Source organism: Acidobacteriota bacterium (genome assembly GCA_016715115.1).
Taxonomy (GTDB): domain Bacteria; phylum Acidobacteriota; class Blastocatellia; order Pyrinomonadales; family Pyrinomonadaceae; genus JAFDVJ01.
The window spans coordinates 519,045-1,441,790 of the sequence record JADKBM010000016.1; the positions used below are offsets into that span (position 1 = coordinate 519,045).

The 922,746-nt window shown below is 55.7% G+C and carries 796 protein-coding genes, 10 tRNA genes, 1 other RNA gene and 11 pseudogenes (2 of these 818 running past the window's edge); 395 read left to right on the forward strand and 423 right to left on the reverse strand.

The features are described from left to right. The 30 genes and pseudogenes from infA to IPN69_20215 all read right to left on the reverse strand — a co-directional run. Nucleotides 1-194: the 5' portion of a translation initiation factor IF-1 gene (infA, locus tag IPN69_20070; protein MBK8813008.1), read on the reverse strand. It extends 28 nt beyond the left edge of the window; only the first 194 of its 222 coding nucleotides appear in the window; the start codon lies at nucleotides 192-194; the stop codon falls past the left edge of the window. Nucleotides 195-264: 70 nt separating this feature from the next. Continuing rightward, nucleotides 265-1,074, reverse strand: coding sequence for a type I methionyl aminopeptidase (gene map, locus IPN69_20075; GenBank protein ID MBK8813009.1), 810 nt, complete (start codon nucleotides 1,072-1,074; stop codon nucleotides 265-267). A gap of 76 nt (nucleotides 1,075-1,150) precedes the next feature. Continuing rightward, complete coding sequence (locus tag IPN69_20080) at nucleotides 1,151-1,807, reverse strand: adenylate kinase (GenBank protein MBK8813010.1); 657 nt, start codon at nucleotides 1,805-1,807, stop codon at nucleotides 1,151-1,153. 71 nt (nucleotides 1,808-1,878) lie between these two features. Then, entirely contained in the window at nucleotides 1,879-3,312 is a 1,434-nt protein-coding gene (gene secY, locus IPN69_20085) for a preprotein translocase subunit SecY (GenBank protein MBK8813011.1), read from the reverse strand. A 29-nt stretch (nucleotides 3,313-3,341) separates the two neighbouring features. Next, nucleotides 3,342-3,812 (reverse strand): 50S ribosomal protein L15, encoded by a 471-nt coding sequence (rplO, locus tag IPN69_20090; GenBank protein ID MBK8813012.1) that lies wholly within the window; start codon nucleotides 3,810-3,812, stop codon nucleotides 3,342-3,344. 126 nt (nucleotides 3,813-3,938) lie between these two features. After that, nucleotides 3,939-4,142 carry a 50S ribosomal protein L30 gene (gene rpmD, locus IPN69_20095; protein MBK8813013.1) on the reverse strand — a complete coding sequence of 68 codons (204 nt, stop codon included), beginning with the start codon at nucleotides 4,140-4,142 and terminating at the stop codon, nucleotides 3,939-3,941. An 80-nt stretch (nucleotides 4,143-4,222) separates the two neighbouring features. Continuing rightward, nucleotides 4,223-4,732, reverse strand: coding sequence for a 30S ribosomal protein S5 (gene rpsE, locus IPN69_20100; protein MBK8813014.1), 510 nt, complete (start codon nucleotides 4,730-4,732; stop codon nucleotides 4,223-4,225). Then, nucleotides 4,719-5,114 (reverse strand): 50S ribosomal protein L18, encoded by a 396-nt coding sequence (rplR, locus tag IPN69_20105; GenBank protein ID MBK8813015.1) that lies wholly within the window; start codon nucleotides 5,112-5,114, stop codon nucleotides 4,719-4,721. Before rplR ends, rpsE begins: the two co-directional genes overlap by 14 nt. A gap of 97 nt (nucleotides 5,115-5,211) precedes the next feature. After that, nucleotides 5,212-5,772: a 50S ribosomal protein L6 gene (gene rplF / locus IPN69_20110; protein ID MBK8813016.1), complete on the reverse strand. Its 561-nt coding sequence runs from the start codon at nucleotides 5,770-5,772 to the stop codon at nucleotides 5,212-5,214. Between the two features lie 85 nt (nucleotides 5,773-5,857). Then, nucleotides 5,858-6,250 carry a 30S ribosomal protein S8 gene (gene rpsH, locus IPN69_20115; GenBank protein ID MBK8813017.1) on the reverse strand — a complete coding sequence of 131 codons (393 nt, stop codon included), beginning with the start codon at nucleotides 6,248-6,250 and terminating at the stop codon, nucleotides 5,858-5,860. Between the two features lie 92 nt (nucleotides 6,251-6,342). Further along, complete coding sequence (gene rpsN / locus IPN69_20120) at nucleotides 6,343-6,648, reverse strand: 30S ribosomal protein S14 (protein MBK8813018.1); 306 nt, start codon at nucleotides 6,646-6,648, stop codon at nucleotides 6,343-6,345. A 40-nt stretch (nucleotides 6,649-6,688) separates the two neighbouring features. Then, nucleotides 6,689-7,228: a 50S ribosomal protein L5 gene (gene rplE, locus IPN69_20125; GenBank protein MBK8813019.1), complete on the reverse strand. Its 540-nt coding sequence runs from the start codon at nucleotides 7,226-7,228 to the stop codon at nucleotides 6,689-6,691. A 75-nt stretch (nucleotides 7,229-7,303) separates the two neighbouring features. Continuing rightward, a complete protein-coding gene (rplX, locus tag IPN69_20130; GenBank protein MBK8813020.1) occupies nucleotides 7,304-7,720 on the reverse strand; it encodes a 50S ribosomal protein L24 in 417 nt (138 codons plus the stop codon). Between the two features lie 3 nt (nucleotides 7,721-7,723). After that, on the reverse strand, nucleotides 7,724-8,092 hold the full coding sequence (gene rplN, locus IPN69_20135) for a 50S ribosomal protein L14 (protein ID MBK8813021.1): 369 nt from the start codon (nucleotides 8,090-8,092) through the stop codon (nucleotides 7,724-7,726). An 89-nt stretch (nucleotides 8,093-8,181) separates the two neighbouring features. After that, nucleotides 8,182-8,694: a 30S ribosomal protein S17 gene (gene rpsQ, locus IPN69_20140; protein MBK8813022.1), complete on the reverse strand. Its 513-nt coding sequence runs from the start codon at nucleotides 8,692-8,694 to the stop codon at nucleotides 8,182-8,184. Nucleotides 8,695-8,712: 18 nt separating this feature from the next. Beyond that, complete coding sequence (gene rpmC, locus IPN69_20145) at nucleotides 8,713-8,931, reverse strand: 50S ribosomal protein L29 (protein MBK8813023.1); 219 nt, start codon at nucleotides 8,929-8,931, stop codon at nucleotides 8,713-8,715. A 3-nt stretch (nucleotides 8,932-8,934) separates the two neighbouring features. Next, nucleotides 8,935-9,363 carry a 50S ribosomal protein L16 gene (gene rplP / locus IPN69_20150; GenBank protein ID MBK8813024.1) on the reverse strand — a complete coding sequence of 143 codons (429 nt, stop codon included), beginning with the start codon at nucleotides 9,361-9,363 and terminating at the stop codon, nucleotides 8,935-8,937. Nucleotides 9,364-9,451: 88 nt separating this feature from the next. Beyond that, nucleotides 9,452-10,195, reverse strand: coding sequence for a 30S ribosomal protein S3 (gene rpsC, locus IPN69_20155; protein ID MBK8813025.1), 744 nt, complete (start codon nucleotides 10,193-10,195; stop codon nucleotides 9,452-9,454). Nucleotides 10,196-10,207: 12 nt separating this feature from the next. Beyond that, nucleotides 10,208-10,789 (reverse strand): 50S ribosomal protein L22, encoded by a 582-nt coding sequence (gene rplV, locus IPN69_20160; GenBank protein MBK8813026.1) that lies wholly within the window; start codon nucleotides 10,787-10,789, stop codon nucleotides 10,208-10,210. 86 nt (nucleotides 10,790-10,875) lie between these two features. Next, nucleotides 10,876-11,166, reverse strand: a complete 291-nt coding sequence (rpsS, locus tag IPN69_20165) for a 30S ribosomal protein S19 (GenBank protein MBK8813027.1) — start codon at nucleotides 11,164-11,166, stop codon at nucleotides 10,876-10,878. Nucleotides 11,167-11,262: 96 nt separating this feature from the next. Then, nucleotides 11,263-12,093 (reverse strand): 50S ribosomal protein L2, encoded by an 831-nt coding sequence (rplB, locus tag IPN69_20170; GenBank protein ID MBK8813028.1) that lies wholly within the window; start codon nucleotides 12,091-12,093, stop codon nucleotides 11,263-11,265. 123 nt (nucleotides 12,094-12,216) lie between these two features. Continuing rightward, nucleotides 12,217-12,525 (reverse strand): 50S ribosomal protein L23, encoded by a 309-nt coding sequence (gene rplW, locus IPN69_20175; GenBank protein MBK8813029.1) that lies wholly within the window; start codon nucleotides 12,523-12,525, stop codon nucleotides 12,217-12,219. Between the two features lies 1 nt (nucleotide 12,526). Then, a complete protein-coding gene (rplD, locus tag IPN69_20180; protein MBK8813030.1) occupies nucleotides 12,527-13,312 on the reverse strand; it encodes a 50S ribosomal protein L4 in 786 nt (261 codons plus the stop codon). 95 nt (nucleotides 13,313-13,407) lie between these two features. Next, nucleotides 13,408-14,046, reverse strand: a complete 639-nt coding sequence (gene rplC, locus IPN69_20185; GenBank protein MBK8813031.1) for a 50S ribosomal protein L3 — start codon at nucleotides 14,044-14,046, stop codon at nucleotides 13,408-13,410. Between the two features lie 92 nt (nucleotides 14,047-14,138). Beyond that, a complete protein-coding gene (rpsJ, locus tag IPN69_20190) occupies nucleotides 14,139-14,459 on the reverse strand; it encodes a 30S ribosomal protein S10 (protein ID MBK8813032.1) in 321 nt (106 codons plus the stop codon). A 74-nt stretch (nucleotides 14,460-14,533) separates the two neighbouring features. Then, a pseudogene (tuf, locus tag IPN69_20195) lies at nucleotides 14,534-15,722 on the reverse strand (elongation factor Tu). 27 nt (nucleotides 15,723-15,749) lie between these two features. Further along, nucleotides 15,750-17,846 (reverse strand): elongation factor G, encoded by a 2,097-nt coding sequence (gene fusA / locus IPN69_20200; protein MBK8813033.1) that lies wholly within the window; start codon nucleotides 17,844-17,846, stop codon nucleotides 15,750-15,752. A gap of 83 nt (nucleotides 17,847-17,929) precedes the next feature. Then, a complete protein-coding gene (gene rpsG, locus IPN69_20205; protein ID MBK8813034.1) occupies nucleotides 17,930-18,400 on the reverse strand; it encodes a 30S ribosomal protein S7 in 471 nt (156 codons plus the stop codon). A gap of 76 nt (nucleotides 18,401-18,476) precedes the next feature. Next, a complete protein-coding gene (locus IPN69_20210; protein MBK8813035.1) occupies nucleotides 18,477-18,857 on the reverse strand; it encodes a 30S ribosomal protein S12 in 381 nt (126 codons plus the stop codon). A 480-nt stretch (nucleotides 18,858-19,337) separates the two neighbouring features. Further along, a complete protein-coding gene (locus tag IPN69_20215; protein MBK8813036.1) occupies nucleotides 19,338-19,793 on the reverse strand; it encodes a hypothetical protein in 456 nt (151 codons plus the stop codon). Between the two features lie 628 nt (nucleotides 19,794-20,421). Between IPN69_20215 and IPN69_20220 the strand changes: the two genes are divergently transcribed. Both IPN69_20220 and IPN69_20225 read left to right on the forward strand, forming a co-directional pair. After that, entirely contained in the window at nucleotides 20,422-21,459 is a 1,038-nt protein-coding gene (locus IPN69_20220) for a (2Fe-2S)-binding protein (protein ID MBK8813037.1), read from the forward strand. Nucleotides 21,460-21,506: 47 nt separating this feature from the next. Then, a complete protein-coding gene (locus IPN69_20225) occupies nucleotides 21,507-22,358 on the forward strand; it encodes an EamA family transporter (protein MBK8813038.1) in 852 nt (283 codons plus the stop codon). Here IPN69_20225 and IPN69_20230 read toward each other — a convergent pair. Further along, on the reverse strand, nucleotides 22,355-25,150 hold the full coding sequence (locus tag IPN69_20230; protein ID MBK8813039.1) for an EAL domain-containing protein: 2,796 nt from the start codon (nucleotides 25,148-25,150) through the stop codon (nucleotides 22,355-22,357). The two genes, IPN69_20225 and IPN69_20230, sit on opposite strands and share 4 nt — an antisense overlap. A gap of 384 nt (nucleotides 25,151-25,534) precedes the next feature. On the opposite strand from IPN69_20230, the gene IPN69_20235 reads away from it, so the two are divergent. Then, nucleotides 25,535-27,421, forward strand: a complete 1,887-nt coding sequence (locus tag IPN69_20235; protein ID MBK8813040.1) for a phosphoenolpyruvate carboxykinase (GTP) — start codon at nucleotides 25,535-25,537, stop codon at nucleotides 27,419-27,421. 252 nt (nucleotides 27,422-27,673) lie between these two features. Further along, a complete protein-coding gene (locus IPN69_20240; GenBank protein MBK8813041.1) occupies nucleotides 27,674-28,183 on the forward strand; it encodes a hypothetical protein in 510 nt (169 codons plus the stop codon). A 190-nt stretch (nucleotides 28,184-28,373) separates the two neighbouring features. Here IPN69_20240 and IPN69_20245 read toward each other — a convergent pair whose 3' ends face one another. The 3 genes from IPN69_20245 to IPN69_20255 form a co-directional block, all read right to left on the reverse strand. Then, nucleotides 28,374-30,644 (reverse strand): tetratricopeptide repeat protein, encoded by a 2,271-nt coding sequence (locus tag IPN69_20245; GenBank protein MBK8813042.1) that lies wholly within the window; start codon nucleotides 30,642-30,644, stop codon nucleotides 28,374-28,376. 11 nt (nucleotides 30,645-30,655) lie between these two features. Beyond that, on the reverse strand, nucleotides 30,656-31,867 hold the full coding sequence (locus IPN69_20250; GenBank protein MBK8813043.1) for an AAA-like domain-containing protein: 1,212 nt from the start codon (nucleotides 31,865-31,867) through the stop codon (nucleotides 30,656-30,658). 788 nt (nucleotides 31,868-32,655) lie between these two features. Further along, nucleotides 32,656-33,138: a hypothetical protein gene (locus IPN69_20255; GenBank protein ID MBK8813044.1), complete on the reverse strand. Its 483-nt coding sequence runs from the start codon at nucleotides 33,136-33,138 to the stop codon at nucleotides 32,656-32,658. A gap of 142 nt (nucleotides 33,139-33,280) precedes the next feature. Here IPN69_20255 and IPN69_20260 point away from each other — a divergent pair, with 142 nt between their 5' ends. The 17 genes from IPN69_20260 to IPN69_20340 all read left to right on the forward strand — a co-directional run bounded on the left by IPN69_20260 (nucleotide 33,281) and on the right by IPN69_20340 (nucleotide 45,817). Then, nucleotides 33,281-33,994 carry a Bax inhibitor-1/YccA family protein gene (locus IPN69_20260; GenBank protein MBK8813045.1) on the forward strand — a complete coding sequence of 238 codons (714 nt, stop codon included), beginning with the start codon at nucleotides 33,281-33,283 and terminating at the stop codon, nucleotides 33,992-33,994. A 4-nt stretch (nucleotides 33,995-33,998) separates the two neighbouring features. Further along, nucleotides 33,999-34,217, forward strand: a complete 219-nt coding sequence (locus IPN69_20265; GenBank protein MBK8813046.1) for a redoxin domain-containing protein — start codon at nucleotides 33,999-34,001, stop codon at nucleotides 34,215-34,217. A gap of 30 nt (nucleotides 34,218-34,247) precedes the next feature. Continuing rightward, nucleotides 34,248-34,544: a peroxiredoxin family protein gene (locus IPN69_20270; GenBank protein MBK8813047.1), complete on the forward strand. Its 297-nt coding sequence runs from the start codon at nucleotides 34,248-34,250 to the stop codon at nucleotides 34,542-34,544. 221 nt (nucleotides 34,545-34,765) lie between these two features. Continuing rightward, nucleotides 34,766-35,422, forward strand: coding sequence for an RNA polymerase sigma factor (locus IPN69_20275; protein MBK8813048.1), 657 nt, complete (start codon nucleotides 34,766-34,768; stop codon nucleotides 35,420-35,422). Nucleotides 35,423-35,523: 101 nt separating this feature from the next. Then, nucleotides 35,524-36,261, forward strand: coding sequence for a zf-HC2 domain-containing protein (locus IPN69_20280; GenBank protein MBK8813049.1), 738 nt, complete (start codon nucleotides 35,524-35,526; stop codon nucleotides 36,259-36,261). A 15-nt stretch (nucleotides 36,262-36,276) separates the two neighbouring features. Next, the gene (locus tag IPN69_20285) at nucleotides 36,277-37,047 is read left to right on the forward strand and encodes a DUF4097 family beta strand repeat protein (GenBank protein ID MBK8813050.1); all 771 of its coding nucleotides are present in this window, start codon (nucleotides 36,277-36,279) and stop codon (nucleotides 37,045-37,047) included. A 134-nt stretch (nucleotides 37,048-37,181) separates the two neighbouring features. Then, the gene (locus IPN69_20290) at nucleotides 37,182-38,027 is read left to right on the forward strand and encodes a hypothetical protein (GenBank protein MBK8813051.1); all 846 of its coding nucleotides are present in this window, start codon (nucleotides 37,182-37,184) and stop codon (nucleotides 38,025-38,027) included. Between the two features lie 270 nt (nucleotides 38,028-38,297). Further along, nucleotides 38,298-38,891: a dCTP deaminase gene (locus IPN69_20295; protein MBK8813052.1), complete on the forward strand. Its 594-nt coding sequence runs from the start codon at nucleotides 38,298-38,300 to the stop codon at nucleotides 38,889-38,891. Nucleotides 38,892-39,043: 152 nt separating this feature from the next. After that, a complete protein-coding gene (locus IPN69_20300) occupies nucleotides 39,044-40,489 on the forward strand; it encodes an aldehyde dehydrogenase (GenBank protein MBK8813053.1) in 1,446 nt (481 codons plus the stop codon). Nucleotides 40,490-40,568: 79 nt separating this feature from the next. After that, the gene (locus tag IPN69_20305) at nucleotides 40,569-40,754 is read left to right on the forward strand and encodes a hypothetical protein (protein ID MBK8813054.1); all 186 of its coding nucleotides are present in this window, start codon (nucleotides 40,569-40,571) and stop codon (nucleotides 40,752-40,754) included. Nucleotides 40,755-40,828: 74 nt separating this feature from the next. After that, nucleotides 40,829-41,419 (forward strand): biliverdin-producing heme oxygenase, encoded by a 591-nt coding sequence (locus IPN69_20310; GenBank protein ID MBK8813055.1) that lies wholly within the window; start codon nucleotides 40,829-40,831, stop codon nucleotides 41,417-41,419. A 72-nt stretch (nucleotides 41,420-41,491) separates the two neighbouring features. Further along, entirely contained in the window at nucleotides 41,492-41,944 is a 453-nt protein-coding gene (locus IPN69_20315; GenBank protein ID MBK8813056.1) for a RidA family protein, read from the forward strand. 267 nt (nucleotides 41,945-42,211) lie between these two features. Continuing rightward, nucleotides 42,212-42,595 carry a VOC family protein gene (locus IPN69_20320; protein ID MBK8813057.1) on the forward strand — a complete coding sequence of 128 codons (384 nt, stop codon included), beginning with the start codon at nucleotides 42,212-42,214 and terminating at the stop codon, nucleotides 42,593-42,595. Continuing rightward, on the forward strand, nucleotides 42,595-43,116 hold the full coding sequence (locus IPN69_20325; GenBank protein ID MBK8813058.1) for a DUF1697 domain-containing protein: 522 nt from the start codon (nucleotides 42,595-42,597) through the stop codon (nucleotides 43,114-43,116). The genes IPN69_20320 and IPN69_20325 overlap by 1 nt, the downstream gene beginning before the upstream one ends. A gap of 5 nt (nucleotides 43,117-43,121) precedes the next feature. Continuing rightward, nucleotides 43,122-44,201: a phosphoglyceromutase gene (locus IPN69_20330; GenBank protein ID MBK8813059.1), complete on the forward strand. Its 1,080-nt coding sequence runs from the start codon at nucleotides 43,122-43,124 to the stop codon at nucleotides 44,199-44,201. Nucleotide 44,202: 1 nt separating this feature from the next. After that, complete coding sequence (locus IPN69_20335) at nucleotides 44,203-44,727, forward strand: 3-hydroxyanthranilate 3,4-dioxygenase (protein ID MBK8813060.1); 525 nt, start codon at nucleotides 44,203-44,205, stop codon at nucleotides 44,725-44,727. A 94-nt stretch (nucleotides 44,728-44,821) separates the two neighbouring features. Then, nucleotides 44,822-45,817, forward strand: a complete 996-nt coding sequence (locus IPN69_20340; protein ID MBK8813061.1) for an amidohydrolase — start codon at nucleotides 44,822-44,824, stop codon at nucleotides 45,815-45,817. A gap of 73 nt (nucleotides 45,818-45,890) precedes the next feature. Here the strand turns inward: IPN69_20340 and IPN69_20345 are convergent, their stop codons facing one another. Then, entirely contained in the window at nucleotides 45,891-46,313 is a 423-nt protein-coding gene (locus IPN69_20345; protein ID MBK8813062.1) for a hypothetical protein, read from the reverse strand. On the opposite strand from IPN69_20345, the gene IPN69_20350 reads away from it, so the two are divergent. The 12 genes from IPN69_20350 (at nucleotide 46,300) to IPN69_20405 (ending at nucleotide 59,046) form a co-directional block, all read left to right on the forward strand. Beyond that, on the forward strand, nucleotides 46,300-46,695 hold the full coding sequence (locus tag IPN69_20350; protein MBK8813063.1) for a GNAT family N-acetyltransferase: 396 nt from the start codon (nucleotides 46,300-46,302) through the stop codon (nucleotides 46,693-46,695). The two genes, IPN69_20345 and IPN69_20350, sit on opposite strands and share 14 nt — an antisense overlap. Before the next feature lie 17 nt (nucleotides 46,696-46,712). Next, nucleotides 46,713-47,078 (forward strand): hypothetical protein, encoded by a 366-nt coding sequence (locus IPN69_20355; protein MBK8813064.1) that lies wholly within the window; start codon nucleotides 46,713-46,715, stop codon nucleotides 47,076-47,078. 88 nt (nucleotides 47,079-47,166) lie between these two features. Continuing rightward, entirely contained in the window at nucleotides 47,167-47,898 is a 732-nt protein-coding gene (ric, locus tag IPN69_20360) for an iron-sulfur cluster repair di-iron protein (protein MBK8813065.1), read from the forward strand. Between the two features lie 91 nt (nucleotides 47,899-47,989). After that, nucleotides 47,990-48,796, forward strand: coding sequence for a YwiC-like family protein (locus IPN69_20365; protein ID MBK8813066.1), 807 nt, complete (start codon nucleotides 47,990-47,992; stop codon nucleotides 48,794-48,796). Between the two features lie 2 nt (nucleotides 48,797-48,798). Continuing rightward, nucleotides 48,799-49,563 carry a radical SAM protein gene (locus tag IPN69_20370; protein MBK8813067.1) on the forward strand — a complete coding sequence of 255 codons (765 nt, stop codon included), beginning with the start codon at nucleotides 48,799-48,801 and terminating at the stop codon, nucleotides 49,561-49,563. Between the two features lie 214 nt (nucleotides 49,564-49,777). Further along, nucleotides 49,778-50,344, forward strand: coding sequence for a pentapeptide repeat-containing protein (locus IPN69_20375; protein MBK8813068.1), 567 nt, complete (start codon nucleotides 49,778-49,780; stop codon nucleotides 50,342-50,344). Nucleotides 50,345-50,381: 37 nt separating this feature from the next. Further along, the gene (gene tdh, locus IPN69_20380) at nucleotides 50,382-51,410 is read left to right on the forward strand and encodes an L-threonine 3-dehydrogenase (GenBank protein ID MBK8813069.1); all 1,029 of its coding nucleotides are present in this window, start codon (nucleotides 50,382-50,384) and stop codon (nucleotides 51,408-51,410) included. Between the two features lie 391 nt (nucleotides 51,411-51,801). Beyond that, nucleotides 51,802-53,568, forward strand: a complete 1,767-nt coding sequence (locus tag IPN69_20385; protein ID MBK8813070.1) for a hypothetical protein — start codon at nucleotides 51,802-51,804, stop codon at nucleotides 53,566-53,568. 741 nt (nucleotides 53,569-54,309) lie between these two features. After that, entirely contained in the window at nucleotides 54,310-54,681 is a 372-nt protein-coding gene (locus tag IPN69_20390) for a hypothetical protein (GenBank protein ID MBK8813071.1), read from the forward strand. Between the two features lie 65 nt (nucleotides 54,682-54,746). Then, nucleotides 54,747-55,928 (forward strand): glycine C-acetyltransferase, encoded by a 1,182-nt coding sequence (locus IPN69_20395; GenBank protein ID MBK8813072.1) that lies wholly within the window; start codon nucleotides 54,747-54,749, stop codon nucleotides 55,926-55,928. A gap of 143 nt (nucleotides 55,929-56,071) precedes the next feature. Next, the gene (gene kynU / locus IPN69_20400; protein ID MBK8813073.1) at nucleotides 56,072-57,358 is read left to right on the forward strand and encodes a kynureninase; all 1,287 of its coding nucleotides are present in this window, start codon (nucleotides 56,072-56,074) and stop codon (nucleotides 57,356-57,358) included. Further along, nucleotides 57,355-59,046, forward strand: a complete 1,692-nt coding sequence (locus tag IPN69_20405; GenBank protein MBK8813074.1) for a VWA domain-containing protein — start codon at nucleotides 57,355-57,357, stop codon at nucleotides 59,044-59,046. Before kynU ends, IPN69_20405 begins: the two co-directional genes overlap by 4 nt. A gap of 59 nt (nucleotides 59,047-59,105) precedes the next feature. Here IPN69_20405 and IPN69_20410 read toward each other — a convergent pair whose 3' ends face one another. After that, a complete protein-coding gene (locus IPN69_20410) occupies nucleotides 59,106-60,038 on the reverse strand; it encodes a carboxypeptidase regulatory-like domain-containing protein (protein ID MBK8813075.1) in 933 nt (310 codons plus the stop codon). Nucleotides 60,039-60,353: 315 nt separating this feature from the next. On the opposite strand from IPN69_20410, the gene IPN69_20415 reads away from it, so the two are divergent. The 3 genes from IPN69_20415 to IPN69_20425 are packed head-to-tail and all read left to right on the forward strand — an operon-like array spanning nucleotide 60,354 to nucleotide 63,461. Then, nucleotides 60,354-61,280, forward strand: coding sequence for an aminoglycoside phosphotransferase family protein (locus IPN69_20415; protein ID MBK8813076.1), 927 nt, complete (start codon nucleotides 60,354-60,356; stop codon nucleotides 61,278-61,280). Nucleotides 61,281-61,317: 37 nt separating this feature from the next. Continuing rightward, nucleotides 61,318-62,649: an FAD-dependent monooxygenase gene (locus IPN69_20420; protein MBK8813077.1), complete on the forward strand. Its 1,332-nt coding sequence runs from the start codon at nucleotides 61,318-61,320 to the stop codon at nucleotides 62,647-62,649. After that, nucleotides 62,646-63,461 (forward strand): cyclase family protein, encoded by an 816-nt coding sequence (locus IPN69_20425; protein MBK8813078.1) that lies wholly within the window; start codon nucleotides 62,646-62,648, stop codon nucleotides 63,459-63,461. The genes IPN69_20420 and IPN69_20425 overlap by 4 nt, the downstream gene beginning before the upstream one ends. Before the next feature lie 92 nt (nucleotides 63,462-63,553). Here the strand turns inward: IPN69_20425 and IPN69_20430 are convergent, their stop codons facing one another. From IPN69_20430 to IPN69_20445, 4 genes are all read right to left on the reverse strand, one after another. Then, nucleotides 63,554-63,850 (reverse strand): Fe(2+)-trafficking protein, encoded by a 297-nt coding sequence (locus IPN69_20430; GenBank protein ID MBK8813079.1) that lies wholly within the window; start codon nucleotides 63,848-63,850, stop codon nucleotides 63,554-63,556. A 59-nt stretch (nucleotides 63,851-63,909) separates the two neighbouring features. Next, nucleotides 63,910-64,359, reverse strand: coding sequence for a peroxiredoxin (locus tag IPN69_20435; GenBank protein ID MBK8813080.1), 450 nt, complete (start codon nucleotides 64,357-64,359; stop codon nucleotides 63,910-63,912). A 415-nt stretch (nucleotides 64,360-64,774) separates the two neighbouring features. Continuing rightward, nucleotides 64,775-65,800 (reverse strand): radical SAM protein, encoded by a 1,026-nt coding sequence (locus IPN69_20440; GenBank protein ID MBK8813081.1) that lies wholly within the window; start codon nucleotides 65,798-65,800, stop codon nucleotides 64,775-64,777. Continuing rightward, nucleotides 65,733-66,356: a DUF2721 domain-containing protein gene (locus IPN69_20445; GenBank protein ID MBK8813082.1), complete on the reverse strand. Its 624-nt coding sequence runs from the start codon at nucleotides 66,354-66,356 to the stop codon at nucleotides 65,733-65,735. Before IPN69_20445 ends, IPN69_20440 begins: the two co-directional genes overlap by 68 nt. Before the next feature lie 102 nt (nucleotides 66,357-66,458). On the opposite strand from IPN69_20445, the gene IPN69_20450 reads away from it, so the two are divergent. Beyond that, nucleotides 66,459-67,463: an esterase gene (locus IPN69_20450; protein ID MBK8813083.1), complete on the forward strand. Its 1,005-nt coding sequence runs from the start codon at nucleotides 66,459-66,461 to the stop codon at nucleotides 67,461-67,463. 67 nt (nucleotides 67,464-67,530) lie between these two features. On the opposite strand, the gene IPN69_20455 is transcribed toward IPN69_20450, so the two are convergent. The 4 genes from IPN69_20455 to IPN69_20470 all read right to left on the reverse strand — a co-directional run bounded on the left by IPN69_20455 (nucleotide 67,531) and on the right by IPN69_20470 (nucleotide 71,092). After that, nucleotides 67,531-67,854, reverse strand: a complete 324-nt coding sequence (locus tag IPN69_20455) for a DUF962 domain-containing protein (GenBank protein MBK8813084.1) — start codon at nucleotides 67,852-67,854, stop codon at nucleotides 67,531-67,533. 3 nt (nucleotides 67,855-67,857) lie between these two features. Next, complete coding sequence (locus tag IPN69_20460; GenBank protein MBK8813085.1) at nucleotides 67,858-68,193, reverse strand: hypothetical protein; 336 nt, start codon at nucleotides 68,191-68,193, stop codon at nucleotides 67,858-67,860. Next, entirely contained in the window at nucleotides 68,190-69,266 is a 1,077-nt protein-coding gene (locus tag IPN69_20465) for an aldo/keto reductase (GenBank protein ID MBK8813086.1), read from the reverse strand. Before IPN69_20465 ends, IPN69_20460 begins: the two co-directional genes overlap by 4 nt. A 125-nt stretch (nucleotides 69,267-69,391) precedes the next feature. Continuing rightward, a complete protein-coding gene (locus tag IPN69_20470; GenBank protein MBK8813087.1) occupies nucleotides 69,392-71,092 on the reverse strand; it encodes an ATP-binding protein in 1,701 nt (566 codons plus the stop codon). A 134-nt stretch (nucleotides 71,093-71,226) separates the two neighbouring features. Between IPN69_20470 and IPN69_20475 the strand changes: the two genes are divergently transcribed. The 3 genes from IPN69_20475 (at nucleotide 71,227) to IPN69_20485 (ending at nucleotide 76,000) form a co-directional block, all read left to right on the forward strand. Then, complete coding sequence (locus IPN69_20475; GenBank protein ID MBK8813088.1) at nucleotides 71,227-71,562, forward strand: hypothetical protein; 336 nt, start codon at nucleotides 71,227-71,229, stop codon at nucleotides 71,560-71,562. 1,260 nt (nucleotides 71,563-72,822) lie between these two features. After that, the gene (locus tag IPN69_20480; protein ID MBK8813089.1) at nucleotides 72,823-74,481 is read left to right on the forward strand and encodes an amidohydrolase; all 1,659 of its coding nucleotides are present in this window, start codon (nucleotides 72,823-72,825) and stop codon (nucleotides 74,479-74,481) included. A gap of 7 nt (nucleotides 74,482-74,488) precedes the next feature. Beyond that, the gene (locus IPN69_20485) at nucleotides 74,489-76,000 is read left to right on the forward strand and encodes an amidohydrolase (GenBank protein MBK8813090.1); all 1,512 of its coding nucleotides are present in this window, start codon (nucleotides 74,489-74,491) and stop codon (nucleotides 75,998-76,000) included. On the opposite strand, the gene IPN69_20490 is transcribed toward IPN69_20485, so the two are convergent. Next, on the reverse strand, nucleotides 75,948-76,661 hold the full coding sequence (locus IPN69_20490; protein MBK8813091.1) for a hypothetical protein: 714 nt from the start codon (nucleotides 76,659-76,661) through the stop codon (nucleotides 75,948-75,950). The two genes, IPN69_20485 and IPN69_20490, sit on opposite strands and share 53 nt — an antisense overlap. Nucleotides 76,662-76,921: 260 nt before the next feature. On the opposite strand from IPN69_20490, the gene IPN69_20495 reads away from it, so the two are divergent. From IPN69_20495 to IPN69_20605, 23 genes are all read left to right on the forward strand, one after another. After that, nucleotides 76,922-77,443 carry a DUF4920 domain-containing protein gene (locus IPN69_20495; protein ID MBK8813092.1) on the forward strand — a complete coding sequence of 174 codons (522 nt, stop codon included), beginning with the start codon at nucleotides 76,922-76,924 and terminating at the stop codon, nucleotides 77,441-77,443. A gap of 317 nt (nucleotides 77,444-77,760) precedes the next feature. Further along, nucleotides 77,761-78,297, forward strand: a complete 537-nt coding sequence (locus IPN69_20500; GenBank protein MBK8813093.1) for a type II secretion system protein — start codon at nucleotides 77,761-77,763, stop codon at nucleotides 78,295-78,297. A gap of 92 nt (nucleotides 78,298-78,389) precedes the next feature. Then, a complete protein-coding gene (locus IPN69_20505; protein ID MBK8813094.1) occupies nucleotides 78,390-79,208 on the forward strand; it encodes a helix-turn-helix transcriptional regulator in 819 nt (272 codons plus the stop codon). Between the two features lie 52 nt (nucleotides 79,209-79,260). After that, nucleotides 79,261-79,665: a DUF1761 domain-containing protein gene (locus IPN69_20510; protein MBK8813095.1), complete on the forward strand. Its 405-nt coding sequence runs from the start codon at nucleotides 79,261-79,263 to the stop codon at nucleotides 79,663-79,665. A gap of 8 nt (nucleotides 79,666-79,673) precedes the next feature. Next, on the forward strand, nucleotides 79,674-80,243 hold the full coding sequence (locus IPN69_20515; protein MBK8813096.1) for a DUF4287 domain-containing protein: 570 nt from the start codon (nucleotides 79,674-79,676) through the stop codon (nucleotides 80,241-80,243). A gap of 2 nt (nucleotides 80,244-80,245) precedes the next feature. Next, nucleotides 80,246-81,181: a PD40 domain-containing protein gene (locus tag IPN69_20520; GenBank protein ID MBK8813097.1), complete on the forward strand. Its 936-nt coding sequence runs from the start codon at nucleotides 80,246-80,248 to the stop codon at nucleotides 81,179-81,181. 28 nt (nucleotides 81,182-81,209) lie between these two features. Then, nucleotides 81,210-81,737, forward strand: a complete 528-nt coding sequence (locus IPN69_20525) for a redoxin family protein (GenBank protein ID MBK8813098.1) — start codon at nucleotides 81,210-81,212, stop codon at nucleotides 81,735-81,737. 147 nt (nucleotides 81,738-81,884) lie between these two features. Further along, nucleotides 81,885-83,675, forward strand: a complete 1,791-nt coding sequence (locus IPN69_20530) for an FAD-dependent oxidoreductase (GenBank protein MBK8813099.1) — start codon at nucleotides 81,885-81,887, stop codon at nucleotides 83,673-83,675. 142 nt (nucleotides 83,676-83,817) lie between these two features. Continuing rightward, nucleotides 83,818-85,617: a 2-oxoacid:acceptor oxidoreductase subunit alpha gene (locus tag IPN69_20535; GenBank protein ID MBK8813100.1), complete on the forward strand. Its 1,800-nt coding sequence runs from the start codon at nucleotides 83,818-83,820 to the stop codon at nucleotides 85,615-85,617. 25 nt (nucleotides 85,618-85,642) lie between these two features. Then, nucleotides 85,643-85,939, forward strand: coding sequence for a BrnT family toxin (locus IPN69_20540; protein MBK8813101.1), 297 nt, complete (start codon nucleotides 85,643-85,645; stop codon nucleotides 85,937-85,939). Further along, the gene (locus tag IPN69_20545; protein ID MBK8813102.1) at nucleotides 85,923-86,117 is read left to right on the forward strand and encodes a hypothetical protein; all 195 of its coding nucleotides are present in this window, start codon (nucleotides 85,923-85,925) and stop codon (nucleotides 86,115-86,117) included. Before IPN69_20540 ends, IPN69_20545 begins: the two co-directional genes overlap by 17 nt. A 60-nt stretch (nucleotides 86,118-86,177) precedes the next feature. Then, nucleotides 86,178-87,230, forward strand: a complete 1,053-nt coding sequence (locus IPN69_20550) for a 2-oxoacid:ferredoxin oxidoreductase subunit beta (GenBank protein MBK8813103.1) — start codon at nucleotides 86,178-86,180, stop codon at nucleotides 87,228-87,230. Nucleotides 87,231-87,516: 286 nt separating this feature from the next. Beyond that, nucleotides 87,517-87,951, forward strand: a complete 435-nt coding sequence (locus IPN69_20555; GenBank protein ID MBK8813104.1) for a hypothetical protein — start codon at nucleotides 87,517-87,519, stop codon at nucleotides 87,949-87,951. A gap of 30 nt (nucleotides 87,952-87,981) precedes the next feature. Further along, a complete protein-coding gene (locus IPN69_20560) occupies nucleotides 87,982-89,019 on the forward strand; it encodes a low specificity L-threonine aldolase (protein ID MBK8813105.1) in 1,038 nt (345 codons plus the stop codon). A gap of 148 nt (nucleotides 89,020-89,167) precedes the next feature. After that, nucleotides 89,168-89,851 carry a (d)CMP kinase gene (locus IPN69_20565; GenBank protein ID MBK8813106.1) on the forward strand — a complete coding sequence of 228 codons (684 nt, stop codon included), beginning with the start codon at nucleotides 89,168-89,170 and terminating at the stop codon, nucleotides 89,849-89,851. A gap of 45 nt (nucleotides 89,852-89,896) precedes the next feature. Then, nucleotides 89,897-89,973 (forward strand) — tRNA-Arg (locus IPN69_20570). 109 nt (nucleotides 89,974-90,082) lie between these two features. Further along, a tRNA-His gene (locus tag IPN69_20575) sits at nucleotides 90,083-90,159 on the forward strand. 87 nt (nucleotides 90,160-90,246) lie between these two features. Next, entirely contained in the window at nucleotides 90,247-91,788 is a 1,542-nt protein-coding gene (locus tag IPN69_20580; GenBank protein MBK8813107.1) for a S8 family serine peptidase, read from the forward strand. 206 nt (nucleotides 91,789-91,994) lie between these two features. Further along, nucleotides 91,995-92,963 carry a VCBS repeat-containing protein gene (locus IPN69_20585; protein MBK8813108.1) on the forward strand — a complete coding sequence of 323 codons (969 nt, stop codon included), beginning with the start codon at nucleotides 91,995-91,997 and terminating at the stop codon, nucleotides 92,961-92,963. Between the two features lie 89 nt (nucleotides 92,964-93,052). Beyond that, nucleotides 93,053-94,039, forward strand: a complete 987-nt coding sequence (locus tag IPN69_20590) for a hypothetical protein (GenBank protein MBK8813109.1) — start codon at nucleotides 93,053-93,055, stop codon at nucleotides 94,037-94,039. Between the two features lie 5 nt (nucleotides 94,040-94,044). Beyond that, nucleotides 94,045-94,524: an adenylyltransferase/cytidyltransferase family protein gene (locus IPN69_20595; GenBank protein ID MBK8813110.1), complete on the forward strand. Its 480-nt coding sequence runs from the start codon at nucleotides 94,045-94,047 to the stop codon at nucleotides 94,522-94,524. Then, nucleotides 94,521-95,126 (forward strand): hypothetical protein, encoded by a 606-nt coding sequence (locus tag IPN69_20600; GenBank protein MBK8813111.1) that lies wholly within the window; start codon nucleotides 94,521-94,523, stop codon nucleotides 95,124-95,126. The genes IPN69_20595 and IPN69_20600 overlap by 4 nt, the downstream gene beginning before the upstream one ends. Then, nucleotides 95,126-95,848 carry a 16S rRNA (uracil(1498)-N(3))-methyltransferase gene (locus IPN69_20605; protein ID MBK8813112.1) on the forward strand — a complete coding sequence of 241 codons (723 nt, stop codon included), beginning with the start codon at nucleotides 95,126-95,128 and terminating at the stop codon, nucleotides 95,846-95,848. Before IPN69_20600 ends, IPN69_20605 begins: the two co-directional genes overlap by 1 nt. On the opposite strand, the gene IPN69_20610 is transcribed toward IPN69_20605, so the two are convergent. The 7 genes from IPN69_20610 to IPN69_20640 form a co-directional block, all read right to left on the reverse strand. Further along, on the reverse strand, nucleotides 95,845-96,774 hold the full coding sequence (locus IPN69_20610) for a hypothetical protein (GenBank protein ID MBK8813113.1): 930 nt from the start codon (nucleotides 96,772-96,774) through the stop codon (nucleotides 95,845-95,847). The genes IPN69_20605 and IPN69_20610 overlap by 4 nt on opposite strands. A 112-nt stretch (nucleotides 96,775-96,886) precedes the next feature. Then, nucleotides 96,887-97,480: a hypothetical protein gene (locus IPN69_20615; protein MBK8813114.1), complete on the reverse strand. Its 594-nt coding sequence runs from the start codon at nucleotides 97,478-97,480 to the stop codon at nucleotides 96,887-96,889. A gap of 100 nt (nucleotides 97,481-97,580) precedes the next feature. Further along, entirely contained in the window at nucleotides 97,581-97,853 is a 273-nt protein-coding gene (locus IPN69_20620) for a hypothetical protein (protein MBK8813115.1), read from the reverse strand. Continuing rightward, nucleotides 97,850-98,968 carry a DNA double-strand break repair nuclease NurA gene (locus IPN69_20625; GenBank protein MBK8813116.1) on the reverse strand — a complete coding sequence of 373 codons (1,119 nt, stop codon included), beginning with the start codon at nucleotides 98,966-98,968 and terminating at the stop codon, nucleotides 97,850-97,852. The genes IPN69_20620 and IPN69_20625 overlap by 4 nt, the downstream gene beginning before the upstream one ends. Nucleotides 98,969-99,149: 181 nt before the next feature. After that, nucleotides 99,150-101,531: a hypothetical protein gene (locus IPN69_20630; GenBank protein MBK8813117.1), complete on the reverse strand. Its 2,382-nt coding sequence runs from the start codon at nucleotides 101,529-101,531 to the stop codon at nucleotides 99,150-99,152. 191 nt (nucleotides 101,532-101,722) lie between these two features. Continuing rightward, nucleotides 101,723-103,033: a VWA domain-containing protein gene (locus tag IPN69_20635; GenBank protein MBK8813118.1), complete on the reverse strand. Its 1,311-nt coding sequence runs from the start codon at nucleotides 103,031-103,033 to the stop codon at nucleotides 101,723-101,725. 212 nt (nucleotides 103,034-103,245) lie between these two features. After that, a complete protein-coding gene (locus tag IPN69_20640) occupies nucleotides 103,246-105,861 on the reverse strand; it encodes an Rne/Rng family ribonuclease (protein MBK8813119.1) in 2,616 nt (871 codons plus the stop codon). A 421-nt stretch (nucleotides 105,862-106,282) separates the two neighbouring features. On the opposite strand from IPN69_20640, the gene IPN69_20645 reads away from it, so the two are divergent. From IPN69_20645 to IPN69_20670, 6 genes are all read left to right on the forward strand, one after another. Next, the gene (locus IPN69_20645; GenBank protein MBK8813120.1) at nucleotides 106,283-107,437 is read left to right on the forward strand and encodes a DUF4118 domain-containing protein; all 1,155 of its coding nucleotides are present in this window, start codon (nucleotides 106,283-106,285) and stop codon (nucleotides 107,435-107,437) included. Beyond that, on the forward strand, nucleotides 107,434-108,129 hold the full coding sequence (locus tag IPN69_20650; protein ID MBK8813121.1) for a response regulator transcription factor: 696 nt from the start codon (nucleotides 107,434-107,436) through the stop codon (nucleotides 108,127-108,129). The genes IPN69_20645 and IPN69_20650 overlap by 4 nt, the downstream gene beginning before the upstream one ends. A gap of 44 nt (nucleotides 108,130-108,173) precedes the next feature. Next, nucleotides 108,174-108,770, forward strand: a complete 597-nt coding sequence (locus tag IPN69_20655) for a hypothetical protein (protein MBK8813122.1) — start codon at nucleotides 108,174-108,176, stop codon at nucleotides 108,768-108,770. A 136-nt stretch (nucleotides 108,771-108,906) separates the two neighbouring features. Further along, nucleotides 108,907-110,799 (forward strand): amino acid transporter, encoded by a 1,893-nt coding sequence (locus IPN69_20660; GenBank protein MBK8813123.1) that lies wholly within the window; start codon nucleotides 108,907-108,909, stop codon nucleotides 110,797-110,799. Then, nucleotides 110,789-111,232, forward strand: a complete 444-nt coding sequence (locus IPN69_20665) for a hypothetical protein (GenBank protein MBK8813124.1) — start codon at nucleotides 110,789-110,791, stop codon at nucleotides 111,230-111,232. The genes IPN69_20660 and IPN69_20665 overlap by 11 nt, the downstream gene beginning before the upstream one ends. 64 nt (nucleotides 111,233-111,296) lie before the next feature. Beyond that, complete coding sequence (locus IPN69_20670) at nucleotides 111,297-113,072, forward strand: hypothetical protein (protein ID MBK8813125.1); 1,776 nt, start codon at nucleotides 111,297-111,299, stop codon at nucleotides 113,070-113,072. A gap of 7 nt (nucleotides 113,073-113,079) precedes the next feature. On the opposite strand, the gene IPN69_20675 is transcribed toward IPN69_20670, so the two are convergent. Next, nucleotides 113,080-113,805, reverse strand: coding sequence for a hypothetical protein (locus tag IPN69_20675; GenBank protein ID MBK8813126.1), 726 nt, complete (start codon nucleotides 113,803-113,805; stop codon nucleotides 113,080-113,082). A 149-nt stretch (nucleotides 113,806-113,954) separates the two neighbouring features. Then, nucleotides 113,955-114,464 carry a hypothetical protein gene (locus IPN69_20680; GenBank protein ID MBK8813127.1) on the reverse strand — a complete coding sequence of 170 codons (510 nt, stop codon included), beginning with the start codon at nucleotides 114,462-114,464 and terminating at the stop codon, nucleotides 113,955-113,957. A 122-nt stretch (nucleotides 114,465-114,586) separates the two neighbouring features. Between IPN69_20680 and IPN69_20685 the strand changes: the two genes are divergently transcribed. The 4 genes from IPN69_20685 (at nucleotide 114,587) to IPN69_20700 (ending at nucleotide 119,879) form a co-directional block, all read left to right on the forward strand. Further along, entirely contained in the window at nucleotides 114,587-117,109 is a 2,523-nt protein-coding gene (locus tag IPN69_20685; protein MBK8813128.1) for a tetratricopeptide repeat protein, read from the forward strand. Between the two features lie 4 nt (nucleotides 117,110-117,113). Further along, nucleotides 117,114-117,716: a hypothetical protein gene (locus IPN69_20690; protein ID MBK8813129.1), complete on the forward strand. Its 603-nt coding sequence runs from the start codon at nucleotides 117,114-117,116 to the stop codon at nucleotides 117,714-117,716. Further along, nucleotides 117,713-118,645 carry a GTPase Era gene (gene era / locus IPN69_20695; protein MBK8813130.1) on the forward strand — a complete coding sequence of 311 codons (933 nt, stop codon included), beginning with the start codon at nucleotides 117,713-117,715 and terminating at the stop codon, nucleotides 118,643-118,645. The genes IPN69_20690 and era overlap by 4 nt, the downstream gene beginning before the upstream one ends. A gap of 349 nt (nucleotides 118,646-118,994) precedes the next feature. Next, nucleotides 118,995-119,879 (forward strand): 50S ribosomal protein L11 methyltransferase, encoded by an 885-nt coding sequence (locus IPN69_20700; GenBank protein ID MBK8813131.1) that lies wholly within the window; start codon nucleotides 118,995-118,997, stop codon nucleotides 119,877-119,879. 128 nt (nucleotides 119,880-120,007) lie between these two features. On the opposite strand, the gene IPN69_20705 is transcribed toward IPN69_20700, so the two are convergent. The 4 genes from IPN69_20705 to IPN69_20720 all read right to left on the reverse strand — a co-directional run bounded on the left by IPN69_20705 (nucleotide 120,008) and on the right by IPN69_20720 (nucleotide 125,564). Further along, nucleotides 120,008-122,041, reverse strand: coding sequence for a hypothetical protein (locus IPN69_20705; GenBank protein ID MBK8813132.1), 2,034 nt, complete (start codon nucleotides 122,039-122,041; stop codon nucleotides 120,008-120,010). A gap of 70 nt (nucleotides 122,042-122,111) precedes the next feature. Beyond that, entirely contained in the window at nucleotides 122,112-122,570 is a 459-nt protein-coding gene (locus IPN69_20710) for a ribonuclease HI (protein MBK8813133.1), read from the reverse strand. Nucleotides 122,571-122,578: 8 nt separating this feature from the next. After that, nucleotides 122,579-122,875 carry a hypothetical protein gene (locus tag IPN69_20715; GenBank protein ID MBK8813134.1) on the reverse strand — a complete coding sequence of 99 codons (297 nt, stop codon included), beginning with the start codon at nucleotides 122,873-122,875 and terminating at the stop codon, nucleotides 122,579-122,581. 16 nt (nucleotides 122,876-122,891) lie between these two features. After that, nucleotides 122,892-125,564 (reverse strand): AAA family ATPase, encoded by a 2,673-nt coding sequence (locus tag IPN69_20720; GenBank protein MBK8813135.1) that lies wholly within the window; start codon nucleotides 125,562-125,564, stop codon nucleotides 122,892-122,894. A gap of 183 nt (nucleotides 125,565-125,747) precedes the next feature. On the opposite strand from IPN69_20720, the gene IPN69_20725 reads away from it, so the two are divergent. After that, complete coding sequence (locus IPN69_20725) at nucleotides 125,748-127,304, forward strand: bifunctional metallophosphatase/5'-nucleotidase (protein MBK8813136.1); 1,557 nt, start codon at nucleotides 125,748-125,750, stop codon at nucleotides 127,302-127,304. A gap of 446 nt (nucleotides 127,305-127,750) precedes the next feature. Here the strand turns inward: IPN69_20725 and IPN69_20730 are convergent, their stop codons facing one another. From IPN69_20730 to IPN69_20790, 13 genes and pseudogenes are all read right to left on the reverse strand, one after another. Further along, nucleotides 127,751-127,984 (reverse strand): CopG family transcriptional regulator, encoded by a 234-nt coding sequence (locus tag IPN69_20730; GenBank protein ID MBK8813137.1) that lies wholly within the window; start codon nucleotides 127,982-127,984, stop codon nucleotides 127,751-127,753. Then, nucleotides 127,974-128,237: pseudogene (locus IPN69_20735) on the reverse strand (BrnT family toxin). The gene IPN69_20730 and the pseudogene IPN69_20735 overlap by 11 nt, the downstream one beginning before the upstream one ends. A 10-nt stretch (nucleotides 128,238-128,247) precedes the next feature. Continuing rightward, nucleotides 128,248-128,445: pseudogene (locus IPN69_20740) on the reverse strand (hypothetical protein). A gap of 200 nt (nucleotides 128,446-128,645) precedes the next feature. Next, complete coding sequence (locus IPN69_20745; GenBank protein ID MBK8813138.1) at nucleotides 128,646-129,131, reverse strand: hypothetical protein; 486 nt, start codon at nucleotides 129,129-129,131, stop codon at nucleotides 128,646-128,648. 1 nt (nucleotide 129,132) lies between these two features. Continuing rightward, nucleotides 129,133-130,560 (reverse strand): RHS domain-containing protein, encoded by a 1,428-nt coding sequence (locus IPN69_20750; GenBank protein ID MBK8813139.1) that lies wholly within the window; start codon nucleotides 130,558-130,560, stop codon nucleotides 129,133-129,135. A gap of 5 nt (nucleotides 130,561-130,565) precedes the next feature. Next, on the reverse strand, nucleotides 130,566-130,898 hold the full coding sequence (locus tag IPN69_20755) for a hypothetical protein (protein MBK8813140.1): 333 nt from the start codon (nucleotides 130,896-130,898) through the stop codon (nucleotides 130,566-130,568). A 196-nt stretch (nucleotides 130,899-131,094) separates the two neighbouring features. Beyond that, nucleotides 131,095-131,514: a hypothetical protein gene (locus tag IPN69_20760; protein MBK8813141.1), complete on the reverse strand. Its 420-nt coding sequence runs from the start codon at nucleotides 131,512-131,514 to the stop codon at nucleotides 131,095-131,097. Nucleotides 131,515-131,523: 9 nt separating this feature from the next. Beyond that, nucleotides 131,524-132,213, reverse strand: a complete 690-nt coding sequence (locus IPN69_20765; protein ID MBK8813142.1) for a hypothetical protein — start codon at nucleotides 132,211-132,213, stop codon at nucleotides 131,524-131,526. Nucleotides 132,214-132,222: 9 nt separating this feature from the next. After that, entirely contained in the window at nucleotides 132,223-132,462 is a 240-nt protein-coding gene (locus IPN69_20770) for a hypothetical protein (GenBank protein MBK8813143.1), read from the reverse strand. 638 nt (nucleotides 132,463-133,100) lie between these two features. Next, nucleotides 133,101-133,385, reverse strand: a pseudogene (locus tag IPN69_20775) (RHS repeat-associated core domain-containing protein). A 374-nt stretch (nucleotides 133,386-133,759) separates the two neighbouring features. Continuing rightward, nucleotides 133,760-134,641 (reverse strand): hypothetical protein, encoded by an 882-nt coding sequence (locus IPN69_20780; GenBank protein ID MBK8813144.1) that lies wholly within the window; start codon nucleotides 134,639-134,641, stop codon nucleotides 133,760-133,762. Nucleotides 134,642-134,809: 168 nt separating this feature from the next. Further along, nucleotides 134,810-135,166 (reverse strand): hypothetical protein, encoded by a 357-nt coding sequence (locus IPN69_20785; protein MBK8813145.1) that lies wholly within the window; start codon nucleotides 135,164-135,166, stop codon nucleotides 134,810-134,812. Between the two features lie 12 nt (nucleotides 135,167-135,178). Next, on the reverse strand, nucleotides 135,179-135,472 hold the full coding sequence (locus IPN69_20790) for a hypothetical protein (protein MBK8813146.1): 294 nt from the start codon (nucleotides 135,470-135,472) through the stop codon (nucleotides 135,179-135,181). Nucleotides 135,473-135,717: 245 nt separating this feature from the next. Here IPN69_20790 and IPN69_20795 point away from each other — a divergent pair, with 245 nt between their 5' ends. Beyond that, complete coding sequence (locus IPN69_20795) at nucleotides 135,718-136,014, forward strand: hypothetical protein (GenBank protein MBK8813147.1); 297 nt, start codon at nucleotides 135,718-135,720, stop codon at nucleotides 136,012-136,014. Here IPN69_20795 and IPN69_20800 read toward each other — a convergent pair. From IPN69_20800 to IPN69_20810, 3 genes are all read right to left on the reverse strand, one after another. Next, entirely contained in the window at nucleotides 136,011-138,488 is a 2,478-nt protein-coding gene (locus IPN69_20800; protein MBK8813148.1) for a protein kinase, read from the reverse strand. The two genes, IPN69_20795 and IPN69_20800, sit on opposite strands and share 4 nt — an antisense overlap. A gap of 18 nt (nucleotides 138,489-138,506) precedes the next feature. Continuing rightward, the gene (locus IPN69_20805) at nucleotides 138,507-139,064 is read right to left on the reverse strand and encodes a sigma-70 family RNA polymerase sigma factor (protein ID MBK8813149.1); all 558 of its coding nucleotides are present in this window, start codon (nucleotides 139,062-139,064) and stop codon (nucleotides 138,507-138,509) included. Nucleotides 139,065-139,214: 150 nt separating this feature from the next. Next, a complete protein-coding gene (locus IPN69_20810) occupies nucleotides 139,215-139,922 on the reverse strand; it encodes a hypothetical protein (protein ID MBK8813150.1) in 708 nt (235 codons plus the stop codon). A 136-nt stretch (nucleotides 139,923-140,058) separates the two neighbouring features. On the opposite strand from IPN69_20810, the gene IPN69_20815 reads away from it, so the two are divergent. Together IPN69_20815 and recA are read left to right on the forward strand one after the other, a co-directional pair. Beyond that, nucleotides 140,059-141,645, forward strand: a complete 1,587-nt coding sequence (locus IPN69_20815) for a tetratricopeptide repeat protein (protein MBK8813151.1) — start codon at nucleotides 140,059-140,061, stop codon at nucleotides 141,643-141,645. Nucleotides 141,646-141,931: 286 nt separating this feature from the next. Then, entirely contained in the window at nucleotides 141,932-142,939 is a 1,008-nt protein-coding gene (gene recA, locus IPN69_20820; protein ID MBK8813152.1) for a recombinase RecA, read from the forward strand. A gap of 234 nt (nucleotides 142,940-143,173) precedes the next feature. On the opposite strand, the gene IPN69_20825 is transcribed toward recA, so the two are convergent. After that, nucleotides 143,174-143,614 carry a hypothetical protein gene (locus tag IPN69_20825; GenBank protein MBK8813153.1) on the reverse strand — a complete coding sequence of 147 codons (441 nt, stop codon included), beginning with the start codon at nucleotides 143,612-143,614 and terminating at the stop codon, nucleotides 143,174-143,176. Nucleotides 143,615-143,923: 309 nt separating this feature from the next. On the opposite strand from IPN69_20825, the gene IPN69_20830 reads away from it, so the two are divergent. The 4 genes from IPN69_20830 (at nucleotide 143,924) to IPN69_20845 (ending at nucleotide 149,128) form a co-directional block, all read left to right on the forward strand. Then, nucleotides 143,924-143,999: transfer RNA gene (locus tag IPN69_20830), tRNA-Phe, on the forward strand. Nucleotides 144,000-144,792: 793 nt separating this feature from the next. Beyond that, nucleotides 144,793-145,029, forward strand: coding sequence for a hypothetical protein (locus tag IPN69_20835; protein MBK8813154.1), 237 nt, complete (start codon nucleotides 144,793-144,795; stop codon nucleotides 145,027-145,029). 36 nt (nucleotides 145,030-145,065) lie between these two features. After that, entirely contained in the window at nucleotides 145,066-145,932 is an 867-nt protein-coding gene (locus IPN69_20840; GenBank protein MBK8813155.1) for a VCBS repeat-containing protein, read from the forward strand. A gap of 67 nt (nucleotides 145,933-145,999) precedes the next feature. Next, nucleotides 146,000-149,128 (forward strand): hypothetical protein, encoded by a 3,129-nt coding sequence (locus IPN69_20845; protein MBK8813156.1) that lies wholly within the window; start codon nucleotides 146,000-146,002, stop codon nucleotides 149,126-149,128. A gap of 8 nt (nucleotides 149,129-149,136) precedes the next feature. Here IPN69_20845 and IPN69_20850 read toward each other — a convergent pair whose 3' ends face one another. Together IPN69_20850 and IPN69_20855 are read right to left on the reverse strand one after the other, a co-directional pair. Continuing rightward, nucleotides 149,137-149,961 carry an ATP-binding protein gene (locus IPN69_20850; protein ID MBK8813157.1) on the reverse strand — a complete coding sequence of 275 codons (825 nt, stop codon included), beginning with the start codon at nucleotides 149,959-149,961 and terminating at the stop codon, nucleotides 149,137-149,139. Further along, nucleotides 149,961-151,172, reverse strand: coding sequence for an IS21 family transposase (locus IPN69_20855; protein ID MBK8813158.1), 1,212 nt, complete (start codon nucleotides 151,170-151,172; stop codon nucleotides 149,961-149,963). Before IPN69_20855 ends, IPN69_20850 begins: the two co-directional genes overlap by 1 nt. Nucleotides 151,173-151,207: 35 nt before the next feature. Between IPN69_20855 and IPN69_20860 the strand changes: the two genes are divergently transcribed. The 6 genes from IPN69_20860 (at nucleotide 151,208) to IPN69_20885 (ending at nucleotide 157,986) form a co-directional block, all read left to right on the forward strand. After that, the gene (locus IPN69_20860) at nucleotides 151,208-153,370 is read left to right on the forward strand and encodes an RHS repeat protein (protein ID MBK8813159.1); all 2,163 of its coding nucleotides are present in this window, start codon (nucleotides 151,208-151,210) and stop codon (nucleotides 153,368-153,370) included. Further along, nucleotides 153,357-153,977, forward strand: coding sequence for a hypothetical protein (locus tag IPN69_20865; GenBank protein MBK8813160.1), 621 nt, complete (start codon nucleotides 153,357-153,359; stop codon nucleotides 153,975-153,977). The genes IPN69_20860 and IPN69_20865 overlap by 14 nt, the downstream gene beginning before the upstream one ends. Continuing rightward, nucleotides 153,971-154,312 (forward strand): hypothetical protein, encoded by a 342-nt coding sequence (locus IPN69_20870; GenBank protein MBK8813161.1) that lies wholly within the window; start codon nucleotides 153,971-153,973, stop codon nucleotides 154,310-154,312. Before IPN69_20865 ends, IPN69_20870 begins: the two co-directional genes overlap by 7 nt. Nucleotides 154,313-154,395: 83 nt before the next feature. Further along, the gene (locus tag IPN69_20875; GenBank protein MBK8813162.1) at nucleotides 154,396-156,717 is read left to right on the forward strand and encodes a hypothetical protein; all 2,322 of its coding nucleotides are present in this window, start codon (nucleotides 154,396-154,398) and stop codon (nucleotides 156,715-156,717) included. 35 nt (nucleotides 156,718-156,752) lie between these two features. Further along, on the forward strand, nucleotides 156,753-157,262 hold the full coding sequence (locus tag IPN69_20880; protein MBK8813163.1) for a hypothetical protein: 510 nt from the start codon (nucleotides 156,753-156,755) through the stop codon (nucleotides 157,260-157,262). 238 nt (nucleotides 157,263-157,500) lie between these two features. Beyond that, nucleotides 157,501-157,986, forward strand: coding sequence for a hypothetical protein (locus IPN69_20885; protein MBK8813164.1), 486 nt, complete (start codon nucleotides 157,501-157,503; stop codon nucleotides 157,984-157,986). Between the two features lie 132 nt (nucleotides 157,987-158,118). Here the strand turns inward: IPN69_20885 and IPN69_20890 are convergent, their stop codons facing one another. Further along, nucleotides 158,119-158,265, reverse strand: a complete 147-nt coding sequence (locus IPN69_20890; protein MBK8813165.1) for a hypothetical protein — start codon at nucleotides 158,263-158,265, stop codon at nucleotides 158,119-158,121. Between the two features lie 25 nt (nucleotides 158,266-158,290). On the opposite strand from IPN69_20890, the gene IPN69_20895 reads away from it, so the two are divergent. The 5 genes from IPN69_20895 to IPN69_20915 all read left to right on the forward strand — a co-directional run bounded on the left by IPN69_20895 (nucleotide 158,291) and on the right by IPN69_20915 (nucleotide 163,653). Then, nucleotides 158,291-159,091: a hypothetical protein gene (locus IPN69_20895; protein MBK8813166.1), complete on the forward strand. Its 801-nt coding sequence runs from the start codon at nucleotides 158,291-158,293 to the stop codon at nucleotides 159,089-159,091. A 123-nt stretch (nucleotides 159,092-159,214) separates the two neighbouring features. Then, a complete protein-coding gene (locus IPN69_20900) occupies nucleotides 159,215-159,412 on the forward strand; it encodes a hypothetical protein (GenBank protein MBK8813167.1) in 198 nt (65 codons plus the stop codon). 196 nt (nucleotides 159,413-159,608) lie between these two features. Beyond that, complete coding sequence (locus IPN69_20905; GenBank protein ID MBK8813168.1) at nucleotides 159,609-162,377, forward strand: VCBS repeat-containing protein; 2,769 nt, start codon at nucleotides 159,609-159,611, stop codon at nucleotides 162,375-162,377. A gap of 232 nt (nucleotides 162,378-162,609) precedes the next feature. Next, nucleotides 162,610-162,933, forward strand: a complete 324-nt coding sequence (locus tag IPN69_20910; protein MBK8813169.1) for a hypothetical protein — start codon at nucleotides 162,610-162,612, stop codon at nucleotides 162,931-162,933. A gap of 156 nt (nucleotides 162,934-163,089) precedes the next feature. Next, nucleotides 163,090-163,653 carry a hypothetical protein gene (locus tag IPN69_20915; GenBank protein ID MBK8813170.1) on the forward strand — a complete coding sequence of 188 codons (564 nt, stop codon included), beginning with the start codon at nucleotides 163,090-163,092 and terminating at the stop codon, nucleotides 163,651-163,653. A gap of 78 nt (nucleotides 163,654-163,731) precedes the next feature. Here IPN69_20915 and IPN69_20920 read toward each other — a convergent pair whose 3' ends face one another. Next, complete coding sequence (locus IPN69_20920; GenBank protein ID MBK8813171.1) at nucleotides 163,732-164,550, reverse strand: TonB family protein; 819 nt, start codon at nucleotides 164,548-164,550, stop codon at nucleotides 163,732-163,734. Nucleotides 164,551-164,676: 126 nt separating this feature from the next. Between IPN69_20920 and IPN69_20925 the strand changes: the two genes are divergently transcribed. After that, on the forward strand, nucleotides 164,677-164,874 hold the full coding sequence (locus IPN69_20925) for a YwbE family protein (GenBank protein ID MBK8813172.1): 198 nt from the start codon (nucleotides 164,677-164,679) through the stop codon (nucleotides 164,872-164,874). A gap of 31 nt (nucleotides 164,875-164,905) precedes the next feature. On the opposite strand, the gene IPN69_20930 is transcribed toward IPN69_20925, so the two are convergent. Both IPN69_20930 and IPN69_20935 read right to left on the reverse strand, forming a co-directional pair. Further along, nucleotides 164,906-165,364, reverse strand: a complete 459-nt coding sequence (locus IPN69_20930) for a hypothetical protein (protein MBK8813173.1) — start codon at nucleotides 165,362-165,364, stop codon at nucleotides 164,906-164,908. Beyond that, nucleotides 165,361-165,612, reverse strand: a complete 252-nt coding sequence (locus tag IPN69_20935; protein MBK8813174.1) for a hypothetical protein — start codon at nucleotides 165,610-165,612, stop codon at nucleotides 165,361-165,363. Before IPN69_20935 ends, IPN69_20930 begins: the two co-directional genes overlap by 4 nt. 37 nt (nucleotides 165,613-165,649) lie before the next feature. On the opposite strand from IPN69_20935, the gene IPN69_20940 reads away from it, so the two are divergent. Continuing rightward, nucleotides 165,650-166,357, forward strand: coding sequence for an ATP-binding protein (locus IPN69_20940; protein MBK8813175.1), 708 nt, complete (start codon nucleotides 165,650-165,652; stop codon nucleotides 166,355-166,357). A gap of 134 nt (nucleotides 166,358-166,491) precedes the next feature. Here the strand turns inward: IPN69_20940 and IPN69_20945 are convergent, their stop codons facing one another. Together IPN69_20945 and msrP are read right to left on the reverse strand one after the other, a co-directional pair. Beyond that, nucleotides 166,492-167,106 (reverse strand): sulfoxide reductase heme-binding subunit YedZ, encoded by a 615-nt coding sequence (locus IPN69_20945; GenBank protein ID MBK8813176.1) that lies wholly within the window; start codon nucleotides 167,104-167,106, stop codon nucleotides 166,492-166,494. An 88-nt stretch (nucleotides 167,107-167,194) separates the two neighbouring features. Further along, nucleotides 167,195-168,184, reverse strand: coding sequence for a protein-methionine-sulfoxide reductase catalytic subunit MsrP (msrP, locus tag IPN69_20950; protein MBK8813177.1), 990 nt, complete (start codon nucleotides 168,182-168,184; stop codon nucleotides 167,195-167,197). 579 nt (nucleotides 168,185-168,763) lie between these two features. On the opposite strand from msrP, the gene IPN69_20955 reads away from it, so the two are divergent. The 3 genes from IPN69_20955 to IPN69_20965 all read left to right on the forward strand — a co-directional run bounded on the left by IPN69_20955 (nucleotide 168,764) and on the right by IPN69_20965 (nucleotide 173,877). After that, nucleotides 168,764-170,593, forward strand: coding sequence for a hypothetical protein (locus tag IPN69_20955; GenBank protein ID MBK8813178.1), 1,830 nt, complete (start codon nucleotides 168,764-168,766; stop codon nucleotides 170,591-170,593). Between the two features lie 150 nt (nucleotides 170,594-170,743). Beyond that, entirely contained in the window at nucleotides 170,744-172,585 is a 1,842-nt protein-coding gene (locus tag IPN69_20960; protein MBK8813179.1) for a protein kinase, read from the forward strand. A gap of 155 nt (nucleotides 172,586-172,740) precedes the next feature. Continuing rightward, on the forward strand, nucleotides 172,741-173,877 hold the full coding sequence (locus IPN69_20965) for a hypothetical protein (protein MBK8813180.1): 1,137 nt from the start codon (nucleotides 172,741-172,743) through the stop codon (nucleotides 173,875-173,877). Between the two features lie 50 nt (nucleotides 173,878-173,927). Here IPN69_20965 and IPN69_20970 read toward each other — a convergent pair whose 3' ends face one another. From IPN69_20970 to prfB, 4 genes are all read right to left on the reverse strand, one after another. Then, nucleotides 173,928-176,588: a ComEC/Rec2 family competence protein gene (locus IPN69_20970; GenBank protein ID MBK8813181.1), complete on the reverse strand. Its 2,661-nt coding sequence runs from the start codon at nucleotides 176,586-176,588 to the stop codon at nucleotides 173,928-173,930. A gap of 18 nt (nucleotides 176,589-176,606) precedes the next feature. Further along, nucleotides 176,607-176,873 (reverse strand): helix-hairpin-helix domain-containing protein, encoded by a 267-nt coding sequence (locus IPN69_20975; GenBank protein ID MBK8813182.1) that lies wholly within the window; start codon nucleotides 176,871-176,873, stop codon nucleotides 176,607-176,609. Nucleotides 176,874-177,083: 210 nt separating this feature from the next. Continuing rightward, nucleotides 177,084-179,132: a DNA translocase FtsK gene (locus tag IPN69_20980; protein ID MBK8813183.1), complete on the reverse strand. Its 2,049-nt coding sequence runs from the start codon at nucleotides 179,130-179,132 to the stop codon at nucleotides 177,084-177,086. Nucleotides 179,133-179,627: 495 nt separating this feature from the next. Further along, nucleotides 179,628-180,623, reverse strand: a complete 996-nt coding sequence (gene prfB, locus IPN69_20985; GenBank protein ID MBK8813184.1) for a peptide chain release factor 2 — start codon at nucleotides 180,621-180,623, stop codon at nucleotides 179,628-179,630. Nucleotides 180,624-180,838: 215 nt separating this feature from the next. Here prfB and IPN69_20990 point away from each other — a divergent pair, with 215 nt between their 5' ends. Beyond that, complete coding sequence (locus IPN69_20990) at nucleotides 180,839-181,291, forward strand: hypothetical protein (GenBank protein MBK8813185.1); 453 nt, start codon at nucleotides 180,839-180,841, stop codon at nucleotides 181,289-181,291. A gap of 145 nt (nucleotides 181,292-181,436) precedes the next feature. Here the strand turns inward: IPN69_20990 and IPN69_20995 are convergent, their stop codons facing one another. The 9 genes from IPN69_20995 to IPN69_21035 form a co-directional block, all read right to left on the reverse strand. Beyond that, a complete protein-coding gene (locus IPN69_20995; protein MBK8813186.1) occupies nucleotides 181,437-181,670 on the reverse strand; it encodes a hypothetical protein in 234 nt (77 codons plus the stop codon). Between the two features lie 13 nt (nucleotides 181,671-181,683). Continuing rightward, a complete protein-coding gene (gene lnt, locus IPN69_21000) occupies nucleotides 181,684-183,276 on the reverse strand; it encodes an apolipoprotein N-acyltransferase (protein ID MBK8813187.1) in 1,593 nt (530 codons plus the stop codon). Between the two features lie 807 nt (nucleotides 183,277-184,083). Beyond that, nucleotides 184,084-185,838, reverse strand: a complete 1,755-nt coding sequence (locus tag IPN69_21005) for a tetratricopeptide repeat protein (protein ID MBK8813188.1) — start codon at nucleotides 185,836-185,838, stop codon at nucleotides 184,084-184,086. A gap of 231 nt (nucleotides 185,839-186,069) precedes the next feature. After that, a tRNA-Glu gene (locus tag IPN69_21010) sits at nucleotides 186,070-186,145 on the reverse strand. A gap of 189 nt (nucleotides 186,146-186,334) precedes the next feature. Continuing rightward, complete coding sequence (locus IPN69_21015; protein ID MBK8813189.1) at nucleotides 186,335-191,206, reverse strand: hypothetical protein; 4,872 nt, start codon at nucleotides 191,204-191,206, stop codon at nucleotides 186,335-186,337. Between the two features lie 12 nt (nucleotides 191,207-191,218). Beyond that, on the reverse strand, nucleotides 191,219-191,857 hold the full coding sequence (locus IPN69_21020; protein ID MBK8813190.1) for a peptidoglycan-binding protein: 639 nt from the start codon (nucleotides 191,855-191,857) through the stop codon (nucleotides 191,219-191,221). 22 nt (nucleotides 191,858-191,879) lie between these two features. Beyond that, nucleotides 191,880-192,275: a hypothetical protein gene (locus IPN69_21025; GenBank protein MBK8813191.1), complete on the reverse strand. Its 396-nt coding sequence runs from the start codon at nucleotides 192,273-192,275 to the stop codon at nucleotides 191,880-191,882. Nucleotides 192,276-192,278: 3 nt separating this feature from the next. Beyond that, nucleotides 192,279-193,001 (reverse strand): hypothetical protein, encoded by a 723-nt coding sequence (locus tag IPN69_21030; GenBank protein ID MBK8813192.1) that lies wholly within the window; start codon nucleotides 192,999-193,001, stop codon nucleotides 192,279-192,281. 8 nt (nucleotides 193,002-193,009) lie between these two features. Beyond that, entirely contained in the window at nucleotides 193,010-193,540 is a 531-nt protein-coding gene (locus IPN69_21035; protein ID MBK8813193.1) for a DUF4123 domain-containing protein, read from the reverse strand. Here IPN69_21035 and IPN69_21040 point away from each other — a divergent pair. Continuing rightward, the gene (locus IPN69_21040) at nucleotides 193,515-193,766 is read left to right on the forward strand and encodes a hypothetical protein (protein ID MBK8813194.1); all 252 of its coding nucleotides are present in this window, start codon (nucleotides 193,515-193,517) and stop codon (nucleotides 193,764-193,766) included. The two genes, IPN69_21035 and IPN69_21040, sit on opposite strands and share 26 nt — an antisense overlap. Before the next feature lie 137 nt (nucleotides 193,767-193,903). Here IPN69_21040 and IPN69_21045 read toward each other — a convergent pair whose 3' ends face one another. The 5 genes from IPN69_21045 to IPN69_21065 all read right to left on the reverse strand — a co-directional run bounded on the left by IPN69_21045 (nucleotide 193,904) and on the right by IPN69_21065 (nucleotide 199,119). Further along, nucleotides 193,904-194,170, reverse strand: coding sequence for a hypothetical protein (locus IPN69_21045; GenBank protein ID MBK8813195.1), 267 nt, complete (start codon nucleotides 194,168-194,170; stop codon nucleotides 193,904-193,906). A 25-nt stretch (nucleotides 194,171-194,195) separates the two neighbouring features. Beyond that, nucleotides 194,196-196,349: a type VI secretion system tip protein VgrG gene (gene tssI / locus IPN69_21050; GenBank protein ID MBK8813196.1), complete on the reverse strand. Its 2,154-nt coding sequence runs from the start codon at nucleotides 196,347-196,349 to the stop codon at nucleotides 194,196-194,198. A 1,144-nt stretch (nucleotides 196,350-197,493) separates the two neighbouring features. Then, on the reverse strand, nucleotides 197,494-198,081 hold the full coding sequence (locus IPN69_21055) for a transposase (GenBank protein MBK8813197.1): 588 nt from the start codon (nucleotides 198,079-198,081) through the stop codon (nucleotides 197,494-197,496). A gap of 310 nt (nucleotides 198,082-198,391) precedes the next feature. Then, the gene (locus IPN69_21060) at nucleotides 198,392-198,883 is read right to left on the reverse strand and encodes a DUF3387 domain-containing protein (protein ID MBK8813198.1); all 492 of its coding nucleotides are present in this window, start codon (nucleotides 198,881-198,883) and stop codon (nucleotides 198,392-198,394) included. Then, nucleotides 198,874-199,119, reverse strand: a complete 246-nt coding sequence (locus IPN69_21065) for a DUF3387 domain-containing protein (protein ID MBK8813199.1) — start codon at nucleotides 199,117-199,119, stop codon at nucleotides 198,874-198,876. Before IPN69_21065 ends, IPN69_21060 begins: the two co-directional genes overlap by 10 nt. A 905-nt stretch (nucleotides 199,120-200,024) precedes the next feature. Here IPN69_21065 and IPN69_21070 point away from each other — a divergent pair. Together IPN69_21070 and IPN69_21075 are read left to right on the forward strand one after the other, a co-directional pair. Next, nucleotides 200,025-200,846, forward strand: a complete 822-nt coding sequence (locus IPN69_21070) for an HNH endonuclease (protein ID MBK8813200.1) — start codon at nucleotides 200,025-200,027, stop codon at nucleotides 200,844-200,846. Continuing rightward, nucleotides 200,816-200,986, forward strand: coding sequence for a hypothetical protein (locus IPN69_21075; GenBank protein ID MBK8813201.1), 171 nt, complete (start codon nucleotides 200,816-200,818; stop codon nucleotides 200,984-200,986). Before IPN69_21070 ends, IPN69_21075 begins: the two co-directional genes overlap by 31 nt. A 247-nt stretch (nucleotides 200,987-201,233) precedes the next feature. On the opposite strand, the gene IPN69_21080 is transcribed toward IPN69_21075, so the two are convergent. From IPN69_21080 to IPN69_21090, 3 genes are all read right to left on the reverse strand, one after another. Next, on the reverse strand, nucleotides 201,234-203,981 hold the full coding sequence (locus tag IPN69_21080) for an ATP-binding domain-containing protein (GenBank protein ID MBK8813202.1): 2,748 nt from the start codon (nucleotides 203,979-203,981) through the stop codon (nucleotides 201,234-201,236). 8 nt (nucleotides 203,982-203,989) lie between these two features. Then, nucleotides 203,990-204,211 carry an HIT family protein gene (locus IPN69_21085; protein ID MBK8813203.1) on the reverse strand — a complete coding sequence of 74 codons (222 nt, stop codon included), beginning with the start codon at nucleotides 204,209-204,211 and terminating at the stop codon, nucleotides 203,990-203,992. A gap of 318 nt (nucleotides 204,212-204,529) precedes the next feature. Further along, nucleotides 204,530-204,754, reverse strand: a complete 225-nt coding sequence (locus IPN69_21090; protein ID MBK8813204.1) for a DUF3387 domain-containing protein — start codon at nucleotides 204,752-204,754, stop codon at nucleotides 204,530-204,532. Between the two features lie 365 nt (nucleotides 204,755-205,119). On the opposite strand from IPN69_21090, the gene IPN69_21095 reads away from it, so the two are divergent. Together IPN69_21095 and IPN69_21100 are read left to right on the forward strand one after the other, a co-directional pair. Beyond that, nucleotides 205,120-206,253: an AAA family ATPase gene (locus IPN69_21095; protein MBK8813205.1), complete on the forward strand. Its 1,134-nt coding sequence runs from the start codon at nucleotides 205,120-205,122 to the stop codon at nucleotides 206,251-206,253. Next, nucleotides 206,246-206,923, forward strand: coding sequence for a DUF4276 family protein (locus IPN69_21100; GenBank protein MBK8813206.1), 678 nt, complete (start codon nucleotides 206,246-206,248; stop codon nucleotides 206,921-206,923). Before IPN69_21095 ends, IPN69_21100 begins: the two co-directional genes overlap by 8 nt. Before the next feature lie 186 nt (nucleotides 206,924-207,109). Here the strand turns inward: IPN69_21100 and IPN69_21105 are convergent, their stop codons facing one another. The 5 genes and pseudogenes from IPN69_21105 to IPN69_21125 form a co-directional block, all read right to left on the reverse strand. Next, entirely contained in the window at nucleotides 207,110-207,976 is an 867-nt protein-coding gene (locus IPN69_21105) for a hypothetical protein (protein ID MBK8813207.1), read from the reverse strand. A 185-nt stretch (nucleotides 207,977-208,161) separates the two neighbouring features. After that, nucleotides 208,162-208,674: a DUF3387 domain-containing protein gene (locus IPN69_21110; GenBank protein MBK8813208.1), complete on the reverse strand. Its 513-nt coding sequence runs from the start codon at nucleotides 208,672-208,674 to the stop codon at nucleotides 208,162-208,164. Then, nucleotides 208,635-208,880 carry a DUF3387 domain-containing protein gene (locus IPN69_21115; GenBank protein MBK8813209.1) on the reverse strand — a complete coding sequence of 82 codons (246 nt, stop codon included), beginning with the start codon at nucleotides 208,878-208,880 and terminating at the stop codon, nucleotides 208,635-208,637. The genes IPN69_21110 and IPN69_21115 overlap by 40 nt, the downstream gene beginning before the upstream one ends. Nucleotides 208,881-209,106: 226 nt before the next feature. Continuing rightward, a pseudogene (locus IPN69_21120) lies at nucleotides 209,107-209,742 on the reverse strand (restriction endonuclease). Nucleotides 209,743-209,995: 253 nt separating this feature from the next. Continuing rightward, nucleotides 209,996-210,367, reverse strand: a complete 372-nt coding sequence (locus IPN69_21125; GenBank protein ID MBK8813210.1) for a hypothetical protein — start codon at nucleotides 210,365-210,367, stop codon at nucleotides 209,996-209,998. 153 nt (nucleotides 210,368-210,520) lie between these two features. On the opposite strand from IPN69_21125, the pseudogene IPN69_21130 reads away from it, so the two are divergent. From IPN69_21130 to IPN69_21145, 4 genes and pseudogenes are all read left to right on the forward strand, one after another. Beyond that, a pseudogene (locus IPN69_21130) lies at nucleotides 210,521-210,787 on the forward strand (restriction endonuclease). Nucleotides 210,788-211,659: 872 nt separating this feature from the next. After that, nucleotides 211,660-212,631 (forward strand): hypothetical protein, encoded by a 972-nt coding sequence (locus tag IPN69_21135; protein ID MBK8813211.1) that lies wholly within the window; start codon nucleotides 211,660-211,662, stop codon nucleotides 212,629-212,631. Between the two features lie 111 nt (nucleotides 212,632-212,742). Next, nucleotides 212,743-214,362 carry a cell division protein FtsZ gene (ftsZ, locus tag IPN69_21140; protein ID MBK8813212.1) on the forward strand — a complete coding sequence of 540 codons (1,620 nt, stop codon included), beginning with the start codon at nucleotides 212,743-212,745 and terminating at the stop codon, nucleotides 214,360-214,362. After that, entirely contained in the window at nucleotides 214,304-214,564 is a 261-nt protein-coding gene (locus tag IPN69_21145; GenBank protein MBK8813213.1) for a transposase family protein, read from the forward strand. The genes ftsZ and IPN69_21145 overlap by 59 nt, the downstream gene beginning before the upstream one ends. A gap of 126 nt (nucleotides 214,565-214,690) precedes the next feature. Here IPN69_21145 and IPN69_21150 read toward each other — a convergent pair whose 3' ends face one another. The 4 genes from IPN69_21150 to IPN69_21165 form a co-directional block, all read right to left on the reverse strand. Then, nucleotides 214,691-216,661, reverse strand: a complete 1,971-nt coding sequence (locus IPN69_21150) for a hypothetical protein (protein ID MBK8813214.1) — start codon at nucleotides 216,659-216,661, stop codon at nucleotides 214,691-214,693. 1 nt (nucleotide 216,662) lies between these two features. After that, nucleotides 216,663-218,243: an ATP-binding protein gene (locus IPN69_21155; GenBank protein MBK8813215.1), complete on the reverse strand. Its 1,581-nt coding sequence runs from the start codon at nucleotides 218,241-218,243 to the stop codon at nucleotides 216,663-216,665. An 872-nt stretch (nucleotides 218,244-219,115) separates the two neighbouring features. Next, nucleotides 219,116-220,528: an AAA family ATPase gene (locus tag IPN69_21160; protein ID MBK8813216.1), complete on the reverse strand. Its 1,413-nt coding sequence runs from the start codon at nucleotides 220,526-220,528 to the stop codon at nucleotides 219,116-219,118. Nucleotides 220,529-220,620: 92 nt separating this feature from the next. After that, the gene (locus IPN69_21165) at nucleotides 220,621-221,157 is read right to left on the reverse strand and encodes a winged helix-turn-helix domain-containing protein (GenBank protein ID MBK8813217.1); all 537 of its coding nucleotides are present in this window, start codon (nucleotides 221,155-221,157) and stop codon (nucleotides 220,621-220,623) included. A gap of 483 nt (nucleotides 221,158-221,640) precedes the next feature. Between IPN69_21165 and IPN69_21170 the strand changes: the two genes are divergently transcribed. Then, complete coding sequence (locus IPN69_21170; protein ID MBK8813218.1) at nucleotides 221,641-221,982, forward strand: hypothetical protein; 342 nt, start codon at nucleotides 221,641-221,643, stop codon at nucleotides 221,980-221,982. Nucleotides 221,983-222,368: 386 nt separating this feature from the next. Continuing rightward, nucleotides 222,369-225,068 (forward strand): DNA polymerase I, encoded by a 2,700-nt coding sequence (gene polA / locus IPN69_21175; GenBank protein MBK8813219.1) that lies wholly within the window; start codon nucleotides 222,369-222,371, stop codon nucleotides 225,066-225,068. A gap of 182 nt (nucleotides 225,069-225,250) precedes the next feature. Here the strand turns inward: polA and IPN69_21180 are convergent, their stop codons facing one another. The 12 genes from IPN69_21180 to IPN69_21235 form a co-directional block, all read right to left on the reverse strand. Beyond that, entirely contained in the window at nucleotides 225,251-226,744 is a 1,494-nt protein-coding gene (locus IPN69_21180) for an efflux RND transporter periplasmic adaptor subunit (GenBank protein ID MBK8813220.1), read from the reverse strand. Next, entirely contained in the window at nucleotides 226,741-228,126 is a 1,386-nt protein-coding gene (locus tag IPN69_21185; protein ID MBK8813221.1) for a TolC family protein, read from the reverse strand. Before IPN69_21185 ends, IPN69_21180 begins: the two co-directional genes overlap by 4 nt. Further along, entirely contained in the window at nucleotides 228,123-231,248 is a 3,126-nt protein-coding gene (locus IPN69_21190) for an efflux RND transporter permease subunit (GenBank protein ID MBK8813222.1), read from the reverse strand. Before IPN69_21190 ends, IPN69_21185 begins: the two co-directional genes overlap by 4 nt. Nucleotides 231,249-231,355: 107 nt before the next feature. After that, nucleotides 231,356-231,733 carry a cupredoxin domain-containing protein gene (locus IPN69_21195; GenBank protein ID MBK8813223.1) on the reverse strand — a complete coding sequence of 126 codons (378 nt, stop codon included), beginning with the start codon at nucleotides 231,731-231,733 and terminating at the stop codon, nucleotides 231,356-231,358. Nucleotides 231,734-231,755: 22 nt separating this feature from the next. Next, nucleotides 231,756-232,163: a FixH family protein gene (locus IPN69_21200; protein MBK8813224.1), complete on the reverse strand. Its 408-nt coding sequence runs from the start codon at nucleotides 232,161-232,163 to the stop codon at nucleotides 231,756-231,758. Nucleotides 232,164-232,296: 133 nt separating this feature from the next. Further along, nucleotides 232,297-232,677 carry a hypothetical protein gene (locus IPN69_21205; GenBank protein MBK8813225.1) on the reverse strand — a complete coding sequence of 127 codons (381 nt, stop codon included), beginning with the start codon at nucleotides 232,675-232,677 and terminating at the stop codon, nucleotides 232,297-232,299. A gap of 183 nt (nucleotides 232,678-232,860) precedes the next feature. Then, on the reverse strand, nucleotides 232,861-235,536 hold the full coding sequence (locus tag IPN69_21210; GenBank protein ID MBK8813226.1) for a VCBS repeat-containing protein: 2,676 nt from the start codon (nucleotides 235,534-235,536) through the stop codon (nucleotides 232,861-232,863). Nucleotides 235,537-235,801: 265 nt separating this feature from the next. Then, on the reverse strand, nucleotides 235,802-236,962 hold the full coding sequence (locus IPN69_21215) for a hypothetical protein (protein ID MBK8813227.1): 1,161 nt from the start codon (nucleotides 236,960-236,962) through the stop codon (nucleotides 235,802-235,804). 379 nt (nucleotides 236,963-237,341) lie between these two features. Then, nucleotides 237,342-237,418: transfer RNA gene (locus IPN69_21220), tRNA-Ala, on the reverse strand. A gap of 143 nt (nucleotides 237,419-237,561) precedes the next feature. Further along, entirely contained in the window at nucleotides 237,562-237,813 is a 252-nt protein-coding gene (locus IPN69_21225) for a hypothetical protein (GenBank protein MBK8813228.1), read from the reverse strand. A gap of 301 nt (nucleotides 237,814-238,114) precedes the next feature. After that, a complete protein-coding gene (locus IPN69_21230; protein MBK8813229.1) occupies nucleotides 238,115-239,335 on the reverse strand; it encodes a hypothetical protein in 1,221 nt (406 codons plus the stop codon). A gap of 94 nt (nucleotides 239,336-239,429) precedes the next feature. Further along, nucleotides 239,430-240,641, reverse strand: a complete 1,212-nt coding sequence (locus IPN69_21235) for an ATP-grasp domain-containing protein (GenBank protein ID MBK8813230.1) — start codon at nucleotides 240,639-240,641, stop codon at nucleotides 239,430-239,432. A 130-nt stretch (nucleotides 240,642-240,771) separates the two neighbouring features. Between IPN69_21235 and IPN69_21240 the strand changes: the two genes are divergently transcribed. Together IPN69_21240 and trpS are read left to right on the forward strand one after the other, a co-directional pair. Continuing rightward, nucleotides 240,772-241,470, forward strand: a complete 699-nt coding sequence (locus tag IPN69_21240; protein ID MBK8813231.1) for a site-2 protease family protein — start codon at nucleotides 240,772-240,774, stop codon at nucleotides 241,468-241,470. A 299-nt stretch (nucleotides 241,471-241,769) separates the two neighbouring features. Continuing rightward, the gene (gene trpS / locus IPN69_21245) at nucleotides 241,770-242,594 is read left to right on the forward strand and encodes a tryptophan--tRNA ligase (protein ID MBK8813232.1); all 825 of its coding nucleotides are present in this window, start codon (nucleotides 241,770-241,772) and stop codon (nucleotides 242,592-242,594) included. Between the two features lie 175 nt (nucleotides 242,595-242,769). Here the strand turns inward: trpS and IPN69_21250 are convergent, their stop codons facing one another. Continuing rightward, a complete protein-coding gene (locus IPN69_21250; GenBank protein MBK8813233.1) occupies nucleotides 242,770-244,146 on the reverse strand; it encodes a CHRD domain-containing protein in 1,377 nt (458 codons plus the stop codon). Nucleotides 244,147-244,557: 411 nt separating this feature from the next. Here IPN69_21250 and IPN69_21255 point away from each other — a divergent pair, with 411 nt between their 5' ends. Continuing rightward, on the forward strand, nucleotides 244,558-244,854 hold the full coding sequence (locus IPN69_21255; GenBank protein MBK8813234.1) for an arsenate reductase: 297 nt from the start codon (nucleotides 244,558-244,560) through the stop codon (nucleotides 244,852-244,854). A gap of 427 nt (nucleotides 244,855-245,281) precedes the next feature. On the opposite strand, the gene IPN69_21260 is transcribed toward IPN69_21255, so the two are convergent. Continuing rightward, nucleotides 245,282-245,491, reverse strand: a complete 210-nt coding sequence (locus IPN69_21260) for a hypothetical protein (protein MBK8813235.1) — start codon at nucleotides 245,489-245,491, stop codon at nucleotides 245,282-245,284. On the opposite strand from IPN69_21260, the gene IPN69_21265 reads away from it, so the two are divergent. Both IPN69_21265 and IPN69_21270 read left to right on the forward strand, forming a co-directional pair. Continuing rightward, complete coding sequence (locus IPN69_21265; GenBank protein ID MBK8813236.1) at nucleotides 245,459-245,806, forward strand: antibiotic biosynthesis monooxygenase; 348 nt, start codon at nucleotides 245,459-245,461, stop codon at nucleotides 245,804-245,806. The two genes, IPN69_21260 and IPN69_21265, sit on opposite strands and share 33 nt — an antisense overlap. Further along, nucleotides 245,806-246,273, forward strand: a complete 468-nt coding sequence (locus IPN69_21270) for a DinB family protein (GenBank protein ID MBK8813237.1) — start codon at nucleotides 245,806-245,808, stop codon at nucleotides 246,271-246,273. The genes IPN69_21265 and IPN69_21270 overlap by 1 nt, the downstream gene beginning before the upstream one ends. Before the next feature lie 70 nt (nucleotides 246,274-246,343). Here IPN69_21270 and IPN69_21275 read toward each other — a convergent pair whose 3' ends face one another. From IPN69_21275 to IPN69_21320, 10 genes are all read right to left on the reverse strand, one after another. Further along, a complete protein-coding gene (locus IPN69_21275) occupies nucleotides 246,344-247,057 on the reverse strand; it encodes an N-acetylmannosamine-6-phosphate 2-epimerase (GenBank protein MBK8813238.1) in 714 nt (237 codons plus the stop codon). Continuing rightward, the gene (locus IPN69_21280; protein MBK8813239.1) at nucleotides 247,057-248,007 is read right to left on the reverse strand and encodes an ATPase; all 951 of its coding nucleotides are present in this window, start codon (nucleotides 248,005-248,007) and stop codon (nucleotides 247,057-247,059) included. Before IPN69_21280 ends, IPN69_21275 begins: the two co-directional genes overlap by 1 nt. Beyond that, complete coding sequence (locus tag IPN69_21285; GenBank protein MBK8813240.1) at nucleotides 248,004-248,282, reverse strand: hypothetical protein; 279 nt, start codon at nucleotides 248,280-248,282, stop codon at nucleotides 248,004-248,006. Before IPN69_21285 ends, IPN69_21280 begins: the two co-directional genes overlap by 4 nt. Continuing rightward, nucleotides 248,269-249,885, reverse strand: a complete 1,617-nt coding sequence (locus IPN69_21290; protein MBK8813241.1) for an FAD-dependent oxidoreductase — start codon at nucleotides 249,883-249,885, stop codon at nucleotides 248,269-248,271. The genes IPN69_21285 and IPN69_21290 overlap by 14 nt, the downstream gene beginning before the upstream one ends. Next, nucleotides 249,882-252,071, reverse strand: coding sequence for a hydantoinase/oxoprolinase (locus tag IPN69_21295; GenBank protein ID MBK8813242.1), 2,190 nt, complete (start codon nucleotides 252,069-252,071; stop codon nucleotides 249,882-249,884). Before IPN69_21295 ends, IPN69_21290 begins: the two co-directional genes overlap by 4 nt. Before the next feature lie 51 nt (nucleotides 252,072-252,122). Further along, the gene (locus IPN69_21300) at nucleotides 252,123-253,832 is read right to left on the reverse strand and encodes a glycoside hydrolase family 3 C-terminal domain-containing protein (GenBank protein ID MBK8813243.1); all 1,710 of its coding nucleotides are present in this window, start codon (nucleotides 253,830-253,832) and stop codon (nucleotides 252,123-252,125) included. A 162-nt stretch (nucleotides 253,833-253,994) separates the two neighbouring features. Continuing rightward, complete coding sequence (locus IPN69_21305) at nucleotides 253,995-255,482, reverse strand: hypothetical protein (GenBank protein ID MBK8813244.1); 1,488 nt, start codon at nucleotides 255,480-255,482, stop codon at nucleotides 253,995-253,997. Between the two features lie 151 nt (nucleotides 255,483-255,633). Beyond that, entirely contained in the window at nucleotides 255,634-256,917 is a 1,284-nt protein-coding gene (locus tag IPN69_21310; protein MBK8813245.1) for a citrate transporter, read from the reverse strand. A gap of 150 nt (nucleotides 256,918-257,067) precedes the next feature. Next, entirely contained in the window at nucleotides 257,068-260,859 is a 3,792-nt protein-coding gene (locus IPN69_21315; protein ID MBK8813246.1) for a carboxypeptidase regulatory-like domain-containing protein, read from the reverse strand. A gap of 226 nt (nucleotides 260,860-261,085) precedes the next feature. Continuing rightward, nucleotides 261,086-262,030, reverse strand: a complete 945-nt coding sequence (locus IPN69_21320; GenBank protein ID MBK8813247.1) for a ribose ABC transporter permease — start codon at nucleotides 262,028-262,030, stop codon at nucleotides 261,086-261,088. A gap of 11 nt (nucleotides 262,031-262,041) precedes the next feature. On the opposite strand from IPN69_21320, the gene IPN69_21325 reads away from it, so the two are divergent. Then, entirely contained in the window at nucleotides 262,042-262,464 is a 423-nt protein-coding gene (locus IPN69_21325) for a hypothetical protein (GenBank protein MBK8813248.1), read from the forward strand. 45 nt (nucleotides 262,465-262,509) lie between these two features. On the opposite strand, the gene IPN69_21330 is transcribed toward IPN69_21325, so the two are convergent. The 6 genes from IPN69_21330 to IPN69_21355 all read right to left on the reverse strand — a co-directional run bounded on the left by IPN69_21330 (nucleotide 262,510) and on the right by IPN69_21355 (nucleotide 272,334). Then, nucleotides 262,510-263,412, reverse strand: a complete 903-nt coding sequence (locus IPN69_21330) for a substrate-binding domain-containing protein (GenBank protein MBK8813249.1) — start codon at nucleotides 263,410-263,412, stop codon at nucleotides 262,510-262,512. Further along, the gene (locus tag IPN69_21335; protein MBK8813250.1) at nucleotides 263,409-265,133 is read right to left on the reverse strand and encodes a DUF4127 family protein; all 1,725 of its coding nucleotides are present in this window, start codon (nucleotides 265,131-265,133) and stop codon (nucleotides 263,409-263,411) included. The genes IPN69_21330 and IPN69_21335 overlap by 4 nt, the downstream gene beginning before the upstream one ends. A 3-nt stretch (nucleotides 265,134-265,136) precedes the next feature. Continuing rightward, the gene (locus tag IPN69_21340) at nucleotides 265,137-265,376 is read right to left on the reverse strand and encodes a hypothetical protein (protein MBK8813251.1); all 240 of its coding nucleotides are present in this window, start codon (nucleotides 265,374-265,376) and stop codon (nucleotides 265,137-265,139) included. A 10-nt stretch (nucleotides 265,377-265,386) separates the two neighbouring features. Continuing rightward, nucleotides 265,387-266,598, reverse strand: coding sequence for a family 10 glycosylhydrolase (locus IPN69_21345; GenBank protein MBK8813252.1), 1,212 nt, complete (start codon nucleotides 266,596-266,598; stop codon nucleotides 265,387-265,389). A 232-nt stretch (nucleotides 266,599-266,830) separates the two neighbouring features. After that, nucleotides 266,831-271,606, reverse strand: a complete 4,776-nt coding sequence (locus IPN69_21350; GenBank protein MBK8813253.1) for a hypothetical protein — start codon at nucleotides 271,604-271,606, stop codon at nucleotides 266,831-266,833. Further along, entirely contained in the window at nucleotides 271,603-272,334 is a 732-nt protein-coding gene (locus IPN69_21355; protein MBK8813254.1) for a GntR family transcriptional regulator, read from the reverse strand. Before IPN69_21355 ends, IPN69_21350 begins: the two co-directional genes overlap by 4 nt. Nucleotides 272,335-272,605: 271 nt before the next feature. Between IPN69_21355 and IPN69_21360 the strand changes: the two genes are divergently transcribed. The 5 genes from IPN69_21360 (at nucleotide 272,606) to IPN69_21380 (ending at nucleotide 275,861) form a co-directional block, all read left to right on the forward strand. After that, nucleotides 272,606-273,385, forward strand: coding sequence for a segregation/condensation protein A (locus tag IPN69_21360; GenBank protein ID MBK8813255.1), 780 nt, complete (start codon nucleotides 272,606-272,608; stop codon nucleotides 273,383-273,385). A 136-nt stretch (nucleotides 273,386-273,521) separates the two neighbouring features. Then, the gene (gene scpB, locus IPN69_21365) at nucleotides 273,522-274,049 is read left to right on the forward strand and encodes an SMC-Scp complex subunit ScpB (GenBank protein MBK8813256.1); all 528 of its coding nucleotides are present in this window, start codon (nucleotides 273,522-273,524) and stop codon (nucleotides 274,047-274,049) included. A gap of 78 nt (nucleotides 274,050-274,127) precedes the next feature. Continuing rightward, nucleotides 274,128-274,703: a Uma2 family endonuclease gene (locus IPN69_21370; GenBank protein ID MBK8813257.1), complete on the forward strand. Its 576-nt coding sequence runs from the start codon at nucleotides 274,128-274,130 to the stop codon at nucleotides 274,701-274,703. 143 nt (nucleotides 274,704-274,846) lie between these two features. Continuing rightward, nucleotides 274,847-275,359, forward strand: a complete 513-nt coding sequence (locus IPN69_21375) for a hypothetical protein (GenBank protein MBK8813258.1) — start codon at nucleotides 274,847-274,849, stop codon at nucleotides 275,357-275,359. Continuing rightward, nucleotides 275,346-275,861 carry a hypothetical protein gene (locus IPN69_21380; GenBank protein ID MBK8813259.1) on the forward strand — a complete coding sequence of 172 codons (516 nt, stop codon included), beginning with the start codon at nucleotides 275,346-275,348 and terminating at the stop codon, nucleotides 275,859-275,861. The genes IPN69_21375 and IPN69_21380 overlap by 14 nt, the downstream gene beginning before the upstream one ends. A 47-nt stretch (nucleotides 275,862-275,908) precedes the next feature. Here the strand turns inward: IPN69_21380 and IPN69_21385 are convergent, their stop codons facing one another. The 4 genes from IPN69_21385 to IPN69_21400 form a co-directional block, all read right to left on the reverse strand. Beyond that, on the reverse strand, nucleotides 275,909-276,382 hold the full coding sequence (locus IPN69_21385; GenBank protein ID MBK8813260.1) for a HyaD/HybD family hydrogenase maturation endopeptidase: 474 nt from the start codon (nucleotides 276,380-276,382) through the stop codon (nucleotides 275,909-275,911). Further along, on the reverse strand, nucleotides 276,357-277,055 hold the full coding sequence (cybH, locus tag IPN69_21390; protein ID MBK8813261.1) for a Ni/Fe-hydrogenase, b-type cytochrome subunit: 699 nt from the start codon (nucleotides 277,053-277,055) through the stop codon (nucleotides 276,357-276,359). Before cybH ends, IPN69_21385 begins: the two co-directional genes overlap by 26 nt. 83 nt (nucleotides 277,056-277,138) lie before the next feature. Beyond that, nucleotides 277,139-278,854 carry a nickel-dependent hydrogenase large subunit gene (locus tag IPN69_21395; protein ID MBK8813262.1) on the reverse strand — a complete coding sequence of 572 codons (1,716 nt, stop codon included), beginning with the start codon at nucleotides 278,852-278,854 and terminating at the stop codon, nucleotides 277,139-277,141. Next, on the reverse strand, nucleotides 278,847-280,007 hold the full coding sequence (locus IPN69_21400; protein ID MBK8813263.1) for a hydrogenase small subunit: 1,161 nt from the start codon (nucleotides 280,005-280,007) through the stop codon (nucleotides 278,847-278,849). The genes IPN69_21395 and IPN69_21400 overlap by 8 nt, the downstream gene beginning before the upstream one ends. Nucleotides 280,008-280,465: 458 nt before the next feature. On the opposite strand from IPN69_21400, the pseudogene IPN69_21405 reads away from it, so the two are divergent. The 10 genes and pseudogenes from IPN69_21405 (at nucleotide 280,466) to IPN69_21450 (ending at nucleotide 295,042) form a co-directional block, all read left to right on the forward strand. Then, nucleotides 280,466-281,170, forward strand: a pseudogene (locus IPN69_21405) (rRNA pseudouridine synthase). 1,591 nt (nucleotides 281,171-282,761) lie between these two features. Further along, on the forward strand, nucleotides 282,762-283,904 hold the full coding sequence (locus IPN69_21410; protein ID MBK8813264.1) for an acyl-CoA dehydrogenase family protein: 1,143 nt from the start codon (nucleotides 282,762-282,764) through the stop codon (nucleotides 283,902-283,904). Between the two features lie 46 nt (nucleotides 283,905-283,950). Then, the gene (locus tag IPN69_21415; GenBank protein ID MBK8813265.1) at nucleotides 283,951-284,940 is read left to right on the forward strand and encodes a tetratricopeptide repeat protein; all 990 of its coding nucleotides are present in this window, start codon (nucleotides 283,951-283,953) and stop codon (nucleotides 284,938-284,940) included. After that, nucleotides 284,937-286,649 (forward strand): CRTAC1 family protein, encoded by a 1,713-nt coding sequence (locus tag IPN69_21420; GenBank protein ID MBK8813266.1) that lies wholly within the window; start codon nucleotides 284,937-284,939, stop codon nucleotides 286,647-286,649. Before IPN69_21415 ends, IPN69_21420 begins: the two co-directional genes overlap by 4 nt. Nucleotides 286,650-286,676: 27 nt before the next feature. Beyond that, complete coding sequence (locus IPN69_21425) at nucleotides 286,677-287,684, forward strand: nitrilase (GenBank protein ID MBK8813267.1); 1,008 nt, start codon at nucleotides 286,677-286,679, stop codon at nucleotides 287,682-287,684. Then, a complete protein-coding gene (locus tag IPN69_21430; GenBank protein MBK8813268.1) occupies nucleotides 287,681-291,028 on the forward strand; it encodes a VCBS repeat-containing protein in 3,348 nt (1,115 codons plus the stop codon). The genes IPN69_21425 and IPN69_21430 overlap by 4 nt, the downstream gene beginning before the upstream one ends. 245 nt (nucleotides 291,029-291,273) lie before the next feature. Continuing rightward, entirely contained in the window at nucleotides 291,274-293,040 is a 1,767-nt protein-coding gene (locus IPN69_21435) for a CRTAC1 family protein (protein MBK8813269.1), read from the forward strand. Nucleotides 293,041-293,170: 130 nt separating this feature from the next. Next, entirely contained in the window at nucleotides 293,171-293,995 is an 825-nt protein-coding gene (locus IPN69_21440) for a hypothetical protein (GenBank protein MBK8813270.1), read from the forward strand. Between the two features lie 81 nt (nucleotides 293,996-294,076). After that, nucleotides 294,077-294,601, forward strand: a complete 525-nt coding sequence (locus IPN69_21445; protein MBK8813271.1) for a DinB family protein — start codon at nucleotides 294,077-294,079, stop codon at nucleotides 294,599-294,601. Nucleotides 294,602-294,649: 48 nt separating this feature from the next. Beyond that, nucleotides 294,650-295,042: a hypothetical protein gene (locus IPN69_21450; GenBank protein ID MBK8813272.1), complete on the forward strand. Its 393-nt coding sequence runs from the start codon at nucleotides 294,650-294,652 to the stop codon at nucleotides 295,040-295,042. A gap of 243 nt (nucleotides 295,043-295,285) precedes the next feature. Here the strand turns inward: IPN69_21450 and IPN69_21455 are convergent, their stop codons facing one another. Beyond that, a complete protein-coding gene (locus IPN69_21455; GenBank protein MBK8813273.1) occupies nucleotides 295,286-295,624 on the reverse strand; it encodes a hypothetical protein in 339 nt (112 codons plus the stop codon). Nucleotides 295,625-295,687: 63 nt separating this feature from the next. Between IPN69_21455 and meaB the strand changes: the two genes are divergently transcribed. From meaB to IPN69_21510, 11 genes are all read left to right on the forward strand, one after another. After that, entirely contained in the window at nucleotides 295,688-296,626 is a 939-nt protein-coding gene (gene meaB / locus IPN69_21460) for a methylmalonyl Co-A mutase-associated GTPase MeaB (GenBank protein ID MBK8813274.1), read from the forward strand. A 109-nt stretch (nucleotides 296,627-296,735) separates the two neighbouring features. Continuing rightward, nucleotides 296,736-297,143 (forward strand): methylmalonyl-CoA epimerase, encoded by a 408-nt coding sequence (mce, locus tag IPN69_21465; protein MBK8813275.1) that lies wholly within the window; start codon nucleotides 296,736-296,738, stop codon nucleotides 297,141-297,143. A gap of 199 nt (nucleotides 297,144-297,342) precedes the next feature. Next, nucleotides 297,343-298,755, forward strand: a complete 1,413-nt coding sequence (locus IPN69_21470; protein MBK8813276.1) for a peptidylprolyl isomerase — start codon at nucleotides 297,343-297,345, stop codon at nucleotides 298,753-298,755. A 131-nt stretch (nucleotides 298,756-298,886) separates the two neighbouring features. Continuing rightward, entirely contained in the window at nucleotides 298,887-299,717 is an 831-nt protein-coding gene (locus IPN69_21475; GenBank protein MBK8813277.1) for an MBL fold metallo-hydrolase, read from the forward strand. An 82-nt stretch (nucleotides 299,718-299,799) separates the two neighbouring features. Continuing rightward, a complete protein-coding gene (locus IPN69_21480) occupies nucleotides 299,800-300,282 on the forward strand; it encodes a hypothetical protein (protein MBK8813278.1) in 483 nt (160 codons plus the stop codon). A gap of 169 nt (nucleotides 300,283-300,451) precedes the next feature. Continuing rightward, nucleotides 300,452-301,327, forward strand: coding sequence for an S-methyl-5'-thioadenosine phosphorylase (locus tag IPN69_21485; GenBank protein MBK8813279.1), 876 nt, complete (start codon nucleotides 300,452-300,454; stop codon nucleotides 301,325-301,327). Nucleotides 301,328-301,719: 392 nt separating this feature from the next. Then, on the forward strand, nucleotides 301,720-303,339 hold the full coding sequence (gene pntA, locus IPN69_21490) for a Re/Si-specific NAD(P)(+) transhydrogenase subunit alpha (protein MBK8813280.1): 1,620 nt from the start codon (nucleotides 301,720-301,722) through the stop codon (nucleotides 303,337-303,339). A gap of 107 nt (nucleotides 303,340-303,446) precedes the next feature. Then, nucleotides 303,447-304,844 (forward strand): Re/Si-specific NAD(P)(+) transhydrogenase subunit beta, encoded by a 1,398-nt coding sequence (gene pntB / locus IPN69_21495; protein MBK8813281.1) that lies wholly within the window; start codon nucleotides 303,447-303,449, stop codon nucleotides 304,842-304,844. 545 nt (nucleotides 304,845-305,389) lie between these two features. Then, nucleotides 305,390-305,848 (forward strand): hypothetical protein, encoded by a 459-nt coding sequence (locus tag IPN69_21500; protein ID MBK8813282.1) that lies wholly within the window; start codon nucleotides 305,390-305,392, stop codon nucleotides 305,846-305,848. Nucleotides 305,849-305,958: 110 nt separating this feature from the next. Then, the gene (locus IPN69_21505; protein ID MBK8813283.1) at nucleotides 305,959-306,336 is read left to right on the forward strand and encodes a VOC family protein; all 378 of its coding nucleotides are present in this window, start codon (nucleotides 305,959-305,961) and stop codon (nucleotides 306,334-306,336) included. 366 nt (nucleotides 306,337-306,702) lie between these two features. Beyond that, nucleotides 306,703-307,638 carry a bifunctional hydroxymethylpyrimidine kinase/phosphomethylpyrimidine kinase gene (locus IPN69_21510; GenBank protein MBK8813284.1) on the forward strand — a complete coding sequence of 312 codons (936 nt, stop codon included), beginning with the start codon at nucleotides 306,703-306,705 and terminating at the stop codon, nucleotides 307,636-307,638. Between the two features lie 54 nt (nucleotides 307,639-307,692). Here the strand turns inward: IPN69_21510 and IPN69_21515 are convergent, their stop codons facing one another. Continuing rightward, nucleotides 307,693-307,980, reverse strand: a complete 288-nt coding sequence (locus tag IPN69_21515; protein ID MBK8813285.1) for a fibronectin type III-like domain-contianing protein — start codon at nucleotides 307,978-307,980, stop codon at nucleotides 307,693-307,695. A gap of 310 nt (nucleotides 307,981-308,290) precedes the next feature. Here IPN69_21515 and IPN69_21520 point away from each other — a divergent pair, with 310 nt between their 5' ends. The 3 genes from IPN69_21520 (at nucleotide 308,291) to IPN69_21530 (ending at nucleotide 310,805) form a co-directional block, all read left to right on the forward strand. Continuing rightward, nucleotides 308,291-309,046 carry a hypothetical protein gene (locus IPN69_21520; protein ID MBK8813286.1) on the forward strand — a complete coding sequence of 252 codons (756 nt, stop codon included), beginning with the start codon at nucleotides 308,291-308,293 and terminating at the stop codon, nucleotides 309,044-309,046. Nucleotides 309,047-309,160: 114 nt separating this feature from the next. Continuing rightward, nucleotides 309,161-309,922: an enoyl-ACP reductase gene (locus tag IPN69_21525; protein ID MBK8813287.1), complete on the forward strand. Its 762-nt coding sequence runs from the start codon at nucleotides 309,161-309,163 to the stop codon at nucleotides 309,920-309,922. A gap of 91 nt (nucleotides 309,923-310,013) precedes the next feature. Further along, entirely contained in the window at nucleotides 310,014-310,805 is a 792-nt protein-coding gene (locus IPN69_21530; protein ID MBK8813288.1) for a TIGR00730 family Rossman fold protein, read from the forward strand. Nucleotides 310,806-310,822: 17 nt separating this feature from the next. Here IPN69_21530 and IPN69_21535 read toward each other — a convergent pair whose 3' ends face one another. Next, nucleotides 310,823-311,227 carry a hypothetical protein gene (locus IPN69_21535; GenBank protein ID MBK8813289.1) on the reverse strand — a complete coding sequence of 135 codons (405 nt, stop codon included), beginning with the start codon at nucleotides 311,225-311,227 and terminating at the stop codon, nucleotides 310,823-310,825. Between IPN69_21535 and IPN69_21540 the strand changes: the two genes are divergently transcribed. Continuing rightward, complete coding sequence (locus tag IPN69_21540; GenBank protein ID MBK8813290.1) at nucleotides 311,209-311,529, forward strand: divalent-cation tolerance protein CutA; 321 nt, start codon at nucleotides 311,209-311,211, stop codon at nucleotides 311,527-311,529. The two genes, IPN69_21535 and IPN69_21540, sit on opposite strands and share 19 nt — an antisense overlap. A gap of 72 nt (nucleotides 311,530-311,601) precedes the next feature. Here IPN69_21540 and IPN69_21545 read toward each other — a convergent pair whose 3' ends face one another. The 6 genes from IPN69_21545 to IPN69_21570 all read right to left on the reverse strand — a co-directional run bounded on the left by IPN69_21545 (nucleotide 311,602) and on the right by IPN69_21570 (nucleotide 319,194). Beyond that, nucleotides 311,602-312,588 carry a M48 family metallopeptidase gene (locus tag IPN69_21545; GenBank protein MBK8813291.1) on the reverse strand — a complete coding sequence of 329 codons (987 nt, stop codon included), beginning with the start codon at nucleotides 312,586-312,588 and terminating at the stop codon, nucleotides 311,602-311,604. Nucleotides 312,589-312,675: 87 nt separating this feature from the next. Beyond that, the gene (locus tag IPN69_21550) at nucleotides 312,676-313,866 is read right to left on the reverse strand and encodes a class I SAM-dependent RNA methyltransferase (GenBank protein ID MBK8813292.1); all 1,191 of its coding nucleotides are present in this window, start codon (nucleotides 313,864-313,866) and stop codon (nucleotides 312,676-312,678) included. A 66-nt stretch (nucleotides 313,867-313,932) separates the two neighbouring features. After that, the gene (locus IPN69_21555; GenBank protein ID MBK8813293.1) at nucleotides 313,933-314,850 is read right to left on the reverse strand and encodes a hypothetical protein; all 918 of its coding nucleotides are present in this window, start codon (nucleotides 314,848-314,850) and stop codon (nucleotides 313,933-313,935) included. A 43-nt stretch (nucleotides 314,851-314,893) separates the two neighbouring features. Then, a complete protein-coding gene (locus IPN69_21560) occupies nucleotides 314,894-315,571 on the reverse strand; it encodes a hypothetical protein (GenBank protein ID MBK8813294.1) in 678 nt (225 codons plus the stop codon). Between the two features lie 100 nt (nucleotides 315,572-315,671). Continuing rightward, nucleotides 315,672-315,929 carry a hypothetical protein gene (locus IPN69_21565; protein ID MBK8813295.1) on the reverse strand — a complete coding sequence of 86 codons (258 nt, stop codon included), beginning with the start codon at nucleotides 315,927-315,929 and terminating at the stop codon, nucleotides 315,672-315,674. 163 nt (nucleotides 315,930-316,092) lie between these two features. Continuing rightward, nucleotides 316,093-319,194 (reverse strand): VCBS repeat-containing protein, encoded by a 3,102-nt coding sequence (locus IPN69_21570; protein MBK8813296.1) that lies wholly within the window; start codon nucleotides 319,192-319,194, stop codon nucleotides 316,093-316,095. Between the two features lie 131 nt (nucleotides 319,195-319,325). Between IPN69_21570 and IPN69_21575 the strand changes: the two genes are divergently transcribed. The 6 genes from IPN69_21575 to IPN69_21600 all read left to right on the forward strand — a co-directional run bounded on the left by IPN69_21575 (nucleotide 319,326) and on the right by IPN69_21600 (nucleotide 325,465). Next, nucleotides 319,326-321,308, forward strand: a complete 1,983-nt coding sequence (locus IPN69_21575; protein MBK8813297.1) for a winged helix-turn-helix domain-containing protein — start codon at nucleotides 319,326-319,328, stop codon at nucleotides 321,306-321,308. Between the two features lie 103 nt (nucleotides 321,309-321,411). Then, nucleotides 321,412-323,004, forward strand: a complete 1,593-nt coding sequence (locus tag IPN69_21580) for a methylmalonyl-CoA mutase family protein (GenBank protein ID MBK8813298.1) — start codon at nucleotides 321,412-321,414, stop codon at nucleotides 323,002-323,004. A 32-nt stretch (nucleotides 323,005-323,036) separates the two neighbouring features. Next, nucleotides 323,037-323,591, forward strand: a complete 555-nt coding sequence (locus IPN69_21585) for a hypothetical protein (GenBank protein MBK8813299.1) — start codon at nucleotides 323,037-323,039, stop codon at nucleotides 323,589-323,591. Between the two features lie 439 nt (nucleotides 323,592-324,030). Beyond that, complete coding sequence (locus IPN69_21590) at nucleotides 324,031-324,276, forward strand: Arc family DNA-binding protein (GenBank protein ID MBK8813300.1); 246 nt, start codon at nucleotides 324,031-324,033, stop codon at nucleotides 324,274-324,276. Then, a complete protein-coding gene (locus tag IPN69_21595; GenBank protein MBK8813301.1) occupies nucleotides 324,273-324,668 on the forward strand; it encodes a type II toxin-antitoxin system VapC family toxin in 396 nt (131 codons plus the stop codon). Before IPN69_21590 ends, IPN69_21595 begins: the two co-directional genes overlap by 4 nt. Nucleotides 324,669-324,733: 65 nt before the next feature. Then, nucleotides 324,734-325,465 carry a hypothetical protein gene (locus IPN69_21600; protein MBK8813302.1) on the forward strand — a complete coding sequence of 244 codons (732 nt, stop codon included), beginning with the start codon at nucleotides 324,734-324,736 and terminating at the stop codon, nucleotides 325,463-325,465. Nucleotides 325,466-327,455: 1,990 nt separating this feature from the next. Here the strand turns inward: IPN69_21600 and aspS are convergent. The 9 genes from aspS to IPN69_21645 all read right to left on the reverse strand — a co-directional run bounded on the left by aspS (nucleotide 327,456) and on the right by IPN69_21645 (nucleotide 334,979). Continuing rightward, nucleotides 327,456-329,270 (reverse strand): aspartate--tRNA ligase, encoded by a 1,815-nt coding sequence (gene aspS, locus IPN69_21605; protein MBK8813303.1) that lies wholly within the window; start codon nucleotides 329,268-329,270, stop codon nucleotides 327,456-327,458. Nucleotides 329,271-329,674: 404 nt separating this feature from the next. Then, entirely contained in the window at nucleotides 329,675-330,529 is an 855-nt protein-coding gene (locus IPN69_21610; GenBank protein ID MBK8813304.1) for a phosphatidate cytidylyltransferase, read from the reverse strand. A gap of 51 nt (nucleotides 330,530-330,580) precedes the next feature. Then, complete coding sequence (locus IPN69_21615; protein MBK8813305.1) at nucleotides 330,581-331,384, reverse strand: hypothetical protein; 804 nt, start codon at nucleotides 331,382-331,384, stop codon at nucleotides 330,581-330,583. 23 nt (nucleotides 331,385-331,407) lie between these two features. Continuing rightward, nucleotides 331,408-332,181: an isoprenyl transferase gene (locus IPN69_21620; GenBank protein MBK8813306.1), complete on the reverse strand. Its 774-nt coding sequence runs from the start codon at nucleotides 332,179-332,181 to the stop codon at nucleotides 331,408-331,410. Further along, nucleotides 332,174-332,509 (reverse strand): DUF952 domain-containing protein, encoded by a 336-nt coding sequence (locus tag IPN69_21625; protein MBK8813307.1) that lies wholly within the window; start codon nucleotides 332,507-332,509, stop codon nucleotides 332,174-332,176. Before IPN69_21625 ends, IPN69_21620 begins: the two co-directional genes overlap by 8 nt. Nucleotides 332,510-332,511: 2 nt before the next feature. After that, nucleotides 332,512-333,132: a nucleotidyl transferase AbiEii/AbiGii toxin family protein gene (locus IPN69_21630; GenBank protein ID MBK8813308.1), complete on the reverse strand. Its 621-nt coding sequence runs from the start codon at nucleotides 333,130-333,132 to the stop codon at nucleotides 332,512-332,514. Beyond that, nucleotides 333,129-333,881, reverse strand: a complete 753-nt coding sequence (gene truA / locus IPN69_21635; protein ID MBK8813309.1) for a tRNA pseudouridine(38-40) synthase TruA — start codon at nucleotides 333,879-333,881, stop codon at nucleotides 333,129-333,131. Before truA (IPN69_21635) ends, IPN69_21630 begins: the two co-directional genes overlap by 4 nt. Before the next feature lie 20 nt (nucleotides 333,882-333,901). Further along, on the reverse strand, nucleotides 333,902-334,357 hold the full coding sequence (locus IPN69_21640; protein ID MBK8813310.1) for an ASCH domain-containing protein: 456 nt from the start codon (nucleotides 334,355-334,357) through the stop codon (nucleotides 333,902-333,904). A 52-nt stretch (nucleotides 334,358-334,409) separates the two neighbouring features. Continuing rightward, nucleotides 334,410-334,979, reverse strand: coding sequence for an orotate phosphoribosyltransferase (locus tag IPN69_21645; protein MBK8813311.1), 570 nt, complete (start codon nucleotides 334,977-334,979; stop codon nucleotides 334,410-334,412). A gap of 87 nt (nucleotides 334,980-335,066) precedes the next feature. On the opposite strand from IPN69_21645, the gene IPN69_21650 reads away from it, so the two are divergent. Together IPN69_21650 and queF are read left to right on the forward strand one after the other, a co-directional pair. Next, complete coding sequence (locus IPN69_21650; protein ID MBK8813312.1) at nucleotides 335,067-335,918, forward strand: 3'-5' exoribonuclease; 852 nt, start codon at nucleotides 335,067-335,069, stop codon at nucleotides 335,916-335,918. A gap of 88 nt (nucleotides 335,919-336,006) precedes the next feature. Then, nucleotides 336,007-336,420 (forward strand): NADPH-dependent 7-cyano-7-deazaguanine reductase QueF, encoded by a 414-nt coding sequence (queF, locus tag IPN69_21655; GenBank protein MBK8813313.1) that lies wholly within the window; start codon nucleotides 336,007-336,009, stop codon nucleotides 336,418-336,420. A 4-nt stretch (nucleotides 336,421-336,424) separates the two neighbouring features. On the opposite strand, the gene IPN69_21660 is transcribed toward queF, so the two are convergent. From IPN69_21660 to IPN69_21685, 6 genes are all read right to left on the reverse strand, one after another. Further along, nucleotides 336,425-336,988, reverse strand: coding sequence for a CarD family transcriptional regulator (locus IPN69_21660; GenBank protein ID MBK8813314.1), 564 nt, complete (start codon nucleotides 336,986-336,988; stop codon nucleotides 336,425-336,427). A gap of 178 nt (nucleotides 336,989-337,166) precedes the next feature. Next, on the reverse strand, nucleotides 337,167-338,237 hold the full coding sequence (locus tag IPN69_21665; protein ID MBK8813315.1) for an ATP-binding protein: 1,071 nt from the start codon (nucleotides 338,235-338,237) through the stop codon (nucleotides 337,167-337,169). Beyond that, nucleotides 338,234-338,917 carry a response regulator transcription factor gene (locus IPN69_21670; protein ID MBK8813316.1) on the reverse strand — a complete coding sequence of 228 codons (684 nt, stop codon included), beginning with the start codon at nucleotides 338,915-338,917 and terminating at the stop codon, nucleotides 338,234-338,236. Before IPN69_21670 ends, IPN69_21665 begins: the two co-directional genes overlap by 4 nt. Nucleotides 338,918-339,020: 103 nt before the next feature. Beyond that, entirely contained in the window at nucleotides 339,021-339,677 is a 657-nt protein-coding gene (gene phoU / locus IPN69_21675; protein ID MBK8813317.1) for a phosphate signaling complex protein PhoU, read from the reverse strand. 137 nt (nucleotides 339,678-339,814) lie between these two features. Then, entirely contained in the window at nucleotides 339,815-340,303 is a 489-nt protein-coding gene (locus IPN69_21680; GenBank protein MBK8813318.1) for a histidine phosphatase family protein, read from the reverse strand. Between the two features lie 90 nt (nucleotides 340,304-340,393). Then, nucleotides 340,394-340,846, reverse strand: coding sequence for a CBS domain-containing protein (locus IPN69_21685; GenBank protein MBK8813319.1), 453 nt, complete (start codon nucleotides 340,844-340,846; stop codon nucleotides 340,394-340,396). A 90-nt stretch (nucleotides 340,847-340,936) separates the two neighbouring features. On the opposite strand from IPN69_21685, the gene IPN69_21690 reads away from it, so the two are divergent. The 4 genes from IPN69_21690 to IPN69_21705 all read left to right on the forward strand — a co-directional run bounded on the left by IPN69_21690 (nucleotide 340,937) and on the right by IPN69_21705 (nucleotide 344,473). Beyond that, entirely contained in the window at nucleotides 340,937-342,502 is a 1,566-nt protein-coding gene (locus IPN69_21690) for a Ppx/GppA family phosphatase (GenBank protein ID MBK8813320.1), read from the forward strand. Nucleotides 342,503-342,655: 153 nt separating this feature from the next. Beyond that, nucleotides 342,656-343,258 (forward strand): thioredoxin family protein, encoded by a 603-nt coding sequence (locus IPN69_21695; protein ID MBK8813321.1) that lies wholly within the window; start codon nucleotides 342,656-342,658, stop codon nucleotides 343,256-343,258. 1 nt (nucleotide 343,259) lies between these two features. Then, nucleotides 343,260-343,808, forward strand: a complete 549-nt coding sequence (locus IPN69_21700; protein ID MBK8813322.1) for a TlpA family protein disulfide reductase — start codon at nucleotides 343,260-343,262, stop codon at nucleotides 343,806-343,808. 164 nt (nucleotides 343,809-343,972) lie between these two features. Continuing rightward, nucleotides 343,973-344,473 (forward strand): DinB family protein, encoded by a 501-nt coding sequence (locus tag IPN69_21705; protein ID MBK8813323.1) that lies wholly within the window; start codon nucleotides 343,973-343,975, stop codon nucleotides 344,471-344,473. 505 nt (nucleotides 344,474-344,978) lie between these two features. On the opposite strand, the gene IPN69_21710 is transcribed toward IPN69_21705, so the two are convergent. After that, complete coding sequence (locus IPN69_21710) at nucleotides 344,979-345,215, reverse strand: hypothetical protein (protein ID MBK8813324.1); 237 nt, start codon at nucleotides 345,213-345,215, stop codon at nucleotides 344,979-344,981. Between the two features lie 3 nt (nucleotides 345,216-345,218). After that, nucleotides 345,219-345,836 carry a hypothetical protein gene (locus IPN69_21715; protein MBK8813325.1) on the reverse strand — a complete coding sequence of 206 codons (618 nt, stop codon included), beginning with the start codon at nucleotides 345,834-345,836 and terminating at the stop codon, nucleotides 345,219-345,221. Nucleotides 345,837-346,003: 167 nt separating this feature from the next. Here IPN69_21715 and purL point away from each other — a divergent pair, with 167 nt between their 5' ends. The 3 genes from purL to hemW all read left to right on the forward strand — a co-directional run bounded on the left by purL (nucleotide 346,004) and on the right by hemW (nucleotide 351,471). Beyond that, nucleotides 346,004-348,304, forward strand: coding sequence for a phosphoribosylformylglycinamidine synthase subunit PurL (gene purL, locus IPN69_21720; GenBank protein MBK8813326.1), 2,301 nt, complete (start codon nucleotides 346,004-346,006; stop codon nucleotides 348,302-348,304). 98 nt (nucleotides 348,305-348,402) lie between these two features. Then, nucleotides 348,403-349,959: an AbgT family transporter gene (locus tag IPN69_21725; protein ID MBK8813327.1), complete on the forward strand. Its 1,557-nt coding sequence runs from the start codon at nucleotides 348,403-348,405 to the stop codon at nucleotides 349,957-349,959. Between the two features lie 273 nt (nucleotides 349,960-350,232). Next, the gene (gene hemW, locus IPN69_21730; protein ID MBK8813328.1) at nucleotides 350,233-351,471 is read left to right on the forward strand and encodes a radical SAM family heme chaperone HemW; all 1,239 of its coding nucleotides are present in this window, start codon (nucleotides 350,233-350,235) and stop codon (nucleotides 351,469-351,471) included. 587 nt (nucleotides 351,472-352,058) lie between these two features. Here the strand turns inward: hemW and IPN69_21735 are convergent. After that, on the reverse strand, nucleotides 352,059-353,192 hold the full coding sequence (locus IPN69_21735; protein MBK8813329.1) for an HD domain-containing protein: 1,134 nt from the start codon (nucleotides 353,190-353,192) through the stop codon (nucleotides 352,059-352,061). 172 nt (nucleotides 353,193-353,364) lie between these two features. Between IPN69_21735 and IPN69_21740 the strand changes: the two genes are divergently transcribed. From IPN69_21740 to IPN69_21765, 6 genes are all read left to right on the forward strand, one after another. Continuing rightward, nucleotides 353,365-353,451 (forward strand) — tRNA-Leu (locus tag IPN69_21740). A 64-nt stretch (nucleotides 353,452-353,515) separates the two neighbouring features. Next, on the forward strand, nucleotides 353,516-354,544 hold the full coding sequence (gene queA / locus IPN69_21745) for a tRNA preQ1(34) S-adenosylmethionine ribosyltransferase-isomerase QueA (protein ID MBK8813330.1): 1,029 nt from the start codon (nucleotides 353,516-353,518) through the stop codon (nucleotides 354,542-354,544). A gap of 331 nt (nucleotides 354,545-354,875) precedes the next feature. Next, nucleotides 354,876-355,406 carry a ribosomal protein S18-alanine N-acetyltransferase gene (gene rimI / locus IPN69_21750; protein ID MBK8813331.1) on the forward strand — a complete coding sequence of 177 codons (531 nt, stop codon included), beginning with the start codon at nucleotides 354,876-354,878 and terminating at the stop codon, nucleotides 355,404-355,406. Nucleotides 355,407-355,412: 6 nt separating this feature from the next. Beyond that, the gene (gene thiE / locus IPN69_21755; GenBank protein ID MBK8813332.1) at nucleotides 355,413-356,030 is read left to right on the forward strand and encodes a thiamine phosphate synthase; all 618 of its coding nucleotides are present in this window, start codon (nucleotides 355,413-355,415) and stop codon (nucleotides 356,028-356,030) included. A gap of 150 nt (nucleotides 356,031-356,180) precedes the next feature. Next, nucleotides 356,181-357,374 (forward strand): PilT/PilU family type 4a pilus ATPase, encoded by a 1,194-nt coding sequence (locus IPN69_21760; GenBank protein MBK8813333.1) that lies wholly within the window; start codon nucleotides 356,181-356,183, stop codon nucleotides 357,372-357,374. Nucleotides 357,375-357,441: 67 nt separating this feature from the next. Beyond that, a complete protein-coding gene (locus IPN69_21765) occupies nucleotides 357,442-358,155 on the forward strand; it encodes a zinc-ribbon domain-containing protein (GenBank protein ID MBK8813334.1) in 714 nt (237 codons plus the stop codon). A 346-nt stretch (nucleotides 358,156-358,501) separates the two neighbouring features. On the opposite strand, the gene IPN69_21770 is transcribed toward IPN69_21765, so the two are convergent. Both IPN69_21770 and IPN69_21775 read right to left on the reverse strand, forming a co-directional pair. Further along, the gene (locus tag IPN69_21770) at nucleotides 358,502-359,896 is read right to left on the reverse strand and encodes a nicotinate phosphoribosyltransferase (protein MBK8813335.1); all 1,395 of its coding nucleotides are present in this window, start codon (nucleotides 359,894-359,896) and stop codon (nucleotides 358,502-358,504) included. A 94-nt stretch (nucleotides 359,897-359,990) separates the two neighbouring features. Beyond that, nucleotides 359,991-361,037: a bifunctional nicotinamide-nucleotide adenylyltransferase/Nudix hydroxylase gene (locus IPN69_21775; GenBank protein ID MBK8813336.1), complete on the reverse strand. Its 1,047-nt coding sequence runs from the start codon at nucleotides 361,035-361,037 to the stop codon at nucleotides 359,991-359,993. A gap of 205 nt (nucleotides 361,038-361,242) precedes the next feature. On the opposite strand from IPN69_21775, the gene IPN69_21780 reads away from it, so the two are divergent. Next, nucleotides 361,243-362,019 carry a hypothetical protein gene (locus tag IPN69_21780; GenBank protein ID MBK8813337.1) on the forward strand — a complete coding sequence of 259 codons (777 nt, stop codon included), beginning with the start codon at nucleotides 361,243-361,245 and terminating at the stop codon, nucleotides 362,017-362,019. Between the two features lie 282 nt (nucleotides 362,020-362,301). Here the strand turns inward: IPN69_21780 and hslO are convergent, their stop codons facing one another. Beyond that, the gene (gene hslO, locus IPN69_21785) at nucleotides 362,302-363,192 is read right to left on the reverse strand and encodes an Hsp33 family molecular chaperone HslO (GenBank protein MBK8813338.1); all 891 of its coding nucleotides are present in this window, start codon (nucleotides 363,190-363,192) and stop codon (nucleotides 362,302-362,304) included. Nucleotides 363,193-363,599: 407 nt separating this feature from the next. On the opposite strand from hslO, the gene IPN69_21790 reads away from it, so the two are divergent. Further along, on the forward strand, nucleotides 363,600-367,253 hold the full coding sequence (locus IPN69_21790) for a hypothetical protein (protein ID MBK8813339.1): 3,654 nt from the start codon (nucleotides 363,600-363,602) through the stop codon (nucleotides 367,251-367,253). 189 nt (nucleotides 367,254-367,442) lie between these two features. Here the strand turns inward: IPN69_21790 and IPN69_21795 are convergent, their stop codons facing one another. After that, the gene (locus IPN69_21795) at nucleotides 367,443-369,347 is read right to left on the reverse strand and encodes a 4Fe-4S binding protein (GenBank protein ID MBK8813340.1); all 1,905 of its coding nucleotides are present in this window, start codon (nucleotides 369,345-369,347) and stop codon (nucleotides 367,443-367,445) included. A 148-nt stretch (nucleotides 369,348-369,495) separates the two neighbouring features. Here IPN69_21795 and IPN69_21800 point away from each other — a divergent pair, with 148 nt between their 5' ends. The 3 genes from IPN69_21800 (at nucleotide 369,496) to IPN69_21810 (ending at nucleotide 373,080) form a co-directional block, all read left to right on the forward strand. Then, on the forward strand, nucleotides 369,496-371,589 hold the full coding sequence (locus IPN69_21800) for a carboxypeptidase regulatory-like domain-containing protein (GenBank protein MBK8813341.1): 2,094 nt from the start codon (nucleotides 369,496-369,498) through the stop codon (nucleotides 371,587-371,589). Nucleotides 371,590-371,718: 129 nt separating this feature from the next. After that, the gene (locus IPN69_21805) at nucleotides 371,719-372,522 is read left to right on the forward strand and encodes a CbbQ/NirQ/NorQ/GpvN family protein (protein ID MBK8813342.1); all 804 of its coding nucleotides are present in this window, start codon (nucleotides 371,719-371,721) and stop codon (nucleotides 372,520-372,522) included. An 87-nt stretch (nucleotides 372,523-372,609) separates the two neighbouring features. Further along, nucleotides 372,610-373,080 carry a hypothetical protein gene (locus IPN69_21810; GenBank protein ID MBK8813343.1) on the forward strand — a complete coding sequence of 157 codons (471 nt, stop codon included), beginning with the start codon at nucleotides 372,610-372,612 and terminating at the stop codon, nucleotides 373,078-373,080. Here IPN69_21810 and IPN69_21815 read toward each other — a convergent pair. From IPN69_21815 to IPN69_21835, 5 genes are read right to left on the reverse strand one after another with little or no spacing between them, the layout of a single operon-like run. Then, on the reverse strand, nucleotides 372,998-373,216 hold the full coding sequence (locus IPN69_21815) for a hypothetical protein (protein ID MBK8813344.1): 219 nt from the start codon (nucleotides 373,214-373,216) through the stop codon (nucleotides 372,998-373,000). The two genes, IPN69_21810 and IPN69_21815, sit on opposite strands and share 83 nt — an antisense overlap. After that, the gene (locus IPN69_21820) at nucleotides 373,210-375,804 is read right to left on the reverse strand and encodes a VCBS repeat-containing protein (protein ID MBK8813345.1); all 2,595 of its coding nucleotides are present in this window, start codon (nucleotides 375,802-375,804) and stop codon (nucleotides 373,210-373,212) included. Before IPN69_21820 ends, IPN69_21815 begins: the two co-directional genes overlap by 7 nt. 5 nt (nucleotides 375,805-375,809) lie before the next feature. Next, the gene (locus IPN69_21825; protein MBK8813346.1) at nucleotides 375,810-376,415 is read right to left on the reverse strand and encodes an RNA polymerase sigma factor; all 606 of its coding nucleotides are present in this window, start codon (nucleotides 376,413-376,415) and stop codon (nucleotides 375,810-375,812) included. Between the two features lie 54 nt (nucleotides 376,416-376,469). Further along, nucleotides 376,470-377,684: a hypothetical protein gene (locus IPN69_21830; GenBank protein ID MBK8813347.1), complete on the reverse strand. Its 1,215-nt coding sequence runs from the start codon at nucleotides 377,682-377,684 to the stop codon at nucleotides 376,470-376,472. Between the two features lie 18 nt (nucleotides 377,685-377,702). Next, a complete protein-coding gene (locus IPN69_21835; GenBank protein ID MBK8813348.1) occupies nucleotides 377,703-378,359 on the reverse strand; it encodes a hypothetical protein in 657 nt (218 codons plus the stop codon). A gap of 113 nt (nucleotides 378,360-378,472) precedes the next feature. Here IPN69_21835 and IPN69_21840 point away from each other — a divergent pair, with 113 nt between their 5' ends. Both IPN69_21840 and IPN69_21845 read left to right on the forward strand, forming a co-directional pair. Then, entirely contained in the window at nucleotides 378,473-379,321 is an 849-nt protein-coding gene (locus IPN69_21840; protein MBK8813349.1) for a DUF72 domain-containing protein, read from the forward strand. Beyond that, nucleotides 379,318-379,476, forward strand: a complete 159-nt coding sequence (locus IPN69_21845) for a hypothetical protein (protein ID MBK8813350.1) — start codon at nucleotides 379,318-379,320, stop codon at nucleotides 379,474-379,476. The genes IPN69_21840 and IPN69_21845 overlap by 4 nt, the downstream gene beginning before the upstream one ends. Before the next feature lie 480 nt (nucleotides 379,477-379,956). On the opposite strand, the gene IPN69_21850 is transcribed toward IPN69_21845, so the two are convergent. Continuing rightward, nucleotides 379,957-381,912 (reverse strand): conditioned medium factor, encoded by a 1,956-nt coding sequence (locus IPN69_21850; GenBank protein ID MBK8813351.1) that lies wholly within the window; start codon nucleotides 381,910-381,912, stop codon nucleotides 379,957-379,959. Between the two features lie 119 nt (nucleotides 381,913-382,031). After that, complete coding sequence (locus tag IPN69_21855) at nucleotides 382,032-383,336, reverse strand: aspartate aminotransferase family protein (GenBank protein MBK8813352.1); 1,305 nt, start codon at nucleotides 383,334-383,336, stop codon at nucleotides 382,032-382,034. 1,109 nt (nucleotides 383,337-384,445) lie between these two features. Here IPN69_21855 and IPN69_21860 point away from each other — a divergent pair. After that, nucleotides 384,446-384,521: transfer RNA gene (locus IPN69_21860), tRNA-Thr, on the forward strand. Between the two features lie 245 nt (nucleotides 384,522-384,766). Here the strand turns inward: IPN69_21860 and IPN69_21865 are convergent. Both IPN69_21865 and IPN69_21870 read right to left on the reverse strand, forming a co-directional pair. Next, nucleotides 384,767-385,129 carry a hypothetical protein gene (locus IPN69_21865; GenBank protein MBK8813353.1) on the reverse strand — a complete coding sequence of 121 codons (363 nt, stop codon included), beginning with the start codon at nucleotides 385,127-385,129 and terminating at the stop codon, nucleotides 384,767-384,769. After that, nucleotides 385,126-385,881, reverse strand: a complete 756-nt coding sequence (locus tag IPN69_21870) for a hypothetical protein (GenBank protein ID MBK8813354.1) — start codon at nucleotides 385,879-385,881, stop codon at nucleotides 385,126-385,128. Before IPN69_21870 ends, IPN69_21865 begins: the two co-directional genes overlap by 4 nt. A gap of 307 nt (nucleotides 385,882-386,188) precedes the next feature. Here IPN69_21870 and IPN69_21875 point away from each other — a divergent pair, with 307 nt between their 5' ends. Continuing rightward, complete coding sequence (locus IPN69_21875) at nucleotides 386,189-386,749, forward strand: DUF4256 domain-containing protein (protein ID MBK8813355.1); 561 nt, start codon at nucleotides 386,189-386,191, stop codon at nucleotides 386,747-386,749. Between the two features lie 487 nt (nucleotides 386,750-387,236). Here IPN69_21875 and IPN69_21880 read toward each other — a convergent pair whose 3' ends face one another. Then, nucleotides 387,237-388,391, reverse strand: a complete 1,155-nt coding sequence (locus IPN69_21880) for a hypothetical protein (protein MBK8813356.1) — start codon at nucleotides 388,389-388,391, stop codon at nucleotides 387,237-387,239. A gap of 305 nt (nucleotides 388,392-388,696) precedes the next feature. Here IPN69_21880 and IPN69_21885 point away from each other — a divergent pair, with 305 nt between their 5' ends. After that, a complete protein-coding gene (locus IPN69_21885; protein ID MBK8813357.1) occupies nucleotides 388,697-389,935 on the forward strand; it encodes an ATP-binding protein in 1,239 nt (412 codons plus the stop codon). Between the two features lie 10 nt (nucleotides 389,936-389,945). Here the strand turns inward: IPN69_21885 and IPN69_21890 are convergent, their stop codons facing one another. Further along, entirely contained in the window at nucleotides 389,946-391,466 is a 1,521-nt protein-coding gene (locus IPN69_21890; protein MBK8813358.1) for a glycerol-3-phosphate dehydrogenase/oxidase, read from the reverse strand. A gap of 149 nt (nucleotides 391,467-391,615) precedes the next feature. On the opposite strand from IPN69_21890, the gene IPN69_21895 reads away from it, so the two are divergent. Next, complete coding sequence (locus IPN69_21895) at nucleotides 391,616-392,197, forward strand: DUF2585 family protein (protein MBK8813359.1); 582 nt, start codon at nucleotides 391,616-391,618, stop codon at nucleotides 392,195-392,197. Nucleotides 392,198-392,518: 321 nt separating this feature from the next. Then, nucleotides 392,519-392,713 (forward strand): hypothetical protein, encoded by a 195-nt coding sequence (locus IPN69_21900; GenBank protein MBK8813360.1) that lies wholly within the window; start codon nucleotides 392,519-392,521, stop codon nucleotides 392,711-392,713. A gap of 539 nt (nucleotides 392,714-393,252) precedes the next feature. On the opposite strand, the gene IPN69_21905 is transcribed toward IPN69_21900, so the two are convergent. The 3 genes from IPN69_21905 to IPN69_21915 all read right to left on the reverse strand — a co-directional run bounded on the left by IPN69_21905 (nucleotide 393,253) and on the right by IPN69_21915 (nucleotide 395,464). Next, nucleotides 393,253-393,867 carry a transposase gene (locus IPN69_21905; protein MBK8813361.1) on the reverse strand — a complete coding sequence of 205 codons (615 nt, stop codon included), beginning with the start codon at nucleotides 393,865-393,867 and terminating at the stop codon, nucleotides 393,253-393,255. Between the two features lie 254 nt (nucleotides 393,868-394,121). Then, nucleotides 394,122-394,913 (reverse strand): hypothetical protein, encoded by a 792-nt coding sequence (locus tag IPN69_21910; protein ID MBK8813362.1) that lies wholly within the window; start codon nucleotides 394,911-394,913, stop codon nucleotides 394,122-394,124. 5 nt (nucleotides 394,914-394,918) lie between these two features. Next, nucleotides 394,919-395,464 (reverse strand): DUF4149 domain-containing protein, encoded by a 546-nt coding sequence (locus IPN69_21915; protein MBK8813363.1) that lies wholly within the window; start codon nucleotides 395,462-395,464, stop codon nucleotides 394,919-394,921. Nucleotides 395,465-395,647: 183 nt separating this feature from the next. Here IPN69_21915 and IPN69_21920 point away from each other — a divergent pair, with 183 nt between their 5' ends. The 5 genes from IPN69_21920 to IPN69_21940 all read left to right on the forward strand — a co-directional run bounded on the left by IPN69_21920 (nucleotide 395,648) and on the right by IPN69_21940 (nucleotide 401,977). Then, complete coding sequence (locus IPN69_21920; GenBank protein ID MBK8813364.1) at nucleotides 395,648-397,657, forward strand: GAF domain-containing protein; 2,010 nt, start codon at nucleotides 395,648-395,650, stop codon at nucleotides 397,655-397,657. 103 nt (nucleotides 397,658-397,760) lie between these two features. After that, nucleotides 397,761-398,144: a hypothetical protein gene (locus tag IPN69_21925; GenBank protein ID MBK8813365.1), complete on the forward strand. Its 384-nt coding sequence runs from the start codon at nucleotides 397,761-397,763 to the stop codon at nucleotides 398,142-398,144. Nucleotides 398,145-398,149: 5 nt separating this feature from the next. Continuing rightward, a complete protein-coding gene (locus tag IPN69_21930; GenBank protein ID MBK8813366.1) occupies nucleotides 398,150-399,313 on the forward strand; it encodes a terpene cyclase/mutase family protein in 1,164 nt (387 codons plus the stop codon). 169 nt (nucleotides 399,314-399,482) lie between these two features. Further along, nucleotides 399,483-400,508: a DUF354 domain-containing protein gene (locus tag IPN69_21935; GenBank protein ID MBK8813367.1), complete on the forward strand. Its 1,026-nt coding sequence runs from the start codon at nucleotides 399,483-399,485 to the stop codon at nucleotides 400,506-400,508. After that, nucleotides 400,505-401,977, forward strand: coding sequence for a sugar transferase (locus IPN69_21940; GenBank protein MBK8813368.1), 1,473 nt, complete (start codon nucleotides 400,505-400,507; stop codon nucleotides 401,975-401,977). Before IPN69_21935 ends, IPN69_21940 begins: the two co-directional genes overlap by 4 nt. Here the strand turns inward: IPN69_21940 and IPN69_21945 are convergent. Further along, on the reverse strand, nucleotides 401,899-402,300 hold the full coding sequence (locus tag IPN69_21945) for a hypothetical protein (protein ID MBK8813369.1): 402 nt from the start codon (nucleotides 402,298-402,300) through the stop codon (nucleotides 401,899-401,901). The two genes, IPN69_21940 and IPN69_21945, sit on opposite strands and share 79 nt — an antisense overlap. Here IPN69_21945 and prmC point away from each other — a divergent pair. From prmC to IPN69_21960, 3 genes are all read left to right on the forward strand, one after another. Further along, entirely contained in the window at nucleotides 402,283-403,134 is an 852-nt protein-coding gene (gene prmC, locus IPN69_21950) for a peptide chain release factor N(5)-glutamine methyltransferase (protein ID MBK8813370.1), read from the forward strand. The genes IPN69_21945 and prmC overlap by 18 nt on opposite strands. A 506-nt stretch (nucleotides 403,135-403,640) precedes the next feature. Further along, nucleotides 403,641-404,096: a YtxH domain-containing protein gene (locus IPN69_21955; protein MBK8813371.1), complete on the forward strand. Its 456-nt coding sequence runs from the start codon at nucleotides 403,641-403,643 to the stop codon at nucleotides 404,094-404,096. 87 nt (nucleotides 404,097-404,183) lie between these two features. Further along, complete coding sequence (locus tag IPN69_21960) at nucleotides 404,184-404,723, forward strand: hypothetical protein (protein MBK8813372.1); 540 nt, start codon at nucleotides 404,184-404,186, stop codon at nucleotides 404,721-404,723. Between the two features lie 290 nt (nucleotides 404,724-405,013). Here the strand turns inward: IPN69_21960 and IPN69_21965 are convergent, their stop codons facing one another. After that, nucleotides 405,014-405,367: a hypothetical protein gene (locus IPN69_21965; GenBank protein ID MBK8813373.1), complete on the reverse strand. Its 354-nt coding sequence runs from the start codon at nucleotides 405,365-405,367 to the stop codon at nucleotides 405,014-405,016. Nucleotides 405,368-405,471: 104 nt separating this feature from the next. Further along, a complete protein-coding gene (locus IPN69_21970) occupies nucleotides 405,472-406,044 on the reverse strand; it encodes a Spy/CpxP family protein refolding chaperone (protein MBK8813374.1) in 573 nt (190 codons plus the stop codon). Between the two features lie 229 nt (nucleotides 406,045-406,273). On the opposite strand from IPN69_21970, the gene IPN69_21975 reads away from it, so the two are divergent. The 5 genes from IPN69_21975 (at nucleotide 406,274) to IPN69_21995 (ending at nucleotide 412,963) form a co-directional block, all read left to right on the forward strand. Then, nucleotides 406,274-408,205, forward strand: coding sequence for a 1-deoxy-D-xylulose-5-phosphate synthase (locus IPN69_21975; GenBank protein MBK8813375.1), 1,932 nt, complete (start codon nucleotides 406,274-406,276; stop codon nucleotides 408,203-408,205). 194 nt (nucleotides 408,206-408,399) lie between these two features. After that, nucleotides 408,400-409,197: a thioredoxin domain-containing protein gene (locus IPN69_21980; protein ID MBK8813376.1), complete on the forward strand. Its 798-nt coding sequence runs from the start codon at nucleotides 408,400-408,402 to the stop codon at nucleotides 409,195-409,197. Beyond that, nucleotides 409,194-409,676: a vitamin K epoxide reductase family protein gene (locus IPN69_21985; GenBank protein MBK8813377.1), complete on the forward strand. Its 483-nt coding sequence runs from the start codon at nucleotides 409,194-409,196 to the stop codon at nucleotides 409,674-409,676. Before IPN69_21980 ends, IPN69_21985 begins: the two co-directional genes overlap by 4 nt. Continuing rightward, nucleotides 409,673-410,038: a hypothetical protein gene (locus IPN69_21990; GenBank protein MBK8813378.1), complete on the forward strand. Its 366-nt coding sequence runs from the start codon at nucleotides 409,673-409,675 to the stop codon at nucleotides 410,036-410,038. The genes IPN69_21985 and IPN69_21990 overlap by 4 nt, the downstream gene beginning before the upstream one ends. A gap of 138 nt (nucleotides 410,039-410,176) precedes the next feature. Then, entirely contained in the window at nucleotides 410,177-412,963 is a 2,787-nt protein-coding gene (locus IPN69_21995; GenBank protein ID MBK8813379.1) for an insulinase family protein, read from the forward strand. Between the two features lie 148 nt (nucleotides 412,964-413,111). Here IPN69_21995 and IPN69_22000 read toward each other — a convergent pair whose 3' ends face one another. From IPN69_22000 to IPN69_22010, 3 genes are read right to left on the reverse strand one after another with little or no spacing between them, the layout of a single operon-like run. Further along, nucleotides 413,112-413,513 carry a hypothetical protein gene (locus IPN69_22000; protein MBK8813380.1) on the reverse strand — a complete coding sequence of 134 codons (402 nt, stop codon included), beginning with the start codon at nucleotides 413,511-413,513 and terminating at the stop codon, nucleotides 413,112-413,114. After that, nucleotides 413,510-414,004 carry a hypothetical protein gene (locus IPN69_22005; protein MBK8813381.1) on the reverse strand — a complete coding sequence of 165 codons (495 nt, stop codon included), beginning with the start codon at nucleotides 414,002-414,004 and terminating at the stop codon, nucleotides 413,510-413,512. The genes IPN69_22000 and IPN69_22005 overlap by 4 nt, the downstream gene beginning before the upstream one ends. Next, a complete protein-coding gene (locus tag IPN69_22010; GenBank protein ID MBK8813382.1) occupies nucleotides 414,001-414,654 on the reverse strand; it encodes a sigma-70 family RNA polymerase sigma factor in 654 nt (217 codons plus the stop codon). The genes IPN69_22005 and IPN69_22010 overlap by 4 nt, the downstream gene beginning before the upstream one ends. Before the next feature lie 313 nt (nucleotides 414,655-414,967). On the opposite strand from IPN69_22010, the gene IPN69_22015 reads away from it, so the two are divergent. The 15 genes from IPN69_22015 (at nucleotide 414,968) to IPN69_22085 (ending at nucleotide 437,741) form a co-directional block, all read left to right on the forward strand. Further along, complete coding sequence (locus IPN69_22015) at nucleotides 414,968-416,278, forward strand: efflux RND transporter periplasmic adaptor subunit (GenBank protein ID MBK8813383.1); 1,311 nt, start codon at nucleotides 414,968-414,970, stop codon at nucleotides 416,276-416,278. A gap of 93 nt (nucleotides 416,279-416,371) precedes the next feature. After that, nucleotides 416,372-419,602 carry an efflux RND transporter permease subunit gene (locus IPN69_22020; protein MBK8813384.1) on the forward strand — a complete coding sequence of 1,077 codons (3,231 nt, stop codon included), beginning with the start codon at nucleotides 416,372-416,374 and terminating at the stop codon, nucleotides 419,600-419,602. 4 nt (nucleotides 419,603-419,606) lie between these two features. Continuing rightward, the gene (locus IPN69_22025; protein MBK8813385.1) at nucleotides 419,607-421,355 is read left to right on the forward strand and encodes a TolC family protein; all 1,749 of its coding nucleotides are present in this window, start codon (nucleotides 419,607-419,609) and stop codon (nucleotides 421,353-421,355) included. A 166-nt stretch (nucleotides 421,356-421,521) separates the two neighbouring features. Then, nucleotides 421,522-423,537, forward strand: coding sequence for a hypothetical protein (locus IPN69_22030; protein MBK8813386.1), 2,016 nt, complete (start codon nucleotides 421,522-421,524; stop codon nucleotides 423,535-423,537). A gap of 386 nt (nucleotides 423,538-423,923) precedes the next feature. Next, complete coding sequence (locus IPN69_22035) at nucleotides 423,924-424,781, forward strand: ATP phosphoribosyltransferase (protein MBK8813387.1); 858 nt, start codon at nucleotides 423,924-423,926, stop codon at nucleotides 424,779-424,781. A 332-nt stretch (nucleotides 424,782-425,113) separates the two neighbouring features. Next, nucleotides 425,114-426,436: a histidinol dehydrogenase gene (hisD, locus tag IPN69_22040; GenBank protein MBK8813388.1), complete on the forward strand. Its 1,323-nt coding sequence runs from the start codon at nucleotides 425,114-425,116 to the stop codon at nucleotides 426,434-426,436. An 18-nt stretch (nucleotides 426,437-426,454) separates the two neighbouring features. Further along, entirely contained in the window at nucleotides 426,455-427,504 is a 1,050-nt protein-coding gene (gene hisC, locus IPN69_22045) for a histidinol-phosphate transaminase (GenBank protein ID MBK8813389.1), read from the forward strand. Then, complete coding sequence (hisB, locus tag IPN69_22050) at nucleotides 427,501-428,604, forward strand: bifunctional histidinol-phosphatase/imidazoleglycerol-phosphate dehydratase HisB (GenBank protein MBK8813390.1); 1,104 nt, start codon at nucleotides 427,501-427,503, stop codon at nucleotides 428,602-428,604. The genes hisC and hisB overlap by 4 nt, the downstream gene beginning before the upstream one ends. Before the next feature lie 39 nt (nucleotides 428,605-428,643). Further along, complete coding sequence (gene hisH, locus IPN69_22055; protein MBK8813391.1) at nucleotides 428,644-429,234, forward strand: imidazole glycerol phosphate synthase subunit HisH; 591 nt, start codon at nucleotides 428,644-428,646, stop codon at nucleotides 429,232-429,234. Nucleotides 429,235-429,301: 67 nt separating this feature from the next. Beyond that, entirely contained in the window at nucleotides 429,302-430,033 is a 732-nt protein-coding gene (gene hisA, locus IPN69_22060) for a 1-(5-phosphoribosyl)-5-[(5-phosphoribosylamino)methylideneamino]imidazole-4-carboxamide isomerase (GenBank protein ID MBK8813392.1), read from the forward strand. Between the two features lie 21 nt (nucleotides 430,034-430,054). Continuing rightward, nucleotides 430,055-430,816 (forward strand): imidazole glycerol phosphate synthase subunit HisF, encoded by a 762-nt coding sequence (gene hisF, locus IPN69_22065; protein MBK8813393.1) that lies wholly within the window; start codon nucleotides 430,055-430,057, stop codon nucleotides 430,814-430,816. Next, nucleotides 430,813-431,409: a bifunctional phosphoribosyl-AMP cyclohydrolase/phosphoribosyl-ATP diphosphatase HisIE gene (locus tag IPN69_22070; protein MBK8813394.1), complete on the forward strand. Its 597-nt coding sequence runs from the start codon at nucleotides 430,813-430,815 to the stop codon at nucleotides 431,407-431,409. Before hisF ends, IPN69_22070 begins: the two co-directional genes overlap by 4 nt. A gap of 171 nt (nucleotides 431,410-431,580) precedes the next feature. Continuing rightward, nucleotides 431,581-434,766, forward strand: a complete 3,186-nt coding sequence (locus IPN69_22075) for a PD40 domain-containing protein (GenBank protein MBK8813395.1) — start codon at nucleotides 431,581-431,583, stop codon at nucleotides 434,764-434,766. Nucleotides 434,767-435,106: 340 nt separating this feature from the next. After that, the gene (locus IPN69_22080; protein ID MBK8813396.1) at nucleotides 435,107-436,495 is read left to right on the forward strand and encodes a hypothetical protein; all 1,389 of its coding nucleotides are present in this window, start codon (nucleotides 435,107-435,109) and stop codon (nucleotides 436,493-436,495) included. A 586-nt stretch (nucleotides 436,496-437,081) separates the two neighbouring features. After that, nucleotides 437,082-437,741 carry a TrkA family potassium uptake protein gene (locus tag IPN69_22085; GenBank protein ID MBK8813397.1) on the forward strand — a complete coding sequence of 220 codons (660 nt, stop codon included), beginning with the start codon at nucleotides 437,082-437,084 and terminating at the stop codon, nucleotides 437,739-437,741. Nucleotides 437,742-438,270: 529 nt separating this feature from the next. Here the strand turns inward: IPN69_22085 and IPN69_22090 are convergent. Genes IPN69_22090 through lipA form a run of 4 tightly spaced genes read right to left on the reverse strand, consistent with a single transcriptional unit; the run spans nucleotide 438,271 to nucleotide 441,007 of the window. After that, nucleotides 438,271-439,023 (reverse strand): hypothetical protein, encoded by a 753-nt coding sequence (locus tag IPN69_22090; GenBank protein ID MBK8813398.1) that lies wholly within the window; start codon nucleotides 439,021-439,023, stop codon nucleotides 438,271-438,273. Beyond that, nucleotides 439,020-439,577 carry a GNAT family N-acetyltransferase gene (locus IPN69_22095; protein ID MBK8813399.1) on the reverse strand — a complete coding sequence of 186 codons (558 nt, stop codon included), beginning with the start codon at nucleotides 439,575-439,577 and terminating at the stop codon, nucleotides 439,020-439,022. Before IPN69_22095 ends, IPN69_22090 begins: the two co-directional genes overlap by 4 nt. A gap of 8 nt (nucleotides 439,578-439,585) precedes the next feature. Next, nucleotides 439,586-440,071: a hypothetical protein gene (locus tag IPN69_22100; protein MBK8813400.1), complete on the reverse strand. Its 486-nt coding sequence runs from the start codon at nucleotides 440,069-440,071 to the stop codon at nucleotides 439,586-439,588. A 3-nt stretch (nucleotides 440,072-440,074) separates the two neighbouring features. Next, a complete protein-coding gene (gene lipA, locus IPN69_22105) occupies nucleotides 440,075-441,007 on the reverse strand; it encodes a lipoyl synthase (protein ID MBK8813401.1) in 933 nt (310 codons plus the stop codon). Between lipA and IPN69_22110 the strand changes: the two genes are divergently transcribed. After that, nucleotides 440,985-441,236, forward strand: a complete 252-nt coding sequence (locus IPN69_22110) for a hypothetical protein (protein MBK8813402.1) — start codon at nucleotides 440,985-440,987, stop codon at nucleotides 441,234-441,236. The genes lipA and IPN69_22110 overlap by 23 nt on opposite strands. Here the strand turns inward: IPN69_22110 and sodX are convergent. From sodX to IPN69_22145, 7 genes are all read right to left on the reverse strand, one after another. Beyond that, nucleotides 441,233-441,568 (reverse strand): nickel-type superoxide dismutase maturation protease, encoded by a 336-nt coding sequence (gene sodX, locus IPN69_22115; protein ID MBK8813403.1) that lies wholly within the window; start codon nucleotides 441,566-441,568, stop codon nucleotides 441,233-441,235. The two genes, IPN69_22110 and sodX, sit on opposite strands and share 4 nt — an antisense overlap. 120 nt (nucleotides 441,569-441,688) lie before the next feature. Beyond that, nucleotides 441,689-442,423 carry a hypothetical protein gene (locus IPN69_22120; GenBank protein ID MBK8813404.1) on the reverse strand — a complete coding sequence of 245 codons (735 nt, stop codon included), beginning with the start codon at nucleotides 442,421-442,423 and terminating at the stop codon, nucleotides 441,689-441,691. A 129-nt stretch (nucleotides 442,424-442,552) separates the two neighbouring features. Beyond that, a complete protein-coding gene (gene sodN / locus IPN69_22125) occupies nucleotides 442,553-443,002 on the reverse strand; it encodes a superoxide dismutase, Ni (GenBank protein MBK8813405.1) in 450 nt (149 codons plus the stop codon). Between the two features lie 53 nt (nucleotides 443,003-443,055). After that, complete coding sequence (locus tag IPN69_22130) at nucleotides 443,056-443,388, reverse strand: (2Fe-2S)-binding protein (GenBank protein MBK8813406.1); 333 nt, start codon at nucleotides 443,386-443,388, stop codon at nucleotides 443,056-443,058. 95 nt (nucleotides 443,389-443,483) lie between these two features. Continuing rightward, a complete protein-coding gene (gene truA, locus IPN69_22135; GenBank protein MBK8813407.1) occupies nucleotides 443,484-444,272 on the reverse strand; it encodes a tRNA pseudouridine(38-40) synthase TruA in 789 nt (262 codons plus the stop codon). A 66-nt stretch (nucleotides 444,273-444,338) separates the two neighbouring features. Then, nucleotides 444,339-444,728 carry an acyl-CoA thioesterase gene (locus tag IPN69_22140; GenBank protein ID MBK8813408.1) on the reverse strand — a complete coding sequence of 130 codons (390 nt, stop codon included), beginning with the start codon at nucleotides 444,726-444,728 and terminating at the stop codon, nucleotides 444,339-444,341. Between the two features lie 127 nt (nucleotides 444,729-444,855). Further along, entirely contained in the window at nucleotides 444,856-445,491 is a 636-nt protein-coding gene (locus IPN69_22145; GenBank protein ID MBK8813409.1) for a dienelactone hydrolase family protein, read from the reverse strand. A 148-nt stretch (nucleotides 445,492-445,639) separates the two neighbouring features. On the opposite strand from IPN69_22145, the gene IPN69_22150 reads away from it, so the two are divergent. The 3 genes from IPN69_22150 to IPN69_22160 are packed head-to-tail and all read left to right on the forward strand — an operon-like array spanning nucleotide 445,640 to nucleotide 449,183. Next, nucleotides 445,640-447,502 carry a hypothetical protein gene (locus IPN69_22150; protein MBK8813410.1) on the forward strand — a complete coding sequence of 621 codons (1,863 nt, stop codon included), beginning with the start codon at nucleotides 445,640-445,642 and terminating at the stop codon, nucleotides 447,500-447,502. 38 nt (nucleotides 447,503-447,540) lie between these two features. Further along, on the forward strand, nucleotides 447,541-447,948 hold the full coding sequence (locus IPN69_22155; protein MBK8813411.1) for a hypothetical protein: 408 nt from the start codon (nucleotides 447,541-447,543) through the stop codon (nucleotides 447,946-447,948). Nucleotides 447,949-447,968: 20 nt separating this feature from the next. Then, entirely contained in the window at nucleotides 447,969-449,183 is a 1,215-nt protein-coding gene (locus tag IPN69_22160) for an AI-2E family transporter (GenBank protein ID MBK8813412.1), read from the forward strand. Nucleotides 449,184-449,429: 246 nt separating this feature from the next. On the opposite strand, the pseudogene IPN69_22165 reads toward IPN69_22160, so the two are convergent. Together IPN69_22165 and IPN69_22170 are read right to left on the reverse strand one after the other, a co-directional pair. Continuing rightward, nucleotides 449,430-450,487: pseudogene (locus IPN69_22165) on the reverse strand (inorganic phosphate transporter). 89 nt (nucleotides 450,488-450,576) lie between these two features. Beyond that, nucleotides 450,577-451,197, reverse strand: coding sequence for a DUF47 domain-containing protein (locus IPN69_22170; GenBank protein ID MBK8813413.1), 621 nt, complete (start codon nucleotides 451,195-451,197; stop codon nucleotides 450,577-450,579). Nucleotides 451,198-451,521: 324 nt separating this feature from the next. Between IPN69_22170 and IPN69_22175 the strand changes: the two genes are divergently transcribed. Next, nucleotides 451,522-452,934, forward strand: coding sequence for a M48 family metalloprotease (locus tag IPN69_22175; protein MBK8813414.1), 1,413 nt, complete (start codon nucleotides 451,522-451,524; stop codon nucleotides 452,932-452,934). Between the two features lie 70 nt (nucleotides 452,935-453,004). On the opposite strand, the gene trmB is transcribed toward IPN69_22175, so the two are convergent. The 3 genes from trmB to fabG form a co-directional block, all read right to left on the reverse strand. Continuing rightward, a complete protein-coding gene (gene trmB, locus IPN69_22180) occupies nucleotides 453,005-453,625 on the reverse strand; it encodes a tRNA (guanosine(46)-N7)-methyltransferase TrmB (GenBank protein ID MBK8813415.1) in 621 nt (206 codons plus the stop codon). Nucleotides 453,626-453,725: 100 nt separating this feature from the next. Then, a complete protein-coding gene (locus IPN69_22185) occupies nucleotides 453,726-454,763 on the reverse strand; it encodes a rhomboid family intramembrane serine protease (protein ID MBK8813416.1) in 1,038 nt (345 codons plus the stop codon). A 4-nt stretch (nucleotides 454,764-454,767) separates the two neighbouring features. Beyond that, the gene (fabG, locus tag IPN69_22190; protein MBK8813417.1) at nucleotides 454,768-455,523 is read right to left on the reverse strand and encodes a 3-oxoacyl-[acyl-carrier-protein] reductase; all 756 of its coding nucleotides are present in this window, start codon (nucleotides 455,521-455,523) and stop codon (nucleotides 454,768-454,770) included. 62 nt (nucleotides 455,524-455,585) lie between these two features. Here fabG and IPN69_22195 point away from each other — a divergent pair, with 62 nt between their 5' ends. Next, nucleotides 455,586-457,070, forward strand: coding sequence for a D-aminoacylase (locus tag IPN69_22195; GenBank protein ID MBK8813418.1), 1,485 nt, complete (start codon nucleotides 455,586-455,588; stop codon nucleotides 457,068-457,070). Between the two features lie 8 nt (nucleotides 457,071-457,078). Here IPN69_22195 and IPN69_22200 read toward each other — a convergent pair whose 3' ends face one another. Next, on the reverse strand, nucleotides 457,079-459,499 hold the full coding sequence (locus IPN69_22200; GenBank protein MBK8813419.1) for a protein kinase: 2,421 nt from the start codon (nucleotides 459,497-459,499) through the stop codon (nucleotides 457,079-457,081). 159 nt (nucleotides 459,500-459,658) lie between these two features. On the opposite strand from IPN69_22200, the gene IPN69_22205 reads away from it, so the two are divergent. Next, nucleotides 459,659-459,985, forward strand: a complete 327-nt coding sequence (locus IPN69_22205; GenBank protein ID MBK8813420.1) for an amidohydrolase family protein — start codon at nucleotides 459,659-459,661, stop codon at nucleotides 459,983-459,985. Nucleotides 459,986-460,020: 35 nt separating this feature from the next. On the opposite strand, the gene IPN69_22210 is transcribed toward IPN69_22205, so the two are convergent. The 4 genes from IPN69_22210 to IPN69_22225 form a co-directional block, all read right to left on the reverse strand. After that, on the reverse strand, nucleotides 460,021-461,568 hold the full coding sequence (locus IPN69_22210; GenBank protein ID MBK8813421.1) for a serine/threonine protein kinase: 1,548 nt from the start codon (nucleotides 461,566-461,568) through the stop codon (nucleotides 460,021-460,023). Nucleotides 461,569-461,855: 287 nt separating this feature from the next. Continuing rightward, entirely contained in the window at nucleotides 461,856-462,572 is a 717-nt protein-coding gene (gene rph / locus IPN69_22215) for a ribonuclease PH (GenBank protein ID MBK8813422.1), read from the reverse strand. A 145-nt stretch (nucleotides 462,573-462,717) separates the two neighbouring features. Further along, a complete protein-coding gene (locus tag IPN69_22220) occupies nucleotides 462,718-463,578 on the reverse strand; it encodes a glutamate racemase (GenBank protein ID MBK8813423.1) in 861 nt (286 codons plus the stop codon). A 119-nt stretch (nucleotides 463,579-463,697) separates the two neighbouring features. Then, nucleotides 463,698-463,955 carry a PqqD family protein gene (locus IPN69_22225; GenBank protein ID MBK8813424.1) on the reverse strand — a complete coding sequence of 86 codons (258 nt, stop codon included), beginning with the start codon at nucleotides 463,953-463,955 and terminating at the stop codon, nucleotides 463,698-463,700. A gap of 285 nt (nucleotides 463,956-464,240) precedes the next feature. Between IPN69_22225 and IPN69_22230 the strand changes: the two genes are divergently transcribed. Further along, complete coding sequence (locus IPN69_22230) at nucleotides 464,241-464,744, forward strand: hypothetical protein (protein ID MBK8813425.1); 504 nt, start codon at nucleotides 464,241-464,243, stop codon at nucleotides 464,742-464,744. 144 nt (nucleotides 464,745-464,888) lie between these two features. Here IPN69_22230 and ssrA read toward each other — a convergent pair. Beyond that, nucleotides 464,889-465,260: a transfer-messenger RNA gene (ssrA, locus tag IPN69_22235) on the reverse strand. A gap of 174 nt (nucleotides 465,261-465,434) precedes the next feature. On the opposite strand from ssrA, the gene IPN69_22240 reads away from it, so the two are divergent. Then, nucleotides 465,435-468,554, forward strand: a complete 3,120-nt coding sequence (locus tag IPN69_22240) for a VCBS repeat-containing protein (protein MBK8813426.1) — start codon at nucleotides 465,435-465,437, stop codon at nucleotides 468,552-468,554. On the opposite strand, the gene IPN69_22245 is transcribed toward IPN69_22240, so the two are convergent. The 3 genes from IPN69_22245 to bcp form a co-directional block, all read right to left on the reverse strand. Next, a complete protein-coding gene (locus IPN69_22245; protein ID MBK8813427.1) occupies nucleotides 468,551-469,291 on the reverse strand; it encodes a hypothetical protein in 741 nt (246 codons plus the stop codon). The two genes, IPN69_22240 and IPN69_22245, sit on opposite strands and share 4 nt — an antisense overlap. After that, on the reverse strand, nucleotides 469,288-470,457 hold the full coding sequence (locus IPN69_22250; GenBank protein ID MBK8813428.1) for an AAA family ATPase: 1,170 nt from the start codon (nucleotides 470,455-470,457) through the stop codon (nucleotides 469,288-469,290). The genes IPN69_22245 and IPN69_22250 overlap by 4 nt, the downstream gene beginning before the upstream one ends. An 87-nt stretch (nucleotides 470,458-470,544) precedes the next feature. After that, nucleotides 470,545-471,009, reverse strand: coding sequence for a thioredoxin-dependent thiol peroxidase (gene bcp, locus IPN69_22255; protein ID MBK8813429.1), 465 nt, complete (start codon nucleotides 471,007-471,009; stop codon nucleotides 470,545-470,547). Nucleotides 471,010-471,106: 97 nt separating this feature from the next. On the opposite strand from bcp, the gene IPN69_22260 reads away from it, so the two are divergent. Beyond that, the gene (locus IPN69_22260) at nucleotides 471,107-471,628 is read left to right on the forward strand and encodes a hypothetical protein (GenBank protein ID MBK8813430.1); all 522 of its coding nucleotides are present in this window, start codon (nucleotides 471,107-471,109) and stop codon (nucleotides 471,626-471,628) included. A gap of 365 nt (nucleotides 471,629-471,993) precedes the next feature. Here the strand turns inward: IPN69_22260 and IPN69_22265 are convergent, their stop codons facing one another. The 5 genes from IPN69_22265 to IPN69_22285 all read right to left on the reverse strand — a co-directional run bounded on the left by IPN69_22265 (nucleotide 471,994) and on the right by IPN69_22285 (nucleotide 476,970). Then, complete coding sequence (locus tag IPN69_22265; GenBank protein MBK8813431.1) at nucleotides 471,994-473,253, reverse strand: hypothetical protein; 1,260 nt, start codon at nucleotides 473,251-473,253, stop codon at nucleotides 471,994-471,996. A gap of 502 nt (nucleotides 473,254-473,755) precedes the next feature. Beyond that, a complete protein-coding gene (locus tag IPN69_22270) occupies nucleotides 473,756-474,946 on the reverse strand; it encodes a glycosyltransferase family 9 protein (protein MBK8813432.1) in 1,191 nt (396 codons plus the stop codon). Between the two features lie 46 nt (nucleotides 474,947-474,992). Continuing rightward, nucleotides 474,993-475,490, reverse strand: a complete 498-nt coding sequence (locus IPN69_22275) for a hypothetical protein (GenBank protein MBK8813433.1) — start codon at nucleotides 475,488-475,490, stop codon at nucleotides 474,993-474,995. Between the two features lie 3 nt (nucleotides 475,491-475,493). Beyond that, complete coding sequence (locus IPN69_22280; protein MBK8813434.1) at nucleotides 475,494-475,670, reverse strand: Trm112 family protein; 177 nt, start codon at nucleotides 475,668-475,670, stop codon at nucleotides 475,494-475,496. 142 nt (nucleotides 475,671-475,812) lie between these two features. After that, complete coding sequence (locus tag IPN69_22285; GenBank protein MBK8813435.1) at nucleotides 475,813-476,970, reverse strand: SPFH domain-containing protein; 1,158 nt, start codon at nucleotides 476,968-476,970, stop codon at nucleotides 475,813-475,815. A gap of 301 nt (nucleotides 476,971-477,271) precedes the next feature. On the opposite strand from IPN69_22285, the gene IPN69_22290 reads away from it, so the two are divergent. Further along, nucleotides 477,272-480,466: a TonB-dependent receptor gene (locus tag IPN69_22290; GenBank protein MBK8813436.1), complete on the forward strand. Its 3,195-nt coding sequence runs from the start codon at nucleotides 477,272-477,274 to the stop codon at nucleotides 480,464-480,466. A 330-nt stretch (nucleotides 480,467-480,796) separates the two neighbouring features. Here IPN69_22290 and IPN69_22295 read toward each other — a convergent pair whose 3' ends face one another. The 7 genes from IPN69_22295 to IPN69_22325 all read right to left on the reverse strand — a co-directional run bounded on the left by IPN69_22295 (nucleotide 480,797) and on the right by IPN69_22325 (nucleotide 485,793). Then, complete coding sequence (locus IPN69_22295; protein ID MBK8813437.1) at nucleotides 480,797-481,291, reverse strand: VanZ family protein; 495 nt, start codon at nucleotides 481,289-481,291, stop codon at nucleotides 480,797-480,799. Next, complete coding sequence (locus IPN69_22300) at nucleotides 481,288-481,554, reverse strand: hypothetical protein (protein ID MBK8813438.1); 267 nt, start codon at nucleotides 481,552-481,554, stop codon at nucleotides 481,288-481,290. The genes IPN69_22295 and IPN69_22300 overlap by 4 nt, the downstream gene beginning before the upstream one ends. 104 nt (nucleotides 481,555-481,658) lie before the next feature. Continuing rightward, complete coding sequence (gene atpG, locus IPN69_22305; GenBank protein ID MBK8813439.1) at nucleotides 481,659-482,534, reverse strand: ATP synthase F1 subunit gamma; 876 nt, start codon at nucleotides 482,532-482,534, stop codon at nucleotides 481,659-481,661. An 85-nt stretch (nucleotides 482,535-482,619) separates the two neighbouring features. Continuing rightward, a complete protein-coding gene (locus tag IPN69_22310; protein MBK8813440.1) occupies nucleotides 482,620-484,134 on the reverse strand; it encodes a F0F1 ATP synthase subunit alpha in 1,515 nt (504 codons plus the stop codon). An 80-nt stretch (nucleotides 484,135-484,214) separates the two neighbouring features. Continuing rightward, the gene (locus IPN69_22315) at nucleotides 484,215-484,757 is read right to left on the reverse strand and encodes a F0F1 ATP synthase subunit delta (GenBank protein MBK8813441.1); all 543 of its coding nucleotides are present in this window, start codon (nucleotides 484,755-484,757) and stop codon (nucleotides 484,215-484,217) included. 1 nt (nucleotide 484,758) lies between these two features. Then, a complete protein-coding gene (locus IPN69_22320; protein MBK8813442.1) occupies nucleotides 484,759-485,319 on the reverse strand; it encodes a hypothetical protein in 561 nt (186 codons plus the stop codon). Between the two features lie 18 nt (nucleotides 485,320-485,337). After that, nucleotides 485,338-485,793, reverse strand: coding sequence for a hypothetical protein (locus IPN69_22325; GenBank protein ID MBK8813443.1), 456 nt, complete (start codon nucleotides 485,791-485,793; stop codon nucleotides 485,338-485,340). A 187-nt stretch (nucleotides 485,794-485,980) separates the two neighbouring features. Between IPN69_22325 and IPN69_22330 the strand changes: the two genes are divergently transcribed. The 11 genes from IPN69_22330 to IPN69_22380 all read left to right on the forward strand — a co-directional run bounded on the left by IPN69_22330 (nucleotide 485,981) and on the right by IPN69_22380 (nucleotide 496,681). Beyond that, nucleotides 485,981-486,079: transfer RNA gene (locus tag IPN69_22330), tRNA-Sec, on the forward strand. A gap of 229 nt (nucleotides 486,080-486,308) precedes the next feature. After that, the gene (locus tag IPN69_22335; protein ID MBK8813444.1) at nucleotides 486,309-486,692 is read left to right on the forward strand and encodes a four helix bundle protein; all 384 of its coding nucleotides are present in this window, start codon (nucleotides 486,309-486,311) and stop codon (nucleotides 486,690-486,692) included. A gap of 4 nt (nucleotides 486,693-486,696) precedes the next feature. Further along, on the forward strand, nucleotides 486,697-487,821 hold the full coding sequence (gene dprA, locus IPN69_22340; protein MBK8813445.1) for a DNA-protecting protein DprA: 1,125 nt from the start codon (nucleotides 486,697-486,699) through the stop codon (nucleotides 487,819-487,821). A 326-nt stretch (nucleotides 487,822-488,147) separates the two neighbouring features. Then, complete coding sequence (locus IPN69_22345; protein MBK8813446.1) at nucleotides 488,148-488,693, forward strand: transposase; 546 nt, start codon at nucleotides 488,148-488,150, stop codon at nucleotides 488,691-488,693. 612 nt (nucleotides 488,694-489,305) lie between these two features. After that, on the forward strand, nucleotides 489,306-491,840 hold the full coding sequence (gene topA, locus IPN69_22350) for a type I DNA topoisomerase (protein MBK8813447.1): 2,535 nt from the start codon (nucleotides 489,306-489,308) through the stop codon (nucleotides 491,838-491,840). A 116-nt stretch (nucleotides 491,841-491,956) separates the two neighbouring features. Next, nucleotides 491,957-492,538 carry a methyltransferase domain-containing protein gene (locus IPN69_22355; GenBank protein ID MBK8813448.1) on the forward strand — a complete coding sequence of 194 codons (582 nt, stop codon included), beginning with the start codon at nucleotides 491,957-491,959 and terminating at the stop codon, nucleotides 492,536-492,538. A gap of 206 nt (nucleotides 492,539-492,744) precedes the next feature. Then, a complete protein-coding gene (locus tag IPN69_22360; protein ID MBK8813449.1) occupies nucleotides 492,745-494,493 on the forward strand; it encodes a M20/M25/M40 family metallo-hydrolase in 1,749 nt (582 codons plus the stop codon). Between the two features lie 99 nt (nucleotides 494,494-494,592). Further along, nucleotides 494,593-494,772, forward strand: a complete 180-nt coding sequence (locus IPN69_22365) for a hypothetical protein (GenBank protein MBK8813450.1) — start codon at nucleotides 494,593-494,595, stop codon at nucleotides 494,770-494,772. Nucleotides 494,773-494,880: 108 nt separating this feature from the next. Beyond that, complete coding sequence (locus IPN69_22370; GenBank protein ID MBK8813451.1) at nucleotides 494,881-495,705, forward strand: hypothetical protein; 825 nt, start codon at nucleotides 494,881-494,883, stop codon at nucleotides 495,703-495,705. A 17-nt stretch (nucleotides 495,706-495,722) separates the two neighbouring features. Next, nucleotides 495,723-496,445: a hypothetical protein gene (locus IPN69_22375; protein ID MBK8813452.1), complete on the forward strand. Its 723-nt coding sequence runs from the start codon at nucleotides 495,723-495,725 to the stop codon at nucleotides 496,443-496,445. A gap of 80 nt (nucleotides 496,446-496,525) precedes the next feature. After that, nucleotides 496,526-496,681 (forward strand): hypothetical protein, encoded by a 156-nt coding sequence (locus IPN69_22380; GenBank protein MBK8813453.1) that lies wholly within the window; start codon nucleotides 496,526-496,528, stop codon nucleotides 496,679-496,681. Between the two features lie 58 nt (nucleotides 496,682-496,739). Here the strand turns inward: IPN69_22380 and IPN69_22385 are convergent, their stop codons facing one another. Both IPN69_22385 and IPN69_22390 read right to left on the reverse strand, forming a co-directional pair. Beyond that, nucleotides 496,740-497,213 carry a GNAT family N-acetyltransferase gene (locus IPN69_22385; protein MBK8813454.1) on the reverse strand — a complete coding sequence of 158 codons (474 nt, stop codon included), beginning with the start codon at nucleotides 497,211-497,213 and terminating at the stop codon, nucleotides 496,740-496,742. Nucleotides 497,214-497,251: 38 nt separating this feature from the next. Beyond that, a complete protein-coding gene (locus IPN69_22390) occupies nucleotides 497,252-497,902 on the reverse strand; it encodes a riboflavin synthase (protein MBK8813455.1) in 651 nt (216 codons plus the stop codon). A gap of 165 nt (nucleotides 497,903-498,067) precedes the next feature. Between IPN69_22390 and IPN69_22395 the strand changes: the two genes are divergently transcribed. Together IPN69_22395 and IPN69_22400 are read left to right on the forward strand one after the other, a co-directional pair. Beyond that, the gene (locus IPN69_22395) at nucleotides 498,068-498,556 is read left to right on the forward strand and encodes a hypothetical protein (GenBank protein MBK8813456.1); all 489 of its coding nucleotides are present in this window, start codon (nucleotides 498,068-498,070) and stop codon (nucleotides 498,554-498,556) included. Nucleotides 498,557-499,042: 486 nt separating this feature from the next. Continuing rightward, nucleotides 499,043-499,531: a hypothetical protein gene (locus tag IPN69_22400; protein ID MBK8813457.1), complete on the forward strand. Its 489-nt coding sequence runs from the start codon at nucleotides 499,043-499,045 to the stop codon at nucleotides 499,529-499,531. Nucleotides 499,532-499,665: 134 nt separating this feature from the next. On the opposite strand, the gene IPN69_22405 is transcribed toward IPN69_22400, so the two are convergent. Together IPN69_22405 and IPN69_22410 are read right to left on the reverse strand one after the other, a co-directional pair. Then, complete coding sequence (locus tag IPN69_22405) at nucleotides 499,666-500,625, reverse strand: transporter (protein ID MBK8813458.1); 960 nt, start codon at nucleotides 500,623-500,625, stop codon at nucleotides 499,666-499,668. A gap of 427 nt (nucleotides 500,626-501,052) precedes the next feature. Next, on the reverse strand, nucleotides 501,053-504,721 hold the full coding sequence (locus IPN69_22410) for an FAD-dependent oxidoreductase (protein ID MBK8813459.1): 3,669 nt from the start codon (nucleotides 504,719-504,721) through the stop codon (nucleotides 501,053-501,055). A 249-nt stretch (nucleotides 504,722-504,970) separates the two neighbouring features. Between IPN69_22410 and IPN69_22415 the strand changes: the two genes are divergently transcribed. Continuing rightward, on the forward strand, nucleotides 504,971-507,478 hold the full coding sequence (locus IPN69_22415) for a polysaccharide biosynthesis tyrosine autokinase (protein ID MBK8813460.1): 2,508 nt from the start codon (nucleotides 504,971-504,973) through the stop codon (nucleotides 507,476-507,478). Nucleotides 507,479-507,603: 125 nt separating this feature from the next. Here IPN69_22415 and rfbD read toward each other — a convergent pair whose 3' ends face one another. The 4 genes from rfbD to IPN69_22435 form a co-directional block, all read right to left on the reverse strand. Beyond that, entirely contained in the window at nucleotides 507,604-508,446 is an 843-nt protein-coding gene (gene rfbD / locus IPN69_22420) for a dTDP-4-dehydrorhamnose reductase (protein ID MBK8813461.1), read from the reverse strand. A gap of 7 nt (nucleotides 508,447-508,453) precedes the next feature. Beyond that, nucleotides 508,454-509,470, reverse strand: a complete 1,017-nt coding sequence (gene rfbB, locus IPN69_22425) for a dTDP-glucose 4,6-dehydratase (GenBank protein ID MBK8813462.1) — start codon at nucleotides 509,468-509,470, stop codon at nucleotides 508,454-508,456. A gap of 37 nt (nucleotides 509,471-509,507) precedes the next feature. Further along, nucleotides 509,508-510,092 (reverse strand): PH domain-containing protein, encoded by a 585-nt coding sequence (locus IPN69_22430; GenBank protein MBK8813463.1) that lies wholly within the window; start codon nucleotides 510,090-510,092, stop codon nucleotides 509,508-509,510. A gap of 129 nt (nucleotides 510,093-510,221) precedes the next feature. After that, nucleotides 510,222-511,046, reverse strand: a complete 825-nt coding sequence (locus tag IPN69_22435) for a lytic transglycosylase domain-containing protein (GenBank protein MBK8813464.1) — start codon at nucleotides 511,044-511,046, stop codon at nucleotides 510,222-510,224. Nucleotides 511,047-511,265: 219 nt separating this feature from the next. Between IPN69_22435 and IPN69_22440 the strand changes: the two genes are divergently transcribed. Beyond that, nucleotides 511,266-511,406, forward strand: a complete 141-nt coding sequence (locus tag IPN69_22440) for a hypothetical protein (GenBank protein MBK8813465.1) — start codon at nucleotides 511,266-511,268, stop codon at nucleotides 511,404-511,406. Between the two features lie 70 nt (nucleotides 511,407-511,476). Beyond that, nucleotides 511,477-512,703 carry a magnesium transporter gene (locus tag IPN69_22445; protein ID MBK8813466.1) on the forward strand — a complete coding sequence of 409 codons (1,227 nt, stop codon included), beginning with the start codon at nucleotides 511,477-511,479 and terminating at the stop codon, nucleotides 512,701-512,703. A gap of 470 nt (nucleotides 512,704-513,173) precedes the next feature. Here IPN69_22445 and IPN69_22450 read toward each other — a convergent pair whose 3' ends face one another. From IPN69_22450 to IPN69_22510, 13 genes are all read right to left on the reverse strand, one after another. Further along, nucleotides 513,174-513,476: a hypothetical protein gene (locus tag IPN69_22450; protein MBK8813467.1), complete on the reverse strand. Its 303-nt coding sequence runs from the start codon at nucleotides 513,474-513,476 to the stop codon at nucleotides 513,174-513,176. 811 nt (nucleotides 513,477-514,287) lie between these two features. Further along, on the reverse strand, nucleotides 514,288-515,610 hold the full coding sequence (locus IPN69_22455; GenBank protein ID MBK8813468.1) for a hypothetical protein: 1,323 nt from the start codon (nucleotides 515,608-515,610) through the stop codon (nucleotides 514,288-514,290). A gap of 228 nt (nucleotides 515,611-515,838) precedes the next feature. Beyond that, nucleotides 515,839-516,318 (reverse strand): hypothetical protein, encoded by a 480-nt coding sequence (locus tag IPN69_22460; protein MBK8813469.1) that lies wholly within the window; start codon nucleotides 516,316-516,318, stop codon nucleotides 515,839-515,841. A 337-nt stretch (nucleotides 516,319-516,655) separates the two neighbouring features. Next, on the reverse strand, nucleotides 516,656-518,608 hold the full coding sequence (locus tag IPN69_22465; protein MBK8813470.1) for a hypothetical protein: 1,953 nt from the start codon (nucleotides 518,606-518,608) through the stop codon (nucleotides 516,656-516,658). A gap of 149 nt (nucleotides 518,609-518,757) precedes the next feature. Beyond that, complete coding sequence (locus IPN69_22470) at nucleotides 518,758-519,291, reverse strand: hypothetical protein (protein MBK8813471.1); 534 nt, start codon at nucleotides 519,289-519,291, stop codon at nucleotides 518,758-518,760. A gap of 2 nt (nucleotides 519,292-519,293) precedes the next feature. Then, nucleotides 519,294-520,154: a hypothetical protein gene (locus IPN69_22475; protein MBK8813472.1), complete on the reverse strand. Its 861-nt coding sequence runs from the start codon at nucleotides 520,152-520,154 to the stop codon at nucleotides 519,294-519,296. Between the two features lie 39 nt (nucleotides 520,155-520,193). Further along, nucleotides 520,194-521,321, reverse strand: a complete 1,128-nt coding sequence (locus IPN69_22480) for a hypothetical protein (protein ID MBK8813473.1) — start codon at nucleotides 521,319-521,321, stop codon at nucleotides 520,194-520,196. Nucleotides 521,322-521,337: 16 nt separating this feature from the next. Next, nucleotides 521,338-523,047 carry a hypothetical protein gene (locus tag IPN69_22485; GenBank protein ID MBK8813474.1) on the reverse strand — a complete coding sequence of 570 codons (1,710 nt, stop codon included), beginning with the start codon at nucleotides 523,045-523,047 and terminating at the stop codon, nucleotides 521,338-521,340. Between the two features lie 83 nt (nucleotides 523,048-523,130). Continuing rightward, complete coding sequence (locus IPN69_22490; protein ID MBK8813475.1) at nucleotides 523,131-523,625, reverse strand: hypothetical protein; 495 nt, start codon at nucleotides 523,623-523,625, stop codon at nucleotides 523,131-523,133. Between the two features lie 846 nt (nucleotides 523,626-524,471). Beyond that, nucleotides 524,472-524,996 carry a hypothetical protein gene (locus IPN69_22495; GenBank protein ID MBK8813476.1) on the reverse strand — a complete coding sequence of 175 codons (525 nt, stop codon included), beginning with the start codon at nucleotides 524,994-524,996 and terminating at the stop codon, nucleotides 524,472-524,474. Nucleotides 524,997-525,012: 16 nt separating this feature from the next. After that, nucleotides 525,013-531,066 (reverse strand): hypothetical protein, encoded by a 6,054-nt coding sequence (locus IPN69_22500; GenBank protein MBK8813477.1) that lies wholly within the window; start codon nucleotides 531,064-531,066, stop codon nucleotides 525,013-525,015. 917 nt (nucleotides 531,067-531,983) lie between these two features. Continuing rightward, nucleotides 531,984-533,060: a tRNA (adenosine(37)-N6)-threonylcarbamoyltransferase complex transferase subunit TsaD gene (tsaD, locus tag IPN69_22505; protein MBK8813478.1), complete on the reverse strand. Its 1,077-nt coding sequence runs from the start codon at nucleotides 533,058-533,060 to the stop codon at nucleotides 531,984-531,986. A 29-nt stretch (nucleotides 533,061-533,089) separates the two neighbouring features. Then, entirely contained in the window at nucleotides 533,090-533,380 is a 291-nt protein-coding gene (locus IPN69_22510) for a DUF4286 family protein (GenBank protein MBK8813479.1), read from the reverse strand. Between the two features lie 74 nt (nucleotides 533,381-533,454). Here IPN69_22510 and IPN69_22515 point away from each other — a divergent pair, with 74 nt between their 5' ends. The 8 genes from IPN69_22515 (at nucleotide 533,455) to IPN69_22550 (ending at nucleotide 541,355) form a co-directional block, all read left to right on the forward strand. Beyond that, nucleotides 533,455-534,615 carry a tetratricopeptide repeat protein gene (locus IPN69_22515; GenBank protein MBK8813480.1) on the forward strand — a complete coding sequence of 387 codons (1,161 nt, stop codon included), beginning with the start codon at nucleotides 533,455-533,457 and terminating at the stop codon, nucleotides 534,613-534,615. Then, nucleotides 534,612-536,105, forward strand: a complete 1,494-nt coding sequence (locus IPN69_22520; protein ID MBK8813481.1) for a carboxypeptidase regulatory-like domain-containing protein — start codon at nucleotides 534,612-534,614, stop codon at nucleotides 536,103-536,105. Before IPN69_22515 ends, IPN69_22520 begins: the two co-directional genes overlap by 4 nt. A 107-nt stretch (nucleotides 536,106-536,212) precedes the next feature. Continuing rightward, nucleotides 536,213-537,019 carry a helix-turn-helix transcriptional regulator gene (locus IPN69_22525; GenBank protein ID MBK8813482.1) on the forward strand — a complete coding sequence of 269 codons (807 nt, stop codon included), beginning with the start codon at nucleotides 536,213-536,215 and terminating at the stop codon, nucleotides 537,017-537,019. Between the two features lie 64 nt (nucleotides 537,020-537,083). Continuing rightward, on the forward strand, nucleotides 537,084-537,545 hold the full coding sequence (locus IPN69_22530) for a hypothetical protein (protein MBK8813483.1): 462 nt from the start codon (nucleotides 537,084-537,086) through the stop codon (nucleotides 537,543-537,545). Between the two features lie 2 nt (nucleotides 537,546-537,547). Further along, nucleotides 537,548-538,033, forward strand: coding sequence for a GNAT family N-acetyltransferase (locus IPN69_22535; GenBank protein MBK8813484.1), 486 nt, complete (start codon nucleotides 537,548-537,550; stop codon nucleotides 538,031-538,033). Continuing rightward, the gene (locus tag IPN69_22540; protein MBK8813485.1) at nucleotides 538,030-538,554 is read left to right on the forward strand and encodes a DinB family protein; all 525 of its coding nucleotides are present in this window, start codon (nucleotides 538,030-538,032) and stop codon (nucleotides 538,552-538,554) included. The genes IPN69_22535 and IPN69_22540 overlap by 4 nt, the downstream gene beginning before the upstream one ends. A gap of 5 nt (nucleotides 538,555-538,559) precedes the next feature. Beyond that, a complete protein-coding gene (locus IPN69_22545) occupies nucleotides 538,560-541,121 on the forward strand; it encodes a hypothetical protein (protein ID MBK8813486.1) in 2,562 nt (853 codons plus the stop codon). A 3-nt stretch (nucleotides 541,122-541,124) separates the two neighbouring features. Further along, a complete protein-coding gene (locus tag IPN69_22550) occupies nucleotides 541,125-541,355 on the forward strand; it encodes a DUF1272 domain-containing protein (GenBank protein MBK8813487.1) in 231 nt (76 codons plus the stop codon). Nucleotides 541,356-541,397: 42 nt separating this feature from the next. Here IPN69_22550 and IPN69_22555 read toward each other — a convergent pair whose 3' ends face one another. From IPN69_22555 to IPN69_22590, 8 genes are all read right to left on the reverse strand, one after another. Beyond that, on the reverse strand, nucleotides 541,398-542,303 hold the full coding sequence (locus tag IPN69_22555; protein ID MBK8813488.1) for a M20/M25/M40 family metallo-hydrolase: 906 nt from the start codon (nucleotides 542,301-542,303) through the stop codon (nucleotides 541,398-541,400). A gap of 617 nt (nucleotides 542,304-542,920) precedes the next feature. Further along, nucleotides 542,921-543,733, reverse strand: coding sequence for a hypothetical protein (locus IPN69_22560; GenBank protein MBK8813489.1), 813 nt, complete (start codon nucleotides 543,731-543,733; stop codon nucleotides 542,921-542,923). Between the two features lie 241 nt (nucleotides 543,734-543,974). After that, nucleotides 543,975-544,436: a hypothetical protein gene (locus IPN69_22565; GenBank protein MBK8813490.1), complete on the reverse strand. Its 462-nt coding sequence runs from the start codon at nucleotides 544,434-544,436 to the stop codon at nucleotides 543,975-543,977. Nucleotides 544,437-544,580: 144 nt separating this feature from the next. Then, nucleotides 544,581-544,835 (reverse strand): hypothetical protein, encoded by a 255-nt coding sequence (locus tag IPN69_22570; protein MBK8813491.1) that lies wholly within the window; start codon nucleotides 544,833-544,835, stop codon nucleotides 544,581-544,583. A 124-nt stretch (nucleotides 544,836-544,959) separates the two neighbouring features. Then, nucleotides 544,960-546,108 (reverse strand): hypothetical protein, encoded by a 1,149-nt coding sequence (locus IPN69_22575; GenBank protein ID MBK8813492.1) that lies wholly within the window; start codon nucleotides 546,106-546,108, stop codon nucleotides 544,960-544,962. A 244-nt stretch (nucleotides 546,109-546,352) separates the two neighbouring features. Then, nucleotides 546,353-548,074 (reverse strand): DUF885 family protein, encoded by a 1,722-nt coding sequence (locus IPN69_22580; protein ID MBK8813493.1) that lies wholly within the window; start codon nucleotides 548,072-548,074, stop codon nucleotides 546,353-546,355. A gap of 116 nt (nucleotides 548,075-548,190) precedes the next feature. Further along, nucleotides 548,191-548,436, reverse strand: a complete 246-nt coding sequence (locus IPN69_22585; protein MBK8813494.1) for a type II toxin-antitoxin system MqsA family antitoxin — start codon at nucleotides 548,434-548,436, stop codon at nucleotides 548,191-548,193. Continuing rightward, nucleotides 548,426-548,725: a DUF4258 domain-containing protein gene (locus IPN69_22590; GenBank protein ID MBK8813495.1), complete on the reverse strand. Its 300-nt coding sequence runs from the start codon at nucleotides 548,723-548,725 to the stop codon at nucleotides 548,426-548,428. Before IPN69_22590 ends, IPN69_22585 begins: the two co-directional genes overlap by 11 nt. A 134-nt stretch (nucleotides 548,726-548,859) precedes the next feature. Here IPN69_22590 and IPN69_22595 point away from each other — a divergent pair, with 134 nt between their 5' ends. The 5 genes from IPN69_22595 (at nucleotide 548,860) to IPN69_22615 (ending at nucleotide 552,121) form a co-directional block, all read left to right on the forward strand. Further along, nucleotides 548,860-549,126 carry a type II toxin-antitoxin system ParD family antitoxin gene (locus IPN69_22595; protein MBK8813496.1) on the forward strand — a complete coding sequence of 89 codons (267 nt, stop codon included), beginning with the start codon at nucleotides 548,860-548,862 and terminating at the stop codon, nucleotides 549,124-549,126. After that, entirely contained in the window at nucleotides 549,107-549,421 is a 315-nt protein-coding gene (locus IPN69_22600) for a type II toxin-antitoxin system RelE/ParE family toxin (GenBank protein MBK8813497.1), read from the forward strand. The genes IPN69_22595 and IPN69_22600 overlap by 20 nt, the downstream gene beginning before the upstream one ends. An 84-nt stretch (nucleotides 549,422-549,505) precedes the next feature. Beyond that, nucleotides 549,506-549,925 (forward strand): rubrerythrin, encoded by a 420-nt coding sequence (locus IPN69_22605; GenBank protein ID MBK8813498.1) that lies wholly within the window; start codon nucleotides 549,506-549,508, stop codon nucleotides 549,923-549,925. Nucleotides 549,926-550,044: 119 nt separating this feature from the next. Continuing rightward, complete coding sequence (locus IPN69_22610) at nucleotides 550,045-551,361, forward strand: 4Fe-4S dicluster domain-containing protein (GenBank protein MBK8813499.1); 1,317 nt, start codon at nucleotides 550,045-550,047, stop codon at nucleotides 551,359-551,361. Between the two features lie 205 nt (nucleotides 551,362-551,566). After that, a complete protein-coding gene (locus tag IPN69_22615; protein MBK8813500.1) occupies nucleotides 551,567-552,121 on the forward strand; it encodes a DUF3501 family protein in 555 nt (184 codons plus the stop codon). On the opposite strand, the gene IPN69_22620 is transcribed toward IPN69_22615, so the two are convergent. From IPN69_22620 to IPN69_22645, 6 genes are all read right to left on the reverse strand, one after another. Continuing rightward, complete coding sequence (locus IPN69_22620; GenBank protein ID MBK8813501.1) at nucleotides 552,122-552,631, reverse strand: hypothetical protein; 510 nt, start codon at nucleotides 552,629-552,631, stop codon at nucleotides 552,122-552,124. It lies immediately after the preceding gene. A 455-nt stretch (nucleotides 552,632-553,086) separates the two neighbouring features. After that, nucleotides 553,087-554,085, reverse strand: a complete 999-nt coding sequence (locus IPN69_22625; protein ID MBK8813502.1) for a hypothetical protein — start codon at nucleotides 554,083-554,085, stop codon at nucleotides 553,087-553,089. Further along, nucleotides 554,075-555,409 carry a M48 family metallopeptidase gene (locus tag IPN69_22630; protein ID MBK8813503.1) on the reverse strand — a complete coding sequence of 445 codons (1,335 nt, stop codon included), beginning with the start codon at nucleotides 555,407-555,409 and terminating at the stop codon, nucleotides 554,075-554,077. Before IPN69_22630 ends, IPN69_22625 begins: the two co-directional genes overlap by 11 nt. A 36-nt stretch (nucleotides 555,410-555,445) precedes the next feature. Then, a complete protein-coding gene (locus tag IPN69_22635) occupies nucleotides 555,446-555,727 on the reverse strand; it encodes a hypothetical protein (protein ID MBK8813504.1) in 282 nt (93 codons plus the stop codon). A 398-nt stretch (nucleotides 555,728-556,125) separates the two neighbouring features. Further along, entirely contained in the window at nucleotides 556,126-557,307 is a 1,182-nt protein-coding gene (locus tag IPN69_22640) for a phosphopentomutase (protein ID MBK8813505.1), read from the reverse strand. A gap of 544 nt (nucleotides 557,308-557,851) precedes the next feature. Continuing rightward, nucleotides 557,852-558,628, reverse strand: coding sequence for a VWA domain-containing protein (locus IPN69_22645; GenBank protein ID MBK8813506.1), 777 nt, complete (start codon nucleotides 558,626-558,628; stop codon nucleotides 557,852-557,854). Nucleotides 558,629-558,824: 196 nt separating this feature from the next. Here IPN69_22645 and IPN69_22650 point away from each other — a divergent pair, with 196 nt between their 5' ends. Then, the gene (locus IPN69_22650) at nucleotides 558,825-560,489 is read left to right on the forward strand and encodes a VCBS repeat-containing protein (GenBank protein MBK8813507.1); all 1,665 of its coding nucleotides are present in this window, start codon (nucleotides 558,825-558,827) and stop codon (nucleotides 560,487-560,489) included. A gap of 64 nt (nucleotides 560,490-560,553) precedes the next feature. Here the strand turns inward: IPN69_22650 and IPN69_22655 are convergent, their stop codons facing one another. From IPN69_22655 to IPN69_22735, 17 genes are all read right to left on the reverse strand, one after another. Beyond that, nucleotides 560,554-561,750 carry an aminotransferase class I/II-fold pyridoxal phosphate-dependent enzyme gene (locus tag IPN69_22655; GenBank protein MBK8813508.1) on the reverse strand — a complete coding sequence of 399 codons (1,197 nt, stop codon included), beginning with the start codon at nucleotides 561,748-561,750 and terminating at the stop codon, nucleotides 560,554-560,556. A 133-nt stretch (nucleotides 561,751-561,883) separates the two neighbouring features. Then, the gene (locus IPN69_22660; GenBank protein ID MBK8813509.1) at nucleotides 561,884-565,924 is read right to left on the reverse strand and encodes an efflux RND transporter permease subunit; all 4,041 of its coding nucleotides are present in this window, start codon (nucleotides 565,922-565,924) and stop codon (nucleotides 561,884-561,886) included. A 17-nt stretch (nucleotides 565,925-565,941) separates the two neighbouring features. Beyond that, entirely contained in the window at nucleotides 565,942-567,177 is a 1,236-nt protein-coding gene (locus IPN69_22665; GenBank protein ID MBK8813510.1) for an efflux RND transporter periplasmic adaptor subunit, read from the reverse strand. 61 nt (nucleotides 567,178-567,238) lie between these two features. Beyond that, on the reverse strand, nucleotides 567,239-568,603 hold the full coding sequence (locus IPN69_22670) for a TolC family protein (GenBank protein MBK8813511.1): 1,365 nt from the start codon (nucleotides 568,601-568,603) through the stop codon (nucleotides 567,239-567,241). A 23-nt stretch (nucleotides 568,604-568,626) separates the two neighbouring features. Beyond that, a complete protein-coding gene (locus IPN69_22675; protein MBK8813512.1) occupies nucleotides 568,627-568,818 on the reverse strand; it encodes a DUF2892 domain-containing protein in 192 nt (63 codons plus the stop codon). Between the two features lie 116 nt (nucleotides 568,819-568,934). Continuing rightward, nucleotides 568,935-569,498, reverse strand: coding sequence for a TlpA family protein disulfide reductase (locus tag IPN69_22680; protein ID MBK8813513.1), 564 nt, complete (start codon nucleotides 569,496-569,498; stop codon nucleotides 568,935-568,937). Beyond that, nucleotides 569,495-570,436, reverse strand: coding sequence for an amidohydrolase (locus tag IPN69_22685; GenBank protein MBK8813514.1), 942 nt, complete (start codon nucleotides 570,434-570,436; stop codon nucleotides 569,495-569,497). Before IPN69_22685 ends, IPN69_22680 begins: the two co-directional genes overlap by 4 nt. A 26-nt stretch (nucleotides 570,437-570,462) precedes the next feature. Further along, the gene (locus IPN69_22690; protein ID MBK8813515.1) at nucleotides 570,463-571,440 is read right to left on the reverse strand and encodes a permease; all 978 of its coding nucleotides are present in this window, start codon (nucleotides 571,438-571,440) and stop codon (nucleotides 570,463-570,465) included. 4 nt (nucleotides 571,441-571,444) lie between these two features. Further along, nucleotides 571,445-571,678, reverse strand: coding sequence for a TM0996/MTH895 family glutaredoxin-like protein (locus IPN69_22695; GenBank protein ID MBK8813516.1), 234 nt, complete (start codon nucleotides 571,676-571,678; stop codon nucleotides 571,445-571,447). Nucleotides 571,679-572,207: 529 nt separating this feature from the next. After that, nucleotides 572,208-573,098 (reverse strand): sulfurtransferase, encoded by an 891-nt coding sequence (locus IPN69_22700; protein ID MBK8813517.1) that lies wholly within the window; start codon nucleotides 573,096-573,098, stop codon nucleotides 572,208-572,210. Nucleotides 573,099-573,177: 79 nt separating this feature from the next. Further along, nucleotides 573,178-573,480, reverse strand: a complete 303-nt coding sequence (locus tag IPN69_22705) for a class I SAM-dependent methyltransferase (protein MBK8813518.1) — start codon at nucleotides 573,478-573,480, stop codon at nucleotides 573,178-573,180. Beyond that, complete coding sequence (locus IPN69_22710) at nucleotides 573,477-573,635, reverse strand: hypothetical protein (GenBank protein MBK8813519.1); 159 nt, start codon at nucleotides 573,633-573,635, stop codon at nucleotides 573,477-573,479. Before IPN69_22710 ends, IPN69_22705 begins: the two co-directional genes overlap by 4 nt. 170 nt (nucleotides 573,636-573,805) lie before the next feature. Continuing rightward, on the reverse strand, nucleotides 573,806-574,195 hold the full coding sequence (locus IPN69_22715; GenBank protein ID MBK8813520.1) for a DUF2202 domain-containing protein: 390 nt from the start codon (nucleotides 574,193-574,195) through the stop codon (nucleotides 573,806-573,808). A 288-nt stretch (nucleotides 574,196-574,483) separates the two neighbouring features. Continuing rightward, a complete protein-coding gene (locus IPN69_22720; GenBank protein ID MBK8813521.1) occupies nucleotides 574,484-575,869 on the reverse strand; it encodes an MBL fold metallo-hydrolase in 1,386 nt (461 codons plus the stop codon). 86 nt (nucleotides 575,870-575,955) lie between these two features. Beyond that, nucleotides 575,956-576,726, reverse strand: a complete 771-nt coding sequence (locus tag IPN69_22725; GenBank protein ID MBK8813522.1) for a sulfite exporter TauE/SafE family protein — start codon at nucleotides 576,724-576,726, stop codon at nucleotides 575,956-575,958. An 85-nt stretch (nucleotides 576,727-576,811) separates the two neighbouring features. Beyond that, nucleotides 576,812-577,360: a rhodanese-like domain-containing protein gene (locus IPN69_22730; protein ID MBK8813523.1), complete on the reverse strand. Its 549-nt coding sequence runs from the start codon at nucleotides 577,358-577,360 to the stop codon at nucleotides 576,812-576,814. Nucleotides 577,361-577,455: 95 nt separating this feature from the next. Then, nucleotides 577,456-577,785 (reverse strand): helix-turn-helix transcriptional regulator, encoded by a 330-nt coding sequence (locus tag IPN69_22735; GenBank protein ID MBK8813524.1) that lies wholly within the window; start codon nucleotides 577,783-577,785, stop codon nucleotides 577,456-577,458. A 578-nt stretch (nucleotides 577,786-578,363) separates the two neighbouring features. Between IPN69_22735 and IPN69_22740 the strand changes: the two genes are divergently transcribed. Next, nucleotides 578,364-579,227: a metallophosphoesterase gene (locus IPN69_22740; protein MBK8813525.1), complete on the forward strand. Its 864-nt coding sequence runs from the start codon at nucleotides 578,364-578,366 to the stop codon at nucleotides 579,225-579,227. 115 nt (nucleotides 579,228-579,342) lie between these two features. Here the strand turns inward: IPN69_22740 and IPN69_22745 are convergent, their stop codons facing one another. Beyond that, nucleotides 579,343-579,612 (reverse strand): hypothetical protein, encoded by a 270-nt coding sequence (locus IPN69_22745; GenBank protein ID MBK8813526.1) that lies wholly within the window; start codon nucleotides 579,610-579,612, stop codon nucleotides 579,343-579,345. A 22-nt stretch (nucleotides 579,613-579,634) separates the two neighbouring features. On the opposite strand from IPN69_22745, the gene IPN69_22750 reads away from it, so the two are divergent. From IPN69_22750 to dnaJ, 3 genes are all read left to right on the forward strand, one after another. Beyond that, complete coding sequence (locus IPN69_22750; protein MBK8813527.1) at nucleotides 579,635-580,213, forward strand: CDP-alcohol phosphatidyltransferase family protein; 579 nt, start codon at nucleotides 579,635-579,637, stop codon at nucleotides 580,211-580,213. Nucleotides 580,214-580,437: 224 nt separating this feature from the next. Then, nucleotides 580,438-582,369, forward strand: a complete 1,932-nt coding sequence (dnaK, locus tag IPN69_22755) for a molecular chaperone DnaK (protein MBK8813528.1) — start codon at nucleotides 580,438-580,440, stop codon at nucleotides 582,367-582,369. Between the two features lie 259 nt (nucleotides 582,370-582,628). Then, on the forward strand, nucleotides 582,629-583,789 hold the full coding sequence (gene dnaJ, locus IPN69_22760) for a molecular chaperone DnaJ (GenBank protein ID MBK8813529.1): 1,161 nt from the start codon (nucleotides 582,629-582,631) through the stop codon (nucleotides 583,787-583,789). Here the strand turns inward: dnaJ and IPN69_22765 are convergent. Then, the gene (locus IPN69_22765; protein MBK8813530.1) at nucleotides 583,707-584,120 is read right to left on the reverse strand and encodes a hypothetical protein; all 414 of its coding nucleotides are present in this window, start codon (nucleotides 584,118-584,120) and stop codon (nucleotides 583,707-583,709) included. The genes dnaJ and IPN69_22765 overlap by 83 nt on opposite strands. On the opposite strand from IPN69_22765, the gene IPN69_22770 reads away from it, so the two are divergent. The 3 genes from IPN69_22770 to IPN69_22780 all read left to right on the forward strand — a co-directional run bounded on the left by IPN69_22770 (nucleotide 584,104) and on the right by IPN69_22780 (nucleotide 589,540). After that, nucleotides 584,104-584,505, forward strand: coding sequence for a helix-turn-helix transcriptional regulator (locus tag IPN69_22770; GenBank protein MBK8813531.1), 402 nt, complete (start codon nucleotides 584,104-584,106; stop codon nucleotides 584,503-584,505). The genes IPN69_22765 and IPN69_22770 overlap by 17 nt on opposite strands. Before the next feature lie 79 nt (nucleotides 584,506-584,584). Then, a complete protein-coding gene (locus IPN69_22775; protein MBK8813532.1) occupies nucleotides 584,585-588,013 on the forward strand; it encodes a TonB-dependent receptor in 3,429 nt (1,142 codons plus the stop codon). A gap of 96 nt (nucleotides 588,014-588,109) precedes the next feature. Beyond that, nucleotides 588,110-589,540: a family 10 glycosylhydrolase gene (locus tag IPN69_22780; protein ID MBK8813533.1), complete on the forward strand. Its 1,431-nt coding sequence runs from the start codon at nucleotides 588,110-588,112 to the stop codon at nucleotides 589,538-589,540. A 34-nt stretch (nucleotides 589,541-589,574) separates the two neighbouring features. Here the strand turns inward: IPN69_22780 and IPN69_22785 are convergent, their stop codons facing one another. The 3 genes from IPN69_22785 to IPN69_22795 all read right to left on the reverse strand — a co-directional run bounded on the left by IPN69_22785 (nucleotide 589,575) and on the right by IPN69_22795 (nucleotide 593,869). Next, nucleotides 589,575-590,705: a thermonuclease family protein gene (locus IPN69_22785; GenBank protein MBK8813534.1), complete on the reverse strand. Its 1,131-nt coding sequence runs from the start codon at nucleotides 590,703-590,705 to the stop codon at nucleotides 589,575-589,577. 65 nt (nucleotides 590,706-590,770) lie between these two features. Beyond that, nucleotides 590,771-592,159 carry a sigma-54-dependent Fis family transcriptional regulator gene (locus IPN69_22790; GenBank protein MBK8813535.1) on the reverse strand — a complete coding sequence of 463 codons (1,389 nt, stop codon included), beginning with the start codon at nucleotides 592,157-592,159 and terminating at the stop codon, nucleotides 590,771-590,773. Between the two features lie 63 nt (nucleotides 592,160-592,222). Beyond that, the gene (locus IPN69_22795) at nucleotides 592,223-593,869 is read right to left on the reverse strand and encodes a PAS domain-containing protein (GenBank protein ID MBK8813536.1); all 1,647 of its coding nucleotides are present in this window, start codon (nucleotides 593,867-593,869) and stop codon (nucleotides 592,223-592,225) included. A 199-nt stretch (nucleotides 593,870-594,068) separates the two neighbouring features. Between IPN69_22795 and IPN69_22800 the strand changes: the two genes are divergently transcribed. Continuing rightward, nucleotides 594,069-594,767: a hypothetical protein gene (locus IPN69_22800; GenBank protein ID MBK8813537.1), complete on the forward strand. Its 699-nt coding sequence runs from the start codon at nucleotides 594,069-594,071 to the stop codon at nucleotides 594,765-594,767. Further along, on the forward strand, nucleotides 594,764-594,922 hold the full coding sequence (locus IPN69_22805; GenBank protein ID MBK8813538.1) for a hypothetical protein: 159 nt from the start codon (nucleotides 594,764-594,766) through the stop codon (nucleotides 594,920-594,922). The genes IPN69_22800 and IPN69_22805 overlap by 4 nt, the downstream gene beginning before the upstream one ends. A gap of 218 nt (nucleotides 594,923-595,140) precedes the next feature. Here IPN69_22805 and IPN69_22810 read toward each other — a convergent pair whose 3' ends face one another. Next, nucleotides 595,141-596,004 carry a polyphosphate kinase 2 family protein gene (locus IPN69_22810; protein MBK8813539.1) on the reverse strand — a complete coding sequence of 288 codons (864 nt, stop codon included), beginning with the start codon at nucleotides 596,002-596,004 and terminating at the stop codon, nucleotides 595,141-595,143. 118 nt (nucleotides 596,005-596,122) lie between these two features. On the opposite strand from IPN69_22810, the gene IPN69_22815 reads away from it, so the two are divergent. Beyond that, nucleotides 596,123-597,148 carry a hypothetical protein gene (locus IPN69_22815; GenBank protein MBK8813540.1) on the forward strand — a complete coding sequence of 342 codons (1,026 nt, stop codon included), beginning with the start codon at nucleotides 596,123-596,125 and terminating at the stop codon, nucleotides 597,146-597,148. A gap of 138 nt (nucleotides 597,149-597,286) precedes the next feature. Here IPN69_22815 and IPN69_22820 read toward each other — a convergent pair whose 3' ends face one another. The 11 genes from IPN69_22820 to IPN69_22870 all read right to left on the reverse strand — a co-directional run bounded on the left by IPN69_22820 (nucleotide 597,287) and on the right by IPN69_22870 (nucleotide 606,949). Continuing rightward, nucleotides 597,287-598,024: a hypothetical protein gene (locus IPN69_22820; GenBank protein ID MBK8813541.1), complete on the reverse strand. Its 738-nt coding sequence runs from the start codon at nucleotides 598,022-598,024 to the stop codon at nucleotides 597,287-597,289. Between the two features lie 65 nt (nucleotides 598,025-598,089). Continuing rightward, entirely contained in the window at nucleotides 598,090-598,542 is a 453-nt protein-coding gene (locus IPN69_22825; GenBank protein ID MBK8813542.1) for a DUF3598 family protein, read from the reverse strand. 48 nt (nucleotides 598,543-598,590) lie between these two features. Next, nucleotides 598,591-598,809: a hypothetical protein gene (locus IPN69_22830; GenBank protein MBK8813543.1), complete on the reverse strand. Its 219-nt coding sequence runs from the start codon at nucleotides 598,807-598,809 to the stop codon at nucleotides 598,591-598,593. A 121-nt stretch (nucleotides 598,810-598,930) separates the two neighbouring features. Beyond that, on the reverse strand, nucleotides 598,931-600,391 hold the full coding sequence (locus IPN69_22835) for an aldehyde dehydrogenase (protein MBK8813544.1): 1,461 nt from the start codon (nucleotides 600,389-600,391) through the stop codon (nucleotides 598,931-598,933). Nucleotides 600,392-600,556: 165 nt separating this feature from the next. Continuing rightward, nucleotides 600,557-601,435, reverse strand: a complete 879-nt coding sequence (locus tag IPN69_22840; protein ID MBK8813545.1) for a hydroxymethylglutaryl-CoA lyase — start codon at nucleotides 601,433-601,435, stop codon at nucleotides 600,557-600,559. Nucleotides 601,436-601,438: 3 nt separating this feature from the next. Continuing rightward, nucleotides 601,439-601,654 (reverse strand): hypothetical protein, encoded by a 216-nt coding sequence (locus tag IPN69_22845; protein MBK8813546.1) that lies wholly within the window; start codon nucleotides 601,652-601,654, stop codon nucleotides 601,439-601,441. 1 nt (nucleotide 601,655) lies between these two features. Beyond that, nucleotides 601,656-602,849, reverse strand: coding sequence for a CoA transferase (locus IPN69_22850; GenBank protein ID MBK8813547.1), 1,194 nt, complete (start codon nucleotides 602,847-602,849; stop codon nucleotides 601,656-601,658). 61 nt (nucleotides 602,850-602,910) lie between these two features. Next, nucleotides 602,911-603,429, reverse strand: coding sequence for a GNAT family N-acetyltransferase (locus IPN69_22855; protein ID MBK8813548.1), 519 nt, complete (start codon nucleotides 603,427-603,429; stop codon nucleotides 602,911-602,913). Beyond that, nucleotides 603,426-604,046: an isochorismatase family protein gene (locus IPN69_22860; GenBank protein ID MBK8813549.1), complete on the reverse strand. Its 621-nt coding sequence runs from the start codon at nucleotides 604,044-604,046 to the stop codon at nucleotides 603,426-603,428. The genes IPN69_22855 and IPN69_22860 overlap by 4 nt, the downstream gene beginning before the upstream one ends. A gap of 4 nt (nucleotides 604,047-604,050) precedes the next feature. Next, a complete protein-coding gene (locus tag IPN69_22865) occupies nucleotides 604,051-605,085 on the reverse strand; it encodes an META domain-containing protein (protein ID MBK8813550.1) in 1,035 nt (344 codons plus the stop codon). A gap of 61 nt (nucleotides 605,086-605,146) precedes the next feature. Then, nucleotides 605,147-606,949, reverse strand: coding sequence for a hydantoinase B/oxoprolinase family protein (locus IPN69_22870; GenBank protein ID MBK8813551.1), 1,803 nt, complete (start codon nucleotides 606,947-606,949; stop codon nucleotides 605,147-605,149). Nucleotides 606,950-607,054: 105 nt separating this feature from the next. Here IPN69_22870 and IPN69_22875 point away from each other — a divergent pair, with 105 nt between their 5' ends. After that, nucleotides 607,055-607,327 carry a hypothetical protein gene (locus IPN69_22875; protein MBK8813552.1) on the forward strand — a complete coding sequence of 91 codons (273 nt, stop codon included), beginning with the start codon at nucleotides 607,055-607,057 and terminating at the stop codon, nucleotides 607,325-607,327. Between the two features lie 371 nt (nucleotides 607,328-607,698). On the opposite strand, the gene IPN69_22880 is transcribed toward IPN69_22875, so the two are convergent. From IPN69_22880 to IPN69_22895, 4 genes are all read right to left on the reverse strand, one after another. After that, nucleotides 607,699-609,153, reverse strand: coding sequence for an FAD-dependent oxidoreductase (locus tag IPN69_22880; protein ID MBK8813553.1), 1,455 nt, complete (start codon nucleotides 609,151-609,153; stop codon nucleotides 607,699-607,701). Nucleotides 609,154-609,231: 78 nt separating this feature from the next. After that, nucleotides 609,232-609,999 (reverse strand): DUF1838 family protein, encoded by a 768-nt coding sequence (locus IPN69_22885; GenBank protein MBK8813554.1) that lies wholly within the window; start codon nucleotides 609,997-609,999, stop codon nucleotides 609,232-609,234. Between the two features lie 5 nt (nucleotides 610,000-610,004). Then, nucleotides 610,005-610,970, reverse strand: a complete 966-nt coding sequence (locus IPN69_22890) for a chromophore lyase CpcT/CpeT (GenBank protein ID MBK8813555.1) — start codon at nucleotides 610,968-610,970, stop codon at nucleotides 610,005-610,007. A 95-nt stretch (nucleotides 610,971-611,065) separates the two neighbouring features. Beyond that, nucleotides 611,066-613,924, reverse strand: a complete 2,859-nt coding sequence (locus tag IPN69_22895) for a TonB-dependent receptor (protein ID MBK8813556.1) — start codon at nucleotides 613,922-613,924, stop codon at nucleotides 611,066-611,068. 169 nt (nucleotides 613,925-614,093) lie between these two features. Between IPN69_22895 and IPN69_22900 the strand changes: the two genes are divergently transcribed. From IPN69_22900 to IPN69_22925, 6 genes are all read left to right on the forward strand, one after another. Then, a complete protein-coding gene (locus IPN69_22900) occupies nucleotides 614,094-614,870 on the forward strand; it encodes a citryl-CoA lyase (GenBank protein ID MBK8813557.1) in 777 nt (258 codons plus the stop codon). 3 nt (nucleotides 614,871-614,873) lie between these two features. After that, entirely contained in the window at nucleotides 614,874-615,443 is a 570-nt protein-coding gene (locus IPN69_22905; GenBank protein MBK8813558.1) for an HDIG domain-containing protein, read from the forward strand. 10 nt (nucleotides 615,444-615,453) lie between these two features. Further along, complete coding sequence (locus IPN69_22910; GenBank protein ID MBK8813559.1) at nucleotides 615,454-616,881, forward strand: glycoside hydrolase family 125 protein; 1,428 nt, start codon at nucleotides 615,454-615,456, stop codon at nucleotides 616,879-616,881. A 136-nt stretch (nucleotides 616,882-617,017) separates the two neighbouring features. Further along, nucleotides 617,018-618,391, forward strand: coding sequence for an MmgE/PrpD family protein (locus IPN69_22915; GenBank protein ID MBK8813560.1), 1,374 nt, complete (start codon nucleotides 617,018-617,020; stop codon nucleotides 618,389-618,391). A 411-nt stretch (nucleotides 618,392-618,802) separates the two neighbouring features. Continuing rightward, nucleotides 618,803-619,483, forward strand: a complete 681-nt coding sequence (locus tag IPN69_22920) for an iron-containing redox enzyme family protein (GenBank protein MBK8813561.1) — start codon at nucleotides 618,803-618,805, stop codon at nucleotides 619,481-619,483. Nucleotides 619,484-619,570: 87 nt separating this feature from the next. Beyond that, nucleotides 619,571-620,305: an SDR family oxidoreductase gene (locus IPN69_22925; protein MBK8813562.1), complete on the forward strand. Its 735-nt coding sequence runs from the start codon at nucleotides 619,571-619,573 to the stop codon at nucleotides 620,303-620,305. Here IPN69_22925 and IPN69_22930 read toward each other — a convergent pair. Continuing rightward, nucleotides 620,259-620,945 (reverse strand): hypothetical protein, encoded by a 687-nt coding sequence (locus IPN69_22930; GenBank protein MBK8813563.1) that lies wholly within the window; start codon nucleotides 620,943-620,945, stop codon nucleotides 620,259-620,261. The genes IPN69_22925 and IPN69_22930 overlap by 47 nt on opposite strands. Between IPN69_22930 and IPN69_22935 the strand changes: the two genes are divergently transcribed. From IPN69_22935 to IPN69_22965, 7 genes are all read left to right on the forward strand, one after another. Beyond that, the gene (locus tag IPN69_22935; protein MBK8813564.1) at nucleotides 620,902-622,227 is read left to right on the forward strand and encodes a UbiD family decarboxylase; all 1,326 of its coding nucleotides are present in this window, start codon (nucleotides 620,902-620,904) and stop codon (nucleotides 622,225-622,227) included. The genes IPN69_22930 and IPN69_22935 overlap by 44 nt on opposite strands. Nucleotides 622,228-622,246: 19 nt before the next feature. After that, entirely contained in the window at nucleotides 622,247-623,518 is a 1,272-nt protein-coding gene (locus IPN69_22940) for an MFS transporter (GenBank protein MBK8813565.1), read from the forward strand. After that, complete coding sequence (locus IPN69_22945; protein MBK8813566.1) at nucleotides 623,508-625,013, forward strand: aldehyde dehydrogenase; 1,506 nt, start codon at nucleotides 623,508-623,510, stop codon at nucleotides 625,011-625,013. The genes IPN69_22940 and IPN69_22945 overlap by 11 nt, the downstream gene beginning before the upstream one ends. A gap of 134 nt (nucleotides 625,014-625,147) precedes the next feature. Beyond that, a complete protein-coding gene (locus tag IPN69_22950) occupies nucleotides 625,148-626,674 on the forward strand; it encodes an acetate--CoA ligase family protein (protein MBK8813567.1) in 1,527 nt (508 codons plus the stop codon). A gap of 1 nt (nucleotide 626,675) precedes the next feature. After that, on the forward strand, nucleotides 626,676-627,587 hold the full coding sequence (locus IPN69_22955; protein MBK8813568.1) for a succinate--CoA ligase subunit alpha: 912 nt from the start codon (nucleotides 626,676-626,678) through the stop codon (nucleotides 627,585-627,587). Between the two features lie 29 nt (nucleotides 627,588-627,616). Beyond that, nucleotides 627,617-628,486, forward strand: coding sequence for a DUF1838 family protein (locus IPN69_22960; protein MBK8813569.1), 870 nt, complete (start codon nucleotides 627,617-627,619; stop codon nucleotides 628,484-628,486). Between the two features lie 195 nt (nucleotides 628,487-628,681). Next, nucleotides 628,682-629,707 carry a VOC family protein gene (locus IPN69_22965; GenBank protein MBK8813570.1) on the forward strand — a complete coding sequence of 342 codons (1,026 nt, stop codon included), beginning with the start codon at nucleotides 628,682-628,684 and terminating at the stop codon, nucleotides 629,705-629,707. Between the two features lie 113 nt (nucleotides 629,708-629,820). Here the strand turns inward: IPN69_22965 and IPN69_22970 are convergent, their stop codons facing one another. From IPN69_22970 to IPN69_22980, 3 genes are all read right to left on the reverse strand, one after another. Further along, nucleotides 629,821-630,654 carry a 2,3,4,5-tetrahydropyridine-2,6-dicarboxylate N-succinyltransferase gene (locus IPN69_22970; GenBank protein MBK8813571.1) on the reverse strand — a complete coding sequence of 278 codons (834 nt, stop codon included), beginning with the start codon at nucleotides 630,652-630,654 and terminating at the stop codon, nucleotides 629,821-629,823. A 544-nt stretch (nucleotides 630,655-631,198) separates the two neighbouring features. Next, complete coding sequence (gene tnpA / locus IPN69_22975) at nucleotides 631,199-631,645, reverse strand: IS200/IS605 family transposase (GenBank protein ID MBK8813572.1); 447 nt, start codon at nucleotides 631,643-631,645, stop codon at nucleotides 631,199-631,201. A 275-nt stretch (nucleotides 631,646-631,920) separates the two neighbouring features. Next, nucleotides 631,921-632,814, reverse strand: a complete 894-nt coding sequence (locus IPN69_22980) for a 4-hydroxy-tetrahydrodipicolinate synthase (GenBank protein MBK8813573.1) — start codon at nucleotides 632,812-632,814, stop codon at nucleotides 631,921-631,923. A gap of 81 nt (nucleotides 632,815-632,895) precedes the next feature. On the opposite strand from IPN69_22980, the gene IPN69_22985 reads away from it, so the two are divergent. Then, entirely contained in the window at nucleotides 632,896-633,534 is a 639-nt protein-coding gene (locus IPN69_22985) for a M23 family metallopeptidase (protein MBK8813574.1), read from the forward strand. 22 nt (nucleotides 633,535-633,556) lie between these two features. On the opposite strand, the gene IPN69_22990 is transcribed toward IPN69_22985, so the two are convergent. The 4 genes from IPN69_22990 to IPN69_23005 form a co-directional block, all read right to left on the reverse strand. Next, a complete protein-coding gene (locus IPN69_22990; GenBank protein MBK8813575.1) occupies nucleotides 633,557-634,213 on the reverse strand; it encodes a phosphoribosylanthranilate isomerase in 657 nt (218 codons plus the stop codon). Between the two features lie 38 nt (nucleotides 634,214-634,251). Further along, complete coding sequence (locus tag IPN69_22995; protein ID MBK8813576.1) at nucleotides 634,252-635,316, reverse strand: alkane 1-monooxygenase; 1,065 nt, start codon at nucleotides 635,314-635,316, stop codon at nucleotides 634,252-634,254. 381 nt (nucleotides 635,317-635,697) lie between these two features. Then, complete coding sequence (locus IPN69_23000; GenBank protein ID MBK8813577.1) at nucleotides 635,698-636,273, reverse strand: Crp/Fnr family transcriptional regulator; 576 nt, start codon at nucleotides 636,271-636,273, stop codon at nucleotides 635,698-635,700. A gap of 10 nt (nucleotides 636,274-636,283) precedes the next feature. Further along, on the reverse strand, nucleotides 636,284-637,003 hold the full coding sequence (locus IPN69_23005) for a 4-hydroxy-tetrahydrodipicolinate reductase (GenBank protein ID MBK8813578.1): 720 nt from the start codon (nucleotides 637,001-637,003) through the stop codon (nucleotides 636,284-636,286). Between the two features lie 278 nt (nucleotides 637,004-637,281). Here IPN69_23005 and IPN69_23010 point away from each other — a divergent pair, with 278 nt between their 5' ends. Both IPN69_23010 and IPN69_23015 read left to right on the forward strand, forming a co-directional pair. Then, the gene (locus IPN69_23010; GenBank protein MBK8813579.1) at nucleotides 637,282-639,384 is read left to right on the forward strand and encodes a metallophosphoesterase; all 2,103 of its coding nucleotides are present in this window, start codon (nucleotides 637,282-637,284) and stop codon (nucleotides 639,382-639,384) included. Between the two features lie 4 nt (nucleotides 639,385-639,388). Next, nucleotides 639,389-640,216, forward strand: a complete 828-nt coding sequence (locus IPN69_23015; GenBank protein MBK8813580.1) for a tetratricopeptide repeat protein — start codon at nucleotides 639,389-639,391, stop codon at nucleotides 640,214-640,216. Here IPN69_23015 and IPN69_23020 read toward each other — a convergent pair. From IPN69_23020 to IPN69_23080, 13 genes are all read right to left on the reverse strand, one after another. Continuing rightward, nucleotides 640,202-641,203: a M20/M25/M40 family metallo-hydrolase gene (locus IPN69_23020; GenBank protein MBK8813581.1), complete on the reverse strand. Its 1,002-nt coding sequence runs from the start codon at nucleotides 641,201-641,203 to the stop codon at nucleotides 640,202-640,204. The two genes, IPN69_23015 and IPN69_23020, sit on opposite strands and share 15 nt — an antisense overlap. A gap of 73 nt (nucleotides 641,204-641,276) precedes the next feature. Continuing rightward, nucleotides 641,277-641,759 carry a hypothetical protein gene (locus tag IPN69_23025; GenBank protein MBK8813582.1) on the reverse strand — a complete coding sequence of 161 codons (483 nt, stop codon included), beginning with the start codon at nucleotides 641,757-641,759 and terminating at the stop codon, nucleotides 641,277-641,279. Between the two features lie 81 nt (nucleotides 641,760-641,840). Next, nucleotides 641,841-642,971 (reverse strand): energy transducer TonB, encoded by a 1,131-nt coding sequence (locus IPN69_23030; protein MBK8813583.1) that lies wholly within the window; start codon nucleotides 642,969-642,971, stop codon nucleotides 641,841-641,843. 237 nt (nucleotides 642,972-643,208) lie between these two features. Continuing rightward, complete coding sequence (locus IPN69_23035) at nucleotides 643,209-644,615, reverse strand: amidohydrolase (protein MBK8813584.1); 1,407 nt, start codon at nucleotides 644,613-644,615, stop codon at nucleotides 643,209-643,211. A gap of 306 nt (nucleotides 644,616-644,921) precedes the next feature. After that, a complete protein-coding gene (locus IPN69_23040) occupies nucleotides 644,922-645,419 on the reverse strand; it encodes a GNAT family N-acetyltransferase (GenBank protein ID MBK8813585.1) in 498 nt (165 codons plus the stop codon). Beyond that, nucleotides 645,416-645,706 (reverse strand): DUF1778 domain-containing protein, encoded by a 291-nt coding sequence (locus IPN69_23045; GenBank protein MBK8813586.1) that lies wholly within the window; start codon nucleotides 645,704-645,706, stop codon nucleotides 645,416-645,418. Before IPN69_23045 ends, IPN69_23040 begins: the two co-directional genes overlap by 4 nt. 311 nt (nucleotides 645,707-646,017) lie before the next feature. Further along, nucleotides 646,018-647,427 carry a VCBS repeat-containing protein gene (locus tag IPN69_23050; GenBank protein MBK8813587.1) on the reverse strand — a complete coding sequence of 470 codons (1,410 nt, stop codon included), beginning with the start codon at nucleotides 647,425-647,427 and terminating at the stop codon, nucleotides 646,018-646,020. A gap of 105 nt (nucleotides 647,428-647,532) precedes the next feature. Further along, entirely contained in the window at nucleotides 647,533-647,976 is a 444-nt protein-coding gene (locus IPN69_23055) for a cytidine deaminase (GenBank protein MBK8813588.1), read from the reverse strand. Next, nucleotides 647,928-648,551, reverse strand: a complete 624-nt coding sequence (gene udk / locus IPN69_23060) for a uridine kinase (GenBank protein ID MBK8813589.1) — start codon at nucleotides 648,549-648,551, stop codon at nucleotides 647,928-647,930. The genes IPN69_23055 and udk overlap by 49 nt, the downstream gene beginning before the upstream one ends. Before the next feature lie 90 nt (nucleotides 648,552-648,641). Next, the gene (locus IPN69_23065; protein ID MBK8813590.1) at nucleotides 648,642-649,478 is read right to left on the reverse strand and encodes a purine-nucleoside phosphorylase; all 837 of its coding nucleotides are present in this window, start codon (nucleotides 649,476-649,478) and stop codon (nucleotides 648,642-648,644) included. Nucleotides 649,479-649,756: 278 nt separating this feature from the next. Continuing rightward, complete coding sequence (locus IPN69_23070) at nucleotides 649,757-650,677, reverse strand: ABC transporter permease (GenBank protein MBK8813591.1); 921 nt, start codon at nucleotides 650,675-650,677, stop codon at nucleotides 649,757-649,759. Between the two features lies 1 nt (nucleotide 650,678). Then, a complete protein-coding gene (locus IPN69_23075) occupies nucleotides 650,679-651,758 on the reverse strand; it encodes an ABC transporter permease (GenBank protein MBK8813592.1) in 1,080 nt (359 codons plus the stop codon). Beyond that, the gene (locus tag IPN69_23080) at nucleotides 651,755-652,372 is read right to left on the reverse strand and encodes a hypothetical protein (protein MBK8813593.1); all 618 of its coding nucleotides are present in this window, start codon (nucleotides 652,370-652,372) and stop codon (nucleotides 651,755-651,757) included. The genes IPN69_23075 and IPN69_23080 overlap by 4 nt, the downstream gene beginning before the upstream one ends. A 209-nt stretch (nucleotides 652,373-652,581) precedes the next feature. On the opposite strand from IPN69_23080, the gene IPN69_23085 reads away from it, so the two are divergent. The 3 genes from IPN69_23085 to IPN69_23095 all read left to right on the forward strand — a co-directional run bounded on the left by IPN69_23085 (nucleotide 652,582) and on the right by IPN69_23095 (nucleotide 656,555). Further along, nucleotides 652,582-653,061: an Hsp20/alpha crystallin family protein gene (locus tag IPN69_23085; protein ID MBK8813594.1), complete on the forward strand. Its 480-nt coding sequence runs from the start codon at nucleotides 652,582-652,584 to the stop codon at nucleotides 653,059-653,061. 127 nt (nucleotides 653,062-653,188) lie between these two features. Then, nucleotides 653,189-655,786 carry an ATP-dependent chaperone ClpB gene (clpB, locus tag IPN69_23090; protein MBK8813595.1) on the forward strand — a complete coding sequence of 866 codons (2,598 nt, stop codon included), beginning with the start codon at nucleotides 653,189-653,191 and terminating at the stop codon, nucleotides 655,784-655,786. A 121-nt stretch (nucleotides 655,787-655,907) separates the two neighbouring features. Further along, a complete protein-coding gene (locus IPN69_23095) occupies nucleotides 655,908-656,555 on the forward strand; it encodes a nucleotide exchange factor GrpE (protein ID MBK8813596.1) in 648 nt (215 codons plus the stop codon). Here the strand turns inward: IPN69_23095 and IPN69_23100 are convergent. Continuing rightward, nucleotides 656,495-656,824, reverse strand: coding sequence for a hypothetical protein (locus IPN69_23100; protein ID MBK8813597.1), 330 nt, complete (start codon nucleotides 656,822-656,824; stop codon nucleotides 656,495-656,497). The two genes, IPN69_23095 and IPN69_23100, sit on opposite strands and share 61 nt — an antisense overlap. Nucleotides 656,825-656,936: 112 nt before the next feature. Between IPN69_23100 and IPN69_23105 the strand changes: the two genes are divergently transcribed. From IPN69_23105 to IPN69_23115, 3 genes are all read left to right on the forward strand, one after another. Then, entirely contained in the window at nucleotides 656,937-659,216 is a 2,280-nt protein-coding gene (locus IPN69_23105) for an ATP-dependent Clp protease ATP-binding subunit (protein MBK8813598.1), read from the forward strand. 792 nt (nucleotides 659,217-660,008) lie between these two features. Further along, nucleotides 660,009-660,959: an IS110 family transposase gene (locus IPN69_23110; protein MBK8813599.1), complete on the forward strand. Its 951-nt coding sequence runs from the start codon at nucleotides 660,009-660,011 to the stop codon at nucleotides 660,957-660,959. A 432-nt stretch (nucleotides 660,960-661,391) separates the two neighbouring features. Further along, nucleotides 661,392-661,715 (forward strand): hypothetical protein, encoded by a 324-nt coding sequence (locus IPN69_23115; GenBank protein MBK8813600.1) that lies wholly within the window; start codon nucleotides 661,392-661,394, stop codon nucleotides 661,713-661,715. Here the strand turns inward: IPN69_23115 and IPN69_23120 are convergent. From IPN69_23120 to IPN69_23165, 10 genes are all read right to left on the reverse strand, one after another. Next, the gene (locus tag IPN69_23120; protein ID MBK8813601.1) at nucleotides 661,679-662,656 is read right to left on the reverse strand and encodes a hypothetical protein; all 978 of its coding nucleotides are present in this window, start codon (nucleotides 662,654-662,656) and stop codon (nucleotides 661,679-661,681) included. The two genes, IPN69_23115 and IPN69_23120, sit on opposite strands and share 37 nt — an antisense overlap. A 2-nt stretch (nucleotides 662,657-662,658) precedes the next feature. Then, nucleotides 662,659-664,728 carry a hypothetical protein gene (locus tag IPN69_23125; GenBank protein ID MBK8813602.1) on the reverse strand — a complete coding sequence of 690 codons (2,070 nt, stop codon included), beginning with the start codon at nucleotides 664,726-664,728 and terminating at the stop codon, nucleotides 662,659-662,661. Nucleotides 664,729-665,061: 333 nt separating this feature from the next. After that, nucleotides 665,062-666,096: a hypothetical protein gene (locus IPN69_23130; GenBank protein ID MBK8813603.1), complete on the reverse strand. Its 1,035-nt coding sequence runs from the start codon at nucleotides 666,094-666,096 to the stop codon at nucleotides 665,062-665,064. Next, nucleotides 666,093-667,286 (reverse strand): hypothetical protein, encoded by a 1,194-nt coding sequence (locus IPN69_23135; protein MBK8813604.1) that lies wholly within the window; start codon nucleotides 667,284-667,286, stop codon nucleotides 666,093-666,095. Before IPN69_23135 ends, IPN69_23130 begins: the two co-directional genes overlap by 4 nt. 14 nt (nucleotides 667,287-667,300) lie before the next feature. Then, nucleotides 667,301-667,741: a hypothetical protein gene (locus IPN69_23140; protein ID MBK8813605.1), complete on the reverse strand. Its 441-nt coding sequence runs from the start codon at nucleotides 667,739-667,741 to the stop codon at nucleotides 667,301-667,303. A gap of 2 nt (nucleotides 667,742-667,743) precedes the next feature. Next, nucleotides 667,744-671,520, reverse strand: coding sequence for a hypothetical protein (locus IPN69_23145; GenBank protein MBK8813606.1), 3,777 nt, complete (start codon nucleotides 671,518-671,520; stop codon nucleotides 667,744-667,746). A 148-nt stretch (nucleotides 671,521-671,668) separates the two neighbouring features. Beyond that, complete coding sequence (locus tag IPN69_23150) at nucleotides 671,669-673,027, reverse strand: hypothetical protein (GenBank protein ID MBK8813607.1); 1,359 nt, start codon at nucleotides 673,025-673,027, stop codon at nucleotides 671,669-671,671. Between the two features lie 67 nt (nucleotides 673,028-673,094). Beyond that, nucleotides 673,095-674,219 carry a VCBS repeat-containing protein gene (locus IPN69_23155; protein ID MBK8813608.1) on the reverse strand — a complete coding sequence of 375 codons (1,125 nt, stop codon included), beginning with the start codon at nucleotides 674,217-674,219 and terminating at the stop codon, nucleotides 673,095-673,097. 356 nt (nucleotides 674,220-674,575) lie between these two features. Beyond that, complete coding sequence (locus IPN69_23160; GenBank protein ID MBK8813609.1) at nucleotides 674,576-674,782, reverse strand: hypothetical protein; 207 nt, start codon at nucleotides 674,780-674,782, stop codon at nucleotides 674,576-674,578. Nucleotides 674,783-675,047: 265 nt separating this feature from the next. Further along, nucleotides 675,048-677,000 (reverse strand): tetratricopeptide repeat protein, encoded by a 1,953-nt coding sequence (locus IPN69_23165; GenBank protein MBK8813610.1) that lies wholly within the window; start codon nucleotides 676,998-677,000, stop codon nucleotides 675,048-675,050. Nucleotides 677,001-677,155: 155 nt separating this feature from the next. Here IPN69_23165 and IPN69_23170 point away from each other — a divergent pair, with 155 nt between their 5' ends. After that, a complete protein-coding gene (locus IPN69_23170; GenBank protein MBK8813611.1) occupies nucleotides 677,156-677,941 on the forward strand; it encodes a hypothetical protein in 786 nt (261 codons plus the stop codon). Nucleotides 677,942-678,268: 327 nt separating this feature from the next. On the opposite strand, the gene IPN69_23175 is transcribed toward IPN69_23170, so the two are convergent. Then, entirely contained in the window at nucleotides 678,269-679,267 is a 999-nt protein-coding gene (locus IPN69_23175; protein MBK8813612.1) for an alpha/beta hydrolase, read from the reverse strand. Nucleotides 679,268-679,353: 86 nt separating this feature from the next. Then, nucleotides 679,354-680,241 (reverse strand): tRNA pseudouridine(55) synthase TruB, encoded by an 888-nt coding sequence (truB, locus tag IPN69_23180; GenBank protein ID MBK8813613.1) that lies wholly within the window; start codon nucleotides 680,239-680,241, stop codon nucleotides 679,354-679,356. 106 nt (nucleotides 680,242-680,347) lie between these two features. On the opposite strand from truB, the gene IPN69_23185 reads away from it, so the two are divergent. From IPN69_23185 to alaS, 6 genes are all read left to right on the forward strand, one after another. Then, complete coding sequence (locus IPN69_23185; GenBank protein ID MBK8813614.1) at nucleotides 680,348-680,884, forward strand: RecX family transcriptional regulator; 537 nt, start codon at nucleotides 680,348-680,350, stop codon at nucleotides 680,882-680,884. Between the two features lie 101 nt (nucleotides 680,885-680,985). Then, nucleotides 680,986-681,324 carry a n-acetylglutamate synthase gene (locus IPN69_23190; GenBank protein MBK8813615.1) on the forward strand — a complete coding sequence of 113 codons (339 nt, stop codon included), beginning with the start codon at nucleotides 680,986-680,988 and terminating at the stop codon, nucleotides 681,322-681,324. 92 nt (nucleotides 681,325-681,416) lie between these two features. After that, the gene (locus tag IPN69_23195) at nucleotides 681,417-681,926 is read left to right on the forward strand and encodes a hypothetical protein (GenBank protein MBK8813616.1); all 510 of its coding nucleotides are present in this window, start codon (nucleotides 681,417-681,419) and stop codon (nucleotides 681,924-681,926) included. A 60-nt stretch (nucleotides 681,927-681,986) separates the two neighbouring features. Beyond that, a complete protein-coding gene (locus tag IPN69_23200; protein ID MBK8813617.1) occupies nucleotides 681,987-684,170 on the forward strand; it encodes a hypothetical protein in 2,184 nt (727 codons plus the stop codon). Nucleotides 684,171-684,490: 320 nt separating this feature from the next. Next, complete coding sequence (locus tag IPN69_23205; protein MBK8813618.1) at nucleotides 684,491-684,892, forward strand: PIN domain-containing protein; 402 nt, start codon at nucleotides 684,491-684,493, stop codon at nucleotides 684,890-684,892. Then, nucleotides 684,889-687,624 (forward strand): alanine--tRNA ligase, encoded by a 2,736-nt coding sequence (gene alaS, locus IPN69_23210; protein MBK8813619.1) that lies wholly within the window; start codon nucleotides 684,889-684,891, stop codon nucleotides 687,622-687,624. Before IPN69_23205 ends, alaS begins: the two co-directional genes overlap by 4 nt. Nucleotides 687,625-687,696: 72 nt before the next feature. Here alaS and IPN69_23215 read toward each other — a convergent pair whose 3' ends face one another. After that, complete coding sequence (locus tag IPN69_23215; protein MBK8813620.1) at nucleotides 687,697-688,590, reverse strand: tetratricopeptide repeat protein; 894 nt, start codon at nucleotides 688,588-688,590, stop codon at nucleotides 687,697-687,699. Nucleotides 688,591-688,753: 163 nt separating this feature from the next. Between IPN69_23215 and IPN69_23220 the strand changes: the two genes are divergently transcribed. The 5 genes from IPN69_23220 (at nucleotide 688,754) to IPN69_23240 (ending at nucleotide 694,550) form a co-directional block, all read left to right on the forward strand. Continuing rightward, a tRNA-Met gene (locus IPN69_23220) sits at nucleotides 688,754-688,830 on the forward strand. 827 nt (nucleotides 688,831-689,657) lie between these two features. Continuing rightward, nucleotides 689,658-690,977, forward strand: coding sequence for a peptidase M14 (locus tag IPN69_23225; protein MBK8813621.1), 1,320 nt, complete (start codon nucleotides 689,658-689,660; stop codon nucleotides 690,975-690,977). Nucleotides 690,978-691,130: 153 nt separating this feature from the next. Continuing rightward, complete coding sequence (gene recN, locus IPN69_23230; protein MBK8813622.1) at nucleotides 691,131-692,801, forward strand: DNA repair protein RecN; 1,671 nt, start codon at nucleotides 691,131-691,133, stop codon at nucleotides 692,799-692,801. Nucleotides 692,802-692,871: 70 nt separating this feature from the next. Then, entirely contained in the window at nucleotides 692,872-693,879 is a 1,008-nt protein-coding gene (locus tag IPN69_23235; GenBank protein ID MBK8813623.1) for an asparaginase, read from the forward strand. Nucleotides 693,880-694,028: 149 nt separating this feature from the next. Further along, complete coding sequence (locus IPN69_23240; GenBank protein MBK8813624.1) at nucleotides 694,029-694,550, forward strand: hypothetical protein; 522 nt, start codon at nucleotides 694,029-694,031, stop codon at nucleotides 694,548-694,550. 15 nt (nucleotides 694,551-694,565) lie between these two features. Here IPN69_23240 and IPN69_23245 read toward each other — a convergent pair whose 3' ends face one another. Together IPN69_23245 and IPN69_23250 are read right to left on the reverse strand one after the other, a co-directional pair. After that, nucleotides 694,566-695,378, reverse strand: a complete 813-nt coding sequence (locus IPN69_23245; protein MBK8813625.1) for a zinc metallopeptidase — start codon at nucleotides 695,376-695,378, stop codon at nucleotides 694,566-694,568. A gap of 123 nt (nucleotides 695,379-695,501) precedes the next feature. Continuing rightward, nucleotides 695,502-695,939 carry a VOC family protein gene (locus tag IPN69_23250; GenBank protein ID MBK8813626.1) on the reverse strand — a complete coding sequence of 146 codons (438 nt, stop codon included), beginning with the start codon at nucleotides 695,937-695,939 and terminating at the stop codon, nucleotides 695,502-695,504. Nucleotides 695,940-695,988: 49 nt separating this feature from the next. Here IPN69_23250 and IPN69_23255 point away from each other — a divergent pair, with 49 nt between their 5' ends. The 4 genes from IPN69_23255 to IPN69_23270 all read left to right on the forward strand — a co-directional run bounded on the left by IPN69_23255 (nucleotide 695,989) and on the right by IPN69_23270 (nucleotide 700,808). Beyond that, a complete protein-coding gene (locus tag IPN69_23255) occupies nucleotides 695,989-696,855 on the forward strand; it encodes an alpha/beta hydrolase (GenBank protein MBK8813627.1) in 867 nt (288 codons plus the stop codon). 170 nt (nucleotides 696,856-697,025) lie between these two features. Continuing rightward, the gene (locus IPN69_23260; GenBank protein ID MBK8813628.1) at nucleotides 697,026-697,304 is read left to right on the forward strand and encodes an integration host factor subunit beta; all 279 of its coding nucleotides are present in this window, start codon (nucleotides 697,026-697,028) and stop codon (nucleotides 697,302-697,304) included. A gap of 93 nt (nucleotides 697,305-697,397) precedes the next feature. Then, nucleotides 697,398-698,420 carry a site-2 protease family protein gene (locus IPN69_23265; GenBank protein ID MBK8813629.1) on the forward strand — a complete coding sequence of 341 codons (1,023 nt, stop codon included), beginning with the start codon at nucleotides 697,398-697,400 and terminating at the stop codon, nucleotides 698,418-698,420. Nucleotides 698,421-698,492: 72 nt separating this feature from the next. Continuing rightward, the gene (locus IPN69_23270) at nucleotides 698,493-700,808 is read left to right on the forward strand and encodes a S9 family peptidase (GenBank protein ID MBK8813630.1); all 2,316 of its coding nucleotides are present in this window, start codon (nucleotides 698,493-698,495) and stop codon (nucleotides 700,806-700,808) included. Nucleotides 700,809-701,619: 811 nt separating this feature from the next. Here the strand turns inward: IPN69_23270 and IPN69_23275 are convergent. The 15 genes from IPN69_23275 to IPN69_23345 form a co-directional block, all read right to left on the reverse strand. Then, nucleotides 701,620-702,651, reverse strand: a complete 1,032-nt coding sequence (locus IPN69_23275; protein ID MBK8813631.1) for a hypothetical protein — start codon at nucleotides 702,649-702,651, stop codon at nucleotides 701,620-701,622. A 238-nt stretch (nucleotides 702,652-702,889) separates the two neighbouring features. After that, nucleotides 702,890-703,894, reverse strand: coding sequence for an RHS repeat-associated core domain-containing protein (locus IPN69_23280; GenBank protein MBK8813632.1), 1,005 nt, complete (start codon nucleotides 703,892-703,894; stop codon nucleotides 702,890-702,892). A gap of 159 nt (nucleotides 703,895-704,053) precedes the next feature. Then, a complete protein-coding gene (locus IPN69_23285) occupies nucleotides 704,054-704,443 on the reverse strand; it encodes a hypothetical protein (protein ID MBK8813633.1) in 390 nt (129 codons plus the stop codon). Nucleotides 704,444-704,760: 317 nt separating this feature from the next. Next, nucleotides 704,761-706,305, reverse strand: coding sequence for a hypothetical protein (locus IPN69_23290; protein MBK8813634.1), 1,545 nt, complete (start codon nucleotides 706,303-706,305; stop codon nucleotides 704,761-704,763). A 445-nt stretch (nucleotides 706,306-706,750) separates the two neighbouring features. After that, complete coding sequence (locus tag IPN69_23295; protein ID MBK8813635.1) at nucleotides 706,751-707,074, reverse strand: hypothetical protein; 324 nt, start codon at nucleotides 707,072-707,074, stop codon at nucleotides 706,751-706,753. A gap of 195 nt (nucleotides 707,075-707,269) precedes the next feature. Beyond that, nucleotides 707,270-708,328: a hypothetical protein gene (locus IPN69_23300; GenBank protein MBK8813636.1), complete on the reverse strand. Its 1,059-nt coding sequence runs from the start codon at nucleotides 708,326-708,328 to the stop codon at nucleotides 707,270-707,272. Between the two features lie 396 nt (nucleotides 708,329-708,724). After that, on the reverse strand, nucleotides 708,725-709,084 hold the full coding sequence (locus tag IPN69_23305) for a hypothetical protein (GenBank protein ID MBK8813637.1): 360 nt from the start codon (nucleotides 709,082-709,084) through the stop codon (nucleotides 708,725-708,727). A 12-nt stretch (nucleotides 709,085-709,096) separates the two neighbouring features. Then, nucleotides 709,097-709,516: a hypothetical protein gene (locus IPN69_23310; GenBank protein MBK8813638.1), complete on the reverse strand. Its 420-nt coding sequence runs from the start codon at nucleotides 709,514-709,516 to the stop codon at nucleotides 709,097-709,099. Between the two features lie 220 nt (nucleotides 709,517-709,736). Next, nucleotides 709,737-710,687 carry an RHS repeat-associated core domain-containing protein gene (locus tag IPN69_23315; protein MBK8813639.1) on the reverse strand — a complete coding sequence of 317 codons (951 nt, stop codon included), beginning with the start codon at nucleotides 710,685-710,687 and terminating at the stop codon, nucleotides 709,737-709,739. A gap of 70 nt (nucleotides 710,688-710,757) precedes the next feature. Beyond that, a complete protein-coding gene (locus tag IPN69_23320; GenBank protein ID MBK8813640.1) occupies nucleotides 710,758-710,898 on the reverse strand; it encodes a hypothetical protein in 141 nt (46 codons plus the stop codon). Beyond that, the gene (locus tag IPN69_23325; GenBank protein MBK8813641.1) at nucleotides 710,895-711,338 is read right to left on the reverse strand and encodes a hypothetical protein; all 444 of its coding nucleotides are present in this window, start codon (nucleotides 711,336-711,338) and stop codon (nucleotides 710,895-710,897) included. Before IPN69_23325 ends, IPN69_23320 begins: the two co-directional genes overlap by 4 nt. Nucleotides 711,339-711,355: 17 nt before the next feature. Beyond that, entirely contained in the window at nucleotides 711,356-712,741 is a 1,386-nt protein-coding gene (locus IPN69_23330) for an RHS repeat-associated core domain-containing protein (GenBank protein ID MBK8813642.1), read from the reverse strand. Between the two features lie 317 nt (nucleotides 712,742-713,058). Next, complete coding sequence (locus IPN69_23335; GenBank protein ID MBK8813643.1) at nucleotides 713,059-713,385, reverse strand: hypothetical protein; 327 nt, start codon at nucleotides 713,383-713,385, stop codon at nucleotides 713,059-713,061. After that, nucleotides 713,386-714,687: a hypothetical protein gene (locus IPN69_23340; protein ID MBK8813644.1), complete on the reverse strand. Its 1,302-nt coding sequence runs from the start codon at nucleotides 714,685-714,687 to the stop codon at nucleotides 713,386-713,388. Nucleotides 714,688-714,971: 284 nt separating this feature from the next. Then, nucleotides 714,972-716,888 carry a hypothetical protein gene (locus tag IPN69_23345; GenBank protein ID MBK8813645.1) on the reverse strand — a complete coding sequence of 639 codons (1,917 nt, stop codon included), beginning with the start codon at nucleotides 716,886-716,888 and terminating at the stop codon, nucleotides 714,972-714,974. A gap of 477 nt (nucleotides 716,889-717,365) precedes the next feature. On the opposite strand from IPN69_23345, the gene IPN69_23350 reads away from it, so the two are divergent. The 6 genes from IPN69_23350 to IPN69_23375 all read left to right on the forward strand — a co-directional run bounded on the left by IPN69_23350 (nucleotide 717,366) and on the right by IPN69_23375 (nucleotide 723,657). Beyond that, the gene (locus IPN69_23350) at nucleotides 717,366-717,581 is read left to right on the forward strand and encodes a DNA gyrase inhibitor YacG (protein MBK8813646.1); all 216 of its coding nucleotides are present in this window, start codon (nucleotides 717,366-717,368) and stop codon (nucleotides 717,579-717,581) included. A 57-nt stretch (nucleotides 717,582-717,638) separates the two neighbouring features. Beyond that, nucleotides 717,639-717,881 (forward strand): hypothetical protein, encoded by a 243-nt coding sequence (locus IPN69_23355; protein ID MBK8813647.1) that lies wholly within the window; start codon nucleotides 717,639-717,641, stop codon nucleotides 717,879-717,881. A gap of 7 nt (nucleotides 717,882-717,888) precedes the next feature. Beyond that, complete coding sequence (locus tag IPN69_23360; GenBank protein ID MBK8813648.1) at nucleotides 717,889-719,124, forward strand: MFS transporter; 1,236 nt, start codon at nucleotides 717,889-717,891, stop codon at nucleotides 719,122-719,124. A 170-nt stretch (nucleotides 719,125-719,294) separates the two neighbouring features. Further along, a complete protein-coding gene (locus IPN69_23365; protein ID MBK8813649.1) occupies nucleotides 719,295-719,795 on the forward strand; it encodes a MarR family transcriptional regulator in 501 nt (166 codons plus the stop codon). A gap of 50 nt (nucleotides 719,796-719,845) precedes the next feature. Then, nucleotides 719,846-722,803: a molybdopterin-dependent oxidoreductase gene (locus tag IPN69_23370; protein MBK8813650.1), complete on the forward strand. Its 2,958-nt coding sequence runs from the start codon at nucleotides 719,846-719,848 to the stop codon at nucleotides 722,801-722,803. Next, entirely contained in the window at nucleotides 722,803-723,657 is an 855-nt protein-coding gene (locus tag IPN69_23375; protein ID MBK8813651.1) for an oxidoreductase, read from the forward strand. Before IPN69_23370 ends, IPN69_23375 begins: the two co-directional genes overlap by 1 nt. Before the next feature lie 27 nt (nucleotides 723,658-723,684). On the opposite strand, the gene IPN69_23380 is transcribed toward IPN69_23375, so the two are convergent. The 15 genes from IPN69_23380 to IPN69_23450 all read right to left on the reverse strand — a co-directional run bounded on the left by IPN69_23380 (nucleotide 723,685) and on the right by IPN69_23450 (nucleotide 739,659). Next, on the reverse strand, nucleotides 723,685-724,935 hold the full coding sequence (locus tag IPN69_23380; protein ID MBK8813652.1) for a hypothetical protein: 1,251 nt from the start codon (nucleotides 724,933-724,935) through the stop codon (nucleotides 723,685-723,687). A 59-nt stretch (nucleotides 724,936-724,994) separates the two neighbouring features. After that, complete coding sequence (def, locus tag IPN69_23385; GenBank protein ID MBK8813653.1) at nucleotides 724,995-725,480, reverse strand: peptide deformylase; 486 nt, start codon at nucleotides 725,478-725,480, stop codon at nucleotides 724,995-724,997. A 43-nt stretch (nucleotides 725,481-725,523) separates the two neighbouring features. Next, nucleotides 725,524-725,733 carry a hypothetical protein gene (locus tag IPN69_23390; GenBank protein ID MBK8813654.1) on the reverse strand — a complete coding sequence of 70 codons (210 nt, stop codon included), beginning with the start codon at nucleotides 725,731-725,733 and terminating at the stop codon, nucleotides 725,524-725,526. After that, on the reverse strand, nucleotides 725,730-726,980 hold the full coding sequence (locus IPN69_23395; protein MBK8813655.1) for a hypothetical protein: 1,251 nt from the start codon (nucleotides 726,978-726,980) through the stop codon (nucleotides 725,730-725,732). Before IPN69_23395 ends, IPN69_23390 begins: the two co-directional genes overlap by 4 nt. Nucleotides 726,981-727,245: 265 nt before the next feature. Then, on the reverse strand, nucleotides 727,246-728,115 hold the full coding sequence (locus IPN69_23400; protein MBK8813656.1) for a methyltransferase domain-containing protein: 870 nt from the start codon (nucleotides 728,113-728,115) through the stop codon (nucleotides 727,246-727,248). 5 nt (nucleotides 728,116-728,120) lie between these two features. Then, the gene (locus tag IPN69_23405) at nucleotides 728,121-729,641 is read right to left on the reverse strand and encodes a glycosyltransferase family 39 protein (GenBank protein ID MBK8813657.1); all 1,521 of its coding nucleotides are present in this window, start codon (nucleotides 729,639-729,641) and stop codon (nucleotides 728,121-728,123) included. After that, complete coding sequence (locus IPN69_23410; protein MBK8813658.1) at nucleotides 729,638-730,561, reverse strand: decaprenyl-phosphate phosphoribosyltransferase; 924 nt, start codon at nucleotides 730,559-730,561, stop codon at nucleotides 729,638-729,640. The genes IPN69_23405 and IPN69_23410 overlap by 4 nt, the downstream gene beginning before the upstream one ends. Nucleotides 730,562-730,582: 21 nt before the next feature. Continuing rightward, a complete protein-coding gene (locus IPN69_23415; protein MBK8813659.1) occupies nucleotides 730,583-731,530 on the reverse strand; it encodes a polysaccharide deacetylase family protein in 948 nt (315 codons plus the stop codon). A gap of 26 nt (nucleotides 731,531-731,556) precedes the next feature. Beyond that, the gene (locus IPN69_23420; protein MBK8813660.1) at nucleotides 731,557-732,918 is read right to left on the reverse strand and encodes an NAD(P)/FAD-dependent oxidoreductase; all 1,362 of its coding nucleotides are present in this window, start codon (nucleotides 732,916-732,918) and stop codon (nucleotides 731,557-731,559) included. Between the two features lie 102 nt (nucleotides 732,919-733,020). Then, the gene (locus tag IPN69_23425; protein ID MBK8813661.1) at nucleotides 733,021-733,629 is read right to left on the reverse strand and encodes an N-acetyltransferase; all 609 of its coding nucleotides are present in this window, start codon (nucleotides 733,627-733,629) and stop codon (nucleotides 733,021-733,023) included. A 104-nt stretch (nucleotides 733,630-733,733) separates the two neighbouring features. After that, nucleotides 733,734-734,774 (reverse strand): Gfo/Idh/MocA family oxidoreductase, encoded by a 1,041-nt coding sequence (locus IPN69_23430; GenBank protein ID MBK8813662.1) that lies wholly within the window; start codon nucleotides 734,772-734,774, stop codon nucleotides 733,734-733,736. A gap of 105 nt (nucleotides 734,775-734,879) precedes the next feature. Beyond that, the gene (locus IPN69_23435; GenBank protein ID MBK8813663.1) at nucleotides 734,880-736,100 is read right to left on the reverse strand and encodes a DegT/DnrJ/EryC1/StrS family aminotransferase; all 1,221 of its coding nucleotides are present in this window, start codon (nucleotides 736,098-736,100) and stop codon (nucleotides 734,880-734,882) included. Nucleotides 736,101-736,175: 75 nt separating this feature from the next. Further along, nucleotides 736,176-737,873 carry a DUF3473 domain-containing protein gene (locus tag IPN69_23440; protein ID MBK8813664.1) on the reverse strand — a complete coding sequence of 566 codons (1,698 nt, stop codon included), beginning with the start codon at nucleotides 737,871-737,873 and terminating at the stop codon, nucleotides 736,176-736,178. A gap of 1 nt (nucleotide 737,874) precedes the next feature. After that, entirely contained in the window at nucleotides 737,875-739,098 is a 1,224-nt protein-coding gene (gene wecB, locus IPN69_23445) for a UDP-N-acetylglucosamine 2-epimerase (non-hydrolyzing) (protein ID MBK8813665.1), read from the reverse strand. Nucleotides 739,099-739,362: 264 nt separating this feature from the next. Beyond that, nucleotides 739,363-739,659, reverse strand: coding sequence for a ferredoxin family protein (locus tag IPN69_23450; protein ID MBK8813666.1), 297 nt, complete (start codon nucleotides 739,657-739,659; stop codon nucleotides 739,363-739,365). A gap of 148 nt (nucleotides 739,660-739,807) precedes the next feature. Here IPN69_23450 and glpX point away from each other — a divergent pair, with 148 nt between their 5' ends. Continuing rightward, on the forward strand, nucleotides 739,808-740,851 hold the full coding sequence (gene glpX, locus IPN69_23455) for a class II fructose-bisphosphatase (protein MBK8813667.1): 1,044 nt from the start codon (nucleotides 739,808-739,810) through the stop codon (nucleotides 740,849-740,851). Here the strand turns inward: glpX and IPN69_23460 are convergent. Beyond that, nucleotides 740,838-741,341 (reverse strand): hypothetical protein, encoded by a 504-nt coding sequence (locus IPN69_23460; GenBank protein MBK8813668.1) that lies wholly within the window; start codon nucleotides 741,339-741,341, stop codon nucleotides 740,838-740,840. The two genes, glpX and IPN69_23460, sit on opposite strands and share 14 nt — an antisense overlap. Before the next feature lie 3 nt (nucleotides 741,342-741,344). On the opposite strand from IPN69_23460, the gene IPN69_23465 reads away from it, so the two are divergent. The 5 genes from IPN69_23465 (at nucleotide 741,345) to rsmI (ending at nucleotide 745,791) form a co-directional block, all read left to right on the forward strand. Beyond that, nucleotides 741,345-741,686: a DUF2085 domain-containing protein gene (locus tag IPN69_23465; GenBank protein ID MBK8813669.1), complete on the forward strand. Its 342-nt coding sequence runs from the start codon at nucleotides 741,345-741,347 to the stop codon at nucleotides 741,684-741,686. A 266-nt stretch (nucleotides 741,687-741,952) separates the two neighbouring features. After that, nucleotides 741,953-742,231, forward strand: coding sequence for a hypothetical protein (locus IPN69_23470; GenBank protein ID MBK8813670.1), 279 nt, complete (start codon nucleotides 741,953-741,955; stop codon nucleotides 742,229-742,231). Nucleotides 742,232-742,303: 72 nt separating this feature from the next. Then, nucleotides 742,304-743,737, forward strand: a complete 1,434-nt coding sequence (locus tag IPN69_23475; GenBank protein MBK8813671.1) for a S8 family serine peptidase — start codon at nucleotides 742,304-742,306, stop codon at nucleotides 743,735-743,737. Between the two features lie 304 nt (nucleotides 743,738-744,041). After that, nucleotides 744,042-744,611 carry a hypothetical protein gene (locus tag IPN69_23480; protein MBK8813672.1) on the forward strand — a complete coding sequence of 190 codons (570 nt, stop codon included), beginning with the start codon at nucleotides 744,042-744,044 and terminating at the stop codon, nucleotides 744,609-744,611. 346 nt (nucleotides 744,612-744,957) lie between these two features. Next, nucleotides 744,958-745,791 carry a 16S rRNA (cytidine(1402)-2'-O)-methyltransferase gene (gene rsmI, locus IPN69_23485; GenBank protein ID MBK8813673.1) on the forward strand — a complete coding sequence of 278 codons (834 nt, stop codon included), beginning with the start codon at nucleotides 744,958-744,960 and terminating at the stop codon, nucleotides 745,789-745,791. A 269-nt stretch (nucleotides 745,792-746,060) separates the two neighbouring features. On the opposite strand, the gene IPN69_23490 is transcribed toward rsmI, so the two are convergent. From IPN69_23490 to guaA, 6 genes are all read right to left on the reverse strand, one after another. Continuing rightward, nucleotides 746,061-747,731 carry a M20/M25/M40 family metallo-hydrolase gene (locus IPN69_23490; protein MBK8813674.1) on the reverse strand — a complete coding sequence of 557 codons (1,671 nt, stop codon included), beginning with the start codon at nucleotides 747,729-747,731 and terminating at the stop codon, nucleotides 746,061-746,063. Nucleotides 747,732-747,794: 63 nt separating this feature from the next. Next, the gene (gene lpxI, locus IPN69_23495; protein MBK8813675.1) at nucleotides 747,795-748,604 is read right to left on the reverse strand and encodes a UDP-2,3-diacylglucosamine diphosphatase LpxI; all 810 of its coding nucleotides are present in this window, start codon (nucleotides 748,602-748,604) and stop codon (nucleotides 747,795-747,797) included. A 2-nt stretch (nucleotides 748,605-748,606) separates the two neighbouring features. Further along, entirely contained in the window at nucleotides 748,607-748,975 is a 369-nt protein-coding gene (locus IPN69_23500) for a retroviral-like aspartic protease family protein (GenBank protein MBK8813676.1), read from the reverse strand. Between the two features lie 138 nt (nucleotides 748,976-749,113). Further along, nucleotides 749,114-749,473 (reverse strand): hypothetical protein, encoded by a 360-nt coding sequence (locus tag IPN69_23505; GenBank protein ID MBK8813677.1) that lies wholly within the window; start codon nucleotides 749,471-749,473, stop codon nucleotides 749,114-749,116. An 11-nt stretch (nucleotides 749,474-749,484) separates the two neighbouring features. After that, nucleotides 749,485-750,684, reverse strand: a complete 1,200-nt coding sequence (locus IPN69_23510; protein MBK8813678.1) for a DEAD/DEAH box helicase — start codon at nucleotides 750,682-750,684, stop codon at nucleotides 749,485-749,487. 444 nt (nucleotides 750,685-751,128) lie between these two features. Then, nucleotides 751,129-752,673 carry a glutamine-hydrolyzing GMP synthase gene (gene guaA / locus IPN69_23515; protein ID MBK8813679.1) on the reverse strand — a complete coding sequence of 515 codons (1,545 nt, stop codon included), beginning with the start codon at nucleotides 752,671-752,673 and terminating at the stop codon, nucleotides 751,129-751,131. Between the two features lie 501 nt (nucleotides 752,674-753,174). Here guaA and IPN69_23520 point away from each other — a divergent pair. Continuing rightward, nucleotides 753,175-753,249: transfer RNA gene (locus IPN69_23520), tRNA-Asn, on the forward strand. 70 nt (nucleotides 753,250-753,319) lie between these two features. Here IPN69_23520 and IPN69_23525 read toward each other — a convergent pair. Both IPN69_23525 and IPN69_23530 read right to left on the reverse strand, forming a co-directional pair. Next, a complete protein-coding gene (locus IPN69_23525; GenBank protein MBK8813680.1) occupies nucleotides 753,320-754,123 on the reverse strand; it encodes a DUF1295 domain-containing protein in 804 nt (267 codons plus the stop codon). Beyond that, nucleotides 754,120-754,518 (reverse strand): DUF2177 family protein, encoded by a 399-nt coding sequence (locus IPN69_23530; protein ID MBK8813681.1) that lies wholly within the window; start codon nucleotides 754,516-754,518, stop codon nucleotides 754,120-754,122. Before IPN69_23530 ends, IPN69_23525 begins: the two co-directional genes overlap by 4 nt. 697 nt (nucleotides 754,519-755,215) lie before the next feature. Here IPN69_23530 and IPN69_23535 point away from each other — a divergent pair. The 3 genes from IPN69_23535 (at nucleotide 755,216) to IPN69_23545 (ending at nucleotide 757,370) form a co-directional block, all read left to right on the forward strand. Next, nucleotides 755,216-756,223, forward strand: a complete 1,008-nt coding sequence (locus tag IPN69_23535) for a hypothetical protein (protein MBK8813682.1) — start codon at nucleotides 755,216-755,218, stop codon at nucleotides 756,221-756,223. Between the two features lie 273 nt (nucleotides 756,224-756,496). After that, a complete protein-coding gene (locus tag IPN69_23540; protein ID MBK8813683.1) occupies nucleotides 756,497-756,697 on the forward strand; it encodes a hypothetical protein in 201 nt (66 codons plus the stop codon). Nucleotides 756,698-756,959: 262 nt separating this feature from the next. Next, nucleotides 756,960-757,370, forward strand: a complete 411-nt coding sequence (locus IPN69_23545; GenBank protein MBK8813684.1) for a hypothetical protein — start codon at nucleotides 756,960-756,962, stop codon at nucleotides 757,368-757,370. A gap of 93 nt (nucleotides 757,371-757,463) precedes the next feature. Here IPN69_23545 and IPN69_23550 read toward each other — a convergent pair whose 3' ends face one another. Then, a complete protein-coding gene (locus IPN69_23550) occupies nucleotides 757,464-758,060 on the reverse strand; it encodes a hypothetical protein (protein MBK8813685.1) in 597 nt (198 codons plus the stop codon). Between the two features lie 351 nt (nucleotides 758,061-758,411). Here IPN69_23550 and IPN69_23555 point away from each other — a divergent pair, with 351 nt between their 5' ends. The 14 genes from IPN69_23555 to IPN69_23620 all read left to right on the forward strand — a co-directional run bounded on the left by IPN69_23555 (nucleotide 758,412) and on the right by IPN69_23620 (nucleotide 776,449). Then, complete coding sequence (locus IPN69_23555) at nucleotides 758,412-759,782, forward strand: tryptophanase (protein MBK8813686.1); 1,371 nt, start codon at nucleotides 758,412-758,414, stop codon at nucleotides 759,780-759,782. Nucleotides 759,783-760,309: 527 nt separating this feature from the next. Next, the gene (locus IPN69_23560; protein ID MBK8813687.1) at nucleotides 760,310-761,218 is read left to right on the forward strand and encodes a DNA-binding protein; all 909 of its coding nucleotides are present in this window, start codon (nucleotides 760,310-760,312) and stop codon (nucleotides 761,216-761,218) included. 180 nt (nucleotides 761,219-761,398) lie between these two features. After that, entirely contained in the window at nucleotides 761,399-762,079 is a 681-nt protein-coding gene (locus tag IPN69_23565) for a phosphoribosyltransferase (GenBank protein ID MBK8813688.1), read from the forward strand. A 4-nt stretch (nucleotides 762,080-762,083) separates the two neighbouring features. Then, nucleotides 762,084-763,439 (forward strand): erythromycin esterase family protein, encoded by a 1,356-nt coding sequence (locus IPN69_23570; GenBank protein MBK8813689.1) that lies wholly within the window; start codon nucleotides 762,084-762,086, stop codon nucleotides 763,437-763,439. Nucleotide 763,440: 1 nt separating this feature from the next. Beyond that, the gene (locus IPN69_23575; GenBank protein MBK8813690.1) at nucleotides 763,441-764,100 is read left to right on the forward strand and encodes a dienelactone hydrolase family protein; all 660 of its coding nucleotides are present in this window, start codon (nucleotides 763,441-763,443) and stop codon (nucleotides 764,098-764,100) included. A gap of 319 nt (nucleotides 764,101-764,419) precedes the next feature. After that, on the forward strand, nucleotides 764,420-765,145 hold the full coding sequence (locus IPN69_23580; GenBank protein ID MBK8813691.1) for a nuclear transport factor 2 family protein: 726 nt from the start codon (nucleotides 764,420-764,422) through the stop codon (nucleotides 765,143-765,145). Between the two features lie 13 nt (nucleotides 765,146-765,158). After that, nucleotides 765,159-765,926 (forward strand): hypothetical protein, encoded by a 768-nt coding sequence (locus IPN69_23585; GenBank protein ID MBK8813692.1) that lies wholly within the window; start codon nucleotides 765,159-765,161, stop codon nucleotides 765,924-765,926. Between the two features lie 18 nt (nucleotides 765,927-765,944). Beyond that, entirely contained in the window at nucleotides 765,945-766,586 is a 642-nt protein-coding gene (locus IPN69_23590; protein MBK8813693.1) for a hypothetical protein, read from the forward strand. Next, nucleotides 766,544-767,365, forward strand: coding sequence for a hypothetical protein (locus IPN69_23595; GenBank protein MBK8813694.1), 822 nt, complete (start codon nucleotides 766,544-766,546; stop codon nucleotides 767,363-767,365). The genes IPN69_23590 and IPN69_23595 overlap by 43 nt, the downstream gene beginning before the upstream one ends. A gap of 101 nt (nucleotides 767,366-767,466) precedes the next feature. Continuing rightward, on the forward strand, nucleotides 767,467-768,582 hold the full coding sequence (locus IPN69_23600) for a M15 family metallopeptidase (protein MBK8813695.1): 1,116 nt from the start codon (nucleotides 767,467-767,469) through the stop codon (nucleotides 768,580-768,582). Nucleotides 768,583-768,651: 69 nt separating this feature from the next. After that, nucleotides 768,652-771,159, forward strand: coding sequence for an FHA domain-containing protein (locus IPN69_23605; protein MBK8813696.1), 2,508 nt, complete (start codon nucleotides 768,652-768,654; stop codon nucleotides 771,157-771,159). Between the two features lie 48 nt (nucleotides 771,160-771,207). Beyond that, nucleotides 771,208-772,149, forward strand: a complete 942-nt coding sequence (locus tag IPN69_23610; protein ID MBK8813697.1) for a hypothetical protein — start codon at nucleotides 771,208-771,210, stop codon at nucleotides 772,147-772,149. Between the two features lie 52 nt (nucleotides 772,150-772,201). Further along, nucleotides 772,202-774,676 (forward strand): SUMF1/EgtB/PvdO family nonheme iron enzyme, encoded by a 2,475-nt coding sequence (locus IPN69_23615; GenBank protein MBK8813698.1) that lies wholly within the window; start codon nucleotides 772,202-772,204, stop codon nucleotides 774,674-774,676. 279 nt (nucleotides 774,677-774,955) lie between these two features. Then, a complete protein-coding gene (locus IPN69_23620) occupies nucleotides 774,956-776,449 on the forward strand; it encodes a hypothetical protein (protein ID MBK8813699.1) in 1,494 nt (497 codons plus the stop codon). Between the two features lie 63 nt (nucleotides 776,450-776,512). Here the strand turns inward: IPN69_23620 and IPN69_23625 are convergent, their stop codons facing one another. The 9 genes from IPN69_23625 to IPN69_23665 form a co-directional block, all read right to left on the reverse strand. Beyond that, nucleotides 776,513-777,586 (reverse strand): SH3 domain-containing protein, encoded by a 1,074-nt coding sequence (locus IPN69_23625; protein MBK8813700.1) that lies wholly within the window; start codon nucleotides 777,584-777,586, stop codon nucleotides 776,513-776,515. Between the two features lie 28 nt (nucleotides 777,587-777,614). Continuing rightward, entirely contained in the window at nucleotides 777,615-778,925 is a 1,311-nt protein-coding gene (locus IPN69_23630) for a tetratricopeptide repeat protein (protein MBK8813701.1), read from the reverse strand. Nucleotides 778,926-778,935: 10 nt separating this feature from the next. Beyond that, nucleotides 778,936-779,790 carry a zinc ribbon domain-containing protein gene (locus IPN69_23635; GenBank protein ID MBK8813702.1) on the reverse strand — a complete coding sequence of 285 codons (855 nt, stop codon included), beginning with the start codon at nucleotides 779,788-779,790 and terminating at the stop codon, nucleotides 778,936-778,938. Between the two features lie 2 nt (nucleotides 779,791-779,792). Further along, complete coding sequence (locus IPN69_23640) at nucleotides 779,793-781,340, reverse strand: zinc ribbon domain-containing protein (GenBank protein ID MBK8813703.1); 1,548 nt, start codon at nucleotides 781,338-781,340, stop codon at nucleotides 779,793-779,795. A 171-nt stretch (nucleotides 781,341-781,511) separates the two neighbouring features. Continuing rightward, nucleotides 781,512-783,449: a family 20 glycosylhydrolase gene (locus tag IPN69_23645; protein ID MBK8813704.1), complete on the reverse strand. Its 1,938-nt coding sequence runs from the start codon at nucleotides 783,447-783,449 to the stop codon at nucleotides 781,512-781,514. Between the two features lie 9 nt (nucleotides 783,450-783,458). Then, nucleotides 783,459-784,964 (reverse strand): zinc ribbon domain-containing protein, encoded by a 1,506-nt coding sequence (locus tag IPN69_23650; protein ID MBK8813705.1) that lies wholly within the window; start codon nucleotides 784,962-784,964, stop codon nucleotides 783,459-783,461. Between the two features lie 52 nt (nucleotides 784,965-785,016). Then, nucleotides 785,017-785,781, reverse strand: a complete 765-nt coding sequence (locus tag IPN69_23655; GenBank protein ID MBK8813706.1) for a zinc ribbon domain-containing protein — start codon at nucleotides 785,779-785,781, stop codon at nucleotides 785,017-785,019. 48 nt (nucleotides 785,782-785,829) lie between these two features. After that, a complete protein-coding gene (locus tag IPN69_23660; protein ID MBK8813707.1) occupies nucleotides 785,830-786,270 on the reverse strand; it encodes a hypothetical protein in 441 nt (146 codons plus the stop codon). A 96-nt stretch (nucleotides 786,271-786,366) separates the two neighbouring features. Continuing rightward, entirely contained in the window at nucleotides 786,367-786,741 is a 375-nt protein-coding gene (locus tag IPN69_23665) for a hypothetical protein (protein ID MBK8813708.1), read from the reverse strand. A gap of 200 nt (nucleotides 786,742-786,941) precedes the next feature. On the opposite strand from IPN69_23665, the gene IPN69_23670 reads away from it, so the two are divergent. From IPN69_23670 to IPN69_23680, 3 genes are read left to right on the forward strand one after another with little or no spacing between them, the layout of a single operon-like run. Then, entirely contained in the window at nucleotides 786,942-787,568 is a 627-nt protein-coding gene (locus tag IPN69_23670) for a hypothetical protein (GenBank protein MBK8813709.1), read from the forward strand. A gap of 19 nt (nucleotides 787,569-787,587) precedes the next feature. Further along, nucleotides 787,588-788,508, forward strand: a complete 921-nt coding sequence (locus IPN69_23675) for a hypothetical protein (protein MBK8813710.1) — start codon at nucleotides 787,588-787,590, stop codon at nucleotides 788,506-788,508. Between the two features lie 35 nt (nucleotides 788,509-788,543). Next, entirely contained in the window at nucleotides 788,544-791,372 is a 2,829-nt protein-coding gene (locus IPN69_23680; protein MBK8813711.1) for a CHAT domain-containing protein, read from the forward strand. Between the two features lie 45 nt (nucleotides 791,373-791,417). On the opposite strand, the gene IPN69_23685 is transcribed toward IPN69_23680, so the two are convergent. After that, nucleotides 791,418-792,236 (reverse strand): phytanoyl-CoA dioxygenase family protein, encoded by an 819-nt coding sequence (locus IPN69_23685; protein MBK8813712.1) that lies wholly within the window; start codon nucleotides 792,234-792,236, stop codon nucleotides 791,418-791,420. A gap of 240 nt (nucleotides 792,237-792,476) precedes the next feature. On the opposite strand from IPN69_23685, the gene IPN69_23690 reads away from it, so the two are divergent. Beyond that, entirely contained in the window at nucleotides 792,477-792,731 is a 255-nt protein-coding gene (locus IPN69_23690; protein ID MBK8813713.1) for a hypothetical protein, read from the forward strand. Here the strand turns inward: IPN69_23690 and IPN69_23695 are convergent. Beyond that, complete coding sequence (locus IPN69_23695; GenBank protein MBK8813714.1) at nucleotides 792,685-793,968, reverse strand: PQQ-dependent sugar dehydrogenase; 1,284 nt, start codon at nucleotides 793,966-793,968, stop codon at nucleotides 792,685-792,687. The genes IPN69_23690 and IPN69_23695 overlap by 47 nt on opposite strands. 618 nt (nucleotides 793,969-794,586) lie before the next feature. On the opposite strand from IPN69_23695, the gene IPN69_23700 reads away from it, so the two are divergent. From IPN69_23700 to IPN69_23725, 6 genes are all read left to right on the forward strand, one after another. Further along, nucleotides 794,587-796,452 (forward strand): hypothetical protein, encoded by a 1,866-nt coding sequence (locus tag IPN69_23700; protein MBK8813715.1) that lies wholly within the window; start codon nucleotides 794,587-794,589, stop codon nucleotides 796,450-796,452. Beyond that, nucleotides 796,449-798,758 (forward strand): VWA domain-containing protein, encoded by a 2,310-nt coding sequence (locus IPN69_23705; GenBank protein ID MBK8813716.1) that lies wholly within the window; start codon nucleotides 796,449-796,451, stop codon nucleotides 798,756-798,758. The genes IPN69_23700 and IPN69_23705 overlap by 4 nt, the downstream gene beginning before the upstream one ends. Continuing rightward, on the forward strand, nucleotides 798,755-805,705 hold the full coding sequence (locus IPN69_23710; GenBank protein MBK8813717.1) for a hypothetical protein: 6,951 nt from the start codon (nucleotides 798,755-798,757) through the stop codon (nucleotides 805,703-805,705). Before IPN69_23705 ends, IPN69_23710 begins: the two co-directional genes overlap by 4 nt. Further along, nucleotides 805,702-807,357, forward strand: a complete 1,656-nt coding sequence (locus IPN69_23715; GenBank protein ID MBK8813718.1) for a hypothetical protein — start codon at nucleotides 805,702-805,704, stop codon at nucleotides 807,355-807,357. The genes IPN69_23710 and IPN69_23715 overlap by 4 nt, the downstream gene beginning before the upstream one ends. A gap of 545 nt (nucleotides 807,358-807,902) precedes the next feature. After that, complete coding sequence (locus tag IPN69_23720) at nucleotides 807,903-810,362, forward strand: glycoside hydrolase family 95 protein (GenBank protein MBK8813719.1); 2,460 nt, start codon at nucleotides 807,903-807,905, stop codon at nucleotides 810,360-810,362. Between the two features lie 105 nt (nucleotides 810,363-810,467). Then, the gene (locus IPN69_23725; GenBank protein ID MBK8813720.1) at nucleotides 810,468-812,690 is read left to right on the forward strand and encodes a S9 family peptidase; all 2,223 of its coding nucleotides are present in this window, start codon (nucleotides 810,468-810,470) and stop codon (nucleotides 812,688-812,690) included. A gap of 1,818 nt (nucleotides 812,691-814,508) precedes the next feature. Here IPN69_23725 and IPN69_23730 read toward each other — a convergent pair. After that, nucleotides 814,509-814,817 (reverse strand): transposase, encoded by a 309-nt coding sequence (locus IPN69_23730; GenBank protein MBK8813721.1) that lies wholly within the window; start codon nucleotides 814,815-814,817, stop codon nucleotides 814,509-814,511. After that, nucleotides 814,814-815,197, reverse strand: a complete 384-nt coding sequence (locus IPN69_23735) for a hypothetical protein (GenBank protein MBK8813722.1) — start codon at nucleotides 815,195-815,197, stop codon at nucleotides 814,814-814,816. Before IPN69_23735 ends, IPN69_23730 begins: the two co-directional genes overlap by 4 nt. A 346-nt stretch (nucleotides 815,198-815,543) precedes the next feature. Between IPN69_23735 and IPN69_23740 the strand changes: the two genes are divergently transcribed. The 24 genes and pseudogenes from IPN69_23740 to IPN69_23855 all read left to right on the forward strand — a co-directional run bounded on the left by IPN69_23740 (nucleotide 815,544) and on the right by IPN69_23855 (nucleotide 836,572). Continuing rightward, nucleotides 815,544-817,115 (forward strand): L-serine ammonia-lyase, iron-sulfur-dependent, subunit alpha, encoded by a 1,572-nt coding sequence (locus IPN69_23740; GenBank protein MBK8813723.1) that lies wholly within the window; start codon nucleotides 815,544-815,546, stop codon nucleotides 817,113-817,115. Between the two features lie 99 nt (nucleotides 817,116-817,214). Beyond that, nucleotides 817,215-817,505, forward strand: a complete 291-nt coding sequence (locus tag IPN69_23745; GenBank protein MBK8813724.1) for a type II toxin-antitoxin system prevent-host-death family antitoxin — start codon at nucleotides 817,215-817,217, stop codon at nucleotides 817,503-817,505. After that, complete coding sequence (locus IPN69_23750; GenBank protein MBK8813725.1) at nucleotides 817,495-817,938, forward strand: type II toxin-antitoxin system VapC family toxin; 444 nt, start codon at nucleotides 817,495-817,497, stop codon at nucleotides 817,936-817,938. The genes IPN69_23745 and IPN69_23750 overlap by 11 nt, the downstream gene beginning before the upstream one ends. A gap of 81 nt (nucleotides 817,939-818,019) precedes the next feature. Further along, entirely contained in the window at nucleotides 818,020-819,045 is a 1,026-nt protein-coding gene (locus IPN69_23755) for a hypothetical protein (GenBank protein MBK8813726.1), read from the forward strand. A gap of 75 nt (nucleotides 819,046-819,120) precedes the next feature. Further along, entirely contained in the window at nucleotides 819,121-820,500 is a 1,380-nt protein-coding gene (hydA, locus tag IPN69_23760; protein ID MBK8813727.1) for a dihydropyrimidinase, read from the forward strand. Between the two features lie 10 nt (nucleotides 820,501-820,510). Further along, on the forward strand, nucleotides 820,511-820,816 hold the full coding sequence (locus tag IPN69_23765) for a hypothetical protein (protein MBK8813728.1): 306 nt from the start codon (nucleotides 820,511-820,513) through the stop codon (nucleotides 820,814-820,816). Then, a complete protein-coding gene (locus IPN69_23770; protein ID MBK8813729.1) occupies nucleotides 820,813-821,154 on the forward strand; it encodes a type II toxin-antitoxin system PemK/MazF family toxin in 342 nt (113 codons plus the stop codon). The genes IPN69_23765 and IPN69_23770 overlap by 4 nt, the downstream gene beginning before the upstream one ends. 71 nt (nucleotides 821,155-821,225) lie before the next feature. Then, nucleotides 821,226-823,385, forward strand: coding sequence for a protein kinase (locus IPN69_23775; GenBank protein MBK8813730.1), 2,160 nt, complete (start codon nucleotides 821,226-821,228; stop codon nucleotides 823,383-823,385). 21 nt (nucleotides 823,386-823,406) lie between these two features. Further along, nucleotides 823,407-823,598 carry a hypothetical protein gene (locus tag IPN69_23780; protein MBK8813731.1) on the forward strand — a complete coding sequence of 64 codons (192 nt, stop codon included), beginning with the start codon at nucleotides 823,407-823,409 and terminating at the stop codon, nucleotides 823,596-823,598. Nucleotides 823,599-823,876: 278 nt separating this feature from the next. Next, nucleotides 823,877-825,388: a serine hydrolase gene (locus IPN69_23785; protein ID MBK8813732.1), complete on the forward strand. Its 1,512-nt coding sequence runs from the start codon at nucleotides 823,877-823,879 to the stop codon at nucleotides 825,386-825,388. Between the two features lie 9 nt (nucleotides 825,389-825,397). Continuing rightward, entirely contained in the window at nucleotides 825,398-827,083 is a 1,686-nt protein-coding gene (locus tag IPN69_23790) for a D-aminoacylase (protein MBK8813733.1), read from the forward strand. Nucleotides 827,084-827,144: 61 nt separating this feature from the next. Then, nucleotides 827,145-827,378 carry a type II toxin-antitoxin system Phd/YefM family antitoxin gene (locus IPN69_23795; GenBank protein ID MBK8813734.1) on the forward strand — a complete coding sequence of 78 codons (234 nt, stop codon included), beginning with the start codon at nucleotides 827,145-827,147 and terminating at the stop codon, nucleotides 827,376-827,378. Nucleotides 827,379-827,500: 122 nt separating this feature from the next. Continuing rightward, nucleotides 827,501-828,067, forward strand: a complete 567-nt coding sequence (locus IPN69_23800) for a hypothetical protein (GenBank protein ID MBK8813735.1) — start codon at nucleotides 827,501-827,503, stop codon at nucleotides 828,065-828,067. A gap of 137 nt (nucleotides 828,068-828,204) precedes the next feature. Further along, nucleotides 828,205-829,239, forward strand: a complete 1,035-nt coding sequence (locus IPN69_23805) for a DUF1016 family protein (GenBank protein ID MBK8813736.1) — start codon at nucleotides 828,205-828,207, stop codon at nucleotides 829,237-829,239. 4 nt (nucleotides 829,240-829,243) lie between these two features. Further along, entirely contained in the window at nucleotides 829,244-829,579 is a 336-nt protein-coding gene (locus IPN69_23810) for a protein kinase (GenBank protein ID MBK8813737.1), read from the forward strand. A 77-nt stretch (nucleotides 829,580-829,656) separates the two neighbouring features. After that, a pseudogene (locus IPN69_23815) lies at nucleotides 829,657-830,504 on the forward strand (KilA-N domain-containing protein). A 199-nt stretch (nucleotides 830,505-830,703) separates the two neighbouring features. After that, the gene (locus IPN69_23820) at nucleotides 830,704-830,982 is read left to right on the forward strand and encodes a hypothetical protein (GenBank protein ID MBK8813738.1); all 279 of its coding nucleotides are present in this window, start codon (nucleotides 830,704-830,706) and stop codon (nucleotides 830,980-830,982) included. 12 nt (nucleotides 830,983-830,994) lie between these two features. Beyond that, nucleotides 830,995-832,671, forward strand: coding sequence for a serine/threonine-protein kinase (locus IPN69_23825; protein MBK8813739.1), 1,677 nt, complete (start codon nucleotides 830,995-830,997; stop codon nucleotides 832,669-832,671). Nucleotides 832,672-832,684: 13 nt separating this feature from the next. Continuing rightward, on the forward strand, nucleotides 832,685-832,981 hold the full coding sequence (locus IPN69_23830) for a hypothetical protein (GenBank protein MBK8813740.1): 297 nt from the start codon (nucleotides 832,685-832,687) through the stop codon (nucleotides 832,979-832,981). 151 nt (nucleotides 832,982-833,132) lie between these two features. Further along, nucleotides 833,133-833,666 (forward strand): PD40 domain-containing protein, encoded by a 534-nt coding sequence (locus IPN69_23835; protein ID MBK8813741.1) that lies wholly within the window; start codon nucleotides 833,133-833,135, stop codon nucleotides 833,664-833,666. Nucleotides 833,667-834,150: 484 nt separating this feature from the next. Continuing rightward, nucleotides 834,151-834,588: a hypothetical protein gene (locus IPN69_23840; GenBank protein ID MBK8813742.1), complete on the forward strand. Its 438-nt coding sequence runs from the start codon at nucleotides 834,151-834,153 to the stop codon at nucleotides 834,586-834,588. 27 nt (nucleotides 834,589-834,615) lie between these two features. Then, nucleotides 834,616-835,275, forward strand: a pseudogene (locus IPN69_23845) (alpha-N-arabinofuranosidase). Then, entirely contained in the window at nucleotides 835,265-835,534 is a 270-nt protein-coding gene (locus IPN69_23850; protein MBK8813743.1) for a hypothetical protein, read from the forward strand. The pseudogene IPN69_23845 and the gene IPN69_23850 overlap by 11 nt, the downstream one beginning before the upstream one ends. A 105-nt stretch (nucleotides 835,535-835,639) precedes the next feature. Then, nucleotides 835,640-836,572, forward strand: a complete 933-nt coding sequence (locus tag IPN69_23855) for a hypothetical protein (protein MBK8813744.1) — start codon at nucleotides 835,640-835,642, stop codon at nucleotides 836,570-836,572. 341 nt (nucleotides 836,573-836,913) lie between these two features. Here IPN69_23855 and IPN69_23860 read toward each other — a convergent pair whose 3' ends face one another. The 3 genes from IPN69_23860 to IPN69_23870 form a co-directional block, all read right to left on the reverse strand. After that, the gene (locus IPN69_23860; protein ID MBK8813745.1) at nucleotides 836,914-838,554 is read right to left on the reverse strand and encodes a beta-lactamase family protein; all 1,641 of its coding nucleotides are present in this window, start codon (nucleotides 838,552-838,554) and stop codon (nucleotides 836,914-836,916) included. A gap of 503 nt (nucleotides 838,555-839,057) precedes the next feature. Next, complete coding sequence (locus IPN69_23865; GenBank protein ID MBK8813746.1) at nucleotides 839,058-839,630, reverse strand: hypothetical protein; 573 nt, start codon at nucleotides 839,628-839,630, stop codon at nucleotides 839,058-839,060. Nucleotides 839,631-839,899: 269 nt separating this feature from the next. Further along, nucleotides 839,900-840,187: a hypothetical protein gene (locus IPN69_23870; protein MBK8813747.1), complete on the reverse strand. Its 288-nt coding sequence runs from the start codon at nucleotides 840,185-840,187 to the stop codon at nucleotides 839,900-839,902. Between the two features lie 513 nt (nucleotides 840,188-840,700). Here IPN69_23870 and IPN69_23875 point away from each other — a divergent pair. Beyond that, nucleotides 840,701-841,615 (forward strand): dihydrodipicolinate synthase family protein, encoded by a 915-nt coding sequence (locus IPN69_23875; GenBank protein ID MBK8813748.1) that lies wholly within the window; start codon nucleotides 840,701-840,703, stop codon nucleotides 841,613-841,615. A gap of 111 nt (nucleotides 841,616-841,726) precedes the next feature. Here IPN69_23875 and IPN69_23880 read toward each other — a convergent pair whose 3' ends face one another. After that, nucleotides 841,727-843,265, reverse strand: a complete 1,539-nt coding sequence (locus IPN69_23880) for a beta-lactamase family protein (GenBank protein MBK8813749.1) — start codon at nucleotides 843,263-843,265, stop codon at nucleotides 841,727-841,729. Nucleotides 843,266-843,492: 227 nt separating this feature from the next. On the opposite strand from IPN69_23880, the gene IPN69_23885 reads away from it, so the two are divergent. Continuing rightward, nucleotides 843,493-843,834 carry an STAS domain-containing protein gene (locus IPN69_23885; GenBank protein MBK8813750.1) on the forward strand — a complete coding sequence of 114 codons (342 nt, stop codon included), beginning with the start codon at nucleotides 843,493-843,495 and terminating at the stop codon, nucleotides 843,832-843,834. A 15-nt stretch (nucleotides 843,835-843,849) separates the two neighbouring features. On the opposite strand, the gene IPN69_23890 is transcribed toward IPN69_23885, so the two are convergent. Together IPN69_23890 and IPN69_23895 are read right to left on the reverse strand one after the other, a co-directional pair. Continuing rightward, nucleotides 843,850-845,379 (reverse strand): amidase, encoded by a 1,530-nt coding sequence (locus IPN69_23890; protein ID MBK8813751.1) that lies wholly within the window; start codon nucleotides 845,377-845,379, stop codon nucleotides 843,850-843,852. A 93-nt stretch (nucleotides 845,380-845,472) separates the two neighbouring features. Beyond that, nucleotides 845,473-846,585, reverse strand: coding sequence for a tetratricopeptide repeat protein (locus IPN69_23895; protein MBK8813752.1), 1,113 nt, complete (start codon nucleotides 846,583-846,585; stop codon nucleotides 845,473-845,475). Between the two features lie 329 nt (nucleotides 846,586-846,914). Here IPN69_23895 and IPN69_23900 point away from each other — a divergent pair, with 329 nt between their 5' ends. The 3 genes from IPN69_23900 to IPN69_23910 all read left to right on the forward strand — a co-directional run bounded on the left by IPN69_23900 (nucleotide 846,915) and on the right by IPN69_23910 (nucleotide 851,865). Next, nucleotides 846,915-848,402, forward strand: a complete 1,488-nt coding sequence (locus tag IPN69_23900; GenBank protein MBK8813753.1) for an NCS1 family nucleobase:cation symporter-1 — start codon at nucleotides 846,915-846,917, stop codon at nucleotides 848,400-848,402. A 29-nt stretch (nucleotides 848,403-848,431) separates the two neighbouring features. Continuing rightward, nucleotides 848,432-849,889, forward strand: coding sequence for a CoA-acylating methylmalonate-semialdehyde dehydrogenase (locus IPN69_23905; protein MBK8813754.1), 1,458 nt, complete (start codon nucleotides 848,432-848,434; stop codon nucleotides 849,887-849,889). Nucleotides 849,890-849,990: 101 nt separating this feature from the next. Next, complete coding sequence (locus tag IPN69_23910; GenBank protein MBK8813755.1) at nucleotides 849,991-851,865, forward strand: gamma-glutamyltransferase; 1,875 nt, start codon at nucleotides 849,991-849,993, stop codon at nucleotides 851,863-851,865. Here IPN69_23910 and IPN69_23915 read toward each other — a convergent pair. Beyond that, nucleotides 851,847-852,149, reverse strand: a complete 303-nt coding sequence (locus IPN69_23915; protein ID MBK8813756.1) for a hypothetical protein — start codon at nucleotides 852,147-852,149, stop codon at nucleotides 851,847-851,849. The two genes, IPN69_23910 and IPN69_23915, sit on opposite strands and share 19 nt — an antisense overlap. Before the next feature lies 1 nt (nucleotide 852,150). On the opposite strand from IPN69_23915, the gene IPN69_23920 reads away from it, so the two are divergent. The 10 genes from IPN69_23920 (at nucleotide 852,151) to IPN69_23965 (ending at nucleotide 861,787) form a co-directional block, all read left to right on the forward strand. Continuing rightward, nucleotides 852,151-853,209: a c-type cytochrome gene (locus IPN69_23920; GenBank protein MBK8813757.1), complete on the forward strand. Its 1,059-nt coding sequence runs from the start codon at nucleotides 852,151-852,153 to the stop codon at nucleotides 853,207-853,209. Nucleotides 853,210-853,350: 141 nt separating this feature from the next. Further along, entirely contained in the window at nucleotides 853,351-853,794 is a 444-nt protein-coding gene (locus tag IPN69_23925; protein MBK8813758.1) for a transposase, read from the forward strand. Between the two features lie 145 nt (nucleotides 853,795-853,939). After that, complete coding sequence (locus tag IPN69_23930; protein ID MBK8813759.1) at nucleotides 853,940-854,809, forward strand: acyltransferase; 870 nt, start codon at nucleotides 853,940-853,942, stop codon at nucleotides 854,807-854,809. A 90-nt stretch (nucleotides 854,810-854,899) separates the two neighbouring features. Next, the gene (locus IPN69_23935) at nucleotides 854,900-855,700 is read left to right on the forward strand and encodes a hypothetical protein (protein ID MBK8813760.1); all 801 of its coding nucleotides are present in this window, start codon (nucleotides 854,900-854,902) and stop codon (nucleotides 855,698-855,700) included. A 26-nt stretch (nucleotides 855,701-855,726) separates the two neighbouring features. Next, a complete protein-coding gene (locus IPN69_23940; GenBank protein MBK8813761.1) occupies nucleotides 855,727-856,125 on the forward strand; it encodes a hypothetical protein in 399 nt (132 codons plus the stop codon). 20 nt (nucleotides 856,126-856,145) lie between these two features. Next, complete coding sequence (locus IPN69_23945; protein ID MBK8813762.1) at nucleotides 856,146-857,492, forward strand: NAD(P)-dependent oxidoreductase; 1,347 nt, start codon at nucleotides 856,146-856,148, stop codon at nucleotides 857,490-857,492. After that, entirely contained in the window at nucleotides 857,492-858,565 is a 1,074-nt protein-coding gene (locus IPN69_23950) for an NADP-dependent oxidoreductase (GenBank protein ID MBK8813763.1), read from the forward strand. Before IPN69_23945 ends, IPN69_23950 begins: the two co-directional genes overlap by 1 nt. A gap of 186 nt (nucleotides 858,566-858,751) precedes the next feature. Next, nucleotides 858,752-859,489: a DUF4339 domain-containing protein gene (locus IPN69_23955; protein ID MBK8813764.1), complete on the forward strand. Its 738-nt coding sequence runs from the start codon at nucleotides 858,752-858,754 to the stop codon at nucleotides 859,487-859,489. Nucleotides 859,490-859,689: 200 nt separating this feature from the next. Further along, entirely contained in the window at nucleotides 859,690-860,922 is a 1,233-nt protein-coding gene (preA, locus tag IPN69_23960) for an NAD-dependent dihydropyrimidine dehydrogenase subunit PreA (GenBank protein MBK8813765.1), read from the forward strand. Between the two features lie 67 nt (nucleotides 860,923-860,989). After that, nucleotides 860,990-861,787: a hypothetical protein gene (locus IPN69_23965; GenBank protein ID MBK8813766.1), complete on the forward strand. Its 798-nt coding sequence runs from the start codon at nucleotides 860,990-860,992 to the stop codon at nucleotides 861,785-861,787. A 126-nt stretch (nucleotides 861,788-861,913) separates the two neighbouring features. Here the strand turns inward: IPN69_23965 and IPN69_23970 are convergent, their stop codons facing one another. Then, nucleotides 861,914-867,625 carry a protein kinase gene (locus IPN69_23970; protein MBK8813767.1) on the reverse strand — a complete coding sequence of 1,904 codons (5,712 nt, stop codon included), beginning with the start codon at nucleotides 867,623-867,625 and terminating at the stop codon, nucleotides 861,914-861,916. 107 nt (nucleotides 867,626-867,732) lie between these two features. Continuing rightward, a complete protein-coding gene (locus IPN69_23975) occupies nucleotides 867,733-868,302 on the reverse strand; it encodes a sigma-70 family RNA polymerase sigma factor (GenBank protein ID MBK8813768.1) in 570 nt (189 codons plus the stop codon). Nucleotides 868,303-868,473: 171 nt separating this feature from the next. Here IPN69_23975 and IPN69_23980 point away from each other — a divergent pair, with 171 nt between their 5' ends. After that, a complete protein-coding gene (locus IPN69_23980) occupies nucleotides 868,474-869,916 on the forward strand; it encodes a hypothetical protein (GenBank protein ID MBK8813769.1) in 1,443 nt (480 codons plus the stop codon). 248 nt (nucleotides 869,917-870,164) lie between these two features. Here IPN69_23980 and IPN69_23985 read toward each other — a convergent pair whose 3' ends face one another. The 3 genes from IPN69_23985 to IPN69_23995 all read right to left on the reverse strand — a co-directional run bounded on the left by IPN69_23985 (nucleotide 870,165) and on the right by IPN69_23995 (nucleotide 873,258). Further along, nucleotides 870,165-871,268 carry a 3-deoxy-7-phosphoheptulonate synthase gene (locus tag IPN69_23985; protein ID MBK8813770.1) on the reverse strand — a complete coding sequence of 368 codons (1,104 nt, stop codon included), beginning with the start codon at nucleotides 871,266-871,268 and terminating at the stop codon, nucleotides 870,165-870,167. Nucleotides 871,269-871,415: 147 nt separating this feature from the next. Beyond that, the gene (locus tag IPN69_23990; protein MBK8813771.1) at nucleotides 871,416-872,573 is read right to left on the reverse strand and encodes a bifunctional chorismate mutase/prephenate dehydratase; all 1,158 of its coding nucleotides are present in this window, start codon (nucleotides 872,571-872,573) and stop codon (nucleotides 871,416-871,418) included. A 112-nt stretch (nucleotides 872,574-872,685) separates the two neighbouring features. After that, nucleotides 872,686-873,258 carry a transposase gene (locus IPN69_23995; protein MBK8813772.1) on the reverse strand — a complete coding sequence of 191 codons (573 nt, stop codon included), beginning with the start codon at nucleotides 873,256-873,258 and terminating at the stop codon, nucleotides 872,686-872,688. Nucleotides 873,259-873,503: 245 nt separating this feature from the next. Between IPN69_23995 and IPN69_24000 the strand changes: the two genes are divergently transcribed. Next, entirely contained in the window at nucleotides 873,504-876,800 is a 3,297-nt protein-coding gene (locus tag IPN69_24000) for a glycosyl hydrolase (protein ID MBK8813773.1), read from the forward strand. A 126-nt stretch (nucleotides 876,801-876,926) separates the two neighbouring features. Here IPN69_24000 and IPN69_24005 read toward each other — a convergent pair whose 3' ends face one another. The 3 genes from IPN69_24005 to IPN69_24015 all read right to left on the reverse strand — a co-directional run bounded on the left by IPN69_24005 (nucleotide 876,927) and on the right by IPN69_24015 (nucleotide 883,375). Then, nucleotides 876,927-877,925 carry a dihydroorotate dehydrogenase-like protein gene (locus IPN69_24005; protein MBK8813774.1) on the reverse strand — a complete coding sequence of 333 codons (999 nt, stop codon included), beginning with the start codon at nucleotides 877,923-877,925 and terminating at the stop codon, nucleotides 876,927-876,929. Nucleotides 877,926-878,058: 133 nt separating this feature from the next. Then, nucleotides 878,059-881,658, reverse strand: coding sequence for a pyruvate:ferredoxin (flavodoxin) oxidoreductase (gene nifJ, locus IPN69_24010; protein MBK8813775.1), 3,600 nt, complete (start codon nucleotides 881,656-881,658; stop codon nucleotides 878,059-878,061). A gap of 88 nt (nucleotides 881,659-881,746) precedes the next feature. Next, nucleotides 881,747-883,375: an NAD(P)-binding protein gene (locus IPN69_24015; GenBank protein ID MBK8813776.1), complete on the reverse strand. Its 1,629-nt coding sequence runs from the start codon at nucleotides 883,373-883,375 to the stop codon at nucleotides 881,747-881,749. Nucleotides 883,376-883,545: 170 nt separating this feature from the next. Between IPN69_24015 and IPN69_24020 the strand changes: the two genes are divergently transcribed. Then, nucleotides 883,546-885,807, forward strand: a complete 2,262-nt coding sequence (locus tag IPN69_24020) for an alpha/beta hydrolase (protein MBK8813777.1) — start codon at nucleotides 883,546-883,548, stop codon at nucleotides 885,805-885,807. 110 nt (nucleotides 885,808-885,917) lie between these two features. On the opposite strand, the gene IPN69_24025 is transcribed toward IPN69_24020, so the two are convergent. From IPN69_24025 to IPN69_24035, 3 genes are all read right to left on the reverse strand, one after another. Then, entirely contained in the window at nucleotides 885,918-887,810 is a 1,893-nt protein-coding gene (locus IPN69_24025) for a VCBS repeat-containing protein (protein MBK8813778.1), read from the reverse strand. A 335-nt stretch (nucleotides 887,811-888,145) separates the two neighbouring features. Next, complete coding sequence (locus IPN69_24030; protein MBK8813779.1) at nucleotides 888,146-888,655, reverse strand: hypothetical protein; 510 nt, start codon at nucleotides 888,653-888,655, stop codon at nucleotides 888,146-888,148. 35 nt (nucleotides 888,656-888,690) lie between these two features. Further along, nucleotides 888,691-888,939: a hypothetical protein gene (locus tag IPN69_24035; protein MBK8813780.1), complete on the reverse strand. Its 249-nt coding sequence runs from the start codon at nucleotides 888,937-888,939 to the stop codon at nucleotides 888,691-888,693. A gap of 157 nt (nucleotides 888,940-889,096) precedes the next feature. Here IPN69_24035 and IPN69_24040 point away from each other — a divergent pair, with 157 nt between their 5' ends. Then, nucleotides 889,097-891,247, forward strand: coding sequence for a winged helix-turn-helix domain-containing protein (locus IPN69_24040; GenBank protein ID MBK8813781.1), 2,151 nt, complete (start codon nucleotides 889,097-889,099; stop codon nucleotides 891,245-891,247). Nucleotides 891,248-891,333: 86 nt separating this feature from the next. Continuing rightward, nucleotides 891,334-892,656, forward strand: a complete 1,323-nt coding sequence (trmFO, locus tag IPN69_24045) for a methylenetetrahydrofolate--tRNA-(uracil(54)-C(5))-methyltransferase (FADH(2)-oxidizing) TrmFO (GenBank protein MBK8813782.1) — start codon at nucleotides 891,334-891,336, stop codon at nucleotides 892,654-892,656. A gap of 158 nt (nucleotides 892,657-892,814) precedes the next feature. Here trmFO and IPN69_24050 read toward each other — a convergent pair whose 3' ends face one another. Further along, the gene (locus IPN69_24050; protein MBK8813783.1) at nucleotides 892,815-893,189 is read right to left on the reverse strand and encodes a hypothetical protein; all 375 of its coding nucleotides are present in this window, start codon (nucleotides 893,187-893,189) and stop codon (nucleotides 892,815-892,817) included. A gap of 51 nt (nucleotides 893,190-893,240) precedes the next feature. On the opposite strand from IPN69_24050, the gene IPN69_24055 reads away from it, so the two are divergent. The 5 genes from IPN69_24055 to IPN69_24075 all read left to right on the forward strand — a co-directional run bounded on the left by IPN69_24055 (nucleotide 893,241) and on the right by IPN69_24075 (nucleotide 899,185). After that, on the forward strand, nucleotides 893,241-893,972 hold the full coding sequence (locus IPN69_24055; GenBank protein MBK8813784.1) for a sulfite exporter TauE/SafE family protein: 732 nt from the start codon (nucleotides 893,241-893,243) through the stop codon (nucleotides 893,970-893,972). 9 nt (nucleotides 893,973-893,981) lie between these two features. Continuing rightward, nucleotides 893,982-894,437, forward strand: coding sequence for a hypothetical protein (locus IPN69_24060; GenBank protein MBK8813785.1), 456 nt, complete (start codon nucleotides 893,982-893,984; stop codon nucleotides 894,435-894,437). Between the two features lie 52 nt (nucleotides 894,438-894,489). Further along, nucleotides 894,490-895,554: a VWA domain-containing protein gene (locus IPN69_24065; GenBank protein ID MBK8813786.1), complete on the forward strand. Its 1,065-nt coding sequence runs from the start codon at nucleotides 894,490-894,492 to the stop codon at nucleotides 895,552-895,554. A 269-nt stretch (nucleotides 895,555-895,823) separates the two neighbouring features. Continuing rightward, nucleotides 895,824-896,744, forward strand: coding sequence for a tyrosine recombinase XerC (locus tag IPN69_24070; protein MBK8813787.1), 921 nt, complete (start codon nucleotides 895,824-895,826; stop codon nucleotides 896,742-896,744). A gap of 179 nt (nucleotides 896,745-896,923) precedes the next feature. After that, nucleotides 896,924-899,185 carry a S9 family peptidase gene (locus IPN69_24075; protein MBK8813788.1) on the forward strand — a complete coding sequence of 754 codons (2,262 nt, stop codon included), beginning with the start codon at nucleotides 896,924-896,926 and terminating at the stop codon, nucleotides 899,183-899,185. Between the two features lie 623 nt (nucleotides 899,186-899,808). Here the strand turns inward: IPN69_24075 and IPN69_24080 are convergent. Next, nucleotides 899,809-900,015: a hypothetical protein gene (locus IPN69_24080; GenBank protein ID MBK8813789.1), complete on the reverse strand. Its 207-nt coding sequence runs from the start codon at nucleotides 900,013-900,015 to the stop codon at nucleotides 899,809-899,811. Nucleotides 900,016-900,158: 143 nt separating this feature from the next. Between IPN69_24080 and IPN69_24085 the strand changes: the two genes are divergently transcribed. Together IPN69_24085 and IPN69_24090 are read left to right on the forward strand one after the other, a co-directional pair. Then, nucleotides 900,159-901,028, forward strand: a complete 870-nt coding sequence (locus IPN69_24085; GenBank protein MBK8813790.1) for a hypothetical protein — start codon at nucleotides 900,159-900,161, stop codon at nucleotides 901,026-901,028. Continuing rightward, the gene (locus tag IPN69_24090; protein MBK8813791.1) at nucleotides 900,925-901,317 is read left to right on the forward strand and encodes a hypothetical protein; all 393 of its coding nucleotides are present in this window, start codon (nucleotides 900,925-900,927) and stop codon (nucleotides 901,315-901,317) included. The genes IPN69_24085 and IPN69_24090 overlap by 104 nt, the downstream gene beginning before the upstream one ends. An 84-nt stretch (nucleotides 901,318-901,401) precedes the next feature. On the opposite strand, the gene IPN69_24095 is transcribed toward IPN69_24090, so the two are convergent. Next, nucleotides 901,402-901,809, reverse strand: a complete 408-nt coding sequence (locus IPN69_24095; protein MBK8813792.1) for a hypothetical protein — start codon at nucleotides 901,807-901,809, stop codon at nucleotides 901,402-901,404. An 18-nt stretch (nucleotides 901,810-901,827) separates the two neighbouring features. Here IPN69_24095 and IPN69_24100 point away from each other — a divergent pair, with 18 nt between their 5' ends. The 3 genes from IPN69_24100 to IPN69_24110 all read left to right on the forward strand — a co-directional run bounded on the left by IPN69_24100 (nucleotide 901,828) and on the right by IPN69_24110 (nucleotide 905,397). Further along, nucleotides 901,828-902,142 carry a hypothetical protein gene (locus IPN69_24100; GenBank protein MBK8813793.1) on the forward strand — a complete coding sequence of 105 codons (315 nt, stop codon included), beginning with the start codon at nucleotides 901,828-901,830 and terminating at the stop codon, nucleotides 902,140-902,142. Nucleotides 902,143-902,458: 316 nt separating this feature from the next. After that, entirely contained in the window at nucleotides 902,459-902,983 is a 525-nt protein-coding gene (locus IPN69_24105) for a carboxypeptidase regulatory-like domain-containing protein (protein MBK8813794.1), read from the forward strand. Nucleotides 902,984-903,228: 245 nt separating this feature from the next. Then, on the forward strand, nucleotides 903,229-905,397 hold the full coding sequence (locus IPN69_24110; protein MBK8813795.1) for a hypothetical protein: 2,169 nt from the start codon (nucleotides 903,229-903,231) through the stop codon (nucleotides 905,395-905,397). Between the two features lie 169 nt (nucleotides 905,398-905,566). On the opposite strand, the gene IPN69_24115 is transcribed toward IPN69_24110, so the two are convergent. Together IPN69_24115 and IPN69_24120 are read right to left on the reverse strand one after the other, a co-directional pair. Continuing rightward, nucleotides 905,567-907,243 (reverse strand): transglycosylase SLT domain-containing protein, encoded by a 1,677-nt coding sequence (locus IPN69_24115; protein ID MBK8813796.1) that lies wholly within the window; start codon nucleotides 907,241-907,243, stop codon nucleotides 905,567-905,569. Further along, nucleotides 907,137-907,913: a tetratricopeptide repeat protein gene (locus IPN69_24120; GenBank protein ID MBK8813797.1), complete on the reverse strand. Its 777-nt coding sequence runs from the start codon at nucleotides 907,911-907,913 to the stop codon at nucleotides 907,137-907,139. Before IPN69_24120 ends, IPN69_24115 begins: the two co-directional genes overlap by 107 nt. Before the next feature lie 239 nt (nucleotides 907,914-908,152). Here IPN69_24120 and IPN69_24125 point away from each other — a divergent pair, with 239 nt between their 5' ends. Further along, nucleotides 908,153-910,300, forward strand: a complete 2,148-nt coding sequence (locus IPN69_24125) for a VWA domain-containing protein (GenBank protein MBK8813798.1) — start codon at nucleotides 908,153-908,155, stop codon at nucleotides 910,298-910,300. A gap of 101 nt (nucleotides 910,301-910,401) precedes the next feature. Then, nucleotides 910,402-910,989 carry a hypothetical protein gene (locus IPN69_24130; protein ID MBK8813799.1) on the forward strand — a complete coding sequence of 196 codons (588 nt, stop codon included), beginning with the start codon at nucleotides 910,402-910,404 and terminating at the stop codon, nucleotides 910,987-910,989. A gap of 389 nt (nucleotides 910,990-911,378) precedes the next feature. On the opposite strand, the gene IPN69_24135 is transcribed toward IPN69_24130, so the two are convergent. Together IPN69_24135 and IPN69_24140 are read right to left on the reverse strand one after the other, a co-directional pair. Continuing rightward, entirely contained in the window at nucleotides 911,379-913,355 is a 1,977-nt protein-coding gene (locus IPN69_24135; GenBank protein MBK8813800.1) for a hypothetical protein, read from the reverse strand. Nucleotides 913,356-913,746: 391 nt separating this feature from the next. Further along, a complete protein-coding gene (locus IPN69_24140; GenBank protein MBK8813801.1) occupies nucleotides 913,747-914,307 on the reverse strand; it encodes a NifU family protein in 561 nt (186 codons plus the stop codon). 233 nt (nucleotides 914,308-914,540) lie between these two features. On the opposite strand from IPN69_24140, the gene IPN69_24145 reads away from it, so the two are divergent. From IPN69_24145 to IPN69_24155, 3 genes and pseudogenes are all read left to right on the forward strand, one after another. Beyond that, complete coding sequence (locus IPN69_24145) at nucleotides 914,541-916,550, forward strand: S9 family peptidase (GenBank protein ID MBK8813802.1); 2,010 nt, start codon at nucleotides 914,541-914,543, stop codon at nucleotides 916,548-916,550. Nucleotides 916,551-916,762: 212 nt separating this feature from the next. Beyond that, a pseudogene (locus IPN69_24150) lies at nucleotides 916,763-918,233 on the forward strand (NADP-dependent isocitrate dehydrogenase). Between the two features lie 330 nt (nucleotides 918,234-918,563). After that, nucleotides 918,564-922,746, forward strand: partial view of a hypothetical protein gene (locus tag IPN69_24155; protein ID MBK8813803.1) — the 5' portion only. 425 nt of this gene lie beyond the right edge of the window; the window shows 4,183 of its 4,608 coding nt (coding positions 1-4,183); it begins with the start codon at nucleotides 918,564-918,566; the stop codon falls past the right edge of the window.

The window sequence follows — 922,746 nt, forward strand, 5'->3', positions numbered from 1 at the left end:
CGACTCAAATCGTATGGAGAAAGTTCAACCAGAACCCGGTCACCGGGAAGGATGCGGATGAAATTCTTCCGCATTTTCCCCGAAATATGAGCCAAAACCTGGTGTTTATTGTCTTCTAATTCAATCCTGAACATTGCATTGGGCAGCGTTTCCAGGACTGTCGCCGTGACTTCTATCGCTTCTTCTTTTGACATACTGTATAGAGTCAACGCTGTCAAAGTTGACAAACTGCTTATGTTACCGTTTTATTGCGGCTATTTCAAGTTACGCGTTCGCTGTTTCCTTTCGTGCCCCAATCTTGCGCTTCTGCTCTTTCGTCAGCGTCAAGATCTCGGGACCTTCCGGCGTGATCGCCACTGTGTGCTCGGCGTGGGCGCTCGCCTTTCCGTCTTTGGTCACGACCGTCCACTTGTCATCGAGCGTTTTCGTCTCGTGCGTCCCGAGATTCAGCATCGGCTCGAGCGCGAAGCAATAGCCGGCGCGGATCTTCTCTTTTGTTCCGGCACGTCCGTAATTCGCGATCTGCGGCGACTCGTGCATCTGCCGGCCGATGCCGTGCCCGGTATAATCGCGGACGATCCCATAGCCGAACTTTTCGGCGTGGGTCTGGATCGCGGCGCCGATATCACCAACCCGTTTATTCGGCCAGCACTGATCTATTCCGAACTGAAGGCATTCCTCGGTAACCCGAATCAGTTGCTCCAGTTCCGCGGAGATCGTTCCGACAGGCGCAGTGAACGCCGTATCGCCGACGAACCCGTTATACGTTGCGGCCATATCGAGCGAAACGATGTCGCCTTCCTTCAGAGGAATGTCATTCGAGAATCCGTGGACCACGGCTTCGTTGACCGACGCGCAGATAGCGAACGGGAAAGGCGTCATCCCGTAGGGTTTGTATCCGATAAAAGTCGGAATCGCACCCGCATCGCGCATCATCTTTTCGGCAACCGCGTTCAATTCGAGGGTCGTGACCCCCGGAGCGATCATCGCGCGCAACGATTCGCGAACTTCAGCGATCAGTTCGCCGACATCGCGCATGCGATCGAGATCCCTTTGTGACTTAGCAATGATCATTCTTTTGCCAAAAAGTACGCGACTGATGCCGCTCAGTATTCCGCCGATCCTTGAATCCCGGAGATACATCCGACGGCTAAACTCCAATTCCGAGGGCGCTCCCCATCGCGTCGTAGATCGCTTCAACCTCGCCCGCGCCGTCAATGCTTGCCAGTCGCTGCGTGCCCCGGTAATAGTCGAGCAGCGGCTTGGTTGCGCGGTCAAAAGTGGCGAGCCTCGTCGCCACGCTTTCTTCGTTATCATCCGCCCGATGCGTCAACGCCGTCTCGGGATGACGGTCGCAAAACCCGTCGGACTTTGGCGGTTTGGAGTAGACGTTGTAGATCTCCCCGCAAATCCCGCACGAGCGCCGACCGGTAAGACGCTTCATCAATTCACTCCGATCTACGTCGATCTCGACGGCGACGATCGTCTTGCCTTGCTCGGAGGCAAGCGTTTCAAGTTGTTCGGCCTGCACCGCCGTTCGCGGGTAACCGTCCAGAATATAGTCACCCTGACAATCCGGACGGGAAGTTCGTTCCGTGACGATCTTGAGCGTCAGGTCGTCGGAAATGAGTTTTCCGGCCGCCATCGTTTCCTGAACTTCGCGGGCCAATGGAGTATCGGAGTTCTTCATCTCCCGGAAAAGATCGCCCGTTGAGATCTGCGGAATTCCCTGTCGCTCCTGAAGCAGCCGCGCCTGCGTGCCTTTCCCTGCTCCGGGAGCACCGATTAGAACAATTATCTTACTCATTCAAAACCAACCAAAAAAGGCGAAAAGACGCAGAGAATCACCCTTCCCTGCGTCTGCCGGCAAAACCAAAGCTACGAGCGTCGGCCGCGAAGGCGCGATCCAGCGCCGAGAAACCCTTCGTAGTTGCGCATCACGAGCTGGGCTTCGATCTGCGAGACGGTGTCCATCGCCACGCCGACGAGAATCAGAAGCGAAGTTCCTCCGAAAAAGAACTGGTAGCCCAGACCTGTCGGGATCCACGAAAGTCCCGGCGTCCCGCTCACGAAAGCATCGAGCGTTTCACCGACGAACGGCAACCGTGCAACGTTGAAACCGCTCAGCAGAAGCTGCGGAACGAAGGCGACGAAGGCGAGATACAGGGCGCCAACGGTCGTCAGACGCGTCAAGATCGTGTTCAAATACTCGCCGGTCGGCGAACCGGGCCTGATCCCGGGGACGAATCCGCCGTGTTTGCGGAGGTTATCGGCAACCTCATCCGTGTTGAAAACGATCGTGATATAGAAAAACGTGAACAGCACGATCAACGATATGAAAACAAATTCGTAGTACGGATCTCCGCCGTGGAACTGTTGGAAAAACACGTAGACTTTCGTCCAGAGCGAGTTCGGGTCGTAGCCCTCGCTGCCGGGTTGCGCCGGCGGCAAAGCCGAGAACAGTGTCTGCGGCATCGCCAAAACCGACGATGCGAAGATCACCGGAATGACGCCGCCCATATTGATCTTGAGCGGAAGACTGGTTTCCTGTCCTTTGAATGTCTGGTTTCCGACACGCCGGCTCGCATAGCTGATCGCGATGTTCCGCCGGGCGGATTCAACATAAACGATGAGCGCGATCAGGGCGACGAGAACGACAACCAGGAAAATAACGCCAAGCGTCTGGACCGGATCACCGGCACCGACACGGTCCTTGATCTGCATCAATCCCCGCGGCAGGCCGATCACGATGCCGGCGAAGATCAGCAGCGAGATTCCATTTCCAACCCCGCGCTCGGTGATCTGTTCACCGAGCCACATCACGAATACCGTTCCCGTCGTGAGCGTTACGACGACCATCAGCGTCGCCCATCCGGTGTCCGCGATGATTCCGTTGCGGCTGAGCCAGGTTGCGACGAAAAACGTCTGGACCGAACACAGCGCAACAGTCAAATACCGCGTCCACTGGTTGATCTTCTGCCGGCCGACCTCGCCCTCTTCCTGAATCTTCTTGAGAGGCGGATACAAAACCGTCATCAACTGCAGAATGATCGACGCGGTGATATACGGCGTGACGCCGAGCGCGAAGACCGAAATCGTCCGGAAGTTTCCGCCCGAGAACAAATCGAGAACGCCAAGCAACGTGCCGCTGACCTGCTGCCAAAGCTGATCAAGTTTATCCTTATTGATGCCCGGCGCGGCGACGTGCGCCCCAAGTCGGTAAATGGCCAAAAGCCCGAGGGTGAAGAGGATCCTCTTCCGCAGCTCGGGAATCTTGAACATATTTTGAACAGCGGCCAAAAACTTATCCATAAACTCCTCTCAAACAGTCCAAACGAGCATTACGCGGCGGCTTCTGCCTTCGTGATCTCGGTGGCGCTTCCGCCGGCCTTCTCGATCTTGTCCTTCGCGGTCTTGGTGAAGCGGTGAGCCGAAACCTTGAGGGCTTTGGTCATTTCGCCATTGCCCAAGATAACGAGATCGTGCTTCGCCTTCTTGATCAGTCCTCGTTCGTGGAGAAGTTCGGGAGTGACCTCGTCGCCGGCGTTGAAATTCTCGTTGATCTTCGCCAGGCTGATCTCGACCCATTCCTTCTTGAAGATGTTGGTGAACCCGCGCTTCGGCAAGCGGCGTTGCAAAGGCATTTGCCCGCCTTCGAATCCCGCCTTGCTCGAGTACCCCGAACGGGATTTCTGACCCTTGTTGCCGCGACCGGAGGTCTTTCCGAGTCCGGAACCCGGTCCGCGACCGACGCGCTTCTTCTTGTGGGTCGATCCTTCGTTCGGATGCAAATTATTCAATGATAATGCCATATTCTTGTCCTTTTCAGCCCTTTCGAGGGGATTCACGTCTTACCGAAATGCCTTTTGACTTAAACCATTCTGAGTGGTCTAGCGGCAAAAGGCAAAATCGAATGCGTTCCCGACGACGGACAATGTCTATTCTACGATTCGCAAAAGATGCGGCACTTTTGCCACAACACCGCGCATCGCGGAATTGTCCGGCCGTTCCACTACCTGATTGAGCTTGGTGATTCCCAGGCCCTTTACGATATCTTTCTGTTTTCTCGAATAGCCGATCGTGCTTTTGTAATACTGGATCTTGATAGTTCCACCGTCAGCTTTTTCTGTTTTCTTTGCCATAACTTTACCGATTGCGGATCTCGGACCGGCGATATTGGATCCCATCCGGCAATCCGCGATCACAAATCACAATTCCCAAATTAAAACAGTTCTTCCACCTGCTTTCCGCGAAGCCGTGCGACTTCAAAAGGATCTTTCATACGCGTCAGTCCGTTGAACGTCGCGCGAATGACGTTGTGGGCGTTCGTCGACCCGAGGATCTTCGTGCGAACGTCGTGAACGCCAAGCAATTGGAGAACAGCACGGACGGCACCGCCGGCGATCACGCCCGTACCTTCCTTGGCCGGCTTGAGCAAAACGCGTCCGGCCCCGTACTCTCCGATCATCTCATGCGGCAAAGTTCCCTCGATGAGCGTCACCTTGATCAGATTCTTTTTCGCAGCTTCAACCGCCTTCTTGATCGCGTTCGGAACTTCCTTCGCCTTTCCGGTTCCGAATCCGACGTGCCCGGACTCGTCACCGACGACGACCAGTGCCGCGAACGACATATTCTTACCGCCCTTAACCACTTTCGTCACGCGGTTGATCGAAATCAACTGATCCTTCAAGATCAAACCGTTCGGTGAAATTCTTTGATTATTCGTTTTCATTGTTTCCTTCCGCTGGTGCTTCCGTCTTATTCAGGCCTGCTTCACGCGTCGCATCGATAAGAGCCTTGACGCGTCCGTGATATACGTAGCCGCCGCGATCAAAAACAACTTCCGAAACTCCCGCCGCCAAGGTGCGTTCGGCAATCGCCGCTCCGACCTTCTGAGCCGCTTCGATGTTGCCGCCCGTCTTGAGCGACATACCTTTCTCCGTGGTCGAGGCCGAGGCCAACGTCTTGCCGTTGTCATCGTCGATGACCTGAGCGTAAATATGATTCAAACTCCGGTAAACGGCGAGGCGCGGACGCTCTGACGATCCGCGGACTTTCTTGCGGATTCTGCTATGCACGCCACGACGGATCTCTGCTCTGCTTTTCTGTGCCATATTCTTGTTTCCGTTTCTGGATCTGCGATTTCCGATCTGCCGTAAGCTAATTCCCGACGGACGATCACGAACGGTGACCGGACTTCCCAGATGATGATTACTTGCCTGTCTTACCCGGCTTCAACCGATAAACCCTGTCGGCGTAACGGAGGCCCTTGCCTTTGTATGCATCCGGCTTTCTCAGACGATTAAGTTCCGCGGCGACCTGACCAAGCATCTGCTTGTCGATTCCGCTAAGCGTCAACGTGGTTTGATACTGGTTGATCGAGGTCTTCGCGTTGACTCTCTCCGCCTTTGCCTCGATACCCTCCGGCAGAACGTATTCGACCGGGTGCGAATAGCCAAGCGCGAAAACGATTTTCGTGCCCTGGACATCCGCTTTGTATCCGACTCCGACGAGGTCCATTTCCTTGGTGAATCCCTGCGTCACGCCAACGATCGCGTTGTTCGCGAGTGCGCGCGCAAGACCGTGAAACGCTCGGTCGTCATCGTTGCCGCGTTCAGCGATCAGCGAGCCGTCTTCCTGTTTAAAGGAGACGCCGCTCGGGATCGGCGACTTCAACGTGCCTTTCGGCCCCTTGACTTCCAACTCCGTTTCGGTGACCGACACGGTAACGCCGGACGGGATCACGATTGGTTTCTTTCCTACTCGAGACATAATATTGTTTTTGATTTTGGAATTGTGATTTGCGATTTCGGATTTTCAGCAATCCCAAATCGCAATTCGCAAATCCGAAATGCAATTAATAGACTTGCGCCAAAATTTCGCCGCCGACATTTTCCTGGCGGGCCCGTTTTCCACTCATCAACCCGCGAGAGGTCGAAACAATGTTGATTCCGTATCCGCCCAAAACGCGTGGGATCTCTCCGGCGCCGACGTAAACGCGGCGTCCCGGACGGGAGACGCGGGACAAATGCGTGATCGAGGAAATCCCCTTTGCGTCATAGCGCAAAAAGACGCGGATCATCGTTTTGGTGCCTTCGCCCTTGGTTACAAAGTTGTTTATGTAACCTTCTTCTTTAAGGATACGTGCAACTTCCAACTTCAATTTCGAACCCGGAATATCCACACGGCTGTGCTTCGCGGCAATCGCGTTGCGTACTCGCGTGAGCATATCGGCTATTGGATCTGTCATTCTCTTAACTCCGTTAAACTATTCTGCAATCGTGATTTGTGACCGGCGATCTCTCTCGATCCAGGTTACAAACCCTCAATTCGCAATCAAAATCACCAGCTTGATTTCACAACTCCGGGAATCTGCCCCTCGAGTGCCAACTCCCGCAAAGCAACGCGGGATACGCCGAATTTCCGTAAAAACCCGCGCGGCCGGCCCGTTTGCGAGCAGCGGTTGCGGACGCGAACCGGACTCGCATCGCGCGGCAGTTTCTGCAATTGCATCACCGCCACATCGACCTGTTCTGGGGATGAATTCGGGCTGTTGATGATCTTCTTCAACTCAGCGCGACGCCCCGCGTAGTGCATTACCTTTTTCTTGCGTTGGTTGTTCTTAACAACTTTACTGATCTTTGCCATATAGAAAGTTTTACCTATGCCGGAAATCCGGGCGCCGAACTTATTGTCGGAACGGCATTCCAAGCGCCTTCAGCAAGGAACGAGCCTGTTCGTCGGACTGTGCTGTGGTAATGATCGAAATGTTCATTCCGCGCGTCTTGTCAACCTTGTTGAAATCGATCTCCGGGAAGATCAACTGGTCACGAATACCAAGCGTATAATTGCCGCGGCCATCAAACGCCTTGCCCGAAATTCCGCGGAAGTCGCGGACTCGCGGAAGCGAAACCGAAATCAGCCGATCCAGAAATTCGTACATTCGCTCGCCGCGCAAGGTCACCATCGTTCCGATGCTCATACCCTGACGGAGTTTGAACGCCGCGATCGACTTCTTCGCCTTCGTGACGACCGGTTTCTGTCCGGTCACCGACTTCAATTCTTCGACGGCGGTATCGAGGACCTTTGAGTTCGCGATCGCTTCACCGACTCCCATATTCACGACGATCTTCGATATCTTCGGAATCGCCATCGGATTTTCGATGCCGAATTCCTTGGCCAGGGCCGGCGCGATCTCGTTTTTGTATTTGTCTCTTAGTCTAGCCATTTTCTTATTTATTTCGGATATCCGATCTCTCTATGCCGACCTTTGCCGGTCCGAAATCACGAATCCCGAATCGTATTACTGTTCTTCTTCAGCCGATTTGCGCGTCGTGCGCGTGTACGGCGGATCGACGATCACTTTGCCGCTTTTCGCGATCCGGACCTTCTTGCCGTCCTTGATCTCGTACTTGATCCGCGTCGGCTTGCCCGTCTCCGGGTCGATCAACGCGACGTTCGACGCTTCCACCCAGGCTTCCTGTTCGATGATGCCGCCCTCGACTCCCATCTGGGGAACCGCCTTTCGGTGGCGCTTGACGATCATTCCGCCCTCAACCTTGACCTTGCCGCTGCGCGGGTCGACCGCGATCACTTTCCCGCGAAGGGGCTGACGGTTACCGTCTGCGTCAAAGCGGTTGTACTCTTTGCCCGCAATGAAAACCACCTGGTCACCGCGCTTGATCTTGCTTCTGATTGTTCCTTTCTTCACCGTTTTCATCTCTTAAATCACCTCCGGCGCGAGTGAAACGATCTTCATAAAGTTCTTCTCGCGAAGTTCGCGGGCAACAGGTCCGAAAACACGGGTTCCGATCGGCGTGCCGTCATCCTTGATGAGGACGGCCGCGTTTTCGTCAAACCGGATATACGTTCCGTCCTTGCGGCGAACTTCCTTTCGCGTTCTGACGATGACCGCGTTGTAGACCTTACCCTTCTTGGCCGTTCCGTCGGGCGAAGCTTCCTTCACCGTGACTTTGATCTTGTCGCCAAGACGAGCGATCTTGCCCGTTGAACCGCCAATCGGCATGATCATCACCACGCGCTTGGCTCCCGAATTGTCTGCGACCGCCAAAGAGGTCTGCATTTGAATCATAATTAACCTCGTTATTCGTTAGTCGTCGACCGTTGATCGGCACTGAATTGGCCATTTCAATCAACGATCAGCGACTAACCAAGAACAAACTACTTCTCTGCTTTCTGAATGATCTCGACCACGCGCCAGCGCTTTCTCGCCGACAAGGGGCGCGTCTCCACGATTCGAACCTTGTCGCCGATCGCGGCACCGAGTTCGTCGTGAGCCATAAAATTCTTGCGCCGCTTGACGTATTTTCGGTAAATCGGATGCTTGATCAAACGATCGACGCGCACGACCACCGTTTTCGTCATCTTGTCCGATGCAACGACACCTACGCGTTCCGCACGCTTGCCGTGCTTGGCATCCGCGGTCGTTTCGGATTTCTCCGCAACCGGTTCGGCCTTGGCCTGCACTTTCGGGGCAACCGCTTCAGGCGCTTCCTCAACTTCGACCGGCGCGCTGACTTCCTCTGCAGTCTCAGTCGCGTCCGCAGCGGATTCAACCGCCTCGGTCGTCTCGGCCGCCGTTTCGGCCACGGTCTCATCCGTCGCCGCCGCGTCGGTCTCAGTGACCTCGGCCGCAGTTACTTCTTCCTGTTCGTCTTTCTTCTTTCTCGGCATTTTATTATTTCAACCTTCTTACGCCTGAGCCTTTGCGTCGAGCTCTTTCTGGCGAATCAAGGTGTGAACACGCGCCAGAGTCTTCTTTTCGCGGCGAATGTCATTGACAGTTTCGCCGACTCCCAAACTTTTCCTGAACTTCAAGCGAAACAGCGATTCCTTCAAGGCATCGGCCTGATCGCGAAGTTCATCGAGATTCATTTCCCGCAATTGTTCCAATTCTTCGCTACGCTTCATTTCTTAAACAACGCCTCCTTCGAGATCGGCGCGGTTGACGAATTTCGTCTTGATCGGCAGTTTCTGCGCCGCGAGCCGCATTGCCTCGCGCGCGAGTTCCTCGCTGACGCCCTGGATCTCGTAAAGAATTCTTCCCGGCTTGACTACCGCCACCCAATGATCGGGCGCGCCTTTTCCGCTACCCATACGGGTTTCCGCCGGCTTCTTCGTGATCGGCTTGTCGGGGAACATCCGGATCCATACCTTGCCGCCGCGTTTGATGTGGCGGGTCATCGCGATACGAGCCGCTTCGATCTGGCGGTCCGTGATCCAACCCGCTTCCAGAGTTTTGAGTGCAAAGTCGCCAAAGTTCATTTTGTCGCCGCGCGTGGCTCTCCCGCGCATACGGCCTTTCATGACCCTTCGGTGCTTTACTTTCTTTGGCATTAACATAGTAAAAAAACCTCGTTGGTGGTTAACCGTTAATTGTTGGATTCATCGAAGAATCGTCGATCAACAATCAGCAAATTACAATTAACAATTATCTCCTGTCGTCGCGATCGCGGCGGCGCGGCGGTCGGCGATCGCCTCGGCCTCCACCCTGAACCTTGGGTTCGTTGATCGGGTCGGTCGTGGTTCCGCGGGCCATTGAGGCGTTCGGATCGAGAATTTCACCACGATAGATCCAAACTTTGACACCAATGATCCCGAAGGTCGTCAGCGCTTCCGCAAATCCGTAGTCGATATCGGCCCGGAGCGTATGCAGCGGCAGGCGTCCTTCAAGACTCCACTCGGTACGCGCGATCTCGGCTCCGTTCAAGCGTCCGGCAACCATCACCTTGATGCCCATCGCTCCGAATCGCTGCGATTCTTCCATCGTCTTCTTCATCGCCCGACGAAACGCGATGCGCTTTTCAAGCTGCTGTGCGATCTTTTCGGCCTGAAGCTGCGCGTTGAGTTCGGGCTTCTGGATCTCCTGGATCGACACGATTACTTCACGGCCGGTCTTTTTCGAGAGGTCCTCGCGAAGCTTTTCGATCTCCGCGCCCTTGCGTCCGATGATGATGCCGGGACGCGACGTATAGATGATTATCTTCAGACGGTTCGCGGCTCGCTCGACGTCGATGTGCGATACTCCCGCTCCGGCAAAACGCTTTTTAAGATCGCGTTTCAGCTGCAGATCTTCGGCAAGAAACGCGGCGAACTCTTTTTTCGCATACCAATGCGAGTGCCAGTCTTTGTTGTATCCGACCCGAAAGCCGTATGGATGAACTTTTTGTCCCATAATAAAACTCTCTTACGATTTTTCCGTCTCCGTTTCCGCCGGGCTGACCGTTTCGGCCGGGGCTTCGGTCACCGCGGGCGCTTCGTCAGCGGGCGCGGCTTCCTCCTTCGACTTCGTGGCCTTCTTCGGTTCCTTCACTTCGTCCTTCTTCGCTGCCGTCTTGACGTTCGCCTTCGGCGCCGTCGCTTTCTTCGCAGGCGCTTCCGCGACCGGCTTTTCGGGTCTTACTTCCTTGACGACTTCTTCGCTCGAAACGTGAATCGTGATGTGACAGTAATGACGCTGTTCGCGATAGGCGCGGCCCTGCGGAGCCGGGCGCATACGTCGGCGATTCTTCGTTGGGCCCATATCCACGAAGCAACTCTTGACCCACAGATCGTCCGGATCAATGGCGATATTCTGCTGCTCCGCAATATTCGTCGCGTTGGCGATCGCCGAGTTGAGGCACTTCGCGATCGGCTGCGCCGCCCGCTTGTCGGTAAACTTCAGGATGGCGAGGGCCTGCGAGACGTTACGTCCGCGAATCAGGTCGATCACCAAACGCGCTTTGCGCGGCGATCCCTTCAGATACTTTGTCTTTGCTATTGCTTCCATAGTGTTATTTTCGATTTCTGATTTGCGATCTGCGATTGATTTCTCCAATCAAAATCGCAAACCGGCAAGTGCAAATCGCAAATTCCTTATCTTCTCTTCGCCATCTTCTCGGCCTTGGTTCCCGGATGCCCTTTGTAAGTCCGGGTCGGGGAAAACTCGCCGAGTTTGTGTCCGACCATATTCTCGGTGACATACACCGGAATGTGGCGTTTTCCGTTATGGACGCCGAACGTCAACCCGACCATTTCCGGTGTGATCGTTGAACGGCGCGACCAGGTCTTGATGGCTTGCGGTTTGTTGCCGCCCTCGCTGATCTTTCTCAAAACTTTCTGGACGCTTAAATCGATAAACGGTCCTTTTTTTACTGAACGTGGCATAACTTATTTTCGATTTCCGATTTTCGATTTTCGATTTTGTTGGTTGCGCTGAGATTTCGGCTCAATCGCAAATTGAAAATCGCAAATCGCAAATTTCTATTTTTTCCTTCGGTCGCGAACGATCATGTTCTGCGTGCGCTTATTTTTGCGGGTCTTGTATCCGCGCGTCGGCTGTCCCCAAGGAGTCACCGGATGTCGTCCGCCCGACGTCTTTCCTTCACCACCGCCGTGCGGGTGATCGACCGGATTCATCGCTACTCCTCGAACCTTCGGACGTCTTCCCATCCAGCGCGAGCGTCCGGCTTTTCCGAGGCTCACATTTTCGTGCTCAACGTTTCCGACTTGTCCGACCGTCGCGGTGCAAACGACCGGGACGCGTCTGACTTCGCCTGACGGCATACGAATCTGAGCGAAATCACCTTCCTTCGCAACGAGCTGGGCAAATCCGCCGGCGGCCCGCACGAGTTGTCCACCCTTTCCGGGACGGAGTTCAATGTTGTGCAACTCGGTTCCGAGCGGGATATTCTTGATCGGCAATGAATTTCCCGGCAAAATATCGGCTTCCTCGCCGCTCAGGATCGTCGCCCCGACCTTCAAACCGACCGGCGCGATGATGTATCGCTTCTCTCCGTCGAGGTAGGTGATGAGCGCAATATGGGCCGAACGGTTCGGGTCATACTCGATCTGCGTGACCTTTCCCGGAATTCCGGTCTTGTTCCGCTTGAAATCGATGATTCGGTAAAATCGCTTATGGCCTCCGCCGCGGCGGCGAACCGTGATGCGTCCGTCATTGTTGCGACCGGAAATTCTTGTTTTTGACTCGAGCAAAGATTTTTCGGGTTTTGCGTTCGGAGTCAATTCATCCCGCGTCAGGTACGTTTGATAGCGTCTCGCGGGTGATGTCGGTTTTAATTTCTTGATACCCATAATTCTATTTTGGATCTGGGATTTCGGATCTCGGAGTCACCGTCACCGTTCCCTTTTCACATCCAAACAATTTCCAATTCGACGACTGCGCACAATCCGCAATCACAAATCACAATTCCGAAATTATATCGCTTCGGCGTAATCAACCATTGGTTCGCCCTTCTTGAGCGTCACGTACGCCTTTTTCCAGTTCGGTCGGCGGCCCTCGTGGCGTCCGCGCTTCTTCAGCTTACCTTCGTACTGAACGGTTCGGATCTTGTCGACCTTGACGCCGAAGATCTCTTCAACCGCGCTTCGGATCTCGTCCTTGCCGGCCTTTGTATTGACGCGAAACGTCAGCACTTGCGCGTCGCCTTCGGTGCTCGTCGACTCTTTCAGGAGGACCGATTTTTCGGTGACGACGGGCGACTTCAAAACTTCCCAAACACTCATCTTATTCATTTTCGGTCGCCTCCTCGCTCACTGCGGCCTCTTCAGATTTCTTGGCTCTCGGCTTCGCCGCCTTCTTCGCCTTCGGCGCTTCTTCCGCTACGACTTCGACAACTTCAGGAACATCAACCGTCTTCCGTCCTTCGCGCTTAGGGTCGAGCAAGCTATTCAGTTCCTCGACGGCAGCCTTTGAAAGCACCAGTTTCTCGTGGTAGATGATGTCGTATATGTTGAGGCCGTACGCATTCGTGACCTTGGTCTTTTCAACGTTGCGCGCTGACATCACCAGATTGGCGTTGTCGAGCGAGTCAACGATCAGCGTCTTGACAGCCTTCTTGACATCGGTCAGCCCGAGCATCTTCATCGCGCCGAGAAAGTCCTTCGTGCGAATCGCTCCGAACGTCAATTCGTCGACAACGATGATGTTGCCTTCCCGAAGTCTTTCGGAAAGCGCTGAACGAAGCGCTCCGCGCCGCATTTTCTTCGGAATGTTGTACGACCAATCGCGCGGCTGCGGTCCGTGAACGTTTCCGCCGCCTTTCCACAAAGGCGAGCGGAGAGACGCGATTCGCGCCCGACCGGTTCCCTTTTGCTTCCAGAGCTTGCGACCCGAACCGGAGACGTTTCCCCGCGTTTTTGTCGCCGACGTTCCCTGGCGGGCGTTGGCAAGATAGTTCTTGACCGCCGCGTGGATGAGCCCCTCGTTCAGATCGGCGCCAAAAACCGCGTCCGAAAGGGTCACTTCACCAACTTCTTTGTTCTTCAAATTGCGAACCTTAACGGTAGGCATAATTTACTCCATTTCCGGTTTCGGAGGTCGTCGGTGTTCGGTTCGGCCACGGCCGCAATCGGAACATACACAACTATCCAAACCTTTCAGCTAACCTATGATTTCTTAACTAATACCAAGCTGCCGTTCGCGCCCGGAACCGCACCGCGAACCATGATCAAATTGTTCTCGGCGTCAACCCTTGCGACCGTCAGGCCCTTCACCGTGACGCGCGCATCGCCCATATGTCCCGACGATTTGGTGCCCTTGATGACGCGCGACGGATAGGCGGATTGGCCGATCGAACCAGGAGCGCGCACCGACATCGAACCGTGCGATTCAGGACCGCGATGGAACTTATGACGCTTGATGGTACCTGCGAACCCGCGGCCTTTCGATTTCCCGACAACTTCGATCTTGTCGCCATCGGAGAACATATCGGCCTTGATCTGGTCGCCGACGTTGACATCGGCCTCGCCTTCGAGACGAATCTCGCGAAGCACGCGGGTCGGCGGCAAGCCGTTCCCGGTCTTCTCGAAGTGCCCTCGCATCGGCTTGCTGACGTTCTTCAATTTGATCGGCTTTTCTTCGACAAGACCAAGTTGCACGGCATTGTAACCGTCCCGTCCCGCGGCGCTTTTCGTCTGGACGACAACGCACGGACCTGCCTTGATGACGGTGACCGGCGTAACCGTTCCGTCCTCCGCAAAGATCTGCGTCATCCCAATTTTTCTTCCGATGATTCCACTAATCATATTTTCGATTTTGGATTTTGGATTCTGGATTCTGGAATCCCTTTCCGGCCGCGAGGCCGTCGGGATTCCAAGACCGAAGATCGAAAATCGCCCTAATTCTTACCAAAAGCCTTGATTTCAACGTCCACGCCCGCCGGCAAATCGAGTTTCATCAGCGCATCGACCGTTTCGGCCGTCGGATCAAGAATATCCATCAAGCGCTTGTGAGTTCTGATCTCAAACTGCTCACGCGACTTCTTGTCGACGTGGGGCGAACGAAGTACCGTCCACTTGTTCTTGATCGTGGGGAGCGGAATCGGTCCGGCAACCCGCGCGCCCGTACGCTTTGCTGTTTCGACGATCTCGAGCGTTGACTGGTCGAGAACGCGGTGATCGTAAGCTTTCAACTTGATCCGGATTTTTTCGTTTAACATAAAATTCAGTGGTCAGCAGCCGGTGGTCAGCGGTCAGTTCTGAAAACTGACCACCGACCACTGCTTACTGCTAACTATTCAACAATATCGGAAACCGTTCCGGCTCCGACCGTGCGGCCGCCTTCGCGGATGGCGAACCGAAGCCCCTTTTCCATCGCGATCGGCGCGATCAGCTCGATCTCCATCGCAATGTTGTCGCCCGGCATCACCATCTCGACTCCCGTCGGCAAATGCGCGACGCCCGTGACGTCCGTGGTGCGGAAGTAGAACTGCGGCCGGTAGCCCGTAAAGAACGGGGTGTGGCGTCCGCCTTCTTCCTTCGTCAAAACATACGCTTCCGCCTTGAACTTCGTGTGCGGCTTGATCGATCCCGGCTTCGCGATGACCTGTCCGCGCTCGATCTCCTTGCGCTCGACACCGCGGAGCAGCAACCCGACGTTGTCTCCCGCGCGGCCCTCGTCGAGAAGCTTCTTGAACATCTCGACTCCCGTGCAGACCGAATTGCGCGTGTCCTTGATGCCGACGATCTCCACCGGCTCGTTGACCTTGATGATCCCGCGCTCGATTCGTCCCGTCGCCACCGTGCCGCGGCCCTGGATCGTGAAAATGTCTTCCACCGGCATCAGGAACGGCTTGTCCGTGTCGCGCTCCGGCGTCGGAATGTAGTCGTCCACCGCCTGCATCAGCTCGTCGATCGTCGGCTCCCACTTCGGATCGCCTTCGAGCGCCTTGAGCGCCGATCCCTTGATCACCGGAATGTCGTCGCCCGGAAACTCGTAGCTCGAAAGCAACTCGCGCACTTCCAGCTCGACCAACTCCAGCAACTCCTCGTCGTCGACCATGTCCACCTTGTTCATAAAGACGACCATCGCCGGAACTCCGACCTGACGGCCGAGCAGGATGTGCTCGCGCGTCTGCGGCATCGGCCCGTCCGTCGCCGCGACCACCAGGATCGCCCCCGTCCATCTGCGCCGCGACCGTGATCATGTTCTTCACATAGTCGGCGTGGCCCGGACAGTCAACGTGCGCGTAGTGACGGTTCGCCGTCTCATACTCGACGTGCGAGGTCGCGATCGTGATCCCGCGCGCCTTCTCTTCCGGTGCGTTGTCGATCGAATCGAACGAGCGAAACGTCATCTTCGGATTATGCTTGCTCATCACCTTCGTGATCGCCGCCGTCAGCGTCGTCTTACCGTGGTCAACGTGTCCGATCGTTCCGATGTTCACGTGCGGCTTGCTTCTGTCAAATTTCTCTTTACTCATAAATCCTCTCTGAAAGTCTAAAAATGCTTAACTGCTGGCCCCTCTTACTTTGGCGATGATCTCTTCGGCGACGTTGCGCGGCGCTTCGTCATAACGTTCAAAATGCATCGACGACGTGGCGCGGCCCTGCGTGGAGCTGCGGAGATCGGTCGTGTATCCGAACATTTCAGAAAGCGGAACAAATGCCGTTACGACCTGAACATTGCCCGGACGCGGTTCCATTTTTTCGATCTGGCCGCGGCGCCGATTGAGGTCGCCATTGACCGCGCCCATATATTCTTCCGGAGTCACGACCTCGATGCGCATGATCGGCTCAAGCAAAACCGCCTTGGCCTTTTTGAGCGCGTCCTGAAACGCGAGGCTTCCCGCGATATGGAACGAACGCTCGTCAGAGTCGACTTCGTGATACGAACCGAACAGCAATCGCGCGCGAATGTCGACAAGTTCGTATCCCGCAAGGAATCCGCGGCGCATCGCGTCCTGGATACCTTCCGAGACGGGCTTGATGAACTGGCGCGGAATCGCCCCGCCGGTGATCTTGTCTTCGAAAACGAATCCTTCGCCCGGTGCCGGTTCGATCTCGAGTTCGACGTGTCCGAACTGGCCGCGGCCGCCCGACTGTTTCTTAAAGACCTCTTTGCCCGGCGCAAGCTTCGTGATGGTTTCACGGTATGCGACCTGCGGTTTGCCGACGTTCGCTTCGACGCCGAACTCGCGCTTCATACGATCGACAATGATCTCGAGGTGGAGTTCGCCCATTCCGGCAATGATCGTCTGGCCCGTTTCGTGATCGGTGGAAACCTGGAACGACGGGTCCTCGGAAGCAAGACGATTGAGGGCGATGCCCATTTTGTCCTGATCCTGGCGTGTTTTCGGTTCGACCGCGACGCGCACGACCGGATCCGGAAACTCCATCGATTCGAGAATGATCTGCTTCGTCTCGTCGGAGATCGTGTCGCCGGTCGTGACGTTCTTCATTCCGCCGATGGCGATGATCTCGCCCGCCGACGCCGACTCGATGTCCTCGCGTTTGTTGGCGTGCATACGCATCAGGCGTCCGACGCGTTCCTTGGTGCCTTTGATCGTGTTGTAAACGTAGGAGCCGGAGGTGACCGTTCCGGAATAGATGCGGACGAACGCGAGCTGGCCGAGATGTTTGTCGGCCATCAATTTGAAAACCAGTCCCGAGAACGGCGCCGACGCATCGGCCGGACGTGCCTCGACCTCGTCGGTCTTCGGATTCGTGCCCTCGACCGGCGGGATATCAAGCGGCGACGGCAAAAAGTCGACGACCGCATCGAGCAATGTTTGAACGCCTTTGTTTTTGAAGGCCGATCCGGTGACGACCGGAACGATCTTAAGTTCAGTCGTACCCTTGCGAAGCGCGGCGCGGATCTCGTCTTCGCTGATCTCTTCGCCTTCGAGATACTTTACCATCAGGTCGTCGTCGATCGACGACACCGCTTCGACGAGTTTTTCGCGCCATTCCTTGGCGGACTCAAGGAGGTCGGCCGGAATTTCGACCGTTTCGTACTCGGCGCCCTTCGTTTCGTCGTTCCACACGAGGCCCTTCATCGTGATCAGGTCGATGACGCCTTTCAGTTGATCTTCGAGGCCGATCGGGATCTGCAAAGCAACTGCGTTCGCGCCAAGACGCTTCAGGATCGAATCGAAGCTGCGGTCGAACGATGCGCCGGCGCGATCGAGCTTGTTAATGAAACAAATTCTCGGGACACCGTATTTGTCAGCCTGACGCCAAACCGTTTCCGACTGCGGCTCGACGCCCGCGACGCCGTCAAAAACAGCGACCGCTCCGTCGAGAACCCGAAGCGAGCGTTCGACTTCCATCGTGAAATCGACGTGGCCCGGCGTATCGATGATGTTCACTCTGTGCTCGACGCCGTTGCGCTTCCAGAAACAAGTCGTCGCCGCCGACGTGATCGTGATGCCGCGCTCTTGCTCCTGCTCCATCCAGTCCATCGTCGCCGTTCCTTCGTGAACTTCGCCGATCTTGTGCGAAACACCGGTGTAATAAAGGACGCGCTCGGTCGTCGTGGTCTTACCCGCGTCGATATGCGCCATGATCCCGATGTTTCTGAACTTGTCTAAACTGATCTTTGACATTGCTTTAGTATGCAGTCAGCAGCTAGCGGTGAGCAGTTAGAGTTATCTAATGCCTACCGCAAACGGCTTACGGCTCACTCCGATTAGAATCTGTAATGAGCGAACGCTTTGTTCGCTTCCGCCATGCGATGGACGTCCTCGCGCTTCTTGACCGCTCCGCCGCGGGTGCCGTATGCATCGAGAAGTTCGCCGACGAGCCGGTCGGTCATCGTCTTTTCGTTGCGGTTGCGCGAGTTTGCGACGATCCAACGAATCGCCAGCGTGTTGCGCCGGTCGCGGCTGACTTCGATCGGCACCTGATAAGTTGCACCGCCGATACGGCGCGATTTCACTTCGAGCGCCGGCGCGACATTGTCGAGCGCCTTTTTGAAGACCTTCAGCGGCTCTTCACCGGTCTTTTCGCCGATTCTTTCCATCGCCGCGTAGAAGCTCTTCTCAGCGGTCGATTTTTTTCCTGCCCACATCACGCCGTTAATGAACTTGGTCACGATAACGCTGTTGTAGATCGGATCCGGAAGGACTTCTCTTTTTCCTGCAACTCTTCTTCTTGGCATAATTCAATTTGTGATTGGCGATTTGTGAATTCGGATTTGAGATAATTCCGAAATCAGCATTCCCAATTCCGAAATCCTATTTGCTTCCCTTCGGACGTTTCGCGCCGTACTTCGAACGCGCCTGGTTGCGGTTCGCGACGCCTGAGGCGTCGAGCGTTCCGCGAATGATGTGATAACGAACGCCCGGAAGATCCTTGACGCGGCCGCCGCGGATCAAAACAATCGAGTGCTCCTGCAAGTTGTGTCCGATACCCGGAATATAGGTTGTAACTTCGATCTGATTCGTCAGACGAACACGGGCCACCTTGCGAAGCGCCGAGTTCGGCTTCTTCGGGGTCTGCGTGTAAACGCGCGTGCAAACGCCGCGCTTCTGCGGATTGGCCTGCAGGGCCGGGCTCGCCGTCTTGTATTTCACCCTCTGGCGGCCCTTGCGAACTAATTGATTGATCGTCGGCATTGTTTCCTCTTTAAAATCCCGAAAGGCAAAAGTAACCTTTCACCTGACTCTTGCCGGATCATATCCGGCAGTTAGCAACAAGTCTCAACTTGCGTTAAGTTAATTGGATTAAACCTTAATTATCTTCAGGCATCGACTTTGCTGTAGCGTGGCATGTTAATGATTTGACTCAATTCGCCGCGATCCGATAGGTTCGGTGCTTTACGCTACAATTCCTGTGTCAGCCTTCAAAAATCACCCGGTGAATTCGATTACGAATCACACAGAAGGTCCAGACGTTTCAGTCCGAAACTAAAGACTATAATAAACGATCAAAACACTGTCAAGCGGGAACCGCTATTTTCAGGCAACCGGCGCGTCTTAGCGAGGGTGCCGCAGCACCTTCCAAAAACCGACGCTCACGAAGATACGCCACGGCAGACGGACATCTCGCGCGACGCGCGCGCCTGACTGCTCATAAAGGTGTGCCGAACACCCTTTCTAAAGCGCCAACAGCATGATCAGCAACGCCGGGCCCGCTTTCGTACCGAAAAGCGCATGGGCAAGCGGCATCAGTAAGATTCCCAGCGGAATCGCCTTATAGATCTGAGACGCCTTCGTCAGCAAACCGCTCCATTCGCTTCCGTTGAAGGAAACCAAATTCAAATAGTTCGCCGGCGGCAAATTCGGCTGACCTGACATTGAAATGTTCAGCCGATCTTCGATCGGTGCCAGCTTGTAAGAGATCTTGTACGGTGAATTGATCTCAACTCCACCCGGAATCGTGACCGTCGGGGCGATCGCCTCAATCCCCGAAACGAACGCCGACTTCGTCTCTTCGTTCGAAAGCACGGCAGCGATCGAATTGATGGCAAACTGAACATCTGATGAACAACGCGTCTTGAACGCCTGCTGCTGCTCTTCGGATGTCATATTCATAACATCGGTCGTGTACATCGTCAGCACCTCCTCACGATGAATTCCCTGTTTATTTTACACCCAACAAAAACCGGGACCAAGCACAGCGCGGAGTCGGTATTGGCGCCCGTCGGAAGAGGCCGCTTGATTGAAACTACCTTTTTAAGAGCGTCCGACGCCCACTGAATCGTGTATCCCGAAAGGCTCCGATATCATCTTCGCGTTCTTTGCGAGCTTTGCTTGAAGCCTCACGCCAAGCCCGTTAAGAACGCGGAACTGCGGCTAGCCTCGCGCGACAATTGCCTGAACGCAAAGGGGGTCATTTCGAACGCCGTGGATTTTGATGCTTGCATTCTCGCAATTTTGGGGCACATCGGGGTCTGCAATCCAACGTTTGGGACAACATTGATCCAGAACTCGAGATGCACAAGTCCGGCTGATCATTTTGAGCCATCCAATTTGCCAACCGGTTCGTTCACTCTGACACTCTGTTTTTTTCCGAAAATGCTCTGGCGGTCTCTTGCTCTTCGTCATTAGAGAACGATTCGGATCACTCCTTGCGGGTTGAAATCCGCTGGAAACGTCTTGCCGTTTGTTTTTCGTGTCCGGAATTGTTAAGTTTTTCCTTTGCATCCGGTTTTGATTTCGACACAAATTCAATAAAGTAATGAACAAATACGAAAACTGCTTATCCGTTTTTGACGAGAACCAATGGCTGACGGCGATCGACTCGCTGCTCCCTTCAATCCACGACGTTGACCGGAACGCGACGGCGATCTGGTTTCGGTTTTTTCCGCTTGAGCTCAAGCGCTTTCTCGACGCCGCCGAGGACCGCGACAAGACGATCCAGAAGTTTGTCATCCAAGGCGATTTCACTCTGATCGACCAGATCGATCTTTCGCACAGCTTTCTTTACGGTCACCGTTTCTGGAAAGACGTCAAACACGAGATCAAACACCGCGCCGAATCCTTCGACGGTGAAACCGTCGATGTCGCCGCCGAAGCGCGGTCGATCGCCGACGTGGCCGCCAAGACCGCGAAAGTCGATGCTTCGCTTCTGATCGGACTCGCGGCGATCGGCCTGATGACGCTCGTCCAGGTCGGATGGGACGAGTTCAAGCGTTCGCCGGGGACGACCGGAACGCCGCACGGTTTGCTTACCAAGAATCCGGATCAGATCGTCGCCGAGCGTGCGAAGGACGACTCGCAGGGCGTTTTCGGCTTTCTCAAAACCGTTGATAAAACATATACCGTCAACTGGCAGGACTCGCGCACGAGCGGGAGTTTCCGCATCAAGAACGATGCCGACATCGCGACCGCGTCGGCGCTCGACCAATCGCAGAACTGGCGCTCGAAGGACGAACGATGCTGGGAAGGCGTCGTCCCCGTCGAATGCCGCTCGGCGGCGTGCGGAACGTGCTGGGTCGGGATCGTCGGCGGCCAGGAAAAACTGTCGGAAGTACAGCCGCTTGAACGGAAACAGATGAAGATCTTCGGTTATCGGCAGGCCGACGAGGCGAAACCGTACTTGCGCCTCGCGTGCCAGGCCAAAGCGAGCGGCAACGTCTCGATCGTCATTCCGCCGTGGAACGGCGTTTTCGGCAAGAAGATCTACGGCGTCGAAGAATCGAGACTCGAACCGGCGACGACCTCGGCCAAAAAACTCCGTGAGACGCTTGCGGCGGCCGGCGGATCGGACGAATAGTCCAGCGCAACGTGAACGAAAAGAGGACATTTATTCCGCCAGTTGTAATGGTCGTGATGGCCGTCGTGCTCTGGAGCATCGGCGGCCTTTTCATCAAGATCACGACGATCAGCGGGTTCGAGGTGAACCTCGGACGATGCCTTTTCGCGGCGCTGACGATCGCGCTGCTGACGCGTTTTCGCGCGCTCAAGGCCGACCGGTTCACGCTTTTCGCGGCGATCTTTTACGTCGGCGCGCTTTCCTTCTTCGCCGTCGCAAACAAATACACTACTGCCGCGAACGCGATCTTTCTTCAATATACGGCACCGGTCTACATTCTCGTTTTCGCGCCGCTTGTCTTGAAAGAAAAGTTCCGTCTGGCCGACCTCGTGACGGTCGCGGTTTGCATCGGCGGGATGTCGCTCTTTTTCATAGACGCCGCGCCGGGAACGGGTTTGTCCCCCGAATCGCAGTTGACCGGCAACATCCTCGGACTTCTTTCAGGCGTCAGCCTGGGCGGTTACATTCTGCTTTTGCGCCATCCAAAGGCACGCAATCAAAATCCGGCTTCGTCTGTTTTTTATGGCAATCTCTTCGCGATCGCGGCAATGATCCCGTTCATCGCGCTCGCGCCGTCGGTCTGGACGCCGATGGACCTGGTCGCCGTTGTCATCCTCGGGGTCTTTCAGATCGGTCTCGCGTACTATCTCTTCACCTACGGTGTCGCGCACGGTGTCCGGAGTCTCGACGCGAGCATCATCGGGTTCATCGAACCGCTGCTTAATCCGGTCTGGGTATTTCTGGTGATCGGCGAACGACCTTCGCGTTGGGCGATCGTCGGCGGGATCACGATCATCGCGGCGGTTATCCTCCATACGCTGCGCCGAAAAGGAGGCGTTGGCTCCAAACAAACCGGTTAGTTGATCGAAACGCTGACCATTTCGGCCATTTCCTCCCGCGGCGCAAAGACCGCGGAACTCGTGTTCATATTCACCAGCAGCGCTTCAAACTCGCTGATCGCCATCGGCCGGGCGAAAAAGTAGCCCTGACCGAACTCGCAGCCCAGTTCACGCAAGATCTCGGCTTGATCGTCGTTCTCGATGCCCTCCGCGACCGTCGCGAGCTGCAGCGTGCTGCTGAGACTGATGATCGTTCTCGCGACGGCGTTTTTTTGCGGGCTCGCCTCAATTCCTTTGACGAACGAACGGTCGATCTTGAGGATGTCGATCGGGAACTGCTGCAAATAGCTGAGCGACGAGTAACCCGTGCCGAAGTCGTCGATGGCGAGTCGAATACCCAATGATTTGATGCGGTGAAGGAGTTTCAGGATCGACTCCGTATCTTCCATCATCGTGCTTTCCGTGATCTCGAGGATGATGTTGCCGGGATTGATCTTCACCTTCGCGATCACTTCGGCCAGATCGTCGATGAAGTCGGGGTGTTCGAGTTGCTTGCCAGAGATATTGATCGTTACCGTCAAATCGTTGCCGTGGCGTTCAAACAGCGCCTTGCTGCTAAGGCAAGTTTCCAACAGAATCCAACGGCCGAGAGGGACGATCAGCCCGGTTTGTTCCGCAAGACCAATGAAATCGATCGGCGGGATCAAACCGTGAACCGGATGGTCCCACCGGACCAACGCTTCCATTCCGGTGACCTGACCCGTGGTCATATTCATGATCGGCTGATAATTCAGGTGGAGTTGATTATTGTCGATCGCCTGCCTGAGGTCGTTCTCAAGTTCGATCTGGGCCAGCAGGTTCCGGTGCATTTCAGTTTCGAAGACGACGTGCCGGTTCTTGCCTTTTCCTTTGGCGGCGTACATCGCAACGTCGGCATTGCGCAAGAGGTCGTCGGCGGTCATCTCGCCGCCATCCTTGAACGCGATGCCGATACTGATCCCGATCTTCATTTCAAAGCCGTTGACGTTGATCGACTGCCGGACATTGTCGAGAATCCGCTTCGCCACCGACACCGCCTTTTCACGCACGTCGTCGCCCTCGATGAGGATCGCGAACTCGTCCCCGCCGAGACGCGCCACGGTGTCCCGGGCGCGGACGCAAAGACGGAGCTTTTCGGTGAATTCGATGAGAAGCTTGTCGCCGGCGTCGTGGCCGAACGTGTCATTGATGTTCTTGAAATCATCGAGATCGAGAAACAGCACGCCGAGCTGTTCACCGTCGGCGGCGCCGATCAATGCCTCCTCGACGCGACTTTTGAACAGCAATCGGTTTGCGAGATTTGTCAGCGGATCGTGGAACGCCTGGTGGATGATCTTGGATTCAAGCGCCTTTCGCTCGTTTACGTCACGGGCGTTGAGGAGAACCCCCCGGGCTCCGCTTTCATCGTCGGTGATGATCTTTGCGATCCCCTCGAGAATTCTCCAAGAACCGTCGAAATGGCGGAAACGGCATTCGCGCATCAACTCGACGTCCATCTCGCGCATCAACTGCCGCGACGCGTCTTTCAAGATCGGAAGATCCTCGGGATGAATGAAAGAAAATCCATATTCTCCGACCAGCGAATCCTGTCCGTATCCGAGGATACGCTCGACCGAAGGGCTTTGATACGTGATCCGGCCGTGAAGGTCGAAGATCATCACGATGTCGGACGAATTTTCGATGAGCGTGCGAAAGTGAGACTCGCTCTCACGCGCAGCTTGGAGCGAGTGCAAACGGATGTTCTCTTTGACAGCCGTGATCTGCCGGAGCACGACAATCGCCGTCAAGATCAACGCGGCAACGATGACGATCCCGTGCGGCTGCGACCAGTACGGTGTCGCCGAATACACCAAAACTCCGTATCCGACGAAGATCGCGACGTACGGCAGCCAACTGAATTTCGGAACAAAGCTCTCCGGTGCAACGCTCGCCAAGGGCTCAGGAGCGATTGTTGCCAGATGATACTTATATAATGACGCGGCGATCAACAAGAACGGCCCGGTTACCCAAATGCTGACGAACGGGCCGCTGTCGCCGAGGCCGTGAAGCGTAACGAAAGCAAAGCTGAGATCCGCGAAGAGCAGGTTAATGAGGCCGGCAACGACCAGAAGCAGCGCGCGTCGGATGTGTTCCGGCGGCCGGCGCAGCAGAATCGTCGTGATTCCCAAAAGCAACACCAGATCCCCGACGACGTACCCGATGTTGAGACCGATCTTAATAAAATCCGTGTTCTTCACGATGGTCGGAAGAACAATGAAATACCAAACGACGGTAGTTCCGGCGATCATTACCGAAATCGTATCGAGGATGAACTTTCGGCGGTGCAGGCGCGACTGCTCCGCTGCCGGGAACGACAGGAGGGCGATCAGCATCAGCGGATAGAACGCGAGATATCCGACATCGGCCAACGAAGGGAACGGCCGGACCATTTGAATCTGGGAGTAATAGAACCAAGTCAACTGCGCGCCGGCGAAGCTTCCGTACGCAAGTGCCGTTCGTTTCCAGGCGAGCCGGGTTTCGGCGTCGAGACGCGGATGCCTAGCGAGGATAAGCGTTACGACAAACGCCGCGACCGCAAAGAGCGCCTGCGTAAGGTCGCTGACCAGCGTCCTTTCCTTGGGCGTGGGAGCCCCTAGAAACTGCCAGAGAACGTAAACGGCTGTTACTGACGCGAGAACCGCGACGGTGCGGCCGGTCCAATGACCCAACCAATCGCGCGGCCACCACGTGGACTTCGAGATCACTTCCTGACTTCTCCGTTCTCTATCTCTCATTTCACGGCGGAAGGTGAACTCTGACCCTTTTAGGCTTCGGTGCGTGATTTAGGGGGCAATCTCAGGCACACTTCCGCGTATGCGGTATCAATCCACGTACCACAACCAGAGTCACCGTACGCGTTCGCTAAGATGCGAGAAAATCAACGCTTACGGCGATGTGCGATCTATGGAGAAATCTCCCGACCCGTCATTCTGAACTGTTGTTTGAGAGAAAATCGACCAAAGTGACCGACTACGGAACCGCCCGGCGACCGCTCTTTCAAAACGCTAATAGTGTGATAACATTGGTGAATAGCCTTGAAGACAATTGTTGATCGATTGTTCGGTTCATTTTTGAAATCCAACTAATTATTGCGAGCTTTTTTTGATCTGGAGATTCTTATGACTAGTTTGAGTATTCCCGCATTTGTAAAAAATGCTGAACTTATCGAATGGGTGACAAAGGCGTTTGAACTTTGCAAACCCGATAGCGTTCACTGGTGCGACGGTTCGAAAGAAGAGTACGACCGTTTATGTGAAGAAATGGTGGCGAGCGGGACTTTCATCCGATTGAATCCGGAGAAACGTCCAAATTCCTTTCTCGCGCGTTCGCATCCGTCGGATGTCGCCCGTGTCGAGGATCGGACCTACATTTGTTCGCAGGCGAAAGGAGATGCCGGGCCGACGAACAACTGGATGAACCCGAAGGAAATGAAGCACATCCTGAACGCGAAGTTCGATGGCTCGATGCGCGGCCGCACGATGTACGTCATCCCGTTCTGTATGGGTCCGATCGGTTCGCCGATCTCGCAATTCGGCGTGCAGATCTCGGATTCGCCGTACGTTGTCGTCAATATGCGGATTATGACGCGAATGGGCGACGCGGCGCTCGATGCGCTCGGCGACGGTGATTTCGTACACTGTCTGCATTCGGTCGGCAATCCGCTTGCCGAAGGCCAGTCGGACGTGTCGTGGCCTTGCTCGCCGGATCCGAAAGACAAATACATCGTTCATTTTCCGGAAGAACGCTCGATCGTTTCATACGGATCGGGATACGGCGGCAACGCGTTGCTCGGCAAGAAATGTCTCGCGCTCCGCATCGCCTCGACCATCGGCCGCGATGAAGGCTGGCTTGCCGAACATATGCTGATCGTCGGCGTCGAATCGCCGGACGGACAGAAAGACTATGTCTGCGCTGCGTTTCCGTCTGCGTGCGGCAAAACGAATTTCGCGATGCTCATTCCGCCGAAGCCGTTTCAGGAAGAAGGTTGGAAAGTGACAACGGTCGGCGACGACATCGCCTGGATAAAACCCGACGAAACCGGACAACTGCGCGCGATCAATCCCGAAAACGGATTCTTCGGTGTCGCGCCGGGGACGAACTACGGGACCAACCCGAACGCGATGGATTCGATCCGCGAGAACACGATCTTCACGAACGTCGCGCTGACCGATGACGGCGACGTCTGGTGGGAAGGAATGGACGGCGATGCGCCGGCCCACGCGATCGACTGGCAGGGTAACGATTGGACGCCGGATTCGGGACGGGTCGCCGCGCACGCGAATTCGCGATTCACCGCGCCGATCACCCAGTGCCCCGTCGCCGATGAACGTTTCAATGACCCGAAGGGCGTTCCCGTTTCTGCATTCATTTTCGGCGGCCGCCGCAATTCGGTCGTGCCGCTCGTTTTGCAGTCATTCAACTGGGCGTTCGGCGTCTATATGGCGGCGACGATGGGATCGGAAATGACGGCCGCCGCCTTCGGCAATATCGGCGAGGTCCGACGCGATCCGTTCGCGATGCTTCCGTTCGCGGGCTACCATATGGGCGATTATTTTTCGCACTGGCTCGACTTCGGACGTTCGATACCCGAACCGCCGCGGATCTTCTCCGTCAACTGGTTCCGCAAGAACGAGGAAGGCAAGTTCGCCTGGCCCGGATTCGGTGAGAATATGCGCATCCTGAAATGGGTCGTCGAACGCTCGCGTGGAACCTCGCGCGGGGTTGAAACGCCGCTCGGATGGCAGCCGCGCTACGAGCACCTCGATTGGCGCGGGCTCGATTTCTCGCAGGAAGACTTCGACAAGGTGATGAACCTCGACCGCGATATCTGGCTCAAGGAGATCGCGATGCACGATGATCTGTTCTTCAAACTCTACGATCGCCTGCCGAAGGAAATGGCGTTTATCCGCGAGTTGCTCGTTTCGAACCTCTGGCGCCAGCACGACCTCGGCCTTGCGACGCCGCGGATCGAACCGCCCGAGAACGAAAAAGCGGCGACGAAGTAGTTTGCCGGATCGGACAGAAAGAATCGCGGGGCGACTTGTTCGCGCCGCGATTTTTTTTCGATCAGCTAATCCGGCGAGCTGTCCGTTTGACTTCGCGTTTTTTCGCGTCGATTCGCGGCTGGCCTGCTTTTTTACCATCCTCGCGATTGATGTTGGCCTCAAACGACGGTCTCGTTCGCCTCGTCTCTTTTCGAAGATCGAAGATCGATCTGGCTTGTTCTTTTCTTCGGCTTTCGCGAGAATTGTTTTGCTATGAAACAGCGCCTGAAAAACAAGTTGAAAAGAAACCTCGCGCAAAGAGTCGAACGAAACTGGGTCGGATACCACGTTTATCGCTCGACGAACGAGCAATTGCCGTTTGCGCTTTGGGAGCGTCTGACGGACGAGCCGATCCCGGACGGGCAGTTCGACGATCCGGCCGCCGGTGTCGGTCAGCGATACTATTACAAACTGACGCGCGTCGATTCACACGGCCGCGAGACCGCGCCGATCTCGCCGCAGGTCGCGTTCACCGACCACGCCGGCAACCGCCACGAACAGAATCCGCTGACGGATTTCGCCGGCTACAACATTTATCGATCGGCTGACGAAACAGTCCCGCTCGACCAATGGGAACGCCGCAACACGGAACCTCTCAAATCGTCTGAATTCAAAGACGAAGGCGTTCAATCCGGCGAAGTTTTTTTCTACTACGTCCGAGCCGTCGATTCCAACGGCACCGAAAGTGCCGCGGGCGAAGTAATTCGCGTGATCAGAGCGTGAATGGGATTTGGGATTCGGGATTCGGGATTCGGGATTCGGGATTGGGGATTGCGGATTTGGGGGTACTCGATATTCCGCCCGACTGGAGCGCAAGCGGACTGGAGCGCAAGCGTCCCCGCTTGCAATGAGCGCGAAACGGAATCAACTTGCGCATTAGAAGCTTTGACTCTCGGCCCCAAGCGGCTGAATCTCAGACATCAATCTGCCGTTTGTCAGATTCAGGACTGCCCGAAAGAAGTCCGACGATTTCCTCGACCGCGCCCTTAACCTCGGGCGAGAGCTTTTCGATAAGCGACCGATCCTGCGATTCCAAAAACTCGGCCGCGCGGAAAATCGCAAAGAACCGCGCTTCAGATTCGTCGCTGAGATTCAAACGCCGAAGCGCCGACATACCGCCGCTCCGCGCCGTCTCCAAAACGATATCGGTTATCCAATCGTCAAATGTCGTTGATTTCTCTTGATTTAATAGTTCAATCACATCCCGAAGGGCCGCGCCGGGACGATCGGCGATATCCTCTTTAACGGAACAATCGATCCGGTTGAGCATGGTTTTGATCCGCGTTTCAAAATGCTCCCGGTTCAACGACGTCAACGATGCGCGTTCAATCGCATCAATCGCCTTGTCGTATTCCGCGACCGCCCCATCCAGCCGTCCGAGACTCTTAAGCGAAACGCCCTTATTAATGAAAGCAATCGCCAGATCGTTGGCAAGCTCGCGGCGGCCCTGAACATTGACGAGATCTTCGAGGATCGCGATCGCCTTGTCGTATTCCGCGACCGCCTCGTCCAGCCGTCCGAGACTGCCAAGCGAAACGCCCTTGTTTATGAAAGCAGAAGCCAGATCGTTGGCAAGCTCGCGGCGGCCCTGAACATTGACGAGATCCTCGAGGATCGCGATCGCCTTGTCGTATTCCGCGACGGCTTCTTCAAATCGAAACTCATTGTATGCGTCGAATCCGTTTCGAAATGCCGTCGATACGCTATGAACCGCATCTATTTCGGAGGCCGGAATGATTCCCTCTTTGACGAGCCTTTCGATTGCCGCCTTCGAAAGGCGATTTCGAATCGACGGGTCCTGAACATCCTCCGAAAGCCTTTCGCGGGAACCGATTTTCAGGGATTCTTCAATATACGAGTCGAAGTACTCCGGTTTCACCTCGTCCATCGCCAACGCGAGACAATATCTGTGGGAAAGAACGTCGGAGGCACGCGCGACATCGCCGGACGCGAGAAACTTTGAGTAGCGATGGTCAAGTGAGCGATATTCACCCTCGAGTTCAACCTGATCGTAAAGCGCTTTGAGAATTGTGATCAACCAACGCCGCTTTTCATAGGCCGCCCTTCCGAAACGCATTTGATACCAGATCGCCATCAGCGGTTCGGACAGAACGTAAAACGAACTTCGCCCGCGGACATTCGCCGCGCGGACATAGCCATCGTCGCTGAGCCTCTTTAACTGCGCGCTCGCTTGGTTCTGTTTGAGGCGCACACGCTCGGCGATTTCCTTCGGCGTCACGCCTTCGTTCCGCTCGAAACTGGTGCGGGCAATGAAATCCAAGATCTTTCGTTGCTGTGGCGGAAGAAGTTCAATCTTTGATTTGAAGAACGGCGTGATCTCGTCCAGCAGATCTTCGAGAGCTTTTTGAACGTCCGTGAAGCGGGATTTCGTGATCACGTCGAAAAGCATCAGCATCAGGCGCGGATTTCCGTCGGCAAAATACGTGAGCGTTTTGATCCGGGAACGGTTTTTGTCGTAGAACTCTTGAAAATCTTCGAATCGGCCTTCTTCGGCGCGTTTCTCAAGAAAATCCCGAATCTCGGAATCACCAAATCCGCGGAGATTATAGACTTTGAAGAAGTTGTACAACGCATGACCATAATCGCTCACGGCTTGAAAATAGGTTACCGCGCTGCCAATTAGCATCACGGTATCGTCGTTCATCAAAACGGTTCGCAACCGCTGCATATCGTCCTCATCGTTTATCTGATCCACGATGAGGTCCAGGTTGTCGACCAACAGCAGAAGTTGCCGGTCGTGCGTCCGCCGCCAGTCTTTTAGAACCGCATATGCACTCTCGTTCAGGTCGTCATTGTGCGTATATTTTGACCTGATGTCGGCGATTTGCGATTCAAGTTGAAGATCATCTGTGTCGGCTGCGAGGTATTCCGCCACCTTGACCCAAAGATCGGAGAGATCGTAAATGTCGTAACTTTCTTCTGGAAATCGAACAACCTGCCATTTTGACGCAAGGTCGGATTCTGAAATGGAGATCGACAGCATTATGAGCAACGTCGTCTTTCCCATACCCCTCGGCGCGATCAGCAAAACGTGCTGGACGCCGGCGCCGACGGGTTGATTTCGAACGATCGAAACAAGCTCGTCGACCAGTTTGGTCCGGCCAACGAATGTTCGCTTCAGTTCAGGAATCGACAAGAGCTCCGGGTTATACAGTTTGCTCACAATTCTCCCCTTTAGTTGCCCGAAAGTGAATAATATCGCAACCACCAATCGCGGAGTAGCGTCGAGCCGAATTCGTAATGGCGGTCTTCATGTCTGAACCGGATGTAAAAATCCGTCTCAAGTGCCGCAATGATGAGGTTGAAACGATCTTCCGCGTCATCGCCGTTCCAAGACTCCGAAAAGGACTGGAACAGCGTATCCCGGCCAACTTCGCCGACAATCGCAATTTCGCGCAGGAGCTTTCGCGCCGCCTTTTCTTCGGACGGCTCGAAATACCGCCGAAGCCGTTCGTGGTAATGTTCGAAATACGTCTTGCAATCAACCCCCAGTATGCGCTCATGGTAGATTCGCCCGACAAGCTTTTCATTCACCGGAGTCTCGTTCAAGACCGCCTCTTTTTGAATCTCGGAGAAGAAGATCTGAATGAAATACGGCACAAGCGTTCCGACCAAATCAAGCAGTTTTTTTCGTACAGGACCCTTCATGTTCAGTTCGTAAGTTGAACACAGTTCGTCCAAAAAGCTCTCCGCGGTTTTGCGATTGAACGGCTCGAGTTTCAGTTTCTCAAAATCGTTGATGCTCGCCGATTCCTCTAGTTGTGAAAGTACGTGATCGATTCCGATCGATCCCGCGATGACGAATCTTAACTTTTCATGGTTCCCAGCCGATGTTCGAGCGCGACGAAACCATCTGAGAAACTCTTTTGCTTTTTGGGCCTTTTGTTCACGGAGCATTGCCTCGAGCATCATCGGCAACTCGTCGAGCACGACGATGACGATCTGGTTCGATTCCGCGAGTTTTTCAAGAAGCAAATCGCCTTCCGATTGCCATTCCGTTTTTATCTCGTCACGCAGCTTCAATTTTAGTTGGGAAATCTGCACTTCCTCCACCGTTTCGCAAAATCCCTGAAAGGCCTTCTTCAAGCGGCCGGTCAACCTCGGGGCCAAATCCGAAAACCCCTCGCGGGCAAGCGCTTCGAGCAGGAGGACGACGAAATGTTCGGGCTCATTCGACGCTTCAAGATCGAGATGAACGATACGCGCCCCGTAGCGCGGCTTATCTTTCAAGTTATACAAGACGCTGGTTTTGCCGAATCTGCGCGGCGCCGCGAGCAGCAAGCTGCCGACCATCAGTTTGCTCCAAAGAAGATCGACGAATTTCTCCCGACCAAAGAAATCATTGCCGCGAACGGGCGATCCTACTCGATTCTTAACTCCAATCATATTCTTGACCTCATCTACAACATTCTTGTTGTGCAACACGTTTGTTGTACAACAAGAATGTTGTAGATGTCAAGAAGATTCTCCGCCAAAAAATTCCGTGACGATCTGGAGCGCAAGCGTCCCCGCTTGCAATGAGCGCGCCGCGCGAACAGCGCCAAGGAAAAATCAAGTTAACACACGCTGCGGCCTGACGGCGTTTCACGCCGTTGCAAGCGGGGACGCTTGCGCTCCAGTCGGGGACGCTTGCGCTCCAGTCGGGGACACTTGCGCTCCGATCGTGACCGCAGCCCCGAAATTTTTTGTTGACCTTTTCCGACGTTCTTCGGTATTATTCAATCAGGGGGTGATAGATATGATAGAAACATCAATCGAAACGCCGCCGGACAGTTCGGACCGGTAATGACCGGTGAGAATTCTCCGATTGGCATCATAGAAACGAAAAGGCCGTTTGTCGGAAGTCGCGACTAAAGAGAGCGTCGGTAGATTCAAGGTTTGCTAAACTCATCCCGACGAATTTCGAGCACGAAGGCTGAAAACGGAACCTGATCGAACATACATCATTAATACTCCGGACAGGCGGCTTTGAGGAAAGCGGCCTGTTTTTCTTTGCCGGCCCGGATCCGGACTTCCACGCAAAGCCAAGCACTCCGCGTCCCGCGAACCGGCCACGTTGGAAACAAGACACGCACAGTCGATCCGTTTGAAATGGTCTCTCGACTTAAACTTTGCATCAGGATGGTTCGGGACGGACTGTCAACCCGGCGCACCTGACCTCGCATGTTCTTATTTCATTTCTTTTTCTCGGGCGGAGAGATGTAACCGAAGATCGTCTTTCGATGGGGAGTGAAATAGTAATCGAAGGTCCGGTACACGTGAACGCCCCCGTTCGGATCCATAGCCCAGACACCGTCGCGAGCTTTGTAATTGTAAAGCGCGACCGAGTGATACCCGCCGACGCCCGATTCCCAGTATCCGCACATAACCGGGGAGACTTTGAAGACCGTATTCCCGAGGTCACGCATCTGAACGCCCATCGAGACCTCCTCGACCGTCATTCCCCATAATGGCTCACCGAGCATCTTTTTGTATCCGTCCGGAAACGTCAACCCGCCGTCGGAACCTGCGAGATGGTTGAACAGCCCCAAGATATCCAACTCCGAATGGTCCTTCACTTTCGGCAGCGTCCGCGTCCACCACGCCATCGATGTCGACCAGCAGGCAGTCTGGTCCGGTTGGGCCAGAGCTTTGATATGTGCATAACTTTTTCCCATTTCATCCTCCTCGAGAGCATTGCCATCATAAGAAACGAAACCGTACGCGGTAATTAAGGATCTATGAGTTTTTTGTGATTTTTTTCTGAACCGAGGCGAATCGTGTATAATCCGAGAAAAACCGAACAAGGGAGAAATAGATATGGAACAGGAATTCAATCAAAGCTACGGATACTCAGCCGCCGACGCAAAACCGGCCGAACGGGCGTCGTTTATCCGAAAGACCTATCTTCATTTGGCGGCCGCGATACTCGCTTTCGTCGGTGTCGAAGCCTTTTTCTTCGTCTCGGGCGTCGCCGACATGGTCATCGGCGTGCTCCAAATGGGCGGTCGGCTTTCGTGGTTCGCGGTACTCGCCGCCTTTATGGGTGTCTCTTGGCTCGCGAACAAATGGGCGCATTCCGAGGTGTCCGGCGCGACCCAGTATCTCGGTCTGATCGTTTACATCGTCGCCGAAGCGCTGATCTTCATTCCGTTGCTCTATATGGCGGCGTATTACGGCGGCGGCGCGGACACGATCCTCAAAGCGGGGCTCGTGACATTCGGCCTCTTCGCCGGGTTGACGGCCGTGGTTTTCATCACGCGGGTCGATTTTTCGTTTCTCGGTTCGATCCTCGCGATCGGCGGCTTTGTCGCGCTCGGTTTCATCGCGGCTAGTTTGATCTTCGGCTTCACGCTCGGCACCGTTTTCGCATTCGTGATGGTCGCGTTCGCCGCGACGGCGATTCTCTACAGCACGTCGAACGTGCTTCATTCATACCATCCGACGCAGCATGTCGCGGCATCCTTGTCGCTGTTCGCGAGCGTCGCGCTTCTTTTCTGGTATATTCTGACGATCTTCAGTTCTGACGACTAAATTTATGAAAAAGATCTACGCATCAATTCTTGTAGGGCTTTTCCTGGCGGCGGCGGCATTTGCACAGACGCCCCAAGCGCCGAAAACGACACTTAAGGTCGGCGATATGGCGCCGGATTTCACGTTGACCGACACGACCGGCAAGGCCGTGAAACTGAGCGATTTCCGCGGAAAGAAGACGGTTGTCCTCGCGTTTTACGTGCTCGCGTTCACCGGCGGCTGAACGAAGGAACTTCAGGCGTATCAGGCTGATATCGCCAAATTCGAAGCAGCGGAAACACAGGTTTTCGGGATCTCGATGGACAGTTTCGCCGCGAACAAGCGCTTTGCCGAGGATATCAAAGTGAACTTCCCCTTGCTGAGCGACTGGAAACGCAGCGCGACCAAGGATTACGGGCTGTATAATGAAGAATCGGGCTACGGCGCCCGCGCGACGTTCGTCGTTGACAAAGAAGGCAAGATCCAGCACGTCGAGGTTGGCCGCACCGCGATCGACCCGACCGGGGCCTATCAAGTCTGCGACCTGTTGTTGAAAAAGAAGAAGGGTTGATTTCTTGGAGTTCCGCCTTCAGGCGGCTTTGGCGTAAGGATTAATTCCTGCACTGCAATCGCCCGAACCGCGCAAACGCGGAACTCCATACATTTGCCATTTACTATTCAATGACTTTCGTCATAAAATAATCGCCGGTTAGAGCAACTTTCCGAAGGAGGTGCGACATCATAGACAGCGAAGATCTACTGAATTCAGAATCAAATTTTTTAGGAGCGGCTATGGACCTAACCTCGGCGATTGAGCGGGACGGCGCATTCGGCATTGAGGAAAGCGTTGAGCTTCCACTTTTTCAAACTCCTTCGGTCGCGGAGATCACCCCGGTTTCCGCCGACTCGGATGACCTGTCGCTTTGCAAACTTGCGGCCGACGGCAACCTTTCAGCGTTCGAACTGATCTATCAACGGTATAATCGGCGGACGTTTTCGCTCTGTCTGCGAATGACCAACAGTCAAACCGAAGCCGAGGATCTGACGCAGGAAGTGTTCATCCAGCTCTTTCGCAAGGTCGGGAGTTTCCGCGGGGATTCCGCCTTTTCGACCTGGCTTCACCGTTTGACGGTAAATCAGGTGCTGATGCATTTTCGCCGTCGAAGCGTGAAGAACGAAAAAGTCAGCGATACCGGAGAAATACCGGACCAGATCGTCGTCGGCACCGCGAATCCGAACAAGATGCCGATTGTCGACCGGCTGGCGCTGAACCGCGCGATCGAACAACTCCCGCCGGGCTACAAAAAGGTTTTCATCCTCCACGACGTCCAAGGCTACGAGCACGAAGAGATCGCCCGAATGCTCAAGCTCTCGGTCGGGACTTCGAAATCGCAGCTCCACAAAGCTCGTCTGAAGCTTCGCGGTCTTCTGATCAAGCAAAATGGCTGACTTTTGATCGCCGGGGCAACCTATCGAAGGCCTCGGCAATCTATTAGGGTAGTCAGCACTTGCTGCCGGGACGATGGGAAGGTTGTTTTAGCGGAAAACGGATGAACTGCGAACTGTGCCAAGAAATGATAAGCGCGTATCTGGACTGCGAACTCGATGAAACGAGTTGCGCGGATGTCCGGACGCATTTGTCAGTTTGTTTGGATTGTTCGATGGTTTGCGAGGACCTGGCGATGCTGCTCGATGTGTCGCGGCTCGAATCGGACGAAAACGCTGTTCCGCCAAATCCGCAGGCACTTTGGTGCCGGATAAACAACATTATCGAGGGTGAAGTCAGCGCCGAGATCGCCAAGGAACAAAAGGTAAAAGAGGTCGAACCCGTCTCGGGATGGCTTCCGCGCCGTTGGAACTTTTCGTTCTCGCAGGTCGCGGCGGCGATCATCGGCATTGCGCTCGTCAGCTCGCTGCTGACATTTATCGGCTTGAAACAGTATTCGCAGGCTGAAGATGGATTCGCGTTGAAATCCGAACCGACCGTCGTCGACCGCGTCCTTGGCAAACTCGGCTTGGTCGAGACGCCGCAGCAGCTGCGCAAACGCAAGTTGCAGGAGCGCGAAACAGCGATCGATTACTGGAACAAGCGCGTCCAGGCCCGGCGCGTCCAATGGGATGCCCATTTGCGGGACGCGTTCGACCGAAACCTGAACGAAATAAATCAAGCGGTCAATGAATATACGTTGATCTTGGAGGAAAATCCGCAGGACGAGCTTTCGGGCGAGATGCTCGACACTACTCTCAACGAGAAGATGGAGCTTTTGCGTGAGTTTTCCGAACTGTAAGTTTTGGCAATGATTTTGAAGTTGAGACAATTTGTCGGGCTTTCAGCAATCATCAAAACTACGATCGTCCTGAGCGTAGTTTTTTTCTTTGCTAACGCCGCCGCGCCCGAACTCTTGGCGCAGAAGAGATTCGCGAAGACTTATCCGGCGGGCAAGAACGTGCGTTTGCAACTGACCAACCGTTCGGGGACCGTGACCGTCGAAGGCTGGAACAAGGATCAGGTTCAGATCTCGGCATATCTCGAAGCGCCGGCGGCGAACATCGTCCCGCAGAGTTTGAGCGGCACGATCCTGATCAATGTCGTCAAGGACAATCAGGGCCGCAACGAAGTCGGCAACGTCAATTTCACCGTCAAGGTGCCGTTCACTTCCTCGGTCGATATTGAAACTCGCGTCGGCAATCTCAACGTCAGCAACGTCCGCGGCGGACTTGTCCGGGCCAATATTTCGAGCGAGGGCGATATCACCCTGACAAACATCGGAGCCAACAACGTTGCCGCTGAAAACGTCATCGGCGACATCTTCTTCGACGGCGAAATACAAAGCGGCGGCAACTACCGGTTCGTTTCGATGCGCGGCAACATCAACGTGCGGATCCCGTTCGACTCCGGTTTCAAACTTGTCGCGACCGCACCTTCGACGCGCAACATTTCACTTGGCGCGTTTTCCGGCGGCTCAATGAATGTCGTCAGCGACGGTCGCCGCGTGATCGGCAAGAACGGCGACGGCGCCGCGACCCTGACAGTCACCAACCAACGCGGAAGCATTGCATTGATCAGGCGCTGACGCTCAAAAGCGCTTGTGGCGGTCCGCCGGCGAGTCGGCATCGAAAAGAAAAGCTTTGACCGACCGCCTCTCAATCAACTAATCTACAAATGGAGCATCCGTTCCGCCTTTCCCTTTTTTCCGCGCCAAACCATATGAAAATCATCCAATTTCGCTCGATCGCAATTTTCGTCGCCGTTCTTTTGACCGCCTTCTCAACGATGGCGCAGACGGCCTTGATCAAACGGACCGCGTTCAAGTCCGATTCGGTCGAATTCGGCGTCGGCGGCACTGTGACCGTTACCGGCGCGCCGTTCGGTTCGATCCGCATCGAGGGGTGGAGCAAGAACGAGATCGAGGTTTCGGCCGAGATCCAGATCGAAGCGGCGAACGAGGCCGACCTGGCGAAACTGGCCGGTGTCAACGGTTTCGTCCTCGATTCGACATTCAATCATTTGCGCATCAACAGCGTCGGCACGCACGACAAGAACTATCTCAAGAAATCGGGAAAGAAGATCCCGAAAACTTTGCTCGGACTTCCCTTCCGAATTGACTATGTCATCAAGGTCCCGCGCTATTGCGATCTCAATATCAACGGCGGTTCGGGGGACTTTTTCGTTTCCGGGGTCGACGGCAATATGCGCGTCAACTTCGTCAAGGGCGACGCCAAAATGAGTCTCGACGGCGGCGCCATCCAGGCGATCTTCGGCACCGGCAACGTCGACGTCACGATTCCCTCCCGAAGTTGGCGTGGAAGGTTCGCCGACGTCCAGCTGACGAGTGGCACGATGAACGTCTTTTTGCCGCCGGGCCTGAACGCGATGTTCGACGCCGCAGTTCTCCGAACCGGAAATATCGGCAACACCTTTACCGAACTCAAGCCGCGAACGCGGAGCGACAAATTCGATGACAAATTGATGGTCGCCAAGGCCGGCGTCGGCGGCGTTCCGATGAAATTCACCGTCGGCGACGGGGTCCTGAATATCGCGCCAATCAAATAACTTTGCCGCGCAATCGGCGTTTGTTCCGGATTCCGCGATAGGATTCCCATCCCGGATCGTTGACGGATCTCGGCGCACGAAAACGCCAAACAATCGAAGTACCCGTCGTTTCCGCTTCGCATTCTCCGAGCTTCGGATCACCAAATCCGGATTTTCGCGCAAAGACCGGGAATTCTTCGATTTCGCCTCTCTTACGCGTCCGGCGTTTATCGGCGACTAATTTTCTTTCGCGATTTTTCTTTTCGCAAGCGATAGGCTATTTTTTAGTCTATGTCCATTAAGTCTGACATTTGGCTCCGCAAAATGGCGGAGGAAGAAGGGATGATCGCGCCGTTCTTGCCTGAGCTGGTGCGCGAATCGGAAGGCCGACGGATCATTTCGGCGGGTTGTTCGAGCTACGGCTACGATATGCGTCTGGCTGACGACGGTTTTCGCATCTTTTCCTCCGTTCACGCCAAGGAGATCGATCCAAAGCGCTTCGATGATCAGTTTTCGCTGATCGAACCGGTCCTTCAGACCTCGGATGACGGGGCGCAATTCTATCTGCTCCCGCCGCATCATTATGGACTCGGAGTAACGGTCGAAACGTTCAAGATGCCGCGCAACGTGACCGGCATCGCCCTTGGGAAATCGACCTACGCGCGGGCCGGTCTGCTCGTCAACACAACTCCGCTCGAAGCCGGTTGGACCGGTCGCCTTGTCGTCGAGATCGCCAACCTCGCGAATTTGCCGCTCAGAGTCTATGTGAACGAAGGAATCGGCCAGATCCTGTTCTTCCAGTCCGACGAAGACTGCGCCGTCTCGTATTCGGACCGTGGGGGCAAGTATCAGGGACAGACAGGATTGACGTTCGCAAAGGTTTAGGCAGCGATCTCCGTGAATCGGCCCGTTTCAACTGATCCCGGAGGTCCTCTGCCTTGCCGGATCTTTGTTTCGGAACAGTTGAGAGCGGATAGCTGAAAGTGGAGAGTGTCGTTTTCCGACGCACTTCGACGTTTGCGGACTATCATTGACGAATGCTGAAGATCGAAAACTACATCGGCGGAATGCTCGCGGCGCCGGTTTCTGGCGGATACCTAGACAATTACGATCCGGCGCGGGGCGAGGTCTATTCACTGATCCCGGATTCGGACGAAAACGACGTTGCCGCAGCCGTGCGTGCGGCGGGCGATGCGTTTCCAGCTTGGTCGACGACGCCGCACGACGAACGATTCGAGATACTGATGCGCCTCGTGCGGTTGATCGAGCGCGACCTGGAACCGCTTGCGGAAGCGGAGAGCGTCGATAACGGCAAACCCGTGAGCCTTGCGAAACGCGTCGACATTCCGCGCGCGGCGGCGAATTTCCGGTTTTACGCGACGGCGCAGATGCATCTCGCGAACGAGTCGCACGACACGGTCGGCCAGGCGATCAATTACACGCTGCGCCAACCACTCGGCGTGGTTGGCTGCATTTCACCGTGGAACTTGCCCCTCTACCTTTTCACGTGGAAGATCGCTCCGGCGATCGCGGCGGGCTGTACCGTTGTCGCGAAACCGTCTGAGGTTACGCCGATGACCGCGTATCTGCTTTCGAAACTATGCATCGAGGCCGGGTTGCCGGCCGGCGTTCTCAACATCGTCCACGGCACGGGACCGAAGACCGGCGCGGCGATCGTCTCGCATCCCGAAGTCAAGGCGATCTCGTTCACGGGCGGAACGGCCACCGGCGAATGGATCGCGCGCGAGGCGGCGCCCAAATTCAAAAAGCTCTCGCTCGAACTCGGCGGCAAGAATCCGAATATCATCTTCGCCGACTGCGATTACGAAGCGATGCTCGAAACGACGCTGCTGTCGTCGTTTTCGAATCAGGGCGAGATCTGTCTTTGCGGATCTCGGATCTTCGTCGAACGCCCGCTTTACGAGCGCTTCAAAAAGGATTTTGTCGAACGGTCGAAAGCGCTCAAGGTCGGCGACCCGCGCGCGGCCGAGACAAATCTGGGCGCGATCGCTTCGAAAGCGCACTTTGAGAAAATCCTGTCATACGTCGAGCTCGCCAAAAGCGAAGGCGGTGTGATTTTGTGCGGCGGCCGTTCGGTGCGTGTCGATGGCTTCGGCGGTTGGTTCATCGAACCGACGGTCATCGAGGGGTTAACGTTCGATTGCCGGACGAATCAGGAAGAGATCTTCGGGCCGGTCGTAACGATCCAGCCGTTCGACACGGACGACGAGGTCCTGAAGTATGCGAACTCGGTTCGTTACGGACTCGCCGCAACCGTCTGGACCGAGAACCTGACACGCGCCCACCGCCTCGCGGCAAAACTCGAGTCCGGAATCGTTTGGATCAACTGCTGGCTTCTGCGCGATCTGCGAACGCCTTTTGGCGGAGTCAAAGATTCCGGAATGGGCCGCGAAGGCGGCTTCGAAGCGTTGCGGTTTTTTACGGAAGAGAAGAACGTCTGCATACGGGTTTTGGAGAAATAAACGAAGAGCCTGGATTTTGGACTCCGGCCCGACGCCCGCCCGACACCAAGCTCTGCTATACTTCCCGCGAGGGCTAAATATGAGTAACGAAACACAACCCGTCAGGATCGAAACCGGCGAAGAGGTCGCCTTTGAGTTGATGAAATTCATCGCCGAAAAGGAAAACCGAACGCTCGCGTCGGAAGAGATCCGGGATTACTATCTCGATCTTTTCGTCGAATGCGCCGCTGTCGTTTATGACGGCGAACGCGCGGGCGGCGAATAGTTCGACCAAAAAACTGAATCCAAAACGTCCACGGATTCGTGAAACCATTCGAATCGTGGCAAAATATCCGCGTTATGCAACCAGAAACAGCAAATGATTCAATAATGGCGCAGCTCAAATCGCGAACTGCCCATCAGCATCAGGCGACCGAAGCAACAGTCAATCTGATGCGTCCGGACTTTACACTCGACGATTACCGGGAACTTTTGAAACGCTTCTTCGCATTTTATGAGCCGTTTGAGGCAAAAGTGCAGGAGTCGCTGGCAGAGAACCCGATCGAACTCGATCACAGCGAACGGTTGAACACGCCGCGGCTTCTCAAAGACTTGAAGAATCTCGGGTATTCGGACGATGAGATCAACGCATTCGAGCGGGCGGAGACGTTCCCGGATCTCGATTCAAAGGAGAATATCTTCGGATCGCTTTACGTCATCGAGGGATCAACGCTCGGCGGCCAGGTCATCGGCCGGCATCTGAAACAGCATTTCGATCTCGATGCTTCGAATGGCGCCGCGTTTTTCCTCGGCTATGGTCCCGACACCGGAAAGATGTGGCGCGGTTACGCCGAAGCCGTGACCAAATTCGCCGAAACGGCGGACACCGAAAAGATAATCGCCGGCGCGAACCAAACTTTCGAAGCGATCGGAAAAGCACTGTCGAGGTAATTCGGAATTGTGATTTGGGAGTGCGGATTGCTCTTGGTCCGCTTTTCGTATTTGGAAAACAGATCTACTGAAATGACATCCGAAAAATCCGAAATCACAAATCCCCAATCCAAAATCGTCGTGGTTGAATCATCCCGAGCACCGGAACCGGTCGGTCTCTACCCGCACGCACGGCGGGTCGGCGATCTTTTGTTTTTATCGGGTGTCGGCCCGCGCGAGCGCGGCTCGAAAAAGATCCCGGGCGTCGAACTCAACGACGCCGGCGAGATCGTCGCATACGACATCGAAACGCAATGCCGTTCGGTCTTTCAGAACGTCCGTTACATACTCGAAGACGCCGGCTCGTCGTGGGACAAGATCGTCGACGTGACCGTCTTCCTGACCAATATGAAGGACGATTTCGCGACGTATAACCGCGTTTACGCCGAGTACTTCGCCGAAAACCGTCCGTGCCGGACGACGGTCGAGATCAACTGCCTTCCGACACCGATCGCGATCGAACTCAAGGTCATCGCAACAGTCTGATCGGGGATTTGCGATTTGCGATTTGCGATTTGCGATTTGCGATTTGCGATTTGGGATTTCAGTTTTTGGAATTTGGAATATCTGGAATCCGTAATATCTGGAATCCGTAATATCTGGAATCCGTAATATCTGGAATCCGGAATATCTGGAATCCGTAATATCTGGAATCCGTAATATCTGGAATCTGGAGTATCTGGAGTTTCGGACTTTAAACATCTCGAACCCGTAGCTTTCTGCGTATTTGCCGGTTCGATGATTTAGATCGATATGAATTTTCACTCGTCATCGCCCATTCTTCGTGTCAGCGACCTCGTGGCGTCGCTCGATTATTACAACAACATTCTCGGTTTCGCGACTGACTGGGGCCACGAAAGCGGATTCGCATCGGTCTCGCGTCAGGCGGCGAATCTGATGCTCTGCGAAAACGACCAAGGGAATTTCGGAACGTGGGTTTACATCGGCGTCGGCGACGTCTTGCGCCTGCACGAGGAGTTGACTGCCAAAGGCGCGATCGTGAAGCTTCCGCCAACCAATTACGAATGGGCGATGGAGATTCACGTCGCCGACCCCGACGGCAATGTCATCAGGTTCGGTTCGGAACCCGACACGTCGCGGCCGTTCGACGATTGGGTAACCTGGTACAAACAGTGATGAGGTATGTCGCTCTTTTTCGCGGAATCAACGTTGGCGGCAAAACGACCGTCAGGATGGAGCGTCTCCGGGAACTGCTTTCCGACCTTGGATTCGGCAACGTCCGTTCATATATCCAAAGCGGCAATGTCGCTGTCGATTCCGATGATCCGGAAGAATCGATCGAAGCGCGGATCTACGAATCGTTCGAACGCGAGTTTTTCAGAACTCCGGTGATGGTTCGCTCGATCGATTCGATTCGTGACGCGGTCGACGCAAATCCGTTTGCGAACGAGGAATTCGAAGACAAGCAAATGCATCTCGTTTTTTTGAGCGAGGCGATGAACGACGAAAAAGCGGCGTTCCTGCTTTCCCACAATAATGAAACCGAGTCATTCTCGGTTCGTGGGCGCGAGGTCTATTGCCTTCTCCGCGCGGGCGTTGCCGACAGCCTGTTGGGGAAGAAATTTATCGACAACAAACTCAAGATCGCGGCGACGGGCCGAAACTGGCGGACCGTCAAGACGCTTCTTACACTTTGACACCGATGAAACCGATAGTTCTTGCGCTTATGCTGCTCGTTTTCGTCTGTCCCGCCCCGGCCCGGACGAAAACTGAAAACGTGATCGTCGTTACGCTCGACGGTGCCCGCATCCAAGAAATCTTTGGCGGGCTCGATGAACAACTCTACAAGAAGATTTACAAAAACGCCGAAAGCCGTTTGACGTTCAAACAGTATTCGGCGCCGAACGCAACCTCCCGGCGCGAAAAGTTGATGCCTTTTTTCTGGACCCGGCTGATGCGCGATTTCGGCTCGATCGCCGGCAACCGCGAACTCGGGAGCGAGGTGAAGACAACCAACAATCTGCTCTTTTCGTATCCCGGCTATTCGGAGATTCTGACCGGACGCGCGCGCGACGATGTGATCAACAGCAACGATCGGATTCAGAACAGGTTTCCGTCGTTTCTTCAGTTTTTGCAACGGAAAATGAGACTCAACCACGATCAGGTGGCTCTGTTCGCATCCTGGAACGTGTTCAACGAGATCGCGGCAACCGACAAGGACGCGTTCGAGATCAACGCCGGCTACGAGCGATTCGATACTGGCGGAAAAGCCCTCAGTGATGCACAATTCGAGACTCCGACGCCTTGGGATTCGGTGCGACACGACTTTTACACATTTCGGTTCGCGATGTCTCACCTCACGAAACACTCGCCGCGCGTTTTGTACATCGGACTCGGCGAGACCGACGACTGGGCGCACGACGAGAACTACGACCGGATGATCGACGCCCTCCGCCGGTCGGACAACTATCTGAAAGAACTCTGGGAGTTCGTCGGGACCGACCCGCGTTACAAAGACAAAACATCGGTCATCATTACCGTCGACCACGGGCGCGGCAAAACCGAAAACGACTGGGACAAGCACGGCGAAGATGTTCCGGAAGCTCGCTGGATTTGGATGGCATTTGCCTCGCCCGATTCAAAACTCCGCGGTGAGTGGTCCAAAAGCGATACGATCTATCAAAATCAGGTCGCCGCGACCGTGACTAAATTGCTCGGGTTCGATTATTCTGAACAGGATCCTTCGGCGGGAAGGCCGATCGATCGGATCTTCTCCAATTAGTATGCCAATCAAAAGACCCTTCAACTTTCGGAAATGGATCGACGACAACCGTCATTTGCTTAAACCGCCGGTAGGAAACAAACTCGTCTATGAGGACGCGGAGTTTATCGTGATGGTCGTCGGCGGACCGAATTCCCGAAAGGATTATCATTGGGAAGAGGGCGAGGAGTTCTTTTACCAGATCGAGGGCGACATCACGGTCAAGGTGCAGGAAGAAGGCCGAGCGGTCGATGTCCCGATCCGCGAGGGCGAGATCTTTCTCTTGCCGCCGCGGGTGCCGCACAACCCGATCCGCGGCGCGAACACAGTCGGACTCGTGATCGAACGAAAACGCCGTGAGGGAGAACTCGACGGACTTCTGTGGTTTTGCGAGAACTGCAACGAGAAGTTGTACGAAGAGTATTTCGAGCTAACCGATATCGTCAACCAGTTTCAGGGCGTTTTCAGGAAATTCTACGGCGATTCGGGTCTGCGAACCTGCAAATCGTGCGGCGCGGTGATGGAACCGCCGCCGATAGTCGGTTGATCCGATTTTGGATTTTGGAACAGGCAATGACCTGTGACGGAAATAGGATCCGAAAAACCAATCCAAAATCAGAAATCGAAAATCCAAAATCGAAATGATCGACATCCACACACACATTCTTCCGCGCGAGATTCCGCGTTGGAAGGAGAAGTTCGGCTACGGCGGATTCATTTCGCTCGAGCATCACAAGCCGTGCTGCGCTCGGATGATCAGGGACGACGGGCATTTCTTCCGCGAGATCGAGGACAATTGCTGGTCCGCCGAACGACGTCTTGAACATTGTGATGTGCAAAGCGTCGACGTTCAGGTGCTTTCGACGGTTCCGGTGATGTTCAATTACTGGGCGAAACCGGCCGATTGCGCCGACACTTCGCAGTTTTTGAATGATGGGATAGCGGCGACCGTCGATGCGTTCCCGACCCGATTCATCGGACTCGGAACCGTTCCGATGCAGGACTCGAGGCTTGCGATCCGCGAACTCGAGCGTTGCAGAACGCTCGGTTTCAAGGGCGTTCAGATAGGTTCCAACGTCAATCAGCTGAATCTCGGCGAATCTCGGTTTTTCGATTTCTTCAAAGCCTGCGAAGAGTTTTCGATGGCCGTTTTCGTCCATCCGTGGGAGATGATGGGCGAAGCCGAAATGACGAAATACTGGCTGCCGTGGCTCGTCGGAATGCCCGCTGAGACATCCCGCGCGGTGTGCTCGCTGATCTTCGCCGGCACTCTCCGAAAATGCCCCGATCTTCGGATCTGCTTCGCGCACGGCGGCGGGTCCTTCCCATCTACGGTCGGACGCATCGCTCATGGCTTTGAAGTTCGCCCGGATCTTTGCGCCGTCGATAACGACGTCAATCCGCGTCAATATGTGCGGAAAATCTATTATGACTCGCTCGTTCACGATCGGTCGATGTTGCGATATCTGATCGACATTGCAGGTGCCGACCGCATCGCGCTCGGCACCGATTACCCTTTCCCGCTTGGCGAAGAAATCGCCGGAAGCCTGATCGAGTCGATGGATATTGACGACGCGACGAAGACACGACTTTTGTCTGGAACCGCGAGGGAATGGCTCGGGATCTCGGATTTGTGATTTAGGAATTTGGATCGGTTGGTTTTTGTCGTGGTTGGACTGATTCGAGCCGTGAGCTTCGAGCGGTGAGCTGTCAGCTTGGTTCGAAAGAATATCGCGAATGGAATCCTTGATACCCTGGAATACCCTTGGAATACCCTGGAATCCTTGGAATACCCTGGAATCCCGTGGAATTCTTGGAATCCTTGGAATCGTTGGAATACCCTGGAATACCCTGGAATCCCTTGGAATCCCCTGGAATACCCTTGGAATACCCTGGAATTCTTGGAATACCCTGGAATTCTTGGAATCCTTGGAATCCTTGGAATACCGTGGAATCCTTGGAATCCTTGGAATCCCTGGAATCCCTGGAATCCTTGGAATCCTTGGAATCCCTTGGAATCCTTGGAATCCTTGGAATCCCTTGGAATCCCTGGAATCCTTGGAATACGCTGGAATCCCTTGGAATACCTTGGAATCCCTGAAATCCCTGAATTCGTCCAATGCTTGAATACACGCTGAACGAAATACCCGAAACCGAAGAGATAATCGAACTCTATCGCGCCGCCGGATTGCCGCGGCCGATCGACGATCCGACACGCATCGCCGCAATGTACGCTTCGTCCGACATCGTCGTTGCGGCCCGCGCCGACGGCAAACTGGTCGGAGTTTCGCGCGCGCTGGCGGACGGAGTCTGGTGCTGCTATCTCGCCGATCTGGCGGTGGATCCGGCGTGTCAGAAGTCGGGGATCGGCCGCAGACTCGTCGATTTGACGCGAGAACGCGCCGGCGGCGGGTCGATGGTTCTTCTCCTTTCGGTTCCTGACGCGATGGAATACTATCCGAAGATCGGAATGAACACGGTCGAAAATGGTTTCATTTTCCCGCGCAAGTTCTGATTTGTTATAGTCGAGTTATGAAACTCAGAATTCGCGGAAATACGGTTCGTGTCAGGCTCTCGCAAAGCGAGGTCGCGGCGTTCGCCGAAAACGGATTTATTGAAGAGATCACCGATTTTGGAAATGGCCAGATCCTCGTCTGCGCCCTGACATCAGTTGACGCGATCGAGCCGCGCGCGTCGTTCGTTAACGGCACGATCGAAATTTCGATTCCGACCGAAACCGTCGAAACCTGGGCCGCCACCGACCAGGTAGAGATCGCTGGCGAGACGGAAACCATCAAGCTTCTGATAGAAAAGGATTTCAAGTGCCTGACCCCGCGCGAGGGTGATGAAGACCACGACACCTTCCCGCATCCGCGCGAGACCGAATCAAGCTGCTGACCTGTTTTTCGGCGAAAGTGATTGCAATCATGTTTTCTTGCCGACTGCGCGCCTATCATCCGATCATTGACAATTTTCGGAGGTAAAGATGCAAACATTGTCCAACAGAACCGTACGCGAGATCGCGCTTGAGATGCCCGTCACGACCCGCGTTTTCGAAGAATTCAAGATCGACTACTGCTGCCGCGGCCGTCACGAGTTCAACGAAGCGTGTGAGATGGCCGGCGCAGACCCGACGATCGTCACGAAAAAGATCGAAGAGATCGTCAAAGCCGAAAGTATTGGAGATATGACTTGGCTAAATACTGCAAGCCTGGGAACGTTGATCGGCTACATCGTCGACAAACACCACGTCTTTACGCGCTCGGAGATCGCGAGCCTCGTTCCGTTGATGGCCAAGGTCGCGAGTCGGCACGGTGAAACTCATACGGAACTTCTCGAAATGGATCGCGTCTTCAATTTGCTTTGCGACGAACTGATGCAGCATCTTCTGAAGGAAGAGAACGTTTTGTTCCCGTATGTCGAGAACCTCGAAAAGGCCGAACGCGGCGATACCGCTATCCATTTCTCGTGTTTCGGATCGGTTCAAAATCCGGTAAATATGATGCTCCGCGAACACGACAGTGCCGGTGATATGCTGCGCGCGTTGCGTGAACTCGCCGATGATTACAAATTGCCAGACGATGCGTGCCCAAGTTTTACGGCGCTCTATCATCGCCTTGCCGGTTTCGAGCGCGATTTGCACCAGCATATTCACCTCGAGAACAATCTGCTTTTTCCGAAGGCGCTTGAACTCGAAGCGAGAGTTTTCGCGATCTGAGTTATGAAGCCGGCTTCCGCCGGAGCCGCGAAGAACCTATGGATCGCCATCCAGATTCTCCAATTTCAGCTATCCCGGAGTCCATTTGCAGATGTCTGAGGTAATTTCCACAGTTAAGGTCCGAACCCGCGGAATCGCATTGCCGAACGAACACGGTGCTTGGGGATTTTTGTTTGAGCCGCTCGTCGTTGCACTCGCGATCGCGTTCTCGATGCCGGCGGCGTGGATCGCTCTCACCTACGTCGGCGCGTTTCTGATGCGCCAGCCGCTGAAGGTCTACGTTGCCGACAGGATCGCGGGACGCGATCTGCCGCAAACTTCCGTTGCGCTGAAATTTGCGCTCTATTTCGGGCTGATCTACGTCGTCGGAGTTGCCGGCAGCCTGGCGTTCGCCGATCTCAGGAGTTTCATTCCGATTCTGCTCGTCGCACCGCTTGGCGTCTACCAGATCTATGCCGACGCGTCGAGACAGAGTCGAAATCTTGTCCCGGAACTGACCGGTGCCGTAGCGATCTCGTCATCGATCACCGTGATCGCGCTTGCTTCCGGATTTGAAGCCGGGACAGCCTACGCGCTTTGGGGGGTCTTCGCGGCGCGTTTGATTCCGTCGATCGTTTATGTCCGCAATCGGCTGCGGCTTGAAAAAGGCAAAGACTACTTGTACTTCCCGGCGATCTTCGCACACGTCGCCGGGATCGCCTGCGTTGCACTGCTTGCCGTCAACGGCCTCATTCCGAAATTGCCGCTCGTAATCTTCTCGGTTCTTCTGATTCGCGCGGCTTGGGGGCTCTCGTCGTATCGCAAGAAAGTGAAGGCGATGCGGATCGGTATTTGGGAGCTCATCTACGGCGCGCTGACTGCAATCTCTGTCATCTTGGGTTATTATTTTGGTATATGACAGTGCCCGCCAGCATTTACGGTCCGGTAAAATCCTGGCGTCTCGGACGCTCGCTCGGAGTAGATGTTCTCTGTATCGATTCGATCTGCTCATTCGAATGCGTCTACTGCCAGCTCGGAAAGATAAACCGCGTTACGGCAAAACGCGGCGTCTTCGTCAAAACCGAAAAAGTCATCGCGGATCTCCGCTTGTCGGATTGGACGAACTGCGACGTGATCACTTTTTCCGGCAGCGGCGAACCAACCCTCGCAGCCAATCTTGGCGAGATAATTACTGAAATTAAAAGAATTACGGCGAAGCCGGTGATAGTTCTGACGAACTCTACACTGCTCGATCAAAAAGCGGTGCGGGATGAACTCGCGCTGGCCGACCGCGTTTTTTGCAAACTCGACGCTTGGTCGGACGAAACTCTGCGTCGGTTCGACCGACCTGCGGCCGGAATCACCTTTGAATCGATCGTCAGCGGCATTATCGCGCTTCGGAAAGAGTTCAAGGGCATTCTCGCGATTCAGACGATGCTGCTCCGGACACCGCACGAGGATGAGATCGAAGAACTCGCCGAGATCCTGTCGAGGATACGGCCGGACGAAGTTCAACTGAATCTTCCGACACGTCCGGTCCCGCGCGATTACTTCGTCGAAACGCGCGGCAATGAAGTGACGGTCGACGAGACATTCACGAACCTGAAAACGATCTCGAAAGAAGAACTCAAGCGGATCGCCGCGAAGTTAAAAGATTTGACCGGTCTCGACGTGGTTTCGCGTTGACCCCCTGCATTGCAGCTTCGATCGGCACGACGGAATTTCGAAGAAGCCCGATCTATCCGCCGGACGGCGAATCCGTGACGGTTGAAGGCGTTTAAATGAGAATTCCAAGATCAGAAAAGTGCATTGAAAGGACCATTTTTAGTGTTTTTGGCGTGTTTCGCGGAAAGAAACTCTCTCTTGCCTAATCCGGGTTAAGTGTAAAATGCTGACGAAAATGTACAAAGCTGACGAAGCATTCGACGACATCGACTTTTCCGCTGAAAATGTTACGGGCAGCGAGTTTGAGAACTGTACGTTCGAGAATTGCCGTTTGGCGAAGGCGGACCTTTCGGGAACCCTGTTTGTCGATTGCGCGTTCGTCAGATGCGATCTGAGCCTGGCCGTCATCAAGAATACGGCGTTCAGATCGGTCGGTTTCAATTCATGCAAGATCGTCGGACTGCGGTTCGAAGACGCGAGCAATTTCGCCTTCGAATGCCGTTTTATTGACTGCAATCTCAGTCTTTCGACATTTTCAGGACGCGATCTCCGGCATTCGGTGTTCGAACGATGCAATCTGAAAGAGGTCGATCTTGCTGGATCCGATCTGTCGGGCGTGACTCTCGCCGATTGCGACCTGCGCGACGCGATCTTCGACGCCACGAACCTTGAAAGATCGGATCTTCGAACGGCCGTGAATTTCGTTATCAACCCGGAGTCCAACCGGATCTCAAAGGCACGGTTCTCGTACGCCGGACTCGCCGGACTGCTTGCGAAATACGATATTCTGATCGAGCCTTAATCTTTGGAAATCAAGGCATTTGGAGTAGAATCAAGCTATGAAAGCAATCGTAAAAAGCAAAGCCGAAGTTGGTCTTTGGCTCGAAGACGTTCCGGAACCCGAGATCGGGATCAACGACGTTCTGATCCGTATGAAACGCACCGGAATCTGCGGCACCGATGTTCATATCTGGAACTGGGATGCGTGGGCGCAGAGTACGATCAAGGTACCGACGATCCTCGGGCACGAACTGGTCGGGGAGATCGTCGAGGTCGGCTCGAACGTCAATGACTTTTATGTCGGCGACATCGTCTCGGTCGAAGGCCACCTCGTCTGCGGCCGTTGCCGGAACTGCCTTGCCGGCCGGCGCTACAAATGCGCCAAGACGCTCGGATTCGGAGTCAACACCGACGGCGGTTTCGCGGAGTATATGGCCGTGCCGATGACGAATATCTGGAAGCACGAGCCGGGCATCAATCTTGACGTCGCGGCGATCTTCGATCCGTTCGGCAACGCCGTCCATACGGCGCTCGCGTTCGAGGTTTTCGGCGAAGACGTACTTATTACGGGAGCCGGCCCGATCGGCATTATGGCCGCCGCGGTTGCGAAGCACGCCGGCGCGCGCCACGTCGTCATCACCGACGTCAACCCGAAGCGCCTCGAACTCGCGCGAAAAATGGGAGTGACGCTAGCTGTCGACGTTCGCGAAACCTCGATCGCCGACGTTCAGAAAGAGCTCGGAATGAGAGAGGGCTTCGACGTCGGTATGGAAATGTCGGGCAGTCCGCAGGCTTTCAAGGATATGCTCGTGAATATGACGCACGGCGGAAACGTCGCTTTCCTCGGAATTCCGGCGGATGAGTTCGCCATCAATTGGAAGACCGTCATCTTCAATATGCTTACGATCAAGGGCATCTATGGCCGGGAAATGTACGAGACTTGGTACCAGATGAGCGTCCTGCTCGAAGGTGGTCTTGACATCGAACCGGTGATCACGCACCGTTTTCACCACACTGAGTTCGCGAAAGGCTTTGAGGTGATGCGCGAAGGGAATTCGGGCAAGGTCATCCTCGACTGGTCCGTTTGACCGATTGCCGCAATCGCTGGCGCTCACACGCGATTCGGCGCGGCTGTTGCTTTGTCTCCAAAAAAAATGAAGGGCAAGTAAGAAAACGCTATGCGTTTGAGTCGAATTCTGTTACGATGACGGGATAATTTAACCGTAACGCGCTGCGAGGTTTGTTGTTCTGGACAACAAGCATACAGATCGGTAAAAGGTTTCAGACGACGTGCGAACGAGGCATCTGCGGACATCGTGCGCGAGGCTGGGTTCAAGTCGTCTTATTTGACAGCAAACGCACACGATAGTAGGAATCTGTGGATTCTTTGCATCCCCCGGCAGTTCGAATGTTGCGGGGTTTCTGGAGCCGCTTCTTTTGCCTAAGCGTATCAACAAAAACTTCTGAGGAGGAAATTAAATGTCTTGGACTAAGTTAATTGAAGCCACTCGCCCGCTGCTTTTCGCCGTTTTGGTGATCGGATTGGCCGCGGTGGCATTATGGTTTGGAGCACAAAACAACCAGGCCGTCGAAAAAGCGCCGGTCGCGGCCGTACCGTCGGCGACCTTCGCCGGAACAGGGTTTGGCGCGATCCCCGATGGCCCGACCGGCTGCCTTGACTCGCCGGGCGGAACGCCGCTGAACGTTACCTTTAACGTTTCCGGCCTTTCCGGCGCCGTCAACAAGGTCGAACTCAACGGTATGACCTTTTCCCCGGCGCACTCGTGGTCGGCCGACGTCAAGGCGATCTTGATCGCTCCGAACGGCGCATCCCACGTACTTTTCGGACGCACCGGCGCGACGACGTCGAACTCGTGCGGCACGTCATCCGACTTGGTCGGGCCGTATAATTTCGGCGACCTCAACAACACGCCCCCGGCGGGTGGTTGGTGGCAGGCCGCGGCCACGAATCCAGTTGCGGCCGGCTCGTACCGTACGACAGCGCTCGGTGGCGCCGGCGCAACGAACCCGTCCCCCGCAACGGTTATGAATTCGGCCTTTACGGGCGTGGCGAACGCCAACGGAACCTGGACGCTCAGGGTGACCGACCACGGCGGCGGCGACACCGGCACGCTCTCAGCGGCGACGCTGTTGGTTGAAACGGCGGCGGCAGCGCCGAGCAAGGCCAATATGGATTACGACGGCGACGGCAAGACGGATTATGTCGTCGCCCGCGCGACAAATACCCCGCTCAGCGAAGCATCGGCCCCGAATATGGGCTCGCTTCGGCAAAGCATCGACAGCAGTCTTGAAACCAAGGTTCGCGACACGCGTGAACGTGGTGACAACCTTCTCGCTCCGCCGATCTACTGGTACACCTCGATCAACGGTTCGGGCGTGACTGCGGTCCAGCCGTTTGGCGATGCCGCAACCGACTTTTTCACGCCGAACGATTACGACGGTGATGGAAAGACCGACCTTTCGGTCTGGAGACCCGGCGCGGCGACCGTCGCGGCGTTCTACATTCTCCAGAGCACCAACAACACCGTCCGCACGGATGTCTTCGGGCAGACGGGCGACGATCCGGCGATCACCGGCGACTATGACGGCGACGGCAAAGCGGACGTCGCGACATACCGTTGCCCGGCCTTTGGTGCCGGCGATGGTCAGTGTTTCTTCTTCTACCGCGGAAGCAACGCCAATCCGGGCGGCAACATTACCTATCAGCCGTGGGGTTTCGGTGAAGACGGTGACTTCTTCGTCAACACGGGTGACTTCGACGGAGACGGCAAACACGACTTCTGCATCCAGCGCACGAGTCCGATCGTCTCGACTCCGGCCAAAGGACAGTTTGTTCTTTTGAAGTCCAACGGCGGCGGTGTTGAGTATATTAACTGGGGACTGTCAACTGATTTCATTCTTCCGGGAGACTACGACGGAGACGGCAAGTCTGACTTCTGCGTTCGCCGCACCGTCAGCGGAGTGAGACAGCACTTCATCCTTGAAAGAGACGGCGGCGGAACCCCTGATGACTTCTACAACGGAATCCCTTGGGGCATCACGGGCGACATCAGTACACCGGGCGACTATGACGGCGATGGCAAACAGGACATCGCGATCTGGCGTCAGAATGCCGATCCCGCGCAGAACTGGTTCTGGGTTCGCAGGTCATCCGACCTTGGAACGACGAACTTCGAGTGGGGCTCGCTGAATGACGTTCCCCCGGCAAGCTGGTACGTCCATTAATTCAGACCGATCGATCTGATCGCTTGGCCGCCCGATTTTTTCGGGCGGCCTTTTCAGTTTGCATGGCGGACACTCTGAAATCTGAAATTTGAGATTTGAGATCTAAAGCCGATTTCAGAGAACCAACCACGCGCGGCAAGTCCCCGGAAGCCAAGGGTTCTTTTCGCCATCTTGGGATTTTGATGTTTGCAGTGGAGCAGCTTCCGGCACATCCGGTTCTGCAATCCAACGTTTAGGACAGGATTGATTTGAAATTTCAGATATCTTCACCTCTATAAGCTAACTGTTGGAATGGATCGCGCAGGGTTTTGCAGCCGTGGCGGACCTTGCTCCGAGGACAAGCTTTTGCGGGGGACTGGGAAGCGGAAACGAACGGCCTTTGCCAAACAGGCGGTCTCCGCGCGGAGACCGCAACGAGCTCAACACCGGTCCGGAGTGCCAGCAGGATTCCGCTTTGAAAATCCTGACAAGTAATTTGCGATAGATCGCACAACTCGTGTTTCTTCGGCACGCGGTGCTTCTGCCGACTGAGTAGCTAATGCGTGATCCGGGTTCACTGCTAATGTTTCGAAATCGATACACTTGGAGTAAAATCAAGTTAAGACCCAACGCATTCATTGGACCGAGTCCCGGAAGGGATTCGATATGATGCGAATCCGAAAAACGTAGCGGTCGCGTGGATTTAAGGAGCGAAGCGGAACGCCGGTGGCCGGACGCTTTAGGAAGCAGGAGGTTGATGCTATGAAAATCAGAATCGGGTTGTTGACCTTGTTGGCGACGGCGGCGATCGTTTTTTTCACCGCCGGTCAGATTCAAGGGCAATCGGTACGCAGCGCAACTTGGCAGACTTCCGTCGATGACTCGCAACCGGGCGTCGTCACGCTCGGCCTTCGCGACAAATGGGGAACGATGCGGCGGTTTACCGCGACATTCGTCGTGACATTGGGCCGCAAAACCTACCGCGGCACGATGTCGGCGGTCGAGGACGAGTGGGCGTACATCGATTTCCCGAGCCAGTTCCGGGGCGGTACGCCGAGCTCCGGAAGTTACAAGGTCGTTTTTTCGGTAAAGGGCGTGGTGGTCGGTCGCGACCGTTTCCGTTACCGGCGTTAACCCTTTTTGACGCGGGTTGCATTTTTATTATCTTCACCCGTTCGCGGGCGAGTGTCGGAGTGTTTATGTACGGAGCTATCAAACAACAACTTGAGAATCAGATCGGCGAGATCCGCGAGGCCGGACTCTACAAGAACGAACGCGTCATCGAAAGTCCGCAGGAAGCGCATATCAGGGTCGCCGATGGCGAGGTCTTGAATATGTGCGCCAACAACTATCTCGGGCTCTCGGATCATCCCGATCTCGTCGCCGCGGCGCACAAGGCGCTCGATGAATGGGGTTACGGACTTTCATCCGTGAGATTCATTTGCGGAACACAGTCGATCCACAAGGAGCTCGAACGAAAGATCAGCGCCTTTCTCGGAATGGAAGACACGATTCTCTATACGTCCTGTTTCGACGCCAACGGCGGCTTGTTCGAAACGCTGCTCTCGGAAGAAGACGCGATCATCTCGGACGAACTCAACCACGCCAGCATCATCGACGGCGTCCGTCTCTGCAAGGCCCAACGCTCGCGCTATCGAAACGGCGATATGAGCGACCTTGAAGAAAGGCTCAAGGAAGCGGCGGGAGCGCGAAACCGTATGATCGCCACCGACGGCGTCTTTTCGATGGACGGCTACATCGCGAAGCTCGATCAGATCTGCGACTTGGCGGAAAAATACGATGCGATGGTGATGGTCGACGACTCGCACGCGGTCGGATTCATCGGTGAACACGGCCGCGGAACGCCGGAGTATCACGGCGTTACGGACCGTATCGACATCATCACCGGAACGCTCGGCAAGGCGCTCGGCGGCGCATCGGGCGGATACACGTCCGCAAAGAAGGAAATCATCGAGTTGTTGAGACAGCGTTCGCGCCCATACCTTTTCTCGAATTCCGTCGCCCCGCCGATCGTCGGCGCATCGATCAAGGCGATCGATCTTTTGACCGAATCGACCGCGCTCCGCGACAAACTCGCGGCGAACACGAAGTTTTTCCGTGAAGAGCTTTCGAAGATCGGGCTTCAGATTCTCCCTGGCGAACATCCGATCGTTCCGGTGATGTTCGGCGACGCGATGCCGGCGGTGAAGATGGCGGAATCACTCTTGAAGAAAGGCGTTTACGTCATCCCCTTCTCGTTCCCGGTCGTCCCGAAAGGCAAAGCGCGGATCCGGACGCAGGTCTCGGCCGGCCACTCGATGGAAGACCTGAAATTCGCCGTCGAAAAATTCGCCGAAGCGAAGGCCGAAGTCGGGATTTAGCGCCGTCATCACCGAGATTTATTCGCCCGCGAATTTTCGCCGATTTTCGCGAAAGTAATTCGCTTTCTTGGCGATTTCGTGATAACTGATCAAAACGGACATTTGCGAAGATTCGCGCTGATTCGCGGGCAGAAATTAACAAGATGTCATTCGAAAACACCGCACAATTCGCGGCGGAAATGGACGCCGCCGACCCGCTCGCGACATTTCGCGAGCGATTTCATTTCCCGCTCGACGCGCAAGGTGAAAAAGTCCTGTATTTCACCGGCAACTCGCTCGGACTGCAGCCGAAATCCGTCCGCGAATACGTCAACCAGGAACTCGACGACTGGGCGAAGTTCGCCGTCGAGGGGCATTTTCACGCGAAAAACCCGTGGCTTCCCTATCACGAGTTTCTCGCCGCGAATATGGCCGAGGTCGTCGGCGCCCTTCCGATAGAAACCGTCGTGATGAACTCGCTGACGGTCAACCTACATCTGCTGATGGTGTCGTTTTACCGCCCGAGCGGAAAGCGTTGCAAGATCGTCATCGAAAAAGGCGCCTTCCCGTCGGACCAATACGCGGTGAGATCGCAACTCGATTGGCACAACGGGAATTCGGATTTGGGATTTGGGAATGCGGATTGCTTGGTAGAGTTAGCGCCGCGCGCCGGCGAATCGACCTTGCGGACCGACGATATCGTCGCGACGATCCAAGCGCACGGTGACGAGATCGCGCTCGTGATGCTCGGCGGCGTCAATTATTACACCGGCCAGGCGTTCGATTTCGAAGCGATAACAAAAGCGGGCCACGAGATCGGCGCGGTCGTCGGGTTCGACTGCGCTCACGCGGCCGGAAATCTCGAGCTCAAACTCCACGATTGGGACGTCGATTTCGCCGCCTGGTGCTCTTATAAATACCTCAACGCCGGGCCTGGCGCGATCGCCGGCGTTTTCGTTCACGAGCGTCACGCCGAACGTTTCGATTTGCCGCGGTTTGCGGGCTGGTGGGGACACGACAAACAAACGCGATTCCTGATGGGCGACGAGTTTCACCCGATGCGCGGCGCCGAAGGCTGGCAGATCTCGAACCCGCCCATCCTGCAAATGGCGGCTCTTCGCGCGAGCCTCAATGTTTTTCACGACGCGGGAATGGCGAATCTTCGCGCTAAATCGTTGAAGCTGACGGGATTTCTCGAGTTTCTCCTGAAACAGATCGAAACCGATCGCATCGAGATCATCACGCCGTCCGATCCGGCCCAGCGCGGTTGCCAACTGTCGATTCGTGTCCGCGAATCGGACCGCGATTTGTTCAAGGCGATCACCGATCACGGCGTCGTCGCCGACTGGCGCGAACCGGACGTAATCCGCATCGCTCCGGCACCGTTATATAATTCATTCCAGGACGTTTTCAGGTTTTCAGAGATTCTTCGACGCTGTCTCGGTTTATGAGAATCGCGCTCCTTGCTTTCTTTTTGCTCTGTTCCTCCGCGGTCGGCCTGGCGCAGCAGCAGAGCGATACGCCGTGCGTTTCGCCGGACGATATCGAGCGGATGATGATCAAGCTCGGTTCCACTCCCGGATCGGCGCTCGACAAGAAACTCAGAGGGCGCCTCGTCGACCTCAAAAAAGACACGATCAACCGGTTCTGGGACAAAGCCGCGCTTCGCGAGCGCGAGAACAATCTCACGCGAGGCGTTTTCGGAATTGAAAGCCGCCTCGAAACGCGGGAAAAAGCGATCGATAAGAAGCGCGACAAAAGCGAGGACGAGCTTTGCGATATATTCAGAACACGCGGCTGGCCGACGCTCAGCCTCGTCGGTGAACCGGGGACTTCGGCTCTCTTTTACGTGCTCAAGAACTTCATTTCCTTCGGGACCCAAACGGCTCTTGTTCCGGTCATCTCGCTCGCCGTTTCGAAGGGCGAGGTCCCGCTGAACGAAGATTATGCCGCGTTTCTCGATCGCCTGCGTCTGCGGTCGGGGCTGAAACAGCTTTTCGGCACTCAAGCATCCGAAAAGAACGGGTTTCTGGTCCTTTCACCGATCCAGAGCGCCGAAAAGATCGACGGTTGGCGGGCGAAGTACAAAATGCCGCCGCTCAATCCGTATATGAAATTTCTTGAATCGACGTATCGTATGCCGTCGATCCGCGGACTCAATGTCGACCCGCCGACGCTCAGGAACAAGCCGAAACTGCTCGCCGAAACGCAGGAGTTGTCGAGGTCGTCGGTCGGAAACGAAGATACGATACGGGTCGATTCGAACATCGTCGATCTCACCGTTCGGGTACTGAGCAAGGACTTTCGAACCAACGTCGGTTCGCTCGAGCGAAAGGACTTCAAAATCTTCGAGAATAACGTCGAGCAGGAGATCGCTTACTTTTCAAGATCCGCGACCGCGTTCGATCTCGTCTTGCTGCTCGACCTTTCGGGCTCGACCGCGTTGAAGCAGGATCTGATCCGAAAAAGTGCAAAGCGTTTCGTCGAAGCAGCACGACCGGACGACCGGATCGCGATCGTGACCTTCACAAACAAGATCGACGTCCTTTCCGAACTGACATCCGACCGCGAGGCGTTGATCAGGAAAACCGGGAAGATCGGCAGCACCGGCGGTTCATTTGTCTGGGATTCGCTTAAATTTGCGATCGAGAGGATGTTCGGCGACCGCGACCCGAAACGCCGGCGGGCGGTCGTGATGATGTCGGACGGCGCCGACAATGCGTTGCTCTATGTCACGAGATTCGCCTTCGGATCGCGGATAAGTTTCGCGGAACTGGTCGAAACGGTTCGCGCGAACGATGCCGCGGTCGTCCCGATCTACATCGATACCGAAGACAAGTCGCCGTGCGCGGTCAATTCCCCATTCAATTGCACGTTGTCCAAACGGGTTTACGAACAGGCGCGCGCGACGCTTTCGTTTCTCGCCGAAGAAAGCGGCGGGCAGCTTTACTACGCGGCCAAGTTCGAAGATCTGAACGGCGTTTACGAACGGGTGCTCGATGATCTCAGCACGGGTTACGGCGTCGCATATCAACCGACCGACGACAAGCGCGACGGGAAATGGCGCGAGATCCGCGTCGAGGTCATTAATCGCCCCGATGTCGTCGCGCGCACACGGCGGGGCTATTACGCGAAATAGTCAAGAAAAAAGGCTCCGCAAGTTCGGCGGAGCCATAGATTTTTGAGGTTTCTTCCCGATTAGAAACTGTTTGCCTGCAAAACCAGATCCGTGACGTCTTCGTTGAGAGATATGACCCGATCCGAAAACTGGAATCGTCTGCTGAAGACGCTGATGACGTAATCGTTGCCGACGGGAAGATCGCTGAACTCAAAATGCCCGAACGAACTGCTTCGGGTCGACTCGATAGCGCCCGTACTGAGATTGAATATCCGAACCTCGGCGTTGCTTAGGCCGCGGCCTTCCGGCGTCAGCAGTCTGCCGTTGACAGTTGCATTCGCAGCGGTCGGAACGATGTAGTCGATGTCGAGGCGGGCGACCGAAAGCGTTCCGGTATCACCCGTTGCATTATCGGACATCACCAGCGTCCAAGTGCCGTTCGTCAGTTCTGCGGATTCCGGCCGAAGCGGTTTTTCCTTTTTTACGCCGAAGAGCGAGTCGGCAAAGGGCACGCCAGGATAACCGAAGGTCGTGTTGATGCTCGTCGCGGTATTGACGTTGATGTTTGTCGTTCTGTAGGTTCCCGACGGGACCACGAAAGTGTCGCCGCCGCCGCCGGCTCCCGTCCAGAGCGTCGTTGCCCCGGTGTCCGCCAGCGTATAAGGCCCGGTCAGGTTCGAACTGTCTCCTGCCCCCCCCGGCGACGCCGTATCGCCGATGTCGTAGAACAACCTATGAACCTCAGCGTCCGGCGATGTCAGAGTTGTCCGCAGATCGCCGACCCAGGTATGAGTGACCGAAAAGGTCAGCGTCATCGTGACGAAATTCACGGTCGCACCCGCCGGGATCCCGGTGACGGTGTACGTCCGCGTAATGCCGGTCGCGTTGTTGTCCGGAATGGCGACGGGCATCGTCTGATTCGGATTGAAACTCAAGGTCGTCGCATTCAATTGCGCCGCGTTACCAAGAACGACCACCGCCATAATACACAATGTCAAGATTTGTCTGATCATACTTCTTACTCCCAAATCGCCCAAAAAAGACCTCGTCTAAAGGCCATGTCCAAACACCAGAGAATGATGAAACTAGAGGGTCCTATCTTAGCACAGCGCTCAGATCGATTGCCACCCAACTCATTCACCACGTCGCTTTTTGTGGACACGACAACAGTTCCCGCACGACAAGCCCGGCGGAAACCAAGGGTGTCCGAATTCATCGACGGCGATGTGCCCGAAAGACAAGAAACAGTTGGACCCGCGCGTCAGGATGAAATTTTTCACGCTTGCGGTTATTCTGACCGTGCGTTAAACAATGATTCTCGGCATTTGGTGCGAAATAGACTTATCGAAAGGTTTACGGAACAAGCTGATTCGCCGTCGTGGGAATCGACCGCGCGGTCGATTTGCGTTCGGCACAGGTTCGACGGTCCGCTTCAACGCGTGGCGAGCAGCGATCACGTGGTTTTTCGCGCCGGCACGAATCTGATCGTCAAGATCTACCGCCCGAATCGCAATTGTTTCGAACGCGAGCTTCGCGCGATCCGGCTTGTTGCCGGGACGACGTCGATCAAGATTCCGGAGATAATCGCTGAGGGCCGGATCGAGGGTCTCGATTACGCGGTTTTGACCGAGATCGCCGGCCGATCGCTGACGCGTGCAGAATGGCTGACGATTCCCAAGCGTGAACAGATAGATTTCGTCGTCGAACTCGCCGCCGGCTTCAGGGAACTTCACGCCCTCGCCACCGATGGCTTCGAATTCGACTGGGACAGGTTCGTCGAGGACCGGGCCGCGACCCTGATTGAACGCCAGACCTCCAACGGCGTCAATGCGAAGGTTCTCAGCGCGCTTCCGAGATTTCTTGAAGAGAGTCTGCCACTCATCCCCCGTCAATGCGCGAACACGTTTCTGCACTCGGATGTGCATTTTGGAAATCTGAAGTTCAATCAAAGCGGACCGTTGCAGATCTCCGGACTGTTCGATTTCGCCGATTCGCGATGCGGCTTTCACGAATACGAATTCTTGGCCGTAGGCGTACTGATGATTCAAGGCCAGGGCCAACTTCAACGTGAGTTTTTCCGCGCATACGGTTATTCTGACAGTACGCTCGACGAAGAGTTTCGCCGCCGACTAATGATGCTAACCATGCTATATGAAACCGCCGATTTGCGGCGATACGCACTACGGCTTTCCCCGGAAGCAACGGAATGGGAGTTGGAGAGGCTTGAGCGGGGCATTTGGAGTTTCTGCGATTAGGTTGGCGTTGCGACGACAACCTTTTGTATCGAAAGTTATGTCAAACGAAAAGGTAATCATCATCGGTGCCGGATTGTCCGGTTCCCTGTTGGCGATCTATCTCGCGAAACGCGGGATCGGGGTCGATGTTTACGAGGCGCGCGGCGATATGCGGCGCGAGACGGTCGCCGCCGGGCGGTCGATCAATCTCGCTCTTTCGAATCGCGGGATCCGTGCTCTGAGCGAGGTCGGGCTCGACGCGTATATGCTTGCGGAAGCGGTTCCGATGTACGGGCGGATGATCCACGGACTCGATGGCTCGACAAAGCTGCTGCCCTATTCCGGGCGTGCCGGCGAGTTCATCAATTCCGTCTCGCGAAGCGGATTGAACGCCGCCCTCATCGACGAGGCCGAAAAGTATCCGGGCGTGCGCTTTCATTTCAACGAACGCTGCGTCGCCTTCGATTGCCGGACCGGCGAGGCGCGGCTCGAAAACGGATTGCCCCTCAAGGCCGATACGACGATCGGAACCGACGGCGCCGGTTCGGTTATCCGCAACGCGATGTTCCGCGATGTCGAGCGCTTCGATTTCTCGATCAATTGGCTCGAACACGGATACAAGGAACTTCACATTCCCGCGAGTGAAGACGGCGGCTTCCGGCTTGAGAAGAACGCGCTCCATATTTGGGCGCGCGGCTCGTTTATGATGATCGCGCTGCCGAATTTTGACGGCAGTTTTACGGTCACGATGTTTCTCGCGCACAAGGGCGAGAATGGTTTTGAGCGACTCGTCGACCGCGAATCGCTGATGTCGTTCTTCGAGAGGAATTTCGCCGATTCGATCCCTCTGATGCCGACGCTCGTCGGCGACTTCTTCACGAATCCGGTCGGCAATCTCGGCACCGTCAAATGTCATCCGTGGAACGTCGGCGGGAGTTCACTTCTGATCGGCGACGCGGCGCACGCCGTCGTACCGTTCTACGGTCAGGGAATGAACGCCTCTTTCGAAGACTGCCGGGTACTTAACGAATTGGTCGGAACACACGGAACGGACTGGGCGACGGTCTTTGACGATTTCGTTCGCGTGCGCAAACCGAACGCCGATGCGATCGCGGAAATGGCGGAAGAGAACTTCTACGAGATGCGCGATTCGGTCGCCGATCCGGTCTTTCAACGCAAGCGCGAGCTCGAAACCAGGCTCGAACACGAGTTTCCGGAGTATTTTTCGAAATACTCGATGGTCACGTTCCGCGACGATCTGCCGTATTCTTTCGCAAAGCAAAAAGGCAACGCGCAGGACCGGTTTTTGATGGAACTTTGCGCCGGAATCGACAATGTTGACGAACTCGACCTTAAGGACGTCTTCGCTCGGGTGAACGATTGCCGATGAAGATCACATTTGCAGGCAACGAGTTCGACGCTTCGGATCCGATCTCGATCGCGATCCCGATGGAGTTCGCCGGCGGGCAACCGAATGCGTTCGGCGTCGATCGGGCCACCTCGCAAGCGTGCGAATCGGGTCCTCTCGTCGGCGACACGCGCCGCGGCGGAAGCTGTAATTTTGAAAAAGTTACGATGATTCCGCACTGCAACGGCACGCACACCGAATGCGTCGGGCACGTTACGAGTGAGAGGATCGCCGTTATCGACTGCCTTCGCGACGTCTTTTCGATCGCGGCGCTGATCTCGATCGCCGCCGAACCCGCAGGCGATACCGGCGAGAAATACGTTGTCCCCATCGCGGCGGACGATCTGTTGATCACGGAACGTGCGCTTCGAGCCGCACTTGCCGCGATCAGCTCTCAGCTATCAACTATTTCGAATGTCGGATCAATGATAATCAGAACATTGCCAAATCCGGCGTCGAAAAAAACGACAACTTATCTCGAAACGGTGCCGCCGTATTTCACGACCGAGGCAATGGAATTCATCGCCGCATCCGGTTTTCGGCATTTGCTCGTCGATCTGCCGTCGATCGACCGTATTTACGACGACGGCAAACTCGCGAATCACAGGATCTTCTGGAACATCGAGCCAGGAAGTTTTGACGCCAACGAAAAAACGCGCGTCGGAAATACGGTCACGGAGCTAATCTTCGTCCCGGACGATATCGCCGACGGCGTCTATCTTTTGAATCTGCAGATAGCGCCGTTTGCGGCGGATGCCGCACCGTCGCGACCGGTACTGTTTCGGAATTTGTGATTTGGGATTTGGGATTTGGGATTTGGGATTGGGATTTTCCGCGATCGCAAATCGCAATTCCCAAATCCCCAATCCCAATTCCGAAATCAAGATCACCAGTTCACCTGACCTTCTTTCGAAGTGTCGATCTGCGCGAGTTCGACGCCTTCGTTGAAGAGGAATATCTTCAGATTATCGAACAGAAAATCGTGCGAGTCCGGGCTCGAAACATCGATCCCGAAATGATTGATCAGTTGGTTCTGCTTCTGCAGCCATTCCTTCCAGCACGATTGGCAAATCTCGTTATAAACCCGAGCGCCGAGTTCGTTCGGCAATGGCGCAAACTGCATCTGCTCGCCTTTGCGGCCGCACCGCATACATTTGAAACTGTCGTTTGAAAAAATACCCATAATTCGATTTTGGATTTTAGATTTTGGAGTGATTCGTCGGCGTATCCGAATTCCGATTTCTAACCCGCTTTCCTTATCGCTTCCAACACGTCTTCGTCCTTGGGCCTGAACAGACTCAGGCTTTCGACCTTGTGGTATGCGATATTGCCCTGTTTATCGATCACGACAACGCCGCGCGCCGACTTTCCCGGAAGCCACGATTTCATTTCGTAATCGCGGACAACGTCGCCTTTGTCGTCCGACAAAAGCTTCAACGTCAGATTATACTTGTCGGCGAACGTTTTATGCGAACCCACAGAGTCGGTCGAGATCCCGACGACCTCGGCACCGGTCTCCTGATAATGCGACCAATTGTCGCGCACCGAGCACAATTGAGCCGTGCAAACGGGCGTGTCATCTCCCGGATAGAAGAGCAGTACGACGGTTTTGCCGGATTGATCGTGCAGACTCCACTTCTCGCCGTTGAGGTCCGTCAGGATAAAATCAGGTGCTTTGTCTCCAACTTTCATATTCTTTAATTCTTCGCACGAAACGCACGGAAAACACAAATCCGGACGATGCCGAAAGAACAGAATTGCCGTTCGATTCGAAAGTCCGGAGACCCTGATCTCAGGCCATTTCAATTCTGGCCGCGAGGTTCCTGTCGGAGAAACCGATTCAGTGTGCGGAGCACACGCACGTCCGATAGCACCACGTGAACGGAGCGAAACGTGGTGTCCGCGCGATTAACTCAAGCGAGCGTGTGTACCACGCGGACCCATTGCATCCGCTAGAGTTACGCGTGTTACACACGCTTTGGAAGTCGGTGCGACGGGCCACCACGTTCCGCTTCGCTCCACGTGGTGCTATCGCAAGCTCGCGTGCTCCGCACGCTTGAAGAAGTTGATTCAGTTTCCGACAGGCTCCCGAATCCGTAATTCCCCCTCAATCAGCGCCAAAATCCCGAATATCCTTGAACGGCTCGTCCTTGTCCGTGAAATCGGGCCGGTAATAATGGCTCGCCGACTCGTATTCCTGCATAAAGCCCTCCTCGACACCCAGTTCGTCGAGCAACGAAACGGCCGAGAGCCATTCGCCTTCGGAGATCCGTCGCGAAAGCAGAATGTATCGTTCGTCGGTCGCCGCCTTGTTGGTCGCGTAATACTGCGCCATCAGCGAAATCGCGACGCTCGGCGACAACTCATCGCGGATCCAGCGAAGGTTTTCCTCGATCCCGGCGATGTCGTTCGGGAGCACCAGGAGCCTTATCACAAGCCCGCGTTTCAGCAATCCGTCGTCGCCGTAATCAAGATCGGCGCCCGTCTGCCGAAACATCTCGGCGATTGCCCCACGTGCATGCGCCGCGTAATCGCGGACTTTCGAAAACTGAAATCCCGCGTCCGAATCGGCGTATTTCAGATCCGGCAGATAGATGTCGACGACGTCCTCAAGCAATCTTAGAACTTCGACCGAATCGTAAGCATTCGTGTTGTAAACGATCGGCAGCCGAAGACCGTTCTCGGCTGCGATCAGGACCGCCCGCGCCATTTGCGGCGCAAAATGGGTCGGGGAGACGAACCCGATGTTGTGGCAGCCGCGATCCTGAAGCTCGAGCATCATTCGGGCAAGACGCTCATGCGTCACCTCGTTCCGCTTTTGCTCCTTCCAGGTTTGAGAGATCTGATAGTTTTGGCAGTAAACGCAGCGAAGGTTGCAGTTCCCGAAAAAGATGTTGCCCGCGCCGCGCGTGCCGGACAGGACGGGTTCCTCGCCGAAATGCGCGGTGTAGCTCGAAACAATCGGCAGCCTGCCCGAATAACAAGCGGCTATCTCGTCGTTCAGACGATTGTTTCCGCAGTCTTTCGGGCAAACGATGCAGCGTTCGAGAAGTTTTTCGAGACGCTCAACTCTTTTTTCGAGTTCGCCGCTTCGCCACAATTTCAGAAACCGCGGCTCCGGTTGTCGTTCCATACATTCCGCCTGCGGGATACTTCGCCATTATTTCGGGCGGCGCGACCTCACGCGCGAGCGACCACGTAAAATCCATTTCAGCATTAATCGTCGCCGTTGCCATCCGCGCTTCGAGCATCATCAGGACGCTCCCGTAAAAAAGAAACAGGATCCCGATCAGCCCGACCGGTATCGGGATCCATCTATAAATGCCGAAGATCCCGACGATCCCGATCGAAACGCTGGTCAGGACAAAGATGGCGAGTCCCCAGTAAAAAACGACCATCGCGCGCTGAAGCAAGCGCGAACGGCTGGTGACCTTGTCGAGCAGGTCAATGATGACTTCGATCCGCCGGCTATAAAGCAATACTTCGCTCTTGTCCTTGGTCGTGATCAGATCCGCCAAACGGTCTTCGAGAATGCGAACGCGGTCGATTACGCGTCCGAGCCTCGTCGAGGTCGAAAGCACAATCGAACCGGTCGCCGATATCAGCAACGCCGGCGTGATCATCGCCGTCAGAAACTCGATCGTCGAGTTAAGGGCGTTGGGGTTTACGTTTAACAGATCGCCAGACATATCTTGATTTGGGAATCCGGATGTGGGATTGCGGATTTGGCCGTAATCAATCCCGACTTTTCCAAAAGCAAGAATCAATTCTAAACTAGATTCGTCAAAACTATGCAAATCCGAAATCAGAAATCACAAATCGAAAATGGTACCGTTGTTTGCCTTCAGCATAAAAGCCGGATACTTGAGAACAACCCGGCGGGCGATCCGCACATTCGCGATCTGTATGTTTATCTGCCGCCGAATTACGATGAATCGCTCCGTTATCCGAGCGTCTATGTTCTTTCGGGTTTCACCGGCCGCGGGAAAATGCTGCTCAACGACAGTGCCTTCACACCGAATTTCGCCGAGCGGATGGACCGATTGATCGCAACGGAGCGGATCCGTCCGATGATCGCGGTTCTGCCGGATTGTTTTACACGCTTCGGCGGTTCGCAGTATTTGAATTCGACCGCAACGGGCAATTACGAGAGTTATTTGACGGATGAGATCGTCGGATTCGTCGACGCGACGTTTCGGACGATTCCCGATCGCGCGTCGCGAGCGGTGATTGGCAAGTCCTCGGGCGGTTACGGCGCGCTGATGATGGCGATGCGCCACGCCGATCGTTTCGGCCTCGTGTGCTCGACCGCCGGCGATGCCTACTTCGAGTGCTGTTATCTCCCGGATTTCGTGAAAGCGTACCGCGCGATCAAGGGCGACCCCGACGCGCTGATCGCAAAGATGTGGAACGAGGAAGCGAAAAAAGGCAAGCACGATTTCGACGGACTCAATCTGATCGGAATGAGCGCGTGCTACTCGCCGAACGGCACGGGATTCGATCTTCCGTTCGATCTCGAGACGGGCGAACTGCGACCGGACATTTGGGCGAAATGGCTCGAAAACGATCCGGTGCGGCTTGTGGAAAAGTCTGTGGAAAACTTGCGGTCCCTTGAGTTGCTTTACATCGACGCCGGCACCAGCGACGAGTTCGCGCTCGACGTCGGCGCCCGTGTGTTGGCCTCAAGACTTCGGGATTTCGGGATCGATCACATTCACGAAGAATTCGACGGCGGGCATTTCAATATCTCGTACCGCTTCAACGGAGTTTTGGAGAGGGTGTCGGACGCTCTTTGATTCCAAATTCCATATTCCAAGATTCCTGGTCGATGTAACTTGGAATTCTGGAATTTGGAATCTTGAATCAGTTCGTCCTGATCCGTTCCACTTCCCTGTTCATCTTTCCGGTCAACATATAGAACACCATCTTGTAGTCCGAAATGAACGACCACAGCGGATACTTGAACGACGCGGGCTTGTTCTTCTCGACAAAAAAGTGACCGACCCAGGCAAAGCCGTAACCGGCGACGAGGACCACTGGGAGAAGCAAATATCTGCCGGTCGCGATGAACCAAACGAGCAAAACCATTGCGAGCGTCGTTCCGATGAAATGCAACAGCCGATTCACCGGATCGCGGTGCTCGCCGACATAAAAATCCCAAAATTCCGAGTAGTTCTTGATCTCCATTGATTACCTCGAAGTTCTCACGATCTCCGCGACGAGCGCGGACACGAAAATCAAACCCGTCGTGAGGATTCCGCCAATGAATGAAAACACAACGACCGCGAGCGCGATGCTGACAAACGGGTTCATTTCACGTTTCAACATCGGGCCAAGCGCGAAGGCCGCGAGCGCCGAAACGATCGCGCTGAGAAGGAACGCGCCGCCGATGTAAACCCCGATCGCCCAATTCGCGTCGCGTTCCGAAAAACCGTTGAGAACGATGATCAGCACAACAAAAAGTCCGGCGCCGATCGCCGCGCTGATCAGAAACGTCAGGCCGAATGTGACGATCTTCGCGGTCATTCCGTTGCGAAAAGCTGCGCGAATTGTTCCGCCGAAACGGGCTCCGATTCGGCCAATTTCATATTTTCAACAACGTGAGCGGCGCTGCTCATACCGACGAGCGCCGTCGTTACGCCCGGCGTCGAACGGACGAATTCGATCGCCGAAAGCGCGTCGGTCAACGGATTGCCGAGCGTTTCGCGGATATGAAACGGCACGCTGTGCGTCAGTTTGCCCTGGAGGATCGACGCGCTGCACATAGCCGTCAGGCCAAGTTCGGCGGCGGCCGCGAACGCCGTGTAAACTTTGCCTTTAACCGCCTGATTCGGAATGAGATACGCCTCTGGCATCGCGAGATTGTGCGGCAGCTGAATGAATCGGAAACCGTGTTCATCGCCCGCGACCTGGCGCGCAACTCCAACCATACGCTCCATCGAATGATAACTCGCGTTGTCCGGCAAGACCCGAAAACCGTTCCACGTCGCCGCGCCATAGAACCCGATCCGGCGTGAGCCTCGGATCTCTTCGAGCCGTTCGAAAGCCTTCGCGAGCCGCGCTTCGAACGTATACTTGTCGACCGCGCCGAGCTGCGATTCCGGGTTGTGGATGTAGAAGAGATCGATCGATTCGAGCGACATATTCCGCAGCGATTGATCGATCTGATCCTCGAGATAATCCGGCGTCATACAATGGCTTCCGCCGGCCAAATCCTCGAACCGCGCGATTCCCTTTTTGACGAAATTTTCCTCGAAATAATGATTTACGTCCTTCGGCGGCTCGCCGTCGAACGGCAGGAAACCGGCCTTGGTCGAGATGAACAACTCATCGCGTCCGATACCCTTTTCGGCGAGCGATTTAAGCGCCTCGCCGATGCTCCGTTCCGAACGCTGAAAACGATAATTCGCAGCCGTATCGATGACATTGCCGCCCGATTCGACGAATTGCACGATCCCGTCCGTGTATTTCCGGTCCGTTTCCTCGTCCCAATTGCCGAGATACGTTCCGATCCCGATCGACGAGACACTAAATCCCTGCGCCTCGCGGAAATGTCCCGCGGCGGCGTTTGGAAAGCGTTTTATGAATTTTTTGGTCATCTTTGATAGTAGACGCTGATATCAGCAGACGGTTTCACGTCTTTTCGCTGGAAAAACTCCGATAGCATAAATTGGGTTAACGTGAATTCCGACGCATCCACCGAACTCCATCAAATCGAAAATCGCTAGATCCTAATGTTCCCGATCTTCTCAGTCTTTTTTCCCGATTCCGGCTTGAGATACGGAGAATCCTTTTCCTCGCGCCTTGAACCCGACTCGGGCGAGTGCCATTTTTGCCATTCGGCCGGCGCGTCAAACGTTTCGCCGCCGTGTTTCGTCAGGCGCTTGCGGATGCGGCACATCACCGGCGTGTTGATGCCGACGCCCGAAATAATGGCCTGGCCTTTGGTCAGCGCCGGCAGTTCGGCGAGCATCGCGCGGCCCGCGCCTTCGACTGACTGCGCGACCGTTTGCTGATCAATCGGATTAACAATTCGCATAATGATCTGCGTCATACACTGCGACAGAACGTCTTGATCGAGTTTGCCCGGGCGTTGCGTGATCAGTCCGATTCCGACGCCGAATTTTCGGCCTTCGGACAGGATCTGTTTCAAGATGTTCGTCGAAACGACGCTCGCGCCGGCCGGAGCGAAGCGATGCGCTTCCTCGAGCAAAGTGAACACCGGATAACCGACCGCGTCGCCCGTCTCCTTTGGCGTTTCGCCGCGGACCATCGTCATCCGCGCCTTGTTGATCCGTCGAAGCAGCGTTCCGACGATTACTTGCTGTTCGTGCTGCTCGATATCGGACAGCTGAAGGATCGTGCATCGCCCGGGCTTGAAAAGCTCGGTCAACTCAAGATGCTCGCTGTCGTGGAACAACGAGTTTTTCTTCTGAAACCGCGATCGCAGACGCCACAAAAGCCCGTCGATCGATGAAATATTTCCGCCCGCGCCCGGTTTCTTTTCGTCGCCGAACTTCTGGTTTTCGACCTCGATGTCGAGATCGTCGTAACCGTACTGATAATCGCGTTTGCCTTCCGCACGAAGTTTCAGTTCAAGCCCTCGGAACGACTGCGACAGAAAATGAAGCATCTTGTCGCTCGTCCCGTCCGGCAATAGATATCGAATATCGGATTCGGTCAGCGACGAAAACCTGACCTTGATCTTGTCGGGCGTGAAGATTCGGACTTCCGGCTGATATCCGTTCGGCCCGGCGAATTGCGAATCGCCCTGGATCGAACTCATCGTGTGATATTCGCCGTGCGGGTCGACGATCAGGACCGCCGCGCCGTTGTACGGACGCATCAACTCTTCGACCAGAACGCCGGCCGTGTACGACTTGCCCGAACCGGTCGACGCGAGAATCGCGAGATGTGTCGAAACAACGTCCTTGACCGAAAGGACGATCGGAACCTCGCCGTTTTTTCGTGTCAGCAAACTGCCGATATGCGCCGAGCCGTTCTCCGATTCCTGTTTCGGGCTGAGCATTTCGGCGAGAGTTTCGGACGAGGCCAGATAACACGTGTCGCCCGGATTCGGCGGAATCCTCGGATTGTTGAAATCGCCAACCGACTGGTCGAAGAAACCGATCGTCTCGACCGTCACCTCGTAAAGCTCGGTCGCGCCGGAATCGAGTCCGATGAGCGCCGAAACGAGCGACGGCGGTGTGTTCGGATCGGCGAGAAACGCGTCGGGAAGATTGCGCACAAGGCGCCGGCCTTTGATCGTCCCGACGATCCGCATCGTATCGACGCCGTCGCGCGATTCATAGTAAACAAACTCGCCGATCCGCGTCTGGCGGTTGTCGCGCGTGATGAAAAGATATTCGTGCGGTTCGTCGCCTGGCCCTTTGACGGTTCCGACGGCCGGATCGTTGGTCGACATAATTTTCGGAAATTATACCACGCGAACCGCGGTCGGGAACAAAAGCTTCCGGCGAAGCGTCTAAGGCCGCGGTGCAACCAAAAAGGAAACGGATCGGCGGCCGCGGATTCTCTGAAATTTCGGGAGGAAAATCTATGTACAACAAGACCATTTTGCGAAATCTGTGGCTCGGCGTGACTTCGATCGCCGTCGTTCTGGCGCTGACGATCTGGTTCGGCTATGAATCGGAGCGTCTGCGTTTCATCGTTCTTGCACTCAACCTGGCAACGTTCCTGCTCGCCTTGCCGTCAAGCCTGATCGTCATTCCCGTTGCGTTCGCGGCGAATTACTATCTCGACATCAACGCGCTCTCGACGGGCGGAATCTACTTCAACTCGTTCATCCTGCTGTTCGTCGGCGCGGTCCAGTGGTTTTTGATCACGAATCAGATCGCACCGTTCGAATCGCGTATGCAACGGCTCGAGATCTGAGATTAGCTGCCACGAATTACACCGATTCCACGAATCATCCTTCGGCCGGCTCATCAAGCCGGCCGAACCTCGTTCAGCTTGGTCCCTCCATCGCAGTCTGAATTCTGCCTTTTCTCATTCGCCCCCAGCAACTTTTTTGCCTTTTGCCTTTAACCTTTTCCCTTTTTCCTTTCCTTTTGCTGTTCGTCGGCGCCGTCCAGTGGTTTTTGATCACGAATCAGATCGCGCCGTTCGAATCGCGTATGCAACGGCTCGAGATCTGAGATTAGCTGCCACGAAATACACCGATTCCACGAATCATCCTTCGGCCGGCTCATCAAGTCGGCCGAACCTCGTTCAGCTTGGTCCCTCCATCGCAGTCTGAATTCTGCCTTTTTCTCATTCGCCCCCAGCAACTTTTTTGCCTTTTGCCTTTAACCTTTTTCCCTTTTTTCCTTTTCCCCTTTTTGCTGTTCGTCGGCGCCGTCCAGTGGTTTTTGATCACGAATCAGATCGCACCGTTCGAATCGCGTATGCAACGGCTCGAGATCTGAGATTAGCTGCCACGAATTACACCGATTCCACGAATCATCCTTCGGCCGGCTCATCAAGTCGGCCGAACCTCGTTCAGCTTGGTCCCTCCATCGCAGTCTGAATTCTGCCTTTTTCTCATTCGCCCCCAGCAACTTTTTTACCTTTTGCCTTTAACCTTTTTCCCTTTTTCCCTTTTTCCCTTTTTGCTGTTCGTCGGCGCGGTCCAGTGGTTTTTGATCACGAATCAGATCGCACCGTTCGAATCGCGTATGCAACGGCTCGAGATCTGAGATTAGCTGCCACGAATTACACCGATTCCACGAATCATCCTTCGGCCGGCTCATCAAGTCGGCCGAACCTCGTTCAGCTTGGTCCCACCATCGCAGTCTGAATTCTGCCTTTTTCTCATTCGCCCCCAGCAACTTTTTTGCCTTTTGCCTTTAACCTTTTTCCCTTTTTCCCTTTTTGCTGTTCGTCGGCGCGGCCCAGTGGTTTTTGATCACGAATCAGATCGCGCCGTTCGAATCGCGAATGCAACGGATCGAGATCTAGTCGGTGAGCAGTCAGACTGGAGCGCAGGCGTCCCCGCCTGCAATGAGCGCGGAGCGCGAACGGGGTCGGGGATCAGACGCCGCGGCCTTTACGGCGTTGCACGCCGTATGCAAGCGGGGACGCTTGCGCTCCAGTCGGGTCGATAGGATGGCCCTGACTTTCAATTTTCCGTCGCTCACGATTACAATCGCTGTCATGAGACAATTTTTAGTAGCCGCATTTTTGACCGCGATCTGTGCCGCCGGTGTTTTCCCTTTTGATATCAAGCCCGATCTGATCGTCTTCAACGCCAACGTCCGGACGCTTGACCGCTCTAAACCGACGGCGCAGGCGTTTGCGGTTCTGAACGGTCGGATCGTCGCCGTTGGGACGACCGCCGAGATCAAACTGCTCGCCGGTCCGAAAACCGAGCGCATCGACGCGGGCGGAAAACTCGTGATTCCCGGATTCAACGACGCTCACGTCCATTTTCTCGACGGCGGCGCCGGGCTCTCAAGCGTCGATCTGCGCGACGCCAAAACCCCTGCCGAGTTTGTCGAGCGCATTAGGCGTTTCGCGGCGACGCTCCCAAAAGGCCGTTGGATACAGAACGGCAATTGGGACCACGAGAACTGGACGCCGAACGATCTGCCGACGGCGGCGATGATCGACGCCGTGACGCCGGACAATCCGGTCTTCATCAATCGGCTCGACGGGCATATGTCGCTTGCCAATTCGCTCGCGATGAAACTCGCCGGCGTTGATCGAAATACGAAGGAGGTCGCCGGCGGCGAGATCGTCCGCGACAAGGACGGCAATCCGACGGGCGTCTTCAAAGACGAGGCGATGGGATATATCAACCGCGTCATTCCGGCATTTTCTTACGCCGAACGCGTCGATTATCTGACGGCGGCGACAAATTATGCCGCAAGCCTCGGCGTGACAAGCGTCCAGGATATGTCTGCCGGTTCCGATATCGGCGTGCTTCAGGACCTCGCGCGGAACGGCAAGCTCAAGACGCGGGTTTACGCCGTTTCACCGCTCGGCGACTGGCGGCGTTGGTCCAACACCGGCGTGACGCGCGCGTTCGGCGATCCGCTGCTCCGTGTCGGCGGACTCAAAGGATTTGCCGACGGCAGTCTCGGGTCGACGACCGCGTGGTTTTACGAACCTTATCTCGACAAACCCGATTCACGCGGACTCGCGATCGAAGATCCGGAAAGAACCTACGGATACGTTTCGGCGGCCGACAAGGCTGGATTGCAGGTGATGATCCACGCTATAGGCGATCGGGCAAACGACGAGATAGTCAAGATCTACGAAAAGGTCGCGAAGGAAAACGGACCGCGCGACCGGCGTTTCCGTATCGAACATTCGCAGCACCTGAACGACGGCCTGATCAAACGTTTCGCGGCGGCGAACGTTATCGCTTCGATGCAGCCGTTTCACGTGATCGACGACGGGCGCTGGGCTTGGAAACGGCTCGATCAGAAGCGTCTCAATGGAACTTACGCGTTTCGGACACTCCTCGATTCGGGCGCGCGGCTCGCATTTGGGACCGACTGGTTCGTCGCGCCGCTCAATCCGATGTTCGGCATCTACGCCGCCGTCACTCGACGCACCCTCGACGACAAGAACCCGAACGGTTGGATTCCGGAACAGAAGATCTCCGTCGAGGAAGCGCTTCGGGCTTACACCGAAGGCTCGGCCTACGCCGAGTTTCAGGAGAATGAAAAAGGCACACTCGCGGTTGGGAAACTCGCCGATTTCGTTGTTTTGTCGAACGATATCTTCAAGATCGATCCGAACGCGATCGGTCAGGTGAAGGTTCTGAGAACAGTAATGAACGGTCGGACGGTCTTCAAATTGAGATGATTCTTCGATGAAATACGCTGTGAAAAGGATCGTCGGTCCCATTTCAATGCTCGGGTTGTTTTTCGCGTTTGCGCCATCCGTATCCGCACAGTTTGCAGATCTTGTGGTCGTCAACGCGAATGTCAGGACGATCGACGACGTCCGGCCGAAGGCGGAGGCGATCGCCGTGAAGGAGGGGCGATTCATTTTCGTCGGCTCGAGCGCCGAAGCCGGAAAATTCATCGGCCCCGGCACGAAAACGATCGACGCCGGCCGCAAACTCGTAATTCCCGGATTCAACGACAGCCACGTTCACCTGATGAACGTCGGGCTTCGCTTTTTCTCGGTTGATCTGCGCAGCGCCGGCGACGTCGAAGGAACGCTCGAGAAAATCCGTCTTCACGCGCGATTTCTCCCCAAAGGCGAATGGATCCTCGGAAGCGGATGGGTCGCCGCAAACGCGCCGACGCTCGATCAACTGAACGAGGCCGCGCCCGACAATCCCGTTTTGCTCTACGGCCGCGACGCGCGATTCTCGATCGCGAACTCGCGGGCCCTGGAGATCGCCGGGATCACGAACGCTTCAATGCCCGTTGGTGGAGCGCTGGCCGCAAAACTCCGGGCCTTCGCGCCCTCGACGCCCGATAGGCTCGCCGTTCTCGAAACCGCGGTCAACTATGCCGCGGCATTCGGGGTCACGAGCGTCCAGGACGTATCGTCGGATGATCTTTCGGGTCCGCTTAATGAACTTGAAAAGAGTGGAAAGCTGAAAACGCGTGTTTACGACTGCGTCGGGATCGACAAACCGCTTCCGAAGATCGAACGCAATTCGGGTTCGATGGTCCGCGGCGGCTGCCTCAAACATTATTCGGAGGGCGATTACTCCGAGATGCGCGATTTGACACGGAGACTTGCCGCCGCTGACCGCGCCGGAGTCCAAATTTTGCTGCACGCCATCGGCCCGCGCGCCAACGACATCGTCCTGACGGTTTTCGAACGGGTCGTCAGGCAAAACGGCAAGCGCGACCGTCGGCTGAGGGTCGAGCACGCGCACAACTTCCAGCCGTGGGACCTGAAGCGCTTCGCGCCGCTTCCGGCAATCGCTTCGATGCAGCCCGCGCTCTTTTATTTCGTCGATTCTCGCGAGTACTTCAAGACGTTCGCCGATCTCCGCAATGCCGGCGTGCGGCTCGCGTTCGGTTCGGACGCCGCGATGATCGAGATCGATCCGCTGAAAGGCATCGCGGCGTCGACCGGCCCCGGCGGTCTGACGATCGGCGACGCCGTCCGAGCGTACACGCTCGGCGCCGCATACGCAGAGTTTCAGGAGAACGACAAGGGCTCGATCACCGTTGGAAAACTAGCGGATTTCCTGATTCTTTCGGGAGACATATTTGCCGCCGACCGAAGCGAATTGCTCGGACTCAAGGTCGAAGCGACGTTCGTCGGCGGACGTGTTGTCTATCAGTCCGGGCAATCAGCGCTCTCTAAAAGAACGTCATTCCGACCGCGGCGTACACAAAATGGTTTCCGCCTTTAAGATTCTGATTTCCGAGTGAATAGCCGACGTAACCCGTGATCCTGTTTGTCGGTCTGAAGTATGCGCCCGGCGTCAAATAGCCCATCGAATGCTTGCCGGTTATCCAATCGGCCATCACGCCGAACTTGCCGTTGATCGGTTGTTCGATTCCGAACTGACCGCCGCCGCGCGATGCCTTTTCGGCCACGACGTTCTTCGTAAAGACGTATCCGCCGGCCGAAACCCTTGTGCCGGCGCCGCGGAAAGTCTTGCTCACCTGACTGAACGAATATGAACCGAAACGGTAGGTGCGGTTGCTGACCGGGAAGTAGAACGTGTTTCCGGCAACCGCCGAGATTCCGCGCCGTTCGCTGTTGTAGAACCTCCATTTGACGGTCGGCGCGATCGTTTTCATTCCGCTTCCCGGCTGAAGGTTTCCGAGGAAGTTGACTCCGACCTCGACGTTGCGGCCGATGCCGACAACGACCCGCGGGACGATCGCCGAGAATTTTTTCAGCGCATCCTGATCATTGGGTTTGAAGGAAACGCCGTATTCAAGATACACGGATCCTTTTGGCAAGATATCGGTCGACGGCACATTGAAGATCGTTTGTTGGGCCGCGGAGGCAATCGCAAGTCCAAGAACGAAAACGAAAGTCAAGACAAAATGTCGACAATGCATAAGAGTCTCCCTTTTTTCGATTGGATCCGAACGGCAGCTTCATCGACACGGCGCCGAAAACCGAGCTGAACGGATCATAAGTTGATTAGGTTCAGATACGTTACTCGAATCGAACGGATAAGACAAGCTTCGGGAAGTTTGGCGAAACGGCACACCGACATCACTTGCACGAGTCCGGGCAGCATCCGTCGATTCTTTTCAAGTTGCCCGTAATGTGGCACAATTTTGAATAGCACCAACTCTGGTCACGAGGTAAATTTATGAAAAGACACCTATTGTTAGTTATCGCCATATTTGCATTCAGTCTCTCGGCTTTCGCCCAGATGGAAAAGATGGAGACGAAGCCGACGGAAAAGGACAAGACGGAAGCGATTCCGTCAGATGGTTATCTGAAGCGCGGAGCGGCGCTCGGAGACTCGAAAAAGGTCAAACTCACCAAGGTGATGAAGTCCCCGGCGAAGTACGCAAACAAGGTAGTGCGCGTTGAAGGAGTGATCGTCCGCTCCTGCAAGACCGAAGGATGCTGGCTCGAGCTCGCGCCGTCAAAGGACGCGAAATCGGTCCGCGTCAAGATGAAGGATCACAAGTTTTTCATCCCGCTTAATTCGGCCGGAGCATTCGCCAAAGCGGAAGGCATTTTCACGGTCAAAACTCTTTCGAAAGAGCAGGTTAAGCATATGATCGAGGAAGACGGCGCGAAGTTCGACAACGTCAACGCCGACGGCACGGTCACCGAGATATCTTTCGAAGCGACCGGCGTCGAACTGACGATGAAGAAGTAGATTTCGAAAGCAGTTTCTCAGACGGTCCGGAGTAAAGCGATTGGAAGTTTTACTCCGGACTTATTGTCTTTTGTGACTCCTCGGATCGGTGCCCTTCAATTTGACCCAAGATTCGTCATTCTGACAATAATCGTCATCATTTGAGACGTTTTCTTGCGGCGCGAACTTCGTGAGCAAACTATTCTTAAAGCGTAAATTATTGACTGAACTTGGTTTAACGGCCATCAGGCATTCTGGCACGCAATTTGAAGCTCGATTCATAGCCGAAGCCGGCGCCCCCGCCTATGGAAAACGTGAACAATCAAAGAGGCTTTTCGATGATTGAACTTCTGCTTATCGTCGTCATCGTCGGCATTATCGCCTCGTTGGCGATCCCGAATCTGCTGGCTGCGCGCCGGGCCGCAAACGAAGCGTCCGCGATCTCGACGATTCGCAACTACCACTCTGCACAACTTGCGTTCCAGGCCACCGGCGGCGACGGCAATTACGCGGGCGACGTTACGGGAACGATAAACGCATTTGCTGTCCTCGCGAATGCCAACTTGATTGATACCGAACTGAGTTCGGGTTTCAAAAGCGGATATTTCTTTCAGGGATTGGCGATTCCGCGGGGCGCATCGAATCCGGCAAGCTTCATCGGCGCCGGAATCCCTTCGACGTTCGGGTCGGCAGCGCCATTGTCGGTTATCGGCGAGATGAGACACACTGGGAATCGGGTGTTCGTGATCTCTGCCGATGGTGTGATGCGCTGGGAATCGATCACCGGAATGGCCGACCCAAGCGAACTCACGATGCAGGTTGACGTCGTCGACAACGCATTCGTCGTCACCGGCGGATCGCTATTGGGAAATTAGTATTCTCCGCTAAGAGGTTTTTTGGGCCGCCGGGGTTGTCTCGGCGGCTTTTCAGTTCTATGATGTCGAACACGATTTCCCGAGATTGATCCGTGATTTTCGAAACCTACATTCCCAAGCCACCGCTCGACCGGTTTGTTCAATGCCTTATTTTTCACGAGGCGTTCAGCCCGTTGCACCGCGTCGACAGATTCCTGCCTGACGGCAATGTCGAGATAATCATCGATCTCAACGATCAGGCGCAATTCATTTACGATAACGATTCGCTCAAAGAGATCCAGGCCTGCAATCGCGTTTGGGCTTCGGGCGTGCGCACCGAACCGATCACGATTCCGTCGGGGAAAGACGCTTCGATGATGATCGTCGCGTTCAAACGGGGGATGGCTTATCCGTTCTTTCCGTTTCCGATGAACGAGATCGCCGATTGCGTGGTCGATGCAGACTTGATCTGGGGCGACGACTTTGCGCTTTTGCGCGAGCAGATTTCGGAAAACAAGCGCTCAAATCGCAAGTTTGAGATCGTTGAGGAATTTCTGGTCCGCGCCCATCTCTCGCGAATGATCCTGAATCCTTGTGTCGAATACGCGATCGAGACCATCGTCGCGACCCCGGATGCCGTTTCGATGGGCGAACTGACGCAGAAGATCGGATTTTCGCAAAAGCATTTTATTTCAATGTTCACCAAACAGGTCGGCATAACCCCGAAACGCTATCTGAAGATCATGAGATTCCAGAAGACAATCGAACTGATCGAGAATCAACGAGTAGTCGATTGGTCGGATATTGCGCACGGTGCGGGCTTTTTTGACCAATCGCATTTTATCCACGATTTCAAAACGTTTTCGGGTTTCACTCCGGACGATTACGCACGCCGAAAAAACGACCTGCTGAATTACGTTCCCGTCGGCTAGGTAAAATTTTTCCAATACGGATCCGCGCAACCGGCGATATGCTCGGTTTGCTATGGAAAACTTTTACATCAATCACTTTGCCGTGTTCGTTTGTGCGCTGATGAGTCTAGTCATCGGCGGATTCTGGTGGTCACCGCTGCTTTTTGCCAAGATGTGGCAACGCGAAACAGGTCTAGCGGATGACGATCTGAAATCGTTCAACCCGTTGAAGACATTTGGTTTAACGTTTCTGCTCGCCTATCTTTCGTCGTACAATTTGGCGTTTTTTCTGGGTGATCCGGCGACTACCTGGAAATGGGGCGTCGCGGCCGGTTTGCTTGCCGCCTTCTGGGCGATCGCGATGTTCGTTATCATCGGACTCTTCGAACGCCGGACCTTTCTACATTTATTGATCGACTGCGGCTATATCGCGGTCTATTTCGCAGCCTGCGGATTGCTGCTCGGCATGTGGAGGTAAAATAACAAATGCAAAAGACTTCAGGGGAAATTGAAAAGGAATTCATCGACAATCTCGGCAACTCGGGCGGCAAGGATCTTGCCGCCTGGCTCGTCGCGATCGACGGTTCCGGGATCAAGAAACGAAACGATCTGATCGCGTGGCTCAAGACCGATTGCGGGTTCGGGCATATGCACGCGTCGCTGCTTGCGGGAATTCACGCGAACGGCGGGAAACCGGTCTACGGCGACACAAGCGAATTGCTTAACAATCAATTCGCCGGTTGCGACGCGATGCGTTCGCTGTTCGACGCCGTCGTCGAGTTTGCGCTGCGAAACTTCCCCGACGCGACCATCCTGCCGAAAAAGACATATGTTACGATCCTGGCGAAACGCGAGTTTGCCGCCATCAACATCAAAAAGAGCGAAATTCGGCTCGGTCTTGACCTCGGGTCGCGTGATTTCGACGAAGTCGTCTCAAAGGCAAAGCTGACCGGACCGATGCCGCGGATCTCGCATCAGGTCACCGTCACAGACACCTCGCGGCTCGACGCCGAACTCGTCAGCCTGCTCAAAGATTCATATGATCGATCAAACTGAAAATGAAAAAACTATTGATCATTCTGACGATTCTGTTAACGGCGGCGACGGTCGCCGCACAAACGAAATACGGACTTCTGTACAACGTGGCGCAGGATACCAAGGCCGACGACTACGAGATCTACGCGATGAACACCGATGGGACGCGCAAGCGCAACATCAGCAATAACAAAGACGTTGCATGGACATATCATGCATACAAAAAAACGGTCTTTTTCATCAGCGACCGCGACGCCTGCAAACGCTGCTATTTCTTGTATTCAATGGACTTTGACGGCAAGAACGTGAAAAAGCTCAGCGACCTGCGACTTGAGGATTCGTGGATGGGAAGCCGCAATAACGGCACGGAAATGGTAGTTTCAGGCCGGATCGGAAACGAAGTCCGTTATCAACTATTCATCATTGATCTCAAAACCGGGAAATATCGACAGATCACTAACGAACCGGCCGCCGCACACCGCGATCCGAGCTTCTCGCCGGACGGCAAGCGTATCGTTTTTGCATACAAAAAGGATCGCACTAACCGCGAGATCAACGAAGAACTATTCATAATGAACGTCGACGGCAGCGGCCGGCGCCAACTAACGACCTATCCGAAGGACGACAAAACGGCCGAATGGCACAGTTATCACGCCGGGCCACCGCGGTGGGTCAGGAAATATAATTTCATCACGTACAATTCGGTGCAGGCCGGAAAAAGTTCTCTGTTCGCAGTCACACCGGATGGAAAACGAAACTGGAAACTGACCGATAACGAGCTTTCCGAAGGTTGGCATGATTGGTCGCCGGACGGCAAGTGGCTCGCCATCGGGATGAATAACAAGGAAGAAAACGAATACAGCATCTGGATCATGAATTGGAAGACCAAGGAGCTCAAAAGGCTGACCGACGCCAAGGATTTCAAATACCAGCACGCCCCGGTATTTGTCGAACGTTAGTTTTGACGATTGGGTTTCTGCAATTAAAATGCTCGGAATGATCAGATTCGTTTTGGGCATTTTTGTATTGGCGTTCCTCGCAATTGCGGGGGCGGCTCAAAAAGACATCGCGCCGGACGCGGTGAAAACGACGATTTTGGACGCCGGTGGCCTGCGCGCTCTTGTCCGGGATTCCGACAAGCCGCTCCTTGTCAATTTTTGGGCAACCTGGTGCGGTCCTTGCCGCGCGGAGTTTCCGGAACTTGTAAAGATCGACAACGAATTTCGGGCGAAAGGCCTGACCTTCGCGCTCGTCTCGATCGACAACGTTTCGGTCGCCGATACGGCAGTCAGCGATTTTCTCAAGAGTTACGAGGCAAAAATGCCGTCGTATCTCCTTGATCTTGAGGACCGGCGCAAGATCACGCGCTCGATCCGACGAATCGCTCCGCGCTATTCGGGCGGTTTTCCGGTGACTATGCTCTACGATTCGGCCGGCAAACTCGTTTATCTCAAGCACGGCGTCGTCAACGGCCAAGTGCTTCGCAGACGGATCGAGAAGGTTCTCAGAAAGTAGAATTCGACGCCGCCGACTTTTCGTTGAAAACCTCAAAACCCGTCCTCAACGCATTGAAGTGCGAATCAAAAAAACTTATATTATTGAAGACCCGATGCGAATGCACACAAATTCACAATCCGAACAAACTTCAAGGGGTAAACGCTTTTGAAACCGACCGATATCCAAGATCCCGAGTATTTTCACAAGGTAGTTGACTGTCAATACGCGTGTCCGGCACACACTCCGGTTCCCGAATACATCCGGTTGATCGCGCAAGGAAAGTATTCCGAAGCCTATATGATCAACTGGGACTCGAACGTCTTTCCGGGCGTTCTCGGGCGCACCTGCGACCGTCCGTGCGAGCCTGCCTGCCGCCGCGGAAGGGTCGAAGCTGAACCGGTTGCCATCTGCCGGCTGAAACGGGTCGCCGCGGACAACAAGGATGAAGTCAAGCATATGATGCCGCAGGGGCCGTTTGCTCCAAACGGCAAGAAGGTCGCGCTCATCGGCGGAGGTCCGGCGTCTTTGACTGTCGCGCGCGATCTTGCGCCGCTCGGTTACGAGATACATCTTTTCGACGAACAGACGAAGGCCGGCGGCTTTATGCTCAGCCAGATCCCGTCGTTCCGCTTGCCGGAAACCGTTCTCGATGAAGAAGTCAACTACGTTCTCGATCTTGGAATTCACACTCAATTCAACAAGTATGTCGACAGTCTGAAGGAAGTTTTGGCGCAGGATTACGACGCCGTTTTCATCGGAACGGGAGCGCCGCGCGGCAAAGATCTGCCGAAATTGCCCGGACGTTGGGATGCGAAAGAGAATGTTCATATCGGCATCGACTGGCTTTCGAGCGTCGCATTCGAGCATACGAAATCCATCGGCCGCCGCGTGCTCGTCATCGGCGGCGGCAACACTGCGATGGACTGCTGCCGCACATCACGCCGACTCGGCGGCGAGGACGTCAAGGTCGTCGTCCGCTCGCCTTTCGCCGATATGAAAGCATCGCCGTGGGAAAAAGAGGACGCGATGCACGAGGATATTCCGATCTTCGACAATCACGTTCCGAAATCGTTCGTCGTCGAAGACGGGCAATTGAAAGGGATGACGTTCGAGAAGGTCGAAGCGGTTTACGACGCGAACGGCAAACGCAGTCTCATCCCGACGGGTGAACCCGACGTTTTTTTCGAGGCGGACGACGTGCTGATGGCGATCGGCCAGGAGAATGCGTTCCCCTGGATCGAGCGCGATGCCGGGGTCGAATTCGGCGAATGGGATATGCCGGTCGTCGACCGCATCACGTTTCAAACGACGAACCCGCGCGTGTTTATCGGCGGCGACGCGGCGTTCGGTCCGGAGAACATCATCACTGCGGTCGCGCACGGACATCAGGCGGCGGTTTCGATGCATAGATTCTGCCAGGGCGAGGACGTGAATGACAGGCTCGCGCCGTTTGTTAATCTCGTCAGTCAAAAGATGGGAATTCACGAGTGGGCGTACGACAGCGAGATCGCTCACGATGTCCGTTACATCGTCCCGCAGGCCGATAAATCACAGACGCTCAAGGATCGCAAGAAAGAGGTCGAACTGGGTTTCAGTCCGCTTGAAGGTTTCAAAGAGGCCCAACGCTGTCTGAACTGCGACGCGCAGACTGTCTTTTTCGAAGCGAAATGCATCGAATGCGACGCGTGCGTCGATGTCTGTCCGACGTCGTGCATCACTTTTACGGGCAACGAGGAAGACGAAGAGGCTCTGCGCGCCAAATTGAAGGTTCCGGCGCTGAATCTGAAACAGGATCTTTATGTTTCCGATGTGTTGAAAACGACGCGCGTAATGGTCAAGGACGAAGACGTTTGTCTCCACTGCGGCCTCTGCGCCGAACGCTGCCCGACCGCCGCGTGGGATATGCAGAAGTTCTTTTACAACGTGACGAAGACGTATTCAGGGTGCGGAAAATAGGACTGGAGCGCAAGCGTCCCCGCTTGCAATGAGCGCGTAGCGCGAAGGCGCACGAAACGCTTTCAGGCCAGAAAATCAATCGCGGTGACGCCGCTTTCGCGACGTTTGCAAGCGGGGACGCTTGCGCTCCAGTCAGTCCTTTATGAGCGAACTTAGAGTAAACGATTTTGTAATCAGATTCGCCAACGTAAACGGCACGGGTTCGGCTTCGGCCAATTCCCTGTTTACGAAGGCGATCTTCAAAATGGGCGTGCCGGTGACGCCAAAGAACATCTTTCCGTCGAACATTCAGGGATTGCCGACGTGGTACGAGGTGCGCGTTTCGGAAAAAGGACATCTCGGACGGCGCGAAGGGATCGACTTTATGGTCTCTGTCAATCCGCAGAGTATGCTCAAGGACGTCAAAGACGTTCGTCCGGGCGGCTATTTTCTTTACGATTCGACGAAGCCTTTGCACGATCAGTACATCCGCGACGACATCAACTACATCGGCATCCCGCTGATGCAGCTTTCGAACGAGAATTTCAGCGATCCGCGCCAGCGCCAGCTTTTCAAGAACATCATTTACGTCGGCGCGCTTCTGACGCTTTTCGACATCGAGTTTTCGGTGCTCGAAAGCCTGCTTGCGAGCCAGTTCAAGGGTAAGGAAAAGCTCATCGAACCGAACGTCAAGGCGCTGAACCTCGGCGCCGATTACGTTAGATCGCACTTCGATTACCCGCTCGAACTGCGGATCGAACGGCGCGATCTGATCGGCGACGCGATTATGATGGACGGCAATTCGGCGTGCGCACTCGGTGCGATCTACGGCGGCGCGACGGTCGCCGCGTGGTATCCGATCACGCCGTCGACGTCGGTCGTCGATTCGTTCACGAAATACGCCAATAAACTTCGCGTCTGCAACGAAACCGGCAAGAAGAACGTCGCGATCGTCCAGGCCGAGGACGAATTGGCGGCGATCGGGATGGTCATCGGCGCGAGTTGGAATGGCGCGCGCGCGTTTACGGCGACGAGCGGACCGGGCGTGTCGCTGATGAATGAGTTTCTCGGACTCGCATATTTCAGCGAAATCCCGTGCGTCCTTGTCGACGTTCAGCGCACCGGCCCGTCGACCGGTATGCCGACGCGCACCCAGCAGTCGGACATTCTCGAGGCCGCATACGCCGCGCACGGCGACACGAAACACGTTCTGTTGCTCCCGGCGTCTCCGAAAGAGTGTTTCGAAATGACGGCGGAGGCGTTCGATCTCGCCGATCGGCTTCAAACTCCGGTGATCGTGATGACGGACCTCGATCTCGGGATGAACGACCATATCACGGGGCCGCTCAAATGGGACGACAATCGAAAATACGACCGCGGCAAGGTCCTCGACACGGCCGCGCTCGAGGCGCTGACGACGCGCTACGGGCGTTATCTCGACCCTGACGGCGACGGAATTCCCTATCGCACGATCCCGGCGACGCATCCGACGAAAGGCGCATTCGTGACGCGCGGCAGTTCGCGCGACGAATACGCCGTTTACACCGAAGACAGCGCCGAATATCAGAAGAATATGGAACGGCTCGCGCGCAAATTCGAGACAGCCGCCGAGCTTGTTCCGGAGCCTGAATTCAGGCAATCCGAAAACCGCTCGAAGACCGGTGTGATCTATTTCGGCACGTCGAGTTACTCGGCGGAAGAGGCGATCGAAATGCTGCACGCCGACGGTGTTGAGATCGACGCGATGCGCCCGAAATCGTTTCCCTTCGGCAAAGCGTTCCGCGATTTCGTCGAAGCGCACGACAAGATCTTCGTCGTCGAGCAGAACCGCGACGCGCAGTTCCGCAGCCTGATGATGATCGAACTCGGAACGGATCCGAACAAGCTTGTTTCGGTGCTCAATTTCGACGGCATGCCGATCACGGCGGATTTTATTTTCAGTGCGATAAAGAAATCGCTCTGACGCGGGCTAACGGGAGGTTATTGCATTGCGGTTTGATTTTGTTTGGGACTCTCGCAAAGCCGAAACGAATCGGCGAAAGCACGGAGTTAGCTTCGAACGGGCTTCGACCATATTCCGCGATCCGCACATTCTTTCTGTTCCGGACATGGAACACAGCGATTCGGAGGATCGTTGGATTTCAGTCGGTTGCGACACCAGCAGTGTTGTTCTGGTTGTCGTTCACACCTTCAAACGGGTTGATGCCGGATATTGTACAATCAGAATCGTCTCATCCAGACGAGCGACGTCGAATGAACTGGAGCAGTATGAAGAAGGAATATGATTTTGGGAAAGGCGAACGCGGGAAGTTCTTTAACGGCGACGGCGAGTTCAATCTCCCGATTTATTTAGAACCCGAAATAGCGGAGTTCATCAAGAAACTGGCGGAGAAAAATAACGCTGAACCGAGCTCGGTGGTCAATCAACTGCTAAGAAAAGACAAGGAGCTGATTGAGTTTTAAGACAACGCCCAGGTCTTGCCAGCTGGGGGTTTGTCGCTATCAACAATTAAGAATTAACCAATGTCATACGTACGTTCAAAATTCCGACATCCGCATCTGCCCAAGAATGACTTGGGCTACACGGTTGATTACTACGAAGGCTCGCTCTCGACGCTTTGCGCGGGCTGCGGACACGATTCGATCTCGGCGGCGATCGCCGAGGCTTGTTTCCAGCTGAACATCGAGCCGCACAAGGTAGCGAAGATGTCCGGAATCGGCTGTTCATCGAAAACCCCGGCGTATTTTCTTAATAATTCGCACGGTTTCAACTCGGTCCACGGCCGCATGCCGTCGGTCGCGACGGGCGCGAATCTGGCGAACAAAGAGCTGTTTTATCTCGGCGTTTCGGGCGACGGCGACACCGCCTCGATCGGGATGGGCCAATTCATTCACGTCATCCGGCGCAACCTGAATATGCTCTACATCGTGATGAACAATGGTTGCTACGGACTGACCAAGGGCCAGGATTCGGCGACCGCCGATGCCGGATCGAAAAACAAGTCGGGCAGCGTCAACCCGTTCGACGCGATCGATCTTTCAAGCCTTGCGATCGAACTCGGCGCGACGTTCGTCGGGCAAAGTTTCTCGGGCGACAAAGATCAGCTGGTCCCGCTCATCAAAGCCGCGATGGCGCATCAGGGATTCGCGTTTCTTAACGTCATTTCGCCGTGCGTCACTTTCAACAACAATCTCGGCTCGACGAAATCTTACGATTACGTCCGCGAACATATGGAAGCAACCTCGACGATCGATTTCGTCCCGATCGAGCGCGAGATCAAAACAGAATACGCGCCCGGCACGACGCAGATGCTGACGATGCACGACGGAACGACGATCGCGCTCCACAAACTCGAGAACGATTGGGATCCGCTCGACCGGATCTCGGCGATCAATGCCGTTCAGCACGCGAAAGCGAAAGGCGAGATCCTGACTGGATTGCTCTATATGGAACAGGACAGCGAGGACCTGCACGATTATCTGAAGACCTGCGACGCGCCGCTCAACAAACTGACCGAGAAGGAGCTTTGCCCGGGCAGCGAGGCGCTCGAGGCGATCTGCGCGGGACTGAGGTGATTTGCGATTTGCGATTTTCGATTTGCGATTGGCTCCGCCAGCCCGAGGGGACTAACGCGGTCGATTTGATCGCAAATTAAGTGACGCGGCTTGCCGCCCGGATGTGCGGAAAGGCTCCGCCTTTCCGAGTTGTGATTGGTCTTTTCCTGCGGCTCCGCCGCTGATTCTATCGATGAAGTACGTTCTTGCGGTCGCCATCTCGATGCTACTGGGTTGCACATTCGCTGTAGCGCAGCAAATCGAACCCAAAACTGAGAGCACCCCTGCTGGCGCTGAATTAGCTGGAATGACCGTCCAACTGACGCCTTACGGCTACATCGAACTGCCTCGCGGATACTGGGCGTACATGGAGAAGGATTACATGGACGCCTGGACCGGTTACATTGAAAAATTCGATGCGACGTCGAAGATCTATTTTGCCGCGGGTTTGATCCAGTCGCCGTTCGAAGTCTATAAGGATCCGATGGAGTGGACGAAAACGTTGAAAATCGGTGATCGCGAATTTGCCTATTTACTTGTCAAGACAAATGAAATAAAACGCGTCATCGTGTCCGTCGGCAGTCACGATTTTTTTGACTTTGGAATAAAGGATGAAGCCGAAATTGACGGATTTCTAAAGATAATCGGCAAGTACCGGAAGGGCCGTTGCGAATCTTGTCTGAATTCAAGATGGACGAAGGGACTTCGAAAGTCCTTGGAAAAGAGATTTGGAGAAAAGTGAAAAGGCCGCCTGAAGGCGGAACTCCGAGCAATGATTGACTTGCGAAGCGACACAGTTACGAAACCGACCGACGCGATGCGCCGTGCGATGGCGGAAGCCGAAGTTGGCGACGACGTTTACGGCGAGGATCCGACGGTCAACCGCCTTCAGGAGCGCGCCGCCGAGATTTTTGGGAAAGAAGCGGCGCTCTTCGTTCCGACCGGATCGATGGGAAACCAAATCGCCGTCAAACTTCACACCAAACAAGGCAATGAGATCATCGTCGAAGAACGCGGACATATTTTCAACTGGGAAATGGGGACGCCGGCGATCGTCTCGGGAGTTATGGTCCGAACCGTTCGCGCGGCCAATCCGAACGGTATGCTGACGTGGCCGGAAATTGAGGGCGCGCTCCGGATAAACCAACCGTACTACGCCTGTCCGACCGGTTTGATCTGCCTCGAAAACACGCATAATTTCGGCGGCGGAAGCGTGATGAGCGCGGCCGAAACCGACGATATTTGCCGCCACGCGCACGCGCTCGGGATTCCGGTTCATCTCGACGGGGCGCGGATCTTCAATTCGGCGGTCGCGCAGAATGAATCGGTCGCGAATCTGACGAGATCGTGCGATTCGGTACAGTTTTGTCTCTCGAAAGGACTCGGCGCACCGGTCGGATCGATCCTTGTCGGCAACCGGGAGTTCATCGCCGAAGCCCGCACCTGGCGGAAACGTTTCGGCGGCGGAATGCGCCAGGCGGGAATTCTCGCCGCGGCCGGACTGATCGCGCTCGACGAATCGCCCAAACGCCTCCATACCGACCACGAAAACGCGCGACGGCTTGCCGAGGGTGTCGCGGACATCGAAGGCATTTCGATCGACGTCGGGAACGTCCGGACGAACATCGTGATCTTCGATGTTTCCGGTACCGGAAAATCGTCGACGGCCATCTGCAATCAGCTGAAATCGCAGGACATCCACGCGATCCCCTTCGGCCCGGCGATCCGGATGGTGACCCACTGCGACGTATCCGGTGACGATATCGAAACGACGCTGTCAGCGTTACGAATTGTGATCGGTGATCGGTAGCCGGTGGTCGTTGGTCGGTGTGTGGATCTATTGCGAGGAGTCGAGTCCAAACCAAGCCGCCCGAGGCGGGACTCCGAACTGACGGTGACTTGAATCACGCACCACACTGACGACTGATCACCGACCACTGACGACTGACTACTGACTTATGATTATTGCCATTGACGGACCTTCGGGAGCCGGAAAATCGACACTCGGAAAGCTTCTCGCGAAAAAACTCGGATTTCTTTATCTCGACACCGGTGCGATGTACCGCGCTGTCGGTTTCGCGGTCCTCGAAAAAGGCATCAGCCTGACCGACGTTGGGGCGATCGCGCGAATCGCCGAAGGTTGCGAGATAAGGCTCGTCGGCGAACCGGAACACCTGCAGATTTTCCTCAACGGCCGGGACGTGACCGACGAGATCAGAACGAACGAGGTCGGAAACGCCGCATCGATCGTCTCGACGATCTCCGAAGTCCGGCGGATTCTCGTCGAACATCAGCGTGAGTTGGGTCTGACATCCGCGCACGGCGCGGTGCTCGACGGGCGCGACATCGGCAGCGTCGTATTTCCGAACGCCGATATCAAATTCTTCCTGACGGCCGCCGCCGAGGCCCGCGCGCGTCGGCGTTACGATGAGGATCTGGAAAAAGGCCGTGCCGTCAGCCACGAACATACTCTCGACGAGATCCTTGAGCGGGATAAGCGCGACTCGACCCGACTTGACTCGCCACTCGTAATCGCCCACGACGCGATCACCATCGACACAAGCAATCTCGGTTTGAACGAAGTTTTTGAGCGTATGATCGCGATAGTCGAGACAACGGCAAAGACGACGGCAAATGGTTGACTTCGCCCGGTGTACTCGCTAAGATTTCAGTTCGATGTTTTACAGGCTCCCGTAGCTCAGCAGGATAGAGCAACAGCCTTCTAAGCTGTGGGTCGCACGTTCGAGTCGTGCCGGGGGCGCCAGATCAATTTTTGATTTTTGATTTTGGATTTTGGTTAGCTGAATGTAAGATATGTGTTCGATTTTAGAAAATCCAAAATCCAAAATCTAAAATCCCAAATCGTCCCTATGGCGGCTATAGTTCAGTTGGTTAGAACGCCAGATTGTGGTTCTGGATGTCGTGGGTTCAAGTCCCACTAGTCGCCCCATTTCTACCCTTCCCGCTCGGGTTTGTGATTCTGCTTTTGTCCAAACTATAATTACGCCAGCCCGATAAAGATCATCGCGGAGTTATTATGAAACAAATTCGGTACGCCCTTCTCCTGATATTCGTCTTCTTTATGGTAGCCGACGTGGGAGCGCAGAAGTCGTCCGCCGTTTTCGTTCCGGACGAGATTCTGGTCAAGTTCCCGAAAGGAAGCAAAACGGAACTTCGTACGGGTCTCAATGAACGGCTTGGCGCGACGCTGCTCGAAGAACTCGGCGATCTCGGATGGGTCCGCGTTCGGGTCCCGAACGGACTGACGGTCGAGTCGGCGATGGCGGCATACGCGAAAACCGGCGAGGTCGAGGCCGTTCAGCCGAATTTCTATTACCGACTCGCGGCGACGCCGAACGATTCGCAGTTCGGCACTTTGTACGGGATGACGAAGATCTCCGCGCCGGCGGCGTGGGATCTGACGACCGGGAGTTCGAGCGTTGTCGTGGCGAACATCGACACCGGCAGCCGCTACACGCACGAGGATCTGGCGGCGAATTCCTGGATCAATCCGGGAGAGATCAACAATAACGGCGTCGATGATGACTTTAACGGTTTCATCGACGATTTCTACGGCTACGATTTTCGCTTCAACGACGGCAATCCGGTCGACGAGAACGGTCACGGAACGCACACCGCGGGCACGATCGGCGCGGTCGGCAACAACGCCGTCGGCGTCGTCGGCGTCAATTGGAACGTCAAGATAATGACGATCAAGATCTACAGCGCCGGCGCTGCCGATTCGACGTCCGCGATGCTCGTCAACGCCTACAATTACGTGCGGTTGATGAAACTCCGCGGGGTCAACATCCGCGTCACGAACAACTCGTACGGAGACTGCCCGGAAGCGTGCGGCTACGATCAGGCGACGCGCGACGCGCTCGACGCGCTCGGCAACGCCGGCGTCCTGAATGTTTTCGCGGCCGGCAACAATGCGCGCAACATAGACACCGGGGCGCCGCATTACCCGTCGAGCTACGACCTTCCGACCATCCTTTCGGTCGCGTCGTCAACTTCGACCGACGCGATGTCGAGTTTTTCGAATTTCGGAACGACGAGCGTCGATCTCGCGGCGCCCGGCTCGTCGATCCTGAGCACGACGTTCACTTCCGACACAAGCTATGGCTCGAAGAGCGGAACTTCAATGGCGACGCCCCACGTGGCCGGCGCCGCGGCGCTGCTTTCGGCCTACAATCCGGCACTTTCGACCGCATCGCTCAAGGCTACTCTGATGAACTCCGTCGATCAGCTTCCGGCGTGGACATCACTCGTCAAGAGCGGCGGGCGGATGAACGTCTTCAACGCGCTGCAGAATCAAACGGTTTGCTCGTTCAACCTTTCGCAGGGTTCGCTCAACGTCAAACTCAAGGGCGGCTTTTTTACGATCAACGTTTCCGCCGCTCAAAATTGCGACTATTCGGTCAAGAGCAACAACAACTGGCTGTTCGTTTCGAGCCCGGCGGTGCTTAGCGGAAACGGGAGTGTGACGTTTCGCGTCGCAACGTCAACGACGACATCAAGAACCGGAACGATCACGATCGGAGGCCAAACCCTTACGGTGAACCAGTCCCGAAACTAGAATTTGAGAAATTTCGATCGTTTTCCAACTTTATTTAAGCTGTGTGCGTCTAAAACGCAGAATCAACTTGGTGGGTTGCGATTGTTTCCGGCAAATAATGTTGCAAACGGAGAGTCTAAAGTAGTATTATTCTACATTCTCGTTGGAGTTTGACGTCCCAGCCGTTAACGCCTTTGTAGGAATTAAAAAAATCTAAGGAAGAATAAATGAAAAGTATTTTGACCAACTGCGGCAAATTCGGTGTTCTCTTTGCCGTTATCGTTCTCTTTGTTGCTTCAGCGACAGCACAGGTCAGTTTGCGCCGCGCGCTCGACTTTGACGGCGACAATAAGGCTGATTTCACGGTTTTCCGACCCAGCACCAATGTTTGGTACGTAAACAAAAGCGCGGGCGGCTTCATTTTCCAAACCTTCGGGCTGGCAAATTCCGACTATATGGCCCCGGGCGATTTCGACGGCGATTTCAAGGGCGACATCTCGGTTTGGCGTGATACGGACGGCGTTTGGTATCGTCTGAACAGTTCGAACAACACGTTTGTCGCATTCCAGTTCGGCATCACCGGCGACGAGCCGGTCGCCCGCGACTACGACGGCGACGGCAAAACCGACTACGCGGTCGTCCGACGCACGAACGGAGCGATGATCTGGTACGTCTGGAGAAGTTCGAACAACGCGTTTCAATCTGCCCAATTCGGTCTTGCGACCGACTACACTGCGTGCGGTGATTATGATGGTGACGGCAAGTTCGACTACGCGATCCAGCGTCCCGGTGCAAATGCCGCCTCGCAGTCGACGTTTTACGTTCTTCGCACCGGCGACGGCGGCCTGACCGTTCAGGGATTCGGACTTAGCAACGACCTCGTCGTTCCCGGGGATTATGACGGCGACGGCAAAACCGACTTCGCAGTCGTTCGTGAAGGCGCGACCCCGACTGCCGGTCTTGTCTGGTACGTCCTGCGAAGTTCGGATAGCGGTGTCACAGCCCAAACCTACGGCATCACGGGTTCGGACCTGAACGCGCAGAACGATTATGACGGCGACGGCAAAACGGATATGGCGATTTGGCGCGATTCGAACGGGAGCTTCTACATTCTCCGTAGTTCGGACGGTTTGCTGAACGTAACCCAGTGGGGTCTCGCATCAGATTTCCCGGTTGCCGCATACGACACGCATTGATCCTTTCAGAATGGTCAAAATTCAGGTTGAAGACTTAACGGTCTTCAACCTTTTTGTTTGCGGCCGCAGTTATAGTAATTTGGTTACGCATGAACTTTGCCGAATTGATCGAGAAGAGCTTCCGCGATAAGACGATCGTCATCGTCGGCGATCTGGTCGCCGACCAGTTTCTGCGCGGAACGATCAGCCGTGTCTCGCGGGAAGCGCCCGTCTTCATTCTTCGCCACGACGAGACCGAAACGCTCGCGGGCGGCGCCGCGAATGCAGCGACGAATATCGCGACGCTCGGGGCTAGATCGGTGCTGATCGGTGTGGTTGGAAACGACCGGTCCGGAAGCGACCTGTTGGAACGATTGAGAGACTCGGGCGTCGATTGCACGCGCGTCGTGGTTTCGCCGGATTTTTCGACGACGACAAAGGTCCGCGTTCTCGCCGGCCAGCATTACGCAGCCCGCCAACAGGTCATTCGGATCGACTACGAGAACAACAACGCGCTCAATGACGATGTGGTGGCGGACATCCATCGGAACCTCGAAGAAGCGTCGGAAACCGCGGACGCGATCGTCATATCGGATTACAATTACGGCGCCGCGGATGGCGCCGTCGGAAAACTCGCCGCGACAATCGCAAAAAGACGCAACATACCGTTGATCGTCGATTCGCGGTTCCGGCTTGCCGAATTCGCAGGCGCGACGACGGCGACGCCGAATCAAGACGAGGTCGAGCAGATACTTGGCGAGAATTTCGATGAAAACGATTGCGCCGAATTGTGCCGGCGCCTCGGATTTGAAGCGTTGCTGGTAACCCGCGGGAACCTCGGAATGCTTTTAACGGACCGTAATGCGGCGCCGCGCACGTTTGCGGCGATCGGCTCAAAAGAACCGATCGACGTCACCGGAGCCGGCGATACGGTCATCGCCGTATACTCTCTCGGACTCGCCTGCGGGCTCGGGTTCGCGGAAAGCGCCAATCTCGCGAATCACGCGGGCGGCATTGTCGTGATGAAGAAAGGAACGGCCTCGGTTTCGCCAGCCGAGCTGTTGCGATCGTTGAACGGAGAGCATCCGGCAGAATGATTCCTATGACCGAACACGCACAAATCCTTTCGCGCCCGGAACTTGTCGAACGCATCAGCCGCGACCGCGCCAACGGAGCGACGGTCGTGCTCGCGAACGGTTGCTTCGATCTCTTCCACGTCGGCCACATACGTTACCTTCAGGGAGCGAGTGAATTAGGCGACGTCCTTGTGGTTGGCATCAATTCGGACAGACAGGTTCGTCGGTTGAAAGGCGAAGGTCGACCGTACATCCCCGAAACCGAGCGGGCCGAGATCGTCGCGGCGCTCCGAATGGTCGACTATGTCACGGTGTTTGACGAACCGACGGTGACGGAACTGATCCGCGCGCTCAAGCCCGATGTCCACGCAAAAGGAACCGATTACACGACCGACACGGTGCCCGAACGCGAGATCGTCCGCGAACACGGCGGCCGCGTCGCAATCGTCGGCGACCCGAAGGATCATTCGTCGTCGGATCTCATCAAGATCGTCAGCGGCGGTTGAGTCTCCTTCAACCGCGCTTCGCCAATATGTGGGTTTCGCGCACCAAAAACGACCTCATCATCGAGGTTTGGGAAAAGCTCGACTGTGAAAGCGTCGGCGCCGCGGAGATCGAAGCGATCGAAACGGCCGTCGCCGACAGATTCGGCGCCGGGGCTGTCGAATCGCCGATGGTCATCGCGCGGTTGCTCGCCGACGAAGGCGCGGAACTTCGGCATTCGGAGATCCTCGAGCTCTTTGTCAGCCGCCGCCAGCCGCTTCAGGAACAGGCGGGACGGGACCTTCCGCTCGTTTTTGAGAGCGTCGAAGCCGCGATCGGTATGGCCCGCGCCGTCGAAAAGCGGCGTCGGCATTTTCTCAAAGAAGGACGTACCGATGACCTGAAGCGCCTGCGCGAACGCGTTCTCGAAGCGAAGTCGCGAGCCGTCGACGGTTCGCTCAATCCGCGGCTCGAACCCAAACGACGCGCGGAACTGGTCGAGATCGCGGAGTGGTTGACGCTCTGGCTGCAAACGCCGGAGATTTTCGAAAACTGGCTGACGCTTCGTCTGGATTCCAAGGACTTTAAGGAGAGGTTTCCTGAAACGACGGAAACCGCGGATTGATGCGAAGATTTTACGCCGGCGGCGGCCCGCAACAAAACGGATCGGTAACGCTTGGAGTCGACGAGACGCGCCATATTCGCGACGTCCTCAGGCTAAGAATTGGAGAGGAGATAGCCGTCTTCGACGGCCTCGGACGCGAGTTTGCCGCGCGGATCGACGAGATTCTCAAGAAAGAAACGCGACTGACCGTCATCCGCGAGATCGATCCGGCAGCGCCGGAATCGAACCTCGACCTGACACTCGCCGCCGCGCTTCTGAAGTCTGAGAAGTTCGACCTCGTGGTTCAGAAGGCGGTCGAACTCGGCGTGACGCGCCTTATTCCGCTCGCCACGCGGCGCACGGACGTCAAACTGAAGGACGCTGGAAAACGCGTCGAACGCTGGCGAAAGATCGCGCTCGAAGCTTCTAAACAATGCGGTCGGGCGTGCTTGATGGATGTCGCCGAACCGCAGGAATTTGCGGAGTTTTGTCGTTCCCGAAATGGCGAAAGTGGGGTGATTCTCTTCGCCGAACGCTCAGGCAGCTTGTTCAGCGAGATCAACGCTTTGCCGAAAATGACCGCGGTCACCGGTCCCGAAGGCGGCTGGGACGACGCCGAACTCGAACTCGCGAAGAACGTTGGTTTTTCCTTAATTACCCTGGGCGGGAGAATCCTGCGGGCCGAAACGGCGGCGATATCGATCGTGTCGATCCTTCAGCACCGTTTCGGCGATTTGAATTAGTCTTCGATCTTTACGGCCTTCGGACGATAAAAGGCCTCGCCGCGTTGTTTCAACTCAGCCTCTTCGGCAAGTTTGGCGATCACCGAATCGAGCAATTCTCGGTCGGCGAGTTTGAAATTCACCATTCCCTTCGCATCGACGTCCGGATCGTCGAAGTTGACGATCAGATACTGGCGCTTTTCCTTGATAAAACCGCCAAGCAGCCCGGCGTATGGAATAACGCTGACGACCTTTCCGGTCGTCGATTGAACCGACTGCGACTGCGGAAACACGACGAGCATCGACTTGTAAGGGATCGCGAATTTCTCTTTCTGATCCTTGCCGAGGAAAACGAGCCTCTCGTTCTCGTCGTCAAATTTCAAAGTTCCCTCTTCTTTCCTGCTGTAGCCGAACATTCCGCCTTCATATTTCGCCACAAACGACGCCGGCGCCGGTCGTACAGCTGCTGCAGGTTCTTTCGTTTTCTCGGCCGGCCGCGGCTGCCCAAACGCGACCGCGGAAACACCCGCGATCAAACACAAAACAAGTGATAGCTTTTTCATAAGATCAATTCCAGGATCGAGATTCAAGATATTCCAGGGATTCCAGATTCCAGGGATTCCAGATTCCAGAGATTCCAGATTCCAGAGATTCCACAGATTCCACAGATTCAAGATATTCCAGGGATTCCAGATTCCAGGGATTCCAGATTCCAGATTCCAGATTCCAGAGATTCCAGATTCCAGAGATTCCAGATTCCAGAGATTCCAGATTCCAGATTCCAGATTCCAGAGATTCCAGAGATTCCAGAAATTCCAGATTCCAGAGATTCCAGATTCCAGATTCCAGAGATTCCAGATTCCAGATTCCAGAGATTCCAGATTACAGATTCCAGAGATTCCAGATTCCAGAGATTCCAGAGATTCCAGATTCCAAGAATTCAACATCTTCCAGATTCAATGGAATTTGGAATTTGGAATTTGGAATCTGGAATATCTGAAATCCCAAATCCGAAATCCCAAATCCCAAATCCCAAATCCCAAATCCCAAATCCCAAATCTATAGACGTATTCCGCCCATCGTACGTTGCCAGAGCAAAGATTGTTTGAGGACTTCGAGCCGTTTTCGGCCTTCTTCGCCGGCTTGCGTTCCGAGTTGGTCGATGATCGCTTCGAGCAGGGGCACGGCGAAAGCCCGTGCGTGGGCAACGATCTGTGAATAGTAATGCATTTGGATCTCGCCTTCTTCGTCGAGATGAAAACGAAGAACCTCATCCGGACAAATTGCGGCCACGTCCTGGCCGGCAGGCACGGCGCGGCGAGGTACGCCCTGGACCGCGCGGCCGTTGGCGTCGCGGCTTCCGAGCAGCAGAATTCCGATCAAAAGCCCTTGTTCGTTTAGATAATCCGGGCTGAAATGCGCGAGATCCGGCTTCGGACTCAGCCGCGGGCCGAAATTTGAGTATTCCGGGTTGATCAGGCGCGTGTCGTAGATTACGCCGACCAACTCCAGCGAGTCGTCGACGGTCAACGCCACAAACTGCGCGAAACCGAATTCATCGCCGTGCGGCGGTTCGGCAACGTCGAGCGAATCGACGACGCGCGCAACATAATCGAGATGCGAATTCGAAGTAACGATCTTGGCGATCTTCATAAATTGTTCATTTTGCCGCTTCACCCGGCATCGGGTTAAGCGATCTTCGCGAACCCGGCGCGACGCCAGGCGAATCGCGGAACTAAGTCGCAACGCGCATTCACCGGCGATTGAATTCCGGCACCGCGAACATCAGCCACCACAGAAAGATCTGTCCGCCAAGCACGACGAAACTCATCGAAACGCTGAAAATCGCGACCCGGCGGTCCCCGATCTCGGGCTTCCGGACGACGGCCGCATAGCCAAACGCGCCGAAGATCAAAGCGAACGGCACAAAGAGAATTCCCAGATATGGGACGAGCGAGTAAACCAAACAGGCCCACGCCGTCTGCGCCGCGCCATTATTGCCTTGCTCGAAGAGATCGGAGTTCATCGCCGGCGCCCCTTGCTCGCAGCCTTGCGCGAGATCTGAAAATCAAGACTATTCCCTTTCGCAAATCCTTGCAAAGCCTGCAGAAAGACCTCGCGGTCGCGAACCGTGATGACGGCCGTCTGGTCGGCCGTCTCGAGCGCGTACGGATAACCGAGCCCGACGACGCACTCGGCGCGCACGACATTGGCCACTTCGTCCAGAAGCCCGTCGCGATATATCCAGGACGGAACGTCGATCCGCGCCGGCGGATTCTCGGCAGTCGTCTGAAGATAGACGAATCCGGCGACCGACTCGCCCGAAGCCTCGTCGAAAAAAGCTTCGAGTCCGCGGCGGCGTCCGAAAAAGTACGGCGTCCGGTCGCCCCAACCCTTCAATGCAAAGCTCCGAATTATCGAAACGTCGTCGATCGTCCGCACCGCCGGACCTTCACGTCCGTCAAGTTTGTCGGTCAATGTCATCAGATCGCGCGCGAAACTCCGGTCGACGTAGCCGACGATCGGCACGCGCGTCGCTTCCGAGACCCGGACAAGCTCGACGAGTTTGTCGATCATCTGCGTCTGCAGTTGCGTTCTCTCGAGCGCGATCGACAAAAAGATCGTGCCGTCGTAAAACGCAAGCGGCATCCGTTCGCCGCGTTGCTGCCAGCCTTCTTTGCGGCGCATAAAATCAAGCGCCGTTTCGACCTCTTCGCGAAAGCGGCGGTTGGAAACCCTCGTTTCAGGAATCGCGGGCTCGTCCGCCGACAGCAATTCGGTCGGCGAGAGAATTATGAATCTCGCGTTCTTTTCGTAGACGGAATCGGCCTGATGCGCGTTCTCGAACCAGCCGATTTGAACCGCCGCGACGGGAATGGAGACTTCCCTTTCGAAGAAAAGCTGGCTGCCGTCGGCGGCGAAGGTCGTGCGGCCTTCGAGGATTTGAAACGCCCAAAGGCGCGCGTCTTCGTGATTCGTCCAGTTTTCCGTGAACCGGAAGGTAAAATCCTTCGCGGCGCGCAATTCTCCACTCGGAAACGCGCCGCAGTCGCGAGCGCCGCCGACCTTCGAATCGAACTCGTCATTTGGACCGGACGCAAGCTTCGCGAATTTCAACGCATACGATTCAAGATCCGCCACGCGCGCAACCGCCAGCAACGCAAACTCGTCGCGTTGCTTTTCCAGTTCCTGTTTTAGTAATTCGTGATAAAGCAGTTCGGTTCCCCGGTTCCGGATTTCTCTAGAATTCTATCTCAATCGAGGCGAATTACCCATCATTTCCGACCGAATCGAATAACCAAGGGACGGTCGGATGCAATTTTCATTTCGAGGTTGTCTTTTCGGAAAGCACCCAGCGATCCGGATCGAGTTCGACGCTCTGCGGACGCGAAGGCAATTTCAGCTTGAACGGGCGTTTTGGTCCGAGGGCGGCCACCGGCGACATTCCGACCCGCTTGTTGCCGAGATCGATGACCACCGGCAGAACCATCGCCCAATCGTCAGGGACATTCTCCTGGCTGATCGTTCCACTCAGCATCACCGAGCCGTCCGGTTGATCCTCGAGCGTGTATTCCATCGAGTACGAAGGCATTCCGCTTTCATAGACCCACTGGTGAAAGAACCAATCGAGGTCAGTGATTCCGAAACGCTTCCCGATCGGCGTTCGCCCAAAATGCTCCCCGGCGACCCGCCGAAAGTCGTCGGTTGACGCGACTTTGTTTCGATGGCGCTCAACAAAATCCTTCATCATCGCGTAGAACGCGTCGCCGTTACCAGTATTCGGATCGGTAAACAGAAAATGCAGCATTCGAAGAATCAGCGCGCCTTTATTGTAGATCAGCGCCTCGTATGCGCCGTAAGTCTTGCTCGTATCAAGTCGGTGGCCCAAGATGACCGGCCCGACTTCGAAGAGTTTTCCCTTTCCGATCCCGGTCCGCGTTTCGGGCGGGCGCTTCAGCGAATCACGCATTTGATCGACGAGAGTTCGCGCGGCTTTTGGATCCTTGCGAAACGCAGTGTACAAAACCCCCGAGTATTCTGCGAATCCCTCAGACAGCCATTGGTCTCGATACGATCGCCACGCGACTATGTTTCCCCACCACTGGTGCGCCGTTTCGTGCGCGATGAAGGCAAACGTATATTTGTTGGCATAATCCGTATCGGGGATCATCAGCATTGACGGAAACCCCTGACCGAATCCGAACGGATGATATGCCGCGCCATAGTTCTCGTAGGGATATTTACCGAAGAGAGCGTGGAAATAGCGAACCGAGTTGTTCAGTTCGGCCAGGATGAAGTCCTCCTTGATCGGAATGAACGTCACTGAATTGTATTCGAGCAGAATCGGTTTGTCGCCGTTATCCCATTTGATTTCCTCACTTTGCCGCTTGAACGGCGCGAGCGCGAAAGTGACAAATGAAACCGGGATATTTAGTGTGTAGCGCGTCTGCATCACGTCCTTGTCTTCAGGCGAGAGTGTCTCGCTTTGGCGAACGCCGTTGGCCGCGATCTTGAGGCTTTTCGAATGCCAGAACGTCATATCGTAGGTCGCGCGGTCGAGGTACCCGTGATGCGGGTACCACGTCGAGTTGTCGCGCGGGTAATGGGTTTCGGCATAGGTGCCGGGCTGACGGACAAAATCGCCTTCGAGGTCCATTTCGAATTCGAATTTCTGACCGGCCTTGAGCCCGGTCCCGAGAAAAACCGTAAATCCGCCTTCCCAATCTTCCTGGACGAATCCTTGAGTCGAACCGGCATACCGAACGGTCTTCAGCCGCAGCTGCTTCTTCAAACGCGAATCGTCGAATTCGCCCAGCGATTCACCGACCGAAAACGTGATCGCCCGAACATTGTCGATAAGGGCCGACATCACCATTGTCGTCCGTAGTCCGAGTTTGGTCTTCGGCGTCCGCAGGTCAATCGTCATCCTGTACGATTCGATATCGACCAGATCATTCTGGTCCGAATAGGCGACGATGCGGCGCTGATAATCATCGAGATTGTAGAATGCCATCCAGATGTCGTTGCCGTAGATCGAGCCGCGATATGCGAAGATCATCCCCTTTTCGCCGCCATTTATTTCAAAGAATGCCGTCGGAATGCGGGTTTGATGATCCAGCAGGAAACTGAACCGTTCGCGCTTGCCGCCGTCGAACGTGGCGCAGAAGAAGCCTGGAGTCTCATTGTTTACGATCGAGAGCGCGACGCGCGAAGCGATGTTCGCACCGGTTTCCTTCAAAAGTCGCGGGTTGAAATCGGCAGCGAGTTTGCGAGCGGACTCGTCGCCCGCGCCGTCCGATCTGTTCTTGCCGATAATGTCGAAGGTGTCATCCGAGAATCGCAGGATCGCCGTCTTGAAATCGGATTCCACAACATCGGCGCCGATCATTCGCTTGACGTTGGCCTTTTCAAAGTCGCTCGGCGGGACATCCGCCTTGAAACTGCCTTGCCCGACGAAGACCGCGCCTGTGACACGACCGGCGAAAGCCGACGTAAAATAGAAAGTGCCCGTAAACGTCATCACGCCGCGGTCGCGCTGGAGCACGAGATTGCTGACCTCGGCCTTACCGCCGGTCAGATCGAACGCCTTGAGATGTTCGTAGAGTGCTCGCCCGTCCGGATCGGTCGTTTGCGCGAAGATCGATGTCGAAACGAATGCAACAAGCAGGGTCGAGATGAAAAGTCGAAGTGAAACGCGAGTCATTTGGCAGGTCTCCTTTCTCGATTGAGAGATTGGTATTTAACTCAGAATATGCTCGTTTGAGGAATCGGTCAACACGTTTCGGAGGCGAGGAATTCAAGTTGTGGGAACGGGACTTTCCGGGCCGTCCGCCGCCCCGAAACCCTCGCTTAGCCGCAAACTGAGACACGGTCCGCCCACGAAGCGGACGAGCATCATTTCACTCGCGAGGTCCGGCGTTTCATAAAATCCATCAGGACGAATTCAGTGAGATTGTTCGGGTTCGCGAAATATGCCTTGCCGCGCGTCATCGACGTCATCTTTTTGACGAATTCGACGAGATGCCAGTCGCTCGCGAGCATAAAGGTGTTGATCATTATCCCCGATTTGCGGCACGCCTGAACTTCCTTGAATGTTTCGGCCATCACGAACGGATCATTGCCCATCGAGTTTTTATAGAGCATCCGGCCGTCAGTTTCCGAACCCGAACGGCGGCGGAAATCGAGCAACGCGGGATTGTTCTTGTCGAGATAAACGGCCGTCGGCTTGCCGTCGGTGATCATCACGATCTGCTTCATCTCCTTGCGCTCGGCCGTCAGGATCCGCCGCGCGAGTTTGAGTCCCTCGGCGGTGTTCGTGTGAAACGGGCCAACCTGCGTCGTCGCGAGTTTTGCGAGCGGCAATTCCTCGGCGCCGTCGTGAAAAAGCACGATCCGCAATGAATCGCCGGCATACTGCGTACGGATCAGATGCGCCAGCGCGAGCGCGACCTTTTTGGCCGGCGTGAAGCGGTCCTCGCCGTAAAGGATCATCGAATGAGAGCAGTCGAGCATCACGACCGTCGCGCACGACGATCGGTAATCCTGCTGATGAACGTGCAGATCGCGATACTCAAGGTTGAGCGGCACACCGAGTCCTTCGCGCCGGATCGCCGACAGCAGGGTCGCGTTGACGTCGAGGTTCATCGTGTCGCCAAATTCGTAGGCCTTCGACCCGAGCGACGCTTCGATTCCGGTGTCGAGGTGCGGCGTCTCGTGGCGTCCGACGGTCGATTTCCCGACCGATCCGAGCAGTTTCTGAAGCGTCTTGTAGCCGAGAAAATCGAGCCCCTTTTCCGTTACCTGAAAGCGCACGTCGCGCGGCGCTTCCTCGCCGATTCCTCCACCGGCCTGCCCGGCGCGCGGCTCGGCGGATTCCTTGAGATCGAGATAACCTTCTTCGACGAGCCGTTCGATCAGCTGATTGATCAATTGCTCGAGCAGCGAACCCCTGAATTTCCCGTCGTTCTCGGCGAGCAACTTTTCAACATCGACCTCGTCGAGGACGCCCTGATCGAGCAAACCCTTGAGAATCGCCTTCCGCAGCGCATCAAGCGAATCGTCCATCTCGTTGCGCTGCCGCGTCCACCAGTAATCCTCGTTGTAGCCCGAATCGAGCAAGGATTCGGACAACGCGTCCATCAACGACCCGAGATCGACGCCAAAAACGTCAAAACCGCTGAATTTGGAATACCGGATGAACTTCATCTTCTTAGGATAGAACCAAAACCCGAAAAGTCAGAATCGATGTCGCGTTCTCTTCCGAGTGCACGTCAATTGACCCCGAAGAAAAAGCCGGCCCAAAAGGACCGGCTTGCTACCAGACTCCAACGGAGTCACGCGTTCACGCGTTACTCTTACGGGTCACGCGTGAACGCGTTACTCTTACGGGTCGCGCTTGAACGCGTTACTCTTGCGAACTAAACAAACGCGAAATCGAATTGTTCCTGGTGGACCGTTTTGTCGCTTGTGACGTCGACCGGTCCAAGGTAGGCTTCGATCTCTTCGAGAACTTCCTTCTCCGATCCGCGGAGCGCTTGGGCGACTTCCGGATTGACGCGGAGTGTCGTTTGCTTGACATCGTCGTTCGTTCTCGACAAACGGCGTGCTTCCTCCAGCAGTTCATAGCAAATCGTCGTCGGTGATTTTACCCAGCCCGCGCCCTGACAGTATTCGCACGGTGCGCACATCGTCCGTTCGAGCGACTGTTTGACGCGTTTGCGGGTCATAATGATCAGGCCGAAATCGTTGAACGACAGCACCTTCGTCGGCGACTTGTCGCTCTGCAGATGGTCCTGAAGCGCTCCCATCACCTTGTGACGATTACGCCGGTCTTCCATATCGATCAGATCGAGCACGATGATTCCGCCGAGGTCGCGCAGACGAATCTGGCGCGCGATCTCCTCGACCGCCTCCATATTCGTCTTCGTGATCGTGTCCTCGAGCCGCGCGTTGCCCTTGCCGACGAATTTGCCGGTGTTGACGTCGATCGCGACCAGCGCTTCGGTCTGGTTGATAACAAGATAGCCGCCCGAACGCAGCCATACGCGCGGTTTCAGCGCCTTGTCGATCTCTTCCTGGACTCCGAACGCTTCGAGGATCGGGTCCTCGCGAGTATAGAGTTTGACGCGGCTCACAAGACGCGGCTGAATGCGGTTGATGAATTCGACGATCCGGAGATATTCCTCTTCCGAATCGACGCGGATCGCGGCAAAGTCGTCAGACAATTGATCGCGGAGAAGGCGTTGAATGATATCGAGATCCTGATGAACAAGCGCGGGCGATTTCGCCTTTTCTGCTTGTTTCTTGATGTCGAGCCAGGTGCGCACCAAGTAACGCGCGTCCTGTTTTAGATCATCATCGGTGATCCCGACGCCAGCCGTGCGAACGATGAAACCTCCCGACGGAACCTGCTCTTCTTTGCGGATCGTCTGAATCAGCGTTCGAAGCCGAGCGCGCTCGCTCGCCGATTCGATCTTGCGCGAAACGCCCAAGTGCTCGATCGTCGGCATATAAACCAAAAATCTTCCCGGAAGCGCGATGTGCGAAGTGATGCGCGCTCCCTTTCGGGCAATAGGTTCTTTCGCGATCTGAACCAGAATTTCCTGGCCCTCGCGAAGCAGATCGGTGATCGTCGGCTGTTGCCGGTCGCGTCCGCGACCGTCGCGTCCGCCGCGGCTGTCGCGACCTTCCCGATTGTCGCGCCCTTCCCGGCTATCCCGGCGCGCCGGCTTCTCCGTCGGCACGAAGTCCGCCGCCGCGATCTCGGTCTCAGCCGTTACGACCTCGTTCATTTCGGATCCCTCATAGCGTTCCTGCGGTTGTCCGGTACCGCCGACGCCGCCGTTGCGTCCCTGACCGCCGCGCCGTCCGCGTCCCCCGCGTCCACCGCGACGAACCGTCATTTCCTCACGCTCGGCGGATTCCTTGACGCTTGCTTCGGCATCCGCGAGTTTTCCTTTCTTGCCTCGTCCGGCCGCCGGTTTCTTGCCCTTTGCAGGCTTTTCGTCCGCGGCCTCAGCGACCGTTTCGGCGACCGGCGCTTCGGCTTCGGCCGACTTGCCCTTGGAGGCGCCGCCGCGTCGTCCGCGCGACGCTTTCTTCGCCGGTTCGGCCTCGGCCACCGGTTCGGCTTCAACCGCTTCGACTTCGGCGGGCGCGTTTTCCTTCTTCGCTTTGGCGGCCGGCTTTCCGCGACGCCCCTTAGCCGGTTTTGCCTCGGCGGCCGTTTCAATTTCGTCGTCATCGGCAATGCGCTCGAATCCGCTCTCTTCTTTCCTGACCGACGCGAGCAACGAGCCTACTTCCACTTCGGAAGCGCCTTCCATTTCGAACTCGATCGCGCGAACCGTATCGACGATCGATTCCTGACGATACGCGTCCTTGAACATTTCGCCGGTGAATTCGTCATCGACAATGCGCTCAAAATTGGAATCGCCTGCGTCCTGCATCAGTTCAGGCAAACTTTGACCGGCTTCGGTTGCTTCCTGCATCCGTTTTTCACGTTTGCGGTCGCGCCGATTGCGTCGTTGCTTCGGTCGCCCGTCGGCCTGCTCGTCATCGTCCTGGTCGGCCGCAACGGTTTCAACTTCCCTGCTGTCAACGATGCGGTCAAAAATCGGCTCGTCATCCAAAATTTCGATGTCGCCGGTCTCAGCCATCGGCTCGACGATCTCCTGAACCGATTCCATCTCCTTCTCGCGCTCGATGCGTGCGCGCTCGATGCGGTCATTCGCTTCGCGACGCGCATCTTCGGGCGAACCCTTCTTGCCCTTTTCCATTATGATCCGTTCGATCTCTTCTTCTTCGTCGAAAAAGTCCGAAACGTAAAGGAATGCGTCGCGCTCGAGACCGATCTCGACGAATGCCGACTGCATTCCGGGCAAAACGCGCTGTACGCGTCCTTTGTAGATGTTTCCGACAACGCCGGAATTCTCTTCGCCGCGCTCGATGTAAAATTCAGTGACTTTACCGTTATCGAGAATCGCGATCTTTTTTTCGCGTCCATTGACGCTGATGATCATTTCTTTGGCCATAATTCCTCACAATTTGGGATTGATGCCGGAAGTTCGAACGGAAGGAAAGCGGACAGTCGTCGACCCGTGACGCTAAGATCAGCATCCCGGGATTCGATTAGTTTTCGATTGTTTTTCGGATGATCGAAGATCGTCCAAAACAAAGAAATTTGAGTTTTTCACGAAGGAAACTTTTACGTGAAAGCCGATAACGATTTCGTTTTCGCTTTCAGGCCGGGAGCAAAATATTTCGAAGATGCTCAACCCGCCGAATTCTGTAAAACCAACAAACTGTATTCAATCCTTTTGTTTGCTTCGATTTAGCGATCGTTGACCGCAAGACGTCCGGCAAACTGACGTTAGTATAAACAAATTTCGCGGATTGGTAAATCGAAACTTCGGAGAATCGTCCGATTTGTTTATGGACGCGACAAAAACTAAAATGAACAGGCTGCCTGAAATGAGTGTTTTTGGAACCAGATCCCGGACGCGTTTTGTGGTCCCGTTGCTGCTGATCCTCGGACTGACACTGTCGCTCCGCCCGGTCAACGCGCAGATCGGCCCGACCACCGTCGCTCTCGTCTTTCTCTTGGTCGTCCTTTTTACCGCGACCTTTTTTGGGCGCAATCCGGCGCTGTTGGCATCATTCGCGGCAATGCTGTCTTACAACTATTTCTTTCTTCCACCGTTTCTGACTTGGCATGTCGCGGATACGAGCAATCTCGTCGCTTGGGCGACGTTCACGCTGACCGCGATGATTGCCGGCGAGCTCTCGGCCTATGCGCGTCGCAGGGCGGACGAGGCCGAGCGCGGAAAGGTCGAGATCGAGCGACTTTATGGCGAACTCCGGACGGCGTTCGAAAAAGCGAGCCACGCCGAGGCTCTGCGGCAAAGCGAGCAGCTTAAAAGCTCGCTTCTCGATGCCGTGACGCACGACCTGCGAACGCCTTTGACGTCGATCAAAGCTTCGATCACGACATTGCTCGACGACCGCCGCAGCCGAATTCTGGACAACGAAGGCCGCAAGGAATTCCTTGAGATCATCGATGAAGAGACCGACCGACTTAACGAATTCATTGAAGGCATCGTCGGAATCGCCAAGATCGAGGCAAATGCGATGCACCTCCGGAAAACGCCGAGTTCGGCCGAAGAGATCCTCGGCCACGCGGCGAATCGGGCTCGCGGACGTCTCGAAGAATACGATTTTCGCATCGAACTCGAGGCCGATCTCCCGCCCGTCAACGTCGACGCGCACTCGATGACGGAGGTCGCTTACACATTGCTCGACAACGCGATGAATTACTCGCCGAAGGGTTCAAAGATACGCGCCGCGGCGCGCATGTCCAACGGCGCGGTAGAGTTTTCGGTCGAAGACCAGGGCCGCGGGGTCGCCCCGGAATTGCGCGAAAAGATCTTCGGCAAGTTCTTCCGGATCGAAACACACGATGTCCATACGACCGGGAGCGGCCTCGGACTCGGACTTGCGATCGCCCGCGGGATCGTCGAATCGCAGGGCGGAACGATACGGGTAGAGGACGGTGCGAACGAGTTTACGACGAGGTTCGTCTTTGAAGTTCCGGTCGATGCAAGAATATGAGCGAAGCCCGAAAGATCCTCGTCGTCGATGACGAATTTCAGATCACGCGCGTGTTGAAGAGAATTCTGCAGGCGCACCGCTACGATGTCCGCGTCGCTTCTGACGGCGAGTCGGCGCTCGACCTTTTTGCCGACTTCCGACCGGATCTTGTGATCACCGATCTGTCGATGCCGGTAATGGACGGCCTCCGTCTCTGCCGTGAGATCCGTCGAAGTTCGAAGGTTCCGGTCATCGTCCTTTCGGTCCGCGGCGAGGAGCGGATCAAGGTCGAAGCGCTTGACGCCGGCGCGGACGACTACATTACCAAACCCTTCGGGACCGAAGAGCTTCTCGCGCGGGTCCGGGCCGCGCTCCGCCGCGCGCCGGACGAGAGTGACGAGCAGAGCACGATCGAGGTTGGCGACTTCGCGGTCGACCTCACCGGTTACCGCGCCTTCGTCCGGGGCGAAGAGATTCATCTCACGCCAAAGGAGTTCGAACTTTTGAGTTTCCTCGTTCGCAACGACGGCAAAATACTAACGCACCGCGCGATTCTGGTCGCCGTCTGGGGAGCGAATTCAGCTGAACAGCCGGAGTATCTGCGTGTCTTTCTCGGCAACCTGCGGAAAAAGATCGAGCCGAATCCAGCAAAACCGCAATACATCATCACCGAACCGTGGGTCGGCTATCGGTTTATGCCCAACGGCAAATAAGACATTCGATTTTGGATTTTGGATTTTGGATTCCAAGATTAAGATTGAGATTCGAAGATTCCGAATTCCAAATTCCAAATTCCAAATTCCAGATCTGGGATCTTCGAAATCTTCGAATTCTGGAATCCTGGAATCCCGGGATCCCGGAATTCTGGAATTCTGGAATCCTGGAATCCTGGAATCCTGGAATCTGGAATCTGGAATCAATTTGGAATCTGGAATCTGGAATCCCGGAATCCGGAATCTTGGAATCTGGAATCCGGAATCTTGGAATCCGGAATCTTGGAATCCGGAATACCTCGCCCGTTCGCTTTCTTTACGAACTTTTTATAACTTCTTTAGCCGCCCTTTACGGTTTGTTTCGTACGATTGTCTTAATGGCTGAAGCAATCGACAAAATAAACACTGACGCCGAAACAACCGGCTCCAACGCAGAGAAGCGCGTTTTGGTCTATCGAACATTGGCGACCGTCTTTATGAGTCTCGGATTCTTATGTCCGCTGATTGGCCTCATTCTCTTTCTAATACATTCGCTGGTCACCGACGATCACGCGTTGAACGGAGTCGGCAGCGGACTCCTCGTCGCGTCGATACCGTTGCTTCTGATCGGCTCGCACTTGCTCGATAAGGCGGCTCTGTAGAACCCGGAAACAAATGCAATCCCTTAAACGAACCTCAAGGAACCGTTTCAAACGCTGGCTGTTTGACGGCGTCGAAGAAATCGAGGGCCCGCACGAAAAAGAGGGCCACCACCAACAGCATTCGTGGTGGAAAGTGATGTGCTTGACGGGCGTCGACTACTTCTCAACGCTCGGTTACCAACCCGGAATCGCCTTCATCGCGGCGGGCGCGTTGTCGCCGATCGCGACGATGATCCTGGTTCTGCTTACCCTCTTCGGCGCGCTTCCCATTTACAGCCGAGTCGCCAAGGAAAGTCCGCACGGCGAGGGCTCGATCGCGATGCTCGAACAACTCTTGTCGCGTTGGAAGGGAAAACTCTTCGTTTTGGTTCTTCTCGGATTCGTCGCGACGGACTTCGTTATCACGATCACGCTGTCCGCGGCCGACGCGACGGCTCATATCCTTGAAAATCCATTTGTTCAAGGCCAACTCCACATTCTCGAACACCCGGTGTGGCTGACTCTCGTCCTAATCGCGGTTCTGGGCGCGGTCTTCCTACGGGGATTCCACGAAGCTATCGGAATCGCCGTCATACTCGTCGCGGTCTATCTGTTTCTCAATCTTATCGTCGTCGGAGTCGGCTGGTACGAACTTCTCACACATCCGGAACTTCTCGGAAATTGGAAAGAGGCCTTGTTCAGCTATCGCGGCGCCGGAGGAAACGTCTTTCTTCTCATCGGTTTCGCTCTGCTTGTCTTTCCAAAACTCGCACTCGGTCTCTCGGGATTTGAAACGGGCGTCGCCGTGATGCCGTTGGTCAAGCGTGAGAACCGGATCGGAAACACCCGCAAACTGCTCGCGACCGCAGCTCTGATTATGAGTTTTATGCTGATTGCGAGCAGTTTCGTGACGAGCGTTTTGATTCCGGCACGGGAGTTTTGCCCGCAGGTGTCGTGCGACGATACGAGTCGCATCCACGAACTCGAAAACCTTCCCGCGTGCGCCTGCGGACTCGAAAAGGGCAAAGCGAACGGCCGCGCGCTCGCATACATCGCCCACGATAAGTTCGGCGAGATATTCTCGCCGACGATCGGCAACGTTTTCGGCACGATCTACGACATTTCGACGATCCTGATCCTTTGGTTCGCCGGCGCTTCGGCAATGGCCGGTCTGCTCAATATCGTTCCGCGCTATCTACCGCGATACGGAATGGCACCCGAATGGGCCCGCGCGACACGCCCGTTGACGGTCGTCTTCACGGTACTTTGCTTCGGCGTGACGATCCTTTTTCAAGCGGACGTCGACGCCCAGGGCGGCGCCTACGCAACCGGCGTTTTGGTCCTGATGTCGTCAGCGGCCGTCGCCGTGACGATCTCCGCCTGGAACCGCAAGAGCGGCTGGAAATGGGCCTTTGCGACAATCTCCACCGTTTTTGTTTACACGACGATCACGAATATCATCGAACGCCCGGACGGCATCAAGATCGCATCGTTCTTCATCTTCGCGATCATCGCGTCTTCGTTCATTTCGCGCGCGTTGCGTTCGACAGAGATACGTGTCGACCATATCGAATTTGATGAAAAAGCCACGGAGTTCCTCAACGAGCTGAAGGATGAGGAGATACGGATTGTCACCAACCGGCGTGAGAAGGGAGACGTCGCGGAATATCGATTCAAGGAACACGAAAAACGCATCGACAACCATATTCCGTCGACCGATCCGGTTGTCTTTTACGAGATCGAGACCGGCGATGCGTCCGAATTCAAGGGCAAACTGAAGATTCGCGGCTTCGACATCGACGGTTACAAGGTGCTGAGAACCCAGGCCCCGGCCGTCCCGAACGCGATCGCGGCGCTGCTGATGCATCTTCGCGACGAGACCGGAAAGATCCCGCACGTTTATTTCGGCTGGAGCGAGGGCAATCCGATTATGTACCTGATACGCTTTGTGCTCTTCGGTGAGGGCGACACCGCTCCGGTCACCCGCGAGATCCTCCGCCAAGCCGAGTCGGATCCCGAACTCCGCCCGAGCGTCCACGTTGGAGGTTGAGGTTGATTTTGGATTGAGGAGATTCCAGAGATTCCAGAAATTCCATAGATTCCAGAAATTCCATAGATTCCAGATTCCAGAGATTCCAGTTCCAAGAATTCCAGGGATTCCAAGAATTCCAGATTCCAGAGATTCCAGATATTCCAGATATTCCAGGAATTCCAGAGATTCCAGAGATTCCAGAAATTCCAGGGATTCCTGGAATCTCTGGAATCTTCGGAATCTTGGAATCTTTGGAATCTTGGAATCTTTGGAATCTTTGGAATCTTGGAATTCTTGGAATCTCTGGAATCCCTGGAATCTCTGGAATCTCTGGAATCCCTGGAATCTCTGGAATCTGGAATTCTTGGAATCCCTGGAATTCTTGGAATCTGGAATCTCTGGAATTCTTGGAATCTGGAATCTCTTGAATCTTGAATCTCCGGAATCTTGAATCTCCGGAATCTTGAATCTCTTATTGGAATTCCTCCGGCGTTCCGACTTAGAATCTAAGTCGAATGGAAATCTATTTTCAGCTCATCACCGATGCCGAAGGCGTCGCCAACGCCTGTGCCGAACTTGCCGGCGAGGACTTTCTCGGATTCGATACGGAAACCACCGAGCTTGATCCGTTCGACGGAGATCTGCGCCTCGTTCAGCTCAGCAGCGGCAAGAACACTTTCGTTATCGATATCAAACCGTTTTCGAAACTGGGGAACTTGCGCTCACTCGCGGAACTCAAGCCGCTCCGGGACCTGCTTTTTGCACCGCGGCCGATCAAGATCGCGCACAACGCGAAGTTCGACGCCAAATGGATCAAACATCACCTCGGAACCGATCTCAACGGCATTTTTGACACGATGCTCGCGAGCCAGCTGATCGCCGCCGGCGACCAGGACCGGCGCCACAACCTCGCCGAGGTTGCTGCGTTTTTTCTCGGAATCGAGGTCGACAAGTCCGAGCAAGTCTCGGACTGGAGCGCCGCCGAACTGAGCCCGTCGCAGATCCAGTATGCAGCCAAGGACGCGGCGGTGATGATCGCGCTCCGCGAACGGATCGTCGAACGGCTTAAACAGGACGAACTCATCAACGCGGCGAAACTCGAGTTCGATTGCGTGATGCCGATCGCGGCGATGGAGCTGAACGGATTCTACATCGATCAGGGACGCTGGCGGGAGCAGCTCGAGAGAGTAAAGAAACAACTGGCGGTCATCGCGGCGGAACTTCAGCAGATGTTGTCGGCCGGCGTCGCGCAGGCCTCGCTCTTCGGCGTTGCCGAGATCAATCTCGATTCGCAGGCGCAGGTTTTGGACGCGCTCAAAAACCTCGGTGTTCCGGTTCCAGATTCAACGCGGCAATGGCAACTCGAACCGCTTGCGCACAAGTATCCGGTGGTCGCGAAGCTTCTCGAATACCGCGGGGCGGCGAAGGCCGTATCGAGCTTTGGTGAGAATATTCTGGAGTTCATCAATCCGGGAACCGCGCGGATCCATTCGGATTTCCGACAGATCGGAGCGCCGTCGGGACGATTCTCCAGTTCGAAACCCAACGTCCAGCAAATTCCGCACGAAGAAGAATACCGCCGTTGTTTTCGCGCGCCGGACGGCAGAAAACTCATCATTGCGGATTATTCACAGATCGAGTTGCGAATCCTCGCCGATTTCTCGGGCGACGAGAACTTCATCAGCGCGTTCGAGTCCGGCGCGGATTTCCACAAAATAACCGCATCGCAGGTTTTCAACGTTCCGGCGGAGGAAGTGACGCCCGATCAGCGTTCGTTCGCAAAACGCCTGAATTTCGGGGTCGTGTACGGGATCGGCGCTTCGCGTTTCGCGTCAATGACGGGATTGACGCAAACGGAGGCCGAAGACACGTTGCGACGATACTTTTCGACGTATCGGGGACTGGACGGTTGGCTGCGGGAAGCCGCGCGCAAGGCGGTTCACGAACGCATTTCAAGAACCGGATCGGGCCGGATGTACCGGTTTAGATTTGATGAGAACGATCGGCAGGCGGTAGCAGGTGCACAGCGCAACGGCAAGAATTTTCCGATCCAGGGAACGTCGGCTGACATCCTCAAACGCGCGCTTCATTTGCTCCACGAAAAGATGCGTGGCACGAGCGCGATGCTCGTCAACATCGTTCACGATGAGATTCTGGTCGAATGCGACGCGTCCGACGCCGAATCAGCGAAAACAATGCTCGAAGCGGTGATGCTCGAAGCCGGGGCAACTTACGTCTCGCGCGTCCCGATTAAGGTCGACGCGCACATCGCCGATGAATGGAGCAAGTAGTTTGGCCTTAGGCCGCCTGTGAGTCTTTCGAAACGATGTAGAGGATTCGGGTGCAACTCTCGCACTCGATGATCTGGTCGCCGCGGCGAACTTCCATTTGGACCTGCGGACGGAGCGACATAAAGCAAGCGCTGCACGAACCGTTAACCACCTCGGCGACCGCGATTCCGTCGCGGCTGCGTTGAACAAGGCGGTCATAAACGGTCGCCAGGTTCTTCGGCAGAGTCTTGAAAACACCGCCGCGTTTGCCCTCAACGCCGGCCAGTTCCTTTTTCGCCTTGGCAACGTCCGCGTCAAATTCCGCGAGCGCCTGTACGCGTTTCGATTCGAGGGAATCTATCTCGTCGGCGCGTTCAGCCAGAACTTTCTCGATCTCTTCGATCGCCGCCATTTTCTCGATCAACTGAGTTTCAAAGGCCGCGATCTGTTTTGCCAGCGCATCCGTTTCGCGCATCGCCGTTTCGTATTCCTTCTGATTCTGCGAATGCTTCAGATTGCGTTCGGCGCGTTCAAGATAAGTTTTGTTCTCAACGATCTCTTTTTCAATCTCGGCGCGTTCGGCCTTCGTCTGGTCGTGGCGATATTGAATCTCCCGAATAGAAGAGGCGTGCTGTTCGAACTCCTGTTCGATCGCGGCACGCCTTTCGTCTGCGGATTCGATTGTTTTCTTCAACCGGCGGATGTTGGAATCGGTAAGTTGTAGTTCGACCAGTTTCTCGAGTTCTGCTTTCACCTATGAAAATATCTCCCTGCATTAATGCTGATTTGAATATCACATATTATCAAACGCCGTGCAACTTTTCGAATCCCGCGGCTTTGCCGGGACGTGTGGCCTCAAGATCCGGACCGGGTGGCGGCGCGAAAACGCCGTGCACTTTCAAATCAGCCCAGAAATGTCCGGAAATGCCCGATCAAATCCTCGAGTTCGACCGAAACCCTCATTTCGTCGGCATCTATCTTGAACCAACCGACCTTTTCTTCGAATTTCAAAAGTTTCAGGCAGTTGTCGGCTCGCGGCATCCCAAAATGGGTGATGCGCGCGACCGCAAGGGCATTGCCGCGCATAAATCCGTCATTCGGAGTCCGCGTCCAACCCGCTTCGACGGTCAGACATCTCACTCCTTGACGAAACTTGATCGAAGCCCCGGAAACCGAAGCCTTTTCGAAAGTGAAGCGATGCGGATCTTTGGTTTCGATCTCGATCCCGGCATTGCTCCGATTGGCGTGGCCGGCGATCCGTTCGAACGCGGCGAAGAGTTGCTCGACGGCGCGTTCGCGAATTCTGTCATTGGCGGCTTTGACGGCGAGAAAATCGGCGAAATGTCCGCGCGCCGAGTTGCTCCGCGCGGCCTCGAAAAGCAGTTCTTGCCAAACGTCATCAAGTTCGTCCATCGTTTTGAAGCATACAGTCCGCAACGGCGGTTTTGCAATTTTCGTGGTATTATCTTGAAACATCAAACGTTGAACGGCAGCGGAGCGGCGGCTATCGCAATGGATCGATTCGACGCGCAGTTATGAAAAAGTTCGCAATCATATTTCTCATTGCCGCTTTCGCGCTCACCGTTTTTGGCCAGAAACCGAGACCGACTCCGAAGAAAACCCCGAAACCGACTCCGGTTGCGGTTCGGACGCCCGGAACCGAAGCCGAAGAATTCGAAAAAGCGAAAGCCCTTGCGAACGCCGCCGAACGCATCAAGGCGTTTACTTTGTTCATCGAGAACTTTCCGCAATCGACCGAGATTGCCAGAGCGCGCGGACTGATCGTCAGCGCGCGGGCGGTTCTCGCCGAAGAGAAGTTGGTCGCCGGCGACACAGCGACGGCCGCCGCGCTGTTCACGCTCGCCGTGAACGACGCTCCGACGCCGGTTCCGGACGAACTCTTTGCGAAGGTCATCCTCGGTTTTCCGCTCAGCCTCTATTCCCGCGAGCAGCGGGCGCCGGCATTCGATATCGTCAAACTCATCGAGGAGAAGGTCGGTTCGAATCCGTCGCAGCTTCTGGACCTTGCCAAATTCTACGTCTCGGTTCAGTACGGCACTGAAGCCATCAGGCTCGCCGAGAAATCGGTGGCGCTCGACCCGCAATCGGCCGTCGGTCACCAAACGCTCGCCGTTGCCTACAAGATGAACTTCCGGCTCGAAGACGCTGCCGCCTCGTACGCGAAGGCGCTCGAACTGAACAGCGTTTCGCCTCTGACGCGGCAAAATCTTGCCGAAATGAAACGGGCGCTTGGGAAAGCCGATGAAGCGGTCGCGATCTACCGCGAAATGCTTGCGTTCGACGCTGAGAACTCGGCGGCTCGGTCCGGAATTGTTCTCGCCCTTTTTGAGAGCGGCAAACGCGCCGAGGCCGAAACCGAACTCGCGGCGGCGCTCGAAAAAACGCCGAACAATCCGGTTCTGCTAACCGGCGTCGCGTACTGGTACGCGTCCGCGGGAGACGCTGAAAAAACATCGATCTACTCGAAAATGGCGCTCGCGGCCGATCCGACCAGCGTCTGGGCATACATTGCCGAGGCGCGCGGACTGATGATCGAGAAGAAGCCTCTCGACGCCGAACGCGTGCTGCTCGTTGCACGTCAATACGGCGACCTCCCGACGCTCGATTACGAACTGGCGTCGGCCCGAATCGCGGCCGGTTTCTTTCGCGAGGCCGCGGAAACGTTGAAACGCAACTTCGCCGTCAACAAAGACGGACTTATTGAAACCTATCTCGGCAACCGGATACTGGCGGACGCGAGATCGTTCACCGACTTGCTGTCGCTGGAACGGCGTTCGGTTATCTTTACAAAAGAGGCCGCCGATAACACCGAAACGGCCGGAAAACTCAAATCGCTGCTCGGCTTTTACCAAACACTTGAAAGACCGGACGCAACCGATTCTGAACTGGTGAGATCGGTCGATGAATTCGTCAGCGGTTCCGACAATTTCCGGCTTCATCGCCAACTTTATGCGGCAACCCGGCTATTGAATAAAAAGACGGCGCTGCCGAAAGTTCTTGAACTGATGCAGTCCGCGATCGGGACGGTCGATGCCGCACTCGATGTTCCGAACCCTTCGGCGGCCGTTTTGGCGGACGAACTTTACGACAGCCGGCAGTATTTCATCGCGCGCTCGCAACTGGTTTCGGTCAATGAACTGCCGCGGCCGAAACTCTCCTCGATCCTCCGCGGGCGCATCGAAGAGACGGCCGGCGCTGCGTATTTGGTTCAAGAAGATGCCGGGCAGGCGATCGTTCGGCTGAAACGCGCGCTGACGGTCTTGCCGGAAAAAAGCACTTGGTGGAGGTCGAGCCTGCGGCGCCTCGGCGAGGCTTATCTCGCAGACGGCAAGGACGCTTTGGCCCTCGAGTCTTACATCAAGGCATATGACACTGATCAGCCCAGCAAAGAACAGCGCGCCGCGTTGGCGGAGCTTTGGACCAAGGTCAACGGCACGATCGACGGCCTCGACGCGCGCATCGGACCTGATCCGTTTGCCGAAACGGTAGCGAAGGTCGAGACAACGCCGACACCTGAAGTGAAGCTGCCGCAGGATCTGCTTCTCGGCCCGACTGCAACTCCGACGCCGGAAAGCGTTCCGGTTTCGGTTCCGACGCCGACGCCGGAAGCCGCGCCGACCGTCGAACCGACAGCGACGCCGACGCCGGAAGTCCCGCCGACCGTCGAACCGACAGCAACGCCGACGCCGGAACCCGCTCCGACCGTCGAACCGACAGCGACGCCGACGCCGGAAGTCGCGCCGACCGTCGAACCGACAGCAACGCCGACGCCGGAACCCGCGCCGACCGTCGAACCGACAGCGACGCCGACGCCGGAAGTCACGCCGACCTCGACCACAGACGCCGGAACCCGCTCCGACCGTCGAACCGACAGCGACGCCGACGCCGGAAGTCGCGCCGACCGTCGAACCGACAGCAACGCCGACACCGGAAGTCACGCCGACCGTCGAACCGACAGCAACTCCGACACCGAAGGTCGAGACGGACACACGCTCCGACGTTCCGGTCAGGACCGTCGAGAAACCGGTCGAAGCTGAACCGTTGCCGCCGACACCGACGCCGACCCCGAAACCTCTTTTCGACCCGATCATCATCACGGTCGGCAAGACCGATCAACCGAAAACGGAATCGACCCCGACAGTCGAGCCGACCCCAACCGCCGAACCGAAGACCGAATCGACGCCGAGAGTCGAGCCGAAAACGGATTCGACACCCGCGGTTGAACCGAAGATCGATCCGACTCCTGAAAGAACCGAGCCGTCACCTGAGAACGTAGCCGTCAATCGAGTTTCGGAAACCGACCCGAAGGATTTGTCCGGCGAGACAAGGCCGCGCCTTGTCTCATCCGATCCCGCGATCACGCCGTGTACGATCATCGTCAGTCAAGACGTGATCTCGATAGTCGCCGGCGGCGGCAGCCTCGGCGTCCTTGCAGGTTTTGACGATGACACCAACGATCCGGCGCTGATCACGGCGGTCTCAAGCAGCGCCGCCGATGTCGAGGTGGCGTCGGACCGCGCCATCGGATTTAGTTCCAAACGTGCGTTTTTCGTAATCAAATCCATCAGCGAGAAAACCGGCGCTTTCACCGTCACTCTGCAGGCCGCCTGCGGAAAAAAGGAAATTCAAGTAAAAGTCAGATGATAACGAACGAAAATCCCGAGGCTGAACCGGCTTCCATAACTGATTTCCGCAGCGGTTACGTTGCCCTGATCGGCCGCCCCAACGCCGGAAAGTCGACCATTCTCAACCGGCTCGTCGGCGAAAAGATCGCCGCCGTTTCGAACAAACCGCAAACGACCCGATACCGGATTCAAGGAATCGTCACACGAGACGCCGGCCAGGTCGTGTTCGTTGACACACCGGGCGTCCATAAGCCGGGATATTTGCTCAATCGGCGAATGATGTCGGCCGTTCACGACGCGATTCTCTCGGTCGATCTGCTGGTGCTGATGCGCGATGCGAGCGTCTCGACCGGAAACGGCGACAAATTCGTGCTCGATCTCGTCAAGGAATCGGGCAAAAAGGCGATTCTGGTGCTCAACAAGATCGACAAGATCAAGGACAAGGCCGAGCTCTTGCCGCTGATCGAAAAATACTCGGCGGAACACGAATTCGCCGCGATCGTCCCGATATCGGCGCTCAAAGGCGACTCGGCGGAGCTCATTCTCGACGAGATCATCAGGAATCTGCCCGCGGGCGAGGCGATCTTCGACGCCGACGAGATGACGGATCAGCCGGTCCGCGCGATCGTCGCCGAGATGGTTCGTGAAAAGATACTCTCCTCGACCGGCGAGGAGATCCCTTACGTGACGGCGGTCGTGACCGAAATGTTCGACGAATCAAACCCGAATATCCCGAAGATCTTCTGCGCGATCTATGTCGAACGCCCGTCGCAAAAAAGCATCATAATCGGCAAGCAGGGCGCGAAGATCCGCGATATCGGCACCCGGGCGCGCGTCGATATCGAGAAGTTCCTCGGCAAGCAGGTCTACTTGAAGCTCTTCGTCAAAGTCGTCGAAGACTGGCGCAATCAGGAACGCCGGCTCGACGAGATCGGAATCAGGGAGTGATTTGGGATTTGCGATTTGCGATTTGCGATTTGGGATTTGGGATTCCAGGTTCCAAATTCCAGATTCGGGAGCTTTGAAAGACCCGCGGGTTCTTTGTATTCGGGGCCGGGACGAGTCGGTACTATCTGCGGTAGCGGATGGTTGAAGATAGGTTGGTATCAATACTTCGGTCCGGGAGTGCCGCAACCAACCATCCGCTACCGCAGATGGTACCGACTCGACGCGATTGCAACGCGATTCGGGATTCCCGGTCTGGAACCCTTGGAATTCTGGAATCCAGAATCCGAAATACTTGGAATTTCTGGAATCTGGAATTCCTGGAATCTGAAATGCGGTCAACCGTTAACCAATGAATAACACACCGAAACAGTGGTTTGCTCTCGATTTCGCGGCGCTGCCCGAGGCGGCCGAGGCGGTCGAGTTCGCGCTCAATTCGCTTGACGCGCTCGGCACCGAAATCAACAATCTGGGACCGAACCGCAATGACATACTGAAGGTCGTCGGGTATTTCAACGAAAAGCCGACCGACGCGGCGATCGAATCGGAACTCGCCGGGGCGATCGCGATCTACGCGCTCGACAAGGACTCCGCGCACATCCACGGCTGGCGCGAGGTCAAGGATCAGGACTGGCTCGCCGAATGGAAAAAGCACTGGAAACCGACCGAAACCGCGCGATTCGTGATCGCGCCGACCTGGGAAACGGTTGAGGAATCCGGGAAAATCGTCATTCGCATCGAACCGTCGATGGCATTCGGCACCGGGACGCACGAAACGACGCGCCTTTGTTTGAAAGCCATCGAGGAGAATTACCGCCCCGGCGAATCGTTTTTGGACGTTGGCACCGGCACCGGAATCCTCGCGATCGCCGTTTCGAAACTCAACGAATCGCCGGTTCGAATTCTCGCCTGTGACACGGACGAGGATTCGATCAAGATCGCGATCGAAAACGCCGGGTTGAACAACACGCCGGAAATCGAATCGTACGTCGGTTCGATCACGGACGAGACACCCGAATTCGACGTAGTATGCGCCAACGTCACGCTCGACGTGATCGTCCCAATGCTCCCTATTCTCGTATCCAAAGCGCGGCGCCTCTTGATCCTCTCGGGAATCCTCGTCGAGCAGGAACCCGCGATTCGCGAAGCACTTCTAAATCTCGGCTGCGCCGATCCAAAGATCGAGCCGATGGGCGAATGGATCAGCGTGATCAATGCAGAAACGCGCACGAAGTAAGCGTGCGTGGCCTTGAGGGTACCGGACTCCCGAGGCGACCCGCTCGCGTTGCGCGTATGCACGATTTGAAGGTACGCTTACTCCGAGCGCGATTCTGCACGCTCACTTCGTGCGCGTTTCTGCATTTGCTATTGATCTTTCAGAATCGGTTTTACCGCTGACGGGATGTCGCCGTCGTCGGTGATGGTGATCGACGGCTGGCGCGGCTTTGATTTTCGGCCTGAGCTCATTCTTAGCGCCGGCGGGAGTTTCGGGGCGCCGACGGTTTTGATCGTTTCCATTGCCTGCGTGCGTTTCAGGATCGCGCCGCCGCGGCCGGCGACCCAGAGGTCCGTGCCGCCGAGGTAGACGACGGCCTGCAGGACGTTGCTCGTGACGTTCGTCTGAGTTTCCCAGGTTCGCCCGGCGTCTTCGCTGCGCAGGACTGTTCCGATCTCGCCGACCGCGATCGCCGCGTTCTTGCCGTATGCGAACACCGCGAAAAGATTGCGTTTCGTTGGCGATTCCTGGTCGATCCACGTTTCGCCGCCGTCTTCGGTCCGAATTATGGTCCCGTTTGTGCCGACCGCGAATCCGATCTTCGTATCGTAGAACGACACTGCGTAAAGATTCTCCCTCAAATTCGTCTTAATCCGGCGCCAGGTGAATCCGCCGTCGTCGCTGACGATCACGGTTCCCTTGTCGCCGACCGCGACCGCGCGCTTCTCGTCGAGAAACTTCACGTCTTCGAGCCAGTTTTGGGATCCCGATTCAACCGGCACCCAGTACGCGCCCGCTTTGTCGGTTCGGATTATCGTCCCGTTTCCACCAACGGCGATCCCCAGAACTTCGTTGACGAAACTGACGCCGAAGAGATCCTCCGTCGTCCCGGAAACGCCCGGCCCCCAACTCGAACCGCCGCTGATCGTGCGCAGTACCGTGCCCTTGTCGCCGACGATCCAACCGCGTTCGTCGGTCACGAAACTGACCGCATTGAGATTCGCCGGAACGCCGGAATAAACCGGCAACCAGTCGCGGCCGGAATCGTTGGTGATCAGGATCCGGCCGCGCGAACCGACGGCAACGCCGAGTTCGTTGTCGAAAAACAGTAGATCGTTGATGTCCTCACGGCCGCCGCCGGTCAGTCGCTGCCAGGAGAATCCGCCGTCGTCGGTGCGCAGGATCAGTCCGTTGTCGCCGGCGGCCCAACCCGTGAAGCGGTCGGCGAAGAAGATCGAAACGAGTTTCGGGTTCGTCCGGACGTTGAACGGCAACCAGGTCGTGCCCCCGTCGCCGGTAAGCCAGACGAGTCCTTTCGAATCGGACATCGAACCGTTCTTCTCATCCGCGAAATTGAGCGAGAGAAACTCTGATTGGCTGTAAACGTTGACGCGTTCCCAAGTGTCGCCGCGATCACGGCTCACGGCGACACAACCCGATGCGCCGACGGCCACGATCCGCTTGTCGGAAACATAGCTCGCGGCGTTGATCGTCGTCCCGCCGCACGGCATCGACAACTTCCACGAGGCGCCGCCGTCTTTGGTAACGGCGGCGATGCCGTTCTGGCCCGTGACGACGGCTGATTCCGGGCTACGCACCGAGATTCCGGCGAAATGCTCTGATGTTCCGGCGATCTGGGGCTTCCAGGTCGCACCTCCGTCGTCGGTTTTTAGTATCCGACCGTAAGTCCCGACGACCCAGCCTGTCCGAAATCCGTCGCCGGCAAACGCGACTCCGCTCAAATGGTCGCGGACATCCGTGACGATCTGCCGCCAGTCTTTTCCGGCATTTTCCGTTACGAGGATCGTCCCGCGCACGCCGACCGCCACCGCGCGTTTGGCGTCGCGCACGAAAACACCGGAAAGCGTCGTGTCGATCGGCGCCGCGACGCGTGACCAATCGAATCCGCCGTTTTCGGTTCTGAGGATCGTGCCGTCGGAACCGACCGCGAAGCCGAGTTCCTTGTCAGGTGCGAAATGAATGGAAATAAGTGAGTTTCCCTGGGGACGCGGATTCTGCCACGACCAGCCGCTGGCCTTTCGCGTTTGCGCAGGCGCGGCGAGCGCGAGGCCCAGCAAGGCGAGACAGATCAGAACCGCCGGAACGAAAAGGCGCAGAGAGAATCCATCAATCGGATTTCTCAGTGTCCCGGCGATTTTCTGACTAAAAACACTAGACTTCAAATCTGATTTACTCCAAAAAAAGAACCGGGCTTTGCCGTGTCCCGGCGGCCGAACGGTAAAAGAACCCTCTTCAGATCTCTTTGACGCCGATCTCGGCTACCAACTCGTCGAACATCGCTTCATCGACGCGGCCGAGTTCGGCGGTTTTGCGTGCCAGCGTATCGACGATCTCCTGAACTTCGTGACCGGAATGTCCTTTGACCCATTCCCATTTGATGTCGTGTCTCGACGCCGCGCGGTCGAGTTTCTCCCACCATTCGTGATTGGTCTTGCGCCGCCACGTCCCGCCCATCGTTTCAACGACATAACGCGAATCCGACAAGAGCCGGACCTTGCAAGGTTCGGTGAGGGTCGAAAGACCGACCGTCGCCGCCGCGATCTCGGCCTGCTGATTCGTCGCGTTGCCGAGATACTCGCCGAACGCGCGCCAGAAACCCTTGTAGCCCAACGCGGCGACCGCCGCGGCTCGCGTCGTTCCGCGCCCGTTCCCCAACGACGAGCCGTCGCAAACGATCGTAACTTTCTTCATAATTGCCGCTACTCTCCGTACTGCGTCGTTTGAACCTTCCACAGGAAACTGAAGAGCATTCCGACAATAATACTATAAACGATGAAAAGTGCGGCGTCTTTGATCGCACCCGAGAGGACGAATCGCTCGACGTATGGATCGCCGCCCCATTCATAAAAGGCGTACGGGAACCCGAGCCGATTCATACGGTTGCGAAGTTTCGTCTCGGACCCGACGGTCAGCGTGATGAGCATAAAGACCGTATACGAAACGACCGCCGTCGCAACGCCAAAGGCGAATGCTTTAATTGAAAAGTAACGTTTCATGTTTTGAGTTCCGCCTTCAGACGGCCCCGACTTCTTCTTCCCCGAGGATCACAACATTGTCCGCGAAACTCTCGAACGTGTCGTCGTGCGAAATCACGAAAAGCTGATCGAACGTTTTGCGCTGGCTGATAAGACTGATCTGTTCGGCGAGACGCTCGCGCCGGATCGCGTCCATATTGGTCGTCGGCTCATCGAAAAACGCGAGCCGGATGTCGGACAACTGTTTCAAAAGCGCGAGGCGAACGGCCAATGCGGCGGCCATCTGTTCCCCGCCCGAAAGCACCGCGAACGGGCGATCGTAACCGTTCTCTTCAAGCACGATCGCATAATCTTCGGTCCATTTCAGATTGCGCTCGGCGTTTCCGGTGATCTCGCGAAACATCTGCGCGGCCTCGAGCGAGACGTGATAGACATAATTCCTGGCGACGAGCGGCGCGCTTTTCTTGAGCGTCGCGCGGATGAACTCCGACGCTTCGTAGATCTTCTCGAGCCGTTCCCGTTCAAGGAATTCCGTCTGCATCTCGCGGCGGACGAGGCGCAGCTTTTCGATCTCGGTTTCAAGCTGCGTCGCACGGCCGTGCGCGTTCGCGAAGTTGGCGCGGTTTTCGGCGAGGCGTTTTTCCGCTTCAAACAATGCCGTCCGTTCCGACTGGTGGCGCTCGCGCTCGTATTCCTTGCCCGCAAGTTCAAGATCGGCCGCGCTCTTCAATAACGCAGCGGCCGTCGTCTCGACCTCGGCGCGGGCGTCGGCGACCATCTTTTCGCGCTCCGCCACCGACTTGGCCGCCGATTCGTTTGCCAGAAACTCGCGGTGCGCGGCTTCGGTCCGGTCGCGCTCGGCGATCGATTCGGCCCAGTTCGAATCGAGGTCCTTGTACGATTCGACCATTTCGTTCTCGATCCGCAGATCGCTTTCGAGCCGTTCAAGGTTCTTGTCGATCTCGGTCAGACTGTGCCGATAGTCCGCCTCGCGCGCAACCTCTGATTCGGCGGCGATCAACCGCGCTTTCGGGTTGCCGAGCGCCTTGATCCGCTCTTCCGCGGCGGCAAGATTCGCCCTGAGATCGCCGAGATCGCCGAGATCCGCTTCAAGCGATTTCATTTCGGCGGCGACGGCGACCCCCTCTTCGCGGAGATCGTTCAACCGCGATTCCTGCGCTTCGAGTTTCGCGGCGCTTCTTTGCGCCTCGCGCGCGGCGGCGAGTCTCGTGGCGACCGATCGCAGTTCAGTGTCGCCGGCGCTGATCGACGCTTCGATCTCTTCGAACTTGCTCGTCACAAAGTCTTCGAGCGACTGGCCGGGTTTCAGATTCAGGCATTTTTCCGAAAGAATCGGGCAGAGGCCGTTTTTGATCTCGTTCTGAAATCGCTTGTCGGCGTCGAGCCGGGCGCGAAATCCGGCGAGTTTCCTTGTCAGTTCATTGCTCTCGCTCTCAAGCGCCGGGACTTCGGCCGCCGCCGCCGATTTTTCTCTAAGCTCTGCAACGGCAACGTTTTGCACCCTGTATCGCTCGCGAAGTTCGGCAACCTTTTGCTGCAAACGCTTGACCGCAGCCTCGTTGGGTTCGCGGCGCGCGATCTCGGATCGCAATCGATCGCGCTCGGCGTCAAACTTGACCTCTTCTTCAGCCTGCGGCTTGAGTTCGACGATCGTCTCGCGCGCTTTCGCGATCCGCGCCAGATCCTCCTTGATACGATTCTGACTTGCGATCACGTTCGCTTTCGCCGTCTCGATCGTGGCGATTCCCTGCCGGAGTTTGTCGCGCTCGACGCGCTCCCGGTCGAGTTCGCGCAACATCCCGAGCGCTTTCTGGTGCGCGAGATGATCGGCCTCGACCGCCCTCACGCGCTCGGCCGCCGATTTCGCGACGGCCAGTTCGATCTCACGCTGACCGAGAATGAACTCGGCCCGCGATCCGGCGTTTTCGAGGCGATCCGACTCGGTTTTAAGCGCAATAAGCCGCGCCTCGTTGGCGTCGAATTCCCGGACGGTTGCGGCCCGTGTCTCGACCTCTTTTTCCACTTCCGAGACGGTGTTCGCGAACGCTTCGGCCTGCGTCTGAAACTGATTGAGTTCGGCTTCGACGATCTCGAATCTCGAAAGTGCGCCCTCGGCGCGGGCGATATTCTCGCGGACATCGGCGATCCGCAATTCGACGAAGCGCGAAGTTTCTCGCAGTTTGTCGGCGCCGAAACGATAATCGTCAACCTTCAACAACTTATCGAATGCTTTTTTGCGGTTGGTCTCGGTATCGAGAAAAACGGCCGTAAAAGTCCCCTGCGGAACGCCGATCGCGGTCCGAAAAAGCACTTCGAGATCGGTTCCGGGCTCGACGCCGAGATGCTGCCACAGGAACCGCGCGACCTCTTCCTTCTTGTCGGCGATGCGGATCTTGAGTTCCGGGTCATAAACGTGATATCCCGTTCCCGTATCGCGATAGACCTGATAGCGGCGTTCGTCGAAACTGCTTTCAAACGTCACGCGCGCGACGCCTTTTTTCGCGCCGCGACGGACAAAAAGATCTTTCTTGTAGCTCGTCAAATCGAACAGCGTCCACGCTATCGCCTCGATCAAAGTCGTCTTTCCCGCACCGTTCTCGCCGACGATCGCCGTTGTCCCGCGCTGAAATTCCTGCGAGAATTTCGTGTGAGATTTGATGTCTTCGAGTTCGATCTTGGTGATATGCACGGCAGTTCGGTTTCGGATTTCTGATTTTGGATTTTGGATCGGACGCCTTTCGGACCAAATTCCTTGTTTTGGATAGATTTTAGATTACGCGCGCGCAATTGCGAAATCCAGGAATCGGGTTGCGAAATCGTTCGGCTTCTGTGCTAATTTAATCGCGAGAATCTCCCCGAAAATTCGAACATAATGAAAAGAATAAGACTACTATCTGTCGCTCTGACGATTCTGTTGCTGTCGATTCCGGCGTATGTCTCGGCGCAGACGAAGAAACTGACCGTTCTCTACTCGAACGATCTCCACGCGCATCTCGAACCGCATCGCGTGCCGTGGATCAGCGAGACACGGCTCGTCGGCGGATTCGCCAACTTCGCGACGCTCGTCAAACGCGAGAAGGCGAAGAATCCGAACACGCTCTATTTCGACGCCGGCGATTTCTTTACCGGCCCGTACATCAGTTCGCTGACCAAAGGCGAAGCGGTGATCGACGCGATGAATTATCTCGGGATCGACGCCGCCTGCGTCGGCAATCACGAGTTCGACCACGGCTGGCAGAATGCGCGCCTTCAGTTCGAGAAGGCGAAATTCCCGATCCTCAACGGCAATATCTTCATCAAGGGAACCGAGCAACTCCACTGGAACAACCCGTACATCGTCAAGGAGGTAAACGGCGTGCGGATCGGAATAATCGGACTGCACGGGCGGTTCGCGTTCTACGACACGACCTCGGATGAGATGATCCAGGGCATCGAGGCGCGCGACGAAGAGGTTTATCTCAAGAAATACATCGACGAACTCAAGCCGAAGACCGACCTCATCGTCCTGCTGATCCATCAAGGCATTCCGGGACGCCAATCGACGAGCGGCGCGGTCGACGTCGCGCGTAATCTGCAAAAAGACATCGAACTTGCGGAGCGCGTCCCGGGACTTGATCTGATGGTCACCGGCCACGCGCACACCGGGACGCCCAAGCCGCTCATTTCGAACGGCACGATCATCGTTTCGACCGACGCCTACACGATCGAGCTCGGCAAACTTGAACTCACCTACGACGTCAAGAAGGACAAGATCGTCAAGTTCAAAAATCACTACGGTCCGGTTTTCGACGACGCGATCCCGGATGATCCCGAAATGGTCGCCGTCATCAAAAAGTGGAAGGATAAGCTCAAGGTCATCACCGAGGAAGTTGTGACGAATTCAACGGTCGAACTGACCCGGTCGTACGGCGAGGAATCCCTGCTCGGCGATATGGTCGCGGATGCGATGCTCGACGCGTATCCCGATTATGATTTCGCGATCACGAACAGCGGCGGATTGCGGCAGGACATCGACGCCGGCCCGGTCACCGTCGGCGAACTGATCTCGGCGTTTCCGTTCCCGAACACCGTTTACCAGCTCGAGATGAAAGGCAGCGATTTGAGGAAGATCTTCGAGCACGGCGCGGGTCTGACGAACGGGATTCTGCAGGCTTCGCGCGGCATTGAGATGGAATATGACGAATCGAAACCGGTCGGCCAGCGCGTCGTCAAATGCCTGATCAAAGGCCAGCCGCTGGCGGACGACAAAACCTACAAGTTGCTGACGTCAAACTTCCTCGCCGACGGCGGCGACGGTTTCGCCGTCTTCAAAAGCGCGGCATTCCGCAAGAATACGGGCGTCGAGATACTCCAGTCGATGATCAAATACTTGAAGAAATTCGAAACCTTCGCCCCCAAGATCGAAGGCCGTGTGAAACGGGCAAAATGATTTGCGATTTGCGATTTGCGATTTGCGATTTGCGATTTGCGATTGGAGCGCAACCGTCCCCGGTTGCAATGAGCGCCGCGCGCGAACAAGCCTGACAATGAGCCTTCTTGGTTCACCGTATTGGAGCGCAACCGTCCCGGTTGCAATGAGCGCCTCGCGCGAACAGATCGCGTAGCGATTCTAGATTCAGCCGTGGGTTACAAACCAGAGAATCGGACTGTCGGAATCTCGTCGCGTCAGCGACGGCCGAGTCTATTCCCGACATTCCCGAGATTCCCCGTCCGCAAAGCCGATCGGGTCTTCGGAGATGAATCCGCCTAATTGAGAGTCGTACCAACGAGCGGGTGAACTTGTCAATCTCGTGCGGCGTAAAGGCATAGCGCGTCGAGAGTTGTCAACTTCTTTTCCGGACGGTTCGCTCGGCCGATCGCTGCTTAACGATCGGTTCATTTCTTCAACGCCGTTTGCTCCAGGCGCTCAGCCAGCCAGACCTTGATAATGGATTGGCGCGTTACGCCCAGCCGACCCGCCTCCCTATCAAGCGACTCGATCATCCAAGCCGGAAAGTCAACGTTCACCCTTTTCTGTTCCTGCAACGGCCGACGTGCCTTTGAAACGTCCAACGCGTCGACAACGCTCTTGCCGCTGTCGAAATCAGCATCGAAGTCTTTAGCTTTCATAAAGTGTAACCTCTTCGGACCGAGACCGTCGAACTGAGATGATGCGGATACTCTCGCCCCGAAATGTAATTACTGCCGACCAGTGCTTGCCGCTAATTCGTCCGACGATCAAATATCGCGGCTCACCAACCGTGAGTGCTGGAATCTCGATCAATTAAGGATCGTCCCAGAGTTCTTGGGCCTCGACGAAGTCAATGCCATGCTTCTTCGTATTGGCAAGGCTCTTCCGCTCATCGAACTCAAATCGGAACATAGTATAAAAACTATACCAATCCAAGGGCACAGCGCAACTGCGCGAATGTGGTCGATCTCGTCTTCGGACCTTCGCTCTGATCCACACATCGCGGCCCGTTCCCGACATACCGGTAGAGATTAACATCGCCGCCCGCAAATCCTATCGGGTCTTCGGAGATGAATCTTCCCAAATTGCCGTCGTACCAGCGGGCGCGCTAGTAGTGCAATCCGGTGAAATCATCGTACTCGCGGCCGGTGAACTTGTATCTCGTCGCAAGGTTGCCGGTCGCGTTGCCGAATGAATCGTACGACGCCGATGACGTGACGTTTCCGGAACTGTCAGTTAGAGGATGACTCGCAACGGAAAATCAGATGTTAACTTCGGTCTTGAATAAACCTTTGAAATCCCCGCGTTTCGATAAGTCCCTTAGCCGTTTGTCAATGACTCATCGAATGGATGCCACGCAAATTGGATATCTGAGCACTCAATTCGCCATTGGTCGCCGTAAACAAATCGGATCTCGTGAACGACTGATCCATCATCGGAAAGCCCGATTTCATCGACGGCCCAGTCACTGTGAGTCTTCGTCTCAAACTGATTGCTTCGGAGCGAAATCTGATAACTCGAAACCATCTTGTAATCAAAAACCAACTCGCCGTCGTGAAATGCTCCGAACAATCTCAATCGGATCGCGATCTGCCCATTCTCTTCGGTTACCGAAACGGATCCGACCGAAGAATCATGCGGGCAACGGTGATCGCTCGCGTCGTAATACCAGTCAGAAATCGCAAATTTGCGAACCCCTTCCGGTAGCCGATCGGCAACTTCATTCAGCGAACGACGGTACTCGTCAAATAATCGCCGCCACACAGAGGCCGTAACCTGAGGCGCGGATGAGTCCAGATAGCGCATTTCAATAGATCTCCTCGATGTAACTTGGATTTGGCAACAACCCCAAGGGCGTCATGATGTACCGGTAGTTTCGGTTATCTTCAGCGAATTGTTCTCCAAATGTTCGACCGCATGATTCCGCCCTAAAATAAGTCCCATAGTCAATTAATAGACCCTCAACTATTCCAAGATACAACACGGTTCGCCCCATCGTTCCAAAGATCGATCGCCCTGGGAACAAGTACCTGCCGCCTTGAATATTTGCTGAACCCTTCGGAGGAATCAACTCGTATTGACGTAGAACGTCCACGTTCAAACCATTTAACTTGTTAAGTACGGGTTGAGGAAGTCCTTCGGGCGGAACCGACGGAAAGCCATGTTTCGCGATCCAGCCGTTCCGGCCATTAACAATGCCGACCTCCGCCTGAGCACCGATTCGATTTACCTTAGGCGAATAGACGTGAATCTCGAAGCCCTCCGGACCGTTGAAGCGATCGATACGGGCGCGGTATCCCATTCCTAAGTCGTGCGGGGCTAATTTGAGTAATGCATCATCAGAAATTGTTCCGAAAGGATCAACCGCACCAAGCGGCCCGTTTCCGACATACCCATACAAATTCACATCGCCGCCCGCAAACCCGATCGGGTCTTCGGAGATGAACCGTCCCAGATTGCCGTCGTACCAGCGGGCCCGGTAGTAATGAAGTCCGGTGAAATCATCGTACTCGCGGCCGGTGAACTTGTACCGGGTCGCAAGGTTGCCGGTTGCATTGCCGAATGAATCGTATGACGCCGACGAAGTAACATTCCCCGAAGCATCAGTCAGCGCGTTTGTTGACCCCAGATGATCGGCGATGAAATACCTGACGTCGCCGCCGGTCTGCATCCGGAGTTTGTTGTCGACGCCCGGGCCGTTGATGTATTTGGTCAGCGTTCCCGAATTGTCGTCGGCGATGACATCCGCGCCGTCGTAGATGAACTTCGTGTTCTCCTTCCCGCCGACGATGAACCGCTGAATTCTGCGTCCGAGAGCGTCGTATTTGTAACGTACCGTTTGCTTTCTTGTCGATGCCGAAACCAGCCTGTTGTCGAAATCCCACTGATAGCGCCAGAGCTCTTTGCCCTCGGCCTTCATCCGGATATTGCCGTTTGCATCGTAAACGTAACCGGCTGTATCGGTTGAGTTTACCCGATTGAACTGGCCTGTCTCATACCCGTAGTTCGCGCTCCGGTGCGACGCCGTCCGGTTGCCGACCTTGTCGAAATTATAAGATTCGGCCGGTTCCGTCGGACTCGTCATTCCGGTCAGCCGATTGACGAAATCATACGAGAAATTCCGGACCTTGCCCGGTTCGGTTACGCTTTCGATCTGGCTCGCGTTGTCATATTCGTACTGTCTGTCAAAGAGCGTCGCCGTCTGACTCGTGTCCATTACTCCCGCAGCTTGCATTTTTCCTAAGGGATGCCGGAATTCTCGCGATCAATTTCATGACGGATCCTCTGAAACGTCTCGATTTCGCGTGTGCCCCCGCCAACAAGCTCTTCATAGAACCGAGGATCGTCCAGCCATTCGGAAGGAAGAATCTGTGCTGCCATCCCGTTATGCCCCCACCCTAAACGCCACGTCGCCGAAAAATCTGCTGACGCAATCTCGAAAAACGCCGCACAAATCGGTACCGGATAATCGTCCGAATCATTTTCAAGAATGTAATACCAAGGTATCCCTTCCCAAAACACAATCCCATAGACAAAATAGTTGTTCCCGACCTCCAAATCCAGTTCATTCAAATGTACGGATTTTGACACAATCTCGCGAAGCGGATTGTCGTCAATCTGATCGAGTCGGTTGTTGACACATCGTACAATCATTGAATCTCCAATTGCCTTGACTACGGGGTTACACCGTTAGATATCGACCGGTGGGGTGCCGGTACGTTTCTTTCGAATCGAATCCCGAGGATTATCGCCAATTCCCATCTCTGAGTTATTCAGATCCACTCAACAAAGTTGTTTCCCCCAATAAAGGTCGATCCTTTATTCTGTAAAACAACCGAGCGCCTCGAATTAGACTTCCTCCGCCTCCTGAAAGCTCAAGCAATATCTCATCGTCTCCGAAAACCGTATTGAACTCGGGTTCTTGCCTGTGATCCAATTGGATTTCGACCACATCTTCTATCCGAAACTCAATCGCGGGAGCTTTGGCGTTTTGCGTTTGAACCAAAAGCCAAACAACCGGACTCCCCGCAAAGATCATTTGAAAATTCCCGTCAACATACTCGCCGCCCGTCCAACTAAGCTCGCGAACCACCCCGTCCTCAAAATAATCGCACGATTCAGCGAGTTGATCCCACCGAGCCCGACAATTAACTTGAATCCACGAATTAGTCTGGTTATCGTTCTTCATAATCGCCTTTCAAAAAATGATGTGCTTGCTTTGTCTGCCGCCGCCGGAGGATTGTCGCGGATTAGTCTGATCGTATTCGAAGGTATGATAACCTTCACCGTGTCTTGTCCCGGGCCCAACATCGTACTGCCTGATGCGATTTCCAAACCGATCATAGGTAGTTACCTGTTTCAGGTTTCCGAATCCGTCGAATCGTTGGTACGTTCCGTACGGCGAAAACTGAGCCGGTGCATATTTCGTTCGCCTAGCATAGTACTCTCCAGGAAGGAACAGATCGCCTTTCGTAGACTGACCTGCCACTCTCCCCGCAACCGGCCCGGCAAGCGTGGTGAAGAGGCCGCTTGCCCGCGTGATGTCTTCGGCCACGAATATCGCACGGTCCCAGCCGTCGGAGTCGTCGCAGTAGATCGCCTGTCCGAGACCGCGGCCGACGCGGAGCAGATCGACAAACCCGCGGATGACGCCGAGCGCCCTGATCGGCTGAATGCGAAGCCCCTCGTTGTAAATCGGGATCGCCGAGTAACCGATGATCGGATCAAATCCGATTGACTGTTCAACTCCATCAAGCCCGTTATCAAGGCCGTCGGCGAATTCAGCCGGATTCGCGAATCCTCCGCTGCTGTACATCGTCGGATCCTGATAACCGCTCGGATCGATCAGCCCCGATTGATCGATTCCGTTCAGCGGTCCGCTGCCCAAGTCGAAAAGTCAGCTCAGATCAATCGACTTCAGTTTGCCGGTTTCGTCAAACTGGATTGTCACGAACCCAAATGCACAGTCGGCGGTAATCACCGCATCCTTCAATTCGTTGTCGATGACGCTGGTTTTCGAAGCAGGATCGTCGAATCTGATCTCGAGGAAATATCCACCGGGCGAATATGGAAGTGCATCCGACTCGCCGCGTTCAGCCAGTAGTTTCTGAATTTCGGAGATGTGAATTGTCGCCATAGTTCGATTTAGGGAAGCGGAATGAAATCGCCGCTTGCCATTCGATTTGATACTCCGTTTGGCCTAATAGGGCCAACCGAAATTATTTTCATTGCATCCCTCGGCACCGTGATTCGTATTAGCTTGCCATCGACTTCTTGGATTACATTTATATGCCCTGACCGAACATCGAAATATCTCTTAGCCGATGGATTGCTGACCAAGCGCTGGAGATCGTCTTCCGACAGCTTGCCAGCCAGCGCCCCCAATCTTGAATCGGCAAGCTGGCCTGGAACACGTGGGTGAATGGCGAAAAGGTGATCGCCATTCTTGGCGCCCTGTGAAATCCCAAGCTCGATTATGTCATCCCCGGTTCCGGCGAGGATTCGCCTGACGCCGGGGCCGAGAACCCTGCCGACCTTTCCGAGGACTTTGCCGATGACGAAGCCGCCGACCGCATTGAACGCTGTCCACCCGACAAGTTTTGCTCCGGCCGCGAGCCGGTCTTCGGTCGAGCATCGATAGTCTCCGGCGATCCATGACCACTCAGCGACGTTGTCAAGCATCAACAGATCGGATACCGTGTTCGATACACCGTTGATTTCCCAGTATTCGACAGGCAGCGGATTCCGGAGATAGTTTACCGGCCCTTCCTGCAATCCAAAAGGATCAACCGCCCCCAGCGGCCCGTTGCCGACATACCCATAAAGATTGACATCCCCGCCGGCGAATCCGATCGGGTCTTCGGAGATGAATCGTCCGAGATTGCTGTCGTACCAGCGGGCCCGATAGTAATAAAGCCCGGCGAAATCATCGTACTCGCGGCCGGTGAAACGGTATCTTGTCGCCAGATTGCCGCTTCCGTTGCCGATGGAATCATCATACGTCTCTGACGACGTTACATTCCCCGAAGCGTCCGTCAACGCGTTTGTTTGGACGCCGATTTGCGATTAGATGCACCTTGACCGAAAAGACTATTTCGCTTTTCTTTCAACCTGAAATCTTTCGCCGTTTACAATCAGGAAGCGCGAGTCGTTTTTGTCGAACTTAATCACATTCGAATCAACCTTCGGGTCGAAATTCGTCACCTTCCCAAACGGATGAGTGATTTCGACTGACTCGCCGTCGGATTTCAGAAATAGTCGCAGATCATTCGTGTCGACATTGAAGTATTCTACAAGTTCAGTACTTGCGCGCCGATCAAGAACACGGCACTTAACATCCGGATTTGCCACGAAAGCGCAACCTCCGTTACGAAAATCGCATGAAACCGCTGATAGGAGTATGGCGAACACTATGACACTGATCCGTACGAATCTCATTTGCACCCCCAGTTCCCAAATCGCCCACAGTCGCCGTTGGGGCCGAAATTAGGTCGTGGCACCGGATAGGTCAATCCTTGCGGCACGAATCGTGAACAGACTGATACGCACGGGTCGCATCGTGATCCGCTATCGCGACCGATCTGATTGGCGTATCGGTCTGCATCACATGCCACTCGCGGGTCGCCCTTAAGATTCTCGTCAAACAGTTCTCGACCCTCGCTCATGGTCTGTGAAATCAAGACGCCGATACTGCCGCGCCGTGCTGCCTGGCAGTTCGCCATGCAATGGAAAAACTTGTCTGCACCGATAGTGTTTGCGGCCCTCATGTCGGAGTAGTTTTTTGTGAAGTCGTTTATCGCGCCAACGCCTATCCCGGAACGATCGCATCCAAAATCGTAGCTGAAAGGATAAGACGTTACGGCCGATCGCTCCAAATTCGAATATGGAATCGGTGGCCCTGTCGGTGAACCATAACCTAAATCTACTAATCCCCATGGATCATTTTTGTTGATGGAATTGTTGTGAACATACCCATACAAATTGACATCGCCACCTGCAAAGCCGATCGGGTCTTCGGAGATGAATCTTCCGAGATTGCCGTCGTACCAGCGGGCCCGGTAGTAATGGAGGCCAGTGAAATTGTCGAATTCACGGCCGGTGAAGGCATAGCGCGTTGAAAGCTGATTCGTCGCGTTGCCGAAACTGTCGTAAGCGGTTTGTTCGAGAATCGTTCCGGAAGAATCCGTCAGCGCATTCGTGCTTCCGAGATGATCAGCCAGGAAGTATTTCGAAACGCCGTTTGAACTCAACTTCAATTTGCTGTCAATTCCCAAACCGTTCTGATACTTCGTCAGGACGCCCGAACTGTCATCCATCACGACATCGAGGCCGTCATAGACAAACTTCGTGTTCTCTCGACCGTTGCCGACGATACGCTGGATTCTGCGTCCCAAAGCGCCGTTCTATTTTGCATAAAACGCTCGATGTTCGTCAGCGGTAAATTTGATCTTCGCATCCTGCCCGCATCCGAAACCAAACCGGACTCAGCGGGTCAAAAACGCCTTGATTCGAGAAACTGCGAACCATCCGAGCAGACTGAAACCCATCCATTGCAGAAAAATCAAGCAGTAAAAAATGATTCCGCCAACACTTTCAGGCAAGCCGCTCGCCATAACCAATAGATGCAACGGCAAATGTACGATGACCCAGAACTCAAAAATCGAAGTCGGAACCAGATCGAAAGAAGGGTAGCCCAAAAGCAACCGCGTAATCAACACAGCAACGACTCCAATGCAGGATGCGACAACCCAACGTGCGTAACTAATCACAATCGCAACGACCTCCATCAGGTGATTCGCGACCGGAATAGTCAGTTCGGTTTGTCCGATTGCCGACCGCATCGTATTCAAAGCTCATCGTGGCACCAGCGCGAGTTTGCGACAATTGCCTTCCAGCGGGTCGAATGTAAAAACATACTGTTGGTTGAGGGCATCCGTGACCTTGACCATCTGACTTCGGGCGTTGTATTCAAAATGCGTAACCTGCGCCATTGCGTCGGTCACACCGATCAGGCGGTTCGCGCTGTCGTAATCATAAATTGTTTGTCTGCCGGCCGTATCAATCCGTTTCTTGACGTTGCCGACAAGATCGTATTCAGTTCTTTGATCAAGCCGGGACCCATTGGGCGTAATCGCTGGATAGATCACCTTTTTCAGCCTGCGATTGCCGGAAGTCTACCCCTCCCCCCGAACGAATGTCAAGAATTACTCGGACGGAGATTAATCAGGATTCCAAATGGCATGATTCTCAAGAAGAAGCAGATGAAGCTGTCCGCAACCGCAATTCCCAAATCCGAATTGCGTTTCCGCAACAGAAGCGAACTACTGCGAATGAGAAAAATTCGAGGAATTCGTTACAATTTAGTCAACGGGCTTGTCCTGTCCTGAACAATATGAAAATCGAAGCCGGTGAAAGCGTGATCGTGATTCTTCAGAATCCGCGGGAAAAGGTCGTCGGGGTGTTGCATGAGATCGGGGCGGCCGGGATATTTATGCGCGGGATCGATCTCAGCTATTTTGAGGAATGGACGAACGCGATCAAGAATGAAGAGCCTTATTTGCCGATGCAGGAGTATTTTTTTCCGATGTGGCGCGTCGAGCGCGTGATGCGAGACGAAAACTCGTTTGACGTCGCTTCGCTCGCCGAACAGTTTCATCAAAAAACCGGATTCGATATGGCCGACTTTTAGAACGCCGGCGATTGTCTATCGATTGCCGAATTCCTCATCTCGATCAATTCGTCCGTCCGGCGGCGGCTCTTTTCCGCCTCAAACGTTCTGCCGGACCTTTGCAGCAACCCGGTCAGCTTGCGGGCTTTGTCGATCGCGGCGTTTATGGCTTCCACATTCTTCCGATCGTCTTCGAAAATCCCGAAAAACTGATCGCGCGAACGGGCATAGTAGGCGACCGCGTTCTGAAATTGGGCCGCGTCCTCGTGAATCGAGGCAAAAAGTCCGTTAAGTTCCGCGATATCGAATGCCGCCTCGCGGTTGGCCGGATCGGCAGCCTGACTTTTCGCGGCGATGGTCTCCGCGTCACTCGCGAGCGCGAGCGCGTCCGAGGTTCTTCCGTTCCGGCTCAGCGTCCGCGAGTATGAACTGTGGGCGGCAATCCGGTTGCGACGGGTTTCCGAAGTTTCAGGAACCGATCCGCTGAGCCTCTCGACCAGCTTGAACATCCGTTCGTGATACGGCAATGCCGCGCGAAAATTGTCGGCGGCGGCGTCTGCCGGCCCCTTTGCCAACGCATTTTCACCGAGCCAGAAATAGGTTGTTCCGACGCGCTGCAGAGCGCGCGCAACGATGCGGAGGATTTCCGGATTATCGGGATCGACCGTCATCGCGTCGTTCGCGAGGGCTTCGGCCCTGAGATGGCTTTCGAGCTTGGTGTTCAAAGATTCGCGGTCGCCGATCGTGCCCACCGAATCGCCTTTTCGGATAAACAGCGTCGAAAGCTGCGCGAGCCGCTTTGACGAACGGGGCTCGACCCGCAAAATCTCCTCGACGAGTTGCGCCGAGCGTTCAAGGAGCGACTGTTTGTTGGCCGCGCTTTCATTGACGCGTACCGAAATCGACAGGCGCGCGTCATACGCTTTCAACAGGTCGTCTTTGACCGCGACGTCATCAACCCGCGCGGCGGCCACGCGTTCGAGCAACTCGATCGACTTCCGATAACTGTCGAGCGCTCCGGCCGTGTTGCCGGTATTCGCCGAGTAGATCTTGCCCTGGACATCGCCGAGTTTGAGATACGCCAGACCGAGTTCACGTTCGAGTTCCGGATCGTTCATCGAATCCGTCGCGAGGCTGTCGAGATAGGCCGTCGCGTCCGTGACAAGCATTTCGCGGACGGCGGTCGAACCCGGAAGCTTTTCGATCTCATCGTGATATTTGAAGACGACATTGTTGGCGATCGCCCGCACTTCGCGAAACCGCTTGTCGGCGAGAATTCGTTGTTGTTCGGCGCGGTACGCCTGCCACGAGGTCGCCGCGATTCCGCCGACGAGCGTCGCGCCGATCACGATGCTTGCGGCGGCCGCGATCCGATTTCGGCCGATGAACTTTCGCAGCCGGTAACCGAACGTGTCGGCGCGTGCGGTGACGGGCAAACCAAGAAGCCAGCGACGAAGATCCTCGGCAAACTGTTCAACCGATTGGTACCGCCTTGACGGTTCTTTCTGAAGCGCTTTGAGGACGATATTGTCAAGATCGGAGTTGAGGGATCGATTGATCCGATCCGGCGCGCGCAAATTTCCCGACGGCGCCACCGGCATCGTATTCGTGATCGTTTCGAGAATCTCCGCATAACTTTTGCCGTCGGTGTCATACGGCCTGCCGCCGGCCAGGATCTCGTAAAAGATCACGCCGAGACTGTAGACATCGCTCAAAGTCGAGACCTTTTCGCCGCGGATCTGTTCGGGCGAAGCGTATTGCGGCGTCATCATCCCGAGTTGGGTCGCGGTTCCGTCGGAGATGCCGGTGTCGAGAACTTTAGCGATTCCGAAATCGAGCAATTTTGGGCGTCCGTCGGCAGTGACGACGATGTTCGACGGCTTCAGATCGCGATGAACGACGAGCTGTGAGTGAGCGTAGGAAACGGCCGCGCAGACTTTTCGGAAGATCTCGATTATTTCAGCAGTTGAACGCCCGCGCCCGCAAAACTCGATGATCGGAACGCCATCGACGAACTCCATCGCGTAGTACGGCAATCCGTCGGCCGTCTTGCCGCCGTCAAGAAACCGCGCGATGTTCTCGTGTTCGAGCGTCGCGAGTATCTGCTGTTCCGACCGAAACCGTTTGAGGATGATCTCGTTGTTCATCCCGCGCTTGATGACCTTGAGCGCCACGCGCTGCGAAAAAGCCTCGTTCTCACGGCGCGCTTCATAAACAACGCCCATCCCGCCGCGCCCGAGTTCGCGGAGGATCGTGAACTCGTCGATCTTGTCCGGCAGCGATTCGTCGAGTGCGTGGACATCGGCCAACGGTTCGTTGAGCAGTCCAACGTCGGCGGCGTCGGCAGCGAGCATCTTCTCGACTTCGAACCTGACCGATTCTTCGAGCGTTCCGAGAAACGCCAGGCGGGCGGCTGACGTCAGCTCCGCGGCGGTTGAGAATGCCTCTTTGATTATCTTCCAGTCGGCCGGATCCATCAGATTTGTTTGACTCAACTTCTTTTGACGCGGGCGTCAGGTCAACTGCGTCAGAAGCCAGGCGCGCGCCGACGCCCAATCACGCTTGACGGTCGAAACGGAAACACTCATAAAATCGGCGATCTCCTCGTTGGTCAAACCGCCGAAGAATTTGAGTTCGACGATCCGCGCCTGATCCGGATCCATCACCGCGAGACGATTCAGCGCGTCGTCAAGAACGGTAAGATCCAATTCAGTCGATTTCGGAAAACTGACGGCTTCGTCAAGCGACAGGAGCGTTTCGCCGGCGCCGCGTTTTTGAGCGCGTTTGGCGACCGCGTGATTTACCAGTATGCGGCGCATCGCCTCGGCGGCGATCGCGAAAAAGTGAAGCCGGTTTCGCCAGTCGACTGAATGCTGATCAACGAGAACGAGATACGCTTCGTTGACGAGCGCAGTCGGTTGCAGCGTGTGATCCGGGCGTTCGAAGGCGAGTCTTTTCGCCGCCACGCGTTTGAGTTCGTCGTAAACGAGCGGCAACAGTTCGTCGAGCGCGCGACGGTTGCCGCCGCGCGCCCGGTTCAAGAGTTCCGTGATTTCGGGCGCTTCACTCATACCGTGACTTTCGGCTGATTTTATCAAATTCGGAGCAATTTTCCTCATTCGACCGGCAAAAGATCGAGTTCTCGCGTCCCCACGATTCAGAAATGGGAAAAGGGCGAACCGCCTCCGCAATTCACCCTTTCTTAAATTTATTGAGACGAGTTATTCGAATCCGAGTTTCAAGCGATAGGTGCCGATCTTTCCGTCGCCCCAGAAGCGTTCGCCCTCGATGACAATTGATGCGTCACCAGCTTTGTAATCGCTGAATCCACCGAAAAGGATCTTATCCTTGGTCGTTTTTTCGGCGTCCTTCTGGTCGATCTTGTCGGAGGCCGCTTTGCCATCGCCGAGAAAGACCATAGCTCCCTTCGCGATCAGATCGACAACCCCCGAAGGCAGGCCGACCGCGCCGCCCGCGAGTTTGATCGCATCCGATCCGACCGCGATCAGGACTTTTCGCAGGTAGTAGCCGAAGTTCTTGTCGTGAATGTCGTAGATCTGAACGCGCACCGAGAGCAAGGTGCCGGGAAGGCTCTCGATCCGATAATTGTCTGCTTGAAATCCGAAGCTGTTGGTTCGGAGGCGACTGAGGTCAAGTTCGACCGGGTCTGTTTTTTTGTCCTTGGGCGGCAGATAGAGGTTTTCAGTCTCTTTTCTCCAGTGCCAAAAGTCCTTCGTTTTTGGCTTCTCGACCATCACCGTCACGTTTTGTTTGACGTTTTTGCCGTCCGCGCCGACCACCGGTTTGTCCTTGTCGTCGACTTTATCGACCTCAAGCGTGATGAAATATACAAGTCGAAAATTCTTCTTGCTGTTGTCGCTTCCGAAATTGGGAAACCACAACCCTTCCAGGATAAGCTGCTTAGTCATCTTTTTTTCTCCGTTAGTATTGCTTTAGAAACTCCACATAACCTGTAATGACATCGCGACCAAATTCCTTTCACAAAAATAGTTTGGGCCGGTTTCCCAAATTTTCTTGCGATTTGCTTTAGGAGACGAAATACCAATGAAACTTCTGAAAATATCAATGCTCTTGACCTTGTTTGCGGTCGCCTCGTCCGCGCAGAACATCGCGAAGGTCGCTGACGAAACTTTCGATTACATCAAGTCCGGAACATTCAGTAAACCAAAGGTCGCCAAGAACACGACGAAGATGTCGCTCGGACAGGTTCGCGTCCATTACAAACTGATCACCTCGCAGGCAACCGCGAAAAGCGGCAGCAGCGCCGAGGTCACGGTCTATCTCGACAGCGATCTGACCGAACGCGATCTGCAAAACCTGACCGATGAATTCTACGTGATCTTGCGAAACAAACTGGCCGCCGCGGGAATTTCCGCCGGAACGTACGATGAGGTCAAAGCCACCGATTATTATGCCGAACGGCAAAAGACTCAGGAAGACAAAAAGCTCAACGACTACGACGGCAAAAACGGTCAGGCGTGGATCTCATTCACCGCTTACGACGGGCCGGTGATGGTCCGCTGGCGTCCGTTCGGCACGACTGAGCTGATCGGATTCGGCAAGATCAAGAAAATGGCGAATGCCGCCGAGACGACCGGCGGAGATCTCGCGACATTTGACGTCGTGCTCGACTTTGCCTCGATCCAGCTCAAGGCTGGCTTTCGGCAGGACCGCGCCGGATGGCTCTACGATAACGGCAAATACACGGCCGATTACGCGATCGGGGCGTTGATGAACGTTCCCGACAGCTTCGTCTTTTTGATCGACAAAAAGAACAACGTCGAGCAGTTTCGCAGCGCGCTTCCGGTCGCCGCGCGCGGGCTCTTCGCCGAAAAACCGTACGAGGACGCTTCGAAGACCTCATTGAAAACGAGGCAATTGATGGGCGATGCGAGATTTACGTTTACGCCGCTCGTGATCTCTTCAAAACGGGAACTCTATCTCAACGCCGCACGCGAAATGCTCTCTCTTTACGCCGATATGTTCGTCGAAAAAATGCGCGTGATCCGCGGAAGTTCGACACCGGCCAATTCGAACTCGGCGCAGAAGCCGGTCGACAACACGACGATTCAGCAGGTAAACGAAGCCGCGAGGAACAACAACGAACCGACTCCCGTGACGACCGGCGAACTTGAAGCGGCTGCCGGGGACGCGGCCAAAGCGGGCAAGTTCAAACTCGCGGTCGATTACTACACGGAGCTGATCAAGAAGGAGCCGGGCGAAGCCAAGTGGTATCTCGGCCGCGGAGCCGTCTATCTGAACGATCTCGGCGACCTCAAAGCCGCGATCAAGGACTTTGACCAAGGCATCAAGCTCGACCCGAACGAACCGGTCTTCTACTACAACCGTGGCACGGCATACGTAAAACAGGAAGAATGGAAGAAGGCAAAGGCGGATTTCGACAAGCATATCTCGCTCAATCCGAACTTCGCCGAATCGTACCTGAATCGCGGAATCACGTTCATTTACCTGAAGAATCTTGACGCCGCGCTGGCCGACTTCAACCGCGGCATCCAGGTTAACCCCCGACTCCCGAATCTCTATCGCGCCCGCGCGCTGGTGTATAAGTCGCAAGGCAACGCCGCCCTCGCGCAGGCCGATGAGATTCGGGCCGCCCAACTTGAGCAGTGAGATCAGTGAGATCAGTGCATAGTGCAGAGTGCAGAGTGCAGAGTGCAGAGTGGAATTCTGGCACTATGCACTCTGCACTCTGCACTATGCACTACCTTGCACTTTTCCCCTGTTTCCTCTAACTTATTATTCCTAAACTCAATCAACTTCCTTTCGTCAAAGGAAATCTCACGGTTGTTTCACCTATGAAACAACATTTCACAAACGCTCTTTTTTGTGTTACACTCTGCATCAAGATTTGGGAAATCAGCAAAAAGGAGAAAGAAAAAGGATGGCACAACCAGCTATGAGCATTGATTCCAAAGGCAAGGCGATCGATTCCGCGCTTGCGAACATTGAAAAAAAATTCGGTAAAGGCTCGATTATGCGTCTCGGCGAACGGCCGCACGAAGACGTCGGAGCTATCTCCACCAACTGCCTCAGTCTTGACGCGGCGATCGGCGTCGGAGGTTTTCCGCGCGGCCGCATCATCGAGGTTTACGGTCCGGAAAGTTCGGGCAAAACGACGCTCGCGCTGCAGGTCGTGGCGCAGGCCCAGAATCTCGGCGGCGTCGCGGCGTTTATCGACGCCGAACACGCGCTCGATCCGGAATACGCCGAAAAACTCGGCGTCAACATCAATGACCTACTGATCTCGCAGCCCGATTCGGGCGAACAGGCGCTCGACATCGCCGAAACGCTCGTCCGCTCGGCGTCGATCGACGTCATCGTCGTCGACTCGGTCGCGGCGCTCGTCCCGCGCGCGGAGATCGACGGCGAAATGGGCGATTCGCATATGGGGCTTCAGGCGCGTCTGATGTCGCAGGCGCTTCGCAAGTTGACTAGCACGATCTCGACCACGAACACGTGTTTCATCTTCATCAACCAGCTGCGCGAAAAGATCGGCGTCTTTTTCGGTTCGCCGGAGACGACGACCGGCGGCAAGGCCTTGAAGTTTTACGCGTCGGTCCGCATCGACATCCGCCGCATCGGCGCGATCAAGGACGGCGATAAGATCGTCGGCAACCGGACGAAGGTCAAGGTCGTCAAGAACAAGGTCGCGCCGCCGTTCCACGAATGCGAGTTCGACATTATGTACGGGGAAGGAATCTCGCGCGAGGGCGATCTTCTCGATCTGGCGGTAAACAATTCGGTCGTCGAAAAGAGCGGCGCGTGGTTTTCCTATTCGGGCGAACGCCTCGGCCAGGGCCGCGAGAACGTGAAGACGATGCTCAAGGAGAACCGCGAAATGTACGGGCGCATCGAGCACGACGTCAAGGTCAAGCTCGGATTGATCAAAGCCGCGGCGGCTTAGAACTGGAGCGCAAGCGTCCCCGCACTGGAGCAAAAGCGCGAACGGCGGCAGCATTTCGATGCCGCCGCCGTTCCACGACTAATTCACCTTTTTCTTGACCGTCTTCAAGACCTGGGCCGCGTCGCACAGTTGAGTCGGAGCCTTGTCGGCGGCGCGGATCCTTGATGATGCGACCCCGCACTGGAGCAAAAGCGCGAACGGCGGCAGCATTCCGGTGCCGCCGCCGTTCCGCGACTAATTCACCTTTTTCTTGACCGTCTTCAAGCCTTGATTCACGGCATCGCGCAACTGCGTAGGCGCTTTGTTGACGGCATTCGGATCCTTGATGACCCGGTTCATTTGCTCTTTCAAAGTCTTTTCGTCCGGAATTCCGGGAGTCGGCGTGGCGCCTTTCGGAACCGGCGTCCTGCCGACAGTGTTCGAATCGGGAATCCCCGGCGTCGGCGTCGCGCCGCGCGGCAAATTCGTGAGATTGGCCTGGTTAACCGGCGGAATTCCCGGCGTTTCCTTTCCGTCCGGCGCGATCGGCGTTCCAGAGAACTCGGGCGGGACGTTGGACGCGGTGTTGCTGTTCGGCGTGGTCTGTGTCGAATTTCCCGGCGCGGTGGCCGATGTGCAGGCGGCGACGAAAGCGGCCGTCAGAATGATTGCGATGTAAAAAGCATTTCGTATCATAATTTTCTGTCTCCTATTTAAACATAACTGTGCCGGCTTGAATGTTGCGCCTCCGGAGGGCGGCGACGGCGTTCAAACCGGCACGGGCAGGTATCAAACGGAATTCGGAAGGTTTTAGCAGCCAAATTGGGCAAAGCGACTGCTAAACTGGATTATAGACCCATCAATGTTGTTGTCAACACCTTTTTCGGCCTTTTTTGTGCAAAACATCAACTTTCAGGCTTTTATCCGGCGCGATTTGACATCAAAAACTCCTTTATCTAAACTTACAAATTCGCGCCGAAGTTATTCCCGAGGCGTTGACCAAATGGCCAGGTAGCTCAGTTGGTAGAGCAGCGGACTGAAAATCCGCGTGTCGGCGGTTCGATTCCGTCCCTGGCCACCACGTTTTCAAACAGTTCAGGGCATCCGATCGGGTGCCCTTTATTTTTTTGTGTGCCAATTATGTGCCAAGCCAGTTAGAACGTGCGCATTATGCTTGAAACGGCACAGCGCGTTCCTTCTTTAGCTACCCAGAGAATCTGTTCACCAAGGAAGCTCGTGTCATTTACCGGATTTCTGTAAGAAGCGGCACCAAAAGCAAAATCGGCCGATTGAAGCCCAGGGAGAGGAAGCCACAAGACAAATCGTGAGAGAATCGTTCGTATTTCAAATAAGCCCGGCTTATTAATAACATTATGAGAAAGTAGTTGACTTTTTTTAGGGGGGGGGCAGATAATCACCTCAGTTCCGACAAAATCCGGAGACGCCGAATGGCTATCCGATGAGCCCTGGGATGACCGGGGCGATACAAATTGACGTAGGGCGCGGATCACGGATGACCGCGCAGGATTTGTACTTGACGGCTCGCGAGGGTTGTCGATGAAACGTTTGCTCGGAATTGAAATGCCTGAACTCCCAAAAAGTTCACGAATCCCGCAGGACGGGAACGAAAATGAGACGGACCGGACGCAATCGCGTTCAGCCGTCTCTTTGTTTTTTGAAACGATGATCGAGACAATGTCGGACCGCCGGATGCGGCTTGCCGCCCGGATCTGCGGAAAGGCTCGGCCTTTCCGGCGGCGGCAACTGGCAACGCGGCTGCGCCGCCAATCGGCGATGTGCGGCCCGGCCGGAGAATCGCGCGAACGTTGAACAAAAAGGACGAGCCTTTCCGCTCGTCGCCAAAGGAAAAAGATATGAAACGGAAGATCACAGAACCCGCAATCGAAAATCCCAAATCGAAAATCCGAAATCGGAACTGGCTCGCCATTCTCATCATCTCGGTCGTCGCGCTCGGCGTTTTCGGCACGGGGATGAGCTTTCTCGAACAGAGCGCGAAGGACGAGAGGCTCGCGCGGAAGAATCAGAACTATAAGCCTTCCCTTTTCGGGCGCGTCAATCCCTTCCTGCCGACGCCGACGCCGACTCCGTAGCTCTCGAAGGAACTAATTTACGCTGGCCAAAGACTGTTGGCCGTTGAAGACGCAAATGCCAACGCCGCGCCGCCGGCGGATCTTGCCGTCTGGCGGCCTTCGACCGGTTACTGGTGGGTGATGGGCGGCACCGGGTCGCAGCAGTTCTCGACCGGTTGGGGAACATCGGGAGACGTCACCGTTCAGGGCGACTACGACGGTGACGGCAAAACGGATCTCGCGATCTGGCGGCCTTCGACCAACACCTGGTGGATTCTCAGGTCGAGCGACGGCAATTCATACACAAAGACGCTCGGAACAACGAGCGATCTGACCGCGCCGGCCGATTACGACGGCGACGGCAAGACCGACGTCGCCGTTTACCGTCCTTCAACCGGCACCTGGTACATCTTGCAGAGTTCCACGGACAATACGGTTTCGACGACCTACGGCGGCTCAGGCGACAAGCCCGTCGCGGCCGACTATGACGGTGACGGCAAGGCCGACATCGCGCTCTGGCGCAATTCGAACACCACGTTCTACGTTGTCGCCAGCTCGAACGGCAGTTCTTCAAGCACATCCTACGGCAACTCCGGAGACGAACCCGTTCCCGGCGATTACGACGGTGACGGCAAGGCTGACATCGCCGTCTGGAGAAGCGGCAACGCGACCTGGTACATCCTCAAGACGACGACCAACTCGACATACTCCGAGCAGTTCGGCATCTCGACCGACACGCCCGTCCGGAACGATTACGACGCCGACGCCCAATGCGACATCGCCGTCTGGCGCGGCGTCGAATCCTCGTCGGGCGCCGGCGACGTCGGCCGGTGGTACATCAAGAAGAGCGGCGACGGAAACACCCGAACAGAGACCTGGGGAATCGCCGGAGACACGCCCGTTCCGGCTTACTTCAGAAGATAGCACCCGGCGATAAAACGGCAAACGGCAAACGGCAACACTTCAGGCTCAGACACAACGGAGAATCAGCATGAAACGGCATTCACTCAAATCGGCATTCGGCATTATTCTCGCTTTCATTATCCTTCCCGCGGCAGTCGGTTTTGCTCAGGATCAAACGACTAAATCCGCCGACCACGGCGTCAGTCCCGGCAAGTCCTACTCGATCTCCGATATCGAGACGATCGGCCTGTACGGCGGCAATCTGATGCTCAACGTGCCGCTCGGATCCCTTCCGCCGGGACGCGGCATCAGCGCCGGGGTCAATATCCGGTACGATTCGAAGATCTGGGATATCGTGGTGACGGACATCACGCGCTTCACGACGACGCATGACGTCAATGCGCTCGTTCCGGCCGAGGAGGGCGGATGGCGTTACGGCTACAAATACTCGCTGAAACTGGAATACCTGAAACTTTCGGGCGAGCAGGCCTATTGCGAGAACGGCAACAACGCCAGCTTTTATCCGTACAAACTTCACATCGTCATGCCCGACGGCTCAAAACACCAGCTCTACCACGAGGCGTCGAATATGAACGAGAACGAGTACATGAACATCTGGCCCGACGGACGCCCGGCCTGTTCGGGAAGCCCGCTGACCGGCACATTGAACTATTTCACGGCTGACGGAACCTTCTTGAGGCTCGCGCTCGTCACCGACAATGACCAGGACTGGACGAACAACGCCTGGACGCTCTACTCGCCCGAAGGAACCCGCGTCGTCCACGATTCATCGCTCAACGTTTACCAGAGGATCATTGACAGGAACGGCAATTACGTCGATGTCGTCGAAAACGCCGCCGATTCGAACTATTCCGGACGAAAGACGACATATATTCAGGACCAGTTGAGCCGAAAGGTTGTGATCGACTACGCCGCCGGGGAAAACGAAGACTGGATCCGCTCGACCGGTTTCAACGGCGCGGCCGTGATCACCAAAGTGAAATGGAAAACCATCACGGTCAACAAGGAGTATTGGTCATCCGACATGGCGCCGTCACCGCTCGACCCCGACGCTTTTCAGAGCCGCGAACTCGCCCAGGGCTTCGTTGTCGTCGACAGGATCGACCTTCCCGCACAGCTCGGAAGCGGGCTTCACTACGTTTTCGGTTACAACGCCGACAATACTTCCGCGGCCGACAACGGCTGGGGCGAACTGTCCTCCGTTGAACTGCCGTCGGGCGCCTCGGCGGACTATGACTACTATCTCGACGGATCGTCGGGGACCGGTGTCAAGGCGGAAAAGGTGCTGCGCAACCGCCCCATCGAAAAAACGCTCGAATACGATCTCGAATATGACGATTCAACTTCCGGCACGTCGGATATCTGGACGTATTCCGCCGTTTCGTTCAACGACACGCTCGAAGACATCACGTCAGTCACCGTGACAGGCCCGGACGGCGCCGAAACCACGGAGCATTACTATCAGGGCGGGATCACGAATCCGCCGTACGTTCCGGTGCTGGTCAAGGGCGAAAGCTACAAGACCGTTACGCCGACATCGATTCTTGAAAAGATCTACACCAGCAATATTCCCGCCGCGCACGGCTTTTTCAACAAGGCGAACCGCTGGGTCAAATACGAATTCACGACGATCGAGGACAACTCCGGCAGTCCGGCGAAAACCGCGATCACCGAATACAGCCGTGACAAGAACGGGAACGTGACCGAAGTCAGGCAATACGACTTTGCTGCTTACTCGACCGTTCCGCGTGACTCCGAAGGCCGTCCGACCGGCCTTCCATCCGGAGCGACGCCGGCGAGGATAACTAAAACGGATTATTACAACGACACTCCAGATTCGTCATCGACAACATACACGGATTCTGATTCCTATCATCTTGCAAGTTCGCCGCGCCTCCTCGGGCTGGTGAAATCGACCGAGATCCGGGACGGATCTGGATCGCCCAAATCGCGAAGCGAGATCACCTACGATCACACTTCGTATTCGTCGAACACCATCGGCGGCAATCCCATCGGCACAAAGAGCTGGGACTCGTTCAAGGGCGGAACGTCGCGCGCCTACAGCAACCCGTTGACCTCGACGAACTCTGTTTCAACCACCGTATCCTACAACGCTTACGGCATGCCGACCGTAACGACCGATGCCAATAGCGTCGAGACGACCGTCACTTACGGTTGCATCGACGGCGAAACAAGCTGTTCCTCAAATCTTCAGAACCTCTATCCGACGAAGGTCGAAAAAGCGTCGAACCATTCGGCGCTCAAGCTGACGTCGGCTATGGAGTACGATTTCTATACGGGGCTTCCGACGCTCGCAACGGACGTCGACAACTCGATCTCGACGGCGACATATTACGATGATCTTGGCCGGCCGACAAAGATCGCGTCGGCGTACGGTACCGACGACGAGGTCTGGGTCCAGACAGAATATGATGTCATCAACCGGCGAGTCATCACGAGAGCCGACGTCGCCGCAAAGGGCGACGGCGCAAAGGTCGCGACGCAGTTCTTCGATCAATTGGGAAGAGTCAGGCTGACGAAATCACTTGAAGACGCCGCGACACAGTCGGCGACAAACGAAACCGACGGCATCAAGGTACAGACGCGGTACGAGACGGTTGAGGGTTATACGTATCAACTGACTTCCAATCCTTACAGAGCAAATTATTCGTCTAACGAGTCAAATGCAACGATGGGATGGACGCTTGCGACCGCGTGGAGCAATGGCAGACGTTCGGAGGTCCAGACCTTTTCAGGCTCGGCTTTGCCGATCGTCTTTGGCGGCGGGAATACAAACTCGACCGGCATTGTCCGGACAGACATCGACACAAACACCACCACCGTGACCGACCAGGCGGGCAAGCAGCGTCGCTCGATCACGAATGCTCTTGGGCAGCTTATCCGCGTTGACGAGCCAAACGGTGCAGGCCAGCTTGGGACGGTTGCGAGCCCGAACCAGCCGACTTATTACTCGTACAACACGCTTGGGAACATGGTTCGGGTGCAGCAGGGTGTTCAGAATCGGTATTTTATGTACGACTCGCTTGGACGAATGCTGCGTGTCAGGCAGCCCGAACAGGAAGTGAACACGGCTTTGACGACCGTCGGCAACCCGGACAACAATAGCTGGAGTGCGGGCTTTACATACTGTCAATCAGCGTTAATTTTTGACCCCTTTACAGGCGTTAGTTTTTGACCCCCCCTTTAGTCATTGTTGTCCGGAGTTGTGGAAGAGTTGGCGGCAATTGCCGACAACTCTTCCACAACTCCCGTGCGCGCCGCGGCGGCCCGCTTTTCCTTGAGCCGGTAGCTTTCGCCCCGGATGTTGATCACCGTCGAGCGGTGGAGCAGCCGGTCGAGAGCCGCGCTCGCCATCACCGCGTCTCCGGCGAAGACCTCGCCCCAGGCCGCGAAGGCCTTGTTGCTCGTCAGGATGACCGCTCCCTTGCGTTCGTATCTCTCCGAGATGACCTGAAACAACAGGCTCGCCTCGGGAGGTTCGAGCTTCAGGTAGCCGACCTCGTCGATGATCAGCAGTTTCGGGCGCGTCAGGTTCTTGATCTCGCGCGAGAGCCGGTTCTCGTGCATCGCCCGCACGAGTTTGCGCGCGATGTCGACGGCGGTCGTGAAATAGACGCGGTGCCCGAGTTCCGCCGTCATCACCCCGAGCCCGATCGCGAGATGCGTCTTGCCCACTCCGGGCGGCCCGAGAAAGACGATGTTCCGCCCTTCGGCCAGAAAGCGCCCCGTCGCCAGTTCGTCAATGAGCCTCCGGTCAACGCCGGGCTGCGCCTTGAAATCGAATTCGCCAAGCCTCTTCGGGTACGGAAAGCGCGCGAACTGCAGGCTCAGCGCGACGCGCATCTCCTGCCGGTGCCTGATCTCGCCTTCGAGCAGCCGCCCGAGGAACTCCGTGTAACTCCAGTCCTCGGCGGCCGCCCGCTGGGCGATCGTGTCAAGATTGACCGCGGCGGTCTTGAGATCAAGTTCGCCGAGCGCGGACGATGCCATATCTTCGTAGACCTTCATCAGCCGATCACCTCCTCGTAGGCGACGAGCGACGCCGCCGCGACCGTCTCGAACAGAACCCGTCCCGATCTCTTCGGCGGCGCCTCACGCGTTTCAACCGTCAGTTTCCACATCGCCGCGACATGCGCCGGATCCGCCACGCTTTCGCCGGATTTGAGCGACCGCGGGTGTTCGGCGATGACCGTCTCGCCCGTGCGCACCGTCACCCGGCGTTCTCCCTGCTCGACCACGACCTTGCGGCCGACCGCTTCCGGCGGCACCGAGTACTTCACGCCCCCGATCGAGACGTACCCGTCGACGCTTACCGTCCGCTTCTTCCAGACCGACGGCCGGTACCGCGGCGCCGACCCGTACGGCGTCAGACCTTCCTCCCGCAGCAGGTCGAAGGGCCGCTTTCCGGTCGTCCCGTGTTTCCGTCCGTTCGCCTCTTCCAGCCACGCCGCGCCCTGTGCCTGAAGATCCGCAAGGTCGGCAAACTCCCGCCCCTTGATGAAGTTGTCCTTCAGATACCCGACCGCGCGTTCGACCTTGCCCTTCGTCCGCGGCCGGTACGGGCGGTGCGTCCTCGGCGCGATCCCGTAGTGATTCAGAAAGTCGGCCATCTGCGGGTTCAGTTTCCCGCACGGAAGGCGCACCTGCGCCATGTTGTCGAAGAGGATCGTCTCCGGCCAGCCGCCGAAGTAGGCGAACGCCCTCTCAAGGCACCCGATCAGCTCCGGCATCCGCATCCGCCGCGTGTACTCGACGTACATCGTCCGCGAAAAACCCAGCAACATCACGAACGCGTAGATCTTTCTCCGGCTCCCCTTTTCGTCGATGTACGACCCGATCTCCGCCCAGTCAGCCTGCGCCTGTTTGCCGGGCGGCGTCTCGAACCTCACCGTCGCCTTCGCCGATACCTTCGCCCCGATGTCCAGTTCCCGCAAGTACCGCCTCACGATGTCCCACGATCCCGCGAACCCCATTCCCCGGATCTCGCCCGTCAGCCGAACCGCGCTGAGGCCCGTCTCCTCGTACCGCTTCTTCAGATAATCCTTGTACGCGTCCAGTTTGGAACCCCGTTTCGCTTCCGCCGCGCGCTTCGGCGAACCCTCGCGCAGTACCTTGCGGACCGTGTTCCGCGAATATCCCGTCATCCGGCAGATCTGCTTTATCGAATGCCCCTGCCTTTTCAAGTCTTTGACCTCCATCCATTCCTCCATTCCAAGCATTCCCGATAACCTCCGTTTCACGAAAGTTATCAAAAATGCCGTCCAGGGGGGTCAAAAACAAACGCATGCTAGGGGGTCATTTTCTCACGCATAATGACACATACGACAACAACGGAAATGTTCTGACCACGACTGATGCCAAAGGAACGACGATTACAAACGCATACGATGCCCTGAATCGACCGCTGACACGAACCTACAGCGACGGCACTCCGACCGTGACAAACAGTTACGACGATTCAAATGTCCCGTTCTCAAAAGGCAAGCTGACAAAAGTTACTTCGAGCATTTCCGAAACGACATACACGAGTTTTGACGTGGCCGGGAGACTGCTCGCGAGCACACAGCGGACACCGCTCGACGGCGAGACGATTGCGAATGCGACTCCGCGGACTTCGAGCTATCAATACAACCTCTCCGGTGCTCTCACGCAACAAACCTATCCTAGCGGCAGAGTTGTAAATCATCAATACGATGCCAGCGGCGACATTGCGCGCATTTATGGAAAGCCGACGAGCACGGCAACGGAACAGACTTATGCTACAGGTTTTCAGTACTTTGCTGACGGAAAGATCGAGCGGCTCAAACTCGGAAACGGACTTTGGGAAAGTGCGAAACTTAATAGTCGTCTGCAAGCGACCGAGATTACGATGGGGTATTCTGTAGGCGACGGCAGCCACTTGAAACTGAATTACGAATACGGCGAACTGCAAACCAACGGAACGGTTGACGCAACTGAGAATGCGGGGAATATAGCAAAGCAAACTGTGAACTTTTCAGGGCTGGCAAATCCGTTCGTTCAGACGTTTAAATACGACTCGCTTGATCGAATAACTGAGGCAATCGAGAAAGTAAATGGCGTTCAGACATGGAAGCAGACGTTCGGCTACGACATTTACGGAAATAGAAACGCCTTTTATGAAAAAGTTGGCGAGCAAGAATTGGCGATGAACAATCTCACCCTGCCGACTGTCGATACGAACACAAACAGATTCAACGCGGGTCAAGGCTACGGTTACGACAAAAACGGGAATATTACAACTGACCCAGCAAACGGCGGACGCACCTTCGTCTTTAACGGCGACAACAAGCAAACCGAGGTCAGGGACGCCAACAACGCCGTCGTCGGTCGATACTTATACGACGGCAACGGAAAGAGAGTCAAAAAGGTAACAAATGTCGAAACCACCGTCTTCGTCTATGACGGAATGGGCAAGCTCGTTGCTGAATACTCAACAGCAACACCGCCTGCAAACCCGACGATCAACTATACGGCGACCGATCAACTCGGAAGCCCACGCGTTCTGACGGATAAACTCGGCAATGTCGTTTCGCGGCGCGACTTTCTTCCCTTCGGCGAAGAAATTTACGCCAATTCCACTGCCAATCGCACCGAAGCAAATAAATATTCGCTGACCGGTCAAGACTCAGTGCGCAAACGTTTCACCGGCTACGAAAAAGACGCCGAAACCGGTCTCGACTTTGCAGAGGCTCGCTATTACCAAAATCAACACGGCAGATTTACCGCAGTCGATCCGCTGTTGGCATCCGGCAAGTCTGCCAATCCGCAGACATTTAACCGCTACACCTACACAATGAATCGTCCACTGATTCTGGTTGACCCAACGGGTTTACAGTCAGGCCGGAAACCCGAGGAGAACAAAAAAGAGGAAGTCATAAAAATATATACGACAAACCCAAGAATTGTTAGCGTTAAGACAGAATACCTCGACAAGACAAAATGGAACGATGTCCCGGTTGATGGAGGACGATTCCAAATTACCTATACGTTTATAGTAAACGCTGGGCCGGAGGGAACCAAGCCAGAAGATGCTGCCAACATAGAGCCAGCACCCGCGCGAGACTCAAAAGGCAATATCGATGAAAGCAAATCACCGCGAGGAACTTTGTCAGATACCCAGAACCTTGAGCGAACTGAAGTTAAAAGCGAGGTTACTCCGAATGGCAAAGAGGAGGGCTTTAAAGTTACTAAGACTGAGACATTTAGAGTCAATCGTGACAAAGAACGCAGTCGGCCCGAATTCAACGGAACTATCAACTATCAGGTCGTATTAAGAGATCCCGCTACTGGTTACGTTCGGCGCGTGGTCACAACCGATAAAAAGCATTCGGATCTCGCGATTTCGATAAGTAATGCCCCGCGCAAAGAGGAGAAGAAGAAAAATGAAGAAGAATAAAATTACTTTTTCGATGGTGCTCGTCGCTGCGTTGACACTTGCATTTGCAATGTCTGCACACGGCCAACAAGCATTAAGAATTACATCGATAGAAGCCCGCAGCCATTACAGTGCAGCCTTCCCTTTACGTTACTGTAATGTTTTACTTTACGATCGAGATGGCGTAGATAAAACTAAAATCCGCGCCGTAATACAAGAACTTCGAAAAAGCGGCCTCTTTAAGAGTTTGCGATGGCAACTTATCAGGAATAAGCCACAATCAGACTATAAATTAATTCTCTATCCAAAATACAAAGTTGATTTTGAGAAAATTGTCATCGTTGATGTTATCGTTTCCGATTTTGAGCCCATCGACAAAGCAAAATTTGTAAAACAATTGTCATTGAATGGTTTGAGTATTGGAAAGAGTCTTTGGGCCGAAACTCCGTTTGGTGAGATAGCGCGGTCTGTTCGAAAAGCCCTAGACGATACACTGCAGCGACGACCATTTATTGATGAAATCCAAGTTCCATGGATTTCAGTTCGCGTCACTACTAAAGGTCGGGTGTCATTAACGGTTCACGGTCCGGAGTATAGTCCCGAACTGACAATATTTGGTCCTTGGTAACTACGGTTGTCACGGTTACACAAACCGATGGCATTAAAGTGCAGACGCGGTACAAGACGGTTTCGAGTTACGTGTCAGCTCACGTCAAACCCATACCGAGCGGCGACTTCGTCAGCCGAGTCCGACGCGACGATGGGTTGGACTCTCGCGACCGGGTGGAGCGAAGGCATACGCTCGGAAGTCCAGACCTTTCAGGCTCAGCTTTGCCGATCGTCTTTGGCGGCGGGAATGCAAACTCGACAGGCATCGTCCGCACGGACATCGACACAAACACGACAACCGTCACCGACCAAGTCGGCAAACAGCGTCGTTCGATCACAAATGCGCTTGGGTAGCTTTCCGCGTTGACGAGCCAAACGGTGCAGGCCAGCTTGGGACGGTTGCGAGTCCGAACCAGCCGACTTATTACTCATATGACGTGCTGAACAACCTGCTCACCGTCAGTCAGGGAGTCCAGACGCGCACCTTCGTTTACGACGCGCTGTCGCGGTTGAAATCGGCGGCTAGCCCCGAATCGGGAACGATCCTGTACGCATATGATCCAAACGGGAATCTGACGAGCAAACAAGATGCCCGCTCGATCACGACGAGCTACGCGTACGATGCGCTCAACCGCGTGACGCAAAGAACTTATTCCGATTCGACGCTTCCTGTTTACTATAATTACGACAATCTGAGTCATGCCAAGGGCAAGCTGACCAAGGTCACGACCGGATCAGGTTCGACGCCGTTCTCGGTCACCGAATACACAGAGTTCGACGCCGTCGGCCGCGTGAAAAAAAGCAAACAGACGACGGACGGAACCGTCTATAATGAGATGGAGTACACGTACAACCTTTCGGGCGCTCTTCTCGAAGAGAAATATCCGTCGGGAAGGATTGTCAGGAACGTGCTCGACAACGAGGGCGATCTGTCGATGGTTCAGAGCAAGAGAAACGCCGATTACGGCTTCTGGAACTACGCGAACCATTTCACCTACACCGCCGCCGGCGCGGTTTCGTCGATGCAGCTCGGAAACGGTACGTGGGAGAAGACTGCCTTCAATTCACGCCTCCAGCCAACCCAGATCGCTCTCGGCAAGGTTCAGAACACGACCGATCTGCTGAAACTCGATTACACCTACGGCGTCGTCGAAAGCGGCACGCTCAATACGGCAAAGAACAACGGCAACATTCAGTCTCAGGCGATCACGGCTCCGACTGTCGGCAGTTCGACTGGCTTCACGGCGGTTCAGGCCTATACGTATGACTCGCTGAACAGGATCGACGACGCGACTGAGAAGATCGGATCGACCGAGACCTGGAAGCAGGATTACACGTTCGACCGTTATGGAAACCGCAACTTTGTCGAAGCGAACACGACAACGATCCCGAAGAACTGCGGGACATCGCCGAATTTCACGGTTTGCGCCGCGGATCGGAAGGTGTTCAACCCGTCGATTTCGCCGAACACAAACCGGATCAATCTCGATCAGGACGGCGACAGCGTGAATGATTACGCGATCGACAATTCGGGCAACACGACCCGTGACGCGTTAGTACGCAAATTCACGTACGACGCCGAGAACAAGCAAACCAAGGTTGAGTCGATCGATTCAAACGGCAACGTCACGGGGACGATCGGTGAATATTTTTATGACGGCGACGGTCGCCGGGTCAAAAAGCACGTCCCGTCGACCGGCGAAACAACCGTCTTCGTCTACAACGCATCTTCAAGACTGGTGGCTGAATACTCGACAATCCTGAACGAAACCCCGCAGGTGGCATACCTGACAAATGACCACCTCGGCAGCCCAAGGATCAACACCAACGAAAACGGCGCCGTCATTTCAAGACATGACTACCGCCCGTACGGCGAAGAAATCACCGAACGCACGCACACCCAATACATCGCCGACACGATCCGAAAGAAATTCACGGGATACGAACGCGACCGCGAGACCGATCTGGATTTCGCACAGGCGCGGTTCTATGAATCCGGATACGGACGCTTTACGAGTCCAGATGATTTTCTTAACATGATTTACCCTGCCAAAACACAAAACTCCAATTTGTATGTTTTCGTCAGCAACAACCCGCTCAGGTACATTGATCCCGATGGACAAATTGAAAAGAACCCTGACGGAACAGTGAAATTTGACGCGAACAAGGTTGATGGCAAGGATGAGGTTGAACGTCGGGAAGTCGCGCGTGCAAAATTGAAGGATGGGCGAACAGTAATAATCTCTGCCGAATATAAGATTGGAAAGATTTACACGGACAAGAAGAATGCCGTAGACGCGATGAAACTCAATGATAAGCCGAACATAAAAATCACTTTTGAGGACAGTGACGGGAAACAAATTGAAGTTCGTAGTGTATCCCTTGCCGACCTGAAGAAAAACAACAAACTTGATCCCGTCGCGAATTGCTTCGGAACTACATTTGGGCAGGGAGAGGTCTGGATAAATAGTCGCGATACAGTGAAGGCAATCATCGACGACGACGGTTCCAAAGAAACTGATACTCCGAAGGCAGGAGATGCCGGTTTGTATTTTTCGTCGAACGAAGTTGATTTCTCGACGGTTGGCCATGCGGTGCGAGTTTCTGAATTGGGCGACGCCGGAGAGGTTCGTAAAGTCACAAGCAAGGATGGTAGTCAACCGATACGCCAAGCCGCATCGGGTCCTGGACCCAACTCTGCTTGGAACGATAAGAATTCAAAACTAAGGTACTTTACTCAGAATACAGCGAGTCAATAGTGATGCGACGGGAATCCGTCGGAGGAGTTTTTCAAATGAGAATAGCCATTATGTCGTTACTGATCTTCTCTTTCGGTTGGCTGGACTGCGGCACCAGATTGCAGCTTGGCTGGATCCTCCCGACCGAATGCATTCATTCCAAGAATAAGTTTTCAAAGGAAATAAAGGTTGGTGTTGATACGTTCGACCCATTTATTGTCGATTGGATTGACGATATTGAGTATTCCATAGCGTATGATGAGAAAACGCGCGAAATAACGTACATCAACACATCGGACCCGGACTTCATAACCGGTAACAATCTAAAGGTCGGGAGCTGTCTCAGACTCAAACGTGAGGATATCACTATTGTCCAAGGCTGGGAGATATACGGCCCCGCCACAAATGATGGTTGGTATCCGGTAATCGGATACAACACGGGCCGACCCGAGACCGTTCACGAAACCGACATCGGGAGGATCGTCGAGGAAGCAGACCCGATGCTCGCATTCGCAAATTCATCCGTGATTGAAGTAAGAATTCGGTCATTTACAAAGGCGAAGTAAAACACATTCGCGCGAACTGTCATGGTCATCGAATGGGCATCATCTTTAGCGAGAGTGTGAATCCAAAACGAATAGAAGGATCGAGCCCTGACGAATTGTCAACAAGAGTTAAATTGCATGCATGACTCGAGTTGATAGAGACCCGAGCGACTCACGAACTGTCGCTGAACCTGGAGTTGTTCGAGATGCAATGCTGAATCCTTCTCGCACGATGAAAACTCAGTTACGAGTACTCAGAATGAAAATTGCAATTCGGGCACAGATCGCGGTCGTCGTGTTTCTATTGACTTTAAGTTCGGTCGCAAGCTCACAATCCAAAAAGCCGGCGACAGTGCGCCTGGAGGGGGCCGTGAAGGCATCCGTGAATAGTCTGATAATCGGTGCGGGTATTGGACCGCATTATTATTCGTACATCTTTGCCGCGACACGAATCGGAAAAAAGAAGTTCAACGATCCGCCATTGATCAGGCTCGTTTACAGGCAGTTTCAAATGGACAAGTTTCCCGAGCGAGATTTCTATGAATTAGGAGAGAGATACCGCCTGAAAGCGATTCGCGATACCACGTGTGATTCTAAACCGGCAGACTTCGGATATGAGCAATTCGGCGATGATCGGGTCAGCGTTATGAAGTTGGTCGATGATAGGGCGTCCGACATGATTGATGAGGCCGCAGTGCTGGACTGTTATACATTTACAATGACTGAATTCAAGCGGTTGCATTAGGCGTGAAAATCAAGATAGGTCTTGTCGCATGCTGATCTTCGAACTCTACCGGGTGAGGGCGCCAGAAATCCGAATTTGACCGGCGCGATCAACACTTACTTAATCGAAAGACAAAATAGGTTGAATAGCGGGTCAGTTTTGCGGCCAATCGGAGCGCAACTTTGTCGAAGCGAACACGACGACGATCCCGAAAAACTGCGGAACATCGCCGAACTTCACGGTCTGCGCCGCCGACCGGAAAGTGCTCAATCCGTCGATCTCCCCGTCGACTAACCGCATCAACCTCGATCAGGACGCGGATAATGTGAACGATTACGCATTCGACGCCGCCGGCAACACGACGCGCGACGCGCAGTTTCGGAAGTTCACCTACGACGCTGAGAACAAGCAGACGAAGATCGAATCGGTCGACGCCAACGGCGCGGTCACCGGCACGATCGGTGAATATTTCTATGACGGCGACGGCCGCCGCGTCAAAAAGCACGTCCCGTCGACCGGTGAAACAACCGTCTTCGTCTACGACGCATCTTCACGCTTGGTGGCAGAATATTCGACGAATTTGAACCAAACCCCGCAAGTGGCGTATCTGACCAACGACCACCTCGGCAGCCCGCGGATAAACACGAACGAAAACGGCACCGTAATTTCAAGACATGACTACCGCCCGTACGGAGAAGATATCACCGAGCGATCGCACGCAGAATATGTCGGAGACACGATCCGCAAGCAATTCACCGGCTACGAGCGCGACAGTGAAACGGAATTGGACTTTGCTCAGGCGCGTTATTTTCAATTTGGGCATGGTCGTTTCACCAGCGCGGACGACGTTCTGAATGATTCCCACGCATCCGTGCCTCAAAGTTGGAATTTATTTGTATATTGCGGCAACAACCCAACAAACAAAATCGACGTTAACGGAAAAGAGACTACTAACAGTTCTGATCCTAATTCACGTTTAAGCGATGAACGCTTGGAGTTGATTTCTGGCGACCTACGAAGGAAGACGGGGGCAACCAAAGGACCGAAGGGCACGTTCCAAATTTCGTTTACCGATCCGTCGCGCCGACAGAAGTTTGTACGATGGAAACTCGAAGGAAGCAGATAGAAATGAAAGATTACAAGAGTCGCTTTCGATGTATGGTTTTGGTCAGCGGGTTGTTGCTCATTTTGAGCTCCGGTTGTTTGGGGCAGAGCTATAGATCACTAGCTACGGCGATTGAACCGGTCGATGCAGACGGTCTATCACCCGACCTCGACGTGCCGGATGGGTTCGGATCCTGGTGCGGTGGTCGATCCGCGCCTCCGGGTCAACGGTTTCGACGGCCTGTGGGTGGCGGACGCATCCGTTATTCCGTCGGTCCCGCGCGGCCACCCGAACGCCGTCGTCGCGATAATCGCGAACCGTTTGGCCGATTGGATCCAGTAAGCCGCAAAAGGAACTTCGGCCGGGATAAACCCATGTGTCACCCGCCAACAATTCAGGCGAGCGTGTGTAACGGGGTGCTATCGCAAGTTCGGGTGCTCCGCACGCTTGAAAACACATTGGGGATTTGAGGAGCCCTACCCAAATTCTTGCTCGATTCACTTTCGGGTCGAGGGCTTCGGTTGTAGAATTGGAGCGAATGACGCGCCTGAAATCTTTGATCATCGTTTTCTTTGTCGCGCTCGCCCTTTTTGGCCTCCGTACGGGCGGTGCTTCGGCGACGGCCTATCTCGCGGTTCCGCGCGGCGTCGCGGCGACCGACGGCGATCATATCGACAAGGTCAACGTCAGCTGGTTCAGCGTCCGCGGGGCGACTCGGTATCGGATTTTTCGGAACACCACGAACGACACGGCCAACGCGTCGGACGTCGGAAACACCGCCGCGAACTACTTTTTCGACGCTTCGGCGGCCGTCGGACAGAATTATTTTTACTGGGTCCGGGCCGAGAACGATCTCGCGATCAGCGATCTGAGCGCCGCCGACCAGGGCTTGCGCGCCGACGGATCGTTCAATTCGTCTATCTTCTCGGCACTTTCGCCGCCGCCCGTTCCTTTGAACAATCCGGTCACGGCTGCGAAAGCGAGCCTCGGCAAAACGCTTTTTTGGGACGAACAGCTTTCATCGACGCTGACCGTCGCCTGCGGCACCTGCCATCGACCCGCATCCGGAGGATCCGACCCGCGCACCAACGCAAGAAATCCCGGATTCGACAATGTTTTCAACACTGCCGACGACGTTTTCGGCTCGCCCGGCGTTCCAAACAACAATCCGGACGGAACCTATTCGGCATCGCCGCTTTTCGGATTCGCGGAACAGGTCACCGGCCGCCGCGCGCCGTCATATCTTAACGCCGGGATCACGACGAACGGTAGTTTCTGGGACGGACGCGCCACCAATACTTTTCGCGATCCGCTAACCAACGCGATCCTGATCAACGACTGGGGCGGACTCGAAAACCAGGTTCTGGGACCGCCTCTGAGCGCGGTCGAGATGGCCCACGGAAATCGAAACTGGACGCAGGCCGCCGAACAGATCGCCAATTCGAAGCCGCTCGCGCTCGCGACCGGCATTCCGCCGTCGCTTCTTGACTGGATCGACGGGCGTTCATATCCGGAACTTTTCGAGGACGCCTTCGGGACGCCGGACGTGACGCCGTCGAGGATCGCGCTGGCGATCGCGACCCACGAACGGACTCTTTTTTCCGACCGCACTCCGCTCGACCGTTGGGCCTCGGCGAACGGCACTTTGACCGCCCAGGAAGACCGCGGCCGCGATGTTTTCGTCAACGTCAACTGCAGCTTCTGTCACGGCGGCCCCGTGCTCGCGGATCAGAACTTTCACAACGTCGGCGTTCGCCCGCAAAACGAAGATACCGGACGCTTCGCGGTCACCGGAAACACGAACGACCGCGGCCGATTCAAGACAGCGAACCTACGGAACGTCGAGCTTCGCGGCTCATATATGCACAACGGGCGGTTCTCGACGCTCGAAGAGGTCGTCGAATTCTACAACCGCGGCGGCGACTTCGACGCGACGAACATCAACCGCGGACTCGTCCGTCCGCTGAACCTGACGACGCAGCAAAAGGCCGACCTCGTCGCGTTTTTGAAGCGTCCGTTAACCGATCAGCGCGTCCGCGACGAGTCGGCGCCGTTCGACCGCCCGCGCCTGTACACTGAATCGGGCCGGGCTCCCGTCGTCGAAGGAACCGGCCGCGCGGGAACCGGCGGGTTGATTCCGCAGGTAACGGCGATCGAACCGCCGCTTGCAGGCAATCCGGGTTTCACGGTCGGCGTTTCGCGTGCTTTCGGAAACTCATCGGCGGTTCTGGTGATCGATTCGAGCGATCCCGGCGCCGGAGCGTCGATTCCAGCAACCGGTTCATTCGCTCGCGTGACGGTCACGACCTCGAACGACGGTTTCGGCTCGGTGAGTTTGCCGATCGCGAACGATCCGGCATTGGTCGGCCGGACGTTCTTCGGCCGCTGGTATGTGAACGACGCCGGCGCAGCCAACGGTTTCTCGGTATCACAGGTCTTCCGATTCACGGTTTTTGCGCCGGCCTCGACCGCATCGAGACGAACGAATGCCGATTTCGACGGCGACGGCCGGACCGATCTTTCGATCTTTCGTCCGGCTCCCGGAGAATGGTGGATCTCGCGCTCGGCGAACGGCGGGAATTTCGCCGCACAGTTCGGCGCCTCGTCCGATAAGATCGTTCCGGCCGATTTCACCGGCGACGGGCGAACCGACATTGCCGTCTGGCGGCCTTCGACGGGCGAATGGTTCGTTCTTCGTTCGGAAGATTCGACCTATTATTCGTTCCCGTTCGGGGTGGCGGGCGATATTCCCGTTCCGGCGGATTATGACGCCGACGGCAAGGCCGATGCGGCCGTCTTCAGGACGTCGAACTCGAACTGGTTCGTCAACAGATCGACCGGCGGAACGATCGTCAAACAGTTCGGAGCCAACGGCGACCTGCCAGTGGCCGGCGATTTCGACGGCGACGGACGGGCGGATACCGCGATCTACCGTCCGTCGCTCGGCGAATGGTGGATCGACCGCAGTTCGAACGGAGTTATTGCCTTTCAATTCGGCAGTTCGACCGACAAACCCGTTCCGGCCGATTATACCGGCGACGGAAAAACCGACGCCGCCGTTTGGCGTCCGTCGACCGGCGAGTGGTTTGTCCTTCGCAGCGAGGACTCGAGCTACTTTTCGTTCGCCTTCGGTTCGAGCGGCGACACGCCGGCGCCCGGCGACTATGACGGCGACGGAAGATTCGACGCCGCCGTTTTCCGGCCGACGAACGGAACCTGGTATCTCAACCAGTCGCGCGCCGGGATTTCGATCCGGCAGTTCGGACTCTCGACCGACCGGCCGGTTCCGTCGGCGTATGTTCCATAGGTCGCGATTCGGCGAGATCGCCGAGCATCGAATCTGTTGACCCATTTTCGCGACGAATTCCGTTTTTTGGATTGAACCGGGTTCTATTTGGAATCTATTTCCCGCGAAATACGCTGAATACGCGAAAAACAGATTAGAAAAATGCCCATTTTTTCGCGTTTTTTCGCGGGAAGTTCCCTCCGACGCGCGATTTGGGTCGAATCCGGGAGAACCAAAAAAAGGAGCAAAGATAATGAAAAATGCAAAGACTTTGGCGGTCGCGGTCCTGTTGCTCGCGGCGCTCGTTCTGGCCTGCGGCGGCGGAAAACCCGCGCCGGTCAAATATCAGGGTAACTGGGTCGGCGCCGACGGATCGACGATGTATCTGAACAGCGACGGCGGCGCCGGCTTCAAGATCGGCGGCAAGGAAGTCACCGGTGGCGGCGCTGAATTCGACGAATCCGGAAAATCTTTCAAGATCTCGCTTTTCGGTATCAGCGAAACGTTCAAGATCGACGAAGAGCCGAATGAAAAAGGCGAAATGAAGCTCAATGGAGTCGTTTACAAAAGAAGGTAGATTCGTCTGGAAGTCGGCGACACGGAGTTGTAGAATCTAATTGTCCGACGAACTTTTGCCGAACGGACGCGTTTTGTTCCGTCTGTTGCTTCCTGATCAGACCGCCCGCGACGACAGACCTTTGCCGGATCAAACTTTGAATCGGGAGGTCGAAGTATGTTCACGCTTGAACAGCCTTCAATGGCGCTCAACTCGACCGAGATCAGCTGGTCGAAGATCAGTATGTGGAACACTTGGGAGGTGGATCGCGCACAGACGCGCGAGCATATCGTCGAATGGGTCGCGACGGTCGCGAGCGGCGCTCCCGGACACAAACTGAAGAACGTCGTCATCAATTGTCACGGGTTGCCGGGCTGGGTCGGGATCGGGCAGGGATTCAACCGGACCCACCTCGGCCTGTTTCGGCAATGGGCTGGAAAGGTCGACAAGATATGGTTCGTCGCTTGTCTCGTCGCGCGGATTCCCGACACCCAAATGATGGCTTCGCTGACTGCGAGCTATCCCGGTTTCGGCGCCGGCGACGGCAATGTCTTTTGCTCGGAACTGGCGCAAAACGCGCAGTGCCACGTTTACGCGGCGACCGAGGAACAGCGCAACCGCGGCGGTTATTCGACCGGGCAGATGCCGACATTTGAGGGCTTGTGCCTGTCCTACAGCCCGTCGGGCCAAGTCACCTGGTCGCACCGATATTCGTCCGACTGGGCGGACAACCAGGAGTAACACGCACGCAAAAATTGCACGGGAGACGCGATCGTCGCCCGTGCAATTTCAGTTGAACTCCGTTTTTCGTTGACCGGGTTAACGCGGCACGAAGTTGTAGATGATCACGCCGGTGACCTTGACTGGTTGTCCGCTGAGCGTCGTCGGAGTGAACTTGCTGATTCGGGCCGCATCGACCGCCGCCGCGCGGAGCAGCGGGTGACCGGAGACCGCCGCCGCAGAAGTTACTCGTCCGGCTTCATCGATCGTCACTTGTACCTGCACCTGACCGCTCGCGCGAATCGCCAAAGCGGCCGCCGAATAATTCGGTTTCGGCAAACTGATCGCATTTCCGTTAACCACTCCGAGAGATACCGTCCGCGCGACCTTCGGAGTCGGGTCGGGCGTCGCTTTCGGTTTTACGACCACGTTGTTGAATTCATCGACCGCGGGCTTTTTGGCGGTCGGTTCTTCGCAGAGCCCGCAACCCTGATCCGGATTGCCGCCGGTGCGTCCGACGCCTTCCGGAATCTGGTTCTTAAGGCCTTTGACGACATTGTCGATGCCGTACTGACGGGCGGTAATGACGTTTTTCTTGCCCATCGACTCGTCCGGAACTCCCGAACGGTCGAGGTCCTCATAAAGATCCTCGAGAACGACCTTGTTCGACGCCTTCGAGACGTTTCGTTCGGGCCGTTCGGGCTTTGGCGGCGGCGCTTCGTTTTCGACCATTACCGGCGCGATGAGATTCGCCATCTCAAAATCGCCGCTGCCGACGCCGTAACTCTTCGCGAACAGGCTGTAGGTCCAGCCTCCGACGAGGACCGCAGTCAAAACTCCGAAGGTGGCGAACAGAAAACTGTTCTTGCGCGCGTTTTCGCGGTGGTGATTTTTCGATTCGATCAATTGGTTAAGCATTTTCGTTTCCTCCTGTATTTGCCGGTCCCGTTGGTCAAAATTCTCCGAGACTCTTACAATCGTTTTCGGCGTCGTATTTCTCGCCGTCGATCAGTTAGACACCCAGGCGAAGGAATTGTTCCCGTTATGGACGGAAAAAATCGAAACGACATAAAAACCGGCGCGCGGGTCGCGATCGTGCTCAAAGAAGACCAACGAACGGGCCGTCTGACGGAAGGAACCGTGAAGGATATCCTGACGAAATCGGGATTTCATCCGCACGGGATAAAGGTCAGGCTCGCGAACGGACAGGTCGGACGCGTTAAAACCGTCCTGACGAATTGAAAGGCAGGGTTATTCAATGTTTGAAGCGCACTTAGCGCTTCCAGTAATTCTTGATCTTGAGGTCGAGCATCGGGAACGCGCAGTACTCGCAGGCGCGGCCGGACCCGCGGATCTTTTCGACCATACGGATCGCGGCATCGGCGTTGCGCGTGTGGACGACGATCGTCGCCGCGCGTTGGATCTTTGGGTTTTCACACAGGAACAAGGCGATCGCGTAACCCGTGCGGTCGTAATCGTCGTGATCGTTCGTCTCGTAGTGTTCGGGAAGAAGGTCGTGATCGAGAAAGATCGCGTCGTAGGAAGACCCGCTCAAAAACGCGCGGGCCTCTTCAACCGTTTCGGCGATATCGATGGCGTCTCCCGCAAAACGCTTCTGAAACCAGCGATGCCGACGACGATCGTCATCGAGCAAAAAAACGCTGATCGGCAAACGGTCAACCTTGACTTCGGCGAGGCCGAATCGGACCAACAAATTTCGAAAGTAACTCATAAAACAAATGCGTTTTGAATAACTAAATATAACAGAACCGCACGCTTTTGAGAAAGTTTAGGGTCGAAGCGCTGATCAACGCGAATCGTGCGGGTGTTCGGGAAAAACAGCTGGCGCGGCCCTCGGTGATCCGCGGCGTTTTTCCAGGCTTCTCCGATTTCACCAACTCCGAAGGTCGGTGCTATAATCCGACTCTCGTTTCTTGTTTGCAAAATGCCTGTCAGATCGGCCACAACCAAACCGTCCAATGTTGAGGCGGCGTATCTTTCGCCTGAGGATCCCGAAATGCGCGATGAACCGGAAGTCTGTCCGAAATGCTACGGCGCGGGATTGGAGGTCGTTCCGGGAAAGGGCGCGCGTCCGTGCGTGTGCCGGCAGCGAAAGAAAACGCAGACATCGGATCTCGAAAAGGTCCGTCTTCCGAAACGATACGAGGCGTGTCATTTTCACAATTATCGCGCCGCGACGCCGAGCCAGGAACGCGCTTTCAAGTATGCTTCCAAGCTCGCGCTCGACTATCCGGCCGTCGACCGCGGACTGCTTTTGATGGGCACCGTCGGAGTCGGGAAAACGCATCTCGCCGTCTCGATCTTGAAAGGTCTGACCGAACGCGGCTTTTCCTGTCTTTTTTACGAATTCGGCGCGCTGCTCAAGGAAATTCAGGATTCTTACAACCCTTCGACGCAGACGTCGGAGCTCAAAGTTCTCGCGCCGATACTCGAAACCGAGATCCTCGTCCTCGACGAGATCGGTGCTTCGAAACCGACCGAATGGGTCCGCGACACGATGGCGCATATCATCAATTCGCGCTACAACGACCGAAAGCTGACGATCTTCACGACCAATTATCTCGACGAGCGGCGCAACGACCGCGAAGAGACGCTCGAAGACCGGCTTGGCGTCCGCCTTCGTTCCCGACTCTTCGAAATGTGCCGCACGGTTTCGATCATCGGCGAGGATTATCGCCGGAAATTCGATCAGAAGAGAGGCTGACCTTTCGCCACGAATCTCAAGAATTTAGACAAATTGATTTTCCGCGGTATCCCTTTTTGGCCACGAATCTCACGAATTGCACAAATTGATTTTTCCGAGATTGATTGTTGATCCGCGCAGGCCCGGTATCCTCGTCATTCCATTGCTTTTTTGCGTTTGGCGGTTGCTTCCCGGCTGCGCTCGTATGCGGAAAACACACGATAACCGAGCAATCCGGCAAGGACCAAGCCGAAGACGCCGGGGTAAAAAACATCGGATTTGACGATCATCCAAAAATGCACGACGCCGAGGACCGCGGCGACGTAAGTGAGTTTGTGAAGCCGCGCCCAGTTCTTGCCGCCAAGGCGTTTTATCATACTGTTCGTCGAAGTGACCGCAAGCGGGACAAGCATCATAAACGCGGCCATTCCGATGGCGATGAAAGGACGCTGCCAAACGTCATCGACGATCAAGGTGACCGCCAGCGACTTGTCGAATATCGAATACGTGACGAGATGAAGCGCGCCGTAAAAGAATGCGAACAGACCGATCATCCGGCGCAGCTTGATCAAATCGTTCCAACCGAAATACTTCCTGACAGGCGTCACCGCGAGCGTTAGGATCAGGAAAATCAGGGTCAGCACGCCGGTCGTCCGCAAAAAGAACTCGATCGGATTCGCGCCGAGCTTTCCGTGCCAAGCGTCATACGCGAGCATCGCCGCCGGCACGAGCGAGTTCGAAAAGACAATGAATTTGTTAAAACTGATCATTGAAAAAAGGCTGAGACAGTATTTCAGCCACAACCGACACCGGAACGCCCGCGATCAGGCACTCAACCGACACCTGAAACTGCCGAGATCAAAAATGCTTCTTGAGATTCATTCCCTCGTACATTTTCGCGACCTGTTCGCCGTAGCCATTGAACATCAGCGTCGGACGCGAGCCCAGTTCGCCGATCCGACGCTCCGTCGCCTGTGACCAGCGCGGATGCGCGACGCTCGGATTGACGTTCGAATAGAAGCCGTATTCGTCTTCCGCGGCTTTGTTCCAGGTCGTCGGCGGTTCCCTGTCGACAATCGTGATCTTGACGACCGACTTGATGCTCTTGAATCCGTACTTCCACGGCACGACAAGCCGGATCGGCGCGCCGTTCTGATTCGGCAGTTGTTTGCCGTAGAGCCCCGTCGCGAGGATCGTCAGATCGTGCATCGCTTCGTCTAGCCTTAATCCTTCGACATACGGAAAGTCGATTCCCGCCAGAAACGACGCCTGCATCCCGTTGCGTCCTTGCGGGAGTTTGACGTTCGGATTGCCTTTTCCGGCGCCTTCGTAAAAAGTCTCGAAGGCGACGAACTTCGCGCTGCCGAGCGGTTCGACCGCGTCAAGCAGGCGCTTCAACGGAAAACCGACCCAAGGGATCACCATCGACCAGCCCTCGACGCAGCGAAACCTGTAAATGCGTTCTTCCTGTTCGAATCGAAGCAGATCATCGATATCGAACACCTTCGGCTTTCCGGCCAAACCGCCGACCTCGACGGTCCACGGCCGAGTCACGAAATCCTCGGCCGCACGGCCGACGTTGGTCTTGCTCGTCGAAAACTCGTAATAGTTGTTGTACGTCGTGATCTGCTCGAACGTGTTCGGAACCTCTTCGGTCGCCGCCGCCCGTTTGACGTCCTTGATCTCTTTGACCACAACTTCTTTCGGCGGCTGCTGATTGAAGACGCGATACGTGAGTCCGGTCGCGAAGGTCGTTCCCGCCACAAGACCGGCGCGAATGAAGTTGCGACGGTTCAAATACACGTTTTCCGGCGTAATTTCCGACGATTTGATCTCGGGATTTTTCATTGCTTTGATTCTACTACAGGCGCTCCGGCAGAAACCATAATCGCTGCCGGCCTCGGATTTATTCCAAGTTTGGCATTTGGACTCATTGCATTGCGATCTTTGTTCAAGCTTTTGCCGAGCGGCCTCGGTCAGGACAGATCGTGGAGCGGAGCGGAACCCAGGTGTCAGCCGCCAACAATTCAGTCGAGCGTGTGAAACACGCGGACCTGTTGCAACTAAGAGAGTTGGGCGTGTTACACACGCTTTGGAAGTCGGTGCGATCAGCCACCACGTTTCGCTTCGCACGCTTGAAGAAGTAGATTCCGAGAGGCTCATTGAGTTACATATTACGATTTGTCTTTACCGGGCAGTCGCCTCGGCTTGCTGATCTGGGTTTATTAGATCCCGCATCGGCACCGTTCTTGAATCTCGATTCTTGCATCAAAACGTTCAGGACAGCATTGTTATCGAACCCCGGATTGTCCAATGGCCTGACCGGATTACGACGCGAACGGACTCCGGAGCGACGTCGATTTTCCGAATCAACGCCAACGAGTGTAAAATCGAGACAGCGATTCAATTTGGTTTTCCGAGTGTTTTATGCAATTTTACCGCCCGCTCAAACTGTATTTCGTGGTGCTTTTGTTGTGCCTCAGCGTTGTCGCTCAGACTCCGACTCCGACACCGACGCCGGATCCCGAGGCGGAAAAGGCGGCGCTCGAACTCGAAAAAGGCGCCGTCGGCCTGCTTGACGAGGCGGTCGCCGAAGCGGCGACGCTGAGATTGCCCGAGAATCGGGCGCTGATCCTGACGATGGCCGCCGACGCTCTGTGGTCGCGTGATGAAAAACGCGCCCGGGAATTGTTTCACCAGGCGTCCGATCAGGTGATCGCCGTCGTCAACAGCGCTCCGACAGGTAATTCGCAGATACAGCAATTGATTTTACCGTTCGGCCGCGAGGATCTTTTCTCGCTGCGGCAGATGCTCCTGATGACGCTCGCCCGTTACGACGCCGATCTCGCGCTTGAATATCTGGCAGCGACGCGGCCGCCCGATGTTGCCGCGGAGCTGCAGGAATACTACGGCTCGAAATCGGGCTCGGCGGCGCGCCGTTCGTTTTTCAAGGCCGAACGCGAACTGCGCTTTGAAGAATCGCTGATCGCGCAAACAACGGTGCAGGATCCGGAAAAGGCCGCCAAACTTGTCCGCGAGAGCCTCGCCAAGGGACAATCGTCGCAGATCCTCGGACTCATCTTCAAGATCGCCGAAAAGGACGTCGGGCTTGCGAACACGCTGATCGGCGAGGTTTTTTCGAAAACCATCGAATCGGACCTCTCGAAAAGCATCAATGATTACTTTTTCGCGATCTCTCTGCTTCGGACCTTTTCGCAGCCGCTCAAGGATTCGCCGACCAACAAGTCGCTTTCAAAGCTGCGGGCCGACGAACGCCTTCTCAAAGACCTTTCCGTAAAGATCGCCGACCGGCTCGCATCATCGACCAGTTTCACCGATCTTTCGCTTTTTGCCTCGGCCGTTCCGTTGATCGAGAGATTCGCCCCGGAAAAGTCCGCGAGCGTCAAGATCAAGCAGGCCGCTCTCAAGAAACAGGCGCCCGACGGTTTTAGATCGCTCGATATGCCGCAGTCGGTGACCGATCCGGCGACATCGAGCGCGCAATTGATCTCGGACGCGGCGAAGGCCGATCCCGCAGTCCGCGGCATCATTTACCGGACGGCGGCGATGCGCGCGGTTTCCGGTGCCGATATCGAAAAGACGCGGGCCCAGTTGCAGGATCTGCCGCAGAGCAAGGAACGCGACGATGCGATCGCCGTGATCGATGTGCGGCTTGCCCAGATGCAGCTTTCGCTCGGCAAGATCGATGATGCCCGACGGATGATAGACCGGATGCCGCCCGGGATCGAGAAGATCCGGCAGATAGTCCAATTGGCCGTCGCATCGTCTCAACTGGCAACCGAGGACGGCAAAGAAAACGCGAATCTGCTGATGGACGAGGCGCGCCGGGCGGTCCGCGACTATCCGGAAGACAAGGATGACGCCGATGCGCTGATCGCGCTCGCCGCCGGTTACGCCGTCATCGACCCGGAGCGCGCGTTCGCGATTCTCGGACCGATCATCGGGCAGTCGAACGATGTCATCAACGCGAATGCTTTGATCGCCAAGTATTACAAGCAAGATCAGCTTTTTCGTGAAGGAGAAATGCTGATGACGGCGAATCTCCGCGCCAACGGATCTCGATTCTACCGTTACGGTCGGGAGATCGGGCTCTTGGCGCGGGCCGATCTCGACCGCACCAAACACCTCATCGATCAGTTCAGCCGGGCCGACGTGCGCGTTTTCGTGAAAGCCTTCATCGCTCAGGGAATTCTAAACGAACGGGTCGGATTCACCGCCGCCACGCTTAACGAATAAAGCCCGGTGAAAGTCCGGTTTTCGAACGCCCGCGGGCCTTCTTTCATTTTAGGGAACAAGCGGCGATTCCGACGCACTTTGTTCTTTCTAATTTTCGTAGAAAGCGGTTATAATCGCCGAATCATATTCTTTAACGGACGTTAACATACAATGCTTCTTGTAAATGAACTTTTGAATAATCGTTACCGCATCGTCCGCCAATTGGGCCACGGCGGAATGGGTGCGGTTTACGAGGCTCAAGACAGTGTCTTCGATACGACCTGCGCGATCAAGGAAATTATGATCGATACTGCGAAAGCGCCGAGCGCCCAGCAGCAGGAATTGATCAAGTCGGCGTTTGAGCGCGAAGCAAAGCTGCTGGCGAAGATCAAGCACGAAGTCGTGCCGCACGTCCGCGACTATTTTTCTCACGACAGCCGTCAGTTTTTGGTGATGGAACTGGTCGAAGGCAAGGACTTCGGCGAACTGATGGAAGACCGCAAGGTACCGTTTCCGGTCGAAGACGTCGTCCGTTGGATGCTGCAGCTGCTCGACGCGCTCGATTACCTGCACACGCAGAATCCGCCGATCTATCACCGTGATATCAAGCCGCAGAATCTGAAGATGACGCCGCGCGGAAAGATCAAGCTTCTCGATTTCGGGATCGCGAAGGGCGGCGCGCCTGAACCCGCAAATTCGTCGTCGATCGGCAATCAAACGTTCGTCGCCGCGACGCTGAACTATTCGCCGATAGAACAGACCTACCGCGTTCTCGATCCGGTTTTTCGTGAAGTTCTGTTGCAGCGATTCGAGTCCCGCATCAAAGTCGTGATGGATCAGGCTGCGGACGCCCGCTCGGACATCTATGCGCTCGGCGCGACGGCTTATCATATGCTGACCGGCACCTTGCCGATCGATTCGCTCAAGCGGACGACCGAAGTTTGGTCGGGAAAACAGGATCCGCTGGCGAACCCTGCCAGTCTGAACTCTCAGGTCCCGCCGGCGCTGGCGAATCTTTTAATGAAGTCGATGGAGATCGATCGTGATAATCGTTTTCCGTCCGCCCTCGAAATGGAGCTGGCACTCAAAGAGGCGATGGGCAGCACCGCGGACCGGCCGATAACCGCGAGTTCGGAGGCGGCACCGACGTTCTTTCAGGCCTTTGACACCGAACCCGAAGCACGCGTTCCGTCGGTCACCGATGCGCCGACGATGCAGATTCCGGCCGATCAGATCGGCCAGCAGTTTGGCTCGCCGATCTCAGAACAGACGATTCAAATACAGCCGCCTGCGGGCAGTCCTTTCAATACGGGCGGTCAGCAACCGCCTCCGACGGGCAGTCAGTTCAACAGTCAACAACCGATCGGAAGCCCTTTCAACACCGGCGGCCAACCGCAACCGCCGCCGACGGGTGGTCAGTTCGACAGTCAGCAGCCGGTTGCGAGCCCCTTCAATACGGGCGGTCAACAACCCATTGGTAGCCCTTTCAATACCGGCGGCCAGCAACAGTCCGCAACCAATCAGTTCAACACCGGCGGACAGCCTCAAAATTCGGATCCGATCGTGATTCCGAGCGGGAGCAATACCGGTCAGCCCGGAACCTTCGGCGCCGCGGCATTTGCCGGCGGGCAGCAGTTCGCAAGTCCCGCCGCGGCCCCGAAAAAACGCGGAAAGGCTTTGTTTATCGTAATCCCGCTGCTGGCGTTGCTATTCCTGGCGGTCGGCGGAGCGGGCGCCGGTTACTGGATCTGGAACCAGTCGCAAACTGTCACCGCGTCGCCGACGCCGACGGCGACGCCGGCCTCGACAGTTTCGCCGTCACCGTCATCGACGGAAAAGGCTACGAAGACGGAAACACCGACTCCGACTGTTTCACCGACCGCTTCGCCGTCCGAGACGAAGACCGTAACGACGGTGCCGACGACCGTCAAGACGCCGCCGGTAAAGACCCAGAAACCCAAGACCCCGGCGCCGAAAAGAAACTCGGACTGCATTTTTACGGGGGACTGCTGATCAACGGACATCCGCACGCCTTCTATGGCCATCGTAAACCGGGTGGTTTTCTTGATTCGATACGTCGCGAGACGTATTATGCAAAAAGAAAACCAACGGTCCGTCCGATTCCGGAGGGTTGATTTCAAATTTAGGTCGATTAATTCGAAATTGTTATGAAACGAAAATTTGCTTTATTACTGGTGTTCGGCACCATGTTAGTCGGGTCGCTGCAGATGATCGAGGGCGTTTCGGCCCAGTCTCGTCTGACGCTCGCAATGATTCTGACGGGTTTGCAGACCAAAGGCACGACACCCGAAACAAGTACGCTGGCGAAGCGCAACGTCTATATTCAGCGAAAGGTCGAAGCGTCCGGGGTGACGTTTCGTCTCACGCCGGATCTTGAAAATGAGCTCCGAAACGCGGGTGCGACGCCGACGCTGATCGCGGCGATCCGCCGGGCCGGACCGACGACGGTTCAAACGCCGACACCGACCACGACAGGTCGCCCGCGCGCGATCTTCAAGAACCTTTGGATCGATTACGACGTCACCGAGGGTGGCCAGATCGGGATGCGGATCCACGTCAAGTTCACGACCCTTTCGATGCGAAGCCTTGATTCGTATCTGGCGATCTACTTTACGAACAGTGCGGGAGCCCCGCTCAAGGATCGCAACGACAAGTTCAACAGTTCGTCGGGCGATGTTGCCGTCTATCGTGAGATGAAACCCGGTTACGATTCCACGGATTACGATGATCTGACGGTCTTTATGCCTTACGACGAACTCGATCTGAACCCCGGAAAATACACGCTCGGGATGGACGTTAAAATCATCTACAAGGCAGGCGGGCTGATCCAGGATCTGACCAAGAAAGCATTTGAGTACACCAAGAGCGACGTTATCGAACGCGATTCCGAATCGGTCAGCGCAACCGTCAACCGCGTCTGGATCGACTATAACGTAACGCAAGGCGGCAAGCGCGGGATGCTCATCCACGTCAGCTTCGAGGTTACGGGACTTCAGGGCATCGACTCGGCACTCGCCGTGCGTGTTATGAAAACCGACGGAGGTTTCCTGCCGAGCAGCAGTTCGGGATATTCGAACGATGACGACGAACTCGAGATCTTGTATGCGATGAAGCCCGGTTACCCGACGAGCGTCTTTAAGGACGCGACCGTTTTCTTGCCTTACAACGAGATCGTTATCGGCAAAGGAAAATGGGATTTGAAGTTGGATTTTGACCTCAAATACGAGGATGGCGAACTCATCAAGCATCTCGATGTCTATGAATTCGAGTTTACCCGGAATTAGTTCCCGAACAGGTTCGATCCCAAAAGCGCTTCGGCATCGGAGCGCTTTTTTCATTTGACGAAAGAATCGAAAAGCAGATCGCGTCCGTCGGTCGAGAACGTGGCCGTTCCGGATTCGCCGGTCGTCGTCACGATCGCGCCGGAATCGCGCCAGCGCTCGACGACCTCGCCATCGGGGTGTCCGAACGGCGACTCGAGTCCGACCGGGATCAAAGCGTAAACGGCGCGGGTTCGAGCGATGAATGCCGCGACCGACGATGTGCGGCTCCCGTGATGCGGAACTTTGACGACATCGGCGCGGATGTCGATCCCGTCGGCAATCAGGTTTCGTTCGGCATCGGATTCAATATCGCCGGTGAACAAAAATGACCGTTCGCCGAAGATGATTCGGAGCACGACCGATTCGTTGTTTCCGGTGGCGCTGACGCCGTTTTCGGTCGGATGAAGGACTTCGACGCGGGCTCCGCCGATGTCGAGCAACGCGCCGCGCCGAACCTCGGACACCGGAATCGCCCTGGCCCTCAGAACGCTCACAAGCGCACGAAAATCGGGGTCGTCGGGGGCCTCGCGGCCAATGAACACGTTTCGAACGGCGAAGTTTCGCGCGACATCCGCCAGGCCCTGAATGTGATCGGCGTCGGCGTGCGTCGCGACGAGATAATCGACACGCGAGAGCCCCCGATGCCACAAAAATCTCGAAACGACCGCTTCGCCGATCGTCATCCGGTCCGGCTCGAACGGCTCGCTCGTCCCGTCCACGCGTTCGACGCTGAGTCTTTGATAGTTGGGCCGTCCGCCGCCGTCGATGAGCATAGTTTCGCCGTTCGGAAACGTGACAAGCGCCGAATCGCCCTGACCGACATCGATGAAATCGACGCGCAGACGGCCGTCGGCGCGCGGCGCGCTGAACGGATGAAACGCGACGATCGCGACCAGACAGACCGCGGCTGTGATCATACGGCCGTTGCGAACCCGCGGCTGTGGCGCAAGTTCGAACGGGTTCCAGCGATTCAAACGCCACGCCAGGACGATCAGCGGAAAATAGAAGAGAACATAGACCGCCTGGAACGGTCCGGTGTAGACCGGTGAACGAAATCCGCCGAGTCCAAACGCCGCGAACATGCGTGGTCCGAACAAAAGGACGGAGTTCAGCGCGTCGGTCAGCGCGACCAGCGGAACCGCCGCGTATTCGCTGAAGAGCGAAACGACCAAGGCCGCGAGACCCGCGAAGCTCTCGATCGCGAGAAGAAACCCGACCCAAAGATTGAGCGCGACCGACCCGAACGCGACACGGTTGAAATAGCAGACGGACAAAGGCAGAAGCGCCGCCTGCACGATCAGCGAAACAACCACTCCTTCAAAAAAGTAGCGAACCAAAATCGGCGCGAACTTCGCACGTCCCGACTTCAGCAAGTTCGCCGACCAGATATTGCGCCGCGAATCGATCTCCCAGATCTCACTTCGCCAGTAGATCGATTCGCAAAACCTGATCAGCAAAGGCGGCGCGCTGGGCGGGAACGGATGTTCGGCGGTCGGTCGCCATTCGCCGATCGCACGCATCTTCTCGATCAGCGGAAACGCGGCGGCGACGATTGCGCCGACGCTCACGAACGTCAGTTGAAACGAAGGCGAGAACAGCTCGGACGGGCGCCACACGAGAATCGCGAACGCGCACATTCCGAACAGATTCAACAGGTTGCCGTCCCGGTAGATGGCCCGCGCGAAAAGCACGACGGAGAACATCAGCGCCGCGCGGACAACCGGAACCTCGGCGCCGACGGCAATCGCGTACGCCCAGATCATCGAACCCGCGATCAGCAGCTGTCGCCAGCGGCTTTGCCTCAAGAAATGCAGGATAGCGACGATCAATCCGCCGATGAATGTGATGTGAAGCCCGGAAATCACGAGAATATGAAACGTCCCGCCGTCGCGAAAGAGCTCCGCGGTCTCGCGGTCGAGGAACTGCTTGTTGCCGAGCAGCGACGCGATCAACACGCCGGCCGTCGAGACGCCGAACGCTTCACGAAACGCGCCGATCAGGCTCTTCCGGGCTCGGTATAGGACCTCGAACGGACCGCCGCCCGCTTCGAGCTTGGTAATCAGAAATGGGCTCTTGATCGTCCCGGCTGCGTCGATCGACTGCGCATCGAGTTGCGCGATCCGCGAGACAGTTCCGGGATTCCGAAAGTTCTCGTCACGGTCGAGTCGGACGACGATATCGACCATATCTCCATAGCCGAGACCGAGATTCCTGTAATCCGACTCGATCTCCTGGTTTGCCGCCGGCGCAAAGAGCTTGACGCGCCCCGTCGCACGCTGTCGAGCTCCGCGGACAACGACCGAGTCGACGCTAACCTCGATGAAGCGTCCGCCGACCGCGTCTTCGGGTTCAGCGACGAGGACGCCCCGAACTTCGAGTGGTTCCCTGGAGCCGATCGCGCCGCGTTCGAACATCGAACGTATCCGGTGCGAAGCCGGGACGTCGAGGGCGTAAGCGGCGGCGCCTGCCGCAAAAAATGCGAGAAGCACATAGCCGCCGGAATACGAACGACCGGTCGAGACGGCGCCGAGGGCCGCGAGGATGCAAACCGGAAGCGCGGCCCAAAGCGGGATCGAAACGAACTTCGCGACGATGATCCCGGAAGAGAAGGCGGCAACGAGCCACAGAAACGGAAAGCGTGAGAACGCCCTGAGCGAGGATTGGTCCAACATAAATTGTGATTGTCCGGGTTAGCGGACGGTGACGGCGTCTCGGATCTTGCGAAAGCGGCCGTCGCTCATTCCGTGGACGAGGATGACGTCCGATGTCTTGCGAAACGGTCCGAATTTCTCTCGATGTTCAACGATTTTTGCAGCGAGTTTCGGTCCGATATCGGGCAGCTTTTCGATCTCGGCGACCGTCGCGGTATTGAGGTTGAGACGCTCTGTCGCTTCTTTTTCTTTAGATTCAACAATTAAACCTTGTTTAGGCGCGTTTTGGCATCCACAAAGCGCCAAAACGGCCAAAATCAGTGAAGCCGCAAGCTTAATTGTTACCGTGCAAATGTTGCAATCATTAGAGTTATGAGGTTGCATATTTGGTTTGTCGAGGGTATGTGCAAAATGTTAAAAGTTCATTACATTGCAACATTTAACCGTGTGGAAAAGAGGTTTTCCACAGAGTTTTCCACAGGAATCTGTGGAAAACCGAGGATGAAATCTACGGGCCTAACTGCCCATTTCTTCGAGATCGGCGAGGTCGTCGTAAGCCTTCTGAAGGATCGGCCGGGCGCGGGTGCTGCCGTCCATTTCGCCGATGTATCCTTCGCGGACCATCGCGTCGAGAATCGCCGCCGCGCGGCCGTATCCGATCCGCAAATGGCGTTGCAATAGAGACGTCGAAGCGCGTTTCGCGCCGACGACACTTCGGACTGCGTCCCAGAAAAGCGGATCCTTGCGGCCCGGAAGATCGCCGGAATCGTCGAGTTCCTCGTCGGTCTTCGTGATCGACGTGTCGTATTCCGGTTTGCCCTGCGCCTTGATATGTTCGACGATCTTGTGGATCTCCTTTTCATCGACGAACGCCCCGTGAACGCGCACGAGCTGCGAGGTCGCCGGCGGCAGGAAAAGCATATCGCCGCGGCCGAGAAGACGTTCCGAACCGTTGGCGTCGATGATCGTCCGCGAGTCGACCTTTGAAGAAACCCGGAAACTGATCCGGGCCGGAAAATTGGCCTTGATCAAGCCCGTGATGACATCGACCGAAGGACGCTGCGTCGCGAGAACAAGGTGAATTCCCACCGCGCGCGCCATCTGCGCCAGACGCGTGATCGACTCTTCGACTTCCTTTCCCGAAACCATCATCAGATCGGCAAGTTCGTCGATGATGATCACGATGTAAGGAAGCGTCGGCCAGGGGTTTCCGTCGTCGTCGAACATCTTCGCCGCGTTGCGTTTCTTGACCTCGACGTTGTAGCCGTCGATGTTGCGGACACCCCAGCCGGCAAGTTCCTTGTAGCGGCGTTCCATCTCGGAAACCGCCCACCGCAAGGAGATCGCGGCGCGCTTCGGGTCGGTGATTATCGGCGTCGCGAGATGCGGAATGTCGGCGTAAACGCCGAGTTCGAGCCGCTTCGGATCGACCATAATGAACTTGACCTCGTCCGGTTTCGCCTTGTAAAGAACTGAGACGACGAGCGTGTTGACGCCGACCGATTTGCCCGCGCCGGTCGCGCCGGCGATAAGCAAATGCGGCATCTTCGCCAGATCGGCGATGTAGTTGAGCCCGTCGATGGTCTTGCCGAGCGCGATCGTCAGCAACGAATTCGAGTCCTTGAACTTGCGCGACTCGATCACCTCACGGAGCTGGATCGTTTCCCGTTCGCGGTTCGGAACCTCGATCCCGACATAGGCTTTGCCCGGAATACGGTCGATGCGGATCGACTCGGCTTCGAGTGCGAGGCAAAGATCGTCCGAAAGCCCCGTCACGCGCGAGTATTTGACGCCCGGGTCGGGTTTGAACTCGTAGGTCGTGACGACCGGGCCCTGGCAAATATGCATCACGCGGCCGTTGACGTTGAATTCCTTCGTTTTTTCCGCGAGTTCCTCGGCAATCGCGAGCAGTTCTTCATCTTTCTGCTCGATGCGCGCCGCCGGCGGAACAAGAAAATCCGTCGTCGGAAGCAAATACCCGTCATAGTTCCGCATTTTCTTTGCCGGCTTGAACTCTTCGGGCTCGAGGTCGCCGTCATCGATCCGGATCGCCTCGAGATCGCCTGTCTGACGCACAGGCGAGATCGGGATCTTCGCGCTTTCGGCGATCAGGTCCTCGAACGGCGGCGCATCGTCATCGATCGCCGGTTCGTCCGCGCCCGAAATGGTCGGCGGGACGATCTCCGATGGTTCGAACGGCGCGACATCGTCGGCCGGAACGGTCGCGGGTTCGGATTTCGGCTCGTCGAAAATCGCCGCAACACTTTCGCGGATCTTGACCTCTTTGGTCGGAAACGGTACGGTGTCGCCCTTCAGGATCACCGGCGCCTCCTTTTTCGCTTTCGGAACCGGGAGTTCCTTTGTTTCAGCTGTGGCCGCGATGCTTTCACGTCCGCGGCGCTTGGCGCGCCATTCCGCAATGTGAACGCCCAGATTCCGGAACGCAAAACTGAAAGTGCCGAAAAACCAACCGAGGGACAGATTGGTGATCAGGATCAACGCCGCGACCGCGACGGCAAACAAGAGCACGATGGTGCCGATCTTGCCGAGCAATCCGAAAAACATCTGTTGGAAAAAGACGCCGACCACGCCGCCGTGAAATCCGAACATCGCCGCGAGGCTGGACAGCGCCGCAACGAAGACGACGTAACCGATGACGTGCCCAACGGAAACCCGCAGATCCTGAGAGCGAAACACGCGCCAGGCCATCAGCGCGACCAATCCGGGAAGCAAATAGGAGATCACCCCGACGGCCGACATCAGCGCCTCGGCGAAGTTCGCACCGACGACACCGATCCAGTTCTGCGTTTTCTGGGTCGAAGAGGTGTTGAAGGTAGGATCGCCGACATCGTACGAAACGAGACACAGAAAAACGAGCAACGCCAACGCGACAAGGATCACGGCGATCACCTCGTTCGTGTGCGTGTGCTTCTTTCTGGTCTCGGCTTTTTTTCGTACGGCAGTTGCCATCTTATTCAATCGTTGCTGCTGGTTCTCTGATCATTTCGACGTCATCGGCGCTCTTTCCTGTTCCGGCCCGGCGGCACTACGCGCAAAGGATCAACCACCTTTCTTAAAGATCAGGAACTCCTTGATAAACCCGTCGATCCCGCCGTCGAGGACTGATTCGACATCGGTCACTTCAAGCTTCGTCCGCGTGTCCTTCACCAGCCGGTATGGATGCAAGACGTAATTTCGGATCTGCGAGCCGAACGAGATGTCCTGCTTCGTCGCCTCGAGCTCGGCCGAATCCGCGAGTCGTTTCTCGAGTTCGAGTTCGTAAAGCTTCGACCGCAGGACCTGCATCGCGACGGCGCGATTCTGGATCTGCGAGCGCTGATTCTGGCACGTCACGACGATGTTCGTCGGAATATGCGTGATGCGAACCGCCGAATCGGTGACGTTGACGTGCTGGCCGCCCGCGCCGGACGAACGATACGTGTCGATGCGAAGATCCTTGTCCTGGATGTCAACCTCGATATTTTCGTCGATTTCGGGCGAAACAAAAAGCGACGCGAAACTGGTCTCGCGGCTGCCACCCGAGTTGAACGGCGAGATCCGCACAAGGCGATGGACTCCGGCCTCGTTCGCCAGCAATCCGTATGCGTAATCGCCCTCGACGCGGAAGGTGGCCGACTTGAGTCCGGCCTCGCTCCCCGATTGCTCGTCGATCATCTCGACCTTGAAGCCTTTCCGCTCCGCCCAGCGGAGATACATCCGCAGAAGCATCTGCGCCCAATCCTGGGCGTCGGTGCCGCCGGCGCCGGCCTGGATCGAACAGATCGCGTTGTTCGGGTCGGTTTCGCCGGAGAGCAAGCTCTGCGTTTCGGCCTCGGCAACCTGTACTTCCAAACGCGCGAGAACGGTTTCAAGTTCCGTCAAAGATCCGGGATCGGTCTCGGAGAACTCGATCAGCACTTCGGCATCGCCCAACGACGATTCGAAGTCTTCCTGCAGTCCGAGCGCACGCTCGAGGCGCGAACGCTGTTGGACGATCTTTTGGGCCCGTTCCGAATCGTTCCAGAAGTCGGGTTCGGCTATTTGTTTTTCAAGAATATCGAGCTCGTTCCTTTTGCGAGGCGCGTCAAAGAAACCTCCCGAGTTGCTCGACCTTAACTCTTAATTGTTCGAATTTGGATTGTAATTCTGATAATTCCATTGTGTGTTTCGTGAAAAAAATGAGTTCAATAATTTATATCACAAAAACCGACGGAATTGGGATTTACGATTTGGGAATTGGGATTTGGGAATTGGGATTTGGGATTTGCGATTTGCGATTTGCGATTTGCGATTGGAGCGCAACCGTCCCGGTTGCAATGAGCGCTTCGCGCGAACCAACCTCAAAATGGCGATTCCGGATTCCAGATTCCAGATTCCAGGATTCCAGGATTCCAGGATTCCAGGATTCCAGGATTCCAGGATTCCAAGATTCCAGATTCCAGATTCCACGATTCCACGATTCCAAGGATTCCAAGGATTCCAAGGATTCCAAGGATTCCAAGGATTCCAAGATTCCAAATTCCAAGGTTAAGGTTCGAGATTCCAAGATTCCAGAATTCCAAGGGTTCCAGACTGGGAATCCCGAATCGCGTTGCAATCGCGTCGAGTCGGTACCATCTGCGGTAGCGGATGGTTGGTTGCGGCACTCACGGACCGAAGTATTGATGCCAACCGATCTTCAACCATCCGCTACCGAGGCTGTGTCGAAACCTTCAGAAGTTTGAGTTCATAGATCAAAATCAAACGGCTTTCTTCTAATTGCCACTAGCTTCAGCTAGTGGGCAGCGTAACCCCAAGACTTTCTTGGCTTTAGCCCAATACTGCGGCTAAAGCCGGGATCAGGTTTGAATCTCGATCCACTAGCTGAAGCTAGTGGCAATTCATAAAACCGAAGACAAATCGGAGTTTTGACACAACCTCTACCGCAGATGGTACCGACAATTTGGAATCTGGAATTTGGAATCCGGAATCTTGGAATCTTGGAATCTGGAATTTGGAATTTGGAATCCGGAATCTGGAATTTGGAATCTGGAATCTGGAATCTGGAATCTGGAATCTGGAATCCCAAATCGCAAATCCCCAATCCCCAATCCCAAATCCCAAATCCCAAATCTCCCTATCCGCTCCTGTCCGGACGAAAGCGAATAGCTGCAACGAGCGCGATGCTGAGAAGCGAACACAGCCACGCGAACAAGTCGCCGAAGCGAACGTAGTTGGTCTGCGAACCGTCGGACCTTCGCGCCGTCCAGAGGCGCGCGGCCTCGGCGTACGCTTCAGGCGTATCGGAGACCGTGCCGTCCCGGTCGATGTACGCCGTGACGCCGACGTTCGTCACACGCAACAGCGGACGGTTCGTCTCGACGGCCCGGAAGACCGAATTCGCCAAATGTTGCCGCAGAACGGCGGTTTTGCCGAGATAGCCGTCGTTCGTCATCTCGATCAGCAGGTCCGCGCCGTTTCGGGCGTATTCGTTCGACAGTCCGCCAAAATGCGATTCGAAACAGATCATCACGCCGGCCTTCGCATCGCCGACCGGCAACAGGTCGTACTCGTTTCCCTTCTTGAAGTTCCCGACGAACGCCGGCATCCAGCTCGCGACCGGTTCCGGAAACGGGATGAATTCGCCGAACGGCAAGAGAAAAATCTTGTCGTATTGCCCGACCTTTGCGCCCGTGTCGTTGATCATCAACGCCGAATTCATCAGCTGCTTCCCGTCAGGACTCGCCTCCGCCGAATTGAACAGAACGGCCGTTTTGTTGCGTTCGGCAAACTGCCTGAGAAACTCACGGAGCTTTTCGTCGTCGCCATATTGGAACAACATCGGCGATTCCGGAAAGACCACAAGCGTCGGCCGGTCGTCGGTGCGCTCTGTGAGCTTCTGTTCGGCAAGCTCGATATGTCTCTTGAGGAGCCGCTGATATTTCTCGAACGTCAGTCCGTCCATCGGAACGTTTGGTTGGACAGCGACGACGTACGTTTCACTGGACTTCGTCTCAATAGGACGGACGGCTCGCAGGATCGAAGTCGATTCGACAACAACGACGCCGGTCAGAACGACGAACGCGGCTGCGAGGAGGATTCCCCGTGCGGTACTCCCGCCGGGTTCACGCCGGATCAGGGATGCGGTTGTCGAGATCACAAAGAAGATCAACGCATTGATCGCGACGACATAAAATCCGACGAGGTAAACGCCGCCCATCCGCGCGAGCGCGAGCGCGGGCGAGCCCGAAAACGCCAGCGAATAGCCGATCGCGTTCCAGTTGTTGCCCGAAATCCACATCCGCAGGAATTCGCCGAACACCCAAAGAACCGGAAAAAACGCGATCGCCGGCGCGCCGAAACGCCTAAAGACGTATGCCGCGGCGGCGGAAAAGAGGGCGACGAAGATCCCCGCGCCGGCCGCGGCGCAGAGCATCAGAAAATAAACCGGCGGCCACGGCAGCGAAGCGTATGTGATCGGCGCGAACGTAAGCCAGGAACAGGTGCCGAAAAAGAATGCAGTGCCGAAGATCCAGCCGATCGAAAACGATCGCCCGACGGATTCCGACTCGCGACGGATCGCAAGAAACAGAGGGACGAGCGCGACGAACGCCAACGGCCACGCTTCGAAATCGGGAAACGCGAATGTCAGCAGGACCGCGGACAAGAACGACAGCGCGGCGTTTTGCATCGCCGGCATCAATTCCCGCAATTTCCGAAAGAGTTTCATCGCGTCGCCATTTTAGCAAAGTTGCGGGTGCCGAACGATTGAACGCGGCGTTTTGAGCGGTTTTCGTTCAATTTGACCGCGGCCCGTTCAGTCTGAACGGTCAATCTGACGACGCCACAAAAATTGTCAGCCGAAAATGACGATTTTTGTCAGGCGCGCGTCCCGAAGTTGGAAGAATTTCAGTCAATTTGATTTGGAGCCGTTTTTATTGGGCTTGGTGGCGGTAAGAGCCCGGACAAAGCGGTCGAAACCCAAGTAAATAAATGATTTAAAAGCGGGTGAGCCCGACTCTTTCGAATCGGGCTCATAAATGGAAGGACAACTGAAGGAACGCTCGGAAGGTGGTCAAGCACAGTGGCAAACCGCGCTCGGAGAAGTGGTGGCGGCGGGGTCTTGATCAAGTTGCATCAAGCTAGCCGTTTATAGCTAATGCACTTTGCGTGCCAAAGCGATTTGGGATTCGGGAATTTGGATCGTGGATTGGGGCAACTGCCCTAACTGCTTATGTTTATTACAGTTAGCAAATCACGCGCCAACGAAAGCGAAGCACGATACCGAATTATTCACCCGCAATCCCAGATCGCCACTTACACTATTTGGTAGAAGTCCGAATCGGTTGCGGAATTACAAGCCGGAATCGCCGCAAGAATGCAGAACCCCGCACGAAGTAAGGAGGTACGGCCGCGGAGCGGTCGAGATGCCCGCGGTTATGCCGCGCGATGGATTGGTTTGGCGCGACGCAGACGGAGCGTTTGGTATCGAAGCCCCCCAAATCCGCAATCACAAATCCCAATTCCCAAATCGGCATCACTTTGCCGAACAACGCTCGACCATCCGTTGCAAGCCTTGAACTTCCTGATTTTCGCCGTCGATCTCCTGGACCGAACGCAGATAGTTTTGCGCTTGGAGACAGTCTTTGCGGTCAACATAGATCTTGACCAGCGCGATATACGCATTGGTCAAACGGTTGTCCCAGAAGAGCGCCGTCTTGAGCGAACTGACGGCCTGGTCGAAGTCCGTGCGGCGAATATGGATCATACCGAGAAGGTAGTAGCTTTCGGCGCTCATCGGCTCGCTCACAAGGACGCGTCGAAGAACCTCGATCGCCTCGTCGTCGCGGCCGTCGCGATAGTGCTTGCGCGCCAGGTTGAGCAGCGCTTCGGTCTCGTTGACCGGAGTCGGTGTCGGCGTCGCCTGGCGTTTGATAAGGATCACGCTGACGAAATCCTTGCGCGGTGGCTGCGTGATCCGCATACCGATGGTGTCGACCGTTTTCGCGCGGCCCCATTCGACCTGAAGCTTGGCGTAGCGGTCGCCGGCGACCAGAAATTGCCGTGCCATATTGTCGAAATCCGCGGAATTCGCTTCTTTCAGTATCTCGGTCGCCTTCGCCAGCAAAAAGTACGACTCGCCGTCCTTCGGCGAGATCGCCAGCACCGGCCGCAGCTGCAGAGCCGATTCGGCGTATTGGTTGTTCAAAAAGAGTGCGAAGCCATAATTGAACCGCACGTCCGCGGCGTCCGGCGCCGAATCGAGCGCCTTCTTCAAATGGTCGATTCCTTCGGCGAGAAGCGCCGACGCCTTGGCCTTGTTCTTTTTATCGGCCCGCGACGCCTGCACCGCGATCGCGCCGATCGTGTTGTAGACGCTCGTCAGTTTGAGGTCTTCCGCGAGCGGCCGCAAAACCGCGAGCGCCTGTTCGTAATTCTGCTGTTGCCAATGGATGAGTCCGGTGTAAAACGCCGACTCGGCATACTGCGGAGCCTCGGCGGGAATCCGTGCGAACGCGTCGATCGATTCGGCGAACTTCTGGGACGCGAGATAGTGGTGGCCGAGTTCGAGCGCCGCATCGGCGTAGATTCCGCCCTTGGTCTTTTCGTCCTCGGCGTAGATCCTCAGCGCGTTCTTCAGATAACCCTCGCGCGAGATCGCGTCGGAGTCGGGCGTCAAAAGCCCTTTGATATATGCTTCGAAAGCGCGCGCCGGGACTTTGTTCGCCTGCTCGATAAAGTCGTTCAAGCGGAACGGCAGCGCCTTGTCGCGCTGATAGAGAATCCGGTAGGCCATCTGCCCCTGCATCGTCTGCAGGTTGAGCAACGCATCGCTGAGATCGATGTCGCGCGTGATCTTGCGGCCGTCCGGGAATTCTTCGCTCAGGAACCGCCCTTCGTTGACGCGTATGATCTTCGCCGTGACGCTGATCGAAGCCACCGTTTCACCCTGTGCCGGAGAGATCGTGTAGCGTCCGGCGATCAGAATCGTCGCCTTCGACTCGCGCGCGAGCTTGAGCGCCGTCGCGAGGCTCGGCAGGATCGTCAGCGGGACGCGCAAACGCTGCTGGATTATCTTGCGCTCGTCGTTGCTGACAACGTTGAGGCTCGGGACTTTCAGGAGTTCCGACAGCGACGAAGCGAAACTCTCGCCGACCCATCCGAATTCCGCCTTGCCGGAGGCGTTCTCGAACGGCAGCACGAGAACCGTGTCGTTCTGATTCGACTGCCCGAAAGCGGCAAACCCGGCCGCGAAACAGACAATTAGAACTGATAAAGACTTCCTGATCATAATTAAAGAATAACCCACAGCCGTTAAACGCCGCGACACCCGAAATAGATTCGTAAATTCAACGCCCCGCGAAAGACGCCAAAAACGCGAAAATAGGATTTTCCATCGTGTTTTTCGCGTCTTTCGCGTGATTCGCGGGCAACCTCCCTTTCGCGGGCACGGGTTCAAAAAAAATGATCCGCTCCGTTGAGAGCGAATCATTTCTTGAGATGCGAACTAATAAAGAATGGATGGTAGTCGGTACGGGATTTGAACCCGTGTCGCCGCCGTGAAAGGGCGGTGTCCTAGACCCCTAGACGAACCGACCACATTTTGCGAAAAGTGATCAAATAAACTGTCTCCGCGTTCCGCGATCGCGCAAACTCCAACAATTCTAACCACATCGCTCAACAAAACGCGAATGATAAGACTAGCGCAACAGCTTTTTTCTTGTCAACCCAACTCTTTGGAAATCAATCAGAACGCCGCTTGTTTTTTGCCAACTTACGCTCGCTCCTCAAAGCAGGCCGGACAGATCAATTCTCTTCATTGCCGCCTCGCAATCAGGGCAGAAGGTAGTGCGTGGGGCGTTGTTGGAGGTAAATCCGAACATTACGCATCCCGCGATGTCCGTATTCCCCGGCACCTGGTAGCTTGGCCCGTCGTTGGCCAGCGTTCGCGCGAGACCGCTGCTGCAGTGGTCTCCGTTGTGGTTGTATCGGAATTGATGCGGATCGAGTCCGGTTTCGGCAACATTGGCGACCATTCCCATACAATGGCCCAATTCGTGGATGATCGCATTCAACTGACCGCCGGGAGGATTCACTTTGAAATCTCTCGCTGCCGGCATAATGATGATCCCGTTGGCCTCCGCCGCTTGCAGGCGCGCCATTCCGTTGACGAATTTGTTCAACACGTAGACTTCGATCGTGATCGTTCCGGCCTGCTGCGGGACCGGGAGGCCGTTGTGCATTAGATTGTTGACCTGAACGTCCGCTTCGACGAAGGCACCCGGCCGATTAATCGGATCGGCAACGATCGGTGTGATGGCCGCAAAATCGATCGGGATGGTAATTCCGTTCACCCCGGTCGGACCGGCTACTCCGGCTGCCGTATTGGTGGCGACGGGCGCGGGCGTCAGACCGGCGCACGTGCCGTTGTCGACCGCGATATTCAACGTAGCATCATGAGCGCCGTTCGCTTTCTTGATCAGGATGACCAATTCGTGCTGGCCGCCGACATCGAAAAGATTTGTGATTGCGCCGTCGTTTGACAGAACCCCACGGATCTTACCGGCAACCGTATCCCTGCTCTCGTTCAACGCGACGGGAACATCGATCGCTTTCGGCGAGCCCGGCAATCCGGCCGCGGTTACGACGACGCGCGCGTTGCCGGCGCGCGTTATGCGGCCGTCAAGCGTCGACGTCGCGCTCTGCCGGTGAAGCGTCACTGACCCGCCGACGTAGTACTGGTTGCCGGGTATTGCCGGGTTGAGCGGTTTCGCATTTTCGAGAAAGCCGTTCGGCCCCAGGTTATGGTACAGCCCCTTCCGAAGATCATAGTGAACGCCCCCGACGTTCGTGTCCGCTTGATTGCGGATCTGAATCCGCGCCGGGCCCGTTCCGGTTCCGACCTGAGCAACGACCGCCGTAGTCTTTATCACGCGCGGAGTGACACACATACTGATCAGCGCGATCCGCGCCAAAAAAGGATCGAGATCCGGGTATTGTCTCCCCAGCAGATTGGCGCAGGCGACATTCGTCGCATCCCGGACGAGCGTAGTCGTCGATCCGTGCGACGGGCTTTCGGTACCGAGCAGTTTAATGGACGGATCGGCAACCTCGCCGGCGAAGATCCAGCGCGTGAAGTTCGGAAGAAACGTGTTGTCCAAAGCGTTTGAGATCTGCCCGGTGCCAACCGATTGCGGGTCCGCATATCTTAAAACCGAATAGTACATCGCCCGCCACGAACGGATCTCGAAACTCTCCGCCTGATTTTGGTCGTCTCCCCAGGCAACGATCTTGTAGCGGTCGCCGACCGCCGGAGACAGTTCAACTTCCGTGAAGAAACTGTTGTTCAGATCGCGCTGTCCTTCGATCACCGGCCCTTTGACGAATTCGAATTCGCCGAGCGCCGCCTCGGCCGACTCAAGACTGTAGTTAAACGAGGGCTTCCGGCCCTTTTCGGCATCCGAATAAACGGCGTTGTTCCGATGCGCAAACAACTGGACGTAGCACTTGTCTCCCGGGACGCCCGCCGCGAATTCGACCTTGACGCGGACCTTTCGTCCGAGCCGGTCGATATTCCTCGTATGGACCGGATCGATCCATTTCGCATCTTTCGGAAGGTTCGTATATTGAACGCCCGCAGCCGCCAGATAGGTCACGCTGTCGCCGTCCAGGATCTTGACGGCGGTGACGCTTTGAAACGCCTCGACCTTCCAGTTCCACCCGCGGAGACGCATAATGCACATTCCACAGAAATTCTCCGGAGCGAGGTCGTAATTCATCAGACAGTCGTCGTCCTTGACGTGGCAATGCGGTTTCGGCGTCGGAGTAATCTTGCCCGCCTCAGTCTTAAACATCGCGTGCGGCAAAAACAAGGCATGCGCGAGCTCGTGTTTGATGATCGATTCCGGAGTCTTCGCCGTCTTCCCGTCCGATTCGCCGTCAGAAACGGTTGCCATAAAGGCCACGGCCCGATCGCGCGCGCGAAACGGCGCATTGTTTCCGTCGCCGGTCAACTCGGGATAGACCGCGCCCTGAACCTTCGGCATTTTAGCTGGAATCTGCGTGTTGTCGGTGTCGTCGGCGAAACTGTAGCCTTTGTATCGTCCGGGAATGTGAAGAAGAAAAATACCTTCCTCGTCACGATGCCTTTGCGCAGCATATTCCCAAACAATCTCGCCAATCAGCAACAAAGCGAACGTCTTCTGATACTTGGCAGTATTGCGGCCGACAAACGTCTTGCGAAGTTCGCCCACGACGCGATCGCAGACCGGCTTGCGATCGAGCATGCTGCCGTCAGCGAAAAATCCATTCAGGAAATCAGTCAAGTTCCTGTGCCGCTCCCGTGCATTATCGCTGTCCGTCCGGGCAAATACATTGATGTCGAACGAATTGCGTTGATCGTGGGCTGCGGCCGCACGCCCAAACGCGGCCGCTAGAGGAATCTTGGCTGACTCCGGCAGATCGGACGACAGCGTCTTCTTCCACCCGGTCTTTTCCGTGTATTTGACGGCCACCTCTTCATTGTTCGGAAAGACGATCTTGATCGATTCCTTGTACATCTTATGGTCGTTCACTGTTTGTGAGACGACATTGACCTGATGCCCCCAGCAGCTACGGACAGCAGCGCTGAAATTCAACGCGCCGACCGCGTTCGATGACTGGCCCGTCACCTGTTCGCCCGGCGTCAGAGCCGCGCCGGTCGAATAGAGTATGAACTGACCTTCGGCCGTACTGATCAGATCTCCCGTCGCGCCGCTTGTCTGCCCGGTTACCTTTTCGTCCATCAGATTCGCCAGTGGGTTGGCAACCTTCCGCATCGAATTATCCCGGAACAGGGTCTCGATATCGCTCTTGATCGCGTCCCAGTCGCGAAAAACGATGCCGGGGGAATCGGGCGGCGGATTCGTGTCGACCGCAAATCGCGCCATCATCGAAAGTTGCGGCAATTCGGCGATCTCATCGACAAAATGTTCCTTGCGGCAAACCCTCCCGAGCGCGGTTCTGAGCGCCGAGACGTACGCGCCGTTGTCGACCGGCAACGGGTTGACCTCGACGACCATATCGAGTTCTTTCAAATAATCGGTCTTGACCGCGTTGTCGAGGGTGGCAGGTGCCGAAGCCGGATTTCCGCGACGCAGCGAGTTGAGATTTATCCGCCGGAAAACCTTGAATTCGCAGGGCTTCGTCCGGATGGGCGGAGGCGCCGCGATGTCGGCTTCGTCATCCGTTTGGCTTTCAAAATGGAGGTACGCCGCGATCTTGTATGCATCGCCCGCGAAGCGTGCCGGCTGAAAGATACCGGCGCTGATCCCTCGCTTTTCCCCGGTCCCGAACGTGCTGAGCGACGACCATTTGCGCCCGGCGCTCTTTTTGACTTCGAACGGGAACTCGACGGTGGCGTCCTGTTCCGGGAAAACCAGGGCATTCGCCGATCCGTCGCCGTGTTTGCCGCCGAAGTCTCGCGGACAGTTGGATTTCGCCACCGGCTTGACCGGATCGTTCTTTCTAAAGGCCTCGGTCAGGAATGCGTCTGTTTTGGTCGCGGTCGTTCCCGCGATCATCGTCTTCCAACGGTCCGCCTTTTTCTCTTCCCAATCCCAGAGTATCCTCGATTTGCCGAGCGCTTCCGGCACCGCGTCGGTTTTCCCGTCTTTCGTTGATTTCTTGATGAACGCTTTGACGGTCAGAGGAATTCGGGCGCCGTTTCCCCAAAGCGCCTTGTAGCTCTCGAAATCGGTGTTCTTGAGATAAGACTCGATGTGCGGGGCCTGTTTTTTCTGAAACGCAAAAAGATTGCTCGTTAGTTTGACCTCGTGCACAAAGCCTTCGACCGGTTCCGATTTTGCCGCCTTCAATTCTTCGAGAATCTTCTCTTCGAAGCCCTTCTTGACGTTGAGCGGGTCGGTTCGGTCGCCGAGGATCTTCTTCAGATTTGCCGGATCCGTGATGTCGGGACGGACCGGCGGCAGCATCGAATAATCGCCCCAGTGCAACTCGAGCGAATCGACGAGGATGTCCAAATGAACCCATTTGGCGGCGATCATTCGAGGCTCACCGGCCGAAACTATTGAGAGCTTGACCTTAAAAGGCGACTGATCGACCGTCAGAACTCCATCGGGAAACCGCGTTTTGTCCGACCAGACGATCGCAACGTCGTCGGTCGGCGCCGATTTGCCGGCGGCGGTCTTGAAGAGATCCTCTGCCAGTCGTCCGTCGAATTCCGTGGAACCGCGTTTCGGGCATTCGCCGGCTTTCCATTTCATCGACTTGGCCCAGAACGGCGTTTCTGATTTGCGGACGAACAGTTCGATCCTGAGTTCCACCGGATTTGCCAGGGCGGACTTGTCCAAGGCGAGTTTCCCCTGCAATTCCCAACAGATCTTCGCCGTTTCCTCTTTCGGCGCAAAGTGCCAGCGACCGGAGTCTCCGGTTGGAACCGAAGACGTTTTGTTGACCAACGCCTTGTCCTCGGGCCCGATTTTGCCCGGCGTCTCGAGCCATAACTTCAGGACGCTGCAATAACTGACTTCGGCCGTATTGAGCTCTGAACGATCTTGCTTCGAACGCGCAAGCGCAAGCCTGGACCCGAGAGCATACTCCCTTTCTTCGAGCTTGTCGTGATAATCGTCTGGTTTTACTTCCGGCTCATACTCGTACATTGCTGTTCTCCGCTATTTCCCCTCGTGCGTTTGCCGCAATTTCGATTTCGTCGCTTCATCGAGTTCACCATTGGCGGGAAGTCCGGAATGGGACTGAAAAGCCTGCAGGGCTTTTTTCGTTTCGGAGTTGAGCGTTCCGTCGACGATTCCGCAGTCGTATCCGAGATTATTGAGACGTTTCTGAACGCCGCTGATCTGGTCGATAGGATCAAGCCGGCCAAGGTCGAGCGCGAATTTCATCTGATCCTCACCGGTGCCGACGGTCAGATTCCCGGATTTCGCGTCAGGCGGGATCGAAACTTTGACGGTCCCGTCGCTGTCGGTCGTTCCCGTTGTCAAATTGCCGTCGATCTCAAGCGTGAACGGCGTATTCCGCCGCGGTTCGCCATTGACCAAAAGGCGCAGGCTGAGTTTCGCCGGAACGCTCTTGTAACGGTATTTATGAACCTGATCGGTCGGTTCGCTCAGCTCCTTGATGCGCTTGTCCGGCACGAAAACAATGTCGCCCGGCTGCAGAATATTCGGATCTTTGCGCTGCTCTTTCAGCCTGGCATTGTTCGGATGGTCCCAGATCGTATCGGGAAAGAACCCGTTCTCAAACGCGATGCTCGAGATGCAGTCGCCTTGTTTTACTTGATAGTTGAGCGCCATATTTGAAACCCGACGAAATTGATCAATCCCAGGCGTCCTTGTCGAGATCGGGGAATGTCACTTTGCAATTGCCCGGGTCGATCTGGTAAAGACCGGCCTGGCCGTGTTCGTTCAGGCGCCCCTCGACAGGCGCACCGCCCGGCGGCGTGATGCGGTAGCGGACGTTCGGAACCGGCTTGCCGTCCATATCGACGAGGATGATCTCGATCCACGCCTTCTTGACCTCTTTCTTCTCGGCCGGCTTCGCCCCCATCGTCTGGAGGATCTGCTGCGTCATATGGAACGTCTGCTTGACCTCGACCGGGGCTTTTTCGACCTGCGCGGGCTTCTTCTTCAACGGACACTCGGCCACCGCGCCCGGCGGCTGCGCCGGGAAACCGCTCTGCGTGTTTCTTGCCCGTTCTGAAGTTCCTGGCATCGTTTAATCCTCGCGCTTGATGATCACGGTATCGAGTCCGAAATCGGGTTCTGAAGGGATCTTCTTTTTACCGCCGCGCATCGTTTTCTGCATCTTGTCCGGCTTCGGAGTATCGATCATCGTTTCGAGCCCGAAATCCGCATCCGGAGAAACGCCCCTCGGTTTGTCCGGCACGGGCGGCTTGATCGTTTCCGCCGCAGGGGTTTCAGCCGGATTGACGATCACGGTCTTTTCGCCGATATCCTCTTCGCGCGCCGCAGGCGTTTCGGGTTTCGCCGCGTCCGGCGCCGCCTCGATCGGCTCCGTTTTTTCTTCCCACGCCGACGGGTCGTAGTCCTTTCGGATCGATTCCCAATTCGCATCGGTCAACACGTCGAGCATCGGACCGATGCGCTCGTCGGGCTCTTGCTCGTCGTCGGTCAGGAGCACCTGGCACAAACGGTGTTTGTCGAAATTCGGCGAGACGTCGAACATCAGCGCGACGAACCCGGCGATCGCCGATTCTTGCTTCATCGAAAAGCCGCGTGCCCGCGCGATGCCCGCCGCGACAAGTTTGTGTAGAGTCTCGTCCGAAAGATCGGCCGCAGGAAACTCGCCGCCGTCGGGCAGTTTCACGACCGACAACGGATATTCGGCCCGGATCCGGTCCGCGAGACGCCGTTCGAAACCGGCCTGCGCGACCGTTTCCATCACCTCCATCTGTTCTCGCCTGACCGTCAATCTCATTTGTTCACCTATCGCCGACTGTCCGGGGACAGATCGAGTTTCGTCTGCACCAATGCGTCTTTCTCGATATTCATCCGGCAAAGTTCGGAATGATCGAACGACTCCGAAAAATAATACTTGACGGGTCCGAAGATCGTCTTCAGCTCGTCGATGTCGCACGTCATCAGAAACGGCAGAAGCACGCGCGGGTCGTAATAGCGAAAAAGCAGAGGGTTGCCGTCCTCGTCGTTGACGGTCAGAAGCCCCCGCAGATGTTTCCGCATTCCGACCGGCGAAACCGGGCTCTGCGCGAAGATGCCCCAGTGTTTGCCCCAGCATTCGCCGAGCAGCCAATTGGTGAAATCCGAACCGGGTTCAAGCAGCACGACATACGGCGCGACGTGTATGAGTTCGTCCGAGAGCTCGCCGCGATAGAGGCAAAGATTCGGCGGATCCATCTCGAAAAGCCTCTGCGGCAGATCCGGCACCGACGCCCCGTCAAGCACCGCATAAGTGTACGCGTCGTCGCGGAAAATGTATTTTTCGAGCTGCTCCTTCATAGATTCCGCGGATTCCAGAGATTCCAAACATTCCGGATTCCAGGTTCAAAACATTCCAGATTCCAGAATCAAGGTTCCAGGTTTAAGATTCCGAACATTCCAGATTCCAAACATTCCAGATTCCAGGTTCCAGGTTCCAGAATCAAGATTCCAGATCCCAAGCATTCCAAGTTCCAAACATTCCAGGTTCCAGGTTCCAGAATCAAGATTCCAAACATTCCAGTAGCCTAACGGAAAAAAACCGTTTGACAACTAAATTCGCTTCTTCAAGCGTGCGGAGCACGCGAACTTGCGATAACACCAGTCCAACGCCCGGGATTGTTCCAAACATTCCACGTGGTGCTACGGCGTGTTCCACACGAATCAGATTTTCCAACAGGCCGCCAGATTCCAAACATTCCAGATTTCAGGTTCAAGATTCCAGATTCCAGATTCAGAATTCTTGGAATTCCTGGAATCTCTGGAATCCCTGGAATTCCTGGAATCCCTGGAATTCTTGGAATCCCTGGAATCCCTGGAATCCCTGGAATTCCTGGAATTCTTGGAATCTGGAATCCTGGAATCTGGAATCCTGGAATCTGGAATCCCCAAATCCCTTGAATCCCAAATCCCCCGAATCCCCAATCGCAAATCGCAACTCGAAATTCGCAAATCCCTACCCCCGCGCGCAGATCGCGCAGAACGGCACTCCGGTTTGCGCGGCGTTGACCAATACGAGCGCCGCCGGACTCTGGAAGACCGGTCGCACGGGCGGCGCCTTCGGAGTCAAACTAACCCGCGCGCCGGGTTCGGCGTTGGCCGCCTCGAGCGCTTCGGCCGGAGCTTCGGGGCTGCTGCCCGAACCGCTTCCCGCCGCGCCGCCGCTGTTGAGCATCACCATCGTGCCCTTGATGAAGATCCCGCCGGAATTGATGTTGATGAAGTTGCCGCCGACCTTGAGCGTCAAGGACGTGCCCGTTTCGATCGTCAGCGTCGTTCCCGATTTCAAATGGATCTCGGATCCGGCGTCGACCGCGAACTTCGTCCCGGCCTTCTCTTCGAAGTCGGTGCCGGCGTGGATCGAGATCGATCCGTCGACCTTTTCGTTGTGATTGCCGACGACCTTCAGGTGCTTGTCCTTTTTGACCTTTTCGCGCTGGTCGTTCTCGACGATCAGATGGCGGTCGTGCAGTATCAGCTCTTTGGCGTCGTTCTTGACGCGGATGTCCTGATCTTTCTCGGCGTGTATGAAGATCTGTTCCGAACCCTTCTTATCTTCGAATCGGATCTCGTTGAAACCGCCGCCGCCCTTCGAAGAATTGGACTTGACGGTCGATTTCGTCTTCTCGTCCGGGAGCGTGTACGGCGGCATCGTCTGCGGATTGTAGACGCAGCCGGTGATGATCGGCTGGTCCGGATCGCCCTCGAGAAAATGGACGATGACCTCCATCCCGATCCGCGGGATGAACATCGAGCCCCATTTGTTTCCGGCCCAGCCCTGCGCGACGCGCACCCAGCACGAACTTGATTCGTTGACCTGGCCGTCGCGGTCCCAGTGAAACTGAACCTTGACGCGGCCGTATTTGTCGGTGAATATCTCCTCGCCCGCGGGTCCGACGACGAACGCCGTCTGGCTGCCGCGCACGATTGGTTTCGGCGTCGTTCGCGGCGGCCGGAAAGGCGGCGCGCCCGACCCGTATGCGATGCACGAAAAACTGTTCGAGTAAGGCCGCTCGACCTCGTCGTCGGAAACGTATCCCGGATTCTGCTCGCCCTCGTGCGCGACCGAGGTGATCACGTACGGCCCGTTGTTCGCCGCGCCGGGATGGTTGAAAAGCTCGAACCGGTAGCCCGCGGTCAACGACGAACAGTCGCCGGTGGCGTTGATGACCTTGTATTGGCCGTCGAGCGACTGCATCGACGTCTCGACCGTTTTCGTCTTGTCGCCGTCGACTTTGCTTAAATCTGCGGCGCGCTCGCCGCCCGAACCGTCGACCCCGTCGTACTTGCGCGCGTAGCCGCCGGGAAAGTCGTAACTTTCAAGCTTCTTGTTGTCGCCGACCGAAAAGATGCTCTCTTTGGAGTGATCGAGCTTGCGCGACGGCAGCTGGAAGTTGAAGTCCCACATCGTCACCTTTCCGGTTTGCAGGCGGTAATCGGTCTGCCAGCGGTTGACCGAGGTGACGTAGTCCTCGGCCTGGCGCGTGACGTCGATGTAAAAGGGCACGCGGCTTTTCGAAGGGCACAATGCGTGGGACTGCGGCGTGTCGCCGACGATCATCTTGTGCTTGCCGCCGGAATGCTCGAAATAGTAGTAGATTCCCTCTTCTTCCATCAGGCGCGAGGCGAAGTCAAAGTCGCTCTCGTGATATTGAACGCAATAGTTTCGCGGATTGTAGTTTCCCTGAAGCTGCCACGCGACCTCGAAACCTTTGAAGACCTTGCGCAGGATGTCCGGGACGGAGATGTTTTGGAAGATGCGGCTCTGGCTGATCTGGGTCAGCAGCCAAAGATGCGGCACGACCGACGCGGTGTAGTATGAGAATCGCGTATCGCGATGGCCCTGAGAAAAACGGTTGACGATGCCGGTGACTTCGCGCACGGTCCCGTCGCGCTGGTCGATGGTCATCGTGACGGCCTTCCCGACGATCGACGTCGGGTCGATGACGGTCGGTTCATAGCCCGGGTCGGACTCTTCGCGGAGCAGTTCGATCTCAAGCGTGAACAGGCGCGAAAGCCCTTCGGCGTACTTGAACCTGTTGATCAGGACAAAGTCTTTGCCGAGCGGGGTATGGATCGCAAGAAGCCGGTTGTCCTGTTTGATCGTCATAGCCTTAAGCACACGAACCCTAACCCTGTTGTACTCCGAATTCACGGATTCGGTACAATCCGACGGAAACCCGAACGCGTTTTTGAAAGCTATGTTAGACCTGCCGGGATCTTAAGTCAATGAATTTCCGTTTCGCCCTGTTACGCCCGCCCGCACAATGCAGAAACGCGCACGCAGTAAGCGTGCCCGGCCGCAGCGCGGTCGTCGCGCTTCGATACCCATCACTCATTCCCCGTTCGCGCCAAACGACACCTCACAATGCAGGCACAATGCAGAAACGCGCACGCAGTAAGCGTGCCCGGCCGCAGCGCGGTCGTCGCGCTTCGATACCCATCACTCATTCCCCGTTCGCGCCAAACGACACCTCACAATGCAGGCACAATGCAGAAACGCGCACGCAGTAAGCGTGCCCGGCCGCAGCGCGGTCGTCGCGCTTCGATACCCATCACTCACTCCCCGTTCGCGCCAACCAATGCCTCACAATGCAGGCACAATGCAGAAACGCGCACGCAGTAAGCGTGCCCGGCCGCAGCGCGGTCGTCGCGCTTCGATACCCATCACTCACTCCCCGCTCGCGCCAAACGACACCTCGCAATGCAGGCATGCGAAACGCACGCAGAAGCGTGCCCGACCGCAGCGCGGTCGTCGCGCTTCGATACCCATCACTCACTCCCCGCTCGCGCCAAACGACGCCGCGCAATGCAGAAACGCGCACGAAGTAAGCGTGCCCGGCCGCAGCGCGGTCGTCGCGCTTCGATACCCATCACTCACTCCCCGCTCGCGCCAAACGACACGTCACAATGCAGGCACAATGCAGAAACGCGCACGCAGTAAGCGTGCCCGCTCGCAGCGCGAGCGATCCGCTGTCACACGTCACCGTCATCATCCCGTGCGCGTCGAATCATCACGCCTCGACCGCTCCGCGGCCGTGCACGCTTACTCCGTGCGCGTTTCCGCATTGCTCTCCGAATCGCCGTAGCCGTTGCGATGCATCCACTCGTCGAATCACCAAGCCTCGACCGCTCTGCGGCCGTGCACGCTTACTCCGTGCGCGTTTCCGCATTGCTCGCCGCATCGCCGTATCCATTGAGATGCATCCACTCGTCGAATCACAACGCCTCGACCGCTCCGCGGCCGTGCACGCTTACTCCGTGCGCGTTTCCGCATTGCTCTCCGCATCGCCGTAGCCATTGCGATGCATCCATTCATCGAACGAAGCCTTGTCCTGACAGTAGAGGACATAGCGGATCGCTGCCTCGACGTGGCGCGGTTTCCACAGACGCCGTCGGCTTCGGCCACGCGACCAAACCCGACTTCCCGGCGGGACTAGACCCTTTTCGCGGAGCTTCTTCGTCGCCCGCGCTTTCATTGCGTCGGCTATTCTCTCCGGCTCGGTCTGCGCGCTGACAACCGAATGCGCGTGGTTTGTCCGGACATTCAGCGCCCGAAGATCATATCCGCGATCGGCACACAGCTCGCGGATCGCTTCGTCGGCGACCTGACGCTGCCGGCGATCGAGCAACACCGCATCCTGTTTCATGTTTGCAAGCATACGCTCTTCAAGGTTCAGGTTTGGCTTGATCCGCCGCGAGCCGTACTCATTGCGTCCATGCGTATCGACGGACGTCCGCTCGTCGCCATGCAGCCATGTACCGTAAGTTCGGATCGTTATGAGATAAGCAAGAGGAAATTCGTTTCGTTCGAACTCGTCGAACCCATAATCGTCAATCATAGTGAGTAGTTTTTGAGAGTCGGAATTCTAACACAACAATGCAGAATAACAATGCAGAAACGCGCGCGAAGTAAGCGTGCCCGCTCGCAGCGCGAGCGATCCGTCATCATCCGTCACCGTCATCATCCCGGCTCGGCCGCGAACGTGGGTTCACGCGTAAACGCGTAACTCGTGCGCGATCAAGAATGCAGAAACGCGCACGAAGTAAGCGTGCCCGCTCGCAGCGCGAGCGATCCGTCATCATCCGTCACCGTCATCATCCCGTGCGCGTCGAATCATCACGCCTCGACCGCTCTGCGGCCGTGCACGCTTACTCCGTGCGCGTTTCCGCATTTATTTCCCCGCAGATCAACTCCGCCTGCATCAGGACCTGTTTCACCGCGTCTTCCTGCAGGTCCGGTGGGTAGCCGTATTTTTTCAGGATGCGCTTGACCAAAACCCTGATCTTCGCGCGCGCTGATTCGCGAAGGGTCCAGTCGATCGAGACGTTTTTGCGAACCAGCGAGATGAGTTCCGTCGCGATCACTTTCAGCTGATCGTCGCCCATTACATCGCGTGCCGACTTGTTCGCCGCCAGAGCGTCGTAAAAGGCGACTTTGTCATCGGTCAACCCCAACTCATCGCCGCGTTTGGCGGCGGCGTCGATCTCTTTGGCGAGCGCGATCAGTTCCTCGATCACTTCCTGTGTCGCGATCGCCCGGTTGTGATAGGCATTGAGCGTCTTTTTGAGCTTCTCGCTGAAAAGCTGCGACATCATCAGATTATGGCGCGCGCACAAATGGATCTCGTCACTCACAAGCATTTCGAGCAATTCCGCGGCGTGGCAATCCAAAATCCGAAATCGAAAATCCAAAATGGACTGGCGGCCGCGTCGAGCTGTTCCGGCGAGCGCTTGCCGTTTGAATTCTGTTTGCCCAGCGCCGCCGAGATTGCCTGAAAATAGCTGATGTCGTCGCGGAGCGCCGTCGCCTCGTCGCTCGCGGCGCACAAGGCGAAGGCTTTCGACAGACACGACGCAATCCAAAATCCGCAATCCAAAATCCAAAATCGAGTGGGTCGCCCTTGCCGCCGCTTTCGGTATAAACCGATAGCGCGTATTTAATAAAACGAAATTACTCGTCAACCAGGCGCGACCGGAGACGTTCACCTTCGCGCGAAACAGTGTTCACCTTCACGCGAAATAGCGTGCACCTGCGTGCGAAATATGCACAGTCGTGGGCGGCGCATTCACGCGTCAACGGCTCCGGGTCACGCAACCTCACGGGCAATTTGATCTCGGGGCTCGGCCGCCCGGATTAGCGGAAAGGCTCGGGAGGCCGTGTCAAAACTCCGTCGGGATACGAGGGCTATCAGCACGAGCCGCAAATCCAACCGATATTTAGAAGACTTGTCCATCAATTGGTCAAAGTAAATGATTTCCGGCTTTAGCGGGCTAAAGCCGGGGGCATTTGCATCTTTTTTCCACTAGCTGAAGAGGCTGTGTCAAAACTCCGATTTGTCTTCGGTTTTATGAATTGGAGGCTGTCTGAAAAGCCGATAAATTCGCTGAAAGCGAATCAGATAATAGCCTGGGGTGAGCGAAGCGTAACCCCAGGCTATTAGTCAGATGGGACTCCGACCCTGAAGGGGTCGAAGGTAAGTCGTTTATTGTTCGACCCTTGCAGGATCATGATGTCGCGTTGTTGAACAAAGGGCGGCGCTCGTTTCTTTCGCCTTGCCGCACACTAGTTTGTTGCCCTGTTTGCGACTTTCAGGAATATGGACTTTTCAGACAGCCCTGACGTGCCTTCCACCCCGCAAGCGGCTCCGCCACACTTCCTCTTTACTCGGTTTCCGCGTCGGCTTATAATCGCGGCGTGCGGCAGATCGGCTATTACATTGATCGAATCAAATCCTTGAATCGCGGGCGGGCTCACGGGAAGCGGGCGCCGCATAAACCTATTTTGCTGCTCGCGCTGATCGATATGGTCGCGGAAGGCAAGGTCGCCGACAACCGATTCCCCATCTCGACAGTTCTCGTCGAGGCCTTTCTTAAATACTGGAACCTCGTTAGGCTCGACAAACCGGCGATCCATCTTCCGCTCTACCACCTTCAAACGGACGGAATCTGGCGGCTTATCCCTTTGCCGGATTCAGCCGTGATGCGTTTCGGTTCAATGGCGGAGATCAAGAAACACATCGCTTTCGGCCGACTCGACGACGACCTCTTCGCCCTTCTTCTCGATCCTGTCAACCGCGAGGCGATCCGCGAATCCCTGATCAGGGATCATTTCCCGGACGATGCCGGTGTCTTCAGGGCCGCAACCGGTGCCGATTCGAGCGGCCATCGAATCGAGGACCTGCTCGAGATCGCCGCCACCGAGTCCCGCGCCTTTGCGCGGCCGAGACGCAGCCCGCTTTTCCGGAGCGTCATAATGCGACTGTACGATTTCACCTGCGCGGCGTGCCGGCACCGTGTCGTCACCATCGAGGGCGTGACCGCCGCCGAAGCCGCACACATCATCCCATTCTCGGTAACGCAAGATGACCGCGCCGGCAACGGAATGGCTCTCTGCAAACTCCATCATTGGGCGTTCGACGCAGGCTTGCTTTCGGTCGATGACGGCTACGGACTGCTCGTTTCTGATAAATTCGAAGAACAGGGCGAGGCGACCTCGCTTTTCGCCGAATTGCGGCGCCGTTCCATCCTGCTCCCGTCCGAATCCGCATTCAGGCCCTCGAACGAAAGCCTTGAGTGGCACCGGTCGAACCGGTTTCAAAACTGATGGGCAACCTGACCGAATATCTTCAGCAGCAGTTCGAGGCGCAACGCCCGCCCGGTTGGACCTGCAACCGGGAAGTCGCCTTGCTCCCGCTCGAACTCTCCCGGTCGATGGGCTACGCGCCGCGGGCCGACGTTGATTAGTCGGATATCAAGCCGATATGCGGGCAACTTCTTTTTTCCGCCTGAAAAGGATAAGGAGAATAATGCTCCGTGTTCATCGACCATCCGCGACCGGTATGTTCACCTTCGCGCGAATATGCACTTACTCTCGACGAACGTGGTAAAAGGCCAACTGAGAAATCCGCCCATTCGGCTTTTGAAAACCCCGTTCGCGATTATTCGCGAACCGTCGCATCACGATCTATGACCTGGAGCAAGCGAGCTCGTATCACAGGAATGCCGTCCAGTCACCGTCGACGAGATCCTCATCGAGGAATCCGAATGCTTCTGGAATTTTATCCGCATAGGTGACGCCCAGAAACGTTGTAGCGCGAGTTAGGCCAACATATAAGTACTTATCTACAAGTTCGGGGTGATGTTCATATGAACGATCAATGTCGATGTAGAACACTCCTTCGAATTCAAGGCCTTTGATGAATTCAATACTGAATACTCTGATATTACTGCCAGTCCCCAAGATCTTGCCCAATTTGCATGGTTCAACGTCAATCGAATACTCGTTGAGAGCCTCCTTGAGGATCTTATGCGCTGGATCGATATCGCTCTCGGTCGGTACAAAGATCGCGATTGATGGAAGCGATTCACCGTTAATCCGATAAATCTCATAAACCCGACTTGCCAGCCAGTCCCCAAGATTGTCGTCAAGGGCTCCGGCGTACTTTAGTGGAGGTGGAAAGTCCCCGGTGCTGTGGTATCTGCTATCGAACGGCGGTTCCTCACCAATAATATTCGTATACAGCTTTTTCGCAGTATTCAATAGCATCGGTGTTTGTCGATATGAAGCTACTAGTTCGAACCGCTCAACCGTGGGTATCAAAGCTTCCAGCTCTTTCCAGTCCCCGAGGCCGACAGTCGTAACCCTCTGCATTAGATCCCCCGAAAAAGTGACGGCACGGTATCGAGGATCGGTAAGATAGTAGATTGATGCCAGCTGGATAGCAGAGAAATCCGTGGCCTCATCTACAGCAATGTGCGTACGATACTGATCAGCGATCCTGCCCAACAGCTCTCGTCGCTTTTCGGTTTCAATGCCCGGCCCGCTAGAATCGTTAAGAATTGAAGCGATTCGAAAAATCGCGAAAATCAGAATGTCGATTTCTTCCGCGCTAATCCTATGATTCTCAACGGCGTCGCGCGAATCGGACCAATAATTCGAACCGCCGTGCGCCTCCAGATTGGAAATCCTGAATCGCTGGTATGATCGTGGGATCTCCGCGAGAAAGCGGTTGAACGAACTAATGCGAAGAATCGCAGGTTTTAACGCAAGTCTCAGTCTCCCAACCAAGCGCAAGTCATTCGATGTCTCGTCAGTCATTTCGAGATATTCCCAAATGAACTGGGCATCCTTACCCCGCAGTTTTCTGCCAACAGCACTAGCTTCAGATTCCTGAGCGAGCACTTGCCGGATCTTGCTTCGAGCTTTGAGCCTTGGATCGACATCAGCCCCAATTTCGTCCAAATTATCTTCTGTCGCGGCCTCCAAATCGTCGGTCAATAACGACTTATTGTCCTCCGCTGAGGCTTGAACAAACTCGACGATGTCGTCAAATCGAGTCGGGTTCATTTCGATCCACGAATCCACGAATTCATTAATCAGGTTGTCAGCGTTTCTTCGAAGGTTAGAATAGGCGACGGACAACATAGACAAATCTTCGATGGCACTAATCGATTTGAGCCCACCGGAATATGGAAGCTGATCGTTGAGTTTACTTCGAAGGTTACTGGCAGCAGCAGTGAACGTCCTGAACTTCTCGCCGATTGAAAACGTCCTGTTCGTCAATTCGCGTGGGTCTATTTTCACACCCGAGATACTCTCGAGGGCCGTTTGCAACGCAGAAAGGAATTCTTGATCGAAAAACGCGATAAATTCGAGGGCGGTGTGTGAGGTTCCGGCACTGGACGGGTTGGAAAGTAAGACGTTTTCAGTCTTGCTAAAAAGTCCTTTATCGCCGCGTTTAAGGAAGCCGAGTACGTCGCGGCCAAGGATTCCTCGTTCCCTCTCCCATGTTGTAACGAATTGATCGGTGGCGGAAAGCCCTTCTTTGTTCATCGCCTCCTTTAGGTAAATCTTCAAAAGGTCGTTTGGGGTGAAGATAAGCCAGTTGGTGCGGTCATCCTCGGAGAGACTAATGCCATCAGTCTCTTCAAGGTGAGATGCTCCCGCCTTCATTGCGATTCTCTTGATAACGGAAGTCGTCTTCCCGGTCCCAGGTGAGCCGGAAAGGATCAACTGCGAGTTCAACGGCATTCTGCAAAACTCGTCCTGAGCGGAATCGAGAACGGGCTGGTCTTTTAGTGCGATCGACTCGACTATTTCACGTACTCGGTTTAGCTTTTCTTCCTGTGTATCGCGCTGATCTTGCCGGTGCGCTTCTTCAAGTGTTCGCAGTTCGTCAAGAGTCGCTCTTCCGTCCGCCCCGGGGGCGACAATTTCATCCGCCGGCTCCAGAATGTCCACCACCGGAACAACCACAGCAGGGGCGGCGACGCCGAGAGCCGCTCTCAACGATGTCACGTATTCGTCATCTAGATGGAATGCGATCTGATTGTTCCGAGCATCCCAAACCTCGCGCCGGACGGGGTTGAAAATATTCTTCTCAACCACGCGCATCGTTTTCTGCCCGCGGTTGTACGGAAGTGAGATCGTCAGTTCATTACCCGGATCGATCGATGCAATCCTGCCGGCTTTGGCGTCGCGGTTAGCGAAGAGCGCGATCGGATTCTTCGGTTCAAAATTTAAGGGAGTGTGCCCTCGACACACGAGATAAATTCTTTCGGTTTCAGCCTTGCCGTCAATCGATTCCATGACCCTTACCCAACCAACAAACGGCTCGCCCATCCTCCGAAGTTGCTCGACTCTAACAACTGCACTGCCGCCGCCGGCAACAAATCGCTCATCAAACCAATCGAGCTCCATCAATACCTCGTTGCCGATTTTTCTTGACCTTTTCTTCATAAAGCACCTCACTTATAGTCAGCCGCGACGATCCTCTCGCGTTCGCTCTTTATCAACACGTAGCACGCGAGCAACTCCTCCGCCGTCAACCCGAACCAATCCGCGATATGGCGTTTTGGAATCACCAACGTGTGCAATTCCGTCACCGGAAACCCGTCCCGAATCGCAAACGCAAGTTCGTTCCCGGCGATGATCCGCGAAATCGGTATTGTGCAGAATGGACAGGACATTTGAATTACTTCCCCAATGCAACCCGCGCAAAGCCGCCGCGCTCAATGCAGAACCCCGCACGCAGTAAGGGGGTACGGCCGCAGCGCGGTCGGCGCGCTTCGAATTTACAACAGACGCCCCCGCTCGCGCCAACCGTCACCTCAGAATGCAGAACGCGCACGCAACCACTGCGCGATCGGCGCGCTTCGAATCTACAACAGACGATCCCGCTCGCGCCAACCGATGCCCCTCAAAATGCAGAACCACGCACGAAGTAAGGGGCACGGCATCAATCCCGACAAATTTTGAATCAAGAATATCTAATAGTTGAATTGACATCAAACGACTGTAATTGACGCAATCTCCCCGCAAATCAACTCCGCCTGCAACAAGACCTGTTTCACCGCATCTTCCTGCAGATCCGGTGGGTAGCCGTATTTTTTCAGGATGCGCTTGACCAAAACCCTGATCTTCGCGCGCGCCGATTCGCGCAGGGTCCAGTCGATCGAGACGTTCTTCTTGAAATGCGTGATCTGTTTGTTGAACGCTGCCAAGAACGACATCTATGGCGACGTTTAGCCACTCTATATTCATATGCTAAACTTGACGGTCTTTACTCTGAAGACTAGAACACTAGTTGGCGATGTTTTTTTGTAATTAGGGCGGTAAACGGCGCTCGCGGAAATGAAATTTACTCAATCGAAGCGAATCAGAAGATACGATTGTTACGTCATCGTTCGGCGATTCCTGGGGTTCCAAACGGCAGAGTCCGAATCGAGAATCCGGATTAGGGTTACGGATTACGAGATAATTTGGAGTTGGAGAACTGACCCAACAACGGTTTTGCAACAGTTAGCCAGCAAAACAGTAGGCTCGGAATCCATCGTTAAGGACTTCTTAAGGGCGCTTTAGTACCGGGAGGTATTGGATGAAAGGGGAAATAAAAAAACTCAGTATTAGCGGCTTTAAGTCGATCCGTGAGCTGGTGGATTTTGAACTGAGGGCCTTAAACATCTTTATCGGCGCAAACGGTGTTGGAAAAAGCAATTTGGTCCAGATGTTTCGGCTGCTAATGGCGATGACGCAGAAGAACCTCCAGAAATTTGTCGGAGAAAATGGTGGCGCGGATAACTTTCTCCACAACGGTCCAAAAGTTACGTCCGCGATCGAGGCAGAATTTGAATTTGAATCGCTCAGTCAACATGCTCAAGGCTCAAATCTCTACCGATTTCAATTGGATCCAACAGTTGATGAAACGTTTCTCGTAAGCGAACAGCGGAAATATGTAACAACGAGTTGGCGCAGCTACGGAAGCCCCTCGTCGGAGAGTCGATTGCGTGACTTCAAAGACGAAAAATCCTTTGACGGCCAATGGAATGGTGTTGGGCATTTCGTTTTTGAATCCATATCTCACTGGATGGTCTACCATTTCCATGATACTAGCTCAACGGCCCCGATGCGCCGTTCCGAGATTGTTGAGGACAACAATATGTTACGAAATAACGGCGGTAATATTGCCCCGTTTCTGTTGAGGCTGAAGCAGGAAGATTCAACGCGCTCCAATTACGAGGAAATAATCAATGCAGTACGACTTGTAATACCATTTTTCGATGATTTTCGTCTGGATGTTAAGACTTACGGCGGGCCACACAAGGTTAGGTTGAGCTGGAAGCAGCGAGGCTCTGATTTTCCGATGCAACCGTACCATCTCTCCGATGGTTCAATTCGTTTCATTTGCCTTGCAACGGCGCTGTTGCAGCCTAATCCGCCATCTGCCATTGTGATCGACGAACCGGAACTTGGTCTTCACCCCGAAGCGATAAGGGTTCTGGCTGAACTTATTCAGGATTGCGCGAAGAGAACACAAATCATCGTCGCCACCCAGTCGCCACATTTGCTCGATCAGTTTGCCATTGAGGACATCGTCGTGGTCACTCGCCGCGAGGGTCAATCGACGTTTGAGCGATTACAACGCCGAGACTTTTCCGAGTGGCTCAAAGGGTATTCGGTTGGCGAGCTCTGGACCAAGAATGTCATTCAAGGAGGGACAACCAATGAATAGTTTTGTTGAGGTGGTTGTTCTTGTTGAAGGACAAACGGAACAGCGTTTCGTCAAGAAGTTGCTTTGGCCGTATCTTGCCGAACGGCAGGTTTACATGACGAGCATTATTCTAAATAAACCGGGCGAAAAAGGCGGAGACGTAAGATTCGCGCGGGCGAAGCTTGATATTCGAAACCACTTAAAGCAAAGAGCGGACACATTCCTGACGCTTCTCGTCGACTACTACGGCATCGGAACTGATTGGCCCGGATATGAGAATTCGAAATCCAAAATCAGTCACACTGACAAGTCAAATGAAATAACTCAATCAACTGCACTAGCCGTTAAGCGGATGTTGCCCGAACTTCAAATCGAGAAGCGTTTCATTCCCTATGTTTCCATGCATGAAATCGAGGCTCTATACTTCAGCGATCCGGAAATTCTCGCGAATGCCCTCGGAACAACCAAAGAATCGGTTAAGAGCATTCTTGACGAATTTGGTGATCCTGAGATGATCAACGACAATTATGAAACAGCACCGTCGAGGCGGATTGCGAAACTCTTCCCGCGTTTTAAGAAAACATCCACCGGTCTGTCAATCGCGGAAGAAATTGGAATTGCAAGGATGCGTTCGAGATGTAAACTGTTTGACAATTGGCTGACACAGCTTGAATCTCTTGGAAACAACTAAATACTCGTATAGCTTTTACGTTTTGAACTCTTCGGCGGTCTTAGGATGATTTGAGAGCCACCCTCTCCCGCACCGCCACCGTATCGTGAAGCCGTAACGCGTAGCCCCGCGCGACTCTCAATTCCCATGTAATAGAGCGACGCGTCTTCATAGCGGCGGAACGCGAATCAATCTCCTATAGCTTGGCTAAGACCGTCGTCTCAAAATGGTTGAATTCAATTCGATGGCGGCGTCTGCGATGTAAACGTTCCGTATCAAGTGCGAGAGATTCTTTTGATTCCAGACTTCCATTCGTCGCCAGAACCATGGTCCGATTACAACGTCGATTAGTGCTTGAACCCCGAGTAGTATGAGAAGCAACCCATACTGACTTATCTGAAAGAACGCAGTAAGCAGACCATTAATCCAATTTACAAGGGGCACTCCGAACATCAAGAGCCAAAGTATGACCTGAACGTACCAGAGGCTATCTCGCAAGAGAAGCCCCCACCAACAACGCCGAACGAACTTCTTTGTCATCTTGATTGCCGATTCGGCAACATAATATTCCACCTCGATCATCCTTCCCTTTAGGTCATCAAACTGTTCAGAGATTCGATCTGTAACAACACTGGCCCGCTCCCGAATTGACTTGATTTCCGCCGCGAGTGCCGGATCGATGTCCGAAATATCGAGTTCCGGGGCGTCGCTTGCGGCTAGTTCAATGCTCATTTTCTCAAACTGACGCGTCAAGGCGTCATGATTCGAATGGATTTCAATTGACTTGGCGTCCGCGCGTTGGCGTGCAGCCCATTCGAAGTCCTTTTGTTTTTCGATAAGCGCTTTTACCCGACTCAATACGATTTCCCTGTTGGAGATCGATTCAGCCGGAGGCTGAACAGACGACTCCATCCGTTTCAATTCGGCGAAGATTCGAACTAGACGTGGCCTTAATTGCGGATCTGCGATCTCTCGAATATGGTTGTTGTATACCTTGTCGACGATCCAAACCCCAAAGGCTTGCTCCGGAGTTCGCTCACTGTCGTTGCTTCCAGATTTCTTGCTGCGATTCAATTTGATTCTCGATTTGGCCATATTCAAAAACAGAAATCTACATCACCTCCGAAAATGGCCCAAACGACCTCGATATTCAACAGGCTTCCTGTGCTCGACGTTTGGTCTTGAGATTAGGCTTTGCCTTGGATCGTTAATCATCTCCTTCTGGACAGCCAGCACATCGCTCATGCGATCAAAGACTGTCAACATGGAGTTGCAATCTCCCTGCAGATCAACTCCGCCTGCATCAAGACCTGTTTCACCGCGTCTTCCTGCAGATCCGGTGGGTAGCCGTATTTTTTCAGGATGCGCTTGACCAAAACCCTGATCTTCGCGCGGGCCGATTCGCGCAGGGTCCAGTCGATCGAGACGTTTTTGCGAACCAGCGTGATGAGTTCCGTCGCGATCACTTTCAGCTGATCGTCGCCCATTACATCGCGTGCCGACTTGTTCGCCGCCAGAGCGTCGTAAAAGGCGACTTCGTCATCGGTCAACCCCAATTCATCGCCGCGTTTGGCGGCGGCGTCGATCTCTTTGGCTAGCGCGATCAGTTCCTCGATCACTTCCTGTGTCGCGATCGCCCGGTTGTGATAGGCATTGAGCGTCTTCTTGAGCTTCTCGCTGAAAAGCTGCGACATCATCAGATTATGGCGCGCGCACAGATGGATCTCGTCCCTCAAAAGCTTTTCGAGCAATTCCGCGGCGTGGCAATCCAAAATCCGAAATCGAAAATCCAAAATGGACTGGCCGCCGCGTCGATCTGCTCCGGCGAACGCTTGCCGTTTGAATTCTGTTTGCCCAACGCCGCCGAGATTGCCTGAAAATAGCTTATGTCGTCGCGCAGCGCCGTCGCCTCGTCGCTCGCGGCGCACAAGGCGAAGGCTTTCGACAGACACGACGCAATCCAAAATCCGCAATCCAAAATCCAAAATCGAGTGGGTCGCCCTTGCCGCCGCTTTCCGTGTAGACCGATAGCGCGTCTTTAAGCTGATCGGCAAGGCCTAGATAATCGACGATGAGCCCTGTGTACATGTTACGCCTGCGGCCACCAATCAGCTGCTTCCGTGATCAATTTCGTCGGCATCCAACGCTGATTGAGTGCGGCCAAATTCCAATCCAAAATCCCAAATCAGAATTCCTAAATCCGTTCATTCCCTCGCCATCACCGTGTCATAGAGCCCGTAATGCGTCAGGCCCTGGTGGCTTTCGATCCCCGTGTATTGGAACGACGCGTCCTCGTAGCGGCGAAAGGCAAAAACGGCCTGATTCATTTGCTCGGTGTTGAAGACGCGCAAACTCACCAGCAGATGAAAGTCCTGAACCGTCAGGCCGGTGACGATCCTGAAAAGGTCCGGTTCGAGCTTCGTGATGACGTCCTGGAGCGTGTTTTCACGAAAATCCGTGAGATACATAAACGCCGGAATGCGCGTCGCAAACTTGATCAGCTTTTCCTGAACCAGTTTTCGCTTCGACTTGTACTCCTTTTCCTCTTCGGTAAGTTCCTTCTTCTCGCTTGGCGAAAGACCGCCGTTCTTGGCCTTGTTCTTCAACTCTTTCACCTTCTCGCTCTTGTTGATGATCGTCTCGATGACGTTGTCGCCGAGCGACCGCCATCCTTCGGTCCGCCCAACGGCTGCCATTGCTTCCGGGTTGTTCAAAATACGCCGCAGAGTATCGTTGTCGACATTGACCAACACTGCCGATTCCCATTTTCGGGCCAGAAGCGGCGCCGACGTCCCGGCCATCGCGATGTCAAGAACTCCGCTGGCGTTGATTCAAGACAACACTAGTTCTTGGCGACAGATCACAACCCAACCCCAACCCAGAGGCGCGCCGCTTTGAATGCCAACCCATTTCTTTAAGCCCATCCGGCAACATGCTTCTCGACACTATTGAGTTCGAAAAATCTTGCAATAATTGATTTATTAATCGCTGTGATCGTGCGGCATCCAACTCTCTAGTGCATGAATTTGAGCAACTAACGATTTTTCCCGATGGATCTCGCCATTGGCGTCGATTATCTTCTGAAAATATTTTCTATAATGGCAGTGCCTTAAGTAATTTGGACGCTGCGAGTCTTGATTCCATCATTCCTTGTGATTGGAACATTTGGCTAACATCAAAAGTATTCTGCCTTTTAATGTTCTTCCTGTTGTCGATAATAGTTAGCGACGAATGCCTCAATTCCTTTAACACCGCAATTAGAAGAATTACACTTAAGACAGGATTCATTAGACCGCCAATGTAATCCCCAAATTGCCCCCACACATCTTGCTTTTCCGCAAATGAACCGCTAAAACGCCAAAAGTAAGGCACAAGAACCAAGACAAACGCTGCTATTCCTAAAATAACGAGGTAACCGTTATTCTTACGCCAATGGCCAAAATGTTTCCAATCTATTTCAGCCATAACGATTTTCCGCCAATAAGAGCCCCATCTTTTCCTCATCGACACACTTTACCCGTCAACAGATTCTGCATCAAAAAGGTTTGCTTTTCCAGTCGCGGACCGATTCGCAAAAGGTCCCGCCGATCCTTGCTTTTCCGGTACCGACAGGCCGGGAGGTCGCTTGGTGATAACATCATCGACACTATTATTAACAAAAGCGAAAAGGTCAAGGAACTCAAGAACAAGGCAACGAGCGAGGATCTGTCGGCAAAGGAGAAGAAGGAACTTATTGCCGAGGAGAAAGAGCACAAGTCGAAACGCAAGTAGGTTCAGGAAAAGCTGATCAAGTTCGCGACGCGGATTCCCGCGTTTATGTATCTGACCGAGTTTCGGGAGAACACGCTCCAAGATGCGATCACGAAGCTCGAGCCGGATCTGTTCAGGATCGTGACAGCCTTCGATCCGCTCAACCGCGGCCATCGCCTCGGGGTTGTTAATGATACGCCGCAGAGTATCGTTGTCAACATCGACCAGCACCGCCGATTCCCATTTCCTGGCAAGCCGCGTCGCCGACGTCCCGGCGATCACGATGCCAAGAATCCCGTCGGATCCGTGGTGTTGTTCACGGACCATTCGGAAGAATATTTCGTTCATCAATACTTGGCATCAATACTTGGCATCAATACTTGGGCCGCGACGCTGGTCGGCTTGCCACGATCGTTACATCCGCTCTCCCCTATGTTCTTTGTAAGAGTTCGCAATTCGCTTTTTCGATCTTTGCAACTCACTGCCCGAGCGAAAGCGATGCATCTATTTCAAGGCCAATTCCTTCAACATCAGCATCACGATCCCGGCAAGGAGAAGAACAAGCAACGCGACTCGAATCGCAATGAACTCGATCAACCTGCAGAAGTGGTCGACTTTCTCGATCAACTTGCCGGATTCGAGCCGTTTCGCTTGACTTGTTTTTGGAATAGATTGGACGATTCGGGACTTTCTTGTATTGATTCGTTGATTCTTCTGTACTTGTTGATGGTTCATCAAATTTCCTCCAGGCTCTAGAAGTTGTTAGAGTCATTCAACGTTGTTCATTGAACAAATCGAAGAGCGGCGTCATGCCAATCGCATTCTAATAGAACTTTTATTCGCGACGAATGTAGGATTTGGGGTGTTCGCTTCCAAAGAAAATCAAGCCAATTCTACCCGCCAAAACTTACAAATCAAAACTTACACATCTCGTTCTTGGGAATTCTGGTAAGCTTCAAATCTAGGGTATTCAATATCGACTGAATCTGATATTTTCTTCGCGATATATGTTTGACTTTACCGAAAATCCTAAGGATGCGCTCGATCGACACCACGAACTCGCGTTCTTCCTTCATCCGGACCCGGTGGTGGCATTTCAGGTACTCGAGCACGGCATTGACCTGGCGCAGAAGACCAAAAAACAGCTTTCGCGCAGACCATTCTCAAAAGATCCCCACAAATTACCTTTCCTTGAGAGGGATCTGCTTCACTTGGGCGTGCTGAGGGCCTCAGAGGCGTTCGAGCTTCACGAAGAAATCTATCGATTTGATTCGCGAAGTAACCTCTCTCGATATCGTAGTGATTATGAACCCAATGCAGATGATGTATATCTCAGAATAGTAAAGCATCTTTATGTCAATTCTTTCGATCGGCATCCAAGATATTTTGCAATCGCTGAAGGAGTGAACTTTTTTCGTTACAAGACTATCGAGATTTTGCAGCTCTGTGACAGGTTTGACAACCAGAATTCAAGCCATATCAAGAAGTTCTTCGAAAAAAAGTTGAGGGTTAGATTCCCATATCTGGATTGGGATTGTGTGCTCGTTCCCGACTGCAATGAACGGACGAAATTGATTTTGCGGGCGGCCCGGGAACAGTTTGTGCTTCCATCCCACCGAGAACAGACCGTAACAACGGATATCAACGTCATTACGGAGTATTTTGGTTATGACTCGAATCGAACCGATCGTGAACGGCAAGCGGTACTTATGCGTCACGGTATCGACAGATTGATCAATGACTACAATAGTCACTTTCCTGACCCGTCAGATCGCCTTGAAGATCCGTATCAAAAACTTTGTTTGCCCTGTCTAACTGGAATTCCCGTCCCGTCCCGTTCCACTCGGCTCGAAGACCGGTTCGCACCGATGCCACTCAACCGAAATGAACGCCGAATCGTGGAACAAAAAATAAGAGATAGTCTGCCGTGGATTTCCAGTGAACAATCTCCGTCGAACGGTTCAAAGTACACCAATTGACCACTGTAAACCGGAGGTCGGATGTTTTCTATGAAAAAGCCAAAGCGAATAAATCGCAGATCGTCGATACCCAAAACAACTGCAGGACTCGAGGTGCAGGGGTATCGAAGAATGTCAACGGATCAGTATGAAGAGGTCCAGGCGCTTCTGGACCGTGATGATGAGGGCCACAAAGGTGTGAAGTTCTTTCAGTTTAGATTGATAGTAGATGGACTTGTGCGGTCAGTTCTGCAGTGCGAAGAAGTCGAAGCGACCACGTTTGAAGTTACAGAGAGTATTACGTCCCTATTGGAAGTCGAGGGAGAAACTCATGTTGGCACTTACCGCAATCTCGCGTACTTTTCGATTCCATCGATCTTTGACCCGGAGGTCGATGAGTCCGAGCGTTTGCAGGCGGTTGAAATCGACGGTTATTTCTTATCTGTTTGCTTTGATATTCAAATCGACAAGATCCAATGTACCCTCGTGATCAAACGGAGTGCTTCTGAAGGCACCTTGATCGGAAACACGACACCTGCAATACGGCCCCCCGGCAACGAGTTTGACGGATTGGTTCTTCGTGGACACCGAAGAACAACCCATTTTGGTCTCGACCATTCGTTCGACCGTGGACCGCGAATCAAGATAATAGGAATCGGCGGATGCGGCAACAATACGGTGAATCGTATGGTGGAAGCTGGGTTAAAGGGTTTTGATCTCATTGCTGCAAACACTGATCTTCAAGCACTCAATAGGTCAAACGCGCCAACAAAGGTTCAATTGGGACCGGCACTGACCCGTGGTCTAGGTGCTGGTTCTTGCGCTAAAATCGGACGTATGGCGGCATTAGAATCGACCGAGTTCTTGCTCGAAGTGCTTTACGGAGCTGATTTGGTGATTGTGACCACCGGATTGGGCGGAGGCACAGGTACTGGTGCGGCTCCTGTCATAGCATCGCTTGCACGGGAATTGGATATCCTTACGATCGGCGTCGTAACCAGACCATTCTGCTCTGAGGGCAAAAAACGAACGGCCCAGGCAAATATGGGGCTTGAAGAGCTTAGTCGGTGTGTTGATTCAATTATCACTGTACCCAATTCAAAACTCAAGGACGTGCGGAACGGAATTTCAATTTACGACGCTTTCAAATTCGCAGACGATACAGTTCTTCAGGGGATTAAGTGCATTTCCGAATTGATAACGACAACGGGAATAATCAATCTCGATTTTGCAGACATTTGCTCGGTTCTAAGAGGCCGAGGCCCAACATCTTTGGGTCTCGGCGAAGCCGAGGGCGCCGATGCAGCACTCAAAGCGATGAATAGCGCTCTTGATTCGTGGTTATTAAGAGACAACTCTATTGCCGGCGCAACGCATATCTTGGTGAATTTCACCTGTTCCGAGTCGACGCCTATGTCTGACCTTGAAGAGGCTATTGAGGTAATGATTGCACAAAGCGGCTCCGACGCCGACGTTATTTTTGGCACCACATTTGTTAATCGGGAAGAGTATGTCCACGTGATGTTTCTTGCCGCCGGGAGCAGTTCAAACGATCAAACTCGATCAATCCGAATTGATCGCGGGGAGGGTCAACCGCGATCACAGTATCAAATAACCCCGAAGGGTTCTCCAATTAACGTAAATGGACTTCCATTCATTTTAGGGGAGGATGAAGGGCGTATGCCAAGATCCGATGGGGCACCGAAACTTAATCTCCTTTCTCGCGAGGATAAAGCAACTTCCTTTCTGTAAATTCGTCATCCGCCTGCGGGGCGGATTCGTTTACCTGATGGCGGTCCTCGATTGGTTTAGCCGGTTTGTCATCGCTTGGGAACTATCGGTGAGCCTCGATGCCGAGTTTTGCGTCGGCGGACTTGAACGTGCGCTCAAGGTGGCGACGCCCGAGATCTTCAATACGGATCAGGGCCGCCAATTCGTCTTCATTTTCCGCTAATTCCTACGTGTGGTCTCCGAGCGCGCGCAACCCGCGTAACCAAAGTTTTATCAACAAAACGGGCTCTCTGGCGACTGTTCGTCAAACGATCATGAAAAGAGGAATTGGCGACAAACAATCAAATTCCTAGACATGTGCAACCTCTCGGATGACTTGCTCGTCGTAGTCATACGTTAACGTCAACTCCAAGAATTGATCATCGTGGATGAGTTGGTCAAAAGCACGTTTTGTTCTGACCCGCTCCTCATCTTCTGACAAATCTTCTTTCCTAACAGTGTAATGTTCAAGCAATTGTAGTATTCGTTTATTTGTAGTTAGGGCAGACAGGTCCGAGAAATCGCCAACAGAGATAATCCTCATTGCCTCAGTCTTTTCTTCTTCATTAAGGTGATTCCCCGAAAAGAGTTCGCGCCAATCAGAAGTATATCCGAGATCCTCATCAAACAATTTTCTGTTAATTATGTAGGCCTCCGGCATGAATAACAATTCGTTGAATTCATCAACGCTTGCCCCAAACGCTCGTTCAAAGAAACTCCGTCCAGCGGGCACGATGCCCCTTGTTGCATTGCTCACCGCCTGAATGACGCGGATGAATTTCTTGTTCCAATGTTTACCGATATATTTTCTGTGCTTCGCCTCCTCTCCAAACAGAGGAATATATTTCATTGGGAAAGAGTAGATTTGAATATCCAATTCTTCCGACAAATCGATATTGATCTTCATTCTGTTATAAAGATCCTCCGGTTTATCGTTGAAATTAAACAACAAATAGTTAGACAACCGATTTATGCCATATTCCGCAGCCAATCTGACGGCATTCTCGTAAATGTCCTTTAAGCCAATATGGTCAAAAGCAATCCGAAGTGGATTGATCGGAATCTCACTTAGGAGCCTCATGTTTTCTTCGGTAACATAACGGGAATCCGTTCCCTGATTAAAGTCCACATATCGTTTCTTTGGAGTTTTGTCGCGATGCTTTTCATAGAACTCCTTGATTTCGTCATAAGCTAACAGAATGTTTTCCTTCGAGATTTGTGACAAATCAGACAGACCGTTTTCTCGAAGCATATTTTCGAATACTTCCAAGGATTTCCCCTTTACCGATTTTGCTCGAAAGTGTTCTAAAATGAGTGTAATTCGTTTTACATATGCCGCATCGTTGATATTGGCCCGTAGATTTCTAACGGCAATATCCAACTGATTTGGTTCTAGATACAATGCGTCTTTTGTAAAACCCATGTCCTTAATCTCCTGAATGATCTCAGGAAACCTAGGTGATGCTAATACATTGTTGTCCATTAGGAGTAAGTTTCTCTGCTCACCAAATAGAGTTTTTATCTTATGAAATTTGTCGACCGTGGGAATTTTTTCTTTATACGTTGGTTCGAGTTTTGGAACGGAGCAAAACGAGCACGTTCTCGTGCAGCCCTTGGTCATGAATGTAAAGTAAGCGCTACCCGTCGGATATGTATAGTCAACCTCATCTAAAATTGAATAATCCAATGGTAGATCATCAACTACAATATTGTTATCATCCAACGCTCCTGCTACATCCAACAGTCCCGTCATCGGAACGATTCCAGTTGCTGATTCTATTTCTCCAGGTAGCAGAGAAGCCATGACGCCGCCAATTTTCAACTCATTTAAGTCTTTTACGAGGTGTTTTGCGTTCTGAATCGTTTTTATCGAAATATTCCAATAAAATGTGAAGAGGGTGGTGACATAAATTCGATCATACTCAGGATATTTGCCAAACTCATTCTGACGAAAATATTGCGAAAAGTGCTTTAGCCACAATCTTGACGATTGACTGATTGCTATGTTTTCGCCAAGAATTGACTCCAAAATTGTTTTCTTGCCAGTTTTGATAAAACTTTCTATTAGTCCGATTTGGTCGCTCCAGTCCTTGCCTTCCCCGATGGCGTTGAGCTTTACCAAACAATCAGAGACGATTTTTTTTAGAATCAAATCTCTGGGGTCCCCCTTAAAGAAGGTGACATCATCTCCAAGCATCCGGTGATAGGTCGCGATTTTCATCAATCCCAATGGTGGATACTTATTCTTATAGCCCTGTTCTAAAAGAAGAATTTTTCTCATCTCAGTTCGAAGTAAGTAGATCTTCAACAATTTTCAGCTTAAGACGCTCTATCCTTTCCGTTTCCCAAACCCATAATTCTCTATCCAGTAATCTAAAAATGGATATCACAGCTACCCGAACTGGGGGATCCAGCCGACTCAATGCCTTGTCCAGTTTGAACTCGGCCATGGTCGGCATTAGACCAGAGTTCGAGTCTTCAAGTCTTAAATTGGCATCGCTTATGATCGTTTGGAATATCGAACGAGCGTTTAAATTGTCCTTGTTCTTACGTTCAAGAACTTCGAGTCGTTCCTTTGCCGTTTTTGCTTTTCGCAACGACCTCTCGAGCTTTTGTTTTCTTGCTTTTACGGATGCCGCGGAAACAGGTTCTTTTGTTCGGAAAACAGCATAACTCCTTTCCTCTTCCCAGAAGCTCGTTATTTCACGATACCTACTCCAAACCTCTGAAGAAAATCTGGCGAGTTTAACAAGTTTCGTAAATTCAACTTTTATCTTAGACCTGAGAAGACTTAAAGAATCGCTTTCATTAAAATTGTCCCGTCTGGCGTTTGGCACGAAATCCGTACCTGTGACGTGTATCTCTCCGACAAAATGAAGATTGAAGCGATCAGCCTCAAAAAATTCCTTCAATGTACTTTCATCACCGATCGTAATATTGTTTTTCTTTAACCTAATGCCTCCAAATAAATTATTGCCGGGAATTGCCTTGTTTAGGAGATTTGTCAGGCCATACCAACCAACGGCCAAGAGTTGATCTTCCTGATCCGTTACGGCGAAAAAATCGACATCAATGATTTTGCCGATTGGCCTGCCGTCTCGTGCTAGAATTTCATTCGAGTAAGCCTTCAGTATTGGCCTGCGATTGAGCGTCAATTGAACGTCGTATTCTTCAAATGGAAGACCTTTTTGTTCAAAATACGAGTGGATTCGATCTATATACTTAAAGTCAGACCGGAATGGAACAGGGGCTACCATGGCCAAATAATCAACAACTTGATTTTCGTTTAAGAGCGGGTCTAGACGTTCACCATCGATCACATCCTCCATTCGTACTTGGAAATAATGAGAATCTTCGCTATCGACCTCGATTTGAATCGTGGTAATGAGACTAATTACAGTTGCCGCGTCGGCGGTCTCGGAAACATCGCTAATAATGGTGCGCAGTCGTTCCGCATCCATTGCGATGATGCTTTTTGTCGATTCTCCCTTGAACGAAGTTTCGAAAATAAGTCTCTTACAATAACCAAGTCCGCCTAATCGGCCGATACCTCTGAATCCTTTTTGCGTCGTTGGGTCCTTCCTCGACTTCGCGACATCGCCCAAAAACGATGGGACATCTGCCTTTCTAATTCCAGTAGCATTATCTTCAATTCTGATTTGTCGAATTTTCGGATCAATAATTATCTCGATCCGTCCCTTGTCCCGGCTGACAAGAATCTTTTGCTTGACGGCGACATCTATTTGATCTGCTGAATTCTGAATATACTCGCGGTAAACAAACAATGGATCGGTATACATTCCCATGGTTAGGGTTTCGATCAAATGCTTGCCGATTACCGGCTTTTGAAGTTGTGTTGCCATTTTGCTTCTTTCGACAGGCTCTACCCAAGGGCATCTTTAAGTTCTCTGATATCAGGGGAATATCGTTCTCATCGTTTACGTCGTGGCCATGATAAGGGTTGTTGCCGCGGTAACAAGGTTCGCCACCAAAACTTCGTCTGAACACAACCCATCGCTCTCCGTCAAAATTATAAAAGCAATCTCCTGATGATATGGCACGATCTAGTAACTCTTGACACCTATTTACATTTTTCCCGTCATAACACGATAGCCGAGACTTTTTTGGGTTCTTAGCTTGTATGAATTCGGGTTTAATATGCTCTTTATACTCCTCGTCAAACACGTTCATTTTTCGCTCGAAATACTCGTCTAAAACCTCGTCCTGATCTCCCAAGACCACTTCGATTTTGACTTCTGGATTCGAGGTCCGGGTAATCGAGATCTCGTCCTCGCCCCCCGGCCAAATACTCAAAAGTGAAAAAAACGTAACGCATCCACTACCAATCTCCGAGATTTCTGTAATGATCCGGTCGAGTTCGCTATCAGCGGAAGCACTAAAATGATCTTTCTTTATTTCGGGCTCAGCAGTCGCATAGGGATCTCCTGCGTTTCCAACAATATATTCGATTTGCGCGGCACCAAAGAACCCTAAAGTGGCCGAGTGAAAGTCGCGCATTCTTTCATATTCGGGTTCGTTTGGCTTCATCTCGGCGAACGGGAAAGATCCCCAGATTTCACCAAGAAGACGTGGACTAAAAACCACAATAGTCTTCGAACTTCGTAACCGAGTGAAGAGGCGAGGAAGAGTTGCAAGCAACACGTAATACTTCTGTTTACTATGTTGAAAGGCTGCTTTATCCCACACGAGTGATTCAAAATCCAACAAACACCGTCTATTCATTGTTCAATTCAGCCAACCGTTTTTTCATCTGAGCTTCAACAATCGCAGCTAATTCGCCATTCGAAAGCTCGATGAAATCTTCCGGGAAAAACTCAGTTACTCCAAATCTGTCAAGGGTGATTAACTCGAATTCAGCTTTGCCAGATTTTGAAGTAACAAAGCTCAGCCCGATCCTTTCAAGTATTAGGTCCGATTTACTTTCAGCAACCCGCCGGCGCATTCGTTCAACAAGATGATTACTATGGGTCTCGATCATGATCGTCTTACCTTGTTTAACTAACGAATAAAGAAAATCAAACAACTTACTCTGAAGCTTCGGATGTAAATGACTTTCAGGTTCTTCAATCATTAGAACCCCGTTATCAGGCATACGTAATCCCTCGATTACCAGAGGCAATACTTGGCTAACACCAAAGCCAACCTGGTCAATCGTAATCTCGAGATCGAGTTCATTGACAAAGAAGATTTGGTAAACATCTGCGGCTTTCTTAGCATAGACGTCCTTTGCTATTCCAAATTCATCACACATCCAATACTTCACTCCATAAAGAAGTGTATTTTTAACCAGTTCATAGGGCTCGTCTTTATCGGTGTTGGCCAAAAACTTATAGAAGCTGATGACATCGCTCGCTCTCGCCTGCAGAATTTGCGCACTATATTCGCCATTGACACCTACACTTGTGTGATCTTTTTCAATAACGTAAGACGCTTTCGGACGGGCACGGAGTGGACCTATGTAATATAATCTCGCGAAAAACGACCTAAAAAACTCTTGGAATGATGAAAGATTGAAACTCTTCGTAATTTCGTCATCGTCGTCAGCGGTCGCCGCCAATTCATATTGTAATGGAAAAATCGATTCGAACCGAATATTTGACAGTTTATGTGGCTCGCCAGGAATCGCGCGCAATCCTTTTCCGAAATGTTCAACGTTCGACTCCGCAGTGTAACCGGTTTGTGTTCGTATGATCTGCAGAAAGGGCTTATTTGCTTTTACCTTAGGGTCTTCAAGAACGATTTTGAATAGCGTGATCGAAGGCTGCTCACCTTCAAATTTATAGCGAAGATCAATCGCCCATTCAGCATTCGGTGACGATGAAACGCCGAAATCAGCAAAAACTTTTGGATCAGAAAATTCGTCTACTCTGATTGAAAAGGAAATGCCCATCTCGGCCTCCTGCACCCGGCCAAACACCAAATCTTGAAGACGGGCAACGGAATACTCTCCCTTATCAGAAAGTGGAATTGCAGTCGAGGCAAATCCGATCGTCTGTTTGATCAAAAGTAGAAACTGAAACAACGAAGATTTTCCGGAATTATTAACGCCAGCTATTATCGTAAGTGGCTTGATCTGAAAACTATTAAGTTCCTTAATCGACTTAAAATTGTAAATGGATACTTTCATTCGAATCAATCCGAGATTTTTGCTGAAAAACAATAAGCAGACAGCACTCGCGCTGAACAATCTTAACAAAAACCAAGCAGGCAGTCATTATGCTATTTAACTACCCATCTTATTTCACGGCATGTCTTCGGGAGTTTCCAGCCTGTGCCGGTGTGGCATTCGGTTTTTGTGGTGGCGCAGACCTCAACACGCGTGACGGGTGGATTTCCCAGTGAGTGCGGCGGACCGGAGTGGGTTTGCCGATATGCTGGTGTCGAGCATCGCTCTTGAGTAATCCCCTCTTGCGACGGTAACCTTGGCCCGTCCCCGAAACCGATTGCCGGGATTTCAGGGTTCATCCCGTCCTCGATAAGAACTGAAATCGTTTCTTCCAGCTTAGTCATCTGCCAAAACCCTTTGCGCGGGCTCGATGAATAGCCGGCGCGTTTCAAACGGTCATGCGCCCAGCCGATACGGTTTTTGTAAATGTGCTGCAATCCGCTTGGAAGAATTTGTTGGCGGTCGGCGGCGCTCAATCCTTTACGATCAGCGGCGAGTTCAAACGCGTCGGACGCTCTGATTCCCTGCGGATATGCACACAGTACTCTGAGAAGCGGATCGATGAACTGATCATATGTGGGAACGGGCATAATCAGATTGAGCCTCCGTGTTTGTATTCGGCGGCGTCGAGGTTGTTGCGCAGTTTGTCGGCGGTCAGCCAGAGTTTGGCTTCGAATCCGAGGTTTGCTTCCGATTTTGAAGATCTGCTTTTGGGAGCCATCTTTTACTGCTTTTTCGCCGTCGAGGTCCGAGCGGTCAGTCTTTGATCTCGGTGTTCGTCGGGAATCCCGCGTTTCTGAGATAATTCGCGCGCAATTGAGTGCAAAAGGTTTTGTTTCGACCGACTGCGATTTTTATAGCACGAGTTTACGGTTTGCTTCAACACCAGAGAGCCCGTGTTCTGAATTGGGGCGGGTTGAGTTCATAGTGGACGGAAGCGGGGCGGCGCAGCCGCGGGCCTCGACCGCTCTGCGGCCGTACCCCCTTACTTCGTGCGGGGTTCCGCATTGTGGCGCCGGACCATTTGGCCGTACCACCGCGGCGGATCAAGTTCGGTCGCGTTGGAAGTGAGTTTGGTCGGCAGCCGATCAAGTTTGGTCGCGCTGGAACTGAGTTTGGTCGGCGGCGGATCAAGTTCGGTCGCGTTGGAAGTGAGTTTGGTCCTCGGCGGATCGAGTTCGATCGCGTTGGAGCTGAGTTTTGTCAGCGGCGGATCAAGTTCGGTCGCGATGGAACTGAGTTTGGTCGGCGGTGGATCGAGTTCGGTCGCGTTGGAACTGAGTTTGGTCGGCGGCGGATCAAGTTCGGTCGCGTTGGAAGTGAGTTTGGTCGGCGGCGGATCGAGTTCGGTCGCGTTGGAAGTGAGTTTGGTCGGCGGCGGATCAAGTTCGGTCGGCGGCTCGGTTGATCGTTAGGGGAAAAGACAAATTTGGATGATAATACCTAGAATATTTAGGCGCTTTGATCGAAGTCCAAACCCGTCGGGAAATCAGCCAAGGGTGAGTTGGTTGACGCAACGCAATCGGCGGCGCAGCCGCGATTCAAGTAGGCGCTTGCCGGAAAGGCCGAGCCTTTCCGCAAATCCGGGCGGCAAGCCGCTGGAGAGTGGAGAGTGCACAGTGCATAGTGCTTAGTGCACAGTGCAGAGTGCACAGTACAAGACAGCTTGAGAACTTTGCACTATGCACTATGCACTCTGCACTCTGCACTCTGCACTCTGCACTCTGCACTGCACTAAGCACTCTGCACTGCACTCTGCACTGTGCACTAAGCACTCTGCACTATGCACTGCAATGATTTTATGAAACGAATCTTTTTGATCGACTCGATGTCGCATATTTTCAGGGCTTATTTCGCGCCGATGGGGATGCGGCAGGAACCGCTTCGCAACTCGCGGGGGCAGGTGACGCAGGCCGTTTTCGTCTTTACGAATATGCTCCGCAAACTGCTCTCGGACGAAAAACCGGACTACATCGCCGCCGTTTTCGATTCGCCCGAAAAGACGTTTCGCCACGATTCGTTCGCCGATTACAAGGCCAACCGCGCCGAAATGCCGGAAGACCTCGTGACGCAGCTGCCCTACATCATCCGCGTCTGCGAGACGCTCCACATTCCGATCCTCCGCGTTCCCGGGTTCGAGGCCGACGACATCATCGGGACGCTCGCCTACAAAGTCGCCGACAAGGGAATGCAGGCCGTGATCGTCTCGAACGACAAGGACCTCTGCCAGCTCGTACGCGACCCGCACATCGTCTGTATGCGGCAGAATTCGCAGAACCTGAAACGCAAGGTTCCCGTTCCGCCGATCGAGTATTGCGACGAGGCTTGGGTGACGAACAAATTCGGCGTGCCGCCGAACAAGATCGTCGACCTGCTCGGGCTGATGGGCGACGCCATCGACAACATCCCCGGCGCTCCCGGCATCGGCGAGAAGGGCGCGCTCAAGCTCGTGCTCGAATACGGGTCGGCCGAGGGCGCGATGGCGAACGCCGAAAAGGTGACGCACAAGACCTATCGCGAATCGCTCCAGAACAACCAGGCGATCATCCGTCAATCGCTTGAACTCGCGACGATCCACACGTCGATGGACCTCGATCTCGACCTCGAAGCGCTCCGCCATCGCGCGCCCGACCGGCCCGCGGCGTACGCTCTTTTCCGCGAACTCGAGTTTTCCAATCTGATGCGCGAATTCGCCGATTCGGCGCCGCTCTTCGCGAATCTGGGCAACGAATCGGAAACCGTTTCGGACCGCCGTTACGAGATCATCCGCGACCGCGCCGGACTCGACAAACTGGTGCGCAAACTCTGGGAGACCGAGCATTGGTCGTTCGAGGCGGACACGTCGAATTCCGACGAAAAGGCGAGCAGTTTCGACAAACTGCCGCCGGTCGGGATCGCCATCGCGACTGCCGCCGGAGCGGCGCATTACGTCGATCTCGCGAACTTTGCCGAAGGCCGCGAGACGGCTACGGGTGCGCTGCGAGACATCCTTTCGAACGGATTCCTCGAAAAGGTCACGCACGACCTCAAATCGCAGACGGCGGCGCTCGCGAAACTCGGGATCACGCCCGAGGCGGTCGTCGACGACACGATGATCGCGGCCTATGTCATCGATTCGGGCCGCAAAACGGAACTTGAAAGCCTGGCCCAGTTCAATCTCGGGATCGACGGCGTTTACGAAGTTCCAACGGGCTGGACGAAGTCGCAATACGCCGCGGCCGAGCGCGCCGATTACTCGTTTCAGCTCGCCCCGAAATTCCGGCGCAAGATCGAGGAAGACGATCTGTCGAAGATCTACGGCGAGATCGAGATCCCTTTGATCCCGATCCTTTACGAGATCGAAATGGCCGGGATGAAGGTCGACGTCGCGGCGCTTCACGCGTTCTCGGAATTCGTCACAAAGGAACTCGAATCGTTGAGCGGAAAGATCTTCGGGCTCGCCGGACGCGAATTCAAGATCAACTCGCCGAAACAGGTCGGCGAGGTTTTGCAGGAACTCAACATCGAAACCGGCCGCAAGACGGCGACCGGACAGATCTCGACGTCGAAGGACATTCTGACGGAACTCGCCGAAACCTACGAGATCGCGCAGATGATCATCGATTACCGCGAGCTCGACAAGCTCAAGGCGACGTATTCGGATTCGCTCCCGACGCAGATCGCGTCCGACGGCCGGATCCACGGAAAGCTCAACCAAACCGTCGCCGCGACCGGGCGTCTCTCGTCGACCGACCCGAATTTGCAGAACATCCCGATCCGCACCGAACTCGGCCAGGAAATCCGCCGCGCGTTCATTCCGGAGGCGGGCTGCAAGCTGATCTCGGCCGATTATTCGCAACTCGAACTGCGGATCCTCGCGCATATCACGCACGACCCGGTGATGCTCGAAGCGTTTGAGAAGGGCGAGGACATTCACAGCAAGACGGCGCAACTCGTTTTCGGTGCGACGACGCCCGAGGATCTCAAAGAAAAACGCCGTTTGGCGAAGATCGTCAATTTCGGGATCGCCTACGCCGTCGAGGCGTTCGGCCTGTCGCAGCGCGTGGGCATCTCGCGGTCCGAGGCGAAAGAGGTTATCCAGAATTATTACAACACTTACAAGGGCATCAAGCGGTTTATGGACGAAACGCCGCAGATCGCGCGAGAAAAGGGTTTCGTGACGTCCGTCTTCGGCCGCCGCCGTTATTTCCCGTCGATCAACGACCGCAATTTCAACGTCCGCTCGCGCGCCGAACGCGAGTCGATCAATATGCCGATTCAGGGCTCGGCGTCGGACATCGTCAAGATCGCAATGCTCAAGGTCGACGCCGCGCTCAAACGCGAAAAGCTCGCAACCAAACTGATAATGCAGATCCACGACGAGCTTTTGTTCGAAGCCCCCGAATCGGAAGTCGAACGCGTCTGCACGATCGTCAAACAAGAAATGGAATCGGCGGTTGCGTTGGACATTCCGCTCATCGCCGAAGTTGGAGTGGGCGACAACTGGATGAATACCAAGTGATTTGGGATTGGGGATTTGCGATTGGGGGCATCGCCACGAATTTCACGAATTTCACTAATTCTTTTTCTTTTTTTCCAAGGTTGGCAGCTCCTGTTTGAGTGCTCGGCGTTTTGGAAAAAAGCATTTCGTGAAATTCGTGAAATTCGTGGCGATGCCCCCAATCGCAAATCGAAAATCCCAAATCAGTTCCCTGTTTTCTGCCATTCGGCGCGGAGCATAAAACTTCCTTCGGTGACGATACGGTCGCCGACCTGCAGGCCTTCGAGAACCGTCATTCTCCCGTTCGTTTCCGGCCCGAGACGAACGGCGCGGAGTTCGAATTTCGACTTGTCGTCGGTCGCGACGAAAACGATCTGGCGGCCGCCGATGTTCTGGACCGCCGACGCCGGCACGACCGGCATCGTACGTTCGGCGTCGCCGAGTGCGCCGAACGCGACGCGGACGTACATCCCGAGTTTCAAGATGCGCTCGGGATTGGCGAGTTCGACGCGGACTTGCGCGGTGCGCGTCGCGTCGTCGAGTTTCGGGTCGATATAGGCGACGCGGCCGCGGAAGAGCTTGTCGGGAAACGCCTCGACCGTGACGCTCGCGCCGCTTCCGACGGCGAGGCGCGGCAGCTGTTTCTCAAAAACCTGCGCGACGACCCAAACCTCGGAAAGATCGGTGACGCGGGCCAGTTCCTTGTTCGCTTCGACAACCTCGCCCGGATTCGCGGTTCGGCTCGTGACCGTTCCCGAGATCGGCGCCGTCACCGCAATTTCGGAGGTGATCTGCGAGATCGAACGCAACGCGTCGACGCGCGCCGGCGACATTCCGTAAAGCAGAAGCCTTTCGCGCACAGAGGCGCGTTCCGATTCGGCGTTGCGCAGGACGTTCGACGCCTCTTCGATCTCCGAACGAGTTTCCTGGCTTATCCCGAGCAGGCTTTCGGCGCGTTTCGCGCGATTTTGCGCTTCAACGGCCTCGGCTTCGGCGGTTTTCAGTTTCGTCGTATCCTGTTCGAGTTCCTCGCGCGAGGCCGCCCCGATCCTGACGAGCTTCGTCGTTCGTTCGAAACGTTTTCGCATTTCGTCAAGCGCGGCCTCGGCGGATTTCAGAGACTTCGAAGCGGCGTCATACTCGGTCCGGCCGGGCTGATTTATCGTCGCCAATTTGCGGCGGCGCTCCAGATTCTGCCGCGCGTTCGAGACCTCGTTCGAGAGCGCGAGGTAGCGAGTTTGCGCTTCCGAAAACTCGCTGCTGAAAACGACGGCGATCGTTTGCCCCTTCGAAACGTTGTCGCCGAGCTCGGCGCCGATACGCCGGACGACGCCGCCGACGAGCGCGATCGCCGGAGTCTCACGATACGAATTCGACTGAACCGTTCCGGCCGCCGCCGCGAGTTCGCTTTCCTTCGCAAGCTCTTCGCCGACCGTTTCTATCTTGATTCCCGAACGCTCCAGCTGATCCGCCGGAACCGTCACCGTCTGCCCGGTCGCGAAACTCTCCTTCGTTTCGCCGGCGTCGTCGAACGAGATCGTCCGCGGCGCCGGAACGGGTTGACCGGCGCGGCCGCCGGCGACAAAGCGCCAGGCCGCGATACCGCCGGCGACGATCAAAACCAACGCGACGAGACCGGCGATGACGATCGGACGCCGGTTTCGGGTTTCGTTTTCGATGATTTCAGTTTCGCTCATTTCTTTGTAAGCTCCGGCAGCGACGCCGCTTTCATAATCGCGACCCGGGCGAGATACGCCTCGAGCCGCGCGTCGATATACGCGCCTTCGATCTCGACGAAACGCCTCTGTTCGGCGATCACGTCAAACAAGGTCCGCGAACCGAGTTCGTAGGTCTGCCGGACGACCGAGAGATTCGCCGACGCCTGGTTTCGAACGCCGACGCGATAGATCTCCATCGCGCGGGTCGCGCTTCGATACTGCACGAACGCCGTCGCGATCTCGTTTTTGACGACGAGTTCGCCGAATTCGCGGCGGCGTGCGGCGGCGTCGCGTTCGAGTGTCGCGGCCGCGATCATTCCCTGATTGCGATCGCGCACGGGCAGTGTGAATTTGACGCCGAAAGTGAAGAATTGAAACGTCGAATCGATCGGACGCAGAATGCCGGATTCGTCGAAGCCCTGCAAAGGAAATCCCGACTTCATACGCTGATAGCCGGCCATCACTTCCGCTTCGGGCCTGGCCTCGGCGCGCGCCTGCTCGATCTTCGCCTCGGCAAGCGCTTCCAGCTGCCGCGCGCCGGCAAGATCGGGCCGCGACAAAAGGGCGGTCGCGGTCGCTTCGTCAACCGTCGGCAGCTCCGCGAGCGTATCCTCGAAATCCCCTCGCAGTTTCAAAGGCTCTTTCGGATCGAGTCCGACGAGACCTCTCAGTTCAAGCAACGCGATCTCCGTCTTTCCTTTCGACATTTCGAACATCGCGCGGAAACGGTTCAGTTCGACGATCTCGAGGTTTTGTTCGAGCGGCGCGCGGCGTCCCTCGTTGACCGTCGCGGCGATGAGATCGAAATTGTCGGTCGCCCAATTGACCATCTCGGCCGTAAACTTCAGCTTCAGCGCGGATGCGAGCGATTCTCCGAACTTCGCGCGGACCTCCGCCGCGAGAAGGCGCTCACGCTCGGCGACGGCGGACCGACGGATCTCGGCTTCGCGCGTCGCCACGCGGATTCGTGCGCCGCGCCGCCCGTAGAGTTCGATCGGGATCGATCCCTCGATCATCTGGCTGTTGTCCGCGCCGCTGATCTGCCGCGTGCCCCTGAACTCGACGCTCGGATTCGGGCGCAGTCCGGCCTGCCTGATCAGCGCCTCGGCCGCTTCCGCTTCTTTTCTCAAAGCTGCCAATTCGCCGTTTTGTTCGAGCGCGAGCGCGACGAGTTCGGCGACCGTTTTGCCGCCTACCTGATCCAGAAACTGGCCGGCTTCCGCGAGCGTGTCGAGTTTGCGCGTCTGGCCGACATAATCGCCGGATTGCGCCGAAACGGGCGCGGCAAGTTGAACAAGCAGCAGCGAGGCCGCCGCCATCGCGCGCAAGAATCGGACGAATTTTGGTCGCTTTGATCTCATTCGTCACCGCCTTTTCCGCGTTTTAACTGCCAAAGCCGGAGCCAGTAGAAGATCACCGGCGTCACGACCAGAACGTGAAGCAGGCTCGACAACATCCCGCCGAAAACCGGCGCGGCGAGCGGTTTCATAACTTCCGAACCGGCGCTCGTGCTCCACATAATCGGCAAAAGCCCGAAAACGATCGTCGTCACGGTCATCACCTTTGGCCGCAAACGAAGCAGCGCGCCTTCGGTCACCGCCTCGAGCAGAGACTCCGCGTCGAGCGTTCCGAGTTCCTTGCGTTTGCGCGCCACCGCCTCTTCGAGATAGACGACCATCACGATCGTCGTTTGGACCGCCGCGCCGAAAAGCGCGATGAATCCGACCCAGACCGCAACCGAGAAATTGTAGTCGAGCAGCCACAAAAGATAGACGCCGCCGGTCAGGGCGAACGGCACCGCAAGCAGTATGTGCGCCGCCTCCAAAAACGATCTGTAGGTCAGGTAAAGCGTCAGGAAGATGATCAGGATGACGATCGGAACGACGATCATCAAGCGGCTCTTCGCGCGCTGCTGATTCTCGTATTGGCCGCTCCAGTTGACATAATAGCCGGCCGGAAGCTGCACTTTGCCGAGGATCGAAGCGTTCGCCTCGTCGACGAAACCGCCGATATCGCGCCCGCGGACGCTGAGCAGCACGGTGCCGCGGAGAAGCCCGTTCTCGCTCTGGATCATCGCCGGGCCTTCGACCATTCTGATCTCGGCAAGCTGCGCCAGAGGAACCGGCGCCCCGCTTGGCGCGGTCACCGGAATGCGGCCGATCGCCTCGGGCGAATCGCGGAATTCGGGCGCGTAGCGGACTCGGATCGGAAAACGCTTGCGGCCCTCGATCGTCACCGTCAGATTCGTTTCGCCGATCCCCGTCTCGATCGCTTCAGATATCGTCCCGACATCGATGCCGTATTTTGCGGCGGCCCGGCGGTCGATGTCGATATCGAGATAAGGCGCGCCGGTGATCTGCTCCGGATAGACGTCGGCCGCGCCGGGAATATCGCGCACGGCCGCGGCGACCTGTTTCGACAGATCTTCGAGCGTTTGGAGATCGTTGCCGAAGATCTTGATCCCGACCTGCGAACGGATCCCGGTCGCGAGCATCTCGATGCGATTGATGATCGGCTGCGTCCAGATATTCGTCACGCCCGGCATACGGAGCGCCGTGTCCATCTCGGTGACAAGCTTTTCGCGAGTCACGCCGGGGCGCCATTCGGCTTCGGGTTTGAGATGAATGACCGTCTCGTTCATATTGATCGGCGACGGATCGGTCGAACTCTCGGCCCGGCCGGCCTTGCCGACGGCCCACAGCACTTCGGGAAACGATTTGATGATCTCGTCCTGTTTGCGCATTATGCGCGTCGCCTCGTCGAGCGAAACCGCCGGGTCGGTGACCGGCATATACATCAGATCGCCCTCGTTGAGCGGCGGCATAAATTCCGAACCGATCCGCGTCGCCGCGAGCGTTGCGCCGAGAAACAAGATGAGCGCGGCAAAAACGGTAAGCGCGCGATGACGCAAGGCCCAGCCGAGAAACGGCCGGTAAAAGCGCCGAAGCAAACGCATTATCGGGTTCCAGTCCTCGTCGTGCAGCTTGCCGCCGAGGAAGTATGTGCAGAGGACCGGCACCAGCGTGATCGCCATAAACGCCGCCCCGACCATCGCGAACGTCTTCGTGAACGCGAGCGGATGAAAGAGCTTCCCTTCCTGTCCGGTGAGCGCGAAAACCGGGGCGAAAGCGATGATAATGATCGCGATCGACGAAAATATGGGCCGTCCGACCATCTTCGTAGCCGCGAGAACTTCGCGCCAAACGGCCGCCCGGTCCTTGGTATCGATTCCCTTGTCCTCGATCGCGCGATAGGCGTTCTCGGTGACGACGATGCCCGCATCCACGAGGTCGGAAATGGCGATCGCGATTCCCGCGAGCGACATTATGTTCGACGTGATCCCGGCGAAATACATAAAAAGGAACGAGATCAGGACGGCGAGCGGCAGAGGGACGGTGACGATGAAAACGGACCGGAAATGCGCGAGGAAGAGCAGATTTGCGAGCGTGACGAGGATCAGTTCCTCGATCAGCGCTTCCTTGAGCGTGTCGGCGGTGCGGTTGATGAGTTCCGTCCGGTCGTAAAACGGGACTATCCGGACGCCTTCCGGAAGTCCGGGCTTGATCTCTTCGATCTTCTTTTTGACGTTTTCGATCGTCTCGAGCGCGCTCACGCCGTACCGCGAGATGACCACGCCGCCGACCGCTTCGACGCCGTTCTTGTCGAGCGATCCGGTGCGGAAGGCGTTGCCGATCTTGACCTCGGCGACGTTCTTGACGTAGACGGGCGTTCCGCTTTTTCCGCCGATGACGATGTTGCCGACATCGGCGACCGATTCGACCAATCCGATCCCGCGAACGACCGCCCATTCGCCGGATTGTTCGACGACGTTTCCGCCGACGTTGTTGTTCGATTTCCCGACCGCCTCGACGACCGCCGAGAGCGGCAGGCCGAAGGCGCGCAGTTTGTTCGGGTCGACGTCGATCTGATATTGCTGGACGAAACCGCCGACGGACGCGACCTCGGCGACGCCCGAAACCGAGTTCAGCTGATAGCGCACGAACCAGTCCTGCAAAGTTCGCAGGTCGCGCAGGTTCATTTTGTCGGATTCGAGCGTGTACCAGAAAACCTGGCCGACGCCGGTCGCGTCCGGCCCGAGCGTCGGCGTCACGCCTTCGGGGAGCTGCTTCGTGACGAGGTTCAGCCGTTCGAGGATCCGCGTCCGCGCCCAGTAGAGTTCGACGTTGTCCTCGAAAATGACGTTGATCATCGAGAAGCTGAACGCCGAACTCGCGCGGACCGTCCGCACGCCGGCAAGTCCCTGAAGATTGGTCACGAGCGGATACGTGACCTGATCTTCGACTTCCTGCGGCGAACGGCCGGGCCAGTCCGTGAAGACGATGATCTGATTGTCCGAAAGGTCCGGAATGGCGTCGATCGGCGTCCGCGTGAGCGCCCAGTATCCCGCCGCCATCAAGCCTAAATAGACGATGATGACGATGATGCGGTTACGCAAGGACCATTCGATAAGCCAGTTGATCATTCGATTATGGAATTGAGATTTCGGATTTCGGATTTAAGATCCGGATCTTTTTGGAATCTGGAATCCGGAATCTGGAATCGTCCAAATCCGGAATCTAAAATCTAAAATCACTCGACCACGATCTTTCCCCTCATCATATCCATCCCGCACTGGAATGCCAGATCGCCCGATTCGGTCGGTGTGAACTCGACCAAAACCGGTTCGCCGACGGGGAGCGTTTTCTTGATGTTGAGCTTCGGGAAAACCAGTTCGTCGCCGCAGTTCTTGTCGTCGACGCGCGTGAATTCCATCTTCACCGGCCCGCCTTTTTTGACCTTGATCGATTTCGGCTCGTAGCTCGTCGTAACCTTGACCTTGATCGTCTCGCCCGGTTTGGCGACGTAAACATCCGGATCCGCGGCCGTCTTGTTCTCGGTCTTCGCGCCCGAGCAGGCGCCGATCGCGACGATTGCCGCAAGCAGTACAAATATGCTGATTATTTTCATTGTCTTTCTCCTTTTTAGAAACTTATTGCGCGACGATCGGGAGCATTGCCCTGCCCTTTCCGGCCGCGCCTTCGTAGATTATCTGCGTTTGCCAGTCGCCCGCCATCTGGAGTTTGACCAGCCCGTTGTAAACCCCCGGCGTGCCGCTCGTCGTCAGCGTTGCGGCGTCGTTCATCACCGGCATCGTGCCCATCGCGGGCATATGAAAATTGACCGCCGCGGCGCCGACATCGACCGGTTTGCCGCTGCTGTCCGAGAATGTGATCGTAAATTCGTTCTTGCCGTCGCGCAGGACCCCGTCGGCGCTCGCGAGCGTCACGGTCAGACCGTTTCCGGCGTTGCCGCTCGTGATCGGTTTCCCGACCAGTGCGGATTGTCCGCAGGCAGCCAGCAAGAGGCATCCCGCGATAATCGTCAATTTCTTAAACATCTGATTCAAACGTCGGCGAGCTCCCAGAAACAGCTCCGCCGAAATGTGTTCGTCGATCGTTTTCGCGGCGCGAAAACACGTTCGATCCTTTCCTTGGCGGAAAAGACGAATTACAGACACAATTCGGCGTGACTTAGATCAGAAATGATTGATTTTTGATGTAGAGATTCGGAGGTCGTGAAAATTGCGCGGGCCAGTCGATCCGATTTACGCGCACCGGCCGTGAGTTGAAAACGAAGGTCCGCGGTCGGAACGAGAACGCGATCAGCGGAACCTCCGCGATCGCCGGCAGTTTGAAAGCCGTCTCGGACTGAAAGCGCGACTGAAGATCGTTCGTCGGAGTTCCGCAAACCGAGTTGCAGCAAGGCTTTTTCGAGATCGTATCCTTTTTCAACTTGTCTCGTTTGCAGCATTTCATGCGCGGCGCGCCGCCGTCATAACAGCCGCAAACGCCGGCCCAAACCTGGCCGCCGAGAATCAAGATAAAAAGCAATGCGGTCAAACGCTTCCACATAAGACGCTTTTAGGATAGATAGGAGCTGAATGCTTGTCAAGGATTTCGTTTGGACGGACGCTCTCGATCCGCGCTCAACCGCCTCCGGATCAAATAACACCACGTTTCGCTCCGCTCCACGTGGTGCTATCGTTCGTGCGTGTGCTCCGCACACGATTTGTCCGCGTTACTTAGTAATGCGTCTCACCACACATACGCTGAAGGAACCGCGACATCGGTCGGCAACCCGAATGTCTGTATCAGCAATCCCGCGGTCGAGCGGTTCAGATACCAGGTCGCGTTCGATGGCCGGAAAACCGCCGCATCGATCTTGCCGTCTCCGTCGTAATCGCCCGGCACCGGGGAATCGCCGTTCGCGCCGAACGGGAACGAGTAGAACGAGCCATTCTCGGACCGGAGAATGAACCACTCGCCGCCCGAAGGCCGCCAGATCGCGACATCGGCTTTGCCGTCGCCGGTGAAATCGCCGGGAACCGGTCTGTCGGCGCTGTTCCCGAACGTATGAACAATCAGTCCGGAGGTCGAACGGTTCAGCCACCATTGGCCGGAACCGGGACGAAAGATCGCGATGTCGGCCCGCCCGTCGCCGTCGTAGTCGGCCGGAACGGGAACGTCGCCGCTCGCGCCGAATTGCTCGATGGCCGTTCCGCCGGCCGAGCGCTGTATGTACCAAGTCGAAGTCGACGGACGATAGACCGCGGCGTCAGCCTTGCGGTCGCCATCGTAATCAGACGGAGCTGGAACATCGCCGGAGACTCCGAACGGGAAAGAGTAGAAGGTCGAATTCTCGCTTCGCAGCACGAACCACTCGCCTGAAGCTGGTCGAAATACCGCGACATCCGTCTTGCCGTCACCGGTGAAGTCCGCCGGCGCGAGCGAGTCGCCCGAATTGCCGAAGGTATGCGCGATCACCCCGTCCGTGCTTCGGTTCAGCCACCATTGCCCGTTCGACGGACGGAAGACGGAGATATCGGATCTTCCGTCGCCGTCAAAATCGAACGGCCTGGTCGCCGGCGAACAGTTTGGTGCCACCGCCGCGAGCGAGTTCGAATCCGCCGAACCGTTGGCGTTCTGCGCCCGTACAAAATACTCGTAGGTCTGCCCGACGACGAGATTGGCGCTGTTGATGAATTGAGTCCCGGCGATCCCGCTCGTGTAGAGCGAGCCGTTGCGGTGGATGTCGTATGACGCGGCGCCGATCGAGTTGGTCCAATTGAGCCTGATCCGTCCCGCCGTTCCGTTGCATTCGGGCGTCAGCGTCAAGGTGAGCGCGGCGGGCGGATTTCCGCCGATGACGTTGTTGTAAGCGCGCGGATCATACGCCGCAAGCTGCGCCGCGGTGTACGTGAAATACGAAGTTTTCCAGTCCCGGCCGGACGATTCGATGACGCGGTAGTTCCCGTTTCCGAAATTCGTCTCGATCAGCCGCGTATGGTTGCTGACGATGTTGACGATATCGCCCGGCTGGGTCTGGGAGAGCGGTTTCGTTGTCGAGATGCCCGGGAGCGTCGAGGTCGCCTGCTTCGTCGTCAGCCCCCACGCGCGCGAGACGAAGCCCGAGCAATCGAGGCCGACCGCGCAGGACGGTTCGGCGCCGAAAGCTGTTTCGGTATCGTTGTCGCCGGCCGATCGTCCGAGGTCGAGATAGCCTTGTATCGCCGATGTCGTCGTCCAACCGCCCCAGCAATACGGCATCGAAACGTTTTCGCCGACCTGGACCCAGGCGGGAGTTTGGATCGTCTTCCCGCCGCAGGCGATCCCGAACCAGCGGTTCGCGCTCGTCGCGGTCCAGGTTTGGGACGTGTAAGGGACTGCGTTGGCGATGATCTGATCGCGCGTGATCGCGGCAAAATCGTTGATGCCGCGCACTGCGTTATCGGGGGTTTCGACCCTGATCAGATCCTTGTTGAAATGATAGTGCGAACGCCCAAGGAAATCGGGATACTGCGTCGGTTGCCCTTCCGTCGCCTCGCGGAGCGCGAAAAGGTACGCGCCGGCCGGAGCGGTCACCATATTCAAAACGGTTCCGTCGTCGGCCAGTTTGAGGTCGCGATTCGAAAGAACGTACGCGGTGTCGGGCAGACGAAGTTCGGCGGCGATTCCGACCGGTGATTTGCCGTCAAGTTTGACGATCAGAAGTCGGCGCTCGACCTCGACCGGGTTTTCCGAGATGAAGGTCTGAGTCTCAAGCGCGATGCGGTCGGGCGTCGCGCCGATGACGAAGACGCCTGCAAGCTTCCCGCCGCGTACGTCCGGCAGACGAAACCCGGCGGATTCGCCGCCCGCGACCCTGACGGCGAACGAGTCTCCGCCGGTAAGAGCGGTCGAGACGAACGCGCCGGTCTCGGTGATCCAGCCTTCTATCGGAGATGCGCCGAACGGGCGCGGATCGACCTTGAGGCTATTTCCGGAAGGCAGCAAAAGATAAGTTTCGCCTCCGTAGCGAGCGATGCGCTGGACGCCGCGCTCGGCCTCGGGGACCGGCGTTTCCGAGATCTGCTTTCCGCGCTCGTCGTAAGCGACGATCCGTTCGCCGGCGAGCACGTAGAAAATTCCGCCGTCAAAGACGAGATCGCGCGCTCCATTGGCGACCGCGAACCTCTTGATCAAGGCGCCCGACCGGCGGTCGATGACGACGATCTCGTCGGCGGCGTTCGCCAGCAACGCGATGCGTTCGCCGCCGGCCTCGTCGAACGAGATCACGCCCAAATTGACGCCCGGCCGCCGCTCATACGCGACGCCCGACGCCGCGTTCCAGCCGACCGAAAAAAGCCCCTCGACCGCCAACCCCGGATTCGCCTGAACCGCCACTGAAGCCAGCGCGACGAAGACGATCAGAATTATCGCTTTGCATCTCATAACGCGAACAATTCCATAATACACCGCAGACCAAAAAAAAACGCAGAAACAAGCGTGCCGCCTCATGCTTGGATCGCCACGAATTTCACGAATTTCACAAATCCTTTTTTTCCTCAGAGGATAGCGATTCCGTGTTCGAGATCGACCTTGCGGAAGAAAACCCGAATTACTCAACAGGAAATATCTCCCGCAAAACACTCCTATCGCGTAATTTCGGATAAAACATTTCGTGAAAATCGTGGCGTCCAAGCATTGGGCGGTACGCTTACTTTGTGCGTTTCTGCATTGTTCTTATGAACCACAGCGCGAGGACGATTAGGGCGATGGCCGAGGTGATAAGCGGCCAGCGGTATTTTGAGAGAAGGCTTTCCGGAGCGGGTTCGGGGTCGGTCTGGGAGCGCTTTCTGGCGTCGGCGATCAACGCGGTCCTTCCCTTTTCGAGGATCTTCGTGATCCGGTCTTTGGCTTCGCTCGCGACCAGTCGGCGGGCCATCGAACGGAACGCGCCCGAGAGCGCGTCGGTCCGCGAGCGATCCGTGAAGACGAAGTAGACGCGCTCCTCGCCGCCGTCGGCGACTCTCACGAGCATCGCGATCGAAAGCGAGACGTCAAGATAACGGCTGCCGTATATCTGCTTGTTGACGACGAAATGGTGATCGTTGTGCGAAGCCGCGACGGTGTGCGTTAGAATGATCGCCGGATTGAGGCCGAAATCGATCGATGACCAGCGCAACTCGCTCGCCGTGTCCGGCGACGCCAACTCCGGAAACTTCGCGATGTATTCGAACAGAACGGGCGCAAGCTCTTTGATGAAAAGCGACTCTTCGAGCAATGTCCGGTGAGCGCGCGCCGGATCGAAGGGTTTCGAGCGATTCGTGTATTCGGCAAGCGCCCGGTCGCCGCGCGCGCGGTAGTCGATCGCATAGCCGAGCAGAAGTTCGCGAACGAAGCGGTCGACTGCGGACCGATGATCGGGCGAATTCCAGTCGATCTCGGTGCCAAGCCGCTTGAGCGCATCGGTGGTGAGGTTTACGTCGCAGTCGCCGGGCCGGCATTTGCTCAATTCCTCGTAGTCTCGCTTTTCAAGCTTCAGCCCGTCAAGATCCGCGATAAGTGGCGGTTCGCTGAACAATCCGCGGGACAAAACCGTCTTGTCGGAACGCTGCGCCAGGCTGTTGCGAAAGGCTTCCAGACTGAACGATGAAACGGTTCCGACGCTGACGACACCGATCAAGGCGATCTCCTGTTTGTCATCCGACCGAAGCGTTTTGACAACCGATTTATTGCCGTCGAGCCGCTCCAGTTCGTCGGGTGAAAAATCAGCCTTTTCGACCAAAATGCGGCGAAATTCGCCCATCGGCATCTGCGCCAAACTGCCTGCGGCTGCAGCAAGGACGATCGAAAACAGGATCAGCATCCGCGTCATAATCAAATTATATACTCTCGCGGCCGATCCGTGGGCGTTGTCGGAAACCCGGAGCGGCCGCCTCATCCTTGGATCGCCACGAATCTCACGAATTTCGCAAATCCTCTCCTGTTTTCCGCGCTCTTAATTCGTTAAGATATAAACGTCGTTTACTCAGTAAGTTACCGGTGCCGAAGCTGAAAGCAGTACAAATCCTCGTTGTCCTCCGGTTCGAGATCGACCTTGCGGGAAGTAAATCATTTCGTGAAATTCGTGAAATTCGTGGCGATCCGCGTTGCCATCCGGGCGGCAGAGCGGCGGAGTTTTGGGCGAAAGGTCGGGCGGGCGGCAAACGAAAGGCCGCCCGAAAACTGAGTTTCAGACGGCCTTTTTATCGAACTGGTGGAGATGAGGGGGGTCGAACCCCTGACCTCTGCATTGCGAACGCAGCGCTCTGCCAAACTGAGCTACATCCCCAGGGCGAATTCGGATCGGTGATTTTGGATATTGGATTGTCCGGCAATCACCGCTCCGACGAAAAATTAAGGTATCGTATGACGGCCTTTTGCGTCAAGTTTTCAACCTGACAAATCCGAAATCACAAATCCCACATCCGAAATCTATTGGACTGTCGCGGCGAGCAGCGAGCCTTTCGGGTCCGACGCGAAGGCATAGCCGTCCTCGATCTTTCCGATCATCCCGTGAAAGACGATATCCTCGCCGCTCAGAACGACGACGACGTCGCCCGGGCTGTTAAGTTTTTCGTCGATCTTGAATTTGATGATCGTCGCGTTGCCGTTGTCCTGCGACACGGCCTCGTAGTCGAATGTGTCAGCGTCGAAGCTGAGCGTTTGGCAAAATGAAACTTCCATAGGTAAAAAGTAGACGGTAGTTAGTAGTTAGTAGTCAGTAGACGGTAGACCGTCGTTAGTCAGTAGTCCTTTAGTAGTCAGTAGACGGTAGTCAGTAGACTTGATTCTGACTGGTTTGGCGGCCGATTTCAAACTGGGAGTCTTGAAACAGAAGATATGCCCGCGGCATTCGCGATTCGCGATTCGCGGATATCATTGAGAATATGACACTTATCCGAGCCAAACCTCGTTTGTCCCCCAACGGCGGCGATCTCGTTCACGATGCTCGGTCGCTTTGCACCAAGAAATCCAACCCTCTCCCCTATTTCGTACGGGCGTCCGCAATGATCCTGAAATCCAGCCCGATCGCGTCGTGGTCCGAAAGCGGCGTTCCTGATTCGTCTGTCAGGTTGCCGATCGTCAGAGGTTTTCCGGCCGGTTCGATGTCGCGGCCGGTGAACCAGTCGAGCCGGCCCGAAACGCGTCCGCCGACGCGGCGGGCGGCCCAGAAGATGAACGGAAAGCACCATTCCGGAACCCAATCGCGCAGATTCGTGTTCTTTTCGATGCTCTCGACGTCGTAATGGAGCGTTCCGGCTCCGGGTTCGTTCAGGTCCTTGTAATTGAATCCGCGCCGCTCCAGTTCGTTGAACAAATTCCGTTCGAAGTATCGGTCCGGATACGGAAAGTGCTTCGTCACGATACGTTTCGGCCCCATCATCACGCGGCGCCAATAGCCGAGGATGGCGCGGGTCGAATTCTGTGAATTGAACGTCGTCGTGTTCCAATCGCCGCCGATCACGGTCGGCAACGGCGGCAATGTGTCGAGATGATCGAGCACGATCTTGATCTGCAGATGGCGGTGGGCCCGCGAGCAATGCGCGTCGAGATGCGTCGTTACCGCACGAAATGTGCCCAGAGGATGCTCGATGTCGGCGACGAGCGCGCGCAGATAGCCGAGCCGTTTCTCCTTGCCCCACATCTTGTCCTTGCCGTTCGGGAGATCGACCGCGTGCGCGTTGCGCATCGGGTAGCGCGAAAACATCGAAAGCCCGTGGATCGACGTCGTGTTCTCACCCTCGGCCAGCGCTTCGACGCCGCTTCCCTTCTGGAGCGCGATGTAGACCGGCGCGAACGCGTAGTTCAGCTTCAGTTCCTGCGCGATCTCGCGCGCGACAAAGCGATTCCGGCTGCGCGCCATACCGTAATCGAGTTCGGTCAGCAAAAACAGGTCGCGGTCGCGCAGATGCTCGTGGTTCTTGAGGGCGTCGACGATGCCTTCGAAGATGTTGCCGCGTTCGATGTTCCAGGCGATCGCGGAAACCGCGGATCTGGGATTTGGGATTTCTGATTTGGGATTTTCGGAAAAGTCTTCCCTCACCACCGCGCCGAGGATGCGTTCGACGGTCGGGCGGATCTTTTTGTAGAGTTCGCTGCGCTCGGTCTCCTCGATCGACTCGAACGTCAGCAACTCGGGAAAATGCTGATTCAGGTCGTGATCGAGCAACTCGGGCGAGTGATGTTCGATTTCTTCTTGGGTCATATCAAACAATTTCGGAATTCGGATTTGTGATTTCGCATTTCAGCCAAGACTGCAAAACAAATCCGCAATCCAAAATCACAAATCCAAAATCGAGTCAGTCGTCGTATCTTTCCTTCGCCGGTGCGACGGCGAGGAATTCGCCGGCGATGCGGTCCGCGTAAGTGCCGAGCAGTTCGTAAAGGCGATCCTTCTTCTTTGAATGCAGGATCAGTCCGACGTGATGCGGCTTGTGAACGCGATATACGACCTCCGGATCGTCGAAGTGCGAAGTGTCCGGATGATCCTCCTTCGCTAGCGCAAGACAAATGCCGGCGTATTCTTTCTTCACTTTCGGCGCTTTGTACGGGTTCTCCTCGGTCGCCGTTTCGACCTTCGCCCATTCGCGCCAGAGGTTGAAGCCGTTGGCGTACTCAGTCACGTTCGCAATGTACGCGCCGCCGACGCGGCAGGCGACTTCGAGCAGGAAAAACTCGCCGGTTTCGGCACAGCGGAGGAATTCCGCGTGCGCGACGCCGCGTTTGTATTCGAAGCCCTCGAGCAGTTTCTTGTTGAGTTTCTCAAGTTCCTTTCGCAGTTTCGAACGATAATCGACCGTGTACGTCGAAAACACTCCGCCCATATGCGTAACGGTGAACGGCGGCGTGCCGTATTCGCTGACGCCGGCGGCGACGATCTCGCCGTTTTCGACGACCGAATCGACGTGATAGACCTTGCCGGTGATGAATCGCTCGATCAGAAACTGCGACGGATGATCGCGCCAGGTGTTGCGATTGTCGAGGTCGGTCAGGACGTCCCAGACCTGATCCTTTGTCTCGCATTTGCGGATTCCGAAGGCCGAAACTTCGGTGCGCGGTTTGACGATCCACGGCCCCGGAACGCGATCCAGATACTCGTTGATCGCGTCCTGATTGAAAGCGCCGACGAATTCCGGACACGGTATTCCAAGTTCGGAGGCGAGGTTCCGCATCCGAAGCTTGTCGCGAAAGCGAAGTCCGTAACTTCCGGAAATCCCTTCGATCTGGAGGTGTTCGCGCACTTTCGCCGCAGTCAGTACGTCGAATTCGTCGAGCCCGACGATGCGGTCGATCGGCTGGCTGCCCGCGATATTGGTGATCGTTCGAACATACGCCCCGACCGATGCGTAACCGTCGACCGTCTGAACCTCGTTGAGGCTCGTCCACGCCCAGGCGGCGTCCTTCAGATCGTTGCGCGTGACAAGCGTCACGTGCCATCCCGCATTATGGCATTCTTCGAGAAACTCGTTGCCCTTGAATTCGCTGGCGATGCAAACGATGTATTTTTTCATAAAGTCCGTTTTATCTTGCGCCCGAAAAATGGCACAATTCAAAGTCTGAAGACACGCTAAATGCTCGTTTTGACGTTAGCAAAACGGACATTGACTTGCAAATTAGACGGCTTCGGAAAGGGAGTAATTAATGGGCGGAATTGACCCGATCGAATTGGTTTCAAACTTGATCATCTATATGGTCGTGCTGTTGCTGGCGATCTCGTCGCACGAAGCGGGACACGCCTGGATGTCGCACAAATACGGCGACGACACGGCCTATATGCTCGGCCGCGTGACGCTCAATCCGGTCGCGCATACCGATCCGATCGGGACGCTGCTTCTGCCGATCATCAGTTTCGTTTTCGGCGCGATGGGCGGAGCGCTCGCCTCCATCCCGCTCATCGGCTGGGGCAAGCCGACGCCGGTCAATCCGCGCAACTGGACGAAGTACAACCAGGCGAACGTGATGGTCTCGATCGCCGGGATCCTGGCGAACATCATTCTCGCGGTATCCTCGTTCGCGATCTTCAAACTGCTGCTGTCGTACGATGTCCTGACGTTTGCGAGCATACAGGAAGGTGTACCGAAGATCTTCGGTACTTTGCTGACCTATATGATCTTCCTGAATGTCTCGCTGGCGATCTTCAACCTGCTGCCGTTCCCGCCGCTTGACGGAAGCAAGGTTTTGTCGACATTCTTGCCGGCGAGTTTTCAACCGATATTCGATATGCTCGAGCATTACGGCTTCATCATTCTGATGGCGCTCATCTACTTCGGCATCGTCAGCTTCGTGATGCGGCCCGTTTTCGCGGTCGTCCGGTATCTGCTCGTCACCCCCTGGTTCTAAATATGAAAAAACGCATTTTCAGCGGTGCGCAGCCTACGGGAAGCCTGCACATCGGCAACTATCTCGGCGCGCTCCGCAATTGGGTAGATCTTCAGGACGAATACGAAAGTTTCTACTGCATCGTCAACCTGCACGCGATCACGCTCGCGCAGAATCCGGCGGAATTGCGGCAAAAGACGCTCGATCTGGCGCGAATCTATCTGGCGGCCGGAATCGACCCCGAAGTTTCGACGATCTTCATTCAGTCCGATGTTACCGAGCACGCCGAACTCGCTTGGACGCTTTCGTGCATTGCGCGGATGGGCGAACTCGAACGGATGACGCAGTTCAAGGACAAGACCCAGAAAGCGATTCCATCGGGTTCCATCGAGAAGACATCCGAGGCTATCAAGGAAAAGGCTCGCGAGATATTGGGACGCGGCTCGCCCGATGTCGGAGTCGACGATATTCTGGATTTGCAGAATATCCTGTCGTTTCAAAGCAATGCCGAACGGGCCGGCGTCGGTCTTTTCACCTATCCGGTATTGATGGCGGCCGACATTCTGCTCTATCAAACGCATCTCGTCCCGGTCGGAAAGGACCAAAAGCAGCATCTCGAACTGTCGCGTGATCTGGCGGAACGGTTCAATCGCGATTACGGAAAAGCGTTTGTCGTGCCCGAACCTTTCATCCCGCCCGTCGGCGCGAACATCCTGTCGCTGCAGGACCCGTCGAAAAAGATGTCGAAGTCGGACGACAATCCGACCGCGTCGATTTTCCTGCTCGATGATGCCGACACGATCGCCAAGAAGATCAAGCGCGCCGTTACTGATTCGGGTTCGACGATCGTTTTCGACGAAACGCGTCCGGCGATCCACAATCTGCTGACGATCTATCACTTGATGACCGGAAGATCGGCGAATGACATTGAAGTTCACTTCCGGGGCAAAGGCTACGGCCATCTGAAGAGCGAACTGGCCGAGGCCGTGGTCGCTTTTTTGAAGCCGTTTCAGGAGCGCGTCAAGGATTTCGACGATGCGCATCTTAACGAGATCCTCAAACGTGGCGCCGAAAAGGCCCGCGTCATCGCGCGTACGACGCTCGATGATGTCTACAAAAAGATGGGAATCGTCGGGGCAAGCTAGTTCGGGTTTCGTTCGGAGTTCCGTTCGGAGTTCCGCCTTCAGGCGGCATAGCGCGCTTGATTTCTTGTTCGGAGTTCCGCCTTCAGGCGGCGCAGCGCTTGATTTTTCGTAATTTCAAGAAAAAGATCCCGGCGACAAACCGCCGGGATCTTTTTTCTTTTTTCAGGAACGGGACCTATCGAATGTCAAAACTGTTGACGGAGAAATCCGCGCCCAGGCCCCATTGAGTGACCGCCGGGGTGTTGTCGAAACTTCGAAACACCCAATAGTTGCTCGTCGCGGCGGCGGTCGCTCCCGTACGATAGATCGCGAGGTCGGTCCGCGCGTCACCGTCGTAGTCGCCCTGCACCGGAGTATCGGAAGTTCGTCCGAAAACCTGCGTTCTCGTCGTGCCGGTCGAACTCTGCAATATCCACCACGTAAGCGGCGATGTTCCGGTCGCGCCCGTTCTGGCAACCGCCAGGTCGTACTTGCCGTCGCCGTCGTAATCGCCGGGCAACACATAGTCCGTAGCGAAGTTACCGAACGGCGTAAAGGTGATCACGCTGTCGGAACTTCGCTTGATGATGAAGTTGTTCGCGGGCGCCAGCGCAAAACGGTAAACCGCGAGGTCGAACTTGCCGTCGCCGTCGTAATCTCCCGGGATCGGTGTGTCGAAGTTGTTGGTGCCGTCGCCGCTAAGCCCGAATCCCTCGACGCGCGCGGTACCGTTCGAACTCAAACGGATGTACCAGGTGGCTTGGTCGGCGGCTGTCGCGCCCCGGCGGTACGTCGCGACATCGGTAATGCCGTCGCCGTCGTAATCCCGTTGGACCGTCTGGTCGCCCTCAAGCCCCCAGGCGAAATAACGCACTGCGCCGTTCGAACTCAGGATGATCCAGTATTCGCTCTGCGCGCCCGGCGTCCCGCCGGAACGCCAGATCCCGATGTCGCATTTGCCGTCGCCGTCGTAATCACCGGGTGCCGGGAAGTCGGTGTTGGCGTTGCCCCACGGATAGACCTGAACTCCGCCGGTACTGTTCAGATTCCAATAGTCGATCGGCGCGACTCCCGGCGGTGCGACGTTCGGAAACCTGAGGACGCTCATATCGGTCCGGCCGTCGCCGTCATAATCGACCGGGCGCTGAACGCCCAACTGACCACGAATCTCGCCGCCCGAGAACGCCGTTGAATGGACGTTAACGTAGCCGAGATGGGCGCGCAATTGCGAAAGCTGAGTCGGCGTGATCGACGTCGTGCCGCTTATCGTGCCCGAAGTTCCGCCGACGACGCCGAAATTGATCGCGACTCCGGTGGTCGCGCCGATTGCCGCCGGCGCGTGTATGTGCGCGGCGTTCTGGGTGCCCGCAAGGCCGTTGAAAACAACCGTGAACGACATCGTTCCGGTGCCCTCGTCAACGACGATGCGTGCGTACCCGGTGGCGGTCGTTGCCGCTGCCGGCACTTCCTGAGCGCCGTTCAGATAAGCGGTAAACGTCTCGGCCTTGGCGATCGCCGAAAACAGCGAAAGCGCGAACGCGAGAACAAAAATACTTCGTCCGATTCTTTTCATTTTTTTGTTGACTCCTCGAATAGAAAACTTCGACACGGGAAAATCGGGGCGAATTCGCCACTGCACGTAAGTATCGTAATTACGTGGCTGTTTTGATCCGGTACGATCAGTGCTGTCTGATCGACCTCTCGGAATGTTTTTCCGATTGATCGACAAGCGACTTGCTTTCGCAGCGAACATTATTTAACTTGAACCTTGCCCGATGCCCCGAATGTTAGCCTTGTTTCCGGGCTAATGTCAACGAACATACAACTTCCGGATATGTCCGGTTTCTTGTACGTTTCGGCGGCGAATCTGATCAATTGAGATGGAACGGGCAGTTCGGGTCAACGGAAACGAGGGCAACTTATGACCAACAACATCAGAGTTTACGAAAAACCGACCTGAACGACGTGCCGGAATCTGGCCACGTTGTTTCGTGAAAACAACATCGATTTTGAAAGAGTCAATTACTTTGTCGATCCGCTGACCGAAGATCAGTTGCGGTCGCTTTTGAAAAAGGCCGGACTCGCGCCGTTCGCGGCGCTGCGAAAAGGCGAAGCGGCGTTCAAGGATCTGGGTCTGACGAAAGAGACGCCGGAAGCCGAGATCATCGCGGCGATGGTGAAATTTCCGGGCCTGCTTCAGCGTCCGATCGTCGAGGTCGGCGACAAAGCGGTAATGGCGAGACCGATCGAAAAGGCGCTCCAGTTGATTTCGGAATTGTGATTTGTGATTTCGGATTCCCGAGATTCCAGAGATTCCAGAAATTCCAGATTTGGGATATTTCGGACTTGCGCGTGGTGGGCAAGCGCCCCACCGGAAAATCGGGGGGGCGGGCCGGCGGGGGGGGGGGGGGGGGGGGCGGGGGGGGGCGGGGAGGCCAAAACCCCGCCGGGGGGGGGGGGAAAGGAGAGGGGAGGGAGGAGGGGGGGTTTGGGGGGGGGGAAATTGGCGGGGGGGGATTCGGCCCAAAGAAAAAAAAAGTCCCCAAGAGCCGGGGGGACGGTACTCTTGCATCCGATCTATCTGTGCCCTGTCAGAAACGGCGCCGGGATCGTCGTTAAGTGGGTTTTCCAAAGCTCCCGTGTTGGGATTTCGGCGTCGTGCGGCCGCGGTTGCCCGCCCGCTCACGCAGGCGGTACTGACTCGCTGATCAAAAGAACCCGATTCCACAGATTCCAGGGATTTCTTGGAGTCTGGCATCCGGAACGTGGAATCCGTGGAATCTCGAATTTGGAATCTGTGGAATTTCTGGAATCCCTGGAATCCGGAATCCGACGTCTCTGGAATCTGGAATGTTTGGAATCTTACATCTGAAGTGACCTGGATTATGAAATCCGAAATCCCAAATCCGAATTCGCAAATCGCCCTGACTCCCGAGCCTCCCTATTACGCCGTGATCTTTACTTCTTTGCGAACAAATGACGTTGAGGGCTACGCCGAGATGTCGGCGCGAATGGTCGAACTTGGCGCGGAACAGGACGGGTTTCTCGGTATCGAGTCGGCGCGCGACGGGATCGGCATCACCGTCAGCTACTGGCGCGACGAAGAATCGATCCGCAAATGGCGCGAAGACGCCGAACACAGGCTCGCGCAGCACGAGGGGTTCAAACGCTGGTACGAATCGTTTGCGACGCGCGTCTGCCGCGTCGAAAGACAACATATCTTTAATCGCTAATGGACACGATCGAGCATCTTCGTCAACTTTTCGCCTGGAACGATTGGGCCAATCGCCGGATCGTGACCGCGCTCAAGGAAACGCCGAACGGCCGCGCTTTGAAGGTTCTCGCGCATATCGTCACGACCGAACTCGAGTATTTTGACAGGCTTTACGGAAAGGATTCGAAGGGCTTCGACTTCCGGCCCGATTTGACGCTTGAGGAATGCGGCGACCGCGCCCGCGAGGCCGCCGAGAAATTTGAGCGGCTGCTCAGAAAATTCGACGACGAAGGCCTCGATCTGACGGCCCGCTACCGAACCAGCGAAGGCGTTTGGTGCGAAAACACATATCGCGAAATGCTGACCCACGTCCTGTTCCACTCCGCCAACCACCGCGGGAATATCAATACCTGTCTCCGCGATGCGGGTGTGACGCCGCCTGCGACCGATTACATCATTTATCTGCGGGAGACCAAGTACTTTTAGCCCGGAATTCCCCTTTTTTGAACGGTCGTCGGTCGAAGTCCGACCCGGTCGCCGGCCGCACGCTTCAGTCTTACGCAGGCGATTCAGATCGGGACGCGTCAACGAAATCCCGGACCAGTTCATCTATTCCCGTGATCGCCTTCCCGACGACGACGGCAAAGGCGCCGCAGTCGAAAGCGCGCCGAACGTCGGCCGGCGTCTTGATCCGCCCTTCGCAAATGATCGGCGCGGAAATGCGTTTCGCCAGCGCCTCGACGAGTGCGAAATCGGGTTGCGCAAGCCTATGCGCCGTATCGCGCGTGTAGCCGGAGAGAGTCGTTCCGACAAAATCGCATCCGAATTCCTCATCCGCGCGAACGCCCTCGTCAAGCGTCGCGACGTCGGCCATCGTCGGCATTCTCAACTCGTTGGCAACAAACAAAGCGATTTCCAGCGCGGTGGCGCCGCCGTCTCGCGCACGGTCCGTGGCGTCGAACGCGATCACGTCAGCGCCGGCATCCGCAACGGCGCGCGCGGATTCGAGGGTCGGCGTGATGTAAACATCGCTCGTTGCGGAGACGATCTTGTGAATGCCGATAATCGGCACGGAAACGCGCTCGCGCACGGCGCGAATGTTCACAGGCGAATCGATCCGAACCCCGCGCGCACCGTTGTTCCGCGCAGCTTCGGCAAACGCGGCAATGATTTCCTGCTTTGAAAGCGGCGAATTTTCGGGCGCCTGACATGAAACTATCAATCCGCCCTGTAATCGAAGCTTGAGATCACCAAATTTTCCTTGAATCATCAGACCTTATCTCTTTTCAGATTTGATAACAAATGCTCGCTAAGTTCAATCTTAGCAGAACGATACGCCAGTAATAACGAGCCGGTCGCGGGACCGAAAACCGGTTCGCGGAAGCGCGCCGATGGAATCCGCGACTCCAGTTCGGAACGAAAACTCCTTTCAAAAACAAGCCCGCGGAAAACGCCGCCAACGCCCGAAACGACAAATTCGTCCTTGAACCCGAGCCGTCTCGCAACCGCGGAGACATTCGCGACCAGAGTGCCCGCTCCGGTTCGGATCAACTTCTCCAGAATTTGATTGCCGGCTTCGGCCTCGCCCGAAACACGTTTCGCAAAGCTCGCGACCGTCTCGCGGGTTACGAATCCGTTGTAAAACCGCGTCGTCAGATCCCGAATCGTCGCCACCTCGAAATGATCGAGAACGAGCGCCTCAAGCCCTGACGGTTGCAGAACGCCGTCTTGTTCACGGATCGCCCAACGGATCGTTTCGGCGGCGATCCAGAATCCGCTTCCTTCGTCCGAAAACAGATATCCGAGCCCGCCGGCGCGTGCGCGTTCGCCGGCGGCGTTCTCCCCGTAAACGACCGAACCGGTTCCGGCGATGACGACGATTCCCGGTTTTCCGCCCGTCGCACCGTACAGCGCGGTCGGCGCGTCGTGACCGACGTTGACGACGACCGCGCGGATGACCGAACCGATGATCTCTTCCTTGTAATCCGCGCCGCCCGTCATCCCGAAATGCGCCGCCTCGAAAACGGTCCGCTCGGGATCAAAGCCCGCGCCGGAAACGGAATCGATCAACGCGTTGCGCAGGCGGTCGCGACCGCCGGGTTGCTCCGCGTGATTCGACGGTCCGCCGATCCCGCGCCCGAGGATCGTTCCCGTCTCGTCGGCGACCAACGCCTCGGTATGGCTTTGACCGCCATCAACGCCAAGAAAAAGTCGTTTCATAATCTCAGAAGTCGCCGCGCGAAATCGTCGCACGCATCCTCATCGCCGTCCGGTCCGAGAAAATAATGACCGAGTTCGTGCGCGAGAATTTCATTCGCATCGAGCGGCGCGGCAGTGTTGATCGTCACGGTCAACGATTCGCGTTCAAATTCGCCGAAAGTCACCGGATGCCAGCGCCCGATCCGAACCTCGATCCCATAGAAAGACGCGACCGCGAACGGATCGTTCGTCCCGGATTCTTCGATTACCCGTTCGGCTATTTCAAGACTGTTCATCGCGCATCGCGTGACGGTGCGGATCGCCGTCCTCCAAATTCAAATCTTCGGGCCACTCAAGTTCAAATCCCTCGCGCCGGAGCCGCGCTTGAAAGTGGCGCAGCGTCGGGCGATCTTCGAGGACGGATTTCGGCGCGATTTCGCGCGAAATGCAAAACACGGCAAGCTCGCCGGCCGCTTCGCCGATATTCCATTCGACAGGGTGAAGCCGATAGCATCCGTTCGTGATGTGAGTCGTGCCGATATTCTTGCACGCCGGCAACAAATTCGAGACGCGTTTCGGAACCAGCGCGCCGAGCGGGATTTGAAACGGCAAACTCTCGACGTCGACGTAGTTATCGCCGGCAGCGGTCGGATGAAGGTCGATGCGATAGAATCCGATGCCGACCGAATCGTCGAACTTCTCGGCAAATCGTTCGCCGGGACGGCAGGCCGCCGAGACGTGCTGTTCACGGATCGTAAACGCGGATCGAATTCGCCGGCTCTCGCGAATATAAGGCATTTTCGCCAAACCGTCATCCGTTCCGACCACGCTCGGTCTCAATTTCAGGCCTTTGAAACCCATCTCGGTCTGCAGAAAGTAGAGAAACGAAAGACTCTGCTCCTTGGCCGCGGCAAGCATTTCGGAGCGCGATTCGCGCGACGCGTTGACCAGATCGCCGCCGAGATAGTCGATCTGCGGGTAGTTGACGAGCGTCACATCCGATTCGAACGCGCCCGGCGTGAAATTGTCGCGAAAGAGAATCCGGCGATAGGTCCAAAGTCCGGCGAACGCCGTGTTCGGCTCCCTGTGTGGATCGAATCGATACGTTATCTTCGCGAGCGTTCGCGGATTCAGGGCGTCCATCGAAATCAGCGGCCCGGGCCACGGCGGATCGAGCTGCGGGACAAAACTCCGCCAGAATTCGTAATTCGCCGGCCGCGCGATAGTATGATCCTCGCCGGCGTAATGGCTGATCGCGAAACACATCGAAAAGGCCTGTGAATTCGCCGGATCGGCAATTTCCTTCGCGCCCGGCTCGCCCGTCTCGGCGCGGCTTTCCGACCCGGTGACGAACTCGGTTCCGGTCAGAGGCAGCAGTTCGCCGAGTTCGGTTGCATCGAGAAAGTACTTCGCCGAAACCTTCGATCGGTCACCTGTTTTCAAAGATCTCAAAACCACTGAAACGACGGAATCGCCGTTCGGCTCGGCCGATTCGGCAACGGTCTCGCGCAGAATGACGAGTTTGCCGTGGTGCATAAACGGCGCGAGCATCTCTTCCAAGACCCTCAAGAATACCCTCGGTTCGGCGCACAACGGCGACACCCAACCTTCGCCCGGATTCAGAAACGGATCGGCGGCGGCTGCCTCGGTCAAAGGAAAACGTTCGCGATAAACCTCTCGAACGCGATCGCGAAGGCGCCGGTACGAACGCGTGCAGCCGAAGCGCTCGATCCATCCGTGTTCGTCGGGCGGTGTTGCCTGCGAAGTGAATTGTCCGCCGATCCAGTCCGATTCTTCGGTCATCACGACCGTCAAGCCGGCCGCGCACGCCGCGCGCGCCGCGGCGCATCCGCCGACGCCGCCGCCAACGATCAAAATGTCAGCCTTCAAATCGTTCATTTCGCCGTTGCCACGATCACGACCGCTTCATCCGGCGCGACGTTCTCAAGTTCGGTCGCCGCCAGCGCCGTCGCCTGCGCCGCTTCAGCTAGCCCCGAGAGATCGATGATCCGCGCTCCGACAAGGACGTGAATGTCCGGAAGTTTTCGCCCGGCGTCTCCGAAATCGGTGAGCCGATCGATCACGTTCTCGATCGATCGGTTCAGATCCGCGGCGGTTGTCGACTCTATCTCGGCGCCCGTCCTTTGGAGCAGGACGACGCCCGTCCCGTCCGTCACGCGGAACAGTTTCCGGGTTCGCGTCAAGAGTCCGAACAGCGACTTTTCGCGTCGCTCGCCTTCGAAGACGAACAACGAACCCGTGCCGGCGACAAGTCTGACGAATTCGGGTTCGATCTGCATCGAACGTGCCGCCGCCGACAGGCAACCTTCCATCCCCAACGCCGCACTCGGATTCGCATCCTTTTTGAGTTCGGTCGTCCCGAACGCGGTCGCCCTGACGAGGTTGCGGCGTGTGTCGACCTCGACCTGAACCTCGACCGTCTCGCGAACCGCGCCGATCCGGCAGACTGCTTCGACGGCTTCGCTCCGAACTTGAAGGATCTGTTCAGGAGTCGGATCGACGATGTTTCGCTCGATAACGTCACGAACCATCGCGAGCGCGACGCCGATCGTCGAGATAACTTCCGCCTTTTTTGCGAGCCGCGCCGGAAGCCCCATCATTTTTCCCGCAAAGACGACGAGCGATGCCGCTCCGCCTCCGCCGCCGACGAGCTCGACGGTTTCGCGTTCAAGACGATACTCCACGATCAACGCTTCAACCTGTCTTACGATCTTGCGGCAACTGATCTCCAGGACCTCGGTCGCGGTTTCGTCGATCGACTTTCCGACGGCTCTGGCCAGCGGCTCAAATGCAAGACGCGCGGCTTCGGTGCTTCCTCGCGCAAACGCGTCATCGGGAACAATCGAAAGCGCGTTTGCGGCGCACGTCGGTGTCAGCGCAAATCGCGCACCCTCAGCGGTCTCGATCGCGATGTAGTCGGCGGAGTCATTCTCCGTCGGTCGCAAATGGACGAGTTTCGCGCCGGCAAACTCACCGGGTGACTGGAACGACGCATAATGAAGCCCCGCGATATGCGCCGAACGCGAGCCGACGTCGACGATCCGACCGCCCGATTCGCGGATCATCGAACCGCCGGCGATCGCCAGCGTCCGCACGTCGAGCGTGTTCAGATACGTCCGATGCCCGCCGACGCGCGCCGCCTTTGTTTGCGGCTGGCCGTCGCGAATCACGGAAATGTCGGCACTCGTCCCGCCGACCTCGATGAAGATCCCGTCCGAGACGCGTTCGTACATAAGCGCGCCGGCGATTCCCGCGGCCGGTCCCGAAAGCATCGTCATGATCGGCCGCCGGTGAACCTCTTCGACGCTCATCACGCCGCCATCGGACCGCATTATCATCAGCGGCGCCTTGATGCCGGCTTGTTTGACGCAGCCATCGGTCATCGTCGCGGTATGGATCATTTTAGGCAGGATCGCACCGTTGATGACCGCCGTCCGCGTCCGCGTTCGAAGTCCGTAAAGTTGGGAAACTTCATGGCCGCTGGTCGCGAAGAACGCGCCGCCGCGACGTGCCATTTCGGCAACGAATTCCTCGTTCGCCGGCTTGTCGACGCCGAACGCTTCGGAAGCGACGACGACCTCGACACCCTTCAACTCGAAATCGGCGAGCAACGATTCGACGACGCGTTCGCTGACGTTTCGCGATTTCAAGAAGGCAAACTCGGGTTTCAGGAAACGGTTCGGCGCGAGTTCGATCGTCGGAACGCGCGTGTCGATTCCCGCCTTTATTCCTTCGAGTCCGCTGCCGAGTCCGATGATCCCGACTTGCGCCACGTCGCCTTCGAGCAAAGCGTTCGTCGCCTGGGTCGTCGAATGCGCGATGAAAACCACGTCGTCCGGCGAGATGCCGAGTTCCGAAAGCGCGCATTCAATGGCGTTGATGATCCCGAGCGCGACACCTTCGGCCGCATCGTGCGTCGTCGGAACTTTGAGTTGCGACACGACCTCGCGCGTTTCGTGATCGACGACAACGACGTCCGTGAATGTCCCGCCGACATCGATGCCGACCCGCACCGGACGATTTCGGATTTCGGATTTTGGATTTCGGGATTGTTTCGGACTCATTTCCTGCGCAGTGCCATTTTCAAGAAATTCAGCGGTTTGCGGACGACACCGTCACCTCGTGATTCCGGCTCCGATCTCGAAGAGGCCAGGCATCGAAACCGGCAGTTTTCCCAGAAACTTCACCTCGCCGAATAGCGCTTTCGCCGCCGCGAATTGGGCAACTTCCTCGATCGCATAGGTAACGCAGTATGTCCGGGCTTCCGGAAACTGCCTGATCAAATACGGCGAGCCAAAGGCGACGACGGCCGTGTTTTTGGCGGCGATCGCCTGTCTGACGAAATTCGTCTGCATTTCGGGAAGCGCCACCGTGCCTTTGTTTGCCGCGCGTTTCACGAAAACGGCAAGGACGATGCGGTCGAAGTTCTTCGCCTCGGCGAGGACCCGTTCGTAGTCGGCCGGAGTCGAACGCGGGTCGAGCCTGAAGATCCCCGCGTTCGGTACGCGGCGCAAGACTTCGGGGATGAACGCCGAGCCTTCGACCGCGTCATCGTCGGCGGCGACGACCGCGAACATCGTCTTTCGGGCGTTTTCGGCGGTCAGCGGAAGCAAGTCGTTCTCGTTGCGGAGAAGCGTTATCGAGCGTTCGGCGATCGAGTTCGCTTCGCGGACGTTTTCGGGCCGCTCGACGATCGAGTTCACCTTTGAGAGGTCGACCAACCGATTCTGCGCGAGCCCCAAACGATGCTTCGCTTTGAGCAGCCGGCGAACCGATTCGTCGATTCTCGCTTCGGTGATCTCGCCCGTTTTGACCGCGGCCTCGATCGAGTCGATCGCGACTTTCGTGCTGTTCGGCAAAAGGACGACATCGGCGCCGGCAAGCACGGCGAGAACCGCCGAGCGCTCGTCGGAAAACGTTTTCTTGATAGCTCCCATTTCCATCGCGTCGGTCGAGATGATGCCGTCGAACTTCAGCTCTTTCCGCAGAATGTCGGTCGAGATCTTCGGACTGAGTGTCGACGGGATGTTGTCGCCGGTGATGTTCGGCAGCGCGACGTGCGCCGTCATTACCGAATCCGCGCCGGCTTCGATCGCCATCCTGAACGGGACGAGTTCGACCGCGTCGAGACGTTTCCGATCGATCGGAACGATCGAAAGCCCGATGTGCGAATCGGTCGCCGTATCGCCGTGACCCGGAAAATGCTTCAGCGTCGAAAGGCAATTCGCCTCGCGCACGCCTTTCACGAGCGCCGATCCGAATTCGCCGACCTTTTGCGGATCGGCGCCGAACGAGCGGATGTTGATGACCGGATTATCTGGATTGTTGTTGATGTCAACAACCGGCGCGAAAAGCCAATTGACGCCGATCGCGCGCATTTCCTCGCAGATGATGCGGCCCTGACGATATGCCGCCGCCGTGTCGCCGGTCGCGCCGAGTCCCATATTCGTCGTAAACGGCGTACCGTTCCGCAGTCCCATTCGCAATCCGCGTTCGTAGTCGGCGGCGATCAAAAGAGGCAGTTTCGACAACTTCTGGAGTTCGTTCGTGAGCGCCGCGACGGCGTTGGCCTCGCCGCGATACACCGTGAATCCGCCGATCTTGCTTTCCTCGATCTCACGCCTGTATTCGGCGAACTTCTCGCCCGAAAGATTCGCGAATTCGCCCGACATACGCATATTGATCATCTGACCGATCTTCTCGCGCAACGTCAGCGACCTGAGCGTCTTTTCGACCCAGTTTGATTGCTTTTTGTCGGGTTTTTGGGCAAGCAGGAGCTGGCACGAGACGGCCAGGATCAAAACAATGGAAACGATTTTGTTCATACCTTATATAACCACGCGGGATCGCGATTTCAAGACCGGACCGGCGTTCCGCCCAAACTCCGGACGATGCGGAACCGATTTCCGAAAGAAAATCCCTTTTCGCCGCACGCCACTGCGGGCACTCGGAAGCCACTTTTCCGATACACCCCAAATCGCGGTATGTCACCTCGTGATCCCGAAGATATCAATCTTCTCCGCGCCTTTCGCCCGGTCGAACGGGCCGAGCACGACATTTCCGGTGCCGCAACGCATATCAGTAAAGCGTTCCGGAGACAAAACAACCTGTTGCGCCGCCGCGCCTTCGCCGCGGATGAGAATCGTCTGCAGCCATTCCGATCCCGTGAACTCGGCTTTTGTCGCCTGTGCCGGCTTGCCTTCGTTCCCGACCTGATCGATGGCATTGACGCGCTTGAATTGCCGCGGAGCGCCGGCGACGAATCCTTCGGCGTCGAAGTCCTGTTGAAAAACCTTCGTTTTGCCGTCAGTGATGATCAGCCGGAGTTTACCGACGCCCGCGACAAGCACCGCCATCTGCACGGTTTCGCCGGGATAGAAATAGAATTCCTTTTTCGCGGGCGCCGCGTTCCAGGTCTTGGTCCGCCAGAATGGCCGAAAGGCATTGCGTTTATCGCTCTTTTTGCCGGTTTCGTCAACCGTGAACTCCCAGGTCAATCCGGCGTCGACCTCGAATTTCCCGCCGGCGTTCCCACCCATATAGACCGAAAAATTGTCGAGCGGCTGGCCATTCGAGCCGACACGCGTCTCGTCCGTTTTCGGCGTGCCGAGTTTCACGAGTCCGCCGATGCCGGTCCACGAATCGTAACTCGAAACGGCTTTCCGATAGAACGCCCCGGGAAAGCAAGGAACCGCCGGAAACGGTTTGACCTCTTTCGTCAGATCGACGCCGCTGACGCGTATCTCGTCACCTGCTTTGATGTTGGCGAGGAGCCAATTCCGGCCGTCGCCATTGCCCGAGATAACGTACGAATTGGCGGGGTCAACGATCATCACGGGTCCCGGATCGGCTTTCTTTTCAAGATAGACCGCTCCCGCGCGGTCCCTGACGTCGTCGACCTTGCCGCCGACAACGAGAATGTCGATCCCCGAATCGTTCGGCGGGGTCTTTTGATAAACATCGGGAGAGTAATAGATCACGAGGTTCTGGCTGCGCGGCGAGTTCTTGCCGTCGAAATAGTAGGTCTTGTTGTCGACGGTCTGAATCATCCCGTAGCCGGCGTAGGCGTACGGGCTCGCGAGCGAAACGGGCGGCTTGCCGTCGAGCGAGACCGCTTCGCCGACCTTTAGATTCGCGAGCACCCAACGCCGCGCAGCACCGTGTCCGCTGAGCACAAAGCCGTCCTTGCCGACCGCGATCGGCCCGGGATCAGGCTTATTCTGCAAAAAAACGAAGCCGGCGCGGTCGCGGATCTCGACGATCTTGTTTTCGACGATGTAGACATCGACGCCGGCTTCGCTCGTCGGTTTTTTCGCATAATATCCGACCGTGTAAAGACACAACTCTTCGTTGCCCCGAAAGGTGTCGGTCGAAGCGATCTTGTAGCTCTGCCCGTTCTGCGCGGTTACGGTTCTCGACTGTGCAAATGCCGCGACCGGGGCGATCAGTATCAAAAAAAATACGAGTTGCTTCATATTCGGATCTTGGCGGCCCTTTTCCAACGGCCGCGGTCAATTCTTCCTTTCGGCTCAAAGTCAATCTAAATGCCGTTTCACGCGCAATCCGCAGATTTCCCGGATCAGCCGGAGGCCGCTGTTCCAATGCAAAAAAGGGCCGTTGCCCGACTTATCCCAAGAACATCAAGGCCGCAAAGATCAGCGCTGCGAAGCAGATCACGATCATCGTCAGGATCGTCGATTTGGTCAGCTCCTCGACGCGGACGCCGACGTAATTCGCGGTCCAGACATTGTGCGTGTTGGTCGGATCGCAAACATTCTGCAACTGCACGATCGCCATCGCCGCCGCGAGAACGGCTATCGCGGGCAGAATTCCGGCGGCTGCGATGATCGCGAAAAATCCGGCTCCGAGTCCGAACAGGTTGAACGGGCCGCGATAGAGCGCCAGCGGCGAGAGTATTCCGAAGAAGAGCACGTACGAGATCGGGCTCCCAACCGGCAGCGTTTGAATGAAAGGCTCGATCGCCGTTTTGACAGCCGGCAGTTGGAGCGCGTTGATGAGCATCCCGATTCCCATCATCAGGATCGCCGCCGGCGCGCCGTCCTCGAGCCCCCGGATCAGGCCCTGCGTCAGGATCCGGATCGCCCGCTTCGGCTGGGTCACGATGACGGCGAACAGAGAACCGGCAAGGAACGACGGAACCTCTTTCCAGCCGCGGTTGTTGAATCCGAAATAAAGCACGAGCGGAATGATCGGCGCGAGGAACGAGATCAGCGGCGCATCTTTGGCGCGGGCGACGATAGCATCCTTTGATTCGCCGGTCATCAGGCTCAGTTCGGGCGAACGTTTGGCGGCGATGACGGTGTAGATCACGACGCCGGTCGCCATCACCGCGAGCAAAACGAGTTGAAAACGAACGATCTCGGGCGGAAGCGGCGCGTCTTGCGCGACCTGAAGGATGTCGCGATAAAAGCGGATGAGCGAAATATTGAAGATAAAACCGGTCGCGAAAGCGAGCAGAAAGAACGTTCCCGCGAGCTTTCTCGGGACGCCTAGACTCATCATTATCGGCAGTACGAGCGAGCCGACCATAATGATCGCTCCGAGGCCGGTGAGCGACGTGAACAGAACCGCCGTCACGAACATCAATCCGAATGCGACGACCAATGGCTTGTCGCCGCCGAATTCCGCCGCGCGCTTGATGATGCCTTCGGCGATCCCGGTTTCCATCATCACGCGCCCGAGCATCGCGCCGGCGAAGACCGCCACGTACGCCGGCGCGAGTTTGACGGCGCCGCTTGAAATTACGCTGTTGAGAATTTCGGAGATCGGCGTCCCGACGACCGCGGCAATCAGTATCGCCATCGCCGGCACCGCCAGCAACGCCGGAACTTTGCGCGTGAACATCAACGCCGCAAAGACGACAAAGATAATGAGAAGCGCGATGAACATATTGCGATCTGCAATTTGCGATTTGCGATCTGCAATTGCCGATTCTTGCCCTTTGCTCCGAAACGATGTCGCCCGGAGTCAAAACATCAAATCCTCGAAACTCAATCGCAAATCGCCAATCGCAAATCGCAAATGGATGCCGTCTACCGTCTAGAACGTATAACGAACCACAAGCTGAATGTTTCGCGGCGTGTTGCCTTGGGTGCGGACCTGCCCGAAACACTGTTGCGTAGCGAAACACGGGTTTGCCGGGTTCAGCGTGTTGTTGTTTGCGGTACCGACCGCACCGGTTACGTTCAGCGTGCTTACCGGAGTTCCATACACGACCCAGTTGAAAGCGTTCAGGAACTCGGCGCGGAACTGGAGTTTTTGCCGCCCCTCGGCCCAGTAGAAATTCTTCAGGACCGAAAGGTTGATGTTCCGGTAATTATCGCGCCGGATATCGTTGTAGGTACGGGCTGCTGAGCCGAAGACGAAGTTGTTCGCCGAGCCTGAATAAATCGGATCGACGAACATCGCCGGATCGAACCAAAGTCCCTGCGCAACGATGTTGTCACGCGACGTGCCGAGGCTGAAGTTCGAACTGCCCGCGATTCGGTCGGGCCGGCGCACGGCCGACGAGATCGCGACGGCGCCCGGGAACGAGTTCGTCGCGGTGATCGGAATCGGCGTGCCTTTCTGCCAAGTGTAGGTACCGGATGTCTGCCAGCCGCCGAGGAGGAGTTGTGTTATGCCGTTCCAGTTCTTGCCGAACTTCTTGTTCTTGCCGAACGGCAACTCGTACGTCCAGCTCGCCACGAACCGGTGCGGAACGTCGAGCGTCGAATACGAATACTCGCGACCGAAATTGCTTGCATCCTGGATCGCCGTCGCGTCGAGAAACGCCGCGCCGTTGCCGACGCCGCCGGTATCGAGGAGTTTCGACCAAGTGTAATTTACAGTGCCCGAAAGCCCGTTCGAGAAACGGCGCTGGAGATTGATCTGCAGCGAATGATAATCGCTCGAACCCCAATGCGGCCGGAACAACTGGACGCTCGTGTATTGCGGATAGGCTCTCAGAAGCTGAAGCCGCTGGACCGTCGCGCCCGAAACCGACGTGCTGGCGCCGGGAACGTTCAGCAAACCCGAAAACGGATTCGCCACCGTGAAAGTGAAGAATTGCGCCGTGCTCGTACAGGCGGCGGTCGGATTCGCCGTCGTCCCGCACGTGCCGGGCTGGTTGAAGTTATTGCGCGCGAACTCGAGGGTGCTCGCCGGAATCTCGTTCAGTTCGACGCTCTGAATCGGAAGACGCACGCCCTTGCCGCCGACATAGGCGATGTCGAGAACTGTGTTCTTTGCGATCTCGCGCTGAAGAACAATATTCCACTGCTGGCTGTACGGATTCTCGCGCTCGGGTTCGACCGCAAAGACCTGCTGAGCGAGCCGAGTGCGGGCGCCGAGCGACGTGCCGGGCGGAACCGGAATACCGGCCGGGAACGGGTTCGTGAGGTAGATTACGCTTGCTGCCGAGGCGAGCGTCGCCGTCTGGTTCGCAACCTGCGGGACGGCCGACGTGAAGTTCGTGCCCTGCGCGGCTGGGTTCTCGATCGAGATCGGCACGTAGAAGAGACCGTAGCCGGCGCGGACCGTCGTCTTGTCGTTGATCTTGAACGCGAACCCGATTCGCGGCGAGAACCGGTCGTAGTTCGTTTTAGTTTGCGGACCATCGACGAAACTCAAGAGGCCCTTGTTGGCTGCAACATTCGGGTTGAGCCGCGAAACGAACAGATCGAGGTTCGCCAGATTCTGCTGGCCCTGGACCGGCGACGACGCATTCAGATCGAAGTTGGTCATCGCGCCGTTCGCTTCGCCCGTGCCGGTCTCAAAATCCCAGCGAACGCCAAGATTCAGGATCAGACGGTTGCTGACGCGCCAGTCGTTCTGCACAAATCCGGCACCGTAGTGATGATAAAGCGTCAAAGGCACCACGGTCTCCTGGTTGCCGCTGGCCGGAAGCCCGAGCAGGAACGACGCCAGAGCCGATCCGCCGACACCGGAGGCATTCGCGGTCCAGTTGCGATTGAACGTGAACGAACCCGTCGGCGTGAAAAACTGGAACGGGAAAAACCTCAGAAGCCTGTACTCGCCGCCGAACCGCCAGGTCTGGTTGCCGTTGACCCAGGTCATTGCATTGGCGATCGTATGGGTGTCGCGCGGCTGGTCGTTTCCGGCGCCGCCGATCTGGCCGCTCGTAATCTCGCCCGGAACGTTCGAGGCGCCGCCGATCGTGAAATCGGGAAACTTGAGCTGCGCCGCCCTTATGCGGAAATCGGCCGGAAGCCCGAGCGCCGTCGGATCGAATCCCTGGCTCTGCGGGATTTGGTTGGCCCGTACGCGGGTATAGCCGTAACGGAAGTTGTTGATCAGCGTCGGGGTCAGCGAATAAGTGTCGTTTAACGTGAGATTGTAGAAGGTGTCCTTCACCTTCCGGACGTTCGCCGCATCGCTGCCTTCGAAGTAGTTCGGTTCAGAAGTGAAGCGTTTCTCGTAGCTGAATCGCGTGAAAAGACTGTGCTTGTCCGAAAAGGTATGATCGAGACGGAACGCGTAGATGTCGCGCCGGAAGTCCGCCTTGCCGTCGAAGATGTAGTTGAGCGTCGTGCCCGGTTGGTTCGGCAACGGGATGTATCTGAGCACCGCCAGTGCAACCGGATCGAGACACGCGGCCGTCCGCGGTGCCGACGAAGAACAGGTCGGAAGCGTCGAAAGATTGTTGCCGGCAAACGCGGTCGTCCGGCCCGTGACATACGGGTTGATGATCGTCACCGGAACTTCGCTGAGATCACCCGTTCGCATGCGTTGTGTCGGAACGGTGATCTCACGGCTAAACGGATTCTTTTCGAACCGTCCTTCGTAATTGAAGAAAAAGAAGGTCTTGTCCAGCTTTCGGAAAAAGCTCTCGCCGGGTTCGCGCATTCCGAAGCGCGGCGCGACGAGCGGCCCGCCGAGCGCACCGCCGTACTGGTGACGGACGATGTCGATGCGCGGCAATGTCGGCGTTCCGTTGGCGCGCAGACCGCGCCGGTTTCTCTGCCAGCCGTTAGCGTTGAGATCGCCGTCCTGATAGTACTCGTAAAGCGCGCCCGAGAATCGTTTTCCGCCTGATTTCGTCGCAATCGAAACGATGCCGCCGCCGCTTCGGCCGAAATCGGCCGGATAGGAACCGGCAACGACCTTGAATTCGCGGATCGAATCCTGCGGCGGCTGGACGGCAACGCCGTTAAAGTCACCCACGGTGTTCGAAACGCCGTCGAGCAGAACGTCGTTCGTTGACGAACGTCCGCCGTTTACTGAGAAGTTCGAGTCGAAGAAATTGCGGTTGCCCGGCGACCCGATCGGACCCTGAGCATTGCCGTTCTCGTTCAGACCTTCCCCGCGGGCCTGCGCGAAGCCCGCGTCGATCGCGCCCGGGACGAGATTGATGAACGCCAAAGCGCTGCGCTCGCCCGATGGCAGATCCTCGACCAACTTGTTCTCGATCGTCGTATCGATTGCCGAGCTTTCCGTTTGGAGCAAAGGGGTCTCGGATCCCTCGATCTCGACCGTCACTTCTCCCGCAGTGAGCGAGAGGCTGATGTTGAGACCTGCCGTCTGACCGGTTTCAAGTTTGATGTTCGGTCGCTCGGCCTTGGCGAAACCGGACTTTTCGACCGTAACGCTGTAGGTTCCCGGCTGCAAGAACGTGACCGTGTAGCGGCCGTCTTCGTTCGTCTGGGTCGATTTCGACAAACCGGTCTCGATCGAGGTGACGGTGACATTCGCACCCGGGACGATGGCCCCGTTCGGATCCTTGATCTCGCCGGTCAGGGTCGCGGTGATCGTTTGGGCGCCAACGTTGAGCGCCATAAATGCCAGGATCAACACAAACGGGATGATCGGTTTCTTCGACAGCAATCTCATACTTTTTCTCCAGTTTCGTTATGAATCGTTCTCGCTTGGACGTGTCTTGGATCCGTGTTCAGCGCGACCGGACAGGATCCGGAGATCGCAGATCGGGATACTTTTCTTCAAATGCCGCGCTTCAATAGTGGACTAGACCACCCAAAAATAACAGACTTGCAACCCGAAGTCAAATTTGACGCCGGACGATCGCCCGTTACGGCGGATTCCCAAACCGCGCGCCGAATCAGGTCCGCATCACCCTCGATTTCTGAAGCTGATCGGCAAGGACGGCGAGCAGTATGACGACGCCGAGCGCGATCTTCTGAAGGTACGGATCGATGCCGGCGAGATTCAACCCGTTGTTCAGAACCCCGATGAAGATCGCGCCGAAGAGCGTCGAGATGACGCTGCCTTTTCCGCCCATCAGCGAGGTTCCGCCGACGACGACGGCGGCGATCACGTCCAGTTCATATTGCATCCCGGCGTTGGCGAGTCCCGCGCCGAGGCGCGATGCGAGCATTGCGCCGGCCAGGCCGACAAGGAACCCATTGAGGACGTAAACCCAAAACGTGACCGACTTGACGTTGATGCCCGCGAGAAACGACGCTTCGGAATTCCCGCCGATGGCGTAGACGTATCGGCCGAACCGCGTCTGCGAAAGCACGAACCAGCCGGACGCGAACACGATCAGCATAATGATCACCGGCACCGGAATCCCGATGAGCTTTTCGCGCCCGATAAATGCGAAAGAGGCCGGCAGGTCGCTTACCGACGTCGACCCCGAAAACTTGTCGGCGACGATAAACGACAACCCGCGGGCGATCGTCAGCACGGCGAGCGTGACGACGAACGGCGGGACTTTGAAACGCGCGACGGTGATCCCGTTGAAAGCGCCCCAGACAATTCCGACGCCGACCGCCGCGATGATGCCGACGATGACTCCCGAATCGCCGATGCTTTTCGCGCAGATCGCCGCTACGATCCCGGCAAGCGCGAGTACCGAACCGATCGAGAGGTCGATCCCGCCGGTGAGGATCACAAACGTCATCCCGACTGCCAGGACGCCGGTGATCGCGATGCTCAAACCGACGTTGAGCAGGTTGTCGACCGACAAGAACTGCGGCGAGAGCATCGCAAAAACGACGCCCTCGGCGAGGATCGCGAGCAGGATTATGTACTTCTGGAACATCACTTTTTGATTTGCGATTTGCGATTTGCGATTTTAGGATTCTAGGATTCCAGATTCCAGATTCCAGATTCCAAATTCCAGGATTCCAGGGTTCCAGATTCCAGGGTTCCAGGATTCCGGATTCCAGGATTCCAGGATTCCAGGGTTCCAGGGTTCCAGGGTTCCAGGGTTCCAGGATTCCAGGGTTCCAGGATTCCGGATTCCAGGATTCCAGATTCCAGGATTCCAGGATTCCAGAATTCCAGATTCCAGGATTCCAGATTCCAGGGTTCCAGGATTCCAGATTCCAGGATTCCAGAATTCCAGGGTTCCAGATTCCAGGATTCCAGATTCCAGGATTCCAGATTCCAGATTCCAGATTCCAGGATTCCGAGTATTTCAAGGCTTCCTGGGATCTCAAAGTCCTAATTCTTCGATTTCCGGAATCGGAATGAAATCCCGAAATCCCAAATCGCAAATCGCAAATCGCAAATCGAAACTTACTTGACGATCGTGACCGGAATCGCGACGATCTTTTCGACCGTTTCGCCTTTGAGATGCTTGGCGATCGTTTCGATCGTCTTCGATCCGATCAGCTTCGGGTCTTGGGCGACGTCGGCCTTGAGCATCGTTCCCGACTTGATCTTGCCGACGGCTTCGGGCGTTGCGTCATAGCCGACGATGATGAGGTCCTTTTTGCCGCGCGTTTCTGCGGAGGCAAGCGCTCCCAATGCCGAGTCGTCGTTGATCGCGAAGATCGCTTTCAGGTTCGGGTTTCCCTGAAGCATATCGTCGGTCGCCTTGGTCGCGCGGTCGCGGACGCCGCCGCCGTTGAGCGTCGCGACGATCTTGATATTCGGATACTTCGCCATCTCGTCTTTGAATCCCTTTTCGCGGTCGATCGTCGATTGAACCTCGGGTTGGCCGATGACCCCGACCTCGCCGCCGTCTTTCAAAAGCCCGGCGATGAACTCGGCCGCGACCTTTCCGCCCTGCAAATTGTCCGACGCGATGTGCGAGACGACGGTTCCGCCGCTGGCCGCGATGTCGGCCGTGAATACCGGAATCTTCGCCGCATTCGCCTTTTCGATCGCCGGCCCGATGCCTTTGGTGTCGGCCGGACAAACAACGATCGCGGCGACTTTTTGAACGATGAAGTTCTCGATCTGCGACTGCTGTTTCGCGAGATCCATATCGCCCGATTGGACGATCAGTTCGAACCCGTTCTTGTCCGCGGCCTCTTTCAGACCGGCTTCAAGGTCCTTGTAGAACTGATGCTCACGGGTGAGCAGCGTGACGCCGATCTTCTTCTTTTCTCCGCTCGGCCCGGTCGTCTGTTTTTGGTTGCACGCGATTCCGATGATCGCTGTTAAAGTCAGTAAAACGATTAGTTTGATTCTCATAATGATTTGACTCGTCTCGTTCCGGGGATTATTGGTATAAGCAGCTTGCAGGTTAGCTCGAAATCGAGCTCGGCTTCGAATGTCCGCCCCCACGGCAACCGAAAACTGAATTTCGAAATGTCCGGGCAGGCCACCCACGTATCATTCACGGCGACCGGATCAAGGCTTGTCCTAACATAGCCGGCCATTTCCCGAACCGAGTACCGTTCAACGGCTGTCGTTTGCTCGGATTCAAAACGAAACACGTTCCAGCCCTGGGAGCGCGCAAACTCGATCGCCTTCGGACGAACGATCGAATGATATGCGTGGTCATCGAGCAGGCGATTGACCATAAACCACGTATGCCCGCGAACGGTTCGGAGCCTGAAGGCATTCAGACGTTGGGCATCCGCTGCCCGCACGCCTTTTCCGATCGCCCGATTAATCAGAAACTTCGACGCACCGCTGATGATCCCGTGCGGAACCGCAGTGCCGATCGTGTTACCGGCAGTATTCCATGACGCGTAACCGAGCACCCGCGAAAATATCGATCTGCGCAAAAGTGATTTCGTAAACTCGATGTCGGCGCCCTGAATCTCACCCTTCGGATCGACGTCCGCGACTATCAGCTGATTTGCTCCTGCTCTGGGAAACGAAACGCCATCGCCGTTCGGCGTTGAGATTTCATCGTTGATCCGCTGAGCGAACCGATTTGCCGCACCGTTTTCAAACCTCGACACAAAAACGAAGAACAATATCGCCGCGTCCTTTTCATCGGCGACCTCGACGCCGCCGGCGGCTTTGATATGAAAACTCACGGTCTTGCGGAGCGGACGGTCTTCGTACGGCATGAACTGGTCGGCCAGCTTTTCATCTGAAAAGATCGCCTTGATCTTTGGCTGATACTTGTATTTGGCGGTCAGCGCGCGGGACAGGAGCAGCATCGAAACTTCATCCGCGCCTGGTTGGATGGCGATCTTTTCCTGAAGTTTCAGTTGGGCCACTTTTGCGATCAGCGTCTCGCGGTCGGCAATATGGACGCCGTTCGGCTTCGCGTCGTCCTGCGAAAGAATTAGATAATCGATCACGCCTTCGCGGACCAGATCGACCGTGTGGAGGTTGATCCGCAGATCGCGTTCGCGCGCTTTCTTGTATTTCGCGAGCGCCTCTGCCGGAATCTTTTCCTCGAGTTCCGCGGTCTCCTGCGCCTTTGCCGGATCGGGCGAGATCTCGGCCCAACGCGCGAGATTGACGCGATAAGATTCATTGACGACGTTGCCGGTCGGCGCGAGGCGCATTATCACGCTCGAGCCGTAGATCGGCATTTTGGGCGCCGCCTTCCGAATGGCGCGGATCACTTCGAGTCGTTTAAGCGCCGTTTCGGATGTTGTTTCAAACTCGCGCATCGCGACGAGTCCGCCGTAGGCGATCATATCGATCGAGACGATCGCGGCGTCGAACGATGTCAGTTTCTGCTTCTTGATCCATTCGACGATCTCGTCCGATCTTCCGAATTCCGTGAACCGTCCGAGCATCGCGCGCGGCGGCACGACAACCTCTGCATCGCCGATAAGCCCCATCTTTACAGGCATTTGCAAGCAAGGCGGACGATCATCGAGCGGGATCAGCAGGATCCTGGAAGTGAGTTTTGTCTGGGCGCTCGACGAAATTGCGGCCAACAAATGTACGACGCAAATCAACAGCGCAACGCAAAAAAGCCGTTTTCGTCCAACTCTGATCATAGTCTAGTTACCGGGAAACCGGCCTTCAGCTTCGTCAAGATCCGAAAGCACCGATGAGATCTTGTCCAGGTCAACGGGCAGCAATGGCTGCCCCAACGACCTGGACTTCACTACGAATCCGGGACCGCTAATCGCGACCCGCAACAGGTCATTCACGGCGTCGTCAAAGTCCAAGTCGTGGCGCAAAGCATAGCGTTCGATCCCGATCAAAACATCCGTGTCAATTGATAGTGTCCTTTTCATTCAAGCCATTCTATTTTCCGGCGTCCCAAACTCCAAGCTTTTCCGCCAGATCGTCCGTCACGAGTTGCGACGCAAAGATCGCGAGGCCGTCGTAACCGTATTTCTTTTCAACGTTTAAGAAGCGCTCGTCGAGGGAATTGTTCTTGTAGAAATGGGTCACGTAAAGCGTCAGATAGACCTTCATCGGCGGCTTGATCTCGCGCCGGAATTCCTTTGCCCAACGATCGACGGTGTCGAAGTTCGGGCTGTAGCACATCGGATAGAACGCGTCGATGTAGCCCTTGGCGGCCCAGTCGCGCGAGTCCTGCATCTTGACTTTCAAGGTGTTCTCGAAATCGGGAAAAACCGCCACCGATATTTGCCATTTCGGCTGACTCTTGCGAACTTCGTCGCTCACTAGTTTCACGACTTCGGTAACTTTGAGCGTCTTCCAATCCTGCCACTGCCGCTTCTCGGCTTCCGACTTGAGTGTCTTCGCGTCGAGTCCCGTGTCCTTTTTGAACTGCGCCAGCGCGTCGGCCGAATAATCGAAAGGAGTTTCCGGATAATGGAGCGGGTAACGTATGTAATCGAGCTGGACGCCGCCGAGTTTCGGATACTTCGCGACCATCTCGCGCATCACGTTAACCAATAAGCGCCGTACGCCGGCGTTCGACGGCGACATAAAAACCTTGTCGACCTCGCGGTTCGCGCCCTCGGCCTCGCTTTTGACGAGCGGCGAACCGTTGATATCGAGCGCCATCCATTCCGGAAACTTCGAAAAAATCGGCGACTTCGACGGATCGCCGAGATTCGTGCTCCATTGATGAAAGATATGCATCCAGGCATCGACGCGGATGCCGAGTTTCTCGGCTTCGTCGATGTAAAACTGCAGAACGTCGTACGTCTCCGTCTGCCCCGCCTCATCCTTTCGGGCGACGCCGTACGGGATCGAAAGCGGCCGCTGTGGAACGACGCGCGACGGATAGATCGTGTAGCCGTCCCAGAATGTTTCAAGAAAAACCACGTTGAATCCGGCGCGTTTCATCCGTTCGAGTTCTGTCCGAATGTACTTTCGCGCCTCGACCGGATCTTTCCTCGTTGGCTGCGTCGCCGAAACGAAAGGCCGGACCCAGACGGCGCGGTCGGCGGCGGCAGAAGGAATCGCGAAGACGATCAATGTCAGAACCGGGAGCGATAGCGACCGGCAAAGCGCTTCAAATCGTGACGCGACAGCGTACATTGACCTCGTTGAAAATCTCACCACTTGTTTGCGTTTGCCCGCCCGCTTACGCTGGCGGTACTGACTTTGCTTTCGTTTAGCCGGTCGCTACCGCTCCCGGTTCCGACTTTGTTTTCCCGGTCGCTACCGCTCCCGGTTCCGACTTTGTTTTCCCGGTCGCTACCGCTCCCGGTTCCGACTTTGTTTTCCCGGTCGCTACCGCTCCCGGTTCTGACGTTGCCTTTTTACTTTTTTACTTTTTACTTACTTTCTCGTACTCCAAATTCCCGTTGTACACCAGCCGGGCCATCTGCCAGGTTCCGGGCGGGAACGCGCCGGTCGTGAAATCGATCGCGATCTCGCTTCGCGGCGGGACAGAAAAGCCCTGCTCGCGCGGGAACATCGGCGGCGTCGAATACTCTCCGAGCGCCCAGGTTTCGGGTGGCGTGATCAATGCCACGGCGCCCTCGACGGCCTGGCGGTGCGGATTCCTAACAAAAACACGAATCCCGTCAACCGTTTTCTCAGTCCGCCACTCAAGCTTGTATTGTTTGCCGATCTGGAGAACGTCCTGAAACGTCTGGCCATTGTGCTCGATCCGCGCCTTGACCAAACCTGAAGCGCGTTCGAAATCAAGGTTCTTCTTGACCGGAAAAGCGAGCACGACGATATCTTTGACGAACGATCCGTTTGGCTCGATGTCGTATTTTAGGCGGTCCGGCACGACGCGCCAGTCTTCGGGAACCTCAAGCAAAACCTCGCCCGCGATTCGTCGGTCCTGATAGTTGTTGACGACCTGAACGCGCACCGCGTTCGTCGTCACGCCGCCCTGATTGTATGGGTCGTCCCAGGAAAAGCTCGAAAGATTGCCCATCTGCTCGACGGGACGGAGCGAAACCTTGACGGCATCGTTCCCGATCGGCGCCGCGCCCATATTGTGCAGCCAGTAGCGCGAGAAGACCGGTTGGACCGACTCTTTCACCGTCCCCAACTGTTGATCTTCGTTCGATTCGCGTTTGCCGAACAGTTCGAACGTCTTGATCTCGTTGGCGCCAAAACTGTCGAGACCTCCGATGTCTCGACCGCCAAACGCGATTCCGCTTCGTTTGTAATCGGACTGCTCAGCAAGTCCGATCTCGGCCCCGTGTTCGATATCGAAACCCGTTTTGATCAGGCTGGGAACGCCCTGACCTGCCGATTCATAAGCGCGAAGAATCACGGACCGAATCCCTTTGCGATCGCGCAATTGGTTGGTCGGATAAAAGGTCATTTCACGTTCTTCCTTCGAGTTGAACGTCGCCTGAGGATTGCCTCCGACTTTCAACGCCGAAACGACAAGATTCGAAAACGGAGTGCCGATAAAGCTCTTCTCTTTGGGCAGTTTTCCCGGCTGAAGTCGGGCCTGGACCGCAATCAGCGGATTATTGACGTCGTCACCGGCCCCGACGGCGTTCGCCTCGCGCCAGTTTTTTTCGTACGGATAAAGCGAGTAATTGAAAACGTGCGTTTTGTTCTCCGGAACGAATTCGAACGGCAAATTGACCGCCGGCCAGAGCGCGGTGTGTGTCAGGTGCATCGTCAGAGTGTTCGGATTTTCGAGCGAGATACCGGCCGTACCGTTATTGATCAGCGCGACGCCGTAATCGGGGACTTGCGGAAGCTCAGTCGAAGGACTCGTCTCGATCGCGAACGAATCAATTCCGAGGTCGAATGCGAACGTGTCGAGCCGTTCGTAATCGCGCTTCGCGGTCTCGCCCTTGAAAAAGGAAGGCTGCGCCGTCGAGGAGCCCTTGATTATCGGCAGGGTCAATTTTTCAACGGCGTTTTCGATATTTCCGGCAATGATCAGAACCGGCATCGGCGCCCAGCCTTCGGGAACGCGTTTGTCGTAAAGAAAGAGAAACGCGAATCCGTCACGCGCGATGCGCTCTTCGAATTTCGCTCTTGATTCCGCCAAAACCAGAGTTAGCAGCTCTTTCGTGTACGCATTCTCGCTTTCGCCGCCAAGCGCGATACGGAATCCGTGATACGCGATGTCGTCGTTAAGCTTTTTCGGCATCGTCGAATCCTCGATCGGAAGATCCTTGCGCCGCGCGGCATCGTTGTCGTCATAGAACGGTGTTACGGAAACGCCGCGTTTGATGAGCGCAGACACGATCTTTTCGGTTGCTTTTTCGAACGGTTCGCCGTGCGGACGGACGAGCGCCGCCGGTTTGAGCGGCACGCTCGCGACGGATTGCGAATCGCGCCAGAATCTGAGATCGAACGTGGATCCGTAGCCAGCCCAGTTGTTGACCGAATAAACCGGCGCTCCGGAGACGAGTTTGTCGGTGTTCGTGCGAAAATCAAGAAATCCCTTCGATCCGTTGCGGACGACGGTTCCGAACCGGTCCTCGGTCACCAGCGCGCCGCCCGACAGATTCAGCGGGAAATTGACCGTGAAAAGTTCGTCCTTGCCTTTGTAATCGATGAGCTCGGTCTTGAAATCGATTCGTTTGATGCCGTTCCGCAAGATGATCGTCTGACGGAACGCCTTCATATTCGGCAATGTGCCGTCGATCTCAAGGCTCGATCCGATCGCGTCGCGCGTCATTTTCACGGCCGCCGGCGTTTCGGACGAGAACCGCTTCTGGCCGGTCGTCCAAAGCTCCCAAGCCGGATATATGACGTTCTTCTTGGTCAGTTCTTCCCGCAACGCCGCGATCTCGTTTCCGAACCGGCCATTCGCTGTGGTAATTACCTCGCGGTTCGCTTTCTTGTCAAAAACAGAGGTCACCGCGCCGCCCTTGGCCGGATCGACCGTGACGCGATAGAACTCATTCTCTATGGTTCGTGCCTCAGAGGTTTCAATTTCCAGCTTGCTCTTCGGTCGAGAGGTATCGACGAACAAAGTTCTGTAGCCGATTGACGGAACGTCGACCGCGCGGAAAAGTATCGCTGCTTCGAACAAATTTCCAAGATCATCGATCCGGGACTGCTTGAGATCAAGATCGAACGCGATCCGTTTTCCGGAGGCATCGACGATCTCAAAGTTCTGAACCGGCCGCTCGAAGCGAACCTTGGCGCGGACGAGGTCCGATCGCTTCCAACTCGACGGATTAAAAACAACGATCGGAATCCGCGACCCTGAATCTGTGGTGTCGATCTTCGAAGCGATGAATTTGAGCGAATCGTCAAGCGCGCCTTTAGACAGCTCGAACGCCTCGCGGTACCCGAGCACCAGATCAAGAAACGCCGAATCGGACGGCGTGCCGGTGATCGCATCGTGATGGGAACCGAAAAAGATCTGCCGCCAGGCCTTGTCGAGCGCGAGATCCGGATACTTCGCGCCGTGCAGGTACGCGATCGAGCCGAACTTCTCCGCCGTGAGCGTCATATTTTCGGCGATGCGCTGTCCGATCTTGAGATCCGAACGCGCCATCGACACGCCGACGTGGAAAAACAGTTTGTCGCGCGAACTTACCGGCGGCTTCACTTTTCCGTCCGCGATCTCTTTGTTGAGCGCGTCGAAATAAAGATCCTGCGCCTGGCCTGTCGTTTTGATCTGCGGCCTGTTTTGATTGAGTCGTTCGACGTTTCCGGCGAGATTGGTCCACGGCGGCGTGAAATCGGCGGCGTTGATGCGAAGATCGACGCTCGAGCCGAACGAGCGCGTTTCGGCGAATTTGCGTTCGGTCATCCGCAGGAAGTTCTCGAAGGTGTAATTCTTGCCGCTTCCGAACCCCGAAAACGAATAGGCGTAATCGACGCGTCGATGAAGCAGACGCGAGCCGTCGAGCGCGTAATCGTAGAAAAAAGGCTGGAATCCGGCGATCTTTTTTGACCATGCGATGCCGTTGAACCCTGATTTCGCAGCGATTTGCGAGATCTGGGGTGAATGCCCGAAAACGTCCCATAGCGCCAACGATTTCGATTTGCGGCCCAGCATCGCCTTGTGCATTTCCTGGCCGTAGAGAATGTTTCGGATGAATGCCTCGCCGCCGATCGTGTTCACGTTCGGCTGATTGTAGGCGCCGCCCGTGCCGACGCGGCCCTCGGCGACCACCCGCCGCAGAAACTCGCGATCCTCCGGATGCGTGTCGAGATAAGGCTTCAAATAATCGATCTCCGATAAAAACACGCCGTAGTTCGCGTCAGCTCGGAGCGAAGCGACGTATTGATTCATATTCGAGAGCGTTACTTTCGAATACCCGCGCTGGTCCTGCAGATAGACCGGATCGACGTGAAATCCCTCGAGATAAAAGACCGTGCCGGGAGCGTTGATGGATTTGTACGCCGCCGACCGTTCGGCCGCCGCCTGTTCGATCCAGACACGAACGGTTGCCTTCCAACCGCCATCCTTGCGCCAGTAATCGCCGAACACGCCCGAAGACCGCACGATCAGCAAATTCTCGCCTTTTTTGAACCGTGCGGCCGCGACTTTTCGCAGGGTCAACGAGTAACCGTCGTAGATCTTTTCGCCGTTGAGCCAGATCGTACCGAGAAACCCGTCGGTCTCGATAAACCGCAACGCTTCCGCATCCGAATTGATGTAACTCGCCGCGTACGCGGTCCCGATCGGTTTCCCTTCGTGAAACAGATTGAACGCGATAACTTCGTCTTTTTCAACGAATTCGGTCCACTTGATCTCGCTTGCATCCGGGAATACCCGGACAGTCGTTGCGGCTCCAACTTCCGGCAAAGGCTCGTTCGATTTCGGATTCGTGATTCGTGATTGCGGATCCGCGTTGTTGGCCGATATCGCCGATTGCTTGCCCGGCAACGGTTTTCCGAAGGGCTTGAGCCAATCCTTCTGCGGGAGCGTTTCGATGTTGAAGCGATTGAAATTTTCCCACATCCCGGCGTCTATCTCAGCCGGAAACTCGTTCGAAATCAGCCAGTTCGCGATAATGCCGCCGTCGGCGATCTCTGAAAGTTCGTTCTGCGCCCGGGCCTGAACGAAAAATCCGCACAGCACGAACAGGGTCGCGAAAAACCAGCGGCCGAAAGGTCTTGAATCCGAAATCCGAAATCCGAAATCCCAAGTCATTTTTTGACCAAATAAAACGATGCCCGATACCGGTCGGCCCGATAGACCGATTTCGTAAACTCGATCGGCTCATTTCCTTCGGCGAAGACCGTTCGATATACGATCAAGAGCGGGAAATTCTCTGTCACTCCTAAGAATCCGGACGTTACGGCGTCGCTCACCGCTGCTTCCAGGTCCTCGGCCGCGGCATAGATCTTCACGTCGTAGTCGTTTTCGAGTATCTGATAGAGCGATTCCGTCTCAAAATTGTTCCTGCTTAGTCCGCCGAATTTCGTCGCCGGCAATGTCGTTGTTTCAATCGACATCGGGATCTTGTCCGCAAGCCGTAAACGCTTGAGCGTAAATACAGGCGCCCCGATCTCCAGATGAAGTCTCTCCGCCTGTTCCTTGCTCGCGCTATCGGTGCGGACATCGATGATCATCGATGAGGGCTTCATTCCGCGGCGCGTCATTTCATCCGAAAACCCCTTGAGATTCCGCGTGTGAATATCCAATTTGAGCGGAGAAACAAACGTCCCCTTGCCTCGCTTCTGATAGATCAGTCCTTCCTCGCGAAGGGCGTTGAGCGCCTGGCGCACGGTCATCCGGCTGACCTGAAGCTCTTCGGCGAGATCGCGCTCTGACGGGATCGACTCATCCGATTTCAACTGGTTCGAAACTATCTTTTGCCGCAGCAGAAAATGAATTTGCTGATGGAGCGGCGTGGCGGCATTTCTTTCTAACTGCATATGTGCAAAATTGGACTAGACCACTTAATACAATGATTGACGAACAAAAAGCAAGAAGAGCTTTTGAATTTAATCGAAATCGGCCGATCGTTCAACGCCGTTGATCCCTTTACAAAAATCGCGAACCTCAGTTTTCAGATCCCGAGGGCGATCGTGCGGATAGTGGAATCGAGATTTGAAAATTCAAGGCGTTCCCGATATCCGCGGGCCGTCTCGCTTGTGAGCATTCGGCGTTCTAAAGTATCCTATTGCCGCACCGGCCGCTGTACGAATGCAGACTCAGACTGAACAACTCAGTTTCGACTTTTTTCGCGAAAAACCGGAGATCCTTCGCGAATCGCGGGACGAACTCAAGATCAAGCTCGGCGAATTCGCCGGGCCGCTCGATCTGTTGCTGTTTCTGATCAAGCAGGAGCAGGCGAACATCTTCGACATTCCGATAGCGCGCATCACCGACGAGTATCTGAAGTACATCAGGCTGATGAAAACGCTCGACATTTCGGTCGCCGGCGACTTTCTGGTGATGGCCGCGACGCTGATCGAGATCAAGTCGAGGATGCTTCTGCCGATCGTGCCGAGTGACGAATCCGACGACGGGATCGACGATCCACGACGCGAACTTGTCGACCGGTTGCTGGAGTACGAGAAGTTCAAGAACGCCGCCCAGATGCTCTATGAGCGGACAACGGTCGAACAGGCCGTTTTCCCGCGCGGCCGGATCGAGTCCGACGACAACAACGCCGAGATCAACGCCGGCGTTTTCGATCTCTTGACGGTGTTTCAGAAGATCCTCGCGCGGCATAAGGATGAGGTTAAGCTTGAGATCGAACGCGAGGAAATCAGTCTCGCGGATATGATCAGAGGTTTGAAAGCGCGGCTGCTTGACGGGCATCCGCTGAGTTTGCTGGAGTTTTTTGAGGAATTTCACACGCGCCGCGAGTTGGTGACGGCGTTCATCGCAGTTCTTGAGATCGTCCGAACGGAAAGCGTCAAGCTTTCGCAGAAAACGACCTTCGGCGATGTGATTCTGAGAGCGGTAAGCAGTGCATAGTGCAGAGTGCAAAGTGCTTAGTGGATGATGTAGTCCGCCCCCCACTTTGCACTCTGCACTTTGCACTCTGCACTCTGCGCTTTGCACTGCTCACTGACAAACTATGGAAGAGCTGGAACAAAAAAAATCCCGCGAAATGTCCGAGATCGTAGCGATCGCCGAGGCGTTGATCTACGTCGCGGACGAGCCCGTAACGGTCAAGGTTCTTGCCGAGGTTCTTGACGAAGACAAGGAGACGGTTCAGGCCGCGGTCGAGGAATTGCAGCGCGAGTTCGAGACGCGCGAGGGCGGTTTGCAGCTGCGCGAGATCGCCGGCGGCTGGCAGATCGCGACGCGCACGGAGTTTCACGAAGAGGTCCGCCGTTATCTCAAAACGCGCCCGAGCGCCAAGCTCTCGCTCGCCGCGCTCGAAACGCTCGCCGTCATCGCATACAAGCAACCCGTCACCGTTCCCGAAATCCTCGAGATACGCGGCGTCCAGTCGGCATCCGCGATCAAGACCCTGCTCGACAAAAGACTGATCACCGCCAAAGGCAGAAAAGAAACCGTCGGACGTCCGATGATGTACGGGACCTCCAAAGATTTTCTGATCCAGTTCGGCCTCAAAGACCTTTCGGAATTGCCGTCGATCGAGGATTTCGAAGATCTCGCCGGATCGGTTTGATCGCCGCTCGGAAATTTCTCTTGCCGAATCCCCGATGTTGTAGAAAAATAGATTCAATGACCATCACGGAGTAACAATATGTCTCGATTTCTCGCAACTCTGCCCGATCGCAAATTCTCCGTCGAGGACTATCACCGGTTCATCGAAATGGGCGTTTTCGAACCTGAAGAACGCCTCGAACTATGGGAAGGAGAATTTGTCGAAATGTCACCAATCGGAAAACGGCACGCCGGAACTGTGATGGCGTTGTCTGATGCCTTGCGCGACCGGTCACTCAATCGGGTTTTAGTTTGGACTCAGAACCCCATCATCCTCAACGATTTCAGCGAGCCGCAGCCCGACGTCGCGCTGCTCAGGCGCCGTGACGATTATTACCGATCCGTGAGCGCGACGGCCGCCGACGTTTTGCTGACCATCGAGGTCGCCGATACGACAGTAAAATATGACCGCAACGTCAAATTCCCGAAATACGCGTCGAGCGGAATCCCGGAAGCTTGGCTCGTCGATCTCGAAAACAACCGTGTCGAGATCCATTCGCAGCCGTCCGAATCCGGTTACGAGTTCGTCAAGATCCTGCAGCGCGGCGAGATCGCGGAATCGACGGTTTTGAGCGAGATCAGAATTCCGGTTGACGTTATTCTGGGCGAAGCTTGATCGCAACCTTCATCGAGTTCCGGAATCGCTCGGTTGACGCCTCAGTGTGAATTTCCCCGTCGCTTTCGCGCTGGTTGGCGCGCCGGTCAAACCGTCAAGACAAACCGAAATATTCCGTGAAGATAACGCAAACGAATGACAAATTGACTATCCACGAAACGCCCGGCTGCGTCTGGATCTTCGGGCTCTTTTTCGTGCTTGTCGGGGGAGCGTTCGTCTACGGTGCGCTCGGCGGACTCACGGATTGGGACAGACAATCGCCGTTGATGCTGGCGATCGCGCTCGTGTTCGGCGTGATCGGTGTCGGAACAGGCGTTTGGATCATCTCGCGCGCACCGATCTCGAACGTCGTCGTCGATCGGTTCAACGAAATCGTCGTCTGGACGCGTTATGGATTTATGGGCCGTGAAACCTTCGTTTACAAGTTCGAAAATGTCGAACGATTTCGCCTGATCGAAGATCGCGATACCGAGGGCGCCGAGATCTGGTGGTTCGGTATGGAACTCGTCAACGGCGAGGTACTGACGATCGGCGCGATCGCGAGCCATTTCGAAGAGAACGAACGCAAATTCGTTTTTGCCGCGAACCAATTTGCCGGAAAACAGCTGATGCCGACCGAGTTGGTGTTTCAAGAGTTTGATGATGAGGATCTCTGAGACCGATTCAAGGGTGACAATTCGTGACTTCCCGCTCAGCAACTGGATCTGGGGCGCTGTTTTCGCGGCTCTTTTCGGAGGCTTCGGGGTCTTTATGCTGTATTCGGCCTGGCTTACTCCGCACCATTTCGTTGGCTCGAGCGGACAAAGTTTCTATACCCGCGGGCTCACGATCCTTATGTTCGTGATGGTTGTCTTCTTTGTCTTCGGATTGGCATTGCTGTTTGTATCGATGGCGGCAACTCCGATGATCTCCACAACCATCGACCGCCGGTCGCAGACAATCCTTATTCGCCGCCGCGGTCTGTGGGCCAATGACGGCGAACGCTATCCGATCTCACAGATCAAGGAATTCGGGATCGAGACACCGGAAGACGACGGGGCTTTGTCATTTGTCGTTCTGGTTTTGGCGAACAACGATCGAATCCGTATCCAAACGCAACCCGGGAACGCATCACCGGAAATGATCGCGAAGCTTAACTCGTTTATCGGCAAGAGCTGAGCCGGCGGTTTCCACCGGTCACGCGCAGGCGCGTAATCCGTGCGGGATCAGGGATTTCGAAATTCGTCCAGGACCATCTGGGCCACCTTCGGAACGACGCTCGAGATTTCGGGCGAGAGTTCCAGCGTCATATCGCCGAGCGGCGGGATCGAGACCGCGAAAAGCGTCACCTCGGGCGTGTCCCCCATCAAGTAGAATGCGTCGATCAGGTCCTTGAGCCCGATGTCGTGCGCCGTCAGCGTCCGCGGATAATCCGTCGAGAATTTCGGACGCAGGCGGCGGATCGTTCCGTTCGGCGCGCCGTCGATGGTCGCATCGACAAGAATAACGCGTTCCGCCGCCTGCATCGGTTCAAGTAAGAGAAAACTCCCGGTTCCGCCATCGAGAAGTTCGACGTTCTCCGGCAAAACCGTGTTTTCGAGCGAGTTGACGACGTGGACCCCGACTCCCTCGTCGCCCATCAGCGTGTTCCCGATCCCGAGGATCAGTACTTTCTTATTCTCTGTCTTGCAGTTTGTCATCGCGTTCAAATTTCCAGCCTCCGATGATCGACGACGTCGTGCCGCGACCTTCGTAATAATCGTGATAAAACACCAGATAGACGTGGACGATCGTGAAAACGATGAAGAACCACATAAACAGATGATGCCATTGGCGAACCCACGCGTCGCCGCCGAAAAGCGGCACCGCCCAGGCGAACAGCCAGGGCAAAAAGGCATCGCTCATACTCGAATAAAGCGCGAAACCGGTCAAGACCTGCAGCAGGAACATCAGAAACGTGACGAAATACGAGATACCGGCCAGATTATTGTGTCCGATGATCGCCGGGCCGTGCGACTTGAGCTGCAGGACATCGACGACGATCGTGTTCCAGAGATCGCGCCATTGGCGCGGATGGTAAAGGATGAACCGATCCCATTTCGCGTATCTGTTCCCGACGAATCCCCAATAGATCCTGACGATAAAGTTGAACAAGAAAACGTACGCGACGGCAAAATGAATGAACCGAACGGTGCCGAACCAGTATTGTTGATACGCCTCGTTCGCCTGCCAGATGGCCTGCGGATTACCGATGATGTAACCAGTCGCGGCCAGCAACACGACGCAAAGCGCGTTCAGCCAGTGATAGATCCTCACCGGCAGTTCCCAGACATACACGCGTCGGTACGGAATTGTTTGTGGATTAGCAGCCATAACATCTCCATTTTGGATTTGCGATTTGCGATTTCGGATCTGTTTCCAGGCAAATCCGAAATCACAAATCCCAATTCCGAAATCTATTCCACTGTCACCTGATGGATCGTATTCCCATCGGGATCGTAAAGGTGAACCGCGCAGGCGAGACACGGGTCGAACGAATGGATCGTCCGGATGATCTCGAGCGGTTCGCCGTCTTTCGCGACCGGCGTCCCGATCAACGCCTCTTCGTAGGCCGAACGCTTGCCGGCGGCGTCGCGCGGGCTCGCGTTCCAGGTGCTCGGCACGACGAGTTGATAATTGTCGATCTTGCGGTCCTTGATCCGGATCCAATGGGCCAGCGCGCCACGCGGCGCTTCGGTCAGCCCGACGCCCTCGCATTCGGCAAGCCACGTATCCGGTTCCCACTTTTCGCGCGTGAAAGTGCTCATCTCGCCGTTCTTCAGGTTGCCGAGCAATTCGTCGTAAAACTCCTTGAGCCAACGCGCCGCGAGCTTTGTTTCGAGTCCGCGGGCCGCCGTACGCCCGAGCGTCGAAAAGAGAGCTGTCACAGGCACGGCGAGCGTCTTCAGCGCCCAGTCGACGACGTCTTTGATCTCCTGATTGCCGCGGCCGTAGCCGACGAGCATCCGCGCGAGCGGTCCGACCTCCATCGGGTTCTCTTTCCAGCGCGGTGTCTTGAGCCACGAATACTTGCCCTCGACGTTGAGTTGTTCGAACGGCGGCTTCGGTCCGGTGAAATTGAACTCGGTCTCGCCCTTCCACGGATGAAGTCCGGCTTGGTCGCCAGCCTCGTATTTGTACCAGCTGTGGGCGATGTATTCCTTGATCTCGTTCTCGTCCTTGCCGTTGACTTCCTGGATATTGGCAAGATCGCGGTTGAGGATCGCGCCGCGCGGGAACTTGTACGATTCCGGAAATCCGTAGCCTTTCGTCGGCAGATCTCCGTATGCGAGATAGTTCGAAAGCCCGCCGCCGATCGCCGCCCAGTCCTTGTAGAATCCGGCGATCGCCATCAGATCGGGAATATAGACCTGCTCGACGAAGGCCATCGCGTCCTTGATCAAACGACCGACGAGGTTCAGTTTTTCCGTGTTGATGGCGTTGACTTCCTCAAGGTTGAACGAGCACGGAACGCCGCCGACGAGATAGTTCGGATGCGGATTCTTGCCGCCGAAAATGGCGTGGATCTTGACGATCTCTTTCTGCCATTCGAGCGCTTCGAGATAATGCGCTACGGCAAGCAGATTAGCTTCTTTCGGAAGTTTGAATGCCGGATGCCCCCAATAGCCGTTGGCGAAAATGCCGAGCTGGCCGCTGTCGACGAACGTCTTCAAGCGTTTTTGCAGGTCCGAGAAATATCCGGGCGAAGTTTTCGGCCAGTTCGAGAGCGACTTCGCGAGATCCGACGTCGCGACCGGATCGGCCGAAAGCGCGCTTACGACATCGACCCAGTCGAGCGCGTGCAGATGATAGAAATGAACAACGTGATCGTGCACATACTGCGTGCAGAACATAATGTTGCGGACGAGTTCGGCGTTTTTGGGAACGCTGATCTTGATCGCGTCCTCGACCGCGCGAACGCTCGCCAGCGCGTGCACGGTCGTGCAGACGCCGCAGGCGCGTTCGACGAAGGCCCACGCGTCGCGCGGGTCGCGGCCCTTGAGGATCTTCTCGAATCCGCGGACCATCGTTCCCGAACTGTAAGCGTCCGTGATCTTGCCGCCTTCGACGACGGCTTCGATCCGCAAATGCCCTTCGATGCGCGTCACGGGATCGACAACTAGTCTAGCCATTCTGTTCACCTCCTTCTTCCGGCGCCGATTCGGCGGCTTCAGCGGCCTTGCCGCCGCGCGGTTCGACGATCACCGATTCGTCCTTGTGCTCTTGGATTACTTTATGTTTGCGGATATTCGAAGTGATCGCATGGATGGCGATTCCGCCGGCGGTCACGGCCGCGACCGTGGCACCGATCGTATCGGCGTTCGACTCTATGCCGAAACCCGGAAACGCTCCGAGATGCTGATAGAACGGTCCGTTGTCCCAGAAGCCTTTTTCGCTGCAACCGATGCAGCCGTGGCCGGACTGGATCGGATAGCTCAGATTGCCGTTCCATTTCGTGACCGAACAGGCGTTGTACGTCGTCGGCCCCTTGCAGCCCATTTTGTACAGGCAGTAACCCTTGCGCGCCGCATCATCGTCCCAGGCTTCGACGAACAACCCGGCGTCGTAGTACGGCCGACGGTAGCAAGTGTCGTGAACGCGCCGCGAATAGAATTCCTTCGGGCGCCCTTGCGAATCGAGTTCCGGGATCTTGCCGAACAGCAAAACGTGCGTCACGACGCCGGTCATAACCTCCGCGATCGGCGGACAGCCGGGAACGTTGATGACGGGTTTGCTGATGATCTTATGGATCGGCGTCGCGGTCGTCGGGTTCGGCTTCGCCGCCTGGATGCAGCCGTTTGAAGCGCAGCTTCCCCAGGCGATGATCGCCGCCGCCCCGTCGGCAGCTTCCTTCAGGATCTGTTCGGCGGATTTGCCGCCGATCATACAGTAGCCGGCGTCGCCCGTCGGGATCGATCCCTCAACAAGCAGGATGTACTTGCCTTTGTTGTTTTTGATCGTGTCGTCGCGCGTCTTCTCGGCTTGGGTTCCCGAAGCCGCCATCAGCGTTTCGGTGTAGTCGAGCGAGAGCGTGTCGAAAATGATGTCGGCGACTATCGGATGCGACGAACGAATGAACGACTCGCTGCAGCAGGTGCATTCCTGAAAATGCAGCCAGACGACCGGCGGACGGGCCTTTGTTTCGAAAGCCTGGACGACTTGCGCCAATCCGGAAGCCTCCAAACCGGCCGCCGCGGTCGCGAGCCCGCAAAAGAGCATAAACTCGCGGCGCGAATATCCTTTGGCCTCCATCGCCTGGCGGATCGTCGGAACTTGTTTTTGCATAGAACCTCCTTTGGTTCAGGAAGTTCGGGCGGAAATGGAACTCTTTGACCGTCTCGCGTCTTCCTGAAGGAAAAACGTCATAACTGTTAACATCGTCAGAGTGTGGCAATAACCTAGAAAAAGGCAATTTGGATTTCTTGCATCAATTTCCGTACCAGTAACGGGAGCCGCGGTTTTGCTGGGACTGGCGAATTGAAAGTGCGAAGAAGTTAACGATCGCGCGAGAATTTCGTGAAATTTTTCGCAGAAACAATCAATTGGCTGTTTGAAAAGTGGATAGATTCGCTGAAAGCGAATTAGATAATAGCCTGGGGTGAGCGAATCGTAACCCCAGGATTTTGGTCAGATGGGACGCCGACCCTGCCGGGTCGAAGGTAAGTCGTTGATTGTTCGACCCTTGCAGGATCATGAAGACTCCAGGATGAAATCCGGCCCCAAACGCGTTAAACTCTCACGGTATGCTTGAACGACTCAACAAACTCATCGCCCGCGCCGGTATCGCTTCGCGCCGCGGCGCCGACGAAATGATCGCCGCCGGCGAAGTTTCGCTCAACGGCGAGATCGTTACCGACCTCGGACGAAAGGCCGATCCCGAAACCGATCACATCAAGGTCGGCGGGAAACTCATCAATTCGAAGATAGTGACGCACGAAAAGGCCTACATCCTGCTCAATAAGCCAAAAGGCTATCTTTCGAGCGCCGCCGACCCCGAAGGCCGCAAACTCGTCGTCGATCTCGTCAAAGGCTTCGGAAAACTCCATCCCGTCGGCCGGCTCGATTTCAACACCGAAGGCCTGATAATTCTTACCAACGACGGCGATTTCACGAATTTCGTCGCCTCTTCGAAGCTGATCCCGAAGGTCTATGAGGTGAAGGTCAAAGGACTGCCGAACGCGAACGCGATCAACAAACTGCGCCGCGGAATACGCCTCGACGATGGATTCAAGACCTCGCCGGCCGAGATCCGCGAACTCAAATCGACCGAGAACAACGGTTGGTACGAAGTGACTCTGTTCGAGGGCCACAACCAGCAGATCCGCAAAATGTTCGATTCGGTCGGCCATTCGGTCGTCAAACTCCGCCGCACCGCGATTGGTCCGATCAATTACGATCGCCTTCCGGTCGGCGCATATCGCGAACTCGACCCGGAAGAAGTCGCGGCGTTTGCGAAGCCGATCAAGCGTCCGAAACCCAAAGTCATCGAGGCAAAGCCAGGAACTTACAGACAAAGGCGTCCGATTCGGTCAAAAGCCGATTCCAGCCGCGCAAGGCCCAAAGCCCCGAGCGCCCGCAAAGGAAAGGAGGAAAAAGGGGGGGGGGGGGGGGAGAAAGGGGGGGGGGGGGGGGGGGGGGGGGGGGGGGGGGGGGGGGGGGGGGGGGGGGGGGTAGGGGAAAAAGGGGGGAAAAAAGGAGAGCGTGTGGGGGCAATTGGGTGTCCGGGTTTGTCCAGGATTCTTTCGAACGCAGCGGGGGGAGAAAAAAGAAAAAGAGCCGCCCGAAAAAAAAAAAAAGAAGAGAAGAAAGGTTGTGTTCGGGTCGTCCGCCCATTTATGACAGGACCAGAATCGTATAGACGCCCAAAACACGACGCAGACTACCGTCATCGGTCTCAAAATATGAACTGAAGCCATTCAATAGGATCACGCTCAAAGAAAACGCTCCGCTCATTAGAAATGCCGACTTGAAGCCATCGGGATAGTTTCTGCTGATCCTGTCCCATTTGTATAGCCATACGATTCTATCAAGTGCAGAGTAAGCCAGCAGAAGCAAATCTTCGTGTCGGTCGTCGATTCGGGGATTTTCCCAAAGTCGAACTTTCCGAGATGCTTGAATGCTGGCTTCGCGGGCGGGGGGGGGGGGGGGGGGGAGGGGCGCCCCGGGGGCCGGCCCCCCCGGGGGGGGAGGGGGAGGGGCCCGGGGGAGAAAAGGGGAGGGGAGGACTCAGTGTCGGCTTTCCTGGCGACAGAGGGCCTACCTCCCCCCTAAAAGATTATTTTCCAACTCTTCGACAAATCGATCACGAACTGCGAAGTAACAACTCTGCCCGAATTCACACCGCGTTCGATCCGCAAAAACGCCATTTGAATCGCGAGTCAAACTTACCCGGTCGGGGAAGCGCTGCCATAGATCGATAATTGTCTTGAAAATCCGAGTTTCGCAATCTGCTGGTTCGAAAAAACGCAAAACTAACCTGAGGCCATTACCAGACGAGACCATCCGATCAAGCGCGTTCCGTAGCCTTTCATCTGCAATATCATCATTCAGTCGCGGCTCGTACATCAATAGATCGCCGCTAAGGAGTGCGGACTCAGCCATATTTGAAATAAACAACCCCCCCCCCCCCCCCTCCAGCTTCTTTTCAATCATGTACCGAACGTCTTTGTCGTACTCGACAAGACTCGGTTCTCCGCCCGTTTGCTGACTAAGATTCCGTTTCCAGCGCATCTTAAGTGAATTTCGATGTTTTGCGCGGGGTCCCCGCGGGGGAAGGCGGCGGGGGGGCGCCACCGAGGGAGGGGAGGGAGGAAGAGCGTCCCGTGGGGGGGGGGGGGGGGGGGGGGGGGGGGGGGGGGGGGGGGGTGTCGGTAAAAATCAAATTCGAATCGGTTCGCCAAAACTACCGTCTTTTTTAGCACGGTTCTATCCAGTATGCAACACCCGACTAAAATGATTATATCATTAAATCCAATGCGCACGAACAACTTGCTACCCCGCCGTTCGTTATGTCAAGATAATTTTTCTTTATAACGACCTATGAATTTCGAACTTTCAGAAGAGCAACTGCAGATCAAAATGAGCGTCCGCGAATTTGCGGAAAGTGAGATCAAACCGTATGTCCTCGAATGGGACGAGACTCAGCATTTTCCGGACGAACTGCGGCCGAAACTGGCCGAGCTCGGACTTTTGGGCGTAATTTTTCCCGAACAATATGGCGGCGCCGGAATGGGCTATGTCGAGTATTCGACGATCATCGAAGAACTGGCGCGCGTTTGCGGCGCGGTCGGACTTTCGGTCGCTGCCCATAATTCGTTGTGTTCGAACCACATCTACACTTTCGGATCCGAGGCGCAAAAGCAGAAGTACCTCGTTCCGCTGATTCACGGTGAAAGCTGGGGCGCGTGGGGACTGACGGAATCGATGGCCGGCTCCGACGCTTCGGGCACGCGGACGACGGCGGTCGCAACTGAAGGCGGCTGGAAGGTCAACGGCTCGAAGAATTTCATCACCCACGCCATCGCATGCCACACGCTTGTCGCGGTTGCGGTTACGGACAAAGAGAAAGGAAACAAAGGTATCTCGGCCTTCATTTTCGACAAGTCGATGGAAGGATTCCGGTCCGACAAGAAAGAGAACAAGGTCGGGATGCGCGCGTCGGAAACGGCGTCCGTTGTCTTCGAGGATTGTTTGGTCCCGACCGGCAATCTCCTCGGCAATCCCGGCGAAGGCTTCACCCAGGCGATGCAGATCCTCGACGGCGGGCGGATCTCGATCGCGAGCTTGAGCGTCGGCATCGCGCAGGGCGCGTACGAGGCGGCGGTCAGATATGCGAAGGAACGTCAGCAATTCGGCCGTCCGATCGCCGATTTTCAGGCGATCCAGTTCAAACTCGCCGATATGGCGACGCAGATCGAATGCGCCCGCTTGCTGACGCTTCAGGCGGCGGCGCTCAAGGACGCCGGCAAGAAGGTGACGCAGCAATCGGCGATGGCCAAGCTTTACGCATCCGAGGTCGCGGTCCGCGTTTCCGAAGAATCGGTCCAGATCCACGGCGGTTACGGATACACCAAAGACTATCCGGCCGAGAAGTACTGGCGCGATTCGAAGCTCTGCACGATCGGCGAGGGGACGAGCGAGATTCAGCGGATCGTCATCGCGAAACAACTTCTGAAAGGCTGACCCTTAAAGTTGAAAACACGCCAAAGAACGGTTAAGGTCTTAGGAAATGCGGAAGTTTTCATCTGACCATTTGCGAGTTCTATTGGCGACGGTTGCCGCGGCCGCGGCTCTCCTGACCGGGTGCGAGCCGGCCTCGAACAAGGACTCGGCGGCGCTCAAAAAAGATCAGGTTTCGGCCGGCCAACTTTCACAGATCATCAACGGCCTCAATGCGACCGCCTCGATCTCGGTCGAGGCCTTTGCCACGCTTAAGTCGATCCGTCAGAAGTATCCGCAAGCTCCGGAGGTTCGCGAAACCTACAAGAACGCGCTCATCGTTCGCTCCGACTGGGGAGCTCTCGAAACGCTCCTTACCGAAAACCCGGTCGACACGATGCCCGTGAAAGAACGTGAACTGCTCGGGAAAGTCTATATGAAAGCGGGCAAGCTCGAGTCGGCGACCGCGATCCTGAAGTCGCTTGCGACGGAATCACCGAATAATCTTGAGGTCCGCTCGATGCTTGCCGGATCGTACAATCTTCTCGGCCGATACGACGAGGCGGGCGCTGAAATCGATGCCGTCTGGGAACGTGTTTTGAGCGAAAGACATGTCGATTCGATCATCGTTCGCGGATCGATATTTGTTAATCAGAACCAGCTCGCCAAAGCCGAAGCGGCGTTCGTCAAGGCACTTGAATTGGCCCCCGACAACTCGGAGACGACCAACAATCTTAGTCGATTGTATGGCAGGCTCGGAAACGTTGAGAAGGCCGAAGTTTACCGGAAGAAAACAACCGAATTGCATAAGAAGGCGGGTGAAGCCGAGCTTCTGGCTCTTCGTCGTGTCGAAAAGATATACGCCATCGATAACGCTTGGAAGGCGAAGAACTTCTCGGAAGTCATCCGAATCGCAAATGAAATGCTTCCGACAACAGATAAGGCGAATGAAAAGATCATTCTCTACCAATATCTGTATGAATCGAATAAGGCGCTTGGGAATCAGAATGAGGCTCAGAGCGCGTTAGCCGAAGCACAGAAACTCCAGCAACAGAAATGAAACAATTGATCCTGATAAGTGCCGTAACAATGGTCTTGACCGGTTGCGGCGGCTCCGTTTCAAAAACCGGCCCGGCCGCCGACTCCTTAACCGGGCTACGCTTTGCCGATGCGACGGCGCGGAGCGGCATTGATTTCAAGCAAGTCCCGACGCGCACGGATAACAAGTGGATCCCGGAAATTATGGGAAGCGGCGCGGCTGTCGCGGACTTCAATCGCGACGGCGCTCCTGACGTGATCATTGTCAACGGCGGCGCCGTTGGCGCAGTATCGCGCCCGGAAAATGCGCGCACGCGGCTTTACATCAATGACGGCAAAGGTGCTTTTGCCGACAAGACCGACGATTGGAAGCTGTCCTCGGTCGGCTACGGTCAGGGTGCGGCGGTCGGCGATATTGACAATGATGGGTTCCCGGATCTTTTGCTGACGGAACTCGGCGGCGATAACCGTCTGTTTCGGAATACCGGTTCGGCATTTGAGGATGTGACCGAGAAGTCGGGCCTGAAATCCGATGGGAAATGGGCGACAAGCGCCGGATTTGCGGACTTTGACAACGATGGAAACCTGGATCTGTGGATCGTGCGGTATGTTGAATTCGATCCGAAGACCGCGACCAAGGTCTTTCGCAATCGCCTGATGATCTATCCGACGCCGACGTTGTACGCATCAATTGCGGATCAACTGTGGCGCAATACCGGCGGCGGTAAGTTCGTCGATGTCAGTGAGGCGTCGGGAATCAAAGCCGAACCGAGCAAGGGCCTCGCGCTCGGGATCACGGACATCGACGGCGACGGCGACGAAGATGTCTACGTCGCGAACGACACCGACAACAATCAGCTCTGGATTAACGATGGCAAAGGCAAATTCAAGGACGTCGCACAGATCGCGGGAGTCGCCTATAGCGAGACCGGACGCGAGGAAGGTTCGATGGGAGTCGATTTCAACGATTTCGACGGCAATGGCCGGATCGACATCGCGGTCACGAATTTTCAGGACGAAACGACGGCCATTTACAGCCAGACCGAACCGCTCCTTTTCCGCGAGATCTCGGATTCGATCGGCATCGGCCAACCGGCACGCGCCCGGCTAAAATTCGGGATCGATTTTTTCGATGGCGACAACGACGGGGACGAAGATCTGCTGGTTGCCAACGGACATGTCGAGGATAACATCAGCCAGAACTCGGACTCCGTGACGTTCGAACAGCAGAATACCTTGTATGAGAATCTGGGAAACGGCCGGTTTCGCGACGTTAGCGATCTTGCAGGCGATGCGCTGGCCGACAAAAAGGTCTCGCGAGGACTGGTCACCGCCGATTTCGACGGCGACGGCGACCTCGATTTTCTCGTCGTCAACAATGGCGGTTCCGCCCAGATCGCTTTCAACGAAACTGCTTCGAAGGGAAACTTCGTCGGACTCTGGCTCGAAGGGGCGAAAGCCAACCGTAGCGCGATCGGCGCGCGGGTCGTTGCCAAATTTGGCGCGAGGACCATCGAACGCCGCGTTCAGGGCGCGCAGAGTTATTTGTCGGTCAGTGATTTCCGGGTGCATCTCGGTTTGGGCGAAGCGCAGAAGATCGACGAATTGACCATCTTCTGGCCGGGCGGCGGACAGCAATCGATCAAGGACGTCGCCGCCGGAAAGTTCTATCACGTCAAACAGGACGCCGCGCCGGCAGCGTTCGTCCCGGGCGAAAAGCAGTTGAATTAGCAAACGAAATCCGGATTCCCATAATTTATGACTCAACTTCGCTATTCCGCGGCGGTTTGCCAAACGGATCTCGCCAATCCGGTCGAGCGCCGCGGGATGAAAAAGAACACCGACCGTATCCTGCAATTGATCGATTCCGCGGTCGTCGGCGCGATGCCGTTTCTGCCGGTCAGGCTGATAGTCTTTCCCGAGTTCGCGCATTCGGCGCCGGTGTTCGAAAAACTCGCCGATCTGCGCGAGAAACTCGCCGTTGAGATCCCGAACGAGCACACCGAACGGCTCGCAAAGAAGGCGAAGGAACACGACGTTTATATCCAGAGCGGTTCGATGCTTGAGATCGATCCGAAGTATCCGGGACACGTTTTCAACACGACCTGCCTGATCGGCCCCGACGGAATCCTTTTCAAGTACCGCAAGGTGAACCCGTGGATTCCGTTCGAGGTGCATTCGTCGCCGCACGACATCGAAGAATATGACGAAGAACTTTTTCCGGTCGCGCGGACCGAGATCGGAAACATCGGCTGCGCGATCTGTTACGACTGGATATTTCCCGAATCGACGCGGCAGTTGGCGATGAACGGCGCGGAGATCCTGGTCCGCGTTTCGGCGTATATGGACCCGTGGAACGCGTCCGAGCCGATGGACTGGTGGACGGTCGTCAACCGTTGCCGGGCGCTTGAGAACGTCGCGTACGTCGCGGCGTCCAACCAGGCGGCGAGTCTGAGCCATTATCCGCCGTATTCGTGGTCGGGCGGTTCGATGATCGTCGATTTCGACGGGCGTGTCCTCGCCCGCGCGAGCGAGGGACCGGGCGAACGGATCGTCGTCGCGCCGATCGACATTTCGGCGCTGCGTCACGAACGACAAACCCGCCGCGGCCACAATATGCCGGCGCATCTGAGGACCGAAGCCTATCCGGTCTATCGGGAACATATCTATCCGCCAAAACAACGTGACCGGGGTGAACTCTCTTACGAACTGAACAATGAGTTGATCGACCTCGCGAAGCATAGCCTGGGGAGTTCTGACGAATGATCCATCGACTTAGACCATCGTTAAGGCCTGCTTTTTCGGCCGTCGCGTGCGCCGTTCTTCTGGCGGCGATGGCGGCCTGCCGCCCCGCGATTCCCGAAAAAGCCTCGGGTGAATACGCCGCGGCGATCAAGTCTTTCTATGTCGGTCTCGCGGCGATGCAGGTGGCGGACGATGTGCGCGCGAAGCTGGAACTCGAGAACGCGGTGAAACTCGCGGGCGGCGAACCGGCGGCGTGGGCGAATCTGGGCGTTTTGCAGATGCGTCAGAAAGACTTCGACGCGGCTCTGAAATCGTTGGAACGAGCCCGAGGCCTCGCGCCCGAAAGCGGACGCATTTATGCCAATCTCGCCGTTCTCCAGTCTCAGCGCGGGAATTTCGACGAAGTCCGTAAGAATCTCTTGAAGGCGATCGAAGTCGATCCGTCGGACGCGAAACCGATCTTCGCGCTGGCCGAAGAGTTCGAACGCGATGGCAACGACGCCGATGCGTTGGCGCGATACGAGAGCATTCTCAAGATCTTGCCCGAGAATCCGGCCGTCGTAATCGAAGTAATGCGGCTCGCGGCAAAACGCAACGACCTCCCGAAAGCAAAAGCGGCTTTCGCGATCATCAGGCCGCGCCCTGATTACTGGGAAAAAGAGATCGTTGAACAGCATTCGTCTCTCGCGACGAGCGTCGAGGCCGGCAATACTCGGGAGGTGACCCAGAAGATCGCCTTCTTTCGAAATGTGTTGCTCCGCGTCCCCGAATTCCGCGGCGCGATCGACGACGTCAAGTACAGCAAGACGACGATCGGCGAGCCCTTCACGCGGCCGCTCAAGCTTTCCGTTCCGGACTTTTCGCCGGCGGCGCACGACGAGGAATTGGCCTTCGCCGCGGAGATCGTCGCGGACGAGCGGGCGGCGTTTGCGGCCGCGGTTTTCGCCGACGGAGACTCGGCTCCGGCAGTCGCGTTCGGTTCAGAAGGCGATCTTCGAATCGGCGGCGCTGCGGTTCGGTTCGCGGCGCGCGACATCGCGGCGATCGATATCGATTATGATTTCCGCAACGACTTTGTTGCGGCCGGACCGAAAGGGCTGCGATTCTTCAGCGCCGACCAAGCGGATCTCACCGGCGCAACCAAACTTCCGGCTCCGTTTTTGGCAAAAGGTTTTTCACGGGTTTTCACTTTCGACATCGAGATCGACGGCGATCTAGATCTGCTCACGGTCGGCGAAAACAGTTCGCTTGTCGCGCTGCAAAACAACGCCGACGGAACGTTCAAACAGATCCCGACCTTCGGCGAAGTGTCCGGCGCGACCGATTTCGTGTCGGCTGACGTCGATGAGGACGGCGATATGGACGCCGTGTTTGTCGCCGGAGCAAAATTGCTTGTGTTTTCGAATGAACGAGGCGGTCAGTTTCGCCCGCGAACGGTGCCCGCCGAAACCGCACTCGCGGTCGAGGCCGGCGATCTGAACGGCGACGGCCGGCTCGATCTCGTCGTTCTGCAGCCCGACGGGAAGATCATCCGCACGACGGACAAGGGCGGAAAAACCTGGGAGACGGCGGCGGTTGCCGAATCTGGAAACCTCGACAATCCGTCGTTGGCGATCCAGGATCTCGACAACAACGGCGCGGTCGACATCGTCTGCGGCGGCCGAATCTGGCTGACGGGCCGCGATGGAAAGGTCCGCGAACTGAAGAACCGGATCGACGGGCGCGTCGAATCGGCGGCCGATCTTGATGCCGACGGCCGACTCGATCTCGTCGGCCTCGATGCGGCCGGCCGGCCCGCGCGTTGGCTCAATCGCGGAAGCAAACCGTACGGCTGGCAGATCATACGGCCCCGTTCGGCGAAAGCGCAGGGTGACCAGCGGGTGAACTCGTTCGGCATCGGCGGCGAGATGGAACTGCGCTCCGGACTGCTCGCGCAGAAACGGCCGATCGCGTCGCCGCAGGTTCATTTCGGGCTCGGCGAACAGACTTCGACCGACCTCTTGCGCGTAATCTGGGGAAACGGCTTCATCCAGGCGGAGTTCGATCTCGCAAAAGACCAGCAGATACTTGTTAAACAGCGCCTGACGGGTTCGTGCCCGCACCTTTTTGCGTGGAACGGCTCGGAGTTCAAACTCGTCAAAGATGCCGCTCCGCTTGCGACGTCGCTCGGACTTAGGGTCTCCGACAAGGAGATACTGCCGGTCACGCAGACCGAAGAATGGTACAAGATCCCGGGCGAAGCGCTCGCTCCAAAGGATGGATTTTACGAATTGCGTGTCACCGACGAACTTTGGGAAAGCTATTACGTCGACCATTATTCCCTGTTGGCCGTCGATCATCCCGTCGGAACCGAGGTCTTCGCGAACGAGCTGTACCCGATCCCGACCCCTTTGAGGCTTCATTCGACATCGGTTCCAAGACGTTTCGCTTCGGCGACGGATGAAAAAGGCAACGATGTCGCGGCGTTGGTCTCGGAAGCGGACGAGGTTTATCTTGACACGTTCGCCGACGGCCGTTATCAAGGCGTCGCCGAAGAGCATTTCGTCGAACTCGAACTTCCGGCCGACGCCCCGCGCGACACGGGCGTGAAGATCATCGCGGACGGTTGGCTGCACCCGACCGACACTTCCTTGAACGTCGCCATCAGCCAGAGCGGATTCGAGAAGCCGAAAGGACTGAGCCTCGACGTCCAGGACGCGAACGGAAGATGGCGGACCGTCAAAGACGACTTTGGCGTCCCGGCCGGAAAGCTGAAGACGATCGTCGTCGAATTGCCGCCGGGCATAAGACGCGCGCGGCTGCGGACAAATATGGAGATCTTCTGGGACAAACTCGCGTGGGCCGAAACGGTGTCCGACGAATCTTACGGCTACCAACGGATCGATCTCGCCGATGCCGAATTGAATTTTCGCGGCTTCTCGGTGATTGAAAAGAAAGGCGAATCGGCACCCGAAATTCCGGATTACAACCGACTTGCGACGACGATCGAGCGTTGGCGGAGCATCGAAGGTTATTACACGCGGTACGGTTCGATCCGCGAACTGCTTGCATCTGCCGACGATCGTTACGCGATCGTAAGTTCGGGCGACGAAATGCGCTTGCGTTTTCGGGAACTGCCGCCCGTCAAACCCGGTTTCACGCGTGATTTCGTTTTTGTCGGCGTCGGGTGGATCAAGGAAGGCGATTACAATAATCTGTATTCGAAAACCGTCTTGCCGCTGCCGACGCACGCGACCAACGACTATTCGCGCCCGCCGGGCCGGCTCGAAGACGACCCCGTTTTTCAACGGAACAAGCGGGACTGGATCGATTTTCACACGCGCTACGTCGCGCCGGACGCGTTTCGAAACGCCGTTCGAAAGTAATGTCGCCGCGAATTGCACAAATTTCGCGAATCGGGCGTTCGGATGCGTTGCCGCCCGGGACCGCGATCGCCGCGAATTGCACGAATTTCGCGAATCGGGCGGTTGGATCCGTTGCCCCCACGGGACCGTGATCGCCGCGAATTGCACAAATTTCGCGAATCGGGCGGTTGGATGCGTTGCCGCCCGGGACCGCGATCGCAATATGAAAAATTCGCGCAATTCGTGAAATTCGCGACAAAAAAAGTATGAAGAAATTCGCCCGACCGATCATCGCCGTATTTTTTTTCGCATTGCTTGCGGTGCCGTTTGCCGTCAAGCGGTATTACGTCAGCGAAAAGCCCGGATTCGACAAAGAGTCCGCCGCCAAGCGCTACGGGTTCTATTTCGAAGAAACCGCGGAAAAGTCGGGCGTCACGTTCACTCACAAAGCCCCGACCCTCGACCCTAAATTGAACAACATAATGCCGCAGATTGCCTCGATGGGCGCGGGCGTCGCTGTCGGCGATTTCAACAGGGACGGTTGGAACGACTTTTATCTGACGAACAGCGGCGAAGGCTCGTTCAACGCACTTTACCGGAATAATCTCGATGGCACCTTCACCGACGTCGCCGCGGACCTGGGAGTCGCCGACCTGAACCGGGTCGAAAGCGGCGTTTCGATGGGCGCGGTCTGGGGCGATTACGACAACGACGGATTCGAAGATCTGCTGGTCTACAAATGGGGACGCACGGAACTTTTCCGGAACGACGGCGGAAATCGCTTTTCGAAGGTCGAAGACCCGGGTTTTCCGTCGTGGTCGAACATCAACTCCGCGATCTGGCTCGACTTTGACCGCGATGGCAAACTCGACATTTTTCTCGCCGGCTACTTTCGCGAGGATCTTAATCTGTGGAAATTGAATGACACGCGAATAATGCCGGAAAGCTTCGAGTACGCCAAGAACGGCGGGCGCAAATACCTTTTTCGAAACCTCGGAGACGGCAAGTTTGAAGAAGTTTCCGAGAGAGTCGGCATCAAGTCGAACCGCTGGGCGCTGGCTCTCGGGTCGGCCGATCTGAACTCGGACGGTTTCGCCGACTTGTTTATCGCCAACGATTACGGCGTTTCCGAGCTTTACCTGAACGACGGCGGCAAGCGTTTCATCGATGCCGGCGAGAAAACGGGCGTCGGCTTCGCGCCGAAAAGCGGAATGAACGCGAGTTTCGGCGACATCCTCAACGACGGACGTTTATCGATCTATGTCTCGAACATCTCGGAACAAGGAATTCTGCTTCAAGGCAACAATCTCTGGGTTCCGAAGACCGGCCCGGATCTCAAATACGAGAATCAGGCGAACAATTTCGGTGTCGAACTCGGCGGCTGGAGTTGGGGCGCGCAGTTCGGCGATCTGAACAACGACGGAAATCAGGATCTGTTTTTGACCAACGGCTATGTATCGGCCGAACGCGCGACAAACTATTGGTACGATTATTCGAAGATCACCGTCGGCAACAACACGATCATCGGCGACGCCGCCAACTGGGCCGATATGGGCGGGCGATCGCTCGCCGGCTTTCAGCAAAAGCGCGTCTGGCTGAACGACGGCGCCGGAAGATTCAACGACGTCGCGCTTTCGGTCGGCGTCACCGAGACGTTCGACGGGCGCGCGGTCGCGTTGGCAGACCTCTGGAACCGCGGCGTATTGGACGTCATCGTCGCACATCAGAAGGGTCCGGTCCTGATCTATAAGAACAGTCCCGCGAAAAAACAGCGTTGGATCGCGTTCGATCTTGCGAACGCGGGCGGAAAAGCAATCGGCTCGTCTGTAAAGATCTTTTGGGATAACAAGTCGCAAATCCAGGTGATAAACGGCGGAATCGGATTCTGCGCTCAGAATCAGCGCCGTCTTCATTTCGGACTCGGCGATTCGCAGAGCGTCGAGAAGGTTGAAATTCGCTGGGCATCGGGTAGAATTCAAACTATCCAAAATCCGGAACCGGACAAGATCCACGTGATTCGGGACGAGTATTGAGGCGGCCATCGTTCAGAGTTCCGCGTTCGGAGTTCCGCCTTCAGGCGGCCTCAGTATAAATTCTCCGGTATCGAGATCCCGAGTTCAACGCCGCCTGAAGGCGGAACTCCGAACGCGGAACTCTGAAGATATGAGTACAAATGTTATCCAGCTAAGCCCGGCGCCCGAGGTCGAGAAGATCTTCGGGATCGACACGCGTTTCGTGATGCCGATCCTGATCACGGTCATTCTGCTCGTTGGTCAGCTGACCTTCGGCATTCTCGAAAGCTATCCGCAGACGATCACCGCGATCCTCGTTTCGATCGCGCTCGAGATCACGTTCTCGCTGATGGTCTACGGCAAGTTCCCGCATCTCGCGAGCGCTTACATATCCGGGATCAGCGTCGGGATCCTGACGCGTTCGCCGGAATTCTGGCCGTTCGCGCTCTGCGCGGCGATCTCGGTCGCGTCGAAATACGTGATCCGCGTCAAGGGCCGGCACATCTGGAATCCGTCGAATTTCGGCATCTCGATGATGATCCTCATCGCCCCGTTCACCTATTCGACGCTTTCGATCCAGTGGGGCAACAATTTGTGGGCGATGCTCGTCATCTGGACGCTCGGTTCGATCATCATCTATCGTCTCAAGCGCTTTCACATCACGTTCACGTACGTCGCGTCGTTTTTCTTTTTCGCGATTCTTCGGTCGTTTTTCACCGGCGATCCGGTGTTGGCCGAGATCGCCCCGATAACAGGCGCGATGTACCAGTTGTTCATCTTCTTTATGATCACCGACCCGCCGACGACGGTTCGCCACTCGAGGGGCGCGCAGATGTTCGTCGCGTTTCTTGTCGCGTTCGCGGAATCGGTCCTTCGAATGACGGAGAACGTCCACGCTCCGTATTTCGCGCTCTTTCTGGTCGGGCCGCTGGCCAACCTCGTGGATATCTTCTGGCTGTCAAAGAAAAAAGTGTGACACGATGTTGCATCCGCGCAACATCACGAGTAGAATTTTAGGTCTTTCAATGTTCGCTAAACAAATAAAGGAGTAAGAGAAATGGAATCAGCAACCGCAAAAACATTCAACATCGCAACCGGAATCATTGGTGAACTCGATCACGAGATCGCGACCACGCGCAAGTGCGTCGAACGCCTGCCGGCGGAACTTTTTGACTGGAAACCGCACGAAAAGTCGATGACGCTCGGGCGGCTCGCCGGTCACGTCGTCGAAATGGTCAACTGGGTGACCGTCACCTGCACGACGTCGCAACTGGATTTCGCCGCCGGCGACTACAAGCCGTCCAACGCGACCAATGCCGATGAACTGGTCGCCGAACTCGACAAACTGGCCGCCGAAGCCGTTGAGGCGCTCAAGAACACGTCGGACGATCAAATGCACGAGCCTTGGTCGCTGAAAAACGGCGATGCGACGTATTTTACGATGCCGAAGATCGCAACGCTCCGCACGTTTTGCCTCAACCATATCTGGCACCACCGCGGCCAGCTCACCGTTTATATGCGCCTGAACGACATTCCGGTTCCGTCGATTTACGGACCTTCAGCGGACGAAGGGCAGATGTAACTGCATTTCGGATTTGGGATTTGGGATTTGGGATTTGGGATTTGGGAATTGGGATTTGGGATCGGCTGTCAAGAGAGCAAATCCCGATCCCAGGTTCCAAAACCCCGAGAAATTCCAGACATTCCAGGCATTCTAGATATTCCAGACATTCCAGGCATTTCAAGCATTCCAGGCATTCCAGGCATTCCAGACATTCCAGGCATTCCAGGCATTCCAGGCATTCCAGACATTCAAAACATTTCAGACATTCAAGACATTCCAGGCATTCCAGGCATTCCAGGCATTTCAGGCATTCCAGGCATTTCAGACATTCCAGGCATTCCAGGCATTCCAGACATTCAAGACATTCAAGACATTCCAGACATTCTAGATATTCCAGGCGTTCCAGGCATTCCAGACATTCCAGGCATTCCAGACATTCCAGACATTTCAGACATTTGAGGCATTCCAGACATTCCAGACATTCAAGACTTCGGTTCGAATGTGCGGAGCACGCGGAGCGGAACGTGGTGTCAGCCGCGGACAATTCAAGCGAGCGTGTAAAACACGCGAACCTATTGCAACAACGAGAGTTACGCGTGTTACTCACGCTTCGTGAATCGGAGCGACGAGCCACCACGTTCCGCTCCGCTCCACGTGCTGTTATCGCAAGCTCGCGTGCTCCGCACGCTTGAAGAAGCAAATTCAGTTCCTCAAACGGCTTTTTCCGACAGGCTCCTTGAATCTGGAATCTTGAATCTGGAATCTGGAATCTGGAATCTGGAATCCGAAATCCGGAATCCGGAATCTTGAATCTGGAATCTGGAATCTGGAATCTGGAATCCGGAATCCGGAATCTGGAATCTGGAATCTTGAATCTGGAATCTGGAATCTTGAATCTGGAATCTGGAATCTGGAATCTGGAATCCGGAATCCGGAATCCGGAATCTGGAATCCGGAATCCGAAATCCGAAATCCGAAATCCGGAATCCAAAATCCAAAATCCCAAATCCCAAATCCGAAGTGCCAAATCCGAAATCTCAAATCCCAAATCCGAAATCGCTTTTGCCATTGGAACGTCATGATGCGAAAATTTCCTTTACCGTCATGACATTTACCGAACTCGTCGAAAAACTGTTCAAAGGCGAACCGCGCGCGGTGGCGCGGGGAATATCGATCGTCGAAAACTCGCTCGCACGTTCCGCCGAACTGATGAAAGCCGTCTTTCCGAAAACCGGAAACGCTCTCGTCATCGGCATAACGGGCGCGCCGGGAGCCGGAAAGTCATCGCTTGTCGACAAGCTTGCGATGTTTTACAAGGAACGCGGCGATCGCGTCGGGATCATCGCGGTCGATCCCTCGAGCCCTTTCTCCGGCGGTGCGATCCTCGGCGACCGAATCCGAATGTCGGCCCTCGGCACGGACAAGAACATTTTTATCCGCTCGATGGCAACGCGCGGAAATCTCGGCGGGCTGTCGCGGGCGACAGTCGACGCGGTCGCGATCCTCGACGCGGCAGGATTTGATAAGGTCATAGTCGAGACGGTCGGCGTCGGGCAGGACGAGGTCGAGATCGTCAAGACCGCCGATGTTTCCGTCGTCGTGCTTGTTCCGGGAATGGGCGATGATATACAGGCGATAAAGGCCGGAATTATGGAGATCGGAGACGTTTTCGTCATCAACAAATCCGATCGCGAAGGAGTTCTTCGCACCGAAAAGGAACTTCAGGCGCTGCTCGAACTCGCCCATCGCCCCGACTTCTGGCATCCGCCGATCATAAAAACGGTCGCGACCGAGTCGAAAGGCATCGAAGACCTCTCGACCGCCATCGAAAGCTATTACGAGTTTCAGAAAAACGGCGAGAATCTCGTTCGGAGGCAAGCCATCGCCCGCTGGCGCCTTTTGGAGTTGCTGCAGGAAAAGCTTCTCGCCGACGTATTGGGAAGGGACGGAACGGGCGAGAGGATCGAACGTCTCGCGCTTGAGATCGCGCAAAAGGAAACGGATCCTTATTCGGCGGTCGAGCAAATTCTCTCGCCGGATTGACTTCGTTGCCGGCGAATTGCGCCAGAGAATAGTGGGTCGAGGAATTTTGCTTCTGAGTTCGCGTGATTCGCGGGCAAGAGCAACACAGGCATCGTTGATCGGAGGAAGTTTGGATATGAAGATAAGTCACCTTGGCATCGCAACAAAAGAGATCGCCGAAGCCTTGAAGTTTTGGGAAGGCGCGCTCGGGCTGGAGAATGTCCACACCGAGACGGTCGAGGATCAAAAGGTTCGCGTCGCAATGCTTCCGCTTGGCGAGTCACGTGTCGAACTTCTCGAGCCGACATCCGACGATTCGCCGATCGCGAAATTCATCGAAAAACGCGGCGCCGGAATTCACCATATTGCGGTCGAGGTTGACGATATCGAAGCCGCGCTGGCGAAATTGAAGTCCGAAGGCGCGCGGCTGATCGACGAAACGCCGCGGATCGGCGCCGAGGGTTGCCTGGTCGCATTCGTCCATCCGGCGGCGTCCGGCGGCGTTCTGCTCGAACTCGTCCAGGAGAACCGCGGCTAGGTCCGAAGGGGGTTAGAGATTTTCCGCCACAGAGGATCGAATTCCCGGGGCGTTTTGCGCCTAACCACGGCTTAAACGCTGTTCGATGATCCGGCCCCGTCGCAGCTATTTACCGTCGCGCATTGAATTATTGCGAATATCAGTTAAAATTCATCTTTTGCGCATCGAATCTAATTAATAACAGTGAGGATCTAAGAAATTGAGTAGTTTAGGAAAAGCAGTTGTTCTGTTGGGTGTCATTCTCGCCATCGGCGCGGGCCTCGTCTTCTGGAAAAACAAACACGGCGGTCAGGGCGGCGAGTTCAGCAGCCTTTCGAAGGCAGAGATGGAGGTCTTGCTGAAGGACGCGAATCCGATGCTTCTGAAGCGTCTCGCGGACAATCCGGAAATGAAGAAGCAGCAGATAGACAATCTGAAACAGCTGCTCGCGCTCGCCAGCGAAGCTCAAAAAGACAGCACCATCAACACGATCTCGACCCGCCGCGCGCTCGAGTTCATCGATGCCGCCGTCTGGGCGCAAAGCTACGATCAGGAGATCAACAAGGGCAAAGGCCCGATGCCGCCGTTCGGCTTCATTACGGAAGACCAGATCAACGCCTATTACGGCGATAGCGAAGCGGGTGGATTCTTTGGAAACGCCACTGCTCGGCGCCGCAAGGCCGAACTCGACCAGTTCGTCGCGCTGAACGTCGAGATAATGAAAAAGAACAACAAGGCGACCAAAGAGGATGCGCAACCGAGCGAAGACGAGTTGAAGCAGTTCCGTCAGCAGTATGCGCAGGTCAAAATTTACGAAGAGGAAGCCAAAGACAAGGCCAAGGCCAACTCGCTTCCGGCCGATTTCGTTGCGAAGACCGAAGTTCAGAGCAAACTCCAGCGAGCTCAGTTCCTCGCGCGACAGTATCAGGAAGTTCTGGCGAAACGAACCGAAGTGACCGACGCCGACATCGCCAAATATCTCAGCGAACATCCGGAGATCAGCTCGGGCGCGGACAAGAAAACCAAGGCGGAAGAGGTTCTGAATCGCGTCAAAGCGGGCGAGGACTTTGCCGCGCTTGCCAAGGAGTTCTCTGAAGATCCGGGCAGCAAAGACAAGGGCGGGCTTTATGAGGGCATCGTGAAAAAACAGATGGTGCCTGAATTCGAAAACGCCGCGCTCGCGCTCGAACCCGGTCAGGTATCGCCGAATCTCGTCGAAACGAATTACGGCTATCACATCATCAAGCTCGAAAAACGCGGCGAAACCAAAGATTCGGCCGGTCAGGTGACGGAGACTTACGACGCCCGCCACATCCTTATTTCGACGATGATGAAGGATCCGGACAATCCGATGGGCCGCGAAATGCCGGTCAAGGACTTCGTCAAGCAGAAGCTCGAAACCGAGAAGGAAAAGTCGGTCCTAGACCAGATAATGGCGGCCAACAAGATCACGGTTGCCGAAGACTTTGCGGTTCCGCAGGTTTCCGAAGAAGAACTGCAGAAAATGATGCAGCAGCAGATGCAGCAGCAGATGCCGCAAATGCCGGAAGACCTGGAAAAGGCTCCGGACGCGAAGAAGCCCGACGCGAAGAAGCCCGATGCGAAAAAACCGGCCCCGAAGCCGAAGAACTAGAGCGGCGGACAAATAGACGGACAAGCGGTAATGAGTGACGGGTCAACTTCGTCACTCATTATTGTTTATCCCAGGATTATCCAAGAAACAGTCCGATTCGAAGGCGGTTTTGGTTTTCGCGGCCAAATGAAATGCGAATAGGCAATTACAGGGTTGAGATTCTCCCCGACTCCGAGTTCAGGCTCGACGGCGGCGCGATGTTCGGCGTCGTTCCGCGCGTCGTCTGGGAAAAGAGTTGTGCTCCCGATGAGTTGAACCGGATCCGGATGAATATGAATTGTCTGTTCGTTGAGACGGCAACCGAGCGCATCCTGGTCGAAACGGGTATCGGCGAAAAATGGAGTGAAGACGAAGCCAAGAGATTCGGGATCTTCCGCGAGCGGCCGTTCGCCGAAACGATTCGGGAAAAAACCGGTTATGGGCCCGACGATATTTCGATCGTCGTCAACACTCATCTCCACTTTGACCACGCGGGCGGGAACACGATACTCGTGGACGGACGGACCGTCCCGCAGTTTCGGAACGCCCGGTATCTGGTTTCAAAAAGCGAGTACGAAGCGGCTGAGAACCCGACCGAGCGTGACCGGGCCAGTTATCGGGCCGAGAACTGGCGGCCGCTTGTCGAATCGGGGCAACTCGAATTGATGCCCGATTCGTATGAGGTTGTCGACGGACTCAGACTCGATCAAGTTCGCGGCCATTCGGCGACGATGCAGACCGTTGAACTCACTCGCGCCGGTGAAACACTATTCGGGTTTGCCGATCTCATTCCAACGACCGCTCATCTGCCTTACGCCTGGATAATGGGCTACGACCTCTTCCCGCTCGAGACTCTCGCCGCCAAAAAGGATCTTCTTCCGCGCGCCGTTGCGGAGAAATGGATCTGCCTTTTTTATCACGATTTCGAGCGCCCTCTTTGCCGACTCGCCTCGCACGGGAGTAAGATTGTACCCGCCGATTGAATACGATGCGCAAATTCCCTGCAAGCGCGCGTCAGACTCTTGGATCTTTCAACCAAAACAGCTTTTCAGGAGGAGCTAAGTTATGAGAATCAATACAGCGGCGGCGGGACACACGGGACCGGTCAAAAACGGGGCCGCCGAATGGCTCGCGTATGATGCGACGCGTGACACCCAAAAGCGAATGTTGGAGCGGGCGATCACCGTTCTGACGAACAATGTGCGCGGCAGCCGGAACTGCAACGCGGCTTTTCAGGCGTTGCCGGGCGGAAGGTCGTTTGACGACATCTTCGACGACAACAACGTCTGGATCAGTTATTGCCCGGACAATGCGAACTACGGATTTACGAACCGCGTCAGCGGAACCGAGATCACGATTTGCGAACTCGCGTTTCGCTGGGGCTATTGGACGGTCGCCGGAACGCTCGTCCACGAAATGGGTCACGTCAACGGCGCCGGCACGACCGATCACGCCGCTGAAGGCACGCTTCCCGCTTGCGGACTCGGCCGCGTCCACGATCCGAACATCATCGGCTCACGCGACACTCAACCGATCTACATCGCCTGACGAGCGATAATAACTGAATTGATTTGAATCAGAGCCCGACGGTTCTGATTTTTTTTTGATTTGAATTATACTCAGACTTTCACGTTTTCAGCCTTCAGATCGGGACAACGGGCAAGCTCAGCAACTTGCTGCAACCGACAGCGAAAATGGCCGTAACCAAAATCAGATTATGGAACAAGTAAAAATTGGAATCATCGGCGGCAGCGGATTGTATCAGATGCCGGAACTTACCGATGTCGTTGAAGTTGTGGTAGAAACGCCGTTCGGGACGCCTTCCGACGCGTTCATCATCGGGACGCTCGAAGGCGAGCGTGTTGCGTTTCTGCCGCGCCACGGCCGCGGGCACAAATTCACCCCGACTGAAGTTCCCTACCGCGCGAACATCTATGCGATGAAGCTGCTCGGCGTCGAATATATCCTGTCGGTTTCGGCCGTCGGATCTTTACAGGCGAAGTACGCGCCGATGGATTTCGTGATCCCGGATCAGTTTTTCGATCGGACCCGCGCCCGCGCCGAGGAATCGACGTTTTTCGGCAACGGCATCGTTGGCCACATAACGTTCTCGCACCCTGTTTGCGACGAACTCGGCGACATTCTCGAGGCGAGCTGCAAAACCGTCGAAGGCTTGAACGTCCATCGGGGCGGCACGTATCTTTGTATGGAAGGTCCGGCGTTTTCGACCAAGGCCGAGTCCAATGTCTATCGGCAATGGGGAATGGACATCATCGGGATGACCAATCTCCAGGAAGCGAAGCTCGCGCGCGAGGCGGAGATCGCGTACGCGACGATGGCGCTCGTTACGGATTATGATTGCTGGCACGAGGAACACGATTCGGTTTCGATCGAAATGGTCGTCGGTTATTTGACAGCGAACGTCCGCAACGCGCAGCTCGTGCTGAAAGAAGCCGTCCGGCGAGTTGCCGCGAAAGAGACGCCGAACCAGTTCGCCGGCGCGACGAAGAACGCGATCTTTACTCAGCCGGATCACTGGAATCCCGAAACGGCAAAGAAACTCGAGGCGATCATCGGGAAGTACGGGAAGTAAAGGGAAAAGGCAAAGTCAAAGGGAAAAAGGCAAAGGGAAAAAGGGAAAAGGCAAAGGGGAAAGGCAAAATGGGGAAAGATTCCGTGCTCGCATTTTTGCGAATCTTCTTTCGTAGCACCTTGCCACTTTTGAGAACCCGAAATCGTCAAATCATCAAAAGAAAACCAGAAAAGCCCGGCAGAAATTCGCGGAACGAGGAATCATTTATTTTAGCCTTTTTCTTTCGCCTTTTGCCCTTTGCCTTTTGCCCTTTGCCCTTTGCCTTTTCCCTTTTGGCTTCCCTTTTCCCTTTGATTAATATCGTTCCGAATGATTCACCGTATTTCTAATCAAACGACGTTTTTGTTAAAAGCCATTAACTGCGATAATATTTCTTCGAATTTGGAGAATCTATGACCACTACCGTAGAAACCGAAACCACAGAAAACTCAACCACGAAAAAAGCGATGAAAATTGGAGTCCCGAAGGAGGTCTTCGAAGGGGAATGCCGCGTTGCGGCAACACCCGACACGGCGAAGAAGCTTCAGCAGCTGGGCTTCGAGGTCCTGATCGAAAGCGGTGCCGGCGAGAACGCAAGTTTCTCGGACGACGCATTCGCGGAGGCCAATTGCCGGATCGTGAACGACGCCGCGGAACTCTGGTCCGAAGCCGACGTAATCCTGAAAGTCCGCCAGCCGATGGAAAACCCGAAAACGGGAAAGCACGAGGCGGACCTTTTAACTGAAGGCAAGACGCTGATCAGTTTTGTTTGGCCGGCCCAGAACAAGGAATTGCTCGAGAAACTAGCCGCCCGCAAGGCGACGGTTCTCGCAATGGACGCCGTGCCCAGAATCTCGCGTGCCCAGAAAATGGACGCGCTCAGTTCGATGGCGAATATTGCGGGTTATCGCGCGGTGATCGAGGCGGCGAACAACTTCGGGCGCTTTTTCACCGGTCAGATCACGGCCGCCGGAAAGGTTCCGCCCGCGAAAGTTCTCGTCATCGGTGCCGGCGTCGCCGGACTCGCGGCGATCGGCGCGGCCCGCAGCCTCGGCGCTATCGTCCGCGCGTTCGACACGCGACCGGTCGTTAAGGAACAGGTCGAGAGTATGGGTGCCGACTTCCTCGAACTTGAATTCGCGGAAGACGGAACCGGTGAAGGCGGCTACGCCAAAGTGATGTCGAAGGAATTCATCGATGCCGAGATGGCGCTTTTCGCCGATCAGGCTCGCGACGTCGACATCATCGTCACGACCGCGCTGATCCCCGGGAAAAAGGCTCCGACGCTGATCACCGAAGCAATGGTCTCGTCGATGCGCGAAGGCTCGGTCATCGTCGATCTCGCCGCCGAACAGGGCGGAAACTGCGAGGTCACAAAACCGAATGAAGTCATTGACTACAAAGGGGTTAAGATCGTTGGACTGACCGATCTCCCGAGCCGGATGGCGAACCAGTCGAGCCAGCTTTACGGCACGAATCTCTGGCATCTGCTCAAGGATATGGGCGGTTCCGAGAATTACAAGGTCGACCTGGACGATGAGGTCGTGCGCGGCGCGCTCGTCACGCAAAACGGCAACGTCACCTGGGAACCTCCAAAACCCGCCGCCGTCGCGATCCACACATCCACAACGCCGAAACTCGTGGCCGCCGCGGCGGCGGAGGCGAAAGCGAAGGCGGAATCGGGATTCAAGAATCTCGGCAGCCTGATCCTCGTGATATTCGGCGTCGTCGCGCTGACCGGTATCGGAATGTCGGCTCCGTCAACGTTTATTTCGCATTTCACGGTTTTTGTCCTTGCGTGCTTCGTCGGCTGGCAGGTCATCTGGAACGTCACGCCGGCGCTCCATACGCCTTTGATGAGCGTCACGAACGCGATCAGCGGGATCATCATCGTCGGCGGAATGCTGCAGCTGACGACCGAGTCGCCGTCAACTACAAAGATCCTCGGCACGATCGCGATCTTCGTCGGAACGATCAACATCGCAGGCGGCTTTCTCGTAACTCAGAGAATGCTGAAAATGTTTCAAAAATAAAGATGTCATTGGTTAATCGCTAGTTGTTAATTGCGTGTCGATTAGCAATAGGGCCCGCGAACGTCGCCCAAACCGTTAACCATTTTCGATCAACGATCAACAAAACAATGTCTGATAATCTCTTAACAGTCGCATATATCGTCGCGAGCGCATTTTTTATCCTTAGCCTGAGCGGTCTTTCGAATCCCGAAACATCGCGCCGCGGCAATCTCTTCGGCATCATCGGAATGTCCATCGCGTTCATCGCGACCGCCGTTTTCAAGGTACACGACTACGGCATTCTCGTGGCGGTCATCATCCCGGCGGTGATCATCGGCGCGACGCTTGCCGCACGCGTCGCGATGACCTCGATGCCCGAACTCGTCGCGATACTCCACAGTTTCGTCGGATTGGCCGCCGTGCTTGTCGGTATCGGCAGTTACGTTAAGAACGAGACCTTCAAGACGCCGGCCGAAGCGACGATCCACGAGATCGAGATCTTCATCGGCGTGTTCATCGGCGCCATCACATTCACCGGTTCGATCATCGCCTTCGGCAAGTTGCGCGCGATCATCAGCAGCAAGCCGTTGACGCTGCCGGCGCGCCATTTCCTGAACCTCGCGATGATGCTCGTCACTTTTTATCTGGGCTATCTTTTCGTCCAGGGCGACCACAACGCAATGATGCCGCTCTTGATCATGACGGCGATCGCATCCGTCCTCGGCATTCATCTGGTCGCGGCGATCGGCGGCGGCGATATGCCGGTCGTAGTTTCGATGCTCAACAGTTACTCCGGCTGGGCGGCGGCGGCGGCGGGATTTATGCTCTCGAACGATCTTCTGATCGTCACCGGAGCCCTTGTCGGATCAAGCGGCGCGATCCTGAGCGCGATTATGTGCAAGGCGATGAACCGTTCGTTCATCAGCGTCATTGCCGGCGGGTTTGGAAGCTCAGGCGGTTCGACACCGGCTTCGGGCGAGCAGCCTGAAGGCGAAGTGACGCCGATCTCGGTCGAGGAAACGGTCCACCTTTTGACCGAAGCGCGCCACGTGATCATCGTTCCGGGATACGGGATGGCGGTTGCGCAGGCGCAACACGCCGTCGCGGAGATCACCAAGATCCTGCGCAAGAAAGGCATCGAAGTTCGTTTCGGCATCCATCCGGTCGCCGGTCGGCTTCCAGGGCATATGAACGTGCTGCTCGCCGAGGCAAAGGTTCCTTACGACATCGTTCTCGAAATGGACGAACTGAACAAGGACTTCCCGGAAACGGACGTCGCGCTGGTGATCGGCGCCAACGACACGGTCAATCCGGCCGCCTTGGACGATCCGAACAGCCCGATCGCCGGGATGCCGGTTCTCGAAGTCTGGAAAGCGAGTTTCGCGATCGTGATGAAGCGCGGTATGGCGAGCGGCTACGCCGGCGTAGAGAATCCTCTGTTCTACAAAGAGAACACGCGAATGCTCTTCGGCGACGCGAAAAAGAACGTCGATGCGATGCTCGCGCAATTGATCGAGAAAAAATAGGTCAACAAGAATCGAAGGATTCCAGATTCTAAGAATTCCAGATTCCAAGGATTCAAGATTCCAAGGATTCCAAGGATTCCAAGAATTCCAAGGATTCCAAGAATTCCAGATTCCAAGAATTCCAGATTCCAAGAATTCAAGATTCCAAGAATTCAAGATTCCAAGAATTCAAGAAAGAATCAAGATTCACAATTCAGGAATCACTGTATTCGAGTTCGGCCCAAAATCCGGAATCTTGGAATTCTTGGAATCTTGGAATCTTGGAATTCTTGGAATCTTGGAATTCTTGGAATTCTTGGAATCTTGGAATTCTTGGAATCTTGGAATTCTTGGAATCTCGGAATTCTTGGAATCCTGGAATTCTTGGAATCTGGAATCCTGGAATTCTTGGAATCCTAGAATTCTTGGAATATGGAATCTTGGAATTCTTGGAATCTGGAATCCTTGGAATCGTGGAATTCGTGGAATCCTTGGAATCTGGAATTCCCGGAATCCCGAACCTTGAACAACGGAGTTGTCCGGTTCCGCATCAAACCCTTCGACTTATGAAGAAAGCAATCTTATTTTTCAGTTTCGCCGCGTTGCTTTTCGCCTTCACGGTGCAGGCGTCGGCGCAAAAGCAGATCGAACCGCAAGTTCAGCGCGATCCGCTGCTTGAGGCCGATGCCAATCATAATCTTGAAGTCGCACAAAATTATTTTCGCACGCGAAAGGCGTATCGTGCGGTCTTGCTCCGTTTCGAAGAGACCTTTGCCGCTTATCCTGATTATTCGAAGATGGACGAATTTCTATTCATCGCCGGGATGAGCAGCTTCTATCTTGCCGACAACAAGGGCAAGCAGAAACTCTCGCCGAATGCATCGGACGACGAGAAGAAGAAATACGCGCCCGAAAAACTCCGCGAGGACGCGGTCGTCTACTTCAATATGATCACGGAGAAGTTTCCGCAAAGTAATTTTAAGGCGGAGGCAGTGAAAATGTTGAAGCAATTGGAAAGGAAGTAGTTCGGCGTTCCGTTGGGAGTTCCGCCTTCAGGCGGCGTCCGCGCTAATTTTCAGTCGACAGCCGTCCAAGCCGCCTAAAGGCGGAACTCCGAACGCGGGAGCTCCAAGCTATGAACCTCAACCAAGTCACCGTTTTTTCCGCAAACACGGCCGCGCTGGTCGAATTCTACAAAAAGCTCGGCCTGCGATTGATCGTCGATTCCCTTCCGCGTTACGCCCGATTGGAATGTCCGGACGGCAATTCGACACTCTCGGTCCACTCCACCTGCGTCGCGGAAACGGATTCGAACATAGTTCTCTATTTCGAGTGCGACGACCTCGACGCAAAGGTCGATGAGCTCAAACAAGAAGGCTTCGAATTCGAAGAAGAACCGAAAGACCAAACCTGGCTCTGGCGCGAAGCCTACCTGCGCGACCCTTCAAACAACCGCATCTGCCTCTACCACGCCGGCGAAAACCGCAAGAATCCGCCGTGGAAGATCGAGTGATTTGCGATTTGCGACTTGCGATTGCCAAAACTCCGAAATTCGAAATCCAAAGACAGCCCGTACAAAGTCCTTGATTCCATAGTAGAAAACTTCCTTCCCGCGAATCGGCGCGAATACAAATCTGATCGGAAGGCCGGCTCGGTTGACCAAATTCGAAAAGTGCCGATCTTTCGCGCGGGCTTGGAGCGGAATATTTCCAGCGAGGATTCGCGACGATTCGAGGGCAAAGCTCGCCAACGCGTAATATGGGATATTCCGAGATTGAAACCCCAAGATCACGTGCGGCTTTAACGTGTCTATGCTAATCTTTCACTTTGTTTTTCGATATCAAAATTTCAAGATTCAGATCAGAGGAATATTTTCTATATGTCTTTAACAGTTGTAGGTTCGGTCGCGTTCGACGCGCTTGAAACTCCATTCGGCCAGCGCGACAAGATCCTGGGCGGCGCAGCGACGCATTTTTCGCTTTCGGCGAGTTTTTTCACGAAGGTCAACGCCGTCGGCGTCGTCGGAAACGATTTCGGCGATGAGGAGTGGGCCGTTTTTGAACGCCATTTCATCAATACCGACGATATCGAGCGCGTCGCCGACGGCAAAACCTTCTTCTGGCGCGGCCGTTACGACTACGATATGAACACGGCGCATACGCTCGATACGCAGCTCAATGTTTTCGAGACCTTCGATCCGAAGCTCTCGGAGAATTCGAAGGGCGCGCGCCTTCTGTTCCTCGCGAACATTCTTCCGATGCTCCAGAAACAGGTTCGTGAACAATGCGCGAACGCCGAGTTCGTCGCGATGGACACGATGAATTTCTGGATCTCTTCAATGAAGGAGGCGGTCATCGAGACGCTGAAAGTCGTCGACTGCATCATCATCAACGACGCCGAAGCGCGCCAGTTGACGGATGAACCGAACATCCACAAGGCGGCGCGAAAGATTCTTGCGTACGGACTCAAAGCGGTTGTCATCAAACGCGGCGAGTACGGCGCGACGCTCTTCACCGATGACACCTATTTCGCTTGCCCGGCGTACCCGCTCGAATCGGTCTTCGACCCGACGGGTGCGGGCGACACTTTCGCCGGCGGTTTTATGGGTTATCTCGCGAGTCAGAAAGAGATCAACGACGAAACGCTTCGGCGAGCGATGATCTACGGTTCGGTGATGGCATCGTTCAACGTCGAGAAATTCGGCACCGAGCGCGTCGATGCGCTCGACTATCCCGAGATCAATGAGCGCTTCCGCAATTTCAAGCGGATGACCCATTTTGACGAGATTCCCTTCGAACGCAGCATCGGCGCATAGACACAAACGAATCGGGCGGCATAAGCGGGAGCGTGCCGCCCGATTCGTTTGTGTCTAATTGGTCAACGCAAAGGCGTCGGCGAGGCGAATGTCCGCCGCCGACGACCCGATCATCAGATCGAAATCGCCGGGTTCGGCGATCCATCGAAGCCTCTGGTCATAGAATGAGAGTTCTTCTTTGTCGATCGTGAATCGAAGAATCTTCGATTCACCGGCGTCGAGTTTGATCTTTTGGAAGTCCTTGAGTTCCTTGACGGGCCTAACGAGCGATGCAAACCGGTCACGCAGGTAAAGCTGAACGACATCCTCGCCGGCGAACTTTCCGGTGTTCGTGATCTTCATCGTGACTTCGATCTTCTCATCCGCGCGCCGGCGTTGTTACCCAAACATCGATCGCGAGCGCGTTCACGGACAGGAGATGACCAAGCACAGCCGCACAAAGCCGGCGACAAAAGAATTGGTTCATCTTGAAGTAGCGATTCATTCGGATGCCTGAACAGAATAGTGGTTTTTGCCGACACGCGCCAACTTCCTGGCAGGTTCGGTCAAATGTTTCGCCACGCTTTCCTTTTTTCGGTTTTATGGTTGTTACGTTGGATTGTTGGGTTTATTATTACTTTACTTTTCCCAAATCTGGTTGTCTTAGTAAAAAATGGTCAAGCAAAACGAACGTCTGCTCGCGGAGTTTGGGAATCCCACTCCGAACTATTTGGTTCTGGGAATCGGCGCCTTTATGCTGGTCGGCCTGTTGGTCGGATTGATCTGGTCGATCGCTGCCGGAAGTGGTTTTGCTGCAGTTCTTTTCGGTCTCTCAGCGGTCGGATTGGTCGCCTTGTTATGGTTGAACTTCGCGCACTGGCGGAAACTCTCGGCCGGTGAACGCAATCGCAATTTGCACTGGGAGATCGATCTTCCGGAAAGCCAGCGCCTTAAACTCAGCCGCGAAGTTGTCGAACTCGCCCGGATTCTCGAAATCCCGCGCGAGCAACTCAGCGATCTGCTTTCGGCCTACATCGTTGCGCAGGATCTGGCTTTGCGTCAGATCCAGCAGGAAGCGCGGATGCCGGTCCTGAGGCACGTTGTCGTCGGGAACACTCCGTTCGACGGCGTCATCGTGAAAGGCGATCTGATCACGTGCGTCGAGGTGACGTTTCTCGTGACGCCGATCGTCAGCCAGGAAAAGATCAATATCGTTCTCAAAAAGGTCGCGGCGCCGATGAAATCGCTGAAGAATCTCAAGATCGATGCGCGCGTGCGGTTGCTTTTGGTGCTTGTCACGCAGCTTGACGACGCGGCCGAAGCGCAGCTCCGTTCATCGCTCGTGAAGAAGTTCGGTTCGACGCCCGTCGATGTCGACATCCGGCTTCTTGATTTCGAGGCGCTTCAGAAGATTTACGCGATGGATTAGCATCGACGATCGTTCGTCGTTTATTGTTGATCGATCGTGTTTGGCGCTTGAGTCGGTTTTTTTGACATTCGAATGCGAACCAATAACAATTAGCCATTTACGATTTACAGAAATATGCTTCAAAACAAAGTAGGAATGGTCTTCGGCGTCGCGAACAAGCGTTCGATCGCCTGGGCGTGCGCCGATGCGTGTATGAATCAGGGCGCGACGATAGCCTTCACGTATCAGGGCGAGAGGTTGAAGGAGAACGTCCAGAAACTGACGAAGGAGATACCGGAGACGCTCGTCGTTCCGTGCGACGTGACGAACCAGTCGGAAGTCGATGCTGCATTCAAGGCGGTCGGTGAAAAGTACGGCAAGCTCGACTTTTTGATCCATTCGATCGCTTTCGCCCCGCGGGAGGCGCTCGAGGGCGAGTTTTTGACGACAACCCGCGAGGCGTTTCTGACGGCGATGGAGATCAGCGCGTTTTCGCTGCCGCAAGTCGCGCTGGCGGCAATGCCGCTGATGAAGGACGGCGGAAGCATCGTCACAATGAGCTATTACGGCGCCGAGAAGGTCGTGATGAACTACAACGTGATGGGAGTCGCGAAGGCCGCCCTCGAGGCTTCGACCCGTTATCTCGCGGCCGATCTCGGTCCGCGCAACATTCGCGTAAACGCCATCAGCGCCGGCCCGATAAATACGCTTTCGGCCCGCGGGGTGAAGAATATGGGCTCGCTGCTCAACTATGTCGGCGAGAAGTCGCCGCTCAAGCGCAATGTCGAGGCGAGCGAGGTCGGAAACACCGCTCTTTTCCTGGTAAGCGACCTTGCGTCGGGCATCACCGGCGAAACGATCTACGTCGATTGCGGATACAACATAATGGGAATCTGAGTTCGGAGTTCCGCGTTCGGAGTTCCGGAGTTCCGGGTTTGGAGTTCCGCCTTCAGGCGGCCCGCCGCGGCCATTTACCAACAAACAAAGAATGACAATCAAGAGACTTAAGAAAAACAAGCCGATCATTGAGCCGAAGACGGTCGCGGAAGCAAAAACGCTCCTTGAAAAGGCGTATTGGCAACTGACGGACGACGAGGTTCTGCTTCGTTCGCCGGAACCGGATGACGAATACAAGGCATCGGATTCGTGGCGCGTGCTTCGAATTATGAGCGAGTTCGTTTACGGATTCGACAATCTCGCAACGATCACGCGCGGCGTTTCGGTGTTCGGCTCGGCGCGGACCAAGGAAGGCGAACCGGAATACGAAGCCGCGCGCGAAACCGGACGGTTGCTTGCCGAAGCCGGATTCGAAGTGATCACCGGTGGCGGTCCGGGAGTGATGGAAGCCGGAAACCGCGGCGCCTTTGAAGCGGGCAAGGTCTCGGTCGGCTGCAATATCGAACTTCCGTTCGAGCAACAGGCGAACCCGTACCTGACGAAATCGCTGACCTTCAAGTACTTTTTCGTTCGCAAGACGATGTTCATCAAATTCTCGAACGCCTATATCATTTTCCCCGGCGGGTTCGGAACGATGGACGAACTGTTCGAAGCGCTGACGCTGATCCAGACACGCAAGATCCGCAACTTCCCGGTCGTCCTTTTCGGATCTCAATACTGGCGCGGACTGCTTCAGTGGCTGGCATCGACAATGGTCAACGAAAAGAAGATCAATGCCGAGGACCTCGGATTGCTTCATCTCACGGATTCCCCGAAAGACGCCGTCGATTTCATCATCCGAACCTGCGAAGCCTCGGAAAACGGCAATGGGGTGGGGTTTTGAATTTGCGATTTGCGATTTTAGATTTGCGATTTTGGATTGAGGAGATTCAAAGAATTCCAGGGATTCCAGAGATTCCAAGATTCCAAGAATTCCAGGGATTTGAGGGATTCCACGGATTCCAAGAATTCCAGTCGATTCTGAGGAATCTTGAATATCTTGAATATCTGGAATATCTGGAATATCTGGAATCTGGAATATCTTGAATCTGGAGTAGCTGGAATAGCTGGAATCTGGAATATCTTGAATCTGGAATATCTGGAATCTGGAATATCTTGAATCTGGAGTAGCTGGAATATCTGGAATATCTGGAATAGCTGGAATATCTGGAATATCTTGAATATCTGGAATCTGGAATATCTGGAATAGCTGGAATCTGGAATATCTTGAATCTGGAATCTTCCCGATGATCGTCGTTCTGACAACAACTCCAAGTATCGCCGAGGCCGAATCGTTGGCCCGGAAGATCGTCGAGTCGAGACTTGCCGCTTGTGTGCAGATCCTGCCGGCAATGGCGTCGGTCTACATCTGGAACGGATCCGTTCAGTCCGACACCGAACATCTCTTGCTGATCAAAACCCTTGCCGAAAAATATCCCGAGCTTGAGCGGTTCATTGTCTCGAATCACAGTTATGAGGTTCCGGAGATCGTCGCTCTCAATGCCGATCAGGTTTCAAAAAGCTACCTTGGCTGGATGATCGAAAACCTGGCGAAAGAAGCCAAATAATAAGAAAGACCACACGAAGCCTTTTTCGCCTGGTCTTTGCGCGAATTCGCGGTTTGAAGATCTATCGGGCGACTACTTCTTCATCAGTTTTTCGTAGTCCCCGCTATCGACCCATTGAAGAATTTCGGAAACACGCCAGACCGGGAATGGATGCGTCATTCCGGAGTTGATGATGTTCGCCCATAACCAATCGAGAGCGTTGTCGTCGTAGTTCTTCTGGAACTCGCGCGCCTGCGCGAGGAACTGGTCGTAATCCATCTTCGACGCGAACGTCCCGCCGCACAGCTTCATCATCGTCCGCCCGATGACGTGCGGGTCCTGTGTTACGAGCAATCCGGCGCGGTCGCAAGAGAGTTCCGCTTTTCGCGCCCACGCGAGCAGAGCGCTCGAGATGGTCGCCGAGACTATTCCCTTGATTATTTCCGAACCCGGGATCATTCGCGCCAGCGAAGCATTCATCAACGCCTCGATCAGCCGCGCCGCCGTCAAATAAAGCACGTGTTCGGCGTGAATATGGCCGACCTCGTGCGCGATGACGGCCAAAGTTTCTTCGTCCGTAAGCCGCTCGAGCAACGCCGAATGAAGGACGATCGCGTGTTTCTGGGCACCGAAGGTAAACGCGTTGACGACCGGATTCTGCTGGACATACATATCGGGCAGTTCGACGCCGAGCGTCGTGCAGGCCACCTGAAGCTTCGCGTGCAGGTCGGGCATCTGTTCGGGGCTGACTTTGACGGCGCTCGCCATAAAGATCACGCGTACTGCCGATTCGCCGGTCACCTGAAGGAGTTTCTTGAGCGCCGTATCGACTCCCGGGATCGCCTTCAGCGCCGCCAAAGCCTTGCTGTCGGCCGGATGAACGTATTCGTGCTTGCTGAGATCGGCAAACTTCTTATGCGGTTCGTTGGAAAGCGGCAGCTTGCACTTGCCGCAGTTTGCCTGGCGATTTACAAAGTCTTCCTTGACACCGTTCTTCTGGCCGCAATAGCGGCAGCGAACGAAATGACTCTTGCTGATCGCCGACGATGAGTTGTCGGGTTCCGGTTTCTTTCTTGCCATACTTCTGAAGTTTAGTTTAGTTGGTCGACCTTATTCAAACGGCTCCGTCGCGCCGGTATGTCGTACGCCGCCGCCGCCGCGGTTGTTTCACTTTCGGCGTGAAAGGATGACGACGGTTTCGACGTGATGCGTCTGCGGAAAAAGGTCGAAGGCTTTAATGGATCTCAGTTCGTAGCCGTTGTCGACGAGTATCCGGAGATCGCGCGCGAGCGTCGACGGTTCGCACGAAACGTAGGAAATCGCGGCCGGCGCGATTCTGATCAGAGTCTCGACCGTCTCCTTTTCGGTTCCGGAGCGTGGGGGATCGAGCAAGACGAGGTCGACTCCGGTCAGATCCGCCTCGTTCCCTGTGAGCCAGCGCCCGACTTGTTCGTCGAAAATCTCGGCATTCTTGAGTTTCGCGTTTTCAAGGTTCTTTCTCGCGAGCGCGACCGCCCGCTGACCCGATTCGACGCCGACGACGCGTTCGAATCGCCGAGCCAGCGGCAAGGTGAAAAGCCCGACCCCGCAATAGAGATCGAGCGCGAAAGCGCCTTTCAACTCGCCGACAGCCGCCTCGATCAACGGTTCGATCAGAAACTGGTTTCCCTGGAAGAAACTTCGCGCATCGTATGTGTAACGATCCTCGCCGTTCCGGAAATCGAGTTCGAGTGTCGGTTCGACCAGTTCCTCGGAATAGACCGAAACTTGGCCTGACGAGCTTGCGGCCTCGATCTCGATCGATTCCGCCCAAAAACTGTCCCATTCGATCTCGTTTCGAATCTCGGCCAGCGAAGATTCAAGTTCGGGGGTCAGGATCGGACAACCTTTGATGTCGATTATCTCGTGCGAACCGCGTTTGAAATAACCGAACATCCGGCGGCGCGTATCGGCGTGCCACTGCGCGCGAGAGCGATAGCCGAACTCGAACGGACTCGGGACGATCGAAATATCCGCATAGTCGATCTTGCCGATGCGCTTGAGCGAGTCGCGGAGGATCCCGACCTTGGCGCCAAGTTGCGCTTCGTATTTCAGATGTTGAAAATCACAGCCGCCGCAGCGCCCGAAATACTCGCATCTCGAGGAGACGCGATCGGGCGACGCGTCGAGGATCTCGACGATCTCAGCGAATGCGATCCGTCCCTTCACCTGATTCACACGCACGCGCAAACGGTCGCCCGCCGCCGCGAGCGAGACGAACAAGGTCATATTGTCGGCAAAACCTATGCCGAAACCGTTCGGAACGATCCGCTCGATCGCGACCTCGATGGTTTTACCGATTTTGAATGAGTTGGACAATGAAGGATCTTAGAGGCGACAAATTCCGGCGACCCACTTCGTGAATCGCCGGTATATACGGACAAATCAATAGCCGGGCTGTTGGCCTGACGGCGCGCCCCAAACCGGCGGCGGCGGCGGCGTTTGCTGGAAGTTGTTGCCGTAGCTGCCGAAAACGCTCTGGTAGGCGGCAAAGATCGATGCGCTGATGATCGGGGCAACGAAGACGATGCCGATCAAACAAGCGAGCGCCCCGCCGATCACCATCAAAGCAAGGAGCAGCATCAGCAAAAACAGCCCGCCGATATTGGACAAACCGGCGCGCATACTCAAAAGCATCGCGTCGATCCCGGACATGCTTCGTTCGGCGATCAACGGATAAACGAAAGTCGTGAGCAAAGAGATCACGAAATTCACGATAACTACAAAAAACAAGATGCCCAGCATCGCAAACAGGATGCCGCCAAGCGCGGCGGGATTTATCTCGCCACCTTTGAACATTCCGGCCGCACCCATCGCTCCGACTCCGAGAGCGGCGCCGGCCCCAAGCGTCACGAGACCGATGATGAACTGAAAGAGCGCCATTACGATCGCGAAGATCAAACACGGGACAGCTTTCGACATTCCGGAAAACAGCTCGCCGAAATCGGCGACGCCGGTATTCACTTTCTTCGCCAGCGCCGAATAGATCCCGCAAACCAAAACTCCCGACACCGTCAGAACGATCACGTTCGTGAAAAGGCTGATGACCATCGAAATGATCTGCGGCACGATCGACATCGCAATTGCCGCACCGTCGGATCCGCGACCGCCGGCCGCGCCGAAGACCGTGGCGATCGCGAACGTAATGACATTATTCAAAAGTCCGAGGATGATGGCGATGATAAACGTGATGATCCCGGCGACGAGCGTCATTCCGAGGAAGATCCAGTAATCGTCCTTGATGATTCCCCAGCCTTTTTCGATACTTCCGACCGGACTTACGGCACCCGACTGATAATCCATTTTTTCTTCTCCCGTTTCAGATTCAAGACGTTTGTACCACAGCTTAGAGATAAAACAAACTCAAGCGCGGAATTCCGGCAGCATCGCGGATTTTCTTCCGAAGCATCAAGTCGAAGGTGCGATCATACGCCTCCGGATCCATCGCGCTTCGATTCGGCGCGAGCATCGTTTCGACCTCGGATCGGAACGTCGCGGCGGATTCGGCGGCGAGCAACTGCCGGTCGATCATTTCATCGAGAATGTCGAGCGACTGTTCGAGTTTCTCGGCGCCTTCGCGTTCGTCCGCGAGAACGCCGAGTCGTTCGCAAACTCGCTGAAGCGTTTCGCGCAATCCCGGATCGATCGCATCGGCCGCCATTTCCAAAAACCGTGTTCGAGACTCCAGAAGGTGCTCGACGATCGACGATTCGGAGTTCGATCCATCGATTTCGCCGGACGAGTCTTGGGGCGCAGCACCGACACGCGTCTCGACCCATTCCTCGAACTGGGCCTCGATCTCTTCACGGCAATAGGCGAGACTCTTGACGGTTCGAGTTCGCTTCGGCTGTTTGTCCCAGATATCGAAAACACTCTCGATCGCGCGCAAGACGATATGCAGCGGAACCTCGCGTTCGTGCCACGCGTCGATCAGCGCCCAATCGAGCGGCGATAACACGAGATTCTTCCCGCGCCGGCGTACAAAAGCTTCTTCGATCTCAGTATAGTAATTGTAGTAATTCATCCGATTTGTTCGGAGTTCCGCCTTCAGGCGGCGTCAATATTAATCCTACGGTCTCGAGATCCTGAGACCGAGCCGCGTGAAGGCGGAACTCCGAACCCAATCAACACGCGATCCGCATTCGTCTTAGCGCCCTGATATCGTCGGGTGTGAGTTCAAGTTCCGGATCGTCGGGGATCTCGTCCGGACCCTTGGCGATCTCCTCAAGCGCGATCTCAAGGCGCATCGAAAGATTCGGCTCGAAACCGAGTTTTCGAACGTTCTCAACGGCCTCGCGTACGGAGCCCGACTGCTCCACGGCTTCATTGATTGCCTGGCTGAGCTTATCCAATGCGCTCTGTAATCTGACGTCGCGTTCCATCGTTCCTTTAGATGCTACGCATGAGGCCGGACATAGTCAAAACCGTACGCGATTTTCAACGGGAATCCAGCGGAGATGTCTATCGCGGCATCCCGGCGGCAGAAGAAAAGACGCGGAACGGACATCGCGCCGCTCCGCGTCATTGGTTCAGTTCAAGAACGTCCTAAGGCACGAACGCCGCCGGAACCGCCGTATCCGAAGCAGCTCCGAATGCCTGTATCAACACTCCCGCCGTCGACCGCTGGAGATACCAGGTTAAATTCGAGGGCCTGAACACCGCTGTATCGAACCGACCGTCGCCATCGTAATCGCCCGGCACCGGAACATCGCCGTTTGCACCGAATTGGGACGAATAATATGTGAAATTCTCGCTCCGAAGAACGAACCACTCGCCCGTCGAAGGTCGCCAGAGCGCGACGTCGGACTTGCCGTCGCCGGTATAATCTCCCGGCACTTGCTTATCGGTCGAAGCCCCGAACGTGACGGCGATAACGCCCAAGGTTGACCGGTTGAGCCACCATTGTCCGCTTGCCGGACGGAAGATCGCGATGTCGGTCTTCCCGTCGCCGTCATAGTCGCTCGCGACCGGACGGTCACCGGAACTGCCGAACTGCACGTTCGTCGTACCGCCGGTCGAACGTTGAACATACCAGGTCGAATTGCCGGGGCGGAAGACGGCGGCATCGGTCTTTCCGTCCCCGTCATAATCGCCCGGAACCGGCACGTCGCCGTTCACACCGAACGGAAAACTGTAGAACGTCGAGTTCTCGCTTCGAAGCACGAACCATTCGCCCGTCGATGGACGGAAGATCGCGACGTCGGTCTTCCCGTCGCCGGTAAAATCGCCGGGCGTCAGCCGGTCGCTCGAGTTTCCGAACGTGTAGACTATCGTCCCGGCGGTGCTCCGGTTCAGCCACCACTGACCATTGGACGGACGAAAGATTGAAATATCGGTGCGAGCGTCACCGTCAAAATCAAATGGTGCCCTTCCGAACACCGCCGATTGATTGATCGTCAGTGTTTGGCCGGCGGCGTTGATCGTTCCGATGCGCTGAACCCCGGTGTTGTTGGGCGCGACCGTGAAGCTGACCGTTCCGTTGCCCGTCCCGCTTACCCCTCCGGTGATCGTGATCCAACTCGGGGCGTTGCTTACCGAACTCCACCCGCAGGCGCTGTTCGTGGGCGTCACATTCGTGCTGCCACCGCCGCCCGGGCCAGTGAAATTCTGGGTCGAAGGATTGATCGAATAAGCGCAGCCATTGTTTTGCGAAACCTGAAAACTTGCCGTGCTCTGGCCCGTTCCGTTGTTGTAAAGAACGTTGATCAGCGCGTCGCGGGGCGGTCCCGTGTTCGCGGCGACGGTATAGTTCACCTGTCCTCCGAGAACGCTGTTTACCGTAACCCAGGCTGTATTGCCGGTAGCCGTCGGTGCCGCGCAGCCCGTCGAGTTCAGATAGACAAAATTCGAGCTGATTCCGCCGACCGGCGCGAGTATCGAGGTCGGACTGAACCTCATATCAGCGCAGATGTTCCGTGCCGCCGAAAATTCCGAGGTATTGTTGACCGAATCGGTCGCCGTCGCGGAGACCCAGTTCGAAGTCGTCGCCGAAGTGACTCCGAAATTCAGGCTGAACGTCGCATTGCCGGTGCCGTTGGTCGTGACCTGTGCAGTGCCGAGAAAATTCCGGCCCTCGCCGAATCCTGACGCATCGGCCGATGAGTTTCCGAAGAACTCCAACGTGAATGTCTGGTTCGGCGCGCTGTTGAACGTGCCTTCGATCGCAACCGACGCCGACAATGATCGGACGAACGTGATGACCGGATAGTTTTGAAGGTTGTTCGGGCCAGAGTCGCCGTCGCCCGGATCGTTCGGCGTCACTCCGACCGGCGTCAGTTCAATGCCAAGGTTGTCGTTGGAGAAGATCCGGTTTCGGCGAAAGCCGTTCCGGATTCCGCCATCGGAATAGATGCCGTTGCGGTTGAAGGCGATCAGGTTCCCCTCGTTCGCGCCGGTGCCACCGATGGTGTTGTCGAAGGTGCCGGCGCCGACCAAGACCCCGTCGAGCGCGTTCCCGAGATCGGTGTTGCCGCCGACATTTGTCCCGATCAGATTTCCCTGCACCAGGTTCTTCGAGGTGTTTGAATCGCCGATAAAGACGCCGAACCCGTTTGCGCTGATGACATTGCCGAGGCCCGGCATTCCGATCTTGTTGGGCCCGCTGCTGATGAAGTCGGTCATACTGCCGGCGGCGTTCAAAAGCGCGACGCCGCTGGCGCCGTTGCCGAGCGGAGCGCCGCTGCTTTCGGTCGTTCCGATGAAATTCCCGACAATGAGGTTGCTGATCGCGCCGGCTCCATCGAGAGTTATCCCGTCGTTGTTGTTGCCGCTGATAATGTTGCGCGTCAAACCGTTGAGATCTCCGATTATCACGCCGAACGCATTCGACAAACTTATCCCGTTTCCGGCGTTGCCGTTGTCGGTAACCCCGTCGCTCGTGCCAATGAGATTGTTCATTATGAAGATTCCTTCGTCCGGAAATCGGTCGAAGCTCGGTGACGCGGATATGAAGATGCCGTCGCCTCCGTTGGCATAGATCTTATTTCGGTGCTGGGGCTGGTCGCCGCCGATCGTGACATTGCGGCTGTTCTTGTTCGTCGTCCCGCCGGCGAACCCTATACTGATTCCGGCGCCGGCGTTGTTGCGGATCTCGAGCCCCTCGAATTTCGCGCCGTTCAGGGCTTGCGCGAAGATTCCCGCAGTCGGGAAGTTTTGGATGACCAGATTTCTGACCTGCGATCCGGACTCGGTTTCGATCGTGATGCCGAAGTTTGGAGCGACCAGGCCCATCCCGTCGAGAACGACCCGCCCGCCGTTGGGCTTCAGGCCGTCGACGTCGTCGTTCTTGCCGAGTATGGTCAGCCCGAACAAGGTTCCGACATCGTTGGTGAAGACGATGTCGTCCGCAAAACTCGCACCGATGCCGTTGACCGGCACCCAGCCGAACGCGGCGCACGGCGGCGGCGAGATAGCAAGAACCCAGCTGGCGCCGGAGATCTGCGCTTTTTCACCGTCCGTGATCGATCGCATATTCCCGCCGCCGCGCGCGAGTTGTGCCGCTTCGCCGAGGCTCAGCTTGTCGTCACAGACATTGCTGATCGCCGGCGAGTTGACCGTCAATAACGCGCCGCCGAAGGCGTTCTGACCGAAAGCCGCCAAAACGAAGGCCCAAAAGATACTCCACCTGATAAACGTTTCCTTTCTCATCGCTTCCACTCCCGCCAACCAGAATTCCTTGCTGTCCGCCAAGGGATGCTGATACTATTGCGAAATCGGCACGGCAGGTCTTTAGCTTTCGATTAGTTTTTTCTTTGTATTCTCTTGGCATGGACAACCCGTTGAAAAAACAAGGTTTGTATGAGTTCGGCGAATTTCGGCTCGATTCGATCGAGAAGCGTTTGACGCGAAACGGGGAGACGATCCGCATTCAGCCGAAAGCTTTCGATCTGCTTTCTCTTCTGGTCCAAAATCAGGGGCATCTCAAAACCAAGGACGAGATCCTGCGGGAAGTATGGTCCGACACGGTTGTTGAAGAAAACAACTTGTCAATCAACATCCACGCTCTCCGGAAACTGCTCGGGGATGCCGGCAAGTCGATCGAGACCGTTCCGCGGCGCGGCTATCGCTTCAAAGGCGAAGTGCGGGAGATAAACATCGGGAACTTCGCCGTTGAACAGAACATCTCGAACATCACCGTGCGGCAAACGGCGACCCCCACCGTCATCGACGGCACATCGGTCATCAACCAGCAAACCGTCGTTTTTACTGAGGACGCCGCTTCGCAAGTGGCGGACAAACTGCATCAGAGAATACGGCGCCACAATCTGCGCCTCATCGGCGCGGTTCTCCTGGCTCTCTCACTCGCGGGCATTGCGTATTATTTCCTGCGCCCGAACCGGCGCACAACCGGGGTCCCGTTTCCGTCGAATGTTGTTCTTGATTCGCAGGTCCGGACGATCGCTGTGCTCCCATTCAAAAATCTGACGAAGGAACGACGAGACGACGCTCTGTCGATCGGTTTGACGGATTCGCTGATCACGAAAATGGGGTCGATGAAACGGATTGCGGTCCGCCCAACAAGCGCTGTCTTGCCATTTGCCGATGGGGCCTCACCGCGGGCGATGAGCGAAAAACTGCACGTCAGCAGCGTCCTGGAGGGAACGGTTCAGCGGATTGGGAATCGATTGAGGGTTTCGGTTCAACTGGTTGCGATGCCCGAAAACAAGGTTCTTTGGGCAAGAAGTCTGGAGGAAGACTCGACCGACCTGCTGAAGATTCAAGAGTCGATCGCCGTTCAGATCGCAAGTTCCTTACTCGAAAACCTCACGCTTGAGGAACGAACTCAGCTCGCGCGGAACGGGACAGATAGTCCTGAAGCGTTTCAACTGTATCTTCAGGGTCGGTACCTTCTAAGCCGCCGAACCGTCGACGACTTGAGAAAGAGCATCGACGCGTTCGAACAGGCGGCGAGCAAGGACCCGTCGTTTGGGCTCGCCCACGCCGGACGTGCCGACGCCTATCAACTCCTGGCGGAGTACGGGGGAATGCCGGCTTCTGAAGCCTTTGAGAATTCACGGCAAGCGAGCAGCAGGGCACTCGAGATCAATCCGGACTCAGCAGAAGCGCGGACGAGTTTGGCATATACGCTTGCCTTTTACGATTGGAATTGGTCAGAAGCTGAAAGCGAATTTAGGTTGGCGATTTCGCGAAATCCGAATTATCCCACTGCGCACCAGTGGTTTGGCGAATATCTCACGACGTTTGGAAGATTCGATGAGGCTTTGGTTGAGATCCGCAGGGCGGAAGAACTCGATCCCACCTCGGCGATCATTCAGACCGACATCGCTGCGATCTACTATCTTACGCGCCGTTTCGACCGGGCCGTGGAACAATCAGACCGAGTCCTTGAGGCCAACCCGTCATTCCCGTACGCCTTGTCATACCGGTGGATCTCGCTCGAACAGACGGGTCAGCTGGAAAAGGCGCACGAATCGCTGGCCGCGCTCGATGCATTGTTTACTCCGCCGGCGGCCAACGCCCGTTCGAGCGAGGCGTTTCGGAATGGAGGCTGGCGGGGATTGTGGCAACTTAAATACGATTTGACAAAAGAACCGCAGTTCGAAGGGCTTTGGAACAACTATGTCAAGGCAATGTCGGCTTTGCGGGTCGGTGAATATGGCGAGGTCTTTTCTTTACTCGAAAAGGCGGCGGTTTCGCGCGAACGTTGGTTTGTCAATCTGAAATTTGACCCTCAGTGGGATCCGATCCGTACCGACCCGCGCTTCGCCGAATTGATCCGGCGGGCAAATCTGGAACCATAGCTATTAAAGCTTAAGTCGCGTCGAATTCCCCGCAGAGCGTCGTCCATCGGTACCTGGATCGGCCTCGGGAATGACTTGGGAAGTATGCTAATCTAAGGGTGTTATGGCTGAACGACGCGAGAAATTCGAGACTTCTTCGGGCATCGAACTGCCCAACGACTTTAATCCTTCCAACAGCGATTTCGACTACGAACGCGATCTGGGCAACGCGGGCGAATTCCCGTACACGCGCGGCGTTCGGCGGAATATGTACCGCGGTCGCTTCTGGACGATGCGCCAGTACGCCGGGTTTGCGACCGCCGAAGATTCGAACAGGCGATACAAGTATTTGCTCTCGCAGGGGACCACCGGACTTTCGGTGGCGTTCGATCTGCCGACACAGATCGGGCTCGATTCGGACGATCCGCTCGCCGGCGGCGAGGTCGGAAAGGTGGGCGTCGCCATCGATTCGCTCGACGATATGCTCACGCTTTTCGACGGGATTCCGCTCGATCAGGTTTCGACGTCGATGACGATCAACGCCACGGCCTCGACGCTCTTGTGCCTTTATCTTTCGGTCGCGCGGAAACAGAACGTCGCCTTCGACAAGGTCAACGGCACGATCCAGAACGACATTTTGAAAGAATACATCGCGCGCGGAACCTACATTTATCCGCCGAAACCATCGCTCAGACTGATCACCGACATCTTTTCGTATTGCGCGAACGAGGTTCCGAACTGGAACACGATATCGATCTCGGGCTATCACATCCGCGAGGCGGGATCGACGGCTGCGCAGGAGATCGCGTTCACGCTTGCGGATGCGATCTGTTATGTCGAATCGGCGATCAACGTCGGTTTGAAGGTCGATGATTTCGCGCCCCGTTTGTCGTTCTTTTTCAATTCGCACCTCAACCTGTTGGAAGAGGTCGCGAAGTTCCGCGCGGCGCGCCGGCTATGGGCGCGGATAATGCGCGATCGTTTCGGAGCAAAGGATCCCAAGTCATTGATGCTCAGGTTTCACACCCAGACGGCCGGTTCGACTCTGACGGCGCAGCAACCCGAGGTCAACATCGTGCGGACGACGATCCAGGCGCTCGCCGCGGTGCTCGGCGGAACGCAGAGCCTGCACACGAATTCGATGGATGAAGCGCTTTCGCTACCGACCGAAGCGGCAGCGCGGATCGCGCTCAGGACACAGCAGGTAATCGCCTACGAATCGGGCGCAGCGGACATCGTCGACGCGCTCGCCGGTTCGTACGCGATCGAGGAACTGACCAATCAGCTCGAAGCGAAGGCGGTCGATTACATCGGGAAGATCGATGTGATGGGAGGGATGCTCAAGGCGATCGAGAACGGATTTCCGCAACACGAGATCCAGGACGCGGCGTATCAATATCAAAAGGCGGTCGAGGGTGAGTCGGCAATCGTCGTCGGCGTCAACAAGTTCCACATCGACGAGGACCACGCGATACCGATCCTCAAAGTTGACGAGAAGATCGAACGTGCACAGGTCGAACGCCTCCGCGCCGTCCGCGAAAAGCGCGATAAAGTGAAAGCTGACAATGCTTTGGCGAAGATCGAGGAAGCCGCGCGAGGCGATGAGAATCTGCTTCCGAGGATATTGGAGGCGGTTGAATCATACGTGACCGTCGGCGAGATCTCGCACCGTTTACGGAAAGTCTGGGGCGAATATCGGGAAGCCGTGACGGTTTAGGTTTGGAGTTCCGCCTTCAGGCGGCCGACTAAATGAAAAAAGTAATTGCAATTTTAGTTTGTTTCGTCTTGGCAATCTTGATCGTGAAGTTTGTGCCAATGCCAGAATTTTTGAAATCGCCCTACAAAGCTGAAGTTGTCGAAACTTGGGAAACGCAAAACTCGCCATTTCGAATTCGTGTCGACAAACACATTGAGCGTGGCGGTTTTGTGGCGGCTCTGAACGGCGCTTATTACGTTTTTCACTCTGAATCCGGCAAGGACTCAAATCAATGGCGACAAGTTGCGGAGATTCGCCAAGACGACCCGAACGACATTCCGCGAGATCAAGTTCGTTTTGCCGGAAATAGCGTAGGATATTTCTTTATCGGGAATGACTACGCCGTCACAAACGATGCCGGGGAGAGTTGGCGCATTTCAAAGATTTGCCAGTTTTTGCGAACCGATGAGCAGTGCGCGGGAATCAAAGATCTCCTTATTTTCTCAAACGGAATGGGTGAAGTAAGAATACATTCATCTTCAAAATACAAGGATGGGTTGAAAATCTTGAAGACGCCGGATTTTGGCAAAAGCTGGCGCGAAGAATAACGGCCTGCCGAACCAGGAAGCGCACCAAACGCGCAAATCAGTTAACGTTCTATCAAGGAGAAAAGATCTGTAGCTGGTATCGGTTTTATTATTGCTACGGTTTTTTGGATTTCTATCGTTCAGCAAACAATATCGGAAGGAACGGTACAGTGGCTCGGAATCGCTTTTGGAGCCTTCCTCATTTTGAACATCGCAGGCAATATCCTGTTCTACATTTTGTCCAAATCCCTACTTGGATACAGCCATGACGGACGCCTGATCCTGGCGGGATTGGCGGGACGCGGAACGGGCATTATTGGTCTGTTCGTCGTTAATTATTACCTCAACATCATTCCTGACAAGACATCGAATCAACCCGAACGGAGCACATCATCGTGGCTGAAAATCTTGACGTTTCTCCAATTTGGAACCATAATGGAACCGCTAAGGAGGTATTGAAATGGCTACGACTTTGACCTTGAAGAACATTCCTGACGAACTGTACAGGCGACTCAAGGAATCGGCGGAAAGCAATCGGCGAAGTTTGAACAGCGAAGTGATCGTGCGTCTTGAATCGGTCCTGGTTCCCGGTCGGATGACGGTTGGCGAACGTTTGTCGAGGGCACGTGCGCTTCGCGCAGCGTTGCCGGAAGTTAAATTCGGGTCGAAGGAAATCGATGCATTCAAACGCGAGGGCCGAAAGTGATCGTTGTCGACAGTAATATCATTGCTTACCTCTACCTGCCCGGCGACTTCACCGAGAAGACAGAGTCGTTGCTCGAAAGCGACGCCGACTGGGCCGCGCCTTTGCTATGGCGTAGTGAATTCCGCAATATTCTCGCTGGCTATTTGCGTCGCAAGACGCTTACGTTTCAAGCCGCATGCGAATTGCAGCTGGAGGCAGAAGGCCTTTTGGCCGGCAACGAATACGAGGTGGACTCGCGCCTTTTGCTTGAACTTGTTCGCGAAAGCGACTGTTCCGCATACGACTGTGAGTTCGCAGCATTGGCGATATCGCTTGGCGTTAACCTCGTAACGATGGATGCGAAAATTCTGAAGGCATTTCCCAAACTCGCAGTTCCTATTAGTAAAACGTAGCTTCAAACACAATTTAGGCTTACTATTATGAGTATTGATTGGTTGTGATTCGTTAGGAGGATCTCATGAAACGTAAAACAACGTGTTTCTGTGTTGGCGTCGTGACTTTCATGTTAGGTTCAATTTTCGCCTCGATATTAGTTGAAAAGAATAAGACCGTTATCGAAGCAGAAGTTCCAAATCTTATTGAACCGTTGGTTGCGCCGAAACCTATTGATTCTATTTATCCGCAAAAAAGTCCGCCTAAGAAATCGAGGTACCTGGAGGCGTTTGAGATAATACGATTTGACCCCGAATTTGAAGTCGCAGAAACAAAGGTTGAAGATTTATCAGACAAGCCTAATGATTTTGATTTGGATTTGTCACAAACGATAGAAAATCAAATAATCGCTTTGCATCCTTATCCGAACGATTTCAGAGAGTTCAAAATCGAACAGCAATTTGAAACCAGTATGTCAGTCTCAGACGAGGGGCCTCATTGGGATCTGACGGATTGGAAACACTACACATCAGAATGGAATGAAATTAAAAGACTTGAAGGAAATCGATTCTTAACCTCGAAAGTCGGTCCATCAGATTATCAGAGATTCCCAAAGGTTACGAGCAAAGAAATTTCCGAGGCTGTTTCGAAAAGAGGCGGAAAGAAATGGGCGGATCATGTTCGTTCATGTAAAACTGCCACTGATGATCCGTGCTTGGTTAGTATTAGCCGAATAAGTTTCCGCATCATGGCAAAAGAAAACGGTAAATGGAACATCATCCACAAAATTAACTTCTTTCTTGCGATGGGATGTTGAATTAAATCGTTAGTTCCATTCCGTTTCAAAGACGACCGTTCGATTCGCGCGGATTTGGATCAAATGAATTGGAGGCTGTCTGCCCGGGGTGGGCGATTTTTGGTTCCGGGGGGGGGGTTTTTTTTTTGGGGGGGGTTGCCCGGGGGGGGTTATAACAAGAAAGAAGAAAAAGAAAAAAGGGGGGGGGGGTTCCCCCCCCCGTTCCGAACCAAACCCCCCCGGTGTTGGGGGGGCGGGGGGGCGGGGGGGGGGGGGCCCCCCGCCCGGGGGGGGGGGGGGGGGGGGGGGGGGGGGGGGGGGGGGGGGGGGGGGGGGGGGGGGGGGGGGGGGGGGGGGGGGGGGGGGGCGCCCCCCCGCGGGCCCCGGGGGGGGGGGGGGGTGGGGGCGTGGGCCCTTCCTTTTGCCCCCCGGGGGGGGGGGGGGGGGGGGGGGGGGGCGGCGCTTGTGGGGGGGGGGGGGGGGGGGGGGGGGGGGGGGCCCCCCGGGGGGGGGGGGGGCGGGGGGGGGGGGGGGGGGGGCGGGAGGAGCGTTTGTGGGGGGGGGGGGGGGGGGGGGGGGGGGGGGGGGGGGGGGGGGGGGGGGGGGGGGGGGGGGGGGGGGGGGGGGGGGGGGGGGGGGGGGGGGGCGGGGGGGGGGGGGGGGGGGGGGGGGGGGGGGGGGGGGGGGGGGGGGGGGGGGGGGGGGGGGGGGGGGGGGGGGGGGGGGGGGGGGGGGGGGGGGGGGGGGGGGGGGGGGGGGGGGGGGGGGGGGGGGGGGGGGGGGGGGGGGGGGGGGGGGGGGGGGGGGGGGGGGGGGGGGGGGGGGGGGGGGGGGGGGGGGGGGGGGGGGGGGGGGGGGGGGGGGGGGGGGGGGGGGGGGGGGGGGGGGGGGGGGGGGGGGGGGGGGGGGGGGGGGGGGGGGGGGGGGGGGGGGGGGGGGGGGGGGGGGGGCGGGGGGGGGGGGGGCGGGGGGGGGGGGGGGGGGGGGGGGGGGGGGGGGGGGGGGGGGGGGGGGGGGGGGGGGGGCGGGGGGGGGGGGGGGGCGGGGGCCGCCGGGGGGGGGGGGGGGGGGGCCCCGGGGGGGGGGCCGGGGGGGGGCGGGGGGGGGGGGGGGGGGGGGGGGGGGGGGGGGGGGGGGGGGGGGGGGGGGGGGGGGGGGGGGGGGGGGGGGGGGGGGGGGGGGGGGGGGGGCCCCCCGGGGGGGGGGGGGGACGGGGGCCCGGGGGGGGTTCGGGGGGGAGGGCCGGGGGGGGGGGGGGGGGGGGGCGGGTTTGGGGGTGGGCGCGCGGATGCGGTGCGGGGGCCCCCCGGGGGGGGGGGGGGGGGGGGGGGGGGGGGGGGCGGGGGGGGGGGGGGGCGGGGGGGGGGGGACGGGGGGGCCCCCCCCCCCCCGCCGGGGGGGGGGGGGGGGGGGGGGGGGGGGGGGGGGGGGGGGGGGGGGGGGGGGGGGGGGGGGGGGGGGGGGGGGGGGGGGGGGGGGGGGGGGGGGGGGGGGGGGGGGGGGGGGGAAGGGGAGGGGGGGGGGGGGGGGGGGGGGGGGGGAAGGAGGAGGAGGGGGGGGGGGGGGGGGGGGGGGGGGGAAGGGGGGGAAAAAGGGAAAAAGGGGGAATTGGGGGGGGGCTGAGGGGGGGGAAAGGGGGGGGGGGGGGGGGCAGCGCCCACGAGGGGGGGAAAGCGGGGGGGGCGGGGGGGGGGGGGGAGGGGGGGGGGGGGGGCGGGGGGGGGGGGGGGGGGGCGGGGGGCGGGGGGGGAAGGAGGAGAGGAAAAAAAAAAAAAACGAAAAAAACTTTCTGAGTGACTTTCCAGACAGCCTCATGAAAGCAAGCCCAATCCCCACAGGGCTTTAGCCCAAAATCCGGCTAAATCCGGGATGTGTCTTGGTTTCCTTCTCCGTTTGTTAAAACGAACGGCAATTCATCAAGATCTCGATTAAGGAGAGTTTTGACATAGCCTCTACCGCTCCCGGTTCTGACGATGACCAATCGCAAATTGAAAATCGCAAATCGCAAATCCTAAACGATCTTGATCCCCAATTCATCAAGCTGGTGATGATCGACGTCGCCCGGCGAATCCATCATCAGATCCTGCGCCGAGGCGGTTTTCGGGAACGCCATCACGTCGCGGATGTTCTCGGTGCCGCAGAGGATCATACAAGTCCGTTCGATCCCGGCCGCGAAACCGCCGTGCGGCGGCGTGCCGAATTCGAGCGCGTCGAGGAAAAACCCGAACCTTTCCCGAGCCGTTTCCGGAGTCAGGCCAAGCGCCTTGAAATTCAGAGCCTGAATCCCTTTCTGATGAATTCGGATCGAGCCGCCGGCGCATTCGTAGCCGTTGATCACCGCGTCGTACGCCTTTGCGCGGACGTTTCCGAGCAGCTCGTGCTGCGATTCGTCTTCGATCGCCGTCCGGAACATTTCGAGATCCTCGTCCATCGGCGACGTGAACGGATGGTGCGCGGCCATAAACTGGTCCGATCCCTCGTCGTGTTCGAACATCGGAAACTCCGTCACAAGCAACGGTTTGTAAGCCGTCCGGTCGATCAGGTTCTCGCGTTTCGCGACCTCGACGCGCAGCGCCCCGAGCGACGCCGCGACGACGGGTTTCTTGCCGGCGATGATCAGTACGCAGTCGCCTCTTTCGGCACCCGCGGTGGCCGCGAGTTCCTCGATCTTCGCTTCGCCGAGAACCTTCAGCAACGACGATGTCGTTTCCGTTTCTCCGAGCTTGATCCACGCCAACGCGCCCGCGCCGTAGCGTTTCGCAAACTCTTGCAGGTCGTCGAGCTGTTTGCGCGAATAATCGGCCTTGCCTTTGGCGACCAGTCCCTTGATCTCGCCTTTGTTTGCCAAAACTGACGCGAACGGCGCGAAATCGGTCGCGATTAGATTCTCGCTGAGATCTGCGAGTTCCATCCCGAAACGAAGGTCCGGCTTGTCCGATCCGAACCGCCGCATCGCCTCGGCATACGTCATTCGCGGCCATTGCGCGGGAAGTTCGACTCCTATGAGACGCAATACCGTGTTGAACATTCCCTCGATGACGCGAAACACCATTTCCTGATTGGCGAACGACATCTCGACGTCGAGTTGCGTGAACTCGGGCTGGCGGTCGGCGCGCAGGTCCTCGTCGCGGAAACAGCGAGCGATCTGGTAATACTTGTCGAGCCCGGCGATCATACAGATCTGTTTGAGGATCTGCGGCGACTGCGGGAGCGCAAAGAATTTGCCGGAATGGATCCGCGACGGAACGACGAAATCGCGCGCGCCTTCGGGCGTCGACTTCAGAAGGATCGGCGTCTCGATCTCGGTGAATCCGAGATCATCCATATAGTTGCGGATCTCTTTAACGGCCCGTGCGCGCATCCGTATGTTATGCGCGAGCGTCGGACGGCGCAGGTCGAGATAGCGGTATTTGAGGCGCAGATCTTCTGAGGCAAGATTCTGGGACCCGGCCTTTTCGAGTTCGAACGGAAGCGTCTTCGCGTCGTTCAAGATCAGAATTTCGTTGACGTGCACCTCGATGTCGCCGGTCGCAAGCTTCTTGTTATGCGTTCCTTCATCGCGCGAGAAGACCTCGCCGATGACCGCGATGACGAACTCGCCGCGCGCGATCTTCGCCTTTGCGTGGGCTTCTTTGTCGGTTTCTTCGCTGACGACGATCTGTGTCACGCCGTCGCGGTCGCGAAGATCGATGAACGTAAAGACGCCGAAGTCGCGTTTTTTCGCGACCCAGCCCATCAAAACGACCTTTTCGCCGACATTCGCCTCGCGCAATTCGCCGCACGAATGTGTTCTTTCGAGATTTCCTAATCTATCAAGCATAAACATCGCTTGGAATTCCGCGTTCGGAGATCCGCCTTCAGGCGGTCCGACGCGAAAACCAAGTCCTCTTTTATCAAAATTTGAGCCGCCTGAAGGCGGAACTGCGAACAAGACTCCAAACAAAAAAAACGCCTTTCGATTTGGACGCAAACGAAAGGCGGAACGCTAGAAGTTAACGCTCACGCCAGTCAATTATCGTCGTTATTAAATCGAACCGCGTTCATACAATGTCAAGAAAGATGATACAAGACGAGTTTCGGAATGGCAAACGATTGGGGAATTGAGATTTGGGATTTCGGATTTCGAACGCAAAGGCGGCAGGCGAACGGCCTTTCGAGAAACTTAGCTGGACGCGTGAGATCGGTGTTTTGGCCAAAACGGTTGGCCCCCCAGTTCGCTCAAAGACACCCCTAAAAATAGAATCGGGCGAAATAGTACAAGATCGGCGCGTTGAACAAAAGGCTGTCCAGACGATCGAGCAAGCCGCCGTGACCGGGCAGGATATTCGCTGCGTCTTTTGCTCCGGCGCCGCGTTTGATCGCACTTTCTGCGAGATCGCCGAACAGTCCGACGATGCTCATCGCACAGGCGAGCGGGACAGAGATCTTGTACGGAAGTTCCGGGAAAAACGTCGCCGAGGCGATCGCGGCTAACGCGGCGCTCAGGACCAGCCCGCCGACGACGCCCTCCCAGGTTTTTCCCGGTGAAACCTTTGGCGCGAGTTTGTGTTTGCCGAAGTTCTTGCCGACATAATAAGCGCCGGTATCGGCGCCCATCACGATCAGGAAGAAGAACCCGAGCAGCTTCGATGACAGGTGCGGCACGACCGATTCGGTGAAACCGGCGCGCATTGCGACGATGAATCCGCCCAAAAAAGCAATGTACAAAACTCCGAGGACGGTCACGCCGACGCCGGTCAGCATCTTTGAGAAGTCGACCCGGAAACGAAACGTCTGCGATACGAGGACGACGATCATAAACAAAACGACCGTCATAATGAGCATATCCGGCATCTTCGCCGGCGCGTCGAAAACGTACGCGACGAACAACGCCGCGGCACCCAAGTATGCGATCGAAGGGTCGGCCTTGAGCTCGAGTTTCTTGGTCAGCGTAAAGAACTCAAAAAGCCCCGCACCGAGCGCGAGGCCGGCGATAACCAGAAAGAGACCGCTTGCCGCCGGTGTTTGCGGCAACAAATACGGAAGGATGATCGAGACGATCAAGACCGGCAGGGCGATGATCGCGGTGATTAAACGTGAATTCATTTGCGATTTGCGATTTGCGATTTGCGATTTGCGATTTGTTGATCGCTAATTTCATTCCAAGATTCCAGATATTCCAAGATTCCAGATATTCCGGATTCCAGATATTCCGGATATTCCGGATTCCAGATATTCCGGATTCCAGATATTCCAGATATTCCAGATATTCCAGATATTCCGGATTCCAGATATTCCAAATATTCCAGATATTCCAGATTCCAGATTCCAGATATTCCAGATTCCAGATTCCAGATATTCCAGATATTCCAGATTCCAGATATTCCAGATTCCAGATTCCAGATATTCCAGATTCCAGATTCCAGAATCAAGATCCAAGATTGATTCAAGATTCAAGATTAGGACTCGCTCGGAATTCCGGGAATCTCCTGGAATCTCTTGGAATTCCTGGAATCTCTTGGAATCTCTTGGAATTCCTGGAATCTCTTGGAATCTCTTGGAATTCTTGGAATCTCTTGGAATCTCTTGGAATTCTTGGAATCTCTTGGAATTCCTGGAATTCTTGGAATTCTTGGAATTCTTGGAATTCTTGGAATCTCTTGGAATTCCTGGAATCTCTTGGAATTCCTGGAATCTCTTGGAATTCCTGGAATCTCTTGGAATTCCTGGAATCTCTTGGAATCTCTTGGAATTCTTGGAATTCTTGGAATTCCTGGAATCTCTTGGAATTCTTGGAATTCCTGGAATCTCTTGGAATTCCTGGAATCTCTTGGAATTCCTGGAATCTCTTGGAATTCCTGGAATCTCTTGGAATTCCTGGAATCTCTTGGAATTCCTGGAATCTCTTGGAATTCTTGGAATCTCTTGGAATGCTTGGAATCTCCTCAATCCAAAATCCAAAATCTAAAATCCAAAATCCAAAATCACCCCGTTCCCCCGAATCGGCGTTCGCGCTTTTGAAAGTCGATGATCGACTTGAATATCTCGGCCCGGCGAAAGTCGGGGAAAAGCGTCGGCGTGACGTAGATCTCGCTGTAGGCCAGCTGCCAAAGCAAGAAATTCGAGATCCGAAATTCGCCGCTCGTGCGCACCAGAAGATCGACTTCCGGCAATCCCTCCGTATAAAGATTTCGTTCGATATCGTCTTCGGTCAGGTCATCGATCGAATCGCCGCGTGCGATCACCTGCCTGGCGGCACGGCGCGCCGCCTCGGCAATTTCCGCGCGACCGCCGTAATTGAGCGCGACGCTCAGGATCGTGCCCGTGTTGGAAGCCGTCTTCGCCTCGCCCGCCTTGAGCGCCGCCCGGACGTCCGGAGCGAGCCCGGCGATGTTGCCGATCGCCTGAAACCGAATGTTGTTCTTGTGAACCGCGCCGAGTTCCTTTTTCAAATAGAGCTTGAGCATCTGCATCAAACCCGAAACCTCGTCCTCCGGCCGCTTCCAGTTTTCGGTCGAAAAGGCGTAAAGCGTGACGGCGTCGATCTCAAGACGCGCACAGGTGTCGAGAATCGCGCGGACCGATTCAGCGCCCTCCCGGTGACCGAAAATTCTCGGCTTTCCGCGCATCTTCGCCCAACGGCCGTTGCCGTCCATAATGATCGCGATATGCTTCGGCAAACGCGCAAAGTCAATCCGCTCAAGCAGTTTCGCTTCTTCGGAATCTGGTTCAATGACTTTGACGAAGTTCTTATGCATCGTAGTCGACTTCGACGGCACCGACAGCCGAAAGAATTCTCTCTTCGATATCGACGATCGCCGAACGATCGATCGGCCCGTAGATATGCGGATAGATCTCGCCGCCCGTCGAAGGCTCCGCAATCAACTGAGACTTCAGAAGATGCGGGTTGATCGCCAGGATCAACACCCGCTTCGCATTCTTGTAATAACGGCCGAGAACGTCTTCGAGCTGATTTCTGTAGCTGCAGTGAATAAACCCTTCGGACCGCAGGCTATCCGCCTCGTACTCGAACGCGTCGGCGAATTTTTCCCAAACTTCGGGCAGGACGATGTGATAGATCAGCATTATTAGTCTCGCGACTCGGAAACCGCGCTTTGCAACTCGAGAAATTTCTTACGCACGTAGGGGTCGAGCAGTTCGGCAAAGCCTGCCTGCAAATCCCTGATCTTGATAATCTCTTGAACATCCGCGAGATCTTTCAAACGGTGAGCCGCAGTCATTCCCGACGCCAGTTTCAGTTCGATGAGTTTCTCCAGGGAAACCGTATTGATGCCTTCAATCTCATTGAAATCTGAGGTGGGTTCCGGAAAAACTACTGGCTTTCGCTTGCCGTCGCCGGGGTATTCTCCGGCCGTGACTATCTCAACGGTCACGTTCTCTTCGGTTGTTCGAAACTTCTTTGTCGCGCCTTCGAACGCCGGTCCGTATCCCAAACCGACGAGTTCGTTCTGAAACCGTTCCAAACCCTCGCGGGACATTAGAAGATCGATATCTTCGGTAAACCGACGATAGCCATAGCTGTTCAGCGCGACCGCTCCGATCAAACAGTAATCGATGCCTAAACGGTCAAGATCGCCTGCGATCCGGCGCAACGTCGAATTGAGAATCCCCTCACCCATAAAAAAACGCAATCCTTCCTGATAAGCCGCCACAGGCGATTCGATGATTTGCTGGAAATCGGTTCTCATTCGTAAAAGACCTTGACGAGCGCCAGTCCGTGAGCCGGAGCCGTCGCCCCGGCGAGATTGCGGTCGCCGCCGACGATCGCCGTCTGAATTGTATCAAAATCTTTTTCGCCGCGCCCGACTTCAAGGAGCGTCCCGACGATCGAGCGGACCATATACCGCAGGAATCCGTCGCCGCGGATCGTGAACTCGATGATCGCCGAACCGGCGCGCGAGTCCCAGCGCGAATCGACGAAGAACTCGTTGATCGTGCGAACCCGATGCTCAGCGTCAGAGTTGGCCGCCGAAAACGCGGTCCAATCGTGTTCGCCGAGAAACAAACGCGCCGCGTCGTTCATCCGCGCGACGTCGAGCGGGCGCGATTCGTGGTGCGCGTAACGATTCCAAAACGGCGAGATCACCGGCGCATTGACGACCCGATAAACGTACGTTTTCCCTTTTGCCGAGAACCGTGCGTGAAAATCGTCATCGACCTTCTCGACACTGATGATCCGCACGTCTCCCCAAAGATTTCCGTTGATCGCCATCCGGAGTTTTTCGGGCGTGAACGGTTTCGCCAGTTTCACCGTTGCGACCTGCGCCTCGGCGTGGACCCCAGCGTCGGTCCGGCCCGAGCCGGCGACGTGAACTTCGGCGCCCTCGATCAGCGAAAGGACGCGCTGGAGTTCGCCCTGCACGGTGCGCTCATTGTCCTGAACCTGCCAGCCGTGAAAGTCGGTACCGTCGTATTGGATGAGAAGTTTGAAGTTCATTCGTTGTTCTCCGGTCGCGCTTAAAGCGGATACAGAAGCTCGAATCGCTCGCAGCAAACAAGCGAAAGTTCGCTGAATTCAAAACCATTCTCGGACGCTTCCCGTGAAAAATAGGTTCGGTGTCCGTCGCGCCAGTCATCCAGAGTCCGGTCGCCCTCGCCTTCGTCGTAGGCGAATTCCGCATCTACCTCTCCGAACGGCAGATGCCGAACCTCGGTCGTGCGGATGACGCACATCGGGTTGCCTTCGAAATCGGTGATAACGCTGTAGCCGCCGTGGATGGGCGCGACATCCGGATGCTTTTCGTTGAACTCGACGAGGCTCGCCGTCGCGCGCTTCGGACCGTTGATGACAAGTTCGGCCAGTTCACGGGCCTGATCCGAACGATTGCCGAAAAACCAGGTTTGAAAAGGCGTCTCGGGCGCAACACCCGATGTTGCGCAAAAGGCTTTCCAGAATGTTTGAACGTCGCTCATCTTAGTACTGTCGCCGAATCAGCGCCCGCCCGCTAACCAAGGCGGCACCGCCTCATTTCCTGCTTCCCGGTTTGACGGCTGCGGTACCTTCGGCGCATAGCGGGCAAACTTCGGGAGCGTAACTCGGAACTTCCATCGAGACCAGCGCGATCCGCTGAACGCCGACGTCGGCGGCACCGTTCGAACGGTCGATGATCGATGCCGCGCCCGTGACGATTCCACCGCTTGCCTCAAGCGCGGCGATGCATTCGCGGGTCGATCCGCCGGTCGTGATAACGTCTTCGACGACCAGTATCCGCTCGCCCGGCCTGAGCGAAAAACCGCGCCGCAAAGTCATCTCGCCGTTCTGACGTTCGGTCCAGATGAACCGCACATTCAGAGCCTCGGCGACCGCGTATCCGATGACGAGTCCGCCGATCGCCGGCGAAGCGACGGTCTCGATTCCGGAATTCACAAAGTATTCGGCGATCGCGCGGCCGAACTTCGCGGCGTCGAACGGAAACTGGAGCGCCAGCGCGCATTGTAAATACCTCGGACTGTGAAGTCCGCTCGAAAGAATGAAATGTCCTTCAAGCAGCGCGTCGGTGGCGCGGAAATGTTCGAGTACCTGCTCCGAATTCATTCCTAACATTAGATTATCGCGGCCGTATAATTGCAAGTTTCGGAGCCGAATTTGCGGAATCCCGCATTCGCGCTAGAATCTTTACGAATGCCGCCGTTTCCAAATCTAGTTTGGGACTCCTTTTTGATCACTGAAACGATCAAGCTTCTGCAGAATTTCGGCGGAAGCGCTTCGGTCGTGAATGTCGTCGACTATGTGATGAAGATCCGAAAACCACCGCCGGAACTGGCTCGGCTACTGATCGCGGACATCGTCGACGGCGATCCGCGGCTGAAATTGACGGACGACCTGGTCGAGCTCGTCGCGGGTCATTCCGGCGAACTAAGACTCTCCGAAACCGATTTCGTCGTTTTCGATCTCGAAACGACCGGCGCAAAATGTCCGCCGTGCAGAATCACGGAGATCGGCGCATATCGCGTCAGCAACGGCCGCGTGACTCACGAGTTTCAGACGCTCGTCAATCCCGAAATGCCGATCCCGCCGTTTATCACGCAGCTCACCGGAATTTCCGACTCGATGGTCGCGAACGCTCCCAAATTCGCGGAGGTCTCGGACGGATTACTTGATTTTATCGGCAATTCGGTCCTCGTCGCGCACAACGCGCATTTCGATCTCCGCTTTTTGAATCACGAGGTAAGCCGGGTATACGGCAATTACCGCGTCGTAAATCAACATCTCTGCACGGTTCAGCTGTCGCGAAGGCTCCTGCCCGAAATTCCGAATCACCGGCTCAAGACGGTCGCCGAACATTACGAGATCCGCCTCGATAATCACCACCGCGCAGCCGACGACGCGCGCGCGACGGCCGAGATCTTCGTCAACCTGCTCGGCGAACTCGATCGCCGCGGAATCGCCGACATCGACGGTGCGAAAAAGGTCAAACTTTCGCATTCGGGCGGAAAGCGGAGCAACGAGCGAAAGACTGAAATTTCAGCTTGAATAGAGAGCGAGGGGCGTTTCGCCTGAAGGCGATACTCGTGCGGAGTTTTCATCATCGAGGTTGAAATGCTAGAATCGGCGTTTCGTTATGACAGACAATTTACAGCCGGTCAATCAACAGAACCTTGACATCCGTTCGACCCCGCGGGCGGAGATGGATCTTTTTCCGCTCGACACTTTTGAGTATGAGTTTCCGGGCCGCGAGATCTGGATCGATTTTGAAATTCCCGAATTTACCGCGATCTGCCCGTTCTCGGATTTTCCGGACTTCGCGACGCTCAAACTCAAATACGTTCCGAACCATCGCTGCATCGAACTCAAGAGCCTCAAACTCTACATCAATTCATTCCGCGAGGTGAAGGTTTTCCACGAACACGTCGTGAACATCATCGTTGACGATTTTGTTCGCGCTTGCGACCCGCTTCGCGTCGAACTCGAAGGAGATTTCAATGTTCGCGGGAACATCAAAACGGTCGTCCGGGCGAGTTATTCGAAGAAGTGAGCGCTCAATGACTCAGTTTGGCTGAAACGAAGGGTTGTGAAACGAGATGCCGCCGGCAGGCGAGATCGATCAACTCGTCGAGTTTCACCTCGAACAATGTTTCCGGGGCATATCCGGCGCTGGTGATCTCGGAAACGATTAGGAATCGAGCCTTGTCAAGATAAGTCTGCTCACGAAACGACAGTTTCTTTTCGTGGCTCAGAAAGGTCAGCTTTTTGAGGACATCGGCTGCCGCGAAAACATCGCCCGACTGAAGCTTTTGACCGAACTCGCGGGCGCGAAGTTTCCAATCGCTCGAAATGATCTCAAAATCGGCTCCCAGAGTCTCAATCAGAAAATCATATTGACTGGAGGTGATGATCGGCCGTATTCCGACCGCATCGGCGTTGTCCATCGGCACGAAGATGGTCGAATTGTCGCTCAAAACGCGCAGGGCATAAAAGCTTACGGTGATGGTTCCGATGACTTTCTTTTCAATATGATCAACCAGGCACACACCTTGATTCGGATACGCGACCATTTGCCCGACCGCGAGTTCTTCTCCGAATTTTTCAGCCTTTGCCGTCATATGATCGACGCCCGCAAAACGCTCGGGCAACCTCCCGGGAGTTGCAAAACTGATGAGAATGACCTAATCGTAGCACATTTTCCGACAATTCGGGAAAGGAGAATCGCGTTGGAGCACAGTTTATGAAGTTGTTCGAAAGGGCGCGGTCAAGAAACATCGCAGGCCGTCGCGAGTTCGACTATTTGCGAGGCAGTTCAATGGAAAAGACGGAACCTCGTCCGAGTGTCGAAGCGACACTGATCTCGCCACCGTGAAGTATTGCGAGATGCTTGACGATGGCGAGCCCGAGGCCGGTGCCGCCGATCTCGCGCGAGCGAGCGCGGTCAGTTCGGTAGAAACGTTCGAAGATGCGCTGCAGATGTTCCGACGAGATCCCCTCACCGGTATCGGCGACGCTGATGACATCGTTCAAGGCGCCGCGATGCAATTCAACGGTGACCTTGCCATTTTCAACGTTGAACTTGATCGCGTTGTCGATGAGATTGGTCAGCATCTGTTCGAGCCGGGTCGGGTCGGCCCGAACGACCGATTTTTCGGGCACTTCGTTGACCAGCGCGACGCCAAACGCGGCGGCCTTGTTCGAGAGATTGAGGAATGTCTCATTGACCGACCGCGCGAGATCGATATCGCGCGGCTCGATCGAAGCGCGGCCCGATTCGATCGTTGAAAGTTCGAGAATATCGTCGATCAACGCGTGCATTCGCTCGGCATTGCGTCGGATGACGCCAAGAAATCGGAGGTTGTTCTCTTCGTCACCGATAGCTCCGTCTTCGAGAGTTTCGACAAACGCGAGGATCGACGTGAGCGGTGTTCGGAGCTCGTGCGAAATGTTCGAAAAGAACTCCTGGCGGACGTTTTCAAGCCGCTGAAGATTCGTTTTGTCGTAGAAAATACCGATCGCGCCGCCTCTTTCGCCGACATCCACCGGAGCGATCCGGACTTCGAATTTCCGGCTTTCGATGCCCGCGATCTCGAATTCGACGTCGGAGAACTCGGATTCCTCGAGTGCCTTTCGAAACGCCTCGTGAACGCCCAGATCGCGGATGATCTCGCTCAGTCGTTTCGTTTCGAGGATGCCGTTCTTTCGTCCGAACGCGTCGTACGCGGCCTGATTCGACGCCAGAATCCGCGTGTCGCTGCCGACCACTATCACGCTCTCACGCATCGTTCCAAGGATTCGCTGCAGCAGGACGCGGGTCTGATCCGGACCGCTCGTTTTTCCCGAGAACAGCGTTTTGATCAAACTCATTTTGTTCCGATAAATCGATATCCGACTCCGACGACGGTTTCAATGCACCGCCCGCAGTCGTCGAGTTTCTGCCGCAAGCGACGAATGTGAACGTCTAGGGTTCGCGTGTCGCCGAAATAGCTGTAGCCCCAGACGCTGTCCAGTAACTGCTGACGCGTTGCGACGCGCCCGGAATTGCGCACCAGATGAACCAAGAGCGCAAACTCCTTTCGCGTCAGTTTGACATCGGCTTCGCCGCACGTTACGCGCATATCGGCGAAATCGATCGACATATTCGCGTCCTCGTATTTCTCAAGCGGCGAATCGCCCGAACGGCGAAGCACGGCCCTCACTCGCGCGACGACTTCCTTAACCGAGAACGGCTTGACGATGTAATCGTCCGCGCCGAGTTCGAGTCCAGCGATCTTGTCGCTTTCCGAAGCTTTCGCGGTAAGCATTATGATCGGCGTCTTTTCCGTCAGCGTCTCGCGCCGCAGACGGCGGCAAAGTTCGAGACCGCTCATTCCGGGAAGCATCAGGTCGAGAATGATGATCGCCGGCGAATTCTTGTCGTTGAGCGCGAGCCGCAGCCCCTTTTCACCGGATTCCGCGATGACGGGCAAAAAGCCCTCGCGTCGGAAGTTGTACTGGAGACTTTCAGCGATGTCGGAATCGTCTTCGACGATCAAAATTTGAACCATATTTCGATTTCGGAATTGAGATTTAGATTTGGGATTTTGGATTCGGGGCTTGTTCGGAACCGAAAGACTCAAATCCGCAATCCCAAATCCCAATTCCCAGATCCTACTGGTGTTTAATGAACACCGCTTCTTTCATATAGACCGTCAGTTCGCATATGTCCTTGACATAATCCGCGATCCGTTCGAGATTCTTGGCGACGAAAAGAAGTCTTGCAAGACGCGTCGATTTCCCTGCGTCCTGGGACATCGATCGCAACAGATCCGCGACCGAACGTTCATATATCGCGTCGATCTTCTCGTCCTTTGCGATCAATTCGCGTGCCCGGTCGGCATCGTTCGCGGTGAACGCGTCGAGCGCGGACTGCAGCATTTCGAGCGCGAGTTCGGACATCTCGGTGATCTCGCCGCCGATCGCCAGTTCGGGTTCGTCGTTAAGTTCGAGCGCCGCACGCGCGATGCTCGACGCGTGATCCGCGATGCGTTCGAGAATCGGCGTGATCTTCGTGATCGTGATGACCAAACGCATCTCACGCGCGACGGGACGCCGAAGCGTCAAGACATCGATGCTCTGACGGTCGATTTCGAGTTCGAGACGGTCGATCACGCTGTCGCGTTCGATAACCTGTTCGGCGACCTCGCTGTCGCGACGCACGAGCGCATGCACCGCCCTTTGAATCGAGAGTTCAACCTCGCCGCCCATCAGCAAGAGCCGGTCCCGAAGGATGTCAAGTTCGCGTTCCAAAAGTCTTCTCTGTTCCATTATTTATCGACTTTAGAACAATTTCGCGAAGAACAAAAGGAAGATTATTTCGCGTCTGGTTTTGAGCGTATTACGGATGCCTTAAGTGCGGATGAACGGAATGTTAAATGAATGTTAACTCATTTTGGGGTCAAGTATTACGGCATCAGATCTTTTGGACGTATGACGAACTCAAGGTTCCCGCAGTTGACGGCAATGTCTGACCAGTTATTGATACTTAATGAGATCATCGAGAGAGCGGCGGTCGGGATCGAATGCGATTCGCCGGTCAGAATGCGGACGAGTTCCGCCATTCCAGGGTTGTGCCCGACGATCAGGACGGAATCGGTCGCCGGATCGAATTCGCCGATGAGATGAAAGAGCCCGAGCGCGCTGGCCTCGTAGATGCGATCGTCAAATACGACCGGCGGCAGTTCGCCGATCTCGCGGACCAGAACGGCCGTCTGTTTGGCCCTTTTGGCCGGGGAACTGACGACGGACCGTGGCCTCAGGCCGCGCTCGAACATCAATTCACCGATAAACCGCGCGGCTTTCAATCCGCGCGAATTGAGTGGCCGATCGAAGTCGGCGAGATCGGGATCGTCCCAACTCGACTTCGCGTGTCGTAAAAGAAAAAGCGTTTTCACCGGGGACCCTTCCTGTAAACCGCTGTTGGGAATTCGTCAGATCGACTGATTGATAATAAGTCGAAATCAACGGAACGCAAAGACGAAACTTCAATTCTCGGAGCAACCGGAACAGTCGCGCCTTCCGCTGATATCCTGCAGGGCTTTCGCGGCACGTTTCGCCGCCTTTTTGCCGGCCTTTCGCAGAATGTCGGCGATCGAGATGATACCGAGCAGTTCGCCGCGCTCGCCGATGACGGGCAATCGCCGGACCTGCAGTTTCGACATTCGTTTCAAAACGCTGCCGATCGGGTCTTCCATCGCGCAGCATTCGACCGGCCGAAACAACATCTCGGCGGCGAGGATCTCCGACGGTCGGCGATTTTGCGAAGCGGCCGTGATCGCGATGTCGCGGTCGGTGATGACACCGACGACACGCATTTCGGCGTCGACGACGGGAACGATGCCGCAGTCTTTGTCCCACATTATCGCTGCGGCCTTGGAAAGATCATCGCCGAGCGAACAAAATCCGACATCGATCGTCATTATTTCGTAGACTTTCATAACTGCAATGCCTCGCCGGATTCCCGAAAATCCGGACCTTGCCCCAAAGAATTCTCTTTTCCGTTGAACTTTATTATCATCGTAGTGACAATGAAAACGCAAACAATCGCCGCCATCGACATCGGCTCGAATTCGCTGAAACTTGCCATCGTTCAGGCGGCCGCGAGCGACTCCTTCACGATCGTCGTACAGGAACGGGAACGCGTCCGGCTCGGCCACGAAACTCTTCGCAGTCACCGGCTCTCGGACGAGGCGATCGATCTTTCGGCGGCCGCGATCGCAAAATTCAAACTCATTTCCGACGGCCGCGGCGCGAACACGATCATCGCGGTTGCAACGGCATCAGTGCGCGAGGCTCAAAACGCGGCCGATTTTGTCCGCGAGATCGCGACGCGAACCGGTGTCAATGTCGAAGTGCTTTCGTCGCTCGAAGAAGCGCGGCTGATCGGCATCGCCGCCGCGCAGAATATGCGTCTCGACAAAGGCAAACTTCTGAACATCGACATCGGCGGCGGTTCGACCGAACTGTCGCTGATGAAGAACGGCGACCCGTACAAGCTGTTTTCAATGAAACTCGGCGCCGTCGGCTTGACCGAGCGTTTCATCTTTTCCAACCCGCCGAGACGCAAAGAGCTCGAGAATCTTCGAATCGAGATCAGCCTTGCGCTCGAACGTCCGCTGCGAAAAATCAAAGGCGAAACGTGGCGCGTTTCCACCGGAACCTCGGGGACGATCCTCAATTTGCTCAGACTGATAAACCATTTTGACGGCACGACGTCGGAAACGCAGCCGATGATCGGACTTAAGCGGCTCGCCGCACTCAACGAGAATCTGGCGAAGATCACGCTCGAGGAACGCGCGCGAATTCCGGTGATCAGCCCGCAACGCGCCGAAGTCATCGTCGCCGGCGGCCAGATCCTGGAAAATGTGATGCGCGGGCTCGGAATCGAGAATCTGCAACCCTGTACCTTCGCCCTCCGCGAAGGTGTCATCATCGACTATCTGCGAGAGATCGAGGCGGAATCACTGCCTCCGGTTCCGGACGTCGAGGATACGCGTCTGCGCGGCGTTTTCGCCGTCGGACGCCGCTTTGGCTATGAAGAGAAGCACGCGCTTCAGACGGCGTTTCTTGCCGAACGCATTTTCGATCAGATCTCGGCAGCGTACGGTCTCGAGCGACATCAGCGGACGCTTCTGTCGGCCGCCGCAATTCTCCACGACATCGGCTATCACATCTCGCACGAGCAACACCACAAGCATTCGCTCTATCTGATCAAGCATTCCGAAATGACCGGTTTCTCGGAAACGGAACGGGCGATCATCGCCAATGTTGCCCGCTACCACCGCGGAACTCCACCGCGCGACAAGCACCCGGATTTTACGGCGCTTTCCGAAACAGACAGGCAAACGGTTCAAAGGCTCGGAGCGATCCTGCGCATCGCGGATGCATTCGACGTCGGCTACGAACGCCGCGTTTCGGACATCATCGTCGAGAAGTCGGGAAAAGACCGCTTGCTGATGACGCTCGTCGGGAACGCCGATTTTTCCGCGGAACTGACGGCGGTCCAATTTCGGAAGGAGATGTTCGAAGCGGCCTACGGCTGTACGCTCGAAATCAGGGCCGAACGCGCGCGCGAGCAAAGTCCTCGACTTTAGGAGCCTGTCGGAGAAATCGCTGTACGGAGCACACGCACGCTGAAGAGAGTCAAATTAAGCTACCGGTCGGTTGAAGGTAAAAACTTCTTTCCGATTCCGCTCGTAAAAGCTAAACTGTTTCCAAAGACAATTCATAACAAGGAGTAAAAGGATATGAAACGAGCAGGTTTTTTCTTAATTGCGCTTTTTGCGATTTCCGCTATCTTCGCGACCGCGCCGAACGTCGGATTCGCGGGCGGACTTGAGATCGGCGCGACGGTCGAGAGTTTTACGCTTCCCGATCTTGATGGCGCGAACAAGTCGCTTAACGATCTCAAAGGCGCGAACGGCACCGTCGTCGTTTGGTTGTCGGCGCAATGCCCGGTCGTCAAGGGCTACAACGAACGGATAAATCAGATCGCCGAAGAATTCAAGGCAAAGGGAATCAACTTTGTCGGCATCAATTCAAATGCGACCGAGTCGCTTGATTGGGTGAAATCCAACGCGGCCGAAGTCGGCTATAAATTTCCGGTTCTGATCGACAAAGGAAACGCTCTCGCCGACAAGTTCGGCGCGACCGTAACGCCGGAGATCTTTTATTTTGACGCCAAAAATGTCCTGCTCTATCACGGCGCGATTGACGACGATCGGTCGGGAAAAAACGTGCAGTCCGATTTCCTGCGCGATGCGTCCGTTTCCGCACTTGGCGGCAAGGCGATCGCGAGGTCGAGTACGAAGGCGTTCGGATGCACGATCAAACGGACCGAATCGAAATAATATGAAGTTTCTGAGATCAACATCGGTGGCCGCCAGTCTGTTGCTGGCCGCGGTTTTCTCGGTTGCGGCGGTCGCCCAGCCGGGCGCGAAGACTGAGCCGAAGCCCGCGCCGGTCGAAGTCCGCGTCGTCAAGGTCGACGATGCGGGGCTGAAGGACGTCCTCAAGGCGAAGGGCAAACCGCGCGTCGTCAATTTTTGGGCGACCTGGTGCGCGCCCTGCATCGAGGAATTTCCGGATCTCGTCAAACTCGACACCGAGTACAGAGGCAAGGTCGATGTCGTCACGATTTCGCTTGATTCGGTCGACGACATCAACACGTTGGTTCCGGATTTTCTGAAACGGATGAAGGCCGAAATGCCCGCGTTTCTGCTTGTTTCCGCGGACGAAACGGAATTGATCTCGTCGGTTCAAAAAGACTGGAGCGGCGGTTTGCCGTTTACGGTGGTCTACACGGCGAACGGCGAGCAGGCTTATTTTCGCGAAGGCAAGTTCAAGCCGGAGGTTCTGAAAGCCGAGATCGAGAAGTTACTGAAACCGGATGTGAAGTAGTCCGCAACGGTAATTCTGCGTTCGAAGAATATGAAGGGATAAGAAGGTTCCGGAGCGAGCGAATTCATTTCGTTTGCTTCGGGTTTTTTTTCTGCCGACTCTTGCCTTGAAGCGAAATTTATTGTAGTTTCATAGATGCAACATTTTTTCATAAGGAGCTGCATATGTATCGCAAGATCGAAGATTTTACGCGCGACTGGGGTTATGACATCGATCAAACCACCAAGCTTTTCAACCACTTAACCGACGCCTCGCTGGCACAGAAGGTGACCGACGACGGGCGTTCGCTCGGATTTTTGGCGTGGCACATCGTGCTCACGATCGGTGAAATGACCGGCCAGGTCGGACTCAAGGTCGATGCGCCCGCGGAGGACGCACCCGTTCCGGCGACCGCGGCCGAGATCGTCGCCGCGTTCGAGAAGGCCGGGAACTCGCTGAAGGACGCGGTCGTCTCAAACTGGACCGACGAAACGCTGCTGCTGGAAAACGAAATGTACGGCGAAACCTGGAAGCGCGGCCAGACTTTGCTTTACCTCATCTTCCACCAAGCCCACCACCGCGGTCAGATAACCGTCCTTATGCGCCAGGCCGGACTTCCGGTCGTCGGAATCTACGGCCCGGCAAAAGAGGAATGGGCGGCGATGGGAATGCCGGCGATGGCGTGAACGATTTGGGACTTGGGATTTGGGATTTGGGATTTGGGATTTGGGATTTGGGAGCATTGAAAAACCGACCTGACGGAAGCAAATCGCGTTTCCTACAAAACACAGATTGGCTGAATGGAGCGGATTTGTTTCAATCAATAGAGTTAGAAAAGGATCTCAAGAAACGCTGAGTTCAAAGCATCCTCTTGCATCCGATCTATCTGTGTCCTGTCCGAAACGGCGCCGAGACCGCCGTAGAGTAGGTTTTTCAAAGCTCCCGATTCCAGAATCCAAGTTCGAAGGAACCTGTCGGAAAAGGCCGTTTGAGAACTGAATTTGCTTCTTCAAGCGTGCGGAGCACGCGAACTTGCGATAGCACCACGTGAAGCGAAGCGGAACGTGGTGACCCGTCGCGCCGAGTTCCTAAACGTGTGTAACACGCGCAACTCTTGTGGTTGCAAAAGGTCCGCGCGTTTCACACGCTCGCCTGATTTGTTGGCGAGTGACACCTGGGTTCCGCTCCGCTTCATGTGGTGCTATCGTACGACTGTGTGCTCCGCACACTGAATCGACTTTTCCGACAGCCCCCTGGAATCCCGAATCCGGAATTTGGAATCCCGGAATCTCGAATCCGAATATCTGGAATCTGGAATCTGGAATCCAGAATCTGGAACACCTGGAATCTGAAATCTGAAATCTGGAATCTGGAATCCGGAATCCGGAATCCGGAATTCAGTATCCGGAATCGGATCAGAACGGACACTCGTCAGCGCCGCCACATAGATCTTCTGAAATCCGCGGCGATCGCGCGTACCAGCGGGTCGTCGTCTCGAACAGCTTTGTCCATTATCGGATAGAAGGGTCCATCGTCGACACCGTTCAACCAGTCGTAAACCGCAAGGCTCGCCTGCACTGATCGCGCTCGCACCGCGGGATCCGGACTCGAAAAACCCTCGGCGGCGGTTTCAGCGTACAGGTAGTACTCACGCGCGGTGTATCCGTTTCCGCACCAGCCTCTGTAATCATTGTGCAGTTTGAGATCGACGATTGACTCGGGATTCGATCTGCCGTGCACGTACGACCGGATAAGGTATTTCGAATGCTCGATCATCGCGGCGTCGAACGAAAGTGTAATGGCAATCGAAATGATCAAGACGGCGACCGGCCCGTATCGCAAATGGCTCAATAGCCTCGGGAACGGTTTTCGCTTGCGCCAGAGCCAGACGATTTCGAGGGAGACCAACCCGATCAGCCAGGCGCCGAGCAACGATATCATCACGAATCCGGGAATTCTGACGCTGAACGGGATGCTTAACAACATCTTGAATGCCAGAATCGACGCGACCGCGAGCGCGATCTTACCGAGAATTTTTGCGACCAACATATTCCAATCCCTCCGCGGTTAAGACACCGTGAGTGTTGGATTTGTTCCCAAGTTCGGCAACGCTTGAACGCGTTAACTCTTGCAGGCGGGATTTGCGAAAACCGGTCCGAACTAATAAACTCTTTTGTTTCATTCACCCGAAAATTCTTTGCCGGAGAGTAAACAAAATGACCGCAATCACGCCGGAGATCGTCGCTCAGCATAATCTGACGCCTGAAGAGTATCAGCGCATCATCGGGATAATGGGACGCGAGCCGTCGATGACCGAACTCGGTATTTTCAGCGTGATGTGGTCCGAGCATTGCAGCTACAAGTCTTCGCGGGTTCATCTCGGACGCCTTCCGACGACCGGCGAGCGCGTCATCGTGCCGCCCGGAGAAAATGCCGGCGTCGTCGATATCGGCGACGATTGGTGCGTTGCCTTCAAGGTCGAATCCCACAATCACCCGAGTTTTATCGAACCGTTTCAGGGCGCCGCGACCGGCGTTGGCGGCATCCTGCGCGATGTCTTCACGATGGGCGCCCGCCCGATTGCGGCGATGAACAGCCTCCGATTCGGACCGCTGACCGGGGACGACCAAAAATCGGAAATCACAAATCTCAAATCACAAATCGCGCGGCGCAACAAATCGATCCTCAAAGGCTGCGTCGACGGCATCGCGCACTACGGAAACTGTTTCGGCGTGCCGACTGTCGGCGGCGAGGTCGTGTTCGACGATTCATACAGCTTGAATCCGCTCGTCAACGCCTTTGCGCTCGGGATCGTCCGCAAGGACCAAATCTTCTTCGGCAAGGCGGAAGGCATCGGAAATCCAGTCCTTTACGTCGGCGCAAAGACCGGCCGCGACGGCATCCACGGCGCGACGATGGCGTCGGCCGAATTCGACGAAGAAGCGCTCGAAAAGCGTCCGACGGTCCAGGTCGGCGATCCGTTTCTCGAAAAACTGCTGCTCGAAGCGTGCCTCGAAGCGATGCGTTCGGGCGCGATCGCCGGTATCCAGGATATGGGCGCGGCCGGACTGACTTCGTCGTCGGTCGAAATGGCGGCGCGCGCCGGAACCGGGCTCGAACTCGACCTGACGCTCGTCCCGCAGCGCGAAACCGGAATGACGGCGTACGAGATGATGCTCTCCGAATCACAGGAACGGATGCTGATCGTCGCGCGTTCGGGACACGAGAAACAAGTCGTCGATGTCTTCAAAAAATGGGATCTCGACGCGGTCGTCATCGGCAAGGTCGTCGAAGGCAACCGATTGAAGGTCTTCCACAACGGCGTTCTAGAAGCGGACCTCCCGGTCGACACGGTCACCGACGCGGCCCCCAAGTACAATCGGCCGATGAAACCGCTTGAACGGGAAAACGGGAAATCAGGCGATTGGGAAGAACGATTCCAAGCTCAAAGTTCAAAGTTCAAGGACCACACGCAGTCTCTGACGAATTTGCTGAGATCCCCAAATATTTGTTCCAAACATTGGGTTTACGAGCAGTACGACACAATGGTCAGGACAAACACGGCAGTTCTGCCGGGCGCCGACGCCGCCGTCATTCGCGTCAAGGAAACACGCCGCGCGATCTCGATGTGCCTCGACGGCAACGGGCGTTTCGCTGCCGTCGATCCGCGCGAGGGCGCGAAACTGATCGTCGCCGAAGCCGCGCGCAACAACGTCTGCGTCGGCGCGAAGCCGATCGCCGTTACGAACTGCCTCAACTTCGCTTCGCCGGAACGTCCCGAGGTGATGTGGAGCTTTTCGGAGGTCATCGACGGGATGGGCGAGGCTTGCCGCGCGTTCGACACGCCGGTCATTTCGGGCAACGTTTCTTTCTACAACGAGACCGACGGCAAAGGAATTCTGCCGACGCCGACGATCGGGATGGTCGGTATCGTCGAGGACGTCCGCAAGCTCGTGACGCACGGATTCAAAAACGACGGTGATCTGATCGCTTTGCTCGGCGCCACCAACGACGATCTTTCTGTCAGCGAATACGCGCAGACGATCAACGGATTTTCAACCGACGAACTGATCGCCCACGGCGCCGTGCCGAAACTCGATCTCGATCTCGAAGTCCGCGTCCAAAACGCGTGCCTTGCGCTTGCCGACAAGCAACTGATCAAATCCGCACACGATTGCGCGGACGGCGGACTTGCGGTCGCAATCGCCGAATGCGGTTTCTCGTCGCTCAACCGCGTTGCGCTCGGCGCGTCGGTGGAACTCACGAATCCCCGTTCGATGCCGGCCGAATCGGTTCTATTCGGTGAATCGCCGTCGCGGATCGTTATCACGTTTGCCGCCGAGAATCTTGAATCTGTGAGAGAACTCGCCGGAAATGTTCCGTTCGAAGTCATCGGAACGGTCGGCGGCGATCGTTTGAGCGTCGATATTGCCGGTGCAAACGTCATCGACGCTTCGATCTCCGAACTCGAGGACGCTTGGCGAAACTCGCTCGAAACGCAGCTCGGGTCCAACTGATCCGACGCTGAAACTTGAAATTGCCCGTCCCATCGCTTAACTTTGAAGAAGCTTCGGATCAGATCCGAACTGAACAAATTCGAGCAAGGGGTGGGTAAATGAATAATTCGGGAGCCGGTTCGCCGGCGCAGATTCCTTCGTCTAATTTTTTCAACCGCAGTCTAAACCGCATCGAACGGATCGGAAACGCAATTCCGAATCCGGCGTTGCTGTTCGTCGCGCTGGCAACGCTTGTTGTCGTCCTTTCGGCGATCGTTTCGTGGGCCGAACTCAGCGTCACGCATCCGGCGACGGGCAAGACCATCACCGCCGTCAACCTGATGACGGTCGAGGGATTGCACAAAATTCTTACAAATCTGGTGACTAATTTCACGGGCTTCGCCCCGCTCGGGGTTGTGCTCGTCGCGATCCTCGGCATTTCGGTCGCCGAGGCGAGCGGGCTGATTTCGGCCTTGATGCGCTTGCTTGTCCTGTCGGCGCCGAAAAAACTGCTGACCGTCGTCATCGTCTTTGCCGGCGTGCTGTCGCATATGGCGAGCGACGTCGGTTACGTCCTTCTGATACCGCTCGCCGCGATGATCTTTCTCGCTTGCGGCCGTCATCCGCTGGTTGGACTCGCGGCGGCATTCGCAGGCGTTTCAGGCGGTTTTTCGGCGAATCTGCTGCTCGGGCCGACCGATGCCCTGCTCGCCGGTCTGACGCAGGAAGCGGCGCATATCATCGATGCCTCGTATAACGTCACGCCGGCCGCAAATTACTATTTTATGGCGGCCTCGGCGTTTCTCGTAACGATTCTCGGAACGTGGGTCACGGAATCTGTCGTCGCGCCGCGGCTCGGCGAGTACAACGGCGACGCTCAGCCCGAAAGCCTCGAAAGACTCAGCGCCGACGAGAAACGTGGAATGTTGTTCGCGTTTATTGCGACTTCCCTCTTCGCCGCATTTATCCTTTGGGGCGCGATTCCGGCGGACGGTTATCTTCGGGATCCCAAGACGGGCAGTTTGCTCAAATCCCCTTTGCTTTCCGGGATCATCTCGTTCATATTCTTCGGCGGCGTCATCATCGGACTGGCGTACGGCATCGGTGCGCGAACGTTCAAATCCGCGAACGCCGTCATCGAGGCGATGGAAGGCTCGATGAAAACGATGTCGGTCTATCTCGTTCTCGCGTTTTTCGCGGCGCAATTCGTGGCGTTCTTCAACTGGACCAATCTCGGTATCATCCTCGCCGTCGAGGGCGCGGAGTTCCTGAAGAGTCTGAACCTGAGCGGCGTCACGCTGATCATCGCTTTCGTTATTCTGTCGATCGTTCTCGATCTGTTCATCGGCTCGGCATCGGCGAAATGGGCGGTGATGGCGCCGGTCTTCGTCCCGATGCTGATGCTGCTCGGATATTCGCCGGAACTGACGCAGGCCGCTTATCGCATCGGCGACAGCGTCTGCAACATCATCACGCCGCTGATGAGCTACTTCCCGCTGATCGTCGCCTTTGCGCAGAAATACGACAAGAATGCCGGCATCGGGACGATTATGGCGATGATGATGCCGTACTCGATGGCCTTCTTCATCGGCTGGACGCTTTTTCTGATCATCTGGTTCTGGCTCGGGCTACCACTCGGCCCGGGAGCGGAGATCTATTACACCCCGGCAGTGTGATAGCGCAACGATGATGGAGCACAGGCTTGGCGAAGCGAATTTCAGTTTCGCAACCCAGGTCGCGTCGCCAAACGCCGATGCCGAATCCCGATGAGAGACCCGAAGAGAACCCGATCCAGGACAACGACGGGCGTTCGTCTGGTATCATTGAATCCGGTGAATCCGGGAATCTACATACACGTTCCGTTCTGCAAATCGCGTTGTTCATATTGCGATTTCGCGACGGATGTTTACCGCAGCGCCGACGCCGTCGAAAGATACGTCGGCGCTCTTGTGCGCGAGATCGCGGATTCCAGGATTCCAGATTCCAGGATTCCAGATTTCAGGATTCCAGATTTCGAGATTCCGGATTTCGAGATTCCAGATTCCAGGATTACGGATTCCGGGATTCCGGATTCCAGGATTCCGGATTTCAGGATTCCAGATTCTGGGATTCCGGATTCCAGGATTCCGGATTCCAGGATTCTGGATTTCGAGATTCCGGATTCCGGGATTCCGGATTTCGAACGCATCGGCTCCAAATCCGAAATCCCAAATCCCAAATCCCAAATCGCAACGGTTTATTTCGGTGGCGGGACGCCGTCGCTATTGACTGCGAAACAGCTTGAAAAGATATTTGAAGCAATTCGCAGGCGATTCGAAGTCGCTGAAAACGCAGAAGTTACGCTCGAAATGAATCCCGCGACGGTGACGCTCGAAAAGCTACTTGATTTCAAGGCACTCGGCGTCAATCGGGCGAGTTTCGGCGTTCAAACGTTCGACGACAAGGCGCTCAAAATGCTCGCACGCGGACACGACGCGAACGACGCACGCAAAACGCTGAGGTTGCTGCGAAAGGCCGGTTTTGACAATATCTCGTTCGACCTCATCGCCGGTTTGCCGGATCAGTCGCTCGCCGGATGGAAAAGAAACTTGAAGGAAGCTCTCGAGCTTTCGCCCGAACATCTTTCGCTTTATCTGCTCGAGATCCACGAAGGCACGCCGCTCGCCGAACAACTCCGATCGAATCGCCGGCCGATGCCGGATGAAGACCTTGCCGGCGAAATGTACGAGACAATGATCGGGATGACGGCGGCGGCCGGCTTCAAGCACTACGAGATATCGAACTTCGCGCGTCCGGGCTTTGAGTCGCGGCACAATTCGAAGTATTGGCTGCTCGAACCGGTCTTCGGTTTCGGCGTTTCGGCGCATTCGTTCGACGGGCGATTCCGATTCTCGAACGAGCGCGACACGAATCGATATGTTTCGCTTGTCGAAAGCGGCGACTCGCCGGAAGTTTACCGTGAAGAAACCGACCTCGCATTGGAATTTGCCTTTCTCGGATTGCGAATGATGAGCGGGATCGACCTTGACGAGTATAAACGTAGATTCGGGATCGATCTTCTCGAAGCCCGCGGCCGCGAGATCGAACGGCTTACGTCGCTGAATCTCCTGGAACGCGCCGGAAACAGGCTCAAACTGACCGTGAAGGGCGCTCTGTTTTCGAACGAGGTTTTTCAGGAATTCGTTTGAATCATTCCAATTAGGAATCTTGAAACCCCGAAGCTCACGAAGATGCGCGAGGAAGATCCGGTCCAAAGCCTTTCGAGTTTTTTGGATCTGGTCCGCCAGCTGTGCCGGCCAATGCCGGCTAAAGCCGGGGGCATTTGCATCTTTTTTTTGGCTGCGCGCCTTTCAGGGACGACTGGAACGCTCGAACGAAATCACGAAGCGATCGAATTCGGATACAACACGTGAATCGGTATTTCGTCCCTGAAGGGGACGCAGCCAATAGTGTCGGGTGGAACCCGACGACGTCGAACAGAGGGATTTTCCGTCCCTGAAGGGGACGCAGGAATCGCCCCCCAGAATGAAAATCGACGACCGATTTCCCGAGGATTTTCCGTCCCTGAAAACGACGCATCGCAACCGAGGATTCCTGCGCCCCTTTCAGGGACGACTGGAACGCTCGGACGAAATCTCGCAGCGATCCTCCGTAACGCGAATTCATCCAGTTTCGCAAATGCTGTTGCCCCGCGATTTCAGTGCGATTCTGATGCGCAGTCAGATTTTGCCGTTTCTTCGGCGCGCCTTGCGCTACCGATTAATCCGATATGCGCTCAGTGCACCATTTCGACCGGCTCGCGCGAGTAAACCAGATCCGCAACGACCGATTGGAACGAATGAACTTCCTGCTTGTCCATCAGCGATCGCTCGCGGAGAATCTCCCAATCCTCCTGCGGGATCGATTTGAAAGCCTCGACGATCAGGGGGTCGAACTGAGTTCCGGCGCATCGTTCGAGTTCCTCGAGCGCTGCCTCGTACGGCCTTCCCTTTCGATAAACGCGGTCGGAAACCATCGCGTCGAAGGCGTCGACGACCGCGAAGATCCGCGCGCCGATATCGATGTCCTCACCGCGGATTCCGTAAGGATAGCCGGCGCCGTCCCAACGTTCGTGATGCTGGCCGACGACGCGCGCCGCGCCTTCCAGAAACCGGATGTTGCGCAGTATCTTCTGACCGTGAACCGGATGAAGTTTCATCTTCGCCCACTCGTCTTCGTTGAGCTTAGCCGGTTTCCTCAGGATCGCGTCCGGCACTCCGATCTTTCCGATGTCGTGAAGCAACGCTCCGAGTTCGAGATCGCGAAGCCGCTCGTTTTCAAGTCCGAGTTCGTGACCGAGCCGGAGGCTGAACGTGACGACCCGTTCGGAATGTCCGTGAGTTTCAAAATCGCGTGTTTCGAGCGCCTGGACCAGCGCTTTGAGCGTGATCCGATATGAACTTTCGACTTCCTCGAGCGCTTTGTCGATCTCGATCGCGCGTTCGGCGGCCAGGATCTCAAGATGAACCTGGTATTTGTCCTTCAAACAACGGGTTTCGAAATGTTCGATTCCGCGGAGGATCGCCTTTTCGACCTCTTCGAGCTTTTTCGGGCCGAGCAAAAAATCGAACGCGCCCGCGCGAAACGCTTGCAGCGCCTTTTCGGCGCATTCGTCCTCGCTCATCAGAATAATCGCCGTATGCGGGGCAAAACACAGGAAATGAGGGATCTTCTCAAGAGCGTCCTCAACATTCGCATTGCACAGAATGACGCTGTACTCGGAATTGCGAACCTTCGATTTCGCGGCCTCGACGCTGGAGACAAAATCGCAACGGTAGTTTGACCTGAGAAGTTGGAACAGACGGCTTGAGTCTGCGGGTTTGTCGTCGATCAGCAGGAGATTCTTGACGGACTCAACGGAATCGAACATATGGGAAACCTCGGTTGAATGCGAAACGGAATTGGCAGGAAGCGCGGAGCAGTGCGCTAAACAAAATTTAACACGCGGAATCGGCGGCGGGCAACAGTTATTTTTTGCGGACATCGGGGCAATCTGCGGCGGTTGACCTCATTGGATAATCGGTCTATTATTTGTAATTCGCGCCGGAGTGGCGAAATCGGTATACGCACCAGACTCAAAATCTGGCGGGAGCAATCCCATGTCGGTTCGAGTCCGACCTCCGGCACCAACGCATCAAGATCTTCGAGGAATTATGAAATTTCGTAATTCCTTTTTTGTTTTCGGATTTCAGAATGCTCATCGAAGAATTTGATTTTGAACTTCCGCCCGAGTTGATCGCGCAACAGCCGCTCGATGAACGCTCGGCATCGCGGATGCTGGCGATCGACCGAGGTTCCGTTTCCGTGCGTGACTCTTTTTTTTGTGATTTTCCGAAATTTCTGCGGTCCGGCGACACGCTCGTGCTCAACAACACGAAGGTCTTTCCGGCGCGCCTGTTCGGCCGAACCGAAACGGGCGCAAACGTGGAGCTTTTTATGATCCGCGAGGTCGCGCCGTTCGTTTGGGAGGCTCTCGCGCGGCCGGCGAAGCGCTTGAAACCCGGACGACGGATCGTGTTCGACGATCACTTTTCGGCGAGCGTCGTTGAACGGCTCGACGACGGCCGCGTTTTGATCGAATTCGCAGTCGAGGGCGATTTCGACGAAGCGTTGAACCGCGTCGGACGAACTCCTTTGCCGCCGTACATCAAACGCGAAGGTGAACAAACCGGAGAACGCGAACGTTACCAGACCGTTTTCGCGAAACAGAAGGGCGCGATCGCCGCACCGACCGCGGGGCTCCATTTCACGCCGGACGTATTGGCACAGATCGAATCGGGCGGCGTTTCGATCGCCGAGATAACGCTCCACGTCGGCTACGGGACGTTCGAACCGGTCCGGGTTTCCGATCTTTCGGCGCATCGCGTTTCGGGCGAGAGATTCGAGATCGACGAGCGGACCGCAGAGACTCTGAATCGCGTAAAATCGGGAATCGGCCGCATCATCGCTGTCGGGACGACCGTCACGCGGACGCTCGAACACGCATTGGCGACCGGCGATCGATTTCGGGCCGAACGCGGCATCGCCGATACGACGATCACGCCGGGATACCGATTCCGCGCGATCGACGGTCTCTTGACGAATTTTCATCTGCCGAAATCGTCGCTGCTCGTTCTCGTTTCCGCTTTCGCCGGTCACGAACTTATAATGAACGCTTATCGGCACGCCGTTGGCGAGAAGTATCGCTTTTACAGTTACGGCGACTGCACGTTCATATTTTAGATTTTTGACCTTTGATTTTTGACCTTTGATTTTTGACCTTTGATTTTTGACCTTTGACTTTGACCTTTGACTTTTGACCTTTGATTTTTGACCTTTGACTTTGACTTTTGACCTTTGACCTTTGACTTTTGACTTTTGACTTTTGACTTTTGACCTTTGACCTTTGACTTTTGACTTTTGACTTTTGACCTTTGACCTTTGACTTTTGACCTTTGACCTTTGACCTTTGATTTTTGACTTTTGATTCTGCAAGGTCGGTCGAAACCTCGGGCGTTTCAAGAGATCGTCTTCGCGCAAATCCAAAATCACAAATCCCAAGTCCCAAGTTACAATGGCCGTTCTTGAAACAATTAGGAACTTCTTTGTTCAGTCGGAAGCGGCTGAATCGGAGGTCATTGTGCCGGCGCCGCCGACCGTCTACGAGGTCCATCCGCTGACGACGACCCACATCGACGAACTTCTCCGGCTCAATCTGCGCTGCTTCAAAAAGGGCGAAAACTATACGAAGCACACCTTCGGGTACTTGCTCGATGATCCGACGACGGTCAGTTATCGCGTCGCAACACCGGAAGAGCCCGTTGTCGGATTCATTTTCGTGATGGTTCAGCCGTCGGGAACGGGACACGTGACGACGGTCGGAGTCGCCCCTGAACATCGCCGCCGCGGACTTGCCGAACGACTTCTCGCGCACGTCGAAGAGGCACTCAGAAACCGCGGCGCCAACACGGTGGCGCTTGAGGTCCGCGTCAGCAACATCGCGGCACAGAGTCTGTATCGCGGTCTCAACTACTCGATCGTCCAACGCCTCACTGCATATTACAACAATGGCGAGGACGCGTTTCTGATGATCAAGCCCATCTGAACAGCGATGATCCTGCCGAAGATATATCCCATCACCAACACCGTTTTGACGGATCTCTCGCACACCGAACAGGTCGAGATCCTGACCGGCGCCGAAGCAACGTTGATTCAACTTCGGGAAAAACACCTTTCGCCGCGCGATTTCTTCGCCGATGCGCGCAATGCGCTGCGCATCGCCCGTGAACGCGGCGCGAAGATAATCATCAACGACCGAGTCGATCTCGCGCTCGCACTCGGGGCCGACGGCGTTCATCTCGGCCAGGACGATCTGCCGCCGGGCGCCGCGCGCGCGATTCTCGGAAACGACGCGATCATCGGATTTTCGACTCATTCGGTTGAACAGGCACTGGCCGCGGTCAATCTTCCGGTCGACTATCTCGCGATCGGGCCGATCTTCCATACGAAGACCAAGGACGACCCCGACGAAGCTGTCGGATTCCGCGGAATCGAGGAGGTCCGCGCCGCGATCGGCGATTTTCCGCTCGTCGCGATCGGCGGGATCGACGAGAGCTCTCTTTTGAACGTTCTCGGTTCCGGCGCCGACTCTGCGGCGATCATCAAAGCTCTCTTGAAGCCGTCGAACGCACTCGCGAAGAACTACTCCAGACTAATTGGATTAGTTTGAACATCGTTAGACAAAGTTAAAAACTGCTTGCTTTTCTCGCCTCGTTTGCGTCAAAATAGAAATTGACTTCGCGGCCTCATTTTAAGCCGTGCTCCGTTGCTCAAGTCTTTTCATCGATTTCCAATTTTCCCCAGGGAGTAATTCCACAAAATGAGTTTGCTTGATGTAGCCCCGATTATTGAGCAGATGCTGCTTATCTCAGATAACGTCAGCGATCTGAACTTTTCGTGCGGCCAGAAGCCGCAGATCGAGATCAGCGGCAGTCTGTATTCGGCGACACCGCTCGGCATCGGAAAACTTACCGGCTATCAGACCGAGATGATTGCGATGTCGATTCTCCGCGATAATTCCGAAGCCGCGGCGCAACTGGCGAAGTTCGGCACCGCCGATCTCAGCTACGCGCTGCCGGGCCGGTGTCGGTTCCGTGTCAACATCTTTCAGCAACGAGGCTCATACTCGATCGTGATGCGCGTCATTCCGCACGAAATACCGAGTTTTGAATCGCTCAACATTCCGCCCCAACTTGAGGACATCTGCGGCATCCGCAATGGGATCGTGCTGGTTACCGGCCCGACCGGTTCGGGTAAAAGTTCGACGCTTGCGGCCGTGATCGACCGGATCAACGAAACCAAGAGCTACCACATCGTGACGATCGAAGACCCGATCGAATTTCTCCATCCCCACAAAAAATGCACGATCAACCAACGCGAGGTCGGTTCGGACACGCGCGACTTTTCGTCGGCTTTGCGCGCCGCGCTCAGACAGGCTCCGAAGGTGATCCTCGTCGGCGAAATGCGCGACCTTGAAACTGCCGAGATCGCGCTTGAGGCAGCCGAAACCGGTCACCTTGTGCTCTCGACGCTCCACACGATCGACGCCGCGAAAACGGTTGACCGCATCATCGGACTTTATCCGAAGAACGAAGAAAAGATCATCCGCACACGGCTCGCACAGACGTTTCGCTACATCGTCTCGCAGCGGCTCATTCCGCGCGCCGACGGAAAAGGCCGCATCGCCGCCGTCGAAATTCTCAAATCGAGTCCGCGAACGCGCGAGTACATCGAAAAGGGCGAATCGGAAGGCAAGACGCTGCTCGACGCGATGCGCGACGGCGAGATCGACGGAATGCAGGATTTCGACACCGTAATAAGGTTGATGATCGAAAACGATCAGATCACGCTCGACGACGGACTTTCGTTTGCGACCAACCAGAACAATCTTCTGCTCCAGCTGAAGGGATTGTCGTCAACGGAAGACTACCTTAAGAACAAGCCGCCGTCCGTACCGATGATGAATGTCCCGCAACCGGTCCCTTCGAACTCGGTGCTCGATATGATGGAATAGGCCGAATTTTTGGATTCGACCTCCGGCAAAACCCCGCGATCGCAAGTCGCGATTCCCGACTAAACAAATGATTATCCGTTGTGACAATTGCTCCGTTTCTTTGCAGCTCGACGAGGGAAAGATCCCGACCCAGAACTTTACCGTCCGCTGTCCGCGTTGCCAGAATCTGATCCGCGTTCAGAAGGGTTCGACGGCCCAACAGCTTGAAGCGACAAAAGCGGCTCCGGCCGTCTCCGACGGCGCGCAGGACTTCTCGAACAAAGAAGCCGAATTTCAGATCAACAATGCCCTGCGTTCGTTGCTCTCCGCGCTCCAAACCGAGAAAACGGTGCTCGACACGAACGACGCGTCGGACGAAAAGCCGCGCCGGATACTTCTGTGCCTCGGTCAAAAACGCGACGAGGTCGGCAAGGTTCTGGTCGGGGCAGGATTCAAGGTTTACGTCGCCCAGACGCCGGCGCAGGCGAATGAACGGCTGCGCGAAGGCAAAACGGAAATTCTGATCTTCTCGCCGGACTTCGCGGCCGAATTCGGCGGCGCCGCGATCCTGCAACAAAAGGTGAACGCGATGTACTCCTCCGAGCGCCGCCGTCTTTACCTGATTTCTCTGGAGGACAAGGCTTCGACGATGAACGCCCACGAAGCCTTTCTCCGAAACTTGAACCTCGTCGTCAACACAACCGACATCCCGCAGCTTCCGATCATTCTAAACCGCGCCCTCCGCGACTTTAACGACCTCTACCATTATCTGAACCGCGCGCTTCAGCTCGAGCCGATCTAAAACTGAGAAGTGGGAACGGAGAACGGAAAACTGAGAAGTGAGAACGGAGAACGGAGAACGGAGAAGTGAGAACGGAGAACGGAGAACTGAGAATTGAGAATTGAGAATTGAGAATTGAGAATTGAGAACTGAGAACTGAGAACGGAAAACTGAAAATTTCGTTCTCAGTTTTCCGTTTTCAGTCCGCGGACCGGAGTTCTCACTTCTCAGTCTTCCGTTCTCATTTCTCAGTTCCCAGTTCCCAGTTCCCACTTCTCACTTCTCAGTTCTCAGTTCTCAGTTCCCAGTTCTCCGTTCTCACTTCTCACTTCTCCGTTTTCCGTTCTCAGTTCTCACTTCTCACTTCTCAACCTATCGTCGTCCGCCCGCGAATCGCTTCCAGGTCGTCATCGATCAGCAGTTCCCCGTTTTCGAAGACCGTTCGCATCACCGATGTCGCCGACGCGATCTGTTCGATCGAATCGAGTTTGACGGTTTCGAACCCGTTGTCGGTTCGGATCAGGTCCAATCTGCCGCGCTTGCTGTTCTTGCCGGCGTCCGTGATCGGCTGTTTGTAAACTTCGATCAACCGGCCGCGCGATACGATCGCCGAGCATTTGTAAGCGAACTTGAGGGTGTCGCGGTCGATCTTCTGCAGCAACGCGCCGCCGATTCCGAAGGCGATGTTCGACGCCGAGAACCCTTCGGACTTCAATCGTTCGAGGATCGCGTGGATCGACTGCTGATTGACGCCGTCGCCTTGGATGATACGGACGTTGCGGAGAACTTTGTAGCCTTTTGAATTGATATCCGAGCCGAACTTCTCGCCGAGCAGGTGCGCGACGCGCGAGACGACCTCGACCGGCTCGCCCGAATCCGGACGAATAACCACCGTCGCACCCGAATCGACAACTTCCTGCCTGAGCTGTTCGCCCCAGATCTTCTCGACCGCTTCGTAGATGTTCCACGAGTCCGAGACGACGGCAAGGAGACTTCCCGGCTTGGCAAAGTTCCGGAGCATATTTCGATACGCCTCGACTTCGTTCTCCCGCCCCCAACTCGTGATCGTCGAATGCTCGGCCGCGGGAATCGAAAATCCGGCCATCGGTGAATTGTAAAACTCCCTATGGATCAGAAGTGCGGCCATCGTGTCGGTGCCGAAGAAGTTCACGAGGTGCGCCGCGCCGCCGATTGCCGCCGTTTCTTGGCTCGAAACGCCGCGCGCGCCGAAATCGTGGACCTTGAAGCCGATCTCGGAATCAGCGTCGTCGGCCGTTTCGTCAAGAAACCGCCGAACGTCACGTTTGATATGAAAACTCTGCGTGGCGACGGTGCACGGATACCAGATCCGCATCAGTTGCGTTTCGAACCAGCTCGTCAACCAGAAGAATTCGGGATCGGTATTCTCGACCGTCATCAGGGCGTTTCGCAAAGGAACGACCGAACCTTCCGGCACGGCACGGACTCGCAGGGGCATTCGGCCGCCGTGCTTTTTGATCAAGCTCGTCCAGCCTTGATAATTGAACGGCTCGCCGTGGGCGGTGATCACGTCGCGGGCTTCTTCGACCATTTCTTGAGTGAATCGCTCAAGAAAATAGCGTTTCAGAATATACTGCAGCCCGAAAAATACGGTCTCGTGCCAGTCGCGGTCAGAACCGCGCGATTCGAGGTAAGAGTGAACCAGTTCCGTTTGCGGCGGATACTGAAGCCAATGACTCGCCTTGTACGAGTCGGTGTCGATAATTCGATTGATTTGAAACATTTTGTTCTCCAATTTTCGGCTCTTTACCCAAGAGCCTAGTTTTTGTTTACCTTGTTCGGCCGCCTGAAGGCGGAACTCCAAACGGAACTCCAAACTAAATCCCCAAAAAGTAACGAATGATGTGGATGTGATCCTCAAAAAACTCGTCTTCCTTTTCACCGAGTGCCGAAAGCGGGAGCCAAAACGCTTTCTTCGCGTCGTCCCCGCCTTTGACGCGCGGCAGTCCTTCTTTCAGATCGGGTGCGAGTTCGATGTAATAGGCGAACGTCACGGTCCGGCCGCGGAGCGATCGTTCCGGGAAATCGAAAACGTGCGACGCCTTGATGCTCCCGCGAAGGACCTGCGCCGGCACTTTTATGTTCGTTTCTTCCTTGAGTTCTTTGAGGGCCGAATCCTCGAGCGTCAAATTGTCCGCCAAAAATCCGCCCGGAAGCGCGAGCAGTCCCTTGCCGGGCTGAAATCCGCGGCGGATGACGAGGACGTGGCCGCTTTGAACAACTACCGCGTCGGTCGTCAAAAAGACCGGTTTGTAAGGCACGCCGACGAATCGCGTATCGTCCCGATACTTTTTCAGATATTCGAATTCGCCTTTCAGCGCCGGATAGAATTCGGTTTCTCGAAACGCGTCCAGATATGCGGCGACGACGGCCGGCACGAGTCCGCGCCACGTGTCGTCTTCGCCAAAATACTTCTCTCGAATCTCGGTCGCGTTGAGGTTCAAAAGGCGCTTGTCGGAACAGTAAAACTCCTCAAAGTCCCATTGCGGAAAAAGGTTCAGGTAATACGAACTCTTGTCCTTGAAGAATCCGACGATCCCGACACGCGGCGATTCGGTCCCGTCTTCGTCGGAAAGTTCGCCGACCGCGTTCTGGACTTCGGCCGTCCAGACGTGATCGTTGTACGGATAATCGCGAACGGCCCGAAAAACGAGCCGCTTGTCTTCCGACGGCAAACAAGCGCGGATGATCTCTTCGCGCATCGCCGGCGTAAACGGGTTCCGGATGTCGGGCGCGCTTCGCGCCGAGCCAAGAACGATGATGACCTTTTCGGCTAAACCTAAGCTGTAACGGATTAATTCGAGATGTGCGTTGTGGAGCGGCTGGAATCGTCCGATGACGACCGCGTAATCATATTTCTTCATTTTTCTAACACTCTCCGTGTTCTGAATTTTCACCGACCAAACCGATCGGCTATGTCTCATAAGATACGCCCGGAGGGCATCGCGTTGCAAGTGAAATAGCGGTTTCTTGTGGTAAAATGAGTTCGGATCAGATGTTGCTTGCGGCCCGAAATACCTTGACGAGGAGTTTCCCGCAAAGGCGCGAAGCCGCAAAAGGGAGTTTCATATGAAAACCTGCCCGCAATGCGGCCAAACATACTACGACGAAACCAATTTTTGTCTGAACGACGGAGCGACGCTTGTCGCATCTTCAACCGCGCCGACCGTCTCACAGATCGAGATGCCGACCGTCATCCGCAGCGCGCCGGCGATCATTCCCATCGACCAGTCATTTCAGCAGCCATTTCAACAACCGTTTCAGCAGGCATTCCCGGCGCAGCCGCCGCAAACCGAATCCGGCGGCGGCTCGGGCCTTTTGTATTTCGTCGTCGGGCTGATTTTGCTGGTCATCGTCGGTGCCGGCGTCGGGCTTGGCATCTATTTCCTGAGCGGCCCGTCAAACGGACCTACCGAAACGGTCAACAAATCGAAGACCGATTCGGGTGCTACGGCCGGAAAGACCGACGAAACGAAAGCGGACAACGACAATAAAAAAGACGAACTCGACGATGAAAAAGAAAAGCTGAAGGCCGAACAGGAAAAGCTGGACCTTGAGAAGAAACGGCTTGAGGACGAACGCAAAGCGCTCGAGGCAAAGAAGAAGATGACGCCTCTGCCGACGATTCAGCCGCCGGTCGACAATTCGCGCACGGCGTACGTTATCGACCCGCCGTCCAACATACGCGCGACCCCCAACGGCCGCATCATCTGTGTCGTGCGCGGACTTAACACACCTGTCAGGATACTCGGCTCGACCGGTGTTCGCGACAGCAACGGACTCTGGTACATTACCGACGCCTGCGGTTCCCGCGGCGTGATCCACTCGACGCAGATCAGATTCTGAACTGGGAGCTGGGAACTGAGAAGTGGGAACTGAGAAGTGGGAACTGAGAACTGAAAACTTGTAACTGAGAAATAAGAAATGAGAACTGAGAACTAATAATAACGCTGATAATTCTCAGTTCTCCACTCTCCGTTTTCCGCTCTCAATTCTCAGTTCCCACTTCTCCGTTTTCCGTTTTCCGCTCTCAGTTCCCACTTCCCAGTTCTCAGTTCGCCGTTCTCAGTTCCCCGTTCTCAGTTCCCCGTTCTCACTTCTCACTTCTCATTTCTCCGTTCTCCGTTCTCAGTTCCCAGTTTCTAAGATCCTCTCCAGATCCGCCTCATTCAAGCGGTATTCTTCGCTGCAGAAACCGCAGGTCATCGTCGCGCCTTTGTCTTCTTCGAGCATCGAGCGGACCTCGGTTTTGCCGAGCGATGCGATCAGACCGACAGCGCGTTCGAACGAGCAATTGCATTCGAAGCGGACGTCTTTTTCGCCAAGGATCTCGAAGTCGATGATCCCGAGCATCAGTTTCAAGAGATCCGGGGCGGTCGCGCCTTCGCGGATCGCGTCCGTGACGCGCGGCGCGTGAAGGATCGTGTCTTCGATCATCACCGCAATGTTCGGGTTCGCGGTCGGAAGCATCTGGATCATCACACCGCCCGCGCAGGTCACGAAAGGTTCTTCTGACTGGAGCGCCGCCCCGACGATCACCGCCGAGGGGATCTGTTCGCTCTTGAGCAGGTAATTCGCAAAGTCCTCGCCGATCTCGCCCGTGACGAGCGGCACCGAACCGATATAAGGTTCGCGGTGAAGTCCGATCTCGAAGCCTGATTCGCGAATCACAAACATTGTCCCCTCGCCGACGATGCCCGAAACGTCGAAACTTCCGTCGGCGCGCTGTGGACGATCGGCGAACGGATTCTTTACATAGCCGCGGACCTTGCCGTCGCCGACCGTCTCGGCAACGATCCCTTCAACCTCGCCTTTTGCTTCGATCTTGACCGTCAACCGGTCGAATTCCTTGAGACTCGCGCCGAGCAGAAGCGTACCGGTCAAAACGCGCCCGAGCGCAGATGAAACCGTTGGAGAAGTCTGATGCCGCCGCACGGCTTCGCGTACGGTATCGGTGGTGATCGCTGCCATCACGCGCACCGTCGCGTCGGCCGCCAATCCGTGTATCAATTTATCCATAGGATTCAGTTTCGGAAACCGCTCGCGGCAAGTCAAACCGATGGCGTTCGGAGTTCCGCCTTGAGGTGGTTGACCATACGGTGAAGACCGCCTGCCGGACTCAAAACCACAGGATCGACGGCGTAGTTTTTTTCGCGCCCGAAACCTTAGGAATTACTTTAACTTACACGCTATTTGGGTCACGATTTTATGAACAACACAATATATTGTGTATTTTTCTGTTGACATCCAAATTTGGAATCGGGTATATTTCAATTCGCTTCGGACATATCGGTATCCCCAATGTCCGACGAAGGGTCAGAAGTAAGACATCTACCACACGCATTTCAAAATGCAAGAAAAATAAGTAAGATTTTAGAAATACAAAATACCTGTCTCTAAAAGACGCTGAGGAGAATCAATCGAATATGAGCACAGTCTTCGAGCCTGTCGTATCGGGCGGATTTGTCGCCAAAAATGGTCAAACTAACGGAAGCGGAGCGGGAACGGCACTCAAGCGCCATATCAAGCCGCTCGGCCTCAACGCCCAAAAGGTTGTCAGCAAGCGTTATTCGCTGAAAGACATCAATGGCGAGGCCCTCGAAACCTGGGAAGACATTGTCCGCCGCGTCGTCGGCCACGTTTCGACCGCTGAACACGATCCCGTTCGCCGCGATTATTTTTACGACTCGATGACCGAAGTGATGCTCAACCGAGAGTTCGTTCCGAACACTCCGTGTCTCGTCAACGCCGGCAAGCCGAATGGCCAGCTCGCGGCGTGTTTTGTTCTTAACGTACCGGACTCGATCGAAGGCATTATGGAACACGCTTCGAACGTCGCGATCATCCACCAAACCGGCGGCGGCACGGGAATGACATACGAGTTCCTGCGTCCTGCGGGGTCGATGGTCAACTCGACGCGCGGTGTCGCTTCCGGTCCGGTGAGCTTTATGAACATCGTCAACGGCACAACCGAAGTCGTCAAGCAGGGCGGCGTTCGCCGGGGCGCGAATATGGGCATCCTCAGCATCAAGCACCCGGATGTTCTTCGTTTCGTCCACGCCAAGAACGATCAGCATTCGTTGACGAATTTCAACATCTCGGTGACGGTCACCGACAACTTTATGAAAGCCGTCGACGACAAGATCTGGTTCCAAACCGAGTTCGACGGCCAACCGTGGACCCAAGCCGTCAACGATCCGGTAACCGGCGCCGACTATGCGGTCTATCGCCGTCCGAACGGGGAAACGGCGACCTTTGCGGACAAACTCGCCTTTGAAACAGCCGATCTTTCGGACTGCACGATCGAGCACGCGCCGGAACCGGGGATGATCTACGCTCCCGACATCTGGAACCGCGTCATCGCGTCGGCCCACAAGTACGCGGAGCCCGGGATCATCTTCATCGACGAAGTCAATCGTCACAACCATATGATCTCGACGATGGGACCGATCCACGCCTGTAATCCCTGCGTGACGGCGGATACGCTGGTTTACACCGGCGAAGGCCTCGTGACGATGGGCGAACTCTACAAGACGCAGAAGAGTTTTGATGCCGCTGTTGATTCGCGTTACGGTTTTGAAAAGACGTTGCATTCGTCATCCAAAGCCTTTCGCACTGGCGTCAAAAAGGTATTCAAACTTCTGACGAAAGAGGGTTACAGCCTGCGCGCAACCGCCGATCATAAGATCATGACGCCAAACGGCTACGTCCAACTCGGCGAACTGAAACGCGGAGACAAGGTTCACATCCTCAATAGAAAGGGCGGATTCGGAACAAAAGGCGGATTGAAGCTTGGACGCACGCTCGGCTGGCTGGTTGGCGACGGACATATTAATTCGTATGCGAAACGTGTCGTCCTCTCGTTCTTCGGTGAAGAGCAGTCACTCGCGCCGATGTTCGCGGAATACGTGAACGAGATCGCCGCACCGCTGACCAACTCGGACCGCCAAACTTACGAGATCTCGGCGGTACGCGTCAAAGGGCGCGCGGAAACGCGCGTCGGCTCAGAACGCTTCTATCGAATCGCCGATGAATTCGGGCTTACTGAAAACAAGCTCCAGGTTCCCGATGCCGTTCTCAAGGGATCGGAGAATATGCAGCGAGGATTCCTGCAAGCTTTGTTTTCGGCCGACGGGACCGTCTCCGGGAGCCTCGAAAAAGGACTGAACGTTCGGCTCACTTCGATCTCAAACGATTTGCTCGAAGGTGTTCAGCGCCTGTTGATAAATTTTGGCATCGCGTCAAAGATCTATCGAAACCGGCGCGAAGCTTCGGCAAGAATGCTTCCGGACGGGAAAGGCGGACTCAAATCATATGACTGTCAGGCCTATCACGAGTTAGTGGTTGCGAAGAACAATGTCGCCGTTTTCGCAGAAGAGATCGGCTTTCTCCAGGATGCAAAGAACGAAAAACTCGCAATCGCGATCGGCGATTCGAAACGTGGATTTTACGCCGAAAGCTTTACCGCGATCATTAAGGACGTTGTTGCCGATGGCGAAGAAGAGGTCTTTGATATCACTGTTCCGGGACCGCATTCCTTCGTCGCCAACGGCATCGTGATCTCGAACTGCGGGGAGCAGATGCTTCACTTCAACAACTCGTGCAATCTCGGCTCGATCGATGTCGCCAAGTTCTACAAGGCCGGCGGCGACGGATTGAATCCGGATGAGAACATCGATTGGGAACGACTCGCACGAGCGACGCACCTGTCGACGCAATTCCTCGACAACGTCGTTGACGCCGGCCACTTCCCGCTTCCGGCGATCGACGACGTCGTCAAGCGCACGCGCCCGGTCGGGCTCGGAATTATGGGATTCGCGGATCTTTGTCTGAGCCTTCAAGTCACGTACGGCGAACAGGATTCGATTGACCTGATGGGAAAAGTAATGGGTTTTGTCCGCCGCGAAGCGTGGCTGGCGTCGCTCAAACTCGGCGCGGAAAAAGGAACGTTTCCGGAACTCGAGGGTAACCGCGAGGACTATGCCAAATTCCTTTATGAAGAAATCGGAATTCCGCGCGAAATACCGATGACGCCGCGCAACTACGAAGTCACGACGATCGCGCCGACCGGAACGATCTCTCTTGTCGCCGAAACGTCGTCCGGCATCGAGCCGAACTTCTCGTGGGCGTACGTCCGTCGCGATACGCTTGGCGAGCGTCACTACGTGCATACGCTGGCGGCTCAGTCGCTCGGGATCGACGTCGATCAATCGAGCGAAGATTCGATCCGCGAGGCGGCGAACTACGTTGTCGAACATCTCGACGAGCTTCCGTCGTATTTCATCTCGGCGATGGACATCACCTCGCACCAGCACGTTCAGGTTCTCGCCGCGGCGCAGAAGCACGTTGATAACTCGATATCGAAAACGTGCAACGGCGCGGCCGACGACACGGTCGAATCGGTCGACAAACTCTACCGGATGGCGAAAGACCTCGGATGCAAAGCGGTCAGCTACTATCGCGACGGCAGTCGCGAAGGTCAGGTTTTGACCTCGATGAAGGCCGAAGACAAGAAGAAGACGGAAACTATCGTAGATTCGGTCGGCCAGAGTCAGGAGTTCGTCGTCGTCGAACGCCTGCGTGAATCGATGGAGCACATCGACCGGCCGCGCGAACTCCAGGGTTCAACGTGGAGAATTCCGTTCGACGGCGTGAACCTCTATGTCACGGTCAATCATAACGGCGAGAAGGTTCTTGAGGTTTTTGCGACCGGTCCGATCTCGGAAGGCGTCGGACTCCTCGCGTCGAAGATGCTCCGCGGCGGATTCGAGGTCAAGGAAGTCGCCCGAAGCCTGAACAAGGTCACGGGCACGCACGCGGTTTGGTTCAACGAACGCCTCTTGACGTCGCCCGAGCAAGCGATCGCCGAGTGCTTGCTGCTTATCGACCGTCGGCTGAAAAACCTTCCGGCGTCGGAGCGGCAGATCAGCAAACTCGAAGCCGGAAAGTCCGACGTGGTCGCGTTCGCGGAACCGAAGATGAGCAATCTCATCGGCGAATGCCCGGAATGCCGCGGCCAACTCGAACACGCGTCGGGATGCGACTTCTGTCGGGACTGCGGATACTCGAAATGCAAGTAGTTGATTGACGAGCCATTTGAAAGAACGCCGCGTGTAAATTTCGCGGCGTTTTTTTTTATCCCGGATTACTCATTGAAAGCAATTTCCCGCGAAATACTCAAAATACGCGAAAAACAACATCAAAAATGCCATTTTTCGCGTTTTTGGCGTATTTCGCGGGAAAGAAATCTTCTATTGCGTAATTTGGGTTTATTGTGGACGCGGATCAAACGTGCGCTTGACGCGAAACTCGGGATTGATTTGAATGGCGCGTTTGAAGTGCTTGTCGGCAAGTTGATTCATACCGACGTTTTGCAGCCGAAGGCCTAACATCCAGTTAAAGAACGGATCTGCCGGCGTCAGCCGATCGCCCTGGCGCTCATAAGCGTCGGCGTCGTTCTGATTGCCGTCCGCGGCGTTGGCGCCGGCAAGAAAGAGGTTCGCCAACACCAAGTCCGGATTCCGACCGAGCGCGTCCTTCCAGACGGTCACCGCTTCGCTCCTGCGGCCAAGCTGCCAGAGAGCCTCGCCGCGCTCCTCGCGGGCGACGATCAGGTCGGGACGCTCGGCGAGCGCCGCGTCAAGATCTGCCAGCGCCCGGTCCGAACTTCCGGTCCGATTAAGAATCGCGCCGCGGTAGTAGAGGTTCAGCGCTCGTGCCTGACCGGTTTGCAGCGTCGCCGACTTTGCCAGCAGTTCCAGCGATCGGTCGGTGTTCCCCGCCAGATACTCCATCCACGCGAGCTTAGGCAAAGCGAAGGCGTTCGTAAACAATCCGGCACTTGCCGCCGCGTTCAGATGATTCCGACCGTCAGTGATGTTTTTGCGGTCGCTTGCGCCGAGCCACGGATCGGGATTCGGACGCGCCAGCGCAAGTTCATCCGGGATCCGAATGCTCTCGTACGCCTGCGCTCCGGCGCGCTCGTGATAACGCACGTAGCCGCTGTGCGCGTTGAGTCCGATCCAAAACGCCGAAAAAGCGAGAAACACCCAACCGGCGGTCTTGATCTTGCCGGACGACTTGAGCGCGAAACGGTAGAATGCGAGGTCGCCGGACCTGAACAATCTGATCGTCCTGACAACGAGAAACGTCGTCACGACCGCGACTCCGAGCGCCATCAGCATCGGTACGAGCTGGTAAACGTCCCAGACCGCAAAAAGGCTGAATCCGAATGCGGCCGCGGCGACCAGTTCCTCGGGCCAGGTCAGAGAGTGATTCTGCTTCAGCGATTTCGAGACGGCGAGAGACGGTTTTCCGAATCCGAAATAGAGCGCATCGTTCGGGCAAACGCTGACACAGTCCATACATTTCATACAGCCCGGATCGACGACCGCGCCGTACTCTTTGACCTCGGCGTGGACAAGGACATTTGACGTGCAGACTGCCGTGCAATGGCCGCATTGATTGCAAGCGTCCGTGACGCGGATCTTTCCCGGCGCGACCTTATCCGCCAGACTGAAGAAGCCTCCATACGGACAGGCGTAGGTGCAAAAGCCTTTCTGTCCGAGAAAGATCACGGTCATAAACCCGCAAACGAGGAGAAACGGAATCGCGACCGCGATCGGCGGGAATGTCGCCCAAAAATCGTCGACAACCAGATGGTTGGTAAACTGCGGGATAAGCGGTTCGTTCGGCGCCGCCACGATGGCACGGTAAACTGTCGGCCAGACGAACATATACAGCGCGAAGATCAGCGGCACCCAAACGAGCAGGCGCGAACGGAACGGCCTCGGCTTGAGCCCCATTTTCTTCAAAAGCCAGCCGCAAAGATCCTGAAGCGCTACCACGTGGCAGCCCCAGCCGCAAACGAACCGGCCGAAGATGAGCGTTGCGAGGATCGCCAGCGTGAAAAAGATGAATCCCGCGTTCAAAGCCCCGCGCTGAAGCGTATACATCGCCTCGGACGGTTCGATCGGCGAGACCGTCCTTCCCGTCAGATACCATTGGACGATATGCGCGATCATCAGCAGGTTGAGCGTGATCAGCGCAAACGCCCGCCAATATGCGGTCTTCGATTCCCTGACGATGCCTTCGCCGGCTCCACCGCCTGGCAGAACAGGCAACTCGATCGAACGCTTTTTGTTCGGTTTCACACCCTCGCAACCTTTTTTCATAATCTGACCAACAGATACCGATTCAGCAAGTCGAATTGAATACTATAACCGACTTGACTAAAGAGGCGAAAGAAGTGTTAGAATGTCAATCTCCTGTACCGTTTCAATTAGGAGTTTACCACTGGCCCCTGCGGCCGATTTTCGAATTATGCTAAAAACCATTGTCGTAGCTTTGCTGCCTTTGCTGATCTTTTTTGAGAACAGCGCGGAAATGTCGTTAACGAACTTCAACGTGGTTCGGCGCGATGCGAACACCGGGACTATGAAGAAGATGATCGTTGCGCGCGGAAACGTTTCGATCGATCTCGATATGGACCGTTTGAATGGGTCAGCGACCAAAGATTCGTCTTCGACTCAGTTTCGTTTTGAAGCGGAACCGGACTCGTTCTTTACGGTTCTTGTTTTCAATGACGAACTGCGCGGCCCGATTCCGAGTTCGATGACCATCATCGCCAAGGATTCAGCTCTCCCGGGCAGACTAAACTCCGCGAACGGACAGTTGGCGGTCGAGAATCTGGAGCCGACGGAACCGTACGAGCTTGCGGTTCGCGACCCGCGCACCGGTTTCACCTTTTTCTACGTCGAGGGCCATCTTTACGATTATTACCCGAGCGATCAGACGCTCTATGTCCAGATGGGCCGCTTGATCCTTTCGAAGGAATACGCGACCGAACTCGGACGTCCGGGTGACGCATTGGCAACGGTCGGTCAGATCTCGATCACGGCGACGATGCGTCCGGTCGAAGTGACGCGAGTTGTTGATGGCGAAGTCAAATCCGAGTCGATGCCGGGCAACGCCTTCCCGGGCACCACTCCGGGACCGGACGTCGTCGTCGGTGACGTTAACGGCCTCGCTCAGTTCGGGTCGCAAGCGGGGACACAGGTCGGTCTCGCGCTGGGGACGGACTCCTGCAACTTCGGAAATGTCGATCTCAATTGGTTCGCTTTGCCGGATAACGACCATCCGGTCATCCCGCAGAACCTTTATCGTTTGAGCGGCGGCGCGTCGAACGACGAGCGCTTCGAGCAGATCGCTCAATCGCAGGTCAAGCACGCCTTTACTGCGCTGACGAACAACATCTGCAGCCTCGGTTGCAACGGTGTCGGCGGAACGCGTCTTGGTTCAGGATGCTCGGATCCGTATTCGGCGAGTTTGAATGCCGGTCCGAACCTCGGTTCAAAGGCTTGGATCAATCCGTACACCGGCTTTTATCCGCGCGGCGACGCTGCCACTCCTCCGAACAATCATTCGGGCCACACGCATACCGGTCCTTCGCACCGTATGCTGACCGAGGTCAACGATCTCAACACGTCGTTGAACCCCGGGGCGACTTACTACGCCGAAGGCCAGTACGTCACGCCGCACGAGTACGCGTGGTGCCAGGCGAATCCGACGCAGTGCAATATGAACAACAACGTGTCGTACCGGCGCTACAACGTCACGGGAACGGCAAGTCCGTTCAGTTTCTCGGCGGTGGGCTCTACGGTGAGACAGAAGGCGGCGATCAATGCGTGGACGGGCGCGACCTTGGCTGAAATCCGGCCTGCCCCGACCGCCGACGGCATCGGCATCGTCGGGTACAAGGTGACGAATCCGTCGCCGGGCGTCTGGCATTACGAATACGCGATCTACAACCAGAATCTCGATCGCGCGATTCAGTCGTTCAGCGTCCCCATCGGCGGCGGCGCAACGCTCACGAACGTCGGTTTCAAGGCTCCGCCGCAACATCCGGCCTGGGCAAACGACGGAACGGTCGGAAGCGCCGGGTTCAGCAATGCGGCCTGGACGCAGGCTCCGGCGGCAAATTCGATGACCTGGAGTTCTGAAACGCTGGCGCAGAATCCCAATGCCAACGCAATTCGCTGGGGAACGCTCTACAACTTCCGATTCGATTCGGATCGCGCCCCGCAGACGGTCAACGCGACTGTCGGATTCTTCAAGACGGGCAGTCCGATCACGGTTTCCGTCCAGGCACCGAGCGGTCCCGCAGTCGCGGTTTCGGTTTCGGGTCGAGTTACTTCGTCGACGGGACAAAGCGTGTCGATGGCCCGCGTGACGATGACCGACGGCAACGGAGTTACGCGTACGGCGCTGACGAATCCATTCGGCTACTATCGCTTTTTGAACGTGAACTCGGGCGCGAGCTACACGATGGGAGCAAGATCGAAGGAATACACCTTCACGTCGCGGGCGGTTCAAGTCAACGACAATGTCACAAACGCCGACTTTGTGGCCCAGTAGAGGCTAACCATCGGTTTTGACGCGGCGGTCTTCGGACCGCCGTTTTTTTTCGACTGATGGGCGGTTGTTTGTTCCTCCATCCCAGCTTTTACCTTGTCTTCGTCGAAGTGCTAAGATATTCGCGACACTATGGAACTTGCGGTTGAGAAATACAGAGTCGAGAACGAACCTTATTATTTGCCGATCAAACAGGAAATCGAACTGTTTGAAGCGGCATACGCGGCGCGTCTGCCGGTTATGCTCAAAGGGCCGACGGGATGTGGAAAGACGCGATTTGTCGAGTATATGGCGTACAGAATGGGACGTCCGTTGATTACTGTCGCGTGCCACGAAGATCTGTCATCGACCGACCTCGTCGGACGTTTCTTGCTCGAAGGCGAAGAAACCGTGTGGCACGACGGACCTTTGACCACCGCGGTTCGTGCCGGAGCCATCTGCTATCTCGACGAAGTCGTCGAGGCCCGAAAGGACACGGTCGTCATAATCCACCCTCTGACCGACGACAGGCGGCGTTTGCCGATCGAAAAGCGCGGCACGATCGTCGAAGCGCCTCCGGAATTCATGCTCGTTGTTTCATATAATCCCGGATACCAGTCGATCTTGAAGGATCTGAAGCAATCGACGCGGCAGCGCTTCGTGGCGATGGAATTCGATTATCCGTCACCGGAAGCCGAAGCCGAGATCGTCGCAAAGGAAGGAGCCATAGATCTCGAAACGGCGCAGGATCTGGTCAAAATAGGTCAGAAGGTCCGAAATCTGCGCGGCCACGGTCTCGAAGAGGGCGTCTCCACGCGCCTTCTGATCTACGCCGCCCAAATGATCGCCAAGGGCATTTCGCCGATCGCCGCCGCCGAGGTCGCGATCTGCTCGCCGATCACCGACGACCGGGAACTCCAACGCAGCATACGCGAGATCGTGACGACAATAATTTAGTTACGTGAGAAGTGAGAACTGGAACTATCAGCTATTCACTATCATCTATCAGCTATTCCGAAAGAAGTGAGAACTGAGAAGTGAGAAGTGAGAACTGAAACTATCAGCTACCCACTATCATCTATCAGCTATTCCGATATCAGCTATTCCGAAAGAATTTCCCCCAATGAATTTGCCCGCGGACCGCGCGAATCAAAACTGATTCGCGAAATCCGCGGGCATTCCAAATTCCGAATTCCAAATTCCAAATTCCAAATTCCAAATTCCAAATTCCGAATTCCAAATTCCAGATTCCAGATTCCAGATTCCAGATTCCAAATTCCGAATTCCAGATTCCAGATTCCAAATTCCGAATTCCAAATTCCAGATTCCAGATTCCAAATTCCGAATTCCAGATTCCAAATTCCAAATCCAAATTCCAGATTCCAAATTCCAGATTCCAAATCCGAAATCCCAAATCCCGAATCCGAAATCGTTACGGCGTGTATGCCGACGGAACCGGAATGTCCGTCGCCGCGCCGAACGACTGGATCAGCAATCCTTGAGTCGAGCGGTTGACGTACCAAGTCGCCGCCGACGGACGGAACACCGCCGTGTCGGCCTTGCCGTCGCCGTCATAGTCGCCCGCCACCGGAATGTCGGTCGAGATTCCGAACGGCGCCGAGTAATACGTCGAATCTTCCGATCTCAACACGAACCACTCTCGCCCGACGAAGGCCGCCAGAACGCAAGGTCCGTCTTGCCGTCGCCGGTGAAGTCGCGTGCCATCGGCTTGTCGGACGAAATCCCGAACGTCGCCGCGATGACGCCCGCCGTCGAACGGTTCAGCCACCATTGGCCGACGCTCGGACGATAGATCGCCATATCGGCGCGGCCGTCGCCGTCGTAATCGCCGACCTGCGGAACGTCGCCGTTGGCGCCGAACTGCTGGATCGTCGTCCCGTTATCCGACGAACGCTGCACGTACCACGTCGCGTTCGAAGGCCTGAACACCGCCGCGTCGGCCTTGCCGTCGGCATCGAAATCGCCCGGCGCCGGAATATCGCCCGACGCGCCGAACGGGAACGAGTAGAAACTCGCGTCCTCGCTGCGCATCACGTACCATTCTCCCGTTCCGGGACGGAATACCGCAATGTCGGTTTTGCCGTCGCCGGTGAAGTCAGCCGGCGCCATCGTGTCGGTCGCCGAGCCGAACTGGAACGCGCGGTTCACGCCGTCTGAACTGCGCAGGTACCACCATTCCGCAACGCCCGGGCGAACGATCGAGACATCGGTCTTGCCGTCACCGTCGAAGTCAACGAAACCGCCCTGACTACGTGACGCAGTTCCAAAAGCCGTGAAGCGGAACGCCTGCGAAACCGCGACGCCGCCGGCCGCGCCCGGATCCGTGACATACCATCGACCAAAGAATGTTCGACCCACCAGAGCGGCATTGTCCGGGATCGCCAAACTCACCGAGGCGAATCCGTTTCCCGCGCCAGTGCCCTGGGTCGTCAACGCAACGCGCGCAAAGTTGCCGGTCGCAGGAATTGTCGACGTCGCTCCCGGATCGGTCTCATCGACGACCAGAACCACGTTCGCATTGCCGAGTGCGCTCGAAACCGCGACCGTGAAGCTCGGGTTTCCGACAAGCGGCGGTTCAATGGCAAATGCCTGCGGAACCAACGAATTCGATCCGGCGATTCCCGTTCCGACGATCACCGGAACGCGATTCGTGTCAGCAAACGGACGCGGCGCATCAAACGGCGGCAGTTCATTGCGGACACGCGCGTCAACCAGCGAGTTTCGAAGAAAAGCCGCGAGATCAGCCTTCTGGCCGGGATTCAAATTCCTCGGCTGAACGAGGCCGGCCGCAAAATTCGGTTCGTTTCGAAAATCGCCGCCGCGGTTGTAAAACTCGATTACCTCTTCCAGGGTCGAGAACTTGCCGTTGTGCATAAAAGATGAACGCAGAGCGACGTTTCTCAAGCCCGGCACACGAAACTGTCCGATGTTGTTCTGCGCTCCGGTAACCTGAAAGCGTCCGGTATCCTCGCCTGCGGGTCGCAAGCCGATATTCTGGAATGAGTTGTTGGTCAGCAGATTGCCGGCGTGACAGACCGCGCACTGCGTACCGCCAAACACACCCCGTCCGCGATTCTCGGCGGGCGGCAGTGGCGTGATTCCGGCGTTGTCGAGGTCCAGCGGCGTTTGATCGGAGAAAAGCGTGCGTTCATACGAGGCGATCGCCATTGCAATCCGCGAAGGCGTCACATCCGACGTTCCGAAAGCTTCCTGGAAAAGTTCCGGATAAGTGCGGCCGCCGATCCACGTCTCAAGGGCGACCGGGACATCGGTCGTCAGGACCAGAGGTTTAGCGGTCGAGATCTGACCGGCAAGCAGCGTCCAGTTGCTTGTTCCGTGTCCCATTTCCACCGAACTGACCGGGGGACCGACCGCTTGACTTTCAAGCGCGCCACCGTTGTTGATGACGATATTGTTCGTCACCGGATCGCGGAAAGTGCCCGAAGCGCGGCCGTCCCAGAAAAGAACGGGTGCGTATGCCGCATTGATGTGCGAATTCGCCTTGCGGCCCGTCACCTGTGTGCGAAAACCGAAATTCGTCGACCAGCTGTATGTGCCGTCCGCGTTGTTGAGCGGAACGCCCGGCGAACCGACGACATCGTCGGGGGTGTTGAAGAGGCTGTCGCTTCCCGGGTTCTTTGAACTGAAAAGAGTGACCAGTGAACGCGGATCGCTGCCGCCGGTGCCCGCTCGGTGACAAGAGCCGCAGGACACGGTTCGCGTGGCCGACAACTGCTCGTCCCAGAAGAGCGCTTTGCCGAGATATGCCTTGGCAGCGGTCATCGGATTCGCAGGCGGTCCGGGTGGCGGCGGCTCAAGCGGCGGAACCGGTCCTTGATTAGTCGCGATCGCGCGCACGCCCTGCGCCGCCGGCGTCAAGCCGCTCGTCGTCGACTGGTTCTCGGCACGAACCCAATAGAAAAATGTCTGGCCGGCCGTTGCCGTTGAGTCGAAAAAGAAATTGGCTGCCGTCGTTCCGATGTCGGTCGCCGTTGCCGAATTATTTGTGGTACTACGAAGTACCCTGTAATTCGTCGCCCCGCGGATCGCGTCCCAATACAGCCCGACCTTGTTGTTATAACGATTTGTCGTCGCTGAAAATCCCGTCGGCGTCGCCAACGATGTCTGCCCCGACGCCGTCGGAGACGTCTTGAATAGCCCAAACATCAATGCCGCTCCGGCAAAAACAATAACTGCGAATAGTTTAACTTTCTTCATTACTTTCAACCCAACCTTTCAATTAATGAACGTAGATAACTGCGTGTCCGCATCAGGCGAACCTTGACATTGCTCTCAGACCAACCGACCGCGTTGGCGACCTCTTTGATCGACATCTCCTCGCCGTGAAAGAGCGTGACGGCGAGCCGGTCCTTGGCATCGAGTCCCGCGAGAAGTTTTTCCGCAAGATCACGATTGACGAGATCATTTTCGCTTTCTAAGGAACCATTTGCGGCAACGTTCTCGATGTATTCCGATTCGGCCGTTCCAAGTTCTGCGAAAAGATCTTCGGGCCGTCTTTGCCGCCGTCGAAGTTCGTCGTAACAGACGTTGACGGTGACCCTTGAAATCCAGGAGGTGAAAGATTTCTCCTGTCCGCCCCGAAAATTCTTCAATGAGAAATAAGCCTTCGTAAAGACCACCTGCGAAAACTCTTCGACCAGTTCCCGTTGATTGAAAAACCGTCCGACAAGGTGGACGACCAGCCGTTTGTAACGCTCGAACAGCACCGCGAACGCCGCTTCGTCACCTGCCAGAACCGCCTGCACCAGTTCCTCATCGGTAACCGCCTCGACGGCGTTCGAATTGCTCGCGTTCAGAATCTGGTCCAACTTTAAGGCTTCCTCGATCATTCAAATTCAAACAACCAATTCTCAACCAAACGCCTACGGCCTCATCGGCGGACGTCTATCACCCAGAACGGGACGTCGGCCGTCCATCGGCGGTCGCCGGTCGTCCATCTGGGGTCTGCGATTATCCGGCTGCGGACGCCTTTCGTCCTTTGGCCGCGCTTCCGTCTCTTTGTAGTCGGCCGGAATCTTGAAAAGTTCAGCGGCGGGCTCTCCGAGCTTGATATTCACCAAGCGAAAGATCACTTCACCGATGAACGGATCGGTATGCTTCGACAGGATGATCATCTGCAGTTCCGGCGAGTACCATTTCTCGGTGACAACGTTGATCGGTTTGTCGTTGCCGATCTCACCGACCGGAATCTCGATCGTGATGCGGGTGCCCTCGGCGGTGACCCCTTCGATCGTCTGCTTGCCGAGCGCTTCTTTCTTCGCTTCCCGCGGTTCATTTTTCGGCTCGAGCGGCGAAGCCTGTTTGAACGGAATGTTGAAATAGGTCTTTTCGGTCGTATTCAGCGAGTACGTTTTTCCCGCAACATGATCGACGATATGCACCAGCCTGAGCGGCTGGTCATTGCGATTCATCACCGGAAATCCCGCGATCGAATCGAACGGCATCTCCTGACGGACGCGACCCTCGCCATCGCGGTAGATCTCTCCCTTGCTCTGAGACTTGACCAGCGAGCCATCAAATAACCGCTTCGATTCCTCGCGGACCGTTTCGGCGGAAAACGGAGCGCCTTTGACGAGTTTGTCTCCGAATCGTAACTCGGAACCGACGAACTTGGCCATCGCTCCGTTCGGCGCGTCCCTGCGGTCGTCGCGGCCCCGGCGATCGTCGTTTTCGGGGCGAACGACTTTGATCTCTTCCCAATCCAGGGTTCGGTCGCCATCGACGTCGATCCTCGCAAATTTCTGATTTGCCTTCTGCAAGAATGCTTCGCGATTCAGGTCGATGTCGCCGAATTCGAGAAACAGGAACGGCGGAACTCGATCCTTTTCGATCCGTCCCGGCTTACCGCCCGGCCTTGCCGGAAGCTCGCTCAGTTCGATTATCCCGTTCTTGTTGCCGTCGGTAACCTGGAAGAAAGTCTCCGCCGCCTCGCGAAATTCATCGGACTCGATACGTCCGTTCTTGTTTACATCAACGATCTTCGCCCACTCGGGCGGGCCTTCGATTCGCGGCCGCTGGGCGATGACGAGCATCGACAGCGAAAGCAAAGCGATCAACATCAAAAACACGGATCTCATACTCTCACCTCAAAAAAACTACTGAATGAAACGGATCGCACGCGCCGATCCGTCGCCACCCATTAAAACCTCGGCGTTCACAAACTCGGAACCGTTTTGAACATTCATCGAAACTCCCAGCGAAACCATCATCGAGCGCGGGACCTTGACCTTCACAAGCTGTCCGCTTTCCTCGTCCGACGAGTACATCAGCGCGATGAAATCCGACTTGACGTCGTCTTGTTCGGTTGATTCAATCCGATCGCGCCGCTCCGTTTGAGCCTTATTCGCCGGGCGCTTTTTTACGGAACGCTTTGATACCGTCTTCACGGAGCGAAGGGCCGGCTGATCGGGCTCAACTGCTTGGACTTGCGGAGTCGGTACCTCGAAATTGATCCCCACCGCGTTTGAATGCTGAAATTTCGCAACCGTCAAACTCTCATCCGAACGCGTCATCCAGGCAAAGCCGAGGAACGCGACCAACGCCAACGAGGCAAACGCCAAGAGTCTCAGATCGAAGGACGGAAGCCATCCAAACCGCGCTACCGGTTTCTGACCGACGATACGGCGTTGGACTCCCCACCACAACTGAGGTGAATTCGCGATCTCGTCGACCGCTTGATCGTTAAAACGCGCGTCCTCGACAATCGTTTTCAGGATCTGATCGAGTTTTTCGTCCGATAGAAAGTTCTTCATTTGAAACTCCAAAAACTGTGTGTCACTTCAAATGACGCGCAGCGCCGCCGGTCGGTTACATTTATCTGAAGTTTTTTCGGCAATGGCAAAAGATTATACAATAGACACGCCCGATGGAATCCGAAATCCCAAATCCGAAACCCAAGATCGTCGTTGGATGTCAGGGCTGGAATTATGACGATTGGACGACCAGATCGCCGGACTCGCCCGTCTTTTACCCGCGGGGAACACGTTCGGGCGAGATGCTCGGATTCTATTCGAAAGCGTTTGGGACGACCGAGATAGACTCGACCTTTTACGCGATCCCCCCGGCATCGAATATCGAAAACTGGTATCGAAAGACGTCCGACGATTTCACTTTCTCGCCAAAAATGCCGCAGGAGATCACGCACGAAATGCGGCTCAGCGAGGACGCCTTTCCGATTCTTGACGGGTTTTGCGAACGGATCCGCGGGCTCGGCCGGAAGCTCGCCGTCTGTCTGATCCAATTGCCGCCGCAGTTTGAAGCCAACCGCCCGAATGCGATCAGACTGCGGCAATTCCTGGAACGTCTGCCGCGTGACATTCGGTTTGCCGTCGAATTTCGCCGGCGCGAATGGTTTGTCGATTGGACATACGATGAACTCGCAAGAAACGGAGCGACGCCGGCGTTGGTCGAGGGAAAATGGATTCCGCGCGAAACGATCTTTGCGGCGGCCCGGCGAATTCGCGGCGAATTCTCCTACGTCCGCTTTATGGGCGAGCGCGATCTGACGTCGTTCGATCGGATCTGTCGCAGCCGCGATGACCAACTGCCTGAATGGGCGCGCGCGATCGAGTCGCTCGAAACTCCCGAGACGTTCATTTATTTCAGCAATCTTTACGAAGGCCACGCACCCGAAAGCGCGCGAAAACTCTCGGTTTTGTTGGGACTTCCAAACGTCGACCCGAAAAGCCTCGACGATCAACGCGCGTTGTTTTGAAACAGGGACGTTGTCGGAAAAGCCGTAACGATTCCAAACCCGGGATTCCAAGTATTCCAGATTCCAGAGATTCCAGATTCCAGAGATTCCTGATTCCAGATTCCAGAGATTCCAGATTCCAGAGATTCCTGATTCCTGATTCCAGAGATTCCTGATTCCAGAGATTCCTGATTCGGGAGCTTTGAAAAACCGATATGACGGAAACTGATCGCGTTTCCTCCAGAACACAGATTGGCGGGATGGAGCGGATTTGTTTCAATCAACAGAGATAGAAAAGGATCTTGGCGGAACGCTGAGGCTGAAGTATCCTCTTGCATCCGATCTATCTGTGTCCTGTCAGAAACGGTGCCGAGACCGCCGTAGAGTCGGTTTTTCAAAGCTCCCGATTCCAGATTCCAGGTATTCCAGGAACGCGTAGGAAAAAAACCGCTTGAGAGCTGATTTTGCTTCTTCAAGCGTGCGGAGCACGCGAGCTTGCGATAGCACCACGTGAAGCGGAGCGGAACGTGGTGGCCCGTCGCGTCGAATTCCGAAGCGTGTGTATGCAAGTGGCCCGGCACCGTGCCGAAACGCGCGAATCGCACGAATCTCCGACGAGATTCGCGCGATTCGTGCAATTCGTGGCAATAGTTCGGTTATCTCATCGCATTCGAGTTCATATTCGAATTGCGCGACGAATCGCCCGTCTGCGCCGGATCCCGCATTCCCGAAGTATGGCACCACCCGGTCTTGTGGCCGAGATTGTTTGCGCCCGAGAGTTGCGCGTAACTGCGCTCGACGACGCCGTCTTCGGGATCTGAAAGGAACGGATCGGTCGCCAGATTGCAGTAGTCATAGCGCCACCAGACATCGGTGAACGACGTCGTGTGATAGAAGACCTTCGCACGCGCCGAAGACGGAATCCCCGCGAGCCACGAGGCCGCGCCCGAATAGCTGAGATTGGCATTCGATCCGCAGCCGGCGCCGAAGATCTGCCCAAGCAAGGCGAGATTCCCGGCTAGAGCCGTTCCTTGATACGGCGTTCCGACCGACTGGATCAGACGTGTTCCGGGTCCGGTCGCATAATCGAGGCCGCTCCAGTAATAAGTGTAAAGATGAAGCGTCGCCGCCCCGCCCTGACTGTGCGCGACCGCGCCGAACGACGGATAGGCGGCGCCAAAGTTCTTGATCAGGTTGGCGAACTGATCGTGCGTCCGGTTCTGGTTCGGATCGTTGAACACGATGTTGTTCGAGAACTGCGACGCCGGAAACGTGTTGCCGCCCGAACAGTACCCGTGGATCAGCATCAGTTTCCCGCCGACCGCATTGTCGACGGTCACCGCGGGACGTTTCCCTGTGCGCATATCATCCGTGATCTCTCCAAAGTAGCTCGATTTCAGCGATTCCGGAATCTTTATCTCCGGCAAGAGTATTCTGCCGGCGGTTCCCAACGTAACAGTTCCGTCGGCATCCTGAAGACGGACGTTTCGGAGTTCGTAGCCGCCCTTCTCTCCCGAACGTGCGAGCCAACGCGCGTCGACCGAAACCGGCACGATGGACTGACGCGCGGAAAATCCTCTTTTGACGATCGTCATCCCGCCGATCCAAGCGACGGCCGATTCCGAATCCTGCCCCCAAACCTCAGCATAGGCAATCACCTTCTGACCGGAGCGAAGCCCCGCGACCGGCAAATCGATTGCGAAACGGGATTCGTCCGACTGACGAACAAATGCGTCGCCCGAGAACTCTGCTCCGGATTCGGCAACGTTGATCACGTGCTCGCCCGTTCGCAAAAACCCCTCGCCCGTCCCGGTCCTTCCGGTCGTCGCGACCTGGAGGATGAAATTGCCGGACTCGCGCGGAACAAACACGCCGGCGAAGGTTCCGTCGCCCGCAAGCCCGTCCGCGTGAGCGCCGTCGTCAAACATATCGAATTTCGCAATTGCGCCCGACGGCGTGCGGATCTCGATCTGCGAGTTCGCGATCGTTCCCGAAGAAGCGAGAAGGTCGCCGGTCGACACATCGTACATTCGCGCGACGACGCCGATCTCTCGTCCTTTGACCGTCTGGTTGGTGTTCACAAACGAGTAGAGCCGATACGGCGAATCGCTCGAAGAGACAAGATATCCGACCGTCGAATCACCCGCGAGTCCGTCCTTCGGCGTTTCGATCTCCAGTCTCAGGATCCCCGAACCGAGTTTTCCGAATTTGAACACTTCCGCAGGGTAACTAGTGCCGCCGAGTCCGTATGTCGTTTCGGTTCTCTCGGCGAACGCCGATTCGAGCCGCGGATTGAGCCGTTCGCCGCCCGGCAATGTCGCCTTGACGTCGAACATCTCGCCGTTCCGGGCAATGATCATCACCTGGAAGTTCTCGGCGGTTTCGACCGGAATATCGATCGACTGAAATCCTTCGCGGATCGGCAACATCGCCGATTTCGAGCTCAAGCCCGTCTCGGCCGGATTCGGCAAACGAAGCGAGGCGATCTCGTCGGCCGCACCCGCAAGCTTTTTGAACTCATTGGCCGTAGTCGCCCGTGTTTTCTGCCCGAACGCCGTCACGGCCGTTGCCGCGACGAGCATACACAAAAAGACCTTCATCGATATTCGCATTAAATTCTCCTTTGTTGATTTAGATTCGGTTCGGTTTTCAGTTGAGATCGCCGCACTTTGCGGTCTTCGCGAACCTTGCGCGGGATCTCCCTCAAAAACGTCCGATGTTGGAGCGATGATCAAACCATCGCAAAACCGTGATCGAGCGCAGCGATCAATTCGTCGACATTGTCCTTCGTCGAATTGAGCATCATTCCCGTGCGGATGACGTTGCCGTAGAGACCGCCTTTGCCGATCAGGACGCCGCGGCGCTTGGTTTCTTCGAAGACCGTGAGCACGGCCTGCGAATTCGGTTCTTTCGTTTGCCGATCGACGACGAGTTCGATTCCCTGCATCAATCCCTTGCCGCGGATGTCGCCGATGACCTGGTATTTTTCCTTCAGCTCGTGCAGCCGTTCGCTGAGATAGTCGCCGACGACACGGCAATTCGTTCGCAGATCCTCGTCCTCGATCAATTTCACGATCGCCAGCCCGGCGGCCATCGAAACGGGATTTCCGCCGAAGGTTGCAAACGTCAATCCCGGAAACTTGTCGGCGATCTCGGGCGTCGCGATCGTCCAGCCGATAGGGACGCCGTTGCCCATTCCTTTGGCCGACGTGATGATGTCGGGTTCGACGCCCCAATGCTCGATCCCGAACCATTTGTCGCCGGTTCGGCCCCAGGCGGTCTGGACCTCGTCCGCAATGCAGACGCCGCCGTGCTCGCGCGCGATGCCGTAGGCGATCTCGAAATACTCTTTCGGCGGCGTGATGAATCCGCCGACGCCGAGTATCGGTTCGGCCATAAACGCCGCGATCTCGCCGGTCGTCGTCGTTTGGATCAGTTCCTTGATGTCCCTGGCGCAGGCGACGTCGCACGACGGATATTCGAGTTTGAACGGGCAGCGATAGCAGTAAGGCGCGTGGGCGTGGACAACGCCGGCGACCTGCGCCGGAAGCGGACGCCACGTCGAATGTCCGACGTGCGACAGCGCCGTCGCGCTGCGGCCCGAATAGCTGTGACGCAAAACGACGATCTCGTGCCGGCCGGTCGCGACCTTGGCGGCGAAAACGGCGGTATCGTCGGCCTCGGTCCCGCTCGACGTGAAGAACGATTTCTTAAGATTTCCGGGGGTGATCTCGGCGAGTTTTTCCGCCAGATTCGATTGGTTTTCGTGGGCGTAGAGAGTCGAAGTATGCTGAAGTTTTTTCGTCTGTTCGATAATCGCTTCATTGACCTTCGGATTCGCGTGACCGACGCTGACGGTCAGCACGCCGCCGAAACAGTCGAGATAGCGGTTGCCGTCGCTGTCCCAGACGTGCTCGCCCTCGCCGCGGACGAGTTCGACGGGTTCCTGGTAATAGTTCGCAACGGCCGGAAACAGGAATTCTTTATGCTTGCGGACGGCTTCTGAGACGGTTGATTTTTTTTCGGTCGGATTCATAAGATTTTTCAAAAACGGGGAATGCTTTAGGTGCGTCGAATATAGATGAAATGCCGCGAGAATGCAACAAAAAGCATCGCGGTGATCGCCACGAATCGCACGAATTTCACGAACGCGTTCGAGCGATCAAAACCTGAAAGACCGTTCACGGTCAGCCGGGGGCGTTGTCGCACAACATCCAACCGGAATTAGTGAAATTCGTGCCATTCGCGGCAAGAAAGCCGTCGCGATCGCCACGAATCGCACGAATTTCACGAACGCGTTCGAGCGATCAAAACCAGAAAGACCGTTCACGGTCAGCCGGGGCGTTATCGCACGACATCCAACCGGAATTCGTGAAATTCGTGCCATTCGTGGCAAGAAAGTCGTCGCGATCGCCACGAACGGCACGAATTTCACGAACGCGTTCGAGCGATCAAAACCAGAAAGACCGTTCACGGTCAGCCGGGGCGTTGTTGCGCAACATCCAACCGGAATTCGTGAAATTCGCGGCAAGAAAGTCGTCGCGATCGTCACGAACGGCACGAATTTCACGAACGCGTTCGAGCGATCAAAACCAGAAAGACCGTTCACGGTCAGCCGTGGCGTTGTTGCGCATCATCCGCCCGGAATTAGTGAAATTCGTGCCATTCGTGGCAAGAAAGTCGTCGCGATCGCCGCGAATCGCACGAATTTTACGAACGCGTTCGAGCGATCAAAACCAGAAAGACCGTTCACGGTCAGCCGGGGCGTTTTCGCACAACATCCAACCGGAATTAGTGAAATTCGTGCCATTCGTGGCAAGAAAGTCGTCGCGATCGCCACGAACGGCACGAATTTCACGAACGCGTTCGAGCGATCAAAACCAGAAAGACCGTTCACGGTCAGCCGGGGCGTTGTTGCGCAACATCCAACCGGAATTCGTGAAATTCGTGCCATTCGTGGCAATGAACGCCCGGCCGTCGCGCTCGGTGATCCGGAATCAGACGGATTCCACGGTTGGAGGCAGAAATGAAACCCACGCAGACACGCCGCGAATTCTCTCTATTTAACTCACGCCCGGATTTGCCTTGGGGCCAACGTTTTTGATATAAAGTCTATTCGCCTTTCATCGGGCGTTTCAAAGATCAGCCACCCTAGCTCAGTTGGTAGAGCATTCGATTCGTAATCGAAAGGTCGTCGGTTCAAATCCGACGGGTGGCTCCATTAGAATCAGGAACTTACGGGCACCGACATTCGGCGCCCGTTTCTCGTCAGGACTCAAATTGGGACTTGAGCGATCGTTTATCGTTGATTGGCTGGCTGATCTGATGGCGTTTAGAGCCTTGATCTTTATGGACGAGCCCAGCCGGACGCAGTAGAATCTGCCGGATAATCTATTTGTTGTCATCAGGCAAGAAAGCCATAACGGTTCCTTTTCCCCAGACACGCCTACGTTTCAAAATTCAGCGTTATTGAACCGTGCAATTATCAAGAACAAAAGCCGACCTGGAAGAATCTTTATCCGAAGGGGCTTGGGCAGCTAGAACGCCTTTCACCTTGATTTTTTTGTTCTCGATTGACTTATACTTTTCGTATAGTGCATTCGCGCCTGAATTCAAATTGCATAGCCCGAAGCCCAGGCTTGAACCGTTAAATGCGGCTTGTATCAAAAATGAACCCGCATCGTTGTCATCATTTAAGTTGACAGAAGCTAAGTCACCTTCGACGATAATTGTTTTGCCGGCTAAACGGGTATTCATCAAATCGGGATAATTACGATATGCCTTGGCTATTTCGGTGGCAAAGATGAATCCAACGGAGAATAGAATCAAAACCGAAGAAAAATATGCTTCAGCAACTTGTTGTATTTATTGAGACTTTGTTTGGCAATATTCACAAACTCTAACGGCTCTAACTGATTTTCGCTAATAAAATGTTTGATTTTCGGTTCGATGAAATGATGAAAAAGAACTCCCTCTTTCTTGGTGAGAAGAGAATCAACCAAATTCAACCAAATGTACGCGACGATCAAGGACAGCACCGACACGCCGATAAGGGAAACAAATTTCGTTGTGGTGTCCGGCAACAATAAATAAGCGATTGCCGTTCCGGTTAAAGCCGCAACTGGGATAAAAAAACAACCCAAACGCAGATGTTCGTGAAAACCGGGAATCACGCGGTCAAAATCCTTTTCCAAATCGTGGAGGAAAATTGAAGCGTGTTCTTCCAAAGTTTTGCGGCTCAAATGAACTCCGCAAAACCGGCAACGGGAAATTCCTTTAGATAAAACCGCGCCGCAATTCGGACAATTATTCGGCCGTTGTTGCGCCTGCTCCGAATCCTCATTGACGACATTTTCCATCGTCTCGTTTTTGACGGGACTTTGTTCCGGTTTTTGAGCCAACGACTTGCCGTTATTATCGTTAGACTCGCTTTCGGCTTCCATCCAAGAATTCAGCGAAACCAACTCGTGTTCTTGAACTTCACGTCCGAGTTTGTCACTTAACTCCCGTGTTCGTAAATACTTGGCAATACCGGCGAGAATAACGCCGACAAATATGATGATGAATATTGTTGGTCCCATACTTAAGCTCAGTTGCGAATTAGTGTTAAACGTCTCAAATTTAAGTGCGATAAATGTTGAAAAAGTGGCTCAAAATTCATTTTCGTTGCCGCTACGAAGTCTCCACTTGGTGGGAAGGCGATTTCCCCCGTCAGGATGAACCACGCCGAACCGTGCGAGATCAACGTTCAAACTGCTGTCCCGGCCGTGACGCCGTAGTCTTTGCGATTGGAGATTATCCAGCTTAAAATTTTGAGTTAGAATTAAGGTCGATCTTAGCTCCCCTTATTCTTGATATGGAGCGGTTGACGATTTGACTCTGGAGAATATGAAAGACAAACAGATGTCATCACCGGATCGCGAAGAATTACTCAGCGTATTACAGAAGCGATTTGCGGAAAATATGAACCGCCATCAGGGTCTTGAATGGGACGATGTGCGGGCAAAACTCGAAGCGAACGGTGAAAAACTTAGATCGCTCAGTGAAATGGAAAGAACCGGCGGCGAGCCGGACGTTGTCGGGTTCGATGAGTCGACCGGCGAGTTCATATTTTTCGACTGCTCGGCCGAAAGCCCGAAGGGCCGGCGAAGCGTTTGCTACGACCGCGACGCCTGGGAGTCCAGGAAGGAACATAAGCCGGAAAACAATGGGATCGGAATGGCGACGGAAATGGGGATTGAGATCCTGACCGAGGCCGAATACCGTCAGCTACAAGAACTCGGCCAATTCGATTTGAAGACGTCGAGTTGGATCAGCACGCCTCCCGACATCAGAAACCTCGGCGGCGCGCTCTTTTGCGACCGCCGCTTCGGGCACGTCTTCGTCTATCACAACGGCGCAGAATCTTACTACGCCGCCCGAGGGTTCCGCGGTTCGCTAAGAGTTTGAGCTCCCGGGCAATTTCCTAATGAGACGGGATTGATTTTGTCCGCAAATGCGTTTGGACAGGCTTCAATCGTGCCAATTCCCGACTCCGCGGCTTGCCGCCCGGATGTGGCGGAAAGGCTGTGGAGACCGTCTCAAAAGTCCCTAGGGTCGCCGAAGGTGACGGACACCATAGCGCAGAATCGCGAGGTGAGGATCGGAATTCGACTTCCGTCTCCGAAGGAGACGAACATAAATCGATGATTGTTGGTCACTTACAGCGACCAAGACGGGAATGCAACGTCACGTAGGGTTTCGCTTCGCTTCACCCTACGCTATGTTCTTTGTCTCCTTCGGAGACTCAATTCGGTGACTTTTGAGACATCCTCCTGAGCCTTTCCGCACATCCGGGCGGCGAGCCGCTGACGATTCCGGCCGAAAATAGATCCAGATCCACCACCTAAAACGATGAGCGTCACGTGAATCTCATTCTAAATTTCCGCCGAACGGATCAAAACGGTTCGCTTTCAAAAACCCTGGTCGTCCGGTATTTCTTTTCGAACTCGATGTTGAATTGCTCAAACTGCCGGCGGTCCTCTTCCCATTCATCACGGGTCGCGAAAAATGAAAATTCGAAACGCTCTTCCATATTGCAGCCGTCGAGGTGCCAGAACATCGGCGTGTCGAACTCGGCGGCCATCATCCGGCAGATCTCGCAATCGTCGTCGATGATGTATTCGAGCGGCGAGGCGGTGAGGTTGATCCGTCGGCGCTCGGATTCGATGATCTCGGCGGGCACGCGGTCCGACAGTTCCGGTTGGCCGCGCCTGAGCCAGTCGGCGGCGAATTCCCGCAACGTCCCGACATCGGCCTTTTCGTCGGAGATCGCCGCTACAGCCAAGTCGCGGACGAAGTCGTAATAGACGACGATCTCGTTCGTCCCGAAACCGGCAAACTTGAACGCGTCCGAGTCGATCGAAAGCGGCGGCGGGCATTCCTTCGTAAATGACCATTGAAGCGCCCGCGACTGCAGATCGTGCTCGATGAAGTCGCGCCGCTCAAGCAGAAGCTCGCGCGGCGTCCGGCCGTCGAGATCGGTGCGCGGCGTCATCAGCCATTTGGCGTGAATGTCGGCGAGCAGATCCTCGTCGTCGTTGGCGCGATTGAGTTCGGACTCGGCGATCAGAAACTCGAACAGCGGATCGCCGTACAGAACGCTCCGCGCGTCGAGTTTTTGCCGCGCGCATCGTTCGCGACGCCGATCCGCAGCGCGACCCTCATATTCGGGCAGGCCGCGAATGAAGTCCCATTCGTCGGAGAGTTTGTACCGCAAAGGAAAACGTTCGCCGTTTTCATCCATCCGAATGCTGATCGTTCCTTCGGTTCCGGGATATGAATAGGTCGACTCGCAGGCGATCAGACGCGCGGCGAGATCGATGACGAGAATTCCGGCGTCGTAGGGTTCCGGATCGAATCCCTCGTAGAACCAGCCGAACGGGTTGTAGTCCGGGTCTTGTCCGCTGAAACGCTGGAACGCTTCTTCGAGCTCGGCGATGGTTTCAGGTTCAGCCGCGAGTGTTGCGACCAGTTCGTCGCCGAACGATCCGTGGGCGTAGCCGCTGATGGTGCGTGAGTTGTCAATGATGTTGATGGTGATTTCGCTCATATGTTTAGAGGCGGAGCAAGACGCGAAGTCTTTCCGTTGGTTAGATTTAAGTTACTTTCGCTGTTTGAAGCGAGGGTCAAGTGCCTGAGTGTTTTGATCGAATCGCAAGGTTTGAAACGATCGTTAATCTACGTTGAGTGAGAATTTTGTACCACAAAACCGAAATGACTGGCAAGATTTTTTTTCACAAATTTTTTTTCACAGATTTTATGTGTTTGTCAGAATCATTCAGATACAGTTGTCGATTACTCCGGTTTTCGACGCGATCGGAGCGGATCAGAAAACACTTGTCATTCACACCGTGAATGGATATCATTCATAGCGTGAATAGATTTACATTACCGCGGATTCTCCGTGCCGCACTGCAAAATCGATTGGACATAATGCCCGCCGTGGTTGTCACAGGTGCGCGGCAGACCGGCAAAAGCACATTGGCGAGGGAATTGTTATCAAACGATCGAAGGTACTATACGTTCGATGACCTCGATGTGCGTGACGCTGCGCGCCGCGATCCAACTCTTTTGACCGGCGGATCGCGGCCCATCACTCTTGACGAAGTTCAGCGCGAACCCGGAATTATGGTCGCGATCAAACGCGCAATTGACGAAGATCGTCGACCGGGACGGTTTCTGCTCACCGGATCGGCGAATTTGTTATTGATGGGCAAAGTTTCCGAATCGCTAGCGGGCCGGGCGAGCTACCTCACGCTCTGGCCGATGACCCGACGCGAACAACTCGGTCTCGGCCAGTGCGGCATTTGGGATGAATTGGTGACGACTCCTCCCGGTGATTGGATGAGCGTAATCTCAGATCAATCGGCACCATCCGAAAACTGGCAAGATCTCGCATTGCGTGGCGGTTTTCCAACTCCGGCCATTGAACTCAATTCAGCCGATGCCCGTCGGATTTGGTTCGACGGATACGTTCGCACGTATCTTGAGCGCGATCTACAGGATATTTCGGCGATTGAAGCTCTGCCGGATTTCCGGCGCTTGATGCGCGCCGCCTGTCACCGGCTTGGCGCAATGGTCAATCAAACCGAACTGGGACGAGATGTCGCGTTGCCGCAGGCGACGGTTCACCGCTATCTGAATCTTCTCGAGACGTCATATCTTCTTTTTCGCCTCCCGGCATTCGCGGCAAATCGGACCAAGAGGCTGGTTAAGTCGCCAAAGCTCTATTGGGGAGACACCGGCATCGCGCTTCATCTGGCGGAACGCGATCCCGGCGGCGAGCACTTTGAGAATCTGGTTTTGAACGATCTTCTTGCCTGGCGAGATTCGCGGAATGGGCACGCAGACTTATTCTATTGGAGAACGCAGATTGGAGAGGAGGTTGATTTCGTGATCGAAACAAACGGGAAACTCCTTCCGATCGAGGTAAAGTCGACCAAACGGCCCGGACTGAGCGACATTGGAAATCTTCGCGTGTTTCGCAGCGAATATCCCGAGAAAACATTGCCGGGACTTCTGTTGCACGGAGGAACGACCGTCGAATGGATCGCGCCGGACGTTTTGGCGGCACCTTGGTGGAAAATCATCTGAAGCGGCGCGTTCAATCTCGGGGAGGAAGATAGCCCGACGCAATCGACTCAAACTGCTTCACCTGATCATCGATCCACGCTTCGTCTTTGTCCATTTCGGCGGCGATCAGAACGGCGACACGCTGCGCGATCCCGAGCGCGGCGGAGGCGTCGAGAAACAGCGCCCTCGTGCGCCGCGCGAGTACGTCCTCGAGCGTATGCGCCATCTCGAATCGGACGGCGACGACGACGTCGGCGACGCGATACGGCAAGCGCTCGTGGAGGATCTCCGCAAGCGAAGGATCCGATGCTGCGAGTTCGTTAGCCGTGATCGATGTGTCTTGGATCGCAAGATCATCCGTAACGCATTTTCGGCGTTCAAGCCCCGCGTGCTCCGATGCTTGATTGACGGCGTCTTCGGCCATTCGCCGGTAAGTCGTCCATTTCCCGCCGGTGATCGTCACAAGGCCCGAAAGATCGATCTCGATCGTATGATCGCGTGAGAGCGCCGCGGTGTTTGTCGAATTCGACGCTTTGACGAGCGGCCGTATGCCCGTGAAAATACTGAGGATATCGGAACGCTTTGGCGGATCGGCAAGATACTTGGCGGCGGAATCGATGATGAAGTCGATCTCGGCTTCAAACGCGCGCGGTTCGAGTTCGATGCCCTTTACGGGCGTGTCGGTCGTTCCGAAGATCGCCCGGCCGTGCCACGGGATCGCGAACAAAACGCGGCCGTCGCTCGTTTTCGGCACCATCAGCGCGGTCGAACCCGGCAGAAATTTTTGATCGAAGACGAGATGAATTCCTTGGCTCGGCGCGATCAGATCCTCAGCCGACCGGTCCGACATACGGCGCACCGAATCGCTGAATGCACCGGTCGCGTTGATCACGCTGCGCGCACGGGCGAGAAACACCTGTCCGGTCAGTTCGTCGGAAAAGGCGGCGCCGTCGACTTTGTCGGCTTCACCGCGATGAAGCGAGAATACTCGCGCGTGATTGAGCAAGACCGCACCGTTTACCGCCGCGGTCGAGGCGATATCGACGAGCAGCCGCGTGTCGTCGAATTGACCGTCGAAATACAGGATCCCGCCTTCGAGATCCTTTTTGCGAACAGTCGGAAGTCTTTTGAGGGTCTCCTTTCTTGAGAGAATCTCCGATTTGCCGAAACCGTACTTGCCCGAAAGCAAATTGTAGGTCTTGAGGCCCGCGCCGTAAAAGAACTTGTCCCAGTAACTGTAAACCGGAACGACGAACGCCTGTTTCGAAACGATATGCGGCGCGTTCTTGAGCAAAAGCCCGCGTTCCTTGAGCGCTTCTTTGACAAGCGACAGATTGCCCTGCGCAAGGTATCGCACGCCGCCGTGAACGAGCTTCGTCGAACGGCTCGAAGTGCCCTTGCCGAAATCGTTCTGTTCGAGCAGCAAGACCGAAAACCCGCGCGACGCCGCGTCTAGAGCGCAGCCGAGCCCGGTGGCGCCCCCGCCGATGACGAGGAAATCCCAGATCTTGTCTTTCTCGCCCGCGCTCGCGAGCATTGTGGTTCGATTCATTGATTGATCCGCGAAATGACAGACGGTTCGCGCGACGATGTTAACTAGTTGCAACGTCGATCGATCTTTGTGATCGTCGCGTCCCGACGCGGGTTCACAAAGACTTTAGCAAAATTCATCGAATATATGTAAAATCGTCCGATCGAAGAATGGACGAATCACGCGATAAGCAAAACTACTATTTGCCGCTCTTGATAGCGGTCGCGGCGGTCACGGCGATGGTCGTGGCGCTTTGGCTTCAAGACCGCGTTTGGTGGTGCAAACTGGGCGATTATTCGATTTACGTTAACGACGCCTGGAACAGCAGCCATACGTCGCAGCATTTCCTTGACCCTTACACGTTGACGCACGTGCTCCACGGAGTTTTGTTCTTCTGGATCGCCGGAGTTCTGCTCACCCGGCTTTCCGGCACGTGGCGATTGGTCGTTGCGGTCGCCGCGGAAGCGGCTTGGGAAGTGCTCGAGAACAGCAATTTCATCATCGACAAGTATCGCGAAAACACGGCTTCGCTCGATTATTTCGGCGATTCGATCTTCAACTCGATCGGTGATGTCGCCGCCTGCGCGATCGGTTTCCAGATCGCCGTCAAACTCGGCTGGTTTCGCTCGTTGTTGTTCTTCCTGGCCGTAGAGGCCGTGCTTCTTCTCTGGATCCGCGACGGCCTGCTTCTGAACATCCTAATGCTCATTTATCCGCTGGAAACCGTAAAACACTGGCAAATGGGGCAATGAATTTTGGATTTTGGATTGCGGAAATTCCAGAAATTCCAAAGATTCCAAGAGATTCCAGGAATTTCAAGTGATTCCAAGGATTCCAAGTGATTCCAGGAATTCCAAGAATTCCAATCGATGCTGCGGAATCTTGAAAATCTTCAATCTGGGAGCCTGTCGGAAAAGCCGTTTGAGAACTGAATTTGCTTCTTCAAGCGTGCGGAGCACGCGAACTTGCGATAGCACCACGCGTGAAGCGGAGCGGAACGTGGTGCTATCGTACGTGCGTGTGCTCCGCGCACTGAACCGATCTTTCCGGCAGACTCGTATAATCCGAAATTCTTGGAATCCGGAATTTTTCGAATCCGGAATTTCTTCAATCTCGAATCCTGGAATCCTGGAATCTGGAATCCTGGAATCCTGGAATCTGGAATCCTGGAATCTGGAATCCTGGAATCCTGGAATCCTGGAATCCTGAATCCTGGAATCTGGAATCTGGAATCCTGGAATCTGGAATCCTGGAATCGGGAGCTTTGAAAAACTTGGTTAGAAAGCGGCCCGGTTCCTTTTCTTGATTTTTTTGAAAGTGGGTCGTTTTCTTTTCATGTTTTTTCCGTCTTTCGCCCCCGTTTCTGATCTATTTTTCGGATTCTGGCGGCATTCTCGGCGATTTCGATCGATTTTCGCAATCGATTTCGCCCGGTTTTCGTTCAGAAGGCGCACTTCTGCTTGAGTATGAAGTCGGCTCTCAGCACGTTGTACACAGTACACCACATCTGGAATCTCAGCGTGTTCCTGGCGATGTTCCTGGCCCCATCACCGTTACTTTCAGTTTCTTCCTCATGAATCCGAACGCATGTTCGACCACCTTCGCCTCTGGATTTCTTCGCGTTCTTCCGTTTCTGGCGATTCGTCAGCGGTGTCCGAGCCGCCTTGTCGAGCACTCCGTAATATATTCCGACCTCCCGCGCGCCCTCTTGGCCGCCTGAATAGGATATCCTTGTCTGCCCAGACGCTCCGTTCGTCTCCGCTCATCATCTCGTGCAGCCGTTCGTGGTCGTGAACGTTCGCCGGCGTCAGTTCGCACTTGCGGATGATCTTGCTGCCCTCGTCCTCCGATGTGGGCCCTTGTAGCCGAAGTGTTTCTTCCCGCCCTGAGAGGTTCCCGCCGCGTCCGCGTCCAGCTGCCGGCTCTCCTTCGCCTTCTCCCGCTTCTCCTTCGTCATCGGCCGGTTCGCACTCTGGATGAGCGTCGCGTCGATGATCGTTCCCCTTTTCAGGATCAGTCCCCGCTCGTCGATCTGACTCAGGATCTGTTCGAAGATCTTCTGCATCAGCCCCGCCTTCACTAGTTTCTCCTTGAACTTCCAGAAGGTCGTGAAATCTGGGATCTCCTCGTCATACCCCAACCCCACGAACTGCTGGAACGACAGGCGGTCCGCCAACTGGTCCTCAAGCTCCTCGTCGCTCAGATTGAACGCGTGCTGCAGAAACAGCTCTTCAGCTGACCTCGAACGACACCGGCGGCCTCCCGCCCCGTCCTCGCGTCCGGTCCAACTGCTCGACGATCTTAACCAATGCTTCCCAGTCCACCAGCTTGCCGATCGACTCCAGGTCCCGCCGCGGCTCGTCTTCTTCCGTCTCGACAACGTCAGCATCGCATCCATCAAAGTAAGTTGCTTCTGTTTCATGTAACTATTATATAATACAACGAGTTACAGGTACAGCCCAAGGTCCGTCAATGGAGAAATTCCGACGGCGCTGCGTCCAAATCATCGCCTTACTGTCCTAATTCAAATCCGGATACCGTCATCCAATCGACCAACCGAAACCAACCTCGAAAAGGTGAGGTTTTTCAAAGTTCCCGATTCTGGAATCTGGAATCCTGGAATCTGGAATCCTGGAATCTAGAATCCTGGAATCTTGAATCTGGAATCAGGAACCCCTATCGTTCGCCGCGGGCGGCTTCGGTCTTTGTCTCGAGTTCGACTCCGAGTTTGCGCGATGTCGGTTGATCGAACGTTTCGATCCAGCGAATCGCTTCATCGAGCACGCGCAGCTGATATTCGGGCCAGTTCGGTTTTCCGGCGGTCGCGCCTAATTCGCCGTCGTAATAAGCGGTTCTCGGAGCCCGCACGAGATCGGACGTTTTGCGGTCAACCGAGACCATCATCGTCGGGATTCCCTTCATCTCGATCGCGCGGGCGACGATGCCAAGCGTTTGGTGGCAGAGTTTCGATGCCGGAATAAGAAGAGCTGCCTGAACATCGTAGCCGGCCAAACGGTCGGCGATCCGCGGCCCGAGTTCGTTCGCGACGCGCGCCGCGTTCGGTATCCAACTCGACAGACTCCACCAGACGTTATTCAAGCTTCCGATCACCGCATTCGCTTCGTATTCGAGAAGACGGTCGATCGGGATCAGCGAATTGCGGTCTTCCTTGACCGCCGCCGGGTCATAACCCTTGGCGGAATATAGGAGATCCTCGGACTCGACCTCGACCGGTATCTCCCGGAAATTCAGATCTCCGTCGGACGCGTCGAGATCAAACGGTTCGGTGCCGTCGACATATGCGCCGGCCGACGTGATGAGCGCCAGATTCGTCATCGGAAGCGCGCGGCGCGCGGGACTGAACGGCGCGCGGACATTCTGCACGAACGGGTAACCGCTCAGATCGACATTTCCGCTCCAATTGCGAAAACGGTTCGAAAATTCATCAATCTTCTCAATCACGTCCATAAAAGTTAAAATTTGAAATCCTTCTTGAAATCAAGCGGATCCGATGTCTTTGAAAGAGCCGAAAAGTCTTTCGACGAGATCAGCACAAACGCCAGCAGCGCGGCGATCATCGCCGTCACCAGGATCCAAACCGAGTATTCGTGCAACGCGTCAAACCGAACCTTGAGCGGATCGTCGAGCGCCAGTTCGTCCATCGGACGTCCGATCTCGGTCCGCAGGAACGATATCCAGAGTCCGATCACGAAATGTCCCGCACCGCAGGCCGCCGCAACGATCGCAAGCAAGATTCTTTCGACCCAGGCGAGAAATTTGTTGACTCCCTTGGGATTAACGAACGATGTCAACAGCAGCAGCAAACCGACCGCCAATCCGCTCAAATTCACGATCATCAAATTCCGCTGAACCAACGAGCCGGCGAGTTGCTGATAATTCGGGATCTCAGCCGCGCGAAGCACCGCAAATGCACCCGGAGCCGCCGCAAAACTAAAAAAGACCGCGGCGCCAAGCCACAAAACAAGAAGCAGAATCCGAGTGTTCGAGAGAAATTTCATTGCTTCGATCAGCTTCCCATTATGTCGTTTTTCCGGGAAAAGGGCAACCGACACGAGTTTCCGCCCCGGCACGCCGGACGGTTGGACAAAATGCTTGAAAATGCGCTGAAGGATAGGGCATAATTGAATTGCAAAACATTGTTTTTGCAGGTGCCCTTCCCTTTTGTCCCGCACATCCCGCAAATGACTTCAACCACGAAAACCTCGGTTCTGTCGATAATTGTTTTGCCGCTGGCTCTGACCGCGGCGATCCTCCTCATTTCGGAGTTATCGCAATACTACGCGCTTGAACTTGCCGAACATCTGGCGATCCGGAACATCGACCCAAGATGGTGGCACTACCCGCTTTTTCTTATTCTCGGAGTCCTCGTCGGTCTCCTCAGCAACTGCTTCCCGATCAAGAAGACCCTCCCGTCGGCGCTTGCCTTTGTTGGCCTCTGGTTCGCCCTAAGCTTTGTCGCGCTTAACTATTTCGAAACCAACCTTTACTTCCTGCGCGTCGCCTTCATCACACTTGCGACGTTGATCGCGGTCCACCTCAAGAAACTCTGGACGATCGATCAGGAGCTCACCGAGAATCTTGTCAACCTGGCGACGACCGGAAGCCTGATCGAAGTCAAATCCGCCGAAACGCGCATCGATATCGGGCTTCAGTTGCTCGAGACAGTACTGCCGCTTTCCGAGGCGATCGTTTTCAGAGTCGATCGAAACCAGAATTTTCGCCCGATCGGGCGTTCGCGAAATGGAACTGCGCAACCGAAAATGCAGGCGCGGCAGGCCGCCTGGCGGGAAACCGTGGCCTTTTGCGAACGCGCCTTCCGCGACCGGCAAACGATAGTGCATACGGACAACAACGAATCAAAGTCTGCGCGGGTTGCGTTGCCGTTGGTTTATGAAGGCGCGGCCGTCGGAGTTCTTTTTGTCAGGGTTCATCAAAACTTCGAACGCGCCGACCAACATCTGCTCGAGTCGTTTTGCGATCAACTGGCACGCAACTTCAAGCGGCAGGAACTCCGCAGCAAGAACCTGCCGAACAAGTTCTGGTGGAGTTTTTTGTCAACCAACTCGGCCGAGATCCGCGTCGGAACAACGAGTTTGATAAGGAGTTTGATCAAAGAGCAGTCTTTCAGCGCCGTTGCAAGTTCGTATCTGAAGGAAGCCCACGCGATCGCCTATCTCGACGGAACGCTCGCATATGTCAATCGGCAAATGCGCCATCTTGTCGATCTCCAATCTAAGCAGATCTCGGATCTCGACCTGTTCGGGCTACTCAAGAATTTCCGGACCGATGCGTTCAGCGAACCGCACCTCGCGATCCGCCGTGTCCTCCAAACAGGCGAGGTCTACCGAAACGAGTTGGTTTTTCAGGAGAAAAAAACGCTCGATCTACAGATCTCACTGGTCAAGGTTCCGTCGGACAATGCATCGATCCACGATACCAACGTCGCGCTTAAACCGGCGTGTTTCCTCATAACCCTGATCGACATCACGGCTGTCAAGGAGAACGAAAAGCTCCGCTCCGATATGGCGAGCCTGATGTCGCACGAGTTGCGCACACCGGTCACGAGCATCAAGGGCTTTGCCGAACTTCTGTTGATGGACGATTCGATCACGACCGAAAACCGCGAGTTCCTTCAGATCATCGCCAACGAGTCCCAAAGGCTTTCGAAGATGCTCTCGACGTTTCTCTCGGTTTCAAATCTCGAGCAGGGAGACAAGAAAGACGTCAACAAATCGGCCGTTAGGCTCGATTCGGTCGTCGGTGAGGTCGTCGACGAATTCAAGGAAAACGCCAAACGCAAGAGAATTCAGCTGGTTGCGAAGAACGCGCCGAATCTGCCGCCGATCGCCGCCGACAAAGGGTTGATCCGGCGCGCGGTGTCGAACCTGATCGACAATGCGATACGTTACAGTCCGGAGCGCACGCAGGTGTTGATCTCGACGATACTTGAGGCCGACTTCCTGCGCGTCGTCGTGGAGGACCGCGGTTACGGCATCGAGCGCAGCGAACACGAGAAGATTTGGGAGAAGTTCTATCGTGTCGCGCGCGACGGCCAGGACAAACAGGAGGAATCGACCGGCCTGGGACTTTCGCTGGTAAAGGAAATCGTCGAACAGCACGGTGGAAACGTGACCGTTGAATCGCAGATCGGCCAAGGATCGAGGTTTAGCATCGCGTTGCCGAGACTTTAGCGATTTGCGATTTGCGATTTGCGATTTGCGATTGGGGATTTGCGATTGGAGCGCAACCGTCCCGGTTGCATTGCGCGCATCGCGCGAACCAACCGGATGGGGATTGGAGATTCCAGATTCCAGATTCCAGATTCCAGATTCCAGGATTCCAGATTCCAGGATTCCATTCCAGATTCCAGGATTCCAGATTCCAGGATTCCATTCCAGATTCCAGGATTCCAGGATTCCAGATTCCAGGATTCCAGATTCCAGGATTCCAGATTCCACAAATCGCAAATCCCAAATCCCAAATCCTAAATCCCAAATCGCAAATCCCAAATCCCAAATCGCAAATCCCAAATCCCAAATCGCAAATCCCAAATCCCAAATCCCAAATCGCAAATCCCAAATCGCAAATCCCAAATCCCAAATCGCAAATCGCAAATCGCAAATCCCAAGCTTGGCTTTTGAATTTGCGCTCGATTCACCGATAATTGTTTCGTTTTGAGTAATTTGGGGGAAATCGAAAAGATATACGGCGAGCTGTTTTCTTATTGCCAGGCCGAAGACTTCGCCGGATGGGATCCGTTTGACGGCCTAAACAGCCGATATTTTCAAGCGACGCCGCTGAGGCATATCGCGCCCGCTCGGCTTTTGTTCCTGCAGGTTGTCAAACGATCGGCGCGAAATCTGCGGCCGCTGCTGAAGATCGAAAAAGGCGTCAACCCCAAGGGAATCGCGCTCTTCGCGCTTGCCGAACTTTCAAGGTTTCGCTCTACGAAGGCCGAGGCCCACGCCGAACGCGCGAAACGGTTCCTTGCTCAGCTTCTGGACCTGTCGATCGAAAATCCAAAATCCAAGGTCCAACATCGGTCGTGGGGCTATAATTTTGACTGGCAGTCGCGTGCCTTTTTCGCACCGTGCGGGACGCCGACGATCGTCCCGACCGCCTTCGCTGCGCAGGCCTTTTCGGAGGCTTTTGAACTTTTCGGCGACGAAGCTTACGCCCGAACTTGCGGAGAAGTGTGCGAATTCATCAAGTCGGCTCTGAACCGTTCGTTCGAATCCGACACCGAGGTCTGTTTCAGCTACACGCCGCTCGACCGGAGCGTGATCTTCAACGCATCGCTGCTCGCGGCGGAGGTTTTGGCGAATCGAGGCGGCGAAGAGAATCTGGAACTCGCCGCGACGGCGGCGCGCTTCGTCGTTGATCGGCAACGAAACGATGGCGCCTGGGCATACGGCCCGAAACTTCGCCACGCTTGGGTCGATAATTTCCATACCGCTTATATTCTATTGTCTTTGCATCGTTTGCAGTCCATCGTTCCGCATCTTGATGGCGGCGCGGCGGTCGAAAAAGGATTATGTTTCTGGCTTGATAACTTCTTTCTCGAAGACGGCGCTCCGAAATACTTCGATCGCGAATCATATCCGATTGACGTTCATTCGGCATCCGCCGCGATCGTCGCTTTGTGCGAGTTGAACGAAGTTGACCCACGATGTTTGCCGCTTGCAAACAAGGTCGCGGGCTGGCTAATCTCGAATATGCGTGACGAGAGCGGTTATTTTTATTATCAGAAACGAAAACGGTCGACGGTCAAGACGCCTTTCGTCCGTTGGTCAAATGCCTGGACCGCATACGCGTTGGCGCGGCTCCTGGAAGGTGGTGAGCAGTGAGCAGTGAGCAGTGAGCAGTGAGCAGTGAGCAGTGAGCAGTGAGCAGTGAGCAGTGAGCGGTAAGCGGTGATTACCGATCCTTTTGCCTTCTTGCTTTTTACTTTCTATTACTTTCTACTTTTCACTTTTCACTTTCCCTTTTCACTTTCCCTTTTCACTTTTTGGATTTATGCGAATCTGGATCGATCTCGGGAACTCGCCGCACGTGCCATTCTTTCGGGCGCTGGCGCCGGAGTTTGAGCGGCGCGGCCACGAGGTTCTGTGGACGGCGCGCGATTACGCGCAAACGGTCGAACTCGCGCGCGCTGCCGGTCTTCCAATCACTGTATTCGGAGCCCACGGCGGCAAGAGTGTCGTTCAAAAGGGACTGAAATACGCTTCTCGGATCGTGCAACTCACGCGTTGGGCGCGCGGACGCGGCATCGATCTCATACTTTCGCACAATTCCCACGAACCGCTGGCGGTCGCGCGTCTGCTCGGGATCGAATCCGTGAACCTGATGGATTACGAACATCATCCGGCGAACCGGCTTTCCTTCCGGCTCGCGTCGCGATTGGTCGTTCCGGAGAGCTTCCCCGACAATATTCTCGAAAAACTCGGCGCCGTCGCGAAGACCAAAAAGTTCCAAGGCATCAAGGAAGATGTCTATCTCGCCGATTTTCAGCCCGACCCGGGCTTTCAAGTCGAACTCGCAAAACTCGGGATCGCGCCTGAGAATATCCTCGTCGTCGTTCGCCCGCACGCGCCCGAGGCACTTTATCATCGCGGCGTCGCGAACGAGCTTCTCGACGCGCTGCTCGAACGGTTCGCCGCCGAACCGAACGCCAGGATTGTCGTTCTGCCACGCAAGCATTACCAAGGCGAGGGAATCAGAAAGGCGCACCCGCAACCGAATATCATTTTTCCGGAGCGCGTGCTTGACGGCGCGAATCTGTTGGCGGCGGCCGATCTCGTGATCAGCGGCGGCGGCACGATGAACCGCGAAGCCGCGGCCCTCGGCGTGCCGACGGCAACCATCTTTGCGGGGCGCCCGGCGGCGGTCGACGAATATCTTCTACGCGAAGGGCGACTTCTTCGAATTGAATCTTCCGCCGATCTGTCGAAAATGGAACTGCGTAAAAAAACCGGCCTCGACGTCCGCGACGCATCGGGCGTGCGCGATCAGGTGGTAAACTTCATCCTGAACGAATCGTGAACATCGAGCCGAAAGACAACAATCTGCAACGCTCCGAACGGCGCGTCCCCGAATGGCTGCTTCCGACCGTGAAGACCTTGATCTTTGCGGTCGACGCGACGCTCGCGGCCGTATGTTTTTTCGCTGCGTTCTATTTGCGCGAGGACAAGCCGATCTTCTCGCAGACCGCCTGGGCTTGGTCAAAGGAATTCGTGCCTTACGCCGGGATCTTCTTCTTTGTCGTTCCGATACGTGCCGCAATGATGCTCTATCAAGGTGTTTATCGCCTTCAAGGTGCGTTTTCCTATACCGCGGAGGCGTTCAGGGTCTTCAAAGCCGTCCTTGTCGGATCGTTGCTGATAATCGCCGTCGCCTTTCTGTTTCGCGGCGGTTTTGCGTTTCGCGATTTTTCGTATTCACGCGGCGTCTTTCTGGTCGATTTTGCTTTCGCGCTGGTGGTATTCACTGCTTTCCATCTCGCGATTCGTTATTTGCAGACGGTTTTTCGGCGGCGCGGAATCAATCTCATCCCGACGCTCATCGTCGGCGCAGGTTCCGATGCCGAACGAACGCGGGCCGAACTCTTCGATTCGCCGGAACTCGGCTACGAGGTCGTCGGAACGATCAACGATCTCGAGCGTCTTCCGGACCTGATCCGCGAGTTCGCGATCCAGGAAGTGATCATCACCGACGAACGGATTTCGAGCGACCGCCTCTTCGAAGCGATGATGCAGATCGACCGCTCGCAGCGCGTGGAATTTCGCTTCGCGCCCAGTTTGTTTAATCTGATGCCGCAGAAGACCGAGGTCGAACAGATCGGCGTCCTGCCCGTCGTGACGCTTTTTCAGGAACCGTTGACGGATGCGCAACGGTTCGTAAAACGAGCGTCCGACATCGTTGTTTCAACCGTCGCGCTGATCATCACCGCGCCGATCTTCGCGGTCGTCTCGCTGGCCGTGAAACTCGATTCACGCGGCCCGGTCTTCTTTCGCCAGGAGCGCGTCGGAATGGACGGCCGGGTTTTTCTTTGCCACAAGTTTCGGACGATGCTTGCGGACGCCGATGATTCGATGCACCGCGAAGCCTACCTGAAGAACATCGAAGGGGCCGCGGGCGCGAATGCCGGCAATGACGACGAGCCTGTCTTCGGCAAAGTGAAGGACGACCCGCGGATCACTCGAATCGGTCGTTTCCTGCGGCGCACGAGCCTTGACGAACTGCCCCAGTTCTTTGACGTTCTGAAAGGCGATATGAGCGTCGTCGGAGCGCGGCCGCCGATACCGTACGAGGTCGAGAATTATGAGGCGCGGCATCGCCGGCGACTGGATATGAAGCCCGGGATCACCGGACTGTGGCAGGTTTCGGGGCGCAACCGCCTGTCGTTCGAGGAGATGGTCCGGATCGACCTTTTTTACATCGAGAACTGGTCGATCTGGCTCGATCTGAAGATAATCTTGCTGACGCTCCCGGCCGTTCTGCGCGGAAACTGACGGGATTTGGGATTTGCGATTTGCGATTTGCGAATTGCGATTTGCGATTTGCGATTTGCGATTTGCGATTTGCGATTTGCGATTTGCGATTTGCGAATCGGGATTTTGGAATCTGGATTTTGGAACCTGGAATCTGGATTTTGGAATCTTGAATCTGGAACCTGGAATCTGGAACCTGGAATCTGGAACCTGAAATCTGGAATCTGGAATATCTGGAATCTGGAATATCTGGAATATCTGGAATCTGGAATCTTTAATATCTTGAATATCTTGAATGGCTTGAATCTGGAACCTGGAATCTTGAAGTGGCCAATGTCTCGCAAATACTGATCGACGCAACGGCCGCGCTTGAGTTGGCGGGGATCGCCGAACCGCGGCGAGAGGCGTCTTCGTTGCTGGTGTTTGCGCTCGGGCGCGACCGGACGTTCCTGATCGCGCACCCCGAGTATGCGCCGACGGACTCCGAACGGCGGGCGTTCGACAACTTTCTGGCGCGGCGGTCCGCGCGCGAACCGTTGCAATACATAACCGGCCGACAGGAATTTTACGGACTGGATTTCGCCGTCTCGCCCGACGTTTTGATCCCGCGACCCGAAACCGAGGCGATCGTCGAACACGCCATCGAATTTCTACGTGAATTTGAGAATCCGCGCTTTTGTGAGGTCGGAGTCGGTTCGGGCTGTATTTCGGTCGCGATCCTGGCGAACTTGCCGGACGCATTCGGTCTGGGTCTCGATGTTTCGGGAACGGCGCTCGAAGCGGCGCGTTTGAACGCGCACCGGCACGATGTCGGATCACGATTCGAGACGCGGCTTTCGGACGTATTCTGTGCGCTCGAAGCGAACGAATCGTTCGACGCGATCGTTTCGAATCCGCCGTATGTTCCGGCCGGCGATATGCAAGGGCTACAGCCGGAAGTTCGCGATTTCGAGCCTTTGATCGCCCTTTCGGACGGTGCCGACGGGCTCTCGATCGTTAAACGGATCATCGATGGAGCGCCGCGTTTTCTGCGTTCGGGCGGACTTCTCCTGATCGAGATCGGCGTCGGACAATCCGCCGAAACGGCGTCGTTCGTCGATTGCTCGATCTGGTCATCGGCGGAGTTTCTGAGCGACCTTCAGGGAATTCCGCGCACCTTGAAGATCTTTCGAAAATGAAGTTGCCCCGCGATTCCGACGAATTGTTTTAGCTCCGATTAGATTTTGACACGAAACAGAACCGCGGCTATCCAAAATGCTTGAGCATCCCCAGGCAAATCAAGCCAGAATTGCTTTTAAGTTAAACAAATCGCAGATTTCTTAAGCTAGAGAGAATTAACTTAGCTGGCCTTAAGTCAAACACAAATCGCGCATTAGCGAGTTTTGCCCGCGAATACTCGCGAATCCGCGCAAATGGAGCGTTATGAAATTGGGCCACCAGACCGGCCAAAGTGTTGAAAGTCCATTTGTTCGTTAGTGTTCGGACGGAATCTCATTCGCGCGGATTCGCGCGAATTCGCGGGCAAACTTTCCATTGCGACACGAAATCCGGACTGGTCGAAGCCGTACCGGCCCCTCAAAATCTTTTAGCTTTTTACTTCATTCTTTTTCTGCTATATTCAACATATCGAGAATTTAGCTTGTTTTGACTGTAAAGATCTCGTTTTGCAGTACGGAGGAATTTTATGAGACACGAAGTTGAACGCGAAGAAACGGGCGCGACCACCAAACTGACCTATCTGTTGATCGGCGGCGGGATCGGGGCGATCCTTGCGCTGCTTTTCGCTCCCAAATCGGGAGAGGAACTGCGCGGAGACATTGCCGATGTTACGCGGAAAGGAATCGAAAAGGGCAAGGAAGCCGCGATCGTGGCCAAAGACCGCGCCGGCGAATACTACGAAGTGACCCGCGAACGCGCCGAGGGACTTTACCAGTCCGCCCAGGAAAAGGCCGGCGAGTTCAAGGAAAAAGCCGCCGAGTTGACGGAAAAAGCGAAAGAAGCCGCGGTCCGTTCGACCAACCCTTTCACGGCCGCGATCGAAGCCGGAAAGGAGGCTTACACCGAGGAAAAACGCAAGACGGAAGTCAAGGTGATCGCCGAAGGCCGTCCGACGTATCCCGTTGAAACGAAAGAAAACTAATTTGATTTGGGAATTGTGATTTCGGATTTTTGAATTGACTGGTCCAAGTCGGAATCCGAAATCACAAATCCGAGATCCGAAATTGCTATGAATTTCGATAATCCACAATTCTGGATGATGATCGCGTCGATTGTGATCGCGATTTGCTTTATCGTGATGGCGATCGCGCTGATCGCCATCGCGATCACCGTCAAGCGCGTCGTTGCGACGGTCAAGAACGTCGAGGAACGCGTCGAGCCGTTGATCGCGAAGGTGAACGCGATCGGCGAACAAGGCAAGCTGATTTCGGTTCAGTTCAACGATATTTCCGAGAACCTGTCGGCCGCGACGAAGTATTTTGCCGAATCGGCCGGTCTGGTTCGCGAAGAAGTGGCCGAACTCAAGTTATTGGTCGGACAGACGGCGATCGTCGCCAGGGACAAAGTCGAACTGGTCAGCAACACCATCGACCGAACGCAACTGCAGGTCATCACGACGACCGATTTCATTCAGAAGAAAGTCGTCGAACCCGCTCGCGAGATCGCGGCGATTATGGCCGGAGTCCGCAAGGGCCTCGAGGTTCTTTTCGCGCCCGCGCCAAAACAGATCGATCGCGTTTATATCGATGACGAGATGTTCATCGGCTGATCCGGTTCATATTCGGGAAATCGAAACGGCGTCCGGTTCGGGCGCCGTTTTTTCGATTAGTCCCTCCAAAGATAAGAGATCGGAACCACATACAGTTCCCTTCCAAAGGCGAGAAACTTGTCACCGCTGTGTCGACCTCAGTGTTGCTTGAGTTGAGGAAGTGAAAGGCACTTTGCGCGTGTTTGGCTCCAATCGAGATGTTTTCTGAGTTCCGCGACGACGAAGTTCTCAACAAGACCTCCAGCTGAAGTCGAATCGCCGAGAAGTCTCTCAACATCGCCTCCGACAAGCTAACCGGCGAGACCGCTTGCAGCATTTGCCTGCAAATCTTTCAATAACATTAAGATAATCTTAAGGATGCTGAAAGAATTGCAGGCAATCCCCCGGTCGGCAATAGCGTCCGGATATTGCTGGTAGGGTTCCGTGTTCCCGGAATTCTCCGCGACTTCGCGCCTTTGCGGGGAAGCCCGCGTCTTTTCGCGGTTTCCGGCACGGTTATCAACCTCATCTATTCGGAAGACAGTGATTTCGGAGTAGTCGATAGCGGATATTTGATACTTTTCAGTCTGCGAATGAGCACGGCTTTCGAATCCGCTGTATCCCGTGAAAGAAAGACGATAATTTCCTTGAACCCGGCTTTTCAAAGCTCCCTGATCTCGTTTCAGAAACAAGTCGGATTTTTGAGTTGAAAACAAAAAGACGCCGGTGTTGATCGCCGGCGTCTTTTCAAAAGTAACGACAGGAGAGCTTAGTCGTTATCCTTCTTCGGTTCGGGGGTTGTCGTTTTGATTTGCTCGCGCAATTGACGGCGTTCTTCGCGCTTGCGCTTCATTTCCTCTTTTCGGGCGTCGAGCTGCGCGCGTTGTTCCGGCGTCAGGATCGCGAGAACCTGTTCGTGCGTCTTCTTTCCGTTCTCCTTCATCTCAGCCTTGAAAGCTTCGAGTTTCTGCTGCTGTTCCGGAGTGATCGTCCCGTCGCGTTTGGCGGTCATAAGCGTTCGCATCTCTTCACGATTACCCGCGAACGCGTTGCGTCGGCTTTCCATGATCGTCTTGAACTGCGCCTTCTGATCTTCCGTCAAATTCAGAGCGCGGAGTCCCCGCATCATTCCGCCTCTCCTGCCGAATTTCCCGCGCCGCATACCGCGGCCGTCGCGCTTGCCCATTCCGTCGCGCTTGCCGCCACGGCGTTCAACGCGTTCCTGTTTCTGGGTCTCGGTCGGCGTTTCGGTCTTCACCTCTTGCGCCGAAACAAAGGTCGAAAATGCGATGATTGCGGTGCCGGCCGTCACGGCCGAAATGATCTTGTTTTTGATTGACATAAAAATTACCTCGTCTTTTTGATTTTCTGCGGCGAATTCGCCATTCACTTGGTAAGACGTCGGTTCAAGGCATTTAGTCGAAGGTTTTTTTGAATACGGTCGTAAAGATTTGTAAAGGCCGCCTTGCTGATTTCAAAAACTTTCGGGAAATTGAATGTTTGACCTGTTTAACTTTTGCTTTTTACCACTGTAAAATGCGAAATTTGAGTCTGAGGCCAAAACGAACGTAATGAGATTCCTATCCGAAATCAACTCGCCCGCGGATCTGCGCCAGCTAAAGGTCGAAGATCTGCAAGAAGTCGCCGACGAAGTACGTCAATTCATCATCGATACCTGCTCGCGCGTCGGCGGTCACACGGGCGCGAGCCTCGGTGCCGTTGAACTTGCGGTCGCGATGCATTACGTCTTCGATACGCCCAATGACCGGCTCGTCTGGGACGTCGGCCACCAAGCCTACGCCCACAAGATCCTGACCGGCCGCCGCGACCAACTCCACACGATCAAGCAATACGACGGACTTTCGGGATTTCTGCGGCGGGATGAATCGGTTTACGACACCTTCGGAGCCGGACACGCATCGACGTCGCTCTCGGCCGCGCTCGGAATGGCTGTCGCCCGCGACAAAAAGAACGAAGATTTCCACGTCTGCGCACTGATCGGCGACTCGTCCCTCGCCGGCGGAATGGCGATGGAAGCGATCAATCAGGCCGGGCATTTGAAATCAAGGCTGATCGTCCTGCTCAACGACAACGAAATGTCGATCGCGCCGGCGGTCGGGGCGCTGTCGCGCTACCTGAACCGGATCAAAGGCGCGCAGAGCTACCAGCATCTCAAGGAAGAGATAGGCGACGCCCTTGAAAGCGTTCCCGGATTCGGCCAAAGCCTTCGCCGCGCGGCAAAGAGTTTCAAGGACGCGATCGCAGCGGCGGTTCTGCCCGGCGCGCTCGTCAACGAACTCGGTTTCAAATACATCGGGTATGTTGACGGCCACAACGTGCCGCAACTCGTCCGGGCGCTCGAAGAGGCAAAAAGGGTCGATGACGGCCCGGTCATCGTTCACGCGCTGACGACGAAGGGCAAGGGATTTCCGAATCCGGAAAAGAACTACTACGCCTATCACGCGACCGGCCCGTTTGATCCGAAGACCGGAATTCCCTACAAGTCCACAAAGATCGTACCGCCGACCTATACCGAAGTTTTCGGCAGAACGATGTGCGAACTGATGGAGAGCGACAGCGCTGTCGTTGCTCTGACGGCCGCGATGCCCGACGGAACCGGCATCGACACGGTCCTTGAGAAGTTCCCCGAACGCGCATTTGACGTCGGCATTGCCGAACAACACGCCGTCACGTTCTGCGCCGGGATGGCGTGTGAAGGACTCAAACCCGTTGCTGCGATCTATTCGACCTTTCTGCAGCGCGCGTTCGATCAAGTGATCCACGACGTGTGTCTTCAGGATCTCAACGTCACGCTCGCGATGGATCGCGCCGGGATCGTCGGAGCGGACGGTCCGACGCATCACGGATTGCTCGATATCGCCTATCTTCGCGGCTATCCGAACATCGTGCTCTGCGCGCCGAAGGACGAAGCCGAACTTAGAGATATGATGCTGACGTCGATCGAGCATCCGGGCGCGGCGGCGATCCGCTATCCGCGCGGAAGCGGATCCGGCGTCGATATCTCAGCGCCGCCGAAAAAGCTCGAGATCGGACGTGCTGAGGTTTTGAGGGAAGGCAACGGTGAAACGGCGATCATCGCTTACGGTTCAATGGTATATCCGGCAGTCCGGGCGGCCGAAAATCTCGAAAAGGACGGAATCGATGCGACCGTCGTCAACGCCCGTTGGGTAAAACCGCTCGATGCTGAACTTATCTGCGAACTTGCGCGCACGAACCGTATCCTGGTGACCGTCGAAGAAGCGTATCTCGCCGGCGGATTCGGTTCAGCGATCATCGAGCTTTTGGAAGAACGCGGTCTGCTTGATAAAGTTAAGGTCGTCCGAATGGGCGTTCCGGACCGGATCATCACGCACGGCGACCCGAAACTGTTGCTCGCGAAATACGGACTCGACGTCGACGGCATTTACAACCGAACGCGCGAACTGGTCGAAGCGCTTGAAAACCGCCAACCAACGCGGAACAAATTGAAGATCGTTAAATGAAGCGAGAAGTGAGAACGGAGAACGGAGAGGTGGGAACTGAGAACTGAGAAGTGAGAACCGAGGCGCGGGATGAAAGAAGTGAGTTATCGCTTCTCAGATCTCAGTTCTGAGTTCTCCGTTCTCAGTTTCCAGTTCTCACTTCTCAGTTCCCAGTTATCAGTTATCAGTTATCAGTTATCAATTTCTAATTATTTATGAAGAAAACAGCAATCTACATCAGCCTTTTGGTTCTCGGATCGCTCGCGTTCGCAGCGGGCTGCGGCGACGGCAAGAAACCGGCGAACAACGGAACGGCGGCCAACCGGCCGGTGACGCAGCAGACGGTCAACCCGGCGGCGCCGCTCGGCGCACAGCCGCCGAATATGCTCGGCAGCCCGAACGCATCGGTGACGATCGAAGAGTTCGCGGACTTTCAATGTCCGACCTGTGCGCAGATCCACAACGTGCTGAAGAATGTTCAGGCCGCGTACGGCAGCCGCATCAAGTTCGTTTTCCGGAATTATCCGTTGACGCAGATCCACAAGAACGCATTCGACGCGGCCGTCGCCTCCGAAGCCGCCGGCCGTCAGGGCAAGTTTTGGGATATGCAGAACATCGTCTTCCAGAACCAGCAGGCTTGGTCGAACTCGACTGACGTCCGGACGGTCTTCAACGGCTATGCCGAGAAGCTCGGACTCGATGTCGAACGTTTCAAATCGGATATGGCGGGAATGGAAACCAAGGAACGCGTTCAGCGCGATATGGAGCGCGGCAAGGCACTGAATGTCACTTCGACGCCGACGATCATCATCAACGGGCAGTCGGTTCCGTTCGAGCAGATGAACCTTGAGTCGTTGCGGCAGATCATCGACGCCGAACTTGCGAAGAATCCGGCGCCGCAGCAGACCGTCGCTCCGACCAGTTCGCCGAGCGCGTCGAACGCTTCGAAACCGGCGGCAAACGCGAACACCGCCAAGCCCGCGGCGAGCAACAAATCGTTCACCGATCAATGAACACGACTGAACAATCGACGCCAGTGGTCGCCAAACTTCCATTTTTGGCGACCTTTTTCGCATTATTCGGGATCGGCGACACGACATATCTGACATATCACCACTACACCGCCGAACCGGTGCCGTGCAGCATCCTTTCGGGCTGCGAGCAGGTTTTGACGAGCCAGTGGGCGACGCTTGGAGGATTTCTGCCGGCGTCGGTCGATTTTCCCTTGCTTGCGGCCGTTCCGCTCGCCGGAATCGGCCTGATCGGGTATTCGATCGCGTTCGTCTTTGCGGTTCTTTCCTTGCGCGGAAACCGGAAAACCTGGCTGGTCTTCGGTCTCCACGTGACGATGATGGCGGTCTTTTCCGGCTGGCTCTTTTACCTTCAGGGCGTTGTTATCGAGGCGTTTTGCCAATTCTGTCTTCTTTCGGCGCTGACGAGTGTTTCGATGTTCGTGATCGCCTTGGTATCGAAGTTCTGGCGTCTGCGATGATCAAGTTCCTTGCGCTCTTTACTCTTCTTGGAGTCTTCTCGAGTTTCTGTGCGGGCGGCGCATCCTCGTACGGCGCGAAAACGAAGTTTGCGAAGGACGCCGTTCTTGATTTTCCGGATTTCAAACTGACTTACCTCGGAAACCGCAAGGTTCCCTCCGAACATTGGCCCAACGGCTTCAACTATCACGACTTCGGGATCCGATCCCGCTCTGGCGAACGGACTGTTTCCTGGTCGAGCGGGACAGGCGATATCGGGCCCGTCGAATTCGAGGCCGACGGCGCCAAGTTTCAGCTCGAATTGCGTTTCTCCGAAGGTCTCGGGAAACTCGCCGAAAACGAGTTGGTAATTACAAAAAAATAAGCTGACGCCTGAAACTAAAGCCAAATTTCCTGCGTCTATCATTCTTACCGATTCGAAAATCCGGTTGGCGCACGACGGCTGTCTTCGGCCCTGTCCGGTCTTTATCAATTCACAAAGAACAAGGAGTTTGCGACTAATATGAAGCGATCAATCGCGGCGATGTTCATACTTTTGTCAGTTATGACCACAATGAGCTTCGCCCAAAACAAGAGCGATAAACTGCCCAAGCTGCAGTATGAGGAAATTCGACTTAAGAACGGGATGCGCGTCATCTTGCACCTCGATAAATCGACGCCGATCGTCGCCGTCAACCTTTGGTATCACGTCGGCTCGAAGAACGAGGTCGTCGGACGCACAGGTTTCGCACACCTTTTCGAGCATATGATGTTCCAGGGCTCGAAAAACTACAACGACGACTATTTCAAACCGCTCCAGGAAGCGGGCGCGAACATCAACGGCTCGACCAACGCCGACCGCACGAACTATTTCGAAGTCGTGCCATCGAACTTCCTTGAGCTTGCGTTGTTTATGGAAGCCGACCGTCTCGGCGGCCTGCTCGACGCGATGACCCAGGAAAAACTCGACAACCAGCGCGACGTCGTCAAGAACGAGCGCCGGCAACGATACGACAACCAGCCCTACGGAACCGCGTTCGAAAAGATCTCGGACATCATCTATCCGAAGGACCATCCGTACAACTGGACGACGATCGGCTCGCTGACCGATCTGTCGAACGCCTCGATGGACGACGTCAAGGCGTTTTTCCGTCAGTATTACGTCCCGAACAATACATCGCTCGTGATCGCCGGCGATTTCGATCCGAAACAGGCAAAGGCGTGGGCCGAGAAGTATTTCGGCCCGATCCCGACCGGCGGCGCGATCACCCGACCGAACCCGGCGACTCCGAAGATCGAAGGCGAGATCCGGAAAACGTTTGAGGATTCGGTGCAATTGCCGAGGCTTTATATGGTCTGGCACACGGTCCGCGATCAGCATCAGGATCAGCCGGCGCTGGATATGCTGCAGTTCATCCTTTCAGCCGGTCGCGGGTCGCGGCTTCAGAGCAATCTGGTGTACGGAAAACAACTTTCGCAAGACGCGAACGCGTCGCACTTTTCGCGCGAGATCGCCGGGCAGTTTCAAGTAACTTCGACCGCGCGCCCGCAGAAATCCCTCGACGAGATCGAAAAAGAGATCAACGCCGAGATCGAACGAATCAAGACGGAGCCGCCGACGGCCGAAGAAATGTCTCGAGCGCTCAATGTCATCGAATCACAGACGGTCTTCGGCATCCAGAATGTCCTCGGGAAGGCCGACCAGATGAACAGCTACGCGACATTCCAGGGCAAACCCGACGGATTCCAAGCCGACCTCGACCGCTACCGCAAGGTCACGGCGGCGGACATCCAGCGCGTCGCGAAAACCTATCTCGACGGCAACAGACTCGTTATGAGTTTCGTTCCGCGCAAAACGAAACCGGTGGCGCAACAGAACACGACCGACAACACGCCGACCTCGACGACCGCGAAGAAGGAAACCGAAAAGAAAGACTATTCGGCGAATCTTCCGAAGCCGGGACCGAATCCGACCTTTACGCTGCCGTCGATCGACAAACGCAAGCTTTCGAACGGAATGAGCGTTTGGATCGTCCGTCAGACGGAGCTTCCGATCATATCGATGAATATGGTGATGAACTCGGGCGCCACTGCCGATCCGCAGGATCGCGCCGGACTCGCATCGTTCACAGCCAGCCTTCTCAACACCGGAACCAAGACACGTTCGGCGGTCGAGATCGCCAATCAACTGCAATCGATCGGAGCCAGTGTCGGCGCCGGGGCCGGTTGGGATGCGGCGAATGTCTCGATGCAAACCTTGACGAAAAACCTCGACAAGGCGCTCGAGATCTATTCGGACGTTGTCACCAATCCGACGTTCCCCGAAGCGGAACTCGAAACCCTTCGCCGCCGCTCACTGAACGGGCTGCTGCAACGCAAGGACAATCCGAATGCGATCGCCGCCGTCGCTTACAGCAAATTGCTCTACGGCAAAGATCATCCGTACGGAAAGTCGTCGACCGGCGACGAAGCGTCGATCAAAGCCGTGACGCGCGCCGAGATCGAGAAGTTCTACGCGACGTATTACCGCCCGAACAATGCGGCGCTGATCGTCGTCGGCGATACCGACGCGAAGACGCTGCTTCCGAAGCTTGAGTCGGCCTTCGCGAACTGGAAACCTGGCGATTTGCCGAAGATCGATGTTCCGGGCGCCTCGAGCCAGAGCAATTCCGGGATCTTCGTCATCGACAAGCCCGGTGCGGCACAGTCGGTGCTGAGCATCGGCCAGGTCGGCGTTTCGCGGGACAATCCGGATTACTTTCCGTTGCTGGTGATGAATTCGATCCTCGGCGGACAGTTTTCGGCCCGCGTCAATATGAACCTTCGCGAGGAAAAGGGCTACACGTATGGAGCTCGCACGGGCTGGAGTTTCCGGCGCGGAGCCGGTCCGTTCGAGGCTTCGGCCGATGTTCAGACGGCAGTGACGAAAGAATCGGTCGTCGAGTTTATGAAGGAGATCAACGGCATTCGGGGCTCTATCCCGGTGACGCCGGCCGAGCTCGAATACAACAAGCAGAGCATCATCCGGCGTTATCCGCAGGGCTTTGAAACCGTCGGACAGCTTTCCGGACAGTTGGCGAACCTCGTGACATACGGCCTTTCGGATGCGTCCTTCAACGAGTACATCCAGAAGATCAACGGCGTAACGCTGGCGGACGTCAACCGGGTCGCGAACAAGTACTTGACACCCGACCGGATGGCCATCCTGATCGTCGGTGATCGTCAGACGATCGAACCGAAACTCCGCGAGATCGACGGCTGGGGCAGCAATATCCGCTTCCTCGACGCCGACGGCAATATGCTCAAGTAGCGAAGGCAAAAGGCAAAGGGAAAAAGGCAAAAGGCGAAAGGGCGATTCAGTTTTCGAATCCTCCCTTTCGCCTTTTGCCTTTTGCCTTTTGCCTTTTGCCTTTTTCCCTTTTCCCTTTGCCTTTTCCCCTTTGCCTTTCCCTTCACTCTCACTTTATATCCATCGGTTTCGGCGACGGGGGCTTTTCGGACTCACGCATTTTATCGCGTTCGCGCTGAAATCGTTCCCATTGGTCGGCGGTCAGGATCTTCTGCAGTTTTTCGTCGTGCGCGGAGCGGATCTCCTGTAAGCGCGGCTCCGATTCCTGGCGCATTTTTTGAATGCTCTCGCGCGTATCGCCGAAAATCTTTTCGACCTCGGACTTCTGATTCTCGTTCAAACCGAGGTCACTGAAAACCACCTCGTATTTTTCACGCCGCGTCTGACGGCCGCCGTTTCCGAACCAGAGATTGAAGGCATTGAGCGCAAACGCGCCGGCGACAAAACCGATCAGAAAAATGCTCAGCGTCGCGAACCGCAACTGCCATTTACTTTTGTTTTCGGAGTTCATTTGCTCTTGCCCTGTTCCTTTCGATCGCTATAGATAACTTCGAGAACCTGCTCGCGGGACATATCGCGCAATGGCCGCTGATTCAAAACGTCCGCTTCCGTCGAATAGATATTGGGATTCAACAGATCTGCCTGACTTTCATCCGCCGGCGCGAAAATGGTTAGCAATCCGAACACCGCGGCCATCAACACCATCGCCCCGACCATTTCGTGCGACGCCTGCCACCAGCGGCGGAATGACCAGAACGGCGCCTTCTGCAACTGCCGCTCACGCAAAGCGCTCAAAACCCGTGTCTCGAAAAATGGCGATGGATGAATCGGTCCAATGTCGGCCCTCGCTCGCAGCAGTGACACGGAAAACCTCGCCGCCGCAAGCGCGTCCGCGCAAGCAGCGCATTCCGCGGCGTGGACTTCGATCAGTTCGCGCCCGGCCGAATCAATGTTCGCAAGCCCTTTTTCGTCAATAAGCTCAGTTATGTGACCGTTCTTCATAATTCAATCCTTCGGAGTTTTCCATCCTTCGCGTTTAGCAATTTCGTGATCGATTCACGCATCCGACGCCGGACCCTAAACGCTTTCGTCTTGATCTTAGCTTCGCTCCACCCGGTCGCCGCCGACACCTCCTTGACGGACGCCCCTTCGCCGTCGAGCATCTGAACCAGAAGCGATTCTTCGGGCTGAAGCGTATCGAGCACGCGGCCCACCAGATCGGCGGCGATAAGTTTATCTTCCTGCGTCTGATGTTCGAGCGACGCGGCGTTGATCAGCCGTTCTTCCAGCCAATTCGACTCATCCTCGTTCAGATCCGAAAGCGTCAACTCCGACTGCGGCTTCGAAGACCTCAGGATATTGATGCAGGTCGTGACCGTGATCCGCGTCAGCCAGCCTTCGAGCGATCCGCGGCCTTCAAAATTCCCGAGTTGCGTGAACGCCTTCAGAAACACTTCCTGCGCCGCTTCTTCAACCAGGCTGTGACGGCGGAAGAACCGAGAGGAATAACTGAAAACGCGCGGACTGAAACGACGGACGATCTCGGCAAACGCAAGCTCATCGCCGTCGGCCGCGAGCCGCGCGATGTCGATCTCGCTCATTTTCCCGTATTCTTCCGCCAAGCGTGTAAAGTCGAGTAAATTCGTTCCCAACGATTCTATAGCTTCCGGCACGGTATTTTCAAAAAACTCAAACCCTTTCCATTGGCATAGACACAAAAAACTGTAAAATGGTTACATCGGAGGCGCCGCTATTTCGCAATTTTCTGTAACCGATACCCGATTTGATTTGTCTAGTTATTCGTAGAGTTAACCAATCGGTGACGCTTCTTCAATCAGGAATAGCGGCACTGCGAGCGTTCGGCGAAATAGCGCAAGCCCTAAGCATTCGTTCATAAATACTATTTCTTTGCGCCTTTGTCGTCGACGGCCGGCAGATTCGTTCCGGGCCTGGTTTCATATTTTTATGCGTTTTCATAACCGCGGTCGAGCCGCCGGAGTTTTACTTCCGGTTCTTGCTTCGACTCTATTTATCGCCGCTTGCGGCCGGTCGGAATCGCGATCGGCGAATCTTGCGAACAACGCGCAAAAGACCGAGGGAGACGTCATCACGGTGACGCAGGCGAAGTCCGTGTCGCGGGAGGTTCCGACCTTCATCCCGTCGACCGGAACGCTCGTCGCGGACGAAAGTTCGGACGTCGCGCCAAAGGTTGGTGGCAAGATCGTCAGCGTTTCGGCGGACCTCGGTCAGTTCGTACGGCAGGGCGCGGTCATCGCCCGTATCGATGACCGCGACGCAACGCTTGCGCTGGCACAATCCAAATCGAAATTGAATCAAGCGATCGCCGGCGTGCGGCAGGCCGAGGTCAAACTCGGACTCTCGCCGAACGGCAAGTTTGATTCGAGCCGGATACCCGAGGTACGCTCGGCTGCCGCCGGTTACGAACAGGCGCAAACCGAACTCCGGCAGGCTGAAGCAAATGAAAAGCGATATCGCGAACTTGTCGAAACCGGCGATGTCGCGATGATCACTTATGAACAGTTCCGGACGAACCGCGACACCGCGAGGACGCGCGCGAACAGCGCGAAACAGCAACTCGAGATCGCGATAAACGCCGCCAAACAAAGCGATCAGGCGATCAGAACCGCCGAAACCGCGGTCGAATCGGCGCGACTCGATGTCGCGAGCGCCGAAAAAGCGATCCAAGACACGATCATCCGGGCACCGTTCTCCGGATTTGTCAGCGAGCGCCCGACGGCCGTCGGCGAGTTCGTTTCGTCGTCCTCGGTTATCGTCAAACTCCTTCGCACGAATCCTATAAAGGTCCAGATGCAGGTCGCCGAGGCCGATGTTCCATTTGTCGGAATCGGCCGCGGTGTGACCTTGCAGGTCGACGCCTACAAGGACCGGAACTTTGGCGGACGGGTAACGGCGGTCAATCCTCTGATCGATCCGAACTCGCGTTCGGCAATCGTCGAGGCCGAGGTCGAAAACGGCGACAACGCGCTTCGGGCCGGGATGTTCGTCACCGCAAAGATCACCCGCGAAGGCGGAAACGTCGGGGTTTTCGTCCCGAAAGAAGCGGTGCTCGAAGATCAGAGCACGCAAAATTTCAGGGTCTACGTCATCGTTGACGGCATCGCCAAACAGCGAACCGTTCAACGCGGAGGCGAAGAGAACGGAATGGTCCAGATACTTAACGGCGTTCAGGCCGACGAGACCGTTGCGACGAGTAACCTCAAGCAATTGTTCGAGGGAGCAAAAGTCCAGTTTTGATTTGGGATTAGCGAAGTTGGATTTCGGATTTTTCGAACGATAGTCCGGCATCTGACAATCCGAAATCACAAATCGCGAATCCAAAATCGTATTATGCAGTGGTTAGCCGAAATTTGTGTTCATCGACCGGTCTTTGCGACCGTGATTGTGATGTTCCTGACGGTGGTCGGCGGATTCAGTTTCTTCACGCTCGGCGTTGACCGGTTTCCGAAGATCGATGTTCCGACGATCTCGATCTCGACGTCGAACCAGGGCGCGGCGCCGGCCGAGATCGAAACCGAGGTCACGGACATCATCGAGGGTGCGGTCAATACGGTTCCCGGTATCGACCAGATGACCTCCTCGTCGTCGCGCGGCCAATCCAACGTCACGCTCAACTTCAATCTCGAAAAAGATCCCGATCAGGCGTTTCAGGAGATCCAGCAGAAACTCGCGACGGCCGTCAGCCGGCTTCCCGAAACCGCGGATCCGCCGGTAGTACGCAAGTCCGACCCGGATTCGATGCCGGTTTTGATGTACGCGATCAGCGCGCCGCGCGATCTCGTGGCGCTTAACGATTTCGTCGAAACGCAGATCCAGGAACGAATTCAGTCGGTTGACGGCATCGGCGAAGTCGTGATCTTTGGTGGCCGGCAGCGACAGGTCAAGGTCCTTATCGATCCGACGCGGCTTCGGGCGTTCAATCTGTCGATCACCGACGTTTCATCCGCGATCCGCAACCAGAACCTCGAATTGCCCGGCGGAAACATCACCGAGGGCGCGCGGACGTCCGGAGTCCGGACGATCAGCAAACTGACTGAGATCAGCCAGTTCAACGATATCGTCATCACCACGCGGAACGGTTTCGCGATAAAGATCCGCGACATCGGACGGGTTGAGGACGGCGCGGCGGACGCCAGTTCGGCGGCTTCGCTCGACGGCGTTCAATCGTTGTATCTTGCGGTTCGCAAGCAGTCCGGATCGAACACGATCGCATTGATCAAAGGTGTCAAGGCGCGTATGGATCAGATCATTCCGACGCTGCCGTCGGATATGAAGGTCGTCGTTACGCGCGACCAGTCGGAGTTCATTGAGAACAGCCTCTACGCGATCGAGGAGCACCTTGTCCTCGGCGGCGTTTTCGCCGCGCTGATCGTTTTCTTCTTTCTTTGGAACATTCGTTCGACGGTCATTGCCGCGCTCGCGATCCCGACCTCGATCATCGCAGCCTTCGCGGCGATCGCCGCCCTCGGATATTCGCTGAATCAGATGACGATGCTTGCGCTTACGCTGATGGTCGGGATCGTCATCGACGACGCGATCGTCGTTCTGGAGAACATTTATCGCTTCGTCGAAGAAAAGGGTATGAGTCCGTTTCAGGCGGCGATCGAAGGCACGCGCGAGATCGGGCTCGCGGTTTTGGCGACGACGCTTAGTCTGCTCGCGGTCTTCATTCCGGTCGGATTTATGACCGGGATGGTTGGCCGCTTTATGTCGAGCTTCGGTTTGACGGCCGCGGCCGCGATCGCGGTTTCATTGATCGTTTCGTTCACGCTCACGCCGATGCTCGCGGCCCGCTGGATCAAACCGAAGTCACAGGCCGAGGATGACGGCGGGGAGCAAGATTCCGCTGTTTCGAACGAAAGCAAGGACGGTTTGTTCTATCGGAAGATCGACGGTGTTTATACCTGGCTTCTGACCGGCGCGATGCGTTTCAGGTGGCTCGTCGTTCTGATCTGCGTTCTTGTCGTCGCTTCGATCTATCCGCTGTTCAAGTATGTCGGGATGGCGTTTTTGCCGGACGAAGACGAATCGGCATTCCAGATCTCGCTTCGCGGTCCGCAGGGCACCTCGCTGTCGGCGACGCAATCGATTCTCGACCGGATCGCCCGCGATGTCCGCGAACAGCTTCCGGGAGTTCGCGCGACGCTCGTTCAGGCCGGCGGAATGTTCGGCGGCGGCGGAGGCAACTCGGGCAACGTCAACATCAGTCTCCTTCCGACGAGCGAGCGAGAATTCTCGCAGGCGGAACTGATCACGAAGACGCGCCAGATCATCAAGAAATACCAGTCTCCCGAATATCGCATCAACGCCTCCGCGCAGTCGTCGATCTCGGGCAGTCTCGGGCTCGGCCGGGGCGGTTCCGCGATCGGATATTATCTTTCGGGTCCGGATATGGGGCAGCTCGCTAAATACGCCGACGAGCTCGTCGGGAAGATGAAACAGGATCCGACTTTCCGTGACCCGGACAGTTCGTTCGATGTCGGAACGCCGGAGATCCAGATCTCGATCGACCGCGCAAAAGCGGCCGATTTCGGCGTCCGGGCGGGCGATGTCGCAACGGCGGTGAACACGCTTCAGGCGGGTCAGCGGGTAACAACGTTCAGTCAGAACAACAAACAGTACGACGTGGTCCTGCAGGCCGACGAAAGTTATCGCCGCGACCGCAACAGTCTCCAGTATTTCACGGTATTCTCAGCGCGCGGCGGATCGATCGGGCTCGATCGTCTGGTCAAGATCGAAGAGGGCCGGAGCCCGTCGTCCATCAGCCGTCTTAACCGTCAACGGCAGATCTCGGTCAGCGCCGGACTTCCCCCGAACGCTTCGGAGTCGGACGCGCTGCGAAAACTCGAAGGCTACGTCAAGGAGCTCAACCTGCCGGCCGAGTATTCGGCGGGCGTTACCGGACAATCGAAGGAGCTCCAGAAGGCGTACAGCGCTTTTATGCTCGCGTTTCTGTTGTCCTTCGTCTTTATGTATCTGATACTCGCGGCCCAGTTCGAATCGTTCATCCATCCGGTGACGATCCTTTTGACGCTGCCGCTTTCGGTGCCGTTCGCGCTGCTTTCGACGGCGATTGCCGGTCAGACGCTGAACATTTTCTCGGCGCTCGGAATTTTGCTGTTGTTCGGAGTCGTCAAGAAAAACGCCATTTTGCAGATCGACCACACGAATCACTTACGCGAAAAGGGAATGAATCGTTACGAAGCGATCATCCAGGCGAACCGCGATCGGCTGCGCCCGATCCTGATGACGACACTGGCGCTCGTCGCCGGTATGATCCCGCTCATCCTCGGCACCGGGGCAGGCGCGGCGACGAACCGTTCGATCGGCATCCTCGTCGTCGGCGGACAGTCGCTCTGCTTGCTGCTGACGCTGCTCGCGGTTCCGGTGTTTTATTCGCTGTTCGATGACGTCGGCCAATCACACGCGATCAGGAGACTCGGGAGCAAATTCAGTTGGGTCGGCGCGCGGCTGAGGCCGGTGACGGGCTTTCTCGCGGACCTGGCGACGTTGTTCACGCGGAGCGCGCGCCGGAAGAAACAAGAAGATAGTGAAGATTGACCGTATGAAGAAGTTTGTTTTCAGCCTGACGATCGGATTGCTCGCGGCATTTACGTCGCTCGCCCAAGATCCGACGCCAACCGCGACGCCTTCAAAACTCCCGGACGACGTCCCGCCGATCGCCCCGGATTTCCGCGCGCCGGTACGGCCGATGCCGTCGCTCGAACGCGTCGGCGTCGATGTCGCGAATCAACTTCCGATCTCGCTCAATGACGCGATCAAGCTTGCACTCGACAATAACAACGATATCGCGACTTCCAAAAAGGACGTCGAGATCGCCGAATTCAATCTCCGCGGCGCTGACGCCGTTTACGCGCCGAACTTTACGTCGGACACTTTCTACGAACGCCGTACGACGCCGACGGCATCGATCATCGGCGGCGCCGTCAATGGCGCGGTCACGCTCAGCACGCTTTCGAGCACTGCCGGCGTCGGCGGCTTTTCGCGCTTTGCGGGCGGTTCGTACAATCTCGGGTTCAGTTCGTCGCGGACCAACACGTCGAATCTCAACGCGACTCTCAATCCGCAGTTTCCAACGGCGTTGTCGTTTCTTTATGTCCAGCCGCTCCTTCGCGGGCGCCGTTTCGACAACCAGCGGCGGACGATCGAGATCGCGAAAAGATCGCTGAGCATCACCGACGAGCAGTTTCGGCAGACCGCTGTCGAAGTCATCGCCAATGTCGAGCAGGCTTATTGGGACCTGGCGTACTCGCTGCGAAATCTCCAGGTTCAGATCGACGCCGTCAAACAGGCGCGGCTGCAGCTCGAAAGCAATCAGAGGCTCGTCGCAAAAGGCGTTATCGCGCCGATCGACGTCGTCGCCTCGAACGCCCAGATCACGACATTTGAACAGGGAGTTTACGCCGCGCAGGACACGGTCACGCAGGCCGAAAATCGACTCAAGACGCTGATGCTTCCGAATCGCGCGAACGCGATGTGGTCGAGGGCACTCGTCCCGGTTTCGCCGATCGAGGTCGAGGTTCCGCGTGTCCCGCTTGAGAAAGCCGTTGAAACCGCGCTCACGAATCGCCAGGAGATCGCGCAGCTAAAAACGTCAGCCGAGATCAACAAAATCAACGAGCGTTACTTTCGCGACCAGACAAAACCGCAGGTCGATCTGACGGGCAGCTATACCTCGAGCGGCCTCGCCGGTGCGACAACAGCGGCCTCGATCAATCCGGCGACCGGTCTGAGCCGCGTGCCGGACAACCTCGTCGGCGGCTATTTCAATTCGCTCGGCAATCTCATCACTCAGGATTATCCGACATTTCGCATCGGGCTGACGATCACGTTCCCGTTCGGCAACCGAGTCGCGAAAGCGAATCTCGGCCGGACGTTGGCGGAAGCGAGTCAGCTCGAGAATTCGACCGCGCAGGTCGAGCAAACCATTGAGGCCGAGGTCCGCAACGCGCTTCAGTCGCTTCGGTCGGCGGAAGCGCGTCTTCAGGCCGCCGCCGCGACGCGTGCCTCGGCCGAGCAGCTTTACGAGAGCGAGGAACGCCAGTTCAGGGCCGGAACGACGACCGTTTTTCTCGTCTTCCAGCGCCAGAACGAACTTATCGCAGCGCGCGGACGCGAACTGCAGGCACAGACTGATCTCAACAAGGCGATTTCCAATTTCCAGCGCGCGACCGGAACGACACTCGAGGTCAACAGCGTCGAGATCACGAAAGAGACAACGCCCTCGCGGTTCATCATTCGCCGTCCCGCCGATTTCGGTTCACGCGTGTTCACGGCCGGGAAGAAAGAATAGAGATAAATCGATAATCGTGACCATCGTCACATACATCATTGCGGCGTCTTGTGATAATGTTCACAAGACGTCAGTTGCTTTGTTCGTCATTGATCCCCGGTTCTGACATCTTTTTAACCGACAAAAGCAGAACCCCCGGTTAAATAAATAACTGGAGGAAACGATAATGTTTTCAGATCTCTTTCGAGCGCTTCCCGTTCGGGCCGACGAGTTTACGGGCAAATCGAATAAATTCAAATTCCGCGGCGGAGTCTGGCTAAAGACGGTTGCCGCGTTCGTTTTTTTGATACTCTTCGCCAATTCCGGCGCAGCGGCTCCGCCAAACTACCAACTTCAATTTCTCGGCAACGGCTCTCCGGCAGCGATCAACAACAACGGGATCGTCGTCGGAGCGCGGCTCTCGGGCAACAATTACACGCCGCTTGTCAGCGCCAACGGCGCCGCGTGGCAAGTGCTTCCCCTGCTTCCCGGCGCGATGAGCTGTTTTCCAACTGACGTCAACGACGCCGGCGTGATCGTCGGGGTTTCGTTCGACACGCAATGGAATCCCTCGGCAGTCCGCTGGAGAACCGGCAAAGGCGGAGCGTACGCCATCGAAACACTTCCGCGGGTCGCCGGACATACTTCGTCCTACGCGCTCGCGATCAACAATCTCGGACAGGTCGTCGGCTCGCGAAGTTCGCTCGGCTATTCTCCGACCGGAACCGGTTGGCTCTACAGCGACGCGCTCGGCGCGGTCGATCTAACGACCTACAATTTTTGGGTCTATCCGCGCACGCTCAACGACAACGGGATCATCATCGGCGGCCAGGAGCGTCTGAATCTGAACACCGGACAAGTCGATGTGATCGGCGCCGGACCCTCCAACTACAATCCCGTCGGCGGCGTCGCGATCAACAACAACGGACAGATCGCCGGAACCGCTTCGCTGCGTTCTTCGTCGCTGAACATCGTTTCGCTTTTCCGCTATGAACCGGCCTCGGGTTGGACCTATCTCACCGGAACCTCGAGATACACGGCCGCCTACAGTATCAATGAAAACGGCGATATCGGATACGGCGAACTCGGCGCGGGGATCTATCTCGAAGGGCTCGGAGTTTACGGCGTCGGAAGCCTGCTGGATCCGATCTACACCAACCAGGGTTGGACGATCACCGGGAGCGGCGCGTACATCAACGATCTGAGATCGGTCGCGACCATCGGCCGAAACTCGGTGACAGGTGAGACCGGCGGAGTCCTGCTGACGGTTATCGGACAACTTCCGCCGCCGACCGCTCCGGCAAATCTGACCGGCGTCGCGCATCCGGGAACGCGTATGGAGCCGTTCAACTCGATCAATTTGAGTTGGCAGAATACGAGTTCACTGATGCGCTCTTTCGAACTTCAGCGTCGCGACGTTACGACGAGCAATTGGGTGAACCTGTCATTGATCCCGCCGGGCAGCGGAATCACGCACATCGATACGACCGTCGGAGTCGCGGTCACATATGAGTACCGAGTTCGCGCGGTCGGCCTCGGCGGCCCGGGACCTTGGTCCGAAAGCGTTACGGTGACATCTCCGACAACGCCGCTCGACCAGACGCCGCCGACGGTCGCGATCGTCAATCCGGTTGACGGCGCGAACGTTTCGGGAATCGTCCCGGTGACGGCGACGGCGACCGACAACGTCGCTGTCGAGCATTTCGAAATAAGCTTCTGGAATCAGTACACCGGTCAGGAAGTTATTCTCGGAACGACCGTGAACGGCCAGTTGACCGTCAACTGGGATACACGCGGGCTGACGGCGGCGACCTATCGTTTGCGGGCTTTTGCCTACGACACGATGGGCAACTGGACCACAAAGGACATCAACGTCAATGTCGGAGGGACGACGACAAACCTGTTGCGTGTCAACAGCATCACTCTTTCGGCAACGGCCCGGAACACCGTTTTCGTCTTCGGTCGGGTCAATATCCGCGACGGAAACAACGAGATGGTTCGCGGCGCGACCGTGACCGGTCAATGGACGCTTCCGTCCGGACAAACCGAGATCGATACGGCGACGACCGGTGCGTCCGGCAACGTGACGTTTATGGCCGAGGGGCGACGCGGAACATTTACCCTCCGGATTCTGAGCGTCACGAGGTCCGGTTATACGTTCGATATGACGAACAGCGTGATGACCGCAAGCATCACGCGTTAGAATAGCCGGCGGCATCGCCGAAAGACGCGGAAAACACGCGCAACTGTTGCGTTTTCAACGGTTGCGCGTGTTTCACACACTCGGTTCCAGTTCGCGGATCTCGAAAGACGAGATCGGGCTTTCGCCGGAGCACGGCCACTGGGGAGAACGATCATCGCCAAAAGCCGGCCGTTGGGCTTGCATTCGGCGAATCGATATGGCAAGAATAGAACCATCCGATGAACGTCATTTCGTCCCAATTTCGTCATTTCCACCATCACGCGCACAACCACCATCGCGCGGACTAGTTTTGTTTTCCCGATAAATTAGTTTCATCAAACCCGGCGCGAACTTCGAAAAAGTCTCGAAAAGCGCTGTTTTGTCGTTTTTCCACAATCGAAACAAGTATGCGAAAACTGAAAATTGCGATCCAAAAATCAGGCCGGCTCAGCGACGAATCGGTGACTCTGCTGCGGAAATGCGGAATCCGTTTCAAGAACGGCTCGGGCAAACTCAGGACGGAGGCCGAGAACTTTCCGCTCGAGGTTTTCTTTCTGCGTGACGACGATATTCCCGAGTACGTTTCCGACGGCGTCGCGGACGTCGGGATCGTCGGGGAAAACGTTCTCGCGGAAACATCGCGCGATGTCGTCGTGGTCGAAAAACTTGGTTTCGGGCGTTGCCGGCTCTCGCTCGCGATACCAAAGAGCCTCGATTTCGATGGCGTAAAGAGCCTCGAGGGCAAGCGCATCGCGACGAGTTACCCGAACATCCTCGGGCGATTTTTGAGCGCGGCAGGAGTCGCCGCCGAAACACACAGGATCAGCGGTTCGGTCGAGATCGCGCCGTCGATCGGACTCGCCGACGCGATCTGCGATCTCGTCAGTTCGGGCAGCACGTTGCTCTCGAACGGCCTCCGGGAAGTTGTGACCGTAATGGAATCGGAAGCCGTCCTTTTTTCGCGCGGCGACCTTGACGAGGAGCTTCTGCGGATGCTCGGTAAACTCGTTTTCCGGATCAAGTCCGTCAAGTCAGCGCGGGAAAACAAGTACATTCTGCTGAACGCGCCCGACGACAGGCTGGACCGGATCGTCAGCCTTATCCCGGGAATCAAGAGCCCGACGATAATGCCGCTCGCCGCGGCCGGATGGAGTTCGCTGCATTCGGTGATCAACGAAAACGACTTCTGGGAAGTCGTCGAGAATCTGAAGAACGAAGGCGCCGAAGGGATACTGGTGTTTTCGATCGATCAGATGATCAGATGATGGGATTGGGGATTGGGGATTTGGGATTGGGGATTTGGGATTGGGGATTTGGGATTGGGGATTTGGGATTGGGGGATTCCAAATTCCAGATTCGGGAGCTTTGGAAAAACCCGCGGGTTCTTTGTAATCGGGTTGGGACGAGTCGGTACCATCTGCGGTAGCGGATGGTTGAAGATCGGTGCCGCAACCAACCATCCGCTACCGCAGATGGTACCGACTCGAGCCGATTGCAACGCGATTCGGGATTCCCAATCTGGAACCTTGAATATTGAACCTAACCTTGAATCTGGAATCTGGAATATCTGGAATTACTCGAACCTGGAATTAGCTTTATGAAGATAGTCAGTTATCCCGAACGTCAGATATGGCCCGAACTTCTTGCGCGGCCGGCGTTTGAGTCCCAAGCACTGCGGTCAAAAGTTGCCGAGATCCTCGGGGCCGTAAGAATCGGCGGCGACGCTGAATTGAAGCGTTTGACGCGAGAATTCGACGGCGTCGAACTTGCGGAGCTGCGCGTCGGCGAGGACGAATTCGCCGCGGCAGACCTCGAAGTCGGCGATGAGCTCAAGGACGCGATCGACATCGCGATCCGCAACATCGATCGATTCCATTCGACGCAGATCGAGATCTCAAAGCCCGTCGAAACTACGGACGGCGTTTTTTGCTGGCGAAAGAGCGTTCCGATCGAACGCGTCGGGCTCTACGTTCCCGCCGGAACCGCGCCTTTGTTTTCGACGGTTCTGATGCTCGCCGTCCCCGCCCGTCTCGCCGGTTGCGCCGAGATCGTGCTTTGTTCGCCGCCCGACAAGAACGGTCGCGTCAACTCCGCGACACTTTACGCCGCCGGCGCCTGCGGCATTTCGAAGGTCTTCAAGATCGGCGGTGCGCAGGCGATCGCGGCGATGGCCTTCGGAACCGAAAGCGTTCCGCGCGTTTTCAAGATCTTCGGCCCCGGCAATCAATTCGTGACGGAGGCAAAACTACAGGCATCGATGGCCGGAACGGCGATCGATATGCCGGCCGGACCGTCGGAAGTTGCGATTCTTGCCGACGGAACCTGCGTCCCGGAGTTCGTCGCCGCGGACTTGCTCTCGCAGGCGGAACACGGTCCCGACAGTCAGGTTCTTCTCGTTTCGACGGACCTGAACGTCATCAACGCGACGCTCGCCGAGATCGATCTTCAGATCGAGTCCCTGCCGCGAAAGGCGATCGCTTTGGAATCGATCAGGAATTCGACGGCGGTCCTCGTCGAAGATACCGAAACTGCCGTCGATTTGCTTAACGAATACGCGCCCGAGCATCTTATTCTCGCCGTTCGCAACGCCGACGAGATCGCCGAATCGGTGACCAACGCGGGATCGGTCTTCATTGGCAACTTCTCGTGCGAAGCCGCCGGCGACTATGCTTCCGGCACGAATCATACACTGCCGACGAACGGTTTTGCCCGCGCCTACAGCGGCGTCTCGCTCGATTCGTTCGTCAAAAAGATAACTTTCCAGAAACTGACCGCGAGCGGCATCCGAAACATTGGCCCGGCGATCGAAACAATGGCCGAAGCTGAGAATCTGCGGGCGCACCGAAACGCCGTATCGCTTCGACTGAAGAGTTTGGCAAACGAAGAGATGATTCGGAAAGATCCGCAGGAGTCCGAGTAATTCGTTTCAAAGACAACAATGAAGATCGAGAACCTGGTACGTGCGAACATCAAAACACTGAAGCCGTATTCGTCGGCGCGCAAGGAATTCACCGGCAAGGGCGAGGTGTTTCTCGACGCCAACGAGAACAGTTTCGGCTCGCCGCTTCCGCGTGCTTACAACCGATATCCCGATCCGTTGCAGACCGAGATCAAGCGCCTGCTCGCGCCGATTGTCGGCGTTCACCCCGAACAGCTCTTTGTCGGCAACGGCTCGGACGAGGCGATCGACCTCTTGTTCCGGATCTTTTGCGAACCGCGGCAAGACAACGTCGTGATCTGTCCGCCGACCTACGGGATGTACGAGGTATCGGCCGCGATCAACGACGTCGCGGTTCGGCGGGCGCCGCTCACGAACGAGTTCCGGCTCGACACCGGGAAGATCGGACAAACGATCGACGGACGCACAAAACTGATCTTCATTTGCTCGCCGAACAATCCGACCGGCAACGCATTTCCGCGGGAGGACATCATCGGAATCGCCCGTGGCTTCGACGGGATCGTGGTCGTCGATGAAGCCTACTTCGAATTCGCGCGCGGCGCGTCGATCGCCAGCGAGATCGGCACGTACCCGAACCTCGTCGTCCTCAGGACGTTCTCGAAAGCGTGGGGTTTGGCCGGGCTCAGAACCGGATTCGCGATCGCAAATGAAGAAGTGATCAGGCTTTTCAACAATGTGAAACCGCCGTACAATGTTTCGCAGATCGCGCAAGAAGCAATTGTCGAAGCGCTCGGGAACCGAAACGCCGTCGAACTGATGATCGACTCGATAATCGCCGAGCGCGAGATATTGAAATACGAATTGAATCGGTTGCCATTCGTCTCGAGGGTCTATCCGTCGGACGCGAATTTCGTGCTTGTGCGCACGGCGGACGCGGATTCGATCTACCGTTTTCTGCTCGACGAACGGATCGTCGTCCGAAACCGCAACACGGTCGAACTATGTGAAGGCTGTCTGCGGATCACCATCGGAACGCCGGTCGAGAATCAACAGTTGCTGCGCGCATTGAAACGTTTCAAGAACTTATGAAGAAAGTGCTTTTCATCGACCGTGACGGAACATTGATCTTTGAACCTGTCGATTTTCAGGTCGATTCGTTTGAGAAACTTCGCTTTCTTCCGGGTGTTTTCGCGAATCTCGGGAAGATCGCCCGCGAACTGGATTTCGAGTTGGTCTTGGTGACGAATCAGGACGGGCTCGGAACCGAGTCGTTTCCGGAAGAGACGTTTCACCCGGTTCACGATTTTTTGATGCGGGCGCTTGCGGATGAGGGAATCGTTTTCGCCGATCAGCTGATCGACCGTTCGTTCGCGCACGAGAACAAGCAGACCCGGAAACCGAACACGGGAATGATGGCGAAGTATATCGACGGCGACTATGACCTCGCGAATTCGTTCGTCGTCGGTGACCGCGAAACCGACGTTCAGCTTGCCCGAAATCTCGGCGCGAAGGCGATATTCATTACGAATCCGCATTTCGAACGGCCGTCGTCTGACGATGTCCTGGTCGCGGAGAACTGGCGCGGGATCTACGAGTTACTGAAGCTTCCGCCGCGGCGCGTCGAGCGCCGGCGAACGACCAAAGAAACCGACATTCGCCTCAGGATCGATCTGGACGGAACCGGGCGTGCGGAGATTTCGACCGGAATCCCGTTTTTCGACCATATGCTCGAACAGATCGCGCGCCACGGGTCGATCGATCTTGTGATCGACGCGACGGGCGACCTTGAGGTCGACGAACATCATACTATCGAAGACACGGCGATCGCGCTCGGCGAGGCGTTCTCGATCGCGCTCGCTGACAAACGCGGAATGGAGCGTTACGGATTCTGTCTTCCGATGGACGATTGCCTGGCGCAGGTGGCGATCGACTTCGGCGGACGAAACTGGATCGTATGGGATGCCGATTTCAAGCGGGAATTGATCGGAAAGATGCCGACGGAGATGTTCTTTCATTTCTTTAAGTCGTTCTCTGACAAGGCTTTGTGCAATTTGAACATTCGTGCCGAAGGAAGCAACGAACATCACAAGATCGAGTCGATCTTCAAGGCGTTCGCCAAGTCGGTGCGAATGGCGGTGAAGCGCGACGCGTCGATCGAAACGCTGCCGACTACAAAAGGAGCGTTCTAACTTGGAGTTCCGCTTGGAACTCTGAACGGGAATAAATGAATGAATATCGCGATCGTCAAATACAACGCCGGCAACGTCGAATCGGTGCGCAACGCGCTCAAGCGGCTCGGCGTTGAATCGGTCCTGACGGATGACGCCGAAACGTTGCGGGCCGCGGACCGCGTCATCTTTCCGGGCGTTGGCGAAGCGTCGTCGGCAATGCGCCATTTGCGCGAAACCGGGCTTGACGAGGTGATACGCTCGCTCAAGCGACCGGTTCTCGGGATCTGTCTCGGGATGCAGCTTTTATGCGGATCTTCTGCCGAGAACGAGACCGAATGCCTTGGCATTCTTCCGCACCGCGTGCGCCGTTTCGAGTCGGATACCCTGAAGATTCCGCACATCGGCTGGAACAATATTCACGGACTTCGGGGACGGCTTTTCGATGGGATCGAAGAGAGTTCGTATGTCTATTTCGTCCACGGTTTCTACGTCGAACGTGGGTCCGATACGACCGCGAAGTGTCTTTACGGCTGCGAGTTCTCGGCGGCTGTCGAACACGCGAACTTCTTCGCGACGCAGTTTCATCCGGAGAAATCCGGCGGCACGGGAGCGAAGATCCTGGCGAATTTCTTGTCGATCGAGGTTTAGCGCGCCGCGCGTCTCACTGCTTTTCGCGGCTTTCGCGGGCAGGAAATTGCCCGGGAGGTTTTAGGTAATGGAGATTATTCCCGCAATTGATCTCATCGACGGCCGCTGCGTGCGGCTCGCACAGGGTGATTTTGACCGCGAGACGATTTACAGCGACGACCCGGTCGAGGTAGCTTTGTCGTTCGAGGCCAACGGCTTCGAACGATTGCATATGGTCGATCTTGACGGTGCGAAACGCGGGCGACTCGCGAATCTCGCCGTTCTCGAGCGCGTTGCCGACGCGACGAATCTGACGATCGATTTCGGAGGCGGAATCAAAACCGACGCCGACGTGCAAAGCGTCTTTGACGCCGGTGCGGCGATCGCGGCCGTTGGGAGCGTTGCCGTCAAATCGCCCGAATTGTTCGGCGGCTGGCTCGAACGGTTCGGCGGTGAGCGGATTCTGCTCGGTGCGGATGTCCGCGGACGAAATCTCGCGATCAACGGCTGGCAGACCGAGACCGAGATCGAAGTGATCGGATTTCTTCGAAGCTGGGTCGGCCGAGGCGCGAAAATGGCGTTCGTCACCGATATTGCCAAGGACGGATTGCTTCAAGGGCCGTCGGTAAAATTGTACGGCGAAATCATTGAAGCGATTCCGAAACTCGAACTGATCGCTTCGGGCGGCGTTTCGTCGAATGCCGATCTGAAGGCGCTCGAAGCGATCGGCTGCCGCTCCGCGATCGTTGGAAAAGCCCTGTACGAAGGTGCGCTGAGTTTCGCCCTAAAGCGGCCGGACGCCGCGAACGAAACCGCCTGAACGTGTAACTTAGAACTCGCAATGCTTGCAAAACGAATAATTCCCTGTCTTGACGTCAAAGACGGCCGCACCGTCAAGGGCACGAACTTCGCCGATCTGCGCGACGCCGGCGACGCCGTTGAACTCGCTCGTTCGTATTGCGCGCGCGGCGCGGACGAACTTGTCTTTCTCGACATCACGGCAACCAACGAAAAACGACGGACGCTCGCCGGTCTCGTCAAACGCGTCGCCGCCGAACTGAACATTCCGTTTACTGTCGGCGGTGGCATCAACTCGATCGCCGACATCGAGATACTGCTGGCGTCGGGGGCCGACAAGGTTTCGATAAACACGGCGGCGGTCAAAGATCCGGAATTGCTGACCGAAGCGGCGAACCGATTCGGATCGCAATGCGTCGTGCTCGCAATCGACGCCAAGCCCGCCGGCGCCGATTGGAAGGTTTTTCTGAACGGCGGGCGGGTCGCCACCGAACTCGATGCGGTCGATTGGGCGAAGCGCGGCGCGTCTCTCGGAGCAGGCGAGATCCTGTTGACCTCGATGGCCGCCGACGGCACGCGAAACGGTTTTGAGATCGAACTGACGCGGCGAGTTTCCGAGGCCGTGAAGGTTCCGGTGATCGCGTCGGGCGGCGCCGGCACGATGCAGCATTTCGCGGAAGTTTTCACCGACGGCAAGGCAGATGCAGCGCTCGCGGCAAGCATTTTTCATTTCGGCGAGATCGGGATCCCGGAGTTGAAGTCGTTTCTCGCGAGTCGCGGAATTGAGGTCAGAGGTCAGAGATGAAATTGGATTTTGAAAAATACGCAGACAAGCTAGCACCGGCGATCGTTCAGGATTCCGTGACCGATAAGGTTCTGATGCTCGGGTTTATGAACGAGGAAGCGCTCGCGAGAACGATCGAAACGAACCGTGTGACCTTTTTTTCCCGGTCGCGTCAAACTCTCTGGACGAAGGGCGAAACGAGCGGGAATTCTCTCAAGGTCGTCCGGATCCTTGCCGACTGCGATAACGACACGCTGCTGATAAAGGCCGAGCCCGCGGGTCCGGTTTGCCACACCGGCGCGGACACTTGCTTCGACGAACCCAATCGCAAGGACGACGTGTTGTCCGAGTTGGAAGCGTTGATCCGTGACCGGAAGCGGAACCCAAAGCCTGAGGCTTACACGTCAAAACTCTTCGCCCGCGGGATGAACAAGATCGCTCAGAAGGTCGGCGAAGAAGCTGTCGAACTGGTGATCGAAGCGAAGGACGACAATCGTGAACTCTTCCTTAACGAATCGGCCGACCTGTTGTTTCATATGCTGGTGCTGTTCGCCGCGAAAGACGTCACGGTTGACGATGTCCTCGAGGTTCTTCGGTCGCGCCGACTCGCTTGATGAACCGACTGCCTTCAATCAAGGCGATGAAATCTAATACCATCAGCCGTAGACTGTTGCGATCGTCGCCTCCGATAACTTTTCGATCGAGTCAAACGTATCACGATTAATTCCGCAAACAGTTGCCATCGGCGGATGACTTTGATTCCCCTGTTCCGCTAAAAAGAAACTATGAGATTCCGAACTTCCCTTTTCGTCGTGTTTTTGTTTGCCGCAAATTCGTTTGCCGCGCCGTATCTGACCGAACCTTCGTTCTCGCCAGACCGCAAGGAAATTGCGTTCGTTTCGGGCGGCGACGTCTGGACCGTTCCGTCCGACGGCGGAACCGCTTCGTTGCTCGTCTCGCACCCGGCGAACGAGTCGCGGCCGATGTTCTCTCCCGACGGCAAACGGCTCGCGTTCGTTTCGAACCGCACCGGAGCCGGAGACATCTACATACTCAACCTCGAAACGAGCGACCTTCAGCGGTTGACCTTCGACGATTGGAACGACCAAATCGACGCTTGGTCGCGCGACGGAAACTGGATATATTTCTCATCGGCGAGCAAGGACATCGCCGGGATGAACGACATCTTTCGCGTCGCCTCGGCCGGCGGGACGCCGCAACAGGTTTCGGCGGACCGCTACACGAACGAATTCTGGTCGACGAACCTCGCCGACGGCTCGATAATCTTCTCGGCCCGCGGGATCTCGAACTCGCAATGGTGGAGGAAAGGCCGGAGCCACATCGACGAATCCGAGGTCTGGCAGAAATCGGGCGACAAGTACGAACAGTTGGCTCCGCGCGGCGCGAAACAGCTATGGGTTGCGGCGACTGCGGACGGATCGAAGATCTTCTACGTTTCCGACCGCGGCGGCGCGCAGAACGTCTGGTCGCAGCCGAGAGGCGGCGCGGCGAAACAGCTCACCAATTTCACCGATGGTCGCGTGTTGTGGATGAGCCTCGCGTACGACGGCAAAGAGATCGTTTTCGAACGCAACTTCCGTATCTGGAAGATGAACTCGGACGGCGGAAAAGCGTCCGAAGTTCCGATCACTCTTCGCGGCGCGCCGGTAAATCCGATCGCCGAGCGCATCACCCTGTCAACGCAGATCCGCGAGTTTGCGCTGTCGCCCGACGGAAAAAAGATCGCGGTGACAGCGCGGGGCGAGGTTTTCGCCGTTTCGGCAAAAGAAGGCGGGGACGCCGTTCGCGTCACCAACACAATCGCCGCCGAGTCTTCCGTCAACTGGTCGAGCGACAGCAAACGGGTCGTTTACGCGTCCGAACGGAACGGCGCGATGGAACTTTTCCAGTACGACTTCGCGACCGAGTCCGAAACTCAGTTGACGCGCGGCACGAATCAGGATTTCGCGCCGCTCTTTTCGCCGGACGGCAAGAACATCGCATTCATCCGCAACGGCCGGGCCCTGTTTGTTTATGACACCGAGAAGAAACAAGAGCGGGAGCTGGCCAAAATGTTCAGCGACCTTCCGCCGCTCATCGGCGGCGGCACGCTGGCCTGGTCGCCGGACAGCAAATGGATCGCTTTTCTAACCTATTCGCCGCAAACACGTTCGTACACCAATGTTTCGTTAGTTTCCCTCGCCGGCCGCGGTGCGCAGCCGGTAAGTTTCCTCGCCAATTCCAATTCCGGATCGCTCTCCTGGAGCCCGGACGGGTCATATCTGCTGTTCGACACGTCGCAGCGGACCGAAGACGGATTCATCGCCCGCGTCGATCTCAAACTCCGTTCGCCGAAGTTCCGCGAAGATCAGTTCCGCGACTTTTTCAAACAGGAAAATCCGAAGGACCGGCAACCGCCGACACCTTCAACGACACCGGCGGTTTCGGATTCCCGCGGGACCAACGCGTCGGCCGTTGAAAAAAAGGATGAATCGAAACAGACGGAAATTGTCTTCGAAGACATTCGCCGCCGTTTGAGCATTCTCCGTCCGGGAATCAGTATCAACGAACAGACGATCAGCCCGGACGGAAAGACGCTTCTGGTGACGGCCTCGGCCGAGGGCCAGTTCAACCTTTACACCATAAATCTCGACGAACTCGCGACCGACACGTCGGCTCGTCAATTGACCTCGACTTCCGGATTCAAGTCGAACGCGCAGTTCACGCCCGATTCGAAAGAAGTTTACTTTCTTGAGAACGGCCGCATCAACAGTGTCAACCTTGAACGCCGCGAGCTTCGTCCGGTCAGCGCAACGGTCGAGATGACGGTCAATTTCGCCCAAGAGAAGATGGAGATCTTCAAGCAGGGCTGGCGCTATATGCGGGATCACTTCTACGATGAAAAGTATCATGGTGCCGACTGGAACGCGGTTTACGCAACCTACGAAACTTTGATTCGAAGCGCTCGGACGACCGACGAGGTTCGCCGCTTGATGAGCCTGATGGTCGGCGAACTGAACGCGTCGCATCTCGGCGTAACGGGCACCTCGGCCTTCACTGCCGCGCCGGTCGGAAAGCTTGGACTTCGCTTCGACCGCGCCGAATATGAAACGAACGGTCGGCTTAGAATTACGGAGATCATCGCTCTCAGTCCGGCAGCGATCGTCCGGTCGATCGGCATCGGCGAATATCTGCAAGGTATCGACGGAGTCGCGATCACGAATCGGACGAACCTGGATGAGCTTCTCGAAAACAAGACCGGCAAACGCGTTTCGCTGACAGTCTCGAAATCCGCCGACGGCTCCGACAAACGCGAGGTCATCGTTAAACCGATTTCGACCGGCGCCGAGAAGAACCTTCTTTATCGACAGTGGGTCGAGGCGAATCGCGCGTATGTCGACAAGATCAGCGGCGGAAAGCTCGGTTACGTGCACCTGCCGGATATGGGCGGAGGAACGCTGGAACAACTTTATGTCGATCTCGACGCGGAGAATCAGGCAAAAGACGGTGTCGTCATCGACGTCCGCAACAACAACGGCGGTTTCATCAATCCCTACGTCATCGATGTTCTTTCGCGTCGCGGTTATCTGACGATGCGCGAACGCGGTCTGTGGAACGTCCCGGCCCGGTCCGCACTCGGTCAGCGCGCGCTTGAGCGGCCGACGGTTTTGATCACGAACCAGCATTCGCTCTCCGACGCCGAAGATCTCACGGAAGGTTATCGGGTGCTGAAACTCGGGAAGGTCGTCGGCGAACCGACCGCCGGTTGGATCATCTACACGTGGAACGCCGGATTGTTCGACGGCACGACGATCCGTTTGCCCAGGCAACTCGTGCTCGGAACCGACGGCAAAAATATGGAACTCAATCCGCGTCCCGTTGACGCGGCGGTGACGCGGCCGATCGGCGAAACAACAACTGGAAGAGATTCGCAGCTCGACCGCGCCGTTCGCGAGCTTTTGGGGAATTAACCCGGATGGAAAATATAGCCCGCGAATTTTCGCGAATCAGCGCGAATCCGATTTAGGACTATTGCGACGCCCGTATTTCGTTGCGTGCATCGGCAAGAACACGAACCGTCTCAGCCGGAAACAAATTAGCGGCGATTCGCGAATATTCGCGGGCGTAATCCTGCCGCGTGATTTGGGATGAATTGACAGGGAGACGGATCGATGCCAATCAGCAACCGGTCTCACGGCGGAAGTAGACGAAATCCGAAGAAAGATTCGCCGGCAGCTCCTTTGTCGCGCAATCTGGCATCAACGCTTGACAGTTCCGGGTTCAGGATTCATCTTGGACTCGGAATCAAAGATGGTTAAGGCCTTTTTCCGACAGTTCTTTACGCCGACGCGCGTGACCGTGACGAGTTTTTCGATTCTCGTCACGGTCGGAACGATTTTGCTATGGTCGCCGATCTCGTCTGCCTCGCGCATTTGGCTCCATCCGGTCGACGCCTTGTTTATCGCGACCTCGGCCGTCTGCGTCACCGGGCTTTCGCCGATCGATATCAGCAAGGAATTCTCGCTTTTCGGACAGGTCGTCGTCCTCGTGCTGATGCAGCTTGGCGGGCTCGGACTGATGACGTTCACGACGACGCTTTATATCTGGCTCGGCGAGCGAATGTCGATCACCGAGAAACTCACCGTTCAGGACAGTCTGCTTCCGGATTCCAAGACCCCGATCAAGAAGATCCTCGTTTACGTTTTTGCTTTCACCTTCGGCGTCGAGGCCGTCGGGACGCTTCTGCTGGCCGTCTATTGGTCACTGACCGGGAGGTTCGAAACACACGCTGAGTCGCTGTGGTTCGCGCTTTTTCATTCGGTTTCCGCGTTCACGAACGGTTCGATCGCGCTTTTTTCGAACAGTCTGATCGACTTCCAGCGCGACTATTTCGTAATGTTTGTGATCTCGAGCCTGATCTTTCTCGGCGGTCTCGGCTTTCTGGTCGTTTTTGAATTGAAGGAATTCGTCCACCGGCGCCTGATCGAAAAGTCGCGCTACTTCCGAATCGGCGTCCAGTCACGAATCACCTTGATCACGACGGCGTGTTTGATCGTCGGTGGCACGATCGCCATTTTTGCGCTTGAAAGGAACGGGGTTTTCGCCGATCTGACCACCGACGAAGCGTTGATGAACTCGTATTTCTTCTCGATCGTTCCGCGAACCGCCGGATTCAACACCGTTCCGATGAGCGGATTCGGCGGCGCCACGAACTACCTGTTTGCGATCCTGATGTTTATCGGAGCGAGTCCGGGTTCGACCGGCGGCGGCATCAAGACGACGACCTTCGGATTGTTGGTTGCGTATTCGATCGCGAGGTTTCGGGGCAAGTCCCGGCTTGATCTGTGGAATCGAACGATACCGCAGTCATCGATCGACAAGGCGACGGCGGTTGTTGTCGCATCGGCGGCGACCGTTTTGATCGCGACGATGATTCTGATGGTTACGGAAACCCGCGGACTGAGTGCCGCCGAAAGCCAAGCGCGTCTGATGCCGGTCTTGTTCGAAACGATCTCGGCGTTCGGGACGGTGGGACTTTCGCTTGATTTCACGCCGCAACTCTCAGCGGTCGGAAAACTGATCTTGTCGTTCGTGATGTTCGTCGGACGCGTCGGCGCGATCACGCTCGCACTGGCGATCAGTGTCAGCGCGCGATCCGAGAAGTTTTCCTATGCTGAAGAGAACATAATGATTGGATGATTCGATTTGGGATTTGGGATTTGGGATTGGGGATTTGGGATTGGGGATTTCAAGATTCCAGGAATTCCAAGGAATCGACCGATTCCGAAGGGACTTGAAACTGACTTGACTCTCTGAGAATCTCTCTGGAACCTCCTGAATGCCGGAATCGGGAGCTTTGAAAAACCGACATGAAGGAAGCAAATCGCGTTTCGTCCAGAACACAGATTGGCGGGATGTAGCGGATTTGTTTCACTCGATTGAGACAGAACTCAATGGAGAAGAAAAGGATTTCAAGCAACGCTAAGTTCGAAGTATTCTCCCGCATCTATCTGTGTTCTGTCAGAAACGGCTCCCTGGGCCGACGTTGAGTAGGTTTTTCAACATTCCCGAATCTGGAATCTTCGAATCTTGGACACCGGAACCAGGAATCCGGGAGCTTTTTGGAATCGGGAATTTTTGGAATCTGGAATTTTTGGAATCTGGAATTTTTGGAATCGGGAATTTTTGGAATCTGGAATTTTTGGAATCTGGAATTTTTGGAATCTGGAATTTTTGGAATCCGGAATTCCTGAATTCCGGAACTGAATGAATTGGAATTTCGAGTATGAAAAGATTTGCTGTAATCGGGATCGGACATTTCGGCGCAACGACGGCGCGGACGCTTTTTGAAACGGGCGCCGAAGTGGTTGCGATCGACAACAACAAAGAGGCCGTACAGGACGCGGCCGAATTCTCGACACAGGCGATCTTCGCGGACGCCACCGACAAGCGCGCGATTCAGTCGCTCGGACTCGACGACGTCGATGTCGCGATCGTCAGCCTCGGCGAACGAATGGACGTGATCACGCTGGTCGCGCTCCACCTTATCGAGCTCGGTGTTGCGTACACCTGCGTCAAAGCGCTCTCGGACGACCACGCGAAGATTCTTCGCGCGATCGGCGTCAACGAGATAATCCACCCTGAAGAGGAGTCCGCGCTGCGGCTTGCGATGCGACTTTCACTCAACAATGTTACGGATTTTCTGCCGATGCTCTCGGGTTATTCGGTAGTTTCAATGCAGGCGACTCCGTCCGTCGCCGGAAAACGCATCGGCGATCTCGAAACACAGAACATTCAGATCGTGGCAATTCAACGCATCGGCGAAACCCGGCCGACCCTTGTCCCTTCGGACGACCAACTGATCGCCGAGAACGACGTCCTGATCCTGATCGGGGAGAACAACGAGATCACCAGGTTTACCGAAATCTACTGTCGGGAAAGATGAACCGCGGGGGAACGGAGAAGTGAGAACGGAGAAGTGAGAACGGAGAGGTGAGAAGTGAAAACGGAGAACTGAGAAGTGAAAACGGAGAGGTGAGAAGTGAGAACTGAGAACTGGGAACGGAGAACTGAGAAGTGAAAACGGAGAACTGAGAAGTGAGAACTGAGAAGTGAGAACTGAGAACTGGGAACGGAGAACTGAGCTGAGCAATGATCGGATTAGTCTTCCGTTTTCACTTCTCAGTTCTCCGTTTTCACTTCTCACTTCTCACTTCTCAGTTCTCCGTTTTCACTTCTCAGTTCTCCGTTCTCACTTCTCCGTTCTCACTTCTCACTTCTCACTTCTCAGTTCTCCGTTTTCACTTCTCAGTTCTCCGTTCTCACTTCTCCGTTCTCACTTCTCACTTCTCACTTCTCAGTTCTCACTTCCCAGTTCTCACATCTCCGTTCTCAGTTCCCAGTTCCCAGTTCTCAGTTCTCAGTTCTCAGTTCTCACTTCTCCGTTCCCAGTTCTCACTTCCCAGTTCCCAGTCTCACTTCCCAACCCCGCATTCCGACTTCCGCGCGATCCAGGTAAGGCCTTTCGACGTTATCGACACGACATCGATCGGAGGACCGACATATTCTTCGCGGGCGGCGATCTGAATCTCGACCAGCTTTCGAACACCGGCAGCAAGCCCCTGATTCCAAAAGTCCTTTGTCTCTTCCGGCAATCCGTCAATAGCTTCAGTTTCGCCAAGAAATCGAGTCACGTTGGTCCCTTTGCATTTTGCGTCGCAGTCGTTCTTTGAGACGATCACGCCAATCGAACCGTCGGCAATCTGGCCGATCCTGAACTGACGAACCAACAGAACCGGCTTCTTCTTTTCAAAGCCGGCGACCAAGATCCGGAGAAACGTCCGGCCTTCGATCTTTTCGCGATAAGTTACGAAACTGTTTTGTTTGAGAAGCGGAAGCTCGACGTTCAGCCTTTCGACGATGGTCGCGGCGAGAATTTCGACCTTTTCAGCGATCGGCTTTTTCGAATTCTGTTCGAGCGACCCGGCCACTATCTCCGGGACGTCGAACCCCGTCTGCGTGTCGCGCGCGAAACCCGCATAGGCGAAGACAACCCCGCCGGCGGAGATGATCTTGCACGCGAACTTGGCCTTTGTGTTTCCGAAAGTATCCGTGACTTTGCTGTCGGCGCCGATGACGATCTCTTTTTTCGTCTTGACGGCCACGATCGTCGTTGCGCCGCCGGTCGCGGCAAGGATCAGGATCAAAGCGATGAGTCTAAGCGTCATTCCTTTACGAACAGGTTGAGTTCTTCGTCGCTACCCGGCAAGACAACGGATTCGCGAAACACGAATCCGAGTTTTCCGAGCAGTTTGACCGAGTTTTCGTTGTCGAACGTCGTGATCGCCATCGGCCGTTCGATTCCGAGCGTCTCGCGCCCGTATTCGAGAACGGCCGACGCCGATTCGAACGCGTAGCCGCGACCCTCGTATTGCGGCAAGAAGGCGAATCCGATGTCGGGATGTTCGAGGCCCGCGCGGCGGACGAACCCGCAAATGCCGATTGCCCGATTTTGGATTTTCGATTTTGGATTTCGGATAGACTCCGAGTTCAGCTCGGCGTCTTCCTTCATATCGACAGCGTAGAGGCCGTAACCGTGATCGCGATAGCTTTGGCGATAGCGGTTTTCGATGAAATCGCTCGCCTCAGCCGCCGATCGAACTCCGCGGTCGCCGATATACCGGATAAATGAAGGCTGATTCAGGAGATCGTTTATGAACTCGCCATCGGTCGAAGCATCAAGCTCGCGGATGATCAGTCGTTCGGTTTCGAGGATCTTCATAAAGCGGATCAGCAGACGTTCAGTTGAGACACGATCTTGAACAATCGGCCGCGCCTGAAAAAGAAGTTGGCGGAACCATCGCCGATCGCGTACACGAGGAATCGATTCCGGGCTTCGTTCTGCCAGCGCGCGGGGCCAAATTTGAGTCGGACAGCTAACGGGCTTGCCCCGATTCGAATGCCGCTCACCGACCATTTCCTTGACGTGATCGTCATCCTCGCGACAAATAGCCTTCCCTTCTCACGGTCCAGTTGCGATTCCAGCAATTCAAGAAGCAGCCCGCCGTAGCGCATATCCACGGAACGCTCGGCGCACGGATACTCACCGCCTTTTCGTGTCGAAAGAGGCTTTCCGATCCGGCCGAGGACACGCGCTTTCGACGTTCCGACTTCGACTCCTTTGGTCTTGACTCTTATGAATTGCTGCCCGAAAACATTTCCGGCGGCAAGGGTCAGGCCGAGAACCAGCATCGAAAGCGTGCGCTTCGTCAACATTTTTTACGTTGCCGGCGCTTCGCCGCTCTCGGTTTGCTGGCGCGCGTGATACGACGAACGTGTCAGCGGCGATGATTCGACGTGCTTGAAACCGAGATCGAGCCCGATCCGTTTCCACTCGGCGAACTCTTCGGGCGTAACGTAGCGTTCGACCGGCAACCGCTTTTCGTAGGGCTGCAGGTACTGACCGATGGTCATAATGTCGCACGACACCTTCCGCAGATCGCGCATCAGTTCGACGACCTCTTCAAACTCCTCGCCAAGCCCGGCCATAATTCCGCTTTTGGTCAGCATTCCGCGAAATTGCGTGTCACGATAATGCGCCGAGCGCTCTAGCAACTCAAGTGTTTGCTGATACTTAGCATCCGGACGCACGCGCCGGTAAAGCCGCGCGATCGTTTCGGTGTTGTGATTGAGAACATCCGGCCGCGCGGCGAGAACGTTGTTCAGCGCCTCTTCATCGCCGTTAAAATCCGGAATCAAAACCTCTATCTTGCACGTCGGATTTAGTTCGCGAACCTTCGTGATCGTTTCCGCCCAATGCATCGAACCGCCGTCCGGCAAATCGTCGCGGTTGACCGAAGTGATGACGGCGTGGGCCAAATTCAGATGCTCTACTGCCTGAGCGACGTTTGACGGTTCGAGCGGATCGAGATCCATCGGCTTGCCTTTGTTTACAGCGCAAAAACCGCAATGGCGCGTGCAGGTGTCGCCGCCGAGCATAAAGGTCGCGGTGCGGTCGGTCCAGCACTCGAAAATGTTCGGACAGCGCGCTTCTTGGCAAACGGTGTGCAGATTCAAACCGTCGATCAGTTTGAGTACCGCGTTTTGATTCGTCGGATCGCCGAGTTTGATACGCAACCAGTCCGGCTTCTTAAGCCGTTCCTTCTTCTTCCGAGAAACAAAGTTCTCGATGAGCACTTTTTCTTCGATCATAAAACCTCTGAAGGATACATTCTATCATTCGGGATGCGCTTCCAGAATTCCAGATTCCACGATTCAAGATCGAAAATTCAAGATTCCAAGATTTCAGATATTCCAGATTCCAAGATTCCAGTTATTCCAGATATTCCAGATTCCAGTTATTCCAGATATTCCAGATATTCCAGATTCCAAGATCCAAGATCCAAGACCAAAGATCCAAATTCCAAAATCCAAAATCTAAAATCGACAAGTCGCCCGCCCGAGAATATCCTCGGGCCTGATTGCCCCGAACGAGCGACTGTCGACGCTTTCCAGCGCATCGTCGCCGACCAGAAAATAGCGCCCGTCTTCGAGAATCTGGGCGACGCGTTTGATGATCTTGACGCTCGATTTGAAGGGATGATTTGCGAGCACGATGTCGCCGACGCGGATCTCGTCGTTGGGGCAGACCAGCACTCGATCGCCGTTTCGCAAGGCCGGATACATCGAATCGCCTTCGATCGACCAGACCTCCCGCCAGCCGAGAAACCAGGCGGTCTTTTCGAACCAATCAGCTTGTGGAAGCGAGTCCATCGGGATTTCGGATTTGGGATTTCGGATTTGGGATTTGGGGTTTGGCATTTGAATCGCCGAAAATCTCGGCTCAGTTTCCAATAGCGGAATCCGAAATCGCAAATCGCCATTCCGAGATCGCTATGCCGCCCAGCTTGTCAGCCAAGCCGCGAACGTCATCCATAATTCGGTGCCAGACAATGCCAGCCGAGCCGGATACGAGACGATCAGCAAGATCGCGCCCGCCAGGTACACCTTGTTGAAGCTCCCGATTCGCCAACGGTCATAAATCAAAAACGCTATCGCCAAAAGCGTCGGCACGCCGAGAAACACCAGCGGACCGGCGCTCAACACGAATTCGAATGGAAAACGTCCGATGGCCGGCGGCAGAAAGTTGAGCGCGGTCAGAAGAATCAGCCGTTTGTGTTCGGCCGGTCGTTTGCGGAAATAAACGGCTCCGCCGAAAAACAAACTGAAAAGCACGACGTCAAAGAAAGGGACGACAAGAAATCCGAGCGGCGGGAACCCGGGCGGAGTCGCATTCGACCCGAATTTCGCCGCCGCGACGCCGGTCAAGAAGCCGCTGACGACGATCACCGCCGCGAGCGCGGCGCCGAACCAGCCGAGTTTCATATGCAGCGCAACGCGTTTTGTTCGGATCATCCAGGTTTGAACCACGAACAAGACGATCCAAAGCGTCATCGCCAGACCGTGAATATGAACGAGCGTCGACGGAATCGGCGGTGCCGGGAAAAACTGTTTCAGGTAATACGTTCGCGAAAATCCGATCAAAACAATCATCGGAAACAGTATCGCGATCAGACCAAAGATCGCCCGTTCGTACTGACGGCGCTCGACGCCGGGATTAGCTGCCATTGATAAATTCCTCCGAATTTTCCCAGGCCGAAAAAGCGGGCGTTGGGGGTAATTGAACAAAAAATATAGGATTGCGAATCAAAGTTCAATCCGCAATCCAGAATCCCGAGTCTAAAATCCAGAATCGAACTAGCCCGCCGTATACCAGGCGACTTCACGATTCTTGGTCGCCCAGAAGATGTCATGGATCTCCTTGATCGCCGCCATCAGTTCGTTCGCGTGATCGAGGCTCACCTCGACCTTGCACGCCGAGCAAAGTTTCGCCGCTTTCCAGAACGTGTCGTGCAAGTTCGGATAGGCTTCGAGGTGAACGGGCTTGAAGTAATCTGTCCACAGGATCAGCAATTCTTCCTTTGCGAGACGCGCCTGCTCTTCTTTGACCACAATGTAACGCGTCAGCGTATTGTGGTACGCCGCCGATGCCGCCGCATCGCCGCCTTCGGGAACCTTCAGATCCAGGATCTTCTTCGTCATCGACAAAACTGCTTCGGCCGCAACCCGCGCCGAAGCCGAATCATAAATACCGCACGGCGCGTCGCAATGCGCCTCGGCAACTCCGATCGTTTTCTTGTTAAACATAATTCCTCTCCTTGTTCTCAAACCATCGCAAATCACAAATATCAATTTGCAGATTACTCTTCCGGCCTGCCGCCGGCATCAATGCCCTCGATGCTCGCCTGTCGGAGAACCTTCACGCGGAGATCGTCGTGCAAGCGAACCTGACACGAGAGACGCGTGTGATCGCCGAGATCCGCCTTCGACGCGAGGATCGCGTGTTCGGCCTCGTGAATCTCACCGGGATCGCCGGCCAGAATCTCGACACGACAGGTCGTGCAACGCGCGTTTCCCCCGCAACGATGCAAAATATCAACACCGTTGTCCTCAAGGCAAAGCACCAGTTTGCGTCCCGCCTTTGCTTCGAAGACGACGGTGCCGTTAGCCGTTTCAGCAGTAATTTTCGGCATAGCTTCCAATGAAAAACTCCTCTTTGTTATTTGAAAATCTTAATTATTGACTTTGGCACAAATCGGGCGAAATTTCCAGACGCAAAAGATCCGATTCAACGCACGGGAAACACGGATTTCGGCTCAAACCCCGGCTTCTCGCCCTTGTAGGTCACACTTTCGAGAAAGAGTCCCGACGGCGGCGAAGTGAATTTCGCCGGAACGTTCGACGGGAACTTCAAGAGCCTCTGAAATCCGTCATAGCCGAGGTTCCCGCGACCGACCTCGGCAAGCATTCCGGTAACGCGGCGGACCATTTTCCAAAGGAAATGGCTGGCGGCGATGCGAAAACAGATCAGATCGCCGTCAACGAAGATCTCCGAGCGTTCGACAACGACCGTGGTCGATTGCTTTTTGCCCTCTTCCTGCTCGCAAAACGACGCGAAGTCGTGCCGTCCGACAAGCATCTCGGCGGCGATCTGCATCGCTTTCGGATCCAACTGATCCTTGATCCACCAAACGAAATTCTTGCCGAACGCCGTGCGGCGTGTCGAGATCTGGTAAAGGTACGACCGCGAAACGGCGTCGTGGCGGGCGTTAAAATCATCCGGCGCGTTGAGAACCTTTTTGATGTTGATGTCGTGCGGCAAAAGGTCGTTGAAGCCGTGCTGAATCTGCCTCGGAGTAACGTTTGCCTTGAGTTCCGGCACCTTCAGATGCGCGATCTGCGCGATCGCGTGAACGCCCGCGTCCGTGCGGCCGGAGCCGCCGATCTCAACGCGCGATGAAAAGAGTTCGTGCGCCACAGCCATCAATTCGCCTTGCACGGATTTCGCGTTGTGCTGGATCTGCCAGCCGCGATAGCGGGTTCCCTCGTATTCAATTTCAAGTTTCCAGGTTGGCATTGTTCGATTTTGGATTTTCGGTTTTGGATTCTGCATTTTCCTTGAAATCCAAAACCCAAAAGTGAATCACTTCCCTATCTTCACTTTTTCGCGAAACTGATTGATCGCGACGTATACGACCTCCGCCTCGGTCACTCGGACGACGTGTCCCTGCGATCCGATGCGTTCGGCTTCGACGATGACCTTGATCGTGATCGACGTATTTCCGGTCTTCGTCGTTGTCGCATAGAAACTAACAAGATCGCCGACAAACACCGGTTCGTGAAAGATGACTTCTTTCATCGCGACGGTTACAAAACGATCGTGACCGGTGTGCCGGACCGCTTCGACGCCGCCGGCGACGTCGATGTAACTCAAGATGACGCCGCCGAAAATAGTTCCGTGCGCATTCGTATCGCGCGGCATCATCGTCAAACGAATCGCCGCGTTGCGAAGTCTTTCTGTAGTTTGTTCCATAAAACTGCTCCTGATTCGGATCCCGCAAAAGACGCGAAAGCCGCCAACGAAACTTGGTTCCGATTCGCGAAAACCGGCGGGCAATCGACTTACGCCTTATTTCACGCTGATTCGCGGGCAATCAAAACTAACTCTTTCGCACGACCCAATCTCTCACCGCGGCGCGGAGGTCGGTCAGGTGCGAATCAAAAAAATGACCGCAGTTCTCAAACCATACGAGTTCGGCGTCGGTGTTTTCCGCGACGCGATCGACCAGCGAGCGCACATTCTCGAGCGCGCCGAATTCGTCGCGGTCGCCGTGGACGAACAGGATCGGCTTGCGCGCCTCCTCGAGAAAATCGAAATCGTCGTACTTGTCGACTGGAGTTCCAATGCTGATCAAACGCGCGACCCGATCGTCGGTCATTCCGACCTCATTTCCGATCCGCGAACCGAATGAAAATCCGGCGAGCGTGATCGGAAGTCCGGGAAAATTCGCGCTCAAATAGTCGAGCGCGTCGCGAACATCCTGTTTTTCCGCCATCCCGTCGTGTTCGCCGCCCGATAGTCCGACCCCGCGAAAATTGAATCGGAGCGTCACGAGTCCGGCATCGACAAGTCCCGCCGCCGCTCGAAACACGACCTTGTTGTGCATCGTCCCGCCGCCGAGCGGATGCGGATGACAAACCAATCCAATCCCGCGCGCGGTTCCGTGCGGCTCTTTGACGATGGCTTCCAGCCGGCCGACTGTTGCCGGAATGAAAAGATTTCCTTGCGGATACATAGGCGAACTCTTGATTTTAGGTTGCGGTCAGGTGATTTGCAAACGGTTCGTTTGACGGACGTCGCCGGCTGTTCGGTTTCGAGCCGTTTTTTTGGTAGAATTTGTCGTTCGCAACGGCTTGCAAAACACCAAAATTGAACATTTTCAGATGGAAGAAACAAACAACGAAATCGCCGCCGAAAAACCCGTCGAGACATCGGCTCCGAAGCAGACCTGGCGGCAATGGCTCGAGACGGACGCCGCCGTCCGGATCGTCTATCTTGTGTTCGGATTTCTCGTGATCGCGCTCTTGATGACGCGGCTTCAGTATTCGACCGAGGCGATCTGCTGCGGCGACTGGGACGGTTACTATCACATCGGCTGGAGCCAGGAACTGTGGAACAGTTTCAAGGCGGGACATTGGCTGCCCGAATTCAAATGGCTGCCGCTGACGGTGCTCGCGCCGGAGCATTATGCCGATCATCATTTTCTCTTCCATCTGATGCAGATCCCGTTTCTCTGGTTTTTTGAACCGGTCACGGCGGCCAAGATCGCGGCGATCTTCTATTCATCGATCGCCATCTTTTCGGTATTTTGGCTCTTGTATCGATACGGAGTCGACTATCTCCTGATCTGGCTGCTCGCGCTCCTGACGTGTGCGAATCCATTCTTCTACCGAATGAATATGGCGAAGGCGCCGCCGCTGACGATCATCATTTCGGTGATCGGGATTTATTTGCTGTTCGAGCGGAAATATGTCTGGCTGATGCCGCTGATGTTCGCTTTCGTCTGGACCTACAGCCTATTTCCGCTCCTCTTTATCGCCGCCTTCATCTGGACATTGATCATCGGCTGGAACGAGCGGCGATTCGAATGGCGGCCGCTCGCATACACCACCGGCGGGATGCTGCTCGGAAATCTTATAAATCCGTACTTTCCGCAGAACATCGGGCTGTTCTTCGAGCATTTTTGGACCAAGATCAAGATTGGCACCGACTTCGCCGTACCGGTCGGCGGCGAATGGTACCCTTATACCGGTCAGGAGTTGCTTACGCATTTCCCGATCGCGTTGGCGGCGATGCTCATCGGCTACATCCTGTTCGCGCCGAAAAAAGGGAAACTCCCGGAAAAGGCGTCGTTCTTTCTGATGTTCGTGACGATCCTGCTGATGTCGCAGTTTCGTTCGAAACGCTTTGCCGAGTATTTTCCGCCGTTTGCTATCCTGTTCGCGGCGTTCAGCTGGAAAGAATTCAGAACGCCCGCGACCGCGGAATTGCCCGAGGACTTCCGGAGGGACATCGAACCGTTTCTGGACGTCGCCAAGCCTTCGGAGAAAGAACATAAATGGGAAACGCTCAAAGCCGTCGGATTATGGACGCTCGGCCTTGTGCTCGGCGGCGTGATGTTCTACAACTTCATCGGTGTCGATTTCAGCACCAACGAACGGATCCAAAAGACGCCGTGGCTGAGTTGGCTGGCCGGCATCAAACAGATCGGGTTGCTGAGCGACATCCGCGGAAACGAGGCGAACGACAAATACCAGCGCGCGATGACGTGGGCCAACGAGAACATCCCTGAAGGCGAGCGGATATTCAACTGCAACTGGGATGATTTTCCGAAAATGTTCTATTTCGACCGCAAGCACGCCTACGTTTACGGCCTCGATCCCAATTACCTTTATTCGAAGAATCCGGAACTCTACAAGGATCTGACCGACATCACTTCGGGCCGAACCGAAGAAGCGGGACCGGTGATCGTCGATAAATTCGGTGCGCGTTACGTGATGACCGACGCGAAAGAGAATGAAGATATGGTCGCCAAACTGCTCGACAGCGGTTGGGCGGATATGGTCTATGAAGACGACGAGGCGCGGTTCCTGAAAATACGCGACCGGAAGGGCGAAGCGCCCAAGGAAGCGGTTGACGACTCGCCGCCGACACCGGAAGAACTCAAGGAACTTGAAGAAATGGAACGGAACGACGCCGCGGCCAATTCCAACCAGCCGGTGAATGACGAGGAGGAGAAGCCTTGACGTTCCGGCGGCGCGCTTCAGGCACCGACCAAAGTCCGATGAGAGAAGTACTTACACTCACAATTTGTATTCTCGTGCTGGCCGGCTGCCAGCCCAATGAGTCGATCCTTAAATCGACGCGAAACGACCGATCCGTCCCCACCGAAACGCTGGCACCGCGAAAAACAAGTTTCGAGCAGGATCTCGCCGATATGAAGGACGCCGGCTTCGACTACATTTTCGTGATCCGGCGGAAAGACGCGAAGGCGTTTGAGGATGAGGACCGCAAATTCCTGCGCGAGTCGATGCCGCACGAGATCAACCGGCGGGTTTCGAGCGATGACGGCAAGGCGTTTATCTTCGGCTCAGGCTTTGCGATCGATATCAAGAGCGTCGAGACGTGGCGGAAGCGCTTTATCGTCACCGAACATTCAAAACCGGTCGAGAAGATCGAAAGTCAGCGATGATCCTGAAAGGAGAAGGACCGATGCCAGATAAGAAGATCCGGGAAATGCGTCAAACCGCACGCCGTGTTTTTGTTGACCCATCGACGCCGCCGATGCGTTCGGTCTTGCGCGTTGTTCTTACTTTCATCATCGTTTCGACCGCGATCAGCGCGATCGGCTTTCTCCTGTTTCAGATTCGCAGCCTGATCTTTATGATCATCCTCGCGATCTTTTTCGCGTATCTTATCGATCCGTTGGTGCGTCTGATCCGGCGGCCGTTCAAGGAGCGCCAACTCGACAAGCTGATGCCGCGTTCGCTGGCGATCGGCGTCGCCTACATCGTTGTCTTCAGCGTTCTCGGAATCGCCATTTCGTACCTCGCGCCGCGAGTCGCGGATCAGGCGCGGCAATTTGCCGGAAACGTCCCCGCTTATGCGAAGTCGGCTCAGGATAGCCTGACAATGATCGCGACGCGTTACGAGAATTACAAGATCCCGAAGGAGTTCCAGGAACAGATCACCTCAAAGATCAACGATCTCGGCGTCACGCTCGCGGTAACGATCACGGATTTTCTCGGAACCCTTGCATTCGGAATAATCTCTTATCTTCCCTGGCTGATCCTGATTCCGATCCTCTCGTTCTTCTTTTTGAAGGACGTTCAATTGTTCAGGATCTCGTTTCTTCGGGTCTTCCCTTCGGGACGCTGGCGCGCGCGGGCCGAGTCGTTTCTGTCGGACGTCAACACGACGCTCGCCGCGTACACTCGGGCCCAGATGATATCATGCGTTCTGATCGGCGTTCTCTGCACCGCCGGATTTTATTCGTTCGGACTCAATTACGCATTGCTGCTCGGCATAATGGCAGGGATTCTTGAGTTCATTCCGTTGATCGGACCGTTGACGCTCGGTTTGACCGCGACCATCGTTGCCGGCGTCTCGGATTCGCCGCGCACGGGCATCTATGTCGCGGTCTTTTTGATCGTCCTGCGCATCGTCCACGATTACGTGACCTACCCGCGCATCGTGCGGGAAGGAATCCATCTGCATCCGCTGGCGATCATCATTTCGGTCTTGGCGGGTGAGCAGATCGGCGGGATCGCAGGCGTTTTTCTTTCGATCCCGATAGTCGCGCTGGCGACCGTTTTTTACAAACACGCGCTCGAGCACAGCGGGACCTCGGGAATTTTCGCCGGCTGGCTCGAACCGAAAGAAGTTGAGATGATCGAAGAATCGGTCGTTCAGGGGGAAATCAAATAATGTCGTCGCTGGCTTGGTTCATAGTCTTTTTTGCAATTCTCTGCATTTTGGTTCTGGCTGTTTATGTCTTCGTCGTCCGCGCCTTTTACTGGGGCGGAAAGGACAAATGATCGATCTGGGTTTGGGATGGCGAAGATGTAGCAATCTGCGCGTCAGACTCGAAAGCAAAACCGACCTGTGGCGTCGGCAACCACAGTGATCCGAAACCGCCAAATCCGAAATTGCAATTCACCAATCCCGAATCGGTTAGAATCCCGTCCAGTTGTGGATCATCAGGACGATCAAATACGTCACGGCGGCGATCAACCCGGACATCGGGATCGTCAGCACCCAGGCCCAGACGATCTTGCCGGCAACGCCCCATTTTACGGCGGAAAGCCGTCTAGTCGCGCCGACGCCGACGATCGCGCCGGTGATGGTGTGAGTCGTCGAGACCGGAATGCCGAAGTGCGTCGCGATCGCGAGCGTGATCGCACCGCCGGTTTCGGCGCAGAATCCTCCGACCGGCTGGAGCTTGGTGATCTTCGAGCCCATCGTTTTGACGATTCGCCAGCCGCCGGTCAACGTTCCGAGTCCGATCGCGCTGTGCGCCGAGAGTACTACCCAAAGCGGGATCTCGGGTAGTTTTCCGCCCTCTCCGGCCGCCATAAACCCGCCCGCGACGAGGACCGCGGTGATGATCCCCATCGTCTTTTGCGCGTCGTTTCCACCGTGCCCAAGCGAGTAGGCCGCCGCTGAAAAGAGTTGTCCGACGCGGAACAGTTTATCGACCTTGGCCAGCGGAGTCCGTTTGAAAAGCCAGAAGACCGACGTCATCATTATCAACCCGAGCGTCATCCCCATCAGCGGCGCACCGATGATGAACGCCAACGTCAAATACCAGCCCGAAGGGATGATGACGCCGAAACCGCCGGTTCCGACTACCGCCGACGCGCAAACGGCGGCACCGGCGTAACCTCCGATCAAAGCATGCGAACTCGACGTCGGAAGTCCCAGATACCAGGTTATGATGTTCCACGTAATGACGCCGATGAGGCCGGCGAGCAAGACATATAGATGAAGCTCCCTTGGGATTGGCTTGAGATCGACAAGTCCGCCGCCGATCATTTTCGCAACGGCCGTGCCGAAAACAGCAAAAGCGATGAGTTAAAGAACGCCGCCCACACGACCGCGACTGCGGGAGAAAGAACTCGAGTGGAAACGACTGTCGCGATTGAGTTTGCCGCGTCGTGCATTCCGTTCGTATAGTCAAAAACAAGCGCGACGGCAATGATGAAAACTACGAGAACAGTTATTGGCTCCATAATTCGATTTTTGGTCTTGGATCCTGGATTTTGGTCAGGTCGTCAGAATGCCGACCGATCCAAAATCCAGGATCCAAAATCCAAAATTGCTAGTTGTGTTTCAAAATGATGCTCTCGATGATGTTCGCAACGCTTTCGCAACGATCGGTCGTATTTTCCATTATCTCGTACAACTCTTTGAGTTTGATCAGGTTGATCGGGTCGGTCTCCTTCTGAAAGAGTTCTCCGATCCCGCGGTAGTAGGCGTCGTCGGCTTCGTTTTCGAGCCGATGGATCTCGACAATATGCTGATTGATGCCGTCTGGGTGCTTGAGCAGCAAAACGGCCGAGTTGATCTCCATCGACAGGCTATGAATCACTCGGCCGAGGTGCTTTGTGTGTTCGTTGATATCGCGGATATTGTAGATCAGGATGGCACGGGCGGCGGCGTCAATGTAATCACAGACGTCGTCGAGCGCGACCGAGAGCGAGTAAATGTCCTCACGATCGAATGGAGTAATGAACGATTTGTTGAGTTTCGTCGTAACTTTGTGCGTTAGTTCGTCGCAGTCGTGTTCAAGATCCTTGATCCGCCACGCGTACTTTTCGAAGTTCTCGATATCTTCGTTGAGCATATCGACCAGCGCGGTCGCAGCTTCCTGAATTTTGCCGCCGATATCCGCGAACATCGTGAAGTACTCGTCCTCACGAGGAATAAGACTGAATCCCATTGTTTTTAGACTCTCCGTAAGTAGTTTGAATTCCGATTGGCTCAAAAACAACAAACCCGCAACCAATCCCGCGGTCATCGATCGCTGATGAAGCGACACTCTGGCCAAGCAACGATTATATGCCCGCCATCCGAGCGGTTACAGCCGTTCCGCGAGCTAATGTAACATCGAATTAACATAATGTTAACACGGCAAGGATTATCGGCAAGCATCGCAACTTACGGCAAACTCGCCCTTCACTTCACGTCATCCTAATTGAACTTTTTGGTCTTTCGGCGCTTATCGGTTAAACTTGCGGAAAGACATGCCCCAACGGAGGACTAAATGAAAAAATACGGAATTGGAAAGAGATTTGCGGCGTTCGGAATGATTCTCGCGTTGCTTGCGATGCCGCTTTTGGTTATCTCGCAAACGGACATCAAGGTCCCGAAAAACAAATACAAGATCGAGGACGATCAAAAGCTCGGCGCGGATTATTCGAAACAGGTGGAACAGGAGCTGCCGATCCTGAACGATACTGAATCGACCAGATATCTGGCGATGGTCGGCGACCGGCTCGAAGGGGCGATCCCGGCAAAGTACCGTCAACAGCGGTTCAATTGCGGCTTCAAGATCGTCAACGCGCGCGACATCAACGCTTTTGCCCTTCCGGCGTGCTATCTCTATGTCAACCGCGGAATGATCGAGGCGGCGAAGAACGAAGGCGAGATGGCCGGGGTTATGGCGCACGAGATCAGCCACGCGATGCTTCGCCACTCGACCGCGCAGATGACACAGCAGAGCAATCCGCTGAATCAGATCCTCGGAATCGGCGCGATCCTCGGCGGCGCGATCGTTCTCGGCGAAACCGGCGCGGCGATCGGTCAGACGATCTACAGCGGTTTGTTCGTTCTGCCGTACAGCCGCGAATACGAAACGCAGGCAGACACGCTCGGTGCGCAAATTCTGGCCAACGCCGGTTACGATCCGCGCGATCTGGCGAATATGTTCAAAACCATCGAGAAACAGAGCGGCGGCGGCGGCGGACCGGACTGGTTCAGCACGCACCCGAATCCGCAGAGCCGCTACGACAATATCAATCGCGAAGCGGACATGCTGAACGTATCCAACAACCCGTACAAGCTCACTCGCGGCTTCGAGCGCATTCAGGCGAAGTTCCGGACGATGCCCAAGGCAAAGTCGATGAAGGAGATCGAAGAGGAGTACAAACGCAACAAGCAGCAAAATCAGGGCACGATGAATCAAGGCAGGTATTCGTCGCGGGTTGCGCTTCCTTCAACGCGGACACGGGCATACTCGAGCGGCAACTGGATCCAGATGAACGTCCCTGACAACTGGAAGGAGTTCCCCGGCGAAAACAACGTCGATTTTGCTCCCGAAGGAGCTTACGGCGATCAGGGGATAACTCGCGGGGCATTGCTCGGAATCGAGAACACACAGAGCCGCGACCTCGGCGAGGCGACGGAAGCGTACGTTGACGGCGTTTTGCAGAACAACAATTATCTCGGCCGTCAGGGAAGCTACACGCGAACCACGATATCGGGGCGAACGGCCTATTCGATCGTTCTGAGCGGGCGTTCGCCGGTTACGAATCAAACTGAGGTTGCGACCGTTTACACGACGCTCCTTCGAAACGGCCAGTTGTTCGCGATCGTCACGGTGGTACCCCAAAACGAGCAGTCGAGCTACAACGCCACGTTCCGCAATATGATCCGTTCGATTCGTTTGAGCGACTAGTCTGCGGTACGTCGAACCTAAAGCCCCGAATCGAGTTATCGGTTCGGGGCCTTTTTTTGCCTTTTCGGAATCATTTCAAGAAGATCCGCCGGTGGATCGCGAGTTCCTTTTCCTCGACCGCCTGTTCGCGTTCGGTTTTTACCGGAAACGGATTTTCGGCGAATTCGACCTCTTTGAGCGAAGCGCATCCTCGGAACAGTTCGAACATTTCGTCGGCGAGAAAGTCGATGTCGGTCTGGACAAATGCTCGGCCACCCGGCGAGAGATGTTCTGCGACAGTCTGAACCAACTGCTCGTTGACCATCCGGCGCTTGGCGTGTTTCTTCTTGAACCACGGATCGGGGAACTGGATCGTGAAGACATCGATCCGTCCGGCCGGAATCCGGGCGAGCAGCGTGTCGAGTTCGAGCATCGCGTTGCAGAATTCGTAATGCAGATTTGTCAGACCCTCGTCGGCGCCGATGCGGTTCGCTTCTTCGACCAACGGTTCGCGGATCTCAACACCGAGAAAGTTCCGCGCCGGTTCGAGTCGTGCCATTTTCAGCAAAAAACGTCCGCGCGCGCACCCGAGATCGACGTGAAGCGGCGATTCAGGATGCTCGAAAACCGAAGCAATCTCGAGCGGCTTCGGCCTGAACCGGTAGAACGGCGCAAGCGGATTGACGTGTTGATGGACTCTAACCCTAGCCATTTGTGATTTTCGATTTGTGATTTCGGATTCAGATGTCTTTGAACCGGAAATCCGCAATCACAAATCACAATTCCGAAATCAAACCTCAGACAGATTCCAATCAGAACTGTATTTGTCCGGTGATCATCAGGATCGTGAAAACGCTGATGAAGACGATGATTCCCAAGGCGACCAATCCGGCGCCGTCGGTGAAGGCGCTCATTTGGCGGGGATCGGCTTTGGCGTCGCGGGGAATCGTGAGCAGACCGTAAACCGCGCCGACGAGCAATCCGCCGAGATGAGCGAAATTGTCGATGAACTTGTAACCGACGAGTCCGAACGCGGCGACAAAAGCGATGTTCACCAGCATATTGCGCATAAAACCCGAAGGCAGCTGGCGTTTTCGGCGCTGTCCGTAAACCGCGAGGTAGCCGATCAATCCCATAATTCCGCCGGACGCGCCGACCGAGATGCCCTCGGGAGTGAAAAGCGCGCTGAACAAAGCTCCGCCGATGATCGCGAGCACGAAAACGATCGCCATCCGCGCACGGTCGGACACGATCTCGATGAGGCCGCCAAATCCGAAAAACGCCTGGGCGTTGAAATAGATATGAAGCAGCCCCGCGTGTAGCACGCCGCTCGTCAGAATCCGCCAGTACTCGCCCTTGGTGATCACGTCAGGCTTGATCAGTCCGGCGATCAGAACCGATTGAAGCTGGCCTTGGTCGTCGGACCCGACCACGTACTGCGCCGCGAAAACCGCGATCAGGCAGCCGAGAATGATGTACGAGTAGACCGGAACGATTCCCTCGGCCTTGCTGAAGAACTCGACCGCTTCGGGCGATGGTATCAGATCTTCAAGCGTCAGCCGACGAGCCTCGTAAAGCCCCCAGATTCCACCGGCGATAAAGAACATCCCGAGCAGAAACAAAATGCTCCGAAGCAGGATCGAGAAGAAACCGCGGCCTTCAAGCTTGAATTCGGCGATCAGATCCGGAGAATTCAGGACATAGGCCGCGAGCGCGATGTTGAGCGCGACGACAAATGCTCCGGCCCCGATGCTCCACCAGGAATTTCGGCGCATCTGCTTCTTTCGCTCAGCGAGAAACTCTTCCGGCGTCAGCCCCGGACGCTCTTCGTCGTCGTTCACAAATTCCATAATGCTACATCGCCAGGCCGCCGTCGGGCTGGATCACCTGTCCCGTGATGTAACGCGCCGAATCCGACAAAAGGAAACACGCAATCTCGGCAACTTCGTTGACGTTCCCGAGCCGCCCAAGCGGGATCTGCGCAAGAATCTTTTCGCGAAACTCGGCATTCATTTCGGACGCCATCTCGGTCTCGATCAGCCCGAGCGCGAGCGCGTTGACGGTTATCTTGCGGCTCGCAATCTCTTTTGCGAGCGACTTCGTGAGCCCGATCATTCCCGCCTTCGATGCCGAATAATTCGATTGGCCGAGCATTCCGACGACACCCGAGATCGACGAAATATTCAATATCGAACCACCGGTTTCGTTCTTCATCATCGGCCGCAGAACGGCCTTTGAGAAATTCCACGCGCCTTTGAGATTGGTGTCGATTACCGCATCCCAATCGTCTTCCTTCATCCGCAGAATCAGCGTATCCCGTGTGATGCCGGCGTTGTTGACGAGGAAGTCGACTCCGCCGAGTTCGCCCGAAGCCGTTTTGACGAATTCGGCCGCGCTTTCGGTGTTCGCGACATCGCACTGAGCGGCGAACGCCTTGACCCCGAGCGCTTCGATCTCCGCTTTCAGCCGCTCCGCCTCATCGGCGCTTTTGGCATAGTTGAAGGCGACGCTGCACCCGCGGCGCGCCAGTTCAAGAACAATGGCCTTTCCGATCCCGCGCGTCCCACCCGTGACGATCGCGGATTTTCCTGAAAATTGTTTTTCGCTCATAAATTAATGATTCATTTTATCGGTTTGAACCGTTGCGGGCAATTCGCATATCATTCTCGCGTATGAGATCCATTCTTCGAAGGTTGTTTTCCGCTGTGACAGCCGCCGTTTTGCTTGCGTCAATGGCATCGGCGCAAACCGTTCTAATCAAAAACGCGACCATCGTCGACGGTTCGGGCGGAACGGCGTATTCGGGCGACGTGCGAGTGAAGAACGGCAATATCATCAAGATCGGATCGCTCAAGTCAAAAAAGAGCGAGGCCGTGATCGATGCCGGCGGCAAGATACTCGCGCCGGGATTCATAGACATTCACAATCATTCCGAAGACGGTCTTGTCGAGGAAGGCACGGCCGCCAATCAGGTTTCGCAGGGAATCACGACCATACTCGTCGGCCCGGACGGCGGATCGCCTTTTCCGCTGGGCGATTATTTCGCGAAGCTCAATGGCAAGATCGCGCCGAACGTCGGGGCGTTCATTGGCCACGCGACCTTGCGCGAACAGGTAATGAACGGCGATTACCGGCGTAAGACCACGCCCGATGAACTCGCAAAAATGCTCGTACTTATGGAGCAGGCGATGAAGGACGGCGCATTCGGCCTTTCGAGCGGGCTCGAATACGATACCGGATTTTCGGCCTCGACCGAGGAATTGATCGCGCTGGCGAAGGTCGCCGCGGCTTATGGCGGGATCTATATGACGCATATGCGGGATGAGGAAGAAGGCCTTCTTGACGCCGTCCGAGAGGCGATCCGCATCGGGCGCGAGGCAAAATTGCCCGTTCAGATCTCTCATTTCAAGGCCGGAAACCGAAATGTCTGGGGAAAGTCCGCCGAGGCGATCGCGGTTGTCGATGAAGCGAGGCGCAACGGATTCGACGTTACGGCGGACGTTTATCCATACACGGCGTGGGCGTCGACGATCACGGTGCTCGTCCCGTCGCGCAAACACGAAGACCGCGCCGAAGTCGAAAAAGGCCTGAGCAACGTCGGGGGCGCCGACAAGGTTTTGGTGACAAGCTGCCGCGCGCACCGTGAATACGAAGGCAAGACGCTCGCCGAGATCGCGGCGTCGCAAGGCATCTCGCCGATAGATGTTTACATTCAGATCGTCAAGGACGGCGGCGCCGGCGTGGTCTGCAATTCGATGAACGAGTCGGACGTCAAGAACTTCATCAGCGCGCCTTGGGCGATGGTCTCATCCGATGGCGGGATCGGCGGCCGGCATCCGCGCGGGACCGGCACTTTTACGAGAGTTTTGGGGCGCTTCGTACGTGAAAACAAATGGTTCCCGCTCGAGGAAGCGATCCGAAAAATGAGCTTTGCTCCCGCCCAACGCTTGGGGCTGAAAGACCGCGGGTTGATCAAGAAAGGCTACCGGGCCGATCTTGTTTTGTTCGACCGCGATAATGTGATCGACAACGCGACATTTTCGGATCCCCAAAAGTTCTCAAGTGGAATCGTCACCGTCTGGGTCAACGGCGTTTCGGTTTGGGAAAATGGAAAGTCGACGGGGAATCTGCCGGGCGCGATCTTGCGAAAAAGATAACTTCGGCTCTATTTTTTCAGGAGAGTCGAATTGCCGCCGCCCGCCGGATTTGACTGGCTTTGCTGTTTCTTAATGTCATCTTCCGAAACTCTCGGAATAGTGAAATCCTCGGCGATCGAGACAGGGTTGCTGGCGACCAGTTTGTCTAGGATTTCTTTTTCCTTAACAGCTTGAAGTTTGGTTTTGACATGCTCTTTAACCGGCACGTCCTTGCCGTTCGGATCATTAGGGTCTTTGACCATGGTCGAAAGAAGAATGTGCCGAACGTCGTAGGATAGTTTGACCTGACCGTCCGAATCTCTAGTTTCGCCTTTTTTGATGAGTTTGATGATGTGATACCCGTAGTTCGTTTCGACGAGGGCCGGCGACATCTGGCCCGGCTGAAGCGCGAGCGCCGCGTTCTCGAACTCCGGAACCATCTGGTCCTTGACGACGCCCTCGTAGAGTCCGCCCTTGTCCTTGCTGCCCGGATCCTCCGAGAATTTCTTTGCAAGCGCTGCGAAATCCTCACCGGCCAACGCACGCTTCAAGACGTCTTCGGCTTTCGCTTTCTTCCCGGCAGCGACGTTCAGTTCCGGATGCTCCGCGATGTATTTCGCGATGTCGGCATCGGTCACTTCCGTCCGCTTAGCAAGGACTTCCTGATACTGGCGGGCAAGGAACTGCGCCCGCTGAAGCTTGCTTTGGAGCTCGGTCTTCGCCAAGAACTTAGGCGATACCGCGCCTTCTTTGACCTTCTGGCGCGCTTCTTCATCGTAGATCTTTACCTGCGCCAATTGCTGGCGGTACTGTCTGAGTTCCTCCTCGCTCGGCGGCGCGTTTTCCTTCACCGCGTTGTTTTTTTTCGTTATCTCGATGTTGAGTGCAACGAACTGATCAAGTTCCGCCTTGCGGCGCCTTGCGGTCGAGTTTCCGAATATTCCCGACGGCTCGCCCTCTCCATAAAAGGCGTTGATCTGCTCCTCGGTAATGAGCCCGAAGGCCTCGGTCGCGCCCTTGTTCTTGCGGATCTCCTGATCGTAGCTTTGGGCCCAAACGGCCGAATCGATGAACTCGAGCGCACGCCGCGCATTCGTGGTATAGATGCTGTTGTCCTTCTGCGCTTCGCTCGCGAGCGCAAACAGTTGCTTCAGATTGTCGACCTGCTGCTTCTTCTCTTGGGAATTCTCAGCGAGGCGCTTTAGAAGGACCGGGTTCGCGTCTTCCAACAGAAGTTCCATTTCCTTTTTCGTCAGCCCATTGAAACGTTCGTCCAGGGCCCTACCTAAATCACCGCCGCCTTGCAGCTTTTGATAACCGAAATAAAGTCCGACCGTGATTCCTCCTAGCAACAAAACGCCCAACAAGACGCCCAGAACTGCTAGAAAAGCTGATCTTGTCTTCGTAACTCCTACGGTCGGGCCGCTTTTGGCTTCCAAAAAAGCTGGCGAGAAGGATGGAAGCGGCTCGTCCGGCCGCGGAATATCAGCAGGGGGCCTTGGCACGAAGACCGGTTCTGTCGGCGCAGGAATATGAATGTTCGACCGGCGAACAATGGTCTCCTTTTCCGTCTCCGGTTCGATCACGGGAACTGTTGGCAGATCGTCTCTTTGAATACCTAGAACTTCGGTCGCCGCAGACGTCGGATGAGCGATTTCAAAAAAGGCACTTTGCAACTCATCGCGCATTTCGGCGGTCGTTTGGTACCGGTCTTCGGGCTTTTTTGCCAAGACCTTACGGACAATATTCCGCAAACTCTCCGGAATTTCTGCCGGCAGCGGCTCGAAATCTTTGGTCAGAACCGCAAACATTCTTTCCGTCGGGTGCTCCTGCGGAAACGGCAATTCGCCTGTCAAAAGCTGATAAAGAACGACCCCGACCGACCAGATATCGGTCTGAATGCTGCGTTTGCCGTCGAACGCTTCGGGCGACATATAGGCATCGGTCCCGATGATCGTGGAACTCTTGACGGTCGTGCTCATCGCCCGCGAAATCCCGAAATCTGCGAGACGTGGCATATCGCCCTGCAACAGAATATTCTGCGGCTTGATGTCGCGGTGAATGATCTTCTGACTGTGAAGATACTCGAGGCCGTTGAGAATTCCGATCGTCATCCCCACCGCTTCTTTGAGTGCAACGCGACCGTCACGGCTGATCTTGTCAGCCAGCGAACCGCCGTTCGCGTATTCGCTCACGATAAGAACCTGACCGTCGATGATGTCGGCGTCGATGATCGGCAAAACATTCGGATGCCCCGAAGCCTGTTCCCAGAGTTGGGCTTCCTGACGAATGGCATCGAAACTTACCTGTTCCTCGAACGGTAATTTGACGGCGACCTTTTTGGTCACGAACTGCGAGTGCTTTTCTGCCAGCCAGACTTCGCCGAAACCGCCTTTCCCGAGCTTTTGAAGGAGTGTGTAGCCGCCGATCTTTTGGCCTTCCAAAAACATTCGGATCTCCTGCTTCCTTATGTGAAATGTAGCATATCTCCAGTGATTGTGAAAGACGTTCGGGAAGACGGAAAGAATCGACAGTATGCCCGAAATCAATGCGGAAAGCGGTTTTAATCCCTTTCCGTTTCCTTGATAAATCGCCGATCGTCGCGTCGGTTGACGCCATCCGCGCGGAACCGGAACGTTCCCGCGCGTACTCGGCCGGTTCGTTCGCGAAAACCATGGTTTTCGTTCGAAGAAGCGATCCGGAAGATGAGCTCGATGCCGGCCCGACGCTTGGGCTTGAAGGATCGCGGTCTGATCAAAAAAGGATTTCGCGCCGACGTTGTGCTTATCGATCGCGACCGGGTCATCGACAACGCGAAGTTTGCCGACCCGCAGAAGACCGCAGCGGGTATCGATACCGCTTGGGCAGGCGGAACTCCTGTTTGGGAAAACGGAAATACGACCGGAAAACTTCGCGGCTCGGTCCTGAAAAGATAGGAATTCGGAAATCGACCGTGCGGGCCGAGGCCCGTTCACCGCTCTTCTGCGATCAGATTGATCTTCGAGATTCCTGCGTCACGCAGAACTTCGAAAAATGCGATCGCGTGATCTTTGCGCACCTTCTTCGTCGCAATGACATTAACTTCACCAGAGACCCGTTTTGCAGACCTGATGCAGCCCGATGCGTCTGTTTTCTTCCAGACCGCACCGCAGGACTTTCCGGCTACGGACACAAACCCGTACTGATCGAAATCAAGCGTCGCAAGCCGACGGTCCGCCGCCGATTCGATGTAGATCCTGTTGATCTTTACGCCTGCGGCGACGGAAGTTACTTCGGCATCGACCGCCATATCGACGGGCCCGGTAAGATCTTCAAACTTCGGTTTGTTCGAATCGGTCATAGCGAACAGTCCGGCCAAGATCACGATAAACATTACGAAAATGGAGGCTCCGATCATGAACGCGGCTTTTGATTCCGAACGACCGACTTTTGAAACGCTATCCGGCAACGCTTGAATGTTCAGCGGAACTGCGTCAGACGAGGGCGAAACTTGCGTTGGCGCCGGAACGTAAGCCGGCTGATCCGTACGCGAGATCACCGTTCTGACCTCGGTCCGCTGTTCATTCACCGGATTCGTACGAAAGCTCACGACCGTTTGAACTTCGGGATCCGGCAGAACCGGAGTCACTCCGTGAGGTGTTGGGATCGTCGCACCCTCCATCGACTGAGGGGCGGAGATGCGGACGCCGGGGTTAAATGCCAAGGTCCGGTCCGGTTCGCTGATGCTCCGCATCGCATCTTCCAGATCCCGGCGCATCTCCGCAGCGCTCGAATAACGAAGCGCCGGATCTTTGGCCAGTGCTTTGGCCATAATCGCCCTGGGGCCGTATGGAACGTCAGCCGGCAACGGTTCGAACGGCTTTGTGAGGATCGCGAAAAGCCGTTCCGTCGGATGATCCTGCGGAAACGGCAAACGGCCCGACAGCAAGATGTAGAAGACGATTCCTACCGCCCAAATGTCGGTTCGCTCGTTCCGGACGCCGTCGAAGGCCTCCGGAGCCATATACGCATCGGTGCCGAAAACGGTTGAGCTTTGCGAATTGAGGTTCATCACCCGCGAGATGCCGAAATCGGTCAACCGGGGCGTTTCGCCCTGCAAAAGGATGTTCGCGGGCTTTATGTCACGATGCACGATCTGCCGGCCGTGAAGAAACTCTAGTCCCTTGAGGACATCGATCGTGATTTCAAGCGAGCGCCGCACCGGCAACCGTCCCTCGGAAGCGATCTTGTCGGAAAGCGAACCACCGTCAGCATATTCACTGACGATCAAAACCTGACCGTCGACGATATCGGCGTCAATTATCGGAAGAACATTGGGATGACCGCTCGCGAGTTCCCAAACTTCCGCCTCGCGTTTGATCGCCGTCAGATCGACAGTTTCCTGAAGCGGGAATTTGACCGCGACCTTTTTCGTGACGAATTGGGTTTCCTTTTGCGCGAGCCAGACCTCACCGAAACCGCCGCGCCCAAGCTTTCGCAAAAGCGTGTAGTTCCCGATTCGTTGTCCGGCATCGAACATCGTTCTTGAAACTCCAAAGTCAGAATATCACAGAACTTTGCGCGTCTCACTTAGCGGGAATCGGCCTTAGCACAGATGTGAAAAATCCTGTCGACGGACTGCGATTTCGGTCCGGAAAACGGCCGTTGACCGGACGTCCAGCCAAAATCCCGCAGTTCGCCGACGGTCGCCGTTTTTGCACCGACACACCGCAACGGCCGATTGCTTGAGATGATAAATTGGTCTTGGATCCAGTCTATGTAAACCCTGGAGATTTAACAAAGGCCACCTGAAGGCGGGACTCCAAACTACTTCAGCGCGTATCGCTGGAGCGTGAACAGTTGCCCGATTCCCTTTTCGGCGAGGTCGAGCATCGCGTTCATTTGGTCGCGGTTGAATGGTTCGCGTTCGGCGGTGCCCTGAAGTTCGATGAACTTGCCGGAACCGGTGCAGATCACGTTCATATCGACCTCGGCGGTCGAATCCTCTTCGTAGCAGAGATCAAGCACCGGTGTCCCGTGGACGATTCCGACACTCACCGCGGCGACCTCGGAAATGATCGGATTTTTGCGGATCTTGCCGTCAATAAGCAGTTTCTTGACCGCGAGGGCGAGCGCGACGCACGCGCCCGTGATCGCCGCGCAGCGCGTTCCGCCGTCGGCTTGCAGAACGTCGCAATCAAGCATTATTTGCCTCTCACCGAGCAAGGAAGTGTCGACTACCGCCCGCAAGCTGCGTCCGATCAATCGTTGGATCTCCTGAGTGCGGCCGGACGGGCGGAGCGTTTCGCGGTTCGTCCGCGTATGCGTCGAACGCGGCAGCATCGCGTATTCGGCCGTCACCCAACCGATTCCTTTGTTCCGCAGAAACGGCGGAACGCGTTCCTCGACGGACGCCGTGCAAATGACCTTCGTGTTGCCGATCTCGATCAGCGCCGAGCCTTCCGCGTAAGGCGAAACGTTCGGGGTTATTTTCGTCTCGCGCAATTGTTCAAGAGCGCGTCCGTCTGTTCTTTCGTAACTCATAATATATTCTTGCCTTCGGAGTTCCGCCTTGTTTGGAGTTCCGCGTGGGTTGGAGTTCCGCCTTTAGGCGGCGAACTCCGGAGCAATGCCGCCTGAAGGCGGAACTCCAAACGCAGAACTCCAAACTCGGAACTCAACGCCAATTCTAAACTTCCTTGACTTCGATCGCTTCCAGTTTCGACGGCTTGGCGCCGAGGAATCGTTCGGCAACACGGCCGAATCGATCGGCGGCGTCGGTCACATAAAAATGATCCAGATCGTCGCAAAGCCGGCGCGTCCCTTCGACCCGTCGCGGATTCGCGAGATTCTTTTCGATCAACAGATTTTCGACCTCTTCGGCGCAGGCCTCGCCGGAGTCGATCAACTTCACATTCGTCCCAACGGTTGCCTGTATGACATCGCTCAGAATCGGATAATGCGTGCAGCCAAGGACAAGCGCTTCCGGATCAAAATCGATAACGTCCTTGAGGTAGCGCCGGGCGATCGAGTAGGTTTCAGGTTCGTGCGTCCAATTTTCTTCGGCGAGCGGAACGAACATCGGACACGGTGACTGGATCACCTTCGCGCCCGCCGCCGCAAGATGAATCGACTCGGCGTAAGCTCCGCTCTGGACCGTCGCTTCGGTCGCGATAACCGCAATTCTCGGATTTGTGCCTGACAAAGCCACGGCCTTTCGCGCGCCGGGCCCGATCACGCCCGCAACGTCGAGCCCGATCGTCGAACGGATCTTCGGCAATGCCAATGCCGATGCCGTATTGCAGGCGACGACCAGCATTTTTATCCCGCGCGATGCCAGGAAAACCGAATTCTCGATCGCGTAACGCTCGACCGTCGCGAGCGACTTCGTTCCGTACGGAACGCGTGCCGTATCGCCGAGATAAATGAAGTGTTCGTTGGGGAGCCGGTTATGAAGCGCGCGGTAAACGGTCAGGCCGCCGACGCCGCTGTCAAAGATTCCGATCGGCAGGCTTTTCTTCTTTTCGTTGTTTTCTTGCGGCGAGTTCATTAAGTCGAATTGCAAGAATAAGTTTTGCCCGCTGAATTGTCAAAAAAAGGAGTTTCAGGGCGATTCGACCGTCTGGAAACTCCCGCGTTTGCGCCCGTTGACCGGGCGCTCTTCGAAAATCACACGCAAACGACAAGACGCTCTCCTTCAAGCCGCCGCATCACCATCTGGACGACCTTTTCGCTCACCGAAACTCCGAGTTCACTGCCCATTTCCGTGGCGATCTGATTCGCATCGCGTTGGCCGTCGCACTTGTCCCATACGTACGCTGATGTCGGATTCAGATAGATGTACTTTTGATTGATTACGTCTTCGATAAAAAGCTCGCCGGTATCGCGTTTCACGACTAGATCATTTCTTCTGGCTACTGGTTTCAATGGGGTCACCTCTCGTAAAAGAAATTTCGCGCGGGGGCGCGGTCGAATGAAGAGCAATGACCGTGCCACGCTGAAATGCTACTGTTTCGTTCGATTTTGCCCAACCCTCGAAGTAATGCAAAGATCTCTTCGGTCAATTTGACCGCTTGTTCGGCATCGTTCAACGCAATCTGCCCTCTTCGACTCGAGATCGAGAAAGAAAAAACCCTCTTGTCGGCAAAAACAAGATTTCCAAGCGTCAATCGACATTAAAGCGACGATCAAATAACGGGAGGCGAACTTGGAATGGGTTCAAAATATCGACAGGTTCAGGCGGTGGGGCAGATCAACGATATGGCATGCTGGGCGGCAAGCCTTAAGTGGTGGTACAAGGCGGCGATGTCCATCAATGCTTCGCAGGCAAAGCTCTGGGATCATTACAAACATCTGCGCGAGCCGCTCGGCGGGATGACCGATTCGGGAATGAAACATATTATCCGTGAAAATGCGATGACGCTCATTGAATACCCGGACGCAACCAATTTTCAGGTAGGCGATGCGCAGTGGCTTGTCGGCTACGGACCGGTCTTCATCGCGTATACGACCTCATTCTCAAATAAGAGGCACGTCAACGTGATCTACGAAGTGTCGGGAGACGAGGATTACGCGGAGGTGCGGGCAATGGAACCGCAGGCCGTGTCGAAAGGCGGCGGATTATGGAGCGGCGCCCATCAAAAGAAGCCGATCAACGAATTCAATATGAGCGGCTCGATATGGGCCGGGGTTCTACGAAAGGCGTTCGCCTCATAAGATTGGCCGTCCTTCAAATTTCGACCGAAAAGCTGAACGCGCTATTATGATCTGCGCGGTTTTGCATTCTGCGTTTCGAGCGAAGATGCAAGGACAGAGGTCGAATGACTCTTCCAATCCAAAATCTAAAATCCAAAATGAAAGTGGTGGAGGCGGCGGGAATCGAACCCGCTTCCAAAGACGGCGACCAGTGAACTCTACACGTTTAGTCAATTTGCTTGAGTTTCGCCCGCCGCAAGTCAGCAAACTGACAAAACCTTTCGGCAAGCTAACCCGGCTTACGTTTCGCTCGCGTCCGCAGGTGGAGAACGCGCGCTAGCTTGAACTGAGTTATGCCTCGTTCGGTCGCATCAAGCAGACTTCCGGCGAGACATCGCTGTTGCTAGGTTTAATTAGGCAGCGAGAGCTAATTCTTGATTAGCATTTGTGTTTTGCTTATTGTTTTAACGAGCCTACAAGCATGCCCGACGTGCATCCAAAGATCTGTACCGGTCCCTGTCGAAACCTGTCGCCCCCACTTTGAGGGAAGCTAAGTCTACAGCATTTTGACGCAATGTAACAACTTCGGGTTGGATACGGATTTTCACCGGCGATTTCAAAAACCGTTATGACCCCTTAAACAAAGTGGCTTGTCGAGTCGCAATTCAAAACGGTATCATTGCGGAGCAGACATCATAATCGGAGAAATGAATGACAGACTTCCTGCGTCGCCTTGCCGGCATTAAAACGATCGCCGCTATCGGAATTTTTCTAACAACCGCCATCGCAATCTATGTTCTGGTTCCGACGGCGAACAAGGCGCCGACCCGCACACCGCAAACCGCGCGCGAATTTGAGGAGAATGCCGAAAAACGCTTCGAAGCGTTTATGCTCGAGCGAACGTTCCCGACCGGCAAGATTCCCGACAATGCCCGCCGTGATGCGTGGGAATCGAGACCTGAGGATGCGCAGTCCAACCTTTTGGCCGCGTCTCAATGGCAGTCGGTCGGCCCGTTGTCGACCCAATCGGATATCGCGAACTGGGGACTGACGAGCGGTCGGATCAACGCGATCGCCGTCTCGCCTTCGAATTCGAACCTGATCCTGCTCGGTGCGTCGACCGGGGGAGTTTGGCGCTCGACCGACGGCGGGACAACGTTTGCCGCGACAACCGACAATCAAGTCGACCTGGCCGTCGGCTCGATCGCCTTCGCTCCAAGCGACAATTCGATCGTCTACGCCGGAATGGGCGACAAAGCCAGCGGCTATTACGGAAGCGGAGTATTGAAATCAACGGATGGCGGACAGAGCTGGACGCGTGTCAACAACAATACTCTGCCGTCACCTGGACGCGTCTCGAAGATCCTCGTCGATCCGGCGAACTCGAACCGCGTCTATGTTGCTCAATACGCCGTATTGAGCGGCAATTCGTCCTTCGCGAGCGGCTTTTTTCTTTCGAATGACGGCGGCATAAACTGGACGCGGACGATCGCCGGACTGCCGCGTGACCTTGTTCAACATCCGACTCAGCCCAATACCTATTATCTGGCGATGGCGCGTGTCGATCTGGCGACACCGACTAACGGCGGCGTGTTCAAATCGACCGACGGCTGCGCCACCTGGACGCGTGTTTACACTTCGCCGTACGCAACGACTTCGAATATGAAGATCGCGGTCACTCCGGCGGCGCCGCAGAGCCTCTACGTTGTCACCGGACAGACCAGCCCGTCGACCGCGGCGCAGCTCGAAACGAGTCCCGACGAAGGCGCGAATTGGACGAATCGCGGTTCGAATTTCGATGTCGGCCAGCTCAGTTACAACTTCTATCTTTTTGTTCACCCGACCGATCCGAACACGATCTACGTCGGCACGCGCGACCTTTGGCGCAGCACGAACCTCGGAGTTGCATTCACGAACATCACGAACAATTTCTCGATCGCCGGCGCCTACAATCCGTTCAATTCGAAAGCGCATCCCGATCAACATCATTTCTTTCAGTCGACGAGCAATCCGAATTTGATCTACATCGCCAACGACGGCGGATTTTACCGATCGACCGATGGCGCGGCATCGTTCCAGTCGCTCAACGCATCGCTCAATCTGACGCAGTTCACGGGCATCGACCTGCATCCGACGGACAACACACGCACCTACGGCGGCACGCAGGATAACGGCAATCAGCGCCGCCGCGGCGGTTCGCAGTGGCGCGAGTTCATCAGCGGCGACGGCGGTCAGATCGTCGTCGATCCGGTCGATCCGACATTCGTTTACTCGACATATGTCCGCAACGACATCGATCGCTGGTCAAACAACACGGACACGTACAACGGCGAGATCGGCAATTCGACGATTTTCAACGCCGACCGCGTCGCCTTCTACCCGCCGTTTACGGGAAACAACATCGATTCGACGCTATATTTCGGCACTTATCGTCTCTATATCAGCACGAATCGCGGCACAAACTGGACGGCGCCGGCCGGAGCCACCGACCTGACTTTGGGCGGCGGGGACGTGCTTTCGGCGATCGGTGTTGCGCGCTCGAACACGAACACGATCTACACCGGATCGTCGCAGGGCCGGGTGATGGCAAGCACCAACGGCGGCGTGAACTGGACGCAGGTCACGACCGGACTTCCGGCACGCTTCATCAAGAGCATCGTCGTCAGCCGCACCGACCCGAATACCGCTTATCTGACCGTTTCCGGGTTCGACTCCGGGCACGTTTTCAAGACGACGAACGGCGGAACCAACTGGACCGACATCAGCGGCAACTTGCCGAATATTCCGACCAACACGCTGCTCATCGACGTCAATAATCCGGCGACCCTCTACGTCGGAACGGACGTCGGGGTTTTTCGCTCAACGACCGACGGAACTACCTGGGAGACGTTCAACAACGGAATGCCTCCCGTGATCGTCACCGAACTCGATCAAAACGCGAGCGGGCTGATCCAGGCATCGACCTACGGCCGCGGCGCGTATGAGGTCAATCCCGCATTGGCGAGAAAATCGCCGGCGGATTTCGACGGCGACGGCAAGACCGATATCTCAATTTTTCGTTCGGATCTCGGACAATGGTGGCTCAACCGCAGTGCTTCCGGGCTCATCGTTCATACGTTCGGAAATGCGGCCGACAAGATCACGCCGGCCGACTTTACCGGAGACGGCTCGGCGGATGTCGCGATCTGGCGTCCGTCAAACGGCGAATGGTACGTTCTGCGGAGCGAGAACTTCACCTTCTACTCGTTCCCGTTCGGAACCAGTGGCGACACGCCGGTCGCCGGCGATTATGACGGCGACGGCAAAGCGGACGCGGCAGTTTTCCGGCCTGGCAATTCGACTTGGTACATCCAGAGATCGACCGGCGGAACAACGATTACGGGATTCGGAGCCGCGGATGATAAACCGGTTCCGGGAGACTTCGACGGCGACGGAAAGGACGACATCGCGATCTACCGACCGTCTGTCGGCCAATGGTGGCTGAATCGCTCGACGGCCGGCGTCATCGCAGTGACGTTCGGAAATCCGACCGACAAACCGGTTTCAGGCGATTACACCGGCGACGGCAAGGCGGACATCGCGATCTGGCGTCCGTCGAATGGTGAATGGTTCATTCTTCGGAGCGAGAACTCGACGTTTTATTCCTTCCCGTTCGGGGCCAACGGCGACACGCCGGCACCTGGCGATTACGACGGCGACGGCAAATGGGATGCAGGCGTTTTCCGGCCGACCGGCGGAACGTGGTACGTGAGCCGCTCGACTTCGGGACTCCTGATCCAGAATTTCGGTAACTCGACCGATTCGCCCGTTCCGGGATTCAACAATCCTTAGCGATTGCGATCTGGGATTTGCGATTTGCGATTTGCGATTTGCGATTGGGGGATTCCAGGATTCCATTGATTCCATGATTCCAGGATTCCATTGATTCCAGGGATTCCATGATTCCATTGATTCCATTGATTCCAGGATTCCATTGATTCCATGATTCCATGATTCCATGATTCCATTGATTCCATTGATTCCATTGATTCCATTGATTCCATTGATTCCATGATTACAGGGATTCCGATTAAATCTTCGAAATCTGGAATCCTTGGAATCCCTGGAATCTTGGAATCCTGGAATCCTGAAATCTTGAAATCCTGGATACTTGGAATCTGGAATCTTGGAATCTGAAATCCTGAAATCTTGGAATCCTGAAATCGGGAGCTTTGAAAAACCCAGGGGTTCTTTGTATTCGGGGTCGGGACGAGTCGGTACCATCTGCGGTAGCGGATGGTTGAAGATCGGTTGGTATCAATACTTCGGTCCGGGAGTGCCGCAACCAACCATCCGCTACCGCAGATGGTACCGACTCGACGCGATTGCAACGCGATTCGGGATTCCCAGTCTGGAACCCTTGGAATTCTGGAATCTGGAATCTTGGAATCTGGAAATCTTGGAATCCTGGAATCCTGGAATCCTGGAATCCTGGAATCCTGGAATCCTGGAATCCTGGAATCCTGGAATCTTGGAATCCTGGAATCTTGGAATCCTGGAATCCTGGAATCTTGGAATCCAAAATTCATGCTCCGGCGCGCTTTGCTTTCTCGACTTCGGTGTGCATTTCGAGTTGGTCGACCAACTTGAGAAAGTCCATCCGTGGGTATGAATAACGCCCGACGGTTCGGAACGCGAGTTGCGGCTTGCTGCCGTCGAAAAGATGATATCCCCAGTAAAGCAATTGCTTCGAGAATCTGATCGCGCATTCCGCGGGGTCGATGTAGTGAAGCCGTGAATCGGTTTCCCGCATCACTTTGAACTGTGTCTTGAGGGCCTCGTTCAGGAGTCTGTTGCGATTCGGCTCATCGGTTTGAAGCGAATTGATGAGCACGAACAACTCGGCCTTTTGATTCTCCCGGCGGATCGATGCCAGGGTTCGTTTGATGACATCCGCGTTCTTGTTGATCCCGAGCGGATTGAGCGTCGTCGGAACGATGCAGTAATCGAATTTCTGAATATATTCTCTCGGATTCGACTCGAACTCAGGATTGCAGTCGCAAACAACGATCTTCGTTTCCCGATAATCGCCCTCGCTCCATTCGTCTTTGGTCAAAACCGAAACCACCGACCCGAAATTCCCGCGCGTCGCCGGCAGATAGACTCCGTCGCCGAGGATCTTGCGCAAATTCTGCTGGTGATCGAGATCGATCAGCGCGACATCGTAACCATTCATTGCGAACGCGCCGGCGAGATGCGCCGAGATCGTCGTTTTCCCGACTCCGCCTTTGCAGGTAAAAACCCCGATGTAGATCGGGCGGTCGCGCTCCTCGGCCGAGTCGATGCGTTCGCAATCGAAAATCAATTGATTGTCGCGCATTATCGCGAGTTGCAGATTCGAGATCTTCTCCTCGCGCATATACGCGTAAACAGACGGCGTAAACCCGCTCGTTGAAATGAAAAGTCCGGTCGAGAGGTTTTTGGGATTTGGACTTGAAAGGAAATCGAGGAAGCGTTCGATCTGTCCGAGATGAACTTTGGCCCGCTGGTTGCGGAGTTCGATCGCCGACCGCGCCCCCGGTTTCGACACCTCAAACGAATAATGGCGAACTTCGCGCGGTGCGATCTGTGCGGCCCAACCTTCGCGACGCAACAAGAAAAGCGCAAGGCGCTCGGTTTCCGTCGCGCGTTCGACAACCACTTCTCTTTTCCTGTCCGAGTCCGTCAGTACATCAAGCAACTCGGCCCAGCGCATTCTTTTAGGCGGCATTTTTATCTATAGTGCAGAGTGCATAGCGCACAGTGCATAGTCCACTATTCACTATGCACTCTGCACTTTGCACTATGCGTTTTCGCCAAACGCCGCGAGGACCTCGGTGGCGTGGTTTTCGACGTTGACCTTATCGAAGATATGGACGATCTTACCGTCTTCGTCGATCAGAAAGGTCTTGCGCGTAATACCCATATAGGTCTTGCCCATAAACTTCTTCTCGCCGTAAACTCCGTAGAGTTCGCTGACCTGATGTTCGGCATCGGCGATCAGAGTTGAGGTCAGGCCATATTTGGCGATGAATTTCAGGTGCTTTTTCTCGTTGTCGAGCGAAACTCCTATCGCGGTAATGTTGTTTTCCGAAAGTTTGTCGTTTGCATCACGAAACGAACATGCTTCTTTCGTTCAGCCAGGCGTATCGTCTTTCGGGTAGAAAAAGAGCGCGACACGCTTGCCGCGGAGACCCGAAAGAGAAACGTCGGAGCCGTTTTCGTCCTTCGCCGTAAAATCCGGCGCAATTTCTCCAACTTTCAGCATATTCCTCCAAAATCCTGTAAAATTCGATAACCCGACTCTCCGGCGATCGCCGGTTTTGTTTGGGGCCATTCTGTGGGAAGTTCCTAAATTGTAGCAAATGATACGGTTTTCGGAAAAACTTGGGTTGAGAAAACTCGCCGATGTTAAGGCAGCATTTCGCGCCCGGATCGTCGACGAGTTCGAATTCCGGGCGAAAAGCTGCGTGACCTGCGAAACCAAAGGCGCCTGCTGCCTAGACGCGCATTTCGTCAACGTGCATATTTCAAGGCTCGAAGCGGTCGCGATGCGGAAAAGGCTCGAAACTCTTGATCCGGAACTGCGTGCGGCCGTCGATGAGCGCATCACAGAAGCGATCGCGAAATACAAACTCGACGAAGCGCTCGACACGTTCGCCGCGACCTACGCCTGCCCGTTGTTCGAAAAAGGAATCGGCTGCCTCGTCCACGACGTCAAGCCCGCCGCGTGCATCGCGCACGCCTGTTACGAACGAGAAGAAGATCTGCCGCCCGACCAACTTCTCGACGCCGCCGAGGCCGAGATCGACCGGCTGAACCGACAGACTTATAGATCAAGTCAACCGTGGCTGCCCTTGCCGCTATGGCTCAGACGGCTCGATTGACAGGCAATGGTTACCCTCAGATCGCGCGGATCGAATTTGAAAGTCGTTGGTCGGGTGGTCTGCCGATATTGCCTGAACCTGGCGCCAAAAGGACTTTTTCAAAACGATTGGAGCGCGCGTAGCTGGTGACAGGATGCATCCCGCGCCGTCACCTACCGGAAACGTCGGGCAAAATGATCTGAGTCCCTGTATCGGGCGATTGCGAATCATCTGACCAAACGACGCGCGGCGTCCCGATATCAGTCGTTTGAGAAAGTGTTTCTTGATAGCTGCCGGCAAACAAGATCGATGAAAAACTTAGTTTGATCACGCGGCAGAGCCCGCGAATGTTCGAGCGGACCTATTCGTTCCTATCATCTCCGGAGTTAATCGATTCGCAGCCTGCAACTCGGAAAGGGAAATTTCAGTTCTACGCCCGCCTGACTCGACTCCGCGTTTATGAAAACACTCGGCGTTTCTATGTCGACAATATTTATCCCTTCTCTTCTTGGAATGAGCTTTTCCAACTTCGGGCAATTCAAATATAAGCCCGGATACACCGTGACTGTTCCGTAGAGTTTCCCTTTCTGACCTTTGAGGATTCTGATTGCGAAACGTCCGTCCGCGTCGATCATTACGCGCGATGAGGGGTTATCCTCATCCGCCTCTTCGTCTTCTTCCGCGACAAACTCAACGGCCGCGAATGCAGCATTCTTGCTATTCGCCGTTTTTCCATCCTGCATTCGCAAAACGCCGGTCACGGTTATGACCTCGGCTGTTTCGGGCGCGACGATTACAAGGTTCTCGATCTTTGTGCCAGGCGCTATTTGAATTTCGGACGCTCTTTCACGCTCTTTTACATTTGGGTAATAAAAGGCACGAAACGGCTCCTCAGCAGTTATTACGTCGTCATCATTGAACAAAAGCAAATACGATCCGGCCGGAATACCCTTCAGTTCGAACGAGCCGTCCGGCTCGGTACAATCAGAATTGTATAAGAACGGAACCTTCGTGCCGCGCGCCGGCAGCAGCTCCATACAGACGTCCTTGAGGGGGTTTCCGTTCGTATCAAAGAGCTTTCCGCGAATTGCAGAATCGATCTCAAAATAAAAGTTCCGCTCAGTATGCGCTTTCGGTTTTATTACCACTTGAGTGTCGTCATATCGCGCGAATTGAGTATGCTTAAAGCCGGCTATCGCCTCGGGCCGCACGGTGTATTTGCCAGGCGGCAGATCGTAGAGTTCATAGACTCCATTCTGATCGGTTGTGAGTTTGATCGTCTTGCCATTCCCTGAAACGAGAACGTTGTGATTGGAAAGCGGCTCAAAAGAGGAAGGCTGTTCCTCGATCGCACTCCTTACGTTCTTGGTGATTAGACCTGAAAGGCGGGTCCGAACCTTCACCTTGGATCGACTTTCCAGATACAAGATATCGGCCGCAGCCCATTTCACGGAGTTTGATCGCGTGCACGTACTGGCTATCCAAACATCGCTTGGCACGACTTTCGGAAATTGACCGGTTGCGGCGATCACGCCGTCGGACGATTTCGGATCACCAGGCTCAGCTCCGAGGTAACCGGGGGGGGGGGGGGGGGGGGGGGGGGTGAAAGATATTCTTCGCCGACACTCCGGTCGGAGAATGTCCAAACGCAATCGGCGCCGCCACCCTGTGCAAACTTAAGTTTTTGCCCGATCTTCAAGGTGCCCTTGTAAACTCTCTCAACGCTGAGGACCGTTTGTTTAATCCCGCCGTAATTCACGAGCCTTGGCGGCGGAGTATCCGTCTTTTCGATGGCCAGTACTTTGAGAATCACAACATTTGCGGATTTTTGATACTCCCGATCAACGGTGCCGTTGACCACACACGAGCATGCGACCGCCTTTCCTGCACACAAGGCGGCGACAGTTACGAAGATCAAAAAACTCCTCCTCATACTTTTCAGAATACTTAACTTTCACTCCGGCACGCAAGAAATCGCTCTCGTTCGCTCAGCCTATCGCTTCCAGGCGCCGTCACATGACATCTCAATCAATGCTCGTTCTTCGTCCCAAGGAAGCGACGGGTGCCGAACTGGGCGAGCAGACATCGACGCGCTGAAACAGTTTTGTGCGCGCACATAGATCACGGCTGCTTACGTCCGCGACTGCGTCACGATAGCAATGATTCGATCGCGGCAGTGAGAGAGGCTGTTCCGACCGATTCGATGCAGCGCGGCGAAACGTATTTCTCGCATCGGTAACCGGCGCACGGTTGGCAGTCGAACGGTTCGTACACGATCCGGTGCGGAGCGTCGGTCCAGGGACGCCAGTGATCGCGGTTCGACGAACCGAAAATCACGACCGAAGGGCAACCGACGGCCGAGGCTATATGCGCGATGCCTGAATCGTTGCCGACAAAAAGCGACGCGCGGGCGGCGAGTGCCGTGATCTCCGGCAAAGCGAGGTCGCTGAAGATCTCGATCGGCGAGGAAGCGATCGATTTGAGTAGTTCGAGTTGCCCGCGTTCGGTCGGTGCGCCGACCGCGACGACACGGTAACCGCGCACGTCGAGAAACTCGGCGACACGCGCGAACTTTTCCGTCGCCCACTGCTTCGTCGCAAACGCCGCAACGGGATGAAACATTGCGATTTTGGATTTTGGAATTTGGATTTTGGATTTTGGATCCTTCAAATCCGAGTCCGAGTCCGAACTCCGGAACTTGGAATCTTGGGTCTTGAGTCCTGAATCCTCGAATCTGGAATCTGGAATCCCGGAATCTGGAATCCTGGAATCCATAACCCCGGAATCCCGGAATCCCCGTAACCTGGAATCGATCGCAGCAACGGCAGACTCCGTGACGGCCAACGATGTCTTTGGCCGGTCTTCGACCGGAATCCCGACCGATCCGACGAGGGCCAAGTGCTGTTCGGCGGAATGCGTCACTGGCCGGCGCCAGAAATCGGCCGAAGACGTGAGCAGATGATTGTAAAGAAACTTGTACCGATAATGACCATAGCCGACGCGATGGGGCGCGCCGGAAACGCGCACAAAAAACGTCGACGTCGTGCCGCCGTGCAGGTTTATCGCGACGTCGTATTTCCGGCGCCTTATCTCGCGGGCGACCGCAAATCGCGACCGCTTGCTCGATTTTGAAAAACTCAGAACATCGTCCACCGCATCAAACCCATCGAGAATCGGCGCGACCCAGTCTTCGAGCAAAACATCGATCTTCGCGTCAGGCAAATGACGGCGAAGCGCGCTGAGCGTCGGCGTTATCAGGACCGTGTCGCCGATCGAGCGCAGACGCACGACGAGCACGCGTTTAACGTCTTTCCAGTCGATCGTTGGACCCTGAATCATCGGATTATTCTATCATCAGAAACTAAAGAAAAGCCGAGTGAGTCGACTAGTCCGAATCGCGGGGACCGCGCATTTGGAAGCGTTCAACGGTCTCCCAAACGCCGCCGGGCGCCTGTCGGATAAACGTGATCTCGTCAAAAATATGTTCGAAGGGCTGTATCCTGGAAGAAATGATCTCGAAATCGGCATCCGTGCAAACGCCGTTTCGCGGGTGAATGCGCGTCACGTGAGCGCCGTGCCGGCGCGGTAGCTCCAGAAGTTGTTCGCGAAGCCGATCGAACGCAGCCGGAACACGACATCGGACCAACACCAGATCGCCATCGCGTTCAGGCTGTCCGAATTTTAGCTTGATCGGCCGCAACTCAAGCCCGGCGATCCGCGTACGGAGTTCCACCCAATCGGAAACCTCGTCTTCGCGGATCAGCGTGACGTGAGAACCGATGAGTCGGGCTTGCTTCGGATTGAACTCGCGACGAACGGCATCGACCGCCTCGTTTCCGCGCAGAAAGAGCGTCGCCTGCCGCCGAATGACCGGGCTGTTCACGGACTATTTCTCGACCGTGGCTTCATCGACGAGCATAACGGGAATCTCGTCGCGGATCGGATAAACCAGCGCGCATTCAGGATTGACGCATTTGAGACCGGTTTGGTCGTCTTTGATCTTCACTTCCGATCTGCATTTCGGACAGCGGAGGATTTCGAGAAGTTCGGGACTTATAGCCATTTGCGATTTGCGATTTTCGATTTTCGATTTGCGATTTGCGATTTGCGATTTGCGATTTGCGATTTGCGATTTGCGATTTGCTGGCGAATCGGATCGTCATCGATGCCATTCGACGACGATCCGAAATCAGAAATCCCAAATCCTATTCCACTTTGGTTCCGCATTCGTTGCAGAACTTTGCGCCGGGGTTCATTTCGGCCTGGCAGTTCGCGCATTTCGGTTTTTCCTGCGAAGAACCGCATTCCGAACAGAATTTCGCGCCTTCGCGGAGTTCGGCTCCGCATTTCACGCACGGAACTTTCGCGACTTCCATCTTGCCGCCGCAATCGCCGCAGAACTTCGTTCCAGCGACATTCGGCTTTCCGCACGTCGGACACGGAACCATCGGGTTCTGCGGAGCCTGCGCTTGTCCGCCGCCCTGCGGCGCCATTCCGCCACCGAGCGCGTTGACCATCTGGTTGCCGACCGCGAATCCGGCGCCGAGACCGGCACCGAGACCGGCTCCGCCGCCTTCATTCTGGGCCGCATCGCGAAGCGCGTCAGCCGCCTGAAACTGCATATAGCGCTGCGCGTCGCCGAGTGCGCCCATCGCGGCACGTTTGTCGATAGCTTCCTGCACCGCCGGCGGCACCGAAATGTTTTCGACATAGAACTTCGTGACTTCGAGTCCGTAGGCCTTGAAATCCTCGTTGATCTTCGCGCGGATCTGTTCGCCGAGTTCTTTATACTGCGACGCGAGATCGAGCGCCGGAATCTTCAATTCACCAAGGGCGTCCGAGAATTCAGTGACGATCGCCCGTTTGAGCTGCGCGTCGATGTCTTCGGTCTGAAAATGAGCGTTCGTTCCGGCGACTTCCTTGATGAACGTCTGCGGATCGGCTACCCGAAGCGAGTAGGCGCCGAATGCGCGGAGCTGAACGATCCCGAAATCGGCATCGCGCATCATTATCGGGTTCGCCGTGCCCCACTTCATATCCGTAAACTGCTTGGTGTTTACAAAATAAACTTCCGATTTGATCGGCGAATTGAAGCCGTGTTTCCAGGCACCGAGCTTGCTCAAGATCGGGGTGTTGCCGCCGTCGATGGTGTAGCGTCCGGGGCCGAAAGCGTCTGCCGCCTGACCTTCGTGAACAAACACCGCAGCTTGCGATTCGCGCACGATCAGTTGCGCGCCGTTCTTGATCTCCTGACCGTGAACCGGAAATCGATACAGCAGCGTGTCCTGCGAATCATCGAGCCATTCGATGACCTCGATAAACTGATTAAGTGCCTCGTTTTTAACTTTTTCCCAGATGCTCATTTATGTAAACTCCTTTCGTATTCCAATTTCACCAACTGATTAACGAAATCTGTTCGTTTGTTGTTCTGATAATATCGCAAATTCGTTTGATCGGACAAACTGATTTGAAAGTCGATGACATACGTTCGAATACGAAATCCCAAATTCCGTCCAATTTTTCGGTAACAGTTGGAAAAACCGATTGACGCCAATATGTTTGGTACTCGAAAAAAACCTCGGAATGTTGATTTTTCCCGCTGTGGCTTGTGACTTGCATTCCACGCTCGTGTTTTGATCGAATACCTTTGGGGGAGTTAGCTTAATGATTTCCAGCATCTGCAAATTCGCCGCTTTAGCTTTGTCGGTGTTCGCGATCGCGGGATTTACGCCCCCGGTCGCCGCCCAAGGCACGACAGGCTCGATTAGAGGAACGGTAACAGATCAGACCGGTGCACCAATCCCCGCAGCGACCGTCTTCTTGAAGTCGGAGAATTCTTCGCCGGGATTCGAAAAATCCGTCACTGCGGACGCGCGTGGGTACTTTTCGCTCACCGAGATTCCGGTCGGAAGTTACAGGATCAAGATCGAGTCACGCTATTTTCGGTCGTTCGGTAACACGCTTTCAGTCTATGTTGACGACACCACGATCGCGGATGTAACGCTCGAAGTTTCTTTTGCAACCACGACGACGGTCGTTGTCGAACCGTTCGAGACTGTCGACCCGAAACCTGAGGTGCGGACCAGCGCGAAATCCGGATTTTTGGAACGCCTTCCGTCGGGTCCAACCTTCGGCTCGCTGGTCAAGATCGCGACGAATGCGCGGCCTGAACCGCTTGTTTCCGGATTTCAGATCGACGGCAATTCCGGTGGCGACAACACCTATTTCGTCGACGGTCAGGAAGTTACGAATTTCCGGACCGGTCTGCTCAACACCAACTTCGATGTCCCGTTCGAACTTATCGACGAAGTCCAGGTGCGTTCCGGCGGTATCGGTGCGGAGTATTCGGGAGCGGTCGGCGGCGTTGTTAACCTAATTACAAAAGGCGGCGGAAACAGTTGGCGCGGGAATTTCGGGATCTCATTCACGCCATCGAAACTTCAGGGCTCGCCCAGTTCGGCGCTCGTCCGTTTCGGCAGCGGCGCCGGACAGGTCGAGTATTTCAAGCCGAACAAGGACGGCGGTTCCGGGTATTTCCCGACAGCGTCGCTCTCGGGCCCGATCCTGAAAGACAAACTTTGGTTCTTCGCATCGTATTCGCCGCAGATTTCCGGCATTTCCCGGACGATCGATTATTACAACAGCACGAATCCTGCAACGCGCGCCGTCACGGAATCGATCAGGTACAAATCGAACGTCCGCGCCGAACAATCGTTTGTCCGCCTCGACGCACAGCCGATCGGGCGCCTGCGGCTTTTCGGGACGTATCTTTACAACCCGATCGTTCAGGACGGCGCGTTGCCGTCGGCGACCGAAGGTCTCGGCGGCGCGCCCCAACAGGCGAGCGGACTGCGCGGCGCAGATTATCTCGCGACGCGCGGCGGCCGGCAGAATTCGCAAGTGGTCAATGGCCAGGCAACGATCGATATCACGAAGAACTTTCTGGTAACGGCCCGCGGCGGCTACGGGTTTCTGAACGAGAAGCTCGACAGTTACGGAGTTCCGAAGACGACCAGGTTTATCTGCAACGCCGGGACAACTCCACCGGCAGGCGCCAACTGTTCCGCCGGATTTCAAAATATCGCGTCCAACAGCGTCCGCGATTACGAAGTTTCGAAACGGACTACCTTCGACGTCGAGGGTCAGCTCAATGGAATCGATCTCCTCGGTCGCCATCATTTCAAGTTCGGTTACGGCTATAATCGCGTCTTCAACAAGATTCGAGAAGGCTACACGGATACGGGGATCGTTCAGCTTTTCTACGGCCGCTCGATCGATACGATCATCGGACTTCCGGCGACGCCGGGAAACCTCGGGTCGGGATTTCTTCAGCGCTTCGGGACCGACGGCGAAGCTGCGGGAAGCCAGCAATCGCTTTTCGGGCAGGATTCGTGGACGATCGCGAAGCGCCTGACGCTCAGCCTCGGACTTCGCCTTGAAAACGAGAGCTTGCCTCGCTACGGCGATCCGGTCTATCCGGCTTCGACGATCGTGATCGGCGGGGAGTTTGATCTCAAGTGGAATTGGGGCGACAAGATCGCGCCGCGCGTCGCCGGTGTTTTCGACGTTTTCGGGAATGGCAAATCGAAGGCCTCCGCGAGTTTCGGACTCTATTACGATCGAATGAAGTTCGACGCGCTGCAACGGCGATACTCGGAGATTTTCTATCGGGACTATTTCGAGATACTTCCCGCACGCGGAGTCGCATACACAAACTACACTTATCAAAATATCATCGGCGGAAACCCGGACTTCCCCGGCGGCCAATGTCCGATCGTCAACTCGCTAGGCTGGTCGATCTGTCAGATTTCGTTCTCGATCTCGAGCAACATTCCGGTCATCAATTTCATTCTTCCCGACATCGACGGTGGTCTCCGTCCGTCGCGTACGCGTGAATTCACCGTTGGATTCGAACAGAGATTAATGGATGACCTGATCGTCTCGGGACGCTATTTGTACCGCGATCTCGATCGCGCGATCGAGGATGTCGGAACGTTCAACGGTCAAGGCAGCGAGCAATACACGACAGCCAACCCTGGTTTCGGACCCATTTGCGAGGTTTCGGCCGAAGCGAACCTTCCGTGCGCCAAAGCGCAGCGGCGATACGACGCTTTCGAGGTGATCGTCGATAAACGATCAGCCAAATACTTTCTCAACGCCAGCTACACTTACAGCCGATCGTTCGGGAACTATTCGGGCCTCTCAAACTCGGACGAAGGCGGACGAACCGATCCCAACAACGGTCGCTATTTCGATCTGCCGATGGCCGGCTTCGACGCCGACGGCGATCCGGACAACGGGCGGCTCGCGACCGACCGTCCGCACGTATTCAAAGCATACGGCGGATATACGTTCAGATGGGGTCAAATCGGCCGGACGTCGGTCTCGGCCTTCACGACGATCCAGTCGGGCACGCCTTTGACGACGGTCTATTCGCTTTACAATGTGCAAAACTCGATCCTCTTCGGTCGCGGTGATCTGGGCCGCACCGAGACCTTTTCCGAAACCGATCTGCGCGTTTCGCACCGTTTCAATTTCGGACAGGACGATCGTTTTTCGCTTGAGCCGTTTGTCGTCTTTCTCAATCTTTTTGACGAACGCAACGAGATCGGACGGCAGACGCAGATCAGCTCGACGAATTTCACGTCGACTACTTTGACACAGGGCGGCTGCACCAACTGCACGAGCGAAGCGGCGGTTTTTCAGGTGATCCACAATGGATCCGGAATCAGCCGGTTTGTGCAGAACTACCTCGACGCGCGCGGCCCGAGTTCGACCGGTTACCGGAATGATTACAATCTGGCAGGTTCTTTCCAGTCGCCGCGCTCGGTGCGGATTGGCGTCCGGCTTGTATTTTGAAACGCGGAGAATTCACTCTTGGAATAGTTGGGAGTTGATAATTGTTAGTTGATGGTGATGTGCCTTTGAGTTTACGGAACTATCAGCTATCCCGAGCCGTGTTTTCCGACGGGCAGAATTCACTCTTGGAATAGTTGGGAGTTGATAATTGTTAGTTGATGGTGATGTGCCTTTGAGTTTCCAAACTTTCAGCTAACCACTTTCAACTATCATCTATTCGGGATGTGTTTGATCGGCAGAATTCACTCTCGGAATAATTGAGATTTGGTAATTGATGGTTGATGTGCTTTTGAGTTTCGGAACCATCAGCTATCCACTCTCAGCTATCATCTATTCCGGCAGCGGAGAACCGACTCGGCGGCTCGACAACCCGCGGACCAACAGGAGAATCCCGATCATTGTGATGCCGCCTGCGCAGTCGAGAAGCACGTCATTGAACGTTCCGGTTCGCGAAGTGTTGAAACTCTGGTTCAGTTCGTCGAGCGATGCGGTCAGAAAAACAAAAAGGAACGCTGCAAAATGCCAATTTCGCTTCAGACTCTCACGGGTTGAATCCCAAAACGCCCGTGACGCCCAGAATGCAAGCACCGCATATTCGAAAAAATGCGCCGATTTGCGAATGTAGCCGTGGTAGATCGCGATGATGTCCTCGGGCGTGGACGGGAAAAGCCATATCAGAAATGGCCGGATAAAGCGCGACGTGCTCGTCATCGACCCGGTCGTCGATGACGCCACGAAGATCACCGCGACCCATAAAATCAATGGCGCGTAACGAATGATACGTTCGCGCCAGTCTGTTCTGCCGATAAACCGATCTTCCGTCACCGCGGCATATTCTCCAAAGCCTTCAGTACAAAAGGAACCACGCCGACTCCCGAAAGAAGTCCGCCGACGAGCATCAGCGCAAACGCCGCCCAGCCTTTCTTGTAAACGATGCAAAAGACGAGGCCGGCCAAGCCACTGAACAAGAATATGAGAATTCCCCAAAGCGCGCCGCCGTTTTGGAAACCGAGGACCAGAAGCCAGATCCATCCGATCAAAGCCAGCGGTCCGCCAAGTCCGACCAATCCGAAACCCAGATACTCCATCTTACTTTCCTCCAGCTGAATTGATAAAAAAAACAAGCAAAGCATATCTGAAATCGGAAACGACTTCAAATTGCTTTGCTTGCCGGATTCAGAAGGAACTCAAGCTACGCTGCCGCCGCGGCGCCCGAAACGACCTCGATAATTTCTTTCGTGATCGCCGCCTGACGGATGCGGTTCATATTCAGCGTCAACGTGTCGATCAATTCGCCTGCATTCTTGGACGCGCTGTCCATCGCCGTCATTCGCGAGCCCTGCTCGGAAGCGACCGATTCGAGCATTGCCCGGTAGATCTGCGTTTCGATCTGTTTGGGCAAGAGTTTGCCGAAGATCTCCGCCGCCGGTTGCTCGTAAATGTACTCGGCCTGCGCCGACGCTCCATCTGCGTCATCCTGAGTTCGAGGGATCGGAAGCAACTGCTCGACGATCGGTTTTTGCGAGAGCACGGTGCGAAACTCCGTAAACGCCAGGAAGACCTTGTCGATCGACTCGTCTTCGGTGAAGCACTTGACGACACGGTTCGCGATCGCAACGGCGTCCTCGTGCTTGACCGTTCCGCTTCCCGTGAGTCCGACGTATTCTTCGACAAACGTCATATGGCGCCGTTTGAAAAAGTCGCGCGCCTTGCGGCCGACAGGCATCATCTCGGTCTGCTTGCCGTCGTGGTCGCGAAGAAACGCTTGAACCGCCTTGATCAGATTCGCATTGAAGCCGCCGCACAGCCCCTTGTCAGCGCTGACGACGACGATCAGATATTTCGAATCGCCGCGGTCGTTGAGCAACGGCGAAGAAAAATCGTCGCCGATCTTCGCGCTCATATTGCCGAGCACCGCCGCCATCTTTCGCGCGAACGGACGAGCCGCCGTGACGCGATCCTGCGCGCGCTTGAGCTTCGCCGCCGCGACCATTTTCATCGCCTTGGTGATCTGCTGTGTGTTTTTGACCGACTTAATGCGTCGGCGCATATCCAATAAACTAGGCATATTGCGATTTCGGATTCGGGATTTCTGATTTCGGATTGTCCAAATGAGCAGTCAAATCCGAATTCACAAATCCCAATTCACAAATTTATTTGTTCCAACGCGTTGCTTTGAAATCCTCGACGGCTTCCTTGAGCGACGCCGTCAGATCGTCGTCGATCGCCTTCTTTGTACGAAGAGTTTCCAGAATCGCGGGGTGCGAACTTTCGACAAAACCGAAAAGTTCAGACTCAAAGCGTTTGAGATCTTCGACCGCGATGTCGGACGCAAAGCCATTCGAAACCGTCCAGATGATGAAAACCTGCTTTTCGACTTCCATCGGCTGATACTGTCCCTGTTTCAGGACTTCCGTCAGGCGTTTGCCCTTTTCCAACTGGTCCTGAGTCGATTTGTCGAGGTCCGAACCGAACTGCGCAAACGCCGCGAGTTCGCGATACTGCGCAAGGTCGATGCGGAGCGTACCGGCGACCTGCTTCATCGCCTTGATCTGCGCCGAACCGCCGACGCGCGAGACCGAGTTGCCGACGTTGATCGCCGGACGCACGCCCGAGTTGAACAAATCCGATTCAAGGAAGATCTGACCGTCGGTGATCGAGATCACGTTCGTCGGAATGTAGGCCGAAATATCGCCGGCCTGCGTTTCGATGATCGGCAAGCTGGTCAAGCTGCCGCCGCCGCGGGCGTCCGACATCTTCGCCGCGCGTTCGAGCAGGCGCGAGTGTAGATAGAAAACGTCTCCCGGATATGCTTCGCGACCCGGCGGGCGACGGAGCAGCAGCGAGATTTCGCGGTATGCCGCGGCCTGTTTCGAAAGATCGTCGTAAACCGTCAGCGCGTGACGTCCGTTGTCGCGGAAGAACTCGCCGATCGCGACGCCCGAGTACGGTGCGAGGAACTGCATCGCAGCCGGATCAGAAGCGGTCGCCGAAACGACGATCGTGTAATCCATTGCGCCAAAGTCGTTCAACTTTTGCACGACCTGCGCCACCGTCGAAGCCTTTTGACCGATGGCGACGTAGATACAAATGACGTCCTTGCCTTTTTGGTTGATGATCGTGTCGATCGCCACCGCCGTCTTGCCCGTCTGCCGGTCGCCGATGATAAGTTCACGCTGTCCGCGGCCGATCGGAACCATCGCGTCGATCGCCTTGAGTCCGGTCTGAAGCGGTTCCTTAACCGGCTGACGGTCGATGATGCCGGGCGCGATGCGCTCGACCGGATTGAAAGTATCGGTAACGATCTCGCCCTTGCCGTCGATCGGATTGCCGAGCGCGTCAACGACGCGGCCGATCATCGCATCGCCGACCGGAACGCTCATAATGCGGCGCGTGCGTTTGACCTCGTCGCCTTCCTTGATCTTCTGAAAGTCGCCGAACAACACGGTTCCGACCTTGTCTTCTTCAAGGTTGAGCGCCAGTCCGCGAACTCCGTACGGGAATTCGAGCAGTTCGCCGGCCATCACCTTTTCGAGTCCGTGGATCTCGGCGATACCGTCGCCGACCTTGATCACCGTTCCGACCTCGGCAACGGTCATCGTCGCATCAAAATTCTCGATCTGAGCGCGAATGATTTCGTTAATTTCGTTGGCTTTAATTGCTTCCATATTATTTGTTAATCGTTGATTGTGAACTGTTAATTGTTAATCGGCCGCGAAAGTGAAAGGCATCAATTAACCATTAACGACTAACCGTTTACCAGTTGTTGTTTAAGATTCTCTAATTGCGTTTTGACGGAATTATCATAAACGGTCGAGCCGACACGGGTGACGACGCCGCCGATGATGTTCTCGTCGATAATAAAATTCAGTTTTACCTGTTTGCCGGTCAGCTTCGCGATCGACGCACTGAGTTCGGCGCGATCCGCGTCCGAAAGTTCCCTTGCGGACGTGATCTCAGCTCCGACGATGCCGCCACGCTCGTCGAGGACCGCGGCGAACTTTTCGTTGATCTCGTGAAGTTCTGTCAAACGTCCGTTGCGAAGCAAGATTCGGAGAAAGTTCGCCGTCGTTCTCGACGGTTTGGTTTTTCCGATCAGGGTTTCAAGGACCTTTTCCTTGCTCAAATGCGCGATCGCCGGGTTTGAAAAGGCCCGCTGGAGATCGGCGTTCGAGCCGACAAAATCTTCCCACGATTTCAGTTCGCTTTTGACCGACTCGGTCTCGCCGGATTTGATGACAACGTCCGCAAGTGCGGTGGCGTAACGACGGGCTACTGTTTCAACACTCATTCTAGTTCAAACCTCCGATCGCGCTGATTCCGGCCTTTACAAGGCGCGAATCGCTTTCGGCGTTGATGCCGGCTTTTAACTTCTCTTCTGCAAGGCGCACGGCCTCTTCAGCCGAATAACGCCGGAGTTCGACGCGGACCTGCGCGGTCTTGCGGTCGATCTCACCGGTCGCCTGATTCTCAAGTCGTTTCGTTTCCTCGTCCGTTTCCTTCGCGATGCGTTTCTTTTCCGCTGCGGCCTCTTCCTTCGCGCGGGCGACGACTTCTTCCGCTTCAGCGTCGAGCCGCGCGAGTTTCGCCTCGGTCGCGGTCAATTCCGCCAAAGCCGCCTGCTTCTGCTCTTCAGCCTTGATCAATTCGGCACGTATCGTTTCGCGTTTGGCCTTGAATGCGCCGCTGAGCGGTTTCTTCAAAAGGTAGACCATGATTCCGATGAAGATGCCGAGATTAAGAAACTTCCAGGCTTCGAAACCGGGATAATTCACGTACGGCTCGACCTTGCTCCACCAGCCTTCACCGCCGCCGCCGGCTAGAATCAGTAAACTATAAATAAATGCAAACATACTAAACCTTGTCTCCGCCTACGCCTTGAGAATATTCGCGCTGATTCGGTCGGCGAGTTTTTCAGCTTCCGACTTGATGGTTTCACGGGCCTCGGCGGTCTGCTTCTCGAGTTCGGCCGACTCTTCGGCGAATGCGACCGCGACCGACTCCTTCACGGCCGTGACCTTTTCCTCTTTCTTCTTGAGAGCCTTCGTCCTTTCTTTCTCGATAATTTCGTAGCCTTTCGTTCGCGCGTCGAGCATCGCGAGGTTGTACATCTCGCGTTTGCCCTCAACGTCGCGCATTATTTCCTCGGCTTCGACCGAGCGGCCGCCTTTGTTTTTCTCGCGCGACTCGATGATCCGGTTGATCGGACGAAAGAACGTCCGGTTCAGGATCCAGATCATGATCAAAATCAGCGCAACGTGGATGAGCAATGTGCCGTCCGGCACAAGTTGGATGGAACTTCCTTCAGCAAAGGCTAGCAAAAACATATCTGAAATTAATTATTAAAAGTAGCTCTATGATAAACGCAGCGAAAAAAATGCTCGCTTTTCAAAAGAGAAAGAATAACACGCGCGAAATTTCACGGTCAAGCAAGCCGGTAGCGCCCGCGGTCCAAAAAACACTTGACAGAAAGCTCTCGCAAACCTTAGTTTTGATAACACTAGACTTCACTGCGGAGGCGCATCCTGTCCGGTGACGGGCGCGGTCTTCAAAACCGTCTGTGAGCGTGTGAGAGCACGCTTGGGTGGGTTCGACTCCCACACGCTTCCGCCAAACCGATTTCGGATTTGGGATTTGGGAATTCGGATTGCCGATAATTGGCGGCGATTCGTTAAGTAAAGGCATCTCATTCAAGAAGCGCCCACCTCTCGATTTCGATTCAATAGCCTTAACCTAGGGAACGTGCTTCACCGAATCTCATCGGCGGTCTTTCTTGCCGTTGGCGCATCGAACAATTCTCACGTTTTCTGGGGAACAAGAAAAATCCTCGGAGATCAGCAAAATGACACAAAACGAAATGAAACTTCGCACCAAGAAGTTCGCCTTGCGCATTATCAATCTCGTCGACAATCTACCGAATACAAAGCCGGCGAACGTCATCGGACATCAACTTTTACGCAGCGCAACTTCCGTCGGTTCAAACTACCGCGCCGTCTGCCGTGCAAAATCTGCGGCCGACTTCATCAATAAACTAAGCATCGTCGAAGAAGAGGCGGACGAGTCGGGGTATTGGCTTGAGCTGCTATCCGAAGGCCGTATTGTGCGACACGAAAAGCTGGTTGCGCTTATGGAAGAAGCCGACGAGATCGTCGCGATCGTCGTCGCGGCCTCGAAGACCTCAAAAGAACGGAGAAATCCGAAATCACAAATCCCCAATCCCAAATGAAATTATGAAAACCTGGATCTCACTCAATATGACTCCCGGCGTCGGGCCGCGGGCGGCTACCAAACTACTTGAACGATTCGGTTCGGCCGACGGCGTGTTTCACGCGACACGGCGGGAACTCGAATCGTTGCGGCTTCGCGCCGAAACGGTCGAGAGCATCCTCAAACGCGAGTTTCACGACCGGGCGGAGACGGAACTTGAACGCGTCCGCGAAATCGGCGGCGACGTTTTGCTTCTCGATGACGGCAGTTACCCGTTTCTCCTGCGCGAGATCGACGATCCGCCGATCGTTCTCTATGTCCGGGGAAACTGGCAAGCCTGTTTCGACGATCCCGGGATCGCCGTCATCGGTTCGCGGCGCTGCTCGACGTACGGCGAGAACGCCGCCGAGATGCTGTCGCGCGATCTGGCGGAACACGGGATCGCGATCGTCTCCGGCCTCGCCCGCGGTGTCGACACGGCCTCCCACCGCGGCGCGATCCGTGGCAAGGGACGCGCCATCGGCGTGCTCGGCACCGGGATCGACCGGATCTATCCGAAAGAGAACGCGAAACTCGCCGACGCCATACTCGACTCCGGAGGCGCGATCGTAACCCAGTTTCCGCTCGGCACACCGCCGCTTGGCGAGAACTTTCCTTATCGCAACCGGATCATTTCCGGACTCAGTCTGGGCGTTCTGCTTGTCGAGGCGACCGACCGAAGCGGATCGCTCATCACGGCGCGGCTCGCGTCGGAGCAGAACCGCGAAGTCTTCGCCGTTCCCGGAAACATTACCTCGCGCAATTCGATCGGCACGAACTACCTGATCAAATCCGGCGCAAAGCTCGTCCAGCAATGGCAGGACGTGGTCTGCGAACTTCCAACCGAGATCTCGTCGCGAATACTTCCGCCAAAGCTCGACGACGCGCCGCCGGAGTTGCCAAAACAACCCGGACTGGCGCCGGCTGGGCTATCGGAACGCGAACGATGCGTCTGGTTTCTACTCCGCTCAGACGAAGCGGTTCATTTTGACGAATTGCTCGCAAAGTCCGGACTCGGTTTCGGCGAGCTCAATTCAATCCTCGTCGGGTTGGATCTGAAGGACCTGATCAAGGTCTTGCCGGGCAATCATTACGCGAGGAAGCTCTGAGGGAGAGCGGTCAGCTGCGAGCCGTCAGTACCGCCTCAGCGCTCACATTACCAACTGCGGGAGCGGATGGCTATACCCTGCACTCGGCGGCCGCGACCATCCGATTGGCAGCGCGCTGACAGGTCAGTACCATCTGCGGTAGCGGATGGTTGTAGCCGGCAGTCTACGGCCTTGACCGTCTGATCGGCATCGCACTCACAGGTCAGTACCATCTGCGGTAGCGGATGGTTGTACTTCGCAATTAGCGCCCAAGATAGATCGACAACCATCCGGCAAGGAAGATGAAACTGACAGGCACTTGGACAAATCGAAATAGGAGACTCGATATGCAATGGAATGACACAGATCAACCAGTCGGATTTCTGATTACTTTCCGAACTTACGGAACTTGGCTTCACGGAGATCATCGCGGTTCGGTTAACCGTTTTCGCAACAAATACCGGACCCGCAAACTGCCTGCGCAGGAGGAATGGCAAAGGGTAAACCGTGAACGGATGAAACGCGATCCCGGAAAGCTAGACGCCAAACAGCGCTATTTCACCGAGACAGCTATACGCGAAACATGCCGTAAACGCAATTGGACGCTACATGCTGTAAATGCGCGAACCAACCACGTCCATTCCGTCGTCAGCAACGGAGCAATAAACGGAGACGGAGCGTTGAACGCCTATAAGTCAAACGCAACGAGGACGATGCGGGAGAACGGGTGTTGGCAAAGCGAACTGAGCCCGTGGTCCGATCGCGGAAGTAAGCGCAATCTCTGGACGGAACGCAGCCTTGTTGATGCCATTGATTACGTGCTCCACAAACAGGGCGGACCACTGCCAAAGTATCGCGAGGAGAGGGAAAATGGTACCGATCTGACGGAGTGACGCGCTCGCCGATGCGGCGCTGCGGATGTCAGTACTCACAGTACCATCTGCGATTGCGGATGGTTGTAGCCGGCAGTCTACGGCCTTAACCGTCTGATCGGCATCGCGCTCGGATGCTGATCATCAACCATCCGCTACCGCAGATGGTACTGACCTCTCGGACCGACAGTCTCGGCCGGTGCGGCGCGGTGCGCCGCCCGTACGCGCCATCGGCCGCAGGGGATATCAGTACTCACAGTTCAGTACCATCTGCGGTAGCGGATGGCTGGCCGCGGCGGTGCGGATGTCAGCGCTCACAGGTCAGTACCATCTGCGGTAGCGGATGGCCGCGATAGTCTGCGGCCACACCATAGAGGGATCGGCATCGCGCTCGGATGCCGATAGTCAAGCATCCGCTACCGCAGATGGTACCGACCTGTCGGACCGACAGTCTCGGCCGATGTGTGAGTCTCAGGCACTGAAAACACGGCTCGATTGCCGTTCAGCTCGCGCACGCGCGAGGCTTCCGCGCTGTTCGGCCAATAAAGTTTATGCGAATTGACACGAGCGCAATTTCGGTGTTAGAAGTCAGATGTCAGCGCAAATCCTGCGTCTGACTTATTTTTTTCACTAATGGCAAAAAATCTAGTCATCGTCGAATCGCCGGCAAAGGCGAAAACAATCAACAAGTATCTTGGTAGCGATTACAAGGTCCTGGCGTCGATCGGTCATATCAAGGACCTGCCGATGAAGGAACTTGGTGTCGATATCGAGAATAACTTCGAACCGTTTTACGAGGTCATTCCCGATAGCAAGAAACGCAATAATAAAAAGACGGTGTCTGACTTGAAAAAGGCCGCCAAGGAATCGGAAGCGATCTTTCTCGCGGCCGACCCTGACCGCGAAGGCGAGGCGATCTGCCAGCATCTGAAAGAAGAACTCGTGCCTAAGAAAGGGGGCAAACCGTTCTTTCGGGTGATGTTCAACGAGATCACGAAAAAGGCTGTTCAAGAGGCGTTCAACCATCCGAAAGAGGTCAACCAGAACCTTGTCGATGCACAGCAGGCCCGCCGGATCCTCGACCGGCTCGTTGGTTACAAGGTCTCGCCGATCCTTTGGAAGACAATCGGCGGCAAGCTCTCCGCGGGACGTGTGCAAACCGTTGCCGTGCGGCTCGTCGTCGAGCGCGAACGCGAGATCGAGAACTTCGTCCAAACCGAATACTGGACGATCGTCGCCAACCTGAGCGCGAAACTCCCGCCGAAGTTCGATTCGAAACTCTACAAGATCGAAGATCTGACGGTCAAAACGAGCGGGTTCGATCAGGATCTCAAAAAGACCGAGACACATATTAAAGACGGCGCGACCGCGAGGTCGATCGTCGACGAGGCCGAACAGCAAACGTTCGTCGTCGAATCGGTCGCGACCAAAGAACGCAAACGCAACGCGACGCCGCCGTTCATCACGTCGAAACTTCAGCAGGAAGCGTCGCGGAAGTTTGGTTTTCCGGTCAAGAAAGCGATGTCGGTCGCGCAGAAGCTTTACGAAGGAATCGAGATCGGCGCCGAAGGCTCGGTCGGTCTGATCACTTATATGCGCACCGATTCGACGCGTGTTTCAGACGCCGCGCTCGGCGAAGTTCGCGATTTCATCGGCTCGGAATACGGCGAACGCTATTTGCCCGCGAAACCGACGATGTACAAGACGAAAGGCGGCGCGCAGGATGCGCACGAAGCGATTCGCCCGACCGACGTCAATCGTACGCCCGAGAGCATCAAGCAATATCTGAGTCCCGACGAATACAAGCTCTATCGTCTGATCTGGCAGCGCTTCGTGGCATCGCAGATGATGCCCGCGCTTTTCGATCAGACGACGATCGATATTCGCGCCGGACGTTTTCTCTTCCGCTCGACGGGCTCGGTCCAGAAATTCGACGGCTTTTTGAAGGTTTACCAGGAAGGCCGCGACGAAAAACCGGCGGAGGGCGAGGACGACGACGAGGAACGCAATCTTCCCCTCGTCGAAAAGGGCGAAACGCTGAAGCTGAATTCGATCAACGGCGAGGAGCATCACACCGAACCGCCGCCGCGGTACACCGAAGCGACGCTCGTCAAAGCGCTCGAAGAAAAGGGTATCGGACGGCCGTCGACCTACGCTTCGATTATGACGACGATCCAGGATCGCGAATACGTCGAACGGCTTGAGGGCCGTTTTCGTCCGACGCCGCTCGGCACGACCGTCAACGATCTGCTGACCGCCAGTTTTGAGGATCTTTTCAACGAAGCTTACACGGCCCGAATGGAAGGTCAGCTCGACGAGATCGAGGAAGGCAAACTCAATTGGCGTGACGCGATGCGCGGATTCTATGACAAATTCGCCGTCGATCTGAAATCGGCCGAAGAGAGCATCAAGAACAAGAAAAAGGCGTCGATCCCGACCGAGCATATCTGCGAGAAATGCGGTGCCCAGATGGTCATCAAGTTTGGCCGTTTCGGACAATTTCTCGCCTGCTCCAACTACCCCGAATGCAAAACGACGCGGGAGGTTTCGAGCGTCAAACCGAAAACGGACACAGAAGGAAACGGCCAGTCAGAAGGCTCGGACCAAACTCCGGAAGTGCCGGTCTGCGAACTTTGCGGCCGCGAAATGGCGCTCAAGAAAGGTCGATTCGGAGCATTTTACGGATGTACGGGCTATCCGGACTGCAAGAATATCCGCAAAATCGCTAAAGGCGACACGAAACCCGTCGCCCCGCCGGTCGAACTCGACGAGATATGTCCGCAGGACGGCGCGAATCTCGTTCGGCGCCAGGGCCGTTACGGTGAGTTTGTATCTTGTTCGAACTATCCGAAATGCGATTACGTGAAGCGTGAAACGGTCGGGGTCGCTTGCCCGAAATGCTCAAAGGGTGAGATCACGGTCAAGAAATCGCGCCGCGGCAAAGCGTTTTACGGCTGTTCGAACTATCCGAAATGCGACGCGGTTTTTTGGGATAAACCGGTCGCGATCCCGTGCCCGCAATGCAAGACGCCGTTTTTGCTCGACAAGACGCGGAAGGACGGAACGACGCGCTATTGCCAAAACGAAGGGTGCGATTATAAAATTGCGGTGACCGGTGTTAATGTTACAGACGCAGGTGCATCCGATGCCAAGGTTTCGGCGAACTAACCAAGGGTAGATTTTGAATTTCTCCGCAGGACGCGGCAGTTTGCTGAAGCCCGGCCAATTGCTTGACGGGCGTCCTCGTGTCATCTGCATTCGTTGTGATTGCAGAGTTTAGCAGGATGAACGAAAACATTCAGTTTCTTCAGGCGTTTCTCAAGAATCCGCTCAAGGTCGGCTCGATAGCGCCGTCCTCGCCGGAACTTGCGGCGGCGATGATCGCAGGGATGAAACCCGAAAGAGACAATATCGTCCTCGAACTTGGCGTCGGAACCGGCGCGATCACGAAATTCCTGCAGGAGATCATCCCCGATGAAGAATCGTATCTTGGTATCGAACTTGACCGGGATCTCGTTCGTTCTCTGAAACGCAATTATCCGGATTTGAAGATCGTTTGCGGCAATGCGTGCGAAACGGTTTCGATCCATCAGAGATCCGGACTCGGAAAAGTCGGTTTTGTGATCTGTTGCCTGCCGTTCGTTTCGCTTCCAAACGAAGTCGGGGACAAGATCTTGAGCGAGATCGACCTGCTGATGCAGAACGGATGCACGTTTCGGACGTTTCAATACGCGCACGGCTACTATATGCCGTCGGCGATCAAACTCCGCGAGTTTATGCGCGCGCGCTACGGCAAATCAAAACGCAGCCCGTTGATCGTCAAGAACGTTCCCCCGGCGTACACGCTGACCTGGGCGACAAAGTGATTTGCGATTTGCGATTTGCGATTTGCGATTTGCGATTTGCGATTTGTTAAGTGTTCGACGGCATTTCCGCTCTGCGGTTGCTTCGGTTCTTTTTTTCAGTTTATTTTCGCAGAAGTCGGATTTATTCGGTCAAGTTGAAACGATTCCATTCAGTTTCGCGTCTTTGTCCTCAGGCTTATCATTATCATCCAGGAGAAATCAATCTAATGTTACGACGCAGAGTAATCAGCGCGTTCTTGCTACTGGCATTCTTGTTGCCGACGGCCGCGCTCGCAGAAACGAATCCGATCTATCAGGCGCCGAAAGACGTCATCGACAAGATCAAGGAAGAAGGAACGAAGAATTCGCAGGTAATGAAAACGCTCAGTTACCTGACCGACGTTATTGGCGGGCGTCTTACCGCATCGCCAAATCTGAAACGCGCCAACGAATGGACGCGCGACACGATGGCGAAATGGGGGATGCAAAACGCAAAACTCGAGGCGTGGGGACCGTTCGGACGCGGTTGGGAACTCAAGCGGTTTTCGGCTCAGGTTTCGTCTCCATATTCCTTTCCGCTGATCGCCTATCCGAAAGCTTGGTCGCCGGGAATCAGCGTGCCGATGCCCGCTCCGGCCGTGAACCCCAAAGACAAAAAGAGCAAGGTCGCGACGATGCCTGTCCAGACATCGTCGGTCCTGACGTCGGACGTCGTCTTTTTCGATGCCAAGACCGACGCCGACTTCGCGAAGTTCAAAGGGCAGCTTAAGGGCAAGATCGTTCTGATGTCGGACCTCCGCGAGGTCAAGGCTGATTTTGAAGGAATGGGCGAACGCTTGACCGACAAACAACTGCTCGAAATGGCGAACTCGCCGGATCCGGCCAGCGTTCAGCGTCCCGGCGGACAGGGTAATCCGGCCCAGATGCAGGCACGCCTCGAGCGCTTCATCGCCGGTGCGAGACGCGCCAAGTTCCTGATCGAGGAAGGCGCCGCGCTTGTCGTCGACAACAGCGGCAACGGAAGCGGCGGTACGATCTTCGTTTCGGGGGCGTCGGTCGCGGCCGACATTCCGGCGAATCCGATGGACTTTTTCACGCAACGACGCCTTTCGGCCTGGGACAAAGAGGCCGAATCGAAAATGGTTCCGCAAATAACGGTCGCGACCGAGGACTACAACCGTCTGGTGAGAATGCTCCAGGCGGGCGAAAAGGTCCAACTGACGGTCGATCTCGCGGTCCAATATCACGATGAAGATACGATGGCGTACAACACCGTCGCCGAAATTCCGGGAACCGATCCGACGCTCAAGGAAGAACTCGTGATGCTCGGCGGGCATATCGATTCGTGGCACGCGGGCACCGGCGCGACCGACAACGCGGCCGGTGTCGCGGTGGCTATGGAAGCGGCGCGCATCATTCAGACCCTTGGACTTAAGCCGCGCCGGACGATTCGCGTCGGTCTCTGGTCAGGCGAAGAGCAGGGCCTTTTCGGCTCGTCGAATTACGTTAAACAACATTTCGGCGAAATGAAGGGCGGCGGCAACATATTCGGCATCCCGCAGCCGAACGCACAGAAACCGGAACTGATCAAGGGAGCGGATTACGACAAACTCTCTGCTTATTACAATCTCGACAACGGGACCGGAAAGATCCGCGGGGTCTATATGCAGGGCAACGCTGCTGTCGCGCCGATCTTCCGGGCGTGGCTCGCGCCGTTCGGCGAAATGGGCGCTTCGACGCTGACGATGCAGAACACGGGCGGAACTGATCACCTGGCGTTCGACCGAGTCGGGCTTCCGGGCTTCCAGTTCATCCAGGACGAGATCGAGTACGACACACGGACTCACCACTCGAACCAGGACGTCTACGACCGCATCCAGGCCGACGATATGAAACAGGCCGCGATCATTATGGCCGCGTTTGTTTATCAGACCGCGATGATGGACGAGAAAATGCCGCGCAAGCCGATGAGGTAAGCAGGTCAAGCGAGAAGCGAAAAAAAGGCAGGATTTTCGGAAATCGATCCGAATTCCTGCCTTTTTCTTCTTGGCCCCAAAACGGTTCGACGGGTCGGCTTGAGACCTAAACGCGCGACCGACACGCCGGCGCCCGGCGATTACGACGGCAAGCTTGACGCGGCGGTCTTCCGACCGTCGAACGCGACGTGGTACGTCCAGCGCTCGACCGCCGGAACGCTCATTCAGCAGTTCGGGGTATCGACCGACAACCCCGTTCCTTCGGCGTTCATTCCTTAGGCAGGCGACCGATATAGTCATCGAGACGGTCGAGTGATGGGCTTAAGGCACTTGATGGACGGGCAAAAGTCGCGCTATCTTTCGTCTATTGCAGAACGGGAGATTGTTATGAGAATGCTGTTTTCGGCACTGTTCATTCTGGCACTCGGCTCAGAGATCTATTCCCAATCCGGGACGGTTTTGATCGCGCACGACAACTATCTGGTCGGCGGATCGCGCGACGGAAAATGGCTTAAGGAAGACGAAGTGTCGGCGAGCTTCGGAAAACCTTCGAAATTCGTTGTCGTTGACTCGTTCGTGACCGGCAAAACGTCCGAGGTTTACGGCACGCTCGGAGAGCTTGGCTGCGGTGCGAATCAATACTATTTCGGAAATACGGCGAAGATTCCGGACGACGTCTTCGATGACGGGACGCTAAGGCCGACGCTGGCGATCGGCGCGGACGCGAACTGGAATCCGATGCCGCGCAGCCCCAAGAAACTCAATCCGGCGGCTTATCGGAAGATCGCTCTCGACTTTCTCCGATCCAAGGGAATTAGAGTCAAAACGGTAAAGATCGAAAAAGTTGTTTCGATCGATCTCGAAGGTGACGGCACCCAGGAGATCTTTATCGAAGCGACGAATTACAAGGACAGGAACGGCGAGATCCAGTCGTTGCCGCGCGCCGGGAATTATTCGTTCGTCTTGATGAGAAGGACGGTCGGCGGGAAGACCAAGAATTACCTCATCGAAGGCGAGTTTTATCCGACGAAACCCGTAGACCCTGACTACATCAGCGAGTATGATCTTTCGGCGATCGCCGATCTCAACGGCGACGGGAAAATGGAAGTTGTTTTGAAGGGTCTGTTTTCTTACGGAGGCGTCTCAAGCGATGTTTATGAGTCCGCGGGAAGCGCCTTGAATAACGTTTTGTCGATTGAATGCGGGGACTAGGCGGCGTTATGATCCGAATGAAATGCAGACAATGCGGGAGTGAGATCACAAATGACGCCGGCGCGAAGCTGTCGTTCTGCAACAATTGCGGTGCCGCGATCAACAGCATTTCCGCCGGAGACGAAATAGGTCGCGATCCGAAAGGCCGGTTCTTTCCGGGCCTGGTCCTTGGAGCCGGTTTGACGCTCTTCCTAGGCGGTGCGGCTTATCTTCTGACGATATATCTGACTTCGTCGGTTTCGACCACCGGAGCGCCATCGGCAAAGTCGTCGCCGTGGATCAGACTGCCGGGATCGAATTCGGTTTCGGCTTCTGAGATCACCCAAGTCGTGTTTTCTGAACGAAGTCACGCCGGTCCGCTTGTCGGGTCAGACGAAAGCTATACGACGTCGGGCGCGACGAGCTTTTCGAGCGACGGCGCGGCAATCAAGACCACCGGCGCCAAAATTTACGACACTGGAAAGAAGCAAGGATCCGGGGGGCAAAGATATCAGGCAGTGATATCAACCGACCAATTCCAACGCCTTGCGCAAGTGTTGGTTGACAACGATTTTTCAAAGCTCGGGGACTCGCCCGATAGAATTACGGACACGAGGGAATACAGACTTATCGTGACCTATTCGGGCACGACCAAGACGATCCTGACGAGCAATATCGGAAAAGACACGGATGAAGTAAAGGCGATTCTCGACGCCTTCGAGTCGCTACAAAGTCAGGTCGAGTGGAAATTAACCAACTGATCGTGGCAACCGATACTTCGGTTCCGAATTTCAATCGTGACGAAAAATTTAGCTATGAAAAATAAACCCCTACCGCACTGATGGCGGCGATTCTGCCGATACTGGTGCTGGTTCTCGGCTGCAGCCGTTTGGCAGGACTCAAAACAAACTACCTCGAAAGCGATAATGCGGCGAAAGCCGTCGCCGACGTCAGGTCGAAGGTTCGCTCCGGGAGGGGAAAAACGAAGGATCCGTGAATTTCGACCTGACGGACGGATCGGAGATCAATGCGTCCCGAAACGGACGCGGAATAGACTAATCTACATAAAGATCAAGTTCCAGGAATAGCGTCTCGCCGTAGGGGTTGTGGTAATACGGAGGGATTTCGCGGAAGCCGTAGGATTCGTAGAGACACACGGCTTTTTCCATTTTCGGGGGATAGGTGTCGAGGCGGAGTTTCTTGTAACCGAGTGCTTTTGCTTCGGCGATCAGCGTTTCGATCAGCGCAACGCCGATTCCCTTTCCGCGAAACCCGTCGCGGACAAAAAGCCGCTTCATTTCGCAGATTCCTTCTTCGAGTTTTCTGAGCGCGATGCAACCGGCAAGTTCGTTCGATTCGTATGCGAGCCAGAGACGGCCATCCGGCCGCGCGTATTCGCCCGGCAAGTTAGCGAGTTCTTCGTCGAAATTCTGAAAGCAAAGCGCGAGTCCGAACCACGCCTGATACTCGACGAAAAGATGCCGCGCGAGTTCGATCTGTTCCGGAGATTTGGCCTCGATGATGTTCATTCTGATCGTCGCGGAGTCGGCGCATTTCGCAGGCAATGTCACTTCAAGTATCCGAGTTCCCCTAACTTCTCCATCGTTACCTCCGTCGGCTTGTCAGCCGCCGAATGCGTCAGGATCCGTTCGACATATTTTGCGATCATATCGGTTTCGAGATTGACCGCGTCACCCGATTTGAGTGACGAGAGATTCGTCATCGTCCAGGTTTTCGGAATGATCGCGATCTCGAACCAGTCATCCCCGAGTTCGGCGACCGTCAACGAAATGCCTTCAACCGAGATCGATCCCTTGTAGATCAGATACTTTCCGATCTCGTTCGGAAATCCGATTCGGACGGTCCAGAAATCGCCGCTTCTGCCCGCCGAAACGAACGTTCCGCGGGCATCGACGTGACCTTGAACGATATGCCCGCCGAGGCGCGTCGCCGGCGTCACGGCGCGTTCGAGATTGACGGGCGTCCCCGCGGCGAGCGATCCAAGCGTCGTCATTTTCAGCGTTTCGCCCGAAACATCGGCCGTAAACGAGTCTTTTTCAACTCCGAGCGCCGTCAAACAGACACCATTGACCGCGATTGAGTCGCCGTCCTTCGTCTCTGCCGTAACGACCTTCGCCGCGATCCGGATCCGGGCGCCCGACGCGCTTTTGTCGAGCGACGAGACCTTTCCAAGTTCTTCGATAATTCCCGTAAACACGTTCTTCCAACTTCCTGAGAATCAAAATTTCCAGCCCTTTACCGTAACGCTATCATACTTGAAAATCGAACCATAGCGCGGCCCCTGGTTCGTTAAACTTCTATCCCCGAAGTGATAAGATTGAATTGAAAATATGTTCGATCGTTTCGAAGGAGGTCAAAACGAATGATCTACGATGTTGAGTTGGTTCCACAGAGCACGAATATGTCGTGTTGGGCAGCAAGTATGGCGATGATCCTCGGTTGGCGCGATCAGGCGTCATACGATCCGCAGCGAATCGCGCAAAATCCAGGCGGCACGAATTATATGCCGCAATTTGCGCATAACGGACCGGGACTGGACCCGAACGACCGGTACATTCTCGAGCGAAACGGATTCGTTCTCGAAGCCCCGCAGTGCTACACGCCGGCCGCCATCGAGGCGATGCTGATGCAGTACGGACCGTTGTGGTTTGCTGGACTTGTTCCGGAAGGGCCGCACATCCGGGTTATTCGCGGAATGACCGGCGACCAGGTTTACGTCAACGACCCGTCTCCGGTCGACAGCGGCTCACAATATCGCCGCTCATTCGGCGACATTTTCGGCGAGATGGAAACGCTCGGCGCGCAGGAACTCAACCAGCCGTCGCCGGTTTACATCGCCCATCTTCAGTAAAACCGATTGTCGCGATATCGCTCCCACTCAGCGAATACTATTGCTGTACTGCGTCCGGCGAACTAGTATTCTTCGCCGCCTTCCTTCTCATTCTATTCATCGCCTTCCCGACGTATTCGCAGAAGGCGACATCAATCGTCATCCACGACACGAGTGCCGGCGGCGAGGGTGCGACATCGACCCTTCGGAACGGATTAAATCAGCGCTCGAACGCGAAAGGCCGTGCGTCGAACCGTTCGGCGACCAGGACATCCGCGACGCGATCGAGGACGACGCAAACGGGCGCTTCTCGACAACGAAGTTGTGAAAGAGGTCGCAAACCGGATGAATTCCGGGGTCGTGATCTCGATCAAGATTCTGTTTGGTTTGCGTTGAGGTCGTCCGATACTGAGCAAGAGGACGACTCCGTTTGAGTGCTCTGACTAATACTTGACGGTAGTATATAATTACAATTACTAATGAACTAATTTCAAGGAGGTGTGCCCCGTGATCTACGATGTACCGCTTATTCCGCAGGAAACTGAAATGTCCTGCTGGGCCGCAAGCATTGCAATGATCCTGAGTTGGCGCGATGGCGTCCGCCTCGACCCGAAAAAGATCGCCGAAAATGTCGGCGGAACGAGTTATCTGCCGCAATACATTGATGGCGGTCGCGGCTTGAGCTCAAGCGACCAATACATACTGCAGCAATGGGGATTCGTTCCCGAGATCCCGAAATGCTACACCGAAATCGCGATACTGAGCCAGTTGATGTGTTACGGGCCTTTATGGTGCGCGTCGGCGACGCGTTTTGGCCCGCACGTTCGCGTGATCAGCGGAATGATGGGCAATCGGCTTTTTCTTAACGATCCGCGCCCACCGGGTGTCGGCGAGCGATATGAATCCAGTTTCAATGCGGTGTTCGGACTGCAGGAAGAATTGGCCCGAATGGAGGCGGCCGAGACGTCGCCGGTCTATCTCGCCCATCTGCAATAGCACGCGCCTCCTGTCACCGGCAAACGATCGGAGCTTCCGCAAACCTGACGATGCTTGCCTGAACGCACTCGCTGCCGGACGGGAAAACGAAGAGCAGATCTGAGACTGGTAAAACCTAAATGAAATCAGAGCGATCAGTCGGCCTTTTCGATCGCCGAAAGCTTGCGGATGTCGATCGAGATCGGTTCGTGATTTTCGATCGGGTTGTACATCGTCGCAAATTTATAGCCAAAGCGGATCTCTCCGGTCTTGTACGATGAACGGGCGTGAACAGACTGCGCGAACGTCTCATCGGTCGCGGAAAGCAGGATAAGCAACTCGGCGTCGATGCGTTTGAAATCGGCCTCGGTCATACCGAACATCGGCGATGATTCGTCGATCGGATGGACAACCGTCCAAGCCAGCGGAAAGAATGACACGTTCGATCTTTCGAGCTTCAGAAGATCGAATTTTCGGACGATCCGTCCGTTCTCTTCGCAAAATCTCGAAAATGCGACCTGCGCGTTGACGTCGATCAGTTGGTTGTTTCGGCTGTTCGCGATGCGGAACATCAGTCCGGTGAGGTCCCGATACGGCGCGACAATCGCGTTCTCGCTGAAGATGATCCGCGCCGTCGGCCGTGCAAAACGGGCGAAGACGACACCGGTGATGAGGGCATTGGCGAGCAGGCTGTAATACGATTCGATCGTCACGATCATATTCGGCCAAAAACCGACGGGATGGATCGTACCGTAACCGATCGTGGCAAAGGTTTGAACGGAAAAGAAGAACGCCCTCACAAAAATGTTCTCAAACGGTATCGACGAAGTATCGACCAGGGCGTCGGCTCCGAACGCCGAGTAAATCAGCCCGAAAAAGACGTTGCTAACGAAATAGAGAAGCAAAACGAGTCCAAGGAACGCCGACCAGGACATCGTAAGCGAGTAATGATAGACGTTGAGGGTCGTGAGTCGCCCCATTCCGGTCCGGGCGACGTTAAACGAACCGTCTCGATTCAGAAACCGCAGCCGGCTTTCTGAGGCTACCTTGGCCCCAAATCCAAGATCTCGGCTCTCCTGGGTTACTTCGTTCTCTCCGGTTTCTTGTCGGGACATCTTTTTTTATTGTGAGCAGTGAGCGGTAGGCAGTAAGCCGGAAGCAGTGGTCAGGTGGGCCGTCATTTGCTCACTGCCTACTGCTCACCGCTCACCGCTCACCGCTCACTGCTCACCGCTCACCGCTCACCGCTCACCGCTCACCGCTCACCGCTCACCGCTCACCGCTCACCGCTCACCGCTCACCGCTCACTGCTTACTGCCTACTGCTCACCGCTCACCGCTCACCGCTCACCGCTCACCGCTCACCGCTCACCGTTCACCGCTCACCGTTCACCGCTCACCGCTCACCGTTCACCGCTCACCGCTCACCGCTCACCGCTCACCGCTCACCGCTCACCGCTCACCGCTCACCGCTCACCGCTCACCGCTCACCGTTCACCGCTCACCGCTCACCGCTCACCGCTCACTGCTTACTGCCTACTGCTCACCGCTCACCGCTCACTGAAACATCAAACCACATATTCGTCAGTTTCTCCTGAATCGAATTCGCCCGCAGACGATCGTTCAGGTTCTTGAAATCGACGAAATCGAGGTCTTGATCCTGATTGAAACACGAAAACACGAAAAACTCTTCGCCGGTATGCGGGTTGACGTGTCGCTGCAGGCACTGCGCGCAGACTTCCTTCATCATGCATTGCATCGGCGAGTTGATCGAACCGATGGCCGTGTGTTTTTCCTTCAGATACGGCATCAACGCGTTGAATCTCGCCTCCTTGACGCCGTTCATCATCCGGTCCGAACCGATCGCGATGATGCGGTCGACATCGCTCAATTCGACTGTTTTCGTCCCGAGCTTGCCTTCCGCATAAGCGACCATCGCCTGCACGATGTTCCCGCGGAAATGCGCGTCGTGCGGCCGTTGCGGTTCGATCTCGACGCCGGCGTCGGTCGCCCAGATGACCTGGTCGGTCGCTTTCTCGATCTCTTCCCGCTTGTACATATCGGCGCCGTTCTTGTAGCCGGCGAAATAGATCACCTTGTTGTTCTTCTCGCGCATCGCCTTGGCGATCGAAAAGAGCACGGCGTTTCCGAGTCCGCCGCCGGCGAGCATCACCGTTTCGTTCTCAGGGATCTCGGTCGGAGTTCCGGTCGGTCCCATCACGACCACTTCCTCGCCTTCTTTGAGCAGCGCGCAAAGACGCGACGAGGTTCCCATTTCGAGGACGATCATCGAAAGAAGGCCTTTTTCCTTGTCCGTCCACGCGCCGGTCAGCGCGAGGCCTTCCATCATTAGACGCTTGCCGTTGATGACCGGCGCCGTCGTTTCGTAATTCTGCAAGCGATAGAACTGGCCGGGCTCGAATTTTCGCGCCTGAAGCGGAGCTTTGACGATGACATCGACGATCGTCGGCGTCAGCCGTTCGACCTTCACGACGTAAGCCTTGAGCTGTTCGTCGAGCGTCGCTTCGAGTTTGTCGAAGATCGAATCCCTGTCGTTTTGCGAGAGCGCCTTGATTTCGTCGGCGAAGAGTTCGACGACCTTTTCGTAGCCGAACTTGGCTGACGCCATCGCCTTGACGACGTTTCCGGCGTACTTGGGATGATTGTCGCCGTAATACGAGATGAACTTTCCATCGCGTTCGTACGAAGTGAAGAATCCGGTTTCGTCCCTGGTCGCCTCGACGGCGTGAAATTTCCCGTCGCCGTTCCTTTCGAGTTTGAACGGCTGAAAAAACTGGCGCCATTCGTCGAGCTTGAAAGTTCCCGGTTTTTCCTTTTCGTAAATGACGTTCGGCGAGGTTCCGGCGGCAACGCAGACGGTCCGCGCCGGGAGCGTGACAAACTCTCCGGCGCGCGAGAACTTGCCGGTCTCCGCATCGTAGTTTTGTTTTTCGAACACCAGCGCGCGAATCGCGCCATACTCATCGGGAACCGCCTCGGTCGGCGACATCAATTCAATGATACTGATTCCCTCTTCGAATGCTTTCTGGATTTCCTCGTGGTTCAGACGATAGGCGGGCGAATCCTGCAGGCGTTTGCGATAAACGAGCGCGACGCCGCCCCATTTTTCGAGGAGCGGCACAAAATTCGGCTCTTCGCCGGCCTCGGCTGCACGTTTTCGCTCTTCGCGGATCGCTTTTCCGTGGACGAGAAACTCGCCCATAACCTTCTTTTCTTCCTCGTCGAAAGCTTTCCAAGCGCCTTCTTCGCCGATCTCCGCCGCGATATCTTCGAAGTACGCGAGCATCTTTTCAACTTGGACGGGATAATACGCCATCAACTCCGTCGCCGTGTCGATTCCGGTCAGTCCGCCGCCGATGACCACCGCCGGAAGGCGGACCTGCAAATTCGAAAGCGTGTCTTTTTTGAAAGCGCCGGTCAGTTGCAGCGCCATCAGAAAATCGCTCGCCTTGCGGATTCCGCGGATCAAATTGTTCTTCATCGGGACGATCGTCGGACGACCGGCCCCGGTCGCGATCGCGATATGGTCAAAGCCGAATTCCCACGCGTCCTCGATCGTCAGCGTGCCGCCGAAACGCACGCCGCCGAAGGCTCGAAAACGCTTGCGGCGGAAGAGCATCAGCTGCATCATCGTCAGGAAGTTCTTGTCCCAGCGAACGGTGATGCCGTATTCGGAAACCCCGCCGAACCCGGAGAGAACGCGTTCATCAAGTTCGTCCGTGATCTCCGAAAGATCCTTGATCGGCTTCGGCGTCGCCTTGCCAAGATTTCCGGTCCACGAATCCGGAAGCGGCTCGATCTTCAGACCGTCAACGCCGATGACGCCGAATCCTTCGTTCAGAAGATAATGTGCCAACGTGTAGCCTGCCGGCCCGAGCCCGACGACAAGCACGTTCTTGCCGTTGTAGGGCAACTGATACGGCTGCTTTGCGTTGAGCGGATTCCAGCGCGTCAGCAGATTGTAGATCTCAAAACCGTATGGAAGATTCAACACGTCGGTCAGACTCGCGGTCTCGGCAAGCGGAATGTTCACCGGCTCCTGCTTCTGGAAAATGCAGCCCTTCATACAGTCGTTGCAGATGCGGTGACCGGTTCCGGCGCACATCGGGTTGTCGATCGTCACCAACGCGAGCGAGGCGATCGAATCGCCCTGCTTTTTCATCAAATGCATTTCCGATATCTTCTCGTCGAGCGGGCAACCCTCGGTCTTGATGCCGAGCGGGTTGCGCTTCGGCGCGCCGTCTTTCTCACGCAGACCTGTCGAGCAGCTGTCCTTGTCGCGTTCGTGGCAGATCAGGCAATAATCGATCTCGGCCAAGGCATCGCGCTGCGTCCCGCGGTGGTCCGTGAGTTTGAATCCGTCGCGGCGGCGCAGATTCGCATCGTGGCCGCGCATAATGCTGTGCAGTTTTTGATCCGGCCGATGCAGATGAACGAGATTCTGATAGTCGATCGGATGCGGCGTTTTGAATGAGTACCATTTCCGCGTTTTGCCGTGAAACTGGATCGCGGACCACTGTTCGAGGATCTGAAGCGCGGCTTTGATCTGCAGCAAATCCCCGGAGCCTTCGATCTCGAGAATGTTCTTTTCGAAAATCTTGCCAAACGTTTTCTGTTCGAGTTTGCGATACGCGTCGCCGATCTTCGCAATCGTCTCGCGCGTTTTTTGAGAGGCTTCGACGTCTTTCGTCAGTTCCTCTTCGGCATCGGCCAGTTTTGCGGTCATCGTCGCGACCGCCAGTTCTTCGTCGAACGGGATGGTTTCGTCAAAAGCCGCGAACTGAAGTTCCCGGATCGCCTGGGTCAGGTCGTTCGCCGCGAGTTCCGCGACTTTATCGGCGCCATACTTCTTCGCTGCGCGGCGTTGGACGAAGAACTTGTATTGCCAGATCGGACTCTGGCGTAGGATCGTCCGCTGAAACTGGTCGCGCTCGCGTTCGATGCCGAAAAGCCTGGCGACAAACTCCGACAGATGCGGCGCGGCATCGGTCAAAATGTTCGACGCGGCGCGCTTTTCGATGCCCTCACCGCGAGCGCTTATGTAGTTGACGAGCGCTTCGTGGAGCACCGGTTCACGGTCTGCGACCTCCGCGTAAAAGGCGTCGGCGAGATCTTTCAGCCGACCGGCGTCGAAAAGATCGGAAAATCGAAATCCTTCGATCCCAAGGTCAAAATCATTGTTGTTCAACATCTCTTTATCGGAAACGGGGGTCATATAAGCTTCTTAACCTGATATACATTAAGTGAATCCAAAAGGTTAAATATAGCATTTGCGCCTTGGTGGGGACAAAACGCCGACGTGGCGAACCGACCTCGAAACGTCGTTCCACCCTTCGATTTTTTAGCAGTTCCGATTGTTTCGGTGCGAATCGTGGCGATTTATGTGCTATAAAATAGTTTTGTCAAAAGGTTAGAACCAGACGGAGTTTGCAGATCAGATATGGAAAAGGACGAGCGTTTATTGCCCTTGCCGACAAATTTACAGGTTACGAAACAAGACGACTATCCGGCTTCGTACTCGCCGTTTTACGATGACGAGAACTTTGAGGATCGACGTTCGATCCGCGAATATTTCAACGTCATTTACAAACGGCTGCCGCTGATTCTGGCTCTTTCGATCCTCGTCACGGCGGGTGCCGCGTTCTATATGTATCGCCAGCCGTCGATCTATTCCGCGACGACGACGATGGTTATCGAGCCGCGAAAGCCCAAGGTTCAGCAGAAGGATGCGATCAACATCAATTTCGGCAACGACGCCAACTATTCGAACACCCAGTTGCAGCTTTTGCAGAGCCCGGATCTGATGCGCCAGGTCGTCGTCGGACTCGGACTGCATCGCGACCCGAATCTGTTCGCCGATCAGAACCGCGGCTTTCTCAATTCGGTGAAATCCCTATTCGGCGGCGACAAGCCGAAGACGGACGGCCAGAGTTCGCTGCCGGTGTTGTCCGATTCTTCTTCGAATATCGACAGCAAGGTGGTTTTGACGCCCGCCGAACGTGCTCTCGCCGACCAGTACTCGGGAACCTTCCTCGGAAACCTTCGCGTCGATCCGGTCGACCGCACGAATCTCGTGACGCTGACGCTCCAGAGCACGAATCCGGACGTCGCTCCGAAGGTAACGGATATGCTGGCGAAGGTCTTCATCAAGAACGACGAAGAACTTGAAACACAGGGCTCAAAGAACGCCTACGAGGAACTGAGGAAGTCGATCGACGAGCTCAAAACCGGGATCGGCAATCAGGAAGCCGAACTGATCAGTCTTTTGCAGGGAAACAATTTGCCGCTCCAGGATAAGGGCGGAGATTTTCGAAACAACGCGCTTCAGACTCTCTACACACAGTATCAGGAAGCCCGAAATGAGCGTTTGAAGATCGAGGCTCAATACGGCTCGGCAAAGAAGGCGGCCGACGGCAAGGGCGGAATCCTCGCGGTCGTACCGGACAACAAGGCTATTCTCGCCGCGCGCGAGCAGAACCTGAAACGGCAGGCGGACCTTGAAAAGCGAATCGAGGATCTCGACAAGAAGGTCAAGGAAGGCGAGGAAGAACGCGCCGCGCTGCTTGAGAAGTACACCGAAGAATACTCGAAGGTAAAGGAAGTCACGGCGCGGATCGCGAAGCTCGAAGAACAAAAGACGAACCTTCAGAAAGAGATCTCGAAAAAGATCGACGACGAGGGAACAAAACTCGTCCGGAATGCCGAGAAGGAAGTGGTTTCTGGACTCGAAGCGCAGTTGCAGACCCTCATCCGGCGCGAAGGACAACTCTACGAAGGTTACAAACAGGAAGAACAAAAAGCGAACATCGAGGGCCAGGCCGAAACGCGCTTGACGACTCTCAAACGCGAGATCGAAACCAATCGCAGCCTTCTCGACACCTATACGCAGCGCCAGAAAGAACAGGAACTGGCTCTCAGCAGCAGCCGGCCTGACAATATCAAGATCACCGGCGAAGCGATTCGGCCGACGCAGCCGATCGGTCCGCAGCGCAACCGAAACATTTTGGTCGCTTTCCTGGTCTCTCTCGCGGCCGGGGTCGGACTCGCGTTCCTGCTTGATTATCTCGACGACTCGATCCGGACGTCCGACGATATCGGACGGCATCTCGGACTTCCGACGCTGGCGCTGATCCCGCATCAGGCTCCGGACAAACGACGGCTCGCGATGGCCGCCAAATCGAACGGGATCGCTTCGACGGCATTGATCACGCTCGAGGACACGCGGTCCGCGATGGCCGAATCGTATCGGCATTTGCGCACCTCGCTTCTCTTTTCGTCCGCCGGCAAGCCGCCGCAGACGATGCTCGTTACCTCTTCGCAACCGGCTGAAGGAAAGACAACGACGGCGATCAACACGGCGATCACGCTCGCGCAAGCCGGAGCGGAAGTCGTCCTTATCGACTGCGACTTGCGGCGTCCGCGTCTCCACAGTCATTTCGACCTGCCGAATTCGAGCGGTTTGACGAACTATCTTTCGGGCGAAAAGAACCCCGAAGCCCTGTTGCGAAACTACGCGAGTCTGCCGAAACTCAAGATCATCACGAGCGGGCCGATTCCGCCGAACCCGGCTGAACTCCTGAGTTCGAACGAGATGCGAAATCTGCTGCAGTTTCTGCGTGGCAACTTCAAGCACGTCATCATCGACTCGCCGCCCGCGATCTCGTTTACGGACGCGGCGATCCTTGCGACGCTGGTCGATGGCGTGATCCTCGTCGCGATGGCCGGAAAGAGTTCGATCCATCTGATGCGGCGCTTCAAACAACGGCTGGCGAACCTCGGAACGCGAATTTACGGAGTTGTTTTGAACGGCATCAAGGCGGACTCGGTCGAGTACGGTTATTACGGCTACGGCCAAACGTACAGCTATTACACCGCGCACAACGACGATTCGACGCCGTTTTTGGAAGATCTCGAAGCGCCCGTGCAGAATGAGCGGGCCGAGAAATAAGTCGTGCTTACAGGGTCACCCATTGGGTAACCCTGTTCGATCAACCGGCATTTCTTGAAACCACGAAGCGCAGCACACGAAGCTTCTTCTTTCTTCGTGTGCCTTCGCGCGCTTCGTGGTTCAATTCAACCAATCAGAAATCTTTTAAGCGCATCTTCCCAGTCCGGGAGCGGCGCGAGACCAAACTGCTCGCTGAAAAGACACGTGAGTCTACAGTTCGGCGGCCGCGGGGCGGGACGTTTCAAAGTTTCGGCAGCCGCCGGCTCGAGCAATTTCCGGTCGTAGCCCATCAAATCACAGACCTTCTCGGCGAATCCGGCATAACTCGTCCCGTCACCGGAGTTTGTGACGTGAAACACGCAAGGCATATCGAGTTCGGCGAGTTCGCGAAGCCGCCGCGCGAGATCGACCGAATACGTCGGCGTTCCGAACGAGTCATAGATCGCCTTGATCGACTTGCCTTGTCCCAGCAGATCGGCCATCACGCTAAGGAAGTTCGTTCCGCCATTGCCATAGATCCAGCCCGTCCGAACGATGATCGAACGGGCGTATGAATCGCGCGCCCGGTTTTCGCCTTCAAGCTTGGCCCGCGCATATGCTCCCAAAGGGTTTGGCGTCTCGCGCTGGGTGTAGAATCCGTCCTTTTCACCGTCAAAAACGTAGTCGGTCGAGATCGTCACGAACCGCGCGTCGACCTGTCGCGCCGCGAGCGCAAGATTTGCGACGCCGGTCGAGTTGGCGGCGAAACAGCGTTCGACCTGCGTTTCGGAACCGTCAACGTCGGTATAGGCGGCGCAGTTGATGATCGCGTCCGGACGCAACGATCCGACCAGATCCGACACCTGGCCCAACGCCGAAATGTCGAGCTCGTTTCGCGTCAACGCGGTCACGCTGTCGCCGATGGACTTGCAGTACTGGGCCGTCGCGCGCGCGACCATTCCGTTTGCGCCGGTGATCAGGATCTTCATAGAAAGCCTAAACGAGGTGTCCGTACATCTTGCGGTAGTATTCGCGATAAGCGCCGTTGCGAATGTTATTGACCCAATCTTCGTTTGCGAGGTACCAGTCGACGGTCGTTCTCAGACCTTCCTCCCAGGTCATTTGCGGGTTCCAGCCGAGTTCGGTTTCGGCGCGCGACGCCTCGATCGCGTAACGGCGATCGTGACCGAGGCGATCGGTGACGTATTTGATCAGTGAATGCGGCTTTCCGAGGGTGTCGAGAATCGCCGTCACGACCTCGATGTTGCGGCGTTCATTTCGGGCTCCGATATTGTAGTGCGCGCCCGAATGTCCGTTTGTGTAAGCCAGCCAGATCGCTCGCGCGTGGTCGTCGACATAGATCCAGTCACGAACGTTGCGGCCATCGCCGTAAACCGGGAGCGGTTCGTCGCGCAGCGCGTTGGAGATCATCAGCGGAATGAGCTTCTCGGGAAACTGACGCGGGCCGTAATTGTTTCCGCAACGCGTGATGACTGTGTCAAGTCCGAAAGTCTCGCGCGCCGCACGAACGAAATGTTCCGCGGCCGCCTTTGACGCGGCGTACGGCGAATTAGGCTCTAGCGGCGATTCCTCGACGAAAAACGCGCTGTCGTTTTCGGGGAGGCTGCCCATAACCTCGTCGGTCGAAACCTGAACGAACCGACGAACGTTGCGCGCCCGGGCGCAATCGAGCAAGACCTGCGTGCCGAAGACGTTCGTCATTACGAACTCGCCCGCGGAACTGATCGAGCGGTCGACGTGAGACTCCGCCGCGAAATTGAAGATCGCGTCCACGCCGTCCGGCAACGCGCCGAGCACGGCATCCTTGTCGCAGATGTTTCCTTTGACGAAGTTGTGGCGCGAGCTGTCGACGTCCTTGAGATTCTCGAGGTTGCCGGCGTAGGTCAACGCGTCGAAGTTGACCACCCTGACTTCCGGATTCTCCCGAAGGACGAGATGTATGAAGGCGGAACCGATAAATCCGGCGCCGCCGGTAACGAAGATTGTGGACATATGAATGATCGCGCCGGCCGCCTTTATCCGCCAGGCGTTACTTGTCTAGCAGACGCATCTCGCGGAGCAGAATATCCGCATATTTCTTCGGAGTATCGATGTTCTTCAGGATGATCTTCCCGCCATCCTCACTTGCATTGTCGATCACGAGGTTCCCGAATCCCAACATCCTTTGCGAGATGGTTGAAGACACTGAAACGTCCTGAATCGAGCGAAGCGGGACGCTTCTCGAATTTTGGAAGATGAAGCCTTCGTCGATCTCGATCTTCGAATCCGTCAACGTATAGCGGATCATCTTGTTTCGGAAATGATAGAACGCCGGGATGAGAAAGATCGCAAGTCCGAGCGGCACCAGGACCCACCACGGAATGGCAGGCAGAAAAATGCTCAGAAATGCGACCAAAAGCAGGGCGCCGATCGCCGCCAGCACGTAACCGATCTTGACGAACTTCTGCGTCGGACTGATCGAGAAGATATCCGACTCCTCGATCTCGATCCGAACGGCGTCACCGCCCGCCTTTGCCGCGACTCGCGTTTCCTCGTCCGTCTCGAACTTCGTTCCGCATTTCTGACAAAAGACCGCGTCGTCCGAGTTTTCCTTGCCGCATTTGATGCAAAACATAGATTGCTACCATTCCCGAAAATTCTTCGCCAATGATACCCCAGTCGTGCTTCGTATACAAAAAAGCGGCCGGAACCGATCCGGCCGCAAGTCTTTTTCAGACTAGAGGAGAAGAAGCGTTTTGGAGATCTATTGATTCACCAATCTCATACGGCCGTCCGGGAGCCGGATCGCGAGCGCGTCGGGCTCATACACCGTGAGCGGTTTGTTTTCCTTCTTTTCAAGCTTGACCGCCTGCTGGCTTGAGACCTTCTTGACGGATGAACGAATATAGCTCGGATTCGAGATCGAATTGTAACGCGCGGTGATCCGGCGAACATACTCTTGGGTCTCGCGGTACGGCGGCACTTGATTGCCATATTTCCAAACGGCCCCCTCGCCGGCGTTGTAGCCCGCGAGCGCCAAAACAACATCGCCGCCGAAAGTATTCAGAAGCCAGCGCATATATCGGACGCCGGCATCGATGTTCTGTTTCGGATCGTATATGTCCGTGACCCCGAAGCGCCGCGCGGTCGCGGGCATCAACTGCATCAGACCGCTCGCGCCTTTGTACGACGTGGCGCGGAGTTTGAACGACGATTCCTGATGCATCTGCGAATAGATAAGGAGCGGGTCGATATTGTGGCGGCGTGACGATTCAACGATGTACGAATCGTACTGCGCATTTCCGGTCGTAAAGCCGTTCATTCCCGCGGCGTTTCCCATCACGAGTTTCACGCTGTTTGGAACGATTGTCGATCCGAGTCCGTCCTGAACGCTCATCGTCGCCTTGGAGGTCTTCTTTACAAGGCTTTTGGTTTTGGACTTGACCGCCGGTGTTTGGGCCGCCGTCGGCGAGACGATCGTGATTCCGCCCGAAACATCGAAATTATCGAAAACTCTTGAGCGCGTTTGCGCAAAGGTGGAAATTGAGAGAAGTGAAATCGCAAGCAGGAATGGCAGGGGATTCTTCATATGTTTTCTTGTACCTTGGGGTTGGCAATCTGAGGCGCGTCTTCCGGGCGGTTCGGCTCACCGAGTGCCCATATCTAATAGAAATTGAGAATGCTATCAATGTTCCACATCTTTTTGCATTGTTAATCAAATTTCTTTTTCCCAGAAATCTTTGATTTATTTGCAAATTCAACGGAATTGAATGTATGTTAATGACAATCTAATTCCAACTGATTCAAAATGCTGAAGAAGACCCCTAAACCGTCCGAGACGTCGAGTAGTCGTCTCTTCGTCATCGAAGGAAAGAACGACTTCCTGATCATCGGTGTCGTCCTGTTGTTGCTGGCTTTTTTTCTGTTCGGAAGCTTCTTTTTCCGATAGACTCACCGAGAGTTCCGCTTTTTTGGCCAAATCGAATATATTTTAGTTGATGCTTTATCTGTCCCAAATCTTGGGTCGACCAATTTTCGACGCCGGAGGCGAGCGCATCGCGACCGTTCGTGATGTGATCGTGCGATACGGCGAGGAAGATTATCCGCCGGTCATCGGATTGGTCGCGCGCTATCGCCGCCGGCTCTTTTTTATGCCGCGCGCCAATATCTCGACGATGGGTGAGCACGGCGCCAAGATGAACTCCGGAATGCTTGATCTGCGCCCGTTCACGCGCCGCACCGGCGAGGTTTTGCTCAACAAGGACGTCCTCGACAACCAATTGATCGACGTTGACGGCAAACGCGTCGTCCGCGTCAACGACGTCCAGATAATTCAGGTTGGGCAAGCGTGGCGCGTCAGCGGTGCCGACGTCTCGCTCCAGGGATTTCTGCGCCGTTTGATGCCGAAAGGATTCTACGGCAGTTCGAAAGTCGTCGAGGTCATCGATTGGGCCGACGTCGGATACCTCGCGACCGATTCAGCCTCCGCAACCGTCAAACTGAAGTCGTCGAAGGACAAGCTTTCGAGGCTTCATCCGGTCGAGATCGCGCAGCTCGCCGAGGCGCTCTCGCCGGTCCACCGCACCGAGATCGTCGAATCGCTCGATGATGAGATCGCGGCCGATATCCTCGAAGAGATGTCGACCGAAAATCAGGCGCGAATCCTCGAAGAGATGGAAAAGGAACGCGCCGCCGACATTCTCGAAGAAATGTCGCCCGACGACGCGGTCGACGTGCTCGGCGAGATGAACGACGAGAAAGCGCAGGAACTCTTCGATCTTATGGAAGGCGAGGAAAAGGCCGATGTCGCCGAACTGATGTCGTTCGCGCACGACACGGCCGGCGGGCTGATGACGACCGAGTTCGTCGCGTTCCCCAAAAATCTCACGGTTGCACAGGCGATCGCGCGTTTGCGCGAGATGGCTGAAACGCCGAATATGATCTATTACCTCTATGTCGTCGAGGAAGAGAACTCTTGGAAATTATGCGGCCTGATCACGCTCCGCGGTCTTATCCTAGCCGACCCGACTTTGCCTCTGTCGGACGTGATGCGCGACCAGTTTCAGTTCGCGCATCCCAACGATGATGCCGAAGAAGTAGCGCAAACCATCGCGGAATACAATCTTCTCGCTCTGCCCGTGATCGATGACGAAGGCGACATCGCCGGAATCGTCACCGTCGACGACGCGATGGAAATCCTGTTGCCCAAGAACCTGGAACGAAGACTGCCGAGAGTGTTTGGGTAATAGCGATTTGGGATTTGCGATTTGGGAACTTTGAAAAACCTGCTGGACCGCGCGTCGGGAGCAGATTCCGGCACGGTCGGCGATTTCGGATTTCGGATTTGTGATTGCGGATTTTGTCAGCGATTCACGCATCATCAAGTGTTTGGTTTCCGAGTGCAACGAATCGGTTGCTTCCCGGCACTTCGGGCTTCGATGCTTCGCATCAACCGCAAATCCAAAATCCCCGATATCCCCGATCGCAAATCCAAAATCGAAACGGTGTTGAGGCTGTCTGAAAAGTCGATAAATTCGCTGAAAGCGAATCAGATAATAGCCTGGGGTGAGCGAAGCGTGACCCCAGGATTTTAGTCAGATGAGAGGCCGACCCTGAAGGGGTCGAAGGTAAGTCGTTGATTGTTCGACCCTTGCAACATCATAATGTCGCGGTGTTCAACAAACGGCCGTACTCGTTTCTTTCGCTTTGCCGCACACTACTTTTTTCTTGTCTCGACATCTGCTTTAGTCTTCCATCCGTAATCTGGAGCGTCGATCTTCTTCGCTTTCGAATACGCACGGGCGAGGTCACGATCGTCAAACGCAAACGCTCCGGCTTGATGCATTGCTTCGTTGAGGGCGTCTTCAGCCCTAAGAAGTTTTCCGTACCGCCAGCAATTCCCGTTGGGACCGAGCCCATTCGATTCGACGCCCATCAATCCAGGATTTGAGACGGTTGCTTTGACCGCAACCTTAACTGCAGAACGGGCGTGGACGAGGCTGTGCCGGTGGATAGCCAACCGGGACGGCAAATGTCTCAAACTCAAGTTTGCATCGAATGCCGCCGAATATGATCGTCACCAGATTCTTATCGATTCCGTTCTGGCCCTTGAGATAGTTTTTCGTCTCTTCAACCAATCGATCTGCTGCGGCCCGATCCGATTTCGGCGCATATACAAAAATGAAAACTTGTCGCGGTCTCGATTCACGCGTATACGCTAACGACAGGTAAAGGGCGTCCGGATTCCAGCGATCCGGTCGAGAAACTTCTCCACTCTGATAAGGATAATAGTGATCTGCGGCCGGATCGTATTTGGGAAAACCCGGACAACGTAGACTCGCTTCGCCTGATCTCGGAACAATCCGCACGGCATGAATCCGGGGTTTTCGAATTCGTACCGCATTTCGTAATCGAGTCCGGTGCTTCGGTTAATAAAGTACTTGCTCGAGTCCAGTCCGAAAGATTCAAATTGCTTGTCACCCGACGGATCAAAGTAAGTGATCTCTCTTGGGTAGATCTTGAGCAACACGAGTGTCCCGGTCGGCACGTTCCATCCGTACTCATCACACGGTCCGGTCGCGAATGTTGCTTTGATTACGGACTTTGATGTCTCAAACACGGCATCCGCTGACGGAACCCCCGGCAATGCAAATTTGCGGGCGATCTCTTCCCGAGTTGAAATAAGCGGAACGATTCCAGGAAAGACTTCAGCGGGAGCCTGTGCAAATGAGTTTGAAAACAGGCAAAATGCGCTTACGGCAAAGACGATTAGCGACAACATTACTTTATCGGTTATCGAATTTCTCAACATATGTACCAACCTCATTACTTTATCGGTTATCGAATTTCTCAACATATGTACCAACCTCACAGTACTTTGCAACAAGTCGTTCAAGACCGGAAACCGAAGGATCGACTATCTTCGCCGCAGCATCCATCTCAACGTGGTCGAAATAGCGATTCGTCCCCGCAGCATGCAACAGTTCGTGTATTAGGATACCCAACAGGGCTCGCCTCGCCTGTTGAATTCTTCGTGGAGTGCCCTCAGTGAATGTCCGCGGATAAACACCGACATACATGAACGCATTGATCAAGAAATTGCTGCCCTTGTCATACGAAGCGTGAGTTGATCCGCCTCCTCCTGCCGGGAACTCGGTTCCGGGGTCGATTTTGTCAACGAGCGCCGCAAACCCGGTTTCGTCCAAGTCGAACGAGAAGCCGCCTCGCTTTTGACCCGCAATTGCGTCGAACAAATCCAAGATGGATTTCGCCCTCAATGAATTCTGGACACCGAGGGCCTTTTTTAGATTTTCATCGCTCAGTTTCAGGTTACTCAATACAGCATCAAGCTTGGACGCACATTCACCATTACCAAGAGTTCCAACTAGCTGGTTTCGTGCATCTTGAAGTCCATTGAAGGCAATAGTAACACTAGAAAATGCGGTGTCAGGTTCCACCCATTCCGTTTCAAGCGGTTCCGGATCGGCCTTGATGTTCAAAATCCCTAGATTTCCGATGTTTTGAAGCTCTTCTTCATCGTCGCCGGTGTGTTCGCCAGTCTCTTTGGTCGATTTCCGGGTTGCGCCGAGCGTGAAATTCATCAGGCGGCTGAATGCCATGATATGGCGTGCCTCGTGACCGGCTGACCCGGTCGGAGTTGCCGGGCCGGCTGATCCCGTTGTATGTCCGGATACTTTGTTGGGATTCGTCTCGGGTTCCTCGATCACGTAATCACCGCCTTCGAACGATCTCCGTTTGATCTCGGCAAACTGGCAATGCCAAGGCATCGCGTAGAAGTTGCCGTAGAACTTCGACGGCATCTTGCATTGCCACTGCGGGAAATCAGCGTTGCCGACCGAGTTGTCATAACTCGGATCGGGAACCGGATCGGGATCGGCATTGTAGATCTTCTGACCGAGCGGTTCCGTTTCTTCGACCGAGGTCAGCCAGTCATTGTCGATCTTGCGCCAGGTTACGGTCGTTCCGGTGACCGGATCGGAAGTCATCCAATGCGGCCCCGTCGCGCCTTCTTTGGCTATCACCGCGCCGCCGGCGAAGATCTTCGTTTCCCACTTCGTTTCGTCCGGCTTGACCGCCGAGGCGATTTCGGAATTCGGATTTGTGATTGCGGATTTCACCTGCAATGGGCGCATATCAATTATTTGGTTTCCCAGTCCAACGAATCGGTTGCTTCCCGGCACTTCTGGCTTCGATTCGTTGCGTCAACCGCAAATCCAAAATCCAAAATCCCCAATCCAAAATCGAAATGGTGTTCCTGAATCATGTTCAGCACATTCCCGAATTTCCCCTTTCGTTTGTCGAACATCCTGACCCGACGTCCCGCGGCGTCGTAGTTCGTGTCAAGCCGCCGGCCGAACGCATCACGGGCTTTGCGTTGGCCGCGGTCGGACATCCGGCAGGTCGGCGCGAATCAGGAACGACTCGAACTGACACTCAGCTCTGACGCCTCCAAACGCAATAATCAGGTTCTCGGGAATTGTTCCGTAAGCCCGACGGACAAATCTGTTTATCTTCTTGATGATTTCATTGCCCAGTCGCCTTTGTCTTGAAGGGCAATACACAAAGATAAATGCGCGATACGAATTCTGCCTCGACGCCTCGCTCGTAGTATAGATTCGGGCCGCATCCCATCTGTTGATATTTGGAATTATTTCGCGATCGTAGACGACGTAATGATCCGACAACGGGTCGTATTCCGGAAAACCGTTGCAACGCAGCGAAGAATCCGTGCTTTTCGGAATATGGCGGATCAAGTCGAGATATCGTCCGTCTGCGTCCTGACGAAACTGATATTCAATGCCGGCCCGTGTATTGACATAGAATCGTTTGCCTTCCGACATAGTAAACACGAGCCCCGTCAAATCCACGTCATCGATCGCAATCCGTTTCTTGGGAGCAACACTCAAAAACATCAATGTTCCCGGGGGTACTCGCCATCCGTTCGGGTCGCATTCCGAAACCGAGAATTCCGCAATCACGCGTCCGTCCGCGGCTTCAAACTCAAGCCGATTTGGCCGCGAAACCAATACCTTTTCTTTTTGCTGGATTTCGTTGCGAGCCGTCCGTAGTGGTACATATTCCAGCGATTCGCTTGGTATGGACTGCGCCGGACAAAGCATCGTGAATAATAGGATAATCGTTTGCGCAAGAAGACAAGAAATCCCGGCAACTTGCGATTCACCTCGCGTCGTATTTTGGCACATAGGTTCCAACCTCACAGTGTTTTGTTACAAATTGTTCGAAGTCGTTGACGCCTTCGTCGACGATTTTCGCGGCTTGGTTCATTTCATCGTGATCAAACGTCTGATGCTGGCCCGCCGCATGCGCAATCTCATGAATCAGGATCAACAACAGCGCTCGCTTGGCCTGCGCGATCCGCCGCGACATCTCGCGTTCCGTCGCCGGACCTTGGCCGGAACCCAATGTGGAAACGTCTCTGGGAAAGACGCCCACGAACATGGCTGCGTTTTTCAAGCCGCGAGAACCTTTCTCGTATACACCGAGCGTCACACCACCGCCGCCAGCAACATCGTCCGTCCCCGGGCTCACGCTATTCAACAGATTTCTGAATTCTTCTTGCGTCTTGTCAAACCAAATTCCTCCTTTCGTTTGCGCAACGAGTTTGTCGAACAAACCTAAAATTGTATCGCTTCTTAATGGGTTGTCTCTGCCATCCTTCACACGCAGTTGCGCCAGGACCTGCGTCAGTTTTGAATCGCATTCCTGAGTGAGCACTGACTGAAGCGCCTTTCTAGCCTCATCAGTCCCGCCAAGACTGACTTTTATTCCATTGGACGCCGCGACCCACCCCGTTTCAAGCGGTTCGGATCGCGCCTCGTCATTTATGGTAACGGTGAATGTCCGTTTGCGTTTGTTGGTGTCACTTTCCGGATCATCCTCGCCGGTTTCTTTCGTCGGCTTCCGCGTCGCGCCGAGGGTGTACTTCATCAGCCGGCTGAATGCCATCTGATAGCCTGTCGCCGGACCCGCTGAACCGGTTGGAGTTGCCGGGCCGGCTGATCCCGTTGTATGTCCGGATACTTTGTTGGGATTCGTCTCGGGTTCCTCGATCACGTAATAGCCGCCTTCGAACGATCTCCGTTTGATCTCGGCGAACTGGCAATGCCACGGCATCGCGTAGAAGTTGCCGTAGTACTTCGACGGCATCTGGCATTGCCACTGCGGGAAATCAGCGTTGCCGACCGAGTTGTCGTAGCTCGGTTCGGGAAGCGGATCGGGATCGGCGTTGTAGATCTTCTGACCGAGCGGCTCCGTTTCTTCGACCGAAGTCAGCCAGTCATTGTCGATCTTGCGCCAGGTGACGGTCGTTCCGGTGACCGGATCGGATGTCACCCATTGCGGACCCGTCGCGCCTTCTTTGGCGATCACCGCGCCGCCGGCGAAGATCTTCGTCTCCCACTTCGTTTCGTCCGGCTTGACCGTCGTCAGATTGCTGCCGAGAACCGTCGACCATACCTGATACATCTTCGGCGCGGCCGTCAGCGGTGAATTGGGCGGCGAGTCGTTTACGTGATAGGTCTGAAAGCCTTCCTTCTCGATCACCGGCCGGCCGTCGCCGTCGAAGACGTATTCGCTCAAATGTTCCTGGATCATGTTCAGCACATTTCCGAATTTCCCCTTCCTCTTGTCGAACATCCGTGTCCGTCGTCCCGATGCGTCGTAGTTCGTGTCAACGAAGGTATGCGGGTCCGACTGAACGTCGCCCTGCCGAATGATGTTCCCGGCAGCATCGTAATTGCCGTTGAACGAACTGATCCGGCCGTTGACGTAGGTTTCGGTAAATCCCGAATCATTTTCCCAATGATTGGTTTGTCTGTCGTTCATCATCGAGAACCCGTCATACCCGATCGACTCTTCATAGACGCGTTTGTTCTGGTTGTTCGTTCCGACACCCATTCCGAACTGCGCGAACGTCAGCCGTCCGGCGAAATCGTACTTCATCGTCCGGTCCCATTTGTCATCGAGCAGGTCGTTTTTCGCCGTCACCCGCGAGTCGTTGCCGTGCGTGAAGTCGGCTATACCGTCCGCGTTCGGGCTGTTGCGGCAGGCAAAAAACAACGCGATGTAGTTCCGGGCATCGTTGAACGTCGTGGAATCCGCGCATATCATTATTCCGCCAGCTCTTTCGAATCGGACTGATGTCGAAAGGTCTCCAAACCAAACACTTCAAGTAGGATCGAGTTTGGGTTGCAAGTCGATTTCGCGCGACAACAAAATTCGAAGCGAAGCATGCGCGGCAACGCAAAACGCACATAGATTTATTCTTTGTAACTTCCGTCTCCCAATTCCGTTTCGGTCGAACATCGGCGCGAATTCTGTGAGACGGGAGGTTCAATTAGTAGCGAACTAAGTCTTTTTCGCTGCGTCGAGTAGGAATATCCGGATGCCGGATCGACGAGGAGGTACGTTCCGTCATCCTCTCTTGTCGTCTGAAAATCCGTCGTGTCGATCTGCAGCTTCTTGAATTTCGGTCGAGTCTCGAGCGGCAAAAGAACTACGATTTCGATTATCGCACCCTGCCGGACTCGGTAATCGTAGTATTTCTCGCAATCCCCACCGGAATAAGTCGCTTCCATTCGACCAAACGACGTCCGATACAAAACAACTTCGACGCTGCCGCTGTGATAGCGGGAGATTACGGTTGCATCGTTGAATATCCTCTCAAGATCTTTATGGTCCGATTCAAGAAGCTTAACCTCTTGTCGAAGTTTCCGGAACCATAACGGGGGCTTGGAATCAACGTTCATCGATGACACCAGCAGGCAAACGACGACCGCGCCAATGATTCGCATTCTCATTTCTCAAACCCCTCCTTTGTGCAGTATTTTCGAATGAACCGATCGAGATTCCAGATTGGATCCTTATCACCGAGCACTTCTCGCGCGGCGCGGTTTAGCTCCAGGTGATCAATTGTTGCTCCTTTGCCAGCGGCGTGGAAGATCTCGTGCAAAAAAGTTGACAATGTCGTTATGCTCGGGTTTTTATTGTTGATGACCGCTTCGAATCTCGAACCATTCCATCCTGTTATGCCAGCGGGCGCGCTGGTCGCAACCCATTTACCAGCTATCTTGACGCGGATCGTCGTCACATTCCCGCTGACACCGTAGAGTTTGTTTTTTCCATCAAAGAAGCGGTCAGCGAGATCCTTCACAGAAGCGATTTGTGACCCCAGCGCCTCAAGCAACTCGTTCAACTTAGCTTCACAGGATTCTTCGCCGTTCTTGATACCAAGAGTGTCCCCGAACTCACTCCTTAAATCGGATAATTCCTTTTCCGTTAGTTTCTGCTTACGATCCGCAAGACTCTTCGGGAGCTTTTTGATTGATTGTTGCCCGAGCAAACGATGCAAATCTGACAATCCGTATCTGAAGAGCGGTGATTCGTCTTCCCATTGAAATTCACTTCGGTCGCCCCAGCCGGACAGGTCAAATTCCGTGATAGGATCGCCCGGAAAAATCCCGCTCAGAACACCGTGCGCGACGGCCATCGGGTTGTCGAGGTTTCGGACAGGCCGGGGGCCGATCTCGAACGGCAATTGAGCGAACCGATCATTGCTTCCATAGAACGGGAAGTAATTCCCGCCCAATCCTTCGACGACATCGCAAGGGCCAAACAGTCCCCCGAAATTGCAAAATTGCATCGCCTCGCCGCCCATGCCCTGCGGAAAATAGAAACGAGAGAATCACCCGATGGATCACGGGACTTTTACAATAACTATCCCTCCATTTTCGCCTGCAGCCCAAATCGAACCGTCCCGCATTCGAACCATTGAAACGATACGCCCAAACGCTCGATCTTGAAAGATTAACGTCCAAATACGTCCACCATCGTTCGACAACAAAATGCCCGCGCCACCATCCGCGAACACTAACTTTCCACCAATTACGATTGTGTTGTCGTTCCAAAGTATCGCTTTTGATACAGCAAAGGGAATATCTATCCGCTCCCAGATGTCGTCACCAACTTGTCGAATGAACGCTCCGCTTGGTCCTTCAAGCCCGTCGGAACCATATGCCATCCAGATATTCGCGCGCGAATCAATTCCGGATGAAGTGTTAGACGGGATTTCACAAGGTACCGCAATCTCTCGATACTCCCGTTCTGTGGATCCCTTGAAAACTCGACCGAAGCGGGAAAACACAATAGTGGTGTTTGAATCGATTGCGATGATAGTTGAAAGCGGCTCCCGAAAGTCATCGCCTTGTGGCCCGGTAAATCGAGCCAGTTCCAAGCGATCAACATGCCACGATCGTCCGTTATCGGATGTTGAAACGATCTCCTGCCTATACATTGGCGGAAATGAATTCACCACAATCGAGATCCGATTTGCCGTGACCAGGATGTCGGCTACCTGTGCAGATTTCCGCCGATACACCGACGGCCAACTTCTACCACCATTTGTCGTAATTCTTATTGTGAATCTCTGTTCCCGGAGACCGCGATTCCACGATTCCGAAACTACAAGTCCGATTTCCTCCGTAAGGAATCTGACTGTTTTCAGACGATATCCTGATTCGTTTGCGAAATCCAATTTCTTCCATGAGGCCCCGTTATCAGAGGTCTTGTAAATGGACTCATTCGAAAAGGCAACGGCACCTCCGGCATGAATCGATTCGAATCCAATCACCTTGTCTGCGTTCGGAAAATCAATAATCTTGGCGGTCTGCATCTCTCGTTGCTCCATCGAACGAATGGTCGAGTCAACTTTCACACACTTCTCAATGGTTTGAGCACATACGTTGAAAACGCAAAACTGAACTATTCCGAATGCAGAGAAATGGACAATGCGCAACGCGCGATTTCGCTTGAAATTGAAAAACATATTACTTTTTCCTCATTTACCTGTTGCGCAAACGCCTCACGAGACATTCGTCAAGCGCATAGCCCGCATCTTCATCAATTAGGTTCGAGCTTCCGTAATAATTTGAAGAACCGGACCGATACGCAGAAAACGAATTCCCGAACTCATGAATCTGAGCCGCTAGATAGGGATCGTTTAACAAGGTTCGCAGTTCACCTGATGCACCCGGTACGACAACGGACTTCCCCATTAACGAACCAGGAAGTATCGGATGAGCCAAATCCGATGCTATGTAGTTGGTTAGAGGTTCTTTGTCTATCGTCAGTCCCGCTTCCCAGCCGTATGGTGATGTCCCGCCCCTGTTTGTTTGCTTCCTCGCGATGTCTTGCCCCGAAAGCAATGCATTTGTGACGATTGAAACTGCTGTGGTCGGATTACCCGGAGAGTTGTAATCCAGATTGATTGTTCCCGATTTGCCAGCTGCCGCTTTCTCAATATCAACCCGGGCGCCTTTCAAACCGAACTGCTCCTTTACGCATTTTTCGAGTGCTTTTCTAAGCTTTTTGCCAGTGATGGCCTCAACCTTTGCGGGGCCGGCCCTATCTCCATCCTTCTGTGAGGAGCCAATTAAACGATGCAAATCCGACATGCCGTACCCGTAAATGCTCGATACGAAATTGTTGGATGATCCTTCGGCGTAGTTGTAGCCACTCATCTCGAGAAAAGCCCCGGAATAGAGTTCGTGAAATGTGTCATAGGCGACCGCCATCGGATGGTCTAGATTACGTATCTGCCGGGGAGCGATCTCGAACGGCAATTGCGCGAACCGATCATTGCTGCGTCCATAGAACGGGAAGTAATTCCCGCCCAATCCTTCGACGACATCGCAAGGGCCGAACAGTCCCCCGAAATTGCAGAACTGCATCGCGCTTGCTGCCCATGCGCCCGGGTAATCGTGCGAGTTCAGAAGATACTGACCCCGTTCGGGTTGCTGCGGCAGGCAGAAATACAGAGCGTTCTTGTTCAGCGGATCGAGTTCAACGCCGGAAAAACTCGGAGAGTTCCGGTCTTTGTCGGTCGTCCTCCGACTGATCTTTGCCGGATCCCAATGTTCCCATTTCACGCTCTCGACCGGTACCGCGTCGTTGCTCAGCGTTTGCCTCGCCAACAAATCGGAACCGGCATAAACGAATGTCTGGCTCTTTTTGCCGTCACCCGCGACTTCCGTGATGATCTCGCCAGATTTGACCGTCGAACGGATATAGTACTTCCGCGTGGGTTCTTTCCATTGATTGTTCTCGAAATCCCACACCTTCTCGATCTTCTTCACCTCAAGTCCGTCACCATCGTAAACGCGGTCCAATTCGTATTCACCGTCATTCGGCAGATGCCTGACGTTGCGGCCCGCCGATTCGTACACCTCGGAAAACCCGTCCTTGTTCGTCGGGCGCCCGTCGGCATCGTAGTAATCGCCGACGGTACGGTTGTTCTGATAGATATGGCTGAACGGAAAGTCCCCATCATCACCGCAATTTGATCCCGGCTTCCAGATTCCCGATCTTGCGGTCAGGTTTCCGAATTCGTTGAATGTATAGTTTTGGCGATAAAGCAGTCCGGAGGGTGGCGGATCCGCGGGCGCCTGTCCCTTAGCCTCGATGCCGGTTCGCGTTTCAACGACGCGCGATAAATTATCGTACCGGAAAAACCGGTGCCCCTGAGCCGAAAGGCGATCCTCCATGAATTTCAAAGTGCCGTCCTGATAATACTGATAGCTGCGATCGTCCCGATCTCTTGCAGCCTTGTTGGTTTGCACAAACCGAAACCCTGAACCTAATTCGAAACCGTGTTCGTCTTCGACTCCGTACTCCTAATCTGTCCTTTGATCAGCACTGTTCGGACTTCGGTTGAATCAGAGGATTCGACATATTTAAAATACTCGTTCCCACCTCGCCGATAAAAGCGCGCATCGATGCCGTCCAGCTCACCTTTGAGCACGTCGACGTTCGATCTCCCCGTTCCCGGACACTCAGTGGGGATTGAGATCTGCGACCAATCCGTTTTTACTTCGACCGTCAAATTCACCGGCTCGGGGTATTGCTTAGAAAGGTGAACAAAAAGTTGTTGAAGGTTGTCGCGATTAAACGATTTCCTTTCCTGAAACAATTCAACTTCTCGAGATCTCCCACTCAGCATCGTGTCCTTCACTATCAAATAGCGGAAATTAACAGGGAAACAAGTGCTTGTGCCATCCAGCGTTGACGGCGTTTGAGAACAGGTTAGTGCCGTGATCGACAATAGGACCGCTAATCTCAAAACGTGTTTCATCGCTTCCTCCATTTAGGTTTGATCATCAATCGCCAACGGATGTGTCAACGCGTTGTAGCATTCATATCCGACAATCTCCGGTTGCCGTCAGATCCACAACCGTCGTGTTGTTTTCATTTCGTGCTCCGCTGATCTTGTCCGCACCGAAGATTGTCACACTTTTCGCTCGGGTATAGTAGGATGTCCTGCACGGTTCCGTCAATACGGACGCCAAATGAGATTCCTCGAATGCCAGAGTCAAAAACAAAGTTGCCGGGTGCGTCTGAAACTTCTTTCTTCGAAAACTTACGTGACTTTAGACCAAAATATGAGGGTTTTCTTCTTTCTTTCGGAGCATAGAAAAGCCTCGTAACCACGCCTTCGGCAACCCGCCATCCCTGATTATTCGGAAGCTTGCACGGTCCCCGTGAATACTCGACATAGAGCTGTTCGAACTCTGTTTGATACTCCCACCAAAAGCGGTCTTCAGATGATTTCGGCTTTCCGAAAACGTTGATAACGTCGCTTTCGGTCGACGTTAGCAGCGAGATGCGTTTGGCTCCTTGCCAGAGGTCCAGTTGCTGAGACGTCGCTGACGACACGAACCCTGCAATCAAACAACATGAGAAGAACAAATTCAATCGACTATTTCTGTTCATTGGTCCACACCTTCCCGCAAAGCAATGCAATTAGCTTGCTGAAATAGAAACTGTAGGTTTCCGGGCGAAGTCGGTCCAGCTTTCGCTCGTTACATCGTCCTCAGCTTTGATCGACGATCTGCCGAGCTCGACGATCGTGGAATAGCGTCGCGGCTGTATGTTGTTCGTCGGAAATTCGCCACGCCAAATCGCTCCACTTCGGGCGGCCTCATTTATTCGATTCAACCTTAACTGTTGTCAACTTCGGGCTCTTCGCGTCCGCCGTATAGTTGAAGTACAGAGTACCGTCGCGACGGTACAAAAGAGCGTAATTATGGCCGTCCCTTGAGACTCCGTTTGGGCCCCGACCGCTGATCCCGGTACCGGGACAATCAGACGGAAATTCGATTTGCGACCAGTCGGTGTTGACCTCAACCAAAAGTGACGGCGTATCATTGTATTTTCTCGACATGAAAAGTAACAGCCCTTTGAGATTATCGACAGTAAACGACTTATCTTCCAAGAAAACATCAACTCGCCTCGACTTGGTGGTGTCGACGTTGTCGGCGATCGTCACAAATCGAAACTTCAACGTTTCGCAATCGGTGTTGCGAATGTCGGATGGTGTTTGAGTTGGATCTGGTGGCGTTGAAATGTGCTCATTTGAATTCTGGTATTGCGCGCTAACACACCCCAACAGTACCGTCGCGGATCCGAGCCAAATTAAAACTCTTTTCAGTTGGCGAACTTTCATGATTTTACCCCTCTCATCATTCCCTAATAGTATTTCTGCCTCCCACATTGCAGTCATTCTGGAAAAAACCACTGACTGCACTTGAATAACGCTCGCCTTCCGGTAATGTGTCGTCAACGGTGAGATCGAGTTTGTCAACCAACGCTATGTCTAGATCTGTTGTTCCCGAAATACTCACAGGGAACAATAAATGTACTACTTCGTGCAAAAGCACGGTTCCGCGGGGTCGCCCGAGAGACGAACGGTAATAGATCGTTCCGAAGCCCTGTATCGCCCCTCGAGGTCGAAAAGTCATAGATGCCATCGGACCATCAATCCGACGATCAAATGTTTGACCCAACGTTTCACCAGGCAGCGACCAAGCGTTGCCAATATAAATCGCGGCTGGGTTATTCTCAATCGACATCGACAAAGCAGTTGTACCGGTTGATCCGTCAACCGGCAATAACCCTCCTGATCCGAATTCCAGTTCAAGGTTCGTCCCAAAAATGGCTACGTTTTCAATGTCAACCAAAGGCGCATTCTTCAACAACCAAAGTGCTTGTTCCTTAATTCCAAGCTCATCCAGTACATTAAGACAGTCCTCAGGAATTCCATCAGTCCTCGGTGGACCTCTGCGACTCTTCCGATCATCAGTGAAAATCCTATAAATCGGCTGTCCGGCCGCAATATTCATCGAGGAATCGCCCGCGATGTCGCGCGTGATTTCGGCGGTATCTTCTTCATAGCCCACAAGCATCGCCGCGTAGCTTACATTTTCGTATCGACCAGCGATATCGGAGAACGGCGCCAAGGGACCGTAATCAGTGAATCCTTGCAGTGCTTCGCCCATTCCGAAAAGGTGGAACGCAAAGTCGCAGGGCGTCGGAATTCCGTCAACAAAACACTCACCGCCTCCGGAGTCACCGAATCCCGAATAGCCGTTCGGATTCTCGTATGGATTGAATGTCCGCCCGCGCTCGGCCAGCGGGTTCGTGAGGCACAGATAATTGGAGTTGACGCCGAGCGGATCGGTTTCAACACGGCTCGAACCGCCGATCCCACTGGCGGCGACGCTGCCGTTGCTGTTGGTGTTGACCGACGAGTTTCCGCTCGGGTCGGACATTTCCCAGATTACCTGGTCGGACGCCCCTTCGGTGATTTTCTGGGTCGCGAGACGGGTTCCTGACGCATAGACGAATGTCTGCCGTTTCGATCCGTCATCTTTTGCTTCGCTGACGATCTCGCCGCTCATTGCCGATGAGCGGATATAGTAGTTGCTGGAAGGATCGCCCCAATCTTCTTCTTCCGCGTCCCAGATCCTGCGTTTTCGTTTCAACTCCTTTCCGTCGCCGTCGTGATAGAGCTCGATCTCGTACGCTTGTGAATTATCAAATGTTTTGGTCATGCCGCCGGCTGCGTTGTAGATTCTGTTAATCCCCTCGCCGCTCGTTTGACGCCCGTCCGCATCGTACGCGAATCCCTGTTTGGTGTTGCGGTTGTTGACAAAGGAATAGTCGAGGATGAATTCCGGGTCCTCACAGGCGACTCCCGGCCGCCAATCGCCGGTTCGATCCGTCAACTGTCCGAACGGACTGAAGTCAAAGTTCTCTCTGAACGGTATTTTGGTTTCGTCGGGTTCGGTTTCGCCGCGCGCCTCGGCGCCGGTTCTTGTCTGTTTCAGTTTGTTGCGGAAATCGTACTTGAACAGCCGATCGAACTTCGGTGTGACCGGATCGCCGATGTATCGGAGATTGCCGTCATTGTAGTACTCGTACTGCTTGTGCATCAAAACGGTCGACGTACTTGTCTTTGTCACCAGGAAGTCCATTGCCTGCAACCGGTTGCCGAACGTCGCCTCCATCCGCACCCCGTTGCCGTAGTTCAACGCTTTTGGCGTTCGCCATGCCCGATAATCGACGCTCGAAAGATAATTGGTGACATCGGCGAAAGATGTTCCGGTGACCGATGCGAGTCTGCCGATACGGTCCTGGCCGTAATTGATCCACTTGCCGTACGGATCCTTTACTCCTGACAAATCCCCGCTTAGGCTGTAAACGTAATCCAGTTTGAACCGGTTGTTTGATGTCGGAGCCAGCGGCAACGAATCCGTGAATTGCCGTGTTTCCGCAATCATTTGCGACAGCGAGTTGTATTCATACTGGACGTTTCCAAGCCCGTCGGTCATCGCCGTCCGGTTTCCGAGCGCATCGTATGAGAACCCGACGGTCGCCGCCGCCGGAATACCTGATCCCGAAGGAATCGAATAACTGATCTCGGTCGGAAGCCCGAGATTGTTGTATTGATAGCTCGTTACCACATCGCGCGCGTCGGTGACGTTTGAGATGCTGCCGTCAGGGTTGTAGTTGTAAACCGTGTTCTTGCTTTCGCTTTGTTCGGGCCGATGCGAGGTCTTGAGACGGCCGAAACCATCATAGGTCATCGTACTCGTCTGGTGCGGATTGTTCATTACCGCCGTTCCGTCGAACTGACGGACGAGGACTGGCTGATCAAGCCCGTTGAAGGTCTTGGTCGTTGAAGAATAAACGCCGCCGGTCCAGTTGAGGGTTTCGGCTTTCCAATCGCGCCCGAGAATGTCCTGGTAAATCTTCTGGGTCCGCCGTGCCGTCTGGTTCGGGTCGTCATCGCGTGGAACAACGGCCCCCTGTATCGTCGTTACCTGTCCGCCGGCGCAGCCGCAGCCTTCGTAGCTGATGAGCTGATCCTTGCCGTCGGAGCCGGTTGAGTCGGTCGGGATATTTCTGATGACCCGGCCCTTCCAGTCGTACTCGGCCGAGTTCCAGAGCCAGCCGCCGCGGGCGGCGTCCTCGTTCTGTAGCGTCCAGCCGGAATTCACTTCCGATGGTACGCTTTGGCGCTTTACCTGTCCGAGAATGTCGTACTCGGTTTGAACACCTGACCACGTTAGAGTCGCGCCGTTCGAATCCCACGTCATCGGAGTCCGCGATCTTCTGACGCGGCCGGCGCCGTCGGTCCAGGTTTCGGAAAGGACTTCGTCGGCCGTGTTGCCGGCTCCGTTGTTGTCCGTGTCAACAATGGTCGAATAGACCTTCGACTCAACGCCCGTGTCGGGATATGTAAACCGTGAGTAACTGTATTCCTGAAGCGTTCCCTGAATGTCCTTCCAGACCGAATCTCTTTCGATCCTGCCGAAGTCATCGAATCTTCGGGTCGTTTTCTTGCCATAGGTGTTCCCGGCCGGTGCCGGGGACGTTGCCATCACGTTCGCGCCCGTATCGGAGCGATATTGGACTTCAGAGTAGCTTCCGGCGGGATCGTAAAGCTTCGTCGGATAGGCGTAGGTGTTGCGCGTTGTGGAAGTGTCGTTGAAGTTGTCGGCGTAGCTGATCTTCGTCGTCCGGGTTGAGGTCGATGTCCACGGCGAAACTTGCGCGACCGGAGCTCCGGCGATGTTGTATTTTGTTTCCGTCTGAATGTACTCGTTCAAGTCGGGAACGCTGTAGCGTTTTCTCGATGTCAGATTCCCGCGTCCGACCGTGAACGACGCGCCGTAAGCGCTGTCATGCCTGATGACGTTCGTGATGTTCTGCTCAAGTGACGTATCGCTGAAGTCTCCCTGGTCGTAAAAGTAGTCGACCTCCGATACCTTCTCCAATTGAAGGGTCGACTGATCGTATCCCCACGAAATCGTTTTCGACGGCAATCCGATGATTCTCCGCGAAACGTATGCCGTATCAAGATTGTAGGCGGTTGTCGACTTCTTGTGCAAGAAATTCGTCGCCCCGTCTTTGACGCGGACCTCGCTGACGAGTCCGTATTCGGCGACCGTCGTGTTGGGGATCAGACGATAGTCGATCTCCGTGATCTTCCGGTTCGATGTGTCGCCGACCTCGGATGCGGTGACGCGCGGATTGGTGATGTAGGAAGCATTTGTGTCATCCTGCGTCCATTGGTTCCAAGTCCAGCGCTTTCGTTCATTGTTTGCCCAGTCCTCGGTGGCGATCGTCAGGCCTTCCGTCCAGCCGGATGAACCGACCCACGTTTTCGAGACGGCGCCGTGCGGATGCCCCGCCATTTCGACTTCGATTCTTGTTGCCGTTCCGGTGTGGCCGCCGAGATCGTACGTCTGATTGGGGTAAGTTCTGATCTCGGTCTCGATGAACTGCTCGGTTCCGCCGACGATGTTGAAGTTTTCCGTTTTTGACCAGGTTTTTGAGAAACGCGGACAATCTTCGGGCGCCGTTCCAGGTGTCTCCAGATCCGTCTTGACTTCATTGAGCTGATGCCCGTCGGCCGCCTTGTTCGTGATCTTCCAGACCTGTCCGTATGAGTTGTAGCTGAAGGCGGTGCTTGGCCCGGTGCCGTTGGTTTCCGTCGGGAACGTGACTTTGTCGAGCACCTTGAGCGAAAAGCCGTTGCCGGGACCGATCACCGAAAGCCCGTTGAAGTTGGTGTTGATCTCTTTCGTCGTATAGGAAAACGTCGCGTACGTGCGCGTGAAATCGCTGTCCGCGCCGTTGTTCGTTTTCCAAGTCTGCGTGACTGATATAGGAAGCGCTTCGTTGTTGTAATTGACGGTGACGACGCGTCCCAGGGTATCGGTCACGGTTTGAAGCAGTCCGTTCGCGTCGTGGTTGATCGAGATGTAGTTGCCGTTGCGGTCGGTGATCTTCTGGCAGCGATAGGCGCCGTTCTTCCATTCGTAATCGGCGCGCGTGCCGTCGGTTCCGGTGACGGTCAGCGTGAGACTGTCCGCCGGATCGTTCGGGCCGGCCGTGCCGTTGATCTTGAGCTCGGCGTAGCTTGAATCGGCAGTTTCGAAGATGTTCGAATTGGTCGTTTGCCGGAACTCGGCGTGGCCTCCCGAGGGCGTGACCATCAGATAGGCGAACTTTTCAGTCGTCGCGTCATAGTAGACCGGCTCGATCGTCGGAAACCCGAAGCGGAATCCGGGCGTCAGGTTCGAGTTGTCGGCATTGAAGACAATCGTGTTTGTCGCCGGATCCTTGGTCCAGACCAACGAGTTGTAGGAAATGCCGAAACCGGCGTCGAGACCGGCGCGCCCCGGCAAACCGAAAAGCGATGTTCCCCACGCGAAATTCCGCGAATAAAGATCCGTACCTCCGGTTGCGTTTTTCGGCGACAGCCGGACCTTGGCGAAATCATAGCTGTAGATGTAGCCGCCGATCTGTTTCAGATACGCCGAAGAAACGGCCGTGTCGCCGGCGACGCCGAGCGTTTCATAGGTGTACGAGTTGGCCGTTCCGCTGTTGACTATGTACCAGGTGCCGTTTGTCGGCCGCCAGACCGCGAAATCCGCCTTGCCGTCGCCGTCGTAATCGGCCGGAACGGGCTGGTCGCCGTAGCTTCCCCAAAACTCAGTCAGATAGGAGTTGTTCGAATCCCCGCTCTTGGCGGCGTACCAGACGCCGGTGGTGCCTCGATAGACGGCGAAGTCCGTCTTGCCGTCGGCGTCGTAATCGGCCGGAACCGGGATGTCGGACGCGATCCCCCAATGGAAAGTGAAATATCCGGCGGTCGATCCCGAAACGTGCCAGTCGCCCGACGAAGGCCGAAAAACAGCGACGTCCGTTTTGCCGTCACGGTCGAAATCGCCCTGCGCGGTGATGTCGCCGGTCGCGCCGAAAGCGCTTGAAACCGTCTGGCCGTTTGTGCTTTGTTTGATCCACCAGGTGTTTGTCGAGGGCCTGAAGACGGCGCAGTCCGAAACGTCGTCGCCGTCGTAATCGCCGACTACCGGCCTGTCGCCCGAGGCGCCGAACGAGACCGTCTCGGTCTGGCCGTTCGAACTCTTCCTGATCGTCCACGTCCCGGCGCTGAAGACGGCCATGTCGGTCTTGTCGTCGCCGTCGAAATCTCCGGGCGCGATCGTCGCCGATGATGAGCCCACTGTAGCCGTCGTGTAGTTGGCGCCGTTCGAGTTCTTTACTTTCCATTCCGAGTTTGAAGGATGGCGCCGCGCGATGTCGGCCTTGCCGTCAAAATCGAAGTCGAAATCGACGCTCGCCGCGGGCTGCGGAGGCGGAGGCGGTGAGAATGCATTGGGATCGGCCGGAACCGGGCGCGAATCGGGCTGTTCAAGACCCAACGGAACGCGGGGCCCTGCAAACAGTCCGACCACGTAATCTCCGGCAAGCGAGACCGATGCCACGAGATGCGTGCGAGCGCCGTTGTCACGGCATTGGTTGATGAAATCACGAACGGCTCGGGTGGGGTCGCATTCGGCGCCGCTTCAACCGGAACGGATCGAGGGCCTTTCGCCGAAACCGCCGCGAAATCCCCGAAAAGAAATGTCGGCGAAACAAGTGCCGCGAGGAGAACGACGGAAGTAAATCTAATCAAAGCAGAGGTGAAGGGGGTAAATGAACGAATCGCACGTGAAAAAGCCATATTTCCTCCGAACATCCGGCCCACGGCTTTCCTTTTCTATCGAACGCGGGCGGGAAATCCCAAAACCAAACCGAGGGTTGTCCCGACTCGTGCAAAGCACGGCCCCGGTTGCCCGAGCGGTTTTTTTTCGCTTACACTTATTAATGGTTTTTTCGGCCGAAATCTTACACATTTATTTTGAAAACGATGCAAAAAGCCCGGTCCCGGCGCTGGAATGCGTTCGATCCATCGTTGCCCGGCACCTTTGAGTTTCATCGATTGAGGCGTTTACCGCAGCCGTTTACCCTTGGACCGGATTGCGCAGTTGTTTTTGTTTAATCAGAGCGTCGGTGCTCGCCGTTCGCTGCCCGGCGGCTTTGTTGGTTGTATCATTTCGATTCTGAATTCGTAACCATTTTGAGTGAACATCTTCGTGCCGCATCGTGCCCTTGGTGGTTTTTCTTAACCACGAAGCGCACGTTGGACAGCCGTGATCGGCTATTCGGATGTACCGGTCTTCCGGGGATTATCAAACTGCGAAAAGGCCAGGCCGTTCCGCACATCCGGGCGGCAAGCCGCAACGCGGGACATAAAGACCGAACGACAGCGTGGCCCAGTGCAAAGTATCCAAAATCCCTATAATTTATACTTCACTTTCTTTCGCCTCAGCTCTCCTTCCTCGACGTCTATATTCTGCAGCCGGATCGTCACGTCGGCGTTCAGATCAAGTCCTGAGGACTCGCCCTGCAACAGTCTGAAGTGCCCGGCGGCGGCGATCATCGCGGCGTTGTCGGTCGACAGATGCCGCGACGGAAAGTAGACCGGGATGCCGCGCGTTTGACCGAAACTCTCTGCCGCTTCGCGAAGCGCGAGATTGCACGCCACCCCGCCGGCAACGATCAGAGTCTTCGGACAAAACTCGTCCGCGAGTTTCGCGACATTGATCATCAAACTCCGGATAACCGTCGATTGAAAGCTCGCCGCGATGTCTTTGATGATCTGCGAAGGCTCTTCGGCATCGACAGCCGGTTCGACCGAGTTCTCCCGAATGTATCGCGAAACCGCCGTTTTCAATCCGCTGAAGCTGAAATCCGGACGTCCGTCCGAGATCTTCGCAATCGGAAACCTGATCTTTTTTGAATCGCCGCCGCGCGCGATCTTTTCGATCACCGGACCGCCCGGATATGGCAAACCGAGCATTTTTCCGACCTTGTCGAACGCCTCGCCGGCGGCGTCGTCGCGGGTCCGTGAAACGACCTTGTATTTGCCTTCTTCGGGAATGTGGAAAAGGTTGGTGTGCCCGCCCGAGACGATCAGCGCGAGCGCCGGAAACTCGACCGGCGGGTTTTCGAAGTTGACCGAGTAAACGTGTCCCTCGATGTGATTGACGCCGACGAGAGGCTTGTTCAATCCGAACGCCAACGCTTTTGCGTAACTGACGCCGACGAGCAGCGATCCGATCAGTCCCGGCCCACGCGTCACGGCGATCGCGTCGATATCCGCGAATCCGACCTTCGCGCGCTCAAGCGCCTCGCGGACGACCGGCTGGATCTTCTCAAGATGTTCGCGCGCCGCGAGTTCCGGGAAAACGCCGCCGAAGGGCCGATGGAGTTCGATCTGCGACGATATCACCGACGACAGCATTTCCCGGCCATCGCGCACAACGGCCGCGGCGGTTTCATCGCACGAACTTTCGATTCCCAAGACAAGCACGCTACAATTATATCAGCCGGCAAGGAAAACTAAACTTTGGTCCACGTTTCGACGATCTCCCAGGTCTCGCGTTCGACCTCGACGCCTTTAGGGAAATGCTCCAGAAAATCGGCCCGAAGCCTCGCGGCGTCGTGCGCAAGGTAACCGTCGAGGGCACTCGTTTCATACTGGATGCGGTAACGGTTGCCGGAACGGGTGAACTTCGCGCCGGAAAAATATCCGGTCGCGAGCAACTCCGGGATATGTCGTCGACGCATATATTGCTCGTAGTCTTCGATCAGATCCGATCGCACCTTTGTCGTTATCTCGTAGATTATCATTGTGAACCAACCAGGATTTGCAACGTAAAGATACGTTAGCACATCTTTTCAAACTATAATCCGGAGAGAGTTTGATGACTTCAAATGCCTTGAGATACATTGCGTGCGTCGTTTTCGCCGTTGTCTTGCCGATCGCCGTGAATGCGCAGACGCCCCAGGTTGCGAGCGTCGTGCATTTTCAGCATACGATCGAATCGACCGTTCTCGGCGAAAAACGAACGATCCTCGTCCATATTCCGCCGACTTACGCTCGTTCGAACAAACGTTATCCGGTCGTTTATATGACCGATGCGCACGCGCCGCAGAACGCGATGATGGCCGGAATCGCCGAACAGCAGGCTTGGGGCGGGATGATGCCGGAAGTGATCATCGTCGGGCTCCAAAACATCGACCGCTCGCGCGACCTGACCCCGACCAATGACGGAAAAGGCGGACGCGTCGGCGGCGCCGACAAGTTTCTGCGTTTTATCGAAACTGAGGTAATTCCCCTCGTTGAGCGAGACTACCGCACGCAACCGTTTCGACTAGTCGCCGGCCACAGCCTCGGCGGGCTCTTCGCCGTTTATTCGTTTGTCGCGCGGCCCGACCTTTTCAACGCATACATTGCCGCGAGCCCGGTTTTGCATCGGGACGATAACTTTGTCGTCAAGCGGGCCGCGGAATTGCTGAAACAGGATCGCGATTGGAAGAAATCGATGTTCATCTCGATCGCCGACGAACCGGACTATCTGGGCGGTTTCAACGCGTTTCAGGATCTGCTCAGGAAGTCGAAACCGAAGAACTTCGCATTCGAATTCCGGCAATTCAAAGACGAGAATCACGCCTCCGGAGTCCTGCCGGCGTACTATGCAGGGTTTCGGAAGATCTTCGAAGGTTGGACCCCGCCGGTCGGGGGAACGATCGCCGACCTTGAAAATCATTACAAAAAGCTTTCGGCCAGATTCGGTTACCCGATTCCCGTTCCGGAAGACATTTTGAATCGCGCCGCCTATGCGATGCTGAACGCGAATCGGTTCGAAGAAGCGATCGCGCTCTTTAAGAAGAACGTCGCGACTTATCCGGACTCGGCAAACGTCTATGATTCGCTCGGCGATGCGTACGAAAGGAACGGACAGTTCAAGCTTGCCGCCGAAAACTATGAACGGGCCTTCAAAATGGCGGAAGCGTCGGGCGAAACGCAGCTTGCGAGTGTTTCAAGACAAAAGCTGGAACGGGTCAGGGCAAAAATGAAATGAGACGCAAGGCATTGATAATTCTGATATCTTTACTTGCCGTCTCGGCGGGGTTTGCCGTCGGCGAAGCCGATCCGTCGTTCAACCAAACCGGAACGGTCCTCGTCGCGATCGGGAACTCGGTCAACGAGTTTCACGATCTCGCCGTGCAGCGCGACGGCAAAATCGTCGCCGCCGGTTACTCATTCAACGGCAGTGATTACGACATCGCGGTTGCCAGGTTCAACCCGAACGGTTCGCTCGATCCGGCTTTCGATGGCGACGGAACGCTGACGACCGATTTTGGAAGCGGAAACGACTACGCGCGCGCTCTGGCTCTGCAAACGGATGGCAAGATCATCGTCGCCGGGTCTTCTGCAAATGGCGCATTCTTCGATTTTGCTCTTGTCCGATACAACGCCGACGGCAGCCTCGACCGTTCGTTCGGAACCGACGGAAAGGTCCGGACACAAGTCGGTTTCGCCTTCTCGGCCGTTTTCGACATCGCGATCGATTACGATGGGTCGATCATCGCCGTCGGCGAGGCCTTCGGCGACGAAAAGGACGCGGCGATCGTCAGATATGATTCCAAGGGCCGGCTCGATCTGCGATTCGACAATGACGGAATCGTCCTTGCCGCGCTCGTTCCGGAAGCCAGTGATTCGGCGCTTTCGGTGGCGATTCAGCCCGACGGGAAGATCGTTTTTTGCGGTTATTCAACTCCGTCGCCATCGTTAGCGGTCGCGTCGGAATTCGTGGTCGTGCGTTTGAATCGAAACGGCGCCTACGACGCATCGTTCGACGGCGACGGGAAAGCTTTTCTCACTTTCGGGACCGAGAGCGAGTCTGCCGGCGAGGTCGTTCTCCAATCCGATGGCAAGCTCATCATCAGCGGACGCTTCGGGCAGTTCGGCGGCAACGGCATTCTAATTCGTTTATTGTCGAGCGGTGCCCTCGACACGACGTTTGCGACCGACGGAAGCAAGGAATTCAATAACGAGGCCGTTAACGGCCATACGGTTCAGCCGGATGGCAAGATTCTCGTCGCACGGCGTGGTGGAACATTCCCGGATTGGACCTATGGGATTTCGCGATTCACCAGTGACGGCGAAACTGACGCGGACTTCGGCAACGCCGGAACGGTAACTACAGCATTCGCCGGACCGCTGGCGCTTCAGCCGGACGGCAAGATACTCAACGGTTCAACCGTCGGAAATTCATTTGCGATCTCGCGTTTCCTCGGCGATTCGCCGATCGCGCCGACGGCCGACATTTGGGGTCAGGTCGTGGATTCGAACGATCGCCCGGTCCGCAACGCCCGCGTCACGATCGTGAATGCGCAAACCGGCGAAACGCGCATCGTCTCATCGAATCAGTTTGGCTATTTTCGGGGTCGGGGCCTGTTGACAAACGATATCTATCGGCTCCGAACGAATTCCAAGGCGAACTTGCTGCCTGAACTTTCTCTCCGCTTGTTTGCCGATGTCAACGGTTTGGTGGTTGCGGCATTTTAGAGTTTATTGACGATGCGGGAGCATCGGCAATCCGCGGTGCAGGTCAGACGCCGTCCGTCGGTTGCGGCGCTTGCCGTCGCAGCAGTTTCAACTATAATGTCTCTCCAATGAATTATTTCAGGGCCGGACAATTCTTCGGGAAGACCGACACGACCCGCATCATCGGAGGCGTGACGGCGACCGAGACCGAATACGATTACCGTTACGTCGACTGGCATCATCACGAAAACCCCTACTTCTCGTTTGTCGTCGCCGGCAATTGCCGCCACATCAACCGTCGGCGCTCGTATGATTGCTCGCCCGATTCGCTTTTGTTTCACAATTGCCATGAATCGCATCGCAACAGTCGAACGGGCGGGATTTCAAAGGGATTCCAGATCGAACTAAGCCAGGATTGGTGCGGGCGGTATGAAATTCGGCTCGACCGGCTGGCGGATAGCGTTTTAATCGATCGCCCTGACTCGCGAATTCTCTTCTACAACGTCCTCAAGGAGTTCAAATTCGGAGACAACGCATCGGCGACGACGATCGATTCGTTGCTTGTCCGGATATTTGGCGCAATTGCTCCAAACGAAACGCGCGTTGACCGTTCGGTCCCGCGCTGGGTAGCGAAAATGGATGAGATTCTTCACGCGTTTCCGGAAAAGGAATTCTCGCTGCTTGAGCTGGCGCGGGAACTGAACGTTCATTTCGCCCATATATCACGCGATTTCGGGCGCTATTTCGGATGTAATTTCAGCCGCTATGTCCGCAAGATCAAAGTTGAACGATCTCTCGGTTTGCTTCGCCGGAGCGAACTTTCGCTGATCGATATCGCATATATGTCTGGATTCTCCGACCAAAGCCACTTCATCCGCTGCTTCCGCGAATTCAATGGTTTGACGCCAAAAGAGTTTCGACGGCTGCTCGCGTAAGATTCCCGCGTTTCACGCAAAATTCATTCTATAACTCGAAATCCAGCTCATATATCGTGGTTGTATGCCGGCGATCAAACCAAGAGTTATCGAATTTCGGAACGTTGAATTCGTCGATGGGCAACCGATCAAACTATATGCGTTGACGCATCGCGCCGTCTTCGGATCTGAAGAGACATTCGCTTCGGCCCTCAAGCAACTTCCCGATTGGCTGAACCTCGCGGCGGCGATCGAAGCCGAACCGTCGCGGGCCGGATTCCTGATCGTTCACGAAGGGCACGACGGCGTTTGGACGCTGCTAAACCGCTGGCTCGACGGCGAGATGCTGCACAGCGTCACTTTTTTTTCCGATCACGAACGCCCGGGTGAATTTCGGCGGCTGGCCGTCGGATCGATGGCTTGTGTCTGGGAACTTGATTTGATCATCGCCGAACGCCGCTTTTGGATCGAAGAATTTCTGCAAAACGCCGAGGCTTCAAGTCTCGAAGAGTATCTCCGCAGAGGTAAGACAGGCTTGACCGACTGACAATGAATCACCGAATCAGAAAAGCGGAAATTCAGGACCTTCAAGACCTCGCCGTACTCCTTGCGGAACACGCGGCGTTCGAGGGTTCGGTGATCGAAATGACAGGTAAATCCGACTGCTTGCGCGCGGCGTTGTTTGGCGAAACGAGGCGAATTGAGTGTTTGGTCGTGGTTGACGAACGCGACGCGCTTCTGGGTTATGCGACTTTCGGGAAACAGTTCTCAACCTGGGACGCAGCCGAATATATGCACCTCGACTGCCTGTTTCTACGGCCAAAAGCACGAAACGCCGGAATCGGTAAACGTCTGTTGCGCCGAGTCGCTCAACGTGCCCGGGAAGAAGATTGCTTCGAAATGCAGTGGCAAACGCCCGTGTCGAATGTTCTCGGCTTGAAGTTCTATTTGCGCCTCGGCGCTACGAAAAAAGACAAATTTCGCCTCTTCGCCGATCGCGAAACGATCGACGAACTGGCCTCGGAGGAAAAATGAAAAGATCGGACATCAAACAGCCGCCCTGTTATTTTGACAAATACATCGACCTCGTTCCCGACGTCGAGCTGGCCGACGCGTTTCGCGCCAGTCTCGATGAACTCGACGGAGTTGACGTCGCCGCGCTCGATCGGGTCGGTGACAACGTTTACGCTCCCGGGAAATGGACGGTGAAGGACATTCTTCAGCATTTGATCGACGCTGAACACGTCCTCTCTTATCGCGCGCTCCGAATCGGCCGCAACGACAAGCTGCCGTACACCGGTTTCGACGAAGCCGAAATGGCCGCCAATGTCAGCACGGCAAATCGGACCGTGGCTGACATCCTCGACGATCTTCGAATCGTTCGAAAATCGACCGCCGCGATGTTCGCGACTTTCACCGACGAAGCGGTACAACGTTTCACGGTTGTCAACGACCGCCAAATGTCGGCGCTGGCGTTTGGCTTCTCGATCATTGGGCATCAGAAATACCACCTGGAAATCATCCGCGAAATGTATGTTCCGTTGGATCAAATGTGAGTCTTATGAGTTTTACAAAATCCCTCGGAATTCTCTTCTTGATGTTGACGGCGTTCGCGCAGTTTTCGTCAAGCGAATCGCGATGGTCTCGATTGAGAAGTTGCGACATTCAACACGTCGCGCTTGATCTTCGATTCGATTGGACGACAAAACAGGTCTTCGGAACGGCCTCGATCACTGCCAAACCGTTCGCCGCAACGGACAAGATCGCTCTCGACGCCGCCTTCCTGACGATCAGCTCGATCAAATCGACAAGCGGCGTGAACCTTGGCTTCGAATACCTTGGCGGCGACGCAGACGACAATCTGAAAATCACGCTCGAACGGGTTTACAAGCCGGGTGAGAAGTTGACGATCAGGATCGAATATCGTTCAAATTTCGTTAATCAGCCAGATCCGAACAGCCTCGCGGGCAGCAACGGCAAAGGGTTGCGATGGTCGGCTCCAACATCGAACGATCCGCTCAAACCACGCGAGATCTGGTCGATGGGTGATCCGGAATCGAACCGCTACTGGTTTCCGTCGTTTGACGCGCCCGGAGATCTGCGAACGACGGAAATCTCGGCCACGGTCGATCGCGGACTGACGGCAGTTTCGAACGGGCGGCTAATTGCGAACACCGAGAATCGCGACGGAACACGAACGTTCCGCTATCGGGCCGAACGACCGTACCCGAACCATCTGACGTCATTGGTTGTCGGCGAATTCGTCGATTTCCGACAAAACCTCGGCGAAATAGAACTTCACAACTTCGGGTATCCGAGTGAGTTGAAATCAATTGAGGCGACCGTGGAGCGATTGCCCGATATGATGCGGTTTTTCGGCGAACTTACCGGCACGAGATATCCGTATCAGCGGTATTCGCAGGTTTTCGTCCAGGATATCGGCTCATTTTCGGGCAACAACACGGTCTCGACGATCACCGAAAATATGGTCGACGATTTTTCGACGCACGCCGACTTTTTCTATCTCTGGGATCTCACCGAGGCCGAGGCGTTGGCGCAGCAGTGGTTCGGCAATTATGTGTCGGCGCGTGACTGGAGCCACGTTTGGCTCGACAAGTCGTTCGCGCATCACCTCAATGGGCTCTATAACGAACACCGAAACGGCCGCGACGAATTCCTGCTCTGGCAGCACGGGTTCGATCACGGAGTTTATCTGAACGACTGGAATTCGGGCATCCGACGACCGATCGTGACGACTGATTACAGCGACGCCGCGACGTTCACCGGCGATAACTACTCGACAATCCGTGGGGCACTCGTTCTTCAAATGCTGCGCAAACAGATCGGCGAAAGCGCCTGGACACGCGCGATCCGGGCGTTTGTGAGAAAAAACGCCGGACGGCCGGTCGTGACGGAAGACTTGCAGACTGCGGTCGAGGATGTCACCGGAAGACCGATCGATTGGTTTTTCGACCAGTGGATCTACAAGATGGGGCATCCGATCTTCGAGATCACGAGCACGTACGACGAAACTTTGAAAGTGCTCACGCTTCGGGTGCTCCAGACCCAAAAGACCGACGCCGGCGACCGGCGGCCGCAAGCTGAATTCTTCCGCGGCGCGGTCGAAATCGAGATAGACGACCGGGTCGAGCGCGTTGAGATAGAGGCGAAAGCCGAGAACGTCTTCAGATTCCAGCGCAGCGCCCGTCCAAGGCTTGTAAACTTTGACTTTGAAAGCACTTGGATCAAGGAAGTGAAGTTCGAACGGTCGCTCGACGAGACGCTGTATCTCGCCGAAAACTCGCGGGACGCACTCGCCCGTAACTCGGCGATACTCGACGCAGTCGCGCAAGCGCGGGCCGAGAACGCGACCGACGGCGACAAGGTCCGCGTCCGCGTCGTTCTCGATCGGATCATCCGCGGAAAGTCGCACTGGCGGCTTCGTATGGCCGCGGTTTCGAATCTGCAAACTTTGATCGGAATTCCGGACGCATCTGCGGTTGAGACTCTTCTTCAAGTCGTCCGTAACGATCGCTCGTGGCTCAAGGCAACCGCCATCGGCTTTCTCGGGCTCGCCCGCGACCAGAAATTCGATTCGATCTACATCGCAGGACTGAACGATGTCAGCGAACGGGTTGCGGCGGCGGCGGCAACCGCGCTCGGAAGATCGAAAAGCCCCAAGGCGCTCGACGCGTTGTTGAGGTTCGCCGAAAAGCCGTCAATGAAAAGCCAAAGCCTTCTCGGTGCGCTTGCCGGACTTCGCGAACTCGGCGATCCGCGCGGCGCCGGCGCTGCGCGGCGTTGGCTTGAAGATCTCAAGTTGCCCCGATGGCGCCTGCCGACACCGCCCGTTTGGGATTATCGTGTTTCAGCCGTCGATACGATCGTCGCGCTCGGGAAGGGCGCAGAGATCTATCCGCTTTTGTTTGAACGGTTTACAACGTCCATAACGGAAGACGACGTCAATGGGATCTTCAACAACGCGCTGCTGATCTCGAAAACCGGCGATCCGCGCGGGCAGGCGGTTTTCGATCAACTCAAGCTAAAATACGGCAACGACGAAAACGCGCTAAAGGCGATCGCCCAACTGGAAATCGATTTCAAATCAAGAGCGTCGGGGTGAAAAATGCTTGAGATCAGACAAATCTGTGAAAACTGTGGGACGGATCTGCCGAATGAATCGGCGAAGGCGATGATCTGTTCGTTCGAATGCACCTTCTGCCTGGAATGCGTCGAACGAGTTCTTCTCAATGTCTGTCCGAATTGCGGCGGCGGACTCGAGAAACGACCGATTCGCCCCACGTCGATGCTTGAAAAATTTCCGCCGAAGGCCGAACTGTCGCCCCGACCGGTCTGAGCTGGAGGCCATCTACCAGTCGCGGTCGATCACCCGAAATCGCTACGGTTTCTTGCCTTCGTTCCAGGTCGGTCTGAAATCCGAATTCACGAGCCATTCGATGGGTTTGACCATCGAGTTTATCGAGCGCGTCATATGCACGAAATCGATCGTCTCGATCTCGTCGCTCGCCTGATGATAGTCTTTGTGCAATCCGAAGCTCGAAACGGTGTGGGCGATGATTCCCTGTCGTGCCAGCGTGTAGTTGTCTGAACGCTGGAAGAAATTCTCCGCCGGATGCGGATCGGCGACGAGATTTGCGCCCTGTTTCGCGAGTTCCGGGCCGAGATTTGAGCGGTCATATCCGGTCAACCAGAGCTCTTCCGGCTTCACTTTCGAATCGGGACGTCCGATCATTTCAAACTGCAGATTGGCGACGAGGTTTTCTTTCGGAAAAGCAAGGTTGTCGGCAAAATAGCGCGAACCGTATCCGCCCGCTTCCTCGCTGCCGTAAAACGCGACGAAGACCGTTCGTTTCGGTTTCGGACCGCCCGCGAGCGCCCGCGCCAGTTCGATGACGGCGACGCAACCCGAGGCATCGTCGTCGGCGCCGTTGAATATCTTGTCCGGCCCGGGCGCGTTTTCGCGGATGCCGAGATGATCGAGATGCGCGCTCAGAAGAATCACTTCGGACGAGAGTTTCGGATCGGTTCCCAAGATCTTGCCGACCGCATTCCAGGTCTGTTGATTTTGCGGCGGCGCGAGTTCGCCCTTTAGTTCGATCTTGGTGCCATCGGCGAGCGCGGCGATTTTCGCGGCTTCCTCTTTGCTGACAACAATCAGCGCGGCGGACGAATCCCGGGCCCCGCCGATCGTCGTCCAAGACGGTTTGCGCGAGGCAAATCGCGACCAATTAGCTCGCCACTGCGGCGTTTCTTCGACGATCACCGCCGCGGCGCCGCTCGACATCAAAGTCTGCAACGCCTGATTCGGGATCGGCGCGGCGCCTTGCGGGACAAAAACATACGCGCCGGCGTTCGGTTTGCCGCCTTCGGTCAATTTTTGAAGAATACCGGCGGGTACCGGTCCGCCGATGCGAAGAAGTACCATTTGATTGCCGTGTTCGAGTACAGAATCTTTGAACGCGAGCGTCGGGTTCCCGGCGAACGAGTTTCGAACGATGTTTACTGTCTGAATAAATGTCGGTTTGCCCGAAACATCGTTTTCACCGGCCGGAAGAATGCCGAACTGCATCATCATCGAACCGAAATACGTCGCCGCGATCCGTTCGAATTCTGTTCCGCTGCCGCGCCCCTGGAGCGGGTCGCCGGCCAGGAAATCCATATGCGCGCGGACGTTGCGCTCGAGGATCGGTTCGGATTTTTGTGCGATCGCGACCGTCGCCGCGAGAATAAGCAAAAGAACGATCAGTTTAAGTTTTTTCATAGTCACGGGTTCGCCAACGTAGGATTGAATACCGAGAATATACTCTGCCCGAGAATTACCGCGAATTCTACCCGCGAACTCGCGATTTCTGCGAAAGGAGTCGCGTAGCGTCCGATCCCCGTTGATTTGCGAGGCTCACTTTATGCCGTATTGTTTTGTAATCCTTCGAGAGGTTTCGACAGGATGGCGCAAACCATCTCGAGTATCGTCGGACCCCGACTGCCGATGTACGGCAATGCGGAACCGGTCGGATCGAGAACGTAGATGTCCTCGGTCGCGGCGGCCGAGTACGTGTAGTGCCCGATCCCGTTGCCCTGGGCGCCGGCCGCCGGAATCGGCGACACGCGTCCGAGAATGCCGCGAAGCATCGCAAATCCCGCGCCGGCGAATGACACAGGAGTCGGCGCTCCCGCCTCGCTCTTGAGGAACGAATAAGCCGTCTCGAGTTCCGCGTCGATCGCGTTGTTTGCGCCCACGCTGCAGAAGATCGCGACCTCGTTCAGGTTCGCGCCGGCGTCGTAGATCTGGCCGACCGCGCGGCGAAGAACCGTCAGATACGTGTCGCTCGATTTGTTGATCGAGTAGCCAGCGCCCTTCAGCTGCTGACGGAAGCCGTCAAAACCGAGCGCGTTCGTCAATCCGTCCTCGTCGTCGAGCGTCTTTGCGGCGACGGTCTCGTTGCCCTGAAAGATCTGACCCTGAATCAGGTTCGCGATCGCCGTCAGCGCACCGGTTACTTCCGGTTGGCCGTTGGTGCCGAAGAAGTTCATTCCCGACTGGCGGGAAGCCATCATCGCCTTCAGCCCGATCTGGCGCTGCGCGGCCGCGACCGCGATGTTCGTCGACTGGACCGTAGGAGTTACGCGTTCACGCGTGACGTCCCGATAAGTGATCGAACACATGTCGCTTCCTGCGAACGTTTTGATCACGGCCGAACCAAAATCCAAAATCATAAATCGAAAATGCGCTGTTCTTCTCGAACGCCTTCAATACAGAGTCCGAAAGGAACTTGAATTTGATCTCGGCTTCGTCGTTTTTATGATCTTTATGCAAAATGCTCATCGGATTTCAACTCCGATGAGCATTTTAGTACTTGAAATTTGGTTATTGTTCGCTGCTCGACAGCTAGTCCATGACCCGATGAATCAGTCGTACCGAGTCGCTGCTCGATGACGGCGAGTATAATTCCAAGGTTTACTCGCGCCCAACTCCTATCATTGCGGGTGACGACAGTTCTCTGATCAACCATTCATCGCCTCGTGATTCGAGTATGTAAATGACCGTGCTAGAAATTCCGTTTGGAAACAGAGTCTCCACATGAACATAAACACCATCAATTTCTTCCGTGACCTTAATAATCTTGTAAGGATCTTGAGATTCTGCGAGCCATCGAGTCCAACCCACAATTGGCTCTTCGCCACTGCGCGGCGTTGCGACAGCACAATAACCGCTTAAGTCATTGTTACACCTGGACCAGAGTTTAAGTGCCTCCTCAACTCGTCCAGCCTGCGACAATTCTAGATACCTCTCGACAACTTGCTTCGGTCCTGAACCAACATTCGAGACCATCGTCAAATAACTTGTTCCACTGGCCAAGTATAGAAGAGTCGATGAGAAGGTCACTGCGATCACAATTACTGCTGTTATTGATTTCATAGTCTTCAGTTGCCTGCGCTTCTTTTCCACTCATTTGCGGCCTTTATTGCCTGCTCCTTCGCAGATTCTTTTACATAGCCGATCATACCTCTTGCGATGGTTGGTGTCACTGATTCGGTTTTTCCGTTTATGGGGTTCACGAACTCAAGTGATTGCAGTCTCCGTCCTAGAACATACCGAAATCGCATCATGCGTGAACGTCTGACTTGCGGATTGTAGACATCTGCCGCCGCTCTCTGCGGCTCCGACCTTCGCTTCGGCCGATTTGATGCGGTTGAGATCGTCGTAGGTATAGGTCTGATCATAAGCGGTCGTGAGCCCGGCGAAGGTGATATTCTGGCTTCGAAGACTGCCGTTGTTCTCGGTGATCCGGGAAAAATCCAAAATCCCAAATCCCAAATGCGACATCGGGTGTCATTATGCTACGCTGCATTTTACCCGACGCTATTAAATTGGTCGCTTTCAGCGACAAATCGAAAGTTTCACATTTCAGCTACGGAATACCTGCTTTTTCTCCGTCACTTTATTCTTTGCCGCTACATAACGGAATATAATTTTCTCCATTCCAGTTTGTGAGACGAGTGTATTTTCGTTCACTGCCATTCTTATAATTAACCGTCAGAGTAGTTAAGTCGGCTGTGAACGTATCTCCGCTGTCGGTGGTATAAAGATTGTTTCCGTTTGGGTAAGAATACCTTTGAGATTTAACAGTTCCATCGCTTTTGATTGAACAAAAATTGCCATAATCAAGTAACAATTTGTCGTTATCAGAAACCCAAATTCCACTCGTATTGTCGGAACCTGCGGTTCCGTTTCCCCAAACTTTCAAGTCCACGAACTCAGACTTATTTGATGAGCGAAATATTCTGGCTCCATTGTCAGGGTAATCAATAATCAATTCTCCTTCATTTCCAAATCGTAAATTGTAAGTAGCTTTTCCTCCAATAGCATTAGCCCACCCAATCTGGACTTCGACAGTTTTCTCATCTTTAATGCGATACGGACCAATCCATCCAAGATAACTACCGGAGCCGCCATTTGGAATTAAAACTTGAACTAAATTGTCACCGAAAATAATATCTTTGGCTTTCGTCCATTTTTCAACATTTTTATACTTAGGTCGTTCATCAGAGTTCCCACCGCCAGGGGTTTCAACAACTCTTTCGGTGCTTTTAACCGCTATAGTCCAGGTTCCTTTTATTTTCGTCTCAATTTCTTTGATCTTTTCGGTCTTATCACCCGACTCGCGTTTGAACTTGTCTGTTTTACCATTCAACTCAAGCGTCAGTTCGCCGTCGGAAATCGTTGCTTTGTATTTTATGGTTTTGCCGGTTGCCTGAGAGATAACTTCAATCTCTTGGTCGTTCAGCCGTTTGTATTTACTCTTTAACTCTTGATCGTTTTGAAAAACAATCAGTTCGTCCTCAGTGAAAACAACTTTCCCGTTGGCATCATTCGTTGAAACCCAAGCTCCAAGCAATTCGGTCTCACTTGATTTCGCCGCTTCGGTATTGGCATTGGCTTGATTTGTGTTAGCCGTGGTGGTATCGGCTTGCTGAACCGCGACATTGCTGTTGCTGTTATTACTTAACTGCTGATAACCGATTATCGCTCCTGCGCCGATTGCCCCCGTTGCCAATGTTCCGGCGATTACTAAACCGACTTTACTCATAATTTCTTGACTTTAACTTTCGTTAATTTCCTCTAATTTATTCTGATGACTTACAATCTTCAACCGCCGATAGCGAAATCAGGCAAATCGCTGCTGCATCTGAAATTGTCATTGGCAATTAGCCGGGTTATTCACATAAAGATGAATGATGAACCCAAAGAAACCTTCCTGATTCAGAATTCATCTTTTCGCCTCGGGTCCGGCGCTTTTCGTCGACCGCGGTGCCGCTGATCGTGACGGCCGCCTACTGACGATAAAACCGCCAGCCTGGCTTGAAGTCGGGCGACAATTTCTGTTTCGACAGAATTGCCCGGACCATTTCGACGGGAATCGGGCCTTCTTTCAGGATCGTGTCGTGAAACTGTTTGTCGGTCATCTTCTTGCCGCCGACGAACTCACGATGGAGATCGTAGAACTGCAATCCGCCCATCATATAGGCGATCTGGTAGAGCGGCCCGTAATCGCCTGAAAACGAGCGGCGGACCTCGCCGAGGGCGTTCTCGCGTTCGTGGCCGACGCGATCGACGAGGAAATCGACACATTCCGTCGGCGTCATTTTTTCGAGATGGAAACTCAAACTGAAAATGATCCGCGCCGAGCGGTGCATTCGCCAGAAAAGCGCGCCGACGCGGTCTTCCGGCGTTTTGTTGAAACCGCGGTCCCAAAGCAGAAATTCCCAGTAAAGCGCCCATCCTTCGGTCCAGAAAGGCGTCCTGAAAGCGCGCCGGTACGGACGGTAGCGGGCGTTCATAAATCCCTGCAGATGATGGCCCGGGATCAATTCGTGATGGACGACGGCGTGCGAGAAATGCGGATTGTTGCCGCGGAGCGACATCAGCTTTTGTTCGTGCGTCATCCCGTTCGTCGGATAGGAAACGAGGATCGTTTCGCCGCCGAGAAAGAACGGCGCGATCAACTGGCGTTCGGGCGTCATCATCTCCATCCGCCACCCGTCGCGGGCGACGGGTGGAACCGTGACGAGATCGTTCTTTTCGAGATACTCGATCGCTTCGAACGCCATATCGCGGATCATCGCCGGCTGCTTTCCGGGTTCGACGTATTTTAATTTGACGGCCTCGAGCGCCTTTTTCCAGTCATCGCCATACCCCATTTCGCGCGACGCCTTTTTCATTTCGGCCTCGCACCAGGCGAATTCTTTGTTGGCGATCTCGATCAATTCCGCCGGCGTGTAGGGGATCATCTCAAAATCGAGTTCCTTTTGCAGCGCGTCGGCGCCGATCGGATCGCCGATGATCGTCACCTTGTCATCCGCGCGGATTCCGACGAGTTTCTCAGAAACGTAACTTTGATAACCGAGCAGAGCCTCATCGAGCCTCGTGTACGTTTCGGAATTCCACCAGGTGAAGTTCGGATCGTAAAGATTGTAAAACCGGTACCAACCGAGTAAAGTCTGGCGCAACGAGGCGATGGAGCGGACGGCGCGGTTGGCGACGGTCCGTTTCGGTTTTGAGATCTTGCCCGATTCGATGTCTTTTTGCGTTTGAGCGACCAGTTTCGCAAGATCGTTGAGCGCCGCCGCGGTCTTCGCGGGATCGATGGTTTCGAGCCGACGGCGCGTATCCTCGAGGTCGTTGATCGCTTTGGCGAACGGCAGAAGCGGCGCCATCTCGGCGAACTGCGCGCGATCACGGTCGAGTTCGTCGCGTTCGTGCGTGAGAAAATTCTTGAACAGAAGATAGTCGATCTGTTCGGCAGCGTTCAATTTGTCGAAATCCTGCCGCGCGAGCAGCGCGAGACCGTCGTCGTACAACTTGCGGAATCGATTCGCGCGGTTCTCCGAAGTCTCGGCCGTATAAAACCGGTCGAGTATCCCGCGATCCTCCTGAAACTTCTCGATCACGCCGCGAACGCGCGACGGCGAATCGTTGAAGGAATCGAGTTCGGTAGTTTGGGCTAGAACGGCGGATGACAGCGCGAACAAAATGATCAGAATCAGGCGTTTCATAGCATGAAGTCTAATCGAAATTTGTCGTTGCGAGAAACGCTCGCGGTACTGACAAAAAGTAACGGACTAAGTAGCGCGCCGAAGTAGCCTACTTCAGATTGGCGTTCGGCAAGCAATCACGCAAAAATTGCTACGCGCACGGGACGCTCGGTTGAGAACCTAAGGCGATCTCGCTTGATTCGTTCTAGTTCGTGAATCGTTTCGGCCGTGAGATAAGTTTCTCCACAAGAGCGGCAGGAAACTACGGGGACGTCCTCGATCACCAGAAGATCATCACCTCGACCGAAACTCTTCGTCGTCTTGTTAACTCGAGCATCGGCCGCGCCGCAGATCCCGCAAAATGTGTCAGGCTCAGTTTTCATATTCGAGGTAATGGTCTCTAAAAACGGTGATAATCACCAAACGTCTCGTTATCGGTAGCTTTGCAACAACGATTATAAACCCATCGTCAAGCGTCGCGCCCCTCAGGACGTATTTTGTTTCATTTGTATCCGTATCGCGTTGCCGCTCAATAATCTCGCCATCGAGAATAGCGTGTTCGAGGTCAAAAACCGTCAAGTCGTCATCCAATAACTCTTCGTAGGCGTGGGTAGTAATGAGATACTCGCTGCTTTCGGACCCGATCCCGTATGAGGTTGCGTATCGAGTCATACATAATCCTGGATTCTAAACCAAAAATCGGTCGCGTCAAGTTACATTGAAGCGGTGGTTTGCGCGTTTCTCACAACATCCCCGATTTTTGAGGTTATTGACAATTATTGCCAATCTATCTAGAATTTCAAACTATGGCGACGACGACGATGAATATCTCGCTTCCCGAAACGATGAAGGCATTTGTTGATGAACGACTCGTTAGCGACGGATACGGATCGGTGAGCGAATATGTCCGCGAACTCATACGCGGGGATCAAAAACGTCGCGAAAACGAAAGGCTTGAACGGCTTTTGCTTGAACGTTTGCAGTCGAAAAACGACCGGGAGTTCGAGATTTCGGAAGTCGAGGCAGAACTCGCAAAACAACTCACCTTGAAAAATGAAGATCGTCTACGCTGACGGCGTATTCGAGGAACTTGTCAACATATCTCTTTACCTTGCGCAAGCCAACGAAGACATCGCTCAGAAATTCCTCAATTCATGCGACGAGACGTTTCGATTCCTATTACTGAATCGAGAAGTCGGTTATTCACGCAAGTTCCGCGACAGCGCGATCACCGGCGTTCGCACGTGGCCGGTTAAAGGGTTCGCCAGATACTTGGTTTTCTATCAACGCACCGCATCAGGAATCAGAATTCTGCATATTGTTCATACCTCTACGGATTATTTCGATCACTTTGACATCGAAAAGTGAGCAACCGTTTGACTCATTCTTTCCAATCCACTACATTAGACTTAGAATAATTCTAAATTCAATTTCATCAATCTGGAGGATATTATGGCAGAACTCAAAGGTTCGAAGACACAGGACAATTTGAAGGCCGCGTTCGCGGGGGAATCGATGGCGAATCGCCGTTATTTGTACTTTGCAAAGGTCGCGGACGTCGAAGGCTATCCGGAAGTCGCGGGCAATTTCCGTGACACCGCCGAAGGCGAAACGGGCCACGCGCACGGGCATATGGACTATTTGAAGTCCTGCGGCGATCCGGCGACCGATCTGCCGTTCGGCGACACGATCGCAAATCTCGAATCGGCTGTCCACGGCGAGACGCACGAATACACCGATATGTATCCGGGAATGGCGAAGACCGCGCGCGAAGAAGGCTTCAACGAGATCGCGGACTGGTTCGAAACGCTTGCGAAAGCCGAGAAATCGCATGCCGGCCGCTTCCAGAGCCTGCTCGGATCGATCAGCTAAACAGTGCAAAGTGGATAGTGCAGAGTGCAGAGTGGTTGGTATCTCAATAGCTACGTACTTTGCACTCTGCACTAAGCACTAAGCACTGTTCACTCTGCACTTTGCACTCTGCACTGTTTATGAGTAATATCGCCTACGCACCAACCGATGGACTCTCTTACGATCCCGCCGAAGCGAAGTATTGGGACAAGGATGGGCTGAACAAAGAGATCGAGCGAACGTTCGAGATCTGTCACGGCTGCCGGATGTGTTTCAAGTACTGCGATTCGTTCCCTTCCCTGTTCAAATTCATCGACGAGAACCACGACGGCGACGTCCGCAAGGTTTCGGAAAAAGAGACCGAACAGGTGATGGACGAGTGCTTTCAGTGCAAGCTGTGCGAGGTGCAATGCCCCTACACCGAGCGCGACAACCACGAGTTCAAACTCGATTTTCCAAAGCTCGTCCACCGTTTCAAGGCTGTCCGCCATAAAGAAAAGGGAGCGAGTCTTCGCGACAAAGTGCTCGGCGACCCGGACAAGGCCGGAAAGATGGCGCGCATCCTTCCGGTGATCCTCGCGAACACCGCCAACCGCAACAAGATTCATCGGTACTTCTTCGAAAAGGTCGTCGGCGTTCATCGTGACAAACTCCTGCCGGACTTTGCCGGCGAAACGTTCGAAAAATGGGCCGAAAAGAACGACAAGATCAAAGACGAAGGCGAGGTCGTGCTTTTTCAGACCTGTTACGTTCAGAACAATGAGCCGCAGATCGGCCGCGACACGGTCGAGGTACTTGAGAAGAATCAAGTCAAGACGGCCTGCGCAAAGGGGTTGAACTGCTGCGGAATGCCGGCTTGGGAGCACGGGGACATCGAAGGGCTTCGCAAAATGGCGAAGAACAACATTGAAAAGCTGCTGCCGTACGTCGAAAAAGGCGCAAAGGTTTTGGCGATCAATCCGACCTGCGCGATGATGCTCCGTCGCGAGTATCCGAATCTGGTCGATCTTGGGGACCGCGCCAACGCCGAAAAATTGGCCGCGGCGACGATGGATCCGAGCGAGTATCTTTGGTCGATCCGAAACGAAGAGCGCTTTTGCGCGGACGTGAAATCGAAACCTGAGGGCAAGGTCGCCTATCACGCGCCGTGTCATCTGCGCGCGCAGGCCGTCGGTTTCAAGGGCCGCGATTTGATCCGCAAAATTCTCGGCGTCGTTCCGGTGACGACGATGGAATGCTGCGGTCACGACGGGACGTACGCGATGACCGTCGAAGGCTTTGAACCGTCGCGACGGATCGGCAAGAAAGCGTTCGACGGGATGAAACAGGACAAGGACGCGGAAGTTTGGGCGACCGACTGCCCGCTCGCGGCGATCCAATTCGAACAGCACGCCGGCGTCAAACCGATGCACCCGATGACGATCCTCGCGAAAGCCTATCGCGGCGACGAGTTTTGATGTTGGTCTTATTGCCACGAATTTCGCGAATTCCACAAGGAATTGCTTTGATGCGACGATCGCGAGCGATCTGGCGTTGTCGAAGTCTGAAGTTCCGAAAATGTTGCTTTGATCTGTGTTGGCGGAGTCTGAAGTTCAATAGCGGGCTTATTTCAAAAGCAAATTCGTGTCATTAGTGAAATTAGCGGCAACCCCAAATACTCCAATGAAAAAAGTTGAACGATCCGACATTCTCGATTACGTCACTTACGAAGAGCAGCGGGCGGAGATCCGCGCGGCGGCGATGCGCGCGAAGGACGCGCGGCGAATTCATCTCGGCGATTATCTGACGTTTCTGTTCGAGAATACCGAAACGATCCGATATCAGATACTCGAAATGGTCCGCGCCGAAAAGATCGTCCGCGAATCCGATATCCGGCACGAACTCGACACCTACAACGAACTCGTCGGCGGACCGGGCGAACTCTGCGCCACGCTTTTGATAGAGATCGAAGACGTTGACGACCGGGCGCGAAAACTCGCCGAATGGGTCGGGCTTCCGGCGAAACTTTATCTCAAACTCGCCGACGGCTCGCGTGCCTACGCGCAGCCGGACGAACGCCAGAACGAAGAGGCGAAGATCAGTTCGGTGCAATTTCTGAAGTTTGTTTGCGGCGGTCAGGTTCCGGTTGCGATCGGTTGCGAGCATCCGGCATACTCGATCGAAACCGACCTCGAAGACTCACAGGCAGCCGCGCTCTGCGCCGATCTCGCCCGTTGATCAGGGAGTGATCGAGCCAAGGAAGCCGCCGATAATTCCGAAGATGATTCCGATCGTCGAAAGAACGGTAACGACGATCCCGCCCCACATCGCGACTTGCGCCATTCCCTTTCCGCTCTCTGGCGCGCGGCCCTCACTGATCGCGTTGATTTCCATCCAGCCGAGAATCGCGCCGGGAACGCTGAGAAGCGGTCCGCAGCACATAAACCCAGCGATCACAAGACAAAGCGCGATCACCGGCCGATTGCTCGGCGCCGGCTGAAACGGTCTCGGCGAATATGCCTGGATCGGCCCTCCGAACGGCGTTTGCTGCTGCCACTGTTGATTTTGCGGCGCATCCTGCCATTGATACGGCGGCGGTTGTTGCCATTGTTGATTTGGTTGCTGCCACGTTTGAGGCTGCGGTTGCGAATAGGTCGGCTGAACCAACGCGATCGGCGACGCGCAGACTCTACAAAAACTCCCGTCGGCAGGGTTGCTTGCTTGGCATTGCGGACAGATTCTTTCCATATCGCAGTATCGGATCTTGGTTCATTATGCCCTTCAAAGGGACCTGAATCAACAGTTTCACGCCCCACGGGAAACTTTGATTACGACGAACCGTCAGCGATCGTTCCGATTTGCTCAATTACAGATTCGGATTCGGAAGCTTTGAAAAACCTACTAAACGCGGTCCCGGCGCCGTTTCTGCCACAGATGAACACCGATAGACCGGATGTAAGAGGATAATTCGGATTCAGCGTTTCGTGAGATCCTTCTCTTTCTGAAACAAATCCCCGCCATCCCGCCGATCCGTGTTCTGCAAAAACGCGATTTGCTTCCTTCATATCGGTTCTTCAAAGCTTCCGAATTGGGATTCCCAAAAAAACTCGAGTAACCGCATCGGAATGACACGACACCGATAGAGATTAGACTCCGACCGACCGTTTCGGAGAAAATCCGTCCTGCGGCCGATACTACAAGTCCTACTCCGAAGAATAATCCGTCGTGTCGGCTTCGGGGGCGTCGTACGAACCTCCGGTCGAAACGTCGGACGAGGCGTCGTAAACCGCCATATCGCCGCCGTGCTCGCCGAGGTCGCCGTGGTAATCTGCCGCCGCCTGATGTTCGCCGGCGCTTTCCGCGCTCGCGGCCGCCTGGTCGAGGTCGCCGCGCTCCGCGTACCACTCGGCGTTCGCGGCCTGATAATCGGCGTTGCCTTCTTCCCAGACGGCCCAGTCCATTTGCTCCGCCTCTTTGTCGGCCTGACCCGTGTGGTCCGCGCCGCCGGCCATATGATCCGCCCAACCGGTCTCGTTCGCCGCGCTCCGGGCATCGTCGCGGGCGGCCGAATAATCACCCTGCTGAGCGTGCCAGGCTTCCTGTTGTTCGAAATACTCAGCGTTCTCCTGTCTTGTGTCCGCGCTTTCCATCTCGGCCGCGGTGCTGCCGTGAAGCGCGCTCTGATCGCCCGCTTCCCAGGCTTCGTTCTCAGCGGTTTCGCGCGCATCCGCGGCCGCGGCGTAGTCGCCCTGCTCGACGAATTGATCGGCCGCTTGCTGCGCTGCCTCAGCCGCCTGTGTATGAGCTTCGGCGGCCGCGGCTTCGGTCGCCTCGGCAGCGGCGGCTTCGGCGTCTGCCGTATCAGGAGATTCCTGGGCTTCTTCAGCGAAAACCGGCGATTCCGTGACCGGAACAGCTTCGACATAGTCCTCGGGCATCGCTTCTTCAGGCAAGACCTCGTCCTCGGGCATCGCTTCTTCAGGCAAGACCTCTTCCTCGGCGGGAGCCTCTTCGACGACCTCGAAATCCTGCAGATCCTCGGAATCTACGGTCCCGTCGTCAAAGAGCGCGTCGATGACTTCCTCGACGATCGACGAAGCGCCCACACCGCCGGCTTCGTCCGGCTTTGTCTGCGTTATCTCGACCGTGGTCTCCGTGCCGTCGGGCGCGGTTTCGGTGATGGTCACATTTTCAGTCGTCATTGCTTTCGTACCTCTCTGGTTTTTCCGGTTTCGGCGTCAAATCAACCGCTTCGCGCGGCTTGTTCTTTTTGATGACGGTCGTTTTGCCGCATTTCGGATCCGGACATCTGAGATTGATCACTTCCTTGCCTTCAAGTACTGCTACCGGCACGCGCATCGGTGCGCCGCAATGCCGGCATTTGAGCCGGACATCTTTCGGCGCCGCATCGGATTCCGGTTCGCGCCGTATCTCAACGGTCACCGGCGGCGCGTAATTGTTGATCACGTCGCGCCATTGCCTGAGGTGCGTCGTGCGCGCGAACTCGTCCATTATCTTGAGCCGACGCGTTATATAGGGCGTCGAAGACGTCATCAACTCGGAAAGCTTGTTGACGTCGTCGTCGCTCTCGGCCTGCTGTTCGAGCCACGCCTCGACGCTGATCTGTTTGTAAAGAAAAGGGGATTTCAGCGACCACGAAAGCAGGACCCGGCGCGCCAGTTCTTCGTCTCCGACGGCGAGCATTCCGGCCCGGTCGGCGGTGATCTCGGCTTGCCTCGCCCACGCGAGCAACGGAACCTCGATCGCCCCTTCGATCAGCGCCGACGGACTCAGAGCATTGAAGATCCCGCCGGCGAGAACGCCTTTGCGCGGCCCTTGCTCGCCGATCAGAAAGCGTATGACCGTTTTCCACAGCGCGTGCCCGGCACGGCAATGTCCCATCTCGCGGGCGAAGAGAAACAGAAGTTCGGGGCCCTTGAAATTTGTCAGCAGCGCGGTTCCGATGACTACGAACGCGTCTTTGTCGGTGCCGTACGTCCGGCAGTCCCACATCACGTCGCCAGAAACATAGACATCGGGCATTCGCGGCATTCCGAGAATCCGCGCCGCCTTGACGGCGTGATGATAAACCCGCGGCAGTTGCCTTTCGCTGAGTAGAACGCCGTTGAATGTGGCTTCGATCCAGCGCCGGCCGACCTTTTCGGAGATCGTATGGGCGAGGGATGTGAGCGTCTTCATAGATCGCAGCGTTGACATCGCCTTTCCGTCAGCCGCCCACTGAAACGCCTCGCAGTTGACGTAGTATCCGGGAGTCAACGGCCGCAGCCAACCGCATTCGGCGCACAGGACGCGTGACGCTTCGAGACGGCTGCCGTCGCCGCCGCAGACCTGACAGGTTGACGATTCAATGTTAGGCGGCGGCAGAGCCGGATGAGGCTGGATCGGCGGCGCGGCGGGCGGAGTCGGAGCCGCAATTTCGGGCGCCGACTCATCGAGCGGCACGCCGCAGAAAATGCAGAACTTCGAACCCGGAGTCGATTGTTGATGTCCGTTTCGGCAAATCATCTCGGCACCCTACGTTCGAAACAGATCGAGATTTGATTAGAAACCATTGCCTGCCAACATCATCAGGATGCCGATCACGATTCCGATCGACGACAGTATGCTGATTGCGATCCCGCCCCAAAATGCGATCTGGGACATTGTCAATCCGCTTTGCGGCGCACGGCCTTCCTTGATCGCCGTCATCTCCATCCAGCCGAGAATCGCGCCCGGAATGCTCAGGATCGGACCGCAGCAAAGGAAGCCGGCGATGACCAAACACAGGGCGATCACCGGCCGATTGCTCGGCGGCGGCGCAAATCCCGGCTGCGGCTGCGCCATCATTGGACCTCCCGGCTGCGGTTGGCCCCACTGTTGAAACGGCGGCGATTGTTGTTGGAAAACGGGCTGGGCCGGACCGAGCGGTGCGGCGCAGGAACGGCAGAACATAGCCTCCGCAGGGTTGGCTTGGCGGCATCGGGAACATATCTTTTCCATATCGATAACCCCTGATTTGGTTGGTTAATGCTGTTCCCATTATACGCCCGCGAAAGTTGTTGAAGCAATGTTTTGCGGTGCCGAAGATCAGGTTTTATCGGAGTCTCTGGTGGTGCCTGAAAAGTCCGGCCGTTGGTGATCGCAAGACGGCGAGCCGGGCGTTTTCCCGATGTCGGGTTCGAATGATCGGCACTGCGAAACGCACCGATTCGATGCGTTGAGAATGGTGACTTTGCTCTGTCCTAAAGGACGATCTCCTCGACAAAACTCACGCCGTCTTTCAGTTCCAGACCGAAATTCGCGGCGATCGTCTGACCGATGTCGGAAAGGCTTTGGCGTGTGCCCAGATCGACGCCGGGCCGGGCAGCTTTGCCGTAGACGAGCAGCGGCGCATACTCGCGCGTGTGATCGGAGCCGGGCATCGAAGGATCGTTGCCGTGGTCGGCTGTCAGTATCAGAAGATCGTCGTCGCGCATCGCGTTGAAAATGTCGGGCAGGCGCGCGTCGAAGGTTTCGAGCGCGCGCGCGTATCCTTCGACATCGCGCCGATGGCCGTAAAGCATATCGAAGTCAACGAGATTCGAGAAAACAAGTCCGCGCGTGTCGGCGGCGAGCGCTCCGATCGTGACGTTGACAACCTGTTCGTTGTTTTTCGCCGTCAGATCCTCGGTAACCCCGATCGAATCGTAGATCGACGCGATCTTGCCGATACAGACGACATCGAGCCCATTGTCTTTGAGCAGCGGCAGAAGATTATCGGCCGGGGGCGGGACGGCATAATCGTGACGGTTGTCGGTGCGCTTGAAATCGGCGGCGTTCGAGCCCAGAAACGGGCGGGCGATGACGCGTCCGACCCTGTCCTCGCCATCGAGGATCCGTCTCGCGATCTCGCACATCTCGTAAAGGCGTTCGACGGAAATGACCTCCTCGTGCGCGGCGATCTGAAAAACCGAATCGGCCGAAGTGTAAACGATCGGTTTTCCGGTTTTGATGTGCTCTTCGCCGAGTTCCTTGATGATCTCGGTACCGCTCGCCGGTTTGTTCCCGAGAATTCCAGGAACCCGAGCCTTTTCAACGAATTCGCCGATGATGCGGGGCGGAAAACCTTGTGGAAAAGTCGGGAACGCTTTCTTCAAAATGATCCCTGCCATTTCCCAATGGCCGGTCGTCGTGTCTTTGCCGTTGGACTTGAGAGTGCATTTTCCGAAACTTCCGCTTGGAGAACCAATTGCGGGAACGCCGTTGAGCGGTTTGATGTTTCCGAGTCCGAGTTTCTGCAGATTCGGCAAGTTGACCTGCCGTGACGCGAGAATATGACCGAGCGTGTCGCTGCCGGCGTCGCCCCAAGCCGCGGCATCCGGCATCTCGCCGATCCCGGCGCTGTCCAGAACCATCAAAATTACGCGGTTGAAATTCGATGACATACGGGCATCTTCTCATTTGCGAATTGCGATTTGCAATTTGCGATTTTGGGATTTCAGGATAGTGGATAGTGAAAAGTGCATAACGCATAGTGACTAGTCCAAATCCGTTGCACTCTGCACTCTGCACTTTCCACAATCCTGGAATCTGGAATCTGGAATCTGGAATCTGAAATCGCAAATCGAAAATCGCAAATCGAAAATCGAAAATCGAAAATCGAAAATCCCAAATCACTTTATCGCCCGATACCCCTCTCTCGTGCGGACGGTCGCGCCCGCGGGAACGCCTTTCAGTTCGACCGTGATTTTGCGATATGTTCCGTCCCGCTTTTCGTTGGTCGAATAGTAGCCGAGCGAGTACTTCGTTCCGATCTCGCCGGCGACCGATTTGAACGCGGCGCGGGCTTCCGCGAGGTCAACGGCGGGAAAGACCTTTCCGCCCGAGCGCTTCGCGAGTTCGTCAAGCTGTTTTCCGGCGAGTTCGTAAAGCCCCTTGCTGATCTCGAGCCGCTCGAAGTCGCCGAGTTTGCAGAAATCGTAAGTCTTCTCAATTCTTATTTTTGGATAGTACGTACGATAGAAGCGGCGAATCTGAGCGGTCGAGAACCTTGTCGCCGACGGCGCAATTCCCCATCAGATTCTCTTCGAACGAATCCCGGGTGTCGATCTCGACAAAAAAGCTGATTATACCGGCTTTTTCGAGTCCCGAGCGGACCTCGTCAAACTCGGCCGCGCTCGCGGAATCGACGCCGTCGGTCAAGGCGACAAGCGCGCGCCGGCCGCGAAATTCGTCTTTCGGCACGTCCCGGAAAACGATGTTCGCGACTTGCAGCAAACTATCGTAAAACGGAGTGCTGTTGCTCGTCTTGAAGGCTTCGAGCGCACGTTCGAGGATTTTCCGGTCCGCCGTCAGGCCCGTCAGAACCTCGCTTACCGAAAAGGCAGTGGTTTCGGTCCGTTCGGTTCGATACGCAATAATTGAAACGCGATCTCCGGGACGAAGCGATTCGACGAAATTCGCCGCCGCGCGCTGGATGAGCGCGAGATCCGCGCGCGTCGAGCCGGAAGTGTCGAGCAGCAGCGCGACTTCGAACGGCGCGCTCGTCGCCGAAAACTCGGCGATCTCCTGCGGCTTGCCGTCTTCGAAGACAACAAAATTCGACTTCTTAAGGTTCAGGATCGGTTTGCCGGTCTTGTCATTGACGACGATCGGGACATCGATCAATTGTGTTTCGACGCGTATGGTCTCGTCGTCCGTCTGCGCGAACGAGACCGTCGATGAGATCAAAAGCCAAAGGAAAACCACACAAACCGATTTTTGCATTGTCACAACCTCGTTTTTGAATTCTAACAAAACTCGCCGATACGGAGTTAACTTTGTGTTAGATTCCGATAAGATGGGTTAACGACTAGAACAGAATCTATGCTATTCTTTGGAAAATTCAGAAATCTAGAGGTCCTTATCGTCTTTTTCAGGGCGCGTGGATTTCGTAAAATCAGCCCCTATCTTAAGGAGAAATATGTTTAAGTTGTTTGATATTCGTTTGAGAATTCTTGTTTCCGCTATTGCTTTGTTGGCGGTAATTTCTTTTCAGTTTTCCGGCATTTCGATAACCAGCGTCAGCGCCGACAGCACGGCGCAGCCGCTTCCGTTCGCGCAGGACTGGACCGCCAATGTGCTTACGACCAACGACAACTGGACTCCGGTTTTGGGCATCGAGGCATATCTGGGTCAGGATATTACTGTTGCTACGGCAACCGACCCGCAAACTCTCTTAACGACCAGTGCTTTGCCGAACGATTTGGATCTGATCGCGAATCAGACAAACCCGAACACGCTGACTTCGGGCGGTGTGGCCGAGTTCGACACACTCGCGAATCCGACCGTCGCATTGCAGGGCTCGGGAACGGCGGATGCCCCGTATGTTCTGCTTTATTTGAATACGACCGGTCAGTCGAACATCAATGTCGCCTATAAATTGCGAGATGTTGACGGATCGGCTGACAACTCGATTCAACCGGTTGCGCTTCAATATCGAATCGGAAACACGGGCAATTTCACCAACGTCGCGGCGGGATTCGTCGCCGACGCTTCGGCCGGTCCGAGCACCGCGACCTTGGAAACTCCGGTCAGCGCAACGCTCCCCGGGGATGCCAACAATCAGGCCCTCGTTCAGGTTCGAATAATGACGACGAACGCGGTGGGAAGTGACGAGTGGATCGGCGTTGACGACATTAACGTCACGGCAGGACCCGCGGCACCGACCCAGCACGTCCTCGATTTCAATGGCGACGGCAAAACCGACTACGCGCTCGTCCGCAATATCGGCGGCGGGCCGAGCGGACAGATTCGCTGGTTCATCAACTACACCGGCACGGCAACGACCGTTGCCTCGGATTGGGGACTTAACGGGGACAATTATGTGCCGGCGGATTACGACGGCGACAACAAATCCGACATCGCCGTTTGGCGCGGATTGACCAACAATCAGCCGAGCGGAAACGCGTTCTTCTACATTCTGCAAAGCCAGACCAATACGGTCCGGATCGACGATTTCGGCATCACAGGAGACAATCCGAGTGTTGTCGGCGATTATAACGGCGACGGCAAGGACGATGTCGCGGTCTACCGGCCGGGCGCATCGGTTGGACAGAACAGCGTCTGGTACTGGAGGACTGCCGTGGCCGGACCGATCAGCAACCAGATTTGGGGCCTCAACGGTGATTTCCCTGCACCCGGAGACTACGACGGGGACGGAAAGAACGACTTCGTCATCCAGCGCAACAACGGCGGCGGCAACGCGATCTTCTGGTTCAATAGAACAACGGCCGGGATCTCAAACACGGTTTTCGGGACTCCGACGGATCAGATCGTACCGGGCGATTATGACGGCGACGGCAAAACCGATCTCGCCACCGTAAGGGCCTTCGGCGCTGCCATCCTTTGGTGGCATCTCAGAAGTTCGGACGGAGCGGCCGTGCAAACGGTCTTCGGAGTGGCCGCGACGGATTTTCCGCTTCCGGGTGATTACGACGGAGACGGCAAATCCGACCACGCCATCTGGCGGACAAGCGCGGTGGCCGGAGAGAGTGCTTTCTGGTTCCTCGGCTCGACGAGCGGCGCTTTCAGCCAACCAATGGGTTCCAGCGGAGACTTTCCGGTCGCCAATGCCCTTAATAACTAGCTGCAACGATTGCTTGAAATAAGAGACCGGGAAGCCGCAAAGCTTTCCGGTCTTTTTGTCTCGCTCAGACGATCTCCAGTTCCCGAAGGCAACGTTCGATCCGTTGATAGGTATGCTCGATGTCGTTGTCGAGCCCGATCGAGAATCGCACCAGCCCTTCGCTGAGTCCAATCGCGTCGCGTTCCTCTTTTGGAATCTCGGACGAAGTGCTGTGTCCCGGAGGCGAGAACAGAGTCTTGAAGTATCCGAGGCTGACCGCCAGATAACCGACCTTTTCCTGCTGCATTCGCGTCATCAGTTTGTTCGCCGTCTCAAGTTCGCCGACGTCGAGCGCGATCATCCCGCCGAAACCGTAGCCCGGGTTCATAAACGACGTCAGCAATTCGTGCTGCGGGTGTTCCGGCAGTCCGGGATAATGAACCTTAAGGCCGAGTCCTTTGAACCGCTCCGCGAGAAACTGCGCATTCGTGCTGTGCTGGCGCATTCGAAGATGCAGCGAATGCAGATTTTTGAGAATGCTCGCGGCGCGCATCGAATCGAGCACCGCGCCGAGGAGCATCGCCGTCCCCGACGTAATGTCCGTCAACCGATGAACGAATTCGTCGCTCGCGCAAACCGCGCCCGCGACGCAATCGCTCGTGCCGTTGATGAACTTCGTCATACTGTGGACGACGATGTCGGCGCCGAGCCGGATCGGCGAAACGATCAGCGGGCTGAACGTGTTGTCGACGACGAGTTTCGCGTTATTTGCCTTCGCAATCTCCGCGATGCGCGGAATATCTGCGATCTCGAGCAGCGGATTGCTCATCGTCTCGCAGTAGATCACCCGCGTCCGTTCGTTGATCTTCGCCGCGATCTCGTCGAGATTCCGGATGTCCACAAAGTTCACTTTGATCCCGAACCGCGGCAGAATATTCTTGAACAGCGCGTAGGTTCCGCCGTAGATCGTGTGGGCGGCGATAATTTCGTCGCCGGCGTCGCAGATCTGAAGTATCGTCGAACTGATCGCGGCCATCCCCGAAGCGGCGACCTGCGCCGATTCGCTGTCCTCCATTCTGGCAAGCGCCTTGGCGAGATATTTGTTGGTCGGATTCCAATGGCGTGAATAGAGGAAACAGCCTTCGATCTCGTGTTCGAAGAGTTCCTCCATCCGCTCGGGCGTCATAAAGGTAAATGTCGAGGAATCGGTGATCGACGGATTTACATCGCCGAATTCACCGAAAACCAGATAATCCTGAATTCTGCTGCTAGGGTCGAACATAAGTCACCTCTTTAGTGCATAGTGCTTAGTGCATAGTGCATAGTGCATAGTGACTTCGTCTCTGCACTTTGCACTCTCTCTCCACTCTGCACTCTGCACTTTGCACTCTGCACTATCTACTGTCTCCACTTTTTCACTTTTCATCCTTCGCTTCCGTGACGGCAATCACCGGACACAGGGCATTTTCGATGATTCCGGCGACTTTGCCGGCGGCCGAACCATCGGCAAAGAAACGGTGCTTCACACCGACCACGATGAGATCCGCATTCGCGGATTCTTCGACGAGTTCGGCAAAAATGTCACCCTTCTTTTCGACTTCGCGGAGTCGGCAACGAGTCTTGATCTCGTCCGTCGGACAGGGTGTTTTTCCGCTTCGGATGACGACGAGGTCCGCGTCGAATCGGGACGCCGCGTCGACCGCGTATTTCAGCGCGGCGGCAGATTCCTCGGAATCGTCGATGGGACAGAGAATCGTCCTAATTGCGGCGTCAATGTCCGCATCGACCTTCGCGCCGACGGTCAAAACCGGCACACGGCTTTCACGGAGCACTGTTTCCGCGACCGAACCGAAACGGAGCTTTGCGATGCCGCCGCGGCCGCGCGTGCCGAGCGCGATCAGCATCGTCGTCTTCTTTTCAGCATCTTCGAGAATCGCGGCAGACGGCGAATCGTCAACGACGAACGAATCGAATTTCGCATCGGCGGTCAGGTTTCCACGCGCAAAGGCGTTGATCTGCGCCAGATTGGCGTCGTCGGTGCGTTGTTCCTCGGAAAGCAGTTCGTCGAGCTGCGACTCAGTAAAATATGGAGGAAGATCGGGTTCGACGGCGTGTACGATCTTCAGTTTCGCGCCGAGCGCATTCGCGAATTTGTCCGCAAACCGCAACGCGATGGCCGACTGCGGACTAAAATCGGTCGGACAAAGCACCGTCGGCTCATCCGGTCCGCGCATCGGTTCGGGATGTTTGCGGCGCTCGCTGAGATAGAACAGGACCGGCACCGCCATCCGCGAAAGCAGCAAGGACGCGACTTCTCCGGCCATCAGCGAGATCGCAAGTCCCTGAAATATCGGATCGGCGAGCATCACCGCCGATCCGGCGATGACCGCGGCCGCCGTCAGCAGCATCGGCCGGAAACGAACCGCACCGGCATCGACGACCGCATCGATCAGAGACATCCCGTGTTTCATCCGCAGTTCGACGAAATCGACGAGAATAATCGAATTGCGGACGACGATTCCCGCACCGGCGATGAAACCGATCATCGACGTTGCCGTAAAAAACGCGCCCATCAAAGCGTGGGCCGGCAGAATCCCGACGAGCGAGAACGGGATCGCCGCCATTATCGTCAAGGGCGTCTTGAACGATTGAAACCAACCGACGACGAGGATATAGATCAGGACCATCACGACCGCGAAGGCCAACCCGAGGTCGCGAAACACCTCGTACGTAATGTGCCACTCGCCGTCCCACTTCATCGCATACTTGTCCGTCAAAAACGGCTGCGCGGCGACGTAGCGCTCAAGCGCGTATCCCTCGGGAAGCTTCATCGCCTCGATCGAATCGTTGAGACCGAGAATCGCGTAAACGGGACTCTCGACCGCGCCGGCGACGTCCGCGGTGACATAGACGACCGGCATCAGGTTCTTGTGATAGATGCTCTTGTCCGATCTGACTTCTTTGATTTCGACCAGTTCGCTTATCGGAACCAGGTTCCCGGCGGCGCCCACGACCTTGATCTGCTGAAGATCGTCGAGACTTGTGCGTTCCGCTTTCGGAAGCCGCAGATTGATGAACGCGTCTTCCTTTTCAGTCGGCACGTGGAGCAGTCCGACGTTCGCGCCGTCGAGCGCGAGACGCACGGTGTTCGCGATCTGCTCGGCCGAGACCCCGCTGATCGCGGCTTTTTCCTTGTTGATCAGCAGATTGAATTTCGCTTGGTTGTCCTCGACGAACCAATCGACGTCGACGACGCCTTCGGTTTTGTCGAGAATGTCGCGGACGCCGCGCGCGATCTCGATCTGGCGCTCATAATTCGGCCCGTAAACTTCGGCGACGATCGTCTGCAATACGGGCGGACCGGGCGGAACTTCGGCGACCTTGATGCGCGCGCCGTATTTGACCGCGATCTTCTGCAACTCCGGCCGGACGCGCTTTGCGATGTCGTGGCTCTGGTCGGAACGCTCGCCTTTTTCGAGCAAATTGACCTGAATGTCCGCGACGTTCGAGCCGCTCCGCAAGAAGTAATGGCGGACGAGACCGTTGAAATTGTATGGCGACGCGGTGCCGACATATGTTTGATAGTCGACGACTTCGGGAACGGTTCCGACAAACGCCGCGAGTTCGCGCGTGATCGCCGCGGTCTGTTCGAGCGTCGAGCCTTCAGGCATATCGACGATCACCTGAAACTCGCTCTTGTTGTCGAACGGCAGCATTTTCACCTTGACGAACTTCAGCGCGACAAGAGACATCGAACCGAGCAGCAGCACGACGACCCCGATCAGAAACGTGAACCGCCACACCGGTTTGACGATGATCGACGTCATCACCTTGCGATAGAGCCGCGTCGTGAATCCCTCGTCGCCGTGTTCGTGAACGGCATCGCGTTTGAGCATTTTGAGTGCTGCCCAAGGCGTGACCACAAACGCGACGATCATCGAAAAGACCATCGCCGCCGACGCGCCGACCGGGATCGGACGCATATACGGTCCCATCAATCCGCTGACGAACGCCATCGGCAGGATCGCGGCGATGACGGCGAACGTCGCGAGGATCGTCGGATTTCCGACCTCGTCGACCGCGTCAATCGCGATCGAAACGAGCGAACGCCCCTTGTTTTCCGGCAATCCGTAATGCCGCGTCATATTTTCGACGACGACGATCGCGTCGTCGACGAGAATTCCGATCGAAAAGATGAGCGCGAAAAGCGTGATCCGGTTGAGAGTGTAACCGTAAAGATAGAAGACCGTCAGCGTCAGCGCGAGTGTCACCGGAATCGCGGTGGCAACGATTCCCGATTCGCGCCAGCCCAGCGCGAGCATGATCAGCGCCGAAACGGACGCGATCGCGATGAGCATATGAAGCAGCAGTTCGTTCGATTTTTCGGCGGCAGTTTCGCCGTAGTTTCTGGTCGTTGTGACACGCACGTCCTTCGGAATGAACGAAGCTTTCATCGACTCGACCTTTTCAAGTATCTTGTCGGCGATCTCGATCGCGTTCGTTCCCTTGCGTTTCGAAACGGCCAGCGTGACGGCGGGTTCAATGCCGTTCTGTGCGGTTTCCCCGGCCGTGTGTTTCTCACCCGGGCCGTGGCCGAACATCACGTAATCGGCCGGCTCCTCGGGTCCGTCGGTGATCGTCGCGACGTCACGCAAAAAGACCGGACGACCACCGAAGACCCCAACGACGACATTGCCGACGTCCTCGGCAGACGTCAGAAAACTTCCGGTTTCAACCAAGGCCTCGCGGTTTTGAGCGGCGATCTTACCCGAGCTGAGTTGCCGGTTCGACTGATCGATCATCGGAATGATCGCCGCCGGCGCGATCCCGCGCGAGGACATTTTCGCACCGTCAAGCAGTACGCGCAGTTGGCGCCTTTGGCCGCCGATGATCTTGACCTCCGAAACGTCGGCGACCTCCTTGATCTGATCGGTCATCTGCGCGGCGATTCGCCGGAGAGTGAAATGATCGTATGTCTTTGCCGAAAGCGTCAGCGCGAGGATCGGCACGTCGTCGATCGAGCGCGGTTTGACGAGCGGCGGCGACGCGCCCGGCGGGACGAGATCGAGATTTGCGTAGAGCTTTTGATTGAGGCGGACGATCGCGTCTTCCTCGTTCTGCCCGACCTTGAAACGCACGATCGCGAGAGACATTCCGGGCGACGAGGTCGAATAGATGTACTCGACGCCGGGAATTTCCCAGAGGAGTTTCTCCATCGGCTTCGTGACGCGTTCTTCAACTTCCTTCGATGACGCGCCCGGCATCTGAACCATCACATCGACCATCGGGACGATGATCTGCGGCTCTTCCTCGCGCGGAAGCATAAAGACCGCCCCGATGCCGAGCAGGATCGACGCCGCGACGATCAGCGGAGTGAGTTTCGATTGTATGAACGCGCCGGCGAGTCGTCCGGCGAAACCCGTGGATTTATCTGTGTGTTCGGCTCCTTCCTTCATTTCTTGCTCCGCGGAACTCAGAACCTCACCTTCGCGCCGTCGGTGACGCGCGCGGTGTCGGCGGAAACGTAGTCGTCGCCTTCCGACAGTCCGGACAAGATCTCGACGAATCCATCGGACGTCTTGCCGGTCGTGACGATTCTAAACTGCGCCAGTCCGTCGGCGCCGACAACAAAAACTCCCGAGAGCTGGCCGCGCTGGACCAATGCGCCCTGCGGAACCGTGATCGCTTCCTTCTGCGCGATCGGGAACCGTGCCAGGCCATATAGCCCGGTCCTGAGCAACGAATTCGCGGGGAGATCGATCTTCACGGTGTAGCTGCGGCTCGCCGCGTCGGCGGACGGAAGGATCTCGGACACTGTTCCGAGTATCTCCGCGTCGCCGATCGCGTCGATCCGGACCTGAACGCGATTGCCGACGCGGAAAAGCTTCGAACGCGATTCTTCGACGGCGGCTTCGAGTCTGTAAAGCGAACTGTCCTCGATCGAGAGCAACGGCATTCCGGGCGAGGCGACGGCGCCCGTTTCGGCGAACTTCTTGATGATCAGGCCCGAAACGGGCGATGTGATCTTTGAATAGCTTTCAAAAACCTTGCTCCCCGAGATCTCGGCGCGCGCTTGATCGATCCTGGCGTTGATCTGTTTCTTCTTGGAGATGATCGTCTCGACGTTGGCCTTTGCGCGATCGACCTCGGAGACGGCGACCTTCAGGCGTGACTGCGCTTCGTCGAATTCCTGAGCGCTCGCCGAACGCCGCTCGTAGAGTTCCTTGATCCGGCCAAAAGTTTTCTCCGCGAGCGCTTTGTTCTCTTCGGCGGTCTTGACGCCGGCCCTTGCCGCAATGACCGATTTGTCGATCTCGACGAGCGCCGCCTGAGCTTCTTTCAATCCGCCCTCGGCGCGCTGTTTCTGGGTTTGACTCTCGCGATTGTCGATCTCCACAAGGACTTGGCCGCGCGCGACGGTGTCGCCCTCGCCGACCGGAAACGCGACGATTCGGCCCATCATATTCGCCGACACATCGGTCGTCTTCGCAGCTTTGACGGTGCCCGTCGCCTCATAAAAATCCTCGATTGAAGATTTGGTAACCTTGGCGATCGTCACATTCTGAACTTCCGCCGCCGGCGCGACCTTGGCGGATTCTTCCTTTTTGCCGCAACCGATCAGAGTCAGAGCAAGAACCCCGACAATGATCACATATCCCGATTTGACGTTCATAACGTTCATTCCTTTGTTGGCGGTGGTTTCAACCATGATGTCGATCTTGCAACATACGCTTTCGGCTAAGTTGAATACCGCTTTCCAAAATCAAAAATCAGAACGCGCTTGCGTTCGTTAGTCTTCCGGTGGCCAACAACACCGACGCGTAGCTGACGTAATACTCGTACCGCGATGCGAGCAGATTGTGTTTCGCCCGGACCAGCGCCGACTCCGCGCGCAGGACTTCGTTGAATGTCGTCAGGCCGAATTTGTATCGGTCCTGAACGATGCGCAACGCTTCGGTGGCCTGTTCGATCGTTTTGACGGAAACCTGTATCCGCGCCCTCGCGGTCTTGAAATTCTGTTCGGCGCGAATGACCTCGAGCCGGATCTGATTCGCAAGCGCATCCAGTTCGGCGGCGGCGATCGTCTCGGCGGTCACGGTCTGCTCGATACGGGCCTTGCGGCCGGGATCGAACAGCGTGTAGGTCAAATTCACTCCGACCGTGTAATCGGTGCTGCCGTTTGCGAGATAGGGCGAACTGTAGCCTAAATTACCGAAAGCATTGACGCTCGGCAGTTTCTGATCCCGGACGCCGCGGGATCGCGCGCGGGCGACCTCGAGCGCGATCTCGGCGCGCTTGTAATCGGCGCGATTCTCGAATGCGGCCCGCAGGAGCTCCTCACGCGAATCGATCGGAAAGTAACGTTCGACGATGCTTGTCGTGTATTCGAACTCGAATTCCGGAGGAGCGCCGAGCGCGATATTGAGCGCCGCCGCAGTCGTAACGACGTTGCTTTCGGCTTCGAGCTTTTGTTGATTGACATTCGCCGCTTCGACCTCGGCAGCGAGAAAGTCGGCGTCGGTCGTCATCCCGACCTCGACCATATCCTTTGCCTTTTTGACGTTCGCCTCGGCCGACCGTAAAGCTTCGTCGTTCACCATCAGCATTTCCTTCGCGAGGACGGCGGCAAAATAGTTGCGGACGACATCGAACCGGAGTTGTTGCCGGATCGATTCGCCCTGAAACTCGGAACGCCGTTTTTCAAGTTCCGCCTGCGAAACGCGCGAACGCGTCTGGCGCTGGTCGAAGAGCGGTTTTTGAACGCTGATCGCGGTTCTGAAGTTGAACAATCCATCGGGATCGTTGAGCGCGTCAAGCGCGAAATTCGACGAACGGAAGCGGCCTTGCTCGAGCCTCGACCCGAAAACAAAGACCGGATTGTTCGAACGGATGATGCTTTGCGTGAACTGAACTATCGGCTGTTTCCCGGTCTTTGCTTCGGCGAGCGCCGCTTCGTTGGATTTTATCGCCGCATCTGCAATTCGCGTCCGCGGGTCTTGACCAAGGGCCTTTTCGGCCGCATTCTCGACCGAAAGAGCCGGCGGGAAAACCTGTTGGGCGGCGCCGGGCAAAACGGCGAGAACGAACAACAATAGCGTTGTCAGTAGATTGTGCGACTTCCTTTGCGCGGGCATACGATGCACTCCAAAAACGCGGATCAGTTTTCTCGGAAGCCTGCCTTTCGCAGAATCGTGATCATCGGGCACCAGCCGGAAAAGGCCGATTGCATTAAATTCAAGCCGACGAAAATGGTGAAATAGAAGAAATACGGACTGACGTAGATACCGAGAACGACGCTCAAGACGACGAACGCTCCGGCGATCAGATGCAGCATATTGTTAACTGTCATATCAATACCTCCATTCATTAGCGTATAACCATATAGTTATACGCTATATCTAAGGTAAGCTTCTTCACTTGCCTTGTCAAGCGGCCATCACAGACGCGAAAGCAAACTTCCCAAGATCACTCGTTCAGCAACTTTTCGACATCCGATCGGAGCGTCGATTCGAGAACGATCCCCGTATATTTTTTCGCCAACGATCCTTTCTTGTCATATAAAAAAGTGGTCGGCAAAACCATCTCGGCGTCGGTGTTCGGATCGCGCCCGGGACGGAGGATCTCATACGTGATCTTGTATTTCTCGACGAACGGCGCGATCGGTCGCGGATCTTCATCGACCGAAACGCCGACGAATACGACGCCGCGCGGCGTTAGTTCCGTCGCCGCGCTGACCAGTCCGGGAGTTTCAAAACGGCACGGACCGCACCAGGTCGCCCAGTAATTAACCACCAGGACCTTGCCGCGCTGATCCGCGAAGTTCCAAGCTTCACCATTCATTTTGCGAAGCGCGAAATCGGGCGTCGGTTTTCGATCTTCAGGCTTCCAGGGGCCGAACTGCCACCACGAAGGCGGCGCGAGAAAATAGAGTATCGCAACGCTGATCGATAGCGTGATCGCCCACTCGATCAGATTCCGGCGGCGTAATTTCGGTTTCTTGTTTTCGACCGCATCGTCTCGATGAATCATATGTTCAGTATCCGTCTCAGATTGCCACCGAAGATCGCTTCGGCGTCCGCCTTTCCGATACCGATCTCGGCCAGGACCCGGGACTGAACGTCGAAAACCTCTACAATCCAACCGCGCGGGAAAAACGAAGAGTCGGTTCCGAAAAGCAGGCGTTCAGGCCCGACGACCTTCAGCGTTTTTTCGAAGACCTTGGCAAGTTCGAGATCCGGCGCCTCATAGTTCATCCATTTGTTGCTGCTCGAACTGTCGATGTAGATATTCGGGCACAGATCGGCCGCCATCAGCGTCTCTCGCCAAAGTCCGGCGCCGAAATGCGGAATGATGAAACTCACCGTCGGAAATTCGCTCGCGAGTTTATGAACTTCCAGCGGACTCGAGAGCCGCAAGTCGAACACGCTCTTCAATCCGATCTTCTTCCGGATCCCAACGCTCAACGCGCCGCAATGGACAAATATCGCCGTTCCCGGACGATTGCCGGCGAGTTCCGCTATCGCCCGGACATTCGGATCGTCAGCGACGGAGAATCCGTGCATCGCCGGAAAAAGGCAGATCACTTTCAGCCGCAGTTCGTCAAAGGCGCGCCCCGCGCGTTCGACGGCATTCTCCTGCAACGGATTGAAAAAGAAACCGCCGCTGACACGTTCCGGAAACTCGGCAACGGCCTTCGCGATCGACTCTTCGTCATTCGGCAGGCTCGCGATCAGCAACGCTCTTGAAACCCTTTGTCCGTCGAGTTCGTCGACCCAGATCCGGGCGAGTTCGGCAGGGTCTTCCGGCGGCATTCGAAAGCCCGTCAGCTCGCCGATCTTCCCAACCGGATCGGTCTCGCGCGCAAGCGTCGCCGACTGCCGCGCGAGCATTGCAAAAAAGTTATGCGAAATAAAATGCGCGTGCGCGTCAAAGATTTCTATTTCGCCGAAAGGCGTCTGCTTTTTCATTGCTTTGTTACCAACACTTGCCCGCGTTACAGGACCAAATTGAACAAATAGCCAGAGATGATGATGCAGATCGTGACGGTACCGAAAAAGATCGCGATCAGTCTGGCGGTCATAACCTTCTTGAGCAACAACGCTTCGGGAATCGAAAGCCCGACGACGGCCATCATAAACGCCAGCGACGTGCCGATCGGAATTCCTTTGCTGACGAACACTTCGATGATCGGAACGATGCCCGTCGCGTTCGCGTACATCGGGACGCCCAATCCAACTGCCAACGGCACCGCGTACCACCTGTCACGGCCGATATAGTTCTCAAAGAAGCCGGCCGGAACATAACCGTGCAACGCCGCGCCGATTGCGATCCCTATAACCACATACGGAAACACGCTTTTGACGATGCCGAAAGCCTCGTTCGCGATCGACGGAAGACGCTTGAAGAACGTTTTCCGCTCTGATTCGTAGGCTTCGCTCTCGACTTTTGAATTCTCCCAGATCTTCTTGACCCAGTCGGTCAACAGGTACTCCAGTTTCAACGCGTTCAGAAGCGCGCCGCTGACGATCCCGAGAGCAATGCCGGTCGCGACGTAGATGGCGGTTGTTTTCAGACCAAACGAGCCGAGCAGAACGGCGACCGCAACCTCGTTGACAAGCGGCGACGTCACGAGAAACGCGAAGGTCACGCCGAGCGGAATTCCGCCTTTGACGAAGCCGATGAACAACGGCACCGACGAACAGGAACAGAAAGGAGTCGCGGCACCGAACGTTGATGCCAGCAGGTACTCGAGTCCGTAGAGTTTGTTCCGCGAAAGAAACGAACGGAGCCGCTCCACCGGGAAATACGCGTTGACGATTCCCATCAGGAACGTGATCACGAAGAGCAGGATCAGGATCTTTATCGAATCGTATATGAAGAAATTGAGCGCATCGCCGAGATGCGTTCCCTTTTCGATCCCCGCCACCCCGTAGATCAGCCAATCGGCTAGATTCTGCAACCAGTCAAACATCTTTTCAGACGAACATTGCCCTGATTTCCTCTCTTGTCGGGACCTTGCCGCGGATCATCACCTTTTCGTCTAGGACGACCGCCGGCGTCGACATTACGTCGTAAGCCATTATTTTTTCGATATCTTCCACCTTTACGATATCCGCGGTAACTCCGATATCGGCGAGCGTCTCCCGAATCACGGCTTCCGTTTGTTTGCATTTCGCACATCCCGTGCCGAGTATCTTGATCGTGGTCATTGTCTTCACCCCCTATCCAGTTTACATCCGGCCGCACGCTCCATTCCAGCAAACCTGCCGAAAGCCGGCGTCTGCTGCCAAGAGTTCGCGGAGACGATCCGGATCGACGGAAAACCGAACCCAAACTGATCGGAGGGGAAACGTCGTCCCGGCCCAAAACCAGTGCCGAAAGAAATCCGGATTCGGGGAAGAAGGCAAGCATCCCGTCGACTGCCAACGCCGAGCGCGAAATACACGACGAACAGTTTCTTAAACCCAAATTACGTGATAGAGAATTTCTTTCCCCCGAAACACGCCAAAAACGGGAAAAGTGCCATTTTTGATCTTGTTTTCGCGTATTTCGCGGGAAATTGCTTTTAATGAGCAATCTGGGTTAAACATGCGCGTCAACTACTCGTATCGCTCGTCACCCGTCCGCAAAAACATCCCTTCCATAACAACGAGCAGCAGTCGAAAGCGGCGGAAGGATTCAATGGAACATCACCGCCGGCGCAAACTGGATCCTCGAAGTAACGGAGAGTTTCAGGCATCACCTCGCGACGGTCGTATCCGCCTGTTTGTTCCATTGAAAAAATGAACCGTCGTACATTTTGACCCTGTAACCGAGGTATCGGAGCGTGAAATACGTATGCGAAGCCTGTCCGCCGGTACGGCAATAAACGACATTCGTCTTGTTCCTGGCAACGCCCGCGGCGGCGTATATCCGCCGAAGTTCCGCATCCGGTTTCATAATCGGATTCTCGCGCGAGACTATGTTGTTCGCCAGCCAAAAGACATTTATTGAGCCGGGTATGTGTCCCGGTCTCACGATTCCGTCACCGGGCTTTTCGCCTCGGTATTCTTCCGGCGGACGCGCGTCGATGAGCGAAAAGTTCGATGGCGATTGATTTATCACCGACCACGAAACGTCACGCACCGTGTCGATTCCGATCACCGTTTGCGGATCGATCGTGGCTACGAACGGCTCGGGCACTTGCGTCGCGGCTGCGGTCGAGAGCTCGCGTTTTTCGGACTTCCATTTCTCGAGACCGCCATTCAGGACCGAGACGCGTTTCGAGTGGCCGAGATAGTCGAGCGTGAAGAACGTTCGCGCCGCCGCAAGCCCGTTGAGATCGCCGTAAAGGACGATTCTCTTACTGTTCCCGACACCGGCGGCGGAGAACGCCTTTTGAAGATTCTCAACCGATGCGAGTTCGTTCGGAACGCCGTCGCGCGTCGTCGTGATGTCACTGTAAGCCAGAAAACGGGCCGTCGGGATATGACCCGAGTCATAACTCTGGCGGTTCGCTCCGACATGAAGCAAAATGACGCGGTCAAGATTTTTGGCCAGCCAGCCGGTCGAGACAAGCATCTCCCGATTCGCGCTTTGCGCCTCAGCCGATCCCGTAAACAAGGCGACACAGAGCGCCGCAAATAACATCAGATTCCTTAAATTCATAGAGTTAAACCACCTTTGATCATTCGTTTTTCGATCGGCCGGGGATTCTACAGAAGTGGCGTCAGTTCACCGAGTTTTCCCCGCAACGTCGCCGGTCTGAAACATCTCGCCCATCGCCCAAACCGAACGACGCGACAATGTTGTGTCCGCCGGGCTTGACCGATCGTTCAACGAGTTCGACATAGGATCGCCGGTCTTCCGCAGCCGTCAGAAAATGGAACACCGCCCTATCGTGCCAGACGTCAAAACGGTTTGCGGGCAGAACGATCCGCGTAACGTCGCCTTCGATCCACTCGACGGATTCAGCTTGCGTTCCAAGTCGGTCCCGGTTGCAGTCGAGAGCGGTCGCAGAGATATCGATCACCGAAACGTCGGAAAAACATCGATAATTGCCGATTCTCGGCCGATCCCGATCCGGATCAAGAGCTGCATCGAGTTCCCAAGATATTCCAGGTACCAGCTTACCTGCCGGTCATCCTTTGTTTGATAAACGTTTTCCCAATGCGATTTTCGGTTCATTTCTCGGTCTCCGCATCGGTATTTTTGTCATCACGCCGTAACTCGACGTCGCACGAATTGCGCATTCAGGTGCTGACGCCGAGTTTCGGCAGAATGACCAGCTGCATCAGCAGCCAGAAAACGAAGAAACCGATGATCCAATAAATGTCGTTCATATTTTCAATACCTGTTTAGAATGGTCGTCCGCCGCGACGTCCGCCACCGCCCGGACCGCCGCCGCCCGCTCCGCAGCGCTCGAACGCCGGCAAATGGTTCTGTTCGGACGCTCGCTGCAATTCACGATAAACCATCAAAATGTCCTCGCGGGCAGTCGATTTCAAAAGCCGCGTGTATAGATCGCGATTGGCGATCTCGGCATCGACCCCGGCCTTGCAGGCTGCTGCAACGTTTTCGAATTTCGGCGCGCTGCCGATCCAACCGTTTTCCGGCACCGGGATTCCGTGGGTTTTGAAAAGTACCTTCAAACGCTCGGCGTGACGCGCCTCAGCCTCCCGGATATTGATGAATGGCCGAGGATTCCGAAAATCTTTATTGACCTGTTCGTAAATCGCAAGTGCCATATACTCGTCGTTCAGGGCGAGCAGCAAACCATCAACCTCTTCCTTCTTGAGTTCGCCTTTGTACGTGGCGAAATCGTAATTGCAGATCTTGCATTCCGTCCCGGTGGTTTTTGTCGCTTCCGGCGGCGGCGTTGGCGCCGCGTTGACGGGAGGGACTTTGTTCTGAAGCTGATTGCTCGTCTCCGGTCCCTGTCCGCATCCGACGATCAGGAATAACGCTGCGATGATAACTACTGACTTCATACTGCCTCCAAGCAAAAAGCCTTCCGCGAACGAACGGCTTGCTCTTTATTTTGTGCTAGCGCAGGAACTCGCCGATACTTCGGACTCCAGCCCGGCGTCGAGCCACGCCTGAGTCCCGCCTGTAACGTTGTAAACTTTCGCAAATCCTGCATTTTCGAGTATGCTCGCGCCGAGCGACGATCGGTATCCGCTTTGGCAGATGACGAATGTCGGCACCTTCGGATCCAGCCGTTCTAGTTCTTTATCAAGGCGGTCGAGCGGGATGTTCAAGGTTCTGACCGCGTGACCGTTGGCGTGTTCCGCCGGACGCCGGACGTCGACGAACTGCAGATATTTCTCGGTCTCGGTCAGCCCGCTGACTTCGTTAACGGAAACCTGTTCAACTGATCTTGTTTCACCTCGATAGTCGCCGAAGAGAATGAACCCCGCGACCGTTTCGTGCCCGACTCGCGCGAGCCGCATAAACGCCTCGTCAACTTGCGCTTCGGTTTCGGCGACGATCGCGAGATTCGTACCGATCGGGATCATCGTTCCGGCCCACGACGCAAACTGTCCGCCGAGGCCGATATTGACCGAGTTTGGGACGTGAGCCGCACCGTATTCGACGTTCTTGCGGACATCAATGACGACTCCGTCAAATTCCGTGATCTCGACCGAATTCATTGCTTTCGGTCTCGGAAGATCGGCCAGCGAACGCGAGCCTTCGAGATTCTTCGCGGCGCTGCGCGGAAAATAAGCCGGAACCTCCGGTTGATCGGCGGCGACGATCTTGACGAATTCTTCCTTCGTCATCGGCTGCAATGCGTAGTTGAACTGGCGCTGATTTCCGAGCGTCGACCAGGTTTCCTTTGACAGGGACTTGCCGCACAACGAACCCGCGCCGTGCGCCGGATAGACCTCTGTCTCGTCGGGAAAATTCAAAATCTTCCCGTGCAGCGAATCGTAAAGCATACCGCCCATCTGCTCGGCCGTGAATCCTTTCGATCCGACAAGATCGGGCCGTCCGACATCGCCGATAAAAAGCGTGTCGCCGGTGAACATCTTGAGCGGTTCTTCCGCGTCTTCGGTATTCTCGGCGATGATCGTGATTCCCTCGGGCGTGTGGCCCGGCGTTTCGAGGAACTTCAACGAAACGGCGCCGACTGCAAGTTCGTCGCCGTCAGCTACCTTTAGTGTCGGAAACGATGTGTTTGCGCGCCTGCCGTAGACGATCTCTGCCCCGGTTTTGGCGGCAAGTTCGAGATGGCCCGAAACGAAATCGGCGTGCGAATGCGTCTCGATGATGTACTTGATGCGTTGGCCGTTCGCTTCCGCCTCGTCAAGATATTGCTGAACGTCCCGTTGCGGATCGATGATCGCCGCTTCGTCGCCCGAACCGATGTAATACGAGGCATGCGCCAGACAGCCAAGATAGAATTGTTTGAATTTCATAAACCCCCAAGAGCGATTTTGGATTTTTGATTTTTGATTTTTGATTGGGAACCGCACTGATCGTTCTACTCAGCTACGCTCCGGATCTAAAATCGCAAATCGAAGACTTCGAAGTTTTTTACTACCAAGAATACCGCGACTCCTATGACAAGCAATGCAAATGCGCGCTGCAATCTTGCGGGCGCGAGCCGGTGCGAAAGAATCGTCCCCGCGATCGTTCCGCCGATCGCGATCGCGAGAACAAGAAAAGTCAGGGCAAGATCGACGTTGGTCTGCGCCAGATGCCCGACGAAACCTGCTGCGGAGTTCATCGCGATCACCAGAAGCGACGTTCCGATCGCCGGTTTCATCGCCAACCCGCCGAATAGCACCAACGCCGGCACGATCAGAAACCCGCCTCCGACACCGAGAAACCCGGTCAGAACACCGACCCCAAAACCGGCCGCGACGGCCTTGCGGCTATCGACCTGCCGGTCGGCACCGGCGTCCGGATTTCGGCGGCGCCAAAGCATCGATGCAGCAACGACGAACATTAGTCCGGCAAAGATCAGAAGGAGTGCGTCCGACGGAACAAGCCGGGTCAAAGGCGATCCGGCAAGCGCACCGCCGATCCCGGAAATCCCAAAGAGCAGACCCGAAGACGGCACAAGATTTCCGCGGCGATGATGCAAATATGCGCCGAATGCGCTGGTCGCGCCAACCACTGCGAGCGACATTCCGACCGCCTCGTGCGCGTCGATCCCGAGAAAATAGACAAGTATCGGAACGGTCAGGATCGAACCGCCGCCGCCGATAAGTCCGAGCGAAAGGCCGATCGCCGCGCTCAGAACCAAACCTGTCAGAAACAGCAAACTCATATGAAAGAAATTGAACGAACGCGGGAAACTTTCAAAACCTGCAAACTCCCCCCGGCGTTTGCACGGAACGTCCCGCGTTCGACCGCTAGTTCACCGGCGAAACCGAAGAATCGCTCAGGTGAACCTTTCGGTTCCAAGGCATTCTTGCCAGGAGCATTGCCATTCCGCACCAGTCCGTGGCACCGGCAAAAGCAAGTCCGGCGCCTACAAAACCGGCAACCCAAACAAAATGCTGGCTCACAAAAACGCTCAGCAAGACGGCCGTGAGCACCATCAAGCCGGCTGCAAACCGAACCTGACGGTCAAGCGCCCACGGCGCCCTTTCGTCGCGTTCGATCGGAAGGTCTTCATTCTTCCACGCCTCGAGCCCACCACGGACATTGACCACGTTTGTGAATCCGAGCGCACGCAGACGCTTCTGCGCTTCGGAAGAGCGCCGACCCGACCGGCACATTACATAGACCGTATGCGAATGATCGAGTTCCCGATGCCTGCTCTCGATTTCATTTAGCGGCACGAGTTTCGCGCCGCTGACGCGCCCGCCCGCAAATTCCGCATATTCGCGGACATCGACGAGCGTCGTGTTCTCTTTACCCAATTTTTCCTGCAACCCCAAAACAGTACATTCACCCATTGTTCGTTCTCCAATAATAAAATTACTCTATAACAATACAGTTATATTCTTGACCCGTCAATCAAAAACCCCTTCGATCGGGAAAAAACTCCCGACTACGCTGCGAAGATCTCGACTTGCGTCCGAAGCCTTTCTTCGAGCGAACTGCAAACGACCTCGCACAATGTAAAGATGCTCGGGTCAGCGATCGAATAGTAGACCGTGTTTCCCTTCTGAAGCCGCGAAACAAGACCGCCTGTCTGAAGTATCTTGAGGTGCTTCGAGACGTTCGGCTGGCTCGTCCGGCAGAGTTCGGTCAGTTCACCGACGCTTTTTTCGCCGTTCTGAAGAAACTGCAAAAGCCGCAAGCGCAACGGTTCCGACATTATCTTGAACCGATCCGCAACTAGACAAAGCGCGTCGTCCGATAAGGGTTTTTCTGCCATAGGTTATAAGTATATTCCAACGCAGCTATATTTGTCGAATGTCGAAGCCCGATCGGGACACAAGGGCTATCAGAAGTAGGGATTGTGGTCTAAGTTTCCACTGGCTTCCGCTAGGAAGAAAGAGGCTGTCTGAAAAGTCCATATTTCTGAAAGTCGCAAACGGGACAACACGTGCGGCAAGGCGAACAAAACGAGCGCGGCCCTTTTTTGAACAAAGCGACATCATGATGCTGCAAGTCCAACAATCAACGACTTATCTTCGACCCCTTCAGGGTCGGCGTCTCGTCTGACTAAAATCCTGGGGTTACGCTTCGCTCACCCCAGGCTATTATCTGATTCGCTTTCAGCGAATTTATCCCGTTTCCAGACGGCCTCCAATCTAGCTGAAGCTAGTGGCAACCTAAATAAGCTGGTGGCAATTTATCTTAACCTGGTGGCGCTTGAAGAACCAAAACGATGTCCGCGAAAATCGCAAAGTCGAACCGGACCTATCCGAACCTGGTTCCAAATTTCTGGACTTTCAAATTTCCAAACGGTTATAATCAGCGGGTCTCTCCGACAATTGCCGTGCGGTGTAAATGAAACAACGACTCGCGAACAAACGGGCGAAACTATCCCAACGAATAACCGATGCTATGGGTTCGGAGCGGCCGTTTCGCGAACTTGCCGGAAACATCACCCATCTCGCCAAATCAGCGCTGGCGGAGGCAAACAGTCTCTCGATCGAGATGGTTCAGATCAAGCTTTCGAAACTGCCGAAACGCCTCGACGGATTTCGTATCGTCCATCTGTCGGACACGCATCACAGTCCGTTCACGGGAATTGACCATATCAATCGCGCGGTGAAGGTTGCGAATCGCCTGAAGCCTGACGTGTTTCTGCTTACGGGCGATTACGTCTCGCACGACCGCGAGTTCATCGCGCCGGTCGCTGAAGCCCTCGGCAGGCTCAAGTCCGAATCCGGGACTTTTGCCTGTCTCGGAAATCACGACCACTGGACCGATGCGGACGAAGTGACGAAACGATTTCGGGCTGTTGGGATCAACGTGCTTATCAACGAAGGCGCCCGATTCACAGCTCGCGGCGCGTCGTTTTGGCTGTGCGGGGTCGACGATTATATGGTCGGGAAAACGGATCTCCGCGCGGCGCTGCACGGCTCGTTTCCGGACGAGATGAAAGTCCTTTTGGCGCATAATCCGGTATTGGTCCGCCAGGCGGCGCGGTACGGCGTCGATCTCGTTCTCAGTGGACATACGCACGGCGGCCAGGTGAAATGGCGCGACGAAGAAAAGCGGATCTTGCCCAAGCGCCGCCTGACCAACGGCCTTCATCGTTGGAAAGAGACGCAGATCTACATTACCCGCGGCATCGGCACCGTCGTCTTTCCGGTCCGTTACCAATGTCCGCCGGAGATAAGTTTGTTAGAATTGCAGACAGCGTGAGGGGAATGGGGATTTGGGATTTGGGATTTGGGATTTGGGATTTGGGATTGGGGATTTGGGATTCCACAAATTCCAGATTCCAAGTTCCAAGATTCTGGAATCCGAAATCCGGAATCTAGAATCTGGAATCTGGAATCTGGAATCCGAAATCTGGAATCCGGAATCTGGAATCCGAAATCTGGAATCTGGAATCTCTGGAATCTGGCATATCTGGAATCTGGAATCCGAAATCTGGAATCTGGAATCCGAAATCTGGAATCTGGAATCTGGAATCCGAAATCTGGAATCTGGAATCCGAAATCTGGAATCCGGAATCTGGAATCCGAAATCTGGAATATCTGGAATCTGGAATATCCGGAATCTGGAATCTGGAATCCCAAATCACAAATCACAAATCCGAAATCAAAATGAGTAATGGCATCGCGACAATTCCAAACCTTCTGACCTTTTTACGAATGGCGTTGATCCCGGTCTTTGCGAGTTTGTTGTTTTATGGCTACAGCGGTTGGTCACTGCTAGTCTTCGTCATCGCCGGCGTTTCGGACGGAATCGACGGATTCGTCGCCCGACGGTTCGACCAAACTTCGGAACTCGGCACGATCATCGATCCGATCGCCGACAAACTGCTGATGACCGTCGCCTTCATAGTGCTCACGATGCCGAATGTCTTGCAGCCGACGGCACATCTTCCGGTTCCTTTCTGGGTGACGGCCGCAGTGATCGGGCGCGACGTCCTGATCGTGACCGTCGCCGGCGCGATCAACGTGATGACCGGGTTCAAAGGCTTCAAGCCGTCTTGGCTCGGGAAAGCGTCAACGACGGTCCAGGTCTTCGCTGTGACGCTCATTCTCGTCGCCGCGGTTTTCGGATACAGCTTCTACCTTCCGACGACATACGTCATCGTCGTCGTTTTCGCTTTCGCTTCGGGCCTGCACTACATCTTCCACGTCTCCAAGCTGATGCGGGAAGAAGAACAGTCCAAGTAATCAATGACTCGAGCGCAACTTCCCGAACGATGCGGCGGATCGCAGCGTTCGGGGTTCGGCGCCTCGGCGCGACTTCACAGCAATTGTTGGATGGGTTGGCCCTCGTTACAAATCTAAGCGTGCATACTCACATAAACTTGACAACAGCACACTCAACTCTTATAGTAAGGCGTGGCTCAAAGTGGGCAGTTTTTATCGCAATAATTCATATTTGGAGATAAGTTATGAGCAAAATTATCGGAATTGACTTGGGAACGACCAACTCGGTCGTCGCTGTGATGGAAGGCGGCGAACCGGTCGTGATCACAAACGAAGAGGGCGGCCGCACGACACCGTCGGTCGTCGCCTTCACGAAAGACGGCAACCGGCTGGTCGGACAGGTAGCCAAACGCCAGGCGGTTACCAACCCGGAAAACACGCTTTACTCAGTGAAACGATTTATGGGCCGTCGCTATGAAGAAGTGTCGGGCGAAATCAAACAGGTTCCGTTCAAGGTCGAGAAGGCCGGCAACGGCGACGTCCGCATCGACGCGCAGGGAAAGCATTTCAGCCCGCCCGAGATCTCGGCGATGGTTTTGCAGAAACTTAAGAAAGCGGCCGAAGATTATCTGGGCGCGAAAGTTGACCGTGCCGTCATTACGGTCCCGGCGTATTTCAACGACGCTCAGCGCCAGGCGACAAAAGACGCGGGCAAGATCGCCGGTCTTGAAGTGATGCGCATCGTCAACGAGCCGACCGCGGCGGCGCTCGCCTACGGACTCGACAAGAAAAAGGACGAAACGATCGCGGTCTTTGACTTTGGCGGCGGCACGTTCGACATCTCGATCCTCGAAGTCGGCGAGGGTGTCGTCGAAGTCAAATCGACCAACGGTGACACACATCTCGGCGGCGACGATGTTGACGAAGCGTTGATCAAGTGGATCATCGACGAATTCAAGAAAGATCAGGGCATCGATCTGACGGCCGACAAAATGGCGCTCCAGCGTTTGAAGGAATCGGCCGAAAAAGCAAAGGTCGAGCTTTCGAGCGCGATGGAAACCGAGATAAACCTGCCGTTTATTACGGCCGATCAATCCGGACCGAAGCATCTTGTACTGAAACTGACGCGAACGAAGTTTGAAGCGCTCGTTGAACCGCTTCTGAAACGCCTGATGCCGCCTGTCGAACAGGCGATCAAAGACGCCGGGGTCGAAAAGGGCCAGATCGATGAGATCGTCCTCGTCGGCGGCTCGACACGCATCCCCAAGGTTCAGGAAATGGTCAAGGCCTTTTTCGGAAAAGAGCCGAACAAATCGGTCAACCCGGACGAAGTTGTCGCGCTTGGAGCGGCCGTTCAGGCAGCCGTTCTCGGCGGTGAAAAGACCGACATCCTGCTGCTCGACGTGACGCCGCTCTCTCTCGGCATCGAGACGCTCGGCGGCGTGATGACGCATATGATCCAGCGCAACACGACGATCCCGACGCGAAAATCTGAGATCTTCTCAACCGCTTCGGACAATCAAACGTCGGTCGAAGTCCACGTCCTGCAGGGCGAACGCCCGATGGCCGGTGACAACAAGACGCTCGGAAAGTTTCATCTTGTCGGAATTCCGCCGGCACCGCGCGGCGTCCCGCAGGTCGAAGTAACTTTCGACATCGACGCCAATGGCATCGTCAACGTTTCCGCGAAGGACGTCGGCACCGGCCGCGAACAGAAGATCACGATCACGGCTTCGAGCGGTTTGTCGAAAGAAGAGATCGACAAGATGATGAAGGACGCCGAGTCGCACGCCGGCGAAGACGGCAAACGCAAGGAAACTATCGAAGCCCGCAACCGTCTCGACGGACTGGTTTACTCGGTCGAGAAATCGTTCGGCGAACACAAGGACAAACTCGACGCGGCCGCGGCCGGCGAGATCGAGGCGGCTATCGCCGATTCGAAGACCGCTCTTGGCGGCGAAGACACGGAAGCGATGAACAATGCTTTCGAACGCCTGCAAAGCGCTTCGCATAAACTTGCGGAAGTTCTTTACAGCCAGGCCGGAGCGGCCGCAGGCGGAGATACCGAAGAGCAAGCCTCGTCGGCATCGGCCGGCGGCGGGGAGTCGACTTCAGCGTCGGCTGACGACAACGTCATCGATGCCGAATACGTCGACGTCGACGAAGAGAAGAAATAGCCCAGTCGGTACCGCCTGCGTTTGTGGGCGGTACTGACCTGCGCAAAAGTGAAAAAGCAAAAGGCAAAAACCGAAGCGTGAACAGAAATCAGCCGTTTGCCTGTAAGTCGTTGCAGGCACCGGCTGATTTTGCGATACTCAAACGATTTCGGAATTGGGAATTGTGATTTTGGATTTTGGTTCGAAGTCCGGACTCGATTGAATCGTCACCCGCGGACGACAATCGTCAATCACAAATCCCAGATCGCAAATCCTAAAGATGGCTAACAAAGACTATTACAACGTTCTCGGCATAAAGAAAGACGCCAAGGCTGATGAGATAAAGAAAGCTTATCGCCGCCTGGCGCGAAAGTATCATCCGGATGTGAATCCGAACGACAAGGCCGCCGAGGAGAAGTTTAAGGAAGTCCAGGAAGCCTACGACATCCTTTCGGATGACAAGAAACGCAAGGTCTTTGACAGATTCGGCTACTATAACGACAATCTGGATCCGGATTCACCATTCGGCACAAGCGCCGGGAGCGGCGGCGGCGGATTCGACTTTTCCGGGTTCACGTGGGACACCGGTTCGTCCGGACAGTCGAGCAGCTCGTCGAGTTTTCGCGATATCTTTTCGGATCTTTTCAGCGGCAGCAGCGGCGCAAAGCGCGAGCCTGAACCGCCGAAACCGCTCCCGAAAAAAGGACGCGACATCGAGATCCCGCTCGCGTTGAGTTTTGAAGAGTCGTTCACGGGACTGACTACGAACATCACGGTCAACCGCAGCGAACAGTGTTCGCGCTGTCTCGGCGCCGGCGATACCGGAGGACCGGTCGTCGCGTGTACGACCTGCAAGGGTACTGGTCAAGTGATGAAAACCGGCGGCCGACTGCAGTTTTCGCAGGGTTGCGGAGATTGCGAGGGCACCGGGCGGCGACGCCAGCCGTGCTCGCTCTGCGCCGGCAAGGGAGTGACGCCAAAGAATGAACAGGTGAAGATCAGAATCCCGGCCGGGGTCGATACCGGCTCGCGGGTGCGCATTCCGAAGAAGGGACACGGCGGACGGCTCGGAGCCGAACCGGGCGATCTTTATATTTTAACGAACGTCGGGAAGCACCGGCATTTCATACGCAAAGGCGACAATATTTACGTGACGATCCCGATCACGATTCCGGAAGCGTCGCTCGGAACAAAGATCGAGGTCCCGACCGTCGAGGGCCGGGCGCAGGTAAAGATTCCGGCGGGCACGGAATCGGGCCAGAAATTTCGTTTGCGCGAACGTGGATTTCCTTCGCTTCGGAATCCGAACCTCCGCGGCGATCAGTTCGTCGAGGTTCAGATCAAACTCCCGCGCGTCATCAGCGAAGAGACGAAGGAAATCCTGCGCCAGTTTGAAAAGGCAAATCCGGAAAACCCGCGAAAGACGATCGGATTGGAATGAGACGATTTGGGATTTGGGATTTGGGATTTGCGATTTGCGATTTGCGATTTGCGATTTTGGATTTTGGATTTTGGATTTGAGATTCCGGAATCTGGAATTTGGATTCTTCGGACTTGTTGAATTCTGGAATCTGGAATTTGGATTCTTCGGACTTGTTGAATTCTGGAATCTGGAATCCTGGAATCTGGGCTCCTGGAATCCTGGAATCTGGAATCTGGAATCTGAAATTTGGGATCCTGGAATCTGGAATCCTGGAATCTCGAATCCTGGAATCTGGAATCTTCGAAATTCTTGAATCCTGGAATTTGTTTCCGATGAAGAAGAAGATCAAGACATATACGATCAGCGCCGTTGCGGAACTCTACGAGATCCATCCGCAGACGCTGCGTCTCTATGAACGCGAAGGGCTCTTGCAGCCGTCGCGCTCGATCGGCAACACGCGATTGTATACCGACACCGATCTTGAACGCCTAGAAGTCATACTCTCGCTCACCCGTGAACTCGGCGTAAATCTCGCGGGAGTCGAGATCATCCTCAATATGCGCGAAAAGATGGACGCGATGCAGCGCGAATTCGAGCGTTTTTTCGAATACCTCAGAACTCACGCCAACGAATTCTCACATCACGTCGAAACATTCTCGGGTTCGGAAGCGCTGATTCCGGTCTCGCGTCTGAACGTCACGATCCGCAAGTTCCGCGAGCGTCAAGAAGACTGATTCGTCTTTACAATTCACACCGTTTTGGGACACAATAAGCCGTTCCAACATCACCCTTACCTTTCTTTAGGAGAAGTTTATGAAAATTATCCGTAGTCTGTTCTTGCCCGCTTTTCTCGCTTCAATTCTATTTTCAACCGTGCTCGCTCAGGATCTCGACGAAGTCACGATAACCGGACGGATCGTTGATTCCAACAGCGCGCCGGTCGTCGGCGCGACGGTCACGGCGACGCTCACGACAACTGGCGTCGCGCGCACCGTCATCACCAACGAAGACGGACGCTACCGTCTCATCGAACTCCCGCCGGGAGTCTATTCGATCAAGGCGACGATGCAGGGGTTTGCGAATCAGGAAAAGACCAACCTCACGACCGTTGCCGGCCAGAATTTTCAGATCGACTTTACGCTTCAGCCTGCCGGGGTTTCAGCCGAACAGATAATCACGCTCGAAGGCGACAACGAACCCGTTATCGATTCGACACGCACGATCGTCGGCGGAACGATCAACGAAAAGCAGATCGAGGAGATCCCGAACGTTTCGCGCAACGCGCTCGATCTCGTTCTGACACTCGGCGGCACCTCGGAAGAACAGCTTTCGACGAGTGGGCTCGCCGATGACCGGAACGCCAATCCGCGCAACGCGCCGCTTGAACAAGGCAACTTCTCGATCGGCGGCGGAACCGCATATTCGAACAACATCACCATCGACGGACTCGACAACAACGACGACCGTTCGTCGCGCGACCGTTTTCAGCCGTCGCTCGAATCGATCGCCGAAGTTCAGGTCATCCAGAATCAGTTTTCGTCCGAGTACGGGCGCGCCTCGGGCGGTCGCGTCAACATCCGCACCCGCGCCGGCGGCAACAAATTCAAAGGACGCGCCTTCGGGTTCTTCCGCGACGAGAGCCTGAACGCCAATTCTTGGTACAACAACAGCCGCGAGATCTCGCGTCCGCCGCTGCAGGAGATCAACCCCGGATTCTGGTTCAGCGGGCCGGTGATTCTCCCTTACTACAACGGCCGTCAGCGAACGTTTTTCGCGCTTGCCTACGAATTCAACAATCTTGCCGATACGACGTTGATCGACGCCTACGTTCCGGTCGGGTCGAATCCGCGTTACGCGCTCCCGACTTCAACCGGCGGCGCCCAAACCTGCGACAATTCAAGCCCAGATGCCTGCACGGCCGGAACGGCAGCGTATGTCGCTCCGTACCGAAAGGTATTTTCGACGCCGAACCGGAGCAATGTCTGGACGGCGCGCATCGATCACAGGCTTTTCAAAAACAATGAATTGACCGTCGGATTCCAGTTCGGACGCAAGAACAACCAACGAACGACCGGCGCGGCGACGACCCGCATCGAGGACGCGTTCCAGGCGAAAAACATAAACACCGATGCTTTCAACTTCACCGACAACCAGTTCTGGGGCAATGTCGTCAACCAGTTCCGTGGCCAATGGTCGAGCTTCAAGCCGAGCTATCAGGCGCCGAACCCGTTCGATCCGGTCGTTTTGATCAGTTATCGCGATCCGGTCGCGAACGCCGTCCGGACGCTGATCGCCGGAAACTCGACGACGAGCACGCTCCAGAATTTCGCCGACACGCGGAACGAAACGCGCTGGCAATTGCAGGATTCGGTGACCTATATCAGGGGACGCCACACGTTCAAGTTCGGTTTTGATATGCAGGACGTGGTTTCCAAGGTGACCGGTCTCGGCGATGCGACCGGAACATTCAACTTCGGCAGCGTTCTTTTGTACACGCAGAACTCGATCAACCGTTACCGGCAGAATTTTGGGACAAGTCAGGACGTCAAGAATCGTTATTACGGATTCTTCTTCAACGACGAGCTCAAGCCGATTTCGAATATGACCTTGAGTCTGGGTCTTCGTTTTGAGCGCGAGACAGCGGTTTCCGACAAAAACAACTGGGGACCGCGTCTCGGCATTGCGTGGGATCCGTTCAAGAAAGGAAAGGGCGTGATTCGATTCGGAGCCGGAATTTTCTACAACCGCGTTCTGCTTCGAACCGTTGGAGACTCGATCCAGAACGGAGGCGGAACTCTGGTCGAATTCGACACAAATACGATCGGCACTTCGGGAAGCGACCGCCGGCGGACTGCGATCCTCACGGCAATTTCGAACAACTTCCCGAATAGCTATCCGTCAACTTCGGAGTTGAGAACGCTCGTCGTCGCAGCCTGCGCAACCGTGGTTAATCCGGAAGGCCCATGCACGACGAACACAGGGTTTTCGGTTGACAATGTTTCATCCGCCGGCAATCCGCTGCGATCGGTCGAAGCCAATCTGAAGATCCCGGAAAGCTATCAGTTCAATATCGGCTTCGAGCGCGAGATTTTCAAGGGCTGGGTTTTTGAAGCAAATTACACCTGGAACAAGACCGTTCGGCTGTGGCGCGACTTTAATGCGAACGCACCGCGTCTACCATCCGGATATGCGGATTGGACGGCGTATCTTTTGGCGAACCCGTTCGATCTCTCTCCGACGCGCCGTTACACATTTTACCTCGGCGCGACAAATGATCCGAGCGGCATCGCCACGACACAGGGCGGAGCGACCGCGTGCGGAACAACGACCGTCAACTGCTTCGTCAATCTCAATACGATCAACTCGTCTTCGACGACGCCTCTCGTCAGCGTCGCCGGCCAGAACAATAACGCGACGGGCGCGCCGATCGGCATCGCGACCGCCGCGATCGCGCGTTTCCGGCCCGATCAGACCGTCTCTGAAACTTCGTTGATCGGATCGCAGGGACGTTCGCAATATCAGGGACTCGTTCTCGAACTACGAAGCCGTTTCCGCAAACTCGGTGCCGGATTCGGCGCGCAGTATCGTTTCGTTTACACGCTTTCGAGCACCAAAGACGATGGGTTGAACAACACGTCGAACGCCGAGGTCAACGGGAACTTCGGACGTGAGTGGGCGCGGAGCCTGCAGGATCGTCGTCATCGGATCGCGTTCTCCGGATCGTTCGATACGCCGTGGTGGCTCGGCAAGCTTCGTTTCTCGCCGCTTGTCCGCTGGGGAAGTTCGGCCCCGTTCAGTCTCGGTGCGGGCGGAAGCGACCGAAATCTGGACGATCTCGGAACGGACCGTCTGAATTTCAGCGGAAACGTCAAGGACATCAAGTACCGCAAACCGGGCTCGCCCGTTCCCGATGCGCTTCTCGCGCAGTTTTCGCTCCAGCCGATCGGCGCCGCGAGCGGAAATTTGCCGCGCAATTCGGGTACAGGTCCGAGTTTGTTCGGCTTCGACCTTAATGTTTCGCGCGAATGGAAGATCGGCGATCGCTTCCGTTTGCGGCCGGTGATCGAGTTCAACAACATTTTCAACGCTGCGATCTTCAGCTACGGTGCGGAATTCGTTGACTTCCAGGCACTGAGCTCGACGCCGACGGCGACACAGACCCTGGCACGCCAGAACTTTCTCGTGCCGACGCGGACTTATCGGCAGCGCGAGATCAGAGTCGGGTTGAGATTCGATTTTTGATTCGCTGTTAACGACGAAGCCGCGCGAGATCGCACGAAGGATTTTCGTGTTGTTTAGCGCGGTTCAGTTGCTTATGATTCCTTTATGTTGCTACGGTTGCTGATTCTTTTCTTGCTTGCTTCGATTTCCGCCTCGGCCGCCGGCACGTTGCCCAAGCCGGAGCGCGAGTTTCGCGGCGTTTGGATCGCGACCGTTGATAACATCGACTTCCCTACCAAAAAAGGTCTGCCCGTCGAAGATCAGAAAAAGGAACTGATCGCCGATCTCGAACTCGCGGCGTCGCTCAATATGAACGCTGTCGTGTTTCAAGTGCGACCGATGGCGGATGCGATATACGAATCCAAGCTCGAACCGTGGTCAGAGTTTCTGACCGGCGAGATGGGCAAACCGCAAAGGTTCGATCCGCTCGCGTTTTTGATCGGTGAAGCGCATAAACGCGGAATCCTCGTCCACGCCTGGTTCAATCCGTATCGCGCATATCACCCGGCGGCGAAGACCGTTTCGGGCGATCACATCACCAAAAGCCGGCCCGACCTGGTGCGGCAATACGGCAAATATCAGTGGATGGATCCGACCGACCGTGAGGTTCGCGCGCATTCGCTCAAGGTCGTTCTCGATGTCGTCCGGCGATACGACATCGACGGAGTGCATTTCGACGATTATTTCTATCCGTATCCGATCACCGAGAACGGCGCGAAGGTCGAGTTCCCAGACGGCGGAAACTGGCGCGATTATCTTGCCGAAGCCCAAAAACTGAGCGGTCCGAACATTCGCCGGATCCCGCTCGAACGCGACGATTGGCGGCGTTGGAACGTGAACGAGTTCATCGAAACGGTCGGCCGCGAGATCAAACGCATCAAGCCCGAAATCCTTTACGGCATCTCGCCGTTCGGGGTTGCGGAAGAGAACTTCAAGAACCTTTACGCGGACGCGGCAAAGTGGCTGAGCGACGGGACGGTCGACTATTTTGTGCCGCAACTTTATTGGAAGACCGACCGCAAGAACCGTGAGTTTCCGCTGTTGCTCAAATCGTGGGAAGACAAGAATGTGAAGAAGCGTCACATCTGGGCGGGACTCGGAACATATAAGATAAACGATCCGAAAGAGAGTTTTTCGGCCGCCGAGATCACGGGTCAGATCAGATTGAGCCGCGAGATCCAAACCTCGCCGGGGAACATACAATTCAGCCTGAAGTCGGTGCGGAGCGATTTCGGCGGGATTCAAAAGGCGTTGCGCGATGGCGAATACAAACGCGCGGCGATCATCCCCGAGTTCCCGTGGATCAAATCCGCGCCGCCGGCCGCGCCGCAGACAACGGTCACGCGCGATGCCGAGTTCGTCCGCGCCAAATGGGCCGAAACGGGCGCAAAACGCGCGTTTTGGTTCATCGTCTACGCGAAGGACAAGGATGGTTGGAGTTACTCGATCGTGCCCGCTTCGCAGACATCGATCGCGCTCACGGCGAGCCGCAAGATAGAAACGATAATCATCAAAAGCGTTGACCGCTTGGGGAAGATATCGCCTTGAATCCGCTTGGAGTTCTGCTTGGAGTTCCAAACGATTATTCGGCTGAATTCAGAAGATTCTTCGCAAGATTTTGGAGTTTGTTGCCGAGGTTTCCGTTAAACGCGCCGACCTTTACTTTGACGTCCGACGCGTTGGCGATCTTCAACAGGTTGGCGCGATTGATCAGATAGACCAACGTCTCGCGCCGCGCGGCGCCGGTATCGCCAAAGAACCTGTATGCCTTGCCGAGCTCGATCTTCTCTTTGCCAACGAAGACCGTCAGATTGTTCGATTTCGCGAACTTGTATTCATCCGCATCCGAGAGGATCGCAATCGCCCATCCGGCGACTTTGCCGTTGGCGTTGTAACCGTAAACATAACCCATCCGGAAATCGAGATACGGCGGCTTGGCGACACCCGAAACAGTGATCTGTGCCTGCGTCGTGAGATTGTAGCCAAATCGCCGCGCCGCGTCATACTTTCTGATGATGCCCCCGACTCCGGCTTCCTTGTCGATGCTCCGAACGTCCGACCAAGCGTCGAAACTCGCGTAATTCTGAACCGCCGACGTCGGAGGCGTCGGCGCTTTGACGGTTCGATTCTGCGAAACCAGCAGCGCCGCGCGCTCGTATTCCAAGCGCTTCCGTTCCCGCTCCGCTTTTTCCTTCTCGGCGCGAAATTCCCACGCGGGCTTCAGATCCTGAACGCCCCAGACGCCGCGTTTCTCGGCCTTTGCCTGAGCTTCGTTGCTTTCGTACATCGCACGCTCTGCGGCCGGCTGACCGTTCTTTTCATAAACCGCGTGCCACGCCGCGCCGTCGCGCAGCATTTGCTGGCCGACATCAACGCCTTTGAGCGTCAGTTTTCCGATCGTCTTCTCGGTATTGAACCCGAGCGGTTTGAATTCCACGGTCTGATTCAAGATCATCGCCGAAAGATGGTCCTTGACCGTCTGCGCCAGCGGCTGGTCCGGTTCCGGAACCTCAACGTACTGCAGAACCGCCGTGATCCGCGCGTTCGGAACTTCGATCACGAAGGATTTTCCATCGATCACCTGAACGACCCGGCCCGTAAACGCGCTTTGCGGATACGCCGAAACGGCCGTCAGGAACAGGACGACGATGATCAGAATCACCGCCTTGGCGTCGATTTTCGATTGTGGGTCCTGAATCCCGGATTTGAACATAACTGACTCCGTTGTTTTGCATTCGTGACCGGCCCGCAGTCGCAAGCGGCCCGGATCGTTGCCGTCTAAACGTCTAGATTGTATTCGCGCAGACGGCGGTAAAGCGTCGATGGCGAGATGCCGAGGAGTTCGGCGGTCTTGCCGCGGTGCCATCCCGTCTTCTCCAGCGCTCCGATGATCTGCTGACGTTCGACGTCGCGAAGATTCGCCGGCGAATTATGGAACGAATTGACTGCGAGATCGTTCGGCTCGTTGTAAACGACCGAGACGCTCGGTTCGGCGATCCGATTGACGACCTCGGCGGGCAGATCCTTGATCGTGATCTTTCCGTTTTCCGAGAACAAGACCGCGCGTTCGAGACAGTTCTTGAGTTGGCGGACATTTCCGGACCAACTGTACGCGGCTAGGATCTCAATCACCTGCGGTGTCAATTCCGGCGCGTTTTGTCCGGCGACCTTGTTCAGAATATGGTTGGCGAGCGGTTCGATGTCCTCGCGGCGCTCGCGGAGCGGCGGAATGTTGATCTCGAAACTGTTGATTCGATACAAAAGATCGGCGCGAAAGACGCCTTCCGAAACGGCCTTCTTCGTATTCCGGTTCGTTGCAGCGACGAGACGGACATCGACCTCGACCTTTTTGACGCCGCCGACACGGAAGAACGAACGCGTTTCAAGCGCGCGGAGCAGTTTCGACTGAAGCTGCATCGGCATTTCCATAATTTCGTCGAGGAAGATCGTTCCGCCGTCAGCGATCTCGAAGAGTCCGAGTTTGCGCCCGCGCGCGCCGGAGAACGCCCCGGCCTCGTGTCCGAAGAGCTCAGATTCGAGAAGATTATCCTGCAGCGCGGCGCAGTTGAGATCGACAAATGTCTTGTCTTTGCGTCGTCCGAGCCGATGAAGCGCTTGCGCGACGAGTTCTTTTCCGACTCCCGATTCGCCGGTGATCAGAACCGACGTGTCGGTCGGCGCGACGCGCTGGACGAGCCTAAGAACTTCCTTCATTTGCGGCGATTCGGCCACCATCTCGGGCATATTCTTGTTCGTCGTGCGCTCGATCTGCGCCCGCAGGCGCTGGTTGTCGATCTTGAGCCTTTGCTTTTCGGCGGCCTGCTGCACGAGCACCGAGAGTTCGGTGATTCGATACGGCTTCGTCAAATAGTCGTAAGCACCGAGCTTCATCGCCTCGATCGCGGATTCGACGGTCGCCTGGCCGGTGAGCATTATCACTTCCGGCGGATTTTGCGATTTTTCGCGCAAACGGCGCAAAAGACCGATGCCGTCGAGCCGCGGCATATTTATGTCGCACAGAAGGACGTCGAAATCTTCCTGTTCGAGCGCTTCCCAAGCGGTTTCGCCGTCAGGAGCCGTCTCAACTTCGTGGCCCTGCCGGCTCAGTTCTTTTTGAACCACAAGCCGCAAATTGCTTTCGTCGTCAACTACGAGGAGTTTTGCCATAACAGTTATCCAGTTGGGGAATCTCGGAAACTCCCGGAAGGAGGCTTCCGGTAATTCCTGAGCTCATATCCTATTTGGGAGGAAAATCGTAAATGTCGTGCCAATACCGAGGTTCGAACGAACGCTGAGACGTCCGCCGTGTTCGGTGATGATGCCATAGCAAACGGCGAGTCCGAGTCCGGTGCCTTTGCCGACCTCTTTCGTGGTGAAGAACGGCTCAAAGACCTTCGACATATTCTCAGACGGAATTCCAATACCGGTGTCTTGAACTTCGATCGTCACGCGTTGTTCGTTCGTTGCGTAAGCTTTGAACGTGAGCGTTCCGCCATTGGGCATCGCATCGATGGCATTGGTCGCAAGCGCGATGATCGCCTGCTGGATCTGTCCGCCGTCGGCGTTGATCGCCGGCAGATCCGCAGCGATGTCGAACTTGAACGTAATCGCGTTTCCACGCTTCTGATGCGAAACAAGGTTAGCCGATGACTGCAGGAGATCGGCGATATCGATCGGAAGCCGGTTGCCGGATCGAACCCGGCTGAAATCAAGCAAACCGTTGGTGATGGCCTTGCAGCGAAATGCCTCGCTACGGATCAATCCGAGATATTCCCGAAGGTCTTCGATCTCGGGCATCGATCCGAACTCGCCTTCGTTGACGCGCGTTTCGAGCGATTCGGCACAAGCCGAGATCGTCGCCAGCGGATTGTTGATCTCGTGAACCACTCCGGCGGCAAGCCGGCCGACCGCCGCGAGTTTTTCGGCACGTCCGGCGGCGTGGATCGCATCGACGCGCATCGTCACGTCTTCTCCGACGGTTATGACATGCGTCACATCGCCCGTCAACTGATTGCGCATCGGGATCTTGCTGACCATCCAATGCTGCGTCGCACCGTTGTCGGCCACCGTCTGTTGTTCGATGCGTTCGATCTGGCCGGTTTCGAACGCGCGTTCGAATTCCTGGCGGAGCTTGCCTTGCGGATACTTCGCAAAAACCTGAAAGACGTTTCGGCCGATGACCGAGTCGCGCACCATACCTTGATTTCCGATCTCGCGGTGACGGTTCCAACTGACGATCCGATAGTCGCGGTCGATGACGTAGATCGAAACCGGCAGCGCATCGAGCACGGCTTCGGTGAACTTTCGATGTTCCTCGCGCGCGCGATTGATCGAATCGTTGATCGCGGCCTCGTAATGGGCGGACAGGTTAATGCTCATCGCCGCCAACTGCGTCGCGGCGTCGATGATCCGCTTCGAGCGTTCCGAACAATCGGTTCGGCTCACGAATCCGCAGACGATTGCGCCTTTGATCTCGCCGTTGATATGGAGCGGTGAGACGTATTCAACGGAATGAAGTCCGGTGCGGAGTAGAAAATCCGACTCTGAAACGTACGAAACCTGCGGCGGAAGAATTTCGCCCCATTCGCGGAAGCGCGTTTTGTCGATCCACTCGTTTTCCGGTTCGGGGCCGTTGTGCGTAAAAGTGTAGCTGACGAGACCGATGTGCTCCAATTCGACGATCACGGCGCAAACATCGGCCGCGGTCTCCAACTGAATGGCCTCCGCGACGCGCGCGGCGACTTTTTTCGGATGCACCGTGAACAACAGACTTCGCCCGAGTTCGGTAATGAATTTTAGGTCCGCCGACGCGTCTGAGTCGTTCTGCTTGGGCGCGTACGATCTCGGCTGGCGTTTTACGGTCTTCGGAGTCAACATTTTTTGTTCCGGGCTATTCAAACCATCGAAGGATTTCGGCATCTGATAGGTGAGGTCGGTATTAGAACCTGGAAGTGAAGAAATACTTCCCACTAAATTAAAAAGGATTTTAAACATTTTGTCAACGGTTTTAACAGTTTCGGGACGACAAATTTGACACTCGGCCGAATTAGTCCCAAAATCGAAAAACGATATGCTTATGCGATTCGCAACTGCCCGGAAATGTTTGATTTGCAAGGCTTTTCTGCTTGCGGTGGGCCTCATCGCTGGAGTTATCCAACTGTCCGCTCAGATCGTCGTCGACAAGACCGTAGCGACGGTTGACGACCGTGTCGGAACACCGGAGCTGATCACCTATTCGGACCTTCTCTGGACGCTCGCCTTGCAGCCGCGGGTGACGATCGATCCGCCGTCCTCGGAAGACTTAAACCGTGCGCTCGAACTCGTGGTCAACCAACGTCTGATCGCCATCGAAGCAAAGCGTCTGCCGGGCGCTCCGCCGAGCGAAGAAAAGATCAACCGCGAGATCAACCGCGTGCTCGAACTCTTCCCGTCGACCGCCGAATTTGAAAAACGTTTGCGGTTGGTCGGCTTTGAATCCGTCAAGGACGATAATTTCGAGCGGATGATGGAAGAGCGTGTGAAGATCGAGCAGTACCTGGATTTCAGGTTCCGTTCGTTCGTCGTGATCACGGCGGAAGAAGAGAATAAATACTACGATGAGGTCTTTGCTCCGGATTTTCGCAAGCGCTATCCGGGACTCTTGATGCCGTCATTCGATGATAAGCGGTTCGAAATAATTGAGATACTAACCGAGGAACGCGTCGCCGAAAACCTCGAAGCGTTCCTCGACGATGCCAAGCAGCGTGCCGAGATCGTGATTCTCATTCCGGTTTGAAGTTCTTTATTTCAGGCTTCGCATTTCAGGCTTCGCATTCCAGGCTTCGCATTCCAGGCTTCGCATTCCAGGCTTCGCATTTCAGGCTTCGCATTTCAGGCTTCGCATTTCAGGCTTCGCATTCCAGGCTTCGCATTTCAGGCTTCGCCTTCTAGGCTTCGCCTTCTAGGCTTCGCATTTCAGGCTTCGCATTTCAGGCTTCGCATTTCAGCTTCGCCTTCTAGGCTTCGCATTTCAGGCTTCGCATTTCAGGCTTCGCATTCCAGGCTTCGCATTTCAGGCTTCGCATTTCAGGCTTCGCATTCCAGGCTTCGCATTTCAGGCTTCGCATTTCAGGCATCCTGGAATCCTGGAATCCTGGAATCTGGAATTCTTAATCTTCGCTTTCCAGCAGCTTTTTCGCTTCGAGAAGCTCAGTCATCGCCGTTTCCGAGACGGTCGGATACGACAGTTTCAACGATTCGAGCTTCTTCACTATCACTTCCGAGATCGCCAAACGCGTGAACCATTTGTTGTCGGCCGGAATCACGTACCAGGGAGATTTTTCGGTCGAGGTCGCACCGATCGCTTCTTCATAGGCGTTCATATAGTCATCCCATAGAGCGCGCTCTTTGACGTCTCCGGCGGAAAACTTCCAGTTCTTCTCAGGCTCGGCGATCCTATCCAGAAAGCGTTGTTTCTGTTCTTCCTTTGAAACATTGAGAAAGAACTTTACAACGTGGATCCCGTTGTCGGACAGATAGTCTTCGAAGTTTCGAATCTCCCGAAACCGGCGCTTCCAGACGCCGCGGCCCTTTGCCTTTTCCGGAAGCTGCTGATTTTGAAGGATTTGCGGATGAACGCGCACGACCAGCACCTCTTCGTAATGCGAACGGTTGAAAATCCCGATGCGGCCGCGCTCGGGGAGTGATTTCGCGCAACGCCAAAGGTAATCATGGTCCAACTCCTCTGACGAAGGCTGTTTGAACGCGACCACGTGACAGCCCTGCGGGTTAAGCCCCGACATTACCTTCTCAATTGCGCCGTCCTTCCCTGCCGCGTCCATCGCCTGAAAGATGATCAGCAGCGCGTGAACGTTCTGCGCGTAAAGAATGTCCTGGAGTTCCGCCATCTTGCCGACGTTCTTTTCAAGCAAAGTGACCGCCTTTGCCTGGTTAAGACCTCCGGTAAAATCGGTTTTGTGCTTTTTGAGTCTGAACTTTTTGCCTTCGGGTACAAGAAATTTGTCGATCTTCATAGTTGCCTCCGTTTTACTCAATATACGATTCAATTTGAAAAACTGCTAATTGGGGCGATTGCTCGGCAATTTCGCGAGCGTTTGCCAACGTCCCCGCATTTTCCTACCATTAAGCCTTATGCTCAGACGCTATATGCACGCGCGGGAACGCCATTTTGTAATGCTCAACGACAATCGCGTCGTGCGTCCGTTTGAGTGGGGAACCGAGTTCGTCACCGATTCGGATGTTGTCGACCCGGCATCGTTCTTCGCGGATTATTCGCGAGCAGCGATCGCCGACAGCGATGCGTTTTTCGCGCTTCCGGAACGTATCGCTTATGACGATAGCCACCTCAAGGCCGGTCTCCGAACTTTGACCTGGCAAAGCGCGATCGAATCGCCGTACGCCGAGAACAATCTGGTCCAAGCTCATTTTTTTCCGAACGAAAAAGACAAAAAGAGGGCCGTCGTCGTCTTGCCGCACTGGAATGCGAAGGAAGGAACATACTTCGACCTCTGCAAGGTTTTCCGAAAGGTCGGCATTTCGGCGTTGCGTCTGACGATGCCGTATCACGAAACTCGTATGCCGCCGCCGCTCGAACGTGCGGACTACCTCGTCGCGCCGAACGTCGGGCAAACCCTTCAATCCGTTCGGCAGGCGGTCTTGGACACGCGCGCGGCGGTCCGATGGCTGAAGGAGCAGGGCTTTGAAAAGGTCGGACTCGTCGGCACGAGCATCGGCAGTTGCGTCGGATTCTTGAGTTTCGTCCACGATCGCAACATCGAAGCCGGCGTGTTCAATCACGTTTCAAGCTATTTCGCCGACGTCGTCTGGAAAGGGCTTTCGACCTACCACGTCAAGGAAAGCATCCACAAAGCGGTCGAGCTCGAACAGCTCCGCGAATACTGGCTACCGATTTCGCCGGCCGGATATATGGAGAAGCTCGGCAAACAGTCGGCGCGGCCGCAGCGCTACATCTACACGCTTTACGATCTGAGCTTTCCGATCGAACTCTCGCGTCAGACTCTCGCTCTTCTGCGCGAAAACAACATCAAACACAGCCGGACCGCGCTCCCGTGCGGACATTACACTCTCGGCGAAAAGCCCTGGGTGTATCTCGACGGCTACAAGATCGTGAGTTTTCTAAGAAAGAACCTGCACTAGAAAAAAGAAACGCCACGAGTGAGAGCAGTCAGTACCGCCGGCGTGAGCGGGCGGGCAAGCAGCGAACAATTCGCGGGCATCCGTCGTGGTAATCGGCGAACGCGCAGCGATTCACGGCTTTTTGATTTCCATCCGAAACTAGCTCCGAGGCGTGAAAACATCGTCCGCGATGGGTTGGTTGACTTTGAATTCAGACCAAAAAACGTCGGCGATCTTGACTCCGTCGTTGAAGATCCGAAGACTCCGCGGCTGAAGAAACCGTGGATTCTTGTTCCACTTGAAATCATCGTAGATGCGCTGATGAAAACCGATCGGCGTTTTGAACGCGGCGTATCGGATGTGAAACGACTTTTTGTCGATCCCGAATAAGGTTTCGCTCTTTTTCGGGTCGGTGATCTTGATGAGATAGCAGGGATGCCCGTCAACTTTGTCGTCCGGCAAGCGAACGATATTGAAGCCGTCGTTTTCGACGTAGCGAAAGATCGAGAATCCGAAGTTGTTCCCCCAACGGAGTAGTTCTTCGTGCGTCTTTGCTTCCTCGCTCAAAAACTGCGAAGTGTTCGCGCCGTCGAACGAGATCTTGAAAAACAACTTATCGCCTTCGAAAGCGTCAAACCGCACCTTGCCGTTGGCGTTGCGCGCATTGTCATTCGCTTGGGGAAAAACGCGCCACATCTTGTAAGTACTCATTTTGTGGGCTTTATCGCCCCAATAGAGCGTCGCGGTCCCCGACAACTCGAGCGACTTCGGGCTCCGCCAGGTTTCGCCTCCGGACGATGCGATCGTCTTTTTAGCGATCTCGAGCGCGGTCAGATCCTGCCCGGCCGCGGTCGCGGCAAGAAAAACGATAAGAAAAAGGGTTCGAAAGTAATTCATCTCAAAAAAAGAACGTGAACTGAAGCATCTACCGCGCAGCATGCCACTCTGCACTTCACTATGCACTATGCACTCACCTTGCGCTCGTCGATGATCGTCAGTTTCGCGAACTCGCCGTTTTCGAAATGCTGCCACGTGCGACAGCGGTGCGTGTCGGACTCGAGCGTGATGATCTCGGAATAACTGTTATTCGGCTGATCCTTGTAAACCCAGGTCAGAAAGATCGTGTTCGCGTCGACCTCGCACGATTCGCCTTTGAGACGCGGATTGTCGAACTTGAGCCAACCGTCTTTCAGTTCGCCGGGAAATTCTTTTACTTCCTGACGCCCGTCGTCCCAGGTGTACACGTTTTGCTGAAAATACTGATCGATTCCGTTGGTCCGGCAAGTCAACTTGCTTCGGTGGTGATCAAGGATCTTGCCCGTCTTCGCCTCGATCAATGTGTACGTTCCTTCCCAAACTCCGTCGTGCCGCAAAAAAACCGGAAACGGCACATTTCCCTGTGATGATTCACTCATAGCCTCAACTCCTTAAGATTCAGTATTCAACACCAACATTCGGATTCCCTATTCCAGAGATTCCAGATTCCAGAGATTCCGGATTCCAGAGATTCCGGATTCCGGAGATTCCGGATTCCAGAGATTCCGGATTCCAGAGATTCCGGATTCCAGAGATTCCGGATTCCAGAGATTCCGGATTCCGGAGATTCCGGATTCCAGAGATTCCAGATTCCAGAGATTCCAGATTCCAAGATCAGCATTCCGGATTCCAAGATTAAGATTCAAGTTTCAAGAGTTTCCAGATTCCAAGATCAACATTGCGGATTCCAAGATCTAAGAGTCCAAAATTTCCATGATCCAAGATCTGAAATCCAAAATCGCGAAATCCAAAATCCAAAATCCAAAATCAAGTAAGCCACGGGAAGATCTTCCCGCTGTAGTTGATGTAAACTCCCTTGAGTTTCGTGTAATTCTCGAGCGCTTCGAGTCCGAAATTTTGCCCTGTTCCGCTCATATTGCGGATCCCGGCGGGCATTATCGGAGTCATATAGGCCGGCATATTAACGAAAACGAGGCCGGCATCGAGCGCCGCCGAGACGCGATGGACGCGATCGACGTCCTTTGACCAAAAATACGCTCCGAGTCCGTAATCGCAGTCGTTCGCCAGGTCGATCGCTTCGTCCTCGGTTTTGAACGGCGTGATTCCGACGACCGGCCCGAAGATCTCTTCCTTCCAAATTCGCATCTCGCGCGTCATTTCGCCGAAGACTGTCGGTTCGAGAAAATACCCGTGTCCGAGTTCCGCCGGACGCTTGCCCCCGGTCAGGAGCTTCGCGTTTTCCGCTACTCCGACCTCGACGTAACCCGTCACGCGATCGAATTGCTTCTGGCTGATGATCGGTCCGCAATTGGTCGACGGGTCGAACGGATCGCCGAGTTTGATGCGACGCGCCTTTTCGACGAGCGCCTCGGTGAATCTCGGCACGATCGATTCCTCGACCAGTATCCGCGACGCCGCGAGGCAGAATTGCCCGTTGTTCCCAAGGCTTGCCTGCAATGCGCCGTTGACCGCGAGATCGATGTCGGCGTCGGCAAAGATGATGTTCGCCGATTTTCCGCCCATTTCAAGCAACGCGGGCTTCGTCAACCGTCCGCACTGTTCGCCAAGTATCTTTCCGACCGCCGACGATCCGGTGAAGGCGATCTTTTTGACCTTCGGATGATGCACAAGCGCCTGACCGGCTTCGTTGCCGAATCCGTGAACGACGTTGAAAACGCCCGGCGGAATTCCGGCTTCGACCGCGAGTTCGGCGAGCATCGTCACGGTCGCCGGCGTCTGCTCGGCCATCTTCATTACGACCGAGTTTCCGCACGCGAGCGCCGCCGACAGTTTGAGCGTCGCCATTACGAGCGGAAAGTTCCACGGAGCGATCGCGCCGATGACACCGTACGGTTCGCGAACGGCGTAGCGATGGACGCCGGGCTCATTATTTGGAACGGGTGTTCTCAACTTGTCCGCGGCCCCGGCGTAATAGCGGAAGAAATCGGCGCAGAACGGCACGTCGATATTGAAATTTGACTGGTAGGTTTTGCCGGAATCCTCGGATTCCGCACGTGCAAACACTTCGCGGCGCGCCATTAGAAGATCGGCTAGTTTGTAGATCAACTTCCCGCGTTCGGCCGGCGCGACACGCGACCAGACCTTGAACGCGTCATCGGCCGATCGGACCGCGAGCTCAACTTCGTCGGCCGATCCAAGCGCGACCTCGGCAATCGTTTCGCCTGTCGCTGGATTCTCCGAAAGAAACGTCTTTCCGGATTTCGACGGAACGCTTTCGCCGTTGATGAAATGATTTATCGCGCGCATTTGTCTTATACTTATAACAAATATGAAAAGGAATTCAAAACTCCAAAAACGAACGTCGCCGAGGAATCGACCGGAAGATCTTCGGAATAGTTGGTAGCGGATAGTGATCAGTCGATAGTCGGTAGCCGTCGATTCCAGCTTGATCTCCGGAATTCAACCGGGAATCTACGCGGCCTGCCTTCCCGCCCGCTCGACCTGTTTGGCAAAATGAACCATTTCCGCGAGTTTCTCAACGTCGACCCCGGTTTCGATTCCCATTCGATCAAGCATCCAGACCACCTTTTCGGTCGCAATGTTCCCGCTCGCACCGGGCGAAAAAGGACAACCGCCGAGTCCGCCGGCGGATGAATCAAATCTTGTCCAACCGGCTTCAAGCGCGGCGTAGATGTTTGCAAGCGCGGTAAAGTTGGTGTCGTGAAAATGTCCTGCGAACTGCTGACCTGGCATCGATTCCGATGCGCTTCGGCAGAGTTCGAAGACATCGTTCGGAACGGCGCGGCCGACCGTGTCGTTGAACGCGATCTCGTCGGCGCCGGCGTCGGCAAGTTCTTTTGATATTTCGAGGACGCGGTCTTTCGAGACGATGCCCTCGTACGGACAGACCCAACAAACGGCGATCGACGCTCGGACCTTGATCCCGGCGGCGTGCGCCTCGGCGATGCAGCGTTTGGTCGTCGCGAGCCCGTCGGCAACGGTCGTGTTGGCGTTCTTTTGGCTCATCGTCTCGGTCGCCGCCATAACGTAACAGATCCAGTCGACGTTGGCTTCGATCGCGCGCTTGTACCCGCGTTCGTTGAGCGCCAGCGCGACCTCGTCGATCAGGGGATCGTCGCCGATCGACTGCAATATCGCGTCGGCGTCGGCCATTTGCGGAACGTGCTTCGGCGAGACGAACGAGACCGCCTCGATGCGTCGGAATCCGGCTGACTTCGCGAGTTCGATGAGTTTGATCTTATCGGCCGTCGGAACAAAATTCGGCAGCATCTGCAGCCCGTCGCGCGGGCTTACTTCGATGATTTCCACCTCTTTCGGGAAGATTGTCATTTCTTACTTTTTTGAAAAGGCGCCCCTGATCATAAACCCGGTAAACGCCACGAGAAGGCCGCCCATCAGCAAAAAGAACGGCAAAACCGGACCGCGCCAGAGATCGACATCGCCGTAACTCGGTTTCACCCCAAAAAGAAAATAGTTGACGAACAGGATCAAGCACGTGATGAGCATCGCGTATCCGATCCACAAAACTATCTGTCCGAGGGTTCGCATCTCAAATAATCTCCTGTGCCACAAGATCCTCAAATTCGGCCTGCGACATCCCCAAGAATCCGCGATACACCTCTTCGTTATGCTCGCCGAGTTTTGGACCGATCCAATCCGTTCCCCCCGGAGTTGCGGTCAGTTTCGGAAGCACGGCCGGGATCTTGAGCGTGTCGCCCGGCTCGATCTCGACCGACTCAAACAGTCCCCGGGCAATGTATTGTTCATCCCCGGCGATATCCGCGATCGAATAGACCGGACCGCACGGGACCTCGGCCTCGAGCATCGCGGCGTACGCATCGTCGTAGTCTTGCGTCAGCGTCCAATCGGTGATCGCGTCGTCGATCGCCTGCTCGTGAACGACGCGGCCCTTGTTGTCCTGCATCTCGGGATGCGCGGCGAAATCGTGGCGGCCGATCCGTGCCATCAAACGTCGAAATATCGAATCGCCGTTGCCGCCAATGATGATGAATTTGCCGTCGCGCGTCGGATAGGTCGATGTCGGAACGATGCCTTCGAGTTTCGCGCCCGTACGCTCGCGGACGACGCCCAGTTTGTCGTATTCGGCGAGCGTCGACTCGAGCATATTGAAGATCGACTCATAGATCGCGACATCGACGATCTGTCCTTCGCCGCCGTTCACGTCGCGATGATAAACGGCCGTCAGCGCGCCGAGCGCGGCATGCAGCCCGGAAAGAGTGTCGCCGAGCGAGAGTCCGGTGCGAACCGGCGGACGGTCCGGATAACCCGACATATACCGGATTCCGCCGAAACCCTCGGCGACGTTCGCGTAGCCCGGCCGCGATGCGTACGGACCGGTTTGACCGTAACCCGAAACCCGCACCATTATCAGCCCTTTGTTGCTTTCGCGCAGGGATTCGAAACCCATTCCCCATTTTTCCATCGTGCCGGGCTTGAAGTTTTCGAGCAGTATGTCGACTTTCGCCGCCAGCCGGCGCGCGATCTCCTGGCCTTTCGGGTTGGTCATATCGAGCGTTACCGACTTCTTGTTGCGGCCCATCGAATACCACCAGAGGGACGTTCCCTTGTGGAGCTTTCGCCAAACGCGCAAAGGATCACCGGTCTTCGGCTTTTCGATCTTGATGACGTCGGCGCCGAATCCGGCGAGCATCGCGGAGCAGAACGGTCCAGCGAGAAGCTGGCCCATTTCCAGTACTTTCAATCCTTTAAGTGGTCGTGTCATTCAATTAATCCAACTATTTGTTTTTGTTCAAGCCAACGTGGCATCTGGCGCAAAGCGATCGTCAAAGCTCCCGTGCGTAAACGAAATTCACAAAATCGGACTTCCCGTCCGTGAAATCCGTCGTGCCGATGTTCGTCATCCCGATCCGTTCGTAGAACTTTTGCGCCGCGACGTTTTTGTCCCAGACTCCGAGCCAGAGAACTTCGTAACCCTTTTCGCGACCTATTGCGGAGCCGGCCTCGATCAGGCGCTGACCTATCTTCCGACCCTTGAGCTTTTCGAGAACATAGATCCGTTGAACTTCGATTGCGTTGCGACCCTTGAGACACTCGACGACCTTATTCTCCCGGAGTTTGATAAACCCGACGGCGTTGCCTCCCAACTCGGCGATCAAAAAGGTTGAACTCGGATCGTTGAACTCCGTTTCGGTCGCCTCCGGACTCAAGAAATTAAAGCAATAATCGGCCAGATCGTGGGGCGGATCGAATTCGAAATACGCCTCGTAACAGGTCGTGATCGAAAGCGCCGAGATCAGTCTTACGTCGCGCGCGTTGGCCTTGCGGATGATCAGTTCGCTCATAGGCCTTGAACGTATTCCAAAACTTCGTCCAAATTGACGACGTCTGCGTACTTCGCGTCGAGATCGTTGAGATTCGCCTCATGAGCGGCGAGCGAGCGGTCACCGACGCACTCGCGGACGACGTTTGTCCGGAAACCGTGCTGGCACGAATCGACCGCCGAAGCGCGCACGCATCCCGACGTCGTGCAGCCCGCAACTATCAGCGTATCGACTTTTTGCGCCGTCATCGCCGCTGCAAGCGCGGTGCCGAAAAACGCGGATGCATATTGTTTTGTCCAAACGACCTCACCGATCCGCGGACCGAGTCGATCGTCGATCTCGATCCATTTCGAACCGATTCTCAGCTGTGCGAGACTCGGAACCTTTTTGACGAAAACGCCGGCTGAAACCATCGCTTCGTCATAACCGGTGGTCGTGTAATGAACGGGCAGAGACTTCGCCCGAAAGGCCTCGAGAAGCCGCGCCGTCGCTTCAACTTCCGTGTCGAGATCGGATCCCAAAGGGCATTCCGTGTCCGTGAATCCCTTTATAAAATCGATTATCAAAAGCGCGGGCTTCGAACCGAATCCGACCCGGCTCGAAAACCCGCGCTGCGCGTACATTTCCTTGTCGCTCATAGTTCTAGTTCGAGAGAGCGTTCAGTCTCATCAGCGCCCGCGAACCGGCGAATAAGGTGAAAACGCCGTTCTTGATCTCAAATCGATCCGCTTTCTCAAGCGCGTTGAACATACCGAACTCGATCTCCATCAGGCCGTCCTCGGTGCACGCCATTTTGGTCATCGCAAGTTCGGTGAATTTCAATGTCGAACCGTTCAGCGTGTATTTTCCGAATAGCTGATTGCAGCCTGAAAAGCCGCTGAGCGCGGACTTCGTCAGCTGTATGTACGGCACGTCGCCGGATGTTACGACCTTTTTCCCGCCGATCTCGGTGACGCCCCAACGGATGTCTTCGAGCGCCAAGCGCTCGACGAATTCGAGAACCGTTGCCGCGCCGCCGAGCATCAGGAGTTTTTCGCCGGACGTCTTTACCGAATCGACCTTTGCGAGCGCCGCCTGAAACCGACGCTCGGTCGAATCTAGCGGCTCACGGCAAGCCATCTGGGTCGAAACCATTGAAGTCAGCTTCAGTTTCGCGCCGTCCTGTTCGTAGCGTCCGCCGATCTGATTGCAGACCCTGACGCCAAATCGGTTCGAAGTCCCGTCGAACCGGAGCGTCAAATCAGGTGTTTCGACCGCGGTACCGTCGATCGACACGAGCGTCCAGTTGCGTCCGGCGAGGACCGGCGGTTTTCTGCTTTCGAACTGCGCAAATGCTTCGGCGATCGTCTTGCCGGCGGTCTTCTTGCTGCTCAGCGTCTTGAACAACACCCAATCGAGCGATCCCGGTTCGTTCGTCGCCTGCATTTTTGGCGTGTACTTGACGCGGATGGTCTGCGTAAAACCTTCGCGGAACTTAAATCCCCTAACATTTCCGGTAACGATGAACCATTGCGACGAATCGGCCTGGCGATAAAACAAACACTGCTTGGTCTCATCGCTCGGGCAGGCGATTTTTCCATCGGCGATCGTTACGGTCATCGTTCGCTCCTGTCCGAGCGCGATGCCGACCGAAAACACCAGTATCAAAAGAAAAGCGGCAAAAGTATTGTTCTTCATAGAAACCACCCCAATATCAGAACGATACATCACCGCTGCGCCTGCGTAAAGATTGCAGGTCTCAGGCCGACTTAGCGTGCGCCCAACCGTCGCCGTTCCAGCCCGCGACCACGCCGATCGCGTCCGGAACGTCGCCGATCGAAAACAGCGGAAACTCGCCGCGTTGGTCGCGAAGTTCAACACGGAGCGCTTCGGTCGCGGCCGAGTCGATCGAAAGATCGGCGTTGAGCACAACGCCGTAATCGCTTTTCGCTTTGGAGGCGGAAACGAGTCCGTTGCGGACGTCTTTTTGGACTTTTTCCGCCGGACGATCGAACGGGTCCTTCCAACCGCCGCCACCGGCCGTGCGATAAACAAGCATGTCGCCTTTTTTCACCGGGATCCGCGAGATCTTCGACGGCAGCATCTCGCGCGTCCCGTCGGTGCGGATCAATTCCTTGGTCGACATCGATCCCGGCAGTCCGCCCATAATTCCCCACGGCTTCGAACGCTCACGGTCGTCGTGGATCGCGATCTCGCCATCGGCCTCGTAGCGGTAAACTTTGTGAACCGCGTTTCCGCCGCGATGAAATCCGGCGCCGCCTGTGTCCATCAAACTTCCGTATTCAAGCACCGTGATCGGATAGTAACTTTCGAGATACTCGGTCGGAATGTTTTCAAAAAGCGGCCACCACGAGTGAGCGTCCATTCCGTCGCCGATCGGTCGTCCCGGAATGCCGCCGTACGTGATCTCCATCAGGTGGAAAAAGTCGCCGTTCTCGTCGTGACCGTTGTAAAGCATATACGGAGAAGTCCCGTAACCGGCGGCGGTCGAAAGCTCGGGCGCGCCCTTTCCGAGGGCCCCGCCGAGAACATCGAAAAGCCGCGTCAGCGCGTGGGTCCGGCAACCGAGCGCGGCCGGGAATTCCGGATTCAGCAGCGATTTTTCGGGGATTGTCACGTGCAGAAGCGGATAAAATCCGTCGTTGAACAGAATCTGCGGGTCGAAGACCATAATCAGATAGACGCCGATGAACATCTTGAACATCTCTTCGTTGAGATAAAAGTTGATCGGCCCCGGCGCTTGCGGGTCGGTTCCCGTCCAGTCGAAATAAGCCTCGTGCCCCTTGCGATAGATCGTCAGCTTCATTTTGTACGGCCCGTTTCCGCGGCCGTCGTCGTCAATGTAATCTTCGAATTCGAGCGGCGTTTCCGGCAGACACATCACGATCAGCTGCTTCATCGCTTCGTGCGTTCTTTCCAGAAGCAGATCGAGGCCCTTGATGTATTCGTCCTTGCCGAACCGTTCGCACATTTCACGGACGCGCTTGTCGGCCGTGCGGCAGGCGGCGACGATCGCCATCAGATCAAAGTAGTTCATCGTCGGGACACGCGAATTCGCAAGGATCATATCGAGCAGATCTTCGTTGAGCTTCCCGCCGTCAAACAATTTCACGGGCGGAATGCGCGTGCCCTCGCCGAAGATCGTATCGGCGTCGGTCGGCAAACTCCCGGAAACCGGGCCGCCCATATCGACCGTGTGGCCGAATTGCGATCCCCAGCCGACGAGTTCGCCTTCGAAAAAGATCGGCATCAGCACCATCCAGTCGTTGATGTGCGAGATCGCGCCGCCGCAACTGTAGGGGTCGCTGACGAGAAAAACGTCGCCTTCATTGACGCCGCGTTTCCAATTGGACAAAAAGCCGTGAATGTAGGATCCGAACTGCCCGACGACCATCCTTCCGTCGGGATGACAGATCATCGGAAAGCCATCGTGCTGTTCGCGGATGACAGGCGACATCGCCGATCGGAACAGTACCGAGTCCATCTCCTCGCGCGCATTGCGAAGCGCGTTCTCAAGGATATCCAGCGTAATTTTGTCCATACTTTGACCTCGGAAGTTGAATTTGTCATAAGTCTATAACAAAACGCGGCGGGATTTCAACGAAATGAACCAGTTTTGCACGAAAAAACGGTTGGGATTCGGGGAATGAATGAGGATCAAAGGGTCAGATTATTCAAGATTCCGAGATTCCGGGATTCCAGGATTCCAGATTCCAGATTCCAGGATTCCAGGATTCCAGATTCCAGATTCCAGATATTCCAGATTCCAGGATTCCAGATTCCAGATATTCCAGATTCCAGGATTCCAGGATTCCGGCACTCCAGGATTCCGGGATTCCGAGATTCTGAGATCCAAGGAGTCTGTCGGAAGGATCGATGGAGTCTGCGGAGCACACGCACGCACGATGGCACCACGTGAAGCGAAGATGAACCCAGCTGTCAACCTCGAACAATTCAAACGAGCGTGTGAAATACGCTGACCTATTGCATCCGCTAGAGTTACGCGTGTTACACACGCTTGAGAACTCGGCGCGACGAGCCACTTGGGTTCCGCTCCGCTTCATTTGGAGCTATTGCAAGCTCGCGTGCTCCGCACGCTTGAAGAAGCAAATTCAGTTCTCAAGCGGCTTTTTCCGACAGGCTCCAAGATCATGGAGTTATGTGGGTTACGCATAAGTTGGAAATCGGCGCACTCGACCCCGCGTTCCACTTGACGCTTTCGCACGCTTTACGAGCAAAGCAAGTTCTTCAGCTCCCCAATCGCAAATCGGCAATCGCAAATCGCAAATTTCACGCCCCCAAGATCTCCCTGACGACCCTTTCGGCTGATTCGAGCGCGCCTTCCATTCCGGGCGAAACCTCCGCCGTGTGTTCGCCGGCGAAATGAATGTTGCCGACGGCAGTCTTAACGTCGGGCTTGAGGCCCGCCAATTGGCCGACCGTCAAATGTGAATATGATCCGCGGACGAATTCGTCGTTGGTCCAAGATTTGGTCGCCGTACGCTCAAACTTGCCTTTCATAAACGGCATTATCCGTTCAAAGTTCGTCCGCGCCCAGACCTGCCGCGCGGCGTCGCCGAGCCGTTCGGCGTTTCGCGCTCCGTCGCCGTCTACCCAGACCGTAAATATGCCGCGTTCGTCGCCGCGAGCGCCGGCCATTTCGAAGATGCGTTCGAGCGGCGTGTCGGTCCAAACGCTCGTTCCGATCGACCGGCGATCCCATTCGAACCGCTTTGCTTGCATATAGACCTTCGTGATGTGCGTGTAAGGGAGTTCGCGAATCGCCTTCGCCTTCGCTGCCGGCAGCGCCGGTGAGAACGCGACCCGATCAAGCACCGAGAACGGGATCGTGCAGACGGCCTTCTCGGCACTCAGGGTTTGAAGCTTGCCGGACTTATCGGCGAACGTCACCGAGACGCCGGCGCTGGAATGTTTGATCTGCCTGACGCGCGCGTTGAGGATGAACTTCACGCCCGAAGAAACGCCGTTTTCGTGCAATGCCTTCGTCATCCTGTCGTTGCCGCCGATGATCCTGAGCGCACGCGTGCCGGCCGTGATCCGCCGCCGTGAGTCGAAAAGCGCACCGCCGGCCGAAACGGTTTCGATCGAATTGTAGTTCAGCGAAATGTTCATCAGTCGGATCGCCGCTTCCGAGGCACCTCGTTTTCGGAACGCGTCGGCGAGCGACATTCGGTCATATTCGAAGATCTTTTGCGGATCGCTCGCGACTTCCTGTGCCATCGCCCTCAAATGCATCGAAAACAGCATCGGCGGCAACCCTCTCGCCTCGTCGTCTTTGAGACCGTAAGGATGCGGTTTCAACACCGAGCCGACCGGGTAAAGTTTGCCTTTCAAGATCGCCGTCGTGCCCGTTCCCCACTGCAATGTCGACACACTTCCGCTCGTTTCGAACCGCTCCGGAACTTCCTGGTAAGGGACTTCGAGCGTCTTGATGTAGTTGAACATCCGTTTGTAACCGTCCCCGACGAGTTCGCCCCCGAGCTCGACATATTGCCGATCGCGAAACGGCTCGCGAAGCGTCTTGATTCGTCCTCCGATCCGGTCGCGACCCTCGATAACCGTCACGCTATAACCTCTCTGCGCGAGTTCGTACGCCGCCGACAACCCGGAAAGTCCGGCTCCGAGAACAAGCACGCGCTTGCCGTTTTGCGCGAATGACGGAACTGACGACGCAACAATAACCGCGCCTGCTCCCGCCAGGAATTCTCTTCTGTTGATCTTCATGGGTGTGTGCACCTCCGTGAACACTTGAATCGTAACCCGGTTTCCATTCTCAAACCGTGACAATTCTCACAATTCTGCCTAACTTTTTTGAAGTTCTTCGATTTCCTTAAGATCTTTCGGCGGATTCATCCAAAGGCGCCCGTTGGATTCGAGCGCGTCGCGCATCGATTTCGGCAATTTGCGATAGTCATCGACACGGTAAGAGACGAGTTGGAAAACACTGTCGCCGCCGCCGAAGAACGCCGGCAGACTGCCTCTGCGGTTCCAGGTAAGCTGATATCTCGAACTTGCGGAACGTGCCGCCGGCGCATAGAAAAAGTCATAGTTCTCGTACGCTTTGTAGCCCGGAAAATTCAGAAACAGAGGCGTCGAAAAGATCGTGTTGCCGCCAAGCCGGCGAACGTAGAACTCGCCGGCCGATTCGATCGTTTGGATCCGCGGCTGCTTGCCCTGAACGACCGTCGCCTTGACCTTTCCGTCGATCAATTCATAAGTGATCTTCTGATACGGATAGGCGATCGGCTCAACCTTCATCCCGTTCGACTCGCGCATTATCTCGTTCGTTTTGGGATCCCTGTAGAAGAAGATCTTGCGCGAAAGCTGAAGTTTGCGCAGCGGAGTCGAATCTGTCGTCAAAAGCCGCGCGGTATCGATTCCCTCGACCTTCGCGACGAGTTTTCCGGAAGGATACTCGTAAACTTCGCCGACGCAATACCAGTAAACCGCCGGACCGTTTCCGATCCGCATCGCGGTAAAATTCTCGAAATCACGCGACGAAAACGCTTGTCCGGCAACCGTGAACGTGGCCGCGGCGTAGATCATCGCCAATATCGCCAAATGTTTCATTACTTTCACTCCTTCGACGTGAAACCGGCCTGAATCCAGCGCAAATTGATGCCGATCCGTTTCGCGTCGTGATTTGCCCAAGTATATGCGATGGTCTTCCCGGTTGCGTTGTCGACGATGCCGAGTTTCAGGACGCGCGTTCCGTTCTTGTATGTCAACTGCGCGAGCTGCGCCGAAAAACGGTCGTTGATCCTGACCAATCCGCCCTGATCGTGCGTCAGGAGATCACGCTGCCCGGCCCACGCGTCGGCGGGCGCGTCCTCGCCCCGGATATCGGTCGAACCGTCCTTCAGAACGGCGGTCCAGCCTTCAAACAAATGGGCCCGTTTTAGTTTGTGGTGAACGTTCGAGCGGTTCCCGAACACGTAGTTTCCCTGATCATCCTTCGCCCGGTCGCGGATCCAGATCTCGTCCTTGGTCAAAAACAGGTCATCGGAGATGATCAGCGTCTTGCCGCTTCGTTTGCTGACAACCCGGCACGCATCGGGCTTCATCGAGCCTTCGAATTTGTCCCGCGCCGCGTTCAGCTTCCAATAAACCTCGCAGCCTTTCGGTGAATCGAGCTTTTCGTACGTCAAGCCGGCGAGCTTCGACGGGTCGAGATGCGCGTTGAGAACCGATTTTTCGTCTGCGAAGGTGTAGATCTTGAGTTCGATCGCCTTTTCAGCTTTGTTGAGCGAATAAACATAGAGGCGCTGCCGGTATATGTTCGCCTCGTTACCGTCCATATACTGCTGAACGTAGAAGACGTCGGGGCCGATTTGCGGAAGCTCGACACGCTTGAAGATCGAATGGATCCATTCGTGGGGAAACTCGGCCTTCGTTTCCTTGTTTTCAACTGTCTGCGCGTAATTGTCGAACCGTCCCTCGAACCAGGTCAGAAAGAGCTTGAAGTCGTTTTCGAGTTTCCCTTTGGCCGACGCCGCGGTCGAAAGAACAATGAGCATCAAGATCGAAAATACCCGTTTCATAATCGTACCTCGAAAAAAAGAAGGGAAGAGTCTTGAAACAAAACCCTTCCCGTCGTCGAATACCGGTACCCCCCGATGCCGGCTTTCAAATGATCCTACTTCTTCAGGAAGTTGAAAACCTCAACCGTAAATCCGAAGACGAAACTGCGTCCCGGAGCCGGCGCGGTATTGAAATGCTCCCAGTAAAGCTTGTCCGTCAGATTGTCGACGCCGCCGTTAACGGTGAACTTGTACTGGGTGTTTCGCCACGAATAGCCCGCCTTGATGGCGTGCTTGTCGAACTCGTTCATACTGGCGAACGAACCGTAATTGATGAGCGTCGTTCCGACAAACTGCCCCGGATCTGCGCGCTTCACGCGATTCTGATGGCGCCAGGTATACTCGCTGAAGAACCGGCCCGAGCGGTCGAGATACTGGATTCCGCCCAACATTCGGAAAGGCGTTATTCCCGCGAACGGGAAATCGGCCGCCGAACCCGACAAAGGGATCAGCGTATCCTGACGGTTGTAGATCGCGTTGATCTGTGCAATTTGAATCGTCGTCGGATTGTTGTTGCGGCCATACAGCGCGCCGAGCGAATAGAAGGGATTCAAACTTCCGAGTTTGCCCAGCGGAATACTTGCCTCGCCGGTCGATTCCCATCCCTTGATGACGCCCGAACCGAAGTTGATGCGCGCATTGATGCCGACGACCGCCTGTCCGGAAGCACATCCGAATCCGACCGCTCCCGGGCTTCCCGGAAGACCCGGCACGGGCGCCACGCAGTAGTTCTGCGCCGGCGCGAACGCCAAAAAGTTGGTCAATTTGTTCTGGAAATAACCAAGCGAGAAGTTGAAGTACTTCTGCTGTATTTTCACGCCGACGTCATAGTTCTTGCCTTTTTCGGGGGCCAGATTCGGATTCCCGACAACGAGCGACGCAAAGAACGAACCAGGCGAGAAGTTGCGGATCAGGTAACGTTCGGTGATTCCCGGTTCGCGATAGCTGTCGGCCCAGCGGAAATACGGGTTAATGCCCCACGGAAGTCGTCCGACGATCCCAAAGTTGTAGGTCCGAGAATTGCGGTTGGAACCGACGGAACCGGTGCCCGCCGCAAGTTGGGTCAACTGCGGAAGCGCCGCGACGAGTGAGCCGAGCGCACCCGGATTCGCCGTCAGTCCCGGCGTCGCGGCATTGAGGGCCGCGAACTCCGTGCTCAGCGGAAATCCGCCGCCGGGCAGCGCCGTCGTCACCCAGTTGTCAAATCGAACGCCGGCGGTGACGCGAACCCACTTGATCCGGTCGAACTCGCCTTGAGCATAGAAGTCGTTATCGATATATTTCGAGATCGGCGAACTCGCGCCGATCGTCGGCGTCCCGGTAAACACCCGTTGCGTCCCAAACCCCGCGAACGGAGTCGTATAGAAATAATCTCGCGAATCGTCACGTGTGCGGCCGCCGCCGACGGTCACGAGCAGTCCGCGGAACGGAAGAAGACCGGCCTGAAAATCGAGCCCTTGCGTCGTGATCGTGTTGCGGTTATCGGTGAACGAAGCTCCGGAAAGCGTTCCGGAGGGCAGCGCGCCGGCACCGAAGATCGAGGGCAGGCCGGTGAACGTCGTCGCGTTCAAATAACTTCCGGCCGCGCCGGCGATGTTTGTATAGGTGTATTGATTTTGCGGGAACGAGATCTTCTGATGGAAGTAATTCACCGAAACGCGCGGGATGTACTTCGATAACTCGAAGCCCTCGTAGCGAATGCCGAATTTGTCGAACGTCCGGTATTGCGAATAGCGTTCCTGGACTTCATACGGCGGTCCCGAGAATGCGTTCCCGTTGTTGCCCTCTTCACGATTCAAATAGCGTGCGCGGAAGTTGTGTTTTTCGGTCGGGAAGAACCAGACGTCGAACTGCTTGCCTCCGCCGCTGCCCTGACCGTTCAGGATCTCGGCGTTTTTCGGCAAGGCAAAGATCGGATAACTCGCTGCCGACTGAAAGGTCGTCCCGGCCGCGTTGGTCGGGAATTGCCGGAAGAAGTTGCCGTACGCGACGTTTTGCGTGAGCGTCAGCTCTCCGTTCCCCATCTTGTAGTTATTTAGCCGGTAAAGATTGCCGCTGGCGCGAAAGGCGACGAACTTGTTGGCGATGTTGAGCGTCAAATTTCCGCGGCGAATGGCTCCGTTGCTGATGTAATTGCCGTCAAGACGAAGGCCGATGGTCATTCCCTGTTCGGGACGCGTCGGACGCTTCGTGATCAGGTTGATCGTTCCGGCGACCGAGTCCGAACCATAGAGGCTCGATCCCGAGCCCGCGAGAACCTCAACCGATTCGAGCTGTGACGGATCGATGATCGCCATCGGCGCGCCGCTCGCTCCTGGATCCGCACGGGCGTTGTTTAGTTTTTCGCCGTCGATCACGATGAGCAGCCGGGTCGATGAGAGTCCGCGCAGACGAGGCCGCTCGCGGGCCGGATTGGTTTCAATCGACGTCAGATTCGGCGCGCGCTCGATCGTTTCGAATGTCGAACGCGGCACACGCTGTTCGATCTGATCGGCCGTCGCGACGGTCACGGTTTGCGGCGTTTCGATCGCGAGCCGCTCGGTGCCTTTTCCCGCGGTGACCGTAACAACGTCGCGGATCGCGCCCGGAGCAAGCGTGAAGTCGTGGGTCTGCGACGCGGCCTCAAAGACGACCGTCTCGCTTTCCTCGCCAAATCCATCGCCGGTCGCGGTGAGCCGGTACGTTCCGGGACGCAAACCGGGGAACTCGTACTTGCCCGCCGAATCCGTGACCATCGTCGTTCGCTGGCCCGAACCAACGTTAACCAGACTCACGGTCGCGCCGGGGATGCTCGCGCTGTTTTGGTCGCGGATCGTTCCACTGATACCGGCAGGTTGCTGCGCAAGCACCGATCCAAAGCACACGACGATGATCGAAATGACAAAGAAAACTCTCATACTGGTTTTACCGGACATATTCTGCTCCTTTTGCAATCCCACCATTTGTGCTAAATATCGGACAAATTTTCCGATCCGACGTTTTGACTATTAATGGGATATTTGGCATTTTAATTGTTGTTACGGACGATTTACTTGTTATAGATTAAGAACAAATTTTTGTCAATTAATTGATACGAAAAATTGAATGCCTGAAAAACGCCGGACAGCAGTCTCGTGGGTCGAAGCCGAACGCATCAGTGTTCGCGGTTTTCCGATTCAGGAATTGATCGGGAACGTCTCGTTCGGCGAGGCGATCTTTTTGATACTTCGCGGCGATCGACCGACCAAAAACGAGGCGCGATTGTTCGAGGCGGTACTTGTTTCGGTCATCGATCACGGGGTCAGACCGCCGTCGACCATCGCGGCCGTGACCGTCGCCAACACAGGCGCCGAGCTCAACGCCTCGGTCGCCGCCGGAATTCTGGCGATCAACAAATACCACGGCGGCGCGGTCGAAGATGCGATGGCAGCGATCTCCGATGCGGTCGAACTTCAGTCGAGGGAATCGATCTCGGCGGCTGAGGCCGCCAAAAAAACAGTTGCCGCCTACAGATCCGACGGCCGGCGGATCTCGGGTTTCGGGCACAGGTTTCACGCGGCTGATCCGCGAACGGTCAGGATGTTCGCACTGGCGGAGGAGTTGGGGCTCGCCGGAAGTTTCGTTGCGCAGGCCCGCGAACTTGAACGCGCGCTGACCGAATCGGCCGGCCGGAATCTCCCGATCAACGCCGACGGCGCGATCGGCGCGCTTCTGCACGAACTCAAGTTTCCGCCGAAAGCCGCAAATGGTATTTTTATGATCGCGCGCGTTCCCGGCCTCGTCGCCCACGCGGTCGAGGAGCAGGAACGGAACGCGCCGATGCGAACGGTCGCCGTTGATGATTACGAATATGACGGTGCGGCGGAGCGCGAAATTGAGTGAATTATGACACCAGAACCAGATAAAACGACGAAAGAGATAATCATCGAATTGCTTCCGGAGATCAATTTGATCAGCGATCCGGAGCTGCGCGAGAACACCGCGCAAGTTTGGGAAGACGCGATCCGCGAAGGCGGTTGGACGATCGAACAGATCCTGCGGATGCCGTTTTCGGTCCACGTCGCGGACTGCAACATCACTTTCATCGAACACGTTCGGACGGTCTGCAAGATGTGCATCGCCGTCGCCGACGTCCTGAAAGAGGCGTACGGCGACCGGTCGGCAATCAATTACGACACGCTGATCGCGGGCGCAATGCTCGCCGATGTCGGAAAACTAATAGAATACGAAGAAAAGGACGGGCAAATAACCAAGGCCGGCCGCGGACAGCATCTGCGACATCCGTTCACCGGCGTTGCGATGAGCCACGCACGCGGCATTCCGCCCGAAGTTCAGCACGTCATCGCGACCCATTCGAAGGAAGGCGAAATGATGATCCGATCCAATGAGTCGGTCATCTTCCATCACGCGGATTTCATCGATTTCGATCTTGTCAGCAAGAAACGTCCGTTTTGATTGCGGTTATATGAACCGTCGCGAGTTTTGCAAAGCGAGTGGAATCGGCATCCTGGCGACCGGTCTCGGCCGGCCGTCATATGTCTTTGCGCAAAACCCCAGTATTGGCTTTAGCGGCCGACGGCCGGCCAGCGGCGACCGAAAATTCATTTCCGACGCCGTCGAGAGACAGATCGCATCGGTTTCAAAACTGATCGCCGATCCGAATCTGCGGCATATGTTCGAGATCTGTTATCCGAACACGCTCGATACGACGGTCGACTATGAGGAGATCGACGGCAAGCCCGATACTTACGTCATCACCGGCGACATCGACGCGATGTGGCTGCGAGATTCATCGGCGCAGGTTTTCCCCTATCTGCCGCTGATGAGATCGGACTTGAAACTCAAGAAGTTGATCGAGGGCGTCATCAACAGGCACGCGAAGTTCGTCCTCCTTGATCCGTATGCGAACGCGTTCTACAAAGATCCGAATCAGCCGACGATGTGGCAAGGCGACAAGCCGACACCGATCCCGGGGGTTCACGAACGCAAATGGGAAATTGACTCGCTTTGTTACGTCGTCCGCCTGGGCTACGCTTACTTTAAGGAGACAGGCGATGTCTCGCCATTCGACGCCGACTGGGCAAAGGCGATGAAGTTGATCTATGCGACGTTTGTGACCGAGCAGCGCAAAGACGGAAATTCGCCGTATTATTTCTTGCGTCGAACGGATGTGATGACCGACGCGCCGCCGCACGGCGGAAAAGGAAACCCCGTGAAACCGGTCGGCTTGATCGCCTCGATGTTTCGCCCGTCGGACGACGCGACGATCCTGCCGTTCCTGATACCGTCGAATATCTTCGCCGCGCAGTCGATGCGGCAACTGGCCGAGATCTTCGGCAAGCGTTTGAACGATGCCGATTTCGCCGGAAAATGCGTCGCGCTCGCTTCGGAGATCGAGTTCGCCGTCAAGAAGTTCGCGATCGCGCCGCACGAAGATTTCGGACCGATCTATGCCTACGAGATCGACGGTTTCGGCAATCGTCTGTTTATGGACGACGCCAACGTCCCGAGCCTTATGTCGCTCGCATATCTCGGCGCGGTGAGGCGCGACGATCCGATTTACCGCGCGACGCGGCGTTTTCTGTTGAGTGACAGGAATCCCTATTTTCTTCGGGGCCGAGCGGCCGAAGGACAAGCGAGTCCGCACACGGGTCGCAACGGGATCTGGCCGATGGGGATCATTCTTCGGGCGAAAACGTCGGATTCCGATGTCGAGATCGCAAAATGCCTGCAAATGCTGACATCGACGACGGCCGGAACCGGATTCATCCACGAGAGTTTCGACAAAGACGACGCGTCGAAGTTTTCGCGCTCGTGGTTCGCTTGGGCGAACACGCTTTTCGGCGAATTGATCGTCAATCTCGCCGCCAATCGCCCGCACCTTCTGAAATAGATTTCGCGTGCGAATCGCCTCGTTGGCCGGCGGTATTAAAATGGATCCTGCGACAGAGGATCAAAGCCGATTCCGGCATCGAAACTGAGATTCCCGGCGCGGCTTCGCGCGATTCGCGGACAGCAAACGGTTAGCAATGAAGACAATTTCCCAACAATGGGCGGAATACGCCGTCAACCTTTCATACGACGATCTTTCTCCGGAAGCGGTCGCGGCCGCGAAAATGTTTCTCTACGACAGTTTCGGCTGCGCGCTCGGCGGCTCAAAGACGGATGATTTTCAAATCCTCGAGAGTGTTTTCAGGGAGATCGGCGGACGTCCCGAGTGTGCGGTCATTGGTTCGAACCTGAGAACCGATGTGCGCAGCGCGAGTCTGATCAACGGTCTCGCGATACGCGCGCTCGATTACAACGACGTTTACTGGAAACAAGATCCGTCACATCCGTCCGACCTTCTGCCGGCGGCGTTCTGCGTCGGGGAGCGTGAGGGACGCAGCGGTAAGGACCTGATCACGGCGACCGTCATCGCTTACGAACTCGAAATGCGCCTGATGGAGGCCGCCTATCCCGGAATCCGCGAACTCGGACTGCACCACGCGACGCTCACGGCGTTCGTCTCACCGGTCGTCGCCGGAAAAATGCTCGGAATGAACGCCGATCAGATCGTCAACGCGGTCGGAATTTCGGGCTCGCACAACGTCACGCTCGGGTCGGTAACCGCCGGAACGCTGACGATGATGAAGAACACGGTCGATCCGATGGCCACCGAGAGCGGCGTTTTCGCGGCGCTCATCGCCGGTCGGGGATTCAAAGGCCCGGCGCCGGTCTTCGAAGGACGAGAGGGATTGTTCGACGCGATCGGCGACCAGTGGAAGCCCGAGGTCCTGACCGACGGACTCGGCTCGTCGTTCAAGATCGTCGATTGTTCGATCAAGCCGTTTCCGTCGGAGGCGTTGACGCACGCGCCGATCTCGGCCGTGCTTGACCTCGTCGTGGGTCACGATCTCGCGCCGGAAAGCATTGAAACCATTGAGATTGCAACTCTGAAACGAGCGGCGGAAATCCTCGCAGACGAGAAAAAGTATATTATCGATTCGCGCGAGACGGCCGATCACAGTCTGCCCTACTGCATTGCCGCAGCCGTCGTGCGGCGTTCGCTGACACCGCGTGATTTCTCGCCCGCGAGTCTCGCGGATCCGCAGATCCTGGCGACTGTTCCGAAAGTCCGGGCCGTACTCGAGCCGGCGTTCGAAGATCGATTCCCTGCCGAACAACCGTGCCGCGTGGTGATCACTCTGAAGAACGGCGACAAACTCTCGACCGAGCGCGCCTTTCCGAAAGGCGATCCGCGCGATCAGCTTTCGACCGCCGAACTCAGGCAGAAATTTGAGGTGTTGGCCGAAGGGATTCTCGACAAGTCGCAATGCGATCACTTTCACGACGCGATTGACGAGCTCGAGAATATCGGTAAGATCGGAGAATTGATGGATTTGATCGTGCTGAGAACTTAGAACTGAGAGCTGAGAGCTGAGAACTGGGAACTGAGAGATGAGAACTGGGAGCTGAGAACTGAGAGCTGAGAGCTGAGAACTGGGAACTGAGAGCTGAGAGCTGAGAACTGGGAACTGAGAGATGAGAACTTTGATCTTTGGGCTTTGATCTTTGGGCTTTGATCTTTGGGCTTTGATCTTTGGGCTTCGATTTTTGGACTTCGATTTTTGGACTTCGATTTTTGGACTTCGATTTTTGGACTTCGATTTTTGGATTCAAAATTAGTTCTAACTTCCGAGTTCCGAGTTCTCAGTTCTCAGTTCCAAGTTCTCAGTTCTCAGTTCTCAGTTCCAAGTTCTCAGTTCCAAGTTCTCAGTTCCAAGTTCCAAGTTCCGAGTTCTCAGTTCCGAGTTCTCAGTTCCATTTATTTTATGAGCGATTTTCAAAAACAACTCGAAACGGCGCGGCAGCCGACGCACAGCGGGATGCACCCATTCTCGCAGGCTTGGGTCGACGGCGACCTGAGTCGCGAACAGCTAGGCCGGTGGGCGATCCAGCATTATTATTATATCGAGCCGATCGCACAGCAGTTTGCGATCCTTTTTTCACGACTTCCGGATCTGGATGCGCGGACGCATATGCTTGAGAACCTCCTTGGCGAAGAAGATCCGAAAGGCCGGCATCCGGACCTCCTGCTGGATTTTGCCGAGCATTGCGGTGTCGATCGCGAATATGCGACAACCGCCGAGTTTCGGGGCGAAATCCTGCCGACGACCCGCGCGATGCGTTCGTGGATCTGGGAACTTGTGTCGCAAAGATCGCTGGCGGAAGCCGCGGCCGGAATTATGGTCGGACTCGAAGGACAATTGCCGACGTTGTATCCGAAATACGTGACGAGGCTTCATCAAATGGGATTTGACGACAGCCAGCTGCAATTTTTCCACGTCCATATCGAGGGCGACATCGAGCATGCGCACGTCGGACTTGAACTCGCCGATCGATACGCAACCACCGATGACCTGAAACAGCGCGCGATCGGAGCCGTCCGCGCGTCAGGCCAATTGCGTTGGGCGTTTCTGTCCGGAATGTATGATGCGATAGTTAAGTCTTGAACGTTTGGAGTTCCGCCTTCAGGCGGCATCGACGCAAAATAAGATCGAGGTCGCCTGAAGGCGGAACTCCGAACGGCGAACCGGATAATGTCAGCAATTGAGATCAACTTAAACAACAAGGTCATTCTCGTCACCGGCGCGGCGGGCGGCATCGGACGCCGCCTGGCCGAACGCGGACTCGACGCGGGCGCCCGCTTGAGCGGTTTTGACTTGAAGAACGCGAATCTCGATCATCCGAATTTCATTAACTTCATCGGCGACGTCACGAACGAAGACGAAGTTGCTCTCTGCATCAGCCGAACGGCCGAAAGATTCGGACGCATCGACGCACTGATCAATAACGCTGGAATCGTCGGTTCAGGACGTGTCCAGGATACGAGTCTGGCCGATTGGTCGTCGGTTCTCGACACGAATTTGACCGGCGCGTTTCTGTTTTCGAAGCATTCGATCCCGCATCTGATAGAATCGCGCGGCGCGATCGTCAACCTCTCGTCAACCAACGGATTGACGGGCGGGTCGTCGTTGAGCGGTGCCGCTTACGCTTGTTCAAAAGCGGGCATCATCGCGCTGACAAAGAATCTGGCAAAGGAATTGGCCGAATTCGGCGTCCGCGCGAACTGCATCGCCCCGGGACCGGTCGACACCGAGATGATCGGGCGTTTCGGAGCCGATGGAATCGAAGATCTCCGACAGTCGATTCCGCTCAAGGCACTCGCGACGGCCGACGATGTCGCCGATCTGGCTTTCTTTATGATTTCGGACGCGGCCAAACACATCACCGGCGCGACGGTTTCGCTGAGCGGCGGACTGGTAATGCACTGACCGATTTGGGATTTGGGATTTGGGATTTGGGATTTGGGATTTGCGATTTGCGATTGCGTTGGCCCAGGCGCCGGCGGCGGGGGGGCGTTCGCGATATTTGGGATTTGCGATTTGCGATTTGCGATTTGCGATTGAAGCGCAACCGTCCCGGTTGCAATGAGCGCTTCGCGCGAACCAACCACGCAATGGCGATTCCAGATTCGCGTTGCGATTCCAGATTCCAAGTTACAGATTTCAGGTTCCAGATTCGCGATATTTGGGATCTTGGATTTGCAATTTGGGATTGGGTTCTGAACCGTTGGTGAATGGAATTGCTGGAATCCCTGGAATTCTGGAATTCCTGGAATTCTTGGAATCTGGAATCCCCTGAAATCTGGAATCCCTGGAATCTGGAATCCCTGGAATCTGGAATCCCTGGAATCTGGAATCCCTGGAATCCTCTGGAATCTGGAATCCCTCGAATCTGGAATCCCTGGAATCTGGAATCCCTGGAATCTGGAATCCCCTGGAATCTGGAATCCCTGGAATCCCGGGAATTCCTGGAATCTGAAACTATGCATGATCTGCGAACATTCCTTGAAGCTAACGAATCATCGGTGCGACGGATTTCCGAGCCCTTGAGCGTTAAGTTCGAAATCACGGCGCTGCAATACCTGCTCTGGGAACGCAACGAATTTCCAGTGATTCTTGCCGAAAATCCGCGTCTTGAAAACGGCGGGATTTCCGGATTTCAAGCGGTAACGAATCTAACCGCGAGCCGTGAGCTGACCGCTAAGATCCTCGGCATATCCGATCACCGAAACGCCGCGCGTGAAATCGCCGCGAAACTCGCGAGTTGCATCGAACCCGTCACGGTCGATCCGCGGAACGCTCCGTGCAAGGAAGTCAAATTGACTGGCGAGGATGCCAATCTCGATCAATTCCCGATTTTCACGCAGCATACGGCCGACGCCGGCGCTTATCTGACCGCCGCCCACGCGACGACGTACGACCCGGAAACGGGGATCGACAACACCGCGATCCAACGCGTCTGGGTAAGATCGAAGAACCGTTTCGGCTATTTTCCATACCCAACGTCGCACAACCGCAAGAACATTATGAAGTTCTGGAAACGCGGCGAATCCGCTCCGATCGCCTTTTGGATCGGGCATCATCCGGCCGTTTCGATCGGCGCACAGGCGAAACTCGATTATCCGGAAAGCCATTGGTCGACGGCCGGCGGACTGATCGGCGCTCCCGTTCGGCTTGTTCCGACCGAGCTTTTCGGCGACGAACTCAAGGTTCCGGCCGACGCGGAGATCGTTCTCGAAGGATTTGTGCCGCCGAACGTCTTTGAACCCGAAGGCGGATTCGGAGAATACACGGGCTTTTCCAGCGGCCCGACGCTGAGCCCGATCTTCGAACTTAAACTGATCACCCATCGGCGCGGCGCAGTCTACCACGACTACGGGTCCGGACTTCCGGATTCGCTCGTTCCTGACAATATGATGATCGAGGCAAGACTTTTCTCGATCGCCGAAAAGCTGTCGGATCAGGTTCGCGGCGTCCACGTTCCGGTGTCGGGGCGCCGGTTTCACGCCTATGTCGCCGTCGGCGAGATAACCGAGAACACAGCGCAGGCGATGCTTACGGCGTTGCTTAGGTTCAGGCGTGTCAAACACGTGGTTCTCGTCAATGACGATATCGACATTTTCGACGAGCAGAAGGTCTTGTGGGCGATCGCAACGCGCGCGCAAATGGATCGCGATGCGTTCATCTTTCAGGATCTCGAAGGCTCGTCACTTGATCCGAGCCTGACCGGGGGCGTGAGTCAGACATCGAAAATTGGCGTCAACGCCACTTGGAAAAGTAATCCTCCGACGCCGAATATGGTGCCGGCCGAAGTATTGGAAAAGGTCCGAAAACTGATTTTCGGCGACTGATGATCAACGTCTCGGAAATATGATCAAGATCCCCAACCTGCGCTGGCTTATCATCGGACTGATCGCGCTCGCGACGACGATCAACTACATCGATCGACAGGCGATCGCCGTGGTCGCGCCGGTGATCTCGAAGGAATTCAACCTTTCGAGTCAGGATTATTCGTGGCTGCCGTTCTGGTTCTTGTTCGCGTACTCGCTGATGCAGATCTTTTCAGGAAGACTGATCGACGTTATCGGCACAAAACGCGGATTTTCACTTTCGATCATCTGGTGGTCGATCGCGAATATGCTCCACGCCTTCGGGCAAGGCGTGATGAGTTTTTCGGCCTTTCGATTTCTGCTCGGCGTCGGCGAAGCCGGAAACTATCCGGCCGGCCTCAAAGCGATTGCCGAATGGTTTCCCAAAAAGGAACGCGCGACGGCCGTCGGGATCATCAACGCCGGAACCGGTCTTGGCGCGATCCTTGCGCCGCCGATCGTTGCCTTTCTCGTCGCCGCCTATAATTGGAAAGTCGCGTTCATCGTCACCGGCGCAATCGGGTTCGTTTGGTTCGTCGCGTGGCAGTTGGTTTACGCGAAGCCGTCCGAACATCCGCGGATAACCGACGAAGAACTGGAATTGATCGAGGCCGACCGCGATGTTTCCGAAGCCGACGAAGAACGGCGACCGTGGCACTATTTCCTTCGCTACAAAGAGGTTTGGGGCTTGATGTTCGGCCGCTTCGTGTGTGACGGCGCGTTCTACTTTTTCGTCTTCTGGCTACCGAAATACCTGACCGACGTGCGCGGATTCAACATCTCGCAGATCGGCTATTTCGCTTGGATTCCATTTTTGGCCGCCGATGTCGGCGCGATCTTCGGCGGTTGGCTTTGCGGATTCCTGATCAGCCGCGGCCGGTCCGTGAATTTCTCGCGAAAGACGGTGATGTGGATCGGCGCGCTGATCGTGCCCGTTATCCTGCTCGCGAGTTCGGCCGAGTCACCGATGCGCGCGCTGTTTCTGATAGCCGTCGGGATGTTCGCGATCCAGATCAAATCTTCATCGCTGTTCACGGTTCCGGCCGATCTTTTCAGATCGAAGGACGTCGCTTTCGTTTGGGGACTTTCGGGTGCGGCAGGAAGCTTTGGCGGGATGCTGTTTCAGCCGCTCGTCGGGTGGTTGGTCGGCAACTATTCCTATGCGCCGGTCTTCTGGATCGCGGCGTTTATGCATATCGTTTCGGCGATGATCGTGATGGCGATGATTCCAAGGATCGTCGATCTGGACGCAGAAAAGAGCTATGAGAACTGATAATGCATTTCTTGCGAAAACCGTACCGTTGATCATCGACGGCAAAACCGTCGAATCGTCCGACGGTAGAACTTTCGAGACGATCGATCCGGCGACCGAAGAAGTGATCGCCCGAGTCGCGTGCGCGAGCGCTGACGACGTGGACGCGGCGGTCGAAGCGGCAAGCCGTTCATTCGAATCGGGCCTCTGGTCGCGCGCGCCGAAAGCAACCCGAAAAAGGGTCCTGTTGCAGGTCGCGGACGTGATCGAGCGCAACGCCGACGAACTTGCGCATCTCGAAACGCTCGACACCGGCGTGCCGATCTCGCAGACCGGTGGACGTCACATCTTTCGCGCGATCGACAACTTCCGCTATTTCGCCGAGTTCACCTCTCACGACACGAACCGGCTGATCGCTTCCGAAGACACGCATCTCAATCTGATCACCCACGAACCAGTCGGTGTGATCGGAATTCTTTCGCCGTGGAACGCGCCGCTCGCGCTTTCCACGATGCGCATCGCGGCGGCGCTTTCATACGGCAATTCGATCATCCTCAAACCATCGGAATCGGCACCGTTGACCGCGTCGCGGCTCGCCGAACTCGTCCTCGGGACCGACCTGCCGGCGGGTGTTTGGAACGTCGTTCAAGGGCTTCCGCAGCCGACCGGTGAAACGTTGGTGCAACATCCGCGTGTTGACGCGGTCGCGCTCACGGGCGGAACCGAAACCGGCAAGATCGTTATGAAACTTGCGGCCAGCACGGTCAAGAAACTGTCGTTCGAACTCGGCGGCAAATCGGCAAGCATCGTCTTCGCGGACTGCGACTGGGATCGAACGATCGACGGCACCTTGCTCGGGATCTTCTCCAACAACGGCCAGCAAAGCCTTGCGGGATCGAGGATTCTCGTCGAGGATTCGATATACGACGAGTTTGTCGCCGAATTCGTCTCGCGCGCCGAACGGATACGCGTCGGTGATCCGCTCGATCCGAAAACCGAAGTCGGACCGTTGGTCTCGGCGGCTCATTATCGCAAGGTGATGAGATTTGTCGAACAGGGCTGCTCGGAAGGCGCGGCGATTCTAGCCGGCGGTGTGCGGCCGGCCGGCTTTGACCGCGGATTCTATCTGCGTCCGACCGTTTTCGGCGAAGGTATCTCAGCGACCTGCGTCTCGCGTGAAGAGATTTTCGGGCCGGTCGCAGTTTTCAAACGCTTCAAGACGGAAGAGGAGGCCGTCGCCATCGCCAATGACTCCGTATTCGGACTTGCGGGCTACGTCTGGACCGAGAATCTCGAACGTGCCGCGCGCGTTTCGACCGCGATGCGCACCGGGACAGTTTGGGTCAACACGCCGCTTTTCCGCGATATCCGTGCACCTTTCGGCGGGATCAAGCAGTCCGGGTTTGGGCGCGACGGCGGTGAATACGGAGCGGAATTCTACTCGAACATCAAAACTGTCTGCGTCGCAACGAAAAGGCCGGTCTTTCCGCGATTTGGTTCAGAGTTCCGCCTTTAGCTTGGAGTTCCTTTAGCTTGGAGTTCCGCCTTCACGCGGCCCGGGATAAACGTTATCTCGTATTCTTGCCCTCCAAAAACTGAACTCCAAACGAGGATTGGAATTTACGAACATTTGTTATAAAGTTAGTACAAATGGCTCAGCTTCACGAGTTTCAGGCGAAGAAGATCCTCGCCGCGCAAGGAATTGAGATTCCGCGCGGCGCGGTCGCGTTTTCGCCGCACGAAGCTCGTGAGATCGCCGGGAGTGTGGGCGGCGAGGTTGTCGTCAAAGCGCAGATCCACTCGACGTCACGCGCCGCCGCCGGCGGGATCAGGTTTGCTGAGTCGGCCGCGGCGGCCGAATCAATTGCTGCCGAATTGCTCGGAACGAAGATCGCCGGGAACGTCTGCCAGTCCGTTTTGATCGACGAAAAGGCAACTATCGAGCGCGAGTTTTATCTTGGTTTCATCATCGACTCCGTTCTTAAACGCCCGACGCTTTTGTTTTCGGCTTCAGGCGGCAGCGGCATCGAAGACCGTGCCGATTCAATGCAGAAACTGATCTGTTCGATCCGCGCCGAACCGACGATCCGCGAGATTCGCCAATTCATAGAGGAAGCCGCGGGCGAACACCGCAACCAGATGGCCGACATCCTCTTGAGGCTTTATCGTGCGGCGAAATCGTGCGAGGCTCGCACGGCCGAGATCAATCCGCTCGCGATCCTCGAAGACGGAAGGTCCGTCGCGCTCGACGCGCGCATTTCCGTCGACGATTACGCCGTCTTCCGCCACGAGGATCTCGGGATCGAAATGGCGCGCGAACTCGGCCATACGCCGACGAAGCTCGAACGCATCGCCTGGAACATCGAAAAGGACGATTTCCGCGGCACATTCTATTTCGTCGAGATCGAACAATCCAAAATCCAACATCTAAAATCCAAAATCGGATTTCACGGCGCCGGCGGCGGAGGTTCGATGGCCTCGCTCGACGCGGCGCAGCGCAACGGACTCGCTCCGGCGTGCTACGTTGACACCAGCGGAAATCCGCCGGCCTCGAAAGTCTATCGGGCGGCGCGGATCATTCTCTCGATTCCTGGGATCAAGGGCTATTTTCTTTCCGGTTCCGGCGTCGCTAGTCAGGAGCAATTCGGTCTTGCGCGCGCCGTTGTCAAGGCGTTTCTCGAGGTCCGGCCGACGGTTCCCGCGGTCTTGCGCCTCGGCGGCAACGGCGAGGACATCGCGAAGGAAATTGTCGAACGTTTCGCCGGACAACTTCCCGCAACGATCGAAGCGTATCGCAAACAGGACACGGCCGATTTCTGTGCCGCGCGATTGCATCATCTGATCGGGATCGCGGAATCAAAGCGGACGAAAGAGAAATCAGCACCGACCGCCGCGAAGGGTGATTTCACCCCGACCTACGAGTTCAAGACCAAGACGGGCAGAATCGCATTCGATTATTCGAAGCTCGACGCGAAAGCCTCGGAGGCGATCGTCGAATCCTGTCCGCAACGCATCCTTGCACTCGAGAACGGCTTGCCGGTCCTGGCGATCGAACGCGAGGACGCGGAGCGCGGCAAATGTTCCGAGTGCCTGGCGTGCGAATTCGCGAGCCTCGATCTCGGCCTGAACGCGGTAAAGATCGACTTTCCCATCGACGGGTTAAGTCCGAAATCGTGATATGTCAATCTTGATCGATGAAAGCAAAAAGGTGATCGTGCAGGGCATAACCGGCCGCGAAGGTTCGGCGCGCGCAAAACTGATGCTCGATTACGGAACCCGGATCGTCGGCGGATGTACGCCGGGCCGCGGCGGTCAGGAAGTTCACGGACTCCCGGTCTTCGATTCGGTCGCCGAGGCGGCCGCGAAACTTGGCCCGATCGACGTTTCGGTGATATTCGTTCCCGCGCCACGCGTCAAATCAGCGGCGGTCGAGGCGATCGAAGCCGGTGTGCCGCTCATCGCGCTGATCGCCGACCGCGTTCCGCTCTACGATGTTCTCGAGATCTGCGAAGTAGCCGACGGTTGCGGCGCGAAATTCGTCGGGCCGAACACGGTCGGCGTGATGTCGCCCGAAAAGGCCGTCCTCGGAATGATGGGCGGACGCGCCGAAACCGCGCGTGAGTGGTTTCATAAAGGACCGGTGGGAATAATGTCGCGAAGCGGCGGACTTTCGGCTTCGACCGGCTATTACATCTGTCAGACAGGGATCGGGATCTCGACGATCTGCCACGTCGGTGGCGACGCCGTCATCGGGCTGACGTTTCCCGAGATCGCGCTGCTCTTCGAGGACGACCCGGAAACTGAGATGATCGTAATGATCGGCGAGATCGGCGGCTCGCAAGAGGAGCAGGTCGCAGATCTGCTCGAATCCGGAAAGATAACAAAACCGCTGGTCGCGTATGTCGGCGGGCGAGCGGCGCAGTCGGGGACGCGCTATTCGCACGCCGGCGCGATCATCGAAGGCGGTCGCGGAACCTGGGCGGGAAAGGTCGAAAGACTTCAAATGGCGGGCGCGACGCTCGTCGAGCAGTTCGGCGACATCGCCGAAACCGTGCAGCAATTGAGACAACAAGCTTCGAGTTTTCAGTAATTTGTTCGAAAAAAAAGGAGAGGACAACGATGAGAAAAATCGCATTTTTATTCGCGCTGATCGCGCTCTTTGCGACCGCTTCGTTCGCGCAGAAAAAGAATCCCAAGCGGACCGTTCAGCAACTTGGTGTCGAGGCCAATTATGCACGGCCGGACGGCAAGGATATGGTCTTCTACATCAAAGGCTCGGCATACTCGTTTATTCCGGGTGAACGCCCGCAAAAGCTCTTCGGCGTCGACGGATTCAACATTCGCCGCCGCGTCGATACAGCTGAAAAGGACGGATTCTTCCTTTCGACGCGCGAAATCGTTTTTTACACCGATCCGAAGACCGATGAGATCATCGACGAATGGACCAACCCCTGGACGAAGGAGAAATGCGAGGTCTTCCACATTCAAAACGATCCGGTGAATGGCCGGTTCCGTGTCCGTGACGGCAAGTACATCAGTGTTTCGATGGACGGCAAGACCGAACGCGGGGAAGGCGCGGCGCCGCAGGAGATCAACGATCATTATGTCTGGACGTCGGACGTTTTCCCGTTCTATCCGCTGCCGGGATTCGACAAGAACTACACCGCGAGCGAGATGTTCGACTTTTACGTCGAAAAGGACGAGCTCTACAAAACGACGCCGCCGAAAAACGTGATGATCAGTTGGACACGCGTCGGACCGTGGCTACCGTGGATGAAGATGCCGAAGAACGAAGGAGTCATCATCGTTCACGCGCGGAGCTACCGGATGGAGACGTTCGACCTTCTTCCTGAGAGAATCAAGAAGCTCGTCAAGGAGAAATACCCGAGTTATATGACCGCCCCGGCAACGGTCGATCCGGCCAAGCCGAACGAAACGTCGTGGACATTCTACAATCGCGTGATGGCGGAACGGGCGAAGAAACAGTGAGGGCAGTGCAGAGTGCATAGTGCATAGTGCATAGTGTAAGACGCGTTCATCTGCGGTCACTTTTGCACTAAGCGTTCTGCACTCTGCACTCTGCACTCTGCACTCTGCACTATGCACTCTGCACTAAGCGTTCTGCACTCTGCACTATAAGTAAGTATGCGTTACATCATCTTCATTCTTATCTTTTTTCCGATTATCGCTATGGCACAGCAAACTTCGATCGGCGGCGTTTATGAAGCCGGAATCGGCACAACCGATGAAAAGCCGTTGATCGCCTATTTCGAGCGTTTCGGCTATCGGGTCGGCCCGACCGGCGAGATCGATGCCGAGACCGCGTTCAGACTCTACGGCGTGCGGTCAAAACTCAGGTCGGTCCGTCTTCTCCATCAAGACAGCGATCACGGTCTGATCCGAATCATGGTTTGGGACAAACCGGTCAACGATGGGCTTCAGATGTCGCGGATGAACGTCCTCGGCAACCGTTGGGGAGCGATGATGACCGGCGACATATACAATCTGCAGAATCACGCCGAAGAGGCGATCGCCCAAAACCTTCCGATCTTTATGGTCGAACCGCAGCGTGCCGAGATCTACAAACTCGAGAAGCGTCCCGTGCCGTTTCTCGAAAATTATGCGACGGTCCGCGAGATGTGTCTGATCCGGCCGCTGACGCGCCAGATAATGTTTCAGCGTTTCGGGTATTCATTGCCGAACTACGGGAAGATCAATGAACAGTCGTTCTTCAAGTCCTCGCAGATCACACATTTCGGGATGGTCGTTTACGCGAACCGCGAGAACCTCGATTTTTACGACAAAGTTCTCGGCCTTCTCCGCGTACGGGACGCCAAGGATTTTGAATCAAATTACGATAATCCATCGTCGCGTGCGGTTTTCAGCCTCGAAAAACAACAGAAATACGGCGCGACGGATTTTGACGATCCCCGCAGTTCGACCAATCCGGTCGAATCGCGTTCGGGGCGTTTGAAGATAATCTGGTTTTCGCCGGATTCAAAGCTTGAGGACAAGTTCGCGGCATCGCGGCCCGGATGTCTCGGCTATTCACTTTATACGTATCGAGTCAAGGGACTCTCGACATTCAGAGACAGGATCGCGAAGTCAAAAGCGACGAATGTTACCGCGATCACCGTAAACGAATTTGGCGAAAAGAGCTTTTCATTTACGGCGCCGGACGGCTATTTCTGGACGATAGTCGGAGAGTAGATTTCCATTGAATCCAAGATTCGATGATTCCAGTGGCCGCACAATTGGAATCATCGAATCTTTCCTAACCAAACTGGCAACGTCCGCCATCTGGAATCTTGGAATCGGCGAGATCACCTCAAATAGTCTTCCAGCCGGGTCGAGGCGTCGGTCTTTTCGTCACGGTATTTGACGATAATCGGCGCGTACAGCGACAAACCTTGGTCCTTTCCGAAACCGCTTGTGATCTGCCGTGATCCCTGGACGACGACCGCGCTTGCCGGAATTTCAAGTGACTTCTCGGGCGTTGATTTGATGATCGTTCGATTCACTAGATCGAAGACCGGCGTTGATCGCGTGAGGATGACGCCGCTTGCGAGGACGACCTTTTCGCGCACTATCACTCCTTCATACACGCCGGTGTTGCCGCCGATCAAGCAATCGTCTTCGATGATCACCGGATTCGCATTGACCGGTTCGAGCACGCCGCCGATTTGCGCCGCGGCCGAAATATGGACGCGTTTTCCAACCTGCGCGCAGCTTCCGACAAGCGCGTGCGAATCGATCATCGTTCCCTCATCGACGTAGGCTCCGACATTGACGTAACACGGCGGCATCAGCACGACTCCGGGCGCAACGTAGGAGCCGTCGCGGATCGTCGATCCGCCCGGAACGATCCTGACCTGGTCGTCGAGGGTCATCGGCCGCAGCGGATAGGTTTCCTTGTCGAAGAACCTGAACGACTCGGATTCTTTGGACATTTCGACCATTTTGCCCATCTTGAAGCCGAGCAAGATTCCGCGTTTGACCCATGCGTTGGTGATCCAGTTTCCGTCCGCAGTTTTCTCCGCGGCTCGGATCGCACCGGTCCGAAGCGCTGCTTTGAATTCCTCGAAAACACCGCGGTCGGCCGCGTCGAATTCGGATTTTGAGAGCAGTTGTTCGATTCGATTTTGAAGATTTTCCATAATTCTCTTTCTTTGGCTCGCGTAGTGCAAGCATCAGACGCGTGCGGCCATAACCCCCAGTTCGCGTCGCAAGCGCCAGCGTGCGGCCATAACCCATACCCCAGTTCGCCTCACGAGCGCCATGCGGTCCGCAGCGCAAGCTGCGGGGCCATAAAGCTCGCGTAGCGAGCATCAGCGTGTAGCCCGCAGCGCGAGCTGCGGGACAACGGCGAAAAGGAAGCAAGCTATCGTAGATAGCGGCAGAATTCGTGGCCAGATACATCGTAGATACGCTGTCGACGTCTGTCAAAAGCTCGACTTCTGACGCTATCTACGATAGCTCGCTTTCTTTTCGCCGTTGTCCCGCAGCTCGCGCTGCGGGCTACACGCTGGCGCTCGCTACGCGAGCTGGGGCATTTTGATTCCCGGCCGAACGTGATGCTCGCTAAGCGACTGGGACATCTGAATCCCGGTCGCTCGTGATGCGCTACGCGAGATGGTTCGGGAAACACGATGTCGCTCGCTACGCGAGCTGGGGCGCGTTTCAGGTTTCACGTTTCACGTTTCACGTCCATAGATATCGTTCGTCGAACTCCATTCCGGCCGCAATCAGAAGAGTCTTGAATTCTTCCTCGAAACTCACCCTTTTGTGGTGCTCAACCTGATTTTGAATATAGCCTCGAACGGAAGCGACTTGTGATTCGCCAACCGAGAAGGCCCCGTATCCGTTTTGCCACTCGAATTTGGCATTAAGTTCCCGCCGTGCCCAGTTCGTAACATTCGGCTTAAGCTCCCGAAGGAACTCGGATACAGGCAATGTTGGTTTGAGTTTAACCAGCAAGTGAACATGATCTTCAATTCCGCCGATCTCGAGACATATGCCTCCGGTTCCGCGAATCGCTCCGCCCATATATTCGTATAATCTCGGCCTAATTGTCGGCGTGATGAAGGGGAGTCGGTCTTTGGTTGAAAAAACAATGTGATAGAGAAGGTTCGTGTATGTGTGCGGCATATTGCTCCTTTTCAGCTATAGGGCTGAGGTGATTGGATTGACGTCGAGTCCGCGCGCGCGGACGCTTGAGGTTGTTTTTGCTAAGATACGGAAAAAACGACGGAAGTCAAATTTGGCCGGATTGGGTTGCGACCGACGGCGTGTGATCGATCCCCAAAACCCCAGCTCGCGTAGCGCGCTGAGGATACTGTCATACAAAAATTGACCTCGCTACGCGAGCTTCGGTCTCCACACTATCGTTGCGTGAGCAACGGGCGCGATTGACTTGCCAGGCACTAAACGGCCTTCAGAATCTCCCGCAATTTCTTCCTTGTCGCCTCCGTCACCGGAACGAGCGGAAGCCGAAGATTCTCTTCCAGCAATCCCATCTCCCTCATCACGAACTTACACGGCGCGGGCGAGGCTTCGATGAAGTTTGCTTCCATCAACGGCAGCATTTTGTAATGCAACTTGCGGGCGGCGGTCCACGCGCCGTCGAGCGATTTCTCGACCATCGCGGACGTCTCTTTCGGCAACTCGTTCGAACAAACCGAAACAAGTCCGTCGGCACCGATCGAGATGAGCGGCAATGTCGTCGCGTCATCGCCCGAGAAGACCTTGAAATTCTTCGGCCGATTCGCGCAAATCTGCATTATCTGCGAGAAATTTCCGGATGCTTCTTTTGTGGCGACAATATTCCCGAATCGTTCAGCGAGTTTCAACGTCGTTTCAGCCGAGATATTCGACGCCGTTCGCGACGGAACGTTGTAGAGCATAATCGGCAGATCCTTGACCGATTTTGCGATCTCGCCGAAATGCGCGAGCATCCCTTCCTGCGTCGGCTTATTATAGTAAGGCGCGACGACGAGCGCTCCGTCGACGCCGAGTTCGCGGACCTTTCGCGTGAAATCGATCGTCACCGAGGTGCTGTTGCTTCCCGTCCCGGCGATGACGTAGGCCTTCAGTTTGTGGGCGACCTCGACCGTCATCTTGATGACGTGGAGGCGTTCGCGCTCATCCATCGTCACCGCCTCGCCGGTGGTGCCGCAAGGGATGAGGAGTCTGACGCCGTTCTTGATCTGTCGCGCGACAAGCGACCGGAAACAATCGTCATCGATCGAACCGTCTTCTCTAAACGGAGTTACGAGCGCGGTACCGCATCCGCGCAGCCATTCAAGCTTGATCGTCATAACCTTGGATTCCTTCTCATAAACTACAAGAAAGTATATGCTTATCGGCGAGAAACTTACAAAAACGCATTGCGGTTGATTATGAGATTCATAAGTTTTCTTTGCTGTTCAGCACTCGTCTTAGGGGTTGGATCCTGTGCGAATTCCAATTCGCAATCCGGCAACTTGATAAAGGCCGACCCCAAAACGGTTATCGCTGAAAAATTCGCCTATCCGCTCGGGAAATCGGGGACGCTGACGCAGGCAAAAGACTCAAATGACGAATGGTACAACGCTCAGGATTTCGGCATCAATGACCATCTCGGCGAAGATTGGAACAAGAACTCAGGCGGAGACACCGACTGCGGCGAGCCTGTTTTCGCGGTCGCGAACGGCCGGATCGTTTTCGCGGAAAACGCCGGACCGGGCTGGGGAAATGTTGTCATTGTTGAACATACGCTGACGGATGGGAAGCGCGTCCAATCGTTATACGGGCATTTGCAGAAAATTCTGAAAACGTCGGGCGACGTCGAAATCCGTGAAAAGATCGGCGAAGTCGGAAACGCCGACGGCCGCTATCTATGCCATCTTCACTTTGAAATTCGGACCGACGATTGTCCGATGTGGAACGAGCCCGGCGGCGGGTATTCAAAAGAAAACAAGGGCTGGATCGATCCGTCAGATTTTATCGACCGTTCGGAGTTCCGCCTTCAGGCGGCCCGCTCGCGAGATCGAAGTTGACGCCTTACAACGCATCAGCCGCCTAAGGACGGAACTCCAAACTCGTGAAAAACTCGTCCAACTTCCGCGGGTCGAGCCTTCCGTCGGTTCGGACGCTCGAACAGAGGTCGAATCCGAAAGGTCCGACGCGCTCAAATGCCTCGCGCACGTTCGAAGCGCCGATCCCGCCGGCCAGAAAAACGGGCTTACCGCATATCTCGACGATCCGCCGGCTCAGTTTCCAGTCGTGCACGCGCCCGGTCCCGCCGAGTTCCTTGACAGAGAGATTGGGATTTCCCGAATCGAGCAGAATCGAATCGACCAACGGCGCGATCTCGCAGGCTTCATCGACGGAGCGTTCGTCGATAACGTGAATGACTTGAACCAATTTAATACCCGGTAGCGCCGCGCGGATCTCTTGATACGCGCGGTTTTCGAGCGCGTCGACGATCTGAATCGTGTTCGTCTGCACTCGCCGGTGATGCGCGACGATATCCGCGGCGCGTGTTTCGCTGGTCAGCAGAAACGTCGCGATCGGCGGCGGCACGTCACGTGCGATCGCGAAAATCTCCTCATCGGTAATGACGCCGGGGCCGGATGGCATCGGACCGACCAAACCCAACGCGGAAGCGCCGGCGGCGATCGCCAACGACGCTTCGGCGGAACTTGAAATGCAGCAGATCTTGATCTTGGGCTTCATCGGGTCGCGACCCGCCCGATGAAGATGGTCGAACGGGTCTATTTGAGATTCTCGATCTTCGCTTTCATCGTGTCAATCCTTCGGTCCATATACCGAAACCAGAGCGGCGGGAACAACGCGAAGATCATCATTCCCGGGTAACCGGTCGGCATCTGCGGACTCTCGGCGAGCGAGTCAAGAACCTGATAACGGCGGCTCGCACGAAAATGGTGGTCGGAGTGGCGTGACAATTCGAGCAGGATCGCGCGGCCGAGGATGTGATCCGAATTCCAGGAGTGCTGCGGCCCGACCCTTTCGTAGCGGCCGTTCGGCATACGCTCTCTCAACAGTCCGTAATGCTCGATGTAGTTAACCGTTTCAAGCAGCAACTTTCCGATCACGGCCGCGGCCACGAACGCAATCAATGCAGTTCCGCCGAAAACGAACCAAATGCCGGAGAGCAGCGTGATCTGCGCGGCCGTGTAGCAGACCATCCGATTGTGAATCGAAAATCGCCACCTTCCGCGTTTGATCTGTTTATTGAATTCGATCTGCCAGGCCTGCCAATAACTGCCGAATTGCGAACGAAACCAGAACGCGTAAACCGTCTCGCCACGCCGTCCGGTCGCCGGGTCGCCGGGTGTCGCCGCGTTCCGGTGATGGCCGAGATTGTGATATGGGAGAAACTGATTTTCGAGCGACGTCAGCAAGGTGACTTCACCGAGAAACCGCTGAAATCGATCCGTCCGGTGTCCCAACTCGTGGCCGAGATTGATTCCGAGCAATGCGCACATCATTCCCATCGAGACCGTCCGTCCGATCAGATCAATACCCCAAACCGTTGTCGGATTCGAAATGGTCACGAGGAACACGGCCAACAATCCGATCTGAACGGCGACCAGAGCATTGAGAAACCAATCGAAAAACCGGTCCGATTCGAGTCGGCGCTTTTCGTCGGCCGTTGAGTTGCGTTTATCCGGCGACAGGAACAGTTCGAAGATCGGGACAAAGCCGAAAAAGAGAACAGCGGGCAAAAACGTCAGGAACCCCGACGATAAAAACGCAAGGAGCGTCGCCGCCGGAAAAATAATGACGGCAAAATACTTCAGCTTCTTAAATCCGATGCCCGTCACGGGAAAGCTCCAATCACCAATCGAAAGCGCGTTCAGCAGATACTTCACTTGAATCAAACTCCTCAACCTGCAAATTTGTCAGGCCAAAGATAGTCCAAAATTGCACGGCGGCTTTTGATATTAGTCAAATTCCCGTTTGATCTCGGTCAAAAAATCACTTTGAGATTTCAGATTGAAATATGCGGGCTTTGAACAACCTGCTTAACCGCGCTTCCGGATCGGCTTACGGCACGGTTATCAGCCGCAAGCTGTTCGGAAATCTGTGCATTCGGAGTAGTGGAAAATCGCAAATCCCAAATTGATAGCGGATATTTGACAGTTGACAGTGCGCAATCGTCGAGACCGGGAATTCTCTGAATTTGGCTCTATTGCTTAATTCGGCTTTGGTTTCTTCGAACGGATGCGGCTCAGGGTTTCCTGTGTGATTCCAAGGTATGAAGCGATGTTTCCGAGAGAAACCCGCTGCAGCAGATCGGGATGCTTCTCGATGATAAAACGATAGCGTTGTTCCGCGGTACGAAATTGAAGTGCGGTGTTCTTTTCCAACTGCTGTTCGAGGATCACGAGCAAAACCAGACGGCTGACGCGTTCGATCTCGGGGAACTTCTTAAACGATTCATCGAGGTCCGAATAGCGCATCGAGTAAATTTCGGAATCCTCCAGTACCTCAATGAAGTAACGGCTCGGCTTGCGTTGAAAAAAACTGTCGAACGCCGTCACGAACGAGTGTTCCGCGGCGAACGAATCGGTTATGTCGCGGCCTTCTTCGTCGTGATAGAACCATCGGACCAGGCCGCGTTCGACAAACCAAAGCCGGTCACAAACTTCGCCCTCGCGGTGAAGCAGATGATGCCTCTGGAAACTGTGCTTGCGGCTCTTTCCCAATAACTCTTCCGCGACGGCGTCGGAAAGGGGGAAAAAGGTCTTGATGTAATCGACGAAATTCATTCGTGCGGTTTCAAATACCCGCCGGTCGCGGCGGCATTATGAGCACTTCATCCATAACATCGGAAAACTCGTAAAAGCCTTGTCGTCCGGCGATCCATTCGGCGGCGAGGATCGCGCCGCGGGCAAAGCCCTCCCGCGAGCGAGCCGTGTGCGTCAATTCGATCGTGTCGGGCGCGGAATCGAAACCGACGGTGTGCGTTCCAGGAATATCGCCGGCGCGAGTCGCGGCGATCGAGAATTCGTCTCCGAACTGTTTCGCAACGATCTCTTTCAACTTAAGCGCGGTGCCGCTCGGCGCGTCCTTTTTCCGCGAATGATGGCGCTCTTCGATGAACACCTCGTACTCATCGAACTTCGAAACCAATTCGGCCGCAAAACCGGTTATCCGAAAGAAGAGATTGACGCCGATGCTGAAGTTGGAACCGTAAACCAACGCTCCGTTTTTCGATTCGACCAAATCACGGATCGTTTCCCGTTCCCCGTTCCACCCGGTCGTCCCTTCGACCAAAGGAATTCCGGCGATCAAACAAGCCTCGACGTTGCGTCGCACCGCCCCGGCGACGGTGAAGTCGATCGCAACTTCCGCCCCGCGAAGCGTGTCAGCCAGCTGAACTGACGATAACCTGGCATCGATATCGTCGACAACAACCAGGATCTCGTGACCTTTCTCTTTAGCCAGCGTCGCGATGAGCTTGCCCATCGCCCCGTATCCGATCAGCGCAATCTTCATATCTGCTATTTTGTCACATCGTTGCGCGAAATAATCAATTGATCTTTCGAGACAGCTGATTAGTCCGATGCGTCACTATCAGCTTTCAATTATCAGCTAAGCACTATTCCGGAATGTTCCGATCATAACGCTTAGCTTGGGATTAACAAATTCAACCGCGGCCGCAGACACCTGCGGATCACGCGAACTTCCGCGTCAAGCAATGGAAATAACTTGTTAAATTGTGTTTAAAACGTTATGATTACACGCCTTCAGGTTCTCTGAATAAGATCACGATTATGAAAAAACCCGCATTGTTTGCGATCTCGTTCGCGCTACTCCTGAGCACCGGTGTTCTCGGCCAAGCGACTCTCATCGGTCGCGGCTCGAACTGGAAATATCTCGATAACGGAACAAATCAGGGGTCGTCGTGGACGGCGCCGGCGTTTGACGATTCGCTTTGGACGAACGGCAACGCGCAGCTTGGCTACGGCGACGGTGACGAGGTTACAACCGTCGGCTACGGACCGGACCCGAACAACAAGTATGTAACAACGTACTTTCGCAAAACATTCAACGTCGCCGATCCGACCGATTATACCGGCTTGACTCTCAACATTCTGCGCGACGATGGCGCAATCGTCTATCTCAACGGAACTGAAGTTTTCCGGACGAATATGCCCGCCGGAAGCGTGACCTATCAGACGCTGGCGCCGCTAGGAATCAGCGGCGCAGAGGAAACGACGGCTTTTCTGCAGGCCAATTTCGGCACGAAACCTCTCACTGCAGGAACAAACACGATCGCCGTCGAGATCCACCAAGCGACGCTCAACAGCAGCGACATTAGTTTCGATCTCGATCTGATCGGGCAAACCGCCGCGAGCATTACCCGCGGACCGTATTTGCAGATGGGGACGAACAGCGCGATGACGGTCCGTTGGCGCACGAACGTCGCAACCGATAGCCGGGTTCAGTTCGGAACGGTTGCGGGAAACCTGACGCAATTTGCGAGCGACGCGACGCTCACAACCGAGCACGAAGTGCGAATTGCGGGTTTGACGGCAAATACGAAGTACTTCTATTCGATCGGATCGACATCTGCCGTTCTGGCCGGCAACGACGCAACGCATTTCTTCTTCACGTCGCCGAACGCCGGCCAAACAAATCCGTATCGTTTCTGGATTCTCGGTGACTCGGGCACTGCCGACGCAAACGCGCAGGCCGTCCGGAACTCGTACCTTGCTTTCAACGGTTCAAATTACACGAATCTGATTCTGATGCTCGGCGACAATGCCTACAGCAACGGCACCGACGCGGAATATCAGTCCGCCGTCTTTGATATGTATCCCACGATCCTCAGGCAAACCCCGCTGTGGTCGACGATCGGCAATCACGATACGTCGCAGGATACAAATCCCCCGTCGGGATTGCCCTATTTCCAGATGTTCACGCTTCCGACTGCGGCCGAGGCCGGCGGAATCGCTTCGGGAACCGAAAAATACTACTCGTTCAACTACGGCAATATTCACTTCATTTGCCTTGATTCAATGACTTCGAGCCGCTCCGTCGGAAGCGCGATGATGACCTGGCTTCAAAGCGATCTCTCGCAAAACACGCAGCCCTGGGTGGTTGCCTTTTGGCACCATCCGCCGTACACGAAAGGTTCGCATAATTCCGACACCGAAATCGAACTGATGGAGATGCGTGCCAACGTTCTGCCGATCCTCGAAAGTTGGGGCGTCGACCTCGTTCTCGCGGGCCACAGTCATTCGTACGAGCGTTCGTATCTGATCGACGGCCACTACGGCGATTCTTCAACGTTCTCTCAATCGATGAAAAGAAATCCCGGCGGCGGGCGCGAGAACTTCGACGGTTCGTACAAGAAATCCGCTTTGAGCAGCAATCTGCCGAATGAAGGCGCGGTCTACGCGGTTGCCGGAAGTTCCGGAAAGATCTCGGGCGGAACGCTCAACCACCCGGCGATGTTCGTCTCGCTAAACAATCTCGGATCGATGATCATTGACGTAAACAACGATCGACTCGACGCGAAATTCCTGCGTGAAAACGGTACGATCGCCGATTATTTCACGATCGTCAAAGGCGGAACCCCGAATCAACCCGACGCGCCCACGGGACTCACGGCGTTCGGCGCATCCGGATCACAGATCAACGTCACTTGGGCCGACGCGTCGAACAACGAAGATGGATTCAAGATCGAACGCTGCAAGGGCGTGACCTGCACGAGTTTCTCGCAGGTAGCGACCGTCGGAGCGGGCGTCACCACATTCGCGAATTCGGGCTTGACTGCAAACACGACGTATCGTTATCGGGTCCGCGCATTCAATGCCGGCGGCGACTCCGCGTTTTCGAGGATCGCGACCGGTAAGACGCTGAAACGTTAGACCGATGAAACTTTCGCTGCTCCTGATTACGATCTTGGCTCTTTCGGTGACCGCTTTGCGCGCGCACGACGGAATACACGAACAGATCATCGCGGTAACCGCCGAGATCAAGAAGTCTCCGCGTGACGCCGCGCTGTATCTTAAACGCGCCGAGCTCTATCGGCTTCATCGCGAGTGGCGCAATTCGGAACGTGATCTGAACACCGCAGCAAGACTCGATCCGACACTCGGGGTCGTCGATCTCAGACGCGGGAAATTGCTCTTCGATATGGGCAAATTCAGAAGGTCGAAGAAATTTCTTGAGCGCTTTAACGGCGCCGAACCCCAAATGTTCGAGGGCGTTCTCGCGCTCGGCCGAACGCTCGCGAAGCTTGGCGACGCGGCGGGCGCGGCACGATGGTTCAAAAAGGCGATCGAAGTCTCACCAAGCGATTCGGCAGAGATCTACGTCGAACGCGCCGAGGTTTTGGCAAGCTCCGGAAGTTTCGTCGAGGCTCTCGACGGATTGGACGAGGGGATCGCCAAACTCGGATCCCTGGTGACATTGGAAACCCCGGCGATCGATCTCGAAGTCAAATTGAATCGATTCGAAAATGCGATAAAGAGAATAGACAGAATCGCAAAAGGGATGGCGAGGAAAGAGCCGTTTTTGTTATTGAAGGGCGAAACGCTGATCAAAGCCGGCCGACATTGCGAAGCGCGGACGGAACTGCTTGAAGCCCGTCGGGGATACGAAAGCCGTTCGACGTTTCAACGGAACGTTCGCGGTGTGCGAAATGAGATCGCCCGCGTCGAGGCCGGTCTGAGAGCCACCGAATCATGCCGCGAGTAGCTTTTTGGCGAGGTCTTCGTAAAGCCTGACGGCCTCGTCGAGATCTTTCTTGAGCACGAACTCATCCTTCGTGTGCGCGTCGAGGATCGAGCCCGGGCCTAGCAGCAAAGGTTTCCCCCATTTTGTCAGATACGGAATGTCGGTCGTGAAACGGACGACCTTCTGCCGAAATCCTTCGACCTTCACCATTCGAACCGGAAGGCTGCAAGACTGAACGTCGATCTCGCCGCGGCCGTCGACGGCGTTTTCGATGATCTCCATCACCGGTTCAAGCGGCGTCACCATCCGGACGTGAAGCGCCGCTTCCGCCGACGGCGCGACGACGTTCGACCCGACGCCGCCGGAAATGATGCCGATGTTAAGGGTCGATTCGCCAAAAAACTCATCGGTCGGAAGAGTGACCCGGCGAATGTCTTCGAGGATGTCGAGAAGCTTGTCGATCGCCGAGTCGCCGATCTCCGGGTATGCCGAGTGCGCCGCCTTACCTTTCGTGCGAAGAACAAGCCGCATACTCCCTTTTGAACCGATGGCGAGATCGTTGTCGGTCGGCTCGCCGTTGATCAGATACTCGCACTTAGCGGCGAGCGGATGATCGTTGGCAGCGCGCGCACCGATCGAGGCGCGTTCTTCTTCGACCGTATAAAGCAGACCGATGTCGGAAATTCCCTGAGCGCGCAGCCTCTCGGCGGCGGTGATCTGCGCCGCGATGATTCCCTTCGCGTCGCACGAACCGCGTCCGTAGATTTTCGCGTCGTCCTCGGTCGGCGGAATGTGCGGCGGAACTGTGTCGAGGTGCGTCGAAAACCAGACACGCGGCGAGTCGTTCAAGCAAGCGATGACGTTGAACTGGTCGTCCGCTGCCGGCTGAAGTTCGACCGTCCAGCCGAGCGCGGTCAGATAATCGCTCAAGAATCCGGCGAGGGCCTTTTCATCACCCGACACCGACGGGATCTTCATCAGTTCGATGGTCAATTGAGAAACGTTCATTTTTGATCTTCTCGGTTTCAGAGAGATTACGAGGTCGTTCAAACGGCCATCGCTGCCGGTTTCGACCGCGATCTCAGACTTCAAGTCGGCCGGAAAACGAATCCGTAATCCGACCGAATAGTTCAACTTTCTCTTCGTCCGACGTGATTCGGTCGAGTTCCGGATACAGGAAATTCGTCTCGCGAATATCGTGATGATCGCACAGTTTCTTGAAGAACGACTCGCGTTCGAGGAGCCAGATCAATCGCGAATCGGGCTCCGGATCGTTGGCGATAATGCCAATTTCATCCTTGAACATCGCGATATGAGCCTTCAGCTTCTCGTGTTCGTCGTAAAACATCTGAACCGCTCCGCCTTTGAGTTGCTCGCCGCGCGTCGCGTAGATCGGCAACAGGTGCGTGTCCTCATCGTTGATATGCGTCACGAGAGCTTTCTCATAAACCTCAAGCAGCCGCAACGCCTCCGGAAATTCGAAGCGCAAAAGCTTGCGCTGGTGCTCGAAGAACATCGCGTCGAGATCGCCGTGTAGGTCGAGGAGTTCGCTGAGTTTTCGCATCGCATCTAAATTCTAATTCAATCGCGGACAAAGAAAAAAGGCCTCCGGCAGTTCGGAGGCCCGGAGCCGATGAGCGGCTGATTAAAGATCGAAATTAAAACTCAAAAATCCGGTTGCTTTGACCGGCTGGCCGTCGCGGACGAACGGCTTGAACTTCCATTTCCGTACCGCATCCTTTGCCGCGCCCTGAAGCATCGTCGGCCCCGACGAATTTTGCACGGCGGCGACCTGGCCATTCTCGTCGATCAGGAGTTCAACACGGACGACGCCGGTCTGGCGCATTGTACGCGCTCCCGGCGGATAGACCGGATTGCTCTTTTGAACCGCATATTCGAGCAGCGAACCGACGTTGATCGTCCCGTCGGCGTTCACCGGCGTTGCCGGAGTTTCTTTCTTTTCTTCAACCCGACGGTCGCGGCGCGGCGCCGGAGTCTCATTCGTCGGCTTCGTTTCTTCCTTTTTCGCGACCGTTTCGGTCGATGGCGTCGGCTCCGTCTTCGGCGTGTCGACCGGTTTCAAAACGACGTTCGTCGGAGCCGTTTTCGGCTCTTCGACGGTCGGGACCGGCAACGTGTTCTTCGGAACATTTGTCGGATTGTTAGTTGCGACCGTCGTCGGCGAAACGGTCGGCTGCTCTTCGTTGGTCGCGTTGAAAACAGTGCTTCGCGAATTCGCCAGCATTTCGCGCGAATCGGCGACCTCGTCCTTCCAGCGCTTCGAATCGAAATCGTCTCGCGCGAGCGTGCCACGGGCGGCGCTCGCCTCTTCAAGCACCGCGAAGGCATTGGCCGTCTGCTTCACGTCTTTGGCGACGGTCCGCGATTGCTCGATGACCTTTTCGAGCGTCTCGCGCATCTTGTCGAGATCGGCGATCGCCGCCGGATCAAGATTTCGGTCAGAAACCGAAAGGCCGAGTGACTTGTAACGATCGGATTGATTGCGGGCGCCTTTGACGACCTGGCCCGCGGCGGCGTAGAAATTTGCCGCAGCGTTCGGCTTGCCGGACTTGATGCCGTTGAAGAGATCGGTGAGAAAATCCTGAGCGCGCTTGTAGTCGCTCTGTTCGAGATAACAGTTCATCAAAAGAACATTGAGTACCCCGTGCACGGTCTGATCGCCCGTTTCACGCCGAATATTCTCAAGTTCGTAGATCGCGGCCGGGTAATTGCGCACCGCGATCAGGGCTTTCGCCCTCGAGATCCTGCCGCGCATCACGTCACCTGACGTCGGCACCTGCGCGAAAATCGTTAAAAAACCAAATACTACTAAAAAAAGCGAAGTGCACAACCTTCTGACATTTAGCGGCATTTTCAGTCCTCCTTGTTTGACTAAATTTCCGTAAAGGTCAAGCGAACAACTAGGAAGGCTCACTTGATAAACCTGCGAATTAACCTATCTATTATGCGTTTTCGACAGCCTCAAAGGCAAATACGTCCAAATTCGCGCCTTTTACTTCCTTAAACTGTCGATGATTTTTTGGTGGATTAAGTTTGCGTCTATTTTTATAGCACTTTCGTTTAGCGTAAGCAAACGTCTTGCTTTCATAACAATCTTTCCATCAATGATAACCGTCTCGACGTCTTCGGCCTTCGTCGCGTAAACGAGGTGAGAATAGACGTTATACATCGGAGTCTGGTTGAGGCTGTCGAACCCGACGATGACGATATCCGCGAGCTTTCCGGTCTCGAGCGAACCGATCATTTCTTCCATATGAAGCGCGCGCGCTCCGCCGATCGTCGCCATCTCGAACACTTCTTTGGCCGACGCGACTTTCGGATCGCCCGAAAACACTTTGTGGAGCTTCGCCGCCGTGTCCATTTCTTCCCACAGACTGAGATCATTGTTCGACGCCGCGCCATCCGTTCCGAGTCCGAGCCGAAGTCCGAGTTTGAGCATCGCCGGGACCGGCGCGACACCGGCGGCGAGTTTCATATTCGACTGCGGGTTGTGTGCGATGCCGACGTCGCGGCGTTTGAGGATCTCAAGTTCCGACTGATTAGCCTGAATGACGTGGGCGGCGATCGTCTTGTTGCTCAGGAATCCGATCTTCTCGACAAACTCGATCGGGCGCAAGCCCTTGTGTTTCTGCTGGATGAACTCCGTTTCGGTGTTTGCCTCGGCAAGATGTATGACGAGCGGGGCGTTCAGACGTTCGCTCAACGCGCTGGTCGCAAGCAGATGTTCCTTGCTTACCGTGTAGGGCGCGTGCGGCGCGACGGCCGGCGTGATCAGTCGATGCCCCTGCCATCTCTTGATGAACGTTTCGGTATATTTGAGCGCATCGTCGAAGGTCTTGTTGTCGGGTGCGGGAAAGTCGATGAGCGTTTCGCCGAGGACTCCGCGGACGCCGGCCTTCACCGTTTCGTCGGCGATCGCGTCCTCGAAGTAATACATATCGCAATAGGTCGTGGTGCCGCCCTTGATGAATTCGGCGAGTCCGAGCCGGGTTCCGGCGCGAACGAACTTTTCATTGACGTTTTTCGCTTCGGCCGGGAAGATGTACTGCGTCAGCCATTCCTGCAGGTCGAGATCGTCGGCGATGCCGCGGAACAGTCCCATCGGAACGTGTGTATGAGTGTTGATCAGGCCCGGGATCACAACCTTGCCGGCGGCGCTTACGACCTGGCGGGCCCGTTTGTTCTTCGCCTCGGCGCGCGTCCCGACGAAAGCGATCTTCCCGTCCCGAACCCCGACGGCCCCGTCCTCAATGATGCGGCGATCCTTATCCATCGTCACGACGGTACCGCCCAAGATCAGCAGGTCATACGAAGTTTGAATTTTCTGGCTAAAGACGGACGGCGGGAAAATCAGCAGGAATGAAATGAACGCGACCAACAATAATTTCAGCTTTTCCATAACTGACTTTACTTCAACTTTAGTCGGAAAAGCAAGAAACTGAGCCGGTTGGGAGTTCTCGGTCCGCCACATTGAGAGACGTGAAAGGGGTTCGGTGCCAATATTTTTTGTGCGGAAGCGCTCGGCAGCGATATTACTCCTTCATACTCAACCGATCCGCTTTGGCTCTTCGTCCGCGACCCGCTCTGTTTAGAATCAACGGCGTCGATTCAAACGAAAAAACCGTCGTTCCCGATCACACCGCGATCAACTACGTCTTCGATGAGACGGCTATTTTGTCGCTTCGTTTGCGTGTCTCTTTTCTTTTCAGACCAATCCGGATTTCTTGAGCGTCGCAACGGGCAAATAAAGGTGTTTCTCGTCATCTATCAAAGCCGTAAAACCGTATCTCAGATAGAATTTCTTTGCATTTTCGTTTAATGCAAAAAGTTCGACCGCGTAAATTCCGAGTTCATCGGCAATGGTCGCAATTCGCGCCAAAGCATCAATCAAGAGTAATTCGCCGAGTCCCTGACCGCGCATTGTTAGATCCGTTGCCAGTCTGCCGAGATGGGCGGTCGGAATCGGATAACGTGGAGCGTTTTCCGGCAAGGCGTCAAACGCGACGCTTCCGGAACTGATCGTGTAATAACCTAAAACCTTTGTTTGGGCCGGCAAAACGGCGACAAAGTTGCGCCCAAAACCTTTCGCGCTGTTTTGCCGGGCAAATCGCTTCAAAAATACGTTCAGACTCTCTTCGCCGCAGTCAAAATCTTCGCGCTTGTGATTTTTGTCAAGCAATTCGATCAAGAATTCGAATTTCATTTTTTGACACGTCGGCGATATTCTTTGACCGCTCGTTTCAAGGCTTGATTGGGATCGGGCGGATTTTCCAACATTTCCAAGAAAATATCGCGGTCTTGGGCGGAAAGCGTCCGCGTGTGATGCTTTTCCAAAACGTGGTCGGCCGACGTTACCAAAACATTGATCGCAAAATCGGTTACGGTCAAACCCGAAATGGTCGCGGCTTTTTCGATGCGCTCTTTTAATTCATTCGGCAAACGAAAGTTCAAACGCGCCGTTTGAGAAATTGTGTCTTGTGCAGTCGGCATAATTTTCACCTCGCAAATATCTTAACATACGCGTATGGCAATTTGCCACGTTATGTAATTTCAAAAAAGCCTTTCTTTGCGTTACGTTTAACTTTGAATCAACTTATCTTATTGCTCAGGCAAACGAGGTAGAATCTTGGGAAACATGAATCCAATAATTTTGTAAAACCTTCATGCTCAAAGTGCCGTTTGGAAGCAGCTCGGTCTCGTTTGATCGCGAATTCGCAATCGGGCCCGGGAGCCTGATTCCAAGGACGAAGTCAGTCGGAGCCCCGCACGTATCGTGCGCGAGTCCCGATATCGTCTCACGGTCACGGCAAGAAGGCGGCGGGCAGCGGTTGGTCGCCGGCCGAGCCGAAGCCGCGGATCAGCGTGCCCGCAGTCGATTGATTGACGAACCAGGTTCCATCGCGAAAGATCGCGGCATCGAACTTGCCATCGCCGTCGAAATCGCCGGGAGCCGCGACATCGGTCGCGATCCCGAACGGAAACGAGTAGAAGCTGAAGTCCTCCGAACGCAGAACATACCACGTTCCGTTCGACGGACGGAAGATCGCAACATCGGCCCTGCCGTCGCCGGTGTAATCGCCCGGAACCGGTTTGTCGCCGACGTTGCCGAATTGAAAGGCGATCGCGGTGTCGGTCGCCGAATCGATTCGCCACCATTGACCGAGATCGGGTTTCCAGATCGAAATGTCGGCCTTGCCGTCCCCGTCAAAATCGGCAACGGCCGGTTTGTCCACGGGCGACCCGAAATTCCGGATCGTGACGCCGTTGTCGCCCGAACGCGAGATGAACCAAGTGCCTGTTGATGCGCGATAAACGGCCGCGTCGGCCTTTCCGTCGCCGTCATAATCGGCCGCCGCCGGAACATCTCCGTCCGCGCCGAAGTTAATCGAGTAATAAGAAAAGTCGCTCGACCTGAGAACGAACCACTGGCCCGAGGAAGGCCGAAACACTGCGATGTCAACCTTGCCGTCGCCGGTAAAGTCCGCCGGGGCGATCGTGTCCGTTGCAAGCCCGAACGGCCCTGCGGAAACGGTTTGATCCGCGCTCTTCAGCCACCAAAACTGGCGCTCTGCTCCAACCGCGCGCGAGATCGAAAGATCGGTCTTGCCGTCGCCGTCGAAATCGACAAAACGCGCCTGGGGTCGCGACAACGCGTTGGCGAAGAGTATCTGATCGCCATCCGGATTATGATCGTTGTTCGCCTGATTGCCGGCTGCATAAAAGCCGATCGGTCCGACGTTGGTCAACGGAGCGGTCCAATTGAAGGACCACGTCGCGCCGCCCGTTTGGTTCGCAAAACTTCCGACGTTGGTGTGATTGATATAGCTGCGTCCGCTATCAGTGCCGTTCTGGGTCTGGTTGTTGGTGTTCGCGAACGTTCCGGCTCCGGTCTCGGCGGCGTTGAGCGACGTCATCTGAAACCCCCAACGCTTGCGCGTCGTGTCGGCATTGGTGTGCGTCACCGTGACTTGATATGTGCGACCCGGGAAATAGACGGGCGGCACGCCAAGCGTGAACTGTCCTAAGCCATCGTTGTCGAAATGGCACGCCCGGCAATCGTTCTCGCCCGGAGCGCCAGAAAAACCGTTCGGCGGGCCGGCACCCATTGCTCCGACAGGCGGCGCAATGTTCGTTTCAGCAAGCGAAACGATCAGTGCAAGAAAGAAAAACACGGCGACGATTGCGGCTTTAACGCGATTTGGCGACATCATAGGAAGTCTATTTTGACACGTACAACCGGCCAATACCAGATTTGAATTCGGTGCGCTTTTTTTGGCAATTTGCCGTGCCACGGCGAGAAGAGCTGCAAACGGGATTCACTTCAAAAATTTCGTGTCGAACGCGCGCGGGAGCAACTCGCTCATCAGGACGGTTTCGGTCTTGCCCTGCAGATTTGAAAAAGTCACCGGAATATCGCCGCAAAACTCCCAAATGATCTGGCGGCAAACGCCGCACGGGGGCGTAAGCTCCTCGGTATCGGCGACAACGGCGATGTGCGTGAAATGCGTCGCGCCTTCGGAAACTGCTTTCCAGATCGCGACGCGTTCGGCGCAGACCGTCAGGCCGTAACTTGCCGATTCGACGTTGCAGCCGGTGAAGATCGTGCCGTCGCCGGCGACGACCGCGGCTCCGACCTTGAAATTCGAGAATGGCGCGTACGCCCTTTCGCGCACGTCGAGAGCGCGTTTGATCAATTCTTCCTTTTCCAAAATTATGCCGCTCCTCGCTCTTTCAAAAGTTTTTCCCGCACCAGCCCGCATAGGAACTGAGTGCTGATCTCCGGGTTTCCGCCTTCCGGAATAATAATGTCGGCGTGACGCTTGCTCGGTTCGACGAACTCGTAATGCATCGGCCGGATCGTATGCTCGTACTGCCAGAGCGTGCGTTCGAACGATCGTCCGCGTTCCTGGACGTCGCGGCGAAGGCGGCGAATCAGCCGGATGTCGTCCGGCGTGTCGACAAACACGCGAACGTCGAGCAGGTCGAGAATCGCCGGTTCCGCAAAGATCAGGATTCCCTCGACGATGACCACCGGTTTCGGATCGATGGGTTCGCTTTCTTCCTTGCGCGTGTGCGAGACGAAATCATAGATCGGCATATCGATCGACTGTCCGTTGCGCAGGCGTTTCAGATGATTGACGAGAAGATCGCTGTCGATCGAATCCGGATGATCGAAATTGGCGTGATGACGCTCATCGAGCGGCATATCGGACAGGTTGCGATAGTAGGAATCCTGTTCGACGAGAACGACGTTTTCCGCGCCGACGCTTTCAACAATGCGTCGCGCGATCGTCGTTTTTCCCGAACCTGTTCCGCCGCAAATTCCGATTATCATGAATCTTGTTTGGAGTTCCGCCTTCAGGCGGAATCGCACTTCAAGGACTTAAGATTATCATTGGGCCGCCTGAAGGCGGAACTCCAAGCATCAGTTCATCTTTGCGATCACGCGCCGCAAGAGTTCTTTGAAGATCGACGCTACCCGGGCTCCGGTTTCCATTACCTCTTCGTGCTTGATCGGCATACCCGAAAGTCCGGCGCCGAGGTTTGTAACGCACGAAATGCCGAGGACGCGCATTCCGAAATGACGCGCGGCAATGGCCTCGGGAACCGTTGACATCCCGACGACGTCCGCGCCGAGAATTCGAAAGACGCGGATTTCGGCCGGCGTTTCATAGGTCGGGCCGGAAAGCGCACAGTAAACGCCTCTGTACAGAAATTGCGGCACCTTGCGTTCGCGCGCCATACGCAGCGCTTCCTCATAGACCAGTTCCTGAAACGCGCGGTCGTAAACCATCGTCATATCGGGAAATCTCGGCCCGAATCGTTCGTCGTTCGGACCGCGAAGAGCATTGACGCCCATCATATTGATATGGTCGCGGATGAGGATCAGGCTTCCCGGCTTAAAACTCGTCCGCAAACTGCCGGCGGCGTTGGTGAGGATCACATTCTTGACGCCGAGAACTCCGAAAACCCGCATCGGAAATATCACCTGCGGCATTTCGTAGCCTTCGTAATAGTGAAAACGCCCCTGTTGAACGGCGACCGTGACGCCACCGATCTCGCCGAGCACGAGTTGGCCGGCGTGGCCTTCTACGGTCGAGCGCGCGAAATGCGGAATCTCCTCGTAAGGAATGCGAACGGCATTCTCGAGTTCATCGGCGAATGCCCCGAGCCCGCTGCCGAGAACGATCACCGTTTCAATGTCTTTGTCGAATTTCGACCGAATGAATCCGGCCGCTTCAACCGCGTTTTCGTAGGTCATAAGTAGCAAATGGACTCTCAGATTAACACAAAGCGGAAAAGGGGGGAAGAGAGTGCACAGTTCCTAGTGCATAGTGCCGAGTGCTTAGTGCAGAGTGTTACGACCGAGCACTATGCACAAAGCACTAAGCACTAAGCACTCTGCACTCTGCACTGTGCACTCTGCACTATGCACTATGCAGCACTCTGCACTCTGCACTCTGCACTCTGCACTATGCACTATGCAGCACTCTGCACTCTGCACTAAGCACTCTGCACTCTGCACTCTGCACTCTTTCTTCACTTCTCCTTGTTGTACGGAATTCCGAGCGCTTTCGGAGCGCGTGACAGACCGATGAAACCTGCAAGCACGATGATCGTCAGCACGTACGGAATGATCTGGATGAACTGAACCGGAATGTCTTCGCCCGACGGCATCTTGATCACGCCCTGCAGCAGAACCGAGAGCGCTTCCGTGAATCCGAAAAAGAGACACGCGAAAAGGACCGGAACCGGTTTCCATTTGGCGAGGATCAGCGCCGCGAGCGCGATGAAACCGCGGCCGGCGCTCATTCCGCGGGTGAACAGCGAACTCTGGCCGATCGAAAGATAAGCGCCGCCCGCCGCGGCAAGGACCCCCGACAGAACGACCGCGAGATAACGCAGCCGGATGACGTTGACGCCGGCCGCGTCCGCCGCCGCCGGATTCTCGCCCGTCGCGCGCAGACGCAGTCCGAATGGCGTTTTGTAGAGCACGTACCAGCAAAGCGGAACGAGCAGAAACGCAAGGATCGACGCGTACGAGACGGCGTTGAACAGTTCCGGGATTTTGTAGCCGATGTCGATCTGCGGAGTCGACCCGGCCGAATCGTATATCGCGCCGCTGATGACTGGCGGGAGTCCGAGCATCATCATCCAAATGGCGGTTCCCGAAACGACCTGGTCGGCCTCGAACTTGATCACCGAGATCGCGTAGACCAAAGCCAAAACTGCGCCGGCCGCCATTCCGCACAGGAATCCGAGGTATGGATTCTTTAACTCGTACGTCGCGACGGCGGCGGTAAAAGCGCCGGCGAGCATCAAGCCTTCGAGAGCGATGTTGATCACGCCCGAGCGCTCGGAGAACATACCGCCGAGAGCGGCGAAGATCAGCGGCGTCGCGTTGCGGATGGTCGCAAAAATCAGGATCGTTATGAATGCGGCGGAAAATAGTTCGCTCATCTTATTTCCTTGAAAACTTCTGCATCGAGGCCACGAAAATGATCACGATCGCCTGCAAGACCTCGACCAGATCCTTGGAAACGTGTTCGGTGAACGCATCGACGAAAATGTCGCCGCGCTTCAAAACGGCGAAAAAGATCGCGGCGAGAAAGACTCCCAGCGGGTGATTGCGGCCGAGCAGCGCGACGGCGATCCCGAGAAAACCCCAGCCATCGGAGAATCCGTCGTAATAGCGGTATCGATAGCCGAGAACCTCTCCGATCGCGACCATTCCGGCAAGCCCGCCCGAGATCGTCATCGCGACGATGATCTGCTTTTTCGGCGAGATCCCGCCGTACTCCGCGGCCGAAGGGTTCTCGCCGGTCGCGCGCAGTTCGTAGCCCCATTTCGTTTTCCACAAAAAGATGTAAACGAGCACGCACATCAGGATGGCGATCAGAAACGCGACGCTCAGCGGGACGAAGTCCGGCATTCCGGGGATGAACTGGCTGATCCGCGGGATGTGCGCCGCGGCGCCGATCGGCACGGTTTGAAGGATCGGGTCGCCGGCCTGTTTGAAATGATACTGCGTGAAATAGCTGACGAGCGCGATCGCGATGAAATTGAGCATGATCGTATTGATCACCTCGTGCGAGCCGAATCGCGCCTTGAGGTAGCCGGGAATCGCGCCCCAGACGCCGCCGGCGACGATCGCCGCGACGATGCACATCGGAATCAGGAGAAACGCCGGCAGCGAGACCCACGAATAGTCGACGTCCTTGCCGAAAACGTTGACCACGGTTCCGCCGAATTTGATGCCGACCCACGCGGTAACAAAAGCCGCGACGTAAAGCTGGCCTTCGGCGCCGATGTTCAGAAGCCCGCAACGGAACGCGACCGCGACGGCGAGACCCGTAAAGATCAGCGGCGTGGCGATGAACAAGGTGTAACCGAGGTCGCGAAGCGAGCCGAACGAGTTGCCGACGAGCAGCGCGAACGTATGGATCGGATCGTCGGCGATGAGCAGGACGATGATGCCGCCGACGATGAACGCGGCGAGCACCGCGATCAGCGGCGATAGAATTTCACGAAGAATTTTCATTTGTTGAAGTCTTCTTTGACCGATTTACGGATCTGAGACTCGATCTCCTCGGCGACCGCAACTTCGAGTCGATCCGACGAGCAGAAACCGGTCGCGCTGATCTCGAAGTTACCCGCGAACTCGGCCAAATACCTGCCGGTTTCACGTTGTCCTTCGACCGTGACCTTGAAAGGACTTTTGCCGCTTTTGACAAGCGGCATCCAAGTCATTCCGCTGACTTCGAATTCCTGGACGGCGATCTTCGGCGAAAATCCGCGCAATGCCGGATCCGATTCGATCCCACGCTTGATCCGCTCCGCAAGTCCGTCGCGACCGCCGGCATTTTCACCTGATCCGAGTCCGACGTTCCAAAGCGATCCGTCCTTACGCGCCTCGCCGTTTGCCGATTTTTTGTTCGATGTCGCGGTGCCGTCGTTCAAGAGATTCGTAGTCTCCCTTTTCATATTGGCGGTTCCTGAGATTCGATAACTGCCGAGATCGAACCGAAACGCTCCAATGCCTCTCAACAAAAGCAGTGCGATCACGATCGCCGCGCCGATCAAAAGCAACTGCCGAATTTTTACGCTCCGAGGTTGGGATTCCTCAAAATCGCCCTCGTGAGTAAAGCTTTCCATAGAGTTTGCCCCCGAAATGAGTTCGAAAATATTGATAGCTGAATATAACCGAGAACCGCTTCGGGTGTCACCTTGAAACGTTTGGATTCACCTATTTTGCCAGCCGGATTTTCCTCTTTTGAATACTTGACAATGATACACTCAGATTTTATTATGCTTTTAGACTAAGTAACCTTTATGGTCTTAGCTAAATTAAGTTGGAGGAAATGATTATGAGTATTATGAAATATGATCCTTTTCGCGAACTTAGAAGTTTGCAGGATGAAATGAACCGCCTTTTCTTGACCAATTACGCGCGAACCGATGACCGCGAGATCACGCGCGGCGCCTGGACACCGAGCGTTGATATCTTTGAAAACAAAGATCAGCTCGTCATCGAGGCCGAACTTCCGGGAATGAAACCGGAAGATGTCAACGTTTCGATCGAAAACAACGTGCTTACCCTGCACGGTGAGCGTAAACTGGAACAAAAGACCGAGGGTGACAACTTCCACCGCGTCGAACGCTCCTATGGAAGCTTTACCCGCTCGTTCACGTTGCCGCCGACCGTTTCGAGCGAAAACGCGAACGCCGAATTCGAAAACGGCGTACTGCGTTTGACGCTCGCCAAGCGCGAAGAAGCGAAACCGCGGCGGATCGAGATCAAGGTCGGCGGTGAACCGGCAAAGAAGATCGAAGCTAAGGCTTAGTGATTGCGGATTCAAGAATTCCAAGATTCCATCCTCGCCGGCGCGAGGCGTTTGAATTGCGCCCGGGACGGAATCTTGGAATCTTGGTTTTGAGCACCGCAGCTTTGAATGTTTTGGAAATAAGAAAATGAGACTCGACAGATTCACAATTCGCGGCCAGGAAGCCGTGCAGGAAGCGATCGGCGCGGCCGAAAAGAACCAGAACCAGCAGGTCGAACCCGAACATCTGCTCGCCTCGATGCTTGAGCAGAAAGAAGGCACGCTGCGGCCGATACTCGGCAAGATCGGCGCCAACGCGGGAACGATCCTGACCGACGTTCTCGCCGCAATCGCCCGTTTTCCACAGGTTTCCGGCGGACAGCAGTATTTCAGCTCGCGCATCAATACCATCTTCCAGGAGGCACAAAAGGCCGCCGAATCGATGCAGGACGAGTATGTCTCGACCGAGCATCTGCTGCTCGCGATCGCCGATGAAAAAGCCGGCGACGCGGGAAGGATCCTGCGCTCGAACGGCGTCACAAAGGAAGATGCCGCGAAATCGATCGCCGAAATGCGCGGCGGATCGCGAATCACCGACCAGAACGCCGAAGAGAATTTTCAGGCACTCGAAAAATACGCGATGGATCTGACCGAACGCGCCCGCAAAGGCAAACTCGATCCGGTCATCGGCCGCGACGACGAGATCCGTCGCACGATCCAGGTTCTCTCGCGCCGCACCAAAAACAATCCGGTGCTGATCGGCGAACCCGGCGTCGGGAAAACGGCGATCGTCGAGGGTCTCGCGCAGCGGATCATTTCCGGCGATGTCCCGGAAACGCTCAAGAACAAACGGCTCGTCGGGCTCGATCTGGGCGCGATGCTGGCCGGCGCGAAATATCGCGGCGAATTTGAGGATCGTCTGAAGTCGGTCCTGAAAGAGATCGAGAAATCTGACGGACAGATAATCCTCTTCATCGACGAACTTCACACACTCGTCGGCGCGGGCGCATCCGAAGGCGCGATCGATGCCTCGAATATGCTCAAACCGGCGCTCGCGCGCGGGATGCTGCGATGCGTCGGCGCAACGACGCTCAACGAATACCAAAAATACATAGAAAAGGACAAAGCGCTCGAACGGCGTTTTCAGCAGGTTTATGTCGGCGAACCGAACGTCGAGGACACGATCGCGATCCTCCGCGGTTTGAAAGAAAAATACGAAGTGCATCACGGCGTCCGGATCACCGACGCGGCGATCGTCGCCGCGGCGACGCTTTCGAACCGCTACATCACCGACCGGTTTCTGCCGGACAAGGCGATCGACCTCATCGACGAGGCGGCGTCGCGCCTGAGGATCGAGATCGACTCGCTGCCGCAGGAGATCGACGTTCTCGAACGCGAGATCCTGCAACTCGAGATCGAGCGCCAGGCACTCTCGCGCGAGACCGATGCGAAGGCCAAAGCAAGACTCGCCGACATCGAGAAGCGCATCGCCGATCTCAACGAAAAATCGGGCGGAATGAAGGCCAAATGGCAGTCCGAAAAAGACGAGATCGAGAAGATGCGTGGCGCGAAGGAACAACTCGAACAGTCGCGCCTGCAACTCGAACAGGCGCGGCAGGCGGGCGATTTGAACCGCGCGGCCGAACTCCAGTACGGCACGATCCCGACGCTCGAAAAGCAGCTGACGGACGAGCAGGCACGGCTCGCCGAACTCCAGAAAGACGGCGTTTTCCTGAAGGAAGAGGTCGACGAGGAGGACGTCGCCGAGGTCGTCGCCAAATGGACCGGCGTTCCGGTGAGCAAGATGCTCGAGGGCGAAATGCAGAAACTCGTGAAAATGGAGGAGAATCTGCGCCGCCGCGTCATCGGTCAGGACGAAGCGCTCGAAGCCGTCGCCAACGCGGTCCGCCGCGCCCGCGCCGGACTTGGCGATCCGCATCGACCAATCGGTTCATTCATTTTTCTTGGTCCGACCGGCGTCGGAAAGACCGAAACGGCCAAGGCGCTCGCCGAATTTATGTTCGACGACGAACGCGCGCTTGTCCGGCTGGATATGTCGGAATATATGGAAAAGCACGCCGTCGCGCGTATGATCGGCGCGCCTCCGGGGTATGTCGGCTACGACGAAGGCGGCCAACTGACCGAGGCCGTCCGGCGGCGCCCGTATTCGGTCGTGCTCTTCGACGAGATCGAAAAAGCGCATCCGGACGTTTTCAATGTTCTGCTTCAGATCCTCGACGACGGCCGTCTGACGGATTCGAAGGGCCGCGTCGTCGATTTCAAGAACACGGTTCTGATCATGACGAGCAATCTCGGCTCGCGCGAGATCCAGAACGCCGGAATGGTCGACACGCCGCTCAAGGAGATCGTTTTCGACGTTCTGCGCTCGGCGTTCAAACCCGAATTCCTGAACCGCATTGACGACATCGTCGTCTTCACGCAGCTTTCGCGCGATGAGATCGCCCAGATCATCGACGTCCAGCTCGAGAAGCTCCGTCGGACACTTGCCGAACGCGGGATTGCGATCACGCTCGACGAAACGGCGAAAGATCTGCTCGTCGAAGAAGGCTACGATCCGACGTTTGGAGCCCGGCCGTTGAAACGCGCGATTCAGACGATGATCCAGAACCCGCTCGCGCTCAAACTTTTGAGCGGCGAAGTCGTTTCAGGCCAAAGTTTGCGGATCTCGGCCGAGAACGGGGCGATGAAATTCACGCCCCAAACCGTGAACGCGTCTGCTTCGTAACAGATGATCGGCAGCGTTTTTCGGACGCAACCGGGTTTACGCAAATTTTCCGAACCACTCGCAGTCTGTTAGACTAAACGGGCAATTATCAAACTTTATGAGTTGGTTCAAACGAAAGAAAATGAGTGAAGAGGAAATAAGCAAAGAAGAGATCGAAGGTTTGTTGGAAGAGGACGGAGAGGATATTCCGGTCGTTGATAAACGCACTTTCAATGCGGATGGGGAACGAGTGAAAACAGAAGAGGCAAAAGAACATATTCCGCCGATCGTCGCGAAGCTCGAAGAAGAGGTCGCGGTCGAGCGTCAGCGCCGTGAGGCCGCCGAGCATAAACTCATCGGCGTGCAATCGAAATTCGACGAACTCCGCGCACAGATGGAACGCGAAACCGCCGAGATGCGCCAGCGACTGCAGCGGCACAACGAGCAGCGGATGCAGATCGAAAAGAGCGAGTTTCTGACGACGCTTCTGCCGATCCTCGACAACCTCGGCCTTGCCGTCAAGGCCGGCGAGACGGACACGTCATTCGAACATCTTTTCGTCGGCGTGAAGGGAACCGCGCGAATGTTCGAGCAGACACTGCTCAGCCTCGGGGTCGAACCGATCGACACGGTCGGCGCGGATTTCGATCCGGAGCTTCACGAAGCGGTCGAAATGGTCGAGGCCGATGAGGAACAGGACGGCAAGATCACGTCCGAATTCTCGCGCGGCTACAAGTTCGGCGACCGGCTTCTGCGCGCCGCACGCGTCCAGGTCGGAAAAGCCAAGTGAATAGGATTTGGGATTGGGGAATTCGGATTTCGGATTTGGAATTCGGTTTGTTCGTGTTGAGGTGTAAGCCCGTTCTTGAGGTTCAGTTCGAGAGATACGTGGAAACTGGGATTCGGAATGCCGAATCTGGAATCCGAAGTCCGAGATCTGGAATCTGGAATCTGGAATCCGAAATTTGAATCCGGAATCCGGAATCCGAAATCTGGAATCTCTGGAATCTGGAATCCGAAATCTGGAATCTGGAATCTCCAGAATCCCCGAAATCGCAAATCGCAAATCGGAATTCGCAAATGATTTATATGGAATGTTGGAATTCCAAAATGCTACCATTATTCTTGGCATAAAACGGCGGATCGAAGGCATCGAAGAGTTGGAGAAATTATGGCAGATATCGACGCATACAAAGACAAATTCAGCGAAAGCGGCCGCCGCATCTTGGAAACAGCACTCGACGAGTCGAAACGGCGGGACCAGAACTTCGTCTCGATCGAGCATATTCTGCACGCGATCGCGCTTGAAGAGGGCGATCTTTTCAACTCGACGATGCGCGACCTGGCGGTCGATCCGCGATCGGTGCGTCTGCTGATCGAAAAACGTATGGAGAGCGGACGCCAGCATACCGGCAAGGGCTTTCGCATCGCGCCCGAAACGACCGAGCTTTTCAAACGCTCGATGGATCGCGCACGCTCGCAGGGCCGGCGCGTGATCGAGGCGAGCGACATCTTTTACGTGCTTTCGAACGACGAGCGGAGCATTCTCAACGACGTTCTCCAGAATCTGGGAGTTCCGGCCGAAGAGGTCGCGCAGACCGCGCGGACCCGCATTCACAAACGCGAAAAGGAAGAAGAACGCGTCCGGCAAAAATATGAATTGCCGTCGTTTCTCCGTCATTTCGGCGTTTCGATGAACAAACTCGCCCGGCAGGACAAGATTCCGCCGACGATCGGTCGTGAAAAAGAGATCCGGCAAATGATCGAGATCCTCTGCCATCGCGAACGTTCGAATTCACCGATGCTCGTCGGCGAACCCGGCGTCGGAAAAACCGCCGTCGTCGAGGGTTTGGCGCGTCTCATAGAACTTGAACCAGAGAAAGTGCCCGCAAGACTGCGCGATTCGCATATCGTCCAACTTCAGATGGGCGGACTCGTCGCCGGAACGATGCTTCGCGGAATGTTCGAGGAACGGATCAAGGGCATCATCGACGAGGTCAAGGAGAAAGAGAACATCATCCTTTTCATTGACGAGGCACACACGATCATTGGCGCCGGCGCGGCGATGGGAACGTCGTCCGACGCGGGCAATATGTTCAAATCGGCGCTCGCGCGCGGCGAACTGCGCATCATCGGCGCGACGACGCGAACCGAATACAAGGAATATATCGGCGAGGACGAAGCGCTTTCGCGCCGGTTCAGATTGGTCAATGTCGATGAACCGACGCTCGACGAAACGCGCGAGATCTTGCTCGGACTCCGCCCGCGGCTCGAACGCAATTACTCGGTGAAAATATCGGACGAAGCGATCAACACCGCGCTCGAGATGTCGCCGAAGTACATCCGCAGCCTGCATCTTCCGGACAAGGCGATCGGCTGGCTCGACACGGCTTCGGTCAAGGTCGAGATCAACGAACCCGCGTCGATGGTCGTCAAGCCCGAACATATCATCGAGGTCATTTCGCAGGAATCGCGAATTCCGAAGGATATGATCTATCGCGACACGTCGGACCGTTTCTCGCTAATGGAAGAAGCGCTCGCCGACCGCGTCATCGGACAAAAGGAAGCAGTTCGCTCGGTCGCTGAGCGTTTGCGGCTGAACAAGGGCCCGCTCAAGGAAAATCATTACGCGCCCGACGGCGTGCTGCTTTTCCTTGGACCGACCGGCGTCGGTAAGACCGAACTCGCCAAGGCGGTCGCGGAATTTATGTTCGGTGATGAGGAGAAAATGATCCGCATCGATATGAGCGAATACGGCGACGGCACGGTCGGGATCGAAAAACTGATCGGAATGCCGCGCGGTATCGTCGGATCGGAACGCGGCGGAATCCTGACCGAGCAGCTTCGCGAGAATCCGTACACCGTTCTGCTTCTCGACGAGGTCGAAAAAGCGAATCCGTATCTGATGAACCTGTTCCTGCAGGCTTTCGACGAGGGCTGGATGACGGACGGACGCGGCAAGAAGGTCTATCTTTCCGATGCGATCGTGATAATGACGTCGAATCTCGGTTCGAACAGCTTCAAGAAATACGAAAAACCGCTCGGCTTCGGAATGAAGTCGCTCGGCGAGATGAAGGCGATCAAACAGGACGTGATGAAGGCCGCCGAAGAGCGATTCTCGCCCGAGTTTCGCAACCGCATCGACGAGATCGTCATCTTCTCGCCGCTGACGATGGACGAGGTCAAGGAGATCGCGAACATCTATGTCGGCAAACTGAAACGGCGTATGGAACGCCAGGGCAAACTCGTCGACGTCACTGAAACCGCGCTCGACTTGATGACCGAAAAGGGTTTCAGCCCGACCTACGGCGCGCGGTTCCTGAAGCGCTTCATCGATCAGAAGGTGAAGCTTCCGTTGACCAATCAATGGAAAGCCTCGACGCGTTTCGTCGTCGACGCCGAAGACGGCGAGATCACGGTCAAACCGATCGACGCATTCAGTTTGAATTAAATTCCATTTTAGTTCGACCGGAAAGGCATTATCCCGTGGACGGGGTGATGCCTTTCTTGTTTGCGCCGAATTCGCCCAAGCCATCGCGTGCATAAATTGCCACGGCTTGAATCTTTACTCTCCAACCAGGTGTTGAGGCGTTCGTTGCATGAATTGCCACGGTCTTCAGACCGTGGTCACGAGTCCGATCCGGTTTTCGGGCTTTAGCCCAATGCGATGTTCGGGCTAAACTAGCCGTGGGTTTCAACCCACCGACGCCGGATTATCGTTACTTTGTGCGTCAGCGACGTCTGATTCATTCGTCGCTGACGCGACGCGCGGCCCTTTTCGAAACTTACCGTGGGTTCAAACCCACGGCTTGTATCTTGATTATCAACTGTTTCGCAATTATCTTGGACGCTTGATGATTGCGGGGGAAAGAGAAGTCTTCCCCACGGCTCAGATCTCGAATCTGGAATTTAGATCAGACCTCTTTCCCGTTATTTTGGCGTTCAGCCTAGACCGGACAGTATCCTATGACCGCGAGTCTGTATATGCAAGGATGGTCGGCGGAACGGTGTTTTGAGGTGGTGCCTTTTGATCGAATTTTGATCATCGGGCAGCGCAGCTGCCCGAACCAATCCGCTCGGCGGACGACAAGACGGAGCGCGTAGCCCGTCTCCCTCACTGTCGCCACCGGAGGTAAAAAAACGAGTGGTTCGTCAACATCGGATCACGAAGTCGACTGGATGAAAGAACAAAGCCGGAGCAGAGTGCCTCGAAAGCTTGACCGCTCCGTTTTGAGGAGGCAGTATGTCGCAGAATTATTTAGGTATTGATGTTTCGAAGTCGAAGTTCGACGTTGTTTTGCTGGTGGGCGAGAAGAGCGTCTCAAAGGAGTTCGCAAACACTCCGAAAGGAATGAAGCTGTTGCAGGGATGGCTGCGATCGCTTCGGGCCGGAGAGGTTCACGCCTGCCTTGAGGCGACCGGCAGTTACTCGGACGGGATCGCCAATTTCCTGTACGAGGCCGGCTATTGCGTCTCGGTCGTCAACCCGTTCCGGACCCATAGCTTCAGGGATGCCAAGCTGTTGCGGAACAAGACCGACAAAGTGGACGCGGGTATGATCGCGGAGTTTTGCCGGAGCGAGAGGCCGGAGCCTTGGAAACCTCCCTCACCTCAGGTAATCCATTTGCAGGCCCTGAGCCGGCGGATAGACGCGCTCGAGGAGATGCGTCTGATGGAGACCAACCGGCTTGATACGGCGCCGAAGCAGGCGAAGACGAGCGTCAAGCGAATGATCCGCGTTCTCGAAAAGGAGATCGCCGCGCTGCGCAAGGAAGCCGAGGACCTCATCGACAGCGATCCGGACCTGAAGCAGCAGGACGAGCTTCTGCGTTCGATCCCGGGGGTTGGAAAAAAGACCTCGATGATGCTTCTCAGCGAAGTCGAGTTCGACCGCTACGACTCGGCCAGATCAGTGGCCGCCTATGCCGGAGTGACGCCGGCAAAGCAGGATTCCGGCAAGCAGATAAAGACCAGGCTCTCGAGAGTCGGCGCCGTCAGGATAAGAAAGGGCATGTACTTTCCGGCGATCGTCGCCATGACCCATAACCCGATAATCACCGAATTTGCATCCCGTCTTTCCAAACGCGGGAAGAGGAAGATGCAGATCGTGTGCGCGGCCATCAGAAAGCTGCTGCACATCGCTTACGGGGTTCTCAAACACCGAACCCCTTTTACGCCAAATCCGGCGTTTTGAGCTTGATATTCAAGACAGTATCTAAAATTCACCACGCCGCCGACGCGGCCGGCGGCGATGTTTCACCCAGTGTCCGTCGAATCATCTTCCTGCGGTGCGGCCAATTGAACAGACGGGCGGCGAAGCGCCGCGCATCTCGAAGGCCGCCAACGACACGGCGGATCAGTTCATTTGCGATTTGCGATTTCGAATTTGCGATTTCGGAGATCTGGGGACTGGTCGTTCCGCGCGGCCCATTCAAATCCAAAATCCCAAATCCAAAATCGCGGGAGGTCTCGCCGACCGGGTTCAACCCCGACGGCCGACCCACGCCGACTGGCACAAGGTTCTGGAACTCGTCGCGACCGAATACGTCCGCGAAAGCCTTTCCTCGGCTTCTTCGTCGACGAAGCAGACGGCGTCGCCGATTACGTTTTCAAGGCGATGAGCATGATGGCTTCAGGCGGCATCTCGATCGTACTGATGACTGCCAATCCGCGATTGCGAAGCTCGGCGTTTCACCGCCTCAAGAAGGCGTCCTACGTAAAAGCCCTGCGGATCTCATCGCTCTACCATCCGAACGTCGTTCAGGGAAAGGAAGTCATTCCGGGCGCCGTTATGCGCGACTTCATCGAACGGCAGATCGAAAAGGGCTGTCAGATCGTGCACTTGTGCCGCAAGGACTGTCCCGAGGATCATCGGAAGCTCCATCGTCCGGACGAATTCACCTTCGGGCTTGTTCATTCACTTCGCATGAAGCTGAGGAGCGTCATATGATCTCCTACAACCCAAGCGTCCGAATTGACTGACAAGATTTCCAACAAGTCGACTTCCGTCGGGCTTGGATACTCGTTCCAGGTTTCTCCACCATCCCCGGTTGCATAAATCCGGCCCGAGTACCCGACCAGCCACCCGGTGCCCGAACTCATCCCTAGATCTGTTAGGGCGCTCGAACCTGATGGAGTTCTGTCTTCCCAGGTTTCGCCCAGATCGTCACTGCTTATCAAATAACCACGTTTCGAAGTTGTTGATCCGACGACCCAAAGTCGATTATCAAAGAATCGAACCGTATTGGGAATCAAATCGGTGGGTAGATTGATCGACGTCAATCCCTTCGAGTTCAAACGGAACAGTACCGGTGACTTGCCGACGGCCCAGGCGTCGTCCGTGCCACTGCACGCGATTTGACTTAGTTGATTGGGGCTTGTAGAAAAGACGCTTTCGGCCGACATCGCCGTTTGAGTTAGAGTGGCGCGGATGAGCGCCGTTTCGCCGAGAATTATAGTCGTGCCCTCCGATAAATTGCAGGCTGCTCGAAGCCCCTGATTATCTAGGGCTTGATTGGTCGAACCAGCTACGTAACTGACTGTTTCCCAGTTGTCGCCGCCGTCGGTCGTCCTCAAGATCATTGGCTTTGAAAAGTCGCGCGTCCCGACAACAATTCCGTTGGAATCGTTGAAAAACGCGCCGCCGGCCAAGGCAACGTTTTCATCGGCAAGATAAACGGTCCGCCAGTTCATCCCGCCATCAGGTGTCATCTCAATCCGGGAAAAGTTCAGAGAAATGCCTTTGCGACCGAAGAAGGCGATCAGTCTCCGCTGCGCCACGTCGTGGATTCTGGTTTCGGAAATAACCTGCCATTTTCCTTGTAGCCGGGGCCGCCCTATCCCGCACGACAGCGCACCTGCGATGCAAAGTATCAATAGAGTCCTTATCATGCCTATTTCTCCGACTTCCGGCGCTGGTTGTTCTTAACGTTTGCCCTTCTCGCATTCTCGAAAATGAGTGAGTTGGTGTTTGCTGGCTGATTGAACATAAGATCATATCCATGGCCGAACTCGTGGCTATCTACTACGCTATTGTCCGGGAAACTTAGTTGTGATCCGTCCTCCGTCATCCCAGAGGTATCAAATGCACTGGCCTTGCGATTCCCTGCATCGGCGGCATTTGGCGCGACCCATATTTCAATCTCGCCTGAAATGCTCTCGTTCGCCGCCAATGTCACACCTCCACCCGCATCCTTTCTTATGTCCAAAGATTGCATTGTTCCGATTTTGGTGGCGTCTCCCGACCTCGGGATATACTGAACCGTTGTGGCTATTCCGAAAAATAGCCGGGTCGGTGAAGCAAGCATTTCCGCGAATTTCTTGCTAACGTCCTTGTCCTTGTCCGTCGGTCCAAAACTCGAAAACTTAGAGAAATTGCCACCACAGATGTCCTTATCGTTTAGGTAGAGGATTCGCCCGTCGGAACTCTTCTGAATGAGATTGAATCTTTCGTCGCCCAGCAGATCGTTCATTCTCTTGAGGGCGGCTTGAACTTGAGCGTCGGTTCCTCTAAGGACTATGACTTCACCTGTAGGATCAGTGTACTTCAAGGGGTTATTGACGACGTAAACATAAGCGTTCCACTGAAGCGGACGAAGAAGATAGCGATTGAGCTTGTCACGCTTTGAAGATGCATCCGGCTCAAACTCAATCTCTGCAACAATCTTAAAGGGGTCGGGCGTCGAAAACCGACCGAGCCAGCCACTATTGTATCGATTTCTTGCGAAATCCAAGTCAGTTTCATTATCGCGTTCGTAGCCGGTGAATTGCTTACGGATTGTGTCGGCAGCGTACTGTGAATGCGTCCGTTCGGTGATTTCTTCGCCGTACGGGCGGTAGTCGTGTCTTGAGATCACGGCTCCGTTTTCGTTGGTGTTTATGCGCGGGCTGCCGAGGTGGTCGGTTGTCAGATACGCCACCTGCGGGGTTGGGTTCAGATTTGTCGAGTATTCAGCCACCAATCGGGAAGATGCGTCGTAAACGAAAACGGTCGTTTCCCACTGGCCGTTGATCCAGGCGATCTTTTTGACCCTGCGTCCGTCGCCGTCGTAAACATATTGGCCGAGAGTGCCGGTGACCGTGCCGTTCTGATCGACGGTTTCGACTTTTGTCTGCTTGTTTTCAGCGTCGTAGATGAATTTGCGGTTTTGCGGATCGCGGACGGTATTTCCGGCGGCGTCGAATTGGTAGCCGTCCGAGGCGCTGAGGCGGTTGTTCGACGCGTTGACGCTCGGATTCATCATCTTCCGGTCCACATCGCATATGACTTGATTCGGCGGCGACTGGTTGTCGAGGCAGTTCCTCGGAATCGTCGTCGTGTTCGCCTCGACGAAGTTTCGGTTGCCGAAACGGTCAAATGTGTAATCCTGCTTCCAGATCTCGGTCGACCCGATCACTTCTTTCGCATCATCGATCCGGTTCAGCGAGTCGTACGAATAAGTCTGAACCGCCGTGAAGCCGGTCGATGTTCCGACGGTCGGAACCGAGATCGTCTGCGACTGGATGTTGCCGTTGTTCTTCGCCGTGTTCAGCTGATTGTTTTCGACGACGCCGTAGGTGTAATCAAGTTTGAGAAGGCTTTGGTCCGATGCCGATCCGCCGAGGCCGATCCTTGTCGGCTGGAGCCTTGAGTTGAACTCGGTCGACTCCCATTTGCCGTTCCCGAGACGCATCGCGCTCACGGCCCCCGCGGCCGTGTAGGTGAAGCCGTTGGCATAGTTGCGCAGTGTTTGGTTGGGTTTGCTGCTCTGCACCTGCATCAGGTCTCCGTCCGCGTCGAGCGTGTTCCTGACAACGCGGCCCGACGGATAGGTCTCCTCGATTATAGCTCCCGAAAGGTTGTAGCTGTAAAGCGTCGGATTCGGCGGCGCGCCGTCGGTCAGCTGTTTGGAACTGAGGAGCCGGCCCGCCGCGTCGAACGCGAGGTAATGTGTTTCGGATACCGAAGACGAAACCTTCGTCAACTTGCCTTTTGAATAGGGAACCGCGGGGTCGTCGTAAACATAGACGACGTTCGGGGTCGGCGTCTGGCCCGAGGGTTCGTTCGAATAGTTCCGCGAGGTGACGCGATTGAGCGCGTCGTCGGTAAATTTCGTTCTTGTATTTTCTATCTCGTGCCCTTCGTTGCTTGGCGTTGAGCTTTGGTCTAGTGTTTGAGTTTATCGGTCGAGGGCGAGGCATTACTCTTGCCCTTGCTCCTGCAGACACGCCAACTGAGATCGTTTGAGAATCCCTCCGGCGCGTGTCAACGATTTTGAGACAGTGCCCGGTGTTAATTTACTGCAGCGCCGGATCACCTATTGATTCAGCCTCAACACAGTGTGGTAGTTTCCACTGATCCAGACGCCGCCTGATTCAAGGAATACGATTCGCAACAGGTTGGCGGTAGTCGGGCTCGCGTATCGAACCCACGTATTGCCCTCGTCTTGAGTGTAAAATATTTCCCCGCTGTCTCCGACCAGCCAGCCGTGTCGCCCCTCTATCGATAGGTCGCTTAGCCCCTTGGATTCAGGCGAAACATCAACCCATGTGCGGCCATTGTCACTGCTCCGCATCAGAAAGCCCGATCGAACTCCGATTTGAGAATTCGTCCTTTGACCGAGCAACCACAGATTTTCCCCTATTGGCTTTATCTCCCGCACCTCGAGATTTTGCCCGATCCTTTCAGAACTGACCGTTTTGTCAATGTGATAGACAAAGCCGTTCCTACCTGCCGCCCAAACACCTTCATCCTCAACGGCGCAGGACAATTTGGAAACATCATTCAATTCGAATGTTTCGAGAACAGTCAGTTTGTTCTTATCAAACGCAACTTTCAGAACACCACCTTCCGTCGCCAGCCAAATTTGTTGCGATCTCGTAACACAGACATCTCTGTACTCGTGGACTTCGCCGCGAATTTTGCCGAAGTTTTCGGTAGAGAACGATAACGCATCCCAACTTTCCCCGCCGTTGGTAGTAAAAAAAACGACTGGAAACCTCCGATTGTTCTCAGGGTCGAGCCTCGTTCCTACCGCCCATCCACGTCGATCCCGATAGAACTGCACCGAGGAAATGCTCGTTTCAGGGAAAAAGGTGTGTATCTCGCTCCATGTTGTCCCTGCATCCAAGGTCTTCTGGATTCCGAATCCGTCGAAAGCAACACCATAATCGTTACTGAAGAAGTAGACTTCGAATCCGGTGGGAACGGTTGCTCTGAACGGTCTCTCGGAAACAACCTCCCATCTCCCTGCCGGTTGAATTTCGGTCTGATCAGATTGGCGAAAACACCCCAAGGGAATGATCGAACAAACCAAAACAACCGCAGCACCAACGAACTTAAGTATGGTCATTGTTCAGCCACCCTCGTTCTAATATTGCTTTTGTCCCTTCTTCGAATCGCGTTTTCAAACCCCAGTGCCCCATTATTACTCCGTCTCCAAGCATGGCCTAACTCGTGCGCTAGGATCATCGTCTTTGTAAACGTTAAAGGCTTTCCGTCACTCGATATTCCCGGTTGTTTCTTTGCCGCTTCATTTGCCTCTTCGACCGAATCTGGCGAGATGACAACTTGTTGGTGTTTGTTTATATTCGCATACGCCGGAATAAGACATGCGCCGACTCGGCCGCATACAGCATCGCTGTCGGCTCGCGTCAAATCTCCGTTAGCATTTATGAAATTGCCATCGGTTCTAACTTCCGTTACTGTGGTCGACGAAAGAAGGTCAGCCATTCCAAGCCGCAGTCCGGCCTCGCCATCTCCATGATCGATTTCTGTAAATTGTTCAATATCTTCTTCGTTGATATTGAGGACCAACGCATACCCATCATCGCCGTTGTGATTGAGTCGCTTTACAAATTTGTCATACCTCTTCTGGCCTATTATCTCTCTGATCAAGTTTTCGGCCTCCCTGATTTCTTTCTCGGTTCCACGCAACCAAATTTCCTCTCCAGTCGGATCGGTGTATTTCAAAGGGTTGTTGACCACATATGCGTATGAATTCCATTTCTGCGGGGCCTTCAAAAACCGTTCCAGTTTTTGTTGCGCCTTTGTTGGATCTTTCTCAAGCATGGCTTCCGCGACTATTTTGTAAGGGTCTGGGGAAGTGAACCTTGCTCGTCTTGAATCCATTTGTCGATTTACCGCAAAACTCAGTTCGGTCTCTAAATCCCAGTCATATCCGGTAAATTGCTTTCGGATCGTGTCGCCGATGTATTCGGCATGCGTTCGCTCGGTGATCTCTTCGCCGTACGGGCGGTAGTCGTGTCTTGAGATGACGGTGCCGAGTTCGTTGGTGTTGATCCTTGGGCTGCCGAGGTGGTCGGCTGTGAGATACGCCACTTGCGGCGTTGGGTTCAGGATTGTCGAGTATTCGGCCACCAATCGTGAAGATGCATCGTAAACGAAAATGGTTTCTTCCCATTGGCCGTTGATCCAGCCGCGCTTTTTGACTCTGCGCCCGTCGCCGTCGTAATAGACGAACCGTCGGGCATCGAAGCGTCCGAATAATTGCGGATGACGAGCGCCTTTCCTGCCTTCCAAAACCTATCGGTGAGCTAGTTTTCGTATTTCTTCGTCACGACCAAAATGGTCGATTCCCGCGCTCCATCGAAACGGATGTAGTATAGCTGTCTAATCAACGTTGGATCATTGTCGTTGATCAAATCCGTTGAGAATGGCTTTTTGTCTATACCGACAACCCAAGACTCATCGAATTTGGAAAAATGAATTCCCGAGAACGTCAGTCTATATTTGCGAAATTTGATTAACACCGACAAGGACTCTCGTCCTGACAGTTCAGTTGGGATCAAGAAACCGCTCTTCGTTTGTTTGGCTCGAATCCACTTGTCGTTCAGTTGAAAAAATACCCGATATTTTGTTTTGATCTCTTGACCATCAATCTCAATCCTCGAAATTGTAGTTAACGCGGACTGCGCGCTGGCAATTGAGACCCAAACCATCATCATGACGATTCCGACGGAACCAAGCTTGTTCATGACTATCTCCCAATTTTCAAGAAATTTGACAACGACATTTTTGCGATGCAGTTGCAATCGCTATTGTTACCGCTGCTTTTGTAAAAATATACCGTCTTGTTCGCCGCTCCTACGACAATATTTGTCCCGGGCAGAGCGTTCGCAATGTCGACCTTCGAAGGCATTTGAACAAAACTTGAAGTCGTTGTCGTAACGGTTTTTCCTCCCAACACGGACACTGTGTTCGATGAACTGTCGATCCCTGTGGGCGCGTCGCTTTTTTCGATCTTCCCGCTTTGATGAACATGCGCCTTTCCGTCTGCGTCACCGGGAAGCGATATGCTCGCCGTACCGTCTTTAATTCTTGGATCTGAAACAGCCCCGTCGGGGGCATTTAAGATTTCAACTTTTCCATCGGTCGTTTTCCACGATAACCCGGCCTCTGCGAATCCGCCCGACGCTTTTTCGCCCTTAGCCAGCGCAGCGGTGAACGCACTGTTGTTACTTCGGCTAACGGCGTCATTGATACGGCTGATAACCTCTTTGTTAGGAATTTCTACTTTTGACTCCACAGTGCCCTTGTAAGGCGCTTTTGTTTTCTCAATTTCGTCGGCCTTTCTGTTGTCAGTCACGATGTAAATTCGCCCGTCATCAACACCGTCAGTGCCAATGTGATTGCCTTCGAGATTGTAGAAGTCCCCCGCTACCATTCCAGTCGGATCAGTAAAGCGCAATGGATTATTAATCGAATAACTGTATCGATTCCATGTCGACGGTGTCATCGTGAATCCCGAACCAAGCAACGGGTCAACCCCCGTAAATCTTCCGAGTTCCTTCTTGTACATCCGGGCCTGGGCGTAGTCGAGGTTGGTTTCTTCGTCGTTGAGATAGCCGGTGAAGCCCTGGCGGACGTCGTCGGTGACGTATTGGTCAGTAGTCGATCTGCCGCCGAGGCCGATGATCTCTTCGCCGTAGGGCATGTAGTCTGTCCGCGAAACCACCGTGCCGTTTTCGTTGGTGTTGATGCGGGGCGTGCCGAGATGATCGTTCGTCAGATACTGCACCTGCGGAGTCTGGCTCGGATTCGTCGAGTATTCCGCGACCAGTTTTCCGGCCGCGTCGAAGATGAAGATCACGGTTTCGGTATTCGTCACCTTCTTCACCCTCCGGCCGTCGCCGTCGAAATAGTAGAGCCCGATCGTCTGGTTCGACGAGTTTTTCACTTCTTTCTGTTTATTCTCGGCGTCGTAATTGAAACTCCGCCCCTCGGCGTCGGTCAAAACGTTCCCGGCAGCGTCATATGTGTAACCCTGCCCGCTCGTAAACCGATTGTCGGAAGTGTTGATCGTCGGATTCGAAACCGCCGTATTCGAGAACGACGCCGGAAAACTCGTGTTCGCCTGATCAAAACGCCGGTTGCCGTATCGGTCGAGCGCGTAGGTTTGTTTCCACGCCGACGATCCGCCGGCGGTCTCTTCCGCTGATTTGAGTCTGTTCAACTCGTCATACACGTAGCTTTGATTGAGAACGAGCGGATTCTGGTTGCTTCGCTGGACCGTGATCGTCTGCGACTGGATGTTCCCGTTGTTCTTCGCCGTATTGAGCGTACCGCTTTCGACGACGCCGTAGGTGTAATCGAGTTGCAGCAGATCCGTCGTGTTCTGAACCTTGCCGAGCGCGATCTGCGTTGGCTGAAGGCGTGAGTTGAAGGCCGTCTTCTCCCACGTCCCGTTTCCGAGTTGCAACGACGCGACCGCGCCGGCGGCGGTGTAGGTAAAATGGTTCGCGTAATTCCAAAACGCGTTATTCGCGTTCTTTTGACTCTTTACAGTCTGCAAATCGCCCTCATCGTCGAGCACGGTTTTGACAATCCTTCCCGACGGATATTTCTCTTCAACCATCGCGCCCGAAAGGTTGTAGGTGTACTCCATCTCATTATAGACGATCCCGTCCGTCGTCTGTTTGCTTTTTTTCACCCTGCCGGCAGCGTCGAACTCGGTGTATTCGGTAACCGAGAACGGCGACGAGACCGGACCGGTAGTGACCTTTGTCAGCTTGCCCTTGGCGTGGCTCAGATTGTCGTAAATGTAATGGACAGCCAGCGTCGCGTTGTCGTCGTAGGATCTTTCGGTCACGCGGTTGAGCGCGTCGTAGGCGTACGCGGTCGTGATGTTTCGGGCGTCCTTCTTACTGGTCAAATTTCCGTTCGGGTCATATGCGTAACTTATCGTTCCCGATTCGGGGTTCTGAGCCGTGAGCAGGCGCGAGAGACTGCTGTAGGCAAAGGAGCGGATCTGGTTCGTCGTCACGCCGAGCGGCTGATCGACCTGCGTGAGATTGTTCAACGGATCATAATTGTAGGCCGATCGATAGCCATAAGCGATGGCTGTTCCGGGGAATGTGACCGACACGGTTGATGAATCGGAAGCCGGGACGATCTCCCAAACCTCTTTGAGCTGGCCGAGTCCGTTCGTTCTGCTGATCCGCTGCTTTCCGGCCTGATCCGTGACAAGCGTCCGGTCGGCGTCCGTGTCGGTCGCAACGACGCCGGTCGATGCCGTGTTGCTCCCCCACGGAGCGGGAAGCGCAGCTCCGGTAAACGTCTCGACTTCGGAACGGATGCCCGTGCTCCACGCCTTCGATCTTGTCCAGCCCATCGATTCCTCGCTTCCGGCGTTTGATGAATAACTCGCTCGGTACGGGTTTGACGAAAGCTGATAGGTGTAGCCGCTTACCGTCTTGTACCGCGTCTGAACCTTGATGCCGTCGGTTTCATTTGTCGCCGACTGCGTCGCCGCATCCTCGAGCGTTTTCGTCAGCCTGACTCTTCCAAGCTGATCAAAGAACTGCGTCGAGACCTTGCCGCCGTCACCCTTCGCTGCGACGTCGGCTCTCGTGATGACCCGCCGGTTGACGACGTCATATTCGGTTTGGACCCAAACCTCGTCGTCGGTCCCGACCGCCGAGGCGACCTTCACCGGCCGTCCGAGGTCATCGTAGTAAGTCGCCGTCGAGATGCCGTTGTCGACGTCCGTCGCGAGCGTCGGAAGACCCGTGAAATAGTCGTAACGCATCGCCAAGGTCAGTTTCAGCGCCGAATGGTTCGAGGCCTTCTCGATTTTCGTCGGATAGAGGTTTTCGAGGTTCGGCGAACAGCTCGCCGCGCCGTCGATGCAGCCGTACGTGACGGCGGTCTGGACGCCGTTCGCGTCCGTCGTCACGGTCGGCGCCCCGAAGGCGTTGTATTGGACGCTCGTGATCACGGAATTGGCGGCCGATAGCGGGACCGTCACGTCGCCTTTCGTCGAATCCCAAACGCGCGTTTCCGTCAGATTCCCCTTGTTGTTCGGATCGTCATAGTAGAACTCGGTTCTTGACACGGTCGTGTCGTTCGCGTCCCGCACTTCGCTCGATTTGAGGAGGTTTCGAAGCCGCGGCGCCGAAGGGTTCGCGTAATGGTACGGGCTGTCGGTCGTCGTATCCGAGGCCGGCGGCGCCTGATTGTAGTATTCGCTGACCGTCTTTCTCTTGAGGACCAGGCCAGACGGCAATCCCGTCACCTTCGAAAAGGCCCCCGAACCCGAACGCGGCACCGACGCGTACGGCACCCAGTCGTATTCCCTGACCTCGAGGACGTTCCCGTTCTTGTCGCGGTCGAAGTCCCTGATCGCGGTCAGCACGGGGTTGCCCGAGTTGTCGGCGACCGTCGTCAGTTCGGTCTTGACGTAGGCGTTCACGGGCTGCGAGTTGGCGCCCGTGACCCGCGGCGCGGGGTTCTGCGCCCAGATCCTTTCGACCATCGATCCGTTCGAACTCAGCGTCTTGTACGCATAGCCCTTGAAGTAGCCTTGCGTGTCGCTGACCTCGACGGTGCCGCTCCCGTCGGGACGCAGGACGGAGCCGACACCTCCGGTCGCCGAAGCCGAATAGAACGTCGACTCGGTGACCTCAGTCTGGCCGCCGTCGTATTCCGCCGCGAAAACGAGATCGCGCCGTGTGATTGGGTTGTTGAGGACGTCGAAGCTGGAAAGTACCGGCGCGTTGCCGTCGAGCTGGAAGGAGTAATCGGCCCGCGCTTCCGAAGGAAGCGTGACCGATTTGAGCTCGCCCCAGCCCGAAGTGTAGTTCCCGCTGCCGGGCTGAACGGTTGCGGCGTTGTACGTGAAGACGTATTCGCGGCCGCCCGCCTGTCCGGGGAGAATGATCTTCTCGACCGCCGCGATTGGCTCGAAAAAGGTCCTCGTAGATGTATGCGCCGTTCGCGTTGGATGCGCTCGTCGCCTTGTAGTTGCGGTATACCCAGCAGGTCTTCCAACGGATCTCGGTCTCGACGTCGGCCCCGCCGAACCCGCGCTGGATCACCCGCTGAGTGCCGTTCGCGTCCGTCGTGATGAAGACGAAGTGGCCGGCGCCGTCCTCGATCATTTCCCCGTTAGAGCCGCCGTACGATCCCGGCTTCCAGACAAGTCGGTTGCCGTTCGCGTCCGTCATCCGCTGGCGGATGCCCGGATCGTCGGGCGGGAGGTTTTCGACGGTCGTGCCGCCCGGCATATAAAGCGTCCAGTTCTTGCCGATAATCCCGGCACCGACGTTCTGGCCCGCCGGAACGAACAGCCGCAGGCCCGACCCGTCGTTCGTGTAATAGTTCATTCCCGACGAGGTGATCCCGACGACATCGTGCGAACAACTCGTCCCGCCACCGTTGTAATCGATGTGGGAGGAGACGTGCCTCGACCCGTTCGGGTCGATCGAGAACCAGCCGTCGTCGTATTCGTCGTCGAAGGCGGAACCCGTCCCGTAAGGCCGGAACTCCTTGACGCTGCCGTCCGGCATTTCCATCTCAAGTCGGAAGATATAGCCGTTCCGCCTGTATTCATAGCCGTTTCCGGCGGTGCACTGGGCCTGTTCCTCAAGATTGAACCGGCTCTTGAGGATGAGGCGGAAGCCGCCCGTGTCGAGCTTCCAGCCGGCCTGTTCCGACAACTGCAACAGCTCACGCATATAGTTCGTGTCGCCGGTCTCGCCATAAGTGCCGTCCGTCCTCCGTTCCTGCCTTGAATCCCACAGTTTGCCGTTGTACCTGAGCGAAACCGTGTAGCCGGGGGATGTGCCGCGGCCGGGCGCGAGCGATGCCAAAGGTATCGTCAGCATCAGGTTGCCGTTGTTGAGATTGACGTTCTCGATGTCCGAGATGGAATAGGAGTTCCCCGCGCGGAATCCGCGTTGCGGCTCGCGTTCCTGTCCGAATGACGGCGAAAGCGCTGCAAGGATTGCGATTGCGGCTGTCAAAAAAGCGGTGCGTTTCATTTTCTTTACCTCATTTCAGGTCCCTAGGCAATTGTCCGATGGGTGTTTGGCGACTCCTGCGGTCCGGCTACCTCCGGTAGAAGGCCGGGACCGGGATGTCACCCAAGACTCCGAACTGCTGCTGGCGAAGCGAGCCGTTCGTTGCCGACTGGCGGATGTACCACGTTCCCGTCGATTCTCGCCAGACGGCGAGGTCGGTTTTGCCGTCGCCGTCGTAGTCGTTCTGGACAAGCTTGTCGCCGGAGATTCCCCATTGTGTTTGGGTGACCGTCCCGGTCGAGCTTTCGCGGATGTACCATTTCGTGTCGGAGGGCCGGAAGAGGGCGTAGTCGGCGCGGCCGTCGCCGTCGTAGTCGGACGGGACGGGGACGTCGCCGGCGGTTCCGATGACCGCCGACTGGGTTTGGTTGTTGCTGCTGTTGCGCGAGTAGAAGGTGTTGTTCGACTCCCGACGGACGGCGAGGTCGGCGCGTCCGTCGCCGTCGTAATCGGCGGGCGCGGGTTTGTCGTCAAACAGTCCGTATTGCTGCTCGTAAACCTGATTCGTCGTGCTCAGCAGAATCTTCCAGACGCCGTTCGCGCCGTCCTCGTGATAAACCGCGGGGTCGGTCCGGCCGTCGCCGTCGAAATCGGCCTGCGCCGGACGGTCGCCAGATGCGCCGAGCGTGAAGTTTATGTTGCCGCCGGGTTCCGAGCTCTTCAGTATCCACCAGTCGCCGTTTAGCCAGATCGCGAAATCCGTCTTGCCGTCGCCGTCATAGTCGCCGGGAACCGGCACGTCGTTCGACAATCCCCATTGCTGCGAAGTCGACTGCTGGTTTGCTCCCAAGACCCACCAGACGCCGCTCAAGGGCCGCCAGACGGCAAGATCCGCCGCCGGCGCGGCGTTGGCATGTGCGTCTTCAACGGCTAAAAGCCGCGAACCTGCATACAGATATTCTTTCGCAAGCTGCGGAGTCGGCGTCGGCGTCGGGTCAGGAAGGAAAGGATTGACGCGCCCGAAAAGGGAAGGCTTATAGTTCTGATTCTTCCGCGCAACCATCTCGTCCTTCGCCGATTGTTCGAGAAAACTCATCCCCGTGCCGAAAACGCCGAGCGCGACGACCGAGATGATGAGAATGAGGAGCCAGTTCCGATTTCGGATTTTCGATTTGGGATTTTCGATTGCGGGTTCTGTGATCTTCCGTTTCATATCTTTTTCCTTTGGCGACGAGCGGAAAGGCTCGTCCTTTTTGTTCAACGTTCGCGCGATTCTCCGGCCGGGCCGCACATCGCCGATTGGCGGCGCAGCCGCGTTGGCAGTTGCCGCCGGCGGAAAGGCCGAGCCTTTCCCCACATCCGGGCGGCAAGCCGCACCCGGCAGCCCGAGATTGTCTCGATCTGCGATGTTTGCGGTTGCGCGTTCTGCTTTCGTTGTAATGGTCCGTTTCATAGATCTTTTCTTTCGGCGACGTGCGGAATCGAACGCGCGTCAATCACGACAGCCGTGACGCGCGAAAACAAAAAAAGCCGCGAATCTTATCGCGGCGCGGATGAATTTCGAATTGATTACAGTTGGCTATGGAATCGACTGGAATCGACTGGAATCGACTGGAATCGACTGGAATCGACTGGAATCGACTGGAATCGACTGGAATCGACTGGAATCGACTGGAATCGACTGGAATCGACTGGAATCGACTGGAATCGACTGGAATCGACTGGAAACGGACGACTCTCGTCCGCGAGGGTTTCTGTATTTGGAAGATTTCGCACTTTCGGCCTCCCTCAAAAAGGAGCTTCTGCTCTCTAAACCGCAAACTTCAGAACAAGTAAAACTAACCGACGTCGTTTCGATCCGATGTCAAGAGCTCTTCTCAATGAGCGAGTTCGCACTCCGAAAGAAACAAATCGCCCTGGAATTCTCAGACCGATCGACCACTTTTCCCTCACCGGATTGCCGTCGCCTGTTTGACATGGGTTGACACATACATCTTCGTTAAAATTGCTTGCTGCCCCTTGCTACAAAATCGCCGAGCCTTTAATTTCCGAGCCTCTTGAGCGCGGTCTCGGCGTCCCCGTTCTTGGGATCAAGCTGAAGCGCTTTTTGCTGGTCGGCGCGCGCTTTCGCCTTGTCGCCCATCCGTTCGTAGACGACGCCGCGCCCGAAATACGCCCGCGACGATTTCGGATCGGCGGCAATCGCCGTTTCATACGAAGCAAGCGCGTTGCGGAGCAATTCAGCGGCACGCGCCGGAACGACAAGGCTCGTCACCAAAAGAACACCTCCCCGCGCCTCGTGTGCCTTGGCCGATGTTCGATCGGCCGCGACGGCCTTGTCCGCTTCAGCAAGCGCCGTTGCCAGCTTTGCTTCCGCCGCTTTTGTGTCGCCTTTTTGGGCAACTTCAGCGACCTCGCCGATCATCGCGTCGACCGTTCGGGCGATTTCCTCGGCCCGGCCGCGCCCAGCCGGGATCGGGGGATACTGCGCGTTGTACGGCGCGATGTCGAGCCGCCCGAGCTCTTTCTTCATCCCTTCCTTGTCCCAAGAGGTCGCGACCAGTTTTTCGAAGTCGGCGGCGGCGGCGGTCCGGTTCTTGTTGTAATAATGCGCGAGGCCCCGGCCGTAGAGCGCTCCGGCGTCGTCCGGATTTGCGGCGAGGATCTTTGTGTATTCGGCGACCGCGCGCGGCAAATCGCCCGATTCGCGATAACCATCGGCACGCCCGAGCGGCACGCGCTGTTTCGGATATTTTGTCTCAAAATCGTCGGGAAGCGCCGCGAGCGCATCATAGTCAGCAAAAGCGAGCGCGAATTTCCGGAGCTTTCGGTACGTTTCCGCGCGTTCGATGAATGCGTCGCCGTGGTTTTTCTTGAGCGCGATAGACGCCGTGTAATCCTCGACCGCGAGCTCGAGTTTGCCGAGGTCCCGCTGCATCCGTGCACGCATCAGGTAATTCAGGTGCTTCGAATATCCCGGACCGATCGAGATCGAGGTCGTTATCTGGGCGATCGCTTCGGCTAGGAGTTTGTCGGATGCCGCTTTGTCGCCCTCGGCGCGGCGGCCGGACGAGAGAACCCATTTGTCGGCGGCCTCTTTCGCCAAACCACTCGCGTAGCCGTCTGTCGCGCGTTCGAGCAGTTTTTTCGCATCGGCACGCGACGGTTCAAGTTCGATCGCTTTTTTCGCGTCCGCGATCGCGAGCCCGAACGGCTCCGAATTGTAACCTTCGATATAGGTCAATCCGCGCTGATAGTAGTATTCGGCAACATTCGGGACGAGCGAAACGGCCTTGGAAATATCAGCGACCGCCTTTTGCCAGTCCGGGTCCTGATCCTGCTTGCCGTTGATCCTGAGTTTCGCGAGATCGATGGGTTTGACCTTGTAGGCGCGCAGGTACAAATTGGAACGCAACGCATAGCAGGGTGCCGACGACGGAATTTGTGTGATGCAGTTGGTCGCGGTAGTGATCGCATCGGCGATCCGGTTTGACGCCAATTGGGATTGAATCAGCGGCAAGAAGACCTCTTTGTCACGATTTTCTGTATTGACGGCGGCCACCGGCGTGCTCGGCGCAGTCGATTTCTTCAAAGACCATTTTCCGGTGATGTTCACTTCGTCGCTCATTCGTCTCCGCCAGGTCCCGGCGATCGTATCGCCCGTCAGCCGGCCCTCGAATCGGGTCTCGATGCCGCCCGCGCCGGGGACCGAGAAGTTGATCACGCCGTTGGCATAAACGGTTATTCCGGTGAGGCTGACCGCCCTCGTGTTCGGTTTCACCGTCAGCGCGCCATCGAGTTTGCCTCGATTCTGGCCGAACGCGACGACGATGTCGAAAACCTGCGTCCGCCCGTCGGATTCCATTTTTCCTTCCCAAACGCCGGGAAACGGCCGCTCGTTGGGCTGAAGGCTGGTTTTTCCGACGTCTTGAGCCGAAACCGACGCGACAGCGAACAGGGAAAGAAGGACAAGTTTGAAAACAAGATTTCTCATAATGCCTAAATCGCAAGATTCAACGGCTTTTCGGTTCAACTCGCATCAGATTTGTTCACGCAACGCTCGCTGCTCGTCAGACGAATCGCAAACCAAAGCCGGAATTTCGTCATCTTAGCCCTTCGATGCTATGATTTCACACGATTTCCGTTGATATGAAAAGACTAATCTGGACTTCTTTTTCGATCCTTTTGTTGGCGTATGCGGGCGCATTGGCGCAGGGCGCAAAAACTGACGACAAGGCCGAGGCCGTCTTGAAACGCGCCGTCGAGTCGCTCGGCGGCGAGCGGTATCTGCAGGTCAAGACGCTTTACGCGACCGGGAAATTCAGTATGATGCGCGACGGCGTGATCATCTCGTTTCAGACTTTCACCGATGTTCTGGTCTATCCGGACACGGAACGCACCGACTTCAAGTTCAACGGAGTCAAGAACATCCAAACGAATTACCGGGACGCGGGCTGGATCTTCGACGGCGCGGCGGGCGTCATCAACGTGCAGAACGAACAACAGATCAAGGACTTCAAGCGCGGTTTGAGCGTGAGTCTCGATAATCTCCTGCGCAGCCAGTGGCGCGGCAAGGGCGTTTTGAACTACGTCGGCAAGCGAGAGGCGACGCTCGGCAAGCGCAACGACGTTATCAAACTGACGTACGACGATGGTTTCACGGTCGAGTTCGAGTTTACGGCGGAGGGTCTGCCCGTGAAGGCGATCTACAAACGGACGAATCCGGACGGTGAAGAATCGAAAGAAGAAGATCGTTACGCACAATTCGTCGAGACCAACGGGATCAAGGCGCCGTACATCATCGATCATTTCTCAAACGGCGTGCAGACCTCGCGCATCAACTACATCAATATCGAATTCAACAAGAACGTGCCGGATTCGATATTCGTCAAACCCAACACGCCGAAGGAAGCAAAAAAGGACATCAAACTGTGATCTCGAATTTGGGATTTGGGATTTGGGATTTGGGATTTGGGATTTGGGATTGGTGATTTGGGATTGGTGATTTGGAATTGTTGATTTGGGATATGAGAGGGAACCCATTCCCCGATTTCACAACATTCAACGCGGCTGTGCCGCCAATTGCCAATTTGCGGCACAGCCGCAGGATTGCGGTGACTTTCAAAGGAAAGGCCGAACCCTTCCGCACATCCGGGCGACAAGTCGCAAGTACGGCAAATAGCTCAGCGTCGCCTGCCGGGTTCATTGGGGCAAAACTTCGCGCGTTTTTCCCAAATCGCCGATCGCAAATCCCCAATCCGCTCAATGTCTCACTTGCATATCGCCGTCGCCGGCGGCGATCCGGCCCTTTCGATCGTGGGCGAATTCGTTGACCAGATTCGTGAAAATCTCCGGCTTTTCCTCTTGCGGCACGTGTCCGCAGTTCTTGAGAACGACGAGCCGCGAATGAACGATCGAATTGTAAAGCGTCTCGGCATTGCGGATCGGGATCACAATGTCGTCCTCGCCCCAGACGATCAGCGTCGGCTGATTTATCAGTCCGAGGTCGTGCTCGATCCGGTCGGCGTTCCAATTGCGGCCGGTACGCAAGACGGCGCGATGACCGTCCGCCGCGGCCAAAGGGCGAATGATCGACTCGACGCGGTCCCGCGTGATCAGATGATGATTCACAGGCGCCAGGGTGTTCTGCATTCGGAGCTTGATAAATGTTTTGGAATCAAGAAGAAACGGCGTCATCACCTCGCCGATGCCGGGAACAGAAGCAAGTTTGAGGATCGGATGATTTTTGGGTTCGTCGTTGATCACGGCGTCCACGAGAACGAGTTTTTCGACTCTCTCGGGATAATCGAGCGCGACCGTCAGGACCACCGCGCCGCCGTATGAACTGCCGACAAGCGTCGCCGTGCCGATGCCGAGCCGGTCCATAAACCGAGAGATCATTCGCGCCTGCGACTGGATCGAATAATCGAACCACGCCGGCTTCTCCGAATATCCGAAACCGATCAGATCGAGCGCGACGACGTGAAATCCGGCGTCGGCGAGCTTCGGCGCGACGGTCTTCCAAACGTAAACCGATGCGGTGAACCCGTGAACGAGCAACATTGTCGGCTTTGAACGGTCGCCGAACTCCTGAAAATGGACCTCGGCGCCGTCAACTTCGACAAAGTTCGAATGCTCCGCGTGAACGACGCGGTCGGCGACGTCTTCAAAATTCACAGTCGACGGCCGCGACGCGAGTTTCCAGGCGATCACGCCGCCGATCGCTCCGCCGATTCCCAATGCGATATGTTTCTTCTTCATACGAGTTTCCAAGATCTTGTGAATTGCGTCAGATCCTCACGCAAAGTTCGCGAAGGGCGCAAATTCAATAACGAATCGTCTCAATCTTACACCAAAACGATCCGCGGCTGAACACGACTTTCGTCCGAATCGAATGTTCCGATCGCGAGAAGCGCTCCGGATTCGTCAACGATTCGAACATCCGCCCGGTTCGGGATCGAATCGGCATCAACTCGGGTGCTGAGACCGCTTTTCGTCTTCGCGGCGCGCTCGGCATTGAGTGTCACCGACGGCAAATGCCCGACCGCTTCGTTCATCGCGATCAGATGATCGGCCAAACGATCTTCCGCAACGACTTTTTCAAGCTCTTCCAACGTCAACGCTTTTTCGATGCCGAACTTCCCCGCCCGCGTGCGCCTGAGTTCCGCGAGATGCGCCGCCGAACCGGCGCGACGCGCGATGTCTTCGGCGAGTGTGCGAATGTACGTTCCGGCCGAGCAGGCGACGACCATTCTCAACTCGTCACCCGCCGGTTCCGACATCTCGAGTTTGTGGATCGTCACCGTGACGGCCCGGCGCTCGATCTCGACGCCGGCCCGGGCGAGTTCGTAAAGCTTCTTTCCTTCGACCTTTTTCGCCGAATACATCGGCGGCGTCTGAAGGATCTCGCCGGTGAATTCGCTGGCGACGCTTTGGACTTGCGAAAAGGAGAAAGGAGAATTCCCGCTCTCCGAATCCCGTCTTTCGCCGGTCACGTCGCCGGTGACGGTCTCGAATCCGAATCTGACGACCGCTTCATATTCCTTCTCGTCTTTGTCGAGAAACTGCGCGAGGCGGGTCGCTTTGCCGACGAGGATCACCATCACGCCGGTCGCGAACGGGTCGAGCGTGCCTGTATGGCCGATCTTTTTCGTTTTGAGGATCCGGCGGCAGCGTGCGACGACGTCGTGCGAGGTGATTCCGGCCGGTTTGTCGATGATGAGAAGTCCGTTCATACTTTGGATTCTAGATTTTTGATCTTGCATTTGCGAACGATGAATGCCGACTGTTTGGAATTCAATTCCGGATTCGCGGCTTTCGGGTTAAGATTCTAACGATCAAATGCGAAGAAGAAGTCCAATTCCAGATTCCGAACGCGTCGTTACCGATCCGGAGCGTGCGCGGCGAAAAACGTTCGACCGCGCGGTCAATCTGCTCACCTACAAACCGCGTTCGATCACCGAACTCCGGACGCGCCTGCTCGAAAAAGACTGGACCGATGCGACGATCGTCGACGAGGTGATCGAAAAGCTGACACACTACGGATATCTCGACGATGCGCAGTTCGCCAGATCCTTCGCGGCCTCGCAGATCCGCCAGAAACCGCTCGGGAAAATGGCGCTCAAGATCAAATTGACGCAGCAGAAACTCGACAAGGAAACGGTCGATGCGGCGCTTGAGCAAATTCTTGAAGAGACGCCGGAAGACGAGATCATCGACCGCGCGATCGCCAAGCGTCTTCGGCTCAAAGGCAAGCCCGAAAACCGCGACGACGCGAAGAAGTTTTACGACTATTTGTTAAGACAGGGATTCTCGTACGATCTCGTTGCGTCAAAGATGCGCGAGATCGCGTCGAAGAGTTTCGACGAGGAAGGGTGAGTGCAGAGTATGAGTTACGCGTTCAGGCGTGACCAACATCGTCGTGCGCCGGTGGATCACGCCTGAAGGCGTAACTCATACGGTGCACTCTGCAAGCCAATATGATCAACTACGACGATCGCAAATTCAGATCGGTTGAAAACTCGGATGGCGGCGAAGTTTCCGGCGAAACGACCTTTCATTACCACCAAAAAGAGAACGTCGTCTGGGCCGAATATCGCGGCGGCGAGATCGTCTTCGGAACGCTTATCGCCAAGGCCGCGCCCGATGGATCGCTTGATATGCGTTATCAGCATCTGAATCGCCGCGGCGAACTAATGACCGGCATCTGCCGTTCGGCGCCGGAAGTTCTGGAAGATGGCCGGCTTCTCCTTCACGAAAAATGGCAATGGACCTCAGGCGATTGTTCCGCGGGCGAATCGATCGTCGAAGAAATTTGAAACTTGCGAAAAACACGCGCCGTATCATTTATTTACGAGGGCAACGCTCGGAAGATCAAAGGCGGTAACGTGGACGCGTTGCACTGGGCAAGATGCTCATCCTTATTACAATTCTGATTATCGCGGCAACTGCCGTGTTCCTCGCGACGCGAAAGCGAAAGCTGACCGGATCCGAATCCACCAACAATCTCGAAGCCGCAAATTATCGACCGTTGTTTCAGCCGACGGACGAAGAACTTCGGGCGTTCGAAAACGACGAAACACGTCGTGCGAACGATGCAAGCGCGGCAGTCGAAAAGCAGGAGTTCGAGGCCCGGCTCGCAGCCAGCGAAGCGGTCTGGCGCGACGAACCAACGGCCGGCAACACGGCCGAATTCCTGCGCCTCGCGACGACCGGCGAAAGTTCTGACATCTTCATCGCAGCAACTAAAAAGATCATTCAGTTTTGGCAAGAGAACCGGACAGTGATAACTGCCCGGGATCTGGCTGATTTGTTGGACAGCCATTTCAGATTGCTTCCCCAACAGGAAAGAACTTCCGGAGAGATCTTTGATCTGCGCACGCAGATCGACGAGCTTCGACGCGAAGTCAGAGGAAATTGATCAAGGAGCGTGTGCGTCGGAAGAAACGCACGATCGAACCTTAACTTTCTTGAGGATAATATGGAACAGAATCTAGTCCCGTTGTTCATACTGCTCGGAATTGCAGTCATCGGAATCGGTGTCGCTTGGTACGTCCTCACCAGATTTCTCGTAAACATCGGCGCGACCGAGGTCGGCATCAAGGAACGGCGTTATCTCGGCACGAAAATGGCGCAGGGCCGCGTCGTCGCAACCGACGGCGAGATCGGAATTCAGGCCGAGGTCCTCAAACCGGGATTGCATTTCGTCCTTTACCCGATCGTCCGCGTCGTCCAAAAGGTGCCGCTCGTCGAGATCGGCGCCGACGAACTCGGCATCGTCGAAGCGATCGACGGTGAACCGATGCAGACCGGCAGCATCTTCGCGCCCGACCGAGCTCAGAATGCCCACAACAATTTTCAGGATCCCATCGCCTACATCAAGCAGGGCGGCGTCAAGGGCATTCAACTAAGGACGCTTCCGCCGGGAAAATGGGCGATCCATCCGTACCTTTTCCGAGTTTCGATCGCCAAGGCGACGGTCGTGCCGCCGGGGAAGGTCGGCATCGTCACCTCGGCCGACGGCGCGCCGCTTGATCCGGGCCGTCTTCACGGTCGGGCGATCGCCGAGCACAAGAGTTTTCAGGACGCCGAATCGTTCATCTACAACGGCGGCCAGAAAGGTCCGCAAGTGGAAATCGTAACGCCCGGAACTTACCGCATTCACACCGAATCGAGCTCGCTGAACGATGCGAACGAACGCAAGCCGGGACTTTTCACGGTCAGGATGTTCGACGCGACGGTCATCTCCGAAAATCAGATCGGACTGGTCGAAGCGCTCGACGGGGCGCCGCTCAATCCTCGCGATTACGTCGCGCAGGCGGTCGAGGGCCACGACAATTTTCAAAATTCGAATGGCTTCATCACAAACGGCGGCCAGCGCGGGCCGCAGAAGGACATCCTCCTGCCCGGCACGTACTACATAAATCCGCTCGTCTTCAAGGTCATTCCCGAAAGGGCCGGCGAGGTCAAGCCGGGCGAAGTTGCGGTCATCGTTTCGAACGTCGGCAAGGATCCGACGGATGACATCCGACAGGCGATGGCGGCGAAAATCCGCGAAAAATTGATGCGCGAGGAAGAAGAGCAGATCCATCGCGCGGCGAAACAGCTCGACAAGGTCGACGGTGACGAAACATCGATCGAACAGATCAAGGCCGACCTTCAGGCCGACGGCGATCCGGCCGACAGGCGGCTCGACCAGGGCGCGCATGAAGCCTACGTCGTTCCGGCCGGCTTCCGCGGCATTCAGGAAACGGTCGTCGGGCCCGGAAAATACTACGTCAACACACTCGCGGTCTCGCCGATCATCATTCCGACCACGAATATGACGGTTGAATGGACGGCCGAGAATATGTCGAAATCGTTTGATCCGTTCGCGGTCATTTCCAAGGACGGATTCACGATGCAGCTCGAGGTTCGCGTCGTGTTTCGCGTCAAACCGGAAGACGCGCCGTTTATGGTCGCGAAGATCGGGAGCACTGAAAAACTGATCCAAAACGTGATGCATCCGCTGATCGACTCGATCTTTCGCAATCAGGCGTCGGAATCGTCGGCGATGGCGTATCTGCAGAATCGACACGAAGAGCAGGAGCGCGCCGAAGCCCGCGTCAGGATGCATTTGCTTAAGTACCACGTCGATGTCGTCAACGTTTTGATCTGTCACATACACCTGCCCGAAGAACTGATGGCGACGCAGACGGAGAAGATTCTTGCGGAGCAGAAACAGAATATGTTCAACGCCCAGCGCGAGGCCGAGGTCAAGCGAATCGAGCTCGAAAGGACGAAGGCGCAGGCCGACAGCCAGAAGAACCTGATGGAAGCGACGGTCGGCGTCGATATTTCCGCGAAACGGTCCGAACAGCGCAAGAAAGAAGCTGAGGGCGAGGCCTATTACATCAGCGAAACCGGTAAGGCGGAAGCCGAAAAGATGCGGCTGATCGGCGAAGCCCAGGGCGTCGCGTACAAAGAGCAGGTCAACGCGCTCGGCGCGAACGGCGTCGCGCTCGTCGAAACCCTCAAGGTCATCGGCGAAAAAGGCGTCCGCATCACGCCCGACATTATGGCCTCGGGCGGCGGCGCAAACGGCGACGGCGGCGGGATCGGGACGTTGCTGCTGCTGAATTTGTTCCGCGATCAGATGAAGCGAAACGAGGAAGGCGAAAAGTAAGTTGGTGATTCTGGATTCGGGGTTTGTGAGTTCGCAAACCCCGAACTCAAAATTAAAAGCCCTAGTCAAGTTTCGCTCCACGGCATCCAACCTGTCATGTTAGAATCGTCTTTGCTGGAGATTGATCGAATGAACTTGAAACGCCGCAAAAACAATCCGTCGCCGAATTCAGAGGAAATCGAACGACTAATCAATGAACAGGAATCGAAGCCTTTTGATGCGACGACTCTTTCCGGGTCGTCGGTAACACAGAAGGAACTTGATGATTTTCTCAATTGGCGGCGCGAAACAAAGCGATCGGAAAGGGAGGCCCAGAAGAATTGGCGGTAGTTGTTGATACGGACGTTACCTCATACTTTTTCAAGAGAGACTCGCGATCTGAACTTTACAGACCTTACGTTCACCAGGAATTCCTGTTTCTATCGTTTATGTCATTCGCGGAATTGATGTATTGGGCCGAATCGGCAAACTGGGGGCCGAAACGCCGGAATGAGCTCTCGGAATATCTGCGCCGATTCTCAATCGTTCACTCGAACCAGAAAATTTGTGAAATTTGGTCCTCAGTTGTCGCCGAGGGCCGCCAAAACGGTCGCATCATCGCTGGTTCCGATGCTTGGGTTGCGTCGGCGGCGATGTTTCTGCGAATCCCGTTGGTGACCCACAACGCTTCGGACTTTGAAGGTGTTTCAGGATTGGATATCATTTCCGTGAGCAAGTTATGAAAGGACACGAAATCAGACAGAAGTTTCTCGAGTATTTCGAGCGCAACGGACACAAGATCGTCCATTCGTCGCCGCTTTTGCCGGCGAACGATCCGACGCTTTTGTTTACGAACGCGGGAATGAATCAGTTCAAGGACGTCTTCACCGGCGTCGAAAAACGCGATTACACGCGGGCCGTCTCGTCGCAGAAATGCATCCGCGCCGGCGGCAAGCACAACGACCTCGACGAAGTCGGCAAAACCGCGCGGCATCATACGTTTTTCGAAATGCTTGGCAATTTCTCGTTCGGTGACTATTTCAAGGAAGACGCGATTCGGTTTGCCTGGGATTTCCTTGTCAACGAACTGAAGCTCGATCCGAGGCGTTTGTGGTTTTCAGTCTTCGAAGGTGACGCTGAAGTTCCGGCCGACGACGAAGCGCGCGCGCTTTGGATAAAGGCCGGCGCGCCAGCGGATCGGGTTCTCGGCTTCGGCCGCAAGGACAACTTCTGGCAAATGGGCGAAACCGGACCGTGCGGGCCGTGTTCCGAGATCCATTATTATATGGGCGACTCGCCCGACGATCCGGAAAAGAATCATCCGAAGTTCGTCAACGGTCACGGCGACACGACAATGGAGATCTGGAATCTCGTCTTTATGCAGTTTGAGCGCAGCGAGGTTTCGAAGGGCGTTTTCGAACTCAAGCCGCTTCCCGCGCCCTCTGTCGATACCGGCGCCGGTTTGGAACGCGTCGCGGCCGTTCTTCAGGGTGTTTCAACGAATTACGAGACGGATCTGATCAAGCCGATCATCGATTTTGCTGCGAACCTCGCGGGCGTTCCGTACGCGTACGAGTCGGCGGCAGGATTCGCGCTCCGCGTCATCGCCGACCACGCGCGTACGACCGCGTTCGCGATCGCCGACGGCATTCTGCCCGGCAACGAAGGCCGCAATTACGTTTTGCGCAAGATCATGCGCCGCGCGATCTATTACGGCCGCGAGCATCTCGGGTTCGAAGGAATGTTCTTCAACAAGGTCTGCGATTTCGTCGTCGATCAGATGAAGGAAGCGTATCCGGAACTCGAGGTCCAGCGCGGTTTTATCGGCAAAATGGTGCGGCTCGAGGAAGAGCGCTTCGGCGCGACGCTGACCGTCGGGCTCAAGAAACTCGCAGAGGTTTTTGACAACAACGAATCGCCGGATTTCATCGAATTCGCCAAACTTTACGACACATTTGGGACGCCGCGCGATCTGATCCGCGTCTCGCTCGAACATCGCGGAATCAAGTTCGAAGAAAGCGAGTTTGACGACAGATTCAACTCGGCAATCGATGAACTCCAAAAAACATCGGACATCGGCAAAACGAAACAGGCCGAAAAGATCAATCCGATCTACGCGGCGCTCGCCGATGCGGGCTTGAGATCAACGTTCCGCGGATACGAAACTACCGAGATCGAAGCCGCTAAAGTCATCGCGATCGTCAGGAACGATATCCGCGTCGATTCCCTCGATGAAGGCGAAGAAGGCCTGATCATCCTCGACGAAACGCCGTTTTACGCCGAATCCGGCGGTCAGGTCGGAGACTCCGGTGTTATCAGTGAGCCGTTAGCGGTGAGCAGTCAGAATGCGTCTGCTCACCGCTCACCGCTCACCGCTCACGTGTTCGACACCTTCGCTCCCGTCGCGGGGATCGTACTTCATAAGTCCAAAGTCGAGCGCGGTTCGATCAAGGTCGGCGAAACGGTGACGGCGACGGTCGATGCCGCGAAACGCGACGCGACGCGGCGCAATCACACGGCGACACATCTCGTTCACGCGGCACTCAGAGAAGTTCTCGGGACGCACGTCAAACAGGCCGGATCGGTCGTCGGGCCGCAGTTTCTGCGTTTCGACTTCACGCATTATCAGGCGATCACCGACCTGGAAATGCAGGAGATCGAGAACCTCGTTAACCGACATATATTGAAGAACGAACCCGTCAATACCGATGTGATGTCGATCGAGGACGCGATGCGCACCGGCGCGGTCGCGCTCTTCGGCGAAAAATACGGTTCGGCGGTGCGCGTGCTTTCGGTCGGCGGCGGTGAATTCTCGCGCGAGCTTTGCGGCGGAACCCACGTCCGCGCGACCGGCGACATCGGATCGTTCAAGATCGTCTCCGACGAAGCGATCGCCTCGGGCGTGCGGCGGATCCGTGCGATCACGGGCACCGACGCGTTCGCGCGTTTCCGCGAAGACGAACGATTGATCGACCGATCGCTTCAGGCGCTCAAGACGCAGCGCGATAACCTGCCGAGCGCGATCGAAAAACTTCAGGATGAACTCAAGAAGGCGCGCCGTGAAAACGACGAACTCAAAATGAAGATCGCGACCGGCGCGGCCGGCGGCGGCCCGACCGGCGATGAGCCGCGCGAGGTCAATGGGGTGAAAGTGATCGCAAAGGTCGTCGAAGGGCTCGACAAGGGCGGGATGCGGCATCTTTCGGACACCCTGATGGCTAAGTTGAAATCGGGCGTCGTGTTGCTCGGACGCGCCGAAGACGACAAGGTCTCGTTCATCGTCCGCGTTTCGGACGATCTGACGGCCCGCGTCAAAGCCGGGGCGATCGTCCAGCAGATCGCGCCGATCGTCGGCGGGCGCGGCGGCGGAAAACCCGATATGGCCGAAGGCGGCGGAACCGACGCGAGCAAACTCGCCGAAGCGCTCGAAGCAAGCCACAAGGTCATCGCGGCGATGTTAGTGCACAGTGCATAGTGCTTAGTGCAGAGTGCATAGTGCAAACTGGTTCTGCACTATGCACTCTGCACTATGCGCTCTGCACTCTCCCTACATCCGTTTTCGCGCTTGGACAATAAACGATCTGAACATTTCGGCTTCGTTCGCGTCGGGAAAGATCTCAAGGAATTCCTCGTAGACCTTGATCGCCTCGGCCCATTTTCCGGCGCGTTCGTAACAGTCGCCGAGCATTTGATAGATCGTGATCGCATCGGGCGCTCCGGAAAGCTGTTGGACGGCTTTGCGCAGTTCTCCGGCCGCAAGCAGGTAACTGGCCGCCTCCGCGTCCGGATCGCCCTCGGCGGCGAATCCCTCGGCTTGTTCTTTGTAAAGCAAACCAAGTCCCGTATGTGCTTCGGGCTGAATTCCCTTTCCTTCTGCAATCGACCGCTTGAATGCCGCGATCGCTTTTTCGGTTTGACCGTCGTCCTTGTAGATCCTGCCTTCGACGGCCGATGCGAGCGCAAAGCCCGGCCGCAGACGGCGGGCAGATCGAATCGAATTCAACGCTTCTTCGGTGTCGCTGAGATTCGCCTGTTGTCGGGCAAGACCGATGAAAGCGTCGGGAAAATTCGGACGAAGCTTGATCGCCTTTTGATATAGTTCGACCGCCTTTTCTTTGTCCGTTTCGAGTTCGGCGTTTTGGAACGCAAGTTCGGCCTCATCGGTCGTTTTCACGAGCGCGACCTTTATCTCGCCTTTTTGCGCCGGCAGGAGGTTCTGCGTCACTTCCTTGAATCCGACGGCGCGAACGCGAAGTTTGTGCCTTCCGACCGCGAACGTCCGAAACGTGATCTTCCCGTTCGTGCCCGTCTTGCCGTAGGCGACATCATCGATCCAAACATACGCGTCCGGTTCAGAAACAACCGTCAGAACACGCGTTGACTGCCCCAAAGCAGCGATCGGGAGCATCAGAAGCAGAATCATCAAAACTCGGAATCTCATCATCGTTTTTCGATTATAGAGCGACTCTTTCGGTTGCCCCAACGTTTTTCGATTCGTTTTGCCGATTTTTCCTTTTCGAAGGCGGAGCCGAAACCGAAAATCGATGCGAAAACCGAAACAATGCTTGATTTTTTCGTTTCAGAAACTATAATCAATCATTCGTGGCTGGGTAGCTCAGCTGGTTAGAGCGCGGGATTCATAACCCCGAGGTCGGGAGTTCAAGTCTCCCCCCCGCCACCATTGAATTTGGACACTTCGCGTAACTTCGCAAGTGTCCTTTTTAAGTCTCGTGTGTCTCGTCACACCAGATTCCAACGACGACATCACAGCTCGATGGCGAAGTACGGCGGAATGGAGGCATTGGATTTTTGGCCGATTGCGCGGGTTTCGCGAGGCCGACATTGAGGGCCTTTTTGATAATTCCAGCGGCGACCAATTCCTCGGCCCCTTCTTTCCCTACCGCGAGATCTTCGGACGAACCGATACTCCGAACTCAGCGTTTCTTGAGATCCTTTTCTGTCTCTTTTGATCGAAACAAATCCGCTCCATCCCGCCAATCTGTGTTCTGGAGAAAACGAGATTTGCAGTCCTTGCTGCGGCTTGCCGCCCGCGTGGACAAGTGGCCCGTGCACATCCGGGCGGCAGAGCCGTATCGAGTGGCGTGAAATCGGGGAATGTGTGTCGGGATTTGCGATTGTCGATCCTTTGCGGGCGTTGCGAACTCTGCGCGGAATCTCAAGCAAAGTCCGCGGAGTTCGCAACGAATCGATAGCCGCTTGTTGACCGTTCTTTTTTCAAGGATGTTTCTTGATCGGAAGCATCTACTTGATCTCATCCCTCTTCATCCTTGGGTAAAAAAGCGATGGTTTTTCAACGCTCCTGATTGGGATTTAGGTGTCGTGCGGCCGCGGCTGCCCACCCGCTGACGCAGGCGGTACTGACTCGCTGATCGTCGGGTTGGCGCGCTGCCGCGGCCGCACGACGCGAATGGGTCGGGGCTTCTCCTTCGATTTCAGAGATGTCGGCTCGAAGTTGATAGAAAATCTCAAAGCGGGTAAATTACTCCAATGCGAAAACTTCTGCCTCTGCTCACATTCTCTCTGATCCTTCTGGCGTCCAGTGCAACGCTCGCCCAGTCGCCGGAAGAATTTGCGGAAATATGGGAAAAGAACCACGTTTCGACGATCTTGCCGTCAAATATGCGGCACAAGGACGTTTTGGATTATCTCGAGAAAATGAAAGCGCTCGGCATAAAGGTCGAGGAGATCGGCCGGAGTTTTGCGAACCGCGAGATCTATCAGATGGAATGGGGAAAGGGCCCGATGCGCATCCTGATGTGGTCGCAAATGCACGGCGATGAACCGACAGCGACCACCACGCTCTTCGATATGTTCGCCTATCTTCAGCAAAACGGAGATGCGAAATGGGTCCGGAAATTCTCCGAGACGTTCACGATCCGCGCCGTTCCGATGCTCAACCCCGACGGAGCGGAACTCTTTCAGCGCAACAACCTGCAGGGGATCGATATCAACCGCGACGCCACGAATCTCGCCACGCCTGAAGGCCGTTTGCTCAAGAAACTGCGTGATGAATGGGTGCCGAACATCGGATTCAATCTGCATAATCAGCACGCTTTGACGGCCGCCGGACCGTTTCCGAAACAGGCGGCGATCTCGCTCCTCGCCGTGCTCGGCAATAAGGAAGGCATCACCAATGCCGGTCACGAACGGAACAAACGTATAGCGTCGGCGGTTGTTCTGGCGCTGAACAAGTTCATCCGCGGACACATCGGTCGCTGGAACGAGGAGTATAACGGCCTCGCGTTCGGCGACAACTTTTCGGCTTGGGGAACGCCGGTGATCCTTGTCGAAACCGGCGCGCTCTACGGAAAGGACGAGATGTTCCTCGTCAAGATGAATTTCGTCGCGTTTCTGACCGCGCTCCAGTCAATCGCCGACCGAACCGAAGAGAACCTCAGCCCGATCAATTACGAAATGCTGCCGGTCAACACTCCCGGGCGGCTCGCTTGGTGGATCTTCCGCAACGCGTCGATTGTCAACCCGCCCGATTCGCTGAAGCCGTTCACCAGCGACATCGCCGTCAATCGTCCGCGCCGACGCGCCGAACAGCTCGCGTTAACCGTCGTTTCGAACATCGGCCGGCTGAGCAACATCACCGGGCTCGAAGAATATGACGCGTCAGAGTTTTATGTCGTCCCGCGCACCGGCAAGATCCGCATCGGCGGCCCGGGCGAACTGATGTTTTACAAGAGGTCGCGCCAGATCGACTGGAGATCGCCGAACCTCGAAACCGCGTTTCCGCCCGACGCGATCTTTACGCTGGGCGGCTGGCTGAAGGGCGAGAACGTTGTCCCGAAAAAGAAATGATGAAAATCGGAGTCCGTTCCGGACCGACTTTTGCATTTGGAACCCTAACGAACGATAATTTCACAACCAAGCGATTTTCGACCGATTTAGTGAATCCGGAGCGCTCCCGTTCCGACAATCCAAAATCCATAATCACAAATCCAAGATCGACCGATGTTGAGCCTGCTGAAAATCAAGAATGTCGCGCTGATCGACGAACTCGAACTGGAGTTCGCCGCGGGACTCAACCTGCTCACGGGCGAGACCGGTTCGGGAAAGTCGATCATCGTCGATAGTCTGAGCGCTTTGACCGGCGAGCGAATCTCGTCCGATCTGGTCAAGGAAGGCGAAACGAGCGCGCGGATAGAGGGACTGTTCAATGTCGCGGCGGACGAGCGTCTGGTGGTTGAATTTGAAGAAAGCGGAGTAGATTTCGAAACCGAACTGATCGTCCGCCGCGAACTGTCGCTGACCGGCAAAAACCGAATCTTCATCAACAATCAACTCGTCACGCAAAGCTTCCTGCGCAAGATCGGGGCGTTTCTTGTCGATATTCACGGGCAGGGCGAACAGGCGACGCTTTTCGATCCCGCAACACATCTTGAAATGCTCGATGAATTCGCCGGAGTCCGCGACCTCAAGACCGCGACCGCCGAGAGCTTTTTGCGCTTCCGCGCTGTGCGTCGCGAACTCGATAGTCTTCGGGACGACGAAGCCCACAAGCTTCAGCTCCTGGACATCCTTCGGTTTCAGGTCGATGAGATCGGATCGGCAAGGTTGACGGCCGGCGAAGACGTGACGCTCGACGAGGAAAAACGGCGTCTCAACAACGTCGAAAAGCTTTCGGGGCTCTCCGAAGAGGCGTATCTCCTGCTCTACGAAAATGAAGAAGCGACGCTGACGACGCTTGAGAAGGTCGCCCGCCGCGTCGATGAACTGGCGCGGTTCGATGCACGTTTCGCCGAGTATTCGGAAGGACTCGGAAACGCGCAGGCTGTTCTCGAAGATCTCGCGTTCACGGTTCGAGACTTTCGCGGCGCACTCGAATTTTCGCCCGAACGGCTCGCCGAGATCGACGACCGGCTCGCCGAGATCTCGCGTCTCAAACGCAAATACGGCGGCTCGGTCGAGACCGTCTTGGCGCACTTCGAGGAATCATCCGAGCGGCTTCGAAACATAGAGACCGCCGAACTGCGCGAGTCGGAGCTGAAACGCGAGCTCGCCGCCGCGCGCGACAGATACGTCGAAACCGCGGGCCGTCTACACGACAAACGGACGAAATGCGCGGCTCGGATGGCAAAGGAGATCGAAACGAATCTGAAGGCCGTTTCGCTCGAAAAAGCGCGGTTCGAGGTCCGAGTCGACGCCGACACCGACGACGATCGATCGTTTGGCGCAAAAGGATTCGACCGCGTCGAGTTCTTCTTTTCGGCAAATCCCGGTGAAAGCGTCAAGCCGATCGGCAAGGTCGCTTCGGGCGGAGAACTTTCGAGGCTGATGCTGATCCTGAACACGACGGCAAAACTCTCGGGGGAATCGAAAACAATGGTCTTTGACGAGATCGACTCGGGAATCGGCGGACGCGTCGCCGAAGCGGTCGGGCTCAAACTGAAGGAGTTGGCGCGGACGCAGCAAGTTCTGTGCGTCACGCATCAGCCGCAGGTCGCGTCGCTCGCCGATCATCACTTCGTTGTCAGCAAAGCGATAAACGGAAAAACGACGCGCGTCGGCGTTCGCGAACTCGGTCCGAATGAAAAGATCGAGGAACTGGCGCGGATGCTCGCCGGCGAAACGATCACCGAAACCGCCCGGCAGCACGCCCGGGAAATGCTCGCCGGAAGATAAACGTTCGGAGTTCCTCGCTTGGAGTTCCGCCTTCAGGCGGCGTTCTTCAATCGGCACAGCAAAACTTAAGATGAAATCTGAAATCCTTGCAACAGTCATTCGCGGCGAAACAGTCGAATCGATCCATCGCGGGCATTTGCTGATCGTCGACGGCGAGGGGCTCGAAGTTTTGTCTGCCGGCGATCCAGAAACGCTCGCGTTCATACGCTCTTCCGGAAAGCCTTTTCAGTTGATGCCGTTTTTGCTTGCCGGCGGCGCCGAAAAATTCGGCTATTCGGAACGCGCCGTCGCGCTCGCTTGCGCCTCGCATTCCGGCGAGCCGATGCACACGGAACTTGCGGCCGAAATGCTCGCCAAGGCCGGATTCGAGGATTCGGACCTGCGATGCGGAGTGCATTTGCCGTTCAATGAACGGCGCGCTGACGAAATGGTCCGTGCCGGCGAACGTCCGACGCAGCTTCACAACAACTGCTCGGGCAAGCATTCGGCGATGCTCGCGTATGCGAAACTGCTAGGCGCCGATCCGGCCGCGTACGAAGATTTCGATCATCCGATACAGATTGAAATGCTCAAGCTGATCGCAAGGTTCACTGACACGCCGGTTTCGGAGATTCCGGTTGCCGTCGACGGCTGCGCCGCGCCGAACTTTGCGTTGAGCGTGCGCGCGATGGCGACCGCGGCGCGGAAGCTGGTCTCGCCGCCTGATGATTTCGACGATGCGCTTCGCGCGGTCTGCGAACGTATTCGCGGGGCGATGATGAACTTCCCGGAACTCGTCGGCGGCACCGGTCGGCTCGACACGATGCTGATGCAGGCCGCGCCCGGACAGTTCATTTCCAAGATCGGTGCCGAGGGCGTCTGGCTTGCCGGTGTGGTGCCGTCGGAAAAATGGCCGACCGGACTCGGTATCGCGATGAAGATCGAAGACGGCGACGACAAACGCGCGCGCGCCGTGATCTCGGTCGCGGTTCTTCGATCGCTTGGGGTATTTGGCTCCGAAACGCTTTCGGAACTCTCGCCGCTTCCGATCATAAACCGTCGCGGCGACGTCGTCGGACGCGTCGAATCGGCGCTTTGAGCCACGAATTCAAGGAATTCGGTTCGACGGAAGGTGTTTTGAGAAACGCGGTTTCTTGTTCGGAAGGTCCGGCACCTTTAGCCGCTTTCAACATTGGGCGTTTAGGAAAAGAAATTAGTGAAATTCGTGCCATTCGTGGCCAAAAGAATATGCCTACCGAAAACACACCGCCAAAATTGCGGAAAACGCCGAACGGCGAAACTGATGTTAACTCGCTCGCGGATCTGCTCGAATGGTTTCTGACCTACGATCAACGGGTCGGACTTGTCCGCCATCCGCAGGTCGAAGAGTTGTTCCAATGGAAAATGGCCGACGACCGGGCAAACGGCGTCGAGGCCTATCCGTTCGAGAACGCCGAGGCGCGTTTTGCGATCGGCGCGTTCCAGGCGATCGGCGAAAACAATACCGAGGAAAAGTTGCAGGAATGGATCACCGAGGTGCTCCAGACACTCGGCGAGGTCAAGCAGACGAGCGAAGATATCGCCGGCGACTACAAACTCGACAGCGGCGCCTCACACGTCGCCGAAGCCGCAAAGATCCCGACGGCGAGCGAGCGACGGCTGTATTTGACGAGCAGTTGGCTCGAAGCGCTCTGCACCGCTGAGGTCAGGTTCTTGGGTTGGGTTTTTCAGGAATTGTACGGAAAGCCGTTTCAGCCTCTGGCCGCCTGAAGGCGGAACTCCGAACTATCGAAAAGTATTGCATTGACGCATATCGCCGGACTTGACACCTTTGGCGAACCAATCGATGCGTTGGCGCGACGAACCGTGGGTGAACGACTCCGGAACGACGTAACCCTGCGTCCGTTTCTGAATCGTGTCATCGCCGACCGCGGCCGCGGCACGAATCGCTTCCTCGTAATCGCCGGCTTCGACCAGTCCTTGCTTGTTCGCATAATACGCCCAAACACCGGCGTAGCAATCGGCCTGGAGTTCGAGCGCAACCGAAAGTTCCTGCCGACCATTTGTCCGATCCATCGTTCCGAGAAGATTCTGCACGTGGTGCCCGACTTCGTGAGCGATCACATACGCCTGCGCGAAATCGCCCGGCGCCTTGAATTCGCGTTTCAGTTCGTTGAAAAACGCAAAATCAAGATAGAGTTTCTGATCGCCCGGACAGTAAAAAGGACCCATCGCCGCGCTCGCATATCCGCACGCCGACGACGTCTGACCGGAAAAAAGCACGAGCTTCGGATCGCGATACGGCCGCCCGGCTTGCTGCGGCAGGACCTTTCGCCAGACATCTTCGGTGCTGCCCAAAACCGAGGCCGCGAACTTCCGCTGATCGTCTTCGCGCTGCGGATTCTGCGGCTGGGACTGCGGTGCCTGCACCTCCGTCTGCTGCGGAATATTCTCGATCAGCTGCCGCGGATCGACGCCGCAAACGACCGCCAGGATGATCAGGACAATGATCCCCAAACCACCGCCGCCGAACGCGATTCCGCGACCGCCGACTCCGCGCTGATCCTCAATGTTCGTACTTTCTCTGCCTCGTAACATCTCGCTTTTCCTTGGGGGTTATGTTATTTGCTTGGATTCTAACATAGATCGCGGCTCGGAAATGAACGCGATCGTTCACAATTCGCCGGTGCGGACGCAAACCGAAGATCATCGGGTTAGAGGCTAAGTCAATTTCGCTTTTATCAGGTCGTGATCGTACGAGGTGATCTCGATCGGATTCTGATCCGGATCGTTGAAGTAGATCGAGAATGAAGAATCGTGATCGACCACGTCCTTCGGCGAGATGTCGACCTGGTAATCGTTCTTCAACTTCAATTCCGCAAGCCGATTGAGAAATGCGACGAAATCATCGCCGGAAACGCGATACGCGATCGTGGACCGATTTTTCACGTTGTACCGTCGGTCGAACAACGCCACGGACGTCTTTCCGCCATCGCTCGAGATCGTCAAAGGGCCGCCGGCGACCGCCCAGTCTTCGTGTTCTTTGACGATCTCCATTCCCAAAACACGTTTGTACCATTCCGCCGCCTGGTAGCGTTCGGAAACATAAAGATGAATATGATCGATCTGATCGACCTTGAAATGATTCTTTTCTTCCACCTTTTTAACGTATCATAGTCTCGACAACATCAGGCAAAGGCGGACGTAAATGGATCCTCAGGAATGGAAAGAAACAGGCGGCTTTTTGAGTATTGACGACCTGCGCGTCTATTTTCGACGGTCGGACACGAGCGACACCGCAACGCTCTGTCTGCACGGCTTTCCGATGTCTTCATACGATTACCACAAGATCTGGCCGGCATTGGCCGAGCGGTTCCCGCTGCTCGCGTTCGATATGATCGGTTACGGGTTTTCTTCGAAGCCGCTCGATTTTGATTACACGACGTTCCGTCAGGTCGATATTCTCGAAAAGGTGGTCGAACGGGCGGGAGTCAAACGCGTTCATATTCTGGCGCACGACTACGGCAACACGATCACACAGGAACTGCTCGCGCGTCGCAACGGAGGACGATTGAGATTCACGATCGATTCGATCTGCTTTCTCAACGGCGCGCTTTTTCCGGAAACTCACCGGCCGATCCTCGCACAGAAGATCCTCATCAGCCGGGTCGGGTTCCTGTTCGCCAAACTTCTGACGGACCGCCGGTTCAAATCGAGCCTCGCGTCGGTCTTCGGACCCGACACCCAGCCGACCGACGCCGAGCTCGACGATTATCTTGAGATCTTCAAATCGGGCGGCGGAAAACGCGTCGCCCATCTTCTGATCCGCTATATGGCCGAACGCGCCCGGTTCCGCTCGCGTTGGGTCGAACCCTTGACCGATATCGGCGTGCCGTTCAGGTTCATCAACGGCCTTGCCGACCCTGTGTCCGGACGACATCTGGTTGCGCGGTTTCGCGAGGTCGTGCCGCACGAAACCGACATCATCCAACTTGAGAACATTGGGCATTTTCCGCATCTTGAAACACCGGAAAAGGTGGTCAGGGCTTACATCGATTTTCGAGATTCCGCCTGATCCTGTTTCTTTTTTCCGAAAAAACCCTCGAATCCTCGTAAAATCCCAATTTATTAGATTTAGCGTCTGTCCCGCGCGAAAAAATCATTGACAGAAACCGGTTCCGGATTTATTATCGAGGAAATCAATAAGACCAGCCCTCGCAACATTTTCGAGAAAAGGAGGCGATTATGATCAAACTTGACATTGTCAATTGCGTAGCCGACAAAACCGGTGTCCCCAAACAAAAGGCCGAACAGGTCGTCGATTCGCTTTTCAACGCGATGAAGGATGCCCTGGCTGAAGGTAAGCGCATTGAGCTTCGAGGTTTCGGGGTGTTCGTTGTCAAGGCTCGCAAACGCGGCGTTGGTCGTAATCCCCGAACCGGAAAAGAGGTTCCGATCCCGTCCGGAAAAACGATCCGCTTCAAACCCGGGAAAGAACTTCAGGCGAAAGCCGTTAAGGAATAGCCGCGGCGCACAATTTTTTTCGCTTTGCTCTGTGAGTCGTAAGTCGCAAGATGCTAAGATTTCGTTTGCGATTTACGATTTTCGCTTTTTCAGATGCCCGATTTTGACCTCGCCGAATTTCAGTACCAGCGTCGCTCGATGCGGCCGACCCGCCGGGCATACATCAAACACAGCGCGTTTTTTATAATCACTTTTTGCACGGTGCTCGTCGCGAGCGTCCTTCAGCCGTTCGGGATCCTGCCGGTCTTCGCCAACGTCGATCCAAACGTTTCGACGACCGATTTCTTGCTCAACTTCCCTGTTTACTACGCCATAATGATCGTCGACACGATCTGGTTGCTGTTTACGGAACCGGTCGTTCTCGCCTACGGGCTAAAGTTTACCTTCTCGCTGTTGTTCATTCTCACTTCGCACGAGTTCGGACATTATATCGCCTGCCGGATCTATGGCGTCGATGCGACGCTGCCGTTCTTCATTCCGACACCGCCGCTGATCGGGCCGGCCGGCACGTTCGGCGCTTTCATCAAGATCCTGTCGCCGCTGCCTTCGAGACGCGCGACGTTCGATATCGGCGTCGCCGGACCGATCGCCGGTTTCGTCGCGCTGATCCCGATCGCGATCGCGGCGTTCGTGACGTTTGAGCAAGTCGGCGTCGAAGTACCGGCGAGTCTTCCCGAAGGAACGCTCGTCTTTGCCGACCCGTTGCTGTTTCATTTTTTCGCCTCGGTCTTCGACATCAACTTCGCGATCCCGATGTTGCCCAATCCTTTTTACTCGGCAGCCTGGCTTGGACTGCTGGTGACGGCGCTCAATCTGATACCTTCGGGCCAACTGGACGGCGGTCACGCGATCTATGGGGTTTTCGGCGAACGCTTTCATTTCTGGACCGGACGCGTCGCGTTTTTGACGATGATCGCGTTTGCCGCGGCCGGACTTTACTATTTCAACAGTCCGAGCGGCATTCTTTTCGCCGTTCTGCTCGGCGTGATGCTGAAGATAAAGCACCCGGCCCCGCTCGACGACAGACCGCTCGACCGCACACGCATTCTGGTCGCCGTCATCACGCTTCTGATCTTCATTTTGAGTTTCACGCCGTTCCCGATACAGATCAGGTGACTTCACAGAACCAAATGCGGCCGGCTATCGTAGAAGCATATTGCAATTCTTAACCAATCCAAGGAGAAATAAATGTTCAAGTACCTGTTCTGCTTTGCTTTGTTGCTTGGTACGGCCGCGACGGCGACGGCCCAGCAGCCGGCGATTCTCGACCGCGAACTGTTTTTCGGAGACCCCGAGATCAGCGGTTCGCAGCTTTCGCCCGACGGCAAGTTCATTTCGTTCATCAAACCGCTGAACGGCGTCCGCAATGTCTTCGTCAAGGGGATCAGCGAACCCTTTGCCGCTGCGCGCCCGGTGACTGGCGAGACGAAACGCCCGATCCCATCATATTTCTGGAGCCAGGACGGCAAGTTCATTTTGTACGTCAAGGATAACGACGGCGACGAGAATTTCAACGTTTACGCGCTAAATCCGGCGGACGCCAAACCGGTTTCGCGCAATATCACGGCCGGCGAGAACATCCGCGCGTTCATTCAGGGCGTGCCGCGATCGGAGCCCGACTCGATCTATGTCGGCCTCAACGACCGCGATCCGGCGTGGCACGATCTGTACAAGATCTCGATCTCGACCGGCGCGAAAACGCTCATTCGCAAGAACACCGACCGCGTTCAGGGATTTATTTTCGACAACGCCGACAAACTTCGCCTCGCCGTGCGATCGGCGGAGAACGGCGATACCGAGATCCTCCGCCTCGACGCCGACGGCACTTCGACGAAGATCTATTCCTGCAACTGGAGCGAATCGTGCACTCCTTTGCGTTTTCACAAAGACAACAAGCGTGTTTATATGGACACGAACAAGGGCGAACGCGATCTCACGCAGCTCGCGCTTTTCGATCCGGCGACGATGAAGGAAGAACTCGTCGAACAGGACCCGTTGGCGCGGGTCGATTTTGGCGGCGCGGCGTTTTCCGAGATCACCAACGAGCTTGTTTCGACGAGCTATGAAGACGATAAACCGCGAGTTTATTTCAAGGACAAGAACTTCGAGAAGGATTTCAACAAGATCAAAAAGAATCTAGGCCCGAACCGCGAGCTGAACTTCCAGTCGGCAACGAAAGACGAGCAGAAATGGATCGTGGTTTCGTACAGCGACACCGATCCCGGAACCGTTTGGCTTTACGACCGCAAGTCGGGAAATCTCTCGACGCTTTATCAGGTTCGCGAGAAGATTCCGCGCGAGGCGATGTCGGAGATGAAGGCGATCCGCTACAATTCGTCGGACGGATTGGAAATTCCCGCATTCTTGACGCTGCCCAAAGGGCTCGAAGCGAAAAATCTGCCGCTCATCGTGTTTCCGCACGGCGGCCCTTGGGCGCGCGACACCTGGGGCTTTGACGGCTACGCGCAGCTTCTTGCGAATCGCGGCTACGCGGTTCTGCAGCCGAACTTTCGCGCCTCGACCGGCTATGGCAAGAAGTTTCTCAACGCCGGCAACAAGCAGTGGGGCGATCTGATGCAGGACGACATCACGTGGGGCGTCAAGCATCTTGTTTCACAGGGAATCGCCGATGCGAAACGCGTCGGGATTATGGGCGGAAGCTATGGCGGGTACGCGACCCTTGCGGGCGTCACCTACACGCCCGACACGTATGCGGCCGCGGTCGCGATCGTCGCCCCGTCGAATCTGAACACGCTGCTCGGCTCGATCCCGCCTTACTGGGAACCGATCCGAAAGATGTTCTACGAACGAATGGGCGATCCGAACACGCCCGAGGGCAAGGCCCGACTCGAACGGCAATCGCCGCTGAACCACGTCGAAAAGATCAAGACGCCGCTGATGGTCGTCCAGGGCGCCAACGATCCGCGCGTGAAGAAGACCGAGGCGGACCAGATCATCGTCGCGCTTCGCGAACGCAAGTATCCGGTCGAATATATTCTCGCGCCGGACGAGGGCCACGGATTTCAGCGCCCGGTCAACAATATGGCGATGCTGATCTCGGTCGAAAGATTCCTTGCCAAGCACCTCGGCGGGCGATTTCAGGAAGGCGGGAGCGCGGAGACCGTGCAGCGTCTGAAGGAGATCACGGTCGATATCAATTCGGTGACGATGCCGGTCAAGATGGATCCGAACGCAAAGGCGGCAGTCGATGTCACCGGAAACTGGACGATGTTCGCCGACGCTCCGGGCCAAACCGTCGAACTCGCGATGGAACTGAAACAGACGGGAAGCGATTTCAACGGCACGCTGAGTTCGATGCTCGGCGGAGGAACCGTCGAAAACGGCAAGGTCAGCGGAAACAATGTCGAGGGCCTGGCGAAAGTCAGCGTCCAGGGGCAGCTTGTCGATATCAAGATGTCGGGAACGGTCGAAGGCGACACGATGAAAGGCACGCTCGACAGCCCGTTCGGAATGATCCCGTTTACTGCGTCACGGAAGAAGTAGCGCCGGCTTTTTGCCCGCGAAACAAGGAGCCTGTCGGAAAAAGCCGTTTGAGAACTGAATTTTTCTTCAAGCGTGCGGAGCACGCGAACTTGCGATAGCACCACGTGAAGCGGAGCGAAACGTGGTGGCCCGTCGCCCCGACTTCCGAAGCGTGTGTAACACGCGTAACTCTCGCGGGTACAACAGTTCCGCGTGTTGCACACGCTCGTTGAAGTCGTTCGTGGTTGACACCACGTTCCGCTTCACGTGGTGCTTTCGTACGTACGTGCGTGTGCTCCGCACACTGAATCGATTTTCCCGACAGGCTCCAAGCGAGAAAAAACGCGAAAAGGGAGAATTTCCCAATTCGCGTTTTTTCGCGTGATTCGCGGGCAAAGCTTCTTATCCGACCTCCGGAAGCAATCCTCTAATCTGTCTTCCGCATTGGGACACCCAACAACGCTCTGGTATCTCACCGGGAAGACAATTCTCTCGATTCGAATGGGCCCGCGGTTTTTTGTCTTATGGTTGCGGGCCGGCAAATGCCGGACCGGGAGTGCCTCGTACGCTTCGTCACGGATTGTCCGGCAAAGAACATTGACTCAATAAGCTACCGCCGCCGAACTCATTCTTTGGGTGTCCCGCGCCGAATTTCGCATTGTTTTCTGACAGTATTTTACCCGGACAATCAACGTTTATGTTCTAGCGGATTAAGAGTGCGAAAAACAGGAAAAAGTAGCGGCGGACGTTTACCCGCGCATTACGCAAAAAAAAGCGAAAAGGCAGAATTTCCCATTTCGCGTTTTTTCGCGTGATTCGCGGGCAAAGCTTCTTATCCGACCTCGGGAAGCAGTCCTTTGACTTCCCTTACTATCTTTTGAACGTCTTCGTGGTCTTCCAGCGCGATCATAAAGAAGTCGTAACTCGTCTTGAAACAAACCGTTCCGTTGCCGAAGAACCAGACGCCTTCGAGGATCGGGTTGCCGCCGATGAGCCAATCGAGCGGCGCGCCGGTGATCGTTTTCGGATTCAGAATGTTGGTCATCATTACCGCGCCTGACGCGAACGAGAAGGCTCCGAGGAGCGGTGCGCCGACCGATTTGACGATCGAACGCTCGAAGCGGATCTTCTCGGCCTCGGCCTCGGATAACTCGCCGTTGTCGATCAACAGCTGCTGCGTGTTGAGATATTCGTTGAACTGTTCGCCGAGTTTCTTGACGGCCCACGTCGGGATTGCCGAATTGAACAACCAGTGCGAGCTGATCCCGGTGAAAACGACGCCGAGTCCGGCCCCGACCGCGACCGAAACGCCCGTGGTCGCCGCCTGCAGCGGTTTCTCCGATATCCAATCGGCGGTTTGCTGAAGCGTTTTCCAAGCCGAATCGAAGGTTCGTGACCAACTAGCGCCGACGTTGAAGGCACGCGACGCGGATTCGGCGGTCTTGTTGACCGTTTTGTAGGTTTCGCCGATCACATCGCCGGCCTTTTCTCCCGCATAGCTCACGGCCTCGCCGGCCTTTTTCCCCGCTTCCTTGACCGCGTCGGCAGCTTTTCCGCCGGCGTCTTCGGCCGCGTCGCGAAGGGGTTCGCTCGCTTCATAGACCTTTTTCGCGGCATCGCCGGCCGTTTTGTACGCGGATTCAGCGACGTTCACGGCCTGTTTGCCGACATCCGATTTTTCGGCCTCGGCCTTGATCTTCTGCGCGCCGTCTTTCAGAGCCTCCGCGCCTTTCTGCGCGGTGTCCGAGACGATCTTTGCGCCCTCGCCGATCTTGTCGGTCAGGCCGATCTGCTTGTCGATCTCTTCAAACCGCTCCTTCGCTTCCTTCTGCCAACGTTCAAATCTTTCTTTGTAGTCCGTCATATTCGTGATCCTCGAGAGTTACTCCGCAGGAAATTACGCTTCCGGCGCGGATTTTGTTCGATTTGATGCGAATCCTTGCCCGGAATTTGTATGATTGCACCATTGCGGGAAACATTCAACAGAATTCACTTCGTTGCTGATGCCAAACGTCAACCTGGATTCTTAGCGACACTCCAAAATGCCGGAAATTCTCAAATGAACGCCCTGTTATTGCTGCAAAAATAATTCTTGGCCCGACTCAGGGGCGAAGATCAGTCGATTGGTTGTAAACCGCACAATCTGGCATCGTCAATCCGATTGCAGAAAGACTCCGAACGGCCCGATTGCGCACAAACCGTTTTGGAACGAGGTTTGGGTCGGTGAATAGTGATATTCCGAATCCCGGCTTTAACAACCCTGTGGCGGGATCAATCCGAAAGTCGCGTTCCGTAACATCCGCAACGCCTCTAAAATAGCGATTTCTGCGGTCTTCTGGTTCGGTGCAGTCTGGGATACCTCGATCACACTCATCACCACCCACGGTTTGCGATGGACTCACGAGTTCGTTCACGACCAGACCGATCGCGAAGGTAACCGCCCCAACGCGTACCGATCTGGAGGCATTTTGTGAAAATCGCGTGGCGGGCGATGAACGTGGTGCGGAAAATTCGCCGGGCGGTCTGCGTGCAAGTGGTCCGCTTCGCGGCGAGTTGAACGGCGAATTTGGGATCGTTCGCGGCGTTGTTGTCGTTGGATTTGTGGTGGCTGCTTGTGCCACTCCTGTCGTTTGATTTGACGAGGATGCTTCGGCCTGCGAGCAAGGTCCGGCGAAACAATACGTGTAGACGCCATCAGGACCGTAGCGCCCAGGAATCTCGTTGCCGTTCTCGTCTGTCATGCATGGTTCTTCCTCTGGTGGGCACAAACCGCTTGGATCTATCAGTTTTGTTGGGCGATTCCCAACATAAGCAAACCGATTGAACGTCTGCGGATTCGCTGATTTGCCGCTTGCTAAGAGCGGATCGACGGCGGTGAAGCGGCCGTGGCGGTTTTCATACATTCTGGCTTCGGCGAAGTCGAGGCCGGTTTCTTCGTCGCGTTGGTAGGTGGTGAATTTCTGGCGGAGGTTGTCGGCGGCGCCGTATTTTGCTGTGATTGTACGTTCGCCCGTGTTGCTCGATATCTCTTCGCCGAAGGGTTTGAAATCGCGGCGCGCGATGACGTTGCCTTCGCTGTCCGTGATCACTCTTGGCGAGCCAAGCATATCCGTCGCGGTGTATCGAGTCGTCGGATTCGTCGGAGGCGCGGCGGTCGTGTATTCGGCGACGAGCTTTCCGGCCGAATAGACGAAAACGGCCCTTCGATTTTGGATCTTCGATTGCCGATTTTGGATTTAATCGAAGTATCCGGCAGTTGAGAATCTTCATCCCGACGACAATCCAAAATCGGCAATCCCAAATCCAAAATCGGACGGCTTGTTCTCGCCGTTGAATACGAACGATCTGCCTTCGGCGTCAGAGATCAGATTTCCGTTTTTATCGTAAAGATAGCCCTGATTCGGATTGAACCGGTTCGTAGCCGGATCGATCGACGGGAAGGTCTTGTTGTCGAGCGCAAGCTGCGTCGTTCCGGTAAACTTCGAGAACGCCGTTCTGTTCCCGAAACGGTCATACGAAAACGTCTCTTTCCAGTTCTGCGAAGCGTTCGTCGCCGGACCGTTCGTCTCACGCGCTTCAGTGATTCGGTAATGCGAATCGTACCGATAGGTCTGTACGAACGGCTCAGTCAAACCGGCGAACGAAACTGTCTGCATCGCGAGGTTCCGGGTATTCTTCGCAGCATCGACCGTGCACCTTCTTCGCTCGGAAAAGTCATGCGAGATACGTTCGATGCGACAAACCCCTCCGTTCGCGGGTTGCCGAGATCCGTCCGATCAATTCCTGCTCTATCTAGCCAAAGCCAGAGAAGAAATCTACGATCCATTCCGCCACCTTTTTGATACCTTTGAGAAACCGGTTCGTCGGTCGAAGTATCCGGTTTGCAAACGTATAAAGAAGTAGACAAATGGCAATTGACGCGATAACTACAATCAGTACGTACATCTCGATAATCATGCTTGTTTGTGAATTCTCATGGTGCTATCGTTTCCGTTTCCTCAAACAATTCAGTAACCGATGCAAAACGACCAATGCGATGTCTCCAGAATTCAACCGGCCCAGGTTCATCGGGATCGTCGAACTGCTCGCCTAATGGCGCGAGGGCCCAAAGGTTCTTCCACCGAGCGTTTCCCCAACGTTCTCTCCTTGACTGCGTCAAAAGCCTCTGGGACTTTTGTTGAGCCTTGGTTGCGCCTTTAAGATTCCAAAGCCCGTAAGCAGCAATCGGATATGTTAATGCGTCTTCAGGCGTCGGCCCTCCGGCCGCAGTCGTTACAACCGCGGGAAATACCCGATTGAATCCGCTTGCATAAAGACGACCGGCGTTCGCCGCACTAGCAGTCCCTGCCAACCACTTGGTCGGGTTGATCGGAAGACGATTTAACCTATCACGAATCATCTTGAACGGATAAGTGATCTCATCTTCCATTCTTTGTTGTATCTCAGACGGTAGACCCTGAAACAGCATGCTTCCGCCGGTACTTGAAACCGGATCCACCAAAATCGCTTGTTCGTCCCGCACCTCGAATCGTCCAGTGCTTCCCAATACAACCATCGTCCCGATCATCGCCTTGTATTCTTCATCGACAGTGTTTAAAGGCCCTTCGTCTGTATCATGGACCGCCTCCAAAATGAAAGGTTCGACCGCTTCCGGATTTTCGACAATTGTGAAACCGGCATCGTAAAGATCATTGCCCTCCTTGAATCGTGATTCCCACATTGAACCATAGGAATTGCCTTTTGCAACCCATATACAGCGTTCGTCGCCGCGTCGGTCAATGTTCTCGCAGGCTAGGCCGAACGGGTCAATAAGGTTTATCGGATCATTTTGAACATAAACAAACCGATTAAACGTCTGCGGATTTGCTGATTTGCCGCTGGCAAGCAAAGGATCGACGGCGGTGAAGCGGCCGTGGCGGTTTTCGTACATTCGGGCTTCGGCGAAGTCGAGGCCGGTTTCGGTGTCCTTTTGGTAGCCGGTGAATTTCTGGCGGACGCTGTCGTTTGTCGGTTGGTAGGCGGCGACGGAGGCTCGGGCGCCGATGTCGGGGGTGATCTCTTCGCCGAACGGGAGAAAGTCGCGGCGGGAGATGACGTTGCCTTCGCTGTCCGTGATGACCCGCGGCGTGCCTAGATGGTCTTCGGTCAGATACCGCGTCGTTCTGTTCGGAACCGGAACCTGCGTGTTAGAGTATTCCGCAACAAGCTCTCCGGCCGAATAGACAAAGATCGTGGTTTCCGACGCGCCTTCGGAGTTCCACGTGATTTTCTTGACACGTTTTCCCTCGCCGTCATAAAAATACCGCCCGATCGTCTGGCCTGCGGCATTCTTCACCTCATACTGCTTGTTCTCGCCGTTTCGACTTACTTGCTCGCACGTTAACCCCGACGGATCAAGCAAATTGGTCGGATCATTTTGGACATAAAGAAAACGATTAAATGACTGAGGGTTACGCATCGTTCCAGAAACAAGGAGCGGATCGACGGCGGTGAATCTGCCGTGGCGGTTTTCGTACATCCGCGCTTCGGCGAAGTCGAGGCCGGTTTCTTCGTCTCGTTGATACGTGGTGAATTTCTGGCGGAGGTTGTCGGCGGCGCCGTATTTTGCTGTGATTGTACGTTCGCCCGTGTTGCTCGATATCTCTTCGCCGAACGATTCTAAATTCTATGGCCGCGTTCAATTCTACTTTCGATCCGACGGGAATTTATGCGTTAGCCCTTACCTTACGTTTTCATCGCTTTCAAGCATCGCTCTTGAAGGCCCGCCGTAGTCGCGGCGGAGAGCAAGGGCGCCGGGGATCTTTCGGTGATACTTGGTGTTTGAGCAGTTTGTAAACCCAATTACTCCGGAATCGTGACCATACCGTCATTTCGCAAAATTTAATCGCCAAAACGCCTCACTTTTTCAGTAACTTGGAAATCGAATTCGCAAGTGCGATCTGGTTTGCGATATCCATCTATATCTATTCGGCAACCCCAGAGCTATTGGAGTTCGCAAGGACATGCGGATCAAAACTGGCGCGAATAACCCCGGTTTGGTCGACATAGAGCGATAATTGCTCGCCCGAATCACTTCTCACCGGATTTTCCTCGGGTGCGACAGTGAGCCGGTAATTGCTTCCTTCACAGACGAGATCATATCGATAGCCGAACTCCTTACCGTCGGCAAATTTGGTCTCGATAAGCCGCGTTGCCACGAGTTGGTCGAGTGAGCCACAATTGCCGTTTCCATGATTCCGGCTGAACTCCTTTTCAGCATCGCGAAAACGAGAAACAGAGACGATCAACCTGTCAACTCTGACCCGATCACTAACGTTTTGCCAAACGTCGCAACCTGAAAAAAGAAACGCCAACGAAAATGCTCTAATCAAATAACTCTTACACAAACTCATAACAGCTTACCTAAGGTTGCTGAGTGCAATATCTTTGGAACCAAGCGCGAGTGAAAACCTCGCGGAACTTAGTGTTGCTTCCGATATTTCTCACTGCGGCCCGCTCCCCGGGATCTGAGTAGGGAAGTGCATATGTACTTCTCCGTCCATAAAAGAGATTTGAGGTAGACCAGACACTCTTGCCAATGACATACTGTAGATCAGCCGCAGGCCGTTGAAAAATCGCGATCGATCCATAAGTTCAGGTCGCTGCGACGCGAGATCCATCCACCAGTCCTGATCAATCCGTCCACCTTTTCCGTCTGGCAGATCGCCGGTGACTCTATTATCGAGCCCCAGTCGTCTTTGAGTGCCGAATGTAACAGAGTACTTTCTCGCTGCACCGTAGGTCCCATTCCTGGACTCTTCGGTTACAAGATCGATTATACCTCCGCACTGCTCGTTTTGCGGAAAATTCAGGTTAATTCCCTTTCGCGGAGTGAACGAACTCGGAAGGAACGTCGGAGAAAGGCCGCCTCGAGCGATTCCAAAGCTACCGAACACCCCCGCGACCGGCGTCTGACCTTGAATTGCAGCGTCGTATTGCTCCTGAGTTAGAGTTTCGTTCACCCCTTTTTTCAGATACACGACACCTAGATTGTCGCCGCTATCGTAATCCTGTGCAGCCTCAATTTTGAAATACTCGCTGTCCCCAAAATCGACGAGCGTATAGCCCTCTTCCTCATTTGGTGTTTCATCTTTATACTCGTACAATTTCGATTTCTCATTTTTGCTTTTCGGGTGTTGTTTTACATACCAATCGCCGAATAGACCTGTCGGATCTACACAACTCGACTGCGAATTCAAACAATAAACAAACCGATTAAATGTCTGCGGATTCGCTGATTTACCGGACCCTAGCAGAGGATCGACGGCCGTGAATCTGCCGTGGCGGTTTTCGTACATCCGCGCTTCGGCAAAATCGAGGCCGGTTTCTTCGTCGCGCTGGTAGGTGGTGAATTTCTGGCGGAGGTTGTCGGCGGCGCCGTATTTTGCGGTGATTGTACGTTCGCCCGTGTTGCTGGATATCTCTTCGCCGAACGGTTTGAAATCACGGCGCGCGATGACGTTGCCTTCGCTGTCCGTGATCACTCTTGGCGATCCCAACATATCCGTTGCCGTGTAACGCGTCGTCGGATTCTGAGGCGGCGCGGCGGTCGTGTATTCGGCGACGAGTTTTCCGGCCGAATAGACGAATACGGTCGTGTCCTGAAGCGCCCCGTTGGCGTCGTACGTCCGCTTTCTGACCCTCTGGCCCTCGCCGTTGTAGTCATATTCGCCGACGAGCTTTCCGTCTTGATGATCTTCGCCTGCTTGTTCTCGCCGTTGAAAACAAGCGATCTGCCTTCGGCGTCCGAAATCAAATTGCCATTTTTGTCGTAGCCGTAGCCCTGATTCGGATTGAACCGGTTTGTATTCGGATCAATCGACGGAAAGGTCTTGTTGTCGAGCGCAAGCTGGGTCGTCCCGGTGAACTTGGTAAACGTCGTTCTGTTCCCGAACCGGTCATATGAAAACGTCTCTTTCCAGTTCTGCGACGCATTCGTGGTCGGACCGTTCGTCTGGCGCTTCGGTAATCCGATAAAGCGAATCGTATCGATAGGTCTGAACGAACGGCTCCGTCAGTCCGGCGAACGAGACGGTTTGCATCGCGATGTTGCCGGTATTTTTCGACGCATCGACCGTACGGCCGTCAGCATTCAGTTCTCCGTAATGATAAGTGAGCTTCCAGAGACTCGCGACCGTGACGCCCGCTCCGAGGTTGAGTTCCGACACCTGAAGCCGCTCATTGAATTTCGCCCATTCCCACCGATTGTTTCCGAGTTTGAGGCGTTCGATCTTGCCGTCATGGCAGAACTTCGACAATCGACTTGGGTCCTAAGCCATCTCGGTCTCGAAAGAATCCTTACCGAAACCCTCGCAGATGAACTCATACGATGGACCATCATCAAAGCAGATCGCGAGATGAGATAAACCACGGTGATCCTCGCCGGAATCAACAATATTCGCCCGGAGGATCTGTAACCACTCCGTTTCTCCTAAGTCAACGACCTTGCCGTAGGCCGTTGTAAAAAGCCGAAGATCCGATGCAACGAAGTAAACAACCTTCATTGCCCATACACGCTTGAAAACCAAGTTCAACTGCACGACCGTTTCGTTGATTTCATGCTCGTAAGAACAAATCAACAGATGATCCCTTCGTGATCCGATTTTCAGTTCCGGCGAGTTGATACCGGCAACCGGAATAGGCATCTCGAAAAGTATTTTTGAAATTGAAAGTGGAATTATCTGTTTCATATCTACCAATCAATTATACTCTTCCATGGGTTGTTTCCGATTCTAATTGTTTGTGTCCCGGAATTAGTCAGCCCATTATTTGAGAGTCGAGTTGTCAGTCTTGACTCGGTTCCCAAACGTCCAGTTCGATTTAACATTGTCCACTGGGATTGGGGGACGGTCGCTCTTCTAAGTGCCAACGCGGAACGGTTATTGACGATCAAATCAACGCCATCCCTGGTCACATATCTGACTGGAGCTGGCTCGGAGTGTATTTGCCGCTTCTAATCCCCGACGCAACCTCTCCGATAGTTTGACCTTCAAACGGCCCGCCAGGTTGAAAGCTTCGGCTTGTGAATGTTTGCGAAAATCGAAGCGGATTCGATGATTCGCTAACCAATCCAAGCCTTGTTATTGTCGCTCCCCGGGCAACTGCTCCGACTATCGGGCCGGCGGCCAACGGTGCTAATGTGCCGGCGGTTTGCCAGTTGCAATTGATGCTTCCGCTGCATCCAAAGGGTTGAATATAGAACGGGTTGGGCGTGAAGGTTGGCATAAAGCCGTTGTTTGCCCGAATCCCCGTCTCCGTCAGAAGATTTGCGGTACCGATAAAGAAGTTGGCCACCCCGGTGGTTAGTCCCGTTCCCGCCTGTCGCCATGGATCTTGGGGAAACCCGTTGATCAAGGGGCCTATGACCGGATTCGGCTCATTCGGCGGCAGCGTCTCCTCTTGGCCGCAGTCGGCGCACTGAACGGTTTCGATCGGACCGTCTGGTTTGACGGCAACCGGTTTGCCGGTTTTCTTATCCCTAAGCAACGTTGCGTCGCACCGTTCATCCGACTTGCAGGGCTCATAGTTCGTCTGCAACCCCGTCGGGTCGGTGTTGACCAACGGGCTATTCAGGACGTAGGTGTAGCGGTTGAAGGTCTGGGGATTCGCTGATTTGCCGCTTGCGAGCAAGGGATCGACCGCGGTGAACCGGCCGTGGCGGTTTTCGTACATTCTGGCTTCGGCGAAATCGAGGCCCGTTTCGATGTCTTTCTGGTATCCGGTGAAGCGCTGGCGGACCTTGTCCTGGGTTGCGGTCGAGTATTGGTCGGTCGTTTTCCTGAACGTCTGGTCGGCGGCGAGGTCTTCGCCAAACGGCTTGAAATCGCGTCTTGAGACGACGTTGCCGTTCCTGTCGGTCACCAGCCTGACGCTCAGCAGCGTGTCGGTCGCGACATAGCTCGTGTTCGGGTTCTAAGCAGTATCTGTGGATTCAGTTTCGCCCGGCGTTCGATGCGACATCGTCTTTTTCTTCGGCTTCCGTCAGCCGGTTGAGCGAGTCGTATTTGTAATTCTGGACGATCGGATTGGCGATGCTTAAATCTGCGCCGGAAACGGCCGCTGATCGTTTCATGGAAGTCCCCGCGAACACGATACGACCACTGATCGTACGGTGAATTGCGGGTTCTTTTCACATTCGACCACGACCTTGTATTCGCCCTTACGGAATTCGAAACTCGTCACTACCAAACCGCCGCCCGCGTCTCTTACGGACATTTCATTGGGATCCCAACCCTGGGCAAGAAGGTGTTCTCGAAACGGGGCACCAACCTCTGAACATGGTCGTGAGGATTGGTAGTCGCGAAAATATGCCACTTTCGCAATATCGACCGAATCCAACTTTTTCTTGAAGACAAACTCGTCCGGTATCGGGAGTCGCTCGCAAATCCGCAGAACGTCGACCTGCGCTTTTTCGCGGTCGGCGCGAAGTTGTTCGAAATAGGCGCATCCCGAAAGTGCGGCAAGTGTTGTAAAACAAATTGTAAGCACGACAATTCGAAATTCGGTTGACATAAGTTTTTTCCAGCATCCTACCAGCTGAACAATCTCCTTTTGAATGGTGCCGCATATCCGCCGCCGACCCAAATTCCAGGAGTCGTTAGCCCGGCACCTACAACAACATCTCCGGTTGACGGAACATATAATACCTGACCCCCCAAACCCGAGCCTCCCCCGATCCCCACGGTAAAGCCACTTTCGACGTTATTACGTGTTTCCGGGGACATCCGACCGAATCGGAGCGTTTTGTTAAACATCAGCGAAATCGAAGGCGTTATCCTTCCGTTCTGAGCAATTTTCACCAGAGTTAACGGATTTGCAACCGACCCGATGAAATCACCGCCACCTTGACCGAACCATGTACCATTTCGAGTCAGCTTTGTACCGAGCGACGCGCCAAGAAAACCGCCATTTAGTTCGACGCTGTCTGGAAGAAGGTCCTGGTTGAAGAGTTGCTCGCCGCAAGATCCTTGTCCTTCGTTGCAAGATCCGTAAAGCAGGCGATCTCTAAACGAGTCCTGAGTCGCCCCAAGGAATCCGAACATTCCATCTTCATCCCGTAACGCTTTGGCATCGCGCACTTCAAATCGTCCGTTGATTCCTAATACAACCTTCATGCCGATCATTGTCTGATATTCTTCATCGACCGAATTTAAGGGGCCTTCGTCCGTGTCGTGGACTGCCTCCAAAAAGAATGGATCGACCGCTTCAGGATTCTCGACAATTGTAAACCCTGCATCGAATAAGTCGTTACCCCCTTTGAATCTGGATTCCCACATTGAACCGTAGGAATTTCCTTTCGCGACCCAAATACAGCGTTCATCGCCTCGTCGGTCTGCATTCTCGCAGGCGAGTCCCGACGGATCAATCAAGTTGATCGGATCGTTCTGGACATAAAGAAATCGATTGAATGACTGGGGATTGAGTGTCGTTCCCGAAACAAGCAGCGGATCGACTGCCGTGAACCGTCCGTGGCGGTTTTCGTACATCCGGGCTTCGGCGAAGTCGAGGCCCGTTTCGATGTCTTTCAGGTATCCGGTGAAGCGTTGGCGGACCTTGTCCTGGGTCGCGGTCGAGTATTTGTCGGTCTTCTTCCTGAACGTCTGGTCGGCGGCAAGGTCCTCGCCGAACGGCTTGAAGTCGCGGCGTGAGACGACGTTGCCGCTCTTGTCCGTTACCAGCCTGACGCTCAGCAGCGTGCCGGTCCCGACATAGCTCGTGTTCGGATTCTGCGGCGTCTGGTTCGAGTATTCGGCGATCAGTTTGCTGCTCGCGTCGTACACGAACACGGTCGTTTCAAGATCGGTGACCTTCTTGACCCTGCGCCCCTCGCCGTCGTAAAAGTAGCGCCCGATCGGATGGTTGTTCTGGCCGAGAACCTGCGATTGCTTGTTCTCGCCGTTGAAAACGAAGCTCAAGCCTTCGGCGTTTGTAACGAGATTGCCGTTCCTGTCGAATTGATACCCCTGATTCGGGTTGAACCGGTTCGTGGCGGCATCGATCGAAGGAAACGAATGCGCGTCGTTCGCAAGCTGGGTCGCGCCGACAAACCGCGCGAACTGCGTCCGGTTGCCGAACCGGTCGTATTCCCAGGTCTGCTTCCAGTTCTGGGTCGTGCCCTAAGTCTCCCGCGCTTCGGTGATCCGATAGAGCGAGTCGTATCTGTAAGTCTGAACGAACAGCTGTGGCGCTTCCGGGCCGTGATCAGAGGAAAAGCCAATGCCTTGGGGCTGTTTCAGCTCACGATTGAGCTCCCATCTGATTCCTGCCGGGTCGCGAGGAACTCCCGCCAAAGTTCGGCCATCAGCTCGAATGCGGCAACCTCGTTTCCGAAGCAATACAGGAGAAATATACCGGCCCAGTTCACTGGAGCGTTGACACCGTACCGGTTCCAGACATAGTCCTGGAATTCTCGAAGAACGAGCGAGTCGTCCTTGATTCCCAAATCATCCAAGGCACTCGCGTATCCTCTGAGAAACGCGAACGCCCGGGTGACAGAAGGATATCCGATGTAAATTCCGGGCTTTTCCAAGAGTTGTTCGAAAACTCCGTCCAGATTCATTCAGAAGCTCCTTACGACATCCACGATAAGAGGGTCTTGCGAGTGGAAGTCCTTGACCCACTCCGCATAACTGATTCCTTCCTTGTGAATGTTATCAAAGACCATATCGCCGACGCGAACGGCCCGATGGATTCCATTGGTGGAAATTGATTCGGCCCCGCCAACCGTATCGCTCACTATCTCAATTGCCCTGCCGGTAGCGGTTCGCATTTCGATTACTTCACCCGCTACGTTCTTGGCCTTGAAAGTATCCTCAAGGGCCTCGGCTACTTTGAAGCATTCACCGATTTTGGCGCTCTTTGTGATCGAGAAAGCAAGCTTACCAATGTCATCGGGATTGTTGACGGTTGCCTTCACTATCGCCCAAAAGGCTGCACCGCCGGTTATTCCAAGTTTACCGAGCGATTTGACCATCGACGCATACTGCATTATGTCCAAAGCTGCCTTTGAATTTCGAAATTCCGTTGAGTCGGCATCTCCAAATCCGATAAGATCGGCGGTCAATGAGCTTACGAAGGCACCGGCGACATTGAATCCGACAATCGGGTTGTTGGTCGGATCAAACTCCTTTTCATTGGCGCGGACCGGAATCGCGAGTTTGAATCCTTCTTGCGACAGCTGATAATAGGCTCCGCCGTCCTTGGTCTGAATGATTGCCCCGCGTGATCCGTTGTAGACCCGATACTTGTTTGTCCTGTTCGTCAGATACCTGAATCGCTTTGACGTGTCGTCGATTCTCCGCCAACGCGTCCAGGTCCCAAAATCCCGGTAAATGTAGACCGGCTTCTTTCCATCCGAATCAACGCATACCAACGGCCTGTTCGTGCAATAGACAAACCGATTGAAAGTCTGCGGATTCGCTGATTTGCCTGACGCAAGCAGCGGATCGACCGCCGTGAATCTCCCGTGGCGGTTTTCGTACATCCGGGCTTCGGCGAAGTCGAGGCCGGTTTCGGTGTCCTTTTGGTAGCCGGTGAATTTCTGGCGGACGCTGTCGTTTGTCGGTTGGTAGGCGGCGACCGAGGCGCGGGAGCCGATGTCGGGGGTGATCTCTTCGCCGAATGGGAGAAAGTCTCGCCGGGAGATGACATTGCCTTCGCTGTCCGTGATAACCCGCGGCGTGCCGAGATGGTCTTCGGTCAGATACCGCGTCGTTCTGTTCGGAACCGGAACCTGCGTGTTAGAGTATTCCGCGACAAGCTTTCCGGCCGAATAGACGAAGATCGTGGTTTCGGTTACGCCTTGAGTGTTCCAGGTGATCTTCTTGACCCTGCGACCCTCGCCGCCGCGGACTTTACGCATTCAACCAGCCGCGGAGCGGCGGCAGAGTTTAGCCGTGCGGCGTCAGCCCACGGGCCAACGCGCGGTTAGAGATTGGAGTCGCGTGAGCGACGGCACGGCCGATTTTTGGAATTTCGATTTTGGATTTCCGATCGGTCGGAAATCGACACGCCGTTCGTCCGCTTTCGGCGGTCACGCGTGAACGCGCAACTCCTGCGGGTTGGCGAAATCCAAAATGCGGTGTGCCGTCGCTCTGCGACTCGGGTTCGGGATTCGATTGCTTTCCGTGGGCTTACGCCGCACGGCTAAACTCTGCCGCCGCTCCGCGGCTGGTTGACCTGCAAAGTCCAGTTCTGTCCGGCATCTTCGGTCGTGTTGTTCTTTTCCTCCGCCTCGGTCAGGCGATAAAGCGGATCGTATCTGTAATTCTGGACAATCGGATTCGCGACGCCCGCGAGCGTCATCACCGATCGGGCGATATTGCCCGTGTTTTTGTTCGCGTTGACCGATCCCGACTCAAGCTCGCCGTATTTGTATTCGAGCTTCCAGACGCTGTTGTCGCTCACACCGACGCCGATCCCGATCTCGGTCAGTTGCGCCCGCTCGTTGAACTTTGCCGTCTCCCATCGGTTGTTCCCGAGCTTCATCCGCTCGATCCCGCCCGATGCCGTGTATGAGAACGAATTGGCGTAGGTCCTCTCGGGTGCGTTCTGGTTGGCTTTGCCCCAGATCCGGCTGAGGTCGCCATCGGATTCGTATTCATAGCGGACGACTCGTGTCGAGGGATAGGTTTCCTCGATCAGCGCTCCGGCGAAGTTGTAGGCGTACTTCGAGACGCGCGGCGTTGCGCTCTCGACCGCTTCGGTGCCGAACGGCGTGCGCTGGATGCTTTCGGTCAGTCGCCCGAGCGTGTCGAACTGGGTGTAGCGCGTGTCCGAGACCGAGCTTGAGACGCGCGTCAGTTTGCCTTTGGCATAGTTCGGCGATGCCGGAGCCTGATTGGGTTCAAGCAGTCCGTCGTAAAGGAACGTGACCTCGGGCGTGTTGTCGCTGATGTCGTTGCCCGCGAGACCGGCGCAGGTCGTGGCGGTGATCGTGGAGTTCAGCGGTTTCGAATAACAACGCTTCGTGACGCGCTTAGCCTTGTCGTACTCGTTTATGATCGAAACCCCGTTGGCGTCCGTCGCGCGGACAAGATCCCCGAGCGCGTTGTATTTGAACGCCGCCGACCATTGTCCCGACGTGTTGTTTCCCGGATCCGGAAGAGCAAGATTCGGGTTCGGCTCCTGCTCGGGCTGCATCACCCGGATCAATCGGCCCAAAGAATCGTATTTGAAGTACCGGTACTGGATCGGGGTCGTTTCACCCGGCTTGCCCTGCTGGACCTTCACCAATTTTCCCTGAACGTTGTAAGTGTAAAAGGTGGGCTGGTTCGGAGCGCCGATCGCGCCGAGATCGGCGTTTGGATCGGAACTGATCCCGGTCGGTTCATCGACGCGGATCAGTTGCCTGAGCGCGTTCGTGATCGAGCGTGACTTGCGCCCGCTGGCATCGGTCGAGGTGACCACAGTCCCGACCGCGTTCTGAACGGTCGAGAATGAGAACGAGACGGTCCCGGTACTCGTCCCGGTCGGGCACGGTTGGTTGCCGGCTCCGGGATCTGGCGAAGGCGCGCAGGTTTCAACGACGCGGCTCAGCTCGTCATACCGCGGCCGCGACCAGAAGATATCATCGCCCTGACGGTACGGGTTGGAGGTGAGTTTGACGCGGCCGAGGAAGTCGTATTCGGTCTCGACGAAGATGTCGCCTTGCGAATCGGTCGCCTGCGTCTTCACGGCGCGCCCGAGCGTGTCCAGAAAAGTCGTCGCTTCGTCCCAATGGGTCTCGTCGATCTGCTTTCTGACCTTCACCGTCCGGTTGACGTCGTCATAGATCGTCTGCAATTCCGGCGCTGTGAAGCCGACCGGATACACGCGGGTCGGTCGAAGCAGCGGATCGTTGTATTCCGTCTTTGTCGTCTGCCCGAGATCGTTGGTTACCGAAAGCGGCAGACCCGTGTTGAAGTCATAGGTAGTCGTCGCCTGCGATCCCTGATTGGTTCCGTCAACCCCGGTCGGGTCCGGCGCGGGCGTGATGACTTTCGTCGGATAGGCATACAGGTAAGGTTTCTCGGCCGTGTTTTCGAAGAATGTTTCGACTTCGTTGCCGGCCGGATCCTTCACCTTTACCGCATTGCCGAATATGTCGTATCGGGTATGCGATTCGTGCCAGATGTTGTTGTCGCTGTCCCACAGGCGGACGGTCGTCGGCCACCGTCTGCGATCCGGAGGGGCACTGGAAGGTGCCCGAAATCCCGTAGGTTTCGGTTGAGGTACGGATAGTTCGGATTAGATGCCGGAAATGTGTTGTCATATATTGTCTCTGTCTTGGCGAGGAAGTCATCGGGGTCGTTTGGGTTTGCGGGGTTGAGGACGCGAGTCTCGGTCGGAACACTGGCAATTCCCCGGGCTTTGTAGTTTGGATAGTAGCCGTACTTGGTTTGGGTTAGAGATGCCAGCTGTCCGGAGTTATGGAATTTGCTTTTCAGAATGACGATTGCGGCGTCAAATTGTTCGCTGGCTTCAGCGGATGTCAATTGCAGATATTGATACGCTTTCGTCCGAACAGCGCGGAATATGGTAATCTTTCAGTCTGAAATTATGCCGTTAGTAACCTGTCCAACCTGCGGAAAACGTATCGAGTATGATGGCAACGAATTCCGGCCGTTTTGCACCGAACGATGCAAACTGCTCGACTTCGGCGCGTGGGCCGATGAGGAATTCGCCATTCCGACACAGGAAACGGCGTTGAGCGAACAAGACGTCGAACAGATCGAACGCGCGTTGGAAGAGCGCGGGAAGGAGTTTGCGGATTAGCTGATGGATGAGGATCGAGCGCCTGAATCCGGTTCTCGATCGATTCGGAGTTTTCAAATGATAATTCTTCTTCAAATCGGAACCACGGGAACGATTGCCGGTGTCGTCTTCTTTGTCGTCGTCGCGCTGGCGGCGTTTGTTGCATTCAAAATGCTTAAGAGAACGGTCAAGATGGCGTTTCGGATGGTGATCGTCGCCGTCATTCTGCTGATCGCGCTCGTTGGCGGCGTCGCGCTTCTGATGTTCGGCTCTGGCTCGAAAGACGCCGCGCCAAAACCCGCAACGACGCGTCCGCGCTGATCCCGCGATGCTCAAACGGCTCAAATCATTCTTCTCGCGCTACCGGGGACTCTCCGGCAACGTCTTCGCGCTGAGCCTCGTCAGTCTGTTCAACGACACTTCGAGCGAGATAATCTATCCGCTCTTGCCGGCTTTCCTGGCGCTGACACTCGGCGCATCGCCGTTCGCGATTGGAGTTATCGAAGGCTTCGCCGAGTCTGTGGCGGCGTTCCTGAAGCTCTTTTCGGGTTATTTCAGCGACAAATTCAACTCGCGGAAACTCCCTGTGTTCGTCGGCTATTCGCTTGCCGGCGTCGTGCGTCCGATACTCGCGTTCGCCACGAGCTGGCCGCAGGTCTTGTTCGTGCGGCTGACAGACCGTGTCGGCAAAGGGATTCGCGGAGCTCCGCGCGACGCACTGATCGCCGGCTCCGTCGCGCCCGAAAAACGCGGACTGGCATTTGGTTTCAACCGCGCGGCGGATCATCTCGGCGCTGTCTTTGGGCCGATTTGCGCATCGGTGCTTTTGTTTCTGCTCGCCGATAATCCGAGCCAGCCGTCTGCGCGGGATTACAGTCAGGTATTCTTGTTCGCTTCCGCGCCGGTGATCCTCGGACTCTTCGTGATCGCGTTTTTCGTCAAAGAAGAACCGCGACCGACGGACGTCGATTCCAATAGCAAGATCAAGCTGTCAATCAACGAATTCGACGGAAATTTCAAACGGTTTCTGGTCGTCATCGCGCTCTTCACGCTTTCGAATTCGACCGACGCGTTCCTGCTCTTGCGGGCCGAGCAATCCGGCGTCGCCGTCGCCGTTCTGCCGCTTCTTTGGATGGCGCTCCATTTCAGCAAGGTCGTCTTTTCGCTGATCGGCGGCGATCTGTCGGACAAGTTCGGCCGGAAAACACTGATCTTTACCGGCTGGGTGATCTATGCATTCGTCTATGCGGGATTTGCTTTCGTTACCGAGTCGTGGCAGGCGTGGGCGCTGTTCATCATTTACGGCGCGTATTTCGGGTTGACTGAAGGCGTCGAAAAAGCGTTCGTCGCGGATCTCGTCGGCGCCCCGGAAAAACGCGGCACGGCATTCGGTTTCTACAATCTCGCCTTTTCGATCACAGTCTTCCCGGCATCATTGATCTTCGGCGCGTTGTGGACATACCTCGGCGCGCAATACGCATTCCTGATCAGCGCATCGATCTCGATCGCCGCTGCCGTGTTGCTGCTCTCGATTCGGAACTCAAGCGAAACACCGGCGGCGTAGGTCGGGCATCGGGTGTGCTGTCTTTGCCAACTTAGATCCGAAATCTCAATTGTCTCAAATTCAAATAACGCGGTTTTTTGTATGGCAAACGCGGGTCCAAATCGTTTTCCATTTGATGCGTTCGAAAACTCTTGACAATTAATTATTTTAATGATTAAAGTATCTAACTAATGGAGCTGACCCTGCAAAACGGAGCATCCGTCGAGGAAACGCTGGTCCTGACGTTCTTCGATCTCGCCAACCAATTGAGCAAACTCGGCGAGGAAGTAGCGGCGGGCGCGGCCTTGACGACCCAACAGTGGCTCGTATTGCTGCAGATCGCCGGCGATCCGAATTTTCCTTTGCCTGCACATCTTCCCGAACGATCGAACGGCGCCGGCATTATGGGATCGGAAATCGCTCTTGCAAGGGGCGTTTCGCGCGCCAGCATCAGTGTCTTGGTTACCCAGCTCCTGAAACGCGGTCTGATACGGCAGGAAGAGGAGGCCGGAGACCGCCGGCGCAAACGGCTGTTTGTCACGGACGACGGACGACGGATCATCGACGCTCTTGACGAGGCGCGAATGAACGCCAACCGCGAGCTGTTCACGGATCTCGATCCCGCCGAGCGGCAAGTGTTGCTCGGCGCGCTTCGCAAATGCCTCGGACGGCTTTGGGTCGCCGCAGCCTGACGAGACCTTTATTACGACGCTTCTTGCGGCGTCGTTATCTGGAGTTTGATATGAATCTTTCGATCCTGTTGTGGGGCATTCCGCAGGCGATGCGGGTCGCTTCGCAGATTTACCCCAAGTACGCGGCGCGCTTGAAAGAGAGGAATCTCGTCGCGCAGTTCAGATTGCGCGATAAGCCCGAGGGCCGCTGGATCAGCCTCGACAACGGCAAGATCTCGTCCGCCCGTGGCATCCACGAGCGTCCCGATATTACGATCGACTTCAAGAACAAGGCGATCGCGAAAAGCTTTCTCACACCGCCTTTCGACCTGCTCGAGCGGATCGACGCCGCCAAAAACTTCAAGATCGTACTGCACGGCCCCGACGAACTCGCCGTCTGGTTTCTGCGGACGCTGGCGCAACTCGAGTCGATAACCTGGAAATACGGCACCGACGTCGGTAACGGCGTCACGCGCTACACGAGCGGAACCAACGGCGGGCCGATCTTCGTTTACGTCAAGGACGGCAAGGTTATCCGCACGACCCCGCTCGATTTCGATGACGACGATGCGGAACCGTGGTCGATCACCGCTCGCGGGAAGACGTTCACGCCGGCGCGTCGGACGTCGCTGGCCGCCCACGGAATGTGCCAGAAGTCGATGTTGTACTCGAAAGGGCGAATTCTCTACCCGATGAAGCGGGTCGATTTCGACCCGAACGGCGAACGCAATCCGCAGAATCGCGGAAAGTCCGGGTTCGAGCGCATCACCTGGGACGAAGCGTTGGAAATTGTATCGAGCGAGATCAAGCGCGCCAAGGTGGTCGGCCCGGGCGCGATCGCGGTCGATCACGGCTCGCACCATCAATGGGGCAACCTCGGGCATTATCTGAGCGCCTTCAACCGCTTCTGGAATCTGATCGGAGTCACGAAACTGATGCACAGCCCCGACAGTTGGGAGGGCTGGTTCTGGGGCGCGATGCATCATTGGGGCAACAGTTTGCGGCTCGGATGTCCGGAATTTTACGGAACCGTCGAAGATTGCCTGAAAGAAGCCGAGATGATCGTTTTCTGGTCGAGCGATCCGGACACGACCTATGGCTACGAGGGATCGCAGCGGCGCGAGTGGGCTAAAGAACTCGGCATCAAGATGGTCCACATCGATCCGTATTTGAACCACACCGCGGCGCACGTCGGCGGAAAATGGATCGCACCGCGGCCCGGGACCGACCCGGCGCTCGCGCAGGCCATCTGCCACGTCTGGATCACAGAGGATTTGTACGACAAGGACTTCGTAACGAACCGTACAACGGGATTCGACGAATGGAAAGACCATATCCTCGGCGCAAGCGACGGCGTGCCGAAATCGCCCGAATGGCAAGAGGCCGAGACCGGCATTCCCGCCCGCGACGTCCGCGCCCTGGCGCGCGAGTGGGGCTCGAAGAAGACGTATCTCGGCGCCGGCAGTTGGGGATGCGGCGTCGGTGGCGCGGGACGCACCGCGACCGGAATGCAGTGGGCGCGGATGATGACGATCCTCGCGGCGATGCAGGGCTGGGGACGTCCGGGCGTCAACTTCGGCAATCTCCAGTTCGGAACGCCGCTCGATTTCAACTTCTACTTCCCCGGCTACGGCGAGGGCAGCATCTCGGGCGATCTCGCTTTCAGCGCGAATTCGGCCAACAACTACCAGCGAATGCCGCACATCGTGACGATGAGCACCGTGCGTCAAAGCATCCCGCGGATCTGGTTTCCCGAGGCGATTACCGAGGGCAAGGCGCAGGGATACCTCACCGACGTTTCGTCCGTTCAGGGCCAGTTTTTCCCGTTCTTTTACCCATCGCCCGGCCACGCCCGCGTCGAAATGCTCTACAAGTACGGTAGCCAGCTTTTCGGCACGATGGTCGGCGGAAACCGCTGGGCACGCGCATATCAGCACGAAAGCCTCAAGTTCATCGTCAACCAATCGGTCTGGCACGAGGGCGAGACGCCGTTCTCGGACATCATACTTCCCGCCTGCACGATCTTTGAGAAATGGGATATCGGCGAGTGGTACAACGTCGGCGCCGGATACGTGCACCATATGTACTCGATGAACAATCATCGCGTGATCTCTTTGCAGCACAAGTGCATCGAGCCGCTCGGCGAGTCGAAGTCCGACTACGAGATCTTCCTCGCGGTGTCCGAGAAACTTGGACTCGGAGCGGTTTACTCAGAAGGCGGCACCTCTGAACTCGACTGGTGCAAGCGCGTGTTCTACTCCTCCGATCTGTCGAAGCACATCTCGTGGCGGCAGTTCCTCAAAAAAGGCTACTTCGTTGTTCCACCGGATCCTGAAACAGCACGCGCGCCGACCGCAAACCGCTGGTTTTACGAGGGCCGAAAGAAGGACACGCCCGAGCCGTATCCGCTTCCATCGGACTATGTCGGCGAATATCTCGGCGGTCTGCAGACATCGTCGGGCAAGTTCGAGTTCGTCGCCGAGTCGCTCAAAAAGATCGACGATCCGGACCGTCCGCCGCTCAATCGATATATGCCGTCCTACGAGGATCCGTCGCGCAATCCGGAACTCGCCGATTTTCCGCTGAAACTTCAGACGCCGCACACGCGCTACGCCTATCACGTGATGGGCGACGACGAGGGCAGCAGCCTCAACGATGTCCGCGAACATCGCGTCTTGAAGGACGGGCGCTACTACCTTGTCGCACGGATGAGCAGAAAGGACGCCGACGCGAGAGGCATCAAGGACGATGACTTGATCCGCTTGTGGAACAACCGCGCTTCAGTGGTCTGTGCGGCTCAGGTCACCGAACGGCTCCGGCCGGGCGTCATAAGCGCCTATTCCGGTTCGGCCAAATACCATCCGGTCGGTGAACCAGGGCGATCGACCGATCTCGGCGGCTGTGTGAATATGCTGAATCCGAAAGGGTCGATCACCAAAAAAGGGCACGGGATCAAGCCCAACGCGGTGCTGATCGAGGTTGAAAAATGGACCGGCGTCGATACCTGGCAGCCGATGGAGAAAAACTGATGGCCAAGAAGTGGAATATGATCGTCGATGTTGCGCGTTGCGACAACTGCCGCCTCTGCTTTCTGGCGGTGAAAGACGAATACGTCGGCAACGAATTCCCGGGGATCTCGGCGGCGCAACCGTCGCAAGGCCATAACTGGCTCGACATCCGCCGCAAGGAACGCGGCACTTACCCGATCGTCCGCGCGAACTTCCTGCCTGTAATGTGCAACCATTGCGACAACGCGCCCTGTATGGAGGCGGCCGACGGCGGCGCGGTTCGAAAACGCTCGGACGGGATCGTGATCATCGACCCGGTGAAGGCAAAGGGCCAGAAACAGATCGTGGACGCCTGCCCGTACGGAGCCGTGTCGTGGAACGAAGACGAGCAAATCCCGCAGGCTTGGCCCTTCGACGCGCATTTGCTCGACGAAGGCTGGAACCGAACGCGACTCGAGCAGGCGTGCCCGATGGACGTCTGCCGTTCGGTCAAGGTCGAGGACGAAGAGATGGATCGAATCCGGGCCGAAGAAGGCCTCGAGGTCCTCGAACCGCAATTGGAAACGCGGCCGCGTGTCTACTACAAAAACCTGCATTTGTTCAACAGATGCTTTGTTGCCGGAACTCTGGTTCATTCAGTCGATGGCGTCGAAGAATGCGCGTCCGGTGTCGAAGTTGTTATCGAACGCGACGGATCAGAGATCGCTAGAACGACGACCGACACGTTCGGCGAATTCACGGTCGATGGATTTGAACCGAACAGCGATGGCTACCGGTTGAAGGCGGACGGAACTTGGGGGCATCTCGCGACCCGTTTTGAGATTGAGGATGAAAGTCTGTATCTCGGCGTGTTTGAACTTGGCGCAAGTTGCTGATCGCCTCGGGCGCTCCGAATCAAATTCTCAGAAATGAAAAGCAACAAAACCCGACAGTGCTCGCCTCGTTCCGTTTGATTCAAATGGTCGGAAACGCCATTTCGAAACCTCCGTTTCCGCTTTCGTCTTCAGTTTGACATTGTCGGCCTGGGCGTTAGCGTTTGTGACATTACCGTCCTCATCCAGCTTGATAAGTACCAATATTGAATCTGGGAGAGCCGCGTCGTCCGGTAAGCTGCCCGATTTTTCCGGGATCTGATTCGTCGAATTCGACGATTGTCGCATGTAACGTATCGCCTCCAGGCGCACCACACCGGTTTTTGAATTCATTCCTTTATAGCCAAAGTCCAACGCACGTGCGCTAAGGTTGATGATTGCAAGAGAAGCTTCATCTGTTGTTTTTGTGAGCCTAAGAATTCTCTCACGAATGGCATTCGCTTCGGCAGTCAACCCAATTGCGTCTTTGGTCGCCGCCAAAAGGCGCAATCCGTGCACAACACTTTCCCAATTGCGGCCAAGGTTCTTTTCCACATTCAGCAAGAATTTTTCGATGACCGGAATAAAAAGTTCAAATTCCGCGCAATTGAAAAGGTTATTTGCAAGATTAAAAAGAGTCACCAAAAAGAGTTCATCTTGGGGACCGTTGATCCTTTCGCTGATCTCGAGTGACCGGGTGTAAAAATCGCGGTCTTTGGCAAGTCGATCAAGCATCTTGCGAAGCGAAGGAGATCGATTGTCCCGCAACGGGTGGCGTTCATCGAAATCGGCGAATTCAAAGAAGGCCAATGCCGCCTCGCGCGAATCGCGACCGAGCGCAGAGTAGTAGGCGACAGTTGGTTCCAGCAGCCCGCGGGTTTCCCGCATCAACCCATCGCGCAAGTAGAACCATTTCACCTTCAGACTCATGGGTGCCGCAAATTCAGCAACAAACGAGCGCGCCAAAAGTTGCTTCAAAAAAATCGAATACAGAAGATCCGCCCTCTTCCTTGATTCTGAACCGTCGTCGAGCTTTCCGATTTCAGCCTTGTGGAATGCCTCACCCCGTTCTTTCGCATCTTCTATCTGCTTCATCGATGGCGTTTCAGGGAGTTGCCCAAGAAGCTGCAAATACTGATTTGAAGCCAAGTCCGTCTTGGTCTGACCAAAAACAGCGAGAGCGAATGTCATGCCGAGAATCCAAATCCCCAATCGCTGTAACCAACTCCAATAAGAAAATGGGAACCTCATTGATTCTTCCTCACCTTTGATGCTTGCCCGATTCAAAAAACCGTTTTTCACAAATGCAGGATCTTCTCGAACAGCTAAAATCCGACAGCTCGCAGCTGACGGAATCGAATTCACCAGGACTTTCGCTTCTTGAAACTCTTGACGATCATATCGCGGCGCATTTTCGGGAGGTGATCGATGAAGAGTTTGCCGTTGCAATGATCGGTCTCGTGCATAAACGCGCGGGCGGCGTAGCCCTCGGCCTCGCGCTCGAACCATTCGCCTTTCTCATCCTGAGCGCGGAGTTTGACCTTCATCGGCCTTACGACGACGGCCGGGACCTTGCCGACCGAAAGACATCCTTCCTGACCCGATTGCTCGCCGCTCGTTTCGATGATCTCCGGATTCGCGGCGACGAGTTTTACGCCGTCGCAGTCCATCACGAAAAGGCGAAGATTCAGCCCGATCTGCGGAGCCGCAAGCCCGACGCCCTCGGCGTTGTACATCGTTTCGAACATATCGGCGCAAAGCGCGGCAAGGTCCTCATCGAATTTTTCGACGGGCATTCCGACGTCACCGAGGACGGGAGCGGGATATTCAGTGATCGTTCTTATCATTTCAGAGGGTCAAATCCGAAATCACAAATCGCGAATCAGAAATTCAACGGGGGATCACGCCGCGTCGCGAAGTTCTGTGAAAATCACGTTTCGCGAAGAATCCCTTCTCTTCGCGCATCAGGCATTCCCAGCACACCGTGCGGGCTTCATTCGTGGGACCGACAAACGTATTGTAATGGTCCATCTCGCGGTCGCATTCCGCGCAACGGACGGCCGTTTTGTTCATCAGTTTCGGGTCAATCGATTCGATCATTTTTTCTTCCTCAGCAAGCGGGCCTTCTCAAGATAAAAACTCTTTTCGTGTTCAATAGTGTAATTCTGTTCGATGAAATTCTCCAACGGACGGCACGATTCGCGAACATCGCATTTTTCGTTCGTCAAAAGCCAGATCTCTCCGGCCTCGGACGGGATCTCGGACAAGATAAACTCGGTTTGCCGACGCCAGGCTTCCGAGGTTCCGGCCGGAGCCTCGATCTCCCAGTCAAAATACCTTTCGTCCGGGAAGATCCGGTTGACGCCGCGATAATGATAAGGCAACGCGAGCGCGTCGAATGTCGTAAAGACGATGATCGGCTGGTTCGGACGCTCGTTTTGCTCGAGAAACGCGCCGACTCGCGCCCAGTCGCCGCGTTTCGCGAGATTCGGATAAAGCATCGTCAGCGAATACGAAAACAGCGCGAGATAGATCAACAGGATCAACGGCCAGGCCTTCGCCGGCAAAAGACGGTTGAGCACGACGGCGAGCATCAGAACCAGCGGCGCAAACAACACCGCAGCGTGCCGGATCGCAACATACACTTCGCCGAGCAGAAGGTACGCGACCAAAAAGTACGCGCCGATCGTTGCCGCCGTGACCCCGATCGCGACCAATTTGCCGTCAAGAATTTCGCGTCGCTTGCGAATCACCAGCGCGATCAATATCACCGCCGCGATTCGCACGAACCAAACGCGAATCAGCGAAACGGTCGAGATCTGTTCGAGCGGATAGATCTCGGTCGGCATCGCAAAGGTGAGAAACGTGTTCCACAAAAGCTGCAATCCGACGACGAGGCTGCGCTCGGTTTGGAACGCGACCGTGTTGGCCGCGAATTGCGAGACCACGGCCCAGATCAGCGGCGCGAAAACGATCCCGGCCGCGATCATGTTGAAAAAATAGGCCGCCGCCGCGCGCCACTTGCGGGTGATCACCAGCGATCCGAAAAGTCCGGCGAGCAGGAACCCGAGATAATAATTGGTGTAGAGCGAAACGACCGCGACGGCGAGAAATGTCAGATTCGAGCTTCGCTGGATGCGTCCGTCGGTCGAATCGAAATAGGTCGAAAACCATAGGTTCAAGAGGATCAGCGACAGACAGATCACGAGCGAATAGACGCGGATCTCGACGCTCGCCCATATGAAAAACGGATGAAGCGCGAAGAGCAGGGTAACGAAAAACGCCGGTCGCTCGTCAAAGAACCGGCGTGCGAGCGCGTAAAAAGACGAATCGCCGCGAGCGAGCAAATGATCGAAAAGACCCGCGCAAAGAATATCGAACCGCTCAACTCGCGCCACACGCTCAACATCCAGAAATAAAGCGGCGCCTGTTTTTCGTCGGCGAGCGCATTCTGAAACGCAAAAACAAGTCCGCGTTCGGTGGTGTAGAGCGTCGAGGCCTCGTCGACCCAGATATTGAGAAAATACGCGAGCGGAACCGCGATCATCAAATGGGCGAGCATCGCGGCCGAGACGCCGAGGAGCGGAGATCGATTCTGCACACGTTCGTCGTTCAAACTGCCTCCGCATCCTTGCGTTCCCGCGGCAAAAGCCTGTACGCAGCCCAAAACAGATCCTCGCTCGGATATGGAAAATTCAACTTTTCAGGAATCAATTTGAGCAGGAACGAGTCGCCGATCCGATATTTCAGAAGCGAACGCGCGTGCGCGCCGGAGATCTTTTTCGACGGCCTGCCGCCGGCTACCTTTTGGAATCCGATTCCCTCAAGAAATCCGGTAAGCCCTTTTTCGGAAAAGAACTGCAGAACGCTCGGCGGACTATACTCGTGCCAGGCCCGGCCGAACAAACGCGCCGAAATCGATTCGCGGTTCCAGGTCTCGATCAGCAGAAGCCCATCGTCGGTCAACAGATCGCGCGCGCGTTCGAACGCGGCGCGCGGATCGTAAAAATGGGCCACGACCTGAATCATCGAGATCAGATCGAATCTGTCCCGCGTCCGAAACGATTCGAGAGATCCCTTGCGAATGTGAAGCCCGAGCGTCGTCGCGCCGAATTTCGCCATCTGGGCGTTCGGCTCGAGGCCGGTTCCCTGCCAACCGGAATCGACGAATCCGCGCAGAATGAATCCGGCCGCCGCGCCGACATCCAGCATCTTCCCTTTTGCGGGAGCAACTCCTGCGATCTTTCGGGCGTACATCCGACCGCGCAGATTGAGCATTTCGCCCTCGGAGAGATAGTCCGAATAGCCGGCGCCGCCGCCGGAAAAATACGAGTCGTCATAGACCTCTTTAACGTGCTGCTCGCCCGCGGCGATCACGGCAAATCGATGGCCGCACGCGAGACAATCGTGCAACGGATATCCCTTCGCCTCAAAGGCGAATTTCGAATCGGAACGGCACAGCGGACAGAGTTGATTGGTCACTGATCTTACTTTCTCAAGTCGAAAACGACGATCTCATCGCATTCGGCGACAACCGGAAACTCGCGCCGAAGCGCTTCCTCGAATCCCGGTTTTTGTTTCATATAATACCTTTGTCCGACCATATACTTCGCGCCATCGCCGGCGATCGAACGGACTTTCGCGACCGACTGTTCTTCGACGCAAACATTGAATCCCTTGCGGTCCAGCCAATAGAACATAAACGACGCATTGTACGCAACCTCGTAACCGTCGGGATCAAAGCAACGGTCGCCAGAGGCGAGGATCAATCCCGGTTCGGCAATTAGCGGTTTGATCCTTGTAGCGCATACGTAGCTCGGATCAGTGACGCGGTTTTCGAGAAACCGGGCGCGGATCTGGCGCACATCCACAGCAAAGACGATCAGCGCCACGAACGCAAATGCAAGCATCAAGGCGACCTTTGACAAATTCACCAAGCCCGAATTGGCACTGAAATTATCCGCGAAGCGGCCCGCAAAACGAATCAATTCGCGAATTCCGGCCCCGAAAAGGAGCGCCGCCGGCGGAACCGAGAAAATGTGATAATACGCCGCCCAATCGTCGGCCGCGGTTCGCGCCGCGATAATGTAAAAGATGAAACAGGCCGCGGTCCAAACCAGCGCATCGCGGACAGCGCGTTCGCGAAACGCGACGATCAGGGCGAATGATCCGATGATGAATCCGCCCAAGGACCAAACCCAGAAGATCTCGGAACCCAAAATCCCCTTGAGAAAATAAGGATTCGTAAAAAAATCAGCGCCGATCCAGTGATATTCGTTCGAAACGCCGAGCGAGTTTCCGTATGCTTTCCAGAGTCCTTTGGCGTGAATGTACCAGACCGCCGCCGGAACCAGGCTGACCGCGCCGAAGATCCAAACCCGCCAGCGCGAAAGAACTCCGAATCCGTGCTTTCGCAAAAGCCAAAACGCGAACAGAAGTCCGATATGGCCCGCCGTCATTTTTGCGAGCAGCGCCAACGCCGTAAAAAGCGCAGCCCAGGCGAAATCTCCGTCGCGCTCGCGGTCGATCCACCGTACGAAGAACAATACGCTCGCAAGGTAAAAGAGCAACATCAACCCTTCCGGCTGAATCGATGTCGAAAATTCGACGATCAACGGATTGAAGGCAAAAAACGCGGCCGCGGCGACGAGGCCCGGACCGTCGAGGTATTCGCGTGCAAGTTTGAAGAAGACCAACAACGTCAAAAGCGAGAAGGCCAACGCCCAGACGCGACCTAAAACGTCGTTGACACCGAACAACTTGTAGGTCACCGCGATGATGAAAGGGTAAAGTGGAAACTCCATTTCGGCGTAACCCGGCGACGTTCCGCGCCAGTCGATTCGCGGATAGAAGATGTTCAACGACTCGGTCGCAAAATTCCGCGCGACCGCGCCGACGTCCGATTCCCGCCACAACGACCTTTCGATCGGCCGCAGCACATCCGCGAGACGAACTGCGGCCCCGATCACAAAAATCGCCGCCAAGATATACGTAAGTCGTCGGTTCACAGCAATTTCGGCAAGTAGATCACGAGTCCCGCCGCCAAGACCCACAGAAGCAAATTCAACATTGTCGGACGGTCGCGAAAAAGTATCTGGACCGGATCGCCGCCCGCCTCGCGCTTGTGTATCAGAAATAGATACCGAAAGACGCCGTAAACAACGAATGGGAGTGTCAGAAGCATCCCGCGCGAGCCGACGCGCTCGACCGTTTGTTCGGCGCGAGTATAAAGCGCATAGGTCAACACCGCCGCACCGGCACAAATGTTCATTATCGAATCGAGAAAGCCGATCGAGTAATCGCTCAAACTCCGCCGGTGGCTCTCGGCGGTCTCTGCGAGCAACACCAGTTCGTGGCGGCGCTTTCCGAAGCCGACCAGCAGCGCGACCATCGAGGTGCAGAGAACGAGCCATTCGGAAACGTCGACATTGATGATGATCGCACCGGAAATAGCGCGAAGCACGAACCCGGAAGCGATCAGGATCACGTCAAGGATCACAATGTCCTTCAACTTGATCGAGTAAGCAAGGCAAGTTGCGAGATAGACGCCGATGATGACGGCGAAACCGTGGCTCAACCAAAGCGCGCCGGCGGTCGCGGCGGCAAAGAGCAGGATCATCACGATGCGCGCCAGATTCAGGTCGAGCGCGCCCGAGGCGAGCGGACGGTGCCGCTTGACCGGGTGTTCGCGGTCTTCCTTGATGTCGCAAAGATCGTTAAAAAGGTAAACGCCGCTGCTCGCGCAGGAAAAAAGCAGGAAACCGGCGAAACTGATCGCGACGTTGTGCGCATCGGTCAGCGACCTCGAGAATATCAATCCCGAAAAGACGAGAAGATTCTTGGACCATTCCATCGGACGCAGTTCGATCATCAGCGCCGTGAGCGTGGCGCGCAATCCTGATCTGACCTCGGTTCGAACTGTGCCCATCGTTCTTCACGCCTGAAGGCGTTACTCATACCTCACGCGCAGGTCGCGCTCCGACGCGACTCGGGCGTGTTCACGCATCGTCGTTACCGAAAAACTATTGGTGTAGCTTTCGAGCATCTCGCTGACAAACTCCAGTTTCTTCTCGATCGCCAGATCCATAGCCGGAAAAAACTTGAGTTCGGGCGCGTCCTCGCCTGACAGGAAGTCGAGCGGATGAAGCAGCAGACTCGGTTCCGTCCCGGTTGCCTTGCACATTGCAAGCGCCGTTCTCCAGTAAGCGCGCGCCGCAAACTTCGAAAACGTCGAAAGATAGATCAGGTAACTCGCGTGGACCGGCGTTTTGAAAAGCGGAAGCGTCGTCACCGGAATTTCGGTGATCGATCGCTCGCCGATCTTCCATCTGTACGGCTTCAGGCTTTGAAACCCGTCGGAGAACTTCCCGAATAGTTTTTTTCGTTTCTCGCGCTCCTCGTCCGACATCTCGGGCGACCTGAAAAAATAGTAGGCACGCGCGAGCGGTGCGATGTATGTCGGGAGCGTCGAACAATCGTATTCGTATCCGCGCTCGGCGAGAACTTCGAGCACGGTCGGTGAGAGGCTGTATCCGGGACCGCGAAATCCTACCGGCCGAACACCGGCAACTGCTTCGAGCGCCGATTCCGTCTTCTCGAATTCTTCGATAAGTTCTTGTTTCGAATAAAGATGCAGCCACGGCTCGTGGCGAAAGCTGTGATTGCCGATCTCGTGCCCGGCCGCGGAGATCCGAGCCAGAGCCTCGCGATTTTTGTCGAGCGCCGCGTCCTGGCCGACGATGAAGAACGTGATTTTCAAATCGCGTTGTTTCAAAAACTCAAGTACCCGCGGAACGCACACGTCGAGATACGACGGGAAATTCTCCCACCCGGCGTCTCCGTGAGTTTTCATATAGGACCACTTGTTATCGAGGTCCAAACTTAAACTTGCAATCATCTTTTGAGTTGCTCGGAGTTCCGCCTTCAGGCGGCCCGCACCTCCTGAAGTCGGAACTCCGAGCAAAACCTCTCCGCCAGTTGAATCGTCTCGTTCACGTTCAGCGTGCCGTTCGTGATCTGCGACGAATTGACGATAAACAATCCGTCGAGCGATGTCGCGATCGGCGGCAGTTTCTCCGAATAATTCAAGATCGGCAGCGGAAAGACCTGCCGCACGCGAGAGACCTTGAATTCGATGACGTCGCCGCGCGAAAAATGCGGATACATCCGCTCGAGCGCGGCGATGAAAGTCTCTTCGATCTCCGCGTCCGACCTTTCGAACAATTCATCATCCGGCGCGACATACTTCGGCAGATAAACGAGCGCGTTTCCGCCAAACTCCTTTTTATCGACCAGGGCCGACATTTCGATAATGCCCGTAAACGGCGTTTCATCGGTAATGTTCGTCACATAATACGGCGAGATCGATTTCTTCAACAAAGCCGAAGCGCAAACGATTCCCTGATATTCGACGCCTCTAAGTTTCGATTTCTCATCGCCGCTCAACTGCGGCGCGATCTTCGCGGCAACGTTCGACGGACAGGTAAGAATCACTTGAGAGAATCTCGGCATCGGAACATCGGATTCCGGATCGTCGAGAGCGACGGTCCATTCGCCGGATTCCGATCTCCGAACTTCCGTAACCTTCGCGGCGAGTTTGATCTCGACTCCGCGTTCCCGCAGGACCTGGCCGAAACGTTCAAGGACGCGGCCGTAACCGCCGCGGACGTAGCCGAACATTTCCCGTTTCAAACCTGAATTCCGCGCCGCGTACATCCGTTGGATCGTCGCCCAGATGAATGCCGCGCTTGTTTCCTTGTAGGCCTCGCCGAGTTTTGCTTTAAGCAGCGGCCGCCACATCTTGTCGAACGTTTTGCGGCCGGAAAGCCGCGTCAGCCAATCTTCGACACTGACCTTTTCGAGGGCCTTCCAATCCTTCACCCGCGAGGCGAAAAAGATCGTCCCGCCGAGCCTTAATTTGCTGACCGGCCCGAGCGGCGGAAAGCGGAGGAATTCAAGCGTGTTCGACATCGAATAGAGTTCGCCGCCGGTGTAAAACCCGGTCTTCGTCTCGACCCACTCAAATTCATCTCCGAGACCGATCTCGCTTGCGATCTTCCGCGTAAACGAATCAGACAATAGGGTTACGTGATAATGCCGGTCCCAGACGACGTCGCCGATCCGCCACGCGCTCGCCAAACCGCCGATTTCCGGCGCCGCTTCGAGGACCGTTACGCGATGTCCCGCTTCGGACAACCGCAGTGCGGTCGTGAGACCCAGAAAACCGGATCCCACGACCGCGATCGCGGATTCTTCAGTCTGGATTTGGGGCTTTTGTTCAACCATCAAAATCGGCACCTGCCGGAATAGTGCTTAGCTGATAGTTGAAAGCTGATAGTCGCGAATCGAACTATCAGCTTTCCACTATCCGCGATCTATTTCGAAGGATCACTCCTCTATTTCGCGCACCTTCTGGTCATCGATCATATATTCGAGACCGCATTCGCAAGCCCTTTCAACTCGCTTCGAGTCGCCGTCGAACCTATGAAACAGTTGTCCGCATTTGCAGACGGCTCCGATCGAGCGCGCCGGACTGCCGATGACGAGATGAAAATCCGGCACCGATCTGGTGACGAGCGAGCCCATTCCAACCATCGCCCAGCGCCCGATTTCGAGATCGTTGCCGATCGTGCACCCGGCACCGATCGTCACGCCTTCACGAACGAGAGTCTTCAGCGTGTGCTCGTCAGGTTCGGACGGCCGCAGCGTTTTCAGGTCGGGAAACGTCGCGCGCGGGAAACGGTCGTTGGTAAACGTGGTCGAGGCCGAGATCATCACGCCGTCTTCGATCGTCACCTCGGCGCAAATATAGACCATCGCGTTGATCTTGACCCGATCGCCGATCCTCACGTCGTAGGCGATGTAAGATTTTTCACCGACGATGCATTGCTCGCCGATCGACGCACCGTGACGGATATGGACGTTGTCCCAAACGCTCGTGCCTTCGCCGATGGCGACGTTGTCTTCGATGATTGCTGTCGGATGAATTTTGGGCATTTCAATTTGGGATTGGGGATTTCGGATTTGGGATTTCGGGATTGGGGATTGGGGATTTCGGGATTCCAATCGCAAATCACAAATCACAAATCCGAAATCCGAAACTATCTCGCCGCGACGTTGTTCAACTCAATCACCGGCTGCCAGAGATTTTGCTTCAACGATTTGTACGCCGCTTCGATCACCTGAACCGAGGCAAGCGCGTCGGCGGGTTTGATCAGAAGATCTTCCCGTCCGCGAAGCGTTTTGGAGAAGTTCTCGATCTTGCCTTTGAAAGACGCTACCTTGTCGTAGCCGGAACCGAAAACCGTCCAGTCGGGCGACGAGTTGAGTTTGTACTTCGATTCTCGCCAACCGATGTGGAGCGTTCCGCCGTTTCCGTAAATGCTGATGAAATAGGGCAGTTCTTTATTGATGCCCCACGTCAGATCGACGCTCGCCGTAACTCCGTTTTTCGTTTTCGCGAACATCTTGACGTTCTCGTCGACCGCCAGGTCCTGCGTGCCGCCCGCATCGACGGCGAGAACGGCGTCGATCGGACCGAGGAAATAACGGATGATGTCGACCGAATGCGTACCGTTGTCGATCAGCACGCCGCCGCCGGAGATCTCCGCATCGGAGTTCCAACGTTTCGACATATCGACTTTCGCCGTAAACGCGTTCTCAAATTGGATCACGTCCCCGAGGATTCCCGAGGCGACTATCCCTTTGGCCTTGATGACGTCATCGCAATATCGGAATTTCGACGCCATCGTGAACAGAACGTTCGATTTCTCTGCCGTCGAGATCATCGTTTCGGCTTCGGCAACGGTCAGGCACAGCGGTTTTTCGCACAAAACGGGGGTGCCGCGCTCGAGAAAATAACAGGCGATCTCCGGATGCGATTTCGGCGGCGTTGCGACGATCACCGCATCGAGCGTCTCGTTTCCGGCCAATGTTTTGTAATCATCGTAAGCCTTGCCGCCGGTGATTTCCGCCAGCGCCTGCGCGGCTTCCGAGCGTACGTCCGCAACCGCGACCAGTTCGCAGCACTCGCTTTGCGCAAACGCCTGCGCATATGCCTGAGCGATTCCGCCGGCGCCGATCAAGGCGAAGCGGAGACGCGGCGACACGGAGTCGCCGCGGTATGTATCTTGTGTTTTCATCGGGTATTCCATTTTATCGATTCGGAAGTGATTCTGTCGCCCGAACCGGATTCCATCGCGCGTTCAAAAGCGGCCCGATGGCTCCGGTTATCGGCGACCTGCAAATTACGCTTTCGGTGCATCAACGCGTCGTATTGACTCGACCGCTTCGCGGATCGAAGTCGCGAGGAATTCGATGTGATGTTCGTCGTATCTTTCGTTGATCGGCAGAACGAGCACATCGTGCAAGCCCTTGATCGTTCCTTGAAAGTTATCGTCGTTGTAGTCGACCGCTTCGGGACGCGCCAGATTGAACGGGAAATGACTGTCGCCAAACGTGTTCTGATCGCGGAAAACCTGGCATTTGTAGGCCGGTTTAACGACATATCGCGGCGCCGAAGCGACATCGTAAACCTTGAGGGCTTTTGCGAGTCCGACGGAACCGTCCTCGATCTTCGAATCATCGACCCGCAGACAGAACTTCCAATAGGTCATCGTCGCGTTCAGCGCCGGCTTGTACGACTCGATCCCGTCGATGTCGGCGATCTTCGCATCGAGCAGCGCCGCCATTTTTTGGCGTTGCGAAACTGAATGATCCAGTTTTTTCAGTTGTTCGTACGCGACCGCGGCCTGAAGTTCGGTCATTCGGTAGTTCAACGATGCAAAATAGTGGTCCGGATTGGCGTCGCCGTAGCCCCACGCTTTGTTGATGAAAAGGTACATACGGCGCGCGAGCGCTTCATCGTCGGTGACCACGATCCCGCCTTCGCCGGTCGTCATTTGCTTGCCCTGCTGAAACGAAAACGCGCCGATCGTGCCGATCGTGCCGACGTTCTTGCCGTTGACGGTCGCGAGGAACGACTGAGCCGTGTCTTCGATGACAGGGATGCCCCGCGAATTCGCGAGTTCCATAATCGCGTCCATCTCGCACGGATTACCGAAAAGATGGGTGACAATGATCGCCTTCGTGCGGTCGCTCAAGACTCGTTCGATCGTTTCCGCGGTGACGTTCAGGGTCTTCGGATCGACGTCCGCAAAAACCGGGATCGCGCCCTGAAAGATGATTGGCGTCAACGCTCCCATATCGGTGATCGACGTCGTCACGATCTCGTCGCCCGGATTCGGATTGATTGCGGCCACGGCGACGTGGACCGCTGCCGAACCGGAGTTGCACGCATACGCGAACTTAGCTCCGATCTTTTCCGCAAATGCCGTTTCGAGCATCTTGCCGTACTTTCCTTTGGTCGTGATCAACACGCCCGACTGCAGGACTTCGGTGATCGCTGCGATTTCCTCCGCGCCGAAGGTGCGGCCCGAAATATCCTGATCCGAGGGTAATTTGATCATCTCTTTTTCTGCTACCGGTGTCATAGTTCAATAAAATATCCTTTTGATTAAAGATTGTTCTGAAGGGTTAAACGACTATTTCGTGCGAGATTTCACGGAACTGTCGGAAATTTCGTCAATCGCTGGAGTTTTGATCGCAGACGGTTTCGATTTGATACGAATCTTGGCGAGGCGCGTCAGCAGACGCAGATGCCCGGCAATCGTTCGAGCCGTCTTCATTTTCGAAAATCCGAAAAGGCGAACCTCAAGAACCGCCGGATACTCGACGATCTTCCCGCCGGCGAGATCCAGACGGCCAAGCATTTCGGCGACGCCGAGAAATCCGTTTTCCTCAACCGGCAGATCGACGACCGCGGACCGGCGATACACCCGGAAGCAACTGGTGTAAGTATCGAGCTTCGACCGCAGGGTTCGCCGATAAAGCCACGATGCGCCTTTCGACAGAAACAGACGCCATCCCGGAACGTTCCGCACGGCGCCGTCGCGATGATACGGCGAGGCCGTGACGAGATCCGTATCTTCGGTCAGCAGCGGAATCATCCGGACGAGTTCGTGCGGGTCGTAAGTGCAGTCGCAGTCCATCGAACAGACGATCTCCGTTTCGGCGGTTCTCAGTCCGGTGAGAATTCCCGCCGCGACTCCCTGGTTTTTTTCGTGGCGCACGACAGTTACGTTTTCCTTTCCGCCAAACAGCTCTTCGAGTTTCTTAAGGGTTCCGTCGGTGCTTGCGTCGTCAACGAACAGGAACTTCGGCGCGTAGCCGGCATCGTTGAGCTTCGCCCCGACGCTGCGCAACGTGTTGGCGAGATACGGAAGCGAAGACTCCTCGTTATAACACGGCACGACGACGGTCACCGGATTCTCGGCGCCCGGCTCCGGAGTCTGAATCCGGATGGTTTCAACCGTTTCCATTTCCAGGGCGGAAACAACTGTTTCAGATTCGAGGCCGAGGTAATCGGCCGCGGTCGTGAACGGATATTTCCGGAGATTCTCCTTGATTATCCATTCCATCTTGTCGAGTTTGCGGTAATGTCGAATACGGTTGTAGGTCGAAGCGGCCGAGATTCGCGGCTGTTCGGCGTCGAGCTCCCAGACGTGAAAGTACATAACGAACGGCTGATCGAAACCGGTGGTCCAATTGCGTACGGCGCGCCGCATCAGCGTGTAGGGTATCTGCCGAAAGTAGTTCCCGCCGGCGATAGGCAGCAATCCGAGGCCGACGTTCGCGGTCGAATACGGAAACTCCCAGACCGCCCGCCCGCCGGTATGAACCTGATGCGCGAAACGTTGAGCGTCGTTATCGCGCCGGGACGGAAGAAACGACGCATCGTAAACGAAGCCCTCTTCGGACAGCACGTCGAAGATCCACGAATCCTTCTGATAATTGAGCTTTTCGGCGCTCCTGTAGCCGATCACTTTTTGGCCGCCGGCGTTTTCGATCGTAAGGTTCGATTTGCGTAGGTCTTCACGAAACTCGTCGTTCGTCAGATTCTTCAATCCGCGATGATAGAATCCGCGGCTCGCTACCTCGTGCCCCCGCGAGGTGATCTCACGGATCAGTTTCGGATTGCGTTCCGCGATCCAGCCAAGCACGAAAAACGTCGCGCGCGTCTCCAACTCGTCCAGAAGATCCAGCGTTTTCAGCGTATTGCGCTCATATCGCGGATCGAAGTTCCCCCAGTTCCGGCGCTGGATCAGATTCTCGAACGCCCCGACGTGGAAATAATCCTCGACCAGTACGGTAAGCAGATTTTTCGGATGGGGCTGGGGCATATTAATGAAAACTGCTTTGCAGAACCTGATCGCCAAGCGAATCTGCACCGCGATGAAGGCTCGAAAGCCTCTCTTCGATGATCTTCACGATCCGTGGCGCGGCTTTGCCGTCTCCGAACGGATTCGCAACCTCGCTGACGGACTTGATCCACGTTTCGACAGAATAGTTTTCCTCGAGCATTCGGTTGAGGTTAGCCGGATTTCCGCCGATCAGCTTGGCAACGCCGGCCCGTATTGCTTCCGGCCGCTCCGTGTTCTCACGCAAAACGAGCAGCGGTTTACCGAGACTTGGCGCCTCTTCCTGAACGCCGCCCGAATCCGAAACAATTAACCAAACCGACTTCATTAAGGTCACGAAGTTAACATAATCGAGCGGTTCTAGCAGAAACACACGTTCCTTTCCGGCCAACGTTTCTTCGGTGACCTGCCTTACGTTCGGATTCGGATGCACCGGGAAAAACAGACAGACGTCTTGATGGCGATGAACGAAATCACGCAGAACGCGAAGGTTGTCGCCCATCACGTCGCCAAAACTCTCGCGCCGATGAGTCGTCAACAAGATCCGCTTCATCCCTTCAGTGGACTCGAGCAATCGCGCGATTTCCGGATTTGGCTTCGACATCTTCAGGATCGCGTTCAATGAGTCGACCACCGGATTGCCGGTGACGAAGATGCGTTCGCTGGCGACGTTCTCGGAAAGCAGGTTTCCGCGGTTCGCTTCGGTCGCCGCAAAATGAACGGCCGCGATCTGGGAGATAACGCGCCGGTTCATTTCCTCGGGAAAAGGACTATGAATACTCCCGCTGCGGAGTCCTGCCTCAACGTGGGCGACCGGAATGCGGCGATTGAATCCGGCCAGCGCGCCGGCCAGCGCCGTCGACGTATCTCCCTGAACAACAATAAGATCCGGACGTTCGGAAAGAAGAATCTTGTCCAGTTTCGCTAGCACACGGGAACAAACCTCGTTCGGCGACTGGTTCTTTCGCATCACTCCGAGGTTGAAATCGGTTTCGATGCAAAGCATCTTCAGAAACGGTTTTAAGAGCTCGCGATGCTGACTCGACGTGACGACGATGGTCTGGAAGAAGCGCTTTCGCAATTCGTGTATTATGGGCGCCAACTTGATCGCCTCAGGTCGGGTTCCAAAGAGTACGAGAACTTTCAGACCCAAGTCGACCGATGGATCTCGCCGTTTTCTCTTTTTGTATGCTCCGCTGTCTTGCATTCTTGAGTTCTTTTTGTCGAACGGAAATTCAACCACTGTCATATACGGCCAACGCAAGGAATGTTCCGCTTATCGCTTCTTTTTGTTTTTGCTTGGGATAATCAAAAAACGCCGTGTTCTCAGAAATAAATGGCTGATTATTTGTAGCGAGGCTTCGCGCCAGATGATTTTACGACAATCGGGCGACGCAAAACAAGAGAATTCTTACGCAAAAAAGGCAGTCCGAAGACCGCCTTCATTCGCAAAAAAACTCGATCGAAGCATTTATTCCGGCTGGCCTTTGCAACTCGAACCGTACAACGCCGGCTGCTTGGTGCTAATGATCGGATAGTTCTCCGCTTCGGCGTTCTTCTCAAGCCAGCCCATATATTCCTCCGGGATCGACATATCGGAGAAGATCGCTTCAACCGGACATTCCGGCAAGCAAGCGTCGCAGTCGATACAGGTGTCGGGATTGATCAACAATTTGTCCGGCAGTTCGTGGAACGCTTCGACCGGACAAACCGCAGCGCAGTCCGTATATTTGCAGTCAACACAAGGTTCGGTTACAACGTATGTCATCTCAGTGAAAAAGTCTCCTAAAGTATCTCCTCGAAACCAAAATAAAACCGTAATATCCTGAGCGTTACTTGTCAAATCGCGAGGCACAAGTGTTACAATGCCATCGTTATAAACACGCGTTTACAGGCTATTTTAAAGGACAACTTATATGACGAAACTTAAAGCGGAACGTGAATTGGCGCTCGATTTTCTTCGGGTCACTGAAGCCGCGGCGATCGAATCGGCGCGAACGATGGGGCAGGGCGACCGCAAGCACAGCGATCACGTCGCGGTCGAGGCGATGCGCAACGTGATGGACACGGTCCCGATGAGGGGCCGGATCGTGATCGGCGAGGGTGAAAGAGACGAAGCGCCGATGCTATACATCGGCGAAGAGCTCGGCGGAGGAATGTTCTCCGACGAGGCGCGCGCCGAATTTCCGGAAGTCGATATCGCGGTCGACCCGCTTGAGGGCACGAATCTTTGCGCGCTCGGCGGAAACAACGCGATCGCGGTACTGGCGGCGGCCGAACGCGGCGGATTGCTCAACGCGCCGGACATCTATATGGACAAGATCGTCGTCGGCCCGAGCTGCCGAGGATCGGTCGATATCGATGCTCCGGTCCTTGAGAATCTCAAGAACATTGCGCGTCGACTCGGACGCGACGTCGATGATCTGACGGTCATCTGTCTGGATCGCCCGCGTCACAGACAACTCGTGCAGGAAGTGCGTGCGTCGGGTGCGCGCATTCGGTTGATCTCGGACGGCGATCTTTCGGCCGGCATTTCGGCGGCGGTCGCGGGCACGAACATCCACGCGCTGATGGGCATTGGCGGCGCACCTGAAGGCGTCATCACGGCGGCGGCGATGAAATGTCTGAACGGCGAGATCCAGGCGAAATTGGTTTGGGACCCCGAACGCCTCGGTGTCGATAAATCGAAAGTCCCGCCGGCAGAAGAAGTTATGGAGCGTTTGAGGTCGATGGGGATTTCGGATCCGAACAAGATTTACGACACGAACGACCTCGCGCCGGGCAAGAAGATCATCTTTGCCGCGACCGGTGTCACCGACGGGGCCCTGCTCCGCGGCGTGCGGTTCTTCGGTGCCGGAAAGCGGACACACTCGGTCGTGATGACGACGGATTCACGCCATATCCGCTTCGTCGACACGGTCCACGTCGAAGGCGGTCCGGATGCGGTCATTCGATTTTAGATTTTGGATTTTGGATTCTTGGAATCCTTTGGAATCCTGGAATCCTGGAATCCTGGAATCCTGGAATCTTGGAATCCTGGAATCTGGAATCCTGGAATCCTTTGGAATCCCGGAATCCTTTGGAATCCTGGAATCCTTTGGAATCCCGGAATCCTTTGGAATCTTGGAATCTGGAATCCTGGGTCCTGGAATCTTGGATCCTGGAATCTGGAATCCTTTGGAATCTGGAATCCTTTGGAATCTGGAATCTGGAATCCTTTGGAATCTGGAATCCTGAATTGTGGAATCTTGGAATCCTGGAATGACGAATCAGTATATCGGAATTGAACTCGCCGAGTTCTTTCGCCGTCAGGCGCGAAGGGTTTGGATAGGCGCGCTTATCGTCGCGCTCACGTGGGTCGTTCTCATACTCCTGCCACCTGTTGCCGAAGCGGCCGGTTTCAACGGCGTCAGTGCTGGATTCTACAACGCGTTTTCGTTCATTTGCCATCAAATGCCGGACCGTTCGTTTCACGTTCTTGGCCACAAGTTCGGCGTTTGCTCGCGTTGTTTCGGCGTTTACTTTGGCCTGCTCGCCGGATTCGCCATCTATCCGATGCTGCGTCCGGTCGACATCATCGAACCGTTTCCGCGTTTCTGGCTTTTTGGCGCAATGGTGCCGATCGGCATCGACTGGACGCTGACGATCTTCGGCATCTGGGAGAACACTTTCACGACCCGGTTCGTCACCGGATCGATCCTCGGCATCGCGTGCGCGGTCTTCATCGTCCCTGCCCTGGTTGAGATATTTCGCCTGACCACGGGAGCGAAAATGCAAAAAAGGTCGTCCGAATGACGACCTTCTCATCTATGTTCTTTCTCTGTTACTAATCTACGATAAGCGTGTTTGCGGCTTGCCTCAAACCGGCGCGCCGACTGATAGTAAAAGCGATTATATTTACTTATGTATTCCATTGCAACCGCATCCGCAACATTTCTTTGGAACTAAACATCACCAAATGAAGTATTTAGGATAACGCCGCTGATCCGGGGCCGGATTTTTATTGACTAATCCACCCGCGTGGAGCAGAATTGAGGTTAACTCCGGCTGACAAGATTAAGATGCGATTAAGCGAAGAAACTGCAGTTCAGAAGGCGAGAGCCGACCTATCACATAGGCTCGGTGTCAGCGAGAGCGCGATTCAAACCGCGTCGGTGGTCAAGACCGACTTTCCCGATATGTCGCTCGGAGCGGGCGTCAGCGGTGAGATGTCGGCGCAGATGATCGCCACGGGCTGGTTGATCAAGCTATCCGTCGCCGGCAAAACTTATGAATATCGCGCCGACAAATCGCATCTTCGTTTGGTCGGTTTCGCGGGAAAGAATTTCGTTATTGATTAATGCCGGGCTTGTTGGATTTGGCTTTCACCCGAATGCCGTCCATACGGCCCGAAATTGTTTGGGGTAAAAACAATGAATCGAAATAACATCTGGATACATTTGTGCATCGCGGTGACCTTGATCACGATGGCGGCGGTTTGGGGACAGATCCGGCGTTGGCAGGCTTCATCGCCGGTCGATTCGGTGACACGGAGCGAAACCAAAAAGCAGTCGAAACCGATCGCCGTTAAACGTTCGAGCGATGAACGCGAACCCGAAGTTCTGGTGAAGTTTCGCTCCGGCGTACCCGTGGAAGCAGTGAAGAAACTGGCGGCGAAGAACAACGACCGCGTCGAAGATTCGATCGAATCCGTTTCCGGGTTGTTTTCGATCGATGACCTCGACAACGCCGACGCCGCAAAAGTTGCCGAACAATACTCCGCGATGACTGACCTCGTTGCCTACGCCGAGCCGAATCTGCGCATCCAGCTCGACCCTGCGGAATCTTCGAAGCCGGTCGCCGAAGCCGATCCGACCGAACCGACCGACGGTAAAACCCCGAACGATCCCTATTTCAACGAGCAATGGGCCCTTAAGAACTCCGGTCAGGACGGCGGAAAGGCGGAAGCCGATCTTTCGGCGATCAAGGCTTGGACGAAAACGACCGGAAGCGGAAAGGTCGTCATCGCGGTCCTCGACACCGGCGTCGATTATACCCACGCGGATCTCGCGCCGAATATGTGGTTCCGTCCGGACAACCTGCCGCAATACAAGGATGATGATCTCGGATTGGTGAACGATAGTCGCGGTTTCAATTCGGCCGACAATCAAAACGATCCGATGGACGAGAACGGTCACGGGACCCATTGCGCCGGGATCATCGGCGCCGAGGGCAACAATGAAGAAGGCATTTCGGGAATCAACTGGAAGGTCGAGATAATGCCGCTCAAATTCCTTGGGCGTGGCGGATTCGGGACGACCAAGGACGCGATCGAGGCAATCAACTACGCGGTCGACCGCAAGCGCAATGGCGTCAACATCCGCGTTATCAGCGCCTCTTGGGGCTCGACGCAGTATTCAAAAGCCCTCGAAGACGCGATCCGCGCCGCCGGAGAAGCCGGGATCCTGTTCGTCGCCGCAGCCGGAAACAGCAGTACCGACAATGACAAACGGCCGCATTATCCGTCGAATTACGATTTACCGAACGTCATCAGCGTCGCGGCGCTCGACCGTAATGATACGTTGGCGTCGTTTTCAAATTTCGGCGCGAAAACCGTTCATATCGCCGCGCCGGGTCGCGAGATCCTCTCGACCTGGCTCAACGACGATTACCGTGAAGCATCGGGAACGTCGATGGCGACACCCTATGTTTCAGGAACAGCCGCGCTCGTACTCGCGCTCGAGCCTAATCTCAAGGTCGAGCAACTTCGCGATCGCTTGCTGAAATCGGTCGACAAGATCGACTCTTTGAACGGCAAGGTCGCGAGCGGCGGAAGGCTCAACGCCGCCAAGGCGGTCGGCAACTGACCGACGGCATTCGACAATTCGGCACTCAAAAGGCGGTCTTCGGGCCGCCTTTTTCGTCGCCGACAATCTCGTTTGCGTGACTGACCATTTGGAACACACGGTGCCGAAGTCGTTCAATGATTTCGCGAAGCGCCCGATCCTAATGCCGCGCTAACTCTCTTATTTGCAGTACTTACAATCTTGTTAATTGGGACCCGACGCCTTTGGCACACCCTTTGCTGAAAGCAATCGCGGAGGCAAAGGCAGTCTTGCCGACGAGGTTAACGATTGAGCATTGCCAAATTCAGTAAAAGGAGAAACCAAAATGAACCGAATCAAAAAACTAATTACTTTGTTTGCTTTTTCTATGCTTGTCCTTGGCCTTCCGACGCTCGCTTCCGCGCAGTGGCGTGACCGGGACCGCAATGACGATGACGACTATCGAACCGATCGCAACGGCGATTACCGCAACAACCAGAGATACAACCGCAATCTCCAGTCAACGATCAAAAACCTGAAGAACCGCAGCAAAGAATTCGCGCGCCGGCTCGACCGCGAACTCGACCGCAGCCGCTACGACGATCGCCGGCGCGAGGATCAGTTGAACCGCCTTGCGCAGAGCTTCAAGAATGCGGCGGACGATCTCGACGATGTTTACGATAACCGGCGCGATTCCAATCGTTCGGAGACTCAGGCCCAGCGCGTGATCCAACTCGGGAATCAGCTTGACAGCGCGCTCTACCGCGCACGGCTGAACTACAGTCTGCAGAACGACTGGAACCGGATTCGTCAGGATCTGAACACGCTTTCCAACGCGTACCGCTACAACAATCGTAACGATCGCAACAACCGCAACAATTCGGACTGGAAAAACAGGTTCCCGTGGCCGTTCTAGTCGAATACCGGATTTGATTGCGGCCCGGAAAAACCAGCCCTTCCGAAACCATTCGAGTCGCAATCAAACCAAGAGCCCGTGATCACGCGTCACGGGCTCTTTTTCTTCCCATCCGAGCTTTTCATTTCATACACTCTTCCCCTTTTCCCTTTTCCCTTTTCCCTTTTCCCTTTTCACTTTTCACTTTTCACTTTTCACTTTTCCTTTTTCACTTTTCACTTTTCCTTTTTCACTTTTCACTTTTCCTTTTTCACTTTTCACTTTTCACTTTTCACTTTTCACTTTGCACTCTGCACTCCACTCTGCACTCTTCCCCTTTTCCCCTTTTCGCTTTAATCTTTCAATTATGGCCGGAACTCTCTTTCTCGTCGCGACGCCGATCGGAAACCTGCAGGATATTACGCCGCGGGCGCTCGATACACTGCGATCAGTCGATGTTATCGCTTGCGAGGATACTCGTCACACCCTCAAACTCCTCAATCATTACGGGATCAAGAACAGACTCGTCAGTTATCACGAACACAACGAACACGAACGCGCGGCGCAGTTGGTCGCGGATCTTGAGAATGGACGCTCGGTCGCGGTCGTCAGCGATGCCGGAACGCCCGGGATCTGCGACCCGGGATTTCGAATCGCCGAACTTGCCCGCGCGGCCGGCGCACGCGTAATCCCGATTCCAGGCGCGGCGGCGTTCGTCAGCGCGCTCGTCGCATCCGGACTTGCGACCGATTCCTTTTTTTTCGGTGGTTTCTTGCCCGCGAAGCGGTCGGAAAGAACGAAACGGCTCGAAGAAGTGAAGCAAATCCCGGCGACGCTCATCTTCTACGAGGCTCCGCATCGACTCGTCAGGTCTCTTGCGGATTGCCGCGAAGTTCTTGGCAATCGCCGCGCGTCGGTTGCCCGGGAACTGACCAAACTGCACGAAGAGGTGGTTTGCGGAACGCTCGAAGAACTCTCAGAGCGATTCTCCGCGGACCGTGTAAAAGGTGAGATCGTCCTCGTGATCGACCGGGCCAGCGCGACGGCCGAGGTCGGCAGATCGCTGAACATCACTCTGGCCGATCGCGTCGCCGAACTCGAAGTTGACGGTCTCGACGCAAAATCAGCGCTCAAGAAGGCCGCAAAAGAGTTCGGCCTCGGAAAATCCGAGGCCTACCGTCTCTTGAAAGTGAAAAAGTAGAAGGGAAAAGGCAAAGGGAAAAAGGAAAAGGCAAAGGGAAAAAGGAAAAAGGCAAAGGGAAAAAGGAAAAAGGCAAAGGGAAAAAGGAAAAGGCAAAGGGAAAAAGGAAAAGGCAAAGGGAAAAAGGGAAAAGGGGAAAGTTAAGTTAAGGTAGTGTCAAGAAGTCCGTTTTTGCCTTTTCCCTTTTACTTTTTCCTTTTGCTTTTTCCCTTTTTCCCTTTTACTTTTTCCTTTTGCTTTTTCCCTTTTCCCTTTTCCCTTTTTTGAATCTACCGCTGCGTCAGTTCAGGCGGAAGCTGTTTGTCGACCTTCGGCCGCTCCTTCAGATCGGTCAGTTCCCAGAGCGTCAGAAAGATCGTCCGCGTCACTTTTTCCATTTTCGCGTAATCGATCTTGTCCGGATGGTCACCGGCGCCGTGATAGTCTTCGTGCTCACCGTCGAACCAAAAGACGACCGGGATCCCGTTGACCGCATAATTGAAATGATCGGAACGGAAAAAGAAACGGTTCGGGTCCTTGGGATCGTCGTATCGATAGTTGTAATTCAACTTCAGGAAACCATCGTTCGTTCCTTTGGTGACGGCGCCGAGCGTCGAACTCATCATTTCCGAACCGATCACGTAGATCTCGCTCTCGCCTGACAACTCAGCGTTGCAAGGCTTTCTTCCGGGTGCCGGATTGGTATCGCACGGCGCCATATAACCGGGCTTTTTGCTGCGGCCGATCATATCGATGTTCAACTGCGCCGTGACCTTTTTGATATCGACCGTCGGGAACTTGTTGAAATACTCGCTGCCCCAAAGACCTTTCTCTTCGCCGGCGTGCCAAACCAAAAGCACCGAACGCTTCGGTCTCTTTGGAGCCTTGGCAAGCGCCTCGGCGATTGACAGAACCGCGACCGTCCCGGATCCGTCATCGTCGGCTCCGTTGAAGATCTTGTCGTCGCCACGCGCGTTCGGATTGACACCGACGTGATCGTAATGTGCGCCGATCGCGACCATCTCGCTCTTGAGGACCGGATCCGCGCCTTCCCATAGCGCAACGACATTCTGCGTCCAGAGTGTTTCAGACTTGCTCTTCGCGGAAACAACGCCGGCTTTGCCGAGATCGCCCGCCGCCTTGTCCGCAGGGTTCGAACCTGCGCCGAAGATCGCGTCACGGATCTTCGTGCCGGCGAGCATCACAGGCGTCGGCGATTGATTCGGCCGATCGCCGCGCAGTTTCTCGGGCGACATATTGCCGCGCGAGAAGAAACCCTTGACCTGATCCCAGAACCCAAGCAATTGCTGCGGCGCGATGACAATGACGCCTGCGGCACCTTTGTCGGTCGCGTTGCGGATCGGATCGGCCCAATCCGTGCCTGCCGTGGCAGCGGGAAGATCGGCCGGCGTCACGCCCGCCGGCGGCGCAACGATGTACTGTTGTGAAAATCCGCTCCCGGCGAGCACGACGATCTTGCCTTTGACATCAACTCCGCTCAGCGCGTCGATGTTCTTTGACTTGACCATCCAACCGTCCTTGCCGAAAACCAGCGGCGCGCTGACGCTGTCGGCGTTGCCCGCGAGACGGAAATAATCGTCGTTGAAGGTGTATGTGGTTCCGTCGACCGAGAGCTTCATCGACGCCGCGTCGACCGACTCGCGTTTCAGCGCGATCTTCTGGAAAAACGTGCCGTCGTCTCCGGCCGGTTTGAATCCCCACCGCGACAGCATAGTGCCGATGAATTTGGCCGTCAGATCAAGGCCCTTTGAAGGCGTATCGCGCCCTTCCATTTCGTCCGACGCGACGTAGTACAAATAATCCTTCAACTGTGCCGCGGTGATCGCTTCGGCGATCTTGCGCTCGGCCGGCGTGATCGTGACCGCGGTTTTTTGCGCGAACGTCACGGACGGCAGCAGGAGCGACAAAGTCAGGAATAAGCCAAGTAGATTTTTCTTCATTTTTTCTCCGAAATCTGATTATGAAAAGTAACAATTCATCTACGCCGAGAGCGTGAAAATGTTTCATCGCGACTGAACGCTGCCGATGACGCAGATCTTATGTGAGTCGGCGAGCCTGAGCATCTCGTCGCGATCGAAGATCAACGTCTTGTTGGGCGTCACGCAGAGACAGGTCGCGCCGGCCTCGATCATCGCCCGGACGGTCGGAACTCCGACGACCGGAACGTCGAAACGCATATCCTGATTCGGCTTCGCGACTTTGATCACGGTCAGCTTTCCTTTCGCGAGCTCGCCGGCCCGGCGGATGACGGCGTCGGTCCCTTCCATCGCTTCGACCGCGACGCACGCCTTCGCGCGAACGACGATCGTCTGGCCGAGATCGAGCCGCGCGATCTCATTGGCGATGCGAAGTCCGTATTCGATGTTTCCGCGCTCGACGTCGTTTGGCTTCCGGCGCGTGAGCACGCCTTCAGATGCAAGTTGGTCCTGAATGAAATATGTCGAATCGATGAGTTCGATCCCCTCGCGCGCCATCTCGCCGGCGACTCCGCCGATAAGCGCGTCGGTGTTTCGCTGCGGCAAGTTCCATAACATACGGATCATTCGCAGATCGGGTAGCGCTCCGGAAAAGAGCTGGACGTGTTTTACCTGTCCGGCCATCATCACTTTTGAGACGCCCTCGTTCTTGAAGAACCCGATCATCTTGCCAAGTTGGCCGATTCCGACCCAGAGGACTTTGTCGGCAACGTCTTCGATGCTCTTGTCGGTCTCTTCACGGATCGCGACGACCGCCAGCGACGCGCCCGCCCGCCGCGCACCTTCGGCGACGAGAAATGGAAAGCGTCCGTTTCCGGCGATGAGTCCGAAGTTCATATTCACGCGGCAGGGATCGGACCGGATGCAACGAGTTTCTTCTGACGCGGATCGACCGTCAAACTGAGACCTTTGAGCGTACGGGCGCCCAACAGGAGCAAATCGCCTTTTTCTGCGAACACGACCTCATCGACGGTAAAGAACTTGTCATTTCTGATTGTCGCAAAGCCAATGCTCCGCGTTACCGTCCGACCGTTCGCCATCACAAACGCGACGTCCTTTTTCTCGCGTTGAACTTTGAGTTTTTCGAGTGTTGATGACGAGACCCAAGTATATTCGCTGCCTGTATCAACCAGCATCTGGGGAATCACCGCCGATTGCGTGCGGTTTGAGACGTTCTCGATCTTGCAGCGTATTTTGAAGGTGCCCATAGCGAGATTATAGGACGAAGACAGCAAATCCTGAAAACGCAAACAAAAAGCGGCGACCGTCAACGGCCGCCGCATAGACTTCGATCTTTGACGGTCAAGACAATGACCGTTCCGGATCGGATCAAGTTGACAAACAGATCAGACCTGTTCGTGAATCAAGCGTCGCGTCTGATCGCCGAACAAAACATCGATCTTGCGCGGTTCGACAAGCGATGTCACCTCGCCGAGTCCGAAAACGGAATGCAGCATTACCTGTCCGCGGCGGTACTTGCGGGTCCGGTCGTACGGCGCGGCACTCTTGGATTTCGAAACCGTGACCGACGTCTTCACGCCATTGCGAAAGCTATTGGACGTTTCGCAAACGACGCAGTCGGCCTTGGTGACCTGTTTCTGCTTGCTGACCGTGCGGATCAAATGATCCTGTTCGCCGTCGCACGCCGAACAATTCAGTTTGACCATCGCTCCGGCCTCATACGCTACCTTTACGGCTTTTACCATATTTTCTCCTATTATCGACCGCGACGCGGACGAAACGAACGAAAACTGCGTTGTTTCGCCGGTCGACTCGCCTGAATCACCGGTGCCAGGATCTGTCCTCCGAAATCCGGAAGCAAGACCCGTTCCAACTTTTGACCCGTGAGACGCTCGATGGCGTTCATCGCGTGCTCCTCGCCGGTCGCGACCAGCGTGATCGCGCGTCCTTTCTTTCCGGCTCGTCCGGTTCGCCCGATGCGATGGACGTAATCCTCCGGCACCTCGGGAATGTCGTAGTTAATGACGTGCGAAACTGAATCAATGTCGATTCCGCGCGCCGCGACGTCGGTCGCGACCAAAACCCGCGTATGGCCGTTTCGAAAACTCTCGAGCGCTGCTTCACGCTGCGACTGCGAACGGTCTCCGTGAATTCGGTTCGACTTGTGCGCACGCTTCTCAAGCACGTGGGCGAGCCTGTCGGCCCCGCGTTTCGTCCTTGTAAATACTAACACACGCTCAAACTTTTCACGTTCGAGAAGATCGAGCAGCAGGACCATTTTCGAATGCGCCGCAACCGGATAAACGGTCTGTTCGACGAGGTCCGTGACCTTGCCGCGCCGACTGATCTCGATGAATTTCGGTTCGATCATCATCGAGTAGGCGATCTTTTCGATCTCGGTCGACATCGTCGCCGATAAGAAAATAGTCTGACGCTTGACCGGCAAGGTCTTTATGATCCCTTTGATCGTCGGAAGGAATCCCATATCGAGCATCCGGTCGGCTTCGTCAAGAACGAGCGTCGTCAGATTCGAAAAACTGACCTCGCGGCGTTCCATAAAGTCGATCAGTCGTCCCGGAGTCGCGACCACGATCTCGGCGCCACGGCGCAGAGCGTTCTCCTGTTTACGGTAACCGGCGCCGCCGATGAGGCACGCGCAACGAATATGTTTCGGAGCGAGATCGATACAGGCCTGTTCGATCTGATTTGCCAGTTCGCGTGTCGGAGCAAGAATAAGAACAGATGTTCCCTTTTGCTTGCTTTCGATCAATTTCTGGAGGATCGGAAGCATAAACGCCGCCGTCTTTCCGGTGCCTGTTTCCGCACAGGCGATAATGTCTTCGTTGTTCAGTGCGAGCGGAATTGCCTGAATTTGGATGGGTGTCGGCTCAACATAGCCGAGCGACTCGCAACTCGCCAAAAGCGAGGCGTGCAAGCCGAGATTCTTAAAACTCATTTAGTTGTAACTATCCTTTTTGGGTCCTGACCGAAAAGCAAGGTTCCGCCGTTCGTGCGGCAAGGAGCCAACCGGCTCCCGAAATCGACTTTTTCGGTAGATTATAGAAGTGTCTAAAGAACGCGTGCTGCAGTGAAACGGTTGTGACTGTTTGCGTTTGAACGCTCAAGAATTTCTTCTAGCTGTTATGTAACGAACCTGCCCTCGAACTATCCAAAACGCCACCGCTGAAATCTTTCCAAAAGGGACGAGCCACCGTTGATGAAAGAGAGAAGGAAATTGTCATCTTTTAGTGTGGACTAAAAACTGCGATCCGGCAACCCCCTTTTTACGATAGGCGAACGATTGTCGATTCTGGGTTTTAGATTTAGGGTTTTCCATTTTTGGTTGCAACGATTCAACATTGCCCAATCCGAAATCCAAAATCGCAAATCCAAAATCGGATCATTCCCACTCGATCGTGCTTGGCGGCTTCGACGAAATGTCGTAAACGACGCGGTTGATGCCGCGGATCTCGGAGGTGATCCGTGATGAGACCTTCTGCAGAAAATCATGCGGCAGGCGCGCCCAGTCGGCCGTCATACCGTCGGTCGAGGTCACCGCGCGCAAGGCGATCGCCCTTTCGTATGTGCGAAAATCGCCCATCACGCCGACCGATTGGATCGGCAGCAAAACCGCGAATGCCTGCCAGACGTCACCGTAGATCCTGAAATTATGCAGCTCTTCGATGAAGATCTTGTCGGCCTTCTGCAGCAGTTCGACCTTTTCCGGCGTGATGTCGCCGAGGATTCTGACGCCAAGCCCAGGACCGGGAAACGGATGACGCTCGAGAATCTCTTCCGGAATGCCGAGATCGCGACCGATCAGCCGAACCTCGTCCTTGAACAATTCGCGGAGCGGTTCGATCAGCTTGAGTTTCATCTTTTCAGGCAAACCGCCGACGTTGTGGTGCGATTTGATCGTCACGCTCGTCCCGCGCAGGCTAACGGATTCGATCACGTCCGGATACAGAGTTCCCTGTACGAGCCATCCGGCGCCGCCGACCTTGTGCGCTTCGGCGTCGAAAACGTCGATGAACTTCGCGCCGATCGCCTTGCGTTTTAACTCCGGATCGACGACGTCCTTCAAAACGCCGTAGAAATCTTCGGAGGCGTCGACGCCGACGACATTCAAATGCAGCTTGTCTTTGTAAAGCTTCAGCGTGGTCTCGAATTCGTCCGCCCGGAGCAGACCGTTGTTCACGAAAATGCACGTTTGCCGCGCGCCGATCGCTTCGTGGACAAGGACCGCCGCGACCGTCGAGTCGACGCCGCCGCTGAGGCCGCAGATGACGTTTTCGGCGTCACCGACTGTCGTCCGGATCTTCTCGATCTCCTCGCGGATGAACTGCTTCGACGTCCAATCGCCGCGGCAACCGCAGATCCCGAAAAGAAAATTCCGCAGAAGGTCCTTTCCGAGCGGCGTGTGCGCGACCTCGGGATGAAATTGAACGGCAAAGATCCGACGTGCGTCGTTCTCGATCGCCGTGACGACGTTGCCGGTCGTCGCCGTCTGCCGGAATCCTTCGGGAAGCGCCGTGACGTGGTCGCCGTGGCTCATCCAGACGTCGATTTCGTCCGGCAATCCTTTGAAAAGGGCGCTCGAAAAGTCAATGACTCGCATCCGCGCGTGCCCGTACTCGCGCTTGTCCGACGGCGAGACAGCACCGGCCAGATCCTTCGCCAGAAGCTGCATTCCGTAACAAATGCCGAGGATCGGAACATCCAAAGAACCGTAAAAATCGGCCGCGACCGACGGCGCATCATCTTCGTAAACCGAATTCGGCCCGCCCGACAGAATCACCCCGCGCGGTGCGCGTTCGACGATCTTCTCAAGCGGATAGAAAAACGGGACGATCTCGCAGTAAACGCCCTGCTCGCGCACCCGCCGCGCGATCAACTGGGTGTACTGCGATCCAAAATCGAGGATCAAAATAAGTTCGTGTTGCATGATTTGGCGAAAAAGAAATTATAACCGAGAAGCGCCTCGCACGGGTAGACGGTAGATGGGTAGACGGTAGACGGTAGACGGTAGATGGGTAGACGGGTAGACGGTAGACGGTAGGTGGGTACAATAAGCGTCTACCGCCGTCTACCGTCTACCCGTCTACCCATCTACCTGTCTACCTGTCTACCGTCTACCCGTCTACCCGTCTACCGCCTACCGTCTGCCCGTCTACCGCCGTCTACCGCCGTCTACCGCCTACCGTCTACCCATCTACCGTCTACCCATCTACCGTCTACCCATCTACCGTCTACCGTCTACCCATCTACCGTCTACCGTCTGCCCGTCTACCGCCGTCTACCGTCTACCGTCTACCCGTCTACCGTCTACCTCCCTGCTGTCTACCCATCTACCGTCTACCGTCTACCTCCCTGCCGTCTACCGTCTACTCCCCTTGACAAGATAATCCAAAATAAATAATCTAAGCATTCGTCTTCGGACGGATATTCCGCAGTAGCTCAATGGCAGAGCATTCGGCTGTTAACCGAAGGGTTGTAAGTTCGAGTCTTACCTGCGGAGCCAATAAATACGGGCATTTCACGCATTTGTGAGATGCCCTTTATACTTATCTCACCTAGAACAACCCCAAAGATTAGCTTCGATTCGTTTTCGCTGTTATCTCATTCCCAATTCTTCTTGGAGGTAAGGGAAAAAACGCACTGGTTCCCAGTTTATATTCGGCAAACTCGGGATTTTCCTCCATCTTTCTTTCGAGCATCGGGATACCGGAAACTTTGAGAATCAAAATAGTGATGGTTAGAGGGCCGATAACTGAGATCAAGCCGTTCGGAACCGAAAGCGCGATGAGCCAGATTCCCCACCACTGCACCACTTCGCCAAAATAATTTGGGTGGCGAGTGTAACGCCATAGCCCGCTTCGCATCAGTTTGCCTTTGTTGGCCGGGTCGCCGATAAATTTCGCGAGTTGTGAGTCGCCAACGGCCTCAAAGAGAAAACCAAAGAGCCACACCAAGGCCCCTGCAAAGTCTAAAAAGCCGAAAGTTTTGTCATCGCTCCGATTCACCAGCAAAACCGGCAGGGCCACGACAAACAGCAGAATGCCCTGCAACAAAAAGACCTGCGCATATGAACGCAGATAGAACCATTCGCCCCACGCCGCGCGCCAAGCCGCATAACGGTAATCCTCTGCCTTGCCGGAATTGCGCGTGTGAATATGCCATGCCAAGCGCAGCCCCCACAAACTTACCAATACTCCTACAAGTAACGCTCGTATGCTGGTGTCACCCGACATAAAATAAGATGTCCAGGCAAGCAGCGTAAAACCAAGTCCCCAAGCAATATCAGCGACGTCATTTCTTTTTTTGATGAGAGAAAAAACGAACCAAAGGTTGATGTGTACGAATAGGACAATTGCGAGGGCTGCAAAGTAGTTCATATTCCGACCTTGCTCGCGATAAAGTAAGTAATCGTCGAGACCGATCCCGCAAGCACCGCGCCCCAAGCCAGATCGACCATCGTTACCGTGAGCGGCCAATCTTTGATCGTTGCAAGGTTTGTCAGGTCATAAGTGGCATAGGTAATAAATCCAAATACTGCTCCATACAGCAACGCATATACCCAAGAACCTTTTTCGTGAGCCGGCATAATGACGAAGAGCACCAGACCCGCGATGAACAGTAGGTAGAAGATGATCGCGGCCGTCCAGTTAATGTCATTCTTCATCAAGAAACCGATTTGAACACGATAAAAATTCCTCGCCACCAGGCCGAGCCAAATCATATCTATTGCGAAGAAAACCGGTAGAGCGATTAAATAAAGTTTAATAAACATATTTTAGGATACTATGACTGAAAGAGTTCCTCGACCGGCTGCTGCTCAAAGGAAAAGAAAACATCGCCGCCGAGATCAAACTCATTTGCCGAGTAAAACATTCAGAGAGTTATCTCCGCCCTCAGCGCCCAAATCATTATCGAGAAGCCAAAATGCAGACGGCACCAGATCGGCCGGTAATCGCCCACTTTGATCTTGAAAACGGCTCAGGTTTCACAAAAGGAGAAGTAGGGTTACCCTTTTCCTAATTAACCACCCCGTATCTTACTTTTACAATCCCCGCAATGGCCAAATAATACGCTCAAGTGAACTAAGCGGAATAGGATATTCTTCGGCAAATCCCAGCGTTGTTTCGACATACCGCTGCGGACCAATCGGTTCGACATCTTTCCGTTTATGTGAAGAATTCCCATAAAACACAAAACGAATTGGTCTCTATTCTATTGGTCTAATCAAAACCCTCTTTGCCTGTTCGGTTCCCATCAATAACTTCGGGGCCCATCTCATTCTCCCCGATCGGGCGCCGCGGCAAGAATCTATTTCTATTCGGCTGAATTGGTCCGAGAATTCAAATGAGTTTTCGGACCGACCTAAAGAGCCATTCAGGACGTTGCCCTGCTGAATCCGCGTGCGGCAACGCACGGACAGAGGCTGAATAGTCTGATCAAATCAAAGTAGACCAAGGAGTTGGAAAATCATGCGAACAATAATACTGACCGCGACGATCGTCATAACGACCCTAATGTTGATGGCCTGCAATTCGACCCGGTCCGATGAATCGACTGCGCCTCTACCCGATTCGAGAACGATCGCTGAAGCCGATATCGATACTGACATCGACGGCGAATATGCGCGAGAAAATTTGGACCTGAACGCCGTTGGCGTACTGCTGGAAAAATCCAAGAACGCGGAGAATTTCGAACACCTGCTCAATACCGACAATCGTGTAAACAACCTCGATCTTAATGGGGACGGATACGCCGACTATATCAGCGTTGCGGAATATGAAGACCGTGACACCAATCAACGCGGCTTTACGCTCTTCGACAGATTCGGTGCCGACGACATTCAGGAGATAGCGAGAATATGCTTTGACCGTGACCGCATCGAAAATCGCGGAGCCAGAATCTTGCTGACCGGCAACGAACAACTTTACGGCGATAATTATTACTACGAAGCCAATTGGCTGGACAAGAGCTTGGACATTGTCAGTTGGGCGTTCGGCGACCGTTCCGAGTACTATCATTCACCCTACTATTACGATAATTACCCTAATAATTACAATGTCTATCGCGTTATCGAAACGCCCGTTTACCGGACTCGAATTCAGGAGTATTATCCTCAGCCCATTTTCATACGAACGAAAACTCCTTCGATCACGATCATCAAAATAAAATCCTCTTACAAAGACAGGTCGACCAATCGGATCTTCGCCAAGCTGGCAAAACCGAGCAAAGAACAAAAGGAGTTTAGAAAATCCAATCCCAAAAGACGCGATTTCGTTGATAAAGTTAAAAGAAACGATCCGTCAAGAAAGCCCGAAAAAAGGGCCGACAAGAAGCGTGACCAGAGTAATGAACGATCCGTGGACAACGATAAGAGATCCGACAATCCGGGCAAACAAAAGATCGGCGAAAGGAAGAACCAGAAGCCGCCCAAACCAAATAACCGCGGGAAGAGCGGCAAAAAAGGTAAAGGGAGATAGCTCGCAAGATCTTGACGACGAATACACGACAAGTGAACAGAGGTTGGGATAAAGCCGAAGCATTAGCCGGAGAAGTCGGTGAAAACGCGGGCGGCATTCAACCGGACACGAAGACCAAAGCCGACGATTCGCGCGACGCGATAACGCTTCGCTGACGGAAATAGCCGGAGAAAGGAAACCGCGGCTGAAGATGAGATATTTCGGCAAACAGTTCAGTCAAGCAAAAATGGCGATCATAAAGCTTGAGGTTTGAGTTTTGAGAGAGGAAATTTTATGGAACACAGTTCGCATAGTCACGAAACGCCAATTTTCTGGGTCGTCACCGCCGTTGCCTTGGTAACGACGGTGGTCATAATCGCAGTTTTTATCTGGTTTGTTTACATTGGTCACGAGCCTCTTGAGCCCGTTCACGATGAGAATCCTCACGCAGCAGCAACGAGTATTTTTCGACAGCCGAGTTTTTTGAAGGTTTAACCGATTCTCAAGATCGTCCCGACCGGCGGAGTTTCGCTCAGACGGCGGCTGATCTCATTTGGCCCCACGGTGGCCGGGCCGACTCGATTGATGTGAAGGCGATTCGCGAAGGCAATGTCCAAATCGTCACCAGGCGGGTATGCCGATTCGTTGAAAGTGTCCGCGGCGCTCCGGCCGGTTTGGTTAATGCTCAAAGGAGAAGGGAGCTTTTGGGGCAACCAAATCCCCCACCAAACATCAAAAACTGGACTGAAAAACTGAAATGAAAAGACTAACAAACAATCCCCTTTTCGTCATCGTTCTAACTTTCGTCCTGTTTGCCGCGGCCGGATCGGTCTCGGCCCAGACCGACGTGACACCGAAGAAGCGGCTCACAAGCCCGGCCACCGTCAAAGGTTACATCGGGGGCGAGGCGCACAACAGCTATGTCATCCGGGCGCGCAAAGGCCAGACGCTGACCGTAAATATCTCGTGGCGGCGCGTCGATGATAACCGCGCCGAATTCTCGATAAGCCGTTCGGCGAATTTCTACGCGGGCGGCTTGGTCAAATTCGGCAAGACGTCGAACGACGGAAAACGTTGGAGCGGAAAAATTCCGAAAACGGGAAACTACTATATTTACGTCGTCGCCTATCCGACCGCGAATTACACACTGAAGGTCGACGTGCGTTAAACCCGGAATCCGTCTTGGCGCGTTTTTGCCCGCGAATCTCCGCGAATCCGCGCCAATAGATTGAACCGGCGGTGCGCGGCCAAACGGACGCCGTCATTTTCGTCCTGAGTTGAGCCTGATGCCGAGCGAAAGAAGCGTCAGAAAGCTCTGAAATGCCAGGTCAAGAGCATTGAAGAGTATCCACGCGACCGGTTCGACCTGACGGACACGAAACGGAAAGCCGCTCGCCCGGGATGGACCGATGACGAGATCGATGTGCTCGCCGTCGAGGGTTTGAATTACCCAAAGCCAAGGCGCGAATTGCGGCATTGCAAGCCCGAGTCCAATGAGTTCAAAAAAAACGAAGACGGCAACGAGAAGCAAAGATGCGGAAGACCGGTATCCGAATCTCCAGTGTTGCGCTCCGCCGCCCGCGACGTATCCGGCGAAAGTGCCGGTGATCAGTCCGACCAGAATTCCCTGAACTCCGGGAAACAATCCGTTATCGAAACGCCAGTAGCCGACAATAGCCCCGCACCCGGCGGCAAACAGCAATCCTTTCCAGATCGCCGCCAGCGACGCCTTCGAACTGACCCGGTTTATGTCGTCCGCGTTCATAACGTTCCCAATACCGTAGGTCCCAACCATTCGCGCTATACCCATTTTACCCGTAAAGGGAGTCTCTTTCCCGCGAAACAAGACATTTTTCATTTTTTTCGCGTACGTCGCGTTTTTCTCGGGAAGTTCGAAATAATATATTGGTCACAAGGGTATTTCCTATGATTGGCCGACGATTTGACAGTGGCAGATTCAGAGAATTCCCGCTCTTTGCGCGAAGATCCGGCTTTGGATCGCTCGGATGCTCGATTCGCACATTCTCCGGCAAATCCGGAAAAGGTAATTCTTGAATTCAGACCGATCCTCAAGTGTCCCGTTTTGAGATTTGAAATTTTCATTTCTTGGATGAATGATTCGATCTTGATCTGGAGCGCGAGCCGTATGGTTGCGAAGCGGTGCAAATCTGTGAGAAGGTCGATTTATGAGGGGGCCTTTGGATAGATTATGAAGACGATCATTGAACCATTCAGGATCAAGGTAGTGGAACCATTGAAGTTGACGACCCGCGATCAGCGACTGAAATTGATCAAGGACGCTGACCTGAACCCTTTTCGCCTCGATGCCAAGTCCGTTCTGATAGATCTGCTGACGGATTCGGGAACTTCGGCGATGAGTATTTACCAATGGGCCGGCATTATGCGCGGCGATGAAAGCTACGCCGGTTCGACGAGTTTTGACTCGTTTCAAAAGTCCGTTCATAGATTGTTCGGCCATCAGTTCGTCATCCCGACTCACCAGGGCCGCGCCGCCGAGAGATTGCTTTGCGACGCCGTGCTGAGCGAAGGCGACATTGTGCCCGGAAACACGCATTTTGATACGACGCGTGCCAACATTGAGAATTCGGGCGCTGAGGCGCTCGATATTCCGGTAGCCGAGGCGAGAGATCCGCAGAACCTGCATCCGTTCAAAGGCAATATTGATCTGGCCTTGCTTGCAGAATGCCTCGAGAAAAATCCGGATAAAGTGCCTTTTGTTCTGATCACGATCACGAATAATTCAGCCGGAGGCCATCCGGTCAGTTTGGAAAATATCAAGGCGGCGAGGAAGATCTGCGACCAATATAAAGTCCCGCTGTTTCTCGACGCGGCTCGGTTTGCGGAGAATGCTTGGTTTATCAAGATTCGTGAAGAAGGTCAGGGCCACCGGTCGGCCACCGAGATCGCCAAGGAGGTCTTTTCGTATTCCGACGGCGCTTTGATGAGTATGAAAAAAGACGCGTTCGGCAATATCGGCGGCGTGCTTTCCGTGAATTCGGCGGATTGGGCGGCGAAGATCCGGACCAATTTGATTATGACCGAGGGCTTTCCAACTTACGGAGGTCTTGCCGGAAGGGACCTCGAAGCCCTTGCGATCGGTCTCGAAGAGGTTCTGGAAGAAGACTATCTGGAATATCGAATCAGATCGACCGCCTATGTCGGCGAGCATCTTGCGCAGACGGGCGTACCGGTTGTTCAGCCATTCGGAGGGCACGCCATCTACCTCGATGGCCGGCGTTTTTGCGATCACCTGTCAAATGAATCGCTGCCGGGTTGGGCGTTGTCAGTTGCTCTATATGAAGAACTTGGAGTTCGTGCATGCGAGATCGGGAATGTTATGTTCGGGCATAGAGATGCCAAAACCGGAGGCTGGGTGTGGCCCGATCTGGACCTGGTCCGGCTCGCGATCCCGAGGCGCGTCTATACCCAAAGCCATATGGATTACGTTATTGAAGGAATCAAGGAACTCTATGAAAAACGACAATCGATCCGAGGGTTGCGTTTCACGGAACGCCCGGAAGTGTTGCCTCATTTTTCGGCTCGATTCGAATTTCTTTAGAACTGAGGATCTTCCCTTTTCAATCGCCGTCCGAGCCTCGCTATTCAGGCTCCGGCCGGCATTTTCGCTAACGGTCGCCTGACAGGATCGCTGATCGATCCGATCGACGGTTTGATGGTGTCCGTGCATCGAAACGTGTCAAGGTGTAGCGGTCACGGTCCGGCGCGCTCCGGCAAGCGACTCCATCCCTTGCAAAAACACCCGCTCCTGACGTTGTTTTTCCCAGTCTGATTACGGCGACTCTACGCAAAGTTACAAAATCGCCCGTTTCTTGCCGTTTTCAAAGGCACGGGTTTTGCAGTCACAATAATTGTCGAAGCAGTTTTGACGCATTTTGTGGGTTGGTACGCGTTCCGCGAAATCCGATCGTTGAATCTGCTCTGCAGAGCAATTTGAAATTGCTTTTCGAACCGAAAAAAGTGCGATTGGCTCGCAAACGAAGCACCGATCGGCCAAGTGACATCGTACGATCCTGCGGTTGTTTTTGTTATCCGCCGGCCGCCGGGATCGAACTGAAGAGGTGCAATATGGAAGCCGCGATGCGCGAAATGAACGCCTACAACGCGAGGATAGCGTCCAAGTTGGATGAAGTCGCCGAAATACTTGGGCTTCAGGGAGCGAATCAGTTTCGGATCGGCGCATATCTGCGCGCCGCCGATATGATCCGAAAACTCGACCGGCCGCTTGACGAGATCGTCGAAGAGCGGGGACTAGCGGGCCTCGACGACTTGCCCGGGATCGGACAAACGCTGGCGGGATTGCTTTTCCAGATCGTCAAAACAGGCCGGCTTCCGATGCTCGACCGACTTCGCGGTTCGGTCGATCCGTTGCTGACGCTTTCATCCGTACCGGGCGTCGGACGCAAGTTCGCGAAGTTGCTGCACGAGGAACTTGGCATTGACTCGCTTCAAGAACTCGAATTGGCAGCTTACGACGGACGCCTGGCGCGGATCAGGGGATTCGGCGCGAAACGCATCGCCGGCGTCCGGGACTCGCTTGCCGCGAGGCTAGGACGTGTTCCGAAAGGCCACGGAGACTCCGGTTCGGACGAACCTCCGATCTCCGAGATTCTCGACGTCGATCGCGAATACCGCGAAAAGGCCGATGCCGGCACGCTCCACAAGATCGCGCCTCAGCGTTTCAATCCCGGGCAGAAAGCGTGGCTGCCCGTGCTTCATACCGTTCGGAGAGGCCATCATTATACTGTGCTTTTCTCGAACACCGCTCGGGCGCACGAGCTCGGAAAAACCGACGATTGGGTCGTGGTCTACTACGATACCGATCACGCGCAGCGCCAATTCACGGTCGTCGACGCGACGCGCGGCGAGTTTGCAGGCAAACGGATCGTGCGCGGACGCGAGACCGAATGTCTCGATTACTATGCGGGCCCGACCGGCGTCGATCGTCCTCCGGATCGTATCGAGACGACGGATTGACGTTTACGACCGAAGATCCGGTCTGCGCGCTATTTCCAGGAATCTGCGGATTTTCCCCCGCTTCCCGCAGGTTCCCGTCAACTGCGCCCGGCGCCAAATGTAATTTTCACAGCAGTTAGAGCTAGTGATCGATTGGCACGTCAGTTGCGCGATTGATTTTAGAAGCCGGAGGTAACGGAGATGTTCCGAACATTTGAAAACCGTGAAGAGGCCGGCGCGGATTTGGCCGAGAGGCTATCGGAGTTTGCGGGCCGCACTGACGCGATCGTACTGGGACTGCCGCGCGGCGGCGTTCCGGTCGCGTTCGAGGTGGCGACTAGACTCCGCCTGCCGCTCGACGTTTTCGTCGTTCGCAAACTCGGCGTTCCGTGGCAGCCCGAACTCGCGTTCGGCGCGATCGCGACCGGCGGCACACGAGTTCTGAACGACGGCATCGTCCGCTCCTGCCAAATCAGCGAAGAACAGATCGAAGCCGTCACAGCGTTCGAACGCGAAGAGATTGTCCGCCGTGAAGCCGATTATCGTGGACTGCGTCCGCCGCCGAGGTTGAAAGGAAAGGCCGTTATTTTGGTCGACGACGGACTCGCAACGGGCGCGACAATGCGGGCGGCCGTCCAGGCTGTCCGCGCGAAGCACCCGGCACGAATCGTTGTCGGAGTTCCGGTGGGCGCCGCCGAGACCTGTCGAGAACTCGACGAGATGTCCGACGTGAAGTGCGTTTGCTCGGCGACGCCCGAGCCCTTTTACGGCGTCGGTATGTGGTATCGCGATTTTTCGCAGACGACCGACGACGAGGTCCTCGATCTGCTGGCGCGAGCCGAAGCGATCGGGCAAAACGGCCAAGCGACTGTTGCGAGGTGACGGTATGGCGTTCGGATACGAACTTGAACTGATCGATGACGTGGTCCGAGGCGAGAGGTTCGAACTGCGCGCCGGCGAGGTGAGCGACTATGATCCGTTGCTTGATGCAATCGGCGACCGGCGTTTCGTCCTGATCGGCGAGGCTTCCCACGGCACACACGAGTTCTATCGCGAACGCGCGCAGATCACAAAACGGCTGATCGAGGAAAAAGGTTTCGATGCGGTTGCCGTCGAGGCGGACTTCCCTGACGCATATCGCGTCAATCGATACGTCCGCGGCGACGGTGCCGACACCGACGCCGTCGGGTCTCTCGGCGGATTCAAACGCTTTCCCGCCTGGATGTGGCGAAATGCCGATGTCCTCGACTTCATCGGCTGGCTTCGAATTCATAACGACGATCTCGACAAAGGCTCTGCAAAGGTCGGATTCTATGGTCTTGATCTCTACAGCCTTCATTCATCGATCGAGGCCGTGCTCAGCTACCTCGACAGGGTCGATCAGGAAGCCGCGAAAACAGCGCGCTCGCGCTACGCCTGTTTTGACCATTTCGGCGAGGACACCCAAGCATACGGTTACGCGACGGCGTTCGGGATCGCGGAATCCTGCGAGCGCGAGGTGGTGTCGCAGCTCATCGACCTCAACCGGCGTGCCGCCGACCTCGCCCGGCGCGACGGCCGCGTCGCCCGCGACGATTACTTTTTTGCCGCGCAGAACGCCCGGCTGGTGAAAAACGCCGAACAGTATTACCGGACGATGTACCGCAGCGACGTCTCTTCCTGGAATCTCCGTGACCGGCATATGTCCGAAACGCTCGCCGAACTCGATCATTTCATTTCAAACGAAAACAAGCGCCCGGCGCGGATCGTCGTTTGGGAGCATAACTCTCATCTCGGCGACGCGCGGGCGACCGAAATGGGACGCCGCGGCGAATGGAACGTCGGCCAACTGACGCGCGAACGCTATGGAAACGCTTGTTACCTGGTCGGATTCACGACTTACACGGGGACGGTCACGGCCACGTCGAACTGGGACGAACCGGCCCAGCGGAAACTGGTCCGACCGGCTCTCAGCGGAAGCGTCGAGGAGATGTTCCATCGCGTCGGTGCCAATAGATTCTTGCTGATCCCGCGCATCGGCACGAGATCGTATGAAGCGCTCGGGAACGACCTTTTGGAGCGCGCGATCGGCGTCATCTACCGCCCCGAAACCGAACGGCAGAGCCATTACTTCGCGGCGCGGGTTTCGGCGCAGTTCGACGCGGTCATACATATTGATGAAACGCGGGCGGTCGAGCCGCTCGAACGCACCGTCGCGTTCGACCCGAGCGAGGCACCCGAGACGTTTCCGACCGGATTTTGATATGGAAAATGAAGTGACAACCGTCCGCGAGGTCCGGATACCGTCGGGCAATGTCGTTTTGGAAGGCGATCTCGCGATACCGCCGGAGGCAAAGGGAATTGTCGTCTTCGCCCACGGTTCGGGCAGCAGCCGGAAGAGCGTCCGAAACCGTTATGTTGCCGAGATCATTCAAAAAGCGGGAATTGCGACGCTCCTTTTCGATCTGCTTACACGTGACGAGGAAATCGCCGAAATGTACACGCGCCACCTTAGGTTCGACATCGGGCTATTGGCCGGGAGATTGCTCGATGCGGTCGACTGGTTGAAGACGTTGGCGGAAACGAAAGACCTCAGAATCGGCCTCTTCGGAGCGAGCACCGGCGGCGCGGCAGCCCTCGTCGCGGCGGCCCGGGCGACGGACGCGATCGGGGCCGTGGTCTCGCGCGGCGGCCGGCCTGACCTTGCCGGCGACAGCCTCGCAAAAGTTCGCGCACCGGTCCTGCTGATCGTCGGCGGCAACGACGGCATCGTCATCGGCCTCAACGAATCGGCAGCGTCCCAACTGAACTGCGAACCCGAGCTGAAGATCGTTCCCGGCGCGACGCACCTTTTCGAAGAGCCCGGAACGCTCGAAGAGGTGGCACGGCTAGCGGCGGAATTCTTCCGTGAAAAGATCGGGTAAAGTGCGCGTGGTGGGCCGTTCGCACCATCTGCGACGCAAATCCCGGGACATCAGCGAATGGCGCCGGCGAACGGTGCGTCAAATGAGAGCCACCGTCGTGGATTTTCTCGCGACAGACGGATCAACTATGGGAAATCCCGCAGTTCCCGGCGTCGAAACCGAAATCAACGGAAATTTCCGATTTTGTTGCAAAACAAGCAGATAAAGCGGTGCGCGATTCCCTTTTCAGTTGATCTTCCAAGTGTGAACCATTTGGAATCGGTTGCGGACTGAACTTTGCGTCAGAGTATTCGCGAAATCCGCACATCGCTAATTGCTTATGAAAAAATGCCCAAGTTGCGGCCGGTTTTTCGATGGTGATAACGACTTTTGCCTTGACGACGGCAGTCCGCTTGAGAACTCGGCAACCCCGGCATCATCGCCGGCCCCGACAGTGCCGTATATCCCGACCGTCGCCGGCATAGGGCACAAATCAACCGGCACGGGAATCTATTTTGTCGTTGGCGCGATGGGGTTGGTCATTTTGTCTTTATCGATCGTGATCTATGCCCTGGCCTTCCGAGCACCGTCGCCGTCGGCGCAAGATGCGGTGGAAAAAGCGGTGAGCGCCCCGAACAAGGCGGTCGCGGCATCGACGCCCGATGTGAACACCGCAATTGGGTCGCCGGAAACGCCGCCGTTGAGCGCAGAAGCCGTGCGCGGCTTGCTCGCCCGTTGGGAAAAGTCACAGAACGAGCGGAGTTTCGCCGCCTACAAGAACTGCTACGCGCAGCAGTTTTTCGGGATCAAGCGGACGAAAAGCGGCCGCCAATCACGGATGAACTACGGCGTCTGGATGAATGACCGGTCTAAAATGTTCAGGAACGTGATCGATGTCGCGGTCGATGATCCGCAGATCACCGTTGAGGGCGATTCCGCGACGGTCGTCTTTATTCAACGGTTTCGATCAGTCAATTACGAAGATACCGGTCAAAAGACATTGAAATTGAAGATGCTTCCGGAAGGCGCACGGATCGTCTTCGAAGAATTGAAATACGTCTATTAACAGGTGGTGGCCTATGAGAACATGTCCCAAATGCGGCCAGGTCTTCTACGATGACAACGACTTTTGCGTCGATGACGGGATGCCGCTGGTCGCGGCTTTCGACGTCAGCCAGAGCCGTATGGTGGTACCTCTCGAAAGCGTTCCGTCGCGTGAAGTTCCGACGCAATTCGCGTTACCGGTGCAGCCACACGCTCCGCCGGCCGCGAACAATTCACTTCTTTACGCCGTGATCGGAATGCTGGCAGTGATCATCGTCGGGATGGGGGCGTATTTCTATGGATCGAAATCCGGCGAACACGAAACCGTCCGCCAGACTCAGATCGAGAGCAGTCCCGCGGCCGATGTTTCGCCACCTGCCGCGAACGCGGCCTCGCCGACCGTCAAGCCGGCGGCAAACAATCCCTCGACGTATGCTATGAATGTCGCAGCCGCGGACAATCGGCCGGCTATGAACACGGCGCCGCTTCCGAGCGGCTTTCGACTGACGCGCAACTTCAATCAGACCTTCGGCGGTACGGCCGACAACGATTCGATCACGATGCGGCTCCAACGGAGCGGTTCCTCGCTAGGCGGGCGCGTCTTCAGCCGGAGGTCGTCGACGGAAATCACGGTGTCCGGATCGATCGGCAACGACGGGTGGTTCGAGATGAATGAATACAGCGACATCAACGTCGTGACCGGCGTTTACTCCGGGCGGATCGGCCAAGATGGATCGATGAGCGGAACCTGGACCCGGCCCGACGGAAGCAAGCCGCGCTCCTTTTATTTGACCGCAAAATAGTTTTTCAAGAGAAACTATATGAGACAATGCCCGCAATGCGGCTCTTACTTTGAAGACGACAATCAATTCTGCCAAAACGACGGATCGGTGCTGTTTGTCGCGAGTTCCCCGTCACTCTCGAATGAAGTGCCGACCGTCGTGTTCACACAACCGCCGACGCCGGCGGCGCAACCGGCGAATTCCGCCAAATGGCTCATTCCCGTGATCGGTCTGCTCGGAGCCTTGGTGGTGATCTTCGGCTATATTGCGTTCTTCAGGAGTCCTCCGCCGGTCGCAAATCAACCGCCCGAGAGCGAGAACAAAACCGTCGTAAAGTCATCTGAAAAAGCCCAACCGACTCCGACCAAGGCCGTAAGCACACCACAAACACCGACTCCTCGCGAACGTCCGCCGATCATCACCTCGCGGATGAAATTCAACAAGGGGGAGATCACCCACGTCGAACGCGGCGGAATCGCCGATGGCGGTCAACGAATTTTCCTGCTCAAATGCCGCTATGGGCAGACCTTGAATGCGAGCGTCATCTCCGATAATGACTGCGTGACTTTTGACAACGATTCAACGAGCCTCGGTTTTATGACGGTCGACGGCGACAATCGGATCAATCTGAAGAACAAATGCGGACCGACGAATTTCAGCGTCTCGGTCACGATTCGATGACGAATATGAAGAAATGCCCAAAATGCAACCAGCTTTTCGAAGAGGAGAACATATTCTGCCTTGAGGATGGAACGCCGCTCGTTCCCGCGGTTGAGCCCGCGCCGACCGTTTCCTTTCCTCTGTCCGGTGAAGTGCCGACGCAGTTTGTTCCGCACCCGGTCGCCGCCCCGCAAACTGCGGCTGGAGGCCAGTCGAAATGGCTCTATCTCGTCATCGGCGTGCTCTCGACGGCGTTGATCGCGGTGACACTATTCTTGGTGATGCGCCCGGGTCAGGAATCGTCGAAAGCCGGCAATACCGAAACTGGACCGGCGGCACAGGGCGCGAATGATTCTTCCTTGAATCCAAAGGCGAACTCAAGCCCGACCCCCGGGACCGTTTCTGCCACGCCGCCGACCAATGCCAACACCGGTTTCCAAAAGCCGGTCGATCCTTCGATTACCCCGGCGGGAGCGTGGTCCGGCGATTGGAAATCGAAAACGACGGACTTCTCCGCCCGGGCCAGTTTCGCCGACGACAACGGGAAGGTCAGCGGTCAGATCGTATGGACGCTGGAACGGACGTCGAATCCGAAGAAGATCGACAAGGTCGGGTTGACCGCCGTCGAATACGTCCAGGGAACCTACAATCCGGTGACGCGCCAACTCTCTCTGCGGGGCGTGCGCAAAGACGATCCGAACGGTTTGGTCATTCTGGACCGGTACAATCTCTCGCTCGCGGAGAACAACCGCACGATGAGCGGACGGAGCATCAATGGCAATTTCGTGCTCCGGCGATGATTCACAGAACGGGATTGAGTGAGAACGTTCAAAACCGGGTAGAAGTTGGGCATCGGCCGGAAATGGTCAGATTGAATAGAAGCGTAATGTGACTTAATGCGATGAACAGGAATTTCTTGATCACGATATCTGCGGCGCTCTTCGCGATCGGCGTCTTTGCGGCCTGTTTGAACCCCGTTGCCCGAAAGCCGTCGGATTTTGAGGGCGCAAAGATCGAAAGTCCGGCGGTGCCAAGTGAGATCACGAACATCGTCACGTTGCCGACGCCCGAAACGGCGGTTCAACAGGACGGACTTGTCGAACTCGTCAAACTCGACAACACCATCAAACTCGACATCCGATACGCGACGGCGAACAACTTCGTCGGCCGGATCATTTACAAAGAAGCGCGTGCATTCCTTCAAAGACCGGCGGCGGACTCGCTGGTTCGGATCCACCAGAGATTGCGGAAACGCGATCTCGGACTTGTAGTATTCGATGGTTACCGCCCGCTTTCTGCTACAAAGCTATTCTGGGAAGTCACTCCGCCCGAAAAGAAGAAGTACGTCGCCAATCCGAAAAACGGCTCGCGGCACAACCGCGGCTGCGCGGTCGATCTGGGCCTTTTTGACATCGAAACGGGAGCAAATCTCGAAATGCCGACCGATTTCGACGATTTCACCGCCCGTGCGGCGATCGATTACTCCGGCGCGACGGAAACGCAAAAGAAAAACCGCGAAACCCTGCGTGCGGCGATGGAAGAGGACGGATTTCGGGTCCTTCCGTCCGAATGGTGGCACTTCGATTTTCAGCGCTGCCCCGAAACACGGGCTTTGGATATTCAGTTTTCGGAAATCGGAAAGAGTCGTGACAGTATCTTGCAACCGGAAATCGCGGAGCTTTTCAAAAAGATCGTCGAACAGATCCGCCAGCCGAATTTCCATACGAGCGATACGGTTTTTGTGTCGCTGAGCGGTTTTGTTTACGAGCTCTCAACCGGAGATTTGAAGCATTCCGTAGATAAGTCTCCGAAAAGATGCGGCAACGTCGTCGATGTCAGCCAAACTTTGCTTGACAAGGATATGCGGGGACTTGCCGGCGGCGGCTCGTTGTGGCGTTTGAGCCGAGGAAACTGGGAACAGATCGGTGCAGATGAGAGCATCGGCTATCAATACGACGAGCTTCTGAAGATCGGCGTCTCGAAAGCGACGCTTAAATGTCTCGGAATCGCGCCGTGACCGTCAAATCGAAAGGAGTAAGATAATGAACCGGGAATTCGCCGTCAGAGAGTCGCGCTCAAAGTACCTATGCCAAGCCTGATCGCGGTCAACAATCAGATATACGAACTGAACACGGGCAAAACCATCGTCGGCCGCGATGTGCTGCAGTGCCAGATAGTCCTTGACCAACCATTCATCTCGCGGTTGCAGGCGGTGATCGAGGTCCGTGCCGACGGACAAAGCGTGATCCAGAATATGAGCAGCCGTCAATCGACGTTCGTCAATGGCGCCCCGATCGACGCCTGTTTTTTGAATGACGGCGACCGGGTCGAGTTCGGGATCGGGCAGACGATCGTCTTTGCCTTCAGGGGAGCGAATCAGGCGCGGGCCTTCGACCCGCACGTTTCGGCAAGCTCGATCCCGGTCGAAGCGCTGTCCGGCGACCGAACGGTTGCCTGGCACCAGCCGCCGACCGCGACCAGTGTCTTCCGGGTCGAGCTGACGTCGCGGCTCCGCATCGGACGCGCGCCGGACAACGAGATCGTGCTCGATGCCCCCGGCGTCTCGCGTCATCACGCGGAACTGACCTACCAAGGCGGCGAGCAGCCGATAATTTCAGATCTCGGAAGCACCAACGGGACGTTCGTCAATGGCGATGTCCTTCGCTCTCCGCGGCTCCTTCAACCATCGGATTGGGTCACGATCGGCGGATTCTTGCTTGCCGTCAACGGCCGCGACGTCCGTAAACAAGATCTGAGCGCGAGCCGTCTCGCGGCTTACCAGGTCAGCAAAAGCTACGGCGACAAGACAGTTTTGCAGGACGTCTCGATCGCTCTCTATCCGCGAGAGTTCGTCGGTTTGATGGGCGCGTCGGGATGCGGGAAATCGACCCTGATGGATGCGTTGAACGGTATGCGGCCGGCGTCGAGCGGCGCGGTCTACGTCAACGATCTTGATCTCTACACCAACTTCGATCTTCTGCGCCGTTCGATCGGCTACGTGCCGCAGCGCGACATTCTTCACGAGGCGCTGACGGTCGAGCGAACGCTGTTCTTCGCCGCCAAGATGCGGCTTCCGTCGGGAACCATTGGCGCACAGATCGACGAGGTCGTGGGCGAAGTGATCCAAACGGTCGGACTCGAAGACCAGCGCCACAACCAGTTCCGGCAACTCTCAGGCGGTCAGCAAAAACGCCTGAGCCTCGGGATCGAATTGATCACCAAGCCCAATTTCCTTTTTCTGGACGAGCCGACATCGCCGCTCGACCCGGAGACGACGGAGAATATGATGCTCTTGTTCCGTAAACTTGCGGACGAAGGGCGCATCGTCGTGATGGTCACGCACAAGTTCGAGAAGTTCAACTCGATGCACCACGTCGCGTTGCTGACCAAGGGCGGCCGACTGGCCTTTTTCGGGCCGCCGCAGGAATCGCTTCGATATTTCAATTGCCAGGAACCAACGGAGATCTACCGTCGGCTCGGCGAGCGGACTCCGGAAGAAGCGAGCACCGCGTTCCAAAGATCGCCGCAATTCCAAAGATACGTCGCGAGCCGCTTCAGCGAAATGCAGGAGATGATGAGCGGCGGACTGAGTCTTGGCGGCCAGATCCGACAGACCGGCGCCGAACGGAATTTCGGTTTCGGGCAATGGTGGACACTGACGCAGCGCTGCCTCGAGATAAAACTCAAGGATTTTCGGAACACGATCCTGCTTCTGGCACAGGCGCCGATCGTCGCGCTCATTCTGTCGGTCATCACCGACGACACGCCGAACGACGGCCGGACGATTTTCATTGCCGCGGTCATCGCGATGTGGCTTGGGGCGAACAACGCGATCCGTGAAATCGTTTCGGAATCAGGCGTCTATGGCCGGGAACGGCTGGTCAACCTGAAAATACCGTCGTACGTGATGTCGAAGTTTACGATCCTGAGCGGCATCGGATTGATCCAGTGCTTTCTATTCGTCGTCATCCTGACACAGTTTGAACGGTTTTCGTCGGTCGATCTGCCGATGCTGACGCTGATCCTGTACCTGACTTTGCTTGCCGGCGCAGCGATCGGGCTCTTTTTCTCGGCGCTCGTTTCGTCGACCGAAAAGGCGATGAGCATTCTGCCGCTGATTCTCATTCCGCAACTGCTTCTGAGCGGGTTTCTGAAACCGCTCGACGACCTTTACGTCAATCTGCGAACGAGCAAGCCGGCGACCGTCGCCGAATACGACAAGTTCAAGCGCGAGGAAAAAGATCCGCCGAAGGTGAATCCGAACAATCCGACCGAAATTCCGAAGATCGCCGATCCGGTTCAAAAATCCGAAGGCCTCGGGGGCGTCAAGCCCTTTGCGGCGCTGATGACCGCGCGTTGGACGATCGACGCGCTTGCCCATCAGGTTTCGATAAACGACCTCAAAGCCCGCGACGATCTGGCGGCGCGGATGACGGTCGAAGAATACCAAAACGTCCTCGACAAGAGATCGGATTCGGCGATCTCGGACGCGTATGGGAGTCGGGTCCAAAAGGATCTTTTTGTTCTGGCGCTGTTCAGCATCCTGTTTCTGATCCTGACAATGGCGGCGTTAAAACGAAAGGACGCGCTCTAGAAAGGTCCATTCGGATCGTGAAACGGGGCCGTGATCGGCTGAAAATCAATGAAGAAATTGTTGCTTTCAATCATCGTGTTCCTTGGGCTGACGACGATCGTTGAGGCTCAGCGCGGCATTTCCGCCGTCGCGCTTGTCCCGGAAAAATCGGCCGTCGTGCTTCGCGTCGATTGGGCAGTTGTCCGGACGAGTGATAAGTTGCGCCCGATCGTCAACGGCGACAGTTTCTCGCGAGCCGTCGGGCAGATCGGACTCGATGAAACGCGTGTCTCGGAATGGGTCGTTTTTACCGACATCAACCCGACGTCTTCCCGGAAAATGGGAATGGTCGTTGCCGGGAACTTCAACGCCCGGAGCATCGTCCGGTTTGCGCGTTCGAAGGATTGGAGAGCCGAACGGATCGGCGCCGGCACGGCCTATGTCGATCCGGCGGACGGTTCGTATGTCCTGCCGGTTCGCGATGGACTCGTCGCCGTCGGCACGAAGGAAGCCATCGGGAAAGTTCAAGACATTCTCGCGCGTCCGCGCAATTCGATAGTCGGCAAACAGCCGTTCGCGTCCGTTTGGAGACAGATCGCCGCGGAACGCAGGCCGATAATGTTCTTTGCAGGGATTCCGGAGGATTATGAACTCGTAGCCGGGATCGCCTTCAAGGTGCTGAACAAGTTGCTCGACCTGGCGAGTTTCGGTATCCTCGGAACAATTTTCGATACGATCGGTCTGGTGCGTTCTTTCGGTTACGCGGTGTCTTACGAGAGAGGGGTATTTCCAACCGAATTGGTCGCGAAGCTCGACAGCGAAGCCAAAGCCTGGATCGCCGCCAACGCGATTGAACTGTTAAAGAAAACCCCGTCAGCGCTCGGGATCAAACCGCAGAACGATTCGGACAAAAAGATGTTCGATGCGCTCCGGAAAATGTCGGCAAGTTACAATGGGGATTCACTTCGATTGAAGTTTGAGATGCCGGAGGCTTGGGCGATGCGGCGGTGACAGCAGTGTTTCTCAGAATTTGAAATCGATCGGGCATCCCAAAAATAACAACATGTTTTGTCCAAAATGCGGAGTCGAAAACCTGAACACCAGCAAGTTCTGCAAGAAATGCGGAAAGCCGTTGCCTGACCCTTCGCGGATCAGGCAAACGACACCGGCAGGATCGCCGCGACCTGCGGGATTGATCGGGCAGGTGTTGGATGGGAAATACCGGATCGACGGAAAGCTCGGTTCGGGCGGAATGGGCGACGTCTATCGCGCGACGCGTTTGCTGATCGGCGATACGGTCGCGATCAAGATCCTTCACGCGCATCTCGCGCGAGATGCGCAGGCCGCCGAGCGGTTCCGGCGCGAGGCGGTCGCGGCCACGCAGTTGAGGCATCGCAATATCGTCGCGCTTTACGACGTCGGCATCTCGGCGGCGCACAACGTGCCGTTCATCTTGATGGAGCTTGCCGAGGGATTCTCGCTTCGTCAGATCATAAGCCAGTATCGCGTGCTGCCTCTCGATTTTGTCGTGACGGCAACGGCCCAGGTTTGCGCGGCGCTCGACGAAGCGCACCGTCTGGGTATCGTGCACAGAGATATCAAGCCAGAGAACATCATCGCCAATCAAACGACGAACGGGTGGCAGGTCAAGGTTCTCGATTTCGGAATCGCGAAACTATACAACCAAACGGAGATCGGCCTGACGCAGGACGGCAGCGCGATGGGCACGCCGCAGTATATGTCGCCCGAGCAATGTATGGGCGAGCAGCTCGACGGGCGAAGCGACGTCTACAGCGTCGGGATCCTGATCTACGAAATGCTCGCCGGAACGGTGCCGTTCAAATCACCGGCGGCCTCGGCGATCGCGGTTCACCAGGTGCAGACCCCGCCACCGCTTTTGCGGACGCACAACGAAAACGTCGCCCCGCAGATCGAAGCCGTCGTTATGCGCGCGCTCGAAAAGCGTCGCGAAGCCCGTCCGCAGACGGCCCAGCAACTCTCGCAGGAACTGATAAAGGCAGCAACGTTCGCGTTCAAAGCGGGTTTGGCAAACGTTTCAGCGACGCCGATCGCGGCGCCGGACGTGAAGCGCGAATTCGACGCCGAGCTGATCTCGTCCGGCAGTGAAAGATCCGAGGCCGGCGGAGCGCTAAGCTCCGCGGCGAGCGAAAGCGAAGATCTCGAAGCGCCCGGCGCTTCCGGGACCGAAGATAAGGAGCCGCAGAAAATAACGCCGGTCGCCCTTACATCGGACGACGCTGCTTCAGCTCCCGTTCCGGAACCCGCAACGGAAATGCCCGCGACAGACTCGATCACGGTGCGGGACGAAGAACCAAAGAAAAGAAAGCCGAAGAAGAAATCGGATCCGGCGACAGACACCGTTACCGAACCTCCGGTCGAGGCGCGAAAAGAGGAAATGGCGCTGGTCTTCGAGGACGTCGAGCATCTTCTGGATGAACTATTGCCCGATGAGCACCGGGCCTTCGAAGAACAACCCGGACCTGTCGGCAAACCCACGGTCGAAATCGAGAACATTGCCCCGATCGGAAAGCCCGAAGATAGTCTTCCGGTGCCGAAAGGTCAGACCCAGACGGCAGTCGCCCAAGAACCCGAACCGGCAGCCGCTCCGATCCCGCCGGTCGCGGCCGCACCCGTCCAAGCCGTTTACGCTGAAGAAGCGCAATCGTCGACCGAAGCGACGACGAAAGGCTTCGCGAAATATGTGATCATCGGAGGCATCGGACTCGCAGTGATCGTCCTCATCGGAGCCGCGTTTTTCGGATACTATTTCCTCGGCGGCCAAATGACGAATCCGCCGAATGCGACCAACTCCGCCAATCCGGCGACGGATCCGAACAAACCGCCTGCCGGAATGGGCTACGTGCCGGGCGGCGAGTTCACGATGGGCACGGACGACAAGAATGCCGATGAATTCTCGCGGCCGGGGCACAAGGTCACCGTCAAAGCGTTCTTTATGGATCTGACGGAAGTGACCAATGAAGAGTACAAGAAGTTCGTCGACGCCGCGGGCTTCAAACCACCGCCACAATGGAAGAATGGCACCTATCCCGAAGGAAATGCGAAGTTCCCGGTAACCGGCGTCGATTGGGACGCGGCCGTGGCTTACGCAAAATGGGCGGGAAAGCGCCTTCCGACAGAAGAAGAATGGGAATTCGCCGCCCGCGGAACGGACGGCCGAAACTATCCGTGGGGCAATGAGTGGAAGAGCGAGTTGGCCAACGTCAAAGGCCGGATCGGCGGCGTGACCGAGGTCGGAAAATCGCCCGGCAAATCGCCGTTCGGAATGGTCGATATGATCGGCAACGTCTGGGAATGGACGTCGTCCGACATAAAGGCATACCCGAACGGAAAGATGATTCCGACGCAGTCAATTGAACCGAAGATGATCCGTGGAGGTTTTTGGGGCAGCTCAGAAGACAGCAAAGTGACGACCACCTTTCGAGTTTCGTATGGGGCACGGAATGCGAAAGACGGCTATCCGAATATGGGGTTCAGATGCGTAAAGGACATTCAATAGGTTCAAGAAAGTTCGCGATAAAGGCGGTCGTCGTCACGGTTGTGATCCTGATTTGCAGCCTGACGGGGTTTGCACAAGGCGAGGACGGAGACGTGATCAGGGAGCCGAAAAAGACAACGACGACAAAGCAAAAGCCGAAGTCTCCACAAAAGCCAAGAAAACCAAAGCCGGCTGTGAAAACCAAAGCCGGCTGTAAAGAAAGACACCAAACAGCAGCCGAAAACTACGCGAATCGCCTACGCGGACCTCGTCGTCATCACCAATGACGGTGGCAGCGAAGTGTTTATTTCAGGCAAGAACGGCAATGTCTTCGACGGACAGGAATCGGCCGAAACCGACGAGTATGGAAATCTGGAGGTCACCGATCTTCCGGTCGGGAGCTACACGATCATCATCCGCAAGGAAGGGTTCTTCGACGAAGAGCGGAAGATCACCCTCAAAGGCGGAATCCAAAACTCGGCCAACTTTACCCTTCGGCCCCGGGGCGCTTTCTTGTCGGTGAGTTCGAGCGTCGAACGCGCGGCGATCGAGATCGAAAACGTCGGTGACTTTGAAGGCGACATCGATAACCTGCTCGTCAGTCCGGGCACGTACCGGGTGAGCGTTTACAAAAACGGCTATCTGCCCGAAACGCGAACCATCTCGTTGAGCACGGCCGGACAAAAGGAGGCGTTGATATTCTCGCTCAAGCCGGTTTCGCTTATCGAACTCCTCGATTATTCGGCCTCAAGGATCGCCAACGGCGACTATTCCGGTTCGACCAATAGCGCCAGAAAGGCTCTTGCTATCGAACCGGACAATATTCGCGCCAACCTTTTGGCCGGGCTCGGATACTTCCAAGGCTCGAATCCTGAGGACGGAGTTCCCTTCCTCAGCCGAACGCTCGGCAACGGGGCGACCGTATCGCTGCCCGTCAGGATCTTCAACAAGGAGGGCGGCAATCTGCAGCTGGTTTCGGGCAGTTTCAGTTTTACCGGCAACGCACTGCAACTTACGGTTCCGGGTCGCCCGAACTTGAACTTTACGATCATCAAAAATCAGGAGATCGAGTATTTCGAAAAGATTGACGAATTCGGGATAACACATATCAACCTCAAGGGCCGCGGCGATTTCAACGGCAAGTCGGATAAGCGTCTCGTACGTATCTATCCAACCTCCGCAAACGTAAAGGCCAGCCGCAAGGAACTGCAATGCTCCGACCGATGCCGATCGGAAGAGGCCGCTTTTTACGAATTGCTGAAACGATGGATAAGCGGCAGTTTCGGAAACCCGCGAACCGGACTCTGGGCGGTCATTTATCCGTCGGAGGATTTTCTGAGCGTTGGGGCGGCGGATTTTTCGGTAAAATTCCCAAACAATTGGCAATTGCTGAAAAACGATAACAACCAGATCCTCGTCGCGCCCGCCGGCAGTTTTGTCAGCAGCCAGAACGTATATCGCTACTCTCACGGCGCGGAATTTAACGTTTGGAACAATCCGAATCGGCTTCAACTATCCGCCGCGACCGATGAATTGCTGAGACTGGCTTTGGCAAGGAACGATTTTCTTCAGAAGACCGGCACTTCGTTTTCGAAACACCGTGAGGGCGCGGTCATTGTCAATCAGTTGCAAGGGCTCTCGCCTTTCACCAAAAGATCGGTTTTGCTCACGTTCTACACAATGATGATGCCGAACGGCGGCGTCTTTTTTGCCTTCACCGCGGTTACCCCGGAAGACCAGGCTGAACACGCTGCGATCTTCCGGAGGATTATCAATTCGGTAAAGTTTCGATGATCCGGACAAGGCGCTCAGCGTATGTCCGGAAGCCAAAACGTTCGCCCGTCCCGGAAAACGCAACTACCGGAGGAAAGCGGCGTAAGCCCATCCTCGTTGCCCGCCCTCCGTCTGGACGTAGGCGAAATTTGAATACAGGCTCTTGAACGACTCGTAATTTGACGAATACTCGATGATGTAGACTCGTTCACCTTGGTAGAGATTACGGATCTTAGACGAACTTTGGGTCGGTCCGCTTCGCAGGACGAGTTTGCCCGTTGTGCTGTAAGCCTCGCTTCCGCCCGGCGGAGGCGGCGCTTTGGGAGCCGGATTGACCCCAAACGTCTGACGCGATCGGTTGTCCGCGGTGTTCGACGCGGCCTTGGCGGTGACCGGAAGGGTCTCCGACTTCAAGGCGTCGCCGTTGTCGGCACGCGAACCGCTTTTTACCTGAAATGCCCAGAACTTATGTTTCCCTTCATTGAGATAACCGTCGAGCAAGGCGAAAGCGTACCTGCCGGTTGCCAATCCGCTCGGAACGCGCAGACGCTTCATCTCGGGTTTGCCTTCGACGGGCGCCGCCTGAAAGTCGACGTGTTTCAAGCTTCCGTCATCCTTGATCGAATCAAGTTGAATGAGCCGCAAATCGTTGACCGGGACCTCTTTGCCGTCGGAATAAAGTACCATCGAAGGGTTCGCCTCGAGCGCCGGGAGCGAATCGTCCTTCAGCAATTGATCGCGCGCCGTTAATCCGTTCGTAAAATCCTGTTTGCGGACCTCCGCGAGCGAATCGCCGTTTCGGGCAAACAACCCAAGATGATCCGGGAGCGGATCAGACGCCGAATTACGGCCCGAGAACAAATAAAATCCACCGGCCGCGGCAACCAGCACGAGCAACCCGATGATCCCAACCAACAAAGTGCTTGAGGGACCGCTTCGATGACGCTGCTCGCCCGTGAATTGCATCGCCGGCGCGATCGGACCGGAGTTGAACGCCTGCGCCTGGCCGATCGGAAAAACGGCCGTCTCGACCGAATCGATCGGCGCCTGAAACTGCACGGTCGGCGGCGGTAACGCATCCGGCGAGACACTGGCACCGCAGTTTACGCAGAAGACGTTTTCCGGTTCGTTGATCGTTTGACAGTTTGGACAGTTCATAATCACAACTCCCATTCAGGTTTCGTCGTCATTCCGACTCATAACTCGCCATATTTCGGGCTTCTTCAAGCTGCTTTCGGATCTTCTCGAGATTCATTTCAGCAGCTCCGACCGCGTCCGGTGCCAGAACCTGCTCGAATTCAGAAACGGCCGTTTGATATTCGTAGTTCTCCAGCGCGATGCTCCCGAGCCAGGCGTGGGGCCGCGCCCACTTCGGCGCAAGTTCAACGGCTTTGCGGTAGTGCGCAAGCGCGTCGGGGTAGCTCTTTTGATAATAGTAAGAAGTTCCGATGTTGTTGTAAGGAATCGGCCACTTGGGATCGCGCTCGACCGCCTGGCGCAACCAGGTTCGGGCGGTGTCGTAATCTCTGCGCTCGTTGAAGATCAGACCGATCCCGTTAAGTGGCAACGCCCATTTCTTGTCCAGATCGGCCGACTTTTTCCATTGTTCGATCGCCTGGTCCTTCTGTTCCAAAAGATAGTGAACCCGGCCCTTGCAATAGGCCGCTTTCGCGGCGACCTGATTTTCTGACGGCCGCATATCGACCGCCCATTCCAGCATCTTCACGGCGTCCTGCCATTCCTCAACACGTTTTTCCGTGATTCCAGGTTCAAGGACGGTTTTGAGAAGTTCCTTCGGCCGGTCGGTGAGTATCGGATAAAGCCGGTCCTCGAATTTTGCGAGTACTTTCGGGTCGGCGCCCTGTTGTTTGAGCTGCTTGTAAAATTCGTAGGCGTTCTCTCCCGCCGGTTCAAGTATCTTGTTGCCGGTGATGGCTTTGTCGAGTTTTGATTCGGCCGGATGGGGCAGCGTCAAATACCAATAGGCGCCGCCGCCGAGAACTGCGGCCAGCATAACGCCGATGACGGCGAGCAGATTCGTCTGGCTCTTGCGGCTGCCCGCGCCAGATTGTGATCCGCCGGGCCCGTTGAAGATCGGCGGCACGAACGTCGGCGACGCCACGGCGACGGTTTCTCCAGATGGCGGCGGATGGCTCTGGCTCGCGAAATCCTTTGCGGCGATCGGTTGCCCTCCGGATGAAAGAGGATGGATCTCCATTTTAGGAAAGCTGAACGGCGGCAGCGGTTCTTGAGAGGACGCGGAAACACCGAGCGCCGTTCCGCATTTCTTGCAGAACTTCGAGTTGCCGCGGTTCGCGAGACCGCACGAGACGCACTCGGCGATCATATCGGGGGACAGCGCAGATGTCGGCTGAGCGAATCTCGCCTGAACGACCGTTTCCTGTTCGGCATCGTTTTCGGCAAGCATCGTCCCGTCATTCAGGCAAAAGAGGTAATCCTCGGGGAAAACGCTGTTGCATTGCGGACAAGTTCTCATAAATCAAGAATCATTCCTCACTCAGGTAAAACGAAGTCGGCCGCGATCCCGTAGGCGTCGTCCAGGTGCCTTCGATCGAACCGTCGGCATTGAATTTCCCACGGTAGATCCCGGTGAAGCTATTGTCGTTTTCGTAGCCTTTCAGCTCGAAACTTCCGTTGTCTTCGATACTTCCGTAAACAGAATCCGTCTTTCGCGTCGATGCGGTTCCTCGCAGATCGCCGATGTTTCGGGTCAAAGACATTGAGAAACTCTGGCTGCCGATGGTTCCCCGATACGAGCGTTCGAACGAATTCGGCAAAGAAACGGATTCCGACTTTTTCGATGAAGCTTTTTCACCATCTTTCTTGTTCGATGTCGTTGACGAATTGCTGTTCGCGGCTGCGTTATCGCCTCGATAAAGCGCGAAACCGAGGATCGCGATGATAACTAGCACGACGGCCCCGACGGCGACAATAATCCCTGAATTCGATCTCTCTTGGTTCAAGGCCGCGCCGGATGGCGGATTGAATTGCGGCGCATTGAACTGTTGTGGCTGAAACGCGATTGTTTCCCCCGGTGGATCCGGCGATGGCGCGGGAAACTGCGTCGGCAGCGGAAATCCGGAAAATGCGGGCGGCGTCGGCGGCGGCGCATCCTGAAGGGTCGAACCGCATTTCTTGCAAAACTTCGAATGCGCCCGGTTCTCGAGTCCGCAACCGACGCACACGACAAAAGCTTCAGTTTCAAAGCCCAAGGGACCCGACACTTTCTTGCTGATAACGGTTTCCTGTTCGGCGTCGTTATCGATGAGCATCGCTCCGTCATTCAGACAAAAAACGTAGTCCTCGGTAAAGACGCTGTGACACTGCGGACAGAGTCTCATAGTCATATCAACTGGTGCCCTCCTTGCCGCGCCGTCGATTTTTTCGTCAGATTCTCAGACCAGGCACCGATCACGGGAAGTTTGAGCGGGAAGTCCTTGAACGCGCGGTTCGACATCAAGATCATCAGGGCAAGATTGAGAAATCCCAGCCCGAGAACAATGTAGATCATGAAAACCGAACTCGTCGTGTAATTCCCGGGCGTGTCGAAGACGATCATCCCGGCTGAAAGAATGACCGAGCATCCGATCATCATCACTGACTGCCACGCATGAAATCGGGTCCGCGGCTTCCCGTCGTACGCTTTGCCTTTCAATATGAAGATCGGATAACCGGCGACACAAGCGAACATCATAAGAATCATTACCAACGAAAACAGCCCGCCAATCAACCCGACCGTGTTGGCCAACAGACCGAAGACAACGACAACGTTCGGCGCGATAAAGTACATTATCAGCGGAACAAGATAACACAGCATCGCCGGAACATTCGCCTTCGAAAGATGATCCGGATGCTTGGGCAGATCCGCGTGCGCGCCGAAGCCCGCCCGACGCAGTTTCGATCCGAGCGACGGCTCGACGAAGACCCCGACGATCGCCGCAGCAAAACCGAGCGCGACGCCGATCACGCCAAACTTCCATTCGGCCTCGATTCCCGTTCCCCACTGTCCGTCGACCGTGAACTTCGTCGCGGTGTCCATATCGGGATTGAGCGAGGCGAGCTTGTAAAGCATAAAGACCAACGCGAAGAACGCCGCGCCGGCGATAAACGGTCCGGCGTCGGAAAGTCTGTTCTGGGATCTGAAATAAAAGAAGGCTCCGACGATCGCCGCAGCGATCAGCGGCAGAAACCAAAGGCTGCCGTCAAGTTCCGCAAGGTCGGCGCCGGATGCGCCGCGCGATCCGAGGCGTGTTCCGAGAGCGTTGCACGAGACTTCGGCCCACGGCATAAAGAAACAGATCAGGGCAAAGCCGGCGGCCGACGGACTGAACCACATTCTTCCGGTCGGCGCGACATCAGCTGCCGCCGGCACCGTTGCCTGCACGGGAGCCGACCGGAACGCGTGGTGCCCGACGTTCGGGATCGAGGCTGGGGGGATACTTCGGGCCGGTGCGACGGTCGGAACTGCGACCGTTTGATTCGAAGCCGACAGATCGGCGGCGCAGTTCCTGCAAAAACGGTCGCCCGATTCGAACGGCGTCGCGCAAGCCGTGCAAAAATGGGCGCTTGACTGTCTTTTGACCGTGCTCAGGTCGAAAGCGCAATGCCTGCAAAATCTATCCTCGGCGACATACGCCTTCGAGCATTTCGGGCAGACGGACGGGCCCGTGCGAAGAACCGGCGCGGATGTAAAATCAAACCGGCACGACGGGCAGAACTTTATGCTTTCGGCGAGTTGCTTCGCGCACTTCGGACATACCTTGAGTTTAGCGGCCTGCGGCGCGGACGATGCGGGTGAGACGGCGGACGGCTGGACCGTTCCGCATTCGTTGCAGAAAACCGCATCCGGATCAAGCCCGGTCTGACAGCTTGCGCATAGTTTCTCCGCCATCGGTTCTCCTCAATTCGAATCTACGTAAGTTCGGTCCGAAATCACGATCTCTCCGATCGGACTTCAAGCCGATGGATCTCTTGATCAGACGTCAACGGTTTCAGTTTTTTCGTTACGCTCATTCTAACTCAATATCGTCTTTCCCCGACGAAAAATCTCTCTCGTTGCCGGCTACTTCAAACCCGCTACCGGCAGGCGGCCCGGTGCCTGAACGGAGCTTGCGAACCTGGCCGCAAACACGCCGCTTTCGCGTCCGTTGGGTCCGATGATCCGGGCCTTGATCTCGATCGTTTGACCGGGCTGAACGCTCAACGGAAACGGTTGGGTATATAGACTCGAACCGCGATGCGGATCGGTTCCGTCGTTCGTCAAATAGATCTGGCCATTTCGAACCGGCGACAGCAGTTCGACCAGGATCGGCTTCATCGGAGCGACCAAACGATCCTCGAAACCAAGAGGTCTCGGAATCCGATAATTGAACTGAGACCGGTCGAGTTCGGCAAAATGCCCCTCGAGCCTTTTTGAGAACTCGCGAAAGTTCCGCTTTTCCTGTTTCGACCACAGCACTTCCGCAAGCGCGGCAATCCGGGGAAACACCATATATTCGACGTCGCTTGTCTTCTTCAAAAACTCGGTCCAGACGCATCCCTGGCCGCCGATGATCCGTGTCGATTCGTCGGGGTTCAGGTTAGGCGGAACCGGTTCGAACTGATAGACCGTCTCAAGCGCCACTTCTTTGCCGAGACTCAACGGTTCGAATCTGGTATCTCCCTGAGGGTGGTCGAAATACGTGAAATCCGACGGCGTCACGATCACATCGTGACCGGCGCGCGCCGCCTCGACCGCGAAATTCATCCCGCGCCAGGACATTATCGTCGCACTCGGAGCGACGCCTTCGCCGAGCACTTCGTCCCAGCCTATGATCTTCTTTCCCTTCGCATTGACGAGGCCTTCGACGCGGCGGACAAACCAACTCTCGAGATCCTTCTCGGTCGCAAGGTTGTGGCGCTTTCTGAGTTCGCGAACGGCGCTCGAATCCCTCCAATGGTCGATCATCACTTCGTCGCCCCCGATATGAAGGTAAGGCGAAGCGGGAAAAAGCTCGACGACCTCGGCCAACACATCGTCGATGAACGAGAACGTCGATTCGGTCGGGCAAAGGACGTCCGGAAAGCCACCCCACGTGGTCTTCACCCTGTATTCATAACCGTTCTTGCAGCCAAATTCGGGATACGCGGCGAGCGCGGCGGACGAATGACCCGGCATTTCGATCTCCGGAATGATCGTCACCTGACGCGCGGCGGCGAACGCGACGATATCGCGGATTTCGTCCTGCGTGTAAAACCCTTCGACCGGCTTGCCGTCGCCGACAAACGGGCGATAGTTCTTTCCGACGACCGTCTCCGGACGCTTGGAGCCGATCTCTGTCAGTTTCGGGTATTTCCTGATCTCGAGGCGCCAACCCTGATCGTCGGTCAGGTGCCAGTGAAAATAGTTGTATTTGTAACGCGCCATCAGCGCGATGTACTTCTTGACGAACTCGGCCGGCATAAAATGTCGCGCGACGTCAAGATGCATCCCGCGGTACCGGAATCGCGGCGCGTCCTTGATCTCGACCGCGGGAACATCGACCGGGAGAGTCCGCCCATACGGAAAAAGCTGAAGAAACGACTGGATCGCGTAAAAAAGGCCCGGCTCGGTTCCCTTCATCAGAACCTTCCCCGGTTCGACGTTCAGCTCATAGCCTTCTGCTTGCGTCTCTTCAGCGGCCGAGGTAACCACGGCGATCGAATTCGCTTCAGTCGGCTGACCGATAACCCGAAGTTTGATACCGTAGGTCTCGGCAAGAGCCTCGTTGAGCGCGGTCGCGGTTCGATTTCCGGTCTCGTCGAGCGCAACGATCAACGTTTCCGCCGTCAGTTCGAATTTCCCGCGCAGCCGCTGGACCGCCTGAGGTTTCGGAATGATGTTCATCTCGCCGACGACGTCGCCCGTGCGGCGCTCGGGCGTGACAGGCGGACGCGAGCAGTTGGCGACGAGCAGAATCAAGGCGATCAAAGTGGCCGCGACGCAATGCCGGACTATCCACTTCAGCGGCATCAACTTCATACGTTACACCTATGCGCCTTTAGACTTGTTTTCCGCCCAGTCCGAGATGTACGGCACTTTGTACATTTCCATCTTATGCGCCTTGACGGCCAGGAATATCATTCCGACCAAAGTAACCAAGCCGACGCCATAGATTAGCAGGATCAGGAGCTGAGCCCCGCCGCCCGGTCCGCCCGGTCCGGAAAGTGACAGCCAGAAGAGCCCAGCGACGCAAAGCTGAATGACGAAGTAGCAACCCATCGAAAAGATCGATTGCCAGGCGTGAAATCGCACGAAAGGGTTGGTTTGATGAACCGGATTCTTTAGCAGCAGCACTTGAAACCCGAATGCCGTCGCCACGATAAGCGGATATGAAAGAAACATCAACATCACGCTCCCGATCAACGCCAGCAAAAAACCCAAAACGAAACTCGCCACGATCGGAAGAACTAGCGGCGCGATGTAGCAGTACATCGCCGCGATGTTAGGTTTTAGTCCGGCGATCTTTGCCTGAAGGCCGTTCATCTGCGCCGCTCCGCGAGAGTAGATCGGCTCGATCATCGGCACGAAAGACGAATCGAATTTGCTCGCCGCGCCTCCGGCTCCCATAAAGATGCAGCCGATCATCGCACCGACGAAACCGAATGCCGTACCGAACGCCCCGATATGAGGTTTGATTCCGAGACTTGCGGCGTTCAGCTGGTAGCCCATTATTTCCGGACCGCTGTTCAGCGTCGATGCCTTGTACATCAGGAACAAAAGCCCCAAACCCGAAGCGATTAGGACGAACGGCCGGGCCTTCCACAGCGTGCTCTGGTTCTTGAAGAAGAAATAGGCGCCGAGCGAGACGATCGCCGTCAGCGGAAAGAGCCAGAAGCTACCGTCGGATTGTGCGATCTCAGCGCCGGAAACCTGTTTGTTTATCCCGCAGGCCGAGAACTCAAGCCACGGGAGGAAAAAGCAGATCACGACGAACGCGGATGCCGACGGACTGATCCAATGCGGACCGGACGCGGATGATGCGGCAACCGGTACGGCCGGTGCGGCGAGCACCGGGCGAATCGGCTCAACCCGCAAACTCGCCGACGACGCCGCCGGAGCCGATGACCCGATGATCGGCACGGCGACCGTGTGATTCGACTGCGACAGATCAGCCGCGCAGTTTCGGCAGAAATGATCGGTCACTTCGAACGGCTCGCCGCATTTCGTGCAGAAATTGGCGCTCGACTTCTTGAGAGAAGTGCTCAGGTCGAACGCGCAGTGACGACAGAACTTGTCGTCCGCGCCGAAAGCCTTGGAGCATTGCGGGCAAACCTCCGCGACAGGGGGTTTTGTAAAATCGAAGGCGCACTTGGGGCAGAACTTGACGTTATCCGCAACGGGTTTCGCGCATTGCGGGCAGTCCTTTAGAATCGGCGCTTCCGTTCTCACGACCGGCGGGGCAACTGCCGCCGCCTGAACCGCGCCGCATTCATTGCAAAATGTCGCATCGGCATCCAAAACCGACTGGCAACTCGGGCATTTGTTTTCAGTCACAGATATCAACCTCCATATTGGCGCGGCTGCGAAATCGTTCGTAGGGAACCGCCTAGTCCGTCAACAACATCACTTTTGCCTTTTGATCGTCGGTTAGGAACGGCGAAGAGTTGACCGCTCCGTCGAGCGACGCCTTGAGTATTTGGCCCTGTGCCGCGACCAGAACACCCAGAAGATAGATCAGGGTTCCAATCAACGCTCCGATAATTGCGGTCATAAGGCCAATCGCGAACCCCTCGCCGCGTCCTGTGGCGAGGGCCCCCAGAAGGGCGATCCCGATGACCAGCAGGCCGATCGCGACGCCGATTCCTTTTATTGTCTTCCCGAATGCGTCGACGGCCCGAGCCGTTAGATACGCGTCGAGGTAGCGTCTGCCGACGGACTTTGCCCGGTTCGACGAAGTGCCGAAATCGAGTTCGGGCGAGGCCGAAGAATACGCGGCTCCAATCGTTTGTTCTCGGCTTTCAAATGGAACCCGCGCCTGCGGCGCTTGATTTGCTTGGCCATTTCGGAGGTCAAACGCGCAGTGACGACAGAATTCGTCCGTCGCCGCGAAGTTCCTTCCGCACTTCGGGCAGGTCGCGGAAGCGGTTTCCGGCTCGCCGACGGCCTTTGAAAAATCGAAGGCGCAAGACGGGCAGAATTTGACGGTCTCTGCAACCCGTTTGGCGCATTGCGGACAAGGCTTCAGACCCGTTTCTTCAGGAATCGCGACCGGTGCGGCGACCGCTGCGGCCTGAACCGTTCCGCACTCATTGCAAAAAACCGAGTCGCCATCGAGCGTGGCTCCGCAGGTCGTACATTTTCTCTCACTCATCAGGGGACGCCTCCGAATTTTATGAATACTCCCGCGCTCAATCTCCCATCACGCCGTAAAAGTACCACCGTTTGTTCCGGTAAACAAAAAGCAGATGATTATCGGTCGTGACGCGCCAGGGATTTCCGCCGCCGCCTTAACGCGTTTTTCCGGATTCGTCTTCAGCCTGATCTCTTTTGCAATGAGTTGGTTCGGATTGTTCTTGTCGATCTCGATCTCCACCTCCATTCCGCGAAGGATCGCATCCGCCGCGGCGGTTTTCCCTTTGTGGTTCTTGATTTTCGTCTGCGGAGACAGGAGAATCTCGGCCAGATCGCGGCTCGGCATATTCTTCTCGTCCGTCTGAATGACGATTCGGTCGAACGGGCCGCTGAACTCGACGACGAATCCATCGTTTATGTTGCTTGGGAACTTGTTCTTCTGATCATGAAGTGAAAGCGCCGCAAGCGACGCCAGGAACAGTGCCATCAAAAATCGACCTTTTTGCATCCTTCTACCTCAACCGCTGATCGTTGAAACTTGAGCGACGGCAACGGGATTCGGTTCACAGCCAAACCCGGTCTTCCGCAAAACCGCCAACCTTGTTCACCAATTCTTGGATTGCCAGTTCTTGTTGCTCGCCTGGCTCGGAGCTTCGCCCTGATAGATCGTGACGATGCTCCCGTCGGTCGTCACCGTCATCGGAACCGAATCATTTTTTGAATGCGTCAACCTGATGACGACGCCCTCGCAACTGTAACGAAAACAGCCGGCATTGATCGAAGCCTGCTTCGAGAAACGGCCCCATTGGATCGAGATCGTGGTATCCATCGGCGGATACATTTTCCGGTGTTTGACGACGACCCAAACAAAGCCTTTTTCTGCCGGGGGGCGAAAGGTCCGGGATTCTCCGAAAGCCGTCATCGGAACGGCCAGCAAACAAAACAGGATGAGGACTACGGCCAGTGTCTTTTGATTCATATGCTACTCCCGTTAGTTTTTTGGACTTCGTGGGTAAGATAGGGTCGGTGACATTGAACGCACCTTGCGGGAAGAAAGATTTTTGCGCTGACAGAATCTGGCCGGAGCGTTCAGACGGGAGTTGATGCGGCGAATCCCGACGCGACGTCGCAAGAAATTTACTCTAAATGGAAAATTTGTTAACATCTCCGCGGTTCAGGATGCAAATTGCAAGCAGATTTCCTCCAATCGAAAGTGCTTACGATGAGGAATTTGGCCAGGTCGACCCTGAGGTTTATCAAATCGCCGAAACTCTTTGGATAAACGCTGAATACCTCGCCGTAAAGCTCCTCAACGATTCACCGAAAGGACTCCGCCTGATGCTCAGGGCGGTCGTTCAAGTCAGTCGTGTCAGAAAAACGAATCCCTTTGCGATCAAGAATCTCAAATCGTACCTATATCGATCATACAAACACCAGCTTTTGGCCGAGCTTGAACGCGAGCGTTGCCGGCGCGACCTCTTGGATGCCTGGTCGAAAGCGAGCACGCCGAATGCCGACGTCGACGAGGTTTCCAGAATCAACCGGCAGATATTGATCAACGAGCTTCGACTTAAAATGGACGACTGGATGCGGGACGTTTTCGATCTGCTTCAACTCGGCTACCGATATGACGAACTGGTTCCGAAATACGGATCGGCGGCAAATGTGATTCGCAGCAAATTCAGCAAACGGCTGGCGAGCTTCGCATTGCGGTTCCAAGCCGAAATTCAAAAAGCTGACGAAAAAGTCGAAACAACCGATGACGTCCGGGTGCGCTGCACCGACTTCGACCAATCATATTTGTGAGGGCAGATTTGAGGGACCGATGAAAGAGAACGAAGATCATTTTAGTAGTTTGAGCGATTTCGACCTGGCGGAAGAGATCATCGACTTCGCCCGCGAATACCGGTCCGAGTCGTTCCCCAACTCAGACTGCATCGGCTGCCCGACTCATCCAACCCTCGTTGCCGTCGCGCGTTCGGGCGAATTGCCCGATCCGGAAATTCGCGAGCATCTGCTTTTCTGCTCGCCCTGTTTCAATGAATTTCGAACGGCACGTGATTCGGCATCGACGCCGGCATCCACCGCGGCAAGGTCATCGTGGGCTTTTTGGCCTCTTTCGGCCGTCGCAGACATTCGATATCCACTGGGTCTCGCCGTAACCGCCGGTGCTGTTCTCGTGGCCTTTGCGATGCTGTCGTATCTTATTGTCTTAGATTCCAAACCTGAATTAGCCAAGGCAACTACAACCGGCCAGACGGGCGGCATCAGTCCTTTTTCAAATACGGTCGTGGACGATGTGAACAGACCCGACGTTCGCCTAAAACAGAATTCCGTTGATTCGGTTTCACAAAAAAGCCCCGCCGCCGAGGCGAAGAACGAAGTCACCGGTCGGGGCAAGACGAGTTTGAACCGTACGACGGATCCGTCGTACGAACTCCGTGTAATCGACGCGACGGTTTTGAGAAGCGGCTCCTCGGCGGCTGAAGCGGTCTATGCATTGCCCGCAAAGAAGATAAATCTGGAGGTCAAACTCCCTGAAGGCAGTCGGCGAGGAAAGTACGAAGTCTCGCTCCGTGACGAATTCGGCAAACCGCAAATCGCGAATCAAACGGTGAAGAGTAATGGAAAAAGCCTGGCAATAAAGCTCGATCTTGGCGGACGCCGCGGCCACGCCCGGCTTTGCGTCGCGCCGGATGGGGAAATTCCCGATTGTTTTGCAATTGAGGTCAAACCGACGAATTAGCCTCCACATCCGACTCCGGAATTCCGGCGATGAAAATGACAAAGAGCCAAGTTGGACGCGTGTTGCTCGCAAACGCAATTCTAGTTCTGTTACTGGGCGCAGGTCAGGCAACTCCGGCCGCGGACCTCTCAGACGATGCTGGGATCTTCGGCGACGAATCGGTTCGCGTAGGCAAAGTTGATTCGGAAAAACTGCTCCCCGACACCACCTATCTTCGCGAACTCAAAGGCAACTCGAAGGAGCGATTTGTCATTTCCGCGACGGCCGGCTCGCTTCTCAGGTTCAGCATTCTTCAGAAAGGCATCGATATTGTCTGTACGATCAAGTCCGAAACCGGCGAGACCGTCAAGAAGGTCGATCGCCCAAACGGCGCTTTCGGACGCGAATTCGTTACGTTTCTTCCGCAGTCGAGCGGTTTGTTCTCGGTCGAGATAACGGCCTGGTCCGCAGACGCGACGATCGGCCGCTATCAGATCGCTTATTCTGCATTTGCAGAGATTAGCGGGACTGACCGCCAACGCGACCGTGCGGAAGACCTCACGAGCGCGGCCGAAGAGCTAAGGTCCCAAGGCACAAGGGAAAGCAAGGAAAAAGCATTGCGGGTCTTTTCGGACGCTCTGGCAGTCTGGGACGAGCTCGGCGATAAATATGAACAGGCAGTAGTCCTATACGGTCTTGGCTTTACGAACTATGGGCTGAGCAATAACTATGAAGCGGCGCGAATGTACTACCGGGCACTCAAGCTGCATTCCGATGAAAAAGACATATTCGGTCAGGCCGTGAATCACGCCGCGCTTGGGTCCGTCCAGTACATCCTGAATGAAAAGGAGTTATCTGCCTACAACTACCGGCGGGCGTCGGAGATTTACAAGAGTATCGGAAACAACCGGGGACTCGGGATCGTCTACCACGGACTTGGAACGGTCGCGATGCTTTCGGAGAATTTCGACGAAGCGCTCGTTTCGTTGAATGAAAGTCTCAAATGGCGGTTCCTTGCCAACGACATCGGTGGAACTGCCCTGACGCGAACGACGCTCGCAAAGGCTTATTTGTCAAAACGGGACTTCCCGAACGCCAAAAGCAATCTCGAGGAGATCGAGCGCGTCCTCGGTGCGGCGCGGGCCGGCCTCGACTTTGATCTCAATTATCAGAAAGGCCGGTTTTCCCTTCTTACCGGCAACGAACGGGCTGCGGAGATCCACTTTGAAAAGGCGCTTGAGATCTCAAAACGGAATGGCAACAAACTAGGCGAAGCACAAAGTCTGGCCGACCTCAGCATAGCGAATCTCCGGCTCGGACGAGACGAACTTGCACTGTCCAGAATCTCCGATGCCCTGTCAATCATCGAACAACTCCGGGAATCGACACCCGGATTCCGAAACCGGGTCAGATTCTCGGCGACGATTCAGCCTTATTACGAGCAATACATTACGGTCTTAATGGAGAAGCACCGGCTTCAGCCTGAGCGGCGCTACGACCAGCGCGCCCTCGAGATCAGCGAACAAGCCCGCGCTCGGGGACTGCTCGACCAGCTTGAACGGCGTAGCTTGATCGATCAGAATCCGGTCAGTTCCGATCTCCTCGAACGCGAACAGATTCTGCGCGATCAGCTTACCAATTACCTGGCATCGCGAGCGGACGGCGGTCCCATCACCGGTTTGTTTCAAGCGGCCTCGGTACAGTTCACGGAGATCGAAGCCGAGATCGATCGCCAGTTCAACAAGCCGCAAAGCTCGGCTTCATTGACCTTAAAGGCCGATGAGATCCGCGGCTATCTGGACGAGAACACCGTGATGCTGCAATACTTTCTAACCGCCGAAGGCAGTTTCTTGTGGTATGTTTCCAACGAATCCGTAAAGAGTTTCAAACTTGCGCCAAAAGCCGAAATCGAGATCCTCGCCGAAGAGCATTACGCCTGCATTTCGCGTTTGGCAACATTGAACGAATCCGCCAGGTGCGGCATTCGAAGCAAAGAGCTAAGCAAATTCCTGTTGGCCCCTGTCGCGCAGTTGATTCAGGGAAAACGAATCATCGTCGTGAAACACGGCATGCTGCATTTCATTCCATTCAATTCCCTGTCCAATCCGGCAGATGGGCGATTGCTGATCGAAAGCAACGAGATCGGTTCCGTATCGTCGGCATCGCTTTTGAAGTTCCTGACGAATACAACGCGGTCGAAAAAGCCGGCAAAGACCGTCGCGATTTTTGCCGATCCGATCTACGCGCCGAGCGATCCGAGGCTCAGCAAAAACGGTGACGAATCTAGTATTTGGGTAGACGGTTTTGACTTGCCGCGCCTTTATGCTTCGAGGTTCGAAGCTGAACGAATAGCTTCATTTGCCGGACCTGAGAACTTCCTGATGATGACCGATGCCAACGCGTCGCGCGAGGCGTTTCTTCAGTCTAAACTTGAAAACTATCGAATTCTCCATTTCGCGGTTCACACCCTGATTGACGACCGCCAGCCCGAGCTGTCATCGATCGCCTTGTCGAACTTCAATTCCAAAGGCGGACGGGTGTTCGGCTTGATTCGGTCGAGCGACATTCTGCGACTCGACCTGAATTCGGATCTTGTGGTTTTGAGCGCCTGCCGGAGCAATATCGGACAACGAGTCGAAGGCGAAGGCATAATCTCCTTTTCGCAAACCTTCTATTCCGCCGGTGCCAGGAGCACCATCTCGAGCCTGTGGAATGTCGGAGACAAGGTAACCGCGGAGCTGATGAGCAGATTTTACAGAAATCACTTGTCACAGGGAATGAACGCTTCGACAGCACTTCGCGCGGCTCAGCTGGAGATTATGCGCGACGGCCGCTGGAAGTCTCCTTACTATTGGGCAGCCTTTAGTTTTGAAGGCGCGTTCTGAACTTTTGCGGCGGATTCGAAAGGTCAGAGCACGGAACGAGCCGCCTCAAACCGGCGAAAGATCAGAAGAATCTCTGCGCAGCCAGTTGTCTTCCGGATACCAGGCGTCGCGGATGATCGTGTGGATGGCGAAGGCTTGCCTCGAACGACCACTCGTGTTCGGCAAGCTGTAATGCGGCAGTAGACCGTCGAGGACGATGCAGGCGCCTTTTTTGACCTCGAGCGGAATCGCGCCGTCGAGATCGTACGGAGATTCGTCGAACTTCACGAATTCCGTCCCGCCGGATTCCTCTCGGCGAAAGCGCGAACGCAGCGTCGTTCGGTGCCCGCCGGGCTTGGCCCACAAGCAGCCGTTCTCGACGCTCGCGTCCTCGAGCGCGAACCAGAATCCGACGCACGACGCGGGTTCGGTGTAAAGAAACGTCGAGTCCTGATGGACATCGACCACGCCGCCGATCCGCGCGTGTTTGAAGATGTACATACTCTGGATCAGAAGTGCGTCGGCGAGATTGAGATCCACCGCCAAACGTTTCATCTGCGGCGATCGTGAGAATCGATCGAAGACAGGATCGAGATCGTGCATCGCGTGGCCGATCTTGTTGAGCGATTCCAGTATCGGAAATTTCAATTTGCCGGCTTCGTCAAACGCGTCCTTCTCGAAAAAGAACGAGATGCGGTCACCGGATCCGAGAAAATAGTCGTCGCTCGTACGCGTTTGTTCCGCAGTCTGAAAAACAGACGGATGGCCGTCGTAATCGAATTCGGCAACGAGTTCCGCCGCCCGCGCAATCAACGCATCGCACTCGGCGTCCGAATTGAAATCCTCAATGACAAGGAATCCGTCTTTTTGAAATCTCTCGAGCATTTTTAAGAAGTCAGTCCGACATTTCAGGATTCCGAATTCCGGGATTCCGAATTCCAGGATTCCAGGATTCCAAGATAAGATTCCAAATTCCAAGATTCCAAGTATTCCAGATTCCAAGATTCCAAATTCAGAATCATTGGAATTCCTGGAATCTCTGGAATCGTTTGAATCATTGGAATACCTGGAATCTCTGGAATCGTTTGAATCATTGGAATTCCTGGAATCTCTGGAATCGTTTGAATCATTGGGGATTCTGACTCTGGAATTCCTGGAATCTCTGGAATTCCTGGAATCTCTGGAATCCCTGGAATCTCTGGAATTCCTGGAATCTCTGGAATTCCTGGAATCTCTGGAATTCCTGGAATCTCTGGAATTCTTGGAATCGAAACCGAAGAAATCCCAAATCCGCAATCCCAAATCCCAAATCCCAAATATCCCGAATCCCAAATCACCGTGGCGCGATCTTCCAGAGTTCTCCGTTTGGATCGTCGGTGACGACGTAAAGCGCGCCGTCCGGGCCTTCGCGCACGTCGCGGAGGCGCTGGCCGCGATCGGTCAGGAGATGCTGCTCGCCGACGACGCGGTTGTCCTTGATGACCAACCGAACCAATCGCTTCGATGCCAATCCGCCGATGAAAACGCTGCCGCGCCATGCCTTGAACACCTTACCGGTGTAGAACTCCATTCCCGACGGCGCGATCACCGGGTCCCAATAGTAAACCGGCGACTCGAATCCCGCACGTTCGGTCACCGAATCCGGAATCGGCTGTCCCGAATACTCTTCGCCGAAGGTCGCGACCGGCCAGCCATAGTTCTTGCCCCTGACGATCAAGTTCAGTTCATCGCCGCCCTGCGCGCCGTGTTCGACCGTCCAGAGATGACCCTCGTCGTCGAACACCGCCGACTGCAGGTTCCGATGCCCGAGTGTCCAGATTTCCGGCAACGCGTCCTTTACCCCGACGAAAGGATTGTCGTTCGGAACCGAACCGTCGGGATTTATCCTAACGATCTTGCCGAGATGGTTGTCGAGTTTCTGAACGCGCGGCCGGTTTACCGCGAGGTCGAACCTGTCGCCAAGCGTCACGTAGAGTTTCCCGTCGAGCCCGAAGACAATCCGCGATCCGAAATGGAGTCCGTTATTGTACGTCGGCATCGCGCGGAAGATCACCGTTACTTTTTCCAGCGTTTTTCCGTCCTTCGAAAGCACTCCGCGGGCGACGCTCGTTCCGCTTCCGCCCTCGCGCGTTTCGGCGAAGCTCCAGAAGATCGTCCGATCCTTTTTGAAATCCGGACTAAGCGCGACGTCGAGCAAGCCGCCCTGGCCGCGCGCCGTGATCGGCGGCAATCCGCCCTGCGAACTGATTTCCGAAACTCCTCCCTGGCCGACCGGCAACACGCCGGTGATCGGCGGGCCGATCTCGCCTTTGGCCGTGACAACGCGAAGTCTTCCGGGGCGCTCGGTCACCAGTAGATCGCCGTTCGGCAACGGCTCTACCGCCCACGGATTGACGAGTCCCTTTGCGATCACCGTCACCTCGAAGGCGACGTTCGATTTCACCTCGCAGACGCGCGTCTGCCCGACGAACGCCGGTTTTTGGTCCGGCGCATTCGGCGGCCGCGTCTCGATCGGCTTGCAGTCCTGCTGCGCCAGCACCGAAAACACCCCGATTGCGATCAACCCTCCGACCAATATTATTTTGCCAATTATCGTCTTACCCCTCATTGTCGCCATCCTTGTTCTATTATTCCGCCGCGCCTTACAAAGGCCATTCCTAATTATTGTAAATTTCGAGATTCTTGGGAAATCCGGCCGCGGCCGCCCGACGCGAAATTCTGAAATATCCCAAATCTCAGCCCCGACGCCGATTCCCCTGATATTCGCGTCTTCAGGTTGAAAACATTGACCAAAAATCAACGAAACTCTGTTGTTTCAAAGCGGTCGGTGATAGATTTAGACTGATGTCAATCCGTATTGCCAAAGATAACGAGGCGCGGCGCCGCTATGCTTCGGCGTTGCGAAGAAGATCGTGTCCCGAACGCACAGGTCGGGGCATCCGAAGGGATCGAATCGACTGAAATTTCAGACCGAAACGTTTGCCTTTCGACCGCGCTTGAGTTCCGGCGGCGCGACAAGCGACTGTCGCTTTGAAGTCGGGAACGATCGTGATGAAAAACACGATTTTGAGCCAGCTGTGCAAATGCGGATCCATCGGATCGTTCAAGGGATGCCGAACCGATTGCGGCGAAAACGTGTTTCGCCTGATCAGGCGGGTAACTGTGGAAATCCACGAAGCCCCGCCGTAGTTTGAATTCGGTCGATCCGCTCGGCAGCGGTCCATAATCGAAACGAATGGCCCTATCGATCAGAAAATCCGCCCTTCTCGTCGCCGTCGCCGCCGTCGTTTGCCTCGGTGTTTACTGGGTTCTGCACACCCGGAAGCTCGTCGGTGATTCCCTGAGTGAAGAATCCGCGCGGACAAAACACAAGAACGAGGTCGCCTTTGAACTGACCGGCCTGACGCCTCACCTGACCGAAGACGTCGCCATCATCCAAACGATCGCCGAAACACGCGCACTCGCCGCGTTCCGCGGTTCGGTCTTCGCGGCGACGAGCGGCGGACTCGCCGAGTTCGGCGACGACGGAACGCTCAGGCGGCGATACTCGGTCCTTGACGGACTGCCCGAAAGCGACCTTGTCGCGCTTGGCGTTTTTCGCGACGTGCTTTTTATCGGGACGCGCTCGAAGGGCGTCGTCACGTTCGACGGCGATTCGTTTGCGCTCTATCGGTTTACCGATCGCAAGGCGCAATCGATCAACGCCTTTCTCGCGACACCCGGTGAATTGCTGATCGGAACGTTCGACGGCGGTCTGATCTCGTTTGACGGCGCGAAGTTCTACGAGGTAACGCCGAACGAGACCCGCATCAAGGGAGTAACGGCGATCAGCGGCGGTGACTCGAGACTTATCGTCGCGACGTTTGCCGACGGAGTCTGGGTTCGGGAAGGCGCGAAGTGGAGCCATTTCACCAACGCCGAAGGGCTTCCGTCGAATCGCGTCGTCGCGGCTTTTGCTCACAAAGGAATTGTTTACGCCGCAACCGATCTTGGAATTGCGGCGCTCAGCGGCGATCGCTTCACGGCAACGACGCAACTGGCAAATGTCACTTCGGCCGTTGTCCGCGGAGACCAGATTCTTTTGTCGACCGAAAACGGCGGAATATACTCGGCCGAACGGAACGCGAACGAGATCGCGAGGCTTCCCGGCGCGACGAGAAACGCGCGCTTTGCCGAAGTCGGCGAATCGATTTTCGCAATATCCGACAACGGCGTCGCGATCCTCGAAGGGATACAGTTCAAGGCGTTTGACGCCGGCGAGACCAACTCGCTTTCAAACAACTTCGTTTCGGCCGTCGCGGTCGATCACAACGACGTGCTTTGGATCGGAACCTTCCGGCAAGGAATCGACGTCTTCAGCGGCGAAGGCCGCAAACTCTCTCACATCGAAACTCCGGACGTGCGCGAGGTCAATTTCATCAACGCAGGATCGACCGTTCGAGCCGCGACGTCGAAAGGACTGATCGAGTTCGACTCCGGATTCCAGCCATCGCAGGCGGTCGGCGACGAGACGCTTGCAAACCGATCGGTGACGCATTTTTCAAGCGATTTCATCGCAACTTCAAAGGGACTCGTGCATCGCGAGAAAGGCAAATTCAAACTTCTCTCGGCCCAGAACGGATTGCCGTCGAACTCAACCTACGCAACGCTCGAATCAGGCTTGAAGACTTATGTCGGGACGCTCGGCGGACTCGCGGAGATCATCGATGGCCGCGTCGCGCGCATCTACAAAGACTCAAACTCGAATCTCGACACGAATTGGGTCACCGCGCTTGCCGAGGTTCGCGGCCGGATCTTCATCGGAACCTACGGCGGCGGACTTTTCGAACTTCTGCCGTCGGGCGAAATCCGATCATTTCGCGCGGAAACCGGCAAGTTCGTCGTCAATCCGAACGCGCTTGCGACGGACGGTCGGAGGTTGTTCGCCGGAACGCTCGACGGTTTGCGCGTTCTCGATCTTGAAACGCAGGAGTGGAGAATTGTCGCCGACGTCCTGCCATCGCAGACGGTTATGAGCGTCTGCGTCTCTGTTGATGGCGTCGTCGTCGGTACCGCAAGCGGCATCGCGCGGATTCGTTCAAAGTTTTTCGAATCGTTATGAAACGTTTTGTTACAAGCCTTTTCCTGATCGCCAGTCTCGCCATCGGCGACTTTGCCCAGTCGGGCGTACTGATCCCGGGCGATGCCGACCGTCCCGATGCGACGATTCTCGCGCTTGCGAAAATGGATGTCGACGTCGCCATCGACAACAACCGCGCGACCGTCCGGATCGTTCAGATCTTCGAAAACAAGACCAAGAACACGCTCGAAGGACAGTATGTTTTTGCGTTGCCCGGCGCGGCGGCGGTTTCGGACTTCGCCGTTTGGGAGAACACCCAGCGGATCCCGGGCGTGATGCTCGAAAAACGCCGCGCGAACGCGCTCTACGAATCGATCAAGAATCAGCAGATCGATCCGGGAATTCTGCAGACGACCGATGATGAAGATGCCGAAAGCGGATTTCGGGCGAAGATCTTTCCGATCGACGCTTTCGGAACGAAACGGCTGGAACTTGAATATACGGAAGACCTCTCGGTCAACGACCTCGTTTCGCGGATCACGATCCCGCTCAAGCCAAACGCCGGCGAAAGCCAGTCGGTCAGGTCTTTCAGTCTCCGCGTCCACGTTGCGAGCGCGCACCCGATCGCCCCGGAATCCGCTGGCGGCGGCGCGTTTCCGCTGACGCTGAACACGGTTTCGGCAAACGAGTTTACCGGCGAGTTTGGGGCTGAAAACTTTGAACTCTCAAACGACTTCGAATTCGGTTACCGGACCGAGGTCGGCGCGGACGAACTGGGCGTCGTCGCGTATCGCGCTCCGGAGCGAATCACGGCCTTCGACCTGCGCGATCCGCGCTCGGCGCAGACGAACGCCAATGGCTACTTCCAGGCGCAGGCGATCTTCGCCAAGCGCCCCCAAACCCCGCGGCCTCCGAAAAGGCTCGTCGTCGCGCTCGACACGTCGCTTTCGATGTACGGCGAGAAGATCCGCCAAGGTGTCGAAGCGCTCGACTTCTTTCTCCATTCGCTTCGCCCGGAAGATCAGTTCAGCTTGATGCTGTTCAATGACGAGACGACGGCTTTCGGCCGAAAGCCGGTCGCAGCGACACCCGATTCGGTCGAATCCGCGCTTAAGTTCGTCAAGGCGGCGACTCTCGGCGGTGGCACGAACCTTGCGAAGGCCGTGCGGTCCGCCCGCGACGAAGCGAATAAGTTTGGCGGGGGAGCAGTCGAGATCGTGATGATCACGGATGCCAATCCGACGCGCGAAACGGCGAAACAAAAGGAGATCGCCGGGATATTCAAAGACTCGCCATTTCGATTTTCCGCCTTCGCGCTCGGCGAGAGTGCGAACACGGAATTGCTCGAAACGCTCGCGGCGAATTCGAGCGGAATGGTCGAATCGGCGCGAGAGACCGAGGATATCGCGGTGAAACTCGCGTCGTTCTTCGCCCGCATCGGCGCTCCTCGCGTGACCGATGTCGCGCTTCAGGAGGACCAGAACCTTTACGACGTGTATGAATCCTCGCCCGGCTCGTTTTTCGGCGCGGACGTCAGGTTCGTCGGCCGTTATCGCCGGCCGCAACCGCAGATCTTCCGGTTGACGACCGGCAACGGAATCGCGCTCGAACGGACGCTGGATCTTCCCGAACTCGACGAATCGCACGGATTTTTGCCGCGGCTCTGGGCGCAGGCCCGGATCAATGCGCTGCTCCGGGTGATAAACGAGAACGGCGAGAGCGAGGAGCTGATCAACGAGATTATCTCGCTCTCGGAAAAATACAAGATCGTGACGCCCTATACGGCCTTCCTCGCCGCGCCGCGCGCGCTTCTTCGGCCGCGCCTGATCCAGCCCGGCGACCCCGTGATCCGCGTTCGGACCGACGAATCGATTACCGGCGTGACCGCCGTTCTGCCATTCGGCGAGACGCTGCGGCTCGAATTCGACACGACCGAAAAGCTCTGGGAAACGCGATTTTTGGCGCCGGAATGGATGACCGACGGCACGTACAAATGCCGGTTGATACTGACCGACCGCAACGGGAACGCCTACGAAGAGTCGAAATCGTTCGTCATCGACAGCCGTGCGCCAAAGGTCAAGATCGACATCGAAAACCGCGCCTATCGTGCCGGCGAAACGGTCGAGGTCCGCGTCCGGTCGGATCGCGATACCGCGCGACTCACGGCGCGTCTTTTCGGTTCCGAACCGGTGCGTCTGTTCTGGTCGAACGAGAAAAAGGCGAATGTCGGACTGCTGAAAATCGGCGAATCGCTCGCGCCGGGACGTTACACGCTGTCGGTCTCGGCCGCGGACTTTGCGCATAACCAGACAACCGAGGATATCTCGATCGAGGTGACAGGATTATGAAGTTCCGTGTTTTGATCGTCATCCTTACCGCGGCCGCGATCTCGGCCTTCTTCGCGGATCGTGTCCGTGTCGGCGCCGTCGAGGTCGATCCGCTGCTTGAGCAGGCGATGTATAAACGTCAGCGGTTCTTCGGCGCCGACGCGATCGTGCCGCTGCCGGCGGCCGAGGCGTTCGCCAATCTTCAGCGTCTTCGGACCGAGATCGGCGACGATCCCAAATATCTCGAAAAGACGGCGGTGATCGCCGAACGCCTCGGCGATCAAACGGTCGCCGAAGATCTTCTGACACGCCTCGCGAACGTCCGACCCGACAAGACATCGCTTCTCGGCGATTTCTATGCGCGGCGCGGTATGTTCGACAAGCAGGCCGAGGTGTGGGCGAAGCGGGTCGAAAGCGGCGATGAGGGCGAACGTCCCGTGGCGCTCGGGAATCTCCTTTCAGTGGCGCGCCGCCACGGCCTCCGCCAGTTCCTCTCGAAAGAGTATCTCGCACGCGTCGCCGCGAACAACGCCGGCAGCTACGCCGTTTTCGAAAAACTGATCGAGAACGAATACGACCCGGAACGCTCGCTTGAGTTGATCCGAGGCGCGCGCGCCGCGTTCGACGACGACGATCACGCGTTGCTCAAGAAAGAGATCGAAACACTCCGTGGCCTCGGCCGCGACGACGAGGCCGAGAAGGTTTACCTGGACTCGTTCGACCCCTTTTGGGACGCGGATCTGTCGCGCGAGTTCTATGACTTTCTCAGCGAACGCGACCGGCTCCGCGCGTATGGCCGCGGCCTCCGCGAACGCTTCAGGAAAGAGCCGTCGAACTTTGACGCGGCCATCCGGTATGCTCATTTCTGCAACTATGATTTCCGCCTCGACAGCGATACCTTTGAGTCGATCTCGAAGCGGCTTGAAGCCGCCAAGACTGCGTGGACGACCGACGAACTCGTGACCGTCACCCGGATGTTGATTCGCGAAAACAACGCCCGCGACGCTTCGCGATTTCTTTACACGCTCGTGCTCCGCGACGATTTCAAGATCGGCTCGGCGAAACGCGGGCAAGTGCTGTATCAGCTCTTTGAGATGTTCGCCGACGCCGGATCGAAACGTATCCCGCTCGCAAGAGGCGATCTCAGATTTTATTCGGACGTGGCGCGCGCCGACACCGACCCCGGAATCCTGACCGGGATTTTGTCGTTGCTTTTCGCCGATACCAAGCCCGGAGATCAACTCGACGGCCTCGAGTCCAAAATCGCGTCCGACTTCAATCGGGCCGCCGCCTACCGCGTCTTTCTCGCATTCAGGCAAGAGAATCCGGCGTCGACGCATCTCGCGCAGATGTATCTCGACCTGATCAGACTCTACGCCGCGAAGGGTGAGGCCGAGGTTGCCGGATCGCTTCTCGCCGAGTTCGCCGCCAACCACGAAAGATCCGAGAACTTCCCGCTCGCGGCCATCAAACTCGCCGATGCGTACGCCGCGAAGAATGATCCGGCGAATGAGCGCGCGACTCTCCAACGCATTCTCGACCACTTCGGAGCGCAAAACAGACCGTTGACGCCTGAGGCCCAGCCGTCGAACCGCAATTCGGGGATCGACATCCCGAAGGACGGAACCGATAAGGGCGAGATCAAGGATTTCTTCGACCGCGATGAGGCGCCGGTGACCTACGCCGAGGCCCTCGACCGAATCATCGCATCGTACTCGCGTGAGCGGAAAACGGCGGAGATCATTGGGCTGTACGCGAACGAGATCGGCAAATACCCGGATGAACAATGGCTCTACGAGCGCCGTCTTACGTGGCTCGAAACGGCCGGACTTACCGACGATCAGCTCGCGACCTACCGCGCGGCGCTGGCAAGATTTCAAACGCGAACGTGGCAGGACAAGTTCGCGCGGTTCCTCATCCGGCAAAAACGGAAGGACGAATTCGCCGATCTTGCGTCCGATCTCGCGGGCCGTCTGAACGAATCGGAGGCGACGACTTTCCTGACGCTCGCGAGCACCTACGATATCGGCCCGAGCCTCGCGCTGAGCCTCTACAAAACGGCGCACGAGAGATTTCCGCGCAATACGGCGATCGTCGAGGGACTGATGCGGATCAACCGGACGCTTAAGAACGAGGAAGAATGGCGACGCCTGGCGGCCGAGAGTTTTTTCGAATCGGCGTCGATCCGAAACCAGTTCCTCGATGATCTCGCGAAGCGCGGCGAACTGCGCGGCGCGCTCGGACGGATTGCATCCGACGGCTCCGAAATCGCCGAGCTTTTCCGCGCCGAGGCGGCCTCGCGCCTGTCGGATTTCGAATCCGCCGCCGTTTCCTACGCGAAACTAGACCGGCTCTACCCTGCGACCCCGGAATTCAATGATCGCCTGATCGAACTCACGCGTTCATTCGGGCAACGCGACAGGTCGACGCTCGGGCAGGCGGCGACGCTCGCTCGCGGTCGTGCGGATCGCTCGTTTGACAACGCCGAATATCGTACGATCGCCGGCGAGATCTTCGCCGAGACCGGCAGATACAAAGAGGCCAATGCCGAATGGCAGCTGATCATCAAAACGGCCTCGGGCGAGGCGAACGCGTATCTCGACACGGCGAGCGTTATGTGGGATTACTACCAATACAATGACGCGCTCAACACGATCGAACAAACGCGCGCCGCTTTCAAGGACAAGACGATGTTTGCTTTCGAGGCCGGCTCGATCCGTGAATCGCTCGGCGACCGGCAGGGTTCCCTGCGCGAGTTCGTCGCCGCGCTCAACGATCCGGACAAAGGCTATCGTTCGCGCGAGCATCTCGCTTATCTCGCCAAAAAGAGCCGTTCCGTTGAAGAATTCGACGCCGCATATCAAGACGTCAGCAAGAAACTCGGCGGTGACCGGCTGGCGATCGCCTACGGCCAGTTCCTCGACGACGCCGGACGCGCCGACGAGGCCGAACGGCTGATCGTTTCCGGCGCGAACCGCACAGACGACGCCGATCTTCTCGCCGATGCGCTCAGTTTCTTCAAGGGCCGCGGCCGGGGCGAAGGCACCCGGGCGATCCTCCGGCGCATTTCCGCGACGACGAAGAGCGCGCGACGGCGAATCGAAAACCGCATCGCCATCGCCGAGAGCCTGTCCGACGAAGAGCGCAAAACGGAAGCGCGCGACGAGGCGATCGCGATCGTCCGCGATAATCCGACGAACTACGGCGCGATCGTTCAAGCGTCCGATTTCCTGCGTCGCGCAGGCTTTGCCGACGAGGCGTCGTCGATCCTTCGCGAAGCGCTCGCGAAAAGCCGCGGGCGCTACAAACCGGCACTCGCCAAGAAGCTCGCCGACACGTTGGCAGCGGGCGGACGACCCGATCTGGCCGCCGCCGAGATCACTCGGCTGCATACCGAGGATCCGGGAAATACGGGCGTTTTTGAAGCTCTCATACAGACCGCGATCCGCGCCAAAGACGTCGAAGGGCTGCGTCGCGCGTTCGACGAAACGTTGAAGGCGCTGCGGGCGAAAACGACGAACAAACCGCTGCTGGACGCTCGCGTCGCGGATCTCCGGACGCGTATGATCGACGCCTTCACACGGCTCGAAGATTTCGATTCGGCGATCGATCAATACATCGAACTGATCAATCGCGAACCGTCCGACGAAGAACTTACCGAAAGCGCGATCAAGTACACGACGCGCCGCGGCGGAGGCGCGCGATTGCTCGCTTATTATGAAAGACTCTCGGCGGAGAGCTTTAAGAACTACCGTTGGAATGTCGTCCTCGCCCGGCTTCGCGCCGCGGCGGGCGATCAAAACGGGGCGATCGCGGAATATGACAAGGCGATCGTCAATCAGCCCGCGATGCACGAATTGCAGCTTGCTGCGGCCGGGATCGAAATAGCCCGGAAGAACTACGGAGCGGCGCTGACGCGCATTGACAAGGCGCTCGAACTGACCAATGACGAACCATCTGTCTTGCGCCGCAAGATCGAGGTTCTGAAACTCGCGGGCCGAACTGCCGAGATCGATGCGGTGCGTGCCAAACTGCCGGCGGAATCCGATCCGTCGAAAGACAAAGACAAGTTTGACGCCGCCCGGCGGGTTGCGCGCGAGGATCGTGAAAAAGCGAGAGAGATCTATCGCAAAGCGTTCGAGGAACTCCGTTTGGATCCGCTTTCGGGCGATCCGAAGGCGGCGGATCTTCGGGCCTATGCCGATGCCGTTCGCGGTGAGGTCTCGCTCGCCGACATCAATCTGCAATTGTGGGATCTGCGGACCAAACTCGCCGCACTCGCCGGCGTCTCGGACACGAACCGCGCGCTCGAGGCGCGCCGCCGGCAATCGATCATCGAAACGGCGTTGGTCGAGACGGTCGGGGCGATCGCGGCAACATCCGCAACCGACGCCGAATTGGCCGCGCTCCACGATGATCTGCGCGCGCGGCCCGATGCCAAATTGACCGGCGAAGAACGGGCGAAAGCCATTTCGATCGTTCGCGATATGAGCCGCCGCTGCGGTTTCGGCGACATCGAAGAGGCGCTGCTGATCGCCGAGGCCGAGGCCGACCCAAAATCGAATCTTTCGAAACTTCTCGATTTCTATCAGAAGCGTGGCGCGTACCAGAAGGCATCGGACGCGGCCGCAAGGTTTGGGGCCGACGCCAAGACGCGCGCCGCATCGGCGAGACTGGTCGGCGACCGCGCAAAGGAACTCGCCGCGCTCCGCGAAATCTATGAGCAGCCCGCCGAGAACGCCGAGCTTTTCGATCGCTATTTTGAATTGTTGCTGAAAACCGATTCCGCGGCGCTCGGCTCGCTCGCTTCTTCCGAGTCAAAGCATCCGTTCGCGCTCATCAACTTCTTCGTTCGCCGCGGAATGGCCGACGAGGCACATCGCGCGGTCGATGCGGCGAAGTTCGACAACGGCTGGAAGATCGCCCGTCACGCGCAGATCGTCTATGCGCTGAGTGAAAAAGGAGATCGCGCGTCCGGGTACTTCGATGCCGCGCTGAGATTCGCCCCAATCGGCCGAATGATCGCGTTGAAGACCGATGCCGACGAACTTCCGACCGGCGAGGACTGGTTCCGGATCGCCTCCGATTTCGGCCGCTGGCGTTTCTCGCAGGGCGATCAAAAGGCGCGGACATTCCTGTCCGCGATGACCGAGGGACTTCCCTCAAGTTCCGCCGAACAGCAGCGGCTCGGAGTGTTTTTTATGAAGAAAAACGACTTCGCCGCCGCTCTCGAAAGGTTCAGGCTCGCGATCGAGATCGACAACTCGGCGGTCGCCGACGCCGAACTTGTTGCGGCCGTCGGCGCGGCGCAGTGGAAACTCGGCAACCGCACCGAAGCGCTCGCGAAATGGAACGAGATCGTCGCTCGCAAGAATCTTGGAGACGATGCGAAACTGATCGGAACGCTTTCCGGATTCGGGCTCGCCGACGAGGCGCGCAAACTGCTCGCGCCGGTCGTCGCCGCCCAAGCCGAATCCTCGGACGAGTTTCGCTCATTGATCGAATCGCTCGCCGATTCGTTCGATGACGAAGACGCGCTCGCCCGATATTTCCTCGACATTTGCGGTTCGTCTCGACGCGCTGGCGACATCGCCGAGGTGATCGCCGATCGCGTCAAAGGCGCGCGGCGCGAACCGTTCCTCGCGATCATCATCCGCTCCGAGCGCGATCCGCGCATTTACGATTTCGATTACGAAGAGATCTACCGGCGAGCGTTCCGCGACCGATCCGCGGCCGAGGCGGTCTTCGACCACGAGAACGGATTCAAGGTCGATGATCCCGATTCGCAAAAGTTCGTCACGACGCGCGACCTGCTCGATTCGATGGTCGGGCGCGGCGGGTTCAAAGACGCCGAGCCGCTCCTGTCCGAGGCGGAAACGTGGATCGACGGAAAATATCCGCGGCCCGTCTGGATGCGCGCGATGCGGCTCCGGATCGACGCCCGGAACGGTGTCGACGTCCTCGCCGCGGCCGAACGATTCGTCGGGATCGACGTGCCGGACGCCGTGATCGATATCCAACCGCCCGATCTTGAACGATTCAATCTCGTAAAAGATCTCGAACCGCGGCTCGCCGAATCGTTCTATGCGCGGCGTCTCGCGCTCGGCATTTACGACGCCGCGAATTTCGTCGGCCTCGCGACGGCGATGAAGGACCGCGACGGCGCGAAGCGGGTGATCGAGCTGATGGCGGAGATTGCCGGCGATGGGCCCGAGCAAGCCGCGCGCGAGATCGCCGGGCTTGAGGCCGTGAAGTCGCGACTTCCCGATCCGACCCGATATTCCAACGCGTCCGAATTCCCGACCGATCACGCGGTGCGCCTGCGCATAGCCGCCGAAACCGGCGACAACCTCGGCGATGCCCGGGCGGCTGCCGTTTTTCGAAAACTCCTCGCCGAGAGTCCGGATGCGAGCCCGGCCGACCGCGTCGCGTACGCAAAGTCGATCGTCAAGAGCGACAAAGCGACCGCGATGCGACTGCTGATCGGGGTCGTCGACAGCTTCGAGACGACCCGTTCGATTCGATGGCAAGCTCGTTCCGAACTTGAGCGGGCCGGCTTCGGCGAACAGCTTCCGGACATTTCGTACGACGCATTCTCGCAGTTCTATCAAGGCGTTTTCGCAAGCGGGACGCGGAAAGACCGATTCATCAATTCGCTTCTTGCCGATCCGAACGCCGTCGCCGACGCCCGGCCGGAACTCGTTAAGGCCTATGGCCGCGAATCGATGCCGTTCGCAGCGCTTGAGCTCGCAAAGTCGCTCGCCGGAGCAAAATCGGACGAGTTGCTCGACGTGCTCTCGGCGGCGGCCGAATCGATCGGCGATTTCGATCGGGCGCTGGAATTCGAACGCGCACGCAAGGACGGCGGCCGCGCCGACCGCATCGCGGCGCTTGAAAAGTCACGCGCGGCCCGGCCGGGACCTGCGACCGATCTCGTGATCGACTCTGACAGGACAACAAAACAATGAAGATCAGGATCTCGATTTTGCTGCTTTCAATTGCGCTCATCGCGCTCGCGGCCGCCGGTGCGCGGCGGCCGAACGGTTTCGAACCCGCATCGGACGTCCCGCGTGCCGCACTGGTTTATGTTCAGGTCGAGAATCTGCCCGAATTCATCAAGTTTGTCGGTAATTCGGATCAGTTCCAAAAATTTTCAGGCAGCACAACGTTCTCCGATTTCTCAAAGAGTCATCTCGGAATCAAACTCAAAGCGCGGATCAAAGAGTTCAGCGACGCGGCGGGTTTCGGGTTCGACGTCGGAACGCTCTCGACGTTCGCCGACAAACGCGCGGCATTCGCGCTGTACGATATCGGAAAACTCGACTTTGTTTTTGTCGCGCCGATGTCGGACAGCGTGTTCGAAGCGACGGCCTTCGCCGTCAACCGCGGCAAGTTCACCGAGGAGAAACTCCCTGACGGCACCAAGCTATTTCGCGCCAAAGTTATGGCCGATTCCGGCCGCCGGTCACAGCAATTGATCTTCACGCACGCGCGGGGCCGGCTCGTCGTCGCAACCAGCGACAAACTGATCGAACAGACGCTTGCGAACGTCGCCGGCAAGCGCGGCGCGACGGCGCTTGCCGACGAGCCTTCGTTCAGGGAACTCGCGTCGGAGATGAAGCCGCGCCTTGCATCCGTTTGGGTCGATCAGGCGGCGCTAAACTCCGACTACTATTTCAAGCATTACTGGCTGATGTCCGATCGGAATGAACTCGGCGATATCCGTGCAGGGTTGTTCGATCTCGGGATCGACGAGCGATCGGTGTCCGAGCGTCGCGTCCTTCTGACCGATGGATCGGAGAAATCGAAGAACATCGATTCAAGATCGATCAGGGCGGCTTTGCGTTTCGTGCCGGCCGACGCGCCGTTTTACACCATCGAATCGGCGGACGCCGCGGTGGTCGACCGGGTGATCGCGAAGACTCTTTTCGATCGCGATCCGCCCCGGTCAGGCGATTCGGCGCCGACAAAATCCGGCGGGGCGATCTATGGTGACAAGTACGAAATGGCGGTCGATGAGGAAGACGTAGAGACCGCCGCGAAAATCGAGACGGTGACCGAAACTACGCCGTCGGCGATCGTCGGCAAGGCGCGTTCCGTGTTGAGCTTTTCGCGGCCGCGGATGCTTGAATCTCCGCTCTTTTTTGAGACGGACCGTGCCGCGATCGTCACGCTTTCCGAGACGAACCGATTCGACCGGACGGCTTTCGAGAAATTCGTCGCCAACCGCTTCGGGCGCGAAAGATCGGTCACGACCGGCGCCTTCGAATGGCGCTCCGAAAACGGATGGCGCGTCCTCGACCTGCCGTTCCTCGGCGCCGGTCCGCGTTACCGTATCGAGGGCCCGAATCTGATCGTGACGAACGGATTCGAACTCGCGGGCAGTTCCGAGACCGCCATCGGGGACGGCGATTTCTCCGAGCTTACGGTCATCAATCTCGGCCTGCGAAACGTCGCCTTCGACGAGGTTTTCGCCAGGTTCAAGCGCGGCGCCGACGTCAGCTTTTTCACATCGACCGTCGGCGGCCTTCTCGACGCGGCCGCGCCGGCAAAACGGATCGAGATCCGCAAGCGTTGGTCGGGAAAGCTGATCGAGGAAACGCTCGTCGCCGAGCGGTAATGATAGAAAGCGAAATCCGGATTTTTTCATTTGCCCGTTCGTGGATTCAATCCGAATTACGGAAAAGGAAATCTGCCCGCGAAATGACGCGAAAAACGCGAAACTCTCTTCTCGATGTGACCCGCCCAGCCACACCCGATCTAAACGGCCTTGGAGTTGTAAGTCATTGTGGCGAGATCGTTTATCGCCTAGGTTGTGCGAAATTTGCCAATTCACGGTTTTCCAGTCCAATTCGCGGTCGGAAGATCAGTTTCGGGTATTTTGGCGTGTTTAGCGGGGGAACATTTCCTATTGCGTGATTCAGGTTGAATCGACTTCGGTGACGTTGCTCGGCGGAAGCAATGAGAATGGATCCGAAAGCTCCGAACCACGATCAACAAGGATACGCACTTTTTGCGAACCTTCGTCGTGATCTTGGCGGACTTCGTGTGAGAAACGGCTTGGGAGAACGCAGGCGCGCCCGTCGTTGATTAAATCCGAAGTTTGACTTATAAATCTAACAGCTTCCGACATTTGCGGTTTTTCAGCTCCTGAGATCGAATACTATGAAAATCGGTCGGCTCATTGTTTTCAGTTTGTTGTTAGTGGCGATCTCGCTTTCGCAGATCAGCGCGACCGAATCGCACGGCACCGAGCGAAAGTTCGACCCCTCGAATTACATTTGGTTTTCAAAACCCGCGGCGAAGTGGGACGAGGCATTGCCGGTCGGAAACGGCAGGCTCGGCGGGATGGTGTTCGGCGGCGGGGACGAAGAGCGGATCCAACTGAACGAAGACACATACTGGTCGGGCGGACCGTATTCGACGGTCGTCAAAGGCGGCTACACGGCATTGCCCGAGATCCAGCGACTCGTCTTCGCCGAACAGTATCTCGAGGCGCACAACCTTTTCGGCCGCAATCTGATGGGTTATCCGATCGAGCAGCAAAAGTATCAAAGCCTCGCGAATCTTCATTTATTCTTTGATCACGGAAAATCAGTGGCCGAATATGAGCGTTCGCTCGATTTGGAGACCGGCGCAGCTCGGACGACGTATTCGGCCGGCGGCGTTCGATACGAGCGCGAGGTGATCGCGTCCGCGCCCGATCAAGTGATCGCCGTCCGTCTTACCGCCGACCGCCCCGGAAGCATTTCGTTTACCGCGAATCTTCGCGGCGTACGCAATCAGGCGCATTCGAATTACGGAACCGATTATTTCAGAATGGACGCGGTCGGCGGCGACGGACTGGCGGTGACGGGAAAATCGGCGGATTATCTCGGCGTTGCCGGCAAACTGCGCTACGAGGGACGGCTCAAGGTGATTCCGGACGGCGGAACCATCAAAACGAACGGCGTCGATCTTCGGGTCAAAAACGCAAACTCGGTGACGCTGTACTTTGTCGCCGCGACCAATTTCGTCAATTACCGCGATGTCAGCGCCGATGCGCATCTTCGCGTCGAAAGCTATCTGGCATCATTGAAAGATCGGACGTACGAATCCGTTCGAAAAGCGGCGATTGCCGACTACAAGGGTTTGTATGATCGCGCTTCGCTCAGCCTTCCGGCGACGGACAATTCGTATCTCCCGACCGATCAGCGAAAAGTTGAAAATCAGACCGCGCCGGATCCGAGTCTTGCGGCGCTGGCGTATAATTTCGGCCGTTATCTGCTGATCTCATCGTCGCGGCCCGGAACGCAGCCGGCGAATCTTCAGGGCATCTGGAACGATGATATGAATCCGGCGTGGGATTCAAAATACACGACGAACATCAACGCGCAGATGAATTACTGGGCCGTCGATTCGGCCAATCTCGCCGAACTCGGCAAACCGTTTTACAAAATGATCAGCGAACTGACCGATCAGGGATCGCAGGTCGCGCGCGAGCATTACGGCGCAGGCGGCTGGGTCGTTCATCAAAACACCGACATCTGGCGCGTCGCGGCTCCGATGGACGGTCCGAGTTGGGGAACGTTTACGGTCGGCGGCGCCTGGCTCACGACGCATCTTTGGGAGCACTACGAGTACACGCGGGACACTGCGTTTCTCGCCGAGAATTATCCGGTGATGGAAGGATCGGTCCGGTTCTTTATGGATTTTCTCGTCAAGCATCCGAACGGCAAGTGGCTTGTCACGAATCCCTCGACCTCGCCCGAGAATTTCCCCGACGGCGGCGGCAACAAGCCGTACTTCGACGAGTTTACGGGAAGCCGTCTGCCGGGCACGACGATCTGCGCCGGATCGTCGATCGATATGCAGATCCTCCACGATCTTTTTGGTTATTACATCGAGGCTTCCGAGATTCTCGGCAAACGCTCGGCATTGGTCGACGAGGTCCGTGTCGCGCGCGCGAAGCTTGTCCCGCCCCAGATCGGCTCCGACGGCTCTCTTCAGGAATGGGCCGACGACTGGCGATCGCTCGAGAAAAACCATCGTCACTTTTCGCATCTCTACGGACTCTATCCCGGCCGCGTGCTCTGGGACAAACGCACGCCGGAGTTCATCACGGCGTACAAGAACGTGCTCAACGAACGCGGCGACGGGGGCAAAGGATTCTCGATGGCCTGGAAGATGGCGCTCTGGGCGCGGCTCGGCGACGGCAATCGCGCAAACAAGATCTTCAAGGGTTATCTGAACGAGCAGAGCTGTTCGCAGATGTTCGCCCTCTGCGGCAAATCGCTTCAGGTTGACGGTTCGCTCGGTATGACGGCGGCGATCACCGAGATGCTGGTGCAGTCGCAAGGCGATGCGATCACACTCCTGCCGGCGCTGCCCGACGAATGGAAGTCCGGCCGATTTCGCGGAGTCGTCGCGCGCGGCGGATTTGTACTGGATTTCGAGTGGATGGATCGGCGGCTCACGAAGTTGACGATCCGTTCAAAGGCCGGATCGGTCTTGCGGCTCAAGACCGTATCGCCCGCAACTGTTACAATCGACGGCAAACGGCGAACCGTAACTCCGAATGCTTCGGGAGTCATCGAGATCCCGACCGTGAAGGGCGGCCAATACGTGATTGGATTTCAATCGTAACGGTTTTGCGGACCTTCCGAGTTCAGGCGTTGCGATCTTCAGAGGACTTGGCGCGCGGCAGTTTGTTTAACGAAAGATCGCTAAAGATTCCAAATATCGAAAAGTATGAAAATCGAAGCAATTATCGTCTTCCTTCTTATCGCCTTCAGCGTGCCGTTTGTCGCGGCGCAGGAGACGCCGCTGACGCTTGAGAACATCTATTCGAACCGCGCCTTCCGGCAAAAGGGATTCGGGCCTGTGCGCTGGATGAAGGACAGCAAAGGATATTCGACGGTCGAGATGAATCGGGACGCGGGCGGCGGCGAGATCGTTCGCTACGACGCGCAATCGGGCGAGCGCTCGGTGCTAGTTTCCGCGAAAGCGCTGACTCCGGTCGGCGCCCAAAAACCGCTTGATATCGATGATTACATTTGGTCCGAAGACAACACGCAGTTGCTGGTTTTCACCAACACGAAAAAGGTTTGGCGATACAACACGCGCGGCGATTACTGGGTTTTGAACCTGCGAAGCGGAAACCTTCAGCAGCTTGGAAGATCTCTCGAGGCGAGCACGCTGATGTTCGCGAAATTCTCGCCCGACGGATCGCGCGTCGGTTACGTCAGCAAACAGAACATATACATCGAGGACATCGCGACTGCCAGGATCAATCAGATCACCAAAGACGGCGGCGGAAACATCATCAACGGAACGTTCGATTGGGTTTACGAAGAGGAACTCGACTGCCGCGACGGATTCCGTTGGAGTCCGGACGGAAAAACCATCGCCTATTGGCAGTCCGACACGAAAAATATCGGCACTTTCTATCTGATCGACAACGTCTCGGACATCTATTCGAAACCGATCCCGCTTCCCTATCCGAAGGTCGGTACGACACTTTCGGCGGTCAAGGTCGGTGTCATCCCGGCGGCGGGCGGCAAGACGAAATGGTTCGCGGTTCCCGGCGATCCGGCGAACAACTACCTGGCGCGGATGGATTTCATACCGAATTCGAACGAATTGATGATCCAACAGCTGAACCGGCTCCAAAACACCAACAAGGTCTGGATCGCGAACGCCGGGTCGCTGGCTCTGAACAATATTCTGACCGAAACGAACGTCGGCTTTCTCGATATCCACGACAACATCCGCTGGCTCGATGCCGAGAAATACTTCACCTGGACGAGCGAGCGCGACGGCTGGATGCATCTTTACCGCGTCTCGCGGGACGGAAAGGATATCAAGCCGATCACCAAGGGCGAATTCGACGTCGTCAACATCAACCGCATCGATCCGGCCGGCGGATACGTCTATTACATCGCCTCGCCCGAGAGTTTCACCGAGCGCTATTTGTACCGAAGCCGTCTGGATGGAGTCGGAGGGACTGAGCGCGTGACGCCCGCCGGCGCGCCGGGTCATCATTCGTACCAGATGTCGGACGATGCGAAATGGGCGATCCATACCTACAACAATTCGACGAATCCGAACAGGATCGCGCTTGTACGCTTGCCGGAACACAAAGAAACGAAATTGATGGAGGACAATCGCGAACTCAAGGCGAAGTACGACAAGCTCGCGCTTCGTCCGAAGGAGTTTTTCAAGGTCGATATCGGCGACGAAAAACTCGACGCCTATATGATCAAGCCGGCGAATTTCGATCCGAACAAGAAGTACGCGCTGCTTTTTTATGTTTACGGAGAGCCGGCCGGAACGACCGTGCAAAACAACTGGGACGGCGGCGAAGGCCTTTGGCATCAATACCTGGCGCAAAAAGGTTACGTCGTCGTGAGCGTCGACAATCGCGGCACACGGACCCCGCGCGGATACAAGTGGCGGCAATCGATCTACGGGCAGATCGGAATTCTCGCGTCAGAAGACCAAAGCAAGGCGGCGAAAAAGATCCTTGAAATGCACAGTTTTCTCGATCCGTCACGTGTCGGAATCTGGGGCTGGAGCGGCGGCGGACAAATGACTCTCAACTGTATGTTCCGCTATCCCGAGATCTACAAAACCGGAATCGCCGTATCGTTCGTTTCGGATCAGAAGCTCTACGACGCGACATATCAGGAGCGATATATGGGATTGCTCGAAGGAAATGCGAAAGGCTATCGCGACGGTTCGCCGATCAACTTCGCGAAGAATCTGCAGGGAAAACTGATGATCATCCACGGGACGGGCGACGACAACGTTCATTATCAGAGCTTCGAAATGCTCGTCAACGAATTGATCAAACACAACAAACTGTTCACGATGATGTCATATCCGATGCGCGCCCACGGCATAAACGAAGGCGAGAACACGACCCTGCATCTGCGCCGGACGATGGAGCAGTATTGGTTGAATAATTTGTGAGAACGAGTCGGACTGTGGGTTAAAACCCACGGCTTAAATTTAAGGCACCGCCGACGCGGCGAGATCAAGATCAAAGTCCGCAGATCTTTTCCCGATCGCGTAGCGATCATCTGACTTTAGATACTGTCTTGAATATCAAGCTCAAAACGCCGGATTTGGCGTAAAAGGGGTTCGGTGTTTGAGAACCCCGTAAGCGGGCGCAGCTTTGATGGCGCGCACGATCTGCATCTTCCTCTTCCCGCGTTTGGAAAGCGGGAGCAGGTGATTATCGGGTTATGGGTCATGGCGACGATCGCCGGAAAGTACAGCCCTTTCTTATCCTGACGGCGCGACTCGAGAGCCTGGTCTTTTGCCTCGGAATCCTGCTTTGCCGGCGTCGGGCGGCCCTGATCTGGCCGAGCGCGGTCGACGACTCTGAGAAGCACACGAGGTCTTTTTGGCGAACGGGTCCGGAGGTCCGGATCGCTGTCGATGAGGGGCCTGGGGGCGATCTCCTTTTGAGAACGCGGATCATGTGGCTCGTTGCCTGTGGGAGCGGTTGGTCCACAGTCATCCCCGGCTAGGGCCTGCAAATGGATTACCTGAGGTGAGGAGGTTCCAAGGGCTCGCCGGCACCGCGATCATACGCGTCCACTTTGTCGGTCTTGTCCGCAACACTTGGCCCCTGAAGGGGCCGGGGGTGACGGCGGCCTCGTACAGGAAATTGGCGACGCAGGGCAGGCGGAACCTGGCCTTTGGGTGTTTGCGACTCCTTTGAGACGCTCTTGCCCACCACAACCCGACTACGAAACACAATGCGACCGGAGGGTCAAGCTTGAGGCACTCGCTCCGGCTTTGTTTTTTCCAGTCGACTTGGATCCGATGTTGACGAACCACTCGTTTGGGAAGGAGGAGACGGGCCGCGTCTTGTTCCGCCGAGCGGATTGGTTGAGGCTGTCTGGAAAGTCACTCAGAAAGTCTCCGGGATGCCGTTTTTTGTTGTCTGTTTTGGGGAGTCGGGCCGTCATCAGTTGGCCGGTCGCCGAGCGCATTTCGCCTTTTCAGACGGTTGCCAGCCTTTGCGGTTTGTGCGATGCGACACCGATCTCAATCTGTACTTTTGCCACCCCTCAGTAAGAACCTTCTGAATTTTTGTTTTCCTTTTGTTGATCCGCCTGACCTCGTACCGTTGTTTCCTCCGTTCGACGCCTTGCTTTGAGCATCCGGGCGCGGGCCTCAGACTTCTTGCGCGACGACCGTCCCCCGCCCTTGAACATGGCGCCGGACATCCGGCTGGTCCGGTAGATTTTGACGTTTTGCTTCGGCTTCTGCGTCGTTGGATCCCGAGAACTCCAGGCCCGCGGAAGTGGTCTCTGCGTCGGAAGTTGTGGGAACTTCCCTTGGGCTTCCGGAATCGACCCGAAACTTCACAAATGCCTTGATCGCCCGTTTCTCCAGAAGGCGTAGTTCTCTTCACTGCCGCCGCATCCGCCGTCCGCTTGGGTTCCGTTCCGACGTTTGATCATCTTGCCGACATGTGGGGCGGTCGTGTCCCCGCCGATTGTGTCAGCGTGTACCCGGTCAGAAAATGCCCGTGGGACTTGTACGCGGTCTCGCCGTCCAGGTCCGGGGGGTCTTCGCTCTTCCTGCGGACCTTGGCCCGGCAACTCGCCTAATTTCCGCACGCGCCTTGTCTTCCGGGCTCGGCTTTAGCAACTCCTCGTCGATCGCTCTCACGGCGTCACCGCTTCCGGGTCCACCGCCTCAAAATCCGGCTCGTTCGGCGCCTGCTCTTCTGGCTGCCCGCTCGACGACTTCCCACGTCACGCAACTGTTCCCTTATCCGCTGCTTGTTCCGCTCCACCGTCTTTGCCCAGGAACGTGTAGGTTCGCGTTCGCCTCGATCTTCGTCCCGTCCAGTATCACTTCCCGCAACGATACCGCCCCCTCTTCGACAAGCAGCAGCACGACCTGCGAAAAGATCTTCTCAAGATGATCTTTCAGCCGCTTCGACCGAAAGTCCGCCAGCGTGTTTGGTCCGGCCTCGCGTTGCCGGCGAGCCATGAAATGCACGTTTTCCTGCAACGCCTGCTCGATCTTCCGGGACGAATAGATATTCCGAAGATACGCGTAAACCAGCACCTTCAAAAGCAGCCGCGGATGGTAGCTCGACGCTCCGCCGCCTTTGTACCCAAGCTCAGCACGCCGATGTCGATCCGCTCGATCACTTCGTTCACAACGCGCACCGGATGGTTCGCGGGCACCAGATCATCCAGGCTCGGCGGCAACAACATCGGTTGGTTCTGATCGTAATGCTTGAAGACCACCTTCTTCCTTTTCTCTGTATCATACTTAGTATTATAACCCACGTATGCAACTCGACGAAATTCAAACAACACTCCCGAGACCGAAAATCGCCGAACCCGAGGGGACTTTTCAGACAGCCTCATGATCAAAATTCGATCAAAAGGCACCACCTCAAAACACCGTTCCGCCGACCATCCTTGCATATACAGACTCGCGGTCATAGGATACTGTCCGGTCTAGGCTGAACGCCAAAATAACGGGAAAGAGGTCTGATCTAAATTCCAGATTCGAGATCTGAGCCGTGGGGAAGACTTCTCTTTCCCCCGCAATCATCAAGCGTCCAAGATAATTGCGAAACAGTTGATAATCAAGATACAAGCCGTGGGTTTCAACCCACGGAAATAGGCAATTTTTGATCACGTCGCATCAGCGACGATCGATTCAGCCGAAGTCAATCGTCGCGGACGCGACGCGAACGCGAATCGCGTCGGACCGTGGGTTGAAACCCACGTATCTAAATTCACGGCACCGCTGAAGCGGCGAGATCCAGGATTCAAAGGAACTGCAATGACAAACTATCCAAGCATTTTCAACGACGCGATCGGCCCGGTGATGCGCGGGCCGTCGAGTTCGCATTGCGCGGCGTCGCTTCGGATCGCGCTCATCTGCCGTGATCTGATGGGCAGGGAAATTCGCGACATCCTGGTCGAATTCGATCCGAACGGATCGCTTGCGACGACGCATACCGAACAGGGCTCGGATATGGGTTTGTTCGGCGGCTTTTTGGGATTCGACGCCGACGACGAACGGCTCGCGGATGCCGAGCGATTCCTGTCCGACGCGGGGATCAACATCGCCTTTTCAATCGTCGAAATCGTCGCGACGCATCCCAACACCTACCGGATCACGCTTTCGAACGAAAGCGAATCGCATTGCGTGACGGCGATCTCGACCGGCGGCGGAATGATCGAGGTCACCGAGATCGATGGCGCTTCGGTTTCGATTGCGGGTGATTACTTCGAGACGCTTGTTTTCACGAACGATGCGGCCAAGGTTGCCGAATTCGTCGGCTCGCGTTTCGCGTTTGACGAATGCGAGATTCGAAGCGGCGCGTCGAAGTTCATCGAGATCAAGGCTCAGGACTTCCCGTCGCCCGAGATCATCGAAGGCTTGCGGGCGCTTGATAACGGCGTGGCCGTCAAAATGATCAAGCCCGTCCTGCCCATCCGCGCCCGGAAAGATCTGCAAGTTCCATTTATCAGCTGCGCGGAAATGTTCGAATACAACAAGGGCAAAGACCTCGCGCTGTGGGAACTCGCAACACATTACGAGGCGGCGCGGGGCAACATTTCTCACGAAGAGGTTTTCGAAAAGATGCGCGCGATCGTCCGAATTATGGACAACGCCATCAAGTCGGGTTTGCAGGGAACGAGCTACGACGACCGCATTCTCGGCAGCCAATCAACGCAGCTCCGGACAAAACTCGAACAGCGGAGACTCGTCGGCGGGGACGCCAACAACACGGTCATTATGTATGTTTCCGCGATGATGGAGGTCAAAAGCTCGATGGGCGTGATCGTCGCCGCGCCGACCGCCGGATCGTGCGGAGCACTGCCGGGCGCGGTTTTCGGGACCGCGCATTCGCTCGGAGCGTCGGAAGACGAGATCGTCAAGGCGATGCTTTCCGCCGGCTTGATCGGCGTGTTTATCGCCGCGGGCGCGACGTTTGCGGCAGAGGTCGGCGGCTGTATGGCCGAAACGGGCTCGGGAGCCGGAATGGCCGCCGCGGCGATCGTCGGGTTGGCGGGCGGAACGCTTTCGCAATCGATCGGCGCGGCGTCGCTCGCGCTTCAGAATTCGCTCGGGCTGATTTGCGACCCGATCGGCAACCGCGTCGAGGCACCGTGCCTTGGCCGCAATGTGATGGCCGCGACCAACGCCGTCGCCTGCGCGAATATGGCGCTTTCGGATTACGCGCATCTGATCCCGCTCGACGAGGTCATCGCCGCGATGAAAGAAGTCGGCGACCGCATCCATCACACGCTCCGCTGCACGAATTTGGGAGGGCTGTCAATCACGCCCGCGGCGAAAGAGATCGAAGCGTCGCTGAACAGCAGGGCGTTTTTCAAGAATTGCTGAGCTCAGATAACAAAACGGAAACAATTTGAAAGAACGCAGTCCGGCGGGTCCGGAAAAAATCTTGTAATCGCTATCGGATGTAGCTATAATGGCCACATTATGAGGACCGCCAATATTGCTGAATTGAAGAACAATCTCAGCAGTTACCTTGCCGACGTCAAACTCGGCGAAGAGATCGTGATAAGCGACCGCAACCGGCCGTTTGCGAAGATAATTCCACTGCAAAACGCGGATGACTTCTCTTCCGAGGAGTTGGCGTTGGCGGCCGCGGGTATTTTGAGATTGCCCGAGATCGACGCGATTCCGGACTCTTTTTTTTCGGCAAAAATGCCGAAACTAAGCGCGAAAAAGGCGGTTCAGGCGATTCTTGAAGAAAGAGATGAAGACTGAGGTAGCATTCTGGGACACAAGCGCAATTTTGCCTCTGATCTGTTCGCAAGAGTTCAGCGCGCAATCCCGACGCTTCTTGCGCAGCCACCCACGGTTGGTGGTCTGGTGGGGAGCGCCGGTTGAAATAAGCAGCGCCTTGGCACGACTCGCCGCCGAAGGCGATTTGAACGGCAGCGAGACGATCGGCTCTTGGCGTCGTTGGGAAATCTTGAAGAGCGCGGCGCGCACCGTTTCGCCGGCCGAACGGGTTCTTGAGTTGGCTTGCGATATCCCGCGCCATTACGGGTTGCGCAGTCTGGATTCCTTTCAACTTGCAGCCGCTTTCGTTTGGTGCAAGGAACGTCCGCGAAACCGGCCATTCGTGACCGCCGACGCCAAGCTGGCTGGCGCGGCTGAATCCGCCGGGTTTGCGATCAAGCTATTTCGTGCTTGAATTTCGGCGTTGGCGAGTCAAATTCCGGACTTGTTGTTTGCAATCGCTGCGAAACAACCACGATTCACGGATTTCCGAACTATGAAAAAGTTAAGACCAACTCCCGAGCAATGGGATAGACTTCTTAAGTTGAGCGAGAAGATATGGCGGTTCGCGCCTTGGGCGAAGTTGAGTGAAGCCGACATTCTGGGCGTACGGATTCCGGACGGCGGACCGACCGTCTTCGTGAGCGTTATGGGATCTTTGGGAGAACACGTCGCATTGGCCGTATACATTGGGCCCAGCGCATTGTTTCAGGTTCTGGATATTCAAAATTCGGTCGGACCGATCAATCCTTACCTGTTGCTTGAGATCCCGACTTGCAACGTTTCGTTTGGACCGCGCCGTGACCTTGAAACCGAAGATCTCACCGCATTGCGTAAAACGGACGTGAAATTCGACCGCAACGGGCATCCGTCATTCCGAAGGACGATTCCGGGTTTCGTTCCCGACATGATCGACACTGACCACGCCCGGATTCTGATCCACGCCCTTGAGCAGTTTGTCGAGATTTACCCACGGGCCGAAGAGCAGGACGGATACCTTTTCCGCGAAGAAGAAATCTTTGTCCGCGAACCGATCGAAACCGAAGGCGAGATCGAATGGACCGAATCCTGGCAGACAGTCACTTATCCGAAACCGGATTATTTCGAGATTACGATTCCGGAAGAAACCGCAAATCAGATCCGGGCACTGCCGCTCAAAAAGAGTGCCGTTGTGCAGATGGACGTCTTTCCATTTCCCGCCGAAGTACAGGAGACCCGATCGATTCCGCGCGTTTTGGTAGCTCTCACCAAATCCGGAGACAAGGTTGTCGGGTCTGTCGTGATGGATCGTGCCACGACCGCGTTGGGAAATTTTGAAAGATTGGCCGATGGCTTAGTCGAGGTCATCCTCAAGATCGGATACCGGCCGGGGAAAACTATCTACTTTTCAGACGAATTCGAAAATCTTGCCGCCGAGCTCGGCGACCGGCTCGGGCTGAGTTTCAAATTGGGAACCGACTACGATGCATTCAATGATTTGAGAGAACATCTTGCGCGTGAAGTGGACGCCGAAATGATTTGACGACTTCGTCTTGGTTTGAGAACCGGATACCGGCCGTCGCGTTGGAAAGTACGGTGACGACCCGCGGAATTTTATATGAAAACACTAATCAAAAACGCGCATATCGTAACGGCGGTCGATGATTATCACGCCGATATTCTGATCGAGGACGAACAGGTTTCGATGATCGGGAAATCGCTCGAGATGGAAGCCGACAGGGTCATCGATGCCGGCGGAAAGCTCGTCATTCCGGGCGGGATCGATCCGCATACGCATATGGATCTGCCGTTCGGCGGGACGTCTTCGTCGGACGACTTTTTCACCGGAACGCGCGCGGCGGCGCACGGCGGAACGACGACGATCATCGATTTTGCCGTCCAAAACAAGGGCGAATCGATGCTCAAGGGCGTCGATACGTGGCATCAGAAGGCTCAAGGGAAAGCCGTCATCGATTACGGCTTTCATCTGATCACGACCGATTTCGAGGACAAGAACAAGTCCGAGATGTTCAAGCTGATCGACGAAGGCATCACGTCGTTCAAGCTTTTTATGGCGTATCCCGGCGTGTTCCTGGCGGACGACGCGACGATCTATCGCGCAATGAGCGCGGCGGGAGAGCGCGGCGGACTCGTCTGTATGCACGCCGAGAACGGCATCGTCATCAACGAGATCATCAAGAAGTTCAAGGAGCAGGGCCGGCTCGCGCCGAAGTACCACGCGCTGACGCGTCCGACGCTCGCCGAGGCCGAGGGCGTTCATCGGGCGATCGCGCTCGCCGAGATGGCCGAAACGCCGGTCTATATCGTTCATTTGAGCTGCTCGGACGCGCTCAACCAAGTTCGCCAGGCGCGTGACCGAGGAATTCCGGCTTTTGCCGAAACCTGTCCGCAATATCTCTTCTTGTCGATCGACGATTACGGCGAAGGTTGGGACGGCGCGAAATACGTGATGACGCCGCCGCTGCGCGAACGGCACAACCACGCAGATCTCTGGAAGGGATTGAAAATGGACGACTTACAGGTGATCTCGACCGATCACTGCCCGTTCTGTATGAAGGAGCAGAAGGAGCTTGGAAAGGACGACTTTTCGCTGATCCCGAACGGCGCGCCGGGCGTCGAATACCGGATGGAGCTGATCTACAACGGCGGCGTCATCGAAAACAAGATCTCTTTGAACCGTTTTGTCGAGCTGACCTCGACGGCGGCCGCGAAGATGTTCGGAATGTTCCCGAAAAAAGGCACGATCGCCGTCGGGTCGGACGCGGACATCGTCATTTTCGACACCGAGAAAGAGCATACGCTGTCAATCGAAACACAGCATATGCGCGTCGATTACTGCACCTACGAAGGCAAAAAGATCAAGGGCAAAGTTGAAACCGTCCTCTCGCGCGGCCGCGTCGTGATAGAGAACGGCGAATGCCTGGTCGAAAAAGGCAGCGGACAGTTCATCAAGCGGGGCGAGTGCGTGAAGATTTAACACAATATTGTTGACAGAATTGTTGACAAACAAGGCAACGCGCGGTAATTCTAAGTTGGAGTCTTTTATGCAGAGTGTGAACGTCAGAATCAGTTCGCAGAGTTATCAAATTCTGAGAGACTTGGCTCAGGAAAAGGGTCAAACGATGCAGTCGTTGATTGACCAGGCTCTTGAAGATTTGCGGCGGCGGCGGATGTTGGAGGCGACAAATGATGCGTTTGCCGCACTTAAAGCCGACAGCGAAGCGTGGCGGGAGGAATTGACAGAGCGCGAACTTTGGGAAAACACGCTTTCGGACGGAGTTGAAAAAGAATGACGAACGCTTCGCGCGGAGAAATTTGGTTGGTCAATCTGGACCCGACGCAAGGACGAGAGCAAGCTGGAACTCGTCCTTTTTTGGTGATTTCTGTTGACTTATTTAATCAAGGTGCGGCTGAATTGGTTGTCGGAATTCCGGTTACGTCAAAAGCAAAGGGCATTCCGTTGCACGTTGAAATCAATCCATCCGAAGGCGGTCTGTCGTTGCGAAGTTTTGCCAAATGTGAAGATGTCCGCTCGATTTCAACCTTTCGCTTGAAGAAGCGGCTCGGCAAAGTATCATCGCAGACCGTTGAAAAAGTGGAAGATAGGTTGCGAATATTATTGGGTTTGTAAGCTTGATTTCTTGAATAGCTGAGAGGGATCTGCAAACCAAATTCGGCGGGAGAGGGTTGTGAGGTCCAGCAATGCTTTCAGAAGGCACGAAGCTTGGAAAATACGAGGTCCAGTCGCTGATCGGCTCCGGCGGAATGGGCGAGGTCTATTCCGCGGTGGATCTTCGCCTCGGGCGCAGCGTCGCCATCAAGATTCTCCGTCCCTCGGCCGATCGCGATTTCCGCGCGCGCTTCATCAGCGAAGCCCGGACGGCCTCTCTGCTAGACCACCCGCATATTTGCACGATCTTCGAAGTCGACGAGACGGATTCCGGCGAACTGTTCATCGTGATGGCCCTTTACGAAGGCGAAACGCTTGACCGGGTGCTTCGGGAAGGCCCGTTGGAAATCACGCGGGCTCTCGCGATCGCGGTCCAAATCGGACGGGGACTGGCGGCAGCCCACGAGGAACTCATCGTTCACCGCGATATCAAACCCGCGAATCTGATGCTGACGCGCGGCGACACCGTCAAGATTCTCGATTTCGGCATTGCCGCGCTTCAGGGAGATCCCGGTCAAAACCGTGAAACCGCGGCGTACGGCACCCCGGCGTATATGTCGCCCGAACAGATCCGCGGCGAGGCTGTCGATCAAAGAACGGACATCTGGTCGCTCGGCGCGGTGCTCCACGAAATGGTGACCGGCGAACGGGCTTTTGCCGGCGACAAAGCCTCGGACGTCGTTAATTCCGTGCTTCACGATCGACCTCGTCCGGCCTCGGAGATCAGACCTGGGATTCCGGCGCGCATCGACACTATCATCGGAAAAGCGCTGACCCGAGAGCGCCGGCAGCGATACGAGCAGGTGGAGTCGATGATCAACGATCTCCAGGGGCTTTTGTCCGCTCTTGACACGGACGAGGTCACTCTTCGGTTGAAGGCGGCTTCGGCAAAGAGGTCGATCGCCGTCCTGCCGTTTCAGGATATGAGTCCCGGAAAGGACCAGCAGTTTCTTTGCGACGGCCTCGCCGAGGAGATCCTTCGGGTTCTCGGGCGTACGCCCGACCTGCGCGTCGCATCGCGGACCTCGGCGTTTCAGTTCAGGGATCAGGCTTTGGACATCCGCGATATCGGCGCGCGACTCGATGTCGACGCGATCATCGAAGGCAGCGTTCGCCGCGTGGACGACCGTGTCCGCGTCTCGGTGCAATTGATAAACGTCGAGAACGGCTATCGACTATGGCATCAACGATTCGACAGAAAAATGCACGATATTCTCGCGCTCGAGGACGAGATCGCAGAGTTGATCGCCGAAGCATTGGAGGTCACGCTAACCGGTGCGCCGACGGACTCGGGCGAATCCGGGATCGCATCGCCGGAATCGTATGAACTCTATCTGCAGGGCAGGCGATTCTTTCACCAGCACCGTCGCAAAGCCCTCGAAACCGCCATCCAGATCTTTTCCCAAGCGATCGAAAATGATTTGGGAAACGCGCGGGCCTACGCCGGACTCGCTGATTGCCATTCGTTCCTGAATCTCTACTTCGGGGAAGGAAACGATGCGGTCGAAGCAGCCGAAAAGGCCAGTGCCCGGGCACTTGAGCTTGCGCCGAATCTCGCAGATGCCCACGCCTCGCGCGGACTCGCGTTGTTTTTGAAACGGGATCTGGAAACCGCGGAGATCCACCTCAAGCGAGCTATCGAACTCGATCCGGTTCTCTACGATCCGCGGTATATTTACGGCAGGGTTTGTTTCTCGATGGATAGGCCGAAGGACGCCGCGCTCCATTTCCGCGAGGCTTGCGCCATCGTCCCCGAAGCCTATGATTCGTGGTACCTGCTCGGGATGTGCTATCGCCGGATCGGCGAAACAGTCAAGGCCCGACGAGCCGATTTGGAGTGCATCGAGGCGGTCAAGAATCGCGTTCGTTCGCATCCGGACGATACGCGGGCGTGGACGATGGGCGCATCCGTCCTGGCCGAGCTCGGCGAGCCGGAGAGCGCGTCCGAGTGGGTCGCACGCGCGCTTGCGATCGACGCCGACGAACCGATCATCCAATACAACGCCGCCTGCGTGTACGCCGCGCTTGGAAGGCTCGACGATGCATTCGCGTCGCTTACCGAGGCCCTCGGCAACCTCGGGATCTCGAGAGATTGGGCGGTCAACGACCCGGACCTCGACCCGCTTCGCGACGACCCGCGTTACGGGTCGATTTTGGAAAAAGCGCCACCGCCTGGTGATGAAATCGTATAGATGATGGATTCACGAATTAGTATGAAATCAACAGTTGCGTCTCTGGTTCTGATCCTGTTTTTCTTTTTGGCCGATGCGACCGCTCAAACGGCGGCCCAAACAAACGTCGACCGTTTCATCAAATCCGAAATGGAACAGCAGAAGGAGACCGATGCAGCTCCGGGCGGATCTTGTGTGAGCCTCCCGATGCCTGTTTGTCGTTTCAACAGATGAGCGCATCGCTGCGATGGATTCCCCGAACTCACGTCCCGCGTCGGATATGTCAAAGGAAATCGAGAGATTCAACCGGATCGAAGAGATCTACTACGCTGCCTGCCAACACGCACCTGACCAACTTTGTTCGAAAACCTTCTTCCCGGGCTATGGTAAGCGAAACTTAGCGCATATAGGCTTGGAAATGCGTGCAAGCTGATTCATAATCTCCCGCATCGGAATAACAGAATCACCCTTTCCCGAAGCTCGGAAGAGGCCGCTTTCCATTGACAAAGAATATGAAAAATCTAATCGTCACAGGCTTCCTGTTGCTGCTTGCCTGTTCGTTCGCGCTCGGCCAGGACAAAGTTGAAGTATTGGACAAATACATCGAGTCGTCGCGCAAAGCCTGGAACGTGCCCGGAATGGCCGTCACGGTCGTCCAGGACGGCAAGGTCATCTTCGCCAAGGGATATGGTGTCCGCGAGCTCGGCAAGGATCCGAAAGTCGATACCGAGACGCTTTTCGGCTGTATGTCGACGACCAAGGCGATGACCGCGGTCGCGTTGGCGACGCTGGTCGACGAAGGCAAGCTGAGTTGGGACGACAAGGTGATCAAGTATTTGCCCGCTTTCCGGATCGCCGATCCGTACGTCACAAACGAACTGAGGGTACGCGATCTGCTGACACACAACACGGGAGTCGGAAACGCCGATTTCTTGTGGGCGTGGACGCCCGAGATCGGTTCCGATGAGATCGTCCGGCGAATGCAGTATGCGCCGCAGGAGTACACGCTTCGCGGCGGATTCATTTACCAGAACATAATGTATCTCGTCGCCGGGCAAGTGATCGAAAAGGTCAGCGGGATTTCGTGGGATCGGTTTATGAAGGAGCGGATTTTTGACCCGCTTGGGATGAAAAACACGTTTCCCAGTTATGAGTACCATCGCAGGTACAACAACCGTTCTTCGGCTCATTTTGAGGTAAAGGGCAAGATCCGGCCGATACCGGAAGACTCGGCGGACCCGGTTGCGCCGGCCGGCGCGGTTTGGTCGACTGCCGACGACATCGGCAAATGGGTGAACTTTATGCTCGGCAACACGACGGTCAACGGAAAGCAGTTGCTGAAGCCGGAAACCTACGCCGAGCTTCTCCGCCCGCAGGTCGTCATCCCGCCGGCCGGAGGGTTTTATCCGACGGCCGCTTTGACCAAACCGCATTGGACGACCTACGGTTTGGGTTGGTTTCAGCACGATTACCGGGGTGAAATGGTGAATTTTCACACGGGAAGCCTTGACGGGCGGACGGCAATAATCGGCCTGATGGCGGACAAGAAACTTGGTGTCTATGTGTTCGGCAACCTCGACCACGCCGAAGTCCGGCATGCGTTGATGTACAAGGTCTTTGACCTCTTCGGATTCGCCGACAACAGCCGTGACTGGAGCACCGATTTCAAGGCGCTTTACGCGGGATTGAAGACCGAAGCAGAGAAGGCGACGGAAGGGGCCAAAGCAAAGCGCAAGACCGGCACGAAGCCGAGCCTGCCGCTCGAAGCCTACGCCGGCAAATACGCCGATCCGTTTTTCGGCGAGATGACGGTCGAACTGGTCGGCGGGAAACTGCGGCTGATTGTCGCCAAAGAACTGTCCGCGGAACTGGGACACTGGCAGTTCGATACGTTCAGTGCAGCCTGGAACAAAGAATGGTGGGGCGAAAGCCTGATCTCATTCAGGCTCGGTGCGGTTTCTGGCGAGGTCGAGGCGATCGATCTCGACGGAGCGGTATTGCGAAGGGTCCCGAAATCGGAATAGGAAAAAACTATGCGTAAGTTCGTTCATCTATTGGCGCTCTTGTTTGTTTGTGCTTTGATCGCGCCGGCGCAGCGCATCTCACCGGCGTTCGACATAATCATCAAAGGCGGCACGGTTTATGACGGTACCGGTCGGCGCCCTGTTCGGACCGACGTCGGAATCAAGGACGACAAGGTCGCGAAAATCGGCGATCTGGGCCGGGCAAACGCCGCGCTCGTGATCGACGCCAAAGGAATGGCCGTCGCGCCAGGGTTTATCAATATGCTGTCGTGGTCGACCGAGTCCTTGATCGTCGATCCGCGCTCGCTCGGCGAATTGAAACAGGGCGTGACGACGCAGATCTTCGGCGAGGGCTGGTCGATGGGGCCGCTCAACGACAAGATGAAGAAGGCGATGAAGGACGATCAGGGCGACCTGAAATACGACATCGAATGGACGACGCTATCCGATTATCTGAACTACCTTGAAAAACGGGGTGTTTCTCAGAATGTTGCGTCATATGTCGGCGCGACGACCATCCGAATGCACGTGCTCGGCGAAGCCGACGTGCAGCCGACGCCCGCGCAGCTTCAGCAGATGCGCGATCTTGTGGAAGCCGAGATGCGGGCCGGCGCGCTCGGAATCGGGTCGTCGCTCATCTATGCCCCGGCATTCTACGCAAAAACGGAAGAGCTGATCGAGCTCTGCAAGGTCGCCGCCAAATACAAAGGGAAATACATCTCGCATATGCGGAGCGAGGGAAATCAGTTGATCGAAGCGGTCGAGGAACTCATTCGAATCTCGCGCGAAGCGAAGATCCCAGCCGAGATCTATCACCTCAAGGCCGGCGGAAAGGACAATTGGGCGAAGATGGACAAGGTCCTCGCGATGGTCGAAGCGGCGCGGAAAAGCGGGATGAAGATCACCGCCGATATGTACAACTATCCTGCAGGCGCGACCGGACTCGACGCGTCGATGCCGCCGTGGGTTTTGGACGGCGGTTACGCAGAGTTGTTCAAGCGCATCAAGGACCCCGAAACGCGAAAGAAGATTCTTGCCGAGATGCGAACCCCGACCGACAAGTGGGAGAACCTGCGCCTGATGGCCGGCTCGCCCGAAAAGGTTCTGCTGATCGGATTCAAGAGCGAGAAGCTCAAGCCTCTGACCGGCAAAACGCTCGGCGAGGTCGCCCGTATGCGCGGGACCGACCCGGAAAACACGATCCTTGATCTCGTGCTTGAGGACGAATCACGAGTCGGAACGGTGTATTTCCTGATGGACGAGGAGAATATCCGCAAGCAGATCCGGTATCCGTGGGTATCGTTCGGTTCGGACGCCGAGTCGATGGCGCCCGAAGGCGCATTTCTGAAATCGAATCCGCACCCGCGCGCGTACGGCAACTTCGCACGGCTTTTGGGCAAGTACGTCCGCGAAGAAAAGCTGATCACGCTTGAAGAGGCGATCCGACGTCTGTCCGGTCTTCCGGCGACGAATCTCGAACTCGACAGGCGCGGATTTCTGAAATCCGGTTATTTCGCCGATGTCGTGATCTTCGATCCGAGGACGATCGCCGACAAGGCGACGTTCGAGAACCCGCACCAGTTTGCAGTCGGCGTCCGCGACGTTTTCGTCAACGGCGTCCAGCTTTTGAAGAACGGCGAGCACACCGGGAAATTCTCGGGAAAAGCACTTTGGGGACCGGGAAAGGTGAAGTGACCCCAGATGCCGGACGTGCCGGCTCATCTTAATATCTGATCAGATTCACAATCATAGACCCATGAAGAACAAACCGAAGACGATCAGTGTGAGCGAGTTCAAAGCCAAGTGTCAGCAGATCCTTGATGAACTCGGACCGGAAGGAATCGTGATAGAGAAGCGGGGCGAGCCGATCGCAAAGGTCATTCCGATCGGCGATGAGGATGATTTGAGCGTGATCGGTTCGATGAAAGGCTTGATCACGATCTCTGGTGATACCTTTACGACGGGGACAAAATGGGATGCTGAATCTTGACTCGCAAATCCTGTTGCGACGTTGACCGGCGATTTGACCGACCGGGAACGAAGTCCATCACCGGAAGATCCTTGGCTCGAAGTTGGTACCGTTTCCAGCTTAAATCGATTGGATGATTGCATATGTTAGACGACGATGATTATTCAGTGACTGGCCGGCTTTGGGGAAAGATCAGCGACAAGTTCGCATATCTCGTTCCGCTCCGGATCATACGCCGGCCCGAATCGCTGACGATTCTGGATTACCGGCCGACGTTTCTTATGTTTCTGACCGTCGTCGGACTTATTGTCCTGGCGCTGTCGGCGGTCTTCATTTTCTTCGGTTACGATGCCTCGTGGCTGTGGGTGCTCGGCGCTCCTGGGGTTGTGGGCCTGTTCTTGGTCTTCAAGGGCACGCTCCGCGAGGTCTATCATTTCGACAAAACTTCGGACACTTATACTTTCGTCCGTCAGTTCATTCATCGCAAAGAGGTGATAGAAGGACACACCAGCCAATTCACAGGAGCCTCGGTAAAAACCGTTAGCAACGAAGACAGTAATTCATATTTCGTGGTTTTGCAGCAAGAAGGAATGTTCCTAACGGGCGTTGACGAGCAGATGTTGCGTGAAGAGGTTCCGATGTTCAATACATTCGAACGGGAAGCCCGGATCGCGGGCGCTATCTCAGGATTTCTTTCTTCAAATCGCTGAGATGTTTCGCTGTCCACGAGCTGAAGCTAGTGACAATTGATGCAGACACAGCGGTTACGAGAATGCGAGCCAGTTGTATGTGATCAAGGGGGGTTGAAGTAGATCAGCCAACGATGCCCAAACGAGGTTGGGAAATTATGAGTTCCGAATCGATCATTACAGACGAATACGCTGACTTTATCTCTAAACTCAAAGCCGATATTGGGAGGACGCAGATAAAGGCGGCGCTCACCGTCAATCGCGAACTCGTTTTGCTCTATTGGCGCATCGGAAACGGTATTTTGGCAAAGCAGAAGGAGCTCGGATGGGGAGCAAAGGTCGTCGAGCAGATCTCGCTCGATCTGCGGCTCGAGTTTCCAGCGATGAAAGGGTTTTCGCGGACAAATCTGCTGTATATGCGGCTCTTTGCCGAAGCGTATCCCGACGAGGCAATTGTCCAACAAGCTGTTGGACGAATTCCATGGGGTCATATTGTCCGGATTCTCGACAAGGTGAAAGATCCGATCGAACGTGAATTCTACATAACTAAAACCATCGAAAACGGCTGGAGCCGCAATGTTTTGGAGATACAGATCGAAACAGGCTTGTATTTGCGGCAAGGCAAAGCGATCACGAATTTCGAATTGGTACTGCCGAAGCCGCAATCCGATCTCGCTCAGCAATTACTGAAAAGCCCGTATAGTTTCGATTTTCTCGGACTCACGGACGAGGCCCACGAACGCGACATCGAACAAGCGATGATGCGGCACGTGCGAGAATACCTGCTCGAATTGGGTGTCGGTTTTGCGTTTGTCGGGAGCCAATATCGGCTGGATGTAGGTGGTGAAGAGTTTTTTGTTGACCAGCTTTTCTATCATCTTAAACTCCGCTGTTATTTCGTTTTGGAGTTGAAAGCGGGTAAATTTAAGCCCGAATACCTCGGCAAGCTCAATTTCTATCTTTCGGCGATCGACGATATCTTGCGAGAGGACGGCGACAACCTCAGCGTTGGACTGATTCTTTGTCGCGGAGAGAATAAAACCGTCGCGGAATACGCCTTGCGCGATATGACCAAGCCGATAGGTATTTCGAGTTTTGAACTGACAAAGATCTTGCCGGAAAACTTACGCGGCAATCTGCCGACGATCGAAGAGATCGAGGCCGAATTGAGATCGGTGAAGATCCGCGAATAAAAAAATGACATTGACCGAAGGCACAAAACTAGGACGATACGAGATCCGCTCCGTTATCGGCGTCGGCGGAATGGGCGAGGTTTACCGGGCGAGCGACCCGAAGATCGGTCGTGATGTGGCGATCAAGGTCCTGCCGGCGGATCTCTCCGCTGACAAAGACCGTGTCGCGCGGTTTGAGCAGGAAGCTCAGGCCGCCGGTGCTATGAATCATCCGAATATCCTTGCTATTTACGATGTCGACACGCAGGACGATGTTTTGTATGTCGTTTCTGAATTGCTCGAAGGCGAGGAACTTCGCCATCCTCTGGACGAAGGGCCGACAGGCAGTTGCTCGACCTAAAGGCCGATAGGAATTGGGACTTCCTGCAAGACGACCCGCGATTTAACGGAAAAACAAGAACGTGGCGAAAGTTAGTTATGGCTAAAGATAAGACCATACTGGTAAAAGGAACAGAAATTACGATTTCAAATCGAGGTGAGATGGACTATATCTCGCTGACCGATATTGCCCGACATCGAGATGCCGAAAGAAGTGATTATATTCTGCAAAATTGGCTGAGAAATCGCAGCACGATCGAATTTATCGGATTGTGGGAGCAACTAAATAATGCAAATTTTAATTCCATCGAATTCGATGGATTTAAGAACCTCGCAGGCTCGAATAGTTTTTCACTCACTCCGAAACGATGGATCGAATCCACTAGAGCCATCGGCATAATTTCAAAGGCCGGACGCTACGGCGGAACTTTTGCTCACAAAGACATTGCCTTTGAATTTGCATCGTGGATCTCTCCAGAATTTAAGTTATACCTCATAACTGAATTTCAACGGCTCAAAGACGACGAAAGCAGACGTCTGAATCTCGAATGGAATCTTCAAAGAACATTGGCAAAAATAAATTATCGAATTCATATGGATGCGATCAAGGAAAACCTAATCCCGGCGGAACTTTCCAAATCGCAGATCAATCTTGTGTATGCCACCGAAGCCGATCTTTTGAACATGTCTTTGTTCGGCAAAACCGCAAAACAATGGCGTGACGAAAATCCCGATTCGGTCGGAAATATCAGGGATCACGCATCTATCGAACAATTAGTAGTTTTTCTATCGAACAATTAGTAGTTTTATCGAATTTAGAAAGCATCAACGCTATTCTTATTCAGCAAGGATTGCCACAAAGCTCTCGATTAAAACAGCTAAACGCGATCGCGATAACACAAATGACTTCTTTAATGACTAATTCAAACGTCGAAAAGTTGAAGTAGGAATCTATGAAACGGAGCCCTGGATGCAGACCGGATTATTACGACGGCACGCTGCTGTATTGCATCGACGATGGATATGGACCGCTCGAAGGCCCAGCGTCGATGGATGAGCCGGCGATGGCCATCCGGTCTGCTGTCGAAGCCCCGACTACGCCACAATTAAGGACAAACGACGAAACGGCAATTTTGGACGGATTCGATGGCGGCGGGGCTACGGCACCGCAAGCTGACGGAAGTTGGATTCGAAGAGCTGAATGCCAAAAAGGCAAAAGACCCCAACGGATATGTTAAAGCCATGGATTTTTCCTGCGCATATGCCCGGGACAAAGACAAAGATAAGACGATCGAATATCTGAACAAAGCGTATGACGAGCGTGGCAGGCGGTTGCTCGAACTAAAGGTTGATAAAATTTGGGACTTCGTGCGAGACGACCCGCGATTTAAGGAATTGGTCCGCCGAGTCGGGATTCCTGAATAGAGAAAGATAAAGATGGAAACAGGAACAATCATCAATCAATACAAAATCATCTCGCCAATCGGTAAAGGCGGAATGGGCGAGGTGTATAAGGCCCACGATTCGCGGCTTGATCGTGAGGTAGCGATCAAAGTGCTGCCATCGGGAATGTCGAGCGACGAAGACCGTCTGCGGCGGTTCGAGCTGGAAGCAAAGGCCACCTCGGCACTCAATCACCCCAACATCCTGACCGTTTACGACATTGGCGAGCACGACGGCTCGCCGTTTATCGTGGCTGAGTTGCTCGAAGGCGAAGAGCTTCGCGAGCGTCTCGACGAGGGTTCTATCCCGCTCAGAAAAGTCACTGAATACGCCCAGCAGATCGTAAGTGGGCTCTCGGCGGCTCACGAGAAAGGGATCGTCCACCGCGATCTGAAGCCTGAAAATCTGTTCATCACGAAGGACGACCGCGTAAAGATACTCGATTTTGGACTCGCAAAATTGTCAGAACCGGGAGCGGTAGCGACTGGGTCGGAGGATCACACGCGGAAAGCCCTCACCAACCCCGGCGTAGTAATGGGAACAATCGGCTATATGTCGCCGGAGCAGGTTCGCGGCCACGCGACCGATCACCGGTCCGACATCTTTTCGTTCGGGCTGATCTTGTACGAAATGATCACGGGAAAGCGGGCGTTTCAGCACGAAACCATGGCCGAAACGATGTCGGCAATTCTCAAGGAAGAACCGGAGGAGATCACCGAATCCAATCCGAACATCAGCCCTTCGCTCGGGCGGATCGTCAGGCGGTGTCTGGAAAAGAAGCCCGAGCAGCGGTTTCAATCGACGGCTGATCTTGGCTTCGCGCTTGAGGCATTGTCTTCGCCGACAAACTCGTCGGGCGGATTTACGACCGGGGCCAATGCGGCTGTGGCCCGAACCAGCAGATCTAAATGGATCGGCTGGGCACCGTGGGTCGCGGCTGCCATTCTTTTGCTCGGCTTCTTGGCGAGTGCGCCGTTCGCGGTTAAGTACATTCGCCAGCCGGCACGGACCGAGGCCGTTCCGATCAGTTTTTCGATCAATCCGCCGGGGAAATCGGCCGGGTTTAACCAATTAGCCATTTCACCGGATGGCTCAAATCTGGCTTTCAACGCGTTGATCGACGGCAAACTTCTGATGTTCCTGCGGCCGATGAATTCGCTCTCCGCCAGAATGCTGCCGGGAACGGAAGGCGCAGCAGGTTTTATGTTCTGGTCGCCGGATGGCAGATCCCTGGGATTTGCCACCAGTAACGGAAAGCTCAAGCGGGTCAATCTCGCAGACGGGACCGTTCAGAACATCTGTGATTTCATCGGTGATCGACGCGGCAACGAGGGTTCATGGGGCCGCGACGGTACCATCATCTTCTTTGTCGGAGGACAAGGCATCATGCGAGTGCCAGCGTCAGGCGGTAATGCTGTCTCGCTACCGGGATTTGAAAAGAACGAGGAAATGCTCAAACGCTGGCCGCAATTTCTGCCCGACGGACGCCATTTCATCTATCTTGCAACGGACACGAAGAAGGGCACATCCGAAGTGATGGCCGCGTCGGTCGACGGCGGTGAATCAAAGCGATTGTTTTCGTCAGATTCCAACGCCCGCTATGCCCCATCGCCTGACGGCGGCGGGCACATCTTCTTCCCGCGGTGGGGCATTGCTCGCCCAGGCGTTTGACGCTGACAAGCTGATGACTGCCGGCGAGCCGTTTCGCGTTGTGGATCAGATTCGGATCAACGCCAATGCCCGTGCATTCTTCACGGTGTCGGATAATGGAACGCTTGTTCACGACCCGAGCTCAGATCTGGAGAATCGGCAGATAACCTGGTTCGACCGAGCCGGCAAGCAGATCGAAACGATTGGCCCGATCGGGGCCTATGCTGTCGCAAGACTTTCGCCCGACCAGAAACGGATCGCCGTTTCACCGGGCCGCGGGAACTCGACATCTTTGTGTATGACATCGCCCGAGGCACGAGTTCGCGTCTGACGTCCGGTTCGTCGGACGTCGACAACGTTGCTTGGTCACCGGACGGAAATTACATAGCATGGTCCGGGCGGCAGGTCGGGAGTAGCGAGATGTACCGAAAGTTGGCAAGCGGTGCCGGTGAAGCCGAGGTTTTAACCCGTTCGACAACCCGATATTCGTCACCGACTGGTCGTCTGACGGAAAGCATATTCTTTACACCGATGCCGATCCAACGACAAACACCAACATCTGGGCACTGCCGCTCGACGGTGATCGCCGCCCGTTTCTCTATTTCGGTTCGCCATTAGAGGACACGTGGGCCCGGTTTTCAGCTGACGGGCGGTTTATTGCCTACGCGTCGCGCGAATCGGGAGTCTCCGGGGTTTACGTTCAGACGTTTCCGGCGTCGGGCGGAAAGTGGCCAATCTCTACAAATGGCGGCGGCAGTCCTGCGTGGGGACGGAACAGCGAGATCTTTTATATTGCATCGGACGGGAAGCTGATGGTGGCCGAGTCGAAAACAGGAGCAAACTTTGAGCCCGGCATTCCCAAACCGCTTTTCGACACCGCTGTCGCGAGGACAACTCAGGCGAACATCTTTGACGTTTCAGCCGACGGCCAGCGGTTCCTATTCATCAGCCGGATGGCCGACGCCACTTCGTCGTTAACGGTTTCGGCCAACTGGATAGCGAACTTCAAAAGATAGTCGATCGCCTCGGACGTTTCCGAACGCGTTCGGTGAGCACAACAGCAAAACGCCGCGAGTACGTTAAGGCATAGAAAATAATGACATTAACCGCAGACACAAAACTGGGAAGGCACGAGATCCGCTCCGTTATTGGAGTCGGCGGAATGGGCGTCAACGCGGAACTCTCAAAATGGTCAGTTCCAATTGAATGACCCGAGTCGGGATTGACGTTTCGAGTGCATAGAACAGAGCCCTTGCTCACGTGCGGGCAACGGACACACGATCCGGGACTTAAAAGTCAGGATTCCTGAATAGTGCACTTTTTGTTTGCTTTGAAGTTACGATTTTATTCATCGGAGGATAACAAATGTTAGGAGATCCGGACAGTGTTTTTGACCGCTTTTGGGATAAGATTTCGGAACGATTCGATTTTCTCGTACCGCTTTGGATCATGAGGCGGCCCGAGTCATTGGCCGTTATTGATTACAGACCAACGTTGATGATGTTCGCTGTCATTGTGCTGTTGATCGTTTCGCTGATCGGAATCGGCTGGTTTGCGATGAATTTCGACCCGGAGCTTTGGCTGATCGGCGGAATTTCCGGTCTCGCTGCAGCGGCGGCAGTCTTTCTATTGTTCAGGTTTACGATTCGCGAGGTGTATTATTTCGACACCATAACGGACAAATACGTTTTCACACGACAGTTTATCCATCGCCGTGAGGTTATCGAAGGCGCGCTCAGCCAGTTCAGCGGAGCGACGGTGAAAACGGAAAGGGATGAAGACAGTGAAACTCACTTCGTTGTTTTGAAGCAGGAAGGAATGTTTATTGCGGGCGTCAGTGAACAGATCCTGCGCGAAGAAGTACCGATCTTCAACTCATACAGCCGCGAAGCCAGAATCGCCAGCGCGATCTCCGGAATTTTGGCTTTGAAGCGGTAAGTCGGGGATTTTCTGTGAAGATATCACGTGCTCTTGAATGTGGTTCTGTTCCTGGCGATCTTCACGGTTTCTGCGGCTGCTCAACGGGTCGATGTGAATATCGACCCGTCGACGCCCGGCACCACGATCGATCGCCATCTTTTCGGACAGTTCGCGGAGCATCTTGGCTCCGGCGTTTATGAGGGAATCTGGGTCGGAAAGGACTCTCAGATCCCCAACACCCGCGGTATCCGCAACGACGTCGTTGCCGCACTCAAAGCGATCAAGGTGCCTAATGTCCGTTATCCGGGCGGTTGTTTTGCCGATGAATACCACTGGCGTAAAGGCATCGGAACAAAAAGAGTTGCCACCCTTAACCCCAACTGGGGCGGTGTGATCGAGCCGAATACGTTCGGAACTCACGAGTTTATGGATTTTCTCGATCAGATCGGTTCTGAGGCGTTTCTTTCGGTGAATGTGGGCTCCGGAACTCCGCAGGAAGCGTCAGAATGGCTCGAGTATTTAACCACGGATCAACCGACCGATCTGGCCAAAGAACGCAACGGTCACCCCGCGCCTTACAAAATCCCGTTTCTCGGAATAGGAAACGAAAGTTGGGACTGCGGCGGAAATATGACGGCGGATTACTATTTGAGTCAGCTTAAGATCTTCAGCCGTTTTGTAACATTCGGCTGGAATTATTCACCGTGATATCAAGCCGGATAATGTGATGATTCGGGCTGACGGCTTGGCAAAGATTCTCGATTTTGGAATTGCCAAGCTGTCAGAACCGCCTGCGGTAGCGGGTGGTTTAAGACAAAGCCGGTCAGATGACGAAGCTGAGCCATCCGATACCGCAGATGGTTCTGACAGGGAGGCCGCGACCGCGATCCGGCCGCAAACTCAGCCCGGCATGATTATTGGCACAGCAAACTATATGTCGCCCGAACAAGCCAATGACTCGTGACCGAATGAGCCGTTTCGTGCGCGACGCCAAAGCCGCATCGGCGCTCGATCATCCGAACATCATCACGATTTTTGAGATCGGCGAATCCGTCGGAACTGATAAGCAATGAGAAGTATTCGGATCGGTCTGATTTCCATCGCCATCATTGCGCTTGCCGTCCAAGCGCATTCGCAAATGGCGCCGCAGAACCCGTCGCCGTCGACCGAGACGACGCGGCCGCATACGCGCGTCGCGAGGGTCGATGTTCCGGGCGAGCGAACCGAGCTTAAATCTCTGACAGGCGCGGTTTTGTTCGTGCCGGAGAAGAGTCGTGTGAAGATCAAGCCGCCTGAAGGCGGAACTCCGAGCGTGGCCCGAAAGATCCCGCTCGTCATTCATTTTCACGGGGCTCCGTGGCTGGTTCAAAAGCAAATTTCGGACGAGATGCCCAAGGCGGCGCTCGTGACGATCAATCTCGGCTCAGGCTCACGGGCTTACGGTGGGCCGTTTGCAGCTTATCCGGTGCTGTTCAAATCGGTGATCGACGAAGCGGCGGCGATGCTCAACCTTAAGAACGGCTTTTCATCGATCACACTGATCGGATTTTCGGCCGGATACGGCGCGATCCGTCAGATACTTCGGCAGCCGGACAACTTCAAATTGGTCGATAACGTGTTGCTGCTCGACGGAATTCACGCGAGCTATGTTCCGGAAGGAAAGCCACTCGGCGCCGGCGGCGTGATCCGCGACGAGGATCTTGACTCATACCTAGCCTTCGCGCGCGAGGCCTCGAAGGGCCGAAAATCGTTCGTCATCACACATTCGGAACTCTTTCCGGGAACGTACGCGAGCACGACCGAGTGCGTCGATTACCTGATCGCGAAACTCGAACTGAAGCGGACGCCGAAACTCAAACACGGACCGATCGGTATGCAGCAGCTGAGCGAGGTAAACGTCAAAGGATTCAAGATCCGCGGCTATGCCGGCAACACCGGGATCGATCACGGCGATCATCTGTACGCCATGCCGGCGTGGCTCAAGTTGCTAAAGATTGAGTAATCCCCAATTGATCGTTTGGCGAAAAATGTTGCGCAAGGCATTTGTGTCCGGACTTTTCCCGACCCGAAGCCAGGCCAAAGAATACATGATCCCAGCCCAACTCGACGTGGAATCCTGAAATCTGGATTCCAGAGTTCCACGGGTTCCAGACTGGGAATCCCGAATCGCGCTGCATTCGCGTCGAGTCGGTACCATCTGCGGTAGCGGATGGTTGAAGATCGGTTGGTATCAATACTTCAGTCCGGGAGTGCCGCAGCCAACCATCCGCTACCGCAGATGGTACCGACTTGTCCCGGCCCCGAATACAAAGTACCCGTGGGTTTTTGCAAAGCTCCCGAATCTTATCTCCCGACCCGCACGAACGGCATATCGCGCATTCGCGAGCCTCCGATGTGAAGCTTTTCGATCTTTCCCGACTTGTCGCGCGTCACCCAAACGACATAACCCGGCGTCGAGAAGTGATCTTTCGTTACCGGCCGGAGCGGCAGGCTCGTGGTCGGCCGCTGACGGATGAAGGCCTTGTCGCCCTCGATAACAAAGGTGAACGCCGCCTGGGACTCTTCGCTGTACCACTCGCCGGCGAATTCGGCGAGATCGGCGGCCGTCGGCTTCCAATCGGCAACGCGCGTCAGGAGCGTCGCCGAACCGTCAGGATTCTGAATTCTTGCTTTGTTCGCGTCGGTGAACGTCAGTTTTCGTTCGCCGATCAAAAATGCGCCGCCGGCGATCGGTTTCAGTGCCGATCCCGCCAACCGTAGCTCGCCTTTTTCAAGCGTGATCGGATTCACGAACCGGGTGACATCGTTTTGCCACGATCCTTCGTATTTTCGGAGCTCGTCTTCGGCAACCGCAACGGTCTCCACCTTTGCCGGTGCCGGAAACGGTCCGAAGATCTCATCGGTGACGCTCGCGCCGAGCCCGCCGGCACTCGGCGAAGTGCCGTTGCAAAGCACCGCGACCGACAGCTTTTTCTCGGGATATCGCGCAAGAAATGTCTGATAGCCCGCGGTTGATCCGCCGTGAGAGACGTCTTTGATCCCCTTGTAATCATCGACAACAAGGCCGAGCGCATAGCTGATCTTGCGGCCGTCGTTAAGGATGCCTTGTGTTTCGAGAGCCTCGACCAACGGTGCTCCCATCGAGCGCGAGTCGAGCATCGCGTTCCACTTGAGCCAGTCACCGACCGTCGTCAGCATCCCGCCGTTTCCGTAAACGTTCATAAACGGCATGTTGAGCTGCCACGGCGCGTCGTTGCCGTTGCGCGAATATGCCTGTGCGCGCCCCGGGACGATTCGTTGATAATCGTCGCGCCACGACGAATTCTTCATCCCGAGCGGCTTGAAAAGACGCTGTTCGATGAACGCCGGGAACTTTTGTTTTGAAACCCTTTCGACGATCAGCGCCGCAAGTTGATAGCCGCTGTTCGAATACGAGTACTCGGCTCCGGGAACGAAATCGAGCGATTTCTGCCGCAGGATGACGTCGATCGCAAGATCCTGGGAGATCACGCGGTCGCCGCGGCCCGCGCCGGTGAGCGCCATCACCGATCCCCAATCCCGCAACCCGGCAGTATGATTGAGCAAATGCCTGATCGTCATCGGTGAACCGTAATCAGGCAGCTCGGGAATGTACTTTCGAACGGGATCGTCGAGGCTGAGCTTCCTGTCCTGCTGAAGCAGAACGAGTGCCGCCGCCGTGAAGTGCTTCGCCACCGAACCCGACTCAAAGATCGTCTGCGGGGTATTCGCGATCCCGTGCTCCATTTCCGCCAGACCGAAGGCCTTTTCGAAAACCGATTCACCGTTCAACGAAACTCCTACCGAACAACCCGGAGCCGGCATCTTCACGGCCTTTGCGGCCTTATCAAATGCCCGTTCGGCTCCGGCGATCACCGCTTGCCGATCCGGAGCCTGTGCCGACGCGATCCCGGCAAACAGCAACAGGACCGAGCTGAAAATGTATTTTCTTGATTTGAATTCCATAAGTTTTCGACGACTCCGACCGAGTCGCAAAAGCTCGGTCTCGGATTCTTGGCTTGAGAAAATCAATACTAACCTTGCCCGCGAATCTCACGAATTTGCGCGAGTAGTTTTAGATTTTGGCTTGATATTCGCGTTCATTCGCGGGCAACCTATTAAGTTTTGCCTTTCACCTTTTTTGCCTTTCTTCCTTTTTCCTTTTGCCTTTCTTCCTTTTTCCTTTTGCCTTTCTTCCTTTTTCCTTTTGCCTTTCTTCCTTTTTCCTTTTGCCTTTTGCCTTGTTCAATCACTCAACCACGATTTTTCGCCAAACGCTCTCACTCCGCCGACCGAAATGTAGGCCGAATAGGTCGCAATCCATCAACAGCGTCAACTGCACGATCGCATTCGAAAAAAGGATACTCGAAGCGTCGAATGTTATTGCTTCGACATAATGAAGAAAAAACCGGGCATTTCGGTCGAAAGCCCGGCACTCAAATAGTTTGGCACTTGGCTCAAGAAGCCGATTATTCAGGAATCCACTTTGACGTTCCACCTTGACCACATTGCTCGTCGCGGGCAGCTCTCGATGCATAGGTATAACCGCACCCGGTATAGACAGTTTGTCCCCTTACCAGTTTTGTTTGGTCAACGCCGTCACCGATCCACTTCGAAGTTCCGCCATCTTGACCGCATTGTTCGTCACGGGCGGCTTTTGTTCTGTAGGTGTATCCACAACCAACATACACGGTTGCTGACCTGGCCGTGGTTACGCGTTCGTCAGGAATCCACATAGAGGTTCCACCTTCTTGACTACATTGCTCGTCGCGGGCAGCCCTCGATGCATAAGTATATCCGCAACCCACATAAAGAGTTTGCCCTCTCCTTAAGCTGTTTTCGTCAACGCCATCACCAATCCACTTCGAGGTTCCTCCGTCTGGACCACATTGTGTATCACGGGATGCTTTCATTTTATATGTGTAGCCGCAACCGGTATAGACTGTTTGTCCTCTTTTCATATTCTGTTCCTGTGCCATTGCCGTACCAGCTACAAGCAGAAACATTCCCAAAAACGTCATCGTAGACAGAATTCGCTTCATTCTATTCTTACCTAAGGTTACTTTTGTTGATTTTTCGATCTTCCGGGTAAATTCCGAACTTGAGTTGTGACAGTATTGCCGGACGATCCGACTGTTATGTTGGATACGCTATTGCATCACGCGGATAGTGTCAAGCGAGTGGGCCGTGGCTCCCGGTGAAATGAAACTGAAAACGGGACTGGTTCACCTGATCTAACGATGATTCCGCTGGTTTTATCCAGGTCCGATCAGAATTCGACAACCGGGCGAAGATCCGGGCTGCCTTCAACCTACACATCACCATCAGAACGCTTCCTGCGTCGTCTTTGCGTCTCGCGGCCGCCGCCGAAGTACGCAAGGATCATCACAACCAGATGGGCGGCGAACCAGACGTTGTCATAGCCCATATTCTGATAGATGTAGATCAGTATCAGGACGCGCGGTGCAAAGACGCCGAGCAGGATGTCGCCCCATTGCGGTACCGAATTCGCCGGGAAACCACTCGGGAACGCGATCAGATAGACAAGCATCACGATCCGCGGGAAGAAGAGTGAAAAAAGCAGAAAGTAGAAGTCCATTTATTGCCGAGCATATTCCCGCACGTGCTTCGTGTCAAGAAAAAAACCGGCGGGTTCAACAGAGAATGCCGCGTCGCGGTCTTTTCGGACGAGGCAAACGGACGCCTTTCGGCCCGTCTTGCCCGCGACCGAGAGTCCCTGTAAGCTTCAATTCGCTGATTGGGACGTATATCTACCTCTTGACGACGTAAACGCCTGTCAGCAAAACCAACGATCCGACGACCGACGAGAGCATAGCGCCGATCGGATAACAGCCGATTTCCCTGTCTCTCACTCAAATGCCCGGTGTCTCGAATGCGACGGTGAGGCTCGACCGGACCTTCGCTAAGACTTGGCGCAAGATCACAACTTGAAGCCTGAGGAACCGCTTGGTCTTTGCTTATATTTTCGGTCGTTTGATGATACCTTTCGAATGGTTTCCAGGGGCTCGCGCCGATATTGGGTCGGGTCGAATCCGGATCTTGAACGGACGCGCTTCCGCTCGTGGTTCGTTTGCCCTATTTCTTTTTTTTTATGAACCTTCAAACAACTTTGCCCGATGGCGTATTTACCGCAGTCGTGACTCCGTTGAAGAACGATCTTAGTATCGATCACGATGCGCTGGCCGCACATTGCAGATGGCTTCTGGCCAATGGCGGAGACGGGATCGTCGTGCTCGGCACGACCGGAGAGGCAAATTCCTTCACCGTCGAAGAGCGCCTTGAGACGGTCGACAGGATCGTCCGAAGCGGTCTGCCCGTCGACCGGTTGATGATCGGCACCGGCTGCTGCGCGTTCCCCGACACTATCAGGCTGACCAAATTTGCGGTCGAGCGCGGCGTCGGCGGCATTTTGATGCTGCCGCCGTTCTATTACAAACAGGTCAATGAAACCGGGCTGGCGAGATACTTCGATCTCGTCATCAGCGGCGTAAATGACGAGCGCCTGAAGATCTATCTCTACAATTTTCCGAAGTTGAGCGGCATCGGTTTTTCGGCCACGTTCGCTGGTCGTCTGGTCAGGGAATATCCGGGTATCGTCGTCGGGATGAAAGATTCCTCGGGCGACTGGGAGCATATGGCCGAGATCATCCGTGAGATTCCGGGTTTCAAGATCTATGCCGGCACCGAGAAACTGCTGCTGCGAATCTTGAGAGAGGGCGGCGCCGGCTGCATTTCCGCCACGACGAACGCCACGATCGGGATGGCCGCCCGGCTATTTCGGAACTTGCAGTCCGACGAAGCCGACGCTTTGCAGGAACAATTGACTGCAATTAGAAACGCTTTCGAGGGTTATCCGTTCACTTCGGCGCTGAAACAGATGTTTTTTGAATGGACGAAGAATCCGGCTTGGCTGAATGTCAGGCCGCCGAACTCGCTTATCGAAGCGCAGGATCTGAAGATGCTTTCCGATAGATTGCGGTCGCTGGGTTTTTCAATTGAACTGTAAGCCCGGTCGGCGAAACCGGAACTGAACCGTCGCGAACGATTGAGGCGACGCCCGAGATTTCTTCAAAACGTCGGACTCACGATCGCTCCCCGCGAGGTGGTCGGGCCGCCGCTATTTCTTGACCTCGCGCGCGATCAGTTGCTGGATCAGCGGCGGATTCTCGGGGCTGAGCGTGAAAAAGACCTCGATATTGGCCTTCTCGCCCTCGATCACGAATGTTCCGCGAAGCTGGTTTTCGGCCCTCATCTCGCCGACGCGCACGATCTTTCCGGCCTTCGCGTAAAGTGCCGCAAAATCCTTTCGGAGGATCTCGATCGGATTGTCGGGAAAGAAATTCTCGGCGAAGATCCCGCTCTTTTCGGCGTTCTCCCAGTTTGGAAACAGCTTGACCAACTCCGCTTTTCGCTGATTCAGGATCGCCGATGCCGGAGTCTGACGCGGCTTGAGTTTCGCCGCCGTGATCAGTTTGTCCAACACCTGGAGATTGACTGCGGTCGCCGGCGCGTACGTACGGTTCGCAAATGCCACGACGCCGATGCCGTATTCCGGAAGGAACCGCCAATTGCTGCCGAAACCCGGAAGTCCGCCACCGTGGCCGATGTAGATCCGTTCGTCGCAATCTCGCAGCCAGTTAAGTCCGTAATTGTAGGCCGTCACGGTCGCGCATTTGCGTCCGCCCGCGTACGCGAAATTGGGATTGAATCCGCTGATCCGCCAAGGGTGATGCATCTCGCGGATCGAACTCCGCCGGACCGGACCGGAATCGTTTGCGTCCGACGGCGGCCACGCGGAAAGATGAAGCGCCAGATAATTGGCAAATTCCTCGATCGACGTCAGCATCCCGCCCATCGACCCCCAGGATCCGTCCGGCTTGTCGTGAAGCAGCTCTTCCTCGATCCATTTCTCGTTGAGCCATCGATAACCGTGCGCGAGTTTTTCGGGCGCGACGTTGCCGTATTCCCATTCGGTGTTTTTCATCCCGAGCGGTTTCCAGATATTTTCGCGGATGTACTTCTGATACGGCTCTTTCGAGACAACCGTGATGATCCGGCCGAGCAACGTGAAGCCGAGGTTGCTGTACTCGTACTCAGTTCCGGGCGACGTTGAAAAAGAGATCTGGCCTTTGATGAGGTCGAGCAATTCCCTGTCCGAGTCCGCAAGCTGGCGGTCGCCCCACGGGTTGTCCTCGGGAAATCCCGCGCCGTGCGTCATCAGATGACGGATGGTGATCGCCGGCGAATCGGCCGTAGGGAGTTTGAGTTTCTTGAGCTCGGGAATATAGAGATATGCCGGATCGTCGAGTTTGAGTTTTCCTTCGTCGCGAAGCTTGAGGATCGCCATTGCCGTGAAACTCTTGCTCATCGACGCGATCCTGAAAATTGAAGAGGTCGTGACCGGCGTCTTCTTTTCGATGTCCGTAAACCCTTCGTTGCCCGTGAAAACCAGTTTGCCGTCGACGACGATGCCGTAAGACAGTCCCGGAATGTGATTCTTCTCGGCCCATTCCCGATACGATATCTTGATTTCCGGCAAGATCGCCTTGATCCGTTCGAGACGATCGGGATCGTTAAAACCGGCCGGTTGAAAGGATTGGCCGGAAGCTGCAAAGAAAAAGAACAAAGCGATGATAATCGACAAAAAGAATCTCATTAGAAACACCTCTCAAAATACGCCGCGAAATGTTGTTGCAAACTTAAGTCAGGATTTAAGATACTATCCGCAGTCGGTCGGAAATTCAAAAACGCACTTGCCGTGTTTTGCCGGAACGCCGAACGGCGATCTTTTAGATGAACCATCGTTCGACCGGCCTTTTCCGGGCTCGACGCGAAAGCGGAACTGACGGTTAACGGTGTTACACTAGCGAAAGATTTAACGAGATGTCGAAATTTGAAATAACAGAAAGGAAGGAAGACGGCGTTGTTGTTCTTGACTTGAGTGGCGACCTTGTTTTTGGGGATGCCCCCGCGAAGCTCCGAACCCGCGTCCGCGATTGTCTCCGGGACGGCACGACAAACATAACGCTCGACTTCGCGAATACCGGACACCTCGATTCAAGCGGCATCGGCGAAATGATCTCGGCTTTGACGGCGGTCAACCGCGAGGGCGGTCGCCTTCAGCTGATGAATCTCAGCGAGCGGATTCATTGGCTTCTCAAAATCGCGAAACTGACCGAGATCTTTGAGATTCTTTCCGAAGAAGAACAGCAAAACGCGCGATAAACCGAACTTTGCAGCTCACGACTTTGCAGGTTCGATGAGTCCCGGTTTTCGCCGCGCCTTCGTTTTTTGCTCGTACGCGTATGCCAATTTGATCAACTGCGGTTCCGAGAATGCTCTGCCGAAAAATCCGATGCCGACCGGAAGGCCTTCGAAAAACCCAGCCGGGACGGTGATGTACGGATAGCCGGCGACGGCCGCGATCGACCAGGTTGCACCGCTTGCGAGTCCGACGATTCCGTCAAGTTTGTCCTTCCCCAAAACCGCGTCGATGCCGTTCTCGCGCGTCGCCGATTTGATTTTCGCCAGCGAGTCAAGATACGCCTTGTCGGTCAACGGGCCTTTCGCCTCCGATTGCAGGAACAGTTCCTGCGCGAACAGCGGCATTTCCTTTTCCTTGTTCTCGTCGTTGTACTTGATAAGATCGGCAAGCGTTTTGTATTTCGACTTTCTGCTCGCGAGATATATTTTCAGATCCGTCTTGAACTCATAAAGCAAAACGCTCAAACGGTCGTCGCCGAGTTTTCCGAGTTCGTCCGGAAACGTAACGTCGACGAGCGTCGCCCCCGCCTCGCGAAGCAGTTCGAACTGCGCTTCGGCGATTTTCTTGACGTCGGCGTTGTTTCCCAGAAATTGCCGCGCGACTCCGATCCGCGCGCCCTTGAGTCCGTTCGTGTCGAGAAACGCCGTGTAGTCTTTTTTGCCCTTCGACGCGTCGGATGTGATCGCATCGCTCTTGTCGCGCCCGACGATCGCCGACAGCAGTGCCGCGGCGTCGGCGACGGTTCGGGCCATCGGACCGGCGGTGTCCTGCGTGTGCGCGATCGGAATGATGCCGCTGCGCGAGACGAGTCCGAGCGTCGGCTTGATCCCGACGACGCCGTTGCGCGTCGCCGGACAAATAATCGAACCGTTCGTTTCGGTACCGATCGCAGCGGCGCAGAGATTCGCCGAAACGGCGACGCCCGATCCGGCGGACGATCCGCACGGATTCTTGTCGAGAATGTACGGGTTGTTCGTCTGCCCGCCGCGTCCCGACCATCCGCTGATCGATTTTGTCGAACGGAAATTCGCCCACTCGCTGAGGTTCGTCTTTCCAAGGATGACTGCGCCCGCGTCCCTGAGTTTCCGGACGACGAAAGCGTCGCGTTCCGGCACCGGTGCGTCGACCAGTGCCAGGCTTCCGGCGGTCGTTTTCATCTTGTCGGCGGTGTCGATATTGTCTTTGATCAGAACCGGGATTCCGTGCATCGCCGACCGGACCTTGCCGCGCTTTCGTTCTTTGTCGAGTTTGTCGGCGATCAAGAGCGCGTCGGGATTGATCTCGACGACCGATTTGAGTTTCGGATCGATCTCCTTGATCCGCGCGGTGTAGATCTCGACAAGCTTGCGCGCCGTCAGTTCGCCTGACTTCATCTTCGCCTGCAGATCCGCGATTGTCGCCTCTTCGATCTCGATCGCGGCTTCTGTCGGAAACTTAATCAGCCCCAATGCGGCGATTCCGGCCGCGCCTGCAAATAGGAATTCCCTTCTCGATTGCTGTTTCATCTTTGAGTATTTGTAACCTATACGTTCGCGCTTCGCAAAAGCCCTTCGTTGATTGGAATCTACGCAGAGGATTGAATTGCCGTCTCGGACTTCCTACGGTTTCGGTTTGGGTTTCGGCTCGACTGTCTGAAGTCCGCCTTTGTATGTCTTCCGGTACTCGTCGATCTCGACAGCGCGCTTTGCATCCATCTTCCGCAGTATCGCCAACTCGCGATCGAGATCGGCGTTCGCCTTTGTAAAAGTATCGGCGATCTGGACGTACGCCCGACAGATCTGAAACTGCGCTTCGACAAGACCGGGCTTGATCGTCAGGGCCTTTCTGAAAAAGACAATGGCTTTGTCCTGTCGGCCGTCGACGACCCAATGATCGCCGTCCATCGTCGCGATGCCCATACTGACCAAGGTATTCGGGTCGTCCGGATTCTTCACCAATGCTGACGCAGCATCCCGAAGGCGCTCGGCACGCTCCAAAACGGTAATGAAATTCGGGAAAGTCGTATCTTTGTCGGTAGTTCTCGCGTTCCAAAGTTCGCGCGCTTCGGTCAATCGCCCTTGCTCGACAAGTAGCCGGCCGAGGTCGTTGCGGACGAGTGTTTTCTCCGGATCGGTTTCGAGCGCGATCCGAAAAAGCGATTCGGCGCCTTGCGTATCCTTCGCGCCGTATGTTCGCCAAGCCTTGCCGGCAATGATCGGCCCGACCGCCTTGGGATTGAGTTCTGCGGCCCGGCGAAATGCGTCGAGCGATTCAACACGACGGTCGGGAACATCGAACAAGGTCTCGCCGATTCCCATCAACCCGTCGATGCTGTCCGGGCGCAGTTCCAACAGTTTCTTATAGGCCGCGAGCGCGTCGTTCGTCGCCCCGCGCAAACGGTCGGCAACCCCTTTATAGAAGTAAACTGCGGGTTCGTCGGGAGCGATTCGGATCGCTTGAGCCAGGTCGCGTGAAGCTTCTTCGTAACGCTTGAGCCGGATATTCGCGCGGCCCAATACGATAAAAGAAATCGGTTCGTTTGGCCTGATCTTGCGGGCTTCAACGGCAAGACGCAGGGCCTCCTCGAAGTTACTCTTATCAAACTCCTGCATCGCCTTCGCAATGATCTCCTCGAACCTTGCGCGGTCGGCGGTCGGATCGTTTTGCGCCAATAAGACGGTCGAACCATGAGTCAACAACAGGAACAGAAGAAAGAGTCTTGGGATTTGCATATCGACACGCACAGAGACCTAGTTCGTTCGTACCACAGTTCATTCGAAAAAGAAAGTCTCTCTTGACAACGATTCTTTACGATTCCGACGAACGTGCGACTGATTAGTAGCGCGCCAACGTTGGGTTTCGGCCGCCGCGAAATCGCGACTGGATACCAAATTCGATTCGTTCTTTTTACAGTCTCCTTATGTTGCATCAATCGCTTGAGACTTTCGATTGTTTCCGCTATAAAGAATTACTCGCTTTCGCGTGTGAATTTTCGTAATTTCTTGCCCTGAACGAGACGCCCGTTTTTGAATTGGCGAAGCGCGACTTGTCGTAATTCGATATGGAAACAACTCAAAATCCCGACGGTCGCGTCGAACTGACCTCAGAAGGAATCTCTTCGATCGCCGGCAGTCCGCTGTTCAACTCCGACCTGGCGCCGGTCGCGGTCGCCGACCGCAACTGGACGACCTACAACTACGCCGCGTTGTGGATCTCGATGGCGCACTGCATCCCGACGTATATGATGGCCTCAGGGCTGATCTCGGCCGGCATGAACTGGTGGCAGGCGCTGATCACGATCCTTCTCGGCAACGTAATCGTGCTCGCGCCGATCCTTTTGAATTCGCACCCCGGAACAAAATACGGAATTCCTTTTCCGGTCTTCGCCCGCGCCAGCTACGGCGTCGTCGGATCGAACCTTCCGGCGCTGATGCGCGCGATCGTCGCCTGCGGCTGGTTCGGGATACAGGCGTGGATCGGCGGACAGGCGATCCACGTTTTCTTCGGGTCGATCATTCCGGGCTGGAACACTTTGCTCGGCGACAAGATCGCCGGGCACACGCCCACCGAATGGCTCGCGTTCCTGATCTTTTGGGCGATGAACATCCTCGTCATCTACCGTGGCATGAACCTGCTGCGAATAGTCGAGAACTGGGCCGCGCCGTACGTTCTCGTCATGACGGCCGTACTCCTTGCATGGATTCTTTACCAGGCCGGCGGCGTCGGATTCCTGCTCAACGAACCGGGTAGGTTTCAGACCTTCGGCGAGTTTTTCCCGATCTTCATCCCTTCGCTGACGGCGATGATCGGCTTCTGGGCGACGTTGAGCCTGAATATGCCGGACTTTACACGGTTCGGAAAAAGCCAGCGCGAGCAGATGATCGGCCAGACCGTAGCGCTGCCGACGACGATGGTCGTGTTCGCGGCGATGGGAATCCTGATCACGTCCGCGGCGGTCGTCGTCTTCCCGCATATGAAGCACGAGGATTTGTGGGATCCGGTGAAACTCGTGGGTCAGTTTTCGCAACCGGTCGTCGTCGCCGTTTCGATGTTCACGGTCGTCGTCGCGACGCTTTCAGTCAATATCGCCGCTAACGTCGTCTCGCCGGCCAACGACTTCGCGAACGCCTTCCCGAAGCTGATCTCGTTCCGCACCGGAGGACTGATTACCGGTATCATCGGGATTCTGATGCAACCGTGGAAACTGCTCGCCGATCCGTCCGGTTACATCTTTAGCTGGCTGCTCGGATACTCGGGCGGGCTCGGCTCGATCGCCGGAGTTCTGATTGCCGATTACTGGCTGGTGCGCGGAAGGAACTTGAATCTCGCCGATCTTTATCGCGTCCGCGGCGAGTATTCCGGATGGAATTGGCGCGCAGTTGCCGCGACGCTTCTCGGATGCTTTTTCGCGTGGATCGGACTGGTGTTCGAACCTCTCAAAATACTGTACGATTATGCTTGGTTCGTCGGATTCGGAGTTTCGTTCTTTGTCCACTGGGCGCTGATGAAATCGATGCCGGCGAAGCTTGAATCCGCCGAAAATAAATAATAGAAAGCAAACCGTTGCGAAAATAACCTATGAAGTACGAAACCGTTCAGAACTATTACAATGGCCAGTTTGCCGAAAGCGCTTCGGCCGAATCGCTCGACGTCGTATCGCCGACGGACGGCAATCTGCTTTCGCGCGTTCCGATGTCGACGACAGACGAACTCAACGCCGCCGTCGCTTCGGCAAAGGCCGCGTTTGAGAAATGGAGCACGACTCCGATCAAAGAACGCGTCCAGGTGTTTTTTCGCTATCGGAACTTGCTTGAAAAGAACTTCGACGAGCTGACCGCGCTGGTTGCGGAAGAAAACGGCAAGACCTGGGACGAGGCCAAGGCCGAAGTCGAAAAATCGATCGAATTGACGGAGTTTGCGTGCTCGATGCCGCAGCTCGTCCTGGGCGAGATCCTCGAGGTTTCAAAAGGCGTCGAATGCCGCACCGAGCATTTCCCGCTCGGCGTCGTTGCGTCGATCGTTCCTTTCAACTTTCCTTTGATGGTGCCGAACTGGACGATGCCGAACGCGCTCGTGCTCGGCAACACGATGGTGATGAAGCCGTCGGAACTTGTTCCGCTGTCGTGTCTGCGAATGGCGGAACTGCTCAAAGAAGCCGGATTGCCGGACGGTGTTTTCAACATCATCAACGGCGGCCGCGAAACCGTCGAAGCGCTCTGCGCGCATCCGGACGTCGAAGCCGTCAGTTTTGTCGGTTCGACGCGCGTCGCGAAGCTCGTTTATCAGCAGGCGACGCACAATTTGAAGCGCTGCATCGCGCTCGGCGGCGCGAAGAATCATCTTTTCGTCCTGCCCGACGCGAATCCTTCGATGACCGCGACCAACGTCACGGCATCGATGTCGGGCTGCGCCGGCCAGCGATGTATGGCGGCTTCGGCGATGCTCGCCGTCGGCAATGTCGATCCGATCATCGATCAGATCTGCGACGAAGCGCGAAAGATAATTCCAGGGAAAAATCTCGGCGCCGTCATCTCGCCGGCCGCGAAAGAACGAATCGAACGATACATCACCGAAGCGGAACGCGACGGCGCGCGGATTTTGGTTGACGGCCGCGGCGCGGTTGTCGAAGGCAAGGAGGGCGGAACCTATGTCGGCGCGACCGTGATCGACTTCGTGACGCCGGAAATGTCGGTCGCGCGCGAAGAGATCTTCGGACCCGTTATCTCGATAATGCGAACGGAAACGCTCGACGAAGCGATCCGGATCGAAAATTCGAATCCGTACGGCAACGCGGCATCGGTATTCACGCAGTCCGGCGGACTGGCGCGTTATGTGATGGAAAAGGCAAGCGCCGGTATGGTCGGCGTCAACATCGGCGTCCCGGTGCCGCGCGAACCGTTTTCTTTCGGCGGTTGGAACGATTCGCGATTCGGCGCGAACGACATCACCGGCAAGAGTTCGATCGAGTTTTGGACGAAGATCAAAAAGACGACGACGAAATGGAATCCGGAAGCGGGCATCAACTGGATGTCGTGACGTCATTTGGGAATTCGGATTTGGGAGTTCGGATTGGAGCGCAAGCGTCCCGCTTGCATTGAGCGCGCAGCGCGAAGACGCCGCGGAAAAGCAACAAAGTTATGGCAAAACACAACTTCCTGATTGCCTTGATCATCGCGATCTCAGCGATGCCCTTGAATATGTTCAGTCAACGAACGCAGAAGCCCGTAATTTTGGGCCGCAAATGGGTCGCCGTGACGGGCAAACCGATCGCCGCGACGGCCGGTGCGATGGTTTTTCAACAGGGTGGGAACGCCGTCGACGCGGCCTGTGCGATGATCGCCGCGACCTCGACGATGTGGGACACGCTCGGCTGGGGCGGCGAAACGCAGGCGCTCGTTTACAACCCGAAGACCGGCAAGGTCATCGGCATCAACGCGCTCGGCGTCGCTCCGACGGGCGCAACCGCGGAATTCTACAAGTCAAAAGGGATGAAACATCCACCGGAGTTCGGACCGCTCGCGGCCGTCACGCCCGGGACACCCGGCGGAATTCTGGTGATGCTCGCAGAATTCGGCAAACTGAGCCTTAAGGACGTGCTCGCCCCGGCGATCGAAATGGCCGACGGATATCCGATGGACAATGAGACGTCGAACGTCATCGAGCGCCGCAAGGACTGGCTCAAGAAATGGAAATACAGCCGCGAGGTGATGCTTCCTCATCTCGGCGAGAAGCGCGAAGCGCCGGCCGCCGGCGAGATCTTCCGCCAGCCCGATCTCGCGGCGATGCTCCGAAAACTGGTCGAGGCGGAGCAGAACGCGCTGAAGACCGGCAAGAACCGGAAACAGGCGATTCTTGCGGCCTATGACCGGTTCTACAAGGGCGACATCGCGAAGGAGCTCGTCCGCGGGACGCAGGAAGAAGGTGGTCTGATTACGCTCGAGGATCTCGCAAAGTGGAAAGTTCATCTCGAAGAGCCGGTCTCGACCAATTACAAGGGCATCGATGTTTATAAGCTGAATGTCTGGACGCAGGGCCCGGCGATGCTACAGGCGCTCAACATCCTCGAGAACTTCGATCTCAAAGCGATGGGCTACAACAGCCCGAAATACATTCACACGGTCTATCAGGCGATGAACCTCGCCTTTGCCGACCGCGATTTCTATTACGGCGATCCTTATTTCAAGCCGGTCGCGCCGGTCGAGACGCTCCTGTCGAAAGAGTACGCTAAGGAGCGCGCAAAGCTGATCAAACCTGACCGCAACGATCCCGAGGCGAAACCCGGCGATCCGTACAAATTCGGCGGCAAGCCGCATCCGTTCCAGAAACTGCTTGACGGCTGGAAAGTGGTACCGTCCGAGACGCAGACGCTGGCGCCGCAGATGACCGGTTTGCTGGTCAACGGTTTCCCCGAGAACGAAGCCTCGTTTTACGGCGGAACGACTTCGGTCCAGGCATCGGACGCCGAGGGCTGGGTCGTTTCTGTGACGCCGAGCGGCGGCTGGATTCCGGCGGTGATCGCCGGCAAAACAGGCGTCGGCTTGAGCCAGAGGGCGCAGAGTTTCGTCACGGATCCCGCCGATGGCCCATACAATGTCGTTGAACCCGGCCGCCGGCCGCGCGTGACGCTGACGCCGACGCTGGCGCTCAAGGACGGCAAGCCGCTCTACGCGTTTTCGGTTCAGGGCGGCGACAGCCAGGACCAGAACCTGCTTCAGTTCTTTCTGAATTCGGTGGAATTCGAACTCGGCGTCCAGCGCGCGGCCGAAGCCCCGAACATCAACAGTTTTCAGATGCGGAGCAGTTTCGGCGCGCATGAGATCCGTCCGGGACGATTGTTGCTGGCGAACTCGACCCCGCAGTACGTCCGCGATGAGCTAATCAAAATGGGCTATACGCTGACATTCGAAGAACGCACTTCGGGTCCGATCACGGCGATCTTTTTCGACCGCACACACGGCACGATGTGGGGCGCCGCCAGCAATCACGGCGACGATTACGGAATCGGTTGGTAATTTCGGATTTGGGATTTCGGATTGGGATTTCGGATTTCGGATTTGGGATTTGGGATTTGGGATTTCGGATTTGGAATCTGGAATCTGGAATTTGGAATTTGGAATTTGGAATCTGGAATCTGGAATTTGGAATTTGGAATTTGGGATCTGGAATCTGGAATCTGGAATTTGGAATTTGGAATTTTGGAATCTGGAATTCGGATTTCTGGAATCTGCTGGAATCTGGAATCTGGAATCTGGAATTTGGAATTTGGAATCTGGAATCTGGTCAACTTTCGCAGCAATATGAAAAATACAATCAAGATCTTGGCAGTTATCGGATTTACAGTGTTCGCGGGATCATTTCTCGCGAAATCGGGCAGCACACAAACGAAACAGGTCGAAACTGCCGGCCAGAAGTTCAAGAGCATCAAGGTTCTGAACGAAATGCCCGCGGACCAGATGGGCAAGGTGATGAATATGATCTCGGCGTCGCTCGGCGTCGACTGCAAGTTCTGCCACGCGTCGAACGACGCTGACTACGAGAAAGAAGGCTTCGAGCACAAGGACATCGCCCGGCAGATGCTGAAGATGACGTTCGAGCTCAACAAGAACTACTTCGAAGGCCGGCCCGAGATCAACTGCAACTCGTGTCATCAGGGGAAAAGCCATCCCCAGCCGACGTTTCCGCTAAAGCCCGTCGAACAGGAACCTCGTCCGGCGCAGCCGACGACGAAACCGACGGTCGATGAAATCCTCGCGAAATACGCGGCGGCGCTCGGCAAAGGCGATATCAAGTCGCGCCAGATCACCGGACAGCGAATCGAGCCGGACGGGAAGACGGTCGAACCCGAGGAAGTTCTGCAAAAGGGCGAAAAAATGTCCGTTAAAACGACATACGGCACATACGTCGTGCGCGAGATTTACGATGGCAAAACGGCGGCAAAGTACGGCAACGCCGATAAAATCCAACTCAAACCTGACGAGATGGAACAGATCAAACGCGAGGCGCAGATTTTCGCGAATGCGAATCTGAAGGCGATCTATCCGAAACTCGAGTTTCGCTTCGTCGACAGGATCGACGGCCGCGAGGTCAATCTCCTGCTTGCGACCAACGCCGACAACAGCCGTGAACGTCTCTATTTTGACGTCCAAACCGGTCTCCTCGTGCGTCGCGTCGCATCCGCACCGACGGTTCTCGGGAACTTTCAGTTTCAGGTCGATTACATCGATTACAAGGATTTTGGCGGCGTCAAGATCCCGACCGTCGTGAAGTTCGCCGTCCCGAACATTCGCTGGACGCGAAAAGTTTTAGACGTTAAAATCAATGTCCCGGTCGGAGACACCGTTTTTGCTAACGACTGATTGACTTGCCGTTTTGGTTTAGGGTCGAACCGGTTCATTCGCAGCAAAGCGTCAAAGACGCGGTCAGATAATAGCCAGATGCGTAGCGTCTGGGAACGGAAAGGGAACAGGCCCGCGTCGAAGACGCGGAAAGAACATCCGATGCCGTCAAGCCACGTTTCTGCCAATTTCCATCTTGTTTTTGCGACGAAGGGGCGTTTGCCTCTGATTGCCGACGATTGGCGTCCGCGTTTGCATGCGTACTTGGGGGGTATAGTTAAGGGAATGGAAGCGGTCCCCCTTGCGATTGGCGGCGTTCGAGACCATGTGCATTTACTTGTCAGTCTGAAGTCAAAGCACCGTTTGGATTATTTTCTCCGTGACCTAAAGGCAGACTCCTCCGGTTGGGTTCACTCTGAACTTGGAAAGAAGTTCGAGTGGCAGAAAGGATACGGAGCGTTTTCGGTGAGTCCAACAAGCATCGGTGCTGTTACGAAGTATGTTGTAAATCAAGAGGAGCATCATCGACTGAGAACGTTTGAACAAGAGTATGTTGAACTCCTCGATGCCAGCGGTATCAATTATGATCCGCAGTATCTCTGGTAGTTCTTTCGCGACTTCAACGCGAAGTCGACACAATTCGACCGGACGTTTCACGTCCGGCTACTTTCGGATCACGGCTCCGCCGTTGGTGCAGTGGACATCAGGATCTTCAACCGAGGAATTCCGACCTGAACGGACTTAGTAATTTATGTCAAGAATAATCAAAGCTGGCCTGATCCAGGCGCACAATGTCGGCGATGTGAACGCGCCGATCGACGAGATAAAAAAAGCGAACATCGACAATCAGATGAAGTTCGTCGAAGACGCAGCACGGCAAGGAGTCCAGATGCTTTGTTTCCAGGAGATCTTCACGACGCCTTACTTTTGCGCCGAGCAGCAGACGCGCTGGTACGATGCGGTCGAGAAGGTTCCGGACGGACCGACCGTCAAGCTGATGCAAGATGTCGCGAAACAGTTCGGAATGGTTCTGATCGTGCCGATCTACGAAGAAGAGATCTCTGGAATCTACTACAATACCGCGGCGGTGATCGACGCCGACGGCAAGTATCTCGGGAAATACCGCAAGACCCACATCCCGCACGTCGCGCCCGGATTCTGGGAGAAGTTCTATTTCCGCCCGGGAAATCTCGGTTATCCTTGCTTCGACACCGCGTTCGCGCGGATCGGCGTTTACATTTGCTATGACCGCCATTTCCCCGAGGGCGCGCGTTGTCTCGGGCTCAATGGTGCGGAGATCATCTTCAACCCTTCGGCGACCGTCGCCGGACTTTCGGAATATCTCTGGAAACTCGAACAGCCGGCGCACGCCGTCGCTAACGGTTATTTCGTCGGCGCGATCAACCGCGTCGGAACCGAAGCGCCGTGGAACATCGGCGAGTTTTACGGTCAAAGTTACTTCTGCGATCCGCGCGGACAATTCGTCGCAATGGGCTCGCGCGACCAGGATGAGCTGATCGTCGCCGATCTTGATATGGACAAGATAAAGGAAGTCCGCAACACGTGGCAGTTCTTCCGCGACCGCCGTCCCGATGCGTACGGCGCGATCTGTGATGATTAGGCTGTTTCGTTCGGAATAGTTGAAAGCTGATAATTGTCGCGCCGTATCAACTTTCACTTATCATCTATCAATTGCTCCGAAGAAGAACTTATGAATAACCAAATACTAGGAACGTACCTGAGAATTCTGGCAGTCGTTTTTGTTCTGTCGTGCCTTCCGACTTTCGCTCAGACACCTCAGACGATCGAAAAGGAACTCGTCAACCACGCGAAACGCATCAGGACGTTGGCGACGGAAGAAGGCCAGGATAATGCCGTTAAACTCGATGCCGAGAACGACGCGTTGAAGGCGAAACTCGTCAAATACGGTCGGCTCGCGTCTGTCTTGAAGTATCCGTTCAACGAATTGAAAAAACACCTGTTCGTTGCAACATCGAAAGACGGGAAATTTCGTATCTATTCGTGGGATACGGAAACCGGCGGCACAATGCATTTCTACGAGAACGTCTTTCAGTTTCAAGGCGGCGACGGCAAGGTGTACGCCAAGACCGCGGTTCTCGACGAAGGGGATTCCGGTGGATTTTATTCCGACATTTTTCAGGTTTCGACGAAAAACGGAACCGTTTATCTCGGCCGGATGACGGCGACACTCTCGACAAAGCATTCGTACGAAGAGGTTGCGCTCTTCAAGATCGACCGCCGAACGCTAGATGACCGCGTCCGCCTTTTCAAAACGAAGGCCGGCCTGCAAGATCACATCGGCTTCGAGTACAACTTCTTTTCGGTCGTCAATCGCAAGGAGCGCCCGATCAAACTGATCCAGTTTGACGAGCGTTCCAACACCGTTCGAATTCCCGTTGTTCTCATCAAGAAAGATGACGAGATCGGGACGGTAACGAAAAGATTCATCAATTACCGATTCAATGGAACTCATTTTGTAAACGCCAAATAAGGAAAACAGTTGAGGGTGGTGAAAAAATGAACGACGACCTATGGGGCGAGATCGCCATCGACACAAAACTGGAATTGCCGATCGCGATTCTTAAGCGGCAGGCCGAGCTTCTGGAAAAGAAAACCGGCGGGGTCCTCGACGCGCAGGTCCATTCGATGAAGATGACCGGCAAAGATTCGGTCGGTTATTCGTTCAACATCGTCGCGCCCGCGCTTAGCGATTACGTTCACAAAGTGCTCACCATCAGTCATCCGGGCATCCTGCTCTATCCCGTACGGTTGGTGTCACACGTGACGGATGCCGATTTGAGCTGCAAGGATGAAGAAGAGTTTGTAAAAGCTCTGCGAGAAATACTCTCCTCAAGCGTGGTCCACAAAGCCGTGCTTGCGTTGATCACTCAGAGTAAAGCCGCGGGATCAGCGTAATTGCCGCGTTTCGCCATTGTATGGAACCTAAACTGACCGAACAGATCGAAGATAATTTCGCGGAGATCCATCCGCTGATGTCCAAGCCTGAAGCGCTGCTGGAAGCGAATCGATGCCTTTATTGCTACGACGCTCCCTGCACGCGTGCGTGTCCGACACATATTGACGTTCCGGCGTTCATCAAGAAGATCGCCTCGGGAAACCTCGACGGCGCATCGCGGGTGATCTTCGACGCGAATCCGATCGGATCGTCGTGCGCCAAGGTCTGTCCGGTCGATGTACTTTGTGAAGGCGCGTGCGTCGAGAAAACTCTCGTCAAGAAACCGATCGAGATCGGACGCCTGCAGCGATATGCGACGGAACACACGCTCCGATCCGGAAAAACCCTGTTCGAAAAGGGTGTCGGGAACGGAAGATCGGTCGGCATCGTTGGGTCCGGACCTGCCGGCTTGAGTTGCGCGTCATATCTCGCGCGGCTTGGATATGACGTGACCGTTTACGAAAAACGTCCGCTTGCCGGCGGGCTTGATACGTACGGAATGGCGGAATACAAAATGACCCAGGCACATTCCTTGGCGGAAGTCGCCCAGATCGAAAGGCTCGGCGTGAAGTTCAGGGTCGACACGGAAGTAGTTGCCATTGCGGATGGCGAAGATCCTGCAAAAGTGACAATTGGCTATCGAACAACTCCAAGTCAAACAACCACTGACGCGCACGATGCCGTCTTTCTTGGCGTCGGACTCGGCAAGACCAATCGTTTGGGTATCCCTGGCGAAGATCTTGACGGCGTTATCGATGCGCTGCGGTTCATCTATAAAGTGAAAACCCGCGATTGGGCAACGGTTCCGCTCGGCCGGAGCGTGGTCGTTCTCGGAGGCGGGAACACGGCGATCGACGCGGCGACGCAAGCCAAGCGGCTCGGCGCGGAAAGATCGACGCTCGCTTATCGCAAGACTGAAAAAGAAGCGCCGGCGTACGATTACGAGTTCGGACTTGCGCGCCGCGACGGCATCGAGTTTGTGTGGCAGGCATCGCCGGTCGAGATCGTCGGGGACGGCGAAGTCACCGGGATACGATTCAGGAAGCCGGACGGCTCGGAGTTTCAGATCGAATGCGACCTTGTCATCAAGGCGATCGGTCAGGAGAAACAGGCCGAGTTCTTCCGCAAGCTCGGCCTCGCGACTGACGAGAAAGGCCGCGTCTCGGTGAGCGACTCGATGCAGACATCAAATCCGAGGATCTTCGCCGCCGGCGACTGCGTCAATGGTGGCAAGGAAGCGGTCGACGCGGCGCAGGGCGGAAAACTCGCGGCCCAAAGCATACACCGTTCGCTGACGGGCGAAACGGTAAGATTTGCCGGGGGATGATGCGCCAATGGGTACTCGCGAGCCGGCCAACCGGCCCCGCGACGATCGACAATTTCAGGCTCGAAACCGCACCCGTTCCCGAGATCGGCGACGGAGAATTGCTCGTGCAAACGCTGTTTCTCGGCGTTGCACCGGTGATGCTGCGTTATATGACGAATCAGACGTCGTTCGAAAAACCGCTCGCGATCGGCGACGTGATGCACGGGCGCGGCGTAGGGCGCGTCATCGAAAGCCGTCATCCGGATTACGCCGAGGGCGATCTGGTGCAGGCCAAGCTCGGCTGGCGCGAGTTTGCGAAAATAGATGCGCGCGATCCGTACTATTTGATCTACAAGATGCGCAACACGGATCTGCCCGCGTCGCACGGGATCAGCAGCCTCGCGATGAGCGGATTTACGGCGCTCATCGGAATGCGCGAGATCGGCGCGGTGAAACCCGGCGAGAACGTGCTTGTTTCCGGAGCAGCGGGAGGCGTTGGCAGCCAATGCGCTTTCGTCGCCCGCACGCTCGGCGCCGGGAAGGTGGTCGGGATAGCGGGCGGCCCGGAGAAGTGCCGGCTTTTGGTCGATCGGCTCGGTTATGATGCCGCGATCGATTACAAGAACGAGGACGTCGCCGAAAGGCTTGACGATCTTTTCCCGGACGGGATCGACGTCTACTTCGACAATGTTTTCGGCGAGTTGCTCGATTCGGTTTTGCTGAGAATCAATCGCCGGGCGCGAATCGCTCTTTGCGGACGGATTTCCGAGTATTTGAAATCGCCGGACGAATATCACGCTTTTCGCAATCTCGGTCGGCTCGGTCTTCAGGACGCGAAGCTCGAAGCATTCTTCGTTTACGATTACGCGGATCGGTTCTCAGAATATGAAGATACGCTCGCCGATTGGATACGCAACGGAAAGCTGTTGCCGCTCGAATATGTACTCGACGGGCTTGAGCGTATGCCGGAAGCCTTGATCCTTCTCTACAAAGGCCAAAACGCCGGGGTCGCGATGATCCGGATCGCGAAGGACGCAGACAGCGGAATCGATTCAACGGGTGAACGAAACGAAGGAATTGAAAAGAAATCGTAATGCAACCCGCGCGCTCAAGTGCAAGATCGGCGATGACGGGATAAAGCAGCCGGCTGCTTGCGATTGCCGAACAACGCGGTGGAAATTCTAACGCGGAATCCTGGAACGGGAAGCAGGTCGCCAAGAAAGGTGACAAATCAAACGGGATATTTCTTTGCGGTCGGGCGTTGGTTACGGGAGACAAGGATGGCGGTCTATTTCTACAAAGACAATCAGCAGCTAGGGCCTTACGAAGAGGAAGTTGTTGTTGGATGGCTTCGAGCCGGAACACTTACGCCCGAGGTTATGGGTATCCGTACCGGGGAAACGCAATGGACCAAGCTGGGTACGCTGTTTCCGCAAGCGATGCCGGAGCCGAAACCTGACTCCGTAGTGGGAATCCCGCCCACAGCGGCGATCAGTAAGACCGAGCCGGAATCTCGCAACACTTTATGGCTGAAGCTTCTTTGCGGTTTTTGTTTTCTGGTTGCTCTAACGGTCTTTCTGTCAGCAACTTACTATTCCTATGTCATACCGACTGATTCAAATACGATACACAAATATCCTGCTATGATCCTCGTGCAAATTATAGTACGTAACATTCAGATCGGGACTTTTTTGTCGGGTTTCTTTATAATTCTGGCAATTCTGTGTGCGTTCAAGAGCACTCTTATTGACTCCAATCAGATAAGAGTTGGACTCCGAGCCGTCTTCGTTCTGGTATTGCTCGCGGGTTGTGTTGCTATTCTCAGCGGGATCGGAAGTTACCTAACCTTTAGGATGAACGCCGAAACTTCGCCGTACGAGGCGACGCGGACGTACCACGTAGCTGAGAATCGGATTGGTCCGTTTCGGAAGTTGGCAGTGTTGGGGCCATTAGGCGTCGGAGTCGTGATTTTTGGTGCTTCCGGACTTTTTATGACAAAACGGCGACGGAATCCCTAACTCGTATGCAGCCGGATCATCGCTTTTGGTCACCGCTCGACAACGTGGCGAGCAACATTTTGCCGAGATCAACCCGACGGTCTGAGGCGATGCAAGCGAACCGCAGTCTGAAAATGACGTTTTTGTTTTGGTGACATTTGTGTCAATGGAATCAATTGTCGAGACGGCGGCGCTAAAAATTGGTTGGTTTAACTAATATCATGGCAGATCTAAGTGTAAATTTCGCAGGCATCAAATCTCCGAATCCGTTTTGGCTTGCTTCGGCGCCGCCGACGAATATGGGCTCGATGATCGAGCGCGCGTTCGACGCCGGTTGGGGCGGCGCGGTCTGGAAGACGCTCGGCGAGCCGATCGTCAACGTTTCCTCAAGGCTCGCGGCGATCGATTACGGTTCGACGCGAATGCTCGGGCTCAACAACATCGAACTCATCACCGACCGTCCGCTCGAGGTCAACTTGCGCGAGATGTACGAGTGCAAGAAAAAGTACCCGAATCACGCGGTGATCGCGTCGTTGATGGTCGAATCCAAACGCGAAGCGTGGCACGAGATCGTCAAACGCACTCAGGACACAGGCTGCGACGGATTCGAGCTCAACTTCGGATGTCCGCACGGAATGTCGGAACGCGGAATGGGCGCGGCGATGGGCCAGGTTCCGGAATACACCTGTATGGTCACCGAATGGGTCAAGGAAGTCTCGGCGTTGCCGGTGATCGTCAAACTGACGCCCAACGTGACGAACATCGTTCCGCCCGGGCGCGCGGCCCAAAAAGGCGGCGCCGACGCGGTGTCGCTGATCAACACGATCAATTCGGTGATGGGCGTCGATCTCGATACGATGATCCCGCATCCGAACGTCAACGGAATGGCTGCGCACGGCGGTTATTGCGGGCCGGCGGTAAAACCGATCGCGCTCAATATGGTCTCGGAGCTCGCGCGCGATGCGGAATTCAGCATTCCGATCTCGGGCATTGGCGGAATTTCGACCTGGCGCGACGCCGTCGAGTTTATTCTGCTCGGCGCCGGAACGGTTCAGGTCTGCACGGCGGTGATGCATTACGGTTACCGCATCGTCGAGGATATGATCGACGGGCTCAATTCGTATCTCGACGATAAAGACTTCGCTTCGGTCAACGATATTGTCGGCAGATCGGTCGATCGGGTCACGGACTGGGGCAACCTGGATCTCAATTACAAGGTCGTCGCGCGGGTAAATAATGAGCACTGCGTCAAATGCAATCTCTGCTACATCGCCTGCGAAGACGGCGCGCACCAGTGTTTCAGTTTTGACGACAACAAGTTCCCTGTCGTCGACGAACACGAGTGCGTCGGCTGCAATCTTTGCACTCTCGTCTGCCCGGCTCCCGGCGCGGTAACGATGGTCCGCCTCGACGACGGCAGCAATCCGCAGAGCTGGAAGCAGAGGATCGGTTAGCGGTGAACCGTCCGAACCCGGCGGCAGCAACCGGCAAATCCGCAATAGATCTTGTGAGCCTTAGTTTATGAAAAAGAGCATTCAACTCGTCTTGTCGATCGCGATTGCAGCCGTCGTCGCGTTCGGTCAAAAGGGTCCTCTGCCGTTCGACAATTCGGTGTTCGATTCAAACTTCGAAACGGCCAAATGGCTTGCCGAATATGATGAGGTCGCCTGGAAAACCAGTGACGTTGTCATGGCCCAGGACAAGAAGGAATTGGCGCGGCTCGGAACCGCCTGGTTTTGCTTCAAGGACTCAAAAGACGCGTGGCACGCGGTCTACGGGAAGTTTGAGAACTCACAATTCGAATTGGTCTTTCATTTCACGATGGACGCCAAAAAGGTCGTCACCCGTTCGGAAGAAAAACCGGATTCGGGCATGCTCGTTCTCTATGCAAAGGCCCTCGGTCTTGGGCAAGCGAAGGTGAAGGAACGAGTCGGTGCAAATGCTCCAGCGTTCAACCAGTATATTCGCCGAAACTCCGATCAGACATTCACAGTCTGGTTGTTTCCCGCGTTCCAGACAAACGGGCTCGCGGTTTACGGCGGCGAAGGCATTTTCACGATCGATTCAAAGGCCGAAAAGATCACAAAAGATGAGAGCTACTATCAGCCCGGTTTTCGGGGATTCCCGACCGGCAATCCGCGCGAGATTTGGCTCAACTACCGCGAATTGAAGGCGCCGACGCTCGGGGCGATATTCTTTGTTTGGTACTATCGCGAGTATTTCACGAGCATCAATATCGACAATGCTGAAAGTATGAGTACGCTGATCAAGTCCGGGAACAGCCACCTTTGGGTTCATGTGGTGAAGGATAAGAAGTAGGCCGGATACGCGTCTTGGTTTTCTGTGTGGTCGACTCGAAAACCGATCGATTCCGATCGATTCTGACCGAATCCACGCAATCTCAGATACCGGAACGGAACTTCCTCGATAGATTGTTCTGAAGAGTCAACGCTCAAGCCGGGTCAGTTCGACAAACCGCGGATCGTTCTTGATCTTGTCGTAGCGCGGCTCGACCGCCGCGAAATTCAGACTGTACGAACGAACCTCGCGCGCGCGGGCGAGCCAACGGACCGCATTGTCGGCATCACCGAGCAGCGCATAGGCGATCGCCATCTCGTCGGCATATCCACGGGCGTTGCCCTTGACCACGCCGGACGCTTCGGCCTTTCTCAGACTCGCCATTGCTTCGTCGCGTTTGCCGCCGATCGTCAACACCTGTGCCGTAATCATCAACCAGCCCGGCTCGTCGGGATCGGTCGCGCCGGCGTAGAGCCTTTCCCGTTCGTAAGCCGCCGACGCATTCGGAAAATCGCCGGCGCTGAGGTAGATGATGCGCATCGATTTGTGCGCCGGAACCAATGCCGGATTTATTTCAAGCGACTTCTTTGCAAACGCGATCGCTTCGTCGCGCCGCCCGGCATAGTTGTATATCAATGCCGCCGCGGTCTGGATGATTGCCGACCGCGGCTCGAGTTCGATTGCCTTATTGATGCTTGCCACTGCGTCGTCAAACCGCCCCATCGACGCCAACGCCAGACCCGACCAATGATGGGCCGTCGCGTATGACGGATTGAGCTCGGTCGCCCGGCGAAGCTCGACGATCGCGTCTGCGCGTCGATATTCGGAGTAAAGCAGGATGTACCCGAGCGATGCGTGCGCTTCGGCGAGATTTTCATCAAGTTCAAGCGCCTTTGTCGCGTTCTGTTTGGCGATGCCGTACGCTTCATCAGGCGGCGGAACCTGATAAAGATTCAGAAGCGACCAAGCGTCAGCGAGTCCGGCGTAGGCGAGAGCGAATTTCGGATCCGTGTCGCGCGCCTTTTCAAACGTCGTGATCGCCTTTCGCAGGTTCTCTGCCGAACGATTTGCCATCAGATATCGACCCGCGAGATAGAGTTGATAGGCCTCTGAGTTTTCCGTGTAGATCTTGTCGATCTGCTGTCGCTCCGTCGAACTCAGCTCGACCGTCAACGCGTTTAGGACCTGATCGGCGATCGATATCTGCAGGCTTGGGAAATCCGTTCGCTTTTCGTTAAATGATCGACTCCATTGGATTTTTTCGGTTTGCGTGTCAATAAGTTCAGCACTCACCGCAAGTTGATCGCCAGTGTCGTGAAGCGTCCCCCGGAGAACGTACGCGACCCCGAATGTCTTGCCGAGCTCATTCGGCGACTGACCGTCGGGAACATTCAACAGTGCGGACCGAACCGAAAGTCCGCTCGCCTGACCGAGTTTGCGATGTATAGATTCGGCGAGCCCAACGCCTAACTCGACTTCGTTCGGCGTATGCGAATCGGTCCGGAACGGGAGCACCGCGATCGTTTTCACCCTTTTGTCCAGAACCGTCGGCATTTGCGGCACGACCCTTTCGCCGCCTGTAATGCCGCGCCACGCGAATACGGCAAGAACTACGAAAAGCAATCCAATAAGTCCGTACGCGGCATAGCGAAATCCCGAACCGGCGTGCCCCGGCGCAACGACATTGTCCGATGCCGCCAAAACGCTCTCATTGGTGTCGTCGCGGAGGATCATTGTCGCGATCTGCGATTGATGTATCGCATCGGCGTCGCCCGCGCTTCCGATCTGCGCGACCAAGCCAAGGTATCTCGGATCTTCGCGCAGCGAATCGAACCGCGAATCGACCGGCACGTAGACAGCCCAGTAGTCCTTTTCGTCGATCGATCGTTCGAGCCAGACGAATGCTTCGTCGATCTCGCCGAGTTCGATGGATATCAGTGCTGAAAAGATCGGCGGAACATATTGTTTGGCGCGTCGCGTTTCGAGTTCGGCCGCAATCGCCCGCGCCTCTTCAAATTTTCCGACCGCCGCGAGCGCACAGGCGTGCGCGTAAAGCGGCAAACTTTGTCGCTGGCTCAACTCAACCGCCAGTCCGCATTTGTCGACTGCCTCCAGCGGATCTTCAAGGTACCGCACGAACCATCCGAATCCCGCAAGCGCCGTCGGGTTATTCGGGTGCAGCGCAATCGCCTGCCGGAGTTTTGCGATCGCGTCGTCAAATCGGCGTGCGTTGCGCAAAATAATCGTGAAGGCCACCGATAGCGAGGCTGATTGGGGATTCAATCGCTCAGCCGTCAACATCGCCCGCACGGCCCGATCGTGGCGTCCGAGAACCGAATAAAGCTGCCCAAACCAGTTGTGCGCTTCGGCAGAATTCGGATTTAGCCCGATCGCCTTCTTGAGGTACTGTTCGGCAGCCACGAAGTCCCAATCGTAACCGAGCGAAATAACAGCGAGCGAGACGTACGCCTCCGAGAGTCCGGGATCGAGTTCGACCGCTTTGAGCGCCGCTTCTTTTGCGGCCGGGAACGTCTCCGTCGGCGCCATAATGCCGAAAATGCTCAGAAAATTGTAATAGTCCGCGACACCGCTGTACGCCGGAGCAAAATCAGGGTCGAGCGCGATCGCTTCATAAAAGGCGACGAGCGATTTCGCCAAGCCATCGGCCGTGTATTGATGCCAGTGAAATCGTCCGCGAAGGTAAGCTTCGTAGGCTTCCGTGTTGCTTGTCCCGCGACTCCCGATTCGTATCTGTTCATCGCCCGTCAAACGCACAACCAGTGCTTCCGCGATCTGCTTCGAGATCGAATCCTCAAGCGCGAGAACGTCGGTCAACTCTTCATCGAACGATCGAGCCCAGACTGCTGTCCGTTGTGTCGCGTTCAACAGTTGAATCGAAATGCGAATGCGGCTGCCGACGCGGCGAAGGGATCCGTCGACGACAAACTCGACGCCGAGCTGCGTCGCGGCGTCGAATGGATCGGTCCCGCCGCCGAAAGGAATTACCGAACTCGTCGGACGAACGATCAGACGACGGATGCCGCTGAGCCGGTTGATCAGCGCGTCCGCCAGACCGATGCCGAGAAATTCCTCCTGCGTGTCGTCCGCACGAGTTGCGTGCAGGATCTTCAACGGCAGGACCGCGATCGAGGTTTTTTCGAATTCATCCGGTTCAGCGTTCGTTTCCCGGAACGCGAGTGGATTCCTCATTCGTCGCAGCAACGCCCAAAACCGAGGATCCTCGTGCAACGGCTTGAGGAGCGGTTCGGTGCCGAGCCAAAGCGCCCACGGATCGTTCTCGTCGATCGATTGTTCGAGGTATTTGAAGGCTTCGTCCCGATTGTCGAGCGCGGCGTTCGCAAGTCCGAGAAAGCACGGCTTTACATAGCCGAGTTCGGAAAGCCGAAGCATTTCGTCGAGCACCCGTTCCGCTTCGTCGCGAAGTCCGTTGGCGACGAGCGCGAAACACAGCTGGTATTTTGCGAGTGCCGAGTCCGGTATCATCTCGTCGAATCGTCGAAAATACGGCAGAGCCGCTTCCGGATTCCCAAGCGCCAAAAGATTGATCCCGATCTGCGCATTGCCCTGCGGATAGTTCCGATCGAGTTCCGTGATCTGCCGCGCGACCGTCAACGCCTCGTCGAATCGATGCGCCTGATAAAGCGTCCAGGCAACCAGAGTCTTCGTTCGCGGCGAAAGCGCGTCAAGGCGGTCGGCGATATGGATCTCGCGAACGCCGTCGTCGGTTCGCCCTGTCCCGACGAGCACCGCAGCGTACCATTCATGCGACTGCGGATAGTTCGGCGCGAGTTGGATCGATTTAAGTTGGAGGCGCTCCGATTCAGCCCATTCAAATTCATTCTGATGCAGCAATCCGAGCGACGCGTACGCTTCACCGAGCGAATCGTCGAGCTCGATCGCACGCGATGCCGAGGTCCGCGCGAGCCGAAGTCCCTCGACCGACGGGATCATACCGTAGATATTGGCCCAAATGTAAAAATCCGCAAGGCCGACGTGGGCCAGCGCATAACCCGGATCCGCGGCGATCGCGGCCTCAAAAGCTTCGCGGGCTTTGCTCAGCGAATCGGGAGTGAATTGGTTCCAGTAATAACGACCGCGCAGATATGCTTCGTATGCATCGGGCGAGTTCGTCCGGCGCTTGTTCAGCTGAAGTTCCTCTTCACCCGTGAGTTGCGGAACGAGCGACTTGACGACGCGTTCGGAGATCGAGTCCTCGATCTCGAGAACATCGGAGAAACTTTCGTCGAAGCTCTCCGCCCAACGCGCCGAGTTTTCAGCGACGCTCAGAAACTGGAGCGTGATCCGCAAACGATCGCCGGCGCGTCGGATGTTGCCGTCGAGAATAAAGTCGACGCCGAGCGCTCGTCCGGCGGCGAATGGATCGTTTTCGCCGTCGGCGAAACGCAGCACCGAGCTTGTCGGGCGAACAACAAAACGACGGATGTTGGAAAGCCGGGTGATCAACGCGTCGGCGAGTCCGATGCCCAGAAATTCGTCGCCCGTATCCCCGCGCATTCCGACGGCCAGCATCTTCAGCGGAAGAACGGCGAGCGAGATCTCACCGTCGGAGGCCCGTGTGATCGAACGCGGGATTCGCATCGACGACGAACGGAAGTCTTCGGCCATAACCGGCCGGTTTTCAAGAAAGTGAAGAATGTCGTCGGCAAACTCGCCGGCGGATCGATATCGTTCGTTCGGATCCTTGCGCATCGCCTTGAGCACGATCCGTTCGAGATCACCGGAAAGGTCTCGGCGCAGCGTCTCCAGATTCGAATTTCGATTTTCGAAGACGTGGCCCGAATCGGTGCGGTCCGATTCGCCGGTTGCGACAAGATTATCGTCCCGCGTCAAGCTGGCGCCGAGGCTATCAGGTTCTTCCTCGCAAATGACCCGCGCGATCTCATGCAGTGCCCGATTCTTCAAACGGTACGGACGGTGTCCGGTGAGCAACTCGTAGAGCAGAACGCCGAGACTGTAGATATCGCTGGCGATCGTCACCGCCTCGCCGCGGACCTGTTCGGGTGACGCGTATTCGGGCGTCATCATCCGCATCGCCGTCGCGGTCGGGTCGATCGAATCGGCGGCGAGCTCAGGATTGAGTATTTTGGCGATGCCGAAGTCAAGGAGTTTGACCAGCCCGTCCGATGTGACGAGAATATTCGACGGTTTGATGTCGCGATGGATGATCAGATTCTGATGGGCGTAGTCGATCGCAAAACAAATCGTTCGGAAGAGTTCCAGACGTTGGTTGATCGAAAGCTTTTCCGAATCGCAATAGCGATAGACCGGTTTGCCCTCGATGAATTCCATCACGAAAAACGGTAGCCCATCGTCGGTCGTGCCGCCGTCGAGAAGTCGTGCGATGTTCGGATGGTCGAGCGTCGCGAGGATCTGGCGCTCGTTTCGAAAGCGGCGGACGATGAAATCCGTGTCCATTCCGCGTTTGATTACTTTAAGTGCGACTCGCTGGCGGAACTCGCCGTCATCTCGTTCGGCGAGGTACACGGCTCCCATACCGCCGCGACCTATTTCGTGAGTCAATCGGTAAGCGCCGAGCCGACGGCCGATCAGCGTTTCCTCGACGCGCCTTATCTCGTCGCCGAGCGAATCGGAGATCCTTCCGCGTTCTGTCTTTCCGAGCATCAACGAATCGGTCCACGCCGGCGACTCAATAAAATCGTCGGCATCTTCAAGATTCGAAACGAGTTTTCGGACTTCGGCGACGAGTTCCTGATCGGCGGAGTGATTCTCGTCGAGAAAGCGTTCGCGATCGTCAGGCGCGAGCTCGACGACCGCCTGAAAAACCTCTTCGATTTGACGCCAACGCCTTTGATCCATTTTGGATTTTAGGTTTTAGATTTTGGATTGGTCCAACGTCTTAGCCAAAACGGCAATCCGAAATTGGGGGCTCTCGAAATCCAAAATCCAAAATAGCAACTCCCAAATCAATTCCTGGCTATTTGTCCGTAGAGCCACGCCTTGGCCATTTTCCAATGGCGCTTGACGGTGATCTCGCTAACACCCATTACTTCGGCGGTTTCTTCGACCGACAGGCCGCCGAAATATCGAAGCTCGACGATGCGCGCCTTTTGGGGATCCAATTCGTTGAGGTTTTCGAGCGCTTCGTCGAGAGCAAGAAGTTCAAAACTCTTCGCGTCCGAGACAACGACCAGAGCTTCTTCCAGTTGTTCCTTTGAGAATTCGCCGCCGCGTTTTTCGGAATTATGCTTGCGTGCGTGATCGACCAGGATGCGCCGCATAATATTCGCCGCGACTCCGAAAAAATGCGCACGATTCTGCCACTGGACGTTGCGCTGGTCGACGAGTTTCATATACGCCTCGTGCACCAGCGCCGTTGGCTGCAGCGTGTGATCGGCGCGTTCGCGCCGCAGATAGTTGTTTGCCAACTTGCGAAGTTCGCCATAAACGATCGGGAGAAGCGCCTCAAGAACCTGCGTGTTTCCGCCGGTCAATTCGACAAGCAACTGGGTGACGTTTTTATCCGATTGTTCCACGCTGAAAACGACCTTCAAATTCTTCTCAAAACCGTCCTCAAAGTATAACCAAAGTCCCCGATTACTCCAACCAAAATATGCTTTTGATACTTCACTGATACCTTCCGCCGATCGTTTGCGCGTGAACGATTGACGGCGCAAAACGGCCGACCATTCAAGGAGAGCATTAATATGAAAAACATCCGATTCATCTTTATCGCAATTATTCTTTCAGCCCTTTCGATCACGGCGGCGGCGGACGTCAAAGTCAAGTCCAGGCAGTCAGTCAGCGGCCAAACGACCGAGAGCACGACGTATATCAAAGGCAAGCGCCAACGCTCCGAGCAAAACACGGGCGGAATTTCCAGCGTGACGCTTACGCAATGCGACCTCAAGCGAAGCGTTCAGATCAATCCGCAAGCGCAGGTCTATCTTGTCAATTCCTGGGCAGCGGACAATACCGTTCCCGCCAAAGTGACGAAAAGCGGCTCGACCACCGTCGAGTCCAAAAAGGGCGGCGTCCTGACGACGACGGTCACGACAAAAGATACGGGCGAAACCAAGAAAATGTTCGGCTACATCGCTCGTCATCTGATCGTCACGATCGAGACCGAATCATCTGCCGACGCGTGTTCGCAAACCAAGTCGAAGATGGTCACCGATGGCTGGTACATCGACGCGGCATTCGCGCTCGATTGCGATTATGACCGCTACGGGCATATTCAGCCGAACCCGCGCGGCGGCTGTATCGACAGATACGAAGTCAAACAGGTTGGCGCGGCCAAACGCGGATATCCGGTTGTCGAAAAAACGACGATGTTCGATGCGTCGGGCAAGGAATCGTTCACGATGACGAACGAGGTTATCGAACTTTCAAGCGCCACGCTCGACGCAGCTTTATTCGACGTTCCCGCTGATTATCGTGAAGTTCAAGACAGTTCGCAGATGTACGCGGCGCGGACTACCGCGATCTCGAACATTTCGGATCGGTCGATGAATACTTCCGTTCCGTCGACGGATCAGTCGGGCCTCAATTCAACGATCGCATCAAAAAGCGCGAGCCGCGAGGCGACCCCGATGCTTGCCGAAAGGAAGGAAGGCGTGATTCGCATCGGTTTGCCGGCGATCAAAACGGGTTCCGTCGGTGACGGAGTCAATGCCGCCGAATTGGCCGCCGCGATCGAGAACACGTTCGGAGGATATTTCAAGGGAACGAAGATCGAGATCGTCAAGCTCGAGGCGAAATTGTCGATCGCGATCGAAGCGGAGGCCGCCGACAAGGAATGCGATTTTGTTCTTTACGCGCAGACATCCCACAAGAAAGGCGGCGGGAGCGGATTTGGAATGTTCACGAAGGTCATTGCGCCCGTAGTGAGCCGTACGGGAATCGGCCAAACGGGAAGTACGGTCGGCAACGTCGCCGGGCAAGTTGCGACCCAGACAATCTATTCGGCAGCGAGCGCTTCGGCGAACATCAAACCAAAGGATGAAGTGACGCTCGACATTAAATTGGTCAAAGGCTCGACGGTCGCAATGTCAAAGCAGTTCAAAGCAAAAGCCAAATCGGCAGGCGAAGACATCATTTCGCCGCTCGTCGAACAGGCCGCGACGGCGATCATCGAAGTTGCGAGGTAGGAACCAAGAGGGACCGCGTGAATCTCGAGTCACGCGGTCCCTCGCTGGCGTTTTGATATCGCGCTTGCCATATGTGTTGCTCGAATCGAGATCTTGTCCGCGTCGGCGACAAGCGACCGACAGTCGGTCGTTCGCGATTCGGCGTCTCCGACGCAACGAAACCGAATGCATCCAAATAGCTTATTAAAGATAACTTAATCTTCGTGCAGGCAAGGCGCCTCAAATACATATATGGCTTGCGAGATGTGTTAATCGAATAATGTCCGCCTTTTTTCGTAGGCTTCGCGAACGATACGTACATCCTCCAAAAACGACGGAAGTTCTTCCAATCGCAAGGCCTGCGGCCCGTCCACGAGCGCCACGCTCGGGTCAGGATGAAAATCGACGAGGATCATATTCGCGCCGGCGATTACTCCTTGCGCGGTGACGTGCATAATGTCGAGAATATTGTCCGAACTGCGCGCGCGCGAACCGACCGAGTGCGACGGATCGACGCAAACCGGCATCCGGGTAAGTCGCTTGACGACCGGAATATGAGCAAAATCGACCATGTTCCGATGCGGATCTCCGATGTTCGTCTTCATCCCCCGAAACGCGAAGATAACCTTTTGATTGCCCTCGCTGGCGAGGTACTCGGCCGCGTGGAGCGATTCGTCAAGCGTGATCCCGAAGCCGCGCTTGAGGAGAACCGGGAACTCCTGTTGGCGTCCCGCGCTCTTGAGCAACTCAAAATTCTGCGTGTTGCGCGTGCCTATCTGAAGCATCACGCCTGTCGGATCACCCGTCGCGGCGAGCGCTTCGCGGATCTCGTCGATATGCGATTCGTGGGTGATCTCCATCGCGATGACCTTGATGCCATATTTTCCGGCGAGTTCGAAAACGTATTCGAGGCAATTCTTCCCGTGCCCCTGGAACGAATACGGGCTGGTCCGCGGCTTGTACGCGCCCATCCGCGTGCAAACCTGGCCGTTCTCTTTCAGCGCCTGCATCATCCGTTCGACGCTTTGTGGTGAATCCACCGCGCATAGGCCGGCGAAAACGTTCAGATTGTCCTGACTGAAAACCACGCCCTGATATATAAAATGGTTCGGACGGCTATCGTTCTTGTGACGTCCGAGGACGCGGTACTCTTCTGAAACGCGGACGACGTGGTCGACGCCCGGAAAACTGCGCATTTCGTCCAGCGAAATCGCGGCTGTATTGCCGATCAGATAAATTTCGGTCAAAACCTGTTCGGCGCCCTGCACGTGATGAACGCGCATTTCGATGTTGGGCAGGTTCTTCAAATGCGACTCGAGCCGCAGGAATTCACGGCTCTCGGCATCGGTCTGCGGTTTAAGGATAATGATCATAATGATTCTGACTGGAGCGCAAGCGTCCCCGCTTGCAATGAGCGCGGAGCGCGAACGAACCGTTTCACGAAATTGCTGTCCCGGCCCAAAGGCCGCGACGGCGCTTCGCACCGTTTGCGGGACGCTTGCGGGACGCTTGCGCTCCGGTCAATCTGGTCTCTCAATGCTTATCGTCGAATATCTCCCCAGAAACCTTACTTCGGCGGCCTGTTCCTTGATTTCATCGAGCGCGCCGCGGAGTTCGCTTTCGCTCGCCGGAGCCTGCAAATCAAAGTAGAAGTTGAATTCCGACGGCATCCCTTTGATCGGCCGGCTTTCGATCTTCAACAAGTTGATCCCGCGCCGCACGAAGGGCCGCATCGCGTTGTGCAACGCACCCGGTTCGTGCTTGAGTCGAACGATCAGCGAGATTTTGGAGCCTGTGGCGCGTTCGTCCGGCACGTTGGTCAGCAACGCAAACCGCGTGAAATTCTCGGCGTGGTCCTCGATATGCTCGCGCAAGATCTTGCCGCCGTAGATCGCCGCGGTGCGTTTACCGCCGATCGCCGCGCGGCTCGCGTCACCGCTCTCGATCGCGCGCTTCACGCTGCCGGCCGTATCGTCCGCCGCGACGCCTATCAAATCCGGATGGGCCGCAAAAAAACGTTCGCATTGTGCCAATGCGACCGGATGCGATTCGACGGTTTTCAGAGATTCGAACGACGCATTCGGCGGACCGATCAGAAAATGCGAGATCGGCAGAACGGCTTCCGCGACGACGCTCAGTGAACTCGCAAGAAGCAGGTCATAACACCGGTGAACCGAACCGACGAGCGAATTTTCGAGCGGCGACAGGATGTAATCCGCCTTCCCCTCATCGATCGCACGAAAAAGATCGTCAAAAGTCCGGCAAGGCACAGTCCGGCAGTCCGCTCCGAGAATGCCAAGCGCCGCTTCTTCGCTGAAACTTCCGCGTTCGCCCTGAAACGCGACGCGCGAAAGTCGGCCGATGTTTTCAAGGTCGGGGCCCGATGCGGCATCGATCTGCGGAGACCGCTGGAAGTTGCGCTGCTGCAAATGAAGCGATTCGTCGATGATCCTCTGAAAGATATTGGCGACGCTCGTTTCATCGAACGGTCCCGGATTCTCGCGCGTCAGCCGGTCGATCACCTCATGCTCCCGCTGTGGATCGCAAAGCGAGGTGTCGACGTTCGATTTAGCCGCGCCGACGCGCAACGCGATCGAAGCGCGCCGGTTCAGAAGCCTCAGGATCTCGCTGTCGATCGAATCGATCTCGGCTCGCGGATTGTTAATACCTTCAACCATCTTGATTTCGGAATTCTGAATTGAGATCTCGGATTTGATTGTCATACGACCGGCCGCCTGAGGGCAAATCTCAACATCGGATTGGAGCGCGGCCGCGCTCCCTTGCGCACTATCACGAGAAATAATTCGCGCTGCCGAACGGCCAATCCTCCGGTCGATCGCACAACACGGCCTTCACCGGATTGAGGTCGATGTAGTCCAGGACGTTGCAGAAGTGGTCATCATCGCGAATGTAGCGGTCAAAGACCTCTTCCCGCCAGAGTTTGCCTTTTCGTCCGAGCAGTTTATTGATCTCATTCGCCGTGTACGATTTGATCGAATGCTCAACGGCGCTCAAGTCGATGAGGGGCTTGAGCAAGACATGAACGTGATTGGGCATTATCGTCCACGCGAAGAGTTTGTACTTGGCGTCTTTGTGGTGCAGCAACGCGTTTTGAACGATTCCGGCGATCTCCGGATCTCGGAGATAACACTTGCCGTATCCGCTATCCAGATACCGTTCGATACGATCCTGAAGAACCGATTTGGCTTCCGCTTCCGCCAGATCCACGAGTTCGTTCCGCCACACTTCCAAAACCGCTGCCGGCATAGAATCCGCCAGACGAAAGGTCAGGAATTGCGTTTTCTCACCGTCGTCAAAATGAGGTAAATACCCTCGGCTGTGCCAGCCTCGAGGTTCATACATATCTTTTCTCCTTTGGAGCGCGGCCGCGCTCCATCATTTGAATTTCCTTCGCATTATGAGGCGGAGGTGGTTTTTGAGGTCTCCAGTCTATCGCGTTGCATTTCATTTCGACAACATTTTTTCCATTCGCGGGAACAAGCGAGCTACCGCGACGGACTTGATACTCGGTTCGAATCAAGACATAATTCATCCAACCTGATTTACCCGAAAAAAGCCGCTTTCAAGGAGTTTTAGACGTGTCCAAACTGCATTCGTTTTCGATCATTTTTTTCTTTTCGCTGATTCTAAGTTCGACGATCCCCGCTCAAACGCCGAGCCCGACGCCATCGCCGGCCGCAACGGTCGCGCCGACGCCGACTCCGACTCCCGACCCGTTGCCGCCATCGTTGTTCTCGGGTCTGAAGTTCCGCTCGATCGGCCCGGCCGTCACGTCGGGACGCGTCATCGCGTTCGCAGTCGATCCGAACGACCGCACGAAATACTACGTTGCGGTCGCGTCCGGCGGAGTCTGGAAGACGGTCAACAGCGGCACGACGTGGACTCCGGTCTTTGAAAACGAGGGCGCCTTCTCGATCGGTGCGATCGCTCTCGACCCGAAGAATCCGGCGACCGTTTGGGTCGGAACGGGCGAGCGGAATTCGCAGCGCAGCGTCGGCTACGGCGACGGCGTCTACCGTTCGGATGACGGCGGCAAATCGTGGAAGAATATGGGACTTAAGACTTCCGAACACATCGGGCGCATCGCCATTGACCCGCGCGATCCGAACGTCGTTTTCGTCGCGGCGCAGGGCCCGCTCTGGTCGCCGGGCGGCGAACGCGGTCTCTATAAAACGACCGACGGCGGCAAGACCTGGAAAGCCGTCATCACGGTCAGCGAAAATACCGGCGTCACGGACGTCGTCATCGATCCCTCAAATCCCGACACGATTTACGCCGCATCCTGGCAGCGCCGCCGCCATTTTTACACGCTCATCAACGGCGGCCCGGAAAGCGCGATCTGGAAATCAACCGACGGCGGCAACAACTGGACGAAACTGCGCTCCGGCCTTCCGCCGGGCGATATGGGGCGGATCGGACTTTCGATCTCGCCGGCGAACACGAACGTCGTCTATGCAACCGTCGAGGCGAGCGGTACGGCGAGCGGGGTTTTCCGTTCGAACGACCGCGGCGCAACGTGGGAACGCACCGGCACGCAGATCGCACAGGGAATGTATTACGGACAGATCGTCGCGGATCCGAAGAACGTCGACCGCGTCTATATTCCGAATGTCGTTTTTCAGGTTTCGGACGACGCCGGACGGACGCAGCGCGCGCTCGGTGAAAGGCTCAAACACGTCGACAATCACGCCATTTGGATCGACCCGAACAACACCGATTACCTGCTCGTCGGCTCCGACGGCGGAGTTTACGAGAGTTTTGACCGCGGCGCGAACTGGCACTTCAAGGCAAACCTTCCCGTCGCCCAGTTCTATGACGTGACGACCGACACCGCGGTTCCCTTCTACAACGTTTACGGCGGGACGCAGGACAACAACTCGCTCGGCGGGCCTGCGAAAACGCGAAATCAGGCCGGCATAATGAATTCCGACTGGTTCGTGACCAACGGCGGCGATGGCTTTAAGGCGCAGGTCGATCCGCTCGACCCGAACACGATCTATGCCGAAAGTCAGAACGGGGGACTCGTCCGCTTCGACAAACGCACGGGCGAACGAGTCGGCATCGCCCCGATCGAAGGGAAGGACATCGAATCGCAGCGCTACAATTGGGATTCGCCGTTCATCATCAGCCCACACTCGAACACGCGGCTTTATTTCGCCGGCCATAAACTGTTCAAGACCGACAATCGCGGCGACGACTGGAAGGCGATCAGCGGCGACCTGTCGCGCGGAATCGACCGCAATACGCTGCCGGTGATGGGCAAGGTCTGGGGACCCGATGCGATCGCGAAACACCAGTCGACGGCACTTTGGGGGAACGCGTCGGCGGTTGCAGAGTCGCCGAAGAAACAGGGATTCATCGTTGTCGGAACCGACGACGGCCTGATCCAGATCACCGAAAATGATGGCGGAAGCTGGCGCAAGGTCGACAAGATCGCCGGAATCCCGGAACTTTCTTACGTAACGCGCGTCGCGGCGTCGCAGCACGACGTGAACACGATATACGCGCTCTTCAACAACCATCAAAACGGCGACTTCAAGCCGTACATCGTCAAAAGCACCGACGCCGGAAAAACCTGGACTTCGATCTCTGCGAATTTGCCCGAGCGGGGCTCGCTCTACGGTTTCGCCGAAGACCACGTGAATCCGAACCTGCTCTTTGTCGGAACCGAGTTCGGACTGTTTTTCACCGTCGACGGCGGCGCGAAGTGGACCCAGATCAAGGCCGGTCTGCCGACGATCGCCGTTCGTGACATCGCGATCCAGAAACAGGAAAACGATCTCGTGCTTGCGACGTTCGGACGCGGGATCTATGTCCTCGACGATTATTCCGCGCTGCGGCAGACGAACAAGGACGCGGTAAAGCAATCCTCGATCCTTTTCCCGGTCAAGGATGCCCTGATGTTCGTCCGATCGAACGCGCCGTTCACGGGATTTATGGGCGCGTCGTTCTATCTCGCTCCGAATCCGGCATACGGCGCGACATTCACTTATTTCCTGAAGGATGCGCCGAAGACCCTTAAGCAGAAACGGCAGGAAGCGGAACGGGAGGCGGAAAAGAAGAAACAGCCATTCAAGTATCCGTCGATCGCCGAACTCCGGGCAGAGTCCGAAGAAGAACCGCCGGCGCTTTTGTTTACCGTGACTGACGCCGAAGGCAAGATCGTCCGCCGGCTCAGCGCGCCGGCGCTTCCGGGCGTGAACCGCGTTGTATGGGATATGCGTTACGTGACGCCGGCGATCGCCGCGACACCGGCGCAGCTTCCGGCGGATCTTCCGGAAGGCTTCCGTTTCGGTCCGCAAGGCCCGCTTGTGATGCCGGGTCGCTATTCCGTGTCGATGGCGCTCCGCACGGGCGGGGTTGTGACCGCGTTGCCGGGATCGCAGAGTTTCAACATCGTCGTTGAGGGCCGCGAGAAGATGAATGCGGACGAGATCAATGCGCTTTCGGCGTTCCAGAAGAAGGTGTTCGCTCTTCAGCGTTCGGTAAGCGCCGCGTCGGACACGGCGAGTGCGGCGAAGACGCGAATCGGATTGCTCAAACGCGCGGCGCAGGAAGCTCCGGTCGAGAACGGCGGATTGCTCGAAACGGCGAACCGGCTCAACGCCGAGGTCGATTCGATCCTGAACGAACTGCGCGGCGGCCGTGAGAACTCCGAGATCCCGCCGCCGTCGATCGGCGACCGCATCGGTTACGTCGCCGGCGCGATCCGTTTGTCGACGGTTAAGCCGACGCAGACGCAGCTCGATCAGTACGCGCTCGTCGAGTCGCTCTTCAATCCGGAACTCGCGCGGTTGCGAAAACTTGTCGAAACCGACATCCCGGCGTTCGAAAAACAACTCGAAGCCGCCGGCGCGCCGATCACGCCCGGACGGCTTCCATAAACGAAAAGAGGGTAGCGCGGGCATCGGAGCGCCTGAGCGCAACGCACGAAAAAGGCGTCGAAAGTCAAACGCTTTCGACGCCTTCGCGTCGTGCGGGCAAGGATGCCCGCGCTCCAATCCGGCGCCTCACCTCCAATCCTTGTTTTCGATGATCTGGATGTAGTTGCTCCGCTCGTACGCCGTCGGATCGGGGACGTGCTGCTGGCTCATCAACCCCTTGAACGAATCGATCGTGTCAAACTGTTGATCGAGCATATACAGCTCGAGATCCGTCAGTATCTCGCGGATCCACGGAACGCCGTGTTTCAGCAGCGAAGAGGCGACCATTCCGACGTCGGCGCCGGCGAGGATGTATTTGATCAGTTCGCGCGCGCCGTGAACGCCGGTCGTCGCCGCCAGCGATACGGGAATCCGGCCGTACAAAACCGCGATCCAAAGCAACGGCAGCCGAATCTCGGCCGGGACGCTGAGATTAAGATTCGGAACGACCTTGAGCTCATTGATGTCGAAATCGGGCTGGTAAAAACGATTGAAAAACACGAGTGCGTCGGCGCCGGCATCGGTCAAACGCTGGGCCATATTGCCGACCGACGAAAAATACGGGTTGAGCTTCATCGCGATCGGAATATTTACGGCCGCCCGGACCATCTTAACGATCTCAATGTAACGCCGCTCGACCTCTTCCGATGTCAGCCGAATATCGGCGGGGATAAAGTAAACGTTGACCTCCAGCCCGTCGGCGCCGGCCTGTTCGACCTCGCGCGCATACTCGATCCAACCTTCCGGCGTGACGCCGTTCAGACTCGCGATGATCGGGATCTCGACGCGGCGTTTCGCTTCGCGGATCAGTTCGAGATATTGAACGCTTCCGAGGGGATAATCGTCGAGATCAGGGAAGAAGTCCGAAGATTCGGCAAACGCGCTCGACGCCGTTTGGTAAACGCGCTCGAACTTCGCCGTTTCGGCACGGATCTGCTCCTCGAACAAAGAAAACAGAACGACCGCGCCGGCGCCCGCGTCTTCCATCGCGACGATATTGTCAATGCTCTGCGAAAGCGGGTTGGACGAAACCACCAACGGCGACCGCAGAGTCAAGCCCATATAGGTTGTTGATAAATTAGGCATCGTTGTTTGTGAATTGGGATTTCGGATTTCGGATTTCTTTATCCGAATCCCTCCCAGTTTATTCAAAAAATTGTGCGCCAACGTTGGTAATGCATACTCTGAAAATCCGAAATCAGAAATCACCATTCCAAAATTAGAATGTCGGCTGGAACGATCCCGCCCCAAAGCCGGCCATTTCTTCATACGTCCTCCAGCGCAGATCTACGATCTCCTGCGCCAGCTTCATCAGTCGTTCGGCCTCGACCGGCGCGGTCTGCGTCAGAACCTTGTAACGCAGTTCATTGTACGCATAATCGCGCAGCGCGATCGTCGGTTTCGGCGAATCGAGGACGAACGGATTCCCGTTGCTTTTGCGAAGCGCCGGATTGTATCGAATGAGCGGGAAATAACCGCTCGCGACCGCCATTTTCTGCTGCCGCAAACCCTTTTCCATATCGATGCCGTGCGCTATGCAATGGCTGTATGCGAGCACCAGCGACGGACCTTCATAGGCTTCGGCTTCGCGCAGCGCGAGCAGCGTCTGTTGCGGATTCGCGCCCATCGCAACCTGCGCGACGTAAACGTTGCCGTACGAGATCGCCTGGAGCGCAAGGTCCTTTTTGCCGACGCGTTTTCCAGCCGATGCGAACTTCGCCGACGCCGCGGTCGGGGTCGCCTTCGACATCTGACCGCCGGTGTTCGAATAAACTTCAGTGTCGAGCACGAGAACATTGACGTTGCGTCCCGTGGCGAGCGCGTGGTCGAGACCGCCGGCGCCGATATCATAGGCCCATCCGTCGCCGCCGATCAGCCAGACGCTGCGATGGACCAATTGGTCGGCGACCGAAAGAAGCAATTTTGCGTCGAGCGATCCGATTTCAATCAGTCGGCTCTTCAGCGAGGCGACGCGACGTCGCTGTGCTTCGATCTCACTTTCGAGGATCTGCGGCGCTTTCGTCAGTTCGTTAACTGCCTCATCGCCCAGTTCAGGACGCATTCGGTCGAGCAACTGATGCGCCATTCCGAGTTGTTTATCGACTGTCAGCCGCATTCCGAGGCCGAATTCCGCGTTGTCTTCGAAAAGCGAATTCGACCACGCCGGGCCTTGCCCCTTGGAGTTCGAAGACCAGGGCGTCGTCGGCAGGTTCCCGCCGTAGATCGACGAACAACCGGTCGCGTTGGCGACGATCAGACGGTCGCCGAAAAGCTGCGTCAGAACCTTGATGTACGGCGTTTCGCCGCAGCCGGCGCAGGCGCCTGAAAACTCGAAATAAGGTTCGAGAAACTGCACGCCGTGAACGGTCGAATAATTGACGGTCGGTTTTTCGTTTATCGGAAGTTCCTCAAAAAACGCGATCTTGGCGCGTTCGGGTTCAAGATCCTTCGGCTTGTCCGCGAGGTTGATCGCGCGCTTGTTCGGGTTTGCGCGGTCGGTCACCGGGCACGCCTCATAACAGAGATTGCAGCCGGTGCAGTCTTCGAGATAGACCTCGAGCGAGTACTTCGTCTCCGGGAAACCGCGGGCGTTGATCGGCGCCGTCTTGAAACCGTCGGGCGCGTCCTTCAAATGATCGCGATGATAAAACTTCGCGCGGATGACGCTGTGCGGACAGATAAAACCGCAATTGCCGCACTGGATGCAGGCTTCGGGTTCCCACACCGCGATGCGATTCGAAACGTTCCGCTTTTCCCACTTCGCCGTGTTGTTCGGATATGTTCCGTCGATCGGGAGCATACTCACCGGAATCTGATCACCGCGGCCCTCGATCATCATCTGCGTCACGGTCTTGACGAACTGCGGCGCGCGCTCCGGAATCAATACCGGAAGTTCCCGGCGCGCCGAAACTTGCTGCGGAATCGCCACTTCGAACAGATTCTCGAGCGTTTGGTCAACCGCCACGAAATTCTTCTCAATGATCGCCGGGCCTTTTTTGAAATACGTTTTTTCGATCGCGTGCTTGATCTCGGCAATCGCTTCTTCAGGCGGCAGAACGCCCGATAGCTTGAAGAAGCAGGTCTGCATTATCGTATTGATGCGTCCGGCCATCCCGGTCTTGCGGGCGACGTCGGTCGCGTCGATAACGAAAAGCCTGATGCTCTTGTCAACGATCGCCTGCTGCACGCGTTGCGGCAAATGGTTCCAGACCTCGTCCTTGCCGTACGGCGAGTTGAGCAGGAAGGTCGCGCCGTGCTTCGCGAATCCGAGCATTTCTTCCTTTTCGACGAAGTTGAACTGGTGACAGGCGACGAAATCGGCCTTTTCGATCAAATACGGCGCGCGGATCGGATGCTTTCCGAACCTGAGGTGCGAAACCGTCTTCGCGCCCGACTTTTTCGAGTCGTAAACGAAATAGCCCTGCGCGAAGAGATCCGTGTTCTCGCCGATGATCTTGATCGAGTTCTTGTTCGCGCCGACCGTCCCGTCCGCACCGAGACCGAAGAAAAGGGCCTGTGTCCATTCCGATTCGTCGAGTTTGAACGACGGGTCGAACGGCAGACTCGTGTGAGAAACGTCGTCGATGATCCCGACGGTGAAGTGATTCTTCGGATCTCCCGATTTGAGACTGTCGAACACCGACTTCACCATCGCCGGCGTGAACTCCTTCGACGAAAGTCCGTAGCGCCCGCCGACGACGCGCGGCATCGAGCCGATTCTTCCAGCCGACATCGCTTCCATAAAACTCACGAGCACATCCTGATAGAGCGGTTCACCGGTCGCGCCGGACTCTTTCGTGCGATCGAGAACGGCGACGTTCTTCGCCGACTTGGGCATCGCGTCGATGAAATCGTCGGACGGAAACGGCCGGAAAAGCGAGATCTGCAAAACGCCCGATTTTTCGCCTGACCGGGCGAGAAATTCTGCCGTTTCGGACGCCGTTTCGACTCCCGATCCCATAATCACAATGACGTTTTCGGCATCCGCCGCGCCGTAGTATTTGACCGTCGAATAATGCCGTCCGGCAAGTTCGCCAAACTTTCGCATCTCGTCGCGGACGATTCCGGGAACCGCCGCGTAGAAGGGATTGACCGTCTCGCGCCCCTGAAAGTAAACATCCGGATTCTGGGCCGTTCCGCGAATGAAAGGGCGGTCCGGATTTAGTCCGCGCAAGCGATGCGCGATCACCAGATCGTCGTCGATCATCTCCCGGATCTGCTCATCCGAGAGAAAAATGATCTTGTTGACCTCGTGCGACGTCCGAAATCCATCAAAGAAATGCACGAACGGGATCCGCGCACGGAGCGTTACCGCTTGCGCGATCAGCGCCATATCGTGCGCTTCCTGGACGCTCGCCGAGGACAACATCGCAAACCCGGTCGTCCGCGCCGCCATCACGTCCTGATGATCGCCGAAGATCGAGAGGGCCTGCGCGGCCAGCGATCGCGCGGCGACGTGAAAGACCGCCGACGTCAGTTCGCCGGCGATCTTGTACATATTCGGCAGCATCAGCATCAGCCCTTGCGAGGCCGTGAAGGTCGTTGTCAGCGAACCTGTCTGAAGCGCGCCGTGGACCGTCCCGGCGGCGCCGCCCTCGCTCTGCATTTCGATGACTTCAGGGACGTTTCCCCAGATGTTCGTGATGTCTTTCGCCGACCATTCGTCGGCAAACTCGGCCATTGCCGAAGACGGTGTGATCGGATAGATCGCGCAAACTTCGTTGACGCGATACGCAACATAGACCGCTGCTTCGTTTCCGTCCAATGTGACGACATTCTGATTTGCGATTTGCGATTTGCGATTTGCAATTGATTCCATGATTCCTAAATTCCAGGTTCGCGCCGAGCGGCTACCTGCACACACCTTGCACTATGCACTTTGCACTATGCGCCTTGCACTGAAGCGCTCACTGCTCCGCGATCATTTCGATCGCGTGACACGGACATTGTTCGAAACACGTGCCGCAGCCTGTGCAGAGGTTGTAGTTAAACTTGTATCTCTTGCCTTTCCCGAGTTTGATGATGGCGTCTTCGGGACAGGCGCCGAAACAACCGTCGCACTCGAAACAGTTTCCGCACGACAAACAACGCTGCGCTTCGTAACGCGCTTCGTCGGCCGTGTAACCGGTAACGATCTCTTCGAATCCGCTCGCCGCGACTTCAGGTTCGAGATGCGTTTGCGGTTTCGCAGGGGCCGTCGTTCGGTACCAAACGTGCAGCCGGTCGATCTGGACCAACGGATTGTTCGGCGCTTTTTCGAACGCCGTTCCGTTGAGCCAAGCGTCGATGTTGCGCGCCGCCTTCTTGCCGTGACCGGTCGCGATCGTCACCGTCCGTTCGCTCGGAACCATATCGCCGCCGGCGAAAATGCCGTCCGCGCCGGTCATCATATTCGGGTCGACGACGACCGTGCCGTCTTCTTTGAACTCAATGCCCGGAATTCCCTTCAGAAAATCCGTCTCAGTATCCTGGCCGAGCGCGAGGATCAACGAATCGGCCTCGAGCGTTTCGAACTCGCCGGTCGGAACCGGGCGGCCATCGACGATGTTCATCTTTTCGACCGTTACCGATGTCGATTCAAGGTTTTTGATCGTTCGCAGCCAATGGATCTTGATGCCTTCGCTCAAAGCCTCGTCGGCCTCGAAATCGTGCGCCGGCATATGCTCGCGGTCCCGGCGATAGATGATCAGGGCCTCTTCTGCACCGAGCCGCTTGGCGGTTCGTGCCGCGTCCATCGCCGTGTTGCCGCCGCCGTAGATCGCGACGCGCCGGCCGATATGCGGCTGAAGGCCGAGTTCGACGTCCTTGAGAAACGAGACCGCGTCGAGGATCTTGCCCGCGTCACGCGCCGGGATCGTGGTTTTCTTTCCGATATGCGCGCCGATCGCAATGAAGACCGCGTCGAATCCGCCTTCGTTCTTCTCCGCGAGAACGTCCGTAACTTTGTAGTTGAGCCTGAATTCGACACCCAGTTCTTCGATCCGCTTGATCTCCGCCTGCAAAACGTTGCGCGGCAGACGATACGCCGGAATCCCGAAGTTCATCATTCCGCCCGCGATCGGACCCGCCTCGTAAACGCTCACCGAATGTCCGAGTCGCGCAAGATGATATGCGGCCGAAAGCCCGCTCGGACCGGCGCCGATCACGAGGATGCGCTTGTTCGTCAACCGTTGCGGCTTGGCAAAATTCCAACCTTCCGCGATCGCCAGATCGCCGAGAAACCGTTCGACCGCGTGGATGCTCACCGAACTGTCGAGTTCACCGCGATTGCACGACGTTTCGCACGGATGATAGCAAACGCGTCCGTGAACGGCCGGCATCGGATTTTCCTCCGTCAACCGTTTCCAGGCTTCGAAATACTCGCCCGCCTGCGCGTGATTCAGCCACGATTGAATATTCTCACCGGCCGGGCAAGCGTTGTTGCACGGCGGAAAGAAATCAACGTAAACGGGCTTCTTTGTGCGCGTCGGACCGGTTCCGGTTCCGTGTTGTTGAAGATCTGTCTGGGTGGTCAGGTCTGTTTTCAGAAAAGTCATCTCTATCGTACCAACCTATTGATTTTTCAGTTTACGCGAAACGATTTCCCAATACTGTGACAAGTGTCACCGAATCCGGGATTGATTTGGGAGCAAGCAGCGAGCAAAAAAGCGGCGCTGATACCTTTCCCGCTTCGATTGCGCGTTAGCATTCGAGGAGAGAGGTTCATATGCGATCCAGATCATTCAAAAAGGCAGTTTCGTTGGTCATTTTACTATCCGTTTTCGTTACCGGCATTCACGCCCAAAGCCGGCGGCCCGGTTTGAGCTCGAAGTCCGCCTGTTCGGGCGCGTGGACCGGCAACGTAACGTATTCGCGGCGGCAAACGATGTCCGACCACAAGGTTACCCAACGCGTCAGCAACCGCGGGAAGGACACGCGCGACTGGGAGATGAAGTACGACTACAAGGCGTCGGTCGCCGTTCTCGAATCGCCCGAAAAGGACGGTTCCAACATCGGAAAGGCGCGGATCGAGCACAGTTTCACGACGACGGAAACCGTGTTGGCGCAGGAAGAAAACTCGTGCGACCGCGGAAAGTCGTTCCAGGTGATGACCGGCAATTTCGTCAGCAAAAGCGTGGCCACCGGAAATGCGTCCAATGTCGAGGCATCCATAGGCGTCGGCGTCAACTCCGACGGCACGTACTCCGTCAGCGTCGGATTGCCGCAGATTCGGGGAATGGTCTCGGGTTCCGAAACTTCTCAGTTCGCCGGCCAATGCCAGCCGAAGGAGGGCAAGAACGTCACGATGCCGAGCACGGCGACGAACATCGACGGGAATTCGATGACGACCGACGGTTCGCACCGCATCAATCCCTCCGATCCGAATCGAATTTCCGGAAGCTGGTCGCAAACCAATCTCGGCGTTACCGAAACGATCAGCTGGACTCTCGAGAAATGCGGCGCTCCGCTGCGGATCTCGGATCTGCAGTTCGAGGATATGAAGTTCCCGAACTGGAACGACTGGCAGGAGATAGTGGAACAACGGGGCACGATCGACGGCAATCTGGTGAAGATCAAGGCAAAGATTCTCAATACGTCCGGTGAAACGAAGTTTGCGGACCTGCGTCTGAAGGAAACGTACAAGGGTGACAAATGGGACGGCGCGAGGCCTGATGCGCCGCTGCAGGACCAAGTGCTCTCGGTGCGGGTCGACGCGAACAGCGAAGAGACTGTCGAGATGGTATGGGATTCTTCCGGCTATGCTTGGTTCGACGACGGACGTCCGCGACTGCTGCAGCGCATCAAGGCCGAACTCGAGGAAAACGACAAGAAGATCGACGAGCTGACGAAGAATCTCAAGATCGCGCCGAAACCGGTCGTCCTGGTTCACGGGCTTTGGAGCAACTGGAAGGCGTGGGAATCGTGGCAGAACATACTCACCACGGTCCATTCATACGACTGGAAGGCGTTTCCGGTCGGTGAAAAATCCGAAAAAGGCGTGATGAATACCGGAAAGGAGTTTATGTCGTCAGAGCAGACTGCGTCGATCGGGGACAATGCGCGTCAACTCGAGAGTTATGTCCGATACGCTCAGGAAGACCGAAACGCCTGGCACGTCGATATCGTCGCGCATTCGATGGGCGGACTCATCTCGCGTTACTACATCAGCCAGATAATGGAGGCAAATTCCCCGGACGGACGTCCGAAGGTCTCGCATCTGATCATGCTCGGGACTCCGAATATGGGATCACCGTGCGCGGATGTGATGGATATCGCGTTCGGGATGGTCGGAAAATCGGTTGAGGCCGTTCGTCAACTTACGCCCGGCTATGTGAGCGGATTCAACCGTATCAACACACAGCGCAAAGGCGTGAAGTTCTCCGCGTTGGCCGGGAATCCGCTGCCGACGATGTGCAAAGAGATCGTCGCCAACGACGGCGTCGTTTCGGTTCCGTCGGCAAAATGGATCGTGAAAGACACGGCCGAATCGGGAAATATCCACACCGATCTGACCGGCACTTCCGATTTCTCGTCGTTCGTCAAACCGCGTCTCGCGATCGGACCGAAAGGCAATCACGATCCGGAAATCCCAACGACAAGTTCAAGAATGCAGAATTCGGAAGCCGGTCTTGTGAATGTTGCGTATCGTCCCGACACCTTAGCGAACGTAATCACATCGTCCGATATCGATTTCGCAAGAGCGGTCAAGATCGCGCCGAAACAGTCGGTTGAGATCGAAATCCCGGTCGCCGAAGCGATGAACTTCGGTTTGACGTTTATGGCGGTGCCCGACGTATCCGCATCGCTGATCGACGACAAAAGCACCGTCGTCGGCAAGAATCTCGCGAAGACGCCGGAAGCATCCGGCTGGTTCCGGTCGATATTCTTCGATCGGCCGACATCCACCGGAACCTGGAAACTGCGCCTCGAAAATACTTCGGAATTCAGCGCAGAGATAGTTCTGGCAACTTGGAAGAGGAGTTTATGAAGCGATCAAGCTGTTGGCCGAGCGATCCAGTGAGCATTTTCAGGCTCACTGGATCGCTTGACGAAACCGGCTTTCCAATGGCTTGGCAGCGCCAGACGTGATTGAGGCGACTATGGAACATACGCACTCGGCGTCGGAAAATCGCCGGCGCTGCCGAATTGTTGGATTGAAACGCCGGCCTGCGATTGATTCAGATACCACGTCGCGTTCGACGATCGAAAAACCGCCGGATCGAACTTGCCGTCGCCATCGTAATCGCCGGGTGCCGGAAAATCACCACTGACTCCGAACGGCACAGAGTAGAATGAAAAATCTTCACTCCGCCGGATGAACCATTGACCGGTTGAAGGCCGCCAAACAGCTAAATCAGAGATCGAATCGCCGGTGTAATCTCCGGGGACCGGCCGGTCGTTGCTGTTGCCGAAAGTCCAGACTTGCGTGAACCCGAATCTGCTCGTTCGGAGCCACCATTGGCCTGTCGACGGCCGAAAGATCGCAACGTCGGTTTTGCCGTCGCCGTCGTAATCCGCAGGCACGGGCTTATCACCGGCCGCGCCATAGCCCAGTATTACCGTTTCGCCAGACGATTGCTGGATGTACCAAGTGTTGTTTGATGGCCGGAAAACAGCCGCGTCCGTAAAGGTATCGCCGTCGTAATCCGCCGGGACGGGAATATCGCCATTCGCGCCGAACGGAAACGAATAGAAACTAAAATCCTCTGACCTTAGAATAAACCACTCGCCGGTCGATGGGCGCCAGAACGCGAAATCGTAAACACCGTCGGCAGTGTAGTCACCAGGCACGATCCGATCGGTCGAAAGACCGAATTGCGCCGCGAAGTTTCCGCCGTTCGAGGATTTCAGAACCCACCATTCACCTACATTTGAGCGATAGATCGAACGGTCAGTGCGGTTGTCGCCGTCGTAATCAAACGGCGCCTTTCGCGACGCGGTCGTGATGTCAAGAGCAAACCGGCGCAACGTTCCGAGGTCAAGTGCCAGGTTGTCGGAAACATTTAATACCCAGTTTCCCTGCGGATCTTCTCCGTCAAATCTCGAAAGCGCATTGTTCGCTTCGGGCATGTAATTGCCAGAAACAAAAAAGCCGGTAGTGCCGGTGATTGTCGACAAGGCCGGAAAATTGCCTTCATCATCAATCAAGGTCGAGCAAATGTTCTCGCGTGTACCGCCACGCCGCTCCATAAACGCCACTGTCGGGAAACCATCCGGCGCGGTCAGGCGAAAGGTCAAATCTCCGACGAAAGTGTGCGTCACCGCTGCATTGGTGTTTGCCGGTGACGCGTCGCAAACGCCCGGCCCCGTATTGAATCTAAAGTTAACATCCGAGATTCTTCCGGCGATAGAGACATTCAAAAACGCGTTGACGCCGTTCGAATCATTATCGGGAATCGGACGCGGCGAACCGGTGTAATTTGTCGTCGTCGTGCAGAAATCCAGTTGATACGGCTCTGCCGCCGTCGAATTGTTGACAGTATTGTAAACGACCAGCGCGACGGAAGAATTTCCCGGCACGACGACGTTGAAAGTCGTCGGCTGTATCAAAGCGAATGCGCCCGTGCCGGTTCCGGCATCGCCGCGAAATTTTGCCGAATTGGTAATATCGGCTGCCTCGAAAGGTGCTTGAAAGACCGAAACCTGCAAATCCGCGCCTGAAATAGAGGGGTTTGTCTTGGTGAGCCTGACCGGAACGCAAATCGGAAAGATCGTCGGATTCTTCAGGTAGTGAATGTTGTACCGATAGCTTCCCGCATTGCCGTTGAATGGATTTGGCGGCGTCACTCCCGAACAAGTCGACGTTGGCGAGCCGGGTCGGTTTACGACATTCGTCAAGGTCCCTGTCGCCCCGGCCGGCGGGGCGGTTCCGACCGTTCCACGCAATGTGCATACTTGCGGCAGCACTTGCGCAGTAACGGCGTTGCAAAATGCCGCGAGGAATACCATCGTCAGCAATAAAAACAACCTACTTGAGATTCTTCCTTTCATTTTTGTCTCCTCATCAACTTGGAATGTCCTGAGCGTTGATCAAATTGCCCCATACGCAAAGGAACTTGGCGGAAAGAGCATTACCCGGAACACCTTTTCATTGGTCAAAGACCGGAACCCGAAGCCAGCGAGTGTATTTCTCCGGGGTAACCTTTTCCGGAAAATCCACGGCAAGTCGGTTCAACGCCATTAACGAATCCGATGGCGTTTTGAAAAGCGGATTGTTCGTGTTGGTGGATCGCGCCAAGAGACTGCCGTCCCGCCAATAGCCCAATGGCCCGATTTCCGTCCGAATCCTGTAATGTCCCGCGATGTTTTGGGCAAAGGCTACGCCTTTATTTGTCCACTTTTCGCCAAATGCCCTTGTAGACATTCACGCTGGCACCGGGGGTGGCGATCATCGTCCCGGCAAAAACCGTAACAGCGGAACAGAGTGGTAGTTCGCCGCCTATTTCTCCAAGGGCGACGATCGACAATCCAATGCCCTTGCCTCCGTCCTGGATTCTTGAAGCACCCATCGTGATTAAATGTCCGCCACCCGTCAGATCGCTGAAATTTAACTTGCCAAAACCGGAAGGGCCTTTGTAAAGCGGTCCGCCCCAGGTTTCATATCCTTCATCGGAGTATGAAAAGCCCGCCGGCAAACCGATCGATAGTCCTGCGCCAAGTCCGCCGAATTCAAGCCACTGCTGGCTGCTGTCCGAACTGTCTCTGACGGATATTCCTCCGACGGTTCCGGATGCGGGTCCGCCGCTCACCTCCGCACATCTGCTCGAATCGAGATAGAGCGTTGATTTTTGGCTTTTCACGACTTCGATTAATGCTAAAATAATGTCGATCGTCATTGCGTTCTCCCTAAGTCAAATCTCATATTCCAGTTTCACTCAAACTGCCCCGCGCAAATCAGCAATTGGCCGTCGCGAGAATCGACGCTGTGAAGGCTGCCGGATTCCGTCAATTGAAAAACGGTGCGTTCGGACCGTTCCGACCGGACCGCAACCTGCGCGACCGTCAAATGCTCCGTCTCCTTGCCGCAAGTTTCACAAAAACCACGGAACCCGACGCGTCTTCCGAAGACGGTCTTTTCGTATCTTTCCAATCTGATGGTCGTTCGCTGGGTTAACTTCATAAAGAAAAATTCTTTCCGAGTTAGCGTGATTCTGTTAATATCCGAAGAGTCACAGATCGTCGTTTGGTAAAACTGCCGTGCCTCCAACACTGGCAGTTGAGGTTGATAAAAGTCCTAAATTTGCCGATAAATTCTTCTAAATTCTTCTAAATTCGCGATGAATGATTTGCCCGACAATCAGATTTCCTTTGCCGAATTTGAGGTTGACCTCTCGCGGAGGACTTTGTCGCGCGACCGCGACGTGGTCACGCTGCCGGCGAAGGCGTTTGATCTTCTGGTGTATTTGTTGGAAAACAATGGCCGAGTCCTTTCAAAGGACGAGATCCTCAACAGTGTTTGGGAAGGAAGGATCGTCGAGGAAGCGAATCTCGCGGTGCAGATTTCGAACGTTCGCAAGGCACTCGGCGAGAACAAAGCCGCGCCGCGGTTTTTGGTGACGGTGCCGGGCAAAGGCTATCGTTTTTCGGCGGAAACGAATGAGAGTCTTTTTGTTGTCGAACGACATTCGGTTTCCGAACTGACGGTCGAACACGAAGAGGAAATCGTTCTACGGCGACATAATTTTCAACTGAATTCGTTTGTATACAAGCTGTTCGTCGCCGTCGTTTGTGCTATTGCAGCCGTTGCGACTGGCTTCTACCTGAGCCCGAAAACTGATTCGATTGGCCCAAAACATAAGACGCTGACCAAGTTGACGACGACCGGAAAGGTTTCCGCGGCATCGCTTACGCCCGACGGGAATTTCGCGGTCGTTGCGCAAAAGGAAGATGGAGGCGAAAGCCTGTGGTTACTACAGCTCGAAACCGGAAGCCAGACGCGTATTCTGGCACCGCGACCCCATGAGTTTGTCGGCCTGACGATTTCGGCGGATAGCCGTTTCGTTTATGCGTCCGTTTTTACAAACAATGAGATCGATCCCGTAGTCTTGAGAATCCCGCTGATCGGCGGAGTTCCGCAACCGATTAAGGACCTTGCCACGGGTTCATCGGTCAGCATTTCACCCGACGGTAAACGACTTGCTTTCACGACATCTAACAGCTCCCAAAACGAGACCTTAATGGGCGTTTCTGACACTGATGGCGGCAACCAGCGTTTTCTGATGCGGGCCGGGAATGATACGCGTTATCTCTCGATGTTTAAGACGAGCCCCGTTGCGTGGTCACCTGACGGCTCCGAAATAGCGCTGGCCGTTAACGATAAAACCGGCGCTAATCCAGGTAGTACGATTTTGCTCGTCGACCCAGAAACCGGTATGGAACGGTATTTAACCGATAGGCGTTGGAAGGAAATTGATTATTTGGTTTGGCTCGATTCCGATCGTCTAGCCTTTATCGGAACTGACGAAACCGGACATCCGTCTCAGATCTGGCTGTTTTCGCGGCAAACCGGTGAAGCAAAGTCTTTGACGAATGACCTGCAAAAGTATAGCTGGCTCGCGGCGACCAACGGAAAACTGGTTTCGGTTCAGCTCAGCGCGTCGACGAGTGCCAGAGTCGCCGACTTTAACCAGGAGGATTTCTCGATTCGAATTAGTGAGATTTCTACCGCTTCCGAATATCTCGAAGATATCGACTGGGACAAGGACGGGCAAATTGTCTACGTTTCGCGGAGCAGCGGCGAGGGCGAATTATGGCGAATGAAGCCGGACGGCTCGAACCGTACGCAGTTGACCAATAATGTGAATGCGGGGTTGGGCTTATCGGTCTCAAATGCGGACGGTGGTTTCGTTTTTGCCTCAAAACGAGAGAGTGGGCGGGGAATCTGGAGAACCGATGCGGATGGCCTCAACCTTCGGCAACTCAGTCAGGGCGGCGACCACTCACCCGATGTTTCAAACGATGGAACTGTGGTTTTTCACCGCGGACTTGGTTACTCTGAAGGAGTTTTTCTTATTAGCAGCAATGGCGGCGAAGCGCGGCTGCTTCGCGAAAAATGCTATTTTCCAACTATTTCGCCGGACGGGTCACAAGTGGCCTGTTATTTTATGGACCAAGAAGTCAATCGCAAATGGCGGATCGCGCTTGTCTCGACCGGGACCGGCAAACTCATTCGCAAACTCGATCCGCCCGTGCCAATCTACGAACGCCAACTTCGTTTCCACGCGTCAGGAAAATTTCTTACCCAGATTTTTTCCGCCGGCGAGAATCTAAAATTGCTGATCTTACCCATTGATGGAGGCCCTCCGAAAATCATAGACGGATTGGGAAAAGGAGTCTCCAATTTGCCTGAATGGTCGCCTGACGGACGGCAGTTTATTTATCCGCTCATTAATGAATCACAGGACGCCGTTTTGCTGACAGACTTTTGACTCAGGACGATCGTCAATGCCGCGACTCCGCAGCCTGATTTCTTCATCAGCAGCCTCGGTTATGCTAAGGTTGAATTTCTAAATTTATGAAGTTCATCAATGTCATCGGCGGCGGACTTGCCGGGGTCGAAGCGGCGTGGCAGGCGGCGAAACACGGCGCGCGCGTCAGGCTTTTCGAAATGCGTCCGGTGATGCAAACGCCCGCGCATCGCACCGATCAGCTTGCCGAAATAGTCTGTTCGAATTCTCTCAAATCCGACGAACGCGGTTCCGCGCCGTATCTTTTGAAAGAAGAATTGCGGCGCGGCAACTCACTCGTGTTGGAAGTCGCCGAAGCGACAAAAGTCCCGGCGGGCGCGGCGCTCGCGGTCGACCGCGGAAAATTCGCGGAAATGATCACCGAGCGGATCACTTCGAATCCGAACATCGAGATCGTCCGCGAGGAAGTGAAGACGATCCCGTCCGACGGAATTTCGATCATCGCGACGGGCCCGCTTACGAGCGACGCGCTGACTTTCGAGATCATGAAACTTACGGGCGACGATCAGCTCTATTTCTACGACGCGATCGCACCGATCGTCGCCGCCGATTCGATCGATATGACGATCGCATTCAAGGCTGCGCGCTACGGGAAGGGCGGCGACGATTACGTCAACTGTCCGATGGACCGCGATCAGTACGAGCGTTTCTACAACGAGTTGATCGAGGCGAAATCGGTCCCGCTCAAGCGATTCGAGGACACACACTGGTTCGAATCCTGTCTGCCGATCGAAGAGATCGCGCGCCGCGGTATCGATACCTTGCGGTTCGGACCGATGAAACCGAAAGGACTGCCCTTGCCGTCGACCGGCCGCGAACCGTATGCCGCGGTCCAGCTCCGCCAGGAAAACCTGATGGCCGACGCCTACAGTCTGGTCGGATTTCAAAATCACCTCAAGTACGGCGAGCAAAAGCGTGTCCTGCAGCTGATTCCCGGACTCGAGAACGCCGAGTTTCTTCAATACGGGCAGATCCATCGCAACACGTTCATCAATTCGCCGCAGGTGTTGATCGAAACGCTTCAGACGCGCAAGAATCCGAATCTCTTTTTCGCCGGCCAGATCACCGGCGTCGAGGGCTACGTCGAATCGGTCGGGACCGGTTGGCTCGCAGGGTTGAACGCGGCGCGGATAATGAATGGCGCCGAGCCCGTCACCGCTCCGCGAACGTCTGCGATCGGCGCGCTCTGCCGGTATGTTTCGAACGTCGAGACGAAGAACTTCCAGCCGGTGAACATCACGTTCGGACTGCTCGAACCGCTGCCGGTCGAGTTGCGCAAGAAACACCGAAACAAACGCGAGCGGCATATGATCCAAGTCGAACTCGCGCTCGAAGACTGGGACAGGTGGATTTTGGATTTTGGATTTTAGATATTCTGGAATTTGGAATCTGGAATCGGGAGCTTTGAAAACCCCACGGGTTCTTTGTACTCGGGGCCGCGTCGAGTCGGTACCATCTGCGGTAGCGGATGGTTGAAGATAGGTTGGTATCAATTCTTCGGTCCGGGAGTGCCGCGACGAACCATCAGCTACCGCAGATGGTACCGACTCGACGCGATCGCAACGCGATTCGGGATTCCCGGTCTGGAACCCTTGGAATTCTGGAATCTTGAATTCGGATCTGGAATCTGGAATCTTGGAATCTCGAACCTTAACCTTGGAATCTGGAATCCTGGAATCCTTGGAATCCTGGAATCCTTGGAATCCTGGAATCCTTGGAATCCTGGAATCCTTGGAATCCTGGAATCCTGGAATCCTTGGAATCCTGGAATCCTTGGAATCCTGGAATCCTTGGAATTTGGAATCCGGAATCTGGAATCCGGAATTTGGCAGAGACTTCGTTCGGAGTAGCGGATAATTGATAGATGAGAGCTGATAGTTTTGATCGAACTATCAGCTTTCATCTATAGACTGCCAACTATTCCGAATCATCCAATACGAAATCCATAAACAATATGGAACTCAACGAAATTCTGATCGTCGGTGCCCTCTTCGTTGTGGCGCTGCTCTATTCATCCGTAGGACACGGCGGGGCGTCCGGGTATCTCGCGGTTATGGCCCTGTTTTCCGTCGCTTCGACGGTAACGCGCCCGGCGGCGCTGATTTTGAATGTCTTCGTCGCGTCGATCGCGTTCGTTCAGTTTTACCTGGTAAAGAGCTTTGACTGGCGCATCTTTTTGCCGTTCGCCGCCGCGTCCGTTCCGATGGCGTATATCGGCGGACGCGTCCAGCTTGCCGAACCGGTTTACAAGCTCGTACTCGGCGTATGCCTGATCATCGCGGCTGTACGCTTGTCCATCAAGTTGGCTTCCGAGAGCGATCCGAAGCCTCCGCCCGTCTGGGTCGCGCTGATCATCGGCGCCGCGCTCGGATTTGTTTCAGGACTGGTCGGAGTCGGCGGAGGCATTTTCCTGACGCCGATCCTGCTTCTGATGAACTGGTCCGACACCAAGACCGCCGCCGGCATCTCCGCTTTGTTCATCGTCGTCAACTCCGCATCGGCGCTCGCAGGCGGCGCGCGCGAATTATCGCAACTTTCCGGTGCTGTTTACGTCTGGATAATTGCGGCGGTGATCGGTGGTATAATCGGCTCCACGCTCGGCAGTCGCCGGTTCGATTCATTGACGATGCGTCGCGCTCTTGCTGCCGTCCTTGTCGTCGCCGGAGTAAAGCTGTTCTTTGTTTAGGAGTAAGTTATGAACAACGAAGTAAATCAGGATCGCGAACATCTGAAGATCCTCTCGATCTGTCATTACGTCTTTGCCGGACTATGCATCTTTCCGTTTCTTTACGGTTTCATCTATACCTTTATGGGTGTCTTTGTCGGCGCGATGATCGCCGCCGACACCCGTCACAACGATGGTCCGCCGGCGGCGCTTTTCGGCGGCATTTTTGTTCTCGTCGGACTCTCGATATCGGCGGTCGCTTTGGCGATCGGGATCGCCGCCATCAAATCCGGACGAAATATGTCGAAGTTGAACGGGCGTATGTTCTCGTTCGTCTTCGCGTGCTTCCTCTGTTTGTTTATGCCGATCGGGACGATTCTCGGCGTTTTCTCGATCATCGTTCTGTCGCGGGAATCGGTGAAACGATTGTTCGACGGCGGGGGCGGCTTTCAGCAATACGGCAGCGTCCCGCCGAACTGGAAGTAAACTCCGGAACGGCGATAAACTAATTTGGACTGGCGGGCATCGAACTGCCGTTATGACCGGAAGATTCATTCTCACGATTGTGTTTGCGATGTGCACGCTGCCGGCGACCGCGCAGAGCGGCCGTGTGAAACCGGCCGAAACTCCGACACCGGGCCCGACCCCGAAACGTGTCGGAGTTTACACCCCGACGGAAACGACGATCCCGACCGTTACGCCGACTCCGACCCCGACTCCGCAAACAAATGACGATCCCGACACGATCCGCGTCAACGCCGGACTGGTCCCGATCCCGGTCTCTGTCTTTGACGCCCGCGGACGTGCGATCCTCGATCTGAAACTTGATGACTTTTTTTTGAAGATCAACGGAAAGGACGCCGAGATCGGCGAAGTTTCGCGCGCCGAAACACCGGTCCGCCTTGCCTTGTTGTTCGACAATTCTTCGAGCGTGACGATCGCCCGCGAGTTCGAAAAAAAGGCCGCGATTCGATTCTTCCGGCGAGTGATCAGGCCGGAAAAGGATCTCGTTGCGCTCTTTAGCGTCTCGACGATCTCCAGGCTTGAACAACCGCTGACGACCGACGTCGGATCGCTGATCTCGGCGATCGAGGGATTTGCCGAACCGGAAGGCGCGACATCTCTTCTCGACGGCATCATCGACGCTTCAAAGTACCTTGGCGAGGTTAGCGGCCGGCGCATCATCGTCATCGTCTCCGACGGCGACGATACGATCAGCGACGCGACGTTCGAGGAGACGATCAAAGCGCTGCAGATCGCGAACGTACAGGTTTACGTTGTCAAAACGACGGATTTTGAAAACTCAAAGCGGACCGGCGAGCGCCGCGGCAGCGCCAACCTGCGGCAACTCGCGGCCGAGCGCCGGATGCAGGAACTTGCGAAACAGACCGGCGGGGCGGTTTGGTCGCCGCTCGATGAGGACGAACTCGATCTCGCTTTCGATCAGGTCTCGGGCGAACTCTCGCAGCAGTATGTTCTCAGTTATTATCCCGACCCTGAACCCGAGAAACGCGGCGAATTTCGCTCGATCGAGGTTTCCGTCAGAAACCGGCCCGCAACGACGGTCAGGACGAGAAGGGGATATTATGTTCCGAAGCGATGATCAAGGATTTTCGATTTTCGATTTTCGATTTTGGAATTTTGGATTTGGACTTGCCGCCTACCATCTACCGCCGTCTACCGTCTACCGCCTACCGTCTACCATCTACCGCCGTCTACCGTCTACCATCTACCGCCGCTTACCGTCTACCGTCTACCGTCTACCGCCATCTACCGTCTACCGTCTACCGTCTACCGCCTACCGTCTACCGTCTACCGCCGTCTACCGTCTACCGTTTGACAATTGACGATTAACAATCAAACATTTACGAAATGACGCTCGGAACTTATCTTCAGCAATTTCTTCAGCACCTGCGCTACGAACGAAACGTGAGCGAACACACGCTGCGGAATTATTCGAGCGATCTGGAGCAGTTTCGAGACTATCTGTCGTCAAAGTCCAAGATTTCCGATATTCCGCTCAAGGACATAGATCATCTGACGATCCGCGAGTGGATGGCGTCGCTTCACGGCGACAACAAAAAGAAGACGTCGATCGCGCGCAAACTCGCCTCGCTCCGGACTTTTTTTCAGTTTCTGATCCGCGAGGGCGTGCAGGAGAACAATCCGGCGAAACTCGTCGCGACGCCGCGGATCGAGCGTAAACTGCCGACTCATCTGTCGATGGAAGACGCCGTCCGATTCATCGAAACGCCGGATCTGAACACCGATCTCGGCCGCCGCGACCGCGCCATCCTCGAGTTTCTTTACGCGACCGGGATGCGCGTCGGCGAACTGGTTAATCTGAATCTGCGCGACATCGATTTTCGTGAAAAGCTGGTTCGCGTCACCGGCAAACGCAAGAAGCAGCGCATTTTGCCGTTCGGCGAGCCGTCGCTTCAGGCGGTGATGTTTTACCTGACCGAAACGCGTCCGACATTTTTGAATAACTGTCCGCCGACGGAACGCGACGAACACGCGGTCTTTTTGAACTATCAGGGAACGCGTATCACGACGCGATCGGTCGGACGGATGGTCGACAAATACATCAAGCTTTGCGCCGAGATCAATCGCGGAATTTCGCCGCACAGTCTGCGTCACAGTTTCGCTACGCACCTGCTCGATTCGGGCGCCGATCTCAGAGATATTCAGGAACTGCTCGGCCACGCGCGTCTGTCGACGACCCAGATCTACACGCAGGTTTCGATGGAAAAACTGATCGAGGTTTACGATCGGGCGCATCCAAAAGCGTGACTGGAGCGCAGACTGGAGCGCAAGCGTCCCCGCTTGCAAACGGCGCATGGCGCCGTAATGGACGCGGGAATTGAAGTTGTTTATTGCCCAAGGGCCTGTTCGCGCTTTGCGCTCAGGCGGGCAGGGATGCCCGCGCTCCGGTCCGCGCTCCGGTCCGCGCTTCCGTCGAACTAAAAATTATGAAAAAAATCAATCTTCTTCTAATCGCAATAATCGTCTTCGCGTCGTTCGCAAACGCGCAGGACCGGATGCTTTCGATCGACGACATTTTCGATCCGGAAAAGCGTGTGCCGTTTTCGGGCCGTCCGATACAGATCCGCGGCTGGTCGAAGGACGGCGCGTCGTATCTTCAGTTCGTGGGCGGCCAGATGCTGCGCGTCAACCCGGCGACGGGGCAGACTTCGCCGCTTTACGATTCGAAAAAACTCGTCTCGATCCTGACGCAGACGCCGGGATTCACGCTCGACGAAGCCAACAAGATCGGCCAGGCGCTCCCGCAGTTCAACAAGGACGAGACGGCGATCCTGATCAATCACAACAACGATCTTTGGATCTATGACATCGTCGCCGGAACCGTCAAAAAGATCACCGACACTTCGGTCGAGGAAGAACTCGAAGGCGATTTCTCGCCCGACGGCAAAATGGTCTCGTTCGTTCGCGGGATGAACCTGTACGTCGTGACGCTCGCGACGGGCAAGTCGAATCAACTGACGCGCGACGGCGACGAGAAGATCCTCAACGGCTATCTTGACTGGGTCTACGAAGAGGAACTCTACGGACGCGGCAACAAGCGCGGCTACTGGTGGTCGCCCGATTCGACGAAGATCGCGTTCCTTCGCACCGACGAATCGACGGTCCCGAAATTCGTTCTGGTTGACGACACCGAAACCGATCAGCGGGTCGAGAACACCGACTATCCGCAAGCGGGCGATCCGAATCCGCTGGTCACGCTGGGAATTGCGGACGTCACCAAAACGAGCATCATTCCGAACATCGGCCGACTTCCGAAAGTCGGCGCGAAGATCCCGCGACCGATGGTCCGGTTCGGCGACGTCGCGAAGTTCGTCGATCTCAAGAAATACGATCCGAAGAACTTTCTGATCTCGCGCGTCGCCTGGTCGCCGGACTCGCGGGCCGTGGTCTTTCAGGCGCAAGACCGCGAACAGACGTTTCTCGATCTGAACTCGGCCGACGCCAACGGCAAGGTGACGACGCTCTTCACGGAACGCACGAGGGCGTGGGTCGAAGCGATCGACAATCCTGAGTTTTTGAGCAACGGCACTGCCGTCTGGCAGTCCGAACGAAACGGCTTCAAACATCTTTATCATTACGATTCGAACGGCAAACTGATCCGCCAGATCACCGACGGGCGTTGGGAGATCTCGTCATTTTACGGCGTCGACGAGAAGAACGGATTCGCGTATTTCTCGGCGATCGGCGAGGGCAACGACTGGATCAACACGCATATTTACCGCGCCAAACTCGATGGATCGGGAATGACGCGTTTGACCAACACGCCGGGCACGCACCGCGCGAGTTTTAACCCGACGTTCACGCATTTCGTCGACGTCTGGAGCGATGTCAACACGCCGCCGCAAACCAGTCTCTACCGCGCCGACGGGACGCTTGAGAAGGTGCTCGACGAAAACAAGGTTCCGGTCCTCGGAGCCTACAAGCTCGGCAAACCGGAGTTTCTCAAGGTCAAAACGCGCGACGGATTCGAGATGGAAGCGATGCGCATTCTGCCGCCCGATTTCGATCCGAACAAGAAGTATCCGGTCTTCGCTTACACGTATTCGGGACCGCACGCGCCGCAGGTCCGAAACCAGTGGGGCGGAAACCGTTTGATGTGGCACCAGATGCTGGCGCAAAAGGGTTACATCATTTGGGTCTGCGACAACCGCACGGGGAGCGGCAAGGGCGTCGAATCGACGTGGCCGGTTTACAGATCGATGGGCCAGACGGAGACGATGGATCTCGACGACGGATTTTCATTTTTGAAATCACTGCCATACGTCGACGGCGAGCGGCTCGGAATGTGGGGCTGGAGCTACGGCGGCTATATGACGAGTTATTTTATGACCCGCACGAAGACGCTGAAGCTGGGCATCGCCGGCGGATTGGTCGGAGATTGGGCGCTCTATGATTCGATCTATACCGAACGCTATATGCGGACGCCGCAGAACAATCCGGACGGTTACGCCAAGGGTTCGGTCATCGCCAACGCCAAGGATCTGAACGGCAAACTTCTGATCATTCACGGCGCGATCGACGACAACGTTCATATGCAGAATGCGACCAAACTGATATTCGAGCTTCAGAAAGCCGGCAAGCAGTTTGAATTTATGAAATATCCGACCCAACGCCACGGCGTCGTCAATCCGAGACAGGCCAAGCATATGTATCAGATGATGACGAACTTCGTTGAGAAGAACCTTTAGAGTGCAGAGCGGAATCAGTGCAAAGTGCAGAGTGCAAAGTGCATAGTTCGAAAGCGCGACTAAGCACTTTGCACTTTGCACTCTGCACTGTAAAAGCAACCATTCAATTCTCTCGCCTCATCACACTTTGCAAGTTCAAGCGGGTTAATTTGGTCCTTCGGAAATCGGAGTTAATCAATGAGCGTGAAATATCTCCTCGCAGTCGGATTGTCCTTGATTCCTGGCCGGAACGGCCAACGCGCAGACAATTAAGATCAACGAATCGACTATTGCCGCCGTAACCGAGACCGGCCGGATGACCGTCACTCTTCCGGTCGAAAGCGGCGCGGCGGGCGACGCCCGGGTAAGGTTGAACTGCTGGATTCAACGGATAAGATTCTCGACCAAACGAATTCAGGCTCACAAACTAAAAAGCGGAACCAACAAGATCGAAGCCGCTCTCCGGATCGACGCCGACGCCACCGTCAACCAGCTGATCTGGCAGCGGATACGCTACTCGATCTCCCGGGGCGGAACGTCGCTCGATGGCATCGTCTCGGTCTCCGAGATCATCCCGGAACTTTTTACGCTCCGGCTCGCGAACATCGAGGAGATCCACGCCGGCGCACGGTTTCCGGTTCGCATCAATTCCCTATCATCCGATCACCAAAAAGGCGGTCGGCGATGTCGATGTCACTGCCGAGCTGGAGATCGAACTGGAAACCGACAAGGAAGACGACACACTCGTTCTCAAGGGCGAAGGCCGCACCGATGCCGAACGGCTTTGCGGAAATCGTTTTCCTGATTCCCGATTCGATCCGTTTCGACAGCGAGTATTCCGGCACCGACATCGATGTCACCGGCCAAAAGAACGGGCTGAAGGATACGGGCGACACGGAGTCCGAATGCCCGCAACGAGCGCACGAACGTCTATTTCACTACCGACAAACCGATCTACCAGCCCGGTCAGACGTTCCACGCCCGCGCGCTGGTGATGCGCGAGAAACTGAAGGACTCGTCGATAACCATCGTATCGGGGCTCGACATGACGCTTTCGGTCGAAGACGAGGACGGCACTGTCTTAAGCCGCCAAATCGTCAAAACTTCCGGAATACGGCATCGCCGCAATCGATTGGCAAATCCCGCCGAACGCCAAACTCGGAACCTATTCGGTCGAGGCGGACTCGGACGAGGCCGAATTCCGGTTGGACAGCCAATCATTCAAGGTTTCACGTTACGAACTGCCGAACTTCGTCGTGCAAGACATCGCCTGACAAAGATTTCTATCTTCCCAATCGAACGCGTGGCCGAGGTCAGGGTCGACGCGATGTATCTTTTCGGAAAACCGGTCGCATCCGGCACGGTCAAGGTCGTCCGCGAAGGCAGCCGCAACTGGAATTACCGCGAACAGAAATGGGACATCGAGGAAGAAGCCGTTTACGCCGGCGCGACCGACGCCGACGGCAAATACAAGGCGAAGATCGACCTCGGCCCGGCGCAGGATAAGTTCAAGGACGACGAAGACTCGAAATTCGAAGATCTGAATTTCACCGCATACTTTACCGATTCATCGACGAACCGGACCGAGCAGAAACGATTCGACCTGCGGATCTCGAAAGAACCGATCCACGTTTACGTCAACAAGGCCCGCCGCTATTCCGATCATAGTCCGAAGATCCCTTACCGGCTCTACGTTTCTACATTCACCGCGGACGGCAAACCGATCGCGTGCGATGTCGAGGTCACCGGAAAATATGAGGATGAATCGGCAACGCGGCCGATCGCAACGTTCCGGACAAGCGCGGACGGCGCCGGAAAGACCGAGTTCTTGGTTCCGAAACGCGCCGACGACAATTACCTATGACGACCTCGAGATCAAAATCGCGGCGCGCGACGCCGAAAACCGGACCGGAACCGAAAAATTCGATTACGAACTGGACGAAGACGAACAGCAGATTCAGGTCACGACGGACCGTTCGATCTATCGCAAAGGCCAATCGCTCAAGATCGAACTGCTTTCGTCCGAAGCGTCAGAATCGATCATCGTCGATATTCTCAAGGAATCTTCGACGCTCGTATCTTACCGTGTCAAAACAAAGAACGGTCGAGCATCGCTGCGGTGCCCTTTCGTCCGGAATTCAAGGGGTTCTTGACGATCGCGGCCAATATCGAGGGCGGTGACGAAGACGCCGAAAGCGCGTGGCGCGTCGTCTTTCCGGACCCGCGCCGCTTGAAGGTCACCGCGAAGTCCGAACGCGAAACGTACCAACCGAACGAAGAGGCCGGACTGGGCTTCGAGGTCGCGGGCTTTGACAAAAGTCGGCGCAGGCCGCGCTCGGGGTCGTCGTCGTCGACCAGGCGGTCGAGGAACGCGCCCGGACTGACGCGCGTTCAAGCGATGCGCCGGACATCTTTGCGAGCCTCCGGGGATTTGACGGCAACACTTGGAATGAATTGGCGGATGCCGAGATCACGCCGCGGATGCAGTTCTTCGCCGAGATGCGTTCTTCGATTGGACGGTCGATTACGACTCTTCGGGCGGCGGTTCCGTCAAGGCCGAATACGAGTTCAGCGAGCGGCACAAGAAGCAGTTCGAAGCGCTTCCGAAGGCGCTTGAAGATCGTTTCAAGAAGGACTTCAATCATCCGACCGACGACATCGGTTTGCGGCGGATCCTCGGCGAAGCCGGAATCGACTTTGACGCCTTCCGCGATCCCTGGGGAATGCCGTTCAAGGCGCAGTTTTTGGGTCAGCAGGGGCGACAATTTGATCGCGATCTTTCCGGCGGACCGAACAAGAAATTCGGCGACCTTGACGACTTCAGCGCAGCCGGCATCTCTTTCGACTACTTCAAGAAGTCGGGAATCGCGATCGTCGAGGCGATCAAGGCTTATGAAACCCGAACCGGGGCATTCGTTCGCGACACCGAAACGCTCCGCGCGGCGCTTGCTGAAAAGGCATCTCACTCGAATCTCTGATCGACCGTTGGGGACGGCCTTACCGATTCGAATTCGGGGTCGATAACCGCAGTTTCAGGACGAGTATAAAAAGCGATGGCGAGAAACCGGACGAGGACTACGACAATTTCTATGTCCTAAATTATTACTCCGACTATTTCGCCGATCTCGAAAAAGCGAAAATCGACGAAGTACTAGCCCGCTATGTTGCCGAAACGAAGACGTTTCCCAAAGACGAGGCGGGGTTTCTCGCTTTGATCAAGAGCAAAGGCGTCGATCTCAAGCGCTCCGCGACGGTTGGGGACGGCCCTATTATTTCAATTACGAAGAAACATCGATGTTCGCCGACCGGGTCACGATCGAAAATGTCGCGAAGCAGGGCGAGCAGCCGCGCGAGACGCTTTCGATCACGCCCGTCACGCGCCGGATCGGGACGTTTCGAATACTCAGCCTCGGTGAAAACGGCACGAAGGATGATTATTACGACATCAATATCGCGGCCTTTTCCGGAATTCTGTCCGAACAGGCGAAGGACGATTCGAAACCGAAGATCACCGTTCCGAAGACAGTTTTCGCGAATGGACGGAGCGCGATCTTTGGAGTTGTTACCGACGTCAACGAGGCCTTCGTTGCGAACGCCGAAGTTCGCGTCGTAAACAGCGGAACCGGCACCGAATACCTCGCATCGTCGAACACCGAAGGAACGTATCTCAGGACCGGACTGCCAGCCGGAAAGTACTCGGTCCGTGTCAGAGCTCCTAATTTCAAGGACACAGTCGTCAACCAGATTGATCTCGGCGCGGAACAACTGTTGCCGAGGTCAACGTATGACTCGAGGCGGGCGCGGTCAACGAGGTCGTGACGGTTTTCGCCGGAACCAACGTGACGATCGACGCGACCGAGACCATGGTCTCAACAACGATTACAAGGACCATCTTCCCGGGCATGCCGAAGACGATCTCCGGGTGGCGTTCTTTCGCTGGCGACCTTGTCGCCGCAAAGTGACAGGATTTGAAATCGACGGGCGGCGGTGCGAAAATGGCTTTAAGGTAGATTGTTCGGGTCGTCACGAAAAGCGGCGGAGGCGGACCGTCGCGCGCCGAACCCGTGCGCGCGACGCCGCGCCTTCGCGAGTATTTCCCGGAAACGCTTCTTTTCGTTCCGGAAATCGTGACGGAGAAGGACGGCAAGATCGCGATCCGCTACCGCCTCGCGGATAACATCACGACGTGGAAGATCTACGCCGTCGTGTCCGACAAACAGGGGCGCATCGGGTTCGCCGAGACGAGCGTCAAGGCCTTCCAGCCGTTCTTCGTCGACCTCGATCCGCCGAAGTTCCTGACCGTCGGCGACGAGATTCTTTTGCCGGCGCAGGTTCGAAACTATACGCCGCAGACGCAAAAGGTCGAGGTCACGATGGATCGCGCCGATTGGTTCGCGTTCATCGAACCGAATCAAAGCCGGCGGACCGTCGAAGTCCCGACAAACTCGTCCGCCAACGCGACCTTCGGATTCAAAGCAAATCAGGCGGTCACCGACGGCAAACAGCGCGTCACGGCGGTCGCGCAAACCGACTCAGACGCAATTGAAAAGCCGGTCACCGTGCGGCCCGACGGCGAAGAGATCGTCCGCGCGGAATCCAGTCTGTTCAACGGTTCGGCGGCGTTCGATCTCGACTTCCCCGCCAACGCGCTCGCGAAAACGCAGAAGGCCGAGCTCAAGATCTTCCCGAACCAGATGGCGCACGTCACGGAATCCGTCGAAGGCTTGCTGCAAAGACCGTATGGATGCGGCGAACAGACCATTTCGTCGACATATCCGAATCTGATGATTCTGAAGTTTGGTTCCGGGATGAATCCCAAATCACAAATCACAAATCCGAAATCCAAACTGGAGACGCGGGCGTTGAAAAATCTCCGGCGCGGTTACGAGCGTCTCGTCGGTTATCAATCGTCGGACGGCGGCTTTTCGTATTGGGGCGGCACGTCCGAGTCGGACCTCGCGCTGACGGCATATTCGCTTCGGTTCCTGACCGATGCGAAGGCGTTTGTCGAGGTTGACGAGTCGTTGATCGCAAAGGCGCGCGAGTATCTGATAAAACAGCAGCGCGCGGACGGCAGTTGGACGAAAAAACACAGTTGGGAGAAAGAAGAGGATTTCCGCCGGACGAAAATGCTGACGACCTACGCCGCGCGGGCTTTGGCGATGACGCGGTCCGACTCGAAACCGTCGGTCGAAGCGCTGAAGAAAGCGCTCGCATATCTCAAGACGCGAATCGCCGAGATCGACGAGCCGTACACGCTCGCGCTCTACGGACTTGCGGCGCTCGATGCCGGCGAGACGGACGCGGCGCGCGAGGCGGCTGAAAGACTCGTGCCGCTCGCCAAATCCGAAGGCCAAACCGTTTATTGGAATCTTGAAACAAACACGCCGTTTTACGGTTGGGGAACGCCGGGAAGGATCGAGACGACGGCGCTCGTCTTGCAGTTGTTGGTTCGGCTCCAGCAATCGCAAACTCTTAACCAAGATCTAAGATCGAAGTCCCAAGATCAAATCCCCAAGGCGACGACGTTCCTGCTCAAGAACAAGGACCGCTACGGCGTCTGGCATTCGACGCAGACGACGATCAACGTACTTGACGCATTTCTTGCTGCCCTGTCGAAACCTTCGGCGCAAAAGCTGACGGTCACGATCGGCGGCGAAACTCTGAGAACGATCGACATTCCGGCCGATCAGATCGAACCGGTGACGATCGACCTTACCGGCCAGATCAAGCCCGGCGTCCAGATCGGCGTTACGGGTTCGGTCGATTCGCAGATTATGGCGCAGCTCGTCCGTTCGCATTATATTCCGTGGAAGGACTCGGCTTCGACGAACCAAAACTTCAACGATTCACGCGCGATCAGGCTCGATTACGCGTGCGACACTTTGACCGGGAAGATCTTGGATAAGGTGACCTGCTCGGTCGAGGCCGAACGGATCGGCTTCCGCGGTTATGGAATGCTGCTTGCGGAGATCGGCATCCCGCCCGGCGCGGACGTCTCGCGCGAGACGCTCGACAAGGCGCTCAAAGATGATTGGAGCTTCAGTCGTTACGAAGTTTTGCCGGACCGGATCATCGTCTATATGTGGGCGAAACCGGGCGGAACGAAATTCGGCTTCTCGTTCAAGCCGCGCTACGCGATCAACGCCCAAACCCCGGCATCGGTCGTGTATGACTACTACAACGAGGAAGCCAAAGGAGTCGTCGCGCCGAAGAGGTTCAGGTTCGAGTGAATGACTGGAGCGCAATCTGATTGGAGCGCAAGCGTCCCCGCTTGCAAACGGCGTAGAACGCCGTAGCGGCCTTTGAAATCCGACGCGCCTGACGGCAAACCGCTTTTTCGCGCTCCGCGCTCATTGCAAGCGGGGACGCTTGCGCTCCAGTGCGGGGACGCTTGTCACATCACTCGCCGTTCCGGCTGTCGTCGAGAACGACGTCCGGATTTTCGGCGGTGAACTGGTCGCGCGGTTTCGAGTCGATCTCGCCCCGCAGGACGCGCGTCCCGACGTTTGGCTTGAAATTGCCGTTCTCGTCGTAGAGCCTGCGATATTGCGCGGTGTTGCGGATGATGCCCTGGACGTAGCCCTTTGTTTCCTTGAACGGAATCAACTCGACGAATTCGTCGATCTCCGCCGGAAGCGTCGCGGTCCATTGCGGCACGCGTCCCGGACCGGCGTTGTAGGCGACGGCGACGAACTCGACGCGGCCGAACTTGTCATACTGATCGCGGATATACGCCGTGCCGAGTTCAATGTTGAGCGTCGGCTGATAAAGCATATCGACGGTCACCGTTCCGACCTCCGGATTGTACTTTTTGGCGACCGCCCGCGCCGTCGGAAGCAGCAGCTGCATCATTCCGTAGGCGTTCGCCGACGATTTGGCGCGCGGGTCGAAGATCGTCTCCTGGCGGATAAAGCCGGCGACCTGGTACGGGTCGAGCCGGCGTTGCGCCGCCCAGTATTTGATGTCGTTCCAATTCGTCAGCGGATAGAAGATGTCCCATTCCTCGCGGCCCATTTCCTCGGGAAACATCTGCGCATAATCGGGATAGCTCTTGGCGAGCGCGAGCAGCGCCGGAGCCTGTTCGCCCTTCAGACGATGATGGCGCGCAAGCGCGAGATTGATCTTTGGCGAGGTCGGCGTCGTCCGGCGCGCTTCCTTCAGTTCGTCGATCGCCCATTCGAACAGTCCGACGACGCTCAGATCGTCCGATTTTTCGGCGCGCTCGAGTTCGCGTTCCCCCGCAGTTTCAGCCGCGACGGTAACGATCTTCAGATTCGCGGCCGCCTTCGGTATGAGCGATCCGGCCGGGAAATTCGGCGTTCCCTGACATTTTCCTTGCGACCGAAGCGCCGAGATCCGCTGGATCGAAAGATGACCGTACCAATTCGCTCCATAGCGATAGATGACGGCGTCATAAAGTGCGCAGGCGGCGTCGATCTTTCCGGCGAGTTGCGAATCGCGGGCCGCCCAGTAACCGGCCTTGCCGCGATTCGTCGAATCCTTGTCGACATATCGCGCGAGATGCTCGGTGAACATCTCCGAGGACATCTGATAGTTCTTCGCTTCGTGCTGAAGCCAGGCGAGTTCGAACTGCGCTTTGGCGATATCGACGGAGTTCGGATAGGCCGCGACCGCGGTGCGCAAAAAATAGCTTTCGTCGAGCTTGTTGCGCGCGTCGCGGGCCGCCATTCCAAGATCGAAGAACGTCTTTGGCGTCAGCTTCCCGTTCGGGTACCGGGCGCGCATTTCCTCGGCCGTCGTCTTCGCGTTGGCCCAGAGTTTGTTGCGGGCGTAACCGAGCGCGAGTTCGTAATAGGCGCTCTCTTTTTCAACCGCGTTCGCCGGGATCGACGCGAAAGCGAGCGCCGCATCGGGCATCTTTTTGACGTTGGCGAGCGTCGTCAGACGTTTCAACTGCGCTCCGGCGCTCAAAGAACTCGGGAAACTCAGCATCAGTTCTGCGTAGGCCTTATCCGCATCGGCGAAATTGTTCGCCGCGAAAAGCTTGTCGGCGCGCGTCGCCGCTTCGTCCGCGGTCAACGGTGCGAGAGACTGGCCGAGCAGCGTCAATTTCATTTCGGCCCTCTTTCGCCTCGGGCGAACCGGCACCGAAGAAATAGACGCGGCGGAAGAACCGGATCGCCTCGGCCTGATTGCCGGCCGCATCGTACGATCTTGCTGTTGCGAGCAGCGCGGCGGCAAGGTTTTTATCGTTCAATTCGGCCAGGAATGCCGGAACCTGCGCGGCTTGACCAGCCGAGATCGCCGAGTTCGCCCAGAGGACTTTCGATTCGCGCACGCGCAGCGATGTCGGATAATCCCTGATCAGACTCGAAAAGACGTTCATCGCGTCCGTGTGTCGTCCGGCGCCCTGAAGCGCGCGGCCGCGCAACCAAAGCGCGTAGTCGGCAAGCTTTGTCTTTTGCTTGAAGATGTCCGAGTTGAGCAACGCCTGCGCTCCCTCATAATCTTTGTTTTCAAACTTGATCCGCGCCCGGAGAAGCTTCGCCAACACGCCCGCGCGGACGCGCGAAAAGCGGTTTTCGATGTCGAGCACGAGACCCTCGGGCGGCAATTTGTTGTCGCGCGTCATATCGCGCAAAACCTTCAGCGCGTCTGACTCGCTCATTTCCGGGCCAAACCCCGAACAACTCGCCGTCAACGGCACGGCGAGAAGTCCGCAGACAAAAACAAAGACCGTCACGAGCGATCTCACATTATGCTTTTTACTAATCAGACTCGGCATTGATAAAAACTCCGGTGGTTCGATGCTTTGATGTCTCGGGGATTTGTCTGGACATCCGCGAAGGACGTTTTCGCAGCCAGAAATTCTTGTCGGGGAAAGCCGACTCAATCGCGAATTCGAAACGTTTCGTCTGAAACGACGGTTGTTCGGGGCTCGACGATTGTACGGCAAGAACCGATTTCGTTATATAATACCAAGAACCGCGCGATATCCGAATCCGTTTTCTTGATGAGGTCGCAATGATGAGAATTCTAGTTTCACTATTGCTTCTCTTTCTGTGGTGCTCGATCTCATTTTCTCAGGATCCGTCGCCGACGCCGCCGTCGGACGATGTTGTCAAGATCACGACCACGCTCGTTCAGATCGACGTCACCGTGACCGACTCGAAAGGAAAGATCGTCAGCGACCTGAAGGCCGAAGATTTCGAGATCTTCGAAAACGGACAAAAACAGGAAATCTCGAATTTCTCTTTCTTTTCGAGCGTTCGCGAAACGGTCGAGCCGGTGAAATCGATCGACAAGATCGCCGTTCCCGTGCCGCCGGTCGAGATCCGTTCCGACCAGATCCGTCGGACGATCGCGCTTGTCGTCGATGATCTCTCGCTCTCTTTCGAAAGCGCGTATTACGTCCGCCGGTCGCTCAAGAAATACGTCGACGAGCAAATGCGCGACGGCGATCTCGTGGCGATCATCCGCACAAGCGCGGGAATCGGCGCGCTTCAGCAGTTTACGTCCAACAAAGCACAGCTTTACGCGGCGATCGACAAGGTTAAGTGGTATCCGCTCGGACGCGGAAACATCGGCGCATTCGCTCCGATCGAACCGACCACAAATGAAACGCTGAGGGCCGCGGGCGACGATACGATCTCGGATGAAGACATCGAAAACGAGAAGAAATTCCTGACCGGTTTCGACGATTTTCGGAATGCTTCGTTTGCCGTCGGAACGCTCGGTGCGCTGCGTTTTGTCGTCAGCGCGATGGGCGAACTTCCCGGACGAAAATCCGTCATCCTGTTCTCCGACGGAATCCGGCTATTTCCTCGCGACACGCAAGGCACGACCGACAATTATCAGGTTTTCGACTTTATGCGGCAGCTCGTCGATCTCGCGAATCGCGCATCTGTCGTCTTTTACACGGTCGATGCGCGCGGTTTGCAGACCACCGGGATCAACGCGCAGGACCAGATCGTATCGCCGAGCGCGGATTCGATCAGGAACGCGATCTCAAGCCGCAGCCGCGAACTTTTCGACACGCAGGAGGGCCTCGTCTTTCTCGCCCGCGAAACCGGCGGAATGGCGGTCGTCAACAACAACGACTTGAGTGAGGGTGTCAAACGCGTGCTCGACGACCAAAGCTATTATCTGATCGGTTACCAACCGGACGACGACACGTTCGACAAGCAAAAACGCAAATTCAACAAACTCGACGTCCGCGTCAAACGGCCCGGCGTCAAGGTTCGCTACCGCAGCGGTTTCATCAACGTCGCGAGTGAGGAAACGCCGAAAGCGACGACGGCCGAGACTCCGGTTCAGGCGATCCAAAAGGCGCTCGTTTCGCCGTTCGCGGTCAATGACATTTCGCTCCGGCTCAACACGCTCTTTGGCTTCGACGAAAAACAGGGGACATATGTCCGTTCATTGCTGCACGTGAAGGCCGACGATCTGAAGTTCACGGATGAACCGAACGGCGTCAAAAAAGCTGTCTTCGATGTTCTCGCCGTGAGTTTTGGCGACAACGGCCAGCCGGTCGATCAGATCTCAAAGACTTACACGCTCCGCACGAACGCTCTCGGATATGAGAAGATTCAGCGGGACGGATTCGTCTATCATTTTACTTTTCCGGTGAAGAAACCCGGCGCGTATCAGTTTCGCATCGCGATCCGCGACAGTCAGGCGAATAAGGTCGGTTCGGCGTCGCAGTTTATCGAAGTTCCCAATCTGAAAAAGAACCGCTTGACCATTTCGGGCATCGTTCTCGAGAATTTCACGGTCGAGCAATGGAAGAGCTTCGTCAACGGTCAACCGGACGCCAAATTGGGAACGACCGATCCGATGGATGACACTTCAACGCGCCGATTCAAGCGCGGGTCCGTTCTGCGTTATGGGTTCGAGATCTACAACGCCAGACTCGACGGCGCAAAGCGGCCGAATCTCACAACTCAGATTCGCGTCTTTCGGGATCGAAAACTCGTGCTCGATGGCAAGCAAATCCCGCTTGATCTTGGCGGGCAGTCGGATTTCGCGCGGGCGAAATCCGTTGGCGCGATCAGTCTAGCAGGCAAGATCGAGGCAGGCGACTACGTGCTGCAGATCATCGTTTTCGACAATCTCGCCACGGAAAAGGTGAAGATCGCAACCCAATTCGTACAGTTTGAGGTGACCGAGTGAGGCTCTAAGTCTATCCGTCCTCGAATTTCGGAGTTTGCCAGACGATGATGAATGATCTATTTTGATTTCTAGCCAAACACCCAAAGAACCAGGAGTTGATTATGCTTATTGCGATGGAAGGTAGTTCGCCAACGATCCTCGGCGAGAACAACTACAAGTATTACGTCTGGAACGCTTACCAACAAACGAAGGAATCGTCCAAACTGTATATCCCCGGACCGGCCACGATCTCCTGGAGCTTGAGCTCGATCAATATCCGGACAATGGCCGACAACGCGACGAGTTTTATTCGTGCGGGTTCGGGCCCGATCTATCTGGTCGGCTGGAGTCGCGGCGGAGCGGCCTGCGTTCAGGTTGCGATCGACCTGAAGAATTCGGGGTTCGGGCGCAATATCGACGCACTCTTCTTGTTCGATCCCGTAGATCAGGACGGTTCGACGGCCGATTTCCTGAACGTCGTGCCGAGCAATGTGACGAATTGCTATCACGCGGAAGCGCTTAGCAAGGAAGGGATCTGGGCGTCGGTCTTTCCGACATGCGCCAAGAAATTTGAAACGGGCGTCAACTATGTGCCCGGAAAATTCAATACGACGCACGGTGGTATTGCCGGGACAGAAGGCGGCTCAAAGGGCGATGCCGGCTCGGGCGCCTGGATGTGGGGACATATGACGACGAAAGGTGTGATCTGATTCTCGGGCCGTGCTTTTTGTTCAACCACAAAGCGACACGAAGATCACACGAAGTTTCTGTTGCCGATGACCGGTTCGTTTTTCGCAGATTGCGCGTTTAGGGATTCTGCTTTTCGCGAAACATCACGCGAACGTGCTGTCTGTTCAACCACAAAGCGACACGAAGATCGCACGAAGTTTCTTTTGCCGATGACCGGTTCGTTTTTCGCAGATTGCGCGTTTGCGAAAGATGTCAATTGTCCATCCTGTCTTTCGGGTATTTCGCGCGTGTTTCGTTAACCTCTCGTGCGGCTGCCTTGATCGACGCCGCTTTCCAAACGGCAGAAAAAGTCCCGTGCGACGATCGACGTCGACACGGGACTTTTTTGCTTTGCTCTGGTTTTCCGGAACTAGATAGTTGTACCGACGTATGACGATCCGAGCTTGCCCTCGTCGCCTTCCGCCAGATTGCTGACCAGTTCGTAATGGAAATAATCAAACTTCGCGGCGACCGGCGGCTGAACGCGCTTGTCGTACATCTCCCGTGATCGATCGATCGCTTCCTTGAGTTTTTCGTAGAGGTCGTTCGCCTCGCGGCCTTCCTTGACCTTTTGCTCGTTGTAAAGCTTGATCTCGGAGACCAGCAGTCGCGCAAACCGGCGGGCATCGTTATGCAGACGGCGTTCGTCTTCCGAAACCTCGATCGGAAGATCGACGTTGCGTTCGCTCAAGCGAGTCCGAACATTCGCCGGCGCAGCAACGACGGGCTCCGGAACCACCTCAACGATTGGCTCAGGAACCACTTCAGCGACCGGCGTAGTGCCGGCATTGAAATTCTCGACATCGAACGACTGAGCCGTTTCAAAAGTCGCGGGCTCGAAGACCGGCGCGGTCGACTCGAATTCAACGTTGGATGCCGACGGAACGCTTTCAAACTCATACTCGCCGACGGCGGGCGCCGAAAACTCGGCGGGCTCGGGTTCGGATTCAAACTTCTGAGGTTCGAACGATTCGAACTCCGCAGACTCGAACTTCGGCGTGGCGTAATCGTCCGGGACAGAAACGGTCTCACTCCATTCAGAAGCTTGCTCAAACTCGCTGGCTGCCGGAAAATCCTCGGTCGGCACGAAGTCAAATGAAGACATCGGCTCAGCCCGATCGAACTCGGCGGAAGCCACTTCCTCCGGTGCGGTCGCGAACTCATATGATCCGGAGGTTTCGCGCATCGAGTAGCTCTCTTCCTCAACTGTTTCAGGTGCGGAAGAGCTCTCTTCTTCGACGGTTTCGCGCATTGAATAAGTGTCTTCCTCGACCGTTTCAGGCTCGGAAGTGACCCCTTCGTCAACCGTCTTGCGCATCAAATAGCGATCTTCGTCGAACGTCTCCGTCGTCGGAAAGCTCTCGTCGCGGGCGTTTTCCCGTGCTCCGGAGATTACCGGCTCGGTGAAAGAATATGAGGATCCCAAATTTGTATCCGTACTTTCGAAACCATTGATCGATGCGGCGGGCGCAACATCTCCGATCGACCTCGAATACTCGGATTCATCATGCAGTTCCGATTCGTGATGGACTTTTGCTGAACGGGCGGACGCGGAGATCTCGACCGTCAGTCCCGCAACCTGAACGAGGGCTTCAAGGGCTTCGACGTTGACGTTCGAACCTTCGTTTCCATAGTCCGCGTAAAGCACGGCGACCGCGCGTTCACGGACGATCAACGGGATCGCATACATCCGGTCAGGTTTTCCAAACTCGAGCCGGTTAAGGAACACCGAATCGTCGGCGTAGGTGCCGAATGCGGCCTCAACGGTTTTCAGTTCACGCACAGATTCGCCGGGCAAAGTATCACTGCCGACCGGAAAAAACACTTCGCGAACCGTTCTGTCGTCTGAGTTGGCCTCGGTTCCGAAGACGCGCCAACCGACAAGATGTTCGTTCTTGATGATGAAAAACGCACCGCGCGGCGTGAAGTTCGAGGCGTGTGCGACGAGCGATTTCAAAATTGCCGATTGAGTGGACTTGCTGCTGATGTCGCGAATTGCATCGCGAATCTCGCTCACAACGTGTGACGAGTCGGTCGCGGCGGCTTCTTCCTTCTGCAATTCCTCAGCTTCGGCAAAGGCGGTCGCGGTGATGCGCGCGCCCTCGTCGCGGGCAAGGCGAAGATGCTCGACAACGGTCTCCGTGAATGCCACGTCAAGTTCCTTTTCGGTCGCGAAACGTTCTTGAAAACTGCGAAAAGCGTCATCCATTTGGGACTTATGCTTTTCGAATTCCGTTTCGACCATCTTCTGGAACTCGGATACATCCTGCCGCATACCGGCAACGACATCCTTGAGATAACTCTCGAATTCGGTTCTCAGACTTCGTTCGAGTTCTTCACTATTCACAATTTTTCTCCTCCGTAATTGAAAACACAGTACTTTATGAGACGGGGCAAAAGACTGACGGTTTGATGCAGATTCTGACCTTTTGGTGACGAGACGCGGCGGCTTCATCGTAAGCCGCCCTTAAATTATGAACAATTTGGTTAAACGATGTCAAGAAAATGTTTCGGGTGACTGATTCGAGGATCGATCTTGGGGTGCCGATCTTTGGGCTTTTATCTTTGGTCTTTGGGAAACCCTTCCAGACTTGAGACTCGGAAACCTTGTTGCCGGGTGTTTATCACTTCCGGTCGTGACGTTTAACGATGACTATTTTCGGGTAGCGTCTCCGTCGAACTCATCGACTTCCGGCACAACCTGTTTGGCGGACGGAATGAGAGTTAAGTTCCGGTTCCTAAACCGCGATGACCTCGATTTCGGGATCGATCTCGTCCTTGATCATATTCTCGATCGCCATCAGCGTTCCCGTCAACGAACTCGGGCAGCTTCCGCAGGCGCCTTCGTAGCGGATCTTGAGAGTTTTGCCTTCGAATCCGACGATCTCAAGCCAGCCGCCGTCGCTCGCGAGGTACGGTCGGATGCGCTCGTCGAGAATGGCCTCGATCTCGCGAACCATCGGATCATCGCTGAGCGCGGCGCCGATCGCGCCGCCGATCTCCTTCGCCGCTTCCCCGTTGCTCTTCGAAACCGCGTCCGCCGCGCGGATCGGAACAGCGAGCACCGGCAGAATATCGTCCCAATCGACATCGTCCGTCTTTTCGACGGTGATCATCTTGTCCATATAAAACACCGAGACGACGTCGCCGAGGTCAAAGATCGACTTCGCGAGCTTGTCGTTTTCCGCGTCTCCGGGCGTTTTGAACGAATGCGAGGTCCCGTACGAGACCGGCTCTTTCAAGATGAACTTCACGGCGTTCGGGTTCGGTGTTTCCTGTATATCTGCAATTTTCGGCATCTCTGTAAATCCTATCGAATACTTAAGTTTAGTAATCTTTACATTTTTGTCAACATTAAAGGATTTGGGAATTGTGATTTCTGATTTCGGATTGGTCGAAAGAGCTTTGATTGAATTTGGTTTTTCGACTCGGCCGAATGAAGAAACCAAAATCCGAATTCCCAAATCAGGAATCCGAATTCCTCGCGTTTTGGTTTATAATCGCCGAAACAGATCAGTTCAGGAGTATTCGTATGAAGCGACTTTTTGGGGTTTTCGTCATTTCGTTTTTGCTGACGGTGGTTGCCGGCGCGCAAAACTACACGATCCAGCAGTATTTGAACATCCGGTCGGCATCGTCGCCGACGATCGCACCGGACGGCAAACGCTTGTTCTATCTGACCAACGTATCGGGAACATCGCAGGTCTGGATGATCGATCTGCCGAATGGAACGCCGAAACAGGTTACGAATTACGACGACAACGTCGGGTTCGTGCGCTACTCGCCGAAAGGCGGCGCGCTCGTTTTCGGCAAGGCGCGCGGCGGCGACGAGAACACGCAGTTTTTCTTGATGGACGCGAACGGCGCGAACATTCGCGAACTGACGGCCTCGCCGAAGATCAGGCACAATTTCGGCGGTTGGTCGGACGACGGTTCGAAGATCTATTATGCGTCGAACAAACGCAATCCGCAGTATTTCGACATCTACGCGATGACCGTCGCGGACGGCAAGGAAGAAATCGTTTATCAGTTCGACGGATCCAACTCGTTCGCCGGAGCGTCTTCGGACGGTCGCCGTGTGATTGTTTCGCGCTCCGGCACGGAACTCAGCCTCGACAACAATCTCTATCTCTATGACACGCAGTTGAAGACCGAAACGCTTCTGACGCCGCACACGGACGCGAGCCAGTTCGGCGATGTCGAGATACTTCCGGACGGTGATTCGCTGCTTTTCACCTCGAACAAAGATCGCGAGTTCGCGGCGATGGTGCAGATGGACAACGTCTGGCCGAAAGGAAACCCGATGCCGTTTCTGATCCGGCCCGAAGAAAACTGGGACGTCGAAGGGGTCACATTCCCGGAAAACGGTTCCCATTTCGCCTACACGCTCAACCGCGAAGGTTTTTCGGAACTGCGTCTGCGCAAGTACGAAGTCGACGGCAAGCCGCTGATCACACGGATTCTGCCCGAAGAGACCACGGTCAAGCTTCCGGCGCAAGGCATCGTCGGCGGTCTGAGTTTTTCCGGGGACGGTTCGAAGCTCGTTTTTACGTTCAATTCTTCGAAGCACAATTCGGACGTCTGGCATTACGATCTTGAGTCGAAGTCCCTGACCCAGATCACGAAGAGCGACCGCGCGGGCATCGACGCCGATTCGTTCGCAACGCCGGAACTGATCAAGTTCAAGACTTTCGACGGCCGCGAGATTCCGGCTTGGTATTACAAACCGCGAACCAATTGGATAAAGACCGACAACAAGATCATTTCGACGGTTGAAAAAGTGGTCGGCGAGGCAGTTCGCACGGTCAAGGAAAAGGTCGGCAAGGTCGGCGATGTCGGCGCCGTGCTGGCAGGTCGGGGTCTCCCGGTCATCGTCAGCGTCCACGGCGGGCCAGAAGGCCAGGAACGTCCGGGATTCAATCCGCTCTATCAGTATTATCTTTCGCGCGGTTATGCGATCCTTGCGACCAACGTCCGCGGATCGACCGGCTACGGGAAGACGTTCACCCATCTCGACGACGTCCGCAAACGCGAAGATTCCGTCAAGGACCTTGCATATTCGGTCGAATGGCTCAAGAAATCGGGCGGCGCAGACCCGAAGCGCATCGCGGTAATGGGCGGCAGCTACGGCGGCTATATGACGATGGCCGCGGTCACGCTCTATCCCGACCTTTGGGCCGCCGCCGTGAACACCGTCGGCATCGTCAACTGGGAGACTTTTCTGAAGAACACTTCGGGCTATCGCCGGCGGCAGCGCGAGGTCGAATATGGGATGCTTGACCGCGACATCGAATTTCTCCGCGCGATTTCGCCGATCGCAAAGGTTGATAAAATAAAAGCTCCGCTGTTCGTGATTCACGGCAAGAACGACCCGCGCGTCCCGTACACGGAAGCCGAACAGATCGTCAAAGCGCTGCGCGACCGGAACGCGAACGTCGAATACAAACTCTTCGACGACGAGGGTCACGGAATCTCGAAACTCAAAAACCGGCTGGAACTCTATCCTTTAGTAGCGGACTTTTTGGATAAGAATATGAAGTGATTCGTTACGCGTTCCGGAGTACCGCCTTCAGGCGGCCGTTCGCTGATCTCAGTCTTCGTAATTCCGCGTTAAGGCCGCCTGAAGGCGGAACTCCAAACGGGACTCCGAACGGGACTCCGAACGGGCTGCTTTTGCGACTTGCGTCCATTTCCGCTAAAATCTTCCGTTTAGTCGTCATTACAAATTCATAACAGAGGGAACCAATAGAAATTATGTCAAATGCAGCTATTACAGTAGCGAAAGGGGACGGCATCGGCCCCGAGATCATGGACGCGACCCTGCACATTTTGAAAGAAGCTGGCGCGCGGATCGATATTGAAGAGATCGAGATCGGTGAAAAGGTCTATTTAAGCGGAAACTCAGCGGGCATCGCGCCCGAATCGTGGGAGAGCCTGCGCCGAACGAAGGTTTTTCTGAAGGCGCCGATCACGACCCCGCAGGGCGGCGGTTTCAAATCGCTCAACGTCACCGTCCGCAAGACGCTCGGCCTGTACGCCAACATCCGCCCGTGCGTTTCGTACCACCCGTTCATCAAGACGAAGCATCCGGTGATGGATATCGTCATCGTTCGTGAGAACGAAGAAGACACTTACGCCGGTATCGAATATCGCCAGTCGGATATGGTCGAGCAGTGTCTTAAGCTGATCTCCCGCCCGGGCTGCGAGAAGATCGTCCGTTACGCCTTCGAATACGCGGTCCTCAACAACCGCAAAAAAAATCACGGCGTTTATGAAGGACAACATTATGAAGCAGACCGACGGTTTGTTCCATCGTGTCTTTGACGAGATCGCCGCCGAGTATCCGTCGATCGAAGCCGATCACTGGATCGTCGATATCGGCGCCGCCAAGATGGCCGATACGCCGGAAGTCTTCGATGTCATCGTGATGCCGAATCTCTACGGCGATATCCTTTCCGACGTCGCGGCGCAGATCGCGGGTTCCGTCGGACTCGCCGGTTCGGCGAACATCGGCGAGCACATCTCGATGTTCGAAGCGATCCACGGCAGCGCGCCGCGCCGCGCCGGCCAGAATCTCGCAAATCCGTCAGGACTCTTCCTCGGCGCGATGATGATGATGGTTCACCTAAATCAGCCGGACATCGCTGAACTTGCACACAATGCCTGGCTGCGAACGATCGAAGACGGCGTTCACACGTACGACATCTTCAAGGACGGCGTCTCGAAAGAAAAGGTCGGCACGAAGGAATTCGCGCAGGCAGTTGTCGACCGTCTCGGTCAAAAACCGGAAACGCTCAAGGCCGTTGAATACAAGAAGGTCGAAGAGATCGCCGAAGCTGACCGCAAACCGATCTATTCGATCCGCGAGCCGCAAAAGAAAGAACTCGTTGGCGTCGACGTTTTCGTCAATTGGTGGAACGGGCAGTTTTACGGAGCGGGTGATGCGATCGGCGCCGAGATCGAAAAAGTCAACGGCGGCGGCCTGAAGCTTCAAATGGTTTCAAACCGCGGAACCAAAGTCTATCCAAAGGGAATGTCCGACACGTTCTGCGTCGATCACTGGCGCTGCCGCTTTGTGAGCGACAACGAAAATGTGGTCATCACGCACCGGCAGGTGATCGATCTCCTCGGCCGCTTCAATGCCGCCGGACTCGATTTTATCAAGACCGAACATCTCTACAACTTCGACGGCAAGCCGGGATACAGTCTTGGACAAGGACAGTAGAATTTGGGAATTGTGATTTGGGATTTGGGATTGGGACGGGGCTTCGGCTTCGTCCTTTTTTTCGTTTGGAGTTCCGCCTTCAGGTGGCCTGAGGACAGTGAGATTTCGGATTTGGGATTTGGGATTTGGGATTGGGACGGGGCTTCGGCTTCGTCCCTTTTTCGTTTGGAGTTCCGCCTTCAGGCGACCGAACGATGGGAACTTTTCCCCAACGATTTGGGAAAAAGTTCCAGCGTTGATCACCTTTCCGATCCCGAACCGCAATGCCAGGTGATCGGTGTTTTGGTTCAACAGTTGCAAAGGACTTTCGTAGCGGAGGTGTACATCGCTATGTTGAATCACACAATCTGGTCCCGATCCAGACTGGTCGGGCTCGCGATCCTGACAACGATCGCCACCACAATCTTGCTTATCTACGCCGCGGGTTCGAATGCCGCGGTTTTTTCGTTCGGCGGAGCCGGAAGCGGGCTGGTTTCGAATCCGTTGCCCGCGACCGGGCGATCCGCCCTCGATGCTCCGGAAACGACGTGCGCGCCGGCACCACCGGGAATGGTCGGCTGGTGGCCGGGTGACGGCAACACGACCGACGTCGTAGGTGGCAACAACGGTACTTTGGAAAACGGCGCGACATTCACGGCGGGGAAGGTCGGGCAGGGATTTGGTCTGGGTAGTGGTAGTTACGTTAGTCTGCCCAATTCGACTTCAACTCTTTTGAACGATTCGTCCGGCACGATCGCGGCGTGGGTCTACCCGACGGCTGTCGGCGACAATGACATCGTGGCCGCTTTCGGGAGCGGGGCCGACGGGCAAGGAATCGGGATCGGCGTTTGGACGACTGTCCGGATTTACCATCACACCGGTGCATACGATTGGCAGTCGAATACGCCGGTCAGCGCAAATACGTGGACATTCCTCGTTTACACTTGGGACAGCACGACCGAGCGAATCTACAAGGACGGCAGCTTCAGCGAAAGCCGACCGCGGAATTTCAATTATGTGCCGGGCGCTGCCCGTATCGGTCACGGTTTCTGGGGTGACCCCGCGAATCTCTTCCCGGGCCTGATAGATGAAGTCGCCATTTTCAACCGTACGCTCGACCCCGCTGAGATAACGTCAATCTATGACGCCGGCAGCGCTGGAATGTGCGGGATTAGCTGCACTGCGGCACCGAACGGAATGGTCAGTTGGTGGTCAGCGGACGGAAATGTCTTCGATATCGCCAACGGCTATCACGGCGCGCTGCGAAACGGGGCGACGTTCGTGCCGGGCAAGGTGGATCGGGCGTTCAGTTTTGACGGCATCGATGATTACTTCGAAGTCTCCTCGAATCCCGATTTGAACCTCATAAACGGTCTAACACTTGAAAGCTGGTTCTTCCGCCGCGCCGGTGGATCCGCGACCCTGTTCTCAAAAGCAGACTACAACGGCAGCGCATCGATTGCGTCCTACAATCTGCAGATCAACCCTGACGGCGCGGTTAACGTGGCGCTTTACGGCTCGTATCCCGCCGATAACTGGACCACCGTACCGGGTTTGGTCGGGACGGGGCGATGGTATCACATCGCTCTGACCTGGAACGGAACCTACGGACCGACCGACAATGTGCGGCTCTACCTTGACGGCGAACTCGTCCAGAGCTGGACCAAATCAGCAACTTTGCTCAACTCCAATACCGAGTCGCTGACGATGGGGTCGATGAAACCGCCGACATACTACGGTCGTTTCGACGGCCTTATGGATGAACCTCGGATCTTTAACCTGGCTCTCACTCAGACAGAGATCCGCGCGATCTATAACGCGAACCAGACCGGCATTTGCCGAACCTGCACACAGCCGCCAAGCGACCTGATCAGTTGGTGGAGCGGCGACGGAAACGCAAACGATCTGATCAGCGGTTACAACGGGATTCTCAAGAACGGCGCTGCATTCGCTTCCGGCAAGGTCGGCCAGGCATTTCTCCTCGATGGCGTGGACGATCACGTTCTTGCACCGAACACGACAAACATTAACGGCGGGACCGAATCCACCTACGACGCGTGGGTCTATCCGACGGCGGTACCGGCAGTTGATTCGTACTTTGGAATCCTGGGTGTCGGCGATTCGACGCTTCCGACCTGGACGACTCAGCAGTGCCGGCTTCTCTACTGGCGGCAGTCCGGTTCGCCGGCCGGATCGGCGAGATTCTATTTTGACTGCGGTCTCGACAATAACGAGAATCGCATCGGACGGCTCAGCGCAAACGACTACCCTATCGATTCGTGGAATTTCGTTTCCGCGGTTTTCAACAATGGCACGCTTGATCTCTATGTCAACGGCGTCCTCGACAACGGCGATTTGACGGGAACAGGCGGTTCATCGATCAACACGAATTCCGACAAATACGTCTGGATCGGCGCTCAGGTCAGGAACTCCGACGCTTCGCTTTACGTTCCGTTCAAGGGAAAGATCGACGAGCCGGAGATCTTCAGCAGGGCACTGACCGCGACTGAGATAATCGCGATCTACAACGCCGGCAGCGCGGGCAAGTGCAGGCCGGCACTTGGCAAGGCATACGTCCCGAACGGCGGCGGCGGCACGGTGTCGGTGATCGACGTTGCAACGAGTGCCGTCGACGCGACGATCACGGCCGGAACCGGCTACGGATTCGTAGCGATCAAAAATGACGGGTCAAAGGCATACGTCAGCGGCGCGGCCTTGAGCAAGATCTCGGTGATAGACACCTCGGCCAACACGCTGCTCACGGAATTCACGCTTCCCGGCGCCACGCACGGTCTGGCAGTCAACCTCGCCGGGACGCGGCTTTATGTCGCCCAGGAATCCGGAAACTCCGTCTGGGTGCTCGACGCAGATTCGGGCGCATTGCTCGCGACCGTTCCGATCGGCGTGAATCCCTTTGGCGTCGCGATAACGCCCGACGGTTCGCGGGTCTATACCTCCAACTATAGCAACGGATCGGTATCGGCGATCCGAACGTCGGACAACAGCGTGGTCACGATTCCGACCGGAAGTTTGCCCTACGGCATCGCGGCGTCGCCTGATTCCTCGCGAGTCTATGTCGCGAATTACGGGAGCAATTCGGTTTCGGTGATCGACACGGCGACAAATACGATCGTCGCCGATGTCGCGTTCCAGTTTCCGACGGGGATTGCAGTGAACAAGGCCGGAACACGCGTTTATGTCGGCAGCGACACGAACAACATTCTATCGATCGACACCTCGAACAACATCGGCAGCTTGATTCCCGTTGGCCGAAGGACGGTGGGAATATCGGTCAGCCCCGACGGAAGCCGCGTTGCGGCCGCCGCACGAATCAACAATCAAGTCGTGATAGTCAACACTGGGTCGAATTCGGTCATCGACATTGCGGTCGGCGACGCACCGCATTCGCTCGGGCTGTTCATTGCTCAGGGCTTAACGGCAACGTCGCCGGCGGCGCCCGATTCCTGTGACCCGAAACCGGTCGGAATCACGCATTGGTGGCGCGGTCAGGGCAACGCGCTCGATGCTCAGAAGGGCATACACGCAACGCCCGTCAATCACACGACCTTCGCTCCCGGCATCGTCGGGAAGGCGTTCAGCTTTGACGGCGTTGACGATTATGCGTCGGCTCCGGCGTTCGATATGGGCCCAAACTGGACGATCGAAGGCTGGATAAAACCGGTCGCCTGTTCCGATAACGCACATTGTATGATGATCACCCGCAGCATCGGCGGAACGGATGGACTGGTGCTCGGTTATATGGGACCGAGTCATTCGGCGGCGAACGAGTTTCAGCTCAACATCGGCGGGCCTGGCTGGGACGTGATCCTGCGTTCCCGTTCAAAGTATTCTCCCGGAACCTGGTATCACGTCGCCGCAACGAAGAACGGCGACAACTATCGGCTCTATGTGAACGGCGGCCTCAAGGACGAAGTAACGATCGCGGGCGTCTCGGCGGTCTATCAGTCGAGAGAAATTGCCCTCGGAAGGTGGAACTGGGGCGCATCCCCATCATATACGAACGGCATGATCGATGAAGTCGCGATTTACAAACGCGCGCTGTCGTCTGCGGAGATCTTTGGAATCTATTTCGCTGATACATACGGAAAATGCGCCGCCGGAATGTCCAACACCGACCTTGACGGCGATATGTCGACCGACCTGACGATCTTCCGTCCGAACGGGGCGACCGGCACCGAATGGTGGACGCTGAGGTCCTCGACCGGCGGCAACTGGGCGGCGCAGTTCGGCGACCCGACCGACAGGATCGTCGCCGAGGACTTCACCGGCGACGGCAAAACGGACGTCGCCATCTTCAGGCCGTCCAACAGCAACTGGTACATCCTCCGCAGCGAGGACTACTCGTACTATTCGTTCCCGTTCGGCACGACGGGCGACATCGCCGTCCCGGCCGACTATGACGGCGACGGCATCGCCGACCCGGCCGTCTACAGGCCGTCGACGGGTGTCTGGTACATCGCGCGGTCGACCGGCGGCCTCGGCCAGGAACGCTTCGGCTTCCCGACCGACAAGC

Excerpts from the sequence above, each read along its gene's own strand:
- IPN69_23885 (MBK8813750.1), top strand. The coding sequence starts at position 843,493 with ATGTCGAAATTTGAAATAACAGAAAGGAAGGAAGACGGCGTTGTTGTT.
- IPN69_22850 (MBK8813547.1), bottom strand. The coding sequence starts at position 602,849 with ATGACACGACCACTTAAAGGATTGAAAGTACTGGAAATGGGCCAGCTT.
- IPN69_23740 (MBK8813723.1), top strand. The coding sequence starts at position 815,544 with ATGACAAACTATCCAAGCATTTTCAACGACGCGATCGGCCCGGTGATG.
- rpsH (MBK8813017.1), bottom strand. The coding sequence starts at position 6,250 with ATGACAGATCCAATAGCCGATATGCTCACGCGAGTACGCAACGCGATT.
- topA (MBK8813447.1), top strand. The coding sequence starts at position 489,306 with ATGGCAAAAAATCTAGTCATCGTCGAATCGCCGGCAAAGGCGAAAACA.
- IPN69_22620 (MBK8813501.1), bottom strand. The coding sequence starts at position 552,631 with ATGGAAAGAATCTGTCCGCAATGCCAAGCAAGCAACCCTGCCGACGGG.
- IPN69_21370 (MBK8813257.1), top strand. The coding sequence starts at position 274,128 with ATGTCTCGATTTCTCGCAACTCTGCCCGATCGCAAATTCTCCGTCGAG.
- IPN69_22100 (MBK8813400.1), bottom strand. The coding sequence starts at position 440,071 with ATGTTGACGAAGCGCACGCTTTCGATGCTGGTTCTCGGCCTGACCCTT.
- IPN69_21025 (MBK8813191.1), bottom strand. The coding sequence starts at position 192,275 with ATGCCAGGAACTTCAGAACGGGCAAGAAACACGCAGAGCGGTTTCCCG.
- IPN69_21690 (MBK8813320.1), top strand. The coding sequence starts at position 340,937 with ATGAAAACGCAAACAATCGCCGCCATCGACATCGGCTCGAATTCGCTG.
- IPN69_21240 (MBK8813231.1), top strand. The coding sequence starts at position 240,772 with ATGGGCGGAATTGACCCGATCGAATTGGTTTCAAACTTGATCATCTAT.
- ftsZ (MBK8813212.1), top strand. The coding sequence starts at position 212,743 with ATGTCAACGGATCAGTATGAAGAGGTCCAGGCGCTTCTGGACCGTGAT.
- IPN69_23015 (MBK8813580.1), top strand. The coding sequence starts at position 639,389 with ATGAAACTTTCGCTGCTCCTGATTACGATCTTGGCTCTTTCGGTGACC.
- IPN69_20485 (MBK8813090.1), top strand. The coding sequence starts at position 74,489 with ATGAAATACGCTGTGAAAAGGATCGTCGGTCCCATTTCAATGCTCGGG.
- IPN69_22990 (MBK8813575.1), bottom strand. The coding sequence starts at position 634,213 with ATGAAGCCCAAGATCAAGATCTGCTGCATTTCAAGTTCCGCCGAAGCG.
- IPN69_21340 (MBK8813251.1), bottom strand. The coding sequence starts at position 265,376 with ATGAAAAGGACACTATCAATTGACACGGATGTTTTGATCGGGATCGAA.
- IPN69_22460 (MBK8813469.1), bottom strand. The coding sequence starts at position 516,318 with ATGTCGGAAGGCAAACGATTCTATGTCAATACACGGGCCGGCATTGAA.
- IPN69_22960 (MBK8813569.1), top strand. The coding sequence starts at position 627,617 with ATGAGAAAAATCGCATTTTTATTCGCGCTGATCGCGCTCTTTGCGACC.
- recA (MBK8813152.1), top strand. The coding sequence starts at position 141,932 with ATGAGCATTGATTCCAAAGGCAAGGCGATCGATTCCGCGCTTGCGAAC.
- IPN69_21145 (MBK8813213.1), top strand. The coding sequence starts at position 214,304 with ATGGGGCACCGAAACTTAATCTCCTTTCTCGCGAGGATAAAGCAACTT.
- IPN69_20955 (MBK8813178.1), top strand. The coding sequence starts at position 168,764 with ATGCAATTTTACCGCCCGCTCAAACTGTATTTCGTGGTGCTTTTGTTG.
- IPN69_24125 (MBK8813798.1), top strand. The coding sequence starts at position 908,153 with ATGATGAGAATTCTAGTTTCACTATTGCTTCTCTTTCTGTGGTGCTCG.
- IPN69_21430 (MBK8813268.1), top strand. The coding sequence starts at position 287,681 with ATGATCCATCGACTTAGACCATCGTTAAGGCCTGCTTTTTCGGCCGTC.
- IPN69_21230 (MBK8813229.1), bottom strand. The coding sequence starts at position 239,335 with ATGACCCAAGAAGAAATCGAACATCACTCGCCCGAGTTGCTCGATCAC.
- IPN69_21935 (MBK8813367.1), top strand. The coding sequence starts at position 399,483 with ATGCGAATCTGGATCGATCTCGGGAACTCGCCGCACGTGCCATTCTTT.
- IPN69_21060 (MBK8813198.1), bottom strand. The coding sequence starts at position 198,883 with ATGCTTGTGAGTGACGAGATCCATTTGTGCGCGCGCCATAATCTGATG.
- IPN69_23245 (MBK8813625.1), bottom strand. The coding sequence starts at position 695,378 with ATGTTACGAGGCAGAGAAAGTACGAACATTGAGGATCAGCGCGGAGTC.
- IPN69_23285 (MBK8813633.1), bottom strand. The coding sequence starts at position 704,443 with ATGCAGACAGTTTCGTTCGCCGGTTTGACTGAGCCGTTCGTACAGACC.
- IPN69_21250 (MBK8813233.1), bottom strand. The coding sequence starts at position 244,146 with ATGAAAAGAATCGGACGAAGTATTTTTGTTCTCGCGTTCGCGCTTTCG.
- IPN69_22900 (MBK8813557.1), top strand. The coding sequence starts at position 614,094 with ATGCCTGAAAAACGCCGGACAGCAGTCTCGTGGGTCGAAGCCGAACGC.
- IPN69_23550 (MBK8813685.1), bottom strand. The coding sequence starts at position 758,060 with ATGAAAAATGTCTTGTTTCGCGGGAAAGAGACTCCCTTTACGGGTAAA.
- IPN69_21350 (MBK8813253.1), bottom strand. The coding sequence starts at position 271,606 with ATGACTTGGGATTTCGGATTTCGGATTTCGGATTCAAGACCTTTCGGC.
- IPN69_22465 (MBK8813470.1), bottom strand. The coding sequence starts at position 518,608 with ATGATATGCGCGGATTCCACGACGTTCAACGATGCCCGGAACTACATC.
- IPN69_23215 (MBK8813620.1), bottom strand. The coding sequence starts at position 688,590 with ATGAGATTCCGAGTTTTGATGATTCTGCTTCTGATGCTCCCGATCGCT.
- IPN69_22635 (MBK8813504.1), bottom strand. The coding sequence starts at position 555,727 with ATGGCGCAGCCGCAGCCGGGATTTGCGCCGCCGCCGAGCAATCGGCCG.
- IPN69_23420 (MBK8813660.1), bottom strand. The coding sequence starts at position 732,918 with ATGGTTGAACAAAAGCCCCAAATCCAGACTGAAGAATCCGCGATCGCG.
- IPN69_23355 (MBK8813647.1), top strand. The coding sequence starts at position 717,639 with ATGATAATTCTTCTTCAAATCGGAACCACGGGAACGATTGCCGGTGTC.
- IPN69_23945 (MBK8813762.1), top strand. The coding sequence starts at position 856,146 with ATGGAACCTAAACTGACCGAACAGATCGAAGATAATTTCGCGGAGATC.
- IPN69_22480 (MBK8813473.1), bottom strand. The coding sequence starts at position 521,321 with ATGTTTTTCAATTTCAAGCGAAATCGCGCGTTGCGCATTGTCCATTTC.
- IPN69_23150 (MBK8813607.1), bottom strand. The coding sequence starts at position 673,027 with ATGAAACGCACCGCTTTTTTGACAGCCGCAATCGCAATCCTTGCAGCG.
- IPN69_21275 (MBK8813238.1), bottom strand. The coding sequence starts at position 247,057 with ATGATTCAAGGAAAATTTGGTGATCTCAAGCTTCGATTACAGGGCGGA.
- IPN69_20685 (MBK8813128.1), top strand. The coding sequence starts at position 114,587 with ATGAAAAAGTTCGCAATCATATTTCTCATTGCCGCTTTCGCGCTCACC.
- IPN69_20445 (MBK8813082.1), bottom strand. The coding sequence starts at position 66,356 with ATGTCTGGCGATCTGTTAAACGTAAACCCCAACGCCCTTAACTCGACG.
- IPN69_22030 (MBK8813386.1), top strand. The coding sequence starts at position 421,522 with ATGTTTTCAGATCTCTTTCGAGCGCTTCCCGTTCGGGCCGACGAGTTT.
- glpX (MBK8813667.1), top strand. The coding sequence starts at position 739,808 with ATGACGAAACTTAAAGCGGAACGTGAATTGGCGCTCGATTTTCTTCGG.
- IPN69_20420 (MBK8813077.1), top strand. The coding sequence starts at position 61,318 with ATGTCAAACGAAAAGGTAATCATCATCGGTGCCGGATTGTCCGGTTCC.
- IPN69_22210 (MBK8813421.1), bottom strand. The coding sequence starts at position 461,568 with ATGTTCGATGCCGGACAACGAATCGGGAACTACACGCTTTTGCGAAAG.
- IPN69_24115 (MBK8813796.1), bottom strand. The coding sequence starts at position 907,243 with ATGAAATTGACGCTGCTCGGCCAGTCTCTCGCACCGTTGACCGCGGAC.
- IPN69_20510 (MBK8813095.1), top strand. The coding sequence starts at position 79,261 with ATGGAAAACTTTTACATCAATCACTTTGCCGTGTTCGTTTGTGCGCTG.
- IPN69_21840 (MBK8813349.1), top strand. The coding sequence starts at position 378,473 with ATGGAATCCGAAATCCCAAATCCGAAACCCAAGATCGTCGTTGGATGT.
- IPN69_21645 (MBK8813311.1), bottom strand. The coding sequence starts at position 334,979 with ATGAATTCGGAGCAGGTACTCGAACATTTCCGCGCCACCGACGCGCTG.
- IPN69_20405 (MBK8813074.1), top strand. The coding sequence starts at position 57,355 with ATGAGAATCGCGCTCCTTGCTTTCTTTTTGCTCTGTTCCTCCGCGGTC.
- IPN69_22790 (MBK8813535.1), bottom strand. The coding sequence starts at position 592,159 with ATGGCAAAACTCCTCGTAGTTGACGACGAAAGCAATTTGCGGCTTGTG.
- map (MBK8813009.1), bottom strand. The coding sequence starts at position 1,074 with ATGATCATTGCTAAGTCACAAAGGGATCTCGATCGCATGCGCGATGTC.
- IPN69_23025 (MBK8813582.1), bottom strand. The coding sequence starts at position 641,759 with ATGCGAAAACTCAGCGAACTCCTCGACCTACACGGCGATCTCGACGCG.
- IPN69_21135 (MBK8813211.1), top strand. The coding sequence starts at position 211,660 with ATGTTTGACTTTACCGAAAATCCTAAGGATGCGCTCGATCGACACCAC.
- IPN69_24130 (MBK8813799.1), top strand. The coding sequence starts at position 910,402 with ATGCTTATTGCGATGGAAGGTAGTTCGCCAACGATCCTCGGCGAGAAC.
- IPN69_20440 (MBK8813081.1), bottom strand. The coding sequence starts at position 65,800 with ATGGAACGACAACCGGAGCCGCGGTTTCTGAAATTGTGGCGAAGCGGC.
- IPN69_20435 (MBK8813080.1), bottom strand. The coding sequence starts at position 64,359 with ATGAAAGTTGGAGACAAAGCACCTGATTTTATCCTGACGGACCTCAAC.
- IPN69_22145 (MBK8813409.1), bottom strand. The coding sequence starts at position 445,491 with ATGTATCCGCAAGGAAATCTTTTCATTCCGGCAACAGTCGGCCGGCTG.
- IPN69_22700 (MBK8813517.1), bottom strand. The coding sequence starts at position 573,098 with ATGTTATTTGCGGCGCTCTGTGTCGCCTTGTTTACGGGATCGGCTGAG.
- IPN69_21380 (MBK8813259.1), top strand. The coding sequence starts at position 275,346 with ATGAGGATCTCTGAGACCGATTCAAGGGTGACAATTCGTGACTTCCCG.
- IPN69_24065 (MBK8813786.1), top strand. The coding sequence starts at position 894,490 with ATGACCGGAAGATTCATTCTCACGATTGTGTTTGCGATGTGCACGCTG.
- IPN69_23905 (MBK8813754.1), top strand. The coding sequence starts at position 848,432 with ATGAAGTACGAAACCGTTCAGAACTATTACAATGGCCAGTTTGCCGAA.
- IPN69_23720 (MBK8813719.1), top strand. The coding sequence starts at position 807,903 with ATGAAAATCGGTCGGCTCATTGTTTTCAGTTTGTTGTTAGTGGCGATC.
- IPN69_22175 (MBK8813414.1), top strand. The coding sequence starts at position 451,522 with ATGAAAAAATACGGAATTGGAAAGAGATTTGCGGCGTTCGGAATGATT.
- IPN69_23145 (MBK8813606.1), bottom strand. The coding sequence starts at position 671,520 with ATGGTCGAAAGGATCTGGGCGCAGAACCCCGCGCCGCGGGTCACGGGC.
- IPN69_23055 (MBK8813588.1), bottom strand. The coding sequence starts at position 647,976 with ATGCGGGCTGGTGCGGGAAAAACTTTTGAAAGAGCGAGGAGCGGCATA.
- IPN69_20760 (MBK8813141.1), bottom strand. The coding sequence starts at position 131,514 with ATGAAGAACGATAACCAGACTAATTCGTGGATTCAAGTTAATTGTCGG.
- IPN69_20500 (MBK8813093.1), top strand. The coding sequence starts at position 77,761 with ATGATTGAACTTCTGCTTATCGTCGTCATCGTCGGCATTATCGCCTCG.
- lipA (MBK8813401.1), bottom strand. The coding sequence starts at position 441,007 with ATGATCGAAGAAAAAGTGCTCATCGAGAACTTTGTTTCTCGGAAGAAG.
- IPN69_23820 (MBK8813738.1), top strand. The coding sequence starts at position 830,704 with ATGGCGGCGGGGCTACGGCACCGCAAGCTGACGGAAGTTGGATTCGAA.
- IPN69_23775 (MBK8813730.1), top strand. The coding sequence starts at position 821,226 with ATGCTTTCAGAAGGCACGAAGCTTGGAAAATACGAGGTCCAGTCGCTG.
- IPN69_22630 (MBK8813503.1), bottom strand. The coding sequence starts at position 555,409 with ATGATTTGCCGAAACGGACATCAACAATCGACTCCGGGTTCGAAGTTC.
- rplF (MBK8813016.1), bottom strand. The coding sequence starts at position 5,772 with ATGTCTCGAGTAGGAAAGAAACCAATCGTGATCCCGTCCGGCGTTACC.
- IPN69_20315 (MBK8813056.1), top strand. The coding sequence starts at position 41,492 with ATGACATCCGAAAAATCCGAAATCACAAATCCCCAATCCAAAATCGTC.
- IPN69_23875 (MBK8813748.1), top strand. The coding sequence starts at position 840,701 with ATGAACCTTCAAACAACTTTGCCCGATGGCGTATTTACCGCAGTCGTG.
- IPN69_23675 (MBK8813710.1), top strand. The coding sequence starts at position 787,588 with ATGAAAGAGAACGAAGATCATTTTAGTAGTTTGAGCGATTTCGACCTG.
- IPN69_22345 (MBK8813446.1), top strand. The coding sequence starts at position 488,148 with ATGCAATGGAATGACACAGATCAACCAGTCGGATTTCTGATTACTTTC.
- IPN69_20450 (MBK8813083.1), top strand. The coding sequence starts at position 66,459 with ATGCAAATCCGAAATCAGAAATCACAAATCGAAAATGGTACCGTTGTT.
- IPN69_22865 (MBK8813550.1), bottom strand. The coding sequence starts at position 605,085 with ATGAAGAACAATACTTTTGCCGCTTTTCTTTTGATACTGGTGTTTTCG.
- IPN69_23260 (MBK8813628.1), top strand. The coding sequence starts at position 697,026 with ATGATCAAACTTGACATTGTCAATTGCGTAGCCGACAAAACCGGTGTC.
- IPN69_20810 (MBK8813150.1), bottom strand. The coding sequence starts at position 139,922 with ATGACTAAGCAGCTTATCCTGGAAGGGTTGTGGTTTCCCAATTTCGGA.
- IPN69_23540 (MBK8813683.1), top strand. The coding sequence starts at position 756,497 with ATGGAACACAGTTCGCATAGTCACGAAACGCCAATTTTCTGGGTCGTC.
- IPN69_22435 (MBK8813464.1), bottom strand. The coding sequence starts at position 511,046 with ATGAAGAATCCCCTGCCATTCCTGCTTGCGATTTCACTTCTCTCAATT.
- IPN69_22015 (MBK8813383.1), top strand. The coding sequence starts at position 414,968 with ATGCGTTTTCATAACCGCGGTCGAGCCGCCGGAGTTTTACTTCCGGTT.
- IPN69_21085 (MBK8813203.1), bottom strand. The coding sequence starts at position 204,211 with ATGTCCTGTCCATTCTGCACAATACCGATTTCGCGGATCATCGCCGGG.
- IPN69_22280 (MBK8813434.1), bottom strand. The coding sequence starts at position 475,670 with ATGGCTATAAGTCCCGAACTTCTCGAAATCCTCCGCTGTCCGAAATGC.
- IPN69_20235 (MBK8813040.1), top strand. The coding sequence starts at position 25,535 with ATGACTAGTTTGAGTATTCCCGCATTTGTAAAAAATGCTGAACTTATC.
- IPN69_22250 (MBK8813428.1), bottom strand. The coding sequence starts at position 470,457 with ATGCGCTGGGCCGAGTTGCTTGATGTACTGACGGACTCGGACAGGAAA.
- rplR (MBK8813015.1), bottom strand. The coding sequence starts at position 5,114 with ATGGCACAGAAAAGCAGAGCAGAGATCCGTCGTGGCGTGCATAGCAGA.
- IPN69_20910 (MBK8813169.1), top strand. The coding sequence starts at position 162,610 with ATGAAAAATGCAAAGACTTTGGCGGTCGCGGTCCTGTTGCTCGCGGCG.
- IPN69_22685 (MBK8813514.1), bottom strand. The coding sequence starts at position 570,436 with ATGAAAAAGCAGACGCCTTTCGGCGAAATAGAAATCTTTGACGCGCAC.
- IPN69_22230 (MBK8813425.1), top strand. The coding sequence starts at position 464,241 with ATGGGTTCAAAATATCGACAGGTTCAGGCGGTGGGGCAGATCAACGAT.
- IPN69_21215 (MBK8813227.1), bottom strand. The coding sequence starts at position 236,962 with ATGACGCGGATGCTGATCCTGTTTTCGATCGTCCTTGCTGCAGCCGCA.
- IPN69_22920 (MBK8813561.1), top strand. The coding sequence starts at position 618,803 with ATGAGCGATTTTCAAAAACAACTCGAAACGGCGCGGCAGCCGACGCAC.
- IPN69_22490 (MBK8813475.1), bottom strand. The coding sequence starts at position 523,625 with ATGAAACACGTTTTGAGATTAGCGGTCCTATTGTCGATCACGGCACTA.
- IPN69_22000 (MBK8813380.1), bottom strand. The coding sequence starts at position 413,513 with ATGAACTCCGAAAACAAAAGTAAATGGCAGTTGCGGTTCGCGACGCTG.
- IPN69_21885 (MBK8813357.1), top strand. The coding sequence starts at position 388,697 with ATGGATATCATTCATAGCGTGAATAGATTTACATTACCGCGGATTCTC.
- IPN69_23435 (MBK8813663.1), bottom strand. The coding sequence starts at position 736,100 with ATGATCAAATTACCCTCGGATCAGGATATTTCGGGCCGCACCTTCGGC.
- IPN69_21585 (MBK8813299.1), top strand. The coding sequence starts at position 323,037 with ATGAAAAAAGTAATTGCAATTTTAGTTTGTTTCGTCTTGGCAATCTTG.
- rpmC (MBK8813023.1), bottom strand. The coding sequence starts at position 8,931 with ATGAAGCGTAGCGAAGAATTGGAACAATTGCGGGAAATGAATCTCGAT.
- IPN69_22980 (MBK8813573.1), bottom strand. The coding sequence starts at position 632,814 with ATGACGATCAAGCTTGAATGGCTGCGCGGATGCGGTACCGCGCTCGTA.
- IPN69_22640 (MBK8813505.1), bottom strand. The coding sequence starts at position 557,307 with ATGTCATCGAATTTCAACCGCGTAATTTTGATGGTTCTGGACAGCGCC.
- IPN69_22840 (MBK8813545.1), bottom strand. The coding sequence starts at position 601,435 with ATGACAATCTTCCCGAAAGAGGTGGAAATCATCGAAGTAAGCCCGCGC.
- queA (MBK8813330.1), top strand. The coding sequence starts at position 353,516 with ATGCTCATCGAAGAATTTGATTTTGAACTTCCGCCCGAGTTGATCGCG.
- IPN69_20925 (MBK8813172.1), top strand. The coding sequence starts at position 164,677 with ATGGACGGAAAAAATCGAAACGACATAAAAACCGGCGCGCGGGTCGCG.
- IPN69_21835 (MBK8813348.1), bottom strand. The coding sequence starts at position 378,359 with ATGAAGAACTTTCTATCGGACGAAAAACTCGATCAGATCCTGAAAACG.
- IPN69_21415 (MBK8813265.1), top strand. The coding sequence starts at position 283,951 with ATGCGGAAGTTTTCATCTGACCATTTGCGAGTTCTATTGGCGACGGTT.
- IPN69_20930 (MBK8813173.1), bottom strand. The coding sequence starts at position 165,364 with ATGAGTTACTTTCGAAATTTGTTGGTCCGATTCGGCCTCGCCGAAGTC.
- IPN69_20815 (MBK8813151.1), top strand. The coding sequence starts at position 140,059 with ATGAAACTTCTGAAAATATCAATGCTCTTGACCTTGTTTGCGGTCGCC.
- IPN69_22725 (MBK8813522.1), bottom strand. The coding sequence starts at position 576,726 with ATGAGTTTGCTGTTTCTGACAGGTTTGGTTCTGAGCGCGGCGATCGGC.
- IPN69_22260 (MBK8813430.1), top strand. The coding sequence starts at position 471,107 with ATGATACGGTTTTCGGAAAAACTTGGGTTGAGAAAACTCGCCGATGTT.
- IPN69_22610 (MBK8813499.1), top strand. The coding sequence starts at position 550,045 with ATGAGTAATATCGCCTACGCACCAACCGATGGACTCTCTTACGATCCC.
- IPN69_20220 (MBK8813037.1), top strand. The coding sequence starts at position 20,422 with ATGAACAAATACGAAAACTGCTTATCCGTTTTTGACGAGAACCAATGG.
- dprA (MBK8813445.1), top strand. The coding sequence starts at position 486,697 with ATGAAAACCTGGATCTCACTCAATATGACTCCCGGCGTCGGGCCGCGG.
- IPN69_21200 (MBK8813224.1), bottom strand. The coding sequence starts at position 232,163 with ATGTTTAAGAAATTGACGATTATCGCGGGATGCCTCTTGCTGGCTGCC.
- IPN69_21225 (MBK8813228.1), bottom strand. The coding sequence starts at position 237,813 with ATGGAAGTTTCATTTTGCCAAACGCTCAGCTTCGACGCTGACACATTC.
- IPN69_21995 (MBK8813379.1), top strand. The coding sequence starts at position 410,177 with ATGAAGCGATCAATCGCGGCGATGTTCATACTTTTGTCAGTTATGACC.
- IPN69_22680 (MBK8813513.1), bottom strand. The coding sequence starts at position 569,498 with ATGATTCATCGAGACGATGCGGTCGAAAACAAGAAACCGAAATTACGC.
- IPN69_20610 (MBK8813113.1), bottom strand. The coding sequence starts at position 96,774 with ATGTTGAATTCTTGGAATCTGGAATCTCTGGAATCTCTGGAATCTGGA.
- IPN69_22130 (MBK8813406.1), bottom strand. The coding sequence starts at position 443,388 with ATGCCGAAAATTACTGCTGAAACGGCTAACGGCACCGTCGTCTTCGAA.
- IPN69_21540 (MBK8813290.1), top strand. The coding sequence starts at position 311,209 with ATGATCGTCGTTCTGACAACAACTCCAAGTATCGCCGAGGCCGAATCG.
- IPN69_20890 (MBK8813165.1), bottom strand. The coding sequence starts at position 158,265 with ATGCGGTTAGTCGACGGGGAGATCGACGGATTGAGCACTTTCCGGTCG.
- IPN69_23725 (MBK8813720.1), top strand. The coding sequence starts at position 810,468 with ATGAAAATCGAAGCAATTATCGTCTTCCTTCTTATCGCCTTCAGCGTG.
- IPN69_23715 (MBK8813718.1), top strand. The coding sequence starts at position 805,702 with ATGAAGATCAGGATCTCGATTTTGCTGCTTTCAATTGCGCTCATCGCG.
- rplW (MBK8813029.1), bottom strand. The coding sequence starts at position 12,525 with ATGAGTGTTTGGGAAGTTTTGAAGTCGCCCGTCGTCACCGAAAAATCG.
- IPN69_21545 (MBK8813291.1), bottom strand. The coding sequence starts at position 312,588 with ATGGCAAGAAAGAAACCGGAACCCGACAACTCATCGTCGGCGATCAGC.
- IPN69_23320 (MBK8813640.1), bottom strand. The coding sequence starts at position 710,898 with ATGAAACGATCAGCGGCCGTTTCCGGCGCAGATTTAAGCATCGCCAAT.
- IPN69_20835 (MBK8813154.1), top strand. The coding sequence starts at position 144,793 with ATGAAACGGAAGATCACAGAACCCGCAATCGAAAATCCCAAATCGAAA.
- IPN69_22195 (MBK8813418.1), top strand. The coding sequence starts at position 455,586 with ATGAGATCCATTCTTCGAAGGTTGTTTTCCGCTGTGACAGCCGCCGTT.
- IPN69_20290 (MBK8813051.1), top strand. The coding sequence starts at position 37,182 with ATGAAAATCATCCAATTTCGCTCGATCGCAATTTTCGTCGCCGTTCTT.
- IPN69_22970 (MBK8813571.1), bottom strand. The coding sequence starts at position 630,654 with ATGGAAAATCTTCAAAATCGAATCGAACAACTGCTCTCAAAATCCGAA.
- IPN69_22370 (MBK8813451.1), top strand. The coding sequence starts at position 494,881 with ATGAGAATGCTGTTTTCGGCACTGTTCATTCTGGCACTCGGCTCAGAG.
- rpsG (MBK8813034.1), bottom strand. The coding sequence starts at position 18,400 with ATGCCAAGAAGAAGAGTTGCAGGAAAAAGAGAAGTCCTTCCGGATCCG.
- IPN69_22515 (MBK8813480.1), top strand. The coding sequence starts at position 533,455 with ATGACTTCAAATGCCTTGAGATACATTGCGTGCGTCGTTTTCGCCGTT.
- IPN69_22525 (MBK8813482.1), top strand. The coding sequence starts at position 536,213 with ATGAATTATTTCAGGGCCGGACAATTCTTCGGGAAGACCGACACGACC.
- IPN69_23865 (MBK8813746.1), bottom strand. The coding sequence starts at position 839,630 with ATGAAGCGAATTCTGTCTACGATGACGTTTTTGGGAATGTTTCTGCTT.
- IPN69_23010 (MBK8813579.1), top strand. The coding sequence starts at position 637,282 with ATGAAAAAACCCGCATTGTTTGCGATCTCGTTCGCGCTACTCCTGAGC.
- IPN69_21345 (MBK8813252.1), bottom strand. The coding sequence starts at position 266,598 with ATGTACGCTGTCGCGTCACGATTTGAAGCGCTTTGCCGGTCGCTATCG.
- IPN69_20425 (MBK8813078.1), top strand. The coding sequence starts at position 62,646 with ATGAAGATCACATTTGCAGGCAACGAGTTCGACGCTTCGGATCCGATC.
- IPN69_21330 (MBK8813249.1), bottom strand. The coding sequence starts at position 263,412 with ATGAGAATCAAACTAATCGTTTTACTGACTTTAACAGCGATCATCGGA.
- IPN69_20395 (MBK8813072.1), top strand. The coding sequence starts at position 54,747 with ATGTACGGAGCTATCAAACAACAACTTGAGAATCAGATCGGCGAGATC.
- IPN69_23255 (MBK8813627.1), top strand. The coding sequence starts at position 695,989 with ATGGATCCTCAGGAATGGAAAGAAACAGGCGGCTTTTTGAGTATTGAC.
- IPN69_20620 (MBK8813115.1), bottom strand. The coding sequence starts at position 97,853 with ATGAACTCCGATCTCTTCGAGCAAGGCAATAATGGCGCGGCGCAGACG.
- IPN69_23365 (MBK8813649.1), top strand. The coding sequence starts at position 719,295 with ATGGAGCTGACCCTGCAAAACGGAGCATCCGTCGAGGAAACGCTGGTC.
- IPN69_23985 (MBK8813770.1), bottom strand. The coding sequence starts at position 871,268 with ATGATCATTATCCTTAAACCGCAGACCGATGCCGAGAGCCGTGAATTC.
- IPN69_21310 (MBK8813245.1), bottom strand. The coding sequence starts at position 256,917 with ATGTTCATCGCGCTTCTCATTATCTTTGTCGTCTTTGCGGCGTTGATG.
- IPN69_21515 (MBK8813285.1), bottom strand. The coding sequence starts at position 307,980 with ATGAAGATCACGAACACCGGAAAGTTCGCCGGCGAGGATGTCGTTCAG.
- IPN69_23565 (MBK8813688.1), top strand. The coding sequence starts at position 761,399 with ATGTTCCGAACATTTGAAAACCGTGAAGAGGCCGGCGCGGATTTGGCC.
- IPN69_21985 (MBK8813377.1), top strand. The coding sequence starts at position 409,194 with ATGAACACGACTGAACAATCGACGCCAGTGGTCGCCAAACTTCCATTT.
- IPN69_23790 (MBK8813733.1), top strand. The coding sequence starts at position 825,398 with ATGCGTAAGTTCGTTCATCTATTGGCGCTCTTGTTTGTTTGTGCTTTG.
- IPN69_24105 (MBK8813794.1), top strand. The coding sequence starts at position 902,459 with ATGTTCGCCGACCGGGTCACGATCGAAAATGTCGCGAAGCAGGGCGAG.
- IPN69_21960 (MBK8813372.1), top strand. The coding sequence starts at position 404,184 with ATGAATTTCGATAATCCACAATTCTGGATGATGATCGCGTCGATTGTG.
- IPN69_23920 (MBK8813757.1), top strand. The coding sequence starts at position 852,151 with ATGAAAAATACAATCAAGATCTTGGCAGTTATCGGATTTACAGTGTTC.
- IPN69_22430 (MBK8813463.1), bottom strand. The coding sequence starts at position 510,092 with ATGTTTTGCATCAAATGCGGCAAGGAAAACTCGGACGACGCGGTCTTT.
- IPN69_21760 (MBK8813333.1), top strand. The coding sequence starts at position 356,181 with ATGAGTTTGCTTGATGTAGCCCCGATTATTGAGCAGATGCTGCTTATC.
- IPN69_20565 (MBK8813106.1), top strand. The coding sequence starts at position 89,168 with ATGATTATTGCCATTGACGGACCTTCGGGAGCCGGAAAATCGACACTC.
- IPN69_20295 (MBK8813052.1), top strand. The coding sequence starts at position 38,298 with ATGTCCATTAAGTCTGACATTTGGCTCCGCAAAATGGCGGAGGAAGAA.
- IPN69_22835 (MBK8813544.1), bottom strand. The coding sequence starts at position 600,391 with ATGCGCGCGATAAATCATTTCATCAACGGCGAAAGCGTTCCGTCGAAA.
- IPN69_22140 (MBK8813408.1), bottom strand. The coding sequence starts at position 444,728 with ATGGAACAAACTACAGAAAGACTTCGCAACGCGGCGATTCGTTTGACG.
- IPN69_20300 (MBK8813053.1), top strand. The coding sequence starts at position 39,044 with ATGCTGAAGATCGAAAACTACATCGGCGGAATGCTCGCGGCGCCGGTT.
- IPN69_21235 (MBK8813230.1), bottom strand. The coding sequence starts at position 240,641 with ATGAAAAAATACATCGTTTGCATCGCCAGCGAATTCAAGGGCAACGAG.
- IPN69_23940 (MBK8813761.1), top strand. The coding sequence starts at position 855,727 with ATGAACGACGACCTATGGGGCGAGATCGCCATCGACACAAAACTGGAA.
- IPN69_21695 (MBK8813321.1), top strand. The coding sequence starts at position 342,656 with ATGAAACGAGCAGGTTTTTTCTTAATTGCGCTTTTTGCGATTTCCGCT.
- IPN69_21525 (MBK8813287.1), top strand. The coding sequence starts at position 309,161 with ATGCTTCAAAACAAAGTAGGAATGGTCTTCGGCGTCGCGAACAAGCGT.
- IPN69_21500 (MBK8813282.1), top strand. The coding sequence starts at position 305,390 with ATGAAGAAAGCAATCTTATTTTTCAGTTTCGCCGCGTTGCTTTTCGCC.
- IPN69_20635 (MBK8813118.1), bottom strand. The coding sequence starts at position 103,033 with ATGAAGTTCATCCGGTATTCCAAATTCAGCGGTTTTGACGTTTTTGGC.
- IPN69_20365 (MBK8813066.1), top strand. The coding sequence starts at position 47,990 with ATGTCTGAGGTAATTTCCACAGTTAAGGTCCGAACCCGCGGAATCGCA.
- IPN69_24060 (MBK8813785.1), top strand. The coding sequence starts at position 893,982 with ATGAACAACGAAGTAAATCAGGATCGCGAACATCTGAAGATCCTCTCG.
- IPN69_20460 (MBK8813085.1), bottom strand. The coding sequence starts at position 68,193 with ATGACCGCGAAGATCGTCACATTCGGCCTGACGTTTCTGATCAGCGCG.
- IPN69_21580 (MBK8813298.1), top strand. The coding sequence starts at position 321,412 with ATGGCTGAACGACGCGAGAAATTCGAGACTTCTTCGGGCATCGAACTG.
- rfbD (MBK8813461.1), bottom strand. The coding sequence starts at position 508,446 with ATGAAGATCCTGATCACCGGCGCAAACGGAATGGTCGCGCGCGCGACG.
- IPN69_21715 (MBK8813325.1), bottom strand. The coding sequence starts at position 345,836 with ATGTTGGTCGCAAAAATTCTCGGTAAGATCGCGCTCGCGGTCGCGTCG.
- IPN69_23995 (MBK8813772.1), bottom strand. The coding sequence starts at position 873,258 with ATGTATGAACCTCGAGGCTGGCACAGCCGAGGGTATTTACCTCATTTT.
- tssI (MBK8813196.1), bottom strand. The coding sequence starts at position 196,349 with ATGACGATCAAACAGGACAACCGGCTTCTTGCGATCCATACCCCGCTC.
- IPN69_23440 (MBK8813664.1), bottom strand. The coding sequence starts at position 737,873 with ATGCCCCAGCCCCATCCGAAAAATCTGCTTACCGTACTGGTCGAGGAT.
- IPN69_22455 (MBK8813468.1), bottom strand. The coding sequence starts at position 515,610 with ATGCGCCCATTGCAGGTGAAATCCGCAATCACAAATCCGAATTCCGAA.
- IPN69_21155 (MBK8813215.1), bottom strand. The coding sequence starts at position 218,243 with ATGGCAACACAACTTCAAAAGCCGGTAATCGGCAAGCATTTGATCGAA.
- IPN69_21905 (MBK8813361.1), bottom strand. The coding sequence starts at position 393,867 with ATGAAACAGAAGCAACTTACTTTGATGGATGCGATGCTGACGTTGTCG.
- IPN69_22240 (MBK8813426.1), top strand. The coding sequence starts at position 465,435 with ATGACAGACTTCCTGCGTCGCCTTGCCGGCATTAAAACGATCGCCGCT.
- IPN69_20240 (MBK8813041.1), top strand. The coding sequence starts at position 27,674 with ATGAAACAGCGCCTGAAAAACAAGTTGAAAAGAAACCTCGCGCAAAGA.
- IPN69_21055 (MBK8813197.1), bottom strand. The coding sequence starts at position 198,081 with ATGATTGACGATTATGGGTTCGACGAGTTCGAACGAAACGAATTTCCT.
- IPN69_22585 (MBK8813494.1), bottom strand. The coding sequence starts at position 548,436 with ATGAAAACTGAGCCTGACACATTTTGCGGGATCTGCGGCGCGGCCGAT.
- udk (MBK8813589.1), bottom strand. The coding sequence starts at position 648,551 with ATGATAATCGGAATTTGCGGCGGAACAGGTTCGGGAAAAACGACGATC.
- hslO (MBK8813338.1), bottom strand. The coding sequence starts at position 363,192 with ATGGATAAATTGATACACGGATTGGCGGCCGACGCGACGGTGCGCGTG.
- IPN69_23340 (MBK8813644.1), bottom strand. The coding sequence starts at position 714,687 with ATGCGTAAAGTCCGCGGCGGCGAGGGTCGCAGGGTCAAGAAGATCACC.
- guaA (MBK8813679.1), bottom strand. The coding sequence starts at position 752,673 with ATGCAACACGAACTTATTTTGATCCTCGATTTTGGATCGCAGTACACC.
- rplO (MBK8813012.1), bottom strand. The coding sequence starts at position 3,812 with ATGGCATTATCATTGAATAATTTGCATCCGAACGAAGGATCGACCCAC.
- IPN69_21080 (MBK8813202.1), bottom strand. The coding sequence starts at position 203,981 with ATGAAGAAAAGGTCAAGAAAAATCGGCAACGAGGTATTGATGGAGCTC.
- IPN69_20250 (MBK8813043.1), bottom strand. The coding sequence starts at position 31,867 with ATGATTGGAGTTAAGAATCGAGTAGGATCGCCCGTTCGCGGCAATGAT.
- IPN69_23075 (MBK8813592.1), bottom strand. The coding sequence starts at position 651,758 with ATGAAAATTCTTCGTGAAATTCTATCGCCGCTGATCGCGGTGCTCGCC.
- IPN69_22665 (MBK8813510.1), bottom strand. The coding sequence starts at position 567,177 with ATGGTTGAAACCACCGCCAACAAAGGAATGAACGTTATGAACGTCAAA.
- IPN69_23965 (MBK8813766.1), top strand. The coding sequence starts at position 860,990 with ATGAAAAAGAGCATTCAACTCGTCTTGTCGATCGCGATTGCAGCCGTC.
- thiE (MBK8813332.1), top strand. The coding sequence starts at position 355,413 with ATGATCCTGCCGAAGATATATCCCATCACCAACACCGTTTTGACGGAT.
- IPN69_21625 (MBK8813307.1), bottom strand. The coding sequence starts at position 332,509 with ATGCTGATCTATCACATCGTCCTGCCCGAAGTTTGGGAAAAATTCGCC.
- IPN69_22815 (MBK8813540.1), top strand. The coding sequence starts at position 596,123 with ATGCTCAGACGCTATATGCACGCGCGGGAACGCCATTTTGTAATGCTC.
- nifJ (MBK8813775.1), bottom strand. The coding sequence starts at position 881,658 with ATGGAATCAATTGCAAATCGCAAATCGCAAATCGCAAATCAGAATGTC.
- IPN69_22985 (MBK8813574.1), top strand. The coding sequence starts at position 632,896 with ATGAGATTCATAAGTTTTCTTTGCTGTTCAGCACTCGTCTTAGGGGTT.
- hisD (MBK8813388.1), top strand. The coding sequence starts at position 425,114 with ATGAAGATAGTCAGTTATCCCGAACGTCAGATATGGCCCGAACTTCTT.
- IPN69_22880 (MBK8813553.1), bottom strand. The coding sequence starts at position 609,153 with ATGAAGATCAACAGAAGAGAATTCCTGGCGGGAGCAGGCGCGGTTATT.
- IPN69_23370 (MBK8813650.1), top strand. The coding sequence starts at position 719,846 with ATGAATCTTTCGATCCTGTTGTGGGGCATTCCGCAGGCGATGCGGGTC.
- IPN69_23270 (MBK8813630.1), top strand. The coding sequence starts at position 698,493 with ATGTTCAAGTACCTGTTCTGCTTTGCTTTGTTGCTTGGTACGGCCGCG.
- IPN69_22625 (MBK8813502.1), bottom strand. The coding sequence starts at position 554,085 with ATGACGACTGAAAATGTGACCATCACCGAAACCGCGCCCGACGGCACG.
- IPN69_20410 (MBK8813075.1), bottom strand. The coding sequence starts at position 60,038 with ATGATCAGACAAATCTTGACATTGTGTATTATGGCGGTGGTCGTTCTT.
- IPN69_20915 (MBK8813170.1), top strand. The coding sequence starts at position 163,090 with ATGTTCACGCTTGAACAGCCTTCAATGGCGCTCAACTCGACCGAGATC.
- IPN69_21890 (MBK8813358.1), bottom strand. The coding sequence starts at position 391,466 with ATGAATCGAACCACAATGCTCGCGAGCGCGGGCGAGAAAGACAAGATC.
- IPN69_24070 (MBK8813787.1), top strand. The coding sequence starts at position 895,824 with ATGACGCTCGGAACTTATCTTCAGCAATTTCTTCAGCACCTGCGCTAC.
- IPN69_21765 (MBK8813334.1), top strand. The coding sequence starts at position 357,442 with ATGATTATCCGTTGTGACAATTGCTCCGTTTCTTTGCAGCTCGACGAG.
- IPN69_23645 (MBK8813704.1), bottom strand. The coding sequence starts at position 783,449 with ATGAAGTTGATGCCGCTGAAGTGGATAGTCCGGCATTGCGTCGCGGCC.
- IPN69_21400 (MBK8813263.1), bottom strand. The coding sequence starts at position 280,007 with ATGCAAAAACAAGTTCCGACGATCCGCCAGGCGATGGAGGCCAAAGGA.
- IPN69_22025 (MBK8813385.1), top strand. The coding sequence starts at position 419,607 with ATGAAGAAGTTTGTTTTCAGCCTGACGATCGGATTGCTCGCGGCATTT.
- IPN69_20310 (MBK8813055.1), top strand. The coding sequence starts at position 40,829 with ATGCAACCAGAAACAGCAAATGATTCAATAATGGCGCAGCTCAAATCG.
- IPN69_23805 (MBK8813736.1), top strand. The coding sequence starts at position 828,205 with ATGAGTTCCGAATCGATCATTACAGACGAATACGCTGACTTTATCTCT.
- IPN69_20590 (MBK8813109.1), top strand. The coding sequence starts at position 93,053 with ATGAACTTTGCCGAATTGATCGAGAAGAGCTTCCGCGATAAGACGATC.
- IPN69_22645 (MBK8813506.1), bottom strand. The coding sequence starts at position 558,628 with ATGCAAAAATCGGTTTGTGTGGTTTTCCTTTGGCTTTTGATCTCATCG.
- IPN69_20480 (MBK8813089.1), top strand. The coding sequence starts at position 72,823 with ATGAGACAATTTTTAGTAGCCGCATTTTTGACCGCGATCTGTGCCGCC.
- rpsQ (MBK8813022.1), bottom strand. The coding sequence starts at position 8,694 with ATGCCGAGAAAGAAGAAAGACGAACAGGAAGAAGTAACTGCGGCCGAG.
- IPN69_20780 (MBK8813144.1), bottom strand. The coding sequence starts at position 134,641 with ATGGATGACAGTTCGGGCGTCCTGACGAAGTATCAGAACGGTTTGGGA.
- IPN69_23000 (MBK8813577.1), bottom strand. The coding sequence starts at position 636,273 with ATGAATTTCGTCGATTACATCAAGACCTTTTTCCCCCTTTCCGACGCC.
- IPN69_22300 (MBK8813438.1), bottom strand. The coding sequence starts at position 481,554 with ATGGAGTATCTGGGTTTCGGATTGGTCGGACTTGGCGGACCGCTGGCT.
- IPN69_23175 (MBK8813612.1), bottom strand. The coding sequence starts at position 679,267 with ATGAAGAAGAAACATATCGCATTGGGAATCGGCGGAGCGATCGGCGGC.
- IPN69_23990 (MBK8813771.1), bottom strand. The coding sequence starts at position 872,573 with ATGGTTGAAGGTATTAACAATCCGCGAGCCGAGATCGATTCGATCGAC.
- IPN69_22735 (MBK8813524.1), bottom strand. The coding sequence starts at position 577,785 with ATGGCAGAAAAACCCTTATCGGACGACGCGCTTTGTCTAGTTGCGGAT.
- IPN69_22555 (MBK8813488.1), bottom strand. The coding sequence starts at position 542,303 with ATGTCGAGCGGCGCCGCGGCGGTGATCGTCGAAGAAACGCCGCAGTGG.
- IPN69_22560 (MBK8813489.1), bottom strand. The coding sequence starts at position 543,733 with ATGATTTTGGATTTTGGTTCGGCCGTGATCAAAACGTTCGCAGGAAGC.
- IPN69_22720 (MBK8813521.1), bottom strand. The coding sequence starts at position 575,869 with ATGAAATTCAAACAATTCTATCTTGGCTGTCTGGCGCATGCCTCGTAT.
- IPN69_23640 (MBK8813703.1), bottom strand. The coding sequence starts at position 781,340 with ATGGCGGAGAAACTATGCGCAAGCTGTCAGACCGGGCTTGATCCGGAT.
- IPN69_23240 (MBK8813624.1), top strand. The coding sequence starts at position 694,029 with ATGCCTACCGAAAACACACCGCCAAAATTGCGGAAAACGCCGAACGGC.
- IPN69_23525 (MBK8813680.1), bottom strand. The coding sequence starts at position 754,123 with ATGAACTACTTTGCAGCCCTCGCAATTGTCCTATTCGTACACATCAAC.
- IPN69_21705 (MBK8813323.1), top strand. The coding sequence starts at position 343,973 with ATGTATCGCAAGATCGAAGATTTTACGCGCGACTGGGGTTATGACATC.
- IPN69_23770 (MBK8813729.1), top strand. The coding sequence starts at position 820,813 with ATGACGAACGCTTCGCGCGGAGAAATTTGGTTGGTCAATCTGGACCCG.
- pntB (MBK8813281.1), top strand. The coding sequence starts at position 303,447 with ATGTCTGATAATCTCTTAACAGTCGCATATATCGTCGCGAGCGCATTT.
- pntA (MBK8813280.1), top strand. The coding sequence starts at position 301,720 with ATGACCACTACCGTAGAAACCGAAACCACAGAAAACTCAACCACGAAA.
- IPN69_22375 (MBK8813452.1), top strand. The coding sequence starts at position 495,723 with ATGAAATGCAGACAATGCGGGAGTGAGATCACAAATGACGCCGGCGCG.
- IPN69_21610 (MBK8813304.1), bottom strand. The coding sequence starts at position 330,529 with ATGAATTCACGTTTAATCACCGCGATCATCGCCCTGCCGGTCTTGATC.
- IPN69_21160 (MBK8813216.1), bottom strand. The coding sequence starts at position 220,528 with ATGAAAGTATCCATTTACAATTTTAAGTCGATTAAGGAACTTAATAGT.
- rplE (MBK8813019.1), bottom strand. The coding sequence starts at position 7,228 with ATGGCTAGACTAAGAGACAAATACAAAAACGAGATCGCGCCGGCCCTG.
- IPN69_23115 (MBK8813600.1), top strand. The coding sequence starts at position 661,392 with ATGGCTTCAGGCGGCATCTCGATCGTACTGATGACTGCCAATCCGCGA.
- IPN69_22440 (MBK8813465.1), top strand. The coding sequence starts at position 511,266 with ATGCTGAAGAAGACCCCTAAACCGTCCGAGACGTCGAGTAGTCGTCTC.
- IPN69_23830 (MBK8813740.1), top strand. The coding sequence starts at position 832,685 with ATGACTGCCGGCGAGCCGTTTCGCGTTGTGGATCAGATTCGGATCAAC.
- hisC (MBK8813389.1), top strand. The coding sequence starts at position 426,455 with ATGAAGATCGAGAACCTGGTACGTGCGAACATCAAAACACTGAAGCCG.
- IPN69_21560 (MBK8813294.1), bottom strand. The coding sequence starts at position 315,571 with ATGAATTACTACAATTACTATACTGAGATCGAAGAAGCTTTTGTACGC.
- IPN69_22150 (MBK8813410.1), top strand. The coding sequence starts at position 445,640 with ATGGAAGAAACAAACAACGAAATCGCCGCCGAAAAACCCGTCGAGACA.
- IPN69_21020 (MBK8813190.1), bottom strand. The coding sequence starts at position 191,857 with ATGGCGCTCAACTATCAAGTAAAACAAGGCGACTGCATCTCGAGCATC.
- IPN69_20970 (MBK8813181.1), bottom strand. The coding sequence starts at position 176,588 with ATGTTGGACCAATCCTCGCTCAGGGCGTTCTCACGCTTTCCGTTTCTG.
- scpB (MBK8813256.1), top strand. The coding sequence starts at position 273,522 with ATGTCCGAGATCGTAGCGATCGCCGAGGCGTTGATCTACGTCGCGGAC.
- IPN69_23785 (MBK8813732.1), top strand. The coding sequence starts at position 823,877 with ATGAAAAATCTAATCGTCACAGGCTTCCTGTTGCTGCTTGCCTGTTCG.
- IPN69_20785 (MBK8813145.1), bottom strand. The coding sequence starts at position 135,166 with ATGCGGTCGGCAATCGGACAAACCGAACTGACTATTCCGGTCGCGAAT.
- IPN69_22320 (MBK8813442.1), bottom strand. The coding sequence starts at position 485,319 with ATGTTTGCATTTATTTATAGTTTACTGATTCTAGCCGGCGGCGGCGGT.
- IPN69_22110 (MBK8813402.1), top strand. The coding sequence starts at position 440,985 with ATGAGCACTTTTTCTTCGATCATAAAACCTCTGAAGGATACATTCTAT.
- IPN69_23630 (MBK8813701.1), bottom strand. The coding sequence starts at position 778,925 with ATGAGAACTTGTCCGCAATGCAACAGCGTTTTCCCCGAGGATTACCTC.
- IPN69_22510 (MBK8813479.1), bottom strand. The coding sequence starts at position 533,380 with ATGATAATCTACGAGATAACGACAAAGGTGCGATCGGATCTGATCGAA.
- rplN (MBK8813021.1), bottom strand. The coding sequence starts at position 8,092 with ATGATTCAAATGCAGACCTCTTTGGCGGTCGCAGACAATTCGGGAGCC.
- sodX (MBK8813403.1), bottom strand. The coding sequence starts at position 441,568 with ATGGACTCGCTTCCACAAGCTGATTGGTTCGAAAAGACCGCCTGGTTT.
- IPN69_22475 (MBK8813472.1), bottom strand. The coding sequence starts at position 520,154 with ATGGGCGGCGAGGCGATGCAATTTTGCAATTTCGGGGGACTGTTTGGC.
- IPN69_23470 (MBK8813670.1), top strand. The coding sequence starts at position 741,953 with ATGCGATTAAGCGAAGAAACTGCAGTTCAGAAGGCGAGAGCCGACCTA.
- IPN69_23265 (MBK8813629.1), top strand. The coding sequence starts at position 697,398 with ATGCCCGATTTTGACCTCGCCGAATTTCAGTACCAGCGTCGCTCGATG.
- IPN69_22335 (MBK8813444.1), top strand. The coding sequence starts at position 486,309 with ATGACACAAAACGAAATGAAACTTCGCACCAAGAAGTTCGCCTTGCGC.
- IPN69_23800 (MBK8813735.1), top strand. The coding sequence starts at position 827,501 with ATGTTAGACGACGATGATTATTCAGTGACTGGCCGGCTTTGGGGAAAG.
- IPN69_23710 (MBK8813717.1), top strand. The coding sequence starts at position 798,755 with ATGAAGTTCCGTGTTTTGATCGTCATCCTTACCGCGGCCGCGATCTCG.
- IPN69_22730 (MBK8813523.1), bottom strand. The coding sequence starts at position 577,360 with ATGGGTGAATGTACTGTTTTGGGGTTGCAGGAAAAATTGGGTAAAGAG.
- tnpA (MBK8813572.1), bottom strand. The coding sequence starts at position 631,645 with ATGCCGCACACATACACGAACCTTCTCTATCACATTGTTTTTTCAACC.
- IPN69_23185 (MBK8813614.1), top strand. The coding sequence starts at position 680,348 with ATGCGAAGAAGAAGTCCAATTCCAGATTCCGAACGCGTCGTTACCGAT.
- IPN69_22270 (MBK8813432.1), bottom strand. The coding sequence starts at position 474,946 with ATGATTCAGGGTCCAACGATCGACTGGAAAGACGTTAAACGCGTGCTC.
- IPN69_20555 (MBK8813104.1), top strand. The coding sequence starts at position 87,517 with ATGACCGTCCAACTGACGCCTTACGGCTACATCGAACTGCCTCGCGGA.
- IPN69_20515 (MBK8813096.1), top strand. The coding sequence starts at position 79,674 with ATGCAAAAGACTTCAGGGGAAATTGAAAAGGAATTCATCGACAATCTC.
- IPN69_21880 (MBK8813356.1), bottom strand. The coding sequence starts at position 388,391 with ATGAGCGAAATCACCATCAACATCATTGACAACTCACGCACCATCAGC.
- IPN69_20770 (MBK8813143.1), bottom strand. The coding sequence starts at position 132,462 with ATGGCGACAATTCACATCTCCGAAATTCAGAAACTACTGGCTGAACGC.
- IPN69_23750 (MBK8813725.1), top strand. The coding sequence starts at position 817,495 with ATGAAGACTGAGGTAGCATTCTGGGACACAAGCGCAATTTTGCCTCTG.
- IPN69_23855 (MBK8813744.1), top strand. The coding sequence starts at position 835,640 with ATGAGAAGTATTCGGATCGGTCTGATTTCCATCGCCATCATTGCGCTT.
- IPN69_22405 (MBK8813458.1), bottom strand. The coding sequence starts at position 500,625 with ATGTCCCGACAAGAAACCGGAGAGAACGAAGTAACCCAGGAGAGCCGA.
- IPN69_20585 (MBK8813108.1), top strand. The coding sequence starts at position 91,995 with ATGAAAAGTATTTTGACCAACTGCGGCAAATTCGGTGTTCTCTTTGCC.
- IPN69_21955 (MBK8813371.1), top strand. The coding sequence starts at position 403,641 with ATGAGACACGAAGTTGAACGCGAAGAAACGGGCGCGACCACCAAACTG.
- IPN69_20580 (MBK8813107.1), top strand. The coding sequence starts at position 90,247 with ATGAAACAAATTCGGTACGCCCTTCTCCTGATATTCGTCTTCTTTATG.
- IPN69_22770 (MBK8813531.1), top strand. The coding sequence starts at position 584,104 with ATGAAGAAGAAGATCAAGACATATACGATCAGCGCCGTTGCGGAACTC.
- IPN69_23170 (MBK8813611.1), top strand. The coding sequence starts at position 677,156 with ATGAAAAGACTAATCTGGACTTCTTTTTCGATCCTTTTGTTGGCGTAT.
- IPN69_22380 (MBK8813453.1), top strand. The coding sequence starts at position 496,526 with ATGGCGGCGATTCTGCCGATACTGGTGCTGGTTCTCGGCTGCAGCCGT.
- IPN69_20670 (MBK8813125.1), top strand. The coding sequence starts at position 111,297 with ATGGAAATCTATTTTCAGCTCATCACCGATGCCGAAGGCGTCGCCAAC.
- IPN69_24035 (MBK8813780.1), bottom strand. The coding sequence starts at position 888,939 with ATGAAGTTAACCCAGCGAACGACCATCAGATTGGAAAGATACGAAAAG.
- IPN69_22120 (MBK8813404.1), bottom strand. The coding sequence starts at position 442,423 with ATGGCAGCTAATCCCGGCGTCGAGCGCCGTCAGTACGAACGGGCGATC.
- lnt (MBK8813187.1), bottom strand. The coding sequence starts at position 183,276 with ATGAAACTCTTTCGGAAATTGCGGGAATTGATGCCGGCGATGCAAAAC.
- IPN69_23980 (MBK8813769.1), top strand. The coding sequence starts at position 868,474 with ATGAAAAACATCCGATTCATCTTTATCGCAATTATTCTTTCAGCCCTT.
- IPN69_20255 (MBK8813044.1), bottom strand. The coding sequence starts at position 33,138 with ATGGGAAAAAGTTATGCACATATCAAAGCTCTGGCCCAACCGGACCAG.
- IPN69_20215 (MBK8813036.1), bottom strand. The coding sequence starts at position 19,793 with ATGTACACGACCGATGTTATGAATATGACATCCGAAGAGCAGCAGCAG.
- IPN69_21970 (MBK8813374.1), bottom strand. The coding sequence starts at position 406,044 with ATGTCAATCAAAAACAAGATCATTTCGGCCGTGACGGCCGGCACCGCA.
- IPN69_21570 (MBK8813296.1), bottom strand. The coding sequence starts at position 319,194 with ATGAGAAAGGAAACGTTTATCAGGTGGAGTATCTTTTGGGCCTTCGTT.
- polA (MBK8813219.1), top strand. The coding sequence starts at position 222,369 with ATGAAACGAATCTTTTTGATCGACTCGATGTCGCATATTTTCAGGGCT.
- sodN (MBK8813405.1), bottom strand. The coding sequence starts at position 443,002 with ATGTTTAACAAGAAAACGATCGGAGTTGCCGAGGCGCATTGCGACGCG.
- hydA (MBK8813727.1), top strand. The coding sequence starts at position 819,121 with ATGAAAACACTAATCAAAAACGCGCATATCGTAACGGCGGTCGATGAT.
- IPN69_23580 (MBK8813691.1), top strand. The coding sequence starts at position 764,420 with ATGAAAAAATGCCCAAGTTGCGGCCGGTTTTTCGATGGTGATAACGAC.
- IPN69_22220 (MBK8813423.1), bottom strand. The coding sequence starts at position 463,578 with ATGAACTCGCCGCAAGAAAACAACGAAAAGAAGAAAAGCCTGCCGATC.
- IPN69_22170 (MBK8813413.1), bottom strand. The coding sequence starts at position 451,197 with ATGGGATTCAGTCTTATTCCTCGTGAGGACGAGTACTTCACGATGTTC.
- rplV (MBK8813026.1), bottom strand. The coding sequence starts at position 10,789 with ATGGAAGCAATAGCAAAGACAAAGTATCTGAAGGGATCGCCGCGCAAA.
- IPN69_20495 (MBK8813092.1), top strand. The coding sequence starts at position 76,922 with ATGAAAAGACACCTATTGTTAGTTATCGCCATATTTGCATTCAGTCTC.
- alaS (MBK8813619.1), top strand. The coding sequence starts at position 684,889 with ATGAAAGGACACGAAATCAGACAGAAGTTTCTCGAGTATTTCGAGCGC.
- IPN69_21030 (MBK8813192.1), bottom strand. The coding sequence starts at position 193,001 with ATGAGATTGACGGTCAGGCGAGAACAGATGGAGGTGATGGAAACGGTC.
- IPN69_22535 (MBK8813484.1), top strand. The coding sequence starts at position 537,548 with ATGAATCACCGAATCAGAAAAGCGGAAATTCAGGACCTTCAAGACCTC.
- IPN69_20980 (MBK8813183.1), bottom strand. The coding sequence starts at position 179,132 with ATGTTTTTCGGATTGCTCGGCAAGATCGGCACCATCGTGCTCTTGTTT.
- IPN69_20080 (MBK8813010.1), bottom strand. The coding sequence starts at position 1,807 with ATGAGTAAGATAATTGTTCTAATCGGTGCTCCCGGAGCAGGGAAAGGC.
- IPN69_21015 (MBK8813189.1), bottom strand. The coding sequence starts at position 191,206 with ATGTACGAGTATGAGCCGGAAGTAAAACCAGACGATTATCACGACAAG.
- IPN69_23505 (MBK8813677.1), bottom strand. The coding sequence starts at position 749,473 with ATGGTAAAAGCCGTAAAGGTAGCGTATGAGGCCGGAGCGATGGTCAAA.
- IPN69_23880 (MBK8813749.1), bottom strand. The coding sequence starts at position 843,265 with ATGAGATTCTTTTTGTCGATTATCATCGCTTTGTTCTTTTTCTTTGCA.
- IPN69_23585 (MBK8813692.1), top strand. The coding sequence starts at position 765,159 with ATGAGAACATGTCCCAAATGCGGCCAGGTCTTCTACGATGACAACGAC.
- IPN69_22845 (MBK8813546.1), bottom strand. The coding sequence starts at position 601,654 with ATGCGAACCCTCGGACAGATAGTTTTGTGGATCGGATACGCGATGCTC.
- IPN69_21700 (MBK8813322.1), top strand. The coding sequence starts at position 343,260 with ATGAAGTTTCTGAGATCAACATCGGTGGCCGCCAGTCTGTTGCTGGCC.
- IPN69_20335 (MBK8813060.1), top strand. The coding sequence starts at position 44,203 with ATGCCAATCAAAAGACCCTTCAACTTTCGGAAATGGATCGACGACAAC.
- IPN69_20745 (MBK8813138.1), bottom strand. The coding sequence starts at position 129,131 with ATGCGCTATCTGGACTCATCCGCGCCTCAGGTTACGGCCTCTGTGTGG.
- IPN69_22675 (MBK8813512.1), bottom strand. The coding sequence starts at position 568,818 with ATGACAGTTAACAATATGCTGCATCTGATCGCCGGAGCGTTCGTCGTC.
- meaB (MBK8813274.1), top strand. The coding sequence starts at position 295,688 with ATGACATTTACCGAACTCGTCGAAAAACTGTTCAAAGGCGAACCGCGC.
- IPN69_22035 (MBK8813387.1), top strand. The coding sequence starts at position 423,924 with ATGCGAAAACTGAAAATTGCGATCCAAAAATCAGGCCGGCTCAGCGAC.
- IPN69_21620 (MBK8813306.1), bottom strand. The coding sequence starts at position 332,181 with ATGCATAAGAACTTCGTCAAAGTCATTGAACCAGATTCCGAAGAAGCG.
- IPN69_21800 (MBK8813341.1), top strand. The coding sequence starts at position 369,496 with ATGCTAAAAACCATTGTCGTAGCTTTGCTGCCTTTGCTGATCTTTTTT.
- IPN69_23410 (MBK8813658.1), bottom strand. The coding sequence starts at position 730,561 with ATGGGCACAGTTCGAACCGAGGTCAGATCAGGATTGCGCGCCACGCTC.
- clpB (MBK8813595.1), top strand. The coding sequence starts at position 653,189 with ATGAGACTCGACAGATTCACAATTCGCGGCCAGGAAGCCGTGCAGGAA.
- IPN69_23560 (MBK8813687.1), top strand. The coding sequence starts at position 760,310 with ATGGAAGCCGCGATGCGCGAAATGAACGCCTACAACGCGAGGATAGCG.
- IPN69_21100 (MBK8813206.1), top strand. The coding sequence starts at position 206,246 with ATGAATAGTTTTGTTGAGGTGGTTGTTCTTGTTGAAGGACAAACGGAA.
- IPN69_23310 (MBK8813638.1), bottom strand. The coding sequence starts at position 709,516 with ATGAAACAGATAATTCCACTTTCAATTTCAAAAATACTTTTCGAGATG.
- atpG (MBK8813439.1), bottom strand. The coding sequence starts at position 482,534 with ATGCCTAGTTTATTGGATATGCGCCGACGCATTAAGTCGGTCAAAAAC.
- IPN69_21265 (MBK8813236.1), top strand. The coding sequence starts at position 245,459 with ATGAAATCCGAAATCCCAAATCCGAATTCGCAAATCGCCCTGACTCCC.
- IPN69_22915 (MBK8813560.1), top strand. The coding sequence starts at position 617,018 with ATGAAGACAATTTCCCAACAATGGGCGGAATACGCCGTCAACCTTTCA.
- phoU (MBK8813317.1), bottom strand. The coding sequence starts at position 339,677 with ATGGAACAGAGAAGACTTTTGGAACGCGAACTTGACATCCTTCGGGAC.
- IPN69_22200 (MBK8813419.1), bottom strand. The coding sequence starts at position 459,499 with ATGTTTTTGGAAGGCCAAAAGATCGGCGGCTACACACTCCTTCAAAAG.
- IPN69_23555 (MBK8813686.1), top strand. The coding sequence starts at position 758,412 with ATGAAGACGATCATTGAACCATTCAGGATCAAGGTAGTGGAACCATTG.
- IPN69_23895 (MBK8813752.1), bottom strand. The coding sequence starts at position 846,585 with ATGCAAATCCCAAGACTCTTTCTTCTGTTCCTGTTGTTGACTCATGGT.
- aspS (MBK8813303.1), bottom strand. The coding sequence starts at position 329,270 with ATGTTTATGCTTGATAGATTAGGAAATCTCGAAAGAACACATTCGTGC.
- IPN69_23360 (MBK8813648.1), top strand. The coding sequence starts at position 717,889 with ATGCTCAAACGGCTCAAATCATTCTTCTCGCGCTACCGGGGACTCTCC.
- IPN69_22690 (MBK8813515.1), bottom strand. The coding sequence starts at position 571,440 with ATGTTTGACTGGTTGCAGAATCTAGCCGATTGGCTGATCTACGGGGTG.
- IPN69_23105 (MBK8813598.1), top strand. The coding sequence starts at position 656,937 with ATGGCAGATATCGACGCATACAAAGACAAATTCAGCGAAAGCGGCCGC.
- IPN69_22310 (MBK8813440.1), bottom strand. The coding sequence starts at position 484,134 with ATGGAAGCAATTAAAGCCAACGAAATTAACGAAATCATTCGCGCTCAG.
- IPN69_23745 (MBK8813724.1), top strand. The coding sequence starts at position 817,215 with ATGAGGACCGCCAATATTGCTGAATTGAAGAACAATCTCAGCAGTTAC.
- IPN69_21205 (MBK8813225.1), bottom strand. The coding sequence starts at position 232,677 with ATGTGGAAGCGTTTGACCGCATTGCTTTTTATCTTGATTCTCGGCGGC.
- IPN69_24040 (MBK8813781.1), top strand. The coding sequence starts at position 889,097 with ATGAATGATTTGCCCGACAATCAGATTTCCTTTGCCGAATTTGAGGTT.
- IPN69_23570 (MBK8813689.1), top strand. The coding sequence starts at position 762,084 with ATGGCGTTCGGATACGAACTTGAACTGATCGATGACGTGGTCCGAGGC.
- IPN69_23290 (MBK8813634.1), bottom strand. The coding sequence starts at position 706,305 with ATGTACGAAAACCGCCACGGCAGATTCACCGCCGTCGATCCGCTCCTT.
- IPN69_23490 (MBK8813674.1), bottom strand. The coding sequence starts at position 747,731 with ATGAAGAAAAATCTACTTGGCTTATTCCTGACTTTGTCGCTCCTGCTG.
- IPN69_23890 (MBK8813751.1), bottom strand. The coding sequence starts at position 845,379 with ATGAAACAGCAATCGAGAAGGGAATTCCTATTTGCAGGCGCGGCCGGA.
- IPN69_23600 (MBK8813695.1), top strand. The coding sequence starts at position 767,467 with ATGAACAGGAATTTCTTGATCACGATATCTGCGGCGCTCTTCGCGATC.
- IPN69_23670 (MBK8813709.1), top strand. The coding sequence starts at position 786,942 with ATGCAAATTGCAAGCAGATTTCCTCCAATCGAAAGTGCTTACGATGAG.
- IPN69_21360 (MBK8813255.1), top strand. The coding sequence starts at position 272,606 with ATGCAGACTCAGACTGAACAACTCAGTTTCGACTTTTTTCGCGAAAAA.
- IPN69_20385 (MBK8813070.1), top strand. The coding sequence starts at position 51,802 with ATGTCTTGGACTAAGTTAATTGAAGCCACTCGCCCGCTGCTTTTCGCC.
- IPN69_20805 (MBK8813149.1), bottom strand. The coding sequence starts at position 139,064 with ATGAGTGAAGCGCCCGAAATCACGGAACTCTTGAACCGGGCGCGCGGC.
- IPN69_23095 (MBK8813596.1), top strand. The coding sequence starts at position 655,908 with ATGAGTGAAGAGGAAATAAGCAAAGAAGAGATCGAAGGTTTGTTGGAA.
- IPN69_22695 (MBK8813516.1), bottom strand. The coding sequence starts at position 571,678 with ATGACCACGATCAAGATACTCGGCACGGGATGTGCGAAATGCAAACAA.
- rplB (MBK8813028.1), bottom strand. The coding sequence starts at position 12,093 with ATGGGTATCAAGAAATTAAAACCGACATCACCCGCGAGACGCTATCAA.
- IPN69_24020 (MBK8813777.1), top strand. The coding sequence starts at position 883,546 with ATGCGATCCAGATCATTCAAAAAGGCAGTTTCGTTGGTCATTTTACTA.
- IPN69_23190 (MBK8813615.1), top strand. The coding sequence starts at position 680,986 with ATGATCAACTACGACGATCGCAAATTCAGATCGGTTGAAAACTCGGAT.
- IPN69_24140 (MBK8813801.1), bottom strand. The coding sequence starts at position 914,307 with ATGCCGAAAATTGCAGATATACAGGAAACACCGAACCCGAACGCCGTG.
- IPN69_22325 (MBK8813443.1), bottom strand. The coding sequence starts at position 485,793 with ATGTTTTTGCTAGCCTTTGCTGAAGGAAGTTCCATCCAACTTGTGCCG.
- IPN69_21385 (MBK8813260.1), bottom strand. The coding sequence starts at position 276,382 with ATGACAAACTGCAAGACAGAGAATAAGAAAGTACTGATCCTCGGGATC.
- IPN69_21640 (MBK8813310.1), bottom strand. The coding sequence starts at position 334,357 with ATGAGCGACGTTCAAACATTCTGGAAAGCCTTTTGCGCAACATCGGGT.
- IPN69_21735 (MBK8813329.1), bottom strand. The coding sequence starts at position 353,192 with ATGTTCGATTCCGTTGAGTCCGTCAAGAATCTCCTGCTGATCGACGAC.
- IPN69_23005 (MBK8813578.1), bottom strand. The coding sequence starts at position 637,003 with ATGAAGATTGCGCTGATCGGATACGGGGCGATGGGCAAGCTCATCGCG.
- IPN69_22565 (MBK8813490.1), bottom strand. The coding sequence starts at position 544,436 with ATGAAATCAATAACAGCAGTAATTGTGATCGCAGTGACCTTCTCATCG.
- IPN69_22245 (MBK8813427.1), bottom strand. The coding sequence starts at position 469,291 with ATGAATTTTGGATTCCAAGATTCCAGGATTCCAGGATTCCAAGATTCC.
- IPN69_23235 (MBK8813623.1), top strand. The coding sequence starts at position 692,872 with ATGAAATCTGAAATCCTTGCAACAGTCATTCGCGGCGAAACAGTCGAA.
- IPN69_20860 (MBK8813159.1), top strand. The coding sequence starts at position 151,208 with ATGCCGTCCAGGGGGGTCAAAAACAAACGCATGCTAGGGGGTCATTTT.
- IPN69_21910 (MBK8813362.1), bottom strand. The coding sequence starts at position 394,913 with ATGGACGTGATTGAGAAGATTGATGAATTTTCGAACCGTTTTCGCAAT.
- IPN69_23465 (MBK8813669.1), top strand. The coding sequence starts at position 741,345 with ATGCCGGACCGTTCGTTTCACGTTCTTGGCCACAAGTTCGGCGTTTGC.
- IPN69_21520 (MBK8813286.1), top strand. The coding sequence starts at position 308,291 with ATGGTCAAGCAAAACGAACGTCTGCTCGCGGAGTTTGGGAATCCCACT.
- dnaJ (MBK8813529.1), top strand. The coding sequence starts at position 582,629 with ATGGCTAACAAAGACTATTACAACGTTCTCGGCATAAAGAAAGACGCC.
- IPN69_23735 (MBK8813722.1), bottom strand. The coding sequence starts at position 815,197 with ATGACCGCGAGTCTGTATATGCAAGGATGGTCGGCGGAACGGTGTTTT.
- IPN69_22580 (MBK8813493.1), bottom strand. The coding sequence starts at position 548,074 with ATGAAACGCCTGATTCTGATCATTTTGTTCGCGCTGTCATCCGCCGTT.
- IPN69_21630 (MBK8813308.1), bottom strand. The coding sequence starts at position 333,132 with ATGAGAACCGATTTCCAGCAAATCATCGAATCGCCTGTGGCGGCTTAT.
- IPN69_22470 (MBK8813471.1), bottom strand. The coding sequence starts at position 519,291 with ATGCGAATCATTGGCGCGGTCGTCGTTTGCCTGCTGGTGTCATCGATG.
- IPN69_22155 (MBK8813411.1), top strand. The coding sequence starts at position 447,541 with ATGAGAGAAGTACTTACACTCACAATTTGTATTCTCGTGCTGGCCGGC.
- IPN69_23035 (MBK8813584.1), bottom strand. The coding sequence starts at position 644,615 with ATGGAAAAGCTGAAATTATTGTTGGTCGCGTTCATTTCATTCCTGCTG.
- IPN69_23625 (MBK8813700.1), bottom strand. The coding sequence starts at position 777,586 with ATGAACTGTCCAAACTGTCAAACGATCAACGAACCGGAAAACGTCTTC.
- hisA (MBK8813392.1), top strand. The coding sequence starts at position 429,302 with ATGGAGATTATTCCCGCAATTGATCTCATCGACGGCCGCTGCGTGCGG.
- IPN69_22905 (MBK8813558.1), top strand. The coding sequence starts at position 614,874 with ATGACACCAGAACCAGATAAAACGACGAAAGAGATAATCATCGAATTG.
- IPN69_21180 (MBK8813220.1), bottom strand. The coding sequence starts at position 226,744 with ATGAGCGAAACTGAAATCATCGAAAACGAAACCCGAAACCGGCGTCCG.
- IPN69_22870 (MBK8813551.1), bottom strand. The coding sequence starts at position 606,949 with ATGGACAAAATTACGCTGGATATCCTTGAGAACGCGCTTCGCAATGCG.
- IPN69_24055 (MBK8813784.1), top strand. The coding sequence starts at position 893,241 with ATGGAACTCAACGAAATTCTGATCGTCGGTGCCCTCTTCGTTGTGGCG.
- IPN69_22945 (MBK8813566.1), top strand. The coding sequence starts at position 623,508 with ATGAGAACTGATAATGCATTTCTTGCGAAAACCGTACCGTTGATCATC.
- IPN69_20475 (MBK8813088.1), top strand. The coding sequence starts at position 71,227 with ATGTACAACAAGACCATTTTGCGAAATCTGTGGCTCGGCGTGACTTCG.
- IPN69_20880 (MBK8813163.1), top strand. The coding sequence starts at position 156,753 with ATGAGAATAGCCATTATGTCGTTACTGATCTTCTCTTTCGGTTGGCTG.
- IPN69_23045 (MBK8813586.1), bottom strand. The coding sequence starts at position 645,706 with ATGCCGACTGCACAAGACACAATTTCTCAAACGGCGCGTTTGAACTTT.
- IPN69_20680 (MBK8813127.1), bottom strand. The coding sequence starts at position 114,464 with ATGGACGAACTTGATGACGTTTGGCAAGAACTGCTTTTCGAGGCCGCG.
- IPN69_20375 (MBK8813068.1), top strand. The coding sequence starts at position 49,778 with ATGTACAAAGCTGACGAAGCATTCGACGACATCGACTTTTCCGCTGAA.
- IPN69_22910 (MBK8813559.1), top strand. The coding sequence starts at position 615,454 with ATGAACCGTCGCGAGTTTTGCAAAGCGAGTGGAATCGGCATCCTGGCG.
- IPN69_23635 (MBK8813702.1), bottom strand. The coding sequence starts at position 779,790 with ATGAGACTCTGTCCGCAGTGTCACAGCGTCTTTACCGAGGACTACGTT.
- IPN69_20230 (MBK8813039.1), bottom strand. The coding sequence starts at position 25,150 with ATGAGAGATAGAGAACGGAGAAGTCAGGAAGTGATCTCGAAGTCCACG.
- IPN69_21510 (MBK8813284.1), top strand. The coding sequence starts at position 306,703 with ATGTCTTTAACAGTTGTAGGTTCGGTCGCGTTCGACGCGCTTGAAACT.
- IPN69_21590 (MBK8813300.1), top strand. The coding sequence starts at position 324,031 with ATGGCTACGACTTTGACCTTGAAGAACATTCCTGACGAACTGTACAGG.
- rpsS (MBK8813027.1), bottom strand. The coding sequence starts at position 11,166 with ATGCCACGTTCAGTAAAAAAAGGACCGTTTATCGATTTAAGCGTCCAG.
- IPN69_23605 (MBK8813696.1), top strand. The coding sequence starts at position 768,652 with ATGCCAAGCCTGATCGCGGTCAACAATCAGATATACGAACTGAACACG.
- IPN69_23755 (MBK8813726.1), top strand. The coding sequence starts at position 818,020 with ATGAAAAAGTTAAGACCAACTCCCGAGCAATGGGATAGACTTCTTAAG.
- IPN69_23325 (MBK8813641.1), bottom strand. The coding sequence starts at position 711,338 with ATGTCAACCGAATTTCGAATTGTCGTGCTTACAATTTGTTTTACAACA.
- IPN69_22715 (MBK8813520.1), bottom strand. The coding sequence starts at position 574,195 with ATGGCACTTGCGATTTACGAACAGGTCAATAAAGATTTTCGGAATCCT.
- purL (MBK8813326.1), top strand. The coding sequence starts at position 346,004 with ATGACCGCAATCACGCCGGAGATCGTCGCTCAGCATAATCTGACGCCT.
- IPN69_22785 (MBK8813534.1), bottom strand. The coding sequence starts at position 590,705 with ATGTTCAAATCCGGGATTCAGGACCCACAATCGAAAATCGACGCCAAG.
- IPN69_23950 (MBK8813763.1), top strand. The coding sequence starts at position 857,492 with ATGCGCCAATGGGTACTCGCGAGCCGGCCAACCGGCCCCGCGACGATC.
- IPN69_22750 (MBK8813527.1), top strand. The coding sequence starts at position 579,635 with ATGAGTAATGGCATCGCGACAATTCCAAACCTTCTGACCTTTTTACGA.
- tdh (MBK8813069.1), top strand. The coding sequence starts at position 50,382 with ATGAAAGCAATCGTAAAAAGCAAAGCCGAAGTTGGTCTTTGGCTCGAA.
- IPN69_24095 (MBK8813792.1), bottom strand. The coding sequence starts at position 901,809 with ATGATTGAAGTCCTTCTTGAAACGATCTTCAAGCGCCTTCGGAAGCGC.
- IPN69_20615 (MBK8813114.1), bottom strand. The coding sequence starts at position 97,480 with ATGAAGATCGCCAAGATCGTTACTTCGAATTCGCATCTCGATTATGTT.
- IPN69_23595 (MBK8813694.1), top strand. The coding sequence starts at position 766,544 with ATGCGGACCGACGAATTTCAGCGTCTCGGTCACGATTCGATGACGAAT.
- IPN69_21565 (MBK8813295.1), bottom strand. The coding sequence starts at position 315,929 with ATGGAACGCGACGTCAGATTACAGAGCGCATTGGATAAGCTCAGCCAG.
- IPN69_21040 (MBK8813194.1), top strand. The coding sequence starts at position 193,515 with ATGTATTTTTCGAGCTGCTCCTTCATAGATTCCGCGGATTCCAGAGAT.
- IPN69_23480 (MBK8813672.1), top strand. The coding sequence starts at position 744,042 with ATGAACCGAATCAAAAAACTAATTACTTTGTTTGCTTTTTCTATGCTT.
- IPN69_23660 (MBK8813707.1), bottom strand. The coding sequence starts at position 786,270 with ATGCAAAAAGGTCGATTTTTGATGGCACTGTTCCTGGCGTCGCTTGCG.
- IPN69_22885 (MBK8813554.1), bottom strand. The coding sequence starts at position 609,999 with ATGAAACATTTGGCGATATTGGCGATGATCTACGCCGCGGCCACGTTC.
- IPN69_21410 (MBK8813264.1), top strand. The coding sequence starts at position 282,762 with ATGAATTTCGAACTTTCAGAAGAGCAACTGCAGATCAAAATGAGCGTC.
- IPN69_21335 (MBK8813250.1), bottom strand. The coding sequence starts at position 265,133 with ATGATCAGAGTTGGACGAAAACGGCTTTTTTGCGTTGCGCTGTTGATT.
- IPN69_20325 (MBK8813058.1), top strand. The coding sequence starts at position 42,595 with ATGAGGTATGTCGCTCTTTTTCGCGGAATCAACGTTGGCGGCAAAACG.
- IPN69_20455 (MBK8813084.1), bottom strand. The coding sequence starts at position 67,854 with ATGGAGATCAAGAACTACTCGGAATTTTGGGATTTTTATGTCGGCGAG.
- IPN69_21670 (MBK8813316.1), bottom strand. The coding sequence starts at position 338,917 with ATGGTTCAAATTTTGATCGTCGAAGACGATTCCGACATCGCTGAAAGT.
- rpsC (MBK8813025.1), bottom strand. The coding sequence starts at position 10,195 with ATGGGACAAAAAGTTCATCCATACGGCTTTCGGGTCGGATACAACAAA.
- IPN69_23130 (MBK8813603.1), bottom strand. The coding sequence starts at position 666,096 with ATGACCATACTTAAGTTCGTTGGTGCTGCGGTTGTTTTGGTTTGTTCG.
- IPN69_22875 (MBK8813552.1), top strand. The coding sequence starts at position 607,055 with ATGAATGAGGATCAAAGGGTCAGATTATTCAAGATTCCGAGATTCCGG.
- IPN69_21285 (MBK8813240.1), bottom strand. The coding sequence starts at position 248,282 with ATGAACAGTCTTGAAATAGCCGAACGGGTAATCGAAGAATCCGGGACG.
- IPN69_21305 (MBK8813244.1), bottom strand. The coding sequence starts at position 255,482 with ATGAAGCAACTCGTATTTTTTTTGATACTGATCGCCCCGGTCGCGGCA.
- IPN69_20645 (MBK8813120.1), top strand. The coding sequence starts at position 106,283 with ATGAACAGGCTGCCTGAAATGAGTGTTTTTGGAACCAGATCCCGGACG.
- IPN69_23040 (MBK8813585.1), bottom strand. The coding sequence starts at position 645,419 with ATGAAATTCGAATTCTTGATCGAATTGCTTGACAAAAATCACAAGCGC.
- IPN69_23120 (MBK8813601.1), bottom strand. The coding sequence starts at position 662,656 with ATGATAAGGACTCTATTGATACTTTGCATCGCAGGTGCGCTGTCGTGC.
- IPN69_22550 (MBK8813487.1), top strand. The coding sequence starts at position 541,125 with ATGCTTGAGATCAGACAAATCTGTGAAAACTGTGGGACGGATCTGCCG.
- IPN69_23375 (MBK8813651.1), top strand. The coding sequence starts at position 722,803 with ATGGCCAAGAAGTGGAATATGATCGTCGATGTTGCGCGTTGCGACAAC.
- rpmD (MBK8813013.1), bottom strand. The coding sequence starts at position 4,142 with ATGGCAAAGAAAACAGAAAAAGCTGACGGTGGAACTATCAAGATCCAG.
- IPN69_23840 (MBK8813742.1), top strand. The coding sequence starts at position 834,151 with ATGTTCGCTGTCATTGTGCTGTTGATCGTTTCGCTGATCGGAATCGGC.
- IPN69_23225 (MBK8813621.1), top strand. The coding sequence starts at position 689,658 with ATGCGAAAACTTCTGCCTCTGCTCACATTCTCTCTGATCCTTCTGGCG.
- IPN69_21770 (MBK8813335.1), bottom strand. The coding sequence starts at position 359,896 with ATGTTTCAAATCAATCGAATTATCGACACCGACTCGTACAAGGCGAGT.
- IPN69_23475 (MBK8813671.1), top strand. The coding sequence starts at position 742,304 with ATGAATCGAAATAACATCTGGATACATTTGTGCATCGCGGTGACCTTG.
- IPN69_21095 (MBK8813205.1), top strand. The coding sequence starts at position 205,120 with ATGAAAGGGGAAATAAAAAAACTCAGTATTAGCGGCTTTAAGTCGATC.
- truA (MBK8813407.1), bottom strand. The coding sequence starts at position 444,272 with ATGCCAACCTGGAAACTTGAAATTGAATACGAGGGAACCCGCTATCGC.
- hisB (MBK8813390.1), top strand. The coding sequence starts at position 427,501 with ATGAAGAAAGTGCTTTTCATCGACCGTGACGGAACATTGATCTTTGAA.
- era (MBK8813130.1), top strand. The coding sequence starts at position 117,713 with ATGATAACGAACGAAAATCCCGAGGCTGAACCGGCTTCCATAACTGAT.
- IPN69_21555 (MBK8813293.1), bottom strand. The coding sequence starts at position 314,850 with ATGGATTATCAGTCGGGTGCCGTAAGTCCGGTCGGAAGTATCGAAAAA.
- IPN69_20650 (MBK8813121.1), top strand. The coding sequence starts at position 107,434 with ATGAGCGAAGCCCGAAAGATCCTCGTCGTCGATGACGAATTTCAGATC.
- IPN69_22605 (MBK8813498.1), top strand. The coding sequence starts at position 549,506 with ATGGCAGAACTCAAAGGTTCGAAGACACAGGACAATTTGAAGGCCGCG.
- IPN69_23680 (MBK8813711.1), top strand. The coding sequence starts at position 788,544 with ATGACAAAGAGCCAAGTTGGACGCGTGTTGCTCGCAAACGCAATTCTA.
- IPN69_21425 (MBK8813267.1), top strand. The coding sequence starts at position 286,677 with ATGACTCAACTTCGCTATTCCGCGGCGGTTTGCCAAACGGATCTCGCC.
- IPN69_22890 (MBK8813555.1), bottom strand. The coding sequence starts at position 610,970 with ATGAAACGGGTATTTTCGATCTTGATGCTCATTGTTCTTTCGACCGCG.
- IPN69_21530 (MBK8813288.1), top strand. The coding sequence starts at position 310,014 with ATGACAATCAAGAGACTTAAGAAAAACAAGCCGATCATTGAGCCGAAG.
- IPN69_20920 (MBK8813171.1), bottom strand. The coding sequence starts at position 164,550 with ATGCTTAACCAATTGATCGAATCGAAAAATCACCACCGCGAAAACGCG.
- IPN69_20535 (MBK8813100.1), top strand. The coding sequence starts at position 83,818 with ATGAGCGAACTTAGAGTAAACGATTTTGTAATCAGATTCGCCAACGTA.
- IPN69_23700 (MBK8813715.1), top strand. The coding sequence starts at position 794,587 with ATGGCCCTATCGATCAGAAAATCCGCCCTTCTCGTCGCCGTCGCCGCC.
- rimI (MBK8813331.1), top strand. The coding sequence starts at position 354,876 with ATGGCCGTTCTTGAAACAATTAGGAACTTCTTTGTTCAGTCGGAAGCG.
- IPN69_23575 (MBK8813690.1), top strand. The coding sequence starts at position 763,441 with ATGGAAAATGAAGTGACAACCGTCCGCGAGGTCCGGATACCGTCGGGC.
- IPN69_20865 (MBK8813160.1), top strand. The coding sequence starts at position 153,357 with ATGAAGAAGAATAAAATTACTTTTTCGATGGTGCTCGTCGCTGCGTTG.
- IPN69_20265 (MBK8813046.1), top strand. The coding sequence starts at position 33,999 with ATGAAAAAGATCTACGCATCAATTCTTGTAGGGCTTTTCCTGGCGGCG.
- rpsE (MBK8813014.1), bottom strand. The coding sequence starts at position 4,732 with ATGAAAACGAATAATCAAAGAATTTCACCGAACGGTTTGATCTTGAAG.
- rsmI (MBK8813673.1), top strand. The coding sequence starts at position 744,958 with ATGGCCGGAACTCTCTTTCTCGTCGCGACGCCGATCGGAAACCTGCAG.
- IPN69_23500 (MBK8813676.1), bottom strand. The coding sequence starts at position 748,975 with ATGGGCACCTTCAAAATACGCTGCAAGATCGAGAACGTCTCAAACCGC.
- IPN69_22410 (MBK8813459.1), bottom strand. The coding sequence starts at position 504,721 with ATGTTGAACAACAATGATTTTGACCTTGGGATCGAAGGATTTCGATTT.
- IPN69_23065 (MBK8813590.1), bottom strand. The coding sequence starts at position 649,478 with ATGACCTACGAAAACGCGGTTGAAGCGGCCGGATTCATTCGGTCGAAA.
- IPN69_22285 (MBK8813435.1), bottom strand. The coding sequence starts at position 476,970 with ATGAGCATCTGGGAAAAAGTTAAAAACGAGGCACTTAATCAGTTTATC.
- IPN69_23780 (MBK8813731.1), top strand. The coding sequence starts at position 823,407 with ATGAAATCAACAGTTGCGTCTCTGGTTCTGATCCTGTTTTTCTTTTTG.
- IPN69_20750 (MBK8813139.1), bottom strand. The coding sequence starts at position 130,560 with ATGCAAGCTGCGGGAGTAATGGACACGAGTCAGACGGCGACGCTCTTT.
- recN (MBK8813622.1), top strand. The coding sequence starts at position 691,131 with ATGTTGAGCCTGCTGAAAATCAAGAATGTCGCGCTGATCGACGAACTC.
- IPN69_23970 (MBK8813767.1), bottom strand. The coding sequence starts at position 867,625 with ATGGATCAAAGGCGTTGGCGTCAAATCGAAGAGGTTTTTCAGGCGGTC.
- IPN69_23460 (MBK8813668.1), bottom strand. The coding sequence starts at position 741,341 with ATGGCAAATGAACGAAAACGCGTTGTAGAATCCAGCACTGACGCCGTT.
- IPN69_22545 (MBK8813486.1), top strand. The coding sequence starts at position 538,560 with ATGAGTTTTACAAAATCCCTCGGAATTCTCTTCTTGATGTTGACGGCG.
- IPN69_24005 (MBK8813774.1), bottom strand. The coding sequence starts at position 877,925 with ATGCCTAATTTATCAACAACCTATATGGGCTTGACTCTGCGGTCGCCG.
- IPN69_23695 (MBK8813714.1), bottom strand. The coding sequence starts at position 793,968 with ATGGCGACAATGAGGGGTAAGACGATAATTGGCAAAATAATATTGGTC.
- IPN69_23795 (MBK8813734.1), top strand. The coding sequence starts at position 827,145 with ATGAAGAACAAACCGAAGACGATCAGTGTGAGCGAGTTCAAAGCCAAG.
- queF (MBK8813313.1), top strand. The coding sequence starts at position 336,007 with ATGACAGACAATTTACAGCCGGTCAATCAACAGAACCTTGACATCCGT.
- IPN69_23110 (MBK8813599.1), top strand. The coding sequence starts at position 660,009 with ATGTCGCAGAATTATTTAGGTATTGATGTTTCGAAGTCGAAGTTCGAC.
- IPN69_23280 (MBK8813632.1), bottom strand. The coding sequence starts at position 703,894 with ATGCTTGGCTCGCCAAGAGTGATCACGGACAGCGAAGGCAACGTCATC.
- IPN69_22160 (MBK8813412.1), top strand. The coding sequence starts at position 447,969 with ATGCCAGATAAGAAGATCCGGGAAATGCGTCAAACCGCACGCCGTGTT.
- IPN69_20355 (MBK8813064.1), top strand. The coding sequence starts at position 46,713 with ATGAAACTCAGAATTCGCGGAAATACGGTTCGTGTCAGGCTCTCGCAA.
- IPN69_23545 (MBK8813684.1), top strand. The coding sequence starts at position 756,960 with ATGAAAAGACTAACAAACAATCCCCTTTTCGTCATCGTTCTAACTTTC.
- IPN69_21355 (MBK8813254.1), bottom strand. The coding sequence starts at position 272,334 with ATGCAGTTAGAAAGAAATGCCGCCACGCCGCTCCATCAGCAAATTCAT.
- IPN69_22615 (MBK8813500.1), top strand. The coding sequence starts at position 551,567 with ATGAAAAAAGTTGAACGATCCGACATTCTCGATTACGTCACTTACGAA.
- IPN69_22895 (MBK8813556.1), bottom strand. The coding sequence starts at position 613,924 with ATGTCCGGTAAAACCAGTATGAGAGTTTTCTTTGTCATTTCGATCATC.
- rplX (MBK8813020.1), bottom strand. The coding sequence starts at position 7,720 with ATGAAAACGGTGAAGAAAGGAACAATCAGAAGCAAGATCAAGCGCGGT.
- IPN69_21895 (MBK8813359.1), top strand. The coding sequence starts at position 391,616 with ATGGACGAATCACGCGATAAGCAAAACTACTATTTGCCGCTCTTGATA.
- IPN69_21665 (MBK8813315.1), bottom strand. The coding sequence starts at position 338,237 with ATGAGTTTGATCAAAACGCTGTTCTCGGGAAAAACGAGCGGTCCGGAT.
- IPN69_21485 (MBK8813279.1), top strand. The coding sequence starts at position 300,452 with ATGGAACAAGTAAAAATTGGAATCATCGGCGGCAGCGGATTGTATCAG.
- IPN69_22005 (MBK8813381.1), bottom strand. The coding sequence starts at position 414,004 with ATGAAGAACGGTCACATAACTGAGCTTATTGACGAAAAAGGGCTTGCG.
- IPN69_21820 (MBK8813345.1), bottom strand. The coding sequence starts at position 375,804 with ATGAAGAAAGTTAAACTATTCGCAGTTATTGTTTTTGCCGGAGCGGCA.
- rplD (MBK8813030.1), bottom strand. The coding sequence starts at position 13,312 with ATGCCTACCGTTAAGGTTCGCAATTTGAAGAACAAAGAAGTTGGTGAA.
- IPN69_21295 (MBK8813242.1), bottom strand. The coding sequence starts at position 252,071 with ATGAGTCCGAAACAATCCCGAAATCCAAAATCCGAAATCCGAAATCGT.
- IPN69_21440 (MBK8813270.1), top strand. The coding sequence starts at position 293,171 with ATGAGTACAAATGTTATCCAGCTAAGCCCGGCGCCCGAGGTCGAGAAG.
- IPN69_21280 (MBK8813239.1), bottom strand. The coding sequence starts at position 248,007 with ATGAAACGACTTTTTCTTGGCGTTGATGGCGGTCAAAGCCATACCGAG.
- IPN69_22185 (MBK8813416.1), bottom strand. The coding sequence starts at position 454,763 with ATGGAATTTGTGAACGACGACGAAGAGCGTCCGGGGCTGACGCCGGAA.
- IPN69_21445 (MBK8813271.1), top strand. The coding sequence starts at position 294,077 with ATGGAATCAGCAACCGCAAAAACATTCAACATCGCAACCGGAATCATT.
- IPN69_23080 (MBK8813593.1), bottom strand. The coding sequence starts at position 652,372 with ATGGAAAGCTTTACTCACGAGGGCGATTTTGAGGAATCCCAACCTCGG.
- IPN69_23860 (MBK8813745.1), bottom strand. The coding sequence starts at position 838,554 with ATGGAATTCAAATCAAGAAAATACATTTTCAGCTCGGTCCTGTTGCTG.
- IPN69_23655 (MBK8813706.1), bottom strand. The coding sequence starts at position 785,781 with ATGAGTGAGAGAAAATGTACGACCTGCGGAGCCACGCTCGATGGCGAC.
- msrP (MBK8813177.1), bottom strand. The coding sequence starts at position 168,184 with ATGAAAAATCCCGAGATCAAATCGTCGGAAATTACGCCGGAAAACGTG.
- IPN69_22020 (MBK8813384.1), top strand. The coding sequence starts at position 416,372 with ATGCAGTGGTTAGCCGAAATTTGTGTTCATCGACCGGTCTTTGCGACC.
- IPN69_22650 (MBK8813507.1), top strand. The coding sequence starts at position 558,825 with ATGTTTAAGTTGTTTGATATTCGTTTGAGAATTCTTGTTTCCGCTATT.
- IPN69_22795 (MBK8813536.1), bottom strand. The coding sequence starts at position 593,869 with ATGTTGACTCCGAAGACCGTAAAACGCCAGCCGAGATCGTACGCGCCC.
- IPN69_22355 (MBK8813448.1), top strand. The coding sequence starts at position 491,957 with ATGAACGAAAACATTCAGTTTCTTCAGGCGTTTCTCAAGAATCCGCTC.
- IPN69_20350 (MBK8813063.1), top strand. The coding sequence starts at position 46,300 with ATGCTTGAATACACGCTGAACGAAATACCCGAAACCGAAGAGATAATC.
- IPN69_20430 (MBK8813079.1), bottom strand. The coding sequence starts at position 63,850 with ATGGGTATTTTTTCAAACGACAGTTTCAAATGTATGCGGTGCGGCCGC.
- IPN69_20940 (MBK8813175.1), top strand. The coding sequence starts at position 165,650 with ATGCGCGATGAACCGGAAGTCTGTCCGAAATGCTACGGCGCGGGATTG.
- IPN69_22385 (MBK8813454.1), bottom strand. The coding sequence starts at position 497,213 with ATGAACATCATCGAGGCCAAATCTCCGGAACAGATCGAACTCGCGCGG.
- rplP (MBK8813024.1), bottom strand. The coding sequence starts at position 9,363 with ATGTTAATGCCAAAGAAAGTAAAGCACCGAAGGGTCATGAAAGGCCGT.
- def (MBK8813653.1), bottom strand. The coding sequence starts at position 725,480 with ATGATAAGAACGATCACTGAATATCCCGCTCCCGTCCTCGGTGACGTC.
- IPN69_21830 (MBK8813347.1), bottom strand. The coding sequence starts at position 377,684 with ATGAGATCCGTGTTTTTGATGTTGATCGCTTTGCTTTCGCTGTCGATG.
- IPN69_21915 (MBK8813363.1), bottom strand. The coding sequence starts at position 395,464 with ATGAAATTTCTCTCGAACACTCGGATTCTGCTTCTTGTTTTGTGGCTT.
- IPN69_21195 (MBK8813223.1), bottom strand. The coding sequence starts at position 231,733 with ATGAAAATAATCAGCATATTTGTACTGCTTGCGGCAATCGTCGCGATC.
- IPN69_22955 (MBK8813568.1), top strand. The coding sequence starts at position 626,676 with ATGTCAATCTTGATCGATGAAAGCAAAAAGGTGATCGTGCAGGGCATA.
- IPN69_21165 (MBK8813217.1), bottom strand. The coding sequence starts at position 221,157 with ATGCCCGTTCCCACATATGATCAGTTCATCGATCCGCTTCTCAGAGTA.
- IPN69_21850 (MBK8813351.1), bottom strand. The coding sequence starts at position 381,912 with ATGCGAATATCGATGAAGGTCTTTTTGTGTATGCTCGTCGCGGCAACG.
- IPN69_22660 (MBK8813509.1), bottom strand. The coding sequence starts at position 565,924 with ATGAAGGAAGGAGCCGAACACACAGATAAATCCACGGGTTTCGCCGGA.
- IPN69_21660 (MBK8813314.1), bottom strand. The coding sequence starts at position 336,988 with ATGACGGCAAAGGCTGAAAAATTCGGAGAAGAACTCGCGGTCGGGCAA.
- IPN69_23955 (MBK8813764.1), top strand. The coding sequence starts at position 858,752 with ATGGCGGTCTATTTCTACAAAGACAATCAGCAGCTAGGGCCTTACGAA.
- rpsJ (MBK8813032.1), bottom strand. The coding sequence starts at position 14,459 with ATGTTAAACGAAAAAATCCGGATCAAGTTGAAAGCTTACGATCACCGC.
- IPN69_22600 (MBK8813497.1), top strand. The coding sequence starts at position 549,107 with ATGAAGATCGTCTACGCTGACGGCGTATTCGAGGAACTTGTCAACATA.
- IPN69_22775 (MBK8813532.1), top strand. The coding sequence starts at position 584,585 with ATGAAAATTATCCGTAGTCTGTTCTTGCCCGCTTTTCTCGCTTCAATT.
- trmFO (MBK8813782.1), top strand. The coding sequence starts at position 891,334 with ATGAAGTTCATCAATGTCATCGGCGGCGGACTTGCCGGGGTCGAAGCG.
- IPN69_22415 (MBK8813460.1), top strand. The coding sequence starts at position 504,971 with ATGGAAAAGGACGAGCGTTTATTGCCCTTGCCGACAAATTTACAGGTT.
- IPN69_23350 (MBK8813646.1), top strand. The coding sequence starts at position 717,366 with ATGCCGTTAGTAACCTGTCCAACCTGCGGAAAACGTATCGAGTATGAT.
- IPN69_20795 (MBK8813147.1), top strand. The coding sequence starts at position 135,718 with ATGAAAATCGAAGCCGGTGAAAGCGTGATCGTGATTCTTCAGAATCCG.
- IPN69_22820 (MBK8813541.1), bottom strand. The coding sequence starts at position 598,024 with ATGAATTACTTTCGAACCCTTTTTCTTATCGTTTTTCTTGCCGCGACC.
- IPN69_22740 (MBK8813525.1), top strand. The coding sequence starts at position 578,364 with ATGAAACAACGACTCGCGAACAAACGGGCGAAACTATCCCAACGAATA.
- IPN69_22710 (MBK8813519.1), bottom strand. The coding sequence starts at position 573,635 with ATGAACCGAAAATCGCATTGGGAAAACGTTTATCAAACAAAGGATGAC.
- IPN69_20640 (MBK8813119.1), bottom strand. The coding sequence starts at position 105,861 with ATGGCCAAAGAAATGATCATCAGCGTCAATGGACGCGAAAAAAAGATC.
- IPN69_24075 (MBK8813788.1), top strand. The coding sequence starts at position 896,924 with ATGAAAAAAATCAATCTTCTTCTAATCGCAATAATCGTCTTCGCGTCG.
- IPN69_21795 (MBK8813340.1), bottom strand. The coding sequence starts at position 369,347 with ATGAAAAAAGGTTGCGAGGGTGTGAAACCGAACAAAAAGCGTTCGATC.
- IPN69_21790 (MBK8813339.1), top strand. The coding sequence starts at position 363,600 with ATGAGCACAGTCTTCGAGCCTGTCGTATCGGGCGGATTTGTCGCCAAA.
- IPN69_22095 (MBK8813399.1), bottom strand. The coding sequence starts at position 439,577 with ATGAAGATCCTCGAAACCGAACGACTGATCATCCGCGAGCTTGATGCT.
- IPN69_21185 (MBK8813221.1), bottom strand. The coding sequence starts at position 228,126 with ATGAGATCAAAGCGACCAAAATTCGTCCGATTCTTGCGCGCGATGGCG.
- IPN69_20275 (MBK8813048.1), top strand. The coding sequence starts at position 34,766 with ATGGACCTAACCTCGGCGATTGAGCGGGACGGCGCATTCGGCATTGAG.
- hisF (MBK8813393.1), top strand. The coding sequence starts at position 430,055 with ATGCTTGCAAAACGAATAATTCCCTGTCTTGACGTCAAAGACGGCCGC.
- rph (MBK8813422.1), bottom strand. The coding sequence starts at position 462,572 with ATGAGTTACGAAAGAACAGACGGACGCGCTCTTGAACAATTGCGCGAG.
- IPN69_21005 (MBK8813188.1), bottom strand. The coding sequence starts at position 185,838 with ATGATCAGGAAGTCTTTATCAGTTCTAATTGTCTGTTTCGCGGCCGGG.
- IPN69_20280 (MBK8813049.1), top strand. The coding sequence starts at position 35,524 with ATGAACTGCGAACTGTGCCAAGAAATGATAAGCGCGTATCTGGACTGC.
- IPN69_23140 (MBK8813605.1), bottom strand. The coding sequence starts at position 667,741 with ATGAACAAGCTTGGTTCCGTCGGAATCGTCATGATGATGGTTTGGGTC.
- IPN69_23530 (MBK8813681.1), bottom strand. The coding sequence starts at position 754,518 with ATGTTTATTAAACTTTATTTAATCGCTCTACCGGTTTTCTTCGCAATA.
- IPN69_20725 (MBK8813136.1), top strand. The coding sequence starts at position 125,748 with ATGAAAAGAATAAGACTACTATCTGTCGCTCTGACGATTCTGTTGCTG.
- IPN69_20660 (MBK8813123.1), top strand. The coding sequence starts at position 108,907 with ATGTGCTTGACGGGCGTCGACTACTTCTCAACGCTCGGTTACCAACCC.
- IPN69_23900 (MBK8813753.1), top strand. The coding sequence starts at position 846,915 with ATGGAAACAACTCAAAATCCCGACGGTCGCGTCGAACTGACCTCAGAA.
- IPN69_22495 (MBK8813476.1), bottom strand. The coding sequence starts at position 524,996 with ATGAAAGTTCGCCAACTGAAAAGAGTTTTAATTTGGCTCGGATCCGCG.
- IPN69_22590 (MBK8813495.1), bottom strand. The coding sequence starts at position 548,725 with ATGACTCGATACGCAACCTCATACGGGATCGGGTCCGAAAGCAGCGAG.
- IPN69_23825 (MBK8813739.1), top strand. The coding sequence starts at position 830,995 with ATGGAAACAGGAACAATCATCAATCAATACAAAATCATCTCGCCAATC.
- IPN69_22940 (MBK8813565.1), top strand. The coding sequence starts at position 622,247 with ATGATCAAGATCCCCAACCTGCGCTGGCTTATCATCGGACTGATCGCG.
- IPN69_22655 (MBK8813508.1), bottom strand. The coding sequence starts at position 561,750 with ATGTTCGACCCTAGCAGCAGAATTCAGGATTATCTGGTTTTCGGTGAA.
- IPN69_21210 (MBK8813226.1), bottom strand. The coding sequence starts at position 235,536 with ATGAGATGCAAAGCGATAATTCTGATCGTCTTCGTCGCGCTGGCTTCA.
- IPN69_20710 (MBK8813133.1), bottom strand. The coding sequence starts at position 122,570 with ATGAAGAAAGTTACGATCGTTTGCGACGGCTCGTCGTTGGGGAACGGG.
- IPN69_21685 (MBK8813319.1), bottom strand. The coding sequence starts at position 340,846 with ATGAAAGTCTACGAAATAATGACGATCGATGTCGGATTTTGTTCGCTC.
- IPN69_23925 (MBK8813758.1), top strand. The coding sequence starts at position 853,351 with ATGCCGTCAAGCCACGTTTCTGCCAATTTCCATCTTGTTTTTGCGACG.
- IPN69_23050 (MBK8813587.1), bottom strand. The coding sequence starts at position 647,427 with ATGATGTCGCCAAATCGCGTTAAAGCCGCAATCGTCGCCGTGTTTTTC.
- IPN69_22070 (MBK8813394.1), top strand. The coding sequence starts at position 430,813 with ATGAAATTGGATTTTGAAAAATACGCAGACAAGCTAGCACCGGCGATC.
- IPN69_21870 (MBK8813354.1), bottom strand. The coding sequence starts at position 385,881 with ATGGGACCAACAATATTCATCATCATATTTGTCGGCGTTATTCTCGCC.
- IPN69_20630 (MBK8813117.1), bottom strand. The coding sequence starts at position 101,531 with ATGACTCGCGTTTCACTTCGACTTTTCATCTCGACCCTGCTTGTTGCA.
- IPN69_20305 (MBK8813054.1), top strand. The coding sequence starts at position 40,569 with ATGAGTAACGAAACACAACCCGTCAGGATCGAAACCGGCGAAGAGGTC.
- IPN69_20560 (MBK8813105.1), top strand. The coding sequence starts at position 87,982 with ATGATTGACTTGCGAAGCGACACAGTTACGAAACCGACCGACGCGATG.
- IPN69_24025 (MBK8813778.1), bottom strand. The coding sequence starts at position 887,810 with ATGAAAGGAAGAATCTCAAGTAGGTTGTTTTTATTGCTGACGATGGTA.
- IPN69_22950 (MBK8813567.1), top strand. The coding sequence starts at position 625,148 with ATGGCTCAGCTTCACGAGTTTCAGGCGAAGAAGATCCTCGCCGCGCAA.
- IPN69_23300 (MBK8813636.1), bottom strand. The coding sequence starts at position 708,328 with ATGTTGGGATCGCCAAGAGTGATCACGGACAGCGAAGGCAACGTCATC.
- IPN69_23020 (MBK8813581.1), bottom strand. The coding sequence starts at position 641,203 with ATGAACGTTTCTCAATTGACCATCGAACTGATGAAGATCCCGTCGGTG.
- IPN69_23685 (MBK8813712.1), bottom strand. The coding sequence starts at position 792,236 with ATGCTCGAGAGATTTCAAAAAGACGGATTCCTTGTCATTGAGGATTTC.
- IPN69_21435 (MBK8813269.1), top strand. The coding sequence starts at position 291,274 with ATGAAGAAATTCGCCCGACCGATCATCGCCGTATTTTTTTTCGCATTG.
- IPN69_23200 (MBK8813617.1), top strand. The coding sequence starts at position 681,987 with ATGGAACAGAATCTAGTCCCGTTGTTCATACTGCTCGGAATTGCAGTC.
- IPN69_22530 (MBK8813483.1), top strand. The coding sequence starts at position 537,084 with ATGCCGGCGATCAAACCAAGAGTTATCGAATTTCGGAACGTTGAATTC.
- IPN69_20260 (MBK8813045.1), top strand. The coding sequence starts at position 33,281 with ATGGAACAGGAATTCAATCAAAGCTACGGATACTCAGCCGCCGACGCA.
- fusA (MBK8813033.1), bottom strand. The coding sequence starts at position 17,846 with ATGTCAAAGATCAGTTTAGACAAGTTCAGAAACATCGGGATCATGGCG.
- IPN69_21480 (MBK8813278.1), top strand. The coding sequence starts at position 299,800 with ATGAGAATCAATACAGCGGCGGCGGGACACACGGGACCGGTCAAAAAC.
- IPN69_24015 (MBK8813776.1), bottom strand. The coding sequence starts at position 883,375 with ATGACTTTTCTGAAAACAGACCTGACCACCCAGACAGATCTTCAACAA.
- IPN69_24030 (MBK8813779.1), bottom strand. The coding sequence starts at position 888,655 with ATGACGATCGACATTATTTTAGCATTAATCGAAGTCGTGAAAAGCCAA.
- wecB (MBK8813665.1), bottom strand. The coding sequence starts at position 739,098 with ATGCAAGACAGCGGAGCATACAAAAAGAGAAAACGGCGAGATCCATCG.
- IPN69_21290 (MBK8813241.1), bottom strand. The coding sequence starts at position 249,885 with ATGAACGATTTGAAGGCTGACATTTTGATCGTTGGCGGCGGCGTCGGC.
- IPN69_21775 (MBK8813336.1), bottom strand. The coding sequence starts at position 361,037 with ATGAAGAAATATGATTACGCGGTCGTCATCGGACGATTCCAGCCGCTC.
- hisH (MBK8813391.1), top strand. The coding sequence starts at position 428,644 with ATGAATATCGCGATCGTCAAATACAACGCCGGCAACGTCGAATCGGTG.
- IPN69_20330 (MBK8813059.1), top strand. The coding sequence starts at position 43,122 with ATGAAACCGATAGTTCTTGCGCTTATGCTGCTCGTTTTCGTCTGTCCC.
- IPN69_21475 (MBK8813277.1), top strand. The coding sequence starts at position 298,887 with ATGCGAATAGGCAATTACAGGGTTGAGATTCTCCCCGACTCCGAGTTC.
- IPN69_21300 (MBK8813243.1), bottom strand. The coding sequence starts at position 253,832 with ATGAACAAAATCGTTTCCATTGTTTTGATCCTGGCCGTCTCGTGCCAG.
- IPN69_20945 (MBK8813176.1), bottom strand. The coding sequence starts at position 167,106 with ATGATCAGTTTTAACAAATTCATTGTCTTTTCGAACTCGCTCGTGCCG.
- trmB (MBK8813415.1), bottom strand. The coding sequence starts at position 453,625 with ATGGCTAGGGTTAGAGTCCATCAACACGTCAATCCGCTTGCGCCGTTC.
- truA (MBK8813309.1), bottom strand. The coding sequence starts at position 333,881 with ATGAACTTCAAACTTCTCATCCAATACGACGGTACCGACTTTCACGGC.
- IPN69_24090 (MBK8813791.1), top strand. The coding sequence starts at position 900,925 with ATGAATCGGCAACGCGGCCGATCGCAACGTTCCGGACAAGCGCGGACG.
- IPN69_23870 (MBK8813747.1), bottom strand. The coding sequence starts at position 840,187 with ATGGACTTCTACTTTCTGCTTTTTTCACTCTTCTTCCCGCGGATCGTG.
- rfbB (MBK8813462.1), bottom strand. The coding sequence starts at position 509,470 with ATGTCCACAATCTTCGTTACCGGCGGCGCCGGATTTATCGGTTCCGCC.
- IPN69_21855 (MBK8813352.1), bottom strand. The coding sequence starts at position 383,336 with ATGAATCCGACCGAAAAAAAATCAACCGTCTCAGAAGCCGTCCGCAAG.
- IPN69_20225 (MBK8813038.1), top strand. The coding sequence starts at position 21,507 with ATGGTCGTGATGGCCGTCGTGCTCTGGAGCATCGGCGGCCTTTTCATC.
- IPN69_22595 (MBK8813496.1), top strand. The coding sequence starts at position 548,860 with ATGGCGACGACGACGATGAATATCTCGCTTCCCGAAACGATGAAGGCA.
- secY (MBK8813011.1), bottom strand. The coding sequence starts at position 3,312 with ATGGATAAGTTTTTGGCCGCTGTTCAAAATATGTTCAAGATTCCCGAG.
- dnaK (MBK8813528.1), top strand. The coding sequence starts at position 580,438 with ATGAGCAAAATTATCGGAATTGACTTGGGAACGACCAACTCGGTCGTC.
- IPN69_20825 (MBK8813153.1), bottom strand. The coding sequence starts at position 143,614 with ATGATACGAAATGCTTTTTACATCGCAATCATTCTGACGGCCGCTTTC.
- IPN69_23705 (MBK8813716.1), top strand. The coding sequence starts at position 796,449 with ATGAAACGTTTTGTTACAAGCCTTTTCCTGATCGCCAGTCTCGCCATC.
- IPN69_21315 (MBK8813246.1), bottom strand. The coding sequence starts at position 260,859 with ATGAGATTGCTGTCGAAGAAACCGATCATCCCGTTTGTGTTGATCCTG.
- IPN69_21090 (MBK8813204.1), bottom strand. The coding sequence starts at position 204,754 with ATGTCGTTCTTGGCAGCGTTCAACAAACAGATCACGCATTTCAAGAAG.
- IPN69_20900 (MBK8813167.1), top strand. The coding sequence starts at position 159,215 with ATGCAGACGGTCTATCACCCGACCTCGACGTGCCGGATGGGTTCGGAT.
- IPN69_22090 (MBK8813398.1), bottom strand. The coding sequence starts at position 439,023 with ATGACGCTTAGACTCATCGCTTTGATCCTGATCCTTGCCGCGACCGGC.
- IPN69_22085 (MBK8813397.1), top strand. The coding sequence starts at position 437,082 with ATGAAAAGATTTGCTGTAATCGGGATCGGACATTTCGGCGCAACGACG.
- IPN69_21505 (MBK8813283.1), top strand. The coding sequence starts at position 305,959 with ATGAACCTCAACCAAGTCACCGTTTTTTCCGCAAACACGGCCGCGCTG.
- IPN69_21920 (MBK8813364.1), top strand. The coding sequence starts at position 395,648 with ATGACTTCAACCACGAAAACCTCGGTTCTGTCGATAATTGTTTTGCCG.
- IPN69_20595 (MBK8813110.1), top strand. The coding sequence starts at position 94,045 with ATGACCGAACACGCACAAATCCTTTCGCGCCCGGAACTTGTCGAACGC.
- IPN69_21035 (MBK8813193.1), bottom strand. The coding sequence starts at position 193,540 with ATGAAGGAGCAGCTCGAAAAATACATTTTCCGCGACGACGCGTACACT.
- fabG (MBK8813417.1), bottom strand. The coding sequence starts at position 455,523 with ATGAGCGAAAAACAATTTTCAGGAAAATCCGCGATCGTCACGGGTGGG.
- IPN69_21980 (MBK8813376.1), top strand. The coding sequence starts at position 408,400 with ATGAAGAAAACAGCAATCTACATCAGCCTTTTGGTTCTCGGATCGCTC.
- IPN69_23415 (MBK8813659.1), bottom strand. The coding sequence starts at position 731,530 with ATGATTGCAAGTTTAAGTTTGGACCTCGATAACAAGTGGTCCTATATG.
- IPN69_23275 (MBK8813631.1), bottom strand. The coding sequence starts at position 702,651 with ATGACGGACTACAAAGAAAGATTTGAACGTTGGCAGAAGGAAGCGAAG.
- IPN69_23070 (MBK8813591.1), bottom strand. The coding sequence starts at position 650,677 with ATGAGCGAACTATTTTCCGCCGCATTCATAACGATCCTGATTTTTGCG.
- IPN69_20960 (MBK8813179.1), top strand. The coding sequence starts at position 170,744 with ATGCTTCTTGTAAATGAACTTTTGAATAATCGTTACCGCATCGTCCGC.
- IPN69_21190 (MBK8813222.1), bottom strand. The coding sequence starts at position 231,248 with ATGATCAACTGGCTTATCGAATGGTCCTTGCGTAACCGCATCATCGTC.
- IPN69_20605 (MBK8813112.1), top strand. The coding sequence starts at position 95,126 with ATGCGAAGATTTTACGCCGGCGGCGGCCCGCAACAAAACGGATCGGTA.
- IPN69_20390 (MBK8813071.1), top strand. The coding sequence starts at position 54,310 with ATGAAAATCAGAATCGGGTTGTTGACCTTGTTGGCGACGGCGGCGATC.
- lpxI (MBK8813675.1), bottom strand. The coding sequence starts at position 748,604 with ATGAACTTCGGACTCATCGCCGGAAACGGACGCTTTCCATTTCTCGTC.
- cybH (MBK8813261.1), bottom strand. The coding sequence starts at position 277,055 with ATGGCTGCTAATCCACAAACAATTCCGTACCGACGCGTGTATGTCTGG.
- IPN69_20340 (MBK8813061.1), top strand. The coding sequence starts at position 44,822 with ATGATCGACATCCACACACACATTCTTCCGCGCGAGATTCCGCGTTGG.
- IPN69_20525 (MBK8813098.1), top strand. The coding sequence starts at position 81,210 with ATGCTCGGAATGATCAGATTCGTTTTGGGCATTTTTGTATTGGCGTTC.
- IPN69_21805 (MBK8813342.1), top strand. The coding sequence starts at position 371,719 with ATGGAACTTGCGGTTGAGAAATACAGAGTCGAGAACGAACCTTATTAT.
- IPN69_23615 (MBK8813698.1), top strand. The coding sequence starts at position 772,202 with ATGTTTTGTCCAAAATGCGGAGTCGAAAACCTGAACACCAGCAAGTTC.
- IPN69_20490 (MBK8813091.1), bottom strand. The coding sequence starts at position 76,661 with ATGCATTGTCGACATTTTGTCTTGACTTTCGTTTTCGTTCTTGGACTT.
- IPN69_24145 (MBK8813802.1), top strand. The coding sequence starts at position 914,541 with ATGAAGCGACTTTTTGGGGTTTTCGTCATTTCGTTTTTGCTGACGGTG.
- IPN69_23535 (MBK8813682.1), top strand. The coding sequence starts at position 755,216 with ATGCGAACAATAATACTGACCGCGACGATCGTCATAACGACCCTAATG.
- IPN69_24085 (MBK8813790.1), top strand. The coding sequence starts at position 900,159 with ATGCGCGAGAAACTGAAGGACTCGTCGATAACCATCGTATCGGGGCTC.
- ric (MBK8813065.1), top strand. The coding sequence starts at position 47,167 with ATGCAAACATTGTCCAACAGAACCGTACGCGAGATCGCGCTTGAGATG.
- IPN69_23425 (MBK8813661.1), bottom strand. The coding sequence starts at position 733,629 with ATGCCCAAAATTCATCCGACAGCAATCATCGAAGACAACGTCGCCATC.
- IPN69_20965 (MBK8813180.1), top strand. The coding sequence starts at position 172,741 with ATGAAACGAAAATTTGCTTTATTACTGGTGTTCGGCACCATGTTAGTC.
- IPN69_21600 (MBK8813302.1), top strand. The coding sequence starts at position 324,734 with ATGAAACGTAAAACAACGTGTTTCTGTGTTGGCGTCGTGACTTTCATG.
- IPN69_20730 (MBK8813137.1), bottom strand. The coding sequence starts at position 127,984 with ATGAAAGCTAAAGACTTCGATGCTGATTTCGACAGCGGCAAGAGCGTT.
- IPN69_23930 (MBK8813759.1), top strand. The coding sequence starts at position 853,940 with ATGTCAAGAATAATCAAAGCTGGCCTGATCCAGGCGCACAATGTCGGC.
- IPN69_24120 (MBK8813797.1), bottom strand. The coding sequence starts at position 907,913 with ATGCCGAGTCTGATTAGTAAAAAGCATAATGTGAGATCGCTCGTGACG.
- IPN69_23335 (MBK8813643.1), bottom strand. The coding sequence starts at position 713,385 with ATGAATCTGGACGGAGTTTTCGAACAACTCTTGGAAAAGCCCGGAATT.
- IPN69_20715 (MBK8813134.1), bottom strand. The coding sequence starts at position 122,875 with ATGAAACGTTACTTTTCAATTAAAGCATTCGCCTTTGGCGTTGCGACG.
- IPN69_20905 (MBK8813168.1), top strand. The coding sequence starts at position 159,609 with ATGACGCGCCTGAAATCTTTGATCATCGTTTTCTTTGTCGCGCTCGCC.
- IPN69_23510 (MBK8813678.1), bottom strand. The coding sequence starts at position 750,684 with ATGAGTTTTAAGAATCTCGGCTTGCACGCCTCGCTTTTGGCGAGTTGC.
- IPN69_22855 (MBK8813548.1), bottom strand. The coding sequence starts at position 603,429 with ATGAGCGAACTGATCATCCGCAAGGCCAACGCGCGCGACGTAAGACTG.
- IPN69_21320 (MBK8813247.1), bottom strand. The coding sequence starts at position 262,030 with ATGTTCCAGAAGTACATAATCCTGCTCGCGATCCTCGCCGAGGGCGTC.
- IPN69_21780 (MBK8813337.1), top strand. The coding sequence starts at position 361,243 with ATGAAAACCTGCCCGCAATGCGGCCAAACATACTACGACGAAACCAAT.
- truB (MBK8813613.1), bottom strand. The coding sequence starts at position 680,241 with ATGAACGGACTTCTCATCATCGACAAACCGGCCGGAATCACCTCGCAC.
- IPN69_20850 (MBK8813157.1), bottom strand. The coding sequence starts at position 149,961 with ATGAAGGTCTACGAAGATATGGCATCGTCCGCGCTCGGCGAACTTGAT.
- IPN69_21420 (MBK8813266.1), top strand. The coding sequence starts at position 284,937 with ATGAAACAATTGATCCTGATAAGTGCCGTAACAATGGTCTTGACCGGT.
- IPN69_22075 (MBK8813395.1), top strand. The coding sequence starts at position 431,581 with ATGAGATTCCGAACTTCCCTTTTCGTCGTGTTTTTGTTTGCCGCAAAT.
- IPN69_23590 (MBK8813693.1), top strand. The coding sequence starts at position 765,945 with ATGAGACAATGCCCGCAATGCGGCTCTTACTTTGAAGACGACAATCAA.
- IPN69_22540 (MBK8813485.1), top strand. The coding sequence starts at position 538,030 with ATGAAAAGATCGGACATCAAACAGCCGCCCTGTTATTTTGACAAATAC.
- IPN69_23910 (MBK8813755.1), top strand. The coding sequence starts at position 849,991 with ATGGCAAAACACAACTTCCTGATTGCCTTGATCATCGCGATCTCAGCG.
- IPN69_23430 (MBK8813662.1), bottom strand. The coding sequence starts at position 734,774 with ATGAAAACACAAGATACATACCGCGGCGACTCCGTGTCGCCGCGTCTC.
- IPN69_20855 (MBK8813158.1), bottom strand. The coding sequence starts at position 151,172 with ATGCTTGGAATGGAGGAATGGATGGAGGTCAAAGACTTGAAAAGGCAG.
- IPN69_21975 (MBK8813375.1), top strand. The coding sequence starts at position 406,274 with ATGAGATTCCTATCCGAAATCAACTCGCCCGCGGATCTGCGCCAGCTA.
- IPN69_22825 (MBK8813542.1), bottom strand. The coding sequence starts at position 598,542 with ATGAGTGAATCATCACAGGGAAATGTGCCGTTTCCGGTTTTTTTGCGG.
- IPN69_23165 (MBK8813610.1), bottom strand. The coding sequence starts at position 677,000 with ATGAGAAATCTTGTTTTCAAACTTGTCCTTCTTTCCCTGTTCGCTGTC.
- IPN69_22925 (MBK8813562.1), top strand. The coding sequence starts at position 619,571 with ATGTCAGCAATTGAGATCAACTTAAACAACAAGGTCATTCTCGTCACC.
- IPN69_23665 (MBK8813708.1), bottom strand. The coding sequence starts at position 786,741 with ATGAATCAAAAGACACTGGCCGTAGTCCTCATCCTGTTTTGTTTGCTG.
- IPN69_20465 (MBK8813086.1), bottom strand. The coding sequence starts at position 69,266 with ATGACCAAAAAATTCATAAAACGCTTTCCAAACGCCGCCGCGGGACAT.
- IPN69_21150 (MBK8813214.1), bottom strand. The coding sequence starts at position 216,661 with ATGAGAAAAATTCTTCTTTTAGAACAGGGCTATAAGAATAAGTATCCA.
- IPN69_22080 (MBK8813396.1), top strand. The coding sequence starts at position 435,107 with ATGGTTAAGGCCTTTTTCCGACAGTTCTTTACGCCGACGCGCGTGACC.
- rpsN (MBK8813018.1), bottom strand. The coding sequence starts at position 6,648 with ATGGCAAAGATCAGTAAAGTTGTTAAGAACAACCAACGCAAGAAAAAG.
- IPN69_23195 (MBK8813616.1), top strand. The coding sequence starts at position 681,417 with ATGCTCATCCTTATTACAATTCTGATTATCGCGGCAACTGCCGTGTTC.
- IPN69_22315 (MBK8813441.1), bottom strand. The coding sequence starts at position 484,757 with ATGAGTGTTGAAACAGTAGCCCGTCGTTACGCCACCGCACTTGCGGAC.
- IPN69_21650 (MBK8813312.1), top strand. The coding sequence starts at position 335,067 with ATGCCGCCGTTTCCAAATCTAGTTTGGGACTCCTTTTTGATCACTGAA.
- IPN69_21395 (MBK8813262.1), bottom strand. The coding sequence starts at position 278,854 with ATGGCTAGACTAGTTGTCGATCCCGTGACGCGCATCGAAGGGCATTTG.
- IPN69_20520 (MBK8813097.1), top strand. The coding sequence starts at position 80,246 with ATGAAAAAACTATTGATCATTCTGACGATTCTGTTAACGGCGGCGACG.
- IPN69_22360 (MBK8813449.1), top strand. The coding sequence starts at position 492,745 with ATGTTACGACGCAGAGTAATCAGCGCGTTCTTGCTACTGGCATTCTTG.
- kynU (MBK8813073.1), top strand. The coding sequence starts at position 56,072 with ATGTCATTCGAAAACACCGCACAATTCGCGGCGGAAATGGACGCCGCC.
- IPN69_23450 (MBK8813666.1), bottom strand. The coding sequence starts at position 739,659 with ATGACATACGTTGTAACCGAACCTTGTGTTGACTGCAAATATACGGAC.
- IPN69_23155 (MBK8813608.1), bottom strand. The coding sequence starts at position 674,219 with ATGAAACGGAAGATCACAGAACCCGCAATCGAAAATCCCAAATCGAAA.
- IPN69_20845 (MBK8813156.1), top strand. The coding sequence starts at position 146,000 with ATGAAACGGCATTCACTCAAATCGGCATTCGGCATTATTCTCGCTTTC.
- IPN69_22670 (MBK8813511.1), bottom strand. The coding sequence starts at position 568,603 with ATGCCCGCGCAAAGGAAGTCGCACAATCTACTGACAACGCTATTGTTG.
- IPN69_23935 (MBK8813760.1), top strand. The coding sequence starts at position 854,900 with ATGAATAACCAAATACTAGGAACGTACCTGAGAATTCTGGCAGTCGTT.
- IPN69_22290 (MBK8813436.1), top strand. The coding sequence starts at position 477,272 with ATGATTTCCAGCATCTGCAAATTCGCCGCTTTAGCTTTGTCGGTGTTC.
- IPN69_22860 (MBK8813549.1), bottom strand. The coding sequence starts at position 604,046 with ATGAGCGACAAGGAAATGTACGCGCAGCGCGGGTTTTCGAGCCGGGTC.
- rplC (MBK8813031.1), bottom strand. The coding sequence starts at position 14,046 with ATGATTAGTGGAATCATCGGAAGAAAAATTGGGATGACGCAGATCTTT.
- IPN69_20700 (MBK8813131.1), top strand. The coding sequence starts at position 118,995 with ATGAATAACACACCGAAACAGTGGTTTGCTCTCGATTTCGCGGCGCTG.
- IPN69_20470 (MBK8813087.1), bottom strand. The coding sequence starts at position 71,092 with ATGTCGACCAACGATCCGGCCGTCGGAACCGTCAAAGGGCCAGGCGAC.
- IPN69_22800 (MBK8813537.1), top strand. The coding sequence starts at position 594,069 with ATGCGATTCGCAACTGCCCGGAAATGTTTGATTTGCAAGGCTTTTCTG.
- IPN69_21270 (MBK8813237.1), top strand. The coding sequence starts at position 245,806 with ATGGACACGATCGAGCATCTTCGTCAACTTTTCGCCTGGAACGATTGG.
- preA (MBK8813765.1), top strand. The coding sequence starts at position 859,690 with ATGGCAGATCTAAGTGTAAATTTCGCAGGCATCAAATCTCCGAATCCG.
- IPN69_20210 (MBK8813035.1), bottom strand. The coding sequence starts at position 18,857 with ATGCCGACGATCAATCAATTAGTTCGCAAGGGCCGCCAGAGGGTGAAA.
- IPN69_20320 (MBK8813057.1), top strand. The coding sequence starts at position 42,212 with ATGAATTTTCACTCGTCATCGCCCATTCTTCGTGTCAGCGACCTCGTG.
- IPN69_24080 (MBK8813789.1), bottom strand. The coding sequence starts at position 900,015 with ATGTCGGTGCCGGAATACTCGCTGTCGAAACGGATCGAATCGGGAATC.
- IPN69_21990 (MBK8813378.1), top strand. The coding sequence starts at position 409,673 with ATGATCAAGTTCCTTGCGCTCTTTACTCTTCTTGGAGTCTTCTCGAGT.
- IPN69_21725 (MBK8813327.1), top strand. The coding sequence starts at position 348,403 with ATGAATAATTCGGGAGCCGGTTCGCCGGCGCAGATTCCTTCGTCTAAT.
- IPN69_20885 (MBK8813164.1), top strand. The coding sequence starts at position 157,501 with ATGAAAATTGCAATTCGGGCACAGATCGCGGTCGTCGTGTTTCTATTG.
- IPN69_23810 (MBK8813737.1), top strand. The coding sequence starts at position 829,244 with ATGACATTGACCGAAGGCACAAAACTAGGACGATACGAGATCCGCTCC.
- IPN69_22520 (MBK8813481.1), top strand. The coding sequence starts at position 534,612 with ATGAGACGCAAGGCATTGATAATTCTGATATCTTTACTTGCCGTCTCG.
- IPN69_21125 (MBK8813210.1), bottom strand. The coding sequence starts at position 210,367 with ATGGCTGAAATAGATTGGAAACATTTTGGCCATTGGCGTAAGAATAAC.
- IPN69_23610 (MBK8813697.1), top strand. The coding sequence starts at position 771,208 with ATGAAGAAATTGTTGCTTTCAATCATCGTGTTCCTTGGGCTGACGACG.
- IPN69_22575 (MBK8813492.1), bottom strand. The coding sequence starts at position 546,108 with ATGAGTAAAGTCGGTTTAGTAATCGCCGGAACATTGGCAACGGGGGCA.
- IPN69_22810 (MBK8813539.1), bottom strand. The coding sequence starts at position 596,004 with ATGAAGATCGACAAATTTCTTGTACCCGAAGGCAAAAAGTTCAGACTC.
- IPN69_20545 (MBK8813102.1), top strand. The coding sequence starts at position 85,923 with ATGAAGAAGGAATATGATTTTGGGAAAGGCGAACGCGGGAAGTTCTTT.
- IPN69_24050 (MBK8813783.1), bottom strand. The coding sequence starts at position 893,189 with ATGAAAGCTGATAGTTCGATCAAAACTATCAGCTCTCATCTATCAATT.
- IPN69_23390 (MBK8813654.1), bottom strand. The coding sequence starts at position 725,733 with ATGATCGAATCGATTGACCCGAAACTGATGAACAAAACGGCCGTCCGT.
- IPN69_22395 (MBK8813456.1), top strand. The coding sequence starts at position 498,068 with ATGATCTACGATGTTGAGTTGGTTCCACAGAGCACGAATATGTCGTGT.
- IPN69_20550 (MBK8813103.1), top strand. The coding sequence starts at position 86,178 with ATGTCATACGTACGTTCAAAATTCCGACATCCGCATCTGCCCAAGAAT.
- IPN69_23030 (MBK8813583.1), bottom strand. The coding sequence starts at position 642,971 with ATGCGCGGCAGGATCTCGAGGGCGAAAGCCCTGATCGCGGTGCGCAAT.
- trpS (MBK8813232.1), top strand. The coding sequence starts at position 241,770 with ATGGGCGAACTCGAACGGATGACGCAGTTCAAGGACAAGACCCAGAAA.
- IPN69_21875 (MBK8813355.1), top strand. The coding sequence starts at position 386,189 with ATGAAAGACAAACAGATGTCATCACCGGATCGCGAAGAATTACTCAGC.